This is a genomic window from Rhodoferax sp. WC2427 (assembly GCF_040822085.1).
Classification (GTDB): Bacteria; Pseudomonadota; Gammaproteobacteria; order Burkholderiales; family Burkholderiaceae_C; genus Rhodoferax_B.
On record NZ_CP162006.1, the window covers coordinates 783,622 to 1,685,517 of the forward strand.

Sequence of the window (901,896 nt, forward strand, 5' to 3'; positions counted from 1 at the left end):
ACCCTGGCCAAGCTGGTGCCTGGCCAGTTCGGCGTGGTGCTGGGCATCGACCTGGCGCGCAGCCTGGGCGTGCGCGTGGGCGACCCGGTCACACTGATTGCCCCCAGCGGCCAGGTCACCCCGGCGGGCGTGGTGCCGCGCCTGAAGCAGATGACGGTGGTGGGCACCTTCGAGTCCGGCCACTATGAATACGACTCGGCCCTGCTGATGCTGCACATGGAAGATGCCGAGCGCATCTTCCGCCTGGAAGGCCCCACCGGCATCCGCGTCAAGCTGCAAGACCTGCACCAGGCGCGCCAGGTGGCCCAGCAGCTGGCCAACAGCCTCAGCGGCAACCTGCTGATCCGCGACTGGACGCAGCAGAACAAGACCTGGTTCGCCGCGGTGGAGCTGGAAAAACGCATGATGTTCATCATCCTCACACTGATCGTCGCGGTGGCCGCGTTCAACCTGGTCAGCACCCTGGTGATGACGGTGACCGACAAGCGCGCCGACATCGCCATCCTGCGCACCCTGGGGGCCAGCCCGCGCAGCATCATGGGCATCTTCATGGTGCAGGGCGCGATGGTGGGCGTCATCGGCACGCTGGCCGGGCTGCTGCTGGGCCTGGGCATTGCCTTCAACATCGACGTGATCGTGCCCGCGCTGGAGCAGCTGTTCCATGCCAGCTTTTTGCCGCGCGAGGTGTATTTCATCAGCCGCATGCCCAGCGAGCCGCAGCAGGCCGACATCGTTCCGATCGCGGTGATCTCGCTGATCCTGGCCTTCGTGGCCACCATCTACCCCAGCTGGCACGCCAGCCGTGTCAATCCTGCTGAAGCGCTCCGTTATGAATAAGCCCGCTGATAACCCCGTTCTTCAGGCTACGGGCCTGACCAAGCGTTTTTCTGAGGGCCGCCTGGACGTGACCGTGCTCAAGGGCGTGGACCTGCAGGTGTTTGCGGGCGAAACCGTGGCCATCGTCGGCGCATCCGGCTCGGGCAAAAGCACGCTGCTGCACCTGCTGGGCGGGCTCGATGCCCCCAGCAGCGGCGCGGTGCAGCTCCATGGCCACGACATGGCCCGGTGGGACGCAGCCGAGCAGGGCCGCCAGCGCAACCAGCACCTGGGCTTTGTCTACCAGTTCCACCACCTGTTGCCCGAATTCAGCGCGCTGGACAACGTGGCCATGCCCTTGTGGATCCGCCGACTGCCGCGTGCCCAGGCGGCTCAGGAGGCCATGAAAATTCTGGCCTTGGTGGGTTTGCAGGACCGCGTGCACCACCGGCCCGCCGAACTCTCGGGCGGCGAGCGCCAGCGCGTGGCCATCGCCCGCGCCCTGGTCGCCCGGCCCGCCTGCGTGCTGGCCGACGAGCCTACCGGCAACCTGGACCGCAACACGGCCGACGGCGTGTTTGCACTGATGCTGCAACTCGCCCGCGACCAGGGCACGGCCTTTGTGCTGGTGACCCACGACGAGACTTTGGCGGCCCGCTGCGGACGCACTTTGCGCCTGAACCTGGGGCAATTCGCCGCGGCTTGAACCTGCCATCCGCTGTATAAACACCGATTTGCACCCTGGTTACGCAGGCGTACACTCGATAAATTGTGTATTTTTGTATCGGGGTCGGGGCCGACGTGAGCCTGCCGGGGCCTGTTTTCGTGCCTTGGCAACGCTACCTGGGTGAGCGTGTCACGGGATTATCGAGTTCAAGACAAAGGGCGAGTCCATGCCAGGTAAGGATAAATTCCACGCGCGGGTGATCCAGGTCCTGCGTGACAGCCGCGTGTTTGGCACGCTGGATGAGGCGGTATTGCACGATCTGGCTGGCGTGTTGGAACTGCAGGAAGTGCGCGGCGGCAGCCTGGTGCTGCAAGAGGGCGCAGCGGCCGACAGCATGTTCTTCGTCATCACCGGCCGCCTGCGGGCCTCGCGCCGCAACCGCGACGGCAGCGTCCTGCTGTACAACGAAATACGCCCCGGCGAGAGCGTGGGCGAGCTGGGCATGATCCTACGCCAGCCACGCACCGCCGACGTGACCGCCGTGCGCGACTCCACCCTGGCCGTGCTGGACCGCAGCCACTTTGAAGCCATGCTGGTGCGCCATCCGCTGGCCTTCAACCGGGTGTTCTCCCAAGCCATCTTTGACCACCTGCGCCACACAACCCAGGTGGTAGACCGGCACCAGGCCCAGACCTTTGTGGTGGTGCCGCTGCACGAAGGTGCGGGCTCGGCCGAGGTGGCGCGCGGCTTGGCCCAGGCCTTTGCCCGCAGGGGCAGGGTGCACCACATCACGCCGTCGGCCGAGCTGGAGCGCGGCTCGCAAACCTCGGAAGGTGCAGGTGGTGCCGACCGGTTCGATGCGCTGGAAGACGCGTTTGACTTTTTGGTCTATGAGGCCGATGCCACGCCCTCGTCGTGGACGCGGCGGGCCTTCCGCCAGGCCGACCAGGTGATTTTTGTGGCCAATGCGGGAGCCACGCAAGCCCAGGGTGCGCTGGAGCAGCGGCTTACCCAAGAGCCCGGTTTCGGCATGAAGCGCCAGCACCTGGTGGTGCTGTACCCCGGTTCGGCAGTGGCCCCCGACGTGACCACCGTCTGGCGCGCTGGTCGGCAGATCGAGCGGGTCTACCCCACGCGCGACCAGCATGCGGGCGACTACGCCCGGCTGGCACGCTACCTGACCGGCCGCGCCGTGGGCGTGGTGCTGGGCGGCGGCGGGGCGCGCGGCTTTGCCCACCTGGGCGTGCTGCGGGCCATGCAGGAGGCGAATATTCCGGTTGATCTGGTGGGTGGCAACAGCATGGGCGCGCTGATCGGGGCGCAATTTGCCTGCGGCCTGCCACTGAACCAGATCCGTGACCAGACCCGCAAGTTTGCCGAGGGCGGCGAGTGGCCGACCTTGCCGCTGGTGTCCATCGTCTCGGGCGGACGTGTCAAGCGCGACCTGCGCGCCATGTTTGGCGATACCCAGATCGATGCCCTGTGGACCCCGTACTTTGCCGCCGCCTGCAACCTCACCAAAGGCGGCACCACGGTGCAGGAAACCGGCCCCCTGTGGCGCGCCGTGCTGGCCAGCAATTCGCCCGCAGGCCTGTTCCCCCCGGTGCTGGTGGATGGCAATTTGCTGGTGGACGGGGCAATTCTGGAAAACGTGCCGGTGGACGCGATGCGCATGCGCCTGGGCGTGGCGCTGGAAAAGCGCCGCGGCAACGGCACCATCGTGGCCATCGACGTGGACGTGCAGGTCGAGATGGGCGTGGACCCGGCGCTGGAGCGGTTGTCGGTGCGCCACACCCTCAAAGGCATGGTGTCGCGCAAGCCCCGCAGCACGCCGGGCATCGCTGAAATTCTGTACCGTGCCGGGCACATCGGCGGCCTGCACCAGCGTGCGGCCACCATTGCCCAGGCCGACCAGTACCTGGAGCCGCCGGTGGCCGGTTTTTCACTGATGGCCTACAACCGGGCCGACGAAATTATCGAAGTGGGCTACCGCCATGCGATGGAGACAATCGAAAAATGGACGCTGTAAAGCCGGTAGAGCGTCGCCACGAGGACCTGACGCTGTCCCTGAGCCAGCGCGAAGTCTGGCTGGACCAGCGCACCTGGGCGGGCAGTGCGCACCTGAATATTGGCGGTGGGGCGTTTTTGATCGGGCCGCTGGACTTGCCCCGCTTCCAGGAAGCCCTGGCCCAGCTGGTGGCCGAGAGCGATGCCCTGCGCCTGGCCCCGCTGGCCGATGGCAGCCAGACCCTGCTGTCGCACAGCGCCCTGAACCTGGAACTGGTGGACCTGTCAACCGAGGCCGACCCCAAAGAGGCCATGCGCATCTGGTGGCAGCAGCGCATGACCGTGCCCTTTGTGCTGGACGGCACGCCACCCTGGCGCTTTGCCCTGCTGCGCGCCAGCAATGTGCTGCACGGGTTGACCATCCAGTTCCACCATTTGGTGATGGACGGCTGGGGTACTTCGCAGGTGATGCGGCGCTGGAGCGAGCTGTACAACGCGCTGGAGGCGGGCGAGGCCCCGGCGCTGCGCAGCGATCCGGGCTACAAGAAGTTCATTGAAGAGTCTGCCCTGTACCACCAGTCGCCCGCGTTCGAGCGCGATGCCGCCTACTGGCGCGGGCAGATGCCGGTGCTGCCCCCGGCCCTGATCGAGCGCCGCTACGCCAGCACCCGCCAGCACGAACTGCCCGCGGCCCACATGGGGGTGCAACGCATTCCCCGGGCCGGTTACGACCGGCTGCGCCAGGTGGCGACCGAGCGCGGCTCCAGCGCCTTCAACTTCTTTCTGGCGGCCCTGATTCTGTATTTTGGACGCGTCAGCAACCGCCAGGAGGTGGTGGTGGGCGTACCCAGCCTGAACCGGGGCGGGCGGCGTTTCACCGATACGCTGGGTATGTTTGTGGGCGTGATACCGGTGGCGGTGCAGATGACCCCCGACATGACCCTGGGCGGACTGCTGGCGGCGGTGGGCAGCGCCATGCGGGCCGCGCTGCGCCATCCACGCTATCCCTTGAGCGAGCTGGGCCGTACGCTGGAGGTGGCACGCAACCGCCGCGACGGCCTGTTTGACGTGCTGCTGTCGTTCGAGCGGCAGGACTACGCGGTGTCGTTTGGCACCGCCGAACTGGTCGAGTCGCGCCAGCTGTTTTCGGGCCGGGCCCGGTTTCCGCTGGGCGTGACGGTGTGCGAGTTCCATGCCGAAGACGACGTGGAGCTGGCACTGGAAGCCAGCGCTGCCTGCTTTGCCGAGGGCGAGGTGGAGCTGCTGGGGCGGCGCGTGTGGCATCTGGTGGAAGCCACCATGGGGCCGCCGGAGACCTTGCTCGACAGCATTGCGCTGGTACCGCCCGAAGAGCACTGGATGCTGATCGACGGCCTGCACAAGGACGTGGCCGCGATGGCCGTGGTCCAGCCGTTTGTGGTCCAGTTCGCGCACCACGCCGGTTTGCGCCCCGAGTCCAACGCCCTGGTGTGGAACGAAGGCGCGATGGACTACGCCACGCTGGACGCGGTGTCCACCCACCTGGCCTGGCGGCTGCTGGCGCTGGGCGCGGGCAAGGACCAGATCATCGCCCTGGTGATGGACCGCTCGCCCGACTGGGTGGTGGCCATGCTGGCCATTGCCAAGGCCGGAGCGGCGTTTTTGCCGCTCGACCCCGAGGCCCCGCTGGCCCGGCTGGCCACCATTCTGGAAGAGGCCGGTGCCATCGCGGTACTGATCCAGCCGCACACCCAGGAGCGGCTGGGCAGCCTGCACGCCCGTACCCTGCAGGTGGACTGGACCGAGGCCCAGGCCGAGGTGGCCCGGCCCGGCCTGCAGCGCCTGACCACCCAGCCCGCCGCGGACGATCTGGCCTACGTGCTGTTCACCTCGGGCTCCACCGGGCGGCCCAAGGGCGTGATGATCGAGCACGGCACGCTGGCCCGCCGCCTGGGCTGGCTGTCGCGGGCCTACGCGGTGGAATGGCACGACCGCTCGGCCCAGGCCACCCAGGTCACCTTCGACCCCTCGCTGATCGAGCTGCTGCTGCCCCTGGTGCACGGTGCCAGCGTGGCCCTGCCACCGCCGGGCCGCTTGCTGCCCGAGTCGCTGGCCGACTTTGCGGTGCGTCACCGGGTCACCATCATGGCCTTTGTGCCCAGCACCCTGAGCCGGTTTCTGGACTCTGCCGGGCACCGCCCGGACCTGAAGCTGCGCGTGGCCTGCTGCGGTGGAGAGGTGCTGTCGCCCGAGCTGGCGCAGCGCTTTTTGAAGGAAACCGGGGGCCGCCTGTACAACGTCTATGGCCCCACCGAAACCGCCATCTTTGCCACCGCCTGGGAATGCGAAAACCACCGCACCGACACCGCCCTGCCGATTGGCCGCCCCATCGACGACACCCGCATCTACGTGCTGGACCCGGCGCTGCGCCCCATGCCGATGGGCGTGCCGGGCGAGATCTATATCGGCGGCGAGGCGATTGCGCGCGGTTACCTGAACCGCCCCGAGCTGGACGCGCAGGTGTTCCTGCCCGACCCGTTCTGGCCTGGCCACCGCATGTACCGCACCGGCGACCGGGGCTGGCTGGGCAGTGACGGCAACCTGCACTTTCTGGGCCGGCTGGACCGGCAGGTCAAGCTGCGCGGCTACCGCATCGAGCTGGGCGAAATCGAGTCGGCGCTGTCGGCCATCGAAGGCGTGCTGCAGGCGGCGGCCAAGCTGATCGAGCGCAAGGGCAAGCCACAGATCCATGCCTGGGTGGCGGTTGCGGGCAGTGCCACCGGCAACCCCTCGGCGGAGAGCCTGCAGGCAGTGTTGCGCATGCGCCTGCCCGACTACATGGTGCCCAGCGGCATCAGCATCTTGCCGGGCCTGCCTGCCAGCGTGGCGGGCAAGACCGACTACGACGCCTTGCCCGATCCCAGCGCGGCCACCACCTTTACCCAGGCCCGCCAGGCCAACCGCCGCTACGAGGCGGAGCTGCTGGCGCTGTGGGAAGACGTGCTGGACACGCGGCCCATCACGGTATTTGACAACTTCTTCGACCTGGGCGGTGACTCGCTGGCCGCCGTCACCATGCTGACCAGCATCGAGAAGCTGGTGGGCCGCAAGGTGCCCATGTACCTGATCACCGAGCACCCCACCATCGAAAGCCTGGCGGTTGCCCTGTCTGACAAAAGCACTGGCCCCAGCGTGATGCTCAACCTGGGGGCCGACACCGGGCGGGTGCCGTTGTACCTGGCCGCCTCGGGCCATGGCGACCTGCTGCGCTTCCAGAACCTGGCGCGCGCACTGGGCAACGCCTGCGATGTGCACATGCTGCAACCCCCGTTCACCGAGCCGATCGGCTGCATCGACGACCTGGCCACGCTGTACGCCGATGCCATCCAGGCCCACGGCAAGCGGCCCGGTTTTCTGGCCGGGTTCTCGGTGGGGGGCATTGCGGCGCTGGAGGCCATCCGCTTGCTGCAGCAGCGGGGTTTTCCGGTGCGCGGGCTGTTCCTGATCGACACCACCTACCCGGCATCGCGCCTGGGCGGTACGGCGTTTTGGCGGTTTTCGGGCTGGCTGGTGAAGCGTTTCCGCATCCAGGAACTGAGCCTGAACGGCCGCCGCATGGGGGCCATGTTCAACGACCCCGGCCTGGTCAGCCAGGTGATGGCCCTCAAGGGCTACCGCCCCACGGGCTATGACGGGCCCACGCTGCTGCTCAAGTCGTCCGGACTGGCCAGCTGGAGCCGTTGGCTGTTCCGGCCCTGGGGGCGGCTGATGCCCAAGCACCTGTACGAGCACCAGATCCGGGGGCTGCACGGTTCGATCTTCGAGCCCGGCAACGTGACCGAGCTGGCCGTGGTGATGGCCGAGCGCATGGACAAGGCCGCACCCTGATGTCCTCCATGCGCTGGCGCATATTCGGCCTGGTGTTGGTGGCGGTGGCCCTGGTGGGGCTGGCGGTGGCCTGGAGCGCCTCGCCGCTGCGGCAGTGGCTGGATGCCGACCGCATTGTCACCACGCTGCGGGCGTTGGGCGCCTCGTTCGGGCCGGTGGCGGCGGTGCTGGGCTTTGCGCTGGCCAGCATCCTGGTGGTGCCGCTGGGCTTTCTGACCCTGGTGGCCCTGGTGGCCTTTGGCCCCTGGCTGGGCATGGCCACCACCTTTGCCGGGGCCCTGCTGGGGGCCATGGCCAGTTATGGCCTGGGGCATCTGCTGGGCAACCCGGTGCTGCAAAAGTGGGGCGGCGAGCGGGTCAATACCGTCAGCCGCCGCCTGGCGGAGCGCGGCTTGCTGGCCGTGGTGGCGGTGCGCATGGTGCCCATTGCGCCGTTTGCCATCGTCAACATGGTCGCCGGGGCTTCGCACATCCGCCTGCGCGACATGGTGCTGGGCACCGCGTTGGGCATGGCCCCGGGCACGGTGGTCATGGCGTTTTTTGTGGACCAGATCGTGGCTGCTTTCCGCCACCCCGGCCCGTTGGCGGTGGCTATTGTGCTGGGTTTGCTGGCCCTGGTCGCCGTGGGAGGCTGGGCCGCGCGGAAGTATTTGCGGTAAGCGCATTTCCGGCGCCCTTGCGCGCCTTGGCCGAAAATCCGGCGGTCCACGCAGAGCCGGTCCGCATCCGGTGGCTGGCCTGCGCAGGCGGCGTTTGCTGTGCGGCACCGTGCCCATCCCCTTGAAAACCATGGACGCCAGCAGGCTGGGGTGTAATGCCCACTGCGGCGCGCCAATTTGAGGCGGCATTTAGTTATTCATAATCCATTCACAGGCTGTTATTTTTTGTTTATTTTGTATTGTTTTTGTATTTGTAATAAGTGAATATTTTATTTAAAAAAATATAACATATTAATAATATATGACACCGTATCCATGAAGCATCCGCGCACATCCCGCACACCCAAAATCATCCGCCATGGCCTGCGCAAGGCCTTTGCCTTTTTGCCCCGGCCCATTCGCTTTTCCATTTACCGCTCGTTTGTCGATTGCGATCCGAACCCGGATGCGCGGCTGGAGCTGAAAATCGCCGAAACCCAAGAGGAACTGGAAGCCTGCTTCAAGCTGCTGCACGACGCCTATGTGGGCAGCGGCTTCATGCAGCCTGACCCGTCCGGGCTGCGGGCCACCGTCTACCACGCACTGCCCACCACGACCACGCTGTGTGCCAAGTTCGACGGCGAAGTGGTGGGCACCATCTCGCTGATCCGCCAGAGCAGCTTTGGTTTCCCCATGCAGACGGTGTTTGACCTCAGCGAGATCCACGCCGAGAAAGGCAAGATCGCCGAAATATCGGCCCTGGCGGTGCACCCCCGGTTCCGCAAGAGTGGCGGCTCCATCCTGTTCCCGCTGATGAAGTTCATGTACCAGTACAGCACCACCTTCTTCGACACCTACCACCTGGTGATCGCGGTGAACCCTGACCGGATCGAGATGTACGAGTCGCTGCTGTTCTTCAAGCGGCTGCAAAAAAACACGGTGCAGAACTACGACTTTGCCAACGGCGCACCGGCGGTGGGGGCCACTTTGAATTTGCTCCAGGCGCCCAAAATATTCAAGAAAATATACGGGGGCAAGCCGAAACGCAAAAACCTGTATTTTTATTTTGTCAAAACCAAACTGAAAAACATTGTCTTGCCGACGCGCCGGTACTTCACCACCAACGACCCGGTGATGACCCCCGAGATGCTGGACTACTTCTTCAACCAGCGCACCCAGGTGTTTGCCCATTTGTCCGAGCGCGAAAAGCTGCTGCTGTCTTCCATCTACAACCGGCCCGACTACCAGTCCGTGTTGCCGCCAGTGGCCGCGACGGCCGCATCCCTGCAAGAGATCCGCCAGCACAAGCGCTATTCGCTCAAGTGCCGTGGGGCGCTGACCGTGGGCGACCGCACCGTGGCGCTGCAGTTGGTCGAGTTGTCTGACGATGGCTTCCAGGCGCATGCCAAAAGCGACGTGCCGCTGAACCTCTGGTCGAGCGTGCAAATCCAGTTAGGCACTGCCGAAGCATCGACGCTGCAGGTCATGGCCGTGCGCGGCGAGCCCGCGGGTCCCTACCATTACTACGGTTTCAAACTGGCCGAGCCAGACTTGGCCTGGCGCAAGTTCGTGTCGGCACTGCAGTCGGGCATTACCGCGAAGGACTTGGACAACGCCACGTTGTTTCTGCACGGCCATTACGACTTTGACACCACCACGGTGCCCGACGATCTGGCGCGGCCCGAGTTTGAAGACACCCGGCCTGCGCTTTGAGCCTGTTGACCCCTGCCGACGGGTACAGTCGGTCCCCATGTGGATCGACACGCACTGCCATCTGGATGCCCCAGAATTTAAAGAAAATCATGCCTTGGCGCTTACGCTGCGGGCGCAAGCAGCTACTGAAAATGTAGCGCTGTGCGTATTGCAGGGGGTGATGGCCGCCAACTTCGATACCGTGCGCCTGCTGGCCCACCAGACGGGCGATGCCTACGCGCTGGGCATCCACCCGCTGTTCGTGGGCCGCGCCCAGGATGGCGACCTGGACCTGCTGGATGCCGCCCTGGCCACGCACCGCGGCGACCCGCGCCTGGTGGCGGTGGGCGAGATCGGGCTGGATTACTTTGTGCCCGCGCTGCAAACCCCGCAGATGCTGGAGCGCCAGCAGTTTTTCTACCGCGCCCAACTCAAGCTGGCCAAAAAGCACGGCCTGCCGGTGGTCCTGCACGTGCGCCGCAGCGCCGACCACGTGCTGAAACACCTGCGCGCCGTGGCCGGGCCGGGCGGGCGCTGGTTGGGCATTGCCCACGCCTTCAACGGGAGCCCGCAACAGGCGCAGGCCTGCATCGACATCGGACTGAAGCTGGGCTTTGGCGGCGCCATGACCTTCGAGGCCGCGAACCAGCTGCGCCGCCTGGCCGCCAGCCTGCCGCTCGATGCCCTGGTGCTGGAGACCGACGCACCCGACATCCCACCCCAGTGGCTCTACAGCACCGCCGCCCAGCGCGCCGCAGGCCAGCCGCAGGGCATCAACTCGCCGCGGGAACTGCCGCGCATCGGGGCGGTGCTGGCCGGGTTGCGGGGGGTGGATGTGGCTACCATTGAAGCCGCCACCACCGCCAACGCGCTGGCCGCCTTGCCGCGCCTGCAAGCGCTGCTGCCATGACCCGGCTGGTCGGCCTGCCGCCGCTGGTGTGTGCCGATACCCGGCTGCTGGTGTTGGGCAGCTTTCCGGGCGCGGCCTCGCTGGCGGCGCAGCAGTACTATGGCCATCCGCAAAACCAGTTTTGGCGCATTTTGCAAGCCATTTATGCCCCTGGCGCTACTCCCATCAGCACAAGCAGCTATGAAAACCGTAGCGCGTGGATGCTGGCGCACGGCGTGGGCCTGTGGGACGTGTACGCCAGCTGCGAGCGCCAGGGCAGCCTGGACAGCCAGATCCGCAACGCCGAGGTCAACGATTTTGCTGCCCTGCGCCAGCGTTGCCCGCAGTTGCGGGCCGTCGCGCACAATGGGGCCGAGAGTTTTCGCCACACCGCCCGGCTGGAACACCTGGGTCTGCCCACGGTGCGCCTGCCATCCACCAGCCCGGCGAATGCCAGCTGGAGCTTCGAGCGCAAGCTGGCGGCCTGGCGGGAGGTTTTCACGGCTTACGCAGCGCCGGATTGAAGGGCCTGTGGCCCGCCTATCCGGCGCTGCGTAAGCCTTTGTTTGACTAATTTGGATTCATTTAATGGCCCGTAAATCTGCCGTCACGGCAACGTCCTCCGCCCTGCCCGAAGTCAACTTTTGCGACTACGGCGACGTGCGCACCCTGCACCTGGGCACCGAGTGGGTCCAGGGCTCCATGCTGCTGGACACGCCGTACGAGATCGAGCTGGAGTACGTGCAGCGCATGATGGCCTGGCTGCTGTTTGTGCCGCCCAGCAGCGTGGCCAAGCGTCACGCCATGCAGCTCGGCCTGGGCGCGGCGGCACTGACCAAGTTCTGCCGCAAGAAGCTGCGCATGAACACCACGGCGGTGGAGCTGAACCCGCAGGTCGTCTCGGCCTGCCGCTTCTGGTTCAAGCTGCCGCCGGATGACGAGCGTCTGCACATCGTGCTGGGCGACGCGGCCCTGAAAATCCAGAACACCGACTGGGCTGGCACCGTGGATGCGTTGCAGGTCGACCTGTACGACGAAGATGCCGCCGCCCCCGTACTGGACAGCGCCGACTTTTATGCCGACTGCCGCAAGCTGCTCACTGAAGAGGGCTGCATGACCGTCAACCTGTTTGGCGAATCCAGCAGCTACCCGGCCAGCGTGGAAAAGATCACCGCCGCCTTCGGGGCCGAGGCGGTGTGGGCTTTCAAGCCCACGCGCGAGGGCAACACCGTGGTGCTGGCCCAGCGCACGCCCAGCCGCCCCAGCCGCGAAGACCTGGTGGAGCGCGCCGACGTGGTCCAGACCCGCTGGGGCCTGCCCGCCGCAAAATGGCTGAAAGTGTTTAAACCCGTCATTGCTTAACAACGTGCGTAACAGCGTGCAAACCACCCCCTACCAAGGCCCGGTCCATTGGCGATTGCTGGTGGGCTGGCTGGCCGAAGACGGCGTGATCGCCGCCAGCGAGCAGCAGCGCACCATCGCCCGCTGCTCCCAGGCCGAAAGCGCCCAGCCCGCCCTGGTGCGCCTGGCCAGCGTGGCCATGCTGCGCGCCCGCGACGGCAAGCCATTGGACATCGAGTTGCTGACCCAGTGGCTTGCCGGGCGCGCCGGGCTGCAGTATTTGCGCATCGATCCGCTGAAAGTGGAGGTGGGCAAGGTGGCCGACACCATGAGCGCGGTGTACGCCGAGCGCCACAAGGTGCTGCCGGTGCAGGTCACGACCGCCGAGGTGGTGGTGGCCACCAGCGAGCCGTTTTTGACCGACTGGGTGGCCGAGGTGGAGCGCCAGTCGCGCCGCACCGTGCGCCGGGTGGTGGCCAGCCCGCTGGAAATCCACAAGTTCACGGCCGAGTTCTATGCCCTGGCCAAGTCGGTCAAGGCGGTGCAAAAGGCCGGTGGGAACATCGGCGCGGGCAGCTTCGAGCAACTGGTGGAGCTGGGCAAGACCGCCAAGCAGCTCGACGCCAACGACCAGGGCGTGGTGCAGGTGGTGGACTGGCTGTGGCAGTACGCCTTTAACCAGCGCGCCAGCGACATCCACCTGGAGCCGCGCCGCGAGCAGGGCGTGATCCGCTTCCGCATCGACGGCGTGCTGCACCCGGTGTACCAAATGCCCATGAGCGTGATGAACGCCATGGTGGCCCGCATCAAGCTGCTGGGCCGCATGGACGTGGTGGAAAAACGCCGCCCGCTGGATGGCCGCATCAAAACCCGCAACCCGCGCGGCGACGAGGTGGAAATGCGCCTGTCCACCCTGCCCACCGCCTTTGGCGAGAAGATGGTGATGCGGATTTTCGACCCCGACACGGCGGTGAAAGACCTGGACGCGCTGGGCTTCACCCCGCACGACGCCCAGCGCTGGGAGGCGCTGGTGAAGCGCCCGCACGGCATCATTCTGGTGACCGGCCCCACCGGCTCGGGCAAGACCACCACGCTGTACTCCACCCTCAAGCGCGTGGCCACCGAAGAGGTGAACGTCAGCACGGTGGAAGACCCGATCGAAATGATCGAACCCAGCTTCAACCAGACCCAGGTGCAGCCGCAACTCGACTTTGGTTTCACCGAAGGCCTGCGCGCGCTGATGCGGCAAGACCCGGACATCATCATGGTGGGCGAAATCCGCGACCTGGCCACCGCCGAGATGGCCATCCAGGCCGCGCTCACCGGCCACCTGGTGTTTTCCACCCTGCACACCAACGACGCGCCCTCGGCCCTCACGCGGCTGATGGAGCTGGGCGTGCCCGCCTACCTGCTCAACGCCACGGTGCTGGGCGTGCTGGCCCAGCGCCTGGTGCGCACCCTGTGCAAGTCCTGCCGCGCGCCTGACGAGGCCCTGGCCCGCGAGACCCTGGGGGCGGCCATCAAGCCCTGGAAGATCAGCGCCGCCTACACGCCCTACAAGCCCGTGGGCTGTGTGGACTGCCGCATGACCGGCTTCATGGGCCGCATGGGTGTGTACGAGCTGCTCACCGTGACCGAGCCCTTCAAAGGGCTGGTCAACCAAAGCCCCAGCATCGACGCACTGCGCCGCCAGGCCGTGGCCGATGGCATGCGCCCGCTGCGCCTGGCCGGGGCGCTGCGGGTGGCCGAAGGGCTGACCACGCTGGACGAGGTGCTGTCCACCACACCGCCGCTGGACTGATCCGTACGTGGTATCCCTCACGTTTACCCTAGGGTGAACCCCCGGACATAGGGTCTTACCTTACAACCATAATCGCCGCAGTGCTAATTGTGTTGCTGATTTGTAACTTTTGGGAGATCCGTACGTGTTAATAAAAAGTCAAAAAGACTTCTTCTCCGGGCTCATGTTCATGGGTATCGGTGTGGCGTTTGCCTGGGGGGCCACCACCTACACCGTGGGCACCGGCGCCCGCATGGGGCCGGGCTACTTTCCGCTGGTGCTGGGCGTGGTGATGGCGATCCTGGGGGCCATCATTACCTTCAAGGCGCTGGTCACCGAGACCGAGAGCGGCGACAAGATCGGCAAATGGGCCTGGCGCCCGGTGGTCTTCATCCTGGGTGCCAACCTGGCATTTGGTGTGCTGTTGGGTGGTTTGCCCAGCATCGGTTTGCCCGCCATGGGCTTGATCATCGCCATCTATGCGCTCACGATCATTTCGGCCAAGGCTGGCGAGAAGTTCGTGTTGCGTGACGTGCTGATTTTGGCCACCGTGCTGGCCGTCGGCAGCTACCTTGCCTTTATTTTGTTGCTCAAGTTGCAGATCCAGGTCTGGCCAACGTTCATTACAGGTTAAGGGGTTCCCATGGATTTGTTGAGTAATTTGGCACTGGGGTTTGGCGTTGCCTTCACCCCTATCAACCTGCTGTATGCGTTGGTGGGCTGTATTTTGGGTACCTTGATCGGGGTGCTTCCCGGCATCGGTCCGGTGGCCACCATCGCCATGCTGTTGCCCGCCACGTATGCCCTGCCGCCGGTGTCGGCGCTGATCATGCTGGCCGGTATCTACTACGGCGCGCAGTACGGTGGCTCCACCACGGCGATTCTGGTGAACCTGCCGGGCGAATCCTCGTCGGTGGTGACCTGTATCGACGGCTACCAGATGGCCCGCCAGGGCCGGGCCGGGCCGGCATTAGCGGCGGCGGGTATTGGCTCTTTCTTTGCGGGCTCGGTGGGGACCTTGATCTTGGCGGCGTTTGCGCCTCCGTTGACCGAGCTGGCCTTCAAGTTCGGCCCGGCCGAATACTTTTCGCTGATGATTTTGGGTCTGATTGGGGCGGTGGTGCTGGCTTCGGGCTCCCTGATCAAGGCCGTGGCCATGATTATTCTGGGTCTGCTGCTGGGCTTGGTGGGTACCGACGTGAACTCGGGCGTAGCCCGTTTCAGCTTCGATATCCCTGAGCTGACCGACGGACTGGGCTTTGTGGCCATCGCCATGGGCGTATTCGGCTATGGCGAAATCATCACCAACCTGGCGCAGCCTGAAGACGAGCGCGAGGTGTTCACCGCCAAGGTCAGTGGCCTGTTCCCCAGCAAGCAAGACTTCAAGGACATGCTGCCCGCCATGCTGCGCGGCACGGCCCTGGGTTCGGCCCTGGGCATCTTGCCCGGCGGCGGAGCCCTGCTGGCCTCGTTTGCCAGCTATGCGATGGAAAAAAAGCTGAAGATGAAGCCCGGTGAAGTGGCTTTTGGCAAGGGCAACATCCGTGGCGTGGCGGGCCCCGAGTCGGCCAACAACGCCGGTGCGCAAACCTCCTTCATCCCCTTGCTGACGCTGGGCATTCCGCCCAATGCCGTGATGGCGCTGATGGTGGGGGCCATGACCATCCACAACATCCAGCCCGGCCCGCAGGTAATGACCAGCAACCCCGAGCTGTTCTGGGGGCTGATTGCCTCGATGTGGATCGGCAACCTGATGCTGGTGATTCTGAACCTGCCGCTGATTGGCATGTGGATCAAGCTGCTCACCGTGCCGTACCGGTTTCTGTTCCCGTCCATCGTGCTGTTTTGTGCGATTGGCGTGTTCTCCACCAACAACAACACCTTCGACATCTGGCTGGTGGCGGGCTTTGGCTTCCTGGGCTACCTGTTCAACAAGCTGGGTTGCGAGCCCGCGCCGTTGCTGTTGGGGGTGATCCTGGGGCCGATGATGGAAGAAAACCTGCGCCGCACGCTGCTGCTGTCGCGCGGCGACTGGAGCGTTTTTGTGACCCGTGGCCTGTCGGCGGGGCTGCTGGCGGCAGCGGCGCTGATGGTCGTCATCGTGCTGCTGCCTGCGGTGAAGAACAAGCGCGAAGAGGCGTTTGTAGAAGACTGAAGGCCTCCACTTTGGCAAAAGCGGCACCCTCGGGTGCCGTTTTTTTTGGGCATCAAGGTATCTCCATTCGCCATGCCAGTGCACCATGGTTCTACCTAAAATAAGGCTCCTGCGCTTATTCCATCTGCACCAGTGGCTACAAAAAACAGAGCATCCGGCTTGCTGCTCGCCCTTGTGGGCTCCATCGCCTTCAGCGGCAAAGCCATCATCGTCAAGCTCGCCTACCGCTACGGGGTCGATGCCGTCACGCTCATCATGTACCGCATGCTGTTTGCGCTGCCCATCTTTGCCGCCATGGCCTGGTGGTCCAGCCGTGGCAAGCCGCCGCTGACCGCCCGGGACTGGTGGGGTGTGCTGGGCCTGGGCTTCACCGGTTACTACCTGGCCAGTTTTCTGGACTTTGCCGGGCTGGGCTACATCAGCGCCTCGCTGGAGCGGCTCATCCTGTACCTGAACCCCACCATCGTGGTGGTGATGGGCTGGGCGCTGCACCGCAAACCCATTACCCGCATCCAGGTCCTGGGCATGGCGGTATGCTACTGCGGCGTGGTGCTGGTGTTTGGCCACGAGATCAACATCCAGGGCGCGAATGCGGGCCTGGGGGCCGTGCTGGTGTTCGGCAGCGCCATCAGCTACGCCATCTACCTGGTCTACAGCGGGCAGATGGTGCAGCGCCTGGGCTCGATCCGGTTGGTGGGCCTGGCGACCACCGTGGCCTGCCTGTGCTGCCTGCTGCAGTTTGTGCTGCTGCGGCCCATGGCAGCGGCCATCGTGGCGCCTGAAGTGTTGTGGCTGTCGGTGCTGAACGCCACGGCCTGCACCGCCGCCCCGGTGCTGATGGTGATGATGGCCATCGAGCGGCTGGGCTCGGGCCTGACGGCACAGGTGGGGATGGTGGGCCCGCTGTCCACCATTTTGATGGGCGTGGTGATTTTGGGCGAGCCGTTTACCGCCTGGGTAGCCGCGGGCACGGTGCTGGTGGTGGCCGGGATTTATGTTTTTACGCGCTCTGGGCGCTGACTCAAGGAGACACCATGGATTTAGGAATCGCGGGCCGCTGGGCCTTGGTATGCGGGGCCAGCAAGGGCTTGGGGCTGGGCTGCGCGCAGGCATTGGTGCGCGAGGGGGTGAACGTACTCATCGTGGCGCGCGGTGCTGACGCGCTGGAGGCCGCTGCTACGCAATTAATAGCTGATAGCGCCCGTCCGGTCAGCACAAACGTGCTTTTTTGTGCCGCAGATATCACCACGCCCGCGGGCCGGGCGGCGGTGTTCGCCATCCGCTCTGATTTTGACATTGTGGTCACCAACGCCGGCGGCCCACCCACCGGCGACTTCCGCGACTGGGACCGCGATGCCTGGATCAAGGCGGTCGATGCCAACATGCTGACCCCCATCGAACTGATCAAGGCCACGGTGGACGGCATGGCGGCGCGTGGTTTTGGCCGCATCGTCAACATCACCAGCAGCGCGGTGAAGGCCCCCATTGACGTGCTGGGCCTGAGCAACGGTGCACGCAGCGGGCTGACGGGCTTTGTGGCCGGGGTGGCGCGCAGCCCGCTGGCCGGGCAGGGTGTGACCATCAACAACCTGCTGCCCGGTGCCTTCGACACCGACCGCCTGCGCGGCAACATGCAGGGCGCGGCGGTCCGAACCGGCCAAAGCCTGGAGGCGCTGGCCGATGCACGGCGGCAGGCCATTCCCGCCCAGCGCTTTGGCACGCCGCAGGAGTTCGGGGCCATTTGCGCCTTTTTGTGCAGCGCGCACGCGGGCTACATCACGGGGCAGAACGTGCTGGCCGATGGCGGGGCCTTTCCAGGGACTTTCTGACTACGGGGTTTACCAGTTTTTGGGCCATTTTTGACCCATTAAACTGGCACTCTGCGCTTATGAATTAAGCGTGAGTAGCTCCTGTTTTTGATGTCAAAAACAGGAGCAAAGGTGAAAACCCCTATGCTGCGTTGCGCAGGGCCTCCAGGGCCTCGGCCACCTCTTCCGGGCTGACGCCGTCGGCGGGGCGCAGCGTCCCCAGCCCTGCCGTGCCCTCGGCCTGCAACTGGCGGATGGCGGTGCCTGCATCCTTGGGTGCCGCGTACCCGGTACTGAGCAGCAGCAGGCGCCCGTGGGCATCGACCAGCTTGAAGTGGAATAGCCCGTCCGCCTCGCGGTACTGCTTGAAGCTGGGCAGCGCAGCTTTGGCGGCCCTGATGGCCTTTTGCGTGGCCTGGGCGTTCAGGTCGCGCAGGCCCACGGCGTGGCGCAGCTGGGCGATGAAAGGGGTGGCGGTCTGGCGGGCTTTGGCGGCACCGGCGCGCAGAATGGTTTCCACCTCGCCGGGGTTGTCCATGTAGCGCTGGTAGGCCTCGCGCATGGGGGCAACCTCCTGGTCGATGCGCTCGAACAGCACCTGCTTGGCATCGCCCCAGGCAATGCCGTCGGCAAACGCCTGGCGCAGCTGGGCGGTTTCCTCGTCGCTGGCAAAGGCCTGGTAGATCTGGAACAGGGCCGAGCCCTCGGTGTCCTTGGCCTCGCCAGGCGCGCGCGAGTCGGTCACGATGCTGGCGATCAGTTTGCGCAGCTCGGCCTTGGGTGCGAACAGCGGAATCGTGTTGTCGTAGCTCTTGCTCATCTTGCGGCCGTCCAGGCCGGGCAGGGTGGCCACGGACTCTTCGATCAGCGCTTCGGGCAGCACAAAGTAGTCGCCTTTGTAGGCGTGGTTGAAGCGCTGGGCGATGTCGCGCGCCATCTCGATGTGCTGGATCTGGTCGCGGCCCACCGGCACCTTGTGCGCGTTGAACAGCACGATGTCGGCGGCCATCAGCACCGGGTACATGAACAGCCCGGCGCTGATGTCGGCATCCTGGTCGGCCTGGGCGGCGGTGTTCTTGTCTACCGAGGCCTTGTAGGCGTGGGCGCGGTTGAGCATGCCCTTGGCCGTCATGCAGGTCAGCAGCCAGGTGAGCTCGGGGATTTCGGGGATGTCGGACTGGCGGTAGAAGGCCACGCGGCTCGGGTCCAGCCCGGCGGCCAGCCAGCTGGCGGCAATCTCCAGGGTGGAGCGCTGGATGCGCGCCGGGTCGTCGATTTTGATCAGCGCGTGGTAGTCGGCCAGGAAGTAGAAGCTCTCCACCCCGGCGGCCTGGCTGGCGCGCACCGAGGGGCGGATGGAGCCGACGTAGTTGCCCAGATGCGGTGTGCCGGAGGTGGTGATGCCGGTCAGGACACGGGAGGTGGCGGGAGAGGTGGTCATGGAGAATTCAGGAAATCAAAAAAGACAACGGGCTCAGCAGGATCTGGAGCAGGCCAAAGGTCAGGCCCATCACCGGCTGCATCCACAGCGTGCTGACGATGCCGGAAATCACCAGCGCCATCACGATGAAGAAGCCCCAGGGCTCCACCCGCGACACCAGCATGGCCTGGCGGTAGGGCAGCAGGCCCACCAGAATGCGGCCCCCGTCCAGCGGCGGCAGCGGAAACAGGTTGAAGGCAAACATCACCACATTGACCAGCATGCCGGCCTTGCACATCTTCAGGAAGAACGGCTCGGTGGTGCCGGTGGCCACCAGCGCATACATCAGCACGCCCCACAAGAAGGCCTGGATGAGGTTGGCCCCCGGCCCAGCCAGGGCCACCCACACCATGTCGCGTTTGGGGTTGCGCAGGTTGCCAAAGTTGACCGGCACCGGCTTGGCATAGCCAAACAGAAAGGTGCCCGAAGTGGCGAAGTACAGGACCAGCGGCATCAGGATGGTGCCGACCGGGTCGATGTGCTGCAGCGGGTTGAGCGTGATGCGGCCCATCCGGTAGGCGGTGTTGTCGCCAAAGTAATGGGCCACATAGCCGTGCGCGGCTTCGTGCACCGTGATGGCAAACAGCACGGGCAGGGCATAGACCAGGACGGTCTGTATCAGGTTGGCAATATCCACGGGGGAGGTGTCTCGGAAGGAAGAAAAATTACAGGCCTATTGCGGCCAGGTCGCCGCGGCCCTGGCGCACCAGCACCGGGTCGCCGCCGCTGCCCATCTCGGTCAGGTCGATCACGGTGGTGGGCTCCAGCGGGCAGGCCCCGGCGTCCAGCACGGCGGCAATCTGGTGTTCGAACAGGTCGCGGATGGCGTGCGCGTCGTTCAGCGGCTCGGTCTCGCCCGGTGGGATCAGCGTGGTGGCCAGCAGCGGGCCGCCGTGCAGTTCCAGCAGGGCTTGCAGGGTTTTGTGGTCGGGTACGCGCAGGCCGATGGTCTTGCGCGAGGGGTGGCTCAGGCGGCGCGGCACTTCCTTGCTGGCTTCCAGGATGAAGGTGTAGGGGCCGGGCGTGGCGGCCTTGAGCAGGCGGTACTGCTTGTTGTCCACCCGCGCGTAGTTGGCCAGCTCGCTCAGGTCGCGGCACAGCAGGGTCAGGTGGTGCTTATCGTCCACACCGCGGGTGCGGCGCAGCAGGTCGGCGGCGGCCTTGTCGTCCAGATGGCAGACCAGCGCGTAGCTGGAGTCGGTGGGCACGGCCACCAGCTTGCCTTGGCCCAGCAGGGCCACGGTTTGCTTGAGCAGGCGGATCTGCGGATTCTCGGGGTGGACTTCGAAGTGCTGGGCCATAGGGTTGTAATTTTAAGATTCGGTGGGTAGTACGGTAATGCGGCTTTCCCGCACGGTCAGCCAGGCTCCGGCGGCACCGCACACGGCCACCAGGATGATGCCCAGCGTGGCCCACAGGTCGGGCACGTGGTCAAACACCAGCCAGCCGCCCAGCATGGCAAAACCAATCTGCACGTACAAAAACGGCATCAGCGTGGCGGCCGGGCTGCGGGTGTAGGCCAGGATCAGCATCAGGTGGCCGATGCTGGCGGCCACGCCCATCACCACCATGCCCAGCCACAGATGCCAATCGGTAATGGTTTCCCAGAAGAAGGGCACGGCCAGCGAGGCCACTGCAGTGCCGATCCAGCCGGTGTAGAAATGCATGGTCAGGGGGTCTTCGGTGCGGGCCAGGCGGCTGGTCAGCACCTGGAACCAGGCATTGCAGCCCACCACCGCCAAGGGCAGCAGCATGGCCCAGGTAAAGGTGTCGCCGCCGGGCCGGATGATCACCAGCGTGCCGACAAAGCCGCCCGCCACCAGCAGCCAGCGCAGGCCCGACACGCGTTCGCCCAACACCGCCGCCACCAAAGTGATGACTAGCGGGGTGATCATCACGATGGCGGTGAATTCGCCCACCGGCATGAACTTCAGGCTCAAGAACGCAAACAGGCTGGTCAACAGCAGCAGCACGCCGCGCAGAACCTGGAATTTGGGATGCGCGGTGCGTAGCAAGGCCCGCCCGCGCAGCGGCAGCATGGTAGCGCTGGTGACCACGGCCTGGAAGGCGTAACGAAACCACAGCGCCATCAGCAGGGGCACGCTGGCGGTGGTCCATTTGGTGGTGGTGTCCAGCACGGCAAAGCAGGCTACGGCCGCCAGCACCAGCGCAATGCCGGCGAGCGCTGAGCCGGGGCGCTTCACTGGATGCGGTCCGCCAGCAACTCCCACACCGGGGTGAGGTCGCCTGGCAGGTAGGGCAGGGTGCCCAGGTCGGTGTGGCTCTCTTGGGGGCTGTGGAAGTCGCTGCCGCGCGAGGCGGCCAGGCCGAATTCACGGGCCACGTCGGCGTATTCGGTGTATTCGGCCACCGTGTGGCTGCCGGTCACCACCTCGACGCCGCCACCGCCGTGGGCCTTGAATTCGCTGAACAGTGCGTATTCTTCGTTGGCGGTGAATTTGTAGCGGCCCGGGTGGGCAATCACGGCGATGCCGCCGGTCTGGGTGATCCAGGTCACAGCGTCTTTCAGCGCGGCCCAGCGGTGCGGCACGTAGCCGGGCTTGCCTTCGGTGAGGTATTTGCGAAACACCTCGTAGGTGTCGGTGCAGGCGCCGGACTCGACCAGAAAGCGGGCGAAATGGGTGCGCGAAATCAGCTCCGGGTTGCCGACGAACTTGAGCGCGCCCTCAAAGGCATTGGGAATGCCCACGGCCGCCAGGCCGGCGGCCATTTCCATGGCGCGCTGCTCCCGGCCGCCGCGGGTGGCTTCCAGGCCTTTGCGTATCAGCGGGCTGTCGGCATCAAAACCCAGGCCGACGATGTGCACGGTCTCACCCGCAAAGGTCACCGAAATCTCGGCCCCGGTCAGGTACTTCATGCCATGGGCCTTGGCGGCCGCGGCGGCGCGCTGCTGGCCGCCCACCTCGTCGTGGTCGGTCAGGGCCCACAGCTCGACACCGTTGGCGCTGGCGCGGGCCGCGAGTTGTTCAGGGGTGAGCGTGCCGTCGGAGACGACCGAGTGGCAGTGGAGGTCGGCGTTAAGTATGGAGGTCACGGGTCGATTTTAGGCGCTATGGGTTTTCCCTGCCCCTAGGCGGCCATTGGGTGGGCCATAAAAAAACCCGCTGGATGAGAGCGGGTTTTTTGTCGTGTACAAAGACCAGTCTGAATTACTTCAGCTTGATTTCTTTGTAGTCCACATGCTTGCGAGCTTTGGGATCAAACTTGCTGATCAACATTTTCTCGGGCATGGTTTTCTTGTTTTTGGTCGTGGTGTAGAAGTGCCCCGTACCTGCTGTAGATTCCAGCTTGATTTTTTCGCGTCCGCCTTTGGTTGCCATGATTCAGCTCCTTATGCTTGGCCACGTGCGCGCAAATCGGCGAGCACAGAGTCGATACCGTTTTTGTCGATCAAACGCAGACCGGCGTTGGAGATGCGCAAGCGGATCCAACGGTTTTCTGTTTCGACCCAGAAGCGGCGGTATTGCAGGTTCGGCAGGAACCGACGTTTGGTTTTGTTGTTGGCGTGGGAGACATTGTTCCCCGTCATCGGGCCTTTGCCCGTTACTTCGCATACGCGTGCCATGAGGACACTCCAATCAGAGCCGGGGCAGCACACAAGCTGTCCCAGCCAATTAACGGCAGAAGCCGCACCTCGCCATCCATGAAGGTGGCGGTAAAAATAATTTACCAAACCCAGTCTGCCCTTGGAAGGGCTCGCAAAATTCAGTAAAGCCTACGATTATAGCCTTGTCGGAGAAAACCTACCCCGACCTGCTTTCAGGCATGAAAAAGCCCGCTACTTTTGACAGCAGCGGGCTTCTCAATATGTGGTGCCGGAGAGATGAATCGAACACCCGACCTTCTCATTACGAACTCTGGCACCGATAGCTGTTTATTGTTGCCGATTGCTGTCTTCATTCTTGACGATACGATTTTAACAGCCCAGATTGATGAGAAAAAGCCCCAGCTTTGTGCAGCAACTGTGACATAGCTGTGACATGGGCACGCACAGAAGGGCGCACAGTCGGCCATCTGGCAGACTCTTGGCAGTCTAAAAGTTGTAGGGGTTGAAGAGAATGGCGCAGCGCAAACCAAAAAGGCCGTCCACCGACAGGGCACTGTCATCTAAGCAGTGGGCATGGGAGTTTCTCCGATTCAACGGAGAGTATCGAAAAGCATACGCAGCCTGGATGGAACTTCCGCACGCAGTACGGTGTGTGTCGGTGTCGTCGACTGGCATACCACTTGGCGACTGCCCTCCCAGTACCCCCATGTCATATTTCGATGTGACCCCGCTTGCGAGGGCGAACGAAACGGTCGCCGAATGGCTATCTCGTACCGAGGAAGAGCGTAAATCCGGTTGGAAAATTGCGGCTTCTTCAAGGCTGGCCCCTCCGAGGGAATTCTTGATTTCTGAGTGGATTGACCCCCAGTCCCCCTTGCCGAAGGAAAAAGAGCACATCTGGGACAAGTTCGGCGTGGAGTCAGTAGTCGGTCTGGTCACAGATAAACACTTGCCTCAGCGTGCAGCGGTAGCTGTGGGCCAGTTGACGGACATGCATGAACTTGCATTCATCGTCGATGTCCGTAGTCCCTTGGCCTTCCTCGAAAAGCAGTTCAAGGACGCAGTTCTTTCGCATAGGGAGACACTACTCGCACGCGCTGTCGGTGAACAGCCTGATGTGTACGGGGGCAAGGCCATCATCAATAGCGGTGGAATTTACGAAAAGTACATAGTGATTCTTAATCGACTCGATCAAGGGGAAACCGAGGATGACATTCGCTACAAACAGACTACTGGCGGCCCGAGACTACCCCATTGGGATGCTTATATAGCCAACATGAAAACTCAAATTCCTGATGCTATAGCGATGAGAGAAGGTGGGTACAGGAAGATCGCCTATCGAGATGACTTTGTCGGTGATTTGAAGAAGAAGTCCACGACCGGAAAAACATAGCTCTGCATCTTTTTCCTTAGAGAAATCGTAGTCAAAAAATACGATAGCCAGCGGTGAGCAGTTGTGCTCATCGCTAGTCCCTCCAAGGAGAAAATCGTGCCAGTAACGTCATCCCAAGTCCAACTTGGACGCAGCCCGTCAGCCGTCCAAAATTTTTTCAACCCGCTTCAGCCTGTCAATCAGATCGCAGGTCATGGAGGCGCTAGCACATCGGCTGCTTCGGAAGCCCCAAACGTGCTGCCCAAAGAAACCAATCACCAGACTTGGTTTCGCGTATCTCAGCTAGCCGAAAAGCATAAAGAATTTACTGAAAACGCGATTCGTGCGCAGATTTTTGCGGCAAAGCCGCGTCCAAGTGCAAAAACCAAAGACGGAATTTCCTGGATTGAGGGAAACGGTTTGGCACCTGCAATCCGGAAGTGTGGACGCGCTGTTTTGATCAATGAATCGATGTATGCAAAGTGGATTGCAACCGGTTCGTGCACTGAAGGCGGCGAAAAATGAACTCGCCCATCAAAAAAATTGATCTTGGCGCCATCAAGGACGATAAGTCTTCGTCATTGCACAAGTCGCTGAAAACACGAATCGCCGTTGACGGACTGGTCGCCAATGTAATTGTGATTGATCTTGACCAAGTGTATTTGTCGGACGAAGCCGAAGCGGCACTTAAATGCTGCTACCTCTCGGCACCTTACCTGCTCGATAAGTTCGGTGGTCATTACAAGAAGAACCTCATGGCAACAGTCACACGTGGCAACCTCAAAGGCGAGAAGTACATCAATACTGAGGCAAACGAATACGTTCACTCTACGGACACAGGAGTCGACATTTTGGTTGTTGGCAAGTGCGTTGAACTCGACAACCGCATCGCGCGCCAAATTCACATCACATGCCGCCCTCAGAAGCCCGCGCAAGCTATCGGCTCGGAGAACACGTCAGCAGAAGCTGGGCTGTAAATAGTCTGCACATCAACAACTTGAACGTGGCAGCTAAAAAGCGCCAAGCCTCAAAAGAAAAAATGAAAACAAAACGAATATCAGTCAAGGAAAGTAGCAGAACTGGCCTGGCAATCAAGCAAAGAAACGTCACCCTTGCGAGCGTAAGAGACACTCACTTTCAGCCATGCGAACGCATGACCTTGATTCCAGCAAGCGAGTTGGTCACGCTATCCATTGCACCTCGGAAAAAGCACTGGGGCTCCTACATTCAATCCAACCAAACTGGCATGATTTATGGTGAGCGTGGTGGTGGCAAAACATGGCAAGCGATGAGTATCGCCGTCTCAATCGCCACACGCTCGGAATTTTTGGGAAACAAGCCGGGTATGGCACGTCGCGTTATTTACCTCGACGGAGAGATGGACCTCGTGACGTTTCAGCAACGTTTGCGCCGAATCTGCGAGAGTCAGGGCGTCGAACCCCCACAGGACCTGAAAGTTTTCACACCTGAATCTTTCACCGATTTACTGCCGTCTATCAACACAGCAGAAGGGCAAAAACTCATCGACAAGATGATCGGCACCGACTGGGACGTCCTGATAGTTGACAACTATTCAGCTTGGAGTAGCGATGGCCGTGAAACAGCCGAAGCATGGGCACCCTTTATGCGCTGGATGCTCGGGCACAAACGCGCAGGTCGTACTGTCATTGTCATCCATCATTCCGGCAAGGCTGGCAAGCAACGCGGCAGCAGCAAACACGAAGATGCCCTCGACTGGTCAATCAACCTTTTACCGGACAAAAAATCTCCACAGGATGGCGCTCTTCGGTTCACTTTGGTCTGGGAAAAAGCTCGACACCTTGCAAGCAATGAAATTGCGCCTATTGCAGTGACCATGCGGCAAGGCAAAGACGGATTTTTGACGTGGGAACACCAGCAGGGCACTCACAAAGACCCCAAGATCGACAGGGCTCTCAAGCTGCGTCAGCAGGGAAAAACCAACATTCAGATTGCGGAAGAGTTGGATGTAGATCGCACCACAGTGGGCCGCTGGCTAAAAGACGCCTAAAAGCGACTTGATGCAGCCGTGCAAACACTAGCACGCGCGCCGATGCACGCACGCGCCTCCACACATGTACTGACTGTCATGCACAGTGGCGCGTGCGAAGTAGAGCTATGGCTATTACTCTCATATTAGATACAGGCACAGATAAGCCATGATTGACTACTTCAACATAAGCATAGATGGAGATGACTTTCCACCAATTGGTAAACAACTCAGAACCATGCAGCCTAGTGGAGCGGAATCCGAGTCGTTTACCGAGGTCGATGTTCGCGTTGCCAACGGTGCCCCGGAGTTCACCGCGAAAGTCGAGACCAGAACCAAAACGAAGATGCGATTCAGTGGTTCACCCGCCACATGGTTGCAGGGTCACAACGGCATGGGCAGCAATGATTTCCAGCCGTTGGTTAAGGCCAGCGTGTTGTTAGTTTTTGATACGCTAAAACTGTCTTGTCCTGCTTCAGTATTGGACGCGATTTCCACTGGGGAATATGACGTTGACGAGGTGCATGTTGCGGAGCAATACCGTATGCCTCACGCGCTGGTTGGGTCAATGTGCGAGAACATCCGTCGCAACGCAGATGACTCGCTTCAGGCTACCCCTTTGGGAAAAGGCATCGGTATCCGCTTGTGGCCAAATTCCCGCGACCGCCAGGTCCTGATGTACGACAAGCACCATTACTTTATGGACGGTCTTCGGAAGCATAAAACCAAGCTGCTCGGCAACATGCCAATGGGATTTGATCGTATTGGAACGAGCCTTGAATTCGACCGGATGAAGGATGAAGTTCTGACTCAGGGCATGCGCATAGAAACACGATTGAAACGCATGTTGGACAACAAAGCGAATCCCTTCAATAGGGGCACGCATTGGAAACCGGAAACTGCACGCGAACTGCATCGCAAAGTGTTGCTCGATGTCCCACTTTTGGACCTGCCGCCGGTCCCCATTCAGGAGCAGCTACTTGCGGTAGCTAGCTCAGATCACAAGATGCTAATCGCGCTGTGGTTGACGGGACGCGATATGCGGCAGTTTTTCGACAGCGACCCCACCTACTACCGGAGACGAACGGCCATGATCAATCTGCATGGCATCGATATGTCCACGCCCCCAATTCCTGACAGTGGAATTCGTTGGGCGGATGTGATTGGCGCCGATTCGCTTATTGAAGTGCCAGCATGGGCAACCGAAAGCGGCTTTGTGCATGTTCCTGAGCGTTGGATTGACTGGCGCGACCCGACTCAAAACCACCGAGCTTGGTTGCGACCGGACCCGGAAATCCGATTTGGTAAAAGAAGCGGGCCGGACGCTCAATCGAGTTAATTTCCCTAGGCAAGTGCGCGGCTTCGCCTCAACGATCACGGCGCAGTAACTTCGCCGTGTTACCGACAAGAAGCTTTTCGTCATCCCCTGGATTAGCCATGCCCAACGAGCCGGCAAGTTAGGCCGCCGCCGTAAAGGACGGTCTCCCTTGAAACTTAATGGTGTTTCAAGAAATCCAAAACGTCCGCCACTGCCTGCTTGCGCAGCTTTGCATCACCGCCCATGCGTTGCGTCGAATTCTTCACGCATCGTTCAGCCTCGACTAATTCGGCGCTGCTCGTGATGGCCCGGTTCTTCCGAAAATCGAAGGCGTTCCCGAGGCCTCCGCCGTCCTTCATTGTCATGAAAATCTCCATGTCGCAGTCTTTCGCTCCCACTGAGTCCGGCCGATAAAAGAAGGTGCGCAAGAGATCGAAGCCGTGATAGCCGCCCTTGTAAATCTTGTACTGAATGTCGTTTCCGTGTTTGGCGAGATCGTCCGCATACTTCGCGCACAGGGACATGTCTTGCGAGTCGTCCAGTTCGGGGTCCGACAAAAGCATCAATATTGGCGCAGTGGCCTTGTCGCGATCGTCAGTCCGGTAGCGATAGTTGCACATACCAGGGTACAAGACGATGTGACCGGCGAATCTGACCCCCTTGGTATCCACTGGGTCCTGCCATGTCGGCCACGCGGTCTCGAATGCCACCGTGCCGCCTCGGCTTGAACCCATGTTGTAGATGCGCGTTGCGTCGATTTTTGGGTGTGTTGACAGCATACGGAGTGCATTCATCGTGTCGGCAACCTGCGCGGAGGTTGGCACCAAGGTTGAATCACTGCCGGTATTGTTGACGCCACGTGGGCCGAAGCTGTCTTGGATAAATACGGCATAACCAGCTTCGGTGAGCGCTGGCGCCCACACTTCGCGGACCGTGTTTGATGGACCGCCACTGTCGTGAGAGAAGATGACAGCAGGCGTCTTGCCGGCAACGTCTTTCGGCATCAATAAATCTCCCCAGACGATCTGCTGCTTCGTGGATTTCATGATCTTTCGCGCGTAGTCCCACCGGCCTTTCGGTGTCATGGACTGATATTCGATTCGGCCCGTTTCACCTCCGGCCAAGTCAGCTAATGGCGCTGCGCTGACCACAACCGAGGCAAGCAGCATCGACTGCGCCGCTAAACCCCGAATCCAGATATTGATCTTTTTCATCACTGTTCCTCTTGTGTTGTTTTTGAAGTTGATGCCGCCTATGAAGAGTAAAGTCTTCAAGGCATAGGAAGTCTCTCACAATGAAGCATTTACTCCGTCGCTGTTTATGCGTCATTGAGGCATTTTTGCTTCGATGGCAACGACGGAAAAAATACCCAAAAAGCGCAAGGCCGCGTCCGAGCGCCATCCGTTGTCGATTGCTTTCGGCAGCTACTTGAAGGAGCTTCGGAAAGCGCAAGACAAGTCGCAGGCTGAACTGGCGTACGACGCCGGCCTGGACCGGACGTACATTTCGCTGCTGGAGCGTGGTATGTCAGCGCCGTCGCTGCTGGTCTTGGACACCCTGGCGAAGTCTTTCAAGCTGTCCATGACGCAGTTGGTGGCAGGTCTGGACGAGCATCTGCCAAAGCCGCTTCGCCGAAAAGCCGATCCGATCAAGCGTCGCAGCAATGAAGCCAGTCTGGCGCTGTCTGCTGAGCGACCTCACGGTAGCCGGCGTTCGCCGTTGCGCTGATCACAGTCGATCCGTTGGAACCAGATAGCGCGGGTGTGAGGGCCACATGCGCATGCGATTCCGGCAACGTGTCTAGCCAGTTGAAGTCAATGACTGGAGTCCATCGGTGACGTTGCCGTTATTGCCTTCGGCAACGTACAGCGGCCAGCAATCGAACCTCTTCTTCGTGCCACTCTGCGGCGGCATACATCCATACGGCGGATTTGCTCTTGTCAGTGTCATTCGGCTTGGTCAGCTTCGTTTTGGCAGACCGAAGACCTGCGTTGGTGAGAGGCAAGCGAAGACGCGCATTGAAGGCTGCAAACGCGGGCTCACTGGCACTGGGATCAAGCAACAGCAGGGTGTCGGGATAATGTACTTTGCCGATCACCAGGCCCTCAACGCCGACCGCCAGCGACCAGTGCTTGGTGCGTTGGTGTTTCACCGACGCAAATGCTAAGGCCACCATATCTCCACGCATCAGCCAATCCACGGCATAGCCGTCGGCGTTGTCTTCCGCACCGTACTTCGGCGTAAGCTGAATTGGTAGAGCCAGACTCTGAACCAGTTCCACCCATTCTGGTGCATGCACACCAGAAAAATATGTGTGCGAGAACGTCTTCCACACCAAGGCCGCGGTTCCAAATTTACGGCGGGCCATGTCGTGCAATGCCGAAGGTTTGACCAGATCAAAAACTATCAACAATATGGCCACGACATGGACCCCGCAAGCGCTGTCTAAACTCGACTGCTGCATGAATGGACTTACCGGCTCGTTGCGCTTGGATTGGACCGTCAGTGAGTGGCCCGTCTGTAGACCGGCATACACACGCTGGAACCGATAGGCTACTTTTTCTTGGCCGGGGGTTGAGTGCGCGGGCATCAATAGTCTCCAGGCAGCAACAAGGTCGTCACGCTGCGATCCGCTTCCGTGATCACCCAAACGGTGGGCAGCGCTCCACGCTTGTCTCTGGGCGTGAGTGCCAATCTGGACGCATCCACCAAGCGATACACACTCATCAGCCGCAGCCGTCGCGTGATGGCAAACTCGTTTTCGCCGCGATCTTCTTCACATATGTCGCCCCAATCGCCGTGTATGTGGCGGCTGCATAGGGCCGCAGCGCTAAAGCCAGTTTGTTGAAGTAGCTCTAGCGCGCCAGGTGTGGCGACAATCTGGCCCACGCCAAATCGGGCTGAGTTGGTATAGATGACGGTGGTTCTGGCTGTAGGGTGGCTGGTTGTGGGCTGTGGATCAATGGACATGACTTTCTCCTTGGTTGTTAACTGAACAGAACAAAAAATGGACGTGGGTTGGCCTCCGAAAACTGGTGTCGGATTTCTCATCACATCGGTGGAAATCAAGGTGACCGGCTAATCCGGTCGATGCGGGCTCGCCGCTTGGAGCGAAGACAGTGGCTAACTACGCAACGGCTGCGTACAGCGCTTTAAACAGCGTATGGCTGGTGATTGGCTGGTTGGCAATGCGGCAGTCCAGCACGGCGCGTTTAAGCGCTTCGCGGATGCCCTCAAACGTGATGCGCTCTGCCAGTGGCACGTACATCGATGGCAACGCCGCATAGCCGGTGTACCGCTCAACGATCTGCCGGATGTGCACCATGTTCAGCGGGCGGCCCAGCACGGCACGTTCATAGCACTCGGCGATTGGCTGAGGGAACCGTTCGTAAAGTGCGCCGATGGGGGTTTCACCGTCATCAACAAGACTCGCATCGAACTCCGGCTCCAAAATGTCGCTCAGGATTGCCGCATGTGACCTGTGGGGGGACTCCAACAGTTCAACGAACTCGTCGGTCGCTGTCGCCACATTCAGTAAATGGCGCTGTTCTCCGAGAAAGGCCGTGCCAATAAAGCGCAGGGCCACCAACGAAATTGGCGGACGGAACATGGCTTCAATCGCCGCAAGCGGCTCATCCAGTAGTGCGGCCAACGCACGGTTTCGATGGCCTTCACCAAGCAAGCCGACGTGTTGCAAAGCAACTAGCAGGTGGTCCCTGTGCTCATGCACTGGCCGACCAAGGTTGCTGCTGGCGTATGCAAGCTTTATCCATTTGACTTCGGCCATGCTGAGGTGCAAGTGATTCTGAAGCAGGCCTAGCTGGGAAGCGACGATGCTCATGGTTCCTTGCTTTGGCAAGGTGATCCCTGTCATCTGTTCGGCCAACTCGGCTAGGTCGATGCGCGGCTCCATCCGGTCGTTGGGACTGAGCAAAAACCGGGGGACTTCGCTCGCTTCGCCAACGGGCTGGGTATGTCCCAATTCTTTCCAAAAGTACCGCTGAATCGTTCGACCGACCCACTGCTGGTCTTCGCCTTCCGCGATGTGGACAACCTGTAGTCCGAGGCGATGCATGAACCAGTCTTCGGCCTCGGCGCGGAACTTCAGATTTTCGGGGTGAGGCACCCTGCCAAGGGCATCGAAACGGTAGGCCGCATGAAGGGTTTCAAATGCTTTAGCAATGTTCTCATCTGGGAGCATGGTGTTGTTCCAAACCCAGCCGAACCGCCTGCGCGGTCAGCCAGGTCAATTCGGGTTCGTGAAATGCACAGACGTGCGAAAACCACACGAAGCTTTTCAGCGGTCAGGCACGATTTCAGGTCATGCGTGGGGGGGAGTTTTGCTAGTCAGGGGACTCGCGCCGCGTGGCAGGAGTACGTTTTCGAGGCCTTAGTAGTCATCGCTTTAGTAGGATGGCTAGCCAAGCATGCCCTACATCAGCTTCGGCTGACATCTAAGTCGACAGAATTTTTATTCATTTTATACCAAAAATCGTATAAAAAAGTACAAAAACATGAATTTAAGTTTTTATCGGTCTTTCGCGTGTTTTTCTAAAATTGGCGTCAGTAACGCTCTTCAGATTTAAAAAAATGAGAAACTGCTCAAAAAATAAGCAGTTTTGACAGTTTTGCGGACGAAGATTTTTCTAAAGTGGTTGTTGAACAAATTTAGTTCCACAACCAGATTGGGATCGCCGCGTCTGGCATGTTCAAGAAGTTCATCAACGAACTGACTGGGATGACTTTGCTGCCAGCTAGTAAATTGCGAGACGAGGGGACGGTAACCGCCACAAGTCTCGGCTTTTAAAAGCAAGGAAACGTTGGCGGCTGTGCAGTAGCTGATGAAGTTTCCGGCTCATCTGGCGGAAGAGTGCAACCAGAAAATGTATGCCGCTGAGGAGCCAATCGCAGCCACTGATGGGGCTGACGTTTAGCTTTGTGAGTTCGTATGAGTTGCAAGCCGACCTGCGGAATGCTTAGAAGCGGACAGCATAGGACAAGTTTTTTTTCTACAGCTTGGGAGCCTTTTCTACGGCATCAACCTGTGGATTTAAACAGTATTTTCCGCTACTATCTGGATGTACACCCAGTGTTGTTTGCTGTAGCGAAAGGAGCAGCACCTGAGGGCAGGCGGTAAAATATCGCGCGCGCGAGGGGCTTGGTTTATCCGCAAATTCACCCCTTGCCGAGCACGAATTGAAAATGGAAAAACATCAGGAAATCATGGCGTCGAAAAAGCTGAAGTCGGCAAAGCCGCTAACGGTGTTGTCTTTGTTCACAGGCACCGGCGGGCTCGATCTGGGGCTCGAAATGGCCGGCCTCGAGACTATGGTGTGCGTGGACAACGATCCCGAGTCTTGCAAGACTTTGAGGCACAACCGGCCCGATTGGAGTGTGTTCCAAGGCGACATCAGAGAGTTCGAGCCGGTTGGCACGTTCGACCTGGTTGTGGGTGGGCCTCCCTGCCAAGGCTTTAGCACTGCTGGAAAGGGTAATCCTGACGATCCACGCAATTTTCTGTGGCAGGAGTATTTCCGAGTTGTTGAACGTGTTCGACCTAAGGCCATTCTTCTTGAGAATGTCGCCGGAATGATGAACAAGAAGAACAGTCATCACATCGAAGAGTTCATAGAGAAGCTAGCCAGCCTAGGCTATTCGGCAAACTATGGCGTCCTTGACTCGTCTGCTTTTGGGGTGCCGCAAACCCGCAAGCGGTTGATTGTGGTAGCAGGGTTGGGCTTTACGCCCGAGCTACCACAAGCCGACCCGAGTGCAAAAAAGGTGTCAGCAAAGGACGCAATCCATGATCTTTTGAAAAGCTCGAAAGCGCCGAATCATGAGCCAAACAATCACGCCCCACACGTTGTTGAGCGATGGAAGCTGCTGAAAGAAGGTGAAGTCGATCCAAACTATCGGCGCGGACGCATCTATTCGGATCGACCCTCTCCAACGATTCGTGCGGGTGGGGGGCATGGGCCAAATGGTGACCATTTGGCTGGCTTTCATCCTCCGATCCACTACAAGCTACCTCGGCAGCTAACAGTGCGCGAATCGGCGCGAATTCAATCCTTCCCAGATGATTGGATTTTTTGCGGCAGCAAAACTGCCCAGGGACGTCAAGTTGGAAATGCGGTGCCTCCACTTCTTGGTAAGGCTTTAGGTGAGGCGTTAAAGCGGTCAATCGAGCAGGCAGATTTCGAACCAGTTCTGCAAAAACGACGCACTGGAACAAGCGGCTAGCTAAGGTGATGTGATGGATGTCTTTTCGCCGGACAAACGTTCTGACATCATGTCGAAAATTCGCAGCAGGGGAAATGTTGCGACTGAACAGGTCGTTGCGAAGCTATTTCGGCAACACGGCATCACTGGCTGGCGGCGACATCAAAAACTCAAGGGTACACCTGACTTCACTTTTTATAAAGAGAAGACGGTAGTGTTTGTTGATGGCTGCTACTGGCATGGATGCCCCCGATGTAGCCGTGTCCCAAAGTCCAACGTGGAGTTCTGGATCAACAAATTCGAGAGCAATAAGAGGCGTGATCGCCGGGTTAATCGTGAGCTACGTGCCTCAGGCTGGCATGTAATTCGTGTGTGGCAGTGCCGCCTTAAGAGCCAGGCAGGGTTTTTATCGCGGCTGCGGCGGACATTGAAATTGCCAGCGGAGTGAGTGCACTAAGTTCTGCCCTTATCTTGTCTTCGAAAACAGGTTGCGCCACGGGAGTGCCACCAGTTAATCCCTTGACGGCTTCTTCCAGCGTCATGAAATACGCGTCGCCCTGCGTAAGCTCGAATCGGCGTGAGGTCGGATTATGCTTGTAGTCAACTACAAACCATACAACGTCAGAAAGCGAGACGTGGTCCGTAGTTCGCATCTTTCCCATCGACTCGTAAAAAGGCCGATCCACCACGACTGCCATTCGTTTACCCCATCTCCGTAGCGTTGGTATTTTTATTTGTAACTGCGGCATCAATCTTTTTGGGCCACTACTTCGATAGTCTGGGCGCCTGTTCTCGGATGGGAAAACAATTCCGTTTCCGCCGTCTTGGATGTCTTTGGCGATTTGACTAAAGAGCTTTGGCATTTCCGGGCCAGAAAAATAAACTGCCTGAATTTCCAGTGCGATCCAAGGAAGTGGGTAATCCGGTGGTTTAGAAGCATCGACAACGACCATGTCAATCCGACCAACGTCCTCACCCTCTGATCCGTCATAAGTCTCTGACGATTCCAAGAAGCCTACTTCTCCGACTAAGATGGGAAAAGGCTGACCTAAGATGACACTGGAAGCCCAGTTGAATGCGGTAGCCCCTTCGTGAAAACGATAGGGGCAAAGTGTTCTAAGTGCACCCTTTGCACCTGATACCGGCACTACCTCGTCGTTCGGCGCGCGCGTATATGCTCTCAGGGAACATACACCACCAGACTTTGTGCAGGGTGTCAGTCCATACCCATCCACTTTTTTGAACGGGCATAGCTTCGTAGATTTCTGTTCAATACAGAACTTGTTCTCTAGGATCTCGTGTCGCTTTGTCTCCGCCTTATTCAGCGGCACATCGTTGTCGACCTTCCTTCGAAGTTGGATTAGACGTTCGCGTTCGGGCTTTGTTAGGCTGACCTTTGCTGGCACTCCATAGCTTGAAAATTCCAACCGCTCGGGTGCAGAAAGTTCTGTAAAAGACTGGCCATACCATTCACCTATACCGAAACGTGTAGTGGGATCGCCCGCCGTAGTCTCCGTTGTTGCGGTCGATGAGTGCGCATCGATTTCGATCGCTGGTGTAGGTTCATCGTCAGAGGCATGTGCGTCGTGAGTGGTACTCGTCATGTGACCAATTGTGCAGGACAAATTCCAACCGTTTGACCACAAGTTGGCTGCCTACAACGCACAGTGCGCATGCTGGTGTTGATTGACCATCATTCCTGCCTAGCTTGAGCAGGCTGCTGGCGATCACCATTGGCGCTGAGAGCCGCTTTGCACGATTGCCGTCGGTGGTGTGGGCGAACTTGCGCCGCCACAGGGTCTGCAACCTGTTCTCACGCATCAAACGCCTTACTCGGTAACCCCCGATGTGCAGCCCCTGACCGGCAAGGGCATCTGCGTCACGCTCGTCAAAGAGAACTTGACGTTCGAGCCACCGGCCACGGGTGCCGACGCGCACAAAACAGCGTACACGACTTTGATGCTGCAATTGCTGGGTGCCGTTGGTCAGTTCGAGCGTGCGCTGATAAAAGAGCGGCAGCGCGAGGGTATCGCCATCGCCAAAACCCGATACGTGTATAAAGGGCGAAAGCAAAGTCTTGATGATGTCGGTCTAGGAAAAAATCGTAAATTTGTGGCGGACGGCATGACCAAGGTTCAGATCGCTGAAAAACGTGGTATTTCTCGTGCCAGTGTTTACGTTTACCTAAAAGCATCTGGCGTTTGAGGGGAGTTAAGGACGCTCTGCAAAACTCACAGCGGTCTGTGGCAGCACGGCCTCGGGCGGTCTGCGGCGTTGCTTTTCTTGCCAATAGCTACGGCTATTGGCTGCTAAATGCGCCTTGCATCCCATCCCGATCAGCACTACCACATCCTCGCTTGAGTTTTGCAGAGCATCCTTAAATTAAAATCTTAATGAGAAATATTTAAATATGAAATATCCTGTTAAAGCGGCTAATGGTCATGCCGGAGAATATTTTTTTGCTTACCAAGTCGCGAGTGTCCTAAAATGGCCCTGTAGATTAATCGATATTGATATAGGTATAGATGCGCAGGTTGAAGTAATTAATGATGACCGCTTAAGCACTGGCAGGTTCGTAGCATTTCAGATTAAGGCTTCGAGTGTCGAGGAGCCGAACTGTCGCTATGTTACAGATGAGCAATTGCAGTACTGGCAACAATTGGGATTGCCGGTCTTCGTCGTCCTTGTGGAGCTAGGTAAGCGAAAAATGTTTTTGCATCGAGTTTCCTTTGGGGCCGAATATGAAAGGACTGCGTCTGGTGCGGTGCGTATCGATTTTGATCGAATAAAAGATATATTTACCAAAGATAGCGAAAGGTTAATAAGGGACGCGGCGTTTGAGGCAAGCTCAAGTGTGCAACAGCATCTTGATCTTGTCCGTTCTGGTATTTCCAGGATTCAAGAGACGATTGACGCAATGGTGGACTTTCCCGACGCACATTCGCTTATTGAAGCAATGGAGATGCGTCACGATTTATATGAAAAACTTGCACAAGCTGAAGCTTTAGCCACTGCAATGAAATTTGGGGAGGCTCAAGTTCATAACGTATCGGCTGAGCTTGAGCAAGTGCTAGATGATCTAAAGTCATTTATGACGCAGTCTTTTATCGTTGACCACGATGATGGTACCCAAGCGATACAGAGGTTCGTTGATTCAAGGAGATAGGTAGGTTCGCTACAGCGGAGTGCTTATGTGGTTTCCAAGTCTAGGAGTCCGGTCGGCAGAAGAAAAGCACCAAAAAATATAGTGTTTTATGGGGTCGTTGACCCCTTACCCAAGACGAAAAAATGGCTTTTAAGCGATTCTGATAGGTAAAAAAGTTTTCACCGATATTGAAATTATTTTAACACTCAGGCTCCTAGGGAATAATTCGGTCGATGAGCAACATTGTCTATGCCTTGTCAAAGATGATGAGATAGAAAAATTGCCCGGTTATATCGCCAAAAATGAAGCCCTGGGTTTCATCATTACTACTGAGCGTGGAGTGTGGATTGAAAAGTCTAAATTTTTTGACTTGCTTGGCTGCTAATAATATGAGAAAATAAAGAAACATTTCGCTGCAATGGCGAGGTGTATTGACTGACGTGCCCTGCGTCAGTTTGTTTTTTATTCCCCAATTCCACACTTGAGTTTTTCTTGTCATGCCGTTGGCGCGTGCTGACTAAACACGTCTGTGCGCCCAAGGGTTTGGGGAATATTTTTCTTCAACCTCAGGTAGTGATAACTCTCAGTTATCGACACACAGAAAGACGTCCAAAATGACCAAAATTTCCGCCGAAAGCACAGGCACGGCAACCGTCCGCAAGTCCGATACAGCCACCATCGGCAACCAGCCACCGAAGCCACCACAGTCCGTTCTGGACGGTTTTTCAGCCATGGCTGATCGCTTTATGGAAGCTGCACAATCCGAAGCCAGTAAGCGCGCTTACGACAGTGATATTCGGATGCTCGCTGCCAGTGGAATCACTATTCCGGCAACCGCCGCGGAAGTAATCGAATACCTGGCCCAATTCGCTGGAAAGCTTGCAGTGGCGACCCTTGAGCGGCGGCTCATTTCTCTTCACAAAGCCCACCTTGAGAACTCTTTTAAATCCCCGACTGTTCACATTACTGTGAAACGTACCATGCAGGGCATCCGGCGCACGCTTGGGGCAAGGCAAAAGCATGTAAGGCCAATGGTTAAAGATGACTTGCTAGAGGCAATGGTAATGATTGACCGTCAGAAGCCCGTCAAAGCTGCGCGCGACCGTGCCCTACTGTTGGTCGGATTTGCATCTGCTATGCGTCGCTCAGAGTTGGTAGCGATACAAGTTGGACATCTGACATGGCTGTCTAGCGGCATTGAAATCTTTTTGCCCCACAGCAAAACCGACCAAGAACGTCAAGGTCGCACGGTGTTTATACCGTTCGCAAATGGCGACCGCTGCCCGGTGAGTGCGTTGACACAGTGGCTAGATGTTGCCGAAATCAAAGAGGGTTTTGTCTTTAGAGCCGTCTCCCGCCATGACCGCGTTGCACGGCATGGTTTGTCTGCGCAGTCAGTGGCCCTGCTCGTTAAGTCCTCGGTGGCGCGAGTCGGAGGTGATGCCGATAAAGTCAGCGGTCATAGTCTACGCGCCGGCTACTGCACACAGGCGGCGATGACGGGGTTGCAACCGTGGCAAATTCGGGAGCAAACAGGGCACAAGTCAGACGTGACACTTGCCAAATACATTCGGCCTGTAGCAAGGCGGTCCATTCCAACTTTGCTGTGACTGGACACGAGAGCGTGCTCGCAGCCGTCCGGAATCATCCCAAGCCATAAAGCTGCCGCTGCGCTGGCGGCGCTTATCACCGCGCTTGCCCAGCATTAGACAGCAGCAGTAGATGGCACGTCGTAGGTTGCAAGTGATAACCGTGAGTGCAGGCGATGATCAAGCAATACCTGCATGATGGTTCGCATAGATTCCTCCGTTACCACGATTCGGCCAGTGGGATCGAATTGGATGTTCCAGCCCTCGGCATTGTTCACTTGCTGCAAGCGTGCCATGTAGTCCGGGTTTGCATAATTAGCCTTCTGATGAATCACGGCCATCCGCCGAAGGTGCATCGTGTTTGTGCCGACGTGGTCAATCATTGGCTGCAGGTCTGTGAAACTTGCCGCAAATACCGGATCAACTCTTAACTCAGCAAAGGAGTTGGCATATTCGATCTTATAGCCCAGCAGCGTCTCAAATGCCGCCTTGCTCATGACCAGGATATCGTTGTCAAGCACAATGAAATCCAGGTTCTTCGCAATTGTGAAGCTCTTGTCCGCGACCAAATCCAATTGATTAGCTCGGAAGACGACGTTTATGACGCTGCGCGCCTTCTTCGTCTTCCAGGTGTCGGTCACCCGCTTGACACAATAAAGTACCTTCTCACCAGCCCGCAGTCGGATCACATAGCCCGCGCAGTTTTTGAGATCACGGTCGTTTTTAACTCTATGTTCTTCAGAAGGCTCATCCACCAACGCCTTCAGATCGCCAAAGGTAGTCTCATCAGTGCCGACGTGCAAACAGCTAACTTCGTTTCGCTGGGCAACCAAGGAGTAGTCTTCAACTTCGGTATGGGCCTGCAACGATCCAATAACGATGTTTCGGAGTTCTTGCGCCAGCGCGTCTGAGACCTCAATCGAGGTAGAAGAAAAGCCGCCGCCCACTCGCTTCTTAAACACCCAAAGAGACAAAACTGCATCCGCAACAGCAAAGCCTCGGCAATCAGCCAGCGCCTTTTCCTTCGTCATTTACGATCAACCTTTGAAAGTACGTAGATGCCCTGCACAAGGCAAGAGCTAAGAGTTTGGTTTGGTAAAACGTTCTGGCGGGACAATGCCCGGAGACTTCGCTTCTTGCCTTCAATGCTGGCTTTGACCTCATACAACTGCCAGCCAACAGCAAGTAGAAGCGGGTTCATCAGAATCTGACCAGATCGATAGCTGATCAGGAACATCCACAGCATGAACAAGCCGAACCCGAGCACCTTGCCAGTACCGCCAAGCTCTACGCCCATGAAAGAAACTATGTACGGAAAAACGTAGTTGATCAGGTCATTGGGAATGGTCTTCGATTCTTCAATCGTCATTTCAGTGCTACCACGCATGTGCTTCAGCAGCCAAAGAAAAAAGACGAGGCTGAGAAACGTAACCGCAAGGAAAGTCCAGACCAAGACGGAATTCTGGAATTCGGGCAGATCACATTCGGTCCAGAACTTTGGCCTCCTGCAAAGTAAACGCGTCCAGAACTCAGACTTAATATCTTGCACTGCAAGGATTAGCGCGAGCGGAAAATATGAACCAAGAAAAAGTAGGGCAGCCGGAAGTAGCTTTATTTGCATAGTGCGCCTTCAGCGCGATTAAATTGCTGCAATTTATTACAGACTATCATAGTCCGTAACGGGTGACGACGCCCAGTGGCGATGAACTTGTCGCGATCAGTGTGTAAGCGGGTCAGCCTTGCTGGGCTTGTTTGTTGAGAAAGTGCTCGGTTCCGGTTCCAAACTTCTTTTCGTTCATGCTCCGGAGGACGTCGTCAATGTGAGACGCGGCTAAGTGGGAGTATCGTTCTGTCATCTTGGTGGTTTGGTGCCCCAACACTTTGCTTATCGACAAGAGGCTCGCACCGTTCATGGCTAGATAGCTAGCCGTCGTGTGACGGAGGTCGTGAAACCGAAACTCTGAAATTCCCGCTGTCCTCAGGGCCGCTCCCCAAGTTTTGCGTAGATCGACTGGTTGTCGTGGGTTCGTCGCACTCGGGAAAATTAGGCCAGTGGCAACACTGGTTTTATGGATTTGGATCAGCGTTGCGCGACGTTCTTCCAGTAGTTCGAGAGAGGGAGACGTGATAAGCACAGAACGCGGTTTGTCGTTCTTGGTCTTGGTCAGGTGTACCCGTGTAAAGCTCTGATCCGGCGCGGCATGAATGTCTTGCCAGCGCATGTTCATGATCTCGCCCTTACGCATTCCGGTCGCGATCGCCAGAACTACCACCAAGTACAGGTCGCGATTGGGTGAGCTTTTGCAGGCAGTGAGCAGAGACTCGCGCTCTGAGTCGGTCAAGTATCGGGTGCGCTCGTTATTAACCTTCGGACGCTGCACATTTTCAACTGGCGAAGACTCGCACCAGTTCCACTGCTTGCGCGCCACGGTGAACGCATGCGAAAGTGCCATCATGTAGCGCAGGACAGTTGCTGGGGCGGGTGGCTTCCCAAGCCTTGTTGTCGACTTTTTGAACTTGTCGATGCTGCGTGTCACAAGGTCGGTCGTAACTTCAGACAGGGCGTAGTGACCAAGCTGTCCAATCCACCACTCGATATGCGTTTTGTGGTCTTTGCCGCCGCTCGCCTTGTCAATCAGAACATTTTCTTTGTACCGTTCCAGCATCTCGCGGACGGTGTGCTGGCTCGCTGGATTCTTGCGAATCGTCATGCCAGTGCGGATTTCGGTTTCCGTCTGAGCCGCCCACTTCTTGGCGTCGTTCTTCCGAAGAAAAGTAGCAGAGCGTGGAGGGTAGCCGTGGATGCGGACTTGAGCTTGATAGCTCAGGTTGCCGTCTTGATCTTTGCGTTCGCGGATTGAGGCCATTGTTGCAGTTTGTGTACGTCAGCGATAAGCGACGGCGCAAACTTGGCCGAAAACGGAGATGCACTGCTGGGCAGTGCTGCCAAATTGTGCCGCCTACTGTGACATGAATGTGACAGCAAACGGCACTTTGGACTGTACGACTCGGTAAGTCGTTGATTCTATTGGTGCCGGAGAGATGAATCGAACACCCGACCTTCTCATTACGAATGAGCTGCTCTACCGACTGAGCTACACCGGCACATTAGCCTTCAATTATAGCTTGTCGAAATAGGTCTCGGCCTTGGCAACTTCATTTTTGGAGCCCAGCACCACGCTTACGCGCTCGTGGAGCTTTTGCGGGACGATGTCGAGGATGCGCTGGGTGCCGGTGCTGGCAGCGCCACCGGCCTGTTCGACCAGCCAGCCCATCGGGTTGGCTTCGTACATCAGGCGCAGCTTGCCGGGTTTGCCGGGTTCACGCTTGTCCCAGGGGTACAGGAAGATGCCGCCGCGCGTGAGGATGCGGTGCACGTCGGTGACCATGCTGGCGATCCAGCGCATGTTGAAGTCTTTGCCGCGCGGGCCTTCCGAGCCTTGCAGGCAGTCGTCGATGTAGCGCTTCACCGGGGTGTCCCAGTGGCGCATATTGCTCATGTTGATGGCAAATTCTTGGGTGTCGGGCGGGATCTGGACGTTTTCTTGGGTCAGGAAGAACGAGCCCTGTTCGCGGTCCAGGGTGAACATGGCAACACCGTTGCCCACCGTCAGTACCAGCGTGGTTTGTGGGCCGTAGAGGCAGTAACCTGCGGCGACCTGGTTTTTGCCGGGCTGGTAGAAGTCTTGCTCGACCACGGCTTCATCGCCCTTGGGCTTTTTCAGCACGCTGAAGATGGTGCCGATGCTGACGTTCACGTCGATGTTGCTGGAGCCGTCCAGGGGGTCGAACAGCAGCAGGTATTCGCCCTGCGGGTAGCCGTTGGGCACGGCGTGGATTTCTTCCATTTCCTCCGAGGCCATGGCCGCCAGGTGGCCGCCCCATTCGTTGGCTTCAATGAGTACTTCGTTGGCAATGATGTCCAGCTTTTTCTGGATTTCGCCCTGCACGTTTTCTGATTCGGCCGAGCCCAGCACGCCGCCGAGCGCACCTTTGTTGACGGCGTGGCTGATACCTTTGCAGGCGCGGGCCACGACTTCGATCAGCAGGCGCAGCTGCGACGGGATCAGGCCGTCAACGCGTTGTTGTTCGACGAGGTAGCGGGTGAGAGAGATGTGTTGCGACATGGGATTGTTCTTTCCTCGTTATTGTTAGTCGGCCAGTGCGCGGGAAACCACCTCGCGCACGTCGTTGCTGAGGTCGGCTTTGGCGGCCACGCGGCCCAGCGCTTCGCGGGCGGCGGTGCGGTAGGGCTCGGCCAGGTTTTTCCAGCGGTCCAGGGCGCGTGCCAGACGGGCGGCGACCTGGGGGTTGATGCCGTCGAGCTCCATGACGCGCTCGCTCCAGAACACGTAGCCCGCCGCGTCCTTGCGGTGGAAGGCCCCGGGGTTGGCGCTGCAGTAGCTGAAGACCACGCTGCGGGCGCGGTTGGGGTTGCGCAGGCTGAAGTCAGGGTGCTTGAGCAACTGGCGCACCGCGGGCAGGATGTCGCCGTTGCGGTCCGGGGCACCGGCTTGCAGGGCAAACCATTTGTCCAGCACCAGCGGCTCGTCCTTGAACAAGGCATGGAAACGGGGCAGGGCCTGCGCCGCCAGCGGGTGGCCGCTGGAGACCAGGGCGCTGAGCGCGTTGAAGCGGTCGGTCATGTTGCCCGCATCCTTGAAGCGCTGCAGTGATTTGCCGGGCCAGACCGTGTCGCCGCTGGCAAGCGCTGCCAGGCAGAGCTGACTCAGGGCCATGCCGGTCAGGGCGCGGCGGCCACTGGACAGCGGATCGGGCGAGTAGGCGCCAGTGTCGCTGTAGCTGGCGTAGACCCACGCCCAGTCATCGGTCAGCGCCTGTGCCAGCTGGCTGCGCATGGCTTCGCGCACCGCGTGGATGCGCTGCGGATCGACCACGTCGAGCTGTTCGGCCAGGTAGGTCTCGGATGGCAGGGTCAGCACCAGTTCTTTGAAGGCGGCGTCCAGATCGGGGTGGCGCAACACGCTGCGCATAGCCTCGATATAGGCATCGTTTAGCGGCTTGTCGCTTATGGTATCAGCGTGAGCAGCTATTAAAGAAATAGCGGATCGCACGGCCAGGCGTTGCCCGGCTTCCCAGCGGTTGAAGGCATCGGTGTCATGCGCCAGCAGGGTCAGCAACTGGGCATCGGTGTAGTCGAACGCCAGCACCACCGGGGCCGAGAAGCCGCGCAGGATGCTGGGCACGGGCTCGGCATACAGGTTGACGAAGGTCAGCGTTTCCTCAGCCTCCGACATCACGAAGGTGTAGGGCGCGGTAAGCGTGGAGCCGTCGGCGCTGTGCAGGGCGAGCTCGGTGCCGTCTTGCGCCAGCAAACCCAGGCCGACCGGGATCACGAACGGCTCTTTGGCGGCCTGGCCGGGGGTGGGCGCGCAGGTTTGTGCCAGCGTCAGCGTGTAGCTGCGCGAGGCGGCATCGTAACGGCCTGCGGCGTGCACGCGCGGTGTGCCGGCCTGGCTGTACCAGCGCTTGAACTGGGGCAGCAGGCGCGCCAGGTCGGACTGCGGGTTGGCATCGGCAATCGCCTGGGCGAAGTCGTCGCAGGTCACGGCCTGGCCGTCGAAGCGGTCGAAGTACAGGGCCATGCCCTGGGCAAAGCCGTCTCTGCCGACCAGCGTCTGCATCATGCGCACCACTTCCGCACCTTTTTCGTAGATGGTGACGGTGTAGAAGTTGTTGATCTCGATGTAGCTGTCGGGCCGCACCGGGTGGGCCATGGGGCCCGCATCTTCAGGGAATTGGGCGGTGCGCAGCACGCGCACGTCTTCGATGCGCTTGACCGCCTTGGCGGACGGGTCGCGGCACAGGTCCAGGCTGAATTCCTGGTCGCGGAAAACGGTCAGGCCCTCTTTCAGGCTCAACTGGAACCAGTCGCGGCAGGTGACGCGGTTGCCGCTCCAGTTGTGGAAGTACTCGTGGCCCACCACCGACTCGATGTTGGCGAAGTCGGTGTCGGTCGCGGTGGCCTGGTTGGCCAGCACGTACTTGGTGTTGAAGATGTTCAGGCCCTTGTTTTCCATTGCGCCCATGTTGAAGTCGCTGGTGGCGACGATCATGAAGCGTTCCAGGTCCAGCGGCAGGTTGAAGCGGGCTTCGTCCCAGGCAATCGAGGCCATCAGCGAATGCATGGCGTGCTCGGTCTTGTCCAGGTCGCCGGGGCGCACAAACACCTGCAGCAGGTGGTCTTTGCCGTTGCGCGCGGTGATGCGCTGCTCGCGGCTCACCAGCTGGCCGGCCACCAGCGCAAACAGGTAGCAAGGCTTGCGGAAGGGGTCTTCCCACTTGGCAAAGTGGCGGCCATCGTCCAGCGGGCCCTGGTCCACCAGGTTGCCATTGCTCAGCAGCACCGGGTACTTGGCCCGGTCGGCGCGCAGCACCACGGTGTAGGTGGCCATCACATCCGGGCGGTCCAGAAAATAGGTGATGCGGCGAAAGCCCTCGGCCTCGCACTGGGTGAAAAAGGTGTCGTTGCTGACGAACAGGCCCATCAGCTTGGTGTTCTTAATGGGCGCGCAGGTAGTGAAGATTTCCAGATCGAACGCGCCGTCGTCCACCGAGGGCAGGTTCTCCAGCACCAGCTGGCTGCCTTCGATCTTGAAGGAGGCCCCCTGGCCGTTGACCAGCACGCGCGCCAGGTTGAGCTCTTCGCCGTCCAGGCGCAGCGCCTGGGCGGGTACGTCGGGGTTACGGCGCATGCGCATCTTGTTGAGCACGCGGGTCTTGGCCGGGTCCAGGTCAAAGCACAGCTCCACCGTGTCGATCCAGAAAGCAGGCGCGGTGTAGTCGGCCCGGTGGATGGCTGTCGCCTGTCCTTCACGGTACATGGAGGGTCTCCAAAAAATTCGATTGCAAAAGTTCTTCGTAATTGTGCACAGTGGCGATGACGTGCGGCCCGGCCAGCTCTTCGGGCGTGTTGCTGGTGCAGATGGCCACGGCCCGCATGCCAGCCCGGCGTGCAGCTTCTATGCCAAAGGGTGCGTCTTCGAACACGATGCAGTGCTCGGGGGCAATACCGATGCGCTGTGCCGCTGCCAAAAAGATAGCGGGTGTGGGCTTGCCGCTGAGGCCCTCGTCACCGCGTGCAATCGCATCGGGTGGTGGGTTCATCTGCAAATGGCCCAGCGCGAATTCCACGTTGTGGATGTCGCCCGCCGTACCCACAGCCACTTTCAGGCCGCGGGCCCGGGTGGCGGTGTGGAAGGCGCTGAAGCCCGCCACTTCTTTGAAGATGGGCCCAAAAATGTCGCGGTAAAGCTGCTCTTTCTCGTGCACCAACGCCCAGGCCTGGGACTCAGCCATGTCCGGCTGGTCGAGGATCAGGCGCACGCATTCCAGTCCGGTGCGGCCTGTGGTGCGGCGCATCAGCTCGCCGATCTCCATGGCCACACCGTGCTTTTGGGCAAAGTCCAGCCAGGTGGAGGTGTGGTGCGGCATGGAGTCGACCATGGTGCCGTCCATGTCGAAAATGATGGCTTTGGTGGGTTGCGACAGAAGGGCTTGCATTACACGCCTTGCTTGAGGGAGGCTTCGATGAAGATGTCCAGGTCGCCGTCCAGCACCTTCTGGGTGGCCGAGACTTCGACATTGGTGCGCAAATCCTTGATGCGGCTGTTGTCCAGCACGTAGCTGCGGATCTGGTGGCCCCAGCCCACGTCGGTCTTGGTGTCTTCCAGCTTTTGCTGGGCTTCTTGCTGTTTGCGCAGTTCGAAGTCGTACAGGCGGCTGCGCAGGCGCTTCCAGGCGACATCACGGTTGCTGTGCTGGCTGCGGCCGTCCTGGCACTGCACCACGATGCCGGTGGGGATGTGCGTCAGGCGCACGGCCGAGTCGGTCTTGTTGATGTGCTGGCCGCCTGCGCCGCTGGCGCGGAAGGTGTCGGTGCGCACATCGCTGGGGTTGATGTCGATCTCGATCGAGTCGTCCACCTCGGGGTAGACAAACACGCTGGCAAAGCTGGTGTGGCGGCCGCCCGAGCTGTCAAACGGGCTTTTGCGCACCAGGCGGTGCACGCCGGTCTCGGTGCGCAGCAGGCCAAAGGCGTATTCGCCCTCGATCTTGATGGTTGCACCCTTGATGCCGGCGGTGTCGCCGTCGGTGATGTCTTCCACGGTGGCGGTGAAACCCTTGCGTTCGGCATAGCGCAGGTACTGGCGCAGCAGCATGCTGGCCCAATCGCAGGCTTCGGTGCCACCGGCACCGGCCTGGATGTCCAGGAAGCAGGGCAGGGGGTCGGCGGGGTTGTTGAACATGCGGCGGAACTCGAGGGCTTCGACCTCGGTGGCCAGCCCTGCCGTTTCGGTCTCGATGGTGATCAGGCCGTCTTCGTCACCTTCTTCCTTCGACATTTCGAACAACTCGGTGTTGTCGGCCAGCTCACGGGTGAGCTTGTCCAGCGACAGCACCACCGCGTCGAGCGACTTCTTTTCCTTGCCCAGTTCCTGGGCTTTTTTCGGGTCGTTCCAGACGCTGGGGTCTTCTAGCGAGGCATTGACGGTGCGCAGGCGTTCGGCTTTGGCATCGACGTCAAAGATACCTCCGTAAATCTTCGGTACGCACGCTCAGGGTGCTGAGTTGGTTGCCAATGGTGTTGATACGTTCTGCGTCCATGAGATTCTTCCTTGGGGTGTGTACGGGTCTGCTGCGGGGCACGGGGGCTTCCATGCAGACAAGCGGGCATAGGGTGGCTAATCGGATATTTTCTCATGCCCCCGTACCCGGGTCAGGGGGGCGGTGTCGGTCCGAGGAGTGCGCTCCAGCGCATTTTCTGACCCGGTGGCTTTTGTATTCAAAAACAGTGTCTTTGGGCGCGCAAAGGACCACAGAAAGTGCGTTTTGAAACACAATGTATCTTAAAGGCACCTTGCTGCCGCCCGTCTGAGCCCCCGAATGCGACCAGATGCACACCTCCGTCTTGCCCCATACCGACGCCCACCGCAGATTGAAAGCCAGCATGGTGGCCCTGGGGGTGTTGGCGGTGGCGTCCTTGCTGGTCACCCTGGCGATGCCACCATTGACCGGCCTGGCCCTGGGCCATACGGACATGTTGTCGGTACATACCGTGATGGAGTTTTTTGCCATCCTGGTTGCCATGCAGGTGGTGTCGGTGTCCTGGCACGCCTTTGACGCGCGGGAAGCGCGGTCGGCCCCTATCCTGGTGTGCGGCTTCCTGATTGTGGCCTGCTGTGATCTGGTGCATGCCCTGTCTTATGCGGGCATGCCGGACTTCCTGGCCCCCAGCGGCACGCCCCGGGCCATTTTTTTCTGGCTGATGGGGCGCAGCTTCGAAGTGGCCACCATGGCCCTGGTGGCCGTGGAGTGGGTGCCACCACTGTCGCGCAAGTTTTGGCTGTGCGTGGGCGTGGGGGTGTCTGCGGGTCTGGTCTGGTTTGGCTCGTATGCGCTGGAGGCCTTTCCGGCGACTTTCGTGTCGGGGCAGGGTGTCACGCCCTTCAAGGCGAACTTTGAGTATGTGCTGTGCCTGCTGAACCTGGCCGTGGCCTTGGTGCTGTGGCGCCGTGCCGAGCGCAGCGGCCTGCCGCGCCTGTATATGCTGGCCTTGTCCAGCTTTGTAATGGGCGTGGGGGAGCTGTCGTTCACCGCCTATGTGGCCCCGTCTGATTTTCAGAACATTTTTGGCCATGCCTACAAACTGGTCGCCTATGTGCTGCTGTACCAGGCCACCTTCGTCACCAGTATCCGCCAGCCCTTTGAGGATCTGCGGCGCTCCGAAAACAGCTTGCGGGCAAGCGAGAACCGCTACCACTCCGCCCTGGCTTCCTTGTCGGAAGGGGTGGTGGTGCAGGGCGCGAGCGGAGCCATTCTGACCGCCAACCGCGCCGCCGCGTCCATTCTGGGCCTGACGGTGGAGCAGCTCCTGGGTCTGGGCATGGAGGCTCCGCACTGGCATGCCATCCAGCCCGACGGCCTTCCCTGGCCCGCGGATGCCTACCCTTTCAACGTGACATTGCGCACCGGTCGACCCACTTCCAAGGTCACCATGGGCATCTACAAGCCGGATGGATCGCTGGTCTGGATTCTGGTGAATTGCGAGCCGATGGGGGTGCCGGGCGACACGGTGGTTCGGTCGGTGGTCACCTCATTCACCGACATCACCTTGCGCAAGGAAGCCGAAACCCAGCTACGGATTGCCGCCATCGCCTTCGAGTCCCAGGAAGGGATGATGATCACCGATGCCCGGCATGTGATTTTGCGGGTCAACCAGGCTTTTATAGAGAACACCGGCTACTCGGCGCAAGAGGTGGTGGGCAAGACCCCGCGCATGCTGCAGTCGGGGCGGCATGACCGCGCTTTCTATGCGGCGATGTGGGAGGTGGTCAACCGCACGGGCGTCTGGCAGGGCGAGGTATGGGACCGGCGCAAGAACGGCGAGCAATACCCCAACTGGCTGACCATCTCTGCCGTCAAAGGGGCCGATGGCACCGTCACCCACTATGTGGGGGCGCATCTGGATATTTCCCGGCGCAAGGCTGCCGAGGACCAGCTCCACCGCCTGTCGTTCTACGACCCCTTGACCCAGTTGCCCAACCGCCGCCTGCTGCTGGACCGCCTGGGTCATGCCCTGGCCAACCATGCCCGCAGCCAACGCCCGGGCGCGGTGCTGCTGATCGACCTGGACCATTTCAAGACCCTCAACGACACCCAGGGCCACGAGGTGGGCGACCGCCTGCTCATCCAGGTCGCCCAGCGGCTGCAATGCGCGGTACGCCAGGGGGATACGGTGGCCCGCCTGGGTGGCGATGAATTCGTGGTGCTGCTGGAAAGCTTCGATCCCGACAGTCTGCTGGCCACGCAGATCGAAGTCCGGGCTGAAAAAATTTGCCTCGCGCTGGACCAGCCCTACCAGCTACAACTCAAGCCAGAAGACGGCCAGCGCCATACCATCGAGTACCACTCCACCGCCAGCATTGGCGTCACCCTGCTGGGCGGCGGGAACCATAACGTGGATGAGTTGCTGATGCAGGCCGACCTGGCGATGTACCAGGCCAAAAATTCAGGCCGTCACGCCATCCGCTTCTTCGACCCCGACATGCAAGCCCGCGTGAATGCGCGCACCGTGCTGGAGGCCGAGATGCGCGAAGCGCTGCTCAAAGGGCAGTTCCTCTTGCACTACCAGCCCCAGGTGGAAGGGGGGCAGCAGCGCCTCACCGGGGTCGAGGTCCTGGTGCGCTGGCTGCACCCCGAACGCGGCATGGTGTCGCCCGCCGCTTTTATCCCCTTGGCAGAAACCAGCGGGCTGATCCTGCCCCTGGGTGCCTGGGTCCTGCGAACCGCCTGCACCCAATTGGCCGCCTGGGCGGGCCAGCCCCACATGGCGGACTTGACGGTGGCGGTGAACGTCAGCGCCCACCAGTTCGCCCAGCCTGACTTCACCGCCCAGGTGCTGGACGTGCTGGCGCAGACCGGGGCACCGCCCCAGCGCCTCAAGCTGGAGCTCACCGAGAGCACGCTGGTCAGCAACGTCGAGGCCATCATCGCCAAGATGCTGCTGCTCAAGGCACATGGGGTGGGCTTTTCGCTGGACGACTTCGGCACCGGCTATTCGTCCCTGTCCTACCTGAAGCGCCTGCCGCTGGACCAGCTGAAAATCGACCAGTCGTTTGTGCGCGACGTACTCACCGACCCCAACGATGCCGCCATCGCCCAGATGATCGTCGCCCTGGGCGGCAGCCTGGGCCTGGCGGTGATCGCCGAGGGCGTGGAGATGGAAGCCCAGCGCCAGTTTCTGGCCGCCCACGGCTGCCACGCCTACCAGGGCTATCTGTTCAGCAAACCCCTGCCGCTGGAGGCTTTCGAGGCCTTGGCGCAGCGCCGCCTGGACACTCCCTAAAACCGCCTCAGGCCGCCAACGCCAGTGGGCCATGGCCCGTAGCGGCTTGGTTCAGCCGAAACACCGACACCGTCTGTACCAGCTCGGCCGCCTGGTGCTTCAGGCTGTCGGCGGCGGCGGCGCTTTGCTCGACCAGCGCAGCGTTTTGCTGGGTGGTCTGGTCGATCTGGGTGATGGCCTCGCTGATTTGCGCCACCCCCTGGGTTTGTTCGCGGCTGGCGGCGCTGATGTCGCCCATGATGTCGGTGACGCGGCGGATGGAGGCCACCACCTCCTGCATGGCGGCGCCACTGTCAATCACCAGCGCCGAGCCCTGGGCCATGCGCTGCACACTGGTCTGGATCAGGCCCTTGATCTCGCGCGCGGCATCGGCGCTGCGCTGCGCCAGCAGGCGCACCTCGCTGGCCACCACCGCAAAGCCCCGGCCCTGCTCCCCGGCGCGGGCGGCTTCCACGGCAGCGTTCAGCGCCAGGATATTGGTCTGGAAGGCAATGCCGTCGATCACGCCCACGATGTCGCCGATCTGGGCCGAGGCCTGGGCGATCCCGGTCATGGTGTCGGCCGCGCGGGTGAAAACCTCGGAGCCGCGCACGGCCACACCAGAGGCTTGCAGGGCCAGCTGGTTGGCCTGTTGGGCCCCCTCGGTGTTTTGCTGGATGGTGGCCCCCAGTTCTTCCATGCTGGCGGCTGTTTCTTCCAGGGCCGAGGCCTGGGCTTCGGTACGCGCGCTCAGGTCGTGGTTGCCCAGGGCGATCTCCTGGCTGGCGCTGGAGACGCTTTCGGCGCTGGCGCGCACGCTGCCGACCACCTGGGCCAGGCTGTTTTGCATGCGGTGCAGGGCATTGAGCAGGTCGGCCAGCTCGTCTTTGCCCGACGCTGGCTGTGCGGCGGTCAGGTCGCCGCTGGCTACCGATTGCGACACGCCCAGCGCGTGGCCGATGCGGGCGGTGATGGTGCGGCTGAAGCGCCAGCTCGCCAGCATCACGGCCAGGCAGACCAGCAGCATCACCGCCAGGCTGATGGTGGTGGCGCGCTGGCCGTTCTGGGCGGCCAGGTCGGCCACGGCGCGGCTGTCGGTGGCAATGGCTTTTTCGGCCTCGTCCAGTAGCTTGGCGGGTTCGCGGTCCATGCCTTGCACGGCCTTATCGCCTACGGTGGGGTCGAAGTCGGCGGCCTTGAAGGCCTCCAGCCCCTTGCGGTACGCCGCGCCCATGGTTTGGTGGGACTGCGCAAAACGCTCGACCAGACCCCGCGCGTCGCCCGGTGGCAGGGACTGCTGCAGGGTGCTGGCGGCTTTGGCGATCTCGGCTTCCTTGGTTTCAAACGCCTTCCAGTAGCGCGCCAGTGGCTCGGGGTTTTTGCCGCGCAAGAGCACGTTCTTCCACTCTTGCACCTGCACTTTGAAGTCGTTGAGCAAATGCCCGATCGCCCGCTCGTTGCTGTAGCGCTCTTGCACCGTGGTCTGGTAGGTTGCCAGCGACTGGTTCAGCTGGTAGATGCCAAACAGCGCGGCGCACAGCACCAGCACCATGGCGGCGGCGAACGCCAGAGGAAGTTTGAGGCTGAGTTTCATGCATCACCGCTGTGTAGCGCCCGTGTAGCCAAGGTGATTACATGTTGACACAAATAACCGGTGCATGCCATCGCTTAAGTTGCTATTGAAATAAGAGCTGCTTACGCTCTATCCATAAGCGCTAGCGGCCTAAAAGGCTTGCATTATTCGGCCAGGAAGCCCTCCACCAGCCGCGCCAGGGCTTCGGGCTGGTCGTGGTGCAGCATGTGGCCCGCGTCCTGGACGGTCGCCACCGTGGCGTTCGGCACCGATTGCAGGCGCTGGTGGTATTCGGCCAGCGTGTAGCCCAGGCCCCAGCGGGCCAGGCTGTCGTCAGACGCCTCGACCGACAGCGTGGGCGCGGTGATGCGCTGGTACACGGCCAGTACTTCGTCGACGCGGTAGAGCAGGGCGTTGCGCAGCTTGTGGGCCGGGTCGCCCAGAATCTGCCAGGGCCGGGTGCCATCGTTCTGGATGGTGGGGGCCGACCAATGCTGGGCCAGCCAGTCGGCCTTGTCCTGGGGCAGGCGGGGGTTGGTTTTCATCAGGCGGCCGGCCACGCCGCGCAGGTCGGGGTAGGTTTTCAGGCGCATCTCGCCCTGGTGCAGGCTGTGCAGGCCGTCCATCCACTGGGCGTAGCGCCCGGGGGCCTGGGACGGCTTGGTGGCCGGCATGCCAAAGCCCTCCAGGTTCACCAGGCGGCGGATGCGCTCGGGGCGCACACCGGCATACAGCATGGCGATGTGGCCGCCCATGCTGTGGCCCACCAGGTCCACCGCCTGGCCAGGGGCGTAGTGGTTCAGCAAAAAGTCCAGGTCGGCCAGGTAGTCGGGAAACCAGAAGCTGTCGGCCCCGCCGCCGCCGGTCTGGCCAAAGCCGCGCCAGTCGGGGGCCAGGATGTGGCGGTCCTGGGCCATTGCATCCACCATGAACTGGTAGCTGGCGGCCACGTCCATCCAGCCGTGCAACAGCACCAGCGCAGGCTGGCCGGGGCGGGGCTGGCCCCATTGGCGTACGTGGTACCGGAGGGTGCGGATGGGGGTGAATTCGCTGCGCGAGGGGCGTTGGGTGGCGTACATGCCGCAATAATAAAACGTGTTGTAGGATGGAAAAATCCCCTCTGACTACGCTCCACCCATGAAAAAAATCCAACTCGGTCAAAGCGACCTGCAAGTTACCGCTGTCTGCCTGGGCACCATGACCTTTGGCGAGCAGGTGGCCGAGCCCCAGGCCCACGCCATCCTGGACCGCTCGCTGGAGCGCGGCGTGAACTTTGTGGACACGGCCGAGATGTATTCCGTGCCCGCCCGGGCCGAGACCTTTGGCGCCACCGAAACCATCCTGGGCCACTGGTTCATGAAAAACCCGGGCGCGCGGCACAAGACCGTGCTGGCCACCAAGGTGGCCGGCCCGTCGCGCGGCATGGGCTGGATCCGCGACGGCAGCCCCGACCTGACCCGTGCCGACATCATCGACGCCTGCCACGGCAGCCTGCACCGCCTGCACACCGACGTGATCGACCTCTACCAGATCCACTGGCCGGCGCGCCACGTGCCCGCGTTTGGCAGCGTGTACTTCGACCCGGAAAAGGACCTGCCGGTGTCTGGCATCCACGAGCAGCTCGAAGCCCTGGCCTCGCTGGTCAAGCAGGGCAAGGTGCGCAACATCGGCCTGTCCAACGAAACCCCGTATGGCGTGCACGAGTTTGTGCGGCTGGCCGAGCAGCACGGCCTGCCACGGGTGGCCACCGTGCAGAACCCGTACTGCCTGATCAACCGCACGGTAGAAAATGGTCTGGACGAAACCATGTACCGCCTGGGCGTGTCACTGCTGGCCTATTCGCCGCTGGGCTTTGGCCTGCTGACGGGCAAATACGATGCCTCGGGCACCACCGGGCCGGACGCACCCGCCGAGGGCCGCATGGCCAAGTTCGAGTCGATGCGCAAGCAGCGCTGGGGCCGCCCCGAGTCGCTGGAAGCCGCGCGCCGCTACAACGCCCTGGCCCGCGCCAACGGCATGACCCCCACGCAGATGGCGCTGGCGTTTTGCCATTCCAAATGGCAGGTGGCCAGCACCATCATCGGGGTCACCTCGGTGGCGCAACTGGACGAGTGCCTGGACGCCTGGGGTACCACCCTGCCGAGCGCGCTGCTGGCCGAAATCGACAAGATCCGCTGGGAGCTGCGCGACCCGGCACAGTAAGTCGATTGCTACTATTTAAGTAGCTTCTCACGCTTATGTAATGGGCGATAGCGGCACTTTTCTTATAAATCATCGGACATGGCCAAGACTGCGCACATTTCGGAAACCCCGGCCACCCAGTTCCTCAAGGCGCAGGGTGTCGCCTTCACCGAGCACCCCTACACCTACCTGGAGCACGGCGGCGCCCAGCACAGCGCCGAGGTGCTGGGGCTGGACCCGTTCACGGTTGTCAAAACCCTGGTGATGGAAGACGAGCACGCCAAACCGCTGATCGTGCTGATGCACGGCAACCGCGCGGTGTCGCTGAAGAACCTGGCGCGGCAGATCGGCTGCAAATCGGTGGCGCCCTGCAAGCCCGAGGTGGCGAACCGGCATAGCGGCTACCTGGTGGGCGGCACCTCGCCGTTTGCCACCCGCAAAACCATGCCGGTGTACATCGAAGCCGCCATCCTGGCGCTGCCCCGCATTGCCATCAACGGAGGGCGGCGCGGCTACCTGGTGGGGCTGGACCCGCAGGTGTGCGTGCAACTCTTGAATGCAAAGCCGGTGGACTGCGCCATTCCGCTGTAAACCACACATCTCGGCTGGCAAAATGCGCCACCGTTTGGAGACATAGTTTTGACCACGATTTACCCGATTCTTGCCACCCTGGCCGCCTACCTGCTGGGCTCGCTGTCGTTTGCCGTCATCGTCAGCCGGGCCATGGGCCTGAGCGATCCGCGCACCTTTGGCAGCAAAAACCCCGGGGCCACCAACGTGCTGCGCTCGGGCAGCAAGCCCGCTGCCATCGCCACCCTGCTGCTCGATGGAGTGAAGGGCTGGCTGCCGGTGGCCCTGGTGGGCTGGTATGGCGCGCCGTACGGCCTGGAAGAGGGCACCATCGCCCTGGTGGGGCTGGCAGCGTTTCTGGGCCACCTGTACCCGGTCTTTTTCAAGTTTGTGGGCGGCAAGGGCGTGGCCACCGCGCTGGGCGTGCTGCTGGGCATCCACCCCATTTTGGGGCTGGTGGCCATGCTGACCTGGCTGCTGGTGGCCTTCATCTTCCGGTTTTCGTCGCTGGCCTCGCTGGTGGCCACGGCCCTGGCCCCCGTGGTGTATGTGCTGGGCAGCGGCGGGGCCTGGTACAGCGAAACGCCGGTGCTGCTGTCGATGTGTGTGATGGGCGCGCTGCTGTTCTACCGGCACCGCGAAAATATCGTGCGCTTGCTGGGCGGCAAGGAATCCCGCCTGGGCAAGGGTAAAAAACCTACCTGAACTAGCGCGCCGTGGCCAGCCGGTCGGCGTAAATGCCCTGGCGCAGCAGGCTTTGGTGGTTCACGCGCACCGTTACCGCGTCCTGCGTCAGCGCGGCCTGGATCAGGGGGCTGCTGGTGGCGGTGCGGTGCAGGCGCGGCGGCGCAAAGGTGTCGCCCTTGCGGTTGAGCAACATCGCGACCAGCGGGTGGTTGGCTTTGGCGCTGCGGCGCAGCACCACGGCGGTTTCGCCACTGTCCATGCGCACATAGGTGCCGGGCGGGCACAGGCCAATGGCGCGCACCAGCGCAAAGCCCACCGGGTCGTGCGGGCCCAGGGCGCTGGTCATGATGCTGCGCACCGAATCCGTCACGCTGCGCCCGGTACGCGATTTGCGCGGGCTGACCATCGCGGCATAGCGGTCCACCACGCGCAGGGTGTGCGACAGCCGGGGCACCAGGCCCAGGGCCTGGATATCGCTGTGGGGGTCGTGGGGGCTATGGTGGGTGGCCACCACATCCAGCCAGTCGGGGTCGGTAATGCCCACGTCGGCCAGCACCTGGCAGCTGGCGGCGGCGTGGCCACGGATCAATGTTTGCTGGGCGTCGGTGGGCGGTGTGGTTTGCACGGCCAGGCTGTCCTGCAGCTGCGTCATGCCGATGTTCATGGTCATGGCGGCACACACCAGGCTGTCGCGCTCGCTGTCTACCAGGCGCAATTCGAGGGCGGTGATGTGGCACAGCACGGCGCATACCAGGGCGTGCAGGGCGCTGTAGCCGACCGATGCGTTGGTGGCCAGCTGGAACAGCAGGTACAGCGCGGTGTCGGTGTCTTGCAGCAGCAGGTCTTGCATCCAGCGGTCGTACTGGCGGATCTTGGAGCCAAAGTCGGGGATGTTGTGCGGATTGGCCAGCACCATGGCCAGGCCCGACTCCAGATCGGCCCACAGGCTGAGCAGGTCTTCGTAGTCGGCATCCTGCGGAGAGGGCACTTGGGTGGTGGGCATGGGTCGGGGGGGCGTCTAGAGGGACAGGCCGAATTTAGCAGAGACGGGGCAACAAAACCTGTTTGCGGTCTCAGTAGCGCCGTTCCAGCACCATCTGGTCGTTGATGCGGGTCATCTGGAACTGGGTCAGGAAGCTATTGCCCAGCAGCACGTAGGGCATGGACGAGGGTGTGACCACCGCCTCCACCCCCGGCAGCTCCACATCGCCAATGCGCACCGAGGCCAGCCGGATGCGCCAGCCCACCACGTTGCCGTTGGCCGTGCCCATGCGGATCTGCTCGCCGTTCTTGTAGGGGATGCCCATGCGCTCGGCGTCATTGACCCCCAGGCTGACCGCGGTGGCCCCGGTGTCCACCACAAACTGCATGGCCTGGCCGTTGATCTTGCCCGGCCCCATGAAGTGGCCCTGGCTGTCGGCCGTGAGCACGATCTTGTTGCCTGCCCCCTTGCCCTTGACGCTCACGGGCGACTCGCCCATGCGCAGGGTGGCACGCTTGCCCGCAATTTCCACCACCGCCTCTTCGTTGGCGGCAGACAGCACCTTGACCCCCATGTAGGTTTCGCCCGGTGCCACGCTCTTGGGCGCGCGGCCATCGACCAGCAGCAGCGCCTTGCCGCCCATCATGCCGCTCAGCGCCACGGTCTGGGCCTGCGCGCCCGCCACCACGGCCGCGCACAGCACGGTCAGGCCGAGGCGGTGCAGGAGGTGCATCAGTCGCGTTGGTTGTTGAAGCTCAGGGGCAGGTCGGTGATCTCCTTGCGGATCAGCGCCATGGCCGATTGCAGATCATCGCGCTTGGCACCGGTGATGCGCACCGCATCGCCCTGGATGGCGGCCGTGACCTTGAGCTTGCTGTCCTTGATGGCGCGGGTGATCTTTTTGGAAACTTCGGTCTCGATGCCGCTGCGCACCTTGATCACCACCTTGACCTTGTCGCCGCCCATCTTCTGCACGTCGCCCTTGTCGAGGAACTTCACGTCCACATTGCGCTTGGTGAGCTTGTTGGTCAGCACGTCCATGATCTGGTCGAGCTGGAACTCGGCGTCGCCGATCAGGGTGATCTCTTTGTCTTTCAGCGCGATGCTGGCCGAGGTGCCCTTGAAGTCGAAGCGGGTGGTGATTTCTTTGGTGGTGTTGTCCACGGCATTGCGCACTTCGGGCATGTCGGGTTCGCAAACGGTGTCGAATGAAGGCATGGTTTTCTCGGGAATAGGGGGCGGAATCTGGGCAAATATGGGGCGTGGGGGAGGATGGCCCGCCGCCCGGTGGGACAATCCAGGCATGTTAATCGAGAAAAATGTTCCCCTGCGCGGCTACAACAGCTTTGGCATCCATGCCCGTGCCCACACCCTGGTGCGCATCCGCAGCGAGGCCGACCTGCTGGCGCTGCGCGCCGACGCCACGCTGCAGCCGCAGCCCAAGTTCGTGCTGGGCGGTGGCAGCAACATCGTCATCACCGGCGACGTGAAGCCGCTGGTGCTCAAAGTTGAGGTGCCCGGCAAGCGCCTGGTGTCCGAGACCGACAAAGCCTGGGTGGTGGAGGCCGGTGCCGGGGAAAACTGGCATGACTTCGTGGCCTGGACGGTGGAGCAGGGCTACTGGGGGCTGGAAAACCTGGCCCTGATCCCCGGCACCGTGGGCGCCACGCCGGTGCAAAACATCGGTGCCTACGGCGTGGAGCTGCAAGACCGCTTCGAGGCGCTGGACGCGGTGGATCTGCTCACCGGCGACAGCTTCACCCTGAACGCCGCGCAGTGCGCCTTTGGCTACCGCGACTCGGTCTTCAAGCACCAGGGCGGCATGGGGCTGGAAGGCCGGGCGCTGATCACCCGCGTGCGCTTCCACCTGGCCAAGGCCTGGAAACCGGTGTTGGGCTACCTGGATCTGGAAAAGAAAATGGCCGCCACCGGCATTTCCGCGCCCAGCGCGCGCCAGATCTTCGACTGGATCTGCGAGATCCGCCGCGCCAAGCTGCCCGACCCGCAGGTGCTGGGCAATGCGGGCAGCTTCTTCAAGAACCCCACTGTCAGCGCCGAGCAATGCGCCGACATCATCGCCCGCGAACCCCGCGTGGTGTACTACCAGTTGGCCAACGGCACGGTGAAGCTGGCGGCTGGCTGGCTGATCGATGCCTGCGGCTGGAAGGGCAAATCGGTGGGCAACGCGGCGGTGTTTGAGAAGCAGGCGCTGGTGCTGGTGAACCGGGGCGGCGCCAAGCACCCGGCCACCGGCGGCGAGGTGATGACCCTGGCCAAAGCCATCCAGACCAGCGTGTACGAGCGCTTCGGCATCCGCCTGGAGCCTGAACCGGTGGTCGTTTAACGGGTCAATTTTCTATGCCGCATCTCGTCATCCTCTACACCGGTCAACTCGACGCACCCGCCGCCCAGGGCGGTAGCGACATCACCCAACTCTGCCGCAGCCTGGCCGACACCATGCTGGGCGTGCAAGACGACACGGGCAAACAGCTATTTCCCACCGGCGGCACGCGGGTGCTGGCCTACCCTGCGGCGCACTATGCGGTGGCCGATGGCCAGGGCGACTATGCGTTTGTCTACCTGAACCTGCGCATGGGCAAGGGCCGCAGCGAGGCCACCCAGCAGCGCGCGGGCGAGGCCTTGCTGGCCTGTACCCGGGCGCATTTCGCGCCGATTTTTGAGCAGCGCCCGATCGGCATCACCCTGCAGATCGACGTGGGCCCCGAGGTGTTTGACGGCAAATACAACAACCTGCACCCGCTGTTCCAGAAGAATTAGCGGATACAGGCAGAACGCGCACCTTCCAGAAACACCGCAGAACTGGCTTTGCCAGGCTGCTGGTGTTGCCCCTTGCAAGGGGGTTGGAGAAAGATGCGCAGCACTGCAGCCTGGGGGTGTTCAACCAAAATGGCAGATGTAGTGGTAAGGGGCGGTGACGCGGATCTGGAAGGAGGTATTGCCTGCCACGCTGAAGGTTTCGCCTTCGCCCGATTTCACCCACACGTCGGTGCCGGCCAGCATGTATTCGCATTCGCCACCCACGCCTTCCATGATCTCCGGCGCGCCGGTGTTGAAGGTCAATGTGGCGGGCAGGATCACGCCCACGCTCTTCTTGGTGCCGTCGGCAAAGGTCACGCCGTGGCTGATGCACTTGCCGTCGAAGTAGACGCTGGCTTGGGTGGTGACGGTAACGCTGGGGATGTGGGTAGTGGTCATGGCGAGAAGAGGGTTTGCTATTGGTTATATAGCTGCTCACGCTTATTAAATAAGCGCTGGAGGCATTTTTTACCTAAATTTAGCAGCTACGCGCTTTCGGATTCTAAGCGCGCGGTTTGTCCGTTTACATGGGCGGCGTGAAGCCATTGCGGCCCGCCAGAATGCGCTGCGCCGTGGGTTGGCCGTTGACCAGCTGGGCGTTTACCAGCACCTTGGCACCGGGCACCAGCAGGCTGGCATCGCCGGGCTGGAAGGTCACCACCGGTACGTTGGCGGGCACCAGCAGCTTCTTTTCGCCGTCTTTGCACTTCAGCGTCAGCGTGCGGCCATCGCCGGTGGCCACCAGATCGGCCACCGTGGCGTTGGTCATGGTGCTTTGCGGTTGCAGGTCCCAGGGGAAATGGCCCTCGCCCGTGCCGCGCGCGGCCTCGGGGAACACCAGCACCTCCAGTGCCACCTGGCTGCCGTCGGCCTGCGGCATGGCGGCGGTACCAATGAAGCTACCGGCCTTGATGTCGGCCAGCGCGATCGGCAAGACCTCGGACACCGGCGTGGCAGGGGTCATCCGCAGTTGCACCACTTCGCCGCTGCGCTCCTTGAGGGTGATGCTGCCCGCCTCCACCTTTTCGATGGTGCCGCGCAAACGTACGGTGGGGGCGCTGGCCTGGGCGAAGACGAGGGCACTGGCGCTGCACAGGGCCAGGCTGGCTATCAGGTGTTTGATCATGGTGTGACTGGGTGGTTTTTAAAAAGACTCCCCAGTCTATGGGCTATCGCGGAATCTTGTCGGCCCAGGCATTCGGGCTAAAGCCCACTGTAAGGACATCGCCACCCCATTCCACCACCGGGCGCTTCACGGTGCTGGTGTGCACCCGCATCACCGCCTGGGCGCTGGCGGCATCCACCACGCTGGCCTGGATGGCCGGGTCGAGCTTGCGCCAGGCCGTGCCCTGGCGGTTCAGCACCTTTTCCCAGCCCAACTGGGTGGTCCAGGTGGCCAGCCGGTCGGCGGGGACACCGGCCTTTTTGAAGTCGTGGAAGGTGTAGGGCAGGGCGTGGCTGTCGAGCCAGACGCGGGCCTTTTTGACCGTGTCGCAGTTGGGGATGCCGTAGAGGGTGATCATGGGCAGATTATTCCATAGGGCCCACCAATAGCTATATATTCAGTAGCGGCTTATGCTTGCTGCATAAGCGGTAGATGCCTAAATTTCATATAACTTGCGTAAAGGCATCCCTTCCAGAAGCACCACAGAACCGGCTTTGCCAGGCTGCTGGTGTTGCCCCCTGCAAGGGGGTTGGCGAGAGCGAAGCGAAGCCTGGGGGTGAGACAATCTTCCCCATGCAAACCCTGAACGACTGGCTGGCGCACTGCGAGCGGCTCCACCCCACCACCATTGAACTCGGCCTGGACCGGGTCCGCACCGTGGCCCAGCGCATGGGCCTGCGCTTCGACTGCCCGGTGATCACCGTGGCGGGCACCAACGGCAAGGGCTCCACCTGCGCCATGCTGGAGGCCATCCTGCTGCAGTCGGGCTACCGCACGGGGGTCTACACCTCGCCGCACCTGGTGCATTTTGAAGAACGCTGCCGGATTGGTGGCGAGATTGCCGGTGCTGCGGATTTCGTAGCGCACTTTGCAGCCGTAGAGAGCGCAAGAGGCGATATTTCCCTTACCTATTTTGAATTTTCAACCTTGGCGATTCTGGCGCTGATGGCGCAGTCCCAGCTGGATGTGGCGATCCTGGAAGTGGGCCTGGGCGGGCGGCTGGATGCCGTCAACATCATCGACACCGATTGCGCCATCATCACCAGCGTGGACCTGGACCACATGGAATTTCTGGGCACCACCCGCGAAGCCATCGGCTTCGAAAAGGCTGGCATCCTGCGCGCGGGCAAACCGGCAGTGGTCAGCGACCCCATGCCGCCGCAAAGCGTGCTGGACCACGCCCAGGCCATCGGCGCCGACCTGTGGCGCTTTGGCGAAGACTTCAACTTCTCGGGCGACAAGCAGCAGTGGGGCTGGGCCGGGCGTGGGCGCCGCTACGCAGGCCTGGGCTACCCCGGGCTGCGGGGGGCCAACCAGTTGATGAACGCCTCGGGCGTGCTGGCGGCGCTGACCGCGCTGCGCGAGCAGTTGCCCATCACCGCCCAGGCGGTGCGCACCGGCTTGTCCATGGTCGAACTGCCAGGCCGCTTCCAGATCGTGCCCGGCCAGCCCACCCTGGTGCTGGACGTGGCGCACAACCCGCACGCGGTGGCGGCGCTGGCGGCAAACCTGGATGCCATGGGCTTCTATCCCACCACCCACGCGGTGTTCGGGGCCATGGCCGACAAAGACCTGCTGCCCATGCTGGCGCGCATCGGCCCGTTGATCGACCGCTGGTATTTCACCGACATGCCCACCCCCCGCGCGGCCACGGCGGCGCACTTGCAAAGCCAGTGGCTGGCCCAAAATACCCGCAAGGATGCATCCAGTTCGGTGCACACGGACCCCATGCAAGCACTGCATGCGGCCATCGCCGCCGCAGACCCCGCTGATAGAATCGTGGTCTTTGGCTCGTTTTATACGGTTGGCGGGGTGCTGGAGGGCGGCATTCCCCGGTTGACCGCCAAACACCTCGGCTCCTGACACTCCGCATGGCTTTTTTCAAGTTTCGAACCCAGGGCGACGAACCGTCGGCAGGCCCCGCTGAAACCATCGACGGCATGCGCCGCCGCGCCCGGCACCGCCTGATTGGCGCGGCGCTGCTGGTGCTGGTGGGCGTAGTGGGGTTCCCGCTGCTGTTCGATACCCAGCCGCGCCCGGTCGCAGGCGATATCGCCATCGACATCCCCGACAAAGCCAAGGTCAAGCCGCTCAGCGTGGGCACGGTCAAGTTGGAAAAAGCGGTGGAAACCGATGCGCCCGTGGTGGCCGCCGCCCAGGAATCCAAGGTCTCCACCGAATCCAGCCTCGACCCCAAGGAAGAGGTGGTGGCACCCCGGCCCGTGGCCAAGGCCGAAAAGCCCGCCAAGCCGGAAGCCAGGCCAGAGCCCAAACCCGAGTCCAAACCGGAACCCAAACCCGAAGCCAAGCCCGCCCATAAGCCGGAAGACGACGCAGCCAAGGCCCGCGCTCTGCTGGATGGCAAGGCCACGGCCGACGCCGGCGATGGCCGCTTCATCGTCCAGGTGGGTGCATTTGCCGATGCCGACAAGGCCCGCGAAGCACGTTCCAAGCTGGAGCGGGCAGGCTTGAAAACCTATACCCAGGTGGTCGATACCAAGGACGGCCCGCGGACCCGGGTCCGGGTGGGGCCGTTTACCGGCAAGGGCGAGGCCGAAAAGGCCGCTAGCAAGATCAAGGGCCTGGCTTTGTCCGCCTCGATCCTGGCTTTGTAGGTGCTGAATTCCGTGGCGCTGCTGGATTGGGCAGTGCTGGCCACTTTGGTGTTGTCTCTGGTGCTGGGCGCGGTGCGCGGCCTGGTCTATGAGGTGCTGTCGGTGCTGGGCTGGATCGCGGCCTTTGTGGCGGCGCAGTGGTTTGCCGCCGATGTGGCCGCCAAGCTGCCCATGGGCACGGCTTCGGCCACGCTGCGGTTTGCGGCGGGCTTTGTGCTGGTATTTGTGGCGGCAGCGTTTGCCGCGGGGCTGATCGCCCGTTTGATCAAAACGCTGGTGCAGGCCGTGGGCCTGCGACCGGTAGACCGCGTGCTGGGGGCTGTGTTTGGCCTGCTGCGCGGTGTCATTTTGGTGTTGATCGGCGGAGTCGTCGTCCACCTGACCGGCATGCACCAGGGTGCATGGTGGCAAGAATCGCGCAGCGCCGGTGTGGTCACCGACGTGCTGCACACCGCCCGGCCCTTGTTGCCGGAGGCTTTTTCAAAATTTTTACCATGACGCAAGTCACTCGCTAGGGAATAAACCATGTGTGGAATCGTTGGAGTTGTCAGCAACGCCCCTGTGAACCAGTTGATCTATGACGCCTTGTTGCTGCTGCAGCACCGGGGCCAGGATGCGGCGGGTATCGCCACCCAGCTGGACCGCAAGTTCTTCATGCACAAGGCCAAGGGCATGGTGCGCGACGCGTTCCGTACCCGCGACATGCGGGCCCTGCCGGGCAACTGCGGTCTGGGCCAGGTGCGCTACCCCACGGCGGGCAATGCCTACAGCGAAGAAGAGGCCCAGCCCTTCTACGTCAACGCGCCCTTCGGCATCGTACTGGTGCACAACGGCAACCTGACCAACGCCCACGCGCTGAAGGCCGAGCTGTTCACCACCGACCACCGCCATATCAACACCGAGAGCGACTCCGAAGTGCTGCTCAACGTGCTGGCCCACGAGATCGAGAAATCCACCCGCGGCCTGCCGCTGTCGCCCATGGATGTGTTTGCCGCCGTGCGCAATGTGCACCGCCGCATCAAGGGTTCGTACGCCGTGATCGCCTCCATCGCGGGCCACGGCCTGCTTGCGTTCCGTGACCCGTTCGGCATCCGCCCCATGTGCCTGGGCCGCGCGCCCGGCTCGGTGATGTTTGCCAGCGAATCGGTGGCCCTGGAAGGCACCATGCACACCCTGGAGCGCAATCTGGCCCCCGGCGAAGCCGTGTTCATCGACCTGGAAGGCAATGTGCACGCCCAGCAGTGTGCCGATGCGCCCACGTTGAACCCCTGCATCTTTGAATATGTGTACCTGGCCCGGCCTGATTCGGTGATGGACGGCATATCGGTGTACCAAGCGCGCTTGAACCTGGGCGAGACCCTGGCCAAGCGGGTGATTTCTACCGTGCCGCCGCAAGACATTGACGTGGTGATCCCCATCCCCGAGTCCAGCCGCCCCAGTGCCATGCAGTTGGCGCAGTTGCTCGGCCTGCCGTACCGCGAAGGTTTTGTGAAAAACCGTTACGTGGGCCGCACCTTCATCATGCCCGGCCACGAAGTACGCAAAAAGTCGGTGCGCCAAAAGCTCAACGCGATTGCCAGCGAATTCAAGGGCCGCAATGTGCTGCTGGTAGACGACTCCATCGTCCGCGGCACCACCTCCAAAGAAATCGTGCAGATGGCCCGCGATGCCGGTGCCCGCAAGGTCTACATGGCCAGCGCCGCGCCGCCGGTGCGCTTCCCCAACGTCTACGGCATCGACATGCCGACCAAGGACGAGCTGGTGGCGCATGGCCGCACCGTAGAGCAGATCCGCGAACTGATCGGCTGCGATGCGCTGATTTACCAGGACGTGGACGGCATGAAGCGCGCCATCTGGGCCGCCACCGACACTTCTGTCGGTTCGCCCAACATGCCCATCAGTGGTTTCGATGCCTCCTGCTTTGATGGCGTGTACGTCACCGGCGACATCACCACCGACGACATCCAGCGCATGCGCGACAACCGCCCGGTGGAGCAAGAGTCGGGTGGCGACAACTCCCGCCTGGCCCTGCCGAACGCCGAACCCGCCTAATTTCTGAGAGTGCTATGAAGACCCGTACCCGTTTTGCCCCATCGCCCACCGGTTTCATCCACCTGGGCAACATCCGCTCCGCCCTATACCCCTGGGCATTTGCCCGCGCCACTGGCGGTGATTTCATCCTGCGCATTGAAGACACCGACGTGGAGCGCTCCACCCAGATCGCGGTGGACGTGATTATCGAAGGCATGCAGTGGCTGGGCCTGGACTACGACGAAGGCCCGTTCTACCAAATGCAGCGCATGGACCGCTACAAAGCCGTGCTGGCCGATCTGGTGGCTGCCGGGCATGTGTACCCCTGCTACATGTCGGTGGCCGAGCTCGATGCCCTGCGCGACGCCCAAATGGAAGCCAAGCAAAAGCCGCGCTATGACGGCACCTGGCGGCCCGCAGACGGCAAAACCTTGCCGCCCATTCCCGCAGGCGTGCAGCCCGTGCTGCGCTTCAAGAACCCGCAGGGCGGCTCGGTGGTGTGGGAAGACAAGGTCAAGGGCCGTATCGAAATCAGCAACGACGAGCTGGACGACCTGGTGATCGCCCGCCCCGATGGCACGCCCACCTACAACTTCTGCGTGGTGGTGGATGACCTGGACATGGACATCACCCACGTCATCCGCGGCGACGACCACGTCAACAACACCCCGCGCCAGATCAACATCTTCCGCGCCCTGGGCAAAGAGCCGCCGGTGTACGCCCATCTGCCCACCGTGCTCAACGAGCAGGGCGAGAAGATGAGCAAGCGCAATGGCGCCAAACCCGTCACCCAGTACGCCGTAGAAGGCTATCTGCCCGATGCCATGGTCAATTACCTGGCCCGCCTGGGCTGGAGCCATGGCGACGACGAAATCTTCAGCCGCGAACAATTCCTGCAGTGGTTCAACCTGGACCACCTGGGCAAGAGCGCTGCGCAGTTCGACGAAGCCAAGCTGCGCTGGGTCAACGCCCAGCATCTGAAGGCCATGGCCGACGACGCACTGGCGGCGCTGGTGGCGGTGCATTTGCAGGCCAAGGGCATTGCCAGCGATGAGCGCCTGCCGGCCATCTGTGGCCTGTTCAAAGACCGCTGCGACACCACCGTGGTGCTGGCCGACTGGGCGGCAACGTTCTACGCCGACGTCACGCCCAAAGCCGAAGAGCTGGCCCAGCACGTCACACCGGCCATCCAGCCTGCGCTGGCATTGCTGCGCGAGAAGCTGGCGGCCTGCGCCTGGGACAAGCCCAGCATTGCGGCCGCCATCAAGGAAGTGCTGGCAGCGCAGGGCCTGAAGATGCCCCAATTGGCCATGCCGGTGCGCGTGTTGGTGATGGGCACAGCCCAGACTCCATCGCTGGATGCAGTGCTTTTTTTAAGTTCTCAAGAAAAAGTTTTGCAACGCTTGCAAACATCGTAATTTGCACGCTATAATTTGAGGCTTGGAAGGTTAACAACAAAGCAGAGCTTACAAGGCAAAGCAGAGTTGGAGACAAAGTTGGGGGGTATAGCTCAGCTGGGAGAGCGCTTGCATGGCATGCAAGAGGTCAGCAGTTCGATCCTGCTTACCTCCACCACTTCTTTCAAGTGTGGAAGTTATTTTTGATAACGTTGTTCCAAGGTTTTGACCCTATCGTCTAGAGGCCTAGGACACTACCCTTTCACGGTAGGTACCGGGGTTCGAATCCCCGTAGGGTCGCCAAGTTGTAGCGCTTGGGTATGTTGCTCGCAAGAGCCGTGTGCCGAAAGCTATCTACCAGGAGTGGTAGTTCAGTTGGTTAGAATACCGGCCTGTCACGCCGGGGGTCGCGGGTTCGAGTCCCGTCCACTCCGCCACAATGGAAAAAGCCTTCTAGTTCGCAAGAATTAGAAGGCTTTTTGCTTGGTGAAATTATTTTGAGATCCCCCAGGGACACCTGCATGACCGACACCACGGAAACCACGCTTCTCGATACGTCCCCCAACGGGCCAAATTACCCCGCAGACAGCTTGCTGGTCGAATCGCTCGACATCGAAGCCCAGGGCGTGGCCCACAAACCCGATGGAAAAGTCGTGTTCATCAAGGGCGCGCTGCCGTTCGAGGTGGTCACCGCCAACATCAACCGCAAAAAAGCCAGTTTCGAGCAGGCCACCGTGGGGGCCATCCACCGCGAGTCGTCCCAGCGCGTGCGGCCCGGCTGCCCGCATTTCGGGCTGCACGAAGGCGCATGTGGCGGCTGCAAGATGCAACATTTGCACGTAGGTGCGCAGGTGGCCATCAAGCAACGGGTGCTGGAAGACAATCTCTGGCACCTGGGCAAGCTCAAGGCCGACAGTATCTTGCGTCCCATTGAAGGCCCGGCCTGGGCTTACCGCTACCGGGCACGGCTGTCGGTGCGCTATGTGCGCAAAAAGGGCGAGGTGCTAGTGGGTTTCCATGAGCGCAAGAGCGGCTACGTGGCCGACATGAAGGTCTGCCCGGTGCTGCCGCCGCACGTCAGCGCCTTGCTGCTGCCGCTGCGGGCCCTGATTAGCGGCATGGACGCCCGCGAAACCCTGCCGCAGATCGAGCTGGCCTGTGGCGATACCGTCACGGCCATGGTGCTGCGCCACATGGAGGCCCTGAGTGCGGGCGATCTGGCGCAACTGCGGGCATTTGGCACTTTGCATAACGTGCAGTGGTGGTTGCAGCCCAAAGGGCCGGACACCATCCATTTGCTGGAGGAGGGCGGCGACCAGCTGGCCTATGCGTTGCCCGAGTTCGGCATCACCATGCCTTTCAAACCCACCGATTTCACCCAGGTGAACCCGCAGATCAACCGCGTGCTGGTGGTGCGGGCGCTGCGTTTGCTGGAGGTGCAAAAGACCGAGCGCGTGATCGACTGGTTCTGCGGCCTGGGTAACTTCACCCTGCCGCTGGCCACCCTGGCGGGCGAGGTGCTGGGCATTGAGGGCAGCGAAACCCTGGTGGCCCGCTCGCGCGAAAATTACAAGCTGAATCAGGCTCTAGCTCTTGATTCATCGGCGCTAGCAGCTACGAAGTTTGTAGCACGCAACCTGTTCGAGATGACCCCCGAGTTGCTGATGGCCGACGGCAGCGCCGACAAGTGGCTGATCGACCCGCCGCGCGAAGGCGCTTTTGCACTGGTACAGGCCTTGGCCGCATTACACCAAGACCCCGCTTTGCGCCAGGGCTGGACGCCGCCCACGCGCATTGTCTACGTGAGCTGCAACCCGGCCACGCTGGCCCGCGATGCCGACGTGCTGGTGCACCAGGCGGGTTACCGCTGCGTCTCGGCCGGGATGGTGAATATGTTCCCGCACACCGCCCACGTGGAGAGCATGGCGGTGTTTGAGCTGGAAGCGTAAGAGCGTTTTTAAGAGGCCTTGGCCTTGCCGCTGCGGGGCTCTTTGGCCTTGGGGGCGGCTTCTTCCTTGGTGGCGGCCACGGCTTCTTCGGCAGGGGCCTCGCCTTCCACCGGGATTTTGACCACCGAGGCCACGCCCTCGATCTTGTTCTCGCGCATGTACGCGTCCATTTCCTTCCAGCCCTGGAACACCGAGGCCTTGGCGGCTTTGGGGTTCAGGGTGTAGCAGTCTTCAATGCCGCGCAGCGCGTGGCGGCAGGCACCGCCCGTGGCTTTGGCGTCGGCCTCGCGTGCCAGCACCTTGGGGTCGGGGTAGACACCCGGGATCTCGCAGCCTGCCAGGAGCAGGACGGCGCAAGAGACAAGGAGGTGGCGGGTGGACATGGGCATAAAGTGTGGGCAGTAGCCTAATTATCGGCTTCTGGCCCCCAACATTGAACTTTACTTCGGCAACGGCCCAAGAAAAAGGCCCCGAAGGGCCTTGTCGAGAGGGGAGGACGTGCGCTCAGTCGCGTTCGCCGCCCATGATGCCCAGCAACGACAACAGGCTTTGGAAGATGTTGAACAGGTCCAGGTACAGGGCCAGGGTGGCGGTGATGTAGTTGGTCTCGCCGCCGTCGATGATCTGCTTCAGGTCATACAGCATGTAGGCGCTGAAAATGCCGATGGCGGCCACCGAGATAGCCATCATGCCCGCGGTAGAGCCCACAAAGATGTTGACGATGCTGCCCACCATCAGCACCAGCACGCCGACGAACAGCCATTTGCCCATGCCGGAGATGTCGCGTTTGATGACGGTGGCCACGCTGGCCATCACGAAGAACACGCCTGCCGTGCCCGCAAACGCGGTCATGACCAGGTCAGGCCCGTTCTTGAAGCCCAGCACCATGGCGATCATGCGCGACAGCATCAGGCCCATGAAGAAGGTAAAGCCCAGCAGCACCGGCACACCGGCGGCCGAATTCTTGGTCTTTTCAATGGCATACATGAAGCCGAACGCACCGCCCAGGAAGACGATCATGCCCAGCCCGCCGCGCAGGCTTTGGGTGATGCCCGTGGCCACGCCCAGCCACGCACCCAGCACCGTAGGCACCAGGCTCAGGGCCAGCAGCCAGTAGGTGTTGCGCATGACGCGGTTGCGTTGCTCTTGCAAGGCGCCGGTGTTGGGGCTGATGCCAAAACCTGCGCTGGTGTAACGGTCGTTCATAGGGAGGTGTCCTTCAAATTCTGCAAAGCAGTTGGGGAAATTCTAGGGCGATTCAAGGGCAAAGCAGAAATATTGCCGCAGACGAGACCTATTTTTCCTGGGGGTACTGGACAAACCCGGGCCGAAAATGGCTGATTTTCATGCTGCACTGCGGCAAAAATCAGATGCTGCCGTTATGCTTTGGGTTTTATCCACCCACCAGGAAGCTGTCTTGAAAACCAAATCCGTACTCGAATTCGCCGACGTGAAAACCATTGCCGATGCCGCCGTTGCCGAAGCGCTGAAGCACCAGTGGGCGGTGACTATCGCCATCGTGGACGACGGCGGCCACTTGTTGTCTTTGCAGCGCCTGGACGGTGCGGCGGCGCTGTCGTCGCACATTGCGCCCGCCAAGGCCCACACCGCCGCGCTGGCCCGCCGTGAATCCAAGGTATATGAAGACATCATCAACGGTGGCCGCACCGCCTTCCTGACCGCGCCCTGCATTGAGGGCATGTTGGAGGGTGGCGTGCCGATCATCAAGGATGGCCAGTGCATCGGCGCGGTGGGTGTCAGCGGCGTGAAGTCGCCCGAAGACGCGCAAATCGCCCGGGCTGGTATCGCCGCCATCGGTTTGTAATTGCTCTGTTTTTTATAGCTTCTTGCGCTGATTCCATAAGCGCTAGCGGCCACTTTTATCTGAAAAGGGGCTGAGCGCCAAAGCCTGCGCGCATTCGCCCACGATCCATTCTTTGAAGCGCTGCACCGGCTCCGGCGTGCGCTGGGCGCTGGGCTCCACCAGAAAGTAGCCGTGGGCTGTGGTGGTGGGCTGGGCGCAGGCGGCCACCAACTGGCCGTGGCGCACCAACTCGTCCACCAGCGGGGTCCAGCCCAGCGCCAGGCCTTGCCCGGCAATGGCCGCCTGGATGACCAGCGGGTAGTTGTTCAGCGTCAGGTCGTGGCTGTCGCCGGTGCGGGCTACGCCGTGCAGCGCCAGCCAGTTCTCCCAGCCCAGCCAGCGCAGCGGCTCGGCACTTTCCAGATGCAGCAGGGGCAGCCTGGCCAGATCGGTGGCCTGGCCGGTCAGCCCGTGTGCGGTTAAAAAACCGGGACTGCACACCGGCACCACGATTTCCGGAAACAGCGCCACCGCCGTGCAACCCGGCCACTGGCCCGCGCCGAAGGCCACCGCGATGTCCACCGGCTCGCCGCGGATGTCGAACGGGGCCTGGGTGGTGACGATGCGCACGTCCAGGTTGGGCACCAGCGCCCGCAGCGCGGCCAGGCGCGGCATCAGCCAGTAGGCGGCAAAGCCAAAGTCGGTGGCCACCGTCAGCACCTGGCGGGCGCGCCGGGCGCGGATGCTGGCAGCGGCCTCGCCAATGCCGCCCAGGCTGTCGCGCACCGCGTTGAACAGTTGCAGCCCGTCGGCCGTGAGCGACACGCCCCGGTGCCCGCGCTTGAACAGCGGCACGCCCAGGTCCTCTTCCAGCAAACCGATGCGCTGGCTCACCGCCGGCTGGCTGGTGCCCAGCTCCTGGGCCGCCGCGGTAAAGCTCAGGTGGCGTACCGCGGCCTCAAAAAAGACCAGGCTTTGCAGGGGTGGGAGGCGGCGTGGTGTTGCCATAACGGATATTTATGGATGTATAAGAAATAAAAGTCTTCACGTGCTGATGCCACCTGCGTAGACTGCATTCATTGCATAAACCCCGATTATGTTTGGAAAGAGAAACAGCATGGCACAACCGAATATTTTGATCCTGATGGCCGACCAGCTCACGCCCTCGGCGCTGGCCGCGTACGGCAACACCGTCAGCAAGACCCCGCACATCGACGCGCTGGCCGCAGGGGGCGTGGTGTTTGAGTCGGCCTATACCAATAGCCCGCTGTGCGCCCCGTCGCGCTACGTGTTCATGGCGGGCAAGCTGCCCTCGGCCATTGGGGCCTATGACAACGCTGCCGAGATGCCCAGTGAGGTGCTGACCTTCGGCCACTACCTGCGCCACGCGGGCTACCGCACCATTTTGTCGGGCAAGATGCATTTTTGCGGGGCCGACCAGTTGCACGGCTTTGAAGAGCGCCTGACCACCGACATCTACCCCGCCGATTTCGGCTGGACCCCCGACTGGGACCAGCCCGAGGTGCGCCCCAGCTGGTACCACAACATGGGCTCGGTCACCGACGCGGGCACCTGCATCCGCAGCAACCAGCTCGATTTCGACGAAGAAGTGGTGTTTCTGGCGCAGCAAAAGCTGTTTGACATCGTGCGCGACGACGATGCCCGGCCCTTCTGCATGGTGGTGTCGATGACGCACCCGCACGACCCCTACGCCATTCCGCAGCAGTACTGGGACCTGTACCGCGACGAAGACATCGACATGCCGCGCGTGGCTCCCATTGACCCCGCGCAGATGGACCCGCATTCCCAGCGCCTGCGCCACGTGAGCGACATGGACAGCACGCCCATCAGCGCCGCCCAGACCCGGCACGCCCGCCACGCCTACTACGGCGCAGTGTCGTACGTGGACGAGCAGATCGGCAAAATCCGCCGCACGCTGGAGCAGACCGGCCTGGCCGACAACACCATCGTCATCCTGCTGTCCGACCACGGCGACATGCTGGGCGAGCGCGGGCTTTGGTACAAGATGAACTTCTTTGAAAACGCCTGCCGCGTGCCGTTGATCGTGCATGCGCCGCAGCGTTTTCAGCCGCACCGCGTGGCGGCATCGGTGTCGCTGGTCGATGTCCTGCCCACCTTGGTGGACATGGCGTTTGACGGTGCGGCCCCGGCCACCCCCGAGGCGCTGGATGGCCGCAGTGTCTGGCCGCACCTGGTGGGCACCGGCGGGCACGACGAGGTGGTGGGGGAGTACCTGGGTGAGGGGGCGGTGGCTCCGCTCATCATGCTGCGCCGCGGCATGCACAAGTTTGTGCATTCCCCCGGCGACCCGGACCAGTTGTTTGACCTGCAGGCCGACCCGAACGAATTGGTAAATTTGGCCACCGACCCGGCTGCGCAGGACCTGCTGCAGGCCTTCCGCGCCGAGGTGGCTGGGCGCTGGAACATGCCGCAACTGCGCGCCGAGGTGGTGGCCAGCCAGCGCCGCCGCCGTTTCCACTACGCCGCGCAAAACCAGGGCGTGCCGCAATACTGGGACCACCAGCCGTTCCAGGCGGCCAGCCAGCGCTACATGCGCAACCACATCGATCTGGACACGCTGGAAGCGCGGGCCCGGTACCCCGTGGTGAAAGCTTGAAATCAGGAGAGTGGGAAAAAAAGCATGGCTAGTCGGCGCGGGGCCGAAACCCCTTGCCGTTGGCTAGCAAAACGATCCTCACAGGCTCCCTTGCAGAGTCTGCGGATCGCCCCACGATGAAAGCTACAGGACCTACCCAAGTTTCCCCTGTAAGCCCGGAGGGCAATACAGGGGCGCTGCGTAAGTCCTACCTATTTCGTCAGAATCAGTTTGCCCAGCTTGGTGTTCTGCAGGCGGTAAATACAGCCGTTGTGCAGGATCTCCACGGCCTTTTGGCCCTTGAGCAGATCCCGGCTTTCGACGGCAGATGCCGGTTTGGCGGCAGCCTTGCCCATGTCCATGCCCTGGAGCACGCCGTTGGCGTTCTCGCCCGAGGTGGGGTTGAACTGGGGGCGGGCTGAAAGGGTTGCGTACATGGTGAATTCCTTGGTGAAGGGGTGTGCGAGATTTTTCGGTTAGTTAATGATAACCATTCTCAATTGAATCGCAACACCTTTCGTGAATTATTTTTGCAACACCGCCTTTACGGTGCCTTGGGCTCGGTAATGAAGCCGATCTTCTTCACCCCCGCCTGCTGGGCCGCGGCCATCACCTGGGCCACGCGCTCGTAGCGCACGTCCTTGTCGCCGCGGATGTGCAGCTCGGGCTGGGGTTCCTTGGCGGCTTCTGCTTGCAGCAGGGGGACCAGATTGGCCTCAGCCACCGGGTTTTCGTTCCACCAGTAGTCGCCCTTGGCATCCACGCTCAGGCGGATGGTTTCGGGCTTCGCGTCCTGCACCTGGTTGGTGGCGCGGGGCAGGTCGATGTTGACGGCGTGTTTCATCACCGGAATGGTGATGATGAAAATGATCAGCAGCACCAACATCACGTCCACCAGGGGCGTCATGTTGATCTCGTTCATCACCTCATCGGGTTCGTCCTGGGTTCCGAAGGCCATGGCTTAGCTCCCTTTTTTCATGGGCACCACATTTGCCGCGCTGCCAGTAGCCACGCGGGCTCCGGTAACGAAGAAAGCGTGCAGGTCGTGGGCAAAGCTATTGAGCTTGATCAGGATGGATTTGTTGCCGCGCACCAGGGCGTTGTAGCCCAGCACCGCCGGAATCGCCACTGCCAGGCCTAGCGCGGTCATGATCAGCGCCTCACCAATGGGGCCCGCCACTTTGTCGATGGTCGATTGGCCCGACAGGCCGATGCTCAGCAGCGCGTGGTAGATGCCCCAGACCGTGCCAAACAGGCCGATAAACGGTGCGGTGGAGCCCACCGATGCCAGGATGGCCAGGCCGGACTGCAGCCGGGCGGTGAATTCGTCCATGCTGTTGCGCAGGCAGCGCGTGACCCAGTCGCTCACGTCCAGGCTGTCGTGCAGATGGGCCTTGGTGTTGCGGTGGTGGGCGGTGGCTTCGCGGCCTTCCAGGGCCAGCTGCTGGAACGGGTTGGTCGGGTCATCGCCCAGCTTTTTCAGGCCGGTGGCGAAGTCTTCGCTGTGCCAGAAGTCGGCGGCTGTGCCGGCCAGCTTCTTGAACTTGAAGATGTCCAGCGCCTTGATGATGATGACGATCCACGAGGCCAGCGACATGGCCAGCAGAATGATGGCCACGGACTTGGTGACAAAGTCGCCTTGCGTCCAGACGTTGGCGATACCGAATTGCGATTCCATTGAAAACTCCAGAAAAAATTAGTTGAGCGAGAAGGGCATGGGGACGATGACGAAAGCGGCCTCGGGCACGCCGTCGCGTTTGCCCGGTACAAAGCGCCAGTGGGCGATGGCGGCCAGCGCAGCCTGGTCCAGGCGGTCATAGCCACTGGATTTTTTAATCTCTACTTTTTGCGCATTGCCGTCGGCCCCCACGTACACCAGGACCTGCACCGTGCCTTGCTCACCCAGCGAGCGGCTCATTCTGGGATAGGCGGGCTTGGGGTTGTTGAGGTAGTTGGCATCGCTGGAGGGCGGCACGATCTTGGGTGGCGCAGGCGGTGCGGCGGGCGGTGCCACGGGGGCCGCGGCCACGGCCACCGGCTCGGCCAGCGGCGGCGCGGGCGGTTGCGGTGTGGTCACGCCGGTGGGGGCGTTGGCGGTGGGCGTGGGGTCGGCAATGGCCACCGGGCGCGGCGCGGGAGGCGGTGTGGGCAGCCGGGTCTTGGCAACGGGCTGCTTGACCGGGGCGGGCGGCGGCGGCGGGGGTTCTTTGGGCCGGGGCGGCTCCACCGTCTGGGCCAGCATTTCCACCGGCACGACGATTTCCACCACCTGCCGTACCAGCCCGCTTTGCAGGGCCCAGAGGGCCGCGCCGTGGAAAACCAGCACGCCGCCCACGATGACGGCGTTACGGCTGAGGCGGGGCGGTGTGGGGGCGGGAGTGCGGGACAAGGTGTAGTTCATTCGGAGCGGGCCACAGGCGATCGTCGCCGTTGCTGCCAACGGACGCACAGCGCCTGAACGGCGGTCAATTATTTACGAAAGATCCACCAGGCAGAGCCCAGTACGAAGATCAGGCTGCCACAGAGTGAGGTGAAGAGTTCCATGCCCGGCTTTCCAAAATGGTGCTGGCGAGCTGGATGGCCGCGACGGGGTGCGACGCGTTGCATTGCGCCACGATGTCGCGCGCGCAGCCTTCGCAGCGACCGCACTGGGTGGCCACACCCAATTCGAGCTGGATGTCGTCAAACCCGAAACCGGCACGCGCGTGGCGGACAATTTCACGGTCGGAAACACGTTGGCAAACACAGACGATCATGGCGGCAAGCACATTGGCTGGCAGTTGAGAAGATGTCGCAATTATAAATGCGAATCCGTCGCATTTGCAATAGAGGCCGTGGATTACCCTTCAAACAACAGGGCGGGGCTGGCCTGGTCCAGGGTTTGGCAGCCGCACAAGGCCATGGCGATCTCCAGTTCGTCGCGCAGCAGGCGCAGCACGTGCGCCACGCCCACCGCACCGGCGTTGGCCAGCCCGTACACGTAGGGCCGCCCGATCAGCACCGCGCTTGCACCCAGGGCCACCGCTTTGAGCACGTCGGTGCCACGCCGGATGCCGCCATCCACCAGCACCGGCAGGTCGCCCACTGCGTCCTTGATGCGTGGCAGCACGGCGGCGGTGGCGGGCGCGGTGTCCAGCGTGCGGCCCCCGTGGTTGGAGACGATGATGCCTGCCAGCCCCAGCGCTGCGGCCTGGCGCGCGTCGGCGGGGTGCAGGATGCCTTTGAGCAGCACTGGCAGCCGGGTCTGGGTTTGCAGCCAGGCCACGTCGTCCCAGGTCGGGGCGTGGGCCAGCAGGCCGTCGAACAAGGCGCTTTGGCCGGGGTGTAGGGGTTCGGCCGGCATGGGCCGGAAATCCGCCAGGTGCACCGCCGACACCCCCGACGGCAACCGAAAGCCCGCGCGGCGCTGCCGGTCGCGCGCGCCGTCGGTGGGGCCATCGACCGTCAGGACCAGGGCGTCGCACCCGGCTAGTTCGGCGCGCTGCACCAGCGCCAGGGTGTGCGCCCGGTTGTCTTGCAGATAAAGTTGGAACCAAAAAGGGCCTCTAGCGCTTTCATTTAGAGCGGTAGCAGCTATTTTTTCGATAGCAATACTGGAGTTGGTACTCAGCACCATGCCTGCCCCCAATGCCGCCGCCGCGTAGGCGCTGGCCAGTTCGCCGTCCGGGTGCGCCATGCGCTGAAAGGCCACCGGGGCCAGCAGGATGGGGTGGGCCAGGGCGCGGCCCAGCAGCGTGATGCGGGTGTGGCCACCGGCCAGCGGCTGCAGCACACGGGGGTAGAGCTGCCGCGTGTCCCAGGCGCTGCGGTTGGCGCGCAGGGTGATCTCGTCGCCCGCGCCGCCGCTGAAATAGGCCCAAGCATTCGCATCCAGCACCGTGTGGGCGTGGCGGGCGTGGTCTTCCAGATTGACGATGCCGGGCGGGATTTGGGCGACGGTAGGGGCGTTCATGTGTCGGCCCACATGCGCAAAAGGTTGTGGTACGTGCCGGTCAAACCGGTGGTTTCTGGCGTTTCGCCGTGCTGCTGGCGCAGGCGCAGCAAATGGGTATCCAGGTCGAACAGCAGTTGGCGCTGTTCCTGGCTGCGCACCATGCTTTCGATCCAGAAAAAGCAGGCCAGCCGGGCGCCGCGCGTGACCGGCTCGACCTGGTGGACGCTGGTGCCTGCGTACAGCACCAGGCTGCCGGCAGGCAGTTTGACGCGCTGCGGACCCGCCGAATCTTGGATCACGAGTTCGCCGCCGTCGTAGGCCTCGGGCTCGGTCAAGAACAGGGTGCAGGAGATGTCGGTGCGCACGCGCTGGCCAGTGTCGGGGGCGAAGCGCACGGCGTTGTCCACATGCGGGCCGTAGAAGTTGCTGATGCCGCTGTAGCGGTTGACGCGCGGGGTGAACACGCGCTTGGGCAGGGCGGCGGAAAAGAAGGTCGGGTTGCGGTCCAGCCCGCGCAGCAGCAGGGCGCGGATCTGGGTGGCGGCCTCGCAGTCGTGCGGCAGCTGCTCGTTGTTCTTGACGGCCTGCGCCTGGCTGCCTGCGCTGGCGCGGCCATCCGTCCAGGGGGCATCGACCAGCAGGCCCTGGGCGTATTGGACTTCGTCGGGGGTCAGGATGTGGGGGATGTGCAGCAGCATGGGGGAATTGTCATTGAACGTCAAAAAGCCGTCCCGAAGGACGGCTTGTGTTGCACTGCTGGGTCTTAGAACCGGGCGGTCATGGCCAGTTGGAAGATGCGGCCTGCGCCGGGCACGTAATGGCCACGGTACAGCGCGTCGGCATACAGCTTGTTGGTCACGTTGTTGATGTTGGCCTTGAAGCTGAGCTGGTCGTTCACGGTGTATTCGGCCATCAGATCGCCGGTGGCGTAGCTGGGCGCTTCCCAGGCGGGGGCGGTCACGTCGGCTGGCGACTGGGCGCTGCGGAAGTTGATGCCCACGCCGGCACGGATAGCGGGGGTGAACTGGTAGGTGTTCCAGAACGAACCGCTGTGCTTGGGGCTCAGGCCGGGCCGGTCACCCACGCGGTTGCCCACGGTGGTGGCGGTCGATGCGGCCTTGTCCACCCGGGCCACAGGCATCCACATGTACGAGCCCCACATTTCCCATGCGTCGGTGATGCGGCCCGACACGTCGATTTCAAGGCCCGCGGTATGGCGTTTGCCCGACAGCAGCAGGCGGGTGGCGGCGGTGTCAGGATCGGTATTGCGCTCGTTGAGCTTGGTGGAGCGGAAGATGGCCAGGCGGGTGTTGAAGCGCTTGTCGGCCGAGTCCAGCTTGGCACCGAACTCGATGTTTTCGCTGCTCTCGGGGTCGGTATTGGCGCTGTTGGCGTTGTACGAATAGGTGTCTGCCGAGGTGTTGAACGAGGTGCCGTACGAGAAGTGGTACGAGTGCAGCGGGTTCGGTTGGTACAGCACGCCAAAACGCTTGCTCCAGTTGGAGATGTTTTGCTGGTACGAGGTGGTGGTGACGGGCGTGGTGGCCGCCGTGGGCACCGCGTAGGTGCTGTAGTTGCCCTTCATGCTGTCGTAGCGCAGGCCGCCCAGCAGCTTCCAGGCGGGGGCGATCTGGACCAGGTCCTGGGCGTAGATGCCGTAGGCCTTGGCCACAAAGTTGCTGCCTTCGCGGAAGGCGCGCAGCGATTCGTCCACCGATGCACCGTCGTCGGGGCGGCCTGCGGTGGTGTTGGGCTTGACCAGGTTGACCCCGCCCTGGGCCACACTCAGTGCCGAGTACACGATCTTCTCTTCGCGCGAAAAGTCCACCCCGGTGACCACTTCGTGGCCCACGCCCAGTGCGTCAAATTTGCTGCTCAGGTCGCTTTGGAAATTGAGCGTGTCCATGTCCTGGACCTTGAGCTGCGTGCCACGGGCAAACACGGTGCTGCCGCTGAAGTTGCCCAGGTCCACCGCGGGCTGCACGCCGGTACCGGCAAAGCGCACCGTGCCTGCGCGCTGGTCACGCTGGAAGCGGCCTTTGCGGATCTGGGTTTTCAGCTCGGTGTCCACGCCAAAGCGGTGGATGTGGGCCAGGCTGCCCATGTTGGCATTGCCGCCGTTCTGGTCGCTGGCCATGCCGAAGTAGGCGCTCGGGTCCAGGCTGTTGATCAGGGTGTTGGCAGACTGGCTGTCGCTGGCCTTGGGCTTGATCCACGGGATGCCGTAGTTCATGCCGTTGCGGTTGTCCAGCGAGTACAGGCTGGCAGAGAACTCGTCTTTGGAGCCGATGCCGAAGCGGTAGTTGGCCGCCAGGCCGTCCTTGTCGATGCTGCTTCCCGCGCCGTTGTTGGTGGCCTGGGTGTACATGCCATTGATGCGCAAGGCGGCATCGTCGGCGGTCTTGATGTTGAAGTCGGCCGTCAGGCGGCGGAAGTTGTGGTTGCCCACGGTGGTGGTGATCTCGGTCTCGTCTTTCAGCAGCGCGGGCTTGCTGACCTGGTTGACTGCGCCACCCGTGGAGCCCCGGCCAAACAGCATGGAGGCCGAGCCGCGCAACAACTCGATGCGGTCGTTGTTGAAGGTGTCGCGGTCGTAGAAGGCCGGGTCGCGCATGCCGTCCAGAAAGATGTCGCCGGTCGAGGCCAGCGAGAAGCCGCGCAAACGGATGTCTTCCTCACCGCCCTCGGCCGCCTGGAAGGTCACGCCCGCAGTGCTGTGCAGCACTTCTTTCAGGGTGTCGAGGTTGCGGTCATTGATCAGCTTTTCGGTCACCACGGTGATCGACTGGGGGATGTTGCGCAGCTCTTGCTTGCCTTTGCCGATGCTGGTGGTGGTGGCACGCAGGCTGTCTTTGCCCTCGGCCTGCTCGGTCACGGCCACCGGGGCCAGGGTTTTGGCCTGGGCGGCACTGGCCGCTGTGCCAGGGGTTTCCTGGGCCATGGCCCCCATGGAGCCTGCCAACAGCATGGCCCCGAGCGGCAGCATGGTGTAGGTGGACGTTGATTGTGCTGCGGTATTGATAGCTGCTTGTGCTGATGGAATAAGCGCGAGGGCAGGTTTTTGCTTGAAATGTATGCGTCGGGACATGGCGGTCGGCCTAGGTAGGTTGCGAGAACGTGGACACGTTCTCAGGACACTGCTGGCTAACGCGCGGAACGCTTACGAGGTCCGAAATGCTTGGCTGGCTTGGTTAAGTAGTACCGGGTAATTGTAAATTAATGCGAATCATTCTTGTTAAGAAGTGGGCCAAAAACCTTGCTGCCCTCTAGAAAAATACGCAATTTGCAACATTGCGTTGCAAATGCCCCACGCGCGCCAGTGGTTTGCTTGGGGTCGGCCATCGGGTCGGACTCTGATCTCAAAATTTACAAGAAATCAAGTGCTCGCGCTTATATCTTGAGCGCAAGCAGCTCTTTTTTTAATAGCAAATATCGGCTACGCCAGCCACTTGGCGTGGTTGTCCCAGTGCACGCGGTCCAGTTGCCGCTCCAGGCTGTGGGCGGCTACCTCACCGCGCACCCCACCCTGGGCGCCGCTGGCGAGCCAGTCGGGGCCGAAGGCGGTCAGGGCGCCCACTTCGGGCAGCGGGAGCTGGCGGGGATCGCCCCCCAGGGTGGACCACCAGGCCAGTTGCCCGGCACGGGTGGCACTGACGACAAACCGGGCGTCGGCGGGGCTGTTGCGGCCCGGTACATAGGCCACATCGCCGCCATAGCCACCCAGGGCCAGCGCTTCCGGCAGGGCGACGGTGCGCAGGCCCTGGGCATCCAGCAGGGCCAGCAGCGGGGCGTTGCGGCGGGCGCTGGCATCGGCATGCTCGGCCTGCAGGGCGATGGCCACAGTGCCGTCGGGCGCGCGGGCCAGGTGGCGCAGGCTCAGGAACGGGTCATGGGCGCGCCAGGCCTGGCGGAGCGTGCCGGTGGCGGCATCCAGGCGGGCGATGGACGAATCCATTTGCTGCACATTCAGCTTGGTGCGGCCGGTTTCAGGCAGGTTGAGCAGACCGCCATTGGCCACCAGCAGGCTGCCGTCGGGTTCGACCAGCACCATGTGCGGGTCCAGGCCGCCGCTGGAGAATTCGCGGACTTTTTCCAGGCTCACCGGGTCGCGCACGGCAATGAAGCCGGCCCCGGTGTCGGTGCTGGTCTCGGTGGTGTAGAGGGTGCTGCCGTCCAGCGCAAAGCTGGCGTGGCCGCAAAGCACGCGGTCGTCTTCAATGTCATGCCACAGCACGGCGCGGGCGGTTCGGGTGTCAAAGCGCAGCAGGTATTCGCCCGGGCGGCGGGCCACGGCCAGCGCCTGGCCCGGCAGGCCCAGCGCCGGGTGCAGCATTTGCACTTCGTGCGCGCGTTGGGGCAGGGCCACGCCACGCGGTGCGCTGCCGAGTTGCCAGACACCAGCCCAGGCCTGGTCGTCCATGACCCAGGAGGTCAGCAGGCCGGGGGGGGATGCAGCTTGGGCGGGCAAAGTGAGGCTGGCAGCGGCCAGGGCCAGCCACTCGCGGCGGCGCAGTGTGGCATCAATCACCATCGGACTCCGAGAAACCGATCATGGTCTTCAGCTCGGGGGCGATTTTGTCCTCCAGCAGCTTCTTGGCCTGGGCCAGGGCCTGCATGGCGGCGGTGACGCTGGCGGCGCGGGCCGGGTCGGCTGCGAGCATGCGGGTGTGCAGCAGGGCCACGGCGGCTTCCAGCTGGGCCGAGAGGGCGAGCTGGTTTTCACCGGCCAGGTAGCCGTTCAGGCTGCCTTGCTCCTGGCTGCGGCCGGTGCCGACCAGGAAGTTTTGCAGGCTGGCCGCGTTGGCCTGCCACGCCGCCCGGGTGCTGCCGCTGGTGGCGCGCGGCCAGTCGCTGGTGCGGCCACTGCGGGCGGGTTTGCCCATCTTTTTCCAGCGCAGTTGCTCCAGCCCGCCTACTGCCTGGCTGAACCATTCGTTGAAGGCGGTGAGTGCGGTGTCGGGGGTCCAGTCGCGGGCGGCGAGGTTTTGGAAATCGGCCAGCAGGGCCTGGCCCTCGGCCGCGCAGCCTTGGGCCAGCACAGCGGCGTAGGTGCAGGGGGTGGCATCGGGCGGGGTTTGCCACAGCAGCCATTCCAGGGCGGGCAGGCCTTTGGCGGGGGCGCCCAGGTCGTCCAGCGCCGCGGCAGATTGCGGCGGGTTGGCCATGGCGGCGCTGACCATGGCCGGGCGCGTGGGCCAGAAGTCGATGCTGCGGGCGCTGCGGCGCTCCAGCAGCGGGCCCACGGACACGGCGCTCAGGCGCTCCCAGTCGAGCATGGCGGCACGCCAGGCGGGGCGGGCGGTGGCCGGGTTGCAGCCCGCTGCCAGCACCTCTAGCAGGGCCGCGCTGCTCTGGGCAAAGGCCTGCGCGGCCGGCACAAAGTGCAGCCGCAGGGCATTGCGCACCCAGTCGGTCTGGGTGATGGCGGGGCTGGCAATGCGCTGTGGCAGGTTGGCCGCTCCGGCGGCGCTGCACAGGGTGCCCAAGCCCAGTGCCATCCACTGGCGGCGGTCGATCAAAAGGGTCACGGCGGCGCTTTCTGTCAGAACAGGTCAGAGGGAGTTCACAAATTTCACCAGCGCATCGCGGTCGGCCTGGGGCATTTTCAGCACCTGCTGGCGGGCCGCATCGGCTTCGCCACCGTGCCACAGAATGGCTTCCAGCGTGTTGCGGGCGCGGCCGTCATGCAGCAGGAAGCTGTGGTTGTTCACGTCCGGGATCAGCCCGATGCCCCACAGCGGCGGGGTGCGCCATTGCTGGCCGTTGGCCAGGCCGTCCGGTCGGCCATCGGCCAGGCCCTGGCCCATGTCGTGCAGCAGCAGATCGGTGTAGGGGGTGATCTTCTGGTCGCGCAGCGCGGGGAAGGGCGATGCACCGGTGGTGTAGCCGGGGCGGTGGCACACGGCGCACTGGGCCTGGGCAAACAGGGCCTGGCCGCGGCGCACGTCCAGGTTGTCATAGCCGCGCCGGGCGGGTACGGCCAGCGTGGCCTGGTACTGGATGACTTTTTCCAGCGTGGCGTTGTCGATCTCAAACCCGCCGTTTTGGCCGCCACGGGGGGCTGCGGCGCAGTCTTTTTGCCGGGGCGTGCAGTCTTCGCGGGGGAACTTCTCGGAGGTGATGCCGATGTCGCCGTTGAAGGCGGCCGCCGACTGGTGCGCCAGGCTGCCGGTGTTGGCCTTCCAGCCAAAGCGGCCCACCACTTCCTTGCCCGCAAACGGGTCGAACACGCGGTTCGCCATGCCATGGATGCCGTCGCTGCGGCCGGCCTGCTGCTGCACGTTGGCCAGGATGTCGGCCTCGGGGATCGCGTCGATCAGGCCCACGCCGGGCATCTGCGGCGCGATGCGCGGGCCCACCAGGGTGCCGGGCTGCATAGGGCCGTAGCCCAGGTCGGTGAAGCGGTAGTGCGGCTGGCGCAGGCTGTAGCGCGTGCCGTCGGCAAACTGGCCGGGCAGCTCGGTGTAGCGGATGCGTACCTTGCCCTCGGGGCGCACGCCTTGCATGGCGGAGTTGGTGAACTGTTCGCCGTAGGTGGGCTCGTGCCGGGGCGTGCCCTGTGCATCCAGTACCGACAGGCGGAACAGCAGGCCGATGGGTTGCTCGGCAGTGATGCCGTTTTTAAAGGTGTTGGGCGGTGCGCCGCGCCCGTCCTGGGTATGGCAGCCGCCGCAGGAACGGGCGATGAAGTGTGGGCCCAGGCCATCGCGGGCAGCGGTAGACGAAGGGGCTTCCACCCAGTTGCGCCGAAAGAACGAGTTGCCGATGGCGAAGTGGGTGCGGCCTGCCTCGTCCAGGTTGGCGGCGGGGAACGAGAAGGCGTTCAGGCCTTCCTCGAACACGGTGGTGTCGCCGCCGGGCTTTTCTTCCGAAGTGTCGATGGCGGGAGTTGCTGCCAGGGCCAGCCACGCCACCGCCATCCCGGCCGAAGCCAGGGCGGCGGTGGTGAGGGTGCGCCAGCGTGTTTTTTGCAGGTTCGGCGAACGCATCGGCTTATTCTTTGGCGGGGTCTACCAAGGTGAGTTTGGTGATGCCCACGGCCTTGGCCGCATCCAGGAAGTCCTTGCTTTGCAGCTTGAGCGCGTCGGCCACGGCCTGCACGCGTTTGCGGCCTTCGGGGTCCCCAATCTCGCGGTCAAACGGGGCGTGGATCGCAACGGCTGCTTGCACGCTGGCGGCGATATGGCCGCTGGTGCGCTCGGCGGTAGCGGCATCTTTAAGAGCCACCAGGTCGCGCAGCGAAGCGCCTTGCAACAGGCTGCCGTCGGCGCGCTTGAAGCGGCCCAGCCAGACGTTTTCAATGCCGGTGGCGTTGGCCACGATGTCGCGGTGGGTGTTGTCGGAGAAGCAGGAGTGCTCGTCTTCCTGGTTTTTGGATGCCAGGGCCACTTCGATGCGCTCGCCGGCCAGTTCGCCGCGCGACAGGGAGCCCACGCCGACCAGCATGTTGCGTACGGCGTTGGTGCTGGATTTTTCAAATTGGGCGCGGTAGTTCTGGGCATTGGGGGCCCAGGCCTTGGTCAGGCTGGTCAGGTCGCTGACCAGCAGGTCAGTGACCACCTTCAGGTAGTCGCGGCGGCGGTTGGCGTTGGGGGTTTTGCCGTCCACAAAGTCTTCAAAAGAACGGTCGCCGGGGCCGGTGTCGCTCAGATCCTGGCCCCAGAGCAAGAACTCGATGGCGTGCCAGCCGGTGGCGATGTTTTCTTCGCCGCCGCGCTCGTTCAGGGCCGTGAGGGCCTTGGCGGTAATTTTGACCTTGGGGTTGTTGATGATGCCAGCCTTGGGCTTGCCAACGACGTAGTCCACATAGGCTTCGTCCATCGGCCAGGCGTTGATGCGGCCTTCGGGGCCGTTTTTGTCATCGATGGGGCCGGCGTAGAAGCGGAAGGCTTCGGTCTGGCCATAAAACTCCCGGGCGGCCAGCCAGGCAGTGCGGGCCTTGGCCAAGCCGTCAGTGCTGGGGGCTGCGTTGAACGCGGTAATGGCGGCCTGGAGCGCCTGTGCCGTGGTTAGGGTGTCTTCGTAGCTGGCGTAAACCAGCTTGCTGTAGTCGGCAGCCACGGCGGCTGCCGTGACAGGAGCCATGGTTTGGGCGGTAGCGGAAAAAGCCACCAGCAATGCAGCACTCAGCAGAAGAGATTTCACAGCACAGGTCCTTGATGTTCCCATCCGCGAAACGCAAGAATGCTGCGGTTAACGCGGACAGGTCAGAAACCCATTGTAATGAGATTGATTCGCGATACCGTGCCGCGCGGATCGCCTTACCCGTCCAGGTTGATCTGGGTGATCAGTTTTTGCAGCACCGTGGCGGCCTGGTCGTTGTCGACCTGGCAGGTGCCCGCCGCATGGTGGCCGCCGCCGCCGTAGGCCAGCATCAGCTCACCCACGTTGGTTTTGCTGCTGCGGTCCAGAATCGACTTGCCAGTGGCCAGCACGGTATTTTGTTTTTGCACGCCCCACATGACGTGGATGGAGATGTTGCACTGCGGAAACAGCGCGTACACCATGAAGCGGTTGGTGGCCCAGATGGTTTCTTCTGCACGCAGGTCCAACACCACCAGATTGCCGTGTACCGTGGCGCAGCGTTCAATCTGGGCCTTGGCTTTGACGGCGTGTTCCTGGTAGATATCGATGCGCTCCTTGACATCGGGCAGCGACAAGATGTCTTCAATGCCGTGGTCGCGGCAGTATTGGATCAAATCCATCATCAGCGCGTAGTTGCTGATGCGGAATTCGCGGAAACGCCCCAGGCCGGTACGCGCGTCCATCAGGTAGTTCAGCAGCACCCAGCCCTCGGGGTGCATGATTTCTTCGCGCACGTACTGGGCCGAATCGGCCTTGTCCACCGCGTCCATCATGTCCACGGTGATATTGGGGAAGGCTTTAGCACCGCCGTAGTAGTCAAACACCACGCGCGCCGCCGATGGGGCTTTGGCATCGATCACATGGTTTTTCAGCCCGCTCTGGTTGCGGATGGTCTCGGAGGCGTGGTGGTCAAACGCGATGTGGGCACCCGCCACGTAGGGCAGGTTGGTGGTGATGTCGCGGTCGGTGATGGTGATCTTGCCGTCTTGCATGTCCTTGGGATGGACGAACTTGATCTCGTCGATCATGTCCAGCTCATTGAGCAGCACTGCACATACCAGCCCGTCGAAATCACTGCGGGTGACCAAGCGAAATTTTTCTGTGCCCATGGGGTCCATCCTTTTTGCCATGTTGGCGGTTACAAAATGTACCGGGATTATGCCGCCTGGGCCACAGCTTGCATGCCTAAAACGTGCCGGGCAACAGAATGCTTTTGTCGACGGTGCCGATCTGGGTATGGCCGCAAAAGGCCATCGTCACATCCAGCTCCTTGTGCAGGATCTCCAGGCATTTGGTGACCCCGGCTTCGCCCATGGCGCCCAGGCCGTACAGAAAGCTGCGGCCGATCATGGTGCCGCGCGCGCCCAGGGCCCAGGCCTTCAAAACGTCCTGGCCGGAGCGGATGCCGCTGTCCATCCACACCTCGATCTGTGAGCCCACCGCATCGACGATCGCGGGCAGGGCTTCGATGGCGCTGGGGGCTCCATCAAGCTGGCGGCCACCGTGGTTGGACACCACCATGGCATCGGCGCCGCTGTGGGCTGCCAGGCGGGCATCTTCTGCGTCCATGATGCCTTTGAGGATGAGCTTGCCGCCCCAGCGCTTCTTGATCCACTCCACGTCATTCCAGTCGAGCTGCGGGTCAAACTGTTCTTTGGTCCAGGCGCTGAGCGAGGACATGTCGCTGACGTTCTTGGCGTGGCCCACCAGGTTGCCAAACGTGTGGCGACGCGTGCCCGCCATGCCCAGGCACCAGCGCGGCTTGGTCATCAGGTTCAGGATATTGGCCAGCGTGGGCTTGGGCGGCGCGGTCATGCCGTTTTTCAGATCCTTGTGGCGCTGGCCCAGCACCTGCAGATCCAGCGTCAGCACCAGGGCTGAGCAGCCCGCCGCCTTGGCGCGGTCCATCAGTGCTTCCATGAAGGCGCGATCGCGCATCCAGTACAGCTGGAACCAGAACGGGGCCTTGGTGTGGGCGGCAATGTCTTCCAGCGAGCAGATGCTCATGGTGGACAGGGTAAACGGAATGCCAAACTTCTCGGCCGCCCGCGCTGCCAGAATCTCGCCATCGGCATGCTGCATGCCGGTCAGGCCGGTGGGGGCTATCGCCACCGGCATGGCGGCATCCTGGCCGACCATCTTCACCCGGGTGCTGCGGTTGGCCATGTTGACGGCCACCCGTTGGCGCAGCTTGATCTTTTGGAAGTCGGCCGAGTTGGCGCGGTAGGTGCCCTCGGTCCACGAACCGGAGTCGGCGTAGTCGTAAAACATGCGCGGCACGCGTTTTTGCGCCAGAACGCGCAGGTCTTCGATATTGGTAATGACGTGGGGCAAAAGAGTCTCCTGAATGCCCTGGATGCTAGCGGGCTTGGGGCCGACGTGGGCTGAAGAAATTTTGGGGTAGGCCGCATTTTTCTCAACCAGCTTTACTACAAGCCAAAATCCGTTGTAGAATCGTAAGCTTAGCGGCTGTAGCTCAGTTGGATAGAGTACTTGGCTACGAACCAAGGGGTCGTGGGTTCAATTCCTGCCAGCCGCACCAAATGTAGAAGCCCGTAGCCGTGAGGTTACGGGCTTTTTACTCGACGGATGAGAGTCCGTTGTAAAATCAAACTCTTAGCGGCTGTAGCTCAGTTGGATAGAGTACTTGGCTACGAACCAAGGGGTCGTGGGTTCAATTCCTGCCAGCCGCACCAAAATGTAAAAGCCCGTTATCGCAAGATAACGGGCTTTTTACTTTTGCACCCACTTCACGGTATGGTAGTCCGCTTATGAGCAAAGCATTTACCCGCGAAACCGATGCCGACCAGGACGACGACGGCGACGGCCCGGCACCCGCGCCCTTGCCGGCAGGCAGCAAGAACTATATGACCCCCCAGGGCTATGCCCGACTGCGGGCGGAGTTCACCGAGTTGATGGAGGTGGAGCGCCCGAAGATCGTGGACGTGATTTATTGGGCGGCCAGCAACGGCGACCGCTCGGAGAACGGCGACTACATCTACGGTAAAAAGCGCCTGCGCGAGATCGACCGGCGCATCCGCTTTCTGACCAAGCGTCTGGAAATCGCCGAGGTGGTGGACCCCAGCGTGCATTTTGGCAACGACCAGATTTTCTTCGGCGCCACTGTGGCGTATGAAGATGCCTCGGGCCTGGAGCGCACCATCACCATCTACGGAATCGACGAGGCCGACACGGCGCAGGGGCAGGTCAGTTGGGTGTCGCCGATCGCCCGGGCGCTGCTGAAGGCCCGGGTCGGCGATGTGGTGCGCATGCAGTCCCCGGTGGGGGTGCAGGACATTGAAGTGCTGCGGGTGGACTATCCACCCCCAAAGCCGGTCTAAGCCGCCGGTTTGGCCCGCACTGCCCGCAACACCGAGGGTGTGCGCTTGAGCTGGCGCAGGGCCAGTTCCAGGTGGGCGTGGTCGCGTACCGACACCAGAAACCGCATGTCGGTGGCTTCCTGGTCGCCTTCCTGGCCCATGTCCACATGGGTGATGTCCACTTCGGCGACCGAGAGCGCGGCAGCGGCCTTGGCCAGCACGCCTTTGCTGTTCTTGACCGTCACCACCACGCCGGTCTCAAAAGGCCGCACCGGCTCGTCCGCCCAGTCCACCGCGATGAAGCGTTCGCTGTCCTTGTACTGCAGGCGCTTGGCCACCGCGCAGTCGGCGGTGTGCACCACCAGACCTTCGCCACGGCCCAGGTAGCCCACGATCGGGTCACCCGGAATCGGGCGGCAGCAGCGGGCAAACTGCACCGAGGTGTTTTCGCTGCCGTCCAGCACCACGGCACCTTGCGAATAGCTTTCGTGCGCGGTGTAGCGCTCGCGGGTCAGCAGCAAAGCGTCGGGCTTGGCGCCGTTTTCGGTCAGTAGCAGCACCAGGCGTTTGGCCACGATACTGGCCACCCGCTTGCCCATGCTGATGTCGGTAAGCAGCTCGGTGCGGGTGCGGTTGCCGGTAAAGCGCAGCAGCTTGTCCCAGATCGGCTGGCTCTCCGGCGTGGTTTCGGGCAAGTGCTCCAGCCCTTCGGAGCGCAGCGCCTGGGTCAGCAGCTTTTCGCCCATGCTCTCGGACTCGGTTTGCGCCATGCTTTTCAAATGGTGGCGGATCTTGGAACGCGCCCGGCCGGTGCGCACAAAGCCCAGCCAAGCGGGGTTGGGTGCCGAGACGGGTGCGGTAATCACTTCGATGATGTCGCCGTTGCGCAGCTCGGTGCGCAGGGGCACCTGTTCGCCGTTGATCTTGGCGGCCACGGTGCGGTCACCCACATTGCTGTGGATGGCGTAGGCAAAGTCCACCACCGTGGCGCCGCGCGGCATGGCCATGATCTGGCTTTTGGGGGTGAACACATAGACCGCGTCGGGAAACAGATCAACCTTGACGTGGTCCCAGAACTCGGCGGCGTCGCGGGTTTCGTCCTGGATGTCGAGCAGCGATTGCAGCCATTTGGTGCCCAGCCGCTCGGCGGTGGCGCTGTCGGCCTCGTTGTTTTTGTAGAGCCAGTGCGCCGCCACACCCGATTCGGCCACCAGGTGCATGGCCTCGGTGCGCATCTGGAATTCGACATTGACGCTGGACGGGCCCACCAGTGTGGTGTGCAGCGACTGGTAGCCGTTGAGCTTGGCGATCGCGATGTGGTCCTTGAATTTGCCGGGCACCGGTTTGTAGAGCTGGTGCAGCACGCCCAAGGCGGTGTAGCAGTCGATCACGTTTTGCACGATGACCCGAAAGCCGTAAATATCGGTCACCTGGGCGAAGGTGAGGTGCTTGTCGTCCATCTTCTGGTAGATGGAAAACATGGTCTTTTCGCGCCCGGCAATACGCACCTGCATACCGGTTTGTGCAAACACCGCCTCGACTTCTTGCTGCACTTTTTGCACCAGGTCGCGCCGTCGGTTGCGGGCTTTGGCCACGGCTTTGGCCAAAATCGCGTAACGCCAGGGTCGCAGATGGCGGAATGCCAGGTCTTGCAGCTCGCGGTAGGTTTGGTTCAGCCCCAGGCGGTGGGCGATAGGGGCGTAAATATCCAGGGTTTCAGAAGCAATGCGCGCCCATTTGGAGCGCGGCATGTCGCCCATGGTGCGCATATTGTGGGTGCGGTCTGCCAGCTTGATCAGAATCACCCGCACGTCGCGGGCCATGGCCAGCAGCATTTTGCGAAACGACTCGGCCTGGTTTTCTTCCCGGGTGTTGAATTGCAGCTTGTCGAGCTTGGTCAATCCATCGACCAGCTCGGCCACGGGGGCACCAAAGCGCTCGATCAGCTCCGACTTGGTCACGCCGCAGTCTTCCATGGCGTCGTGCAGCAGGGCGGCCATCAGGGCTTGCGCATCCAGCTTCCAGGCGGCGCACTGGGCGGCAACGGCGATGGGGTGGGTGATGTAGGGCTCGCCGCTGTTGCGCAGCTGGCCCAGATGGGCCTCGTCGGCAAACCGGTAGGCCTGGCGCACATGTTCCACGCTGGCGGCATCCAGGTAGTGCAGGTTGGCCATCAGCGCGGCAAAGCTGGCGGCGGCGGCGTTGGCTGCCGCGGGACTGGGCGTATGCCCGCCCTTTTTATGGGGGGGTTTGGGAGGCGAACCGTCGGCAGGAAATTGCTTGTCACTCATGGCTTGAATATAGCTTGAGCCTTGCATCTACCTTGCGGGCAACAAAAAAGGCACCGCAAAACGGTGCCTTTTAAAGTGGGTTTGGGCCCAATGCGATCAGTTGGGTACTTTTTTCAGCATCTCGATGCCGACTTTGCCCGCAGCAATCTCGCGCAGGGCGGTGACCACGGGTTTGTTCTTGCTTTCGATCTTGGGCGCATGGCCTTGGCTCAGCATGCGGGCCCGATACGTGGCGGCCAGCACCAACTGGAAACGGTTGGGGATTTGCACCAGGCAATCTTCGACGGTGATACGGGCCATGAATTTCTCCAGAAAACTTTTGCAACACGACTTGCACCGCAGTGCGAGTCTTAAAAAATACCTAGGGATTTGAAGGTGTCGGCTCGGGCACGGCGCTGTGCCGTAAATTTGAGCCGCTGGGCATGCACAATGGTCTTCAGGTCGAAAACTGCCCGGTCAAATAGCTCATTGATTATAACGAAGTCGAATTTATGGGCTTGCGCCATCTCAACAGCGGCATTCGCCAGGCGCAGTTCGATCACATCCGGGGCATCTTCGCCGCGGCGCTCCAGCCGTGAACGCAGCTCTTCCCAGCTCGGCGGCAGGATGAAGATCAGCACCGCATTGGCAAAAATTTCCTTGATCTGCACCGCGCCCTGGAAGTCGATTTCCAGAATCACGTCCGCGCCCTGGGCCATGCGTTCTTCGATGGCTTTCTTGGACGTGCCATAGCGGTTGCCATGCACTTCGGCCCACTCCACGAAGGCGTTGGCTGCCACCATGGCATCGAACTCCGACTGCGAGACAAAGAAATATTCACGGCCGTGTTTTTCCTGGCCGCGCGGGTCGCGGGTCGTGTGCGACACCGAGGGCTGCACCTTGGCATCCAGCTCCATGAGCGCCTTGACCAGGCTGGACTTTCCGGCACCGCTGGGGGCGGCGACGACGATCAAATTTCCGGGGTAGTCCATGCTGTGTTCACCGTGTAGGTGGTCAAAAAATGGCACATTCTATATTTGCCCCGCCACCCAAGCCGTGGGGATGCGCTTGCGCAATCGCTCACAATACGGCCTATGAATTGGTTAAACGATGTGAAATGGGACGCCCAAGGGCTGGTCCCGGTGATTGCGCAAGAGGCTGGCAGCGGCGATGTGCTGATGTTCGCCTGGATGAACCGCGAGGCGCTGGAAAAAACCGCGGCCCTGGGGCGTGCCGTGTATTTCAGCCGCTCGCGCAACCGGCTGTGGTTCAAGGGCGAAGAGTCGGGCCATGTGCAAACCGTGCACGAGATCCGGCTCGATTGCGACAACGATGTGGTGCTGCTCAAGGTGACGCAGCTGGGCCACACCCCCGGGATTGCCTGCCACACGGGTCGCCACAGCTGCTTCTTCAGCGTGCTGGACACCAACGCCGCAGGCGACAAAGCCTGGAAAGCCACCGAACCGGTCTTGAAAGACCCGGAATCCATCTACAAATAATGGCTATGACCTCTAACGATTCCCTGGCCCGACTCGCCGCCACCATCGAAAGCCGCAAGGCGGCTAACGGTGGCGACCCCGGCTCCAGTTACGTGGCCCGCCTGCTGCACAAGGGGCCGGATGCCTTTCTGAAGAAAATCGGCGAAGAAGCCACCGAGGCCGTGATGGCGGCCAAGGATGCCGAATTCGGCGGCAACACCCCCGCGCTGCAAGCCAAGCTGGTGGGTGAGGTGGCCGATCTGTGGTTCCACTCCATGGTGGCGCTGGCGCACTTTGGCCTCAGCCCCGCCGACGTGCTGGCCGAGTTGGAGCGCCGCGAAGGCACCAGCGGCATCGAAGAAAAGGCTTTGCGCAAAGTTTTAAACCGAGAAGCGGAGTCCCCATGAGCGACATCATCGACGTGCGCGCCATTGACAGCGAAAAAGCCCAGAACCTGAAAACCGTGGGCTGGGTCAGCTATTTGCTGCACCTGGTGGTGGCCGTCGGCGCAGTGGTGCCGGGCGCGCAGCCGGGTGCGGTGTTGCTGATCGTGGCGCTGGTGCTCGACCTGGTGAAAAAGAGCGAGGCCGAGGGCACCTGGCAGGCCAGCCATTTCAGCTGGCGCATCCGCTCGGTGCTGTGGGCCGGTGTGCTGTACGTGGTGACGGCACCGCTGTGGTTTTTGTTCATCGTGCCCGGCTGGATCGCCTGGGGCCTGATTTCGCTGTGGTTTCTGTACCGCATCGTGCGGGGCATGGTGGCCATGAACGCCAGCCAGGCCGTCGGAGATGCCGTATGAGCGCACTGGCACATGACCCGAATTGCCTGTTTTGCAAAATCATTGCAGGCCAGATTCCATCCAAAAAAGTGTACGAAGATGCCGAACTTTTGGCCTTCCACGACATCCATCCCTGGGCGCCGGTGCACTTTTTACTGATTCCCAAGGTGCATATCCCGTCGATGTCGCAGGTGCAGCCCGAGCACAGTGCCCTGTTGGGGCGCATGATGGTGCTGGCGCCCCAGCTGGCGGCCCAAGAGGGCTGCAGACCCTACCCGCAAGGGGGGTTTCGGGTGATGGTGAATACGGGGGATGATGGCGGGCAGGAAGTGCACCATTTGCACCTGCATGTCATCGGCGGGCCACGTCCCTGGCTCAAGGGTTAGTGCCAGGGGCATCGTGGGGGCGGTAAAGACCGTCATCTGCGCCGACTAAAATCAGCAACACTTTGTTAGGAGTTATTCCATGGGTTCATTTTCTATTTGGCATTGGTTGATCGTGCTGTTGATCGTGGTGATGGTGTTTGGCACCAAGAAGCTGAAGAACATGGGCAGCGATCTGGGGGGCGCGGTCAAGGGCTTCAAGGATGGCATGAAGGACGGCGCAGCGTCGGCAGATGACGACAAGCCCACGGCGCAGGTGTCGGCCAGCGCTGCGGCGCAAAAGAACACCATCGATGTCGAAGCCAAGACCAAGTCCTGAGCCGGTTAGCAATCCGTGATTGACCTCGGCATTTCCAAGATGGCGCTGATCGGCGCGGTGGCGTTGATCGTCATCGGGCCGGAAAAGCTGCCGCGTGTGGCCCGCACCGTCGGCACGCTGCTGGGCAAGGCCCAGCGCTACGTGGCCGATGTGAAGGCGGAAGTCAGCCGCTCCATGGATCTGGACGAGCTCAAGAAGATGAAGGAAACGATGGAAGGTGCGGCGCGCGACGTGCACCAGTCCATCCAGACCAACGCCAGCGACTTCGAGAAACAGTGGTCAGAAACCGATGCCACCCCGGCGTTGGCAGACGATGCCTACACCACCTACCCCGAATACAAGCTGCCGCACAAGCGCTGGCGCACCAAGGTCGGTGCCACGCCACAGTGGTTCAAGGCCCGTGCCGGGGTGCGTACCAAGGCATTGTCGGGTGCGGCCCGCGTGGCCCGCTACCGGCCCAAGCCCAGTTCCCACATTACTTAAAAATCAACAACCTGGGGCCTTTTGGCCTCGGTGTCATTCTGGGCCAAGCCCGGTGTAAAGCCCCATGTCCGATCCCCACAAAAGCCCCGACGACGAACTAGCCGGAACCGAGCAGCCCTTTGTGCAGCATCTGGTGGAGCTACGCGACCGGTTGGTCAAGGCGCTGATTGCCGTCATGGTGGCCGCCGGGGGGCTAGCGCTGTACCCCGGCCCCGCGCGGCTGTACGACATGCTGGCGGCTCCGTTGGTTGCCACCATGCCCGCAGGCAGTACCTTGATCGCCACTTCGGTGATTTCGCCGTTTCTGGTGCCGCTGCAGGTGATGTTCATGGTGGCGCTGATGCTGGCCTTGCCCTTTGTGCTGTGGCAGGTGTGGGCCTTTGTGGCGCCAGGCCTGTACTCGCACGAAAAGAAGCTGGTGCTGCCCCTGGTGGTGTCGAGCACGCTGCTGTTCTTCATTGGCGTGGCGTTTTGTTACTTTTTCGTGTTTGGCCAGGTGTTCAAGTTCATCCAGAACTTTGCGCCGTCCACCATCAAGGCCACGCCCGACATCGAGGCCTACCTGAGCTTTGTGCTCACCATGTTCCTGGCCTTTGGCATGGCCTTCGAGGTGCCGATTGTGGTGGTGGTGCTGGCCCGTATGGGCCTGGTCAGCATTGACAAGCTCAAGGCTTTCCGCGGCTACTTTGTGGTGCTGGCGTTCATTGTGGCCGCCATCGTGACCCCGCCGGACGTGGTGTCGCAACTGGCGCTGGCCATTCCCATGTGCCTGCTGTACGAGGTGGGCATCTGGGCGGCGCAGATTTTCATCAAGCACACCCAGGCTCCGGACGAAGAAGCCTCTGCTACAAAATCTTAGCTAAATTGGCTGCCCACGCTTATTCCATAAGCGTGGGCAGCTATTAAATTTGTAGTGTCAGCGTTCCACCTGCTTCGGCTTGGGACGCAGCCCCGGGGTCACTTCCAGTGCCAATTGCCGGTCCTGGCGCAGCACGCTGAAACTGGATGTTTTGCCGGGTTGCAGCATGGCCACGCTGGTCAGCAGCTCCGACACATTGTTCACCGGCTTGCTGGCCACCTGCACGATCACGTCGCCCGGGCGGATGCCCGCTTGTGCCGCCGGGCCGTTTTGCAGCACGCCGGTGATGATCACACCGTGGTCGGCCTTCACGCCAAAGGTTTCGGCCAGCTCGGGCGACAGGTCGCTGGGCTCCACGCCGATCCAGCCGCGCTTGACCTGGCCGTCGGCGACGATGCCTTCCAGCACCAGCTTGGCGGTAGACACCGGAATGGCAAAGCCGATGCCCATGCTGCCCCCCGAGCGCGAGTAGATGGCGGTGTTGATGCCCATCAGGTTGCCGCTCACGTCCACCAGTGCACCGCCCGAATTGCCGGGGTTGATGGCCGCGTCGGTCTGGATGAAGTTCTCGAAGGTGTTGATACCCAGCTGGTTGCGGCCCAGCGCGCTGACAATGCCGCTGGTGACCGTCTGGCCCACGCCAAACGGGTTGCCGATGGCCAGCACCTGGTCGCCCACCTGCAACGCGTCGGAGCTGCCCAGCACCATCACTGGCAGCTTGTCGAGCTGGATTTTCAGCACGGCCAGGTCGGAATCGGGGTCGGTGCCAATCACCTGCGCCTGCACGTGGCGGCTGTCGTTGAGCGTGACCTCGATGGCGTCCGCGCCTTCGACCACGTGGTTGTTGGTCAGGATGTAGCCTTCCGGGCTGACGATCACGCCGCTGCCCAGGCCCACCTGGGCCTGCGCGCCGCGCTCTCCAAAGAAGAACTTGAACCAGGGGTCGTCGGTGCGCGGATCGCGTTCGGCCATTTTGCTGGTGTTGATGCTGACCACCGCAGGCGAGGCCTTTTTGGCGGCGGCGCTGAAGCTGCCGCCCGCGGCCGGGCCGGCGTTACCGAGGCCAGGGGCGGGCGCTTCGATCAGCGAGATGCTGGAGCCGCTGAAAGGCCGCTTTCCCAGCCATTCGGGCTTGAGTGTGCCCACCACGAAATAAGCCGCCAACAAGATGGTGACCGACTGGGAAAAGAGGAGCCAAAAGCGTTTCATGCGCAGATTGTCCTTGAACTTGGACCACAATTCGGCATATGGCCCACCAACCCGCTGTACTGTCCGCATTTGACGATCTGCTGCAACCTGCCCGCTTCAAGGACTACGGGCCCAACGGCCTGCAGGTCGAGGGCAAAACCGAGCTTCGCCACATCGTCTCGGGTGTCACCGCCAGCCTGGCTTTGATCGAAGCCGCCGTGGCGGCGCAGGCCGATGCAATTTTTGTGCACCATGGCCTGTTCTGGCGCGGCCAGAGCGGCACCGTCACCGGCTGGATGAAGCAGCGCCTGGCCCTGCTGCTGCGCCACGACATCAACCTCTACGCCTACCACCTGCCGCTGGACGCACACCCCACGCTGGGCAACAACGCGCAGCTGGGTCTGCAACTGGGGCTGGAGGGCGTGGGCTGCTTCGGTGACAACGACCTGGGCTTCCTGGGGCAGCGCCGCGACGGCGGTGCATTTGCGTCCGCCCAGGATTTGGCAGCCCACATAGGAAAACAATTAAATCGGTCTCCCGTGCTGATAGCACCAGCACAAACAGCTATTAAAAAAATAGCATGGTGCACCGGCGGCGCGCAGAGTTACTTTGAGGCCGCCATCGCCGCCGGGGCCGATGCCTTCATCACCGGCGAAATCTCCGAACCCCAGGCCCATTACGCCCGCGAATGCGGCGTGGCCTTCATTGCCTGCGGCCACCACGCCAGCGAGCGCTACGGTGCACCGGCAGTGGCGGGCCACGTGGCAGCCCAGTTCGGGCTGGCGCACACTTTTATCGACATAGACAACCCCGCCTGATGAAACCCATTGCCATCACCCTGGGCGACCCTGCGGGGATCGGCCCCGAAACCATCGCCAAGGCCTTCCGCGACGCGCCGGATGCCACCCGTGGCTGCTTCGTCGCGGGCGATGTGGGCACGCTGCGCCGCGCCAGCGCCCTGGTCAGCGGCCCCGGCCAGCCCGCGCTGCCGGTGGCCCTGGTGGCGACACCTGCCGAGGTCTGGAGCGTGCCGCCGCAGTGCATTCCGGTGCTACAGATAACGGAGCTGCTTGCGCCCATTCCATATGGCCAAATCAGCAGTTTGGCTGGAAAAGTAGCCGCCGATTGCGTGCTGTGGGCCTGCCGCGCCACGCTGCAGGGCGAGCTGGCTGCGCTGGTCACGGCACCGCTGCACAAAGAGGCGCTGGCGGCGGCAGGCCTACCGTACCCCGGCCACACCGAGCTGCTGCAATTCGAGGCCGCTGCCTACCTGGGCAAGGCCTTGCAGGACGTACCGGTGCGCATGATGCTGGCCAACGACGAACTGCGTACCGTGCTGGTCAGCATCCACCTGTCGCTGCGCCAGGCCATCGAGGCCGTGACTTTCGACAACGTATTGCAAACCCTGCGCATCACCCACCGTGCGGTCGGCGCCGCCCTGGGCCGGGCGCCGCGCATCGGCGTGGCCGGGCTGAACCCGCACGCGGGCGAGGGTGGCTTGTTTGGCCGCGAGGAAATCGACACCATCGTGCCCGCCCTGCAGGCCGCCCGCGCCGAGGGGCTGGACGTGCACGGCCCGTTTGCGCCCGACACCGTGTTCATGCGTGCCCGCGCCAAACACGGCCAACCGGGAGAGTTTGATGTGGTGGTGGCCATGTACCACGACCAGGGGCTGATTCCGGTCAAGTACCTGGGGGTGGAGCAGGGCGTGAACGTGACCCTGGGCCTGCCCCTGGTGCGCACCAGCCCGGACCACGGCACCGCATTCGATATTGCGGGCACCGGCGTGGCCGACGCGTCCAGCCTGATCGCCGCGTTGCGCATGGCACGCACACTCAGCAAATTTTAGAAATAAAAAAGCCCTCTACCGCTACAGCAGAGGGCGTAAGCAGCTACTAAAAATGTAGTGCTTGAAATATTCTTATTTTTTCAGGCTGTCGCGGATCTGGCGCAGCAGCAGCACGTCTTCGGGCGTGACCGGTGCGGCGGCGGGCGCAGCCGGCTCTTCTTTCTTCAGGCGGTTGATCTGTTTGACCATGATGAAGATGATGAAGGCCAGGATTGCAAAGTTCACCGCCACGGTGAGGAAGTTGCCGTAGGCAAACACCGGCACACCGGCTTTTTTCAGGTCTGCCAGCGCCATGCTGGTGCCTTCGGGCACCTTGCCCAGCACGATGAACAGGCTGGAGAAATCGATCTTCCCAAACACCATCCCCACCACCGGCATGATCAGATCGGCCACCACCGAATCCACAATCTTGCCGAAGGCACCGCCAATGATCACGCCCACGGCGAGATCGATCACATTGCCCTTGACTGCAAACTCCTTGAATTCAGCCATCATGCCCATAAAAGCCCCTTTGTTGGTTAACGTTGAATAACTTCCGTAGCCCAGTGTGCCGCGCAACCGGGTCCACGAAAATTGATGCAGGTCAGTATTGTCCACAAAATGCCCTCGACACCCGGCATAAAGTGTTGCAGGCACGTGAAGTCGGCCTGAACCGCTCCGCTACAATCCGCGGTTGACCCCAAACGAGTGATGATTTTGAGGACCCCCATGAGTGACACCCCAGTCGACACCAGCAAGCGGACGTGGTTGATCGCATCCGGTTGCGCCGGTGCGGTGGGTGGCGTAGCTACCGCCATCCCTTTCGTGAGTACATTCCAGCCCTCAGAGCGCGCCAAAGCCGCCGGAGCTGCCGTTGAAGCGGATATTTCCGCCCTGAAACCGGGCGAGAAAATGACCGTGGAGTGGCGCGGCAAACCCGTTTGGATCCTGCGCCGCACGCCCGAGCAGGTGGCCGAGTTGCCCAAGCTGGACGGCCAACTGGCCGATCCCCAGTCCTTGCGCAACCCGTCCGAGTTCACCCCGGAGTACGCCCGCAACGTGGGCCGCTCCATCAAGCCGGAGTTTCTGGTGGTGGTGGGCATCTGCACACACCTGGGGTGCTCGCCGTCGGACAAGTTCACGCCAGGCCCGCAGGCTTCGCTCCCCAACGACTGGGAGGGTGGCTTCCTGTGCCCCTGCCACGGCTCTACTTTCGATATGGCGGGCCGCGTTTTCAAGAACAAGCCTGCTCCCGACAACCTCCCGGTGCCGCCGCACATGTATCTCTCCGATACCCGGCTGCTGATCGGCGAAGACAAGAAGGCTTGAGGGATATATGGCTACATTCAAAGAGATCTCGCCCAACGCCAGCGCGCCTGAAAAGCTGCTGAACTGGGTAGACAACCGCTTTCCGGCCAGCAAGCTCTACAAAGAGCACATGTCCGAGTACTACGCACCGAAAAATTTCAACTTCTGGTACGTGTTTGGCTCGCTGTCGCTGCTGGTGCTGGTGCTGCAAATCGTCACCGGCATCTTTCTGGTGATGCATTACAAGCCGGATTCGAACCTGGCGTTTGCCTCGGTCGAGTACATCATGCGCGATGTGCCCTGGGGCTGGCTGATCCGCTACATGCACTCCACCGGGGCGTCAGCCTTCTTTGTGGTGGTGTATCTGCACATGTTCCGCGGTCTGCTGTACGGTTCGTACCGCAAGCCGCGCGAGCTGGTGTGGGTGTTTGGCTGCGCGATTTTCTTATGCCTGATGGCCGAGGCCTTCATGGGTTACCTGTTGCCCTGGGGCCAGATGAGCTACTGGGGCGCCCAGGTGATCGTCAATTTGTTCTCCGCCATTCCTTTCGTCGGTCCTGATCTGGCGCTGCTGATCCGTGGTGACTACGTGGTGGGCGATGCCACCCTGAACCGCTTCTTCAGCTTCCACGTGATTGCCGTGCCGCTGGTGCTGCTGGGCTTGGTGGCGGCGCACATCATTGCGCTGCACGAAGTCGGCTCCAACAACCCCGACGGCGTGGAAATCAAGGGCCCCAACGCCCCCAAGGATGCCGAAGGCCACCCGTTGGACGGCATTCCTTTCCACCCGTACTACTCGGTGCATGACATTTTTGCGGTCAGCGTGTTCCTGATGGTGTTCACCGCCATCATCTTCTTCGCACCCGAATTTGGCGGCTACTTCCTGGAGTACAACAACTTCATCCCGGCCGATTCGCTCAAGACTCCGCTGCACATCGCCCCGGTCTGGTACTTCACGCCGTTCTATTCGATGCTGCGCGCCATTACCAGCGAAATGATGTACGCCCTGATTGCCTGCGTGGTGGGCGGTGCGCTGCTGTCGGTGGTCAAGTTCAAGCTGCCAGCCTTCGTCAAGGCCATCATCGTGGTGGTTGCCGTCGGGGTGGTCGCCATGATGCTGAACATCGACGCCAAGTTCTGGGGCGTGGTCGCCATGGGCGGCGCGGTCGTGATCTTGTTCTTCCTGCCCTGGCTGGACAATAGCCCGGTGAAGTCGATCCGTTACCGTCCGAGCTGGCACAAGTACGTGTATGCCGTGTTTGTCGTCAATTTCCTGGTGCTGGGTTATCTGGGAGTGCAGCCACCGTCGGACCTTGGCGGCCGTGTTTCCCAGGTGGGCACCCTGTTCTATTTCGGGTTTTTCCTGCTGATGCCGTGGTGGAGTCGTTTGGGTACACCCAAGCCGGTGCCCAGTCGCATTACCTTCACTGCGCACTAAGCCGGAGATTCTGACCATGAAAAAACTGATTCTCGGCGTACTCGCAGCCCTGACCTTGTCCTTCGGTGCAACCTCGGTTGTCCATGCATCGGGTGGCGACACCATTGCCTGGGACAAGGCCCCCAACAAGACCAACGACCTGGCATCGCTGCAAAACGGCGCCAAGCTGTTCGTCAACTACTGCCTGAGCTGCCATTCGGCGGCCTTCATGCGCTATAACCGCCTGCGCGACATTGGCCTGACCGAGCAGCAGATCAAGGACAACCTGCTGTTTGCCACCACCAAGGTGGGCGACACCATGAAAGCCGCCATCGATCCGGGCCAGGCCAAGGAATGGTTCGGTGCCAATCCGCCCGACCTGACCCTGATCACGCGCTCGCGTTCGGGCCACGGCGGCACCGGTGCCGACTACCTCTACACCTACCTGCGCAGCTACTACCCCGATGCTTCCAAGCCCACCGGCTGGAACAATATGGTGTTCCCCAATGTGGGCATGCCGCATGTGCTGTGGGAACTGCAAGGCGAGCGCAAGCCCGTTTACCAGGAAGTGGAAGAGCACGGCCATGCGGTCCAGGTATTCAAGGGCTGGGAGCAAGTCACCCCCGGCAAGATGACCCCGTTGCAATACGAGCAAGCCGTGGGCGACCTGGTTAGCTACATGCAGTGGATGGCCGAACCCGCCCAAAACACCCGCGTCCGTGTGGGCGTATGGGTGCTGCTGTTCTTGCTGGTGTTTACTTTCTTCGCCTGGCGATTGAATGCCGCGTTCTGGAAAGACGTGAAGTAGACCCCATCTACCCCAACGAGGCCCGAACACCGTGTTTGGGCCACACAGAGTGGGCTGCACTGGCGTCCCACTCTTTTTGATTTTTAGGAGCCCCCATCATGATGGTGTTGTACTCAGGCACGACCTGCCCTTTTTCCCACCGCTGCCGTTTCGTCTTGTTTGAAAAAGGCATGGACTTCGAGATCCGCGACGTAGACCTCTACAACAAGCCCGAAGACATCAGCGTGATGAACCCGTACGGCCAGGTGCCGATCTTGGTAGAGCGCGACCTGATTCTGTACGAGTCGAACATCATCAACGAGTACATCGACGAGCGCTTCCCGCACCCCCAGCTGATGCCCGGCGACCCGGTGGACCGCGCCCGTGTGCGCCTGTTCCTGCTCAACTTCGAGAAGGAACTGTTTGTGCACGTTGGCCTGCTGGAGTCCCGCGCTTCCAAGGGCAATGAAAAAGCCCTGGAGAAAGCCCGCGCCCACATCCGCGACCGCCTGACCCAACTCGCCCCCGTGTTCCTGAAAAACAAGTACATGCTGGGTGAAAACTTCTCGATGCTCGACGTGGCGATTGCGCCGCTGCTGTGGCGTCTGGACTTCTATGGCATCGACCTGAGCAAGAACGCCGCACCGCTGCTGAAATACGCCGAGCGCATCTTCTCGCGCCCGGCCTACATCGAAGCGCTGACGCCGTCCGAAAAAGTGATGCGCAAGTAATTCGGAGCCACTGTTGTCCACCATGCAAGCCCTGGATTCGACCTCCACCCGTCCCTACCTGATCCGCGCTCTCTACGAGTGGTGTACCGACAACGGTCTGACACCGTACGTGGCGGTGCTGGTGGACGACTCGGTGCAGGTTCCGCGCGAGTACGTGAAAGACGGTGAAATCGTGCTCAACATCAGCTTCGATGCGACCAGCTCGCTCAAGCTGGGCAACGACTTCATCGAGTTCAAAGCCCGTTTTGCGGGTACGCCGCGTGAGATTCTGGTGCCGATTGGCCGGGTGATTGCGATTTATGCCCGTGAAAACGGGCAAGGCATGGCTTTTCCGTCGCCGGTGGCGGCTACCCCGGAAGAGCCCGCCAAGCCATTTACGCTGGCCGGGGTGCCCGATACCACCTCAAAAGTGGTTCCCTTGTCGCCAGTGGAGCCCGGTGGCGACGAGCCGCCCGAGCCGCCGCGGCCCGCGGGCGGACCGCGCCCGGCGCTCAAACGCATCAAGTAAAAAATCGTAGTGCCGTCAAAACGGCCCATTCGGTTCGGTAAAATACGAAGTTCGCCGATTTAGCTCAGTTGGTAGAGCACCCGCCTTGTAAGCGGAAGGTCGTCAGTTCGACTCCGACAATCGGCACCACTCCTAAAAGGTTCTGTCCAGAAATGGCCAGAACCTTTTTTTATGTCCGCGTTATGTCCGCGGCAGGGCGCCGCGCATTTGCACTTTGATGCGCAGCGCCGTCACGTCCCAGCCTTTGGTGCGCAAATGCGCCAGCAGTGCGGGTGTCAATTGCCGCAGCTTGGCCGATGCGGCATTGCTGTTGACCAGCAGGCACCAGCTGGCGCCGTCGATCGGCCCGGGCTGGATGGCCGACCACAGGGTTTCGGGGATCAGGGTTTTGACGGCCTTGAGCCGGTCGTTGGAGTCTTGCGCCAAGGCCGAAAGGCGGGCCAGGGTGGGCGAGTCGGCTGCGGCTTGCAGCAGCGTGAAGGAGCGGTTGCTTTGGCGCATGGTGGGCCAATTATCACAGCCGCACCGGCTTTTTGGCCTGTGCTGGCAGATAGTAAAATCCCAAGGCTGTGGATTGCAAACTGGCCCCCAAGGGTTGACTTTTGCTGTCAAAGCCTCATCTGACTCCAAGATTATTTAGGAATTTCGATCGCCACCCCCCGGCTTCTGCGGCGGTGGCGGTCTCGCATCCATGACCACCAACTTTCTGACCAAAATTTTCGGCAGCCGTAACCAGCGTTTGTTGAAACAGTACCGCAAAACGCTCGAAGTGATCAATGCGTTGGAGCCACAGTATGAAAAGCTGTCCGACGAGGCGCTGCGTGAAATGACGCTGTCCTTCAAGCAGCGGGTGGCCGGGGGTGAAACATTGGATGCCATCTTGCCGGAGGCTTTTGCCCTGGTGCGCGAAGGCTCCAAGCGGGTCATGAAGATGCGGCATTTCGATGTGCAGATGCTGGGCGGCATGTCGTTGCACAACGGCAAGATCTCTGAAATGCGCACCGGTGAAGGCAAGACCCTGACCGCTACGCTGCCGGTGTACCTGAATGCGCTGTCCGGCAAGGGCGTGCATGTGGTCACGGTAAACGACTACCTGGCCAACCGCGACGCACGCTGGATGGAGCGCCTGTACAACTTCCTGGGCCTGACCGTCGGTGTCAACCTGCCCAATATGCCGCGCGAAGAAAAGCAGGCTGCCTACGCCGCTGATATCACCTACGGCACCAACAACGAATACGGCTTTGACTACCTGCGCGACAACATGGTCTACGAGGTGCGCGACCGCGTGCAGCGCGGCCTGAACTACGCCATCGTGGACGAGGTGGACTCCATCCTGATCGACGAGGCCCGCACCCCCTTGATCATCAGCGGCCAGGCCGAAGACCATACCGCCACCTATATTGCGATCAACAAGATCATCCCTTTCCTGACCCGCCAGGAAGGCGAGGCCGATCCGCGCACCGGTGAGGGCGTCACCAAGCCCGGCGACTTCACGTTGGACGAAAAATCGCACCAGGTGTTCCTGACCGAAGACGGCCATGAAAACGCCGAGCGCATCCTGGTCGAGCACGGTCTGCTGCCCGAAGGCGCGTCGCTGTACGACCCGGCCAACATCACCCTGATGCACCACCTGTACGCCGCGCTGCGGGCCAACCACCTGTACCACCGCGACCAGCACTATGTGGTGCAAGACGGCGAAATCGTCATCGTTGACGAGTTCACCGGCCGCCTGATGTCGGGCCGTCGCTGGAGTGAAGGCCTGCACCAGTCGGTGGAAGCCAAGGAAGGCGTGGAAATCCAGGCCGAAAACCAGACGCTGGCCTCCATTACCTTCCAGAACTACTTCCGCCTGTATGGCCGTTTGTCCGGCATGACCGGCACGGCCGATACCGAAGCCTACGAATTCCAGGAAATCTACGGTTTAGAGACCGTGGTGATTCCGCCCAACCGCGTCAGCCGCCGCGAAGACCAGCTCGACCGCGTCTACAAGACCACGCGCGAGAAATACGAAGCCGCCATCAAGGACATCCGCGAATGCTATGAGCGCGGCCAGCCCGTGCTGGTGGGTACCACCTCGATCGAAAACTCGGAAATCATCGACCGCCTGCTCAACGACGCCCAACTGCCGCACCAGGTGCTCAACGCCAAGCAGCACGCCCGTGAAGCCGATATCGTGGCCCAGGCCGGTCGCCCCAAGATGATCACCATCGCCACCAACATGGCAGGTCGTGGTACCGACATCGTGCTGGGCGGCAACCTGGAAATGGCGATCAAGGCCGTCGAGGCCAACCCCGCGCTCGACGATGCGGCCAAAGCCGCCGAGGTCGAGCGGGTGCGCGCGCAATGGACCATTGACCATGAAGCCGTGAAAGCGCTCGGCGGCCTGCGCATCATTGCCACCGAACGCCACGAATCCCGCCGTATCGACAACCAGTTGCGCGGCCGCTCGGGCCGCCAGGGCGACCCTGGTTCGTCGCGCTTCTACCTGAGCCTGGACGATCCGCTGATGCGCATCTTTGCCGGGGACCGGGTCAAGTCCATCATGGACCGCCTGAAAATGCCCGATGGTGAAGCCATTGAAGCCGGCATCGTCACCCGCAGCATTGAAAGCGCCCAGCGCAAGGTGGAAGCCCGCAACTTCGACGTGCGCAAGCAGCTGCTGGAATACGACGACGTGTCGAACGACCAGCGCAAAGTGATCTACCAGCAGCGCAATGAGATTCTGGACGCGCAAGACCTGACCGCCCAGATCGCCTCTCTGCGCGAAGGCTGTGTGGCCGATGTGGTGCACCAGTTTGTACCGCCCGAGACGGTCGAAGAGCAGTGGGACATCGCCGGCCTGGAAAAAACCATGCAGGACGAATGGCAGCTGGCCTTGGCTTTGCGTGCGCAGGTTGAATCCGCCAGCGCCATTACCGACGAAGACATTCTGGAAACCGTGCTGACCGCCGCCAACACCGCCTTCCAGGCCAAGGTCGACCAGGTGGGTGGCGAGAACTTCACCCAGTTCGAACGCATGGTGCTGCTGCAAAGCATCGATACCCACTGGCGTGAACACCTGAGCTCGCTGGACTACCTGCGCCAGGGCATCCATTTGCGTGGCTACGCGCAGAAGCAGCCCAAACAGGAATACAAGCGCGAAGCCTTCGAGCTGTTTGGCCAGTTGCTGGACGCGGTGAAGAACGACGTGACCAAGGTGCTGATGACGGTCAAGGTGCAGTCCAACGAGCAACTCGGCGAAGCCGCCGAAGCCATGGAAAACCGCGGCGAGAGCATCGCCAACGTGACCTACACCGCGCCCACCGAAACCGGCGAAGTCGAGGTCCGCACCGATGCGCCAGCCCGCGGCGTGCAGACGGCCGCCAATGTACCCCGCGTTGGCCGCAACGACCCCTGTCCCTGTGGCAGTGGCAACAAATATAAGCTGTGCCACGGCAAATTGGCCTAAGCATCGCTGTTGGTTTTGCAACGGGCTTCGGCCCGTTTTTCACATGTCCATGCCCTTTTGAAAGCCCACCATGCCCGTTAACCTGTCTGCTCCCGATCCCGCTGGCCTGCACCCTGTTCCCGGCGTCCTGCTGGGCATCGCCGAGGCGGGTATCCGCAAGGTGAACCGCAAGGACTTGACCGTGGTGTTGCTGGAAGAGGGCGCGTCGGTGGCGGGTGTGTTCACCCAAAACCGCTTCTGCGCCGCCCCGGTGCAGATCTGCCGCGAGCACCTGGCGCTGGGTGTGGGCATCCGCGCCATCCTGGTCAACACCGGCAATGCCAATGCGGGCACGGGCCACGACGGGCTGATGCGCGCCAAGTCCACCTGCATCGCGCTGGCCCAGCACCTGGACCTGGCCCCCGAACAAATTTTGCCGTTTTCTACCGGCGTGATCATGGAAACCCTGCCGCATGAGCGCATCAACGCCGGGCTGCCCGCCGCTCTGGCCGATGCCCGTGCCGACCACTGGGGCCGAGCCGCTGAGGCCATCATGACCACCGACACCATTGCCAAAGCCTTCAGCACCCAGGTGCAGATCGGCGGCAAGACGGTCACCGTCACCGGCATCAGCAAGGGCGCGGGCATGATCCGCCCCAACATGGCCACCATGCTGGGCTTCATGGCCACCGACGCCTGCGTGGACCAGGCTTTGCTGGGGCAGCTGGCCAAAGACCTGGCCGATGCCTCCTTCAACCGCATCACCATTGACGGCGACACCTCCACCAACGACTCATTCGTGGTCATCGCCACCCACAAGGCCGCCCACGCGCCCATCACCTCCATGGACAGCGCCGATGGCCGTGCCCTGAAGGCCGCGATGCAGCAAGTCGCCCAGCAACTGGCCCAGGCCATCGTGCGCGACGGTGAAGGGGCCACCAAATTCATCACCGTGCGTGTCGAAGGCGGCAAGACGGCCGAAGAATGCCGCCTGGCCGCCTATGCCATCGCCCATTCGCCCCTGGTCAAAACCGCCTTTTTCGCCAGCGACCCCAACCTGGGCCGCATCCTGGCCGCCGTGGGCTACGCAGGCATCACTGACCTGGACCAAACGGGTATCGACCTGTTTCTCGACGACGTGCACGTGGTGGTCAACGGCGGGCGCAACCCCAGCTACCGCGAAGAAGACGGCCAGCGCGTGATGAAGCAAAGCGAAATCACCGTGCGCGTGGGCCTGGGCCGTGGCACGGCGGTGGATACCGTCTGGACCTGCGATTTCAGCCACGAGTACGTCACGATCAATGCGGATTACAGATCATGAACCCCCACGCCCATCACTTCGTGTATTCGCTGCCCCCTGAGGGGGCTGGCCTCCCTTGGGGCGGCCCGGCGGGAGTCCGTTCATGAACGCCGCATTTGAACGCCTCATGGACCGCGCCGAGCAGCTCATGCAGCGCATCGAGGCTGCGCTGCCCCAGCCGGTGACTGCGCCCGACTGGAATGCCGCCATCGCCTACCGCTACCGCCGCCGGGGCAACGGCCACGGCGTGCTGGAGCCGGTGCGCCACATCGGCCACATGGCCCTGGCCGACCTGAAAGAGATCGACATCCAGAAGGAGAAGATCCAGCGCAACACATTGCAGTTCGTGGAGGGCAAACCGGCCAACAACGTGCTGCTGACGGGCGCGCGCGGCACCGGCAAGTCTTCGCTGATCAAAGCCTGCCTGAACACCTACGCGCCCCAGGGCCTGCGCCTGATCGAGGTGGACAAGGCGGATCTGGTCGATCTGCCCGACATCGTGGACGTGGTGGCCGACCGGCCCGAGAAGTTCATCGTCTACTGCGACGACCTGAGCTTTGACGACGGCGAGCCCGGCTACAAGGCGCTGAAGTCCATCCTGGACGGCTCGGTGGCCGCGTCCACGCCCAATGTGCTGGTCTACGCCACCAGCAACCGCCGCCACCTGCTGCCCGAGTACATGAAGGAAAACCTCACCTACACCCACACCGAGGATGGCGAAGTGCATCCCGGCGAGGTGGTGGAAGAGAAGATTTCCCTGTCCGAGCGTTTTGGCCTGTGGGTCAGCTTCTACCCCTTTACCCAGGACGAGTACCTGGCCATCGTGGCCCAGTGGCTGCAGTCGTTTGGCGTGGATGCCGCAGCGATTGCCGCGGCCCGGGGCGCATCGCTGGTCTGGGCGCTGGAGCGCGGTTCGCGCAGTGGCCGCGTGGCCTACCAGTTTGCGCGCGACTATGCAGGCCAGCACGCCGTGTCCGCATGAGCGCCCAACCCCTGGTCGCCGATGCCCATCGCCCCCGTGAAGGCGGACCCGACCGCGCCATTGTCGACGTGGCCGTGGGTGTGCTGGTGCAAGCCAACGGCGACTTTCTGGTGACTTCGCGGCCCAAAGGCAAGGTCTACGCGGGCTACTGGGAATTTCCCGGCGGCAAGCTGGAGGCGGGAGAAACCGTGGAGCAGGCCCTGCGCCGCGAGCTGGTGGAAGAACTGGGCATCACCATCGGCCCCGCCCAGCACTGGAAGGTGGAGCTGGTGGACTACCCACACTCCCTGGTGCGGTTGCATTTCTGCAAGGTGTTTGCCTGGACGGGCACGTTGGAGATGCGCGAGGGCCAAACCCATGCCTGGCAGTCCTTGCCGCTGCAAGTCGGCCCGGTCTTGCCCGGCACCGTGCCGGTGCTGGGTTGGCTGGCTGCCGAGCGTGATTTTGCGGGTGCTACATATTAAGGAGCTGCTCACGCTTATGGAATCAGCGCTGGAGCCTTATTTCTTATAAATTCATTGCAGCCGTGCATCGCCAAACACCTGGTCGTCGGGTGGCGCATCGGCGGTCAAGCTGAAACTGGCGCTGGCCCAGGCACCGAAGTCGATGTTTTTGCAGCGTTCACTGCAAAACGGGCGGAAGGCGTTGCTCGGGGCAAACAGGCTTTTGCCTTTGCAGGTGGGGCAGGCGACCCATTTTTGCGGTGTGTCTGTCATGGTTAAAGTGAAAGAACTTTTATGGCTTGGGGTGCTCTGCACCCAAGTCCATCCAAGTTAGGCGCACAAAGTCAGTTCAAAAGAAGCATCCTCGCTGCAGGCATGCAGGCGGTCGTCGGCTTCGTGGCGCATCATGCGCACCGACACCATCAGGCGGTTGCCGCTGATTTCGGGAATCAGGTTCAGCGCCGGGTCGATACGCAGTCGCAGCAGTTGGTAGGTGCGGCCTTGCGGCAGGTTTTGCTGGAACTGGCCGCCGAGGGCGATGACTTTTTGCGGCGCGCCCGAGTCGCGCAGCATCTTCAGCAGGTGGTGGATGGACTCGGCCAGCGGCGCCAGGGTGGAGGCCCACTGCTCGATGGCGTGGCGGCGCACGTCGGCGGGTTTGTGCTGCCAGGCGGCGTAGGCGGGCAGGTCAAAACCGCAGGTGCCCCCGGGAATGCCCACGCGGCTGCGCAGGGCCATGAGCCAGTCGTTTTCGGTCAGTGCATGGCCGGCCTTACCGGGTTGCTCGTGTAGGGCGGTGTAGCAGCGGTCAAGCTGGGCGATCACAGCGTCCAGCACCTCTTCGGCAATCGAGGGGTTGCCCCGGTAGCCGTTGAGGATGACCTTTTGCTTTTCCAGATCGCGCATCACGTCAGACTTGAGGTCGGCGCGGGCCGCCACGTCCATCACTTCAAAGATGGTGGTCAGCGCGTAATGGTGGTCCAGCGGGTGGCTGCGGGGCACCAGTTCCCCCAGGCGCCGAAACAGGTGCTCCAGCCGCAAATAGGTGCGTATGCGTTCGTTAAAGGGGTATTCGTAGAGGATCACGCGGTTTTTCCAGTGGCGGCATCATAGCCCGAACCGCGGGGCGACTTTTTCGACCTCCAGGCGCAGCTGTTCCAGCGTCAGGCCGTCGTTGAGGATGACCACGTCGGCCACCGCCAGGCGCTGGGCCCGGCTGGCCTGGGTCTGGATGATGGCACGCACGGCCGCCTCTGCCATACCGCTGCGCGCCATGACGCGGGCCACCTGGGTGTCTACCGTGCAGTCCACCACCAGCACCTGGTCGAGCCGGTCTTTCCAGTGGCCGGATTCGACCAGCAAGGGGATGTCGAATACCACGCAGCGGGCACCGCGAGCGCGTGCCTGCTGGAACTGCGCCGCAATCTCCTGGCCGACCAGGGGGTGGACGATGGCTTCCAGCTGCTTTTTGGCGCCAGGGTCGGCAAAGACGAGGGCACGCATGCGCTCCCGGTCCATGGCACCGTCGGCGGTGATAGCGTCTGCTCCAAAGGCCGCACGGACCGCCGGGATGGCCGAGCCCGCCGCTGCCGTGGTCTGGCGCGAAATTGCGTCTGCATCAATAATAATAGCGCCTCGTGCTTGCAGCATCAGCGCTACCGTGCTTTTTCCACTGCCAATGCCGCCGGTGAGTCCGAGCCGAAGGCAGTCTGGCATGGCCTTACAAACCGACAAAACGCAGGATGGCATTGGGCCCGAAGACCATGGCCGTCAGGCCCGCCCCCGCCAGAAAAGGGCCAAACGGGATGTAGCCACCTTCGCGCAGGCCGCTGCTGAACTTCATGGCGATGCCCACCATGGCACCGATCACCGAAGCCATCAAAATCATGGGCACCAGCGCCTCCCAGCCAAACCAGGCGCCCAGCGCGGCAAACAGCTTGAAGTCGCCGTAGCCCATGCCTTCCTTGCCGGTCAGCAGCTTGAAGAGCCAGTAGATCGTCCACAGCGACAGGTAGCCCGCCACAGCACCCCACAGCGCGGCAAACAAGGGCACGCCGGTCCACTGCAGCGACGCACCGACCAACCCGGCCCACAGCAGCGGCAGGGTGATGTCGTCGGGCAGCAGGGTAGTGTCCCAGTCGATCAGCGCCAGACTCAGCAGGGCCGCTGCAAAACCGCACCAGGCCAGGCCGGTGACCGTAGGCCCCCACGTCCAGATGCAGAAAAAAAACAAGGCTGCGGTGGCGATCTCGACCCCCGGGTAGCGCGGGCTGATGGGCACGCGGCAGGCCGAGCATTTGCCACGCAGGGCCAGGTAGCTGGCAACGGGGATGTTTTCATACCAGCGGATCGCGTGGCCACAGTGCGGGCAGCTGGAGTGCGGCACCAGCAGGTTGAATGGCTGGGCGGTGGCCGGATCGGGTTCGGTACCCTGCATCTCGGCGTGGTCGGCGGCCCACTGCCGCTCCATGATCTTGGGCATGCGGTAGACCACCACATTCAGAAAGCTGCCCAACACCAGCCCGAAAAGCCCCCCCAGCAGGGCGGCTGCCCATTGCATGTCCGGCATCAGACGACTTGGCCCAGCTTGAAGATCGGCAGGTACATCGACACCACGATGCCGCCGATGATGGTGCCCAGAAACACGATGATGATGGGCTCCATCAGGCTGGACAAGCCCGCCACCATGTCGTCCACCTCGGCCTCGTAAAAGTCTGCCGCCTTGCCCAGCATGTGGTCGATGGAGCCGGATTCTTCGCCGATGGAGCACATTTGCAGCACCATGGACGGAAAGATCTTGGCGTTGCCCATGGCCGTGGTCAGGCTGGTGCCGGTAGACACCTCTTGCTGGATACGGTCGGTGGCGAGCTCGAACACCGAATTGCCCGAAGCGCCACCCACGGAATCCAACGCCTCCACCAGTGGGACACCGGCGGCAAACATGGTGGACAGGGTGCGCGTCCAGCGGGCGATGCAGGACTTTTCGACCAGTACACCAAACACCGGCAATTTCAGCATGATGCGGTCCATGACCTGCTGCATCTTGATGTTGCGTTGCCAGGCCTGCATGAAAAAGTAAAGCCCGCCGCCAATGCCGCCAAAGATCAGCCACCAATACCTGACGAAAATTTCACTCACTGCAATGATGAACAGCGTGGGCGCAGGCAGGTCGGCACCGAAGCTGCTGAACACTTCCTTGAACGCCGGAATCACAAAGATCATGATGACTGCCACCACCACAAACGCCACCACCACCACGGAGATGGGGTACATCAGGGCCGATTTGATCTTGGACTTGATGGCTTCGGTCTTCTCCATGTAGACGGCCAGGCGGTCCAGCAGGGCTTCCAGGATACCGGCGGCTTCACCCGCTTCGACCAGGTTGCAGTACAGGCTATTGAAGTACAGCGGAAATTTGCGGAAGGCCGCGCTCAGTGAGCTACCGGTCTCCACGTCCTGGCGGATGTCGTTGAGCAGCTTGGTGACGCTGGCATTGGCATTGCCGCGGCCCACAATGTCAAACGCTTGCAGCAAGGGCACACCGGCCTTCATCATGGTGGCCAGCTGGCGGGTGAAGATGGCGATGTCCTTGGGCTTGATGCTCTTGCCCGAGCGCATGCGGCGCTTTTTAATTTTGGTCGGAAACACCCCTTGGCGGCGCAGCGACGCAGTGACCTGGTTTTCGCCCGATGCGCGTGTCTCGCCACGAACCTGCTTGCCGTTGCGGTCCTTGCCTTCCCATTCGAAGACGAATTCTTTGATTGTGCTGGACGCGGCTGTTGCCATGGAATGCCTTAATACGACTAGGTAAGTCCGGGTCTATTCATTGCTCACAGCGAGCACTTCTTCCAGCGAGGTCAAGCCCAGCTTCACCTTGTGCAACCCGGCCTGGCGCAGGGTCCGCACACCTTCGATTTTGGCCTGTTCTGCAATATCCAGCGCACTGCCATCGCGCAGGATGATGCGCTGGATTTCTTCGGAAATCGGCATCACCTGGTAGATACCCACCCGGCCTTTGTAGCCGTTGTTGCAGGCGTTGCAGCCCACCGGGCCGTAGGGCTTCCAGGAGCCGTCCAGCTCTTCGGGCTTGTAGCCGGACTCCAGCAAGGTCTTTTGCGGGATGTCGATGAGCGCCTTGCACGCGGGGCACAGGCGGCGTGCCAGCCGCTGGGCGGTGATCAGGATCACGCTGGAGGCGATATTGAACGGCGCAATGCCCATATTGCGCATGCGCGTCAAGGTGGTGGGTGCGTCGTTGGTGTGCAGCGTGGACAACACCAAATGGCCGGTTTGCGCGGCCTTGATGGAGATGTCGGCGGTTTCCAGATCGCGGATTTCGCCCACCATGATGATGTCCGGGTCTTGGCGCAGAAACGACTTCAGGGCCACGGCAAAGGTCATGCCGGCTTTTTCGTTCACATTGACCTGGTTCACGCCCGGCAGGTTGATTTCGGACGGGTCTTCGGCCGTGGCGATGTTCACGCCGGGCTTGTTCAGCAGGTTCAAGAAGGTGTACAGCGACACCGTTTTGCCCGATCCCGTAGGCCCGGTGACCAGCACCATGCCGTAGGGGCGGCCAATGGCCTGCATCACCCGCTCTTTTTCTTCGGGCTCGTAGCCCAGCGCATCGATGCCGAGTTTGGCGCTGCTCGGGTCCAGAATCCGGATCACGATCTTTTCGCCGAACAGGGTGGGCAAGGTGCTGACGCGGAAGTCGATCACCCGGTCCGGGCCGATTTTGAGCTTCATCTTGCCGTCTTGCGGCACCCGTTTTTCCGAGATGTCCAGGCGCGAGATCACCTTGATGCGCGAGGCCAGCTTGTCCTTGATGGCCACCGGCGGCGAGGCGATTTCGCGCAGTTCACCGTCGATACGAAAGCGCACGCGGTAGTTGTGCTCGTAGGGCTCAAAGTGCAGGTCGGATGCGCGCATGCCATAGGCATCGAGCAGCATCTTGTGCAAAAACTTGACGACCGGGGCATCTTCCACCTCGGTCATGTTGATTTCGGCGGCCTCGACCGGCGTGCCCATGATCGCGTCGTCAAAGTCGAAGTCGCCGCCGATGATGTTGTCCATCGCCTCACCGGTGGTGACGGCGTTGGCATCCACCATGCGCGACAGCTTGTCGTATTCGGCGATGATCCAGTCCACCCCCAGCTGGGTCGCAAACTTGATTTTCTCGGCGGCTTCCTGGTCCGACGGGTCGGCGGTGGCAACGATCAGGCGGTTGTTGCGTTTGCTCAGCACCACCACCCGGTAGGCTTGGCAGATTTTGGCGTCCAGCAGGTCTTTGGGCAGGCGGTGGCGGTCGACCGCGTCGATGTCCAGCAGAGGCGCGGCAAACGCGGTGGACATGGTGTGCGCCAGGTCCGATGCCGACACCGCCCCGGAGGACATCAGTTCAGCGATGAAGCTGGCGCGGTTGGACTGGGCTTTGCGGTAGATGTCTTCGGCCGCGCGTTGGCCGAGTTTGCCTGCAGAAATCAGAACCCTTCCCAAGCCGGGAAGCGCAACAGAAGATGATTCTTTGGTGAAGGGTTCGACAGCGGCCATAAGCCCAAAATGTAGCAGGTAGCAAAAGGTTACTGCATCATTACCTATTAAGTGGCCGCTGTAAACCGGCCACAGGGGGGACGGCACCCGGTTTCGCTGGTAAAAACCGCTGTAATTCGTCGGGTAAAGCCGCATGCAACTCTACGCTTTCGCCGCTGGCAGGGTGGCTCAGCTGCAGGCGCCAGGCGTGCAGAAACATGCGCTTGAGCCCCTGCTTCACCAAGGCCTTGTTGGACTCGAAGTCGCCGTATTTGTCGTCTCCGGCAATCGGGAAGCCCTCGGAAGCCAGGTGCACGCGGATCTGGTGGGTGCGCCCGGTCTTGATGGTCACCTCCAGCAGGCTGAAGCCCTCGAAATTCTGGGCCACCTTGACCAGGGTCAGCGAGCGCATGCCGTCCGGGTCGTCCCGGGCCACCACCTTGACGCGGCGCTCGCCGTTGGGCAGCAGGTATTTGTGCAGGGACTTGTCCAGCACCTTCTTATTGGCGGGCCACTGGCCGATGACCAACGCCAGGTAGGTCTTGCCAGTTTCCCGGTCGCGGAACTGGTCTTGGACGTTTTTGAGCGCACTGCGTTTTTTGGCCAGCAGCAGAATGCCTGAGGTTTCGCGGTCCAGGCGGTGCACCAGTTCCAGGAACGGGGCTTTCGGGCGGGCCATACGCAGTTGTTCAATCACCCCAAAGCTGACGCCGCTGCCGCCGTGCACCGCGACACCCGCAGGTTTGTCGATGGCCAGCAGGTGCTCGTCTTCCAGCAGGATGGGAAATTCGCGCGCCGGGGCGGGCGCGGCGGCCATGGCCTCGGCTTTTTCGGCCACCCGCTCGGAGATGCGGGTGGGCGGCAGGCGCACCACATCCCCCCCGTTCACCCGCGTGTCGGCCGATGCGCGGCCCTTGTTCACCCGGACTTCGCCGCTGCGGATGATGCGGTAGACGTGGGTTTTGGGTACGCCCTTGAGGTGGCGCATGAGGAAATTGTCCAGCCGCTGCCCGGCATCATCCGGGTCGACCGTAATGAATTTGACTTCTGGCATGGGGGGTGGGGCGTTAGCACCTATAATATTTTTCACCAGCGTCGTGTCGTAAGTGCTTGATTCACCACAGTTTAGAGCATTGCATCTACGCCGCTGCGAAGTCGATGCCACCCAAGGCGATCTGCTACCACCCCGAGCAACCCAGGCTCCGTTGGCGGCATAAGTTGATGGGGCGGGCTGACGCGATGGAAACTACATACGGAATACCCCCCACTTGCCAACCTGTGCTGTAGGCGCATGTTGTGCAACGGATCGAAGCGAGAACTCTTGTGTTGATGGCGATACTTCAAACCTGCTGGCGGTGGCTCATGGCTCCGGCTATAGCCCTGGTTTTTGGCATGGAATCGCCCCTGGCGCGCACCTACTGCGCGCAAGCAGCTATCAAATCAGTAGCTATCCCAACCAGCACACCACTCTTCGCTTCCCTCCACCTCCCCCCACTGTCACCCTGTGAGCCCCGGCTTACCTAGTGCAGTCTGGGGTCATTCCGGCTGTTTCCGCGCGTTGGTTCAGGCATCAATAGGCCCGATTTGGGCCGTATTGAATTGAAGAACATTTCTGGACCCTTGCTGGTCCAGTCAAAGGAAGCGCACCATGAAACGGATGCTGATTAACGCAACCCAGTCGGAAGAACGCCGGCTGGCGATTGTTGACGGGCAAAAACTGCTCGACTATGAAATTGAGATCGAAGGGCGCGAACAGCGCAAGGGCAACATCTACAAGGCCGTCGTCACCCGCGTCGAGCCCTCGCTGGAAGCCTGCTTCGTCGACTACGGCGAAGACCGCCACGGCTTTCTGCCGTTCAAGGAAATCTCCAAGCAATACTTCCAGCAGGGCGTGCCGGTCAACCAGGCGCGCATCAGCGATGTGATCCGCGAAGGCCAGGAACTGCTGGTCCAGGTGGAAAAAGAAGAGCGCGGCAACAAGGGTGCCGCCCTGACCACCTTTGTCTCGCTGGCAGGCCGCTATGTGGTGCTGATGCCCAACAACCCCCGTGGCGGTGGCGTCTCGCGCCGCATTGAAGGCGACGACCGGGCCGAGCTCAAGGAAGCCATGGACCAGTTGGAATACCCCAACGGCTCTAGCATCATCGCCCGCACCGCCGGTATCGGCCGCAGCGCACCCGAACTGCAATGGGACCTGAACTACCTGCTCAAGCTCTGGACCGCCATCGACGGCGCAGGCAAGCAGGGCAAGGGCGCATTCCTGATTTACCAGGAATCCAGCCTGGTGATCCGCGCCATCCGCGACTACTTCAATACCGACATCGGCGACATCCTGATCGACACCGACGACGTGTACGAACAGGCCCAGCAGTTCATGGCCCACGTCATGCCCGAGCACGCCGCCCGTGTGAAGCGCTACCGCGACGACGCGCCGCTGTTTTCCCGTTTCCAGATCGAACACCAGATCGAATCGGCCTACGCCCGCACCGTGCAACTGCCCTCGGGCGGCGCCATCGTGATCGACCACACCGAAGCCCTGGTGTCGGTGGACGTCAACTCCGCCCGCTCCATCCGCGGCGGCGATATCGAAGAAACCGCCACCCGCACCAACCTGGAAGCCGCCGAGGAAGTGGCCCGCCAGATGCGCCTGCGCGATTTGGGTGGCCTGATCGTCATCGACTTTATCGACATGGAAGAGTCGCGCAACCGCCGCGACGTGGAAAACCGCCTGCGCGACGCGCTGCGCCAAGACCGCGCCCGTGTCCAGTTCGGCACCATCAGCAAGTTTGGCCTGATGGAAATGAGCCGCCAGCGCTTGCGCCCGGCCCTGAGCGAAGGTGCTTCGATTCCCTGCCCACGCTGCGGTGGTTCCGGCCACATCCGCGACACCGAATCCAGCGCACTGCAAATTTTGCGCATCATCCAGGAAGAGTCGCTCAAGGACAACACCGCCTCGGTCATGTGCCAGGTGCCGGTGGACGTGGCCTCGTTCCTGCTCAATGAAAAGCGCACCGAAATCGCCAAGATTGAGCTCAAGCAGCGCATCAACGTGCTGATGGTGCCCAACAAGACGCTGGAAACGCCCAACTACAAGCTCGAACGCCTGAAGCACGACGACCCGCGCCTGGACCACATCGAAGCCAGCTACAAAATGGCCGACGTGATGGACGACGCGACCTCGGTCACCCGCCGTTCGCAAGAGCCCACCAACAAGCAAACCCCCGTGATCAAGGGCGTGCTGCCCGACGCACCCGCGCCGCAAGCCGTGCCCAAGGCCGTGGCCCCGGCCCCCGTGGTGGCCCCCGTCGCAGCGCCTGCGCCCGTGGCCGCACCGGTGGAAACCGGCTTCTTCGGCTGGTTGAAAAACCTGTTTGGTGCCGCGCCTGCGCCGGTGGTGGTAGCTGCTCCGGTACCGTCTACCGTGACCACGACACCCAAGCCCGAAGACAAGCGCGAACCCCGCAACACGCGTGGTGAAGGCGCCAGCCGCGGTGGCCGCAACAGCCGTGGTGGCCGCGACGACACCGCCGAACGTGGCGAAGGCCAGGGCCGCAACCGGGGCCCCCGCAATGCCGAAGGCCGCGAGGCCCGCGAACCCCGTGAAGGCCAGGAAGCCCGTCCCGAACGTGCTCCGCGCAATGCGGCGGACCGTCCGGAGCGCGCCGAGCGCCCAGAGCGTAACGACGCACCGCGTGCCGACGGCGAAGCCCAAACCCGTGGCAACCGTGGTGGCCGTGGCCGTGGCGAGCGTACCCAGGGTCCGCGTGAGCGCTCCGAGGTGGACGGCCAGGCCGTCCAGGGCATTGAAGGCGTGGTGAACGAAGCCGCTGGCAATGTCGAAGTCGGCAGCTCCGAAGCCCGTGCCGAGCGCGGCCCGCGTAACGCCGGTGAACGTGGCGAACGCAGCCCCCGCGGTGGCCGTGGTGGCCGTGGCCCGCGTGAAGACGGTGCACCTGCCCAGGGCCGTGACCGCCAGGACGAGCCCCGTCCCGACCTGCGTGAGCCCCGCGAAGCCCAGCTGGATGCCAACGGTGAAGCCGTGGCCGAGGCCCCTCGCGCACCCCGCCCAGAGCGTGAACCGCGTGCCGAACGCGAGCCCCGCCCAGAGCGCGAACCCCGTGCCGACCGCGAGCCGCGTGAACCCCGCGAGCCCCGTGCCGAGCGCGAACCCCGCATGGACCGCGAACCCGCTGAGCCCGCCGAGCGCCCCGAGCGTCCGTCGTACTTCGCTGCCGCCCAGGCTGCCGCGCAAGCCAGTGCCGCCGAGCCCGTAGCGGAATCCGCCGAAACTGCCGACCAGGCCGCCGAGCGCACCGACGAAGCCCGTCCTGAAGGCGAAGAGCCCCAGCGCCGCGAAAAGCGTTCCCGCGACCGCTATGGCCGCGACCGCAAGGACCGCGCGCCGCGTGAAAACGCCGGTGAACCCGCTGCGTTTGTGCCCAACCCCGTGGAATCGGACGCCCAGCCGCAAGCCGAATCCCTGGTGGAGCGCGCTGCAGCGGTGGTGGCCGAGCCCGTGGCGGCACCGGCACCCGCACCGGTGGTTGCCGTCGTGGCCGAGCCCGTGGCACCTGTGGTCGAAGCGGTGGCAGAACCCGTCGCCGCTGTGATGGCCGCACCGGTGGCCGCACCCGTGGCCGCAGCCAAGCCCGTGTTTGCCCTGCCGACCGCCGAACTGGACCAGCTGGCCCAGAGCTCCGGCCTGCAATGGGTGGGCACCAGCCCCGAACGCGCCGCTGCCGTCCAGGCCGCCATCGCTGCCGAGCCCATCGTGGTCCACGTACCCCGTGTGCGTCCCGCGGTAGCCCCGGTCCAGGCGGAACCCCTGGTGATGGTGGAAACCAAGCGCGACCTGGGCAAGATGGACTTGCCGTTCTAAGCCGCTGACCCGGCAATCAAAAATGGACCTTCGGGTCCATTTTTTTTGGGCGCAATTGTGCTACGGTTTTTAACTATGGTTTTTGTAGCTTCTTACGCTGATGCTATAAGCGCAGCGTGCCAATTCAAGCCGCCGAAAATAGGCCTGAATTTAACAACACATCCCTTTTTGCGGACGGGCCACGCACCCGCCAGGATGAGGCGCTGCACCGTGGCCCGGGGCGGTTGTTACAGCCCGGCGACTTGCTTGTAAGCCGCCTGTGCCGCCGCCGCGTCGCCGCGCTTCTCGGCCAGGTCGGCCAGGGCGCGCCAGGCGCTGCGTTGCAGGCCGGTGTCTTCCAACTGGTGGACCGACTGCGCCAGCAGCTGCTGGGCTTTGCCCCAGAGTTGGTGGCGCAGGCAGGCCATGCCGGCCAGGTACTGCAGGCGGGCGTCCCGCGGGTTGCGTTGCTGGGCGGCTTCGATGCGGTGCAGCCAGGGCAGGTCGGCCGGGCTGTCGGCGGCGGAAAAGCCCGCCTCCAGCGCCCGGACCAGCTTGGTGCCAAACGCATGCTCTTGCTCAGGGTGGGCCACCATTTGCTCCCAGATGGGCAGCAGCCACATGCGCGCAGTGGCGGTATCGCCTTGCAGGGTAGCCAGGCGCTGGGCGGCCTGGATGGCCACGTCGGGCATCAGCCGCTCGGCCGGATCCAGCTCGGCCCAGGCGCGTTGCAACTGGGCCGGGTCGTAGGCGGTGGCCAGCAGCTCCAGCGCTAGGCCGCGCAGAATACTTTGCGCCGCGGCGGGCGAGAAGGCCCGGTGCTTGGCCAGCAGGCGGGCGGTTTCCAGTGCGGGCAGCGTCTGGCGGGCCAGGCGGGTGGCTTTGAGGCGTACCCGCAGGGCCAGGGTGCGGCGGGCCGCGCCCTGGGGCAGGGCATCCAGCCATTGCATGGCGGCATCGGCATCACGGTCGGCCAGGGCCCAGTGGGCGGCGCGCAGCTGGATGCCTTCGCGGGTTTCCTGGGTTTCCAGGGTGTTGCGCTGGGCGGTGCTGTCCAGGGCTTGCTGCAAGTGGTTGTCGCGGGTGGCTTTGTCTTGCAGCGAGTGGCCGCTTTCGGCGGTGACCAGATGGGCCAGGGCGCGCAGCTTGTCGCCGTGGGCCAGGGGGTGGCCGCTGGCCAGCAGGGCCTGCTCCTGGCGCAGCGCCAGTTCGGCGGCCTTGCGGGCCCGCAGGAAGCGCCCGGCCAGCAGGTGCGAAAAACCGTCCAGCAGGGCCGAATGGGTGGCCCGCTCTTTTTGCTGCAGCCGCCAGCGCTGGGCTTGCTGCGGCATGGCGAACAAGGCCGACAAGGCCTTCAGGGCCAGGTGCAGCGCGATGAAGGTGGCCACGGTGAGCAGCAGCACCAGGTTCAGCGACAGATCGACCCGGTACGGTGGCCAGAACACGGTCACGGTGCTCTGGTTGTTACCCGCCAGCAGGGCCACCGCCACCGCCACACCGAACAGGGCCAGGAGCCAGGCAATTGCGCGCATGCTTATCTTCCTGCCGCGGCTGTGGCCAGGGCGGCCAGGGTTTCATCGACCTGCGGCAGCTCCACGGCCTTCATCTGGCCTTGCACATCCTGCAGCAGGGTTGCCATGGTTTGGGTTTTGCGCGAGGCGGGGTCGAAATACTTGTTCAGCGCGGCGGCGGCAGCGTTCAGGTCGGTGCGGGCCGAGGCCAGCTGGCGCGCCAGCAGACCCAGGCGGGCATTCAGGAGCTTGAGCTTGAGGTTTTCGCGCAGAAAGAAGGTTTGTTCGGGCGACAGCAGGGCCGCCTCGGGCTGTTCGATACGGCTCACGCGCAGCAGCTTGCGGGCTTCCTGGTGCACCACGTCGAGCGCGCGCTGCCACCATTCGGCGGCCAGCGGCGGTGTGGCTTTGCCTGCGCCCACGGCAGAGGCGACCACCACGGCGTTGACGGTGGGCAAGTCGTCCACCTGGCGCACCAGTTCGTCCAGCTTGACCAGCAGGCCCGGGGTGTCGGTGGTGGTGGCGGCTTTGATGCGCTCGGTGTCGTGGGCAATGGCGCGCTGCAGCGGCGCCAGGCGCGGCTGGGCGGCGCGGGTGACGCGGTCGTCGGCGCTTTTCAGGGCGGCCAGCAGGGGCTCGATGCTGCCGGTGAGCTGGGCCTGTTGCTGGGCCAGGCGCACCGAGGATTCGATATCGACCACCAGGTTTTCGTCGCGCGAGCGCGACAGGCTCTGCATCAGGTCTTCGAGCTGGGTGCGCTGCAGGGTGGTTTCGCTGACGCGGGCATCGGTGACGGCCTGGCGCGCGGCGATGTCGCGGGCCTGGTCTTGTGCCTGGCGGGCGATGGTGCGGGCTTCGACCGCCTGGGTTCCGGCATCGGCGCTTTGGCGGGCCAGCTGTTCCTGGATGTGGCTGAGTTTTTGCCACAACATGCCGCTGCTGACCAGGGCCAGCACGGCTACGCCGCCAGCCACCAGGGTCAGCATGCCGGACCCTTTGGCGGGCGGTGCGACTGCCGGGAGGGGGGAGGCGGATGTTTCGGGGGGCAGCTCGGCATTCATGCCAGCGATTCTATCGAGGCCACTATGTCGGCCAGCAGAGGACGTGACTCGCAAACAACACCAAAACCCGCACGCCGCGCGGCCTGCGCGATGCGGCCATGGGTGGCCACGGCGCGGGCGGTGCGGAAATCCTGGCCAGGCAACAGGGTTTGCAGGTGCGCGATGGCCTCGGAGCTGCTGAAAAGCCAGACGCTGCCGTCGCCACAGGCCTGCTGGGCCTGGCGGAGCTGGTCGGGGCTGAACACCGGCGCGCGGCGCTCGTACGCCACCACGGTGTCGAGTTGCGCCCCGGCGGCGGCCAGTTGCTCGGCCAGCCAGCTGCGTCCCGCGGCCTCACCCGTGTGGTCGCTGCCACGTACCACCAGGATGCGGCTGCCCGGCTGCACCTGGGGGGCGACGATGTGCCAGAGGGCTTCGGAGTCGAACTGGCCCGCGGCGGCATCCGGTGCATCGATCTGGTCGGCCGCCACGCCCGCCTGGCGCAGCGCTGCCACGGTGCCAGGCCCGGTGGCCCATGCTCTTGTATTGATAGTTGCTTGCGCTTGTTCTATAAGCGCAGAGGCCTGATTTGATGCATAAAAATGTTGTACCGCGTTGCCGCTGACGAACATGGCTGCCTGGTAGTGGGCCATGTTTTGCCAGGCTTGTTGCACCGCAAGCGCATTGGCTGCGGGCGCGATGGCGATCAGGGGCAGGGTGGTGGCCTGCAGGCCCTGTTTGAGCAGCTCGCGCACCCAGCGCTGGGCATCTTGCGCAGGCCGGGTGACGATGACGTGCATGGCCTTCAGCCTGCGCCGCCCGCCCGCAACTGCGCGGCTACCTGCTCGCCGAGCGCCGTTGCAGTGGCCAGGTCGCGAATGGCGGCCTGCGCGTGGGCGGTGACCAGTGGCGCGGGCTGGTCGGCATCGCCCCAGGCCGCATGGATCACCAGCTGGTCATCCACCCAGGTGGCAAACGCGGCCAGCGGCATGGAGCAACTGCCGCCCATGCTGCGGCTGACGGCGCGCTCGGCGGCCACGGCCTGCCAGGTGGCGCTATGGGCCAGCGGGGCCAGGGCGGCCACCAGATCGGCCCGGTCGGCGCGGATTTCGATGCCGAGGGCACCTTGCCCGGCGGCGGGCAGCATGGCGGTGGTGGCAAAGCGGCTGCGGATGCGCTCGGGCAGGCCCAGGCGCATCAGCCCGGCGCTGGCCAGCACGATGGCATCGAACTGGCCCTCGTCGAGCTTGCGCAAGCGGGTGTCCAGGTTGCCGCGCAGCGGAGCGATCTGCAGATCCGGGCGCAGGGCGCGCAGCAGCACGGTGCGGCGCAGGCTGGAGGTGCCGACCACGCCGCCCTGGGGCACATCGGCCAGGGTGGCGTAGCGGTTGGACACAAAGGCGTCGCTGGGGTCTTCGCGCTCCAGCACACAGGCCAGGGCAAAGCCCTCGGGCAGGTCCATGGGCACGTCTTTGAGCGAATGCACGGCGATGTCGGCGCGGCCTTCTTCCAGCGCCACTTCCAGCTCTTTCACAAACAGGCCCTTGCCGCCGACCTTGCTCAGCGAGCGGTCCAGGATCTGGTCGCCGCGCGTGGTCATGCCCAGCAAGGTGACGCTGTGGCCGCGCTGCTGCAGCAGCGACTGGACGTGTTCGGCCTGCCAGAGGGCCAGACGGCTCTCGCGGGTGGCGATGGTGATGTGCAAGGAGGGGGTGCTCAAACCGGTAACCTGTTGGTAATTTTCAGAAGAAATTGAAGGCATTTCAGGGGAAGTTGGATGCTAGCATGGGGTTTGTCCGACCCTTTTAAGCACATTTAGGAAGTTCACGCATGACCACGGCAGATTCTCCCAGCGTCCCCAAGTCCGCCAAAGTGGCAGGGGCCAAGGCTACTCCAGCCAAGGTCGCTCCCACGGCGACCCGTTCGGCCAGCCGCGAAAAGGCGAACGAGCGGCCTCTGGTTGAAGATATCCGCCTGCTGGGCCGTATTCTGGGTGATGTGATCCGTGAGCAAGAGGGCGATGCCGCATTTGAGCTGGTCGAGCAGGTGCGCAAGCTGTCGGTGGCCTTCCGCCGCGATGCCGATGCCGAGGCCGACAAGGCACTCAAAAAGCTGCTCAAGGCCCTGACCGGCGACCAGACGGTGAGCGTCATGCGCGCCTTCACCTATTTCAGCCACCTGGCCAACCTGGCCGAAGACCGCCACCATATCCGCCGCCGCGCGGTGCATGAGCGTGCGGGCGACACCCAGGAAGGCAGCATCGAAGTGGCGCTGTCGCGTTTGCGCTGGGCCGGCATTTCCCCCAAAACCATCGCGCAGACCCTGGCCCACGCCTACGTGGCTCCGGTGCTCACCGCCCACCCCACCGAAGTGCAGCGTAAGAGCATTCTGGATGCCGAGCGCGATATTGCCCGGCTGCTGACAGTGCGCGACACCCTGCGCGAACGCACCCTGGTCGGCACCACCAAAGACGCCCTGGCGCCGCGCGAACTGGCCACCAACGAGGCGCAGTTACGGGCCCGCGTCATGCAGCTGTGGCAAACCCGCCTGCTGCGCATGAACAAATTGACCGTGGCCGACGAGATCGAGAATGCGCTGAGCTACTACGAATCGACCTTTTTGCGCGAGATCCCCAAGATCTACGCCGACCTGGAAGGCGCCCTGGGCGACCACCCGGTGCACAGCTTCCTGCGCATGGGCCAGTGGATTGGTGGCGACCGCGACGGCAACCCGAATGTGAGCGCCCAGACGCTGGAATACGCGCTGCGCCGCCAGGCCGACGTGGCCCTGCGCCACTACCTGACCGAGGTGCACTACCTGGGCGGCGAGCTGTCGCTGTCGGCGGGCCTGGTGGGCATGACGCCGGAGATGCAGGCGCTGGCTGCCAGCTCGCCCGACACCAATGTGCACCGCCAGGACGAGCCCTACCGTCTGGCCCTGACCGGCATCTACGCCCGCCTGGCCGCCACCCTGAAGGGCCTGACCGGGGGCGACGCCGCCCGCCACGCCGTTGCGCCGCAAAACCCCTACCTGCTGGCCGAAGACTTTCTGGCCGACCTGCGCACCATTGAAGGCTCGTTGCTGGCCAACCACGGTGCCACCCTGGCGGCCGAGCGTCTGCACCCGCTGATCCGTGCGGTGGAGGTGTTTGGCTTCCATCTGGCCACGGTCGACTTGCGCCAAAGCTCGGACAAGCACGAGGAAGTGGTCGCCGAGCTGCTGGCCACGGCCCGCATCCAGGCCGACTACTCGGCGCTCGACGAAATGGCCAAGCGCACACTGCTGATGGGGCTGCTCAACGACGCCCGCCCGCTGCGCGTGGTGGGGGCCAGCTATTCCGAGCACACCTGCAAGGAAATCGCGATTTTCGAGGCGGCCCGCGAGTCCCGCGCCCGCTACGGCGTGCAGGCGATTCGCCACTACATCATCAGCCACACCGAGACGGTGAGCGACCTGCTGGAAGTGCTGCTGCTGCAAAAAGAAGTGGGGCTGATGCACCGCACGCTGGACAACAAGGCCACTGCCGACCTGATCGTGGTGCCACTGTTTGAAACCATCGAGGATTTGCGCAACGCCGCGCCCATCATGCGCGAGTTCTACGCCCTGCCCGGCATGGCCGAACTGGTGCAGCGCAGCGGCGCCGAGCAGGACATCATGCTGGGCTACTCCGACAGCAACAAGGACGGCGGCATCTTCACCAGCAACTGGGAGCTGTACCGCGCCGAAATCGCCCTGGTGGACTTGTTTGACCAACTGGCCAACAGCCACAACATCACCCTGCGCATGTTCCATGGCCGCGGCGGCACGGTGGGCCGGGGCGGTGGCCCCAGCTACCAGGCCATCCTGGCCCAGCCCCCCGGCACGGTGCGCGGCCAGATCCGCCTGACCGAGCAGGGCGAAGTCATCGGCTCCAAGTACGCCAACCCCGAGATTGGCCGCCGCAACCTGGAAACCCTGGTGGCCGCCACCCTGGAAGCCACGCTGCTGCAGCCAACCAAGTCCGCCACACCGGCATTTTTGAAGGCAGCGGCGCAGCTGTCTACCGCCAGCATGGCCGCGTACCGGGCACTGGTGTACGAAACCCCGGGTTTCACCAACTACTTTTTCGAGTCCACCCCGCTGCGCGAGATTGCCGAGCTCAACATCGGCTCGCGCCCCGCGGCCCGCAAGCCGTCGCAAAAGATCGAAGACCTGCGCGCAATTCCCTGGGGCTTCAGCTGGGGCCAGTGCCGCCTGACCTTGCCAGGCTGGTTCGGCTTTGGTTCGGCGGTGGAGGCGTTTTTGAACGAAAACGGCCCTGCAGGCAGAAAAGACGCGCTGGGAGTGCTACAAAAAATGTACCGCCAGTGGCCCTTCTTCAGCACCTTGCTGAGTAATATGGACATGGTGCTGGCCAAAAGCGACCTGGCCCTGGCCTCGCGCTATGCCGAGTTGGTGAGCGATGCCAAGCTGCGCAAGCGCATTTTTGCCAACATTGAGGCCGAGTGGCACCGCACCGCCAACGCGCTGACCCAGATCACCGGTGAAAAGCAGCGCCTGTCGGGCAACGCCTCGCTGCAGCGCTCCATCCGCCACCGGTTTCCCTACATCGACCCGCTGCACCACCTGCAGGTCGAACTGGTGCGCCGCTACCGGGCCGGGCAGAGCGACGAGCGGGTGCAGATCGGCATCCACATTTCCATCAACGGCATTGCGGCGGCGCTGCGCAACACCGGTTAAAAGCGGCCAGGGCGCCACGGCGCGCCATGTTGCTCTGCAATAATAAAAACCAACGGCCTCGGAACACGTTCTCAGGCCCTTGGTTTTTTTACCTTTTGGAGTTCTATGCTGATCCAACCCGTTGTGCTCTCCGGTGGCTCCGGCACCCGCCTGTGGCCTTTGTCGCGCGAGAAATACCCCAAGCAGCTGCTGCCGCTGATCGGCGACGATTCGCTCCTGCAGGCCACGGTGCGCCGGGTGGAGGGACTGGGCCTGGGCACGCTGGCGGCGCCTATGGTGGTGTGCAACGAGGAGTACCGCTTCGTCATCGCCGAGCAGCTGCGCCTGATGGGCCAGCCTGGGCGCATCGTGCTGGAGCCCACGGGGCGCAACACCGCACCGGCCCTGACGCTGGCCGCGCTGGCCGCCCTGCGCGACGGTGCCGACCCGGTGCTGCTGGTCATGCCGGCCGACCACGTGATCGTGGACAAACCCGCCTTCCAGTCCGTGGTGCGCCAGGGCGCGGCCTTGGCGGCAGAGGGCGCGGTGGTCACCTTTGGCATCACGCCCGACAGCCCCGAAACGGGCTACGGCTATATCCAGTCCGGTGCGCTGTACGGCAACGGCGGCGCCTCCACCATCGCCCGGTTTGTGGAAAAACCCGACCAGGCCACCGCGCAAAGCTACCTGGACGCCGGCACCTATTCCTGGAACAGCGGCCTGTTCATGGTCAAGGCTTCGGTGTGGCTGGCGGCCATGGCCGTGTGCCGTGCCGACATCCTGGCCGCCTGCCAGACCGCCTGGGACGCGGGCAGCACCGACGGTGAGTTTGTACGCGTGGGCAAAGAGCTGTTTTCCGCCTGCCCCAGCGACTCTATCGACTACGCGGTGATGGAGCGCATCGCCTCCGGCCAGGCCGGGTTGCCCCCGGGCGTGGTGATTCCGCTGGCCGCAGGCTGGTCCGACGTGGGCGCCTGGGATGCCCTGTGGCAAGTGCTGCCCAAGGACGATGCGGGCAACGTGGCCCAGGGCGACGTGCTGCTGCACGACTGCCGCAACACCCTGGCCCTGTCCGAAGGCCGCCTGATCGCCTGCGTGGGCGTGGACGACATCGTGGTGGTGGAAACCGCCGATGCCATCCTGGTGGCCCACAAGGACAAGACCCAGGACGTGAAAAAGATCGTCGAAAGCCTCAAGAAACAAGGCCGCTCCGAGGGCCAGCTGCACCGCAAGGTGTTCCGCCCCTGGGGCTGGTACGACAGTGTGGACAATGGCGCGCGCTTTCAGGTCAAGCGCATCGTGGTCAAGCCCGGCGGCACCCTGTCGCTGCAAATGCACCACCACCGCGCCGAACACTGGATCGTGGTCTCCGGCACCGCCAAGGTCACCAAAGGCGACGAGACTTTTTTGGTCACCGAGAACGAATCCACCTACATCCCGCTGGGCACCACCCACCGGCTGGAAAACCCCGGCCGCGTCGAGCTGGAAATGATCGAGGTGCAATCCGGCAGCTACCTGGGTGAGGACGATATCGTCCGCTTTGAAGATGTCTATGGCCGCTAGCCAGGTCCGGCAATTTGATCTGATTGCCTTCGACTGGGACGGCACGCTGTTCGATTCCACGGCCATCATCACCCGCAGCATCCAGGAGGCGGTGCGCGACGTGGGCGGCACCGTGCCCAGCGATGCAGCGGCTTCGTTCGTGATTGGCATGGACTTGATTCCCGCCCTGGCCCACGCGGCACCCGATGTGCCTGCGTCCCAGCACGCGGCGCTGGGTGCGCGCTTCAACCACCACTACCGGGTGCACCAGCACGACATCAGCCTGTTTACCGGGGTGCTGCCCATGCTGGCGGCATTGAAGGCGCGCCAGCACTGCCTGGCCGTGGCTACCGGCAAGTCGCGGCGCGGTCTGGACGAGACCTTGCGGGCGGTGGAGCTGCACGGCCTGTTTGACGGCTCCCGCACTGCCGACGAAACCCTGGGCAAGCCGCATCCGCGCATGCTGCAGGAGCTGATGCGCGAGTTTGGCGTGGCCCCCGAGCGCACCCTGATGGTGGGCGACACCACACACGACCTGCAAATGGCCGTCAACGCCGGTTGCGCCAGTGTGGGCGTGGGCTATGGCGCGCACGGCACCGAGGCGTTTGCGGCACTGCAGCCGCGGTTTGTGGCCCATTCCGTGGCCGAGCTGCATGCCTGGCTGCTGGCGCACGGCTGATTTTGGGAGCCTGACACCATGCAAGAAATTCCCCTGTGCAATGCGGCTGACCTGAGCGATGGTGGCGATGCCGTGCCGTTTGATGTGAGCTACCTGGGCGAGACCTGCCGGGCGTTTGCCATCCGCTACAACGGCCAGGCCCATGCCTACCTGAACCGCTGCACCCATGTTCCCATGGAGCTCGACTACCAGCCAAACCGCATCTTTGACGATTCCGGCGAGTGGTTGCTGTGCGCCACCCACGGCGCGGCCTACCGGCCCGACACCGGCGAATGCGGTGGCGGCCCCTGCCGCGGCGGGCTGGTGAAGATAGCCCTTTCCGAATCCAGTGGGGTGGTGCGCTGGCATACTCGGGCGCAATTGCAACCTGTTGAGTTTTAACCATGACCGACCCGATCCTTCCCGGCGAATCCCCCGCCTCCGCGCCACCTGAGCGCTCTGCGGGGAGCCCGGCGGGCCGTAGCCCTACCGACACCCCTGGATGGGAGCGCGTGACCCTGGAAAAACTGGCCTTTGCCGCCCTGGCCGAGCAAAAAACCGCCCGCCGCTGGCGCAATTTTGTCCGCCTGGCCTGGCTGGTGTGCCTGGTGGCCGCAGCGTGGATCGGCCTGTCGCGCACCACGCCCAGCACCGACAAAACCACCGCCCACACCGCCGTGGTGGAAATCAAGGGCGAAATCGCCTCGGGTGCGGATGCCAGCGCCGAATTTGTCGTAGCCGCCATGCGCAGCGCGTTCGAGGACGAGGGCGCCCAGGCCGTGGTCTTGCTGATCAACTCGCCAGGCGGTAGCCCGGTGCAGGCCGGCATCATCAATGACGAGATCTGGCGCCTCAAGAAGAAATACCACAAGCCGGTGTATGCCGTGGTGGAAGAAAGCTGCGCCTCGGCGGCCTACTACATCGCCGTGGCTGCCGACCAGATTTTTGTCGACAAGGCCAGCATCGTCGGCAGCATCGGCGTGCTGATGGACGGTTTTGGCTTCACCGGACTGATGGACAAGCTGGGTGTGGAGCGCCGCCTGATGACGGCGGGCGAAAACAAGGGCTTTTTGGACCCGTTCAGCCCCCAATCCGACAAACAACGGGCCTTCGCCCAGAGCATGCTGGACCAGATCCATACGCAGTTCATCGACGCAGTCAAGGCCGGGCGTGGCAAGCGCCTGCACGAAACCCCGGAAACCTTCAGCGGCCTGTTCTGGAGCGGCCAGCAGGCGGTGGAAATGGGCCTGGCCGACCACCTGGGCAACCTGGATTACGTGGCCCGCGAGGTCGTCAAGGCCGAAGAGCTGGTGGACTACACCCGCCGCGAGAACGTGGCCGAGCGCCTGGCCAAGCGTTTTGGCGCCGCCATGGGCGAAGGCTCGGTGCGCGCGCTGCAGCGCGTACCCGCCTTGCGTTAAAAATCCTAACGGCCGATCGCAAACACGGCGGGCTGGTCAGTGACCAGACCCGCCTTGTTTTTTTGCCGCCAGCCTTTGACGGTGTCGCTGACCGTGCGGGGGGCGGCCAAAGTCATGCCGCTGCTGACGGCCAAACGCGTGTTTTGCTGCAAAGTCTGTAGCAGACCTTGTAGCAGGGATGCGTTGCGGTAGGGTGTTTCAATGAAAATCTGGGTCTGACCGGTTTTCAGCGCCAGGGCCTCCAGTTCGCGGATTTTCTGGCTACGTTCCGGCTCCGCCTGGGGCACGTAGCCGACAAACGCAAAGTTCTGCCCGTTCAAACCGCTGGCGGCCAGCGCCAGCAGCAGCGACACCGGCCCCACCAGCACCACCACTTCCAGCCCCAGCTCGTGCGCGGCACGCACCACCGACGAACCCGGGTCGGCCACTGCGGGCATGCCCGCTTCGCTGACCAGCCCGATGTCCATCCCCTGCAAGGCGGCAGCCAGCAGCGGCTTGGCATCGAAGTTGCCGCTGTGGTCGCCTTTCTTGTGCACTTCGCGCGGCAGCTCCTGGATCTGCAAGGCCTGCAGGGGCTGGGCCAGGGGCACCAGTGCATCCACCCGCTTCAGGTAGGCGCGGGTGGTCTTGGCGTTTTCACAGACCCAGTGCTGCAGCCGAGCGGCCACGCGCAAGGTGCCCAACGGCATCACGTCGTCCAGTGGCGTCTGCGTGGTGCAGCCGAAATCCAGCGGAGCGGGGACCAGGTACAGTTTTCCGGGGGTCATAGCAGCACCACTCCGGCGGCGCGCAGCAACTGGCAGGTGCGGATCAGTGGCAGACCGATCAGGGCAGTGGGGTCGTCGCTGTCGATGCTGTCCAGCAGGCTGATGCCCAGGCCCTCGCTTTTGGCGCTGCCCGCGCAGTCGTAGGGTTGCTCGGCCAACAAGTAGGTTTCAATTTCGGCATCGCTGAGGTCGCGAAACCGCACCTGCACCGGGGCCAGCGCGCTCTGGGCAAAGCCGCTGTCGAGGCAGACGACCGACAGCGCGGTCTGGAACACCACCGTGTGGCCGCGCATCTGGCGCAATTGCGCCACGGCATTGGCGTGGTTGCCGGGCTTGCCCAGCGGCTCGCCGTGTAAATCCGCCACCTGGTCGGAGCCGATGACCACGGCCTGCGGAAAGCGGGCGGCCACGGCCCGGGCCTTGGCCAGCGACAGGCGAAGCGCCAGATCGCGCGGCAATTCACCGGGCAACGGGGTTTCATCTACGTCCGGTGCGGCAACTTCAAAGGGGATGCGCAGGCGCTGCAGCAGTTCACTGCGGTAGCGTGAAGTCGAGCCCAAGACCAGGGTGCGGGGGGGAGGGGAGGGCAAAGGGGAATGCATCCCGGGATTCTCTTACACTGTGCCCATGAATATCGAGATTGCTTCCACCCCCCTGGACGTGCGCGCCTTTGCACAGGCTGCGGGCGCCCGCTCTGCCCAGGAATTGCTACCAAAATATGAGCGCCTCATGCAGGAAGCGTCAGCGCCAGCAGCTGATTTGACTGTGAACTGGAACGCCCAGGGCGAGCTGCGCCCGGTGGCGGGCGGCGAGGCCGAAATCTGGCTGCACATCCAGGCCGATACCTGCCTGCCCATGACCTGCCAACGCTGCCTTACCCCGGTGGACGTCCCATTGGCGGTGGACCGTTCTTTCCGTTTCGTTGCCGATGAAGACACCGCGGCCGCACTGGACGACGAGTCCGAAGAAGACATCCTGGCGCTTGACCCGGCATTCGACCTGGCCATCTTGGTTGAAGACGAGCTGCTGATGGAAATCCCCCTGGTGCCGCGCCACGAGGTGTGCCCGGTGGAGGTGACCTTGGAGGTGGTGGACCCGGCTTTTGAGGCCGCCTTGTCGGAAAAGCCCCATCCGTTTGCTGCGCTGGCCAAGCTGCGTGGTGAGGGTGCCGACTAGGGACTAGCATTGCCCCGTAAGCTTGGGCTATAATCTAAGGCTTAGCGCGAAAAGGCTTTGAGCATTTTGACTTCAAAGTTGAGTGGCCTCTCGTGAATTGTCTAATCTTTTAGCGTTTAGCTTTAAACGCATTTGAACCACACTTATTTAGGAGCCCACCATGGCCGTCCAACAGAACAAAAAGTCCCCTTCCAAGCGCGGTATGCACCGTTCGCACAACGCACTGAACGTGCCCGGTATCGCAGTGGAATCCACCACCGGTGAAACCCACCTGCGCCACCACATCAGCCCCAACGGTTTCTACCGTGGTCGCCAGGTGCTGAAAAACAAATCTGAAGCCTGATCTGCGCTCACCATCCAGGGCCCGGTGCTACGTAACCCGTAGCCACGGGCCTTTGTTTTGATGTTTGCACTTTCTAGACTTCGCGCGCCGCTGGGCGCTGCTACACCATGATCACACTCGCTGTGGATTGCATGGGTGGTGACCATGGCCCCAGCGTCACGCTGCCGGCCTGCCGCCATTTTCTCGACAACACCCCCGGGGTTTCGCTCTTGCTGGTCGGTTTGCCTGCCAGCCTGGCGGGCTTTGTGCATCCGCGCGCCCAGGTTGTGGTGGCCAGCGAAGTGGTCGGCATGGACGACTCGATTGAAATTGCCCTGCGCAAGAAGAAAGATTCTTCCATGCGCGTGGCGATCAGCCAGGTCAAGCTGGGCACGGCCCAGGCGGCGGTGTCGGCGGGCAATACCGGGGCCTTGATGGCCATTGCCCGCTATCTGCTCAAAACCCTGGACGGTATCGACCGGCCCGCCATTGCCGGGCAAATCCCCAATGCCAAGGGCGGTGCCACCACGGTGCTGGATCTCGGTGCCAATGTGGATTGCACGGCCGAGCATTTGCTGCAATTTGCGGTGATGGGCTCGGCCCTGGTGTCGGTGCTCAGCGACAACGAAAACCCCACGGTCGGCCTGCTCAATATTGGCGAAGAAGCCATCAAGGGCAACGAGACCATCAAGCTGTCGGGCGAATTGTTGCGCGCCGCAGCGCGTGCGGGCGATCTGAACTTCTATGGCAACGTCGAAGGCAACGATATTTTTGTGGGCACCACGGACATCATCGTGTGCGACGGTTTTGTCGGCAATGTGGCGCTGAAAACCAGCGAAGGCCTGGCCAACATGATCGTCAACTTCTTGCGCGCCGAGTTCTCTCGCAATATCTTCACCAAATTTACGGCATTGCTCGCCACTCCGGTGCTATCTGCGCTTAAAAAGCGCATGGACCACCGGCGCTACAACGGTGCAGCCTTGTTGGGTCTGCGCGGTTTAGTGTTCAAAAGCCATGGCTCGGCCGACGCATTTGCGTTTGAGCAGGCGTTGCACCGGGCGTATGATGCAGCCCGAAACAACCTGCTGGACCGTGTCCAGGCCCGCATTGCGCATGCAGCGCCACTTTTGGCGGCATCTGCGGCCAATGCCTTGGACACGACCGCAACCACGAGCGCATGACGAGTCCATATTCCCGCATCACCGGCACCGGTAGCTACCTCCCCCCCCGTCGATTGACCAACGCCGATCTGGTGGCCGAACTGGCTGCCAAAGGCGTGGAAACCTCGGACGACTGGATCGTGGAGCGCACCGGCATCCGGGCCCGCCATTTCGCCGATGCCGATACCACCTGCAGTGACTTGGCGGTGCATGCCGCCCGGCACGCCATGGAGGCAGCCGGTGTCCAGGCCCAGGACATCGACCTGATCATCGTCGCCACCTCCACGCCGGATATGGTGTTTCCGTCGGCTGCCTGCATTGTGCAAAACAAGCTGGGCATCCACGGCTGTCCGGCGTTTGATGTGCAGGCCGTGTGCAGCGGCTTTGTGTACGCGCTGACCGTGGCCGATGCCATGGTCCGCACCGGTTCGGCCCGCAAGGCGCTGGTGATCGGGGCGGAGGTGTTCTCGCGGATTCTCGATTTCTCCGACCGCACCACCTGTGTGCTGTTTGGCGATGGTGCGGGAGCGGTGGTGCTGGAAGCCTCGGACACGCCGGGCATTCTGGCCAGCGACCTGCATGCCGACGGCAAGCACGTGGGCATTTTGTGTGTGCCTGGCCAGGTGTCGGGCGGTTCGGTGGTGGGCAGCCCCCTGCTGACCATGGACGGCCCGGCCGTATTCAAGCTGGCCGTCGGTGTGCTGGAAGAAGCCGCCCGGGCCGCCTTGGCCAAGGCCGGTAAAACCCACGACGACATCGACTGGCTGATTCCGCACCAGGCCAATATCCGCATCATGCAAAGCACGGCCAAGCGGCTGAAGATGTCCATGGACAAGGTCATTGTGACCGTGGACCAGCATGGCAACACCTCGGCGGCGTCGATTCCCCTGGCGCTGGACGCCGGTGTACGCAGCGGCCAAATCAAAAAGGGCCAGACCCTCATGCTCGAAGGCGTGGGTGGCGGGTTTACCTGGGGTGCAGTGCTGCTTAATTTGTAGCATGCTACGCTCATTCCATAAGCGATAGCGGCATTTTTGACTCATAAAATCCATGAACCATTTCGCTTTTATCTTTCCCGGCCAGGGTTCCCAGTCCGTCGGCATGCTCGACGCGTGGGGCGACCATCCCGTAGTGCGCCAGACCCTGCAAGAAGCCTCCGATGCCTTGGGTGAAGACGTGGCCCTGCTGATCAAGGACGGCCCCAAGGAGGCGCTGGCCCTGACCACCAACACCCAGCCAGTGATGCTGGTGGCTGCCGTCGCCGCCTACCGCGCCTGGATGGCCGAAACGGGTGCCGCACCTGCCGTGGTGGCCGGCCATTCGCTGGGTGAATATTCTGCGCTGGTGGCTTCCGGCGTGCTAACGCTGGCCCAGGCCGCGCCGCTGGTGCGCTTTCGGGCCCAGGCCATGCAGAACGCCGTGCCGGTGGGCGTGGGTGCCATGGCTGCCATCTTGGGGCTGGATGCTACTAAAGTAATAGCTGGTTGTGCCGATGTGACGAGCGCCATGCGCGCTTTGGGCCCTGAATTTTCTGGCGAGGTGGTGGAGGCCGTGAACTTCAACGACCCCGGCCAGACCGTGATTGCCGGCAGCAAGGCCGCGGTGGAAAAAGCTTGTGAAGTCCTCAAGGCCAGCGGTGCCAAGCGCGCTCTGCCTTTGCCGGTGTCAGCCCCGTTCCATTCCAGCCTGATGCAGCCCGCGGCCATGCAACTGCGCGAGAAACTGGCGCAGACCGTGTTTGCCGCGCCGCAAATTCCGGTGGTCAACAATATTGACGTGGCGGTTGAAACCGACCCCGACCGCATCCGCGATGCCCTGGTGCGCCAGGCTTTTGGCCCGGTGCGCTGGGTCGAGTGCGTGGCCGCCATCAAGGCCCGCGGCGTGACCACCCTGGTCGAATGCGGCCCCGGCAAGGTGCTGGCCGGTATGGTCAAGCGTATCGACGCGGGCCTGGTTGGCCTGCCTTTGTTCGACCCTGCCAGCATGGCCGAGGTCCAGTCCCAACTATCAGGAGCCGCCGCATGAGCGCCGTGGAATTTGCAGGCCAGGTGGCCTTGGTAACCGGCGCATCGCGCGGTATCGGTGCGGCCATCGCCCTGGAGTTGGCCCAACGTGGCCTGAAAGTGATCGGCACCGCCACCAGTGAGTCCGGTGCCGCTGCCATCACACAGGCGCTGGCCGCCTTTCCCGGTTGCAGTGGCAAGAAGCTGGATGTGAACAACTTGGCCGAGGCCGAGGCTGTCATTGATAGCATTACTAAAGAATGGGGCGGTCTGCAGGTGCTGGTGAACAACGCAGGCATCACCCGCGACACCCTGGCTATGCGCATGAAAGACAGCGACTGGGACGATGTGCTGGACACCAACCTGAAGGCCGTGTTCCGCATGAGCCGCGCGGTGATGCGCACCATGATGAAACAGCGCTATGGCCGCATCATCAGCATTACCTCGGTGGTGGGCGCCTCGGGCAACCCGGGGCAGGCCAATTACGCCGCCGCCAAAGCCGGTGTGGCGGGCATGACGCGGGCCCTGGCGCGCGAGTTGGGCTCGCGCAACATCACGGTCAATTGCGTGGCACCGGGCTTTATCAATACCGACATGACCGCCAGCCTGCCCGAAGAGCAGCACAAAGCCCTGTTGGCGCAAATTCCGCTGGGCCAGTTGGGCCTGCCCGCCGATGTGGCGCATGCGGTGGCCTATCTGGCATCGCCCCAGGCGGGCTACGTGACGGGGCAGGAGCTGCACGTCAACGGTGGCATGTACATGTGAGTAATTTGACGGTAAGGTCAAGGCACTCGTTCACACAAAATCCAGCCGTTCTATCCGTACGGCAGTCTGGGCAGGGGATCTTCTGCAGCCCGGCTAAAATCACGGATTCTTTTACAACCCTCAGAGGGAACTATGAGCGATATCGAAGCACGCGTTAAAAAAATCATTGCCGAACAACTGGGTGTGGAAGAAGCCCAAGTTACCAACGAAAAGTCATTCGTGGCCGATCTGGGCGCTGACTCGTTGGACACCGTCGAACTGGTGATGGCACTGGAAGATGAGTTTGGCATCGAAATCCCGGACGAAGACGCCGAGAAGATCACCACCGTGCAAAACGCGATCGACTACGCGACCAGCCACCCCAAGGGCTAATCTGCCTCTGAACCAACTGGCTGTTTGCCACCCGCGTGGAGACAGCCAGTGGAACCAAGCGGCACCCGGTGCCGTTTTTTGCAGCCTCTAGCTGCCCACCACACCCCATACATTTATGTCCCGTCGTCGTGTCGTCGTCACAGGTTTAGGTTGCGTCAGCCCCGTAGGTAACACCGTGGCCGATGCGTGGCAGGCTTTATTGGCCGGTCAGTCGGGTATTGACCTGATCAAATCGTTTGATGCCAGCCCCTTCTCATGCAAGTTTGGTGGCGAAGTCAAAGGTTTTGACATCAATGCCCTGATCCCTGAGAAAGAAGCGCGCCACATGGACCGCTTCATCCACCTCGGGCTGGCGGCGGCGATCGAAGCGGTGGCCGACTCCGGTCTGGCCACCGGCGACGCACTGGACGAAGAAGAAGCCACGCGCATTGGCTGCAACATCGGCTCCGGCATTGGCGGCCTGCCCATGATCGAGCAGACGCATGCCGAATACACCAGCCGGGGCGCGCGGCGCATTTCCCCATTTTTTGTACCGGCCTCGATCATCAACATGATCTCGGGCCACGTGTCGATCAAGTTTGGCTTCAAAGGCCCCAACATCGCCATTGCCACCGCCTGCACCACCGGCCTGCATGCCATCGGCCAATCGGCCCGCATGATCGAGTACGGTGACTGCGACGTGATGGTGGCCGGCGGTGCCGAATCCACCATGTCGCCGCTGGGCCTGGGCGGCTTTGCCGCAGCCCGTGCCCTGAGCACGCGCAACGACGACCCCGCCACCGCCTCCCGTCCCTGGGACAAAGACCGCGACGGCTTTGTGCTGGGCGAGGGCGCAGGCGTGCTGGTAATCGAAGAATACGAGCACGCCAAGGCGCGCGGGGCCAAGATTTACGCCGAAATCGTGGGCTTTGGCCTGAGCGGCGACGGCTACCACATGACGGCCCCCAACGTGGACGGCCCCCGCCGCTCCATGCAGATGGCCTTGAAGAACGCCGGTGTGAATCCCGACCAGGTGAATTATCTGAACGCCCACGGCACTTCCACGCCGCTGGGGGACGCCAACGAAACCAACGCCATCAAGCTGGCGTTTGGCGACCACGCCAAGAACCTGGTGGTCAATTCCACCAAATCCATGACCGGACACCTGTTGGGCGGCGCGGGCGGCATTGAGAGCGTCTTTACCGTCTTGGCGTTGCACCACCAGAAGAGCCCACCCACCATCAACATCTTCAACCAGGACCCCGAGTGCGACCTGGACTTCTGCGCCAACACGGCCCGGGACATGCAGATCGACGTGGCGGTGAAGAACAACTTCGGCTTCGGCGGCACCAACGGCACCCTGGTGTTCAAGCGCGTCTAAGCTGACGCCTCCAGCCCCATGCACAACGCCCCACCGGTGAGCTATCCGGTGGGGCGTTCGCGTTTCCAGGCCGGGCTGCAGGGCGCACTGTGGCTCTTGGGCGCAGCCACCGTGGCGGGCTGGAGCTGGCAGGTGGACGCGCTGGGCTGGCGGCAGGGTGTGGCGGCGCTCACCGTGCTGAGCGCGGGCCTGCTGGCCGTGGTCGCTTGGTGGACAACGCCGGTGGCGGCCCTGCGCTGGGACGGCCAGCAATGGTTCTGGAGCGGCAACAGTACCTCTTTCACGGTGCATGTCAGCGTCCACCTGGACCTGCAGCACCACCTGCTGCTGCGCCTGCGCCCGGATACGGGGCGGCCCCTGTGGTGCTGGGCTGAAAGGGCAAGCCAGCCCCTGTACTGGCGCAGCCTGCGCCGTGCGGTATATTCGCCCGCCAGACCGCTTGATGCCTCCACCAGTGCGCTCGGACCTGAACCATGACTGCACTACCTCCCCCCCCTTTGACCACCCCGGCCACAGCCACCGATAGCGACCTGATGCTGGTTGAACGCACGGTGGCGGGCGACCAGCGGGCGTACGGGCTGCTGGTGGTCAAGTACCAGCGCCGCATCCAGCGGTTGATTGGCCGCATGGTCCGCGACGTGGATCTGGTGGAAGACATTGCCCAGGAAACCTTCATCCGCGCCTACCGGGCCCTGCCGAAGTTCCGTGGCGACGCGCAGTTCTACACCTGGCTGTACCGTATCGCCATCAATACCGCCAAGAAGACGCTGATGGATTTCAAGCGCGATCCCACGGTTTCTGAAGCTTCCATGCGCCAATCTGACGACGATGATGAAACTTCGTACCGAAAAAATGAACCAACCAGTCCTGACACCCCGGACACGGTGCTGGCAGCCAAGCAAATATCGAATGCTGTCAACGTGGCCCTGGAGGCTTTGCCGGACGATTTGCGCCAGGCCGTGACTTTGCGTGAGATCGAAGGCATGAGCTACGAGGACATCGCAGAAATGATGCAGTGTCCGATTGGTACGGTGCGGTCGCGCATTTTCCGGGCCCGGGAGGCGATTTCGGCGCGGGTGAAGCCCTTGCTGGAAAACCAGTCCGGCAAGCGCTGGTAAGAGTTGTTGAGAGCTGGTGAGCACAAATTAGCAAGCAAGGTGAAGAACATGGCCAAAGAACATATTGACACCCCGCAGGATGCCCTTTCGGCATTGGCCGATGGGCAATTGCGCGGTGAGGCATTTGTGCTGGCGGTGGAGCGCGTGGTGCAGCAGCCCGAAGCCCAGGCCACCTGGCACGCTTACCACGTGGTGGGGGACGTGCTGCGCTCCAACGACCTGGCTTTTTGTACCGACGACCAGGCTTTTCTGGCCCGCTTCCAGAGCCGATTGGCTTTGGAGCCGGTTTTGGCACCTGCCCTAAATACTACAAATTTGATAGCTATTGCCGCTTATGAATCAAGCGCTAAGGCCTTGTTTGATGCACAAGATATTTCTGACGATGTAGCGGCCAATGCGCCCAGTTTTCGCTGGAAGATGGTGGCTGGCTTGGCCTCTGTGCTGGCGGTCGTGGCCGTTGGCTGGAACGTCATGGGCGGCCTGGGCGGCACCCCAACCGGGCAGCAACTGGCCCAAGCCACCTCCGCCACGCCCGTGTTGCAAGCCGTGGCGTTGGACAGTCCGAAGAACGCGGCTCCCCAGGTCATGCTGCGCGATGCCCGCCTGGACGCATTGATGGCGGCGCACAAGCAGTTTGGCGGCACCTCGGCCTTGCAAATGCCTGCAGGCTTCATCAGCAACGCCACCTACGAGACGCCCGCCCGCTGAGGCGCCAGGACCGCGAGATGCCCATGAACACCCGCCAAGGATTGCTGCTGGCTGCGCTGTGGGCTGCCCTGCTGCCGCTGGCAGATGCCGCACCGCCATTGCCCGCAGAGCCTGCTTCCGCTGCTGCGGTGCCCGAGCGCACCGTCAGCGAGTGGCTGATGCGCATGCACGAGGCCTCGGGCAAGCGCGCCTACATCGGCACGTTTGTGGTGTCGTACGGTGCGGGCAGCCTGTCCAGCGCACGGATCTGGCATGTATGCGACGGCGCGCAGCAGATGGAGCGGGTCGAATCCCTGACCGGCGCGCCACGCTCCACCTTCCGCCGCAATGACCAGGTTATTACCTTCATGCCTGAGACCAAGGTAGCAGTCGTTGAAAAACGGGAATCGCTGGGCCTGTTCCCCAATTTGCTGGAGGCGGGCGACTTTGCCATCCCCGCGTTTTATGCCGCCAAGCAGGTGGGCAGCGAGCGGGTTGCGGGTTTCGACGCCGATATGGTGCTGCTCAAGCCCAAAGACGGCTTGCGCTACGGCTACCGCATCTGGAGCGAGAAGAAGTCCGGCCTGGTGGTCAAGCTGCAGACGCTCGATGTGGATGGCCAGGTGCTGGAGCAGGCGGCTTTCTCCGAGCTGCAGCTGGATGCCCCCGTGAAGATGGACACCTTGGGCCAGATGATGGCCAATACCGCAGGCTACCGGGTCGAAACCTCGTCCATGCGCAAAACCACGGCCTTGTCGGAAGGCTGGGTCTTGAAAAATGGCGTGGCCGGCTTCAAACCTATGAGCTGCTTCCGCCGTGCGGTAGGTAACACGCCGGGGGGGCCGTCTGACGGTACGGTGCAGTGGGTGTTTTCGGACGGGCTGGCCTCGGTGTCGCTGTTTGTCGAGGCCTATGAGCCGCAGCGCCACCTGCAGGAAGGGGTAATGGCCGTAGGCGCCACCCAGTCCCTGACCCGCCGCATGGGGGCCTGGTGGCTGACGGCGGTGGGAGAGGTTCCGCTGGTCACCCTGAAGGCCTTTGGCCAAGGGTTGGAGCGGGTGAAGTAGCGCTGTTTCCAGGTTTTCTATCGATTGTTTTGAAGGATGTTGGCTATGTTTCAGGTCAGTTTGAAAAATATCCGTTTTGCTGCGGTGGTGTGCAGCATGGCCTTGGTGTCGGTGGCGACCGTGGTGCCCAGCGCGCCGGTGTGGGCGCAGACCCGCACGCTGCCGGACTTCACCGATCTGGTGGAGCAGGTCGGACCGTCGGTGGTCAACATCCGCACGCTGGAAAAAGCCTCGGCCCACGCGGCGCAAGGCAATGGCATGGACGAAGACATGCAAGAATTTTTCAAGCGTTTTGGCGTGCCGATCCCTAATATGCCGCGCCAGGCGCCGCGCCCGCAAAAACCCCAGCAACCGGAAGAGGAAGTGCCGCGCGGCGTGGGTTCGGGCTTCATTCTGAGCGCCGACGGCTACATCATGACCAACGCCCACGTGGTCGAAGGCGCAGAAGAGGTCCTGGTTACCCTGACCGACAAGCGCGAACTCAAGGCCAAGATCATCGGTTTTGACAAGCGCAGCGACGTGGCCCTGGTCAAGATCGACGCCACCGGCCTGCCGGCCGTCAAGCTGGGCGACGTGGGCCGCCTCAAGGTGGGCGAATGGGTGATGGCGATCGGTTCGCCTTTCGGCCTGGAGAACACCGTGACCGCGGGCATCGTCAGCGCCAAGCAGCGCGATACCGGTGACTACCTGTCCTTCATCCAGACCGATGTGGCCATCAACCCCGGCAATTCCGGCGGTCCACTGATCAATATGCGCGGCGAGGTGGTGGGCATCAACAGCCAGATCTACTCGCGCTCGGGCGGCTTCATGGGCATTTCGTTTGCCATTCCCATCGATGAAGCCTCTCGCGTCAGCGACCAGTTGCGCGCCTCGGGCCGGGTGTCGCGTGGCCGTATCGGTGTGCAGATCGAAACCGTGTCCAAGGAAGTGGCGGATTCGGTCGGCCTGGGCAAGGCGCAGGGCGCGTTTGTGCGCGGTGTCGAAACCGGCTCGCCCGCCGAAAAAGCCGGTGTGGAAGCGGGTGACATCATCACCAAGTTCGACGGCAAGGCGATCGACAAGTCCTCGGACCTGCCGCGCCTGGTGGGCAATACCAAGCCCGGCTCCAAGAGCAGCCTGACCGTGTTCCGCCGCGGTGCCACCAAGGAGTTGACGGTGTCGATTGCCGAGATCGAAGACGATCGGCCGGTTAAAAAGGCCTCGGGCAAAGAAGACAAACCCAAGGCATCGTCTGCGGGCCAGCAGTTGGGCCTGGTGGTGAGCGAGCTCACCGACGCGCAGAAAAAGGAGCTCAAGCTCAAAGGCGGTGTCAAGGTCGATAGCGCCACCGAGGGCGCAGCCCGCGCTGGGGTGAAGGAGGGTGACGTGATCGTGGCCATTGCCAACGCCGAGGTCGGCAGCGTCAAGGAGTTCGAGGCAGCAGTGGCCAAGATGGATAAAAGCAAACCCATCAACCTGCTGCTGCGCCGCGGTGAATGGGCGCAATACGCCTTGATCCGGCCTCTGAAGTAATTCGTTGGCGCCACAAAACCCTGCAAGCCTTACACGCTATGGGGTTTTAGGCGCTGCAGACTAGGGAAAATACGCTGTCACAAAATTTTCTTGCAGGGCCCGGTATTTGCTTAAAAGTTTGCAGCTACTAACTTAAAAATGGACTAGCAACGATTTTGGATAGAATCGAGGCTCCGTTTGCTAGGTTTTGACCATATCAAAAATGCTGGAAACCACGATGCGGGACGCGTCCCCATGGTGCACAGGTGGTCCACAAACCGCCCACATGTTGTCCAGAAACCTATCCACCGCCCTGTGAATAAATTGTGCATAAGATCCCTGTTGCGGCCCTGCAACGCATGACCTGCCCGGGTGTCCGGACTTTGCAAGACAGGCTTTTTGCCTACAATGAAGTTCCAGCTATCGCAGTTGCCAAAGATTGTTGGTTCAGGGCGCGTTCGTTTTCGACGCGCCCTTTTTTCGTTTATCACCCATGACTTTCATGGATCTGGACTGCAATACAGCCCGGGACATGGAAGTGATTTCACTTTAAATAAAGCTTTTCGTTGATGAAAAACATCAGAAATTTCTCCATCATCGCGCACATCGACCATGGCAAATCAACGCTGGCTGACCGCTTGATCCAACGCTGTGGCGGTCTGGCCGAACGCAAAATGGAAGCCCAGGTGCTGGATTCGATGGACATCGAAAAAGAGCGCGGCATCACGATCAAGGCGCAAACCGCCGCCCTGCACTACAAGGCGAAAGACGGGCAGATCTACAACCTGAATCTGATCGACACCCCCGGCCACGTGGACTTTTCCTACGAAGTGAGCCGTTCCCTGTCGGCCTGCGAAGGTGCGCTGCTGGTGGTCGATGCGAGCCAGGGCGTGGAAGCCCAAACCGTGGCCAACTGCTACACCGCGCTGGAGCTGGGCGTGGAAGTGGTGCCTGTGCTGAACAAGATTGACCTGCCCAACGCCGACCTGGACAACGCCAAGCTGGAAATCGAAGACGTGATCGGCATTGATGCCACCGACGCGATTCCCTGCTCGGCCAAAACCGGCGTAGGCATCGACGAAATTCTGGAAGCCATCGTGGCCAAGGTGCCATCGCCCAAGGGCGACCCGGCAGCCCCGTTGCGGGCCATGATCATCGACAGTTGGTTCGACCCGTATGTGGGCGTGGTGATGCTGGTGCGGGTGGTGGATGGCCGCCTGGCCAAGGGCGAGCGCATCCGCATGATGGCCTCGGCCGCCTGCTACAACGCCGACAACCTGGGGGTGTTCACCCCCGGCACCGAAGTGCGCCAGTCGCTGGAGGCGGGCGAGGTGGGTTTCATCATCGCGGGTATCAAGGAATTGCAGGCTGCCAAGGTGGGCGATACCGTCACCCTGGACAAAAAGCTGCCCAACAACGCAGGCCCGGCCGAAGAGGCCTTGCCCGGCTTCAAGGAAATCCAGCCCCAGGTGTTTGCCGGGCTGTACCCCACCGAAGCCAGCGAGTACGAGTCGCTGCGCGATGCGCTCGAAAAGCTCAAGCTCAACGATGCCTCGCTGCACTACGAGCCCGAGGTGTCGCAGGCGCTGGGCTTTGGCTTTCGCTGCGGCTTTTTGGGGCTGCTGCACATGGAAATTGTGCAAGAGCGCTTGGAGCGCGAATTCGACCAGGACCTGATCACCACCGCCCCCAGCGTGGTCTACCAGGTGGCGCGCTCGGACGGCACCATCACCATGGTGGAAAACCCCGCCAAGATGCCCGATTCCAGCCGCATGGAAGAAATCCGCGAACCCATCGTCACCGTGCACTTGTATATGCCGCAAGAGTACGTGGGCGTGGTGATGACGCTGGCCAACCAGAAGCGCGGTGTGCAGATGAACATGGCCTACAAGGGCCGCCAGGTCGTGCTGACCTACGAGATGCCGCTGGCCGAGATCGTGCTGGACTTCTTCGACAAGCTTAAATCGGTGAGCCGGGGCTATGCCTCCATGGACTACGAGTTCAAGGAGTACCGCGCGGCCGATGTAGTGAAAGTGGATATCTTGCTCAACAGCGAAAAGGTCGACGCCCTGTCGATCATCGTGCACCGCAGCCAGTCGCAGTACCGGGGTCGGGCCGTGGTGGCCAAGATGCGCGAGATCATTTCCCGCCAGCAGTTCGACGTGGCCATCCAGGCGGCCATTGGATCCGGCATTATTGCCCGTGAGACAATCAAAGCGCTGCGCAAGAACGTCATTGCCAAGTGCTATGGCGGCGACATTTCGCGCAAGCGCAAGCTGCTTGACAAGCAAAAACAAGGTAAAAAACGCATGAAGCAAATCGGCTCGGTAGAAGTGCCGCAAGAGGCTTTTCTGGCAATTCTGCAGGTGGAAGATTGATGCAAGTTCTGACGGCGATGGTTCTGGCGGCTTTTGTCGCCTATGGTGGGGCTTGGTACATGGGCATGCTGGAGGGCAACTTTGCCTTGCTGCTGTTTCTGGCCACCTTTGTGACCGGTTTGTACTGGCTGGCCGAGCGGTTTTACTTTTTGCCGCGCCGCCAGCATGCGGTGGTCGCGCTGGAGCAATCGGCGGCCCAGCGGCTGGCGGAACTGAACAAGATGGGCATCACCCAGGTGGACACTGTGTCGCCTGACACCAAGGTGCGCATGTTGCAACAGCCCTGGTGGCTGGACTGGACTGCGGGCCTGTTTCCGGTGATTCTGGCGGTGTTTTTGCTGCGCTCGTTCCTGTTTGAGCCGTTCAAGATCCCCTCGGGCTCGATGATTCCCACGCTGTTGGTGGGCGACCTGATTTTGGTGAACAAATTCCACTACGGCGTGCGTTTGCCGGTGCTCAACACCAAGCTGACCGACGGTACGCCCCCCCAGCGTGGTGACGTGATGGTCTTCCGCTACCCTCCCAAGCCCAGCCTGGACTACATCAAGCGGGTGGTCGGCGTGCCGGGCGACGAAGTGGCCTACATCAACAAGCGTTTGACCATCAACGGCAAGGCGCTGGACACCAAGGCCATTCCCGATTTCTTCGACGAAGACCAGATGCGCTACTTCAAGCAGTTTGAAGAAACCCTGGGCGACCAGCCGCACCGCCTGCTCAATGACGAGAGCCGCCCCGCCTTTGTACAGGGCGCTGATGACTTTGCGTTTCGGCAAAACTGCCAGTACAGCGTCGAAGGCGTGGTCTGCAAAGTCCCCGAAGGCCAGTATTTCATGATGGGCGATAACCGCGACAACTCGCTGGATTCGCGCTACTGGGGCTTTGTGCCCGACAAAAACATCGTCGGCAAGGCCTTCTTTGTGTGGATGAATTTCGGCAACATCAAACGCATTGGCGCGTTCCACTAGGTTTGAAAGGGCAAGTGATGAAACATGCATTGAGGTCCAAACAACGCGGCCTGTCTTTCTTCGGCGTCATCTTCTTGGGCGTGCTGATCTTCTCGGTGTTCGTGGTGGGGGCCAAGGTGGTGCCGACCGTGATCGAACACCAGGCGATTTTGAAAGCCCTGGAGAAATCCAAGTCCGGCAACACCGTGCCCGAAGTGCGCTCCATTTTCGACAAAGCCGCCACCATCGACGACATCTCGTCCGTGTCCGGCAAAGACCTGAACGTGACCAAGAACGGCGACAAGGTCGTGGTCTCCATCGCCTACAACAAAGAAATTGAATTGGTGGGCCCAGCTTATTTGCTCATCAAGTACACCGGAACCAGCAAATAGCGTGAACGATGGCCTTCTAGCGCTGCAGCAACGACTGCAGCATGTTTTTTCCGATGGCAAATTGCTGGTGCGTGCCACCACCCACCGCAGCTTTTCGGCCGACCACAACGAGCGGCTTGAATTTCTGGGCGACTCGGTACTGAACCTGTCGGTGGCAGGCCTGCTCTACACCCGCCTCAAGGACCTGCCCGAGGGCGATCTGTCCCGCGTGCGCGCCAACATGGTCAAGCAAGACACCTTGCACCAATTGGCCGTGGTGCTGGATCTGCCCAGCGTGCTGCGCCTGGGGGAGGGCGAGGCCCGCTCCGGCGGACAAAAGCGCCCGTCCATCCTGGCCGATGCCCTGGAAGCCGTGATCGGCGCGGTGTACCTGGATGCCGGGTACGACGCTGCCGAGGCCCTGGTGCACCGCCTGTTCAAAGAGGTCGAAATCAACCCCCAGATGCAGGCCATCGGCAAAGACCCGAAGACCGAGTTGCAGGAGTGGCTGCAGGGTCGCAAAATGAAAGTACCCGCCTACCGCGTGGTCAGCACCTTGGGGGCTGCCCACCGGCAAACCTTCGATGTGGAATGTGAAATTGTTGAGCTCGGCCAAACCGAGCGCGGCATTGGCGGCTCGCGCCGCGCTGGTGAACAGGCTGCGGCGGCTGCCATGCTGGTCAAACTTCAATCCAAAGCCGTCTCCGTGAAAGCCTCCAAATGACCGCAAGCCAAAACCCCGAATCCGTTCCCGTCCCTGAATCCGCCGACACCCCGGAAGATGCCCTGTCTTCGCTGGAAGGCATGCTGGCCGGGCTGAAAAAAGTGGCTCCCGGTGGCGACACCACCGGCCAGCGCTGCGGCCTGGTGGCCATCGTGGGCAAGCCCAACGTGGGCAAATCCACCCTGCTCAATGCCGTGGTGGGGCAAAAAATCAGCATCACCTCGCGCAAGGCGCAGACCACGCGCCACCGCATCACCGGCATCCGTACCCGCGAGAACACCCAGTTCGTGTTTGTCGACACCCCCGGCTTCCAGACCCACCACAACAATGCGCTGAACCGCTCGCTGAACAAAACCGTGCTGGGCGCAGTGGGCGATGTGGACCTGATCTTGTTTGTCGTCGAGGCCGGCAGCTTCACCCTGGCCGATGCCAAGGTGCTGTCGCTGCTCAAGCAAGACATCCCCGTGCTGCTGATCGCCAACAAGCTGGACAACGTACACCGCCGGGCCGAAATCGCCCCCTGGCTGCAATCCATGCAAGAGCGCCACAAGTTCGCCGAATTTGTGCCCATGTCGGCCAAGAACGCCAAGGACATCGAGCGCCTGTTCGCCATCTGCGCCAAGTACCTGCCCGAGCAGGGCTGGTGGTACGCCGAAGACGAGCTGACCGACCGCAGCGAGAAGTTCCAGGCCGCCGAGACCGTGCGCGAAAAGCTGTTCCGCCTCACCGGCGACGAGTTGCCCTACACCTCTACCGTCATCATCGACAAGTTCGAAGAAGAGCCACCCGCCCGCAAAGGCCAGAAGCGCCTGCTGAAAATCGCTGCCACCATCGTGGTCGAGCGCGATGGCCACAAAGCCATGGTGATCGGCGACAAGGGCGAGCGCATCAAGCGCATCGGCATGGAAACCCGTGTCGAACTCGAAAAGCTCATGGATGCCAAGGTGTTCATTGAGGTCTGGGTCAAGGTTCGCTCCGGCTGGGCCGACGACGAAGCCCGCGTGCGCTCTTTCGGCTACGGCGACTGACCACGCACCCCCCTGGGCCACCGGTCGGCCCTGGCGTGCTGTGTAGCCCTGTTTTTATCTGACCATGGCCACCAAACGCACGCTGGATGAACCTGCTTATGTGCTCCACCGCTACGACTGGAGCGAGTCCAGCCTGATCCTGGAAGTCTTCACCCGCCACCACGGCCGCATGGCCATCGTGGCCAAGGGGGTGAAAAAGCCCACCTCCAACTTTCGCCCCATCTTGCTGCCGCTGCAACCCCTGCGGCTGTCGTTTGGCGGCGATGCCGAGATCCGCACCCTCAAGGCGGCCGAGTGGGTGGGCGGCCATGTGATGCCCACCGGCGACGCACTGCTGTCGGGCTACTACCTCAACGAACTGCTGATGCGCCTGCTGGCCCGCGACGACCCGCACGCCGTGCTGTTCGATGCCTACGCCATTGCGGTCCAGGTGCTGGCCTCCGAACATGGCGAGGCCCTGCAACCCGCGCTGCGGGCCTTCGAGCTGTTGCTGCTGCGCGAGATCGGGCTGCTGCCCTCGCTGGACGTGCAAACCATGACGCTGGAGCCGCTGGACCCCGCGGGCCGCTACAGCCTGGTGGCCGAGGGCGGCCTGCGCCAAAGCCAACAGGACGACCGCGCCAGCCTCAGCGGTGCCCAATGGCTGCTGCTGCAGCACTCGCTGCAGGCCGGCGCCCCCTTTACCGCCACTTTGCGCGCCTGCGCCGAGGTGCTGAACGGCCTGAAGCCCCAGCTGCGGGCCGTGCTGCACTACCATTGCGGCATGGCAACGCTGCATACGCGGCAACTGATGATGGACCTGCAAAATTTATGAGCCAATCCCCCACGCGCACCGCGCTTTCCGTCAACGTCAACAAAGTCGCCCTGGTGCGCAATACCCGGCACCTGGGCATCCCCAGCGTGGCCCGCGCGGCCACGCTGTGCCTGCAGGCGGGGGCCCAGGGCATTACCGTGCACCCGCGGCCCGACGCGCGGCATATCCGCCCGGAAGACGTGACCGAGCTGTCGGCCTTGCTCAAGGCCTGGCCGGACCGCGAATTCAACATCGAAGGCAACCCGTTTCAGAACCTGATGGACTTCGTGCGCCAGTGCCGCCCGCAGCAGTGCACCTTTGTGCCTGACGGCGAAGACCAGTTCACCAGCGACCACGGCTGGAACCTGGCGCAAGACGGCGAGCGCCTGCGCCCGCTGATTGCCGAAGCCCACAGCCTGGGCGTGCGCGTCAGCCTGTTCATGGATCCCGTGCCCGCCGCCATGGCCCAGGCCAAAGCCGTGGGTGCCGACCGCGTCGAGCTCTACACCGAAACCTTCGCCAGCGCCTTTGGCCAGCCGCATTTCCAAGAGGTTTTTGAGCAGTTTGTGCAGACAGGACGGGCGGCAGCAGCTATTAATTTAGGAGTCAACGCCGGCCACGACCTGAACCGCGACAACCTCACCACCTTCCTGCGCGGCTGTCCCATGGTGCAAGAAGTGTCCATCGGCCACGCCCTGGTGGCCGACGCGCTGGAACTGGGCTACGCCGCCACCGTGCAAGACTATCTGCGCTGCATTGATGCAGCCTTTGCCTGACAAGGAGTACCCGCGATGGGATTGCCGCTTAAAAACCTCAGCATGCCGGACTTTGTGGCCTGGGAGAACGCCCAGCCCACGCGCAACGAGTTCTACCGGGGTGAAGTCTTCGCCATGGTCGGGCCGCGCCGCGTGAATGGGGAAGTCGTTGTCAATGTGCTGACTGCATTGAAGCACCATCTCAAAGGATCGCCTTGCCGCGTGTACAGCGAAAGCATGAAGCTCCAGGTGGCCGACGACGCGCTGTTTTACCCGGATGTGTTCGTCACCTGCGATGCGCAAGACCTGCGCACGGACCGCATCTTCCGCGCGCCCACGCTGGTGCTGGAGGTCCTGTCGCCCACGACCGCCGGGTTCGACCGGGGCCTGAAGTTCGCCACCTACCGGCGCATCCCGTCCCTGCAAGAGTATTTGCTGATCGACCCGATGGAGCGCAGCGTGGAGCTGTTCCGGCGCAATGCCCAGGGCCTGTTCGAGCTGCACGACATGACGGCAGCTACCCACCTGGTGCTGGCCAGCGTGGGGCTGGAAATGCCCATCGCCGACGTGTTTGAAGGCGTGGAGCCGGGCGACACGCTGGACGAAACACCTGACGACATTCCTCGACCATGATCTACGGCATCGGCACCGACATCTGCGACGTGCGTCGCATCCGGGCCAGCCTGGAGCGGCATGGCGACCGGTTTGCGGAAAAGGTGCTCAGCGATGCCGAACTGGCGGTGTGGCGCCGCCGCAGTGCGCGCAACCCCGAGCGCGGTGTGCGCTATCTGGCCACCCGCTTCAGCGCCAAGGAATCCTTCAGCAAGGCCATTGGCATGGGGATGCGCATGCCCATGACCTGGCGGCTGTGCGAGATCGGCAACCTGCCCAGCGGCCAGCCGGTGCTGGTGCTGCACGGCGTACTGAAAACCTGGTTCGAGGAGCGCCAACTGAGCGCCCATGTGACCGTGACCGATGAGACCGACTATGCCGCCAGTTTTGTGGTGGTGGAGCAGCCACCGGCCTGAAACTGGTTTGCTATAGTGTTGATAGCTGCTCACGCCCATTGAATGAGCGCTAGAGCCTTATTTCTTATAAAGTATTGCCATGTCCCAACACGCACCCCTCATCATCGACATCGCGGGCACCAGCCTGACCAAGGCCGACCGCCAGCGCCTGCAGCATCCGCTGGTCGGCGGCCTGATTTTGTTTGCCCGCAACTGGCAAGACCGGGCGCAACTTACCGCGCTGTGCCGCGCGATCAAGAAGGTCCGCCCCGACGTGCTGGTTTGCGTGGACCACGAGGGCGGCCGGGTACAGCGCTTCAAGACCGACGGCTTCACCCACCTGCCGCCCATGCATGTGCTGGGCGAGCTGTGGATGGCGGACGCCTTGCAGGCCACCAACATCGCCACCGCCTGCGGCTACGTGCTGGCGTCTGAGCTGCGTGCCTGCGGGGTCGATTTCAGCTTCACCCCGGTGCTGGACCTGGATTTTGGCGACAGCAGCGTGATCGGCAACCGCGCTTTCCACCGCGACCCGCGCGTGGTCAGCATGCTGGCCAAGAGCCTGGTGCACGGCCTGCTACAGGCGGGCATGGGCAACTGCGGCAAGCATTTCCCCGGGCACGGCTTCGTGACCGCCGACTCGCACACCGCCATTCCGGTGGACAAGCGCAGCCTCAAAGCCATTCTGGCGGATGACGCTGCGCCCTACGGCTGGCTCAACACCAGCCTGCGCAGTGTGATGCCCGCCCACGTGATCTACCCCAAGGTAGACAAGCGCCCGGCAGGTTTTTCCGAAAAGTGGCTGCAAGAGATATTGCGTGGCAAGCTGGACTTCCAGGGGGCCATCTTCAGCGACGACCTCAGCATGGCCGGGGCCCGCAAGATTGACGGCCAGGATGTCAGTTACACCGAGGCAGCGATTGCCGCCCTGCAAGCCGGTTGCGACCTGGCGCTGCTGTGCAACCAGAGCCTGGGCGATGGCCAGGAGCTCGATGCCTTGCTGGCCGGCCTGGCCGAAGCCCAGCTCAAGGGCCTGTGGCACCCCGATGAGGCCAGCGAGGCCCGCCGCCAGGCCCTGCTGCCCGTAGGCCCTGCGCCCGAATGGGACGCGTTGATGACCCAGCCCGCCTACATGCAGGCGCTGTGGCTGGTGCCTTGACCGGTACTACTGTTTTTATAGCTGCTCACGCTTATGGAATAAGCGCTGGCAGCCTAAAAAGCATACAAATTACTCTTTGCGCAGCGCCGGGAACAAAATGACGTCCCGGATGCTGGCGCTGTCGGTCAGCAGCATCATCAGGCGGTCGATGCCGATGCCGCAGCCGCCAGTGGGGGGCATGCCGTATTCCAGGGCGCGTACGAAGTCGTGGTCGAAGTGCATGGCTTCGTCGTCGCCGCTGTCCTTGGCGTTCACCTGGGCCTGGAAGCGGGCGGCCTGGTCTTCGGCATCGTTCAACTCGCTGAAGCCGTTGCCGAACTCGCGGCCGGTGATGTAGAGCTCGAAGCGCTCGGTGACCTCGGGCCGGTCGTCGTTGGCGCGGGCCAGGGGCGAGATTTCGGTGGGGTGCTCCATGATGAAGGTGGGCTGCCAGAGCTTGTCTTCCACGGTTTCTTCAAAGTACAGCACCTGCAGGCTGGCCAGGGTGCGGCCCGCGAGCTTGTTCTTGGCCTCGGTCAGGCCGAGCTTTTTCACCGCGTTGGTCAGCCAGTTGGCATCGAACACGTTGTCGCCGGCTTCGGTGTACTTCTGGATGGCTTCCACAATCGTCAGGCGCTCGAAGGGCTGGCTCAGGTCGACTGGCTTGCCCGCGTAGGTGAGCTGCAACGAGCCAGTGGCACGCTGGGCGGCGTCGCGGATCAGCTTTTCGGTGTAGTCCATCAGGTCCTGGTAGTTCCAGTAGGCCGCGTAGAACTCCATCATGGTGAACTCGGGGTTGTGGCGCACCGAGATGCCTTCGTTGCGGTAGCTGCGGTTGATTTCGAACACGCGCTCGAAGCCGCCGACGATCAGGCGCTTGAGGTAGAGCTCGGGCGCGATGCGCAAAAACATTTCCTGGTCCAGCGCGTTGTGGTGCGTCTTGAACGGCTTGGCGTTGGCACCGCCGGGAATGGGGTGCAGCATGGGCGTCTCCACCTCCAGGAAGTCGTGGGCCACCATGAAATCGCGCAGGGCGCTGACGGCCTTGCTGCGGGCCATGAAGCGCTGGCGGGCCTGCACATCGGTCATCAGATCGACGTAGCGCTGGCGGTACTTGGTTTCCTGGTCGGCCATGCCGTGGAACTTGTCGGGCATGGGGCGCAGGCTCTTGGTGAGCAGACGCACGCTGGTGGCGTGCAAGGAGAGCTCGCCGGTGCGGGTTTTGAAGACGGTGCCCTCGGCCGCCACGATGTCGCCCAGGTCCCAGTGCTTGAAGCTGGCGTACAGCTCCGCGCCCACGTCTTCGCCCTTGATGTAGATCTGGATGCGGCCACCGGTGTCGCCAAACGACGCGTCTTGCAGGGTGCAAAAGCTGGCCTTGCCCATGACGCGCTTGAGCATCATGCGGCCCGCGACCTTGGCCGTGGCACCCAGGGCGGCCAGTTCTTCGGTGGACAGGCTGTTGAAGCGCTCAAACAGGCTGGCGGCGTGGTCGCTGGGTTTGAAGTCATTGGGGAACGCGACACCCTTGCCCTCGGTTTGCTGCTGGCGGATGGCTTTGAGCTTTTCGCGGCGCTCCAGAATCAGCTGGTTTTCGTCTTGTACGGGTGCGGGGGGGAGGGTGTTTTCAGACATGGAAGCGTTTTGGATGGAGAAAGGGCGGGTTGCGCCGAACCCGCCATTCTAAAACGCCGCCAGTGGGTCCTGTGGTCAGTGGGTAACGCCGTCGCGGCGCAGTACCTTGAAGAAGGTCAGCACCAGAATCCGCAGATCCAGCGCCAGGGAGCGGTGTTGCAGGTAGTAGGCGTCGAGTGCCACTTTGGCCGGAATCGGCAGTTCGTCGCGCCCGTGGATCTGCGCCCAGCCGGTCAGCCCGGGCACCAGGGTGTGCACGCCCTGGGCGGTGCGCAGGGCCACCAGGTCGTGCTGGTTGAACAGCGCAGGGCGCGGCCCCACAAAGCCCATATCGCCCTTCAGAATGCTCCACAGTTGGGGCAACTCGTCCAGGCTGCTCTTGCGCAAAAAGCTACCGATGGGCGTCAGGTAGGTATCCGGATTTGCTAGCAAATGCGTAGCTACTGCAGGCGTACCTATGCGCATGGAGCGGAACTTTGGCATGGAGAAAATGCTATTGTTTTTACCCACCCGGTCAGACCAGTACAACACCGGACCGGGGGAGGTGAGGCGCACCGCCAGGGCCACCAGCAGCAAGGGCAGGGCCAGCACCAGCAGGGCCAGCAGGGCCAGAAATAGGTCGATCAGCCGTTTCATGGCCGGTAGTCCACCAGCGCCCGGCGCAGACCCTCATCGACCGTGACGGGTGGTATCCAGCCCAACAGCGTGCGCGCTTTGCGGCTGTCGATCTGCAGGTTGCCGCACAGGCGTTGCGCTGCCGCACGTCGGCCCAGCAGTGTGGCTGCGGTCATCAGCATCCAGATGGGTGCGGGCAGTAAACGGGCGGGGCGGTCCATGGCGCGGGCAATGCGTTGGACTAGTGCTGTGGTGGACAGGTCCTCGCCATCGCTGACCATCAAGGTCTGGTGCGCCGCCGCAGGGTGGGTCAGGCAGGTGGCGATGAGGTCCACCAGGTTGTCCACGGCCAGCAGGCTGCGTTGGTTGTCGATGTAGCCCAGCGGCAACGGCGTGCCACGCGCCACGGCCCGCGCCAGTGCCGCAAAATTGGCCCCCACCCCCAGGCCGTACACCAGCGGCGGTCGCAAAATGGTCAGGGCCAGGCCGCTGCCGCGGACGACGTTTTGCAAAGCCTGTTCGGTTTCCAGTTTGCTGATGCTGTAGCCGTCCTGGGGCGCGCAAGGACTGGTTTCGCAAAACGGCTGGTGGGCCGGTGTGGATTCGCCGTTAACCTTGATGGAGCTGAGGAACACCAGGCGCTGCACGCCCGCTTGCGCGGCCATCTGCGCCAGGCGCGTGCTGCCCACCACATTGACCTGCCGAAACGCATGCAATGGATCAACGGCCTGTTCATGCATCACATGGACCCGCGCCGCCAAGTGGACCACCGCGTCGATGCCCGCCAAGGCCGTATGCCAATCGGTGGAGGCATCCAGATCGCCGACCTGCACGTGCTGCACCCCGGCAGGCAGCCGCTCCACCCCAGATGCCCGCACCGCCGCCCGCACCTCAAACTGCGGCAGCGTCAGCAAATGCGCCACCAGGGCACGTCCCACGAAGCCGGTGGCTCCTGTTACCAGTACTTTCACGGGCGAAGGTACCCAAAAAAACGGGGCGAAATTGGCATTGGTTGATGTGGACAGAGACCGTTACGGGGGTCGGCGATACTGTGTAGCTTGTGCATGGGTTACTGCGGAAGTCTTGGGGATGCCGGGGTATGTAGCACGTAAATATCAAGTATTGAATGGCCAAGCTACTCTATTTCATTTCCGAAGACTGGTTTTTTTGCTCGCATTTTCTAGACCGGGCCAAACTCGCGCAATCTCAAGGTTTTGAAATTGTAGTTTTGGCCCGTGAAGGTCGGCACGCCCAGCGTATCAAAGATGCTGGCTTTCGTATTGTGGGTTTAGATATGGAGCGCAGCAGCACCCAGCTTTGGAAGGAGTGGCAGGTACTGCGCCAAGTATGGCGCGTGTACGGTCAGGAAAAGCCGGATGTACTGCACCACGTCGCCCTTAAACCTATTATTTATGGCAGCCTCGTGGCCCGGCTGCGTGGATTGCGTGCGGTGGTGAATGCGCCGGTTGGTATGGGCTACGTTTTCACCTCGCAAGACAAGAAGGTGCGTTGGCTTAGGCCGTTGGTGGGTCTTTTTCTTCGCAATTTGCTCAATCCGCAGGGCAGCAAAGTTATTTTTGAGAATAGCGAAGATCTGCAGGCCCATGTGCTGCGCAAGGCAGTTCGGCCGCTGGACGCGGTCTTGATCCAAGGGGCGGGCGTGGATACGGCGGTGTTCCATCCCGTCGCGGCGCCCCAAGGCGACCCGATTGTGGTGATGGCGGCGCGGATGTTGAAGGACAAAGGAGTGGTCGAGTTTGTAGCGGCGGCGCGGCTGCTGCGGCAGCGGGGCGTTGGCGCGCGGTTTTGGCTGGTGGGGGCACCCGATCCAGGAAACCCGTCGTCGTTGACGAAGGCGGAGTTGATGGGTTGGCAAGCGCAGGGTGATGTGGAGTGGCTGGGACACCAAGACGATATGCCAAGCCTGTTGCAGCGTTGCCATATCGCGTGTTTGCCCTCCTACCGCGAGGGTCTTCCCAAGTTTTTGTTGGAAGCGATGGCCAGCGGACTGGCGGTTGTCAGCACGGATGTGCCGGGGTGCCGCACCGCGGTGCAGCACGGACTGACGGGCTTGCTGGTGCCTGCGCGGGATGTGGTCGCATTGGCTGACGCATTGGCGCAGTTGATATCGCAGCCGTTACAGCGTGCTGATATGGGCAGATGCGCGCGGGCCCGTGTCGAGCGAGAATTTTCCGGTACCCATATCAACCAACAGACGTTGGAACTCTACCAACGGTTGGTCGCCACACCTTTCAACGGCACACCACACACAGATGCTTGAAGCGTAGCGTCGGTTGAACTGGCTCGCCTCTTTTTCATGACGCCCTTGGGTCATCCGCCACGCGCTGGAGTACGCCACGCCAGTGGTGCTCCATTTCTGTGGAAATGCCATGGGTTTTAGGGAGGTGGGGGTCGCATGTCCATTGCCTCCATTGGTCCAAGCACCGCTTTACCGGCAACGCCAGCAATGCCATCACCGCGAAATGCCACTGGCCCGACCGCACAAAGTATCGCAATTGGTACTTGGCCATGGCGCGGCGAATTTTCGGAAACCTGTGCCAGTCGATGCTGGTGTTGACACGGTAGGCAAACAGTACTTCGTCGATGGTGGTAAACCGGCTGCTGCGGTAGGTGCGCAGCAGCAACTCCTGGTCCTCGCATAAATAAGGCGCGGGCACGGTGTAGCGGTGGGAGCGAAACCATTCTGTTTTCCCCATCCAGGTGGGGTGGGGGAGGTGAAACCCCAGCCAGGGACGGGCACAAATGTCGGCATGGGAAAGGGCGTACGGGAAACTGCCACTGACGTGGTTGAACTCGTCAACCGTGATGGCCCGGGTGGCTACCAGGTCCAGCGTGCCATCCGCTTGCAACGCGGCAACTTGCCTGGCGAAGCGTTCCGGAAAAGAAATGTCGTCCGCATCCATGCGGGCAAAATACTGGCCTCTGGCCAGATCCACTGCCTGGTTCAGACGTACGGCAATGCCCATATTGCAGCCATCCCGCAACACCTTGATGCGGGAATCACCCAGTTCCTGGGTCAAGTGGTCCAGGGCGCCATCGCTGGAGCCATCGTCCAGTACAAGGAGTTCCCAATCGGTGAACGTCTGCCTCACAATGGACGCAATGGCCAGCCTCAGATGCCTGCCCGCGTTGTATACCGGTAAGGCGACCGTCACCAATGGCGGTAAGCCCCCGGCGTTGCTCATAGCTTTACCCACGCCTGGGGCAGCAGGTGTTCAGTGTTGCGCGCTTGGGCAAACCATTGCTTTGGTGCTACGACTATTTTGTCTGGGCGGGCATTCAACCAAGCACCCCACCAACTGAAGGAACTGTTGGCAATCACGTGGTGTTTGCACAGACTCATGAGGTGCATGTCGTCGTAGGCTTGGTCATTGTGGCCAATATGGTACGTTTTGGCGGCTATGGTCAGGTGTGCTTTTACCCACGGCATGTCGTCTGAAAAAATGTAAAAAACAGGTTTATCGACGCGGTGGAGAAGGTACTCAACGGCGGCGTTGTAGTAATCCAGTGAACACACGCCGTGCAAGGCTGTAGTTGCCTGATTTTTGACATAGTCGCCGCGCCGAACATGCAAACTGACCGCATTGACCTGGCCCATTTCCCTGGCGAGCCAGATGTTTTGGCCTGCCAATGGCGATTTGAAAGAGAAATCTGTGCGTATGGCCGCAGCATGCGCCTGGAAGTATTTGTCGGACTGCCAGTAGCCTTTCAAATAGCAGTCATCCGGTGCATCCTGGATACCGCCCCAATACTGGAAATGGGGCTCGACGACCAGGCTGTCTTTGCGCAGTGCCGCCGCGCTGGGGCGGGACAAGATTCTCTGGACAAGCGGTGTGCGCTGCCATCCCAGGAGGGAGCTTATTTCGGACTCGGATGCGACATCGAACCGTCCCTTGAATGCTTGTTGAAGCTGGAACCCTTGGTGCAATTTGTAGTTCTTAAAACCGGAGATGTCTAACTTGACACCTTGCCCCCGGTCCAGCGCTAGAGCGCGCCCTGCTGCAAACTGGAACATTTGGTTGCCTAAGCCGCCCAAAATATTGGAAATGATCACGGCTAGCTTTACAGGCCCGTGTGGTTCAAGATTTGCCCCACCAGTTTACGGATTTTTTTCTTCGGTCCCACATAGCTTGGTGGAGGGCAGAGGGCCTCGATATCGGCTGATTTCTCGATCGCAAACGGCTGGTGGTATTCGAAACCTTCAAAGAACAACGCGTGGTTTGCCGCACAGAGCTCATCCCATCCATCAACAAGTGTCTTGTTGAACAACGCGCTTACAGGCGAAAAGGACGCCATACCGGTTTCGCGCTTGGGCAAGTAGCGGAGAATTTTTCTCTCTGCATCAAACTTGATGAAATGTAGGTGCACCGAGAAGTTATATAAATACTCGTAGGTGATCATTGGGTACTCAAGGTAACCACGTCCGGTGCCAACCCTGAAAATCTCTTGCAGAAAGTCCGCGGGACTGTTCACATGCTCAATGACGTGTGAGCAGATCACATAGTCAAATTGACCGTCGTCAAATGGAAACCGACCACCGTCGTAATAGTGCACTGGCCGACCAGCAAAATGACCGGCCTGGGTAACGCCACCGCGCTGCGCTACCTGCTCCTGTGCCGAATCAAATCGCAACTCCAAGAATGCATCGGCTCTGCGATGCGGCGTTGACCCCGGACCAATTTCCAGAACGCGGTCCTGTGGCTGGATGGATACTATTTTCTTAGCGTAGAACATGGAATTTTTTTATCATTTTTGCGCTAGGCCCATTACAAACGGACCCATGATTCCCATACAAATGGGTAATTCCATTGCTCTCGGTGTGTGGAGGCAAGTTGTCCCCTGATTTTTTCACGCATCTCCACCGCATTCGGTATGAAGTCATGAAATTGAATTTGTAAAAATCGTATATTCTTAATAAATCCGGTTTCGATGAGGCGCGGGAGTACATCATATTCTCCGCCTTCGATATTTATTTTAAGTAAATCAATTTCATGCACGTGAAGATTTTCCATGGTGGTTGCCATGTCTTTTAATGCAATTTTTTCTTTCAGATGACCACTGGTTTGGCGTGCGGTGCTGGACGCGTCGTCATCTCTGGATATGAAAATCTCGCTGTCAGTATTCGACAAGCCGTAGTTGAAGCATTTTATTTTGGTGTTGCCTGAAAATCGGGCTTCGCATATTTGATAAAAGTCGCTGACTGGCTCGAATATATAAATGGGACACTGGTACTGTTGGTAAAGGGCATTTGCAAAGTCACCTTTGTAGCCACCTATGTCAAACACTACGCTGCCGGAGTTCAAGGTGTACGCCAGTCTGAGTGTGCTATCGCCCTTGTCCTGAACCCATTTCCTGTGTGCGACGAAGAAAGGCTTTTTGACAATATGCAATTGGTAGAGGTAGTTGATCCGGTTGAAGATCTTGGTACCCAATTTCTGGGGCTGCATAACGAGGGCGAAAGCGTTCGAGATTTTCATGGATTGACTGTATGAATTACTTACGCGCCGTTTTCGGAGCGAACGTTTCGCAGCCATTCGAGGCTGAACGTGAAGCCGATCAGGTTGATCGACAGCCATCCAAAAGCCGCGCCGATGATGCCTAGCCGGTCAACCAAGGGGGGGATGATCGCAATCGACAGAACCAGAGCGGCAAGGTTGACCTTGAGCATGCGGTCGACTTTTCCAACGACCAGCCAATGGATGTAGCCCACATTGTAAAAAGCATTCAAAGCGGTACCGATCAGCAGCACCGACAGCACCGGGTAGATGGCAGTGGCGGCTGTTGCATTTCGCACCCAAAAATGAAGCATCCATTCACCCATTGCCGCAAAAAGCAGGCCGCCAATGGCAACCAGGCCTCCAAATAGCCAGAGTAGTTTGATACTGAGCTTGCGCAGCCCCCTCGGATCAAACCGCAGTTGTATAGCCATGGGCATGACCGCCTGAATCAGCGGGTAGACAAGTTGCAGTGCACCCAATGCGATGCTGGCTGCAATGGTGTAGTAGCCAAACTGCTGCAGACCCACCATCTTGCTTAAAATTATTTTGTCCATTTGCACAGTCAGTGCGGCCAGCCAGGCTGTACCCGTCAAGTTGGCAATTGTTTTCCAAACCGGTAGCAGGCTTTGCGGCTCCCACCTGAGGCCGCTTCTTTTTACGCCCGTCGTCCGCCATGCCCGGTGTCCCCGCGCCAGGGTCTCCAGCAGTCCTACACCAGCTTGCCACACCAGGTAAGCGTATAGAGTGGGCCAGCACAACACAACCATCACCCCACCTACATGCCTCGCCAGTGCTCCAATCAGCATGATGGCGTTCAACGGGATTTGGGCCTGTGTTCCAACGAGCAGGCTGCGGTACACCGAGCCTGGGAACTGAACGGCGAAGAGTATGCCGGCGCCGCAGATGGCATAGGTGCCAAGGGAGAGCGGTAGATCGTCCAAGACAAGCCAGTGGGTGGCGATCACATTACTTAGCAGCAGGATGGCCGTTCCGATGGTCAGGCCGAATACCCAATACAAACGCTCAACACCGTATAAAAGCGACGCGGTATCGCGTTTTCCGCCGTCGGTGGCGTTGAATCGGATGGCAAATTCGCGCACCAGCGCCTGGCTTGTTCCGGCGTCCATGATGCCCAACAACGCCTGTAGCATGGTGATAAAACCAATCAAGCCGAATTGTTTCGGTCCCAGCGCCTGCAAGTACCACGGTAACGCCAGAATGGGGGCAAGGGCAATCGTGCCGGTTCCCAGGTAGTTGGCGAGAATGTTGTTTTTGAGTCCCATGGCGCGTGCCCACTAGACTGTGGCGGGCTGGGTGCGGTCTGCCGCAGAGACTGCGTCATCGGGTTGGAAACCTGGAACCAACTGTTGAAGCAGCACCAACATGCGTTTGTTGTCGAAGAGGCGCGCGGCGGCGTTGAGCTCTTGCAGATGGCTGGACAAGGTAACCCAAGTCAGGTACTCCTCATGCGCCCGCAATATCCGCGGATGCTCGGTTGCCTCCGGGTTGTCGCCAATGAGCAACTCCTCATACAGCTTTTCCCCCGGTCGCAAACCGGTGATACAGATTTCAATATCTCCATCGGGACTGAGCGCATCGCGCAGTGTCAAACCCGACAAGGCCAGCATGCGGTGTGCCAGGTCCAGAATTTTTACCGGCTTGCCCATCTCCAGCACAAACACGTCCCCCCCATGCGCCATGGCACCGGCCTGCAGCACCAGTTGCGCGGCCTCGGGGATGGTCATGAAGTAGCGGGTCACCTCAGGGTGGGTGACAGTCAGTGGTCCACCATCGGCCAGTTGCTTGCGAAACAATGGTACGACGCTGCCGCTGGAGCCCAGCACATTGCCAAACCGCACCATAGCGAAGACGGTGGTGTTGGGGCTGCTGGTGTTGTCATCCCACTGCACGAGCGGGCTGGCTGCCAGGGCCTGCAGGATCAGTTCGGCGATGCGTTTGGTGGCGCCCATCACGTTGGTGGGGCGCACGGCTTTGTCGGTGGAGACCAACACAAAACGCGCCACCGAGGTGCTGACAGCCGCGCGCGCCATGTTCAGGGTGCCAAACACGTTGTTCAAGATACCTTCGGCTGGATTGCTTTCGACCAGGGGTACATGCTTGTAAGCGGCAGCGTGGTAGACCGTGGCGGGTCGGTACTGGGTGCAGATGCCTAGCATGCGCGCATAGTTGCCCACACTGCCCAGCAGCGGCACCAGTTCCACGGCCAGGTCGCGCTGGGTGCACAGGGTTTGCAGCTCCGCATGGATGGTGTAGAGCCCGAACTCGTTGTGGTCTACCAGCACCAGACGCAGGGGCCGCTCCACCACGATCTGGCGGCACAGCTCGCTGCCAATACTGCCACCGGCACCCGTCACCAGTACGGTTTTACCGGTAAGGTTGCGGGCCAACAGTTCGGGGTGGGGCGGAATGGGCTCGCGGCCCAGCAGGTCTTCGATGTCGAGTTCGCGGATGTCTTGCACGGTGACACGGCCACTGGCCAGGTCCGACAAGCCCGGTAAGGTGCGCACGTGCACCGGCAGGGTTTGCAAGGTTTGCAGAATTTCGTTGCGGCGCTCCCGGCTGACGCTGGGCACGGCCAGCAAGATGTCGGTGACATTTTCCCGGTGGACGATGCCGGGGATCTGCTGTGGTCCGTAGACCGGCACGCCGTTGATACTGCGGCCTGTTTTGGCCGGGTCGTCGTCGACAAAACCCAGAATGGTGTAGGTGCGCGTGCTGCCCAGTGCAGCGGCAGTTTGCACGCCTGCGTTGCCCGCGCCATAGATCAGCAGGCGTGCGTCGGTGCGCCGCGCACCGATGTCGAGCCCGGCCAGCCAGAACCGGGCGACCGATCGGCTGGTTCCCACCAGCAGCAAAAAAATGAGGGGCTGCAAAATGCCAATGCTGCGGGGAATGACTTCCCACTGCATCCACTGCATCCACTGCAGCACGGCAAAGAGCCAGAGGGTGTAGATACCGACGGCCTGGGCGGTTGCGGTGAGCGCGGCCATGCCGGTGTAGCGAAAGATCGCACGGTACAGGCCAAAGCGTACAAAAATCGGTATGGCCAATAGGGGGCCGAGTGCGTACACCGCCCATTGGGCTCCAACGGGCCAGTGCAGCTTGTCCAGCCGCAGGGTAAACGCCAGCCACATGGCAAACAGCCCCAAGACCACGTCCAGCGAGACCACCACCAGCCGCTTGGTCGAGCGGGGCCATTGCAGAATCGCGTGGTGGTTCGAAAGAAATACCCTCATCATTCGGGACGCTGTGGAGTCGGATGCGCTTTGACCAGCACATCGGCCACCAGTTCCAAACGTACCAGGGGGCTGTCCAGGGCCAGCAAATTGTGTTTGAGCTGCACCGACAGCGGCAGCATTTCACACCAGCGGTTGGCCACCCAGCCGCAATCGTCCAACTGCAGGGGCGGCAGGATCGGAAAGCGGTCTTCTGCGACATGCTGCTCACGCAGTGTCTGTACCAGCTGGCCCAGCGTCTTGGATGCATGCGCCAGGTCACTGGGGATGGGGGTGGCGACCTCGTCGTCCAGCAACTCGACATCCGCCACCCATTGGCCGTGGGCCAGTTGGCGGCTGGACTGGATGCGAAAGCGTTCGCCGCCCAAGCAGTCAATCTCCATCAAACCGGGCTGCGGGGCATCGAAATGGGTGATCCGGGCCAACGTACCCACCGGAAGAAATGTTTCGCTCTCTACCCCGGGGCGGCGTACTTCAGAGCCCTTCAGCAGCGAGACGATACCGAAGGGTGTGCCCGCCTTGCGGCATTGCTCCACCATGTGGAGGTAGCGCACTTCAAAGATGCGCAGTGGCAGCAGACCACCGGGGAACAGCACGGTTTCCAGGGGGAACAGAGGCAGGTTGGCGTAGGCGCGGGGTGTGGACAAAGGGGGCTCTGGGCAAACGGTGACAGGCGCTATCATCCCACGACCCGAATAGGCGTTTGCATGTTGTACCAAATCATCTCGTTTTTGTTGGAAGTCGCCACCGGTCTGGTCGGCAGTGCCTGCCTGTTGCGCCTGTATATGCAATACCAGCGCATCTCATTTCGCAATCCGGTCGGTAACCTGGTGTTTGCGCTCAGCGACTGGCTGGTGCTGCCGCTGCGGCGCATGGTGCCGGCGGTCGGGCGCTGGGACCTGTCCAGTGCCATCGCTCCGTTTTTGCTGAAGTTGCTGCAGTTCTTCTTGCTGTGGCTGTGGGCGGGCGGCGTAGCGGGGATATTGGCAGTGCCGGTGCTGGCGGTGTTTGGTGTGGTGTCGATGGCCATCACCGGGCTGATCGGCATACTGCTGATTTACAGCGTGTTGTCGTGGATGCAGGCCCGCTCACCGCTGTCCGACGTGCTGGAGCGCCTGTGTGCCCCCCTGCTGCTGCCGGTGCGGCGCATCGTGCCACCGGTGGGAGGGTTTGATCTGTCGGCGCTGGTGCTGTTGGTGCTGCTGCAGGTGGCATCTATCGTGATGAACTACGCGCTACCTGCAGTGCTGGTGATGGTGTAAGCCCGTTGCGCTGCTACACATTTAAACTATCATTTTGATAGCTTCTTACGCTTATTAGATAAGCGCAGGCGGCCGATTTTTATCTCTAAAAATCGGCCTGAAAACTACACTACGGCATCCACCGGCTGCTTGAGCAGCATGGCCAGCGTGTGGGCGATGGTTTTGCGCAGTTCCTTGCGGTTGCAGATCAGGTCGATCGCACCCTTTTGTTGCAGGAACTCGGCCCGTTGGAAGCCTTCGGGCAGGGTGACGCGCACGGTGGACTCGATCACGCGGGGGCCGGCAAAGCCGATCAGCGCCTTGGGCTCGGCAATCACCACGTCGCCCACAAATGCAAAGCCAGCGCTCACGCCACCCATGGTCGGGTCGGTCAGCACGCTGATGTAGGGCAGGCCCTTCTTGGCCAGGCGGGTGAGAGATGCATTGGTCTTGGCCATTTGCATCAGGCTCAGCAGGCCTTCCTGCATGCGCGCGCCGCCGGTGGCGGTAAAGCAGATGAACGGCACTTTTTGCTCAATGGCGGCGTGCACGGCGCGCACGAAGCGCTCGCCCACCACGCTGCCCATGCTGCCGCCCATGAATTCAAACTCAAAGCAGGCCACTACCACGTTGATGCCGTGGACCGAGCCGCCCATCACCACCAGCGCATCGGTCTCGCCGGTGTTTTCCATGGCTTCCTTGATGCGCTCGGGGTACTTGCGGCTGTCCTTGAACTTCAGCGGGTCGACCGGAACCACCTCCTGGCCCAGCTCGTAGCGGCCTTCGGCATCCAGAAACACATTCAGGCGCGCGCGGGCGCTGATGCGGTGGTGGTGGCCGCAGGTGGGGCAGACGTTCTGGTTTTGCTCCAGGTCGGTCTTGTACAGCACGGTTTCGCAGCTTGGGCATTTGATCCACAGCCCCTCGGGCACGCTGCGCCGGTCGGCCGGGTCGGAGCGCTGGATTTTGGTGGGGAGCAGTTTTTCAAGCCAAGACATGGTGGGTTCCTCTGTACTGTGGGCGCGCCCTGGCCATCCAGGGGCGCGCCGGGGATTATGCGTCGAGAGCCGCGCGGATTCCGCGCAAAAAGTCGGTGGCGGTAGCGACCACCTGGTCGCGTGGCTGGTTGTCGATCAGCTGGATGATCTTGCTGCCGATCACCACCGCGTCGGCCACCTGGCCAATGGCGCGGGCGGTTTCGGCATCGCGGATGCCAAAACCCACGCCCACGGGGATGTGCACGTGCTGGCGGATGCGCGGCAGCATGGCCTCGACCGCGCCAGTGTCCAGCGTGCCCGCACCCGTTACGCCCTTGAGCGACACGTAATACACGTAGCCGCTGGCCACCTGGGCCACCTGCTGCATGCGCTTTTCGGTGGAGGTGGGGGCCAGCAAAAAGATCAGGTCCATGTGGTGGGCCTTGAGCTTGGCGGCAAAGTCCACGCATTCTTCGGGCGGGTAGTCCACCACCAGCACGCCATCCACACCGGCTTTCGATGCGTTCTGGATGAAGGCATCGGCACCGTGGGTCTGGTCGTAGCGCTCCACCGGGTTGGCGTAGCCCATTAGCACGACAGGCGTGTGCGCGTCTTGCAGGCGGAACTGGCGCACCATCTCCAGCACGTCGGCCATGCCGATACCAAAAGCCAGGGCCTTGTCGCCCGCCTTCTGGATCACCGGGCCGTCGGCCATGGGGTCGCTGAACGGAATGCCCAGCTCGATGACATCGGCCCCAGCAGCCACCATGCCGTGCATCAGCGCGGGCGTGATGTCGGCGAAGGGGAAGCCTGCGGTGACGTAGGGGATCAGCGCGGTGCGGCCGTCCTTTTTGAGTTGCGCGAAGGTCGCGTCAATACGGCTCATACGGCCTCCTTGCTGGCGCTGGCAGTGTTGGCGCCCTTTACGGTCAGGCCGCGCATGGATGGGCGGTCGTAGAAGTCGCTGCCGGACAAATCGGCCACGGTGCCAATGTCTTTGTCGCCCCGGCCGGACAGGTTGACCAGAATCGACTGGTCGGGCCGCATGGTTTTGGCCATCTTCATGGCGTAGGCAAAGGCGTGGCTGGACTCCAGCGCGGGGATGATGCCCTCGGTGCGGCACAGGTAGTGGAAGGCCTCCAGCGCTTCGGTGTCCGTGATGCCCACGTATTCGGCGCGGCCGATGTCCTTCAAGAATGCATGCTCGGGGCCCACGCCGGGGTAGTCCAGCCCGGCGCTGATGCTGTGGGTTTCGGTGACCTGGCCATTGGCGTCTTGCAGCAGGTAGGTGCGGTTGCCGTGCAGCACGCCCGGGCTGCCTTTTTGCAGCGATGCCGAGTGCTTGCCCGATTCCAGGCCTTCGCCCGCCGCTTCCACGCCGATCAGCCGGGTGGTCGCCACGTCGATGTAGGGGTAGAAAATGCCCATGGCATTGCTGCCGCCGCCCACGCAGGCGACCACGGCATCGGGTTGGGCACCGGTACAACCGGCGGCGGCCAGCATCTCCGGCATCTGCACCAGGCATTCGTTGCCGATCACGCTCTGGAAGTCACGCACCATCATCGGGTAAGGGTGGGGGCCCGCCACCGTGCCGATGATGTAGAAGGTGTTGTCCACATTGGCCACCCAGTCGCGCATGGCTTCGTTCAGCGCGTCTTTCAGGGTTTTGCTGCCCGACTCTACCGGCACCACGGTGGCACCCAGCAGTTTCATGCGGTAGACGTTGGGGCTTTGGCGCTTCACGTCTTCGCTGCCCATGTAAACCACGCATTCCAGGCCGTAGCGGGCGCAGATGGTGGCCGTGGCCACGCCGTGCTGGCCCGCGCCGGTTTCCGCGATGATGCGCGGCTTGCCCATGCGCTTGGCCAGCATGGCCTGGCCGATGGTGTTGTTGATCTTGTGTGCGCCGGTGTGGTTCAGGTCTTCGCGCTTGAGGAAGATCTGCGCGCCGCCCATTTCACGGCTGGTGCGGGCCGCGTGGTAGATGGGTGACGGGCGGCCCACAAAGTGCGCCAGTTCCGAGGCGAACTCGGCCAGAAAGGCCGGGTCATGCTGGTACTGGGCGTAAGCCTCTTTCAGCTCGTCGATGGCGTGGGTCAGTGTTTCAGAGACAAAACTGCCCCCGTACATGCCGAAGTGGCCTGAGACATCAGGCTGTTGGTAGGTTGTCATGGTGGTACTTTGCAAGTGGGTCGTCTGCCGCGCGCACAGCGGCGACAAACTGGTGGATTTTTGCGGCATCTTTGATCCCCTTGGAGATTTCGACACCGGAGCTCACATCAACGGACAGCGACAGAGCGCGTGGCCGAACCTGCAAAATGCCATCGGTCACGTTTGCAGGCGTGAGTCCACCACTTAAGACGAGGTGAGAGCTGACGCTTGGAGGAAGACGTGACCAATTGAATGTTTTTCCGCCGCCGCCATATCCATCGACGTGTGCGTCGAGCAGGATGGCTTGGGCTGTTGCGTAATCGGATGCGAATTTTAGCAAGTCGAATGGCTGGCTGTCATCCAGGGGAATTCGGGCCGCCCGCAAAAAGGGCCGGGTGCCGTTGGCACTGGCCGCCCAGCAGTCCGCAGGCGACTCATCACCATGAAATTGGACTGTGGCGCTTGGTATATAAGCACAAGCAGCTATTACATTAATAGCGCTCTCGTTGACGAACAGCAAAACCGGCGTGACAAAGGGCGGCAGGCGCTTGGCCAGCTCTGCCGCGCGCTGGGGCGTGACGTACCGCGGGCTGGGTGGGTACAGCACAAAGCCGACGGCATCGGCCCCGGCGGCAACGGCTGCGTCCACGTCCTGCTCGCGGGTCAGGCCGCAGATCTTGATACGGGTGCGGGTGGGGGCTTGGAATGGTGTCATGGCAGCCAATCATAGGCCGCTGTGCGCTCGGGCAGGCCCCAGTGCGCCGGATACACCGGCCCCATGAAGTACAAACCGTCGGGCGAGAAGGTGGGCGCGGCGGCTTTGCGGTCGCGTGCGGCCAGCACCTGCAGAATCCACTCGGGCGGCTGGAAACCCTGGCCCACCACCACCAGGCAGCCCATCAGGTTACGGATCATGTGGTGCAAAAACGCGTTGGCTTCAAACTCGAAGCGCCAGTACACGCCGCGCTGGCTGATCTCGATGCGGCGAATGGTCTTGACCGGCGACAAGGCCTGGCAGCGCGCCGCTCTGAATGATGAAAAGTCGTGTTCGCCCAGCAAATGCGCCGCCGCCTGTTGCATGGCCTCCCGGTCCAGCGGCCGGTAGATCCAGCCCACGCGCCCGCCTTCGACGCTGGGGCGCACGGGCGACTCCAGCAGCGCGTAGACATAGCGGCGGGCTACGGCGTTGGCGCGGCAGTGGAAGCTGTCGGGCATTTCCTGGGCCCATTGCACGGCGATATCGCGCGGTAAAAAGGCATTTACGCCGCGCACCCACGAGGCGGTGGGGCGCTGCAAGGGCGTGTCAAAGTGCACCACCTGCATCAGGCCGTGCACACCCGCGTCGGTGCGGCCTGCGCACAGGGTGGACACCTTGCGCTGGCTGAACGATGCCAACGCGGCTTCCAGCTTGTCTTGTACGGTATTGCCCGACAACTGGCTCTGCCATCCCTCGTAGCCCTGGCCGTTGTAGCTCACGCCCAGGGCTATCCGCACAGCGCAGGTCCCCCGTGCAGAGGCATCAGGACAGGCTGTCCAGGAATTTCTGGGCCTTGGCGCGCAGCGCGCCGGTGGCTTCTTCCAGCACCTCTTCGGCCAGGGCGCGGGCACCGTCTTCGTCGCCGATAGAGCTGAATTCTTCGGCCAGCGACAACTTGGTGGCCAAGGGGTCGCTCTCGTCGATGGGGTCCGTCTCGGCTTCCGCTTCCGGGGTGTCTGCGGTTTCGGATGGGAGCTCGGGGGCTGGCTCGTCCAGATCGAGCGACAGAGAGCTCAGGTCGAACCCGATGGCGCCTGGTGCATCCTCTGCTGCGGGCGCTGCGGCGGTGGGGCCCGAAAGAGGGGAGGAGGCCGTGCTCAGGTCCAGATCAAAGTCCAGGCCGTCAAACGGCTCGTCTTCGGCCGCATGCGGCAGATCCAGCGCAGCCGGCAGGGTGAGCGATGCCGCCAGAGGGTCAGACACCAAGGGTGCCGCAGGCGCATCGGTCGTGGCAGGCAGATCGCTGTCCAGGAAGTCCAGGTCCAGATCCAGGTCCAGGCCTTCCAGGCCTGCGGGTGGGTCCATCGCGGCGACCGGTGCAAATCCAGAAATGGGCGCGTCGGCAGCAGGTTCGGTACGGATGCTGTTCATCCAGGTTGGGCTGTCGGCAGCAGTGGCCGCCGCGTGGGCTTGTGCCGAATGGTAGAGGCTGTTATTGGGGTCCAGGCCGTGGCCCATGGCGGCGATGCGCTCCCACTCGGGGCCCTGGCCGTCGGTGAGCGCATGGGCGATGGTGGCCAGGCCTGCAAAGTTGGCGATGTCGCGGCGCTTGGCGTAGATTTCCAGCAGCTTGCTGTGGATGGCCATGCGGTCCGGCGTGGCACGCAAGGCTTCCTTGAGGATTTCCTCCGCCTGCAGGTCCCGGCCATAGGCCAGGTAGACATCGGCTTCGGCGACCGGATCGACATCGCTGGCGGCATCGAGCTGGCTGGGCGAATACGACATGCTGGAGGCCGGGGCCTCGTCGGCATGGGTGTCCACGCGCTGGCCACCGCTGGCACCAAAGAACGAGTCGGCCTGCAGGCGGCTTTCCAGGAACGAGCTGTCGGCGCTGGCCATTTGCTTGCGTTTGCGGGCGCTGTACACGCCGAAGCCGCCCAGCAAGGCGACCAGACCGGCCGCAGCCAGCACCAGAGGGTTGTTACGCAGTGTGTCCATCCAGCTGTCGGACTCTTCGGCGGCGGGGGCTGGCGCTACCGCACTGGCGGCGGAGGCTGGGGCCGAAGCGGGCGCGGCGACTGGCGCAGCGGGTTCGGAAGCAGGCGCAGAGGCTACCGGGGCCACAGCAGCGGCCACCACAGGAGCCGATACGGCGGGCGTGGGCTCTACCGGGGCCGATGCCACCGGCGGTGCCGGTACCGCCACGGGGATGGCGGGCAATTCCGCCACCGGCGCTTTGGCCGCACTGGCCACCGGTGCGCTCGGCACCGTGGTGGAGGCGCCCAGCTTGTTCAGTTCGGTGATGTTCTTGGCGAGTTCGGCGACGCGGGCCGAGGCCTCCTGGTCGGCTTTGTCGCGGGCAATCTTGTCTTCGTCGGTCTTGCTCTTGAGCGCGCCTTTGGACAGGGTGAGCTTGTCGGGTGCGGCGGTGGACGGCTTTTTCTCGTCTACTTGGGCTTGTACCTTGCCGCTGGCCTTGCGGTCGGCCTCGGCCACCTGCACCGATGGTGCGCCACCGGCCAGTTTGCTGCGGAAGGCGTTGAAATCGCGGCTTTGCGCAGTGATGATCTGGGTGGCTTCCACCGGCGGGGTGCTGCTCGCCTGGCTAGCGTCGGGCAGGTTCAGCACGGCACCGGCCTTGACCCGGTTCACGTTGCCGTTGATGAAGGCATTCGGGTTGGCGCGCAACATGGCCACCAGCATCTGGTCCAGCGACACGTTGGTGGGCCTGGTGGCGCCAGCGATCTTGCTGGCCGTGTCGCCTGCTTTTACCGTAACCTGTTTGGCATCGCTGCTGGCGGGTTTGGGGGCGCTGGCCATGCTCGGTTTGGGCGGGGCGGCACGCGCAGGCGATGCCGCAGCGGGTGTGGCTGCTGGCGTGGCTGCTGGTGCCGCGGCCGGTGCCGGTGGCGCAGCAGCGGGCGCTACCGCCGCGGGGGCTGTGATCTGCGGCGCCGTGGCCGCAGCGGCGGGCGCCTGCCGGGTGGAAGGCGGGTCCAGCAGGATGGTGTAGTCGCGCACGATCCGGCCCGAGGACCAGTTGACCTGCAAAATCAAGTCGATGAACGGATCGGTGACGGTGCGGGTGCTGCTCAGGCGCAGGATGGATTTGCCGTCCGCACGGCGCTGCAGCACGATGCGCAGATCGGCCAGTGCCGGGTTGTATTCCAGCCCGGCGGCGCGAAAGGCTTCGGCCGGGGCCACCTCGGGTTTGAGGCTGCTGGCCTCGTCGGCCGTGATGTCGGGCAGTTCGATGTCGGCGCGCAGCGGCTCACCCAGGCCGGACAGCACCGTCATGCGGCCCAAAGACAGCGCCATGGCGGGGCCGCTGGCCAATGCCACCAGGGTTGCCACCACAGCAGATGCCACGGCAGATGTCTTCCAGCGGTGAGCGGAAAGAGGGCTTCGGGCGCTACCAACCGGGCAATTTTTGTTCATCATTCGGGCATGCACTACGACACTGAAACATGAAAAATTACCATAACATCAATGTCTTAGGCTGACAAGCTGACGTAAGGCGCTGACGGTGGCAACACCAGCTTACGCTGATGTTGCATTAAGTTACATACTACCAAACATGGGTTAACCGACCGGTAGGCTGCCGCTGGGCGCGTTATGCGTTCAGCAAGATGCGCAGCATGCGGCGCAAGGGTTCGGCGGCGCCCCACAGCAGCTGGTCGCCAATGGTGAACGCACCCAGGTACTCTGGGCCCATGGCCAGCTTGCGCAGGCGGCCCACCGGGATACCCATGGTGCCGGTCACCGATACGGGGGTCAGGTCTTTGACCGTGGCCTCGCGGGTGTTGGGCACCACGCGCACCCAGTCGTTGTCCTGGGCGATCAGGGCTTCGATGTCGGCCAGGGGCACGTTCTTTTTCAGCTTGAAGGTCAGCGCCTGGCTGTGGCAGCGCATGGCCCCCACGCGCACGCAGAAGCCGTCCACCGGGGTGATGGCCGTGCCGAAGCTGGGGCCCTGGCCGAGGATCTTGTTGGTTTCGGCACCGGCTTTCCATTCTTCCTTGCTGGAGCCGTCGCCCAGGTCTTTGTCGATCCAGGGGATCAGCGAGCCGCCCAGCGGTGCGCCAAAGTTGGCGATTTCAGCGGCGCTGAGGTTTTGCTGCTTGGCCAGTACCTTGCGGTCGATTTCCAGGATGGCGGATTTGGGGTCGTCCAGCAGGGTGCGGACTTCGGCGTTCAGCGTGCCAAACTGCGTGAGCAGCTCGCGCATGTGCTGGGCGCCACCGCCGGATGCGGCCTGGTAGGTCATGCTGGTCATCCATTCGACCAAACCAGCCTTGTACAGCGCGCCCACGCCCATCAGCATGCAGCTGACCGTGCAGTTGCCGCCAATCCAGTTTTTGCCGCCCTGGGTCAGGGCTTTTTGGATGACCGGCAGATTCACCGGGTCGAGCACGATGACGGCGTTGTCTTCCATGCGCAGGGTGCTGGCGGCGTCGATCCAGTGGCCGTTCCAGCCTGCAGCGCGCAGCTTGGGGAAGACTTCGCTGGTGTAGTCGCCGCCCTGGGCGGTCAGGATGATGTCGCAGCGCTTGAGCGCGTCGATGTTGTACGCGTCTTGCAGCGTGGTTTCGTTCTTGGCTTGCGCGGGGGCGGGGCCACCGGCGTTGGAGGTGGAGAAGAACATCGGCTCGATCAGGGCAAAGTCGCCCTCGGCCTGCATGCGGTCCATCAGCACCGAGCCGACCATGCCGCGCCAGCCGACCAAACCTACGAGATTTCCTACTTTCATGTCATCGCCCTTTAAAAAGTTTTTATGCCCCGGCTCGTCGAGCCGGGGAGGGCGTGACGAACCGGGCTGGATCAGCCTTTGGTTGTCTTGGTAATTGCGGCAACGACAGCGTCACCCATTTCCCGCGTACCCACCTTGGTTGTGCCTGCGGAATAGATGTCCACGGTGCGCAAACCTTGGGCAAGCACGGATTGCACCGCAGACTCGATACGGTCGGCAGCGTCGGCTTGTTGGAGTGAGAAACGTAACATCATGGCAGCGGACAATATTGTAGCCAATGGATTGGCAATGCCCTTGCCTGCGATGTCGGGGGCGCTGCCGTGGCTGGGCTCGTACAGGCCCTGGTTTTGCGCATTCAGGCTGGCCGAGGGCAGCATGCCGATGGAGCCGGTGAGCATGGCCGCCGCGTCGCTCAAGATGTCGCCAAACATGTTGCCGGTAACCAGCACGTCAAACTTCTTGGGGGCTTTGACCAACTGCATGGCCGCGTTGTCCACGTACATGTGGTCCAGCGCCACGTCGGGGTATTCCTTGCCGACCTCGGTGACCACGTCTTTCCAGAACTGGAAGGTTTCCAGCACGTTGGCCTTGTCCACGCTGGTGACGCGCTTGTCGCGCTTGCGGGCGGCCTGGAAGGCGACGTGGGCGATGCGCTCGATCTCCGGGCGGCTGTAGCGCATGGTGTCGAAGGCTTCCTCCGAACCGGGAAAGTGCCCGTCCACCGCAGTGCGGCGGCCACGGGGCTGGCCGAAATAGATGTCACCGGTGAGCTCGCGGATGATCAGAATGTCCAGTCCGGCCACCAGTTCGGGCTTGAGGCTGGAGGCATCGACCAGCTGCTCGTAGCAGATGGCGGGGCGGAAGTTGGCAAACAGGCCCAGGTTCTTGCGCAGGCCCAGAATGGCTTGCTCGGGGCGCAGCGGACGGTCCAGGGTGTCGTATTTCCAGTCGCCCACGGCACCGAACAGCACGGCATCGGATTCTTTGGCCAGCTTCAAGGTGGCATCGGGCAGCGGGTGGCCGAATGCGTCGTAGGCGGCGCCGCCGACCAGGGCGGTTTCCATTTCGAAAGGCAGGTCGAGTACGTCCAGCACCTTGATGGCTTCAGCCATGATTTCCGGGCCGATGCCGTCGCCGGGCAAGACGGCAATTTTGAGAGAAGTCATTTTGGGAAATTTATAAAAAATAGGCTGCTCACGCTTATTCAATCAGCGTGAGCAGCTATGAAAAAGATAGTTAAGCGCCTGCCAGCGTGGTGTGCGCCAACCAGGGCTTGGTGGCCAGACGCTCGGCTTCGAAGGCCTTGATCTTGTCGGCATGCAGCAGCGTCAGGCCGATGTCGTCAAAGCCGTTGAGCAGGCAGTATTTGCGGAAGGCCTGCACCTCGAAGGGCAGCTCTTCGCCCTGGGGCTTGACCACCACCTGGCGCTCCAGGTCCACCGTGAGCTGGTAGCCGGGGAAGGCCAGGCAGGCATCGAACAACGCGGCGACTTGCGCCTCCGGCAACACGATGGGCAGCAGCCCGTTCTTGAAGCTGTTGTTGAAGAAGATGTCGGCGTAGCTGGGCGCAATGATGGCGCGAAAGCCGTACTGGTCGAGCGCCCAGGGCGCGTGCTCCCGCGAGGAGCCGCAGCCAAAGTTCTTGCGCGCCAGCAGCACCGAGGCACCCGCATAGCGCGGCTGGTTCAGCACGAAGTCGGGATTCGGTTTGCGCGTGGCCGGGTCCTGGCCGGGGAAGCCCGCGTCCAGGTAGCGCCATTCGTCGAACAGGTTGGGGCCAAAGCCGGTCTTGCGGATGGACTTGAGGAACTGCTTGGGGATGATGGCATCGGTGTCCACGTTTTCGCGGTCCATCGGTGCCACCAGGCCGGTGTGGATGGTGAATTTTTGCATTACTTGCTCGCTGCGCCTTCGATTTTCTCGCCTGCTTTTTGGACGTCCTGGCCCATGCCTCGCATGGTGTTGCAACCGGCCAGGGTCAGGGCAAATGCGATGGCGACCAGGGTGGTGAAGTGTTTCATGGGGTACCTTCCTGCAGGGGTTAAGAAAATTGGCGGATGTCGACAAAGTGGCCGTGCACGGCGGCGGCGGCGGCCATGGCCGGGCTGACCAGGTGGGTGCGGCCCCCCGCGCCCTGGCGGCCTTCGAAGTTGCGGTTGCTGGTGGAGGCGCAGCGCTCGCCGGGCTCCAGCTTGTCGGCGTTCATGGCCAGGCACATGGAGCAGCCGGGTTCGCGCCATTCAAAGCCTGCGGCGATGAAGATCTTGTCCAGGCCTTCGCGCTCGGCCTGTTCCTTGACCAGGCCGGAGCCGGGCACCACCAGCGCCAACTTGATGTTCTTGGCGATTTTCTGGCCCAGGTTTTTGACCACGGCGGCGGCTTCGCGCATGTCTTCGATGCGGCTGTTGGTGCAGGAGCCGATGAACACCTTATCCACGAAGATGTCGTTCAGCGCCTTGCCGGGCTGCAGATTCATATAGGTCAGCGCGCGCTCGATGGCCAGGCGCTTGTTGCTGTCTTTCTCTTTCTCGGGGTCGGGCACATGGCCGTCGATGCCCAGCACCATCTCGGGCGAGGTGCCCCAGGTGACCTGCGGAATGATCTGGCTGGCATCCAGCTCGACCACCGCGTCGAAGTGCGCGCCGGGGTCGCTGTGCAGGGTGCGCCAGTAGGCCGCCGCCGCATCGAACTCGGCACCGGTGGGAGCCAGCAGGCGGCCTTTCACGTAGTGGATGGTTTTCTCGTCCACCGCCACCAGGCCGGCGCGGGCACCGGCCTCGATGGCCATGTTGCAGACCGTCATGCGGCCTTCCATGCTCAGGGCGCGGATGGCCGAGCCGCCAAATTCGATGGTGTAGCCAGTGCCGCCCGCGGTGCCGATCTTGCCGATGATGGCCAGCACGATGTCCTTGCCGCCGCAGCCCTTGGGAAGCGTGCCTTCCACGCGCACCAGCATGTTCTTGGCTTTTTTGGCCAGCAGGGTTTGCGTGGCCATGACGTGCTCGACCTCGCTGGTGCCAATGCCGTGCGCCAGCGCGCCGAACGCGCCGTGGGTGGAGGTGTGCGAGTCGCCGCAGACCACCGTCATGCCGGGCAGGGTGGCACCGTTTTCCGGGCCGATGACGTGCACGATGCCCTGGCGCTTGGACATAAACGGAAAGTACGCCGCCGAGCCGGATTCCTTGATGTTGGCATCCAGCGTGGTGATTTGCTCTTTGCTCACCAGGTCGGTGATGCCATCCAAGCCCAGCTCCCAGCCGGTGGTGGGCGTGTTGTGGTCGGCGGTGGCGACAATGGAGCTGATGCGCCAGACCTTGCGGCCCGCCTGGCGCAGACCTTCAAAGGCCTGCGGGCTGGTGACCTCGTGGACCAGGTGGCGGTCGATGTAGAGGATGGCGGTGCCGTCTTCTTCGGAGTGGACGACGTGTTCGTCCCAGATTTTGTCGTACAGGGTGCGTGCCATGGGGGTCTTTCGTGGGGGCTTTATTTTAGGTTGCAGTGAGGTGTTCGAGCAGCAGACGCGCGGTAACGGGCAGCGTCGAGAAATCGCGGGCCACCAGCCCGAACTGCCGGGTGGCCCAGGGGTCTTGCAGCGGCACGGCGGTGAGCTCTGGGATGTGCATCAGTTCAAAGGCCCGCTGCGGCATCACGCCGATGCCCAGGCCGTTGGCAATCATGCGGCACATCGAGTCCAGCCCGGCCACGTGGATCCGCAGTTTGATGCCGCGGCCCTGGGCGGCGGCGGCCTGGTGCATGGCCTGGTAGATCGAGCTGTTGGCCTGCAGGCCGACCTGGTCGAAATCCAGGGTTTCATCAAAATGGATAGCTGCCCGCGCCGATAGCACATGGCCTAACGGCACAATTAACACTAAATTGTCTTGCCGGTAGGCTTTGGTTTGCAGGCTGCCCACCCCGCCAGCGGTGTTGCAGATGCCCAGGTCGGCCGCGCCTTCTTGCACTGCGCGGATGACTTCGGAGCTGAGGTGTTCTTCCAGGTCGATCTTGACCTGCGGATGGGCGCGGCAGAACGCGCCCAGGTCTTCGGGCAAAAACTGCACCACGGCCGAAATGCTGGCGTGGATGCGCACATGGCCGCGCACGCCGAAGGCGTATTCGCTGAGCTCGCCCTGCATCTTCTCCAGGCTGTAGAGCATGCTGCGGGCGTGGTGCAGCAGGCTTTCGCCTGCGGGGGTCAGGTCCACACCCCGGGCGTGGCGCACCAGCAGCGGCGTGCCGAGCGTGGCTTCCAGGTCGCTCAGGCGTTTGCTGACGGCGCTGGCCGCAATGAACTCGCGCTCCGCCGCGCGGCCAATGCTGCCCAGCTCGCACACGGCTACGAAGAGCTGGAGCGAGGTCAGGTCCATGCGGCGGGCGAAGTTGCGTTCGGTGGGTTGCATTGGGTGTATGGGCATCGCGGTGGACGATGGGATGCTATTTTCCCCCCATTGGGGGGTGTTGGCCGTCTGGATTTGCGATGGCTGGTATCGCCGCTGCGGTCTGCAAGAATTTATAGGTTTTGGGCACTTTACGCTCATGGGACGGGCGTGAGCAGCTCCTGAAAATGTAGCGTTTGTCTGTGGGCGTAAAAAAACCCGCCAATGGCGGGTTTTCAGGGAGTGTTGCCAGGTTAGCGAGTAGCGATGGGCAGCACGTCGCGCTTCTCGGAGCCGGTGAACAGCTGGCGGGGGCGGCCGATTTTGTACTCGGGGTCGCCAATCATTTCATTCAGCTGGGCGATCCAGCCCGAAGTGCGCGCCAGGGCGAACACGGCGGTGAACAGCGGCGTGGGGATGCCGATGGCGCGCTGCACGATGCCGGAGTAGAAATCGACGTTGGGGTACAGCTTGCGCGAGACGAAGTAGTCGTCTTCCAGGGCAATCTTTTCCAGGGCCATGGCCAGCTTGAACAGCGGGTCGTTTTCCAGGCCCAGCTCGGCCAGCACTTCCTTGCAGGTTTCCTGCATGAGCTTGGCGCGGGGGTCGTAGTTCTTGTACACGCGGTGGCCGAAACCCATCAGCTTGACGCCGGAGTTCTTGTCCTTGACCTTTTCCATGAACTCACCGACCTTGGAGACGCCGCCCATCTTCTGGATGTCGGTCAGCATGTTCAGGCAGGCTTCGTTGGCGCCGCCGTGGGCAGGGCCCCACAGGCAGGCCACACCGGCGGCGATGGCCGCAAACGGGTTGGTGCCCGACGAGCCGCACAGGCGCACGGTGGAGGTGGAGGCGTTTTGCTCGTGGTCGGCGTGCAGGATGAAGATGCGGTCCAGGGCGCGTTCCAGCACCGGGCTGACCACATACTCTTCGCACGGCGTGGCGAACATCATGTGCAAGAAGTTGCCTGCGTAGCTCAGGTTGTTCTTGGGGTACATGTACGGCTGGCCGATGGTGTACTTGTAGGCCATGGCCACCAGGGTCGGCATCTTGGCGATCAAGCGGATGGCGGCGATTTCGCGGTGCTGCGGATTCGTGATGTCGGTGCTGTCGTGGTAGAAAGCCGACAGCGCGCCGACCAGCCCGGTCATGATGGCCATGGGGTGGGCATCACGGCGGAAACCGCGCAGAAAGAACTGCATCTGCTCGTTGACCATGGTGTGGTTGGTCACGAGCTTGGTGAAGTCGGCTTTTTGCGTGGGGTTGGGCAATTCACCGTACAGCAGCAGGTGGCAGGTTTCCATGAAGTCACAGCCGGTGGCCAGTTGCTCGATGGGGTAGCCACGGTAGAGCAGTTCGCCCTTGTCGCCGTCGATGTAGGTAATGGCCGACTGGCACGACGCAGTGGACAAAAAGCCCGGATCGTAGGTAAACATGCCGGTCTGGGCGTAGAGCTTGCGAATGTCTACGACATCTGGGCCCACGTTGCCCTGGTACACCGGGAGTTCGACACTGGGGCTGCCGTTACTAAACGACAGAGTGGCTTTGTTATCTGCTAACTTCATTTCATTGCCCTTTCAGCGGTTTCTCAACATACTTAAAACTTCGTGCACGTCACTGCGGTCCAGCGCAGGTTCGACTTCAGCAAGCGGCTTTCGTGCCAAGTGCAGGTCCAGCAAATCGTTGTCACTTAAATCCATTAGATCTAGCATTGCTTGCCCCTGGCTGACGGTTAGCGTGTCGGCAAACGTTTGGAAGAAGCGGTCGATGTACAAGTCGTTTTCCAGCAAACCGCGGCGGCAGCGCCAGCGCAGTTTGCTCAGAGCCCGCTCACCGAGCAAGTCCGAACCGGCAGGAGCTACAGTCGCAGCCGGTTCGTTAGGGGGGGAAAGTGGCTGCACCAACAGCCCTTAGATGGCGCGACGCACCATCAGCTCTTTGATCTTGCCGATGGCCTTGGTGGGGTTCAGGCCCTTGGGGCACACGTCCACGCAGTTCATGATGGTGTGGCAGCGGAACAGGCGGTACGGGTCTTCCAGGTTGTCCAGGCGCGCCGCGGTGCTGTCGTCACGGCTGTCGGCGATGAAGCGGTAGGCCTGCAGCAGACCGGCAGGGCCGACGAACTTGTCAGGGTTCCACCAGAAGCTGGGGCAGCTGGTGGAGCAGCTGGCGCACAGAATGCACTCGTACAGGCCGTTGAGCTCGTCGCGCTCTTCCGGGCTTTGCAGGCGTTCGCGCTCGGGCGGCAGGCTCTCGTTGACCAGGTAGGGCTTGATCGAGTTGTACTGCTTGAAGAAGTCGGTCATGTCCACGATCAGGTCGCGGATCACCGGCAGGCCGGGCAGTGGCTTGAGCACGATGGTGCCGGGCAGCGTGAGCATGTTGGTCAGGCAGGCCAGGCCGTTCTTGCCGTTGATGTTCATTGCGTCCGAGCCGCACACGCCTTCGCGGCAGGAGCGACGGAACGACAGGGTGGGGTCTTGTTGCTTGAGCTTGATCAGCGCGTCCAGCAGCATGCGTTCGTGGCCGTCGAGTTCGATCTCGATAGTCTGCATGTAGGGCTTGGCATCGGTGTCCGGGTCGTAGCGGTAGATCTGGAAGGTGCGTTTGGTCATTTTTTTTCCTAATCGTGCTTAGAACGTACGCACTTTGGGTGGAATGCTGTCTACCGTCAGGGGTTGCAGGTTGACGGGTTTGTAGCTCAGGCGGTTGTCGGCGCTGTACCACAGGGTGTGCTTCATCCACTCCTTGTCGTTGCGGCCCAGTGGGAACTGGTCGTGGTCGGCAGGGTGTTCGTAGTCGTATACGGTGTGGGCACCGCGGCATTCGCGGCGGGCTGCAGCCGAGACCATGGTGGCCTGGGCCACTTCGATCAGGTTGTCCACTTCCAGGGCTTCAATCCGGGCGGTATTGAAGATCTTGGACTTGTCTTTCAGGGTGATGCTGGCCACGCGCTTGCGGATGTCGGCGATCTTCTGCACGCCTTCGTCCATGCTGACCTGGGTGCGGAACACGCCAGCGTGCAGCTGCATGGCGGTGCGGATTTCTGCCGCCACTTCCTGGCAGTAGCTGCCCTCGGTAGAGCCTTGCAACTGGTTCAGGCGCTCCAGCGTACGGTCGGCTGCGTCGGCAGGCAAGGGCTTGTGCTCTTTGTTCTTCTGGTTGAATTCGACGATGTGGCGGCCTGCGGCCTTGCCAAACACCAGCAGATCCAGCAGCGAGTTGGTGCCCAGGCGGTTCGCGCCGTGCACGCTGACGCAGGCGCATTCGCCCACGGCATACAGGCCGTTGATCACGGAGTTGTTGACCTCGCCCTTTTGCTCGATCACCTGGCCGTGGATGTTGGTGGGCACGCCGCCCATCTGGTAATGGATGGTGGGCACCACGGGGATCGGCTCTTTGGTGATGTCGACGTTGGCGAAGTTCACGCCGATCTCGTACACCGAAGGCAGGCGCTTGTGGATGGTGTCGGCACCCAGGTGGTCCAGTTTCAGCAGGATGTAGTCCTTGTTCGGACCACAGCCACGGCCTTCCTTGATTTCCTGGTCCATGCAGCGCGACACGAAGTCGCGTGGGGCCAGGTCTTTCATGGTGGGCGCATAACGCTCCATGAAGCGCTCGCCATTGCTGTTGAGCAAAATTGCGCCTTCGCCACGGCAGCCTTCGGTCAGCAGCACGCCCGCACCGGCCACGCCGGTGGGGTGGAATTGCCAGAACTCCATGTCTTGCAGGGCAATACCGGCACGCGCCGCCATGCCCAGGCCGTCGCCGGTGTTGATGAAGGCGTTGGTGGACGCATCAAAGATACGGCCTGCGCCGCCGGTGGCCAGCAGCACCGTCTTGGCCTGCAGGATGTGCAGGTCGCCGGTTTCCATTTCCAGTGCAGTCACGCCGACCACATCACCGGCTTCGTCGCGGATCAGGTCCAAAGCCATCCATTCGACGAAGAAGTTGGTCTTGGCCTTGACGTTTTGCTGGTACAGGGTGTGCAGCATGGCGTGGCCGGTACGGTCGGCCGCGGCGCAGGCGCGCTGCACCGGCTTTTCGCCGTAGTTGGCGGTGTGGCCGCCGAAAGGGCGCTGGTAAATGGTGCCGTCGGGGTTGCGGTCAAACGGCATGCCGAAGTGTTCCAGCTCGTAAACCACCTTGGGGGCTTCGCGGCACATGAACTCGATGGCATCCTGGTCGCCGAGCCAGTCGGAGCCCTTGATGGTGTCGTAGAAGTGGTAGTGCCAGTTGTCCTCGGACATATTGCCCAGCGAAGCGCTCACGCCACCCTGTGCTGCCACGGTGTGGCTACGGGTGGGGAACACTTTGGACAAGGAGGCCACGTTCAGGCCGGCTTTGGACAGTTCGAGTGCGGCGCGCATGCCCGAGCCACCGGCTCCGACGATCACGACATCAAATTTGCGCTTGGAAATGTGGGCTTTGGAGTAGGTCATTTTTATGTTGCTTTTGTCGAGGGTGCTTTAGAGGCGCCAGAGGACCTGGATGGCCCAGCCAGCACAGCCGACCAGCCAAACCATCGTGAAAATTTGGAGCAGCAAACGCAGCCAGACAGCGGATGTGACGTAGTCCATCCAGATGTCGCGCATACCCACCCAGACGTGGTAGAGCAGGGCGATGATGACCGAGAAGGTCACAATCTTCATCCACTGCGCGGCGAAGATGCCCGCCCACAGGTCGTAGCCGATGGGGCCTTTGGATACCAGCAACTGGGCCAGCACCACCACCGTAAACAAGGCCATGATGCCCGCCGTGACGCGCTGCGCCAGCCAGTCGCGCAAGCCGTAATGTGCGCCGACAACGACGCGCTTGGATCCGTAATTAACCGACATGTTGAATTGCTCCGGGGGGATTTAGTACAGACCGAACAGCTTGGCTGCCAGCACGATGGTCAGGCCGATACTCAGTGCCAGGGTGAATTTGGCCGATGAGGCACCGAATTCCTTGGTCACCGCGTCATGGCTGGTGTCCATCCACAAGTGGCGCAAGCCAGCGATGAAGTGGTGCAAATAAGCCCAAATCAATGCCAATGCAACCAGTTTGAAGAAGAATCCCGGCACAAAACCGGCACCCAGGTTGAACACATTCTTGAATTTGGCAAACGAGATTTCGCTGGACACCGAGGTGTCGAACATCCAGATGATGAAAGGCATCAGCAGGAACATGATGAAACCACTGATGCGGTGCAAGATGGACACCCAGGCCGCCGGAGCCATACGGTAGGTGGGCAGGTCTTTTAACGCATTGATGTTGCGAAATTCAGGCCGTTTGGGGCGGGCGGTAGAGGCAATCTCTGTCATAGGTGCGCTTTCGTGGTTGGTAACTGCGTTGTAATTTTTAAGAATCTGCCTGCAAAATTCTATTGCAATGCAGCAAAGGCAAATAAGTCACATCAAAATTGGCCCCGACTCTGGTTCAACTAAGTTCGTTGTGATAGTGGTGCGTCAGGGTGACGTACAGGCCGCGGCGCAGCTCCATGGGCACATCGTTGTAGGTGTAGGCCACACGCTCTACGCTCAGCAAAGGCGCCGTGTTGGCTACCTTGAGCAGGCGGGCCTGTTCGGCATCGGGGTGCACGGCGCGGATCTTTTCGTCGGCCCGCACCATGTGTACATTGAATTCGGTTTCAAACAGCGCGTACATCGCGCCCTGGTAGCCCGCCAGGCGCTCCGCGGTCAGTCCCTTGAAGGGACCACCGGGCAACCACAGGTCTTCCAAAATGGTGGGAATGAATACGCCGTTGGGTCGGCCGTCCTGGAACGACAGCACCCGGCGCACCTGCAATACCGCGTCGCCAGGCCGCAGGCCCAGGGCCCGGGCTACATCGGCACTGGCGCGCTGGCGTTTGCAGTCGATGATGTCGCGCTGGGCCGGGCCTTCGTCGGCGGCGCTGCCCACGTCGGGCGTGAGCTTGAGGAAACGGTAAGGCACGTGCTGGGCGGCGTGGGTGGCTACAAAAGTGCCCTTGCCCTGGCGGCGCACCAGCAGGTTGTCGGCCGCCAGCGCGTCAACGGCCTTGCGCACCGTGCCTTGGCTGACCCGAAACCGCACGGCCAGGTCCATTTCGCTGGGAATGGCTTCGCTGGGTTTCCACTCTCCCGACTGCAGGCTCTGCAAAATCAGGCCCTTGATCTGCTGGTACAGCGGGCTGAACGCTGGCGTCGTCGATGCGGCAGCCCCACCGGACTCGGCGCCAACGTGCAGGGAATCAACAGGGGAGGGGGCAATGTGGGCCATGGACAAATCGTAAAAACAACACCAAACGCTACAACTTGAAACCTGGCGAATCATATCTTATATAAGACATAAGACAAACTGGCGCGTACGGGTTTTCGAGAGTAAACTCTGCGCTGATTTCCGGTGTCCAAGCGCTGGCTTGGCACACGTCAACCTCCTTTTTCACAACTTCCTGGAGTTTTCTTATGAGCAAAAAGCCTGTTCGCGTTGCCGTTACCGGTGCTGCTGGTCAAATTGGTTACGCCATCCTGTTCCGTATCGCCTCCGGCGAAATGCTGGGCAAAGACCAGCCGGTGATTCTGCAATTGCTCGAAGTGCCGATGGAAAAGCCCCAGCAAGCCTTGCAGGGCGTGATGATGGAACTGCAAGACTGTGCCTTCCCGCTGTTGGTCGGTATGGAAGCCCATGGCGACCCGATGACCGCTTTCAAAGACGTGGACTACGCACTGTTGATCGGTTCGCGCCCCCGTGGCCCCGGCATGGAACGCGCCGAACTGCTGGCCGTGAATGCCGAGATTTTCACCGCCCAAGGCAAGGCCCTGAACGCTGTGGCCAGCCGCAACGTCAAGGTGCTGGTGGTCGGCAACCCAGCCAACACCAACGCCTACATCGCTATGAAGAGCGCGCCAGATCTGCCACGCAAGAACTTCACTGCCATGCTGCGCCTGGACCACAACCGTGCCTTGAGCCAGATCGCTGCCAAGACCGGCAAGGCCGTGGCCGACATTGAAAAGCTCACTGTCTGGGGCAACCACTCGCCCACGATGTACGCCGACTACCGTTTCGCCACCATCAACGGCGAAAGCGTCAAGACCATGATCAATGACCAGGAATGGAACGCCAACACCTTCCTGCCCACCGTGGGCAAGCGTGGCGCAGCCATCATCGCGGCACGCGGCGTGTCGTCGGCTGCTTCGGCTGCCAATGCGGCCATCGACCACATGCGCGACTGGGCTCTGGGCACCAACGGCAAGTGGGTCACCATGGGTATCCCTTCGGACGGCCAGTACGGCATCCCCGCTGACACCATGTTCGGCTTTGCCGTGACCTGCGAAGGCGGCGAATACAAGGTGGTGGAAGGCCTGGAAGTTGATGCATTCAGCCAGGAGCGCATCAACATCACGCTCAAAGAGCTGCAAGACGAGCAAGCTGGCGTTGCCCACCTCCTCTAAGCTGTAGCTATGCAGCATCCCCGCCAAGTTCTGCTGGGTGCCCAGGCCGCGCAGGGTTTCCTGCCGGTTTGTGACCACTACAGTGGCGTGGAAGCGCGGATGCGCAAAAGCCTGCAATTGCAGGCCGAAATGACCGAAGAGTTCGGGGCCTGCGTGTTCGACGTGACCCTGGATTGCGAAGACGGCGCACCCGTTGGCGGCGAGGCCGAGCACGCCGCCATGGTGGTGGCCCTGGCATTGGCCGCGGCACCCGAGGCGCGCGTCGCGGTGCGGGTGCATGCGGTAGACCACCCGGCTTTCGAGCAGGACATGGCCACCATCGCCGCCCAGGCAGGCCACCGGCTGACCCACATCATGGTGCCGAAGGTCGAATCGGTCCGCGATGTCGTTCAGGTCGAAAAGGCACTCCAGCGCGCATCTGCCTTGCATTTACCGCTACATGTTTTGATTGAATCGCCTGCCGCTGTGCAGCGTGCGTTCGAAATTGCCGCCCAGCCTCGGGTGCAGTCCCTGAGCTTTGGGCTGATGGATTTTGTGTCCAGCCACGGTGGGGCCATTCCGGGCGATGCCATGGGTGCGGCGGGCCAGTTCACCCACCCGCTGGTGGTTCGCGCCAAGTTGGAAATTGCGTCCGCCTGCCACGCGCACGGCAAGGTGCCCTCCCATTGCGTAGTGACCGAGTTTGCCGATGCCCAGGCCATGCAGGCAGCTGCCGAGCGCGCCGCCCGCACCCTGGGTTTCACCCGCATGTGGAGCATCCACCCCAGCCAGATCCGGCCCATCCTGGCCGCGTTTGCGCCCTTGGAATCCGAGGTGGATGCTGCTGTCCGTATCATCACTGCTGCCGTGGCCGCCCAGTGGGCCCCGATATCCGTTGCCGGTCAGCTGCACGACCGTGCCAGCTACCGCTATTTTTGGCAGGTGCTGGAGCGCGCCCACCAGACCGGGCGTGCCTTGCCGTCCGAGGTGGCCGCCTATTTCAAGCCGCCTGCCCCCATCCTCACTACCGAAATTGTATGAAACTAATCCTCTCTGTGGCCCTGCTGGCCCTGGCCCCCGCACTCGTTCTGGCCCAGGATGCCCCCAAGAAGCCCGTCAAGGCGGCTGCCAAAGCCACCACCAAAGCCGCCCCCAAGCCCACCAGCAGCCGCATCCAGCTCAAGAGTGCCGCGAAAAACGTGGCCGCTGGTATCGAGGCCGCCGAAGCCGCCCTGACCCCCGCCGAAATGGCGATTGCCGATCGCGTGCAAGTTGGTGCCGTGCCCTGCGAGTTGGGCACCACCGTCACGCTGGTGGCCGATGCCAAATACCCCGGGTACTTCAACGTGCAGGTCAAGAACCTCAAATACCGCATGTTCCCTGTGGAAACCAGCACCGGAGCCATCCGCCTGGAAGACCAGAAGGCTGGCGCCGTGTGGTTGCAGTTGGGCAATAAATCCATGCTGATGAACCAGAAGCTGGGCCAGCGCCTGGCCGACGAGTGCATGACCCCCCAGCAGGTCGCCGTGGCCGAGTCGCTCCGGTTGAATCCGGCACAAAGCGTGCTTAACGCACCCGCACAGGCTGTTTCGCAACCCGACGTTGCCGCCAAATAAAACCCTTCCGTCTGCCCCCACGATTATTTGAACCAGGAGAAACCATGTTGCAAGCCTATGCCGCCCATGTTGCCGAGCGCGCCGCCCTCGGCATTCCCCCGCTGCCCCTGTCTGCCAAGCAGACCGGCGAGCTGATCGAACTGCTGAAGAGCCCGCCCGCAGGCGAAGAAGCCAACCTGCTCAACCTGATCACCCACCGCATTCCCGCCGGTGTGGACGATGCCGCCAAGGTCAAGGCCAGCTACCTGGCCGCCGTGGCCCATGGCACCGAAAAATGCCCCCTGCTGACGCGTGAAAAAGCCACCGAACTGCTGGGCACCATGCTGGGCGGCTACAACATCAGCCCCATGATCGACCTGTTGGACGACGCATCTGCCACCGTGGCCGAAGCCGCGGCCGCCGGTTTGAAGAAAACCCTGCTGATGTTCGACCAGTTCCATGACGTGCAGGAAAAGGCTGAAAAGGGCAACCCCTACGCCAAGTCCGTGCTGCAAAGCTGGGCCGACGCCGAGTGGTTCACCAGCCGCCCTGAAGTGCCGAAAAGCATCACCGTGAGCATCTTCAAGGTGGCCGGTGAAATCAACACCGACGACCTGTCCCCCGCGCCTGACGCCTGGAGCCGCCCCGACATTCCGTTGCACGCCCTGGCCATGCACAAGAATGCCCGCCCCGGCATCGTGCCCGAAGAAGACGGCAAACGCGGCCCCATCAAGTTCCTGGAAGACCTGCGCGCCAAAGGCCACCTTGTGGCCTACGTGGGCGACGTGGTCGGTACGGGCTCCAGCCGCAAGTCGGCCACCAACTCGGTGCTGTGGTTTACCGGCGAAGACATTCCTTTTGTGCCGAACAAACGTTTCGGTGGCGTGTGCCTGGGCAGCAAGATTGCCCCGATCTTCTACAACACCATGGAAGACTCGGGCGCGCTGCCGATCGAACTCGACGTAAGCCAGATGGCCATGGGCGACGTGGTCGAACTGCTGCCCTACGAAGGCAAGGCGCTGAAAGACGGCAAGGTCATCGCCGAGTTCTCGCTGAAAAGCGACGTGCTGTTTGACGAAGTGCGTGCCGGTGGCCGCATTCCCCTGATCATTGGCCGAGGCCTGACCGCCAAGGCGCGTGAAGCGCTAGGCCTGCCTGTGTCCACCCTGTTCCGCCTGCCGCAAAACCCGGTGGACACCCATAAGGGCTTCACCCTGGCGCAAAAGATGGTCGGTCGCGCCTGCGGTCTGCCAGCGGGCCAGGGCGTGCGTCCCGGTACCTACTGCGAACCCAAAATGACCTCGGTCGGCTCGCAAGACACCACCGGCCCCATGACCCGCGACGAGCTGAAAGACCTGGCCTGCCTGGGCTTCAGCGCCGACCTGGTGATGCAATCCTTCTGCCACACCGCCGCCTACCCCAAGCCGGTGGACGTGAAGATGCACCACGAGCTGCCCGACTTCATGAGCACCCGTGGCGGCGTGCCCCTGCGCCCCGGTGACGGCATCATCCACAGCTGGCTGAACCGCATGCTGCTGCCCGATACCGTGGGCACCGGCGGCGACAGCCACACCCGTTTCCCCATCGGCATCAGCTTCCCCGCTGGCTCCGGCCTGGTCGCCTTCGGCGCGGCCACCGGCGTGATGCCTTTGGACATGCCCGAGAGCGTGCTGGTGCGTTTCAAGGGCGAAATGCAGCCCGGCATCACGCTGCGCGATCTGGTCAACGCGATTCCGCTGTACGCCATCAAGGCCGGTCTGCTGACCGTGGCCAAGCAAGGCAAAAAGAACATCTTCTCGGGCCGCATCCTGGAAATAGAAGGCCTGCCCAACCTGAAGGTCGAGCAAGCATTTGAGCTGAGCGACGCCTCGGCCGAGCGTTCCGCGGGCGGCTGCACCGTGCACCTGAACAAAGAGCCGATCATCGAGTACATCAACAGCAACATCACCATGCTGAAGTGGATGATTGCCACCGGTTATTCCGATGTGCGCACCATCAACCGCCGCATCAAGGCGATGGAAGCCTGGCTGGCCAACCCCGAGCTGATGCACGGCGATGCCGATGCCGAGTACGCTGCCGTCATCGAAATCGACCTGGCCGACATCCATGAGCCAATCGTGGCTTGCCCGAACGACCCGGACGACGTGAAGACCCTGGCCGAAGTCGAAGGTAGCAAGATCGATGAAGTCTTCATCGGCTCCTGCATGACCAACATCGGCCACTTCCGCGCCGCCTCCAAGCTGCTGGAAAACAAGCGTGACATCCCCGTCAAGCTGTGGATGGCACCGCCCACCAAGATGGATGCCAAGCAGTTGTCTGAAGAAGGCCATTACGGCGTGCTCGGTTCTGCCGGCGCCCGCATGGAAATGCCGGGCTGCAGCCTGTGCATGGGCAACCAGGCGCAGGTGAAAGAGGGCGCCACCGTGTTCTCTACCTCCACCCGCAACTTCCCCAACCGTTTGGGCAAGAACAGCAATGTGTACCTGGGTTCGGCCGAACTGGCCGCCATCTGCTCCAAGCTGGGCCGCATCCCCACCAAGGCCGAGTACATGGCCGACATGGGCGTGCTGACCAAAGACAGCGCGAAGATCTACCAGTACCTGAACTTCGACAAGGTGAAGGATTACACCGACTTGGCCGACACGGTGAAAGACACCGCATCGGTATAAGCATCGTGTGCGCGGAGGGCTGTTGACAGCTCTCCGGCAGGGCCACTCGGAAGGCGCAGGTAGCTATATAAATGATAGCTGCCTGCGCTTTTTGCATAAGCGCTAGAGGCCCATTTTTAAGCCATTTTCGGCTTCGGGGGCGCGACACGGTGGTGCGCTGCGGGCAGCAGCGTCAGCTGCCACCGCAAGGCGGTGTAGGCCGACATCCCGAACACACACCATTCACATCCAGTAGCAATTTTTCTGGCGTATAACCGGGGGAACCTGTCAACAGACAGTGGCATCTACCGTTGTGGTAACACTAGAAATGGAATGGACACTATGGCACACACACTACTTTCCTTGCGCACTTCCGTCATCGCCTGCACCGTGGCCGCGCTGGCTCTGGGTGGCTGCGCCAACATGAGCGAAACGCAAAAGGGCACGGCCACCGGCGCAGGCATTGGCGCGCTGGCGGGCGTGATCATCGGTGACAGCAAAGGTGGCGCAGCCATCGGTGCCGGGCTAGGCGCGTTGGGCGGCTACGTCTGGTCCAAGCACATGCAGGACAAAAAAGCGGCAATGGAGCAGGCCACTGCAGGCACGGGTGTGGCGGTTACCCAAACGGCCGACAACCAGCTCAAGCTGAACATCCCCAGCGACATCTCATTTGACACGGGTCGGGCCAACATCAAGCCCAACCTGCGTCCCATCCTGGACCAGTTTGCCAACGGCCTGCAAAACCAGCCCAATACCGAGGTGCGCATCATCGGCCATACCGATAGCACCGGCAGCGACGCCATCAATGAACCCCTGTCGCTTGACCGGGCCGACAGCGCCCGCGACTACCTGGCTTCCCGTGGTGTCGATGCACGTCGCATCCTGGTGGCAGGCCGGGGCTCGCGTGAACCTGTGGCCGACAACAACAGCGATGCCGGACGCGCCCGCAACCGCCGGGTAGAAATCTTCCTGGCCGAACGCGCAGTGAAATAAGGCCCGGCCCATAAAAAAAGCCCGTGGAACCTTGGGGTTCCACGGGCTTTTTGACGTCTGCGCGATCAGTGCGACTTGGTTACCAGCTCAAAGTGTTCCACCACGGGCGGGCTGGCGAAGAACGGTCCGACGATGGCGCGCCACTCGGCAAACGCCGGGCTTTCGCGGAAGCCGACGTTGTGGGCCTCGACCGAAGTCCAGAAGATCTGCAGAACGTAGCGCTCAGGGCTTTCGATCCCCTTGTTGACCTTGTAGCCCTGGCAGCCTGCATTCTTGCTGATGACGGTCTCCAGGCCCCGCGTGATGGCCTCGTCAAAAGCGGCCTGCTGGCCGGGGTGGATGCGGATGTCGGCAATTTCCAGAATCATGGTGTGTCTCGGTAGGGGTTACAAAACCTCGCTGGCAAAGTCGGCCAGGCGCGAACGCTCGCCGCGCGCCAGCATGATGTGCCCGCTGTGGGGCCAGCCCTTGAACTTGTCCACGGCAAAGGTCAGGCCGGAGGAGCCTTCGGTCAGGTAGGGGGTGTCGATCTGCTGCAGGTTGCCCATGCAGATGATCTTGGTGCCCGGGCCAGCGCGGGTGATCAGGGTCTTCATCTGCTTGGGCGTCAGATTCTGCGCCTCGTCGATGATGACGTACTTGTTCAGGAAGGTGCGGCCGCGCATGAAGTTCATGCTCTTGATCTTGATGCGTGAGCGGATCAGCTCGTTGGTGGCCGAGCGGCCCCATTCGCCTGCGCTGGTCTCGGTTTTGGCCAGCACTTCCAGGTTGTCGTCCAGCGCGCCCATCCAGGGGCCCATTTTTTCTTCTTCGGTGCCAGGCAGGAAGCCGATGTCTTCACCGACGCTGACGGTGGCCCGCGTCATGATGATTTCGGTGTAGCGGCGCTCGTCCAGCACTTGGGTCAGGCCCGCCGCCAGCGCCATCAGGGTCTTGCCGGTGCCTGCGTTGCCGGTCAGGGTGACGAAATCGACTTCGGGGTCGAGCAGCAGGTTCATCGCGAAGTTCTGTTCGCGGTTGCGGGTGGTGACGCCCCAGACGGCGTGCTTGAGGTGGTTGTAGTCCTTCAGCGTCTTGAGCACCGCGGTTTTGGCCCGGATTTCGGTGACGCGGGCGTACAGGTTGGGTTCGCCGGGCGCCTCGAAGTAGACAAACTGGTTCACCATCATCTCGGGCACGATGGGGCCGGAGATGCGGTAGAAGGTGTACAGGCCTTGCTGCCAGCTTTCCACGGTTTTGCCGTGCTTGGTCCAGAAGTCGGCGGGCAGGGCCAGCGCGCCGGAGTACAGGAATTCGCCGTCGTCCAGCGCCTTGTCACTCTGGTAGTCCTCGGCGGCCAGGCCCAGGGCCCGGGCCTTGACACGCATGTTGATGTCTTTGGACACCAGCACTACCTCGCGGCCTGGGTGCAAGGGGCGCAGCGCCTCGACCACGCCCAGAATCTGGTTGTCGGCCTTACCCTGGGGCAGGCTGATGGGCAGGGTGTAGTTGAGGGTCTGGGTCTGGAAGAACAGCTTGCCACCGGCTTCCAGGTGGCCCGTGGTGTCCAGCTTCAGGCCCAGGCCCATGTCGGCTTCCTTGGCGCCGGCCAGCGCGTCCAGCGAGCGGCTGGTCTGGCGGGCGTTGCGGGCCACTTCGGTCATGCCCTTTTTGTTGCTGTCGAGTTCTTCGAGCACGATCATCGGCAAGAAGATGTCATGCTCTTCAAACCGGTACAGGCACATCGGATCGTGCATCAGCACATTGGTGTCCAGCACAAACAGCTTGGCCGGTCCGATGCTCTTGGGTGCTTTGCGTTTGGGTACAGGCTCTTGCAGCAGGGCAGCGTTGCGGTTGCGCGCGGGGGCTTCGCTGGGCTTGTCAATGCTGGGGATCGGTTTGGGTGCTTCTGGCGCGGGCTTTTCGCGTTTGAGCTCCGCCACGGGCTCCAGGCTGCGGGCCTGCGGTTTCTCTTGCAAGGCGGATCCGTTGGCCGCAGCTTTGGGTGCCCGGCTGGTTCCCGTTCTTTTGATGGACTTGGCAACCACGTCATAGGCTTCACGGGCCAAGGTGGCAGCGCGCTTGGTGGGGGCGGGAGGCAATGGCATAGGGCGTGGGACTCGCTCGTTAAAAAAGACAGTCTGAAAACGCAAAAGCCGCCAGGCAGGCCGGGCGGCTTTTGAGGGGGAGCGCAGTTGAATTTACCAGCAGCATGTTTTCATTATGCATGAGCCCTGCTGCAGTCAAGCGCGATAACCTGGGTGAAAATCAGACCGCTTTTTTGAGGTCTTTGACGGCTTGCAGCACGTCGTCCACGTGGCCGGGTACCTTCAGGCCGCGCCACTCGTTTTTCAGGATGCCGTCGGCACCGATGAGAAAGGTACTGCGCTCGATGCCTTTGACCTTTTTGCCGTACATGATCTTGTTTTTGACCACGCCGAACATGTGGCACATTTTTTCTTCCGTGTCGGCGATGAGTTCAAACGGCAGCTCGAGCTTGGTCTTGAACTCATCGTGCGACTTCATGTTGTCGCGCGACACGCCGAATACGGTAGCGCCAGCCTTGACGAATTCCTTGTGCTTGTCGCGGAACTGCATGGCTTCGGTGGTACAACCGGGCGTGTTGTCCTTGGGGTAAAAATACAGAACCACCACCTTGCCGAGGTGGGTGGTGTTGGAAACCTTGATGCCACCGGTGGCGTTGGCTTCAAATTCAGAGATAAGTTTATTGACAACGATCGCCATAGTGCTTGGGGTCTCTTGTGACTGGGTGTGGTCGTCGAAAGGTTGAAGTGGCTGGTGCGAAAGGCCGGGGAAACGGTGCTAGCATGCTAGTGTTGTCACCGTGGCTTGACCGCTGGCTGCTTCAAACTGCAACCCTCGATTTTACTCGGAAACCGAGCGGCTCACGCACAGGCTCAGGCGGCAGTCTCCAGTAACAGGGCTGCGACCACGTGGCGACCCTCCTGGGCCAGGATGTTGTAAGTGCGGCAGGCCGCTTGCGTGTCCATGGTCTCAATGCCGATGCGCTGTCCCATCAGGGCCTTGAGCCACACCGGCTTTGGAAAACGGATCCGGCTACCACTGCCAAAAATCACCAGTTCCGGGGCCATCGCGGCCAACTGGGCAAAGTGTTCGGGGGTCAGGTCTTCGAAACGGCTGCAGTTCCACGCCAGCCGCTCGCCGCGCGAGCCCACCACTACGCTGTGCACGACCTTGTCGGTGTTGATGCCGACCCAGCCCGGTCCGTAGCCGGTAATGGATTGCACGTCGAATTTATCGGGTTGGAGCTTCATGGAACGGCTTTGCAAATGTGGTCCAATTATAGGTTTCCATTCTTATAGACAGCCTGCATGCGGCGGCTTGTACCTATGCCTGCCAGGGACACCATGAAGACCATCCAAAAATCCACCAAGCTGGCCAGTGTGTGCTACGACATCCGCGGCCCCATCATGGACGCAGCGCGCCAGATGGAGGAAGAGGGCCTGAAAATCATCAAGCTCAACATCGGCAACTTGGCGGTGTTCGGCTTCGATTCGCCCGAAGAAATCCAGCAGGACATGATCCGCAACCTGCCCAACTCGGCCGGATATTCGGACAGCAAGGGCATCTTTGGCGCGCGCAAAGCGGTCATGCATTACACGCAGCAACAAGGTGTAAAAAGCGTCACTTTAGATGACATCTATCTGGGCAACGGTGCCAGCGAGCTCATTGTCATGGCCACCAACGCCCTCTTGAACGACGGCGACGAGCTACTTTTGCCTGCGCCTGACTACCCGCTGTGGACTGCCGCGGTGAGCCTGTCGGGCGGCACGCCAGTGCATTACATCTGCGACGAAGCCAATGGCTGGATGCCCGATCTGGACGATATCCGTTCCCGCATCACGCCGCGCACCAAGGGCATTGTGGTCATCAACCCCAACAACCCCACCGGTGCGCTGTACTCCGATGCGCTGCTCAAGGGCATCGTGGCCCTGGCGCGGGAGTTTGGCCTGGTGATTTTTGCCGACGAGGTCTACGACAAGGTGCTGTACGACGGCGCCAAGCACACCGCCATGGCTTCGCTGAGCGACGACGTGCTGACCCTGACCTTCAACTCCTTGAGCAAAAGCTACCGCTCTTGCGGCTACCGCGCGGGCTGGATGGTGGTGTCGGGCGACAAGAAGCCTGCGCGCGACTACATCGAGGGCCTGAACATGCTCTCCAACATGCGGCTGTGCGCCAACGTGCCCGGCCAGTGGGCGATCCAGACGGCGCTGGGCGGCTACCAGAGCATCAACGACCTGGTGGGCGAGGGCGGCCGCCTGCGCCGCCAGCGCGACCTGGCCTACGAGCTGATCACCGCCATCCCCGGCGTGAGCTGCGTCAAGCCCACCGCGGCGCTGTACATGTTCCCCAAGCTGGACCGGACCATGTACCCGATCGAGGACGACCAGCAGTTCATCCTGGAGCTGCTGCAGGAAACCCATGTCATGCTGGTGCAGGGCACGGGCTTCAACTGGCCCACGCCAGACCATTTCCGCATCGTATTTTTGCCCCACGAAGACGACCTGCGCGAAGCCATCCACCGCGTCGCCAAATTCCTGGAACACTATCGTAAACGTAGCGCCTGACGTAGGTTAGATAAGCGCTAGAGCCATTTTTTATAGACATTGATATGAAACCCATCCAAGTAGGCATCCTCGGCATCGGCACCGTCGGCAGCGGCGTGTTCAACGTACTGCAACGCAACCAGGAAGAAATCAAGCGCCGCGCCGGGCGTGGCATTGAAGTCACCATGGTCTCGCGCCGCAATACCGCTGAAGCCCAGGCTTTGGTGGGCGACCGGGCCCAGGTGGTGGCCGACGCCCGCGCCATTGTGCAAAACCCGGCCATCGACATCGTGGTCGAGCTCATCGGCGGCACCACCCTGGCCAAGGAGCTGGTGCTGGAAGCCATTGCCCAAGGCAAGCACGTGGTCACCGCCAACAAGGCGTTGCTGGCCGTGCACGGCACCGAAATCTTCGCCGCCGCCCACGCCAAAGGCGTCATGGTGGCTTTTGAAGCTGCCGTGGCCGGGGGTATCCCCATCATCAAGGCGCTGCGCGAAGGCCTCACCGCCAACAGCATCCAGTGGGTGGCAGGCATCATCAACGGCACCACCAACTTCATCCTCAGTGAAATGCGCGACAAGGGCCTGGACTTTGGCGTGGTGCTCAAGGAAGCCCAGCGCCTGGGCTACGCCGAGGCCGATCCCACCTTCGACATCGAAGGCGTGGATGCGGCCCACAAGCTCACGCTGATGTCGGCCATTGCCTTCGGCATCCCGGTGCAGTTCGACAAGGCCTACATCGAAGGCATCACCCAGCTCGGCGCGCAAGACATCAAATACGCCGAACAGCTGGGCTACCGCATCAAATTGCTGGGCATCACCAAGCGCACCGCGAACGGCGTGGAACTGCGCGTGCACCCCAGCCTGGTCCCCGCCAAGCGCCTGATCGCCAATGTCGAAGGTGCCATGAACGCGGTGATGGTGCAAGGCGATGCCGTCGGCACCACGCTGTACTACGGCAAGGGCGCGGGTAGCGAGCCCACCGCCAGCGCGGTGATCGCCGACCTGGTGGACATTGCCCGCCTGCACACCGCCGAGCCCGCCCACCGGGTGCCGTACCTGGCCTTCCAGCACCATTCCATGAGCGACCTGCCGGTGCTGTCCATGGGCGAAGTCGTCACCAGCTACTACCTGCGCCTGCGCGTGGCCGACCAGGCTGGCGTGCTGGCCACCGTGACCGGCCTGCTGGCGGCGGCCGACATCAGCATCGATGCGGTGCTGCAGCGCGAAGCCGACGAAGTGGGCGGCGAGGGCGCCACCCAGACCGACGTGATCATCCTGACCCACGACTGCGTCGAGTCCCGCATGAACGCCGCCCTGGCGCAGATGCAGGCCCTGCCCACCGTGCTGGCCCCGATCACGCGCATTCGTAAAGAAGAGTTAGCCTGATGTAAAGCGGTCGTCCTGGCCACGGCATGGGCCGTTGAAGTCCACAAGCGCTGCGGCGCTGTGGTCCTCTCAACTGCAAGCTTCTTTAAAGGAATCCCCATGAAATCCAATCTCCGTGCCCTCGCGATCGCCCTTGGAATGTGCTTCGCCGGTGTGGGCTTTGCTGCCACCTCCGTGCCTGCTGCCACCGCTTCGGCTGCTACTGCTGCCGCTCCCGCTGCGGCTCCTGCAGCGCCTGCCGTGGTCGCTCCGGCGTCGACACCCGCTGCCAAGCCCGCGGTAGCAGCCCCCGCCGCCAAGAAGGCCACCACCGCCATGCCCACCGTGGCCGCCGCGGGTGGTGGCGACGGCAAGGTCTGGGTGAATGACAAATCCAAGACCTACCACTGCGAAGGCACCAAGTTCTACGGCAAGACCAAGACCGGCGAATACATGGCCGAAGCCGATGCCAAGGCCAAGGGCAACCACCCCGTCGGTGGCAAGGCCTGCACAAAGTAAGCCTTCCTCGGCTTCCCAAAAAACCCAGCCCGGCTGGGTTTTTTTGCGTCTGCGGCAGGGGGGTCCTGCATTGCTAAAATTTGCACACACATCTGGCGCGCAAGCACCCTGCGTTGCGGCACATTGACTGCGAGACACCCCCCATGCACTACCTCTCCACCCGTGGCGACGCCACGCCGCGCCAATTCTGCGAAATCCTGCTCGAAGGCCTGGCCCCCGATGGCGGCCTGTACCTGCCCACGCATTACCCCCAGGTGGATGCCGCCACGCTGACCCGCTGGCGCACGGTCTACCACCAGCAGGGCTACGCCGAGCTGGCGTTTGAGATCCTGTCGCTCTACATCGACGACATTCCCGCTACCGACCTGCGCGCCCTGTGCGCCAAGACCTACACCGAGGAGGTGTTTGGCACCGGCGAGATCGTGCCGCTGCGGCATCTGGAAAACGGCGTGCTGCTGGAGGGCCTGTCCAATGGCCCCACGCTGGCCTTCAAGGACATGGCCATGCAGCTGCTGGGCAACCTGTTCGAGTACGAGCTGGCCCGGCGCGGCGAAGAGCTCAACATCCTGGGCGCCACCAGCGGCGACACCGGCAGCGCGGCCGAATACGCCATGCGCGGCAAAAAAGGCGTGCGCGTATTCATGACCTCGCCGCAGGGCCGCATGAGCCCGTTCCAGCAGGCGCAGATGTTCAGCCTGATGGACGAGAACATCATTAACATCGCCATCGAAGGCGTGTTCGACGACTGCCAGGACATCGTCAAGGCAGTCTCCAACGACCTGGATTTCAAGCGCAAGTACAAGATCGGCACCGTCAACAGCATCAACTGGGCGCGCTTGCTGGCGCAAGTCGTTTATTACTTCGCCGGGTACATCCAGGCGACGCAGACCAACGACCAGAAGGTCAGCTTCGCCGTCCCCTCGGGCAACTTCGGCAACGTCTGCGCGGGCCATGTGGCGCGCATGATGGGCCTGCCCATCGCCACCCTGGTGGTGGCCACCAACGAGAACGACGTGCTCGACGAATTCTTCCGCACCGGCATTTACCGCGTGCGCGGCAGTGCCGACACGCACGAGACCTCCAGCCCGTCGATGGACATCTCCAAGGCCTCCAACTTCGAGCGCTTTGTGTTCGACCTGGTGGGCCGCGACGGCGCGCGCACCAAAGACCTGTTCAGCACCCAACTGGCGGCCCAGGGCTACTTCGACCTGAGCGCCGACCCGGCATTCCCGCAGGCCGCCAGCCGCTACGGCTTTGCCAGCGGCAAGAGCACCCACGCCGACCGCCTGGCCACCATCCGCGACACGGATGCCCGCTTTGGCATGGTCATCGACACCCATACCGCCGACGGCCTGAAGGTCGCCCGCGAGCACCTGCAGGCCGGTGTGCCCATGGTGGTGCTGGAGACGGCGCTGCCCATCAAGTTTGCTGCCACCGTCAACGAAGCCCTGGGCCGTGAGCCCGACCGGCCGCCGCAGTTCCTGGGCATCGAAGCCCTGCCCAAGCGCGTGCTGAACCTGCCTGCCGACGTGGTCCAGGTCAAAGCCCTGATCGAGAAGACCTGTGGCTAAAACAGCCATCCATGCTTATCCGATGGGCGTAAGCAGCTATCAAAAATGTAGTTTTCACCGGCTGCAGCCATGAAAGCCGTGGTCTTCGCCGGGTTCTCCGGCTCGGGCAAAACCACCCTGCTGGAGCAGCTCATCCCGCTGCTCAAACAGCAGGGCCTGCGCGTTTCGGTGGCCAAGCATGCGCACCACCGCTTCGACATCGACCAGCCCGGCAAAGACAGCTGGCGGCACCGCCAGGCGGGCGCGTTCGAGGTGGTGATTGCCTCCGACCTGCGCCTGGCCCTGGTGCGTGAATTTGAGCAGCCCGAGCGCCTGTCGGTCCACGCGTTGATCGCCGAGCTGGACCCCCGCGTGGACTGGGTGCTGGTGGAAGGCTTCAAAACTAGCGACCTGCCCAAGATCGAGGTCTGGCGCGCCGCCTCCGACCAGCCGGTGCAGTACCCCGAGGATGCCCGCATCGTCGCCATTGCCACCGACTCCCCGCTGCCCAGCCCCTCCGCGCTGCCGTTGCTGGACATCAACCATCCCGCCGCCGTGGTGGCCTGGTTGCTGCAACATGCGGAAATCTTCGAATACCAGGCCCCGCCATGACACCCCGCGCCCCTTTGATTCCCCTGGACGATGCGTTGGCCACGCTACTGGCCTACGCCGTGCCACTGGCCGCCACCGAATCGGTCAGCACCTTCGATGCCGATGGCCGCGTGCTGGCGCAGGATGCCTTGTCCCCGCTGCAAGTGCCCTCGTTCGACAACAGCGCCATGGACGGCTACGCCATGCGCTGTGCCGATGTGGCCGATGCTGCCCTTGCGGTGTCCCAGCGCATTGCCGCGGGCAGCGCCCCCGAGCCCCTGCAGCCCGGCACCGTGGCCCGCATCTTCACCGGCGCCCCCATGCCCCTGGGAGCCGACGCGGTGGTGATGCAAGAGGAATGTGCCGTGCAGCCCGACGGCACCGTGCGCGTGCTGCGCCCGCCCCAGCCCGGCCAGTGCGTGCGCCGCGCGGGCGAGGATGTGGCTAAAGATGCCGTGGTGCTATCGAAAGGTGAGCGCCTCACGCCCGCATCTATTGCGCTGGCGGCCAGTATTGGCATGGATGCCTTGACCGTGGCACGCCGCCCACGGGTGGCCTTGTTTTCCACCGGCGACGAGCTGGTGATGCCCGGCGACGTGGCCCCGCAGGACATGCGCCCGGGGGCCATCTACAACTCCAACCGCTTCTTCTTGCGCGCCCTGCTGCAGCGCATGGGCTGCGTGGTCACCGACTACGGGATCGTGCCCGACCAACGCGACGCTACGGTAGACGCGCTGCGCACCGCCAGCCAGACGCACGACCTGATCCTGACCAGCGGCGGTGTCTCCGTGGGCGAAGAAGACCACGTCAAGGCCGCCGTGCAGTCCCTGGGGCACCTGCACCTGTGGCAACTGGCCATCAAGCCCGGCAAGCCGTTTGCCTACGGCACGGTGGGGGCCAGCCACTTCATCGGCCTGCCCGGCAACCCGGTGGCCAGCTTCGTGACCTTTTTGCTGCTGGTGCGCCCCTTTGTACTGCGCCTGCAAGGCGCCACCGCCGTGGCACCGCCCGCCATGCAATTGCCCGCGCACTTCGACTGGCCCCGGGCCGACAAGCGGCGCGAGTTTTTGCGGGTGCGGCGCAACGCGGCGGGCGGGCTGGATTTGTTTGCCAACCAAAGTTCGGGCGTGCTCACCAGCGCCGCCTGGGCCGACGGCCTGGTGGACACCCAGCCCGGCCAGACCATCGCCTGGGGCGACCCGGTGCGCTTCATCCCCCTGGCGGAGCTGCAGGCATGAAGCTGACGGTGAAGTATTTCGCCTCCATCCGCGAGGCGCTGGGCACCGGCCAGGAGGCGCTGGAGACCCCTGCTGCCACCGTGCAGGCCCTGCGCGACGAGTTGGTGGCCAGGGGCGGCGCCTACGCCAGCAGCCTGGCCCCTGGCCGGTCGGTGCGGGTGGCGCTGAACCAGGTGATGGTGGATGCGCACGCCGCGCTGGTGGACGGCGCGGAAGTGGCGTTTTTCCCGCCGGTCACCGGGGGATAGATCGGCGGCTAGCCCAAATCCGCCAGCTTGGAGTTGCGCAGCCGGTTCGGGGCCAGGGCACCGGCCGAATCCAGAATCGGGTAGGCGATCGAGCAGATGTGCGAGTTGATGCGCTTGAGCTCGCTGATCAGGTCGATGTGCAGCGAGCTGGTTTCGATGCTGGACTGGGTGTTGTCGGCCAGGCGTACCAGGTGTGAGCGCGAGTAGGCGTGCTCCAGGTCGCGAAAGCGGGCTTTTTCTTCCAGCAGCTTTTTCGCGTCGTGCACATTGCCGTTCAGGAACACGCTCATCGACAGGCGCAGGTTGTCCACCAGGCGGGCGTGCAGCTCGGTGATCTCTTGCATGCCTGCGTCGGAGAAATTGCGGCCGGGCTTGATCTTTTTGTCTTCCACGTCGATCAGCACGCGCTCGATGATGTCGCCGATCTGCTCCATGTTGATGGTGAAGCTGATGATGTCGGTCCAGCGGCGGCTTTCTTCTTCCGACAGGGCTTCGCGGGAGATCTTGGTCAGGTAGTACTTGATGGCCGAGTACAGCCGGTCCACGGTGTCGTCGAGCTTGCGCAGCTCTTCGGCCAGCGCGAGGTCGCTGTTCTTGATGACCGTCATGATGCCCAGCATCATGGTCTCCACCACGTCGGCCTGGTGCAGCGCCTCGCGGGCCGCGCAGGAGATGGCCAGCGAGGGCGTGGACAGGGCGGACGGGTCCAGGTGCTGGGGCCGGGTGCGCTCGGCCGGTTGGGCCGGTGGCTTGGGTAGCAGTTTTTCCATCACTTTGGCCACCAATTGCGTCAGCCCGATGAAGGCCACGCTCATGCCCACGTTAAACGCCAGGTGGAACAGCACCACGCCCTGGGTGGCATCTGGCATGGACGGGTGCACATGGCGCAGCCACAGGCCCACGCAGGGGGCGGCGATGACCACCCCCATCAGTTTGAAGACAAAGTTGCCCACGGTGACCTGGCGCACTTCGATGGCCGACTTGGAGGTGGTCAGCACCGCCAGCGCGCCGCTGCCCAGGTTGGCGCCCAGCACCAGGCCCAGGGCCACGTCCATCTGGATGACGTGGGACGCCGCCAGCGCGGCAATCAGCAGCACCACGGCCAGGCTGGAGTAGGCCAGTATGGCCAGCAGCATGCCCAGGGTGATCTCCATCAGCACGTCGCTGCTCACGGCCGCCAGCAGGCCGCGCACCACGGGCGAGGCCAGCAGGGGCTCGGTGGCATCGACCACCAGCCGCAAGGCCAGCAGCATCAGGCCCAGGCCGATCAGCACCCGGCCAATGCGCCCGGCGGTGCCGTCTTTGGTGGACAAAAACATCACCACGCCGACAAAGATGAACAGTGGCGACAGCCAGGACAGGTCGAACGAGAACAGCACCGACATCAAACTGGTGCCGATGTCGGCCCCGCGCATGATGGCCAGCGCGGCGGGCAGGGTGATCAGGCCCTGGCCCACGAAGGACGAGGTCATCAAGGAGGTAGCGGTGCTGGACTGCACCAGGGCCGTCACGCCGATGCCGGACAACGCGGCGGTGAACCGGTTGCCCATGCTGTGCGCCAGGATTTGCCGCAGATTGGCACCAAACACGCGCAGTACGCCGGTACGGACGAGATGGGTGCCCCAGACAAGCAGCGCGATGGCCGCCAAGAGATTGAGTAAATGCTTCATAGGGTAAGCGCGAGACTATACGCTGACCCTGTGGCTGCCATAGCGGTACAAGCGCCATGCGGTGGTCCATTTGCGTCCTGCAGGGCAAGATGCATGGATTACATGCTTTTTAGGCCTCCCGTGCTTATTCCATCAGCGTGACAAGCTATTTTTTATATAGCAACTATGCCACCGGGGCGGGAACCGGCTGGCCCAGTTGCCGTGACGTCTTGGGATCGCGAAACACCAGGGGCTTGACCACCGTACGCTGGCTGTCGGGTATTTGGGCGTAGGCCACGGCTTCCTGCACCAGGTGGTGGGCGCTGGATTTGTCGCAGACCGGGTCGGGGTTGGCGGCGTCACCGGTCAGCATATAGGCCTGGCAGCGGCAACCGCCCAGGTCTTTTTCCTGCTCGGGGCAGGTGCGGCAGGGCTCCTTCATCCAGGCGTTGCCGCGGAAGTGGTTGAAGCCGTCGGAGTGGTACCAGATGTCGTTCACGCTGTGGTCGCGCACATTCGGAAACGCCAGGCCCTTGAGCATTTTGGCGGTGTGGCAGGGCAGGGCCGTGCCGTCCGGGGTGATGGTCAGGAAGATATTGCCCCAGCCGTTCATGCACTTCTTGGGGCGGGTCTCGTAGTAGTCGGGCACCACGAAGAGGATGCGCAGGGTGTCGCCCAGCTTGTCGCGGTAGGCGTTGGTGACCTGCTCGGCGCGCTGCAGTTGCTCGCGCGAGGGCATCAGCCCGTCGCGGTTGAGCTGGGCCCAGGAGTAGTACTGGCTGTTGGCCAGCTCCAGGTACTCGGCACCGAGTTCTACTGCCAGCTCGATGATCTTGTCGATGTAGTCGATGTTGAGCCGGTGGACCACACAATTGAGCACCATGGGCCAGCCATGGGATTTGATGAGTGCGGCGGTGCGCTGTTTGAGGTCGAAGGTCTTGGTGTGCGACAAAAAGTCGTTGAGCTCGCGGGTGGAGTCCTGGAACGACAGCTGGATGTGGTCCAGCCCGGCCTGTTTGAGCGCCGCAGCGCGGGATTCGGTCAAACCCACGCCGGAGGTCAGCAGGTTGGTGTAGAAGCCCAGGCGGTGGGCTTCGGCAACCAGCACTTCCAGGTCGTCGCGCAGCATGGGTTCGCCGCCGGAGAAGCCGCATTGCACGCTCCCTGCGGCGCGGGCTTCACGCAGCACGCGCAGCCAGTCGTCGGTGGACAGCTCCTGGGTGGTGGCGGCGAAGTCCAGCGGGTTGTAGCAAAACACGCAGTGCAGCGGGCAGCGGTAGGTCAGCTCGGCCAGCAGCCACAGCGGCGGGCCTGGGGTGGCTGGCGCCGGGAGCAGGGCGGAAGTCACAGCTTGATCCAACCCTGGCGGCGGGCAATGGCCAGAAAGTCCAGCACATCACTGGCCAGGCCAGGCTTGCCAAAGTCGCTTTCCAGCGCATCAACCACGGCCTGGACGCTGGTTTTACCGTCCAGGCGCTTGAGGATTTCGCCCGCGCTGCCGTTGAGCTTGACCATGCCTTCCGGGTACAGCAGCACCCAGGACTTTTGCACCTCTTCCCACTGCAGGCGAAACAGGCTGGCGATGCGCGGGCGCGCTTCCAGGTCGATGCCGGAATAGACTTGGTTCATGGCTTGGCTCCCAGGATCTCAATTTCGCATTGGCTGAGCATGATGGCGTCGGCCAGGGCCCACAGCACATCCAGCTTGAACTGCAGTATCTGCAGCGCGCGCTCTTGCAGCGCCCGGGTCTGGCTGAAGTAGGCCAGGGTGAAGCGCAGGCCGTGCTCTACATCGCGGCGGGCCTGGGTCAGGCGCTGTTTGAAGTACTGCAGGCCCTGCGTGTCCACCCAGGGGTACTGGGTGGGCCAAGTGTCGATGCGCTGCTGGTGGATGTGCGGGGCAAACAGCTCGGTCAGGCTGGAGGCCACGGCTTCCTGCCAGGGCTGGCGGCGCGCGAAGTTAATGTAGGCATCCACCGCGAAGCGCGTGGCCGGTGCCACCAAGCGCAAGGATGTCACATCGTCGCGCGACAGGCCCACGGCCAGGCCCAGGCCGATCCAGGCTTCGATGCCGCCGGGGTCTTCGCTGCCGTCGGTCGCGCCGATGTTGCGGCCATCATGGTCCAGGATGCGCTGTATCCATTCGCGCCGGATTTCCCGGTCGTCGCAGTTGGACAGGATGGCTGCATCTTTGAGGGGGATGGAGATTTGGTAGTAGAAGCGGTTGGCCACCCAGCCGCGCAGCTGTGCAGGCGTCAGCGTACCGGCCGCCATCATGCGGTGGAACGGGTGGTGGATGTGGTAGCTGCTGCTTTTGCCGCGCAGCTGGGCTTCAAATTCTTCCGCGGTCCAGGGTGCCAATATATCGGTCATAGTGTGATCTCCATGCCATCAAACGCAACTTCTATGCCGCGGCGTGTCAGCTCCTGGCGCTGGGGGCTGGTGGCATCGAGGATGGGGTTGGTGTTGTTGATATGGATCAGCACCTTGCGGGTGGTGGTGGGCAGCCGGTTCAACCATTCCAGCATGCCGCCCGGGCCGCTTTGAGGCAGGTGGCCCATGGAGCGCGAGGTTTTTTGGGATGCGCCCAGCGCGATCATTTCGTCGTCGGTCCACAGCGTGCCGTCAACCAGCACGCAGTCTGCCGCTTGCATGGCGGCCCAGACATGCGGCTCCATGGTGCCCAGGCCGGGCGCGTAGAACAGCTGCTTGCCCGAGGCGGCGTCGGTGATGGTCACGCCCACGTTGTCGCCCGGCTGGGGCTGGTCACGGTGCGGCGAATAGGGCGGGGCGTTGCTCAGCAGGGGCAGGGCGGTGAACAGCAGGCCCGGTGCGCCGTCGATGCAAAAGTTACGCTGGTCGAGCGGCACACTGTGCCAGTGGATGCCGCAGTAGTGTTCCAGTACCTTGAGCACGGGGTTGCCGCGTACCAGGTCGTCGCGTACCAGGGCATGGCACCACAGCTCCAGCGGCTGGCGGTGTTCGCGCAGCATGTACAGGCCGGTGGTGTGGTCGATCTGCGCATCCATCAAGAAGATGGCACGGATGGCGGTATCGCGCAGTTGCCGCGCGGGCTGCAAGGCCGGGAAGCTGCGGATCTGCTGCAGGATTTCGGGGGAGGCGTTGAACAGCACCCAGTTGCTGTCGTCGGCGCTGACGGTGATGGACGATTGGGTGCGTGCCAGGTGGTAGGGGCTACCTTGGCGGTAGGCGGCGCAATTGGGGCAATTGCAGTTCCACTGCGGGAAACCGCCGCCGGCAGCGGAGCCTAGGACATGGACTCTCAAGGGGTGTATCTCTTCAGGCGCTAGCGTTGGCTGGCCTGTGGCCCACCGGTTACATCCGGCGGGCCACAGGGTTCAGCGGTTGGCAATGTACATCGTGATTTCAAAGCCAAAACGCATATCGCTGGCGGTTGGTGTTTCCCATTGCATGGCAGGTTTCCTTCGGTGTATCCCGCAAGACGCGGTAGCCCGTACTGCCAGACCATCTGCCAGTACGTGCTGCAGTGTGCCTGCCGGGTGGCTGCGGCGCATCGCGAAATCATGGATTCCGGCCTCATGATTTTCATGAGATGCGGTGGCGGCATGGGACTTGCGGCAGCCGGGTGTCCAGCGGCCCACTTGTAGCAGTCGCACCACCGGGAAATCCATGAGCCTTCGCCTCCAACTCAACCTGATCGTGACCGCCATGCTGGGCATTTTTGCCTCGGTGCTGATCGGCTTGCAGATCGACAACATACGGCGTAGCGTGCATGAAGAGGTGGTGGGCGCGAACGTGGTGGCCACCCAGCTGCTCTCGCGCATGCAGTGGGTGTACGGTGCCAGTGGCCTGGAGGGCATGGCCGGATTTCTGGCTCAGGTGGGCCGCATCCGGGCCAACGAGGTCGAGCTGCGCGACGAGCAGGATGCGCTGATCTACCGCTCGCCGCCCCCGGTGTACAAGGCTGGGCGCACCTCGCCGCAGTGGTACAACCAGATGGTGGCTACACCGCTGGAGCCGCAGGAAATCCGTCTGCCCAATGGCCGGCTTATTTTGCGGGCCGATCCCTCGCGCGCCATTCTCGATGGCTGGGATGATCTGAGCCCCATGCTGTGGATGGTGCTGGCGGGCTTTGTACTGGGCAATGCGCTGGTCTACGCCCTGGTGGGCCAGGTGCTTAGGCCCTTGCACCGGGTCATGCACGGCCTGCGGCAGATGGCCGAAGGCGACTACGCCACCCGCATGGCGGATCTGTCAGGCCGCGAGGGGCGGCTGGTCAGTTCGGCGTTCAACCACATGGCACAGTCTGTGCAAGACAGCATCGAAGCCAAGCGGCAGGCGAAGGCGGCCACGCAGGCATTGGCCGAGAACCGGGAGCTGACCCAGACCATCCAGGGGCGGATCGAATTGGAGCGGGCGGCGATCTCGCGGGAGCTGCACGACGAGCTGGGCCAGCAGGTGACGGCCATCAAAAGCGTGGGCCTGGCGATTGCCCGGCGGGCGGCGGGCAGCGATGCCACGATCGAGCAATCGGCGCGCTTGGTGATGGGCTGCGCGGACCAGATTTACGACAGCGTGCACCGTTTGATTTCCCAGCTAAGGCCGCTGGCGCTGGACCGTTTTGGTCTGCACGATGCCTTGCGTGACATGCTGGCCGATTGCCAATTGCACCACCCGGGCGTGCGGCTGAACTTCGACATGCCGCAACCCCTGGACGGGCTGGACGATGCCCTGGCCACGGCGGTCTACCGCATCGTCCAGGAGGCCATGAGTAACGCTTTGCGCCACGCGCAAGCCCAGCGCATCGACGTGCGTGTGCGTGCGTCCGACACGGTGCTGCGGATGGAACTGGTAGACGATGGGGTGGGCCGTGTCGGGCAATGGCAGTCCGTGGGGCACTATGGTGTGTCCGGAATGCGGGAGCGGGCGCAGGCTTTGGGCGGCAGTTTTGACCTGGACCAGATGGAGCCTGCCGGGGTGCGGGTGCGCGTCCATTTGCCTCTGAAAATGAAAATTAAACCGGTGGAGACATAAAGTGAAAGTCATGTTGGTCGATGACCATGCGGTCGTGCGCATGGGTTTCAAACTCTTGCTGCAGGCCTCCGACGATGTGGTGGTGGTGGCCGAAGCGGACAGCGGCGAAGCCGCCTGCCAGGCCTTTGCGGCGGCCGCGCCGGACGTGGTGGTGATGGACATCGCCATGGCTGGCATGGGCGGCATCGAAGCCATCAAGCGTCTGGTGGCCAAGGATGGACGGGTGCGCATTCTGGCCTTGTCGGCGCACGAGGACATCAGCCATCCGATGCGGGCCTTGCAGGCGGGTGCCATGGGCTATTTGTCCAAGCGCAGCGCGCCCGAAGTGCTGATCGATGCCATCCGCGCCGTGGCCAAAGGCCAGCGCTATGTGGACCCGCAGATTGCCCAGCGCATTGCGGTGCAGGCCATCAGCGGCGACAAAGGGCCGGTGGACAAGCTCTCGGCCCGCGAGTTCGAGGTATTTGTGCAGCTCGCGCGCGGCCAATCGGTGGCGCAGATTTCAGAAACCCTCAAGCTCTCCAATTCCACCGTGGGAACGCATCTCTACAACACCAAGCAAAAACTCGGTCTGGTCAACCAGGCCGAGATGACCTTGCTGGCGGTGCGCCATGGCTTGATTGATATTTCGGCGTAACACTGTCCCGTTTGGACACGGGCGGTGGCACAGACTGTTGCTTTATGGAGCAGTGGCACGGCAGGGCCACAGCCCCGGCTCCCGTCGGTCTGGTTACATAGCCTGTTGCCACGGGCGTTCGCCCAGGAAAGCAAGGGTTTTCCTGTACTGGAGGCCAGTTGGCACAGGATGTGAGATGGAAGAAGCACCCGCAAGGGAATTAAGCCTATCCCATTGATTTCAAGGAGACAATCTTGCTCTACGCTCTACCTGGCACCGCTGGCGCCAAAGTCGCTTACAAAGCGCAATACGACAACTTCATTGGCGGCAAGTGGGTTGCGCCAACCAAGGGTGAATACTTCAGCGTGGTCACCCCGGTCACGGGTAAGTCCTACACCATGGTGGCCCGCTCCACCGCCGAAGATGTAGAACTGGCCCTGGACGCCGCCCACGCGGCCGCCGATGCCTGGGGCCGCACGCCCGCCGCAGACCGCGCCAACATCCTGCTCAAGATTGCCGACCGCATGGAAGCCAATCTGGAGATGCTGGCTTACGCCGAAACCGTGGACAACGGCAAACCCATCCGCGAAACGCTGAACGCCGATATCCCATTGGCCATCGACCATTTCCGCTACTTTGCGGGCTGCCTGCGTTCGCAAGAAGGCGCACTCAGCAACATCGACGAAAACACCGTGGCCTACCACTTCCAGGAACCCCTGGGCGTGGTCGGCCAGATCATTCCCTGGAACTTCCCGATCCTGATGGCTGCCTGGAAACTGGCACCTGCCATTGGTGCGGGCAACTGCGTGGTGCTCAAGCCGGCAGAGTCCACCCCCATCAGCATGCTGCTGGTGGCGGAACTGATTGGCGACCTGTTGCCACCCGGTGTGTTGAACATCGTCAACGGCTATGGCCGCGAAGCGGGCATGCCGCTGGCCACCAGCAAACGCATCGCCAAGATCGCGTTTACTGGCTCCACCACCACCGGCCGGGTGATTGCCCAGGCTGCGGCCAACAACCTGATCCCCGCCACCCTGGAACTGGGCGGCAAGTCGCCCAACGTGTTCTTTGCCGACATCATGGACAAGGACGACGGCTTCCTGGACAAGGCGATCGAAGGCATGGTGCTGTTCGCATTCAACCAGGGCGAGGTCTGCACCTGCCCCTCCCGCGCGCTGATCCAGGAATCCATCTACGACAAGTTCATGGAGCGCGTGCTCAAGCGCGTGGCCGCCATCGTGCAGGGTAGCCCGCTGGACACCGACACCATGATGGGTGCGCAGGCCTCCAAAGAGCAGATGACCAAGATCCTGTCCTACCTCGACCTGGGCAAGCAGGAGGGTGCAGAAGTGCTGATCGGTGGCGCACAGGCGCACCTGGGCGGCGATCTGGCGGGTGGCTACTACGTGCAGCCTACGCTGTTCAAGGGCCACAACAAGATGCGCATCTTCCAGGAAGAAATTTTTGGCCCGGTGCTGGCGGTCACCACCTTCAAGGACGAAGCCGAAGCGCTGGAAATCGCCAACGACACGCTCTATGGCCTGGGTGCCGGTGTGTGGAGCCGTAACGGCAATGTGGCTTACCGCATGGGCCGTGCCATCAAGGCCGGTCGCGTCTGGACCAACTGCTACCACGCCTACCCGGCGCATGCTGCGTTCGGTGGCTACAAGGAATCGGGCATTGGTCGTGAAACCCACAAGGTGATGCTTGACCACTACCAGCAAACCAAGAACCTGCTGGTCAGCTACAGCGAGCAAAAGCTCGGCTTCTTCTGATCCCTGGTCCAGCGTAGGTAAACACAAGGGGCCGGTAACGGCCCCTTCATTGCTTGGAGAGCCTTATGGTTGACAAAGTAATTGCGACACCGGCCGCCTTGGAGCTGGTGGAGTATTTGAAGACAAAGCACGGGGCGATGATGTTCCACCAGTCGGGCGGCTGCTGTGACAACAGTGCCGCCAATTGCTATTTGCCCGGTGAGATCACCATGGGTGCGGGCGATGTGTACCTAGGCGATATCGGCGGCTGTCCGTTCTACATCGGCCTGGCGCAGTACGCGTATTGGAAGCACACCCAGTTGATCATCGACGTGATCGAGGGACATGGTGGCACCTTCTCGCTGGAGGGACCGGAAGGCAAGGCTTTCCACACCCGTTCACGCGTTTTCACCGAGGCAGAGATGCAGGAGCTTTTCGGCGTATCCGGCCCCGCCTGAAGCCGCTGCTTCAGACCGCGTGCAGCGATGGGCAGAGCTGCAAAAAAGCCTGCTCCAGATTGCGGGCCTGGGTCTGTTCGACCAAGGCCTTAGGCTGCCCATCAAACACCACCGCACCCTGGTCCAGCACGACCACCTGGTCGGCCTGCTGGACTTCATCCACCAGGTGCGTGGCCCACAGAATGGCCACGCCTTCGACGCGCGCCAAATGTTCCACCGCGCCCATCAGCGCCTGCCGGGAGGCCGGATCCAGGCCCACGGTCGCTTCGTCCATCAGCAACAGCCTGGGCTTGTGCAGCAGCGCCCGGACCAATTCCACCTTGCGCCGACTGCCACCCGAGAGCGCACGCACCGCAGTTTTGGCTTGGGCCTGCAGTCCGTGGCGTTCCAGTCCCTCGGAAATTCTGTGCAGCGCCGTTTTGCGGGGAATGCCATGCAAGTCGGTGTGGAACAACAGATTGGCCTGCACGCTCAGGTCCAGGTCGAGTGACGATTGCTGGAACACCATCCCTAAGCAGGCGAGGGCACGGGTGGCCTGGGTGTGCATGTCATGCCCGAGGATGGAGAGCTCGCCGCTGTCGGCCACGAACAACCCGCTCAGTATCTGCAGCAGCGTGGACTTGCCCGCGCCATTGGGCCCCAGCAGCGCAACGAACTGCCCCGGCCGCAGACACAGATTGACGGCCTGCAAAGCCCGCTTGGAACCATAGGACTTGGAGATATTGCACGCCCGCAGAACCAGCGGCGTATCGGAGGCACAGGGTGGGGTTGTCATGGAGAGGGTCTTCGGTTGGGGGCGGTATAGCTGCCGGGTGACAACCCCCTCTGTCAAGCAAGTGTTGTTCCACGGCGGGCTTTCCCGGAGTGGCATTTTTCTTGCGGTTGCAGGCGTGCATGTCACATTCTGTGACGCATAAAAAGAGAAGCCGATGGAGACAAAAACTTGCGTGAAACGCCGTCTGGCGCGGGCTGCCGGAGGGCTGTTGCTGCTGGCCTGCCAATGGGCCGTTGCCGCACCCTGGACCGTGGCCGTGGTGGGATTGGTGGATGACGCACGCTACCATGCCCGCCAGCTGGAGCATGCCTATCCCGACCATCCGGCAGGGCGGCCGGACGATGCCGCGCGTGTGGCGCTGCTTGATTCCGAGTCGGAGCTGGAGGCTGCGGGCCAGCGCCTGCAGGTCAAGGTCTTCATGGCCAGCAATGCAACCGATCTGCCACGCGTGATGGCCGAGCTCAAGGCCGCCAAGATCCAGCATGTGCTGCTGGATCTGCCCGATGCGGAGCTGCAGCAGATCGCCAGCACTGCCGCCGTGGGGCCCGACGCGCCTATTTTGTTCAACATCGGCTCGCCCTCGGATGTCTTGCGCGGCACTGCCTGCGCGCTGGCGATGCTGCACACGTATCCCAGTCGGCAGATGCTCAGCGATGCCCTGGTGCAGTACCTTGCCGCCCGGTCCTGGACCCAGGCGTTGGTGCTGTATGGGCAGGCTCCGCAAGACACCTTGCAGCTGGATGCCTTTGTGCGGTCGGCCAAACGTTATGGCTTGCGGATCCAAAAGACGGCGCAATTCAAGGTGTCGGGGGATCCACGCGAGCGCGACCTGAGCAATACCCGTCTGCTCACCAACGACAAGGGCTTTGATGTGGTGGTGGTGCTGGACAGCGAGGGCGAGTTTGCCCGCACGCTACCCTACACCACGCAATGGCCCCGGCCCGTGGTGGGCTCCAACGGGCTGACTGCCATGGCCTGGCATCCGCAGTGGGAGCGCAATGGCGGGCCGCAACTGTCGCGGCGGTTTTTTCGGTATGCGCACCGGCCCATGGCGGCACAGGATTGGGCAGCCTGGATAGCGGTCAAGTCCATCGTGGCCGTGCTGACCGAACAGCCCAAAGCCTCCGTGGCCGAGCAGCTCAAGCGGTTGCGCGGTGGGCAGGTGGCCGTGGACGGCTACAAGGGGCCGCGCCTGTCGTTCCGGTCCTGGGACGGGCAATTGCGCCAACCCATCTTTCTCGGCCATGCCGATGGTGTCGCGGGCATTGCACCGTTCGACGGGGTACTGCATCCCACCGAAGTACTGGACACCCTGGGCGTGGACCAAAAGGAAAGCACATGCAAAAAGCAGCTGTGATTGCGCCGGTGGGCACGCCCTTGATCCCGCACCTGGCGCGCGCCCTGCGTGCCGTGGTGGGGCGGGAGCTGCTGAAGTTCCTGCGCCAGCCCGCTCGCCTGGCATCGTCCCTGGTGCGGCCACTGCTGTGGTTCGTGGTGTTCTCGGCCGGGTTCCACAACGTGTTTGGCATTGCCATTATTCCGCCGTACGAGACCTACATCGAATACAAGGTCTACATGCTGCCCGGCCTGCTCGGCATGATCGCGCTGTTCAACGGCATGCAGAGTTCGCTCTCCATGGTGTACGACCGCGAGATGGGCGTTATGCGCCTGCTGCTCACGGCACCGCTGGCGCGGGGCTGGCTGCTGGCCTTCAAGCTGGGTGCCGCAACGGTGCTGTCGCTGCTGCAGATGCTGGTCTTTCTGGTGATCGCCTGGTGCTTCGGGGTGGAAGCAGATGGCTGGGGCTGGCTCTGGGCGGTGCCGCCCATGGCCCTGGGGGCCGCCATGCTGGCCGCGCTGGGGCTGATGCTGTCGGTGTATGTCAAGCAATTGGAGAACTTTGCCGGTGCGATGAACTTTGTGATCTTCCCCATGTTCTTCATCAGCTCGGCCCTGTACCCGCTGTGGAAGCTGCAGGAGTCGGGTGCCCTGTGGCTGTTTGAACTGGCGCAGTTCAACCCGTTTACCCATGTGGTGGAACTGGTGCGCTTCGCCTTGCAGGGCCAGTTCAAGGGCGATTCTCTGGCGGTGGTGGCGGTGTGTGGCGTGGTGTTTTTTGCCCTGGCCTTGCGCGGCTATGACCCGCAGCGCGGCTGGATCCGGCAGCGCGGCTAGGGGTGGCTGGCATGAAGCTATTTGCGATCTTGTGGCTGATGTTGGGGCTGGTGTCAGGAGTGGATTTAGCGCAGGCGGGCACGATGGACCGCGCCGCCATGGAAAAGGCCTTTCCGCCGCCACTCATCGTGGGGGAGAAGGACCGCGATCTGCCGGTGTGGCCGATTTTCAAGCAATCGGCCACCAGCACGCCCATCGTGGCCTATGCCTTCGAGTCCATCGACATGGTGGCGATTCCAGGTTTCTCGGGTACGCCTTTCAACCTGCTGGTGGCATTGGATACCGACGGCAAGTTCATGGATGTCAAAGTGTTGTCGCAGCACGAGCCGGTGTTTCTGGACGGGCTGGGCGAGAAGCCGCTGTTCAAGTTTGTTGAGCAATACACCCAGCTGTCCGTCAAGCAAAGCATCAAGATCGGCTCCAACCAGAGCGGTGCCGACAAGGCCACCAGCGCCAACGTGTACATCGATGGCGTGGCCAAAGCCACGGCATCGGTGCGCATACTCAACCAGAGCTTGCTGGCCGCATCGCTCAAGGTGGCGCGGGCCAAAATGGGCTATGGCGCAGGCAAGGACCCCGAGCTGATTGCCCGCATCCGCCCCGATGTTTTCACCGCCATGGACTGGGACGGCCTGCTGCGGGCCGGGCTGCTCACCCGGCATATCTTTCGCAACAGCGATGTCGAAAAGGCCTTCCAGGGGACGGTGGGCGAAGGGCTGGACCCCGAGGCCCTGGCCGCACCGGAGCAGAGCTTGCAGGAGCTGTACTTTGCCTACCTGGACGTGCCGTCGGTGGGGCGCAACCTGCTCAGTCCTGCGGACTGGGCGTACTTGCAAAAGCGCCTGGAGCCGGGCGACCATGCCTTGCTGGTGGTGGGCACAGGCCGCTATCCGGTACTGGGCGAGAACTTCATGCGCGGCACCGTGCCCGACCGTCTGACCCTGGGCCAGCAGGGTTTGCCGCTGGAAATGCGCGACCTGGACCTGGACGTCCGCCTGAAGTTGCCAGAGCCATTGGCGGACGCGCAAGTCAACGTCTTCCGGGTGATCGCTCCGGCAGGCCTGGACCCTGCCGCGCCGCTGGACTTTGCCTTGCTGGTCACGCGCAGCAAGGGCCAGATCTATCCCGAGGTGGTGCGCAAGGCACTCGCCTTCAGCGCCCAGTTGCCGGGCCGGTATGTCGAGGCCGCGGCAACCGACGCCAAGACCTGGCGCAGCAGCTGGACCGGGCGCTGGCCCGAGCTGGGCGTCTTGCTCCTGGGCCTGGGCGTGCTGGCGTGGGCTTTGCGCGAACCCGCGTGGTTGGGTGCCAGCCAGCGCCGGTTGGATCTCTTTCGCACCGGCTATTTGCTGTTCACCCTGCTCTTTATCGGGTGGTATGCCCAGGGGCAGTTGTCGGTGGTGAACTTTGTGGCGCTGATCCAGGCCGTGCTGGCCCGGCAGAGTTTGGTGTTCTTTCTGTACGACCCGATGACGGTGCTGCTGTGGGCGTTCACGGCGGTGACCTTCTTTGTGTGGGGCCGGGGCACATTCTGCGGCTGGTTGTGCCCGTTCGGTGCCTTGCAGGAACTGGTCAGCAAGCTCAGCCAGCGGCTTGGCATTCGGCAGGTGCGCGTCTCGACGCAGTGGGACGCCCGGTTGAAAAAGGTCAAGTATTTCATCCTGGCTGGCATCCTGTTGGCGGCCTGCGTGTCGGTGACCTGGAGCGACAGGCTGGTGGAGGTCGAGCCCTTCAAGACCAGCATTACATTGAACTTCGTACGCGCCTGGCCGTTTGTGGTGTGGGCGCTGCTTACCGTCGGCTTGAGTGTCTTTTTCTACAAAGGCTTTTGTCGCTACCTCTGTCCCTTAGGCGCAGGCATGTCGGTGCTGGGTCGGTTGCGCCGGTTTGACTGGATCCAGCGGCGGGTGGAGTGCGGCCAGCCCTGCCAGCGCTGCCGCAGCGACTGCGCCTACCAGGCCATCGACAAGGCCGGAAAGGTCGACTACGGCGAGTGCTTCCAGTGCATGGACTGTGTGGTGGTCTACGAGAGCGAAGAGCTCTGTGTGCCCGTTTTCAACCGCAAGCGCAAGGCCACCAGCCAGCCGGTGATTCCCATCATGGCACTTCCCCATTCCCGGCTCCAGCCTGCCGCCACAGGAGACACACCATGAAGCGCCGCACTTTTGTCCAGGCAGCGATCGGTCTGAGCGGTATGGGCCTGTCCCATGCGCGGCAGCAGGACGGCCTGCTGTGGCGAGAACGTACGTTGACAGGCTTGGGAACCACCATGGCGATCCGTGTGGGCCATTCGGACGCAGCTCTGGCCGAGCAGGCACTGGATGCAGCGCGGGACACCATCCGGCACGTGGAAGACCAGATGAGTTTGTACCGGAGCGACAGCGCGATCTGCCAGCTCAACCGCACGGGCCGCCTGCACCATCCACACCCTGATTTGGTCAGGATATTGCAGGTGGCCCAGACAGTCTCGGCCCGCAGCCATGGCGCATTCGATGTGACGGTGCAGCCGCTGTGGACGGCCTTCCAAACCGCCAGCCAACAGAGTCGGCTGCCGACACCGGACGAGGTGCGGCAGGCGCAGAACTTGGCCAACTGGAAGTTGCTGGATATCTCGCAAGATGCCATCACGCTGGGGCGCAAGGGAATGGGCATCACCCTCAATGGCATTGCCCAGGGCTTCGCGGCCGACTTGGTAGTGGCACGCCTGCAGGCGTTGGGCATCCGGCATGCCCTGATCGATACCGGGGAATGGGCCGCTCTGGGAACGCCAGTGCCCCACCGCGGCTGGACGTTGGGCGTGGCCGATCCCCGCGATGCGCGGGGGGTGCTGGCCCGTGTGGCCATGGATGGCCGCTGCGTGGCGACATCGGCAGACAACCAGTGCAGCTTCAGCCCCGACTTCCAACACCACCACATCTTCGACCCTGCCACCGGTTATTCACCCGCTGGCCTGTCTTGCGTGGCGGTGCTGGCACCGAGTTGCGTGTTGGCCGATGCCTTGACCAAGGTGATGTTTGTGGCGGGTTTCAAGCAGTCCCTGCAACTGGCCAAGGTCTGGAATGTCGACGTACTGGTAGTGGATAAAAAAGGCGTCTGGCAGGCAACGCCAGGCGTCACACTGTTGCCGGCCTGAGTGCGGTCATCCGGTCCATTGGCTCATATTGGAACAGTGTTGCAGGGTGCAGCAGACCGACTGAACCCGCATTGAACACATGGCGCCATCGGCCCGCCATTTCCCCGCATCTGCGTCCGTAAATCCACACCCAACCACTGGCATACATATTGCGCAAATGCCATGCGGTTGATGGCTTTGCGGTCTGCAAAGCGGGAACCGATGTCACTGCCCCCACTGAGGCAGTGTTTCGCGCCAGCAAATAAACAGGAGACACGATTGTGAAAAGAAAACTTCTCGGCATACTCATGGCGGCGGCAGGCACGCAGCTGTCGGCACAGGTCACGGACGCGATGATTGCGGGCGACGCTACGCACCCGGAGTCCGTGCTGAGCTGGGGCATCGGCACCCAGGGCCAACGCTTCTCGCCCTTGACGACCATCAACACCGGCAACGTCAAGAACCTGGCACCCGTGTGGTCCATGTCCTTTGGGGGTGAGAAGCAACGTGGCCAGGAATCGCAGCCTCTGGTCTACAAGGGCAAGATGTTTGTCACGGCCTCGTACTCGCGCATTTTTGCGATCGACGTGAAGACCGGCGAGAAGCTGTGGAAGTACGAGCACCGTTTGCCCGAAGGCATCATGCCCTGCTGCGATGTGGTGAACCGCGGCGCTGCGCTGTTTGACAACCTGGTCATCTTCGGCACACTGGACGCGCAACTGGTGGCGCTGGACCAGAACACCGGCAAGGTGGTGTGGCGCGAAAAGATCGACGACTATTCTGCAGGCTATAGCTACACCGCCGCACCGCTGATTGCCGAAGGGCTGCTGTTGACTGGCGTGTCCGGTGGTGAGTTTGGTGTGGTGGGCCGCGTGGAAGCCCGCGACCCCAAGACCGGCAAGATCGTCTGGAGCCGCCCTACGGTCGAAGGCCATATGGGCACCTTGAACGGCAAGGACAACGGCATCACTGGCACCACCAATGCCTCCTGGCCCGGCGAGACCTGGAAGACGGGCGGCGCTGCCACCTGGCTGGGCGGCACCTACGACGCGAAGACGGGCCTGGCCTACTTCGGCACCGGCAACCCTGGCCCCTGGAATAGCCATGTGCGCAAGGGCGACAACCTGTATTCCGCGTCCACCGTGGCCATTGATGTGAAGACCGGCAAGATCGTCTGGCACTACCAGGGCACCCCTAACGATGCCTGGGATTTTGACGGCGTCAACGAGTTCGTCACCTTTGACATGGATGGCAAACGCGTGGGCGGCAAGGCCGACCGCAATGGCTTCTTCTATGTGATCGATGCGACCGCCGGGACACTGCTCAATGCCTTCCCCTTCGTGAAGAAGACCACCTGGGCCACCAGTATCGACCTGAAGACCGGCCGGCCCAATTTCGATCCCGCCAACCGCCCCGGGGACCCGTCGGCAGAAGGTGGCGATGGCAAGAAGGGTGCTTCGGTATTTGCAGCGCCGGGCTTCCTGGGCGGCAAGAACCAGATGCCCATGGCCTACAGCCCGAAAACCAAGCTGTTCTATGTACCCACCAACGAGTGGGGCATGGAGATCTGGAACGAGCCCATCAGCTACAAGAAGGGTGGCGCGTACCTGGGGGCTGGCTTCACGATCAAGCCATTATTTGAGGACCATATTGGCTCGTTGCGCGCCATCGATCCCAAGACCGGTACGGTGGCCTGGGAAGTGAAAAACAGCGCGCCGCTGTGGGGCGGTGTGTTGACGACGGCGGGTGACCTGGTGTTCTGGGGCACGCCCGAAGGCTACCTCAAGGCCGCCGATGCGCGGACCGGCAAGGTGCTGTGGCAGTTCCAGACCGGCTCGGGCGTGGTGGCTCCTCCGATCACCTGGAAAGACGGCAACGACCAGTACGTGAGCGTGGTGTCGGGCTGGGGCGGTGCCGTACCGCTGTGGGGCGGTGAAGTGGCCAAGAAGGTCAACTTCCTGGAACAAGGCGGTTCGGTCTGGACCTTCAAGCTACCCAAGTAACTCTGCCCAGCGGTTCTGGCCAGACCCCATGGGCCTGGCCAGAACCCGGTTTAACCTTGATTGAATTGTTGTATGAAAATCCTCGCAATCCCACTATTGATGGTCTGGGGCGCCGTCCAGGCGGCACAGCCTTTGAGCCAGGCGGATACCAAGTCGGCGATGGAGTTGGCCAAGAACAATGGCTGTTTCAGTTGCCACTCCACTGCGGAAAAAGTGGTTGGCCCGTCCTACTCGAGCGTGGCGGCCAAGTACAGTGACGACAAGGACGCGGTGGCATCGCTGGTGCAATCCATCCAATACGGCTCCAAGGGCAAGTGGGGCCGCATCCCCATGCCGCCGCATGCCTCGCTCGGCAAAGACGATCTCAATTTGCTGGCGCGCTGGATTCTCACGGTCGAGAAGTAAGCCCGGTCCGGCCATCCGGGGCCGGGCTGCGTCCCCTCAGTCCCAGATATCGTTTGGCAAGAGCGCCTTCTTGCGGTAAATCGTATTGCGGGAGACCCCCAGCAACTTGGCCGCAACCGAGACGTTGCCCCGGGTCGAACGCAGCGCCTGGGCCATGGCTTCCAGCGCAACACTTTCCAGGTTGTGGTTTTCCCGGGCGGGTGCCGGTGTGGGCACCGAGCCCGCCGGGGTTTCCACCCGGATCTCGACCGGCGCCGCCGCGGGGTCTGGCTGGCGGGATCCGGCGTAATTCAACCCGTCCAGAAACTCCTCGGGCAAGTGGCCCACCTGCAGTTCCTCTGAGTCCCCAGCCATCACCACCGCGGTGCGCAGCACGTTGAACAGCTGGCGGAAATTGCCCGGCCAGGGGTACTGGCGCAGGATGGACATCACTTCCTTGGAGATCCCCATGGGCACCTGGGCCTGGCTCACGCTGGCCAGAATCTTGCGCGCCACCACCTCCAGGTCCTGCCGTTCGCGCAGGGCTGGCAGGCGCACCACCAGTCCGTTGAGCCGGTAGTACAGGTCTTCGCGGAACTCACCGCGGGCGATCATTTCCTTCAGGTTCTTGTTGGTGGCGCAGATCACTGCGACATCGACCTCGACTTCCTTGCCTGCGCCCAGGGGGCTGACTTTGCGCTCTTGCAGCACCCGCAGCAGCCGGGCCTGGAGATGCTTGGGCATGTCGCCAATTTCGTCCAGGAACAAGGTGCCTTCATGGGCAAATTGCACCTTGCCGATAGCGCCTTTGCGCTTGGCGCCGGTAAACGCACCTTCTTCGTAGCCAAACAGTTCAGATTCGATCAGGGTCTCAGGGATCGAGGCGCAGTTGACTGAGACAAAGTTGTGCTGGGCCCGGGGCGAGTCGTTGTGGATGGCCTGGGCCAGCAGGTCCTTGCCGGTGCCGGTTTCGCCCAGAATCATGATCGGGATGTCACGCCCCCGCACCAGTTGCAGCTTTTCGATCACCGCCGCAATCTGCGTATCGCCCGTGTCCAGGTAGCGCAGGCTGGACAGTGAAGCCTTTTGCTGCGCCCGCATGTCGCTATTGGAAGCCTTGCCGTCCCCCTTGGACTGGGCGTCTGGCCGAACGATGTCGGCACCCGAGAAATTGACGGTTTCGAACGCCCGTGGTGTCTTGTGTTCTGCGCGGCAGCAAATGGTGACACCGTTGTGCAGGCACAGCGAAATCACGTTGCCTTTGGCGGTGCGGACGCGGTCGTGGAATTGCGAGGTGGAGATGCGAAACAGCGAGTAGAAAGTATGTGCCGCCAGCGCCCCGCTGGACATGCCGAACTGGAACTGCGCGCTGCGGTTGGCGGTGATGAAGCGCCCGTCCGGATCGAACACCGCAATGCCCTCCATCAGCGTGCCCAGGAACTCGGCGCGGGTATGGAAGCGCACCATGATCTCGGTGTGGAACACATCCGCGAACATGTGGTTCTCGATCATCTGCGCGGACATGCGCGCCAAGGCCATCGTGTGCTGGTGGTAGCTGCGGTGGTCGCCGGTCACGTCGAGTGCGCCAATGACTTTGCCGTACGGATCGAATATCGGTGTGCAGGAACAGGTCAGGAAGCGGTTGGCCTGCAGAAAGTGCTGGCTGCCGTGGACCACGATCGGTTTTTCCTCGGCCAGTGCGGTGCCAATCGCGTTGGTGCCCTTGCCTTTTTCAGACCAGTCGACGCCCGGCTGCAAGGCGACCTGGGAGGCCTTTTCCAGGAAGTCCGCGTCGCCCAGCGAATGCAGAATCATGCCGCTGCGCGCCGTCAGCAGCACCATGCTGTGGGTGTTGGCGATTTGCTCGTACAGCGTTTCCATGACCGGTGCCGCGTGCTGGTAGAGAAAGCGGTTCTCTTCCAGCGCCTGGTTCATCAGGCCGCGTGCAGCCCGGGAAAGGTCTGGGCGGTCGTTTTCTTCCAGCCCGTATTCCTTGGAGCGCTGTCGGGATGAGTCGATCAGCGCGGAAAACGGCGTGCTCTCCAGCTGGGGGCTGCTTGCGGATGTGCTCACCGCAGAAAAACTATTTTCAATCATGTTGTCTCCGGGTGGCTCTATGGGCCAATTCCAGTTGTCGTTCTCGGGGCAATCTGTGTTGCGTATAACCGGGACCCGGGAATCGGCGCGGCCTCTTGGGGTGGTGTCAGCCATGTATTTTGCTCCGTTTCGTTACAGCGGTCATAGCAACGCAAGATGCTCGCCAGGCACGGCACACCACGGTGCTGCAAATTGGCACAGATGCGCCACGCAGGGCGCCGGGATGGGGCCCAAACCGGCCGTGGCGCCTCGCTTGGCACTGGCGCGGTATTTGCTGACTGCTACACCATCGTCAACACAATACCGAGGCAAACAGCGTATGAAATCCTTCCTGCAACGCGGTCGAACATTTTTGGCCACCGGCCTGGTCCTGTGCCTGTCACTGGGCAGTGTGCCGGCCATGGCACACGGAGACGTGGTGCCGCAATCCGTCGATACCCACACCCTGCCCCAGCTGGGCAGCGAATGGCGGGAAAGCAATCCGTATTCGACTGGCGACGGCCACAAAGAGGCGCTGCGCATCGGCACCTCTGCCTACAACCAGAACTGCGCGCGGTGCCATGGGCTGGAGGCCATCTCGGGGGGCATCTCTCCGGATCTGCGCAAGCTGGACGCAGACTGCATGGGGCTGGCGGACGCCACGAAAAAGCAGGCCTGTTTCAAAGAAATGGACGACTACTTCCTCTCCACCGTACGCCGTGGCCGTGCGCGTGACGGGCGGGTGTACATGCCGCCGTTCGAGGGCATCCTGACCCAAGAGGCCATCTGGTCCATCAAGACCTACCTGGAAACCCGCCGCGAGCCCTGAAGCCTGCGCGACCTCACCCCACCCATAACGACAACCGGAGACACTCTTGAAAAATCTGCCCACGCTGGCATCTGCCAGCCTGCTGTCGCGTAGAAAAATGCTGGGTGCCTTGCCCCTGCTGCTGAGTGCAGCTCCCCAGGCCTGGTCGCAGGAGCCCACGGCGATGGAGAAAATCAAGGCCCGCGGAACCCTCACCGTCGCGCTGTACAAAGACAACGCGCCGTACTCCGACGGGGCCGCCTCGGGCATGTCCGGGCTGGACGTCGGTCTGGCCCAGGCCCTGGCCCGGCAGCTGCAGCTCAACGCCGCGCTGCTGCCGTTCGACTCGGGCGAAAACATGAACGACGACCTGCGCAACATGGTCTGGCGTGGCCACTACCTGGGCTACGGCCCGGCCGATGTCATGCTGCACGTGCCGGTCGACAAATACTTCATGGCCGAGAACCGCCAGGCCTTTATTTTTGGCCCCTACACCCGCGAACACCTGGTGGTGCTGCACAACCCCCGGCGGCTGGCCCAGGTCTACAACCCCGAGGACCTGGCGGAGCAGAAGATCGCCGTGGAGCAAGGCAGCGGAGCCGCCAGCGCCCTGATGGGCTACAAGGGCGGTTTGCTGCGCGGGCATACCTCCCTCTACAAAACCGGTCTGGACGCGGCCCAGGCGGTGTTGGCGCAGCAATCGGATGTGGCCTTTGTGACGCTAGCGCAGGCCGAGGCCGCCATATTTGCCGCCAAGCTGGACCGGAAGGACTGGGCTTTTTCCAAGCTGGTGCTGCCCGGCATCCCCCCCAATGGCTGGCCGCTGGGCATGGCCGTCAAGGCCGGGAACAAAGAGCTGGCCACCGCGCTGGACGATGCGCTGGATGCGCTGCGCAAAGAGGGCACGCTGCTGGCGCTGTTCCAGTCGCGCGGCCTGACCCTGGCGGCGCCCTGAACCGCGGCCGTGCCACTGTTGCAGCCTGGAGCACACTGCACCGGCGCTGGTCGGGGTGCGCCAAAAAGTGACAGCCAAGAACGACCGAGGGATGACCGCATGAAAACGCTTTTGAAAACCGGCTGGTCCCTGTGCCTGGCCGCGTGCCTGTCCAGCCTGAGCCTGCAGGCCGCCGCCGATATTTTTGTCAGCAGCGAAAAAGACAACCAGATCCTGCACATGGACCCGGAGGGCAAGCCCATCCGCACCATCCGCACCTGCCTGCGGCCCCGGCACATGGCCTGGGCGCAAGGCGGGCTGCTGATCATGGTGGCCTGCGGCGACAGCAACCAGATCGGCGTGGTCGATGTGCAGGCGGGCAAGCTGATCGACACCATCCCCAGTGGCGACAGCCCGGAGATATTCTCCCTGTCGCCCGACGGAAAGACCGCCTACGTGTCCATCGAAGAAGAGAACCAGATGGCGGCCTACGACCTGGCCAGCAAGAAGCAGTTGTTTGCCGTCAAGACCGGTACCGAGCCCGAGGGCGTGCTGGCATCCGCAGACGGCAAGTTTGTCTACGTCACTTCGGAGGGCGCCAACACCGTCTACGCCGTCGACGTGGCCACGCGCAAGCTCGCCGGGCAGGTGAAGGTGGGCATGCGGCCCCGTCGCTTTGCGCTCACCCCCGATGGCAGCGAGCTGTGGGTTACCAACGAGCTGGGTGCCAGCGTCAGCATCATCGACACGCGCGCCATGAAGGTGAAGCAGACCTTGGCTTTCCAGCTCCCGGGCATGCGCGCCGCCGACATCACGCCGGTCGGCATGCTGATGACGGCCGACGGCAAAACCGTGTGGGTGGCGCTCGGGCGGGCCAACCATGTGGCCGAGGTGGACGTGGCCACCCGCACCGTGCGCCGGGTAGTGCTGGTGGGCAAACGGGCCTGGGGTGTGGCCTTGAACAAGGACGGTTCACGCCTGTTTGTCGCCAATGGCATGTCGGACGACATGACCATCATCAACACCGAGAACGGCAAGGCGCTGAAGACGGTGCCGGTCGGGCGCGTGCCGCACACCATTCTGGCGAACTGACGGTTTCTCAGGCTTGGGGTTTTAAGCAAAAACCCCTGCTTGTGCTTATTCCATCAGCGTGAGTAGCTACTTTTTCGATAGCGTCAGATTGTTGACCAAGGTCAATTCCGCTACGCCGGGTGGGTCCATACTGGGGGCCACTCTAGGGGACGCGCATGAAGCTGACATTCATCGGTGCCGCGCAGGAAGTCACTGGCTCGTGCTTTCTGGTCGAGACCGGCACGCTGCGGTTTCTGGTCGATTGCGGGATGTTCCAGGGCGGTAGCGAAGCCCGGGCACGCAACCTCCAGGCCTGGACATTCGACCCGCGGCAGGTCGACTTCGTGCTGCTCACCCATGCCCACATCGACCACAGCGGCCTGTTGCCTCGGCTGTGCGCGCTGGGTTTTCGGGGCTCGATCATCACCACCCACGCCACCGCGGATCTGCTGGCGGTGATGCTGCTCGACAGCGCGCACATCCAGGAAACCGATTGGGCCCGGGCCCAGCGCAAAAACCACCGGCAGCGCAAGCGGGCCGGCGCACCCGCGCCGCTGTACACGGTGGCGCAGGCGCAGGCCTGTCTGGAGCAGCTGAGCGGCGTGGCCTACGACGAAGATGTCCGGCCCGATCCGGGCCTGCGGTGCCGCTTTCGCGATGCGGGCCACATCCTGGGCTCGGCGAGTCTGGAGCTGTGGGTGACCGAAGGCAAAAAGACCACCAAGCTGGTCTTCTCTGGCGACCTGGGGCAACCGGGTCGGCCCATCGTGCGCGACCCCACCACCATCACCCATGCCGATGTCCTGCTGGTCGAATCCACCTACGGCGACCGCCTGCACCGGTCGCTCAAGGACACCGTGGACGAACTCGTCGAGGTGATTGGCACAACCACCCAGCGCAAAGGCAACACCATCATTCCCGCCTTTGCCCTGGGGCGGACCCAGGAGGTAATCTGGCTGCTGGCCGACCTGTGCCGACAAGGCCGCCTGCCGCGGCTGACCGTATTTGTCGATTCCCCCATGGCCACCAAAGCCACCGACATCACCTGGCGGCACAAGGCATTGCTGGACGCGGAAACCCAGGCCTACCTGCTGCCCCAAGACACCTTGTCCCAATGGATCGACCTGCACTTCACCCAAACCGTGGAAGAGTCGGTGGCGCTGAACGCCATCCAGTCTGGGGCCATCATCATCTCGGCCAGCGGCATGTGCGACGCGGGCCGTATCAAACACCACCTGAGCCACAACCTCGGGCGGCCCGAATGCGCCATTGTCATCATCGGCTTCCAGGCCGCGGGCACGCTGGGCCGCAAACTGGTGGACGGCGTCAAGCGGGTGCGCATCTTTGGTGAAGAGCACGTGGTGCGGGCGCACATCCACACCATCGGCGGGCTGTCGGCCCACGCCGACCAGGCCGCGCTGCTGGGCTGGCTGCAGGGGTTTACGCACGCACCCCGGCGTACTTTTGTGGTCCATGGCGAGGCGCAAACGGCCCGTGGATTTGCCGACCGGATCGCCCAGACGCGGGGCTGGAAGGTCGAGGTGCCTGCGCCCGGCACGCAGGTAGACCTGTGAGCCGGGGAGGGGCCTCAGAACGCCTGCTACGGCTGGCGCGCGTAGCTGACCGTCAGGATCTCCCACTGGTGCCCGTCGGGCTGGTTCCAGTAGACATTGCGGCCCCCAAACTGGTGGTTGACCTGCATGTCCATGCTGCCCCGCACCGTGCTGCGGTAGGGCAGGCCCTGGGCCTGGATGCGCGCCAGGATGGCGTCGAAATCGGCCTCGGTGACGCGGAAGCAAAAGTGGTAGACCGGAAATGCGTCGTCGGTGTCGATGAAGTCCAGCGTCAGCCCGTCGTTAAGGTAAACCGGCGCAAACGGCCCCATGCCGCTGGGGGCCCAGGGCACGTCCAGTAGCTCCGCCAGCATGCGCGCCGCGGCGACCTTGTCGCGGCTGGGAACAATGGTGTGGTCGAGCTGGATGGACATGGTTTTCCTCCTGTCCCCAAAATATAAGCAAAACAGGCCGCCCGCGCTACTCCGATAGGCGTGAGTAGCTATTATTTAGATAGCAACTGCAGCACCTCGGTAATTGGCTGCGCCTGCATGGGCCGCACCAGCCGCGCCACTTCGTGCCCGTCTTGCAAAAACACCAGGGTCGGCCACAGCTTCACGCCGAAGGCGCGGCCCAGCGGGCGGCCCCGGCCGTCGGCGATCTTCAGGTGCTGCACCTCGGGCTGCCCCGCCAGCGCCTGTTCAATGGCCGGGCGCGCCGCCGCGCAAATGCCGCAATAGTCGTCGCCAAACTCCAGCACCAGCGGGCCGGGGGTGGTGTCGATGGTGGCGCGGGCGGGGGCTTCTTGCTGGTAGGGCTGGGGCATGGGGATTCCTTGCGGGGAAGTGTGTTCTGCACAGTGTTCCAGAACGCCCGCAATGGTGCCACGCCTGCCGCCCATACCCATTGCAACAGGTTGCTTCTATTTTGATAGTAAAAAATAGGAGCTGCCTACGCTGATTCGGCAAGCGCAAGAAGGCCTTTTTATACCTGAAAAATGGCCTGAAAGTCTGAAATTTCCGCCATGGCCTGCCCGCTGCGGCCCTGGCGACCGGTTTACTTGCCGCGCTTGACCCGCAGCAGCTCGTCCAGAATCAGGCAGATGGCCCCGATGGTGATGCCTGCGTCGGCCACATTGAAGGCCGCAAAGTGCATGCCGCGCCAGTGGAAGTCCAGAAAGTCCACCACGTAGCCGTGCAGCAGGCGGTCCACCACGTTGCCGATGGCGCCGCCCAGAATGCAGGCCATGGCGAACGAAAACAGCTTTTGCCCGGCATGCGAGCGCAGCATGTACACGATGAACAGCGCCGCCACCACACCCAGGCCGGTGAAGAACCAGCGCTGCCAGCCGCCCGCACCGGCCAGGAACGAGAACGCCGCGCCGGTGTTGTGGGCCCGCACGATGTTGAAGAAGCTGGTGACCGTGGTGCTGTCGCCCAGCTGGTAGTAGCCCATGATCAGCACTTTGGTGAACTGGTCGGCCATGAAAATGATCAGCGCCAGGCCCAGCCAGGGAAGCATGCTGGCACCGGACTTGCCAAAAGTGGATTTGCTGCGGGTCGCCATTATGCAAACACCCGGGTTTCACCAGCGCCATACAGGTTGCTGCTGCAACGGCCACACAGGGTGGGGTGGGCCGCGTCCACGCCCACGTCGGGCGTGTAGTGCCAGCAGCGTTCGCATTTGGTGTCTAAACTGGCCTTTGCGCTGATGGCTACAGCGGGAGTAGCTACCAAAGTAATAGCGGAGGTGATGAACACAAACTTCAGGTCCGCGCCCAGGCTGGACAGCAAGGCGAAGTCGTCGGCGGGCACCGCCAGGTCGACATTGGCCTGCAGCGATGCACCCACCTTGCCGTCGGCGCGCAGCACTTCGATGTCCTTGTTCACCGCGTCGCGGATCTCGCGGATGCGGCTCCACTTGGCCAGCAGGGCGGCGTCCGGCGCGGGCAGCTCGGCATAGGTTTCCAGAAAGATGGAGTCGCTGCTGCCAAAGATCTTCCACGCCTCTTCGGCCGTGAAGCTCAGGAACGGGGCCATCCAGCGCAGCATGGCGTGGGTGATCTGCCAGAGCGCGGTTTGGGCACTGCGGCGGGCCAGGGACTTCGGTGCGGTGGTGTAGAGGCGGTCTTTGAGCACGTCTAGGTAGAAGGCGCCCAGGTCTTCGCTGCAGTACACCTGCAGCTTGGCCACCACGGGGTGGAACTCGTACACCTCGTAGTGGGCCAGGATGTCGGCCTGCAGCTGGGCCGCGCGGCCCAGGGCGTAGCGGTCGATTTCCAGCAGCTGGTCGAACGGCACTGCGTCGGTGGCAGGGTTGAAGTCGCTGACATTGGCCATCAGGAACTTCAGCGTGTTGCGCACCCGGCGGTACGTGTCCACCACGCGGGCCAAGATCTTCGCGTCGATGGCCAGATCGCCCGAGTAGTCGGTGGAGGCGCACCACAGGCGGATGATTTCCGCGCCCATCTTGTCGCTGACCTCTTGCGGGGCCACCACGTTGCCTTCGCTCTTGCTCATCTTGCGGCCGCGCCCGTCGACGGTGAAGCCGTGGGTCAGCAGGCCCTTGTAGGGCGCGTGGTCGTACATGGCGCAGGAGGTGAGCAGCGAGCTGTGGAACCAGCCGCGGTGCTGGTCGTGGCCTTCCAGGTACAGGTCGGCGGGCCACTGCGATTGCTCTTTGTGGCTGGCGCGCAGCACGTGCTCGTGGGTGGTGCCGGAGTCGAACCACACGTCCAGGATGTCGTTGACCTTGCTGTAGTTTGGCGCATCGTCGCCAATCAGTGACTCGGCCGTGGCCTTGCTCCAGGCTTCCACGCCACCGGCCTGTACCATGTTGGCGGCCAGGTCCATCAGCTCCATGGTGCGCGGGTGCAGCTCGCCCGTGGCGGTGTGGATGAAGAAGGGCAGGGGCACGCCCCAGTTGCGCTGGCGGCTGATGCACCAGTCGGGCCGGCCCGCGATCATGTCGCGCAGCCGGGTTTTGCCGTTTTCGGGGTAGAAGCTGGTTTCTTCGATGGCGGCCAGGGCCAGCTTGCGCAGGGTTTGCGGGGCCTTGTCCACGGTGAACACGCCCTCACCCTCGTCCATGCGGATAAACCACTGGGCGGCGGCCCGGTAGATCACCGGGGTTTTGTGGCGCCAGCAGTGCGGGTAGCTGTGGGTGATGGTCTCGGTGGCAAACAGGCGGTCGTGCTCACGCAGCTTGTCGATCACCAGCGGCGCGGCCTTCCAGATGTTCAGCCCGCCAAACAGCGGCAAATCGTCTACGTAGCGGCCATTGCCTTGCACGGGGTTGAGGATGTCGTCCGTCTTGATGCCATTGGCCACGCAGGAGTTGAAATCTTCTACGCCGTAGGCGGGCGAGGAGTGGACGATGCCGGTGCCGTCGTCGGCGGTGGCGTAGTCGGCCAGGAACACGGGGCTCAGGCGCTGGTAGCCCGGGTCTACGTCATACAGCGGGTGCTTGAAATTGATCAGCGCGAGTTTTTCGCCCAGGGCGGTGGCCAGCACGGTGCCGTTCAGCGCGTAGCGGGCGGTGGCTTTCTCGACCAAATCTTCGGCCAGCAGCAGGATGCCGCGCTCGGTTTGCACCAGGGCGTAGGTCAGGGCCGGGTTCAGGTTCAGCGCCTGGTTGGCGGGGATGGTCCAGGCGGTGGTGGTCCAGATCACGGCGAAGGCGGGCTGGGGCAGCGATGCCAGGCCAAAGGCGGCGGCGAGCTTTTCGGGCTCGGCGCATTCAAAGGCCACGTCCAGGGTTTGCGACTTCTTGTCGGCGTATTCGATCTCGAACTCGGCCAGCGAGCTGCCGCAGTCGAAGCACCAGTACACGGGCTTCAAGCCCCGGTACACAAAGCCGCGTTCCATGATGCGTTTCAGTGCGCGGATTTCGTTGGCCTCGTTGGCGTAGTCCATGGTGCGGTAGGGGTTGTCCCACTCGCCCAGCACGCCCAGGCGCTTGAAGTCGGTCATCTGGCCCGCGATCTGCTCGGCGGCAAAGGCGCGGCTCTTGGCCTGCACTTCGTCGCGGCTCAGGTTGCGGCCATGCAGCTTTTCGATGGCGTTTTCGATTGGCAGACCGTGGCAGTCCCAGCCGGGCACGTAGGTCGCGTCCATGCCCTTGAGCTGGCGGGCCTTGACGATCATGTCCTTCAGGATCTTGTTGACGGCGTGGCCGATGTGGATGTTGCCGTTGGCGTAGGGCGGGCCGTCGTGCAGCACAAACTTGGGTGCGCCCAGGCGGGCATCGCGCAGGCGCTTGTACAAGCCCTTGTCTTCCCATTCCTTGACCCAGCCCGGCTCGCGCTTGGGCAGGTCGCCGCGCATGGGGAAGGGGGTGTCAGGCAGGTTCAGGGTGCTGCGGTAGTCGGGGGCGGTGGATTCAGTCATGGGATTTTCGATTGGCACGTTGGGAGGGCAGCCGGCCGACGCGGGCTGCAGGATCTGAGGGCCGCAGGGGCCTTGAGATCGTCTAAATTCGGTCGCGCGTTGTCTGGCGGCTGGTTTCTGCGTGCAGGGCGAAGTACGCGCGTGCGTCGTCGCAGTCTTTGGCGATGCCGATTTGCAGGGCATCCAGACCGTCGTATTTCAATTCGTCATGCAGTTTGTGCAGCAGTTCCACGCGGATGATTTTACCGTAGGCCCCCTCAGGCCCCAGGGTGGCGGGCCAGTCCAGGCAATGGGTTTCCAGCAGCACGCGGCCACCGTTGATGTCGTTCGGGTCCAGCGAGGGGCGGATACCCAGGTTGGCCACGCCCACCAGCGCGGTTTCGCCCAGGCCATGCACCTTGACGGCAAAGATGCCGCTGGCCGCAGGCTTCCAGTGGGCAAAGCGCAAATTCAGGGTGCGAAAGCCGTCCTGGCGGCCCGGCGCCGACTCGCCCAGTTGCCGCCCCAGCTTGCGCCCGTGCACCACGTGGCCGCTGATGCTGAACGGGCGGCCCAGCAGGCGGGCCACGTCCTCCATGCGGCCGGCCTGCAAGGCGGTGCGCACGGCAGAGCTGGACACGCGGGTGCCGTGCACCTCGTAGCTGTTCATGCGGGCCACGTCAAAGCCCCGGGTCTCGCCCGCCGCGTCCAGCATGGCGTAGTCGCCCGCGCGCTTGGCGCCGAAGCAGAAGTCGTCGCCCACCAGTACGTAGCGCACGCCCATGCCGCGCACCAGCACGTCGTCGATGAAGGCCTGGGGCGATTGGGCGGCAAATGCGGCGTCGAAGGGCAGCACCACGGTCTGGTCCACGCCGCAGCGGTGCAGCTCGGTGAGCTTGTCGCGCAAGGTGGCAATGCGCGCCGGGGCCCCATCGGGCTGGCCGTGGGCCTGGGCAAAGTAGTCGCGCGGGTGCGGCTCGAAGGTCATCACCGAGCTGGGCACGCCGCGGTGGCGGGCTTCGTTGATCAGCAGCGCCAGCATGGCCTGGTGGCCGCGGTGCACCCCGTCAAAGTTGCCGATGGTGAGCGCACAGTGGGGCGCAATGCCAGGGTGTTGGAAGCCACGGAAAACCTGCATGGAAGGGTATCTTTTTGATAGCGGATTGCGCCCGTCGAATAAGCGCTGTCACTCAATAACGCATGGAACAAGGTATATTGTGACTTAGTAGACAGGTACAAGGCAGCAAAGCCTTGGGTGCATTTCCGGTAAGTGGTCGTTCATTTGATCCAGGAGGCGTGTTTTGAAGGTCTTGAAGCTCTCAGCCCAAGGGTTGCCCCAGTCGTGGATTTCGCTGGAGCAGGCCGTTGTGTACTACGCTGCCGAAGAGGTGCGCTGGGAGATGGGCGCGCAGGTGGCGGTGTTCCATGGCGGGCACAACGCCATCACGGGCGAGCAGTCCATCATCACGGTCAACAGCATCATCGGCACCCGTGGCGTGCCCAATATCAACCCGTTCGACCTGCGCCCCAGCCTCACCAACACCAAGCTGTTCGTGCGCGACCGCAACGTCTGCGCCTACTGTGGCAACCATTTTGCGGAGACCGAGCTGACCCGCGAGCACATCAAGCCGCTGGGCCAGAAGGGGGCCGACACCTGGATGAACGTGGTTACCGCCTGCCGCGCCTGCAACCACCGCAAAAGCAACCGCACGCCCGAGCAGGCCCACATGCCGCTGCTGTACACGCCCTATGTGCCCAGCCTGTGGGAAGACTTTATCCTGCGCAACCGCCGCATCCTGGCCGACCAGATGGACTTTCTGATCGCCCATGTGCCCAAGTCGTCGCGGCTGTTAATTTAGCCCCAGCTCGGAGCACAGCTTCTGCACCGTGGCCCGTAACTGGGCCACTTCTTCTTCCAAAACCTCAATCCGCGCTTCCAGCCGGGTGCTGTTGCCGCCCTCGGGGGCCTTGGTGCCCATGGCGTTGGCATCTACCGGGCCGCACAGCAGGTGCGCCCAGCGCTGCTCGCGCTCGCCCGCGCTGCGGGGCAGCTTGACCACCAGCGGGCCGCCTTTTTCCGCGCTGCGCTCCAGCATCTCGTCCAAAAAGCCTTCCACCGAGGAAATATCGGCAAATTTGTACCAGCGCTCGGTGTTCAGCCGCAGCTCGCCCGCGGTTTGCGGGCCGCGCAGCATCAGCAGGCCGAGGATGACGGCGGATTGCTCGGGCACGCCCACGCCGCGCTGGAAGTTGTGCTCGAAGCGGGTGACCCGGCTGCCGCTGGATTCGCGCACCAGGGCCAGGTCTTTCAGGTTGCCCAGGGCTTCGGCGACTTCGGCCTCGGCCAGGTTCATCGTGGGTTCGCGGCTGGTTTTCTGGTTGCAGCCGCTGAGCAGGGCCACCATGGACAGGGGGTAGCTGTCGGGCACGGTGCGGGCTTTTTCCATCAGGGTGGCTACGACGCGGGCTTCGGTGGGGGTCAGGAGGAGGGGGGTGGTGGGCACTGGGATAATTCCGGTCAATATGAAGAACATTGTTATTTTGATCTCTGGCGGCGGCTCCAACATGGCGGCCATCGTGCGCACCTCGATCCGCGACGACTGGGCGCGGCGGATAGGCGCCAAAGTGGTGGCGGTGGTGAGCAACAAGGCCAGCGCCGGGGGGCTGGAGCTGGCCCGTGCGCAGGGCCTGGCCACCGAGGTGGTGGAGCACAAGGCGTTTGCCGGTGCGCCCGATCCGCGTGCGGCCTTCGACGCCCAGCTGGCGCAGGTGATTGACCGCCATGAACCCGCGCTGCTGGTGCTGGCGGGCTTCATGCGCATTTTGACGCCGGGTTTTGTGGAGCGCTACGCGGGGCGCATGGTCAACATCCACCCCTCGCTGTTACCGGCGTTTGCGGGTTTGAACACCTACCAGCGGGCGCTGGACGCGGGCTGTTGCTTCGCCGGGGCCACCGTGCACCAGGTGACCGCCGAGCTGGACCACGGCCCCATCCTGGGCCAGGCCGTGGTGCCGGTGCTGCCGGGCGACACCGCTGCGGTGCTGGCCGCGCGGGTGCTGACCCAGGAGCACCTGCTGTATCCGCGGGTGATTGCGGATTTACTACAAAAAATGTAGCTTCTCACGCTCTTGGAATAAGTGCTGGAGCCTGTTTTTATATAAATAACGGGTGGGTCGCAAGGGCCGGTGGTTAAAGGCTTGCGGCGCTTGCAGTGGCGCTGGCAAAGCCGGTCCCGGGTTTCCATTTCCGCGCCAGGGCCTTCCCGGCCCCAAGGTCCTTGGCGGACATGCCTGCCTCCAGGGTTTTTTGTTCGGCAGCGGCGGCCGAATCGCCCTTGTCCGCCGACGCCGCATACAGCGCGTAGGCAAAAACCGGGTTTTTGGCGGCCCCATCTTTGCCCTTGGCATAGTCGGCAGCCAGGGCGTTCAGTGCTTCGACGTGGCGTTGGTCGGCCGCCTTGCGCAGCCATTTTTTTGATTCGACCGGATTTTTATGGAGGCCGAAGGCCTCGCCGTACATCAGGCTCAGGTTGAACTGCGCCGTTGCATTGCCCTGCTGGGCGGCCTTGCGCGTCCATTCCAGGGCCAGATCGCTGTTTTGGGACACGCCTTCGCCCACCAGGCACAGGTAGCCCAAAGCCCCCTGCGCTTCGGCCAAGCCCTGTTGCGCGGCCATGTGGAACCATTTGGCGGCCTCTTTTTTGTCGGGCGGCAGGCCTTGGCCCAGATTGAAAATCTTCCCTAGCCGGTACTGGGCTTGGGCGTTGCCCTTCTCCGCCAGCGGCGTCAGCTCTTTCAGGGCCGTGCTGTATTCGGCCTTGTCATAGGCGGCCAAGCCTTCCTGCAGTCCGGCATGGGCGGTGAAAGGCAGGGCGGTCAGCGCAGCCAGGAGCAGTGCGGCGGTCCAACGGGTGGCGCAGTGGGTCATATCGAAAGTCGGTGTTGTCATCGTGCGAGCCCTTGGAATGCAGGGCGGTACCGCTCTGCGTGGGGATGGCTATTTAAAAGGAAGAGCCGTCGTGCAGACGACTCTTCCGTCATGCGCACCGGGGTGCGCCGAACCTGCGGCTTAGTAGGTCAGGCCGTAGCCGAACTTGTAGAGCGCGCCGTCGGTGGTTTCATCGAAGCCGGGCAGGTCGGATTTTTGATCCTGTACCGCTTTCAGGGTTTTGGGCAGCGCGAACGGCAGCTTGCCTTGCGGCTTGAACTTGCCGGACAGCACATCCAGCATGGCCAGGTCGGTCACGCCAAAGGTCGCGGCAATGGCGCCCGCGTCCTTCATGCCGCTGGCATCGTCCATCACATACGGCGCGCGGAAGTACACGCTCAAAACCACTTTCTTCGGATCGCCGATTTCCGCCATGATGGCCTTGATGTCGGCCAAGGTGGGGTACATCGTGCGCGATTTGGCGGTTGCCATGCCGGAGAAGCTGATGTCGCCAATTTCCCAAGGCAGGGCGCCACCGAAGCCCAGGCCGGTATCCGAGCACGTCGCGTTGACGGCCGGGAACATGCGGCAGGGGTCCTCGGCCCCCCAGGTCTTGCCGGTCAGTGGGTTCAGGAACAGCGGGTTGTCGCCGGTGGCCAGGTCCTTGCTCTGGTAGGCCGAGCTGGCGTCCTTGACCAGCACGCGGATGACCGCCACGTCGGTGCCCGCAGGCACGCTGGGACGGGTCTGGCTCTTGCTTGCATCGTAGTTGCCGTCCGTCACGCTGTAGCCGTAGCTTTCCACGTTGGCCTTACTGAAGCCGATGGTGTAGACCTTGGCGCCTGCTTTCAGCGGCAAGGCTTTGCTGCCGTTGGCCAGGGTGTCGTTCTTGAGCAGGACGACCGACTTCTTCTGGAGCTCCAGGCCCTTGGCGCGGTTGGCATCGGTGCCGATGGCGGCGTTGGCGTTGCCCGCGTCGACGTACGGGTTCTCGAACAGGCCTAGCTGGAACTGCTCCTTGAGCAGGCGTTTGGCCGCTTCGTTGACGCGGTCCTTGGTGATCAGGCCCTGGTCGAGCAGGTCCTTGATGGTCTTGTTCGTGAAGAAGCCCGAGAGGGTGTCGGTACCGCCGTTGATCGCCGCGGCCACCCGTTCGGGCACCGTTTTGTCTTCCAGGCCCCAGGCGCGGTCGTTGATGATGCCGGTGTCGGAGTTGACATAGCCCTTGAAGCCCAGCTTGCCGCGCAGCAGGTCGGTCACGATCGACTTGGAGAACGCAAACCCGGTGAGCGGATAGGTGACACCGTCGACGGTCAGCGGAATCGGGTTCTTGTTGGCGTCGCGCCCGCTCATCGGCACGCCGTAGTACGGCATGATCGACGACACCCCTGCGCCAATCGCGGCGACAAAGGGCTTCATGTGGTAAGCGAAGTTGTCGCTGTACTGCTGGTATTTGCCGAACGAATAGTGCGGGTCCATGCCCAGTTCCTGCGGTCCACCGCCTGGAAAGTGCTTCATCGTCAGGGCGACCTTGGTGGTGGCACTGACCGAGGTGCCGTCCTTGAGCGTGGTGCCTTGCAGGCCCTCGACCAGCGACTTCATGATGTTGGCGTTGAGGTCGGCGTCCTCGGTAAACACCTCGTGCGCACGGTACCAGCGCGGTTCGGTCAGTAGGTCGGCCATGTAGCCGTACATGGCGCGCAGCCCGACCGCGTTGTATTCCGACCCCATGGTGTCGGTGAAGGTCTTGATCACGGACATATCACCGGTGGTGGCCTTGCCTTCCTTCAGGAACTGCTCGCCCAGCGCGGCGGCGGCCAGGCCCGCTTCTTTGGGGAACTGGCTGAAGGCACCGGCACCGGCGCCAATGCCCTGGCGCGGATCGGTTTCGACATGGTTGCGGGCGTTGTCCTTGAAGACCAGCGGAATGCCCAGGCGGGTGCCCTCGGCCATTTCCTGTACCGCGTTGGTGTAGGCGGCCAACTGCTGTGGGGTGACGGTATAGCCGCCGCGGCCCGGTACCACGCTGCCATCGCAGGCGTCGGCCTTGCTCGCTGCGGTCGAGCGCAGGATGAAACGGGTCATCTTCTGGGTATTGATGTAGTCAATTGCCGTTGGCGTGACGGTACCGCCGCAGCCCGCGTTGTTGTCGTTGATCATCATCATGCCGACCTTTTCCGTGTCGCTCATTTGCGCGACCAGGTCGTTGATGCGGTCATCGACCGGCAGTCGCCAATCTTCGTAGGCATCGAGTTTGCCGTTGCCGTTCAGGTCCTTGAACTGCTTGCCGTCCACCGTGAGGATGGCCTTGGCGCGGGCGCCCAGTGTCGGTTGCTTGAGGGCCGGGGTGCTGTCACCGTCGCTGCCGCCGCAGGCGGCCAGCAGGATGGCGCTTGCCAGCAGGCTCGCACCGAGTGCGACCGGTTTACGGGAAAAGTGGGGGGGCGGGCGATGGGTCATCGATGTCTCCTTGGGTGGATTGCAGCAGGAATGCTCAATTGGTATCGTTAACATTTCATATTGTTAACGTTACCAAATTGGAAGTCAATCCAATCGACTCGGTGAAATCCCTATGTTGGAGGGGCTAAACGCTGGCGCGTTCGATGATGCGAAAGCCGATGTCCACCATGCGCTGGGGCACGGGGCGGCCCTCGACGCGGTCAACAATGCAGCGTGCGGCTTCGGTGCCGATGCGCGTGCCGTCGATGCGCACGGTGGTCAGGGCGGGGTGCAGGTCTTGCGCAAAGGCCAGGTCGCCAAAGCCCACCACCGCCAGCTGTCCGGGTACGGCCATGCCCAGGGCCTGGGTCTCGGTCAGCACGCCTAACGCCAGCAGGTCGGAGCTGCAAAACACCGCGTCAAAGTGGCTGCCGCGCGCCAGCAAGGCCTGCAGGCCGCTGCGCCCACTGCCCAGGGTGGTGGGGGCGGGCACCACATGCACCAGCGGCTCGGGCAGCCCCAAGCTGAGGGCGGTGGCCACAAAGGCCTGGCTGCGGCGCCGGGCGCGTTCGTCGTCGCCGCCGATGACGGCCAGGCGCTGATAGCCACGGCTGTGCAGGTAGCGGCACACCGCATCGGCCACTGCGCTGTGCGAAAAGCCGACCAGCATGTCGATCGGCTCGGGGGTCAGGTCCCAGGTTTCCACCACCGGAATGCCCGAGGCCTGCAGCCGGCGGCGCGCATCGGCCGAGTGCACCACGCCGGTGAGCACGATGCCGTCGGGCCGGCGGCCAATGATGGCCCCCAGCAGTTCGTCTTCCAGCGGGTCGGCATAGCCGGTTTGCCCCAGCATCAGTTGGTAGCCCTGCAGCCGCAGTGCGGCGGTGAGGGCTTGCACGGTTTCGTTGAAAACCGGGCTGACCAGAGTTGGCACCAGGGCGGCCACCAGGCGGCTTTTGTTGGACCGCAGACCGCCCGCCAGCAGGTTGGGCACGTAGCCCGTGCTGGCAATGGCGGCGCGCACTTTGGCCAGCGTGGCAGGCGGCAGCCGGTCCGGGGTGTTGATGGCGCGAGACACGGTCATGGCCGACAAACCGGCCAGCCGCGCCACATCGTTCACGGTGATGCTGGTGGCGCGGCGCTTGCGTTCGGGGGCGGGCGGTGGAGGAGGGGGCATCGCGGTCATTGCGATGGATGGTAGCTGCAACCGCGCCGCCCAGGCCCGCCCACGCAGGATTCTGATTTACTCCTGAAAATATAGCTGCTTACGCTGATGGAATGGGCGATACAGGCCTATTTCATGCTGAAACGTTGATGGTGGAGCCGGTGGCTGGTTGGCTTTGCCCGGCAGCAATTTCGGCATATTGCTTGAGCACCTGCTGCGCCAACTGGTTGATATCGATGCGGTCGCTGCCATTGGCGCTGGTGGAGGACGCCTTTTGCAGCGTCTCCACCGCGGTGCTGACCTGCTGGGCAAAGGTATCGGCCTCGGTGGTGCTGAGCTTGCCGTCCTTGTCGGTATCGATGGCCTTGAGCAGGGCCTGCAAGGTGTCGGTGGTACTGGCCGTGCCGTTGGCGGCACCCGCGGCGGCTTCGGCGGCCGAGACGATGCCGTCCTGGTTGGTGTCCAGCGGGTCGTAGGTGGTGCTGTCGCTGCTGCTGGCGGCTTCGGCAGGCGGGGCGCCACCGGGCGGTGGGCCGCCTGCGCCGCGCGTTTGCGAAAACTCTACGGTGCTGGGCAGGGGAACGATGCTGGAAATGCCGCTTTTCAGCTCGTCTGCATCCAGGCTTCCGTTGCGGTCGGTGTCGAGCTCGGTTACCAGGTCGGCGGCGGTGCGGGTGTTGGTGACACCGGTGCGCTCGGACACCTTGTCCATCAGCGTCTGCAGTTCGGTGCTGTCCACGCCGCCGCTACCGTCGGTGTCGGTCTTGGCAAACAGTTTGGCTTTGCGCTCGGCGGCCTGCGCGGCCCAGGCGTTGCCGCTGTTGCTGATGCTACTGATGGATGCCATGGAAGTCCTTGAAGTCGTTCGCCTGATTCTTGTGCCCGCCTGTAAAGCGGGCTTGTCTGGTTTGTATCGGCGTTGGTACAAAGGCCGGTGTGAGCGCCGGAAAAGAGGGGTGAAGCACAGCCAGTTCTGCGCTTAAGGGGGCTTTGGCCTGCCTACACTTTTCGGCGAAATGAGCAACTTATGAACCCCTGTCGGCAAATTCTGGTCGTGGACGACGACGCAGGCATCACCACGCTGTTGCGCGACTACCTGTCGGGTTTCGCGCTGTGCGCCCATACGGCCCACGATGGCCCCAGCATGCGCCAGCAGCTGGCCAGCCTGCCGATCGACCTGGTGGTGCTGGATGTGATGTTGCCCGGCATGGACGGACTGAGCCTGGCGCGCGAGCTGCGCCAGCACTCGGCCATTCCCATCATCATGCTGACCGCCCGCACCGGCCACTTTGACCGGGTGCTGGGCCTGGAGATGGGGGCCGACGACTACATGGGCAAGCCCTTTGAACCGCGCGAGCTGGTGGCTCGCATCCACACCGTGCTGCGCCGCGCCGCCTCGGTGCACGACCGCATCCTGCAGGAAGTGGGCAGCGACACGGTGTACTTCGACGGCTGGGCCCTGCACCGCCACGAGCGGCGGCTGACCGCCCCCTCGGGCCTGGTGGTGCCGCTGTCGAACGCCGAATTTCGCCTGCTGTCGAGTTTTCTGGCCGCGCCCCGCCGCCTGCTGAGCCGCGACCAGCTGATGGAGCAGGCCCGCGGCCGCGCTATGGATGCGTTCGAGCGCAGTATCGACCTGCTGGTGTCGCGGCTGCGGCAGAAGTTGAGCGACTCCACCCAGCCGGGCGATGCGCCGTCGATGATCAAGACCGTGCGCGGTGCGGGCTATATGTTGACCGCCCGGTCCGTGCAGGGCCAGCCCGCGTGGCCGCACTGAAGCGCCTGCTGCCCGCGACCCTGTTCGGCCGTCTGGCCTTGTTGCTATGCGTGGCCGTGCTGGCCAGCCATGTACTGGCATTGACCATGGTGCTCGGGCTGGGCCGCCCGCTGGAGGGTGGCGCGGGCATGGGGTCTGGCCACCGCCCACCGCCTCCGCCTGGCATGTCGATCTGGGACATGCCGGGCCTGTGGCTGGACATAGGCGTGCGCATGAGCGCCTTGGTACTGGCGGCCTGGATTGGGGCCCGTTGGTTGTCCGAACCCATCCGCCGCCTGGCCCGTGCCGCCAAGGCCCTGGGCCAGGACATCGACCACCCGCCGCTGGCCGAAGACGGCCCGCTGGAGTGCCGCGAGGCCAGCCAGGTGTTCAACCAGATGCAGGCGCAAATCCGCCAGCAGCTGCGCGAGCGCGACCGCTTTGTGGCGGCGGTGTCACACGATTTGCGTACCCCGCTGACGCGGCTGCGCCTGCGCACCGAAAGCCTGGCCGACGCGGCGCAAAAGCAAGCTTTTCAAAACGATGTGGTCGAGATGGACGCCATGATCACGGCCACGCTGGACTATCTGCGCGGCGCGGCCGACGAGGAAGCCTTTGTGCTGCTGGACGTGCATTCGCTGGTGCACAGCATGGCCGACGACCAGTTGGCCTGTGGGCACACGGTGCGCGTCACCGGCAGCGCCGCCCCGGTACGGGCCCAGGCCTCGGCCATGCGGCGCTGCATTGGTAACCTGGTGGACAACGCCATCCGCTACGGCGGCGCGGCGCATATCCGGCTCAGCGATGGGGCCTATTGGCTGCGGATCGAGGTTGTTGATGCCGGCCCGGGCCTGCCGGAGTCCGAGCTGGAGCAGGTGCTGGCCCCGTTTTACCGCGTCGAAGCCTCGCGCAACCGCCACCACGGCGGGGTCGGACTGGGCCTGTCCATCAGCCATGACATTGCCCGCAAGCACCGGGGCAGTTTGCAATTGCGCAACGGCGATAGCGCCGGGCTGGTGGCTACTCTGCGTTTGCCTCGATAAGCGTAAAGCGTGGCTGGCGCACGCCGTCGATCACCACTTCTTCTTCAAACATCGCCGCCGGGCGCACCCACAGCCCGTGCTCGCCGTACAGGGCGCGGTATAGGGTCAGGGGCTCCAGGGTTTCGCTGTGCCGCACCGTACCGACCACGTCGTACAGCATGCCTTTGTAGTGGCGGTAACGGCCGGGCGGGGTGGTGATGAGCGGGGGCAGGGTGGGGTCGGACATACAGATTTAAGAGATAAAACAGGCGGCGTGGGACCCACATGGGACAATTGGGGCTATGCATCCTAAAGATTTCCTCGACGAGTGTTCTGAACTCGTACGCCAAGCCCTCCAATTTGAACACCCTGCCGACTCGGTGGTTTCGCGGTTTTTCCGCGACAACCGGTCGCTGGGCCCACGCGAGCGCGCCACCCTGGCCGAAACCGTCTACACGGTTTTGCGCAAGAAACTGCTGTTTGACCACCTGGCCCCTTCGGGCAGCGGCTCCAAGCAGCGCCGTCTGGCGATTCTGGGCTTCCATGGCCCGCGCGACTTTTTGTACGGCGCACTGACCGACCAGGAAAAGACCTGGCTGGAAAACTGCGACAAGGTCAAGACCGAAGACTTGCTCGACCGCCACCGCCACAACCTGCCCGAGTGGCTGGTGCAGCCGCTCAAAGAGCAGCTCAAGGACGAATTCTGGCCGCTGGTGGAAAGCCTGGTCCACGGCGCAGGCCTGGATTTGCGCGTCAACGCCCTGAACGCCAAGCGCGACGACGTGCAAAAAGAGCTGGCCAAGGTGGGCATCAAGTCCGTGGCCACCCCGTACTCACCCTACGGCCTGCGCCTGGCCGACAAGCCTGCGCTGACCAAACTCGACGCCTTCACCCGCGGTGCCATCGAAGTACAAGACGAAGGCTCGCAGCTGCTGGCCCTGCTGCTGGATGCCAAGCGTGGCGAAATGGTGGTGGACTTCTGCGCCGGTGCCGGTGGCAAGACACTGGCCATCGGTGCGGGCATGCGCAGCACCGGTCGGCTCTATGCGTTTGACACCTCGGGCCACCGCCTGGACGCGCTCAAGCCCCGGCTGGCGCGCAGCGGTTTGTCCAACGTCCACCCCGCCGCCATCGCCCACGAGCGCGACGACCGCATCAAGCGCCTGACCGGCAAGATCGACCGCGTGCTGGTCGATGCCCCGTGCTCCGGCCTGGGCACCCTGCGCCGCAACCCCGACATGAAATGGCGGCAAACCCCCAAGGCCGTGGAGGAGCTGGTGGTCAAGCAAACCGCGATTTTGCAAAGCGCCGCGCGCCTGCTGAAATCCGGTGGTCGCCTGGTGTATGCCACCTGCAGCATCCTGCCCGCAGAAAACGAAGAGATCGCGCTGGCCTTCTCGGCGGCGAATCCCGACTTCACCCCTCTTGAAACGGCCGACATCCTGACCCATCTGAAGGTGGACAACGCGGCCAGCCTGTGCAGTGGTCCGGTCAGCGGTGGCGAATTTTTGCGTCTGTGGCCGCACCGGCATGGCACAGACGGCTTCTTTGCGGCGGTTTGGCAGAAGAAATAACGCCCAGAGTGTGTGTAGGTAGAGACGGAGCCCTAGGATATTTGGGGGCTCCTGCCTACAATAGAAGGCTGGCCAGCACATTCCTAACCGCTAGCCCATATTAAAGACCAAGGCTATTACTTTATGTTGTTACCCGATTGGGCTGTGTTGAACGCAGCTGTTGACTGGCTTGCGAACGGTTTGTGGAACCTGTCCTGGTGGCAGATCGTGTTGTACACGCTGGTCACCACCCACATCACCATTGCCAGTGTCACCATTTACCTGCACCGCCACCAGGCGCACCGGGCCATGGATCTGCACGCCATTCCTGCCCACTTTTTCCGTTTCTGGCTGTGGCTGGGCACCGGACAGGTCACCAAGGAATGGGTGTCCATCCACCGCAAGCACCACGCCAAGTGCGAAACCAAAGACGATCCGCACAGCCCGCACGCCCATGGCATCAAAACCGTGTTCTGGACCGGTGCCGAGCTGTACCGCAAAGAATCCAAAAACCAGGAAACCCTGGCCAAGTACAGCCATGGCTGCCCCAACGACTGGATCGAACGCAATCTGTACACCCGTTTCAGCTGGCAAGGCGTGGGCCTGATGCTGATTCTGAATCTGGCGATGTTCGGTATTGCAGGCCTGTCGGTCTGGGCCGTGCAGATGATCTGGATTCCTGTGACTGCTGCTGGCATCATCAATGGTATTGGCCACTACTGGGGCTACCGCAACTTTGAAGCGCCCGATGCCAGCACCAATATCTCGCCCTGGGGCATTTTGATTGGTGGCGAAGAGTTGCATAACAACCACCACACCTACCCCACGTCGGCCAAGTTTTCTGTCAAACCCTACGAGTTCGACATGGGCTGGGTTTACATCCGCGCCCTCGAAACGATTGGTTTGGCCAAGGTCAAGAAAACCCCGCCCAAGCTGCTGCTGGGTGCCATCAAGCCCGTGGCCGATGAAAAGACGCTCGAAGCGCTGATCGCCAACCGCTACGAAGTCATGGCCGGTTTTGCCCGCGACATGCGCCAGGCCTGCAAGTCCGAGCTGGAGGCCCTCAAGGCCCGCAAGGGTGACGTGTCGGCGCTGCAGGCCGCCAAGCGCTGGATGCACCGCGATGCTGAGAAAGTTCCCGCTGCGGCCCAGCCACATCTGGACCAGGCCCGTGCCGCCCACCCCGTGCTCGACAAAATGGTGGTGATGCGCGAAGAGCTGCGCCAGATGTGGCTCAACACCTCGCAGTCGCGTGAGCAGCTCACCATCGACCTGCAAGCCTGGTGCCATCGCGCCGAAAGCAGCGGCATCAAAGCCCTGCAAGAGTTCTCGATGAAGCTGCGCGCCGCCCACGCCTGATCGCGTTCACCGCTCCCAGACAACAAAAAGCCCGCTTCTGCGGGCTTTTTGTTGTCTGGCTCAGCCCCACACGTCCAGCGGTGGGTCGTTTGCCACGGCGCGCAGGATGTCGGTGCGCCCGATAAATCCGGTCAGCGTGCCGTTGTCATCCACCACCGGCAGTCCGGGCAAATGCGTGTCCAGCAGTACCTGGGCGACGCGGCGGATGTCGGTGTCGGCGGTGGTGCTGGCCACCGGGGTCCACATCACGCTGGCCACGGGCAGGGCCATGCGGTCAGCCCAGTCGGTGGCGCTGGGGATCTCCAGCGTGGGGTAGATGTCGGCCCGCAACAGCAATCCGACCAACTGGCCTTGTGCGTCTACCACGGGCATCTGGCCCACGCGGTGGCGGGCCAGCAGGGCGGCGGCGATGGCCAGCGGCACATCGGTCCGTACGGTCACTGCGGGCTGGGTCATCAGCAAACCCACCCGGTCCAGCGGTTGGCGTGGCGTGTCGGGCTGGCTCACCTGGGCGTAGGCTGCGACTGCCGTGGCGGGCAGCAAGCCTTTGGGGTGGGGCGTTTCGGCCTCGAACGGCGTCACCGATAGCTCGGGCTCCAGTACCAGGTCGTTGGCTTCGATGGGGTGCAGCCGCGCAACGGCATTCACTTTATCGATATGGCGTAACTGCTCAACCGTGCCGGTGAACACCCGCCCCGTAACCCCATAGACTGAAAACATGGCTTGTGCCCTCCTGCGGTATACAAATTAACACATTGCGTATTATTCGTCTGTATCCCCGCACACCGACTGCGCCACTGCCACCACCCGCGCACTGGCATCTTCGACCCAGCCAATCACCCGCAGCCGGGCGGCTTGGGCGCCTGCCGGAACGCTCAAGGGGCGAATTTCCGCGTGCTCGCCCGCTGCGCTCCAGTCCAGCAGCAGGCTATTGCGCACCAGATTGCGTTCGACCGCCGTGCCATCGGCTCCGGCGGGAATGGTTTCTACCAGCGCCAGCCAGGCGGTGAGGGGGCCGTGGGCTGCTTCTTGGGTGGCTTGCAAGGCGATGGAGGTGCCAACGTAGCCGCCCAGCACCGGACCCCGGGCCACGCGCAGTGGCAAAGGCGGTGGTGGCGGGGCGGTGGGTGTCGCCGCCTGCCCCATCGCCTGTAGGCGGTCCAGCCCGTCCTGGCGCGCCGCTGCCGACAAGGGGGCGTCGTCGCCCAGCGCACCGGGCACGATCCAGTCCAGGGCCACCGCGCCGGGGCGGGGCAGGGCAGCGTGCGCATCGGTCCAGCAGGCTTCGCAATCGGCGCTGATGAAGCGTTCCAGCAAGGCGGTGGGCGCGCTCTGGCCTTCGCTGGAGCAGGAAGCCTGGGCCAGTGCCGTCTGGTGGAGCGCCAGCAACAGGGCGGCGGCTCCTAGGGCTAGGGTGCTTTTCATGGGGTTCCTACAATCGGCCTATGTTCTCTGTAAATACTAACTTGCCCGCACAGGATGCGCCGCTCCTCCACAACCTTAACCCTGAGCAGTTGGCGGCTGTTACCCTGCCCACCGGCCATGCGCTGATTCTGGCCGGGGCCGGTTCCGGCAAAACCCGGGTGCTCACCACCCGCATAGCCTGGCTTCTGCAAACCGGGCGCGTCACCCCGGGTGGCATCCTGGCGGTCACATTTACCAACAAGGCCGCCAAGGAAATGGTGCTGCGCCTGGGCACTATGCTGCCCATCAACGTGCGTGGCATGTGGATAGGCACCTTCCACGGCTTGTGCAACCGCCTGCTGCGCGCGCATTACAAGCTGGCGAACCTGCCGCAAAGCTTCCAGATCCTGGACACCCAGGACCAGCTCAGCGCCATCAAACGGCTATGCAAGCAATTCAATATAGACGACCAACAGTACCCTGCCAAACAAACCCAATGGTTTATTGGCAACTGCAAAGAAGAAGGTCTGCGCCCCGATGCGGTGGAAAGCCACGACCCGCAAACCCGCAAGAAAATCGAGATTTACGCGCTGTACGAAGAGCAGTGCCAGCGCGAGGGCGTGGTCGATTTTGGCGAGCTGATGCTGCGCAGCTACGAGCTGCTGCGCGACCAGGATGCCATCCGCGAGCACTACCAGCGCCGCTTTCGCCACATCCTGATCGACGAGTTCCAGGACACCAACAAGCTGCAGTACGCCTGGATCAAGATGCTGTCCGGCCACGGCCCCAAGGATTTGGCCAACGGTACGTCCATGCCCGGTGGCAGCGTGCTGGCGGTGGGCGACGACGACCAGAGCATCTATGCCTTCCGCGGCGCGCGGGTGGGCAACATGGCCGACTTTGTGCGCGAATTCGGCGTCACCCAGCAGATCAAGCTGGAGCAAAACTACCGCAGCTTCAGCAACATCCTGGACTCGGCCAACCAGCTCATCAGCCACAACAGCAACCGCCTGGGCAAAGACCTGCGCACCACCCAAGGCCCCGGCGAGCCGGTGCGGGTGGTGGAGAACCCGCGCGATCTGGATGAAGCCCAGTGGATCGTCGACGAGGTCAAGCAGCTGGTGCGCGACGGCATGCCGCGCCAGGAAATCGCTGTGCTGTACCGCAGCAACGCCCAAAGCCGGGTGATCGAAACCGCGTTGTTCAACGCCGCCATTCCCTACCGTGTGTTTGGCGGCCTCCGCTTCTTTGAGCGCGCCGAAATCAAGCACGCGCTGGCCTATTTGCGCCTGCTGGAAAACGCCAACGACGACACCAGCTTCCTGCGCGTGGTCAACTTCCCGCCGCGCGGCATCGGTGCGCGCAGCCTGGAGATTCTGCAAGATGCCGCCCGCAGCAATGGCTGCTCGCTGCACGACGCCGTCAGCATCGTGCCCGGCAAGGCCGGGGCCAACTTTGGTGCCTTCGTGGCCAAGCTGGACGTGCTGCGCGAGCAGACCGAAGGCCTGTCTTTGCGCGAAATCATCGACCTGGTGCTGGACCACAGCGGCCTGCTGGCCCACTTCAAGGCCGACCGCGAGGGCGAAGACCGGGTGGAGAATTTGGAGGAGTTGGTCAACGCGGCCGAAAGTTTCGTCTCCCAACAGGGCTTTGGCCGCGATGCCGTGGCCCTGCCGTTGGACGAGCTCAGCCAGTCCCCCGCCAGCCAGGGCCTGGACCCCAACGCCCCGGCCGCCGAGGGCTTCATCGACCAGGACAGCGGCGAAACCCTGTCGCCTCTGGCCGCCTTCCTGACCCACGCTGCCCTGGAGGCCGGCGACAACCAAGCCAAGGCCGGGCAAGATGCCGTGCAGCTCATGACCGTGCACTCCGCCAAGGGGCTGGAATTTGATGCTGTCTTTGTAGGCGGCATGGAAGAAGGCCTGTTCCCGCACGAAAACTCGCTCAGCGACCGCCAGGGCCTGGAGGAAGAGCGCCGCCTGATGTACGTGGCCATCACCCGCGCCCGCCAGCGCCTGTACCTCAGCTTCTCGCAAAGCCGCCTGCTGCATGGCCAGACCCGCTACAACCCGCGCAGCCGCTTTTTTGACGAACTGCCGGAAGGCGCGCTGAAGTGGATCACCTCCAAACCCTCGGGGTATGGGTTTGCTCCTAAATCAGGAGCTTCTCACGCTTATGGATACAGCGCTGGAGGCACTTTTAATAAAGAAAATGCGCCTTTCGCCAGCCCGCCTGTGCCGCCGCAAAAAGCCACCCCCAGCCACGGCCTGCGGGTCGGCATGCAGGTGTTCCACACCAAATTCGGCGAAGGCAAAGTCAACCTGCTGGAAGGCAGCGGCGACGATGCCCGGGCGCAAATCAACTTCCCACGCCATGGCGTGAAATGGCTGGCGCTGAGCGTGGCCAAGCTGACCCCCGTGCCCTGACACGGCTGTCGTCATAGCGTCACACAAGGCGCGCAGCATGGCGGGCACCATTCCCTAGGAGCCCGCCATGACAGACCTGAAAGAATTCCACGTCGGCGACTGTGTCGTCTCGCTGTTTGCCAAGCCCATGGTCGACGGCACCTGGCTGGCCCGCGTGGGCATCGCCCAGCACTACGGCATGCCCATCCCCAGCCAGCGGGTGATCAGCTTTGACAACCCGTTTGTGTCGGAAGACAACGCCCTGGCCCACGCCCGCGAGCAGGGCCTGCGCATCGCGCGCGACCCGGTGGCGTTTTTGCAGATGGCGGTGTAGTCCGCACAACGGCCTGGTTCTTCCCCCATGTAGGGGATGAAAATATTGTTTACCGCGTATCTTGTTTGTGAACATGTGTACAGTGTCTATCGGTTTTTCCGTTATTACACTAAAAACCCTGAAATCGGGGTGTACACAGGAGTTTCAATTGACAGATATTCGATTGGTAGCAAGCAGCATGGTTTTGGCCACCCTGGTGGCCTGCGGAGGCGGCGGTGGCGACAGCACACCCACTGCTGGTGGCGGTAGCGCCCCCAGCACGGCCTTCAAGCTGACCAGCGGCAATTACACCGTAGCGGCACAAGAGGCTTTGTCCACAGCCAATGCCACGCAGGGCGCATTGGTTTTTTCGGAAGTCCTTACCGGCGCAGCCGTCTCTGGACCAGGTCTGCCCTTGGCCTTCGCCCGGGCCCAGGTGCCTAAGCTGCAAGATTGGTTGCGCACCGTGCCGCAACAGGTCACCGGTGCCTTGCAACAGTACACCGAGCCCTGTGCAGGTGGCGGCACCTTGGGTGTCACGGTGAGCGATATCAACGGCAACCGCTCCGTGGATGCGGGCGATACCGTCAACATCGTGGCGACCAACTGCAACATCAATGGCAACACGGCCAATGGCAGTATCGGCATGACGGTGAACAGCACGTCCGGCAACCTGAGCGGCAATGTCTATGGGTTGAATCTCGGCATGGTGTTCGGTAATTTTTCAGCTAGTTCGACAGCCGGTACCGATACCTTGAACGGCAGCTTGACCCTGGCCGTCCAATCTACGGGTGTTAACAGGGTGGTGACTACCCTGTCAGCGCCCAACAACCTGACCATGGCGGGCAGCTTCGGCGGCGTGGCCTATAGCCGGAGCCTGATGGGCTACAGCTCCACCGTCACTATCAGCCCGGCGTCCTCGGGTTACAGCGAATCCACTATTTACGGTGGCACCCTGTCGAGCAACAGCTTTGATGCCAAGACTGTGGTGATCTCCATGGACACGCCGTTTGTGCGCACCAACCTCCAAAGTTTCCCCGCTGCAGGCCAGGTGGTGCTGACCGGGGCCGATGGCAGCCGCGTCCGGATCACCGCCCAAAGCGTGACCCAGGTGCAGATAGAGCTGGATGCCGACGGCAACGGCGTGTATGAACTCGCCACCACCCGGGCCTGGAGCAGCCTGCTGTGACCCCTGCAAGCTTGCTTGCCAAAGGCCGCTTATGCGGCCTTTTTGCACTCCTGACCCTGGCCTCCCTGGCCAAGGCTGCAGAGTGCGGGGCCACAGACCTGTCGCTGCTCGCCGGTGTGCAACACAGCCGTTGGCAAGAATTTGATGCCCGGGGCCGCAAGCTGGTAGATGAATCGGGCTTGTTGCACCACACGGGCCTGCAACTGGAGGGCGATTGCGCAAGCCTGCAATGGGCCGCCCAGTGGAGCCAGGGCCGTGGCACACGCGACTACGACGGCGTGAGCAGCGCTAACCAGCCAATCCAGACCACCAGCCGCCTGAGTCTCCAGCGTGTGCAACTGCAGGCCTGGGCTCCGGTAGCCGAGCGCTGGGCCGTGGGTGCCCGCCTGGGCTGGACCCAGTGGGACCGCGATCTGGCCAGCGTGGGCCCGGTGCAGGGCTACCCCGAGCAATTTCGCACCATCCAGGCTGCGGTGGGCGTGCGCTACATCCTGGCGGATGTGGGCGGCTTGCGTTGGACGCTCAGCAGCTGGCTGGGCGGAGGGCCGGGCGGTACGCTGTACCTGCAGCTGCCCAACACCGATGCCGCCCGTCTGCGCCTGGGCCATAGCCAGATGGCCCAGCTGGGTGTGCAACTGGAGTTGCCCGAATCTGTGCACCGCACGGGCTGGTCGTGGCGACTGGGTTGGCAGATGCAGCAGGAACAGATGCGGGCTGGACCCAGCCACGCGATCACCCGCAACGGCATCCTGGTGGGCGGCGCGGCCCAGCCCAAAACCCGGCAAACCAGCATGGGGCTGGACGGAGCGCTGCGCTACCGCTTTTAGCCACCCGTCCGGTCGGCGGCTGAGCCCGCACCGCCGACCGGCCATCCATGGGGAGCGTTGTAGGTCAATCGCCGGGATTCATTTCAATATTTCAATTAAACTTGAATTATGAAATCAATTTCCATCGACGAAACAACGGCTGTTCGCTCCCTGGCCGCCCTGGCCCAGGCCCAGCGCCTGCGGGCCTTCCGGGCGCTGGTGGTGGCGGGGGCCGAGGGTCTGACCCCGGGTGCCATGGCCGAGCAGCTGGGCGTGGCTCCCAGCGCGCTGTCGTTCCACCTCAAGGAGCTGGCGCATGCGGGCTTGGTCAGCAGCGAGCCGCGGGGCCGCAACCTGATCTACCGTGCCAACTTCGCGCAGATGAACGTGCTGCTGGGCTACCTGACCGAGCACTGCTGCCAGGGCGTGGCCTGCGAGGTGCCGAATGTCTGCTGCTAGGCTACCCCGGCAATTGCTGGCCGAATGTGTGGGCACGGCGGCGTTGCTGTGCGCGGTGATTGGCTCGGGCATCATGGCCGAGCGGCTGGCCGGTGGCAACGTCGCCGTGGCGCTGTTGGCCAACACCCTGGTAACGGTGTGGGCGCTGTATGTGCTGATCGAAACCCTGGGGCCGGTGAGCGGCGCGCACTTCAACCCGCTGGTGACTTTGGTTATGTGGTCAAAAGGGCAGCTAGCGCTTATGGATAGGGCGCAAGTAGCTCTCTTGTTTATAGCATTTCAATTACTGGGGGCGGTGCTGGGCGCCTGGCTGGCGCATGCCATGTTCGACCTGCCGATCCTGCAAACCAGCACCAAGCTGCGCACGGGCAGCGGCCAGTGGCTTGCCGAGGCGGTGGCCACCGCCGGGCTGATCTTCACCATCCTGCGCGCCCCGGCAGGCAGGGCCAGCGTGCTGGTGGCCAGCTATATTGGCGCAGCCTACTGGGTGGCCGCCAGCACCAGCTTCGCCAACCCTGCCGCCGTGCTGGGCCGCATGCTGAGCGACAGTTTTGCGGGCATCGCCCCGTCCAGCGCACCCGCCTTTGTGCTGGCGCAGTGCTTGGGCGCGCTGGCGGGCCTGGGGCTGGCCCATCTATTTGAACCTTCTGCTGCCATCGAAAGAACACCATGACCGACACCACCATCTTCCACAACCCGGCCTGCGGCACTTCGCGCAACGTGCTGGCGCTGATCCGCAACGCGGGCATCGAGCCCACCGTGGTCGAGTACCTGAAAACCCCGCCCAGCCGCGCCCAGTTGCTGGATTTGCTGGCCCAAATGGGCCTGCCGGTACGTGCCGTGCTGCGCAAAAAAGGCACGCCGTATGCCGAACTGGGGCTGGACAACCCGGCGCTGGGCGACGACGCGCTGCTCGATGCCATCCTGGCCCACCCGGTTCTGCTGGAGCGCCCCATCGTCACCACCGCGTTGGGCACCCGGCTGTGCCGCCCGTCCGAGGCGGTGCTGGACATCCTGCCCGCGCCGCAATTGGGCGCGTTTGCCAAGGAAGACGGCGAGCCGGTGGTCAATGCCCAGGGGGAACGCATTGCTCGCTAATGTCGACCCCGCGCTGTTCCAGGTGCCCACCCTGGCCGCCCTGCACGCCACGCCGCCCAGCACCCACCCGCCGCGCATCTTGCTGCTCTACGGCTCGCTGCGCGAACGCTCGTTCAGCCGCCTGCTGAGCGAAGAAGCGGCGCGTTTGTTGACCGCGATGGGGGCCGAAACCCGCACTTTCGACCCGCACGGCCTGCCGCTGGCCGACGGCGCGCCCGACGCGCACCCCAAGGTGCAGGAGCTGCGCGACCTGGTGCTGTGGAGCGAAGGCATGGTCTGGTGCAGCCCTGAGCGCCACGGCGCGATGACCGGCACCATGAAGACCCAGATCGACTGGATTCCGCTCGCCCAGGGCGCGGTGCGGCCCACCCAGGGCAAAACGCTGGCGGTGATGCAGGTCAGCGGCGGCTCGCAGTCGTTCAATGCCGTGAACCAGCTGCGGGTGCTGGGCCGCTGGATGCGCATGCTGACCATCCCCAACCAGTCGTCGGTGGCCAAGGCGTTTCTGGAATTTGACGAGGCCGGGCGGATGAAACCGTCGGCCTACTACGACCGGGTGGTGGACGTGGCGGAGGAACTGCTCAAGTTCACTCTATTGACCCGGGACGCATCGCCCTACCTGGTCGACCGCTACAGCGAGCGCAAGGAAAGCGCCGAGGCCTTGTCCCAGCGGGTCAACCAAAAAAGCATATAAATCGGCTCCTGGCGCTTATTCCATCAGCGTAAGCAGCTACTTATTCGATAGCGTCGGGGGCTTTTACTTCTGCGTCGTCTGCCGAAAAGCTGTCGCGGAAGCTGAAGTAGATGGAGGTCAGGAACATGCAGGTGGTCAGTAGCGTCACCACAAACGCGCCCACGCCCAGGAAGGCGGGCTGGTCCAGCAGCGCGGCCAGCAGCTGCACCACCATGCCAACCACCAGCAGCACGCCAAACCAGCTCAGGCCAAACAGCACGTAGGCCCCCTTGTTGCGCCAGCAGGCCACCAGGCTGAAAAACAGGCTTTTGCCCGGGCTGATGCCGTGCCAGTGCACCAGCGCAGGCGCATGCCAGAAAGCCAGCGACAGCGGCAGGTGCAAGACCATGAAGGCCAGCATGCCGGCCTGCAGCCGCAGGGGTTCGTCGCCAGTGTCTTCCGCGCCCCGGTTGCCCAAAAAGACGCGGGCAAACTCACCACCGTCGACCAGGGCCGAGATGCCCAGCACCACCAGGAAGCCCGCTGCGTACAGGGCCCCCAGCACCAGCATCGGGCGCATGCCCTGTTGCCCGGCACGCAGGGCGCCAAGCACGATGTTGGGGGTGGGAAACTTGCCTTTGCTGGCTTCCTGCGTGGCCGCCATCAGGGCCAGCGCCATGGTCGGCAGGAACACCATGGCGGCAATGCTGCCCAGAATCGGCACCAGGCTGACGATGCTGAGTGCGGCCATGCACATGAAGAACAGCCCGGCCAGCGCCAGCGGTTGCTGGAAGAAGGTCTGGATGCCCAGCCGCACCCACAGGGCGCCGGTGCGTGCGGGGACGATTTGGAGTTTCATGGGGGCTTACAGGCTCACGGGGTGGGCTACGCGCTGGCGCAGCACCCGTTCAAAGTGGGTGGGGTCGTGGGCCTGCAGCAGCGCGGCTTCGCGCGGCAGGTGGAAGTCCCATAGGCGCGAGATCCAGAACCGCAGGGCCCCGGCACGCAGCAGGGCGGGCAGCAATTGGCGTTCGGCGGCGGCCAGCGGACGCACGGCCTGGTAGGCGGCCAGAAAGGCATCGCAGCGCGCCGCATCGTGGGCACCGCTGGGCAGGTCGATGCACCAGTCGTTCAGGCACACGGCGATGTCGAACAGCCAGGTGTCGGTGCCCGCGAAGTAAAAGTCGAAAAAACCGCTGAGCTGCGGCACGCCGTCGACGGTGTCGAACATTACGTTGTCGCGGAACAGGTCGGCGTGGATGGCGCCCTGGGGCAGGGCGGCGTAGGCGCTGGAAGCGGCGATGTGGTTCTGGTAGGCCAGCTCACCCTGCAGCAACTGCGCCTGGGCGGGCTCCAGGAACGGCATGACCACCGGGGCGGTCTCGTTCCACCAGGCCAGGCCGCGCAGATTGGGTTGGTCCATGCCAAAGTCGCGCCCGGCCAGGTGCATGCGCGCCAGCATGTCGCCCACGGCGGCGCAGTGCAGCACGCCCGGGGCCAGCTCGCTTTTGCCCCGCAGTTTGGTGACCACCGAAGCGGGCTTCTTTTTGACCGTGTGCAGGATGTTGCCGGCCTTGTTGCCCATCGGGTCGGGCACCGGAATGCCGCGCTGGGCCAGGTGCTTCATCAGATGCAGGTAGTAGGGCAGTTGCTCGAAGCCCAGGCGTTCGAACAGGGTCAACACGTACTCGCCGCTGTCGGTGGTGGCGAAGTAGTTGGTGTTTTCAATGCCGCCCTGGATGCCGCGCAGTGCGGTGACATCCCCCAAATCCAGCTGGCGCAGCAGCGCAGTGGCCTCTTTCAAAGAGACGTTTGTATAAACCGCCATGCTCAGAAGTTGAATAGTTTCCAGACCCGCGAGCCCACACTGCCCTGGCCGCCGTCGCGTCCGTCGATGGTGCGGTTGCGTGCGGCGTTGGCGGGCACGACCTCGTAGGCGGGCAGGCCGTTGCTGGGTTTGACGGTGATGGTTTGCGTCTCGCCGCCCACGCGCAGCTCGTTGATGCGCACGTCTGCGTCCTGCACTTCGATGTGCTGGATGCGCTGGTCGATCGGGGGTTTGGGGGCCGCAGGGGTGGCCGCCCACACAGGGGATAGACCGAGCAGGAAAAGGGGGAGGATGTGGTAGGCGCGCATGGTTGGGATTGTAGGGCGCTTAGCCTTGGGCAACGGGGCGTGTGGGATCGCTGCACCAGTCGCTCCAGCTCCCGGCGTACAGGCCGGTGCGGCCCAGCCCGGCGATTTCCATGGCGATCAGGTTGGGGTTGGCGCTGACCCCGCTGCCGCAGTGGTGCACCACGCTGGCCGGATCGCGCTGGCCCAGCAGGGCGGTGAATTCGGCGCGCAACTGTTCGGCGGGTTTGAACTTGCCATCCGGCCCCAGGTTCTGGCTGAACGGGCGGTTGAGTGCGCCGGGGATGTGGCCCGCCACCGGGTCCAGCGGCTCCACCTCGCCCTTGAAGCGCGGCGTGGCCCGGGCATCGACGATCGTCTGGCTGGCGCGGCCCAGGTTGGCTACTACGGTTTCTGTAGCAACCAAGTTAGACAGCGAGGGCGTTGGCACGAAATTGGTAGAGAATTTAGCGGGCTCGGCCTCGGCACTTACCGCACCGCCCGCGGCCTGCCAGGCCTGCAGTCCACCGTCGAGCACCGCCACTGCGTCATGGCCTACCCATTTCAGCATCCACCACAGGCGGCCCGCGTAGTTCACGCCGTTGCGGTCGTACACCACGGCCTGCATGCCATTGGCAAAGCCCACGCTGCTGAGCCAGGCGGCAAAGGCTTCCTGGGTGGGCAGCGGGTGGCGGCCACCGGACATCGCCGGGCCGGTTTTGGCGCTCAAGGCGGTGTCCAGGTGCGCGTACACCGCGCCGGGGATGTGGGCCGCGCGGTAGGCCTGCTGGCCAGAGTCGGGCTGCGCGAGGTCGAAGGTGCAGTCGAACACCATGTGGGGCGTGGCCAGCGACTGGAGCTGTTCGGCGGAGATGAGGGTGGTGTACATGGAGGAATCCCTTTCAATGTTCTTCGGCCGGGGCGTTGGGTGCAGCGCGGGAGCGCAACACCGTGGCGGCGATGCCACTGGCCATGATCAGCGCCATGCCGGCCCAGCCCATGGCGGTGATACGGTCGCCAAACAGCACCAGGCTGTAGATGGCGGCAAACACGATGCCCGAGTACTGCAGGCTGGCCACGGTGAGCATCGCGCCCTCGGTCTTGGCGCCCGAGTAGGCGCGGGTCATGAACAACTGCCCCAGGGCAGCCAGCAGGCCGATGGGCAGCAGCCACACCGCCGCCGCCCAATCCCAGGCCGACTGCGTACCGACCAGCAGCACGCCCAGGCCGCCCGCGATGGCCGAGCCCATGGCAAAGTAAAACACGGTGCGCGCCTCGGGCTCGCCGATGCGCGACAAAGCCATGACCTGCATGTAGGCAAAGGCCGCGCCCATGCCCGACAGCAGGCCGATCAGCCCGGCAAACATCTCGTTCTGGTCCAGGCTGGGGCGCAGCACCATCACCACGCCGACAAACCCGGCCATCACGGTCAGCACCAGCGGGCCTTGCTGCAGCGCGCCTGCGCCCTGGCCGGGCCGCCAGGCCAGCAGCGCGCCGCCCACCAGAAAGGCCGCAATCCACACGCTGCTCATGTAATTGAGCGTCATGGCGGTGGCCAGGGGCAGGTGGGCGATGGCATAGAACCACGCGCCCAGCGAGGCCACGCCGATGGTGCTGCGCCAGGCGTGCATGCCGGGGTAGGCGGTTTTCAGACCCACGCCCTGGGCGCGGGCCAGCGCGGCCAGCAGCGCCATGCCGATCAGCCCGCGGTAGAACACCAGCTCGGCCGAATTGAAGTGGGCCGAGGCGATCTTCACGCACACCCCCATGCTGGCAAATACAAACGCCGCCAACACCATCCAAAGTGCCTGCATGGGCTGCTTTCTAGAAATTTATGGAAAAAATGCCGTTGGCGCCCATTCAATGGGCGTGAGTAGCTACTATTTTTATAGTGTCTCGCTGCCCATGGCCCGGCGGTACCACTCGTGGAAGTGCTGCATGCCGTCTTCCATGGGGCTCTGGTAGGGGCCGACCTCGTTGTCGCCGCGCTGCAGCAGGGCCTTGCGGCCCGCGTCCATGCGCAGGGCGATCTCGTCGTCTTCCACACAGGTTTCCATGTAGGCGGCCTGCTGGGCCTCGACAAAGTCGCGCTCGAAGCAGGCGATTTCTTCGGGGTAGAAGAATTCCACCATGTTCAGCGTCTTGTTCGGGCCGATGGGGTGCAGGGTGGACACGGTGAGCACGTGCGGATACCACTCGACCATCACGTTCGGGTAGTAGGTGAGCCAGATCGCGCCGTGCTTGGGGGCTGCACCCTGGTTGTAGGCTTTCAGCGCATCCTGCCAGCGCTGGTAGGCCGGGCTGCCCGCAGCGCCCAGGCGCTGCGCCAGGCCCACGGTTTGCACCGAATACTGCTCCTTGAATTCCCACTGCAGGTCGTCACAGGTCACAAAGCCGCCCAGCCCCGGGTGGAAGGGGCCGACGTGGTAGTCCTCCAGGTAGACCTCGATGAAGGTCTTCCAGTTGTAGTCGCACACGTGCATCTCCACGTGGTCGAGCACATGGCCGGTGAAATCCAGGTCGGCCAGCGGGCCCATGCCGGCCAGGTCGGCTTGCACGTTACGGCTACCTTCAAACAGCAGGCCGTTCCATTCCTGCAGCGGGTACTGGTTCAGATTGAGGCAGGGGTCCTGGGCGAAATGGGGCGCGCCCAACAGGGTGCCGGTGGGCGCATGGGCGCCGCCACTGTACGTCCAGCGGTGCAAGGGGCAGACGATGTTGCCGCCTGCGCTGCCCTGCTGCGTGGTATTGAGCGATCCCCGGCCCTTGAGCATCACCGCCTGGCGGTGGCGGCAGACGTTGGACACCAGCTCCACGCCGCGCGGGGTGCGCGTGAGCACCCGGCCTTCACCCTCCTGCGGCAGGGCGTAGTAGTCGCCCACCTCGGGTACGGCCAGTGTGTGGCCGACATAGCGTGGCCCCCGCTGGAAAATAGTAGCGACTTCACGCTGGAACAGCGCGTCATCAAAATAGCTTGAAACTGGTAGTTGGCTTGCGGCCTGCTGCAGTTGAAGACTTAAATCAGACATGGGTTGTCCTGACAAGACTCCCCCTATGAAGGGGCAGGGTAGGCGCGAGAAACTCGCGCGGGAAAAGGCTCCGGCAGGGTTGGAAGGGGTTCCAGCCGTTGGCGAAAAGAGGGGCGATTGTACCCGGCGGGGTGGTTTTGGCCGGGCCGCGTCGGCGCTGCGTGCCTGCCCGTAAAATCGACCGTCTTCCATCACTCCATCTCTGTGCCCCCTCCATGCCCAAGGCCGCTGCCCCAATCGATAAAAACGCCTCTTCCTTGGCCCCCCAGGCCCTGCCCGCCAGCTACGAGGCTGCCCAGGTGGAATTGGAGCAACTGGTCGGCCAACTCGAATCGGGCCAGATGCCGCTGGAACAACTGCTGGGCGGATACCAGCGGGGTGCCCAGCTGCTGCAGTTCTGCCGCGACAAGCTCGATGCCGTGGAGCAGCAGATCAAGGTGCTGGACCAGGGTGTCCTCAAACCCTGGACGCAAGAATGAGCGCGCCGGCTTTTGATTTGCAGGCCTGGAGCACCCAGGCCCTGGCGCTGGTCGAGCAGGCGCTGAGCGACTGGGTGGCCGCTGGTGGCGTGGTCGATGCCGAGCATCCCGCCCCCGCTGCGCTGCGCGAAGGCATGCGCTACGCGGTGCTGGACGGCGGCAAACGCCTGCGCCCGCTGCTGGTACTGGCCGCGCGCGAAGCCGTGGCCACCTTTGACGCCGCGGGCGTGGCGGCCGGGCTGGACGATGCCGCCCTGCGCGCCGCCTGCGCCGCCGAGCTGATCCACGCCTATTCCCTGGTGCACGACGATATGCCGTGCATGGACAACGACATCCTGCGCCGCGGCAAACCCACGGTGCACGTGCAGTTTGGCGAAGCCCAGGCCCTGCTGGCGGGCGATGCCCTGCAGGCCCTGGCCTTTGAAATACTGACCCCCGCCGATGCTGGTGCCCCCGCCAGCGTGCAGGCCACACTGTGCCGCTTGCTGGCCCAGGCCGCGGGCTACCAGGGCATGGCCGGTGGGCAGGCGATCGACCTGGCCAGCATCGGCATGGCCCTGAGCGAAGAAGAACTGCGCTGCATGCACCGCCTGAAAACCGGTGCCCTGCTGCAAGGCAGCGTGATGATGGGTGCGGCCTGCAGCGCCCGCCCGCTGCCCCCGGCCACCCGCAACGCCTTGCACACCTACGGCGCGGCCCTGGGCCTGGCCTTCCAGGTGGTGGACGATATCCTGGACGTGACCGCCGACTCGGCCACGCTGGGCAAAACGGCGGGCAAAGATGCCGCCCAGGACAAACCCACTTACGTCTCCCTGCTGGGGCTGGACCGCTCCCTGGCCTATGCCCAGGAACTGCTGGCCCAGGCCCTGACCGCGCTGGATGCCAGCGACTTGCCCCGTACCCGTACCCAGGCGCTGCGCGCTTTGGCGGATATGGTGGTGAATCGCTCAAGCTAAGACCACGCCCGCCCCACGAAAAAAATTATGAACCCTGCGTCTTACCCACTGCTGGAAACCATCAACGACCCGGCCGATCTGCGCCGTTTGCCGCGGGCCGAGCTCAAACCGCTGGCTGACGAGCTGCGCGCCTTCGTGATCGACAGCGTGTCCAAAACCGGCGGCCACCTGAGCTCCAACCTGGGCACGGTGGAGTTGACGGTGGCGTTGCATTACGTGTTCAACACCCCCGAAGACCGGCTGGTGTGGGACGTGGGCCACCAGACCTATCCGCACAAGATTCTCACCGGGCGGCGTGACCGCATGGCCAGCCTGCGCCAGTTGGGCGGGCTGTCGGGCTTTCCGACCCGGGCCGAGAGCAGGTTCGACGCGTTCGGCACGGCGCATTCCAGCACCTCGATTTCTGCCGCTTTAGGCATGGCCATGGCGGCCAAGCAAAAGGGCGACAAGCGCCACAGCGTAGCCATCATCGGCGACGGTGCCATGAGCGCGGGCATGGCCTTTGAGGCGCTCAACAATGCCGGCGTCTGCGACTGCAACCTGCTGGTCATATTGAACGACAACGACATGAGCATCAGCCCGCCCGTGGGCGCGTTGAACCGCTACCTGGCCCAGCTGATGAGCGGCCAGTTCTACGCGGCGGCCAAGAACGTCGGCAAACAGGTGCTCAAAGGCGCGCCGCCGCTGTTCGAGCTGGCCCGCCGCCTGGAGCAGCACGCCAAGGGCATGGTGGTGCCCGCCACGCTGTTTGAGCAGTTTGGCTTCAACTACATCGGCCCCATCGACGGCCACGACCTCGAGTCGCTGATCCCCACGCTGGAAAACATCAAGCACCTGACCGGCCCCCAGTTCTTACATGTGGTCACCAAAAAAGGCCAGGGCTACGAACTGGCCGAGGCCGACCCCGTGGCCTACCACGGCCCTGGCAAGTTCGATCCGGCGGTAGGCCTGCAAAAAGCCGCTGCCCCGGGCAAAGCCACCTTCACCCAGGTGTTTGGCACCTGGCTGTGCGACATGGCCGCGCAAGACAAGCGCCTGGTCGGCATCACCCCCGCCATGCGCGAAGGCTCGGGCCTGGTGGAGTTTGAAAAGCGCTTTCCCCAGCGCTACTTTGACGTGGGCATTGCCGAGCAGCACGCGGTGACCTTCGCTGCGGGCATGGCCTGCGAAGGCCTGAAGCCGGTGGTGGCCATCTATTCCACCTTCCTGCAGCGCGCCTACGACCAACTGATCCACGACGTGGCCTTGCAAAACCTGCCGGTGGTGTTTGCCCTGGACCGCGCCGGGCTGGTGGGGGCCGACGGTGCCACCCACGCCGGGGCCTACGACATTCCCTTCCTGCGCTGCATCCCCAACATGGGTGTGGCCTGCCCGGCCGACGAGAACGAATGCCGCCGCCTGCTGAGCAGCGCCTTTGCGCAAGACAACCCGGTCGCTGTGCGCTACCCGCGCGGTGCCGGGGCCGGGGCCGCCATGGAGCCGGGCTTGCAGCCGCTGCCGTACGGCAAGGGCGAAATTCGCCGCCACAGCAAGCAAGCTTCGGGCATCGCCATTCTGGCCTTCGGTACCCTGCTGTACCCGGCGCTGGCCGTGGCCGACAAGCTGGATGCCACGGTGGCCAACATGCGCTGGGCCAAGCCGCTGGACGTGGAACTGCTGCTGCAGATCGCCGCCAGCCACTCCGCCCTGGTGACGGTGGAAGACGGTGCCGCCCTGGGCGGTGCAGGCAGTGCGGTGCAAGAAGCCTTGCAGGCCGCGGGCATCACCCTGCCGGTGCTGACGCTGGGCCTGTCCGATACCTTCATCGAACACGGCGATCCGGTGGTGCTGATGGCCCTGCAGGGCCTGGATGCGGCAGGCATTGAAAAATCCATAGAAAAACGCTTCCCTGCGCTTGTAAATCAAGCGCAAGCAGCTCTTAAATTGGTAGCATAAATTGGCCTGGCGACGCGGGGGAATACCCGCGTAAAAACGCCTGCCGGGCCTCCCTACAATCTGCGCTGACTTGCAGCCTTAGCCGCCTTGTCGGCGTGGCGTAACTCTTGCCCGTTTTTCTTGCCTCTTTTTTCACCCGGGAGATATTTCAATGGACCGTCGTTCCCTCATCAAACACACCGGCATCGCAGGTGTCTTGGCCGCGGGCATTGCCCCGGCTGTGCACGCCCAAGCCGCGATCCGCTGGCGTTTGGCCTCCAGCTTCCCCAAGTCGCTGGATACCATTTATGGCGGGGCCGAAGTCTTCTCCAAGGCCGTCAAGGCCATGTCGGGTGGCAAGTTTGAAATCTCGGTGCATGCCGGTGGCGAGCTGATGCCCCCCTTTGGCGTGGTCGATGGTGTGCAAAACGCCACCGTGGAAATGGCCCACACCGTGCCCTACTACTTCTACGGCAAGAACCCCGCGTTCGCCCTGGGTTCGGCCATCCCGTTTGGCCTGAATGCCCGCCAGATGACCGCCTGGATGCTGCACGGCAATGGCCGCAAGCTGATGAACGAGTTTTACGCCAACTACAACATGGTGAGCTTTGCGGGCGGCAACACCGGCACCCAGATGGGCGGCTGGTTCCGCAAGGAAATCAAGTCCAGCGCCGACTTCAAGGGCCTGAAAATGCGCCTGGGCGGCGGCCTGGTGGGTGAGGTGATGACCAAGATGGGCGCTGTGCCGCAAAGCATCCCCGGTGGCGAGATCTACCAGGGCCTGGAAAAAGGCACCATCGACGCGGCCGAGTGGGTCGGTCCCTACGACGACCAGAAGCTGGGCTTCAACAAGGTGGCGCCGTTCTACTACTACCCCGGCTGGTGGGAGGGCGGCCCCGAGGTCGATTTCTTCATTAACCAGAAGGCACTGGATGCCCTGTCGGCCGAAAACAAGGCCATCGTTGAAGCCGCCACCATGGTGGCCCATACCGACATGCTGGCCAAGTACGACGCGCTCAATCCCACGGCCCTGAAGCAACTGGTGGCCGCCAAGACCAAGGTGCTGCCGTTCCCGCAAGAGGTGCTGCAGGCGTCTTACAAAGCGGCGATGGAAGTGTTTGCCGAGCTGGACAAAAAGAGCCCCGAGTGGAAGAAGATCTACGCGGATATGCGCACCTTCCAGCGCGACCAGGTGCTGTGGTTCCGTTTCGCCGAATCCCGCTTCGACCAGTTCGTGCAGGCCCAAAAGCTGTAACAAGCAGTAAGTACACGCCCCGCAGGGCGCGCTGTCCCATCCCCCTTTCAGGGGGATTTTTTTTGCCCCGCGCCAAGGGCAGGGCAGGCTTTTTGAGAGTAATTCGCAATCACCCTAGTGTCTGCAGGTTTTTAGCCTGCAGGTTTGCGAATCCGGTGTTTTGGGATACGGTGCCCGCAGCGCCCGCGTGGGCCATCCCGTGCATCCGTGCCCTCTGCGCACCGCCGATGCCTTCTCACCCGCTTGCGGGAGAGTTCTCCCACCCCCCCTTTCAACACCTACCAACGCACCCAAGGAGCCCTGGCATGGATTTCAAAAAATCAAAAGCACTCACCTTTGGCATGGAACTGGAGCTACAGCTCGTGGACGAAGCTACGGGGCAGCTTTCGCCCTGCAGCGCCGAACTCTGGACCGAGCTCGAAGTGCTGCCCGAGCACGAGCGCTTTTCGCTGGAAGCCACCCGCTCCACCATGGAAGTGACCAGCTCCATCCACGAAGACGCGGATGCCCTGGAGTCTGAAACCCGTGAAAACGTGCTGACCCTGAAAAAGATCGCCCGCCGAAACGGTGCCGATGTACGCGGCGGCGGCACCCATATCCTGCAGTTCTGGAATGAGCGGGAATTTACCGAGACCGACCGCGCCGCCGAGTTGCAGGCCAAGTACGGCTTTTTACCCAAGCGCTTTTCCACCTACGGCATGCACGTCCACATTGGCGTGCCCGGCAAGGAAGAGGCGATCCAGCTGGCCAATGTGCTGCAAAGCCTGTGCCCTCTGTTCATCGCCCTGTCGGCCGCGTCGCCGTTCCAGCAGGGGGTGGACACCGGTTTCTGTGCCGCGCGGCCCCTGGAGCCCCTGGTGTACCCCTATGGCGGCCCCATGCCGCGCACCACCAGTTGGGCCGAGTTCCAGACCATCGCCCAGGAGATATTTGACTCCGGCCTGGCCAAGAGCCTGAAGGACATCTACTGGGACGTACGTCCCAAGCCCGAGTTCGGCACCGTGGAGGTGCGGGTGTTCGACACGCCTTTGAGCGTGCGCAAGGCGGTGGCTCTGGCCGCCTTTACCCGGGCCTGCGCCGCCCTGGCCCTGCGCGGGCAACTGGGTTACGCCCCGATTGCGATTCCCTACAACACCGAGCGGGTGAGCCGCTTCATGGCCTGCCGCGATGGCATGGATGCCCGGCTGTTCAACCCGGCGGTGTGCGAATGGATGCCGGCCCGGCAGTGGCTGGCGATGCTGGTGGAGCGCATCGAGCAGCACCCGGTGTGCGATGCCGACATGCGCAAGATCCGCAACCTTCACGAGTTGGCCGAGACCGAGCAGGACTCGGACACCATGCGCGAGACCTGGGGCAATATCCTCAGCGGCTCGCCCACCATGGCCCACTGGGAGCCGGGTCCGCTGGAGTACGCGGTGAATTCGCGCGAGCACTGCGCGCGGCTGCTCTCCTAAATAAAAAAAGCCCCGGTAACCGGGGCTTTTTTGCAGGGGTAAAGGCTGCTTCGTAACTCCTTTACTTCTTGTCTTTCTCCAACGATTCCTGCATCGCCTTCATCGGGTCGTTGTCGTCGGCCGGTGGCGTACCTGCCGGGGCCGAGGCATCTGCGCCGGGCATGCCAGCGGTGGGGTCTTCGGTGGGCTCGGCTTGCGGCATGTTGGCTTCCATCTCCTGGGTGGTCTTGTCCAGGTCGTAGACCACGGCCTTGTCCAACCCGCTGGAGACGATGCCGGGGAAGGCGATGATCAGCCCGACCATGATGATCTGGATCAGCACAAAGGGCACGGCACCCCAGTAGATCTGCATGGTGGTGACCGGCGGAATGCGCTTCTTGGTGATCTTGTCGGTGTACTCGGCGTTGGGGGCCACGCTGCGCAGGTAAAACAGCGCAAAGCCGAATGGCGGGTGCATGAACGAGGTCTGCATGTTCACGCCCAGCAACACACCGAACCAGATCAGGTCGATCCCCAGCTTGGCCGCCACCGGTGCCAGCAGCGGCACCACGATAAACGACAGCTCGAAAAAGTCCAGAAAGAACGCCAGGAAGAACACCAGCAAGTTCACCACGATCAGGAAACCGATCTGGCCGCCGGGCAGGCTGGTCAGCAGATGCTCCACCCACACGCCGCCATCCACCCCCTGGAACACCAGGCTGAAGATGGTGGAGCCCATCAGGATGAACACCACGAAGCACGACAGCTTGGTGGTGGTGTTGAGGGCCTGCTTCATCAGCGCCATGCTCAGCCGCCCGCGCGACGCGGCCATGATGATGGCGCCCAGCGCACCCATCGCACCGCCCTCGGTCGGGGTGGCGATACCCAGAAAGATAGTGCCCAGTACCAGAAAGATCAGCAGCAGCGGCGGGATCAGCACAAAGGTCACACGCTCGGCCATGCGCGACAGCAGGCCCAGGCGGGTGAGCTTGTTGGCCAGCGCCAGCACCAGCGCCAGGATGACCCCGGAGCACAGCGACACCACGATGGTTTCGTCGGTCGCCACGGTGGCCACCGCCTCACCCTTGTGCCAGGCCAGTACCTGGGCGTAGTGCTCGCCAAAATACACCGCGGTGGCGGTGCACAGAATCGTCAGGATCAGCAGCGACAGCAGGCCGCTCTTACCATTGTCTTCGCGGATGGTGCGCGCCTCGGGCGGCAACGCGGGCACCCAGGCGGGGCGGATGAAGGTCAGCAAGATGACATAGCCGATATACATGCCGGTCAGCATGAAGCCGGGGATGAACGCGCCCTTGTACATCTCGCCCACGCTGCGGCCCAGCTGGTCGGCCAGGATGATCAGCACCAGCGAGGGCGGAATGATCTGCGCCAGCGTGCCCGAGGCTGCAATGACCCCGGAGGCCACCCGCCGGTCGTAACCGTAGCGCAGCATGATGGGCAGCGAGATCAGGCCCATGGAGATGACCGATGCCGCCACCACGCCGGTGGTGGCCGCCAGCAGCGCGCCGACAAAAATCACCGCCAGCGCCAGCCCGCCGCGCAGCGGGCCGAACAGTTGGCCAATGGTTTCCAGCAGGTCTTCGGCCATGCCGCTGCGCTCCAGGATCAGCCCCATCAGGGTGAAGAACGGAATCGCCAGCAAGGTGTCGTTTTGCATGATGCCGAACACCCGCAGCGGCAGCGCCTGCAACAGGGCCTGGGGCAGTACGCCCAGTTCAATGCCGACAAAGCCGAAAAACAGCCCGCAGGCCCCGAGGCTGAAAGCCACCGGAAATCCAAACAGCAAAAAGCACATCAGCCCCATAAACATGATGGGGGCGAGGTTGTGGGTCAAAAATTCCATGGTGTCGGTGCTCCGTCTTAGTGGGCGGATTTTTTGGATTCAGCCATGCGCAAGATCGCCTCGGCCAGCTCTTCTTCGGCGGTTTTTTCCACCTTTTTGGCGGTGGGGTCTTCAATCAGACCCTGCAAGAACGCCAGCCGCTTGATCAGCTCCGACCAGCCCTGCAGCAGCAGCAGCGTGAAGCCCAGCGGAATCATCGCGTACACCGGCCAGCGGATCAGGCCCCCGGCGTTGTTGGACATTTCTCCCGAGGCATAGCCCCGCAGAAAAAACGGCACGCCATACCAAAGAATGGCCGCGCACACCGGGGTCAGAAAGAAGATGAAGCCAAACACGTCCATCCAGATCTGCGTGCGCTTGGACAGGCGGCTGGACACCACGTCGATCTTCACGTGCTCGCCACACAGCAGGGTGTAGCCCGCGGCCAGCAAAAAGGCCGCGGCAAACAAATACCACTGCACCTCCAGAAAGGCGTTGGAGCTGACGTTGAACACCTTGCGCACCACCGCATTCACGCCGCTGACGACGGTGGAGGCCAGGATCAGCCAGATGACATATTTGCCGATCAGGCTGTTGAGCCAGTCAACGGCATTGGAAAACTTCAACAAGGCGCGCATGGTGTCTCCTGGAATGGGGGGGAAGTGCGGTTCGGGCTGTCCGGCGGGTCCGCAAAGGCTCGCCATTATCGCGGCCTGCGCGGCTGAAATTTGGCAATAATGGTCCATGTCTACCCGCACACCACAGGTGCTGCCCCAGCACCTGGATTCGCCCACCATGCGCCAGGCAGGGCGCGACCTGCTGTCGCTGGCGCTGATGGACGCGCGCAACCACACCCTGCACCTGCTCGACCAGTTTGAATCTGCCCCCGCCGTCGCCGCCAGCAGCCTGCAGCCGCGCTGGCTGGCGGGCCACATCGGCTGGATGGCCGAGGCCTGGCTGGGCCGCAATACCCAGCGCGGGCGCGGCGCGGCCTGCCCGTTCCAGCCCACCCGGCTGGCCTCCATCGCGCCCGAGGCCGACCGCTGGTGGAACCCCGAGCAGATGGACTATCGCGCTCCCCAGCCGGTCCCCGACCTGGCCACCACCAAAAATTTTCTGCTCAGCACCCTGGAAAGCTCGCTGGAGTTGCTGGAGAAAACCGCCGAAAACGACGACGCGCTGTATTTCTACCGTCTCGCCCTGTTCCACGAAGACCTGCGCAGCGAACAGCTGATCACGCTGGCCCAGGTGCACGGCGTGCCTTTGCACATGCCTTCACCGAGCAGCCCGCAGCCGCGTGCCCCGCTGGCACTGCCCGCCATGGAGTGGCAACTGGGGTCGGTCCCCGGCGGTTTTGTGTTTGACAACGAAAAATGGGCCCATCCAGTGGCGGTGCCCGCCTTTGAGATCGATGCGCAGCCCGTCACCTGGGCCCAGTTTGTCGAGTTTGTGGACGATGGCGGCTACGACAACGCCGCCTGGTGGCTGCCAGCGGGCTGGGCCTGGCTGCAGGCCCTGGCCGAGGGGGAAGGGCGGCGCGGCCCGCGCTATGTGGACCAGATCGGCGTGGCCAGCGGCGCGGTGCTGCAAACCCGCTTTGGCCAACGCCTGCGCGTGGCTGGCACCCAGCCCGCCATGCACGTGAGCTGGTGGGAGGCCGATGCCTGGTGCCGCTGGGCCGGGCGGCGGCTGCCCAGCGAGGTGGAATGGGAGCGCGCCGCCATGGGTGCCGCTGGCCAGGGCTTTCGCTGGGGCGACGTACACGAGTGGACCGCCAATACCTTCCGCCCCTGGCCGGGCTTCAGCGCCGACCCGTGGATGGCCTATTCCGTGCCGTGGTTCGGCCAGGCCAAGGTGCTGCGCGGTGCGGCGTTTGCCACCCGCGCCCGCATGAAGCATCCCAAGTTCCGCGGCTTTGCCTTGCCTGGCGACGATGTGCGCTTCGTGGGCTTTCGCTCGTGTGCCTTGTGATGCTATATAAAAAGTAGCTTGTCACGCTTATGGAATGGGCGCTAGAGGCTGTTTTTATATAAATTTATTGAGAGGGCCTGCGGGATGGTTGGCGCAGCGGTTTGGATTAGGATGGACCCATCCTTTTGCCTAACGCCTTTCACCATGACCGAACCCCGCCTCTGCTACGTCCCGTGCCCCGGTGCCGCTGCCAAGACCAACGCTCCCGACCACACCGGCCACCGCATGGCGTACTGGCAGTGGGGCGACCCGGCGAACCCGCACGTGGTGGTCTGCGTGCATGGCCTGACCCGCCAGGGCCGCGACTTTGACGTACTGGCCCGGGCGCTCAGCCCATTTGCCCGCGTCATCTGCCCCGACGTGGTGGGCCGGGGCCAGAGCGACTGGCTGCAAGATCCCCAGGCCTACCAGTTGCCCACCTACGCTGGCGACATGCTGGCCTTGCTGGCCCAGGTGCACGCGCAAGCCCCCATCACCACGCTGGATTGGCTGGGCACCAGCATGGGCGGCTTGATCGGCATGGCGCTGCTGGGCACGCCCGGCCTGCCGCTGCCCGTGCCGGTGCGCCGCCTGGTGTTGAACGACATCGGCCCCAGCCTGGATGTGGCCGCCCTGCAGCGCATCGGCAGCTACCTGGGCAAAACCGGGCGCTTCGAGACGCTGCAACAGGCCGCCGACGCGATGTGGGCCATCTCCGCCAGCTTCGGCCCGCACACGCCCGCCCAGTGGCTGGCCCTCTCGGAGCACATGGTGCGGCCCCTGGTGGCCGGTGAACCCGCGCTGACCCTGCACTACGATCCGGCGCTGGCCGCTGCGTTCAGCAGCTTCACCGCCGAGTCCGCTGCCCAAGGCGAGGCCGGGCTGTGGGCGCTGTACGACCACATCACCGCCCAGACCCTGCTGCTGCGCGGGGCCGAGTCGGATCTGCTGTCGGCCACCACCGCGCAGGCCATGGCCCAGCGCGGGCCAAAAGCCCGGTTGGTGGAGTTTGCAGGGGTAGGCCATGCACCCACATTCAATGCCGATGACCAGGTGGCCGTCGTGGTTGATTTTTTACAGTCCTGATAAGGCTACTGGATGAAAAGTTTGCCCGCTGCGCCCCCCGTCGCGGCCCACCCTGAAGAGCGCGTGCCCGGCGTCGTGGCAGTGACCGCCCAGACCCTGCCCGAGCAGGTCAATGCCCTGGCCCGGGCGCGCAATTTTGCCGAGCCGCTGATTGCCGACGAACTGCTGGATACCGGCGAAAACACCCTGGCCCACGCCGATGCCGTGGCCGCCATCTTGCGCGCCGTGGGCGGCTCCGAGGCCATGCAGGCTGCCAGCTACCTGGTGTATGCCTGCGAGCATTTGAACAAGCCGCAAGAGGTCATCACCAAGGCCTTTGGGGCCAACTTCGCCGCCCTGGCGCTGGAAACCACCCAGCTCATGCGGGTGCAGCGCCTGTCGCGCGGGGCCGAGTCGTCGGCCCATCTGGCCGACGACTCGGCCGTCCAGACCGAGAACGTGCGCAAAATGCTGCTGGCCTTCTCGCGCGACCTGCGGGTGGTGATGCTGCGGCTGGCCTCGCGCCTGCAGACCCTGCGCTTTTGCGCGGCCAGCAAAACCCCGGTGCCACCCCGTCTGGCGCGCGAATCGCTGGAAGTGTTTGCGCCGCTGGCCAACCGGCTAGGCATCTGGCAGATCAAGTGGGAACTGGAAGACCTGTCGTTCCGCTTCACCGAGCCGGACACCTACAAACAGGTGGCCCGCCTGCTGGACGAAAAGCGGGCGGAGCGCGAAGCGAACATGGAGCATCTGCGTGCCAGCCTGGAGGCCGAACTGGCCAGCCAGGGCATCCAGGCCACGGTGCAAGGCCGCCCCAAGCACATCTACAGCATCGTCAAGAAGATGCGCGGCAAATCGCTGGGATTCGACCAGCTGTTTGACATCCGCGCCCTGCGTGTGATCGTGCCCAGCGTGCCCGACTGCTATGCCGCTTTGGGCTGGGTGCATTCCCGCTTCGTGCCCATGGCCGAAGAGTTCGACGACTACATCGCCAAGCCGAAGGGCAACGGGTACCAGTCGCTGCATACCGTGGTGCTGCAAATGGTTGACGGCGTGGCCTGTTTACCGATCGAAATCCAGATCCGCACCCAGGCCATGCACGACCATGCCGAGCACGGTGTGGCCGCCCACTGGGCCTACAAAGAGGCGGGCGCCAAGGGCTACGCCGGGGTGTCGGCCAGCGGCGAATACGATGCCAAGATCGCCGTGCTGCGCCAACTTCTGGCCTGGGAGCGCGACCTTTCCGGGGCCGCCCCGCACAGCGCCGACGTGTTGGGCGACCGCATCTACGTGCTGACCCCCGATGCCGCCGTGGTGGAGCTGCCCGTCGGGGCCACCGCCGTGGACTTTGCCTACAGCGTGCACACCAACCTGGGCCACCGCTGCCGCGGTGCCAAGGTGGACGGCGTGCAGGTGCCGCTGAACACCCCGCTGCAAAACGGCCAGACCGTGGAGATCACGGCCGCCAAAGAGGGCGGGCCTTCGCGCGACTGGCTCAACACCGAGCTGGGCTACCTGGTCAGCCACCGCGCCCGGGCCAAGGCCCGCGCCTGGTTCAACGCTGCCGCCCTGCACACCACGGTGGCGCGTGGGCGCGAGGCGGTGGAAAAGCTGCTGCAGCGCGAGGGCAAAACCGCGATCAAGCTCGACGACCTGGCCGCCCGGCTGGGCTTCAAGTCGGCCGACGACCTGTTCGAAGTGGTGGGCAAGGACGAGTTTTCACTGCGTAGCATCGAAATATTGCTGCGCCCGCCCGAGCCGGTGCTGGCCCCGGACGACTATTTGCTGCTCAAAAAAGCCCGCAACCCGGAGAACTCGCCCAAAGGCGGTGTGCTGGTGGTGGGCGTGGAGTCGCTGATGACGCAGCTGGCCAAATGCTGCAAGCCCGCGCCGCCGGATGCCATCGTGGGCTTTATCACGCGCGGCAAGGGCGTCAGCATCCACCGTGCCGATTGCAGCAATTTCCGCGAAATGTCGGTGCGCAACGGTGAGCGCGTGATCGAGGTGGAATGGGGCAGCGGAAAAAACGAGGGGACATCTGTCTACCCTGTGGACGTATCGGTACAGGCCGCCGACCGCCAAGGCTTGCTGCGCGATATCTCCGAAGTCTTTACCAAGGAAAAAATGAACGTCATCGGGGTACAAACCCAGTCGGTCAAGGGCACGGCCTGGATGACCTTCACCGTGGAAGTGGCCGATGCGGCCCGCCTGACCAAGGTGCTGGGCGTGGTGTCGGATGTGGCGGGTGTACGTTCGGCCAGGAGAAGGTAGGCGGTGCGAAAAAACCATGCTATACTAGCGCTCTAAAGTAGTTTAGCTTTAGGCGCGTAGCTCAGCTGGTTAGAGCACCACCTTGACATGGTGGGGGTCGATGGTTCGAGTCCATTCGCGCCTACCAAATTCAAGCCCTGTACATCGGTGATGTACAGGGCTTTTGGTTTTGTGGCCACTGTTTTCAGGGTATTCCTTGAAGCGCGTGGTGCCATGGATTTTTAAAATATGTTGCAGTGCAGTAGAGTGCTTACTGACACCGCGAACACCATGAAAGACATTAGTGCCCAGCCATTCTCCGAACAGCGCGCATGACGACACCCACCGCGTCATCAAGAAGTACCCGAACCGTCGTCTCTACGATACGGATACCTCGACTTACATCACCTTGGCCGAAGTCAAGAAGTTGGTGATGGAGCGTGAGCCTGTGCGCGTGCTGGATGCCAAGACCGGTGACGATCTGACCCGGGCCATCCTGCTGCAGATCATCCTGGAAGAAGAGGCCGGTGGCGCACCCATGTTCACCGAGCAGGCGCTGGCCAACATGATCCGCTTCTACGGCAACACCATGCAAAGCTTTCTGGGCCCATACCTGGAAAAAAACGTGCAAACCTTCGTCGATCTGCAGTCCACCATGGGCGAACAGGCCAAGGGCATGACCCCCGAGGCGTGGGCGCAAATGCTCAAATTGCAGTCGCCCGCCATGCAGGGCATGTTGGGTAGCTACGTCGAGCAGTCCAAAAATGTTTTTGTGCAAATGCAGGAGCAAATGCAAAAGCAGACGGCCCAATTGCTGGGCAGCTTCGGCCTGAAACCCTGAAATTCCCGAGGGCGGCGACAATACGGGGATGATCGAAGCAATTTCCCCATCCAAAATACCCAAAGTCGGGTTTGTCAGCCTGGGCTGCCCCAAGGCCTTGACGGACTCCGAGCTCATCCTCACCCAACTCAGCGCCGAAGGCTACCAAACCTCCAAGACCTTTGAAGGTGCCGACCTGGTGATCGTCAACACCTGTGGTTTCATTGACGATGCCGTCAAGGAAAGCCTGGACACCATTGGCGAAGCCCTGGCCACCAATGGCCGCGTCATCGTCACTGGCTGCCTGGGGGCCAAGGCGGGCGATGCCGGCGGCAACCTGGTGCGGCAAATGCACCCCAGCGTGCTGGCTGTCACCGGCCCGCACGCCACCCAGGAGGTGATGGATGCCGTCCACGCCAACCTGCCCAAGCCACACGACCCGTTTTTGGACCTGATTCCCAACGCCTTTGGCACCGCAGGCATCAAGCTCACGCCCCGGCATTACGCCTATTTGAAGATCAGCGAAGGCTGCAACCACCGCTGCACCTTTTGCATCATCCCGTCGATGCGCGGCGATCTGGTGTCGCGCAATATCGGCGACGTGCTCAGCGATGCCAAGGCCTTGTTTGAAGGTGGCGTGAAAGAGCTGCTGGTCATCAGCCAGGACACCTCGGCTTACGGCGTGGACGTGAAGTACCGCACCGGCTTCTGGGACGGCAAGCCGGTCAAAACCCGCATGCTGGAACTGGTGCAAACCTTGGCCGACATCGCCGAGCCTTATGGCGCCTGGGTGCGCCTGCACTATGTCTACCCGTACCCCAGCGTGGACGAGATCATTCCGCTGATGGCCACGGGCCGTGTGCTGCCATACCTGGACGTGCCCTTGCAGCACAGCCACCCCGACGTGCTCAAGCGCATGAAGCGCCCGGCCAGCGGCGAGAAAAACCTGGAGCGCATCCAGCGCTGGCGCGAGGCCTGCCCGTCGCTGGTAATCCGAAGCACCTTCATCGCCGGTTTCCCGGGCGAAACCGAAGAAGAATTTGCGCATCTGCTGGATTTCATGCGCGAAGCCCAGATCGACCGCGCAGGCTGCTTTGCCTACAGCCCGGTGGATGGAGCGGCCGCCAACGACATTCCCGGCATGCTGCCCTTCGAGTTGCGCGAAGAACGCCGCGCCCGCTTCATGGCCGTGGCCGAAGAAGTGTCTGCCGCCAAGTTGCTCAAGCGCGTGGGTGCGACCATGCAGGTCTTGGTGGATTCGGCGCCCGGCATGGGTAAAAAGGGCGGCATTGGCCGCAGCTACGCCGACGCGCCCGAGATCGACGGCATCGTGCGCCTGCTGCCTCCCGAAAAAATCAGCAAGACCTTGAAGGTGGGGGAGTTCACCAAAGCGCGCATTGTGGGTACCCAGGGCCACGATCTGGTGGCTTTGCCGATCTAAATCTGATGTCCCCGCATTGCGCAAGCAGTGCGGGGAAAAATGGGCAAAAAAAAAGCCGCTAACTTCTTAGCGGCTTTTTCTCGAGTAAATTGTGGTGCCCAGAACTGGACTCGAACCAGCACGCCTTGCGGCGCTGCGACCTGAACACAGTGCGTCTACCAATTTCGCCATCTGGGCCCACGAAACTCTAAAAACTCTCACGATCTGCAATAGGTATTTTGCAAATCTTTAACCAGAAAAAAACCGCCAGTTGTATAGCGGTTTTTTCAAGATAAGGTGTGGTGCCCAGAACTGGACTCGAACCAGCACGCCTTGCAGCGCTGCGACCTGAACACAGTGCGTCTACCAATTTCGCCATCTGGGCCCACGAGTTAAAGTATAACATGGGAAAAACGACGGTTCTGACCCGTGGGCCGTAGGCTTGCTAAAACAATTGTTTTTTCTGGGCCAGGCTACAGCTCTGCTACCCTTTAGGCACTCCAGTCTGTAAAGAGAGAATACTTATCAAAACGACCAGCCACACCAGCGGCCTGCTGGACGAGATCGAAGGCACCATCCAGGGTCACCGCGATGGACACGGGTTTGTACTGCGCGACGACGGCGAGTCCGACATTTACTTGCCTTCCAACGAAATGCGCGCCGTACTGCACAAGGACCGGGTCAAGGTCAACATTGTGCGCAGCGACCGCAAAGGTCGCCCTGAAGGCCGGGTTTTGGAAATTGTCGAGCGCCCCCCGCAGCCCATCATTGGCCGTCTGCTGCAAGAAAGCGGTATTTGGCTCGTAGCCCCTGAAGACAAGCGTTACGGCCAGGACGTATTGATTCCCAAGGCCGGTATCGGCAGCGCCAAAGCCGGGCAGGTGGTGGTGGTCGAGCTGACCGAGCCGCCCGCGCTGTTTGGCCAGCCCGTGGGCCGCGTCAAGGAAGTGCTGGGCGAGGTGGACGACCCCGGCATGGAAATCGAAATCGCGGTGCGCAAATATGACGTGCCGCATATTTTTTCCGACGCCTGTATCGCCTTGGCCCGCACCCTGCCCGACAAGGTGCGCCCGCAGGACAAAAAGAACCGTGTCGATCTGACCGACGTGCCGCTGGTCACCATCGACGGCGAGGACGCCCGCGACTTCGACGATGCCGTCTACTGCGAACCCGCCAAGGTCGGCCGTGGCAAGGGCTGGCGCCTGCTGGTCGCGATTGCCGACGTGAGCAACTATGTGGAAACCGGCTCGGCCATCGACGTGGATGCCTACGACCGCGCCACCAGCGTGTACTTTCCGCGCCGCGTGATTCCCATGCTGCCTGAGAAGCTGTCCAACGGCCTGTGCTCGCTGAACCCCGATGTGGAGCGCCTGTGCATGGTCTGTGACATGCTGGTCACCGCCAAGGGCGATGTGCACGCCTACCAGTTCTACCCGGCGGTGATGTTCAGCCATGCGCGCTTCACCTATACCGAAGTGGCGGCGATTCTGGCCAACACCCGGGGCCCCGAGGCCACGCGCCGCAAAGACCGCGTGAACGACCTGCTCAACCTGCAAGATGTCTACCACGCCCTGCTGGTCGCCCGCAAGGTGCGCGGCGCGGTGGACTTTGAAACCGTTGAGACCCAAATCGTGTGTGACGAAGGCGGACGCATCGAAAAGATCGTGCCCCGCACCCGCAACGAAGCCCACAAGCTCATCGAAGAGGCCATGCTGGCCGCCAACGTCTGCAGCGCCGATTTCATCGCCCAGGGCAAGCACCCCGGCCTGTTCCGCGTGCACGAGGGCCCCACGCCCGAGAAGATCGAAATGCTGCGCAACTACCTGAAGGCCACCGGCGTAGGTATGTCGATTAGCGACGACCCGAAAACCGCCGAATTCCAGGCCATTGCCAACGCCACCAAAGACCGGCCCGACGCGCAGCAAATCCACTCCATGCTGCTGCGCTCCATGCAGCAGGCCATCTACACGCCCATGAACGGCGGGCATTTCGGGTTGGCGTTCGATGCCTACACCCATTTCACCAGCCCGATCCGGCGCTACCCCGATCTGCTGGTGCACCGCGTCATCAAGGCCATCCTGGCGCACCGCAAGTACCAGTTGCCCACCTTGCCCACCCCCGGTGAGGCGCATGCCAAGCTGGCCAAACGCCTGAGCAAGGGCGCGGCCTCCAAGCTGCAAGGCAAGGTCGGCGAGCCCGACATGAAGATCAAGAAGGTCAGCCCCGAAACGCTGGCCTGGCAGGCGGCGGGCCTGCATTGCAGCGCCAACGAGCGCCGCGCCGACGAGGCCAGCCGCGATGTGGAAGCCTGGCTGAAGTGCAAATACATGCGCGAGCACCTCGGCGAGGAATTTGGTGGCACGGTCACTGCCGCCACCGGCTTCGGCATCTTCGTCACGCTGGACGCGATGTATGTCGAAGGCCTGGTGCACATCACCGAGCTGGGCGGCGAGTACTTCAAGTTCGACGAAGCCCGGCAAGAGCTGCGCGGCGAGCGCACCGGCATCCGCTATGCCATCGGCACCCGCGTGCAGGTCCAGGTCAGCCGCGTCGATCTGGACGGCCGCAAGATCGACTTCCGCCTGATCCGCGAGGGCGAAGAGCTGGTCAACCGTGCCATGAAAGACAAGGGCGTGCAGCGCGAAGGCGGCAACCGGTCCGGCAATGAGGCCCCAGCCCCTAAACGCTCGGGTCGCAAGGCCGGAGCGGGTGCCCCCCGCGACCGCGACCATGCCGAGCGCGGGCCCATCCAGGCCAGCGCCGCCGCCAAAGCCCCGGGCAAGACCCCCGCCAAGGGCGGTGCGGCCAAGAAGAAAACCCGTACCCGCCGCTAGAGGAAGCCCAGCCATGGAAAACCACCCCAAAGTCGCCATCGTCACCGGCGCAGGCAGCGGCATTGGCCGCGCCGTTGCCCTGGCGCTGCTGGCCGCCGGCTACCGCGTTGCGCTGGCCGGCCGCCGTGCGGAACCCCTGCACGCGGTGGCGCTGGAGTCCGGTGCCGCAGAGCGTGCCTTGGCCGTGCCTACCGACGTGACCGATGCCGCCGCCGTGCAGGCTTTGTTCGATGCCACGGTGGCCCAGTTTGGCCGGGTCGATCTGCTGTTCAATAACGCCGGTACCGGCACGCCTGCCGTGCTGCTGGAAGATCTGAGCCTGGCCCAATGGCAGAGCGTGGTGAACGTGAACTTCACCGGCATGTTTTTGTGCATCCAGCAGGCGTTTCGGGTGATGAAGGCGCAAAGCCCGCAGGGCGGGCGCATCATCAACAACGGCTCCATCTCCAGCACCACGCCGCGCCCGAACTCGATTGCCTATACCTCCACCAAGCACGGTGTGCGCGGCATGACCAAGGCCGCTGCGCTGGATGGCCGCAAGTACAACATCGCCGTGGGCCAGATCGACATCGGCAATGCCGCTACCGACATGACCAAGCGCATGACCACCGGCATCCTGCAACCGAATGGCGAGATGGTGGTCGAGCCGGTGATGGACGTGGCCATCGTCGGCAAGTCGGTGCTCTACATGGACAGCCTGCCGCCGGAGGCCAACGTGCTGTTCCACACCGTCATGGCCACCAAGATGCCCTTCGTGGGTCGCGGCTAGCTTCTTGCCAGCGCGCTGGCCGTCAGCGGCTGGCCCGCGGGCCAATGGTCTGCCGCCAGCCCGTGCGCAAATACCGCCTCGCAGGCGGCCACCACCGCATATTGGCCCATCGCCAGCCGGGCACCGACCATGCCGGCCAGCACATCCCCCGTTCCCGCCGTCGCCAGCCGTCCATTACCGGTGGGGTTGATGTGGGGCGTCTGGCTCGGCGCGGCGATGACCGTGCCCGAACCCTTGAGCACCGCCACGCAGGCGAAACGGTCGGCCAGTTGCTGGGCGGCCCCCAGCCGGTCGGCCTGGATCTGCGCGGTGCTGCAGCCCAGCAGGCGGGCGGCTTCCAGCGGATGCGGGGTGAGCACCGTGGGCAGGCTTTGGGTGGCGCGGGCGCGCAACTGGGCTTGCAGGGCGGTGTCGGCGGCGATGGCGTTCAGCGCGTCGGCATCCAGCACCAGCCGGGCGGCCTCAGCCAGTACCCGGGGCAGCAGGGCGCGCACCGCCTCGCCGCCGCCACAGCCGCACACCACGGCCAGCGCGTGCAAGGCCAGGGCGCTGGGCGCGCGGAACATCAGTTCGGGCTGTTGCGGGTGTACGCCCAGGCTGCCGCCGTCCAGCAGCCCGACGAAGACCCGCCCGGCGCCCGTGTGCAGCGCGGCGCTGGCGGCCAGCAGGGCGGCACCGGTCATGCCCGGTGCGCCGCCGAGGATGGCCACGTCACCGTAACTGCCTTTGTGGCTGGCATGGGTGCGGCTGGCCGAAAGCGGTGCGCCTACCAGTTGGGCCGTGGCGCCATGGGCCGTGGGGATGCCCAAGTCGTCCAACCAGACCTGGCCTGCGGCATCGCGGCCATGGCCGGTAAACAGACCTGGCTTGAGGCTGAGTAGGCACAGCGTGTTTTGTGCATAAATGATGCTGATAGCGCTTATTCCATCGGCGCTACCAGCTACTGATTGCATAGCAAAACTACCGGTGTCGGCTTGCAGGCCGGTGGGTAAATCGATAGCCAGGATGGGGGCCGGGCTGGCGTTCATGGCGGCAATCCATGCGGCCATGGTGCCTGCCGGGGCGCGGCTGCTGCCGATGCCCAGGAGTGCATCGATGCACAGGTCCTGGGTGGTCAGGGCGGTGGGCGGCGTATCGGCGAAAAGCACGCCTGCGGCGCGGGCGCGGGCCAGCGCGGCCAGGCTGTCGGCGGGGGCGCTGGCTTCTGTGCCCAGCCAGGTCACCACCACGGCGGTGCCGCGCAGATGCAGCTGGGTGGCGGCTTCCAGCCCGTCGCCGCCGTTGTTGCCGGGGCCGCAGGCAATCCACACGGTGCGGGCGTGCGGTGCCAGCGCCCGGGCCAGCCGGGCCACGGCCAGCCCGGCGCGCTGCATCAGGGTGTGGGGCGGCAGGTCGGCCATGGCGGCCTGCTCAATGCGGCGCGTGGCCGCGGTGTCAAACAGGGGGTGGGCGCGGTCAGGTGTGATGCGTTGCATGGCCGAATTGTGCGCCCGGGATCTCAGTGCCGCAGGCGCTCCAGTCCCCAACCGTCGATGTCCAGCTCCGGCACGCGGCCTGCCACCAGGTCGGCGGTGGCGCGGGCGCTGCCGCTGGCCAGTGCCCAGCCGTAGGCGCCGTGCCCCAGGTTCAGCCAGATGCCGGGCCGGCCGCTGGGGCCGATCACCGGGGTGCCGTCGGGCAGGGTGGGGCGGGCGCCTTTCCAGATCTGCACATTGCTGGCGAGCTGGGCCGCGCCGGGGAACCAGTCGTACAGCACCTGGTACAGGCGGGCGATGGCGGCTGGGTTTTTGGCATCGGCGCGGCTGCCCATGTCAAATCCGCCCGCCACGCGCACGCGCTGGCCCATGCGGGCAATCGAGATCTGGTGCTGGCCGTCGACCACCGCGCTGACCGGGGCGTTCAGGGGTTCGCGGATGGCGGCCGACAGCGAGTAGCCGTACACCGCCGCCAGCGGAATCTGCACGCCTAGCGGCCGCAGCAGCGCAGCCGAGGCCAGCCCGGCGCAGACCACCACCGCGTCAAAGCGGCGCGGCGTGGCCTCGTTTGCTATGGAAACGGTAGCTGCTGGCGCAGGTTCGATGTGCGCTACCGTGCGATTGAACTCAAATTGCACGCCAAGCTGCTGGGCTTCCGCCTTGAGCAGCATGGTGAACTGGCGGCAGTTGCCCACGGCATCGCCGGGCAGGTGGATGGCGGCGGCTAGGGGGGTGTCGGCGTTCAGGGCGGGTTCGTGCAGGCGGGCGGCCGGGGCATCGAGCTGTTGCCAGGCCACACCCGCCTCGCGCAGCCATTGCAGACCGGGCTGGGCCTGGTCCCGTTCTTTGGCGGTGCGCAGCAGCAGCAGGCTGCCCTCGATGCGGTCGTAGTCCAGATGCAGGTGGTGGGTCAGGGCTTGCAGGCGTTCGGCACTGTATCCGGCCAGGCGGTGCAGCCGGGCGCGGTGGTCTAGGTAGACGGCGGGTTGCTGGGCACTGCGGCATTTCCACAGCCAGGCCAGTTCGTTACCCGTCAGGCCCCAGCCCAGTTGGACGGGCGCGTTTCGGCTGAACAGACCCTGCAGCACGCTGCCGACCAGGCCGGGCGGGGCACTGGGCAAGGCGGTGCCCAGGGTGAGCAGGCCCGCACTGGCAAAGCTGGCCTCCTCGGCGGCGGCGCTGTGGCGCTCAAATACGGTGACCTGGTGGCCGTCGGCGGCCAACTCGTATGCGGTGCTGACGCCCACCACCCCCGCGCCAATCACGGCGACCTTCATGCGGCAAACACCCGCATCTTCTCAAACAACATGCAAACCTTAGATTTATAGAAAAAATGCTGCTTGCGCTTATTGGATAAGCGTAAGCAGCTATTAAAACTGTAGTGTAGCCTCGGCGAGCAATGCCAGGTTCAACAGGGTGTCGTCGTGCAGGGCGGCATGCCACAGCATCAGCCCGACCGGCAGTTCATCGGCGGTGTGGCAGGGCAGGGAGATGGCGCAGCCGTCCAGCATGTTGACCACGCTGGGGTTGCGCAGCAGCAGGCCGTTGGTGTGGAAGAAGGCGTCGTCGCGCTCCACGCCGGGGGCCACATTGGCGATGGGTGCGGCCACGGCGGGCACCGTGGGCGACAGCACGGCATCAAAGCCCTGCAGGGCGGTTTCCATCTTGGCGATCCAGGCAGTGCGGGCGGCGACCAGCTCGGCATATTCAAAGGCACGCATTTGCGATCCACGCTCGATACGGGCCAGCACGCGCGGGTCGTAGGCGGCGCGGATGTGCGGGCCGCGGGCCAGCAGCGGACGGTGCCAGATGTAGGCCTCCACCGCCGAAAAGCCGCCGGTCGCCTGGATGCCGTGCAGCTCGCGCACTTCTTCCAGCGGGATGTCCACCAGGGTTGCGCCCGCGTCGCGCAGGCGCTGCAGGCTGCGCTCGAAGGCGCGGGCCACCGTGTGGTCCATGCTGTCCAGAAAGCCGCTGCGCGCCACGGCCAGCCGGTAGCTGGAGAGTGGGGCGGCGCTGCGCGGCACCTGGCGCTGGGCCAGAATTTCATGCGCCAGAACTGCGTCGCGCACGGTCCGGGTCAGGGCGCAGGCCGTGTCCAAGGTGCTGGACAGGGGTACCGCACCCGCCGTGGGCACCAGGCGGGCGGTGCTTTTGAAGCCGACGATGCCATTCAGCGCCGCCGGAATACGGATCGAGCCGCCGGTGTCCGAACCCAGCCCGATGAAGGCCGCCCCGGTGGCCACCGACACCGCCGCGCCGGACGAGGAGCCGCCCGGAATCCGGGGCACCGTGCCGTAGATACGGGCACCGGCTGCCTGGTCGTAGCGCCCGTCCCAGGCGACCGGGGTGCCGTGGTGCGGGTTCACGCCCACGCCCGAGAAGGCGAACTCCGTCATGTTGGTGCGCCCCAGGATGCCGCCACCGGCCGCGCGCAACCGGGCCACGGCCGGGCTGTCGGCGGTGGCGGGGGCACGGTCGGCCAGGACCCGCGAGCCTGCGGTGGTCACCTCACCGGCCACGTCGAACAGGTCTTTGACCGAGATGGCCAGGCCGCCCAGCGGGCTGGCCAGGTTGGCCTGCGCCGCCTGGGATTGGGCGGGGTCGAATCGGGTCTGCAAAAAGGCATTGCGGCAGGCGGGCGACTGGGCAATGGCGATGGACCGGGCCATCTCTGCCGCCGAAGTGGTGTGCCCGGACTGCAGGGACTGGAGGGTGGAGGTCAGGTCTGGGCGCATGCGGGTAGGAGGGAGTGTGCTAGACTCCTTGGGTTTTGCTGATCGGTCAAACTTGTTTTGATTGTTGGTTAAAACAAATCGCAAACCAGTCCATTCAAGGTGTTGTCCTGTCATATTTTGTATATGAAACAGTGGCAAATCGGGCTGAATTTTAGACGCAACCTTAAGGAAAATACCATGTCCGTCAACATGCGCGAAATGCTCGAAGCCGGTGTCCATTTTGGCCACCAAACCCGTTTCTGGAACCCCAAGATGGCCCCGTTCATCTTCGGTCACCGTAACAAGATCCACATCATCAACCTGGAAAAATCGCTGCCGATGTTCCAGGAAGCGGCCAAGTTTGCCAAGCAACTGACCGCCAACCGTGGCACCATTTTGATGGTCGGCACCAAGCGCCAGGCCCGCGAAATCGTGGCCGGTGAAGCCGCCCGTGCCGGCGTGCCTTTCGTCGACCAGCGCTGGCTCGGCGGCATGCTGACCAACTTCAAGACCGTCAAGACCTCGATCAAGCGTCTGAAGGACATGAAGATCCAGCAAGAAGCCGGTCTGGACGCCATGAGCAAGAAAGAACAGCTGATGTTCGCCCGCGAAATGGTCAAGCTGGAAAAAGACATCGGTGGCATCCAGGATATGGTCACCCTGCCGGACGCCATCTTCGTGATCGACGTGGGCTTCCACAAGATCGCCATCCTTGAAGCCCGCAAGCTGGGCATCCCGCTGATCGGCGTGGTCGATACCAACCACTCCCCAGAAGGCATCGACTACGTGATCCCTGGCAACGACGACTCCTCCAAGGCTGTCGCTCTGTACGCTCGTGGCATCGCCGACGCGATCATCGAAGGCCGCAACAGCGCTGGCAATGACGTGGTCAAGGCCGTAGCCGCTGCGGAAAGCGCCGACGAATTCGTGGAAGTGAACGAGGCTGCTGCAGCCTAAGCGTTCCCCATGGCGCGGCGCACTGCCGCGATCAAAGAGGGGCGCAAGCCCCCTTTTTTTTACTAATTTAAGACGTTAAGACGGAGAAATATATGGCTGCAATTACCGCAAGCATGGTCGCTGAACTGCGTGGCAAAACCGACGCCCCCATGATGGAGTGCAAGAAGGCATTGACCGAAGCCGAAGGCGACATGGGCAAGGCTGAAGAGCTGCTGCGCGTCAAGCTCGGTAGCAAGGCGGGCAAGGCCGCTTCGCGTATCACCGCCGAAGGCGTGGTCACCAGCTACTTTGACGGCACCACCGGTGCTTTGCTCGAAGTCAATTGCGAAACCGACTTCGTGACCAAGAACGACAGCTTCCTGGCACTGGCCCAGGGCGCGGTCGAACTGATCGCCAAGAACAACCCTGCCGACGTGGCCGCCCTGAGCGCCCTGGCCTACGCCCAAGACGGTTTCGGCCCCACCCTGGAAGACGTGCGCAAGGGTCTGATCGGCAAGATCGGCGAAAACATGACGTTCCGCCGCTTCAAGCAGTTCAGCACCGGCGCCAAGCTGGCCGGCTACCTGCACGGCACGCGCATTGGCGTGGTGGTCGAGTTTGAAGGTGACGACGTGGCTGCCAAAGACGTGGCCATGCACATCGCCGCCATGAAGCCCGTGGCCCTGTCCAGCGCCGACGTGCCTGCCGACCTGATCGCCAAAGAGCGTTCGGTGGCAACTGCCAAGGCTGCAGAAGACGCTTCGGTGGCCGTGGCCGCTGGCAAGCCGGTCCAGTCCGACGAAATCGTTGCCAAGCGCATCGAAGGCGGCGTGCAGAAGTACCTGAAGGAAGTCTCCTTGTTCAACCAGTCTTTCGTCAAGAACGACAAGCAAACGGTTGAGCAGATGCTCAAGGCCACCGGCACCACCGTGAAAGCATTCACGATGTTTGTGGTGGGCGAAGGCATTGAGAAGAAGGTCGACGACTTCGCTGCCGAAGTGGCTGCCCAAGTGGCTGCTGCCAAGGCTACCGCCTGATTTTTCTGACGCAGTACTGACCTATTTTGCCCCTACCATTAGCCACTTTTCCACCATTACGAGGACTCTCCCCATGACCCAAGCCCAACCAGCCTACAAGCGCATTTTGCTCAAGCTGTCGGGGGAGGCGTTGATGGGCGACGACCAGTTCGGCATCAACCGCGACACCATCGTGCGTATGGTGGAGGAGGTTGCCGACATCACCCGTCTGGGTGTGCAGGTGGCGGTGGTGATCGGTGGCGGCAATATTTTTCGCGGCGTAGCGGGGGGTTCGGTCGGTATGGACCGCGCCACCGCCGACTACATGGGCATGCTGGCCACGGTGATGAATGCGCTGGCCCTGGCCGATGCCATGAACAAGGCCGGTCTGACCGCCCGCGTCATGTCGGCCATCGCCATCGACCAGGTGGTTGAACCCTATGTGCGCCCCAAGGCCTTGCAGTACCTGGAAGAGGGCAAGGTGGTGGTGTTTGCGGCCGGTACCGGCAACCCGTTTTTCACCACCGACACGGCTGCGGCCCTGCGCGGTGCCGAGATCGGTGCCGAGATCGTGCTCAAGGCCACCAAGGTGGACGGTGTCTACACCGCCGACCCCAAGAAAGACCCCAGCGCGACCCGTTACACCACGCTGACCTTCGACCAGGCGATGTCGCAAAATCTGGGCATCATGGATGCGACCGCCTTTGCGCTGTGCCGCGACCAGAAATTGCCGATCAAGGTGTTCTCGATCTTCAAACACGGTGCGCTACAACGCGTGGTGATGGGCGAAGACGAAGGTACCTTGGTCCACGCGTGAGCCGGACTTCCGAGGAGAAACCACATGACCATTGCCGACGTTAAAACCAATCTGCAGGCCCGGATGGAACAGTCCATCGTGGCCTTCAAAAACAACCTGTCCAAGATCCGCACAGGCCGCGCCAACCCCGGTTTGCTCGACACCGTGCACGTCGACTACTACGGCTCCATGGTGCCCATCAGCCAGGTGGCGAATGTGTCGCTGATCGACTCGCGCACCATCGGTGTGCAGCCCTGGGAAAAGAGCATGGCGGCCAAGGTGGAAAAAGCCATCCGCGACAGCCATCTGGGCCTGAACCCCGCGTCCATGGGCGACCTGATCCGGGTGCCCATGCCCGCCATGAGCGAAGAGCGCCGCAAGGAACTCACCAAGCTGGCCCGCACCGAAGGCGAAAGCGCCAAGATCATCGTGCGCAACGTGCGCCGTGATGCCAACGAAGCCATCAAAAAGCTGGTCAAGGACAAATTGGCCTCGGAAGACGACCAAAAGCGCGCCGAAGCCGAAGTCCAGAAGATCACCGACCGCCACATCGCCGAAGTGGACCAACTCGTAGTCGCCAAAGAAGCCGACATCATGGCCGTCTAGGCCTGGCTGCGCCGATGGCTACTCCTGTTCCCCACCACATCGCCATTGTCATGGACGGCAATGGCCGCTGGGCGAACCGGCGCTTCATGCCGCGCCTGGCCGGGCACCACCAGGGGGTGGATGCGCTGCGCCGTTGCGTCCAGGCCAGCCTGGACCGGGGCGTGGGCGTGTTGACCGTGTTTGCGTTTTCGTCTGAAAACTGGGACCGGCCGGCCGAAGAAGTCTCGGGCCTGATGTCGCTGATGGTCAGCGTGCTGGCCAAAGAGGTGGTCAAGCTCAAAGCCAACGGTGCGCAACTGCACTTCGTGGGCAACCTGTCGGCGCTGTCCGACAAGGTCCGCAACGGCCTGCTGGAAGCTGAAAAAGAAACCGCGGGCAACCACAAGCTGGTGCTCAACATCTGCTTCAACTACGGTGGCCGCTGGGACATTACCCAGGCGGCGCAAAAACTGGCAGCCAGCGGCGAGCCCATCACCGAAAAAAGCATGGACCGCGCCATGGCCCTGGCCCATTCGCCCGACCCGGATCTGTTGATCCGCACCGGCGGCGAATTCCGTATCAGCAACTTCCTGCTGTGGCAGGCGGCTTATTCGGAGCTGGTGTTCAGCGACAAACTCTGGCCTGAATTTGACGAGGCCGCGCTGGACGAGGCGATCGCCGTCTACAACGGCCGCGAACGCCGATTTGGCAAAACCTCGGCCCAGGTCGCACCTGCAGCTGCCGGCCCCATCACCTGAGTCTTCCCTATGCTGCTGCAACGCGTTATCACGGCCCTGGTTTTGCTGGCCCTACTTTTGCCTGCGTTGTTCTATCCTGCGCCCGAGCCCCTGTGTCTGCTGGCCATTGTGGCCATCGCCGCGGCAACCTGGGAATGGGGCCGTATGAATGGCATGGCGCAACCCAAGTCGGTGGCACTGGCTATGGCCATGGTGTTCGCCTGCCTGCTGTCGTGGATCATGGGCCTGCTGACGGCGCACACGCCCACGCTGTGGACTATCGCTGGCGCGGCCTGGGTGCTGGTGGGCGGCTGGCTGCTGCGCAACGGCGCGCGCGGCTGGGCCAACATCGACAAGATCGTGCGCGGCATCGTCGGTTTTGCCGCCCTGTGGCTGGCCTGGCTGGCAATTTGCCAGGCGCGGGTCATCGGCACCAATTTTTTGCTGTCGGTGCTGCTGCTGGTCTGGGTGGCCGACATTGGAGCCTACTTTGCGGGCCGGGCGTTCGGCACGAAGTTCTTCAAAAACAAGCTCGCCCCCGCCATCAGCCCCGGCAAAAGCTGGGAAGGTGTGTGTGGCGGCATGCTGGGTGTGCTGGTGCTGGCGGGCGTGTGGGTCTGGGCCGACCACGCCTGGGCTTCCCCGGTGGCCAGCCTGTACACCCGGCTGGCACAGCACAGCGGTATTCTGTTGGTGGTGGCCGTGCTGTTCATGGCGGCCATGAGCGTGGTGGGGGACCTGGTCGAATCGCTGATCAAGCGCAGCGCCGGGGTCAAAGACAGCAGCGGCCTGCTGCCCGGCCACGGTGGCGTGCTGGACCGGGTGGATGCGCTTTTGCCCACCCTGCCGCTGGCGATGATGCTGGTATCGATAGTCGGCTAAGGACGGACGCATGCGACAGGTTTTGACGATTTTGGGTTCCACCGGCTCGGTAGGGACCAGCACACTCGACGTGGTGTCCCGCCACCCGGACCGGTTTGAAGTATTTGCGCTTACCGCGGCGACCCAGGTGGATTTGATGCTGCAGCAATGTGCGCAGTTCAAACCCCGCTTTGCGGTCATGGCCAGCCTGCAGCATGCAGAACTGTTGGCCGAAAAAATTAAGCAAAATAGCATTCCCACGCTTGTTCTATCAGCGCAAGCAGCTATTGAAATGGTAGCGTCTCACCCCGAGGTCGATGCGGTCATGGCGGCGATCGTCGGCGCGGCCGGCCTGGCCCCGTGCCTGGCCGCAGCCCGTGCTGGCAAACGCCTGCTGTTGGCCAACAAAGAGGCGCTGGTGGTGGGCGGCGAGGTGTTTCTGGCGGCCGTGAAGCAAGGCGGCGCCTTGCTGCTGCCGATTGACAGCGAGCATTCGGCTGTGTTCCAGTCGCTGCCCGAAGATCCGGCGGTCTGGCCCCGGCGCATCGAGAAAATTATGCTGACTTCGTCGGGCGGCCCGTTCCGCACCCGCGATCCCGCAACGCTGCGCGACGTGACCCCCGAGCAGGCCTGCGCCCACCCGAACTTCGCCATGGGCCGCAAGATTTCGGTGGATTCGGCCACCATGATGAACAAGGCGCTGGAGGTGATCGAGGCCAAATACCTGTTTGGCGTGACGCCCGAGCAGATCGAGGTGGTGATCCATCCGCAGCAAATCATCCATTCGATGGTGCAGTTCCACGATGCCTCGGTGATGGCCCAGCTGGGCACACCGGACATGCGGGTGCCGATTGCCTATGGCCTGTCCTGGCCCGAGCGCATCGAGAGTGGCACGGCGCGGTTGGACTTTTCCAAAATGGCGGCCATGACGTTCGAGGTGCCGGATTTCCAGCGCTTTCCCTGCCTGCAACTGGCCTGGGAAAGCCTGCGTGCCCCGTCGGGCACCTGCGCGGTGCTGAATGCGGCCAACGAGGTGGCAGTGGCCGCCTTTTTGGACCGGCGCATCCGCTTTGACCAGATCCATGCGATCAATCTTGCAACTTTGGCGGCGGTAAGCCCCTCCAAGCCCCAGACGCTGGAAGATTTGCTGGCGTTGGACGCGGAATCCCGCGCTGTTGCGCAGCAGGCCCTACCCTGTCTGTAGATTTCCGCCTGTAAATGCACCCATAAGGATTGCCATGCTGACCATAGTGGCTTTTATCGTTGCGCTGGCCTTGCTGATTGCGGTGCACGAGTACGGCCACTACCGCGTCGCGGTGGCCTGCGGTGTCAAGGTGCTGAAGTTCTCCATCGGTTTCGGCCAGACGGTGCTGCGCTGGCGGCCCAAGGGGTCGCCGACCGAATTTGTCATCAGCGCGTTTCCGCTCGGCGGCTTCGTGAAGATGCTGGACGAGCGCGAAGCGCCAGTGGCCGCCGAGGAGCGCCATCTGGCCTTCAATACCCAGTCTTTGCCCAAGCGGGCGGCCATCGTGGCGGCAGGGCCGGTGGCGAATCTGCTGCTGGCGGTGTTGTTGTACGCGCTGGTCAACTGGAGCGGGGTGGAGGAGCCCAAAGCCATTCTGGCCAGCCCCACCATCGGCTCGGTGGCCGAAAAAGCCGGCATCCAGGGCGGCGAGACCGTCACCCGGGCGGCCTGGGACGGCGAAGCTTTGGAAGAGGTTGCCTCGTTTGACGAACTGCGCTGGCTGCTGACCCGTGGCGCGCTGGACAGCCGCGATGTACGTCTGGAACTGGCTACGTCCGCGCAAGGGGCCCGGCGCGAGGTGGTGATGGCGCTGGCTCCACTGCATGCCCAGGAGGCCGATGCCCAGCTGTTTCGCGCCATCGGTGTGCTCGGACCCTGGACGCGTCCGGAGCTGGGCGAGGTCAAGCCCGAGGGCGCAGGCGCCCGCGCGGGCCTGCTCCGTGGCGACCTGGTGCTGCGGGTGGGTGATACACCCATCGTGGACGGCCAGCAACTGCGCGACACCATCCGTGGCTCCTTGTCGGGTGGGCAGGCGTTGGCGCAGGTGTGGCAGGTTGACCGTAACGGCCAGCGGCTGGCCCTGACCGTCACCCCGGATGTGGCACCCGACGGGCTGCAGTCGATTGGCCGCATTAACGCTTTTGTGGGTGCCATGCCCGAGATGCTGACCGTGCGCTACGGCCCGCTGGATGGCCTGTGGCGCGGCGTGGAGCGCACCTGGGAGGTATCGGGCCTGACCCTGCGCATGATGGGCCGCATGCTGGTGGGCGAGGCCTCCATCAAGAATTTGAGCGGCCCCTTGTCGGTGGCCGAGTACGCGGGCAAGTCGGCCAGCCTGGGCTTTACCCAGTACCTGGTATTTTTGGCCCTGATCAGCGTTAGCCTTGGGGTCTTGAACCTGTTGCCGATCCCGATTTTGGACGGTGGGCACCTGTTGTATTATCTTTGGGAGGCTGTCACAGGCAAACGCGTATCCGATGCCTGGATGGAACGCTTGCAGCGCGGAGGCGGTGCAGTGCTGTTGTTGATGATGTCCATTGCACTGTTTAACGATGTCCACCGCCTGTTTGGCTAATATTCACCCGACTTACCGCCTGGCGCGGTTCCAGTCCCACCATATTCCATGAAAAATCATTTCAATAGCTTTCGCCTGCGGTCCATGTCGGCTGCCGTGGCGCTGGTACTGGCTGCCAATACGGCCTGGGCCGTGACCCCTTTTGCCGTGCGCGACATCCGCATCGAAGGTCTGCAGCGCGTCGAGCCGGGCACCATTTTTGCGTCTTTGCCATTCCGTGTGGGCGACACCTACAACGACGACCAGGGCTCGGCGGCCATCCGCTCCCTGTTCGCCCTGGGGTTGTTCAAGGACGTGCGGCTGGAGGTAAGCGGCGACGTGTTGGTGGTCGTGGTGGAAGAGCGCCCCACGATTGCCGATGTCGAGTTTGTTGGCTCCAAGGAGTTTGACAAGGACGCGCTCAAAAAGTCCATGCGCGATGTGGGTCTGACCGATGGCCGCCCGTTTGACAAAGCCCTGGCCGACCGCGCAGAGCAGGAACTCAAGCGCCAGTACATCAACAAGAGCCTGTACGCCGCCGAAGTGCAGACCACGGTGACCCCGATAGAGCGCAACCGCGTCAACCTGACCTTCACCATCACCGAAGGCGAGCCCGCCAAGATCAAGGACATCCACATCGTGGGTGCCAAGGCCTTCAGTGAATCCACGCTGCGCAACCAGTTCGAGCTGGACACCGGTGGCTGGCTCAGCTGGTACACAAAATCCGACCGTTACACCCGCGCCAAGCTCAACGCCGACATCGAAACCCTGCGCTCCTACTACCTGTCGCGCGGTTACCTGGAATTCAAGGTCGACTCCACCCAGGTGGCGATTTCGCCGGACAAGCAAAGTATGTCGGTCACCATCAACGTGACCGAAGGCGAGCGTTTTGTGGTGTCGGCGGTGCGCCTGGAAGGCAACTACCTGGGCAAGGACGATGAGTTCAAGTCGCTGGTCAGCATCCAGCCCGGCGAGGCCTATAACGCCGACCTGGTCGCCAAGACCACCAAGGCCTTCAAAGACAACTTCGGCAGCTTCGGCTTTGCCTTTGCCCAGGTCGAGGCCAAACCGGAAATCGACCGCACCACCAACCGTGTGGTGCTGGTAATGCAGTCCGAGCCCTCGCGCCGCGCCTATGTGCGCAAGGTCAACGTGGCGGGCAACAGCCGTACCCGCGACGAAGTCATCCGCCGCGAATTCCGCCAGTTGGAATCGTCGTGGTACGACGGTGACAAGATCAAGCTGTCGCGCGACCGGGTCGACCGCCTGGGCTTCTTCAAGGAAGTCAACGTGGAAACCCAGGACGTGGCCGGTTCGCCCGACCAGGTGGATGTGCAGGTCAATGTCGAAGAAAAATCCAGCGGCAGCATCCAGCTGGGGGCCGGTTTCTCCAGCGCCGACAAGCTCTCGCTGTCGTTCAGCATCAAGCAGGAAAATGCTTTCGGTTCGGGCAATTACCTGGGCCTGGAAGTCAATACCAGCAAATACAACCAGGTGGTGGTGGTCAGCACGGTGGATCCGTATTTCACCGAAAGCGGCATTTCCCGCTCCATCGACATCTTCCACCGCGCCACCAAGCCCTATAACGACCAGGGCGGCAACTACGAGCTGGTCACCCAGGGCGCGGGCCTGCGCTTTGGCGTGCCGTTCAGCGAGCTCGATACGGTGTATTTCGGTGGCAGCCTGGAACGCACCACCATCAAGCCGGGCACCAACATCCCGGCTGCCTACCTGGCCTATGCCGAAGAGTTTGGCTACACCAGTCTGGCCATCCCGTTAACCATTGGCTGGTCACGTGACGACCGTGACAGCACCTTGGCCCCGAGCACCGGCGTATACCAGCGCCTCAACACCGAAGCCGGTCTGTTTGGCGATGCGCATTACCTGCGCGCCAACTACCAGTACCAGCAGTACGTGCCCCTGACCAAGCAATTCACGCTGGCCTTCAATGGCGAAGTGGGCTTTGGCAAAGGCCTGGGCGGCCGGGCTTTCCCGGTGTTCAAGAACTTCTACGGTGGCGGTCTGGGCTCGGTGCGTGGCTTTGAGCAGGGCACCCTGGGCCCGCGCGACGTGACCGGCTCGGTCATCGGTGGCCCCAAGAAATTCACCCTCAATACAGAAATCCAGTCCCCGTTCCCCGGTGCGGGCAACGACCGTACCCTGCGCCTGTTCGCCTTTGGTGACATCGGCAATGTGTACGGTGAAAATGAAAAAATCCGCTTTGGCGAAATGCGGGCCTCGGCCGGTGTGGGTCTGAGCTGGATTTCTCCCGTCGGCCCTCTGCGTTTGGCTTACGCCAAGCCCATTCGCAAGTTTGCTGGCGATAGAATCCAATCCTTGCAATTCCAAATAGGTACGTCTTTCTAATGAAGAACTTTCTACGCCAATGCGGATCTGGCATTTTGTTCGGGGCTATCCTCCTGTCGGCCCATGCGCAGGCGGACGAGTTCCGCGTCGGGTTCGTCAATACCGACCGTATCTTCCGTGAGTCTGCCGCCGCCAAGACGGCCCAGGCCAAACTGGAGCAAGAATTCGCCAAGCGTGAAAAAGAACTCAGCGACGCCGGTGCGGTGCTGAAAACCGCCTCGGACAAGTTCGAGCGCGAAGCTGCCACCCTGGCGGAAAGCCAGCGCGTCTCGCGCCAGAAAGTGCTGGTCGACCAGGACCGCGACTTCCAACGCAAGCGCCGTGAATTCCAGGAAGACCTGAACTCCCGCAAGAACGAAGAACTGCAGCAAGTGCTGGAAAAAGCCAACAAGGTGATCAAGCAAGTGGCGGAAACCGAAAAGTACGATGCCGTGCTGCAAGAAGCGGTCTACATCAACCCCAAGCACGACATCACCGACAAGGTCATCAAGGCCTTGAACGCCATTCCCGCCAAGTAAACCCACCAGAGGACTCCAGCATGGCGCTGCGTCTAGGCGCGATAGTGGAAGCCCTCGGAGGGGCGTTGCACGGAGACGCGGAGCTGTCGATCGACGGCATCGCGCCGCTGGAGTCGGCAGGCCCATCGCAGCTGGCTTTCCTCAGTAATCCCAAGTACCAGCAGCAGCTCGCCCGGTCCCAGGCGGGTTGCGTGATCGTGGGTCCCGCCCAGGCCGATATGGCCCTGGCCCGCGGTGTCTGTATCGTCGCCGACGCGCCGTACCTGTACTTCGCTAAAGTCACCCAGCTCTGGAAGCGCCAGCGTCCGGCACCTGCCGGCCCGGCCATCCACCCCAGCGCGGTGGTCGACCCCAGTGCCCAGATCGACCCCAGCGCCCGTATTGGCCCACTGTGCGTGGTCGAGCGCGGAGCCTGCATTGGTGCCAACACGGTGCTCAAGTCGCGCGTCACGGTGGGTGAAGATTGCCGCATCGGCGACCGTTGCCTGCTGCATGCGGGCGTGGTCATCGGCGCCGACGGCTTTGGCTTTGCGCCCCATGCAGGTGCCTGGGAAAAGATTGAGCAACTCGGGGCGGTATGCATCGGCAACGATGTGGAAATTGGTGCCAACACCTGCATAGACCGGGGCGCGCTGCTGGATACCGTGATATCCGACGGGGTCAAGCTCGACAACCTGATCCAGATCGGCCACAACGTCTTCGTGGGTGCCCACACCGCCATGGCGGGCTGCGTCGGCGTGGCGGGCAGCGCCCACATTGGCGCGCATTGCACCGTGGGTGGTGGCGCAATCGTGCTGGGGCATTTGACCCTGGCCGATGGTGTCAACATCTCGGCCGGCACGGTAGCCACCCGCTCCATCACCCAGCCCGGCCATTACACCGGCATGTTTCCGATTGACGACAACGCCAAGTGGGAAAAAAATGCCGCCTCCCTCAAGCAGTTACATAGCCTGCGCGACCGCCTGAAAGCGGTTGAGAAAACCTTAGAACAACTCCAACAGAGCCCCGAAAAACCATGATGGACATCCACCAAATCCTCAAGCAACTGCCACACCGCTATCCTTTCCTGATGGTGGACCGGGTGCTGAGCATCGAAAAATCCAAGTCCATCCGCGCGTTCAAAAACGTCACCATCAATGAGCCTTTTTTTGAAGGCCACTTTCCGCGCCGCCCGGTCATGCCCGGTGTGCTGATGCTGGAAGCCCTGGCCCAGGCCGCTGCCTTGCTGGCCTTCGACGCTCTGGGTAAATCGCCCGAGGACGACACCGTGTACTACTTTGCGGCCATCGACAATGCCCGCTTCAAGCGCCCGGTCGAACCCGGCGACCAGCTGATGCTGGACGTGGAGCTGGTGCGCATGAAGTCCGGCATTTTCAAGTTCAAGGGCAAGGGCACCGTGGGCGACGAGCTGGCGGTCGAAGCCGAGCTGACCTGTGCCATGCGCACCATCGCCTGAGTGTTGCCCCCGTGACCGCCATCCACGCCACCGCCCTGGTTGATCCGTCCGCGCAGCTGGACGCGTCGGTGACCATCGGCCCCTACACAGTGGTCGGCCCGCACGTGAAGATCGGCGCGGGCACCACGGTGGGGCCGCACTGCGTGCTGCAGGGCCACACCACCATTGGCCGCGACAACCGTATCTTCCAGTTCAACTCCCTCGGGGCCGACCCACAGGACAAGAAGTTCGCAGGCGAGCCCACCGAGCTGGTGATTGGCGACCGCAACACCATCCGCGAGTTTTGCACCTTTAACCTGGGTACGGTGCAGGACGCGGGCGTGACCCGCATCGGCAGCGACAACTGGATCATGGCCTACGTGCACATCGCGCACGACTGCCTGCTGGGCGACCAGATCACCATGGCCAACGGCGTCACCCTGGCTGGCCATGTGCAGGTAGGCGACTGGGCCACCGTGGGCGGCCTCACCGGCGTGCTGCAACGCATGCGCATCGGCGCGCATTCCATGGTCGGCTTTGCCAGCCACATCGGCAAAGACGTGCCGCCCTTCATGGTGGTGGACGGCAACCCGCTGGCGGTGCGTGCCGTCAACCTGGTCGGCCTGAAGCGGCGCGACTTTTCCGATGCGCGCCTCAAAGCCATCCGCGAGATGCACAAGCTGCTCTACCGCCAGGGCAAGACGCTGGACGAGGCCCGCAGCGCCATCCAGGCCTTGGCTGCCGAGGTGCCCGAAGCTGCTGCCGACGTGGCCCTGATGGATGGCTTCCTGGGCAGTTCCGTCAGCGGTATCGCCCGCTAGCCATGTCCGATCCCCGCGTCGCCATGGTGGCCGGAGAGGCCTCTGGCGACTTGCTCGCAGGCCTGGTGCTGGACGGCCTGCGGGCCCGCTGGCCCGACCTGCAATCCAGTGGCATTGGCGGGCCGCAGATGGCCCGGCGCGGCTTCCAGGCGCAGTGGCCCAGCGAGCGGCTGGCGGTGCACGGCTACAACATGGACGTGTTTCGCCGCCTGGCCGAGCTGCTGCGTATCCGCAAACAGCTGCGTGAGCGCCTGCTGCGCGAGCGGCCCGGCGTGTTCATCGGCGTGGATGCGCCCGACTTCAACCTGGGGCTGGAAACGGCACTGAAAGCCGCTGGCATCCCCACCGTGCACTTCGTCTGCCCGTCGATCTGGGCCTGGCGCGCCGACCGGGTGGACAAAATCCGCCGCGCCGCCGACCACGTGCTGTGCATTTTTCCGTTCGAGCCCGATCTGCTGGCCCAGCACGGCATTGCCGCCACCTACGTGGGCCATCCACTGGCCAATGTGATCCCCCTGCAGCCCGACCGCGCCGCCGCGCGGCAGAAGCTGGGGCTGGCCCCCGAAGACACCGTGGTCGCCATCCTGCCCGGCAGCCGCCAGTCGGAAATCAAATACCTGGCTTTAAGGTTCTTTCAGGCTGCAGCGCTTATTCTGGAAGCGCAACCAGCTATAAAATTTGTAGTACCCGCGGTGCCTACGCTGCGCACGCAAATTGAAGCCCTGGCCACCGAGGCGGGCATGGCCGGGCGCATCCAGATGGTTGCGGGCCAGTCGCATACCGTGCTGGCCGCCTGCGACCTGACCCTGATTGCCAGCGGCACGGCCACGCTGGAGGCCGCGCTGTTCAAGCGGCCCATGGTGATTGCCTACAACATGCACTGGTTTTCGTGGCGCATGATGCAGCGCAAGCAGCTCCAGCCCTGGGTGGGCCTGCCCAATATTTTGTGCCGCGACTTCGTGGTGCCCGAGCTGCTGCAGGACGCGGCCACGCCCCAGGCCCTGGCCGATGCCTGCCTGCAGTGGCTGGCGCCGTCCGCCTCTGCGAGAATCGCGGCCCTTGAAGCCACATTCACCGCGCTGCACCACAGCCTGCAGCGCGATACTGCCCAGTTAGCCACCGATGCCATCCAAAAAATTATCGCCACCCGTGCAAGCTGAGTTGACCTGGCCCACCCGGGGCCTGGTGGCCGGGGTGGACGAGGCCGGGCGCGGCCCGCTGGCCGGGCCGGTGGTAGCCGCCGCCGTGATCCTGGACGAACGCCAGCCGATTGCCGGCCTGGCCGACTCCAAGAAGCTCACCGCCAAGCGCCGCGCCCAGCTGTACGACGAAATCCTGGCCAAAGCCCTGTGCTGCTCGATCGCCGAGGCCAGCGTGGAAGAAATCGAAACACTCAACATCCTGCAGGCCACCATGCTGGCCATGCAGCGGGCAGTGCTTGGCCTGCGGCTCAAGCCCGGCCACGTGCTGGTGGACGGCAACCGTGTGCCGGTGCTGGCCATGACCAGCGAGGCCATCGTCCAAGGCGATGCCCTGGTGCCCGCGATATCGGCCGCGTCCATCCTGGCCAAGGTCACCCGCGACCGCTGGTGTGCCCAGGTGGATGCCGACTATCCGCAGTACGGGTTTAAAGGGCACAAGGGCTATGGCACGGCCGCGCACCTGGCGGCGCTGCAGGCGCACGGGGCCTGCCCCTTGCACCGCAGGACGTTTGCTCCCGTCACCCAGGTGATGGCACGTATGGCTTTGACGGCGGTGCTGGCATGAGCTCGGACCCCATCACCCACCTCCAGTCGCGCGACAACCCACTGCTCAAGGAACTGCGCCGCCTGTCGCAAGACAGCACCGCCTACCGCAAACAAGGCCGTGTGTGGCTGGAGGGCGACCACCTGTGCCGCGCCGCGCTGGCCCGGGGCTGGAAACCGGCCATGGCGATTTTTTCAGAGTCTTTTTGGCCTCTAGCGCCCGTGGAATGGGCGAGAGCAGCTACGAAAGTAATAGTAATCAAGGATGCTTTGTTTGCCGACCTGAGCAGCCTGGAATCACCCGCCCAGATGGGTTTTGTGGTCGATTTGCCGAGCACCGCCGCGCTGGACCCGGCCGCCGCCAGCGTCATCCTCGACCGGGTGCAGGATGCCGGCAACGTGGGCTCCATCCTGCGCAGCGCCGGGGCTTTCGGTTTCCAGCAGATCATCGCCCTCAAGGGCACGGCGGCGCTGTGGAGCCCCAAGGTGCTGCGCGCGGGCATGGGCGCGCATTTCGGCCTGCGCCTGGTCGAGGGCGTGGAGCCCGAGGCGCTGGAGGCCCTGACCGTGCCGCTGGTCGTCACCAGCTCCCACCAGGGCGCGCTGCTGCAAGACCAGACGTTGCCATACCCCTGCGCCTGGGCCATGGGCCACGAAGGGCAGGGCGTGGGCCCGGCCCTGCTGGCGCGCGCCACCGTGTCGGTGCGCATCGGCCAGCCGGGGGGGGAAGAGTCGCTGAACGTGGCCGCAGCGGCGGCGATTTGCCTGCACGCGTCCTCTGTGGGGCGCTGACGGGCGCAACCCAGGTTCAGGGTTTGCCCGTGGTTTGGGCCAGGATCTGCAACAGTGCTCGGCTATAATCGTGGGCTTTCCCGCATCCACGTACGCCTAGCGCCGGTCTTACCGAACCCCCTTCCAGAGCATTTGCAAGAGTTTTACTCTTGGACCGCTTGGGCGTACCCGTAACTATTTCGGAGAACCCAGTGCTTTTGTCTCTCAAGGGAACCTTCCCATCCGCCATTCTGGCGCTCGCAGACGGCACGGTCTTTGTTGGCAACTCCATTGGAGCCCCCGGCTCCACCGTGGGCGAGGTGGTGTTCAACACCGCCATGACCGGCTACCAGGAAATCCTCACCGACCCCAGCTACTGCCAGCAGATCGTCACCCTGACGTACCCGCACATCGGCAATACCGGCGTCAATGTGGAAGACGTGGAAGCCGCCCGCGTCCACGCCGCCGGTTTGGTCATCAAAGATCTGCCGCTGGTCGCCTCCAACTTCCGCAGCCACCTCACTTTGTCGGACTACCTGGTCCAGCAAAACACGGTCGCCATCGCCAACCTCGACACCCGCAAGCTGACCCGCCACCTGCGCACGCATGGCGCGCAAAACGGCTGCATTCTTGCGCTGCCCACAGGCCAGAGCGTCAACGCTGAAAACACCGCCCAGGCCGTGGCTGCCGCCCAGGCTGTGCCCAGCATGGCCGGTCTGGACCTGGCCAAGGTGGTCTCCGCCAAGGAGTCCTACGCCTGGACCCAGACCGAATGGAATCTGGTTGGCGGCTACGGCAACCAGGACGCGCCGCGCTTCCACGTGGTGGCCTATGACTTCGGGGTCAAGTTCAACATTCTGCGCATGCTGGCCAGCCGCGGCTGCCGCATCACCGTGGTGCCCGCGCAAACCAGCGCCGCCGAAGTGCTGGCACTCAAGCCTGACGGCGTGTTCCTGTCCAACGGCCCCGGCGATCCGGAGCCCTGCGACTACGCGATTGCCGCTGCGGCAGAGCTGATCGAGTCCGGCATCCCCACCTTCGGCATCTGCCTGGGCCACCAGATCATGGCCCTGGCCAGCGGTGCCAAGACCTTCAAGATGAAGTTCGGCCACCACGGTGCCAACCACCCGGTGAAAGACCTGGACGATGGCCGCGTCAGCATCACCAGCCAGAACCACGGTTTTGCGGTGGACGCGGCCACGCTGCCCGCCAACCTGCGCGCCACGCACATCAGCCTGTTCGACGGCACGCTGCAAGGCCTGGCCCGTACCGACAAGCCCGCGTTCTGCTTCCAGGGCCACCCCGAGGCTTCGCCCGGCCCGCATGACATCAGCTACCTGTTTGACCGCTTCATCGTGCTGATGGAGAAAAACTAATGCCTAAACGCCTAGACCTTCAATCCATCCTCATCATTGGTGCGGGCCCGATCATCATCGGCCAGGCCTGTGAGTTCGACTACTCCGGCGTGCAGGCCTGCAAGGCGTTGCGCGAGGAGGGCTACCGCGTCATCCTGATCAACAGCAACCCCGCCACGATCATGACCGACCCGGCCACGGCCGACGTGACCTACATCGAGCCCATCACCTGGCAGACGGTCGAGAAGATCATCGCCAAAGAGCGCCCTGATGCGATCTTGCCCACCATGGGCGGCCAGACTGCGCTGAACTGCGCACTCGACCTGTGGCACAACGGCGTGCTGGCCAAGTACACCGGCGCGGCCACCGGCAAGCCCGTGGAGCTGATCGGCGCCAAGCCCGAAGCCATCGACAAGGCCGAAGACCGCCTGAAGTTCAAGGACGCGATGACCAAGATCGGCCTGGGCTCGGCCCGGTCCGGTATTGCACACAGCATGGCCGAGGCCTGGGACGTGCAAAAGACCCTGGGTTTCCCCACCGTCATCCGCCCCAGTTTTACCCTGGGCGGCACCGGCGGCGGCATTGCCTATAACTCGGAAGAGTTTGAAACCATCTGCAAGCGCGGCCTGGAAGCTTCGCCTACCAACGAGCTGCTGATCGAAGAGTCGCTGCTGGGCTGGAAAGAGTACGAGATGGAAGTGGTGCGCGACACCGCCGACAACTGCATCATCGTCTGCTCCATCGAAAACCTGGACCCGATGGGCGTGCACACCGGCGACTCGATCACCGTGGCCCCCGCCCAGACCCTGACCGACAAGGAATACCAGCTGCTGCGCAACGCCAGCCTGGCCGTGTTGCGCGAAATCGGCGTGGACACCGGCGGCTCCAATGTGCAGTTCTCCATCAACCCGGTCGATGGCCGCATGGTGGTGATCGAGATGAACCCGCGCGTGTCGCGCTCCTCGGCACTGGCCTCCAAGGCTACCGGCTTCCCGATTGCCAAGGTGGCGGCCAAGCTGGCCGTGGGTTACACGCTGGACGAACTGCGCAACGAGATCACCAACGGTGCCACGCCCGCCAGTTTCGAACCCAGCATCGACTACGTGGTCACCAAGATCCCGCGTTTTGCGTTTGAAAAATTCCCCACCGCCGATTCGCGCCTGACCACGCAGATGAAGTCGGTCGGCGAAGTCATGGCCATGGGCCGTACCTTCCAGGAATCCTTCCAGAAAGCCCTGCGCGGACTGGAAGTGGGCGTGGACGGCATGAACGAAAAGACCCAGGACCGCGAAGTGCTGGAAAAAGAGCTGGGCGAGCCTGGCCCCGAGCGCATCTGGTACGTGGGCGACGCATTCGCCGCTGGCTGGACAGTGGACGAAGTGTTTGCCCTGACCAAGATCGACCCCTGGTTCCTGGTGCAGATCGAGCAGATCGTGAAGATCGAGCTGGAGCTGGAAACCAAGACCTTGGAAGACATCGACGCGGCCACCCTGCGCGCCCTGAAGCAAAAAGGCTTCTCCGACCGCCGCCTGGCCAAGCAGCTCAAGACCACCGACACGGCCATCCGCAATGCCCGCCGTGCCCTGGGCGTGCGCCCGGTGTACAAGCGCGTGGATACCTGTGCGGCAGAGTTCGCCACCGACACCGCCTACCTGTATTCGACCTATGAGGCCGAGGGTGCCGAGTGCGAAGCCGCGCCCACCGACAAGAAGAAGATCATGGTGCTGGGCGGCGGACCGAACCGCATCGGCCAGGGCATCGAGTTCGACTACTGCTGCGTGCACGCCGCGCTGGCCATGCGCGAAGACGGGTACGAGACCATCATGGTCAATTGCAACCCCGAAACCGTGTCCACCGACTACGACACCTCCGACCGCCTGTACTTCGAGCCGCTGACGCTGGAAGACGTGCTGGAAATCGTCGACAAGGAAAAGCCTTTTGGCGTGATCGTGCAGTATGGCGGGCAAACCCCGTTGAAGCTGGCGCTGGATCTGGAAGCCAATGGCGTGCCCATCATCGGCACCAGCCCCGACATGATCGACGCGGCCGAAGACCGTGAGCGCTTCCAGAAGCTGCTGCACGAACTTGGCCTGCGCCAGCCTCCCAACGCCACGGCCCGTACCGAGCCCGAAGCGCTGGAAAAGGCCGCCGCCCTGGGTTACCCCCTGGTGGTGCGCCCAAGCTACGTGCTGGGTGGCCGGGCCATGGAAATCGTCCACGAGCAGCGCGACCTGGAGCGCTACATGCGCGAGGCCGTCAAGGTCAGCCACGACTCGCCGGTGTTGCTGGACCGCTTCCTGAACGATGCCATCGAATGCGATGTGGACGCGATCTGCGACGGCCAGCGCGTGTTCATCGGCGGCGTGATGGAGCACATCGAGCAAGCGGGCGTGCACAGCGGCGACTCGGCCTGCTCGCTGCCTCCGTACTACCTGTCGGCCGAGACCGTCACCGAGATCAAACGCCAGACCACGGCCATGGCGCATGCGCTGAAGGTGGTAGGCCTGATGAACGTGCAGTTTGCCATCCAGCATGTGGACGGCAAAGACGTGATCTACGTGCTGGAAGTCAATCCGCGTGCATCCCGCACCGTGCCCTTCGTCAGCAAGGCTACCGGCATCCAGCTGGCCAAGGTGGCCGCGCGCTGCATGGTCGGCCAGTCGCTGGACGCGCAGGGCATCTTCAAGGAAGTGACTCCGCCGTATTTCAGCGTCAAGGAAGCCGTGTTCCCGTTCGTCAAGTTCCCCGGCGTGGACACGATTCTCGGCCCCGAGATGAAGTCTACCGGCGAGGTGATGGGCGTGGGCAAGACTTTTGGCGAAGCCTTCGTGAAATCGCAAATCGGCGCGGGCACCAAGCTGCCGCGTTCCGGTAAAGCCTTTGTGTCGGTGAAAAACAACGACAAGGCGCGTGCCGTGGAAGTGGCGCGTGGTTTGGCTGCCTTGGGCTTTGATTTGATCGCCACCAAGGGCACGTCGGCGGCTTTCCAGGCCGCGGGCATTGCCTGCACCACGGTCAACAAGGTCACCGAAGGCCGGCCGAACATCGTCGACATGATCAAGAACAACGAGATTGCCCTGGTCATCAACACCGTGGAAGAGCGGCGCAACGCAATTGCCGACTCGCGCCACATCCGTACATCGGCTTTATTGGCCCGCGTCACCACCTTCACCACCATTTTTGGTGCCGAAGCGGCGGTGGAAGGCATGCAGTACCTGGACGACCTGGATGTCATCTCGGTACAGGAAATGCATGCGCAGTTGTTGGCTTAAGCCGTATTTGGAGTTGTAACCATGTCTACCCTACCTATTACCAAACGCGGCGCAGAGTCCCTCAAAGCCGAATTGCACAAGCTCAAGACGGTGGAACGCCCCTGGGTGATCAACGCCATCTCTGAAGCCCGCGCCCAAGGCGATCTGAGCGAAAACGCCGAATACGAAGCCGCCAAGGACCGCCAGGGCTTCATCGAAGGCCGTATCCAGGAGGTCGAAGGCAAGTTGTCGGTGGCCCAGATCATCGACCCCGCCACGCTGGACGCCGGTGGCCGTGTGGTCTTTGGCGCTACCGTCGATCTGGAAGACGAAGACAGCGGCCAAGCCGTGCAGTACCAGATCGTGGGTGAAGACGAGGCCGACCTCAAGCTGGGCCGCGTCAACGTCTCCAGCCCGATTGCCCGTGCCCTGATCGGCAAGGAAGTGGGCGATACCGCCGAGGTGAATGCGCCCGGTGGCATCAAGCGCTACGAAGTCATGGCCGTCAGCTACATCTGATCACGATGCGCCAACGCCTGCCCGTGCTCTTGGCCGCCCTCTGGTGGGGCAGCCTGAGCACGCTGGGCTTCATGGTGGTGCCGATGCTGTTTGCGGTGCTGCCCACCCCGGCCATGGCCGGTGGCATGGCGGCCAAGCTGTTCACGGCGCAGACCTGGCTGTCCATGGCCTGCACGCTGATTCTGTTGATGTTTTCCAGGTCAAAACAGGGTCTTGTGCCGATAGCACAAGCGCAGGCAGCTACTATTTTTGTAGCATTTGGATTCTTGGCTGCGGTGTTGGTGGAATTTGCCATCTCGCCGCACATCGTGGCGCGGGAGAACTTGAAACTGTGGCACGGCCTGGGCAGTGCCTTGTACTTGCTGCAATGGCTAGCAGCGGGCGCGACACTGTGGAAAGTGTCGGCCCAACGCGCCTAGATCAGGTCTGGCTGCGTTTTTTCAGGCTGGTTTTGGGCTTCGGCTTGGCGCGTTTCACCGTGCCTCCAGCTGTCAGGCGCTGGTTGCCCAGCACGCGCAGCGTTTTCACTTCAGGGCGTTGGCCACCGCGGGTGCTGTGCTTGAGCACCTTGAAATCGCGTGGACCGGCCATGCGGTCTTCGTCCACCCGGCGCTCCTTGATGATTTCGGGTTGCGGGCGCCACAGCACCAGCAGTTTGCCGATGTGCTGGATGGGGGCCGCGCCAAGTTCGTCGGCCAGGGCCAGGAACATCGCTTCGCGGGCGACGCGGTCGTCCGAGAAAACGCGGACCTTGATCAGGCCGTGGGAATTCAACGCGAGGTTGATTTCTTTGGTGACAGCGGGGGTTAGGCCGTCGCTGCCCACCATCACCACAGGGTTTAAATGGTGGGCTTCGGCGCGGTGCACCTTGCGCTGGGCAGGGGTAAGTTGTATTTGAGACATGTGCGTATTATCAAGGCCAAGATGAAAGTTAAAACACAAAGTAAAAAAGTCAACAAGGCGTGGTTGAACGACCACGTCAACGACCCCTATGTCGTGTTGGCCAAACGCGAGGGCTACAGGGCCCGCGCGGCCTATAAATTGAAGGAAATTGACGAGACTTTCCACCTCATCAAGCCCGGCCATCTGGTGGTCGATCTGGGATCCACGCCTGGGGCCTGGTGCCAGTACGTGCGGCGCAAGCTGTCGCCCAAGACGGCGGCGGGCGGCGGTGCGGCGGTGGGTGCGCTCAATGGCAGCATCATCGCCATCGACCTGCTGCCCATGGAGCCGGTGGAAGGTGTGGTGTTTTTCCAGGGCGATTTTCGCGAAGACGAGATGCTGGGCAAATTGACCCAGGCCATGGACGGCCGACTGGCCGACGTGATTCTGTCGGACATGGCGCCCAACCTGTCGGGCATTCACGCCGCCGATGCCGCGCGCATCGAGGGTCTGGTCGAGCTGGCGGTGGATTTCTGCCAGGGCCACTTGAAACCGCAGGGCGCGCTGGTGGTCAAGCTGTTCCATGGTGGGGCCTACGACCCGCTGGTGAAGCTGTTCAAGCAGACCTTCCACCTGGTCAAGCCCATCAAGCCCAAAGCTTCGCGCGACAAATCGACCGAAACCTTTTTGGTTGGCGTGGGCTTGAAAAATGCAACCAAAACCGCACAAATAGAGCCTGAAAACAGCCCGGAAACGCCCTAAACCCTTGTTGGCGCAATGGCCGCCATAGTCAAGAATTGCCGTATGGGCACTTGAAACGCCTAAAATAGTACGCACTTACGTTGAAGTCTTTCCTACCGGAGCCTTGCTTGAAAAATCCGTGGTTTTCCAAAATTGCCGTCTGGCTCGTCATTGCGATGGTGCTATTCACGGTTTTCAAACAGTTCGACACCCGCGCGGGTGTGAGTTCTGGTTATGTGGGCTATTCGGACTTTTTGGACGAAGTACGCAGCAAACACATCAAATCCGTCACCATCCAGGAGGGCCAGGGCGGCACGGAGATTGTGGCCGTCACCAATGACGACCGCCGTATCCGCACCAATGCCACCTACCTCGACCGCGGCCTGGTGGGCGACCTGATCGCCAACAACATCAAGTTCGATGTCAAACCCCGCGAAGAAGGCTCCCTGCTCATGACCTTGTTGGTCAGCTGGGGCCCGATGCTGCTGTTGATCGGCGTGTGGGTGTACTTCATGCGCCAGATGCAGGGCGGCGGCAAGGGCGGTGCGTTCAGCTTCGGCAAGAGCAAAGCCCGCATGATGGACGAAAACAACAACGTCGTGACGTTTGCCGACGTGGCCGGTTGCGACGAAGCCAAGGAAGAAGTCAAGGAAGTCGTCGATTTCCTGAAAGACCCGGCCAAGTTCCAGAAGCTCGGCGGCCGTATTCCCCGCGGTCTGCTGCTGGTCGGCCCTCCTGGCACCGGTAAAACCCTGTTGGCCAAGAGCATTGCTGGCGAGGCCAAAGTGCCTTTCTTCAGCATCAGCGGCTCCGATTTCGTGGAAATGTTCGTTGGCGTGGGCGCTGCCCGGGTCCGCGACATGTTCGAGAATGCCAAAAAGAACGCACCCTGCATCATCTTTATCGATGAAATCGATGCCGTAGGCCGCCAACGCGGTGCCGGCCTGGGTGGTGGCAACGACGAGCGCGAACAAACCCTGAACCAGATGCTGGTCGAGATGGACGGTTTTGAAACCAACCTGGGCGTGATCGTGGTGGCTGCCACCAACCGCCCCGACATCCTGGACGCGGCTCTGCTGCGCCCCGGCCGTTTTGACCGCCAGGTTTATGTCACGCTGCCCGATATCCGGGGCCGTGAGCAGATTCTGGTTGTCCACATGCGCAAGATTCCGGTCAGCCAGGACGTGAACCCCAACGTGATTGCCCGCGGCACACCCGGCATGTCCGGTGCCGACTTGGCCAACCTGTGCAATGAAGCCGCGCTGATGGCGGCCCGCCGCAGTGCCCGCGTGGTGGAAATGCAAGACTTCGAGAAGGCCAAGGACAAGATCCTGATGGGCCCCGAGCGCAAGAGCATGGTCATGCCCGAGGAAGAGCGCCGCAACACGGCCTACCACGAGTCCGGCCACGCCCTGATCGGCAAGCTGCTGCCCAAGTGCGACCCGGTGCACAAGGTCACCGTGATCCCCCGTGGCCGCGCCCTGGGTGTCACCATGAGCCTGCCTGCCCAAGACCGCTACAGCTACGACAGCGAATACATGCTGAGCCAGATCAGCATGTTGTTCGGTGGCCGTATCGCCGAAGAAGTCTTCATGAACCAGATGACCACCGGTGCCAGCAACGACTTCGAGCGCGCCACCTCCATCGCCCGCGATATGGTGACCCGTTACGGTATGACCGATGCGCTGGGCCCCATGGTCTACGCCGAGAACGAAGGCGAAGTGTTCCTGGGCCGCTCGGTCACCAAGACCACCAACATGAGCGAGCAGACCATGCAAAAGGTCGACAGCGAAGTGCGCCGCATCATCGACCAGCAGTACGCCCTGGCGCGCAAGCTGATCGAAGACAACAGCGACAAGATGCACGCCATGGCCAAGGCCCTGCTCGAATGGGAAACCATCGACGTGGAGCAGATTGACGACATCATGGCCGGCCGCGAACCCCGTCCACCGAAAGACTGGACCCCCCGCACGCCCACTGGTGGCGGCAGCAACGGTGGCAGCGGTGGCGCCCCTGTGGTGGCGGTTGAGCCTGCACACACTGCTGCATAAATTGCAGTGATCTCGACAACGGGGCCTTTTGGGGCCCCGTTTCCGTTTTCCACCATTTCGCAACCCCATGCTCTGGCAAACCACCCGCTTTCGTATCGACCTGGCCCAGCCCCAGGTGATGGGCATCGTCAATGCCACCCCCGACTCCTTTTCCGACGGCGGGCGGCACGCCAGCACCGCGGCGGCCCTGGCGCACTGCGAGCAGTTGCTGCGCGACGGTGCCCACATCCTGGACATCGGCGCGGAATCCACCCGCCCCGGTGCCCAGCCGGTGCCGGTGGAGGAAGAACTGGCCCGTCTGCTGCCCGTGCTGCGGGCCGCCACCACGCTGGGCGTGCCGATTTCGGTGGACACCTACAAGCCCCAGGTCATGCGGGCCGCGCTGGACGCCGGAGCAGACATCCTCAACGACATCTGGGCCCTGCGCTGGACCGACCCGGCCCATCCGCTGGCCGCCACGGACGTCGTGGCGCAGCACCCGTCGTGCGGCGTGTGCCTGATGCACATGCACCGCGAGCCGCAAACCATGCAGGCCGAGCCCATGCAAGGCGACGTGGTGGCACAGGTGCTATTATTTTTAGAGCGGAATGTGCAGGCCCTATCAGCGCAAGGCATAGAAAAGACCCGCATCGTCCTGGACCCGGGCGTTGGCTTTGGCAAAACCGTGGCCCAAAACTTTGCCTTGTTGGCACGGCAGCAGGCGTTCCTGGCCCTGGGTTACCCGCTGCTGGTGGGGTGGTCGCGCAAATCATCGCTGGCGGGCATGGGCTCTATGCCCGGTTTGCCCCTGGGCCCTACCGAGCGCCTGGTGCCCAGCGTGGCTGCGGCCTTGTTGGCCGTGGAGCGGGGCGCACGCATCGTGCGGGTCCATGACGTGGCCGCAACCGCGCAAGCCCTCAAGGTGTGGGCTGCGGCGGGCGGGTAAGCTCAAGCATTTCTCAAAGATGCCGCATGCTGCGGTGTAATCTCCCACCGGCTTCTTCAGCGTGCGCTGTACAGGCCGTGTCTCTATAAAAAGGAAAACAATGTCCCGTCAATATTTCGGTACCGATGGCATCCGCGGCACCGTAGGCAAGCACCCCATTACCCCCGATTTCATTCTGCGCCTGGCCCATGCGGTCGGCCGCGTGCTCAAGCAAACCGAAGCCCGCCCCACGGTGCTGATCGGCAAAGACACCCGTATCTCTGGCTACATGCTGGAAAGCGCGCTGGAATCCGGCTTCAACTCCGCCGGTGTGGACGTGGTGCTGCTCGGCCCCCTGCCCACGCCGGGCGTGGCCTACCTCACCCGTGCGCAGCGCGCCAGCCTGGGCGTGGTTATCAGTGCCAGCCACAACCCATATCCAGACAACGGCATCAAGTTCTTCAGCGCCGAAGGGGCCAAGCTGCCCGATGCCTGGGAGCAGGCGGTCGAAGCCGCGCTGGAAACACCGCCCGTGTGGGCCGATTCCGCATCGCTTGGCAAAACCCGCCGCCTGGAGGACGCCTCCGGGCGCTACATCGAATTCTGCAAAAGCACCTTCCCCAATGCCCTAACGCTCAAGGGCGTGCGCATTGTGGTCGATGGTGCGCACGGCGCGGCCTACCAGATCGCGCCCAAGGTATTCCACGAGCTGGGTGCCGAAGTCATCGCCATCGGTTGTGCGCCCGACGGCATCAACATCAACGAAAACGTTGGCGCCACCCATCCCCAGGCGCTGGTCGATGCCGTCAAAGCCCACCGTGCCGACTTCGGCGTGGCGTTGGACGGCGATGCCGACCGCCTGCAAATGGTCGATGCCGATGGCCGCCTGTTCAACGGCGATGAAATTCTGTACCTGATGGTCAAGGAGCGCCTGTCACGGGGGGGTAAAAATGCCAGCAAACGCGCCGCCGATGCCGTACCCGGCGTGGTTGGCACGCTGATGACCAATATGGCCGTCGAACTGGCGTTGAAAGACAAGGGCGTGGAACTGGTCCGCGCCAAGGTGGGCGACCGCTACGTACTGGAAGAGCTGGAAAAGCGCGGCTGGTTGCTGGGCGGCGAAGGCTCCGGCCACCTGCTGGCGCTGGACAAGCACACCACCGGCGACGGCCTGGTCAGCGCCCTGCAGGTGCTGCAGGCCTGCGTGCGCACCCACCAGACCCTGGGCGAGCTGCTAGCCGACCTGACCCTGTTCCCGCAAACCCTGATCAACGTGCGCCTGCAGCCCGGCCAGGACTGGAAAGCCAATACCCAGCTCCCCCTGGCCACCCAAGCCGCCGAAGCCGAGCTCGGCAATAACGGCCGCGTACTGATCCGCGCCAGCGGCACCGAGCCGCTGGTCCGCGTGATGGTCGAGGCCCGGGATGCCGCCATGGCCAAGTCCTGCGCGGAGCGGATCGCGGCTACGCTGCGTTAATCCGCGCCGCAACGGGTCCCTGAAGGGGCCTGTCACACAACCGCCACGCAACCTACACACCCGCGTCACACCCGGGTTTCAGACTCTCTCCTACACACAGGAGAAGTCCATGAAAGAACTGCCCACCCCCACCTTCGCGCTGTCGCCTATTTCGCTGGTGTCGGCGTTCAACCCGGCCCATTTGCTGCGCGGGGCGCTGCACCGGCGCGACGAGCGGGTGGTGGCGCCCATCCCCCGCGTCGAGGCCCAGCCTGTGGCTGCTGTGGGCGGCATTGCCGTGTCCTGGGCGCGGCACCAGGACGAGGTGCGCGAAGCCCAGCGCCTGCGCTACCAGGTCTTTGCGGTCGAGATGGGCGCACGCCTGTCCACCCGGCTGCCCGGGCACGATGTGGATTTGTTTGACGATTTTTGCGAGCACCTGCTGGTGCGCGACGTGGCCAGCAACGCCGTGATCGGCACCTACCGGGTGCTGACCCCGGTGCAGGCCCGGCGCGTGGGCAGCACCTACAGCGATATGGAATTTGACCTGGTGCGCCTGCGCAACCTGCGCAGCCGCATGGTGGAGCTGGGCCGCAGCTGCGTGCACGCCGACCACCGCCACGGCGGCGTGATTCTGGCCCTGTGGGGCGCGCTGGCCGAGTTCATGCAGCGCAACCAGCTCGACACCATGGTGGGCTGCGCCAGCATCCCCATGCTGCACAACGGCGTGGTGGGCGGTGACGCGGCGGCCAGCATCTGGCACCAGTTGCAAAAAACCCACATGGCCCCGATCGAATACCACGTGCAGCCCCGCCTGCCGCTGCCGATTGAGCAGTTCGACAGCACGCTGGCCATCGAGCCACCGGCCTTGATCAAGGGCTATTTGCGCCTGGGCGCCAAGGTGCTGGGCGCGCCCGCCTGGGACCCGGATTTCAACACCGCCGACCTGCCCATGCTGCTGCGCATTACCGATCTACCCGCCCGCTACCGCAAGCACTTTGGCGGCTAAGCGACCGAGACGGGGGAGTAGGCCAGGCGCACATAGATCGGTGCAAAGGCTTCCGCCTGGACGATCTCCACCAGCGTCTCCTTGGCCAGCTCCAGCAGGGCGATGAAGGTCACCACCAGCACCGACATGCCCTTGGCGGCATCGAACAGCTCTTCAAACTCCACAAACTTGCGGCCTTGCAGGGTCTTGAGCAGGTAGCTCATGTGCTCGCGCACCGACAGCTCCTCGCGGGTGATGGTGTGGTGCTGGATGAGTTTGGCGCGGCGCAGAATGTCGCGCCAGGCCTCTTGCAGGTCGGCCACGTGCACCTCGGGCAGCCGCGGCTGCAGCGCCTGCTCGATGAACACCTGGGCCTTGAGAAAGTCGCGGCCAAACTGGGGCAGGGCGTTGAGCCGGGCTGCTGCCAGCTTGATCTGCTCGTATTCCAGCAGGCGGCGCACCAGGGCGGCGCGCGGGTCTTCGGCCTCCTCGCCCTCGGCGGCCTTTTTGGGCGGTAGCAGCATGCGCGACTTGATCTCGATCAGCATCGCCGCCATCAGCAGGTAGTCGGCCGCCAGCTCCAGATTGCGGCTGCGGATCTCGTCCACGTACACCAAGTACTGGCGCGTCAGGGCCGCCATGGGGATGTCGAGGATGTTGAAGTTTTGCCGCCGTATCAGGTACAGCAGCAGGTCCAGCGGGCCCTCGAAAGCGTCGAGAAACACCTCCAGCGCATCCGGCGGGATGTACAGATCCACCGGCATGGCAAACATCGGCTCGCCATACAGGCGGGCCCGTGCCACCGGATCCAGAACCTCGGAAAGTGCCAGCGCTTCAACCACTGCGGTTGCTATAAATTAAATAGCTTGTCGTGCTGATGGAATGGGCGCTAACTGCCAATTTGGCTACTTATTTGTTGTTGGTCTGGTAGACGTACGGGTTTTGTGCCACGCGGCCTTCGCGGTACTCTTCCTGGGCGCTACGGTCTACCTTTGGCTCCCACAGCAGGGCACGGCCCGCCAGTTGCTCGGCTTCGAGCGTGGGCCGCTTCTCTTTCAGTTGCTCGATGAACTGGGTGGTTTCGGATGTGTAATCGGGACGGCGAAAGATGGACATAGACTGGACCTTTGGTTTGGCTTGATTTTACGGGGGCAGCAAGCGATGTTGAAAAGATGGGCAGGTTTAATGGGTTTCGTAGGTGTCGTGCTGGCTTTGGCGGCCTGCGACCCGCAGCGCATTGACAAATTGGAAGAGGGCGTGGCCACCGAGGCCGATGTGCGGGCCCAGTTTGGCGAGCCCGAGAAAATCTGGGACGCCCCTGAAGGGGGCCGCACCTTCGAATACAACCGCCAGCCTGCGGGCCATGTGAACTACATGATCACCATCGGCGCAGATGGCAAGATGAGCGCCCTGCGCCAGGTGCTGACCCCGCAAAATTTCGCCAAGGTCCAGCCCGGCATGGCGATGGAAGACGTGCGCAAGATGCTGGGCAAGCCGATGAAAGTCACGCCCTTTCAGCTGAAGAAAGAGGTGGACTACGACTGGCGGTATCTGGAGCCGCCCAACACCTCCAAGGTCTTCACCGTGGTGTTCGACCCCGATTACCGGGTGCTGCGCACCCTGTCCGTGCCCGACCCCGAGGCCGAACACAACCGCTAGCCGGGCGTGAAATGGGCCGCCACGTAGTCCAGAAAGCAGGCGATGCGCGACACCAGCGCGGTGTTGCGGTAGTACACGGCGTGGATGGGCTGGCGCACTTCCACCGTGGCGCCGGGCAGCAACTGCACCAGATCGCCGCGCGCGCGGTCGCCCTCGGTCATGAAATCGGCCAAACACACCACACCCGCGCCCGCCAGGGCCAGTTGCCGCAGGCTCTCGCCGCTGGAGGCGCGCAGCGAGGGTGCAATCACCAGTCGGTCGCCTGTGGGGTTGCCTGATGGGTTGCCTGATGTGGTGCGTAAAGGCCAGGCGTTCAGGCTGTCGGGCTGGGTAAAGCCCAGCAGGCTGAGTTTTTCCAGGTCTTCCACCGTGCGGGGCCGTCCCGCCGCCTTCAGGTAGGCCGGGCTGGCCAGCACGCGCAGCAGGCAGCTGCCCAGGGCGCGGGCGTGCAGGCTGGAGTCGACCAGGGGGCCGATGCGGATCGCCACGTCGGTGCGGTGCTCCAGCAGGTCGATGATCTGGTCGCTGCTGTTGAGCTCCAGCGTGATGTCCGGGTAGGCCGCCCGAAAGCCCGCCACCAGCGGCACCAGTACATGCAACAGGAAGGGCGACGCGGCGTTGACCCGCAAGCGCCCGGCGGGCCGGTTGCGGCGCAGGGCCATCTGCTCCTCGGCCTGCTCCACCGCGCCCAGGATCTTGCGGGCCTGGGCCAGAAATACGGCGCCTTCCTCGGTGAGCTCCAGGCGGCGGGTGGTGCGGCGCAGCAGGGTCACGTCCAGCTTTTTCTCCAGGCGGCCCAGCGAGCGGCTGATGGCCGACACGGTTTGGCCTAGGTGATCGGCGGCTGCGGTGATGGAGCCCGCGTCAATCACGGTGGCAAAGGCCTGCAGTTCGTCCAGTGTGGTTTTCATTCTTGAATCATAAGCAAGTATCTTGTGCCGATATAGCGCTTTTTCTGCAAAGGTAAGTCACCCAGAATCCAGGCTTCTGTGACTATTTGAGGTGCTTTATGCCACTTGCCTTGCTTGCGCTGACCATCAGCGCCTTTGCCATCGGCACGACCGAGTTCGTGATCGTCGGCCTGATTCCCACTATGGCCGCCGACCTGGGGGTCAGCATTCCTTCCGCGGGCCTGCTGGTCAGCCTGTACGCGCTGGGCGTGGCCGTCGGCGCGCCGGTACTGACGGCAATGACCGGCAAAGTGCCGCGCAAGATGCTGCTGCTGGGCCTGATGCTGCTGTTCACCATCGGCAACCTGGTGGCCTGGCAGGCCCCGGGCTACACCGCGCTGGTGGTGGCGCGGGTGCTGACGGGCCTGGCCCACGGCGTGTTCTTTTCGATCGGCTCCACCATCGCCACCAGCCTGGTGCCCAAGGACAAAGCCGCCAGCGCGATTGCAACCATGTTCTCGGGCCTCACTGTGGCCCTGGTCACTGGCGTGCCGTTGGGCACCTTCATCGGTCAGCACTTTGGCTGGCGTGCCACATTTTTGGCGGTGGCCGCGCTGGGTGTGGTGGCGATGCTGATCAGCCTGGTCTTCATACCGTCCACTCTGAAGCACAGCAAGCCCGCCAGCGTGCTGCAGCAGCTGCAGGTGCTTCAACAGCCGCGCCTGCTGCTGGTCTACGCCATGACGGCGGTGGGCTATGGCGGCTCGTTTATCGCCTTTACCTATCTGGCACCCATCCTGCAGGAGCTGTCGGGCTTTGGCACCACTGCGGTCAGCGCGGTGCTGATGGTCTACGGCGTATCGGTGGCGTTTGGCAACATCTGGGGTGGCCAACTGGCCGACCGGCGCGGCCCGATCAGCGCCTTGAAAATCCTGTTCCTGGGCCTGGCCGCCGTGCTGTTCGTGCTGTCGCTCACCGCCTCCAGCCCCTGGTTGGCCGTGGCCACCGTGCTGGTGTGGGGCGCATTTGCCTTTGGCAATGTGCCGGGCTTGCAGGTCTATGTGGTGCAGCAAGCCCAGCGGGTTGCGCCGCACGCGGTAGACGTGGCCTCGGGCCTGAACATCGCGGCCTTCAACCTGGGCATTGCCGGGGGCGCCTGGGGCGGCGGCTGGGTCGTGACCCACCTGGGCCTGGCCCATACCCCCTGGATTGGCGGCCTGGTGGTGCTGGGGGCCGTGGCCCTGACGGCCTGGAGCGGCAGCCTGGACCGGGCCCGCACTCAGAGCGCAGCCGCTGCGCTGGTCTGAAAGTCTTTGAGCCGGCCCGCAAAGCCCGAGCGCTCCATCAGCGCCCGGGGCTGGTCGTTCAGGTCGTTGATGTAGAGCTGGCCGCCCCGGTGCACGATGGCTTTGAACAGCTGTTCCAGCGCGTCCAGCCCGCTGGCATCCAGCGAAATCAGCTGGGACGCGTCCAGCACCACGCGGGTGCCGTGGTGGCGGCTTTCCACGGCCTGCACGATGGGGTCGATCTTGGCCACCGCCCCGAAGAACAGCGCGCCGTACAGCTTGTAGACCAGCGCGCCATCGCCCTCGGCCACTGCGTCCACATGGAACAGCGTGCTCATGCGGCGGATGAAGAAAGCGCAGGCCAGCAGCATGCCCACCTCCACCGCCACCGTCAGGTCGAACACCACGGTGAGGAAGAACGTGCCCAGCAACAGCATGCGGTAGTGGTTGCTGAACTGCCGCAGGCGCACAAACTCATGCCATTCGCCCATGTTCCAGGCCACAAACAGCAAGATGCCCGCCAGCACCGCCAGCGGGATGTACAGCGCCAGCGGCGCGGCCACCAGCACCACGGCGGCCAGCACCACGGCGTGCACGATGCCGGCGATGGGAGAGGTGGCCCCGGAGCGGATATTGGTCACGGTGCGGGCAATCGTGCCGGTGGCGGGCATGCCGCCAAAGAAGGCCACGGTGAAGTTGGCCAGACCTTGCGCCATCAGCTCCTGGTTGGGGTCGTGCTTCGTGTGGTGCGGGTCGCTGGCGAGCTGGTCGGCCACGCGGGCGCAGAGCAGCGACTCCACCGCGCCCAGCAGGGCGATGGTCAGCGTGGGCGTGACCAGCAGGCGCACCGTGTCCCAGCTGAAGGCGGGCAGTTCGAACGCGGGCAGGCCGCTGGGGATGCTGCCAAACCGGGTGCCCAGCGTTTCCACCGGCAGGTCCAGGGCCCAGGCCAGCAGCGACAGCGTGACCAGCGCCACGATGGGGCCCGGCACCCGTGCAAAGGTGCGCACCGAGCGGCCCTCCAGCAGGCGGATCAGCGGCGAGCCCTGCACAAACACCTTGGGCCACACAAACAGCCCTAGCACGCACATTGCCCCCAGCGCCAGGGCAAAGAAATTCAGCGTGTGGATGTGCCCGGCAATGGCTTTGATCTGCGAAAAGAAGTCGCCCGGCATCTTGGCGATCTCCAGCCCCAGCAGGTCTTTCACCTGCGACAACCCGATCAGCACCGCGATGCCGTTGGTAAAGCCAATGACGATGCTCACCGGCACGTAGCGCACCAGCGTGCCCAGCTTGAACAGGCCCAGCGCAAACAGCAGCACGCCTGCGCAGGCGGTAGAAATCAGCAGGTTTGCCACGCCGTAGCGCTCGACAATGCCGTAGACGATGACGATGAAGGCCCCCGCCGGGCCGCCGATCTGTGCCGTGGTGCCGCCCAGCGCCGAAATGATGCAGCCGGCGATGATGGCCGTCCACAGCCCAGCCTCGGGCTTGAGGCCGCTGGCAATCGCAAACGCCATGGCCAGCGGCAGGGCGACGATGCCCACCGTGAGCCCGGAGCCCACATCCTTGCCCAACCTCTCCCGGTTGTAGCCCTGCAATGCATCAAGCAGGCGGGGGTGGAAGCGGGCGAGGGGCGAGGTCATGGCATGGGCATGGCGTAGAGGTCGTTAGCCGATGCGCATACCGGGTTGCGCGCCGGGGAAGGGCTCCAGCACGTAGATGCCCGGCTGGGCCTTTTCGTCGGCGTGGCTGGCGGCCAGCACCATGCCTTCGCTGAGGCCGAATTTCATCTTGCGCGGGGCGAGGTTGGCCACCATGACGGTGAGTTTGCCTATGAGTTGGTCTGGCTGGTAGTGTGCTGCGATACCGCTGAACACGTTACGGGTCGAACCCTCGCCCACGTCCAGCGTCAGGCGCAGCAGCTTGGTGGAGCCGTCCACCGCTTCGCAGTTCAGGATCTTGGCGATGCGCAGGTCGATCTTGGCGAAGTCGTCGATGGCGATGACGGGCGCAATCGCCTCACCGCCGGGCACTACAGTTTCTGTAGCTGCTTGCGCTGATTCTGCGGGCGCTGGGGGCTCAAACAATGCATCCAATTGCTTGACGTCCACGCGCTGCATCAGGTGCTTGTAGTCGCCAATGGTGTGGCCCGCGCCCAGCAGGGCGTCGGCGTCGGCAAAGCACAGGGGGGCGACGTTCAAAAACGCTTCCACCTGGGCCGCCAGCGCGGGCAGCACGGGCTTGAGGTAGATGGTCAGCAGGCGGAAGGCTTCGATGCAGGTGCTGCACACGTCTTGTAGGCGCGCGTCGGCACCTTCTAGCTTGGCCAGTTCCCAGGGCTTGTTGGCATCCACGTAGGCATTCACGCGGTCGGTGAGCAACATGGTTTCGCGCAGGGCCTTGGCGTATTCGCGCTGCTCGTACAAACTGGAAATGCTCTCTTTTTGAGAGCTTATTGCGCTTATCAGATCAGCGCTGGAGGCCGATAAGGCACTTAACTTGCCAGCAAAGCGCTTGGCCAGAAAACCAGCGGCCCGGCTGGCGATGTTTACGTACTTGCCGATCAGGTCGCTGTTCACCCGGGCCATGAAGTCGTCGGCGTTGAAGTCGATGTCTTCGTTGCGGGCAGACAGCTTGGCGGCGATGTAGTAGCGCAGCCACTCGGGGTTCATGCCCAGGCCCAGGTATTTGAGCGGGTCCAGGCCGGTGCCGCGGCTCTTGCTCATCTTTTCGCCGTTGTTCACGGTCAAAAAGCCGTGCACAAAGATCGAATCCGGCGTCTTGCGGCCGCTGAACTTCAGCATCGCGGGCCAAAACAGGGTGTGGAAGGTGACGATGTCCTTGCCGATGAAGTGGTACTGCTCCAGCGCAGGGTTGGCCATGTAGGCCTCGAAGTCTTCGCCGCGTTTGTCGAGCAGGTTTTTCAGCGATGCCAGGTAGCCCACGGGCGCGTCCAGCCACACATAGAAGTATTTGCCGGGCGCGTCAGGGATCTCGATGCCGAAGTAGGGCGCGTCGCGGCTGATGTCCCAGTCGCCCAGGCCTTCACTGGTGCTGCCGTCCGGGTTGGTGCGCACGGTGAACCATTCCTTGACCTTGTTGGCCACCTCGGGCTGCAGGCGGCCGTCTTGCGTCCAGCCCTCCAAAAACTCCACGCAGCGCGGGTCGGACAGCTGGAAGAACAGGTGCTCCGAGCTCTTCAGTTCGGGCGTGGCACCGGACAGGGTCGAGGTGGGATTGATCAGGTCGGTAGGCGCGTAGACCGAGCCGCAGACCTCGCAGTTGTCGCCGTACTGGTCCTTGGCATGGCACTTGGGGCACTCGCCCTTGATGAAGCGGTCCGGCAGGAACATGTTCTTGGCGGGGTCGAAGAACTGCTCGATCACCTTGCTGGAGATCAGGCCGTTGGCCTTCAGGTCGCGGTAGATCTGTTGCGCCAGCGCGTGGTTTTCCGGCGCGTCGGTGCTGTGCCAGTTGTCGAAGGCAATGTGGAAGCCGTCCAGATACGGCTTGCGCCCGGCGGCGATGTTGGCCACGAACTGCTGGGGCGTGACGCCGGCCTTTTCAGCCGCAATCATGATGGGCGCGCCGTGCGTGTCGTCGGCCCCGACAAAGTTCACATGGTTGCCCTGCATGCGTTGGTGCCGCACCCAGATGTCGGCCTGGATGTACTCCATGATGTGGCCGATGTGGAAATTGCCATTGGCGTAGGGCAGGGCGGTGGTGACGAAGAGTTGGCGTGGCATGGGGGAGCGGGCTTTCAGAACAGCCTTCGATTTTAGTCTGGCAGTTCAGGATCAACCCAGCCAAAAAACCGGCATACCTCCGCCCGTTGCGCTTGCGCATCGGCGTAGCCCAGGGCCATCAGTTCGCGGGTGAAACTGGCCTCGAACAGCAGGTAGCTGGCCAGGGCCGCACCCTTGGCGGCATCGGTGCGGGGGGCACCGCCCAGGCCGCCAAGCAGGGTGCGGATGGTGGGCGGCAGGTGTTGTACGTGGCGGGCGGCAATGGTGTCGATGCGCTCCGACGGGGCGATCAGCAGCAGATCGACCGGGCGCAGCGGGCTGTTGTGGCGCAACTCGGGCGGTATCAGGGCTAGCGTGGTGTTGATGCGGCGCACCCGCTCCACGTCCACCGCCAGTGCGTCCAGAAAGATGCTGGACAGTGCGTGGCCCGCGATCTGCGCCAGCGAGGGGTAGCTGTCTGCCGCCAGGGTCGGGGCTTCGCCCTTGGGCTCCACCATGCGCCCCGCGCCGACCACCAGGACCTTTGTAGCGCCTAAATGGATAGCGGCGGCCACCGGGGCCGATTGCCGCATGGAGCCGTCGCCAAAGTACTCCTGGTGGCCGTTCAAGGCCAGCGGCATGGCCGGAAACACGAAGGGAATGGCCGACGAGGCCAGCAGATGGTCCAGCGTGAGCGGCTGGCGCAGCCCCTGGCGCTGGGACCGGGTCCAGGGCAGCAGGGATGCGCTGCCCTGGAAAAAGGTCAAGTGTTCGCCCGAACTGTAGCTGGACGCGGTGACTGCCAGCGCCTGCACATGGCCTTGCTGGATGAGGCCGGGCAGGCGCTCCAGCGGCACCAGGTGCGCCAACAGCTCGCGCAGCGGGCGGTTGTCCAGCAGCGAGCGGGGTTGCACCTTGCGCCACTTGGCCAGCATCCAGCCCATCGACAGCAGGGTGAGCCAGCGTGCGCCGCTGCGCATCACACCGATGGGGTCGGTGCGGTAAACCTGCCCGGCTTCCATGTTTTGCCACAGGCCCACCATGCGCCGCACCGCGGTGTCGAAGTCGTCCGCCCCGCAGGCCAGGGCGGCGGCGTTCAGCGCGCCCGCCGAGGTGCCGGTGATGATGGGAAAGGGGTTGCCCGTACCTCCGGCCCCGCAGGCCAGGCGCAGGTCGGCAATGGCCTCGAGCACGCCCACCTGGTAGGCCGCGCGGGCACCGCCGCCGGTGAGCAACAGGGCGACAGGGGCTGCGGTAGGGGGTGCGGTAGGGAGTGGTGCGTCTGCCATGGTGGCCTTATGCAAGCGGGCCACCGCGCTGGCGCAGTTGCTCCAGGGTGGTGGCCAGCCAGGCCAGCATGCCGGGGTCCTGGCTGGTGGCGATGTTGATGCCCATCCACGGGCTGGGGGTTTGCCGCATCGAAAACAGCGCGCCCGGGCGCAGCAGGTAGCCCGCCTCCAGGCCCAGGGCGGCCAGGTGGTTGGTGTCTACCCCGGTGTTAAACCAGCCCAGGAAACCGGCCTGCGGCTGGCAAAAGGCCTGCAGCCCCAGGTCCTGCATGCGTTTGAAGGCGGGCTCGCGCAGGCTGTCCAGGGTGGCGTGCACCCGCTGGCAGTGCTTGCGGTAGCTGCCCTCGGTCAGGGCTTTGTAGACGATGCGTTCGTTGATCTCGGGGGTGGTCAGCGCGGTCAGCAGCTTGTGGGTGGTCAGGGTGTCCACCAGCTCGGCCGGGCCCGCCAGGTAGCCCACGCGGATATTGGGCGCGAGCATCTTGGAATAGCTGTTCACGTAGACCACCCGGCGCAGCTGGTCCAGGCTGGCCAACCGCGTCACGGCCATGCCCTGGGGCAGAAAGTCGGAATAGATGTCGTCTTCGATGACCAGGATGTCATGGGCCTCGGCCAGCCGCAGGATCTGGTAGGCCGTGGCGGCGCTCAACAGGGTGCCGGTGGGGTTGTGCAGCACGGGGTTGAGGAACATCAACTTGGGTTTGTGCTGCTCCACCAGCGCGGTGAGGGCCTGCACGTCCAGCCCTTGCGGCGTGTAGGGCACGCCCACCACCTCCACGCCTTGCAGCCACAGCAGCGGGTTGCACCAGCCGGGCTCCCCCACCAGCACGGTGTCGCCCGGGCGCAGCAGCATGCGAAAAACCAGGTCGATAGCCTGGGCCGCACCGGTGGTGGTGAGGATTTGCGACGGATGGGCTTCAATGTCCCGCTCGGCCAGGGTGCGCTGGATTTGCGCCCGCAACGGGGCATAGCCCTGGGCCGAAGCGCCCTGCGCCAGCTGCTGGCTGGTGCTGTGGTTGGCCAGCGCCCGCAGGCCCAGTTTGAGCAGGTCGCCACCGCACAAGTCGGGCGGCAGATAGCCCGAGCCCGGCGACAGGTGGGCCGGGATGCCGCTGGTCATGTTGCGCACCATCCAGCCCATATTGATGGCCGGCTGCGGTTTGGCGCGTGCGGGGGCCGACCGGGCGCGCGTGCTGGCGGGGGCCGCCGCTTCGCGCACAAAGAACCCCGCACCCCGCCGCGCCAGCAGGTGCCCTCGCGCCACCAGCCGCTCGTAGGCGGCCACTACGGTAAAGCGCGACACCCCGCGCTCCTGCGCCAGCTCCCGCACCGAGGGCATGCGCATGCCGGGGCGAAACACCTGCTGCTGGATACGCTGCTCGGCCCACTGCACCAGCTGGTCGACCAGGGTGGTCTGCGCGCCCAGGGTGGCGCTGTGGTCGGCCGGGAGCGTGGTGGTGGACATGGACTGTATTGGTGGCATTAGCAGGCCAGTGGCGGTATCTATTTGGTTAACTGTATTGGTACTGTACAGGTGACAAGATTACAGTGAATGCCACTCCACCGCAAGCCGTGGTGGGGGAATTTTGTAGGAGATGGCCATGGTCAGAATTGAACATTTCGAACTGCGCACACCGGACGTGGTGGCGCTGCGTTTGCCCGCCGGTGCGGTGGTTCGCGTGGGCACCGGCCGCCTGTGGTTGACGCAGGAAGGCCGCAGCGAAGACGTGTGGCTGCAGGCCCACGGCAGCTGGACCGCGCCGCAGGCGGTCAGTGTGCGGCTGAGCGCCGAGCCGTCGGTGGATTTTCAGATTGCGCAGCCCGCTGCGGTGCGCCGGGCCCCCCGCATCCGGCTGACCCGGCCGGGGCTGGACATGGCCGGGGCAGTGGGCGCCGCCTGACTTACGGTTTGCCCGGCAGCAGCCGCTGCACCAGCGGGTGCTGCACCTTCTTTTCGGTGCCAATCGCGTAGAAGCGCTCTTCCACCCCGTCGCAGGGGGCGATGTACGCCACGCCGTAGCGGGCGGTGAGTTGCTCGTGCACCCATTCGGCGGCGGCAAACACGCCCATGCCGCCCGCGCCAAACGTGACCAGCAAGGCGCTGTCTTCAAATTCGCCCACGATGTTGGGTTTGACCCCCACCCGTTCAAACCACTGGTCCAACCGGGGCCGCACCGCCGCGTGGGTGGTGGGCAGCAGCACGGGCACGCGGGCCAGCGAGCGGGGGAAGTCCTGCTGCACCGCCTCGGCCAAGTGCGGCGGGGCGTACCAGGCCATGGGCGAGGACCCCAGCGAGTGGCTATACACCTTGATATTCGGGTTGGGGGCGGCGGGGCGGTCGGCCAGCACCACGTCCAGCCGGTGCAGGGCCAGGTCGCCCAGCAAGTCGTCGAACTCGTCTTCGTGGCAGAGCAGGCGCAGGTGCGGCTCGGGCATCACCGGTTGCAGCAGGCGGTGCACCACCAGCTTGGGCAGGCCCTCCGAGATGCCCACCGCCAGCCGCACCGACGGCGCGCTGATGGCATCGCGCACCACGCTGGGCAGCTCTTCGCCCAGCTGGAAGATCAAATCGGCCTGGCGCATGGCGGCCACCCCGGCTTCGGTCAGCACCAGGCCGCGGCCCACGGGTTTGAGCAGGGTCACACCCAGCGAGCGCTCGAGTTCGCGCACCTGGGTGCTCACGGTTTGCACCGCCATGCCTAAGCGGTCGGCGGCGCGGGCCATGCCACCCTCGCGGGCAACGACCCAGAAGTAATGCAGGTGGCGGTAGCTGAAGGCTTCGGTCATTGTCAACTTTTAAGGGATGAATACTTCACGATTCTCTGCTTTTTTAGTAGCCGTGGCGCGCGTATGGTTGGGTTTTCTGCCACTTAGGAGCAATCCATGGAACACATTTCCCCCTCCGGTCGCCCGGACCCCGCGCTGATCACCCAGACACCTTCCACACTGCCCGGCGCCGCCCACCGCGTGCTGCGCAACACCTACGCGCTGCTGTCGATGACGCTGCTGTTCAGCGCCGCCGTGGCCACCGCGGGCATCGTGCTGCAGGCCCCGGCTCCCGGTCTGATCGTGATGCTGGTGGGCATGTTTGGCCTGCTGTTTGCCGTGCACAAGCTCAAAAACAGCGGCTGGGCCATTCCCGCCGTGTTTGCCTTCACCGGCTTCATGGGCTACACACTGGGCCCCATCGTGGCGCGTTCGCTGTCCATGCCCGGCGGTGCCCAGGTGGTGATGCTGGCGCTGGCCGCTACCGGCGCAACCTTTTTGGCCTTGTCGGCCTGGGCGGTCACGTCCAAGCGCGACTTCAGCTTCATGGCGGGCTTTTTGTTTGCCGGTATGGTGATCGCGATTCTGGCTGGCCTGGCCGCGGTGTTCATGGAGATCCCTGCGCTGAGCCTGGCGGTGTCGGCCATGGTGGCCCTGCTGTCAGCCGGTTTGATCCTGATGGATACCAGCCGCATCGTCAACGGCGGTGAAACCAACTACGTGATGGCCACGGTGGGCTTGTACCTGTCGATCTTCAACCTGTTCACCAGTTTGTTGAGCCTGTTCGGCATCGGCGGCGACGAATAAGCCTACCGGGATAGGGCGCAAAGTTTTGGGCATAGACTACGCGCCCCCACAGGAGTTATGCATGCCTTTCTCAGAACAACAGGTGCTGGACGCGGTTAAAAGCGTCATCGATCCCAACACCGGCACCGATTTCGTCTCCACCAAAGCCATCCGCGGCCTGAGCGTGCAGGGGGCCGATGTCCGCTTCGGCATCGAGCTGGGCTACCCCGCCCAAAGCCAGCACGCCGCCCTGCAAGCCGCACTGGTGGCCGCCGTACAGGCCCTGCCCGGTGTGGGCCAGGTCAGCGTGACCATTACCACCAAAATCTCCGCCCACGCGGTGCAGCGCGGCGTGCAGCTCCTGCCCGGTGTGAAGAACATTGTGGCCGTGGCTTCGGGCAAGGGCGGCGTGGGCAAGAGCACCACCGCCGTGAACCTGGCGCTGGCGCTGGCGGCTGAGGGGGCCCGCGTGGGCCTGCTGGATGCCGACATCTACGGCCCCAGCCTGCCCATGATGCTGGGTATCCAGGGCAAGCCCGAGAGCCTGGACGGCAAGAACATGGAACCCATGCAAAACCACGGCGTGCAGGCCATGTCGATCGGTTTCCTGGTGGACCAGGACCAGGCCATGGTCTGGCGCGGCCCCATGGCCACCCAGGCGCTGGAGCAGTTGCTGCGCCAAACCAACTGGAAAGACCTGGACTACCTGGTCGTCGACATGCCGCCCGGCACCGGCGACATACAGCTCACACTGAGCCAGCGCGTGCCCATGACCGGCGCGGTCATCGTCACCACGCCGCAAGACATTGCCCTGCTGGATGCGCGCAAGGGCATCAAGATGTTTGAAAAGGTGGGCGTGCCGATTCTGGGTATCGTGGAAAACATGGCCGTGCACGTGTGCAGCCAGTGTGGCCACGTGGAGCACATCTTCGGCGCCGATGGCGGCAAGAAGATGGCGGCCGAATTCGGTATGGACTACCTGGGTGCCCTGCCGCTGAACCTGCAGATCCGGGTGCAGGCCGACGGTGGCCAGCCCACCGTGGTGGCCGAGCCGGACGGCGAGATTGCCGGCCTGTACAAGGCCATTGCCCGCCAGGTGGCGGTGTCGATTGCGGGCAAGAACAAAGACTTTTCGTCGAAATTCCCCACCATTTCCATCAGCAAAGATACCTGACCCAAGCCATGAACCTCATGGCCGCCATGCGCTACTTCTCGGCGCTGCACGAGCACAAGCACTTTGGCCGCGCCGCCCTGGCCTGCCACATCACCCAGCCCGCCCTATCGAACGCGCTCAAGGCGCTGGAGGACGAGTTTGGCGTGGTCATCGTGCGCCGGGGCCGTACCTACGAGGGGCTGACGCCTGAGGGCGAGCAGGTGCTGCTGGCCGCGCACCGCATGCTGCACGAGCACGAGGTGCTGCAGCAGGCGCTGAAAAGCGAGGCCGACTACCCCCGGGGCCGCCTGCGCATGGGGGCCATTCCCACGGCGGTGCCCGTGCTGTCGCGGTTTGCGGCCATGCTGCAGGCCCGCCACCCGGGCATCCAGCCGGTGGTGCTGTCGCTGAGCTCGCTGGAGCTGGAGACGCGGCTGGAAGACCTGTCGCTGGACCTGGCCCTGGGCTACACCGACCGCATGCACCAGCGCGCCGTCAAGCTGCAGGCCTGGCCGCAGTACGACGAGTACTACTTTCTGGTGCGCCGCGCCGCGCAGCCCCACCCCGACGGCCTGCAGATGCGCGACCCGGTGGCCTGGCAGACCCTGGCCGATCTGCCGCTGTGCCTGCTGACCCCCGAAATGCACAACCGGACCATCATGGACGCGGCCTTTGCTGCCGCGGGCATCCAGGTGGTGCCCGCCATCGAGACCAATTCCATCTTCTCGCTGGTGCTCAGCGTGGTGGACGGCAGCGTGTGCAGCGTGCTGCCCGGCGGCTTGTTGGCGGCCGTGCTGGCCTACCGCGAACTGGAAGCGCTGCCGCTGGTCGCGCCCGAGGTGCGCACCCCCATCGGCTTCATGGCACCCGCCGTGGTGCGCCACTCGCGCGCCATGCAGGCCGCCCTGGCGCTGGCCGAGTCGCCCGACTGGCTGCGCCACGTCAGCGCCCACAGCGGGCAATTGGCTGGGACTTGGCCGCTGTAATCCGGGTGGACTGTTGCTATTGTTTTTAAGTATAAAAATAGTAGCTTCTCATGCTGATTGAATTAGCGCAGAGTGCTGATTTAATGCCTGAAAAATAGCCCTGAAATGCCCAAACAGGCAGGGGCTGCTGCGCTGCACCATTCGCACTTTGAATCACCCCATGTAGAGATTCCATTGGACCCACCCGGGCCGCGCCTGTACAAACCGCTCCGACACGATGAAATCCGCCGCATACCCGGGGGATAAAAAAAACGGAGACACATCTCATGGCAGGATTCCTGGACAAGGAAGGCACCATCGCGGGCCCTGGATTCAACCGCTGGTTGGTCCCCCCCGCAGCGCTGGCCATCCATCTGTGCATCGGCATGGCCTATGGTTTTTCGGTCTTCTGGCTGCCGCTATCCAAGGCGCTAGGGATCAAGGAAAGTATCAAATGTGGACCCGAAATTGGCTTCTTCCAGGAGCTGTTTGTCACTAACTGCGATTGGAAGATTTCTACCCTGGGCTGGATGTACACCCTGTTTTTTGTGCTGCTGGGCTCGTCGGCGGCGCTGTGGGGCGGCTGGCTGGAGCGTGCCGGTCCGCGCAAGGCCGGTGTGGTGGCCGCGCTGTGCTGGTGCGGCGGCATGCTGATCTCTGCGTTGGGTATCCACCTGCACCAGTTCTGGCTGATGCTGCTGGGCTCGGGCGTGATCGGCGGCATCGGCCTGGGGTTGGGCTACATCTCGCCCGTGTCCACGCTGATCAAGTGGTTCCCCGACCGGCGTGGCATGGCCACCGGCATGGCCATCATGGGCTTTGGCGGCGGTGCCATGATCGGCAGCCCGCTGGCGGCGGATTTGATGAAGCATTTCGCTAGCCCCACCGACGTCGGCGTGATGCAGTCCTTCATCGTCATGGCGCTGGTGTACTTTGTGTTCATGCTGGCCGGTGCCCTGGGCTACCGCGTGCCCGAAACCGGCTGGAAACCCGCCGGTTGGACCCCACCCGCGCCCAATACCAGCAACAACATGATCACCCAGCGCCACGTGCACGTCAGCAAGGTCTGGAGCATTCCACAGTTTTGGCTGGTGTGGATGGTGCTGTGCATGAACGTCAGCGCCGGTATCGGCGTGATCGGCATGGCATCGCCCATGCTGCAAGAGGTGTTTGGCGGCTCGCTGATTGGCCTGACGCAAAAGTACGGCGAGCTGGACAAAACCCAGCTGGCGGCCATTGCCACGGTGGCGGCGGGGTTTACCGCGCTGCTGAGCCTGTTCAACATTGGTGGGCGCTTTGTGTGGGCCAGCCTGTCCGACAAGCTGGGCCGCAAGATCACCTATGTGGTGTTCTTCGTGCTGGGCGGTGCCATGTACTTCAGCGTGCCCGGCAGCGCGGCAGCAGGCAGCATCCTTTTGTTTGTGGCCGCACTGTGCGTGATTTTGAGCATGTACGGCGGTGGTTTTGCCACCGTGCCCGCCTACTTGGCCGACCTGTTTGGAACGCAAATGGTGGGTGCCATCCACGGCCGCCTGCTAACCGCCTGGGCCACCGCCGGTGTGCTGGGCCCGGTAGTGGTGAATTACATGCGGGAATACCAGCTGGGCCTGGGCTTGCCGCGCGAACAGGTTTATAACCAGACCATGTACATCTTGATGGGCATGCTGGCGGTGGGCCTGGTGTGCAACCTGCTGATCCGCCCGGTGGCCGACAAGTACTTCATGACCGATGCCGAACTCGCCGTAGAAAAACGCCTGGCGCATGAAAAAGCCGCCGGTTCCGAGCTGCGCGGCAGTGGCACCGGCAGCAGCGCTGCGGTGAACCCGGCCTTCGTGGCGATGGCCTGGATGGCGGTGGCTTTGCCCCTGGGTTGGGGCATCTACCGCACGCTGCTCAGCGTGGCCAAATTCTTCCATTGATACTGCAACCAGAAAAGAGCGCCTAGCGCCCCACCGGCAAGCCCACCATGACACCTGACCACACCTTTGATGCCGTTGCCACGGCAGTTGCTGCCCACCAGCACCTGCCCGGCGCGCTGATGCCCATCTTGCACGCCGTGCAGGACGCGCTGGGCCACATCCCCGCCGATGCCGTGCCCAGCATCGCCAAAGCGCTGAACCTGTCCACCGCCGAGGTGCACGGCGTGGTCACCTACTACCACCACTTCCGTTCCGCGCCTGCGGGCCGCCAGGTGGTGCAGATCTGCCGGGCCGAGTCCTGCCAGTCCATGGGGGGCGAGCAGCTCTGGGCCCACGCCTGCGTGCGCCTGGGCCTGCATGGCGACCACCCCGGCACCACGCCAGACGGCGCGGTCACGCTGGAGCCGGTGTACTGCCTGGGCCTGTGCGCCTCGTCCCCGGCCATGGTGGTCGATGCCAAGCTGCATGCGCGCATGAATATCCAAAAATTCGACCGCCTGGTCGCCCAGGCCGGGAGCGCAGCATGATCATCTATGTCCCCTGTGATTCCGCCGCGTTGGCCGTGGGTGCCGACGAAGTCGCTCTGGCCGTCCAGGCCGAGGCCGACCGGCGTGGCCTGGCCATCGAGCTGCGCCGCAACAGTTCGCGCGGCCTGTTCTGGCTGGAGCCGCTGGTCGAAGTGGTTACGCCCGCAGGCCGCATCGCCTTTGGCCCGGTGGCCGAGGAAGACGTGGCCAGCCTGTTCGATGCCGCCTGGGGCGCCAGCCACCCGCTGCACCTGGGCCGCCCGGAAGACATGCCTTTCCTGCAAAAGCAGGAGCGCTTGACCTTTGCCCGCATGGGCATCACCCGCCCGCTGTCGCTGGCCGACTACGAGGCGCATGAAGGCTTTGCCGGTCTGCGCAAAGCCCTGCAACTCAGCCCCGCCGAGGTGGTGCAGCAGGTGCTGGACTCCGGCCTGCGGGGCCGGGGCGGCGCGGCCTTTCCGGCAGGCATCAAATGGAAGACGGTGGCTGCGGCCCAGGCCGCGCAAAAGTACATCGTCTGCAACGCCGACGAGGGCGACTCTGGCACCTACTCTGACCGCATGACCATGGAAGGCGACCCCTTCATGCTCATCGAGGGCATGGCGATTGCGGCGGTGGCCACCGGGGCTACCCAGGGCTATGTGTACATCCGCTCCGAGTACCCGCACGCCGTGGCCACCATGCGCAGTGCGATCGAATTGGCCACCGCCGCAGGCTTTTTGGGCGAGCAGATGCTGGGCAGCGCGCACAGCTTTCATCTGCACGTGCGCATGGCCGCCGGGGCCTATGTCTGCGGCGAAGAAACCGCCATGCTGGAGAGCCTGGAGGGCAAACGCGGCATCGTGCGCGCCAAGCCGCCGCTGCCTGCGCTCAGCGGCCTTTTTGGCAAGCCCACCGTCATCAACAACGTGATCACGCTGGCCTCCGTGCCCATCATCCTGGCGCGCGGTGCGGCCTTCTACCGCAACTATGGCGTGGGCCGTTCGCACGGCACCTTGCCGATCCAGCTGGCGGGCAACATCTTGCACGGCGGCCTGGTGGAAAAGGCCTTTGGCGTGACCCTGCGCGAGCTGATGTATGACTTTGGCGGGGGCTCGGCCAGCGGCCGCCCCATCAAGGCGGTGCAGGTGGGCGGGCCGCTGGGCGCGTACGTGCCCGAGTCGCAGTGGGACATTCCGCTGGACTACGAGGCCTATGCAGCCGTAGGCGCGGTGGTGGGCCACGGCGGCATCGTGGTGCACGACGACCGGGCCAACATGGCGCGGCTGGCCCGCTACGCCATGGAGTTCTGCGCCATCGAGTCCTGCGGCAAGTGCACGCCCTGCCGCATTGGCTCCACCCGCGGTGTCGAGGTGATCGACCGCATCCGCGATGGCGAAAACCGGCCCCAGCAGGTCCAATTGCTGCGCGACCTGTGCGACACCATGGTCCACGGCTCGCTGTGCGCCATGGGCGGCATGACGCCGTTTCCGGTGCTGTCGGCACTGAACCACTACCCCCAAGACTTCGGTCTGCCCGTTTAACTTGAAACAACTTTCATGGCTCGGCGTGCCCTGCACCCAAATCCATGAAAGTTAGGCTCCAGGAGTACACCATGCACAACCACACAGAAATTGACTTTGGCACCCCCCTGCGCACCTCCACGCAAGAGGTCACGCTGGAGATCGACGGCGAGTCCGTCACCGTGCCTGCGGGCACCTCGCTGATGCGCGCGGCGGTGGACGCGGGCATCAACGTGCCCAAGCTCTGCGCCACCGACAGCCTGGAGCCGTTTGGCTCCTGCCGCCTGTGCCTGGTGGAAGTGGAGGGCCGCAAGGGCTACCCCGCTTCGTGCACCACGCTGGTCGAGTCGGGCATGAAAGTGCGCACCCAAAGCCCCAAGCTGCAAGAGCTGCGCAAGGGCGTGATGGAGCTGTACATCTCTGACCACCCGCTGGACTGCCTGACCTGCGCCGCCAACGGCGACTGCGAGCTGCAAGACATGGCGGGCGTGACCGGTTTGCGCGAAGTGCGTTACGGCATGGAAGGGGCCAACCACTTCCATGCCAAGAAGGACGAGTCCAACCCGTACTTCACCTACGACCCGGCCAAGTGCATCGTCTGCAACCGCTGCGTGCGCGCCTGCGAAGAAACCCAGGGCACGTTTGCGCTGACGATCTCGGGCCGGGGCTTTGAATCCCGCGTGTCGGCGGGGCAAGACCAGCCGTTCATGGAATCCGACTGCGTGAGCTGCGGTGCCTGCGTCTCGGCCTGCCCCACCGCCACCCTGACGGAGAAGACCGTCATCATGATGGGCCAGCCCGAGCACAGCAAGATCACCACCTGCGCCTACTGCGGCGTGGGCTGCGCCTTCAAGGCCGAGATGAAGGGCAATGAAGTGGTGCGCATGGTGCCCTGGAAAGACGGCAAGGCCAATGAAGGCCACTCGTGCGTCAAGGGCCGCTTCGCCTGGGGCTACGCCACCCACAAGGACCGCATCACCACCCCGATGATCCGCAAGAGCATCACCGACCCCTGGCAGGTGGTGGGCTGGGACGAAGCCATTGGCTACGCCGCCAGCGAGTTCCGCCGCATCCAGGCCAAGCACGGGCGCGATTCCATCGGCGGCATCACCTCGTCGCGCTGCACCAACGAAGAAACCTACCTGGTGCAAAAGCTGGTGCGCGCCGCCTTTGGCAACAACAACGTGGACACCTGCGCCCGCGTCTGCCATTCGCCCACCGGCTACGGCCTGGGCCAGACCTTTGGCACCTCGGCCGGTACCCAGACCTTCAAGTCGGTGGAGCAGGCCGACGTGATCATGGTCATCGGTGCCAACCCCACCGACGGCCACCCGGTATTTGCCTCGCGCATGAAGAAGCGCCTGCGCGAAGGTGCCAAGCTGATCATCATCGACCCGCGCACCATCGACATGGTGCGTTCGCCCCACGTGCAGGCCGACTACCACTTGAAGCTCAAGCCCGGCACCAACGTGGCGGTGATCTCCGCCCTGGCCCACGTGGTGGTCACCGAGGGCCTGCTGGCCAGCGCCTACATTGCCGAGCGCTGCGACGACAAGTCCTTCCAGCAGTGGCGCGACTTTGTCGCCAAGCCCGAGAATTCGCCCGAAGCGCTGGAGCAGGTCACCGGCGTGCCCGCTGCCGAGCTGCGCGCTGCCGCCCGCCTGTACGCCACCGGTGGCAACGCGGCCATCTACTACGGCCTGGGCGTGACCGAGCACTCCCAGGGCTCCACCATGGTGATGGGCATTGCCAACCTGGCCATGGCCACCGGCAACGTGGGCCGTGAAGGCGTGGGCGTGAACCCGCTGCGCGGCCAGAACAACGTGCAGGGCGCGTGCGACATGGGCTCGTTCCCGCACGAGCTGCCGGGCTACCGCCATATCTCCGACTCCACCGTGCGCGGCGAATTCGAAGCTGCCTGGGGCGTGTCGCTGCAGGCCGAACCGGGCTTGCGCATCCCCAACATGTTCGATGCCGCGCTGTCGGGCAGTTTCATGGGCCTGTACTGCGAAGGCGAGGACATCGTGCAGTCCGACCCCAACACCCAGCACGTGGTGGCGGCACTCAGCGCCATGGAATGCATCGTGGTGCAAGACATCTTTTTGAACGAAACCGCCAAGTACGCCCATGTGTTCCTGCCCGGTGCGTCCTTCCTGGAAAAAGACGGCACCTTCACCAATGCCGAACGCCGCATCTCCCGTGTGCGCAAGGTCATGCCACCCAAGGCCGGCCTGGCCGACTGGGAAGTTACCGTCAAATTGGCCAACGCCCTGGGCTACCCCATGGCCTACAGGCACCCGCGCGAAATCATGGCCGAGATCGCCTCGCTGACCCCCACCTTCCACGGTGTGAGCTACGAGAAGATCGACCAGCACGGCAGCGTGCAGTGGCCCTGCAACGAAGACACCGCCGAGCTGGGCACCGAGACCATGCACCACGACCAGTTTGTGCGCGGCAAGGGGCGCTTCATCATCACCCAGTACGTGGCCACCGAAGAAAAGGTCACCCGCAAGTTCCCGCTGCTGCTGACCACCGGGCGCATCCTGTCGCAGTACAACGTGGGCGCGCAAACCCGCCGCACCGAAAACGTTCAATGGCACAGCGAAGACCGGCTGGAAATCCACCCGCACGACGCCGAAGAGCGCGGTATCAAGCCCGACGACTGGGTGGGCATCCAAAGCCGTGCGGGCTCCACCGTGCTGCGCGCGCTGGTTACCGAGCGCATGCAGCCCGGCGTGGTCTACACCACCTTCCACTTCCCCGAGTCGGGGGCCAACGTCATCACCACCGACAACTCCGACTGGGCCACCAACTGCCCCGAGTACAAGGTCACCGCCGTGCAGGTGATGCCGGTGGCGCAGCCGTCCGAATGGCAAAAGTCCTACGCGACGTTCAACCAGAACCAGCTGGACCTGCTGCAGGCAGCGTCCAAAAAGCCGGTGCTGGCCGACGCCATCAAGTAGCCATGCAGCGCACCGAGCCCAACCACCCCGTGCCCGGCGGCCGCCCCGCCGCCGTGGTGGGCGTGCGCGCGGGCAAAGTGTTTGCCGCCACCGACTGGGTGGCCGATGAGGTGGCCGTGGCGCTGGAATACAACGGCATCTCGCACGCGGTGATGATGGCCAGCCCCACCGACCTGGAAGACTTTGCCCGCGGCTTCTCGCTTACCGAGGGCATCGTGGACACGGTGGACCAGATCCGCGACATCGAGCTGGTGGAGTCGCCACAGGGCCACACGCTGCAAATCGAGATTGCCGCCGCCTGCTTTGCCCGCCTCAAAGACCGCCGCCGCAGCCTCACCGGCCGTACCGGCTGCGGCCTGTGCGGCACCGACAGCCTGGCCCACGCCGTGCGCCGTCCCGCGCCCGTGGCCGCGCCCGCCACCCCTTTTGCCATAGCGGCAGTCGCCCGTGCCCTGGCCGCCCTGCGCAGCCAGCAGCACCTGCTGGACGCCACTGGCGCCACCCATGCTGCCGCCTGGTGCCATGCCGACGGTCGCATCGCCCTGGTGCGCGAAGATGTGGGCCGCCACAACGCGCTGGACAAGCTGGTCGGCGCGTTGCAGGTGGCCCGTCTGGATGCACCCAGCGGCTTCATCGTGGTCACCAGCCGCGCCAGCTTCGAGATGGTGCAAAAAGCCGCCTGCGCCGGTGTCGCCCTGCTGGCCGCCATCTCCGGCGTCACCGCCCTGGCCATCGACGTGGCCCAGGCCGCAGGCATCACCTTGTTGGGCTTTGCCCGCGGCGACAACGCCAGCGTGTACAGCCACCCCGAACAGATCCAACTGGAACCGCCCCCATGAAAGCCGACAACCTCATCCACATGGCCAACCAGATTGGCGATTTCTTCGAGACCATGCCCGAGCGCGAAGAAGCCCTGGACGACCTCGCCACCCACATCCGCAAGTTCTGGGAACCCCGCATGCGCCGCGCCCTGCTGGCCGCCCTGGACACCGAAGAAGCCCAAGGCATGCACGACATCGTCCAGGCCGCGCTGCGCAAGCACCGGGCGGATTTGCAACCTGCTACGAATTAAGTACCTGGTTGTGCTGATGGAATGGGCGGTGGAGGCTGATTTGGCTTAGAGCGGCGCTAGCCAATGGGGGTCGGATCCCAATTGCGCGAAGCTTGCTGGCGGGTCGAGCACGGTGTACCCCGCATTTGGGCTCCGACCCCTATTGGCGGGTTGACGTTGACGGTTTCTGGGTGGCATGAGCATCCCCGGCCGGGTGGTGCGCCCGGCGGCGCAGTATCTTTTCTTTTGCGCAAAAGAAAAGACACCAAAAGAAAGGCGCCCCAACTGTCTGCGCCCTCCGCTAGCGCTACGGGAACCTGCGGTGCTCGCTTTGGGCGGGGTCTGGCTAAACTCGCTGGCGCTCAAACAACGCCAGCCCTGATCCGCCCAAAGCTGTGCTCCTCGGCGCATACAGATGGGGACCCCGGGGAGCGGGATCGGCCCGGCTGCGCCGGGCATCGCGCCTAGAGCGCGAGCTGGGTGGGCAATTTGCCTGTTTGAGAATTTCAGGCCGTTTTTAAGGTACCAAATCAGCCATTTGTGCTTATGGAATGGGCGTGAGCAGCTCCTGTTTTTTACTACATTAAAAGTAGCAATACGTGTCTGGCGTATGGGTGGCGATTCGTTCAGAGGCAATGGATCGAGTCCCGTCAATGGGGGCTGCACATTGGTTCTATTGCGAATGTGGGCACTCCTGCTCTTCTTGTAGAGTCTTGGCGCTGTTCAATCTTGTATGCCGGCGCGATCGCCTTTTTATGCGACGCGCGGCAGATGAATCACATACACCTTGCCCTATGAATATCCAAGTTGCCACCCCTGCCGATGCGCACAAGCTGGTCAGTTTGGCGGTCCCTTTTCGCGAGCATCTTGCGCGGCTTGCGCCTTCGAACTCCGAATTTAGCGCGAGTATTCGCCTGCTGCTTGCCGCCCACGATGCAGAGTTCTACATTGCGAGTGCCGAAGGGCAGCCGGTGGGTTACGTGCTGCTGCGGTATCGCCATTCCATGTGGGCAAATGGCCTGGAGGCCACCATCGAAGACCTCTTCGTGACCCCCACGCTGCGCAAGCAAGGCACGGGCAAAGCACTCATCCAGTTCGCGCTGGCCCGAGCAAACCGTGCGGGTTGTAAGTCTGCTTGTCTCGACACCAATGAGTTCAATGTGGCCTCTACAAAAATCTACTCCGACCTTGGGTTCAATGCGGTGTCCAAACGCTGGAACGGGCGTCAAATTTTCTTTCGCAAGGAGCTTTAACCCCCCGCCACCCCCTGCACCCCCACATACAAGGCATACACCGACTGGCTCGCCGCCATGAACAGGCGATTCCGGGCCGGGCCTCCGAAGCACAGGTTGGCGCAGCGCTCGGGCAGGGCGATGTGGGCGAGGGGGGTGGCGTCGGGGGCGAAGACCACCACGCCGTCGCGACCGGGGGGGCCGCCCCAGCCGGCCCACAGGTTGCCGTCTACATCGCAACGAAAGCCGTCGGGGCTCTCGCCCTCGGCGCAGGTCACAAACACCCGGTCATTGACCAGGCGCGTGCCGTCCACACCATGCTCTACACCAAACACCCGGATGCGCCGGGGCGTGGCGCCGGACTCGACCACGTACAGGCGCTGGCCATCGGGTGAGAAGCACAGACCGTTGGGCCGGTCTACCGCGTCGGTGGCCACGGTGCACCGGCCGGTTGCGGGGTCGAAGCGGTAGACGCAGGTGGGCTGCTCGGGCACGGCGGCATGGCCTTCGTAGTGGCCCAGGATGCCGAAGGGCGGGTCGGTGAACCACACGCTGCCGTCGGTGTGGACCACCACGTCGTTGGGCGAGTTCAGCGGCTTGCCGTTGAACTGGTCGACCAGCACGGTGATGCTGCCGTCGTACTCGGTGCGCACCACGCGGCGGCCACCGTGCTCGCAGCCCACCAGGCGGCCCTGGCGGTCGCGGGTGTGGCCGTTGGCAAAGTTGGATGGCTGGCGGAACACGCTGACCGCGCCGGTCTGCTCCTCCCATTTCATGGTGCGGTTGTTGGGGATGTCGCTCCACAGCAGGTAGCGCCCGTCGCCAAACCACACCGGCCCCTCGGCCCAGCGCATGCCGGTGGCGATGCGTTCCACGGCGGCGTTGAAGAGAAAGTACGGTTCACCGCGCGGGTCCAGGACGGTGATGTCGGGGTCGGGGTAGCGCGTGCAGGGTTGCCACATGGGGGGCTTTCGGGAGGAAGGTGGGCGGTGCGGGAGGGAGGCCACGGTATACCGTTGACCATCATCAATCTACCAGTAAAAGTTGTGTACTTTTGCTATCGGTGAAAGTCATTTCCTGTTGAAATCTACCGCAAACCGACTGAATGCTGATTGAGGGGATTTATGGTTTGTGCTGCTGAACGCTACCGCATATTCCGTTGGATGGGTGCGTGGATGCTCGCCTGGATGTGTCTTTGGAGTAGCGCAGCCCGGGCGGCAGAGGTGCCTACCGTGGTGCTGACCAGCGCCGCGACCGGCGTGTCATTGGTAGGCCGTACCGGGGTGCTGGTCGATACGCAGGGGGATATGGACATTGCCAGCGTGCGCACGACTGCCGTCGATGCCCTGTTTGCCGTGCCAGGCAAACTCATCCAGCAGGCGGGCCTGGACGGGCATGCGCGCTGGTTCAAGTTCCAGTTGCGCCAAACCGGCGAAGAGGGCGCATGGCTGATCGACAGCAACCAGTCTGCAGCGCGGGAGATCCAGGTCTTCGGCCCGTTTGATGCGCAGGGGCGGGCGCTGGCCGCGCCGGTGGATATCGGGTTCCTGTCGGCCTCGGCCATGTCGTCTTTGGGTGGCAACCGGGCGGTCTACCGGTTCAGCCTGGAGCAGCCCGGCGATTACACGGTCTACCTGCGGGTGGCATCCTACTTTCCGGAGTATTTTGCGTTTACCGTCTGGGACGCCGCGGTATTCGGGCAAGCCGAGCAGGGGTGGTCGCTGTTCCATGGCATCTGCTACGGTTTTTTGCTGGCCATGGTGGCCACCAATTTGGTGCTGCTGCTGGTGTTCCGCGATGCCATGTACAGCCACAATTTCTTGGCCAGCATGTTCGCCCTGCTCACGTTGACGGCCATCAACGGCCATCTGGCGCGGTATCTTTTGCCGGGCGCCCGGTCCTGGGTCCCCTACATCCTGTCGGCGGCGATTCCGCTGTGGGTGACTTTTGCGGGGCTGTTCAGTCTGCGCTTTCTGGCCTTGGAGGAACACGCCCGGCGCCTGGACCAGTGGACCCGGCGGGTGCTGGTGCTGGGCCCGGTGGCGGCGGTGCTGGCGCTGATGGGCTGGTTTCCACTGTCGCTGCTGTTGACCCAGGCGATCGGCTTGTTCGTGCCGTGCCTGATGTGGTGGGGCGGCTTTGTGGTGCTGCGCCGCGGCGGCCCGCCCGCCCGCTGGTACTTTGCGGGGTTGACCTTGCTGGACCTCTCGGCGGTGGGTACGGTGCTGAACATCTATGGCGTGCTGAAATTGTCGTTTCCCTACCTGCTGCTGCAACTGGGGGCGGTGGTGGAGACCCTGGTGTTTGCCATCGCCATCGGCAGCCGGATCCTGCGCATCCACCGGCTCAACGGGGAACTGGGCCTGCGCACCCAACAGCTCAGCGCCGCCGCGCACACCGATGCCTTGACCGGCATCTACAACCGCGCGGGCTGGACCCAGCATGCGCCACAGCTGATCGCCCATGCGGGCAGTTCTGCCTTGCTGCTGATCGACCTGGACCATTTCAAGCCCGTGAACGACCAGTTTGGGCACGCGGCGGGCGACGCGGTGCTGTGCAGTGTGGCCAAGCGGCTGGGCACCGAGGTGCGGGGCCGGGGCATCGTGGCCCGGCTGGGCGGTGACGAATTTGTGGTGCTGCTGTCGGGGCGGCTTGACCGCAAACAGTTGGTGCTGCAGGCCCAGAACCTGATTCTGCTCATCTCCCAGCCGGTGCCCTACCAGGGGCAGTTGCTCAACGTGGGCGCCAGCGTGGGGATTGCCCGCTATCCGAAGGACGGTGCGGCATTGCCCGAGCTGATGAACGCCGCCGACCGCGCCATGTACTACGTGAAGGAGCGCGGCCGGGCTGGCTTCGCCTTCATGGAGGACGTGAAAGCCGCCGCGTCCATGCCCGCCGGGCTGGAATCGGCCACCGGATAGCCCCCACACTGCGGGGTCGGTGCGAAATCGAATAAGGTACGGCCCCATGCATACCCCATTCTGGCGCCTTGGCTGGCGCACCCTCTGGCGCGACCTGCGCTCCGGCGAATTACGCCTGCTCATCGTGGCCGTGACCTTGGCCGTGGCCGCGCTCAGCGCCGTCGGCTTCTTTGCCGATCGCCTGCAAGGCGGCCTGCAGCGCGATGCCCGCCAACTGCTGGGCGGTGACGCGGTGGTCTCCAGCGACAACCCCACCCCTGCCGCGTTCCTGGCCCAAGCCCAGGGATTGGGCCTGCAAACCGTGGGCACGCTGACCCTGGCCACCATGGGCCGGGCGGACGACGCGCAGGGCGGGGCCAGCAAGCTGGTGGCCCTGAAAGCCGTGGTGCCCGGCTACCCGCTGCGCGGCAGCTTGCGCATTTCCGAGGTGGCCGACGTCGCCGATGAAAAGGCCGCCCACGCCACCCGTGACATCCCAGCGCCGGGCACGGCCTGGGTCGATCCGTCGCTGCTGGAGTCGCTGGACCTGAAGATCGGCGACAGCCTGCTGCTGGGCGACAGCCGTTTGCGCATCACCCAGACCATCGTGACCGAGCCCGACCGGGGCGGCGGCTTTATGTCGTTTTCGCCGCGGGTGATGGTGAACCAGAGCGATATGGCCGCCACTGGCCTGGTCCAGCCCGCCAGCCGGGTCAACTACCGCTTTGCCGTGGCCGGAGCCGACCCCGCCGTGCAGCGCTACGTGCAGTGGGCCACCGAAGAGGTCAAAAAGCCCGACAGCCACGGCGTGCGCATCGAATCGCTGGAAACCGGCCGCCCCGAGATGCGCCAAACCCTGGACCGCGCCAACAAATTCCTGAACCTGGTGGCCCTGCTGTCGGCCCTGCTGAGTGCCGTGGCCGTGGCCCTGGCCGCGCGCGGCTTTGCGGCCAACCACCTGGACGACTGCGCCATGCTGCGCGTGCTGGGCCTGAGCCAGCGCACCATCGCGCTGAGCTACGCCTTTGAGTTCGCGCTGGTGGGCATCTTTGCCAGCGCGCTGGGCGTGGCCATCGGCTACGGCGTGCACAACCTGTTCGTGCTGCTGCTGGCCGGCCTGGTGGATTCCAGCCTGCCTGCGGCGACCCTGTGGCCGGCGGCGCTGGGCATGGGCATGGGGCTGACGCTGCTGTTCGCCTTTGGCCTGCCGCCGGTGTTGCAGCTGGCCGCGGTGCCGCCGCTGCGGGTGATCCGCCGCGACGTGGGCGGCTTGAAGCCCGCCTCCGTGGGCGTGCTGGGCCTGGGCGTGCTGGGCTTTGCCGCGCTGCTGCTGGCGGCCAGCAGCGACATCACGCTGGGCCTGATTGCGGTGGGTGGCTTTGCCGCCGCCGTGCTGGTGTTTGCGGGCCTGGGCTGGGTGGCGGTGAAGCTGCTGCGCCGCAGCGTGAACGAGGCCACCGCCCCGCGCTGGCTGGTGCTGGCCACGCGCCAGGTCTCGGCCCGCCCGGCCTATGCCGTGGTGCAGATCAGCGCGCTGGCCGTGGGCCTGCTGGCGCTGATTCTGCTGGTGCTGCTGCGCACCGACCTGATCCAGAGCTGGCGCCAGGCCACGCCGCCTGACGCCCCGAACCGCTTCGTCATCAATGTCATGCCCGACCAGGCGGCAGACTTCCAAAAGAACCTGGCCACCGCGGGTGTGAAAAACTACGACTGGTACCCCATGTTCCGGGGCCGCCTGGTGGCCGTCAACGGCGCGGCGGTGTCCCCCGAGAACTATGTGGACGACCGCGCCAAGCGCCTGCTGGACCGCGAATTCAACCTGTCTTACAGCGCCACCCGGCCGCCGCACAACCCGCTGGTGGCAGGCCGCTGGACACCCGAAGAAAAAGGCGCCGTCAGCGTGGAGGAGGGCATCGCCAAATCCCTGAACCTGAAGCTGGGCGACAGCCTGCGCTTCGACATCGGCGGCGTGCAGAGTGACGCCAAGATCACCTCGCTGCGCAAGGTGGACTGGGGCTCGATGCGGGCCAACTTCTTCGTCATCTACCCTGTAGGCCAGATGGCCGAGGTGCCGGTGACCTTCCTGGGCGCATTCAAGGCCCCCGCCACCAAGGGCTTCGACAACCAGTTGGTGCGCCAGTTTCCCAACATCACCGCGGTGGACCTCAGCAGCACCCTGGGCCAGTTGCAGCGCGTGCTGGACCAGGTGATCCGGGCGGTGGAATTCCTGTTTGGTTTCACCCTGGCGGCCGGGCTGGTGGTGCTGTTTGCCGCCATCACCGCCACCCGCGAAGAGCGCGCCCGCGAATTCGCCATCATGCGGGCCCTGGGCGCGCCGGGCAGCCTGCTGCGCCAGGTGCAGCGTGCCGAACTGGCGGGCGTGGGTCTGCTGGCGGGCTTTCTGGCCAGCCTGGTGGCCGTGGCCGTGGGCTGGGCGCTGACCCGTTTTGTCTTTGAATTTGAGTGGCACGGCTCCCTGTGGGTGCCGCTGTTCGGGGCCATCGCCGGTGCGCTGCTGGCCCTGGCCGCAGGCTGGTGGGGGCTGCGCGACGTGCTGCGCCGCCCGGTGGTAGAGACGCTACGGCGGGCTACGGCTTAGCGCTATTGTTTTGGTAGCTTCTCACGCTGATTCCATCAGCGTGAGAAGCTGATTTTTTATAAATTTTCGGTTAGTTTCCCAGAAACTCCCCTACCGGCTTGAGGTCTTCGATGCGGTCGCAGACCGCCTTCACCACTACCAGGATGGGCACGCCCAGCAGCAGGCCCCACAAACCCCACAGCCAGCCCCAGGCCATCATGCCCACAAACACCGCCACCGGGTTCATCTGGTTGGCGCGGCTGGTGAGCCAGGGGGTCAGCACGAAGCCGACGACGGCATGGATCACCAAAGAGCCGCCGCTCACCAGCAGCACCAGCTCCAGCGAGCCGAACTGCAAAAACGCCACCATCGCCGACCCCGCCGCAATCACCACGCTGCCCAGGTAGGGCACCAGGTTCAGCACGCCTGCCGCAGTGCCCCACACGGCCGCATGCTCCAGGCCCATCGCCACGAAGTACAACCACGTCACCCCGCCCACCAGGGCACTGGTGAACAACTGCACCAGCATGTAGCGCTGGATCTGCTCGTTGATCTGGTTCAGCGCCTGCAGGGTGATCTTCTTGCGGCTGAGCGTGGGGCCGGTCAGTTTCACCAGCTTGCGCCGAAAGCTGTCGCCCGAGGCCATCAGGAAAAACGTGATCAGCGACACGGTGCCGAGCTGCCCCAGCATGCCTACGATGCCCAGGCTACCGTCCCAGACGTAGTTGCGGATGTCAAACCGCGGCTTGACGATTTGCACCCGTTGCACGCCCGGGCCAGCGGGCACGGCGCGGCTGGTTTCCTCGGCCGCCTGTTCCAGTTGCGAGGCAGCCTGCTGCACGGTGGTCAGCGTGTTGCGCGGTGCGCCGGGCAGGGCGCGCAGGGCGCTGCGCAGCTTTTGCGTGGCGGCGGGCAACTGCTCGACCAGTGTGCTGGCATCGTCGCTCAGCGAGTAGGCCAATCCGCCGGTGCCCCCCAGGATGCCGATCAGCAGCACCGCCGCGCTCAGCGCCCGTGGCACCCTGCGCGCCTGGAACCAGTCCACCACCGGTGACAAGGCATAGCTGGACAAAATACCCACCATGATCGGAATGAAAACCGCTGCGGCCCAGTGCAAGGTGTAAATGCTGGCCAGCACGGCCAACAGCCCCAGAGAGAAGCTGCGCACATCGACCGGCATGTGCAGCACCACGCGGCGTGAGCGGTCCAGTTCTGCCGATGGGGCGGGTTCAGGGGTGCCCGGATCAGGGGGCAGGGGGGTGGATTGCGTCATGGCCGATTCCTTGGGGTCCGGAAGTGTCTGGTTGCGGTGCCGCCATGCGGAGGCCGGGGTTGTGTGGCCGCGGGGCGATGGTAAGGCACACCACGCTGTTCGGTGCGGCGGCGGCAGGCCAACCTGTACGGGGGCGTTGGCTTTGGACGGGGTGCGCCCTCCAAAAGCGGTTTGGGTTCTACTATTTCTGTAGCTGCTTACGCAAGCTGGGTGGGCTTGAACGCCCTCTACGGGCAGCAGGTTGTGGATGGCGCCACCACAGGGTATTCCAGGGGGGCAGACGGGCAACTTTTTCCGGACCACAACGCCGAGAAAGGCCATTCATCCTCAATACGGAGGATGTGCATTTGTGCCGCACCGGCCAGACTGCCCCACCTACTTCATCAAGGAGATTTCCATGGTCGCTGGTTTGTTCCGACTTTCCACCCTGGCGGGGTGTATTGGTGTCGCGCTGTTGGCGGGGTGTGGGGGGGACGGCGACAGTGCGCCCGCGCCCGTTGTCACGCCCGTGGCCGCGCAGTTCACCGGCACGGCGGCGACGGGGGCGGCACTCGGCAATGCGGCGGTGGCGGTGTCCAACACAGCAGGCAGCTCGCCCTGTACCGAGGCGTCGATCACCACCACCGCGCTGGGCAGTTACACCTGCACCTTGAAATCCGGCGAAACCGCGCCGTTTTTTATCGTGGTGACCGACCCCACCGGCAACAACCCACCCATGGTCAGCATTGCCACCAGTACCCCGGCTGCAGGCGCACCGCTGACGGTGAACGTGACCCCGCTGACAACGGCGATCGTGGCGCAGCTCAATGGCGGCGACGCCTTGGGCGTAGTGACCGACAAGACCAAGTACGTGGCGGCCACGCTGGAGACCATCAAGACCAATGTGCTGGCGCAGATCAGCTCGGTGCTCACGGCCATTGGCGCGCCTGCGGGCTATGACCCGTTCACCACCAGCATCACCGCCGCCACCGCCGACCAGACCGGCAACACCGCCGACCAGGTGCTGGACGTGTTGAAGATCTCCCGCACCGCCACCAACGCGCTGGCCTTCAGCACGCTGGCCGACCCCACCCCGGTGGTGCTGGCCACGGCGACCGTGGCCGGGACCGCCGTGGCGGCACCGCAAACCAACGTGGCTGATCTGGCCAAGGCCATGCAGCTCATCGCTTTGTCGTGGACGCAGTGCTATGCCTTGCCCGTGGCGCAGCGCGTGACCATGGTGAATGGCGACATTACCGCCGTGGCCGCCGCCTGCAGCAGCGCGGTGACCGACGCCGACAAACCCAGTGGCGCGGCGGCCTTCAAGAACAACGGCTACACCTATTCGCAATGGTTTTACAAGCTGCTCAGCAGCGATGCCATGACCGGCGCCAAGTTCGGCGTGCCCGAGGTCATGGCCTTCTACCCCGCCGATGCCACCCACGCGCGCGACCGGGCCAACGTCAACATCAAATACGTGGACAACGCCGGTAACCCCGGCAACCAGATCACCCTGGTGCGCAATTTCACGGGCTCCAGCACCACGGCCCGCCCCAGCAACTGGTGGATCAGCGGGAACCTGTGGGACGTGGATTTGAGCGTGCGCACCGACATCCGGCGCACCGAAAACTTCGCACCCAATACGCGAAACAACTTCCGCAATGGTTTGTCGCTCTACATCGACGCCCGCAGCACGGCACCGCATGCCAGCGCGTTTGACAGCGTGCAAGTCACCGGGCCTGGTCTACCCACTGTCGGGCTGTGGTACTACCGGGCGTCCAATTCATCGCAATTCACGCTGTCCACGCGGCGCGATACGGCGCCGGTGGCCGATATCGCCACGCTGGTGCCGGTGTGCAGCGGTTGCAGCAGCTTCTGGATGTCCAGGACCCTGGGGGTTGCTGGCAGCGACGCCTCCACCTACCGCACCAACACGCGCTTCCTGGTGGGCAATTCTGTGCAGAGCAACAACAACAGCTTCCAGTGGGCTTCGTACGACGGCACCGATGGTTCGTACAACGGGCAGGCCGGTTCTGGCACGCGGCCCACCAAGGGCGCGGTGTACACCTTCAACCTGTACAGCGGTGCCAATCTCTACAAGACCGAAACCCGCACCCTGCTGGCCGATCTGGTGGATGCCACCCAAGGCATCAACATGCAGTGGCACGGCATCGGCGCGAACACCCGTGCCGCGCTGGACCCGGCCAACGCCGCTTTGAACGGTGCGCAAACCAGCCTGCTGGTGGACTGGACGGTCAACCCGGCGGCCGAGCAAGTGCGTGGCCTCTGGGTCAGCCAAACCGATGGCGGCTATGACAACGCCACGGCTTTTGGGCCCGGCAGCAGCAGTGTGGTGGCAACACCGCTGAGTGGCACCACCTTCACCCAGTTGAGCGGTACCTACATGGCGGATAGCGCACCCTATAGCGGCTTCCGCGAGGTGGGCTTGAACTACCGGATACTGGACGGCAGCAACAAGCAGGCGGTGTACACCTACAACCCTTGAGGTGGGTGGGGTGGGGGCTTTTGCTATTGTTTGAGTAGCTGCTTGCGCTTGTCATATAGGCGATAGAGGCTGTTTCTTCTAAAAAATGCCCACCGGGGACGCGTCCCCGGTGGGCATTTTCATTTCAAGGCGGCACCCGGCCCGTACACTGCATACCGGTGCAGGCCTCACCGCTTGCGTGCTCTATTTTTTGTAGCTGCTTACGCCCATCCCATAAGCGCAAGAGCCTCATTTTTTATAAATTCTGATTTCCACTATGCAGATCCAAGAGAAAGCCCCCGCCGCCACCCCGTTTGAATGGATCGGCGGCGAAGCCCCGGTGCGGGCGCTGGTGGACCGGTTTTACGACCTGATGGAGCTGGAGCCTGGCTATGGCGCACTGCGCGCCGCCCACGGCCCGGAGCTGGAGAACGCGCGCCAGCGGCTGTTCTGGTTTTTGTGCGGCTGGCTGGGCGGGCCGCAGTACTACACCGAGCAGTTCGGCCACCCGCGCCTGCGCGCCCGGCACCTGCCGTTCAAGATCGGCATTCTGGAGCGCGACCAGTGGCTGGCCTGCATGGACCAGGCGATGGGCGAGACCGGCGTGGATGCCACCCTGCGCGCCCGGCTGCGCGACAGCTTCTTCCAGACCGCCGACTGGATGCGTAACCAAGGCGTGTGACGGTGCCGCGACTGCAGCCCATCCCCCCCGCCGCGGGCGAAGAGCACCAGCTCCACCACTGGCTGCACGCCCTGGCCCCCGCCACCTGGGTGACCTATGGGCTGATCGCGCTGAATGTGGTGGTCTGGGCGCTGATGGTGTCCCAGGGTGCGAACCCGTTCAGTCCTCCGGCCGAGGTGTTACTGCACTGGGGCGGCAATGCGGCCTCGGAGGTGCAGCGCGGCCAGGTGTGGCGGCTGTTGAGCGCCCCTTTCTTGCACAGCGGCATCGTGCACCTGGTGATGAACATGCTGGGCCTGTGGGCCATCGGCCAAACCGCCGAGCGCATCTACGGGCACCGGGTGTATGTGGGCATTTACCTGGGGTCGGCCTTGGCCGGGAGCGCCCTGAGCCTGCACTTCTCGGCCCAGCAAACCGTCTCTGTCGGGGCTTCGGGCGCGGTGTTCGGGCTGGCGGGGGTGGTGCTGGTGGCCGTGCTGAGGCACCGCGACAGCATGCCCCGGCTGTTTGGCAAGCCGATGCTGCGGGGGATCGGCTTTTTTCTGGTGTATTCGCTGGCGCAAGGGTTTCTGCAGACGGGGGTGGACAACGCGGCCCACGTCGGCGGGCTGCTGGCCGGGGCGCTGATGGCGTGCATCTTGCCAGTGCGGCCCGATCCGCTGCGGTCGCGCGCCCATGCACGGGGCCGCGAGCTGTTGGCCCTGGCCGCCATGGTGGCGCTGCTGGGCGGGCTGGTACTGCTGGCCCCGCCAGCGGCCGTGGATTTTCAGCGCAAGTACACGGGCGCGGCGGCTTTTGAGCAGGGCATGCGCAGTTTCAATGCGGCGATGCGGCAACTGGGCCTGGAATCGCAATGGCGGCGGGCTGGCAAACTGACCGTGCAGCAGGCCGACGAGCGCAGCCGCAGCGTGCATGCCCCGGCGTTCCGCAAAGCGCAGACCGACCTGGCTGCGGCCTGGCTGCCCCCCGGCGACCCGCGCAATGCGCTGCTGCAGGCGGTGCGGCAACAGGCGGCGTGGATGGCCGAAATGCAGGCCATGGAGTCGGTGACCCCGCCCGGCAGCAGCCAGCCGGAGCCAGCCGATCCGGCCCGCATGGCCGAGTTGCAGGCTTTGATACAGCGCTCGGCCCAGCGCTTTGCGCCACCGCCCGTACCGCAGCCTGCACCGCCCCGCCGCTGATGCCCGATGTACGCATACCGGTTTTTAATCGTGTATGCAGGAAGCCGCCGGGCTTGGGCTAAGCTGGTTGCACAGCATGAGGTACAGCGCATGGAAATGGGCAGCATGGGGGTAGAGCGACGGGATGGCACGGTGGTCTGGTCGCAGGCCCTGCAGCGCCGACTGCGCCTGTGGTTGCAAGCGATCCGCGAGGCCTATGTGGCGCTGCTGCCGGTCACCGTGCTGGGCGTCATGGGCAACACCGTGGCGCAGATTCCCTACCCCCCGTATGTGCAATGGATGGACGCGCAGTTTGGCCCGATTTGGCACGCCCTGGCCATGCAGCTGTACTACGCCACCTTGGGCCTGATGGGGCTGCTGGGCGCGATGGTGATCGCCGTGCGGACCACCACCCTGTACCAGGCCCAGGACCGGCGGGTCGACCGCTCCGTCGTCACGGTGTCGGTGGTGGCAGCCAGCGCCTTCTTGCTGGTGGTGTTGCGCGACCCGCCCGACTTCCAGGTGCTGGGCTATGCCAGCGCATTCCAGAGCATCCTGGTGGGCGTGGCCGTCGCCGAGCTGATGCGCCTGCTGGGCCGCTGGCTGCCCAGCCACACCACCATGGGCGGGGTGGACGGCGGGGTGTCGCTGCAAAGTGCCCTGCACATGACCGGCACGGCGGCCTTGACGCTGCTGGCGGTGTGGCTGGCCCACGGGCTGTGGCGGGGCCTGTCGGACGGCGTGGCCGGGCCGCTGCTGGGGCAGGGGTGGCATTGGTTTTTGCAGCACCGGCCCGGTGGGGACGTGCTCAATTTCGGCATGGTGCTGCTCAACCAGCTGCTGTGGATGGTGGGTATCAACGGCGGACAGTTTCTGTACGCGGTGTCCAGCGCCTCGGGCCTGGTGGCCCCGGCGACGGCGCTGCATTCGGACCATTTGATCTCGCTGATGTTCCTGAACACCTTTGTCCACAACGGCGGGGCGGGCGCGACCTGGGGGCTCATCCTCTACTGCGTCACCCGGGGCAAAGACGCCTCGTTGCGGCGGCTGGCCTGGTATTCGGTGCTGCCCGCCCTGCTGAACATGAACGAGCTGCTGCTGTTTGGCATTCCGCTGGTGCTCAGCCGCACGCTGCTGCTGCCGTTCATTGCCGCCCCCTTGCTCAACTGCCTGATCGCCACCTTGGCCTATGCCGTGTTCGGCATGCCACTGGACGGCCAGCCGGTGATCTGGTCCACGCCGGTGTTCATTTCGGGCTACCTGATGACCGGGGGCTGGGGCGGCGTGGCCGTGCAGGCCCTGTGCCTGTTCAGCAGCACCCTGGTGTACGCCCCGTTTGTGCGCCAATTGGAAAGCGCACGCCTGCAGCGCAACCAGGCGTATTTCAAGTCGGCGCTGGACGTGCTGATGTCCCCCGAAGTCGAGGCCCAGTCGGGGAACCTGGACCGCGCGGATGCGGTGGGTGAAGTAGCCCGCTGCCTGGTGCGCGATTTCCGGGCCGACATCGGCTCGTCCCGCGTCACCCTGGCCTACCAGCCCCAGCACGATGTCCAGGGCCGGGTGGTCGGGCTGGAGTCGCTGCTGCGCTGGACCCACGCCAGCCATGGCCCGGTGCCCACCGCCGCGCTGATCAACGTGGCCGAAGAGTGCGACCTGATCCACCTCATCGGCGCTTGGGTGGTGCAGCGGGTGTGCGAAGACCTGGCCGTGTGGCAAAAGGCGGGCCTTACTGGCTTCACGGTGTCGGTGAATATGTCGCCGGTGCAACTGCATTCCAGCACCTGGGTGCAAACGGTGGCCGATGCCATGCGCACCCACGGCATCCAGAGCAAAGACATCGACATCGAGATCACCGAAGGCCGCACCCTCGCCAACACCGCCCAGGCCGACAAAACCCTGGCCGACCTGCAGGCCATGGGCTTGTCGCTGTCGATGGACGACTTCGGCATGGGCTGCACCTCGCTGCTGTACATGCACCGCTTCAAGGTCCACGCCATCAAACTCGACGGCGTGCTCACCCGCAAGGTGCTGCACAACCCGGTGGACCAGGACATCATCCGCTGCGTCTGCCGCCTGGGCCATTCCCAGGGCGTGTACGTGGTGGCCGAATTTGTTGAACAGGCCGCCCAGCGCGACATGCTGCAAGCCCTGGGCTGCGACTTCTTCCAGGGCTGGCTGTACAGCCCGGCCATGCCCGCAGACAGGATCCCGGCCTACCTGAAGGCCTGGCACAAGGCCACGCAGGTGCTGCCGAACCCGTGAGCTTGCCGTGGTGTACGCTGGGGGAAACGACAACCCCACTTACGCCATGACAAACATCCTCCCGCTCACCGCCCCCATCCGCGTCGCCGTCATCGGCTATGGCCTGGCGGGCCGCGTCTTCCATGCGCCGCTGATCGACGGCGTGCCCGGCCTGGAACTGGCCTGCATCTGCTCCAGCAAGCCCGAGGCCGTGCATGCCGACTGGCCGGACGTGCGCGTGGTGCCCACGCCCGACGCCGCATTTGCCGACCCGGCCATCGACCTGGTGGTCATTGCCACCAGCAATGCCAGCCACCATGCCCTGGCCCGCGCTGCGCTGCTGGCGGGCAAGCACGTGGTGGTGGATAAGCCCTGCACCGTGACGCTGGCCGAGACCGAGGATTTGCTGGCCGTGGCGGCCCAGCAGAATCGCCTGCTCACCGTCTACCAGAACCGCCGCTTTGATGGCGACTTCTTCCTGCTGCAGCAGGTGCTGGCCAGTGGCAAGCTGGGGCGCATCACGCATTTTGAATCGCACTTCGACCGTTTTCGCCAGGTCATCCCCGGCCGCTGGCGCGAGCAGGACATTCCCGGCTCGGACCTGTGGATGGACCTGGGCGCACACCTGGTGGACCAGGCCCTGCAACTCTTCGGCGTGCCCGACGACCTGCTGCTCGACGTGGCCCGCCAGCGCGAAGGCACGCAAACCAACGACTATTTCCACGCCCAGTTGCGCTACCCCTCCAGCCACCCCGGCCTGCGGGTGGTGCTGCACGCCAGCTCCTGCGTGACCAGCTCGGGGCCGCGGTTTGCCGTGCACGGCACGCAAGGCTCGTTCACCAAGTTTGGCCTGGATACCCAAGAAGACGCGCTCAAGGCGGGTGGCCGCCCGCAGCTGGAGTCCCTGGGCGACTGGGGTGCCGACCCCTTGCCCGGCCAATGGGTGCTCCACACCGCCGACGGGCCGCAGGCGCACGCCACGCCCGACGTGGCGGGCAACTACCTGCAGTACTACGCTGGGCTACGGGACTATTTGCAGGGCAAAGCCCCTGCCGCGCCGGTTACGCCGCGGCAGGTCTACCAGGTGATGGCCCTGCTGGGCAAAGGCGCGCAGAGTGTGCATCAAGCTGCCTTCGTGACGACCACCGACCTGCGTTGACGGCCCGGCCCGCCAAGGGCGGGGCTCCTGGCTAGCGCGGACCTTACTTTTTGCCACCGCCATTGCCGCCGCCACCCCCGTTGCCGCCGCCGTTGCCACCCCCGTTACCGCCACCCTTGCCGCTATTCCCGCTATTCCCGCCATTGCCCCCAGTGCCATCCGCGTGGTGGCTATTGTCGGCAGGGGCCTGGTGGGCCGCATGGACGCTGTGTGCGGCTGTCTTGCCGCTCTTGTCGGTGTGGGCGGCGCTGACCACCGAGCCCAGGGTAACGCCCATGCTCTTGGCGATCTGGCCCCAGCCCATGCCGTCGCTGCGCTGCGACAGCACCCCGCCCAGGGCGGCGGCGAGCTGGGTGGGTGTGGGCTGGGTGATGCCCTGCTGGGCCAGCGAAGTTTTGGCCAGCCCCAGCGCGATATCGATATTGCCGTAGCCCAATTGTCCGGTGCTGGGCGACAGACTGGCTGCGGGCTCCGAGGCATAGGGCCCGTTGGGATCGGGTCGCAAGGTAATCAGGCTGCCGGTGCGCAGACCGTCGACCAGCGACTGGGCATTTTCAGGAGAGCCGGCAAAGCGGGTGTAGCTGGAGGTCAGCTTGCTGGTCGGGGTGCTGGTGGTGGCGATGGGTGCGGTGGCGGCGTGGGCGACCATGGCCCCGCTGCCCAGCAGCAATGCGCTGGCCGTCAAAATAGCCAGGGTGGTTTTGGGGATCAACATGGGGGGCTCCTCGTCTTGTTGTAGGGGCCTGGCTGCACGCGCAGCCAGGCGGCCCCACCATCTTAGGCCACCCCGTGCGGAGGTGGTGGCGGCTCGCGGTGCCGTCCTACAAGCGGTGTGCCAGCATTCGATAGCTATATTTTTGGTAGCTACTCATGCTGATGGAATAAGCGCCAGCTGCCGATTTCTTATCAATTTATCAGCCGGGTTGCAGCAATACCAGCAGCGCCCCCGCGCCGCCTTCCATGGGCCGGGCCTGCACAAAGGCCAGCACCTCGTTCTTCTGCACCAGCCAGTTGCGCACCTTGCCCTTGAGCACCGGGGTTTTGCCGGGCGAGCTCAGGCCCTTGCCATGCACCACCCGCACGCAGCGGATGCCGTGCTTGTGCGCATCGCGGATGAAGCCCGACAGGGCATCGCGCGCCGCGTCGCTGCGCAGGCCGTGCAGGTCGAGCTGGCGCTGGATGGCCCATTCGCCCTTGCGCAGGCGCTGCAGCACGTCGATGCCGATGCCGGGGCGGCGGTAGCTCAGCGTTTCGTCGGTTTCCAGCAGGCTGCTGGCATCGAAGCCATCGCTGATGGCCTCGACCAGCACGGCCTGCTCGTCCAGGTGCAGCTGCGTGGCAATGGGCTCGGGCTGCTTCTTTTTCAGGAGTGCCTGGCGCTTGTCGGGCAAGCGGTGCACCGCCCCCGCGGCATGCACAAACAGGTTTTTCTGGGCGGCCAGACGGCGCTGGGTTTCCAGCCTGGCCACGCGCTCGGCTTCTTGCAGGGCGGCGGCCTCGGCAATGGATTTCTGGATCTTTTTCAGATCTTGCAAGGAGGTGATTTTCATGGGGTGTTGTCAATCACATCTGGCCTTTTTCGGCCATGGAGAAGGTTTCGCCGGGGGCGACGATGAGGTGGTCCAGCACCCGCACGTCGATCAGCGCCAGCGCGGCGCGCAGGGAGTGGGTCAGTGCCGTGTCGGCAGGCGAGGGCTGCACCGAGCCGCTGGGGTGGTTGTGCGCGAGCACCACGCTGGCGGCCTGGTGGTGCAGGGCGCGCAGCACCACTTCGCGCGGGTACACGCTGGTGTGCGTCAGCGTGCCGCGAAACAGCTCTTCCATGGCCAGCAGGCGCAAGCCAACATCCAGAAACACCACCGCAAACACCTCGTGCGCCTTGCCCGCCAGGTGGAGCTGCACATAGTGCTTGAGCGTCTGCGGGTCGTTGAACACGGTGCGCTCCTGCAGCTTTTGCGCCATGGCCCGGCGGGCCAGCTCCAGCACGGCCACGATCTCGGCCCGCTTGGCCGGGCCCAGGCCCTTGATGCGTTTCAGGTCGTCCGCTGTGGCGTGGAGCAGCCCGGCAATGCCGTCAAAGCCACCGCTGCCGGGCAGTTGCAGTAATTCGTGCGCCATCTGCATCACGCCCTTGCCCGCGATGCCGGTGCGCAGCAAGATGGCCAGCAGCTCCACGTCGCTCAAGGCCGCAGCGCCGCGCGCCAAAAGCTTTTCGCGCGGACGGGCATCGGGGGGCAGGTCTTTGATTGGCATGGCAGACTTTTACAATAGAGCCCAGTTTACCGAGACTCCTAATGCCCTCTACCTCCATCCCCACCGTCCAGCCCGGCTCGTTTTTGACCCTGCACTACCGCCTCGGCGGCCCCACGGGCGACATCATCAACACCTTCAACGACAAGCCTGCCACGCTGTCGCTGGGCACCGGCCAGCTCTCGCCCGCGGTGGAACAGCGCCTGCTGGGCCTGCCCGAGGGCACGCGCACCTCGTTCGACATCCCCGCCGGGGAGGCTTTTGGCGAGCGCCAGCCCGCCATGCAGCAGTGGGTGGCGCGCAAGCTGCTCAACCAGATGGGCGACCCGCTGGAGCAGTACCACGTGGGCGATGTGGTGCAGTTCCCCACGCCGGATGGCCTCGGCAGCTACGCCGGGGCCGTGCAGCAGGTGGGCAATGGCGACAGCGCCGACGCGGTCTTGTTCGACTTCAACCACCCGCTGGCCGGCCAGCCGGTGACGTTTGAAGTGCAACTGATTGGCGTGCTGTGACCGGCCCGCACGTGGACGGTCTTCAAGGCCGTAGCCCGCAAGAAATCATCCTTGCCGAGCCGCGTGGTTTCTGCGCCGGGGTCGACCGCGCGATTGAAATTGTGGAGAAGGCCCTGGCCAAGTTCGGCCGCCCCATCTACGTGCGCCACGAGATCGTGCACAACACCTACGTGGTCAACGACCTGAAATCGCGCGGCGCCATCTTCATCGAAGAGCTGGACGACGTGCCCCCGGGTGCGACGCTGGTGTTCTCGGCCCACGGCGTGAGCCAGGCGGTGCAGCGTGAGGCCCGCGACCGGGGCTTCCAGATCTTTGATGCCACCTGCCCGCTGGTCACCAAGGTGCACGTCGAGGTGGCCAAGCTGCACAAAGAGGGTTATGAGTTCATCATGATCGGCCACAAGGGCCACCCCGAGGTCGAAGGCACCATGGGCCAGCTCGACAGCGGCATCCACCTGGTGGAAGACGTGGCCGACGTGGCCCACGTGCAGCCCGGCCAGACCGCCAAGCTGGCGGTGGTGACGCAAACCACCCTGAGCGTGGACGATGCCGCCGAGATCTCCGCCGCCGTGAAGGCCCGCTTCCCGCTGATCCGCGAGCCCAAGCAGCAAGATATCTGCTACGCCACGCAAAACCGCCAGGACGCCATCAAGATCATGAGCCCGCAGGTGGACATCGTCATCGTGGTCGGCAGCCCCACCAGCTCCAACAGCAACCGCCTGCGCGAGCTGGCCGAAAAGCTGGGCACCGAGGCCTACATGGTGGACAGCGCCGAAGAACTATTGCCTGCCTGGTTCGAAGGCAAAACCCGCGTCGGCCTGACCGCCGGGGCCTCCGCCCCCGAGCTGCTGGTGCAGCAGGTCATCGACCGCATCCGCGCGCTGGGCGCGGTGTCGGTGCGCAAGATGGACGGGATCGAGGAGACAGTGAAGTTTCCGCTGCCCAAAGGTTTGCGCATGGACGGGGTGGCCTCTGCCGATTGAGGCGGCTGCGCTGTTTGGTATTTTCATGATCTGGATCAGAGGCGGCGCGCCGGTCCGGTAGCCCAATAGCGGGGTCTTCAGCATGAAAGGACCCGGTATGAAAACCAACGTTGGCGGCATCGACCGCACACTGCGCATCGTCGCCGGAGGCGCCCTGGTCGCCCTGGCTGCCACCGGCACCGTCGGCCTCTGGGGCTGGATCGGCGTCGTACCCCTGGCCACCGGCCTGATCGGCTGGTGCCCGCCCTACGCCTTGTTCGGGTGGAATACCTGCGCGGTGAAGTCTGGGGGCTGAGGGCCGGGCTGCGGGGTTGGGACCTTGCAGCCTGCCTTTTTTAGATTTTCAGGCCATTTTTGGGGTGCCAAATCGGCCTCTCGTGCTTATGCCATAAGCGCGAGAAGCTCCTATTTTTGACTATCAAAAGAGAAGCAACCTGTGCCGACTGCACGGGGCTCCGTCACACCACGCCCACCCCCGCCGACGCGTGGCACACATACACCGTAGCCGCATCGCCATTTGGCGCACGGTACTGGGCGGCCACGGCGGCGCGGGCGGTGGGGACCAGGGCTTCGGGGAGCAGGGCGACGACGCAGCCGCCGAAACCGCCGCCGGTCATGCGGGCACCGCCCTGGGGGCCGATGGCGGCTTGCAGGATGGCGACCAGGTGGTCGATGGGGGGCACGGTGATTGCAAAGTCGTCGCGCATGGAGTCGTGCGAGGCGGCCATGAGCTGGCCCAGGCGCTGCAGGTCGCCGGTGGCCAGGGCCTGGGCGGCATCCAGGGTGCGCTGGTTCTCGGTGACGATGTGGCGGGCGCGGCGCAGCACCACCGCGTCCAGCCCGGCGGCGTCGCGTTCCAGGCGGGCCACGTCGATGTCGCGCAGGGCTTTCACACCGTAGTGGGCGGCGGCGGCTTCGCACTGCTGGCGGCGGGTGTTGTACTCGCTGCCGACCAGGCCACGCTGCACGTGGGAGTGCACGATCATCACCGCCAGCCCGGCGGGCACGGGCACGGCCTGGGTGGTCAGGCTGCGGCAGTCGATCAGCAGGGCGTGGTCGGCCTGGCCGCAGGCCGAGATCAGCTGGTCCATGATGCCGCAGTTCACGCCCACAAAACTGTTTTCAGCCTTTTGGGCCGCCAGCGCAATATCCGTGGGCGTGAGCAGCTCTGAATTGTGTAGCGCGTTAAAGGCCTGGCCGACCGCCACTTCCAGCGAGGCGGACGACGACAGCCCCGCGCCCTGCGGCACGTTGCCCGCAATCGCCATGTCCATGCCGCCCAAGGCCAGGCCTTTGGCCAGCAGCACTTGCACCACGCCGCGCACGTAGTTGGCCCACTGCGCGTCGGGGCGCGGGGCGATGGGGGCGTCCAGGTCGAACTGGTCGATCGCATCGCCGTAATCGCATGCGCAGATGCGCACCTGGCGGTCGCTGCGCGGGCCCACGGCGATGCGGGTTTCGAAGTCGATGGCGCAGGGCAGCACAAAGCCGTCGTTGTAGTCGGTGTGCTCGCCGATCAGGTTGACACGGCCGGGGGCGCGCACGTGCAGCGTGGGGGCGTGGCCGAAGTGCTGGGCGAAGGCGGTGTCGATGCGGGTTTGCAGGGTGGCGGTCATGTTGGTCAGGGGGCTTGTCGGTAGTGAACGTCAGAGACGGCGCGCAGTTGGGCCGCGGCTTGCTCGGGGGTCAGGTCGCGCTGGGCTTCGGCCAGCATTTCAAAGCCGACCATGAACTTGCGCACGCTGGCCGAGCGTAACAGCGGCGGGTAGAAGTGGGCGTGGAGCTGCCACGGTGTGGTGTCGTTGCCATCAAACGGCGCGCCATGCCAGCCCATGGAATACGGAAACGAGCACTGGAACAGGTTGTCGTAGCGCGAGGTGAGCTGCTGGATGGCCAGGGCCAGGTCGGCGCGCTGCTCTGCATCGAGTTGCGGCAGTTGCTGCACCGCAAAGCGCGGCAACAGCAGAGTCTCGAACGGCCAGGTGGCCCAGAAGGGCACGATGGCCAGCCAGTGGTCGGTTTGCACCACCACCCGGCTGCCATCGGCGGCTTCGCGCGCGGCCAGGTCCAGCAGCAGGGGCGTGCCATGTTCGGCGTGCCAGGCGCGCTGGCGCAGGTCTTCGGCGGCGGGCTCGTTGGGGATGAAGTCGGTGGCCCAGAGCTGGCCGTGCGGGTGCGGGTTGGAGCAACCCATCAGCGCGCCCTTGTTCTCGAACACCTGCACCCAGGGGTAGGTGGCCCCCAGCTCGGCGGTTTGGGCGCACCAGGTGTGGATCACCTCACCGATGGCGGCCAGCGGCAGCTCGGGCAGGGTTTTGCCGTGGTCGGGCGAGAAGCAGATCACCCGGCTGGTGCCGCGCGCCGTACGGGCCTGGAACAGCGGGTCGGCCTCGGCGGGCGCATCGGGCGCGGTGGGCATCATGGCGGCAAAGTCGTTGGTGAAGACGAAGGTGCCGGTGTAGGCCGGGTTGCGCTCGCCGGTGACGCGCAGGTTGCCTGCGCACAGAAAGCAGCTGGGGTCGTGGGCCGGGCGCTCTGCGGTGTCGGCCTGCTCCTGCTGGCCCTGCCAGGGGCGTTTGGCGCGGTGCGGCGACACCAGCACCCATTGGCCGGTGAGGGGGTTAAAGCGGCGGTGCGAGTGCTCGGCCACGTCAAACGCGGCGGTGTGGGAAGGGGCGGTGCTCATACGGAATAGCCTTGGGGGTGGGTGGATTGCCAGCGCCAGGTGTCTGCGCACATGTCGGCCAGGCTGCGGGTAGTGTGCCAGCCCAGCATCTCGCGTGCGCGCCGGGGATCGGCCCAGCTGCTGGCCACGTCGCCCGGGCGGGGCGGCACGATGTCAAAGGGCAGGTTTTTGCCGCAGGCCTGGCCAAAAGCGGCCAGCACTTCCAGCACGCTGTGGCCCTGGCCGCTGCCCAGGTTGAACACGTGCAGGCCGGGCCGGCCCACGCCGTGCTGCAGGGCGGCCAGGTGGCCGTCGGCCAGGTCCATCACGTGGATGAAGTCGCGCACGCCGGTGCCGTCGGGCGTGGGGTAGGTGTTGCCAAACACCCGCAGGCTGGCGCGCTGGCCCACGGCGACCTGGGCGATGTAGGGCATCAGGTTGTTGGGCACGCCCTGGGGGTGCTCGCCCATCAGGCCGCTGGGGTGGGCACCCACCGGGTTGAAATAGCGCAGCGCGGTGAGGGACCAGCGCGGGTCGGCCACGGCCAGGTCGGCCAGCATGTGCTCCACCATGAGCTTGCTTTGGCCGTAGGGGTTGGTGGCCGACAGGGGCGCGTCCTCATACAGCGGCATCTGCTCGGCGGCGCCGTACACCGTGGCCGACGAGCTGAACACCAGGTTGCGCACGCCCACGGTCTGCATGGCATGCAGCAGCGCCAGGGTGCCGTTGACGTTGTTGTCGTAGTAGGCCAGCGGCTGGGCCACCGATTCGCCCACCGCCTTGAGGGCGGCGAAGTGGATGACGGCATCGATCTGCGCCTCGGCCAGCACACGTTCCAGCAAGGCGCGGTCGCGCACGTCGCCCTGCACAAACTGGGGGCGGCTGCCGCCCAGGGTGGCAATGCGGTCCAGCACCGCGGGGTGGCTGTTGCACAGGTTGTCGAGCAGCACCGGGCGGTGCCCGGCTTCCAGCAGGCGCAGGCTGGTCAGGCTGCCGATGTAGCCGGTGCCGCCGGTGACCAGGATGTTCATGGCAGCACCTTTTTCAAACGCACGATGAAGCAGGTCTCTGCCGTGGCGCGTGGCATGGGCAGGCCGGCCTGGGCCAGCCAGGCGCCGTCCAGCGCCACGCCGCCGTCTTGCAGGGCGGTGAAGAAGGGCGCGGGGGACTGCACCGCGCCTTCGCCTGCGATGGGCACCAGCTGCTCCACCTGGTAGCGGGCGGTGGCATCCAGCATGGGCAGGCGCAGCGGCGGGGTGTAGCGGTGGCTGGTGGGCTGGCAGCGGTAGACGAACAGCAGTAAGTCCTGCGCATCGCCGTGGGCCTGCCAGACCAGGCCGTCGGCAGCCTCGCCGCGCCAGACGCGGCCATGGTGCAGCTGATCTCTCCAGTTTTTATAGCAAACTATCCAGACGGATAGGGCGGTAAGCGTGGTTTCGTCCAGATGCCGCACATCCAGCTCCACACCCAGGTGGCCGGTCAGGGCCACGGCGGCGCGGAAGGCCAGGGACTGGCTGCGGCCGGTGGTGTGGGCCGGGGCGGTGCCGATGTGCGAGCCCAAAATTTCCGGCGGGAAGAACTGGCCAAAGCCGTGCTGGATCTGCACCCGGCTCATCGCGTCGATGCAGTCGCTGCCCCACACCCGGTGGGTGTAGCGCAGGATGCCAAAGTCGATGCGGCCCCCACCGCCCGAGCAGCTTTCAATCTCCACCGCGGGGTGGGCGGCGCGCAGGCGGGCCATCAGTGCGTACACCGCCTGCACCTGGGCGCGGTAGCCTGCGCTGCCCATGCCACCGGCCAGGGCGGCGGTGGTCAGGTCGCGGTTGTGGTCCCACTTCAGGTAGCGGATGGGGTGGGCGGCCAGCAGGGTGTCGATCTTGGCAAACAGGTACTCGGCCGCCTCGGGGCGCGAGATGTCCAGCACCAGCTGGTTGCGGGCGGTGATGAGGGGGCGACCGGCGATTTGCAGCGCCCAGTCGGGGTAGGTGCGGAAGAGTTCGCTGTCGGGGTTGACCATTTCGGGCTCGACCCACAGGCCGAACTCCATACCCAAGGCGTTGACGTGCGCTACCAGCGGGCCCAGGCCGTGGGGGAACTTGTCGGCATCGGGCCACCAGTCGCCCAGGGCGGCGCGGTCGTGGTGGCGGCGGTGGAACCAGCCGTCGTCCAGCACAAAGCGCTCTACGCCGACCTTGGCGGCGGCATCGGCCAGGGCCATCACATCGCCGGGCACCAAGTCGAAGTAAAACGCCTCCCAGGTGTTGAGGTGCACCGGGCGCGGGCGCATTTCGCCGCCGGGCCAGGCCATGCGCGCGCGCAGGGCGGCGTGGAAATTGGCGGCCAGGCCGTTGAGGCCTTCGGTGGAGCAGGTGGCGATGATTTCGGGCGTGTGCAGGCTGTTGCCCGGGCCCAGGCGGCCTTCGCCGGGGGCCAGCCACTCGCCCATTTGCCACTGGTACTGGCCGTCGTGCAGCCACTCTATGGTCTGCTGGTGGTTGCCCGACCAGGCCAGGTGCGCGCCAAAGACCAGGCCGGTGTGCTCGGTGCTGCCGGGGGTGGTGACCACCGCGCCGGGAAAGCAGTCGTGCGAGGTGCGGCCCCTGCGGTTCTCGCGCCGCCACTGGTTGCGGCCCAGGGTGTCGGTTTGCAGCAGAAATTCATGGTTGTGCTGCCCTGCGTACGAGCGCACCGTGGCGGCATCGCCGGGCAGGGGCAGGGTGCCTGCGGCCAGCCATTGCACGTCGATGTCGGCATCGCCCAGGTTGGTCAGGCTGGTCTGCAGGGTGAGCACGTCAGTGGCTGCGTCGAGCGCCATCGACACGTCAAAGCGCAGCTGCGCTACCGCGTCGGTCAGGCGCAGCACCAGGGCGCTGCCGGGGGTGGTCCATTCCACCGTGCACTGGGTAATGGCCTGGGCAAAGTCCCGCCCGGCCCGGTGGGCCAGCAGCGCGCTCTGGCCGAACCAGCCCACGCCGAAGGTGGGCAGCACCGTCAGCGGCTGGTCGAAGTCGAGCATGAACGAGGGCAGCGGGCGGGTGCCGCGCAGCGCCTGGCCGGGGGTGCTGCCGTCGGGCAGGCGCGGGCCCCAGTAGCGCCACAGGGGCGCTTCACCGGGCGGGCATTCGAGCACCACGGTGCTGTGGCGGCTGTGCAGGGTGAGGAATTCAGCGGTCATTTTTTTCGGTTAGGCAGCATGGGGAATGAGCATGTCGGCGATGGGGATGCGGCGCTCCAGCGCGTGGCCCTTGTCGTCGAACACATGCATGGCGGCGGCGGGCAGCGATACCGCCACGCGCTGGCCGGGGTCGGCGTGGAACTGGCCGGGGGCTTTGACCACCAGCGGCTGGTTGGCCACGCCGCTGTCGAGAAACAGGTAGGTGGACTCGCCCAGGCGCTCTTGCCAGTGCACCTGGCGCGCGATGCTTTGGGTGGCGGTGCCCAGCAGGGTGTGCTCGGGGCGGATGCCGATGGTGACGGGCTGGCCGGGCTGCAGCGCGCTGCCGTCCACCATGGCTTCCACCACCTCGCCGCCGCTGAGCTGCACCTTGGCGATGTCGCTGCGGCCCTCGACCAGGCGGCCTTCCAGGAAGTTCATTTTGGGCGAGCCGATGAAGCCGGCCACAAACAGGTTGCGGGGCCGGTGGTACAGCTCCAGCGGGCTGCCGCACTGGGCCACGCTGCCCTCGGTGAGCACGGCGGGCCCGGCGTTGAGCAGCAGAATGCGGTCCGCCAGGGTCATGGCCTCGACCTGGTCGTGGGTTACGTAGATGGTGCTGGCCTTGCCGAAGTCGCGGTGGATCTTGGCGATCTCGAAGCGGGTTTGCACCCGCAGCGAGGCATCCAGGTTGGACAGGGGCTCGTCAAACAAAAACACGCCCGGCTCGCGCACGATGGCTCGGCCAATCGCCACCCGCTGGCGCTGCCCGCCGGACAAGGCCTTGGGCTTGCGGTCCAGCAGGTGCTCGAGCTGCAGCACCTTGGCGGCCTCCATCACCTTGCGGCGGATCTCGGCTTTGTCCACCTTGTTCAGCGTCATGCCGAAGGCCAAGTTGTCGTACACGGTGATGTGCGGAAACAGCGCGTAGCTCTGGAACACCATGGCCACGCCACGTTTGGCGGGCTGGGTGTCGTTCATGCGCTGGCCGTCGATCAGCAGGTCGCCGCTGGTGATGTCTTCCAGCCCGGCCACCATGCGCAGCAGCGTGGACTTGCCGCAACCCGACGGCCCAACGAAGACGCAGAACTCGCCTTGCTGGATGTGCAGGTTGACGTCGCGGATCACCGCCACGTCGTTCATGTAGGTTTTGTTGACGGAACGCAGTTCGATGCTGGCCATGGTGGGGCTCTCTTTCAGGCTTGCAGGTAGTCGGGCAGGAAGGCGCGGTGTGCCACCAGCAGTGCATCGACCATGGCGCGGATTTGCGACAGGTCGAGCACGGCGGCGGTGTGCGGGTCGAGCATGGCGGCGTGGTAGACGTGTTCGCGCTTTTGCTCGGTGATGGCAGCCACCACCAGCTCTTGCACGTTGACGTTGGTGCGCATCAGCGCGGCCAGCTGGATAGGCAGCTTGCCCACACGGGTGGGCTGCACGCCGTTGGCATCCACCAGGCAGGGCACTTCCACCGCGCAGCCCTGGGGCAGGTTGTCGATCAGGTGGTGGTTCAGCACATTGCCATACACCACGCGCGGCGTGCCGCTGACCATCGAGTGGATGATCTGGCCGCCATATTCCACCGAGCGGTTCACCGCGTTCAGGCCTTCGAGCAGGCGGGCGGCTTCGGTGATGTTGCGCGGCATCACATGGATGTTGGCGGCCTCCAGCTCGGCGGTCAGGGCCTGCACGTCTTGCGTGCCGGGGGCCTGCAGCTCGCGCTCGATGTAGGGCCAGGCGTGTTCAAAGATCTGGCAGCGGCCCGGGTATTCGTCCAGCGGGATGTTGTACTTGGCCAGCAGGTCTTCGCGGCCTTTCTTGATGAACCATGGCACGTATTCGGCAAAGTGCTCGCTGGATTCGGTGGGGAAGTGGCCCAGCTGGTTCAGCATCTCATAGCGCACGCGGTTCCAGTCGGGGGCTTTTCCGTCGGCATAAATCTGGCGCAGGCGCGGGTACAGATCGACGCCCTTGTGCTCAAACTTTGTGTAGAACGACATGTGGTTGATGCCCGCGCAGGTGTAGTCGATCTCTTCTGCCGGAATACCCAGGTCGTGTGCCAGTTCGTGCGCGGTGTGCTGCACGCTGTGGCACAGGCCCACGGTGGGGATGCGCTTGCTGGCCTGGTTCAGCGCCCAGGTGATCATGGCCATGGGGTTGACGTAGTTCAGGTGGATGGCGCCGGGTGCGCACACGTCTTCCATGTCTTTGAGCATGGCCAGTTGCACGGGGATGGTGCGCAGGCCGCGCATGATGCCGCCAATCCCTAGGGTGTCGCCAATGGTCTGTTCCAGGCCGAATTGCTTGGGGATTTCGAAGTCGGTTACGGTGGCGGGCTTGTAGCCGCCGACCTGGATGGTGCTGATGACGAACTGCGCGCCGTCCAGTGCGCGGCGGCGGTCGGTGCTGGCCGTGATCAGGGGCTTCACGCCCAGGGCGGCAGCCCGGCGCTGCGCCACCATTTCGGCCAGTCGCAGGCGGTGTTCGTCGATGTCGTGCAAGGCCACTTCGCAGTCGGCCAGCTCGGGGTAGGAAAAAATATCACCCAGCAGGTTGCGGGTGAAAACAATGCTGCCAGCCCCGATGAGGGTGATCTTGATGCGGCGTGTCATGGCGTATCTCTAGTGGGTGGTGTGGATGGAGGGGCTGCACTGCGTTTGGGCACAGTGCAGCCTGGGGGATGCCTATTTCAGGGCATTCACTTGGGTGTTGGCGGCTTTCAGGGCGCTGGCGGCATCGGCTTTGCCGGCCAGCACGGCTTCCAGGGCGGCCTTCATGATTTCGTCGATTTCCGAGCCGTGGTCGGCAATCGGGGTCAGGAAGGTCTTGGACTTGGCCATGGTGAGGAAGGCGCTGGAGTCCACGCCCTTGGATTTCTGCACTTCCACTGCGCGTTCGGCCTGGCCCTTGATGGCCGGGAACACCACACCGGTGTTGGCCACCACGCTTTGGCAGTCGGCCGAGCCCAGGTACTTGACCCACTTCCAGGCATCGGCCTTGACCTTGGAACCCGACCAGATCGAATCGGCCAGGCCGTTGAACATGGTGGCGCGGGTGCCGGTGGGGCCGGTGGGCAGCGGAATCCAGGCGTTCTCAAACTTGGCGTTGTCTTTGAAGTAGGTGATCATCCATGAGCCCTGGGGCACGATGGCGACCTTTTTGCCGACGAACATGGCATCCGAGCCCAGCGTCTTGGCGTTCTCGAACACGGCCGACAGGCCCTTGCCCGGCAGGCCCGCGAGGTAGCTGATGCTCTCGGCCAGCTTGGGGTCGTCGTAGTAGAACTTGGAATCCCAGGGCTTGTCCTGGAACTTGAAGCCGTTGGACACGGCAAAGTGGCTCCATTCGGTCTGGCCGCGCATGCCGGGCGCACCGGCCGGGGTTTGGTAGCCGTAGACGGCGACTTTCTTTTTGTCGAAGTTGGGGCTGGTGGCGTTGTTGCCCGCTGCGTCCACCGTCAGTTTGCGCAGGATCTGCTCGAAGCTGCCGCCGTCCTTGGGGTTCCAGGTCATGGCTTGCAGGTCGGCCAATGTGACACCGGCCTTTTTGGCCATTTCCATGTTCACCACCATGCCGATGGTGTCCCAGTCTTTGGGCAGACCGTACTGCTTGCCGTCGCGGCCCCACACGTCGTACAGGCCGGCGGTGTAGCTGGCGGGGTCGACCTTGTCGCGCTGGATCAGCGGGGCCAGATCGACGAGCTGGTCGTTCTTGGCAAACTCAGGGTACTTGGACAGGTGGTTGGTGAACACGTCGGGGGCGGTGCCTGAGACGAAGCCGGTGGAGATGGCCGTCCAGTAGTCGTTCCAGCCAGACTGGCTGATCTTGACGGTGGTGCCGGGGTTCTTCTTTTCGAAGTCTGCGGCGCACTGCTTGTAGGCGGGCATCTGGTTGGCATCCCAGAGCATGTATTTGACTTCGACGGCGTGGGCGCTGCCAATGCAGGCCAGGGCGGCCGCTGCGAGTGTGCTGAGTTTGAGGGTCATGCTTGTCTCCGTTATGGTGGGTTGTGGGAACACTTACTTGCCGCCAGAGAACTGGACGGATTCGACGACTCGGCGGCCTAAAACGACGAGCAGCAAAATGGTGGGCATCACGGTGATGGCGGTGGCGGCCATCAGGCCGGTCCAGTCGGGCTGGCCCTGGGCGGTTTGCGACTTGAAGCTCTGCAGGGCCACCGGCAGCACCTGCTGCACTTCGTCTTTGGCCACCAGGTAGGGCCAGAAGAATTCGTTCCACATATTGATGCCGGTCAGCATGGCGATGGTGGCCAGCGGGGTGATGCTCAGCGGCAGCACCACGTGGGTGAAGATGTAGGTGTACGAGGCCCCGTCCAGCAGCGCGGCCTCTTCCAGATCACGCGGGATCGACAGGAAAAACTGCCGCAGGAAGAACACCGAGAAGCCCTGCATCAGGCAAAACGGCGCCACCATGCCCACCATGGTGTTGAGCAGGCCCAGGTCTTTGATGAGGATGAAGTTGGGGATGAAGGTGACCACGCCCGGCACCATCATCGAACCCACAAACAGCGCAAACAGCACATTGCGCCCCGGAAAACGCAGCCGGGCAAACGCATAGGCCGCCATGGCCGCAAAACTCACCTGCGTGACCACGATGATGCTGGTGAACAGCAGCGAATTGCCCAACGAGCGCATAAAGTTGATCTCGGCCCCCGAGCCGCCCAGGGCGCGGCTTTCATCGCCGGTCATGAAACCCAGCACGCGCTTGAAGTTGGCCAGCGTGGGGTCGGTGGGCAGGATCTGCGCTGACTCGGTGTACACATCGGCGCTGTGCATCAGCGCGGTTTTCACCACCATCCACAGCGGGGCCAGGGTGATGACCAGCATGGCGGCCAGTACCACCCAGGCGGCGATGCGGCCCGGGGTGAAGATGCGGATGCGGTGGGGTGTGGCATCGGCCACGGCGGGGGAGACGAGTGTGTTCATGGGAAGTCCTAATCAGGCTAAGTCGTTCTCAGAGGCCTTCATCACCCGCATCTGGAACACGGTGTAAATCATCATGGCGATGCACAGCGTCATCGACATGGCGGAGGCGTAGCCCATCTTGTAGAAGCTGAAGGCGTTTTGCACGATGTAGTAGACGATCACGCGGGTGGAGTCCTGCGGGCCGCCATTGGTGGTCACGGCGATGGTGTCGAAGATCTGGAACGAGCCTGTCACGCTGGTCACCAGCACAAACACCATCACCGGGCGCAGCAGCGGCAGGGTGATGCGCCAGAACATCTGCCATTCGCTGGCGCCCTCCAGCGCGGCGGCCTCGTACAGGTTGCGCGGTATGTTTTGCAGCCCGGCCAGAAACAGCATGGCCACCAGGCCCATGTGCCGCCAGATGTTGACCGCCGCCACCGTCAGCAGCGCCTGGTCTGCGCCGCCAAAGAAGGGCTGGCGCTCAAAGCCGATGCCGTCGATCAGGCTGTTGACCAGGCCCAGCAGGGGGTCCAGCATCCACAGCCACATCATGGCCACCAGCACGTTGGACAGCAGGTAGGGCAGCAGCACGATGGACTTGACGAACAGCGACTTGGTCAGCCGGTCCATCGCCACCGCCAGGAACAGGCCCAGCACGGTTTGCAGCGGGATGTTCAGCGCCACGTAGTAGGCCGACAGCTTCATGCCCTGCCAGAACTTGCCGTCTTGCAGCATGGTGGCGTAGTTGGCCAGGCCGACGAACTTCGGTGCACGCAGCAGGTTCCAGTCGGTAAAGCTGATCTCGATGGCGCGCAGCGTGGGCAGCGCGTAGAACAGCACAAAGCCGATCAAGGCGGGCAGTACCAGGGCCCAGGCGGTCAGGGTTTCGCTGCGCCGGGTGGGGCTGAGGGCGTGCGGTGAACGGGGTGCGGGGTCTGCCATCGGGTCTCCTTTTTAGGTATCTAACGCGGGTTAGTATTTGTATGATAAATTTACTGACACGGATTAGTACTAGGGAAAATACGGGTTCCGCAGCTAAATCAGGCTTTAAATGTAGAAATTCGTAACCCGCCTGTGCATCCGCTACGATCGGTCACTTCCATGAAAGCTTCCCTCAAATCTCCCCCCACCAGCAGCGAGGTCGCGCGCCGCGCCGGGGTGTCGCGCACCACCGTGTCCTTTGTGCTGAACAACGTACGCGACCAGGGCATCAGCGAGGCCACCCGCGAGAAGGTGCTGGCCGCCGCCCGCGACATCGGCTACGAGCCGAATGCCGCGGCACGCACGCTGGCGGGCGGCTCCACCAGCACCGTGGCGCTGGTGATCCCCAAGGCCTCGCACCTGTATGTGGACGTGTTTTTGGCGCATCTGGTGGCCAGCATCAACGAAGAGTGCCACCGCTACGGCCTGAAGATGCTGATCGAGTCCAGCGACGACGAGGGCCGCGAGCCCGGGGCCTTTGTGGACCTGGTGCGCAGCCGCCGCATCGACGGGCTGATCGTGGTCAACCCCAGCCTGGCGGGCCGCGAATACCTGTCCAGCATTGAAGACGCGGGCATTCCGCTGGTGGTGTTTGGCACCGGCATGCCCGATGTAGGCCGCTACCACACCACCGGCAACGACACCTCGCTGGCCGCCAAGCTGGCCGTGAACCACCTGGTATCTCTGGGCCACACGCAGATTGCCTTTGTCAACTTCGCCCAGCCCGAGTACCTGGCTGTCAACGAGCGCGAGCGCGGCTGGCGCGAAGCCATGGCCGACAACGGCCTGCCCATCAACCCCGCCTGGTGCGCCTACGCCGACATCAGCGCCGCCAGCGGCTACCGCGCCACGCAGGAGCTGTTGGCCCGCAAGGTGCCGTTTACCGCCCTGTTTGCGGGCAACGACACCATTGCCTTCGGGGCCATCAAGGCGCTGAAAGAGGCCGGTTTACGGGTGCCCGAAGACATCGCCCTGGTGGGCTATGACGACATCCCGATGGCCGAATTTGCCACGCCGCCGCTGACCACCGTGCGCTCCGACACCATCTCTCTGGGCCGCGAAGCCATGGCCATGCTGCGCGCCCTGCTGCGTGGCGAGGACGTGCAAAACAGCCCGCAGCCGGTGGTTGCCACGCAGCTGGTGGTGCGCGAGTCTTGCGGTGCGCAGCTGAAGGCTAAAAAATGAGGCATCAAATACGCCTCTTGCGCTCATTCCATCAGCGTGACAAGCTACTGATTACATAGCAAACAATGGCGTGGATGCTGGGCAGGTTTGAACGGCTACGGCGACGACGACAGCAGCAGCTTGGTGCCCAGCAGGCCCAGCACCGCCCCGGTCACCCGGTCGATCGCCGTCTTGGCCCGCAAATAGGTTTGCCGGGGCCGCGCCGAGGACAGGGCCAGGGCCACCAGCAGGTACCAGCTGGCCTCCAGCACAAACACGCTGGGCGGCAGCGCCAGGCTCAGTGCCAGCGAGGGCGTGTGTGGCAGCAGCGCGGCGAAGATCACGCCGTACACCACCGCCGCCTTGGGGTTGCTGACCATGGTGCCCGCACCCACCCAAAAATGCCGCAGCGCGCCCGCCTTGGTCAGCGGGCCCGCGTCGGCCAGCACCAGCGGCGCTTTTGCGCCCTGCCAGATCCTGAAGCCCAGGTACAGCAGGTACACGCCGCCCACAATCTTCAGCCCCCAGTAGGCCAGGGGAACCTGCTGCAGCAGCGCGTGCAGCCCGAGCAAGGCCACCACGCTGAGCACACAGGCCCCGGCCGCCATGCCCAGGGCGGATGCCACCCCGGCCTGGCGCGAGCTGCCAATGGCGGTGCGCGCCACCAGCACAAAACTCGGGCCGGGGCTGATCACGCCGATGAACAACACGGCCAGGATGCTGGCCAGGGTGGTGAAGGTTTCCATAGCAAAATGTCCTGGATGAAATAGGCAGTTCGCGCTTGTACCATGGGCGTGACAAGCTACCAATTAAATAGCAATTTACCCGTATTGGTGCCAGCCGTCAAAGTCTGCTTTGCCCAGCGGAACGCCTTGCTGGCGCAGCAGGGCATAGGCGCTGGTGAGGTGGAAAAAGAAGTTGGGCAGGGCGTACTGCGCCAGAAAAGCCTCGCCCGGGAGCGTTACGGTGGCCTGGCCCGCCTGGTCGGTGCACAGGCGCTGGGCGCTACCGGCCATCTGCGCCGGGGTCAGGGCGGCCAGAAAGGCCTGGGCCCGGTCGATGCGGGCATGCAGGTCGGCAAACGTGGCACTGCCCTGGCCAAACGGTGGCACCTCCAGCCCGGCCAGGGGGGCGCACGCGCGCAGGCTGAACTGGGTGGCAATGTCGATCTGCAGCCCCAGCGGCAGCATATCGGGCACCAACCGGGCCTGCAGGTCGCAGCTCTGGGCCGCGCCTGCATCCACCATCCGGGACAGCTGGCCCAGGTAGCGCTGGAAAACCGGGACCGAGGCGGCGTACACCGTTCAGCCCTGCAACAAGGTCTGCACGTAGCGCGTCACTCCGGTGTGCACGTCGGCAAAGGCGTGGTCGCAGCCGGTGGCGCGCAGGGCGGTCAGGTCGGCCTGGGTGTAGCACTGGTATTTGCCGCGCAGCGCGTCGGGGAAGGGCACGTAGGCCAGCAGGCCGGTGCTGGCAGCCTCGGCCAGGCTGACAGGCTGGCTGTGCAGGGCATTCACCACCGCGTGGGCGATATCGTTGAAGGGCTGGGCCTGACCGGTGCCCAGGTTGAAGATGCCGGACTTTTCCGGGTGGTCAAAGAACCACAGGTTCACCGCCACCACGTCGTCGATGAACACAAAGTCGCGCATCTGCCCGCCCCGCGGGTAGCCGCCGTATTCGCCAAACAGCTTGACCTGGCCCTCGGCCTTGAACTGGTTGAACTGGTGAAACGCCACGCTGGCCATGCGGCCCTTGTGCTGCTCGCGCGGGCCGTAGACGTTGAAGTAGCGAAAGCCCACCACCTGGTGCGGGTTGCGGTCGAAGCCGCTGCCGCACAGCAGGCGCATGCGCTGGTCGAACAGCAGCTTGGAGTAGCCGTAGACGTTGAGCGGGCGCTCGAACTCGGGCGTTTCAACGAACGATGCAGACCCGCCGTAGGTGGCCGCCGACGAGGCATACAGCAGGCGCGAGCCCTGCGCGTGGCAGGCATCGAACAGCTTGCAGGACAGCGTGTAGTTGTTGTCCATCATGTACTTGCCGTTCATTTCCATGGTGTCGCTGCACGCGCCCTCGTGGAACACGGCCTCGACCTTGCCGTAGGCGCCTTGGGCAAAGCGGTCGTAGAAGCGGTCGGCATCCACGTAGTCGGCAATCTGCAGGTCGGCCAGGTTGCGGTATTTGTCGCCCTGGGTCAGGTCATCCACCGCAATGATGTCGGTGATGCCGCGGGCGTTCAGGCCTTTGACAATATTGCTGCCGATAAAGCCAGCGGCTCCGGTAACGACGATGCGTGTCATAGCGAATCCTTCACAAACAATTCTTCATAGCTGACGGTGGCGGTGCCGAACTTGCCCACCACCACGCTGCCTGCCCGGTTGGCCAGCGGCATGGCTTCGCGCAGGCTCAGGCCCGCTGCCACCAGGGCGGCCATGGTGGCAATCACCGTGTCGCCCGCGCCGGTGACGTCGAACACCTCCAGGGCCTGGGCGCTGGCGTGCAGCTCACCGGCATCATCAAACAGCGTCATGCCTTCCTCGCTGCGGGTGACCAGCAGGGCTTCGAGCTTCAATTCCTTGCGCAGATTTTGCGCCTTGGTGCGCAGTTGCTCCTCGCTGCTCCAGCTGCCCACCACCTGCTGCAACTCGGCGCGGTTGGGGGTGATGACGCTGGCCTGGCTGTAGCGCGAGTAGTCGCTGCCCTTGGGGTCGATCAGGATCTTTTTGCCGCTGGCCAGGGCCAGGGCAATCATGTCGCCCACGTGGGCCAGCCCGCCCTTGCCGTAGTCGGAGAACAGCACCGCCTGGTGTGCGGGCAGCAGGGTGGCGAAGGTGGCCGACTGGGACGCCAAAATTTCGCTCTTGGGCGTGTTCTCGAAGTCCATGCGCAGCAGCTGCTGCTGGCGGCCAATCACGCGCAGCTTCACCGTGGTCTGCAGCTCCGCGTCGCGGCCAAAGTAGGGGCGGATGCCGGTCTGGGCGACCAGCTTTTCCAGTTTGTGGCTGGCGTCGTCGTCGCCCACCACCGTCAGCAGCGACGCCTGCGCGCCCAGCGACACGATGTTGTAGGCCACATTGGCCGATGCGCCCATGCGCTCTTCTTCGCGGGTCACGCGCACCACCGGCACCGGCGCTTCGGGGCTGATGCGGTCCACCGCACCGTACCAGTAGCGGTCCAGCATGGCATCGCCGACCACCAGCACCTGGGCCTGGGCCATTTGTTCACGGGACAACGTAGAGAGTTTGGTCATAGTTCTTCGACTCTTCGGGCTGGATAGCTGTCCCAGGCCTGGCAGCCGGGGCATTGCCAAAAATGCTGTTTCGCCTCGAACCCGCAGGCGGCGCAGCGGTAGCGCTTCAAGGGGTTGGCGGCGTGGTCCAGGGCGCGCTGGATCTGGGGGTGGAATTCTTCGTGCTCCAGCTTTTCCCCGGCGATCCAGCGGGCCGCGGCCACCAGCGACTGCTCGCGCTCCAGGTGCTGGATGTAGCGCATGCGCACGTCGGCCATGGGCGCGCCACTGCGCAGTTGCAGGGTCAGGATGGCTTCCAGCACGTCGAGCGAGGCACTGTGGGCGTAGCTGGCTTCCAGCAGCGCCAGGGCCGGGTCGGTGAGCCCGGCGGCGGTGGCGATGGTGGCAATCCGTTCTGCTACCAAAGGGATAGCTGCCGGTGCTGATTCGGAGAGCGCCAGCAGGGTTTTGAAGGCTTCATCCAACTGGCCGGCCTGGTGTTGCAGGATAGCCAGGTCGATGCGCGGGCGGGCCGCCTGCGGGGCGATGGCGATGGCTTTTTCCAGCAGGCCCTGGGCGGCTTCGGGCTGCGCGGCGGCCTGTTCGCACAGGTAGTGCGACTGGCGGCCGCTGAAGCTGCCCTGGCCTGCAGATTCCAGCTTGTGGGCGATCTCGGAGGCATCGGGCCAGTCGCGCGAGCGCTCGTAGATCGACAGCAGGGCCAGGCGGCTTTGGGCCTCGTAGGCGGTGCCTTCGAGCTTGCGCAAGGCCTCTTCGGCGCGGTCGAGCAAACCGGCCTTCAAAAAGTCTTGCGCCAGCGCGTGCTGGGAGCGGTCGCGGTCGGCAGCGCTCAGGTCGCCGCGCGACAGCAGGTGCTCGTGCACGCGCACGGCGCGCTCGGTTTCGCCCCGGCGGCGGAACAGGTTGCCCAGGGCAAAGTGCAGCTCCGAGGTGTCGGGGTCTTTTTGCACCGCCTCGATGAAGGCATCGATGGCCTTGTCCTGCTGCTCGTTGAGCAGGTAGTTCAGGCCCTTGAAATAGGCCTTGGGGGCCAGGCGGTTGTCCAGGCGCAGTTGCCGAAAATCCCACCGCGATGCCAGCCAGCCCAGCACAAAGGCGATGGGCAGGCCCAATAAGATCCAACTGAGGTCAAAGTCCATGGGGCGGGGCGATGGGTTCCGTGCGGGGGGTGTCGGTGGCGGTGGGAGGGGGGAGCTGCTGCGCTTTCTTGGCGACCACGCGGTGCTTCCACCAGCGTGGCACCATGCCCAGGATGCCCAGGGCCAGCCCGGCGGCGAAGGCGCTCAGGATCAGCAGCACCATGGGCGCGCGCCATTGCGTGCCAAAAAAGAAGTGCACTACCGCGTCTTGCTGGTTGTTCAGCGCAAAGGCAAACAGGGTAAAAAAAATGGCTGCCTTAAGTAACCACTTAAGCAGCCGGACCAGATTCTTCATGGGTGTCCTCCATCGTCTGGGCATTCTAGCTAGGCAAAAACCTCATTCGCGGGATTCGCGGAGTTCTCGGGCCTCGATCTCGGCGGTGTGCAGGTCCACGGCTTCGCGCAGGGCTTTGCCGGGCTTGAAGTGGGGCACGCGCTTTTCGGGGATGGCCACGCTCTCGCCGCTGCGCGGGTTGCGGCCCATGCGTGGTGGGCGGCGGTTGATGGAGAAGCTGCCAAAACCGCGGATCTCGACCCGGTGGCCCCGCACCAGCGCATCCCCCACGGCGTCCAGGATGGTCTTCACGGCATGCTCGGCATCGCGGTGGGTCAGCTGGCTGAATCGGGCGGCCAGTTCTTCAACAAGGTCGGATCGGGTCATGGAGGGCAGGTGGTTTCAAAAGGACTTGCGTAATGCCCCGTGGATGGAGGGCATTGCGCAAACCCTGTCGGGTTATAAATAAAGCCGACCCGCTCGCCCCTGCGAGTCGGATCGGCCTGGCACTAGGCTAAGTCAGCAACAAATTAATTGTTGTTGTCCAGCTTGGCGCGCAGCAGGGCGCCCAGGCTGGTGGTGCCAGCGTTTTCGCGGGCCGAAGCCTGGCTCAGTGCAGCCATGGCTTCGCCTTGGTCGGCAGCGTCCTTGGCCTTGATCGACAGCTGGATGTTGCGGGTCTTGCGATCCACATTGACCACCACAGCGGTGACTTCGTCGCCTTCTTTCAGCACGTTGCGAGCGTCTTCAACGCGGTCACGGCTGATTTCGGAAGCGCGCAGGTAACCGATGATGTCTTCACCCAGGTCGATTTCAGCGCCACGGGCATCCACGGTCTTGACCTTGCCGGTCACGATCTGGCCCTTGTCGTTGATGGTGGTGAAGGTGGTGAACGGATCGCTGTCGAGCTGTTTGATGCCCAAAGAGATGCGTTCGCGGTCCACGTCCACGGCCAACACGATGGCTTCGACTTCTTGGCCCTTCTTGTAGTTACGCACGGCGGCTTCGCCGGTTTCGTTCCACGAGAGGTCAGACAAATGCACCAGGCCGTCGATACCGGCAGCCAGGCCCACGAACACGCCGAAGTCGGTGATCGACTTGATCGGGCCCTTGACGCGGTCGCCACGCTTGGTGTCTTGCGCGAATTCTTGCCATGGGTTGGCCTTGCACTGCTTCATGCCCAGGCTGATGCGGCGCTTGTCTTCGTCGATTTCCAGAACCATGACTTCGACTTCGTCGCCCAGAGAAACCAGCTTGGCGGGAGCGATGTTCTTGTTGGTCCAGTCCATTTCGGAAACGTGCACCAGGCCTTCGATGCCGGGTTCGAGTTCCACAAATGCACCGTAGTCGGCGATGTTGGTGATCTTGCCGAACAGGCGGGTCGACTGGGGGTAGCGGCGGTTCACGCCCATCCATGGGTCGTCGCCCATTTGCTTGAGGCCCAAGGACACACGGTTCTTTTCGGTGTCGAACTTGAGGATCTTGGCGGTGATTTCCTGACCAGCCGTAACCACTTCCGATGGGTGGCGAACGCGGCGCCATGCCATGTCGGTGATGTGCAGCAGGCCGTCAATGCCGCCCAGGTCCACGAACGCACCGTATTCGGTGATGTTCTTGACCACGCCATGCACCACGGAGCCTTCTTTCAGGGTTTCCATCAGCTTGGCGCGTTCTTCGCCCATCGACGCTTCGACCACAGCGCGGCGCGACAACACGACGTTGTTGCGCTTGCGGTCGAGCTTGATGACCTTGAATTCCATGGTCTTGTTCTCGTAGGGAGACAAGTCCTTGATGGGGCGGGTGTCGATCAGCGAACCGGGCAGGAATGCGCGGATGCCGTTGACCAGAACGGTCAGGCCGCCCTTGACCTTGCCGGAGGTGGTGCCAGTGACGAACTCGCCGGATTCCAGGGATTTCTCCAGGGACATCCAGGAAGCCAGGCGCTTGGCGGTGTCACGGCTGACGATGGTGTCGCCGTAGCCGTTTTCGATGGCAACGATGGCAACCGAAATGAACTCGCCAACTTGGACTTCCACTTCGCCCTTGTCGGTTTTGAACTCTTCCAGCGGCACGTAGGCTTCGGATTTGAGGCCAGCGTTGACGACCACAAAGCTGTGTTCGATACGGATGACTTCGGCGGTGACGACTTCACCGATGCGCGTTTCCGTGCGGGTTAGCGATTCGGCAAAGAGGTCTGCAAATGATTCTGACATGGTGTTCCTAGTCCACAGCACAGGGTTGGCGGTGCGGGATTGCACGCGCGTGGGGTCTGGTGTGGCGGTTTGGCGGTCGGGGGACCACCGGGGTTACAGGGTTAAAAACCGCTCGGCTGAAGCAGCAGAGCGGGCTCTTGGGGTGCCGTTTAGCCAATGCCAAACGGCTGCTTGCTTTGCCACCAGTCCAACACCTGGTCTACCGATGTTTCGATCGACATGTCAGAGTTGTCCAGCAGCAAGGCATCTTGTGCGGGCTTGAGCGGCGCAGCGACACGGGAGGAGTCCCGCGCGTCACGCGCTTCCAAGTCAGCGCGAAGGTCTTCGAGTGTAGTCGAAATTCCCTTTGAAATCAACTGCTTATACCGCCGCTCAGCGCGCTTGGCGGCGGTGGCGGTCAAATACACCTTCAAAGGGGCATCGGGGAAGATCACGGTGCCCATGTCGCGCCCGTCGGCCACCAGCCCGGGCAGGCGCCGAAAGCTGTGCTGCAGGGCCACCAAAGCCAGCCGTACGGCGGGCAGGGCCGACACTTTGGAGGCGTTCATGCCCGCTTCTTCGGTGCGGATGGCCTCCGATACGTCGGAGTCGCCGAGCCAGACCTTGCCGTCCACAAAGCGCACCGGCAGGGTTTGGGCCAGGGTGGCGATGGCGGCTTCGTCGGCGGTGGAAATGGCCAGGCCCGCCCGCAGCGCGGCCAGCGCGGTGATGCGGTACATCGCCCCCGAGTCCAGAAAGTGGTAGCCCAGGCGCGTGGCCAGCGCAGCCGCCACCGTGCCCTTGCCCGAGGCGGTGGGGCCGTCGATGCAGAGCACCGGAATGTGGGCGGTGGCCGTCTGCGACAGCGCCAGCAGGGCCTCGAAATAATCGGGGAAGGTCTTGGCGACGCATTTCGGGTCTTCGATGCGCACCGGCAACCCGGCCGGGTTGAAGGCCGCCAACGAGAAGCACATCGCTACCCGGTGGTCGTCGTAGGTGTGGATGCTGGCGGCTTGCCATGTGGTCGGGGGCGTGACACGGATGAAATCCTGCCCTTCCTCCGCCGTGGCGCCCAGCTTGCGCAGCTCGGTGGCCATGGCCGCGATGCGGTCAGTTTCCTTGACGCGCCAGCTGGCAATGTTGCGCAGCGTGGTGGTGCCGCTGGCGTACAGCGCCATCACCGCCAGGGTCATGGCGGCATCGGGGATGTGGTTGCAGTCCAGGTCGATGGCCTTGAGCGGCCAACTGCCCCGGCGGATTTCGAGCCAGTTCGGGCCGCTGACCACCTGCGCGCCCATTTGCTCGGCGGCTTCGATGAAACGGATGTCGCCCTGGATGGACGCCGCACCTACGCCTTCGATCCGCACTTTGGAGTCAAAAGTGCCGCTAGCGCCCGTGGCAATGGCGCCAAGAGCTATGAAATAGCTAGCAGACGAGGCATCTGCCTCCACATGGATGTCGCCCGGCGACTGGTAGCGGCTACCGGCAGGAATGGTGAAACGGGCCCAGCCCTCGCGCCGCACGCGGATCCCAAAGCGCTCCAGCAGGTTCAGCGTGATTTCGATGTAGGGTTTGGAGATCAGCTCGCCCACCACGTCGATCACCACGTCTTGCCGGGCCACCAGCGGCAGGGCCATCAGCAGGGCGGTCAAGAACTGGCTGGAGACGTCGCCGCGCACGCGGATGGGGGCAATCAGCGTGAGCTGGGGTTGGCCAATACGCAGGGGCGGGTAGCCGTCTTGTCCGGTGTAGTCGATCTGGCAGCCGAGTTGGCGCAGGGCGTCGACCAGGTCGCCAATCGGGCGTTCGTGCATACGCGGCACGCCGTGCAAGGTGAAGTCGCCGCCCAGCACGGCCAGCGCGGCGGTGAGCGGGCGGATGGCGGTGCCCGCGTTGCCCATGAACAGGTCGGCCTGGGCAGCCTTCAACTGCCCGGCCAGCCCGTCGATCTCAACTGTCTTGCCCGTGTGGCGGATGCCGCAGCCCAGCGTGGCCAGTGCGGCCAGCATGACTTTGGTGTCGTCGGAGTCCAGCAGGTCGTGCACGCGGGTGGTGCCGCCGCTCAGCGCGGCCAGCAAAAGGACGCGGTTGGAGATGCTTTTGGAGCCCGGCAGCACCACGGTGCCGCAGGCGCTGTCCAGCGGGGGAAGGTCGAAGAAAGGGGTGGAGAACATCAGTTTTTGGGTTTCAAGGAGGCCATGCTCCAGTCGGCGCGGCTGTCGCTGGCGTGCTCCAGCATCTGCACCAGCCCGTCCACATTGTTGCTGGTGAGCATGCCCTCCATGGTCTGCAGCGTCTTTTGGAAGATCTGCGACTGGGCCAGGATTTCCTCGCGGTTGGCCAGCAGCACGTCGCGCCACATATGCGGGTCGGACGCGGCAATGCGGGTGAAGTCGCGAAAGCCCGGCCCGGCCAGGGCCAGGTATTCCTGCCCCTGCGGCTGGCTGACCAGGCCATGCATCATGGCAAAGGCGATCAGGTGCGGCAGGTGGCTGACGGCGGCAAAGGCCGCATCGTGCGATTCGGGGGTCATTTGCAGCACATTGCAGCCCAGCGCCGCCCATACCGCCTGGGCCTGGGCCAACTGGGCGGGCAGGGTGCGTTCGATGGGGGTGAGGATGACGTTTTTACCGCTGTACAGGTGCGGGTCGGCAAATTCCACGCCCGAGACTTCCCTGCCGGTGATCGGGTGGGCGGGCACGAAGGAGCCCACCTGCTCGCGCAGCGCGCGGCGGGCGGCATCCACCACGTCGCGCTTGGTCGAGCCCACGTCCATCACCAGGGTGTTGGGGGTGATCAGGTGCTTGATGGCCTTGAAGGTGTTTTCGGTGGCGGCCACGGGCACGGCCAGCAGCACGATGTCGGCACCTGACACGGCCAGCAGGGCCGAGGGGGCTTCGATGTCGATCACACCCAGTTGGCGGGCCTTGCTGGTGGTGGACGGCGACTTGCTGTAGCCCACCACGCGTTTTACCAGCCCGGCGTTTTTCAGCGCCAGCGCAAACGAGCCACCCATGAGGCCGCAGCCGATCAGTCCGAGTTGTTCAAACATGGGGTACTTTCAGGAACCGACCGGGTAGGTGCCCAGTACCTTGAAGAAGGCGCACAGCGCACGCAGCTCTTGCAGTGCCTTGGCCACGTGCGGCTGCGAGGGGTGGCCGTCGAGATCGATGTAGAAGTAGTAGTCCCACTGGCCGGTGCGGGCGGGGCGGGATTCGAAGCGGGTCATGGACACGCCGTTGGTCTTCAGCGGCACCAGCAAATCGTGCATGGCGCCCGGTTTGTTGGGCACCGATACCACCAGGCTGGTGCAGTCCTTCCCCGAGGCAGGCGGCGTGGCCAGGGTTTGCGGTAGGCAGATGACGGCAAAGCGGGTACGGTTGTAGGCATCGTCTTGTACCGCATGGGCCACGATGTGCAGGCCAAACTGCGAGGCCGCACGTTCGCTGGCCAGGGCGGCCCAGGCGGGGTTGGTGGCGGCCAGGCGCGCGCCTTCGGCATTGCTGGAGACGGCGCGGCGCTCGGCGTGCGGCAGGTGCTGGGTCAGCCAGGCCTGGCACTGGGCCAACGCCTGGGGGTGGGCCATGACCACTTCGATGTTGTCGCGCGAATTGATTTGGCGCAGCAGGTTGTGCCGCACCAGCAGGCTGACTTCGCCCACCACGTGCACGGGGGAGTGCAAAAACAGGTCCAGCGAACGGGCCACCACGCCTTCGGTAGAGTTCTCGATGGCCACCACGCCGTACTGCACCGTGCCCGCGGCGGTGGTGTGGAAGACTTCGTCGAAATTGGCGCAGTACAGCAGCTCGGCGGCGCTGCCGAAGAACTCGATGGCGGCTTGTTCGGTGAAAGTGCCTTCCGGGCCGAGCACGGCCACGCGCTGGGGTGCTTCCAGGGCCAGGCAGGCCGACATGATTTCGCGCCACACGGCAGCCACATGCTGGTTTTTCAGGGGGCCGGGGTTGGACTGCTGGATCTTTTCGATGACCTGGGCCACGCGGTCGGGCCGGAAGAAGGGCGAGCCTTCGCGGCGCTTGATGTCGCCCACCTGCTCGGCCACGTGGGCGCGGCGGTTCAGCAGGGTCAGCAGGTCCTGGTCGATCTGGTCGATCTTGACCCGCAGGTCGGCGAGCGTGGTGGCGGGGTTCAGCGGTGTCGTGGCTGTCATGGATTAGGCCTGGCTCTTTTCAAATGCGTGCATGTAGTCCACCAGCGCCTGCACGCCTGCCAGGGGCATGGCGTTGTAAATGCTGGCCCGCATGCCGCCGACCGACTTGTGGCCCTTAAGCTGAAGCAAGCCGCGTGCCTTGGCACCTTCCAGGAAGGCATCGTTGCGGTTCTCGTCGCGCAGGAAAAAGGGCACGTTCATGCGCGAGCGGCAATTCGCATCCACCTTGTTGTAGTAGAGCTGCGACTGGTCGATGGCCTGGTACAGCAGCGCGGCCTTGGCGATGTTGCGGTGTTCCATGGCGGCAATGCCGTGCAGATCACCTTCGGTCTGGTGCTTGAGCCACTGAAAGGTCAGCCCGGCGATGTAGATGGCGTAGGTGGGCGGCGTGTTGTACATCGACTGGTTGTCTGCCACCGTCTCGTAGTTGAAGGCGCTGGGGCAGATGTCCAGCGCGTGGCCGAGCAGGTCTTCGCGTACCACCACCACCGTCAGGCCGGCGGGGCCGAGGTTCTTTTGCGCGCCGCCAAACGCCAGGCCGACCTTGCTCCAGTCCATGCTGCGCGAGGCGACGTGGGACGAGAAATCGACCACCAGCGGGGCTTTGGAGCCCAGGGCCTGCAGGTCGGGGAGGGTCTGGAATTCGACGCCGTCAATGGTTTCATTGCCGCAGATGTGCACGTAGCGGGAATCGACGCTCAGGTCCCAGGTGGCTGGGTCGGGCAGGCGGGTGTAGCCGGTGTCTTCGGTGCTGGCGGCAATGTGCACCTGGGCGTACTTGCGCGCCTCTTTTTGCGACTTGTTGCTCCAGCTGCCGGTGACCACGCAATCGACCTTGCCACCCTGCGACAGATTCAGCGGCACGATGGCGTTTTCGCCCAGGCCACCGCCTTGCATGAACAGAATCTTGAACTCGGGCGGCACGGCCATCAGGGCGCGGAAGTCGGCCTTGGTCTGTGCGTAGATCGACAAAAACTCTTTGCCCCGGTGGCTCATTTCCATCACGCCCATGCCGCTGCCGTGCCAGTCCAGCATTTCGGCCGCAGCCTGGGTCAGCACGGGTTCAGGAATGGCGGCCGGGCCGGCGGAAAAGTTGTAGGGGCGTGTCATGCAATGCCTTAAGGTTTTTAGGCACTTCTCGCTTATTCCATCAGCGTGAGGTGCTACTAAATTTATAGTTTTGGCGTGGTTACGCTGCGGGGGTGTCGGGGGCTGCGTCGTCGCTGCCCGCATCGTCGCCTGCATCATCCGCCGCATCTGCTTCGGCGGCTGCCACGATGGCATCGTTTTCCACGATCCGCTGCAGGCCGCTGAGCTTGGAGCCTTCGTCCAGGCCGATCAGGGTCACGCCCTGGGTGGCGCGGCCGAGTTCGCGGATTTCGCTGACGCGGGTGCGTACCAGTACGCCCTTGTCGGTGATCAGCATGATTTCGTCGTCGGCATGCACCAGGGTGGCGGCCACCACGCGGCCGTTGCGCTCGCTTTGCTGGATGGCGATCATGCCCTTGGTGCCACGGCCGTGGCGGGTGTATTCGGTGATGCTGGTGCGTTTGCCATAGCCGTTGAGGGTGGCGGTGAGCACGCTTTGCAGTTCGTCTTCGGCGACCAGCATGGCGATCACGCCCTGGCCATCTTCGAGCATCATGCCGCGCACGCCGCGGGCATTGCGGCCCATGGGGCGCACGTCGTTTTCGTCAAAGCGCACGGCCTTGCCGCCGTCGCTGAACAGCATCACGTCGTGCTTGCCGTCGGTCAGGGCCGCGCCGATCAGAAAGTCGCCCGGGTCCAGGTCCACGGCGATGATGCCGGCCTTGCGCGGGTTGCTGAAGTCGGTGAGCGGGGTCTTCTTGACCGTGCCCATGCTGGTGGCCATGAACACGTACTGGTCGGCGGGGAAGCTGCGCTTCTCACCGGTCAGGGCCAGCACCACGTTGATCTTCTCGCCTTCCTGCAGCGGGAACATGTTGACGATGGGGCGGCCGCGCGAGCCGCGCGAACCCTGCGGTACTTCCCAGACCTTGAGCCAGTACAGGCGGCCACGGTTGGAGAAGCACAGGATGTAGTCGTGCGTGTTGGCGATGAAGAGCTGGTCGACCCAGTCGTCTTCTTTGGTGGCCGTGGCCTGCTTGCCGCGCCCGCCGCGCTTTTGGGCCCGGTATTCGCTCAAGGGCTGGCTCTTGATGTAGCCGCTGTGCGAGAGCGTGACCACCATGTCGGTGGGGGTGATCAGGTCTTCGGTGCTGAGGTCAAACGAGCTGTATTCCACCAGGCTGCGGCGTGCGCCCAGCTTGGTTTGGCCGAATTCAAGCTTGATGGCAGTGAGTTCTTCGCCAATGATGGCGGAGACGCGTTCGGGCTTGGCCAGGATGTCGAGGAAGTCTTCGATCTCGGACATCACCTCTTTGTATTCGGCGACGATCTTGTCTTGCTCGAGGCCGGTCAGGCGCTGCAGACGCATCTGCAAAATCTCTTGCGCCTGCACTTCGGACAGGCGGTACAGGCCGTCGCTGCCCATACCTAGTTCTTTTTCCAGGCCATCGGGGCGGTAGTCGTCCACATTCACCATGCCGCCATCGGCACGGGTGCGGGTGAGCATCTCGCGCACCAGCTTGCTGTCCCAGGGGCGGGCCATCAGTTCGACCTTGGCCACCGGCGGCGTGGGCGCGTTGCGGATGATGGCGATGAAGTCGTCAATGTTCGCCAGCGCCACCGCCAGGCCTTCGAGCACATGGCCGCGCTCGCGGGCCTTGCGCAGGTTGTAGATGGTGCGGCGGGTGACGACTTCGCGGCGGTGCTCCAGGAAGACCTCGATCAGGTCCTTCAGGTTGCACAGCTTGGGCTGGCCGTTGACCAGCGCCACCATGTTCATGCCGAAGGTGTCTTGCAGCTGGGTCTGCTTGTACAGATTATTCAGCACCACTTCGGGCACTTCGCCGCGCTTGAGTTCGATCACCAGGCGCATGCCGGATTTGTCGGACTCGTCCTGGATGTGGCTGATGCCTTCGATCTTCTTCTCGTGCACCAGCTCGGCCATGCGTTCCTGCAGGGTCTTCTTGTTGCACTGGTAGGGCAGTTCGTCCACGATGATGGCCTGGCGCTGGCCCTTGTCGATATCTTCAAAGTGCACCTTGGCGCGCATCACCACGCGGCCACGGCCGGTGCGGTAGCCGTCCTTCACGCCATTGATGCCGTAGATGATGCCGGCCGTGGGAAAGTCGGGCGCGGGGATGATCTCCATCAGCTCGTCCACCGTGGCCTGTGGGTTCCGCAGCAGGTGCAGGCAGCCGTCGACCACTTCGTTCAGGTTGTGCGGCGGGATGTTGGTGGCCATGCCCACGGCAATGCCGGACGAGCCGTTGACCAACAGATTAGGGAAGCGGGCGGGCATGACCAGCGGCTCTTGCTCGCTGCCATCGTAGTTGGGACCGAAATCGACCGTTTCTTTGTCCAGGTCGGCCAGTAACTCGTGGGCGATCTTGGACATGCGGATTTCGGTGTAACGCATGGCGGCGGCGTTGTCGCCATCGACCGAGCCGAAGTTGCCCTGGCCATCGACCAGCATGTGCCGCAAAGAGAAGTCCTGCGCCATGCGAACGATGGTTTCATAGACTGCGCTGTCGCCGTGGGGGTGGTACTTACCAATCACGTCGCCCACGATACGGGCCGACTTCTTGTAAGCGCGGTTCCAGTCGTTGTTGAGTTCGTGCATGGCGAACAGTACGCGCCGGTGCACCGGCTTGAGACCGTCACGCGCATCAGGCAGGGCGCGGCCCACAATCACGCTCATCGCGTAATCTAAATAGCTCCGGCGCATTTCCTCTTCAAGACTGATGGGCAAGGTTTCTTTGGCGAACTGGGTCATAGAGAGGCAAACGTCATACAGCGGAGGTCAACTATTTTAGGGCCAAGTGACTGTAGCCACACAGCAACACATGTTCCTTAATGCCAGCGTATACCGTCGTGCATGCCTGCTGTCCTACTCGTTTCCCCTTAGCCCTGTGGCACAATTCAATGAACGTATGCAGTGATGGTCACTGTAAACGTCCCGTTTCGCAGCGCTGCTGCGGCTTTTTCCCCAAGAGGAGAACCATGAAGAAATTGAATAAAGTGGCAATGTTGTTTGCCTCCGCAGCGCTTGTAACCGCCGCGGGCGCTCAAACCGTTGACAACTGGAAGAACGGCACCAACGAGTTGGTCTGGAAAAACGGCACCAACGAACTGTGCTGGCGCGACAACTTCTGGACCCCTGCGACTGCAGCTCCAGGTTGCGATGGCGCTATTGTTCCTCCTGCTCCCGCTCCTGCTCCTGTTGCAGCACCTGCTGCTCCAGCACCTGCAGCCGTAGCGCCAGCACCCGCTGTTGTGGCCGCTCCTATGGTCGCCGAAAAGGTGACCTACGCAGCTGATGCATTCTTTGACTTCAACAAGTCTGTGCTGAAGCCAGAAGGCAAAGCCAAGCTGGATGACCTGGTCAGCAAAGTCAAGGGCATCAACCTGGAAGTCATCATTGCCGTGGGTCACACCGACTCCGTGGGCAGCGATGCTTACAACCAGAAGCTGTCGGTTCGCCGTTCTGAAGCTGTGAAGGCTTACCTGGTGTCTAGCGGCATCGAAAAGAACCGCGTCTACACCGAAGGCAAGGGCGAGAAGCAACCTGTTGCTGACAACAAGACCGCCGAAGGCCGCGCCAAGAACCGCCGCGTTGAAATCGAAGTGGTTGGTACGCGTAACAAGTAATTCTTGCGCTGGACGCCAGATTCGTCTGGCATCCCCAAAAAGCCCCGTGCGCCCGAGCCCACGGGGCTTTTTTTATGTGAGATCTCCCACCCTTGCGGTCCGAGCGGTTGGCACAATCTGCGAAAATCTGCGAATGAATCCAAGCTTGAATGCCGACCCCGCCGAATTGGCGAAATTCTCTGATCTCGCACACCGTTGGTGGGATCTGGACAGCGAGTTTCGTCCGTTGCACCAAATCAACCCCTTGCGATTGAACTGGATCGACGGCATCGCGCCGTTGCAGGACCAGCGGGTGCTGGACATCGGCTGCGGTGGCGGTATCCTGGCGGACTCCATGGCCCGACGCGGTGCCGAAGTGCTGGGCATCGATCTGTCCACCAAGGCGCTCAAAGTTGCACAACTCCACGCCCTGGAAGCCCAGACCCCGCATCTCCAATACCGCGAGGTGAGCGCCGAAGAACTCGCGGCAGAACAGCCCGGGAGCTTTGATGTGGTGACCTGCATGGAAATGCTGGAGCACGTTCCCGACCCCGCATCGGTGGTCAAAGCTTGTGCCACGCTCGTCAAGCCTGGTGGGTGGGTCTTTTTCTCGACCATCCACCGCAGTACCAAGGCTTTCCTGATGGCCATTGTGGGGGCGGAATACCTCCTCAATATGTTGCCCCGCGGTACGCATGAATATGCCAAGATGATCCGCCCCAGTGAGTTGGCTGGGCACTGCCGCGTTGCAGGCTTGACACTGCAGCGTACCCGTGGCCTGGAATTCAATCCCCTGACCCAACGCTACTGGCTCAGTGACGACACCAGCGTGAACTACATGTTCGCGACGCAAAAGTTGTGACCGCACACCTGAATGCGGCATTTCGAGGCATCCGCGCCGTCCTGTTTGATCTGGACGGTACTTTGGTGGACAGTGCGCCAGATCTTGCTGGTGCAGCCGACAAAATGCGTACCGACCGTGCCTTGCCGCCATTTCCGCCAAGCCTTTACCGGCCGATGGTCGGAGCGGGTGCCAGGGGCATGCTCGGCGTGGCTTTTGGCATGCAGCCCGACCACCCGGATTTCGCCGCTATGAAAGAAGAATTCTTTCTGAACTACGAGCGCCGCCTGACCCAGGAGACCTATGCGTTTGACGGAGTGCCTGAATTACTGGCCCAACTGGTAGCACGTCAGATGCCTTGGGGCGTAGTAACGAACAAGTCAGAGCGTTTCGCCTTGCCGCTGACCCAGGCCATGCCTTTGTTTGCAACGGCAGGCGCAATTGTCGGCGGCGATACCACGCCCCACGCCAAACCCCATCCTGCGCCATTGTTCGAGGCCGCCAGGCGCCTGGGCCTGGCTCCGGAGCACTGCATGTACGTCGGTGACGATGAGCGGGATGTCATTGCAGGCCTGGCCGCAGGTATGGCGACGGTTGTGGCAGGTTATGGCTACTTGGGGCGCGATGCGGACATCACCCAGTGGGGCGCCCATGCAAGCATCCAGTCGCCAATGGAGTTGCTGCAATGGTTGCCATAAGCCGGTTAAAATAGGCACCTGGGGCTGCACTGGTTTCGACGTGGGTTCGGACGCGCAGCAGGGCATGTCGAGGTTCTGTCACCTCGTAAAACAGCAGAAAAAACCTAACTGCAAACGACGAACGTTTCGCACTCGCAGCTTAATTGCGCGTGAGCCTCGCAACAGCAAGCCAATAGGCTGGGCAAGGGTGGTGGTGCCGCAAGGTGCTGCCGTCCAGGCTGCGGGGTAACTTCATTTGGCTGGGCACGCACTGGGTAACTTAGTGGGTTCCGAGAAAATAGGTTACTGGCGTTTTGCATAGCGTGCCACTGCGCGATGCAAAAGGCGAGACTTAAACCAGACGGCTACACATGTAGAACTGTTCGAAGAAGGCTTGCGGACGGGGGTTCAAATCCCCCCAGCTCCACCATTACAACTTTAAGGCCGATTGCTGGCATCCAGCAGTCGGCCTTTTTCATTGGAGAATATTTTTATTTTCTCTTAAAAATGGCATTTCCCAATGCTTTGGGTAAATACGAAAAACTTAGCGGATCCAGTTGAAAGTGGTCTTTTAGAAGGCCAAGGGGTAATTTCTTTCGGTGCATGATCCGATGAAGCAAGTCTTGCGCGAAAGAAGTACGCAATGTGTCCAGGTTATTTTTAATGTGCGCGCGCTGTGGTTCGGTAACTGGGAATAATTTGCAAGTCAATTTTTTATATTTGATTTCATTATGAACCCGAAGCAAATGCTTTTCGCTCCCCCAGCCCGTTCCTGCATAGACATTTACCCCCGAGCCATAATGGGCTTCACATTGGCTGGAAAAAGCTACTTTGGCACCGCTGTGCGCTATATCCATCCAGAATAAATAGTCTTCTCCTGCATTGGTGAATTCAACTTTAAAGCGATTTTTCGGGAATCGTAAAAAATCGTAAACCACCGTGGATGTGCCGATCACATTGCCACGTATGATTTGGTCCAATAAATCGCCTTGGTAGGCATGTAAACCTGGCTGGGTGCCAGGTATTTCCGGGTGGAGGCTAGGTTGGATGCGGCCAGCCCGTGCAAATGCCCCTACCGTGGAGTTAAGTTGGTAGTGGTCGGTGAAATAAAACTCGTACCCCGCGTCCAAAGCTTGGACGGCGCGTGAAAGATGGTCGTTGGACCACTCATCGTCAGAGTCAAGAAATGCGATGTAACGCGTCTCGGCTGGGGCATGGTCGAGACCGGTATTTCGGGCTGCCCCAGGTCCCCCGTTGGGTTGCGACACGATTTCGACGCGACTGTCTAGGGCGCCAATACTTTTCAGTTCCGACTCGGCAGACACCGGCGAGGCATCATCGATAACCAACACGTGTACTGGCATTGGTACGGATTTTTGCGCAGCAATACTTTTCAGGGCTTTGGTAAGTATTCCTGGTCTGTTTTGATAGTAAGGAATGATGACCGTAATCATGGGTGAGATTCCGACATAGAAGGTGTAACGGGGGCAACACCAGATTCACCCGTTAGGGATGATGCTGAGGGTTCTTCAGTTCTTTTATGCCGACGTTCAGCCAATTTTTTGAGCCAAGCCCAGCGATAGCATGTCAGATGGTAAAGCGCACGCTTGCTTTCGGTCCAGCGGGTGTGCCACTCCATCATGCGACCATAATATTCGAGTCGTTTTATATTGCCTTGACCAAAAACCTGTTCCACTTCATCTTGACTGAGCAGGAATGCAGGAGAATAGTTTTTAATGGTTTCATCGTAGGTTGTTTTTAGAACGACAAGAGTTCCTGCGCGTTGCACGCATAAATTAAGCGCCACTGTTTTCTCATTAAAGAAATATTCATATACTACAGCTTCCCCATGCTTTGCTGCATTTTGTAGTAGCTGTATATAAAACATTCCCTGGGGATTATCAGGGTGTATGGCGGTGCCTTCTGATGCTTTCCAGCCAGAACTTTCCAATACCCCATATCGTGCAATTGCACCCGCCATATCTTCAGGTGCAGTGAGTACCCGCATCTGGATATGGGTACCTTCTGTTGCGAGTTTGTTACGCTGTTTGCGCATGTTTTGACGCAAGTTTTTACCGCGCGCCGCCCAATAATCTTCAAAAGTTCCCAGGATATCTATCCATCCGGTGTCGATATAGTCCATGTGCTTGGTATCAGGTTCGTCAGCGTCCCGCGGGGCTAACAGCGGATCAACCTGCGTCATCGAAAAGCCTAAACAAAACCCAAGAGGGCCGCGCAGCAGGCTGCGTGCGAGGTACGTGGTCGTGAGGTGCTTGGCGGCAACCCAGACCCCCAAGGGCAGTTGGGATGGCTGGAAGGTACGCCATTGGAATGAACCGCTGGGCACCGCCAGTAGCATGGCGACCACCCCACCATCTTCCCGCCCAATGAGCAGTCTTTCTTGTCCAGAGCCGAATATCTGGAGTGCGGAGCAAACCGCTGAAGCCGTCATAAACGGCAAGTCGGCGCGCTCTGCATTGAGTCGATCCCATTCGGGCAGCAGATCTGGAGTTGACGGAAGTGCGCTGGCTGGCAGATTTTGCCAATGGATTTTTTTGGAAGACATGGCGTATTTTGGAATTGCGTTAACTGTTAACCGGATGACGACTCGCCTGTTGCGTTTGGAGTAAACGCAATACCGCTTGCGCCGTATGGTTTATATCGGCAGTATTGAGATCTTGGTGGCATAAAAGCTGCAATACATGGTGGCTCCATTGGGGGCCAATATCACCAGGCAACGAGGGCGTGTTGGGCCAAATGCGATCCCATCGAAATACTGGCAACTTCAGTGCTCTCAGGGCTTGGTATATGGAGTCCGGATCGTCAACCCACAACGGATACACATAAGGCGCTGCCGAGGCTACAGAATCTGCGCAAATAGGAAATAATGGCCGGGCCCCTGGTGCATTGCTGAAATATGCGGCGTAGCTTGCGAAATTAATTTGACGCTGAAGGATGATGCGACCGCGGGGCAGAACCGTTTTTAGCGCAATAGCAGCCCATAGCGGGGCTTGTTCTATTCGGGCCATGTCGCAGTCTCGCATCATTTCTGCGACTTCTGGATTTTTGACGATATCGGAAACCTCAGACTGCTGGCCACGGATATTTTTTAGCTTGAAAAATGATGCTAAAAATGGCCGTATCCCTGCAAAGCGGTGATACCGCGACGCGAGTTCCATGACATCCACGCAGCCTTTTATCTGTGCCTTTAAGGAAGGTTTTTCCAGATTCAACGGCTTTATTGGTCTGTGTGCGGATGCCAGTAAACCTGCTTCCGGTAGCGGGAAAAATTTTGACAGGCTCGCAGTCGAATAATCACCCCACTCACCTACAGCGCGCTCTCCGGCTTGGCCGAAATAGCAATGGGCGCAATCTTCAATGAGGGCAATTCCCCGCTCGTCACACCATTGACGTACTTGCTTCAGCGATTTGGCTAATCCGAAATAATGCGGAACCAGCATCGCCTTGCATTTTTTGGCGGTGGATTCCTCGATGGCATCGAGGTGGGGCAACCCGCTGGGTAGTAAGCCGAAATATGCAACATTGAGATTCGCCAGTAAAACCGGTGCCACCATGGTGGGGCAGTGGTAGGTCGGCACCAGCACCGAACTGTAAGCCGGGAGGTCGAGTTGCAACAACGCCTGGTGGATAGCTGCTCGTCCGCTGGTTGTCAGGGACTTGTACTTCAGGTTTTCAACACTGTGCACATTGGGGACATCCATGCGCCCAAAACTTTCCCAATCGAGCACCGGGCCGCGCGGTAATGGTCTGTAGTAACCATTAAATTCCTCTGAATTGCTTTGCAAAAAATGCTCTCGTGGAATTTAGTTCGTTGGTGCGGGGGCAGATGCGCTCGCATTGATTGGTTCGACTGGCGGCTCCGTCCATTTGCCAACACCTTTGAGTTTTTCTTTTAATATTTCCTGGGGGAAACCCAAGTCGTATGCCTTGTGTGCCTGTGCTTCGGCCTTGGTATATTCCTTGAGATCAAAATAATTTAAACCTAAATTAAAGTGGGTGAAAGGATTTTCCTTGCCTTCTGCACCTTCCGCAGCAATATCCAGTTGTTGTACCGCCTCGGGTGTTCTGCCATTTTTTGCAAGATACATGGAGAAAATCATGCGCGGGATGGCGTCATCTGGGCGAAATCTCAAGGCCCGGTCAAAGTAGCATGATATCGAATACCGCATGTGTGGCGGCTTCTCTGATTTTGTCTTTTCGCCGTATCGCATGGCTGCCATTAATGCACGGTGGTGGTTTGGAAAGGCACGTAATGTGTAATCGATATCTGCCCCAATATAGCCGGTATCGGCTTGTATCAGCATTTCAACTTTTGAAGTAAAGTGAAAGTCCTCCACTGTACTCAGAATGGGTCCTTTGCTTGTCCTGTAGTCATAAGGGCCATAACCTGATTTTAGGGGGCCACATTCAGCCTCGCCAGATTGGGCTAGTGCAAATTGAGAGAAAAATATAAAAATAATAGGAATTAATTTAAACATTTTAATAGCTGGTTAATGAGAGTGGCCTGCCTGTATCCATTGCAGGGTCAGTCTTTCAACCTGCATTTGTGCAGCAGGATCGGAAAAAGTGTGGTCTGCATGGGGCAAATCGTGCCGTTCCAGATGCAGATGGCGAAAAACGTCGCGCCAATTTCCATCTTGAGAAGCGTACTCCAGAAACTCCTTGGCGGTGTAGTCATTGTCACTGAGCAAAAGAAGAATACGGCCGTCAAACTCCATCCAGGCTGCCGCCATGCGTTGCTGAAATGGCTGATTTTCTGCGCTGGCAGGCGTAACTTTAGCCCGCGAAAGTCGAACATTTTGAGCCAAACCTTGGAGTGCGGCCACCGCCACTTTGCCGCTGAGAAGTTTGACCCAGAATGCCCTCTGCATCAAGCGCTGGGTGTAATAGTGTTTGACCTGGGTGCGTGCCAGGCTGGCCTCGGAGCGGACCCAGGGATTCAGGAGGCACAGGCCCGCTACGCGGGGATCTTTTGTTTCTTGCACGTACAGCAGGGCAGCCGATGCCGCATCGCAAAGCCCCCACAAAACTATCTTTTCTAGCTGCGGCACACGGGTTTGCAGACTGTCCATGGCGGCCCGGATACCGGGGCTGGCGGTTAAAAAGTCACCCGATGTCCCGTCGCTGTCGCCCATGCCTTGGTAATCAAAGCGCAACACCGCGTAGCCTGCGGCAGCCAGTGCGCGCGCCAGCAGTACAAATTGGCGGTGGCTACCGACCCGGTATTGGGGGCCACCCACCACAATAACCACCGCGGTGGCCAAAGGGGCCACGGGCAAGCTGAGAACGCCCACCAGGGTGTCTTGCCCGCAGGCAAATAGCAGTGCGTGTTCGGTCATGGTTGAGGGCCAACCAAGGTTGGTGGTTCGAGGGCCACCAACGTGGCGGTCAGTAAAGCCGGGGCTTCCTCAATTTCGCTGGTTTGCCAAAACGCCGGTCCCATGACGACCTGGCTGCGCACGGAAAATCCGGCGGCTTGCCAGGCTTGCAGCGGTTTGGCGGCAGCAGGTGACAGGGTGGCACCGACCTGGCTGGACACGTCCAACCATTCAAGCCGACCTGCCGTGGCGGGCGCTACCAGCGTTGCCTGCTCCATGCCCGAGGCCAATGCGGCAGAGAGGGTGTACCCGGCGATGTCTACCGGCGAACCTGCCGCCAACTGGGCGCGCAACCCGTCCATCACCGTTTTGGCATTGCCGCTGGCCAGGTCGCCTGCGGCTTTGAGACGTAAAAATTGTTGCAGCAGGGGTTTGCCTGCAGGCGTGGGGGCCCAAAACAGGAAGTTGCAGGGCCATTCCAGTTGCGCCGCGGCCTGGGCTGCCAGCAGGCAACCGGCGCGCAACCCCCACAGCCACACAGGCGCGTCACCCTGGCGGCGCAGCCACTGGCAGGCCCGTACGACATCGTCCACCCAATCCTGCCAGGAGGCATCGCCAAAGTCGCCAGAGCTGTCGCCGCAGCCCAGCAAATCCAGTTGCAATACGGCGTAGCCATGGGCCGCCAAGGCCTTGGCTTGCAAGGCGGCCATGCGGCGCGACTTGTTCATTTCTTCGGCGAACGGGTGCACGTAGGCTACCAGTCCATGCGTGGTGCCGCCCTGGGCTGGGTGGAAAATGGCGAAGCGTTGGCCAGATCCGACGGGCAAGAAGAAAGCGTCCATCGGATGCCTAGCCCTTTAGCTTGCGAGTTTGGCGTCGACGAAATCGACCAGCGCACCCACGGTCGCAAAGGTCGAGCCGTCCATGTCGTCGTCGTCCACCGTCAGGCCAAAATGCTCTTCGAGGCGGGTGATGAGAGACACCACGGCCATCGAGTCCAGCTCGGGAATAGCGCCCAGCAGATGGGTTTCGCGGGTAAAAGCGGCGCTGCGGCCATTCAAGCTCAGCACTTCGTCCAGAACCGCCTTGACCTCTTGTGTCACATCCATGAGAACCCCCTGTTATGTTGTAAGCAATTGCACCCCCAAGATGGCCGGGTCCTCTTTGCAAGAGGGGCGGCCCGTGGCCTGGAATATCCGAGGCGCGGGTGGTGGCTGGTGAGAAGGCCGCATTTTAGGATGGGCGCCTCCCGCTTTGGCTTGCAGGCCCCTGTGCGATACTTTTAACGGCTGTTTTTGGCGCTTTCCCCTCTTTTTTCTTGCGTGACCCTTATGCGTGAATCCACACTTTTGCATGAACTCATTGCCTGTGCCGCCCAGCGTGCCCCGCAAAACCGGGCGCTGACCTATGGCGCGGTGTCCATGGTCTACAGCGAACTGGACGCGGCAGTGGCGCAATGCGCGGCCGGTTTGATGGCTTTGGGGCTGGGGCGGGGCGAACGGGTGGCGATCTACCTGGAAAAGCGCTTTGAAACAGTGATCACCAGCTTCGGCGCGCCCGCCGCCGGTGGCGTGTTTGTGCCATTGAACCCCCTGCTCAAGCCCGAGCAGGTGGCCTTTATCCTGCAAGACTGCAATGTGCGCGTGCTCGTGACCTCGCCCGAACGCCTGGCCTTGCTGGCGGGTGTGCTGGGCCAGTGCCCGGACCTGCGCCACATCGTGTTGACCGATACGGCACCGCAGGCGATTCCCGCGCTGCCCCAATCGCAATGGCGTGACCTGCTGGCCGCCGCGCCCTGCGCCGGGCACCGGGTCATCGACACCGACATGGCCGCCATCTTGTACACCTCGGGCAGCACCGGCAAGCCCAAGGGGGTGGTGCTGTCCCACCGCAATATGGTGGCTGGTGCAAAAAGTGTAGCAAGCTACCTAGAGAATACGAGCGACGACACCCTTTTGGCCGCATTGCCGTTGTCCTTCGACGCAGGCTTCAGCCAGCTCACCACCGCATTTCACGTGGGTGCGCGCGTGGTGCTGCTGAACTACCTGATGCCGCGCGATGTGCTCAAGGCCATGGAGCGCGAAGGCGTGACCGGGCTGACCGCCGTGCCGCCGCTGTACATCCAGCTCACCCAGTCCGTCTGGCCTGCCGCCATTGCCGAGAAGCTGCGTTACTTTGCCAACACCGGCGGTCGCATGCCGCGCGAGACGCTGGATCTGCTGCGCCAGCGCGTGCCGCAGAGCCAGCCCTTCCTGATGTACGGCCTGACGGAAGCCTTCCGCTCCACCTACCTACCCCCGTCCGAAGTGGACCGCCGCCCCGACTCCATCGGCAAGGCCATTCCCAACGCCGAGATTCTGGTGCTGCGCGAAGACGGCAGCCCCTGCGCCCCTGAAGAGCCAGGCGAGCTGGTGCACCGCGGCGCGCTGGTCGGTCTAGGCTACTGGAACGATGCCGAAAAAACCGCCGAACGCTACAAGCTGCTGGCCCCCGACGTGCCGGGCCGCCAGCCGGGTATGCAACTGCCCGAATACGCCGTGTTCTCCGGCGACACCGTGCGCATGGATGCCGAAGGCTTTTTGTACTTCATCGGCCGCCGCGACGAGATGATCAAGTCCTCGGGCTACCGCGTCAGCCCCACCGAGGTGGAAGAAGTGCTGTACGCCACCCGGCTGGTGGGCGAATGCGTGGCCTTTGGCGTGGAGCACCCGGCCTGGGGCCAGGCCATCCAGGTGATAGCCACTGCGCCGGTGGATGCCGTGGACGGCGCGCTGGACACCGCCGCCCTGCTGGCCGACTGCCGCACCCGCATGCCTGCCTACATGCTGCCGGCCCATATTGAAGTGGTGGCCGGGCCGCTGCCGCGCAACCCCAACGGCAAGATCGACCGCAAATGGCTCTCCACCGACTGGGCCGAGCGCCACCTAAGCTAAAGAATGACACCCATGACCGACCGTGTAATCCCCGTCCATGCCCCCTTGAGCCAGTTCCCCGTGCAGGGGGGTGAGCTGGTCGTCGGCGGCATTCCGCTGACCCAGCTGGCCGCTCGCGTGGGCCAAACCCCGTTTTACGCCTACGACCGCGCCCAGCTGCGCCAGCGGGTGGCCGACTTGCGCGCCGCCTTGCCCACCAGCGTCAAGCTGCACTACGCCATGAAGGCCAACCCCATGCCCGCCGTGGTCGGGCTGATGGCCGGGCTGGTCGACGGCATCGACGTGGCTTCCGCAGGCGAGTTGAAAGTGGCGTTGGATGCCGGGGCCGATCCGCAAGAGATCAGCTTCGCCGGGCCAGGCAAGCGCGCCTCCGAGCTGCGCCAGGCCGTGGCCTCCGGCGTGCTGGTGAACCTGGAATCGATGCGCGAAGTCGGCTTGCTGGCGGACATTTCCAACGAGCTGGGCCTGGCCGCCCGGGTGGCGGTGCGCGTCAACCCCGACTTCGAGCTCAAGGGCTCGGGCATGAAGATGGGCGGTGGCCCCAAGCAGTTCGGCGTGGATGTGGAGCAAATGCCCGAGCTGATGGCCGCCATTGGCAGCGCCGGGCTGGCGTTTGAAGGTTTCCACCTGTTCGCCGGGTCGCAAAATCTGCGCCCCGAGTCGATCTGCGAAGCCCAGCAAAAGTCCTACGCGCTGGCCGTGCGCCTGGCCGAGGCCACACCGCTGCCGGTGAAGTTTCTGAACCTCGGCGGCGGCTTTGGCATTCCGTACTTTCCGGGCGAGCAGCGCATCGATTTGCAACCGATTGGCGACAACCTGGCCGCCCTGGCCGAGCGCGCCAAGACCGAGCTGCCCCAGGCGTCCTTCGTCATCGAACTCGGCCGCTACCTGGTGGGCGAGGCGGGCGTGTACGTGGCCCGGGTGCTGGACCGCAAGGTCTCGCGCGGCCAGGTGTTTCTGGTCGTCGACGGCGGCCTGCACCACCATTTGTCGGCCTCGGGCAACTTCGGCCAGGTGATCCGCAAGAACTACCCCGTGGCCATCGGCAACCGCATGGGTGCGCTGGACGTGGAGCCCGCCTCGGTGGTCGGCCCGCTGTGCACGCCGCTGGACCTGCTGGGCGACCGCATGGTGCTGCCCACGGCGCAAGAGGGCGACCTGGTGGTGGTGTTCCAGTCGGGCGCCTACGGTGCCAGCGCCAGCCCGCAAGGATTTTTAGGCCACCCCGCCTGCGTGGAAGTGCTGGTCTAAACCGGTGGCAGACCCGCGCCGCTGGGTTTCGGCGCTGCTGGCGCTGGCCTGCGGTGCGGCGGGTATCGGTTGGGCCCTGGCGCATCCGCTCTCTCCCATGCTGGCCCTGGCGGGTCTGTATCTGGCCGCGATGGTGGCGCTGTGGTGGCCCGGCATCTGGCTGTTCGCCGTGCCCGCCTGCCTGCCGTTTCTGAACTTCGCTCCCTGGACCGGCTGGCTGGTTTTTGAAGAGTTCGATTTGCTGCTGCTGGCCGTGCTGGCGGCGGGCTACTTCCGGCTGGCACGCACACCACGGGACACCGCGTTCCGCTGGCGCCAGCCGCTGTCTTTTTCCACCGCCATCCTGGCCTTGTTCGGCGTGGCCAGCCTGCTGTCGCTGGCCCGCGGCCTGCTCGACGCGGGTGGCCTCACCTGGGGCTGGTTCCAGGGCTACGGCGATGCCATGAACAGCCTGCGGGCCGCCAAAAGCCTGCTCTGGGCCACCTTGTGCATCCCTTTGCTGGCCGATGCGTTGCGCCAGTCGGTGCTGCAAAGCTGCAAGCGTTTGGCGGCGGGCATGCTGGTGGGCCTGGTGGTGGTGGTGGGGGCCGTGCTGTGGGAGCGGGCGGCCTTTCCGGGCTGGTTCAACTTCACCAGCAAATACCGCACCACCGCGCTGTTCTGGGAAATGCACGTGGGCGGCGCGGCCATTGACGCCTACCTGGCCCTGGCCACGCCGTTTGTGGCCTGGGCCTTGCGCAGTGCCCGGCGGCCCTGGCAATGGGCCTGGGGGGCGCTGCTGGCCGTGCTGGTGACCTATGCCGGGCTCACCACCTTTTCGCGCGGTGTCTACCTGTCGATGGTGGCGCCGCTGGTGCTGCTGGGGTTGTTGCTGTGGGTGCAGCAGGCGGGCCTGGACCTGCGGGCGCTGGCGATCAGCCTGTGGCAGCGCCGCCGGTCCCGCGGCTGGCGTGCCAAGGCCGCCTGGGCGCTGAGCATTGCGCTGGTGGTGGAGGTGGTGGGCGTGCTCAATGGGGGCAGCTTCATGGCCAGCCGCCTGACCGCCACCGAGCGCGATTTCGGCAGCCGCATGGCGCACTGGCAGCGCGGCCTGGACCTGCTCCGCGACCCGCTGGACTGGTCCACCGGCATCGGCCTGGGCCGTCTGCCGTCGCACTACGCCCGCAGCTACCCCGAAGGCGTGTGGCCGGGGCACATGGCCTGGCAAGCCGGGCAGGGCACCGAGCCCGCGCAGATGCGCGTGTCCGGCCCCGATGCCGACGACGACCTGGACGGCCTGTTTGCCGTCACCCAGCGCGTGCGCCCGGTGCCCGGCGCGCGCTACCGGGCCAGCGTGCAGGTGCGGGTGGACGCGCCCACGGGCGTGTACCTGCAGTTATGCGAACGCCACCTGCTGTACCCCGCCCGCTGCCAGAACGCCTACCTGGCGTTGAAGCCCGTGGCCGACCCCGCCGCCAGTCCCTGGCAGCGCATCAGCGTGCCTTTGCAGGGGCCGCGCTTCCAGGGCGGGCCCTGGTTTGCACCACGCCTGGGGATGTTCTCGGTGATGGTGCTGGACGCCAATGCACATGCCGACTTCCGTTCCATCGGCCTGCAGACCACAGACCGCCAGCCGTTGCTGTCCAACGGCGACTTTGCGCAGAACCTGGCGCACTGGTTCCCGGCCGCGCGCTTTTACTTCCTGCCCTGGCACATCGACAACCTGTACCTGGAAGTGCTGGTGGAGCGTGGCCTGCCGGGCCTGCTGCTGGGGGCCGCGCTGGTGGGCACGGCGCTGTGGCAGCTGGTGCTGGGCCGCGCCCGCCGCCAGCCGCTGGCACCTTACCTGGCGGCGTCGCTGTGCGGGGTGCTGCTGGTGGGCCTGGTCAGCAGCGTGATGGACGTGCCGCGGGTGGCTTTTCTGCTGTTTTTGCTGGCTTTCTTTACGCTGCAATTGGCGCGCGCATCCCATCCGCCCGAGCCCTGAAAAATCACCGTGCTACAGTTTTAGTAGCTTCCAGCGCTGATGGAATAAGCGGTAGAAGCTTATTTCTTTTAGATTTACCCCGGGCTGCGCAAGGTGGAATTGCCGATAGACAGGCCGTGTGGGCGGCTGTAGGAAAATAGCCCCCATTTTCACCAACCTTCCCAGCTACCAAACATGAGTGCTTTCAACGAAGAAACCGTGCTGAGCGTGCACCACTGGACCGACCGCCTGTTCTCCTTCACCACGACACGCGACCCCGCGCTGCGCTTCAGCAACGGCCACTTCACCATGATCGGCCTGCGCAAGGAAGACGGCAAACCGCTGCTGCGCGCCTACAGCATTGCCAGCGCCAACTACGAAGAGCACCTCGAATTCCTCAGCATCAAGGTGCCCGAGGGCCCGCTGACCTCCAAGCTGCAGCACATCCAGGTGGGCGACAAGATCATCGTCGGCAAAAAGCCCACCGGCACCCTGGTCACCGACTACCTGCTGCCCGGCAAGCATTTGTACCTGCTGTCTACCGGCACCGGCCTGGCCCCGTTCCTGAGCATCGTGCGCGACCCCGAAACCTACGAGCGCTTCGAGCAGGTGATCGTGGTCCACGGCGTGCGCCAGGTTGAAGAGCTGGCCTACCACGACATGCTGACCGAGCACCTGCCCGCGCACGAATTCCTGGGCGAAATGGTCACCAGCAAACTGCGCTACTACCCCACGGTGACCCGCGAGACCTACCGCAACATGGGCCGCATCACCGAGCTGCTGGCCAACGGCAAGCTGTTTACCGACCTCGACCTGCCCGAGTTCGACCCCGCCATCGACCGCGTCATGCTCTGCGGCAGCCCCGGCATGCTGGTCGACCTCAAGCACATGCTGGAAGAGCGCGGCTTCAAGGAAGGCAACACCTCCACCCCCGGCCACTTCGTGGTGGAACGGGCGTTTGCCGAGAAGTAAGCGCTGGGCGCGCCGCTGACGGGGGCGCGTCACTTTTTCCGGCGCTTGGATAGCCGCGCCGGAGACACCGGAAAATCGCGGTCCCACGGTGCACCGGCGCATTCTTGCGCCAAGAAATCCAGCAGGGTGCGCAGCAGCAGCGGCTGGTGTTTGCGCGACAAATAGCTGGCATGGATGCCCAGCACCTCGGGTTCGCAGTCGGGCAGCAGGTGCACCAGCCTCCCGTCGCGCACAGCCTCACTCACCAGATAGCTGGGCAGCAGGGCGATGCCCGCACCGCCCAGGGCCGCGTGCAGCAGCACCGTGGTTTCGTTGCTTTGGAATGGCCCGCTCACCGGTACCCGTACGTTTTCGCCCTGGTAGTGCAGGTGGTACTCGGTCTGACCCACCCGCGCGTGGGTCAGGCAGGCGTGGCCGCGCAAATCTTCTGGCATCTGTGGTGGGCTGTGCCGGGCCAGATAGCTGGGCGCGGCACACAGCACCGAACGGCAGTCGGCCAGGCGGCGCGCCACCAGCCCATCGTCCAGCGTGTTGGTGATGCGCACCGCCAAATCGATACGCTCTTCCACCAGGTTCACCGCCCGGTCCAGCGCAATCATCTCGATCTGCGTCTGCGGGTACCGGGCCAGAAAGTCGGCCAGCACCCGCGACAGCCAGGCCTGCGCAAACGACACGCTGGCCGTGATGCGCAAACGTCCGGCCGGTGCGGCACTGCGCTGGCCCGCCAGGGCCTGTACATCGCGGGTCAGGGCCAGCACCTGGCGGCACTGCTCCAGGGCTTCGGTGCCCGCGTCGGTGAGGCTTACGCGGCGCGTGGTGCGGTGCAGCAGGCGCACGCCCAGCCAGGTTTCCAGGCTTTCCAGGTAGCGCGACACCATGGCCCGCGACATGTCCAGCGCGGTGGCGGCGTCGGTCAGGCTGCTGCGGTCGGCCACTTCGGTGAAGACCTGCATGGCGGTGAAACGGTCCATCTATTTACCCGAATAATGCAACAAATATTTGCAATTCTAGAGGTTTATCTATTTTTCCGAATCAATAAACTATGGCTGGTTCGCACATTCAGCCCCATTGGAGTCTCCATGCCACCCACCCTGACCCGCATCGGCCTTGCCACCCTGGCCCTCGCATCCGCCACCGTCTTCGCCCAAAACCTGCCCTATGGCGCACCCATCCGCCTGGAGATTGCCCAAAAAGTCGCCCAGGCCGCCGCCGCCGAGATGCGCGCCAAGCACCTGGAATTGACCATCGCCATAGTCGACTCGGGCGGCAACCTGGTGTATCTGGAGCGGGCTAACCAGGCCCCCATCGGCACCGTGGATGCCGCCATCGGCAAAGCCCGCGCCGCCAATGGCATCAAGGCCCCCACCAAAGCCATCGAGGAACAGATACTGAACCACAACAAAATCAACCTGCTGGCGGTGCCCGGTGCCTTCCCGGTGGAAGGCGGCGTGCTGCTGGTGGCCAACAACCAGATCATCGGCGCCATTGGTGCCAGCGGTGCCATGCCCGCCGACGACGGCGCAGTGGCCAACGCGGGCGCGAAAAGCCTGCAACCCTGACCTCCCAACAAGGAAATAACACCATGCCCACCACCCTGACCTATCTCTTTGACCCCCTGTGCGGCTGGTGCTACGGTGCCTCACCGGTCATACAGCAACTGGGGATGCACAGCGACTTCACCCTGGAGCTGGCCCCCACCGGCCTGTTCGCAGGCGGTGGCCGCACCATGGACGCAGCCTTTGCCGACTACGCCTGGGCCAACGACACGCGCATCGCCAAGCTCACCGGCCAGCGCTTCACCCCGGCCTACCGCAGCCAGGTGCTGGGCCGGCACGGCAGCCGCTTCGACTCCAGCACCGCCACCCTGGCGCTCACCGCCGTGGCGCTGACGGCACCCGCGCGCGAACTGCTTTCCCTGAAGCTATTGCAGGAAGCCCGCTACGTGGACGGCCTGGACACCACCGCCGTGCAGGTCGTGGAAAAGCTGCTGCGCGATGCCGGCCTGGCTGCCGCCGCAGACCGCCTGGTGGCGGCCGACGCCGACTTGCTCTTGGCCAACACCACCCGCCAGCAACGCGCCCAGCGGTTGATGCACAGCCTGGGTGCCACCGGTGTGCCCGCCCTGGTGCGGACCGACGCATCCGGCAGCCGCCTGCTGCCCGGCAACGCCCTGTTTGGCAGCTTCGAGCAGCTGATGGACGCGCTGCAGGCGTAAGCTGGCGCAGGAGGCATTCCCCATGACCGCATTGCACACGCAACTCACCCAGGTGCTGGCCCACCTGCGCGCCAACCGCTGGACCGAAGCCCACAACCTGGTCCAGACCGACAACTCCCCTTTGTCGAACTGGCTGCACGGCATCGTCCACATCCAGGAAGGCGACCTGGAAGACGCCGAATACTGGTACGACCAGGCCGGGCGCAACTTCCGCAGCCGGGGTAGCTTGGCGGAAGAAATGGAGCGGTTTGAGGCGGAATTGCTCTCAAATAAAGAATAAAAAACAGGAGCGTGCCACGCCTATGGAATAAGCGTAAGAGGCACTTTTGGCACCTAAAAAAAACCTCAATTCTCAAAAATCCGCGTCTGCGCCGCTTCCCCCGCCCGCACCCAGCCCCGGTACATGCCCGCGCTGATGTAGGGCAGGGCGATGTGGCCCTGGCGGTCTACCGCGATCACACCGCCTTCGCCCCCCAGCCGGCCCACCTCGGCCAGCGCGGCGCGGCTGGCGGCCTCCAGCGTGGCCCCGGCGTAGGCCATGCGGGCGTGGATGTCGTGGGCCACGCAGGCGCGGATGAAATACTCGCCCGAGCCGGTGGCGCTGACCGCGCAGCTCTGGTCGTTGGCGTAGATGCCCGCGCCCACCAGTGGCGAATCGCCGATGCGGCCCGGGTGCTTGTTGGTCATGCCGCCGGTGGACACGGCACTGGCCAGATGGCCCGCGCTGTCCAGGGCGACTGCGCCCACGGTGCCGAACTTGCGGGTCTCGTCCAGCGGCGCAGCGTGGTCCATCTGCATGGCCGCACCGGCGGCGTTTTGTACTTGGTGCAGCTGCGCCAGCCGGTGGTCGGTGTGAAAGTAGCCGGGCGGCATGGCCTCGAAGCCGTGGTCGCGGGCGAACTGCTCGGCCCCCTCGCCGCTGAGCAGCACGAAGGTCGAATCCATCACCGCGCGCGCCAGTTGCACCGGATTGCGCAGCGTGCGCACCCCCGCCACCGCCCCGGCGGACAGCGTGGCCCCGTCCATCACCGCGGCATCCATCTCGTGCTGCGCCGCCGAGGTGTAGACCGCGCCGCGCCCGGCGTTGAACAGCGGCTCGTCCTCCAGCGCCCGCACCGCCGCCACCACCGCGTCCAGCGCGCTGCCGCCCTGGGCCAGCACCACCTCGCCCGCGGCCAGCGCGGCGCGCAGCCCGGCGTGGTAGGGCGCAGCATCGGATTGGCCGCGGGCAATAGTGCCTGCGCCGCCGTGGACGGCAAGGGTGTACGGAACGGTCAAAGCGGTCTCCCCGGAAAACAAAAATAGCCACTGTACTGGATGCAAAATAGCCGCATGACTTCACCCCGTGTTCGCATCCAGACCGCCGATTTCGACCCCCGCGCCGAGCTGGACGCGCTGCGCCAGGGCGACCGCCGCGTGGGCGCGGTGGTGAGCTTTTTGGGCACCGTGCGCGACTGGCACCCCGATGCCACGGGCGAGGTGCTGAGCCTGGAGCTGGAGCACTACCCCGGCATGACCGAGCGCGCCATCGAGGCCATGGTGGACCAGGCTTTGGCCCGCTTCGACATCTACGCTGCCCAGGTGATCCACCGCGTGGGCCTGCTGCAGCCGCTGGACCCGATTGTCTGGGTGGCGGTGAGCTCGGCGCACCGGGGCCAGGCGTTCCAGGCCTGCGAATTTTTGATGGACTACCTGAAAACCCAGGCCCCGTTCTGGAAGAAGGAAACCACCCCGCAAGGTGAGCGCTGGGTGGATGCCCGCGTGCAGGACGACGCCGCCCTGCAGCGCTGGGGCATTGCCGCCAGCAACGCTTGAGGCTGGCCCGGTGGCCGCCTAATTCAGGTACTTGGGCCGGTCTGCCGCCACCGGCGCGTCGCTGGTGGGCAAGGGCGGCGGGCCCAGCACCTCGCTGCCTTCGCTCCAGGCCGACTGCTGCAAGGCGCGCTCCAGCAGTTGCACCAGGCCGTGCACCAGCGGCGGGGCCAGTTCCACCTGGAAGCCGCGGCCGTCGGCCTGGCCCGCCAGCTGCTCGTTGAAGGCGATTTTCAGGGGGCCATTGGCCACCGGTGTGATGCGCACCTCGGTCACCAGCAGCGGGGCGCTGCCCAGGGGCAAGGTGGTGGGCGCGACGGCATCGGGCGCGTCCTGGTAGGGGGTGGAAAAGTCGGCATCCCGCAGCACGGCTTCGCGCTGGAAGTCGGCCAGCATCTTCTTGCTGGCCTCATCGCGCAGGTGGGAGGCACTGCCGTCCTGGCGCGCCACATGCTCCACCACCGCCTTGTTCAGCGTGGGCCACAGGGCCAGGGTGAGGCGGCGGGTGAGCCACAGGCGCATCTCGGAACCCTCGGTGGAGTTGATGCGCACCAGAATGCGGTCTTGCTCCTGGTTGTAGCGGGCCGAGAGCTGGTGGATGTTCATGGACCAATTTTAGGACTTTGGGCTCCGTCGCATCTGCTTCTGTTTTTATAGCTGCCTGCGCCTGTCCCATCGGCACAAGAGCCTGATTCTTTATCTACCCCTGGTTTGATCTGGCGCAAGCTTGCCCACTGCAGCGCCTTGAAAATGCAGGCATCCGGCCCATCTGTCACAGCATTGGAGATCCACATGCGACAAGACAAACTTACTACCAAATTCCAGGAAGCCCTGGGCGACGCACAAACCCTGGCACTCGGTGCCGACCACGGCTACATCGAGCCCGCCCACGTGCTGGCGGCCATGCTGCGCCAGGACGACGGCCCGCAGGCGCTGCTGCAGCGCGCGGGCGTGAACGTGCCCGGCCTGCTGGCGGTGGCCGAGGCGGCGCTCAAGAAGCTGCCCACGGTGCACGGGCAAGACCAGGTGCAGCCCAGCCGCGACTTCGTCAGCCTGCTGCAGGGGGCCGAGAAAGAAGCCATCAAGCGCGGTGACCAGTTCGTCTCGGGCGAGCTGTTTTTGCTGGCCCTGACCGATAGCAAGGCCGACTTTGCCCAGCAGGTGCGGGCCGCGGGCCTGACCCGCAAATCGCTGGAAGCGGCGATTGACGCGGTGCGCGGCGGCCAGAACGTGGACAACGCCGATGCCGAAGGCCAGCGCGAATCCCTCAAGAAATACTGCCTGGACCTAACCGAGCGCGCCCGCATGGGCAAGCTGGACCCGGTGATTGGCCGCGACGACGAAATCCGCCGCGCCATCCAGGTGCTGCAGCGCCGCACCAAGAACAACCCGGTGCTGATCGGCGAGCCCGGCGTGGGCAAGACCGCCATCGTCGAAGGCCTGGCCCAGCGCATCGTGGCGGGCGAGGTGCCCGAATCGCTCAAAGGCAAGCGCGTACTCTCGCTGGACATGGCGGCCCTGCTGGCCGGGGCCAAGTTCCGCGGTGAATTCGAAGAGCGCCTGAAGACCGTGCTCAAAGAGCTGGCCAAGGACGAAGGCCAGACCATCGTCTTCATCGACGAGCTGCACACCATGGTGGGCGCGGGCAAGGCCGAGGGCGCCATGGATGCGGGCAACATGCTCAAGCCCGCCCTGGCGCGCGGCGAGCTGCACTGCGTGGGCGCCACCACGCTGGACGAATACCGCAAATACATCGAGAAAGACGCCGCCCTGGAGCGCCGCTTCCAGAAGATTCTGGTGGGCGAGCCCACGGTGGAGGCCACCATCGCCATCCTGCGCGGCCTGCAGGAAAAGTACGAAGTGCACCACGGCGTGCAGATCACCGACCCGGCCATCGTGGCCGCCGCCGAGCTCAGCCACCGCTACATCACCGACCGCTTCCTGCCCGACAAGGCGATCGATCTGATCGACGAGGCCGCGGCCAAGATCAAGATCGAGATGGACTCCAAGCCCGAGGTGATGGACAAGCTCGACCGCCGCCTGATCCAGCTGCAGATCGAGCGCGAAGCCGTGCGCCGCGAGAAAGACGAGTCTTCGGTCAAGCGCTTTGGCCTGATCGAGGAAGAAATTGCCAAGCTGCAAAAAGAGATCGCCGACTACGACGAGATCTGGCAATCCGAAAAAGCCCAGGCCCAGGGCAGCGCGCAGGTGATGGAGGCGATTGAGAAAATGCGCTTCCAGATCGAAGAACTCAAGCGCAAGGGCGACTTCAACAAGGTCGCCGAGCTGCAATACGGCAAGCTGCCCGAGCTGGAAAAGCAACTCAAGGAAACCCAAGACAAGGAATCTGTCAAAGGCGCCACCAGCGCGCCGCGCCTGCTGCGCACCCAGGTGGGCGCGGAGGAAATCGCCGAAGTGGTGGCCCGTGCCACCGGCATTCCAGTGAGCAAACTGATGCAGGGCGAGCGCGACAAGCTGCTGCAGATGGAGGTCAAGCTGCACGACCGCGTGGTGGGCCAGGACGAGGCCATCACGGCGGTAGCTAACGCCATCCGCCGCAGCCGCGCAGGCCTGTCTGACCCGAACCGGCCCACCGGCTCCTTCCTGTTCCTGGGCCCCACGGGCGTGGGCAAGACCGAGCTGTGCAAGGCGCTGGCGGGCTTTCTGTTCGACTCGGAAGACCACCTGGTGCGCATCGACATGAGCGAGTTCATGGAGAAGCATTCGGTGGCCCGCCTGATTGGCGCGCCGCCCGGCTACGTGGGCTACGAGGAGGGCGGCTACCTGACCGAGGCCGTGCGCCGCAAGCCCTACAGCGTGCTGCTGCTGGACGAGGTGGAAAAGGCCCACCCGGATGTCTTCAACGTGCTGCTGCAGGTGCTGGACGATGGCCGCCTGACGGACGGCCAGGGCCGTACTGTGGACTTCAAGAACACCGTGATCGTGATGACCAGCAACATCGGCTCGCCCATCATCCAGAACATGGTGGGCCAGGACTACGAGGACATCAAGGACGCGGTGCAGGACGAGCTGAAGAACTACTTCCGCCCGGAATTCTTGAACCGCATCGACGAGACCGTGGTGTTCCACGCGCTGGACGCGAAGAACATCGAGGCCATCGCCGCGATCCAGATCAAGGTGCTGCAAGCCCGCCTGGCCAAGATGGACCTGGCGCTGGAGATCTCCCCTGCGGCCATCGCCGAGCTGGCCAAGGTCGGCTTCGACCCGGTGTTTGGCGCGCGGCCCTTGAAGCGCGCGATCCAGCAGCGCATCGAGAACCCGCTGTCCAAGCTGCTGCTGGAAGGCAAGTTCCCGCCCAAGGACGTGATCAAGGTCGAAGTGGACCCGATCCAGGCGCCAGGGCAATTTAGCTTCAATAAGGCCTGATGGGCATGCAAAAGGGGCTGGGAATCACTTCCCAGCCCCTTTTTTGTTGGAATCCAGACGGTTACTTGACCTTCTTGGCCTGGGCGGTGGACCACTTGCCGGCGAAGGCTTGCAGGTCGCTCAGGCGCTTGAGCAGGTCGGCACCGCTGGGGGTGACGCTGTAGCCTTCGGAGCCGTGGGTCAGCAGGTCGGCTTCGCGCAGCTCTTTGAGGCGGGTGTTCAGGGTGTTGGGGGTGACACCGCCCACGCTGTCTTGCAGCAGGCGGAAGGTTTGGGCGTGTCCGTCGCGCAGAGCCCACAGCACCCGGATGGCGTAGCGGGATTCCAGCAGGGCCAGCAGTTGGTGGACGGCGACGTTTTCTTTGGAACTCATGGTGTGTTCTCCTCGGTGTATTGGTTGGGGCCGTGCAAGACGCTTGGAACGGGTTCTTACACGCCAATGCAGTGGACCAACTATACCGCAAAAATCAAAACTGCTACTAGTTTAATAGCATTGTATGCACGAGGTATCTGCGCTGTAACTGAATTACGTCCGGTATATTTTTTGCAGCAAGCGAATCAGCGTTTTGCGCTCGGTGGCCGTCAGGCTGCTGGTGGCTTCGATTTCCAGCCGTTCTACGGTGCTTTCGGCTTCTGCCACCAGGGCTTCGCCAGCGGGGGTCAGATGCAGGCCCACGGCACGGCCATCCAGGGGGTGGGGCTGGCGTTCGATCAGGCCGCGTTTTTCCAGGGCGCTGACCATGCCGACCACGTTGGGCGGCAGCAGGCTGAGGGTGGCGGAGAGCTGGCGCGAGGTGATGCCGGGGTTGTGCGTGATCAGCGACAGGATGGAGAAGTCCACCGTGCGCAGGTCGTACACCGCCATGCGCTTCAAAAAGATCTCGATGATGACCAGGTAGGCCCGGCGGGCGTTGTAGCCCACCAGGCCCTCCAGCATGGTGCTGTCGACGGTGCTGGCGAACTTGGGGGGGCTGGATACGGTCATGGCGCTATTTTGCCAGCCGTTTTCAGCCCCATGGTGCACACCTATTGACAGCTACTTGCAGCTGAAGCTGTCGGCACTTTCCACGTCGCCGCTGCCCTTGTAGCGTGCCACCTTGGGGTAGACGCACAAGGGCCGGGTGCGGGTGGGCGACCAGGAGGCGGGCAGCTCGGTGTTGACCACGTTGGCACCGGCGCCGCGGGCGTGGGCCAGCACGCTGTCGGGGGCCTGGCCTTTTTCGACCCAGTTGACCAGCGGGGCCAGCATGTCGAACTGGTCGGTGGCCAGGCCGCCGGAGCAGTGGTTCATGCCGGGCACCAGGAACAGGCGGGCAAAGCGGTCGGCGCTGCCGCCGTTGGCGGTTTGCAGGCGGTCCATCCAGTCGGCGGTGTCCACCGGGGAGAACACGCCGTCGGCCACGCCGTGGTAGACCATCAGCTTGGCACCGCGGTTGCGCAGGGTGGCCAGGTTGGTTTCATCCGGCGGCACCATGAACGACCAGGACGAATCGGTGTAGGTGCTGTTGGTGGCAAACATCTTGGGGTAGTCGGTGTCCATGCTGAAGTTCAGCGCGTACTGCAGCCCGGTGCTGGCGTTAAAGGCGGCCACCGTGCTGGGCGGCGTGGTGAAGATGAAGGCCACCGCGCCCGCATCCCGGGTGGCGGGCGAGCCAAAGTGCCAGCTGGCAAAGTTGGCCCCGGCAATGCCCGGGTCGAACCAGGTGCCCTTGTACAGCGCCTGGCCCTGGCTGTTCTTGGGCCCGGCAAAGATGCTGGTCAGCACGGTTTTCTGCGCCGGGCTCAGGCAGCTGCCGTCGCGGGCGCCGCTGCAACTGGGCACGTCGGTTTGCAGGTTGAAGGCGGCCTGGCAGGTGGCCACGTCTTGCACCTGGCCGTCGACCACGCCGTCCAGCGCGTCGCACTTGGCGACGATTTTGTCGCTGACCATCTTGAATTCGGCCGGGGTCACGGCGCTGGTCAGCACCGGCTGGTTGCTGCTGTCCAGGCTGGAGATGCTGGCGTACTGCTGGGCTTTCCAGAGCTGGGTGGTGGCGGCCTTGGGCAGGTGAAAGCCGGGGTTGCCCGCCAGAATGCCGTCGTACTGGTCGCCGTAGCGGGCCGCGGCCACCATGGCGTGGCGCCCACCGTTGGAGCAGCCTGCGAAGTACGAGCGGTCGGGCGATTTGCCGTAGGCGGTTTTGATCAGGTTCTTGGCCATGGGGGTGAGGCTGGCCACGGCCTGGTAGCCGTAGTCCAGCCGGGCCTGCGGGTCCAGCCCGAAGAAGGGCGTGGGCGCGCCGTGCCCGGCATCCGAGCTGAGCACCGCAAAGCCCTGGCTCAGGCCGGGCGCGACCGGGGCGCCACCGCTGGTGTTGCCCAGGGCGGTGACCACGCTGCCGTCCAGCCCGCCGTTGGCCTGGTACAGAAAACGGCCATTCCAGGCCACCGGCAGGCGGATCTCGAAGCCGATGGCGTAGCTGGCACCGTCGACCGGGCTGGTGCGCTGGTTCATCTTGCCTTTGACCAGGCAATGCGCCGGGATGGGCGTGCTGACCCCGGTGGCCACCAGCGCGCCTTCGGCCACCGGCACGGACGAGGTGATGCTGGTGTTGGGCAGGGCCAGGCTGCTGGCCAGGGTGGCGCAGGATTGCAGGGTGGCCGGAGTGGCCACCGTGAGCTGGGGCAGCGCATCGTCCGAGCCGCCACAGCCGACCAGCAAGGCGGTGGGCAGCAGGGATGCCGCCAGCCAGCCGGGGGAAATTCTTCGTGTCATGGTGTTGTCTCCAAGGGCCAGGCGCAGGGGAGCCCGCAGCGTGGCCTGGACCATCGCTGTACACGCTGCGGGCGGGGAAACCGGTTTGCTACTTAATTGGTAGCTGCTTGTGCTGTTGGAATAAGCGCTAACGGCACTTTTCTTATAAATTCAAGCGCTGGCGAATGGTGGCCAGGCGCATGCCGCACTCGGGCAGTACCCAGGTGTGGAAGGCCTGGGCCGGGGTGGTCCAGCGCGCATCCTGGCTGGCGGCGCTGATGCGGCTCCAGGCGGATTCCAGCAGCACCAGGGCCACGGCGCGCAGGTAGTCGTCGGCCACCCAGTAGGGGAGTTCGGGGTCGGTGGGGGCGGCCTGTACCAGGGCGTCGGTGGTCTCTACCAGCGCATCGCGGTGGGCGCTGGCGGGTAGCCCGGCCAGCAGGGCGCAGATGCCCGCACCGCCGTCGGCCAGCACCTTGCGCACCAGCAGGTCGATGGCCTGGATCTCGTTGGTGCCCTCGTAGATCATCGCCACGCGGCTGTCGCGCACGATCTGCTCTATGCCCCACTCGCGGATGTAGCCGTGGCCGCCAAACACCTGCAGGCAGGCGCTGGCCCCGGCAAAGGCCTGGTCGGTCATGGCCGCTTTCAGCACCGGGGTGACCAGGGCGCACCAGCGCTGCGCGGCGGCGCGTTGGGCGGCGTCCGGGCTGTGCGCGGCCACGTCCAGCTGCAGGGCGGTGTGGTAGGCCAGCACCCGGCCGCCGTCGATCCAGGCGCGCTGGGTGGCGAGGATGCGGCGGATGGCGGGATGCTCATTGATCAGGCTCGGGCCACTGGCGGATGTGGGCGCGCGCATCTGGCGGCGCTCTTGCGCGTAGGCATGGGCTTTTTGCCAGGCGGCTTCCAGCAGGCCCACGCCCTGCAGGCCCACGTGCAGGCGGGCGGCGTTCATCATCACAAACATGGCGTTCAGGCCCTTGTGGGGCTCGCCCACCGGCCAGCCAATCGCATCGTCAAAACGCATCACGCAGGTGGGGCTGCCGTGCAGGCCCATTTTTTCTTCGATACGTTCGCAGACTAAGGTATTCATGCTGCCGTCGGGCAACACCTTGGGCACCAGAAACAGCGACAGGCCTTTGGGACCGGGGGGCGCATCGGGCAGGCGGGCCAGCACCAGGTGGACGATGTTGTCGGTCAGGTCGTGCTCGCCGCCGGAGATGAAAATCTTGCTGCCGTTCACCCGCACGCTGCCGTCCGGCTGGGGTGTGCCCTTGGTGCGCACCAGGCCCAGGTCGCTGCCTGCGTGGGCTTCCGTCAAGCACATGGTGGCCAGCCATTCGCCGGTAGCGATTTTCTCCAAGTACGCGTCTTTCAGCGCCTGGCTGCCGTGGTGCTTCAGGCAGGCGTAGGCCCCGTGCAACAGGCCGGGGGCCATGGTCCAGCCGTGGTTGGCCCCGGCCAGCATTTCAAACAGCACGCCCTCCAGCACCGCAGGCAGGCCCTGGCCACCGTCTTCCACCGCGCACGAGAGCGAAGGCCACCCGGCCTGCCAGAAGGCCTGGTAGGCCTCTTTGAAACCCGGTGGCGTGCTCACCTGGCCCGCCGCAAACCGGCAACCCACCTCGTCACCCACACGCTGCAGCGGGGCCACCACGCTGGTGACAAACTTGCCTGCTTCCTCCAACACCTGCAGCGCCAGGTCGGCATCGGTGTCGGCAAACGGCGGCAGGGCCTGCCACTGGGCGGGGGCCTGCAGCACGTCGTTGAGGATGAAGGCGATGTCGGTCAAGGATGTCATGGGTGTGCTCTAGTTTTGATAGCTTGTACCGCCCATGGAATGGGCGGTAGAGGGCTATTTCTTATAAATCAGGACTCTGCGCTGAAACCGATTTGTTTCACCAACGGGCCCCAGCGCTCGAACTCGGCCTTTTGCGACTTGGCCATGTCTTCCTGGGTGGAGCCCCGGGCGATCAGGCCGACCAGGGCCAGGCTGTCCAGCACCACCTTGTCTTTCAGCGCCGCGGTGATGGCGGCGTTGGCCAGGGCCAGGGTGGCGGGCGGGGTTTTGGCCGGGGCGTAGAAGCCAAACCATTCCTCCACCACCAGGTCGGGAAAGCCCTGCTCGGCAAAGGTGGGCACGTCGGGGTAGTAGGGCGAGCGGATCGGGCCCGAGGTGGCCAGCACGCGCAGCTTGCCCGCCTTCACATAGGCCAGGTAGTCGCCGCTGGGGTTCATGGTGGAGGCAATCTGGCCGCCCACCAGATCGGTGATGCCGGGCACGGTGCCGCGGTAGGGCACGTGCTTGAGCTCCACCTTGGAGCGGATGCCCAGCAGCGCCCCCAGCAGGTGCGGCATGCTGCCCGCGCCCGGCGAGCCGTAGCTGGCCTGGTCGGGATTGGCCTTGGCCCAGGCCAGAAAGTCTTTCAGCGACTTCACGGTGGGTGGCACCGCCGGGCCAACCGCCAGGCCGTGGTGCATCACCGCGCCGATGGACACCGTGGCGAAGTCCTTCGGGTCGTAGCTGAGCTTGGCGTAGATGTGCGGGTACACCGACATGGCCGACACCGGCGCCAGCGCCAGCACCGAGCCGTCGGCGGGCGCACTCTTGAGCGCCTCCAGGGCGATGCGGCCGCCCGCACCGGGCTTGTTGTCCACCACGGCGGCGGTCTTGCAGTAGGCGGTACCGGCCAGCTTCTCGCCCACGCGGCGGGCCACGCTGTCGCCCGAGCTGCCGGGCGGAAAGCCGTAGTAGATCTTCACCTGGTCCACGCCCTGGGCCAGGGCATGCAAGGGGGCGAAGGCGGCCAGGGCAGCGGCACTGGCGGCGGTATGGAGGAAGTGGCGACGGTGTTGCATGGTGGTCTCCGGTGCGGTTTTTTTAGAAGGCGTGGTTGATGCCAACCATGGTGCCGGTCTGGCTGCCACCGAGGGCTGGGTTGCTGCCGGTGGCACCGCCGCTGACGGACACCGCCACGGCGCTCTGGTTGCTGATGTGGCCGAGCTGGCCGTACACCGTGGTGCGCTTGCTCAGCTTGTACAGCGCGCGCACCGCCACCAGGGTGGAGTCGGCGTTGGACACGTCTTTGTAGGCCAGGCGGGCCACGGTGCCGTCCACCGTCCAGGCGGGGCTGAGGGCGTAGGACGCACCCACGTACCACAGGTTGCTCTTGGGGCGGGTGGCGCTGCCGTCGTTGTCGCGGCGGATCAGGCCGGCGGCCAGTTTGGCATCGCCGAACTTGGCGTAGCCGTTGACGGACAGGCGGGCATCGGTCTTGTCGCTGCTGGTCAGGCCGCCGAACACCGTGTCGGTGGCGCTGGTGAGCGTGCGGCCATGCTGCAGGTCGTAGGCCAGGGCGGCACCCCAGCTGGCGGTGTCGTACTTGGCCATCAGTGACCAGGCGCGGCAGGCCTGGGCGTCGCTGCCGCTTTCGCCGGGGCAGTTGGTACCCACGGGCGAGGGCCCGGCGTTCACCGTGTCGCGGCCCAGGCTGTAGCTGGCGCCGACGCTGAGGGCATCGAACTTGCCCCGGTAGACGATGGCGTTGTCATGCCGTGAATTGGGCACGTAGGCATCCAGCGAACCCACGCCAAACACGCTGGGGCCGACGATGTCGGCATCCATCATCGACCAATACAGCATGCTGTACTGGCGGCCCAGGGTCACGGCGCCCCAGTCGCCGCTCAGGCCCACCAGCGCCTGGCGGCCAAACAGGCGGCCGCCCTGGCCCATGGCGCCGGTGTCGGGCGAGAAGCCCGATTCCAGGGTGAACACGGCGGCCAGGCCACCGCCCAGGTCTTCCTTGCCGCGCATGCCCCAGCGCGATGCAAAGATGCCGGTGTTGGACGGCATGCGGGTCAGGGTGCCCCCGGCGGCGGTGTTGCTCACGGTTTCAATGCCGGTATCGATGACACCGTACAGGGTGACGTTCTGGGCCTGGACGGCACCGGCGGCGGCGAGGGCGCCGAAGGCGGCCAGGGCGGTCAGGGTGAAGCGGTGGATGTTGTTTTTCATGGATGTCTCCGGGTACTCTGGTGGGTGGACGGGGTTGCGCAGTGCGCGGTCGTAGCTCAGGCCAGGGTGCCGCATGGCGGCAGCACCTTTGCTCCTGATTTAGGAGCTTCTCATGCCCATGGAATAAGCGCGAGAAGCGGTTTTTACTTAAATTTCAGCGGGTGGATCGGTGCGGCGAGCGCATCAGCGCCAGGGCGGCGATGGCGGCCACCACGATGCCGGGGGCCGATGCGGCCATCACCCCGGCCACGCCCATGCCGGCGGCCAGAATCTGCCCGGCAATCATCGGCCCGCCGATGGCACCCAGGCGGCCCACGGTGATGGAGGCGCCCACGCCGGTGCCGCGGTTGGAGGTGGGGTACAGCGCCGGGGCTGTGGCGTACAACACCACCTGGCCGCCCAGCGAGCAGAACCCGGCCAGCAGCCCGGCCAGCACCACCAGCGCAAAGCTGTCCGACAGGCCCAGCCCGGCCAGCGACAGCAGCATGCCGCCGTAGATGGCCAGGGCGGTGGCAATGCGGCGTGGCGAATCCATCAGCCGCCCCACCACCAGCGAGCCCGCGGCGCCGCCGAAGTTGAAGACCAGTTGCACCAGCCCGGCATCGGCGCGGCTGAAGCCCTTGCCTTGCAGCAGCGACGGCAGCCAGTTCAGCAGCATGTACAGCACGGTGAGCACAAAGAAGCTGGCCAGCCACAGCAGCAGGGTGGGCTTCCACATGCCTTGGGTGAACAGGCCCGACAAGCCACCGGCGGTGCGCGAGGGGCTGGCCGGGGCCTGCTGGCGTTCGCGGTAGGCCCGCGACTCGGGCAGCAGCACCAGCAACAGCAGGGCAATCACCATGGGCACCACGCCGCCCACATAGAACAGGCCGCGCCAGTCGCCGCCAAAGTTCACCATGCCCAGCACGGCGGCAATGGCACCGCCCAGCGGCACACCGGCGTAGGTGATGCTGACGGCAATGCTGCGGTTGTGCGGCTCGGCGGCCTCGGACGACAGGGCGATCAGGATCGGCAGCGCCGCACCCAGGCCCAGGCCGGTCAGAAAGCGCGCCGCCAGCAGGCTGGGGTAGTCCCACACATGGGCGGTGGCCAGCGAGAACAGGCCAAAGATCAGCACCGAGCCGATCAGCACCTTCTTGCGCCCGATGCGGTCCGACAGCCAGCCGCCAAAGATGGCGCTGGGCAGCAGGCCCAACAGACCGGCGCTGAACATGCCGCCAATCTGCGGCGGCAGCAGGTGGAATTCTGCGCCGATGCGCGAGGCGGCGATGCCTGCAGACTGCAGGTCCAGCCCCTCCAGCAGGGCCACCACGAAGCACAGAAACAGCGTGGCGGATTTAGTGGACCCGGCGCTGCCGGGAGGAGCATGGGTGGCGGTGGTTTGCATTTTTTTGTCTCCTGATCTCTTTTATTTTTAGGGTCAGCGGGGGGCCATGCGCAGCGCGCCGTCCAGGCGGATCACTTCGCCGTTCAGGTGGCCGTTGGTCACCACGTGCGCGGCCAGCTCGGCAAATTCAGACGGCTTGCCCAGGCGCGACGGGAAGGGGATGCTGGCCGCCAGCGAGGCCTGCACTGCCTCGGGCAGCTCTTGCATCAGCGGCGTGGCAAACAGGCCGGGGGCAATGGTGCACACCCGTATGCCGTGCTGTGCCAGGTCGCGGGCCATGGGCAGCGTCATGCCCACCAGTCCGCCCTTGGACGCGCTGTAGGCCTGCTGGCCCACCTGGCCATCGAATGCGGCAACCGATGCGGTGAACAAAATAACGCCGCGTTCGCCACCGTCTTGCGGCTCCAACTGGGCGCAGGCGGCGGCAAACAGCCGGGTCATGTTGTAGGTGCCGATGAGGTTGACGGCAATCACCTTGGCAAACGCGTCCAGCGGTGCGGCGCTGCCGTCTTTTTGCACCACGCGCTTGGCGCCGCCAATACCGGCCACGTTCATCAGAATGCGCGCCGGGCCATGGGCGGCAGCGGCTTTGGCTATGGAGGCGCTGACGCTGTCGGGGTTGGTGATGTCGCACTGGCAGGCTACGCCACCGATCTCGGCGGCGACCTTTTCGGCCAGTGCCATGTTCACGTCAAGCACCGCGACCTTGGCACCCAGGCGGGCAAGTTCGCGGGCGGTGGCTTCGCCCAGGCCGGAGGCGGCTCCGGTGACGAGGGCGGCTTGTCCTGAGGGGTTCATTGGGGGGCTCCGGTTGGTTTGAGGATGTGGGGCAGGGTGTCGGCGTGCAGGGCTTCGACCAGGGCGGCGCGGTGCTGCAGCACGGCGCGCTGGTTGATCGAGCCCTTGTCGGTGATCTCGCCCTTGTCCAGCGAGGGCGGCTCGGCCAGCAACAGGGCGCGGGCGATGCGGGTGGCGCTGCCGGTGGAGGCGGCGGCCAGGGTGTTGACGACCTGCTGGAAGTGGGCTTGCACCGGCGCGCTGTGCAGCACCTCTTGCAGGCTGGCGCTGTCGGGCAGGCCGCTGAGTGCGCGGCAGGCGGCGGTGGGCAGCAGCAGCGCGCCCAGCTCCTTCATGTTGATGCCGGTGAGCACCACGTCTTGCACGTAGGGTGCACCGGCGGCAATCACCTTGGCGCGCATGGGGCCCACGCTGACGAAGGTGCCGGTGCTGAGCTTGAAGTCTTCGGCGATGCGGCCGTCGAACTTCAGGCCCTGGTGCACGTCGTCCGGGTCGATCCACTGCACTGCGTCGCCCGAGCAGAAGAAGCCTTCCTCGTCAAAGCTGTCGCGGGTGGACTCGGGGTTGCGCCAGTAGCCGGGGGTGATGTTGGGGCCGCGGTAGCGCACCTCGGTCTTGCCGTCGGTGGGCACCAGTTTCAGCTCCAGGCCGGGCGTGGGCACGCCGATGTAGCCTGCCTTGACGTTGGGGCTGTTGACGGCGATGCAAAACGGCGTGCCTTCGGTCATGCCCAGGCCGGTGTTCATCACGATGCGCTCGCCCACCTCGCGCTCGGCGCTGGCAAACAGGGCATCCCAGATGGGTTGCGACAGCGCGGCGGCGGCAAAGAAGAACATCTTGACGCGGCTGAACAGGTTTTTGCGCAGCAGTGCGTCGGTCTGCAGGGCCTCGGCCAGCACCTCGAAGCCGGTGGGCACGTTGAAGTAGATGGTGGGCGCAATCTCGCGCAGGTTGCGCAGGGTCTCGGCCATGCCCTTGGGCGTGGGCTTGCCTTCGTCCAGGTACAGGGTGCCGCCGTTGTAGATGACGATGCCAAAGTTGTGGTTGCCGCCAAAGGTGTGGTTCCACGGCAGCCAATCGACCAGCACCGGGGGCTCCTCGGCCAGCACCGGCATGGACTGGTTCATCTGCTGCAGGTTGGCGCTCCACATGCCGTGCGTCACCACCACCGCCTTGGGCAGCTTGGTCGAGCCCGAGGTGAACATGAACTTGGCAATGTGGTCGCCGGTGATGGCGGCGTGCGCGGCATCCACCGCCGGGGTGGCGGGGGTGTTGAGCAGATCGCTGAAGGGTGTGGTGTTGCGCCCGGGGATGCTGCCGCTGCCCAGCACCACGTGCACGTCGGGCCCCACGGTGGCGGTGATGGCGCGGGCAAAGCGCTCGCCGCTGCTGGCAAACACCAGGCCGGGCGTCAGTGTTTGCAGCACGTGGCGCAGCTTGTCGAAGTCTTGGCTGATGGTGCTGTAGGCGGTGGACACGGTGCATTGCGGCACACCGGCCACCAGGCAGCCCAGGGACAGCAGGGCGTGGTCCAGGTCGTTTTCGCTCAGGATCACGACGGGCCGCTCGGGGCTGAGGTCCAGCCCCAACAAAGCCTGGGCGATGTTGCGGGCCGACTGCCAGGCCTGTGCGTAGCTGATGTGCCGCCAGTCGCCCAGGCTGCCGTCGGCGTTTTTCACGCGCTGGGCCATCCAGGTCTGGTCGGGCGTGGCCTGGGCCCAGTGCGCCAGCCGGTCGGTCAGGCGCGTGGGGTAGGGCAGCAGGTCTTGCGCGGCCCGCACATAACGCACGCCGTCTGGCGTGTCACGGGTGGTGACATGGGTGACGCCGAAGCGCAGGGGGCGGTAGGTGGGGGCGGACATGGCGTGGGCTTCTCGGGTTCTCAGGCTTTCTGGACTTTGGCGGCCCGTCCATCCAGGAAGGCGCGCACGCGGTCCTTGGCTTCGGGCGCGCTCTGGGCGATGGCGGCCATCATGGCTTCGGTCATGAAGCCCTGGTCGGACGGCTGCTCGGCAATGCGCGGCAGGGCGTGCATCAGCGCGTAGTTGGTCAGCGGTGCGTTCTGGGCGATGCGCTTGGCCAGCTCCAGTGCCTTGGCAAAGGCTTCGCCGGTGGGCACCAGGTACTGGGCCATGCCGATGCGTTCGCCGTCTACCGCGTTGTAGACGCGGCCCGTCATCATCATGTCGGTCATGCGGGCGGTGCCGATCAGGCGCGGAATGCGCACTGCGCCGCCGCCGCCCACAAAGATGCCCCGCGAGCCTTCGGGCAGGGCGTAGAAGGTGGAGTCATCGGCCACGCGGATGTGGCAGGCGCTGGCCAGCTCCAGCCCGCCACCCACCACCGCGCCGTGCAGCGCCGCCACCACCGGCACCGGGCCGAACTGCACCCGCTCCAGCGCGGCGTGCCACATGCGGGAATGCATCAGGCCCTGGCCCGCGTCGCGGTCTTTGAGCTCGCTCAAGTCCAGGCCGGCGCAGAAGTGCGGGCCTTCGCCGTCGATCACCGCGGCCCGCACCGTGCCGGGCAGGCCGTCGAGCAGGTTGCGTAGCGCCAGGATGAGGCCGTCGTTCAAGGCATTGCGCTTGGCGGGGCGGGTCAGGCGGATGACGGCGATTTCGTGGTCGTCGCCGCAGATGTCGAGGGAAATGTCGGGGTTGTGTGTGGTCATGGTGTGCTCTTCGTTGGTTGGATTATGGTTATGAAAAATAACTAAAACAAGCGGGATTGGGGACTCTATCGTAGGTGCTTTCCCTAGCTTTTCGGGGTCGAAATATAGTTATGATAAATAATCAAATTTGCCCATTTGGGCGCAAGGAAAAGCCATGTCCGCATACATTCCCTACGGGGTTTACTGGTCGACCCCGTTTGCCAAATGGCAGGGTTCGCTGGCCCATTTGAACGCCTTGCCGCTGGCCGCCAGCGTGGGCAAACAAGCCCTGGCCGCACGCGGCTACGACATGGGGCAGATCGACCTGGCCATCCTGGGCCTGACCAACCCGCAAAAAGGCAGCTTCTATGGCCTGCCCTACGTCACCGGGTTGATGGGGATCGACCGGGTGGCCGGCCCCACTATCCAGCAGGCCTGCGCCACCAGCGTACGCGCCCTGCAAATGGCCGCGCAGGAAGTGCAGTGCGGCACCGCCACCAGCGCGCTGCTGGTGATGGCCGACCGCCAGTCCAACGGCCCGGTGCTCTACTACCCCGACCCCACCGGCACCGGCGGCTACGGCACCACCGAGCACTGGGTGCCCGACAACATGGGCCATGACCCGTACGCCAAAAACCCCATGCTGCAAACCGGCGAAAACGTGGCCGCCCGTTACGGCATCAGCACCGCCGAGCAGCACGAACTGAAGCTGCACCGCTACGGCCAGTACCAGCAGGCGCTGGCCAACGACCGGGCGTTCCAGAAGCGCTACATGGCCGAGGTGCCTTTGACCGACGCCAAGTTCCGCAAGCAAACCGGTGTGCTCAGTGCCGACGAAGGCATCTTCCCCACCACTGCCGAAGGGCTGGCGAAACTCAAGCCGGTGAAGGACGGCGGCACGGTCACCTTCGGCGGCCAAACCCACCCGGCCGACGGCAACGCCGGGGCCATCGTTACCACGCGCGACCTGGCCCGCGCCGCATCGACCAACCCAAACATCGAAGTGGAGATTTTGGGCTTCGGCCAGGCCCGCGTGGAGCCCGGCTACATGCCCATGGCCCCGTCACCCGCCGCCTTCAACGCCTTGAAAAACGCCGGGCTGTCGATTGCCGACATCCACGCCATCAAGACCCACAACCCCTTCGCGGTGAATGACATTGCGCTGGCCCGCGACACCGGCTTTGCCTGGGAGAAGATGAACAACTATGGCAGCTCCATCATCTGGGGCCACCCGCAAGCCCCCACGGGTTTGCGCGCCATCATCGAACTGATCGAAGAGCTGGTGCTGCGCGGCGGCGGCGTGGGCCTGTTCACCGGCTGCGCGGCGGGCGACAGCGGCTACGCCACCGTGCTGCGCGTGACCGACAGCCGCAAGGGATAAGCCATGCAACACTTTTCAGCCAAACTGGACGCGTGGATCGTGGACGGCGTGCGCACGCCGCTGGTGGACTACTGCGGCCCCCTGGGCGGTGTGTCGCCCACCGACATGGGCATCAAGGTGGCCCGCGCCGTGTTTGCGCGCAGTGGGGTGTCTGCGACGGATGTGGATTCGGTCGTTACCGGCTCGATGGCGCAGGCCGACTTCGACGCCTTTGTGCTGCCGCGCCACATCGGCCTGTACGCGGGCGTGCCCATCGCCGTGCCTTCCATCCTGGTGCAGCGTATCTGCGGCACCGGCTTCGAGCTTTTCCGCCAGGCCGCCGACCAGATCACCCTGGGCTATGCCAACCTGGCGCTGGTGGTGGGCACCGAATCGATGACGCGCAACCCGATTGCCGCCTACACCCACCGCAGCGGCTTCAAGCTGGGCGCGCCGGTGGAGTTCAAAGACTTCTTGATCGAAGCCCTGACCGACACCGCAGGCCCGGTCACCATGATCGAGACGGCGGAGAACCTGGCCCAAAAATACGGCATCACCCGCGCCGATGTGGATGCGTATGCCGCCCTGTCGTTTGAGCGCGCCTTGAAAGCCCAGGCCGATGGTTTTCTGGCGGGTGAAATCGTGCCCGTCACCAGCGAAAAGTTTGAACTGCCCGGCTACGCCACCCGTGGCATCCAACTGCCGCGCAAGGTCGCCCAGTTAGACCGTGACACCCATCCGCGCCCCTCTCCCATCGAAGCCTTAGCGGGCCTGCGCAGCGTCTACCCCGGCGGCGTGCAAACTGCGGGCAACAGTTCGGCCCTGGTGGATGGCGCGGTGGGCGCGCTGGTAGCCAGCGACACGTATGTGCGCAAACACGGCCTGCAGCCGCTGGCCCGTTTGCGCGGTGCCGCCGCCGCCGGTGTACCGCCCGAGCTGATGGGCATCGGCCCCGCGCCCGCCATCCGCGCCTTGCTGGAGCGCTGCGGCCTGACGCTGGACGACATTGGCCTGTTCGAGATCAACGAGGCCCAGGGCGCACAAACCATTGCGGTGGAACGCGAGCTGGGCCTGGACCGCGACAAGCTGAATGTGAATGGCGGCGCGATTGCGCTGGGCCACCCCCTGGCCGCCACCGGCGTGCGCCTCACCATCACCCTGGCCCGCGAGCTGCGCTGCCGGGGGCTGCGTTACGGCATCTCCAGCGCCTGCGTGGGCGGCGGCCAGGGCATGGCCTTACTGATTGAAAACCCCGAATACCTGAAAGACTGACATGCACATCATCACTGCAGCCCAAGCTGGCGCACTCATCCAAGACAACGCCACCATCTTCCTGGGCGGCCTGGCCGTGACCAGCCTGCCTGAGGAGGTGCTCAAGGGCGTGGAGCAGACCTTTCTGGCCACCGGCCACCCGCGCAACCTGACCACCTGGGCGTGCGGCGCCATCGGCAATAGCAAGGACGCAGGCATGGTCCACTTTGCCCACCCCGGCATGATCAAACGCACCATCGCGGGTCACTTCGGACAGACAGGGGCCGAGATGATGAAGATGGTGTTTGCGGGCGAGGTCGAGGCCTACAACTTCCCGCAGGGCAGCCTGTCGCACCTCACGCGCCACATCGCCAGCCGCAGCCCCGGCCTGCTGACCAAGGTGGGCCTGGGCACCTTTGTGGACCCGCGCATCGAAGGCGGCAAGCTCAACAGCCAGTCCACCGAAGACCTGGTCAAGCTGGTGGAATTTGCGGGCGAAGAATGGCTGTTTTACCCCTGTCCCAAGATTGACGTAGCCATCATCCGCGGCACCCTGGCCGATGAAAACGGCAATATCACGCTGGACAAAGAGGGCGTGCTGCTGGAGCAGATCAACATCGCCCACGCGGCCAAGGCCTGCGGCGGCATCGTCATCGCCCAGGTGGAGCGCATCGTGCAAGCGGGCAGCCTGCACCCCAAGGCGGTGAAGATCCCCGGCGTCTCGGTGGACTACGTGGTGGTCAGCCAGCCCGAAAACCACATGCAGACCATCGCCACCCAGTTCAACCCCGCCCTGTGCGGCGACGTGCGCGTGCCCACCAGCTCGCTGGAGCCCATGGCGCTGGACGAGCGCAAGGTCATCGCCCGCCGCACCGCCATGGAGCTCAAGCCCGGTGCCATCACCAACCTGGGCATCGGCATCCCCGCCGGGGTGCCGTCGGTGGCGGCCGAAGAGGGTGTGTCCGACCAGCTGACGCTGAGCATCGAGAGCGGCATCACCGGCGGCATCCCCGCGCAGCTGGGCGACTTCGGCGTGGCCTACAACGCCGAGGCCATCATCGAGCAGTCGCTGCAATTCGACTTCTACGACGGTGGCGGCCTGGATGCCAGCTTCCTGGGCCTGGCCCAGGCCGACTACTGGGGCAACGTCAACGTGAGCAAGTTCAACGGCCGCCCGGTCGGCTGCGGTGGCTTCGTCAACATCACCCGCTCCACCAAGAAGCTGGTGTTCTGCGGCACCTTCACCGCCGGTGGCCTGCAGGTGCAAGTGGCCGACGGCCAGCTCACCATCGTTCAAGAGGGCAAATCCCGCAAGTTCATCGAAAAGGTCGAGCAAATCACCTTCAACGGCCATGACGCAGCATTGCGCCAGCAAGAAGTGTTGTTCGTCACCGAGCGCGCAGTGTTCCAGCTCACCACCGACGGCCTGGAGCTGACCGAGATCGCCCCGGGTGTGGACCTGGAGCGCGACGTGCTGGCGCACATGGGGTTCAAGCCGATCATGCGGGATGTGAAGACCATGGACGCGGGGCTGTTCAGCGCGCAGTGGGGGGGGCTGGCGAAGGCGATGGCGGCCAGGGCGGTGCAGGGGTAGTGGAGCCGATTGGTTTTTGGTGATTTGCTTCTAAAATAATAGCTGCTCACGACTATCCCATAAGCACAAGCAGCCTATTTCCTATAAATCCCATGCAAACCCTCCCCCTGCGCCTCACCCCCGGCCAAGACCTGCGCCAGGCCCTGGAAGCCGCCGTGCGCAGCCACAACTGCCAGGCGGCTTTTGTGCTGTCGGGCATCGGCAGCCTGTCTACTGCCGGGCTGCGCTTTGCCGGGGCAGAGCAGCCGCAGCGGCTGGTGGGGGACCTGGAAATCCTCAGCCTGTCTGGCACGGTGGCGTTTGACGGAGCGCGCAGCAGTTCGCACCTGCACATGGCGCTGTCCACCGCGACCGGTGCCGTGCTGGGTGGGCATGTGGCAGCGGGCTGCATGGTGCGGACCACGGCGGAGGTGCTGCTGGCGCTGTTGCCCGAGTGGACGTTTGCGCGGGAGCTGGATGCGCAAACGGGGTTTGGCGAGCTGGTGGTGCGGGGCCGGTCGGGCTTGGATTGAGCGGTTTCTAGAATGTTGTATTCAAAATGCATATTGCATAAATTCTGATTTTTACCCGAATTTTTGTGGCATATTCAATATTCATATTGAATAAAAGTGAAATTATGGGTTCGTCAGGAATTAAATCGCGCCTGAGCCACGCGCAGTGGTCGCTCAAGCCGCAAGACCTGGTCATGGCTTTCAAGCTGGTCAGCTTGGCGGGGCAGCGCTTGCCCTATGTGGCCTTGGCGGAGGCTTTGCAGTTGTCGCAATTTGAGGCGCATGCCTGCGTGGCGCGGCTCAGCGCTGCGCGGCTGCTGGCCGAGGTGAACGAGGTGCCAACTCTGGTGATGGCCGCATTCCGACCGATGGTGCTGCTGGGGGCTCCGTATTTCTTCCCGGCGGTGCGCGGCGGGCTGGTCATGGGCTTCCCCACAGCCTATGGGGCGGAGCCGATCAAATCCAAAGTGTTGTTTGCCGATGACATGCCCCCCGTGTGGCCCCACGCGGATGGTCCCGTGCGTGGCATGGCCTTGTTACCGCTGTACCCCAAGCTTCCGTTGGCTGCGCTCAAAGATCCCGCGCTCTACACCATGCTGGCCCTGTTTGATGCGCTGCGTATTGGCCAGGCCCGCGAGCGGGAAATGGCGCGCCAGCTTTTAGAGGAACGGCTGGTGTGATGGCTGCCATACACAACCCCAACCTGGCGATTTTGGAACTGGTGGCGCAGGCGTTGGGCCCGGTGTGCGACAGCGTGGTGTTCGTCGGGGGCTGTGCCACAGGCTTGCTGCTGACACAGGAGCGGCCCGACCGCATACGCATCACCGAAGACGTGGATATCGTTGCCCAGGCGTTGACGACACAGGACTACCACGCCATCGAAAAGCGGGTACGGGCACAGGGGTTCAGCAACGATATGCGGGCCGATGCACCCATTTGCCGGTGGGTCTACCAGAACGTCACTTTGGATTTGATGCCTACGGTGAAGGATATTCTGGGTTTTGCCAACCGCTGGTATCCGCTGGCGCTGCGCACTGCATCGGTAGTCTGCTTGCCCAGTGGCATGGAGATCAAGCTCATTACCGCGCCGGTATTCATTGCCACCAAGCTGGAAGCGTTTAAAGACCGTGGGAAAGATGCTAATGGCAAGCCCGATTTTCTGGGTAGCCACGACCTGGAAGACATCGTCACCGTGGTGGACAGACGGCCAGAACTGTTGGACGAATGCCGTGCGATGCCGGTCGAATTGCGCCAGTATTTGGCCGAGGAATTCACGGCGCTGTTTGCCAATACCGAGTTTGAACCCACGCTGGCAGGGCATTTGCCGGGTGACGCATTCAGCCAGCAGCGCGCCAGGCCCTTGGCCAAGAAGTTGCGAGAGCTTGCGCAACTGACCTAGTGCGAACAATGATCTATAGCCCCACCATGACCACCATCCCCTCCCTCACCCAAGCCCTGCGGGACTTCGCGGCGGCGCGCGACTGGGCACCGTTTCACTCGCCCAAAAACCTGGCCAGCGCGCTGAGTGTGGAGGCGGCCGAGCTGCTGGAGCACTTCCAGTGGCTGACCGAAGACCAAAGCCGCAAGCTGTCCGCGCCGCAAACAGCCGAAGTTGCCGCCGAGGCGGCTGACGTGCTGCTGTACCTGCTGCAGCTATGCGACCAGCTGGATATCGACCTGCTGGAGGCCGCCCGCCTGAAGATGGTTGTGAACGGGCAAAAATATCCACCACTACCAAATAAATAGCTGCTTACGCCCATTTCATAAGCGTTGGCGGCCTATTTCTCTCTGTAAATTACCGGAGCTGGGGCAGGCCATTGAATGGTCGCCAAAGAGCGCGTATTCGCCACCTACGCCTCGATTCTCGGTATGGCGCGCTGCCTCCTCCGGTGGAAGGACAGAAGGCTTGGCATCGACTCTATTCGATTGATAGCAGGGGTACGATGTCGCATATGGTTTCCATGGTCGATACGCCTGGGTTCGTGCAAGAACTCGCCTTTTAGCGGGGTTTGATCTTCCTATGGCTCTTAACAACATAAAAATCAGCTATCGCCTAGCCATCGGCTTTGGCCTGATGCTGGTGCTTATGGTGGGTATAGCCGCAATTGCCGAGAGGGTTTCTAGAGACGCCCGCAACGGTCTCAATGAAACTGTCAATCGCAATAACAAAAAGTCAGAGGCGGCGTCCGCAATGCGCCAGTCACTGTTTCGACAAGGATTGATCGCACGCAAACTAGGGTTGACAAGTGATGTCGACGAGATGCAGCGCGACATGGCACAAATTTATGTGCAACAAAAACTTTATCTCGATAAAGAGATAGAACTACTCGGTCTTGGTGTCAGCCATGAAGAGCAGCCATTGATCGATGAAATGCGGCAGCGGCGCCTGGACGTCGAGCCCTTCGTGAAGCAGGCGGAAATCATGGTTGACGGATTCAATGCGGGTCAAGCGCTCAGGATATTCACGACACACGTCGCACCCATCCAGGAAAAATGGCTGGGTGCAATTGATCTGTTGGTGGAACAGCAAAACCGCCATATCCGCGATGATCTGGCCGAGTTTGAACTTAGAAGTCGTCGAGCGACATTGTTAATGGCCGCTATCTGTGTGGTTTCGCTGTTGCTTGCGAGCATTATTGCAAGCCTTATTACCCGGAGTATTACGGGATCGGTTGCCCAACTGCTCGCGTTCTCCAATCGGGTCGCGAAAGGAGACTTTAGCACCCGAGTAGACCATGGTGGTGAGCATGAATTTGCGGTCCTTGCCCGTGCCATGAATCAAATGGCCGAGTCATTGGAAAGCTCGCAGGCCCAGCTTCTCGCAGCCGCCCGCATAGCCGGCATGGCGGAAATCGCAACCAACGTTTTGCACAACGTAGGTAATGTTCTGAATAGCGTCAATATCTCTGCCGGCCTGATCGCAGGCCAACTACGGACTTCAAGGGTAAAGGGTTTGACGAAAGCCACACGAATGATGGAAGAGCGGTCGAGCGACCTCGCTGATTTTTTCACTCAGGATCCCCGCGGGAAGTTGCTACCCGCCTATTTGCGGGAACTTGCGTCGGCCCTAGAGTTGGAGCATTGCTCCATGGCGGAGGAACTGGGTCGCTTGGAAAAAAGTGTCGATCACATTAAAGAAGTGGTGGCCACTCAACAGTCGTATGCCGGTACGCCGCGCATGCTCGAGACTGTAAAACTGGATGAATTGATTGAAGACGCATTGCGTATGAACGCGGACGCGTTGACGCGCCATAAAGTTACCGTTGTGAAGGAACTCGCACCCCTACCGGTTCTGCGCCTAGACAGACACCGTATGCTGCAGATTCTGGTAAATCTCATTGGCAACGCCAAACAGGCAATGGATCATGCGCCTACGTCAAACGCAACCATTACAGTCCAATCCTGCGTTGTCGACGGAGTAACACTGAGGGTCGCTGTCATCGACAACGGAGAAGGCATATTGCCGGAAAACCTGACACGTATTTTTTCCCACGGCTTCACGACGAGGCGAGATGGCCATGGTTTCGGCTTACATAGCTGCGTGCTTGCGGCTCAAGAAATGGGCGGATGTCTTACCGGCCACAGCACGGGATGGGGCCAGGGCGCTCGTTTTACGCTAGAAGTCCCTCTTGGCAGCGGCCTGGAAATAGCAAATTCGGCCGTGCCGAAAGGCGATGGTGAGACAGAAGTGGCTAACCCAAAACCTTGATCAGGCCTCCCAACAGAAATACGTCCCCAAAATGGTGGGTGGAATGGGCAAAAAGCATCGGATTTAGCGAGATATGTGCGAGCCTTCAACGTCTTCGTCCCAAAAACATGACATGCTGAACGGCAGTGCCTAAACTGCATATTGATTTGCAATAGCCCGACGGATCCTGATATGTAAGCGCGTCGGAGTATGGGAGACAATGCAGAAATTTTCGATGCCACCGATGGCTTCATGCCGTATGCGACGGCAGCACGGTGTAAGTCCCCTATCGCACGCAACTTTTGCGCGCCATGTGAGTGGCAGATACTCCCCTTGTGGCTGTGTCTGCCTGTCAAAAGGCTAGCCATGTCCGAGCCACTATCTGTACCGACAATTGCCCCGGAATCAGCCGAGCTATCTCTGGCTGCATATCGTGCCCTTGTAGAGCAAGTACAAGCTGCTTTGTTCGTTGTACGAGAAGGTCGATTTCTTTTCGTCAATCCTAAACTGGTTGAGCTTTTCGGCTATCGCCGAGAGGACATGCTCGCTAGCATGGATCCTATTCTGTTGACTGCTCCAGAGTTCAGGGATACGGTGCGGGCGCAGACCCGCGCCAGGGTGGCTGGAGTCGCGGGGCATGCGTATGAGATTGATTGCATTCGTAAAGATGGTTCGCGATTCTCTGCCCAGGTATGGGGGGTGCGTATCCAGCTGTCTGGCGAAGTGGCGGACCTGGTAACGATACATGACGTAAGTGCGATCAAGCGTGCCACCCAGATTGCGCAGCAAAGAACCCAGCTGCTGACTTATGCGGAGGAGCTGGCCCGTATCGGTTCCGCGGAACTTGATGTCGCGACTGGCGGAATGACTCTCTCCGCCGGGATGTGCAACATTTTTGGAGAACCGGTATCGGAGGCGGAGGTAACCCGCGATTGGCTGCTGTCGCGAGTCCCAAGTGCCGACCGTCCTTACGTCCAAGTCATCAGTGAGGGGGTATCCCCTGGTGAGGTGTGCGAGTTCCAGCACCGCATCGTTCACGTGGACGGTAGCCTGCGTACGGTATTGCATCGCGAACTTGCCGAAGCCGATGAGCATGGAAACGTAAAGCGGGCCATCACAATACTGCAAGACATCACCGTACAGCATGCCGCTGAACAGCGGCTGGATACGCTGACCAACTCTGACGAGATCACTGGGCTTCCGAATCGGACCGCGCTGACTCAGCGACTAGATACATTGGTCCAAGATGCCCGCCGCCAGGACCGGAAGATTGCCGTGTTGGGTATCGAAATTGACCGGCTGAAGTTGGTGAGCGAATCTTTGGGATACGCCGCCAGTGATCTACTGCTGCAGGCTGTCGCGGCCCGGCTGCTGGGGAAGACTGAACGGGATGACCAGCTGGCGCATTTCGGAGGCGGGGAATTCGCCCTGCTGCTCGTGCGTGACGTGGACGCGGATGAGGGACTTGCACGGGCGTTTGCCACCACCGTGGTGGAAGCTCTGATGCCACCGTTTGTGGTTGGTGACAGCGAGATAAAAGTCACTTGCGGTATCGGTATCGCACTATTTCCGCTTCACGGCGATGGACCCGAAAAGCTGCTGCACCAAGCCCAGGCCGCGATGTATAGAGCGCATGAATTGGGCGCCAACCATACCTGCGTGTTCAGTGTCGACATGCATTCCAAAGCAATTGCGCAACTGGCAATGGAGTCAGCGCTCCGCCGGGCACTTGAACGCAATGAATTCGTGCTGTATTACCAGCCCAAGGTGGATTTGCTGGCTGGCAATATTATCGGCGTTGAGGCGTTGCTGCAATGGAGCGCCGCTGGCGTACCTACAGAAGATGCAAGAACCGAGTTTCTGCGGGTAGCAGAGGAAACCGGTCTGATCGTACCCATTGGTGAGTGGGTGTTGCGCACCGCCTGTCTTCAGGCACTGGCGTGGCAGCGCGCCGGCGTCGGGTCGCTGCGCATGGGGGTGAACCTATCGGCCCGTCAATTGCAACAACCGGAGGTAGCTCGGCGCGTACATGCGATTCTTGTGGAGACCGGTCTGGATCCCAAACTCTTGGGCTTCGAGATCACCGAAAGCGTGCTGATGGCTGAGAGTGCCCATGTGGGACGGGTTCTTGCGGAACTGAAAGCACTGGGCATTGAAATTTCGTTAAACGATTTTGGAACGGGTCATTCCAGCCTGAGCTATCTACGTACCTTACCCATCGACGTCGTCAAGGTTGACCGCTCTTTTGTGCACGACGTGACTGCGGCACCGCAGGATGTGTCTATTACGCGGGCCATCATCACCATGGCGCACAGTCTTCAGATGAAAGTCTTGGCGGTCGGAGTGGAAACCGAAGGCCAGTTGGCCTTGCTGATTGCCAATCACTGCGATCAGATGCAAGGACACTACTTTAGTCGGCCGATTGCGGCTGAGGCCGTAGAAGCATTGATGCGGGAAGGGCGACAGCTCCCCGAACATTTGCTGCTCCGTCGGGTGCGACAACGAACGCTGCTGCTGGTGGATGACGAGGACAGTATCGTGTCTGCATTGAAACGTCTGCTGCGCCGGGATGGCTACAACGTGGTGACCGCCAATAGCGGTGTCCAGGGGCTACAACGGCTGGCAGAAAACGCGGTGGACGTCATCGTCTCCGACCAACGTATGCCGGGTATGACGGGCGTTGAGTTTCTACGCCGCGCCAAAGAACTTTATCCCGATACGGTGCGCATCGTGTTGTCTGGGTATACAGAATTGCAGTCGATCACGGATGCCATCAATGAAGGAGCTATCTATAAATTTTTGACCAAGCCCTGGGATGATGCGCATCTACGGGACCACATCGCCGAGGCCTTTACACAAAAAGAAATGCTCGATGAGAACCGTCGTCTGGGCAGCGCCGTTATTGTTGCCAACCATGAGCTCAGCGCGGTAAACGAACGGCTGGAGAAGCTCCTTTCGAGTCAACGGGAGCAGATCAGCAGAGAAGAAAACAGCTTGAGCATGGCGCGCGAGGTATTGGACAACATTCCTGCCGCGGTCATCGGAATCGATCTGGATGGAATGCTGGCATTCGCCAATGCCGACGCCGAGGAGGTGTTTAGGCATACCGGACCCTTGCTGGGTCAATACGCCCGCGACATATTGCCCGCCGACCTGCTGCTTGTATGGCATGAGGCGGACGGCAGGTACCATGACATTGTCATATCTGGGCGGATGTGTCGCGCAGTATCCAAGGTTGTCGGTGGCGATCCGCGCTCGCGCGGGAAGCTTCTGGTACTGACACCCGGCAGCCAGCCTTAACCACGTAGTCAGAATATGCCCACAGCCTATGTTGCGATCGATGCGGTGCCGGAGGACGCCATGCTGGCCTTATCGCTGATGGATGACGACGGGAATCTGCTGCTACCCGCCGGCTCACCGTTGAGCAGCGCTACGCTGCGAGGGTTGCGTCGCCGGGGGGTGGAAATGATCGCCGTTGTTGTATCTGAAGCCGACCCAACCAGCGCACCCGCAGAAGATCTTGGCGTTCGAATGGATAGGCTGGCAAAACATATGCGCGTTTTGTTCCGGCATTCGCAGGCCGAAGGGCAGGTCAATCCGCTGTTTCATATTGTTTTGAACTACCGCCAAAGTGAATCGCCATGACGGTACTGTCTGCCCAGGAAATATTGCTCGGAGCAAATGACCTTCCGGTGCTGCCTGCGGTTGTACTGGAATTGCTTCAGTCCATGGCGGACGAGGGCAGCAATGTCGAACAGCTGGCGCTCAAAATCTCGCATGACCAAGCGCTGGCCGCCAAAACTTTGCGGTTGGCGAATTCGTCGTTTTACGGCTTGTCTCGGCAGGTGACGTCGATCATGGAGGCGACCACCATACTGGGATTGCGCACGCTGCGCAGCATTGCCACAGCCGCTGGACTCGTCGGTGGTTTCTCGCGAACCGGATGCCGGGGTTTCGATTTTGATGCGTTCTGGCGCCATTCGATCGGCACGGCCCTGTGCGCACGGGGCATAGCCAAATCGGTGCAGCTTGACGAGGATGCCGCGTTCACATTGGGGCTGCTCCATGACATAGGGCGCTTGGTCATGGTCAGTGGCTATCCCGAGCGTTATGCGCTGGCACTGGATTATCGACGCCAGCACGATTGTCTGTTGATTGACGCTGAACTTTCCGCCTTCGGGACGGACCATACGGCCGTCGGCAGTTTGGTGGCTGAGCGTTGGCGTTTTGCGCCTGTCATGGTTTCCGCGATCGCCGACCACCACGCGCCCCCGGTTGCCTCAGTTCTGGGCTTGGTCGATGTCGTTCACGTGGCGGACAATATGGCGCATGCGCTGGAACTTTCACAGCCCGGGGAGGAGGCGGTACCACCGCTGTCCGTGGCTTCTTGGGCTCGAACCGGCTTGAGCGATGAGACTTGCTTTCGAATTTTCAAAAGCGTAGAGGAACAGCATGGGTTGGTGTGTCAGACCCTATTGAGCTAAAAGGCGCCTATGAAACAGTCATTGACCCACTCTGATACCAGCGCTGGAATGGAATCCTCGACGGATCAAGTGAACGACGATCGTGTCCGAGAGCTTGTTCGTGCGAACGAAGAGCTCAAGCAGTTGAACGCCCGTCTTTCCGACGCACAGGATAAATTGATGCAGTCGGAAAAGCTCGCCTCCATCGGCCAGTTGGCGGCGGGGGTCGCCCACGAGATCAATAATCCCATCGGCTTTATTTTCTCCAATTTTGGAACCTTGGAGCGATACCTGGACGATCTGTTTCAGATGCTCACTGCATACGAAGAGGCGGAAACGGCGATCGCCGGGACCCCGATGGCGATTCAACTCAAGGCGCTGCGGGAAAAGGTCGAACTGGACTTTTTGAAGGAGGACATTCCTACGTTGATGCGCGAATCCAAAGATGGCATCACCCGGGTGAGGAATATTGTGCAGAACCTGAAAGACTTCTCACGCGTCGATACAAGTCAGGAATGGGTCCTGGCAGATTTGCACCATGGGATAGATTCGACCCTTAATATTGTCAACAACGAGATCAAGTACAAAGCCGAGGTGGTCAAGATGTATGGCGAACTGCCAGATATTGAATGCCTGCCGTCGGAGCTCAACCAGGTTTTCATGAACTTGCTTGTGAATGCCGCCCACGCCATCCAGGTGGACAGAGGCACGATCGTCATTCGTACCGGCGCTGCGGGCGACACCGTCTGGGTGGAGGTGGAAGATAACGGCGGAGGGATTGAGAAGGAGAATGTGGGCCGCATTTTCGATCCCTTCTTCACCACGAAACCAGTTGGGAAAGGCACGGGTCTCGGACTCTCCCTGTCATACGGCATTGTCAAGAAGCATCTTGGACAGATCGACGTCTTCAGTGAGATCGGCGTTGGCACGCGTTTTCGGGTGACGCTCCCCGTGCGCCATCCGCAGGAAGGAGTTCCGGTGTGAATGCGCCCCTTGCCACTGAAGTACCTTCGAGTACTCCGACGACGCCGCTTGCGGAGCTTATGGATGTTGCTCCTGTTTGGAGTATTCTTTGCGTCGATGACGAACCCAACATCGTGGCTTCATTGAAGAGGCTGTTTCGAGGTACCGGCTATCGGGTCATTACTGCGACTAGCGGTCCGGAGGCGCTAACCCTTCTGGAACAAATGCCGGTAGATTTGATTTTTTCCGACATGCGAATGCCGGGAATGGATGGAACCCAGTTACTGGCGCAGATTCGGAGCCGCTGGCCGGACACTACGCGGATACTGCTTACGGGATATGCGGACATCAAATCGACGATTGCCGCTATCAATAGTGGAGAGGTCTACCGCTACATTACCAAACCTTGGGATGATGCCGAGATTTTGACAACCGCCCGGCAGGTCTTCGAGCGAAAGAGTTTGGAGCGTGAGAAATTGCGGCTCGAGGCTTTGCTCCAATCCAGCAACACTGCTTTGGCAGAATTGAACGTGAGTTTGGAAGAGAAGGTTGCGGTACGGACCAGCGAACTGCAGCAACTCAGCCAGAAGCTCAAGCGGAACTACCTGACGTCGATCAAAGTTTTTTCGAATCTGATGGAATGGCGAGGCCGTCAGTTGTCCGGCCATTCACGCCGAGTCGCGGATCTGGCGCGCCGCACAGCGGGCGCCATGGGCATGGCGGACAACGAGCAGCAGGATACTTTCATCGCCAGCCTCATGCATGATATTGGCCAGATTGGTCTGTCCGACGGAATCTTGTCCAAGCCCGTGCCGCGGTTGTCCGAGGAGGAATTGGTTTTGTATCGACGCCATACGGCATTGGGCGAGCAGGCATTGATGGCGCTTGACGATATGCATGTCGTCGCCGGGTTGATTCGCCACCACCACGAACGCCATGACGGCCAGGGCTATCCGGATGGACTGGCGGGGGAGGCGATTCCGCTGGGGGCACGTATTCTGGCGGTTGCAGATACCTTTGACGACTTGCAGATCGGTCACCTCAGCTCGACCCCGTTGAGCCCTACGGACGCCCAGGCGATGATTTCCCGTGGGCGCGGTACACAATTCCACCCGGAAGTGGTCGACGTCTTTCTTCAAATGCTGTTAGAGGCGACACCGGTTGCAGAGCCACCTCCGATCATGACCGCGTCGGTCGATCTGCGACCCGGGATGGTGCTGGCCCGGGATTTGGTGTCGCGTGAAGGCGCCGTCCTCCTGGCTGCTGACCATGTATTGACGAGTGAACTGATCCGACGCCTGTGCGCACGTGAGGTGCAAATTGGCACAACCCTGCAACTTCCTATTAAACCGACACGGAGGCCGTGATGCAAAGGATTTTGCTGTTGGATGACGAGCACCATGTACTTTCTGCCATCAAGCGGGTACTGCGTGCAGGATTCGGAGATTCGCTGCGCGTCGAGGAAACCACCGATCCTGAACGGGCTTTGCTCAGACTGAAAGAAGTCGCTTTTGACGTGGTGGTCTCAGACTACCGGATGCCTTTGATGACCGGTACCGAGTTTCTCAGTTTGGTGCGCTCTATCCAACCCTATGCCGTCAGAATGATTTTGAGCGCATCCTCCGATTTTGAAACCGTCATGCGCGCGGTGAATGATGTCGAAGTATTTCGCTACCTGGCCAAACCGTGGAGCGATCGCGAGTTCGTGGATCACGTCCGGCAAGCCCTAGAGCGCTCCGCACAGACACAGCATGAACGCGATCTGGCAGATATAGGGCGGCAGCAGTTTGGCGCGATGAGTGCGTCCGAGGTGGAGTTGCGCAGGCTCGAAGCGCTTGAGCCTGGGTTAACCCATGTGGAGTGGGGGCCCGATGGTGAGGTACTGGGCCCGAAGACTCCGGATTGATCCTTGCCAACCAAAAGCCATCTACCCGCTATTCGATGGGTATCCGCAACTGCCGGTCCGTTCCCATCTTTGGAATAAGGCAGGCATCCGGTGAACCGCGCATGGAATGTCCTTTTTGTAGAGTGTGCCGATAACGACCTACGACGGGAAAAGTTCGATCGGAACTGCCCACCGATTGGCGGCAGAGCATGTTCGGGAGGCCTTCCATTTTCACCAATTGGGCAAGCGCCGGAACTGCGCAACCGTAAACCGGCGAATCCGTCTTGTGATGCCGAATGAGGATCCAGCGATGTCCAACCTGCCAAATCGACAGATCTTGCTTATTGATGATATGCCGGCAATCCACGAGGATTTTCGGAAAATCTTAGCGCCTCCGTCGAAAGACACCTCGAGTCTGGATGCCATGGAAGCGGCATTGTTCGATGATGCAGTGGAAGCTGCCATCGCACCTTTTCAGCTTGAATCTGCCTATCAGGGCCAAGAGGGGGTGGCCCTATTGCAAGCCGCATTGGACGCGGGACGACCCTATGCGGTAGCCTTTGTTGACATGCGCATGCCGCCGGGCTGGGACGGCGTACAGACAATCGAGCATCTGTGGAAGGCAGATCCGCGGCTTCAGGTGGTGGTGTGCACCGCTTATTCCGACGCATCCTGGGGCGAGGTTCTGGCGCGGCTGGACGTGCGTGATCGGCTATTGATTCTCAAAAAACCTTTCGATGCCATCGAGGTTCTGCAGCTTGCGGCGACTCTGACGACAAAGTGGCAAATGGCATTCGATGCGGCAGTGCAACTCAGGTCGCTGGAGGAGGCGGTCCAAGAGCGGACGCGGGAGTTGAGCAGCGCGAACGCTGCGTTGCAGGTTGAAATTATGGAGCGCAAGCACCTGGAAGTTCAACTGGTGCAATCGGAAAAGCTGGCCTCGATTGGCCAGCTCGCCGCAGGCGTGGCCCACGAGATCAATAATCCAATTGGCTACATATTCTCGAACTTCGGCACGCTTGAGGGGTATCTGGAACAGCTTTTTCAAATGCTCCAGGCCTATGAACTCGCCGAGAGCCAGGAACCGGTGGTTGCTGCGCGGTTACGCGACCTGAAGAAGGCGCTGGAATTAGACTATCTGAAGGAGGACATCCCGGTGCTGATGCGCGAATCGAAGCAAGGCATTGTCCGAGTCCGGCAGATTGTCCAAGATTTGAAAGATTTTTCGCGTGTGGACTCTGCCCACGAGTGGGAGTGGGCAGATCTGCATAAGGGCATCGACTCCACCCTGAATGTGGTTGCCAGCGAAATAAAGTACCGGGCCGAACTGGTCAAGGAGTATGGTTCCATCCCGCAGGTGGAGTGCCTAGCTTCCCAGATTAACCAGGTGGTGATGAATTTGGTGGTGAATGCAGCCCATGCGATGGGTGAGGAACGCGGTCGGATCACGATCCGGACTGGCCATCAGGACCAGTTCGTCTGGATAGAAGTGTCGGACACGGGGACGGGCATCCCCCCTGATACGCTCAAGCATATCTTTGAACCCTTTTTCACGACCAAGCCTGTGGGAAAAGGTACCGGACTGGGGCTTTCGCTTTCGTATGGGATCGTGCAAAAGCATGGAGGCCGGATTGAGGTAGCCAGTACCGTCGGTACGGGTACCACGTTCCGTATCGTCTTGCCGATGCAGCATGTGGTGCCTATTGGCGAACCTTTGGCCTCCGTGTAAGTTGGACTGAGGGGGCGTTTAAGCTGGTGTGGGATGGTCCAAAATTGACAGGGGGGTTCCACCGACCTGCCGGAGGCCGCCCGCCTGAAGGTGGTTGTGAACGGGCAAAAATACCCGCCACTACCAAATCAGTAGCTGCTTACGCCCATTCCATAAGCGCTGGCGGCCTAAAAGGCATATAGGTTCAGACCAGTTTGATGTTCAGCCGGGTGATCAGGTTTTTGTAGTAGGTGCTGTCGCGCACCATCACGGCCTTGAAGGCGGCTTCGTCGCCGAACACAAAACCCATGTTCTGCTTGTCCATGATCTCGCGGAAGGCTGGCTCGGCGACGGTTTTGATCGCGGTATTTTTCAGGACGGCCAGAATCTCGGGCGGGGTGTTCTTTGGCGCACCCAGGCCGCGCCAGGAGCTGATGGACAGATCAATGCCGCGCTCTTTCAGCGTGGGGGCCGACTCGAAGCCCTTGACCCGCTTGTCCGCCATGGTGGCCAGGATCTTCAGCTTGCCCGAGTTCACGTGCGCCGTGACTTCGGCGGCACTCACCGATACGGCTTCGATGTGCCCGCCCAGCAGGGCCAGCACCGCCGGGCCTGCGCCGGGGTAGGGGATGTGGTTGAAGCTGGTGCCGGTTTTGTCGCCCAGCGCGGCAGCGGCCAGGTGCCAGATGGACGCCGCCCCGGAGTTGCCCACGCGCACTTCGCCCGGGGCCTTCTTGGCGGCGGCCAGGAATTCTTCGATGGTGTTCCACGGCGCATCGGCTTTGACGGTGATGGCGGCCGGGTCGGCGTTCAGCAGCACGATGGGGGCGAAGTCGTCGTGGCTGAACTTGATCACGCCCACGTGGGGCAGGGTGGTTAGCTCCACCGTGAGCATGGCGATCTTGTAGCCGTCGGGCTTGGCGTTGAGCACGTCGGTCAGGCCGATGGAGCCGCTGGCTCCGGGCTTGTTGATCACGGTGAGCGGCTGGCTGATGTGCTTGCGGGCCGAATCGCTGAAGGCGCGGGCCAGCACATCGGTGCCACCGCCTGCGCCGTAGGCCACCACCAGCTCCACCGGGCGGTGCGGGTAGTCGGCGGCCTGGGCCCATGCCTGGCGGGCGCTGCCGCAGGCCCCTAACGCCAGCAGGCTGACGGCGGTGCGGCGGGAGATGGTGTTCTGAATAGCTGTGTCGGTGGTCATATTGTTTGTCTCCGTAAGGATGTGGAAGGGCGCCGTCTGTGCGGCCTGGGCAAAAAAAATCCCAGCCAGGCACGCAGAGCGGCCGGACTGGGATGGTCGGGGGAGGGAGCGATAGGCGCTGCGCTAGAACACCGGGTGTCCGGTAATCAGCGACGGCAGCCAGGTGGAGAACGCCGGCACATAGGTCACCAGGTTGATGGCCACCCAGATCGCCAGGTAGTACGGCCACGCGGTTTTGGTTGCCTCACCAATCGAAATATTGCCAATGGCACAGCCTACGAATTGCACCGTTCCCACCGGCGGATGGACCAGGCCCAGCGCACAGTTCAGCAACAGCATCATGCCGAACTGCACCGGGCCCACGCCCATCTGGATCGCCAGTGGCAGGAACAGCGGCGTGGTGATCAGAATGTGGGCCGCCATGTCCAGGAAGATGCCCAGGAAGATCTGGATGATGTTGATGTACAGCAGCATCAGCCATGGCGTGGTGGTGGCGTGCAGCAGCGCGGCTTCGATCGCATCTGGAATTTCCAGATACGCCATTTGCCAGCGCAGCATGTTCGACACGCCAATCAGCAGCAGGATCACGCCGGTGGTCTTGGAGGCCTTTTTCAGCGCCATCACCACCTTGGCACGGCTCATGGTGCGGTAGATCAGGCTGGTCAGCAGCAGTGAATAGGCCACGGCAATCGCCGCGGCCTCGGTGGCCGTGGCCACCCCACCCATCACACAGCCCAGAATCACGCCAATCACCATCAGGCCGGGGATGGCCGCGATGAAGGTGCGCAGTACAGCGCCCCAACCGGGGAACTTCTCCAGCATGGACGAGCCATCGGCCCGTTTGGGGAAGCCGTTGTGCACGGCTTGCCAGTAAGCGGCGATCAGCATGCAGACCATGATCCAGAACACCGGCACCAGGCCCGCAAACATCAGGTCACCGATCGACACACCGCGGATCACATGGCCGTCGATCATGCCGCTGGCCGCCTGGGCGGCGAACGCATAGATGATCATGTTGTGCGAGGTGGGCATCAGCGCACCGGTCAGCGACGCGTGGGTGGTGACGTTGACCGCGTAGTCGGCGCTATAGCCTTCGCGCTTCATGATCGGAATCATCACGCCGCCCATGGCCGAGGTGTCGGCAATCGGCGAGCCCGAAACGCCGCCAAACAGCGTGCTAGCCATCACGTTGGCCAAGCCGAGACCGCCCCGCATGTGGCCGACCATACTGCGCGCGAAGTCCAGGATCTTGTCGGCTATGCCGCCGTGCAGCATCAACTCACCCGAGAAGATGAAGAACGGAATCGCCAGGAACGAGAACACGTTCATGCCCGACACCATCATCTGCATGGCGGTAGCCAGCGGCAGACCTTCCACCGCAAAGGTGGCCAGACAGCTCAGGCCAATGGCAAACGCCACCGGTACCCCAAGCACCAGAAAGAGCAAAAAGCTCAGGGAAAGTACAGCGAGTTCCATGGTCAGGCAGGGGTTTTCTTTGTAAACAGTGTGAGCATGTGCTTGACTGAAAACAGGATGATGAGGACGCCGGCAATCATGGGCGGTACATAACGCCAGGCTTCAGAAATGCCCAGCGTGGGAATGCTGTCGTGGCGGGTCGAGGCGGCCATGTGTTCGCAGCCATACAGCAGCACGGCGGCAAAGGTGATGGTCAGCAGTTCGACGACCACCAAGCACCAGAACTGAGCCTTGGCCGATAGCATCTTGACTACCGAATCCAAGCCGATATGTCCGGCATCGTGGACCCCGGCGGCGGCGCCAAACATGGCGACCGAGATCACCAGCAGCAAGGCTACCTGTTCGACGTAGGGTGGCGCATCGTTAAAGCCGTAACGCATGATGACGCCGTAAATGACGACGATGCCCAGCGCGGCAAGGCAGATGCTCGCTAAGCGCAGCGCCCAGTTGGACAGGTGCGCGTTCAGTGAATTGAAAAAATCCATGGTGTTGCTTCTCCGCGCTGCCACCGCCGCACATCCAGAGACGTGCGGCGGTGGCAGCAGCAAAGGCTTATTTGACGTTGACGATCTCTTGCACTAGAGCCTTCAATTCAGGCGTGGTGGCGAACTTGTCCCAGACGGGCTTTTCCACGTTCACAAAGCTGGCCTTGTCGATTTCGGCCGCGGGGACGATCTTGGCACCACCCTTGAGCACAGCGATCTTGGCTTCTTTTTCTTTGGCATCCCACAGGGTCACGTAGTACGCTACCGATGCCTTGGCGGCCTTGCGCAATCCGGCTTGCTCGACGGGTGTCAGCGTGTCCCAGACCTTCTTGGAGAAGACCACGACTTCGGGTGTCATCACGTGCATGGTTTCGGAGAACACGCCGGCCGACTCGTAGTGCTTGGCTTCTTCGTACGAAGGAATGTTGTTTTCTGCAGCATCGACCAGGCCGGTCTTCAGGCCGGAATAGACCTCGGCCATGGGCATGGGGGCAGGCGATGCGCCCATCGCGGTGACCATGGCGACGGCCAGGTCAGACGGCTGCACGCGGATCTTCAAGCCCTTCATGTCGGCCACGGTCTTGATCGGCTTCTTGGCGTACATCGAGCGTGAACCGCTCTCGTACATCGCCAGGCCGACGAAACCAGCCTTGTCGAAGGCTGCCAGAATCTTGTCGCCTTCGGCACCGTAGATGGCTTTGCGGAAGTGGGCCAGGTCACGGAAGATGAAGGGGAACGAAGGGACCATCGACTCGGGCACGATGCCGTTGAACGATGCCAGGCTGACGCGCACCATGTCGATAGCGCCGATCTTCACCTGTTCCACGGTGTCCTTTTCAGAACCCAGGGCGCTGTCGCCAAACACTTTGATGTTGTCTTTGCCGTCGGTGGCCTTGCTCAACTCGTCACCCATGAACTTCACCGCCATGTTGGTCGGGAACTCTTTGGAGTGCACGTCGGCCGAGCGGAAGTTACGGGCGGCAGCCGTGCCGCTGAGGGCGCACAGGGCGGCGGCGGCGATCAGGCTGATCAGGGGGCGGTGGAAATTCTTCATGTCGATTCCTGTAGAGTGGCTGGGGGGATGAAATTTATCAGTCATCCTACAACTTAAAAACAAAATGACACAAAGGGTAAACCCCCGGAGTTGCGCCGAATCAACGCTACTTGGCGGCGTCCAGGGGCTGGCTTTTGCGCAGCCGTTCGCGGCTGTTCGACAGGTGGGTGCGCATGGCGGCACGGGCCGAGTCGCTGTCCTGGTCGCGGATGGCGTGGTAGATGCTTTCGTGCTCGCCATGCACCTTGAGCAGGTAGGCCAGCCGTCCCTCGGGCACGTGCTCCAGGGTTTTGACACGGGTGCGCGGAATGATCATGGTGCCCAGGTAGGTCATCAGGTCGGCGAAATGCTGGTTGCCGGTGGCGCGGGCCACTTCCATGTGGAACTGGAAGTCGGCTGGCACGCCGTCGGACTCGAGTGGAATCGCGTCCTTGAAGTCTTTCAGCGCCTGCTCCAGTTGGGCCAGGTTGGCCGGGGTGCGCCGCTGGGCCGCCAGTCCGGCAGCCTCGGTTTCCAGGCTGATGCGCAGCTCCAGCAGGGCGATGACGTCTGACACGGTGGCGAAATCTTCGGGGGCGATCTTGAAGTTGCGGGTGTCGGGTGGCTCGATCACAAAGGTCCCGATGCCATGCCGCGTCTCCACCAGGCCCGAGGCCTGCAGCTTGGAGATGGCCTCACGCACTACCGTGCGGCTGACCTCGAAGCGGGCCATGAACTCGGCCTCGGTGGGCAGCTTGTCGCCGGGGTGCAGTTGGCCTTTGCGGATGTCGGCGACCAGCGCATCGACGATTTCGAACACCAGGCCGCGCGTGCGCCGGGGACGGGCCAGGGCGGCGGCAGACGCCGGGGAGGGCGGAGGGACGGGCGTGGAGCGGGCGCTGGATGCGGCCAGGCTGGGGTCCAATTTCGCAAGGGTTTGTGCGGATGCCATTAAAAAAGCCTTGACATGGAATGAAGTGGTTATCAGAATAGCAGGTTGTCAGACAACACATGACTGATGTGTAAGCCGATCCAATGCATAGTAGCAAAGCCCCGGTAAAAGTCCAGCGGATGAATACCCGGGGCGCCACCGGCATTCCATCGGCGCATGTGGACTGACGCAAAACAAGTTAACAGGAACCAATATGGCCATCAAGCTGCACGAGAAAATTTTGTTAACCGGCGCTGCCGGTGGTCTGGGCAAAGTTTTGCGCGAGAGTCTCAAGCAAAACTGCACCACACTGCGATTGTCGGATGTGGTGGACTTCGGCGCGGCTGCCGCGGGCGAAGAAATCATGCTGGCCGATCTGGCCAACGCCTCCCAGGTCGATGCCATGGTGCAGGGCGTGGATGCCATCGTGCACATGGGCGGCAAGTCGCTGGACGGCCCGTTTGAGCCCATCATGATGGCCAACATCCTGGGCACCTACAACCTGTACGAGGCGGCCCGCAAGTTTGGCGTGAAGCGGGTGATTTTTGCCAGCTCCAACCACGTCACCGGCTTCTACCGCCAGGACGAGACCATCACCGCCGACGCGCCCGCCCGCCCCGACGGCAACTACGGCCTGAGCAAGGCCTTTGGTGAAGACCTTGCGCGCTACTACTTTGACCGCTACGGGATTGAGACCGCCTGCGTGCGCATCGGCTCGTCCTTCATTGAGCCACGCGACCGCCGCATGCTGGCCACCTTCTTGAGCTTTGACGACCTGCACCGCCTGATCACCGCCTGCCTGACCACGCCAGCGCTGGGCTACAGCATCATCTTTGGCATGTCCAACAACGCCGTCACCTGGTGGGACAACAGCCGCGCCCGCCATGTGGGCTATGTGCCGCAAGACAGCTCCGACGTGTTCCGCGAGGCGGTGTACGCCCGCACGGCCGCACCGGACTTCAGTGACCCGGCCGCGCTGCACCAGGGTGGCGCGTTTGTGCGCATGGGCCCCTACGAGGCGTGAGCAGCGTGACCACTATCTCCAGCAACCGCGACCGCGTGGGCGAAAGCCCGGTGTGGTCGGTGGCCGAGCAGGCCCTGTACTGGGTCGACATTGAAGCGCGGCAGATCCGCCGTTGGGATCCCGCGTCGGACACCGTGCAAAGCTGGACCCTGCCCGAGCGCGTGGGCTGCATCGGCTTGACCGCCACCGTCGGCCAACTGGTGGCCGCCATGGAAACCGGCATTTTTGCGGTGACCCTCTTGGATGTGCCGGAGGTGATGCTGGAATGCCTGGCACCCGTCACCCACGCAGGCCCCGGCATGCGCTTCAACGACGGGCGCTGTGACGCGCAGGGCCGCTTCTGGGTGGGCAGCATGGTGATGGACATGGGCCTGGCCTCGCCCCTGGGTCGCCTGTACTGCCTGGACCGCAACGGCCTGCGCGCGCTGCCGCTGGACGGCCTGATCACCCCCAACGGCCTGGCCTTCAGCCCCGACGGCAGCACCGCCTACCTGTCGGACTCGCACCCCAGCGTGCAAAAGATCTGGGCTTTTGACCTTGCGGCCAACGGAGCCTTGAGTCACCAGCGCGTGTTTGTTGACATGGTCCCGCTGCCCGGCCGCCCGGATGGCGCGGCGGTGGACGCCGAGGGCTGCTACTGGATTTGCGGCAACGATGCCGGTCTGGTGCACCGCTTCGACCCGCAGGGCCGCCTGCTGCAGTCGCTGGAAGTGCCGGTGGCCAAGCCGTCGATGTGCGCGTTTGGCGGTGCCAATCTGGACGTGCTGTATGTCGCCTCCATCCTGCCCGGCACGGTGGATGCCGCTGCGCCCGGCTTGAACGGGGCGGTGTTTGCCCTGCAACCCGGCGTGCGGGGCCTGCCCGAGCCGGTGTTCAGCCAGTTTCCGCTGTGAATGGCACCACAATTTATAAGAAATCGCTGTCTTGTGCTTATTCCTTGAGCATGGGCAGCTATCAAAGGAGGAGCAAATGACTATTTCCCGCCGCCAGGTCGTTCTGTCTGCCACCGGTGCCCTGGCACTGGCTGCACCCGTGTTGGCGCAGGCCCAGGCCTGGCCCAGCAAGCCCATCAAACTGATCGTGCCGTACCCGCCCGGTGGTTCGTCGGACATCATTGCCCGCGCCATCAGCCAGTTGCTGTCTGAGGCGCTGAAGCAATCGGTCATCGTGGAAAACAAGGCCGGTGCCAACGGCAACCTCGGGGCCGACTTTGTGGCCAAGTCCGCACCCGACGGCTACACCCTGCTGCTGTGCGACGTGGGCGCGCTGGCCATCAGCCCCTCGGTCTACACCAAGCTGGCGTTTGACCCGAGCAAGGATTTGCGCGGCGTGACCATGCTGGCCTACTCGCCGCACATGCTGGTGGTGCACCCCTCGGTGCCGGCCAACAACCTGAAAGAGTTGGTGGCCTTGTCCAAAAAGACCGACCTCAACTTCGCCGTTACCGCCATGGGCAGTGCGCCCCACGTGGCCGGGGTGGCGGTAGAGCGCGCCAGCGGTGCCAAGTGGGTGTACGTACCTTACAAGGGGGGCGTGCAAGCCATCTCCGACACTATCGGCGGCCAGACCCAGGTGCTGATGAATGGCATGCTGGCCACCTTGCCGCATGTGCAAAGCGGCAAGCTCAAGGTGCTGGGCATCTCCAAAAAGACCCGCATGCCACTGGTGGGCAATGTGCCCACGCTGGCCGAGCAGGGCCTGACCGACTTTGAATCCGGCACCTGGCAAGGCGTGCTGGTGGCCAATGGCACACCGCCTGCCGTGATTGCCCGGCTGAATACCGAGCTGATCAAGATCATCCGCAGCGCCGAGATCCGCGCCCGACTGACCGGCCAGGGGGCCGAGGTGGTCACCATGCTGCCAGGCGAGCAAGACCAGTTTTTCAACCGCGAACGCAGCCGTTGGGCCAAGGTGGTGGCAGACGCCAACATCCAGCTCGACTGAGCCGCCGCATTTCTAGCTACCCAAGCTTTTTTTCGAGAGAGAACCACAAAAATGAATCCGCAAGAACTCAAATCCATCATGGGCTCCGGCCTGCTGTCTTTCCCCATCACCGACTTCGATGACAACGGCGACTTCCGCCCCAGCACCTACATCAAGCGCCTGGAATGGCTGGCTCCTTACGGCGCATCGGCGCTGTTTGCTGCCGGTGGCACGGGCGAATACTTCTCGCTGGTGGGTGCCGAGTACAGCCAGGTCGTCAAGACCGCGGTGGACACCTGCCGTGGCGTGGTGCCCATCATTGCCGGTGCCGGTGGCCCCACCCGCATGGCCATCGCCCATGCCCAGGAAGCCGAGCGCCTGGGTGCCCACGGCGTGCTGCTGCTGCCGCACTACCTGACCGAAGCCGGACAGGAAGGCCTGATCGAGCACGTGGCCCAGGTCTGCAACAGCGTGAAGTTTGGCGTCATCGTCTACAACCGCGACCGCACCAAGCTCACCCCCAACTCGCTGGCCATCCTGGCCGAGCGCTGCCCCAACCTGATCGGCTTCAAGGACGGCGTGGGCAACATCGAAACCATGTCCTCCATCTTCATGAAAATGGGCGACCGCTTTGCCTACCTGGGCGGCCTGCCCACCGCTGAAGTCTACGCAGCCGCCTACAAGGCGCTGGGCACGCCGGTGTACTCGTCGGCCGTGTTCAACTTCATCCCCAAGACCGCCATGGACTTCTACCATGCGGTGGCCGCCGATGACCTGCCTACGCAGCACAAGCTGTTGAAGGAATTCTTCATGCCCTACCTGGCCATCCGCAACCGCGTCGAAGGCTACGGCGTGAGCATCATCAAGGCCGGTGCCACCATCGTCGGCCACGACGGCGGCCCGGTGCGCGCCCCCCTGACCAATCTGAAGCCCGCCGAGATGGAAGAACTCGCGGTGCTGATCCAGAAACTCGGCCCACAATAATTGGTATCTGCCATGACACAAAAATTTGATAACTACATCAACGGTGCCTGGGTCGCTGGCAATAGCTACGCGCCCAACATCAACCCGTCGAATCTGGCCGATGTGATCGGCGAGTACACCCAGGGCGACGCGGCCCAGCTGGATGCTGCCGTGCAGGCGGCGCAGGCGGCTTTCCCCGCCTGGTCCACCGGCAACGTGCAGGCCCGCGCCGACGCGCTGGACAAGATTGGCACCGAAATCCTGGCCCGCCGCGAAGAGCTGGGCACGCTGCTGGCCCGCGAAGAAGGCAAAACCAAGCCCGAAGGCATTGGCGAAGCCACCCGTGCGGGCAACATCTTCAAGTTCTTCGCCGGTGAATGCCTGCGCCTGACGGGCGAGATCGTGCCCTCGGTGCGCTCCGGCGTGGCGGTGGAAATCACCCGCGAACCGCTGGGCGTGGTGGGTTTGATCACCCCCTGGAACTTCCCCATCGCCATCCCCGCCTGGAAGATTGCCCCGGCCCTGGCCTACGGCAACTGCGTGGTGCTGAAGCCCGCCGATCTGGTGCCCGGCTGCGCCTGGGCGCTGGCCGAGATCATCAGCCGCAGCGGCATCCCCGCAGGCGTGTTCAACCTGGTGATGGGCCGCGGCTCGGTCATTGGCGACCCGCTGGTCAACCACCCCGGCATCAACGGCATCAGCTTCACCGGCTCGCAAGGCGTGGGCGGCCGTATCGCCCAGCAGTGCGCCGTGAACCTGAAGAAGGTGCAGCTGGAGATGGGCGGCAAGAACCCGCAAATCATCCTGGACGATGCCGACCTGAACCAGGCTGTCGAGCTCAGCGTGCAAAGCGCCTTCTTCAGCACCGGCCAGCGCTGCACCGCGTCCAGCCGCCTGATCGTCACCGACGGCATCTACGGCAAGTTCGTGGAAGCCGTGCAGGCCCGCATGGCCACGCTGAAGATCGGCGATGCTTTGCAAGCCGGTATCGACATCGGCCCGGTGTCGTCCCTGTCGCAGCTCCAGCAGGATCTGGACTACGTGGCCATCGGCCAGGCCGAGGGCGCGCAACTCGCCGCGGGCGGCGCACGCCTGGAGCGCACCACCGAGGGCTTCTACATGGCCCCGGCCTTGCTGCTGGACACCACCTCCGCCATGCGCATCAACCGCGAAGAAGTCTTTGGCCCCTTGGCCAGCGTCATCCGCGTGAAAGACTACGAGGCCGCCCTGGCCGAGTCGAACAACACGCCGTTTGGCCTGTCCGCAGGCATTGCCACCACCAGCCTGAAATACGCCACGCACTTCAAGCGCCACAGCCAGGCCGGTATGGTCATGGTGAACCTGCCCACCGCAGGCGTGGACTACCACGTGCCATTTGGCGGCCGCAAGGGCAGCAGCTACGGCTCGCGTGAGCAGGGCCGCTATGCGCAAGAGTTCTTCACCACGGTGAAGACCGCCTACATCGGCGCTTGATCGGAGCTTGAACGCCATGCCGCGCGTCGTGTTGTTCGGCGAATGCATGCTGGAGCTGCAAGGCCAGGCCTTCGGCCCCATGCAGCAAGGCTTTGGCGGCGACACGCTGAACACCGCCGTCTACCTGGCGCGGTGTGCGGCAGGCAAGCTGCAGGTGGGTTATGCCACCGCACTGGGCGACGACGGCCTGAGCAGCGGCCTGCTCACGCGCTGGCAGGCCGAGGCGCTGGACACCAGCTTGGTGCAGCGCCTGCCGGGCCGCATGCCGGGCTTGTATTTGATCGAGGTAGACGCCCATGGCGAGCGCAGCTTCAGCTACTGGCGCGACCACAGCGCGGCCAAGGCGTATTTCGATGCGCCAGAAACGCCACTGGAGCAAGCTGCGGACCAGATCGACGCGCTCTACCTGAGCGGCATTAGCCTCGCCATCCTGCCAACGAAGGGCCGCGAGCGTCTGCTGGCCTTGATGGCCCGCCTGCGCGCGCGCGGGGCCACTGTGGTGTTTGACAACAACTACCGCCCCCGTCTGTGGGCCAGCCGCGCCGAGGCGCATGCCTGGTTCGACCGTGCCTATGCCCTGGCCAGCATCGCCCTGGTCACCGCCGACGACGAGCAAGCCCTGCGGGGTCTGCCCACGCTGGAAGCCGCCGTGGAAGCCGCGTCGGCCCTGCCATGCCCCGAGGTCGCCATCAAGCGGGGCCGCGATTCCACCCTGGTGCGCATCGCCAGCGGCGTGCAAGAAATTGCCACCGAGCCCGTCGAAAAAGTCGTGGACACCACCGCCGCAGGCGACTCCTTCGCTGCAGGCTACCTGGCCGTGCGCCTGCAAGGCGGCAGCGTGGAGTCCGCCGCCACCCAAGGCAACCGCCTGGCCGCCCGCGTCATCCAGTACCGGGGGGCTTTGATTCCCCTGGATGCGATGGCGGACCTGTTGCTATAGAAAAAAGAGCTGCTTGTACTTATGCGGTGGGCGTGGGCAGCGGGTTTTATCTAAATTGCGGATCTACACCATCCGGGCAACGTATTCTCCCAGCGCCAAACAGCTGGTCAGCCCCGGCGATTCAATCCCGAACAAATTCACCAAGCCCGGCACGCCGTGCACTGCCGGGCCCTGGATGAGGAAGTCTTTGGCCGCTTCATGCGGCGCCTGGATTTTGGGGCGGATGCCCGCGTAGCCGGGTTGCAGCGCGCCGTCTGGCAGGCCGGGCCAGTATTTGCGCACCTCGGCGTAGAAGGCATCGCCGCGGGCCGGGTCTACCACCAGGTCGTCTGGGTCGTCGACCCACTGCACGTCGGGGCCAAACTTGGCCTGGCCGCCCAGGTCTAGCGTGAGGTGCACGCCCAGCCCGGCGGTCTGCGGGGCGGGGTAGATGAGGTGCGTAAACGGCGCCCGCCCGCTCAGGGTGAAGTAGTTGCCTTTGGCGAAGTAGGGCGTGGGCACAAAGCGCGCATCCAGCCCGGCGCAGCGGCGGGCCAGGGCGGGGGCCTGCAGTCCGGCGGCGTTGACCACGCTGCGGGCTTGCAGTCGGGTGCCGTCATTTGCTTCCAAAATAATAGCTTCTTGCGCTGATTCCATAAGCGCTAGAGGGCTATTGAGTGCCAAAATTCCGCCTGCGTGCTCCAGGTCGCCCAGCAGCGCCAGCATCAGCGCGTGGCTGTCGACGATGCCGGTGCTGGGCGACAGCAGCGCGCCGGTGCATTCCAGCTGCGGCTCCAGCGCCCGGGCGCTAGCGCGGTCCAGCAGGAGCAGGTCGTCCACGCCGTTGGCGGTGGCCTGGGCGCGGATGTTTTCCAGCTTCGCAAGCTGCCCGGCATCGGTGGCCACGATGAGCTTGCCGCAGCGCTGGTGGCCAATGCCGCGCTCGGCGCAGTAGGCGTACAGCAGCTGCTTGCCGCGCACGCACAGCTGCGCCTTGAGCGAGCCGGGGGCGTAGTAAATACCGGCGTGGACGACTTCGCTGTTGCGCGCGCTGGTGCCGGTGCCGATGGCCTCGGCGGCTTCCAGCACCAGCACCTCGCGGCCTTGCAAGGCCAGCGCCCGCGCGACGGCCAGGCCGACGACGCCTGCACCAATAACGACCGCATCAACCTTGTCCATGGAGCGTGTCCCGTTGTGCCAAACCAGGGAAAAGCCTGAGCCAAAGCACGGCCACGATGAGCGTGCCAATGCCGCCCAGCACCACCGAGCCCACCGGCCCCAGCAACGCGGCGGTGGCCCCGGATTCAAATTCGCCCAACTGGTTGGACGCGCCAATAAACACCGAGTTGACGGCGCTGACCCGGCCGCGCATTTCGTTGGGCGTTTCCAGTTGCACCAGGCTTTGCCGCACCACCACGCTGACCATGTCGGCCCCACCCGAAATTCCCAGCGCCGCCAGCGACAGCACCAGGCTGGTGGACGCGCCAAACACCACCATGCAGACACCGTACACCGCCACCGCCAACAGCAGGGTGCGGCCCACTTTGCGCTGCAGCGGCCAGCGCGCCAGCACGATGGACATCGCCAACGCCCCCACGGCCGGGGAGGCGCGCAGCAGGCCCAGGCCCCAGGGCCCTGTGTGCAAGATGTCTTTGGCAAACATCGGCAGCAAGGCCGTGGCGCCGCCCAGCAACACCGCAAACAGGTCCAGCGAGACGGCGCCCAGAATGGTTTTCTTCTCCCAGATGAAGTGCACTCCGGCCAGCACGCTGCGGATGGTCATGGGTTCGCGCGGTGGCGGTACGTGGTCGTAGCGCAGGCCCGACAGCAGCACCACACTCACGCCGAACAGCAGTACGCCCGTGCCATACACCGCGCTGGCCCCGGCCAGAAAGATGGCCCCGCCCAGCGCCGGGCCGCCGATGGTGGCCGCCTGCATGCCCGCTGCACTCATGGCCATGGCGCGTGGCAGCAGGGCCGGTGGCACCAGCAGCGGCGTCAGGGCCTGCTGTGCCGGCATCTGGAAGGCACGCGCCGCACCCAGCACCAGCGACACGGTCAGCAGCCATTCGCGGCTCACCCACTGTTCGTGCGTGACCCACAGCAGGGTCAGCGCCACCAGCGCCTGCAGGGCCACGCAGGTGGCCACAATGCGCCCGCGGTGCACCCGGTCGGCCACATGCCCGGCCACCAGCGACAGCAGCAGGGCGGGCAGGAACTGCAGCAGCCCCACCAGGCCCAGGTCCCAGGCGCTGCCGGTCAGGTCGTACATTTGCCAACCCACAGCCAGCATCAGGATCTGGCTGCCCAGGGTCCCGAAGACCCGCGCAATCCACAGGCGGAGAAAAGCGCGGTGCGCAAAAAGAGAGTCCAAGGGGGTCTTTTCGGTAGGTGGAGAAAGGGCAGGGCGATCCATCATAAGGGTGCATCCAGTAGCAACGCAGGTAACGGTTGGTTACGATACTGGAGGGGCATTTTTCCCTCGGAGGTACAAGCATGGCAAAAGCGGCTCCCCATTCAGTCAGCGCGTCGGCGCGAAAGTTCCTGCACCTGGCTATTCGCAAGCTGTTTGCCTCTGCGCCCCGGCCCCTGCGGTTTGCGGTGTACCGCTCGTTTGTGGATTGCGACGCCGCACCCGACCCGAAGCTGGTGCTGAAAATCGCCGAAACCCGCGAGGAACTGGAGGCCTGCTTTGGCCTGCTGCACGACGCCTACGTGAACGCGGGCTTCATGCAGGCCGACCCCAGCGGCATGCGGGTCACGCTCTACCACGCGCTGCCCACCACCACCACCCTGTGCGCCAAGATCGACGGCCAGGTGGTCGGCACCATTTCATTGATCCGCGAAAGCGTGTTTGGCTTTCCGCTGCAGGCGATCTTTGACCTGAACACCGTGCGCGAGGTGGGCGGCAACATTGCCGAGGTGTCGGCGCTGGCGGTGCACCCGGACTTTCGCAAGACCGGTGGGGCCATCCTGTTCCCGCTGATGAAGTTCATGTTCACCTACTGCGCCACCTTTTTCGATACCCGGCACCTGGTGATTGCGGTGAACCCCAACCGGATCGAAATGTACGAGTCGCTGCTGTTCTTCGAGCGCCTGCGCGCCACCCCGGTGGACAGCTACGACTTTGCCAACGGTGCCCCTGCTGTCGGGGCCAGTCTGGACCTGCATGCAGCGCCGCAGCAGTTCAAGACTATCTACGGACGCAAGCCCCAGCGTAAAAATCTGCATGCCTATTTCATGGAGCTGGTGTTGCCCAACATCGTGCTGCCCAACCGCCGCTACTTCACCACCAACGACCCGGTGATGACCCCTTTGCTGCTGGAATATTTTTTCAACGTGAAGACCCAGGGCTTCGCGCAATTGGACCCGCGCAAAAAAGCGCTGTTGCACACCATCTACAACCTGCCCGAATACCAAAGCGTGTTGCCTGCGATGGCGTCTGCCGCCACAGAAGCGCATCCGCTGCGCGCCCATCCGCGCTATTCGCTCAAATGCCCGGCCGAGCTGCAGTTGGAACGCTCGGAGGGGTCCGAGATCCATACGCTGGATGTCATTGAAATCTCCAACGGTGGTTTTCAGGCGCACTGCGCGAGTGCACTGCCCGCGCAGCTGTGGGGGGCTGCGTGTGTGCATCTGGGGCAGGGCGAAAAATCCACCGTGCGGGCGATGGTGGTGCGCGCCAAAGACGGCTTCTACGGCTTCAAGATCGACGCACCCGACGCCGCCTGGTTGCGCTGCGTGCTGGCGCTGGAATCCGGCACCACCCACGCCCACGTCGCCATGCCCGCGGTCGTTTGATTTGCTATATATTTAATAGCTTCTTGCGCTGATGGAGTAAGCACAAGAGGCATATTTTGTTGAAAAATTCTCAGGGGCTGCTCAGTGCAGGTAATCCCCATCGGGCGCGCCGGACGACACATTGAAGAAGCTGGTACCGGTAGTGCCCCGGCCAATTTCTTCTTCGGTCGCTTCGCGCACACCAGCCACGCCCAGTTTCAGGCGCAGCGCCATCCCGGCCAGCGGGTGGTTGCCGTCCAGCACCACATGCTCGGGGTAGATTTCAGACACGATGTACAAGCCATCGCGGGGCACCTCAGGGCTGATACCTTCGGGCAGGGCGTTGCCATCAAAACTCATGCCTTCTTCCAGCACATCGGGGAACAGGCTGCGCGCTTCCAGAAAGATCAATTGGTCGTTGAAATCGCCAAAGGCCTCCTCCGGCTCCAGCTGCAGCTCCAGCACATCGCCGACCTGGTGGCCCTGCAATTCGTCTTCCACCTTCTTGAGCAGATCGCCGCCGCCCACCAGAAGTTCTACCGGCTCGTCGAGCACATCGAGTTCCACGCCCAGGGTGTCCTTGAGCGTCCAGGTCAGAGCGACCACACATTGTTGGGTAATTTCCATAGGAGAATTGTCGCAGTTTAGGCAACGGCCTTCATGACACACCCAAGGATATCTGTGGACACCACCCAAACTTTGCCGCTGCTGGGCGGACTCAGCCCGCAGCAATTCATGCGCGACTACTGGCAAAAGAAGCCTTTGCTGATCCGCCAGGCTATTCCCCACTTTCAGGCCCTGCTGGACCGCAGTGCGCTGCTGGCCCTGGCCGAGCAGGACGAGGTCGAATCGCGCCTGGTCACCCAGACCGATACCGGCTGGAAGATGAAAAACGGCCCTTTGTCGCGCCGCGCCCTGCCGCCCCTGAAAACCCCCGGCTGGACTTTGCTGGTGCAGGGCGTGGACACCCACGCCGCCACGGTGCACGAACTGCTGCAGCAGTTTCGCTTCGTACCCGACGCGCGGCTGGACGACGTGATGGTGAGCTTTGCCACCGATGGCGGCGGCGTTGGCCCGCACTTTGACAGCTACGACGTGTTTTTGCTGCAGGCCCACGGCCAGCGCCGCTGGCGCATCGGTCGGCAAAAAGACCTGACCCTGGTGGACGGCGCACCGCTGAAAATCCTGGCCAACTTTGTGCCCGAGCAAGAATTTGTATTGGAGCCTGGCGACATGCTCTACCTGCCACCCCGTTACGCCCACGATGGCGTGGCGGTGGGCGAGTGCATGACCTATTCGGTCGGTTTCCGTGCGCCCAAGCGCGCCGAACTGGTCCGCGAACTCATGCAGCGCATGGCCGAAGAGGCCGAGGATGCCGTCGGCGAAGCCTTGTACAGCGACCCCGACCAGCCTGCCACCGACACCCCGGGTGCCATTCCGGCCGCCTTGCAGGATTTTGCGCAGACCGCGCTGCAAGAGATGCTGGACGACCCCGTGGCCCTGCAATGCGCCTTGGGCGAGGTGCTCACCGAGCCCAAGGCCCAGGTCTGGTTTGAGGCCAACGAACCGTCGGAACCGCTGGGTGCCGTCACGCTGGACCCGCGCAGCCGCATGTTCTATGACGCGCAGCACATCTTCATCAATGGCGAAAGCTTTCGGGCCGCCGGGCGCGATGCCACCCTGATGCGCCGCCTGGCCGATGCGCGCACACTGGGGGCCAAAGAACTGGCCCGCGCCAGCGCCGACGCCCGCTCCCTGGTGCTGTCGTGGTGCGCCAATGGCTGGGTGCACTCCCACTGAAAGGTTTTGCCATGGACGATTTGCTGCCCGCCGCCGATGCGCCCCAACACCCCAGCGGCCGCTTTTTGGGCCGGGTGGCGTTCCAGCAGGTGGTGCGCGATGCCCTGGCCTGCGCGGCGCACGAGGGCTGGCACGAGATCGTCATCAGCGACCCGACTTTTGAGGACTGGCCGTTGGGTGAGCGCGAAGTTTGCACATCGTTACAAAATTGGGCACGGCGAGGCCGACAGTTCACCATGCTGGCCGTGTCCTTCGATGCCGTCGTGCGCCGCCACCCCCGTTTTGTGGCCTGGCGCACCACCTGGTCGCACCTGATCGACTGCCGCGCGTGCCGCAGCGCCGACCCGCAAGATCTGCCCAGCGCCCTGCATAGCCCGGTCTGGACCCTGCGCCGCCTGGACCTGGAGCACAGCAGCGGCGTGTGCGGCGATGACGCCCAGCAGCGCGTTCTGCTGCAGCAGGCACAGGGCGAATGGCTGCGCAAAAGCAGCCCGGCGTTCCCATCCACAACCCTGGGCTTGTAGCATCCATGTTGTATTTACGAGTAAGGGTTTTTCGGCATTGCAGAAGAAGAAGCTTATAATTGAAGGCTGAGTTGAAAGAGCTCGAGTGCTTTCTCTCGGTCACATACACGTAAAGTTATGCTGACGATTTCCGGAAATTGTTTCTACTCCCTATCTCTTTAAGGAATTTTCTAATGAACAAATCGCTTGTACTCGCGGCTCTGATGGCTGCTGTTGTTTTGGCTGCTTGCGGCAAAAAAGAAGAACCAGTTGCTGCACCCGCACCTGCTGTTGAAGCACCTGCTGCTGCTCCAGTTGTTGCCGCTGAAGCTGCTGCTTCCGCTGCCACCGACGCTGCTGCTGCTGCTACCAGCGCTGCCGCTGCTGCCGGCACCGCTGTTGAAGCTGCCAAAGACGCTGCATCCGCCGCTGCAAAGTAATTCTTCTTTGCGCCTTGAAAAGCCACCGCAAGGTGGCTTTTTTTATGGGCGCTCGGCAGGCTGTTGGGGTGTGGTGCTTGCATTCAGGACTTCGCCCACCAACTACCAAGACTAAGCTATGGGCCGGTGCCCTGAGACGATGGAGAAACGTGTGGCTGATTTTGTAACGAGCATGGTGCGGTTCCTGGTGCGCGCGATCGTATTGGCGATGGGCCTGGTGTTTGCCGCGAGTCTGTTGTTGGTGGTGGTGGCTCTGGCCCTGCTGTGGGGGGCGCGCGCGCTGTTGGCCAAAGTTACCGGCCAGCCAATGGCCCCCTGGGTCATGCGGGTCAACCCCAGCGCAGGCTGGAGCCGGGCTTCCCAAGCCGCCAGCCGCTGGCAACCCGCCGCCAGACAACCCAAAGGCCGTGGCGCCGCCGCTGGCCGCGACTTGGTCGATGTGACCGATGTGCAGGTGAAGGAGCTCTGAGCAGCGTTGTATCGCACTGGAGCCGACCGATCTGTCCGCTTGGGACGATGGCTCGACATAGGGCCGGAACCCAAGCCATGGCTTAAGGTGCTGCGTCGCCTGTTAAGACTAAATGTGAAAAATGTTTCCTTGATGCAGGGCGAAGATCTAGGAACTGAGAGTCGGATTTTTTTACACTTCGAGTGAGCGAAATCCTCTTTGTTTTCGTAAGTCTTTGATTTTTATGAAAAACTAAAGATGGCACACACATTGCTTTTAGTCTCCTATCAAGTCGCTTGTTTGTTCAATTAAGGAGTTCACATGAAATACGCATTTAAAGCCGCTATCGTTTCCGCAGCCGTTGCTGTTGCTGGTTTTTCCCTGCCAGCCGTAGCTGCACCAACACCAGTATTCACCGTTGACACAGGTTTGTTCGGGTACGTCACCCCTGACTTCTCGTCGAACTTCATCAATGGTTCGGCATCCACTCTGGTTAAGTTGAATGCCAACCAGATCAATCAAACTGGCGTTGGCTACACCCAGTTCACTTCTTTCCAAGGCGTCGGCGCAGCTGACTCGGGCTTGGCTCTCGGTAACAGCCAAGGTTACGCGATGTGGGCTGAGTTCACCTACACGCTTGCTCTGGCTTCCGGCACCTATGCAGCTCCTAACAGCACGTACACCGTTACTGCTTTGAGCTTCAATCTGTATGGTGAGACGAGCAACGGTGTGGCAAACAACAGCGTCTTTACTGCAGCGGACAATACAAACGCTGCGAGCGGCACCGTTGTCCATTCCGCAGATACGGTATTGCTGGGTTCTGGTGTTTCGGTGCAAGGTGTTTCGTCGCTCAATGCACTGGCTGGGACTTCTTTGAACGCCACGATGAATTTCGCACTGACTGCTGCTGGCAAGACCTTCTTTATTGATCCAGTTCCTTTCTACGACTTGGCATTCAGCAGCTTCACCAACACAACCAACGGTTTTGTTGTGAACACTGCAACTGGTCAGGCCGCAATCAACAATGCTTCTGGTGGTGTTGACTTCAACCGTGTACCAGAACCCACCAGCGTTGCCCTGTTGGGCCTGGGCCTGGTGGCTTTGGCTGCATCGCGTCGCCGTCGCAACGCAAAATAATTTGAACCGTAAGGTTCTCATTCAAAAAGGGGCTTCGGCCCCTTTTTTTATTGTTTTCTAAAGCTTTGTACAACTGCTGCCGTAAACTGGTGTGCGCAACTTATTGCTGCGGGTTACACCTCAATTTATGGAGCTTTACGTGGGTCTACAAACATCGCTCAATCGGTTGGCAAGCACGAATATTACTGGTCACCATCACCCTGTATCCACAGTTCATAAACCGACCTCAACGCAAGAAGTTCAAAAGCTTGTACTTGAGTCGCGCCAAACTAAAGTTCCGCTTTATCCCATATCATGCGGTTTAAATTGGGGGTATGGATCGGCTTCCCCTGTTGTGCCTGGTTGTTCATTGGTTGATCTGGGAGCCATGAACCGAATTCTTAATGCGGAAAAAATATCTGTTTCAAACCCCGTTGCAGTTATTGAACCTGGTGTTACCCAGGGTCAGTTATATGATTTTCTGCAAAAAAAATGTCCAGAGCTTACTTTTAATGTAACGGGTTCGGCGCGAAATACGAGCCTGATCGGAAATGCATTAGATCGCGGTGTTGGCTATTTTGGGCCGCGTAAGGATGATTTATTTGGTTTGGAAGTCGTATGTGGATCCGGTCAAATTATAAAAACCGGATTTCGAAGATTGGGTGAAGATTCTCCATTAGCCCATAGCCATCCATTTGGATTGGGCCCTATGCTAGATGGAGTATTCTTCCAAGGGAATTTCGGAATTGTGACGAGTGCATGTTTTCGACTTATGCCACGCCGTCCCAAAGAAGTTGCCGTTTCTCTTGCCCTGCGCGACAGTTCAAATTTGGGGTTATTTATCGATGAATTAGGCCACCTCAAGCGAGAAGGTCTGATGACGTCGGTCACACATATTGCCAATAAGGCACGCAGCCAGGCATCTATGATGTTTGGAATGACAAGTTATTTAGAGAAATACTGCAATTTCAGCCCTGCTGATGCCTTGATTGAAGCTGAAAAGGCACTCCATGTCGTTGCACCGAATGAGTGGACGAGCCTTGGGGCCATCACGGGCAATACGGGTCAAGTAGCAGCGGCAGTCAAAGAAATCAAACAACGCATGAAGCATATGGCCCGGGTCAGTGTGATTACCGATGGCTTATTGGATGTGGGTTACACCGTGATGCATAATCTGCGGTTTTTACCATTTGCGCGTGCTAACGCTGCAGCTATTTCGGCAATTCGACCTTTGCATGCTCTTGCATTGGGCGTTCCCACGGATGTGGCGATTGATAATTTGCTATGGAAGTATGGCCGTACAGATCTTAATGCTACCCAGTTGGACCAATCAAACTGTGGCTTGATTTTTATCAGCCCTGCTTTGCCTCCAGATGGAAAAATTGTGGTGCGTTTGATTGAGGGAATGGAAAAAGTGGCAGCACAATATGGTCATATATTGTATATGACGGTAAATATTGAAACGGCCACTTCTTTTGTTGCCATCATTAACCTCTTGTTTGACCGCAGCCAAGCTGCGCAGGTGGATAATGCGCATCGGTGCTCTGATGCATTATTAAGTTATATCCATAGCCAAGGCCTGGAAATTTACAGAGCCCGTGCGGATGTGATGGAAAATATCGTTTCAAGAGATGAGTCCTATTGGGGGGTGATTCGATCTCTTAAGTCTGTTTTTGATCCGGATAATATAATTTCACCTGGCCGTTATAATATAAAATAATGTAACTTTATGGATGAATCCTGGCGCGGATAAATATTGTATGGTTGATGTTTTGATGGTCTGCACTGCGAATGTTTGCAGGTCTCCCATGGCCCAAATAGTGGCTACGCAAATGGCAAAGCGGAATGGACTGTCAAAGCAGTTTCATTTTGAGTCTGCCGGTACCCACGCAAGCCAAAGTAAGATGCGGATGGATAGCCGTGCCGTAACGGCATTGGAACGCAGGGGTTATCCGGTGAGCGCCATACGTTCGCGGCCTGTAGAGCCCAAAGACTTCAAACGCTTTGATCTCATTTTGGCCATGGACCTCGCCAATTACAGCGAACTGCAACGCATGTGTCCGCCCGAATTCCAGCAGAAACTGAAAATGTTTCTTTCCGCATGCAAGGGAGTTGGCACCGATGAAGTACCTGACCCTTATTACGGCAATAGCGAGGGATTTGAGCGGGTGCTGGACCTATGCGAAGCGGGAGTACAAGCCCTGTTGGGCAACCCTATGGGTTAGCCAAAGGGTTTGATTGCAACAGACCACTTCAAGCTTGGTAGTAATCGCGGTACCAGGCGACAAAGTTGCCGATACCCGTCTGGATGCTGGTGCCAGGTACAAAACCTACCCAATCCTGCAGCGCATCCGTGTTGGCATAGGTGGCTGGCACATCGCCGTCTTGTAGCGGGAGCAGCCGCTTTTCTGCTTTTTTCCCCAGCGCATCTTCGATACAGCCTACGAAATCAAGCAAGGGAACCGGATTGTTGTTGCCGATGTTGAAGACGCGGTAGGGCGCGTTGCTGGTCGCAGGGTCAGCGGTAGCCGAGTCGTATGCCGCATCAGGCTCGGCTACACGGTCCAGCACACGAATGACACCTTCTACGATGTCGTCCACATAGGTGAAGTCCCGCTGCATATTGCCGTAGTTGTAGACATCGATAGGACGGCCGTCCATGATGGCTTTGGTAAACAGGAATAAGGCCATGTCGGGCCGTCCCCATGGACCGTAGACCGTGAAAAACCGCAGGCCCGTGGTGGGCAGGTTGTACAGATGGCTGTAGGTGTGGGCCATCAGCTCGTTGGCTTTTTTGGTGGCTGCGTACAGGCTGACCGGATGGTCCACGCTGTCATGCTCAGAGAACGGCATTTTGGTATTGCCGCCGTACACGCTGGAGCTGGATGCGTACACCAGATGCTGGACCTTGTTGTGGCGGCAGCCTTCCAGCACGTTGACAAAGCCAATCAAATTGCTATCGACGTAGGCATGCGGGTTTTGCAGCGAATAGCGCACCCCTGCCTGGGCGGCCAGGTGGATCACCCGGTCAAATTTTTCTGCGGCAAATAGAGATTCCATGCCACCGCGGTCGCCCACGTCGAGCTGCACGAACTTGAAATTCGCATGCGATGTCAGACGTTTGAGACGGTTGTGTTTCAGGTTGACATCGTAGTAATCGTTCAGATTGTCTAACCCCACCACTTGATCGCCACGTGCCAACAGCTTTAATGACGCCGTCATGCCAATGAAGCCCGCAGCCCCCGTCACCAAAATCTTCATGACTATCCTTTGTCTGTTGCAATATCCTGTCGATCTTAACTGGCTTGCCGCATGCGGCAGCGATTCCATGGCACCTAAAAAAGGAGAAAGCACCCCATGTGGCACAAGATACTGTTAAGTGCGGTAACACTCTATGCAGGCATGGCTTGGGGTGGCGTAGATGTCAATACGGCCGATGTGGCCGCGCTGGATGGAATTCGGGGGATTGGCCCGAGCATGTCGCGCAAAATACTGCTTGAGCGCGAGCACGCCAAGTTCAAAAACTGGGCAGATTTGCTCCAACGGGTACCGGGTATCAAGCGGAAAATTGCTGAGAAATTTTCAGCCCAGGGCCTCACGGTCGACGGGGAAAGTTTCACCGATCCTTCCAAAGTGCCACTCTGAAAAGCGATGCGGCACCTAAATGCACCTACTGGCCACTAAGCAGGCAAACGTGCCGCTGGCGCCCACGGAACAAGCGCAAGAAGCTACTGAAACTATAGCAAGTGGCCACCCGGGCCGCAGCGCCTTCAGGCCCGGTCCAGATCGCGGATCAGGCTCACTACCTTGGTGGTGATGATGTCAATGGCGGGCCCGTTGGCGCCGTGCGGCAAGATAACATCGGCGCGGCGCTTGGTCGGCTCGATGAACTGCTTGTGCATGGGGCGCACGGTTTCCAGGTACTGGGTGATCACGCTTTCGGCACTGCGACCGCGCTCGGCCATGTCGCGCTGCAGGCGGCGGATGAAGCGCACATCGGCGGCGGTATCTACAAAAATCTTCAGCGACATCATCTTGCGCAAATCGGCATCAAACAGCGCAAACAGGCCCTCAATGACTATGACCGGCGCGGGCTGCACGGTGATGGTTTTGCTGGCGCGGTTGTCCTGCGTGAAGTCGTAGGTGGGCATCTCGATCGCCTCGCCGCTGCGCAGCGCCTGTACATGCTGCACCATCAGCGGCCAGTCAAACGCGTCGGGGTGGTCGTAGTTGGTTTTGCGCCGATCTTCCGGCGACATGTGCGTTTGGTCGCAGTAGTAGTCGTCTTGGATCAGCACCGCGGTCATCTCCGGCCCGATCGACGCCAGCACCTGGCGCGTCACCGTCGACTTGCCGCTGCCACTGCCGCCTGCCACGCCGATCACGAAAGGTTTGTGAGGGGCTTTGTTCATGGGGTCTCCCTATCCAGCAGGCAAAGGCTGCGAGTTTACAAGCCCGCCATTTCCCGCCGGGGGCGAACGCAGGCGTATATTGGTGCGATGCAAGCCCACCCCAATGTCCACCACCGCAGCGATTTGGTTCGCATTGCCATCCAGGCCATGTCTGAGCGCGGCCTGATGCCCGAATTCTCGCCCGCTGTAGATCGCCAGTTGGCCGGCATTACGGCCACCGGCGACAGCGCAGATCCTGCCGTGCATGACCTCACCGCCTTGCTGTGGTGCTCCATCGACAACGACGACTCGCTGGACCTGGACCAGCTCACCGTGTCTGAAGCCATGCCCAATGGCAGCGTGCGCCTGTGGGTGGCCATTGCCGATGTGGATGCCCTGGTGCCGCGCGACAGCCCCATTGACCAGCACGCCAGCACCAACACCACCTCGGTCTACACCTCGGCGCGCATCTTCCCCATGCTGCCCGAGCGCCTGTCGACCGACCTGACCTCGCTCAACCCCCAGCAGGACCGCCTGGCCATGGTGACCGAGATGGTGTTCCACGCCGACGCCTCGCTGGCCGGCTCCACTGTTTACCGGGCCAAGGTGCGCAACCAGGCCAAGCTGGCCTATGACGCCGTCAGCGCCTGGCTGACCGGCCAGGGCGCATTGCCTGCTGCGGCCGCCGCCGTGCCGGGCATGGACGCGCAACTGCGCACGCAAGATTCTTTGGCCCAGCAACTGCGGGCCCGACGCCACGCGGCCGGTGCGCTGGAGTTTGAATCCTTTCAGCCGCGCGTCGTGTTCGATGGCGAGCGGGTGTCCGACATCCACCTGCAAGAGCACAACCGTGCCCGCCAGCTGATTGAAGAAGTCATGATTGCCACCAACACCTGCACTGCGCGCTATCTATTGGGGCAGGGCATCGCCTCGATGCGCCGCGTGGTGCGCTCGCCCGAGCGCTGGTTGCGTATCGTGGCCGTGGCCAAGGAATATGGCGCGGTGTTGCCGCCCGACCCCAACTCCAAGGCGCTGGAGGACTTTCTGGCCAAGCGGCGCCGGGCCGACCCGCTGCGTTTTGCCGACCTGTCGCTGGTCATCGTCAAGCTCATGGGGCGGGGCGAATACGTGCTCGAAACCCCGGGTAGCCTGGCCGTGGGGCACTTTGGGCTGGCGGTGACGGACTACACCCACTCCACCGCGCCCAACCGGCGCTTCCCCGACCTCATCACCGCGCGGCTGCTCAAGGCCGCTCTGGCCCAACAGCCCGCACCGTATTCCAGCGCCGAGCTGGACGCGCTGGCCACCCACTGCACCCGCCAGGAAGATGCGGCGCAAAAGGTGGAGCGCCAGATGCGCAAGTCCGAGGCAGCGTTGCTGCTGGAGTCACGGATTGGCCAGCGCTTTGACGCCATCGTCACCGGCAACGCCGCCGATGGCATGTGGGTACGCCTGCTGAACCCGCCTGCCGAGGGCAAGCTGCTCCGAGGTTTAAGTGCGCTCAAGGTGGGAGACAAAGTGCGCGTCAAACTCTTGTCCACCAATGTCGAGCGCGGCTTTATTGACTTTGAAGCCGCCCCGTAAGGCGGGGCACTGACTGAGCGTCTCTAGGCGCTATACGGCGGGCTTTTGCTCAGGCCTGCCACACCCCAAAGCCCGCCGAGCGCAGGTCGATACCAACCTCGATCTCCTTGTCCACCGCGTCTTGGTAGGTGAGGGGGTTGAAGGCTTCGTACAGGTCTGGCAGCAGCCGTAAACCGTAGCGCTGCACATACCGATTCGCCTGGATGCCCGCCTTGTGCTTGTCAAAGCGCACATCCGGGTCCAGCCCCGTCATGCCCACATACACACAGAGCTTGCCCTCCACATAGCCCGGATTGCCCTTGCGAAAGCGCGGCTCCAGCAGCACGTCTTTGGAGAGCTCGACCACGTAGACGTGGTGGTGTTTGCGGCGGGGCATGGGGGGAGGCGTACGATTGGATAGGTGCTTAGCGCTCGTGGAATGGGCGTGAGCAGCTATAAAAACCGTAGTAATCCGAAATTGCCGCGCCGGTCACTTCTTCGCGTGGGCTCGGATATGGCTGCGCAGCGCCGATGAAATCGCCTGCACTTGTTCTCTGGGTAGCCGCACTGGCTCGTTCTCTACAAACTTGCTCAAGGCTTTGGGCTCCAGCACCCAGGCACCAGCGGCCTTCATGTCGAAGGGCTCGATAAACCAGCCTGGGAACACCACCACCGGCTGTACATGCACCACCATCTGGCTTTCTGCCAAGAAGCTTTTTAACCAACTCGCCTGGGCTTTGGCTTGCACGATGGGGTCGCGGTCCAAGGCTTTGCCGTTGGCGTGCACCACGTTGCCGACCACCGAAATCTTGCAAGGGCCACGGTGGGGTTTGGACAAGGTCTTGGTTTCGATGGTGAAAATGCCAGCAGGCCCCACTAGCACATGGTCCACATTGGCATCCCCATTGGGTATGTCATGGAAGACAAAGTAGTTGGCCGATCGGAACCACTCCAGATACTGGGCCACCGCACGTTCCCCATCCCGGCCCAGTTTCAGGCGACGCACTTGCTTGCGGCTGCGCCAGATTTTTACGGTGGCGTAAAGGATAGTCAGGAGAGCAGCTGCGCTGTAGATGTAGGGATTGGGCTTCAGGTCTTGGAAATACCGGAACCACTCCATACACGCAAAAATCACCATAAAGACCGCAAGAAAGAGTGGTGCCATCACCTGGTCATACACAAAACTATCCAGCTCTTCGGTGAGGGACTGGCCCGCGACCCGTAGCGGTGCGGCGCGGTCCAGCGGCGAGCGTTCTTTGTTTTTGTCCATGCTGGTTTCTTTATGAAAAATAGGCCACCAGCGCCGATGGTAACGGCACAAGCAGCTATGAAACTAGTAGCGTTCTCTCCCTACCGTGCAGCCAACATTTGAAGCCGCGTTTTGCACTTGGGAAAGTTGCTGCACCCCCAAAACGCCGCGCCGCCTTTGCTGGGCGTGCGCTCCAGCATCTTCACGCCGCAACTGGCGCAGGTGGGTTTCCAGTATTCGCCCTCGTGGGCAACGGCCAGCAGGGCTTGCTGTTGCTCGGGCGTGCGCTTGGCGATCATGGCCAGCAGGGCGGGGCCGTCCATGGCGGCGATGCCATTGGCGGCGGCGAACTGCTGGGCATCTTCGGTGTAGGTGGACGTGGTGGCGTAGATGCCACGCTGCAGCTTGTTTGATGCCATCACGCCGAAGAACTCGCGGATTTCCTTCACGCCCACGGGCTTGCCTTGCCAGTGCTTGCACTGCACCACGGCGACCGGTTTGTCCGTGCCAGCCGTGTGCAGCCAGATGTCCACGCCGCCGTCTGCTCCGTGCGACTGCGCGCGGGTGGTGTATCCGGCCTGGGCAAACAGGGCTTCACACACCGCTTCGAATCTGCGCCACTCGATGGCGGCGAACACGGCGGGGCTCCAGGCGCTGGCGGGTGTGGGGCTGGATGCGGGTGGAGTGGGTTCCGCGATGGGTGCCAGCGTTGGTTCTACTAGCTTTAGCCGCCCGCGCGATTTGGCGGGCGATGGCGTGTGTGCCACGCCTTCCGTCGAATCACCTGTTTTAACTGTCATCCGTTTGACGATGGCGTATGCGCCGAGTAGCAGCACACCTATGCCCAATGCCAGCCAGGCGGGCGTGCGCAGTGCACTGGCAACTGTTTTCAGGATAGAGGAACTGGCAAACAACGGCGGGACGAGCAGCATGGCCGCACCGAGGACGATGGCTTGCAGGCCCTTTTGCTTCAGGATTTGGATGCCCTGTTTTTGTTGTCGGCTGTTGCGCTGTCTGGCCATAGCGTTCCGGGTTGATTTTTGCAAAGAGCCTCATGGCTTGCGAAAGGTTGTACGCACAACCCACAGAAACGCACGTGGATCACGCTGCATAAACGGATTCCCGGCTGCGGTTGATGCTGGCCAGTACGAAAGGGTTGCGTATAGCCCCTGGCTCTACCAGATCTACGCCACGCCCCAACAGCTTCTCTAGATCGGCCTTGGCACCAAAGAAGGCATCTAGTCCCACTGGCATATCCGTGTCGAACTCCACCAAAAAGTCGGCATCGCTACTGCTGACATCAAAGTCGTCCCTCCGCGCCGCCGAGCCGAATACGTCCAGCCGCTGGATGCGGTAGTGCTGGCAAATAGCCGAGGTACCGGGGCGGTGTTGGGCGATGGCGGGGTGCATGGTTTGGAGTTTAGTGGGGTGGATAGCTTATGCGTCAAACGGGCTGCTTGTGCTTGTGGAATGGGCGCAAGTAGCTACAGAAAGAGTAGCAAGGGTAAAAAGTGCCAATGCAAGACTTGATCCCGTGCCCTGCGTGCCCTGAGCTTCAATGATCGTTTGCAGATAATTCCGTGCGCTTAGGAGTTATTGCGGAAACCGATTCGTAGCAGTTGTTGCATATATTTTGCTTAATATATGCCAAATGACGCGTATCTACGGGTTTTTTGCAGTTTGGGCAAGAAAAAGCCTCGCCAACGCTCAATTGAAATTTTTGAAGAAAAGCATCAGGTAGAGATATTCTGCGAATTTGCCTTATATCATCTTGCACAGATAGAGAGTCTAATGAGTTGTGGCTGAGTGCAGTGCGCGTAATATTTAGGTGATTGTAGCAACCGTAGTCTATCGAATATACATTAAATGTTTCGCCAGGTATATCTCGGTGCGAGTAACCCTTTTTTCTTAGGTGTAATACGCGGAAATCAATTAAACTCAGAATGTGAGGATTTGAAGAGTGTTTTTCAGAAAGCATGAAGTGACTAGATTGTTTTTTCGTCACAATTTCTTCAACTAAAGATTGCAGAAGTATTTTTTCTGTTGCGTGTTCATCAATTTGTTTTTTCTTATCAGTTTCATACCATCCGGAAGTTGCAGATCGGACATTTTTTACAGAGATGTGTTTGCCGGCTGATGATTTAAACTGATCGTATGAGTGAATAAATAAATTAATGAAATCTCGAGGTATCCCTGCACTAGCTATGCATAATTCACCGAGAGCCTTGTTTGTTAAAAATACATTTATAAATGTATTTGATGATTTGTTGCTGGTTTTTATAACTGATGCGACGACATTTGAATCTATGACGGAAAGATGTTTATGTAGGAGGTCATTGAAAAAATCCCTCGTCTTGGCTTTGTCTAGTTCAAATATATATCTATTGTCAAGTTGATATCCAAAGATGTCTCCACCATCCTCAAGGCCGTAGAATTTTTCACTGGTTTTATGTCCTAAATCGGTCCGATTTGGAATTGCTGCAATTTTGAAGCTAAATTTCCCAGAAATGAAAACTCTCTTTAATAACTCTGCAAGGTGTTTTTGAACCTCTGCAGGTATTTCTGACCATTCGTCGATAAGGCAAATTAGGCGATTTAATTGTAGCCACTCAATCAGTGCCTGTAATGACGTGGATATTTCTTGAATGCTTACATATCGCAAGTCTGATTTTGTTTCTACTTTTTTTCCTGATAATGTTTTTCCTGCTGACACTTCGGGACTAGATGTTATTTTGACTTTGAGTTCACTACCTGTATTGTTTTCTTCGGTGATTGCTATGCTGCCCAGTCGTTTAAGTGATCGACCTGATAATTCGAGATTAATTGCATTTAAGTGATTTTGTATTTCTAAATTATCACTCTTATCTCTATGGCTGAGTGTCTCGGGGAAAATTTGATCTCGACCAAATATTAGGCGAACATTTATTGATAATGCATCAATCATCGATTGAACGATGCCTTGAAATATTAGGGAGGCTGTTTCTTCCGGGGAAGTAGATGCGTTGTTTGTTAGTGGGAGAATTGAACGGGCATCAATGTAGATGCCAAGTTTTCTTTCTACTTCAAAATTCGAATTTATTTTTTCTTGTAATGCTTTTAATAAATGTGTTTTCCCTGAGCCTCTTCTTCCGTATATGGCTTGATTATTGATGTTGTTAATGCTATCTAGGGACTCGTCGCCTACATAAAGTTCTAGATAGTTGGATGTACTTATGTTTTCCGCACGAATCACGTTGGCTAGTGTTCCGATTAAAATCTTTACTTGCTTGTCTCTAATATTCATTTGGTGGTTCTATCTGTAATTGATGGATATTTTTTAAACTACTTCCCCCAACTATCCTTCAACCCCACAGCCAAGTTAAACACCATCTTCCCCGCCTGGTGGTCCACCCGGTCTGCCACAAAGTAGCCGTGCCGCTCAAACTGGAACTTGTCGTCCGCCTTGGCCGCCGCCAGTGACGGCTCCACGATGGCTTGCACGACTTTCAGGCTGTTGGGGTTCAGGCTTTCGATGAAGTCTTTGCCGCCTGCGTCGGGCTGGGCGTCGACGAATAGGCGGTCGTACATGCGGACCTCTGCGGGCAGGCCGTCGGCTACGCTGACCCAGGTGATCACACCCTTGACCTTGACGCTGTCGGCGCCGGGGGTGCCGCTCTTGGTGTCGGGGATGAGTTCGGCGTGCACTTCGGTGACACGGCCGTCGGCATCTTTGACGGCGCCGGTGCAGGTGATGACGTGGCCGTATTTGAGGCGCACCTTGTTGCCGGGGAACAACCTAAAGAAGCCCTTGGGTGGGGTTTCCTCGTAGTCGCCGCGTTCGATCCACACCTCTTTGCCGATCTGGAAGCTGCGCTTGCCCAGCTCGGGCAGGTGGGGGTGTACCGGGGCGCTGCAGGCATCGAGCACACCAGCGCCCATCACCGCGTCCCAGTTGGTAAGCACCAACTTGACGGGGTCGAGCACGGCCATGGCGCGGGGGGCGCTGTGGTCCAGCGTTTCGCGCAGGCAGCCTTCCAGGGTGCTGTAGTCGATCCAGCTGTCGCTCTTGGTGACGCCAATGCGTTCGGCAAACAAGTGGATGGCCTCGGGGGTGTAGCCACGGCGGCGCAGGCCCACGATGGTGGGCATGCGGGGGTCGTCCCAGCCGCTGACCTTGTGGTCGTACACCAGCTGGGCCAGCTTGCGTTTGCTGGTGACCACGTAGGTGAGGTTGAGGCGGGCAAATTCGTACTGGCGGGGGGGCGGGCTGGCCAGCAGGCCGCCTTCGCACAAGCGGGCCAGCAGCCAGTCGTAGAAGGGGCGCTGGTCTTCAAATTCCAGGGTGCAGATGCTGTGGGTGATTTGCTCCAGCGCGTCTTCGATGGGGTGGGCAAAGGTGTACATCGGGTAGATGCACCATTTGTCGCCCGTGCGGTGGTGGGTGGCGCGGCGGATGCGGTAGATGGCGGGGTCGCGCAGGTTGATGTTGGGGCTGGCCATGTCAATCTTGGCGCGTAGCACCATGGAGCCGTCTTCGTGCAGGCCGTCGCGCATTTCGCGCAGGCGGGCCAGGTTTTCGTCGGGGGTGCGGGTGCGGAAGGGGCTGTCGGTGCCGGGCTTGCCGAAGTCGCCGCGGTTGATGCGCATTTGCTCCACGGTTTGCTCGTCTACGTAGGCGTGGCCTGCGGTGACCAAATATTCGGCGGCGCGGTACATGAAGTCGAAGTAGCTGCTGGCTTCAAAGGGGGGCGCATCGGGCGCGCCATTCCAGTCAAAGCCCAGCCATTTCACGGTGTCGATGATGGCCTTGACGTATTCCTCGTCTTCTTTTTCGGGGTTGGTGTCGTCAAAACGCAGGTGGCACACGCCGCCGTAGTCGCGCGCCAGGCCGAAGTTGAGGCAGATGCTTTTGGCGTGGCCTACGTGCAGGTAGCCGTTGGGCTCGGGCGGGAAACGGGTGCGGATCTTGGCCGGGTCGGGCTGGCCGGTGGCCTGGTGCGCGGCATCGCCAGGGCTGCCAGCCCATTTGCGCTGGGCGTAGGTGCCTGCGGCCAGATCGGATTCAATGATCTGGCGCAGAAAATTGCTGGGTTTGGGGGTGTCGACCGGGGCAGCGGCGGGGGCTTTGGAGGGGGGGAGTGCGCTCATACCCTGATTTTAGGTTGCGCAAGGCCCCGTTACGTTTGGCAACTCTTCTGTTTACAGGCTTGTCCACCGGATTGGTTGTACGGCGTTAACAGAAGTACGGGGCTATTTGCTCCCCCATTGAAATAAGGAGATCGGTATGCAGTTCCAACGTTCATTATTTGCCGCTGTGTTGGCCGTCAGCGCCCTGGGTGCTGCCAGCGTGGCGCAAGCGCGCAGCGATGTGTCGTGGTCGATTGGTATCGGCGTACCGGGGGTGCAGGTGTATGGTGCGCCCCAGCCGGTGTATGTGCAACCCGCGCCGGTGTACTACCAGCCGCCTCCGCAGGTGGTGTATCGGCCTGCGCCGGTGTATGTGCGGCCCGAGCCCGTGTACTACCAGCAGCCGCAACCGGTGGTGTACCAGCGCCCGCCCGTCTATGTGCAGCCGCAGGTGGTGTACGCGCCACCCCGTTGGGGCCACCACAAGCACCACCGCGACTGGGATGAAGGCCGCGGCAACGACTGGCGCCGTTAAATTGTAGGTAAAAGTGCCTCTGGCGCTTATGGTATGGGCGTGACTAGCTACTGAATGTGTAGCAAATCACGCCCCTACTTTTAACCCTCTTTGCCCATCACCAGATCGGGCAGGATAGTCACGATCTGCGGGAAGATGGTGATGATGGCAATGCACACCACCAGGCAGCCAAAGAACGGCAGGGCGGCCCGGGCCACGGTGTTGCTGTCTTTGCCGGTCATGTTTTGCAGCACAAACAGGTTAAAGCCCACCGGCGGCGTGACCTCGGCAATCTCCACCAGCAAGATGATGAAGATGCCAAACCAGATCAAGTCAAACCCGGCCGCCTGGATCATCGGCAGCACCACCGCGCTGGTGAGCACGATCATGCTGATGCCGTCCAGTGCCGTGCCCAGCACCAGGTAGACGCCCACCAGCGCCGCGATCAGCGCGTAGGGCGACAAATGCATGGCCATCACCCACTCGGCCAGCGCACGGGGCACGCCGGTAAAAGCCATGGTTTTGGTCAAAAATGCGGCCCCGGCCAGGATGAACATGATCATGCAACTGGTGCGCGTCGCGCCCATCAGGCCTTCCCAGAAGTTGCTCCAGGTCAGCGCCCGGCCCGCCGCGGCAATCGCCAGCGACCCGGCCACGCCGTAGGCCGCGCACTCGGTGGCCGTGGCGTAGCCGGCTACCAGCACCCACATGATGAAGATGATCAGGCCCGCGCAGGGAATCAGCTTGCGGCTTTTGCGCAGCTTGTCGGCCCAGCTGCTGGGCGGGTCGGCGGCGGGCACCTGGTCGGAGTGGCGGATGGACCACCAGGCGATGTAGCCCATGAACAGTGCCATCAGCACGAACGACGGCAAAAACCCGGCCAAAAAGATGCGGATGATGGATGCATCGGCCGCCACCGCGTACACCACCATGGTGATGGACGGCGGTATCAAAATGCCCAGCGTGCCGCCGGTGGCCAGCGCGCCCAGGGTCAGGTTTTCGTTGTATCCGCGCTTGTTGAGTTCGGGCAGGGCCACCTTGGCAATGGTGGCGCAGGTGGCCGCCGACGAGCCGCTGACCGAGCCAAAAATGCCGCAGCCCAAAATGGTGGTGTGCACCAGCCGCCCCGGTATGCGGTTCAGCCAGGGGCGCAGGCCCTCGAACATTTCTTCGCTGAGCTTGGTGCGAAACAGGATTTCGCCCATCCAGATGAACAGCGGCAGCGCCGCCAGCTCCCAGCTCGCGTTGCTTTCCCAAAACGCCGAAAACAGGTTTTTGCCTGGCGCGGTGTTGGTAAAAAACGCCTGGCCGATCCAGCCGCAGATGGCCAGCGTCATGGCAATCCACACCCCGCCCGCCAGCAGCACCAGCATCACCGCGAGCAGCAGCCCGCCAATCCATAAAATTTCCATGGGGGCCTTACACGTCAGAAGAAAAGTCGCCGCGGGCGTGGCGCTCTTGCACCAGCCGCACAAAAGTGGGCACGCCGCCGCGCAGCACGATGATGAATTCGTCCACCACCGCCACCAGCAGCAAGACCGAGCCAAAGGCAAAGCTCAGCTGCGGAATCCACATCGGCAGGGGCAGCAGGCCCTGGGCCAAATCGTTGAACTCCCAGCTTTCGTAGGTGAACTGCACCGCCGACCAGGCCAGGTAGGCGGTCGACACGCAGCCTATGGCCAGCGACACCAGCTCCAGCGCCCGCCGGGTGGGGGCATTGACCTTTTCCAGCAGCAGCGTCACGCGCACAAAGTCGCCGTGCTTGAAGGCATGGGCCATGGCAAAAAATGCCGCCGCCGCGCAAAACCACGACACCACATCGTTCACCGCGCCGGTGCGCAGGCCCAGCGTGCGCATCACGCTCTGGCCCAGCATCAGCACCGCGATCAGGGCCACGAACACCGCCCCGACCGCGCCGGAGGCATCAAACAACCTGTCCAGAAAACGGCGCATGGCTTAGGGCTTGGCCACGTTGTAGGCCTTCAGGATGGTCTCGCCATCGGCCCCGGCTTTCTTTTGCCAGTCGGCCAACATGATGCCGCCGAGCTGGCGCATGTCGGCCATCAGCTTGGGGCTGGGCGGCATGATCTTCATGCCCTTGTCGGTCAGGGCTTTTTTGTACCACTCGGTTTTTTCCTGGCTGGTTTTCCAGCCGCGCAGCTCGGCCGCAGCGGCAGCCTGGGTTACGGCGGCCTGGGTGGCGGGGTCCAGGGCTTCAAAGGACTTTTTGTTCACGAACACCGCATTTTTGGGCAACCAGGCCTGGGTGTCATAGAAGTACTTGGTGCTCTCGTAGGTCTTGCTATCAAAGCCGGTGGACACCGAGCTGATGTAGCTCTCCACCACCCCGGTGGCCAGGGCCTGCGACAGCTCTGCGGCCTGGATGGTCACCGGAATGGCGCCCACCAGCTCGGCAATCTTGCCCGTGGCCGGGCTGTAGGCGCGCCACTTGATGCCGCGCAAATCGGCCACGGAGTTGATCTCTTTCTTGGTGAAAATGCCCTGCGGTGGCCACGGCACGGCGTACAACAGCTTCATGCCCTGCTTGCCCAGCACAGCGTCCAGCACCGGCTTTTGCGCGTCGTACAGGCGCTTGGATTCGGCATACGAGCTGGCCAGAAACGGCACGCCGTCCAGGCCGTAGATGGGGCTTTCGTTCTCGAAGTTGGCCAGGATGATCTCGCCCGCCTGGGCCTGGCCGCCTTGCACCGCGCGCTTGATTTCGTTGGCCTTGAACAGCGAGCCGTTGGCGTGCACGGTGATCTTCAGCTTGCCCGCCGTGGCCTTGTCCACGTCGTTGGCAAACTGGGTGATGTTTTCGGTGTGGAAGTTGCTGGCCGGGTAGCCCGAAGGCAGGTCCCATTTGGTTTGGGCGGCAGCGCCTACGCTGGCAAGGGCCAAGGCGGCAAGCGCCAAAACGGGTTTTAAGTGCATAGAAACTCCATGAGAACGACAGATTGAAACTACGGTAGACAACGCAAACTGCGTGCCATTCTGGTGGTCCACCCTGTAATCGACAACCTCTTTCATGCAACTTCTAGAAAGCGCCACTTTGCCTAGCACAGGCACGCAACGCTGGTAGTTCCGGATCGACAGGGGAGGCGCTTTTACCGACGTGGTGGGCCCGCGGCCCGACGGCACGCTGCGCATCGCCTGCCCAACCCGCCCGCGCCTGTTCTACCGCCGCCGCGGTGTTACGGGGCCAGGACGCTATTCGGAGTGGCCCGGTGGCGGTGGCTATGAAAGTAAATATCAGGGCCGCCGCTGCATCTCGTGCAGCATGGCCGAGAACTGCTCGGCGGTTTCGTGCCGCACCAGCGAGGGCCCGATCAGCGGCGGAAACCAGAAGCCCGGCAGCACTTCGGCGTGGTAGGTGAGCCGGGTGCCGCTGCCTTCGGGCTCCAGCTGCATCCGGCTTTCCATGCGCAAGATGTTGCCGCCCACGCCATGGGCGCGGATTTCTTGTGGCGGGGCCAGGTGGATCTCGCGGACCGACTCAAACTGGGTAGAGAAAATGCCGTACTTGGCCACGCCTTTTTGCGTAACCTTGACCAGCGTGTCGCTGCGCTCGGTGACCACGCTGCTGGTGAGGTTGGGCACAAAGTCGGCCATGTGCTCAAAGTCGGTCAACACCGCCCAGGCCCGGGTGGCATCGACTGGCGCGAGGATGCTCAAGTCCACCGTGAAGCTGCCATGGGCGCGTTCGACGCGCACATCGCTGTCGGACACCACGGGGGGCGCATCGGCGGCCAGGGCGGCTGGTAGCGGGTATAGCCACACCGCCAGTGCCAGGATGGCCAGGGGTCGGGAAATCAAACGGTACGGCATTTTGGGCCTCCAAAGTGCTGCCCGTGCTTATCTGGTAAGCGCAGGCAGCTCTCAATTTTGAAGTGTAGGCGTAGCCGCTGCACCGGCCTGCCGCGGCCCCGGATTACATCTTGGGCGTCATCTGCCCACGGATTTCGCCGCCCTTGTTGGCCGCGGTGTGCACATTGGCGTACCACTTGCCTGCCAACAGGTCGGCGGCTTGCGCGGGGGTCAGGGTGGCCTGGCCTTCCAGCGGGCTGCTGGTGCCGGTAAAGGGCACCACCACACCGGCGTTCGACCCGGCAGTGGCTGGGCCGTGGAAGTGGGCGGCGGTGGCCGGGCCGGTCAGGCCTGAGAAAGTGACTTTCCAGGTCAGCACATTGGTGTCTTTGTTCAGCCAGGCTTCGGCCGTGCCCGTGCCGCTGGAGGCCGTGGGCGGCACCTCTTGGGCGGCGCTCAGTTGCCCGGACAGCGTCACCTTGTTGGACGGCATCATGGAGCTGCAACCTGCCATGCCAATTGCCAGGATGGCGGTGGCAAAAAGTGATTTCGTGAAAGTGCGGTGGGTGACCATCATGGGTGTCTCCAAGGGGTGGTTTGCCCGGCTTGTTCGGGTGGGCCGGGTCAAAATCAGTCTAGCACCGCATCTGCCGTTGCGTACCGGCGGGGTTACTTGTAATACGCCTCGACCTTGCCCTTGACCTTCATCAGCAGCGGCTGGCCCTTGCGGTCGCGGGTTTTGCCTGCGGGCACCTTGACCCAGCCTTCGCTGATGCAGTATTCCTCGACGTCCACGCGCTCGTTGTCATTCAGGCGGATGCCGATGTCGTGTTCGAACACGGCGGCCACGTGGTGGGGGCTGCGCGGGTCGGCGGACAGGTGGTCGGGCAGGGCGGGGCGGGTGGAGGCGGTGGTGGTGTCGGTCATGTGTGTTTGTGAAAGAAGAGGAATCACCGCTATTTTCCCGGATTTGGGGGCGGCCCCTGCCGGGTCGGGCCGAACACCGTAGACTTGCGCCCTCTTTTCAACCACTTCCGTCCCACCATGTCTCTGTCTCTCCACCAAGCCTCTGTGTCCCTGTTCACCCAAATCCTGGGCGGTCTGAGCGGCGTGCTGCACAAAGCCGAAGCCCACGCGACCGACAAGAAGATCGACCCCAGCGTGTTGCTGCAGTCGCGCCTGTTCCCCGACATGTTTGCGCTGACCCGCCAGGTGCAGATTGCCGCCGACTTTGCCAAGGGCTGTGCCGCCCGCCTGGCCGGTGTGGACGTGCCTGCGTATGAAGACAACGAAGCCAGCTTCGGCGACCTGCAGGCCCGCATCGCCAAGACCCTGGCCTTCATCCAGAGCCTGCCCGCCGCCGACATCGAAGCCGGTGCCGACCGCAGCATCGTGCTGCGCCCCGGCACGCCCAAAGAGCAGACCCTGCTGGGCAGCGCCTACCTGCTGCACTACACCCTCCCGCACTTCTTCTTCCATACCACCACGGCCTACGACATCCTGCGCCACAACGGCGTGGAAGTTGGCAAGAAGGATTTTGTCGGCAGCTTCTAAGGTGCAGTTGCTGCTGGCCCCTATGGAGGGGCTGCTCGACTTTGTTTTGCGGGATATGTTGACGCGCGTCGGCGGTATCGACCGCTGCGTGTCCGAGTTCATCCGCGTCACCAACACCTTGCTGCCCGAGCGGGCCTTCATCCGCGTGGTGCCCGAGCTGCTCAATGGCAGCCGCACACTGGCCGGGGTGCCGGTGCGGCCGCAGTTGCTGGGCTCGGACCCGGTGTGCCTGGCCGAAAACGCCGGGCGCCTGGCCAGCCTGGGCCCCATGGGCGTGGACCTGAACTTTGGCTGCCCGGCCAAGGTGGTGAACCGCCACGGCGGCGGCGCGGCCCTGCTGGACGAGCCCGAGCTGCTGGTGAAGATTGTCTCGGCGGTGCGGCGTGCCGTGCCTTTGGAGCAAACCGTGTCGGCCAAGATGCGGCTGGGTTTCAACGACGACAGCCGGGCCGTGGAATGCGCGCTGGCCATTGCCGAGGCCGGGGCCACCGAGATTGTGGTGCACGCCCGCACCCGGGCCGACGGCTACCGCCCGCCCGCCTACTGGGCGCGCGTGAATGACATCCGCCAGGCGGTGGCCATCCCGGTGGTGGCGAATGGCGAGATCTGGACGGTGGACGATGCCCGCCGCTGCCGCGCGGCATCCGGCTGCGACACGCTGATGCTGGGGCGCGGCATGGTGACCGACCCTGGCCTGGCGCGGGCCGTCCGGGCCGACTCCGACGCGATGCACCTGCCCTGGGCAGATCTGCAACCGCTGGTCAACGCCTTCTGGCAGCTGGTGTGCAGCCAACTGGAGCCGCGCTCACGGGCGGGGCGGCTCAAGCAGTGGCTGAACTTTCTGCGCCGCCAGTACCCCGAGGCGGAAGTGGCCTTTGTGGCCCTTCGGGCCGAGACCGACCAGGCCAAGGTGACGGCCTGGCTGGCCAAGAATAACCATTAAAAACAGCCTCTAGCGCCCATTCCATGGGCGTAGGCAGCTATAAATTAAATAGCTATCAGCTGTACACCATGAAGTTCTGCGCGGCCCGCCTGCTGGCCTGCTTTTGCGTGGCTTCCTGTAGCAGCGTGGCGAGCTGGGCGGTCAGTGCGGCGTGCAGTACGTTCAGCCCTTGCATGTCCACTGCCTGGCCGTTGACCGGGCCTTTGGCCAGTACCTGGCTGTGGTCGCGCAGGCGCAAGATGGCGGTGCCCACGGCGGCAAATGCGGGCAGATGGCCATACAGGGCATTGCCGCGCTGGGCGTACCAGTTGCCAAAGCGGGCCGGGTAGTGGGCTTCGGCATCGGCGGGCCGGGCGGCAATGTGGGCCACCCATGCATGGTGGTCGTGTTCGGCCAGCAGCAGCGGAAAGTCGGCGGTGTCCCACTGCGTGGCCCCCCAGGCGCGCCAGGCTTTGCCGGGGATGAAGTCGGTCGCCCAGGCGGCCACGGTGTCGGCGGGCATGGGGCGGGCGATGCCGTAGCCCTGGGCCAGGTCGCAGCCCAGTTGCAGCAGCAGCAGGCCATGTTCTACGGTTTCCACGCCCTCGGCGATGACCTTGCGGTTGAAGGCCTTGGCCAGGCCGACCACGGCTTCCACCAGGGTCAGGTCGTCGGGGTCTTCCAGCATGTCGCGCACAAAGGCCTGGTCGATCTTCAGGGTGTTGGCGGGCAGGCGCTTGAGGTAGGCCAGGGACGAGTAGCCGGTGCCAAAGTCGTCCAGTGCAAACTGCACGCCGAGCTGCTGGCAGGCGGCCATCACGCTGCGCATGTGCTGCACGTCTTCCAGCGCGGCCGATTCCAGAATCTCCAGCTCCAGCATGCTGGGCGAGACCTGCGGAAAACAAGCCAGGATGCTGCCCAGCCGGGCCACGAAGTCGGGCCGATGGAAGTGCCGCGCCGCAATGTTGACGCTGACCACCCAATGCCGACCCAGCGCCGCCCATTGCTGCATCTGCTGTAGCGCCTGGTGCAACACCCATTCGCCGATGTCGATGATCAGGTCGGTGTGCTCCACCAGCGGCAGGAAATGGTAGGGGCCGACCACGCCCTGCTCGGGGTGTTGCCAGCGCAGCAGGGCCTCCATGCCGAACACGCTGCCGGTGCGCATGTTCAGCTTGGGCTGGTAGTACAGGCGCAGTTCGCCGTCCAGCAGGGCCTGGTGGATGCGGGTGCGCTGGTGGTGGTGGGTTTGCACCTCCTGGTCGCGCTGGGCATCGAACAAGTGGCTGCGGTTGCGGCCGGTCTGCTTGGCCTGGACCATGGCCTGGTCGGCGTGGCGCAGCAGGGTGTCGAGGTTGGTGTCGCCGCGGGTGTCGTCGCGCGGCGTCACGGCAATGCCGATGCTGGTGGTGAGGTGCACGGTCTGCTCGTCCAGCGGGTAGGGGGCGGACAGCAGGGCCTGCACCTGGTCGACGTGGCGCTGCACTTCGGCCAGGTCGTGCTGGTCCTTGAGCAGCAGCACAAACTCATCGCCGCCCAGGCGCGCCAGGCCGTGGTCGTCCCCGGCAAATTCGGCCAGCCGCTGGGCCACCTGCTGTAGCAGGCGGTCGCCGTTGCTGCTGCCATAGCGGGTGTTGATGGGCTGGAAGTGGTCCAGGTCCAGCAGGCACACGGCCAGCAGCTTGTGGTGGTGGCGGGCCTGCAGGATGGCCAGGTTGAAGGGCTCCTCCATGGCGGCGCGATTGTGCAGGCCGGTCAGCACGTCGTGGCCAATCTGCCACGAGATCTCCTGGATCAGCTGGCGCTTTTCGCTGACGTCGCGGAACACCAGCACGCAGCCCACGGCGGTGCCGTCGGCCTGGCGGATCGGGGCGGCGGTGGTCTCGATGGCGATGCGCTCGCCCGACGGGTGCAGCAGCGTCTGGTGGGTGGCGTGCACCACGGTGGTGGTTTGGTACAGCGGGGTGTGTTTGGCCGGGCCGGCGGCCCAGCCGGGTTCTTCCTGCAGCTCAAACACTTCGGCCAGTGGGTGTCCCAGCGCCTGCTGCTGGGTCCAGCCGGTGAGCTGCTGGGCTACGGCGTTCAGGGTGTGGATGCGCCCGGCCAGGTCGGTGGTGATGACGGCATCGCCAATCGACGACAGGGTGACTTCGGCGCGCTCTTTCTCGATCTGCAGGGCGGTCTGGGTTTGCGTCAGCGATGCCACCAGGCTTTGTACCTCGTCCGCCATGTTGTTGAACGTATGGGCCAGGGTACGCGCCTCCAGCGGGCCCGCCACCTGCATGCGGGTGGCCAGGTCGCCATGCTGGAATTGCTGGGTGGCCACGGCCAGCCGCTGCAGCATGCGCCGGTTGGTGCGCAGCACCCACACCAGCAGGCCCAGGATCGTCAACACGCTGCCCACCGCAATCCACAGCTGGGTCTGTACCCGGCTCCAGGCGCTGTTGAACGCAAATACCGGGCTGATCTGCACGGTCAGCGTGCCTGCGTGCCCGGCGGCCTCCAGCTCGGCGGTATGCGCGCCGATGCCCAGCCAGGTGCCGAACCAGGCGGGGTAGTGCGCCACCGTAGGGGCCGGGTTGCGCGCTTCGGTGCGCTGGCTACCCGCACGCCACTGCAGCACGGCGACATCGGGGTAGGCCCGCAGCTCGTTGCGCAACCAAGCCTGCATGGGCTGGGGCTGGGGCGCCTCCAGGGTCAGCGCCAGTGCGGGCAACAGATACTTTTGGACCAACTGGACCTGCTGCGCAAAATGGGCCTCGGCAGTGCGGGTTTCGACCCGGACCAGCAGCTGGTAGCGCACGGTTCCCACCACTGCGATCAGCAGCAGCATAGGCAAAAACAGGCGGGTGGCGGTACTTAACGTCAGCCACGCAGGTGCTGTATCTCGGGTCTTGGGCATGGAATCAGCAAGGCGCTTAGATTTGGATTGACTTTGGTTTTATCACACTGCCTGTAACTTTGTGTAACTTTTAAAACATTTTTATGCCCAATTACACGCGGTGGCGGGTCCATCCTGGGGGCGCGGCGAGCGATTATCCGACATGCGTGTACCGCTATGTAAAGCATAGTGTCGGACGGCTTTTTCAGCGTCCCAGACATAAAACGACACAAACCGATACCGCACCGAGAGGACACGCAGCACCCGCCCCGGCACCATGGGAACCCTGTTTAACCCCCTCATCCTCCAGGACCCCACCATGCGATTCGTATTTAAAAGAACCTTCAAAAGAGCCTTGGTTGGCATCTTCGGTGCCAGCCTGCTGGTCGGCACCCTCAGCGCCTGCGCGGGCCGCGGCGGGCACGCCTGGGGCGGCCCGGTCAACGAGCAGCGCGCCGCCGAGTTCCGCGTCAAGATGGTCGAGAAGGTCGGCAAGAAGCTCGACCTGAACGACGCGCAAAAGCAGTTGCTGGTTGCTTTGAGCGATGCGCTGCAGGCCCAGCGCAAAGCCCTGGTGGGCAGCAGCACCGATCCACGTGCCGACATCCAGGCGCTGGTGGCGGGCGCCCAGTTCGACCGCGCCAAGGCCCTGGCCCTGGCCGAGGAAAAAACCAAAGCCCTGCAGAGCCAAAGCCCCCAGGTGATCACCGCCGCCGCCAACTTCTATGACGCGCTGAACCCCGCGCAACAACAACAGGTGCGCGATTTCATGCAACACCGGGGAGGCTGGTTCCGCCACGGCTGACATGACAATAGCGCATGCCCAAAATCCTGCTGATTGACGACGATGCCGAACTCGGTGGGCCGCTGGGCGTGTATCTGGCGCGCTTTGGACTGGCGCTGGACTGTGCGCTGAGCCCCAGCGCCGGGCTGGTCAAGCTGCGCCAGGGCGGCTTTGACGCCGTCATCTTGGACGTGATGCTGCCCGAGATGGACGGCTTTGCCCTGTGCCGCGCCATCCGCAAGGACAGCGACATCCCGGTCGTCATGCTCACCGCCCGCGGCGAGGTGATGGACCGGGTGGTCGGGCTGGAGCTGGGGGCCGACGACTACCTGCCCAAGCCCTTCGAGCCGCGCGAGCTGGTGGCCCGGCTGCAAACCGTGCTGCGCCGCCAGCGTGTGCCCATGGAGGCGCACCGGCTGGTATTTGACGGCCTGGAGATGGATCTGGACAAACGCAGCGTGCTGCGCCAGGGCGAGCTGGCCATGGAAGAACTGGACCTGACCAGCACCGAATTCGAACTGCTTGGCCTGCTGGCCCGCGAGCCCGGCAAGGTGTTCAGCCGCGACGACATCCTGAACCGCCTGCGCGGCCACGAGGTGGACCTGCAGACCCGCGCCGTGGACCTGCTGGTCAGCCGCCTGCGCAAGAAGCTGGAGCCGCTGGACTGCATCAAGACCTGGCGCAATGCGGGCTATTCATTGGCAGTGGGCCGTGTTTAAACGCATTCGCCGCGCGCGCCACACCATGCGCCACTCGCTGCGCTGGCGGCTGGTGATGCTGTTCATGGGGCTGGCGCTGGCCATGTCGGTGGTGTTTGTGGGCGGCATGCAAAAGGCCTTTTCCACCGGCTGGCGCGAAATGTTCCGCCCGCTGGTGGCCGACTATGTGGACCGTCTGGTGGCCGATCTGGGCAGCCCGCCCAGTGTGGAGCGGGCCCAGGCCCTGGTGCAGCGCCTGCCGCTGTCGGTGCGCATCGACGGGCCACAACTGCACTGGGACTCCCACCCCGACACGTCGGCAGAGCACCCGGCCCGCGCCTGGATGCGCGACCCCGCCGCCAGCCAGGGCTGGCTCAGCCGCACCACGCCCGACGGCAGCCGCGTGGTGCTGGGCCTGGGCCTGAACCTGGGCGGCAAAGACTGGGAGCAGCCGCGCCGCAACATCCTGTGGGCCACCCTGGGTATTTTGCTGCTGCTGACCGGCGTGGCGTACGCCGTGGTGCGCCGCCTGCTGCGCCCGCTGGAAGACATCCGCCGCGGCACGCAACGCTTTGGCGCGGGCGACTTCAGCCAGCCCATCCCCCAGAAAAGCCGCGACGAACTGGGCGAACTGGCACGGCACATCAACACCATGGCGCACGACATCCACGCCATGCTGGAGGCCAAGCGCGGCCTGCTGCTGGCCATCAGCCACGAGCTGCGCTCACCGCTCACCCGCGCGCGGCTCAACACCGAGCTGCTGCCCGACACCGCCGAGCTGCAGCCCCTGCGCGAGCCGCTGCTGCGCGACCTGCAGCTCATGCGCGACCTGGTCAGCGACCTGCTGGAGAGCGAGCGCCTGGCCAGCCCGCACGCCGCCCTGCAGCTGGAGCCCACCGATCTGGCGGCGTTGGTCACCGAGATGGCCACGGCCCCCGGCACCCAACTCCATATCGAGTCCAACCTGCCCGCCTGGCCGCTGGACCAGGTCCGTATGCGCCTGCTGCTGCGCAACCTGCTGGACAACGCCCGCCAGCACGGCCAGGGCACTATCGAGGTGCACCTGGCCCGCGTCGAAACGGGCCTGCAACTGCGCGTGCGCGACCACGGCCCGGGCGTGGCCGATGGCCAATGGGCGCAGCTGGCCGAGCCGTTCTACCGCGCCGACGCGGCCCGCCAGCGCGGCACCGGCGGGGTGGGGCTGGGACTGACCCTGTGCCGCCTGGTGGCGCAGGCCCACGGTGGGCGGCTCACGCTGCGGCCCGCGCAGCCGGGGCTGGAGGCGGTGGTGGATTTGCCGTTGCCTGCGCGCTAGGAACATGTTCTCAGTGGCTTGCGGGCCAACCCATCAAGGCCTCGTCGGCCCGGGGTAATCTTTGATAATGGGCTAGCAAGACAGTCTGTTTTTGCGACCTTTCCTCTACCCGGGTGCCCATGGACTCCTCTTTTGTTGCTGTTCGCTACGCCCCCGGGATCGTGGCCTTGTCGTACTTTATTGCCAGCTTTGCATCCTATGTCGCTCTGGACCTGGCCAAGCGCGTGCGCACCCTGGACCGCGCGGTGGCCTTGGGCTGGTGGGCGGGTGGTTCGGTGGCCATGGGTACCGGCATCTGGTCGATGCATTTTGTCGGCATGCTGGCCGTCAGCCTGCCGTTTGCGGTGGGCTATGGCTATGCCATCACGGCACTGTCGTGGGTGGCGGCGGTGGTGGTGTCGGCGATTGCGCTGTATGTGGCCAGCCGCAACCGCCTGACATTGCCCCGGCTGGCCTTGGGGGCGCTGGCCATGGGGGCGGGCATTTGCGCCATGCACTACACCGGCATGGCGGCGCTGGATATGGCGCCTGGCATCCAATGGGCGTCTGCCTGGGTGCTGGCCTCGGTCGGTATTGCGGTGGCGGCATCGGCCGTGGCTTTGCTGATCTTCTTTTGGCTGCGCCGCCACAGTGGCAATGCCGCGCGTTGGTGGCAGTTGCTGGCGGCCATGGTCATGGGTGCGGCGATCTGCGGCATGCACTACACCGGTATGGCCGCGGCGCAGTTTGCGGTGGGGTCGGTATGCCTGAGCGCCGACCAGTTGCGGGGCGACAGCCTGGGCGTGCTGGTGTCGGTGGCCACGATTGTGCTGCTGAGCCTGACCATGTTCACCTCGATGATCGATGCCCGCATGCAAAGCAAGACGGCCGTGCTGGCGGCCTCCCTGCAAACGGCTAACACCGAGCTGCAAGCCCTGGCTTTCCGCGATGCGTTGACCGGCTTGCCCAACCGCCTGCTGTTTGACGACCGTGTGGGCGTGGCGGTGCAGCGTTGCACCCGCGATGGGTCTACCCTGGCGGTGCTGTTTGTGGACCTGGATGGTTTCAAGCCGGTCAATGATTCGTTCGGCCATGGCTTTGGGGACATGGTGCTGCAGGTGATGGCCCAGCGCCTGGCTGGCCAGGCCCGGGCCACCGACACCGTGGCCCGCGTGGGCGGCGACGAATTTGTGCTGCTGCTGGAGGGCAACCCCGACACCACGGCCACCGCGCAGATCGCCCAGCGCATCATTGATGCCCTGGGCCTGCCGGTCACCAGCGGCGAGCACGAGGTGCGCCTGTCGTGTTCGCTGGGTATCGCCATGTTCCCGTCGGACGGCCCGCGCGACCAGCTCATGGGGCATGCCGATGCGGCCATGTATGCGGCCAAGCGAGGCGGCGGCAGTGCCTATGCGTTTTTTGAACCCCACATGAATGCGGGGGTGCGGGAGCAGATCGAACTCCAGCGCGATTTGCGCCTGGCGATCGAGCGCAACGGGCTGTCCCTGCACTACCAACCCAAGGTCAGCGCCAGCCGCAGCGTGATCACCGGGGTCGAGGCCCTGGTGCGCTGGCAGCACCCGGAGCGGGGCATGCTGAGCCCGGCCATCTTCATACCGGTGGCCGAACGTTTTGGCCTGATCAACGCCTTGGGGGACTGGGTGATCCAGGAAGCTTGCCGACAGATGCAGGTCTGGCGTGAGCGGGGCTTGCGTATCCGGGTGGCCATCAACCTGTCGGTACACCAGTTGCGCCAGGATGACCTGGGGCCGCGCGTCGAGCGGGCCTTGCAGGCGCACCAGCTGGACCCGGCCTTGCTGATTTTCGAGATCACCGAGTCGGTGGCGATGGAAGATGCCGAGGGCACCTTGCAGGCGTTTGAGGCGCTGAGGCGGATTGGCGTGCAGCTGTCCATCGATGACTTTGGCACCGGCTACTCCAGCCTGTCGTACCTGCGGCGCTTGCAGGTCAGCCAGCTGAAAATCGACCAGTCCTTTGTGCAAGACCTGGAGCACAGCGCCGATGCCCGCGCCATCGTGGAAGCGGTGGTCAAGCTGGCCCACGCGCTGGGTTTGACCGTGGTGGCCGAGGGGGTGGAAACCGCCGGTCAGCGCGAGGTACTGACCGGTTTGGGTTGCGATGAGCTGCAAGGCTATTTGTTCGCCAAACCCATGGCCGCAGGGGTGATGGGCGACTGGGCTGACAACGTGGGCCGACCGGCGGATCTGGCGTTTGCCGAGTCGGTGTTTCTAAACTTTTCGCACCCGTAAACGGGACCTGGCGGATCAGGCCTCCAGCCGGAAGTGCCCGCTGCGCAGCAGCGCCTCGCTGTCGGCCCGGGCCACCCGCTGCACCGGCTGGGCAGCGGAAAACTGGTACACGCGCCCGGTATGGGGCCCACGGACCTGCACCGCCGAGCGGGCCAGGTAGCGCAGCCCCAGGCTGCCCAGGCCGTCTGGGGCGGCCACCGGCAACGCCGCCGGTGCCGGTGGCTTAGCGAACGAGGTGAACCGGGCCGGTGCCGGTACTGGTGCCATTACTGGTGCCGTTACTGGGGCCTGGGGGGGGAGCGAGGGGGGGCTCGGCAGGCGGTGGGTCGCCAGCGCCTCGCGTTTCTGTCCGCAGCAGCTCATGGGCATCTCCTTCGGGGTCGGTCAGTTCAAGAACCGGCGGCGGGGCAGCGGGCCCCAGCCGCTCCAGCAGGCAGGCCGCGCCCGACAGGCCCAGCCAGGCCAGCAGCCATTCCACGGGGTTGCGGGCCACCGCCAGGGCGACCGGTGCGGCCACCCACAGGCTCAGGCAGTAGAAGCAATCGAGCATCTGGCCCCACACGCCCTGGCCTGCCGCGGTGCGCAGGCGCAGCACGGCATCCCAGGGCCCGTCTTCCAGCGCCAACAGGTGCGCCAGCCGCCAAGTGGCCAGCGCGCCCAGCACGGCGGTGAACCAGGGCGCGTCCATGCTCAGTTGGGGCCGGGCAGGTCGTTGCAGATCTTCACCGGCCACGAGGACTGCGCGTAGTTCACGCCGCAGGGCCGCACGGTGCGGTCGTACACCGTCAGGCTGAAGGTGTAGACGCAGCAGGCGCCGCGCGGCGTGGCAAAGTCGTCGGGCACAAAGTACGGCAGAAAGGCTTTGCAGGCCGGGTCGATGGCGCGCAGGTCAAACATCGCCAGCAGGCCGATCACCTGGGGCAGCGTCGGCACCCCACAGCGGGTGCCGGGGTCGCCGACCCGGCTGGTGCCGTAGTAGCAGGCACCGCCCGGGCCGGGCACCGGGATGCTGATGGACGGGCCACCCTGCTTGGTGACCGACACCACGTAGTAGTCGAAGTTGTCGTTCGGCCGGGTCAGCGGCAGGAACTCGTCGATGTACTCGTCGTAGGCAATGCCCGATACCGGCAGGCCCCAGGCCACGCTGCAGTCTGGCGGCTGGGCGAACTGGCTGATGAACAGGTCGGCGCACTGGGGCACGGCATCGATGCGGATCAGCGCACTCAGCGGCTTGTTGTCCAGCCACACCCTCTGGGTGTCGCAGTAGGTGCCGCCCAGCGTGTCTTCCACCAGCAGGCGGATGGTGTAGAGGCCGCTGAGCTGACAGCCGCCGATGTTGCTGGACCAGCCCGAGGGCGACAGCAGCGCCTGCGGGTCGTTCAACAGGCACCAGGGCGGGAAAGGCACCGGCACCAGGCAATCGGCCGTCCAGAAGGCGGTGAGCACCGAGGTGTCGGTGCGCATGTTGATGGCCCGGTATTGCGCGGGCGTGCTGAACTCCACCGACCAGAAGTTGCTCCATCCCGGGGTGGCGCAGTCGAGCTCGAACCCGGCCTTGTAGTCCAGCGTGTAGCGCTTGATCCGCAGGCTGTCGTCGCAGCCCCCGATGGTGGCCGCGCCCAGCACGGCCAGGCAGGTACCGAACGAGGCCTCGAAGGTGCCCGATGGGCGGCTGCACAGGGCGGGCACAAAGTCGATCAGCCGTGCACCGGGGTCGGTCCAGGGGGCGTCCAGTGCCGTGCTGCCGCCGATGCCAAGAATGCGCACATCCTTTTTGAACACCGAAAACACCGTCTGGCAGGGGATGGTGGACTGGTTGCTGCCAAACACCGTGACCCGCACAAAGTAGGTGCCCGCATTCAGCAAGGTGGTGTTGAGGTAGCCCAGCAGGCCGCCCACCACCGGGCTGCTGCCCTGCACGGTATTGCCCGGTGGCACCGGGGGGTAGACGAAGTTGGCCGCATGCCAGACCACGCCGTTGAGCGACCATTCCAGCACATAGCGCACAAACCCCAGGCCGGCCGCGGTGCCGGTGATGGGCACCACCATGGCCGGAATCAAGGCGTTGACCTGTTCGGCCACGCAGCCGTCCGGGCCGGTCAGGGCGCACTGCAGCGGGCGGAAGCATTCGCGCAGGCAGCGCCAGTACGCACGCAGGCAGCGGGCCACGTCCACCAGGGTGCGGGCGCGCGCCAGGCAGCAGCCAAAGCGGATGGCGCACAGGCACCAGCAGCGGCAGAACCAGAACCAGGGCTGGGCGCTGTGTTCCTTGAACGCGGCGGCCCCCAGCAGGGCCTGGGCGGTGTCCACGGTCAGCAGCCGCTCGAACACGGCGGCGGCCTCTTCCTCGCCCTCCTGGCAATCGACCTGGCCGCCGTCAATCGCCTCGGGCAGGCCCGCCGTGAAATCCACCGTGGCCAGCTGGTCCGACAGGTAGGGCCGGTAGGCCTTGGCCAGTGCGTCGATCAGCGTGTCCAGGTCTTTGCGCTCGGTGGCACTGAGCTTGCCGGGCGTGACCGGCGTACCCAGCACCTCGCGCACGCACAGCCAGTAGCGGTACAGGTAGTAGGCCGACAGCCGGAAGCTGCGCGGGCGGCGGCACAGCAGCCAGCCAAAGATGATGCAGCAACGGATGTGCAGCAGGCACCAGCGCCAGTTGTCGGTGGGGCCCAGCAACTCGCGGGCCTGCGCGGGCAGCAGGGCCAGGGTGGTTTTTTCGTCGGCAAAGCGGCTGAACAGGCGCTGCGCCATGGCGATCTCGGCCTCGCAGTCGGGCTCCAGCTGGCTGGCCTCTTTGGCCAGGCCCTGCAGGTCGTCGGCGCGTTGCAGGTCCTCTTGCAGGATGGGCCGGTAGACCGCGACCAGGGCCTCCAGCACCTGCTGGAATTCGGGGTTGTCGGGGCTGGGGTCGTTCGGATCGGCATCGCGCAATGCAGCATGGTCAGCGGGCATGGTGGTCTCCTGTATTGGGCCCTTTATGGGTCGGTTTCAATATAGGAGGCGGGCCAAAAACCGTGTCCACCAATTTGGGGATAAACGCCGCAATCTGCTGGAGTGCTCTATTTTTTATAGCTGCTTGCGCTGATGGAATAAGCGCAATCGGCCTGTATGTTCGGTACGAACTCTGGTCTTGGTGTTATGGCAACCCCGCTGGCAATGCAATGGAACATACTGAAAACGAAGCGTTTTCAAAGGCAGTGACGCTACCAGCGGGACAAAAGCCTTTGGTTCGGGGTAATACAACTTGGGGTATTCGGTTCTTTGCTGCGTAATTCAAATAATCGTTCGGAGTGACCAGTGAATTAACTTCAGTGAATCTGGGCATCCATTGCCAGTAAAAAGAAGGATCCCACATTACAGCAGCTCCTTGCTTTAAATCTATCCATACGGGACGTTGTGTTCTAAATTGAAATTCATTGAATGCCAGGCCATGAATGCCATCCACAGGAAATAGAAACGGCCCTGTCAATTTGCTTTGGCGTATCCATCGCATCATTTCATAGGTGGATTTATCAATTTGTGATTTTTTAGATAAATCAAAAGAGCGCCAAGTATTGGCGGTATGCGCAACCTGGATCGAAAGTAAAATACACAAAATAGGAATGACTGCGTTTTCAACGGTTGGCTTGGTTGGATATTTAATTAATAAATATATAATTCCAAGCACCAGGAACCATCGCGCAATTGAACTGTAGGAGTAGCCAACCAGTAAGAGATCAAGAAAAATAGCAGAAAAAACAAGGAGGCTGGCGATGCAATTTCTGACGCCAAGTGAAATGCTATTTAACCATGTAAATCTAGTGCCCGAATTACAGAGCTGGGCTGCAGCCAGGTAGCTTAAGCACATGGCTACAAAAATAAGATATATTATATCTGTTCGCATTGACATGAGGGAGCTTATGGCCAATACCGCAACCACCCGGACGTCTATTTTGGATTTTATTTCGGTCAGCGCAAGTGTTGTAGCTGAGATAGTCAAAATAATTGCCAAGAACTGAAGTACGCCATCTGAGCGCAATAAATGTAAATTGAACACGTTACGGGTGTTAAATACATAGGGGGCGACTGATCCAACCAACAACAAAATAATGCATGCGGATAGGGTCGACATCCAAAATTTTCGATTGGTATGCAGGAACGCAGCTGCAAAGCCACAATACGTAAGGATCGATAAACTCACCAGATCTCTGAAGGAGGCTGCTTCAATGAGGAAGTGTGCCGGGTAATACTGTCGGATATAGTCGATATAACTAAAGTCTGGGACTGGTTTTTTGTTGCTCAATGCAAAAGTGATCCACACCACGACGGGGCTGCATGTAAACAGAAAGACCAGGCTCGATTTTGCCAGCAGCCGCCAGTCAGGCCGCTTTTCTGGGTCCATCACCACGCCCATTGCCAATATGGCCGCGAGCCAGATGCCAACGAATGCATTTATTAAAAAGACTATGCCTGTCAAGAAGGCAGAGAGAGTGAATCGTCCAAGCTGTGCCGCAACCATTGCGGCAACCAACGGGCCCCATGTTGCTTCTGAGTGGGTGAAGTACCCAATAAACAGGCCGTGCCCTCCCACTACCGAGCTACTGATGAGCCAAGGGGTGACGGCAGCCGCGGCAAGCGATATGGTGATGGCGCTTGGTCTGGATGTGCCGTTAACTTTTAAAAACCAAAATAGTGCAGAAAACGCAGCTGCTCTGCTCAATATATGGGCGGTGAAAAAAACAGGTTCGATATTCTCTTCGGTACTGAATGATCGAACGATGGGCCAGATGATGGAAGTGAACTTTTCCATAGACTGGTAAAAAGCGTCTCCCAGGAAGACAGGTAATTCACTTGACCGTAATACATAGGGGATATGAAAGGCATAGTTGCTGATGCCCAATCGGAATCCTGTGGTGGTTATAGAGACGGTTGTTGCTACCACTACGCAGGCCATGAAAAATAGGTTCCGATATCGGGGTGAGTCGGTCAGTCGAGACTTAATGAATGTCATAAAAACTTTCAAATAGGTCAGGTTGAGATACCCATCGAACCACGTTGGAGCATCGTTGCGGATGGGACAGAAAACAGCCGTCAGCTGCGGCTTACGATCCAAACCCCGGCGCAAATGAGTGCCACGCCAGTGCCTCGCATTGGCGTTACATGCTCTCCAGCCAGTAGACCAATGAGCACCGTGAGTGCAAAACCTAGTCCGACCAGCGGATACGCCTTGCTGACGTCCCACTTGGACAGCACGCCCAGCCAGATGACGGCGCCAAGGCCATACAGGAAAAAGCCGCTGAGTACCAACTTGTTGCTCAGAACCACGGCAAGGGTCCGCAAGGCCAGGGGTTGGGCCATGACTTCACGCACATCGCTGCTGGACATGCCCGCCTTCAACGCAAACTGGGCCAGGACCGATAGAACAATGCTCGACAGCGCTATGGCCAGCGTACTCATAGCGGAAACTCCAAGGTGGCGAAGCGTCCTATCAACACGATCATGACCAGTGTGAAGACGGTTGTCCGGCTCCCGAAATCCTTGATGGCATATACGACGGGGTCGTCGTGCATCTCGCCGCGCGAGGTCTTGATCCACAGGCGTGCCAGCCAGTAAATCAAACCTAGCGCGACCAACCATAGAAGGGCCGGCGTGGCATACCGTGCCTGGGTATCTGGTGAATTGATGAACAAACCGAACACCACCACAGACGACAGTGCGGCCCCGAGTCCAAGCGGCCATAGGACGACCAAGTCGGTACCGCGGTAATCGCGGCCACGCGTGATTTCCCCTTCGGCTAGCTCGAGCGATACCAGTTCCGAGCAGCGCTTTACCAGGGCCAGGCTCAAGAACATAAAAATTGAAAACGCCAGTAGCCAAGAGCTGGTGGTGACCCCAATAGCGACCGATCCTGCGAGGATGCGCAGCGTATAGAGTACCGAGAGCATGATGACATCCACCAGTACATAGCCCTTCAACATCCAACTATAGGCACTGGTAAGGGCCACATAGAGAACCAGAATGCAGAAGAACCCTGTAGAGATCGCCAAGGCCATCGCCAAAGCAGCCAACATCAGGAATACCGACATCGCGATACCGTGTTGTATGGGAATTCGGGCGCTGGCAAAAGGGCGCAGGCGTTTGCGTGGGTGGGCGCGGTCACTTTCCAGGTCCCAGAGGTCGTTGACCAGGTAGGTGGCCGACGCAGCCAAGGAAAATGCCAAAAAAGCGACCACCATAGTGACCAAAGCGGCGATGTGGGTGAAGCTGAACGCTGTGAGCAGTGGCACGAACAACAGCAGATTTTTCAGCCACTGGTGTACCCGCAATGCCCGGATCCATAGTGCAAACCCGCCGCTTTCTCCAGGAAACTCCTTTTCAATCGGGACTTGCTTTCGGATGGAGACGGCCAGGCCCGGCACCGCTCCGACCAGAATCGCCGCCTTTGCCGCCTGCCAGATCGGAAGATCGGCCGCGCTGTCCCCGGCATAAACAAAGTCGTCACCTACCTCGTTTTTGATGGCTTCTAATTTGGCGATGCCCTTGAGGTTGTCGTAACCGTCTGTGGCCAGCACGGTGTCAAACAAACCTAAATGCGTAGCTACGCCTGTGGCGATGGAGTGGTGCGCGGCCGTGGCCAGAACAATTCTGCGACCCTGGCTCTTTTCTGCCTGTAGGAAAGACAAAAAATCCTGTCGGTAAGGTAGCAATGCAGGCGCGATAGACGATCTGGCTGCCACCTGTTTTTTCAATTCGGCACGGCCACCTAAAAGCCAAAACGGCATACGCAGGAAGTTGATCGGAGACTGCTTGACGACCTGGATGATGGACTCGACCAGGGTGTCGGTGGGTGTCAGCGTGCCGTCCAGATCAACCACCAAGGTTGCAAGGCCTCCATCCTCGTGGGGCTGGTTGCTACGGCCTCCGATCGCTTCCAAGTCATGCAACGGAGCGGTTCTCACTGCAAACTCCGGCGGGCTTCAGCCCATAGCCTGCCCTGGAAACCAATGGATGGCACACAGCAATGCCATACGGTGCATGCAGTGGCAGGCGGGCGGGCTGCGCTGAACTTGCAATGTGGCACCTTGTTCACTCCTTCAATTTCGGGAATGGTTTCTATTGCATTCGTGTACGGCGAAACAGCGCCGCAACGCTGTCTCGTTCGGGAGTAGAACCCCAGCGCCGATTCCAAAAGACGCACCTACCGCCGTTACCCGCACCGTGAGTTGCATTTCGTAACCTCAGTATGCCAACTGCATATCGGCATACATTGATAAATCGCAATCTAGGCACTATTTCCTTGCGCAGACTCGTAGATTGGCGCGCGCGAATTTCGCCCACCGAACGGACGCCGAGAAAGGTTGTCTGCGCAGGCTGCCACGCCCTCGGGGGCGAGCTGACCTGCGGGCCTGAAGTCCGGGCGGATCGTCCCGCCTGGGCCGTAGCGGCGGGCAGAGGCTGGGTGTGGGTCGCACAAACGCGGTGCACACAACCACAAGGCGACAAGGCGCTGGCGCTTGAAGCCCAAGCCAAGCAGCACCGTGGTTCTATGTCTGGGCAAAAGTCGACCTGCTGCTCGCCAATTTTTGCCAGGCGAGCCGGCGATGCTGCCCCGCGCCAGATGCCTCCTGACCGCCCCACAACCTGCGCCCGTGGCGCTAATATCGGTCTGTGAAACAACACAGCGGGGGCCAAATGCAAGACTTTGAACTCACCAGCGACATGCTCACAATGGGTGGCGCGTTCTACCCCACGGGCTATGTTTTCTTGATGTTTCCTCGCCTGGAAGATGCGAAGTACGTGGCGGCGGAGCTGCCCGCGGCAAACCCAGGCAAGCCCACACTGCTGCTGACCGCGCAAACCGTGCTGGACCAGCTGCTCCACACCATTGCCGGGGCCGATGATCCTTTGCCCTCGGTGGGGGCCGAAGGGGCCAGCGTGCGAGAGTATGTGGAGCTGGCCCGCCAAGGGCACTGCGCCCTGATGGTCTATGCATCCAAGGCCAAAGACTCTGACGCGGTGATGGCGGTGGCACGCAGCGTGCCGTTTTCCTGTGCCAAGAAATACCGCACCCTGGTGATTGAAGACCTGCTCTGAGCTGCCGGGCAGCGCCCATCCGTGCTCTATTTTTTATAGCTTCCTGCGCTGATGGAATAAGCGCAAGCGGTCGATTTCATGCGCAGGGTGCTACAGCGTGCCGTCGCGTTTGAATTGCTCGGTTGCCGCCACCAGCGCGCTGGCAATGCCGGGCTCAAATGCTGCGTGGCCGGCATCTTCCACCACCTGGAAAGACGCTTCCGGCCAGGCCTGGTGCAGCGCCCACGCCGAGCAGGGCGGGCAGACCACGTCGTAGCGGCCCTGGATGATGACGGCGGGCAGGTGGCGGATGCGGTCCACGTTGCGGATGAGCTGGTTGTCGGTGAAAAACGCGCCGTTGCGCATGTAGTGCGCCTCCAGCCGCCCCACGCCCAGGGCCACCGCGTCGGCACCAAACTGCTCGGCCACCTCGGGGCGCGGCAGCAGGTGCAGGCAGCTGCCCTCGTAGCGGCTCCAGGTGCGGGCGGCGGCCAGGTTCTCGGCGGTGTCGTCGCTGAACAGGCGCTGCACATAGGCGGCCAGCAGGTCGCCGCGCTCGGCTGCCGGAATGTGCCCGGCAAAGGCTGCGTGTTCCTGGGGAAAAAAGTGCCGGATGCCGTTCAGGAACCAGTCGATCTCTGGCGGCGTGCACAGGAAGATGCCGCGCAGCACAAAGCCGGTGCAGCGCTCGGGGTGCGTCTCACCGTAGGCGAGCGCCAGGGTCGAACCCCAGGAACCGCCAAACACCAGCCACTGGGCAATGCCCAGCATCTGGCGCAGCTGCTCGATGTCTTGCACCAGCAGTTGGGTGGTGTTGTTGCGCACCTCGCCCAGCGGCGTCGATTGGCCCGCGCCGCGCTGGTCGAACAGCACGATGCGGTAGTGGGCGGGGTCAAAAAATTGCCGGTGCCGGGGCGATATGCCCGAGCCCGGCCCGCCGTGCAGAAACAGCACCGGCACGCCCTCGGGGTTGCCGCATTCTTCCCAGTACAGGGTGTGGATGGCATCCACGGGCAAGGTGCCGGAGCGGTAGGGCTCGATGGGCGGGAAGGGCTGGGGCATGGCGTCTACTCCTGTTTTCATAGCTTGTCGTGCTTATGGAATAAGCACGACAAGCCAGTTTAAACGCCAAATCAGCTGCGGCTTGCGCGGTTCACCAGAATGGCGATACCGGCCAAGATGGCAGGCACGGCCAAGGCCGAGAAGATGCCTTCAAAGCCCCAGCCCAGGCTCAGCAGCACGCCGCCAATCGACGAGCCCAGAATGCTGCCCAGGCGGCCGATGCCCAGCATCCAGCTCACGCCGGTGGCCCGGGCGATGGTGGGGTAGCAGCCCGGGGCAAAGCCGTTCAGGCCGGTCTGTGCACCGCTCAGGAAGAAGCCCACCATCACCACCATCAGCACGATGGAGGCCGACATCAGCCCGTTCAGGCCCATGGCCACCAGCGCCACGGCACCCAGCAAGTAGGCGCCCGCGATCACCCGGTTGGGCGAGGTCTTGTCCATCAGCCAGCCCACGCACAGCGCACCCACCGTGCCACCCAGCTGGAACATGGCGGTCACGTTGGCCGCCCGGTCGATCGACATGCCCGCGTCCTTCATCATGGTGGGCAACCAACTGGTGGTCAGGTAAATCACCAGCAGGCCCATGAAGTAGGTGGTCCACAGGGTGATGGTTTTCAGTGCATAGCCCGGCTGGAACAGCACGGCGATGGGTTGGCGCGTCTTGACCTCGGCTTCGCCCGAGACAAACGCCTTGACGTGGTCCAACGGCGCCCGGCAGACCCGCGCCAGCACCTTGCGGATCTGCTCGGCGGGGTGGTTGCGGGCCACCATGAAGCGGGCCGATTCGGGCAGAAAGACAAACAGCACCGGCAGCAGCACCAGCGGCAGCATGCCGCCGACCAGCAGCACCGATTGCCAGCCGTGCGATGGAATCAGGGCCGCCGCCATAAAGCCGACCATGGCCGAGCCCAGGTTGAAGCCGGTGAACATGGTGGCCACCAGAAAGGCCCGGCGCCGATCCGGCACGTATTCGGACAGCAGGGTGGTGGTGTTGGGCATGGCCGCACCCAGGCCCAGCCCGGTCAGAAAGCGCAGCAAGGCCATTTCGGTGGTGTTGTGGGCATAGGCCGTGAGCAGGGTGCACACGCCAAAACCCAGCACCGACCCGAGCAGCACCTTGCGCCGGCCCCACCAGTCGGACGACGAGCCCGCCACCAGCGCGCCCACGGCCAGCCCGATGGGCGCGGCGCCCATTACCAGCCCGAACGCGGGCCGCGAAATATGCCACTCCGCAATGATGGACGGGGCGATGAAGCCCATGATGGCGACGTCCATGCCGTCCACCGCCACGATGAAAAAGCACAGCAGCACCAGCATCCACTGCGGGGTGGAGAGTGCGCGTGTGTTGATGAAGTCCCGGATGTCCAGGGTAGAAGCCGATGCCATAAAGTCTCCGTTTTGTAGTGGTTTTCAGGGGGGACGCGGGGCCGTTGCCAGGCCCATGCCCCCCAGAGCGGCGAATTATGGGGACGGCACGCGATGCCTAAAAGATGCCAGGATTCGACGCGCGATAACCCATGGGTATCGGTATATTGGCCAGCAGACACAGACCGGAAACGCCCATGAAATTGACCACCCTGAACGTGCTGGTAGCCGCCATCGAAGAGGGCAGCCTGCGCGGCGCGGCCCGCCGGGTGGCGGCCTCGCAGCCCGCCATCACCAAGATGATCCGCGAGCTGGAGCTGGAGCTGGCCGCGCCCCTGCTGCTGCGCACCTCGCGCGGCGTGGTGCCCACGCCCCAGGGCAAGGTGCTGTACGAGCGCGCCGTGAAAGTCGAGCGCGAGTTGGCGGCGGCGGTAGACGAGATCAACCAGATCGGTGGCCGCATGGTGGGCCAGTTGCACATCGGCGCGGTGCCCCTGGCGGTGATGCTGTTGATCCCCGAAACCCTGCGCACCTTCGGCCAGGAGTTCCCCGAAGTCAAGCTGCGGGTCAGCGAAGAGCTGTACATGGCACAGCTGCAAAAGCTGCGCTCGGGCGAGGTGGACGTGACGGTCGGCGGCATCCCCGACGACCTGTCCACCGGCGAGTTTTATGTCGAACCGCTGATGCACACCAGCATGGTGGCCACCGTGTGCAAGGGCAGCCCCTGGCTGAAGGCGCGCAGGCTGGCCGACCTGCAAACCGCCCGCTGGGTGTACACCGGCCCCAACAGCGATTCGGGCTACGCCAAGCTGTTTTTTGAGCGCCACCAGCTCACGCCGCCGCGGGTGGGGGCGGTGGTGAATTCGACCCTGGCCCTGCTGGCCCTGGTGAGCTCGGGCGACTACGTGGCGCTGATGCCACGGCAGATTGCGGAGCACCCGCTGGTGGCGCAGTTCATCTCCATCATCGACATTGCGGAGCAAGGCTACCCCTTGCAGGTGGGGGCTATTTTGCGCAGCGACTCGGCCGTGTCGCCGGTGCTGCGCCATCTGCTCACCCACCTGCACCGGGCCGCGCACCATATCGACAAGCACTAGCCGCTTGCGATAACCGCGCGGTATCACGCGCCGGAAACCAACGTCTCCCCAAGTGGCCGGGCGGTTCGCACAATCCGCCCGCAGCTTGCCGTACCGCGGCCTGCACCCACAACCTGGAGGAGACAACGTGAAAATCAAAACCCTATGGGGCGCTGCCATTGCAGCCGTCCTGAGCCTGGCCATCGTGGCCTGCGGCGACGGCGACACCGCGGCGGCCCAGACCCCCGCGCTGGCCATCGTCAAACCCACCGCCGCCTGCGCCAGCCTGGCCAGCACCGACCTGACCGCCATCGGCGGCGTGGGCAGCACCATCACCTCGGCCACCGAAGGCACCTTGGCCATCAACGGCAGCAACGTCAAGTTCTGCACCGTCGAGGGCACGCTCGCCCCGGCGGTGGGCTTCCGGGTGCGCCTGCCGGTAGACACCTGGACCCAGCGCTACGCCCACATGGGCTGTGGCGGCCTGTGCGGCAGCATCGATGCCAGCGCCACCCCTGGCCAGGCCTACGGCTGCCCGATCGCCCAGCAGGGCGGCCTGGTGCTGTCGTCCACCAACATGGGCCACACCGGGTCGGAGGCCAACTGGTCGCAGGACGCGCAGCGCCGGGTGGACTTTGCCTACCGCGGCGTGCACATCACCACCGAAGCCACCAAGAAGCTGATCCAGGCCTACTACGGCCAGGCGCAGAAGCAGGCCTATTTTGTGGGCTGCTCCGACGGCGGCCGCGAAGGCCTGATGGCCGCCCAGCGCTACCCCACCGACTACAACGGCATTGTGGTGGGCGCACCGGCCTTTTTGTTCAACGTGCAGAACTCGCTGCACCACGGCTGGCTGGCCCGGTCCAACCGCGACACCGGCCTGAGCACTGGCAACCTGGTGCTGTTTCCGGCCAAGGTCGCACTGCTGCACACCGCCGTGGTGGCCGCCTGCGATGCGCTGGACGGCCAGACCGACGGCATCCTGAGCGACCCGCGCCAGTGCCACTTCGACCCGGCCACCATCCAGTGCGCCGCCGGAGCCAGCGACACCAGCAGTTGCCTCACCGCCACCGAAGTTGCCACGGCCACCCAGTTCTACAACGGCCCGCGCGACCCGGTCAGCAACCGCCGCATCCTGGTGGGTGGCCCGCAGTACGGCTCGGAGCTGGGCTGGACGGGTGTTTTCGTGCCCGCCAGCGCCACCTCCACCGGGGTGTTCAGCGAGATGATTGTGGGCGGTGCGCGCAATCTGATCTTCACCGACGCTACGCCACCCACGCTGGACCAGTTGGAATTCACCGAGGCCTTCTACAGCCAACTGCGCCCCCGCCACGCCTTGAACGATGCCACCAACCCCGACCTGTCGGCCTTCAAGGCGGCGGGCGGCAAGCTGATCCTGTGGCACGGCTGGGCCGACCAGCACATCTCGCCCATCAACACCATTGCCTACTACGAGGCGATGCAAAAGACCATGGGCCAGACGGCGATGGACGGCTTCATGCGCATGTACCTGGTGCCCGGCGTGGCCCACTGCGGCGGCGGCGAAGGCAACCCCAATATGGACATGCTGACCGCCATCGACGACTGGGTGCTGCAGGGCAAGGCCCCCACCGCCATCACCACCTACCGCACGGACGCGACCACTGCCGCCGTCACCAACAGCCGCCCGGTCTACCCGTACCCCGCCGTGGCCAAGTACAACGGCACCGGCGACGCCACCCAGGCCAGCAGCTACCGCAGCAGCGCGGCCCTGGTGAACGCCGTCACGCCGGACTGGGCGGGCACTGACATGTTCACCCCCTACGCGCCAGCCCCGCTGTAAAGCGTGCTGACCGTCCCCTGCCTGCCTACGGGCGGGCAGGGATTTTGCAGTTTTGAAACCCCACTCTTGGAGCATCCCCATGGCACGAATCATCGGCGGCGTCGCCGTCTCGCACACCCCTACCATCGGCTTCGCCTTCGACCGCGACAAGCAGGCCGACCCGGTGTGGGCCCCCATCTTCGAGGCGCTGGAGCCGGTCAAGCAATGGCTGGCCGAGGTCAAGCCGGATGTGGCCATCGTTACCTACAACGACCACATCACCTCGTTCTTTCTGGACCACTATTCGGCCTTTGCGCTGGGCGTGGGCGAGCGCTTCGAGGTGGCCGACGAGGGTGGCGGCGCGCGCGATCTGCCGGGCATCGATGGGCACCCGGCGCTGGCCGCGCACATCGGCCAGTCGCTGATGGCCGAAGAGTTCGACATGTCGTTCTTCCAGGGCAAGCCGCTGGACCACGGCTGCTTTTCGCCACTGTCGGTGCTGTGGGAGCATGCAAATGGCTGGCCGGTGCGCATCGTGCCGCTGCAGATGGGCATTCTGCAGTTTCCGGTGCCCAGCGCCCGGCGCTTCTACAAAATGGGCCAGGCCCTGCGCCGCGCCATCGAGAGCTATCCAGACGACCTGCGCGTGGTCATCGTGGCCACCGGCGGCCTGTCGCACCAGGTGCACGGCGAGCGCGCAGGCTTCAACAACACACCCTGGGACATGCAGTTCCTGGAGCTGTTCGAGAACGACCCCGAGCGCCTGGCCTCGCTGACCCACGCCGAACTGGCCGAGTTGGGCGGCGTGGAGGGTGCAGAGGTGATGATGTGGCTGACCATGCGCGGCGCCTTGTCGTCCCAGGTGCGCAAGCTGCACCAGGCCTACTACCTGCCGTCCATGACCGGCATCGCCGCGGCGGTGTACGAGAACCTGGCCGGGCCCGTGATTGCGGGCGAGGTGGAGCGGCACCGCCAGGCCATGGCGGTGCAACTGGCCGGAGCCGAGCGCCTGCAAGGCAGCTACCCCTTCAACCTGCAGCGCAGCGTGAAAGCCTTCCGGCTCAACACCTTTTTGCACGGCCTGGTGGTGCCCGCGCAGCGCCAGCGCTTCCTGGCAGACCCCGGTGCCTGCATGGCCGAGGCGGGGCTGACACCCGAGGAGTGCGATCTGCTGCAGCGGCGCGACTGGCGCGGCCTGATCCACTACGGCGTGGTGTTCTTCTTGCTGGAAAAGCTGGGCGCGGTGGTGGGCGTGTCCAACCTGCACATCTATGCCGCCATGCGCGGCGAGGCGCTGGAGGTGTTCCAGCAAACCCGCAACGCCCCCAACGCGCTGTATTCGGTGGCCGGTGGTGACGCCACGTCGCTGGCCTGGGACGCACCGGCAAACCCCTGAGTGCTCATGTTTTTATAGCTGCTTGTGCTTATGGAATAAGCACGGGGGGCTGATTTTTCTTAAAACTGGCCATAATCCTCCCACCATGCATTTCCCCTTCTTCGGAACGTTGGCCGCCTGCCTGCTGGTGGCGTGCGGCACGCCCCAGCTATCCACCCCGCCTATGCAATTCGACCCCAGCCACTACCAGACCCAGCAACTCACGGTGGCGGGCCAGACCTTCACGGTGCGGGCGTACGAAAACCTCGTCACCGTGGCCCGCCCGGTGGAGGCGGCGTACCAGGCCGTCAACATCTACGTGCCCGAGGCCTATTTCCACGGCCAGTCGGTGGGCCCATTCACCGCGCAGACGGCACCCATTTTTTTGCCCAACCAGATCGGCGGCTACATGCCCGCCATGCCAGGTACTCCCACAGCACGCACGGGTTCCCCCGGCGAGGGCGCGCGGGCCAGCACCATCGCCATGGCCCTCTCCCAAGGTTTCGTCGTCGCCTCGCCCGGCGCGCGGGGCCGCACCACGCCCACCGGCAAAGCCCCGGCGGCCATCGTCGACCTGAAAGCCGCCGTGCGCTACCTGCGTTTCTTTGACGCACGCATGCCTGGCGATGCCGAGAAAATCATCTCCAACGGCACCAGTGCGGGCGGCGCGCTGTCGGCCCTGCTGGGGGCCAGCGGCAACAGCCCCGACTACGCCGCCGCGCTGGCAGCCCTGGGCGCAGCCGACGTGCGCGACGACATCTTTGCCGTATCGGCCTACTGCCCCATCACCAACCTGGAGCATGCCGACAGCGCCTATGAGTGGCTGTTCAACGGGGTGAATGATTACAAGAAGATCGACATCTCCATGCTCGACTTCCAGGTCCAGCGCAAAGAGGTGGCGGGCAGCCTGGGGGCCGAGCAGATCAGCCTGTCTTTTGCGCTGAAAGCGCAGTTTCCCGCCTACCTCAACAGCCTGGCACTGCGCGACCCGCAGGGCCAGCCGCTGGCGCTGGACAGTGCGGGCAACGGCAGCTTCCAGGCGTATGTGCAGTCGCTGGTGATCGCCTCTGCGCAGACTGCGCTCAACGCGGGCACCGACCTGTCCGGCCTGGCCTGGCTCACCGTGCAGGGTGGCGTGGTGCGCGGCATCGACTGGGATGCCTACGTGCGCACTGCTGGGCGCATGAAGCTGCCCCCCGCCTTCGACGCGCTGGACCTGGGCAGCGGCGAGAACCAGCTGTTCGGCACCCCCAGTGTGGACAAGCAGCACTTCACCGCTTGGGCCACCCAGCGCAACACGGCACCAGGGGCGATCCAGGCCGATGCGCAAACGGTGAAGCAGATGAACGCGATGGCCTACATTGGCGTGGCCCGCACGGCGGCCCACTGGCGCATCCGCCACGGCACCAAAGACCGCGACACGTCGCTGGCCATCCCGGTGATTTTGGCCACTACCTTGCAGAACCAGGGCTACGCGGTGGACTTCGCGCTGCCCTGGGACCGCCCGCACAGCGGCGACTACGACCTGGCTGAGCTGTTCGCCTGGATGGCGCGGATCAGCACCGCGCCGTAACCGGTCTACCCAGCCCGGCCCCCAATGACCAGTGGATGGGTCAGTTGATGGTCAGGCGCTGGACGCTGCTATTGGCCTTCTTGGGCAAGGCCACGGTCAGCACACCGTTTTGGTACTGGCACTGGGCCTGGCTGGCGTCCACCTCCACCGGGAGCTGGAAGCTGCGGACCACCGCGCCAAAGTAGCGCTCGCTGCGCAGGGTGCGGGCATCTTTGCGCTGGTCTTCCTGCTTGATTTCGGCGCGCAGGGTTACGGTGCTACCCTCGACCGACACCTGGATGTCCTCTTTTTTAACACCCGGTAACTCGGCCACCACGTTGTAGGCTTCGCCGTCTTCCTGCACATCGACCTTGATCTGTGCGGGCGAAGGCAGGGGGTCTCCGTGCAGCGGTCGGATGAAAAACCCGGGGGCCATATCGCGGAAGAAATCGTCAAACAGGTTGTTGCTGCGGCTTGTCAATGCATTCATGGTGCTCTCCTGAATGGAAGGTTGATAAGTCGGTGGTGAACGCTGTAAACCACCGCACGGTTAATTTGGCATCCGTGCGCACAGATTTCAAGAGCCGCCTGCGTGGTGTCCCCGCGTAAATGCTTCCTCAAACACCGAGTACCCCGCCCAGTCGCTGTGCGCAAAATCCAGTCGCTGCGTTTTTAGTAGCTGCTTGCGCTCAACGGATAAGCGCTGGAGGCCGATTTGGCTTGCAACTGCGGGGGTGGGGATGGCCATGGCATGGCCGTAGCGGGTGATGTCCACGCGGGTGGTTTTGCCGGCCAGGTCGGGGTGGGCGGTGGCCAGCTCGGCCAGGATCGCGTCGCGCCAGGCGGACCAGGTTTTTTCCATCAGTTGTTGGCGGCCATGGGGCACATCGCCCAGCGCGCGGTAGTAGGTGAGCACCGTGGCGGCGGGCACAGGCCGCAGGCTTTGGTGCATGGCATCCACGTAGCCCAGGCCGGGCGCGCCGTACAGCACGTTGTCCCAGCTGGGGGCCGGGCCAGGGCGGTCGTGCAGCGGCTTGTCAATGTGGATATTGGCCACCAGCCAGGGCGCGTAGGTGGTGCGGGCGGCGGCCTGGGCCAGAAAGTCAGGCGGGTTCTGCACCACCCGCGCCGCGATGAACACCGGCAGGGCGACGATGGCCTTGCGGGCCTGCCAGCGCACCACCGTCTGGCTGGCGGTGTCGAACGCATCCACCTCCACACCCTGGCGGGTCTCGGCGATGCGCAGCACCACCTGCCCGGTGTGTAGGCGATCGCCCAGGGGCGCGGCCAGGCGCCGGGTCAGCCAGGCGTTGCCCTCGGGCCAGGTCAGCACGCCGTCGCGCTCGGCGTTGTCGGTGCCGGGCGCATGGAAGCCATGGCGGCTGGCGAAGTAGTGGATACCGGCCCAGGCCGACACCGTGGCCGTGCCCGCGCCAAAGTCGTCGCGGCAGCAGTAGTCCAGGTACCAGCGCAGGTAAGAATCTTGCAGACCGTGCTGGTCCAGATATGCTGCGAAAGTGATAGCTGCCAGCGCTTTTTGAATGGGCGCTAGAGGCTGATTTTGCAAGGGAATCGTCCAGTGGGCCTGCTGGCGTAACTGCGCCACCAACCCGGCAAACTGCCGGTACTGCGCCAGCGTGCCCGCGTCCACGCCCTGCAGCGGCAGCAGGCCGTCTTGCCACGCGCCGTGCAGAAACAGGCGCTCCTGTGGGCTGTGGCACAGGTGGCGTTCATCAAAGACCCAGCGCCCTGCCACACGCTGGCGCAGGCCCAGTTCTTCCAGCAGGTTTTGGACATCTGGCGCATCGTCGCCGGGCACCGGCAGGTAGTGCGCGCCCAGCGGGCAGGCGATGCCACCCACACTGCCGCCCCGGCTGTTGCCGCCCGCGCTATCTTCCAGCTCCAGCAGCGCGAAGTCCTCCACGCCCTTCAGACGCAAGGCCCGCGCCGCCGCCAGCCCCGCCACGCCGCCGCCCGCAATCAGCACGTCGGTGCGGCGGGTGGTGTTGGGCGCGGGCCAGGCGCGCGCCTCTCGCAGCAGGTGGCCGCGTGCATGGTGGATGCCGGTGAAGCCGCCGGTGATATCTTGGGTGGGCGCGCAGCCCAGCAAGGGCAGGGCGGTGGTGGCAAGGAAGTGGCGGCGGTGCATGGAAGGGGTAGGGCTGCGGCGGCCAGTATAGGCAGCGCCCGCCCGGAACTATCTTCCCCCGCCGCACTCCCACCGCGCCATGACCCGCCGCCACCTCTTCCAAACCGCCCTGGCCCTGATCGCCGCCCACCCGCTGGCCAAAGCGGCCGCCGCAGCTGCCCAGCCGCCCGCGCGCGGCAAGATGCCGGTGCTGTTCATCGGCCACGGCTCGCCCATGAATGCGCTGCGCGACACGCCTTTCACCCGGCACCTGGCCCAGCTGGGGCGCGAGCTGCCGCGGCCCCGGGCGATTCTGGTGGTGTCGGCGCACTGGGCGGCCGAGCAGCCGATGCTCAGTGCCACCGCCCAGCCCGAGACGATTTACGACTTTGGCGGCTTTCCCCAGGCGCTCTACCAGGTACGCTACCCCAGCCCCGGCCAGCCCGCGCTGGCCCGGCAGCTCGCCCGCAGCCTGCCGAATGCCGCGGTAGACGGCCAGCGCGGCCTGGACCACGGCGCCTGGACGGTGCTGCACCACCTCTACCCCCAGGCCGATATTCCCGTGCTCCAGCTGGCCATGCCCACCCGCATCCGCATGGACGGGCACGTGGCCCTGGCCACCGGGCTGCGCGCACTGCGCAACGAGGGCGTGCTGGTGCTGGCCAGCGGCAATATCGTGCACAACCTGCGCCTGGCCACCGACGCACCCGACACCCCGGTGTACGACTGGGCGCAAACATTCGACGGCATGGCCGCTGCGGCCTTGCTGCAGCGCGACATGCCCATCCTGCTGGCGCAAGACAAGGCCCAACACCCGCTGTGGCGCATGGCCCACCCCAGCATCGAACACTATCTGCCCTTGCTCTACGCCCTGGGAGCCAGCACCGAGGCCGACAAGATCAGCTTCCCGTTCCAGGGCTTTGAAGAGGCCACGCTGTCGATGCGCTCGGTGCGGTTCGGGTAGCGTTTGGATCGATACAGCGGGTGTCGGTAGTCAACCCCGCACGGCACCCCATGCTGGACGTTCCTGTGGTGGTGCCCACAACCAAGTGTGCGTCAGGGTACCGGAGTTGGGCGGCTGGGTACGTTGGTGGCACTTGTCTGCTACCGCATACGCGCTGCTAGTAGCGCGTCTAACGGGTCGCAGAGCTTTTCGACAACATATGAAAACTCTGTAACTCCCGATGCGAATAGGTGAAAAACAGTGGGTTTCTCCATCACAAAAAGCTGCATTTATCAAAAAATCAACAATATTTTGTATGCAAAATATTGTTGATAATTGTGCTGAAGGTGGTGTTGTTTTTTATTGGCATAAGCTAACATCAAATTGCATTGAATTCAAAAATTATTTACTTTCTTATTGCATACAATTTTTGAAGACTTTAATTAAGAACACCAATTTGAGAAATCTATGAATCAGCCTGATCCCTCTTTGATAAATCTGAATGTGGGCAAAAGTCGGTCAATGTCGATCGCTTTGTGCTCGGTATTTCTGGCCGCTTGTGGAGGTGGGAGTGGAGGGCCTTCGGAACCAAGCGCTGCTTCCAGTACTACTACCGTCGCAGAAGTGAGTCCCAGCCCAGCAGCAAGTCCTGCTGCAGAACCAGCGCCAAGTCCCGGACCAAGCACAACCCCTGATGCTGCACCTAGTCCGAGTCCAAGCCCGGCCCCTAGTTCAACACCCAGTCCCGCGCCCGCTCCCAGCCCGGCGTCGAGCCCTGCGCCTTCTCCCGTTCCTAGCCCGGCACCGGCACCGGTTCCTACCCCGGCACCGGCTCCTACCCCAACTCCCAGCCCAGTACCCAGCCCAGCTCCCAGTCCAGCACCATCAGCTTACACACCAGTAAAGGACTTGACGGGAGCGGCTTTGCCTGGCTTGGTGTTGATTGCCAATGGTGCTCCTTACACGTCACGATCAAGTGCGGGTTACTTAAGACCTGCGGCGGCAAGTTGGTTCAATCCGGTCGTCGCTGTAAATGGATTTGGCGGTACACAAGCGCACCAACAAGGCTTTTCTATCTCCGGTGCCACCGACCCGGTAAACGGAAACTCTTTCAGCGAGGGTTTGGATTTGATCGACGCGAAAAAATCAACGACGGCGCTAGCGTCCATTCCTGTGACGCGCCACTACAGTGATCGCGCTGTGATTGAAAATGGCGGCTTGATAAAGTCTTGGTGGGTGGTTGACCATGACCTATCATCTTTTGGTATCGGGTACAGCGCTTTCGCACTGTGGTCCTATGTAGGTGATGAGCATCAAGGTTATTTTTCTGGAAGACCTACCTACTGGGGCGCATACGTTTATGGGAGTCCAACAGTGCCAAGCGAACTGCCGAACAGTGGTATCAAGCAATACACAGGCTTGGCTGGAATGCACTACCTGTTCCCTGATTATGATCGCGTCAATACAGACTATGGCAGCGTAGCGATCAGCTTTGACACAAGCAGCCAAACTGCTGCCGTCAGTGTGAATTTGGCGGGTACTTTCAATCTTGTCCATTTCCAGCCAGTCGGTGGAGTGCCGTCTTACTCTGAATACAACTTGCAAGCGCAGGCTTCTGGTCCCATCACTACTCTGGCGTGCATCGCCAGCGTGAACATGGCGGCTGGAACTTTCAGTTGTATGTTGGGTAATTCCAATACGGAAGTAAGCGGTCGTTTTTATGGTCCAGGTGGTCGGGAAATCAGTGGCGTTGCGCGTAGCTATGTGGGTTCCGGACCCTCGACCAATTGGGGCATCATCGGCGGCTTTACCGCGAAGGCTAATTAGCCCGCCGCCAGCATGTCCTTCTGCACCCGCTCCAGGTGCTGCCGCACGTAAAACCCTGCCGCCTCGGCGTTGCCGGTGGCGATGGCTTCGTAGATCAGGCGGTGCTCGTACACGTAGAGCCGGGCACGGGCCGGGTCGTGGATGCCGTGGTCGCGCAGCTGGCGCCACAGGGGCTCGTCCACCGCTGCGGCGACCACCTGGGCGATGGCCACCATCACCGGGTTGCCGCTCATCTGGGCGATGCGTTGGTGGAACTGGCGGTCGGCCTCGTTCCAGGCGCGGCGCTGGGCGGGGTCGGTCAGGTCGCTGGTGTGTTCCATGCGGTCCAGCAGGCGCTCGATGTCCGGGTCGCGGCCACCCACGGCGGCGGCAAACTGGGCCACCAGGGGCTCGATGGCCAGCCGTGCGGCCAGGGTGGACAAGGGACTGGTATCGGGCGCGGGCGGGGCGCTGGCCGCGCTGCGCATCACCTCGAGGGCGGCGTCGCGCACAAAAGAGCCCGCGTTGGGCCGGGTCTGCACCACGCCCTGGTTGACCAGCGCGCCCATGGCCTCGCGCACCGTGGCGCGGCCCACGCCCAGGGTGGTGGCCAGGTCGCGCTCGGCGGGCAGGCGCGCGCCGGGTGGGTAGCTGCCGTCCTGGATGGATTTTTTCAAACGGTCGGCCACCAGTTCGTACAGTTGCGGCACGCGCAGGGGCGAGGGGGCGGCATCGGCGGGCAGAGGGGATTTCATAAAGTGGCACTATTTTAAAACCAGTTTGGTTAGAATGAAACCACATTCCTTCTACCCTGGAAACCGCCATGTTGAACCTTGTCCGTACCGTCCAGACCGTGGACGCGCATACCGGCGGCGAGCCGCTGCGCATCCTGACCTCGGGCCTGCCTGCCGTGCCCGGCACCGGCATTCTGGAAAAGCGTGCCTGGCTCAAAGCCCACCGCGACGACCTGCGCCAGTTTTTGATGAACGAGCCGCGCGGCCATGCCGACATGTACGGCGCCTACCTGCTGCCGCCCACCACGCCGGGCGCGGACTTTGGCGTGATCTTCATCCACAACGAGGGCTACAGCGACATGTGTGGCCACGGCATCATCGCCCTGGGCAAGGTGCTGGTGGAACTGGGCTATGTGCAGCGCACCAGCCCGCTGACGCGCATCGGCTTTGACGCACCGGCGGGCTTCATCGAGGCCTTTGTGGAGTGGGACGGCCAGCGTGCGGGCAAGGTGACGTTCAAGAACGTACCGGCCTTCATCTACCGGCGCGACCTGGAGGTGGACACGCCCAGCTTTGGCCGGGTGCGTGGCGACATCGTGTTTGGCGGGGCGTTCTACTACTACCTCAACGCCGAGCAGGCGGGTTTGACGGTGAAGCCGGAACTGGTCCGTCAACTGATCCAGTTGGGCGCAGAAACCAAGGCCGCGGTTATCGCCCAGGTGAAGATCCAGCACCCGCTGGAGCCGGGGCTGGACCAGCTCTACGGCAGCATCATCGACAGCGCGCCCAACTGTGCCGGGGTGGACCAGTCCAACGTCTGCGTGTTTGCCGACCGCGAGGTCGACCGCTCGCCCACCGGCACCGGTACCTCGGGCCGGGCGGCGCAACTGTTTCTGCGTGGCCAATTGCCGCTGGGGCACACCTATGTGAACGGCAGCATCGTGGGCAGCGCATTCGAGGTCAAGGTGACGCAGGCGGTGAAGGTGGGCGAGTTTGACGGCGCGCTTACCGAGGTCACCGGCAGCGCCCACATCATGGGCCACCACCAGTGGGTGCTGGAAGAGCTGGACCCGTTTCCCACCGGTTTCTTTTTACGCTGAGAGCTGCCATGCAAATTTTGAACGCCGAACAGACCGCCCGGGCCTTGCCCTATGCCCAGCTGGTGCCCGCCGTGGCCCGGGCTGCACAGGAGCTGGCGCAGCAGCAGATCAACGCCCCCGAGCGCCTGGTGGTACCCATGGCCGAGGGCGGTGTACTGCTGGCCATGCCCGCCGTGGCGCAGGACCTGAGCGTCACCAAGCTGGTCACCGTGCACCCGGGCAATGCCGCCCACGGCCTGCCGGTGATCCAGGGCGAGGTGGTGGTGATGGACAGCGCCACCGGCCGCCGCCTGGCCCTGCTGGACGGCCCTACCGTCACCGCCCGCCGCACGGCTGCCGTTACGCTGCTGGGCATCCAGACACTGGCCGTGCACAAGCCCGCGACGGCCCTGCTGATCGGCACCGGAGCCCAGGCTGCCGCCCATGCGGATGCGCTGGTGGAGCACCTGGGAATCGCCCAGTTCTGGGTGGCGGGCCGCAGCCTGGCATCCGCCCAGGCCTTTTGCACAGCGTTACAGAAGCGGCACCCGCAGGTCCAGGCGGTGGCGGTGGACGATCTGGAACACGCCTTGCCCCCCACCGACCTGGTGCTGGCCCTGACCACCTCGCGCACGCCGGTGATTCCCGCCCACATCGCCGACCACACCCTGGCCATCGGCGTGGGGGCTTTCAAACCCGACATGGCGGAATTTCCCCCGGCGCTGCTGCACAGCCGCCAGATCGTGGTGGACGACCTGGGTGGGGCGCAACACGAAGCGGGTGACCTGCTGCAAGCGGGCGTGGACTGGAGCCAGGTGCGCAGCCTGGCATCGGTGTTGGCCTCTCCCTTGCCTCCCTCCAAACTCGCCCCGGTGTTCAAAACCGTGGGCCAGGCGGCGTGGGATTTGGCGGCGGCGCGGGTGGCCATTACCGCCCTCTAACGGGCTGCGACGCGCCCCCATTCCGCCTCGTACGTCGTCACCAGTACCTGGTTCGACAGGCGGTTCACCTCGGTCGGCACGCGGGCCATGTCCAGCGGGAAGTCGAACAGCGCGGGCAGGCTGTGCGGGCTCAAGAAGCGCAGACCCTCGGGCAGCGTGGTGGGCATGCGGTAGGAGCGGCGGCTGGCAATGATGTAACCCCATTCGCCAAAGCTGGGTACGTGGGCGTGGTAGGGCGTGGCGGTCAGGCCCACGGACTCGATAGTGGTGGCCACGGTCCAGAAGCTGCGGCGGGCCACCAGGGGCGAGGTGGTCTGGATGACGGCGTAGCCGCTGGCGGCCAGGCGCTGGTCCAGCAGGCTGTAGAACGAGTTGGTATAGAGCTTGCCGATGGCGAAGTTGGTCGGGTCGGGGAAGTCCACGATGACCACGTCGAAGGTCTCGGTGGTGGTTTGCAGCCAGTTGAATGCATCGGTGTTGACGATGTGCACCTTGGGGGACAGCAGCGCGCCGCCGTTGAGCTGCACCAGCGCAGGCTGGGTTTGGAACAAATGGGTCATGGCCGGGTCCAGCTCGACCAGGGTGATGCTCTCCACGCCGGGGTATTTCAAGATTTCACGCACCGCCATGCCGTCGCCGCCGCCCAGTACAGCTACCTTTTTGGGCGCGCCCTGGGCGGACATCACCGGGTGCACCAGGGCCTCGTGGTAGCGGTATTCGTCGCGCTGGGCAAACTGCAGGTTGCCGTTCAAAAACAGCCGGTAGCCCGCTTTGCCCTCGCCCGCGCCGTGCGTGACCACGATGCGCTGGTAGGGCGTGGTGGTGGCGATCACCACGCGGTCCTGGTAGAGCTTGTCTTCGGCCCAGGTGGTGATAAAGTCGGCGGCGGCCATGGCGGCTGCCAGGGCGGCCAGTGTCAAGCCGCAGGCCAGAGCATGGGCTTTGAACTGGCGCAAATCGTGCCGAAACAGCCACAGCGCCCACAGCGCCACGGCAGCGTTCATCAGGCCAAACAGCAACCCGGTGCGGATCAGGCCCAGGTGCGGCACCAGCAGCAGCGGAAACGCCAGCGACACCGCCAGCGCGCCCAGGTAGTCGAAAGTCAGCACCTGCGACACCAGATCCTTCAGGGCCACATTGCGCTGCAGGATGCGCATCACCAGCGGAATCTCCAGCCCCACCAGCGTGCCCACCAGCAACACCAGGCTGTACAGCAGCGGGCGGAAAGCGCCGGGCAAATAGGCGTTTGCTATAAAAAGAAGAGCTGGCAGCGCCCCTCCGATGAGCGCAACCAGCAGTTCTATGCGCAAAAAATGCGCGGGCAACTGGCGCTCGAAAAAGCGCGACAAATACGAGCCCACGCCCATGGCAAACAAATACGTGCCGATGACGGTGGAAAACTGCAGCACCGAGTCGCCCAGCAGGTAGGAGGCCAGCGCGCCCGCCGCCAGCTCGTACACCAGCCCGCAAGCCGAGACGATGAACACCGAGGCCAGCAGCGCCACCTCGACCGGGCGCGGCCCGGCGTTCTCAGCCCGCATCAGTGGATAGCTGCCGCCACGATGATGCAGATGCCCAGCGACATGGCGGCCACCACCAGGGCCAGCGCCAGGTTCTGCTTTTCAATGATTTCTTCCCACAGCTTGTAGGGCGTGAGCTTGTCCATCACCACAAAGCACAGCCCAAAAATCGCTACGCCCACCAGCGCGTACACGACGGAGCCCAAAACCACTTCGGGCCGTAGCCATTCGATAACCATGTTGATCTCCTTGAAAGTTATTTGTGTCCGCCACCGCTGGAGAACCCGCCGTACGAGCCTCCCGAGGTGCGGCCGCTGGATGCACCGGAACTGCAGTTTTCGACGTTCGGGTCGCAGTTGCTGCGCGAACTGAACACCACGACCAACAGCACCACGACCATGAGGATCCACACCACCGTTTTTGGCGACATGCCGGCAAGGCCCAGGCCCAAGGGGCTGGCGTCGCTGCGTTGGAGCAGGTCTTTCTTGCCCTCCAGCTTGAAAGCCGTGGCTACCAGGCTGCTGTCGACGGTGCTGCCCACCGACCAGGTGACTTCCTGCGCCGACTGCTCCATGGACAGCAGGCTTTTGCCGCTGGCGAAGTCGCGGTTGCTGGTTTTCTGGCCGCGCTGCACCTGCCAGTAGAACTCGCCCAGCACGTAGCTGGTCTCGGCGTTGTAGGTGTCCTTGAGCTGGTAGCGGCTGCCCAGGTAGGTGGCGCTTTGGCCGTTACCGGCCATCTGGGGCGCGCCGGTGGCGGGCTTCACCAGGCTCCAGCCCTCGGTGCTGTCCACCAGAAACAAAAACCCGCGCTTGGCGTTGAAGAGCAAATACTCCTCCCAGCCAAACTGCTCGTCATCGCCCGGCGCGGTGCCCATGCGGTGCTGAAAGCCCACCACCTGCCAGTCCACGCCCTGCAGCTTGCCCTGGCTGCCCAGCGGGATCAGCGGCTGCACCGGTTCGTCCTGCGCGGCGTGGCGCAGCTCGCCACCGATGCCGCCGGTCAGGTCGATCAGGCTGTGGCACGACCCGCAGGTGATGCTCTTGCTGCTGGCCAGCTTGACGGACACGGGCGCGCCGCAGCTGGGGCAGTCGAACTGGCGGCCCTTCTCGTCTTTGACGGATTCGCTACGCAGGCCGACCAGCTGCAGGTCTTCCAGCCGCACCGCCGTGCCGATGGACAGGCTGGGGGGCTGCGTGCCGTAGTCCACGCTGAGGACCTCGCCTTCGGCGCTGCGCAGCTCGACCATCGCAAAGGGTTCGCCCAGTGCAGGCAGGTGCGGCAGTTCGCCCTGGGCCGCCATCAGCGAGACGGTCTGGTTGGAGGCCACGCTGAAGGTTTTGCCGTTGATGGCCGTGGTGGCCCCCACGAGGAACTGCTCGGCGGCCGGGATCTCGCGCTGGGCCAGCAGCGGCGTGGTGAAGACGTAGGCGCCGTTGTCTTCGCCCAAGAAGGCGCTGGTGCCATCGGCGCGCACGGCGTGCCATTCGGTCCAGGTGCCCTCGGCGTACTTGTACTGCAGGCGGCCGACCAGGGTGAAGGCCAGGTTGTTCCAGGTGCCGCTGGCCTGCAGCTGCAGGGGGCTGTGGTCGTCGAACAGCTCGGCCATCTTGCCGATGCGGGCCAGGGTCTCGCCGTTGCGCACCACCGTGCTCTGGCAGTAGGCGCAGACGGCGTGGCTGGACTGCGCGCTCAGGAAGTCGACCGGCGCGCCACAGCCAGGGCAGGGCGCGCGGTAGGCGCGTTGGGGGGACGGGGTCGCCACAGAGATCGAAAGGCGAAAGGCTTAAACCAGCTTTTTCAGCAGTTCCGTCTTCTTGGCATCAAACTCTTCCTGCGTCAGGATGCCCTTGGTCTTGAGCTCGCCCAGCTTCTCCAGCGTGGCCATGACTTCGCCGGGTTGCATGCCCACGGGGGCTGCGGGGGCCGCAGGGGCGGCGCTGCCCTGCAAACCGGCCTGCAGGTTCTGCGCCAGCACCTGGCCCAGGGCCACGCCCGCGCCCAGGCCCATGGCATCGCCCGCCACGCCGCCACCGCCACCCGCGCCTTCGGCAAATTTGGGGATGGCCTGCGCCGTCTGGTACTGCATGAACTTGCCCATGTCGTTGCCCACCATGCCCATGCCGATTTTCTGGTCCAGCACTTTTTGCAGGTCTTCGGGCAGTGACAGGTTTTGCACCGTCATGCCGTCCAGGTGCAGGCCGATCTTGGCGAATTCGGGCACCAGCTGGATGGTCAGCGCCTGGGCAAACGCGTGCTGGTTGGCCGCCAGGTCCAGAAACGGGACGCCGCTGCTGGCAATGGCGGTGCTGATGTTTTGCAGCACCAGACCGCGCAGCTGGCCGTCCAGATCGGCCACGCCGTACGCGTCGCGGGTGCCGGAGATTTCGGTGTGGAACAGGGCCGGGTCGGCCACGCGGAAGCTGTAGTTGCCAAAGGCGCGCAGGCGCACCGCACCAAAGTCCTTGTCGCGGATGGTGATGGGCTGGGGCGTGCCCCATTTCTGGTCGATCTGCTGGCGGGTGCTGAAGAAGTACACGTCGCTTTTAAAAGGCGACTCGAACAGCTTGTCCCAGTTCTTCAGGTAGGTCAGGACCGGCAGGGTCTGGGTGGTCAGCTTGTAGGTGCCGGGGCCAAACACGTCGGCCACCTGGCCTTCGTTGATGAAAATCGCCACCTGCGAGGCCCGTACCGTGAGGGAGGCCCCGTTCTGGATTTCCATGTCGGCCATCGGGAAGCGCCAGGCCAAGGTGCCGTCGCTGTCCTCCGTCCACTGGATGATGTCTATGAACTGTTTGCGGATGAAGTCCATCAAGGCCATGGTGCGCTCCTGTTGCTAACTGGGTCAGGCATGGTATCCGACGCGGCAGGCCACCGTGTGTGCAGTTTGGTGTGTTGGAAAAGACTCCTTATTTCATAGCTGCTTGTGCTTATTCCATCGGCGCGGGGTGCTGATTTGGCTTGGATTTCTTATTTGCCCAGAAACGCCAGCAGGTCGTGCGTCAGCCGCTCTTTGTGGGTGGCAAACAGGCCGTGCGGTGCGTCTTCGTATTCCAGCAGGGTGGAGGTGCCGATTTCTTGCGCCGTGGGCCGGGCCGAGCTGGCGATGGGCACGGTGCGGTCTTCGGTGCCGTGGATGATCAGCGTGGGCACCTTGAAGGCGGGCAGGTCGGGGCGGAAGTCGGTGCTGCTGAAGGATTCCAGGCATTCCAGCGTGGCGCGCAGGCTGGCCTGCATGGCGGTGTTGCGGGCCCAGGCCAGCAGCTCGTCGCTGACCGGTTGGCTGAGGATGCCCACGCCAAAGAAGTCGTTGAAGAAGTCGGTGTAAAAGCCCGCCCGGTCTTCGCGCAGCGCCTCGGCGATGGAGGCAAACCCGGCCTGCGGTGCGCCCTCGGGGTTGTCGGGCGTTTGCAGGCGAAACGGCAGCACGGACGACACCAGCGCGGTTTGCACCACGCCCTGGCCGCCGTGGCGCGACATGTAGCGCGCCACCTCACCGCCGCCCATCGAGAAGCCCACCAGCGTGGTGTTGGCCGCGCCCGCGTAGCGGACCACCGCCGCCAGGTCGTCGGCCAGGGTGTCGTAGTCGTAGCCGCTCCAGGGCTGGCCCGACCGGCCAAAGCCGCGCCGGTCGTAGGTGATGGCGCGGTAGCCCGCCTCGGCGATTTCCATGGCCTGGTCGTCCCAGCTGTCGGCCGACAGCGGCCAGCCGTGCAGCAGGATGACCGGGCGGCCCGTGCCCCAGTCCTTGACGTACAGCGGGGTGTTGTCCTGGGTGGTGACGGTGGGCATGGTGCACTCCTGAGGGTTAGGTACAAAATCGGACTCTGGCGCTTATTCCGTAAGCACAAGAAGCTATCAAAACTGTAGTTTCATGCGGGGACGGTGGAGAGTCCGTTGCGGTCCCAGTGGCGGTGCTGGGCAATGGCCTGGAGGAAATCCGGGGCGAAGGTCGCGGGCAATTCTCCAGCCGGTGCCAGCACCACACCGGGCTGCGGCTGGGTCACGCCGGGCTCGGTAGGCATGGTAATCCCCAGACTGGCCAGCAGCCCTGCGCCTGAGCCCGAGGCAGCGATGGGTTTGCAGTGCTTGTAGGCCTCCAGCACAAAGTGCACCGCGTCGCCATCGGCCATCAGCGCGGCGGCGTGCACGCCCAGGCAGGGCAGGTACACGGCGTCGAACACCACCGACGGTGTGGTCACCAGCGTGCAGTCCACCGCCAGGTAGCCACCGTCGGCCACCTCCACCTTGCCCAGCGCGGCGGCAATGATCTTGCTGCTGGCACCGGCCTCACTCAGGGCTTGCTGTACGGCGGCCACCGCGGTGGCGTCGACCCCGTTGCACACCAGGATGGCGACCTGGCGGGTGGCCACGCTGCCGGGGCCGGTGGGCGCCATGCTCAACGCGGGCGAGGGCACCACGTCCACCGGGTGCGGGGCCTGCCGAAAGCCGGGCCATTGCGTGGCGGCCTGCGCATCGGGCGCACCGATGCCCAGCGGCGCGGCCACGCGGGTGGCCAGCTCGGCATCCACATGGGCCAGGTTGTCCACCATGCGCTGGCGGATGGCGGGCGTGCCCAGCTTGGACAGTTCGAACTGGAAGGCGGCCACCAGGTGGTCTTGCTCGACCGGGCTCTGGCTGATCCAGAACATGCGGGCCTGCGAGAAGTGGTCGTCAAAGCTGGGGCTGCGCTGGCGGATTTTGGGCGAATCCAGCATCTCTGGCACGCTGGTGAAGCCCTTGCCGGGGCCTTGCCGGCCATCGGCCCGCACTTCCACGCCCGCGGCCAGGGTGCTGGGCTCGTAGGCCACCCGCCCGCTCGTTACCTGCTGGCGGTGGATGCCGTCGCGCTGGAAGTTGTGGATGGGGCACTTGGGCTGGTTGATGGGCAGCTCGTGGAAGTTGGCCCCGCCCAGGCGCGACAGCTGGGTGTCGGTGTACGAAAATAGCCGCCCCTGCAGCAGCGGGTCGTTCGAGAAATCGATGCCCGGCACCAGGTGGCCGGGGTGGAAGGCCACCTGCTCGGTCTCGGCGAAGTAGTTGTCGGGGTTGCGGTTGAGCACCATGCGGCCAATGCGGCGCACCGGCACCAGCTCTTCGGGCAGCAGCTTGGTGGGGTCGAGCAGGTCGAAGCTGAAACGGAATTCGTCTTCCTCGGGCACCACCTGCACACCCAGCTCCCACTCGGGAAAATGCCCGGCCGCTATGGCTTCCCAGAGGTCGCGGCGGTGGAAATCGGCATCCTTGCCAGCCAGTTTTTGCGCCTCGTCCCAGGCCAGGGCGTGCACGCCCAGCGTAGGTTTCCAGTGGAACTTCACAAAGCTCACCAGTCCTGCGGCGTTGACCCACTTGAAGGTGTGCACGCCAAAGCCTTCCATCATGCGCAGGCTGCGCGGAATGGCGCGGTCGGACATCACCCACATCAGCATGTGGGTGGACTCGGGCATCAGCGTCACAAAGTCCCAGAAGGTGTCGTGCGCGCTGGCAGCCTGGGGAATCTCGTTGTGTGGCTCGGGTTTGACGGCGTGGATGAGGTCGGGGAACTTGATGGCGTCCTGGATGAAGAACACCGGCACGTTGTTGCCCACCAGGTCGTAGTTGCCCTCGGCGGTGTAGAACTTCACGGCAAAGCCCCGCACATCGCGCGCCGTATCGGCCGAGCCGCGCGAACCGGCCACGGTGGAGAAGCGGGCGAACACCGGGGTCTGCTCGCCGGGGTTGCACAAAAAGCCCGCCTTGGTGAGTGTGGACATGTCTTCATACACCTCGAAGAAGCCGTGCGCACCCGCGCCCCGGGCATGCACCGCGCGCTCCGGAATGCGCTCGTGGTCGAAGTGGGTGATCTTCTCGCGCAGGATGAAGTCCTCCAGCAGCGTGGGGCCACGGGCACCGGCTTTGAGCGCGTTGTGGTTGTCGGGGAAGGCCAGGCCCTGGTTGGTGGTCAGCGCCTCGGCGTGGGCCTGGGTGGGGGCGGGCAGCACCGGAGCGGTGGTGGCCACCTTGCCGGGTGGCGGCGCGCCTTCGGCGGTGAAGTCGGCCTGGTCTTGGGCGAGTTGTTGGTGGGCAGTGGAGGTCATGCGGAATCCTTGGGTGGGGGCTTACTTCTTCAGCTTTTGGTAGGCTCGATGGGCTTCGGGACCACGGTCGGTGTCCTGCTGGCCCTGGGTCACATCGCGGTAGGCCTGCTGCACCGTTTTGCTGGGGATGCCGTCGGTCATGCCGACCGACTGGTCCTGCTCGTGCGGCAGCTTGGGCGTGGCCGAGCTGAGGATGTTGGGCCTGCGCCGGGCCGGGACCGCGGTGTTGACCGAGCGGACGGCGGGAATGGTTCGTTTGGGCATGGTGGAGTGCCTCGCGGAGGTTGCAGTGCCATTACCTTAGGCCGCACCGCGCGGCCCGTCCGTGCGGTAGGGCACATAGGGAAAATGTCAGACAAATTGGCATCCAGCGCCCATCTGATAGGCGTGGGTAGCTATTTATTCAGGAGCAAATGTTGCGTGGCATTTTTGCGCGTTTACGTGTGCCAGCGCACAGACTGCGCCCGGTGCGGGCGATTACCTTGGGGCCTCGTTCCCCTGTTTCCATGGAGATGCCATGCAGCCTGTTTCTATGCCTTCGCCGGTGTCGTTCGCACCGTATTTCACGGTCTTTGGCGGTGCTGCGCCGGTGTCACCGGGGGTAGACCACCAGTTCATCGCCTTGCTCGACAGCTTCCGGCCCAGCGGCGGGCTGGCACGGACCCATGAGGTACTGGAGCTGTTCATGCGCCGCGGTGGGCCGGACCTGGCCACCGTGGCGCGCTGGATGGCGCGGCGCGAGGTGCTGTGCCTGGACTGGCATGCGCAGGGCTGGATGCCGGTGTTCCAGTTCGATATGGTGGAGATGGCACCGCTGCCGCAACTGGCACCGGTGCTGGCAGAGCTCAATCCGGTCTACACCCCTTGGGAGATGGCCGCGTGGTTTGCCCAGCCCAACCTTTGGCTGGGCGGCGAGCGCCCCGCCGAGGTGCTGGTGTCCAACCCTGCAGGCGTGCTTGACGCGGCCCGGGCCGACCGGTTCGTGGCACTGGGCTGAGCCCCGGCGCAGGCTGTAGGAGAGCACCCACACGCACTGTCGGCGGCCACTGATGGTGCGCCGAGACGGTCACCGCCAAGATGGGGCATTGTCCATCCAGGAAACCTCATGCACACCGAACCCCAAGCCAAGCCCGAGCTCAGCCACATCTGCAGCCTGATCGAATCCATCCCCGTGGCCATGTTGACCACCTTTGACAACCATGGCGCGCTGGTCAGCCAGCCCATGGTGCCGCTGGAGATGGATGCCCAAGGCGCACTCTGGTTCTTCACCGACCTGCGCTCTGAAAAAATGGAGCATTTGCAGGTGGTCAACCTCAGCTTCAGCGATACCGAGCGCTCCACCTACGTGTCGATTTCCGGCCGGGGCGAGATCCATGACGACCGCGAAGAGCTCGAACGGCTGTGGACCCCGCTGGCCCGGCCGTGGTTTCCCGACGGTGTGGAATCCACCCATCTGGGCCTGTTGAAAATTGTGCCGCACGCAGCCGAGTACTGGGACGTGCCGCACGGCCGCATGGTGCGCCTGGCGGCCATGGCCGCGTCTGCCGTGGTGGGTCGCCCGGTGGCCCTGGGAGAGCACCAGACGCTGACCGACCTGTCTTAGCACCCCCTCAGCACCCCGTTACCATGCCTTTATGAATACAACTGTGATACGAACCGGCTCCCGATGGCGTGTGGGCCTGGTGGCGGTGCTGCTGTGCGGTGCAGGCGGGGTGGCGGTGGGTGAATGGCTGGGCTGGCCGTTTCTGGCCGCTCCGCTGCAAAATTTTCTGTCGGACAAGCTCGACCGCAAGGTGCGCTTTGCCGACGAGGGTGCCGCCGCCACCGGTTTTGCGGTGCGCTTCCTTGGTGGCATCCGCCTGCAAGCCCCGCTGCTGCAGATCGCCGCCCCGGCCTGGAGCACCGCGCCGTACATGCTGCGGGCCGAAGACGTGGCGCTGGAGCTGGGCTACAGCGACCTGTGGCGCGCCTACCAGGGCGAGCCGGTCCGCATCCACAGCCTGCAGGCCCGCACGCTGGACGGCAACATCGAGCGCATGGCCGATGGCCGGGCCTCCTGGCAATTCGGCAAGACCCCCCCTGCGGCCCAGCCCGACAGCCCGACACGCCTGCCGCAGTTCGGCACGCTGCGCGTCACCAACGGCTTGGTGCACTACACCGACGCGCCCTTGTCGGTCCTGATGGACGCCACGCTGTCGCTGCTGCCTGGCAGCGTAGCCGCCGACGGGCAGACCACCAGCCTGGTCAAGGTCGAGGCCAAGGGCCGCTACCGCAAGCAGCCGCTGAAGATCGTGCTGTCCTCGTCGGCGGTGCTGCCGTCGGAAGGGGGCAACACCTCGGTGCTGCCGGTGGTGGTGAACCTGAACGCCACCGTGGGCCGCGCGCAGCTGGACTTCAATGGCATGGCCCCCGACGCCCTGAAGCCGCAAGATTTCAGCGGCCGTTTCAGCCTCAATGGGCCGTCGCTGGCGGCGGTGGGCGACCCGCTGGGGGTGACCCTGCCCACCACCGAGGCCTTCAAAACCAACGGTACGCTGGTCAAGACCGGCAGCCGCTGGCAGGTGGTGGTGAACGATGCCACCGTGGGTGCCAGCCGCCTGCACGGTGCCTTCCGTTACGAATCGGCGGGCCGTGTGCCCATGCTGTCGGGCAAGCTGGGCGGTAGCCGCCTGTTGCTGGCCGATCTGGGGCCGGTGGTGGGTACCACGGCCACCGAGATGGCCGATACCGCCACCCCGGTGGCCAACAACGCCCGCGCCAAGGGCCGGGTGCTGCCCGACCGCCCGTTTGACCTGCCTTCCCTGCGCGCCATGAACGCCAACGTGCTCATCGACATTGGCGAGGTGAACCTGAACACCAGCTACCTGGAGCCCTTGCAGCCCTTGGCGGTGCACCTGGAGCTGGACGGTGGCGTGCTGCGCCTGCACGACCTGGTGGCGCGCACGGCCCAGGGCCAGTTGCGCGGCGATCTGGCGCTGGATGGCCGGGGCGAGAAGGCCCTGTGGACCGCCGATCTGCGCTGGGACGGGGTGCGGCTGGAGCGCTGGATCAAGGTTGCCCGTGCCGACGGGGCCCCGCCGTATGTGTCAGGCCAGTTGTATGGCCAGGCCAAGCTGGCAGGGCAGGGCCGGTCCACCGCGCAGATTCTGGCCAGCCTGCAGGGCACGGCCCGCACCACTTTGCGCAACGGCACGGTGTCGCACCTGGGGGTAGAACTGGCCGGGCTGGACATCGCCCAGAGCCTGGGCATGCTGGTCAAGGGCGACGATGCCCTGCCGGTACGGTGCGCGGTGGCCGATCTGGTGGCCAAGGACGGCAACTTTCGCCCCAAGGTAATGGTGGTGGATACGACCGACTCGGCGGTGTGGGTCGACGGTTCGCTGTCGCTGGCCACCGAGGCGTTGGATCTGCGCGCGGTGGTGGTACCCAAGGACTTCAGCCCGCTGAGCGTGCGCACGCCGATCCGGGTGCAGGGCACGTTCAGCCAACCGCAGGTGTCGCTGGAAAAAGAGCCCCTGGCCAAAAAGGCCGCCGCCTCGCTGCTGCTGGCCTTGGTGAACCCGCTCGCCGCCGTGATCCCCTGGGTCGACCTGGGCGATGCCGATGCCGCCAAGCGGGGCGCATCCGGCTGTGCGGCCTTGACGCAGCGGTCCACAGGCCAAAAATAAAGTTTAAGCCTTTTGGGCCTCTCACGCCCATGCAATGGGCGTGAGCAGCTATTAAAAAAATAGCTGGCTAAATGAGCGGGCGCGGCTGCGGCTTGCCGTCGCCATACACATCGGCCAGCCGGGACAGGGCTTTGGCGTCCCGCAGGTACAGGGTGCCGTTTTCAATGTGGTGCAGGCCCCGGCGCTCCAGTTTTCGCAGGGTCTTGTTGGTGTGCACCAGGGACAGCCCCAGGCCGTCGGCGATGTGCTGTTGGGTCAACGGAAACGGTACGCCCGCCTTTCCCCCATGGGGCTGCAGTGCGGCGGCGCGTTTGAACAAGATGATCAGCAGCATGGCGATGCGCTCCTCGGCGCTGCGCCGCCCCACGGACAGCAGGGTGTCGTCCACCATCGACTCCTCGTGCGCGGTCAGCCAGGTGATGTTGAAGCCCATGGTGGGCGACTGGCGGTGCAGCTCCCACAGGGCATCGCGCTGGAACACACACAGCTGCGCGTCGGTGAGCATTTGCACGCCGTGGGCCGAGGCATCGCCCATCTTCTGCTGCACGCCGATGAAGTCGCCCGCCAGCAAAAACGTCAAAATCTGCCGCCGTCCGTCGCTCAGCGTCTTGTAGCGAAAGGCCCAGCCGCTGCGCAAGGTGTACAGCGGGGCGTCGGCCTGCCCCTCGTAGATCAGGGTTTCGCCCGCCCGCAGATGGACTTCGCGGCGCTTGAGCGACTGCACCAGCGCCAGCTCGTCGCCGTTGTGCTCGATAAACAAGGGAAGCGACCGCAGCGGGCACTCGCTGCACCGGACTTCTTCCATGGCGATTCCTTTTTTGGGGTGGGCCGTAGAGGTAATAAAGATATGTCTTTTTACACTTTGTCTAGGTGTTAATGCCCATACAGTCCAGTTTTAGACTTATTTCACGTTTGTATGCACGCATCTTATCCACCGATCTCCCTGCCCGATGCGGCCGACCGGCTGGCGTTGGAAGACTGGGATGTTTTGTTTGAGGCGGTGTTGACGCGCCTGCGTGACACCGTGGTACGTGACGCCTCGGGCCACCCCGTGTGCCCCGTGGTGTTGGAGTGTGTAGACACCCTGGAACGATTACGGAGGTCGCACCCCGGCTATGTGCGCTAGCGCACGGTAAACCCGACGGCCAAGCCCTAGATTGCGGGTATGCAGCGACCGCTGCTGTCTATCCACTACAAGGGAGTTCCCATGAGTCTAACCACCATAATCTTGGTCGTTTTAGTTTTAATGTTGATCGGCGTGCTGCCGACCTGGTCGCACAGCAGCAGCTGGGGGTACGGCCCCAGCGGCGGCCTGGGGCTGGTGGTGGTGATTGTGATCGTGCTGCTGTTGATGGGCAGGATCTAACGTGAAAGCCGCTGCCATCTTTACCTGCCTGGGCGTGGCTTTGCTGGGCGCCTGCGGTGAGATGGCGAGGCTGTCGGTGTCCGACGGCACGGGCCCGCAGCCGGTGTTGCCCGCGCCCGTGGTGACAATGGTGCCTACGGTGAACATTGCACCGGCGCAGCCTTGGTCGCGCGGTATGCAACCCACCGCCGCACCGGGCACCCAGGTGGCGGCACTGGCCACCGGCCTGGACCATCCCCGCTGGCTGTATGTGCTGCCCAATGGCGACGTGCTGGTAGCAGAGACCAACGCCCCGCCCAAGCCGGAGGACGGCAAAGGCATCAAGGGCTGGGTCATGGGCCTGGTGATGGGCCGCGCCGGGGCGGGCGGTGCCAGCGCCGACCGCATCACCCTGCTGCGTTCCAGCAAGGGCGACGGCGTGGTGGATGTGCGCACCGTGCTGCTGGAGGGCCTGCATTCGCCCTTTGGCATGGCCCTGGTGGGCAACGACTTGTACGTGGCCAATACCGATGCGGTGCTGCGTTTTCCCTACACCCCCGGCGACACGCAGATCCGCACGCCCGGCACGCAGGTGGTCGCCTTGCCCGCAGGCCCCATCAACCACCATTGGACCAAGAACCTGGTGGCCAGCCCGGATGGCCAGCAGCTGTTTGTGACGGTGGGATCGAACAGCAATGTGGGTGAGCGCGGCATGGCCGCTGAAACTGAACGGGCGGCCATCTGGCAGGTAGACCCGCGCACCGGTGCCCACCGGATTTTTGCCAGCGGCCTGCGCAACCCCAACGGCATGGCATTCGCCCCCGGTGGCGCGCTGTGGACGGTGGTGAACGAGCGCGACGAAATCGGCAGCGACCTGGTGCCCGACTACATGACTTCGGTGCGCGACGGTGCCTTCTACGGCTGGCCCTACAGCTACTATGGCCAGCACGTGGATGCGCGGGTGCAGCCGCCGCAGCCTGCGCTGGTGGCCCAGGCACTGGCACCCGACTACGCGCTGGGGCCGCATACTGCGTCGCTGGGTCTGGCATCGTCCGAGGGCACCAGCCTGCCAGCGGCTTTTGCCCACGGCATGTTTGTGGGCCAGCATGGCTCCTGGAACCGCAAGCCGCACAGCGGATACAAGGTGGTTTTCGTGCCCTTCCAGGGGGCGCAACCGGCGGGTGCACCGGTGGACGTGCTGACCGGATTTTTAAGTGCCGACGGCAAGGCGCATGGCCGTCCGGTAGGGGTAGCGTTGGACAAACAGGGCGCACTGCTGGTGGCCGATGATGTGGGCAATGTGGTCTGGCGGGTGACAGCCAAGTATTAATTCAACCGGGAGTACCGAGCATGGGCTTTTTGCGTGGTGTAGTGGCCGCCCTGGTGTTGGTTGTTGCGGGCTGCAGCAGCCTGCCCACCATTGCCCCCGATATCGCCCAGCCACGCGGCACACCGGTACGCCTGGCGGGCGCGCACGGTGCATTGTCGGCAGAGCAGAGCAAGGTGATTCTGACGCGCCTGCAGAGCAAGGGTACGCCCACCGACATTTTTGAACGCCACCTGGCGCTGGAAGAGGCGATTGTGGGCAACCCGCTGACGGCGGGCAACCAGGTACGCCTGCTGCAGGACGGCCCGGCCACCTACCGGGCCATGCTGGCGGCGATTGCGGGGGCGCAAGACCACATCAACATGGAAACCTACATCCTGGAAGATGACGCGGTGGGCCAGCAGTTTGCCCAGGCGCTGGTGGCCAAGCAGCGCCAGGGCGTGCAGGTGAACCTGATCCGCGACAGCGTGGGCACGCTGGGCACCCCGGCGGCGTTTTTCCAGCAACTGGCCGACAGCGGCATCCAGGTGCTGGAGTTCAACCCCATCAACCCGCTGCTGGCCCGCAAGTCCTGGGAGCTGAACCAGCGCGACCACCGCAAGCTGCTGGTGGTGGACGGACGCACCGCGTTTCTGGGCGGTATCAACATCAGCGGCGTGTACTCGGGGGGCTCGCGCAAGCCCAAAATAGCCGCACCCGCCGAGGACAGCCTGGCCTGGCGCGATACCGACCTGCAGTTGCAGGGGCCGGTGGTGGCCGACTTCCAAAAACTCTTCATCGCCACCTGGGAAGCGCAAAAAGGCCCGCCGCTGGCGGCTAAAAATTACTTTCCACCGCCCGAGCGGGTGGGCCAGCAGGTGGTGCGTGCCATTGGCAGCACGCCCGACGAGCCCTTTAGCCAGATCTATGCCACGCTGCTGTCGGCCATTGGCAGCGCCGAAACCAGCATACGCATCACCAATGCCTACTTTGCCCCCGACCCGCAGCTGCTGGCCGCGCTGAAGGCGGCTGCAGCGCGCGGGGTGGATGTGGTGCTGATCCTGCCCAGCCAGACCGACTCGTGGCTGGTGTTCCACGCCGGGCGGCGCTACTACGAGCAGCTGCTGCAGGCGGGGGTGAAGATCTACCAGCGGCGCGGGGTCATCCTGCACTCCAAAACCGCGCTGATCGACGGCGTGTGGGCCACGGTGGGCTCGACCAACCTCGACTGGCGCAGCTTTCTGCACAACCATGAGCTCAATGCCGTGGTGCTGGGCACCGACTTTGGCAGCCAGGTGCAAGCCATGTTCGACAAGGATCTGGCCGCCTCCGACCCGGTGCTGCTGGCCGACTGGCAGCGCCGTTCCATCGATTTGCGGCTCAAGGAATGGTTTGCCCGCGCCTGGGAATACTGGTTATAGATATGGGCTCACCCCCAGGCTCCAGTGCTATGCACTGATCCCCAACCCCCTTGCAGGGGGCAACACCAGCAGCCTGGCAAAGCCAGTTCTGCGGTGTTTCTGGGTTATGTGCGTTCTGACTGAGATATTGTTGTTAGCCGATACGTTTATGAATAAATACTTTTTAGCAGGTGTGGTGGTGGCGGTGGTGATGGTGGCGATGGATGTGCTGTGGCTGGGTTTTATCGCCAAGTCGCTCTACCAGAACGGTATCGGCCATCTGATGGCCGAGCGGCCCCAGGCCTGGGCGGCGCTGGCGTTCTACACGGTATATGCCGTGGGGCTGGTGGTATTTGTGGTGGCACCACGGGCCGGAGCGGCGGGCTGGTACAGCACCGCATTGCTGGGCGCCTTATTTGGCTTTGTGGCGTACGCGACCTATGATTTATCCAATCTGGCCACGCTTCGGGCGTGGCCGTTGTGGCTGTCGCTGGTGGACATGGCCTGGGGCAGTGTGGCGAGTGCGGTGGCTGCCACCGCGGGCAAGCTGGCGATGGACATGTGAGATCGGGTTTTACAAGGAGCGGACCATGGCCTACACAACGTTGATGGTGCAGCTGGAGGCGGGGCATGCCAACGCAGCGGTTCTGCTGGCCGCCGGGGACCTGGCAGAGCGGTTCCAGGCCCATGTGGTCGGTATTGCCGTGTGCCGACCGATGCAGATGGTGTATGGCGAGGCCTATCTCTCGGGCGAGCTGATCGCCCAGGAAAAAACGGAGATGCAGGCCGAGGTGGATGCCGCAGAAGCGGAGTTTCGCGGTGCGCTGGAAGGCCGTGCTGCCAGCATGGAGTGGCGGTCGATGGTGATGTTTGCACCCATGGCCGACTTTGTGGTGCACGAGGCCCGCTGCGCGGACTTGCTCATCACCGCCCGTGGCATCAAAGACAGCCTGGACCCGTCGCGCGGAGTGCCGGTGGGCGATCTCATCATGCAGCTGGGCCGGCCGATCTTTGTGGTGCCACCGGTGCTGGAGGACCATTCGCTGGACCGGGTGGTGGTGGGTTGGACCGATTCACGCGAAGCCCGCCGCGCGGTGGTCGATGCCATGCCGCTGCTGCAAAAAGCCGCGCACGTGGTGGTCGCCGAAATGGCCGCCGATGCCGATTTTGCCGACGCCCACCGGCGTCTGGCCGACGTTGTGCAATGGCTGCGGCGGCATGGGGTGGTGGCCCGGTCGCTGGTGGTGCTGTCGTCCGGCGACGACGCTGCCGGGCTCGATGCGATCGCCGAGGAGCAAGGCGCAGGTGTCATCGTCGCCGGTGCCTATGGCCACAGCCGCTTGCGCGAATGGGCGATGGGTGGTGTTACCCGCAAACTGCTGCAGCACGCCGACCGTTATCTATTGGTATCGCACTGAATTGTTTGGTTACCTGGACGGAGCCAGGAACCGGGTTTCGAACAGATCCACGGGGATGGGTTGGCTGACCAGGAAGCCTTGCAGTTCATCGCAGCGCAGCCCCTGCAGCAGGCGCAACTGTTCTTCGGTTTCCACCCCTTCGGCCACCACCTTGAGGTGCATGGCATGGGCCAGATCGATGATGGTGGACACCAGCGCCAGCCCTTGCTGCCCGGTAGCCATGCCCACCACGAATGAGCGGTCGATTTTGAGGGTGTCCACCGGCAAGCGGGACAGGTAGCTGAGCGACGAAAACCCGGTACCAAAATCGTCGATGGCGATGTGGATGCCTATGGCACGGATGGTTTGCAGGCTGTCGATACTGAGGTTGATGTCTTCCATCAGCAGGCTTTCGGTGATCTCCAGCTCCAGCCCTGCGGCCGCGTGGATGTCGTGTCCAACCGCCTGGCGGATGTCGGCAATGAAGCCCGGGTGCCGCAACTGCAGTGGCGACACATTGACGGCGATGCGCACCGCTGGCAAGCCCGCGCTGCGCCAGCGCAGATGGTCGGCAATGGCCTTGGCCAAGGCCCAGCGACCCACCTCGTAGATCATGCCGGTTTCTTCCAGCAGCGGAATGAACCGTCCGGGCGGCACCAGGCCGGTGCGGGGATCGTTCCATCGGATGAGCGCCTCTACGCCCATGAGTTTGCCGCTGCCCAGCTGGATTTTGGGCTGGTAGTACAGGACGAACTCTTCCTTCTCCAGGGCTTGGCGCAGCTGGTTTTCCAGCGTGAGCTTACCCAGTACCGATTCGGTCATCTTAGGGGTGTAGAACAGGTAGCGGTCGCCGCGGGCCTTGGCTTTTTTCAGCGCGGCTTCCGCATGTTTGAGCAGGGTGTCGGCGCTGCTGCCGTCACCCGGGAACAGCGCCACACCGGCTTTTGCCGCGATACGGAACTGGGAGTCATTCAGGTAAAAGACATGGTCGAGAAACTCGTTCTTTGCCTTTTCCAGTGCCCGTGCGACCTCGTCGGCCTGTGCCACCGCGGGCATCACCACCGCAAAGTGGTCGGCCCCGATGTGTGCCACCAGGTTGGTATCGCCCACCACATGCGTCAACCAGGCCGCCACCTGTACCAGCAGCGCGTCGCCGACAGCCTGGCCAAAGCTGTCATTGATGTTCTTGAAGCCTTCCAGGTCGATCAAAAACACGGCCAGCATCTGGTGGTTGGCGCCAGCGCTGCGCATGTACTGGGTGACGCGTTCCAGAAACAGATGCCGGTTCGCCAGCCCTGTCAGCGCGTCGTAGTAGGCCAAATAGTTAAGTTGGTCCTGTTTGTCGATGTGGTCGATGGCGAAGGCAATGTCTCCCGACAGCTCTTTCAGCAAGGCCATCTCTTCGGGGCCAAAGAAGTCCAGCTCCCGGGCGTACAGGGTAAACACGCCGACGATTTCGTCGGCAATCGTCAGCGGCAGCATGACGGTCGACCGTATCCCTTGCTGGCGCAGGAACTGGGGGAAAAGGGCCCTGGGATCGTTTTGCACATCGTTGGACACCACTGCCGACGTAGCACCCAGCACCGCTGCCACCATGGTTCTTTTTTGGGGCTCGAAAACCTCCAGCGCCAGGCGGTCTTTGAGGATGCCCAGAAACTCGGCATCCAGGCCTTGGGAGGCGACGGGCTCGATCACCATCGTGCCGCGGTTTACCAGGCCGATCCAGCTGGCGCAGAAGCCACCGTCTTCTACTGCGATCTGGCAGGCATGCCTGAGCAGTGCGCTGCGGTCGCGCACCCGGACCTGCAGCGCGTTGATGCCGCTGAGCATGGCATACACCCGGTTCAGGTGGATGATCCGGGTATCGGACTTTTTGCGTTCGGTGATGTCGCGGACCAGGGTGACGATCGTCCAGCGTTCGCCAGCGTACTGCGCGTGGCGGCGCAGCTCCAGCCAGGCTTTGCCATCGCCATGGCGGTCTTGCAGTATCTCTACCGGCTTGGTGTCCTCGCCACTGGCAATGATGGCATCGTAGGTATGCTCCAGTTCGGTGCGCGAAGTGCCCAGCAGGTCCCAGGGGGTCTGTGCGAGCAGTACCTCGCGTGTTTGCTTGCGCATGTAGCAGGCCGCGTCGTTGACGTACACGACGCGCATGCTGGCCCGGTCCACCAGATAAATGGCGTCTTTGATGGCATCCATGGCCGCGCTCAGGCGCAGCAAAGCCAATTCAATGAGCTTCTTGGCGGTGGTGTCCATGTGCATGACCACCACGCCGCTGCACGCACCATCTGTTAGCGGTGTCGCCGTGAGCACGAACCAGCGAAGCTCGGTAGGCGAATGGCAGGGGTATTCCACTGAAAAGCTCGGCGCCCGGCCCTCTAGAACAGAGCGAATGCCGTTGGCTACGACGGCCCCTTCCGACGAAGCTTCGCCTACCGCCGCGTCGCATACCGCCAGGTAGTTCAGGCCCACCCCAAAATGGGTGTTGGGCAGCATATTGGCATTGGCGAAGCGTTGCCAGGCGTCGTTGACCGAGATGATGATTCCCTGGGCATCCAGCAGGGCAATGTGGACAGGCAGGGCGTTGAGGATGGCGCTTTGCCTGCTGGCCTGGTGTTGGCGCAGCTGGTCTTGCGCATGCCGCAACAACGGCGTCTGGCCAAGCGGGTGGGCCACCGCGTCCTGCTCATCTTCCGTCAGCGCTTCCAGGCGCCGCCCGGCGTCGTGCAGCACCGTGGCGAGTACCTCGACTTGCTGGGACACGGTGCAGGGAGGCTGTTCGAGGACCTTGCCGTTCAGCGCTGCGGCCCCAAGGGCAGCGGAATGTTGTGGGTCTGGGTGAGGCTGCCAAAAACCGCCCCGTACTGGTGGCGGCACCAGCTTTATTGGGGTGGTTTTCATGGGCTTAGCCTTCAGAAATTACATCGGGGGTGGGGTGGCAGAGGTCTGCGCCGCAGGCCTTTGCCGTGCCACCGAGGCCAAGGCATCCAGCCACGATTCCATGGGGAGATGGGCAATGCCTTTGGACAGCAACTGCGGCCATAGCCCGGCCAGCATGGCGGGTTTCAGTACCCAGCGCCAAGGGCGTGCCCAGGCCACCACGGCACCCAAAACCAACGCCCCCGCCACCAATCCCAAGGGATTGCTCCGCGCCAGGGGTTGCACCACGACACGGGCGGTATCTACCGCCACCAGGCTGGCGATGCGCAGCGGGTGCTGCATCCACCAGCTGCTGACGGCCTCTACCAGCACTGTCACCAAGGGAATGGATTTCAGGCCGGCAAGCCACTCGGGGGCTGGGTCGCTCGCGCCCGACGCCGGACGGCTTTTGGCCTTGCCCTGGAGCGCCTGGCGCAGCAAGGCACGTGAATTCTCCAAGCGCTCTGTGGCGCTCGTGGTCGCCAACATGGCGCCCGCGCTCATGGTGCGCTCACTTCGCGCAACATGCCCATATCGGCTTTGACTTGCTCGCGCAGATTGTCAAAGCCCGTACCGGTCTCCTTGCGCGCTTCGACCAGGCACCAGATGGCCGCGACCACCGGCAGCAGCGGCGCTGCCACCAAAGCCCAGGGCGCATGCATTTCAGAAAATGGCACCACCGCCCACAGCATCAGCGCCACGCCCGCCAGTACCGTTGCCACCACCACGCTGCACAAGGCCGCTGCGTACAGCAGAGTGCGCAGCTTCCAGGCGCTGGAAACGTGGCCGATCTCTTCGGCCAGCAGATCGCCATAGGCCTCGGCGTGGTCCACCAGCAATTGGGGCTGGGTGGCAATCAGGCGCAGCAGGGGATGCATATGCGGTGGACCTTGGGGACTAGCGGTCGTCGCGTGAGCGGCTGGCGATCTGCACCAGGGCAGTCAACACCGCACCGGCAGCTGCCGCAATCAGGATTGACTTGACGGGCTCGTCCTTGATGTAGTTGACGGTGCGGGTCGACGCGCTGCGGGCCTGGGCGCGCACCTTGTCGGTACCGCCATGGACGGCATCCAGGCCTTGCTGCAGGTAAGCATTGGCACTTTCGGTCGCGCGGTTGAGCAGCGGTGCTGCCTGGCGACGCAAGCCTTGCACGGTGCTGTTCAGGCTGTCCAGCGTGCTGTTGGCGGCGCGCTGCGTGGTCTTGATGGCATCGGTGGCCGTGTCGGCAGCCTGGTCAGCGAGGTTATTGGTAGGTTCTACAGGTTGGGTATTGAACATGGTGATTCCTTTGAGGTTGAAAAAAATACGAACGGTCAGTTCTTTTTGATGAGGCCGAACAAGAAGCTGGCTACAGCCAGTACGGCGAACACGATAAACAGAATTTTGGCAATGCCCACGGCGCTGGCGGCAATGCCAGTAAAGCCAAACAGGGCCGCGATCAGTGCGATCACGAAGAAGACAACAGCGTAGTGCAACATGGCAGTTCCTTGCAGATGGGCGGGTTGAATGCCCGGGTTCTTGGTACTCGCAAGCGGTCTTGCTGCGATGCCTTGAGTGTGTGCCCATCTGCTGCTGCGAACGATAGGCAGCGTTGCCGTAGCCCTGTGGGGAGAATGCGGGAGCCCGTGTAGGACTGCGCTGACAGGGCGCTAAACGGCGGCCGAGTCCTTCGACGCCACGGCAGGCAGCTTGGCGCGGATCAGCGTCCCTTGTCCGGGCGCGGAGGCCAGCGACAGCACGCCGCCCTCGGCCTCTACCCGAAAGCGCATGCCCACCAGCCCGTAGGCAGACTGGGGCTTGGCGCTGGTATCAAAGCCCAATCCATCGTCGCGTACCGATACTTCGACCTCGCCATTCTGGGTGGTCCCCAGGCTGAGCCACACCTGCTGGGCCTTGGCGTATTTGCTGATGTTGGTGATGGCTTCCTGCACCAGCCGGTAGACCATCAGCTCGGCGGCAGGGTTCAGGTTGACCGGCTCCAGCGTGCAGTGCACCTGCACATCGGTGCTGTCGGCAAACTCCCGCGCCAGAATTTCCAGCGTGGCCACCAGCCCCAGGTTGCTCAGCGCCGACGGGCGCAGGTCTTCAATGATGCGCCGCCCCAGGGCAATGCCACTGTTGAGCGTGCTCACCAGATGCGCCAGCAGGTCCAAAGCTTCGGGGGCCGACACCGTCAGGCGCGACTTGATGCGGGCCGCATCCAGCTTGGCGGACGTCAGCAACGAGCCCAGGTCGTCGTGCAGGTTGCGTGCCAGGCGGTTGCGTTCGTCTTCCCGGGCAGTTTGCAAATGCTGGGCGAGCTGTGTGAGCTGGGCTGTGCGCTCCAGCACTTCGGCTTCCAGCCGGTCCCGTTCGGCCTGCAACATGCGCTGCAGCTCGGTTTGCTGCTGCGTGTACAGAAAAGTCTGCCGCAGGTACATGAACAGCGCCAGCAGCCCCATACCCGTTAAAGCCGCCACCCCAATGCGGCTGAGCAGCAGCGATGCGTAAATGCCCTGCCGGTTCTCGGTGATGGTCTGGTTCTGGTGCGCCAACAGTTCGCTGCTGGTTTTGCGGACCACGTCCATCAGCTCTTTGCCAATATCGCTCAGCATGATCTCTTTGGCGGCTTCCGGCTTGCCGTCGTCGATCATCTGGACCGTCAGGGCCAGTTCGGACAGCTTGGCTTCGGTAGCTTCGTGGAGCTTGCCAAAAATAGCCGCTGACTCGGGCTTGGAGCTGTAGTACGGCACGAGGTAGTCCAGTGCGGTACGGACCTTTTTGACGGCCTCGTCATAGGGAGCGCGGTACTCTTTGCGGCCCGTGACCAGGTAGCCCCGTTCGCTGGTTTCGGCGTTGGCCACGCCGTCGGCCAGGTTCTGGATACCGTCTTTGGCCTGCAACATCGCGGGCACGGCGTCCAGCCGGGCCACCGAGCGTTGGTAGGAACCTTCGCTGATCATCAGAATCGACAGCGCAAAACCGCCCGCCAACAAGAATGCCGTCCGATTGCCACTTACGACCTTGATAAATCTCATCTTATGTGCTCTGTCAAAAATGTGTGATCATGTAGGAGAAAGAAGTACCCTTACACACCATGATCCGAATTGCAATTGTTGATGACCATGCGATGGTCCGCGCTGGCTTGCGCCAGTTTTTTGCCGACCAAATCGACTTCTCTGTGGTGGCGGAAGCCACCAACGGCCGCGAGGCGCTGGATATCGTGCGCAAGGGCGAGGTCGATGTGGTGGTGATGGACATCTCCATGCCCGACCACAGCGGTGTCGACGCGCTGGTGGCCATCAAGGCCCGTGCCCCCGACCTGCCGGTGCTCATCCTCAGCGGCTTTGCCGAAGAGCATTACGCCACCACCTTGCTGCGCCAGGGCGCCAGCGGCTACCTGAACAAAGACTGCGACCCCGATGAAATCGTCAAGGCCATCCGCACCGTGTGCCGTGGCCGCAAGTACATCACCGCCGGTGTTGCCGAGCGCCTGGCCGAAGGCCTGAGCGGCGGGGGCGACAAGCCTTTGCACGAGCAGCTGTCCGAGCGCGAATTGCAGGTATTCTTGCGGCTGGCCAAGGGTGAAACCATTGGCCACATGGCTGTCAGCATGTCGCTCAGTGTCAAAACCGTCAGCACCTACCGTACGCGGGTGATGGAGAAAATGCTGCTGGAATCCAATAGCGACCTGACCTATTACGCTCTGAAAAACGGGTTGATCCAGTAGGCTGCGGCCTGTGCCGTGGGTCATGCCAGCGTGGCGGTGTCTGTATCGCCGGTGCGGCCCTCGGCCAGGTGGCCACAGTAGGTGATCAGGGCGTCAATCTCGTTGGATTTGTCAAACACCCGGTCGGCACCCAGTTCCAGGCATTTGCGCCGCATATCGGCGGTGGCGTAGTTGCTCAGTACCACCAGGCTGCGCCGTGAATGGCTGGAGTGTGCCGAGCGCAGCACGCCCAGGCCGGAGCCGGCTTTCAGGAAAATATCCACAATCACCAGGTCGGCGTGGTTCTGGGGCGCAGTGAGCCACTGCACGGCTGTGCTTTCGTCTTCGGCGGTGCCAATCACTTTCACCGGGACGAGTTCTTCCAGTGTGGCGATCAGACTTTCGCGGATGACGGGGCTGTCTTCGACGATATACGTCTTGAGTTGGGGCATGGAGTCTGACACTACTTCCTGGGTTCCAACACGGCTAAGTGCGGGCCCTACGTTACCAAATTCTGCAGTTTGGGTGCAATCCATGCCGCAGGCAAACTACAAATACATTGATTCAGTATGCCCTCGAAACCTGGTCCGGGACATCGGGCACATGCGCTACACCGTGTAAGACATTTCTTACAGATTGGGGATGGCGGCGGCGCTGTAGGACAAACACTACCCCGCTGCGCGGCCCCGTCCGCTTCGCAGCGCCTGCGTGTCTGTGGACACTACTGGTAAGCCCCGGACACATGCGCTCCGGGATTTCCAAAATCAACAGGAGACCGCAATGCATACCCCTTTCAAAACCGCTCTGGCTATCGCCACCCTGGCCCTTGCCGGGCAGGCTTTCGCACAGGCCACCTTTTACGAAAACGAGAACTTCCAGGGCCGCTCGTTTACCAGCCAGAACCAGATCGACAACTTCCAGCGCTATGGCTTCAACGACCGCGCCTCGTCGGTAGTGGTGCTGGGCCAGCGCCAGGAAGTATGTGAAGACTCGGAATTCAGTGGCCGCTGCGTGGTGTTGCGCCCCGGGCGCTACCCGTCGCTGGCGGCCATGGGTCTGAACGACCGCGTGTCGTCGGTGCGCGTGGTGGCTGGCAACCGCCGGGTGGACGACCGCCGTTACGCGCCGCCGCCCGAGCCGGTCTATGACAACCGCCGCCGCAACAATGAACGCCTGTACGAGGCCGATGTGACCTCGGTGCGCGCAGTGGTGGGCCCGCCCCAGCAGCGCTGCTGGATGGAGAAGGAAGAAGTGCAGCAGCAACAAGGCGGTGCCAACATTGGCGGTGCCGTGGTGGGAGCCCTGCTGGGCGGCGTGCTGGGCCACCAGGTCGGTGGCGGACGCGGCCAGGACATTGCCACGGCCGGTGGCGCCGTAGCCGGTGCCGCATTGGGCTCCCAGGTGGGACGCAACGGCGGTGGCCAGCCCGCGCAAAACGTACAGCGCTGCGCCAATGAGCCTGCGGCACGCCCCGCTTACTGGGACGTGACCTACAACTTCCGGGGCCAGGAGCACCGTATCCAGATGACCACAGAGCCTGGTCGCACGGTCACCGTCAACCGCCAGGGTGAACCGCGGGTTTGATGGGGACACACTGGAAAAAGGGCCCTTCGGGGCCTTTTTTTGCGCCTGCTACCTTGTGTAGGACATCCGCTACACAAAGCTGCGGCGCTGTCTGCTGTGCCCCAGACCCGGCGCGAAGCACACTGAACTCCGGTTTTCACCACTACGAAAGGAACCCCTATGCACACACTTAACTTCAAAGCTTCGCTCCTCGCCGCCTCCCTGCTGGTACTGTCTTCCGCCTATGCGGAAAACCTGACCAAAGACGAATACGCTGCTGGCAAGACCCGCATCAGCGCTGACTACAAGACCGACAAGGCAGCTTGCGGCTCTTTGGCCAAAAACGCCAAGGATGTCTGCATGGAAGAAGCCAAGGCCAAGGAAAAAGTGGCTACTGCTGAACTGAAGTACGCCTTTTCCGGTAAACCCGCCGACCACACCAAAGCGATGGAAGTCAAGGCCGAAACCGACTATGCCGTAGCCAAGGAAAAATGTGACGACAAGGCAGGTAACGACAAATCGGTGTGCGTCAAGGAAGCCAAGGCCATCGAAGTGAAAGCCTTGACCGATGCCCGCACCAGCGAAAAAATCGGCGAAGTCAAGAAAGACGCCGCCGAAGACAAGCGCGACGCCGACTACAAGGTTGCAGCCCAGAAGTGCGATGCCATGGCCGGTGCTGCCAGAGACAGCTGTATTGCTGCCGCCAAGGCCAAGTTCGGCAAATCCTGATAGCCAACGGGGACTAAAACAGGCCGGTGCAAACCGGCCTTTTTTTATGGGCTTTTTAGACCTCTAGCGCTTATTCCATCAGCGTAGGAAGCTATTTAATATGTAGCAGAAATTTTGCGCCGGTACATGTCGGCATCGGCCTGGCGCACCAGGTCTTCGGCATCGACCGCGGTGCCGGGGAAGAGGGCTACGCCGATGGACGCACCCCGGAAGGCTTTCGGGGCCAGCTGGGGCAGGGGCTCGCCCAGGGCCTGCTCGATCTTGTCGCGGATCTGTTCGGCCACGGCCCTGTCGGCCACCGGGTCCAGCAGCACCACGAATTCGTCGCCCGCGTAGCGGGCCACCGTATCGCTGCTGCGGGTGGCTTGGCGCAGGCGCTCGGCGGTGGCCACCAGGACCCGGTCGCCCACATCGTGGCCCAGGGTGTCGTTGATGGCTTTGAACTTGTTCAGGTCGATGAACAGCACCGCAAACGGCTGCTGGTCGGCCTGGCGGCGGCCCCGCTCCAGCCGGTCGCCCAGGGTGCGCATCAGCCATTCGCGGTTGTGCAGGCCGGTCAGCGCATCGGTGCGCAAGCGCAGCTGCATCTGGCGAAAAGTCTGGGCCAGTTCACCAATGGTGCCGCGGCCCCGCACGTTCACCACCGCATCCAGATGGCCTTCGCCCACCCGGCGGGCGGCCTCGGTGAGGTGTTGCAGGTCGGCGCTGAGCCAGTTCAGGATCAGCAGACCCAGGGCGATCGCCGCCACGGAGGCGCCGGTGCCAATCGCCGCCGTGCGCACCACGTTGGCACTCACATCCCGCATGAAGTCGCTGCGCGGCACCGCCACCACCACCAGCCAGTCCAGCCCGGCATCGTCGCGCAGGCGGCTGAAGGCCAACTGCACCGCCACGCCCTCGGGGCCGTTGACGCGCATCGACACCGGCGCTTCGGGGCCGGTATGGGTTTGCAGCCACGCGCTGACGGTTTCGTACGCCGCCTGCTGCAACGGGTCGCCACTGGCGACGGCATTGATGCGGGTACTGGGCTGGCCGGTGGCATAGCGGACATTGGGCGTGCGCGACGAGGCGATGAGCTCGCCCTTGGTTTCGATGATGAAGGCCAGCCCGTGCTCGCTGATGGACAGGGTGCGCACAAACTCGTTCAGCCGGGTCAGGGCCACGTCGGTCGCCACCACGCCCTGCATCTGGCCCCGTGCGTCCAGCACGCGCTTGGCCCGGGTCACCACCAGGTCGTTGGTCAGTGCATCGATGTACACCGCCGTCCACACCAGGGTGGGGCTGGTTTTGGCCAGGGTGTACCAGGGGCGGGTGCGCGCGTCCAGCGGGCCCGGGCTGGTGCGCGTGTCGGTCAGGGGGCCATCGATGCTGCGCACGGTAAAGCTCTCCCGGGGCGATAGCGGGCCCATGCGGGTCATCCAGTCGGCCAGATCCGGGCCCCGGCGGTACAGGGACGCCAACTGGCCAGCCTCGTTGCCGTAGTAGGCATGGTTGTTCGGGTTGGTGTAGAGCCCGGTGGCCGCCCAGAGGCGGGCGCGCAGGGCGGCCTGGTTTTCAAAAGCGGTGGGGCTGGTGCTCAGGCCATGCGGAAAGGCGGTTTCCAGCACGGCCGCCGACCCCAGCAAATGCCGGTCTACCGCCTGTTCGATGCGGGCCACGGTTTCTAGCAGCAACTGGTTCGACAGGCTATCGACCACCTCGCTGCCGGTGCGGTACGACAAGGCCCCCACCAGCGTGGCCACGCCCAGCACCAGCGCCACGTAGGGAACGGTCAGCCACTGGCGCAATGAGAAACGGACAAGCATGCAAAAGACCTTTCAACGGCCAGGGCAGCCGGATGCCCCCATTTTTATACGTCAAACAGGCTGCCAGTGCTGAATGAGAGAGCGTAGGCAGCTATGGAAAGTGTAGTGGAGCAGAAACCGGCCGGATGCGCCAGCCGGTAGCCAGACACTGTATATCGGCCCGCGTTCAGCGGCGCAATTACCGCTACCTCTGCTGGGCCATGTGTGGCAAGATGGCCGCATGAGCCAAACATTTGGGATGGAAATGCCCCGCGACACTGACCCGACCGCCCATCGGCAACCCGTGCGCTTTTTGGTGGTGATCGACTCGGGCGGGTCGATGGTGGCGCGGTTGTTTTTGTCCACGCACGAACTGACCGCCGAGTTCGATGCCATGGTGGAGGAGGTCACGGCCATGACCCAGGGCCTCACGCCCGAAACCGGTGCCATGGGCCCCGAATGGGACGTGGCCTTGCAGGGCCACAACGCCACCGAGCGGGCGGCGGCGCTGGTCTACACCCTGCCGATCTGACCCTGCAGCGTCTGCGCTTCAGTACACCAGCCGCTCGGGCTTGATCTCTTGCAGGATGGTGGTGGCAATCTCTTCAATCGACTTGGTGGTGCTGGAGAGCCAGCGGATGCCGCTGCGGCGCATCATGGCCTCGGCCTCGCTCACCTCCATGCGGCAGTTCTCCAGCGCAGCGTATTTGGAGTTGGGGCGGCGCTCATTGCGGATCTCGCTCAGGCGCTCGGGCTGGATCGACAGACCGAAAATCTTCTTGCGGTGCTCCAGCAGCGCGGGCGGGAGCTGGCGGCGCTCGAAGTCTTCCGGGATCAGCGGGTAGTTTGCCGCCTTCAGGCCGTACTGCATGGCCAGGTACAGCGCGGTGGGGGTTTTGCCGCTGCGGCTTACGCCCACCAGAATCACATCGGCCTTGCCCAGGTCGCGGTGGGTCTGGCCGTCGTCATGCTCCAGGCTGAAGTTGATGGCCTCGATGCGGTCGGTATAGGCCTGGCTTTTGCTCACATCGCTGAAGCGGCCAATGCGGTGGTTGGACTTGATGCCCAGCTCGGCCTCCAGCGGGTTCACAAAGGTGCCAAACATGTCCAGCAGCATGCCCTTGCAGTTCTCGGTGATCACCCGCAGCACGTCCATGTTGACCAGGGTGGTGAAGACGATGGGCCGCCGCCCCTCCAGCTCGGCCGTGTGGTTGATCTGCCGCACCGCCTGGTGGGCCTTGTCTACCGTATCGGTAAACGGCAGCCGCACATGGCGCGGGGCCATGGCGAACTGCGCCAGGATGGCGTTGCCAAATGTTTCGGCGGTGATGCCGGTGCCATCGGAGATAAAAAATACGGTGCGGTCGGTCATGCACCCATTTTGCAGGATGACTAAGGGTTACACGCCGCCTAGTGCCGCCGCATCCGCCAAAAAACCACGCTCGGCATCCAGCGTGGCGGTGTGGTCAAACAGCTCGGTGAACAGCTTGGGCGGAATGGTGATGGCGCCCACGCCCAGCTGCAGCAGCGCCAGGTAGGCTGCGCGCGAGCGGATGCTGGCCACCAGCAGGCGGGTTTCGGTGCCTGCCAGCAGGCTTTGCATCTGGCCGATCAGGGCCAGGCCGTCCACGCCGGAATCTTCCAGCCGGCCCAGGTAGGGCGCGGCATAGGCAGCACCCAGCTGCCCGGCAAAGTGGGCCTGCTCGGGTGCGTACACCGCGGTGTAGGTGACGGGAATGCTGCTGGCGCTGAGCTCGGCCCCGGCGCGCAGGCCGTCGCGGGTGGCGGGGATTTTGATGACCAACTGGCCGGGGTTGAACTGGCGCACCAGTTGCCGGGCATCGGCCAGGATGCCGTCGGTATCGGCCGCATGCACCTGGGCCTGCACCTGCTTGGCGCCCAGCTTGATGGCGTTGGTCAGCAGCTCGGGCAGCCCGTCGCGGGTCACGCCTGCGCGGCGCAGCAGCGTGGGGTTGGTGGTGATGCCGTGCACCGCAGGGTGGGGCAGGCAGGTTTGCAGATCGGCCAGATCGGCGCTGTCGAGGTAGAGGTGGAAGGCGGCCATAGCGTCAGGCCTGGGCGTCCAGCGCCACCTGCAGCTCGGCGCGGGTGGGCGGGTTGGCGCCTTCACGGGTGCAATTGATGGCGGCGGCCTGGGCGGCAAAGCGCAGTACGGCCAGCCAGCCAGCGTCGGACAGGCTGTCGAGCTGGGCCACCTGCTCCACGCCTTGCTCCAGCAGGCCCACGGTCAGGCCCGCGTCAAAGGTGTCGCCCGCGCCAATGGTGTCGGCCACGGTGATCTTGGGGGCCTGGATGTCCAGCGCGGCCTGGCCGCGGCGGAACAGCGACGCACCGTCGCCACCGCGGGTAATGACCACGGCGCGCGGGCCGCTGTCGCTGGCCATGAAGCTGGCGGCCACTTCGGCCAGGCTGAGGCCGGGGGCCAGGGCGGCGGCATCTTCGTCGCTGAACTTCATCAGGTTGCTGTAGGCCGACCAACGGTACACGTTGGCCCGGTAGGCGGGCAGGTCCTTGATCAGGCTCAGGCGCACATTCGGGTCGAACAACACAATGCGCTGGCCTTGCTGGGCTTTCACCAGGTCGATGATGCGGCTGGCGGCGGGTTCAAACAGCAGCGAGATCGAGCCGAACTGCAGGAAACGGCAGCTCTGGGGCAGCACCGGCAGTGTGGTGGGGTTCCATTGCGTGTCGGCCGTGCCATTCATATAGAAAGCGTAGCGGTTGGTGGTGGGCGTGCGCTCCACAAAGGCCAGGGTGCTGGGCGCGTCGCTGCGCAAGACCCAGCGGGTGTCCACGCCATTGCTTTCGATGTGCTTGAGCAGGCGCTCGCCAAACATGTCGGTGGACAGCTGGCACACCATGCCGATGGGCTGGCCCAGGCGGGCGGTGGCGATGGCGCTGTTGGTGGGCGCGCCGCCTTCGTGGCCGGCAAAGTTCAGGCCGCCGGTGGCGGCAAAGTCGATCAGGGATTCGCCAACGATGGCAATGCGGATGTCGGGCATGGTGTGTCTCTGCGGTGTTGTAGTGGGTGCGAAGTGGCAACTATCTTACTGTGGGCACGCGGTTGGAGGGTACACCGTGGTTACCTGGAGATTGGGGGTGTTTTAGGCATCCCGCGCTTATTCCATAAGCGTGAGAAGCTATTGAAAATATAGCGGTTCCGACGGGCGTCCTGGTAAGTTAATTTGGCCCGTACCAAGCCGTGCCAGGCCATCCGCCGCAGACTGGTACGCAAACGCGCCAAGCTGGTACTTTGTGCCCTCATGCACAATCTTTGGACCACCACCGTGTCTGCCCCTGCCGTGCTGCCTAACCCTCTTGCCCCGTTTCCACCGGCCCGCCGCCGCACGCGCTGGTGGTGGGCGGGTATGTGGGCGGGTGTGGCGGCGCTGGCCCTGCTGCTGATCGCCGCGGCAGGGCAGTGGTCGGCACGGCGCGAAGCCCGCTTCCAGGCCGACAGCATCCACCGCGCCATCGAAGTCCATGCCCTGGCCCTGCGCGGCGCAGCGGCCCACTACAGCTACCTGCCTTTCACCGTGGCCCAGCACCCCGACGTGCTGGCCGCCCTGGCGCACCCGCAGGATGCCGCCGTGCTGCAGCGCGCCAACCGCTACATCGAAGAGGTGAACCGCCGCGCAGGCTCGGACGCGCTGTACCTGGTCAACCCCGAGGGCAACACCCTGGTGGCCAGCAACTGGAACACGGCGCAGAGCTTTGTGGGCCAGTCGTATGCCAACCGCCCGTATTTCAGCGACGCGCTGGCGGGTCGCAACGGCCAGTTCTATGGCGTGGGCCAGACCACTGGCGAGCCGGGGCTGTTCTTGTCGGCCCCCGTGCGCCAGGGCGGGGCGGTGGTGGGCGTGGTGACCACCAAGGTCAGCCTGCGACAGATCCAGGAGGCCTGGGGCTCGGTGCGCGACCCGATCTTGCTCAGCGATGCGCGCGGCATTGTGTTCCTGGGCTCGGTGCTGCCCTGGTTGTACCAGGCCAACCGCACCGTGGCGGGCGCTGATCTGGACTGGGTGCTGCGCCACCAGCAGTACGGCACCCACCACAGCTTCCCGCTGCTGCCCTGGACGCTGGACCGCAGCGCCGATGCCCCTGGCTACCTGGTGCGCACCGCCATCGACGGCAAACCCCGCCAGTTTCTGGCCGTGGACGAAGCCCTGCCCGACCTGGGCTGGACCCTTACCGTGATGGCCGACTACGCGGCCGTCACCCGCGCCCGCCAACGCACCTGGATGCTGGGCCTGCTGGGCGCGGGCCTGCTGCTGCTGGCGGCCCTGTACTGGCAACTGCGCGAGCGCCGCTTTGCCGAGCAGCGCGATGCCCGCCGCCAGCTGGAGGTGCGGGTGCGCGAACGCACCGCCGAGCTCGACGAAGCCCACGCCTTTCGCAAAGCCATGGAAGACTCGCTGGTGGTGGGCATGCGCGCCCGCGACCTCGACGGCCACATCATCTACGTCAACCCCGCCCTGTGCGCCATGACCGGCTACCGCGCCGACGAGCTGCTGGGCCGCCTGCCGCCATATCCCTACTGGCACCCCGACGACGTGGAGCAGCACTGGCACAACAACGACGCCACCATGAGCGGCCAGGCCGCGCTGTCGGGCTTTGAATCCCGCGTGCGCCACCGCGACGGGCACGACGTGCTCACCATGGTCTACACCGCCCGGCTCATCGACGCCCAGGGCCGCCACAGCGGCTGGATGAGCACGGTGGTGGACATCACCGAGCAAAAGCGCACTGCCCTGCGCCAGCGCCAGCACGAAGAACAACTGCAGCACGCCCAGCGCCTGGCCAGCCTGGGCGAAATGGCCTCCACCCTGGCCCACGAGCTGAACCAGCCCCTGGCCGCCCTGAGCAACTTCGCCAGCGCCGCCAAGGCCTTTGCCGCACAAGGCCAGCAAGACCTGCTGGCCAGCAGCCTGGACGAGACCACCGCCCAGGCCCAGCGCGCCGCCGAAATCGTGCGCCGCATCCGCGGCTTCGTGCGCCAGCGCACCGCCGGGCAAGAGGATTGCGTTGTGGCCGCGCTGGTGGCCAATGTGCTGGCCCTGCTGCAAGGCGAAATGCGCCAGCAGCAGGCCCGTGCCGTGGTGCGCATCCCCGCCGACCTGCCCCCCGTGCGCGGCGACCGCGTGCTGCTGGAACAGGTGCTGCTGAACCTGGTGCTGAACGCCCTGCAAGCCATGCACGCCACGCCGCCCGAGCGCCGGGTGGTGGAGATCGACGCCGCGCTGGCCGGTAGCCGCGTGCACATCCAGGTGGCCGACCGGGGCCCCGGCATCCCCGCCGAACTGGCCGAGCAGGTGTTTGCCCCCTTCTTCACCACCAAGCCCGACGGCCTGGGCCTGGGCCTGAACATCTGCCGCACGATTGTGGAGAGCCACCGGGGGCGGTTCACGTTTGCGGACCGGGTGGGTGGGGGGACGGTGTTTTTGTTGGAGTTGGAAACTTCCGGGTGAGTCTTCTTTTGGGTGGCCTCAGATTTCTCCTGCGACACCGGGAGAGGGCGTGAGGCAGAATGCCACCACAAGCAGTAGGTTGCGAGCAACGGCTTTCAGGAAGGCTAGCTGCAAGAGTTGCAAAACTCACGAGCTCATACTTTTCCGTCTTATCAAGATCGTAAATGAAATTCGAATTGCTAAATCCGGTCCTACTTGGAATAAACCAGCTGGATAATGTTCGATTGTTTCGAGGCGGACGGTCGGAGACGCGATCGCACGATGTGCATCAAAAATGGAATCGGATACAGATCGTATCCGGCACCGGATATTTTGAAGAACATCACATTTACATTGTCGTTTCGCGACAACGGACTCGATTCGCCCCACTTCAGGATTTTCCTGCCAATCATTTTTTGCTGGACCATAAATCTAGAACTTCGCCAGTTGAAATTAACTTTTCAGATCTATCGAGCTGCATTGTTTATCCTGCAGTTTTTGATTTGGATTCCGATATATTTATCGATACTCTTATGCATGGCGTGAGAGAGCGCCTCAATATCACTGAACTACAACATATTGCGGCCGAGCCATGCAATCAGAAATTTGTTACTGCGGCGTCTTTTATTTTTGCGAATGAGAGCCTCAACGTGCCTTGTTCGCCGGATCTTTGGAGATTTATACGTTTTCCCAATGCGCTTCAAGGTGAGGGTCCGTCTGGTCCGACCCCATTTGACTTTCGCATTGAATACATTGGAAAATCTATCAATCCTGTAGAGGAGCGCTTGTCTGCACACGAACATGTCAGAAGAATTCAGACCGAGTTGAGCTCTCAAGAACCAAATAGAGAATCGTTTGTGGTTCTCTATCAAGTAGATTACCAAACTCCGCTTGGGAAAATGGGGATCGGAAGCCGAAACAACCAAATTGAGCTCGGTGCGGCCGAGGCAATTCTGATTCAATACTTTAAGCCACGCTTCAATACTCGGAGCACAGATTTTTCGCTCAGTACGAAAAACACAGACCCTATTGATGAAGAACTCGCCAAACAAATGCGAAATTCTGGAAATTTCGCGGTTGGCTCAACTTCACTGATCCTTGAAAGCCCCAGCAAAGCTTCGCCAGGGAGTCTTTTGTGGGGACGCTATTTCACATCGCATCACGCAAAAACTTCATGTATGAACGAAATTGTGTTTTGAATGCCAGCTTTCCGCAGTTGTGTCTCCTCTAGCCTATGGCGGCTTTGGGCCCAAAACAGACATTCAAATTTCCCTACGGCAGACCCGATGTCTTACTGAGCTTTCACACACTTCATTCCCCGCTTTCTACCCCCATGAAGCCCACCCCACTCCCCCTGAACCTCTACGTCGTAGACGACGACGAAGCCGTGCGCCGCTCGCTGGGTCTGTTGCTGCTGTCGCGCGGCCATGCGGTGCAGGCGTTTGCTTCGGGCGAGGCTTTTCTGGCCGGGGCCGATGTGCAGCGGCCGGGCTGCGCCATCCTGGACCTGCGGCTGGGCGGGATGAGTGGGCTGCAGGTGTTTGAGGCGCTGCGGGGGCAGGGCAGTCCGCTGGTGGTGCTGTTTTTGTCGGGCCACGGCGACATTCCCATGGCGGTGGAGGCGGTGCAGCACGGCGCTTTTGGCTGGCTGGAGAAGCCCTGCAACGACGTGCGCCTGCTGGCCACTATTGCCCAGGCGCTGGACAAGTCTGCCAGCATCGCCGCCCAGTTGCAGGCGCGGCAGGCCGCGCAGGCGCTGTGGGCCAGGCTGACCCCGCGCGAGATGCAGGTGGCCCGGCTGGTGGCCGAGGGCAAGCCCAACAAGCGCATCGCCCTGGACCTGGCCCCGCTGGAGCTGCGCACCGTGGAGACGCACCGCGCCCACGTGTTTGCCAAGCTGGACCTGTCGAACAGCCACGAGCTGGAACGCTTTCTGCGCGAAAACGGTATTTAGCGCACTCTAGGGTTTACCCCTGCGTAGACCTACGCAGCAGACGCAGCGCAATGCTACGGACGACGGCCGCCGGGCCGCGCCACACACTTGTCGCCAGGTTCAAACGGCCCCCATGGAACGGGCCGTGGCCAGAGACAAGGACACCTTCCATGAGCGCCATCCCGATCCCGAGCGGCTCCGCCGCCACCCCCATGCCCTATAGCTTCGAAGAAAAGCGCAGGCGCATTTTTGCCATCGTGGCCGCCTCGTCCGGCAACCTGGTGGAGTGGTTTGACTTCTACATCTACGCGTTTTGTGCCATCTACTTTGCGCCCGCGTTCTTTCCCAAGTCGGACCCCACGGCCCAGTTGCTCAACACCGCCGGGGTGTTTGCCGCAGGCTTTTTGATGCGCCCCATCGGCGGCTGGCTGTTTGGCCGCCTGGCCGACCGCAAGGGCCGCAAGACCTCGATGGTGGTGTCGGTGGTAATGATGTGCGCGGGCTCGCTGCTCATCGCCTGCCTGCCCACCTACGCCAGCATCGGGGCCATGGCGCCGGTGCTGCTGCTGACGGCGCGGCTGCTGCAAGGCCTGTCGGTGGGTGGCGAGTACGGCACCACCGCCACCTATATGAGCGAGGTGGCCATGCGCGGCCAGCGCGGCTTCTTTTCGTCGTTCCAGTACGTCACGCTGATCGGCGGGCAGTTGCTGGCGGTGCTGGTGGTGGTGGTGTTGCAGCAGTTTCTGGACGAGGCCGAGCTCAAAAGCTGGGGCTGGCGCATTCCCTTCGTGCTGGGTGCTTGCACCGCGGTGGTGGCCCTCATGCTGCGCCGCACCCTGCACGAAACCACCACCGCCCAATCCCGCAGCGCCAAGGGCGCGGGCAGCGTGGCCGAGCTGGTCAAGCACCACAAGCGTGCGCTGCTGGTGGTGCTGGGCTACACGGCGGGCGGCTCGCTGATCTTCTACACCTTCACCACCTACATGCAAAAGTACCTGGTGAACTCGGCCGGCATGTCGATCAAGACCGCCAGCAATGTGATGACCGCCTGCCTGTTCCTCTACATGTGCATGCAGCCGGTGTTTGGCGCCTTGTCCGACCGCATTGGTCGGCGCAACAACATGCTGCTGTTTGGCGGCCTGGGCACGCTGATGGTGGTGCCCATCATGACCACGCTGCAAACCGTGACCAGCCCGCTGCTGGCGGGCGTGCTGATCACCATCGCCCTGGCGGTGGTGAGCTTCTACACCTCGGTGGGCGGCATCGTGAAGGCCGAGATGTTTCCGCCCGAAGTGCGCGCACTCGGCGTGGGCCTGTCGTATGCGGTGGGCAACGCCATCTTTGGCGGCAGCGCCGAGTACGTGGCCCTGGGCCTGAAGTCCATGGGAATGGAGCCGTACTTCTACTGGTACGTCACCGGCATGATGGTGCTGGCCTTTGCCGTGAGCTTTTTGCTGCCGCGCCAGGCCACCTACCTGCACGACGACCATTGAGGGTGAAATTGGCTGCTTGTGCTTATGGAATAAGCATGGACAGCTATTAAAAAAGGAGTCTATGCCACGGCCAGGCGCTGGAAGTTACCGGCAAAAAAGCGGCCCAGCATGTCCAGCGCATGCCGCACCTTGGCCGGTTGCTCGCCGCGCCGCTGGGTGATGGCGTAGACCGGCAGGTCGGCCATGTGCCAGTCGGGCAGCACGGGCACCAGGCGGCCATCGGCCAGGGCCTGGAAGTCTTCCTGCCGCACGGCCATGCAGATGCCCCAACCGGCCAGGCACAGCGCGTGCAGGGCCGACACCTGGGTGGCCTGCACCCGGCCTTCGAGCTGTACCGTCTGTTGTGCACCGCCCGGCCCCTGCAGCTCCAGCGTGTCGAATGTGGTGTGGGCCGAGCCGCTGCCCAGCCAGGCATGCTGCAGCAGGTCCTGCGGCTGCGCGGGCCAGCCGTGCTCGGCCAGGTAGCCGGGTGCGGCGCAGAGTTGGCGCTCCATGCTGCCCAGCTTGCGTGCCACCAGGCTGGAGTTGGCCAGGCTGCCCACGCGCAGGGCTATGTCCACCCGGGCCTCGATCAGGTCGATCACCGCGTCGTCCAGCAGCAGCCGTAACGTTAACTTGGGGTAGCTGCGCAGCGGCTGCAGCGCCACGGCCAGCAGGCTGGCAAAGCCGATGGGCGCGGCCAGCCGCAGTTCGCCTTCGGGTTCGTCGCGCAGCAGCGCCAGCGCCGACTCGGCGGCCCGCGCCGCCGCCACCATGGCCGCACAGCCCACGTGGTAGCGGGCCCCGGCCTCGGTGAGCGTGAGCTTGCGGGTAGAGCGGTGCAGCAGCGCCAGGCCCAGCGATTTTTCCAACTGGCGCAGGTGCTGGCTCACCGCCGACGGCGTCATGCCCAGCCGCTGCGCCGCTGCAGTCAACGAGCCCGCTGCCACCACCTCGGCAAACACCGCCATGCGTTTGAGCTGGTCTGTGGGGTTATTCATAAGTTTTACTTCAGAGTATTGGCGGATTTAACCATCTAGTCAGGGCTTCGTGAAGTCGGGATACTTCAGTCTTCAATCAACCACTAGGAATTCACCATGAAAATCGCACTCATCGGCGGCACCGGTTTCGTCGGCAGCGCCGTACTCACCGAACTGCTCAGCCGGGGCCACCAGGTCACCGCGCTGGCCCGCAACCCGGCCAAGTTCACCGCCCAGCCCGGCCTGACCGTGGTGGCCGCCGACGTGCTGGATGCCGCACAAGTGGCCAAAGCCGTGGCCGGTACCGACGCCGTCATCAGCGCCTACAACCCCGGCTGGACCGAGCCGCAGATCCATGACCTGTTCCTGCAAGGCAGCCAGGCGATTCTGGACGGCATCAAGCAGGCAGGCGGCATGCGCGTGCTGGTGGTGGGCGGCGCAGGCAGCCTGTTTGTGGCGCCCGGCGTGCAACTGGTGGACACCCCGCCGTTCCCCGCCGAATACAAGCAGGGCGCACTGGCCGCCCGCGAGCTGCTCAACCGCATCCAGAAGGAAACCACGCTGGACTGGACCTTCCTCTCGCCCCCCATCGCCCTGGCCCCCGGCGCGCGTACCGGCCAGTACCGCGTGGGTGGCGACCAACTGCTGCCCGGCGTGGGTGAGGCCCCCGCAGGCATCAGCGTGGCCGACCTGGCCGTGGCCATGGTGGACGAGATCGAAACACCCAAGCATCTCAAGAAGCGCTTTACCGTGGCGAACTGAAGCCCAGCCCGTCATACCGGCGTAACACCGGTTTGCTCCAATCGCCTTTTGCACTCCACAGGCAACCATGGGGCTTACCAAAACCGACAAAGCGCGTGCCGAGCTTCAGCCCGGCCAGCGAAGCCTGGGCCAGCGCGAGCGGGCCTTGCTGCTGCTGGCCGATGGGCGCAAGACGGTGCACGAAATGGGCGCCTACCTGGGGCACGAGGGTGAGCGCCTGGTGCTGCAGTTGCTGCGCGACGGCTACCTCGCGCAGCCAGCGGTAGCCGCCGTGCCGGTGGCGGCCGATCCGTTTGACGGCAAGCGCTCCATGGCCACCACCCGCATGTTTTTGTTTGACATCTGCGAGCGCATGTTCGCCCGGCGGGCGCCCGCCCTGGCCGAATCTTTGCGTGAAGCCCTGCGCAATGCCCGCGACCGCAGTTCCATGCTGGAAGTCAGCCACGTCTTGCTGGCCGAGGTGGAAAGTGCGGCAGGGCTGGAGCGGGCCAACGCGCTGCGGGAGCGCATCGCCTTGCTGTTACCCCAGACCGTGGCGGTCTAAGCGACCCACCGGATTTCTGCAAACCCCAGGTGGTGCATAAATTCCCGCAGCACCAGCAGGGTGGCGGCGAAGGCGGGGGTGTTGGGAATGCCCGCACTCGCCGCCGGACGGCCTTGCGACAAGGCCGCCAGCAGGTCGAACAGGCGCTCCACCGCGTCAATCGACAGCGTGGTGCCCCCCACACCGGCGAGCCCCGCCATGTCTTGCACCCAGGCATCGGTGGTCCACAGGGCAGGGTGGTCGACCACCAGGGTGCGGGCCCGGTTCACCTCGTCTTCCACCCACTGGATGGCGTTTTCCAGCTCGCCGGGCGTGGGCGGGTTGTGGTGGAACCAGGCGGCCGCCGTCTTGTGGGAGCCCAGTGCCAACTCCAGCGTGGCCTCGGCCTGCGGGCCGAGGCCGACCGCCAGGGCGGTGTGCTCCGGGCCGATGTGCAGCACGGTGATGGGGGTGCCATTGGCCAGTTCGCGGTAGCGCTGCTGTATGTCGAATTCCATAGGGGGCCTTGGTGCGGTAAAGGGCATTCTAGAAAGCAAATGTTGGCGGCGGTGGCCGCATGTTCCTGTATAAAGGCGAAGGCCCGAAAGGTTACAAAAACAAACAGGAGCCTTTTTTCGTGATTGCTTTGAATCCACTGACTTTCAATGGGGCCGACATGGCGGCCCGGCTTGCGGTGCTCAGCCCGGCCGAATTGGATGGACTCGATTTTGGCGTGATCGGTTTCGATGCCGATACGGTAGTCACCCAGTACAACATCTATGAATCCCAGGCCGCCGGTTTGTCGCCCGAGCGGGTGCTGGGGCACCCCCTGTTTACCGTGGTGGCCCCGTGCATGAACAACTTCCTGGTGGCGCAGCGCTTTGAAGACGCCGAAGCCAATGACGAGCCGCTGGATGCCACCCTCGACTACGTGCTGACCCTGCGCATGCGCCCGGTGAAGGTGGCCCTGCGGCTGCTGTCCGACCCGGGCCAGGCGCTGCGCTACGTGCTGGTATTTCGGGCCTAGTTTTTTCCATCCCCCGCCCAGCCGCTCGCGGTGACGGCACCGCCACCCAGGACTCCCCATGCCCGCCACTGCCGCCAACGAAGCCTACGAGGCGCTGATCCAATTTCTCTACCAGGCCCCGATCGGGCTGGCCCAAACCAGCCTGGACGGCAGCATCGAGATGGCCAACCCCATGTCGGCGCAGCTGCTGATGCCGGTGTCGCCCGATGGTAGCCTGGACAACCTGTTTGACGTGCTGGCCGATGTGGCACCGCACCTGCGCAGCATGGTGGCGGCCTTCGCCCCGGCCAGCGGCGTGGTGTGCGAGTCGATGCGCATCCCGCTGCAACCCGATGGCCGGGGCCAGACGGCGCCGCAGATGCTGTCGTTCAACCTGCTCAAGATGGGCCCCGACCGGCTGATGGCCGTGCTGAGCGACATCACCCGCGAAGTGCAGCGCGAGCAGCAGGGCCTGGCCCGCCGCCTGAGTGCCGCCGACCGCATGGACAACCTGACCCGCATGCCCAAACGGGCGGTGGCGCTGGAGCGCCTGCAGCGGGCCATGGAGCGCGCGCCCGAGGAGCCCGGCTACGCCTTCGCCGTGCTGTACTTGAACTGCGACCGCCTCAAGCAGATCAACAACACCCAGGGCCATGCGGCGGGTAACGAAGTTCTGTCGATGCTGTCCGACCGCTTGCGCACCACCTTGCGCTCGCGCAACCGCCTGGGCCAGCCGCATGGCGGCGAGCAGATGGCTGCGCGCGTCGGCGGTGACGAGTTTGTGGTGGTGCTGGACGACCTGGAGCACCCCGACGATGTGCACGTGGTGGCGCAGCGCCTGCTGGATGTGCTGGCCAAGCCCTACGGCATTGGCACCCAGCAGTTGCACTGCGGCGTGAGCATCGGCATCGTGCTGCGCGCCCAAACCCGTGGCGACGCCGAAGCGGTGCTGCAGTGCGCCAGCATCGCCATGGCGGAGGCCAAGCGCGCCGGGGGCGGGCGCTACGTGGTGTTTGAGCCGGCCATGCATGCGCGCGCCGCACACCGCTCGGAGACCGAGGCCGAGCTGCGCCTGGCCCTGGCCGAGGAGCAGCTGTTTGTGGTGTACCAGCCGGTGGTGGGCCTGCTGGGGCCGGGGCGTAACGACGGCTCGGTGGACCGTTCTGCGGGGGTCGAAGCGCTGGTGCGCTGGCAGCACCCCACGCGGGGCGTGGTGCCGCCGTTTGAATTCATTGGTGTGGCCGAAGAATGTGGCCTGATCGGTGCGCTGGGCGACTTCGTGCTGGCCACCGCCTGCCGCCAGTTTGTGCAGTGGCAGGCCGAGCTGGGCGCCAGGGCTCCGCGCCTGCTGGCGGTCAACCTGTCGCGCGCCCAGTTGGCCCAGCCCGACTGGGCCGAGCACGTGGGTGAGCTGCTGCGCAGCATCGGCATGGCCCCCGCACAACTGCAGCTGGAGGTGACCGAGAGCCTGGCCGCGCAGGACGAAAACGTGCAGACCTGCCTGCACGCGCTCAAAGCGCTGGGCCTGACCCTGGCGCTGGACGACTTTGGTACCGGCTATTCCTCGCTGGCCAGCCTGCACCAGCTGCCGGTGGACGTGGTGAAGATCGACCGCTCGTTTGTCAGCCAGTCTGCCACCAGCCACCACCACCGCGTGCTGATCGAAGCCACGGTGCGGGTGGCCCACAGCCTGGGCATGGGCACGGTGGCCGAAGGCATCGAAACCGAAGCCCAGGCCGCCATCGTGCGCACCCTGCAGTGCGAAAAAGGCCAGGGCTATTTGTTCAGCAAACCGCTGCGGGCCGAGGACCTGGTGCGCTGGATCAATGCGGCGGATTGATCCAATGCCAAATCGGCATCCGGCGCTTATTCCATAAGCGCAAGAAGCTATAAAAAATGTAGTATTAACCCGCTCGCAGCACCGTCTGCAGCCAGGCCAGAAAGTCGGCCTGCATGGCCGCGCTGATGCCGTGGTCTATGGGGTAGCGGTGGCTTTGCAGGGGCACGCCCAGAGCGCCCAGCCACTGGTCGGAGCGCTCGGCCCAGGCCACCGGCAGCTTGCTGTCGAACTCGCCATGGCCCACAAAGGCCTGCACCTGGGCCAGCTGCGCGGGCGGGGCCAGGTGCGGCTCCAGCTCGGGCAGGATGCGGCCCGACAAAATGCCGAAACCCGCCACCGTGGCCGGTGCCGTCAGCCCTACCCCCGCGCTCATGATGCCGCCCTGGCTGAAGCCCGCCACCACCGTGTGCTGCGGCGCAATGCCGTGGGCCTGCTGCAACTGGCCGATGAAACGGGTGAGCGCCAGGCGGCTGCTGTCGGCCTCGGCTGCGTCGATGCGCGGCCCGGTGGGGCCAAACGCCACCCGGAACCAGGCAAACTGCCCCGGCCCCAGGGTCAGCGGGCCGCGTGGCAGCACCACCAGGGTGCCGGGCTGTTGCGCGGCGATGGCGGCGGCCATGTCCATCAGATTGCTTTCCGACCCGCCCACCCCGTGCAGCAGCAGCACGAGGGCGGTGGGGCGGGCGGGTTGCGGCTGGAGGACGCGAAAGCTGAGGGCGAAATCGGGGCTGGTGTGCAGGGTGCTCATGTGGATTCCTCCATTTCAATGGGTGGTGGCGGGCAAACCCCAGGCATACGACTCCATGGAGAGTACGCCGTGGGTGATGCCGCCGTCGATCACGCGGGGCGCCTCCGAATCGCTGCGTCCGCCCATGGCCACCAGCAGGGGCAGGTAGTGCTCTTCGGTGGGGTGGGCGCGCTCGGCGTGCGGGGCCAGGCGGCGGTAGTCCACCAGCTTGTCCGCGGCATGGCCGTTGACGGCCTGGCGGATCCAGTGGGTGAACTCGACCGCGTAGTCGGCGGCGTCGGTGTGGGCGTGGCGGAACTCGTACAGGTTGTGCGTCATGCTGCCCGAAGCCAGCACCAGCACGCCTTGCGCCCGCAGCGGTGCCAGGGCCTGGCCCAGGCGCAGGGCCCCGGCGGTGTCCAGGTCGTGCGGCATCGACACCTGGAACACCGGGATGGTGGCCGCAGGCAGCAGGTGGCGCAGGGGCACCCAGGCACCGTGGTCCAGCCCGCGCCGTGCGTCCAGCGTGGCGGGCCAGCCGGCATCATTCAGCACGCGCTGCACTTCGGCGGCGATGTCCGGGGCGCCGGGTGCGGGATAGCGCAGGCTGTACAGGGCCTGTGGGAAGCCGCCAAAGTCGTGCACCGTCTCGGGCGCGGCACTGGCCATCACCTGCACGCCGCGGGTCTGCCAGTGCGGCGAGACCACCAGCACGGCGCGGATGCCGTGCAGCGTCTGGCCCAGCGAGGTCAGCAAGGGGCCGAGTGTGCCGGGCTCGATGGCAAACGTGGGGGCGCCGTGGGATACGAACAGCACCGGAGCGAGGGTGGCAGAAGGGGTGGGAGTGGATGTCATAGCCGCTACTGTATAAGCTACGCCTGAAGAGATAAACGGCCTAGAATAAGATTCATTGTTTTACTGTCATACACAATGGACCGTTTTCTGGAAATGCAAACCTTCAGCGCCGTGGTGGACGCGGGCAGCTTCGTCAAGGCCGCCGAGGCGCTGGGCTTGTCCAAGGCCGCCGTGTCGCGCTATGTGGGCGAACTGGAGGCGCGGCTGGGTGTGCGCCTGCTGCAGCGCACCACGCGCCGCCTGTCGCTTACCGAAGAAGGCCAGGTGTTCTACGCCCGCAGTAAGGAGCTGCTGGCCGGGGTGGAAGAGGCCGAAATGGAGGCCACTTCGCGCAGCGCCGCCGCCAGCGGCCTGCTGCGCATCAACGCGCCGGTGACCTTTGGCAACCTGCACCTGGCCCCGCTGTGGGGCGTGTTCCGCAGCCAGCACCCGCAGGTGGCGCTGGACATCACCCTGTCGGACCGGGTGGTGGACCTGGTGGAGGAGGGCTACGACGTGGCCATCCGCATCGCCACCCTGCCCAGCTCCACCCTGGTCAGCAAGCGCCTGGCCAGCACCCGCATCGTGCTGTGCGCATCGCCCGCCTACCTGGCCGCACACGGCACGCCCCAGCACCCGGCCGACCTGGCCGCGCACGCGGTAATTGCCTACCGCTACTGGGCCAGCAAGGATGAATGGCACTTTGACGGACCCGATGGCCCGGTCACCGCCAAGACCCGCCCCTGCATGCACACCAACAGCGGCGACACCTGCCGCGCCGCCGCGCTGGCGCACCAGGGCATCATCCTGCAGCCCACGTTTCTGGTGGCGGGCGACCTGGCGGCGAGCACCCTGGTGGAGCTGATGCCGCAGTACCGCTCGCTGACCATGGGCATCTACGCCGTGTACCCCACGCGCAAGCACGTGTCGCCCAAGGTGCGGGCGCTGGTGGACTTTTTGGCGGGGAAACTGGCGGCGGTGGCCTGGTGAGGCGATTGATATAAAAACCAGCCTTGGCGCCCGTGGTTGTGGCGTAAGGTGCTATCAAAAGTAAAGTAATTTGGTGGCGGCTACAAGTCCGCCACGATCTTGTGCAGGTAGGCCAGCGCGATGCGGGGCGTGGCGTTCAGCAGCTTGGCGATGGCTTCCACATCGTCGGGCACGGCGGGGTTGTCCCAGCCGTGCAGCGTGTGGCGCGCCAGCCGCACGGCCAGCACCACGTTGAGCACATTGGCCTGCTCGGCATGGCGGGCATCGCTGATACGCACCAGCATGGCGGGCAGGCACCACTGGCGCATGAGCTGCTGGGCCAGGTCGTCCAGCTCGATGTTGAGCACCGTCTTTTGGATGGCGGCACTGCGCAGGGTGGGGTCGGCCTGCTGCGCGGCCTGGATCTGCAGGGCCAGCGCAGGCGCATGGCACCACAGCAGCAGCTCGGCAAAGTCGTGCAAAAACGCGGCGTGCAGGATCACGTCCACATCCATATCCGCCCGGTGCACCGCAAAGCCCAGCGCAAACAGGCGCGCCCGCTCGGCCCGCTGCAGCAGCTCGCGCACGGCGGCCAGCGCCTGCGGCTGGTCGGCCAGGCGGTCTTCCACCGTGGGCTGTGGGCCAAAGTGGCGGAAGAACGGGGCGATGCCCAGCATCACCAGGGCGCCGGTGATGGTTTCGGTTTTGCTGGAATCCATCACGTGCACGTCCGGGCGGCGCAGGCTGGCCACATAGGCCATGACCTTGATGGCCATCAGCGGGTCGGTCTGGATGGCTTTGGCCAGCATGGCCGCGTCCACCTCGTCCTCCTTGGCCCGCAACACCTCCAGCGCCCGCGCCGTCTCGGCCAGCACAGGGATCTCGGCGCTGGTGCAGTAGCGCGTCCACGCCGCGAGGTCGGGCAGGGCTTCGGTAAGTTGGGGGACAGACATGTAAGCCAATGTACTGCACCCGTGGAAAACTACCAATGTTTGGTGCCAAACCGGCACTTTGCGCTTATTCCGTGGGCGTGGGCAGCTATCAAATCAGGAATGTTTGTCCAGGCGACACTGGATCGGCCTCCGCGAGCGACTGGTTCAGCGTTGCCCCAGCCGCACGATCTGCCCGGCCCGCGCCTTGGCCAGGGCCTTGCTCAGAATCTTGTAGGTATCGAAGTCGAACGCGGTGTGGCCGGACTCCAGCAGCTCGGCCACTTCTTCCTCGCTTTTGGCGGTGCCCAGATAGCGCCAGTCGTGCAGCACGTGCAGGTCGCGGCCTTCGCGCAGGCCAATGGGGCCGGGGTGCGGCCAGCGCTGCACCTTGTGGCGGGTCAGGGCGGTGAGCAGGGCCAGGTTGTGCTGGGCCAGGGGCTGGGTGCCCACGCAGGCCCCGGCGCACTGGCGGATCTGGTGGGCGAAGCAGGGGCGGCCGGGCGCGAGCTTTTCCAGGCCCAGCACGCCACGGCACAGGCCCTGGGTGGTGGCCAGGGTTTCCAGCAGCTGCAGGGCTTCGCGGCGCGAGCGGAAGGGGCCGAATAAATTGTCTTGCACGCCCAGGGCGATGTCGGGGCCGTTGACCAGGCGCGGCACCAGCGGGGTCAGCAGTGCGCTGGTGTCGTCCAGCTGCCAGGCGTGCAGGTCGCGCTGGCGGCGCAGTTGCACGTTCATGCTGGGTTGCTTGCTTTTGACCCACTGGGCTTCGAGCAGCAGCGCGCCGACTTCGCCCTCGGTTTCCAGCCAGTCGATGTCGGCCACCTGCTGGCTCAGGCGCATTTCCTTGGGTTTGCTGAGTGCCGCGCTGAAGTGGGCCAGCACGCGGCTGCGCAGGTTTTTGCTTTTGCCGATGTACAGCGGGCGGCGCTGGGCGTCGTAAAACACGTACACGCCGGGGGTTTCGGGCAGGCGGTCGATGTGCTCGGCATCCAGCTGCGGCGGCACGGCAGGGCGGGCCGAAAGGGCATTGACCGCCGCGCTGAGCGTGGCGGTATCGAACCGGTGGAGCAGCAACTGCCAGAACTGGGCCAGCGCGTCGGCATCGGCCAGGGCGCGGTGGCGCGCGGGCATCTGCAGGCCGTGCACGGCGATCAGGGTGTCGAGGTTGTGCCGCGCCTGGGTGGGGAACAGGCGGCGCGATAGCTGCACGGTGCACAGCACGGGGGCCTGCCAGGCGATGCCGCAGGCCTTGAACTCGGCCCGTAAAAAACCGTAGTCGAAGCGGGCGTTGTGGGCCACAAACAGCTTGCCGCGCAGCCGGTCCAGGATCTCGGCGGCCACGGCCTCGAAGGGGGGCTGGTCGGCCACCATCGCGTCGTCGATGCCGGTGAGCTGCTGGATGAAGGCCGGGATGCGCGTGCCGGGGTGGATCAGCTGGCTCCAGCGGCGCACGTGGGGGCCGTCCACCTCGACGATGCCGACCTCGGTGACGCGGTCGCGCCCGGCGCTGCCGCCGGTGGTTTCAATGTCGACAAAGGCCAGGGGCGGGAAATCGGGGGTCATACCCACAGCCTAGCATTGCGCCGCCCCACCCGGCTCCCGCAGGGCTTTAGCGCCGGTTGCCGGTGGGCCCCACCATGGGCGGGCGCTTCCCTGCTTGTGGCCTGGCAGGGGAAGTTCTAGGATCTCGGGTTACCAGACGCGAAATGCCCTACGCAGCCCTGCGTATAGGCGCTGGCCGGATGGCGGAGGGTCCATGAGCACCATGCGTGAGCGGGATTGGCGTGCCTGTTTCGAGCTGCTGCAGACGGTGGTCGACGCGGGCGACAGTGTGGACGCGCTGGCCCGCGCCGCCGTCAACGCCCTGCCCGCGCTGGTGGCCGCGGAGGTCAGCAGCCTGGCCGAATACAACCTGCGCAATGGTCGCCGCCAGGTGCTGGCCATGCCCGAGGCGGCACCCGGTGCCCCCAACCCGGTCGGTGGCAAGCCCTGCCGCCGCCCGCATCCCTTGCTGCACCTGCACGCCGACCCGCCGGTGCCGGGCGGCTACCGCACCGGTGAGGCACTGCTGTACCCGCGCCCGAACCGCAGCGAACCCTATGGCGGCTCCTTCCGCCGCCGCGGCACCGACTATGTGCTGGCGCTGCCGGTGTATGTTGATGACACCACCCTGGTGAGTTTTGTCCTGAACCGGCGTGACCGCGATTTCAGTGAGCGCGAACGCGCCATGCTCGCGCTGGTGGGGGGGCCGCTGACCCGCATGTACCGGCAAGCGCGGGCGCTGGAGCAGCTGCGCACCAGCCTGTCGACCCTGGCCCCCAATGCCCAGGGCCTGCATGCCCGTGGCGTCACGCCCCGCGAGACCGAGGTGCTGCGCTGGCTGGCCGCGGGCAAGACCGACCGCGAGATTGCGGCCATTCTGGGCTGCAGCTACCGCACGGTGCAAAAGCATTTGCAGCGCCTGTACATCAAGCTCGGTGTCGAGACCCGCACGGCGGCGGTGCTGCGGGCCCTGGGCAGACCAGTACGCACTGCTGCGTATGGCGATCCAGATCCGGTCGGCCTAAGCTGAAACACATTGGGCAGACCAAAAATATGCGGTGCAAACCGTGTGGTGGGTGGGATCTGGAGGTCACAAGATGAACAGCTTGAAAATTCTGGATGGCGAGCGCGAGTCGGTGGTGGTGGACCATGTCGCACTGGAGCAATTGAAGTCTGCGCTGCGCGGGGACTTGCTGTTGCCCGGCGACGAGGGTTTTGAGGATGCGCGCACGGTGTGGAACGCCATGGTCGATCGCCAGCCCGCCCTGGTGGTGCGTTGCGCGGGTGTGGCCGATATCGTCCAGGCCGTGCGGTTTGCGCAGGCGCACCGCCTGCTGACGGCGGTCAAGGGCGGTGGGCACAATATTGCGGGCAATGCCGTCTGCGATGGCGGCCTGCTGGTTGATTTGTCGCAGCTGCGCGCGGTGATGGTCGATCCCCAGCGGCGCGTGGCCCAGGTGGAGCCGGGCGCAACCCTGGCCGACTTCGACCACGAGTGCCAAGCCTTTGGTCTGGCCACCCCGGTGGGTATCAATTCGACCACCGGCATTGCCGGGCTGACGCTGGGGGGTGGCTTCGGATGGCTGTCGCGCAAATACGGCATGACGGTGGACAACCTGCTGGCTGCCGATGTCGTCACCGCCGACGGCCGTGTGCTGCGCACCAGCGAGCACGAGAATCCCGATCTGTTTTGGGCGATCCGTGGCGGCAGCGGTAACTTTGGGGTTGTCAGCCGGTTTGAATTCCAGCTCCATCCGGTGGGGCCCGATGTGCTGAGCGGGCTGGTGGTGTATGCGCTCAAAGACGCACCATCTGCGCTGCGGCAGTTCCGGGACTACGTGAAGACCCTGGACGACGACACGACCGTCTGGACGGTGATGCGCAAAGCGCCACCCCTGCCGTTCTTGCCGCCCGAGGTCCATGGGACTGAAATCATCGCCTTCTGCGTGTTCAGCGCCGGTGACCCGGACGCAGGGCGTACGGCGATCGAACCCGTGCGGCACTTTGGCACTGTGCTGGGGGAATTTATCGGTCTGCAACCGTACACGGCCTGGCAAAAGACTTTCGACCCGCTGCTCACGCCCGGGGCCCGCAACTACTGGAAATCGCACAACTTCGCCGACCTCAGCGACGGCGCTATCGACGTGGCGGTGAAGGCCGTGCACAGCCTGCCATCGCCGCACTGCGAGATCTTCTTTGGCCTGATTGGTGGGGCCACCACCCGCCCTGGCGCCGATGCCACGGCCTACGCGCACCGCGATGCCATTTACGTCTGCAACGTCCATGGCCGCTGGGAAACCGCCGCCGAAGACGCGCAATGTACCGAGTGGGCGCGGGCTTTCTTCCGGGATGCAGCGCCCTATGCCTCGGGCGGTGTGTACGTGAACTTCCTGACCGATGACGAGCCCGAGCGCATCAAGGCGGCCTATGGCCCGGGCTACGAGCGGCTGGTGGCGGCCAAAAACAAATACGACCCGGGCAATCTGTTCCGCATGAACCAGAACATCCGGCCCAGCCTACTGGGTTGAGCCGCAGATTCAGCGCATGTTGCCGGTGTGCCCCAGCGAGTAGCGGCCGGGCTGGGGCCAGACGGTCAGGCCGTGCGGTTCGGCACCCACCTTGATGGATTGGACGGCACCGGTTTCGGTATCGAAGGCATACACCTTGTCGTCGAAGCGGCCCGATAGCCACAGGGTTTTGCCATCGGCGCTGACGTTGCCCATGTCGGGGCTGCCGCCGCCGGGGATGGGCCAGGTGGCGAGCACCTTGCGGGTGGCGAAGTCGAGCACCGACACACTGCCTGGGCCATTGCGCTTGCCGTGCACCATGTTGCTGCCGCGGTTGGAAATGTAGAGTTTGCTGCCGTCGCGGCTGGGGTACAGGCCGTGGGCGCCGGTGCCGGTGGGGATCTGGCCGATCTTGGTGAAGCTGTCGCCATCGACCACGTGGATGCCGTCGGCCATCATGTCGGCCACATAGAACACCTTGCCGTCGGGCGAGATGCGGATGTCTTGCGGCATGCCTTTCTTGTCCAGCAGCAGGTAGCCCAGCACCTTGCGGTTCACCATGTCGATCTTGGCCAGCTTGCCGCCGAACTCGCAGGTGAACAGGGCGTAGCTGCCGTCGATGGCGAAGTCGGCGTGGTTGATGCCCTTGCACTCGGGCACCGCCAGGCTGGATTGCAGCGCCATGGTGTGGGCATCGCGAAAGTCCAGCCGGGCAAAGGCTTCGGCCACCACGATGGCCTGTTTGCCGTCGGGGGTGAAGTACATATTGTAGGGGTCGTCCACCGGCACATCCTGGCCGCGCTTGCCGGTCTTGGGGTCGATGGGGGTCAGGCTGCCGCTGTTCTTGCCTTCGGCATTGTTGGCCACCCACAGGGTCTGCAGGTCCCAGGAGGGCACCACATGTTGCGGGCTGTGGCCCACGGCAAACTTGTCCACCACCTTCATGGTGGCGGGGTCGATCACGTAGATATCGTTGGAGCGCAGGTTGGGCACGTAGATGCGGGGCAGGGCGCCGGCCACGGCCGGGCTCAAGCGGCCCATGCCAGCTTCGCTGTACAGGTTGCTGGCGTTGACCACTGGCGGCATGCCGGGGGTGGTGGCGATGGGCGCGGCCCAGGCGCTGTGGCACAGGGCCAGGGTGGCGGCGGTCAATGCGGCGAGGCGGGTAAGTTGGAACATGGGATGTGTGGGTCGGTGATGGAAATACGTTAATTTAGCGGGTTGCCGTAGCAGCTTTGAGCGCCTGCACGGTTTTGCTGACGATGGCGTCGATGCCGAGCTGGCCCAGCTCGGCCGTGGCGCGGTGCGGGTCGCCGCCATACACGCCGTCGGCCTGGCCGACCTTGGGGCCGCTGCGCATGGCCTCCTGGCGCACCATGTGCGGGGCCACGGCCAGCAGCAGGGCGGTATCGGCCAGGCCGGCGTGGGTGCCGATCTCATCGTCGCGGATGCCGTGCTGGCGCAGGATCTGCGCGTAACCTTCGGAGCTGGTGGCGTAGTAGACCTCGGGCAGGATGGCCCGGGCTCCGGTGCTGGCCCAGCTTTTGTTCAACTGGGCCACCACCTGCTGCACGTCTTTCAGGTAGCCGCCGTGGTCGCCCAGGAACACCACATTTTGGAAGCCATGCACCCGGAAGCTGTTGGCGGCGGACTCCAGGGTCTTCTTGAACACCTCGTCGGGCACGGTGATGGTGCCGGGAAAGCGCATGTGCGAGGTGGTGGGTGCCGTGCCGCCCTCGGGCACATAGGCCATCACGGGCGCCACCAGGGCATTGCCCAGGCCTTCGGCGATGCGCTGCGACAGCGCCTTGACCCGCGCGTTGTGCTTGCCCAGTGCCACATACGGCCCGCTTTGCTCGGTGCCACCGATGGGCACCAGAATGGTGGTTTTGCCCAGGCGCACCTGGTCACGCAGTTCGGTCCAGGTCAGGTCTTCCAGAAACACGGTGGGCAGTGGGTGTGGGGGGGGCGGTGTCTGGGCCCAGGCGGCATGGCTGGCCATCAGCAGGAGCAGGCCCGCCAGTGTGGTCTGCGCGCGCAAAAAGGGGTGGTGCATAAAAAAGGCTGTGGAGTGCGTCATAGACCGAGTCAAGGGAGTGTGCACAGTTCCCGCACCCGCGCATTGTCTCAGGTCAAAGTCGGGTAAAGATGGGCTCCGTCCCGGGTGTAAGTGTGGCCAGCAAAGGGGCAAATCGGACTATATTGGTCGCCATCCATGCGCTGATCCACCGAGAAAATCCCTATGAAATTTGAACAACTGATTGCCTCCGACACCTTGATCCCCTCGCTGCCCGCCACGGTTGCACAGATCTTTGGTGAATTCCAGAAACCCGATCCGGATGTGCGCCGGATCACCGCCCTGGTGTCGGCCGAAGTGGGGCTCACGGTGCGGGTGCTGCGCCTGCTCAACTCGGCCCGCTACGGTAGCGGTGGCCGCATCGGCACCATGGAGGCGGCGATTCCGTTGTTGGGGCTCAAGGCCATCAAGCAGTTGGTCAGTGCCGCCGCGGTGCGTGGGGCTTTTCGCATGGTGCCTGGGGTCGATATGCCCGAATTCTGGCGCAACAGCCTGGACGTGGCCAAGATTGCCCAGTCGCTGGCCGCCACCATGGGCATGGACAAGGGGCTGGCGTTCACCGCCGGCCTGCTGCACGGGGTGGGTGACCTGGTGATGAAGATGGCCATGCCCGACCAGCCCTGCATGCAGCCGGACTTTGCCAAGGACGGCAACCGCTATGCCCGGCAAATAGCCGAGCTGGGCTACTCCTATGCCGATGTGGGGGCGGCATTTGCCGCCAAGTGGCGCTTTCCGCAGGAGATTGTGGATGCCATCCAGCACCACCCGAATCCGCAGGAGGACGTGGCCACCGACACCCTGGCTGGCATCCTGTACCTCGCCGCCTGGGGCGGCCGTGCCCACGAGCTTGACCTGGACACGCCCAGCAAGCTGGAGCAATACCCGCGCCACGTGGCCGAGGCCATCGGCTGCACCGACGCTGAGGCACAGCTGTGCGCGGACGATGCCATCGAGTGGACGGGCCCGGAGGAGGCCGGGGAATTTGCCTAGCGGTGCAGTGGCGATCAGATGGGGCTGAAAAGTGCAGCCTGCGCTTGCCTGGTATCACTTTGTAGCTACAAAAATGGTACTTTTTGCCGTTGGGCACATCGGCGGCAAAGGGTTTTTACAAAAATATGATGATTGGCGGGCGATGTCACCGGTAACGTAATACGCCCATGCCAAATAGTGGACATTTCTCGTATGCATAAGGGTTCAGGGTATTCCCTTGGTGGATTTTTGGGTGTTTATTTGTATTATTAATGGAGGCGAGCGGCTCTGGCCCCACTGCCTGCACCCGGGGTAGCGGGCGGTCCATCCGCCGTGCCTTGGCAACATCCAAAGAGACGAAAGAACACACCATGCATTTTGCGAAACGTACCACCGTGCACGCTGCTGCCAGCCTGGCTCTGGCCTCCTTCGGCCTGATGACCGCGGCCGCAGTGTCGGCCAAGGAAGTGACGGTCTGGGCCTGGGACCCCAACTTCAACATCGCCATCATGAAAGATGCCGCCGCCCGCTACACCGCCAAGCATCCCGATGCCACGTTCAAGATCGTCGACATGTCCAAGGCGGACCTGGAGCAAAAGCTGCAAACCATGCTGGCCTCGGGGGTGAGCAAGTCGCTGCCCGACATCGTGCTGGTGGAAGACTACAACGCGCAAAAATACCTGCGCTCGTTCCCCACCGCGTTCGAGCCCATGTCGGGCAAGGTCGACTACGCCGGGTTTGCCAAGTACAAGGTGGACCTGATGACGGTCAACGGCAAGGTCTACGGCCTGCCTTTCGACTCGGGCGTGACGGGTATGTACTACCGCAAGGATCTGCTGGCCAAGGCCGGTTTTTCCGATAAGGACATGGAGAACATCACCTGGGACCGCTACATCGAGATCGGCACCAAGGTGATGGCCGTCACCGGCAAAAAAATGCTCGGCATCGACCCCAATGACAACGGCCTGATCCGCGTGATGATGCAGTCCGCCGGGCGTTGGTACTTCGACAAGGACGGCAAGCTCGACATCAAGGGCAACCCCGCCCTCAAGGCCGCCATGGAAGTGCAGGGCAAGCTGTTCAAGTCGGGCATCGTCAAGCCCGTGACCAATTGGGCCGAGTACGTGGGTGCCGTCAACAAGGGCGACGTGGCCAGCATCACCACCGGCGTGTGGATCACCGGCGCGGTGAAGTCCGAGAAGAGCCAGGCCGGTCTGTGGGCCGTGGCCCCTACACCGTCCCTGAACCTGCCGGGTGCCACGCATGCCTCCAACCTGGGGGGCTCCAGCTGGTATGTGCTGTCGGGCGGGAAAGAGAAGGCCATGGCGGTCGATTTTCTGAATGAAATCTTCGCCAAGGACACCGACTTCTACCAAAGCATCCTGATCTCGCGCGGCGCCGTCGGCACCTTGATGTCTTCGCGCGCAGGCAAGGCCTACAGCGATGCCGACCTGTTCTTTGGGGGCGCCCAGGTGTGGCTGCGCTTCAGCGACTGGCTGGCCAAGGTGCCCAGCGTGAACTACGGCATGTACACCTACGAAGGCGATGCCGCCGTGTCGGCCCAGCTGCCCGCCCTGAACCAGGGCGTGCCCGTAGACCAGTTGCTGGACAAGATCCAGGCCCAACTCGCGGCCCAGATCAAGTAAGCCACCACGCTGGATGGGGACGCGGCAAGTCGTGTTGCCACCGCCCCCATCGCCCCCTCGTTCTGGAGATTTTTTTATGCGGCAAGCAAGCAGGCCGGGGCATCGCCTTTTCTACGATGTCAACGGATGGGCTTTTGTGTCGGCGGCATTGCTGCTGATCGGCACCTTCATGGTCTACCCCATCGTCCAATCGCTGTGGATGTCGCTGCACGCGGGGCAGGGCAGCATGGTGCAGTTTGTGGGCCTGGGCAATGTGGAGCGGCTGGTCAACGACCCGATGTTCTTGCGGGCGCTGACCAACACCTTCATCTTTTTGGTCGTGCAGGTGCCCATCATGATTGTGCTGGCGCTGGTGATGGCCTCCTGCCTGAACATGCCGAATCTGCGCTTTCGGGGCCTGCTGCGCACCGCCGTGTTTTTGCCCTGTGTCACCTCCCTGGTGGCGTACTCGGTGCTGTTCAAGAGCATGTTTTCTTATGACGGCCTGGTCAATGCCACGCTGCTCTGGCTGGGCCTCATCGACCAGCCCGTGCCCTGGCTGACCGACCCCTTCTGGGCCCGGGTGGTGGTGATTGCGGCCATCACCTGGCGCTGGACCGGCTACAACATGATCTTCTACCTGGCGGCCATGCAGAACGTCGACAAGTCCATCTACGAGGCCGCCCGCATCGACGGCATCTCGGCCACCCGGCGGTTTTTGTCGATCACCATTCCGGTGCTCAAGCCGGTCATTTTGTTCACCACCGTCACGTCCACCATCGGTACGCTGCAGATGTTTGACGAGGCCATGAACATCACCGGCGGCGGCCCGGCCGACAGCACCCTGACCTTGTCGCTGTACATCTACAACCTGTCGTTCAAGTTTGTGCCCAACTTCGGCTACGCAGCTACGGTGTCGTACGTGATTGTGATTTTGGTGGCGATATTGGCCTTCTTCCAGTTTTACGTGGCGCGGGAAAAGGAATGATGCATATGTCCTTTGAAAAAGTCCGCATGGCGTGCATTTACCTGTTTTTGTGGGTGATGGCGTTCTTGTCGATATTTCCATTTCTGTGGATGGTGATCAGCGCCACCAACGAGAGCAACGACATCACCAAAGGAAAAATATCTTTTGGCAATGCCATGGTGGCCAACTACCAGAAGTTTGCGGCCCTGTTCGATGTGGGGCTGGTATTTTGGAACTCCGCCAAAATTGCCATCGTGGGCTCGGTGCTGACCCTGCTGGTGTCGTCCCTGGCGGGCTACGGGTTTGAGATTTTCAAATCGCCCACCCGTGAGCGGTTTTACCAGGGCATTCTGGTGTCGATGATGATTCCATTTGCGACCTTGATGATCCCGCTGTTCATCCTGCTGGCGTCCTTTGACATGCTCGACACCCACATGGCGGTGATCTTGCCCACCATCGCGTCGGCCTACATGGTGTTTTACTTTCGGCAAAACACCAAGTCGTTCCCACCGGAATTGCGGGACGCGGCGCGGGTCGATGGGCTGAAGGAGTGGCAGATATTTCTGTTTGTGTATCTGCCGGTAATGCGCTCCACCTATGCCGCGGCTTTCATCATTGTGTTCATGGCCACCTGGAACAGTTTCCTGTGGCCGCTAATCGTGTTGCAGTCGGTGGAGCTGAAAACCATCACCCTGGTTTTATCGTCCCTGGGCTCGTCGTACACGCCCGATTTTGGCGTGATCATGGTCGCCACCATCATGGCCACCCTCCCCACACTCGCCGTCTTTTTTGCCATGCAGCGCCAGTTTGTCGAAGGCATGCTGGGTTCAGTGAAGTAAGGTTTTATCAAAATGCGTTTAGTTCAAAAAATCAACGACGGCTGGATCTTCCACGCCGATTTCTCGCAAGACTTGATTGCGAGTGCAAAGCTAGGTGACACCGTGCGCCTGCCGCACAACGCGGTCGATTTGGAGATGAATTACTTCGACGAGAAGTCGTTCCAGAAAGAATTTGCCTACCAGCTCCACTTGCCCTGGCAGCCCGCCTTCGAGCGCCAGGAAGTGGCCTTGGTGTTCGACGGCGCCATGGCCAACAGCGTGGTGTGGGTCAACGGCCAGCAGGTCGCACAGCATGCCGACGGCTACACGCCTTTCGAGGCGCGGCTGACCGGGCTGCTCACAGCGGGCGACAACCTCATCACCGTCAAGATCGACGGCAGCGAGAACCCCGACATCCCGCCCTTCGGCGGCCAGATCGACTACCTGACCTACGCCGGCATCTACCGCGACGTGTGGCTCAAGGTGACCGATGCGGTGTCGATTGCCCGCATCAAGGTGGAAACCGCGTTTGAACTCAGCGATGCCAAAACCGTCACGGTGATCGGCACCCTGGCCAACCCGCGTGGCGTGGCGCTGTCCGGCACGGCGCGGGCCGAGTTGTGCACGCTGGACGGCACCGTGCTGCAGCAGCACACGGTGGACTTTGCGGGCGACAAGGTGCGCGTGGCGTTCAGCAACCTGGCCGGTTTGGCATTGTGGGAGCTGGACTCGCCCCAGCTCTACCGCGTGGCCCTGCACATAGCCACCCCCGACGGCCAGGACACGCTGGATGCGCGCTTCGGCTTTCGCACCGCCCGCTTTGCCAGCGACGGCTTCCGCCTGAATGGCAAGCTGCTGAAGATCCGCGGCCTGAACCGCCACCAGTCCTACCCCTACGTGGGCTATGCCATGGGCCGCCGCGCACAGGCGCTGGATGCCGACATCCTGAAAAACCAGCTCCACTGCAACCTGGCGCGCACCTCGCACTACCCGCAGTCGCCGTACTTTCTGGACCGCTGCGACGAAATCGGCCTGCTGGTGTTTGAAGAAATCCCCGGCTGGCAGCACATCGGCGGCCCGGTGTGGCAAGACGAGTCGGTGGAGAACGTGCGCCGCATGGTGCAGCGCGACTGGAACCACCCCAGCATCATTTTGTGGGGCGTGCGCATCAACGAGTCCCGCGACGACCACGACTTCTTTGCCCGCACCAACGCCATGGCCCGCGCCCTGGACAGCACCCGCCAGACCGGCGGCGTGCGCTGCATCGAAAACAGCGAGTTGCTGGAAGACGTGTACACCATGAACGACTTCTTCCACATCGCGCCCCCCGACTGGCTGCCGGGCCGTACCCCCGCGCCGCTGCGCCAGACCCGCGACGTGACCGGCCTGCATGCGGACGTGCCCTACCTGGTGACCGAATTCAACGGCCACATGTACCCCACCAAACGCATCGACCCCGAGGACCGCCAGGCCGAGCACGCCACCCGCCACCTGGAGGTGCTCAACGCCGCCTACGCCAACCCGCAGATCGCCGGGGCCATCGGCTGGTGCATGTTCGACTACAACACCCACAAGGACTTCGGCGCGGGCGACCGCATCTGCCACCACGGCGTGATGGACATCTTCCGCGCGCCCAAGTTTGCCGCGGCCGTGTACGCCAGCCAGTGCCCACCGCAGCAGCAGGTGGTGCTGGAGCCCGTGACCTACTGGGCCCGTGGCGAGAAAGACCGCTGCGAAGTGCTGCCCCTGCTGGTGCTGACCAATTGCGACTACATCGAATTCCAATTCGGCGACTTCCCCGTGAAGCGCGCCGAGCCCGACCGCGCCAAGTACCCGCACCTGCCGTACGCGCCCGTCACCATCGACAGCCGCCAGGTGGACATGGCGGAGGTGGGGGCCTGGGGCATGCAGTGGCTGGACTGCAGCATCACCGGCTTTGTGGATGGCCAGGCCGTGGCCAGCGTCACCCTGAGCGGCAACCCGCTGCCCACCACGCTGGAGGTGGTGGCCGAAAGCACCCTGTTGTTGGCCGACGAGAAAGACGCGGTGCGCTTCACCGTGCGCGCCCTCGACCAGTGTGGCCGTGTGCTGCCGTTTCTGGACGACGTGGTGGCGGTGGAAGTGACTGGCGGCGCGAAGCTGCTGGGGCCGGAACTGATTTTGTTCAAAGGCGGCGTGGCGGGCTTCTGGGTGGAGAGCACCGGCGCGCACGCCGATACCCAGGTGGTGGTGTCCACCCGGCGGCTGGGCCGCCAGGTCTTGGCACTCACAGCGGCGTAAGGCGCCAAGGAGCGAAAAATGGCAGACGTCACACTCACCCGCATCACCAAATCCTTTGGCAACACCGACGTGATCCGGGGCGTAGACCTGGAAATCAACAAAGGCGAATTCGTCGTCTTCGTCGGCCCGTCCGGCTGCGGCAAGTCCACCCTGCTGCGCATGGTGGCCGGCCTGGAAGACATCACCAGCGGCGACCTGGACATCGGTGGCCTGCGCGTCAACGACCTGGACCCGTCCAAGCGCGGCATCGCCATGGTGTTCCAGTCGTACGCGCTGTACCCGCACATGACGGTGCGCGACAACATGGGCTTTGCCCTGCGCTTTGCCGGAGTCCCCAAGGCCGAGGTGGCCACCAAGGTGGACGCCGCGGCCCAGGTGCTGGGCCTGGGCCCGCTGATGGACCGCAAGCCCAAAGCCCTGTCCGGCGGCCAGCGCCAGCGCGTGGCGATTGGCCGCGCCATCGTGCGCGACCCCAAGGTGTTTTTGTTCGACGAACCCCTGTCTAACCTGGATGCCGAGCTGCGCGTGCACATGCGCATCGAGATCGCCCGGCTGCACCGGGAGCTGGGCTCCACCATCATCTACGTCACCCATGACCAGGTCGAGGCCATGACGCTGGCCGACAAGATCGTGGTGCTGCGCGCCGGCAAGGTGGAGCAGGTGGGCGCGCCGCTGGAGGTCTACGACAACCCGGCCAATACCTTTGTAGCGGGCTTCATAGGCTCGCCGAAGATGAACTTTCTGGATGGCACCGTGCGTGGTACCGAGGGTGCGCTGTGCCAGGTGGAGCTGCCCGGCTTCGGCGGCAAGGTGGTGGCCATCCCGTTCACCGGCCCGGTGCCCGCCACCGGGGCCGAGGTGACGGTGGGCGTGCGCCCCGAGCACTTCCGCGAGGACGGCGACGGCCACTTGCAGCTCACCATCGACATGCTGGAGCACCTGGGCGGCGAAACCTTCGCCTACGCCCGCGCCGCGTCGGGCGGCCTGATGGTCATCAAAACCGAGCACGGCCGGGGGCTGCGCATGGGCCAGGCGTTTGACGCCCGGTTCCAGACCCGGCTGGCCCTGCTGTTCGACCGCCAGACCGGCGCACGCATGTACTGACTTGCTTGCTCCCCTGCCGGGGGAGGGTTGGGGTGGGGGCTGACCTTTATTTATAAAAAAACAGCCCCCAGCGCTTATTCCATAAGCGTGAGCAGCTACCAAAAGCATAGTATTCTGGTGGCGCCATGTCGCGCCCCGGCCAGAAGCCGTCGTGCCGGTGCGAGTGGCCGGGGCCAATGGGCGCAAGACTGGGGCCACCAGCGCCTTGCCCACCATGACCACTTCTTACCTTTACCTCTTCATCGCCATCGTCGCCGAGGTGGTCGCCACCAGCTTCCTCAAAAGTTCCGACAGCTTCACCCGACTTTGGCCCAGCGTGGTCACGGTGGTGGGCTATGCCATTGCCTTTTTGTTCCTGTCGCTGACGCTGCGCACCATCCCCACCGGCGTGGCCTACGCCATCTGGTCGGGCACCGGCATCGTGCTGATCTCGCTGGTGGGCTGGTGGTGGTTTGGCCAGAACCTGGACCTGCCCGCCGTCGCTGGCATGGGGCTGATCATCGCCGGGGTGCTGGTGGTCAACGTGTTCTCCAAGACCGCAGGGCATTGAGGACGATATTGGGCGTTTGCGCTGATACAGCCAGCACAGGCAGCTATAAAAACCATAGTTTTTTGTAAGTATGTGTTGCACCGCACAGACGGTGTCACCAACGGCAGGCATATTGGCCGGGTAGCCGTATCCAGGTCCTTCGGCTTGCAGCGTGCCGCGCGAAGGACAGGACCCATGGCATTGCACCAGACGATCGAGACGCACAACCAGGACATCGAGGACGTGTACTCCACCGATGCCTCGCAGCGCCGCCTCCCCAAGTACCGTCTGCCCGAGCATTCCACCGCCGCCTCTGCCGCCTACAACCTAGTGCGCGACGAGCTGCTGCTGGACGGCAACTCGCGCCAGAACCTGGCCACTTTCTGCACCACCTGGGTCGAGCCCGAGGTGCAAAAGCTGATGGCCGACGCGCTGGACAAGAACATGATCGACAAGGACGAATACCCGCAAACGGCAGAGATCGAAAACCGCTGCGTGCACATCATTGCCGACCTGTGGCACGCGCCCAAATCCTGGGACACCATCGGCTGCTCGACCACCGGCTCCAGCGAAGCCGCCATGCTCGGCGGCCTGGCCTTGAAGTGGGCCTGGAAGAAGCGCCGCGAGGCCTTGGGCCTGCCCACCGACAAACCCAACTTTGTCTGCGGCCCGGTGCAGATCTGCTGGAAGAAGTTTGCCCGCTACTTTGACGTGGAGATGCGCGAAGTGCCGCTGCGCGGCGATGCGCTGGGCCTGCAGCCGCAAGACCTGCGCGACTACTGCGACGAAAACACCATCGGCGTGGTGGCCACACTGGGCGTGACCTTCACCGGCATCTACGAGCCGGTGGCCGCACTGGCCCAGGCGCTGGACGCGCTGCAGCGCGACCTGGGGCTGGACATCCCGATCCACGTGGATGCTGCCAGCGGCGGCTTCGTGGCCCCGTTCATCCAGCGCGAGGTGGAGTGGGACTTTGCCGTGGAGCGGGTCAAGTCCATCAATGCCTCGGGCCACAAGTACGGCCTGGCGCCGCTGGGCGTGGGCTGGGTGGTGTGGCGCAGCAAGGTGGACCTGCCTGAAGACCTGATCTTCTATGTGGACTACCTGGGCGGCAACATGGCCACGTTCGCCCTCAACTTCAGCCGCCCCGGCGGCGAGATCATTGCCCAGTACTACAACTTTCTGCGCCTGGGCCGCGAGGGCTACACCCGCATCCAGCAGGCCTGCAGCGACACGGCCCAGTGGCTGGCACAGGAGCTGGCCTGCATCGGCCCGCTGGAGTTGGTGTACGACGGCCAGGGCGGCCTGCCCGCCGTCTGCTACAAGCTCAAGGATGGCGTGGACCACGGCTTTACGCTGTACGACCTGTCGGAGCGGGTGCGCATGCGGGGCTGGCAGATTGCCTCGTACCCGCTGCCCAGCGACCGCCAGACCGTGGTGGTGCAGCGGGTGCTGGTGCGCCACGGGGTCAGCCGCGACCTGATTGCGTTGCTGCTGCAAGACCTGCGCACCGGCATCGACTTTCTGCAGCGCAACCCGGTGCTGCATTCCACCGCCGGGCCCACCTTCAGCCATGGCGCCGAAGCCGCCCCGGCCTTGCAGCTCAGCGCATAAGCCCCGGCACCCTATGCACGCATTCCTGGTATTTCTGCAGCAGAACCCCTACATCCTGCTGTTCGCCGTGGTCGGCCTGTCGGTCTGGGTAGGCCGCTGGACGGTGAAGGGCTACGGCCTGGGCCCGGTGGCCTCGGCCATCACCATCGGCTGCGCGGTGGCCACCTGGGGTGCGGCTGAAGGGGTGGAGTTCACGCTCGACACCTTCACCAAGAGCCTGTTTTACTACCTGTTCATGTACGGCGTGGGCCTGCGGGTGGGGCCATCGTTTATCAACAGCCTCAAGGGCGACGGGCTGAAGTTTGTGTTTCTGGCCACGCTGTCGTCGCTGCTGGGCCTGGGCATCGTGGTGCTGGGGGCGCGCTGGATGGCGCTGCCGGTGGGCGCGGCAGGCGGCATTCTGGCGGGCTCGCAAACCATGTCGGCGGCGATCGGTTCGGCCGAGCAGGCGCTGACCTCGGGCGTGGTGCCCATCCCGGCGGGTTCCACCGCAGCCGATGCCACCGCCATGATCGCCTTGTCGTACGGCCTGACCTACATCTGGGGCACGGTGGGCATCATCCTGATCTGCAAGTACCTGCCGCGCTGGTGGCGGGTGGATGCGCGCCAGGCTGCGCAGGACTACGAGCGCGAGCACGGCGTACCCAATGTGGACGATGCGGGCCTCAGCGGCTACCGCCCGTTTGACCTGCGCGCCTACCGCGTGGTGCACCCGGACACCGTCGGCCAGAGCATCGCCCAGTTCCGGGTGCGCTTTCCGCAGTACCAGATCGAAAACGTCGAGCGCGGCAAACACCTGCTGGGGGCCGACCCGTCCCTGGTGCTGCAGCATGGCGACGTGGTGGCCCTGGGCGGCAGCCTGGTGGCGCTGACCGACCACATGGGCAGCATCGGCCCCGAGGTGCCCGACGCACGCGCCCTGAACATCCCGCTGGACCAGGCCGAGATCGTGGTCACCCACCGCAGTGCGGTGGGCCGCACGCTGCAGGACTTCCGCGGCTCGGCCCTGGCCGGGCAGGTGCAGCTCACCGGCATCGAGCGCGGCGGCGTGCCCTTGCCCATGGGCTTGCAGACCCGGTTGCAGCGGCTGGACGTGCTGCACTTTGTGGGGCTGCGCAGTGCCATCGACAAGGCCACCGCGCTGCTGGGGCCGGTGGCGCGCCCCAGCACCGCCACCGACTTGCTGACCCTGTCGCTGGGCATGATTCTGGGTTTTACCATCGGGCTGGTGCAGGTGCCCGCGTTTGGCGCCACCGTGGGCCTGGGCAATGCGGGCGGCCTGCTGGTGTCGGGCATCCTGGTGTCGTCGCTGGTGTCGCGCCTGCGCTTCTTTGGCAACACGCCGAATGCGGCGCGCAATGTGCTGGAGGACATGGGGCTGATCTTCTTTGTGGCCATCGTCGGCGTGAATGCCGGTGCCCACCTGCTGTCGCAGCTCAGCGGCACCCTGGCGCTGCAGATCCTGGGGCTGGGCTTTGTGGCCTGCACCGTGCCGCCCTTCGTCGTGTGGGCCATCGGCCTGCACCTGTTCAAGATCAACCCCGCGATCCTGATGGGCGGTGTTGCCGGGGCCCGCAGCCACTCCGGCCCGGCCCGCGAAGCCGCCAAGGAGATCGACAGCTCGGTGCCGTGGATCGGCTTTCCGGTGGCCTACGCGGTGTCGGGCATCCTGCTGACGGTGTTTGGCTACTTTGCGATGGTCTTGGCGAAGTAGCGGGGGTTTAAGCCAAATCGGCCGCCTGCGCTGATGGAATGGGCGTAACGTGCTACAAAAATTGTAGTTCTAGGGTGGGCGGCTAGGCACGGCCTGCCACGCCCTCGCGGCCCACCACCAGCTCTTCGGTGCCCGCCGGGCCTGCCCGGCGCAGCAGCACCGGCACCGACTTGTACGACGGCGTCAGGCTGTCCGGGTCCACGTGTTCCAGGGCAATCAGCGGCTGCGTTTCGGGGTAGTACGAGGCGCAGCAGCCGTCGGGCAGGTCGTAGCAGACCAGCATCAGTCCGCGCACCACGCGGTCGGCGTGGGCGTGGTCCATGGCGGTGGCCACGTCCACCACATCGCCTTCCTGCAGGCCGCGCCGGTCCAGCTCGGCCTGGTTGATGAACAGCACATCGCGCCGCCCAAACACGCCGCGGTAGCGGTCGTCCAGGCCGTAGATGGTGGTGTTGTACTGGTCGTGCGAGCGCAGCGTGGTGAGGGTGAGCACGTCAACACCGCCATTGGCCAGGTCTTCCTCCAGGCCGGGGAACACCGCGAAGTTGGCCTTGCCGCTGTCGGTTTTCCAGATGCGCTGCTGCGCGGTATTGGGCAGCTGGAAGCCACCGGGCGCGAGGATGCGTTCGTTGTAGCCCGCGAAGTCCGGGAACACCGCCTCGATCTTGTCGCGGATCAGCGCGTAGTCGCCTACCAGGGCATCCCAGTCGGCCACCGAGCGCGCGCCCAGCGTAGCCTTGGCGATGCCGCCGACGATGGCCGGCTCGGAGCGCACCTGGTCGCTGGGCGGCTCCAGAAAGCCGCTGGAGGCGTGCACCATGGACATCGAATCCTCCACCGTGACCGACTGCTTGCCGCTGGCCTGCATGTCCAGCTCGGTGCGGCCCAGGCAGGGCAGGATGTAGCTGGTGTGGGCCAGCAGCAGCTGGGTGCGGTTGAGCTTGGTGGTGATGTGCACGGCCAGGTCCAGCTTCCGAAACGCCTCGAAGCAGGCCACCGGGTCGCTGGCCGCCACCGCCAGGTTGCCACCCAGGCAGATCATCGCCTTGGAGGCGCCGCTGCGCATGGCGGCGATGGCCTCGACCACCGAGTGGCCGTCGTGCCGCGGCGGCTCGAACTGGAACACATCGCGCAGGCTGTCCAGCAGCGCGGGCTTGGGCCGCTCGGTGATGCCCACGGTGCGGTCGCCCTGCACATTGGAGTGGCCGCGCAGCGGCGAGATGCCTGCGCCGGTGCGGCCGATATTGCCCTTGAGCAGCAGCAGATTCATGATCTGCTGCACGTTGCGCGTGCCCGAGCGGTGCTGGGTGATGCCCATGCCGTAGCAGCAGATGGTGGCCTTGGCAGCGGCGTAGACCTGGGCCACGCCCTCCAGCTGCGCGCGGGTCAGCCCGCAGATGCCTTCGATCGCCTCCCAAGCGGTGGCATCCAGATCGGCCACAAACTCGGCATAGCCCGCGGTGTGCCCGGCAATGAATGCATGGTCGAGCACCGGGGCCTGGCTGGCGGCCTGGGCGGCACGGTCCAGCGCCACCAGCGCCTTGGCGATACCTTTCAGCGCCGCGGCATCGCCGCCCACGCGGATCTGCAAATAGGTGGTGGCAATCTGCGTGGACGACAGCGTGGCCATCTCCACCGGGGCCTGGGGCGACTCGAAGCGCTCCAGCGCCCGCTCGCGCAGCGGGTTGAAAACGATGATGGTGGCCCCCCGGCGCGCCGCATCGCGCAGCGTGGCCATCATGCGCGGGTGGTTGGTGCCGGGGTTGTGGCCCATGGACAGGATCAGGTCCACATGGTCGTAGTCCTCTAGCGTCACCGTGGCCTTGCCCACGCCGATGGAGCGCGGCAGGCCCACCGACGTGGCTTCGTGGCACATGTTGGAGCAGTCGGGGAAATTGTTGGTGCCAAAGTTGCGGGCAAACAGCTGGTACAGAAAAGCCGCCTCGTTGGAGGCCCGCCCCGAGGTGTAGAACTCGGCCGCGTCCGGGCTGGGCAGGGCGTTCAGCCCCTGGGCAATGCCGTCAAAAGCCTCTTGCCAGCCCACCGGCTCGAAATGGTCGGTGGCGCGGTTGTAGCGCAGCGGGTGGGTGATGCGGCCCTGGCTCTCCAGCCAGTGGTCGGTCTGCTGCCACAGCGCGGCCACGCTGTGCGCCTGGAAAAAGTCCGGCCCGATCCGCTTGGCCGTGGACTCCCAGGTCACCGCTTTCGCGCCGTTCTCGCAGAACTCGAACGACGAGGTGTGCTTGGGGTCGGGCCAGGCGCAACCCGGGCAGTCGAACCCGCCAGGCTGGTTGGCCTTGAGCAGGGTACGCACGCCTTGCACCACGATCTGCTGGCGTTTGAGCGTCTGCGCCAACGCCTTGGTGGCGCCCCAGCCACCGGCGGGTGCGTCGTAGTTGCGGATTCCTTCGGGGCGCTTGGACATGGGGGCTTTCTGGGAGAGGTGGGTGAATGGGGGGAGGGCATGCCCCAAGCACGGAATGGACCAGGGCCTGTTTGGGCCGGGGTTCTTAACGCCGCTTCTTGGCTATTTTGACCGCGCGCGGTGCCGTCACCCCCAGCGCAGCCCGGGCCAGCGCATCGGCCTCGGCATTGCGGTGCTGCGGTATCCACACCAGCGTGGCCTGCTCAAACGCGTTGAACAGCGCCCGCGCCTCGTCAAACAGTGCCGCCAGCCGGGCAATCGGCCGGGCGCAGCTGCTGCCCACCTGCTCCACCACGATGCTGTTGTCGCAGTGCAGCCGCAGGTCGTCCGCCCCCTGCAGTTTCAGCGCCTGTAACACCGCCATCAACGCCCGCACCTCCGCCTCGTTGTTGCAGCCGGTGCCTGGGGCCACCTGAGACAGCGTATGCCGCGTGCCGTCCGGGGCTGTCCACACAGCGCCCAGGCCCATGCGGCCGGGGTTGGGCAGGGCGCTGCCGTCGGTGTGGATGAGGTAGGGCATGGGGGATCTTGTGGGGCATCTGCTTTGGGGCCGACGCAGCTGTTCGCCCCACTTATCAGTGATTACTTTCCGGGTGCGACTGAGCGCTCAAAACCTTGCGCAAATTCAAAAAAGTTGCCAGCAATTTTGATTGCGGATTTTGACGCCATACCAATCATTGGCAGCATGAAGACAGCGCCAACTTCGTCGAAGGCGTAGATTTCTCCTCCACCATTCCCGGCGAAAGCCACAAAGCCCGGCGCATAAATGTGAACTTCGATTTCTGCGTTGGCCGTAGCCGCCTCCTGCTCGCTCCAGAGGGCAACGTAGTGTTCTGCACCCGACGCAAAGACGAAGCCCTCGAACAATCCGCTCGTGTCGATAAAAACGCGGTAGTCAGCAGGCAGATGCATGGTCATCGGGGACGTCTCGTTGTGGCCGAAAGCCTCTATTAAAACGCATCCTAACAGCGCAATCTCCCCCAAAGGCAATCTCCAAATATCCTTGGAGAAAATCGCCACCTAACGACCGCCAATAAAGCGCAAGTAGCTATCAAATTTGAGTAGACCCCACCCGGGGCTCATCCCCCCTGCGCCCCAGCGCCCACTTCACCCCCTCAAACCACAACAACCCCACCACGGCCAGCCCCACGCAGGCCAGCAGCATCCCCGGCGTGGGCTGCTCGAACGCAAACAGTCGGCTGACGACTGGGACGCCCAGCACGCACCCCAGCAGTAGCACGGTGGCAGCGGTGATCCAGCCGAAGTAGCGGTTGCGGGCGGTGCCTTTGCGCCAGGACGGGCGGGTCCAGCTGCGGTTGGCGTAGATCAGACCCAGGTTGGCCAGCACCAGCACGGTGAACACCAGGGCGCGGGCCATATCGTGGGAGTGGTTGAGCGCCCGTGCCCCGGCGTACACGCCCAGCAGCAGCGCCAGGAGGCCGCAGCCTTGCCACAGGCCACGGGCCAGCACGCTGCGGTCGAACAGGTGGGCATCGGCAGGGCGGGGTGGCACGGCCATGGCGTCGGCTTCCAGGGGCTCGGCTTCGAACACCACCGAGCAGGCCGGGTCGATGATGAGCTGCAGAAACAGGATGTGCACCGGCATCAGCAGCATGGGCCAACCCAGCAGCACCGGCACCAGCGACAGGCCAACGATGGGCACGTGCACGCCCACCACAAACACGATGGCCTTGCGCAGGTTGGCAAACACGCGGCGGCCATAGCGCACTGCCGTGACGATGGAGGCAAAGTCGTCGTTCATCAGCACCAGGTCGGCGGCCTGGCGGGCCACTTCGGTGCCGCGCGCGCCCATGGCCACGCCGATGTGGGCGGCCTTGAGGGCGGGCGCGTCGTTCACGCCGTCGCCGGTCATGGCCACCACGTCGCCGCGGGCGCGGAAGGCCTGCACCAGGCGCAGCTTGTGTTCGGGCTGCACGCGGCAAAACACCTGGGTGGTGGCCAGGCGCTCTTGCAGGGCGGCGTCGCCCAACGCGGCCAGCTCCTGCCCGGTCAGGGGCGGGGCGTCGGTGGCCAGCCCGGCCTGGCGGGCGATGGCCAGGGCGGTGGCGGGGTGGTCGCCGGTCATCATCACCACGCGGATACCGGCGGCCTGGCAGGCGGCGATGGCCTGGGGCACGTCGGGGCGCACCGGATCTTGCAGCCCCACCAGGCCAAGAAAGACGAAGTCGAAGTCGTGCTGGTTGCCCGGCAGCGGCGGGGCGGCAAACCGGGCACTGGCCACGCCCAGCACGCGCAGGCCGTCGGCGGCCATGGCGGCTACCTGCTGGGCGATGGGGGCGTGCTGGTCGGCGGGCAGGTGGCACAGGTCGACGATGGCCTCGGGCGCACCCTTGGCGGCGATCATGTAGGCCTGCTGGTCGGGCGACTGCCAGACGCGCGACATGGCCAACATGGCGGGCGACAGGGGGTAGTCTTCCACTAGGGTCCAGTCGGCGTGCAGGTGCTCGGTGCGGGCCAGCAGCTGGGCGCCCGCGCCGACGATGGCGGCCTCCATCGGGTCGAAGGTGCGGCGGTGGCTGGCCAGCACGGCGTATTCGAGTACGCCGTGGAGCGCCTCGGCCAAAGGCGTGGCACCGTCTTGCACGCTGTCATACAACGCGTCGCCCGACCATAGCCGCCGTACTGCCATGCGGTTGGCGGTGAGGGTGCCGGTTTTGTCGACGCACAACACGGTGGTGGCACCCAGCAACTCTACCGCGGGGATGCTGCGGGCCAGCACCTTTTGGCGCGACAGGCGCCAGGCGCCCAGGCCCAGAAACAGGGTCAGGATGACCGGCAGCTCTTCGGGCAGGATGGCCATGGCCAGGGTCAACCCGGCCAGCAGCCCGCCCAGCCAGTCGCCGCGCAGCAGCCCATAGGCCAGGGCCAGCGCGGTGGCCAGGGCCAGCCCTACCAGGGCCACGGCTTTCACGACGCGCTTGGTTTCGCCCTGGATGGGGGTGACTTCCGCGGCAATGCCTTGCAGCGATTGGCCAATGCGGCCCAGCGCGCTGCGCTCGCCGGTGGCCACCACGCGGCCCTGCCCAGTGCCTTGGGTGACGAGGGTGCCGGAGAAGGCCTGCACTGCCGCTGCACCACCCGCCTGCTTTTGTACCGGGACCGATTCGCCGGTGAGCAGCGATTCGTCCAGCGCCAGGTTGGCGGTGTGGGTGAGCTCCAGGTCGGCGGGCACGCGGTCGCCCTCGGCCAGCAGCACGGTGTCGCCACACACCAGATCACGGGCGGAAATCTTCAGGGTCTGGCCGCCGCGCAGCACCTGCGCCAGTGGGCTGGACAGATCGCGCAGGGCTTCCAGCGAACGCTCGGTGCGGCGCTGCTGCACGAAGGTGATGCCCATCACCACCAACACAAAGCCCAGCAACATCAGCGCCTCTTGCCGGTCGCCCAGCACCAGGTAGAGCGCGCCGCAGGCCACCAGCAGCAAAAACATGGGCTCGGCCACCACGTCGCCCACCAGCCGCAGCACGCTGCGCGGCTGGGATACGGGCAGGGCGTTGGGGCCGTCGTGCGCCAGGCGCTGCTGCGCTTCGGCGGGGCTCAGGCCACCAGGGGCATCCATGCCGGGGTCGGCTTATTTCACCAGCACCACCGGCTGCTCTGCCGCCGCCAGCACGCGCTGCGCCACCGAGCCGATCAGCAGGTCGGCAATGGCGCCGCGGCCTTTGGAGCCCAGCGCGACCAGGTCGTACTTGCCCTTCTTGGCGCACTCCAGAATTTCTTTGGCCACGTGGCCAGTGCGTTCCACCATGTCGTGCTGGATGCCTGCGGCGTCGAGCAGTTTGCGGGCGGGTTTGAGCTCTTTTTCGCTGATTTCGCGCAGGTAGTCGGCCACGACTTCGTTGCCCACAAAGGCCTTGGCATGGCCGAGTCCGGTGTCGTCGTGCACGCTGAGCAGGGTGATGCTGTGCTTGCCCGGCTGCAACTGCGCCACCAGCTTGGCCGCGTACTTGACGGCATGCAGGGCAAACTTCGAACCGTCTACGGCAACAAGGATTTTCATCAAAGGCTCCTGTGGAAATGATGCGGACCCGACAGTGTGGCGCATCTGCGCCGGGTAGCGTTGATACATGTCAAGCAGGGGATTCGCAGCGGCCATGGCGTGTGGGTGACGGACGCGGTACTACCCCAAAGACTTGAGCGCCCACCCCGCCAGTGCGCACACCACGATCACCGGGACCACCCCCACCTTATAGCGGATCAAGGCCACGCCCGCGGCCAGTGCCAGCAGCAAGGCTGCCCAGTCCGGGTTTGAAGGAAAAGTGCCGCCAGCGCTTGTCGGATAGGCGATATGAGCTATAAAAAACAGAGCAAGACTGGCAATCACGCCCACCACGGCGGCGGTGATGGCGGTGAGCGGGGCGGTGAAGTGCAGCTTGCCGTGCGTGCTCTCCACCAGCGGGCCCCCGGCCAGGATGAAGATGAACGACGGCAAAAAGGTAAACCAGGTGACCACCGTGGCGGCCAGCGCCGCGCCCAGAAACAGCGCGTCCGGCCCCAGCACCGCCTTGCTCCAGCCGCCCACAAAGCCCACAAAGGCCACCACCATGATCAGCGGGCCGGGCGTGGTTTCGCCCAGGGCCAAGCCGTCGATCATCTGGGTGCCGGTAAGCCAGCCAAACTGCGCCACCGCGCCCTGGTACACATAGGGCAGCACGGCGTAGGCGCCGCCAAAGGTCAGCAGGGCGGCCTTGGTGAAAAACCAGCCCATGGCGGCCAGTGTGCCGTGCCAGCCGGTACTGGCGACCAGTGCGGCCATCGGCAGCAGCCACAGCGCCGCGCCCACGGCCAGCACCTGGAGCAGGCGCATTTTGCGAAAGCGCGCGTGGGGCGGGGTGGGGGTGTCGTCGTCGATCAGCGCGGGACCAAAGCCTGCTTTGGCTGCGCCGTGGCCGCCGCTGCCGCTGAACTGGGCCGGTGCGACTTTGGACCCCCACCAGCCGACCAGTGCGGCGCCCAGCACGATGGCCGGAAAGGGCACGGCAAAAAAGTACAATGCTATAAAACTAGTAGCTGCTATCGCCCATAGAACGGGCGCTGTGGCCGGTTTCTTTAATGTTTTACTGCCGATGCGGTGGACCGCCTGCACTACCAGCGCCGCCACCGCAGGCTTGATGCCGTACAACAACCCGGCCACCCAGGGCACGGCGCCAAAGGCCACGTACACCCAGCTCAGGCCGATCAGGATGAACAACGACGGCAGCACAAACAGCGCGCCCGCCGCCACCCCACCCCAGGTGCGGTGCAGCAGCCAGCCGATGTAGGTGGCGAGTTGCTGTGCCTCGGGGCCGGGCAGTAGCATGCAGTAGTTCAGGGCGTGCAAAAAGCGCTGCTCGCTGATCCAATGCTTTTGCTCCACCAGCTCGCGGTGCATGATGGCAATCTGCCCGGCCGGGCCGCCAAAGCTGATGCAGCCCAGCTTGAACCAGAACTTCAGGGCTTCGGTGAAGGAAACAGGCGGCATGCGTGGTACTTTCAAAGTGTCACTGCCCGCAGTGTGCCAGCCTGGCAGCCATTCAGGCCAGTGGCATGCCTTTCAACGCAAACGCCAGCACCAGTAGGCTGGCCGCCGCCATCCACGACCCGGCGATGCGCAGGGCGATCTGCAGCCACTGGCGCTTTGGGCACAGCGCGGTGTAGTAGGCGATGTTGGCCACCAGCGCGGTGGTGCTGATCCAGGTGCCGAGCAAGGTGAGTGGGGCGGCGAGGGCGCTGGGGCCTGCGTCCACACCGGAATCCAGCGCCACGGCGATGGCCGCCACCGCCGCCACGGCAGCGCGCAGCCCCGTCGGCAGCCGGGCCGATGCCGCCACCAGCATGCCGCAGCCCAGCGCCACGGCCACCACCACGGTCTGGCTGGACGGGGGCATCGCGATGCGCGTGGTCAGCAGCAGGGCGGCGGCGCAGCCGGTGGCAAATGCCAGCATGGGGGCTTTCAGCCGCAGGGGCGGGTGCTGGCCCAGCCAGATCCCTAGACCCAGCAGCACCAGCATGTGTGGCAAAGTCAGCAGCGGATGCAGCAGCCCGGCGTAAAAGCTGTTCATGCCCGCTACCGCGCTGTGGGCGTGCGCCAGGCCGGGCAGCGCCAGCCCCAGCAGCGTCCAGGCTTGGGGCCGCCTCACAAGATGCCGAATAAAAACGCGAAGCCGGTGGCCGCAATCACCCCACCCGTGGCCCGCACCACCATCCGGCCCCAGCGCCAGCGGACCAGCAGTCCCACCGCGATGCCCGCCAGGTGCAACAGCCCGGTGGCCAGCACGAAGCCCACCGCGTAGGTGATGGCATTGGCCGCGTGCGGCAGCTCGGTGCCGTGGGCATAGCCGTGGAACACCGCAAAAATCGCCACCAGCAGGCTGGCCACCCACAGCGGTGGCCGGGCCGCGGTGAGCACCATGCCGCCCAGCACGATGCCCGATACAGCGATGCCGGTTTCCACCCCCGGCAGCGGCACGCCCAGCACGCCCAGGGCCCCACCCAGCGCCATCACCAGCGGAAAGACCACCGGCAGCAGCCACATGGCCGGGGCCCCCAAAAATGCCCCCCAGATGCCCACCGCCACCATGGCCGCAATGTGGTCCAGGCCGTTTAAGGGGTGGACAAAGCCGCTGATGAAACCACCCACCGCACCGGTTTCCGAGTGCGCTTGGGCCAGGCAGGGAGCGGCCAGCGCCAGCGCCAACAGCAGGGTTTTGTATCCTGCGGAGCGTGTGCGTGGGGAGCGGGTGTGCATAGAGCGACTCCTGTGTTGGAAATGGATGGCCTGTACGATTTACGCGGCAAAACGTCGGCTGGATTCAGCAGTAGCGTGAAATGCCAGCGATGTTACAAAAAGGCGATTTGCTATAAATATAGTAGCAGTAAATGCCCTCTGCTTGAGCGGCAGCTGCCTTTTTTGCTTCATTTTTGTGGCATTTCCGTAACGCGGTGGTAACTCGTGGCATGTAATGCGCCGAGTTCTCTACAATCGCGCCATTCGAGTCTCCATTCGACCCCCACACAGTTTCCCAACCATGCCCCGTTGCTTCCCAGAACAACACCAACACCGTCGCACGGCAGGCATGCACAGCGTCGCCCCCGCCCAAGGGCCATGGCGCGCAGACCCGGTTTTAACCTTCGGAGCTTTCCTATGTCTGCACTCTTCAGCCCGACCGCCCTGGTCGTACCCTTTGAACAACTGAGAATGGACGACGTCGAGTCGGTGGGTGGCAAAAACGCCAGCCTCGGCGAGATGATTTCACAGCTGCCCACGGGCGTGCGCGTGCCCACCGGCTTTGCCACCACGGCCCACGCGTTCCGCGCCTTTCTGGCGCATGACGGCCTGGCCGACAAGATCAGCGCCCGGCTGGCCCGCCTGGACACCGAAGACGTGCGTGCCCTGGCCGTGGCCGGTGCCGAGATCCGCGGCATGGTCGAAGCCCAGCCTTTCCCCGCCGATCTGCAGGCCGCCATCACCGAATCTTTCGCTGCCCTGAGCGCAGGCAACCCCGAGGCATCGTTTGCCGTGCGCTCGTCGGCCACCGCCGAAGATTTGCCCGACGCCTCCTTCGCGGGCCAGCAGGAGACCTTCTTGAACGTGGTCGGCATCGAAGCCGTGCTGCACAAGATGAAGGAAGTGTTTGCCAGCCTGTACAACGACCGCGCCATCAGCTACCGCGTGCACAAGGGCTTCGCCCACGACATCGTGGCCCTGAGCGCGGGTGTGCAACGCATGGTGCGCTCCGATCTGGGTGCGGCGGGTGTGATGTTCACCATCGACACCGAGTCCGGCTTTGACCAGGTGGTGTTCATCACCAGCAGCTACGGCCTGGGCGAGACGGTGGTGCAGGGCGCGGTGAACCCCGACGAGTTCTATGTGCACAAGCCCATGCTCAAGGCGGGCAAAAAAGCCGTCATCCGCCGCAACCTCGGCAGCAAGATGGTGCAGATGGAGTTCACCACCCCGGCCGAAAAAGCCGCCACCGGCCAACTCGTCAAAACCACCGACGTACCCACCGAGCAGCGCAACCGCTATTCGCTGACCGATGCCGACGTGGAGCAACTGGCCCACTACGCGCTGGTGATCGAAGAGCACTATGGCCGCCCCATGGACATCGAGTGGGGCAAGGACGGCACCGACGGCCTGCTCTACATCCTGCAGGCCCGGCCTGAGACCGTGAAGAGCCAGCAGCAGGGCAAGGCCGAGTTGCGCTACAAGCTCAAGGGCAAGAGCAATGTGCTGGCCGAAGGCCGCGCCATTGGCCAAAAGATCGGTACGGGCCCGGTGCGCTTTGTGCACAACATCAGCCAGATGGACGAAGTGCAGCCCGGTGACGTGCTGGTCACCGACATGACCGACCCCAACTGGGAGCCGGTGATGAAACGCGCCAGCGCCATCGTCACCAACCGGGGTGGCCGCACCTGCCACGCCGCCATCATTGCCCGCGAACTCGGCATTCCCGCCGTGGTGGGCTGCGGCGATGCCACCGAAAAGCTCAAGACCGGCACCCTGGTGACGGTGAGCTGCTCGGAGGGCGACACCGGCTTCATCTACGACGGCCTGCTGGAAACCGAGGTCACCGAGGTCTCGCGCGGCACCATGCCCGAGATCAAGACCAAGATCATGATGAACGTGGGCAACCCCCAGCTGGCGTTTGACTTCTGCCAGTTGCCCAACCAGGGCGTGGGCCTGGCCCGGCTGGAGTTCATCATCAACAACAACATCGGCGTGCACCCCAAGGCCATCCTGGACTACCCGAACATCGACAACGACCTGAAAAAGGCAGTCGAGTCGGTAGCCCGCGGCCACGCTTCGCCGCGTGCCTTCTACGTCGACAAGGTCACCGAGGGTGTGGCCACCATCGCCGCCGCGTTCTGGCCCAAACCGGTCATCGTGCGCCTGTCGGACTTCAAGTCCAATGAGTACCGCAAGCTGATCGGCGGCAGCCGCTACGAGCCCGAAGAAGAAAACCCCATGCTGGGCTTCCGCGGTGCGGCGCGCTACATCAGCGCCGACTTTGGTGAAGCCTTTGCCATGGAATGCGCGGCATTGCGCCGCGTGCGCCTGGATATGGGCCTGACCAATGTGCAGGTCATGGTGCCGTTCGTGCGCACCCTGGGCCAGGCCGAAAAGGTCACCCAGTTGCTGGCCCAGCACGGCCTGCAGCGTGGCCAGGATGGCCTGAAGATCATCATGATGTGCGAAGTGCCGAGCAACGCCATCCTGGCCGATGAGTTCCTGCAGTACTTCGACGGCTTCTCCATCGGCTCCAACGACCTGACCCAGCTCACCCTGGGCCTGGACCGCGATTCCGGCCTGGAGCTGCTGGCTGCCGACTTCGACGAGCGCGACCCTGCCGTCAAGGCCCTGTTGAGCCGCGCCATCGCGGCCTGCAAGGCGCAGGGCAAGTACGTCGGCATCTGCGGCCAGGGCCCCAGCGACCACCCCGACTTCGCCCAGTGGCTGGCCGACCAGGGCATCGAGTCGATTTCGCTGAACCCGGACAGCGTGGTGGCGACCTGGAAGCAACTCGCAGGCTAAGCCAGGCTAGGGCTGTTGCGGATACGCCCCTTCGCCCAACTGGGCTAGGATGGAAAACCCTGTGGGCTTCGGCCCCCGGGGTTTTCTTTTTTTATGACTGACCCACTGTGTTTGCCCCTCCCTCTGTCACCACTCCCACCTTTACCCGCCTGCGCATGCTGCTGCTGCTGCTGTGGGCGTTGCTGTCGTTTGGCGTGGTGTTTTTTGCGAGGGACCTGACCTGGGTGGTGGCGGGCTGGCCGCTGAACTACTGGTTTTGCGCCCAGGGCGTGGTGCTGTGCTACTTGCTGATCGTGGTGGTGTATGCCTGGCGCCGCCGCCACGACGGCGCGGATGCCGAGCCTGGCCAGGTGTTGCCGTCGCGGCGCCGTCTGCACCGTAATTTTGGGCTGTACGTGGTGTGCCTGCTGGCGTTTCTGGGGCTGATGGCCTGGGCCGAAAGCCGGGGCATGTCGCGCTACTGGATCGGGGGCATCTTTTTGTTTGCCACCTTTGGGCTGTACGCCAGCATCGGCATCTACTGCCGCACCTCCGACCCGGCCGAATACTACGTGGCCGGGCGGCGCATTCCGCCCATCTACAACGGCATGGCCACGGCGGCCGACTGGATGAGCGCGGCATCTTTCATCAGCCTGGCCGGGGGCTTGTACCTGAACGGGTTTTCCGGCTCCAACGGCCAGCCGGGTGGGCTGGCCTACATCATGGGTTGGACCGGCGGCTTTTGCCTGGTGGGGCTGCTGATTGCGCCACGCCTGCGCCGCATGCAGCTCTACACCGTGCCCGATTTTTTTGGTGTGCGCTATGGTGGCCGCTGGCCGCGCTGGATTGCTGCCGGGGCGGCGGTGCTGTGCTCTTTCACCTACGTGGTGGCGCAGATTTACGCGGTGGGGTTGATCACCTCGCGCCTGACCGGGGTGCAGTTCGAGATCGGCATTCTGCTGGGGCTGGGTGGGGTGCTGGTGTGCTCTTTTCTGGGCGGTATGCGGGCGGTGACCTGGACGCAGGTGGCGCAGTACGTAATTTTGATCCTGGCATTTTTGATTCCGGTGTCCTGGCTGGCGTACAAGCAGCTCGGCAACCCGCTGGCCCCGCTGGAATACGGCCAGCAGTTGCCGAAGATTGCAGCACTGGAGCAGCAACTCATCGAGTCGCCTTCCGAGCGCGAAGTACAGGCCATTTACGCCCAGCGTGCCGCCCATTTTGGCAACATGCTGGAGGACGTGCCCCGCACCCTGGTGCTGGAGCGTGCCGCTGCGCAGGCCCGGCTGCGCCAGCTCCAGGCCGAGCGGGCCGACCCGTCCCTGGTGCGCAAGGCCGGGCGTGAACTGGCCGCTTTGCCCAAGGACGAGGCCACCGCGCGCGAACTCTGGAGCCACGCCCGGCAGGACAACCTGGAGCGCGCCCAGCCGCTGGCGGGCATGTCGCCCCACGCCCAGGTTTTTAACGGCAAGCCCGACGGCACCGCCGCCGAGCGCGATAGCTTCAACAGCTCCCGGTTGAACTTTTTAGCCCTGATTTTTTGCCTGATGACCGGCACCGCCGCACTGCCGCATTTGCTCACACGCTACTACACCACGCCCTCGGTGGCGGAGGCCCGCAGTTCGGTGGCGTGGTCGCTGTTTTTTATTGCCCTGCTGTACCTGGCCGCGCCCGCACTGGCGGTGTTGGTCAAGTTCGAGGTGATGAGCCAACTGGTGGGCCAAAGCTTCGACAAACTGCCCACCTGGATCGCGCAATGGGCGCAGGTGGATCCGTCGCTGCTGCAGGTGACAGATGTGAATGGCGACCACATTTTGCAGTTTGCCGAGTTGCGTCTGGGGGCCGATCTGGTGATGCTGGCCACGCCAGAGTTGGGCGGCTTGCCCTATGTGGTGTCGGGGCTGGTGGCGGCGGGGGGCTTGGCGGCGGCCTTGTCCACGGCCGATGGGCTGCTGCTGACCATGGGCAACGCGCTGGCCCACGACCTGTACTTTCGCGGTGCGCGGGACAAAGCCGACCCGATGGTGCGGGTGCTGCTGTCCAAATTCGCGTTGCTGCTGCTGGCCCTGGCGGCGGCCTATGTGGCGGCGCAAAAGCCGGCCGACATTCTGGCACTGGTGTCGGCCTCGTTCTCGCTGGCGGCGGCGGCCTTTTTCCCGGCCATGGTGGCGGGCCTGTTCTGGCAGCGCACCACGCGCCGGGCCGCCGTGGCGGGCATGCTCACCGGGCTGGGCGTGACGCTGTGGTACATGCTGGTCAACGTGCCCTTGGTGCGGGGCTGGCTGGGCTGGGGCGGGTCGGGCCTGTGGTGGGGCATCCAGCCGATTTCTGCCGGGGTGTTTGGCCTGCCTGCAGGCGCGCTGGTGGTGTGGCTGGTGAGTCTTTTGCAGCCCGAGCCTGTACTGGTGCCAGAACGCGGGCTATAATCATTGGCTTTGCCCTTGCTACACCACTACAGACGCAGTGGGTGGCTTCACATCCCTAAGGAGAAATATGCGTCATTACGAAATCATTTTGATGATCCACCCGGATCAGAGCGAACAGGTTCCAGCCATGCTGGAGCGCTACAAAGGCATGATCGTTGCCGGCGGCGGCAAGATCCACCGCGTGGAAGACTGGGGCCGCCGTCAACTGGTGTACCTGATCAACAAGCTGGCCAAGGCCCACTACCTGTGCGTCAACATCGAAGCCGACCAAGCCATCATGGCTGAACTGGAACACGCGTTCAAGTTCAACGATGCCGTGCTGCGCCACCTGACCGTGGTGATGAAGAAGGCTGAAACCGGCCCTTCGTCGATGATGAAGACTGTCGAGCGCGAAGAAGCGCGCAAGACCCAGCAAGCCGAGTACGCAGCCCACTAAGGTGGCTTGCTGAACGGAGTTCCCACACGGAGTGAACCACGTTGTTTTGACGGCCTGTCTTGCAGAAGTTAAAAACCTGCGCTACACGCCCGCCGGACTGCCCGCCCTGGATATGGTGCTCGAACACGAGTCCAGTCTGGAACAAGCAGGCCACATCAGGCAAATCAAAGCAGCCGTTAAGGCTATCGCCTTTGGCGCAATCGCCGAGCGAATCCAGCAGCAGCCCTTGGGCAGCGTCTGGCAATTCACCGGTTTTTTGGCCTCCCCCCGACTGGGCAAGAACCCCGTACTTCATATTCAAGATTTTCAAACAGATTAAATCAGGAGTCCATCATGGCCGGACCAAAACGTTTCAATAACAAAGACAAGCGCCCCAAGCGCAATACCCAGTCCCTGCTGTTCAAGCGCAAGCGCTTTTGCCGCTTCACCGTGACCGGTGTGGAACAGATCGACTACAAAGACATCGACACGCTGCGCGATTTCATCGCTGAAAACGGCAAGATCATCCCCGCACGCCTGACCGGCACGCGCGCCATTTTCCAGCGCCAGCTCAACACCGCTATCAAGCGTGCGCGTTTCCTCGCCATGCTGCCGTACAGCGACCAGCACCGCATCTAAGGAAGTACGAACATGCAAATCATCCTGCTCGACAAGGTTTTGAACCTTGGCAACCTCGGCGACATCGTCAAGGTCAAAGACGGCTACGCCCGTAACTTCTTGATCCCCACCGGTCGTGCCCGCCGCGCTACCGAAAAGGCCAAGCAAGAATTCGAAGCCAAGCGCGTCGAACTCGAAAAAGCCGCTGCTGCCAAGCTGGGCGCGTCGCAAGTCATGGGCGAAAAGCTCGCTGGCTCGACCATCAAGCTGACGCAAAAAGCCGGTGTGGACGGCCGCCTGTTTGGCTCCGTGACCAATGCCGACATCGCAGAAGAACTGAGCAAGCAAGGCTACAAAGTCTCCAAAGCCCAGATCCGCCTGCCCAACGGCATGATCAAGACCACCGGCGACAACACCGTTGCTGTGGCTTTGCACACCGACGTGGTCGTTGAGATCACCGTAGCTGTGTACGGCGAAACCGCTTAATCAGCGTTTCTCTGCAAGAGGCCGCCAGGGTGCAAATCCTGGCGGCCTTTTACATTGGGCCGTGGGTTATACCGGGTTGTCCCGGAGTTATCCACGCGTTGCCCCCAGACTTGTGCCTCGACGTTGCCGGGCCCGCCGCGTAGCATCCAGCCTCACCCTAGGAACCTACTCCCCATGTCTGCCGTTTTCCCCGCTCTGGACGATTCCTATGGCCAGGACCGCCAAATTGCGCAGCTGCGCATCCCCCCGCACTCCATCGAGGCCGAATCCAGTGTGCTGGGCGGCCTGCTGCTGGACAACAACGCCTGGGACCGTGTGGGCGACCTGCTCAAGGACGATGACTTCTACCGCTACGAGCACCGGCTGATCTTTGCCGCCGTGCGCGAGCTGGTCAACGCCAGCAAACCGGCCGACGTGATCACGGTGTTCGAGCGGCTGCAAAGCATTGGCAAGTCAGAAGAGGTGGGCGGCCTGGCCTACCTGAACTCGCTGGCCCAGTACGTGCCCAGCGCCAGCAACATCCGCCGCTACGCCGAAATCGTGCGCGAGCGGGGCATTCTGCGCAAACTGGTCACCGCCAGCGACGAGATCGCCACCAACGCCTTCAACACCCAGGGCCGCCCGGTAGACAAGATCCTGGACGAGGCCGAGCAAAAGATCTTCAACATCGGCGAAGAGGGCGCGCGCAACAAGCAGGGCTTCCAGGCCATGGAAACCCTGGTGGTCGATCTGCTGGACCGCGTCCAGGAGATGGCCGACAACCAGAACGACGTAACCGGCGTGCCCACCGGCTTCTACGACCTGGACCGCATGACCTCGGGCCTGCAGCCCGGCGACATGATCGTGCTGGCCGCCCGCCCATCCATGGGCAAGACTGCCTTCGCCATCAACATCGCCGAGCACGTGGCCCTCAAGGAAGGCCTGCCAGTGGCGGTGTTCTCCATGGAAATGGGTGCTTCGCAGCTGGCCATCCGTATCGTGGGCTCCATTGGCCGCATCGACCAGGGCCATTTGCGCACCGGCAACCTTACCGACGACGAATGGCCGCGCCTGGCCGAGGCGGTGGAAAAGCTGCGCACCGTGTCGCTGCACATCGACGAAAGTCCCGGCCTCACCCCCAGCGAGCTGCGCGCCAACGCCCGCCGCCTGGCGCGCCAGTGCGGCAAGCTGGGCCTGATCGTGGTCGATTACCTGCAGCTGATGAGCGGCTCCGGCAGCGGCGGCAGCGGCGACAACCGCGCCACTGAGTTGGGCGAAATCTCCCGGGGTTTGAAAATGCTGGCCCGCGAGCTGCAGTGCCCGGTGATTGCCCTGTCGCAGCTCAACCGCAGCGTGGAGCAGCGCCCCGACAAACGCCCCATGATGAGCGATTTGCGCGAGTCCGGCGCCATTGAGCAGGATGCCGACATCATCATGTTCATCTACCGCGACGAGTACTACACCAAGGACGCGTGCAAAGAACCCGGCGTGGCCGAGATCATCATCGCCAAGCAGCGAAACGGCCCCACCGGCACCGTCAAGCTGGCCTTCCTGCGCAACATCACCAAATTCGAAAGCCTGGCCAGCGGCTACGGCAGCGGCGGAGATTACTGACCATGGATCGCTCTGATATTGATAGCTGCTTACGCTTATTCGATAAGCACGGGGGGCACTTTTTACGTAAAACTCCATTGTGGAAGCTCTCAGGCGCGGACCTGGGCGTGGACTGCGCAGAAGTCTGGCTTAAGCTGGAACATCTGCAGGTCGGCGGCAGCTTTAAGGCGCGGGGCATGCTCAGCCGCCTGCTGGCCAACCCCATCCCCGCAGCGGGCGTGGTCATCGCCTCGGGTGGCAACGCCGGTATCGCCACCGCCGCCGCGGCCCGGGCCCTGGGCGTGCGCTGCGAGGTGTTTGTGCCCACCAGTTCGCCTGAGGCCAAACGGGCCCGTCTGCGCGACCTGGGGGCCGAGGTGGTCGTCACCGGTGCTGCCTACGCGCAGGCCTTTGAGGCCTGCCGGGCCCGCCAGCAGGCCACCGGCGCGCTGTTGACCCACGCCTATGACCAGCCCGAAGTGCTGGCGGGCGCGGGCACACTGGCTGCCGAGATCGAAGCCCAGGGCGGTGTGCCCGACAGCGTGCTGGTCAGCGTGGGCGGCGGTGGCTTGATCGGTGGCATTGCCGCCTGGTTCGAACAGCGCAGCCGTGTGGTCGCGCTGGAGCCCGAACGCGCATCCACCCTGCACAGCGCCCGCCAGGCCGGGGAGCCGGTGGATGTGGCCGTGGGCGGCATCGCTGCCGACTCGCTGGGGGCCCAACGCATCGGACAGCTGGGCTGGCAAGTCACCCAGCGCCATGTGCAAGATGCTTTGCTGCTGAGTGACGAGGCCATTCTTGCGGCCCAGCGCTGGCTGTGGAAAGAGCTGCGGCTGGCGGTGGAACCCGGCGCGGCCCTGGGCCTGGCAGCCCTGCAAACCGGTGCCTACCGGCCCCGTGCCGACGAGAAAGTCGCGTTGATTTTGTGCGGCGGCAACGTCGATCCGGCCACTTTGGCCTGAATTTAGAATATCCCCATGCTTGACATCCTCACCCTCCGCAAAGACCCCGATGCCGTGGTCGCCCGCCTGCAAACGCGCAAAAACCCCCAGCAGTTTCTGAACGTCGAAGCGTTCAAAGCCCTGGAATCGGAGCGCAAAACCATCCAGACCCGCACCGAAGACCTGCAGGCCCAGCGCAACAGCGCCAGCAAGCAGATCGGCCAGCGCAAAGCCAAAGGCGAGGGCGTAGACGACCTGATGGCCCAGGTGGCCTCGATCAAGGATGTGCTTGAAAGTTCTGCCGTGCGCCTGGAGCAGATCCAGTCCGAGCTGCAAACCCTGCTGCTGGCCGTGCCCAACCTGCCGCACGCCAGCGTGCCCGTGGGCGACGACGAGCACGCCAACGTAGTGGTGCGCACCTGGAACCCCAGCGAACGTGCCCCGGGCACCCTGCAATTTGAAGCCAAAGACCACGTGGACCTGGGCGCGCCGCTGGGGCTGGACTTTGAAATGGGGGTCAAGCTCACCGGCTCGCGCTTCACCGTGATGCAAGGCCCCATCGCCAAGCTGCACCGCGCACTCGCCCAGTTCATGCTGGACCTGCAGACCGTAGAGCACGGCTACACCGAATGCTATGTGCCCTACATCGTCAACGCCGACTCCATGCGCGGCACCGGCCAACTGCCCAAGTTTGAAGGTGACCTGTTCGCCGCCAAAAAGGGCGGCCAGGACGGCGAGGAAATGCCCGACCACAGCGCGCTCTACCTCATCCCCACCAGCGAAGTGCCGCTGACCAATTTCGTGCGCGACACCATCGTGGCCGAGGCCGACCTGCCCATCAAGCTCACCGCCCACACCCCGTGCTTCCGCTCCGAAGCCGGCAGCGCCGGACGCGACACCCGCGGCCTGATCCGCCAGCACCAGTTCGACAAGGTGGAAATGGTGCAAATCGTCCACCCTGACCAGAGCTACGAGACGCTGGAGCAGATGACCGGCCACGCCGAAGCCGTGCTGCAACAGCTGGGCCTGCCGTACCGCGTGATGTCGCTGTGCACCGGCGACATGGGCTTTGGCGCGGCCAAGACCTACGACCTGGAAGTCTGGCTGCCCGGCCAGAACACCTACCGCGAGATCAGCTCGGTGTCCAACTGCGAAGCCTTCCAGGCCCGTCGCCTGCAGGCCCGGTTCAAGAACGCGCAGGGCAAGAGCGAGTTTTTGCACACCCTGAACGGCTCCGGCCTGGCCGTGGGCCGCGCCCTGGTGGCCGTGCTGGAGAACTACCAAAACGCCGACGGCTCGGTCACCGTGCCCGAAGTGCTGCGCCCGTATTTGCGCGGTTTGGAGACGCTGGCGTAAAAGCCACGTTTTGGCCTGCTAGAATAGCGGGCGTTGCCTAACCGCAATTGGAAGAGTGGCAGAGTGGCCGAATGTACCTGACTCGAAATCAGGCGTACCGCAAGGTACCGTGGGTTCGAATCCCACCTCTTCCTCCAGTATTTTGAAAAGCGCCTAACCAGGCGCTTTTTTCGTTTCTGCACCACGGGAGCTGGCTGCGGCGATGGCCACGGCGGCCACCAGCAGCAGGGCGGCGAGGGCGAAGGTCGCCTGCAGGCCAGTGGCTACGGCCTCGGGGCGCGCCGTGGCAATGTCGGCCGTGCCTGCCGCAAAGGCAAACACCGCCCCCATCACCGAAGCACCCGTCACCAGCCCCAGGTTGCGCGACAGGCTGAGCAGGCCGGAGACCACGCCGCGCTGGTCGGCGGGCACGTCCACCATCACGGCGGTGTTGTTGGCGGCCTGGAACAGCTGGTAACCCGGGGTCAGGATGGCGATGGCTGCGATATAGCCGACCACGCCGAACAGCATGGGCAGCACCGACAGCGCCACCGCGCCCGCCACCATCGCCACCAGCCCGGCGACCACCATCGCTGCCGCACCCCAGCGGTCTACCACCTGGCCTGACAGCACGCCGCCCAGGATGGAAATGGCCGGGCCGATGGCCATTACCAGGCCCACCGTGGCCGCGCTCAGGCCCAGCGCCCGCGACAGGTAGAACGGCCCCACCACAAAGGTCGCCATGACCACCGTGGCCACCAGCACGTTGGTGGCCAGGCTGGCGCCCAGCGCCGGGTCGCGGAAGGCCGCCAGCTGGACCAGGGGGGAGGCCACGCGGGTCTGGCTGAACACGAACAGGCCGGTGCCAGCGGCTGCGGCCAGCAACAGCGCGATATTCAGCGTGCCGAAGTGGCCCCGCCCCAGCGTCATCGCCAGCGCATAGGCTGCCAGGCTCAGCGCCAACAGCAGCGTGCCGATGGCGTCAAACTTGGCGGTGCTGCGGCCTGGGCGATCGGCGGGCAAATAGCGCTGTGCCAGTACAAAAGCCAGGATGCCCAGCGGCAGATTCACCAAAAAGATGGCCTGCCAGCCGAAGCCGCCAATCAGCACACCGCTCAGCGTGGGGCCGAGTGCGGTGCCCACGGCGGACATGGTGCCCAGCAGGCCCATGGCGCTGCCGGTCTGGGCCTTGGGCACCGTCTCGGCCACAAAGGCCATGGTCAGCGCCATCATGGTGGCCGCACCCAGGCCTTGTGCCACCCGCGCCGCCAGCAGCAGCGCCAGCGACGGTGTGGCGGCGCACAGCACCGAGGCCGCGGTGAACAGCCCGATGCCGCCCAGCAACAGCCGCCGCCGCCCAATGATGTCGCCGAGTCGCCCCACGCTGACGATCAGCGTGGTGATGGCCAGCAAATAGGCCAGCACCACCCACTGGACTTGCTGGAACGAGGCGTTGAAGGCCAGGGCCAGGGTGGGCAGAGCCACGTTGGCGATGCTGGTACCCAGCGAGGACAGCAGCATGGACAGCGACAGGCTGGCAAGGGCCCAGGGGATTTGGCGATTTTTAAACATGGATGCGTCTTTCTGTGGAGCTAGCCGCGAGCGTAGGCCTTTACGCGGCATGGCGGAAGACGCAGCGTTTGCACTGTATGCGTGCGCAAGACGCCATGCCAGGCCCGAACTGCGCTATCGTGGACGCATGGCAATCCCCGATTTCAACCTGCTGGTCACGCTGGACGTGCTGCTGGCCGAAGGCAGCGTGGCGCGTGCCGCCCGCCGCCTGCGCCTGAGCCCGTCGGCCATGAGCCGGGCGCTGGCGCGGCTGCGCGAGACCACCGGCGACCCGCTGCTGGTGCGGGCCGGACGCGGCCTGGTGCCCACACCCCGCGCGGTGGAGCTGCGCGAACAGGTGCGCCAGCTGGTGCAGGATGCACAAGCGGTGCTGCGCCCCACCGAGGCGCTGCAGCCCGCGCACCTGGTGCGGACTTTCACCTTGCGCACCAGCGAAGGCTTTGTGGAGTGCTTCGGCCCCGGCCTCATCGCCCGGATGGGCGCAGAGGCGCCTGGAGTGCGGCTGTGCTTTGTGCAAAAGCCCGACAAAGACAGTGCGCCCCTGCGCGAGGGGGCGGTGGACCTGGAAATCGGCGTCGTGGGCAGCGGCGCCGCGCCCGAGCTGCGCACCCAGGCCTTGTTCCGCGACCGTTTCATCGGCGTGGTGCGCGCGGGGCACGCGCTGAGCGAAGGCGAGATCACGCCCGCCCGCTATGCCGCCGGGCAGCACATCAGCGTGTCGCGGCGCGGGCTGTTCAAAGGGGGAATTGACGAAGCGCTGGAGCCGCTGGGGCTGCAGCGCGACATCGTCACGATCGTCGGCGGCTTTTCGACCGCCCTGGCGCTGGCCCGGGCTACCGACCTGGTGGCCAGCGTGCCCGGGCGGCACACCGGGGTGCTGCGTGCCGGCATGCACAGCTTTGACCTGCCGGTGGCCACGCCGGTGTTCACCGTGTCCATGCTCTGGCACCCCCGGCTGGAGGCCGACCCGGCGCAGCGCTGGCTGCGCACCTGCGTGCGCGAGGTCTGTGTGGCGACGGACTGAAGAATGCTTGTCCTCCAGGGCCGACAATATGCGATTGTTTTTGTAACTGGACTTACGCAAGTTCCCCCTGTAAGCCCGAAGGGCGATACAGGGGCGCTGCGTAAGTCCTATGTAACCTTGTCGTCCTCCATAAGGAATGTGCCATGCCGCTTGTCGTTTTCAACCAGAAGGGTGGGGTGGGCAAGTCCACCATCACCTGCAATTTGGCCGCTATCAGCGCCAGCCAGGGGCTGCGCACGCTGGTGATCGATCTGGACCCGCAGGGCAACTCCAGCAGCTACCTGCTGGGCGCGCAGGCCCGGGACGACCAGCCCACGGTGGCCGGGTTTTATGAGCACTGCCTGAGCTACAGCCTGCGCACCGTGCTGCCCACCGACTTCGTCGTCACCACGCCGCACGAGAACCTGCACCTGATGCCGTCCAGCCCGCTGCTGGGCGAGCTGGAGAGCAAGCTGGAGTCGCGCCACAAGCTGTACAAGCTGCGCGAGGCCCTGCAGCTGCTGGCGGCGGGCTACGACCGCATCTACATCGACACGCCACCGGCGCTGAACTTCTACACCCGCTCGGCGCTGATCGGTGCGCGGGCCTGCCTGATCCCGTTCGACTGCGACGAGTTTGCCCGCAAGGCGCTCTACACCCTGCTGGACAACGTGGCCGAGATCCGCGCCGACCACAACCCCGGCCTGGTGGTGGACGGCATTGTGGTGAACCAGTTCCAGCCGCGCGCCAACCTGCCCCAGCGCATGGTGGGCGAGCTGGTGGCCGAGGGCCTGCCGGTGCTGCAGCCGTATTTGCCCTCGTCGGTGAAGATCCGCGAATCGCACGAGCAGTCCTTGCCCATGGTCTACCTGGACCCGCAGCACAAGCTGACGCAGGCCTTTGTGGCGCTGCACGACGTGGTGCAGGGCTTACGGGTCGTGTAATTGGCGGCGTAAATTCATTTGCTACTGATTTGGTAGCTGCTCACGCTGATGCCATCAGCGCAGGCGGCCTGTTTCCTTTAAATTGCAGATGGGTGGTAGCAGTCTGTGCTTGACGCGTACCGGCTGCGCAAGGCATAGTCCATAGCAAAATAATTTCTATTTTGTTATAACTGATATCACTATTGCAATGGCACAAAGCGCATCGAATCTAAGCTCCACCTACCCCAGCCTGCGCGAGCAGGCTGTTTTTATTACCGGCGGCGGCAGCGGCATTGGCGCGGCCATGGTGTCGGCGTTTGTGCAGCAGGGCGCACGCGTGGCCTTTGTGGACGTGGCCGAATCCGCCAGCCAGGCACTGGCGCAGGAGCTGGTAGAGGCTGGTTTCCCTGCGCCGTGGTGGCGCACCTGCGATGTGCGCGACATTGCGGCACTGCAGACTGCCATGGCCGACGCGGCCAGCGCTCTGGGTGACTTTGCGGTGCTGGTGAACAACGTGGCCAGCGACGACCGGCACACGCTGGAGTCCGTCACCCCCGCGTACTACGACCAGCGCATGGCCATCAACGAGCGGCCAGCGTTTTTTGCCATCCAGGCGGTGGTGCCGGGCATGCAGCGCCGGGGCGGCGGCTCCATCATCAACCTGGGATCCACCGGCTGGCAGACCAAGGGCACGGGCTACCCCTGCTACGCGATTGCCAAGTCGTCGGTCAACGGGCTGACGCGCGGGCTGGCCAAGAGCCTGGGCGCGGACCGCATCCGCATCAACACCGTGTCGCCCGGCTGGGTGATGACCGAGCGGCAGATTGCGCTGTGGCTGAACACCGAGAGCGAGGCCGAACTGCAGCGCACCCAGTGCCTGCCCGACAAGCTGCGCGGCCATGACATCGCCCGCATGGTGCTGTTTCTGGCCTCGGACGACGGCGCGATGTGCACCGCGCAAGAGTTCAAGGTGGACGCGGGTTGGGCGTGAAGGCACATCGCTACATTTTTTGATGTAGTTTTTGATAGCTGCTCACGCTCAATGCATAAGCGATAGGGGCTGATTTAATGCCTGAAAAATGGCCTTAAAACCACTATTTACGTCTCCATGGCCTCCAGCGTGCAGCCGTAGAGCGCCAGGCTGGCGGCTTTCAGGGCGGTCAGCATGACCTTGGCGGCGGGCGAGGGCAGGCGGTCGGTGCGGGTGATGATGCCGAACGCGTCCATGTGGCAGGGCATGTCCAGCGGCACGATGGCCACCAGGCCGTGCGCGGCGTAGTAGCGGGCCACGTCGGCGGCAATCACCGCCAGCATGTCGCTTTGCTGCAGCATGCGGGTGATGAACAGCAGCGCCGATGACTCGATGACGTTCGTCGGCGGCGCCAGGCCCACTTCCTGGAACATCAGGTCGAACCGGTGCCGCAGCACGCTGCCTGCGGGCGGCACGATCCAGCCCGTACCCACCACATCGCGCAGCGCTAGCCCGTCTACGCCGACCAGCGGGTGGCCGGGGCGGGCGATGGCGCACACCGGTTCCTCAATCAGCGGTTCGTAGCGCAGATTGGTTTTGTCTTGCTCGGCAAATAGGCGCGCCACCACCAGGTCGAGCTTGCCCTGCTGCAGTCGCTCGATCAGCACCGGGCTGTTTTCGATCTCCAGCCCGACGCGCAGCGTGGGCTGCTCCCGCTTGACCATGGCCACCGCGCTGGGCAGCAGCGTGAGACCGGGCGAGGTGATGGCCCCCACCCCGACCTGGCCAAAGCGCCCGGCTTTCAGGGCCGTCAGCTCCTCGTGCGCCTGGTTCAGGCTGGCCAGCGCCACCCGGGCGTGGCGGATCATGGTTTCGCCATACCAGGTGGGGCGCATGCCGCGCGGCAACCGGTCGAACAGCGGCACCTCCAACACGTCTTCCAGGTCCTTGAGCAGCTTGGACGCGGCGGGCTGGGTCATGTTGAGCACCTGCGAGGCGCGGTGGATGTTGCCCTCGTCGTCCAGGGCCACCAGCAACAGCAGTTGGCGGGTCTTCAGGCGGGCACGGATAAACCAGGGGGAGCTCGAGGCCATGGGGTTTTCCAGAATGTGAATATTGATATGTATTTTGGCTAAAAAACCATTGGATTGATACCTGTTTTGTTCTTAGACTCTCAGGGTGTTTGTAATTAAGCATTCATCTAATTGGCCAAAGAAGCTGATACCGGGTTCTAATGCCGTCCTTGTGGACGGTGTGCAGGGCAAATAACTAAACCACCAGGAGACAACATGCGCATCCATCGCCGTACCCTCGCCATCGCACTGGCCGCCGCACCTTTGGCGGCCCTGCTGCCAGGCACCGTGTTCGCACAGAAGAAGATCGTGCTGGGTTTCAGCCAGGTCGGGGCCGAGAGCGAGTGGCGCACGGCCAATACCGAGTCCATCAAGGCCTCCGCTGCAGAAGCCGGTATCGAGCTGAAGTTCTCCGATGCCCAGCAAAAGCAGGAAAACCAGATTAAGGCCATCCGCTCGTTCATCGCGCAAAAAGTGGACGTGATCGCGTTCTCGCCCGTGGTCGAGTCGGGCTGGGAAACCGTGCTGCGCGAGGCCAAGGCCGCCAAGATCCCGGTGGTGCTGACCGACCGCTCGGTCAATGTGAAGGACGACTCGCTGTACGTCTCGTTCATGGGTTCGGACTTCATCGAAGAAGGCCGCAAGGCAGGCCGCTGGCTGGTGGAAGCCATGAAGGGCAGCACCGGCGATGTGAACATCGTCGAGCTGCAGGGCACGGTGGGCTCGGCCCCGGCCATCGACCGCAAGAAGGGCTTTGAAGAAATCATCAAGGCCGACCCCAAGTTCAAGATCATCCGCTCGCAAACCGGCGACTTCACCCGTGCCAAGGGCAAGGAAGTCATGGAGGCATTCCTCAAGGCCGAGGGCAAAAAGATCAATGTGCTTTATGCACACAACGACGACATGGCCATCGGCGCCATCCAGGCCATCGAAGAAGCCGGCATGAAGCCCGCCAAGGACATCACCATCATCTCCATCGACGCCGTCAAGGGCGCGTTCGAGGCCATGATGGCGGGCAAGCTCAATGTGTCGGTCGAGTGCAGCCCGCTGCTGGGCCCACAGCTCATGTCGGCGGTGAAAGATTTGAAGGCCGGCAAAACGCTGCAAAAACGTATCGTCACCGAAGAAGGCATCTTCCCCATGGAAGTGGCCGCCAAAGAGTTCCCCAAGCGTAAGTACTGATCTGCATCCCCCTCGGCGCGTTGGATACTGGACGCGCCTTTTTAAAAACCCTCGGAGACAATTCCAATGAAACGTACGTTACTCAAATCTGTGTTGGCCAGCTTGGCCTTGGCTGCACTCGGTGTTGCACCGCAAGCCAATGCCCAAGACAAGGGCACCATCGGCATCTCCATGCCGACCAAGTCCTCGGCCCGCTGGATTGCCGACGGCGACAACATGGTCAAAGTGTTGAAAGACCGTGGCTACAAGACCGATTTGCAGTACGCAGACGACGACATCCCGAACCAGCTCGCCCAGATCGAGAACATGGTCACCAAGGGTGTGAAGGTTTTGGTGATTGCCTCCATCGACGGCACCACGCTGTCCAAAGTGCTGCAAAACGCGGCCGACAAGGGCGTCAAGGTCATCGCCTATGACCGCCTGATCAAGGGCTCGAAGAACGTGGATTACTACGCCACGTTCGACAACTTCCAGGTCGGCGTGCTGCAAGCGGGCACCATCGTCGACAAGCTGGGCCTGAAGCAGGGCAAGGGCCCGTTCAACATCGAACTGTTTGGCGGCTCGCCTGACGACAACAACGCCTTCTTCTTCTATGACGGCGCCATGAGCGTGTTCAAGCCCTACATCGACAGCGGCAAGCTGGTGGTGCGCAGCAAGCAAATGGGCATGGAAAAAGTCGGTACCCTGCGTTGGGACGGCGCGGTGGCCCAGGCCCGCATGGACAACTTGCTGTCGGCCTTCTACACCAAGGACAAGGTTGACGCCGTGCTGTCCCCGTACGACGGTATTTCCATCGGCATTTTGTCCTCGCTCAAGGGCGTGGGCTACTGCACCAAGACCCAGGCTTGCCCTGTGGTGAGCGGCCAGGATGCGGAAGTGCCTTCGGTCAAGTCCATCTTGCGCGGCGAACAGTACTCCACCATCTTCAAGGACACGCGTGAGCTGGCCAAGGTTACCGCCAACATGGTGGACGCCGAACTGTCTGGCAAGAAGCCCGAAGTCAACGACACCAAGACCTACAACAACGGCATCAAGGTGGTCCCTGCCTACCTGCTCAAGCCCGTGGCCGTGGATGCCACCAACTGGAACCCGATCCTGATCGGCAGCGGCTACTACAAAGAATCGCAAATCAAGTAAAGGCATCCGCCCCAGGCCAAAAGCCCGGGGTATTGCCAGTGCGCTTGAAGAGGCCCTGCATTGCGAGGTGTAGGGCTTTTTTTTTCGGTGTTTTATAAAAATAAAAGGGTGCTGATGGTGAACACAATCCTAGAGATGCACGACATCCGCAAGACATTCCCCGGAGTGGTTGCGCTGAACAAAGTGAACCTGCGCGTCAGCGCGGGTGAAATACATGCCCTCGTCGGCGAGAACGGCGCGGGCAAATCGACCTTGATGAAGGTGCTGTCGGGCGTGTACCCACACGGCGAATACACCGGTGAAATCCGCTACCAGGGCCAGGAACAGCGTTTCAAGGGCATCCACGACAGCGAGCAGCAGGGCATCATCATCATCCACCAGGAGTTGGCCCTGGTGCCGCTGCTGTCGATTGCCGAAAACATCTTTTTGGGCAACGAGACCGCGCACAACGGCGTGATCGACTGGATGGCCGCGCACAGCCAGACCCAGGCGCTGCTGAAGAAAGTGGGCCTGAAGGAATCGCCCGATGCCCTGATCACCAACATCGGCGTGGGCAAGCAGCAATTGGTGGAAATTGCCAAGGCGCTGTCCAAAAAAGTCAAACTGCTGATCCTGGACGAGCCCACCGCCAGCCTCAACGAGACCGACAGCGACGCGCTGTTGATGCTGCTGCTGGAGCTCAAGGCCCAGGGCATTGCCTGCATTTTGATTTCGCACAAGCTCAATGAAATCGCCAAGGTCGCCGACTCCATCACCATCCTGCGCGACGGCACCACCGTCGAGACGCTGGACTGCCGCGCACAATCCATCAGCGAAGACCGCGTGATCCGCGGCATGGTGGGCCGCGAGATGGCCGACCGCTACCCCAAGCGCACCCCGCAAATTGGAGAAACCGTGTTCGAGCTGCGCGACTGGCGCGCCTACCACCCGCAGCACGCCGACCGCGAGATGGTCAAGGGCATCAACCTCACCGTCAAGCGCGGCGAGATCGTCGGCATTGCCGGGCTGATGGGCGCGGGCCGCACCGAGCTGGCCATGAGCGTGTTTGGTAAATCCTGGGGCCAGCGCATCAGCGGCAAGGCGCTGCTGCACGGCAAGGAAATCGATGTCTCCACGGTGCAAAAAGCTGTGGCCCATGGCCTGGCTTATGTCACCGAAGACCGCAAGGGCAATGGCCTGGTGTTGAACGAAGACATCCAGTGGAACACCTCGCTGGCGAACCTGCCCGGCGTGTCCAAAAACGGCGTCATCGACGATGGCCGGGAGTTTGCCGTGGCCCAGGGCTTTCGCGAAAAGATGCGCACCCGCTGCTCGGGCGTGGACCAGAAAGTCGTCAACCTGTCGGGTGGCAACCAGCAAAAAGTGGTGCTCAGCAAGTGGCTGTTCACCAACCCCGAGGTGCTGATCCTGGATGAGCCCACCCGCGGCATCGACGTGGGGGCCAAGTTCGAGATCTACACCCTGATCGCGCAGCTCGCCGCCGAGGGCAAGTGCGTGATCGTGATCTCCTCCGAGATGCCCGAACTGCTGGGCCTGTCGGACCGCATCTACGTGATGAACGAAGGCCGTTTCGTGGCCGAGATGCCCACCGCCGAAGCCAGCCAGGAAAAGATCATGCGCGCCATCGTCAGCGCCAACTAAATAAAAACCAGAGCATTCAGACCATGGAAAAAACAATTGCAACCCCTGCTGCCACCGCCGCGCCTTCGGGCCTGAGCTTCTTCAAGAGCAACCTGCGCGAATACGGCATGCTGCTATCGCTGGTGGCCATCATGGGCTTCTTCCAGTTCATGACCGACGGCACGCTGATGCAGCCGCTGAACCTGACCAACCTGGTGCTGCAAAACAGCTACATCGTGATCATGGCGCTGGGCATGCTGCTGGTGATCGTGGCGGGGCACATCGACCTGTCGGTGGGCTCCATCGTCGGTTTTGTCGGCGCGGTGGCCGCCGTACTGATGGTCAACTACAACTGGCACTACCTGCCCACGGCCATCGTCTGCCTGGCGGTGGGCGGGCTGATCGGTGCGGCACAGGGCTACTTTGTGGCTTTCTTCCGCATTCCGTCCTTCATCGTCACGCTGGCGGGCATGCTGGTGTTTCGCGGCCTGGCACTGGCGCTGCTGCAAGGGCAGTCGGTGGGGCCATTCCCGGATACCTTCCAGTCGCTGAGCTCGGGTTTCATCCCGGATTTGCTCAGCTCTGAAGGCCTGCGCCTGACCTCGCTGCTGCTGGGCGTGTTGGTGGCCATGGCGCTGGTGGTGGCGGGCATCCGCGCACGTGCCAACCAGCAAAAGCACGGCGTGGCCGGCGAACCCACGGCTTTTTTCTGGGGCAAGATGGTGATTTTCTCGGCCCTGCTGATCACTTTCAGCTACCTGCTGGCATCCTACAAGGGGCTGCCCAATGTGCTGATCGTCATGGCGCTGCTGATCGCGGTGTTTGACTTTGTCACCAGCCGCACCACCATTGGCCGCCGCGTCTACGCCCTGGGTGGCAACGAAAAGGCCGCCAAGCTGTCGGGTATCAAGACCGAACGTCTGGCCTTCTACACCTTCATCAACATGGGTGTGCTGGCCGCGCTGGCCGGGCTGGTGTTTGCCGCGCGTCTCAACACCGCCACGCCCAAGGGCGGCCTGGGTTTTGAGCTGGACGTGATTGCCGCCTGCTTCATCGGTGGGGCCTCGGCCTCGGGCGGTGTGGGCAAGGTGATGGGCGCGGTGATTGGCGCCTTCATCATGGGCGTGATGAACAACGGCATGTCCATCATGGGCATCGGCATCGACTACCAGCAGATCATCAAGGGCTTGGTGCTGCTGGCCGCTGTGTTTGTTGACGTTTACAACAAAAACAAGGGATGACCGGCACCAGCGCACTGCCCGTGCTGGAGCTCACGGGTATCGACAAGGAATTTGCCGGTAACCCTGTGCTGAGAAACGTGCAATTGCGCTTGTACCCTGGCGAGATCCACGCCCTGATGGGGCAAAACGGCGCGGGCAAGTCCACGCTGATCAAGGTGCTCACTGGCGTGCTGGAGTCCAGTGGCGGGCAGATGCTGTTGATGGGGCAGGCCATCCGGCCCGACTCGCCGCTGGCGGCCCAAAAGCTGGGCATCAGCACCGTCTACCAGGAGGTGAACCTGTGCCCGAACCTGTCGGTGGCCGAGAACGTGTTTGCCGGGCGCTTTCCGCGCCTGGGCTGGACGCAGGGCTACCGCATCGACTGGGCCACCGTGCATCGCCGCAGCCGCGAACTGCTGGCCCGCATCGGGCTGGACATCGACGTGACCCAGCTGCTCTCCACCTACCCGGTGGCGGTGCAGCAGCTGGTGGCCATCGCCCGGGCACTGGGCGTGGAATCCAAGGTGCTGATCCTGGACGAGCCTACTTCCAGCCTGGACGAAGACGAGGTGCAAAAACTGTTCGAGGTGCTGCGCCGCCTGCGCGGGGAGGGCCTGGCGATTGTGTTTGTGTCGCACTTCCTGAACCAGGTGTACGCCATTTCCGACCGCATCACCGTGCTGCGCAATGGCGAATGGGTGGGGGAGTGGATGGCCGATGCGCTGCCGCCCCAGGCGCTGATTTCTGCCATGTTGGGCCGTGAATTTGCGGTGCAAAACGCCCATGCCGGGCAGCAGCGCGATGCCGCCCAGCAGGTGGTGCTGCTGCAAGCCCAGGGCCTGGGCCAGGCCGGGCGCTTGCAGCCGGTGGACCTGCAGCTGCATGCAGGCGAAGTGTTGGGGCTGGCGGGCCTGCTGGGTTCCGGCCGCACCGAGCTGGCGCGGCTGTTGTTTGGCCTGGAAGCCGCCGACAAGGGCAGCCTGCAGATCGACGGCCAGACGGCCCAACTTGGCAGCCCGGCCGACGCGGTGCAGCATGGCATCGCCCTGTGCCCCGAAGAGCGCAAAACCGACGGCATCGTCGCCGAGCTGTCGGTGCGTGAAAACATTGCCCTGGCGCTGCAGGCGCGCCTGGGCGTGCGCAAGTTCTTGAGCATCGCCGAGCAGACCACGCTGGCCGAGCATTTCGTCAAAACGCTGGGCATCAAGACCGCCAGCATCGAAACGCCCATCGGCCTGCTGTCGGGCGGCAACCAGCAAAAAGCGGTGATCGCCCGCTGGCTGGCCACCGACCCGCGCCTGTTGATTCTGGATGAGCCGACCCGCGGCATCGACGTGGCCGCCAAGCAGGAAATCATGGAAGAAATCCTGCGCCTGGCACGCGGCGGCATGGCGGTGCTGTTCATCTCCAGCGAGATGAGTGAAGTGGTGCGGGTATCCGACCGCATCGCCGTGCTGCGCGACCGCCGCAAAGTGGGGGAGCTGCCCGGTGGCAGTTCTGAAGACGAAGTTTATGCACTGATTGCGGCCGACCATGTTTAAGACCTTTTTACGGCATCCGCGCGCGTGGCCGTTACTGACCTTGCTATTACTTTTAATAGTTAACGTGGTGTTCAACCCGGGCTTTTTGCACATCGAATGGCGCGACGGCCACCTGTACGGCAGCCTGGTCGACATCCTGAACCGGGCCGCACCGCTGGTGCTGGTGTCGCTGGGCATGACGCTGGTGATCGCCACCCGCGGCATCGACATTTCGGTGGGCGCGGTGGTGGCGATTGCGGCCGCGCTGGCCGCCTGGATGATTGGCGGCGCGCTGGTGGTGCAAGACGGGGTGGCGGTGCACGCCAGCCGCTTTCCCATGCCGCTGGCGATTCTGGCCGCGCTGGGTGTGGCGGTGGTGTGTGGCCTGTGGAATGGTTTGCTAGTGGCCCGCATCGGCATGCAGCCCATCATTGCCACGCTGATTTTGATGGTGGCAGGCCGGGGCATTGCCCAGCTCATCACCGGCGGGCAGATCATCACCATCTACTACGCGCCGTTTTTCTTTCTGGGCAGCGGCTACCTGGCGGGCCTGCCGTTCTCGCTGTTCATCGTGGCCCTGGTGTATGGCGTACTGCACCTGGCCATGACGCGCACCGCCTTGGGCCTGTTCATCCAGGCGGTGGGCATCAACCCGGTGGCGGCGCGCGGCGTGGGCATCCAGGCGCGCAAGCTCACCGTGTGGGTGTATGCCTTTTGCGGGTTTTGCGCCGGTGTGGCCGGGCTGTTGATCAGCTCCAACGTGAAGAGTGCCGACGGCAACAACGCCGGGCAGCTGCTGGAGCTGGATGCCATTTTGGCCGTCACCCTGGGCGGCACCGCGTTGACCGGCGGGCGCTTCAGTCTGTTTGGCAGCGTGATTGGCGCGCTGATCATCCAGACGCTGACCTACGCCATCTACTCGCTGGGCGTGCCGCCCGAGATCAACCTGGTGGTGAAAGCCGTGGTGGTGTTTGCGGTGATGCTGCTGCAGTCTGCCGAGTTCCGCGCCACCGTGCGCATGTGGACGCTGCGCCCCGCGCACGCCGGAGGCCGGGCATGAGTGCGACCCCCCGTTTCAATCCCCAGCACCTGCCTATTCTGGCGACGGTGTCCTTGTTTGCCGCCATGGCGACACTGGGTTCGGTGTTCTATGACGGTTTTTTCTCGCTGCAGGTGTTTTTGAACCTGTTGATCGACAACGCCTTTTTGGTAATCGTGGCGGTGGGCATGACCTTTGTGGTGTTGTCTGGCGGTATCGATCTGTCGGTGGGCTCGGTGATTGCGTTCACCACCATGGTGTCGGCCTCACTGGTGGAGAAGCATGGCTGGAGTCCGGCGCTGGTGATTCCGCTGGTGCTGCTGATGGGCACGGCCTTCGGGGCCTGCATGGGCTTTTTGATCGAGCGCTTTCGGCTGCAGCCCTTCATCGTGACGCTGGCGGGCATGTTCCTGGCGCGTGGCCTGTGCTACCTGATCAGCATCGACTCGATCAGCATGACCAACGGGTTCTATTCCGACGTCTCGCAGATGCGCATCCCGGTGTGGGGCGATGCCTCGCTGTCCATCGGCGCGGTCATCGCGCTCATCGTGCTGGCGGTGGCGGTATTTGTGGCGCACTGCACGCCGTTTGGCCGCACGGTGTACGCCGTGGGCGGCAGCGAAAGCTCGGCCCTGCTGATGGGCTTGCCGGTGCGTGCCACCCTGATCGGCGTGTACACGCTGTCGGGCTTTTGCTCGGCGTTGGCAGGCGTGGTGTTTACGTTTTACATGCTCTCGGGCTACGGCCTGCATGCCGTGGGCATGGAGCTGGACGCGATTGCGGCGGTGGTCATCGGTGGCACGCTGCTCACCGGTGGCTCGGGCTACATGGTTGGCACCCTGTTTGGCGTGCTGATGCTCGGCATTATCCAGACCCTGATTTCCTTTGACGGCACTTTGAGTTCCTGGTGGACGCGCATCGTCGTAGGTGCGCTGCTGTTCCTGTTCTGCCTGCTCCAGCGGGTGTTTGCCGCCCATAAATCCCCCCAACCCTGAAACTTTCCTATGACCGATTCCACCGATACCCCCAAGAAAATGCGCTCCGCCGAATGGTTTGGCAGCGCCGACAAAAACGGCTTCATGTACCGCAGCTGGATGAAGAACCAGGGCATTCCGGACCACGAGTTCGATGGTCGCCCCATCATCGGCATCTGCAACACCTGGAGCGAGCTCACCCCCTGCAACGCCCACTTCCGCAAGATCGCCGAGCACGTGAAGCGCGGCATCTTCGAGGCGGGTGGCTTCCCGGTGGAGTTTCCGGTGTTCAGCAACGGCGAATCGAACCTGCGCCCCACGGCCATGCTGACCCGCAATCTGGCCAGCATGGACGTAGAGGAGGCCATCCGCGGCAACCCCATCGACGCGGTGGTGCTGCTTACCGGCTGCGACAAGACCACGCCTGCGCTGCTGATGGGCGCGGCCAGCTGTGACATCCCCGCCATCGTGGTCACCGGCGGCCCCATGCTCAACGGCAAGCTGGATGGCAAAAACATCGGCTCCGGCACGGCGGTGTGGCAACTGCACGAATCGCTGAAAGCGGGCGAAATCAACGAGCACCAGTTCTTTGCCGCAGAGGCGGGCATGTCGCGCTCTGCGGGCACCTGCAACACCATGGGCACGGCCAGCACCATGGCCTGCATGGCCGAAGCCCTGGGCACCTCGCTGCCACACAACGCCGCCATTCCGGCGGTGGATGCACGCCGCTACGTGCTGGCGCACATGTCGGGCATCCGGGCGGTGCAGATGGCCCGCGAAGGCCTCACGCTGTCCAAAATTCTGACCCGCGAAGCCTTTGAGAACGCCATCCGCGTCAACGCGGCCATCGGCGGCTCCACCAACGCCGTGATCCACCTGAAGGCCATTGCCGGCCGCATCGGCGTGCAGCTGGACCTGGAAGACTGGACCCGCATCGGCCGCGGCACGCCCACCATCGTTGATCTGCAGCCCTCGGGCCGCTTCCTGATGGAAGAGTTCTACTACGCCGGTGGCCTGCCCGCGGTGGTGCGCCGCCTGGGCGAACACGGCCTGCTGCCGCACCCTGATGCGCTCACCGTCAACGGCAAGTCCATGTGGGACAACGTGCGCGAAGCGCCCCAGTACAACGACGAAGTCATCCGCCCCATCGACAACCCGCTGATCGCCGACGGCGGCATCTGCATCCTGCGCGGCAACCTGTCGCCCCGCGGCGCGGTACTCAAGCCGTCGGCCGCTACGCCCGCGCTGCTGAAGCACCGGGGCCGCGCCGTGGTGTTCGAGAACCTGGAGCACTACAAGGAACGCATCGTCGACGAAGACCTGGACATCGATGCCAGCTGCGTGATGGTCTTGAAGAACTGCGGCCCCAAGGGCTACCCCGGCATGGCCGAGGTCGGCAACATGGGCCTGCCGCCCAAGCTGCTGCGCCAGGGCGTAAAGGACATGGTGCGCATCTCGGACGCCCGCATGAGCGGCACCGCCTACGGCACCGTGGTGCTGCACGTGGCCCCCGAAGCCGCTGCGGGCGGCCCGCTGGCGGCCGTGCGCGACGGCGACTTCATTGAGCTGGACTGCGAACAAGGCCGCCTGCATCTGGACATCAGCGATGCCGAGCTGGCCGAGCGCCTGGCTGCGCTGTCGGGCCATTCGTCTCAACAGCCCAAGCCCCTGTCGGGCGGCTATGCCCGTTTGTACGTAGACCACGTGCTGCAAGCCGACGATGGCTGCGACTTCGACTTCCTGGTCGGCTGCCGTGGCTCCACCGTGCCCCGCCATTCCCACTAATTGTTTAAACGCCATGTCCAAAGTTTTTAACGCTACCAACCCCCGCTACCGCGGCATCTTCCCGGTCGTCCCCACCACCTTTACCGCCTCGGGCGAACTGGACCTGCCCAGCCAGAAGCGCTGCGTCGATTTCATGATCGACGCGGGCTCCGACGGCCTGTGCATTCTGGCCAACTTCTCCGAGCAGTTTTTGCTGTCGGACGACGAGCGCGAGATCCTGACCAAAACCATCCTGGAGCACGTGGCAGGCCGCGTGCCGGTGATCGTCACCACCACCCATTTCGGCACCACGGTCTGCGCCCAGCGCAGTCGCCGCGCGCAAGACATGGGCGCGGCCATGGTCATGGTGATGCCGCCCTACCATGGGGCCACGTTCCGTGTGGGCGAGCCGCAGATTTACGAGTTCTACGCCCGGCTGTCGGATGCCATCGACATCCCCATCATGGTCCAGGACGCGCCCGCGGCGGGTACGCCGCTGTCGGTGCCGTTCCTGGCCCGCATGGCGCAGGAGATCGAGCACCTGGCGTATTTCAAGATCGAAACCGCCGGTGCGGCCGCCAAGCTGCGCGAGCTGATCCGCGTGGGCGGCGAGGCCATTGAAGGCCCGTGGGACGGCGAAGAAGCAATCACGCTGATGCCCGACCTGGATGCCGGTGCCACCGGTGCCATGACCGGCGGCGCCTACCCCGACGGCATACGCCCCATCATCGAAGCCCACCGCGCGGGCGACCGCGACAAGGCCTACGCGCTGTACCAGCAGTGGCTGCCGCTGATCAACTACGAAAACCGCCAGGGCGGCATCCTCACCGCCAAGTCGCTGATGGCCGAGGGCGGCGTGATCGCCTGCGAAGCCCCGCGCCACCCCTGGCCGGACATGCACCCCGCGGTGCGCGCCGGTTTGATCGAAACCGCCCGCCGACTCGACCCCCTGGTGCTGCGCTGGGGTAAATAACAGTCGCTATTGTTTTTATAGCTCCTCACGCTTATGGAATGGGCGTGAGAGGCCTAAAAACCTTATAAACCGTCGTGCCATGCGGCGGGCCCGGCGGGCAAATGCATGGACCATCCGCCAGGGCCGCGCGCCCTTGACCTGCGCGATCACCCCGTCCTTCCACACCAGCCAGCGCGGATACCAGCGGCGAAACCAGGCCAGCTGCATCAAGGCGGGCTGCGTGAGCTGAAACAGGTGTGCCGCCAAGGCCGTGCCCACCACCTTGGCCGCCAACACCACCAGCAGGCCCAGCACGGTGTGGCCCCGGGCCATCCAGTACACCGCCAGCAGCTTGACCGGCAGCAGGGTCAGCATCGGCACGCACAACACCAGCAAGGCCGCGTAGGGCGGCAGCCGCTGTATCCGCGCTTCCAGCTGCGACCACACCGGCAGGCGCGCCAGCCGGTCCATGGCCCGTGCCAGCGGCTCCCAACCCCACTCGCCAAAGATCAGCAGCAGCGCCAACGCGGTGTGGAACACGGCCATCAAGAAACGTTTCAGGTAGTGCATGCAGGGGTCCTGGTGTAGCGCCCAGCAAGGCCGCGGTGTTCGATGGTAAATTGGCCGATTGTTCGTACCCGGTCTGAAGCTGTTCTTAAACCATGCATTCCCGCGCCCTTGTTTTATTCTCCGGTGGGCAAGATTCCACCACCTGCCTGGCCTTGGCCTTGTCCAAGTACGCCCATGTGGAAACTGTAGCCTTTGACTACGGCCAACGCCACCACGTCGAGCTGGACGCACGTTTGCACGTGCTCGCCCATATCAAGGCCCAGTTCCCCCAATGGGCGGACAAGATGGGCGAAGACCATTTGCTGGATTTGTCGGTGCTGGGCCAGGTCAGCGAGACCTCGCTCACCCGCGACATGGCCTTCAAAATGGAGGAGGGCGGCCTGCCCAACACCTTCGTGCCGGGCCGCAACCTGCTGTTTTTGACGCTGGCTGCCGCGCTGGCCTACCGGCGCGACCTGGAAGTGATCGTCACCGGTGTCTGCGAAACCGACTTCTCCGGCTACCCCGACTGCCGCGACGACACCATGAAAGCCATGCAGCTGGCCTTGTCGCTGGGCATGGACAAGCGCTTTCTGATCGAAACCCCGCTGATGTGGATCGACAAGGCCCAGACCTGGGAGCTGGCCCGGCAACTCGGCGGCCAGCCCCTGGTGGACCTGATCGTGGAAGACACCCACACCTGCTACCTGGGCGACCGCGTGCACCGCCATGCCTGGGGCTATGGCTGCGGCGAATGCCCGGCATGCGTGTTGCGCGCGCGCGGATTTGAGCGGTTTGTAACGCCCGTCTGAGCCGCCTGTGGTCCGTTGCCGACAGGCACGTGACGAATATCACCCTTGGTTCTTTTCCTTGTTGTTTGAGGGACAGACGGATCCATTAACAAAAGTTACGCAAGGTAACATTCCGGGATGTGCGCACGTTTTGTGTGCACTTGCCGCCGTTGGACCCTTGCATGACCCCATTTTCTCCCCCTTGCCGCGCAATTTTCTTGGCGCTCCTGTGTGCTGCCAGCATGACCAGCCACGCTGTCACCGACAGCAAAGCCTCCCGTTTTTACGAAGATGCCTTGGGCCGCTTCGAAAAGCGCGACATACCCGGTGCCATCATCCAGCTGAAAAACGCGCTGCAAATCGATAGGAACATGCTGCCTGTGCAGGTGCTGCTGGGCAAAGCCTTGTTGGCCAACGGTGAGGCCGCGGCATCCGAGGTGGCCTTGCTGGAGGCCTTGCGCCTGGGTGTGAACCGTGCCGAAGTGGTCGTTCCCCTGGCCCAGTCGTTTATTGCCCAGGGCAAGCAAAAAATGGTGCTGGAGCAGCCGCAGTTCAACCCAGCGGGCCTGCCACAGGACACCCAGGTTCAATTGCTGGTGTTGCGCGCGGCGGCGGCATCGGACACCGGCGACATCCGTGCGGCGATGCGCAACATCGAAGACGCGCGCGTTGCCGACCCGCGTTCTGCCGATGCCTGGCTGGCCGAAGTGCCCGTTCGCATCCGTGAGCGCAAGTTTCGGGAAGCCCATGATGCGGTGGCGCGGGCGTTGGCACTGGCCCCCAACGCTGCAGAGGTGTATTACCAAAAAGCGGCGATTTTGCATGTCCAGGGCAACTTGAACGGTGCGCTGGCCGCCTACACGCAAGCGCTCCAAATGAACCCTAAACACATGGAAGCCCGGGTTGCCCGTGCCGGGTTGTTGGTCGATATGGGCAAGCCAGCCGATGCAGCGAAAGACGTTGCCGAGGCGCAGCGGTTGTCCCCCAGAGAGCCGCGCGCTGCCTACCTCAAAGCGCTGTTGGCCGAAAAAGAGGGCAATGCCAAGGCCGCCACGGCGGCGCTGCAAGAAGTCACGGCCCTGATCGACCCGGTGCCGCTGGAGTTCATCCGCTATCGGCCGCAACTGATGATGCTGAACGGATTGGCCCATTACGGCCTGAACGAGCGCGAAAAGGCGCGGCCCTACCTGGAGGCCTTCCAGCGGGCGCAGGGTGCCACCACCGTTTCCAAGCTGCTGGCCCAGGTCTACTTTGCCGAGGGCAATGTGGACCGGGCTATCGAGACGCTGGAGGGCTATGCCAAAGCCGTGCCCGGCGATAGCCAGGCTCTTGTGCTGCTGGCGTCCGCCCACATGTCGCAGGGGCGCAATGCCAAAGCCACCGCCCTGATGCAAGAAGCCTTGCTCTCCAAAGACACCCCCGAGGTCCGCACCACGCTGGGCTTGAGTCTGATGGGCAGTGGCCAATCCGACAACGCCATGGCGCAACTGGAAAGCGCCTATAAAAACGACCCGGCTCAGACAATGGCGGGTGCCGCATTGGCCGGTCTGTATTTGCGTGCTGGTCAAAACGCAAAAGCGGCTGCGGTCGCCCAAGGGCTGGTCAAACAGCAGCCCGGCAATGCAGGGTTCCAGAATTTACTGGGCATGGCGCTGGCCCAGACCGGAAACCTGCCAGGGGCCAAGGCTGCGTTCGAGGAATCGGCCAGGATTGACCCGGCGCTGCTGCCGCCGCAGCTCAATCTGGCCCGGTTGGACATTGCCAGCAAGGCTTTCGATGCAGCGGCCATCCGGCTTGCTGCCATGCTCAAGTCCAACGAAAAGAACGTCGAAGTGCTGATGGAGTTGGCCAATCTGGCAGACCTGCGGGGCCAGACCGACGAAGCAGTCAGGTCACTGCGCAAGGCCGATGACTTCAGCGGTCTGCACGACGTGCGCCCCGGCTTGGCGCTGGTGCAATTGCATCTGCGCAAGGGGCAAGTGGCACCGGCCATCGAAGCCGTGAAGAAATTGTCGATCAAGGCCCCGGAAGATCTGGCGGTGTTGCTGACCTCTGCGCGCGCCATGCTGGCCAACGCGGACCAGGCGGGCGCCCGCGCGGCATTGACGACCGCCACACGGGTGGCCGAATTCAATGCGTCTCGGCAGGTGGAAATTGCGCTGTTGCAACTCTCTGCTAACAACCCGGCGGGCGCAGCCTATAGCCTGGATAAAGCACTTTCGACCGCCCCCGCCCATTTGCCCGCCCAGGCGCTGAAGGCCGAAGTGCTGCTGCGCCAGGGCGATGTGGCCAAGGCGGATCAACTCGCCCGGCAGATCGTGGCCCAGGCACCCAAGCGGGCAGTGGGCTACAGCCTGCAGGGCGATATTGCTCTGGCGCGCGGGCAAAATGCTGCCGCCATCGATGCCTACCGGCGAGCGCACCAGACCGAGCCCTCCAGCGACACGCTGTTGCGCTTGTTCGGCGTGCTGTCGGCGCAAGACGGCGGTAAGGCCGCGCTGCAACTGGCAGACCAATGGACCAAGAGCCATCCACAGGATCTGGCGGTGCGCCGGGTGGTGGCTGATTTTTATGCCCGCAGCGGTAACTACGCAGCGGCCCGCACCGCCTACGAGGCGCTGCTGAAAACGGTGCCGGGCGATGCCAGGGTGCTGAACAACCTGGCCAATGTGCTGTTGCGCTTGAAGGACCCGTCGGCCGTGGCCATTGCCGAGCAAGCCTTGGCCAAAGACCCCGCCAACGCCAGCGCCATCGACACCCTGGGCTGGACGCTATTCCAATTGGGCGGCAGCACCCAGTCAGACCGGGCCCTTCAATTGCTGCGGGACGCACGCCTGCGTGAACCCGGAAACCCCAGCATCCGGTACCACCTGGGTGTGCTGTTGGCCCAGTCGGGACGCAAGGCCGAAGCGCTGGACGAGGTGGAGGCCGCACTGAAAGCAGGCCGTGGATTCGAGAGTTCATCCGACGCGGAAACCCTGGCGAAGTCGCTTCGGTAAAGTGTCGGCATTGTTTACAATCCAACATGCGAAAAAGCAAAATCTCTATTTAAGTTAATGATAAATATAGAAAAATCTTGTCTGGTATGGTTCTAGCTGACAAAGTATCAAATTGTATTTTTAGTAGCTAATCTTTAGGGGAACCAGATGACAAGTAAACGCAACCTTCATGTCGCCAAGTGGCTTGTAGGCAGTGCATTGGTGGTGGCTGGCTCGTCCGCCATGGCCGACTGGAGCTTCGCTTCGGGCACCACGGGCACCCCCAGCGGCACCACCATCACCTCGACAGCCACTGCCATGTCCACCACTGGTTCGGGCAGCGTATTTGCCGCTGCTACGGCCACTGCCTGGACTGGCGGCCTTGGGGTTGCTGCAACGGGCGAGGCCACGGGTTCGCCAGAGCACTCCACCGACAACGCAACCAACACCGACGCAATTTTGCTGAGCTTCAGCAGCAGCGTTGTGTTGACCGGCATCACCTCTGGTTGGACCTGGAAAGATGGCGCTGCCGTTGGCACTGCGGCATACGCTTCTGATTCCGATGCGAGCGTGCTGCGCTACATCGGTACCGCCACCACGGCGGCTGCCGTGACCACGGCTACCCTGGGCAAGACCGTGGCACAGCTGACAGCTGTGGGCGGTGGCTGGACCCTGGTCAGTCAGATTGCCAATCTGGTAACTGGTAGCAATGCCTCCACCGGTGACACGACGCTGGGTTCCAGCTGGTGGTTGATCAGCGCCTACAACTCGGGCTACGCCAGTGTTGCTACCACGACCAGCAGTGCCGCTAATCTTTTGGACAACGGCAACGACTACTTCAAGCTGCTGGCTGTTGCCGGTGTTGCGACGCCCAGTACCAGCAAGGTGCCGGAACCCGGCTCGCTGGCTCTGGTGGGTGCAGGCTTGCTGGGCTTCCTGGCCAGCCGCCGCAAGTCCAAGGGCAAGACGGCTGCTTTGGCCGCCTGAGTTCTTCGATTCCGGGCCGCTTGCGGCCATCCCTCAAAAGGCACCGAGTTTCGGTGCCTTTTTGCGTTGGGGCATCGTTACAGCTGGTTTCATCAAACTTGTGGATGCAGGATTGGGTCGCATCGACCATCATGAAATCAATTCCATTGCGAGGACAGTCAATGCAAATAGCAGAGCGCTTTGGGGCCAAGGTATCCATTGGTTTGCCGGGGCGTGGCATGTTTTTGCTGGAGGCGGCGGAGCCGGGCGGTATCGATGCGCTGGTGCGCAGTGTGGGCGGCCAGGTGGTGGCCCGGTTCGATACGGCCAAGGCCTTGGTAGTGATGGGAGTGACTGCGTACATGGGTTTACGGGGATCTCGGGCGGTGCGTTTTATCGGCCCGGTCAACGTGGACCAGCAACGTCTGGCATCGGTTCTGGGGGCATTGAACCTCTCCAAAACGGTGCCTGCGTCGCGGGTTTCGTAACTGCTGCTGCGTGACCAGCGGCCCATTCCAAGGAGACAGCTATGGCCGGTAGTGTTGGACAAGAATTACTCGACGTACCCCTTCCCGATATGGTGCTGAAACTGGCCCTGGGCATTGCCGAGGCGCAAAAGGCGCTGGACGAGAACTCGGTAGAGACCGCCAAGGCCCTGGCCGAGACCGAGCTGCCGCTGGTGATGGCGGTGACCCAGACCATTGCCGCCAATGGCGATGTGACTTTTGTGAACTCTGCCCCGGTCAACGTGTCGCTGATCCAGATCGGGCTGATGCCCACGTTCTACCAGTTTGCCGAGGCCACCATCGAAGTCACGATGGACATCAAAACCACCACCTCGGTGGAAACCAGCCTCAAGGTCGGCGTCAAAGCCAAGGCCGGGTTTGCCTGCTGGAGCGCGTCGGTGTCGGTGGACGTGTCGCACAACCGCAAGTTTGGCAAGGAAGTGCATGGCACCAGCCGCCTGCTGACCCGCATGGTGCCGGTACCCCCGCCGCCGCGCATTGCCCCGCAGCTCAACGTGGTAGACAACCGTCCACCTAAAGTCCCCGCCTGACCATGGCCACCCTGGACAAGGCCAAGGTCTTCCGCACGCCCATCGTGGCGGCCGATGTGGCGGTGCAGGAAACGGCATCCACCTCGTTTGCCGACCTGGTGCGCCTGATGGCCGAGGGCATTGCCGATGCGCAAATGGCCCTGGACCGCAGTGCCGCCGAGATGGTTACCGAGCTGGCCGAAACCACGGTGCAGATGGTCCCCAGCATCACCGAAACGGTGGCGGCCGACGGCACCGTCAGCTTCACCCAGGGGGCACCGCAAACCGTCTCGCTGCTGGCGCTGGGGGTGAAGCCCACCTTCTACCAGTTCTCGCAGGCCACGGTGGAGGTGGCCATGGACCTGAAACTGGTCGAGCAGACCAACGAAGACGGCACGGTCAAGAAAGGCGGGCTGGGCCTGTTTGCGGAGACAGCCAACATCCGCTTCGAGCGCAAGCTCAACCGCGACGTGTCGGTGCATTCCAAAATAACCGCCACCCTGGTACCCGTGCCCGCGCCGCTGCGTCTGGAGATTCCGCGCCGCACGGTCACCAGCTAACCCACCCGTTGTACCGACAGCTGGAGCATTTCCGCCATGGCCCTTGCCACCAACCCTTCCGCCTTGCCGCGTGCCCCTCTGGGGGCCTTGCTGGGCAATGCCGGCGCCGCTTTGACCGGCGCCCAGACCGACCTGGGCCTGGGGGTCGGCCTGGCTAGCGGCATGGTGATGTCCGAGGCCATGCTGGAGATCAAGGCCGCGGTGTCCCGCAACAGCACCGGCGAGCTGGAGATCGAGCCGCTGTCGTCCGCCCACCTGGCGGGCGCGCTCAATGCATCGGCCGTATCCACCATCCGCGTCAACTTTGTGGCCACCGCCGCCACACCGGCCGTAGCCAGCAACCCGGGCGGCACCACCGTGCCCGTCAAGTCCAAGGACGAGATCATCAAAGGCTTTCGGCAGCGCGACGACCTGCAGGCCCTGGAGCGGGTGATCGGCCCGCTCCAGGTGCACGCCACCTTTGTGCCGGGCAGCAGCCGCTGGCTGGTGAATGCCGTGGATGCCGAGGGCCGTATGGTGCGTGAGCAGTTGGTGGCCGACTGACCCGCCCATCCTGTGCGCAACCGAGGAACCCAAGATGGTGACCAAACCCCCCACGCTGGCCCAACTACAGGCCGCTTTGAAGGCCGCCCAGGCCCAGACCGCGGCCACCGAGGCGGCTGCCCGTACCAGCCTGGCCGAAGCGGCGGACACCATGTCACGCCTGAAACTGGCCGCCACTGCCGCCAGCGACCGTGAGCTCAAGGCCACCGCCGAGGCCGACGCGCTGCGCCAACAGTTGGCAGCCGTGCAAGTGCAGTTGCGTGCGCCCGATCCAGCCGACGACCAGACCGCCCAGATCAGCCTGCTGAAAACCCAGATCGACGGCCTGCTGGCGGAAAACCGGCGCCTGGCCGAGCAGCGCGACGCGGCCCAGGCCGACAACCAAACCCTGTTCCAGCGCCTGGACGGCAGCGCCGAGCGCGAAAAAGCCGCCATTGCCGCCGCCGTACAGGCCAAGGTAGCCGAGCAAGAGGCCGCCACCAAGGCCAATGTAGAGAGCCTGCGCCTGGCCACAGAGCGCATCAAGACCCTGACGGCCCAGCTGGGCGGCGCGGGCAAGCTGGAGGTGCTGGCCCCGGACCAGGTCGGGCACCTGATGGGCGGGTTCCTGCAGCAGCTGGAAACCGGCATGCCCACCTTGCGGCTGGCCGAGGGTGAACTCAAGCTCAAACTGGGCCTGGCCCGCGCCGACCAGCAAGACGGCTTCGTCATCCTGCCACCCAATGCCAGCGCCGAATTGCGCAGCAGCCTGCACGAAGTCTCCCTGCGTTTCGACCGGGCTGGCACGACGGTGTTGAAAACCGAACCGGGCTGAGTTCGGAGTCTTTTATGCCTCTCGCGCTTATTCTGTCAGCGTAAGCAGCTATTCATTAAGTAGCAAAAAGGTACATTCGCCGATTTGCTATGTAAAAAGTAGCTGCTCGCGCTGGTTCCATCGGCACGCGAGGGGCTTTTTATTTGGTAATGATGTCGCGGTGCATCGGCGCCAGTTGGGCCAGCAACTGGTTTTGGGCGGTAAACGGGATGCCCCGCGCGTCCATGGCGGCTTGCAAGATCTCCACCACCAGATTGAACTGGGCTTTGTCGATGCCGAGATCGGCGTGCGAGTTTTTCATGGTCTCACCATCGTACTTGCACGGCCCGCCGCTGACTTCGCAGAACTGGTCGGCAATCTGCTCCTTCAGGTACGCGGGCTTGATCTTGTCAAACATGGTGCCGATGCGGGGGTGGGCTTTCATGCGGTCCACAAAGTCGCTGGCCAGGGCGGCGATGCCGGGCTTCTCGCCCAGGGACTCGTAGAGCGGGGAGGTTTGGGCGTGGCTGGCAGCGGACCACACCAGCAGCAGCGCGGCGGCGATCCATGGTTTGCAAGATTTCATGGTGCAGCTCCTCAAAATGCGATTTGGGCAGACACATAGCCACCGGTCTGTTTGCGGCCCGCCACCAGGGCGGGGGCGATGCGGCCCAGGTCCACGTAGGCCAGGGTCAGCGATAAATGCTTGCTGGGGGCCCAGGCCACAAACAGGTCCTTCCAGCTGTCTTCGCGCAGCGCGCCCGAATTGGCACCGAACACGGCGTTGCCCACCGGCTCCAGGTTGTTGGGTTTGAAGCGCACTTCCGCGCCGATGGCGAGGTCCTTGCGCAGCAGGTAGGCCACCGAAAATTCCGGCACCAGCCGGGTCTTGTTCTGGCCCAGCGCTCCGCCAAAACCCAGCAGGCCGTTCTGGTTGGCCTGGGTGGCGCGCAGGGTGCCGTTGACCAGCAGGCCCTGGCCCAGAAGCAGCTTGGTGGCGCTCAGATACACGTCGGTACCGGTGGTTTTGGCCCCCAGGGCCGATAGCACCGGCTCCATGCTGCCGGCATGCACGCGCTTGTGCTGCAGGCCCACGGCAATTTGCGGCACCCAGGTATCGCTGTTGAGCACGGCATCGCCTGCCACCCGCAGCTTGGCACCGAAGATGTCCATCTTGATGTGCTGTCCGGGGGTAACGCCAAAACCGGCCAGCGCCGAGGTGGGCCCGGCGTTGAAGTCCTGCTGGGCCAGTGACAGCTCGAACCGGTCGTGGATGCCCAGCACTGCGCCCGCCACGTTCAAGGCGTAGTCGCGGGTGTGCACGCGGGTGAGGGCGGCGCTGGCCCCGATCTCATGCGCGGTGGCATTGCTGCCCACCACCGCCCACGGGGTCAGCCCGCCACCGGCGGCGCCGTCGATGCTGCTGACACCGCCGGTCAGCAGCAGTTTGCCGGTGTCGGCCAGCGTCCAGGGGCTGCACAAGGCCAAGGTTGCGGCGGCAAGTGCAGAGGCGGATACACGCATAAAAACTCCTCGGGGATGGGGCAAGGGCGTACACATGGATATGTAACGCAAAAGTCTAAATCTACACATTCAGATACGCCGAAAATACCTTAAAAACAGGGTGCTTCGCGATTCGGCTTTTCGATAATTTCAACCAGGACACTCTCCATGCACTACCCCTGGCAAGCCCATTACCCCCCAGGTATGCCCACCGCCATCGACACCACGGGCCTGCCCACGGTGGTAGCCCTGCTGGAACACAGCTTTGCCGCCCACCGGGACAGCGATGCCTACGTGTTCATGGGCCACGCGCTGCGCTACGGCGACGTAGATGCCTTGTCCAGGGCGCTGGCCGCCTGGCTGCAAGACCAACCGCTGGCCCAGGGCGACTGCGTGGCCATCATGCTGCCCAACCTGCTGAGCTTCCCCGTGGCCATGGCGGCGGTGCTGCGCGCCGGGTTTGTGGCGGTCAACATCAACCCGCTGTACACCCCGCGCGAGCTGCAGCACCAGCTGCAGGACTCTGGCGCCAAGGCCATCGTCATCCTGGACCGCTTTGTGCCCACGCTGGATGCCATCGTCGCCCACACCGATGTGGCCACCGTGCTGGTGGCCGCAGGCACCGACCTGCTGGGCCTGCCCGCCGGAGCCGTGCTGCCCGCGCTGGCCGAGGGCGGCAGCAGCTTTGTCGATGCCCTGGTGCAAGGCCGCAGCCTGCCCTACCTCCGCCCCGTGCTGCAGCCCAGCGACCCGGCGGTGCTGCAGTACACCGGCGGCACCACCGGGGTGAGCAAGGGGGCCACGCTGCTGCACCGCACGCTGGTGGCCAATGTGCTGGCCTCCGAGGCCTGGATGGCGCCGGGCCTGCAGCGCCATGCCCGCAGCACCCCGTTCACCATCGTCTGCGCGCTGCCGCTGTACCACGTGTTTGCGTTTGTGGTCTGCAGCCTGCTGGGCATGCGGGCCGGGGCGCGCAACATCCTCATCCCGAATCCGCGCGACCAGACGGCCATGATTGCGCTTCTGAAGCCCTACAAGCTGCATATGTTCCCGGCGGTCAACACCTTGTTTGGCGCACTGCTGCAGCACCCCGACTTTGCGCAGCTGGACTTCAGCGAGCTGTGCATCAGCAACGGCGGCGGCAGCCCGGTGCAGGCCGCCGTGGCCCGGCGCTGGCTGGAGGTGACCGGCTGCCCCATCACCGAGGGCTATGGCCTGTCGGAAACCGCCGCCGCCGTGGTCTGCAACCGCACCGATTCCGAGGTGTTTACCGGCGACATCGGGCTGCCCATGCCCGGCGTGCACGTGCGCATGCTGGACGATGCTGGCCAGGACGTGCCCCCGGGCCAGCCCGGTGAAATTGCCATCCGCGGCCCGCAGGTGATGGCCGGGTACTGGCGACGTCCCGGGGACACCGCCGCCGCCTTCACCGCCGACGGCTATTTCCTGAGCGGCGACGTCGGGGTGATGGATGCCCAGGGCCGCATCCGCATCATCGACCGCAAAAAGGACATGGTGCTGGTCAGCGGCTTCAAGGTCTACCCCGCCGAGATCGAAGCCGTGCTGGCCCGCCACCCCGGGGTGCTGGAGTGCGCGGTGGTGGGCGTGCACGATGCGGCCACCGGCGAGGCGGTGCGGGCGTTTGTGGTGCGCAAAGACCCGGCGCTTTCTGAGGCCGATGTGCTGGCCTTTTGTGCCGAGCAGTTCACCGCCTACAAGCGCCCGCGCAGCGTGGAATTTCTCGACGTGCTACCCAAGTCCGCGCTGGGCAAGGTCTTACGCCGCGAGCTGCGGACGATCTAGAAAAGCCAGCCCGTCTGCGCTTCTAAATACATAGCTGCTTGTGCTGATGGAATGAGCGCAGAGGCTGTATTTCCTTCTGAGCCGGCTTTCGCCAGCGAACCCACCCGTACGCCCAGCAGCCGCAGGCGTTTGTCCAGCGGCGCGCGCTTCAGGCACTGCCCGGCGGCCTGGCGGATGGTTTTGGCATCGGCCGTGGGGTGGATGATCGTGTGGTCGCGGGTGGCGGCCTTGAAGTCGTCATAGCGCAGCTTGATGCCGATGGTTTTGCCCACATAGCCCTTGCGCTGCAGATCAGCGGCCACCTGCTCGCACAGCCGGGTAAACACCGCGCCCAGCTCGGCCCGGTCGTGCACCGCGTGCAGGTCGCGCTCAAAAGTGGTTTCGCGGCTCATGGACACGGGTTCGCTCTCGGTGACCACCGGGCGGTCGTCGCGCCCGTGGGCCGAGGCATGCATCCACGCCCCCGTGGCCTTGCCAAAGTGCGCCACCAGCCACTGCGGGTCGGCCGCGGCCAGGTCGCCAATGGTGTGGATGCCCAGTGCCGTCAGCTTCTCACCGGCTTTGGGGCCAATGCCGTTGATCTTGCGGCAGGACAGCGGCCAGACCAGGGTTTGCAGGTCGTCCGGCCCAACGATGGAAATGCCATTGGGCTTGTTGAATTCGCTGGCCATCTTGGCGATCAACTTGTTGGGGGCCACGCCCACCGAACAGGTCAGCCCGGTCGCGTCCAGCACCGCCTTCTGGATCAGCCGCGCCAGCACCCGCCCGCCCTCGCGCTGCCCGCCGGGCACCTCGGTAAAGTCCAGGTAGATCTCGTCCACCCCCCGGTCTTCCATCTGCGGCACGATCTCCTGCGCGATGGCCTTGAACTGGCGCGAATAGCGGCGGATTTCCTCAAAATCGACGGGCAGCAAAATCGCCTGCGGGCACAGCTTGGCCGCCTTCATCAGCCCCATCGCCGACCCCACCCCAAACTGCCGCGCCGCATAGGTGGCCGTGGTGATCACCCCGCGCCCCACGTAGTCCTTGAGCTTGGGAAATGCGTCCACGGCAATCTCCGCCAGCACCTGCCCCGCCAGCGCTTCGTCCTCCTTGCGCCGCCCCCCACCAATCACCACCGGCAGGCCCTTGAGCTGCGGATAGCGCAGCAGCTCCACGGAGGCGTAAAACGCGTCCATGTCGAGGTGGGCGATACGGCGGGGGCTGTGCATTTAAACAGTGTAAGGCGGTTTTGCAGCGCTCTGTTCCATGCACCTCGAGAAAGCCTTTGATCTCCGGCGCTGCAACTGCCCACCCCGGCCAGACCTACGCATAAAAAATCGACTCCAGTGCAGACCAACTTTTTCGGTGCCAAGGCTATAGTGCAAAGCAAGAATCCGCTCGGGCACCTGGTGGGGTATCCGGGTCGATGGAAGCGAAACCAGGGCTGTACAGAAACCTGTCGTGGCATCACTGGAGGGTGCAAGCATGATGCGCATTGCCAACATCGTCGTCGATGCCCGTTACCTGGAACGGTACAGGGCCGCCCTCCAGGAGGGGATCGAGGCCGCCATCAGGCTTGAACCCGGTGTTCTGGGCCTGCATGCCGTTTCATCGATAGAAGACCCGGCACGCTTCACCATCCTGGAGGTCTACGCAGACCAGGCGGCGTACGAGGCGCACCTGAAGACACCGCACTTCCTCACGTACAAGAACGCCACACAAGACATGGTCACATCGCTGGAACTGGTCGATGTGGTGCCATTGATTCCGGGTATGGCGTTCAACGGGGCTGAAGCATCCACAAAAACACCTGGGAGCCCTCCCCATGCCACCCGAACTACAGGCTTTTGACCACATCCACGTGTACGTGACCGACCGGGCCCAGGCCGAGGCCTGGTACCGCCGGGTGCTGGGGCTGCATCGGAGCCCGGGGCTGGAATTCTGGGCCACCGGCGGCGGACCGCTGACGGTCCAGAACGACACAGGCACGGTCCAGATTGCGTTGTTCGAGCGTCCGGCGCAGCCTTGCCGCTCCGTGGTGGCCATTCGGGTGGGTGGGGCCCAGTACCTGGCTTGGAAGGCGTACCTGGAAGAGGCCATGCCGGGAGCGGTGAGCGAGCAGGACCACGAGGCATCCATGTCCCTGTATTTCCGGGACCCTGACGGCAATCCGTATGAGTTGACCACCTACGAACTCGCGGGGAGCAAGCCGAGTGCGGAAAGTGCGACTTAACCGGTTCGTTTGGTTTGGAGCGCCAACTGCGCAGCCTGGGCCTGGTTCGGGCGCAGGCCGGGTAAGCTGTAGGCCCCACCATCCACCCACTTCTGCACGAGGTTCCCCATGGTCTTTGATCACATCGGATTCAACGTTTCGGATTTCCCCAAGGCGCGAGAATTCCTGCTGCGGGCGCTGCAGCCTTTGGGCATAGCGATCACCATGGAAGGCGAGGGCTGGGCCATGGTGGGGCGCCAAGGCGAGGGCAATTTCTGGTTCGGCGCTTTCGGTGCCAGCCCGGGGCCGATACACCTGGCTTTTGCGGCGAAGAATCGCGAGCAGGTGCGGCAGTTTTACGCAGCGGCCCTGGCCGCCGGGGGCCAGGACAACGGCGGCCCGGGGCTGCGGCCGCAGTACCACCCCCACTACTACGGCGCTTTTGTGATCGGGCCGGACGGGCACAACTTCGAGGCCGTCTGCCATGCGCCTGAGGGCGATTCCTGACCGCTGGGGTGCTGAATGCTCCTGTTTTAAGAGTAAAAAACAGGAGCTGCTCACGCCCATTCCATAAGCGCAGAGGGCCATTTGGGTACCCAAAAAATGGCCTGAAAATGCGAAAAGGCGTAAAACCCCGTTTCAGCCCGCCAACGTCAGCGCCAGCCGGTTGTGCCGCTCTACCAGCGGCCCCAGCGCCACCGTCACCAGCTGCCCCTGCCGTACCACCACCCGCCCGTTGACCACGGTGTAGGCCGCCTGCGCGCTGGCGCACAGGAGCAGGCTGCCGACGGGGTCGTGCACGGCGCCGCCCGCGAAGGGCAGGGTGCGCTGGTCGAACAGGGCCAGGTCGGCGCACATGCCGGGGGCGAGGTGGCCGATGTCGCTGCGGCCCAGCACGTCGGCGCCGCCGCGGGTGGCGATCTCTAGTGCGTTGCGCACGGTCATTTCAGCCGGGCCGTGGTCGCAGCCGAAGGGTTCTAAGGATCTACCCACACGCGCCAGCAGCAGCGCCTGGCGGGCTTCGTTGAGCATGTGGCCGGCATCGTTGCTGGCGCTGCCGTCCACGCCCAGGCCCACGGGCACACCGGCGTCCAGCATTTTGCGGATGGGGGCGATGCCGCTGGCCAGGCGCATATTGCTGCAGGGGCAGTGGGCCACGCCGGTGCGGGTGGCGGCAAACAGGCCGATGCCTGCGGTGTCGAGCTTGACGCAGTGGGCGTGCCACACGTCCGGACCGAGCCAGCCCAGGTCCTGGGCGTATTCGGTGGGGGTGCAGTTGAATTTTTCGCGGGTGTAGGCGATGTCGTGGTCGTTCTCGGCCAGGTGGGTGTGCAGGCGGGCCCCCAGGCTGCGCGCCAGGCTGGCGGATTCGCGCATCAGGTCGCGGCTGACGCTGAAGGGGGAGCAGGGGGCCAGGGCCACCTGGGTCATCGCGCCATGGCGGGTGTCGTGGTAGCGGGTGATGAGGCGCTGGCTATCGCGCAGGATGGCGTCTTCGCGTTCGACCACGCTGTCGGGCGGCAGGCCGCCCTGGCTGGCGCCCACGCTCATGCTGCCCCGGGTGGCGGTGAAGCGCATGCCGATGTCCAGCGCGGCGGCGATGCTGTCGTCGAGCTGCACGCCGTTGGGGTAGATGTAGAGGTGGTCGCTGCTGGTGGTGCAGCCCGAGAGCAGCAGCTCGGCCATGGCGACCTGGGTGGAGACGTGGACCATCTCGGGCGTGAGCCCGGCCCAGATCGGGTACAGGCCGCGCAGCCAGCCGAACAGCTCGGCGTTTTGCACCTGGGAAATAGCCCGCGTGAGGCTCTGGTACATGTGGTGGTGGGTGTTGACCAGGCCGGGGATGGCGACGTGGCCGGTGGCATCGATCACCTCGTCGGCGCTGTGCAGCAGGGCCGGGGGCAGGTCGGCGGCGCTGCCCAGTGATTCGATGGTGCCGTCGCGGATGAACACCCAGCCCTGGCGCAGCTCGCGGCGGGTGGCGTCCAGGGTGGCGATGCAGTCGGCGTTGTGGATCAGCAGGGAAGGCATGGCAGGCTCCGAATTCGGTTTCCCGGATATTACATGCCAAATACGCCGCCTGCGCTTATTCCATCAGCATGAGCAGCTATAAAAACCGTAGTACAGGTGGTTTCAGGCCATGCGCCCGTTGGTGCCTTTGACGAAGCAGCCGGTGATGCGCCACTGCTTGTTTTTCTGCTGTTGCAGGGTGTAGACGGCCAGCCACGCCACGCCGTCGGCATCGGACATCTGCACCGGCTGCACCACCAGGTCGCCGTCGCGTTCGGGCTGCATGAAGGCCACCGAGGCCGGGCGGTAGACCACGGCGTAGTGGCCGCGCACCATGGCCATGAAGACCTCGGCCGAGGCCACCGATTTGCGCACATTGGGGGCGGCGTACGAGAAGGCTTTGGCGGCATCGTCGGCGGCAAAGGCGGCCAACTGGGCCTGGATGACACCGCGCACGTTCTTGACATCTTGCGCGCCCATCGGCGCGGCCAGGGCCGACAGCGACAGCAGCAGAGCCGCCAGGGCGGTGGTGATCCGGCGCCAGAGGGCGGCACTGTGGACGTGGAAGGGGGAATGCAAATGGGAGAGCGTGTGCATGGCGACCGTCCTTTCAGAATGGCCACGCGGCAAGTGGCCACCCTATTCTCAACCTACGCCGCTAAAAAGCCAGTGCCTGCGGAGCAATAACTACGGGCGCTGTGGTGGCTCTTCCAGGGCGGTGCCCGGCGGTGCGGCGCAGTCTTTGCGCGAACCGAAGGCATTGGCGTAGCACCAGGTGAATTCGGCCCCGACCAGGAAGATTTGCGCCGAGTAGTACACCCACACCAGCATCACCACCAGCGAACCCGCCGCGCCGAAGGCCGAGGCCACGCCGCTGCGGCCCACGTACAGGCCGATCAGCGACTTGCCCATGGTGAACAGCAGCGCGGTGAAAACCGAGCCAATCCACACGTCCTTCCACTCCACCCGGGCGCGGGGCATGATTTTGTAGATCAGCGCAAACATGGTGGAGATCAGCACGAAGCCGCCCACGGCGTTGGCAATCGACGCCACCGCCAGCCAGCTGCCAAAAATGGGCTGCAGCCAGCGCTCGGTGACCGCCAGGACGGCGCTCACCACCAGCGACACCATCAGCATGAAGCCGATGGCCAGGATCATGCCAAACGACAGCAGCCGTGCGCGCAACAGGCCGACCCAGCCCGCCTGCTTGCTGTGGGCGGGTACGCGCCAGATGCGGTTCAGTGCGTCTTGCAGTTCCCCAAACACGGTGGCTGCGCCGATGAAGAGCAGCGCCACCCCGAGCAGGGTGGCGGCGATGCCTTCGCCGGGCTGGCGCACGCTGGCCAACAGCTCCTGTACCGCACCGGCCCCCTGCTCGCCCATCAAGGAGCGCAACTGCTCGGCGATCTCGCCGCGGGCGGCCTCCTCGCCAAACACCAGCCCGGCCACCGAGATGGCGATCAGCAGCAGCGGGGCCACGGAGAAAGTGGTGTAGTAGGCCAGTGCGGCCCCCATGCTGAGGGCGTAGTCGTCGACCCAGGAGTTGGCGACTTGTTTGACCAGTTTCCAATACGGGGCGAGAGAGTTCAAAGGCATGCCTGCATCATCGCCCAGCGGGTGCGGCCGGTCTGGCAGATGCCATGCCTTTTGGGTGTCGGATGCGGCCTACGCGGTGGCCGCAACATGGTGTTCGGGCGCGGTGGTTTCGGCCCAGCGGTCTTTCACCTCCAGGATCTCGGGCAGGTGTTCCAGGAACAGCGCCACCAGGGCGGGGTCGAAGTGCTTGCCGCTTTGGGCGCGCAGCAGGTCCAGCGCGGCCTCTACCGTCCAGGAGGCTTTGTAAGGGCGCGCGCTGGTGAGGGCGTCAAACACATCGGCGATGGCGGCAATGCGCCCGGCGATCGGGATGGCGGTGCCGGCCAGCCCGTGCGGGTAGCCGCTGCCGTCCCACTTTTCGTGGTGGGAGATGGCGACTTCGTGGGCCACCTGCATCAGGCCGGGCGGGTGGGTGCCCAGAATGTCGGCCCCGATCTGGCTGTGGGTGCGCATGACGGCCCATTCCTCGGCGGTCAACGCGCCTTTTTTCAGCAGCACCGCGTCGGGGATGCCGATCTTGCCGACGTCGTGCATGGGCGCGGCGTTGAACAGGTTTTCCACATCGGCCGGGCCCAGGCCTGCGGCTTCCCCGAGGATGCGCGAAAAGTAGCTCATGCGGATCACGTGCATGCCGGTTTCGTTGTCTTTGAATTCTGCGGCCAGGCCCAGGCGGCGGATGATCTCCAGCCGGGTGTCGCGCAGCGCGTCGATCTGCACCAGCGACAGGTGGGCGCGCACACGGGCTTTGACGATGGCCGGGCTGGCCGGTTTGGTGAGGTAGTCCACCGCGCCCACGGCAAAGCCCTTGGCTTCGTCCTCGGTGTCGGTCAGCGTGCTGACGAAGATCACCGGGATGTGGCGCAGGGAGGGCTCGCGTTTCAGGGCTTCGCAGACCTCGTAGCCGGTCATGCCGGGCATCATGATGTCCAGCAGCACCAGGTCGGGGCGCTCGCTATGGGCCAGCTCCAGGGCCTTGGGGCCGTTTTTGGCAAACACCAGGCGGTAGTCGTCCTGCAGCACGTGGCGCAGCATTTGCAGATTGGTGGCTTCGTCGTCCACCACCAGTATTTTGGCGCGGTTGTCTGCGGGCGGGGTCATGGCGTGGGTTCCTCGGCGTAGGGGGCTGGTTCCTGCAGCAGGGTGGCCAGAAGCTGCTGCGCAGTGTCAAATTCAAAGGCCATCAAGGCCGACTCCAGTGCGGCCAGGTGCGCTCCCTGTCCGGCACCGCGCAGGGCCTGGCCCAGCTGCGCCAGGGTGGCTTCGTCCAGGGTGTTGCGCCGGGTGGCCTGCAGCAGGGTGCGGGCCAGCGGCTGGAAGGACTTGGCCGGGGCGGCCCAGGTGCCTGGCAAGGGGGCGGGTTCGGTGTCGCCGTCGTTCAGGTCCCGGTCGATGGCGGCCATGGCGGCCGATACGCCTTCCAGCGCCCGCCGGGCCTGCTCCGTGTGGCCGGATGCCAGCGCCTCTTCCAGCATGCGGGCGCTGTGCAGCAGGGTGTGCAGACACAGGTTGCCCGCTGCGCCACGCAGGCGGTGGGCCAGGTGGCGCGCGGCTTCCGGGTCTTGGTGCTGTAGCAGGGCCGCCAATTGGGCGGGTACCGACTGGTTTTCGTCCAGAAAGCGGCGGATGGCCTGGGCCAGCGTGGCGCCATTGCCCCACAGGTCGGTGCCGCGCTCCCAATCGATGGCGCTGCCCGGGCTTTGGGCCTGCCGGATCGCCTGGGTGGTGGCACCCTCGGCCTCGGGCAGCTGGATGCCCATGACGCGGGCGATCTCGGCCACCAGCTGTGGCAGATCGATGGGCTTGCTGGCAAAGCCGTTCATTCCCGCCACCTGGGTGGCACGGCGGTCTTCTTCCATCACGCTGGCCGTCAGCGCCACGATGGGGGTGGGGCGCAGCTTGCGGGCTTGTTCCAGCGCGCGCATGCGGCGGGTGGCCTCCAGCCCGTCCACACCGGGCATTTGCACGTCCATCAGCACCACGTCAAAGGTGTGCGCCAAGAAGGCCTGCACCGCCTCGACGCCGCCGGTAGCGGTGGTCACCCGGTGCCCGATACGGCCCAGCGACAGCGACAGCAGCTCCAGGTTTTGCGGTACGTCGTCCACCGCCAGAATGTGCAGAGCGGGCAGCTCGTACAGCAGCATGTCGTGCACCGGCTCCACCGGCTGCCCCGGCGGCAAAGGCAGGCGCACGTGGAAGGTGCTGCCCGCCCCCAGGGTGCTTTCGACCTGCAGCTGTCCGTCCATCAGCTCCACCAGCTGCCGCGCAATCGTGGTGCCCAGGCCGGTGCCGCCAAAACGGCGGCTCATGGAGGCATCGGCCTGCGAGAACGGGTCGAAGATCTTGTCGATCCGGTCCTTGGCGATGCCAATGCCGGTGTCGGCCACGGCGATGTGCACCATGCCCAGATCCTGTTGCACCGTGACATGCACCGACCCCACCTGGGTGAACTTGACGGCATTGCCCAGCAGGTTGTTCAGCACCTGCAGCACCCGCATGGCGTCGCCCCGGAAGAACTCGGGCAGGGTGGGCGCGTAGTGCACCTCCAGGTCCAGGCCCTTGTTTTCGGCGGTCAGGCGCTGGGCATCGGCGGCCTCGCAGACCAGGGCCTTGAGGGAGAAGTCCTTGTGCTCCAGCTCCACCGCGCCTTTCTCCAGCTTGGCGGTGTCGAGGATGTCATTGAGCAATCGCAGCAGCGAGCGGGCCGATTGCCGCACCGTGGTCATGTGGCGGCGCTGCAATTGGTCCAGGTCGGTGCCCAGCAGCAGCTCGGTGAAGCCGATGATGGCGTTCATTGGCGTGCGGATCTCATGGCTCATATTGGCCAGGAAGCTGGTTTTGGCCTGCACCGCGATTTCGGCACTGTGGTGGGCTTCGCGCAGCTCGGCTTCCATGGTGTGGCGTTCGTGGATGTCCATGATGAAGGCATCCACCCACAGCGCCTGGCCTTGCGGGTTGTAGGTGGCGCTGCCACAACTCCATACCCAGCGGTAGCTGCCATCGTGGTAGCGCAAGCGGAATTCGATGGAGTAGGTGGTGTGGTCGGCAATGGCCTGGGTCATGATGGGCAGCAGCGTGGGCAGGTCATCGGGGTGGACCAGGCTGGCCAGGTCGACGCTGCCAGACACAAAGTCTGCGGCCGCATAGCCGGTAAAGGTTTCCACCGCATCGCTGACGAACTGGGTGCTCCATGCGTCTCGGATGATGACCCGCAAGGCGATGCCGGGGAGGCTGCGGACCAGCGAGGTGATCTGCGCCTGGCTGGCATCCAGGGCGTTCTCTATCGTCTTGCGCGCGGTGATGTCGGTCATCAGGCCGTCCAGCCACAGGGGTGTGCCGTGGGTGTCGAGCACCACGCCACCGCGCGACATTACCCAGCGCACACTGCCGTCGCGGTGCACCAGCCGGTATTCCATTTGGTAGGGCTTGTGCGTGACCTGGGCCTGGCGGATGACTTTTTGGACCCTGGCTGCGTCTTCCGGGTGGATCTGGTCCCAGAAGTCGTGCCCATCGGCCAGGCACTCCTGCGCCGACCAGCCGGTAATGGCCAGCGCACCGTCGCTGACAAACACCAGCGCACGCGAATGGAGCCGCCGCCGGTAGGCCAGGCCGGGGATGTTGAGCAGCAGCGACGCGTACTGGGACTCGCTGGCCGCCAGCTGCTGGTAGAGGGTGCGGTAGCGCAGCAGCAGGTTGCTGATGGCGGCCACCGCGATGGTGCCCAGTACGGTGGCCAGGGTGATTTCCAGCGCGTGGGAGTGCGCGCCCGGAACGGTGGGCCTTGGCACAAAGCCCTGCGCCACGCTGAACTGTGTCGCCGCGATGCCCAGGTAATGCATGGCCACGGCGGCCATGCCCAGCAGGCTGCCGCTGAGCACCACGGTATGGCCCCTGGCGTACGGGCCGCGGTGCGATCCAAACCGGACCCATAGCCCCGCGATCGACAACGCGGTGGCCACGGCCAGCGGCAGCAGCACTCCACCCAGGGTGTAGTGCTGCTGGGGCTCCATTTGCATGGCGGCCATGGCGCCGTAGTGCATGGCCGCCATGCCACAGCCCATCCACACGCCCGCCCGCCCGATCTGCCGGGTGCCCGTGTGGGCACGGGCGACCAGGTCCAGGGTGCGCCACGCGGCCAACAGGGCGGGTAACAGCGCCAACAGGGAATAGCCGAGGTGGTATTGCACCGGGGTGTGCAAGTCAAAGCCCAGCATGCCGACGAAGTGCAGGGCCCAGAGGCCACCCCCCAGCGCCACCGAACCCGACAGCAGCGCCAGGCGGCGGTGCATGGGCTCTGTCCAGGTGCGTGCAATGCCGGCAATGTGCATCGCCATGCAGGCGGTAACGATGGCAATACCCACCGCCAGCGCTGTGTGCCAAAGGTCTTGGCTGCCCTGCAAAAGCAGGGCCGAGCTGGGCGGTGGAACCAAAAATAACGGCATACAAAGTGTATTTTGTTTGCGAATAAATCGTGATATTTGCGCGGTATACGAAATATTCTGCGCCAACGGCCCCCACTTGGATAGCACACGAACCGGAAACGAGGCATAGGTTTTTGTAACAAAAATCTTGTATACCAACGAGCTTTTAAGAGAACGGCCCCGGCGGCCAATGTGCCGGTTTTTTTCAGTTGGATACTTTTTGGCACCCAGCGCAGCTTGGGTGCGCTGGTGCAGCTATCAAAAACATAGTGCGGAATGACGGGCCTGTATACGAGCGCAACGGGCCCCGCGCGGGGAGGCCGCCCGCCCGGTGTGTCGCAGGCCCCCAACACCGAAACCGGGGCGGCTGAGCCTGCTGCGGCCCCCGGGCATGTAGGAGGATGCCGATTGCCACGGCGCTGTTCCGTCCTACTGCCGATTGCGCGGGTGTCTGCTGGGCCGGATGGGGGGGTATTTCTACACTGAACCCAGTTACAGATTCACCTTGGAGCCTCCGCTTCACCCCAGGACCCGCTATGGTTAGATTGAAATTTTCGATAGGACTGAACTATGCAATCGCCGCCCCCGGCTGCGACTTCATCTTCAGCATCCACGCCGCGCAAACGCCGCACCAGACCGTGGTGAACGAACTGCTGCAGATCAGCCAGCCGGTGCAGTCCAACATCTACACCGACCCCTTCACCCACACCCGCTTTCTGCGCTTCCATGCGGCGGCAGGCCCGCTGGCCGTGCACTACGGCGCAATCGTCGACCTGGCGCACTTCACCGCATTGCCCGAGACCATTCCCGAAGTACTGGTGGCCAATCTGCCCGGTGCCGTGCTGCCTTACCTGGTCCCCAGCCGGTACTGCCCGTCGGACCGCCTGCACCGCCTGGCGGTGAAAGAGTTTGGCCATCTGCCGCAGGGCTACAGCCGGGTGCAGGCCATCCGCGACTGGGTGACCGCGCGGGTGTCGTTCCAGTCCAATACCTCCAATGGCAACACCACCGCCATCGACACCCTGGTCGACCGGGTGGGCGTGTGCCGCGACTTTGCGCACCTGATGATTTCGCTGTGCCGCGCCGTGAATATTCCCGCCCGCTTTGCGTCCGGTATCGACTTTGGCGCCGATCCGTCGCTGGGCCCCTCCGACTTCCATGCCTACGTGGAGGTGTTCCTGGGCGACCGCTGGTACATCTTTGATGCCTCGGGGCTGGCCATTCCCATGGGCTTTGTGCGCCTGGGCACGGGCCGCGATGCAGCCGATGCGGCCTTCGCCACCATGTTTGGCGGCGTGACCGGCTCTGCGCCGGTGGTGCAGATCGAGGCGATTCCCAATGCCGAGGGCGTACTGGTGCAACCGGTGCCGGTAGCGCATGGCCTGTCCACCGACGGGCAGACCCAGGCTTTTTGATTTTCAGGGCCGGCGAAGCGCGCAGGCTTTTTACTTTTCCACAGGAGACTTTTATGAATAAAAACACTTGGGCTTTGGCCTTGAGCGCTACCGCACTGGGCTTGCTGGTAGGTTGCAGCAGCATGAAAACCCCCGCCACCGCCAACGTGGCCGTGTCCAAGGCCGCGGTCGACAGCGCCGTGGGCGCAGGCGGCGCGGAATTTGCCCCACTGGAGATGGACTCGGCCCGCACCAAGATGGCCGCCGCCAACAAGGCTTTGGCCAACAAGAATTACAAACTGGCCGCCACCCTGGCCAATGAAGCCGAGGCCGATGCCAAGCTGGCCCAGGGCAAGGCCAACAGCGCCAAAGCCCAGGCCGCCGCCGATGCGCTGCAGGACAACCTGCGGGTACTGCGCGAAGAGCTCGACCGCGCCAGCAAAACCAATTAATCCAGGCTTATAAAAAATGAAAAATCTCTACACCCCCCTCGCACTCGCCGTAGCCGTCTTGCTGGGCGCTTGCAGCTCCCTGCCCACCAGCACCACGCTGCTGGACCAAACCCACAGCGACTACCGCATGGCCCAGGCCAGCCCCAACGTGAACCGCTACGCCCCGCTGGAACTCAAGCAGGCCGGTGAAGCTTTGGCCCGCGCCGATGCCTCGGCCAACGACAAGGACAAGCCCGCCAAGGTGGATGAGCTGGCCTACCTGGCCCGGCAAAAAATTGCCCTGACGCAAGAAGTTGCCCAGCAAAAGTTCGCCGAAGCCGAAGTGCTGCGCACCGGCAAGGAATCCGACCAGTTGCGCCTGCAGCAGCGCTCGAACGAGGCCGACATGGCCAAGGCCAAGGCCGTGGCCGCCCAGCAGGAGGCCATGGTCGCCCAGGGCGATGCCGCCGATGCCCAGCGCAAAGCCGCCGAAGCACAGCGTAGCAACGACGAAGCGCGCCGGATTGCGCAAGAAGCACAGGCCCGTAACGCCCAGCTCGAAGCCCAGTTGGCCGACCTGGCCGCCAAGAAGACCGAGCGCGGCATGGTCATTACCCTGGGCGACGTGCTGTTTGGCACCGACCAGGCCCGCCTGACCCCGGAAGGCCTGCGCACCGCCCAGAAGCTGGCCGACGTGTTGCAGCAAAACCCGCTGCGCAAGGTGCTGGTCGAAGGCTTTACCGACAGCACCGGCGGCAGCGCCCACAACCAGGAGCTGTCAGACCGCCGCGCGGCTGCCGTGCGCACCGCCCTGGCCAGCATGGGCATTGCCAGCGACCGTATTGCCACCCGGGGCTATGGCGAAGCCTACCCCGTGGCAGGCAACGACACCGCCCAGAGCCGCCAGATGAACCGCCGCGTCGAGATTGTGTTGTCCGATGAAAACGGCAAGACCGTGCAACGCTAGGAGAGCCATATGCAAAAGACACCTTTTGAATATTTCGCCGCCATCGCCCTGGTGAGCGCCCTGTCCCTGTCCATCGTGGGCTGCAGCAAGCCGGTGGAAACCGCCTCCAGCACGCCCGCGGCACCGGCAGCCAGCACCACCGTGGGCACCGAGATCGACGACACCGTGGTCACCGCCAGCGTCAAGTCGGCCCTGCTGGCCGATGCGGACGTGAAGAGCGTGGACGTGAAGGTCGAAACCCGCAAGGGCGAGGTCATGCTCAGCGGCTTCGTGGACAACCTGGCCCAGATCGAGCGCGCCACCGCTGTGGCCCAGGCCGTGGCCGGTGTGAAAAGCATCGACAACAAAATGGCCCTGAAAACCGCCGACACCACCGTCGGCAACAAGGTGGACGACAGCATCGTGACCGCCCGCGTCAAGGCCGCACTGCTCAACGATGCCAGTATCAAAAGCCTGGACATCGCCGTGGTGACCCGCAAGGGCGAGGTGCAGCTCAGTGGTTTTGTGGACAACCAGGGCCAGATCGACAAAGCCCTGCAAGTCGCCAAAGCCACCGAAGACGTGAAGGCCGTGAGCAACGAGATGAGTATCAAGAAGTAGGCTTGGGGGGCGTTGCGGCGACCCCAATCTTTGCCGTCCCGGGTCTATCCAGGGACGGCTTTTTTATGGGCGTTTTAAGGCTCTAGCGCATATTCCATAAGCGCAAGCAGCTATAAAAAGCGTAGTATCTAGCTTTGGCGCAGGTAGCGCACAAAACTGAAGCCCAGCCCGGTGCTGCTGGTGTGTGCCTCGCGGCTGGCCTCGGTCCAGGCGGCGTCGAAGCGGGGGGCGAAGGCATCGCCGTCAAACGCGCTGTCGATCTCGGTGACCACCGCCGACTGCGCCAGCGGCAGGGCCTGGGCGTAGATTTCGGCCCCGCCGATCACCCAGACATCGCTGTCTGCCGGGCACAAGGCGCTGGCTTCGGCGATCGACCCGGCGCGCACGGCGCCCTCGGCCTGCCAGCCGGCCTGCCGCGTCACCACGATGTTCATCCGCCCTGGCAGGGGCCGAAACCGTGCGGGCAGCGAATCCCAGGTCTTGCGCCCCATGATGACCGGGCAGCCCAGCGTGGTCCGCTTGAAGTGCGCCATGTCTTCGGGCAGATGCCAGGGCAGGGTGCCGCGCACGCCAATCACCCCGTTTGCGGCGCGGGCGAAGATGAGGTGCAGGCGCGTCATACCGCGACCGGGGCTTTGATGGCCGGGTGGCATTGGTAGTCCAGCACCTCGAAGTCTTCGAATGCGTAGCTGAAGATGTCCGCCGGGCGGCGCTTGATGTGCAGCGTGGGGTAGGGGAAGGGCGTGCGGCTGAGCTGCTCGTTCACCTGGTCCACGTGGTTGCTGTAGATGTGGCAGTCGCCACCGGTCCAGATGAAGTCGCCCACGGCCAGGTCGCACTGCTGCGCCACCATGTGGGTGAGCAGGGCGTAGCTGGCGATGTTGAAGGGCACGCCCAAAAAGATGTCGGCGCTGCGCTGGTAGAGCTGGCAGCTCAGTTTGCCGTCGGCCACATAGAACTGGAAAAACGCGTGGCAGGGCATCAGCGCCATCTTGTCCAGCTCGGCCACGTTCCAGGCGCTGACGATGATGCGGCGGCTGTCGGGGTTGGTCTTCAGGGTCTTGATGACTTCTGCGATCTGGTCGATGTGACCGCCGTCGGGCGTGGGCCAGCTGCGCCACTGCACGCCGTACACCGGGCCCAGGCTGCCGTCTTCACGGGCCCATTCGTCCCAGATGCTCACGCCGCGCTCTTTGAGCCAGTTGTTGTCGCTGCTGCCGGTCAGGAACCACAGCAGTTCCTGGATGATGCTGCGCAGGTGCACTTTCTTGGTGGTGACCAGCGGAAAGCCTTCGTTCAGATCAAAGCGCATCTGGTGGCCAAAAACGCTGCGCGTGCCGGTGCCGGTGCGGTCGGTTTTGGCGGTGCCGGTGGTGTGCACCAGGCGCATGAAGTCTTCATACTGGGAGCGGACAGGGCGATTCATTTCGGAGGGGCGGGTAAACGTCAAATCGGAGTATGTTTAAAAGGTGCGGTACTGCGCCAAGGGAAGACCTTCAGTCGCGATGCGAGCGTTGTAGTGGTCGATGGCATTCTTGTTCTCGGCGCTCCAGCCTTCCCGGCCGATGCACTTGGCCTCGGTGCCCTGCATGGGCTCATTTGCATGCGCCGCGTCAATGGCCAGATCGTGGGCCATTGCCAGCGTTTGGGTGTTATTGCGGGAGGCCGGGGAATGGCGGGTGCGCATCATTTTAAAACCTCGCTAAAAACCCGCGTTGGCCACCTGCACCACCCGGCCCGGGTTCATCAGGTTCTGCGGGTCCAGGGCTTCCTTGATGCTGCGCATCAGCGCCATCGCCACGGGGGATTTGTAGTGCTCCAGGTGGCCCACTTTCAGGCTGCCCACGCCGTGCTCGGCCGAGATGGAGCCACCATGTGCCACCACGGCATCGAACACCAGGGTGTTGACGCGGTCTTCCTGCGTGCGCAGAAATTCGGCGGCATCGCCCGCGGCGGGGGCTTGCACGTTGTAGTGCAGGTTGCCGTCGCCCAGGTGGCCGAAGTTGACCAGGCGCACGCCGGGGATCTGCTGGGTGAGTAGGGCATCGGTGTGGCGCACGAACTCGGGGATGCGCGACACGGGAATGGAAATGTCGTGCTTGATGTTCAGCCCCTCTTCGGCCTGGGCCATGGAGATGCTTTCGCGCACATGCCACAGGGCATGGGCCTGGGCGAGGTTTTCGGCCACCACGGCATCGCTCACACAGCCTTGCTCCATGGCCAGCTCCAGCAGGTGCTCGAAGCGTTCACGGGCATGGGTTTCGGACTCGCTGTCGGAGTTTTCCAGCAGCACGCACCAGGGTGTATCGAGGTACAGCGGCACACGCTGCTGCGGGTAGTGCTTGGCCACCAGGCTCAGGGCAAACTGGCCCATCACTTCAAAGCCGGTGAGCCCCGCGCCCAGGTGCTGGTGGGCCAGGCCGAGCAGGGTGACGGCGTGGTCCAGGCTGGGCACGGCCGCCCAGGCGGTGAGGGTGGCGGCGGGCCGGGGTGCCAGCTTCATGGTGGCGGCGGTGATGATGCCCAGCGTGCCCTCGCTGCCGACAAACAGGTTGCGCAGGTCGTAGCCGGTGTTGTCCTTGCGCAGGCCGCTCAGGCCGTTCCAGATTTCGCCGTGGGCTGTGACCACTTCCAGGCCCAGGCAGAGCTCGCGGGTATTGCCATAGCGCAGCACCTGGGTGCCGCCCGCATTGGTGGCCAGGTTGCCGCCAATGGTGCAACTGCCTTCGGCCCCCAGGCTCAGGGGGAACAAAAAACCGGCTTGGTCGGCCACGTTCTGCAGGTTTTGCAGGATGCAGCCCGCCTCCACCGTCATGGTCAGGTTGGCGGCGTCTACAGCGCGCACGGCCTGCATGCGCTGCAGGCTGAGCACGATTTGCGTGCCCGAATCGTCCGGCGTGCTGCCCACCACCAGCCCGGTGTTGCCGCCCTGCGGCACGATGCTGACACCGGCCGCTGCGCAGGTTTTGACCACGGCGGCCACTTCCAAGGTGCTGCCGGGGCGCACCACGGCCAGCGATTTGCCGCGGCTGCGTTTGCGCCAGTCCAGCTCGTAGGCGCTGAGGTCGCCCTCGGTGAGCACATGGGCGGCGCCCACGGTCTGGCGCAGGCTGTCGATCAGGTCTTGCATGGTAAATCTCCAGATTTAAGCCGGTACGGCTGCCGCCTTGGCGTTTTTGAAGCGCAGCCGCACATGCATGGCGCAGGCGACAAACAGGGCCACGCACAGCAGGGCCTCGGCCAGCGCGTACCAGCGGCTGGGCGCGGCATCGCTGTAGGCGCGCACTACGCCTTCGGTAAAGTACAGCCAGACCATCAGGCTGACCCAGCGGTAGGTGTACATGCGGTTTTTCAGCAGGCCGATGAGCGGGAAGCACAGCGGCACGGCTTTCAGCGCCAGCACCACGCTGCCGGGGCGCAGGGGGGCCAGTACCAACTCCCAGGCCAGGCTCAGGGCGATCAGGCCCAAAAGGCTGCCCACGGCCAGGTTGCGGGTCCAGGAGACGGAGTGTTCAGTGGTGTTCATAGCGATGGCATCATAGCGGCCATGTCTTTGTCCCTTGCCGCCCTGTCCCAACGCTTCGACCAGTTCCTGAAAGACTTGTCCCGCTTCCCCTGGAAAACCACCGCCCACACCCTGCGCGAGCGGTTTCGCGAGGACCAGCTGGGTCTGACGGCCAGCAGCCTGACCTTCACCACCTCGCTGGCGCTGGTGCCGTTTTTTACCGTGGCGCTGGCTATCTTCACCGCCTTTCCGATGTTCAGCAAAGTGCAGGTGGTGCTGCAAAAGTGGCTGGTGCAGAGCCTGATCCCCGAGAGCATTTCCCGCCAGGTGCTGGGCTACCTGACCCAGTTTGCCAGCCAGGCCAGCAAGCTGGGGGCGGTGGGCCTGGCCCTGGTGCTGTTTACCGCACTGGCGCTGATCTTGACCATCGACCGCACGCTCAACGCCATCTGGCGCGTGCGCCGGCCCCGGCCCCTGGGCCAGCGGGTGCTGATCTACTGGGCCGGTATCACCCTGGGGCCGGTGCTGCTGGGGGCCAGCCTGGCGCTGACCTCCTACCTGATCTCCAGCTCGCAAGGCGTGGTCGATAGCCTGCCCGGCGGGGTGCGGCTGCTGTTCAGCCTGTTGCAGGTGGTGCTGCTGTCGGGCGGCATGGCGGCGCTCTACCGCTATGTGCCCAATACGCGGGTGCGCTGGGCGCATGCCTGGTCGGGCGGGGTGTTTGTGGCCGTCAGCATCGAGCTGGCCAAGCGCCTGCTGACCTACTACCTGGCGGCAGTGCCTACGTATTCGGTGGTGTACGGCGCGTTTGCCACGCTGCCCATCATGCTGATCTGGATCTACCTGGCTTGGGTCATCGTGCTGCTGGGCGCGGTGATTGCGGCCTACATGCCCAGCCTGCTGGAAGGTGTGCCGCGCCGTTCCACGCCGCACGGCTGGTCGTTTTTGCTGGCCATCGAGGTGCTGCAGCACCTGCATGCGGTGCAGGCCCGCGGCGACAAGGGCCTGAGCATGGCGCAGCTAGCCCACTCGATGCAGGTCGACACCCTGCAGCTGGAGCCGGTGCTGGCGGCCCTGGGCGGGCTGGACTGGGTGGGGCGGCTGGACGAAGCCGACCCGCTGGACACCACGGCCAAGCCCCGCGAGCCGCGCTTGGTGCTGCTGGTCAACCCCGATACCACGCTGTTGCTGCCGTTGGTCGACCAGCTGCTGCTGACCCCGGCCCCGGCGCTGGAAAATTTATGGAAAAACAGTGGCCGGCGCAGTATGTATCTGCGTGAGGTGCTCTAAAAAACCTAGCGTATCAACCCCGCACGGGATACCGTGGCAGCAGCCAGGCTGGTGGGCACAGCTTCCACCCGGTTGCGGCCCAGGTGTTTGGCACGGTAGAGCTGCTTGTCTACCGCATCCAGAAAGTCCGCCATGCTGGAATCGACGCCCGGAATGCAGGTGCCCACGCCCAGGCTGGCGGTGAGGTGGCCGAGGGGCGAGCCCTGGTGGGGTATCTGCAGCTGGGCCAGCAGGTTGCGGCAGCGCTCGGCAATTTTCAGGGCGGCCGCGGCATCGGTTTCGGTCAGCACCAGCACAAATTCTTCCCCGCCGTAGCGGCCCACAAAGTCGCGCGACCGGGTGGCGGCCGAGGCCAGGGACTGGGCGACCAGCTTCAAGGTGTCGTCGCCCTTCAAGTGGCCGTAGTGGTCGTTGTAGGGTTTGAAGAAGTCGATGTCGAGCATGATCACCGACAGCGGCTGGTGGTTGCGCCGGGCGTTGCCCCATTCGATTTCCATGATGGAGTCGAACAAGCGCCGGTTGGCAATGCCGGTCAGGCCGTCTTTGAAGGACAGCTCTTCCAGCTCTTTTTGCAGGGTGATGAGCTTTTCTTCGGTCTTCTTGCGTTCGCTGATGTCGAACATGAAGCCCACCAGCGCCTCCACCTCGCCGTCTTTGCGCACCACGTGCACCACGTCGCGGATCCATACGTAGCCACCGTCCTGGGTCAGGGCGCGGTAGTCGGCCTCGTGGTCCACCCCGGCCTGTGACTGGCTGACGCAGAAGTTGAAGGTTTCCTCGCGGTCCTCGGGGTGCATGCGGTCGGCCCAGTCCTGCGCGCTGGCCCAGCTCTCGGGGCTCCAGCCCAGCAGCGCTTCGATTTGGGGCCCGACGTAGGTGAACTTCAGGGTCTTCCAGTCGATCCGCCAGGGAATGGCCTTGGTGGATTCGAGCAGGGTCTTAAAGACTAAGGGGTCGGTGTGCATGGGGTGGAGCGCTCAAAAATCGGCAGCTTACCGCATCCCTGCAAGTTTGTAACAAGTTGTAGTAATCCCTTTGCAGCGTGCTGGTAATTTGTGAGAAATCGGCCTTCTGCGCTGATTCCATCGGCACAAGCAGCTATAAAAAAAGGAGTAATCAGGCCCCGGGCGGCGTGGGTTCCGCATGCAGGTCGGCCCGCCGAAACGGCATGTCGTGGCCAGACAGGCGCAGCGCCAGCTGCGTCACCATGTCGTGCGACCGCGACGGGGCGGCCTGCACCGGCATCACCGCCAGCCAGCCCAGCAGCGCCAGCAGCACCCAGCGGTGGGTGCGCCGCGGGTGGGGCGGAGCCAGCGTGCGCGACATACGCCACACCGTCCAGCCGCTGGCGCTGCCACCCAGGGCCAGGCCGGCCAGCACTTCGGACACCGAGTGCACCTGGATGTGGACCCGGCTCCAGCCAATCACCAGCGCCAGGGCGTAGCCCGCCAGCATCGCCCACAAAGGGGTTCCGGGCTTGCGGCTCGACTGCGCGGCCAGGCTGTAGCCCAGCACCGGATAGATGGCGGCCGAAAACATCGCGTGGCCCGAAAACCCGGTGAAGTCGAGGGCCGCAATACCCCAGCCCCAGCCGATAAAAGCCACCTTGGACAGCGTGGTAATGCCCACCGCCAACCCCAGCGGCACCAGCCACAGCATCAGCGGGCGGATGGCGCGGGTGCTGGCCAGCATCCACAGCGAGAGTGCAGCGGCCAGGGGCACCACGATGCCCATCTCGCCAAAACGGGTGATCCAATAGGGGGCTTTGGCGATGAAGAAGTCCATGGATGGATTTTATTGCAGTGCAACATGGCGCCAGCAGGGCCGCAGATACGCATTTCCTGCCGTGCCATAGGCTTTTGTGGGCTATATTGCAAGCACATCTGTCACCTATCCATCCATTGCGCTCTGCGTTACCAGGAGAACCCCATGAAAGTCAGCGACATTCTGCGTGTGAAAGGCAATACGCTCTATACCGCCAGCCCCGACGAGCCGCTTGCGACCGCCTTGGCCACGATGGCTGAGAAGGACATGGGTTCCCTGGTCATCATGTCCCATGGTGAGCTGGTTGGCATGCTGACCTTTCGCGAGGTCATCCAGTTGGTGGTGAAGAATGGCGGCAGCATCGGCACCACCCTGGTCCGCACGGCCATGGACGACCACCCCCTGACCTGCACCCCCAATACCGAGCTGGACGATGTGCGCCGCATGATGCTGGAGCGCCACGCCCGCTACATGCCGGTGATGGACCAGAAAATGCTGATGGGTGTGATCAGCTTCTACGACGTGGCCAAGGCCGTGGTGGACAGCCAGAATTTCGAAAACAAGATGCTCAAGGCCTACATCCGCGACTGGCCCGCGGGCGATGAAGAAGGCAGCTGAAGGCTGCAGTCCCCCTGGTCCGCTGATGGGTTAGGGGTCTTTTAGGGCGCTAGTGCTTATGTCTAGGGCGTGAGTAGCTACTAAATATATAGCGATTGACGGTTGACATCAACAAAAAGCCCGGCTGGTTCAGCCGGGCTTTTTGCTTGTGGTGCGATGCGGTTCAGAGCTGGTTGGCGTAGATCATGTCGCGCACGCGGGGGTAGATCTGCTGGTTCCACTTCTTGCCGCTGAACACGCCGTAGTGGCCCACGCCGGTCTGGATGTGGTGGGTGCGCTGGCTGGGGCGCACGCTGCTGGCCAGGTCCTGGGCGGCCATGGTCTGGCCGACAGAGCAGATGTCGTCGCGCTCGCCTTCCACCGTCATCAGCGCGGTGCGGCGGATGGCGGCAGGATTGACGATGCGGTCCTTGTAGGTGAGCACGCCCCGGGGCAGGTCGTAGGTCTGGAACACTTTGGCCACGGTTTCCAGGTAGAACTCGGCGGGCAGGTCGTTGACGGCCAGGTACTCGTCGTAGAAGTTGCGGATGGTGTCGGCCTTTTCGATATCGCCTTCCAGCAGGTATTTGTACATGTCTTTGAACTGGGCCTTGTGGCGGGCCGGGTTCATGCTCAAGAAGGCGCTGAGCTGGATGAAACCGGGGTACACCCGGCGCATGAAGCCCTTGTGTGGCAGTGGCACGTGGGTGATCAGGTTTTTCTCAAACCATTCGATGGGCTTGCTCACGGCCAGGGTGTTGACCCCGGTGGGGTTGATGCGGCAGTCCACCGGGCCGGCCATCAGCGTCAGGCTGCGCGGCTGGCAGGGGTTGTCGTCTTCGGCCATGATGGCCGCGGCGGCCAGTGCGGCCACGCAGGGCTGGCACACGGCCACCACATGGGTGCCCGGACCGATGGTTTCGATGAAGCGGATCATGTGCTCGGCATAGTCGTCCAGCGCAAAGCCGCCTTCGGTCAGCGGCACATCGCGGGCGTTGTGCCAGTCGGTAATGTAGACATCGTGGTCTTGCAGCAGGGTGCGCAGGGTCTCGCGCAGCAGCGTGGCAAAGTGGCCCGACAGCGGGGCGACCAGCAGCACCGGGGGCTGGCCTTCGATGTCCACTGCGTCTGCCGTGCGTTTGAAATGCAGCAGGCTGCCAAAGGGCAGGGTGAGGGTGACTTCTTCGGTCACGTCTACATCGACCTGGCCCACCTTGACCGATGTGATGCCGTAGCCGGGCCGTGAATGGGTGAGCCGCAGGCGTGAAAACACATCGCAGGCGGCGGCGATCTTGCGCACCGGGCTGTTCTCCGTGTCTTTGAACCAGAGCGACGCGCCCAAGCTTTGTGCCATCAGGCGCAGCGGAGACATCAAGTCGGACTGGAGTTGATAGGCCTGGTAGAGCATGTGTGTGGTTCCTGACTTGGTGCAGAGGTTGCACCAACGACAGGCAAGTTACGGGCCAGTTACTGTGCGCGGCCTAGAGGCGATCCTCCATTTGGTGGGGCGTACGTAGAAATACGGATTTGCATGGGCGCAGGCTCTGGCACAACCCTTGCTGAAAGCCCCACAACACAAGGAGCTACCCATGCGCAAAGCAGAGTTGACGATCAGCAGCAAAAACTACGGTGCCTGGGCTCTGCGCGGCTGGCTCGCCGCGAAGTTTGCGGGGCTAGAGTTCACCGAAAACGTGGTCTCGCCCGATGATCCGGCCATGAAGGCCGAGATGATGTTGCTGTCGTCCTCCATGCTGGTGCCCTCCTTGCAGCACAACAAGATCAAGGTCTGGGACACGCTGGCCATTGGCGAATACCTCAACGAAATCAAGCCCAAAGCCGGTTTGCTGCCCGACGACCAGGCCGCCCGCGCCCACTGCCGCGCCATCTGCGGCGAGATGCATTCCGGCTTCTCTGCGCTGCGCACGGCGCTGCCGATGAACATCAAGGCCCACTTCTCCGAATTCAAAATCTGGTCGCGCGCCCAAAGCGATATCGACCGCATCGTGGAAATCTGGAAAGAGTGCCTGGCCAACTACGGCGGCCCCTATTTGTTTGGCGAGCACGTCGGCATGGCCGATGCCATGTACGCCCCGGTGGTGACCCGCTTTTTGACCTACAACGTGGCGCTGGACCCGGTGTGCGCCGCCTACTGCCAGCGCATCATGGCCTTGCCTGCCATGCAGGAATGGGTGGCCGAGGCCATGAAAGAGCCCGAGGAAATCGACGAACTCGACGCTGAATTCTGACCAGGGCGGGGGATTGTGGGTCCCCTGCCTGCCGTCCCTGCTATTGCCTTATTTCCAGGGGGTGGATTCCGGGACATCACACACCGGCTCCACATCCACCGACTTGAAATCCGCAGGCGACACGATCTCCAGGTACTCCATGTCCGGCGAGTAGTCGAACAGGTAGTGGCGGATGCCCGGGCGCTGGTGCACACAGTCGCCGGCCTGTACCAGGGTCTCCTTGTCTTCGTACATGAAGCGCGCCCAGCCCTTGACCATGATCACGATCTGAAAGTCTGCCTCATGGCGGTGCCAGCCCGTGCCCTTTTCTGGAGCCATGTTTGCCTTCACAAGGTGCGCAATCACTTTTCCGTGCGTGGCTTCGGCAATCCCGAGGTCGCGGTACAGGAAAAAGTCGCGCAGACCTCCCGGGACAAAATCGGTATCGCCGGGTTTGACGTGGGAAAACTCGGTGGTGGTTGCTTGCAGCATGGGCCTCTCCTGGGTGGATGTAAGTGAAAACCCGCGTGGGGTGCGACGCTATAAGCATGAACTGTTCCCAACTTTGGGCGCTGCAGTCTAGGTCGGGGATAATCAGCGGCTATGAGCGGAAATACCTTCGGAACCCTATTCGCAGTCACCAACTTCGGTGAATCCCACGGCCCGGCCATTGGCTGCGTGATCGACGGCTGCCCCCCCGGCATGGCCTTGTGCGAGGCCGACATCCAGGCTGACCTGGACCGCCGCCGCCCCGGCACCAGCCGCCACGTCACCCAGCGCAACGAGCCCGACGCGGTAGAGATTTTGAGCGGCGTGTACGAGGGCAAAACCACCGGCACCCCCATCGCCCTGTTGATCCGCAATGCCGACCAGCGCAGCAAAGACTACAGCGCCATCGCCCAAAGCTTTCGTCCCGGCCACGCCGACTACACCTACTGGCATAAGTTCGGCATCCGCGACCCGCGTGGCGGTGGCCGTTCGTCCGCCCGCCTGACCGCGCCCACCGTGGCCGCCGGTGCCGTGGCCAAGAAATGGCTGGCCGAGAAATACGGCATGGTGTTTCGCGGCTGCATGACCCAGGTCGGCGACCTGGTGGTGCCGTTCGAGAGCTGGGACCACGTGCCCAAGAACCCGTTTTTTGCCCCGGTGGCCGACGTGTCGGCGCTGGAAGACTACATGGATGCCCTGCGCCACGCCCAGGATTCCTGCGGCGCGCGCATCCGCGTCACCGCCACCGGCATGCCCGTGGGCCTGGGCGAGCCGCTGTTTGACAAGCTCGACGCCGACATCGCCTTCGCCATGATGGGCCTGAACGCCGTCAAGGGCGTGGAGATTGGGGCCGGTTTTGCCAGCGTGGCCCAGCGTGGCAGCATGCACGGCGACTCGCTGTCGCCGCAGGGCTTCCGAACCAACAACGCGGGCGGTGTGCTCGGCGGCATCAGCACCGGCCAGGACCTGGAAGTCTCCATCGCCATCAAACCCACCAGCTCCATCACCACGCCGCGCGAGACCATCGACACGGCAGGCCACTACACCGAAGTCATCACCAAAGGCCGCCACGACCCCTGCGTAGGCATCCGCGCCACCCCCATCGTGGAAGCGTTGCTGGCCTTGGTGGTCATGGAGCACGCCTTGCGTCAGCGTGCGCAGAATGCCGACGTGGTGCAGGCGGTGGGGCCGATTGCGGCATCGGCAGGCTGATCCATGTGAAATAGGGCTCAATTGGGCTCAATAGGGCTCTGCTGCCCTATTGGTGAGCGTGAGCAGCTATTTATTAGATAGCAGATGGGGGCTGGAGAGAGGCCTGTTTTCCGGCTCCAGCGTGAACGCCCGGGGCTGGAAGCCAAAATCTTGTGCCGCTTCGGTGTGGTCGAACACCAGGTTGCGGTTCATCCGCTCGGCCATGGCCGCCGACCACTGGCGGTAGCGTGGCAGGCAACGCAGCAGCGTCACGGCCAGCTTGAACATCCATAGCGGCACACTCAACACGCGCGTCACCCGCCCTTGGGCTGCAAATATGCGGCCCACCATGCTGCGGTACGGCAAAGTCTCGCCCCCGGAGATGTTGTAAGCGCGGTTCGCGACGGTGGGAGACCGCAGCGCTGCAATACATGCACCGGCTACATCTGCGGCATGGATAGGTTGTCTTAAACCTTGGGCTTTGCCCAGCACCGGAAAGAACCCGAAACGCCGGACGAAACGGGCAATTTCAGACACGTTCTTGTCTTGTCCCGGCTGGTAAATAAGGGTAGGGCGCAACACCACCCATTCGATCCCTCGGCTCTCGGCCCAGGTTTGCAACTGGCTTTCTGCGTCGGCGAGTCGTTGGGCGATGGCCTGCTCCAGCGGGTCGGACGATGTATCTTTGGTGAATCGGCTGGTGGATGACAACACCACAATGCGCTGTATCCCCTGTGCTTCTAGCCAGTCGAAATGCGCTGGCAACGCAGCGATGGGGACAATACAGATCCACCAGGGAATGGGCGCAACATCGAGCGATGGGCGCGCTGGCGCCGCGGGGATGGTCTGCCAATCCACTCCTTGGCTGCCACCGGGTAAGGAGGCTTTGCGTGAAAATGCGCGGACACGCATGTTGGCTTTTACCAATTGCGACAACACACATGCGCCAACCATGCTGCTGGCACCCAACACGCCGATAGCGTGCGGTGGGGGATTTGCCGGGCTATCCATGGATCAGACCCAGCGTTTGCCCGGCACGCTTTGCCAGGTAATACGCCGCCACCATGCCAAAGCGCATCCACACGCCAGCGGCCACCAATCCCATCACCACCCCCGGGTACTGGTGGCGGAAGAATTTACGGTAAAAGCGCATCATCCCTTTGTGCTTGTGCCACTCTACAAAGATCGGTCTACTGCGGCTGCTGACGCCCAAGGCGTGCAGGATGTGCGCTGACGGTACGAAAAGGATTTTCCAGCCCGCTAGCCGAAAGCGCATGCACCAGTCCAAGTCTTCGCAGTGCAGGAAGTAACCGTCATCCCATAGGCCCACCGCGTCTACCGCTTGTCGTTTCACGAGCATGCACGCACCTGAAATGGCCTCAACGTCGATAGGATGCTGCGGTAGCGCCTGTTTATGCAGATGGAAATCAAAAAACAATTTGGGCCAGCGTTTTTCAAAACGGTTTAGGCCAAAAGCCCGTACAAAAGAACGCCAAGGCGTAGGAATGGCACGGCGCCCGCCGCCCTGTTCTGTGCCGTCCAGATTCATCAACAGGCCACCCACCATGCCTACCGAGCTGTCCCCCTGTAAAGCCGCCAGCAAATTGGCAACGGCCGTGGGCTCCAGGAAGCAATCAGGGTTCAAAAACAAGATGTAGTCGCCCTTGGCCTGCAAGTAACCGATGTTGCAGGCCGCCGCAAATCCTAGATTGGCACTGTTGCGTGTAAGAGCCAGTCGGCGGTCGGCCGAATATAGCTGGGCGCATTCGTCCATGCTTGTATCGCGCGACGCATTGTCAACCACCAACACTTCGTCCACTTGCGGCAGGGCGGAACCTACGCATTCTGCGAGAAGGCTACCCGCGTTGTAATTAACGATCACCACAGAAATCAAAATACGCCTTTTTTTTATAGGTTTTTGCCTAGTATCCCCATTTCCGTGGGTCGACAGGCTACTTTGTGCATTGCACTATGGATATTTTTTGGCTAAGCGGATTCAAGTAAGTCGCGGGCGATATTGTGCAGCCCGCGTCCAAACTGGTTGTAGCGCCCCGTCAACGCTTCACGCAATACCGGCAGGCAACGCGCAAGGCGTTGCTTGGGTAGCGCGGCACGAAAGCGTTGGTGCGTCAGTTTCTGCTGCAGTTTTGCAAGCACGTGGGCGGGTACGGTATCCCCGCACTGGCTTAGGCGCGCCAATAGGACCTCAATCCTGAAGGCGCGATGACCCAGGGTGTTGTCGCGCAGGGCAAACGCTTTATGGAATTTAGCGGTGAGCGTCTCTCGGCGCGCGCCAATTTGGTTGGATGTATGTTGCCGGTAGTCAATCCATGGCTGCTCTAGTACATCAACCCCTCCTATGGCCGCCGCTACCATCGCGAGCCACTCGTCGTGCACCCACTCTTTGGGGAAAGGCAAGGCGTGTTTGAGCAACGACCGGCGAAAAATCGTGGTGGCACCAGTCACCAGATTGCGGCGCAAGAAAACGTCCAAGGCACGTTGGCTATGGATCCATTCAAGTTCAAATGGTCGTACCTCCAGGGCATAGAACAACGATCCCGGCAAGCCGAGTCCCTGCTCGTCGACGAGCCTGGCGTTGCTGTGCAGCAAGAGCAAGTCGGGACGTTGTTCAAATTCAGCAGCCATCCGTGCCAACCGATCAGCATGCCAAATGTCGTCTTGGTCGCACAGTGCGATGAGGTCGCCGGTGCATGCCATGACTGCTTGTTCAAAGTTTTTTGTCACTTTGAGGGGAATTTCATTGCGCAGAATCTTCAACTGCACTGATTTCTGCGAATGCTGTTGCCATTCGGCCATAGTCGACTCGATCAGTTCGACGCAGTGGTCGGCAGATGCATCGTCTGACACCACAATCTGCTCTGGCAGCAGGCTTTGCCCACAAATGCTTTGGACTTGATCGCGTATGAAGCGGGCCCCGTTATGGGTACACAGGGCTACAGAAATCGACAGTTTCGGGTGCAAATGGGGCGTGCTACCGGGGTCAGAGGCGCAGGTAACTGTCATAGGCCCGCTGGATGCCTTCGGCCAGCCCGGTGGTGGGGGCCCAACCCAATTGCTGGATCTTGCTGGTGTCCATCACCTTTCGCATCGTGCCATCCGGCTTGCTGGTGTCTTGCACAAAGGTGCCTTTGTAGCCAACCACGTCCGCTATCGTTTCTGCCAATGCCCGAATGGTCAGGTCTTGGCCCGAACCGACGTTGATCAGAGGGCAGCGCACCGGATTGGTGAGTTCGCTGTAACGCGTGTCGTCCAGGGATGCCAGGAATACCAGCGCGTCTGCAAGGTCATCCACATAAAGGAATTCGCGCTTGGGCGTACCGCTACCCCACAAAACGACTTCCTCTGCTCCAGATACTTTGGCATCGTGCATCTTGCGCACCAAGGCCGGTAGGACGTGTGAATTGTTGAGGTCGTAGTTGTCGCCCGGGCCATACAGATTGGTGGGCATCGCCGCCAACCACTTCGTGCCGTACTGGCGGTTGTAAGACCAGCACATTTCAACGCCAGCGATTTTTGCCAAAGCGTAAGGGCGGTTGGTAGACTCCAGCAAGCCTGTGAGCAAATACTCTTCTTTGATCGGTTGCGGACAGTCGCGCGGATAAATGCAAGAGCTACCCAGGAACACCAAACGTTCTACTTTGCAGGCATGCGCCGCACGGAAGATATTTGCCTCAATGAGCAAATTGCTCATTAGAAAATCAACGGGATAGGTGTTGTTCGCATGGATTCCACCAACCTTGGCCGCCGCCAGGAATACCACCTCAGGGCGTTCTTGTGCAAAAAATTGCTGTGTGGCGGCCCCATCTTCCAAGTCTAGTTCGGCATGCGTGCGAACCACTACATTGTTGTAGCCACGGGCCTCCAAGGCGCGCAGGATCGCGCTGCCCGCTAGACCGCGATGGCCTGCCACATAGATTTTGCTAGTTTTTTCCATAACGGTAAGGGCTACTCGTGGTAATCGTAGGTGGCGAAACCATGCTTCTTGACCAGTTCATCGCGCTGCGCACTTTGCAGATCGGATTGCACCATTTCCGCCACCAGTTGCTGGAAGCTAATTTGCGGCGTCCAGCCCAGCTTTTGCCTGGCCTTACTCGCGTCGCCAAGAAGCGTCTCCACTTCCGTGGGACGGAAGTAGCGCGGATCTACCTGCACTATGCACTTACCTGTTGCGGTGTCATAGCCCTTTTCATCCACGCCCTGGCCTTCCCAACGCATCTGGATACCCAGTTCCAAAGCCGCAGTGTTCACGAAGTCACGCACGCTGTATTGCACGCCAGTGGCGATCACAAAGTCTTCTGCTTGCTCTTGCTGCAGCATCAGCCACTGCATTTCGACGTAGTCTTTGGCATGGCCCCAATCACGCAATGAATCCATGTTGCCGAGGTAGAGGCAGTCCTGCAGATCCAACTTGATGCGCGCCAAGGCGCGTGTAATCTTGCGGGTAACGAACGTCTCGCCGCGGATCGGACTCTCGTGGTTAAACAAGATGCCATTGCAGGCATAAATGCCATAGGCCTCGCGGTAATTCACCGTGATCCAGAAGGCATACATCTTGGCAACGGCATAGGGGCTGCGCGGGTAGAAAGGCGTCGTCTCCTTCTGCGGAGTCTCTTGCACCAAGCCGTAGAGCTCCGAGGTAGAGGCTTGGTAAAAACGGGTCTTCTTTTCCAGGCCCAGGATGCGAATGGCTTCCAGAATACGAAGCGTACCAATACCATCTGCGTTAGCGGTGTACTCAGGCGTTTCAAACGACACGGCCACATGGCTCATGGCTGCCAAGTTGTAAATCTCGTCTGGCTGCACGAGCTGAATGATACGAATCAGATTGGTGGAATCGGTCAAGTCACCGTAGTGCAACTTGAATCTGGCGTTATCGACATGCGGATCCTGGTACAGATGGTCGATACGGTCCGTGTTGAACAAGGAGGAGCGGCGCTTGATGCCATGCACCTCATAGCCTTTTTTTAACAGCAACTCGGCGAGGTAGGCACCGTCTTGGCCGGTGATACCTGTTATCAGGGCGATTTTCGAATTACTCAATTTTTCATTAAATTTATGCATAAATGGTCATTATTTAATTGGGTTAAAAATTAGCTATTTACCGACGAGTTGGAGAAGCCTCTTTAGTATCCTTCTTATTCCCTGAGTTTTTTCTTTTATATCTTCCACTATTTTTGGTTTCAAAATATCAATCTCTCCCATCTTGTTTTGAAACCATCTATCATCCATGCCATATGTTTCACTCATAATCTTTCGCCTCGTCGAGTTATTGAGGCATGAAAATATCTTCAGCATCGCTATTATCTTATATGGTCTGCCAAGCCATTGATTCTCAACAAGCAAAAGGCGAGCCTTTTCTATCAGAAGATGATCTTCAGTAGGGATATCTTTGCACACTAGTAAATCCGCAAATCCGTCTATTAACTGATCACGAGATACATCATCAAAGAAAATATCCGTTATTAAAAGATGCTCATTTATAGTTCTGATTGAATTTGCCGATGTGTGGCTGCTGGCACTCTCACCTGGCAATATTCGAAAATTAATTAAATCTCGATCAGAAATAAAAATGGGATAGCGCTTTACAAGCCGGATCCACATCTCAAAATCTGGCAGTTGCCGGAATCTATTATTGTACAATCCTATCTCAATGTAACAAGATCTTCTGATTAACATTGTTGGGTGACATATACAATTACTTAGATCAAAAAAACGCCTTAACCAAAGCCCTTGACTACGATTCTCTTGATCAAAAACAGTTCCGAAGGGAAGCGACCCTTTCGTAATAACGACACCATCCTTATCAACAAACTGAGCACGTCCAAAACATGCACCAATGTTTGGATTCGTCCGTAAGATACCCACCTGGTATATTAATTTGTCGGGAGAGTTCCAGTAGTCATCTGAATTGATCAATGCAATGAACTCACCGCGAGAACGGCCTATCAATTCGTTGGTGACGATGCATGCACCACGGTTAACTGTGTTCGGAAAGAATAAAATCCTATCATCAGAGATAGAGGTAATGACGTCTCGTGTGTTATCAGTTGATCCGTCGTCGGAGATAATTAATTCAAAATCAACATCCGTTTGAGATAAGACACTTTCAATTGCTTGTTTTACATATTTTGAGTGATTATAAGTTGGCATAATCACGGAGACTGTAGGCTTGTTCATTTCCCCCCTCGCCGAATAATTTTTAATAGAACGCGTGAAAAAATTGGCGGTGTGATTAAATGGAAGAGTGGAAACAAAAATGGAGGTAAAAAATTTCTCGCCAATCTAAAAAGTCGACTTGCTGGTAATTTTATATTAGATAGATTTTTGTCTATTGTTTCAATTGCGATAGAATTTTTAATTCGCGCAGAAAGTTCATTGAACTCAGCGTTATAAATTCCATCTGTTAAGTCGTTGTAAGCCGGAATTATCTCTAATTGTGCCTTGAGTTTTTCTAGATGGCTAGCTTTGGACCAAGACCCTTTTGAATGGATTCGATAAACGGATAGGGGCTCATTCAAAAATCCAATCAAATTCTTTCCGGATATGCATATGTTGATGATCCAATCATAAGATTTTATTTCAAAGACGGACTGAGGAATTTTTCGAAGAGCAGACTTTCGATACATGCAGGTCGAAAAATTTCCAACTAAATTATCATTAATAAGATCTCGGGCCGCTATAATTTTGTGATCATTTCCAATTGGTGCACGCGGGTAAAAAAAGTTTCTATTTTCTTCAAAAACCCAGTAATTTACAGAGCATAAATCACATTCCCAATGTTCATCGAGAAATAATATTTGCTTTTCGAGCTTTGTGGGTGATATCCAATAGTCATCACCTTCAAGAACAGCGACATATAGACCATCAGAAGCCAAAAAGCCACGTTGATAATTTCGTGTGATACCGTAATTTTTGTCGTTATCTAGGTATTTAAAAATAAATCTATCATCTCGCCCTTCGAAACTCTTTATTATTTCAATGGTTTTATCGGATGAAAAATCATCTGCAATGACCAGTTCAATCCGATGAGACAGTTTTTGCCGAAATAGACTATCAAGAGCTCGTTCAATATAATTTTCATGGTTATATGTTACGAGAAGAACAGATAACTTTAGCTCAAGAATTTTGGGATTGTCCATGCAAGTAATAGCTTAATTTTTAATTAAATTATCCGTGCCGGATTTCCAATAACCGTCACTCCAGGCGGTACATCTTTGGTAACTACAGCGCCCATCCCAACTACAGCGCCTTTTCCAATTCGTAACGGCTTGTCAGCGGATCCTTGTTTGATTACTGCCTTAGTACCAATGTAGGCAAAATCATCAATATGAACATTGCCATTACAGCAAACACCGGGTGCAAAAGTAACAAAGTCCCCTATAACGCAATCGTGCGCAACATATGAATAAATATTCGCATGAAAGAAGGATCCAATTTTTACATTTGATGTAATCATAGTGTTTGGACAAAATATGGCACCTTCACCAATGACATTATTCTCTAAAATAATCACTTGAGGCCCTTGAATAGATAAAACTTTCGCAGAATTTCCGACCCTCTTTGAAATGTCTGCTCGAGCAACGCCGCTACCGATCGCAACGTTATAGAGCAAAGTACCAGTCAATGACTGAAAATCACGAAGACTTATAACAGAATATCCATTTCTACGATTTTCTATTGGGTCTTCGGTTTCAACAAAATATAAATTGATATCTTCGGCAGGAATGTTAAGACTTTTGCTGATACTTTCTTTTGAATAGGGCATTACTTCCCGTCCAAATCCACCGGCTCCAATTAATCCAAAACTAATTTTATTCTTCATAATAGTCTCTCTAATTTATCAGATGCAAAGTGCGATTACGCGGTGACGCTTTTTATGAAATTTGTTATTCTCTTTACTTCGTCAAAAGTTAAATTTGGATAAATGGGTAAACATAATATTCTGGATGCTGCATTTAACGCTACTGGCAACCCTGCATGTTGTGCAGAGGGCATGCTTCTATACATCGGAAAATCTGATATCAATGGATAAAAATATCTTCTTGCATAAATATTCTCATTCTTTAAATTTTGATACAAATCGTCTCGTGATATGGGAAAATCTGACTGAACTAGAATGGGGAAGTATGAGTAATTAGACGTTGTTTCTTCAGTATTTTCTACGCAAGTAATGCCGGGAATATCAGCAAGCTCTTTTCTATATAAAGCGTCAATAGATTTGCGAAGTAATATGGCCTCATCTACATGTTTTAGTTGAAGCATGCCGAATGCTGCATTTAGCTCACTCATCTTTCCATTTATTCCCGGTGCGACTACAGTTACTTCATCGACAATCCCAAAATTTTTAAGATTATCGATCCGTAATTTTGTTTTCTTGTCTGGGCAAATAATGGCTCCACCCTCAAATGTATTAAATACTTTAGTGGCATGAAAGCTCAATACAGATAAATCGCCATGATTTAATATACTCCCACGTGAGTCACTGACCCCAAATGCGTGAGCGGCATCATAAATTACTTTCAGGTTGTACATATCTGCAATTTTTTGAATTGCTTCTACGTCACAAGGATGTCCATAACAATGGACTGGCATGATGGCAGTCGTTTGTGGTGTTATCGCTGCTTCTATTTTACTTGGATCAATATTCAATGAGTTTTTGTCGATATCAACAAAAACTGGTTTTATTCCGTTCCAAAGTAGCGAATGTGCTGTTGCGACAAATGAGTATGGAGTTGTTATTACTTCGCCAGTTATGCGCAATGCTTGCAATGCAGTTACCAACGCGATAGTCGCATTTGTAAATAGGGCAATATGTTCGACGCCAAGATACTCGCAAAGCGCTTTTTCAAGTTGTTGGTGAAATGGGCCACCATTGGTTAAGATTTTACTCTCCCATATCTCCTCTAGGTAGGGGATAAATTCGGCTAATGGCGGAAGTTGCGGTTGCGTTACGAATATTTTGGATTTTTGTTTCATATACTAATTGAGATTAGTTTTAATAAATTTCTACTAACTACGACGGTGTACTAAGTTAATGATTCGATATAAAAAATTCGCAAGTCAATTTGCCTGAACTCGTCGCACTTAGCCGATTAAATTCTATATACGACGCTTCAAATCTATTGGCAAGCCTTTAATTCTGACTGCAGAAACTCAATTCTAGGTTTCATTTGACGATCAAATGAAAATTCCCGCCGGAGCGCGGCCTGTCCTAGCTGGGAAAGTTTCAGTAGTGCGTCTCTATTAAGGGAGTAGTATTCTAGGCGCTCGCAGATTTGCTCCACATTTCGTTCGATTAACTCGAATTCTACTCCTGGCAAAAATATCGGATTTCCCAAGTCATCCTTGTTTAGTCCCAATGAATCAGATAGAAACATTGCGACGCCAGCAAGGCCGGCCTCGACACATGCCGTAGTTGGAAATCCATCGAATGAACCACTTGCCTTAGTAATTTCATAGTTTGAAATATTGGGGGAAATAATTACGTCCATTTTTCCATAAAAGTTCGCAAAAAAGCTGGCGGGTTGAACACCATGAAAAAAGCAATTATTTAAAAATTTCTCCCCAAGAATAGATGGTGACCAGTCACCAACAAAATGAAAGTTAAATATAGAATTTCGTGAAAGTATTCGCGCAACACTTGAAAATATGTCACTACCTTTCTCTATCCCTGACTCACTGTATCGCTGTGCAACGAAGCATACATTAATTACTTTTGTGTGTATTTCCCTTCTGATAGTTTTTGGCTTATAAGCACTAGGTACAATCCCACCAAAAATAGGCAGAATGCGATCGGCCTCACAAAATTGATTGTCTATCAGGTAACTTCTAGAAATATGCTGAGTTGTTATTATCTTGCGTACTCTTCTGTCATCACAAAGTCGACGCAATTTTATGTCAGAGATCGGATCGTTTAAATCAAAACCCCCTCCGGGGTACAGAGTGAATATAGCTTCGCTACGGACCATCGAAGGATGCTCTTGCCATAAAAGAGCGGCATTATTAAGGAAGACGGTATATACAAGATTCGCACTTAAATTTGAGTTTTTGTGCATCGCAGAAACTCTTTTGCGTAAGGATGGGTGCTCTTGACCAAATTTATCCAGTAAATCAAAATAAGTGCTGCTGCCGTGTAGTTGTGGCGTATCCCAGATAGAAGAGACGACCTCCGCTTCTGGGATATTCTCCAGATAAGCCAGAAACTCCCCGTATCGAAAACTTGATAATTTAGATGGGAAAATCGTGTCAAGTATTAAAAGTCTCTTTTGGGATATACCCGCAGAAATGTTACAGCGGGAGGGAATATTATCGCTATTAAGTTTTAGAATATTACGCGCATCAGAATCAATTAAATCGGGTCGAACTGCTTGAATTTTCTCCCTAATCAGTGCCGATTCGCCTATCGCACCAACTTGCGTAAATTTCTCGGCATCCAGATCAAGTCGTAAGCCGACACTTTGCTCATTCTCCAGACACTCTAAGCTATTAACATAATAGACAGGAAGTTCATCCAATGCAAATTCTTTGCCGAGTTGAAGTTGGCGGTGCGCACCGTTGATATCACCCCAACTGCGCAAAAGCGTTGCCAGTTGGTATCGAAGGAATGTCGATCTAGGTGAAAATTCAAGTAATTTTTCGTAGGCAACTAATGCCTCGCATCGGCGACCCACTCTGTCCAATTCAAGTAGAACGGTGAAGAATGCTACGCGAACAACATAGTCTATTTCCGCGGTACCAGTCACTCGATGGAGATGGTCTAACGCATGGTCGAGATTTCCGTCGCGCAACGCAAACGACACGATCCAAGCTCTTGCATAGAAATTCTTAGAATCCTGTGCCAGCGTATGAAGCGCATTTTCGCGCAGCTGAGGATGATTCATTGGAACAGGTAATCTTCCACCAGCCATCCCGTGTTTCAAGAAATGCACGAGTGGGTTCATTTTTGCTGCAGCAACATCAGCATAAGTTGTTAAGTAATGCGTTGTACTAAATAGCGGTGATGGATCTAACCCTAGATCTGCACCATGAATCAAATAATGATCCAAGGCCGTCATATTTTCTATTTTGTACCCGACTTGTGCCTTGTAGAATTTATCATCGAATAATAGGTTTGGATTTACTGAAATATCAGGAAAATTTTGATACATCCAGGCCCCAAATCCGCGTCCTAAATGCGGTTGAGTGCGGAAGACATATGCCCGATCAAATATGTGGTTCCTATCCTCCCAAAAATCGACTTGTAATTCCACTCCGGACTGTTGGGGAAGAAAAATGTCAGGTAAAATATTCTCTAAATTCGAAACGAGTTTATCGATTTCAATAATAAAATTATTATGAAAATTGTTTAAACCTTCAACATTTATTGTTGTGCCACGCAAGAACGAAATTGATGCGCCGCCTGATTGAATAAAACTTGCGTATCCACGGAAATTGAAAGATGATAATTCATGAATAAGTCCTATAATTTTGCAATCGGGCGGGCAGAAGAGGCAATTGGTTAACGCGGAACTGCAACTTCCGACGACTATTTCTGCTTTTGAAAACAGCAGTACTTGCTCGGAAAAAGTAAGTTCTTCGGGATAAATAATCTCAAATCCATATAAAATAAGAAAGTCAGTAATTTCTTTCTCATTCACAAGCTGCCGAAGATTAAAGTTCTTCCTGGAGATAACTAGTCTAAGTCTTCTTTGTTGTTTGTCTATATCGTCATTTTTATGGTATTTTGATTTTATCGATGATATTATTTTTTCTTTTAATTCGTTGAATATGTCAGATGGCCAAACTGTATCGTATACTTTTCTTTCGGCTTTTGTCTCTAAGGGAAAAAATGCGGGGACTGATGCGATGCCGAGTTCGGAAAAATTCACCAAATGTTTGGGTAATTTAATAATTGGCCGTCCAATAGAATTCAGTATTTCTATACTCTCTAAATGAGAGTCTGGCATATTATCGTCTATATAAATTGGTATATTCTTTTCGAAAAATAAAGTATCAAATGCTAGCATCCGCGGGAGAAATTCACAAACCCAGTGGCCATAATTTTTGGACTGAACACCAAATAGCATTAATCCCTTATCTATTTTATGATCACTGACGCTTGTTGTATCAACAATTGCAATTGAATTCTTAATTCCAAAAATTGCGGAATTTCCTGATTCGACATTTACATCACCATAAATAATTTCTTTGGAGTTCGGGTTGGATGCCAGATCACTTATTAGGAAATTATCTTTAACTATTAAATTTCCACGAGGGAAAATTGTGCAATTTTCAATTGACGCGGAATATTGCGGAGGCGCAACGAGATCACCACATTCTGAATCCAACTGAACGGCTTCGCCGAAGAAATGGATAATTGGTTCGGTAATATTTCTTGATGATTTAAGTTCAAAATATGGTTGTGCATGTATTGAACAATAGTCTTTAACGGAGCAAACTTGGAGCTCTTTTAAGTCTAATTTTTTTAATTCTTTATCAATACTATTATTGAATTCAACAGCTTCTGAATATGCGAATCGGTCTATTAATTTGCGCAAATGCGATTGTTGTAGATTTACGATGCGATTTTTTATTATATTAAAATCGCCAATCTGGCAATTGAGCGCCAGTTTGTAACAATTGATAGAGTTTTCTAAGTCTCCTTCTATTTCGTACTCGGACGCTACCGTCACAAAAGGTATCTCAAGATTTCTGCATCCACTACTGGCGATAAACGATTTTGGCAGTTCTGACAATAAAACATCGACCTCCGTAAATTTTTGTTTTCTAAGAAGTAGAAATAACTTTAGTTGTAAATTTTTGGAATTTATTACTATAGAATCTTTGCATTCAAATTTTAACGCCAATTCGTAACATATTATTGCGTTAAGAAAATCGCCTTTTAATTCATATTCAATAGCGACGTCTACAAAGGGTGCTTCAAATTCGCCTGATCCGGTAACCGCTACTAGACGTGGCGGCCTATTTTCATAAAAAGTATTGGCCTCGGCGAATTTTTTTGCTCTCAATAACTTAAATAATTCAATCTGATAATATTTGGATCGAATAGTTGATTCATCGTTGGATGCAATATAAGCTACATAGTAGGCATTGGACGCCGCTTCTAAATTATTGTCCACCTCTGATCTGTAGGCGCAGACGGCCATTAGTTTGGCTAGCGTGTCTTTGTCTTTGGGGCTGGGAGCACAACGGAGAACTTGTCTGCCTTCCTCTACTGCCGAACTGTAATCCTGCTTTTCCATCAATGCATTGATTTTTTGCCAGCCGCGCATGATATTTGTGTCGATGGCATGCGTTTGATTTATTTTTTTTGGCACCGCTTCTGAATACGCATTTTTTTTGGTGCGATGAGGCTTTGGAATAATGTTGCCAAATATTTTGTTAAGCCCAATTAGTCTCCGAAATATTTTGAGTGCCAATATTTTCATTTTTTGTTCTCGATGTGGAAAATGTAAACTAGAGAAATTTGGAAAAATGAAAGATGGCTACGTCATGATCTGGAACTAAGTCGGAGAGATTGCGGTGAAACAATATAATATTCAGGTTAAAGGATTAAGTCTTTTGTATCGTTAGAGTGCCGTGGCTTAGATGTGCAATCATATTGCATTCTTTAGCAATTAGCTCAGCTGAATGGGAAGCCAATACAAGTATTCCGGAGCCGGCAACCACTTCACGCATTCTGATCTCAGCTTTTGCAGTGAATTCAGCATCACCTACTGACAACCATTCATCCATCAATAAGATATCTGCTTTCACGCTGGTCGATATTGCGAATGCAAGTCTCATTGCCATACCTGTTGAATATGTTCGAACTGGCATGTTAAGGTAGTTGCCAAGACCACTGAATTCGCCGATTTCTTGAGTAAGATTCTCAATTCTTTTTTTACTCAATCCCATTACTAGGCCGCGCAGTGTAATATTTTCAAACCCTGTGGCGTCTGATTCGATACCAAGCGTTGGATCAATTAGGCTTGCCACCGTTCCTTGCCTTATTAATGTTCCAGACGAGGGCTCATAAATTCCTGCTAGCGTGCGTAGCAAAGTCGATTTCCCTGCCCCATTGTGACCAGTTAGCCCAAGGCGATCACCGCTCTTTAGTTCTAAATTGATTTTACTCAATGCCTGAACAACGGTAACTCCAGTCTCTTGCCCAAATCGCCCCCCAGTTACTGAGGCCGCCAAGGTTTTTTTAAATGAACTGGCGCCAGCTCCATATATGGGAAAACTAACATCTACATTATTAAGTGAAATTCTAATCATATGTTATTTATAACCAATATACTACGCGGCGATGATATTTGTTGAAAAGGAATATGGCTAGTGAAACATTGAGTGCGGTCCAAGTTAAAATGCCAATCCAGGTATTTAGATGTGGAACTCCATCCATCAATGGTAATCGCATAAGCTCCAACATTTGGGCGAATGGATTCCACAAGATGTATTTTGCTCTCTCTGGAAGGCTTTCAGGAAGCCAGAAAATTGGCGTTAGAAACATAAGCATTTGCATCATATTTATAACGATTTGAGCCATATCGCGAAAACGAGTGCATATAAGCCCTAGAGCTATACCAAGTGCATGTGCGTTGATTAGCGCAATAATAAGGGCCGGAATAGTAAGGGTCATCTGCCATGACAGTGGTATTCCCGCCCATATGGCAACTGGAATGTAGAGGACTATCTGATGACCAAGTTGAATCATATTCCTGGCCATACTTCTCCAAACAAAGAGGCTTATGGGGAAATAACCTTGCTTCAAATAGTTGCTAGATATAATGAATACATTGCATGAGTCGATTACTATAGATGAATAAAATCCCCAAAATATTATCCCTAGCGCTAAATGTGGGAAGAATTTGGAGAGTTCGGTACCAAATAGGGAACTGTATAGAGGCCCCATTCCGCCGATCATTGCTCCCATGCTGATCGTCAACCAGAGTGGCCCCAACATCGAGCGGCGATAACGAAGAACAATGTCGAACCAAGCGAGTGTCCACCAGATGTCTGTCCGGCGTGTGCCATCCCACCAGTCTGCCCACGCTGAGCGATGAAGGCTAGAGGTCATAGGACGATTCCAGACTTATTTTCGGAGGAATTTATTGGTCGGGAATTTTCGAAGTTGATGGGATTTGATTGCATGAAGATGTTGGGCGTAGTTCGCTCGTGGGGTAGATGTACTCGACCGCGACAGCACGGTGGAGCAGGGAGTTTACCCCCCATGCTAGGACAGTGGTTTGCCTGGCGCGGCAAGGTTTCCGTGCGTCATGTGTGTGGAAGCCTGGTGTCCTCACAACACGGGTACAAGCGCTGGCCCCAAGTAGCACAAATGCCTTAAGTCACGATGACCATTCGGCCTTGCATAGTCTTTGGATTCCATCGCTGGCCTATTCCGTGAGGTAGGGCGGCGGCTTAGGCAGGTCTACTTCACCGTCTGGCTGACTCGAGCAACAATGTAAGTGGTCATTACGAGGAGGATTTGGATGTCTGTCGCGTAGCAATACGTCAGCAGTCCGCCTGCCTGCTGGTACGCAGAAGCATAGCTCACTTGATAGTGTTGTTCTTGCCGATTCAGCCTTGCACCTTGCTCCATCATCCGACGATGTTTCATGCTCCACCATTTTGAGCCGTGCTCGCGAAGAAGGAATGCAACCGAAGCGGATTTTGAGAAAATCAGGTTGGCGCGGCTCACAAAAGACTGAACATCGAGGCATAACCTATATTACTTACTGTGGATGTGTCGATAGTGAATAGCAGACTATCAGGAAGCTATATGAGCTGTGACTGGGACAATAGGGCATCAAACATTACATCTCAATGGTTACACATTGTGTACGACAGGTAGTTCAAGTAGCAATGACGGAGATGATCGATCGGGAAAGGTGCGCTATATGAGATACAACACTGCGAGGTGGGCCCGGGTCGGGTCAAAGCGTACGGACCGCCAATCGCTAAGGGGGAAAACTTGTTGGGCAGCGCGTCCTGGGGGCGCTGGGTCAGCAGGTGATGGTGCAAATCGCTAAAGGCAGCGAACTGCACGAGCTGATTAAGTGCTCAGTAACTGGAGTGGCCTTGCTCGACTGAAAAACGAAATGGCGGCTAGGGGGGAGCTACCAACGTGGTCAAAGCACCAGATTGCGGCTCATTCACTTTGCGGTTTTGACATTGCCGTTTCAAAGCCGTTGAATAGCCCTTTACGGCTTTCTAAACACAATTGAAATTGCGCAGGTTTTATATCTACTGGCGGAAGCGGTGAGATTCGAACTCACGGATAGTTTCCCATCGCCGGTTTTCAAGACCGGTGCAATCGACCACTCTGCCACGCTTCCTAACCTTCCATTCTAACCCCGGTATTTACACCTAGGTTACAAAACGTACACCATTTAGAGGACGTCCAAAACGCAAGAATCGCCTAGCGCATCGCGCCAGACGCGCACGCGGTTCACGGGGGGGTGGACGTCGGCTAGCTGGGTTGCGATGAAGGTACACAGGTTCTCGAGGGTGGGGGTACCCAGGTCGGGCACCTCGTCCAGCAGATGGTGGTCGAGTTGTTCACGTACGGCTTCGAGACGCAGGCGTAAAAAGCCCAGGTCCAACACCATTCCGTTGGCGGGGTCGCGGGGGCCGCTGACGCTGACTTCGGCGTGGTAGGTGTGGCCGTGGATGCGGCGGCTGCCTGCGGCTTCGATCTCGCGTTGCAGGGTGTGGGCCGCATCAAAGTAAAAACGTTGGCTGATGGTGAACTGCATGGCTTAGCGTATCTGGGTGATCTTGTGGGTTTGCAGGCTTAAGCGCCAGGCGGGGTGCTGCATGCATGTATCTATGCACAGGGCGATGTTGGCCGCTTGCTCGGGGCCGTCCATGGGCTGCAAAAAGCGGTGGGTGAACTGCCCGGTGCTGGCGAGCGTGGGCAAGTCCAGGCCGGGTTGGGGCCAGACGACCTTGAGTTCCTGCCCTTGCTGCTGAATCCACGGCGCACCGGCCTTGGGGCTGATACACAGCCAGTCGATGCCCTCGGGCGCGCGCACCGTGCCATTGCTTTCCACGGCGATGCGGAAACCGCGCGCGTGCAGGGCGTCGACCAGGGCGGCGTCCACCTGCAGCAGGGGTTCGCCACCCGTGAGCACGGTGAGACGGTTCTGGGTGTTGCCTGCGGGCCATTGGGCGGCGATTTGGTCGGCCAGTGCATCGGCATCGGCAAATTTGCCGCCCAGGGTGCCGTCGGTGCCCACAAAGTCGGTATCGCAAAAACGGCAGACGGCGGTGGCGCGGTCGCTTTCGCGGCCAGTCCAGAGGTTGCAGCCGGCGAAGCGGCAGAATACGGCCGGGCTGCCGGCCTGGCCGCCTTCGCCTTGCAGGGTGTAAAAAATTTCTTTGACGCTATAGGTCATGGGAGAACGCCGTTGTAAGCGGCGTGGAGCTGGCTAAGCCCTTGATTTTACTGGGCGTGCTGGGGAGTCAACATTCCCTTGGTTTCGATGAAGGCCACCACTTCGGCCAAGCCACTGAGCGTCTTGAGGTTGGTCATGACAAACGGTTTGACTCCGCGCATGCGGCGCGTGTCGGATTCCATCACGTCCAGATTGGCGCCCACGTGCGGAGCCAGGTCGGTCTTGTTGATGACGAACAGGTCGCTCTTGGTGATGCCGGGGCCGCCTTTGCGGGGGATCTTTTCGCCCGCGGCCACGTCGATTACGTAGATGGTGAGGTCGCTCAGCTCGGGGCTGAAGGTAGCGGCCAGGTTGTCGCCGCCGCTCTCAATAAACACGATGTCGGCATTGGGGTGCTCGACCAGCATGCGGTCAATGGCCTCCAGGTTGATGGAGCAGTCTTCGCGGATGGCGGTGTGCGGGCAGCCGCCCGTTTCCACGCCCATGATGCGCTCGGCGGGCAGGGCGCCGCTGACGGTCAGGATGCGCTGGTCTTCCTTGGTGTAGATGTCGTTGGTGATGGCCACCAGGTCGTATTTTTCGCGCATGGCTTTGCACAGCATTTCCAGCAGCGTGGTTTTGCCGGAACCCACCGGGCCGCCGATGCCGACGCGCAGGGGAGGGAGCTTCTTGGTACGGTGGGCGATGTGGTGCAGAGTGGACATGGTAATTTGCTATTAAATAAAGAGCTTCTTGTGCTGATGGAATAAGCGCTAGGACCTGAAAAGCCTTGAATACTGCACCTCGTGCTGGCTGCTCAGAATGGCCAGCATGGGCGAAAACGCCTGGCGCTGGCTGTCAGGCAACTGGGTGGCATGGTCCACGGCGGCGGGAATGTCGGCGGCCAGGCGCGCCAGGATGCGCTGCCCGGCGCTTTGGCCCAGCGGCACCGATTTGATGGCCGACTGGGTCATGTTTTCGGCCCAGCCAAAGGCGTAGGCCAGCAGGCAGTCGCGCAATGGGGCCTGCGTGGCGGAGGCGGCCAGGGCGTAGGCGATGGGGTAGGTGGGCTGCAGCTGGGCGCAGGCCGCGATCTGTTGGGTTGAAGCGGTGTGGTGGTTGCGCAGCCATTCCAATAGCGATCGGCCCATCTGCTCAGCCTGGGCGCGCAGTTCGCTGGTTTCGCGGGTCTGCAGCACCCAGGCGTTGAGCTCGGCCACGTGGGCCAGGTCGCCACGCCGCCAGGCGGGGATGGCTTTGGCGATGGCGGCCAGGTCGCCCCGGGTCAGCGCTAGGTGCAGTTGGTCGATCAGCCAGTCGGATGCTGCTTTTTCTGTAGCTACTCCCGCCCTATCCACGGCAGCTTCCAGCCCTTCGGAGTAAGAAAAACCGCCTACCGGCAAGGCCGGCGATGCCAGCCAGATCAGTTGCAGCAAACCGGGCGTGGCCGATTCTGGTGGACTGGCGGCGTGGCTTACTCGGGCAGGGCTGCGGCGGACCGGCGGCACCAGCGGGCGGAGTCGGCGCACGGTCATGGGATCAGTGGGAATGACCGTGCCCGTGGTCGTGTCCACAGCCAGGGCCATGGACGTGCGGGGCGGCTTTGACCGGAATGGAGACTGGCTTGGGTGCCGGATGGTCGTGGCCATGGCTGTGGCCACCCGCCGCATAGGCCCCGCCTTCGGGCTCAAACGCCACGGTGGCTTCCGCCACCGTCAAATGCATGGCGCGCAGCATGTCGGCCAGCACGTGGTCGGGCTCGATCTTCAGGTGGTCGGGCTGCAGCTCGATCGGCACATGGCGGTTGCCCAGGTGGTAGGCGGCGCGGGTCAGGTCGAACGGCGTGCCGTGCCCATGGACGGTGATGACCAGCACCGGCTGGGGGGCTGCCACCACCGTGACCAGGGAGCCGTCTTCCACCACCAGCACATCGCCGCCACGCACCAGGGTGCCGCGCGGCAGGAAAACGCCGAGCTGGCGGCCCAGGGAGTCGGTGGCATCGAAACGGCTTTTTTGCCGCACGTCCCAGTCCAGTTCGACGGTACTGCCACGTTTGAGCAGGGCAGGGGCCAGGCCTTTGCCTTGGGGGATGAGTTTGGAGGTTTGGAGCATGGCGGGCTGTAGGCTGTAGATAATCGGTTGAGTGCAGTCACTGGAGGATGCGGGTATGCCAATTTTGAAATTAATTGAAATCGGTGACTCGGTGGGGGTCATTCTGCCTACCGAGTTGTTGGATCTGCTTAAGTGCGCAGAGGGCGACGCCTTGCTGTGGTCGGTAACCGCTCAAGGGGTTTTACTCACGCGGGACGATCAGGTACCGAATGCACAGCTTCCGCTAGGGCGTGAGTTTATGGACGATTACCGCGACACTTTTCGCGGATTGGATTCGTAACCACTCGCTGATTCGCTACCTAAAACAAGAAGTACCGCTGCGCCATCGGCAAGCTTACCGCCGCCTCACACGTCAGCAGCACCCCATCCGCCCGCACGCTGTAGGTTTGCGCGTCAATTTCCATCTTCGGCAGATAGCTGTTGTGCACCATGTGCTGCTTGCGCACGGGCCGGATGTCTTTGACGGCGCTGAGGGTCTTGGCCAGGCCAAAGCGTTCCTTGATGCCGCCGGTCAACCCGGCTTGCGACACAAAGGTCAGCGAGCCGCGCGCCAAGGCTGTGCCGTAGGCGCCAAACATCGGGCGGTAGTGCACCGGCTGGGGCGTGGGGATGCTGGCGTTGGGGTCGCCCATGGCGGCCATGGCGATGAAGCCGCCTTTCAAGATGAGCGCGGGTTTCACGCCGAAGAAGGCCGGTTTCCACACCACCAGGTCGGCCCATTTGCCCACCTCGATACTGCCCACTTCGTGGCTGATGCCGTGGGCCAGCGCCGGGTTGATGGTGTACTTGGCCACATAGCGCTTGGCGCGGAAGTTGTCGTTGCGGCTGCTGTCCTCGGGCAGGCTGCCGCGCTGTTGCTTCATCTTGTGCGCCGTCTGCCAGGTGCGCAGAATCACCTCACCCACGCGGCCCATGGCCTGGCTGTCGCTGCTCATCATGCTGATGGCGCCCAGGTCGTGCAGCACGTCTTCGGCGGCAATGGTTTCCTTGCGGATGCGGCTTTCTGCGAAGGCCAGGTCTTCGGGGATGCTGGCATCCAGGTGGTGGCAGACCATCAGCATGTCCACGTGCTCGTCCAGCGTGTTCACGGTGTAGGGCATGGTGGGGTTGGTGCTGCTGGGCAAGAAGTTGGCCTCGCCCACCACCCGCAAGATGTCGGGCGCGTGCCCGCCGCCTGCGCCTTCGGTGTGGAAGGCGCACAGGCCGCGGCCCTTGGTGGCGGCGATGGTGTTCTCTACAAAGCCGCTCTCGTTGAGCGTGTCGGAATGGATGGCCACCTGCACGTCTTCCAGCTCGGCCACGTCCAGGCAGTTGCTGATGGCGGCGGGGGTGGTGCCCCAGTCTTCGTGTAATTTAAGGCCGATCACGCCCGCGCCGATCTGCTCGTGCAGCGCGGCGGGCAGGCTGGCGTTGCCCTTGCCCAGAAAGCCCAGGTTCATGGGGAAGGCATCGGCCGCCTGCAGCATGCGCTCGATGTTCCAGGGGCCGGGCGTGCAGGTGGTGGCAAAGGTGCCAGTGGCCGGGCCGGTGCCGCCGCCCAGCATGGTGGTCACACCGCTGGCCAGGGCTTCCTCAATCTGCTGCGGGCAGATGAAGTGGATGTGGCTGTCGATGCCGCCTGCGGTAACGATGTTGCCCTCGCAGCTGATGATCTCGGTGCCGGGGCCGATGATGATGTCCACCCCCGGCTGCACGTCGGGGTTGCCCGCCTTGCCGATGGCCACGATGCGGCCGTCTTTCAGGCCAATGTCTGCCTTGACGATGCCCCAGTGGTCCAGGATCAGTGCGTTGGTCATCACGCAGTCCACTGCGCCCTCGGAGCGCATTTTTTGCGACTGCGCCATGCCGTCGCGGATGGTCTTGCCGCCGCCGAACTTGACTTCTTCGCCGTAAGCACCTGCCGCCAGGGTGTAGTCTTTTTCGACCTCGATCAACAGGTCGGTGTCGGCCAGGCGGACCCGGTCACCAGTGGTCGGTCCAAATATTTCGGCGTACGCGCGTCGTCCAATCGTTGCCATCAGAGTTTTCCTTGCACTAGTCCGCGAAATCCATACACCGTGCGGTCGCCCGCGTAATCCACCAGCTCCACCGTGCGCTGCTGGCCGGGCTCGAAGCGCACCGCGCTGCCCGACGCAATGTTCAGCCGCATGCCCTGGGCGGCAGCCCGGTCAAAGCCCAGCGCGCCATTGGTTTCGGCAAAGTGGTAGTGGCTGCCCACCTGGATGGGCCGGTCTGCGGTGTTGTTGACCACCAGGGTGACGCTGCGCCGCCCGGTGTTCAGTGGGTGCTCACCGTCGTCTACCAGCAGTTCGCCGGGGGTCATTTACCGCCCCGGTCGCGCCACACGGCCCAGGCCGACACCCCCGCCAACGCTGCCAGCACGCAATAGCCCACGGCGTCCGACGTGTGCCAGTGGCTGCTGCTCAGGCCAGGAACTTCATGGCCAAATACGGCTCCCGTGCTTATAGATAGGGCGAGAGAAGCTATTAATTTAGGAGTATGCATGTCGGGCTCACAGAATGGGTTGGTGCACGGTGACGAGCTTGGTGCCGTCCGGAAAGGTGGCCTCCACCTGGATGTCGGGGATCATCTCGGCGATGCCCTCCATCACGTCGGCGCGGGTCAGGATGTTGCGGCCTGCGCTCATCAGCTGGGCCACGCTCTGGCCGTCGCGCGCACCTTCCATCACTGCCGCGCTGATGAAGGCGATGGCTTCGGGGTAGTTCAGCTTCAGGCCCCGGGCTTTGCGCCGCTCGGCCAGCAGGGCGGCGGTGAAGATCAGCAGCTTGTCTTTCTCTCGGGGCGTGAGTTCCATAGGATCTTTAAAGTGGTGACTTATTGCGCATTATTAAGCAAGCTACGGGCCTTCGGCCTACGCCAAATGGCGCACAAGCTTGGTGCATGGCTGGGCACAAAAGCTGCGAAGATCCCTTGGTGTGGTGTTGCGCGCTATCTGGAACATAAAACCGCGCCTTCTCGCCCATGCTGTCGTTGCAAATCCGCGCCATAGCGGTGCTATGGCTGTGGTTTGCGCCTAATCCTGACCAAGAATCCACCGGTTTTATTTGTTCCATCAAGCACGCAACACCACACTAGTGACCGATTCCGACCTGACCCCTTTGAACGACGCCCCCCAGCAGGTGGTGAAGATCCGGCGCGACTACAACAGCTGGGTGGCCAGCGAGACCCTGGAAGACTACGCCCTGCGGTTTGCCCCGCAGCGCTTTCGCAAATGGTCCGAGTGGCGGGTGGCCAACACGGCGTTTGGCGCGGCATCGTTTTTGATTCTGGAGGCGGTGGGTGCCACCTTGCTGGTGCAGCACGGTTTTGTGAACGCCTTCTGGGCGATTGTGGCCACCGGGCTGATCATTTTTCTGGCCGGGCTGCCCATCAGCATCTACGCCGCCCGCTGCGGGGTGGACATGGATTTGCTCACCCGCGGCGCGGGTTTTGGCTACATCGGCTCCACGCTCACCTCGCTGATCTACGCGTCCTTCACCTTCATCTTTTTCGCGCTGGAGGCGGCGGTGATGGCCTATGCGCTGGATTTGTCGCTGGGCATACCGCCGCGCTGGGGATATTTGATTTGCGCGCTGGTGGTGATTCCGCTGGTCACGCACGGCGTGTCCATGATCAGCCGCCTGCAGGTCTGGACCCAGCCGCTGTGGCTCGTGCTGCTGGTGGTGCCGTTTGCCTACGTGTGGATGCGCGAACCCGGCGCGTTTGCCGGGGTGCTGCAATATGGTGGCGTTTCTGGTGGCGTGGCGGGGCATGCCAACACCTTCAACCTGCTGTCGTTCGGTGCGGCGCTCACCGTAGGCATTGCGCTCATTACCCAGATGGGCGAGCAGGCCGACTACCTGCGCTTCATGCCCGCCTACACGGCTGCCACGCGCGGCCGCTGGTGGCTGGGTGTGCTGGCGGGCGGGCCGGGCTGGGTGCTGCTGGGGGTGTTGAAGATGCTGGGCGGCGCGCTGCTGGCCTACCTGGCCATCACCCACATGGTGCCACCCGAGCGCGCGGTCGACCCCAACCAGATGTACCTGGCGGCCTATGAGTACGTGTTCCCGCAGTACGGCTGGGCGGTGGCGGCCACGGCCTTGTTTGTGGTGCTGTCGCAGCTCAAGATCAACGTCACCAATGCCTACGCCGGGTCGCTGGCCTGGTCCAACTTTTTCTCGCGCATCACGCACAGCCATCCGGGCCGGGTGGTGTGGGTGGTGTTCAACACGCTGATCGCCTTCATGCTGATGGAGATGAACGTGTTCGAGGCGCTGGGCGACGTGCTGGGGCTGTACTCCAACCTCGCCATCGCCTGGATCATGACCGTGGTGGCCGACCTGGTCATCAACAAGCCGCTGGGCCTGTCGCCGCCGGGCATCGAGTTCAAGCGCGCGTATCTGTACGACATCAACCCGGTGGGCGTCGGCTCTATGGCGCTGGCCTCCACCTTGTCGATGCTGGCCTACCTGGGCCTGTTCGGGCCGATGGCGCAGGCGTTTTCGGCGCTGATCGCCCTGGGTACGGCCATGGTCGCCGCTCCCTTGCTGGCCTGGTGGACCCAGGGCCGCTACTACATCGCCCGGGGCCCGCAGTCTGATTGGAGGGGCATTACCCAGCCGATGGCGGACGACAGCTACCAGCGCCTGCGCGTGCAGCGCTGCGTGATTTGCGAGCGCGAATACGAGGCCCCCGACATGGCCCATTGCCCCGCCTACCAGGGCGCCATCTGCTCGCTGTGCTGCACGCTGGACGCGCGCTGTGGGGATGTGTGCAAACCCCAGGCCAGCCTGAAGGTGCAGTGGGCCGCGGCTCTGCGCTGGCTGCTGCCCCAGCGCGCCTGGCCCTACCTGGAAACCGGTTTGGCGCACTTCATTTTGCTGATGCTGGTGGTGGTGCCGATTTTGGCCGCATTGTTTGGGTTGCTATATTTTCAAGAGCTGCAAGCGCTGGTCCAATCAGCGGTAGATGCCGATTTTGATCCTAGTCTGGCGTTGCGCTCCGGCTTCGTCAAAGCCTATATGGCCCTGGTGCTGATGGCCTGCATCGTGGCCTGGTGGTTTGTGCTGGCGCACAAAAGCCGCCAGGTGGCACAAGAAGAATCGAATCGCCAAACCCATTTGCTGCAGCGCGAAATCGCCTCGCACGCGCAAACCGACAAGGCCTTGCAAGCGGCTACCTTGGTGGCAGAGCAGGCAAGGGCGCAAGCTGACCAGGCCAACCAGGCCAAAAGTCGCTACATCAGCGCCATCAGCCACGAGCTGCGCACGCCGCTCAACAGCATCCTGGGCTACGCGCAACTGATGGGCGAAGACACCGGCGTGCCACCGCACCGCCAGCAGGCCATCGGCGTGATCAAGCGCGGCGGCGAGCACCTGCTGTCGCTGATCGAAGGCACGCTGGATATCGCCCGCATCGAATCCGGCAAATTGACGCTGGCCACCCGGCCCATGCCGTTTGCCGACCTGCTGCACGAGATGGCCGAGATGTTCGAGCCCCAGGCCCGCGCCAAGGGCCTGCAGTTCCACTTCGACCCGCAGGGCGTGCTGCCCGAGCAGGTGCGCGCCGACGAAAAGCGCCTGCGCCAGATCCTTATCAACCTGCTGGGCAATGCCATCAAGTTCACCGCCACCGGCCGCGTGCGGCTGCGGGCCCGCTACGCGCTGGAGATGGCCTTCATCGAGATCGAAGACACCGGCCCCGGCATGCACGCCGACGAACTGGCCCAGGTGTTCGAGCCGTTCGAGCGCGGGGCTTCCCAAACCACCAGCTCCGGCAGCGGCGGGGCGGGCCTGGGCCTGACCATCGCCAAAATGCTCACCGACCTGATGGGCGGCGAGATGACCGTGGTCAGCACCCCCGGCAGCGGCTCGGTGTTCCGCGTCAAGCTGTTCCTGCCCGAAATCCACGGTGCCGACCTCAAAACCGTGCAGCGCAGCGCCCCGCGCCTGCGCCGCGCCTACCTGGGCCCGCGCCGCAAGTTGCTGGTGGTGGACAACGAAGAACCCGACCGCGAGCTACTGGTGCAACTGCTGCAGCCCCTGGGCTTCGAGGTGCGCACCGCCGCCAGCGGCCACGACGCGCTCGATCTGCTGGCCGCAGGCTACGCCCCGGATGCCGTGCTGATGGACCTCGCCATGCCCGGCATTGACGGTTGGGAAACCATACGCCGCATCAAGTCGGATGGGCTGAGTACGGCGCACGTGGCCATCGTCTCCGCCAACGCCTTCGACAAAGGCCTGGACAACGATGTAGGCATCCGCACCGACGACTTCATCACCAAACCCGTGCGCCACAGCGAGCTGCTCGACTGGCTGGAGCGCCGCCTGCAACTGCAGTGGGTGGAAGCACCCGCCGTGGCCGAGGTGGTGCCCGCCGCGCCGGTGCTGCGTGTCTGGCCCGACCCGGCCCGCCTGCAGGCGCTGCGCCAGGTGGCCGAGCTGGGCTTTTACCGGGGTATCCTCAACCAGTTGGCCGCGCTGGAACAGGCGCAGCCCGCATGCCGGGGCCTGGCGCAGGAAGTGCGCACCCTGGCCCAACAATTCCAGTTTGAAGCCATAGGCCGTTTGCTGGCTGAAGCACCCGCCAGCCCCGATACCACCCATGCTCCCTGAACCCGAAGCCATCCTCGACCGCAGCAACTCTGACGTGGTGCTCATCGTCGACGACGTACCCGACAACCTGGCCGTGCTGCACGACGCGCTGGACGAATCCGGGTACACCGTACTGGTAGCCACCCGCGGCGAAACCGCCTTGCAGCGCGCCGCCCAGGCCCTGCCCGACATCGTGCTGCTCGACGCGATGATGCCCGGCATGGACGGCTTCGAGGTGGCCCGCCGCCTCAAGGCCCACCCGGCCACCGCCCACATTCCCATCATCTTCATGACCGGCCTGACCGAGACCGAGCACCTGGTGGCCGCGCTGGACGCGGGCGGGGTCGACTACGTGACCAAGCCCATCAACCCCAAAGAGGTGATGGCCCGCATGAACGTGCACCTGCAAAGCGCCCGCCGCGCCCGCCAGCAGGTCCACCAGGCCGGCCAGGCCCGCAACGCGCTGGACGCGTTCGGCTACGCCAGCATCACCGTGCGCGCCAGCGACGGCAAGCTGATGTGGCAAACCCCGCTGGCCCGCGACCTGCTGCGCGACTACTTCGGCACCAGTGCGCCCCAGACCCCACCACTCGTGGTCGACTGGCTGCAGCAGCACCTGCCTGCCGCCCGGCAGCAGATCGAACCGCCGCGCCTCAGCGTGGAGCAGGGCGCACGCCGCCTGAGCTTTCGCCTGCACCAGCAAACCGGCGACGGAGAGGGGGAGGGGGATTGGCTGATCGTCATGCGCGAGGTGTCCGACGCGGCGGTGATCGAGGCCATGAGCCTGAGCTTCAAGCTCACCACCCGCGAGGCCGAGGTGCTGTACTGGGTGGTCAAGGGCAAGACCAACCGCGACATCGGCGAGATCCTGGGCAGCAGCCCCGCCACCGTGAAAAAGCACCTGGAGCGCGTCTACGTGAAGATGGGCGTAGAGACCCGCACCGCCGCCGCCGGGGCGGCCATGACCAAGATCCGGCAGCTGCACCCGCAGTTTGAAGGCTGAGCCAGGACGGGGCTCAATTTAAAAAAAAAGAGCTGCTAGCGCTTATGGAATAAGCGCTAGCAGCTCTTTAATTTATAGCGTTTTGCCGCTGGCTCAGAAGCTGGTCCAGTCGTCGCTGCCCGTGCGGGCCTGCACTGCCGTGGTCTGCGCTTCCTTGGCCTTGGGGGCCGCCAGCGCAGGCTTCTTGCCAAACGCGGGACGCGCCACGTTCTTGGCACGGTCGGGGGCGCGGCGCTCGATTTGCGGCGGCTTGACCGCGCGTTTGGCCGGGTTTTGGGCGGTGCTGGCGTTAGTCGCGTTCAGCTTGAACACGGAAACCGATTGCAGCAACTCTGCGGCCTGGTGGCTCAGGCTGTTGGCGGCGGCCGCACTTTCTTCCACCAGGGCCGCGTTTTGCTGCGTGACCTGGTCCATCTGGATGATGGCTTCGCCCACCTGGGCCACGCCTGCGCTCTGCTCGGTGCTGGCGGCGCTGACTTCGGCAATGATGTCCGACACCCGCTGGATCGATTCCACCACTTCGGCCATGGTGCTGCCCGCCGTGGCCACCAAGGCCGTGCCCTGGTCCACCTGGGTGACGCTGGCGTCGATCAGGCCCTTGATTTCCTTGGCGGCGCCCGCACTGCGCTGGGCCAGGTTGCGCACCTCGCTGGCCACCACGGCAAAGCCCCGGCCTTGCTCGCCGGCACGGGCGGCCTCCACGGCGGCGTTCAGCGCCAGGATGTTGGTCTGGAAGGCGATGCCGTCGATCACGCTGATGATGTCGGCAATCTTCTTGGAGCTGTCGTTGATGCCCTTCATGGTGTCCACCACCTGGTGGACCACCTGGCCGCCGCGCGCCGCCACGGTCGAGGCACTGGTGGCGAGTTGCTTGGCCTGGCGGGCGTTGTCGGCGTTGTGCTTGACGGTGCTGGACAGCTCTTCCATGGAGGCGGCGGTTTCTTCCAGGGCGCTGGCTTGCTGCTCGGTGCGGCCGCTCAGGTCGTTGTTGCCCTGGGCGATTTCTGCGCTGGCGGTGACCACGCCGTCGGCATTCTGGCGCACGTTCTGCACGATACCGGCCAACTGGGTTTGCATGTCCGACAGTGCCTGGAAGAGTTGCGCAGTTTCATTGGTGCCACGGCTGTCGATCGTCTGGGTCAGGTCGCCAGCAGCCACGGCGCGGGCCACTTCCACCGCCTTGGCGAGAGGCCGGGTGGTGATGCGGGTGATCCAGGTGCCGACGACGGCGGCAAACAGCAGCGCAAAAGACACCAGCCCCAAGACGGTGGCTTCGGCGGTGCCGAGGGTGCTTTCCACCGACGCGCTGGCCGTGTCCATCAGCTTTTCCTGTAATTCGGTGAATTCAGCCAAGGCGGCTTGGTAGCGTCTTTGTACCGGGGCCAAATCGTTGTAGAGGGCCGCAGTGGCGGCGGCTTTGTCGCCCGCCTTGACCAGGTCCTGTACCTTGTTGCGGCTGGCCGAGTAGGCCGTGCGGGCCTCCAGGGTCTTGTCCAGAGCGGCCTGTCCTTCCGGCGATGCCACGCTGGCCTTCAAAGTTTCAAAATAGCCGTTGATGGTTTTGGAGTTGGTTTCCAGTTCGCTGTACAGCGCTGCCAGTTTCGCTGCGTCGTCTTGCAGAATCAGGTCGCGCAGCGCCCGCACATTGGCCGAATTGGCGTCGGCAATGTCGTTCAGTACCGCCACTTTGGCGTAGCGGTCTTTCACCACCAGCGTGAATTCTTTGCCCAGCCTGTTCAGGCTCAGTGTGGAGATGCCGCCCACCAGCGCGATCAGAATGCCCATCACGGCAAAGCCCAGGACCATGCGGGTGGATATTTTGAGGTTGTTCATGGTGAATTACCAGGTTATGCGGCGTGGGATCAGGCCAGGGCTTCTTCGGCCTCCGGCACGGTGGCCGGGGTGTGTGCCAGCATTTTTTCGATGTCCAGCAGGATCAGCATACGCTCCTCGCCGGGGTCGCCCAGAGTTCCCAGGCCAAGGATATGGTCGGCGTTGATGTCGCCGTCAAAATGGGGCGTGGGGCGTATCTGCTCGGGCGCCAGCCCGATCACGTCGCTGACCGAGTCCACCACCACGCCGACCGGGCCCTGTTCCAGGTTCAGGATCACGGTCACGGTGAAGCTGTCAAAAGTAGCTTGCTCCTGCGCCAGCTTTATCCGCAAGTCCATCACCGGCACGATGACGCCGCGCAAGTGCAACACCCCCTTGAGATAGCCGGGCGCATTGGCAATCCGCGTGGGCTGCTCATAGCCGCGAATCTCTTGCACTTTCAAAATATCGATGCCGTACTCCACGCTGCCCAGCCGGAACGACAAATATTCGTTGGGCAGGCTCGGGACGCTGGCAGAGCGGGCGGAGGGGGTGGCGGGTAGGTGCATGGTGGCGGCTTGCAAAAAATGGGACGGCTTTTGGCGGGATACTGCCTGTTGCAGTGCGCCAGGTTTTTGAAAAATCAAATTTTATGTATTTCTTGTATCAATTTTATGTCAATAATCAATAATCGATAGATTCGCGCAATCGTTTGTATCATTGTTTTGCGCTAATGTGATTTATTTGACGCTGGTGGGGCCTGCAATGCCGGTCTCCGTTCCGGTGCGCCCGGCCCCACGCGGGTGGGCATGCGAATTGCAGCGACAACCCATGGCCCGCAGGGGGCCTGCCGCTGGTGCCAGCTTTTTTTCTAACTCCTACCTTTCACCATGAATGTCGACTTCGCCACCCTCACCGAGTACCAGCGCTACAAAATGATGGCCAGCCTGATCGTGCCGCGGCCGATTGCGCTGGTCACCACGCTGAGCGAGGGCGGGGTGGTCAATGCCGCGCCGTTCAGCATGTTTGCCATGATGGGCGAGGAGCCGCCCATCGTGATGATCAGCCTGAACCGGCTCAAGGACGGCCAACTCAAGGACACGGCGGCCAACATCAAGCGCAGCAAGGAGTTTGTGGTGCACATGTGCGACGAAGACCTGGCCGAGCAGATGCACCGCTGCGGTGAGCGCCTGCCGCCCGACCAGAGCGAGCTGGAGGCCGTGGGCCTGAGCACCGCGCCGTCGCGCGCCATCGCCCCGCCGCGCATTGCCGAGGCCCCGGTGGCGTTTGAATGCACGCTGTGGGAGCTGATAGAAACCGACAGCCGCCAGATCTTCATCGGCAAGGTGCTGTGGATGCATGCCCGCGACGAACTCATCGACACCGAAACCTGGCGCGTGCGCCTGCAAAACTACCACCCGGTGGGCCGCTTCGGTGCCAGCTTTTACGTCAAGACCCGCGAGCGCTATGCGCTGGAAGCCCAGGCCCTGGAGCGCTCCACGCCGATTGACGAGATGTAGGCCCAGACGTAGGTCTTTTAGGCCTCTGGCGCTTATTCCATCAGCGCAAGCAGCTACTTTTTAGATAGCAGTCAGGCTTCCACCAAACTGCAATACGCCCGGCGCGTTTCGGGCGACACGGCGGCCACCAGCTGGGCGTAGGTGGTTTGGTGGCGGGCCATCATGCGGGCCGAGGCCACGGTTTTGGATTTGCAGAACCAGTGGCAGGTGTGCTGCATCAAGAACAGCTCGGCCGACATGGTGAAGGCCTTGTCCTTGGCCGGGGTGGTGGTGGCCGCGTCCGCCGCGCGGGCGATGCCCTGGGCGTGGATGGCAAACGCCTTGCGCAGGTCGAAGGTAGCGCCGGGGAACAGCGTGTCGGCATAGGGCAGGGCGATGGCAATCTTGCTCACACGGGTCTGCTCGGCTGCGGCCTTGGCAAATTCGCTGGCAAAGCGCTTGAACTGTTCGGCCAGCTGGGCTTCGCTGGTGTTCAGCAGGGCCCAGATCTGCTCTTGCCGTGCCGCGTCTTTTTCGCCCAGCGCCCGCAGGTAGCCCTGCGTGACAGTCTCCATCAGCTTTTCGATCTGGTACTGGCTGAGGTGGCTGCCCAGCGTGGCAATGCGCTGGCGCTGGTCGCGCGAGGTCAGCGCGTAGCTGCCGATGGCGATCAGGATCGCCAGGATGAGAAAGTCCATGGAGGGTTAGTTCAAGCCTGCATAAATGTTTTGCACGTCGTCGTTCGCGTCGATGGCGGCCAGGAAGGCTTCGACTTCTTCCAGCTCCTCGGCGCTCAGGCTGGTGGCGGCGATGGGGTTTTTGGCCTTGTAGCCCAGCTTGGCCGACAGCACGGTGAAGCCGTGGGTGGGCAAGGCGCGGCTGACCAGGTCGAGGTCGGCGGGGTCGGTCAGGAAGGTGGTGCTGCCGTCTTCCTCGCCGGGCTCAAAGTCCTGCGCACCGGCTTCGATGGCGGCCAGCTCGGCGTCCGCGCCCTTGGCGGCGGGTTCGGCTTCGATCATGCCCACGTGGTCAAAGTCCCAGGCCACCGAGCCGGAGGTGCCCAGCTGGCCCTTGCGGAACAGCACGCGCATCTCGGGGGCGGTGCGGTTGACGTTGTCGGTCAGGCACTCGACCATCAGCGGCACGCGGTGCGGGGCGTAGCCTTCGTAGATCACGTGGTCGAAATGCACGGCCTCGCCGGTCAGGCCTGCGCCCTTCTTGATGGCCCGGTCCAGCGTGTCCTTGGGCATGGAGACCTTGCGCGCCTGCTCCACCAGCAGCCGCAGCCGGGCGTTGGCGGCCGGGTCGGCCCCGCTGCGTGCGGCGATCATGATGTCTTTGGACAATTTGCCAAATACGCGGCCCCTGGCGTTGGCTGCCAGTTCCTTACCTTTTGCTTTCCACTGCGCGCCCATGGTGGGTTTCCTTCTATATGGTCTTTGGCTCGCCACCTGGGTGGCGAATTGCGGGGCTTGGTTATAACACCGTGCAGAATGGCCAGCCCCACCGCAATCCCATGCCACTTCCGGAGACCCCCTTGGCCACTGAAATCGAACGCAAGTTTCTCGTCACCGGCGACGCCTGGCGGCAAGGCCCTGGCACTCTGCTCAGCCAGGGTTACCTGAACCGCGACAAGCAGCGCACGGTGCGAGTGCGCATTGCGGGCGAGCAGGCTTTTTTGACCATCAAGGGCCCGAACCAGGGCGCCACGCGGGCCGAGTTCGAATACCCGGTTCCGCTGGCCGATGCAGCGCAGATGCTGGCGCTGTGCGATGGGCCCACCGTCGAGAAAATCCGCCGCGTCGTCCTGCACAAGGGCTTCGCCTGGGATGTAGACGAATTTTTGGGCCAGAACGCCGGGCTGGTGGTAGCCGAGATCGAATTGGCGTCCGAAGACCAGGTGTTTGCCCGGCCCGCCTGGGTGGGCCAGGAAGTGACGGACGATGCGCGCTACTACAACTCCCGCCTGGCCACGCACCCTTACAGCGGGTGGCAAGCGCCCTAGTTCAGGCCCCGACCATCGCCCCGCGCACCGGCACACCCCGGTCCAGCCGCGCGCTGTACAGCGTCAGGGCCAGCGCACCCAGCGTCACCCCGGCGGCCAGCAGCGGCAGGGTGCGCAGCGACCAGCCCGCGGCAATCGCGCTGCCACCCAGCCAGGCCCCCAGGGCGTTGCCCAGGTTAAACGCACCGATGTTCAGCGTGGAGGCCAGGCTGGGCGCATCCCCGGCCTGGGACACCACCCGCACCTGCAGGGGCGCGCCGGTGGCAAACGACACCACGCCCCACAGCACCAGGGTGGCCACGGCGGGCCAGACCCACTGGCTGGTGACCGAGAACGCGGCCAGCACCACCGCGATGGCCGCAAAGATGCACATCAGCGACGGCATCAGCCGCCAGTCGGCCAGCCGCCCGCCCAGCAGGTTGCCGATGGTCAGGCCCACGCCGCACAGCAGCAGCACGTAGCTGACGTTTTGCGGCGCGATGCCGGTCACGTCGCGCAGGATGGGCGTGATGTAGGTAAACATGGTGAACATGCTGGCCGATGCCAACATGCTCATGCCCAGCGCCAGCCACACCTGCTTGTGGCGCAGCACGCGGAACTCGCCCAGGGCGCTGCCGCTCAGCGTCTGGCGCAGCGCGGGCACCCAGCGCAGCACGGCGGCCATGGCCAGCACGCCGATCACCGACACCGCCCAGAAGGTGCTGCGCCAGCCGGTTTGCTGCCCCAGCAGCGTGCCCAGCGGCACACCCAGCACATTGGCCAGCGTCAGCCCCGCAAACATCATCGACATGGCCTGGGCCCGCTTCTCCGGTGCCACCACCTGGGTGGCCACCACCGCGCCAATCCCGAAGAAGGCCGCGTGGCAAAACGAGGTGAGCACCCGCGCCACCATCAGCCAGCCGTAGGTGGGGGCCAGCGCGCAGCCGATGTTGCCCACCACAAACAAGGCCATCAGCCAGGCCAGCGTGGTTTTGCGTGGCATCTTGGCTGTGGCCACCGCCAGCACCGGGCCGCCTACTGCCACGCCCAGGGCGTAGGCCGACACCAGCATGCCCGCGGCGGGAATGGTCACGCCCAGGTCGGTGGCGACTTCGGGCAGCAGGCCCATGATGACGAATTCGGTGGTGCCAATGCCAAAAGCGGCAACGGCCAGGGCCAGCAGAGGGAGGTTCATGGGGAGGTGGAAATACGGGAAAACCAGGATTCTAGGGGGATTGGCGATTTCGTGCAGGCGCCGAATTTTGTAAGCTTTTTAAGCCTTTCATGCTCTATCCATCAGCGTGAGCAGCTACTTATTTTGTAGTAACCGCTACCAGGGCTGCTAGGATGCGGCCATGAACCCAAGCCCTCTACAGGACCCCGCCGCGCCGCTGATCTTCGTCATCAACGCGGCCTCGGGCCGCAGCGATGCCGATGCCAAGCGCGCGGTGATCGAACAGGCCTTGCAGGCTGCCGGACGCACCGGCGAACTGCTTTTTACCCGCCCTGCCGATCTGCCCCGCGTGGCCCGCGAAGCCGCGGCCACCGCCCTGGCCACCCGCTCGGCGGTGGTGGCGGTGGGCGGCGACGGCACCATCAACGCCGTGGCCCAGGCGGCGCACGCGGCGGGCTGCGCCCTGGGCGTGGTGCCGCTGGGCACCTTCAACTACTTTGCCCGCACCCACGGCATTTCCACCGAGCCCGCGCAGGCCGCGCAGATGCTGATGCAGGCCGTGCCCACGCCGGTGCAGGTGGGCACGGTCAACGGCCAGGTGTTTCTGGTCAACGCCAGCCTGGGCCTGTACCCGGTGCTGCTGGAAGACCGCGAAACCTACAAGGCCCGCTTTGGCCGCAGCCGCTGGGTGGCCCTGGGCGCGGCGGTGATGACCCTGCTGCGCTTCCACCGCCAGTTGCATCTGCAGATCGACCAGGGCGGCGTGGTGCGCAATGTGCGCACGCCCACGCTGTTTGTGGGCAACAACCGCCTGCAGTTGGAGCAGGTGGGCGTCAACCTCAGCGACCACCCGGCGCGCCCGCTGGACGACGGCCAGATCGCCGCGGTGATGCTCAAACCCATGGGCACCCTGGCCATGGTGGGCTTGATGGTGCGTGGCGCCATGGGCACGCTGGGCGAGGCCGACAGTGTGGAGAGCTTTGCGTTTTCGCGCATGGTGGTGCAGCCGCGCCGGCGCAAGATCAAGGTAGCGTTTGACGGCGAGGTGACCCGCATGCGCACCCCGCTGGAATTCAGGGTGGCCGCGCAGCCCTTGTTCCTGCTCAAACCCGCCGAGGGCAGCCGTTCATGACCGTGCTGCTGCAAATATCCGACCCGCATTTCGGCACCGAGCAGGCCCCGGTGGTGGCGGCCCTGGCGGCCCTGGCGCGGCAGCAGCAGCCCGATCTGCTGGTGCTGTCGGGCGACATCACCCAGCGCGCGCGCAGCGCCCAGTTTCGGGCGGCGCGGGCCTGCATGGACCGGCTGGGCGGGCCGCTGCTGGCGGTGCCCGGCAACCACGACATCCCGCTGTTCAACCTGTGGGCGCGCTGGCGGCACCCCTACGCCGGGCACTGCGCGGCCTTTGGGCCCGTGCTGGAGCCGGTGTTCCGGTCGGCCGACCTGCTGGTGGTCGGCGTGAACACCACCCGGGCCTACCGCCATGAAGACGGCGAGGTATCGCCCGCGCAGATCGAGCGCGTGGCCACCTTGCTGGCCGGGGCCACGGCGGCGCAGTTGCGTGTGGTGGTGGTGCACCAGCCGATTGCGGTGCAGCGCGCCGAAGACGTGAAGAATCTGCTGCGTGGCCACGCCGACGCGCAGCGGGCGTGGGCACTGGCCGGGGCCGACGTGGTGCTGGGCGGGCATATCCACCTGCCGTTTGTGCTGCCGCTGCCGGGCCTGGCGCGGCCCCTGTGGGCGGTGCAGGCGGGCACGGCGTTGTCGAGCCGGGTGCGCGCGGGCGCGCCGAACTCGGTGAACCTGCTGCGCTGGCAGGCGGCCGAGCGGCGTTGCAATGTGGAGCAGTGGGATTTTGCAGCCGCGTCCGGCGCGTTTGCGTGTGTGAAAGTGACACCGATCCAGGTGGGCCGGGGGCTGCATGCCGTTTGATGTGGCAGCCTGGGCCCCGTGGGCTTTGGAAATCTATGCGGGTGTGCTGGCGCTGCTGCTGCTGGCTACCACGGGCGGCTGGTGGCTGGTGCGGCGCATCGACGTGCCGCGCGACCAAAGCAGCCTGTCGCCTGCGCTGTACCTGGGCCTGCGGCTGGCGGCGGGCTTTGCGGTGATCGTCACCGGGGCCTGGGTGTTTGCCGAGCTGGCCGAAAAGCTGGGCACCGACGGCGCCATGGGTCGGGCCGACCAGGCGCTGGCCGACAGCCTGCGCACCCAGTTGCCGCCGGCCGCGCTGCAGATGTTCGCGCTACTGACCCGCCTGGCCGATACCCCCACCGTTGTCGGTCTGTGCATCCTGGTGGCCGCTGTGTTGGTGTGGCGCGGCCGCCGCTGGCTGGCGCTGGGCTGGGTGCTGGCGGTGGCGGGCAACGGCGTGCTCAACACCACGCTGAAGCAGATTTTTGCGCGGGTGCGGCCGGTGCACGACGACGGGCTGGTCTTGGCCCACGGCTTCAGCTTTCCCAGCGGCCACAGTTCGGGTTCGGTGGTGCTGTACGGCATGCTGGCCTATGTGCTGTGCCGCTTTGTGCCGCCGCGCTGGCAACTGCCGCTGGTGCTGGCGGCGGTGGCGCTGGCGTTTTCGGTGGGGGTGAGCCGGGTGTTTCTGCGTGTGCACTTTGCCAGCGATGTGCTGGCGGGCTTTGCGTCGGGCACGGCCTGGCTGGTGGTGTGCATTGTCAGCATCGAGCTGACGCGCTGGACGCGCAACCGCTAGGCACCTGGGCCGGGGTCAGGCTCTGCGGGTGTCCTGCTGCCTGCGCCGTACAGCACGGTCTGGTTGCGGCCACCGGCCTTGGCCTGATAGAGCGCCAGGTCGGCCTGCTGCACCAGCAGGTCGGAGGTTTCGCCCACGGTGGGAACGTGCAGCGCTACCCCCAGGCTGGCGGTGACCGTGCCCAAGGGCGATGCCGCGTGCGGCAGGGCCAGGGCGACCAGGGCCAGGCGGGCGGTTTCGGCGATGTGCCGGGCATCGGCGGCATCGCGCACCCAGGCCAGTAGCACAAATTCTTCACCACCGTAGCGGGCCACCAGGTCGCCGCCGCGGTGCAGTTGCGCGGCCAGTACGCGGGCGACGTGGCGCAGGCAGTCGTCGCCCGCCAGGTGGCCGTAGTGGTCGTTGTAGGGTTTGAAAAAGTCCACGTCCAGCATCACCAGCGCCAGGGGCTGGCCGCTGCGGGTCGCCCGGCTCCATTCGCTGGCCAGCACCTCGTCGAAGCGGCGGCGGTTGGCGATGCCGGTCAGGCCGTCGGTGGCGCTCAGTTCCGCCAGCCGGGCGTTGGAGGCTTCCAGGGCCTGGGTGCGCTCGCGCACCTTGTCTTCCAGCCCGCGTTCGTGGGTTTTCAGCTCGGTCAGCAAAATGGCGAAACCGATGCCCACGGTGCACAGCGTGAAGATGAACTCCTGCGCCCGCACGATTTCCAGGTGCACGTCGACCGCCCCGAAGGGCTGGTGGCCGGTGGTCAGGACCCAGGCGGTGGCCAGGGAGATCAGCGCCACCGCCAGCGCCGTCCAGCGTATGCCGAAGCGCACCGCCAGGTACAGCACGGGGGGCAGCAGCAGGTCCGGTGTCACCGACACGCCGCCGACTTCGCCCTGCTCGGCAGAGAAGACCAGCCAGGCCAGTGCCACGCCCAGCAGCACGATGGTGCCGTCGAGCAGGGTGCAGCGGGTGGGGGGTGCGTGCACCGGCCCGGAGAAGCTGAGCAGCAGCGGCGTGTAGATCAGCAGGCCCAGTGCATCGCCAAACCACCACACGCGGACCAGCGCCAGGTACGGCGTGGTGATGCCGGCATCCATGTGCAGCAGGATGGCCGAGGCCAGCAGTGCGGCCAGCAGCGCCGCCACGATGGGCCCGGCGGCAATGAATTTGCCGAAATCTTCAATCCGCTGCAGGCCCCGCGATACATGCATGCGCCGCATCAGCCCGTAGGCCAGCAGCACCTCGGCCAGATTCACCAGGCCCAGCATGACCGAGCTCCCCAGCGGAAAAGCCGACGTGGTGGCCAGCACGTCCGAGCTGGTGGTCAGCGCCGCCATGGCCCAGCCGCGCTGGCCCTGGTAGCGCAGCAGGGCGGCCAGCAGCACCGCGTTGGGCAGCCAGACCACGGCCTCGGTTTCCGGGGTGACGGCGCACAACAGGGTGAGCTTGACGCTGGCGAAATGCAGCAGCGGCAACAGCAGGTAGATCCACCAGGGCGGGCGGTCGGGTCCGGTGGACGACAGGGGGGGTGGGGTGGTGGCGAGCACCTCGCTATCGTATAAGAATCTAGTTACATTTTTGAACTCTTATTGATAGTGTCTTTTTGGCACTCCGTGCTTACCCTTACAGCGTGAGCAGCTACGTTTTTTGTAGTATGGGCCCGGTGGGCTGCCAGATGCGTCGCAGCGCGGGCACCAGCGCCAAATACACCGCGCCAAACAGCACAAAGCCCAGGCTCAGCACCTGGCTTTCAAACTGGCTGTTGAGCAGCACAAAAAGGCCCACGCCCACCATGCGGCCCAGGCCCAGCGGGATTTCGCGCACCACGATGTAGTCCAGCTTGTGCTGCGCGTAGTCGGGCGCCGACTCGATGGCGGCGTAGCTCCAGGCCATTTCGCAGGTGGTGATGGTGTTCATGCCGATGGCGCTGGCGATGCCGTAGACCACCAGCATGGCGGGCTCCTGCACCAGGGCCAGGGCGACGGAGGCGGCGCACAGCAGCAGGGCGCCCAGGGTGTAGGTGCGCAGCCGGTGCCGGGCCTGCGACCACAGGGCCAGGGCAATGCTGGACACCAGGCCCACCAGCGCCACCATGGCGCTGTAGGCGCCAAAGGCCAATTCGTCTTGCAAGATGGCATAGGCCATGATGGTGACCAGAAAGCTGGTGTAGGTGCCCTGCACCGTGGCCATGGCGGTGCTGACCCAGAACATGCCGCGCCAGGTGCGCTGCTTGTTGCGCCAGGCGCCCAGCAGGTTGGAGGCGCGGCCCAGCGGCTGGCCGCTGATGCGGGTCGACCACCAGGCGGCTACCGCAAAGGTCAGCAGCGACAGGCCGAACACCACGCTGTAGCCACGCGGGCCCGCAATATGCCGGATCAGCCAGCCCGCCAGCAGCGGGGCCACGATGGCGGCACCGCTGGTCATGTAGTTGGCGGCGTAGAGAAAGCGGTCGCGCTGCGCGTCGTGGGCGTTTTCCAGAAACTGCATGTGCTGGCCGATGACAAAGAAGCTCACCGCCAGCCCCAGCAGGCCGCCGATCAGGCCCACATGCCGGGCGCAGTCTTCCTGCAGCCACAGAATCACCGCGTAGGCCAGCATGAACAGCACCAGCCCGACCCGTGAGCTGGCCATGGGCGAAGTGCGCCGCGCGTGCAGGCTGCACAGCGGAAAGCTCAGCAAGATCGCCGCCGACTGGCTCAGGCTGTAGTGCGCCTGGGTGAGCAGAGAGCGGTCGATGTTCCAGATGTAGAGGTTGACGAAGATGTTGGACAGGCCGACGGCAAAGGCCTGCAGCAGCATCAAGATCAGGAAACGGCGGGCGTTCGGGAGCATGGATGGATTGTGAAGGGGGTGGCCCCCACCCCGGCCCGCCCCCGGCGGGGAGGGGAAACACGGGCTGTGCATTGCTCCCTCCCCCACCGGGGGAGGGCTGGGGAGGGGGCCGGTTGTGGCGGACCGCTACAGCCGCTGGCCGTCCTCGCCAAACAGCGAGATGCGCCGCACGTCGCAGCGCACGCCCAGGGTGTGGCCGCGCTGGTGCGGGGTGTGGCTGTCGGCGATACACGACATGGCCGTGCCGCCCAGGTCCAGCCACAGCACCACCATGGCACCCATGGGCTCGGCCAGGGTGACGGTGGCTTTGCCCAGGGCGGGCTGGTCCAGCGGCACCAGGTCCACGTGCTCCGGGCGCACGCCCAGCACCGCCTTTTGGCCCATGTGCGGCGGCGTGGCAAAGGGGTAGGCGGCTACGTCGACCGTCAGGCCCGGGGCGCGCCACACCAACTGGCCGTTGTCGGAGGCGATCACGCCTTCGAAGAAGTTCATGGTGGGCGAGCCCAGAAAGCCCGCCACGAAGCGGTTGATGGGCCGGTCGTAGACTTCGGCGGGGGTGCCGATCTGCTGGATCTTGCCGTCCAGCATCACCGCGATGCGGCTGGCCAGGGTCATAGCCTCGGTCTGGTCGTGGGTCACATACACCATGGTCTTGCCGATGTCCACGTGCAGCTGCTTGAGCTCGCGGCGCAGCTCGTTGCGCAACTTGGCGTCCAGATTCGACAGCGGCTCGTCAAACAGATACACCCCGGCATCGCGCACCAGGGCACGGCCAATCGCCACCCGCTGGCGCTGCCCGCCGGAGAGCTGCGAAGGCTTGCGCTGCAGCAGCGGCCCCAGGTGCAGCATGGCGGATGCACGTTCCACGCGGCGGGCGATTTCATCGGCCGGAATGCCGGTGATGCGCGGGCCGAACGACATGTTGCGTTCCACCGTCATGGTGGGGTAGAGCGCGTAGCTCTGGAACACCATGCCGATGGAGCGGTCCTTGGGGTCGGCCCAGGTGACGTCGTTGCCGCCGATTTCGATCACGCCGTCATGCACGTCGATCAGCCCGGCGATCGTGTGCAGCAGGGTGGATTTGCCGCAGCCCGAGGGGCCCAGCAGCACCAGGAATTCGCCATCGACGACCTCCAGGTTCATGTTTTGCAGGATGTCCACATTGCCCAGGCGGATGTGGAGTTGTTGGATGCTGACACTAGACATATGGATTCCTCTAATTTTTATAAAGCCGCCAAGGCAGGTGGTAGACCATCCTTCCAGAAACACCGCAGAACTGGCTCCGCCAGGCTGCTGGTGTTGCCCCCTGCAAGGGGGTTGGCGAAAAGCGCTTGCGCTGTAGCCTGGGGGTGTTCAACCTTTCACTGCGCCAGCAGCGATGCCGCGTACGAACCAACGACCGGAGATGAGATAGATGAACAGCGGCACCGAGGAGGTGAGGATGGTGGCCGCCATGTTGACGTTGTACAAACGCTCGCCGGTGGTGGTGTTGATGATGTTGTTGAGCTGCACCGTCATGGGCAGGTTCTCGCGCCCGGCAAACACCAGGCCCAGCAGGAAGTCGTTCCAGATGCCGGTGACCTGCATGATCACCGCCACGATGATGATGGGGGTGGACATGGGAATCATCAGCTGGAAGAAGATGCGCCAGAAGCCACCGCCGTCGATGCGCGCGGCCTTCACCAGCTCTTCGGGCAGGCTTGCGTAGTAGTTGCGGAACAGCAGCGTCATCACCGGCATGCCGAAGATGGTGTGCACCAGCACGATGGCGGGCAAGGTGCTGAATAGGCCCAGCATGGACAGCCCGCGCACCAGCGGATACAGGTGCACCTGGTAGGGAATGAACGCGCCCAGCAGCAAAATGGCAAAGAACACCCCGGCCCAGGGCCTGCGCCAGTAGGCCAGTGCGTAGCCGTTGAGCGCACCAATGAAGATCGACAGCATCGCGCTGGGGACCACGATCTTCAAGGAGTTCCAGAAGCCCACCTGGATGCCGGTGCACTCCAGCCCGGTGCAGGCACTGGACCAGGCAATCGCCCAGGCTTCGATGGTGGGGCGGCTGGGCAGGGCGAAGATCTGGCCCAGGCGGATCTCTTCCATGGGCTTGAGCGAGGTCACCACCATCACATACAGTGGCAGCAGAAAGAATAGGGCGCTCATCAGCAAAAAGGCGTAGATGCCGATGCGGGCCGGGGTGAACCAGGATTTGGCCGGGCGCTGGTTGCGCACCTTGACGGGAGTGGTGGCGTTCATGGTCAATGGCCCTTGTTGTTGTTTTTTTCCATGCGGTTCTTGGCGTACAGCCAGGGCAGCAGCAGGGCCAGCACGGTCAGCAGCAGCACCACCGAGGCGGCCGAGGCCAGGCCGATGTTGGCGCGGTTGAACAGGTAGTCCATGATGAACTTGGCGGGCACCTCGCTGGCAATGCCGGGGCCGCCACCGGTCATGGCGACCACCACGTCGAACACCTTGATCACGCCCAGCGACAGCAGCACGGTGGCGGTGGCAATGCTGGGCGCAATCATGGGCAGCACGATGCTCATGTAGACGCGCCAGACCGGAATGCCGTCGATGCGCGCGGCCTTCCAGATCTCTTCGTCCACGCCGCGCAGGCCTGCCAGCAGCAATGCCATGACCAGCCCGGCCGACTGCCACACCGCGGCCAGGGCGATGGCGTACATCACCTTGTCCTGGCTGATGATCCAGTCGAACTCAAAATTGGGAAAGCCTAGCTGGCGCACCGCCTCTTGCAGGCCCAGGCCGGGGTTGAGCATCCACTGCCAGACCAGGCCGGTGGCCACGAAGCTCATGGCATAGGGGTAGAGAAAAATGGTGCGCAATATGCCTTCGCCGCGCACCTTCTGGTCGATAAATACCGCCAGAAAAAAGCCCAGCGCCAGGCAGGCAATCACAAAGATCACACCAAACAGCGCCATGTTGTGCAGCGACAGCCACCAGCGGTCGGTGGTGAAGAGCTTTTCGTACTGCGCCAGCCCGACGAAGTTGGTGTTGGGGAAGGTCTTGGAGCTGGTCAGCGACACCACGATGGACCACAGCACCGTGCCCAGGTAGCACAGCAATACGGTCACCGCCATGGGCAGCAGGGCGAAGTTGACCGCCCAGTTCTGGCGCTTGCCGCGCCGGGGTGGGGGTTTGGGGGGTGTGGCCATCTAAGGTGTCCTTTGTGCAGTGCGGAATGCGAAACGGGGATGCGGTACACGCCCGTGCCGGCGTGCGGTGGCACGTCGGCACGGGCGTGGCTAGCGGGCGAGCGCCAGATCAGCCCTTGATGGCGCCCTGCAGCGCCTTGACCACATCGTCCACCGACTGGGCAGTGTTCCAGTACTTGGAGATGATGTCCTGCACGGCACCGCCCACATCGGGAGCCAGCAGCATGTCGGGTACGGCGATCTGGCGGGTCTTGTCCTTCATGATGGTCAGGCCGGCTTGTGCGCACAGGTCCATTTGCGATGCATCGACGTCGGTGCGGATCGGGATCGATCCCTTTTTGTTGTTGAACGCGACCTGGGTGGCGGCCGAGGTCATCGAGGTGGCCAGCATCTGCTGGGCCTTGATGGCGTTGGCATCCTTGGTGCGGGGAAACACAAACACGTCACCGGCAATGATGTAGGGCGACTTGGGGCCAAAGCCGGGGAAGCAGCCGTAGTCTTTGCCCGCCACCTGCTTGGCGTTGTTGAATTCGCCCTTGGCCCAGTCGCCCATGATCTGCACGCCAGCCTTGCCGGTGATCAGCATCGAGGTGGCGTCGTTCCAGTTGCGGCCGGGCGAGCCTGCGTCGGTGTAGCTCTTCAGGCGCTTGAAATCGGTCAGCACCTTGCGGAAGGCAGGGGTGTTGATGACGGCTGCATCGTGGTCCTTGAAGAACTTCATGTACAGGTCGGTACCGCCGACCTGGGCCACCCAGCTGTAGAAGGTGATGTATTCCTGCCAGCCCTGGCCACCCAGAGCCAGTGGCACCAGACCGGCGGCCTTGAGCTTGTCGAGTGCGGCGAACAGCTCGTCGGGGGTCTTGGGTTCGCTGGTGATACCGGCCTTGGCAAACGCGGGCTTGGAGTACCAGAACCAGCTGGGCATGTGGATGTTGACCGGTGCGGCGTAGTAGTGGCCGTTGACCTTGATGCTGCTGATCACGGGTGCGGGCAGCATGGTGTCCCACTTTTCCTTGGCGGCTACGGCGTCGATGTCGTTGAGCATGCCCTCCTTGATGATGTCCAGGTACTGCTGCGAGGTGTTGAACATGGCCGCGGTGGGTGGGTTGCCACCCACGATGCGGTTGATGGCGGCGGCACGGGCGGCCTCACCACCGGCCACCGCCGTGTCGACCCATTGGCCACCGGATTTGTTGAACGCGGCGGCCAGCTCTTGCACCGCCGCCGATTCGCCCCCCGAGGTCCACCAGTGCATGACTTCCGCCTTGGTCTGCGCCTGCGCGCCCGTGGCGGCCAAAATGGCCAGCGATGCAATGGCCAGGGCCACGGTGGTACGAACTTGTGCTTGCATGTTGTCTCCAGTTTTTATGGGAAAAGGGCTCACCGCCCAGAGGGAAAAAGGGCAGAGCCGGCATGTTGCCACCGGCTCTGCCAGGGAAAAAATCAGCGCACGGGGCGTTCCTTACGCTGCTGCAAGAAGGCTTGCACGGCGAGCGAACTGTGCTTGGGCGTGCGCACCTGGGTGGTGTAGTCCACGTGGGTGATGCCGAAGCGGCGCTCGTAGCCATAGGCCCATTCAAAGTTGTCCATCAGCGACCAGATGAAATAGCCGCGCACATCCACCCCGGCCTTGATGGCGGTGTCCACGGCCATCAGGTGGCGCTCCAGGAAGCGGATACGCTGGGGGTCGGCCACGCCGCCGTCGGCCCCTACGCTGTCGTCGCTGGCCATGCCGTTTTCGGTGATGTAGACCGGGGGCATGTCGGGGTAGCGGGCGTTGAAGTCCACCAGCAAGTCGGTCAGGCCCTGGGGGTACACCTCCCAGCCCATCTGGGTGCGTTCCACCTTGTCGGAGTGGGGGGCTTCCTGGAAGCCGCCCTTGCCGTCGGACTCGACCTCGGCGCGGAAGTAGTAGTTGATGCCCAGGAAGTCCATCTTGGTGGAGATGATTTCCATGTCGCCCGCCAGCACCAGCGGCTCGCAGCCGGGCCACAGCCGGAAAAGGTCTTGCGGGTAGGTGCCCAGCAGCAGCGGGTCGAACACCCAGTGGTTTTGCTGCACGTAGGCCAGGTAGGCCGCATCCTGGTCGGCGGCGCTGTCGGTGCGCGGGCCAAACACGCCGGTGTTGCAGACGATGCCGCGCATCGCCTTGGGGTCGTTGGCTTTGATTTTGGCCAGCGCCAGGCCGTGGCCCAGCAGCAGGTGGTGCAGGGCCTGGGTGGTCTGGCGCAGGTCGGTCACGCCGGGGGCGTGGCGGCCAATGCCGTAGCCCAGGAAGGCCGAGCACCAGGGCTCGTTCAGCGTGGCCCAGGCGGTGACCTTGCCCGCCAGTTCGCGGCTCATCAGGTCGGCGTATTCGGCAAAGGCGTAGGCGGTTTCGCGGTTGGCCCAGCCGCCCTTGTCTTGCCAGTGCTGGGGCAGGTCCCAGTGGTACAGGGTGACGTAGGTTTGGATGCCTTTGGCTTGGAGCGCGTCCAGCAGGTTCTTGTAGAAGCCGATGCCTTTGGGGTTGGGCACGCCTTTCTCGTCCATCACGCGGGGCCAGGCGATAGACAGGCGGTAGGCATCTACGCCCAGCCCGGCAATCATGTCCACATCGGCCTGCCAGCGGTGGTAGTGGTCGCAGGCCACGTCGCCGGTGTCACCGTGCAGCACACGGCCAGGTTCGTCGCAGTAGGTGTCCCAGATGGACTGCAGGCGGCCGTCCTCGTCGGCAGCGCCCTCGATCTGGTAGGAGGCAGTGGCCACGCCCATCAGGAATTCAGGCTGGGCAATGGCCGAAGTGGCGGGGATGTTCAGGGCAGGTACAGCAGGCATGGTGTTCCAGAAAAGGCGGCAGGTTGGGTGCAAGGTGGGTAAGTGCCGCGATGTTAGGGACGATGGATCGCCTAGTCTGTAGGGAAAGTTTGATACCCGTACTATGGGTATCCCTGAGTGCCTGTTCTAGTGCCCAGGCTTGCGGCACACTTGGTAACTAATTCGTTTGGCAATGCACCACCAACCCCCCCATTCCACCGATCGCCCGGATGCCGAAGGCCCCTTGGGCATCTCCGGCAGGTCCGTGCAAAAGCTGCCATTGACCGACCGCCTGGGGGCCGACGGCCTGCCCGGCGTGCCTGGCTACAGCGAGCAAAAGCAGAAGAACGATCCCCGCTTCGGCCAGGGCGCGGTGTGGCGCTGGCTGAGCGAGGCCGACCTGCTGGACCAGCGTGGCGAAGCCCAGGCCGAGTCGGTGCTGGTGTCCAACAGCCACCGCGTGTGGCAGCTGCTGCGCGAGATGCCGGTGGGCCTGGTGCTGTACGACGCCGACTTCAATGTGGTCTACCAAAACCGCGCCAGCGAGCACATGACCGGCTTTGGCGCCGACGAAGCCGTGGGCCGCTCCCCCATCGGCCTGTGGATCCTGCCCGACCAGGTGGCCAACCTGCAAAACACCCTGCGCCGCATGCGCACCGAGCGCATCTCGCTGCACGGGCGCGGTGTGCAGCTGCGCCGCGATGGCCATGTGGCCTGGGTGCAGTGGTACACCACGCCGCTGTTTGAAGGCGACACCTTCATCGGCTACCTGGGCACCCACACCGACATCAGCGAAGAGCTGCGCGCCCACACCGCGGTGCGCGCCGCCAAGCAGCAGGTCGATCTGCTGGTGGACGCGGCGGTGGACATCGCCATGCTGCAGCTCTCACCGCTGGGCCGGGCGCAAAGCTGGAACCGCAATGTGCAGGCCCTGTTTGGCCTGCCTGCGCTGGAGGTGCTGGGGCAGGACATGGCCCAGGTGCTGGCCCTGCCGGACCAATGGCCCGCGCTGCTGGCCGGTGCCGCGGGCGGTGCCCGCATGGAGTACGAAGGCTGGCTGCCGCGCCAGCCCGGTGGCCGCTTCTGGGGCAACCTGCTGCTCTACCCCAAGAGCGATGAAAACCACGCGGTGGTGGCCGTGGTGCTGGTGGCCCGCGACCTGAGCGACCGCCGCCTGGCCGAGCAAAAAATCCGCGACAGCGAAGCCCTGCTGTCGGCCATCGTCTCCACCACCAGTGACGCCATCCTGGGCCTGGATGGGCAGGTCTGCGTGGTCTTCAGCAATCCCGCCGCCCAGCGCATCTTTGGCCGCAGCGCCGCGCAGTTGCTGGGCCTGCCGCTGGCCGATGTGATGCCCGATGTGGACCTGCCCAGCCTGATCGGTGCGGTGCGCACCCTGTCGGCCCGGCACCCGGACGGGGCCACGCTGCACCTGGAAGCCTCGGCCAGCGAAACCCGCGTCAACGGCGAGGTGCTGTTCACCCTGACCGCCCGCGACGTGACCGAGCGGGTCGAATCCGAGCAGGCCCTGCTGCACTACCGCGAGCAGCTCTCGGCCCTGTCGCGCCAGCTGATGGAGGCCGAGCAGCAAACCAACCGCCGCCTGGCGCAGCTGCTGCACGACCAGCTGGGCCAGACGCTGACCACCCTGCGCATCTCGGTCGATGCCCTGCGCGCCCAGCTGCCGCCGCCCGCCACACCCGCCATCGACAAGAGCTGGACGCGCGTGTCCGGCATGATCGACCGCGGCATGCGCGAGGTGCGCCAGGTGCTGGTCGAGCTGCGCCCGCCGCTCTTGCAAGAGCAGGGCCTGGGCGTGGCGCTGGACAACGAAATCCAGGCCGAAGCCGCCAACCACAGCGGCGTGGCGCTGCGCCTGCATATCCCCCCCGCCATGGCCGACCGGCGCTGGAACCCCGAGGTTGAATACGCCGTCTTCATGGTGGCCCGCGAAGCCATCGGCAACGCCCTGTGCCATGCCCGCTGCCACAGCCTCACCGTGGGCATCGAACCCCTGGGCACGCTGGGCCTGCGCCTGCTGGTGCAAGACGACGGCATCGGCCTGGGCCCCATCGGCCAGGCGGTCAAGCCCGGCCACCTGGGCCTGGTGGGCATGCGCGAACGCTCCCAGGCCATCGGTGCCCATTTAAGCGCCCGCTCGGCCGACAACGAGCGCGGCACCGTCATCGAACTGAGCTATTCCCCATGACAGACACTGTGTACCTGGTCGACGACCACGCCATCCTGCGCGAAGGCCTGCGGGCGCTGCTGGAGCCGTCTGGCTTTAACGTGGTGGGCGAAAGCGGCGACCTGCCCACTGCCTTGCACGACATCGTGCGCGCCCCGCCCGACTGCGTGCTGCTGGATCTGTCGCTGGGCGAGCGCTCGGGCCACGAGCTGCTGGCCGAGTTGCAGCGCCGCAAAATCCCCAGCCGCGTGGTCGTGCTGAGCATGATGGCCCAGCCGCGCCAGGTGATGGATGCCGTGCGCATGGGGGCCATGGGCTATGTGCTCAAGGGCGCGTCGGGCGCCGAGGTGATCAACGCCCTGCGCCAGGCCTGCTGCGGCCAGCACTACTGGAGCGCCGCCATCGAGCGCGTGGCCCAGGAAGCGCTGCTGCCCGCCGACCCCGGTGCCGCGCCCGAGCCGCTGCACACCCTGTCGCAGCGCGAGCGCCAGGTGCTCAACCTGGTGGTGCGCGGCCAGCCCAGCAGCGGCATCGCCCACACCCTGAACCTGTCCGCCAAAACCGTGGAAACCTACCGTTCCCGGGTGATGGCCAAGCTGGGGGTGAGCGACATCACCGGGCTGGTGCGGCTGGCGGTGAAGGAGGGCTTGCTGGACGGGGAGGGAAATTGAGGTTTTAGGGCCGTTTTTCAGGGCTCCAATCGGCAGCCCGTGCTGATGGAATGGGCGTGACGTGCTCCTGTTTTTTACTATCAAAAGAGAAGCAATCTGTGGGGTGTACGGGCGGTAGCCAATGGGGTCGGATCATCCGCGCGCTCCAAAAGCTGGATGCCGTCCAGGCCGTATATCGCGCGTGTGCTCCGACCCCTTTGGCGGGTTGGCGTTGGCGCTTTCTGGATGTCTGCCAGCGTCGTCGGCCGGGTAGTGCGCCCGGCGGCGCAGTAACTTTTCTTTTGCGCAAAAGAAAAGTCACCAAAAGAAAGGCGCCCCAACTGTCTGCGCCCCTGCGCTGGCGCTACGGGGAACCTGCGGTGCGCGCTTTGGGCGGGGTCTGGCTAAACTCGCCTGCGGCTCAAACAACGCCAGCCCTTTTCCGCCCAAAGCTGTGCTCCTCGGCGCACACAGATGGGGACCCCGGGGAGCGGGATCGGCCCGGCGGTGCCGGGCATCGCGCCGGTCGCGAGATGAGGGTGGCGGTTGGCTTGGGTTGGTTCAGATGCCAAATGGGCCTCTTGTGCTTATCAAATCAGCATAAGCAGCTATTTAAAAAATAGCACCCATCACCCCTTCAGCGCCCGCCATTCCTCTTGCAGCCACGCCGCGCAGGCGATGTTGTTGTCCATGATCGAATAGCGCCCGCCGCCGCCGTAGTCGGCAAACGGGATGAACTCGCAGCTGATGCGCTGCGGGGTGCTGGCGGGGTGGGCGTGCATGGCGGCCAGCAGTTCGCGCACGGCTTGTTTCCAGGGTTGCAGTTTTTGCGCGTCCCAGGGGCTGTGGAACGTGCCCGCAGGGGGCGCGATGAAGGGGTACTGGATGGCGCGGCCGGGCTGGCCGGGTTGGCGGTCCATGGCATGGTTGTGGGGGATGCCGGGGGCTACGCTGCGGGTGTGGGCGTGGGCGACCCAGCCCTCGGCCAGCCACTGGCGGTAGAAGGCGGGCAGTACCTCGCGGCTGCCGCCGTCGGGCAGGCCGCTCAGGGCCAGCTCTTCGGGGTGGTCCATCTTGAACACCAGGTGCGAGTGGTCCAGCGTGATGCGCAGCGGCACGTGGCGGCGCGCCAGCAGCTCGGCCACGCGCTCCACCCGGGCGAACTGCTCGCTCCACATGTCCACGTGCACTTCCAGGCTGGGCAGGCAGCCTACGGGGGCGCCCACCTGCATGGCATCGAGGAAGAAGTCGGCCACCTCCTGGTCGGTGATGGCCGCACCGTCGGCCCGCCGGGCAAACAGCTGCATGTTGAACACTGTGGCCCCGAGCTGGCCACCGGTGGCCACGCACCAGCGCATGCGCGCCTTATCCCGCCCGGCGCAGAAGATGCCGCCAAACACGCCGATGGGCACGCCGTATTCCTGCACCAGGTCGAAGTAGGGCGCAAAGTCTTCGGCGGGGTTGTGGTTTTTCTCGATATAGGCAAATGCACCGCTGTCGCGCACCCATGCAAAGCGGGTGGAGGCATCGGGCGTGGGCAGGCCGTCGTGGTGGAGCACGCCGTCGAGGTTGATGCCGATGGGCAATGGGGCCACGTTAGCGGGCATGGCTGAGCAATCCCTTGAGTTTGGTGGCCGGGTCGGCCAGCACCTCGGCGCTGGCGCTGATGCGCCGTTCCACCAGGGTGCGTGCCAACTTCAGCTCTTTGGCCACGCGGCTGGTTTCGCCCCAGCCGCAGGCGCCCACCAGGCGGTTGTCGGCATCCAGGTAGAAGATCACCATGCCGCCAGCGTCGTCCAGCGTCCGGGTCACCGAGGTGGCGGCCAGCGCGGGCTCGCCCATCACCTGCAACTGGTGGTCGTACTGGTCGGACCAGAACCAGGGCAGGGCGGTGTAGGCGGCCAATGCGCTATTTACGCCCTCCAGCATGTTCTGCGCGGCAATGGCGGCCTGGGTTTCGGCGTTGTGCCAGGTTTCCTGCCGTACCAGCTGGCCCGACAGCACGCTGGGAAACTCGGCCACATCGCCCGCCGCAAAAATGCCCGGCAGGCTGCTTTGCAGGTGCGCGTTGACCATTACGCCGCGGCCCACCGCCAGCCCGGCGGCCTGCGGCAGCGCCAGGTCGGGTTCGATGCCAATGCCCGCCAAAACCGTGTCCGCTTCGATGCTGCTGCCGTCGGCCAGCTCCATGCGCACGCCATTGGCGGTGCGGGTGATGCCAAGTGGTCCCACGCCCAGCAGCACGCGCACACCACGGGCCCGGTGCAGGGCCAGGGCGCGCTCGGCCACCGGCTCGGGCACAGCGCGGCCCATCAGGCGCGGCGCACCTTCGACCACGGTGACCTCGCAGCCCAGCTTGCGGGCCGAGGCCGCCACTTCCAGGCCGATGAAGCCGCCGCCCACCACCAGCAGGCGCTGGCCCGGGGTGAGGCGCTGGGCCAGCGCGGCGGCGTCTCCCAAGTTGCGCAGCGTCATCACCTCGGGCAGGTCGCCGCCGGGGATGCGCAGCGTGCGCACCTTGCCACCGGTGGCCAGCAGCAGCGACTGGTAGGCCAGGGTTTGGCCGTCAGACAGCGTGAGGCTGCGCGCGGTGGCATCGATGGATGTCACCCGTGCGACGTGGCGGGTGATGCGGGCTTCCCGCAGGTCCGCATCCGACAAAAGCGCGCAGGCCTCGGCGGTTTTGTCGCCGGTGAGCAGGTCTTTGGACAGGGGCGGGCGCTCGTAGGGATGGTGCGGCTCATCGCCCACCAGATGGATGGCGGCCTGCCAGCCCGCGGTGCGCAGCGCCAGCGCCGCGCGGCCGCCGCAATGGCCTGCACCGACGATGACCATGGCCGGGCTGGACGTACTATCGGGGGTGTGCATGGGTGTGGGACGTGGTGGAAATGGAATTTAATTATAAGAAGTTGCGCCCCAAAATAACAAAAATTTTCTATTTTTATTTAAATATGAAAATAATTTCCTTCGACAAGACTAAGATGACTGCTTTACGCAACCGAAACCATGATGTCCGCTGACAAGGCCCCCAAACCCGCAGGCTCCCCGGCCCCCGCTGCCCAAAGCGTGGACCAGTTGATCAAGCGCATCACCGGTGAATACGATGCCCTGAGCAAACAGCTCAAGGTGATCGCCCGCCACGTGGAGCTCAACCGCCACCACATCGGCTTGGACGGCATCCAGCAGGTGGCTTCGCAGTGCAGCGTGCAGCCCTCGGCCGTGGTGCGCTTTGCCAAGCACTTCGGGTTCTCGGGTTTTTCGGAAATGCAGGCCATCTTCCGCGAAGGCCTGTCGCGCCAGCTGGCCCCGGCACGCAACTACAAAACCCGCATCCGCGACGTGATCGAGTCGGGTGCGGGCAGCCTGTCCAGCGTGGAGATTGCCAACGAATTTTTGTCGGGCAGCATCGCCGGCATGCAAGAGCTGCAAAACAGCCTGCACGGCCCCACCTTCAAGAAAGCCGTGGACCTGCTGGCCGAGGCCGACAGCATCTGGATCGCCGCCTCGCGCCGCTCGTTTCCCATCGCCGTGTACCTCGACTACGCCTTGCAGCACACCGACAAGCGCGTCGGCCTGGTGTCGGCCATGGGCAGCATGCACCTGGGGCAGATGCGCTCGGTGCGCAAGGGCGACGTGATGCTGGTCATCTCGTTCCTGCCCTACGCGGATGAGACCATCGCCGTGGCCAAAATGGCGGTAGAGCGCGGTGCCCGCCTGATCGCCATCACCGACAGCCGCATGAGCCCCCTGGCCAAGCTGGCCCAGGTGACGCTGGTGGTGCAAGACAACTCCACCTTTGGCTTTAGATCGCTCAACAGCACCATGGGCCTGGCCCAAAGCCTGTTCATCGCCCTGGCCTACATGCTGGAGCTACCCTACCAGACGACCACGCCGCAGGGGACGGCTTCTTAAAGAAATAGGCCTCCCACGCTTATTTCATCAGCGTAACCAGCTACTTATTCTGTAGCAACCCACTCCCCGGCAAATACGGCTGGCTGGGCAGGTTCTCGGTGCAGAACAGGCGGAACTCGTTGGGGCCGGACATGGGCTTTTGGGCCAGCCATTTGTTCTGGAACAGCAGGTGTTGCATGCCCGACAGCACCTGGCCATCCGGGTCCTGGTCGATCACCAGGTCCATCGCGCCCTGCTGGAGCCAGCGGCGGTGTTCGTCAGAGAGTTCGTGCCCGATCCACACCACCTGGCCGGTCAGGCCATGGCGCTGCAGGGCCTGGTGGATGCCGACCGAACCTGCTCCGCTGTGGTAAATGCCAGCCAGCGGGCCTTGCTTGCAGGCGGCGTCCACGGCCTGGAAGGTCTGGTCGGGGTCGTCAAAGCAGGGGATGGCGGGGGCGCATGGGAACTGGGCGAACTTCTCTTGCACCACGTCCAGAAACCCGGCGGTGCGGTCGCGGTGGGCGCGGAAGTGCAGGTCGTTGGTGAGCAGCAGCAGCCGTCCACCGGGCCGGGCTAGCCGCCCCATGAAGTGCCCGGCGGTGCGGCCTGCGTGCAGGTTGTCGATGCCTGCGTAGTGCAGGCGGGGGGCGTTGTTGCTTCCGCTGGGATCGCTGATGTCGCTCATGAGCGTGACCACCGGCACGCCCTGCTGGCTGACCTGTTGCACGGCGGCGCGCAGCACCGGGGTGTCGGGCACGGCCAGCAGCAGGCCGTGGCGCGGGTGCGGGGGCTGGCGGATGAACTGCGCCGTGTGTTCGTCGTCGCCAGGCGCGAAGCTGTGGCGGTGCACCACGATGCGCCGGTCCAGCAGCGGCATGAGGCGCTGCAGGGCCAGTTCCATGCGCTGGAAGAACGGGGTCTGGCTGCGCGCCAGCACCACGTCCAGCCGGGTCAGGCCCCGGTGCACTTCGGGCATCAGGCGCGGCACGGCGAGTTGCTGTGCCGCCCGGATGACTTTCTCGCGGGTGGCGGTGGAGACGCTGCCGCGGTCGTTCAGCACCCGGTTGACGGTGGCCGGGCTGACCTGGGCCAGCGCGGCAATGTCGATGAAGCGGGCGCTGGATTTTCTGCGGGGAGGGGAGCTATCGGCCATTCCCCACTGTAAGTCAGGCGGGCTGTGCTTCTTTCTGGCGCGCTGCGGCCACCGCTTGCGCCAGGTAGGCCATGCTGGACGCCAGTTGCTGCGCGATCTCGGCTTCAGACGCGGCGGCGATTTCTTCGGCGAAGGGCTCGAACGACACAAAGCCGGTGTAGCCCGCATCCAGCAGGGTGCCGAGCTGGGCGGCGTTGCCCAGGCGGTCGGCCTGGCCGACCAGCACGCGGTGGCTATCGCGCATTTGGGAGGGAGCGAGGGCGGTGTCTTCCACGCCGGAAATATGGACCAGGCCGGTGTGCTCGGGGAAGAACAGCCCTTCGCCGGCCAGGTGGTGGTGGAAGGTGTCGTGCACCAGTTGGAAGGTGCCGCCGCCGCCCATCTCGTCGATGGCGCGCACGGCCTGCGACTTGCGGCGCACGGCGCATTCTTCAAAACCCAGCGGTTCGACCAGGCCGACCAGACCGGCCTTGTCCAGCAGGGGTTTGAGTTGGGTCAGGGCATTGACCAGGTCGAGGTGGCGCTGGTCCGGCGTGCGCTGGTCGCGCAGGTCGTTGGTGGGGCACAGCACCAGGGCTTCGGCACCGCAGGCCACGGCGTAGGCAATCATGTCCTGGGCTTCCTGCAGGCGCTTGGCATCGAACTGCTCGAAGCGCTGCAGCGCGTTGATGGAGCGGATGGTCAGGCCCTGCGCTTGGGCGGCGGCACCGATGTCGGCGGCCTTGGCACCGTTGACCATTTCCGCCTCGGGCAGGTCGTTGCGGATTTCGATGGCAGCCACGCCCAGGCGATGGGCCATGGCGGCAAAGGCGGCGAAGGGGATGCGCGGTGCGCTGATGCGGTTGATGGAAAAAGGGATGGCGGTGGTGGTGGTCATGGGGGGGTGTCTCCGGGAAGAAATGGGACTTGTCGGTGGGCTTGTCTGGCCGCCACTGTAGACAAACCGCACCGGGTTCGCAGCCGGTTTTTTGACCATTTATGGTCATTTCTAAGGGTTTACCTTGAAGTTAAATTCGAATTTATATTTTTTTGGAAAATAATTTTCGTTTGTCGAAAATCCCCGTATAGTCCGGCATCTTGGTTCCCGCCGTTGCCCTGTTCAGGCGGATTTTTTCTGTTGTCTTCCCTGGTAAACCTTATGAAAAACGTTGCTGTATTCGGTGCCGGTCGCATTGGCCGCATCCACTCCTCCAATATCGCGGCACTGCCTGGCGTCAAGCTGCAGGCCGTGTGCGACCCGGTGCCCGCCGCCGCCGCCGACCTGGCGCAGCAACTGGGCGCCCAGGTGTCCAGCATCGAAGCCGTGCTGGCCGACAAGAGCATTGACGCGGTGGCGATCTGCTCGTCCACCGCCACCCACAGCGACCTGATTACCCGCGCTGCCGCCGCTGGCAAGCACATTTTTTGCGAAAAGCCGGTGGATTTGTCGGTGCCGCGCGCCGTGGCCTGCGCCGAAGCGGTCAAGGCCGCCGGTGTGGCCTGCATGATCGGCTTCCAGCGCCGTTTCGACCCCACCTTCAATGATGCCAGCCGCCGCCTGGCCGCTGGTGACATCGGCAAGCCCGAGATGCTGATCATCACCAGCCGCGACCCCGGCGCGCCCCCGGCCGACTACATCAAGGCCTCTGGCGGCATCTTCCGTGACATGCTGATCCACGACCTGGACGTGTTCCGCTGGATCCTGTGCGCCGACGGCGACGAAGCCGTCTGGCTAAGCGCCACCGGCTCGGTGCTGACCGACCCCGCCATTACCGCCCTGGGCGACGTGGACAGCACCGCCGTCACCATCCGCACCCAGTCGGGCCGCCTGTGCCAGATCAACACCAGCCGCCGCGCCGCCTACGGCTACGACCAGCGCTTTGAAGTGCTGGGCTCGGGCGGCCTGCTGCAATGCGGCAACCAGACCCCATCGGCCGTAGTGCAGTGGGATGCCAATGGCATCCGCGCCGACAAGCCAGAAGCCTTCTTCCTGCAACGCTACGCCGCCGCCTACAAGCTGGAAATCGCGCACTTCTTTGAGTGCCTGCAGACCGGTGCACCGTTCAAAACCACGGTGGCCGATGGCGTGGCGGCCCAGAAGCTGGCCGATGCTGCCGCTGAAAGCTGCAAGAGCGGCCAACCGGTGGTGTTTTAAGCCATGGCTACCGCACAACCTTTGCAGAACTTACGTATTGGCATTGCCGGCCTGGGCCGCCTGGGCCAGCGGCACGCCGAGGCACTGGCTTTCCGCACCCGCCACTGCAGCCTGGTGGCAGCCTGCAGCCCGGTGGCCAGCGAGCGCGCCTTTGCGGGTGAGCAGCTGGGCATCGGACGCCTGTATGAAGACTTCGACGCCTTCATTGCCGACCCGGAGATCGATGTGGTGGTGCTGGTCACCCCCACTTCGCTGCACGCCAACCAGGCGATTGCCGCGCTGGAAGCGGGCAAGCATGTGTTCATCGAGAAACCGCTGGCGCTGAACCTGGCCGACTGCGAGCGCGTGCTGGCCGTGGCCGAAAAGCACCCCCAGCAGGTGGCCATGGTGGGCTTTGTGCGGCGTTTTGACCCCAGTTACCTGGCCGCGCAGGCCAGCGTGGCGGCGGGCGAGATCGGCAAGCCGTTTCTGGTGCGCAGCCAGACCTGCGACCAGAACGACCCCGAAGGCTTCTTCGTGCGCTTTGCGCCCACCTCGGGCGGCATCTTCATGGACTGCAGCGTGCACGACATCGACCTGGCGCGCTGGATGCTGGGCCGCCCCAAGGCCCTGCGTGCGTTTGCCACCGGCACCAATGCGCTGCACCCGGCGCTGGCCGAGTTTGGCGACGTGGATAACGGCCTGGCGGTGGTCGAGTTTGAAGGCGGCGCCAAGGCCGTGCTGTACGCCTCGCGCACCATGGCCCACGGCCACGAAACCAGCACCGAGATCATCGGCACCGCAGGCAAGCTGCTGGTGGGCGAGCACGCCGCGCGCGACCGCATCGTGCGCAGCGACAGCCTGGGTGTGCGCCACGCGGTGCTGGGCGACTTTTACGAGCGTTTCGAGGCCGCCTTTGCCGCCGAGATGGCCGCGTTTGTGGCCGCTTGCCGGGGTGTGCAGCCGCTGACGCTGACCTTGTCGGATGCTCTGGAGGCCACCCGTATCGGGCTGGCGATTGCCCGTTCGCTGCGCAGCGGCATGCCCGAAGCGGTCTGATCGTTTCCAGCCAGCCGACGGGCGGTGGTGCGAGACGAGTGCTCGCACACCGCCCGTCGGCATTGGGCGAGGGACGCGGCAGAACCCCGCATCCCCCTCGGTTGGCCATAGACCGAGAACAAGGGTATGCTGCGTCCCATAAACTATCGATATCCTGAGCTTCCATACGGCGGGCAAGCGGCTTGACGGTGCTTGGTTTTTTTTCACGTTCGTTCGGCAAAAAATACTCTTCGGCACTACCTATGGATCTTCCAAGCACCTTCATTGACAAGCCGGTGGTGACCGTGTTGGTCGTGGATGACACGCCGGACAATTTGTCCCTGATGAGTTCGTTGCTCAAGGACCACTACAAGGTCAAGGTGGCCAACCATGGCGAAAAGGGTTTGCGCATCGCCAATTCGGATGCCCCGCCCGACCTGATCCTGCTCGACATCATGATGCCCGACATGGACGGCTACGAAGTGTGCCGCCGCCTGAAGGCCGAGCCGCGCACCCGCAACATCCCGGTGATTTTTCTGACCGCCAAGTCCGAGGTGGAGGACGAAACCAGGGGCCTGGAGCTGGGCGCAGCCGACTACATCACCAAACCCATCAGCCCATCCATCGTTCTGGCGCGCGTGCATGCACATTTGGCGCTGAAGGCCTCGGCCGACTTTTTGCGCGACAAGAGCGAGTTTCTGGAGCAGGAAGTGGTCAAGCGCACGCAGGAAGTGCATGCCATCCAGGACGTGACCATCATGGCCATGGCCTCGCTGGCCGAAACCCGCGACAACGAAACCGGCAACCACATCCGCCGCACCCAGATGTACGTCAAGCGCCTGGCCGAGCAGCTCAAGGACCACCCCCGGTTTGCCAGCTTTCTGACGGATGCCACGATCGAGCTGCTGTTCAAGTCGGCGCCGCTGCACGACATCGGCAAGATCGGCATTCCGGACAACATTTTGCTCAAGCCCGGCAAGCTGACCCCGGAAGAGTTCGAGATCATGAAGACCCACAGCCGCCTGGGCCGGGATTCGATCGAGGATGCCGAGCGGCGGCTGGGCATGCAGGTGGCTTTTTTGACGCTGGCCAAGGAAATCGCCTACAGCCACCAAGAGAAATGGGACGGTTCAGGCTACCCCGAGGGCTGTGCGGGCGATGCCATCCCGATTTCTGCCCGCCTGATGGCGCTGGCCGATGTGTACGACGCGCTGATCAGCAAGCGCGTCTACAAGCCCGCCTTCAGCCACGAAGAGGCTTGCCGCATCGTGGTGCAGGGCCGGGGCAGCCACTTTGACCCCGACATCCTGGATGCGTTTGTCGCCATAGCGGACGATTTCCAGAAAATCGCCCTGGCCTATAGCGACAACGACTAAGGCGACTGGGCCTTTAGAAGGGCGCGTCTTCGCTCTTGGTGGGTTCTTCGGCTGCGGCGGGCGCAGCTTCTTGTGCCACTTCAATTGCTTCAACCGCTTCGGCGGAAGGTGCCTGGCGCAAGGTGGCTTTTTCGCCTGCGCTGGCAAACTTGCTGTACTTGCCCAGCACCGACACCAGTTGGCCGTACACGCGCGGATTGCCGGCCATGCACTCTTTTTGTTCCAGAAAGTCGGCTTCGCCGGTGAAGTTGCCCACCAGGCCACCGGCTTCGGTGACCAGCAGCGAGCCCGCGGCCACGTCCCAGGGGTTCAGGCCGGTTTCAAAAAAGCCGTCGGTAAAGCCTGCGGCCACATAGGCCATGTCCAGCGCCGCAGCGCCGGGGCGGCGGATGCCGGCCAGCTTGGGCATCAGGTCGGACATCATGCCCAGGTAGTTCTTGAAATTGTCACCCGGGCGGAACGGGAAGCCGGTGGAGACCAGGCATTCGTTCAGGCGCACGCGCTTGGAGACGCGGATGCGGCGCTCGTTCATGTAGGCGCCACGGCCTTTGGTGGCGGTGAACAGGTCGTTGCGGGTGGGGTCGAATACGACGGCTTGTTCAATCTTGCCCTGCACGGCCAGCGCGATGCTGACGCAGTAGAACGGAAAGCCGTGGATGAAATTGGTGGTGCCGTCGAGCGGGTCGATGATCCACACAAATTCGGAATCTTTGGCGCCAAACTCTGAACCCGATTCTTCCGCCAGGATGCCGTGGCCGGGGTAGGCCGTGGTCAGTGTCTCGATGATCACTTTCTCGGCCGCCTGGTCGACTTCGGTGACGAAATCGTTGATCTGCTTCTGGTTGATACGTACCGCTTCGACATCGAGTGCCGCACGGTTGATGAGCTTGCCAGCTTCGCGGGCGGCCTTGACGGCCACGTTCAGCATCGGGTGTAGGTTGGGTAGCGCCATAGATTTTTAAGAAGAGCAAAAGAAGAGCGGCCGGGCGATGCGGGCAGCGACAATCGTTAGATTTTACCCGCTAGCCCCGTTCTCGATGAAAACCCGTTTTATTCTGATCCAACCCAGCCACGCTGGCAATGTGGGTGCTACTGCCCGCGCCATGAAAGTCATGGGCTTTGACGACCTGGTGCTGGTCAACCCGCGCTGGCCGAATGTGCTGCGGCGGCTGGAAACCATCCAGCGCGCCAGTGGGGCCCTGGACGTGCTCAACAACGCCCGCATCGTCGCCACGCTGGACGAAGCCCTGGATGGCATGGACCACCTGTGCGCCACCGCCATGACCCCGCGCGACTTCGGCCCGCCCACCACCACGCCGCGCCCGCATTTCGAATCGCTATTGAAAAGAGAGCTGCCCACGCTTACGGAATCAGCACCAGAGGCCGATTTGGCATTAAATTTAGCGCATAAACGCCCCGAGGGCATCGCTTTCCTGTTTGGCTGCGAGCGCTTCGGCATGGCCAACGAAGACGTGTACCGCTGCCACGTCGCTTTAAGCATTCCCACCAACCCGCAGTTCGGCTCGCTGAACCTGGCCGCCGCCGTGCAGCTCATCGCCTACGAATGGCGCATGGCCCTGGGCGGCTACGCGGTGGAAGCCGCCACGCAGCCGTCCGCACAGGCCGACGCGCGCCAGGTGGGCGGCATGCTGGCGCACTGGGAGCAGGCGCTGACCGCGCTGGGCTTCCTGGACCCCGCCGCGCCCAAGAAGCTGATGCCGCGCCTGAACCAGCTGTTCAACCGTGCCCAGCCGTTGCAGGAAGAAATCCACATCCTGCGCGGCATCGCCAAAGCCATCACCCAGGCTGCGGACAAAGCGAAACCTGAAACGAACGACTAGACTTCGACCATGTTCTCCCGCCTCCGCTCCGACATCCACTGCATCCTCGACCGCGACCCTGCTGCGCGCAGCACCTGGGAGGTGCTGACCTGCTACCCCGGCCTGCATGCGGTGGTGTTGCACCGCCCGGCCCACTGGTGCTGGCACCACGGCTTCAAGTGGCTGGGGCGTTTCATCTCGCACATTGCGCGGGGGCTGACGGGTATCGAGATCCACCCCGGCGCCAAGCTGGGCGAGCGGGTGTTCTTTGACCACGCCATGGGTGTGGTGGTGGGCGAAACCGCCGAGATCGGCGACGGCTGCACCATCTACCAGGGCGTGACCCTGGGCGGCACCTCGCTGTACAAGGGCACCAAGCGCCACCCCACGCTGGGCCGCGACGTGGTGGTCAGCGCCGGGGCCAAGGTGCTGGGCGGCTTTACCGTGGGCGACGGCGCCAAGATCGGCTCCAACGCGGTGGTGATCAAGCCCGTGCCTGCGGGCGCCACGGCGGTGGGCATCCCGGCCCGCATCATCCTGCCCAAGGACGGTCCGGCGGGCGATGCGGCCATGGCCACACCGCGCTTTTCGGCCTACGGCATCACCCCGGATGGCGACCCCATCGGCGAGGCCATGCGCGGCCTGATCGACAGCGCCTCCAGCCAGGAGCACCAGATTACCCTGCTGTGGGAGGCCATCGAGAAGCTGTCGGCCACCCAGACCACCCCCGACTGCGTGCCCTGCGACGCAGCCCGCACCGAGTGTTTCGAGGCCGAGAAGTTCACCCAGCTGGTGGGCAAGTAACCACGCTCGGGGTGACCCGCAGCAGCGCGTACCAGTCGAGTTTGCGGGTCAGCGCCATCACGCCAGCCAGCACCCCAAACAAGGCCAAAGCACCCACCACCATGGCGGTTTGCTCCAGTTGCAGCAGCACAAACAGCAGGCCATACAGCGCCGCAATCCCTGCGCCAAACGGCAGGCCGCGCCGCCAGCTGTGCAGCATGTGGCTGGCGTAGTAGGCCAGCAGCAGCACGCAGGCACTGGCGGCCAGCGCATAGGCGGTGTTAAACGCCAAATGTTCTGACAGACTCACCAGCAGCAAAAAGAAGATGCTGATGGCCGCGCCCACCAGAAAGTACTGGATGGGGTGCACCCGCAGCCCGCGCATGCACTCAAACAGGCCCACCGCGCAGAAGGTCAGCACAATGAACAGCAGGCCGTATTTGGTCGCCCGGTCGGACAGCGAATAGGTGTTGATCGGGTCGATGAAGCCCAGGCCCAGGGTTTCCACGCAGGCCGAGCCGTGGCGGCTGGCGTCCACGGCGGTGGCGACGGCAGTGGCGTATTCGGCACGGTCGTTGGATGGGGCCATGTCGCCGCTGCACAGTGAGCCCCCGTCCACCACCGCCTGCTGGGCGCTGCTGGCCAGGGCCGAAACGCGCCAGCTGGCTTCGAAACCGTCGTCGCTGATCTTGCGCTCCGACGGCAGGAACTGCCCGTCAAACCGCGGGTGCGGCCAGTTCGACGACAGGCTGATCTGGGTGGCGCTGCCCAGCGGCACGAAGTTCAGTGCCTCGGTGCCCAGCAGTTCCAGCTCCACCTCGGCGCGCAGTGGTGCGCCCAGCGCGGTGTTGGCGGGCAGGCTGGCCTGCACTCCGCGCGGGTAGGCGCTGTGCTGGGTACCGGCCTGCACGGTCTGGGCCTGGCCGTTGATCTGCACTTCGGCCTGGCGGATGCCGCGGGCATCGCTGACCGCCACCATCAGCACCGGCGGGCCGCAGCGCACGGCGGCTCCCGCGTGCCGCGCTTGGCTGCTCAGGCCCTGCAGATCCGTCCACTGGGCCGACAGCTTGGCCTTCAGGGTGAACACCTGGGTAGCGTGCAGGCCACGCGCCCGGGCTTCCACCTGGCTGGTGCTGGCCACGTTCAAATTACTCGGTGCGGCCACCAGGTTGAAGTTGCGCCGCTCCAGCACCGCACCGGTGTCGCCCGTGCGGGTCCATTCCTCGGTACAGGCGCGGTGCACCAGCGGCCCCAGCACCGTCTGGCTGCCCGCCAGGCTGCGGGCCACGCTGTCGACCGCGCTCTGGTGCCGCCCCTGGCGCTCGTGCACCAGGTCGGTAATCTGGGCCAGGCCCAGCAGCAGCAAGACCGCCACCAGCAGCAGCCCGGCAAATTTGCCAAAAATCATTGTTTTCATTGCCCACTCCTTGTTGAAAGCGGCGAGTTTCTGGCCCGACGGTGAGGGGTGCGTGAAGTCTGTGAAGTGGGTGTGAAGAAGCTACGGAAACTGCAGCGTCACCCGCAGGCCGGGGTGGGTGTTGGCGATGTGCAGCGTGCCGCCGTGCAGCGCCATGGTCTGCGCCACGATGGCCAGGCCCAGGCCGGAGCCTTTGGTGTGGCCATCCGGGCGCACGGTGGAGAAGAACTTTTGCCCCAGCTTAGGCAGGGCATAGTCGGGCACGCCGGGGCCGTCGTCCTGCACCACGATGCTGCGGCCCACGGCGGCCAGGGTGGTGCGTCCCCCGGGTGGCGCGAAGGCCGCAGCGTTGTCCAGCAGGTTGGCCAGCGCCAGGGACAGCAGGGCGGGTTCGATGCGCACCACCTCCTGGCTTTTGCTTGCTACCAAGTCAATAGCTAGTGCCGCCCTTTCTGTAAGCGCCAGGGCCACAAAAGATGCCAAAAAATCAGCCAACACCAGGTTCTGTGGCTGGTGCAGTTCCTGGCGCTGCTCCAACCGGCTGAGTTCCAGCAGGCGGTCGACCAGCGACTGCAGGCGCTGGGTTTGCGCCAGGATGTCGGCGGTGAATTCTTGCCGGTCAGCCTCGGGCAGCGGGTCTTGCAGCAGCTCACCCGCACCGCGGATGGCGGCCAGCGGGCTTTTGAGCTCGTGCGTCAGGGCGCGCACATAGGCTTCGATGTAGTCGCGCCCCTCGACGCGCTGGCGCATGGCCTGCATGGCCTGGGCCAGCTCGCCCAGCTCGCCTTGCATGCGCGGCAGCGGCAGCTTTTTGCCCGCCTCCATGGCGTTGGCGTAGCGGCGCAGCTGGCGGATGCTGTGCACCACCCACAGCGTCACCGCCACCCCCACCGCGGCCGACAGGCCCAGCAGCCAAAATCCGCTGACCAGGATCTTGCGCTCGGCCCGGTCGATGAAGGCCTGCACGGTGGCCACCGGTTTGGCCACCGTCAGCACGCCGATCACGCGGCCCTGGTCGGTGACTGGCGCGGCCACGTACAGCACCGAGCTGCGGTCGTCGCGCTGCACCTCGCGGGTGGCGCGGGCGCCGTACTCGCCGCGCAGGGTGCGGGCCACGTCGCGCCATTGCGAATAGTCCTGCCCCAGGGCGGCGTGGGCCGAATCAAACACCACCAGGCCCTTGGCATCGGTGACGTAGACGCGGAAGTCCAGCGACTGCTTGTCCAGCCCCCAGATGCGCGCATCGATGGGCCGCCGGGCGTAGGCCGCCACCTGGGTGGCAAATTGTCCCTGGGCCATGCGTCCGGCGCGCAGGTCGTCGGCGGCCAGCTCGGCCAGGATGTTGGCGGTGTCCACCATCATGTCTTCCATCACCTCGCGCACGCTGGGCTTGACCTCGGCCACGAAAATCCGCAGCACAAAGAACCCCGCCAGCCCGGTGATCAGGAAAAAGCCGAACAGGATGCGGATGCCCAGATGCACGGCTAGCTTTGGGCCGAGATGGAGTAGCCCATGCCCCGGTGTGTGCAGATGGGGTCGCGCTCGGGGGTGATCTGCTGCAGCTTGGCGCGCAGGGTTTTGATGTGCGTGTCCACGGTGCGGTCGGCGCTGTCCGAGTCATGGCCCCACACGGCGGCCAGCAAGGTATCGCGGCTGCGTACCCGGCCCGGCTGGCGCAGCAGCTCGGCCAACAGGCCCAGTTCGCGCCGCGTCAGCGCCAGCGGCTGCCCCTGCCAGGTGGCATGCTGGCTGTCGGTGTCCAGCGTGAAGCCGGTGGGTGGTGGCGCTGCCACCGCCGGAGCTGCGGCGCGGCGCAGCAGCCCGCGCACCCGCGCCACCAGCTCGCGGGGGCTGAACGGTTTGGTCACATAGTCATCCGCCCCCAGCTCCAGCCCGACCACGCGGTCGATCTCTTCGCCGTGCGCGCTCAGCACCAACACCGGCAGGTGCTGCAGCGCCGGGGTGGCACGCACATGGCGGCACACGTCCAGCCCCGAGCCGTCGGGCAGGCCGATGTCCAGCACCAAGACCTCCGGCGCTGCCTTGGCCAGTTGCCGCAGCGCATCCGCCACCAGCAGGCAATGCGTCACCCGCAGCCCCGCGCGCTCCAGGGCGTAGACCACGGTTTTGGCGATGGCCGGGTCGTCTTCTAGCAGGAGGATGTGGGGTGGGGGCATGGGCGCGTAGATTAGGCGATGAGCGGCTAGGATAAGGCATGGTGAACACCCCATTTCCCCAACCCTGTGATGCCGCGACCTACCTGGCGTGGGAGGCGAGCCAGACCGAACGGCACGAGTTGTACCAGGGCTTGATTCGCTTGCGGCCAGGGGCCACGGCTAACCACAACACGGTGTGCGGCAACCTCGTTGTGGCTTTGCGCCAGCAGCTTGAAGGCTCGGACCACCGGGTGTTTGCGATCGATTTGCGCGTGCATGTTCCGTCGCTGAACGCGTATCTGTACCCCGATGTGATGGTGGACGGCACCGCACCCAACCATCGAAACGGGCGGTCTTTGCTGGCCAGTACCCCCGTGCTGGTCGTTGAGGTGCTGTCCGACAGCACCGCCACCTGGGACCGGGGCGGCAAGTTCGCGGCCTACCGGCAACTGCCCAGCCTGCAAGAGTACGTGTTGATCGATCCGCAAGCCCGCACGGTGGAGCTGTACCGGCGCAACGCGGCCCAGCGGTTTGAGCTCTATGCCTGGGATGCCCGCAACCCCGGGCCTTGTGAGTTCGCCAGCGTGGGGCTGCAGTGGCCGCTGGAGGATGTGTTTGAGGGCGTGGTGATGGAGCCACCCACTGATGTAGTCGCTGCCTGAAAACTACAAGCCTTTTAGGCCGCCTGTGCTTATTCCATAAGCGCAAGCAGCTCTTTTTTCAATAGCAAACTAGTCCGCCATCAGCCGCGCCGTGCCCGACACGCGCACCGAGCTGCCCGGCGTGTCCGACAGCTCGGCCCGCAGCAGCGAGCGCATGCCCATGTCTTCGCCCTGCACCACGTCGATACGGCCGCCGTGCGGCCAGTCGATGTCGCGCAGATAGCCGGCCAGGGCGGCGGTGGCGGCGCCGGTGGCCGGGTCTTCCAGCACGCCGCCGGACGCAAAGGCGTTGCGGGTGTGCAGGCGCTGGGCGGATTCGGCAAATACCAGCACGATGGTGGTCAGGCCTGCACCGCGCATCAGGCGGCGGCCCGCGGCCAGGTCGTAGTGCATGGCGGCCAGGGCCGAGCGGGTTTTCAGTGCCAGCACCAGGTGGTCGGCGCCGCCATGGGCCAGGGCGGGTGGAATGCGTGGGTCCAGCTGGTGGGGCGTGTAGCCGAACAAGGCCAGTGCGGCCGCCACCAGCGCCGCCGGGGCGGGCTGGCTATGGGTGGGTGGGGACTGCAGCGCGGCTGCCACGGTGGCACCTTCCTGGTGGCCTTCGACGGTGATCTGGGCGTGGTTCAGCGTCAATGCAAACACGCCGTCGCCGTGCTGCAGCGCCAGGGCCGCACCGAGCGCAACCGTGGCGTGGCCGCAGAAGGCGACTTCGCTCTCGGGCGAGAAGTAGCGCACGCGCCAGCCGCCAGCCACCGGCGTGGCAAATACGGTTTCTGAAAAGCCCACTTGGGCGGCGATGCGCTGCATGTCGGCATCGGGCGGCAGTGCGTCGGCCACCACCACACCGGCCGGGTTGCCACCGGTGGGGCCATCGGAGAAGGCAGCAATTTTCTGGATAGACATGGGGTCCTTTCTACCGCAGGCTGGCCACGTGGGGGACCAGCGATGCCAGGTTTACAAAGCTGAGTTCGTGCAGGGCCGACAGCCCGGCGGTGTGCGCGTCGCTGAGCTGGGCGGCACACAGGATAACGCGGTTGCGGTCCAGGCCCAGGCGTTGGCGCAGGCGCAGGCTGGGCTCGATGTCGCTGCGGACTTCGCCGGTTTTGCAGGCGATGCAAATGGGGGCCCGGCCTTGCGGCAGGATGAGCACGTCCAGCGGGTGCAAGTCGCCGTCGGCCCACACCAGCGTGGCCCCGCGCGCGCAGGCGAGGCCTGGCGCCTGGTCCTTGAACAGGTCCTGCAGCCTCAAAAACACCAGCCGTTGCAGCCAGCCGCCGTCAAAGAACTGGTGGATGGCCTGGGAGGGGCGCAGCGTCAGGCCGATGCATTTCTCGGGTTTTTGGAGGTGGTAGCGCGCAAAGAAGCTGCGCTCGTACAGCCTTTGGCACAGGGCGGTGATGGCCTGTACATCGTGGGCGGGTAGACCACCCAGCTCCAGGCGCACCAAGGTGTGGCTGTTGCGGTACGCATAGGCGATGCGCTCGATCAGCTCGGCGAAAAGGCTGAACTGTGCGCCGATCTGGCGTGCCGCACCGTCAAAGAAGCCGTGCATATCGACGTGGGCGGGCTCAAAGCGGACCCCGATCTGCCGTTCGGCAAACCAGGCGGTGAGCGGGGCGGTCTGCCGGTTGTCCATGCCGATGCGCGCAGCGGCCAGGGGTGGGGTTGGTTTGTACGGCGTGGCCGGGGCCGGGGGCTCTGGCGCTTCGGGCGCCTTACGGCCTTTGTTTTCGCGCAGCGCGGCAAAGTAGCGCTCCAGCAGCTTTTCCACATAAAACACCGTACCGTAGACCATGGAGGGCGTGCCGCATTGGGCGCAGCCGACTTTTTCGCCTACCGGGGTGGAAGTGTCTTCCGCCACCAAGCTGCACTGCTTGCATCGGTAAATTGGCATGGCGGGTTAGCTATAAATTTGAGAGCTGTTCGTGCTGATGGTATAAGCGCAAGGGCCTGTTTTGGTTATATTTTGGGTGCCCGCACTGCCGACTTGGGCCGAAACGCCTTGCACACCGCGTCATCGGTTTCCAGGTACGGCCCGCCGATCAAATCGATGCAGTAGGGCACGGCGGCAAAGATGCCGGGCACGCCGCGCGCGGGCAGGCCCTCCAGCGTCTCGGCAATGGCCTTGGGCTGGCCCGGCAGGTTCAGCACCAGGGCCTGGTCGCGCACCACGGCGGTTTGGCGCGACAGGATGGCGGTAGGCACAAACTGCAGGCTGATCTGGCGCATCTGTTCGCCAAAGCCTGGCAGCTCTTTGTGGGCCACGGCCAGGGTGGCCTCGGGGGTCACGTCGCGCAGGGCCGGGCCGGTGCCGCCGGTGGTCAGCACCAGGCTGCAACCGGCATCGATCAGTTCGACCAGCGTGGCGCTGATGACGGCCTGCTCGTCGGGGATCAGGCGAGGGAGGAATTCAATCGGGTTCTTGAGTGCGCGCGCCAGCCAGTCTTGCAGGGCGGGCAGGCCCTTGTCTTCGTAGACACCGCTGCTGGCCCGGTCGCTGACCGAGACGATGCCGATCTTGACGGGATCGAACGCTGTGCTCATTCTTCTGTCTCTTCTATCGTTCCGTCGTTGAGCGGGCCGTCGGTGTCGGCCAGTTGCTCGCGCACCAGCTGGAAGATGTCGCGGTAGGCGCGGCCATGGCGGGGCAGAGCGCCGGGCTTTTCGGGCACCAGGTCTTTGCGGGCCTGGCGGACCAGGGCGCGCAGCTGCTGGGTGTCGGTGCGCGGGAACTCGGCGATCCACTCGCCGACGGCATCGTCTTCGGCAATCAGGCGGTTGCGCCAGGTTTCGGCCTTGTGCAGGGCCAGGTTTTCCTGTGCCGAGCCCGAGTGCTGGATCTTCAGCGCACCGCGGATTTCTTCGAGCTTTTCGGGCTCTTGCTTGCGCATCAGTTTGCCAATGAACTGCATCTGGCGGCGCTTGCCTTCGAAGTTGGTGATGCGCTTGGCTTCCAGCACGGCATCAAACAGCTTCTCGGTGAGTTGCAGCTTGGTGAGCAGGTCCAGGCGCAGTGTCAGCAGGCTTTCGCCCAGGGCTTGCAGCTCGTCACTTTCCTTTTTGAGGTCGGTGCGGCTGGAGGCATCGGTGCCCTTGAGTTCGGCTTTGAGCTGGATATCCAGTTCGCTACCTTCGGCGACGAATTTGCCGTGGACGTAGTAGCCTTTGGTGAGTTTGCGTGACATGCTTTGAGTGTGTTGTGCGCGCGGTGCGCGGGGTATCCGATGGGGGTGCAGCAGGGGAGGCTGCGTGGCAAGTATCATAGCCGCCAACATGAAAAAACCTGATTCCACCGTCCCTCACGCCCATACCAGCCCTGCCAGCGGCTTCGCCTACAGCCGCCCCTTCTTCGAAGAGCTGGTCGACAGCGCCCTGGCGCATGCCAAAAAGCTGGGCGCCACCAACGCCGGGGCCGAGGCTTCCGAGGGCTGCGGCCTGAGCGTTTCGGTGCGCAAGGGCGCGCTGGAAACGGTGGAGCGCAACCGCGACAAGTCGCTCGGTATCACGGTCTATGTGGGCAAGCGCCGGGGCAACGCCAGCACCTCCGATTTCTCCAAGGCCGCCATCCAGCAAACCGTGAAGGCGGCCTACGACATTGCGCGTTTCACCGCCGAAGACCCGTTCGCCGGTTTGCCCGATGCCAAGAACATCGCCAAGCGCCAGGTCGATCTAGACCTGTTCCACCCCTGGGCCATCACCAGCGAAGACGCCGCCCAGATCGCCATGGAATGCGAGGCCGCGGCCCTGCAAACCAGCAAGCTCATCACCAACAGCGAAGGCGCGGGCGTGTCGGCCCAGCAGTCGCATTTCTTCAGCGCCCATACCAACGGTTTTCGCGGCGGCTACGCCAGTTCGCGCCACTCCTTGTCGGTGGCCCCCATCGCGGGCAAGGGCAGCGGCATGCAGCGCGACTCCTGGTACAGCTCGATGCGCAGCGCCGACGATCTGGCCTCGCCGCAGGCCGTGGGCCGCTATGCCGCCCAGCGCGCCCTGAGCCGCCTGAAGTCGCGCAAGATCCCCACGGTGCAATGCCCGGTGCTGTTCGAGTCGCCCTTGGCGGCCGGGCTGCTGGGGGGCTTTGTGCAGGCGGTGAGCGGCGGTGCGCTGTACCGCAAGAGCACCTTTTTGCTGGATTCGATGGGCAAACAGATATTTCCCAAGCACATCCAGCTGCTGGAAGACCCGTTTGTGAAGCGCGGCAAAGGCAGCTCGCCGTTTGACGACGAGGGCGTGCGCGTCAAGGCCCGCACCGTGGTGGACGCAGGCCGCGTCGAAGGCTATTTCCTCAGCAGCTATTCGGCCCGCAAGCTGGGCATGCAAACCACCGGCAACGCAGGCGGCTCGCACAACCTGGTGCTGAGTTCCAGCCGCACCCGCCCCGGTGACGACCTGGATGCCATGTTGAAGAAGCTGGGTACCGGCCTGTTTGTCATCGAGCTGATGGGCCAGGGCGTGAACTACGTGACCGGCGACTACTCGCGCGGTGCCAGCGGCTTCTGGGTGGAAAACGGCGAAATCGCCTTCCCCGTAGAAGAAATCACCATCGCCGGCAACCTGAAAGACATGTTCAAGGGCATCCAGGCCGTGGGTGCCGATACCTACAACTATGGCGCCAAAACCGTGGGGTCCATCCTCATCAACAAGATGAAGGTGGCGGGCAGCTAGTTTTTAAGGCTTTTAAGCCCCTGGCGCTTATTCCTTCAGCGCAACCAGCTATAAATAATAGAGCTGGTTGCGCTTTTTGCTTTGGGGCTGGATCCGGCTTACTTGCCGCGCTTTTTGGCCAATTCGGCCTGCGTTTCCTGCCACAACTCCATGCCCACATTGGTCGCAACCTGGGCGTTGATCTTGGTGAGCTTGTCGCGCATGCGGGCGGTCTCGGCGGGGGCGAGTTCGTTGATCTGCATGCCCTTGGCTTTCAGGTCGGCCAGGGCCTTGGCGGCTTCATCGCGGGTGTCCTTGCGCTCGAAGTCGCGGCTGGCTTTGGCCGCATCGAGCAGCACTTTTTGCTCGTCCTTGCTTAAGGTCTCCCACCACTTTTTGCTGGCCAGCACGATCCAGGGGCTGTAGACGTGGTTGGTCACGCTGAGGTACTTTTGCACTTCATAGAACTTGCTGGAGACGATGGTGTTGAACGGGTTTTCCTGGCCGTCCACGGTCTTGGTTTCCAGGGCGCTGAAGAGTTCGCTGAAGGGCAGGGGGATGGCGTTGGCACCCAGCGACTTGAAGCTGTTGAGGAACACTTCGTTCTGCATCACCCGCAGTTTCACGCCGTCCATGTCTTCCAGCTTGGTGATGGGGCGCTTGTTGTTGGTCAGGTTGCGAAAGCCGTTTTCCAAGTAGACCAGGCCGACCAGGCCTTTTTCCTGCAGCTTGGCCATGACCTTCTGGCCGATGGGGCCGTCCAGCACCGCGTCGGCTTCGGCGGCATTGTTGAACAGGAAGGGCGTGTCCCACAGGGCCATTTCCTTGGTGATGCCGACCAGGGTGGCGGTGGAGCCAACCATCATCTCCTGCGCGCCGCCCACCAGGGCCTGCTGCATCTGGGTGTCCGGACCAAGGGCGGCGGCACCGATGGCGCGCAGCTTCATCTTGCCGCCCGAGGCTTTGTCGACCGCGTCGGCAAACACCTTGGACGCGCGGCCCTGGTTGCTTTGCTCGTTCAGGCCGTAGCCAAAGCGGATCAGGCGGGGTTTGATGTCCTGGGCCAGGGCATGGGTGGCGGCACCCAGGCTGAGGGCGGCCAAAGTGGCCAGGGCGGTGCGGCGAAGTACGTTTTGCATGGTGTCTCCTAGAGGGGGTAAAAAATTAACGCATCCACGCCACGGGCGCGATGACGATCTGCGGGAAGATGACGAACAAAATCAGGATCAGCGTGTAGGTGATGAGGAAGGGGTTCACGCCCTTGATCACTGTGTGCATGGGCAGGCGGCCCACCCCGGCAATCACGTTGAGCACCGTGCCCACCGGCGGGGTGATCAGGCCGATGGCGCCGTTGAGCACAAACATCAGGCCGAAGTACACCGGGTCGATACCGGCCTTCACGGCGATGGGCAGCATCACCGGGGCGAAGATCAGGATGGTGGGGGTCAGGTCGAGCGCGGTGCCGATCAGCACCAGCACCACCATCATCACCGCCATCAGCAGGCGCGGGCTGTCCACCAGCGGGCCGAGCCAGTTCGACAGGGTGCTGGGCAGGTCGGCCAGGGTGATCATGTAGCTGGCCACGGCGGCCCCGGCGCACAGGAACATCACCACCGAGGTGGTCTTGGCGGCCCGCACCAGCACGGCATACAGCTCGGGCACACGCATTTCGCGGTGGATGAACAGGGCCACGATGAGGGCGTAGAAGGCGGCCACCACGGCGGCTTCGGTGGGAGTGAAGAAGCCGGTCTTCATGCCGCCGATGATGATGATGGGCATCAGCAGCGCCCAAAAGGCTTTGCCAGTGGCGCGCACGCGCTCGGCCAGGGGTAGCGGCTGGCCCATGGGCAGGTCGATCTTGCGCAGCACCAGTTTCCAGGCCACGATCAGGCCCAGGCCCATGATCAGGCCGGGCACGATGCCCGAGACAAACAGGGCCGAAATCGAGGTGTTGGTGGTCACGCCGTAGATCACAAACGGCATCGACGGCGGGATGATGGGCGCGATGATGCCGCCCGCAGCCAGCAGCCCGGCCGATGCGGGCAGCGGGTAGCCGTTGTTGCGCATCATGGGCAGAAGGATGGTGGCGAGCGCGGCGGTATCGGCCAGGGCCGAGCCGCTCATGCTGGCCATCAGCACCGCAGCACCAATCGCCACATAGCCCAGCCCGCCGCGGATGTGGCCCACCCAGGCCTGCGCCATGGCGATGATGCGGCGGCTGATGCCACCCGAGTTCATCAGCTCACCCGCCAGGATGAAAAACGGCACGGCCAGCAGTGGAAAGCTGTCCACCCCGGCCACCAGGTTTTGCGCCAGCAGCTGGGTGTCCCAAAACCCCAGGACCCAGGCCATGCCGGCCCCGGTAAGGACCAGCGCCAGCGCCATGTTCATGCCAATGCCCATCAGCAGCAACATGCCCGCTGAGAAAACGACAAATGCTTGACCTTCTGCGGACATAGCGATTACTCCATCTCGACGCTGTGACCGAGGTCCAGCGTCTGGTTGCGAACCAGCTCCCACAACGCCATCAGTCCGATGGCGGCAGAGCACAAAAAGGCGGGCAGGGGCAGCAGGGCACTGGAATAGCCCAGCACCACCGAATGGCTGCCCAGGCCCACCACCACCTGTAGCCAGGCGCCCCAGGCCAGAAAGCCGCAACCCAGCACCACCAGCACGCGGATCAGCACCGCCATGGCGGTGAGCATGGCGGGCTTGTCGCGCAGGGCCAGCAGCAGGCTGGTGAAGGCCATGTGCTCGCCCATCGGGTAGGCGGCGGTGGCACCGATGAACACCATCCACACAAACAGTAGGCGCGAGAGTTCCTCGCTGGCGGCCACGCCACTGCCAAAGCCGTAGCGCAGCACCACGTTGACGAACACCGACGAGGCCATGACGGCCAGGCACAGGGCCATGGCCGCATTGGCCAGGCGCACCAGTTTGGGCGGGACGGGAGGGGTTTCAGAGGCTTGCATCGGGGGTCTCCTGCGTCCAGCGGACGGCGTGGGGGGTGAGGGTGGCCAGGGTCTGGGTGGCGTCCAGCGTCAGCACGCCGGGCTCGCCCTGGGGGTCTTCCAGCGTGGCGAACTGGCTATCGACCAGATTCGCCTGGAAGTAGTGGCCGCCCGCGCGCTGCGCCACGCGGGTGCGGGCGGCATCGATGCGGAGGGCCAGGTGCACAAAGCGCAGGCCGGGCAGGGCCGCACGCAGCTGGTCGCGGTAGGCCTTTTTCAAGGCCGAGCAGGTCAACACTGCACCACCGGGGTGGCGTTGCAGCTCGGTTCCCAGCAGGGCCAGCCAGCCCACGCGGTCGGCATCGACCAGCGGGATGCCGGCGCGCATTTTTTCCACGTTGGCGGCGGGATGGAAGTCGTCTCCCTCCACCAACGGCCAGCCCAGTGCCTGGGCAACCGCGTGGCCCAAGCTGGATTTGCCACAACCGGCAACGCCCATGACAACCAAAGAAACCATATTGGACAGCGCTATCCCAAGAGGGTTGAAAAATGCAGGCCACCACGTGAACGCAGGGCCTGCGGAAAATCCGGCTTTGCAAGTTGCAAATTTGGACAGCGCTATCCTAAATCCGATGCCGGGCTTTTGCGCTCAGGGTTTTCACCAGCTACCGGCGCTTTTTTGGGGGCTGTTGGAGGCCGTCCAGCCCGGTGACGGGCGTGGTTAGAATCGCGTCAAAATCCCATGGACAGCCCCATCTCCCCCCCATTGCGCCGCCGCGCCACGGGCCGCGCCACCCTTGCCGATGTGGCCGCCGCCGCGGGTGTCAGCGCCATCACGGCCTCCCGGGCACTGCGCGGCGCACGTGCGGTAGACCCGCTGTTGGTGGACCGCGTCCAGGTGGCGGCGCAGCAGCTGGGCTACGTGCCCGACCCCGCCGCCCGCGCACTGGCTTCGGCCCGCAGCACGCATGTAGCGGTGCTGGTGCCGTTGCTGTCCAACGCCCTGTTCGTGGAGCTGCTGGAGGCCGTGCAGAACACCCTGGCCCCGGCGGGCTACCAGACCCTGATGGGTGTCACCCACTACCAGCCCGCCGAAGAGGATGCCCTGCTGCGCAGCTACCTGGCGCACCGCCCGGCGGGCCTGCTGGTCACCGGGCTGGACCGCAGCGATGCTGCCCGCCAGATGATTGCGGCCAGCGGGGTGCCCTGCGTGCACTTGATGGAGATCGCGCCCACCCCCGGGGTGTACGGCGTGGGCTTGTCTCAAATGGACGCGGCACGCACCCTCACCGAGCATTTGCTGCAGCGGGGCCGCCGCCGGATTGCCTACGTGGCGGGCCAGCTCGATCCGCGGGTGATGCAGCGGGCCGAGGGTTACCGCGCGGCCTTGCGTTCGGCCGGTTGCTACGACCCGCAGCTGGAAGTGCTGGACCCCGCGCCCACCTCCATGGCGCAGGGCGGGCGTTTGCTGGAAGCGTTGCTGGCGCGCCACCCTGACGTGGATGCGGTGTTTTTCTGCAACGACGACCTGGCGCAGGGCGGCCTGCTGGCGGCGCTGCGCTTGCAGGTGGCGGTGCCGCAGCGAATAGCCGTGGTGGGCTTCAATGACCTGGCGGGCAGCGACCAGATGCTGCCGCCACTGACCACCATCCGCACGCCACGCGCCGAGATTGGCACCCAGGCCGCCCGCATGCTGCTGGCCCTGATGCGCGGTGAACCAGTACCGCAGAGCACGGTAGACCTCGGTTTTGAACTGGTGGTGCGCGGCAGCAGCTGAATCCAGTTTTGGCGGCTTTTTTCAGGCCTCCAATAGCCGCCTAGCGCTCATTCCATCAGCACGAGCAGCTATCTTTTTCGATGTAAAAAACTATAGCATGCCCAACGGGTGGCAGCGCCGGTGCTTTAGCGGCGATCGGCCGCATCGGGCCGCTGCCCCGGCAAATACAGACGGCGGCGCGGGTCCTCGGGTGCGCCGGGCGGGGCCTCCTGCACCGGGGGCCGCGGCGCAGGGCGGGCTTGCTCCATGCGCTGGCGGTCTTGCTGCTGCTGTTGTTGTTGTTGATGCTGCGCCTGGGCATCGCGCTGCTGCTGCTGGCGGTTTTGCTGGTCGCGCATCTGCTGCTGCAGCGTCAACTGCTGTTGCTGTTGCTGCTGCATCTGTTGTTGCGCGGCCTCGCGCTGGCGCTGCATTTGCTCGCGCTGGGCCTGCTGCTGGCCTTGTTGCTGCAGCATCTGGCTGCGGTTTTGTTCTTGCTGCTGGCGTTCGCGGTCCATCTGCTGCTGGCGCTGCATTTGGGCCCGCTGCTCCAGTTCGGCCTGGTTGCGCGGTGCATCCTGCATGCGCAATTCCGGGCGTGGATGGGGAATGGCCTGTGGCTGTGGCCAGACCGGCTGGGGCGGTGGTTGCACCATGGGCTCTACCCGCATCGGGCCGTTTTCAAAGGGCCGGGCGGGGCGGCCCCAGCCCGGCTGTTGGGGCCGGTTGGCGTCGTTGCTGGGCCGCTGAAACTGCGGGTAGGTCGGCCGCCATGGCTGGCCCGGCGCCAGCGGGAGCCAGTGGCCTTGCGGTGGGGTGCGGCGGTCGTGGTCGAAGCGGTGGGGGCCTTCAAACTGCACCAGGGCGGGCGCGTAACTGGGGCGCTGCTGTATCGGCCCGGGCACCCAGGCCCATTGCGCGCCGATCTGCGCCCAACGACCGTAGTGGAAGGGTGCAAACCCCCAGGGGGCGTTGTCTACCCAGGTCCAGCCCCAGGGCGCGACCCAGCGCCATTGGCCGTTTTGGTAGGGGGCCCATTGGCCCACGGTGACCCGGGGAAACCAGACGGCGCCGTAGGCACTGTCATTGCGCCAGTCGCCATAACCGTCCAGTTGCTGGTAACCGATCACGTCGCGTGACACGAAGCGGGCGCTTTGCGACTGGTCTTCGGCCCGGTCGCGGGCATAGGTCCAGAGATCGAAGTTGTCGCGTTGCAGGTTGGCGTGGATCTCCTCCTGGCCCAGTTGCCGGTCAAAGTAGCGGACCTGCTGCGGGCTGCCCAGGGTGCGGGACGTGCCGTTTTCGCCGTACACCACGGCACTGCCACTGCGCACCGTGACCGCCGTGGTGCCAGCGTTGGGATCGACATCCAGCCGGAACTCGCCGGGCTGGCTGGCGGTGAAGGCCAGGTTCGGGGTGTTGACCTCCAGCGTCTCACCGGGGTAGAGGTTGCGCACGCGCAGCGCCAGTGTGCCCTGGGTCAGGGTGAGGCGGGTGGTGTTGTCGTCCACTTCGCTGATTTCCAGCGCGGTTTGGCCGTTCAGCCGCAAGGCCGTGGAGCCACTGTGCAGCTCGGCGCGTGCGCCAGGGGCGGTTTGCAGCCGGTCGCCGCTGGTCAGGGGGCGGTTGATTTCGACCGGGCCCCACTCTTCGCCACCGGACGGGGCGAAGCTGACCCCGCCTTCCATCAGGCTCAGGCGTGCGACCCGGCCCGGTGGGGCGGCCTGCGCCAGGGCGTGGGTGGCGGTCAGTGCAATGAGCAACGCGCCCAGCAGGTGGGCGGTTTTTTGAAGAAAAGTGGACGGCATGGCATTGGCAGGAGTGAACACTGCTGTTTTAACGCGGTAGCATGCCGTTTGGTTGGCTTACCCTGCCAGTGCGGCTTTCACGGCGGCAGATACCTGGCCCATCTCGGCCTTGCCTGCCAACTGCGCCTTGGCAGCACCCATCAGCTTGCCCATGTCGCCCGCACCCAGTGGGCGGCCCAGCTCGGCCACCATGGCCGCGGCCAGGGTGCGCACCTCGGCGGCCACCTGCTCGGCATCCAGGCGCTGGGGCAGGTATGCAGACAGCACCGTCAGCTCGGCTTTTTCAATGTCGGCCAGGTCGGCACGCTCGGCCTTGGTGAACGCATCGATGGAGTCCTTGCGCTGCTTGATGAGCTTGTCGACGATGGCGACCACGGCCGCGTCGTCCAGCACCACGCGCTCGTCTACCTCTTTTTGCTTGAGTGCGGCCAGCAGCAGGCGCACCGTGCCCAGGCGGACGCTGTCCTTGGCCCGCATGGCGGTTTTCATGTCTTCGGTGATTTGTTCTTTGAGGGACATTGGGTGCTCCTGGGGTGTGGATAGGACTTGCGCGGCGCTGTCTGAGTCGCCCTCTGGGTGTTCCGAGAGTCTTGCGTAAGTCCTGTTATGGATTCTGGAATAGAAAAAGCCCGCCCTGGCGTCCCTGGGCGGGCTTGTCAAACTGCGAACAGTCTGAAAAGGCGCTTAGTACAGCTTCTTAGGCAGCTGCATGGAACGCACGCGCTTGTAGTGGCGCTTGACAGCGGCCGACTTCTTGCGCTTGCGCTCGGTGGTGGGCTTTTCGTAGAACTCGCGCGCACGCAGGTCGGTCAGCAGGCCGAGCTTTTCAATGGTGCGCTTGAAACGGCGCAGAGCGACGTCAAAGGGTTCGTTTTCTTTTACACGGATGGTTGTCATGACAGAAATGGGTTCCGATTTAGGTGCAGGTCTTGTCGAAAGGAAGATCAGGCCGTTGGACGCGACATCTGCGGTGTTCCCCTGCTATTAAATTGATCAGGCAGCAGGGGTTTGCCAGCAAAGCCTTGGATTATAGCCTGTAACCTGCCCGATTTGCGCGTGTTTCCATCTGGATGATCGCCTCATAGTCGGCCAGCGGCAGCTCGGCGAAGTCCTCTATCAGCAGTGCCGCGCGGGCACCGGCCAGCGCCTCGTCGTGCATGGCGTGCTGCAGGGCCTGGCGCAGGGCGAGCAGCACGCCGGGCGGGGTCTGCAAGGAGGTGATCAGCGGCAGGCCCGGGGCCGGTGCGGTGTGGCCACAGACCTGCACGCCGCGCACCGCCTCAGGCTGGTCGCGCTGCAGCAGCGCCAGGGTCACGCAGTCGATGGCGGCCAGGTCGGCCTTGCCACTGCGTACGCTCTCTACCGAGGCGTGGTGCGAACCGGTGGCCACGGCGTTACCAAAGAAGTGGCCGTTGCGCGCCAGCGGGGACACCAGCGCCCGCAGGCTGTTGTAGCCGGATTGCGAATCTTCGGCGTTGTAGGCCACGGTGCGGCCTCGGAAACCGGCCAGCGGCAGCCCGGCATCGGCGCTGCGGCACACCAGCTGGCTGCGGTAGCGCAGGCCGTCGCAACCGGGGGCGGTGTAGCTGAAAGCGCCCACCAGCTGCACCCGCCCGGCCAGTGCGTGGGTCAGGGGGTAGCCGCAGGTTTGGCTCAGCAGCAGTTCGGGGTCCAGCCAGTGCGCCAGCAGGTCGGTGGGCTGGGCCAGCGCGCCGGGGAGGTTCAACTGCGCGGCCACAGATCGCCACAGCGCAGCATTGGCCGCCGACCCGGCCGCGTACATCGGGAAAGAACTCAACATCGGGGTCAGTGCGTTTCAGTGGGTAGGGTGGCTCTTGGGGTGCAGTACCAGGTCTTCGGGCAAGACCGGTGAATCGATCGGCGACAGCGCAAACCGGCGCACCAGATGGCCATAGCCGGGCACCAAAAATCCGCCGTTGCGCCGCAGGTAGCCTGCGCGGTCGGCCAGATAGGTGCGGCGCAGCCGGTACCAGGGCATGGTGGGCGTTTCGTGGTGCACCACGTGGAAGTTGTTGTTCAGGTAGAGCAGGCGCCAGAAGAAACCTGCCTCGTTGATGGCAATGCGGTGCGCCGGGCGGTCGGCTGGGCGGTGTTCGTACAGCGAGCGCAGCATGGCCAGACCCAGTGCCGGGTAGGTGATGAGCAGGTAGTGCAGCGGATGGATACCGGCCCAGTGCTGCAAAGCCCACAGCATGCCCGCCAGCAGCAGCAGGTGTTCGGCCCAGCTGGCGGTTTGCGACCAGTCGCCGCGCAGCGGCTTGCGCACGATATCGGCCCAGGTGGGCACGATGGCCAGCGCCGGGCCCACCACCAGGCGGCCCAGCACCGAACGCTGCCAGCGCCAGCAGACCTTTTGCCAGGCGGGCAGGGCGGCAAACTGGGCGGCGGTGAGGTAGTTGCTTTCGGGGTCGATGCCGGGGCGGGTCAGGTGCTCGTCCTGGTGGTGGACCAGGTGGCTGTGCAGGTACAGGTCAAACGGGTACCACACGGCCAGCGGGGCCAGACCCAGCAGGCGGTTGATTTTGGGCGATGCCGTGGGGTGGCCGTGCACCAGTTCGTGCTGCAGGCTCATGTACCAGCAGGTCAGCAGCAGCAGCGCGGCACTGCCCCAGGCGCTGCCGAGCACCGACCAGTAGCCCACCACCAGGCCCCAACCCAGGTACACACAAGCCACCAAAAGCCAGGTCGGCCATTCAAAGCCGTGGGATGCTGTGTCGGGGGGGCGGGTCATGGGATGGGTACTTGTATATGGTGGTATGGACAGGTGATCCTAATGGACTTTACCCAGATTGCGCAACTGAATAATGCACATATGCATATTCAATGCCACGCATGGCAACCCCCATGTATGCAAAACAATGCCCGCGTGCTTTTGGTTACCGTGGCCCTGGCTAGAATGTTTGGCCAGGTTGCCTGTACAAGTGCGGCAGCCCTGCTTTTCAACCGTTCCCCTCCAAAAGGTATTCCATGCTGAAAAAAATCTGCGCCGTGGCACTGTGCTTCGGTCTGGCCCATGCGGCCCTGGCCGACGATCTGCTCGACACCATCAAGTCCAAAGGCGTGGTGAAGATCGCCATGGAGGGCACCTACCCGCCGTTCAACTTCAAGGATGCCAAGACCGGCGCCCTGCAGGGCTTTGACGTGGACATCTCCAACGCCATTGCCGCCAAGCTGGGCGTGAAGCCCGAGTTTGTGGCCACCGAGTGGGCCACCATCCTGGCCGGCCTGCAGGTCGGCAAGTACGACATGGTGGTGTCGCAGGTCACCATGACCGAAAAGCGCGCGCTGGAATTTGACTTCTCGGTGCCCTACACCGTGTCGTTCGCGCAAATCATCCTGCGCAAGGACGATAAGGCCGAATACGCCAACCTGGACGCCCTCAAGGGCAAGAAGGTCGGCGCGGGCCAGGGCAGCATTTACGCCGAAACCCTGGGCAAGGTCGGCGGTATCGATGTCAAGACCTACACATCGGCGCCGCTGAACCTGCAGGATCTCGCCAATGGCCGCATCGACGCCGCGCTGAACGACCGCCTGCTGGTGCCCTACATGATCCAGGAAGCCAAGCTGCCCCTGCGCCCCTCCACTGTGCTGCTGGACAACCCGCAAAAGCAGGGCATTGCCTTCCGCAAGGGCAGCCCCAAGCTGAAAGACGCGCTGGACAAGGCCCTGGGCGAGTTGGTCAAGGACGGCAGCTACGCCAAGATCTCCATGAAGTGGTTTGGTGTGGACGCATCCAAGTAAGTCTTTCCAAATAGTCCACAATGCGCCCGCCCACCAGCGGGCGTTTTTCTTGCTAGGCCAACTTCTGTGATCGACTACCTCCAACCCATCTGGGATTCCGCTCCGCTCATTGCCTGGGGCACGGCCTACACCATTGGCTACGCGCTGCTGGGCATGGTGTTTGGCCTGCCGGTGGCGCTGCTCATCACCTGGGCGCGGTTTGAAAAGATACCGGTGCTGGCGGGCCTGTTCGGTGTGTACGTGAGCTTCATGCGCGGCACGCCGCAGCTGATCCAGGCGTTCTTGATCTACTTTGGCATCGGCTCCATGGGGCTGGACCTGCCGCTGGTGGTGATTGGCACCCTGGTGCTGATCGTCAACGCCAGCGCCTACCTGTCGGAGACGCTGCGCGGGGCGCTCAACGGCATCACCCACGGCCAGTGGAGCGCGGGCCTGAGCCTGGGGCTGACCAAGTTCCAGACCCTGCGCTTTGTGGTTACGCCCCAGGCGCTGCGGCTGGCGATTCCGGGCATCAGCAACACCTTGATCGGGCTGTTCAAAGACACCTCGGTGCTGTCGGTGATCACCGTGGCCGAGCTGCTGAAGATCATCAACGACGTGATCTCGGCCACCTTCAAGCCCTTCACCTTCTACCTGCTGGCCGCGCTGATCTACTGGTCGCTGTGCCTGGTGTACGAATACGCCGTGCACCGCCGCCTGGAGGCGCGCTACAGCAAAGCCTACGCGCGCTGATTTATACGAAATCAGGCGCCAGCGCTTATGGCATCGGCGTAGGCAGCTATCAAACCGATAGTGAACGCAAGTGCGTGAGCGATTGCCGCTGCTGGCCCTGCGCGTCAAAGTTGCTTGCTGCCAACCACTGCGTGAAGGCCGAGCGCAGCACCGGCCATTCGGTGTCGAGGATGGAATACCAGGCGGTATCGCGGTTGCGCGCCTTGTAGACCACGGCCTGGCGGAAGATGCCTTCGAACTGGAAGCCCAGGCGCCGGGCTGCCGCCATGGACGGCGCATTCAGGCTGTCGCACTTCCACTCAAAGCGCCGGTAGCCCAGCCCGTCGAAGGCGTACTGCATCAGCAGAAACTGCGCCTCGGTGGAGATCGGCGTGCGTTTGAGCAGCGGCGAGAAGGCCACAAAACCCACCTCGATCACGCCATTCGCCGGGTCCATGCGCATCAGCGCCAGCGTGCCCACGGCACGCCCGGTGCGCAGGTCGATCACCGCGTAGTGCAAGAAGCCCGGGGCCACCGCCGCCTGGGCCGCGTGGGCGCGGTAGTCGGCCAGCGTGGCAAACGGCCCCACCGGCATGTAGGTCCAGTCGCGGCCGTCCGGCGCCTGGCTGTAGGCGGCGAACAGGTCGTCGGCGTGGCGGGCGACATCCAGCGGCTCCAGGCGGCAGAAGCGCCCCGGCAGCGGGCCGGGCGTGGGCAGGGGGCGGGCGGTCCACTGGGGCATGGCATCGCCGATGGGCTGGTCGTAGAGATTGGTGGTGGGGTGGGTCGTGGGCATGGTGCAGTCCTGGGTCAGATAGGGGCTAAAGTTACGCCATCCGTGGCTGCATGAAAAGCACCACATCGACTTCATTTCATGGTGCCATGACCCCCACCTCCACATTCCCGCTCGCCCTGTTCGACACCCCGCTGGACAAAGACAGCACCGCCGCGCCACTACAGCGCCAGTTGCACCACCGCCTCAAGCAGGCCATTCTGGACAACCGACTGGCCCCGGGCAGCCGCCTGCCCGCCTCGCGCGGGCTGGCCGAGGCGCTGGCCATCTCGCGCAACACCGTCACCGCCGCCTACGAGCACCTGGCGGCCGAAGGCTATGTGCTGCAAGACCGCCAGGGCACCCGGGTGGCGGCCTTGGCCAGCGCCAGCCGCCCGGCCCGGCCCCGCGTGGCACGCGAGCCCACCGCGCCCCCGGTGACCGCACGGCGGCTGGCGCAGATCCGCCCCACCGCGCCCCCAAGCGCCCCCAGCCACGCCTTGCGCCCCGGCATCCCGGCGCTGTCGCACTTCCCGCTGGCGGCCTGGCGCCGGGCTTGCGACCAGGCCATCCGCCGCGCCGGGCCTGCCGCCTTGGGCTACGGCGACCCGGTGGGCGAGCCCGCGCTGCGCACCGCCATCGCCCGCCATCTGGCCGTGGCCCGGGGTGTGCGCTGCGTGCCGGAGCAGATCGTGATCACCGAGGGCGCGCAAGAAGCCCTGGCCCTGTGCGTGCGCCTGCTGTCCAACCCCGGCGACACCGCCTGGGTGGAAGACCCCGGCTACCGCGGCGCCAAGGTGGCCATGCAGGGCGGCGACCTGCGCATCCTGCCCCTGCGCGTGGATGGCGACGGCCTGGTCGCCACCGAGGCCGACTGGAAGGCCCAGCCGCCCCGGCTGGTCTACACCACGCCCTCGCACCAGTACCCGGTGGGTGCCGTGTTGACGGTGGCGCGCCGCCTGGCCCTGATCGCCCAGGCCCGTGCCCAGGGGGCCTGGATCCTGGAAGACGACTACGACAGCGAATACCGCCACGCGGGCGAGCCCATCGGCGCCATGCAGGGGCTGGTGGCGCAGGCCCCGGTGCTGTACCTGGGCACCTTCAGCAAAACCATGTTTCCGTCGCTGCGCCTGGGCTTTCTGGTGCTGCCCGAGGCCCTGCTGGAGCCCACCCGCATCCCGCTGCAGGAGATGCTGCGCGGCGGCCACCGCTATGAACAACTGGCCCTGGCCGACTTCATCGCAAGCGGCCAGTTCAGCCGCCACCTGGGCCGCATGCGCCGCCTCTACCGCGACCGCCAACACGCCCTGCGCGAAGCCCTGACCCAGCACCTGGGCCTGCCCCACCGCATCGAAGGCGGCCATTGCGGTCTGCACCTCACCGTGCGCCTGCCCAGCGCCTACCCCGACGCGGCCATCGCCCAGGCCTCCCAGCGCTACGGCATTGCGCCCACTGCGCTGTCCGGCTTTGCGCTGCAACCCCAGCCGCAAGACAACGGCCTGGTGCTGGGTTACGGCAACACCTCGGCGGAGCTGTTTGCGCCGCTGGTGCAGCGCCTGGGGGCACTGGCGCGGGAGGCGCAGGTGTAGCCGTTTGCTATGTTTACAGTAGCTGCTTACGCTGATGGAATAAGCGCTGGCGGCACTTTTTTTATAAATTGCAGCTTTACAGTTGCAGCAGCCCCAGCGCCTCGGCCCGGCGGTCTTGGGTTTTCATGCCCGCGTAGGTTGCGGCATCCAGCGCTTCAAACCCGCCGATCAACAGCTCCGCCCGCGTGGCGGCCAGCGCGGGGTCGGCCATCGCCTGGTGCAGGCTTTGGCGCAGCAGGGCCAGCAACGCGGGCGGCGTGCCCAGGGCGGTGATCAGCGGCGTGCCCGGCGCGCTGGCGGTGCGGCCCAGGATGCGGATGCCCTCTACCGCCGCGGGCTGGTAGCGCTGGAACTGCGCGTAGCTGATGCAGTCGATGGCCGCGATGTCCGCCTGCCCGCTGCGCACCAGGGCCAGCGAATCGACGTGCGCGCCCGAGGCGATGGCCCGCGCAAAGAACTGCCCGCCCACCGCCAGTGGCGCCACCATGTCGCGCAGGCTGCGGTAGCCCGACTGCGAATCGGTGGAGTTGTAGGCGGCCACCCGGTTGCGGAACGCGGCCAGGGTGCGGCTGGGGTCGTCGGCGCGGCACACCAGGTGGCTGCTGTAATGGATGCCGTCGCAACCTGGCGCGGTGTAGCGCAGTGCGCCGATCACCTGCACCTTGTCCTCCAGCGCATCCACCAGCGGGTAGCCGCAGGTCTGGCTGAACAGCAGATCGGGCCGCAGCCAGTGGGCGGTGAGGTCGGCGTTGGTGGGCACGGTCAGTTCGGCGGGCACGTCGCCCACCCCCGCCAGGCGCAGGTAATGGGCGATGGTGCGCCACAGCGCGGCACTGCCTGCGGGATGGGCCAGGTACATGGGGAGGGAGGCGATCATGGGTGCTATGTAAATGAGAGCTGTTTATGCAGGCAGAATAAGCACAAGCGGCCAATATTATGGGTATCAACTGCCGCCGTTCTAGTTGGCCGTGATTCTGGGCCGTTATGAAAGACTTCTTTAACTGCACTCTTTCTTATGAAAGAACATTTGAGTTTGAGCTTGTAGTCAGTTCTTTGGGGGCCTAACGACGTTACGCACCGTCTGACTTCGACGCGCCAACGCTTTTTGTTGGCGTACGAGGGTGACGATGTCTGGAGGCATGGGGTTTGGCGACGTATTGCCGGAGTCGTCAGGCATGGAGCCGCAACATCAACGCTAATGGATGCAGGGCCGAGCCCTGGAATCCATAGTGGGCATAGAACGCCTTGGCCTGGTCATTCAGCGCATGGACCAGCAGGGCCCGCACACCTGCATTCTGCGCAACCGCCAGCGCGCGGTTGACGGCATCTTGCAGCAGCGACGCACCCAGTTTCAAACCCTGGGCACGCTGGTCCACTGCCAGCCGGGCCAGCACCATCACGGGCACGGGGTCGGGCATGTTACGCCGTACCGCGCTGGTGGCATCCTGGTGCGCCACGGCACCCGCGGCCAGGGCGTAGTAGCCGAAGACCTGGCCTTCCGGGTCGGCCACCACAAAGGTGCGGCTGGCACCGCTGAGGTGGTTGGTCAGCGCACGGCGCTTGAGCCAGTCGTCCAGCGAGGCCTCGCCGCAGGCAAACGGGCTGAGCTGGTGGTTTGCCGTCAGCGGCTGCGGGGCCGACAACTGCAAGCTCATGCGGCTTGTGGTTTCCAAGGAGGCTGCACGGCCATCAACCGCGCCAGGCCGGGGTTGGGGCTGGCGGGTGCATCCAGCAGGGCGGTGAAGGCCTGGAAGCGGTCTGTGTCCAGGCCAAAAAACACCTGGTCCAGCACCACCGCCTGGGCGCGTTCACAGGCGGCTTCCAGCATGAAATCCGAGCGGTTCTTGCCCAGCAAAACCGCCGCCTGGTCGATCAGGTCGCGCTGGGCGGGCAGGGCGCGCAGGTTGATGGGTGCGTCACGCATGGGAACCTCTGGGTGTGTGGACGATAGATATACGATTCTAGGCGGTGTGTAGCTGTTGTCAATACATGGCTCAGGTTGGGGCCACCCCCAACGCCCCCCCACACGCAAACCCACTCGCCCAAGCCCACTGAAAGTTATACCCCCCCAGCCATCCCGTCACGTCCACCACCTCGCCAATAAAAAACAAGCCCGGCTGCTTCGACTCCATGGTCTGGGAAGATAAATCCCGCGTGTCCACGCCACCGGCGGTGACTTCGGCTTTTTTGTAGCCTTCCGAGCCGTTGGGGGTGAGCTCCCAGCGGGCGAGCTTCTCGGCCAGCTGGGCCAGGGCTTTGTCGGTGGCATCGCCGATGGGTTTTTGCCAGGCCGGGTCCTGGCCCGCCCAGGCGTCGGCCAGGCGCGAGGGGACCAGCTGCGCCAACTCATTGGCAATCAGCTTGCGCGACGTGGCTTTGGCGCGGGACAGGGCAGGGGGCAGGTCGACCTCGGGGGCCAGGTTCAGGCGGATGGGGGTGCCCTCGCGCCAGTAGCTGGATATTTGCAGCACGGCCGGGCCGCTTAGGCCCCGGTGGGTGAACAGCAGGTCTTCCAGAAAGGCGGTTTTGGTCTTTTTGGCCCCCACCTCGATCTGCACTGGCAAGGCCAGGCCAGAGAGGTGGGCGTAGGGGGCCCAGGCTGCGCTGTCGAAGGTCAGGGGCACCAGGGCCGGGCGGGGGGTGACCATGCGCAGGCCGAACTGCTGGGCGATGCGGTATCCAAAGTCGGTGGCGCCGATCTTGGGGATGGACAGGCCGCCAGTGGCCACCACGATTTGCGGCGTGGTGATGGTGCCGTGGCTGCTATCGATGGTGTAGCTGCCTGCGCCCGTTCCGTCAGCGCTGGTGGCCGAAAAGGCGATATTTTTGACGGTGCACGGCTGCCAGCGCGCCACGCTGCCTGCGGCGCATTCAGCCAGCAGCATGGTGACCAGGTCTTCGGCGCTGCGGTCGCAGAAAAGCTGGCCTTTGTGCTTTTCGTGGAAGGCGATGCCGTGGCGGGCCATGAGCGCGGTAAAGTCTTTGGGCGTGTAGCGGCTCAGGGCGCTGCGGCAGAAGTGCGGGTTGTCGCTGAGGAAGTTGGCAGGGCCCACGTCCTTGTTGGTGAAGTTGGCGCGGCCACCGCCCGAGATGCGGATTTTCTCGGCCACCTTTTCGCTGTGGTCGATCACCAGCACCTTCAAGCCGCGTTGCCCGGCAATACCGGCGCAGAACAAACCGGCGGCACCGGCGCCGATGATGACGGCATCAAATTTATGCATGAAATAGGCCTTCCGTGCTGATTCCATGGGCGTGAGCAGCTACTAAATTCATTGCACGGCTCCCAGCGCCTTGGCGCGCGTTTGGGTGTCGGCCAGGGCTTGTGTATCGGGTGCGGCCTGGGTGGGCCAGCCTTGCAGATGGGTTTGCACCAGGCTGCCCAGGGCGGTGATCCAGCCGGGTTCGCCGTTCAGGCAGGGAATGTAGTGAAACTCTTTGCCGCCCGCGTTCAAAAAGGCGGCCTTGCCTTCCATGGCGATTTCTTCCAGGGTTTCCAGGCAGTCGCTGGTGAAGCCGGGGCAGACCACGTCCACGCGCTGCACGCCCGCCTTGGCCATGGCCATCAGGCTGGGCTCGGTGTACGGCTCCAGCCATTGGGCGCGGCCCAGGCGGGACTGGAAGGTGAGCTTGTACTGCTCTTTGGTCAGGTCCAACGCGTTGGCCAGCAGGCGGGCGGTCTTGTGGCATTCGCAGTGGTAGGGGTCGCCCAGCTGCAGGGTGCGCGCGGGCACGCCGTGGAAGCTCATCACCAGCTGGTCGGGCCGGCCGTGCTGCTGCCAGTGGCTGCGGATGCGGCGGGCCAGGGCGGCGATGTAGCCCGGATCATCGTGGTAGCGGTTGACGAAGCGCAGCTCGGGGATGTTGCGGGTCTGGCGCGCCCAGTCGTACACCGCGTCGAACACGCTGGCGGTGCTGGTGCCCGAATACTGTGGGTAGGCGGGCACGATCAGCACGCGGGTCACGCCATTGGCCTTGAACTTGTCCAGCTGCTCGGCGATGGACGGGCTGCCGTAGCGCATGGCGTAGTCCACCTGCACCCGGTGGCCGTGCTCGCCCAGCCAGCCCTGCAGCAGCGTGGCTTGCTGGGCCGTGCCGGTGCGTAACGGCGAGCCCTGCGGGGTCCAGATGCTGGCATATTTAGCCGCCGACTTTTTGGGGCGGGTGCGCAAAATGATGCCGTGCAGGATCACTTTCCACACGACTTTGGGGATTTCGATGACGCGGTGATCGCTGAGAAACTGCCTCAGGTAGGGTCGCACCGCCGCTGCCGTGGCCGCGTCGGGCGTGCCCAGGTTGCAGTACAGCACGCCGGTACGGGCGGCTTGGGCGTGGTTGAAAGGGGGTTCTGGCTGGAAGGGAGATGCGAGGAGGGACATGGCGGTATTCTCCCGTACCTATGCTGAACCTTGCCCCCATCCAAGCCATATCCCTCGACCTGGACGACACCCTGTGGCCCGTCTGGCCCGCCATCGAGCGCGCCGAGGCCACCCTGCTGCAGTGGCTGGGCGACCACGCCCCGGCCACGGTGGCCCGTTACCCCACCACCCTGGCACTGCGGGCGGTGCGCGAACAGCTGGAGACCGAGCGGCCCGATCTGCGGCACGACCTGAGCACCCTGCGCCGCGAATCCATCCGCCTGGCGCTGCGCCACGCGGGCGACGACCCGGCCCTGGCCGAGCCCGCGTTCGAGTCCTTTTTTGCGGCCCGCCAGCGGGTCGACTTCTACCCCGATGCCTTGCCCGCACTGGCCCGGCTGGCGGCGCGCTACCCGCTGGTGGCCTTGAGCAACGGTAACGCCGACGTGCACCGCGTGGGCGTGGGCCACCTGTTCCACGCCGCAGTGAGCGCCCGCGAATTCGGCGTGGCCAAGCCCGACCCGCGCATCTTCCACGCCGCCGCCAGCGCCGCCCGGGTGGCCCCGCAGGCGGTGCTGCACGTGGGCGACGACCCGCTGATGGACGTGGTGGGCGCGGTCGGCGCGGGCATGCAGACGGTGTGGGTGAACCGCGGCGGCCACACCTGGGACCACCCCGTCCAGCCGCACCTGCACGTGGTGGAGCTGGGCGCGTTGTGCCAGGCGCTGGGGATTTAGACAAAAAGTGCTGCCCGCGCTGATACCGTCGGCGTGAGCAGCTATCAAATCGATAGTTTTAGTTTCCCGGCGACACCTTGTAGCCCATGCACCTTTCTGCCGTTGTCATCCCCCCGTGCCTGCGCGGTTTTGCGTCCGACGCGCCGCCCGACCAGGCCTTTGATGTGGCCCTGCACGGCCCGCAGGTTGCCCGCGTCCAGCCCGTGCCCGGCCCGGTGCAGGGCACGCTGCTCAGCGCTTTTGTTGATGCCCACGTGCACCTGGACAAAAACTACGCCGCCGACAGCGTGGGCGGGGCCGAGGGCGATCTGCTCACCGCCATCCGCCGCATGGACGTTTACCTGGCCGGGGAGGGCGCGTCCACCCTGCGCGCCCGCATGGAGCGTGCCCTGGAAGACGCCTACGCCTGCGGCAGCCGCGCCTTGCGCACCCACCTGAACTGGGACGGCGCCACGCCGCCGCCCTCCCTGGCCGTGTTCACCGCGCTGCAAGACGCCTGGCGCGGGCGGCTGGAGCTGCAGTGGGTGTCGCTGATCCGACTGGATTTTTTTGCCGATGCCGCCGCGGCCGATGCCCTGGCCCGGGCGGTGCGGGCAGGCGGCGGTGTGCTGGGGGCTTTCGTGTACCGCAATGCCGACATCGACGCCCTGCTGCACCGCGTCTTCAGCCTGGCCCAGCGCTACGGCCTGGCGCTGGATTTCCACGTGGACGAAGGGCTGGACGCCGATGCCACCGGGGTCCACAGCATTGCCCGGCTGACCCAGGCGTTTGGCTTGCAGGGCCGGGTGGTCTGCGGCCACGGTTGTTCGCTGTCGGCCCAGCCCGCAGTCCAGGCGCTGGAAACCCTGGCCCTGTGCGCCCAGGCCGGGGTGCACCTGGTGGCCCTGCCCACCACCAATCTGTACCTGCAAGGTGCCTGGGATGCCACCCCGCAGGAGCGCGGCATTACCCGGCTCAAAGAGGCGCTGGCGCTGGGTGTGTCTGCGTCTATAGCTACCGATAACGTAGCAGACGCGTTCTACCCCTATGGCAGCTACGACCTGTTCGACAGCTTCGGCCTGGGCGTGCAAATGGCCCATCTGGCCCCGGCCCAGGACGCGCTGGCCACCATCACCATCCACCCCGCGGCGGCGCTGGGCCTGGCCTGGGACGGGCGCATCGCCCCTGGCTGCCCGGCCGACCTGGTGCTTCTGGCCGCACGCAACGGCAACGCACTGCTCACGCCGCAGGGCCGCCAACGCGTGGTGGTCCGGGCGGGTGTGGCCCTGCCATTGGACAGCGGCGCAGCAAGAACGCCCCTTAACGCAGGGCCTGCTCCCGTCCAACCGCCCCCGCATCGGCCATAGCGCCTGAACCCGACCGGGACGGCGACACACCACGGTATGGATTTTGGCTATTGTGTATGATGCACATCATGCGAAATTCAAAAACCAATGTCAGGACCTCGGCCAAAGAGGCTTCGCACGAGCGCATCGTGTCTGCGGCTGCGCGGGCGATCCGCCGCAGTGGCTACGCAGGCACCGGCGTGGCCGACATCATGAAGGAGGCGGGCCTGACGCATGGGGCCTTCTATGCCCATTTCGCGTCGCGCGAGGCCATGCTGGCGGAAGCGGCGGGGCGGGCGTGCGCAGAGTCGGCCAGCCTCGCGGCGGAAGTGGCTGCCAGCGTGCCCCCGGGGCAGGCTTTGGCATCCCTGCTGCACACCTACCTCTCGCGGGAGCATCTGGAGCAGATGGAGCAGGGGTGCCCACTGGTCGCGCTGGGCTCGGAGACGGTGCGCCAGGCCCCCGAAGTCCGCCAGGTGATGACCCGGCACATCAAGGCCATGGTCGATCTGGTTGCCCGCCAATCGCCCGACTGGGGCCAGCCCGGGGCCCACGAGCGCGCCCTCGTGACCGTCGCCACCATGGTGGGCAGCTTGCTGCTGGCCCGTGCCGTGGACGAGCCCGCGCTGGCGGACAGCCTGTGCGCGGCCGCCTTGAAGCACCTGGACCCCGCCTGAAGCTGCGCCTACCCCCTGTTTTTGCACGGCAAAAAATATGATGATCGTCATGCCAAAAGAACTGCAAGACAACACACCCTGTGCTGCGCAAAGCTTTGGCGTGGCGCGGCACCAAAACGTGTTCATCCATACCACCCACAAGGAAAACCCATGAAAGCATTTGTTCTCGATCGGTACGGCCAGAAAGGCGGCTTGCGCCTGGCCGACGTGCCGCAGCCAGAGCTGCGTGGCGACGAGGTTCTGGTCCAGGTGCATGCCGCTGGCGTGAACCTGCTGGACGCCAAGATCCGGGACGGCGAGTTCAAGCTGATCCTGCCTTACCGCCTGCCCCTCATCCTGGGCCATGACGTGGCCGGGGTGGTGGTGCAGGTGGGCCCGGACGTGCGGCGGTTCACGCCGGGCGACGAGGTCTATGCGCGGGCGGATGATTTTCGGATCGGCAGCTTCGCCGAGTACGTGCCGGTCAAGGAGGCATCCCTGGCGCGCAAGCCCTCCAACCTCACGTGGGAAGAAGCCGCGTCCATTCCCCTGGTGGCATTGACGGCCTGGCAGGCGCTGGTTGAACGGGCCCGGTTGCAGAAGGGGCAGAAAGTCTTCATCCAGGCGGGCTCCGGCGGTGTCGGCACCATGGCGATCCAGTTAGCCAGGCACCTGGGTGCTGTGGTTGCCACGACGACGGGCAGCAGCAATCTCGCGCTGGTCAAAAGCCTGGGTGCCGATGTCGCCATCGACTACACGGCGCAGGATTTTGAGGATGTGTTGCACGGCTACGACGTGGTGCTGAACAGCCAGGACGGCAAAACGCTTGCCAAATCCTTGCGCGTGCTCCGGCCGGGTGGGCAGCTCATCTCCATCTCCGGGCCGCCGGACCCTGCTTTCGGCCAGCAGATTGGGGCGCCCGGGTTTGTGAAGCTGCTGATGCGGCTCTTGAGCGCCGGTATCCGGCGCAAGGCCCGGCGCCAGGGGGTCGACTTCTCGTTTCTGTTCATGCGGGCGGACGGAACCCAGTTGGGCGAGATCACCCGGTGCATCGAAGCGGGCGCCATCCGCCCGGTGGTGGACCGGGTGTTTGCGTTCGAACAAACCAACGAGGCCATGGCCTATGTCGAGACCGGCCGGGCAAAAGGCAAGGTCGTCATCAAGCTGAAGTGAGCCAACACCATGCCCGTGCAGTGGCTTGCAGGCCGGATGGATTTGAAACCCCCGCGGTAGGCGGACACCGCACGATGACCCGTAAAAAGTGCCTTCTGCGCTTTGTGCATAAGCGTAAGCAGCTATTGAATAGCTAGTGCTTTGAACGCCACCATGCGGCGTTTTTTCCTACACACAGGGTATGGCTTGGCTGACGTACAAGCCGCGCCGCCCGCAGGAAGATGGAGCCACTTGCCGCGCTGCCGCTGGCGGCACGGATTCCATCCCCATTCCTGAAGGAGCATGTATATGTCGAACGAAATCAACCTCAATCCCGGCCTGTTGGGTGGCCTGGCCGTGCCCGTGGGCGGCCCCAACGATGCCGAGGTGCCGATGCACAACGACGACGTGATCGCCACGCTGAACGACCTGATCGAAACCTGTTACGACGGTGAATACGGTTTCAAGGCCTGCATGGAACGCACCAAGACGCCCAGCCTGCAAGCCGTGTTTGCCGAGCGCATGCGGGACTGCGGCCGCTCGGCCGCCGAGCTGGCCAGCGAGGTGGTGCGCCTGGGCGGCACGCCCGAGGACAGCGGTACCGTGGGCGGCACCATGCACCGCGGCTGGGTTGCCGTGCGGGACATGCTGACCAGCGACGATGGCAACGACCTGGCCATGCTGGAAGAGTGCGAGCGCGGTGAGGACATTGCCCTGGGCAGCTACCGCAAGGCGCTCAAGAAAGCGCTGCCGCTAGACATCCGTTCCCTCGTGGAGCGCCAGATGCTGGGCGTGCAGCAGAACCACGACACGATCAAGGCGATGCGCGACGACCACAAGATCCAGCGTTGATGCCACTGCGCACCGCGCCTTCCAGCGTCGCGGGATAGGGCCCGTCCACATAGTCGCCGCAGGCCTGTAGGCCGGGCGCGATGTGCTGGGCGGGCCGCTGCAGGCCGGGCGTGCAGGCAAAGGTGGCGCGTTTTTCCACCACAGTGCGCAAAGGCTGCAGGTCGGGCAGGTGCAACTGGGCACGGCCCTGGGCGATGACGGCCTGCTCCAGCGTCTGTTTGTCGCCCTGGCTGGCGCTGGCCACAAACGCCAGTTGGCCCGCCGGGCCGCCGAGCTGGCCCCGGTCGAACACAAATTGCGCGGGCCCGCCCCGCAGCGACAGCATGGGCTGGTCCAGCCGGGCAGGGCTGGTGGCGTACACGGTGGCGATGGATTCGAACTGCAGGGCGCGGGCCTGCGCCAACCAGGCGTCTGCTGCCACGCCGCTGTGCTCTACCAGGCGGATGGCGTCCCACGGCGGACAGGCCAGCAACACGCTATCAAACATTTCTCCATCCACTTGCCATTGCGTACCACAGGGCTGCAGCGCTTGCACCCGGTGCCCCAGCGTGACGATGGCCCCGTGGGCTTCCAGCCAGCGCGCGGCAGGCACAGGAAACAGCGCCCCCAGATCGACTCGGGGCAGCAGCAGGTTCGAGCCGCCGGGCGCGCCGAACAGCGAATCCTGGATCACCCGCAGGAACACCTGGCCGCTGGAACGGTCGGCGGGGGTGTTGAGCGCGGCTACGCACAGCGGCTCAATCAGTTGCTGGTGGACCCGGGGCGTGAGTGCGGCACACATGGCTGCTACCGACTGGTCGGCACGGCAGCGGAAGCGGGCCCGCTGCCAGCCCACCGCGGTGTGCAGCAGGCTGGCCTTGTCGCGCCAGCTCCAGCCGCGTGCCCGCAGGATCCCGGCAAAGGCATCGAAGGGCGCGGGCAGCTTGGGCAGGCGCAGGCCGTGGCCATCGGGGAACAGCAGGGTCAGCGGCAGGCGCAGCAGGGCCTGGTCGGCATCCACGCCCACTGTGCGCATTAGCCGCAAGGTGTCGGTGTAGGCCCCAATCAGGATGTGCTGGCCGTTGTCGAGTTCGGTGCCAAAAATGGCCCTGGCCCTTCCCCCAACGGCACGAGATGCTTCAAAAATAGTAGCATGGTGCCCCGCCTGGGTGGCGGTGACGGCAGCCGCCAGTCCGGCCCAGCCTGCGCCGACCACCGCAATTTTCATAGCTTGTTGAGCGCCTGGACTTTCCATGCCAGCCAGAGCTTGCGCAAGGGCGTAAGGCTGACGCGCTGGTGCAGCACCTGGAAGTTGTCGGCCTCGATCTCGCGCAGCAGGGTGCGGTAGATGCTGGCCATCATCAGGCCCGGCTTTTGGGCGCGGCGGTCGGCAGCGGGCAGCATGGCAAAGGCTTCGTCGTACAGGGCGTGGGCGCGCTGGGCCTGGAAGCGCATCAGGGCGGTGAAGCGGTCGGAATAGGTGCGCTTCAGGATCTCGTGGGCCTTCACATCGAACTGCTGCAGCTCGTTGACCGGCAGGTAGATGCGTCCCATCAGCGCGTCTTCGCCCACGTCGCGGATGATGTTGGTGAGCTGGAAGGCCAGGCCCAGGGTGTGGGCGTACTGGGTGGTGGCGGGGTCGGTCTGGCCAAAGATCTGGGCCGACACCTCGCCCACCACGCCCGCCACCAGGTGGCAGTAGCGCTGCAGTGCGGGGAAGTCGAGGTAGCGGGTTTGCTCCAGGTCCATGTTGCAGCCCTCGATGATGGCCTGCAGGTGGCGTTGCTCGATCTGGTAGTCGGCGGCCAGCGGCAGCAGGGCTTTCATCACCGGATGGGTGGGGTGGCCCGCGTAGGCGTTGGCCACTTCGCTGTGCCACCAGGCCAGCTTGGTGCGGGCCACGCTGGCGTCATGGATCTCGTCCACCACATCGTCTACCTCGCGGCAGAAGGCATAGAAGGCAGTGATGGCCGCCCGGCGCGGCTTGGGCAGAAACAGAAAGGCGTAGTAGAAGCTGCTGCCAGAAGACGCGGCCTTGTTTTGGACGTATTGCTCAGGGGTCATATGGATGAGGATTGTTACATCCACAGCGCGCGCCACAGCATCACGGCGACGTCGGCTTTGCGCACGGTGGGGCGGCTGTGGCGGGTGGCACAGCCCAGGGCTTCGATCTTGTCCAGGATGCGCAGGCCGCCTTGCACCACCAGGCGCAGTTCCCATCCGGCGCGGCCGGGTACGCGGTGCACCAGGGGCGCGCCGCTGTGCATCAGGGCGCGGGCCCAGGCCACGTTTTCTTGCATCAGCCGGGTGAGGGCCGGGCTTTGGGGGTTGTGGGCCAGGGCGGCGGCATCCACGCCATGGTGCTGGCTGCGGTCTTGCGGCAGGTAGAACCGGCCCCGTGGCAGGTCCAGGCTGAGGTCTTGCCAAAAGTTGATAAGTTGCAAGGCGTTGCAAATGGCATCGCTGTGTTGCAACGAGGGTGCGTCATCCACGCCATACAGGTGCAGCAGCAGGCGGCCTACCGGTGCCGCGGAGCGCTGGCAGTAGTCCAGCAACTCGGCGCGGTTGGCGTACCCGGCTTTTTCATCTGTTTTGATGACGTCTTGGGTAAACGCACTCAGCAGGTCGGCCAGCAGTGGCTCGGGCAGTTTCCAGGTGGCGATGGCGGCCTGCAGGGGACCGAACACCTGGGGCCAGCGTTGCGAGGTGCTGCGGCCTGCGGCTGCGGCGGCCAGATCGGCGCGGTAGGCGGCCAGGTCGGCCAGCCGCTGGGCTGCCGGGGCATCGCCCTCGTCGGCAATATCGTCCGCAGTGCGGGCAAACCAGTAAATGGCGGCGATCGGCGGGCGCAGCCGGGCCGGGCACAGCACCGAGGCCACCGGAAAATTTTCATAGTGGTCCACGGTTTGTGGGATAGCATTTTGTTTCAAAGTAGGTGGTGCGTTCACGCCGAGATTGTCGCTTGGCCGGTGGGAGGGGGTTAGCTCACTAACCGGCGAGTCAGTAATAATGGAATGGTTCTGGAAGCGCTCTTACTGTCTTCGTAGTTTTTCCGACTTTTGCAGTGTCCCGGTGCGGAGCCCTTGGTCCGCTGGCCGACGCTGCGCCAGTCCTATTTTCTTAGGCTCGCCATGTCTTACCAATTTTCGTTGCCGCCCGGCCTGCGTCCCCTGTTCCGTGCCAGCGTGTGCTGCCTCGGGGTGGCGGTGTTGTTAGCCGCATGTTCCAAATCTGAGCCTGCGCCTGAGCCAATCCGTGCCGTCAAGATACTCACTGTGGCCCCCAGCGGCATGCAGGCGACCCAGGAATTTGCCGGTGAAGTGCGCCCGCAGACCGAGTCGGCCCTGGGTTTTCGGGTGGCCGGCAAGATCATCCGCCGCCAGGCCGAGCTGGGCCAGCGCGTCAAGGTGGGCCAGGTGCTGGCGCAGCTCGACCCCAAGGACTACCAGTTGGCCGCCGACGCGGCCCGTGCGCAACTGGCGTCGGCCACCACCAACCGGGATCTGGCCAGCGCCGACTACAAGCGCTACAAAGAGCTGAAAGAGCAGAATTTCATCAGCGGCGCCCAGCTGGAGCAGCGTGACAGCGCCCTCAAGTCGGCCCAGGCCCAGGTGCAGCAGGCCCAGGCGCAGCTGTCGTCCCAGGGGAACCAGACGGCGTACACCCAGTTGGTGTCGGATGTGGCCGGGGTGGTCACCGCCGTGGCCGCCGAGCCGGGCCAGGTGGTGGCCGCTGGCACACCCGTGGTGCGCGTGGCCCGCGACGGCGCGCGCGACGTGGTGTTTGTGGTGCCGGAAGACCGGGTGGCGGCGGTCACGCTGGGTTCGCCCGTGGAAGTGCGGGTGTGGGCCAGCAAGACTACGCTGGAGGGCAAGGTGCGCGAGGTGGCGGCAAGCGCCGACCCGGTGACCCGCACCTTCCAGGTGAAGGTGGCCATCGATGCCAAGACGGCCCCCGGCCTGGGCACCACGGTGAGCGTGCTGCCCAAGGCGCTGAGCCATGTGGGCACGCCGGTCATCAAGCTGCCGACCAGCGCACTCAAGCAAGAGGCCAGCGGCAAGACTGCGGTGTGGGTGGTGGACCCGGCGACGATGACGGTCCGGTCCCAGCCGGTGGTGTTGGCCACGGCAGACGGCAACGAGACCGTGGTTGCCAGCGGATTGCAGCCCGGCATGCAGGTGGTGGCCGCCGGGGTGCATGTGCTGTCCGAAGGCCAAAAAGTCTCTTATTACCAGTCAAAACCGACTCCATCGCAGCCTGCACCAGCGCAAGCAGCTACTGAAAATGTAGCGGCGCCCGTGGCCGTATCCGCCTCCGCTGCACAGTGAGTTTCTGATGACGCAACCCCATACCCCTGACCAGCCCAAGCCAGGCTTCAATTTGTCCAAATGGGCGCTGGACCACCCCGCGCTGACCCGCTACCTGCTGGTGGTGCTGATGGTGATGGGCTTTGCCTCTTACTTCCAGCTCGGGCAGGACGAAGACCCGCCATTTACCTTCCGTGTGATGGTGGTCAAGACCTTCTGGCCGGGAGCCACCGCCCAGCAGGTGGCCGAGCAGGTTACCGACAAGCTGGAGCGCAGCCTGCAAGAGGTGCCGTATGCCGACAAGATCCGCAGCTATTCCAAGCCGGGCGAGTCGCAGATCATCTTCCAGGTGAAGGATTCGAGCAAAGGCAGCGATGTGGCCAATCTTTGGTACATCGTGCGCAAGAAGATCGGCGACATGGCCTACACCCTGCCGCCGGGGGTGCAGGGGCCGTTCTTCAACGACGACTTTGGCGATGTGTACGGCGTGATCTACGCGCTGGAGTCGGATGGCTTCAGCAATGCCGAGCTCAAGGTGTTTGCCGACGATGTGCGCCAGCAGCTGCTGCGCGTGCCCGATGTAGGCAAGGTCGAGCTGTTTGGCGTGCAGGACGAAAAAGTCTATGTCGAGGTGTCGCAAAAGCGCCTGGCCCAACTCGGGCTGGACATGAACCAGGTGCTGACCCAGCTGGGCCAGCAAAACGCGGTGGAAAGTGCCGGTGCGGTGCAAACCCCGCTGGACGTGGTGCAGGTGCGGGTGGGCGGGCAGTTCCAGACCGTGGAGCAGCTGCGGGCCATGCCGATCCGGGGGGCGACCAGCACCACCGCGGGCGCGGGCCAGTTGCGCCTGGGCGATATTGCCGAGATCACCCGCGGCTACACCGATCCACCCAACGTGAAGGTGCGTTTCCAGGGCAAGGAAGTGATTGCCCTGGGCGTGTCGATGGCCAAGGGCGGAGACATCATCGTGCTGGGCAAGGCTATGGATGCGATGGCGCTGCAGATTGGCAAAAGTCTGCCTGCCGGGGTCAAGCTGGTGCAGGTGCAGGACCAGCCCAAGACGGTGAGCACGTCGGTGAGCGAGTTCATCCACGTGCTGATCGAGGCGGTGGTCATCGTGCTGGCGGTCAGTTTCATCAGCCTGGGCCTGCACAAGCGGCCCGGTAAGAACCCGCTGTGGCGCCGCTACACGCTGGACATGCGGCCTGGCCTGGTGGTGGGCATCACCATCCCGCTGGTGCTGGGCGTGACCTTTCTGGGCATGTGGTACTGGGGCATCGGCCTGCACAAGATCTCGCTGGGCTCGCTGATCATCGCGCTGGGCCTGCTGGTGGACGATGCCATCATCGCCGTAGAGATGATGGTGCGCAAAATGGAGGAGGGCTACGACAAGGTGCGCGCCGCCACCTTCGCCTACGAGATCACCGCCATGCCCATGCTCACCGGCACGCTGATCACGGCGGCGGGCTTTTTGCCCATCGGCCTGGCCAAGTCCACCACTGGCGAGTACACCTTTGCGATTTTTGCCGTGACCGTGCTGGCGCTGCTGCTGAGCTGGATCGTGTCGGTGTATTTCGTGCCCTACCTGGGCGTGGTGCTGCTCAAGGCCCCGCCGCACGCCAAGGTGCTGCCCGGCGTGGGGGAGGCCGTAGCCCATGGGCACGACAGCTTCGACACCCCGTTCTACCAGCGTTTTCGCCGGTTGGTCAGCTGGTGCGTACTGCACCGCTGGATCACCATTGGCCTGACCCTGCTGATCTTTGCCCTGGGTATCGTGGGCATGGGCAAGGTGCAGCAGCAGTTCTTCCCCGATTCCAGCCGACCAGAAATCCTGGTGGACCTGTGGTTCCCCGAGGGCACCTCGTTCGAGGCCAACGAGGCCTCGGCCAAGCGGGTGGAGGCCAGTCTTTTGAAGGAGCCGGGTGTGAGCTCAGTGGTGGCCTGGGTGGGTTCGGGCGTGCCGCGCTTCTTCCTGCCGCTGGACCAGGTGTTCCCGCAGACCAATGTGTCGCAACTGATCGTCATGACCAAGGACCTGAAGGCGCGCGACGTTTTGCGCAACAAGCTGCCTACCTTGCTGGCCACCGAGTTCCCCGAGGTGCGCGGGCGGGCCAAACTCTTGTCGACCGGCCCGCCGGTGCCGTACCCGGTGCAGTTCCGGGTGATTGGTGCCGACCCCGCCGTCTTGCGGTTGCGTGCCGACGAGGTCAAGGCCCAGATGCGCAAGAGCGCCAATACGCGCGGCGTGAATGACAACTGGAACGAGTCGGTCAAGGTGATGCGCCTGGAAGTGGACCAATCCAAGGCGCGGGCGCTGGGTGTCAACAGCCAGGAGATCGCCCGGGCGGCCAAGGTGATCTTGACAGGCTCCACCGTGGGCCAGTTCCGTGAGAACGACAAGCTCATCGATATCGTGCTGCGCCAACCGCTGGACGAGCGCAGCGCCATCACCGACATCGGCAATGCCTATTTGCCCACCGCATCCGGGCAGTCGATTCCGTTGCTGCAGATCGCCAAACCGGTGTTTGAGTGGGAGCCCGGCGTGATGTGGCGCGAGAACCGCGACTACGCCATCACCGTGCAGGCCGACATCACCGAAGGCCTGCAGGGCGCGACCGTCACCAACGAACTGCTGCCCACCCTGCGGGCTTTGGAGGCCGAGTGGGCGGGCAAAGGCCTGGGGGCGTACCGCATCGAAGTGGCCGGTGCGGTGGAGGAGAGCAGCAAAGGTTCTGCCTCCATCGCCGCGGGCATTCCCATCATGCTGTTCCTCACCTTCACCTTGCTGATGCTGCAATTGCAGAGCTTCAGCCGGGCCATGCTGGTGTTTTTGACCGGCCCGCTGGGCATTGCCGGGGTGGCCGGGGCGTTGATATTGCTGGGCCGCCCGTTTGGTTTTGTGGCGCTGCTGGGGGTGATTGCGCTGATGGGCATGATCCAGCGCAATTCGGTGATCCTGATCGACCAGATCGAGCACGAACGCGCCCGCGGCGTGCCGACCTGGGATGCCATCGTGGAGTCGGCCGTGGGGCGCTTGCGCCCGATCGTACTGACGGCGGCGGCGGCGGTGCTGGCCATGATTCCGCTGTCGCGCTCGGTGTTCTGGGGGCCGATGGCGGTGGCCATCATGGGCGGCCTGATCGTGGCCACGGTACTGACCCTGCTGGCCTTGCCCGCCATGTACGCGGCGTGGTTTCGGGTCAAGCGCGACCCGCACTGACTTTCATGGACTGGGGCGCAGAGCACCCCGGGCCATGAAAGTTGTTTCACGTTAAGGCCCAGGTTAGCCCGTACGGAAACCGGTTTGCGAGCACGCTAAAATAGCGGGCTGACCGATTTCACACAAACGGTCTTGGCGTAACAACCAAGACCGTTTGTTAGTTCTGAACATGCGCGGGTGGCGAAATTGGTAGACGCACCAGGTTTAGGTCCTGACGTCCGCAAGGATGTGGGGGTTCGAGTCCCCCCCCGCGCACCACACTTTTTTATACGAGACCGAGACCAAGATGGCTGTTACTGTTGAAACCCTTGAAAAGCTGGAACGCAAAATCACGCTGTCCCTGCCGGTGGATGTGATCCAGAACGAAGTGGCTACCCGTCTCAAGAAGATGGCGCGCACCGTCAAGATGGACGGCTTCCGTCCAGGCAAGGTGCCCATGAACGTGGTCGCCCAGCGCTACGGCTATTCGGTCCACTACGAAGTCATGAACGACAAGGTGGGCGAGGCTTTTGCCGTGGCCGCCAACGAAGCCAAGCTGCGTGTCGCAGGCCAGCCCCGCATCAGCGAAAACGAAACCTCGGCCGAAGGCCAAATGGCTTTCGACGCGATTTTCGAAGTCTTCCCCGATGTCAAGATCGGCGATCTGGGCACTGCCGAAGTCGAGAAAATCACCACCGCTGTGGACGATGGCGCGATCGACAAGACCGTCGAAATCCTGCGCAAGCAGCGCCGTACCTTTGCCCAGCGCGCGCTCGAAGCCGCTGCCGAAGACGGTGACCGCGTGACGGTCGACTTCGAAGGCAAGATCGACGGCGAAACCTTCGAAGGCGGCAAAGCCGAAGCCTTCCAGTTCCTGGTCGGCGAAGGCCAGATGCTGAAAGAGTTCGAAGATGCCGTGCGCGGCATGAAGTCCGGCGAAAGCCGCACCTTCCCGTTGGCATTCCCCGCCGACTACCACGGCAAGGACGTGGCTGGCAAGCAAGCCGACTTCATGGTCACCGTGAAGAAGATCGAAGCCGCCCACCTGCCCGCAGTCGACGAAGCCCTGGCCAAGTCCCTCGGCATCGCCGACGCAACGGTTGAAGGCCTGCGCGCCGACATCCGCAAGAACCTGGAGCGCGAAGTCAAGTTCCGCGTGCTGGCCCGCAACAAGCAAGCCGCCATGGACGCTTTGGTGTCCAAGTCGGAACTCGACTTGCCCAACTCCAGCGTGCAGTCCGAACTGAACCGCCTGGTGGAAAACGCCCGTGCCGACTTGAAAAAGCGCGGCATCAAGGATGCCGACAAGGCCCCGATCCCCGACGACATCTTCCGCCCACAGGCCGAGCGCCGCGTGCGCCTGGGTCTGGTTGTGGCCGAGCTGGTGCGCAGCAATGCGCTGCAAGCCACCACCGAGCAGATCAAGGCCCACATCGAAGAGCTGGCCGCCAGCTACGAGAAACCCACTGACGTGGTCCGTTGGTATTACAGCGACAACCAGCGCCTAGCCGAAGTGGAAGCCATCGTGATCGAAAGCAATGTCACCGAATTCGTCCTGGGCAAAGCCCAAGTGGTGGAGAAGGCAGTTGCGTTTGACGAGCTGATGGGTCAGAACTGAAGGTTTTGTATTTTTAATTCAATGGGGTTGGTGTGTGGATTGAACTCCTGCGCACCAGCCCCATTTGTTTTGTCTAAAGTAACATCTATCCAACCTTCGGAGTCATCTCATGTACAGAAACCAAGCTGACAGCGTCCCATTCGGCGCTTACGATTCATTGCAAACCGAGGCCTTGGGGCTGGTGCCCATGGTGATTGAGCAGTCGGGTCGTGGCGAACGCTCTTATGACATCTACTCGCGTTTGCTCAAGGAACGCGTGATTTTTCTGGTGGGCCCGGTAGAAGACTACATGGCCAATCTGGTGGTGGCCCAGTTGCTGTTCCTGGAAAGCGAAAACCCGGACAAGGACATTTCTCTCTACATCAATTCGCCAGGTGGATCGGTCAGCGCAGGCTTGGCGATTTTCGACACCATGAACTTCATCAAGCCGGATGTATCCACGCTGTGCACCGGGATGTCGGCCAGCATGGGCTCTTTCTTGTTGGCCGCTGGTGCCAAAGGCAAGCGCTTTGCACTGCCCAACTCCAGCGTCATGATCCACCAGCCCTCGGGTGGCGCGCGCGGCATGGCCAGTGATATTGAGATTTCGGCCCGAGAAATTCTCAAAACACGTGAGCAACTGAACAAGATCTATGCAGAGCGCACTGGCCAACCCGTGGAAAAGATTGCACGTGACATGGAGCGCGACTACTGGCTGTCGGCCAATGAAGCGAAAGAATATGGCTTGGTAGACCAGGTCATCGCCAAACGCACTTAAGCCTGGAAATAGGCGGGTTAACACCCCACGACGGCGTTTTCTGCAACAGAAAGCGCCGTTTTTATTTGGTTATCATTCAGTAACGACTGAAAAGGCATTCCTCCATGGCCGAGAAAAAAGGCTCCTCCAGCGAAAAAACCCTGTACTGCTCCTTCTGCGGCAAAAGCCAGCATGAAGTGAAGAAGCTGATTGCAGGGCCTTCGGTGTTTATTTGCGACGAATGCATCGACCTGTGCAACGACATCATCCGTGATGAACTGCCCGCAGGCACCGAAGCCCGCGATGCGGGTGCCGCGCTGCCCACGCCGGTCGACATCAAGAATAACCTGGACAACTACGTCATTGGCCAAGAGGTTGCCAAACGCACCTTGGCGGTGGCGGTGTACAACCACTACAAGCGCCTGCGCCACAAGGAAACCGCCAAAAAGGACGAGATCGAGCTGACCAAGAGCAACATCTTGCTGATTGGCCCCACCGGCTCCGGCAAAACCCTGCTGGCCCAAACGCTGGCCCGTATGCTGGACGTGCCCTTCGTCATGGCCGACGCCACCACCCTGACCGAAGCCGGTTACGTGGGCGAAGACGTGGAAAACATCGTCGCCAAGCTGCTGCAAAGCTGCAATTACGAAGTCGAGCGGGCCCAGCGTGGCATTGTCTACATCGACGAGATCGACAAGATTTCGCGCAAGTCAGACAACCCCTCCATCACCCGCGACGTGTCGGGTGAGGGCGTGCAGCAGGCCTTGCTCAAGCTCATCGAAGGCACCATGGCCAGCGTGCCGCCGCAGGGCGGGCGCAAGCACCCCAACCAGGATTTCCTGCAGGTCGATACAACCAACATCCTGTTCATCCTGGGCGGCGCGTTCTCCGGGCTGGAAAAAGTCATCGGCAACCGTACCGAGTCGTCGGGCATCGGTTTTGGCGCTGCGGTCAAAAGCAAGGCGCAGCGCAGCCTGACCGAAGTGTTCCGCGATGTCGAACCCGAAGATCTGATCAAGTTTGGCCTGATTCCCGAGCTGGTGGGCCGCATGCCGGTGGTTGCCACCCTGGCCGAGCTCAGCGAAGACGCGCTGGTGCAGATCCTGACCGAGCCCAAGAACGCCCTGGTCAAGCAGTACAGCAAGCTGCTGGCCATGGAAGGCGTGGACCTGGAAATCCGTCCGTCGGCGCTCAAAGCCATCGCCAAGAAGGCGCTGGCCCGCAAGACCGGCGCGCGTGGCCTGCGCTCGATTCTGGAACTGTCCTTGATCGACACCATGTTTGATCTGCCCACCAACCACAATGTGGATAAAGTGGTGGTGGACGAGTCGACGATCGACGAAAACAAGCCGCCGCTGCTGGTCTACCGCGAAGCTGCCAAGAAGGCCTGATAGGAGTCAACTGGCCCGCGTGCCCTAAATAGAGTGTGCGGGCCAGTTGAAAATTACCGCAAGAAGTCCATATTCAACAGGTTACTCAAAGGATCTTCATGTCCGGACACACTCCACTCCCTGCCGAACCTCTCGACCTGCCCCTGTTGCCGCTGCGCGACGTGGTGGTCTTCCCCCATATGGTGATTCCCCTGTTTGTGGGGCGTCCCAAGAGCATCAAGGCACTGGAAGCCGCGATGGAGTCCGACCGCCGCATCATGCTGGTGGCCCAAAAGGCTGCCGCCAAGGACGAGCCTTCGGTGTCCGACATGTTCGACGTCGGCTGCATCTCCACCATTTTGCAGATGCTCAAGCTGCCCGACGGCACGGTCAAGGTGCTGGTGGAAGGCCAGCAACGGGCCCGCGTCAACCACATCGAGGACGGTGAGTCGCATTTCACGGCCAACACCACGCCGGTGGTGACCCCCGCGCCGGTGCAAAAGACTACCGAGATCGAGGCCCTGCGCCGCGCCGTGATGCAGCAGTTTGACCAGTACGTCAAACTCAACAAGAAGATCCCGCCCGAGATCCTGACCTCGATCTCCAGCATTGACGACCCTGGTCGCCTGGCCGACACCATCGCCGCCCATTTGCCGCTCAAGCTCGACAGCAAGCAGGTGGTGCTGGACCTGTCCGACGTGCGCGAGCGCCTGGAAAATCTTTACGGCCAGCTCGAACGCGAAGTCGACATTCTGAATGTCGACAAGAAGATCCGTGGCCGCGTCAAACGCCAGATGGAGAAGAACCAGCGCGACTTCTACCTGAACGAGCAGGTCAAGGCCATCCAGAAAGAACTGGGCGAAGGCGAAGAGGGCGCGGACATCGACGAGATCGAGAAAAAGATCAAGCTCGCCAAGATGTCCAAAGAGGCCCTGAAAAAGGCCGAGGCCGAGCTCAAAAAGCTCAAATTGATGTCGCCCATGTCGGCCGAGGCCACCGTGGTGCGCAATTACATCGACGTGCTCACCGGCTTGCCGTGGAGCAAGAAGACCAAGATCAAGCACGACCTGCGCCACGCCGAGGGGGTGCTCAACGAAGACCATTTCGGGCTGGACAAGGTCAAGGACCGCATTCTGGAATATCTGGCGGTGCAGCAGCGCGTGGACAAGGTCAAGGCACCCATCCTGTGCCTGGTGGGCCCTCCTGGCGTGGGTAAAACCTCGCTGGGCCAGTCGATTGCCAAGGCCACCGGGCGCAAATACGTGCGCATGGCCCTGGGCGGCATGCGCGACGAGGCCGAAATCCGCGGCCACCGCCGTACCTACATCGGTGCGCTGCCGGGCAAGGTGCTGCAAAGCCTGAGCAAGATCGGCACGCGCAATCCTTTGTTTTTGCTCGATGAAATTGACAAACTCGGCACGGATTTCCGTGGCGACCCGTCGAGCGCGCTGCTGGAAGTGCTGGACCCTGAGCAAAACCACACTTTTGGTGACCACTACGTGGAAGTGGACTTCGATCTGAGCGACGTGATGTTTGTCGCCACCTCGAACTCCATGAACATTCCTTCGGCCCTGCTGGACCGCATGGAAGTGATCCGCCTGTCGGGCTACACCGAAGACGAAAAGACCAACATCGCCGTCAAATACCTGCTGCCCAAGCAGTTGAAGAACAACGGCCTGGCCGAGTCGGAGCTGTTGGTGAGCTTTGAAGCAGTGCGCGACATCGTGCGCTACTACACCCGGGAGGCGGGCGTGCGGTCGCTGGAACGTGAACTCTCCAAGATCTGCCGCAAGGTGGTCAAGGGCTTGCTGCTGAAAGAAATGCAGCCGCAGGTCAAGGTAACCGCCGACAACCTCAACGACTACCTGGGGGTGCAAAAGTACAGCTACGGCCGTGCCGAGCAGCAAAACCAGATTGGCCAGGTTGTGGGTTTGGCCTGGACCGAAGTCGGTGGCGATTTGCTCACCATCGAAGCGGCCATCATGCCCGGCAAGGGCGTGATCACCCGTACCGGTTCGCTGGGCGACGTGATGAAAGAGTCGGTGGAAGCGGCCCGCACCGTGGTGCGCAGCCGTTCCAAGCGCCTGGGCATCAAGGACGAAGTGTTCGAGAAGAAGGACATCCACATCCACGTGCCCGATGGCGCAACGCCCAAGGACGGCCCCAGCGCGGGCGCGGCCATGACCACGGCCTTTGTGTCGGCCCTGACCGGTATTCCGGTGCGTGGCGATGTGGCCATGACGGGTGAAATCACCCTGCGCGGCGAAGTCACGGCCATCGGTGGCCTGAAAGAAAAGCTGCTGGCCGCGTTGCGTGGTGGCATCAAGACGGTGCTGATTCCCGAAGAAAACGCCAAGGACCTGCAGGACATTCCCGAAAATGTCAAAAACGGCCTGGAAATCATTCCTGTGAAATGGATTGACCAGGTGCTGGAAGTGGCCTTGGAGCGCATGCCCCAGCCTCTGCCGGATGAAGAGCCGGTAGCAGTGGCCCCTGCGGCCCTGGAGACGGCTGTGGCAACGCCTGCGGTGTCCGTCAAGCACTAGCGGACAGCGTACCGAAACGGGGGCCGATGGTGCGTTTGCGCCATCGGCCCTCGGTCGTTTCAGACCCGGTTTTGCAAATTCAGAGATAATCGGGGTTTACCCACGCCACGTGGGTGCAATTTGCTATTGTTTGAATAGCCACAACCCTTCCGGAATTGATGAGCGATACCCCCCTGGATTCTTTCTCGCAGCTGCAGCTTGCAGAACCCCTGTCACGTGCCGTGGCCGACATGGGCTACACCGCCATGACACCCATCCAGGCGCAAGCCATTCCGGTGGTGTTGCAAGGGCGCGATGTCATGGGCGCCGCCCAGACTGGCACCGGCAAGACGGCGGCCTTTTCGCTGCCTTTGCTGCAACGCATGCTCAAGCATGAAAACGCCTCTACCTCGCCCGCCCGCCATCCGGTGCGGGCCCTGGTGCTGTTGCCCACGCGCGAGCTGGCCGACCAGGTGGCCCAGGCCGTCAAGGCGTATGCCAAGCACACCAACCTGCGCAGCGCCGTGGTGTTTGGCGGCATGGACATGAAGCCGCAGACGCTGGAGCTGAAAAAAGGCGTCGAGATTCTCGTCGCCACCCCCGGCCGCCTGCTGGACCACATCGAAGCCAAAAACGCGGTGCTCAACCAGGTCGAGTACGTGGTGCTGGACGAAGCCGACCGCATGCTCGACATCGGCTTCCTGCCCGACCTGCAACGCATTCTGAGCTACCTGCCCAAGCAGCGCACCACCTTGCTGTTTTCGGCCACGTTCTCGCCCGAAATCAAGCGCCTGGCCAGCAGCTACCTGCAAGACCCGGTCACGATCGAAGTGGCCCGCTCCAATGCCACCGCTTCCACGGTGGAGCAGCATTTCTACAGCGTCAACGCCGACGACAAGCGCCGTGCCCTGCACCAGGTGCTCAAGGCGCGTGGCATGAAGCAGGCCTTTGTGTTTGTGAACAGCAAGCTGGGCTGTGCCCGGCTGGCCCGTTCGCTGGAAAAAGAAGGCCTGAAAACCACCGCTTTGCACGGCGATAAAAGCCAGGACGAGCGCCTGAAGGCCCTGGACTCCTTCAAAAAAGGCGAAGTGGACCTGCTGGTGTGTACCGATGTAGCCGCCCGCGGCCTGGACATCAAGGACGTACCCGCTGTGTTCAACTTTGACGTGCCGTTCAACGCCGAAGACTATGTGCACCGTATTGGCCGCACTGGCCGTGCTGGTGCATCCGGCCTGGCAGTGAGCTTTGTGGCGGGCAGCGATGCACGCTTGGTGGCCGATATCGAGAAGCTGATCAAGACCAAGATCGAACTCGAACCCATGGAATTCGAAGAAGACACCCCCAAGATCCGTGAGCAAGGCCGTATCAACGATGGCCGTCGCGCCTGGGGTGGTGACGATCCCCGCGATGTGATTGATGCGCCGCGCCCCCCACAACATAGCGCGCGCCCCCAGCAGCAGCGCCACAGCGCCCCACGCGATCCGTTCTTTGACAAGCCCTACGAGGCACCTGCCGCCACGGCCGCGCCCACCTGGGAAGCGGCGGCCAAGCACGCCACCGTACGCGGTATTTCCGCCAACATCAAGCCCAAGCGCAAGGTTGCGGCTTTGTTCAAGGCCGTTGTCCAGCCGGTAGCAGCCTGACTTTCATGGGCTCGGGTGCAGAGCACCCCGAGCCCATGAAATTTGTTTTGCGTTAATTGCCCGGGCGCTGCGCCTGCTCGCAGCGCACCTGGATGAGCTCGTTGGCGGCGGGGCTGGCCCCGATCTTCAGCGCACTCAGCGAACCACCCCACACACAGCCGGTGTCCAGCGACAGCACGTCGCTGCGGCCCAACCAGCCCAGCGTAGACCAATGGCCGAAGGCCACGGCCATATGGGCGGTTTTTCGGCCCGGCACCTCGAACCACGGCAGATAGCCCTCCGGGCGTGCGCCTGCACCTTCTTTGCTGTCAAATTCCATGACCCCGTCGGTGGTGCAAAAGCGCAACCGTGTCAGCGCGTTCACGATCACCCGCAGGCGGTCGGCCCCTTGCAGGGCTTCGTTCCATTGCACCGGGGTATTGCCGTACATCTGTCCCAGAAACGCTGCCAGGTTGGGCCCGCGCAGCACCGTTTCCACTTCGCCCGCCAGCGCCATGGTCTGGGCCGCGCTCCAGCCGGGCAGCACGCCGGCGTGCACCATCAGGATGTCCTGGCCCTCCAGCGTCTCGCGCATGGCCATGCGCTGGTGGCGTAGCCAGTCGAGCAAGGCGCCGCGGTCTGGGGCCTGCAGGATGCCTTGTAGCGTGTCATGGCGGTGGGTGGGCCGTATGCCATGGGCGGCGGCCAGTAAATGCAGGTCGTGGTTGCCCAACAGGCAGCGGGCGGCGTCACCGTAGCCCTGCAGGCGGCGCAGCACCTCCAGAGACGATGGGCCGCGGTTGACCAGATCGCCCAGAAAAAAAAGCGTGTCGCGGCTGGGTGAGAAGTCCAGTCGGTCCAAAAGCCGTTGCAGCGGGCTGTCACAGCCCTGCAAATCACCAATCATGTAAAGTGCCATGTGTTCATTTTCTTTGAAGATTCATGGATTTATTGCTGATTTTGCTGTTGACCTTGCTCAACGGCGTGTTTTCGATGTCAGAACTGGCACTGGCGTCCAGCCGTAAGGCGCGGTTGACGGCCATGGCCGAGTCGGGCGACAAGGGGGCCCAAGCTGCCCTGGTGCTGCTTGAAAACCCGACCCAGTTTTTGTCTTCGGTGCAAGTCGGCATCACCTCGATCGGCATGGTCAACGGTATTTTGGGCGAGGCCGCTTTCAGCGATGGCGTGTCGGCCTGGGTTCAGAGCTTTGGTGTGGCCGTAGGGGCTGCCGATGTCACCGCCACGGTCGTGGTGGTCACGGCCATTACTTTCCTCACCATCGTGTTTGGCGAGCTGGTGCCCAAGCGCATCGGCCAGTTGTATCCCGAACTCGTGGCGCGGCATGTGTCGCGCCCCATGACCTACGTGGCCACCGGGGCCAAACCCTTTGTGCGCCTGCTGTCGGTCAGCACCCATGCGGTGCTCAAGCTGCTGCGCATCGACAACGCAGCGGGACGGGCCGTCACCGAGGAAGAAATCGTGGCCAGCCTGGAGGAGGGCGTGGATGCGGGCGTGATCGAGCAGCACGAGCACCAGATGGTGCAAAACGTGTTCCGGCTGGACGAACGCCCCCTGACCTCGCTGATGGTGCCGCGCACCGATATGGAGTGGCTGGATGCCTCGCACACCGTGGCGCAGTGCCTGCAAAGGGCCAGCAGCACGGACAACAAGGGTTCGCACTCCTGGTACCCGGTATGCCGGGGCTCGCTGGACGATGTGGTCGGGGTGATCAGCGTGGGCCGCCTGCTGGAGCTGGGCGCCGATCTGCCTGGCCCCGTGGAGCCCCATGTGCTGCCTGCTGCGTTCCTGCCTGAGACCCTGAGCGGCATGGAGCTGCTGGAGCAGTTCCGCGCCAAGTCGGGCCGCATGGTGTTTGTGGTGGACGAATACGGCGTGGTGCAGGGCCTGATGACCCCGCGCGACCTGCTGGAGGCCATCACCGGCGAGCTGCAGCCCGGCGCGCAGGCCGATGCCTGGGCCACCCAGCGCGAAGACGGTTCCTGGCTGCTGGACGGGCTGATGCCGGTCAACGAGCTCAAATCGCGGCTGGACATCAAAGACCTGCCGGAAGAAGACCGGGGCCGCTACAACACCGTGGCAGGCCTGCTGATGTCGGTTTCGGGCCGCATGCTGTCCACCGCCGAGCGCATCGAGTGCGCGGGTTGGGTGTTTGAAGTGGTGGACCTGGACGGCAAGCGCATCGACAAGGTCTTGGCCACCGTCCTCGCCGAAACGGACTAACCTTTTGCCTGCCGCAGCCGGGCCAACTGCTCGTCTTCCAGCTGGCGGCGTTTTTGCTGCTGTTTGAGCAGTTCTTCGGCGCGCAGGGCTTCCAGCTCTTCGGCTGACAGCGCTTTGTCAAAGGTCAGCTCCGTACCGCCCGCGCTGGCGGGCTCGCCCCGGGCGCTCTTGAGCTTCATGTTCAGGCGCAGCTCGTTGGTGGAGTCGGCGTTGCGCAGCGCCTCCTCGTAGGAGATGTGGCCGTCGTTGTACAGCTCGAACAGGGCCCAGTCGAAGGTGCGCATGCCCAGCTCGCGCGACTTCTCCATCAGCGCCTTGAGGTCGCCAAACTGGCCCTTGAAGATCCGGTCCGCCACCAGCGGCGTATTGAGCAAAATCTCGACCGCGGCGCGGCGGCCCTTGCCGTCTTCGGTGCGCACCAGCCGCTGCGACACGATGGCCCGCAGATTGGCCGACAAATCCATCAGCAGCTGGTTGCGCCGCTCTTCGGGGAAGAAGTTGATGATGCGGTCCAGCGCCTGGTTGGCGCTGTTGGCGTGCAGTGTGGCCAGGCACAGGTGGCCGGTTTCGGCAAAGGCGATCGCATGCTCCATGGTCTGCGGATCGCGGATTTCGCCGATCAGAATCACGTCCGGGGCCTGGCGCAGGGTGTTTTTCAGCGCGTGGTGCCAGGAATGCGTGTCCACCCCCACCTCGCGGTGGCTCACCAGCGACATCTTCGAGGTGTGCACGTACTCCACCGGGTCTTCTACGGTGATGATGTGGCCGCCCGAGCTGCTGTTGCGGTGGTCGATCATGGCCGCCAGCGAGGTCGATTTGCCCGACCCCGTGCCGCCCACCACCAGCACCAGCCCGCGCTTGTGCATGATGACTTCCTTCAGCACCGGCGGCAGCGCCAGGGTGGCGAAGCTGGGGATCTCGGCCGCGATGGTGCGGATCACCATGCTGACGTTTTGCTGCTGCACAAACACATTCACCCGGAACCGCGCCACGCCCGGCAGCGCCATGGCGAAGTTGCACTCCATTTCCTTGGCGAACTCGGCGTTTTGCCGCTCATTCATCAGCGCCTGGGCCAGCATGCGGGTCACGTCGCCGCTGAGCTTTTGGGCCGACAGCGGTTTCATCTCGCCGTGCGCCTTCATGCTGGGCGCGAAGTCGCTGGCGATGAACAGGTCCGAGCCACCCGCCTGGTGCATCGCCGCCAGCAGCTTGTGCATGTAACTGCGGGCCTGGTCTTCGGTGAGTGCGGACATGGCAGCTTTCGGGTTGCTACAGTTTAAATAGCTGCTTGCGCTGATGGAATAAGCGCAAGAGGCCTATTTTTTATAAATTTACGCCACCACGACGGCAGCCCCTTCGCCGCGCGCGCCGATCACACCGATCTCGAAAACGGCCTCGCCCAGCGTGCGCAGGGTGGCTGCCGTGGCGGCTGCGTTCGCCGCGTCCACCACCACCACCATGCCGATGCCGTTGTTGAAGGTGCGGTTCATCTCGAAGTCGTCGATACCGGCGGTTTGCTGCAGCCAGGCGAACAGCTCGGTCTGGGGCCAGCTGCCCTTGACCAGGTGCGCCGCGGTGCCTTCAGGCAGCACGCGCGGGATGTTTTCCAGCAGGCCGCCGCCGGTGATGTGGGCCAGGGCCTTGATGGGGTGTTCGGCCAGCGCGGCCAGTACGTTCTTCACGTACAGGCGGGTGGGCTCCATCAGGGCCTGCTTGAAGGGCTTGCCGTCCAGCGTGGCGGGGGCGGCATCGCCTGCGCGTTCGATGCACTTGCGCACCAGGCTGAAGCCATTGGAATGGACGCCGCTGCTGGCCAGGCCCAGCACCACGTCGCCGGGCTGGATGTCGCGGCCCGTCAAGATCTTGGATTTTTCGACCGCGCCCACGGCAAAACCGGCCAGGTCGTACTCGCCCGCCGGGTACATGCCGGGCATTTCGGCGGTTTCGCCGCCAATCAGCGCACAGCCGCTCAGTTCGCAGCCCTTGGCGATGCCGCCCACCACGGCGGCGGCGGTGTCCACGTCCAGCTTGCCACAGGCAAAGTAGTCCAGGAAAAACAGCGGCTCGGCACCCTGCACCAGCACGTCATTGACGCTCATGGCCACCAGGTCGATGCCCACGGTATCGTGCATGTTCCACTCAAACGCCAGGCGCAGCTTGGTGCCCACGCCGTCGGTGCCGCTCACCAGCACCGGCTCCTTGTAGCGCTTGGGCACTTCAAACAGCGCGCCAAAGCCGCCAATGCCCGCCAGCACGCCTTCGCGCATGGTCTTTTTGGCCAGGGGTTTGATGCGCTCGACCAGCGCGTCGCCTGCGTCGATATCGACCCCTGCGTCTTTGTAGGAGAGGGGGGCGGTGTGGGAAGTGGTCATGGTCAGGGCGTTCACACGGGGTGAATTTGGAGGTGAAGGGCTTTAACAAAGCCCAGATATCAGGGCCGGCGGGATTTGTCCGCGTAGCCCTCTACAATTTGCACGGATTTTAAGGGCAGGCGGCATGCTGCCGAATCTGCCCGAATGTCCATTTCTGTTCCACCCTGGTCCCCACGCCCTCCACCTGATGCAATTCACCTCTACCCAACGGCGTGCCCTGGCCTGGTTCTCGATCGCGGTCGTGGCCGTGCTGGCCCTGTGGCTGCTGGGGCCGGTGCTGACCCCGTTTGTGGTGGCAGCCGTGCTGGCCTACATGCTCACGCCCCTGGTGGACCGGCTCGACAGCCTGTGCCGGGGCCGCGTGCCGCGCGTGCTGGCCGTGGCCTTGGTGGAACTGCTGTTCATTGTGGTGCTGCTGGCCATCGTGCTGCTCATCGTGCCCATTCTGTTCAAGGAAGCACCGTTGATGCGCGAGCAGTTGCCGCTGCTGCTGGAGGGCCTGACCACCTGGCTGAAGCCGCTGCTGGCCCAGCTGGGCGTCAAGGTGGCGCTGGACCCGGTCAGCATCAAGGCCTTTGTGCTCAAGTACCTCAACGCCAACGTCGATGTGGCGCTGGGCTCCTTGTTGTCGTCGGTGCAGCTGGGCGGCAGCGTGGCCATGGCGGTGCTGGGCAACCTGGTACTGATTCCGGTGGCGCTGTTTTACCTGCTGATGGACTGGGACCGCTTCATCCTCCAACTGGTGTCCTTGGTGCCCACCCGCCTGCGCCCCGGATTTGACAGCTTCATGGACGAGGCCGACCTGGTGCTGGGCCAGTACCTGCGCGGCCAGCTGCTGGTGATGCTGATCATGGCGGCGTTTTACGCCATCGGCCTGTCGCTGTTTGGGCTGGACCTGGGCCTGCCGATCGGCCTGTTCACCGGGCTGGCCATGTTTGTGCCCTACCTGGGCTTCGGCGTGGGCCTGGTGCTGGCCGCGCTGGCCGGGGTGCTGCAGTTTGCGTCCGTCAAGGCGGTGGTGATGGTGGCCGTGGTGTACGGCGTGGGCCAGTTCGTGGAGAGCCTGTTTCTCACGCCACGGCTGGTGGGCGAGCGCATCGGCCTGCACCCGCTGGCGGTGATATTTGCCCTGCTGGCGTTTGGCCAGGTGTTTGGCTTTGTCGGCATTTTGGTGGCCTTGCCCGCCAGTGCCGTGCTGCTGGTGGCCATACGCCGCATCCGCGGCAGTTATCTGGCCAGCCGGCTGTACCAAGGTTAGCCCCGTATGCAGCAACTGGTCTTGGATATCGGCCTGGGCACCAGCCCCTCGCTGGCCAACTTTTTTGGCGGCCCCAACGCGGCTGCCTTGCAGCACGTGCAGCAGGCCGTGGTCGATACCGGCCGCCCGCTGCAAACCTATCTCTGGGGCGGGCCCGCCACCGGCAAAACCCATATGCTGCGCGCTGTGCGTGAGGCCTACCGGGTGCAGGCCGCCCGCGTCGGCTGGATGGACCCCAGCGTCTACGAGCCGCCCGAATTCGACGACACCTGGGCCGCTGTGTTGCTGGACGACGTGCACCTGTACAACCCGGCGCAGCAGCACATGGCCTTCAAATGGTTTGTCAACGCGCAAACCTGCAGCTGCTGGGTGCTGGGCGCGGGCGACGTGCCCCCGGCCGATCTGCAGCTGCGCGAAGACCTGCGCACCCGCCTGGGCGGTGGCAACGTGTTTGCCCTGCAACTGCTCAGCGAAGCCGAGCTGCGCACCGTGTTGGCACAGGAGGCACAGGCCCGTGGCGTGCACTTGAGCGCCGAGGTGGTGGACTACCTGCTGCGCCGCTTCAGCCGCGACCTGGGCAGCCTGATGCAGCTGCTGGAGCACCTGGACCGCTACGCCCTGCAAACCCAGCGCGCCATCACCATCCCCCTGGTTAAATCCATGCTGGAGACAATTTGAAAGAAGCACCCATGAAACTGGCCCTGTTTGACCTGGACCACACCCTGCTGCCCCTGGACTCGGACTACGCCTGGGGCGAGTTCACCACCGCCATCGGCTGGACCGACGCGCAGGTGTTCAAGCAACGCAACGACTACTTTTATGCCCACTACAAGGCCGGCACGCTCGATATTGTGGAATACGTGCTGTTTGCCACCGAGGCCGCGCGCAAGCACGGTGCTGCAAAATCGATAGCTGCTCACGCTGATTTCATGCGCACTACCATCCTCCCGGCCATACAGCCGGTAGCCCGCGATCTGCTCAAAAAGCACCAGGATGCCGGCGACCAGGTGGTCATCGTCACTGCCACCAACGCCTTTGTCACCCGCCCCATTGCCGATGCTTTGGGCGTGGCCGAACTCATTGCGGTCGACCTGGAGCACGGTGCCGACGGCTGGATCACCGGCCAGATCCAGGGCGTGCCGTCCTTCCGCGAAGGCAAGATCACCCGCGTCGAAGACTGGCTGGCTGCACGGGGCCTGGGGTGGCAAGACGTGGAGGCCACCTTCTACTCCGATTCCATCAACGACCTGGCTCTGCTCGAAAAAGTGCAGCACCCCATCGCCACCAATCCCGACGAGCGCCTGCGCGCCATCGCCAGCCAGCGCGGATGGCGCATACTGGACTTGTTTACAGAGCAACCATGATCAAGACATTCATCGACAAAATTCTCGGCAAAAAGCCTGCCGCCGCCAAAATGCCCAAGTTTGGCAAGCGCGTCGAAATCCCCGTATCCGAGCACGGCATTAACCCCAACCTGGTCGACGAGCGCGCCCTCAACGTGGTCAGCACCCTGCAGCAAGCGGGGTTTGAAGCCTACATCGTCGGCGGTGCCGTGCGCGACCTGCTGGTCGGCCTGCGCCCCAAAGACTTCGACGTGGCCACCAACGCCACGCCCGAGCAGGTCAAGGGCCTGTTTCGCCGCGCCTTCATCATCGGGCGGCGCTTTCGCATCGTCCACGTGGTCTATGGCCGGGGCCGCGAAAACGAAGTCATCGAAGTCTCCACCTTCCGCGCCTACATGGACAATGCCGCCGCCGAGCAGGTCGCGGGCAACGAGCGCACCAGCAAGAGCGAGCTGGCCAACATGAAGCACGCGGTCGATGCCAGTGGCCGCGTCCTGCGCGACAACGTCTGGGGCCCGCAGGAAGAAGACGCGGTCCGCCGCGACTTCACCATCAACGCCATGTACTACGACCCCAAAAGCCAGATCGTGGTGGACTACCACGGCGGCCTGAAGGACAGCAAAAACCACACCATCCGCATGATCGGCGACCCCGCTACCCGCTACCGCGAAGACCCGGTGCGCATCATCCGCGCCGTGCGTTTTGCCGCCAAGCTCGGGCCCTTGGGCTTTACCCTGGAGCCCAAGACCGCCGCTCCGCTGGTGCATTCGCAAAAGCTGCTGGCCGACGTGCCGCAAAGCCGCCTGTTCGACGAAATGCTCAAGCTGCTGCAAACCGGCCACGCTGTGGCCACCATCGCCCAGCTGCGCAAGCTCGGCATGGCCACCGGCATCTACCCGCTGCTGGATGTGGTGGTGGAGCGCGCCGACCAGCCCTTTGTGCTGGCCGCCCTGCAAGACACCGACCGCCGGGTGGGCGAGGGCAAGCCCGTCGCGCCCAGCTTCCTGCTGGCCTGCGTGCTGTGGGCCGACGTGCGCGACGGCTGGGCCACCCGCTCGGGGCAACAGCCCTCGTTTGCGGCCCTGCAAGACGCCGTGGAAGACGTGTTCAATGCCCGCATTGGCGACGTATCGGGCCGGGGCCGCCTGGCCGGCGACATGCGCGAAACCTGGCTGATGCAACCCCGCTTCGAGAAGCGCGTGGGCAGCGGCCCCTACGGCATGATCGACCAGCCGCGCTTCCGCGCCGCCTTTGACTTCATGCGCCTGCGCGCCGATGCCGGAGAAGTGGACCAGCTCATCGCCGACTGGTGGCAAGAATTCACCACCGGCAGCGACGACCAACGCGAAGACCTGCTGGCCCAGGCCCGCGAAGAGCAGACCCGCCGCCAAAAGCCGGTGCGCGTGCCGCGTGTGGTGCCCGTGGTCAGTGCCACGGCGTCTGTAGATCTGGCACCCCAGGCCGACCCCGATGCCGCGCCTAAAAAACGCCGCCGCCGCCGCAAGCCCAGCGGTGGTGTTGGTAGTGGTGGTGGTGCCGCGCCAGGCTCCGATGCCTGAGTTGCACCTTACCCCCGTCACCGCCTACATCGCCATGGGTGCCAACCTGGGCGATGCCGCCAGCACCGTGCGCAAGGCCATGGACAGCATCCATGCCTTGCCGGGCACCGAAGTGGTGCGCCGATCGGCGCTGTACCTCACCACGCCCATCGACTCGGACGGGCCCGACTACGTCAACGCCGTTGTAGAAGTTTTAACCACTCTGTGCGCGCCGCATCTGCTGGAGCAGCTACAAAATGTAGAGCGTTCAGCAGGCCGCAAGCGCCCCTACCGCAACGCGCCACGCACTTTGGACTTGGATATTTTGTTGTATGGCCACGGCCAGATCGACAGCCCGACCCTGGTGGTGCCGCATCCCCGCATGTGGCAGCGCGCCTTTGTGCTGCGCCCCTTGGCCGAGATCGCCCCAGACCGGGTCAGCCCCAAACAGCTTCGGGCGGTGCGGGACCAGGATGTTGAGCGGCTGCCTGCTTAGCCCAATGCATGCGGTGCAGCCGGACCAATGCCTGGCGGCGGCTTACCGAAAGAAGTTCTGTTGGTTTATTGCGACAATCGTAAGAAATTCGATTGTTTGAAGGCATTTTTGCTTGGTCTAGAGCTTGGCGCGGGGCTCTGGCAAAACGGCTAAGCCGTTTAAAGCGGGTGGCTAGCTACTGCTGGCCTGAAGCCATTGCCGCGGGCTTATTTGCCCGAGCGACGCACCACGATCGTGACCATCATGGCCAGGGCGGCCAGCATCATCGCCAGCGTGGACTGGGTTTCAGCAGAGGCTTCGGTCAGCAGGCTGGCACCCTCAGCCAAGTCAGACATGTAGGGCAGCACTGCGCTGGCTGCGCCAGCGATGGCCGATAGCGTGGCAAATATGACCCATTTTTTCATGACGTAATCCTTTGGAAAAACCTCTTCGAGGGGCTCCCGAAAGTGTCTTTGTTCGCCAAATGATAGCTTATGTTGCGTTGCAGCAATGGGTTTGATGCAATTATTTACGAAGATTTCCTAACACCGACTATGCCGTGGTGCCTTGGGAGTAACCCTCAACCCAAAGCTGCGGTAATAATGCGTTTCAAAAATAGATCACATCCGGAGCTTGTTTTGTCTGTTTCCATGGTGAACCTACCCAATGTCTAAACTCTTACCTTCGCTGCTGCTGTGCGCCGCCGCCGTGGCCTCTTGCGGCGTGGCGGTGGCCCAAAGCGCTGGCGCCGTAGCGCCAGCAGCCACCCCGGTGCAAGACGGTCCCACCCCTTTCCCCAAAGACTTCAAGGACTGGCCAGGCAAGGGCGCCATACGCGTTTTTGGCTGGATGAACGACAACCGCAAGGCCTTCTGGCAAGAGCGTGCGCGCAAGCAGGGCAGTGTGGTGTTTGCGGGCGACTCGCTGGTGGGGGGCTGGAGCACTTTGGCCAAAGACCTGCCCGGTCTAACGGTGGCGAACCGGGGCATTGGCAGCGAAACCACGCGCGGTTTGCTGTTTCGCTTCCAGGAAGATGTGCTGGACCTGCACCCCAAAGCCATCGTGCTGTTGACCGGGTCTAACGACCTGAGTGCATTGCAGGATGTGCAGCTAAGCCGTAGCAACCTCACCGACATACTTGATAAAGCCGAGAAGCAAATGCCCGGCGTCCCTGTCGTGCTGTGTACGGTACCGCCACGTAACCATCCACAGTCTCCGGTAGACCCACGCCAGGTAGTCGAACTCAACAAGCTCATCGCGTCCGTCGCCCAAGGCCGCAAGAATGTGGTGGTACTAGACTTGCATGCCTTGCTGGTCGACCCGGACGGCTCACCCCACGCCGAATACTTTGGTGCAGACAAGTTGCACATCTCTCCCCTGGGTTACCAGCATGTGCGTGACGCGCTATTGCCGGTACTAAAACAGTTCAATCTAGGCTGAATCGCATCCGTGGCATTTACTTCCCTGACCTTTATTGCTTTTGTCGCAGCCGTCGTGCTGCTTTTTAATGCGACGAACCAACCCGTTGTTCGCAGCACGGTTTTGCTGGGTGCCAATGGCGTTTTCATCTGGTACTACATCGATAGCGCCATCCAGCTCCTACCTCTGGCGGCATTTTTGCTGGTGTGCTACGGGATGATTGAGGTGGTGCGGCGCAGCCGTTCTGCGCCCAGCCTGTGGTGTGGCCTGGCCGTTGCCGTCACAGCATTCATCTATCTGAAGAAGTTCGGTTTTCTGGATGCTTCATGGTTGCTGCCTTTTCCCTATCTGATCATTGGCTTGTCTTATGTACTGTTTCGGGTCTTGCACCTCATGGTCGACGCCAAGCAGGGCGAGCTGGCGCGCCCGATTTCGCTGCTGAATTTTTTGAATTACACCTGCAATTTCCTCACCTTTGTGGCGGGGCCTATCCAGCGGTACCAGGACTACATGCGATTCAAGGACCAGGCCTTGGTACTGGACGAAGCCCGGGTGTTCCAGGCCTTTGCCCGGGTCATTTTGGGTTTTGTAAAAGTCGGCGTGGTGTCGGCCATCTTCAAATACCTGTTCGACAGCCTATCTGAGCGCGTACTCGACACTGCGGCAGCCCCGGCGTGGCCCATGTTTTGCGCACTGTTTGTGGGTGCAGCCGTGTGCTACACGGTCTATCTGTACTCCAATTTCGCGGGCTACATGGACATCGTGATTGGTGTCGGAGAACTGATGGGCATGCAACTGCCCGAAAACTTCAACCGGCCGTTTTTGGCGCGCAGCTTTCTCGACTTCTGGTCGCGTTGGCACATGACCTTGTCGGACTGGTTCAAAACCTATGTTTTCAACCCCTTGCTAACGGTGTTGGCGACACGATTCACTTCGCCCAAAGCCGGCCCGTATCTCGGCGTGGTGGCGTTTTTTGTAACCTTTTTGATCATGGGTGTGTGGCACGGCACCACCTCGGTGTTTGTGGTTTACGGCTTGCTGATGGGGGCTGGTGCCAGCATCAACAAGCTTTGGCAAGTGATGATTGTTAAACGCCTGGGCAAGAAGGCCTACAAGGCCCTGGCAGAAAAAGCGTTGTCGATCTACTTTTCGCGCGGGCTCACGCTGGCCTACTTTGCGCTGGCGCTAACCTGCCTGTGGGTTGATATGCCACAGCTTCTGGCCTTGCTTCAGCGTCTGGGCGTAGTGGGCTGCCTGGTGAGCTATCTGGTGCTGGCAGTCCTGGCCGGTGGCATGTTTTATGTGTGGGACATGCTGATGGGGCGCATTGCGCCGTTGCGGATGCGCTGGACCCAAGCTTCCAGCGGTGTGCTCGCGCGCAACGTGGTGCTGGCACTGCAAATACTATTAATTGCGACAGTGGCCTCGTTCTTCCACAAGGCTCCAGAATTTGTTTACCGGGCGTTTTGATGAAGTTGATTTTTAAGCAAATAGGGCTGCTGCTTAGCGCGTTGATCGCCTTGTACGGCCTGCTGCTTGTGGTGTGTCTGCTGTGGGTGCCGCGTTCTGATCTGGGCCAACGGCTCAACGCCGGCAGCGCCGGGTCGTCGCTGTTTTTGACCGAACCCAAGTATGTATTCATGGCGCGATCCCAGCTTAATTCTCTGGACGACAAGGCCATTTTGGTGGGCGCTTCCAATATGCTGGTCGGCTTCAAGCAGGCCCAGGTGCAGGCCCTGGTGCCGGGCATGCAGGTGCACAACCTGTCGGTAGGCGGCTCCAACATCACGCAGATCAACCAGATCGTCGACCTGGTCCGCGAAGTGCAAACCCCCGATGTACGTCGCCACAACACCTGGGTGATTGGCCTGTGGTACGGCGTTTTTGCCGAAGACCGCGCCCGCTGGTTCACCCCGGACCGGCATGGCGGCGACACCGACATCGACATCGAGCGTTACCGCTACGGCTTTTACCGCCGCACCGAGGCTGGCCCCCAGGCGGTACTGCCACCCCAATACCTAGATATTGGTACAACGCTCATACATCCGTACCTGGTGCTCGACCGCGCTGCCCGCGACCTGACCGGCGCACTGCGCGCATTTCTGTCTGGCCGTTCCCCTGGTCTCACGGATGCCCAGCGCAATGCCACCGTCTTGAGTGCAGAGCAGCAGCACAAGTATTTTGATTTTTGGAGAGGGTATATGGGCGATACCGACACCTTGACGGACCCGCCCTTTCAGGTGATGGAGGCCATGGTCAACGGCATCCTGGCCGATGGCGGGCGGGTGGTGCTGGTAGACATGGCCATCCCCCAGTGGCACGAGCAAGGCTCTCCGCTGTGGGCCGATTACCGCCGCAGGGTGGACCCGCTGCTTGCCAAATTGCAGGCCCATGCGGCAGTCAAGGTGCTGAAAATGGATGACGCAACCGCCGATGCCGACTTCAGCGACGAGGTGCACCCCAAGCCACGGGCCACCCCAGCCTGGGCGCAGCGCCTGGCCACAGTATTGAATACCCCGACTCCCTGAGACAATGCAACAACCGATTTAACAGAAGGCTGCCATGGAACTCGAATCAATTTACGCAAAGCTCACCGCTATTTTTCACGATGTGTTCGACGATGAAAGCATCAAAGTCACGCCCGAGCTCACCGCCGATGATGTCGACGAATGGGACAGCCTGGCCCACATTCGGCTGGTTTTAGCCATCGAGAAAAAATTCGGCCTGAAGTTCTCGGCCGCCGAAGTGGGCCGCCTCAAGAACGTCGGTGAATTTGTAGCTTTGATCCAATCCAAGGCGCAATGACCCGCCAGCCACAGGCGCTGGCTCTGCCATTGGGGGAGCTGACCGAGGGCCTGCGGGCCGTGGTCGATTTCACCATCAGCGCCCCGCAAATGCAGCAGTTTGCCGAGTTGTCGGGCGACTACAACCCCCTGCACACCGATGCCGAGTTTGCGCGTGGCAAAGGCTTTGAAGGTGCAGTGGTGTATGGGGCCCTGATGGTGGCCAAGGTGTCGCAGCTCATAGGTATGCAACTGCCAGGACGCAACAGCGTCTGGGCCAGCGTGGCGCTGGAGTTTCGCAAACCCCTCTATGTGGACCAGCCTGCACAGGCCGAGGGCATTGTCGAAGAAGTCTCGGACTCCACCGGCATGGTCGTTTTGAAATTAACCGTGCGTGCGGCTGGCAAAGTGCTGGCCAAGGGCAGGGCGGAGGTCATCGTTGGACGCACATAAGATAGATGCACAGAAGTGGTTTCTGGTTTCGGGTGGTTCTGGCGGCATAGGCGCTGCCGTCTGCGATTCGCTCGCCGCCCACGGCTACACGCCCTTGGTGGGCTACCACCGTAACGCTGCCGCAGCCCAAGTCGTGGCACAGCGCTGTGGCGGCCAGGCTCTGGCGCTGGACTTGTCAAGTGACGCCTCCATCCAGGCGGCAGTTGCCCAACTGGAAACCCTGCCGGAGCTGGCAGGCGTGGTGCTGGCAGGCTCCCCCCCGCTTTCGCTCTTACCCTTTGGCAAGATCAGTGCCGACGAAATGCAGCAGCAGTGGCAAGTCAATGTGCTGGGCCCACAGCGCCTGTTGGCCGAACTTGTTCGCCGTTGCTTTCGCAAGCACAAAAAGGGTGCCGTTGTGGGCGTGTTGACCCAGGCCATGGGTAACGGCACAAACGGCATAGAGGGTGCTTCATCTGGCATGGGTGCTTACGTCATTGCCAAGCACGGCATGGCGGGCATGCTGGCCATGCTGGCCGCAGACTATGCTTGGCTGCGGGTGCGGGCTGTGAAGCCCGGCTACACAGAAACCCCCATGCTCGACGCATTTGACGAACGCTTTCTGGCCACCCAGCGCGAGAAAGCACCATTCCAGACGCCTGCACAGGTGGCGTCGCTCATTGTTGAGGAGGCCATTGGCGCATGAGCAACCAACTTTATTCCCAGCTGGGCTGGCTGCAAGCTGCACCAGAAGACTTTTCCACCCAGTGCCGCCAACTGCTGGCCGAACCTGCCCACCTCGGCTTGCGCCTGCAGCACCTGGCCAACCACGCGCTGGACGAAAACCAACTGAACCGCCTGGCCAAAGTGGTCCAAAAGGCCCGTGACGGTGGCCTGTCCATGGCGCCGCTGGTGCCGTTTCGCATCGGTATCTTGAGCAACGCCACCTCGCACTTCATCGTGCCCGCGCTGGTGGCTACCGCCGCCCGCCACGGCATCGCGCTGGAATGCATCGAAGCCGACTTCGACCAGGTCATGCAAGAAGCCTTGTCGCCCGACTCCACCATCAACCAAGCCCAATGCGATGCCGTACTGGTGGCCGTGGACTACCGGGGCCTGCCCCTGAATGCCGCGCTGGGTGATACCCAGGCTGCCCAAAACGCCGTGCAAGCCGCCCTGGGCCACATGGCCATGATCCGCAACGGCCTGCGCGCCAATAGCAAGGCCATCTGCATCCTGCAAACCCTGCCGCGCCCGGTAGAGTCATCGTTTGGCAGCTTTGACATGGTGCTGCCCGGTACTCCGCGCCAGCTGATCGACGAGGTGAACCGCGGCATCGCCCAAAGCGTGGCAGGTACCGAAGACCTGCTGCTCGACGTAGCCCACCTGGCCGAAACCGTGGGTCTGGCCGACTGGCACGACGCCACGCTGTGGAACATGGCCAAAATGCCCTTTTCCAGCGAATTCTTGCCGCTGTATGCCGACCATGTTTGCCGCCTGGTGGCCGCCTTGCGCGGCAAAAGCCGCAAGTGCCTGATCCTGGACCTGGACAACACCGTCTGGGGCGGCGTGATTGGCGACGACGGCCTGGACGGCATCGTCATCGGCCAGGGCGATGCCACCGGCGAGGCGCACCTGCACGTGCAGCGCACCGCCTTGGCTCTGCGCGACCGTGGCGTGGTGCTGGCGGTATCGTCCAAAAACACCGACAACATCGCCCGCCAGCCCTTCCAGAAGCACCCCGAAATGCTGCTGCGCGAAGACCACATCGCCGTCTTCCAGGCCAACTGGAACGACAAGGCCACCAACATCAAAGCCATCGCTGAAGAACTGTCTTTGGGCTTGGACGCCATGGTGTTCCTGGACGACAACCCCGTAGAGCGCGGCCTGGTGCGCAAAATGCTGCCCCAGGTGGCCGTGCCCGAGCTGCCCGACAACGCCGCGCTATACGCCCGCACGCTGCTGGCCGCGGGCTACTTTGAGGCCATCGCCTTCTCGGGTGAAGACCGCAAACGCGCCGAGTTCTACCAGGACAACGCCCGCCGCGTCACCCTGCAAAAGCAGGCAGGCGACGTCGATGCCTACCTGGTGTCGCTCAACATGCAGATGACCCTGCAACCGTTTGACGACACCGGCCGCGCCCGCATCGCCCAGCTCATCAACAAATCCAACCAGTTCAACCTCACCACCCGCCGCTACACCGAAGCCGACGTGGCCGCCGCGCAGCAAGACCCCAACGCCTTTACCCTGCAAGTGCGACTGGCCGATGCCTTTGGCGACAACGGCATGATCAGCGTGCTGATCTGCCGCCGCCAGCAGGCCGACTGGGACATCGACACCTGGCTCATGAGCTGCCGCGTACTGGGCCGCAAGGCCGAAACCGCCGTGCTGCAAGAACTCATCACCCAGGCCCGCGCGCAGGGCATTCAACGCCTCATAGGCCGCTACCTGCCCACCGAGAAAAATAAGCTGGTCGAAGACCACTACGCCAAACTCGGCTTCACCCTGGTGGACAAACACGCAGACGGCAGCACCGTGTGGGAACTGCACGTGCAAGACGCACCGCTGGTAGACCTGCCTATTGCCATCGCGCGCCTCGGCCTCGCGCCAGTGTCGGCTGAAGTAGCGAAGGCTTGATGTTTTGACCGCCCACCAGCCCGCCCAAGGGACTCCACCCCGCGCCATCCTGCTGCTCACCTACATCTCGCCTTTGCAAAAGTGGGGTTCGGCCAAGCGCTCGCGGTTTCTGATCGACGCCTTGAGCGGCATGGCTCGGTGGAGGTGCTGGCGCTGAGCTTTGTAGATGGCCCCGTCGAGGGCAACCCCTTGACCACCACCGAATGGCAGGGCATCAAGGTGATGGACCTGAAAATAGCGCAGCAGGGCCTGTTGGGTCGGCCCCGCTTTGATCTGACCTCGGGCTACGTTACCCAGCAAGTGGCCCAGCATGTGGATCTGGCGGGGTACGACCTGCTGGTGAATCGCTACGTTAAACCCGCCCTGAAGCTGGCCTTGCCGCCCGGTGTGCCCTTGCTGGTGGACTTTGATGACGCAGTTTACGAGCCGCCATGGCGCGCCCTGAGCGGCCTGAAAAGCTGGGTGGGTGTGGGCTTACGCTTGCTGAATGACCGCGTCATTGTGCGCATCCGCCTGAAGGCCACGGCCTGGCGCCAAGCCCACTACTTTTATTGCCGCGATGCCGAGCGCAATGTGTTTGCGGGCCTGCCAGGTTCGGTGCTGCCTAACCTGCCGCCCCCGGCCTATCGCGCTGGCCCGCCCGACTTTGTGCCCCCTAAGGCCCCCGCGCTCATGTTTGTGGGCCTGCTGGACTACATGCCCAACCACGATGCGGTGGACTGGTTTCTCCAGGCCATCTGGCCGCTGGTGTTGCGGCAGGTGCCGCAGGCCCGGTTCCTAATTGTGGGCAGCGGTGAAGAAAGCCGCCTGGCCCGCTGGCGCAGTGCGCCCCAGGTCGAAACACTGGGCTTTGTGGACTCGCTGGCCGACGCCTACGCCCAGGCTACCGCCTGCGTGGTGCCCATGCGCTCGGGTGCGGGCACCAACATCAAGGCGCTGGAGCCTTACCTCTATGGCCGCATGGTGATTGCGACCCCTTTGGTGGTCGAGGGCCACCGCCCCTAGTTCACAGAGGGCAGCGATGTACTGGTGGCCAGTGACGCACAAGGCCTGGCACAGCACTGTATCGACATGTTGCGCGCCCCCCAGCAGGCCAGCGACATCGCACGCCGTGGTTACACGCGCATTACCACCATACTCACGGAAGAACGCTTTCAGTCGGTAGTGGATGCCGCCGTCACAACGCTATGGCGCAAAGACCGTAACGCTTGATGCCCTGAACCTGCGCACAAGGGAGGGAGGGCTGGGTCAGCCCCCCCCTGGCGCACAATCACTCGCTATATAAAAAGTAGCTGCTCACGCCCTAACCGCAAGCACGGAGGCCTTATTTTCTATATAAGTGCATCCTGAGGATTTCAGGAGATTGCCTGCGGGGAGCCAAGCGCACGGCTTGGGGCAGAAAGCCCGTTCCAGTGGCACCAGATGCTCATTTTTCAATCACCTTAGCATGCTTACATTTGCTATCTAAAAAGTAGCTTTTCACGCTTATTGAATAAGCGCTGGAGGCATATCTCTAACATAATTTCATTCAGTGGATGGCGGACGACAGACAATGCCGCACTGCTTGCCCCCGACGCCGTATGAAGGCTGAATGGCCGGTCACACAGGGCCGTACTTCGCATAGTCACAGCGCATCGGCGCGGCACGGCGCGCCACCGTGCCAAAGCCTGCGCTGCCTTCGCCTTATCTCCCTTACACCTGGAGCAAAGCATGTTGAAACATCTACGTGGTTTTTTGGTCGCGGCTTGTATGGCGGTCAACGCCCATGCGGCCCCTGTTTTGCACATCGACGCTGGCCAGCTCATGGGGGCCATGGGCGTGGCGGTCAACGGCGTGCAATACAACGTGCAGTTCCAGGACGGGACCTGCGCATCGCTGTTCAGCGGGTGCGATGCCTACGCAGACTTTCCGTTCCAAACCCGACACGATGCAGTGGCCGCCAGCCAAGCCCTGCTGGCCGGGGTGTTCATCGATACGGCACAGGGCCAGTTTGCCTCCAACCCTGCCCTGACCAACGGCTGCGGCGATGCCCAGTTCTGCCAGGTGTTTACGCCGTATCCGTTCACGCCAGAGGGCTTTCTATCGTTTGCCATAGCGCTGAATTTTGATGCAGCGTCGCAAATGCCAGATGCGATTGAGGTCCTAGTGACCAACCGGCCCTTTGGCGATACCACCGATATCACAGGTTACACCTATGCGGTGTGGTCGTTGGTGTCTGCTTCGGAGGTACCGGAGCCTTCTACGGTGTGGCTGGTGGGGGCCATGCTGTTATTGGCTGCCGGACGTAGGGCGGGGAAAAATATATGGATTGATATTAAATCGCCGCTGAACTGAGGTGGTATTAATTTCCTAGTAATTTATCAACATTCTTTTTTGATAATATTTTTACGGTGGGCAAGTTACGTATGACTATTTGAGTCAATGGTTTTATTTGATTCAAAAAATTCTCAATTAATTCTTGAAGATTTTTTGCCTCTAATGCTTCCGATGCAGGGAGTAAAAACTCCTTTGGGTAATCAAAATGCTGAAGAAGACCTTGAAATTTATCTTGGTATGTGATTGCAGCTATGGGTTTTTGCATGCCCAGCGTGGCAATTGCTAAGTGCATGCGACCTGACACAACGCCATCCGTGGTGCCTGCGATCGCCTTGAGCTCTGCAGCAGAGAAACGATCTGTTGGGTATAGTAACTTTACACCTAATTCTCCGCTTAAATTGTCCGCGATAGGCTTAAGGCATTTGTCATCATTGTCCCGAGTCCGGTAGTCATGGGAAATTAACAAAAAAGACACCGCCTGCGCTTTTGATACCGATGCAATTGCGGTGATGGCGCTCTGAATAAGATTCCGTGCATCTTGTTCGGTTGGATTTCGGATAAGTGTCGGGTGAAGGTTAAATCCCAAAACAATATCCCCTGCAGCGCGACGTTGATCCGCCCAATCCGCAATCTCTTTTACTTTGGGTGTCGTTACGTCGGGGGTAAGTAAAAATGCAGCATCGGCAACTAAATCTATAGTTGCAGTGCTAAATACTTTGAACCGTTTGAGTGAAATTGGATCACGAGCATTGAGTGATACGGCAGATGAAATGGAAGAAAAAACTCTTTTTAGCAATGGGCTAGGATTTGCATTGAAACTGTAGCCAGTAAACGCGACTCGTGTTCCTCGATTTGCAACTAAGTTTGCCAATAACAACAAGCGAGCGGTTGTTCTGGGGCTATAGTAGCCATCCATTACGTCTGCACCTAATACAAACATTGCATCTGGTGAAAATTCTTTAATTAATGATATGGCTTCAGTTAATTTGCAATTCCAAGCTGAAATGGCTTCGAAACCAAGTTTATGAGCCCTGGTTCTAGCTTCAGGTGTAGCAACGATTATTGCGATTTTTAAATTATTATTTGCATGGCGCAGGTTCTCGACCATGCCTTGAATCATCGCTTCATCCCCTTTTGATCCATCGAGACTCCATGGGTCGCAAGGCAAAATCAATAGTTTTTTTAAATCGTTGGAAAACTTTATATTTTTTGATTTTATTATAAGAGAATTATGCTCGTTGAGCATTGATCTCACATTGTTCCATTCGCGGAGATTTTGATATGTGCGATGAAAGATTTTTTTAAGCATGTTTTATATTGTTGAAATTTTATTGTTTCCGGATCTTGTCCAGAATATTTTTTAACGCCAATGGTTTGAGTGTATTGGATATTAATACGTATGATATAAGGCCTACGCTTGTTAAAATAGTTGATTTTATTATCATATTTATTGATATGTTATCCATCAAATTAGATGTTAATAGTACCAATGCCATCATGCAGAAACTTGATGCAAAGAAGGGCCAAATTTCTGATGATAATTTTCTTAAGGAAATGCCGACAATGCGACGTGCAAGGTAGAAATTTATTGGTGTTATTAGTAGTTGACAAAATGTAAACGCAATCAAAATACTGGTAAGTCCAGAATTTCTAGTAAACCAAAATCCTATTAAAGTGAAAAACAACTTCGCTGCAACCAGTAGCATTCCTATTTTCGGAAAACCCATTGAATTATAGAGGGTCACGTTGTAAAATTGAATTACTTGAATTACACCAAGTGTTGACATAAATCGCATTACTTCAGCACTTCCGGCCCATTTTCCCCCAAATAAAGTAACTGCAAATTCTGGAGCTGCCGCCCCGACTAGGCAAAATATGGGAACTGCAAGGGTCGCTGTCAGTGTTACGCTTTTATAATATGCGTTAATCAATGCGGTGCGATCGTGAGCGATTCTTGAAAATCCATTGTGTGCCACATCGAGAATGGCAGAACTCAAAGTTTGCATAAGAGCCTGATGCACCCGCGATCCGACTGTATAGATCGCCAAACCAACGGGGCCCACACTTGCAGCTAAAAATATTTCTACATATCGTGTGTTTGCAAACTCTAGAATATTAGAGAGTAACTTATGGCCACCATAAGTCATTAAAGATTTGGTTCCATTGAAATCTAATCCTTTCGTAAGGTGCCATTGTGGTTTTCTATATAATAAAAGGGTCATGACAATCACAAAAATCAAGCTTTGTGCTACCAAACTCCAAACCCCAAAACCATTTAATGCCATAACTAACGAGATGATGCCGGCCATCAATGTTGAAAATAATGAAACTTGCGCGAGAAATTTATATTTAAATTCTCGTTTGCACATTGCAACTTGGCCAAATGTTGTCGCTGTGATTGGGATGCCGATAGAGGATACTCTAAGTATGTCAATCAGTTCCGGTAATTTTAACCAAGCTGCGATTAAGGGGGATGCAAACCAAAGTGTAACTACCATTACGATAGAAAGACCTACGTTTAGCCAAAAAACACAATTGAGTTGTTTGGATGATATTTCGCTTGTTTGTACGACGGCCTCGGTGAGTCCTTGCTCACTTAGCATCCCAATGAAAGCCAAAACAACCGTTGCTGCTGCGTATAGACCTAGTTGGGTTGGCGTCAATAAACGCGCCATAAAAATAAAAAGAAAAAGACCGCTTAACCGCATGCTCCAATGTTGAATGGCAGACCAAAGTACTCCATTTTTGACTTTGGAGTGCAAAGAAGATTTCATGTGATAGACCTATTTTTAATATTTGGCATTGTAATAATTTCTTATTATTTTAAAATATCCAAAATATTGGTTGAACAAGGTAGTGGAGAAATAGCGGCTATTTTTGGTTTTTCCTTCAACGCAATAAACAATGCCCCGAGTTGCTCTATGTTCCAGTCCACTGCCGCGGTACGCGCTCCCGCAGCCAGAAGTTGTCGCGCTTGCACATCATCTATCAAAGAAACTATTTGTTGAGCGAAATGGGCTGGGTCATCGTCGTTCACCACGGTGAAGGCCGAGCCGCAGAGTTTCTCTACCCCCCTGGCACCGGACCGGGTGGTGACAATGGGCATGGCGGCTGCCATGGCATCCAGCAACTTGATGTTGAGGCCGGTGCCTGCGGTCATTGGGTTGATTGCTACCATGGCCGAAGCAAAAGCATCTTGTAGCTTTGGCACAAAGCCTAGTTTGACGACACCCGGAGTTGCGTCTATCTGGCCAGAAATAGATCCCGCCAGCAGTAGTTCAAAGCCCGGCTTTGCTTCGCGTACAAGGGGCAGTACCTGCTCGATGAAGTAGCGCGCACCAGCTACGTTCAGGGGGTTACTGGAGCCAACAAATACAGCCGCCTCGCGCGTGGACGGTGGCGGTGGCGCAGCCAAATCAACCAGGTGGCCCACTTGCAGAACGTGAGTGTCTGTACCGCTTAAACGGCCTGTAAATTTCTGTGCTTCACTGGCTTGAATGGCCAATACAAAGTCAGCGCGCCGGAACCCCAGTTCTTCTGCGGCCATGGTCGTTGAAAACCACTGGGGTTTAAGCCCGGCTTCCAGATAGTGGCGATGCCGCAGGCCGAAACAATCATGCGTGTCCAAGACTTTCAAACACGGTGCTTCAAAGGCTTCAAAAGCTTTCGACATGAAGACATATTCGACCAACACGGCATCAAAGCGGTGCTTGGCTTGCAGCTGGCTTAATTTTGCGCTGGTACGCGGGTCGTACCAATCATCCAGTCCCAGGGTGTAGGCCGCATCTATCTTGGCCATTCGGCCCAGCTTGCGCGCAATTCTGGCAAGCAGACTGCCCAGACCCGAGCGTGGTGCCCACTGCAGTAGGTGCAATCGATCTGCCCCAAACCGGTTGGCCATGGCGGGTAGATCGTAGGACTCTAGGGGAACGTAGGCGAAGTGCAGTTCGTGCTCAGCCTGCATCAAGGTTTGCGCCACGCTGACGATGCGCGCGCGATTGCCTGCGTCGGACGGGTCCGTCGGTACAGGGGAGACCATGAGTATTTTCATCAGCGGGCGATCAATGCGTCCAGTTCGCGCTTGAGTGAAGCTGTTTTCCCTTGAAAAGAAAATTGTTTGCTCACATGCGCACGACCCGCCGCACCCCGTTGGGCTGCAAGCGCCGGGTTTTGCAGAATTTGCACAATCGCTGCTGCAAAGGTACTTGCGTGGGTTGCGATTGCTATGTGCTCGCCGTCCACCACGTTAAGCCCTTCTGCACCTACGGTGGTGGCTACTACAGGGCAGCCACGGGCCAGGGCTTCGATAACCTTGATCTTGATGCCGCCCCCAAACCGGTAGGGTCCGAGCGACACGGCGGCATTGTCGAAATATGCGTCTATGTCGTCGACAAACCCCACCATATTTACACCTCGTGCCTTTAGCTCTGCGGTAGGAGTTGGGCATTCCGGGCCGGCAACACGCAGCTCTGCGTTGGGCACCGCTGCACGGACCAGCGGCCAGATGTCATTCAACAACCACTGCAGGCCATCAACGTTAGGCGGATGGTGAAAGTTGCCCACCATGGCCACATAGCTGCCATGCCCACGTTCCACGTGGTCTGGCACCTCGGTGGCTACCGGGCTTAGCACGCAGGGTGTATCTGGAATGAACGCACGTAGCACGCCAGCATCGGTGTCGCTGAGCGCCAGCAACAAGTCTGCTTTGGGATAGTGGCGCATTTCGTAGCGTGTCCAACTGAACCAGTTGCTCACCTTGGCAAGTCGTCGCATAAAACCAGAGGTCTTTTGCCACTGCCGGTGCATAGAGACCATGCAGACATCTTGCACGTCCATTACGGCAGGTATTCCCTCTGCAGCAGGTAAATACTGTGCCACCTGCGGAAACTGAAAAAGTGCTACCACCGCGTTAGTCTTTTGAATCACAGTCTGGATCGCATTTGCTAGGTCTGGTGACCACATGCGTTGAGCCGCTACTGGTGCGCCGCCCAGTATTTGGCGAGCGCGTGCTTTCCATAAAGGCTGCGGTGGCGCAAGAGGTACGGTTGTGACGCTAGCGCAAAATTCCCCCAAGGCGATTTTGCCGGCTTCTACGTCGTTCGACGTAATGTCAAACGAGATCCAGTGGATGTCATAGTGGGCAGACAAGCTCTTCAGCATGCGGAAGCACAACACGCCACCACCAATGCCACAACGAAGGTGGTAGACCCAAGGTGCTACGACGACGATGGGCGGTTTGGATGCAGTACTGATTGGATTCATTTAGATTTCTCGTTGAGTCGGCGACGCAGTTGGCGGACTTGGGCACTTTCGAAACCATGGGTTAGCCATGCACTGCTCAATCGCCGTTTTATCTTCGGAAGAAGACTTCGGAGGGCATCTGCGGCACTGCGTGCGTCTGCATTGAAGCGACTTTCCCCAATAGAGGAGGGTTGGTAGCGTTCGTATGCAGGGAACGGGAATATTGCAAGGTTCATCACACCGTGCTCCCAAGTTCTGTCCATATAGACATCTACGGCCGCGGTAATATTTTGGCCATTTTCCCGAAACTTGCGCGCACCTTCACGGGTTACTACATACGCTTGCGTGCCAAGCGGGTAACCTGTGAATTGAATTAAATGTCTGTATTTGTCAAAAAATGGAGATATAACAAACTTCCAAGGCGATGGCATTTTCGCAAATAATCGCAGGTAATCAATGCCTTTGGACTTTAGGTTGATTTTGCAAAACTCGGACAAAAATATCCAATCCATTACTACATCATCCTCAATTACGACCATCTGGTCATAATCTGTGTTATTTTCAAGCCAAGTCCACAGCTGATAATGACTTGAATAGCAACCGAGTTCTCCCTTTTGAAGGGGGCGGTTATTTACAATCTTTACCTGCTGGTTGTCATAAGCAAGTTCTGGTCCAATTCCGTTGCAGGCGTCATAAAAGTCCCAAGCCATTCCAGCTTCTTTAGCTGTTTCGGCGAAAGCTTCGCGTCGTGTTTGGGCTGATGAAAGGCTGATAACCCAGACCTTCGTCCGTGGCGATACATTGGGCGCTTCAGTCATATTTGTCATTTAATGATTCCGAATTTAAGCAAGGTGCTTCGCAGAAACTGAGGCCTCGCCGCCGGAACGAATCGCCAGAGAATAAGTTTCATGCCCGCGGCTTGGGGCAACAATGCAATCAAGGTTGTCCATACCGCGATAGTTGTCCGGCCTTTTACGGATATGCCTTGCGGCTTAGACATTGCACGCATCACGTCTCGCCATACGGCACCTACGTTGTCCTTAGGGATCGGGTGGGTTTGGTGTGCAATCCGCAGCGACGCTAGTCGGTAGGGCAGGTAGTGCAGACTGTTGTTGATGGCGTCGTCTTGAATCTCGATGCCGGCTCGTTTGGCTAAATGCAGGGTGTAGGTTTGCCGTTGGCGGGCGCGCACCACGTGCAGGTGGAACTGTTTGGCATCTAACTTCGAGGCGGCTCCGTCGTTGCGACCATGGACACGGTAGCAGCCCAGTGCGGTGGGTATGGTGACAACGTCGCCCAAAAATGGCGCAGCCGCGATGCAGATGGAGTCGCCGGGGCGGCCACAGGCTTCATCCAGCGGAAAAATCTTGTCCAGATAGGCGGGTGCGTAGGCATTGCCAGAGCCTGGTGGCGTGGGGTAGGTGGTCGTTAAGGTGGCCCAGTGGCGGATGTCTTCCGGTGTGGGGGTACCCTGGAACTGCGGAATGGTATTGCCCAGCGGTTGCGCAGCCCCGTCTACCGTGCGTAGCCGAAACTGCACCTTGCTGATGCCGGCGCGCCACACAGCAGCAATTTCGCGCATCACTTCGCGGTCCAGCAAGTCGTCAGAATCCAGAAAAATGACCACATCGCCATCGGCAAGTTTGTAACCTGCGTTGTAGGCCTCAAACTGCCCGGCGTTGGCTTGCAAGATGGCGGTAATGCGACCGGCATACCGAGCTATGAGGTCGCGCGAACCGTCAGTGGAGCCGTCGTCCACCACAATCACCTGGATGTGGGGCCAGTCGATGGCCAAGGCGCTGTCGATGGCCTGGCCCAGAAATTCGGCGTAGTTGAAGTTGGGAATGATTACCGACAGCCGCAATGGGCGCTGTAGGTCGGCTGTAGCTGTCATGCAAGTTTTTCTTTCGCCATAGTGCGGCTTGGGCTTTGTAATGGTGGGCTGGGCCATAAGGCGAGCACGAGGTACACGAAACACACGGTTTCTGGAATGAGCAGGTAGCCGCCCATGACGAGCCAATTGGCAAACAGTACTGCCCGCAACTGAAATGGCGCTGGAAAGGCCGACAGTTTGTATCCCACCAGGCCAAGCATCAGGATGAATCCCAATAGTCCGTACTCAAACAACAGCTTGGCCCAGGTGGGGTCGTGCGCTTCAAATGCAGCGGCCGTTCGGAGAAATAGGCCAGGGCCATTGCCTACCCAAAGCGACCAGTTTTTGGTGCTGATAAACGCATCTACGACTTGCATGGGAGCGACGTAACGTGCGTAAGCGCTGCTTCCTGGGGCAGTGAACTCCCCGGTACGACCAAAGGTGAAGGCAAGATTGAGCGGGTCGCCCGTCAAGGAGTTCGCGGTCAGTATGACGGCTGCTGCAATACCTATGCGCAGTAACAATCTTGCCCGCAGGGGCAGTAGTAAGCCAATAGCCAGCGCCAACAGCCCAGTACCGGAGTAAGACAATATCAGCGCTAACCCAAAACAGAACATGCGCTTGACGCGTTTGAATATGGCCAGCTCCATCACGAGCCCAAATGCCATCATGTAAGAAAAATTGGATGGCTCACGGAAGAATATGCCGTTGGCTTTGAAGAACGAACCCACCGGAATAGTGCTGTTGTAGATACCTTGGGCGCGAATGCCTTCGGGTATGAGCACCGAGATGTCAAAAAGCCAGGGTGCCCGTATTACAAACTGCGCATAAAACTGGATGATGCCTGCTGCTGCGCCTACCAGTAGGGTGTTGCTGAGTACGCGCATGGTCCACAGCCAATGCCCTCGGTTGTTGGGGTGTGCCGATATGCTGAAGACGAAGGGTAGATAGATCACCATGAGTAAGAACATCGAGCCCATCGTGCCGGGCGTACCGTTCTGCATAAAGGCATTGAGCCAATAGCTGGCGATCGCTACTGTGCATATGCCGATGTAGACCAGTAGCGCAGGTAGATCAATGGCTAGCCACCCACTCATCAGCAGCACCGCCAACAAACCATAGGTCAGCGGCAAGCTGGGGCCGAGCGAGAGGGAATCGACGGCAATGCCTAGCCGGTCGGTCATCACCAAGCTGACGATCAGGGCCACCAGGGCGTAGCGGATTGCCGGGCGCGGGCGAATGGATTCGCCCATGGCATCCGCTTTGGGCACGGCTACATAGTTCGTATGCGAATGGGGGGGCAATTGCGTGGAAGCAAATTCCAGCTTTTCAGCCATGGGCCGCCGTCACTTTTGCCATACCCGTATGTAGTCGATCTGCATCCGCGCGGGGAAGTCGGCTATGTCCTGGGGGGCGCCCGGCCAGTCGCCACCTACGGCCAGGTTGACCAGGATGTGGGCGGAGCCTGCATCGACTCCGCTTTTGTGCTGCCAATAGAAGGGGCGATCGGCCACCAGCTTTTCGTCTACGTAGTGGCGTACACGCCCTGGCTCCCACAGTACGGCAAATGTGTGGAAGTCATCGGCGTAGTCGAAGCCCGGGCGGTAGCTTCCCCAACGGTCGAGCCGCGACATGGTGGACGGAAAGTATTTGCCATCACCGCTGTGCAGCATGTGAAAGCTATTTTTGGTGGTGTCGCGGCCGTTGTTGACGATCTCCATGATGTCGATCTCGGGCGGCCAGGTTTGGTCTTGTGGGTTCAGCCAGAAGGCGGGCCACATGCCGCGCCCAGAAGGTACTTTTACCCGGCTTTCGATGTAGCCGTATTGCCCGATCCATTTGGAGCGCAGCATGCCGCTTTCGATTTGGCCGTTTTTCAGCTCGCGGGGTACGCGCGCCACCAGGGCAAAGCCGTTGTTGCTGAATTCGTGGTTGTCGTTGTCGCGGTAGCGCTGCCACTCGTTGTTCAATTTGTCGAGCGTGCCGCCGTTGTAGACGTAGCGGGTAAAGAATTCGGCGCGCAATTCTTCCAGGTTCTGGATGGTGCGGCCAAAGGTCCAGTCTTTGATGAGGCGGTAGTTTTGGTCTGCAATGGGAGCCGGTAGGTCTGGGTCGGCGGCCATGGCCAGGGTGGGGCCTGCCAGTGTGGCGATGAGCAGTACCCAACGGTACAAGAATCTATACAAGGGTGTCAGGGTCATGGTGAGCTCCGGATGTGCGCAGAAGCGCTTTGCACGGGTATCAATGATTCGTACAAATGGCGGGTTGTCTTGCCAATTTCCGTCCATTCGTCGCCTGCACTGATGGCTTTGGCCACCGGCCGTTGCGTTACGGCATGCCCGATGGCTTGGGCTAGAGCGGCAGTGTCACCCGGTGTGAGCAACACGCCATGTTGGCCCTTTTCGACTTCGGCGGCAAAGATGCCGACCCGGCTGGCTATGACCCATTTGCCCAGGGATTTGGTCAGAAACCACACGCCGCTGGCGTCAATTTGTCGGTAGGGAAACAGCAGGCAGTCTGCTTCGGCGAACAGGGCTGCCATTTCTTCTTCGGATTGGCGCTGGGGCCGCAGGTCAATGGTGTCGCCCAGGCCAAGCTCTGTGATGCGTGCCTGCAGGGGTGCGATGTCCATGCGGGGCCTGCCCGCAATGACCACGCGCGTTTGGCGCAAAACATCTGGCGCCAGCATGTGGAGTGCTTCGATGGCCAGGTCTACGCCCTTGTAGGGTTTGATCTCGCCAAATAGTAAGAAGCTGTAGCGCTTGTCTGCACGCTCGGTAGGTACGGGCAGGGGTACTTGCAGGCGCAATGCGCCGTGCGGAATGGTAACGATGCGCTCGGCGCTTACCCCGCGGCTGATAAGGGTGCTGCGGCCGCTTTCGGTGTGCACGATGACCCGGTGCGCCAGGCGCATGGGTACATCGAAGCCAAAGTTCTGTATGAACGAAAGGCGCTCGCCGTTGAAGGGCACCGTGTCGTGCACGGTAAGCACCAGCGGGCACCAGCGCCGTATCAGCAGCATGGCCAGCACGTCAAGCGGTGGCAGTACGGTCCACTGGAAGTGCACCACATCGGGCTTGCGGGTGCGAATTTTCCACAGCAAAGTGGTGAGCCCGGCCAGATGGGCGATGCCTTTGGCCACCGATTTGAGCTTGCCAGGCAGCCAGTTGGCTTCGTCGGTGCGGCGGTAGAAGAAGGGGTCGGTCCGCTCGATAGGGAGCTCTTGCCGGTCGCCTTTGCGGGTGGGGCGGGTGGCCCACATGGGTTGGGTTCCCGCGGCCAGCAGGCCTTCGGTCAGCCCCGCGTTATAGGGAGCAGTAAAGAGCGAAGGGTCTACCAGCAGGACACTCAGAGGGGAAGGCTGTGTCATAGGGCAGTGGCCCTGGCGGTGGTGTCGGCATGCAGCAGCGACTGGGGGCTGGGCTGCCAGGCTGTTTCGCGGATAAAGGCCATGCCGGAAAAGAAGCCCAGCGCCCAGCTGGTGTGCATGGTGGCAGCAGCAATGCCTGCCAGCAAACCGCAAGGCGAGCGGTGCTTCCAGGCCACTGAAACGGATGTCAGTGCAAGAGCGGAGACGTAGCACAGCGGCCACAGCAGCAGCAGTGGCAGCCAGGCCCCGAGCACGATGGCCAGCGCCGACAGCACCAGGTTCGCGGGCACGGCCAGCTGGCGGGCCCGCATGGAGCCGGGGTGGCGCCGCACGGTGCGGGAGCGGCCACGCCCGTATGCAAAATATTGTTTGGCCAGGCTGGCTAGCGTTGCGCGCGGCTGGTAGGCCAGGCGGATGTCTGCGTCCAGGTAGACCTTGCTGCCGAGTCGGCGCTGGCGACAGTCGAGTTCGGCATCTTCGTTGTGGGTGAAGGTTTCGTCGTAACCGTTGGCACGCTGAAAAGAAGCCATACGGAACGCGGCATGGTGGCCGTGGTCTACAAAACCACTCAGGCGCCCACCCCGGTGCGCCGACCCGCCGGTGCCGGCCCAGGTATTGGATGTCCAAGCCACTGCTTTTTGCAGGCAGGTGGAGCCGCTGGAGTCCATGGGCACCACGACCGCATCGGCCTGGGTGCGGTGCAGCGTGTCGATAAGCCGGGCCAGAAAATGCTGCGGGTAGTGGGCATGCGCGTCGCACCGCACCAGCACATCGGTATTTTGACCAAACTGTGCTGCGGCCAGATTTACCGCTGCGCTCTGGATGCGCCGGGGGTTGTGCAGGTAGTGCAGCCGGGGGTCTGCCTGTGCCAGGCGCTGCACCAGCGCCACGGTGCCGTCGGTGCTGCCGCCATCGGCCACGACAAAGGTCACTTGCACGCCGGGAGGCGTGTCTTGGCTTAGCGAATGCAGAACGCCTTCGATCGTGCGAGCCTCGTTCAGCGTCGGAATGACCACGAGGACGGTGCGGGTGGCATCAAAGCTCATGGTGTTTGGCGCATTCGAAAGGGGCGCCGCTAGGCGAGATCATGGACAGCAATGGCATGTGTTTAGTCGTCATTCAGGATGCTTCCCACCAGCGCAACCCCGCTGTCTTGCAGGCGCCTTGCGAGCAGGGCGGCATCGGACATGCGGCTGAGGTTCTTGCGGGTAACCATGACGGCGGCACCCGCGCGCGAAGCGATGATTTCTGCATCGGCAAAGTCGGTGCCTGCAGGTGTGTCGACGATGATCACGTCGAATTCTTTGGCCGCTATGTGCAACAACGCGCCAAATGCGGTGCGGCCCAGCAGCTCTTGTGGGTTGGGGGGTACTGCGCCTGCAGGCAATACAAACAGGCTTTTCAGGCCCGGAACAGGAAGCACTGCCTCCAGGCCCGCCCGGTCGGCCAAGATGCCTGACAAGCCCGCACTCTTGCCTAATGCGAAAAGTTCGTGCTGGCGGGCTTTGCGCAGGTCTGCATCGATCAGCAGGGTGCGCTCGCCTTGTTGGGCAAACACAATCGCCAGGTTGGCCGCAATGAAGCTGCGGCCTTCGCCCGGGCCAGGGCTGACCAGGGCAATCACCTTGGTGGCGGTTTCGTTGTTGAACCAGCGCAGCATGAGCTGGCTACGTACGGCGCGCAGATTCTCGCCAACGCGGCTGAATGGCTTGTAGGCGGCCACCAGTTCGGGGCTGCGGCTGGTGTCTTTTTCAGAGAGGTAGGCGTAGTCGAATTGTCTGGAGAGTGCAAAGTCGATGTCTTCGCGGGTCAGCAACTGCAGTGCCAATGCGGCGTCACCGAAGTTGGATTTATCTTGTTGTTGGCGCTGCAGGATGCGTTCGGCATTTTCTGCGGTTAACCGACCGCTGGAGACCAGAATGTCGCCGATGGAGCGCCCGGCACTGGCCAGAACGGGTGATTTGATAAGGCTTTCTGGGGCGTTCATGGGCGTGCTCCATTGGAGGTCAATGCGGCAAGCTTGGCAGGGCCAGAGCGCTTGATCATGGTGCTGGCAGACGCAATAGTGCCCAGAACGGGCAGGTTCAGCGCCTCAACCAGATCGTAGGTTGAACGCACGCGCCGGTTGAGCATTTCCAACGCCACGGCAATCCCCACACCCAGCAAGCTGCCCACAAAGATGGCCAAGACCACATTGAGTGCCGAGCGGGGCTTGGACGCGCGCGTAGGGGGCAGGGCGGCGTTCAATACCGAGATATTGGTTTGGCCGTTTTGGCTTTCCACATTGGTTTGGGATGCCCGCTGGCTCAGGGTTTCGTAGGCGCGCTGGGCAGTTTCAATATCGTGGCGCAGCACGTTGAGCTCGTCACGTTGTTTGTTGAGTACCAGCACGCGCGCCTTTTGGGTAGCCAATGCGCTTTGCAGTTGCTGTTCGCGCTGTTTGCTCACCTGGTAGGTGGTATCGATGGAGCTGGTGATCTTGCGTGTCTCGGCATCTAGCTGTTTGCGCAGCATGGCCAGCTCGGCTTCGGTACGTTGGGTTTGGGGGTGGTTTTTGCCAAGGATGACGTTGCTGTCTTGCAGCTTTGCGTCGAGCCGGGCGATGTCGGCTTTCAAGCCGTTGATCAGCGGGCTTTGCATGACTTCTGCCACAGTGTCGGCTTTGGTGTTTTTGCGCTTGCTTTCACTGTCGGTGGTCTGGCCCTGAATGACGGTCAGCTGGCTGGAGGTATCGTTGAGCTTGGCGGTTTCAAAGTCGAGCCGCTCGTCGGCCGACACGATGCCATTTTTTTGCTGGTAGGTGCTGAGGGCCTTTTGGGCGGTTTCAAGTCGTTCGCGTGTCTGCTTGGTCTGTTCGTCGAAAAATGCGGCGTACTGGCGTGCTGGGGCCAGTTTCAGGTCAACGTTGACGTCTGAGTAGGCCTGGGCAAACGCGTTGGCGGCGGTGGCGGCAAAGTCTGGATCTGCACCGGTATAGCTGATATTGATGACATTGCTGTCGCGTGCAGGTTTGGCGTTGAGGTTGATTTGCAGCAGATTGGTGAGCCACAGGTCGAACTCGCCCTTGCCTTCTGTGTCTTCCATCCACTGGCGGCGGATCCAGGTGCCTTCGCCTTTGGGCAGTAGCTTGGCCACCCGCTGTGCGACGCGTTGGCTGTTGATGATGTCAATTTGGGTGGCCATGTAGCCAGGGGCAATCATCCCGGAGAGCATTTGGCCGCTGACCGGGTCGGGTGACTTCACATCCAGCACTACGGCGGCATTGGCGGTGTACTGTTTAGGCAACCACAGCGTGACCGCCACAGCAGCGGCAGTCGTCACCAGCAAGGTGATGAGCGCAACCTTGTAGCGTGCTCGAAGTATCAGAAAAAATTGTTGCGGTGTCATGGTGTGCTTGGCGATTTAGAAAAGGCTTTCACGAACATAGATCACATCGTTAGGCTGTAGCGGGTCGGTCAGTGCAGGGGTGCTTTGCTGCACGACACCAGCGGCGTCTTTGCGGTACAGGCGCAGCCTGGTTTCACTGCCGCGGGTGGTGGGGCCGCCGCCAGTGGCCAGGGCCTGCATGACGGTCATGCCCCGCTCAATACGGTAGGGGCCATTCTTTTGGGCCTCACCGTAGATAAAGAACACGGGGGCTTTGTGGACGTACAGCCGGTCGCCGCTGGCAATGGTCTCATCGTCCTCGGGTTTACCCTCAAGAAACAGCGATGGTACGTCAATTACTTTCCGGAAGGGTTTTCCGTCGCGCATGCCGGTCAGAATGGCTTTGTCGTCGCCCACGGCGGTAGTACCACCGGCCATTGCGAGCAGGTCGCTGACACGGATGTTGGTGGTTTCCAGGGGGAACCGCCCTGGGCGGTTTACCTGCCCCAACACCGAGGCCTGGCTGCCCCGCGTTTGCACCAGAACGATATTGACTTGTGGCTGCTGCAAAAAGCCGCCCGTTTTCAAGGCGGTTGCAATTTTCTTTTCGGCGGCGCCAATGGTAAGGCCGCTGAGTTCCACGGAGCCGATCAGCGGGTAGCTGATGGTGCCGTCTTCGGATACACGGGCATCGACCGTGAGGTCGGGGTTCTGGAACACCAGCACCCGGATGGTGTCCCCCGCGCTTAACCGAAAGTCGGCTTTGTCTTGCGCGTGTGCAGGCAACATGTGCAGGGCGGCACATGCCCACAAAACCATTAAGAAATGCCGAAGCGTGCGCAGTAGGTTCATCATTGTGTGTCCATAACGACCATATGGGCCGGTCATACGTTGTGTCAAAAGGTCAGTTGGGCGCTCACGCTGGCACCCGTGCTTTTAAAGTCAGAATCCGCCACGTTCGACGAGCGTTTTTGGCTTTGCAGCCCCAAGCTGAGCAATATGGATTGCCTTGGGCTCCAATCCAGCGCCAACTGGCTTGAACGCGTGGTGTCTTGCCTATTGGCAGGCAAGCTGCTTCCTGGCAAGGCTCCGCGGTAGTCCTGGGTCAGGTAGTCGTAGTTGAACCGTAGGCTGGTATGTGCGGTGGCGTGCCATACCGGCGACAGTGAAAACCGGTTGCCTGCGATGTAGCTGCTGCTGTCGGTTTGGTATGCGCTCAAAGTGCGGGCTATTCCGGCGGTCAGGTCTATTTTGGAGGTGACGTCCCAGAGTAGGCTGATGGCACCTGTGGGACCGCTGTAGTCGCGTTGCTCCAGGCCTGGATGGCTGCGTTTTGAATGCGCCAAGCGCGCGGTCAATGCTGTTTTACCCGTCAAGGTCCAGGCTGCGCGCAATTCGTGCTCGGTTTCGTCAAAGTTGTTGGGAATGGCCGATATGAGGTTTTGTGCTCGGTTGTAGTAGTCGCCGTTGCCTTGTCGCATGCGGTAGCTGACGGAATTTCCCGATGGAAAGACATACCGTAAGCCCAGGGACGCACTGCGTATGCTGGAGTCGCCTTCTTGGGATACCGACAATTCGTTGGTGCTGCGCTTTTGGTCCACGCCACCGATCAGATGGACAGCGGCTCCCAGATCGGCATCTGCGTCTAGGCGAAAGTCGGAGTCGGTGCGGACGTTGCGCTCTCTGACATTGACGAACTGGACCGTATTGTTTAGCACCTGTTTGCGGTCGGCGCTGAGCACGCCCCGTATCCTGGGCGTAAATCCCCAATTCCAGGCCGCTGCATAGTTCAAGGCATCGAAATTCAGATAGTCAAAGTTTCTGTACCGAGAATCCACAACACTCGTGTTCAGTTGAAATCTTTGCAGCGAATAGCTTTTGTCCAGCGAAAGACCCACCGATGTGATGTCAATCGTGTCAGATTTGGTGCTGGTTCCCGTTGCGGCTTGTGGCGACAAGTTTGACGAGGTTCGGAAGACATTGCTGTCTGTTTGCAACATGTAGCGCGCAGACATGTTGAGCGTATCTTCGGCATCTGCCATCGCAGCTGACATTCCAAAAAAGGAAAGTGTCGACGCCGCTGTTACTTTGAATAATATTTGAAATTTCATATATTCATCTAAATATTTTCGCGATGCAGATCGGGCGGAATTCAAAATGCTTTGCTGTCATTAAATATGACGCGGACAGTTTTAAAGATAATATACAAATCCAATCGCAATGACCAGTTGCGAAGGTAGTCGAGGTCGAATTCAATGCGATGGCGCATGTGCACAAGATCATCGCCGCCGCGGTACCCATTTACCTGGGCCCAGCCCGTAATACCTGGTTTTACTTTGTGGCGAACCATATAGCCTGAAATCAATTTTCGGTATTGTTCGTTGACGGCAATGGCATGTGGCCTAGGGCCCACCACGCTCATGGAGCCTTGCAATACGTTCAGAAATTGGGGTAGCTCGTCCAGAGATGTTTTGCGTAAAAATGCGCCCAAGCGTGTAACCCGTGCGTCATTGCGTGTTACCTGGGTGTAGCTTTTATTGCCGTCTTCTGTAACCGACATGGAGCGGAATTTATAAACCACAATCTCTTTGCCATCTAGCCCATAACGGCGTTGTTTAAAGATGGCTGGGCCCGGCGACCCCAACTTGATGGCAATCGCAATGGCCAATAGTAGCGGTGACACCAAGGTCAGTATCAGCAACGAAATGGCAATGTCGCTCAGTCTTTTGGCTGCACCGCTGCTTCCGCGGAATGGGGTTTCGCACACGGCGATAACGGGCATGCCGCATACGCTGCCGGAGCGCCCTTGGATCAGGTCGGTAACGAACATGTCGGGCACAAAATAGATGGAGGCCGTGGTGTCCTTCAGGTCATCCAGCACTTGCAATATTCTGGGCTGCGAGGCCATAGGGAGTGACAGGTAAATTTCCTGTACGCCATGCTCTTTGGCAAACTGTGGAAGTTCTCGCAATTTATCAATCAGCGAAAAATTGGCCGATGCATTGAGTCGGCTGGGCTCTCGGTCGTCAAAAAATCCAAGGAGTTTGATCCGCGAGAAAGGGGTGTCGCGAATACGCCGGGCCAATGCAATGCCTTGGTTGTTCATTCCCACAATAACGGCGCGTCGGGGTGGGCCTTGCAAACTAACAATGAGCGGGGCAGTCACCCGCAAAAGCCGGTGTGCGGCAATTTGTGTGAGTGGCGCGATCCATAGCCAGGCAACGATGGCATCATTTGAAAAACCACTGATATAGCGCGTAACAATACCTGTGATTAATAGTAAGGCTGCAATCGCGATCCAATTTAGTGTGGTTTGGATGACAAGTTTTTGCAAAGATGACTGCAGGTGTGTGGTTCCTGGAAAAGTCATCGCAAAAACGATAACCGAGAGAATGAGATAAGTTGGTGGTACTGTTCTCTCAAAGAAGAATGCGACTCCCCATAAAGACAGCACCAACATGCCGGGGTCGATAATTGATTCTATGAGACTCAGCAGGTTGTCCTTGCCCAAGGCTCCGGCGCCATTTTGGCTAACGGTTGTTGGGTCTTCACTCAGGAGTGTTGGGCTATCCATCAAAATTACTGTCCTTGGGGCTGGGGCCGGCTTCAGTTGTGTATCGAGCGCATGTTTCATAACAATAAAACATGCACACAAGAATCATGCCAGTCGCTGTTTTGCTTGATTTCGCCGCATAATTTATGGGCAACTGCTATTGAGGGTGAAGGCCTTTATAGGGCCGAAAATTACTAATTAAGATGATGATTTCAAAAGTGCATCAATAATAATTTGCGTAGCTGATAGATTTGTAAATTTGTAATATTTTAATTCAAATGTATATTGAATTATCTTTGGTGCTAGATTTCTCTAACGGACCATAACAGAAAATACTTAAGATTTTTAGGGGTGGCGGTTTAATGCGGAGTTCTTGGTGGGTGAACATTCCGCAATGTGTACTGACCGCAGCGGCATCTGGGGGCGATCCATGGGCATCGCAATTCCACTTTTACCCGATGGAGATGACGGTCCTAAATATACCCGCTCTGACAAGTCCCATGCGGCTTGGTGTTGGCGACGGTTGCATGCAGGCGTAGTGCTTGACCAGCTGCCGTTTTCCTAACGGTGCGTTGGAGGTGGTTTCACTTGGCTGCATAAGGGTTTGCGTACCCCGCTGGAGTGCCTGGATTTTGCCTCGCATGTCGCGGTTAAACTCCGCGCAGTCATCTATCCGTCACATTTCTGACGCAATCCCCCCCCCCATTAGGAGTTCGCCATGCTGTTTGGCAAGTTGTTGCCGCGTGAAGGCAATTTTTTCGAAATGTTCAACCAGCACGCGGACCGCATTGTGGAGGCGGCCCGGGCTTTTTCGCAGTTGGTGGCGAACTACAACGACCCGTACCTGCGCGAGCAGTACAACCGCGATGTCGACAATGCGGAAAGCGCAGCCGACCGTGTGACGCGTGAGGTGAACCAGCTGCTGCACAAGACCTTCATCACACCCTTGGACCGCGAGCAGATCCACACCTTGATCAACACCATGGACGACGTGGCCGACCTGATCCAGGATTCGGCCGAGACCATGGCGTTGTACGACGTGCGGCATATGACGGAGGAGATCACCCGCCTGACCGACCTGAGCGTGAAATGCTGTGAGCGCCTGAAAGATGCGGTGTACATGCTGGGCAAGATTGGCGATCCTGCAACCGCCGAGGCGGCTTTGAAGACCTGCGAAGAAATCGACCGCCTGGAGTCGGATGCAGACCGGGTGATGCGCTCGGCCATGAGCAAGCTGTTCCGCGAAGAGCCGGATGTGCGCGAGGTCATCAAGCTCAAAGCGATCTACGAACTGTTGGAAACCATTACCGACAAATGCGAAGACGTGGCCAATGTGATCGAGGGCATCGTCCTCGAAAACTCCTGAGCCGGGGCATTCCATGGCAACGGTACAGGTAAGTTTGTGGGTGGTGGTGGTTCTGGTGGTGTTGGCGCTGCTGTTCGATTTCATGAACGGGTTCCACGATGCGGCGAATTCCATCGCCACGGTGGTGTCCACTGGGGTGCTCAAGCCCGCACAGGCCGTGGTGTTTGCGGCGTGCTTCAATTTTGTGGCGATTTTCATCTTTCACCTGAGCGTGGCTGCCACGGTGGGCAAGGGAATTGCCGATCCGGGGGTGATCGACGTCCATGTGGTGTTTGGCGCCCTGATCGGGGCGATTTTCTGGAATTTCGTAACCTGGTATTACGGCATTCCGAGTAGTTCGTCGCATGCGCTGATTGGCGGCATTGTGGGCGCGGTAATGGCCAAGGCGGGGTCCAGCGCGTTGGTGTCCAGCGGCATTCTCAAGACCGTGGCGTTCATCTTTATTTCCCCCTTGCTGGGCTTCTTGCTCGGTTCGCTGATGATGGTGGCGGTGGCGTGGGTTTGTCGGCGTGCCACGCCGTCCAAGGTGGACCGCTGGTTCCGGCGTCTTCAGCTGGTGTCGGCCGGGGCCTACAGTCTGGGGCACGGCGGCAACGATGCGCAAAAAACCATCGGCATTATCTGGATGCTGCTGATTGCCACCGGCTATTCGGCATCGACCGATACCTCACCGCCTACCTGGGCGATTGTGAGTTGCTACACCGCGATTGCGGCAGGCACCATGTTTGGCGGCTGGCGGATTGTGAAGACCATGGGGCAAAAGATCACCAAGCTCAAGCCTGTGGGTGGCTTCTGCGCCGAAACGGGCGGTGCGTTGACGCTGTTCCTGGCCACCGCCATGGGTGTGCCGGTATCTACCACCCACACCATCACCGGCGCGATTGTGGGTGTGGGCTCGACCCAGCGGGCCAGTGCCGTGCGCTGGGGCGTTGCCGGTACGATTGTGTGGGCCTGGATTTTTACCATTCCCGCCAGCGCATTTGTGGCAGCTGTTGCCTATTGGCTCAGCCTGCAGATCTTTTAATTCACTGGCCCAGCTTCGGCCCTAGTTCGATCTGGTATTCGAAGTAGCGCTGGAAGCTGAACGCCAGGCTGGCCATCAAGGTGCCGGTGCCTACCAACAGGGCGCACACCAGCGCGCCTACGGTGATCCAATTGGTTTGACCGGGCAGGGCATCTGCGGCGTTGCGGGGGTTGAATTTGGCATTCCATTTTTCTGGCGCCATCAGGCCGTAGACGATAGCGGTCAGGGCACTGGCGGCCATGCTGAAGCCCAGCATCGGAATCAGCACCCAGCTCCAGTGGTCGTCCAGCCCCGCCACCTGCACCCGCTGTATGCCGTACAGCCCCAGTGCCGTAGGGATCCAGTACAGCCAGCCCCATAGGTCGCCCGGCCCGTGCAGGTAGAAACGGTGCAGGCCGATCGGGCCGCCTACAAATGCCAGCCAAGCGGCCAAAGTTTTGTTTTTCATGGGGCCGATTATTCAGGCGAATTGCTGTCTGCCGCGCCCAGGGCCTTTTCCATCATCACCACGTCCAGCCAGCGGCCAAATTTCCAGCCGCAGGCGCGCAGCACGCCCACGTGGGTAAAGCCCAGCGATTGGTGTACGCCAATCGAGCCCGCATTGGCCGAGTCGCCGATCACGGCGATCAGTTTGCGCACGCCTACGCGTTCGGCCTGGGCCGCCAATTCGGCCAGCAACAGGCGCCCCCAGCCTTTGCCGCCGCTGTCGGGGGCCAGGTAGACCGAGTCTTCGGCCGAAAACCGGTAGGCCGGGCGCGGCTTGAACCAGTTGCAGTAGGCAAAGCCCAGCACCTGGTCGTCATCGGTCAACACGAGGTAGGGCAGGCCCTTGGCCAGCACGTCGGCGCGGCGGGTGGCCATGTCTTCGGCGGTGGGCGGGGTGGTCTCGAACGTGCCGGTGCCATGCAGGACGTGGTGGCTGTAAATGGCGGTTATAGCGGCAATATCTTCGTCGCGGGCGGGGCGGATGGTGGGCATGGCTGAGGAGGGGGTTGGGTCGCGGTATAATGGAAGGCTTTTCAGCGTGTCACTGGCTAGGTGGTCAGTTGCGTGTCTCAACGCTGGGATAAACGTCAAGTAAGCGCCGACTGCCTACTTGGTGCACTTGATAAACGGCTGGAATCATTTTCAGCCACCCCGAAGGATAAATCATGGTCGTTATTCGACTCGCCCGTGGCGGTGCAAAAGCACGCCCGTTTTTCAATATCGTTGTGACCGACAAGCGCACCCGCCGCGACGGTCGTTTCATTGAGCGTATTGGTTTTTACAACCCTATCGCTACTGCCAATGAAGAAAGCATCCGCATTGCACAAGACCGCCTGACCCACTGGCGTAGCGTCGGTGCCCAGGCTTCCCCCACCGTGGAACGTCTGATTGCACAAGCTGCCAAAAAAGCAGCCCCTGCCGCCTAAATAGGACCAGCGGGCCCGCAGCATCGCGCTGTTTGCCTGCTCCGCACCACCATGATGCCCTCACTCGAAACCGCTGATTTACCGGCGGATGCCATTGAAGTAGGGCGCATCGGTGATGCCTGGGGGATCAAAGGCTGGTTCAAGGTCGTCTCCCACAGCGCCGCACCCGAGGCGCTTTTTTCTTCCAAACGCTGGTTTTTGCAGCCCACCGAGCGGGGTGCCAAAACCTTTGCCGGCACCAAGCTGCTGCGCGTGATTGAAGCCAAAGAACATTCTGGCGGTGTCGTCGCCCAGGCCCATGAGGTCGTGGGGCGCGATGCAGCCGAGGCATTGCGCGGTTCGCGTATTTTCGTGGCCCGCACCAGTTTCCCCAGTGTCTCTACCGATGAGTACTACTGGGTCGACTTGATCGGCCTGGAGGTGGTCAACCGCGAAGGCGTTGCGCTGGGGCAGGTCAAAGAGCTGCTGTCTACCGGGGCTCAAACCGTGCTGGTCATTGCCTACCAGGAAGCGGACGAAGCCGGTGTGGTGCAGGCCCTGGAGCGTATGGTGCCGTTTGTGGCCGTGTACGTGGACAAGGTCGATTTGCCTGGGCGTCTCATTACCGTCGACTGGCAGCCCGACTACTGAACTGGCAGGCACTGCGCATGCGGTTCGACATCATCAGTCTGTTCCCCGAGCTGTTTACGCCGTTTTTGACCAGCGGCGTGACGCGCCGCGCGTTTGAATCGGGTCTGGTTGAGCTGCACCTGTGGAACCCCCGTGATTTTGCCGATGGCAACTACCGCCGGGTCGATGACCGACCTTTCGGCGGCGGCCCGGGCATGGTCATGTTGGCCGAGCCTTTGGCGCGCTGTCTGGCAGCCATCCAGGCGGCCCGCGCGGACGCTGCCCCCGTCGTTTTATTTTCCCCTTTGGGCCCCGCGCTCACGCACGCCACGGTAGAAACCTGGTCCGCCAGCGCGGGTGCGGTGCTGGTGTGTGGCCGCTACGAAGGCATCGACCAGCGCTTCATCGACCGTTTCGTGACCCACCAGATCAGTCTGGGCGACTTTGTGCTGTCGGGCGGTGAAATTGCAGCCCTGGCCTTGCTGGATGCGGTGGCGCGTTTGCAGCCCGGCGTGCTGAACGACGCAGGCAGCCACCAGTTTGACAGCTTCAACCCCGCACTCGACGGCCTGCTGGACTGCCCGCACTACACCCGCCCCGAAACCTGGGAAGGCCACGCCGTGCCTGCCGCGCTGTTGTCGGGCCACCACGTGCAGATCGAGCGCTGGCGGCGCGACCAGCGCTTGCAGCTTACGGCCCAACGCCGCCCCGACCTGCTACAGGCCGCCCGCGCCGCGGGCCGCCTGGGCCGTGACGACGAGCGCTTTCTGAAGAGCCTGCCACCCGTCTGAAAAGGCCGTTTGGCGCAAAATGCTATACTCAAAGGCTTTTCGATCCTATACCCGGCCGCTTTCCATTCTGGTAAAGCACTAGCTAATTTTGGCGCGGGCATGATCACAAGAGGAAAACCATGAACTTAATCGAAATCCTGGAACAAGAAGAAATCGCCCGCTTGGCCAAGGTGATCCCGTCGTTCGCCCCTGGCGACACCGTGATCGTCAGCGTCAACGTGGTTGAAGGCGCGCGCAAGCGTGTGCAGGCCTATGAAGGTGTCGTGATTGCCAAGCGCAACCGTGGCCTCAACAGCGGCTTCACCGTGCGCAAGATCTCCAGCGGCGAAGGCGTGGAGCGTACGTTCCAAACCTACAGCCCGCTGATCGCCGGCATCGAAGTCAAGCGCCGTGGTGACGTGCGCCGCGCCAAGCTGTACTACCTGCGTGACCGCAGCGGTAAGTCGGCGCGTATCAAGGAAAAGTTGCCTAACCGCATCAAGGTGGCAGCCGCCAAGGCCGCCGCAGCTGCAGCGTAATCTGCACTGTTCCTTGAAAAAGCCGCCACATGCGTCAAGCTGTGGCGGCTTTTTTCATGCGTCTTTGAGATCCTGAGATGTCCCAATTACCCCTTACCCCTTTGTCGAAGCTGCCCAACTTTGACCCGCGCCAGGTGCCCGTGCTGGGCCATGACGCGCACCTGCCTGCGGTGGCTGCGGCGCACCTGCTGCCCGACGCCCTGCGCCAACGCTTCCAGAGCCCGCCGGTATGGCAGCCCGAGGTGCGCTCCGAGCCACGCTTTACCGACCGCGCTCCCCGCCAGGCCGCCGTGCTGATCCCCATCGTGCTGCACAGTCTGGCGCAAGGCGGGCCCACCATCCTGCTGACCCAGCGCACCGCCCACATGTCGTCGCACGCCGGGCAAATCGCCTTTCCGGGTGGCAAGGTGGATGCCTCCGATGCCGACGCCAGCGCCGCCGCCCTGCGCGAAGCCTGGGAGGAGGTGGGCTTGCCGCCCGAATACGTGCAGGTAATTGGCCAATTGCCCGCCTATGTGACCGGCACGGCCTTTATCGTCACGCCCGTGGTGGCGCTGGTGCAGCCCGGTTTCACGCTGGTGCACCAGCCCGAAGAAGTGGCCGATGCCTTCGAGGTGCCGCTGGCTTTTTTGATGGACCCGGCGCACCACCGCCGCCATGCGTTCGCGTGGGAAGGGGTGCAGCGCGAGTGGTTTTCCATGCCCTACACCGACGCGCAGGGCGAGCGCTTCATCTGGGGCGCCACGGCGGGCATGCTGCGCAATTTCTACCGATTTTTGTCGGCCTGAAAACTTGTAACGGCAGGCCGTTATCATCCTGCCATGAGCTTTTTTGCGATCATGTTTGCGCTCTTGCTGGAGCAGGTGCGCCCCGTAGCCCGAGACAACCCCATCCACGGCCTGTTGCGCGCCTGGGTGCGGGCATCCAGCCGCAACCTGGACGCGGGCACGCCCCAGCACGGCTGGCTGGCCTGGGCCTTGGCCGTCGTGGTGCCCAGCCTGGCTGCGCTGGGCCTGCACTGGTTGCTGGTGTGGGCCATTGGCTGGCCGGTGGCCGTGCTGTGGAACGTGGCCGTGCTGTACGCCACCCTGGGGTTTCGGCAGTTCAGCCACCATTTCACCGAGATCCGCGATGCGCTGGAAAGTGGCGACGAGCCGCTGGCCCGTGAGCGCCTGGCGCATTGGCAGCAGGTGGATGCCAGCGAGCTGCCGCGCAGCGAAATCGTGCGCCATGTGATCGAGTATTCGGTGATTGCTGCGCACCGCCATGTGTTTGGCGTGCTGGCCTGGTACTCGGTGCTGGCCGCACTGGGCCTGGGGCCTGCGGGCGCGGTCTTCTACCGCCTGTGCGAATTCGTCTCGCGCTACTGGAAGCACAAGGCCCGCGACCGGCACCAGCCCGCCAGTGTCTCGCTGCAAAAAGCCGCTGCCAGCGCCTGGACCGCCGTCGATTGGCTGCCCGCCCGCGCCACGGCGTTGGGTTTTGCGGTGGTGGGCAGTTTTGAAGATGCCATCGACAGCTGGCGCAATTACGCGCAGCGCTTTCCCAACGACAACGACGGCGTGGTGCTGGCCGCCACCTCGGGTGCACTGAACGTGCGCCTGGGCGGCGAAGCCCTGAAGACGGTGGAGGCCATCGGCTACAGCCAGGCCGCGCCGCTGGAGCAGGGCGTGGACACCGAGTCCACCCCGGGCCGCGACCCCGAACTGGCCCATTTGCGCAGCGTGGTCGGCCTGGTCTGGCGCGCCGTGGTGCTGTGGATGGGCATGCTGGCCTTGTTGACGCTTGCCAACTTGCTCGGTTGATTTTTAAAGAAAATACGGCTCTAGCGCCCATTCCATTGGCGTGAGTAGCTATGAAAGTAGTAGCATTTTGACTTCCTCCCCTTTCTGGAGCCCGGTGGTTGCCGGGCTGGTGCCGTATGTTCCCGGTGAGCAACCCAAGCTGGCGAACCTGACCAAGCTCAACACCAACGAAAACCCATACCCGCCGTCTCCCAAGGTGGTGGCCGCCCTCCAGGCTGCCGCCCAGCAGGGCTTGCAGCTCTACCCCGACCCGGAATCCGTGGCCCTGCGCACCGAGATCGCCCGGCAGTACGGCTTGCAGACGGACCAGGTGTTCGTAGGTAACAGCTCGGACGAAGTGCTGGCGCATGCCTTCTTCGCCCTGTTCCAGCAAGGCGCGCCGCTGGTGCTGCCGGACGTGACCTACAGCTTCTACCAGGTGTATTGCGGGCTGTACGGCATCCCCATGCACATCGTGCCCCTGGCGGACGGCCTGCGGGTGGACGTGGAGGCGCTGACGGCACCGGCGGGCTGCGAGATTGCGGGCGTGGTGGTTGCCAACCCGAACGCGCCCACCGGCATCGGCCTGCCGTTGGCGCAGATCGAGCGCCTGCTGCAAATGCACCCGAATCACGCGGTGCTGGTAGACGAGGCCTACGTGGATTTTGGCGGTGCCTCCGCCGTAGGCCTGATAGCCCGCTACCCGAACCTGCTGGTCACGCAAACCCTGTCCAAGTCACGCTCGTTGGCTGGTTTGCGCGTGGGCCTGGCCTGTGGCCAGCGGCCTTTGATCGAGGCGCTGGAGCGGGTGAAGAACAGTTTCAACTCCTACCCCCTGGGCCGTCTGGCGCAGGCCGGTGCGCTGGCGGCGTTTGAAGACCAGGCCTACTTTGCCCAGACCTGCGCGGCCGTGGTGCACAGCCGCGAAGGCCTGGTGCTGCAATTGGAAGACATGGGTTTCGAGGTGTTGCCCTCAACAGCCAACTTCGTCTTTGCCCGCCATCCGCAATTTGATGCGGCAGAGCTGGCGGCCCAATTGCGGGCGCGGGCGGTGCTGGTGCGCCACTTCAAGCAGGCCCGTGTCAACCAGTACCTGCGCATCAGCGTGGGCACGCCGGCGCAGTGCGACACGCTGCTGGAAGCACTGGCCGCCATCCTGGGCTAAAACTTCGGCGCGTCCAACTCGGCAAACAGGTCTCTATAGATTTTATAGCGCCTGTCGCTGATGGAGTGGGCGCTAGCGTCGTTTTTGACGTTTGCGATCACGCCGCAGCCCGGCTCGTGCAGGTGGGTGCAGTTGTAGAACTTGCACTGCTCCACAAACGGTTTGATGTCGGGCATCAGGCCCGACAGATGCCGGGCATCGATGTGGTGCAGGCCAAACTCCTGGAAGCCGGGCGAGTCGATCAGCGCGGTCTTCGCCTCTTTGTCCACCCAGTACCAGGTGGTGCTGGTGGTGGTGTGCTTGCCGGTGTTGAGCGCCTGCGAGATCTCGCGCGTGGCAGCCAGCGCGCCCGGCACCAGGTGGTTGGTCAGCGTGCTTTTGCCCGCGCCCGAGGGGCCTAGCACCAGCGTGGTCTTGCCTGCCAGCTCGGCCTTGAGGGCGTCCAGGCTGTCACTGGTGCCCTTGAGCGACAGCGGCAGCATGCGGTAGCCCATGTCGCGGTAGGCGGCCAGCCAGCCCCAGGCGCGCTCGAAGGGCACCGTCAAATCCTGCTTGTTCAGCACGATCAGCGGGGTGATGCGCTCGGCCTCGGCGGCGATCAGGGCGCGGGACAGCTGGGTCTCGGAGAACTCGGGCTCGGCGGCGATCAGGATCAGCACCTGGTCCAGGTTGGCCGCAAACGATTTGGTGCGGATTTCGTCCTGGCGGTAGAACAGGTTGCGGCGCGGCTGCAGCTTCTCGATGGTGCCGTCGTCGCCCTGGCCCTCGGCACCGGGCAGCCACTGCACCAGATCGCCCACCACGGCGGTGCTTTTTTTGCCGCGGGGGTGGCAGATCAGGCGGGTGCCGTCGGGGCGCTCCACCATGCAGTGGCGGCCATAGGTGGCGACCACCAAGCCTGGGAGGAGGGCGGGGCGGCCGCTCAAGCCGGTGCTTTCGTCACCAGCAAGCCATTCACCAGCGCCGCGCAGTCAAAGTCACTGACCGACAAGCCGCCCACGTCGTGCGTGTTGAAGCGCACCACGCAGCGGTTGAAGCTGACCTGCAGGTCCGGGTGGTGGTCTTGGGTATGGGCCACAAATGCCACTGCGTTCACAAAGGCGATGGTCTCGAAGTAGTTGGCAAAGCGGAAGGTTTTGGTGATGGCCACCGAGGCCCCGTCACCGTCCAGCTGCCAGCCGTCCACATGGGCCAGCTTTGCTACGATTTGTGTAGCTGTCAGCGCTGGTCTTTTCTGCCCAGACCAGTCTTTTTTCTTGAAATCGGATGTCATGCAAATACTCCTTGTGTTCCACCGGTTGGGGCCATGCGCGCCAGCCGCTCGGAAGCGGGCGGATGCGAGTAGTAGAACTTCACGAACACCGGGTCGGGGGTGAGGGTGGAGGCGTTGTCCTCGTACAGCTTGAGCAGGGCCGACGACAGGTCTTGGCCGCTGGTGTGCTGCACCGCGTAGGCATCGGCCTGGAACTCGTGCTTGCGCGATACCAGGGCCGACAGCGGGGCGATGAAGAAAGTCACCACCGGCGTGACCAGCATGAACAGCAGCAGCGCCAGCGCGTCATTGGGTGCGCCCGACATATTGGGAATCACGCTCAGGCCGGTATAGAACCACACCTGGGTCGACAGCCAGCCCAGCAGCGCAAAGCCCAGCAGGCTGAAGGCAAACATGGTCACGATACGCTGGATGACGTGTTTGTGCTTGAAGTGGCCGAGTTCGTGGGCCAGCACGGCATCGACCTCGGCGGGGGACAGCTTGGCTAGCAGGGTGTCGTAGAACACCACGCGCTTGGCCGCGCCGAAGCCGGTGAAGTAGGCATTGGCGTGGGCGCTGCGCTTGCTGCCGTCCATCACGAACAGGCCCTTGGCCGCGAAACCGCAGCGCTGCATCAGCGCGGTGACGCGGGCTTTCAAGGTCTCGTCGTCCAGTGGCTGGAATTTGTTGAACAGCGGGGCGATGAAGCTGGGGTACACCATCAGCAGCAGCAAGTTGATACCCATCCAGGCGCACCAGGCCCACAGCCACCACATCGGCCCGGCGCTGCCCATGAGCCACAGAATCAATGCGGCAATCGGCAGCCCAATCACCGCACCCACCAGGCTGGACTTGAGCATGTCACCCAGCCACAGCGCCAGCGTCGTCTTGTTGAAGCCAAAACGCTCCTCAACCACAAAGGTTTTGTACAGCGCCAGGGGCATGTCGATCAGCCCGCTGATCAGCACAAAACCCGCCAGCACGGCGAGCTGCTGCCACATGCCGCCGCCCAGCCAGGCCAGCAGGCTCTGGTTGAGCAGGTTCAGGCCGCCCAACAGCGTCCAGCCCATCAGCACCGCCGTACCCAGCGACAGCTCCAGCAGGCCGAAGCGGGCCTTGGTGATGGTGTAGTCAGCGGCTTTTTGGTGGGCTTCCAGGGTAATGCTGCCCGCAAAGGCCGCGGGCACGGCGTGGCGGTGCCGGGCCACATGGCGGATCTGGCGCGAGGCCAGCCACATCTTGACGATGATGCCGATCAACAGCACGGTGGCAAAGCCCAGGCTCAAGGCCAGAGAAGGAGAAAACACGTCGGAATCTTGCATGTCCGTGAGTTTAGGCCATCGGTGACAATGCGGCCCATGGCTGAAATCAACACCCTATCCCCTGTATTGCTGGCCAAATCAGACCAAAACCTGATCTGGCTGGACTGTGAAATGACCGGCCTGGACCCGGAAGTCGAACGCCTCATCGAAATCGCCGTGGTCGTGACCGGCCCCAGCCTGGAGCCCCGCATCGAAGGCCCGGTGCTGGTCATCCACCAATCGACGGCGCTGCTGGACAACATGGATGCCTGGAACAAGGGCACGCACGGCCGCAGCGGTCTGATCGACAAGGTCAAGGCCGCCACGCTCACAGAAGCCGAGGCCGAGGCGCAAATCATCGCCTTCCTGGCGCAGTACATCCCCAAAGGGACCTCGCCGATGTGCGGCAACAGCATTGGCCAGGACCGGCGCTTCCTGGCCAAGTACATGCCCAAGCTCGAAGCCTTTTGCCACTACCGCAACCTGGACGTGAGCACCCTGAAAGAGCTGGCCAAGCGCTGGCGGCCCGAGGTGGCGGCTTCGTTCAAAAAGCAGCAGGCCCACACCGCGCTGGCCGATGTGCATGAATCGATTGAAGAACTTGTGCACTACCGCACACACTTTCTGAAGATGAAGGCAGATTAAATTAGGTGGAAACCCGAATCCGGGCTATAATTCGAGGCTGCACTAGAAATGATCTGGTGCACTTTGCACATCTCCCTTCACACATCTGGCGCACAAAGTTGCGCCAACTGGTACCAGGTCTCAAGACCGCCTCAGGTACCGGCCCCGTTTGATGGTTGATGTTTTTTAACCATTAACGGGCCACGCTGCAGACTTTGCGGCGTTTCCGTGTGAGTAATTAAATGAACGACTCTTTTGACGTCGCGGGTGATTTTTCGCCTGCCGCTAACTTTTCTTCCACCACCGACACCTTCGTGACCGAGACTTTGCTGTCCGTCGAAGGCGCTGACGTGGCTGTTGCCGCCGAAGCCGATGCGGCTCCCGCACTGCCCAACGGCTTTGTGACCCTGGGCCTGGCCCCTGAGCTGGTGCAAGCCGTGGCTGATCTGGGCTACACCCAGCCCACCGCCGTGCAAATGCAAACCATCCCCATGGCCATGCAAGGCGAGTCCGCTCGTTTTGTCGACCTGATGGTGTCCAGCCAGACCGGTAGCGGCAAAACTGCTGCTTTCCTGCTGCCCGTGCTGCACACCTTGCTGCGCCAGCAAGCCGAAGCCGAAGCCGCTGAAAAAGCCGAATACGAAGCCGCTGTGGCCGAAGCCGCCGCCAATGGCGAACCCGCTCCCAAGCGCGCCAAGCGCAAGGACCCCACCAACGCCCGCAACTTCAAGGCCGCCACCCCCGGCGCCCTGATCCTGTGCCCGACCCGCGAACTGGCCCAGCAAGTGGCCCACGACGCCATTGGCCTGGTGGCCCATTGCCGTGGCCTGCGCGTGGCCAACGTGGTCGGCGGCATGCCTTACCAGTTGCAAATCGCCAAGCTGCAAAACGCCAACCTGGTGGTTGCCACCCCTGGCCGTTTGCTCGACTTGCAGCGTTCGCAGCAAATCAAGCTGGACCAGGTGCAATTCCTGGTGGTGGACGAAGCCGACCGTATGCTCGACCTGGGCTTCTCGGACGACCTCGCCGACGTCAACCAGATGACCATTGGCCGCAAGCAAACCATGATGTTCAGCGCTACCTTCGCGCCGCGCATCCAGCAACTGGCCCAGCGCGTGATGCGCGAACCCCAGCGCGTGACCATCGACAGCCCGCAAGAAAAACACCAGAACATCAAGCAGATCCTGTTCTGGGCCGACAACGCCCAGCACAAGCGCAAGCTGCTCGACCACTGGCTGCGTGACACCTCGATCGCCCAGGCGATTGTGTTCGCCAGCACCCAGATCGAGTGCGACGGCCTGGCCGCCGACCTGCAACAAGAAGGCTTCAGCGCCGTTGCATTGCACGGTGCCCTGAGCCAGGGTCTGCGCAACCGCCGTCTGATGGCCCTGCGCCAAGGCCAGGTGCAAATCCTGGTGGCTACCGATGTGGCAGCACGCGGTATCGACGTGCCCAGCATCAGCCACGTGTTCAACTTCGGCTTGCCGATGAAGGCCGAAGACTACACCCACCGCATTGGCCGTACCGGCCGTGCCGGTCGCGACGGTATCGCCGTGACCTTTGCCGAAATGCGCGACCGTCGCAAGATTTTCGACATCGAAAGCTACAGCCACCAGCAGTTCAAGGCGGAAGTGATTCCTGGTATGGAGCCACAACAGCGCCAGCCCGATTCGCGTCCTCCGCGTGCCGGTTTCGGTGGTGGCAGCCGTGATGGCGCACCCCGTGGCCGCAGCTTCGGTCCCTCGCCCCGTGGTAACGATCGTGGTGGCTTCGGTGGCGGCGGCAATGGTGGCGGCTTCGGCGGCGACCGTGGCGGTCAGCGCGACGGTGGTGGCTACGGTGGCGCCAGCGGTTTCAACGACCGCAACAGCCGTCCTCCAGCCCGTACCGGTGGCTTTGGTGGCGACCGTGGCGCCCCCCGTGGCGACTTCGCCCCGCGTGGTGACCGTGCTGACTTTGCCCCCCGTGCTGATTTCGCGCCCCGTGCCGACTTCGCCCCGCGTGGTGAACGTACCGACTTCGCGCCCCGTGGCGACCGTGCCGAGCGTGGTGACTTCAATGCACCCCGTCCTGCCTTCTCCAAGCCTGCTTTTAGCAAGCCCGGTGTAGGTGCTGGCAACGGCGGCAAGGTGTTTGTGCCCCGCGACACCAAGAAGCGTCTGGCTCCCAAGCCCGCACGTTAATTTCTAAGGTTTTGACCTTGTAGAAAAACCAGGCCCTTGCGGCCTGGTTTTTTTTCGTCCAAAGTTTTCGCAGGCGCCCGTTGCGCCGTGCCCAGCCGCCACAATACCGGGCTGGAGGTTTTCAACGTGTCCCTGCTCTCATCGCCCGCCGACTACAGCCAGTTGTTCGCGCTGGCCCCGGTATCCCTGTGGCTGGAGGATTTCAGCGGGCTCAAGCGCCTGTTTGACCGCTGGCGCGCCGAGGGCATCAGCGACTTGCGCGCCCATGTGGCGGTGCACCCCGAATGCCTGGCCGAATGCGCCGCATCGCTGCAGGTGCTGGAGGTCAACCAGCGTACGTTGGAGCTGTTCGGTGCCAGCAGCCAGGCGCAGTTGCTGACCAATCTGTCGCAGGTGTTTCGCGGCGACATGCTGGACCACCTGGCGCAGCAGATGCTGCCGATGTGGGAAGGGCAACTGGGCTTTGCGGTGCAAACCGTGAACTACACGCTGGATGGCCGACGGCTCGATGTGCAAGTGCAGGCCCGTGTGTTGCAAGGCCACGAAGAGCACTGGGACCGCGTCATGGTGTCGCTGCAAGACATCACCCAGGAACTGCAAAGTTCCCGCCTGCTGGCCGCCAGCGAACAGCATGCGCGCAACCTGTTCGATTGCTCGCCCGTGTCCCTGTGGGTGGAGGATTTCAGCGCGGTGAAGCGGCTGATCGACGACGTGCGCCTGCGCGGCATCGAAGACTTTCGCACCTTTATCAACGTGCACCCCGAGTTTGTGTCGCGCTGCATGCAGGAGATCCGCGTCATCGACGTGAACCAGCAAACCCTCACCATGTTTGGCGCGCAGAACAAGGTCGAGCTGCTGGCCGGCCTGGGCAAGGTGTTCCAGGGCGAAATGCGCGACTCTTTTGCCGAACAGTTGATCGAGCTGTGGCAAGGCAAAACCACCCTGATGCGCGAGGTGGTCAACTACCGGCTCAGCGGCGACCTGGTCAACATCCACATGCAGTTTGCCGTGCTGCCCGGCCACCTGGCCGACTGGGACCTGGTGCTGGTGTCGCTGGTGGACATCACCGCACGCAAAAAGGCCGAGGCCTACCTGGAATACCTGGGCAAGCACGATTCGCTGACGCAACTTCGCAACCGCGCCTTCTACATGGACGAGCTCAACCGCCTGTCGCGCAAAGGCCCCTGGCCGGTCAGCGTGCTGGTGATGGACCTCAACGGCCTGAAGCAAATCAACGACGAGCACGGCCACGTGGCGGGCGATGCGCTGCTGCGGCGTGCGGGCGAGGTGTTCAGCAAGGTGGCCGCTCCCCAGGCCTGCGTGGCCCGCACCGGTGGCGACGAATTCGCCATGCTGCTGCCCGGCACCGACGACCGCGGTGCACTGGCCACCATCGACCGTATCCACTCGATCCTGGAGCTCAACAACCAGTTCTATTCGGGCCACAAGCTCAGCATCGCCATCGGCATGGCCACCTGCACGTCCAGTGACCAGCTGGAGGCCGCGCTGATCCGGGCCGACCGCGCCATGTACGTGGAAAAGACCCGCTACTACCAAGAGCAGCACATCGAGCGGCGCGGGCACGGCGGATAGGCCAGCATGGTCCAGACTGTGGTGGATGCCGTCCGGGTGTTTGCGCCCAAGCTGCCCTTCACGGTGGCGTTCAGCGGCGGAGCCGACTCCACCGCCTTGCTGCTGGCCTGTGCCGAGCGCTGGCCGGGCCAGGTGCAGGCCGTGCACATCCACCATGGGCTGCAGGCCGCAGCGGATGATTTCGTGCGCCACTGCGAAGGCTTTTGCGCGGGCTTGCAGGTGCCGCTGCAGGTGCTGCATGTCCACGCACAGCCCGCGCCCGGCGAAAGCCCGGAGGATGCAGCCCGCAAAGCACGTTACAAGGCTTTTAAGGCTCTAGCGCTTATTCCATCGGCGCAAGAAGCTATCAAAACCATAGTGTTGGCACAACACGCCGACGACCAGGTCGAAACCCTGCTGCTGGCCCTGAGCCGGGGCGCGGGCCTGCCGGGGCTGGCCTGCATGCCTGCGGCCTGGGTGCGCGACGGCATCCAGTACCACCGCCCCCTGTTGGGCGTGCACGCCGACCATATCCGCGACTGGCTGGCCCAGCGCGGCGTGGCGTACGTCACGGACCCGACCAACGCCGACCCGCGTTTCACCCGCAACCGCATCCGCGCCCAGTTGCTGCCGGTACTGCAGGCCACGTTTCCCGCCTTTCGCGAGACCTTTGCGCGCAGCGCCGCCCACGCCGCCCAGGCGCAAACCGTGCTGGCCGAGGTGGCCGCGCTCGACCTGGCCACCGTGGGAAACCCGCCCATCCTGGCCGCGCTGCAAGCGTTGTCCTATGCCCGCCAGGCCAACGTCTTGCGCCACTGGCTCACCGGCACCCATGGCACCACCCCCAGCACCGCGCAGCTGCAGCAATTGCAGCACCAGATCGCCGCCTGCACCACGCGTGGCCACACCATCCACATCAAAGTGGGCGCAGGCTTTGCCGTGCGCCGGGGCGTGTTACTGGATTGGTACAATCCGAAGGCTTTGCCGACCGCAGCCGCGACACCTGCAAAGCCCGGGTAATTTGTGCCGTCAGGCATTCAACTTCTAGCGTCTTCAACATTCCATGGCATTGATCGTTCACAAATACGGCGGCACCTCGATGGGCTCCACCGAGCGCATCCGCCTTGTCGCCAAGCGCGTCGCCAAATGGGCACGTGCGGGCCACCAGATGGTGGTGGTCCCCAGCGCCATGAGCGGCGAAACCAACCGCCTGCTGGGCCTGGCCAAAGAGCTGGCACCCTCCAAACTCACCGACGCCTACCAGCGCGAGCTCGACATGCTGGCCTCTACCGGCGAGCAGGTGTCGGTCGCCTTGCTGGCCATTGCGCTGCAAGGCGAGGGCATGGAGTCGGTCAGCTACGCCGGTTGGCAAGTGCCGATTCTGACCAACAGCGCCCACACCAAGGCCCGCATCGAATCCATCGACGACCAGAAGGTGCGCGTCGATCTGGCCGCGGGCAAGGTCGTCATCGTCACCGGCTTCCAGGGCGTGGACGAGGCGGGCAACATCACCACGCTGGGCCGTGGCGGCAGCGACACCTCGGCCGTGGCCGTGGCCGCTGCCATGAAGGCATCTGAGTGCCTGATCTATACCGACGTGGACGGCATCTACACCACCGACCCCCGCGTCGTGCCCGAAGCGCGCCGCCTGCAGACCGTGGGCTTTGAAGAAATGCTGGAGATGGCCTCCATGGGCTCCAAAGTGCTGCAGATCCGCTCGGTCGAATTTGCGGGCAAATACAAAGTGCCACTGCGCGTCTTGTCCAGCTTCACCCCGTGGGACATCGACCTCGAAATTGAAGCCAAATCTGGCACCCTGATTACTTTTGAAGAAGACGAAAATATGGAACAAGCCATTGTCTCGGGCATCGCGTTTAACCGCGACGAAGCCAAAGTTTCCGTGCTGGGCGTGCCCGACACCCCCGGTATCGCCTACCAAATTTTGGGTGCCGTGGCCGATGCCAACATCGAAGTCGATGTGATCATCCAAAACGTCAGCAAAGACGGCAAAACCGACTTCAGCTTCACCGTGCACCGCAACGACTTCGCCAAGACGGTCGATCTGCTGAAAGAAAAAGTGCTGCCCAAGCTGGGTGCCACCGAAATCATTGGCGACGCCAAGATCTGCAAGGTCAGCATCGTCGGCATCGGCATGCGCAGCCATGTGGGCGTGGCCTGCAAGATGTTCCGCTGCCTGTCAGAAGAAGGCATCAACATCCAGATGATTTCCACCAGCGAAATCAAGACCTCGGTGGTGATCGACGAGAAGTACATGGAGCTGGCCGTGCGCGCGCTGCACAAAGCTTTTGAACTCGACCAGCCTGCTGCTTAAAAAGCGCTAAAAGTCGTGCGATAATATTGGTCTTGGAGACGTGACCGAGTGGCCGAAGGTGCTCCCCTGCTAAGGGAGTATGGGACTTAAAATTCCATCGAGGGTTCGAATCCCTCCGTCTCCTCCAAAAACACGAAAGCCCTGCAACTGCAAAGTTGCAGGGCTTTTTTGTTGGGATTTTTTCCGCAATACCCCAGCGCCACACCCAAATTCACATTTCGGCGACAGTCAGCCCATGAGCGTTGTTGTCTGGTTGAAAAAAGATCTGCGGGCGGCGGACCACGCCCCCCTGGCGGCGGCTGCGGCCCTGCCCGGCGCGGCCATGGCGCTGTATGTGATTGAGCCCGAGTGGCTGGCCAGCCCCGAGTGCGATGCCCAGCATGTGGAATTCACATTGGCCTGCCTGGCCGAGTTGCGTTTGGCGTTGGCTGCGCGCGGTCTGCCGCTGCTGGTGCGGGTGGGGCCGGTGCTGCAGGTGTTGGCCGAATTGAAGCGCAGCCATGGCTTCCAGTACCTGCTAAGCCACGAAGAGACCGGCCCCGGCTGGACCTACGCGCGCGACCTGGCGGTGGCCGACTGGTGCCGGGCCCAGGGCGTGCAGTGGCAAGAATTTGCCCACACCGGGGTCATCCGCCGCCTGCGTTCCCGCAACGGCTGGGCGGCACGCTGGCAGCAGCGCATGGCCACACCCCAGGTGGCCATGCCCGCGGGCTGGGCCGGTGCCCGGGTGGCCCTGGACGACCTGCCCACGCTGGCCCAACTGGGCTGCGCGCCCCATGGCCGCCAGCTGCAGGCCGCAGGCGAGGCGGCGGCACACGCCACTTTGCACAGCTTCTTGCACCAGCGCGGCGGCGACTACCGGCAGTCGCTGTCCAGCCCCTTGACGGCCGAAGATGGCTGCAGCCGCCTCAGCCCGCACCTGGCCTTTGGCACGCTGTCGGTGCGGCAGGTGCACCAGGCCACCGAGGCACGCATTGCGCAGATCAAGGCCGAGGGCGAGCCCGACGTGCGCCACTGGGTGGCGGCCTTGCGGGGCTTTTCCGGGCGGCTGCACTGGCACTGCCACTTCATGCAAAAGCTGGAAGACGCGCCGCGCATCGAGTTCCAGAACTTCGCCCGCGTGTGCGACGGTCTCCGCGAAAACGACTTTGACGCGGCCCGCTTCGACGCCTGGTGCGCAGGCCAGACCGGCTACCCCATGGTCGATGCCTGCATGCGCAGCCTGCGCGCCACCGGCTGGCTGAACTTTCGCATGCGCGCCATGCTGGTGTCGTTTGCGTCCTACCACCTGTGGCTGCACTGGCGGGCCACGGGCTTGTTTCTGGCGCGGCAGTTTCTGGACTTCGAGCCCGGCATCCACTGGAGCCAGATGCAAATGCAAAGCGGCACCACCGGCATCAACACCTTGCGCATTTACTCGCCCACCAAACAGGCGCAAGACCACGACCCGGCGGGTGTGTTCATCCGCCGCTGGGTGCCCGAGCTGGCGCAGGTGCCTCTGGCGCTGCTGGCCACGCCGTGGCGCATGGGGGCGGCGCAGCAGCGTGCCGTGGGCTGTGTGATCGGCCAGGATTACCCCGTGCCCATCGTGGACGATGCGGTGGCGGTCAAGGCTGCCAAAGAGCGGCTGTACGGCCTGCGCGGCACCGCCACCGCCCGCGCCGAGGCCGACAGCATCCAGGCCCGGCACGGCTCGCGCAAGGCAGGCCTGCCGCGCACCGGCATGGCCCGCAAGCCGCCCGTACGCGCGCCCAAGCCATCGCCGCAGCTGGATCTGTTTGGCGACTGAGGGAGTAGGGTGTGCTATTGAATGTGTAGCTTCTTGTGCTGATACCACCAACACAAATGGCTAAAAAGGCTGCCGCCTTCGCGCTGCCGTTCCGGTTGGACACGGCGCGCCTGCCCCACGGGGGCGGGCGACCATTTCATTGCGCGCAAGCAGGGTTGATCCGTTGCAGGTCTGCCGCAGTGCGCTCGGTTAGCAGCGTATGCGGAACTGCTGGTCGCGCGACTGCTTGCGCTCGTTGGCGATCCAGTCCATGGTGGAGGCGTTGCCCCCGGCGCGGGCCCAGGAATCGAGGTAGCGGATGCGCCCCTCCAGCTCCGTGCACTGGGATGCCTTGCTCGGTGTGTGGGATTCGATGCGGGTGGTCTGCACCGGTGGGGCTGCCAACGCCGCGCTTTTCGCCCGTTGGCCTTGGGCCAGCTCCACCTGCTGATCAAACGGCATCCCCGCAGGCACCGACTCCATGCGCTCGACCAGGGCACTGCGCTGGCTGCAATGCTCCAACGCCCAGAACTGCCCGCCGCCATAGCTCTGGCACAGGTACAGCGTCGTCGTGCCCGCAGCCCCGCCTTGTGCGCTGATGGCGGGCGACGTGTCTACCGACCGGCCTCCCGCGCAGGGGGCGCTGCTATAGGTGTTGCCGCAGCGGTAGACCTGGGCGTGCAGGCTGCCGGACAGGGCTAGGAGGGCGAGGGCGGTGATGAGGCGCATAGGGTTCCATGGTACTTGCGGGCTGCGCTTTGATACCGGTCGTTAACCGCCAGCTTGATGGTGTCGCATTAAACTGGCCTGAGGGCCACGGAGCTTAACCATGAACATCCATCCCATCCATACCGAAACTGACTACAAAGAGGCTCTGAAAAAAGTGTCCGCCCTGGTGGACAAAGACCCAGAGCGCGGCACGCCCGATGGCGACATGCTTGAAATTCTGGGCATGCTTGTGGCCGCCTATGAGGCCAAGCATTACCCCATGGAGTCCCCCGATCCCTTAGAGGCCATCAAATTTCGGATGGAGCAGCAGGGACTCAAGCCCAAAGACTTGGGTCCCATGATTGGCCAGATCAACCGTGTGTACGAGGTGCTGGCCGGCAAGCGTCAGCTTACGCTGCCCATGATTCGGCGACTTCACCAAGGTTTGGGTATCCCGGCAGAGGTGCTGATTGCTGAATCTGATGGGCACTTTGCCTTGGCCGCCTAGCCTTCGTCAGACCGTACTGTTTGTCTCAATGATTTAAGCAGAAAACGCCCCCGCCGCTCGTCCCACGGGCGTAAGCAGCTATTTATTCAATAGCAACCTAACCCGCCACCAGATTACTTCACCAGCGGCCGCACGGTGGTAAACCCGCCATCGACCGCAATCACCTGCCCGGTAATCCGCGCTGCGCCATCGCTCAGCAGCCAGGCCATGGCATCCGCTACTTGCACAGCGGTCTGCACGCCGCCCAGCGGGTATTGCTTGCCCGCGCCTTCGCGCATGGCGTCCATGCGCAGCATGCCGGCGGTCATGGGGGTGTCGGTCATGCCGGGGGCGACGACGTTGATGCGCAGGCCCAGGGGGGCGTAGGTGGCGGCGGCGCTGCGGGCCAGGGCTTCGATGCCGCCTTTGGCGGCGGCGATGGCCTCGTGGTTGGCTACGCCGATGCGCGACACCACGCTGGACGCCAGCACCGCCGCACCTGGCAGCTTGGCCAGGCGCAGGGCTTCCACCCAGGCTTGCAGCATGAAGAAGGCGCTGTCCAGGTTGATGCGCATGGCTTCGCGGTACTGGGCGGCGGTGCTGCGGTGCAGGGGCGTAATCAGGGTGCTGCCGACGCAGTGGGCCAGCAAGGTGGGCGCGGCACCCAGGTGGGCGATGCAGGCGGCAATCGCCTCGGCGGCGCCTTCGGGCGTAGTGGTGTCGGCGGCGATGTGCGCATCGGCGGCCACTTCGGCCAGGCTGGCGGCATCGCGGCCCACGGCGGCAACGCGGTGGCCCGCCAGACGCAACTGGGCTACGACTTCACGGCCGATGCCACCGCGTGCGCCGGTGACCAGGGCTATCTGGGGTGCTGTGGGTGTCATGGGGTTCACTTTCTGGGGGAAGGTCAAATAGCAGGCCAGCAGAAAGGCCTGCCAGCCCGGGGAGATCGTGCAGCGTCGCCACGCCATGGGTGGTGCGGGTCCACCATTGCGAGAACGAACCGCAGGCCTGGGCCACTTCCGCGAACAGCTGCGGTGCGGCCTGGACTTGGGCGATGCCGCCCAGGTCGATGTGGGGGTCGGCTATGGTGCGCACCGATCGCGCACCGCGCAGGGCCTGTTGCAGCGTGGCCGTGTCGGCGTGCCAGCGGGCCGTGGTCAGCTCGGCCATGCGGGTGTCTACAAAGCGCCAGCGCTTATCGCTCCAGGGCCAGGCGCTATGAAATTCTGTGAGGTAGATGCCGATGCACAGCGTGTGGGCGGGCAGATCCGGCGGCAGGCGCAGCGCCCAGGGGTGGACCAGCCACACGTCGCACCCGGCCACCAGCGCGGCATCGGGCGCGGTGGCGTGCGGCGGGGCGGACGACACCGTGGGCTCGTCCACGCCCGGTGCACCGGGCAGCCCTGCCAGCGCACGCGGGCTGCGGGCGATGGCATCCAGTGCGGCGTAGCTGGTGTCGACCACACTGCCGGGGCTGTGCCAATCGGGCGGGGCGTATTTGGCGACGTTTTCGGCGTTGAACAAATACGGCTTGGTGCTGCCGGTGCCTGCCACCCATTGCCAGCTGAGGTGGTTGCTGGCCAGGTCGCCGTCGAGCAGGTGGGCCACCATCCAGTCGGCCCCGGCGCGCCAGTGCACCTTGCGGATGTGCACCAGGTAGCTGGCCAGCCACATGCGGGCGTGGTTGTGCAAGTAGCCGGTGGCATAGAGCGTGCGCACCGCGGCGTCGATGGCCGGGATGCCGGTGCGGGCCTCGCGGATGTCGGCGGGCATGTCGGATGCGTAGGCGCTCTTGGGCAGCAGCCCTTCGTGCAGCGACTGCAGGATGCCGGTGCCCCGGTGCTGCCACACGTGGCGAAAGTAGGCGCGCCAGCCCAGTTCGAACACGAACTTATGGCCCACGTCCAACCGGTGCTGCGCCGCCACGCGCGCCAGCACTTCGGGCAGGGTGACAAAGCCATGGGTGATGTAGGGTGACAGGCCGGTGACGGCCCCTCCGATGGCGTTGCGGCTGCGCGCGTAGTCGGCGGGGCGCACGGCGGCTATGCGGGCCAGGGCGGCGGCCAGGGTGGGCTCGAAGTTCATGCGCTGGCGCCCACGGTGCCGCTGCGGATGGCGGCGGCGCGCTCGGCCACGGCCTGCTTTTGCGCGTCGCTCAGGCGGGCCAAATTGCGCACTTGCAAGGCCATGCGCGGGTTGGCGGCCAGCATCTTTTCGTGCCGCGCCAGAAAGTCCCAGTACAGCGTGGTGAAGGGGCAGGCACGCTCGCCTTCGCGCTGCGCCGGGTCGTAGCGGCAGCTGGCGCAGTGCTGCTTGCTGCCCATGCGTTCGATGTACTTGCCGGTGGCGATGTAGGGTTTGCTGGCCATCAGGCCACCGTCGGCGTACATCGCCATGCCTAAGGTGTTGGGCAGCTCCACCCACTCCACCGCGTCCACGTAGACCGACAAATACCAGGCGTGCACCTGCTGCGGCTGGACGCCCAGCAGCAGGGCAAACAGGCCGGTGACCATGAGGCGCTGGATGTGGTGGCTGTAGCCGTGGGCCAGGGTTTGCTCGATGGCGTCGCGCAGGCAGGCCATGTCGGTCTGGCCGGTCCAGTACCAGGCGGGCAGGGGCTCCTGGGCATCTAGCGCATTGCGGTCGGCGTAGGCGGGCATCTGCGTCCAGTAGATGCCGCGCACGTATTCGCGCCAGCCCAGAATCTGGCGGATGAAGCCCTCCGCGCAGGCCAGCGGCGCGGCACCCGCGTGGTAGGCGGCCTCGGCGGCGGCCACCACCTCGCGCGGGTTCAGCAGTTTGAGGTTCAGCGCCGCCGACAGGTGCGAGTGGTACAGCCAGGCCTCGCCCGGCCACAGGGCGTCCTGGTAGCGGCCAAACAGGGGCAGGCGCTCGGTGACGAATGCATCCAATGATTGCAGCGCTTGCGCACGGGTGACGGGCCAGGCAAAGCTGTGCAGCGTGCCGGGGTGGCTGGCGAAGCGGGTGTCCACCAGGTCGATGACTTCCTGGGTGGTGGCATCGGGCGCGAACGTGGTGCGGGCGGGTACCGAGCCGGGGCCGGTTTTGCCGAAGGCTTCGCGGTTCTCGGAATCGAAGTTCCACTGGCCGCCGGTGGGCTGGTCGCCGTTCATCAGCACGCGGTGGCGGCGGCGCATTTCGCGGTAGAAATATTCCATGCGCAGCGACTTGCGCTCTTGGGCGTGGTCGGCAAACTGGCGGACTGTGGAGTAGAAGTGGCGGTCTTCGCGCACGTCCAGCGGCACACCGGCTTCTCTGGCCACGGCCTGGATGGATTTATACACACGAAAATCGCCTGCACCGCTTATAACCAGGGCGTGAGGAGCTAGCGTTTTTATAGCAAATTGCAATTCGGCCGCCAGGCTGCCGCGGTTGTCGGGCTGGTCTAGTCGGGTGTAGTGCAAGAGGTAGCCTGCTTCGCGCAGGCCTTGGGCGAAGTGGCGCATGGCCGCCAGAAACAGGGCGATGCGCTGCTTGCTGGACCAGACGTGGGTGGACTCCTCGGGGACTTCGGCCATCCACACGGCGTCTGTCGTGGGGTCGAAGCCGTCAAAGGCGCTGGAATCCAGGTCAAGCTGGTCGCCCAGCACAATCATCAGATTCTTAAGCATTTTTGGTTTTGCGACAGGCATCCGAGCAGTACTTCACCTCGGCCCAGGTCTTGGCCCAGCGCTTGCGCCAGGTCATATCCCTGCCGCAGGCCGCACAGGGCTTGCTGGGCAGGGACTGCTTGTTGCCCTTGAAAGGGGCAGGGGGCATCAGCCCTTCTTGGCCCAGGCGCTGCACCAGCCCTTGGCGGCAACTACTTTGCCTGCAAACAGAGGGCAGGCACCGGCGGCGTCGGCAGGTTTGCCCTGGTACAAGGCGCAGTTCCCGCAGGCTTGTGCAGCGGCGTGGTTGGGGTACTTCTTGGCGTCCACCTTGGTGGTGTCGGCGGCGTAGCCGAGGGCGGCGGCCTGGGGGTCTTTCTCATCGACCTTGGCTTGGGCATGCACGCTGGTGCTGAGGGTGGTCAGGGCTGCACTGGAGGCCGCGATGGCCATGAGGAAAACGCGTCGTGGGTGGGTCATAGTGGGTATCTCCTGCCGATGCTCCGGGTGGAATATCGACGGACTGCCTCCGTCAAAAGTAACGGTGGCCGGAGCATACGCAAGACTTTCCGGCGCTGCTTTGATTCAAATCAATACGCAGCAGTTTAGTCTGATACTACTCAGTCACTTTTCTTAGTCGCCTTGTGACCCGCGGTGTGCCCAGCCGGTGGTGTGCTTCTCGATAAAGCTGAACAGCTCGTACATCACCATGGCCATCGCTCCCACCACCATCAGCCCGGCAAAGGCCAGACCCATCTGCATGCTGGAGCCGGCCGAGATCAGCAGGTAGCCAATGCCTTCGTTGGCGGCGGTCATCTCCGACACCGTGGTGCCCACAAACGCCAGGGTGATGGCCACCTTGAGCGAGCCAAAAAAGTAGGGCATGGAGCGCGGCAGTCCGACCTTGGTGAGCACGTCCCAGCGCTTGGCACCCAGCACGCGCAGCACGTCTTCCAGCTCCGGCTCCAGCGTGGCCAGGCCGGTGGCGATGTTGACCATGATGGGGAAGAAGCTGATCAAAAACGCGGTGAGGATGGCCGGGCCGGTGCCGATGCCAAACCACACCACCAGAATCGGCACAAACGCCGCCTTGGGCAGGGCGTTGAAAGCCGTCATCAGCGGGTAGATGGCGGCATAGGCCAGGCGCGAGCTGCCCACCACAAACCCCAACAGCACGCCCACCACTATCGCCAACCCAAAGCCCGCCATGGTGACCCAGTAGGTGCGCCAGGCGTGCGCGGCGATGGCGCCTTTGAACTCGACCAGCTGCGTCCAGATGCGCCAGGGGCTGGGGAAGATGAATTCGGACACGTTGAACGCAGTGCAAATGCCCTGCCACAGCAGCAAAATGGCCAGCAGCAGCACCCAGGGCGACCAGCGTTCCAGGTTTTTGGGGTTCATGGGGTGGCCTTTCGGAAGTTGCCGATGTGGCCACGCAGGGCGTGCACGATGTCGGTGAAAGCGGGGGTGTAGGTCAGCTCCAGGTCGCGCGGGCGGGGCAGGTCAATCTGCTGTTTGTGCATGAAACGTCCCGGGCTCTTGCCCATCACGTATACCGTGTCGGCCAGAAACACCGATTCGCGCAGGTCGTGCGTCACCAGAATCACGTTGAAGCGCTGCTCGGTCCACAGGTCGCGCAAGATGCACCACAGCTCCTCGCGGGTAAAGGCATCCAGCGCGCCAAACGGCTCGTCGAGCAGCAGCATCTTGGGCTCGTGGATCAGGGCGCGGCAAATGCTGGCGCGCTGCTGCATGCCACCCGAGAGCTGCCAGGGGAACTTGTCTTCATAGCCACCCAGGCCCACCTTTTGCAGCAGATTGCGGGCGCGCTCCTCGTACTCTTTGCGCCTGGCCTTGAAGTTGGAGCGGTAGGGCTCCACGATCTCCAGCGGCAGCAGCACGTTGTCCACCGTGGTGCGCCACGGCAGCAGCGACGGTGCCTGGAAAGCCATGCCCGAGATCTTCAGCGGCCCGGTGACCGGCTGGCCGTCGATGCGGATGCGGCCTTTGGATGGCATCCTCAGCCCGGTGGCCAGCTTCATGAAGGTGGACTTGCCACAGCCCGACGGCCCGACGATGGCAATGAACTCGCCCTGCTGCACTTGCAGGTCAATCGCCTCCACCGCAAACTGGTTTTGGGCCAGCAGGCTGTCGTTGTAGGCCAGCCAGACGTCGGAAAAGTCTACAAAAGGAGGTGTGTTCACAAATTTATAAGAAATTGGCCGCTAGCGCCCATTCAATGGGCGTGAGCAGCTATGAAAAATGTAGTGACTACTTCTTGCCGGGCAGCACGTTCAGCTCGGCGGCGCTGGGCAGGAAGCTGCCGTTCCACACCGCGTCGGGGTTGACGCGGGTTTTGGTGGCAAACGCGTCCGACACCTGCGAGGCCATCAGCGACAGGCGCGGCGGGGTGGTCTGGCCGAAGCCTTCTGCGCGGGCGTTGGGGGTGTTGATGGCGGTGTCGATGGCCATGTTCAGGCGGCGCAGCTCCAGCGGGCCGTTGATGATGCCGTCGCGGGCCTTCACGTCTTCGATGGCCACGGCGGGCCGGGCGATGACTTCGCGCATGCCCTTGGTGAAGGCTTGCAGGAAGGCTTTGACGGCAGCCGGGTTCTCCTTGATCAGCTTGGGCGAGGCGATGATGGCGTTGCCGTACAGCTTCACGCCGAACTGCGGATACGGCATGACCAGCACGTCGGCAGCAGCCACGCCCCGGGTTTCCAGGTTCAACAGCGAGGTGAAGGTGAAGCCGGTGATGGCATCCACGTCGCCGCGCACCAGCATGGTTTCGCGCAGCGGCGGGTCCATGCTGGTCCACTGCACGCCGCTGAGGCCGTTGGCCTTGGCAAAGATAGGGAAGGCGCGGCGGCCCGCGTCGAACACCGGGGCACCGAGCTTTTTGCCGTTTAAATCGGCGGGCGTCTTGATGCCGGACTTCTTCAGCACCATCACCGACGCCGGGGTGTCGGCGTAAACCATCATCACCGCCACCGGTTTGTTGGGCGCATCGGGGTTGTTAGCGTGGAATTCCATCAGTGCGGCCATGTCGGCAAAGCCCATGTCGTAGGCCCCGGAGGCGACCCGCGTGACGGTGCCGCCTGAGCCGTTGCCCACGTCGATGGTGACGTCGAGCTTGGCATCCTTGAAATAGCCTTTGGCCGCCGGCGTGAGGAACATCGCCGCCGGGCCTTCAAAGCGCCAGTCGAGCTGGAATTTGATGGGTGTGGACTGGGCGAAGGCGGGGGCGACCAGCAGCAAAGTGGCGCTGGCCAGGGCGGTGTGCAAAAAGGCGCGTTTTTTCATCGGGGCTCCAAAGGGGTATCCAGACGTTACAGCAATAAAGATGCCATCCAATAAAAAAAGCGCACTATAAAAGTGCGCTTTTGGGGGAGGGCGGGTGTGCTTACTTGCGGAACGTGACCGCGTTGGCTACCGCCAGGGCCGTCATGTTGACCACGCGGCGCACGGTGGCCGATGGGGTCAGGATGTGCGCCGAAGCGGCTGCACCCAGCAGGATGGGGCCGACCGTTACGCCGTTGCCGCCGGTGACCTTGAGCACGTTGAACAAAATGTTGGCCGCGTCCAGGTTGGGGCAGACCAGCAGGTTGGCTTCACCGTGCAGGTTGGTTTCGGCATCCAGCAGCGCGGCTTCGCGCATGGGCTGCGACAAGGCGGCATCGCCTTGCAGTTCGCCGTCGGACTCGATGTCGGGGGCCATGGCCTTGAACAGCTCGTGGGCGGTGCGCATCTTGCGGGCCGAGGGTCGGTCTGACGAGCCGTAGTTGGAGTGCGACAAAAAGGCCACCTTGGGCGGCAGGCCGAAGCGGGCCACTTCGTCGGCGGCCATCACGGCGATGCTGGCCAGCTGCTCGGCGCTCGGGTCTTCGTTCACGAACGCGTCGGTGATGAACAGGGTGTGCTTCTCCAGCATCAGCGCGTTGAGCGCGGCAAAGCCGGAGGCCCCTTTCTTCAGGCCGATGATGTCGTTGATGTGCTGCAAATGCCCTTCGTAGCGGCCCAGTAGACCGCACAGCAGGGCATCGGCATCGCCCAGGCGCACCATCAGCGCGGCGATGGTGGTGTTGGAGCGGCGCACGGCGGCCTTGGCCACGTCTTGCGACACGCCGCGGCGGCCCATCAGGCGGTGGTAGGTTTCCCAGTACTGGCGGAAGCGGGAGTCGTCCTCGGGGTTGACCACTTCCACGTCGGTGCCCACGCGGATGCGCAGGCCGGCCTTGAGGATGCGGGCCTCGATGACGGCGGGGCGGCCGATCAGGATCGGGTGGGCCAGGTTTTCGTCCACGGCGAGCTGGGCGGCGCGCAGCACGCGTTCGTCTTCACCCTCGGCATAGGCCACGCGCTTGGCGCTGGCGGGAACGGCCTTGGCGGCGCTGAACACCGGCCGCATGAACATGCCGGTTTGGTAGACGAAGCGGGTCAGGCTCTGGCGGTAGGCCTCGTAGTCCTGGATCGGGCGGGTGGCTACGCCGGATTCTTCGGCGGCCTTGGCCACGGCGGGCGCAATGCGCAGAATCAGGCGCGAGTCGAACGGCGTGGGGATCAGGTATTCGCTGCCAAACACCAGCTCTTTGCCTGAGTAGGCGGCGGCCACTTCTTCGCTGATGTCGGCCTTGGCCAGGTCGGCAATCTGGCGCACGCAGGCCAGCTTCATGGCTTCGGTGATCTTGGTCGCGCCGCAGTCGAGTGCGCCGCGGAAGATGTACGGGAAGCACAGCACGTTGTTGACCTGGTTCGGGTAGTCCGAACGGCCGGTGGCGATGATGCAATCCGGGCGCACGGCCTTGGCCAGCTCGGGGCGGATTTCGGGCTCGGGGTTGGCCAGCGCCAGGATGATGGGCTTGGCGGCCATGGTCTTGACCATCTCGGCCGTCAGCACCCCCGCGGCAGAGCAACCCAGGAACACGTCGGCGTTGTTGACCGCGTCGGCCAGCGTGCGGGCCGAGGTGTCTTGGGCGTAGCGCTCTTTGGACGCATCAAAACCGCCTGGGCGGCCCTGGTAGATGATGCCCTTGGAGTCGCAGGCGAAGACGTTCTTGCGCTGCACGCCCAGGCCGACCATTACGTCCAGGCAGGCGATGGCTGCGGCACCGGCGCCGGATACCGCCACCTTCACGTCTTCGATCTTCTTGCCCACCAGTTCCAGGCCGTTGAGCAGCGCGGCCGACGAGATGATGGCCGTGCCGTGCTGGTCGTCGTGGAACACCGGGATGTTCATGCGCTCGCGCAGCTTTTGCTCGATGTAGAAGCACTCGGGGGCTTTGATGTCTTCCAGGTTCACGCCGCCCAGGGTGGGCTCCATGGCGGCAATGATGTCGACCAGTTTGTCGGGGTCGTTCTCGGCCAGTTCGATGTCAAACACGTCAATACCGGCGAATTTTTTGAACAGGCAGCCCTTGCCTTCCATCACCGGCTTGGACGCCAGCGGGCCGATATTGCCCAGGCCCAGCACCGCCGTACCGTTGGTGATCACGCCGACCAGGTTGCCGCGCGAGGTGTATTCGGCCGCCAGGGACGGGTCGCGCTGGATGTCCAGGCAGGGGTAGGCGACGCCGGGGGAGTAGGCCAGCGACAGATCGCGCTGGTTAGACAGCGGCTTGGTTGCGTTGACCGAGATTTTGCCCTTGGTGGGGGTGCAATGGTATTCGCGGGCTGCGTCGCGCAGCGCCATTTCTGCGGGGGAAATGTCTTTGGCCATTTTGCTCAGTGTCCTCGTTGGTGTTGTGGCTGCGTAAATCCGAATCAGGTGTGTAAGCCTAACGCAAGCAATCACGGGTAGTCCCGGTGGAGACTACCTATTCCGATGCAAAAAATGTATCTGTTTATGCCAACAGATCGGCCAGGGTGCGGGCGATCACCTTGGTGGCACGGCGCAGGTCTTCCAGGCTCAGGCGCTCGTCGGCGCGCTTGGCGTGGGACTCCAGCACGGTGCGGGGGCCCGCGCCGTAGATCACGCCGGGGATGCCCGCGGCGGCGTACAGCCGCACGTCGGTGTACAGGGGCGTGCCCATGGCCGGAATGGGCTCGCCAAACACCGCCAGGCCGTGCTTCTGGATGGCATCGACCAGCGGCTGGTTGCCCGGCAGGGGCTGCATGGAATGGGCCAGCAGCAGGCGTTTGATGTCCACCGTGATGCCGGGCTGGAGGGCGGCGGCATCGGCAATGATTTGGCGGATGTTGGCTTCAACTGCGACCGGGTTTTCCTCGGGGATCATTCGGCGGTCGAGCTTGAACGTGACCTTGCCGGGCACCACGTTGGTGTTGGTGCCGCCGTTGATGGTGCCCACGTTCAGGTAGGGGTGGCTGATGCCTTCCACGTTGGACGTGACCTGCTGGTACAGCGTGTTTTGTGCGTACAGGGCGTTCAGGATCTGCACCGCGCCGTGCAGCGCGTCTACGCCGCTCTCGGGAATCGCGGCATGCGCCATCTTGCCGTGTACCGTAACTTCCATCTGCAGGCAGCCATTGTGGGCGGTGACAACCTGGTAGGAAAAGCCCGCGGCGATCATCAGGTCGGGCTGCACGATCTTGTTTTTGAGCAGCCAGCCGGGGCCGAGTTCGCCGCCGAATTCTTCGTCGTAGGTGAAATGCAGCTCCACTGCGCCCTGGAGCGGCAGGCCCAGGGATTCGAGCGCCCGCACGGCAAAGGTGAAGCTGGCGAAGTCGCCCTTGCTCACCGCCGTAGCGCGGCCAAAGATGTGGCCGTCGGCAATCTCGCCGCCGTAAGGGGCGTGGGTCCAGCCGTCGCCAGGCGGCACCACGTCGCCGTGGGCGTTTAGCGCGATGGTCTTGCCCGCACCGTATTTGCGGCGCACCACCAGGTTGGTGATGGATTCCATGCCAGCGGCGGACACTTCGGCGGCGGGCACGGGGTGCTTTTCTACCGCCAGGCCCATGGCTTCCAGCAGCACCGCAGTGCGGTCGGCGTGGGGGGCGTTGTTGCCGGGCGGGGTGTTGGTGGGGACGCGGATGAGCTCTTGCAAAAAGGCGACTTCTTCGTCGAAATGCTGGTCGATCCAGGCATCGAGCGGGGCGTAATCTGTCATGGAAAGCTTAAGTGGGAGAGAGGTGGTTCAAAAGGTGGGCAAAGGCATCCACGGCCAGTTGCATGTCGTCGGCCGTGCTGCATTCCAGCGGGTTGTGGCTGATACCGGCGTTCTGGCCGCGCACAAACAGCATGGCCTGGGGCATGACCTCGTGCAGTTTCATGGCATCGTGGCCCGCGCCGCTGGCCATGCGGTACAGGGGTACGCCCAGGGACTCGACGGCGGCTTCCCAGCGCTGCTGCCATGCGGGTGCACTGGGTGCGGCGGCGGCACGCATGGTTTCTTCCAGCGTGTAGCGCAGGCCCCGGCGGTCGCAGATGGCTTGCAACTGGGCGAGTACGTCGTGGGCCAGGGCATCGCGCTGGGCGTTGTGGGGGGCGCGCAGATCCAGGCTGAAGTTGCACTGGCCGGGCACCACGTTGATAGAGCCGTTGGGCACCTGCAAAATGCCCACGGTGCCAACCGAATCGCCATCCTGCCCGGCGCGCTGCTCCACGTACAGCGCCAGTTCGGCCACGGCGGTGGCGGCATCGCGGCGGCGGTTCATGGGGGTGGTGCCCGCGTGGCAGGCCACGCCCAGCACCTCGCCGGTATAGCGCACGCTGCCGTTGATGGAGGTGACGATACCCAGCGGGATATCCAGCTCGTTGAGCACCGGGCCCTGCTCGATGTGGACTTCGACAAAGCCCAGGTAGTCGTCGGGCGTGCGCTGCAGGGCAGGGATGTCGCTGGCGTTCAGACCGGCGTGGGCCATGGCTTCGCGCATGCTGACGCCATCCACATCGGTCTGGTCCAGCCAGTCGGGGTTGAAGTGGCCGATCAATGCGCCCGAGCCGAGGAATGTGGCCTTGTAGCGCTGGCCTTCTTCTTCGGCGAAGCCCACCACTTCGAAATGGAAGGGCAGGCGTTTGCCTTGTTGGGCCAAGGCCTGCACGCAAGCCATGGGTACAAAAATGCCCAGGCGGCCATCGTACTTGCCGCCGTTGCGCACGGTGTCATAGTGGCTGCCGGTGAGCAGGGTTTTGGCATCGGGCGTGGCCGCCAGGTAGCGGCCCACCACGTTGCCCACGGCGTCGATCTGTACGGTGTCAAAGCCGCAGTCGCGCATGCCTTGGGCGATCTGGGCGGCGCAGGCGCGGTGCGCGTCGGTCAGGTAGGTCACGGTGAGCTGATCCAGTTCGGCGTAGCCGGGGTCGGTGTGGACGCTCAAGGCTTCCTGCCAGTCCCACACCACATTGCCCTGCGTGGGGTGGGTACCGAATGCGTCGTTGAGGCGGATTTCGACGATGCGGTGGATGTTGCGCAGCGCCTCGGCATGCTCAAAGTCGGCCGGGTTGCGCAGGCGGCGCACAAAGGTGTCGATGATCTCCTGCTTGCGCAGCCCTGTGCCGCGCGGCCCGCGCACCGCCAGGATGAACGGAAAGCCGAACTTGCGGCCGTAGTCGGCGTTGAGCTGTTGCAGCTGGGCCAGCTCTTGCGGCGTGCAGCGCGTCAGGCCCGCCTGGTTTTGCTCATGGCTGGACTCGGTGGTGAGCGGCTCGGCGGCTTTGCCCGCCAGCTCGGGGTGGGCGCGGATCAGGCCCAGCTGGGCCTGCACACCGGCCTCGGCCAGTACCTGCACCATGGCGTACTTGAAAGCCGCCAGCGAGGCAAAGGGCCGCGCAGCCAGGGCTTTTTCTGCGATCCAGGGGGAGTGCTCGTACAGGCCGGGCAGCTGCTGCAGTACCTCGTGCTGGGGAGCGGTGTTGAGGAAAGCGAGCGTCAGGGGCATGGGTGTTTACAGGGTGGCTGCAGGGCGGTAGGGGTGGACTTTTTGCCAGTGTTCGGCGATGTCGATGCGGCGGCAAATCCACACCCGTTCATGGCTTTGCACGTAGTCCAGAAATTTTTGCAGCGCACCGAACCGGCCTGGTCGGCCCAGCACCCGGCAGTGCATGCCGATGCTCATCATCTTGGGAGCGTCTTCGCCCTCGGCGTAGAGCACGTCAAAGCTGTCTTTGAGGTACTGCAGAAAATGGTCGCCGGTGTTGAAGCCCTGCACCTGCACGCAGCGCATGTCGTTGGTGTCCAGCGAGTACGGGATGACCAGGCGCGGCTCGACCGTGCCGTCGGTTTTGGTGGTGGGCAGCCAGAACGGCAGATCGTCGCCGTAGTAGTCGCTGTCGTAGCTGAAGCCGCCCTGGTCGGCCAGCAGGCGGCGGGTGTTGGGGCTGTCGCGGCCGGTGTACCAGCCCTGGGGCCACAGGCCGTTGGTCATTTTGCGGATGATTTCGGCACCCAGCGCCATGTGCTCGCGCTCGGTGGCTTCGGGCAGGTTTTGGTAGTGGATCCAGCGCCAGCCGTGGCAGGCGATTTCATGGCCCAGGTCGACGAAGGCCTGGGTCAGCTCAGGATGCCGCTCCAAGGCCATGGAGACGCCGAAGATGGTCAGCGGCAGGCCGCGCTTTTCAAACTCGCGCAGGATGCGCCAGGAACCCGCCCGCGAGCCGTATTCGTACATCGACTCGATGGTCATGTGCCGGTCGGGGAAGGGCTGCGCGGTGATCAGCTCGGACAAAAAGGTTTCCGAGGCCGCGTCGCCATGCAGCACATTGTTTTCGCCGCCTTCTTCGTAGTTGAGTACGAACTGCACCGCAATTTTGGCCTGGTTGGGCCACTGTGCGTGGGGGACGTTGCGGCCGTAGCCGACCAGATCACGGGGGTAGGGTGCGGATGTCTCTGTCATGGAGTCCCCTCAAGCACAACTCAGGCCAGCGCCATGGCGATGTCGTTGCTGGGAATTTTGCGGTCGAACGTCAGGTTGGACTCGAGGTTGTGCAAATGCTCGTCGATCAGGCGCACGGCCAGGGCTTCGTCTTTGGCGGCCAGGGCTTTGATGAGCTCGTCGTGGTCGTCGCAGGTGTGGTCAGTGGGGTTGTCGGTCTGGTACATCAGGGTGATGAGCGAGCAGCGCGACAGCAGTTCCACCATCATTTGCACCAGCACGTCGTTGTCCAGCAACTCGGCCATGCGGATGTGGAAATTACCCAACACTTCGGTGCGGTTGGTGAGGTCTTTGTCTTTCAACGCCGCCTTTTCAATCACCGCCTGCTCTTTGAGGGCCTTGATTTTGCTTGGGCTGATGTCGCGCACCAGGGCGCGCACCAATTCGGCCTCCAGCATGCGGCGTACCGCAAAGACCTGTCGCGCCTCGGCGACCGACGGGGCGGCCACAAAGGCCCCGCGCGCGGGCTCCAGACGGATCAGGCGGTTTTGGGACAGCTGGAACAAGGCTTGCCGGACCAAGGTGCGTGATACACCAAAATGGTCGGCCAGCTTTTGTTCAGCCAGCTTGGTACCGGGGTGGAGCCGGTGCTCAACAATCGCCTTAGTCAGGGCTTCGACGATCGTATTGGTATTGGTCGTGGTGGATTCCATACCACCATAATAACGCAAATTTTGTACTGTATACAAGTTTGTTTGGTTACAACGTATTTGATTAAGTGAGGACACGTATGGGATTAAGCACACACGTTTTGGATACTATGCATGGCCGCCCGGCTGCTGGTATGGCGGTGGAACTTTACGCCACCCAGGGGGGCGAAAGCACTTTGATCAAGCGTTTCGTCACCAACGCGGATGGCCGCAGCGAGGGCCTTTTGCTCGACACCGCGAGTCTGCACGTCGGAACCTACAGGCTCACGTTTGACGTAGAAGGGTACTTTAAGGCCCACGGCGTGACTTTGCCCACCCCCAATTTCTTACACCGCGTGAGCCTGGACTTTGGTATTGCTGATCCCGGCCAGCACTACCATGTGCCGCTGCTGGTCAGCCCCTGGAGCTACTCCACCTACCGTGGCAGTTGAATTTATAAGAAATGAGGCTCCCGTGCTTGCCAGTAGAGCACGGGCAGCTAGGTTTTTAATAGCACTTGCCAAACCGGCCTATAGCTGCCCCTCGGTCAGGGTGTCGAGCTGGAACTGCCCGCTTTTGTCCCACAGCCAGGTGTCGGTGTAGGTGACACGGCCCAGGCGCGAGGGCGGTGGGAAGGGGGCCGCAGCGCGCACGGTACGCTCGATTTCGGTGACCACCTCGGGCGCGTGCTTGGGCGCGCGCATCCAGTGCAGGCCGGTCACCAGGCCCTGGCGGTCCAGGTGCACCTCTAACACCCCGATGGCGTACAGGTTGGGCTGCAGCTTGCCCTGGTAGATGCGCTCGGCATTGCGCTCGTACAGGTGGCGTGCGGCATCCCGGCGGTAGTCACGTGGGTTGCTGGCCGTAGAGATTTTGGGCGGCAAGGCCAGTTTGGGCGCCGGGGCTACCGGCTGGGTGCCGGTGGCGGGCGGGGCGGGGGCGACCGTTGGGCTGGCGCTGGGCGCGGGCGCGGAGCCACAGCCGGCCAGCAAAGTGGCGATGGCGGCGGACAGGCTGGCCAGGGTCCAGCGTACGTAGGAAGGTTTTTTCATGGTGTGTGGAGGGCTGGAGGCTGCCCATGCATACTGGGAATGTGAAAAATACAGACGTTTTGCTCCAGCACTTGCACACGGCGCCTGCCGTGCTGGTCACCGTGCAGTCTACCCAAGGCTCGGTGCCGCGCGGGCCGGGCACCTGGATGGCGGTGCTGGCCGACACCTTGGTGGGCACGATTGGCGGCGGACAGCTTGAATTCCAGGCAATGGCCGAGGCGCGTGCCCGACTGCAAGGTGCCCAGGGTGCCGAGGTCATGCGCTACCCGCTGGGCCCCAGTTTGGGGCAGTGCTGCGGGGGGGTGGTGCATCTGCGCTTCGAGCGGGTCGGTGTGGCCGACGCCGACCGCCTGCGCGCCGAGCTGGCCGTGGTACACCCGCCCGTCGCCTTGTTTGGCGGCGGCCATGTCGGCCATGCGCTGGTGCAGGTGTTGGCGCGCCTGCCGTTTGACCTGGCCTGGATCGACAGCCGTGACGGCATTTTCCCTGCCGATCTGCCGGACTCGGTACGTTGCGAATATTCCGACCCGGTGCAGCGCGCGGTCCAAGACCTCGCGCCGGGCAGCCGGGTGCTGATCATGAGCTTCAGCCACGCCGAAGACCTGGACATCGTGGCCGCCTGTCTGCTGCGCCAGCGCAGCCGGGGCGATCTGCCCTTTATCGGCCTGATCGGCAGCCAGACCAAATGGGCCAGCTTTCGCCACCGGCTGGCCGCACGGGGCTTTGTGGATGCCGAGCTGGCGCAGGTCACTTGCCCCATCGGCGTGCCCGGCATTCCCGGCAAAGAGCCCGAGGTGATTGCGGTTGCGGTGGCGGCACAGTTGTTGCTGACTCCCTAGAATGACGCAGTCGCAGCGGTGCAAAGCCAACTCCCCGGGCTTTTGTGCGTGACTTTTTGAGTGCCTACAGCGCCCGCAGTGGTGGGCATCGCAATACTGGCAGGGGTGGACGCACGTCCTCGCTGCCTAAGGGTGAGTGACACATGGAAAGCTATTACCTCGACTGGGCCAACCTGCTGCTGCGCTGGGTCCACGTCATCACCGCCATCGCCTGGATTGGCTCGTCGTTCTACTTCGTCTTTTTGGACAGCAGCCTGACACCACCGGTCGATGGCGATCTCAAGAAGCAGGGCGTGAGCGGCGAGCTGTGGGCCGTGCACGGCGGCGGCTTCTACCACCCGGTCAAGTTCGCCGGTGCGCCGCCGCAACTGCCCAAGCACCTGCACTGGTTTTACTGGGAAAGCTATTCCACCTGGCTGACCGGCTTCTCGCTGTTCACCGTCACCTACCTGTGGAATGCCAGCACCTATCTGGTCGACAAGTCGCTGATGAACTGGTCCAGCGGCGCGGCGGTAAGCGTGGCGCTGGCGTTTTTGGTGGTGTTCTGGATGGCCTACGACGGCATTTGCCAGATCTTTGGCAAGCGCAAGGGTGGTGATGCCATCGTGGGCGCGTTGGTGGCCGTGCTGGTGTGTGCGGCCTCGTGGCTGGCCTGCCACTGGTTTGCCGGGCGTGCGGCCTTTTTGCTGGTGGGCGCGATGATGGCCACCACCATGAGCGCCAACGTGTTCTTCTGGATCATCCCCGGCCAGCGTACCGTGGTGGCCGACATCAAGGCGGGCCGCCCCATCGACCCCATCCACGGCCAGCGCGGCAAGCAGCGCAGCGTGCACAACACCTACTTCACTCTGCCAGTGCTGTTTGCCATGCTCAGCAACCACTACAGCTTTACCTACACGCATCCGCAGAACTGGCTGGTGCTGGTGCTGATGATGCTGGCAGGCGCGGCCATACGGCAGTTTTTTGTGCTGCGCCACGGCTATCTGCTGGGCCGCAACCGGCATCCCGTGGGCTACGCGCTGCTGGGCCTGGTGGTGATCGTGGGCGTGATCGTCTGGATGAAACCGCTGCCTGCTACAACTTCAGTAGCTACTCACGCTGATGGAATAAGCGCCAAGCCGGTTATTTCTTATGAAAAAGTGCAGGCGGTGATTGCCCAGCGCTGCTACCAATGCCACGGCGCGCAAGTGCAGATGAAGAACGTGCGGCTGGATTCACCCGCCGATCTGAAGCTGCATGCGCCCATGGTTTACCAGCAGGCGGTGGTCACCAAAATCATGCCCATGAACAACGCCACCGGCATTACCGAGGCCGAGCGGGCATTGATCGGCCAGTGGTTCGAGGGCGGCGCGCCGGTGCAATAGCCCGGGACTCAGGCCGCCTCAGGCACCGGCGTGAAGTGCAGGTGCATCAACTGCCAGTCGTCCGGCGTTTTGCGCCACAGTTCGCTGAAGAACACGCTGCTGTGCGGCGTGTCGTCAATCAAGGTCTGGCTTTGGCCCGAGACCACCGCGAACTCGCCGTGGTATTGCAGGGACAGGCTGGCATCCTGCTTGTAGGCCGTGTCAGGAAACCACATATCGGCCTGCACCGCACGCGAAATGCCGTGCAGTTGCTCCCATTTGGATTGCACGCCACTGGCATGCACCACGCAAAACGAGTCGGCCTGCACGCTGGCCATGAAGTCGGTATCACCGGCGAAAAATGCGGCATACCAGTCTTCGCGGGTGTTCAGTAAATTGATGTTGTCCATAGCTTTTTTTTAGGTGGTTGGCCATTGGCACGGCACAGGCCGGACCGGCAGAATGCGAAACGGCACCAGGGCCGCGATGGGCTGATTATCCTGTGCTGTGCAAGCGCTTTGAAAATGGCGCGCGGAAAGCCTGTCAGGGGTCTTTGCACCATCCCCGTGCGGCCGTTGGGCCTCCCCTGCTACCATTCTTGGATGTTAATGAAAACACCCGACGCTATTAATGCTGTTGCGCTGGCCGATGCCCGCGACGGCGAAGGCACGCCTGTGTCTGTCAAGATCCGCGAACGTCTGCTGGCCGCGCGCAAACGGTTCAACGCCAACGACAACATATCGGACTTCATCCAGCCCGGTGAGCTCGATCTTCTGCTCGACGAAGTGACCGACAAAATGCAGGGCGTGCTCAGCAGCATGGTGATCGACACCGACCGCGACCACAACACCAACAACACCGCACGCCGGGTGGCCAAGATGTACCTGAAAGAGGTGTTCCAGGGCCGCTACGTGGCACCGCCCAACATCACCGAATTCCCCAACGCCGAGCACCTGAACGAGCTGATGATTGTCGGCCCCATCACCGTGCGCAGTGCCTGTTCGCACCACCTGTGCCCGGTCATCGGCATGATCTGGATCGGTGTACTGCCCAACGAGCACACCAATGTGATTGGTCTGTCCAAGTACGCGCGCCTGGCCGAATGGATCATGGGCCGCCCGCAGATCCAGGAAGAGGCCGTGGTGCAACTGGCCGACCTGATCCAAGAAAAAACCCAGCCCGACGGCCTGGCCATCGTGATGGAGGCCAGCCACTACTGCATGGGCTGGCGCGGCGTGAAAGACATGGACAGCAAGATGATCAACTCGGTGATGCGCGGGGCCTTCCTGAAGGACCCGAACCTGCGCCGCGAATTTTTGTCCCTCATTCCCAGAAAGAGCTAATCCCATGCTTGTACGTTTGCTCTACGCCAGCCGCGCCCTGGACACCAGTCCCGGCGCCATCGAAGCCATCCTGGCCCAGTCGCGCCAGTACAACCCGGCCTGCGGCATCACCGGCATCCTGTGCTACGGCGGCGGCATCTTTTTGCAAGCCATTGAGGGCGGGCGCATGCCGGTCAATGAGCTGTACGGCCACATCCAGCGCGACACGCGGCACAAAGACGTGGCCTTGCTGCACTTTGAAGAAATCTCCGAGCGCCGCTTTGGCGGCTGGACCATGGGCCAGGTCAACATCCTCAAGCTCAACCAGTCCATTTTGCTGAAATACGCCGAAAAACCCGAACTGGACCCGTATGCGGTGTCAGGCAAGGTATCGCTGGCGCTGCTGGAAGAGTTGATGGCCACGGCCTCCATCGTCGGGCGCGTCTAGCCGTCCCCACCGATCCATCCAACCCGCAAGCCTTGAACGACTTGCGGGTTTTTGTTTTTTTGCATGTCCCTTTTTGCCCTGTGTCTGGTGCTGTTGGCGGGACTGATCCACGCCAGTTGGAACATTGCCGCCAAAAAAGCCGGGGGTGATGCGCGCTTTGCCGTGTTCTCCGGGCTGGTGGGGCTGGTCGCGTGGTCCCCGGTCGCTGTCTGGCTGGGTCTGGACGAAGTGCCGCGCTGGAATGCCACCCAATGGGGCATGCTGGTCCTCAGCGCCTGCGTGCACGCCCTGTATTTTGTGGTGCTGCTGCGCGGCTACCGCAAGGCCGACCTCACCGTGGTCTACCCGCTGGCGCGCGGCCTGGGGCCGCTGCTGTCGTCCCTGGTGGCCGTGTTGCTGCTGGGCGAACGGCTCAGCGTCTGGGGGGCGCTGGGCCTGGCAGGCGTCGTGCTGGGCGTGTTTTTGATCGCCGGGGGCCCCGCCCTGTGGCGCGGCCCGCGTGACCCGGTGCACGCCGCCCGTTTGCGTGCAGGCTTGCGCTATGGCGCGCTCACCGGCATGTGCATCGCCTGCTACACCGTGGCCGACGGCTATACGGTCAAGGTGCTGCTGGTCTCGCCCATCATGTTCGACTACGCCAGCAATGTCCTGCGCATGGGCCTGATGGGCTCCACGGTGCTGCGCGATCTGCCCGCGGCCCGGCTGCTGTGGCAGCAGCAATGGCGCTACGCGCTGGTGGTGGGCATCCTGAGCCCGGTGTCGTATGTGCTGGTGCTGTATGCCGTGCAAACCGCACCCCTGTCCCATGTGGCTCCGGCGCGCGAGGTGTCGATGCTGTTTGCCGCGCTGCTGGGCGGGCATTTGCTGGGCGAGGGGCAGCGTGGCATCCGGCTGCTGGGGGCGGGTTGCATTGCGCTGGGTGTGGTGGCGCTGGCGCTGGGTTAGCAATGGCTTCTACCGAGCTCCTGGGCTGCGATTTTTCCAGCAGCCCCACCGCCCGCAAAAACATCGTGCTGGCCTGGGGCCGGGTGGCCAAGGGGCGCGTGGTCTTGCAGCGCCTGGAGCGGCTGTCTTCGCTGGCGGCATTTGCCGCGGTGCTGGCCCAGCCCCGGTCCTGGGTGGGGGCGTTCGATCTGCCCTTTGGTTTGCCGCGCGAATTGGTGGTGAGCCTGGGCTGGCCGCTGGAGTGGGCCGCCTGCATCCGCCACTTTGCCAGCCTGGAACGGGCGCAGATCCGCAGCCTGTTTGCCGCGTTTTGCGATGCCCGTCCGGTGGGGGGCAAATTTGCGCACCGCGCCTGCGATTTTTTGGCGGGCTCCAGCCCATCCATGAAATGGGTGAATCCGCCAGTGGCCTACATGCTGCACGCGGGCGTGCCCCTGTTGCTGGACGCGGGGGTGGATTTCCCCGGCCTGCACGCCGGTGATCCGCAGCGGGTGGCCCTGGAAGCCTATCCCGGCCTGCTGGCGCGTGAGGTGCTGGATGGCTGGACTCCAGTGGCCCAGGGCACCGGGCGGCGTAGCTATAAAAGCGACGACAAGGCCAAGCAGACCCCGCAGCGGCTGGCGGCGCGGACCGACCTGGTCCACGCGCTGGAAGCGGGGCAGGGCGCTCACGGGCGGCTGCGCCTGGGCATGCCTTTGCAAATCACGGCGGCCCAACGTGCCCTGCTGCTGGCCGATGCCAGTGGAGACGCCCTGGATGCCGTGCTGTGCATGCTGCAAGCCGCGTGGGCCGGGCAGCAGCACGCCGCAGGTCTGCCGCGCTACGGGCTGCCCAGCCATGTCGATCCGCTGGAGGGCTGGATCGCTACCGTGTAATGCAGTATGTCGATTGCGTGCCTGCGCCGCTGTATAGTTGTAGGCGAATACTTACGATTTATTTCAGTGTTTTAGATATTGCGTACAATTTATGTATTCTTTTGTTGGCAAGTATGGGTGCTTTCTGCTGGGACTGTTGCTGTGCCATGCAGTGCGGGCGGCCGACGACCGGCCAGAGTGCGGCAGACCATTGACCCTGGCCCTGCATGTGCATGGCGTGTTGTATTCGGCCGATCTGGATGCGGGCATTGACAAGGACTTTGCCGATGCACTGACCCAGCGCAGTGGCTGCAACATCCAGGTCAGCGTATTGCCGCGGGCACGCATCTGGCAACTGATCGAGTCCGGCGCGCTGGACTTCAGCCTGTCGGGCATTGCGACCGAGGAGCGCAACACCTATGCGGCGTTTGCCTGGTATTTTTCGAACAAATACTACCTGCTGGTCAACAAAAGTGCCAACGTGCATGGGCTGTCTGACTTCGAAGAGCAGCCCGCCATGAAGCTGGGGGCCATCCGGGGTTTTCGTTACAGCACCACGGCCAACCGCATGGTCGACAAACTGGCGCAGGCGGGCCGCGTGAGTTATGCCTCGGGTCTGGATCCGCTGTACCAGGTGCTGGCCCTGGGGCGTATCCAGGGCATGGTCATCGAGCCCTTCGACATTGGCGATATCGAGTCCAAACGGATCAGCGACACCACGCAGATCATCGAATTCAACGATCCACCGGTGCCGCACGGCCTCATCATTTCCAAAAAATCCATTTCGCCCGCCGAAATCACCAAGTGGCAGGCGGTGGTGCAGTCTTTGCGCAATGACGGCTCGGTGCTGCGGATCTTCGAAAAGTACTTTCCGCCCGCGCTGGCCCGCGAGATGGTGGTCTTTTGAGACTGAAACGCCCCGACAACTGGCTCCACCACCTCAGCGGAGCCTTGTTGGTCCTGGCGTTGTCGCTGGGCACCACCTGGTGGCTGTGGCAGTTTGAAACCCACAACGCCGAGCTCGACCAGCGTGCCCGGGCAGATGCCAATGTGCAGGCCTTTGCCAGCCGAGTGGAGCAGCGCATGCGCGCCCAGGAACAAGTCATGCGGGGTGCCCAGGGGCTATTTTCGGTGGGCGCACCGGTGGGGCGCGAGGCCTTCAGCCGTTATGTAGAGGTCTTGCAGCTTGGAGCCGATGTGTCCGGGGTGGTGGCGCTGGGCTGGGTGCCGCTTGTCAGCGAGACGGACCTGCCCGCGCATGTGGCAGAGATGCGCTCCCTGGTAGACGGCGGCTATGCCCTGGTCCCCGAGGGCGCACGTCCCCAGTATGCCCCGCTGGTACAGCTGGAGCCGCCTTCGGAACCGCATCTGCACCCGCTGGGCCAGGACCTGCTGATGGATGCCGTGTACCGGGCAACCATGGAGCGGGCCCGCGACTCCGGGGCTGCCGCCATTACCAGCCGACTCAACCGCAGCCTGCAAAACGCCTCCGACAACCGGGTAGGGTTTGCCATGTTCATGCCGGTCTACCGCCCCGGATCGCTTACCGATACGGTGGACGCACGGCGTGCCAACCTGATGGGTTGGGTGGTGGCGCCGTGCCGCATGGATGTGTGGATGGCGGGCCTGCCCGGTGGGGAGATCAGCGGTATGGGCGTGCGGATTTTTGACGGGATTGAAATCAGCAACCAGTCGCTGCTATTTGACTCCAATCCCAGCCCTTTACCCAAAACGCAGGCCTCGGCCGCCACCTTGGAGTATTTGCAGATGGCGGGCCGTACCTGGACCCTGGCCATCGTGGAGCAAGCGGATTCGGTCGCATCACCGGCCCACCACAAGGCGCAGCTGATTGCCCGCAACGGCGTGGTGCTGAGTTGTGTACTGGCCTTGTTGGCCTGGGTGCTGCTGAGCGACCGAGCGCGCACCGTCATCATGGCCACCCAGATGACCACCGAATTGCGCGAAAGCAAAGAACATTTTGAACTGATCTTTGACAGCAGCCCCGACGGCATGGTGATCACCCAGCAGGCCGATGGCCTGGTGGTGGACATCAACCGCGGCTTTACGGCCATGACGGGCTATGAGCGTGGCGATGTGGTCAGCATCTCGATAGCCGCTTTGCCCATCTGGAAGTCTGCCGAAGACCGCCGCCGCTACCGCAAGGAGCTGGCCCAGCACCAGTATTGCGAAAACCTGGAAGTGGCCCTGGTGACCAAGAACGGCCAGACCATCATCGGTATTTTGTCGGCGCAGCCCGCCACCTTCAAGGGCGTGGCCTGTTTTGTCGGGGTGGTGCGTGACATCACGGGCCGCAAAGCCATTGAAGACCGCATGGCCCATATGGCCCAGCACGACTCCCTGACCGGGCTGCCCAACCGGGCGCTGTTTGACGACCGGCTCAAGCAAGCCATTGTCCAGGCCAACCGCAACCGGGGCCGGCTGGCCTTGCTGTATGTGGATCTGGACCATTTCAAACCGGTGAACGACACGCTAGGCCATGCGGTGGGCGACGTGCTGCTCAAAGCGGTGGCCCAACGCATGCATGACTGCGTGCGCGCCTCGGACACCGTGGCCCGGATTGGCGGCGACGAGTTTGTGGTGTTGTTGTCTGCGGTGCACGATGGCACCGACGCGCTGGCGGTGGCCGAGAAAATCCGCCAAGCGCTGAACCAGAGCTTTGAGGTGGTGGCGGGCAAGATGGTGCACATTTCCTCCAGCACGGGCGTGGCCGTCTACCCCGACCACGGACTGGATGAAATTGAGCTGTCTAAAAATGCCGATGCGGCGATGTACCGATCCAAACAGCAGGGCCGCGACCGGGTCGTGCTGTACGCACCGCTGGCGTCCGTGGACCCTAGCGTCGCCTAATTGCGTTGCTCAGCGGGGGAAATCACGGTTTCGTCGAGCTTGCGGGCCAACTCCGACACGGCCAGGGCGGCAGGGCAGCCAGGGATGTGGACCATGAGCAGTTGGCGGCGCATGACGGCATCGCGCACCGAGGGGTCGGCCGGGATATCGCCTACATGGATCAGGCGGATCGAACGCCCGGTACCGTTGGTGACAAAGCGGTCCAGCACCTGCTGTAGCTGGGTGGTGATGGCGCGGCCATCGCCGGGGCGGGCGGTCTGGTTGATCACGATGCGCACGTGCTGGCGTTTTTGCTGGGTGGCCAGCACCTTGATGGCGGCATAGGCATCGGTCAGCGAAGTGGGTTCGGGCGTGGCTACCACCAGCACCTCAGATGCCAACGACACCGAAAACAGCACCACGTCCGAAATGCCTGCGCCGGTATCCAGCAGCAGCACGTCAAAGCGTGGCATCAGGGTGCGCACCACCTGCAAAAACTCGTCACGCACCTCCGGGGTCAGGCGGGAGTACTCAACCATGCCCGAACCGGCCAACAGCACCGAGAACCCGCCGGGGGCCTTGACGATGGCCTCGTCCAGCATGGCTTTGCCGGTAAAGACGTCATGCAGCGTGATCTTGGGGTGCAGGTTCAGCACCACGTCCAGGTTGGCCAGGCCCAGATCGGCATCCAGCACCAGGACGCGGTGGCCGCGTTTGGCCAGGGCTGCAGCCAGATTGGCCGACACAAAGGTTTTGCCGACACCGCCTTTGCCGCTGGTGATGGCAATCACCTTGGCACCGGAGCCGCTGAGGGGGAAAGGGGAATTCAGAATGTTGTTCATCACGGCTTACCTTTGTCCATTGCTGCCATGGGCGGCAACGGACGACATATCAATCCAGGCCGGTTCTGCGGCAGACAAATGACCAAACAACAAATTTTTCTCTTCGGCGCTGACATGGCTCTCGGGTTGGGGTTCCAGGCACAGGCGGTTGCGCCCGGTAGACTTGGCCCGGTACAACTGCTGGTCGGCCCGGTCGGTCCACAGCTCGGTGGTGGAGCGGATCCACTGCAGGGCAAATGCCCCCCCGATACTGATGGTGACCTGCAATTCAACCCCGGGAGCCACCGTGATCCGGGTATTTTCAATACTACGGCGAATGCGCTCGGCCACCGCATGCCCAAACGATGGCTGGCAAGACGGCAACACCACCACAAATTCTTCGCCGCCATAGCGCGCCAGCGTGTCCATGGGGCGCACACATGCTTGCAGCGCCTTGGCCACCACGCGCAACACCTGGTCGCCCGCCGGGTGGCCGTGGGTGTCGTTGACGGTTTTGAAATGGTCGATGTCGATCAGCAGCAGCAGGGCCGCTTCGCCCGAGCGGGCCACCCGGTCCACCTCGGACTCGAGCACCATGTTGAAATGGCGGCGGTTCGACAGCCCGGTGAGCGGGTCCTTGAGCGATAAATCGCACAGACCATCGATCACGTTTTGTACATACGCCAATGGGTCGGGCATGTCCATCGCGGGCATCTCTTGCTGTAACAGAGCGCAAGCCGACTCCAGGCGCAAATTGCGTAGATCCATGGAGGAGTGGGTTACCGTTGAGGACACGTTTGTGGGCAAAAAGTTACAGAAAGTTTAACAGTATCCAGTGCAGACCCAAGCCGGGAGATGGCTTGTCCTGCAGGGTCAATAGGTTGCTTTCGCGCAAGCGCTTTTAGATCGCAAAATCTTCTGGCCCGTGCTGCAGGGCCAACAGCGCGTCATGGTCGGTGCGGTGCAGCCGTACCCCATCCGGTGGGAGCTCTCCGGCACGGCGCAGCACATTTTCGACCGGCAGCTTCATGCCGCTGAGGTGCAGGGTGATGTGGCTGTGCGCCAGAGCATGGCGCAGTTTGCCAAAAGTGTCCACCCCGGTGGCATCGATGCGGTTGATGGGCTGGGCAAACAGGCACACCTGCTTGACACCGGGATGCAGCGCCAGGTGCTCCATCACGGCCCGTTCCAGGCTGCTGGCCGAGGCAAAGTCCAGCTCGGCATCCATGCGCAGCGCATACAAGTGCGGGGCCAGCGGCGGCAGGTTCCATAGATGCCGGTCGCGCAGGCTGCCATCGGGGTGCAGGCCGATCTCGATGATGCGCGGGTGCAGCCGGTGGTACAAGAAGTGCGACAAGGCCATCAGCAAACCGGCCAGCACGCCCCAGTACAGCCGGGGTGCGGTGGCCAGGGTCAGTACAAAGGTGGTGGCACAGGTCACGGCCTCCACCGGGGCGGCGCGCCAGATACGGCGCAGTTCGGCCGGTTGCACCAGGCTGGACACCGCGGCCACCACCACCGCCGCCAGTACCGCCTGCGGCACGTGGTACAGCGCGGGGGTCAGCCACAGCAGCACCAACAGCACCAGCATCACCGAAAAAATCGTCGCCCAGCCGGTCTTGGCCCCGGCATACAGGTTGATGGCCGAACGCGAGAACGACGAGCTGGTGGGAAAGGCCCCGCACAGGCCCGAAGCCACCTTGGCCATGCCCTGGCCGATCAGGTCCTGGTTTTCGTTCCAGCGGGTGCCGCCACGCTGGTTGTCCACCTTGGCACTCGACGCGGTTTCCAGAAAGCTGATCAGTGTGAGCACCAGTACCGGCATGGCCAGCTCGCCCAACTGCGCCAGCGAGATGGCGCCCGGCAGTTGCAGTGCGGGCAGACCGGCGGGCAGGGCCCCCACCACCGCACCCCCGTTTTCCGCAAAGCCCAAGCCGGCACTCAGCAGCGCACTGGCCACCACCAGCACCATCAGCACCGGAAATTTGGGAAACCAGCGCTTGCCCAGCACCAGCACGGCCAGTGCGCCGAACCCGAACGCCGCTGCCTGCCAGTCGATCTGCGGCTGGTGTAGCAGTTGGGCCAAAGTCCCCTTGAGCCCGATCAGTGCGGGCAGTTGTGACAGCAAGATCAGGATCGCCGCCGCCTGGGTAAATCCGGTCAGCACCGGCGCGCTGACCAGATTGAGCAACCAGCCAAAACGCCCCAGCCCCAGCACGATCTGCAGCAGGCCCGACAGCAGCGCCAGCCACACCGCCAGCGTCACCCACTGCGCGCTGCCGGGTTCCGCCATGCCCAGAAAGGCACTGCCCACCAGCAGCGCGCTTAACGCGGTCGGCCCCACCGACAGGCGGGTCGACGAGCTCCACAGCACTGCCACCAGCGCGGGCAGCAGCGAGGCGTAGATGCCGGTGATCAGCGGCATGCCCGCCAGCGCGGCGTAAGCCACGCCCTGCGGAATCACCATCATGCCCACCGTCAGCCCGGCCCAGAGCTCGCCCACCAGGGTGCTGCGGCTGGGGCGCGGCCAACTGAGAAAAGGAAACCAGCGCTGGAACCGAATCAGATTTACAAGGTTTTTTGGCATCTAGCGCTTATTCAATGGGCGTGAGCAGCTATAAAAATAGGAGTTATGGATGCGGTGCACACACCGCGCATGCCGGGTCGCGCGGGATGCGGATGTCGTTCCAGGCCATGCTGCGCGCATCCAGCATCTGCAGCCGTCCGGCCAGCGAGGTGCCTGCGCCACTGATCAGCTTGATGGCTTCGGCGGCCTGCATGGCCCCGATGATGCCCACCAGCGGTGCCAGCACGCCCATCACGGCGCAACGGGTTTCCTCGAAGTCGTCGCTGGGCGGGAACACGCAGGCGTAGCAGGGCGAAGCCGCATCCCGCGCGTCGAATACGCTGATCTGCCCGTCCATGCGGATGGCTGCGCCCGACACCAGCGGCTTGCGGTGGCGCACGCAGGCCGCATTGACGGCATGGCGGGTGGCAAAGTTGTCACAGCAGTCCAGCACCACATCGGCCTGGGCCACCAGCGTGTCCAGCAGCGCGGCATCGGCCCGGGCGTGGACGGCGTTGATCTGCACCTCGGGATTGATGGCCTGCATGGCGGTGCGCGCCGATTCCACCTTGGACTGGCCCACGCGCTCCAGGCTGTGGGCGATCTGCCGCTGCAGGTTGGTCAGGTCCACGGTGTCGTGGTCTACCAGGGTGATGTGGCCGATGCCCGCCGTGGCCAGGTACAGCGCCACCGGCGAGCCCAGCCCGCCCGCGCCGATGACCAGCGCGTGGGCCGCCAAAAGCCGTTCTTGCCCTTCGATGCCAATATCGTCCAGCAGGATGTGGCGCGAGTAGCGCAGCAGTTGGTCGTCGTTCATCTTGGCATTGTCGCAATGAAAAGCCCCGCAGGGGCGGGGCTTGGGACTAAGGGCAGGGGGGCGGTCTACTGCTCTTTCTTTTCTTCTTTGCGCTCGACCAGGGTCTTGCTGACGATGACGGGCTTGCCCTTGAACTGGTTGAGCGCCTGGATCAGCTGGAAGTCTTTGTCGCTGCCGAATTCTGGCGGTGGTTTGCGGTCGGCCACCGGTTTCAGCGCTTCGGCTTCCAGCAGCTTGCGGGCTTCGTCGCGGGCTTTTTCGCGGGCTTCGTCTTTCTTCTCTTCGCCCTGGCCACTGGCCAGATGCTTTTCCAGGTCGGCTTCGCGCATGCGCAGGGCGCCGAAGGGGTTGCCGTCGGCGGTGTCATCGACCATCACGTCGGGCACGATGCCTTTGGCCTGGATGGATTTGCCGCTGGGTGTGTAGTAGCGCGCGGTGGTCAGCTTCAAGCCGGTATCGGGTCCGAGCGGGCGCACGGTCTGCACCGAGCCCTTGCCAAAGGTCTGGCTGCCCATGATGGTGCCGCGCTTGTAGTCTTGCAGGGCACCGGCGACGATCTCGCTGGCCGAGGCCGAGCCTTCATTGACCAGCACGATCAGCGGCACCGTTTTCAGGGCAGCGGGCAGTTTGGCCAAGGCATCGGCTCCGCGGCGCTGGTAGAACTCGGGCGAGGCCTTGTAGGTGAACTTGCTGTCGGCCAGCTGGCCGTTGGTGGACACCACGGTCACGTTTTCGGGCAGGAAAGCCGCAGACACGGCCACGGCGGCATCCAGCAAGCCGCCCGGGTCGTTACGCAGGTCCAGCACCAGGCCCTTGAGCTTGGGTTCCTGCTTGTAGATGTCGGTGATCTTGGTGGCGAAGTCGTCCACCGTGCGGTCCTGAAACTGGCTCAGGCGAACCCAGGCGTAGCCCGGCTCGACGACCTTGGCGCGGACCGACTGGGTGCGGATTTCTTCGCGGGTGATGGTCACCGGGAAGCTGCGGTTCTCGTCCTTGCGGAAGATCGTCAGGCTGACTTTGGTGTTGGGTTCGCCGCGCATCTTCTTTACCGCGTCGTTGAGCGCCAGGCCCTTGACGGCGGTGTCGTCGATCTTGGTGATCAGGTCGTTGGGCTTGAGGCCCGCGCGGAAGGCCGGCGAGCCTTCGATGGGCGAGACCACCTTGACCAGCCCGTCTTCCTGGGTGATCTCGATGCCCACGCCCACAAAGCGGCCCGTGGTGCCTTCGCGGAATTCCTTGAACGACTTTTTGTCAAAGTACTGGGAGTGCGGGTCCAGGCTGGCCACCATGCCCGCAATCGCGTCGCTAATGAGCTTTTTCTCGTCGACCGGCTCCACATAGTCGGTTTTGACCATGCCGAAGACCGCCGCGAGCTGTTGCAGCTCTTCCAGCGGCAGCGGTGCCATGGCCCCACGGGCCACGGTTTGCAGGGAAACCGTGGTGAGGGCTCCGGCAATGGCACCGGCGGCAATCCAACCGGTAATTTTGAGTTTCTGGCCCATAAGCGTCTTTCAGTTCTCTGTCAATATACACGTTGGTATCCACTTGTTTGGATACGTTCCGTGTAAACCTTTTTATCGGCTTATTTTTTCTGGCCCTGAGCGGCAACCGCTGCTGCGGCCGCTGCGGCGGCTTCGGCATCGCCCAGGTAGTAGTGGCGGATCGGTTTCAGGTTCTCGTCCAGCTCGTACACCAGCGGAATGCCGTTGGGGATGTTCAGGCCCACGATGTCGTCGTCGGAGATGTTGTCCAGGTACTTGACCAACGCGCGGATCGAGTTGCCGTGGGCGGCCAGCACGATGCGTTTACCGGCCTTGATGGCGGGGGCCATGGCTTCGTTCCAGAACGGCAGTACGCGGTCCACGGTGTCTTTCAGGCACTCGGTCAGCGGGATCTGGTCGGGGGTTTGCTTGGCGTAGCGCGGGTCGCTGCGTTCGCAACGCGGGTCGGTGGCCTCCAGCGCCGGGGGCGGCGTGTCGTAGCTGCGGCGCCAGACCAGCACCTGGTCGTCGCCATACTGCTTGGCGGTTTCGGCTTTGTTCAATCCCTGCAGCGCACCGTAGTGGCGCTCGTTCAGGCGCCAGCTGTGCACCACTGGCAGGTAGGTGCGGTCCATCTGGTCCAGGCAGTGCCACAGGGTGTGGGTGGCGCGCTTGAGTACGCTGGTGTAGGCCACGTCGAACTCGAAGTTGTCGGCTTTCAACAGGCGGCCCGCGTTTTGCGCCTGGGCAATGCCGGTGTCGGTCAATGGCACATCGGTCCAGCCGGTGAAGCGGTTTTCAAGATTCCAGGTGGATTCACCGTGGCGGATCAGAACGATTTTGTACATAGGGCGGCTTGTCTCGGTGGATGAAAAGGGAGCTAAAAATAGGGGCTCCCGCCAGGGTCAGCACGCCATTCTAAAATCGCCGGTTCGGGGTAGTCCCGCTCAACCACAAATAAAAGGTGCAAAGTGAAGTTTTTAATAGACAACTGGATGCTGATTGCGATAGCGCTGGCAGCGGGTGGCGGCTTGTTGTGGCCGGTGATTTCGAACAGCGCCGGTGCGGGTGCCCTGACGGCCAACGGCGCGGTCATGCGTATCAACCGCGAAAAGGCCGTGGTGGTGGATGTGCGCGAGGCCGATGAGTTCGCCGTCGGCCACATTGCCGCCGCCAAGAATCTGCCGGTCGGCCAGCTGGAAGACAAGCTGGCCTCCATGGTGAAAAACAAATCGCTGCCCTTGATCCTGGTCTGCGCCACCGGTGCACGCGCCAATAAGGCTTTGGCCACGGCCAAAAAGCTGGGTTACGAGCAAGCCGAAGTGCTCAGCGGCGGCATGAAAGCCTGGGGCGAAGCCAACCTGCCGCTTGAAAAGTCCTGAGCCACCACCAGATACTGACCATGCAAACCGTCAAGATGTACACCACCGCCGTATGCCCCTACTGCATCCGTGCCAAGCAAATTCTGAAAAACAAGGGCGTCGAGCAGATCGACGAGATCCGCGTAGACCAGTTCCCTGAGGCCCGTGCGGCCATGATGGAGTTGACCGGTCGCCGCACGGTGCCGCAAATTTTCATCGGTGACACCCATGTGGGGGGCTGTGATGACCTGGTGGCGCTGGACGGTCGGGGCGGTTTGCTGCCGCTGCTGAATGCGGCTTGAAGTACCGCTGAATCTGCCTTCCTGATCGGCAATAATCCATTTGCTTTTTTCGCCCGCCATGGCTTCTCCGGCGGGCTTTGTTTTGATGTCCACCGAAAGAATTCCATGTCCGAGCAACAAGATCCCGTATTCCAAATCCAGCGCGTTTACCTGAAAGAGGCTTCGCTGGAGCAGCCCAATTCCCCCGGCATCCTGCTGGACCCGACCCAGCCCACGGTGGAAATCCAGCTGGGTGTGGAAGCCAACCCGGTGGCAGATGGCATTTTTGAAGTAGCCGTGACGGCCACTGTGCAGACCAAGATTGGCGAAAAGACCGTGTTCCTGGTGGAAGCCAAGCAAGCCGGCATTTTTGAAATCCGCAACATGTCCCAAGAGCAGATGGGCCCGATCATTGGCATCGCCTGCCCGCAAATCGTCTACCCTTACCTGCGCAGCAATGTCGCCGATATGGTCCAGCGCGCCGGTTTCCCACAGGTGCACCTGGCCGAAATCAACTTCCAGGCCATGTACGAACAGCAGCAAGCCAATGCTGCAGCGGCCGCTGCCGAAGCGCCCACCGCTACGCTGCAATAAACCCATGAAAATCGCGGTTCTGGGCGCGGGGGCCTGGGGCACCGCGCTGGCCATCAGTGCCAGCCAGCGCCACAGCCTCACGCTGTGGGCGCGCGATGCCGGGCAGGCCGCTGCCATGCAGGCCCAGCGCTGCAACCAGCGCTACCTGCCCGGCATCGCTTTTCCCGAAACACTCACCGTCTGCTCCGTGGCGCCCGAGGCCCTGGCCGCGCTGGTGGCAGGGCACGACCTGGTCATCCTGGGCACACCCATGTCGGCCTTGCGCAGCATGCTGCAGCAGATTGCAGGCTGTGCGGCGCCTGTGGCCTGGTTGTGCAAAGGGTTTGAGTCTCCCGGTTCCAAGCCTTTTGGGCTGCTGGCGCACGAGGTATACGCTCAGGCAGCTATTGAATCTGTAGCAAATGCACCATCGCTGTATGGCGTGCTCAGTGGCCCCAGCTTCGCCCAGGAGGTGGCCCGTGGCCAGCCCACGGCCCTGGTGGCCGCCAGCAGCCGCGCCGAGGTGCGCGATGCCCTGGTGGAGGCCTTCCACAGCCCGGTGTTGCGGGTTTATGCCAGCGACGATGTGGTGGGCGTGGAGGTGGGCGGCGCGGTCAAGAACGTGCTGGCCATCGCCACCGGCCTGTGCGACGGCCTGGGCTTGGGCCTGAATGCGCGGGCAGCCCTGGTAACCCGTGGCTTGGCCGAAATGACGCGCTTGGGCGTAGCCCTCGGCGCCAAGGCCGAGACCTTCATGGGCCTGTCGGGTCTGGGCGATCTGGTGCTGACGTGTACTGGCGATTTGAGCCGTAACCGCCAGGTGGGTTTGTTACTGGCTCAAGGCCAGTCGCTGGACCAGGCGGTGGCCTCTTTGGGCCATGTAGCAGAGGGCGTGTACAGCGCCCGCACCGTGGCGCAGCGGGCGCACAGCCTGGGCGTGGACATGCCCATCACCCACAGCGTGGTGGCTTTGCTGGACGGTCGCATCCGCCCGGCTGACGCGGTTGCGTCTCTGATGGGGCGGGCCCCGGTGCCCGAGCTCGTGTAAGGCTTTGTGTCTTTTGTGTAAGGAAACTTCTTACACGGCCTGGTAAAAATCTGACCTGCGGTATGGGTGCCCCCCGACTTAATTTTTGATTGGGGGGTATTCACAATCCATTTCAACGGATTGGGAAATAGCAGATTGCGACAAACGCAAGGCAGCCTGAACCGGGAAGACCAAAGGACACACCATGAACACCGAACAGATCATTGCCGAAATCCGCGAGGCCAATCTGACGTACCTCATGCTGGCGCAAAGCCTGATCCGCCAGGACAAGGCCGAAGCGCTGTTCCGTCTCGGTATCAACGAAGAAGCGGCCGACATCCTGGGTGCCCTCTCCGCTGCCCAGATTCTGAAACTGGCCTCCGGCAACATGCTGCTGTGCCACTTCCGGGTGGAAGACAGCCTGGTCTGGAGTCTGCTGACCAACCACGACATCAAGAAGGTGGGCAACCCCGCCACCAACACCTTGCACGCCAACATCCTGATGGCTGGCCGCGTGGCCGAAGTCCTGTAAGGAGCTCCCATGACCACCACCGCTTCCACTGCCGCTGTCGCCACCAAAGTGTCCAAGCCTTCCAAGAGCGTGCTGCAAGACTCGCAGCAGATCGAACGTGCAGCCGCGTTGATCCGCATGGGCGCCCGCATGCAGGTGCTGGAATCGGAAACCGATTTGTCCTACGAGCGCCTGCTGCGCCTGTACAAAGAGGTCTCGGGCAAGTCGCCCAGCAAGGGCCAACTGCCCTTCTCGACGGACTGGTTTTTGTCCTGGCAGGAAAACATCCACTCCTCGCTGTTTCTGAACATCTACGAATACCTGTCCAAGAGCATGGACATGGATTCCATCGACATCCTGACCAAGGCCTACCGCCTGTACACCGAGCAGATCGTGGCCGCCGAGGTGGACCCGCTGCTGTCGTTTACCCGGGCCTGGCGCCTGGTGAAGTTTGTCGATGCCAACATGCTCAACATGACCCAGTGCAGCAGTTGTGGCGGCAAATTTGTCACCGAACTCTACGAAAACCCCCGCCAATACGTGTGCGGTTTGTGCAGCCCACCGGCCCGCGCAGGCAAATGCAAGGGCGAGCGTACCTTGATGTTGCATTAATCGCGCGAATACGGAAATGGATTGCATGGGTATCCTGCAACCAGAGAGAAGCGGCTCCAAACGAGTCGTTTAAATCCCACGAAAGTACCCGCCACAGCCTCATTTCCGCGGCCTATCGCCTTACCATAACGCTTTGAATCGGAAGATTTCGATCCCATCGAAACGCAACCGAACCGGTAATAAGTCCGGTTTTAAGGCATTGGATAGGTAGCAAGATGTTTCGACGTGGGAATCCAGGGCTGGTGCGCCCGCGCAGCCTGCGTTTTTACCTGATGGCTTTGGTCCTGGTGGCGTTGCTACCCATGGCCGGGGCGGCTGCGTTCGCCATGTGGCAGGTGGCCCAGGTGTACCGCGAGGCCTCTACCCACCAGCTGCAGGAAAACACCCGCACCCTGGCACAGGCGGTCGAAACCGAAATCGTCGCCCGCACCACCATGCTGGAGGCCATGGCCACTTTGGCTGCCACCGACATGGGTGGCCCGCTGGATGCCGCTGGCGATGGCCGCCTGGAGGAGGGCATCATCCTGGCGCAGGCCGGCAACGATGCCAAACCCTCCCCGATTTCAAGCCTGGAAGCCAAAGGCCTGCCACCCGAGGTATGGGCCCGGGCGCAGGCAGCCCGGGAGCGCACCGTCTCCAATGTGTTCATGGTCGGGGCCCGCAAAGACAGCCCCCGGGTGGCCCTCAGCGTGCCATACCGCACGCCCGGTGGCGCCCGCAAGGTGCTGGCGCTGATGCTCTCACCGCTGGAGCTGGTGCGTACCTTGCAGCAGCGCAGCATCCCTTCAAACAACCTGGTGGCGGTGGTGGACGGCAATGGGCGGCTGGTGTCCCGGTCGTGGGATTCCGAGCGGTTTGTGGGCGCCGTCGTGCCCGATTGGGCGCGGCTGCAGGTGCTGAAGGCCGATGCGGGGGTCTTTGAAGGCCGTTCGCTCGAAGGCGCGCCGATGGCCATCGGTTTCCAGCGCCTGGCGCACACCCCGGGTTGGGTGGTGGTGGCGGGGGAGCCGCTGGAGCGCTTCAATGCCCGCTGGCACCAGCCTGTGTGGACCCTGCTGGCGGGCCCCCTGCTGGTGTTGGGCGCAGCCCTGCTGCTGGTGCTGTGGATGGCCCGCATGCTGCTGCGCCCGGTGCAGGCATTGGCGCAAAACGCCGAGCGGGTGGCGACCGATGCTGCAGACACACCCGGTGGCGGCGACGCTGGCGCGCTGTTCCCGGTGGCAGAGTTTGAAGGCCTGCGCCAAAGCCTGGGGCATGCCGACAAGGTACTGCGCGCCCGCGCCGAAGCCCTGCGCGCCAGTGAGGCCCGCTACCGCCAGCTCAGCCAGGCGCTGACGCTGGAAAAGGAGCGCCTGCTGCTGGCCACCCAGGCCGGCGGTGTCGGCATTGTGGAGCTGGACTTTGCCGAGAGCCGCTACCTCTGGGACGACCAGGCCTATGCCGTGTTTGGTGTGCCGCACGGTGGCTTCGACGGCAGCGAGCAGCAGTTGCTGGCGTACTTTCACCCCGACGATGTCCGCGCCATGGTTCGGCAGTGGCACACCGCACTGCGCAAGACCTCCATGCTGGATATGGAGGTGCGCATCGTGCAGCCCTCGGGCGCGGTGCGCACGGTGCAAATCTTTGGGCGGGTCCACCGCCATGCCGACGGTCGCCTGGCGCGCGCCATCGGCACCGTATGGGACGTGACCGCGGCCCGCGAAGCTGCCGATGCACTGACCGCCGCCAAAGACGCAGCCGAGGTGGCCGAACGCGACAAGAGCGCGTTTCTGGCCTTCATGGGCCATGAAATCCGCACTCCCATGAACACCGTGCTGGGCATGACCCGGCTGGTGCAGCAAACCGAGTTGTCGGGCAAGCAGCGCAACTACCTGGACAAGATCGACGTATCGGCCCAGTTGCTGCTGGGCATCGTCAACGACCTGCTGGACCTGTCCAAAATCGAGGCTGGCAAGATGGTCCTGGTAGAGGCCGAATTCACCCTGGAGTCGCTGCTTGAATCGGTGTCGGTGGCCCACGCCCTGAAGGCCGAAGAAAAAGGCCTGGAGATCGCCTACGCCGTCGGGCCCGACGTGCCCGCACGGCTGGTAGGCGACGCGCTGCGACTCAACCAGGTGCTGGGCAATCTGGTGGGCAATGCCGTCAAGTTCACGTCCCGGGGCGAAGTGGTGGTGTCGGTGGTGCTGGAGTCGGACAGCCCGGCTGGCGGCTACCGGTTGCGGTTTTCGGTGCACGACACCGGCGTGGGGCTGGACGCAGCGCAGATCGCCCGCATGTTCTTGCCGTTTTCGCAGGCCGACAACCAGGTCAGCCGCGACTACGGTGGCACGGGGCTGGGCCTGTCGATCTGCAAGCAACTGGTGGAGCACATGGGCGGGTGCATTGGTGTCACCAGCACCCGCGGGCTGGGCAGCACGTTCAGCTTCACGGTGCCCTTACGCCACCCCGGTGTAGCGGCTGCACCGGAGGTGCCGCGCAATGCGTCGGTACTGCAGCGGCGCCGCCTGCTGGTGGTGGACGACAACGCCAGTGCGGGCGGCATCCTGGCCCAACTGGCGCGTGGTTTTGGCATGCTGGTGCATGTGGTGGACTCGGGCCCCGCCGCCCTGGAGCATCTGCGCGCGGCCCACGACAACGGCCGCCCGTTCGAGCTGGTGCTGATGGACTGGCGCATGCCCGGCATGGATGGCCTGCAGGCGGCCCGGCAGATCAAGACCGACGCGGCGCTGGCCGGTGTGCCGATGGTGCTGATGGTGACCGCCTTCGCCCGCGACGAGCTCCTCGTCGAGGCCCAGGCGGTGGGCCTGGCCGGGGTGCTGATCAAGCCCGTCACCCAGTCGTTGGTGTTCAACACCCTGGCCGATGCGCTGGGCCACACCTGGACCGGCCCGCCCGGCGAGGACGGCGACACCCCGCTGGACCTGGGCCGCCTGCAGCAGCGGCGTGTGCTGCTGCTGGCCGAGCGGTCGCAGGAGCACCAGGCCATGGTCGGCTTTTTGCGCCAGGCTGGTATGGAGGTGGACACCGCCCGCAGCAGTACCCAGGCGCTGGCCCGGCTGCAGGCCGCACCGTGCGATGTGGTGCTGGTTGCGCACCACCTGCCCGGCCTGGACGGCCTGGCCGCCACCCGTGCACTGCGCAACGACCCGCGTGGAGCCCATTTGCCGGTGATCGGGTTGCTCTACACGGTCGCTGGCCTGGCGGCTGCCGAGCCGCAGGCCTGCCGGGCCGCGGGCATGGACGACTGCCTGCCCGGACCGGTGGACACCGAGGACCTGGCCCGGCGGCTGGTGCAATGGCTGCCCAAAGACCCCGCGCTCGCCGCGCTGGCGGGCCTGCGCGTGCTGGTGGTGGACGACAACGCCCTCAACCGCGAAGTGGCCAGCGAATTCCTGCAGGCGGTGCGCATGCAAGTGGTGCTGGCCGCCGACGGTGCACAGGCCCTCGAATGCCTCGAACAGGAGCATTTCGACATGGTGCTGATGGACCTGCAGATGCCGGTGATGGACGGCCTGACCGCCAGCCGTGAGATCCGCAAACAGGCGCGTTGGGCCCGGTTGCCACTGATTGCCCTGACGGCGCACGACTCACAGGTGGGCCACCCTGCCACCGTGGCGGCGGGTATGGATGCCTATCTGGGTAAACCCATCGACGAGATGGCGCTGTACCAGACCCTGCTGCAATGCCTGCCCCAGCCGCGCGCCATGGCCAGCCTGGCTGCCGAAGCACCCGCAGAAGTTCCGGCCGACCTGCCGGACGGCTTGCCGGGCGTCGACCTGCGCTTGGCCCTGGCCCGCCTGGGGGGCCGCCAGGCCAGCCTGCAGCGCGTGCTGCGCGGTTTTGTGCGCGACTTCGCCAGCCTGTCGGCGCAGTGGCGGCCCCCCCGGCCCGTACCGTCGCGCAACACCGTCTCCGCCCAGGCCCACACCCTGAAGTCCACCGCCCGCTACCTGGGTGCCGATGCGCTGGCCGACGCCGCCGTACACCTGGAGCAACTGGCGCCGCACGCCACCCCCGAGCAGTTGGCCGAAGGCGTGGCGGCGTTCTGCCAGCATCTGGACACCGTGATCGGCAGTGCCACCGGCTTGCTGGCCGACAGCCGCTACAGCGCGCTGGCCGACGCTGCCACCGAATCGGTGGATGTGGCGACCCTGTTGTCGCGCATCGGCAAGGCCCGGCCCATGGTGGCGCAGGGCAACTATGCCGCCGCAGAGCTGTTGCTGGGCATCCGGTCGGGGCTGGCCCGTACCGCGCTGGTGCGCCTGGCCGATGCCGCGCTGATCCAGTTTGAAGACCTCAACCTGTCTGCCGCCAGTGGCACCCTGGAGGCGCTGGCCGAGGCCCTGGCAGACAACCATGGAGCCGTCTGACACGATGGATATGCTGTCCCTGCCCACCGTGCTGATCGTCGATGACGACCGCACCAGCCGCACCGTGCTGGCCGACCTGTTGTACGGAGAATGCCGCGTGCTGCTGGCCAAGGACGGCCCCTCGGCCCTGCAAAGGGTGCGCGAAGAACCCGAGATATGCCTGCTGCTGCTCGACATCGCCATGCCCGGTATGGACGGCTACGAAGTGCTGCAAGCCCTGCACGCCAACCCCCGCACCGCCCATGTCGCGGTGATTTTTATCAGCGGCCTCAACGATGCCCGCAGCGAAGAGCAGGGCCTGCTGCTGGGCGCGGTGGACTACGTGGTCAAACCCATCCGCCCGGCGATTGCGCGCATCCGCATCCGCAACCACCTGCGGCTGATTGCCCAGCGCAAGGAGCTGGAGCGCCTGGCCAGCCGCGATGGCCTGACCGGCATTGCCAACCGCCGTTCGTTCGACGAGTCGCTGCAGGTGGTCTGCCAACTGGCGGCCCGGCGCAAGGAATCGCTGGGGCTGTCGATGATCGACGTGGACTTTTTCAAGCAGTACAACGACCTGTACGGCCACCCGGCGGGCGACGACGCACTGCGCCGCATCGCCCAGGTGGTGGCCAGCTTTGCCCGGCGGCCCTACGACCTGGCGGCCCGCTACGGTGGCGAAGAATTCGTGCTGCTGCTGCCCGGCGTGCCCGATCTGGACCACCTGCTGGAGCGTCTGCGCACCGACGTGATGGCGCTGGGCCTGCCGAATGCGGGCTCGGACGTGGCCAGCGTGGTCACCATCAGCATTGGTGCGGTCCACATCAGCGCTGGTGGTCGGCACGACCCGGCATTGCTGTTGGAGCAGGCCGATGCCATGCTCTACCAGGCCAAACACCAGGGCCGCAACCGCGTGGTGTCGGGCGCTTACGCCTCGACCAGCCGGTTTTAGCGGGCCAGTGTGGTGTCCAGCCGGCGCAGGCTGGCTACCGTGGCCAGGCAGGCCTGGGCCACTTCTGCACCCTTGTGCACAAAGTGGTCGCCAAAGAACTGCTGGTGCTCGGCGTGGCTGTGGAAGTGGTGCGGTGTCAGCACGGCGCTGAACACCGGCACGCCCGTATCCAGCTGCACGGTCATCAGCCCCTGGACGACGGCGTTGGCCACAAATTCATGGCGGTAAATGCCGCCGTCCACCACCAGGGCACAGGCCACGATGGCATCGAACTGGCCGCTTTGGGCCAGCTTCTTGGCGTGCAGCGGAATTTCAAAGGCGCCGGGCAACTCCAGGATGTCGATGGCTTCGCGCGGCACGCCCTGGCGTGCCATCTCGGCCAAAAAGCCGCCGCGGGCCTGGTTGACGATCTCGGCATGCCAGGTGGCTTGGACGAAGGCGATGCGGACGGGGGTGGTGGCGGTTGTGGTCATGAAAGGTGTTGGCAAAAAATGTTCCAACCCAGGACGCACGCGCGCAGGCACAGACCGCCAAAAACGGGTGTGCACATGGCGCGTTCTCTAAGAACGTGTTTGCGGGTTCTTTGATGTCGCGTTGGGGTGCAATCGGGATGAGTTGGTTGTCGGAGACCGCAGCATGGGCTCCCCGCCCATGCAAGGGTTCCGGCAGACAAATCGCCCGATTTCACCCCAACCCGAAGGGCCGGTGCCTTTTCGGGCGCTCAGCGTCGTTACAAAACCAGCCAAGGCGGAAAGCCTTGGCCTGGGTTTTGCACCTAGCTGCGCATCCCGAACAGGCATCTGCGCGACCCCAAAGAAACCGTAAACACGTTCTTGCATCCGGACTATGATCGTCGGCTCCGGAATCGCACCGGAATCTGCTGACCCCTTGCATGGCAAACCACGCAAGGGCGCTCGCGGGCTTGTGCATCGCTGCCATCACCGCCGGTGGGGAATTGCACCCCGCCCTGAGAACGCTGTTCTGCACGGCTGCGTGCAGAGGCCTCAAGTGTAAGGCTAGGCTTACAACCTGTGCTTATAAGGTAAATATGCGGCTGGCGCTTATTGCATCAGCGTGAGCAGCTATCAAAAGCATAGTGTTGTGCCATACGCATTCCACCAACCGCTTGACTGGGTGGTTCCACCGCAACCCTGTTGGAAGGGCGTTTACTGGCGCAGGGCTTTCGACTCACCGAGTGCAGTGACCAGTTTGGCCAAGGCATCGTTGGAGGCACGTACAGCAGATAGCGAGAAATTGCTCTTGAAATCTTCGTATTCGGCGCGGCCTTCGCCTTGAACTCGCACTGTCTCGAGGGTTTTGCCGTCAACGTCGGTAATGGCGCATGTCAGTTGGATACCAAATTGCGTGGGGGGCCAGGTGAACGGGCTAGGGGACGATGAGGTAGTGGTGATTTCAGGTGTGATGAGCAGGCTTACACCGTTGGCTTTCCATGCGGCAATGTCTTTGGGATCTTTGATTTTGCTGACATCGCTGAATGCCGCAGACAGCGCCTGGTATAGCCCTGTCTCCAAGTCGCGGTAAGGGAAGTAGCGGATCTTGTCGCCGCCACCGCCAGGAGAGGTAATCTCCAGTGCCTTCGATGCATCAGAAATATAAAACCCCACTTTTTTGGGGATGACGGTTGTTGCGTTGGCGGTAGGGATGACTTTGGAATCAGGAGTCATGCTGATCGGGTGGGCGCAGCCGAACAGGACCACGCACGCAGCGGTGGACATGCAGATTTGGAAAAAGCGTTTCATGGTTTAAGGCCGGTTTAGTTTTTGAGGGATTGGATAAAGTCGGAATCGGATACCAGTGCATCAATCAGCTTTTGCACCATGATGGGATAGTTGTTGGCTGCCAGCGGAATGGCGACAGCACCTGCAAATGCGCTTTCCCATGTGTGGACGATGGACTTGGTTTTTTCAAACCGGACCTGCCCTTCACGCTTGACGGTGAAGCGGGCTTCAAGCTGTCCTTCGTTGGTAGACAGACCGCCAGCATCAATATTGTTTTTCAGCAATACGCCGCTGATGGTGGTTCCGGACTGCGGCGCATACAACTTGGCCATTTCAAGCTCGGTGCGCAAGGCTGCTGCTATGTAGTCGCCATAGTTTTTGCCAACCGGTGTTTGCATGCTGGCTGCACGCAGTTGAATGGCACTGGCACCCTTCAGGTTTTCTGCAGGTGAGATGCCTGCCACGGTGACCGTGCCCGCACCCGACTTTTTCAATGCTTCCACATTGTCAATAGACGGTGCATAACTGGGAGCCGGACCTGCGCAACCCACCAAGAATAGACAGGCTATGCCGACAAGAGCGAACGATGTACTTCGGTAAATTTTTTGCATGAAAAGTAAATTTTTAGATAAAAATCGAGCGGATTGTATGTGATCAAAATATCTATAAATCTGTGAAAATTTACTTTTCAAAAATATTTTTCGTATGCAATTTTTGGGACTGACTCAACCCTTTGGCGCGGAACATGCTGTTGGAATGTGCAATCACCCAAGAAGACTAGGCACGTTCGTGGGAGCGGTGCACGAAGCTGCTTTTCAGCGCGCATGGGCGATCTAATCCCATGGGGATTTCTTCGTTGGCGGTGGAGCGGTATCTACCACCATGGGGTAGGTCAAGGCATGGTGCAAGAAATAAGCTGCTTGTGCTTATTTCACCAGCACAAGAAGCTATCAAAACCATAGTATTTCTATGCCGCAAAAAGCAGGCAACTCTCCAGCCACTGCCGGTGGTATTCCCCTAACCCGTCCAGCCGATAGGCCGGTGCGGCCAGCAGGTGCTGGGATGCCGTGGGGTGGCTCCAGCGGCCCAGCATCCAGGCACCGCGGGCGGTGCCCTCCATCGCGTCGATGCTGGCGTAGCAGGTGTGGCCGGTCAGCAGGGCCTGCAGCAGGCCCAGGAAAAGCCGGTTATGGGCGAGAGGGCCTTCGACGACCACGGTGGTGTCGGACGCGCCGGGGCGCAGTTGCTGCACCAGCCAGGCGGTGACTTGGGCGCAGTACAGGGCGGCCAGGGCCGAGCGTTCGGCGGGGGCCAGGGCCTGCAGTGCGAGGGCTTGGCCTGCACGCAGTACCTCGCCGGTGCGGTGCATGAACGGGCCGCCTTGCGGGGCGAAGCTGGGCAGTGCGCTGGTGTGGCTGCGCAGCAGGGCTTGGGCATCTTCCAGCGTGCCCAGGTCGGCGGGGGCACCGTCCAGCAGGGCAGCGAATTCGCGGCCGCCCATGAAGCGGGCGGTGGGCGTGGCCTGGCCGCGCACGTTGACGTTGCACAGCATGTCGCGCTGTGCGTCCAGCGTGCCCGTGGGCGCGTCGGGGGCCATCAGCACCGTCCAGGTGCCGGAGGACACCACGGTCAGCTCGGCCGTGCTGGACAGGTAGCGGGCCAGGCAGGCGTTGCTGTCGTGCACGCCCACGTGGATCTCGCAACTGTGCGGCAGGCCCAGGGCATCGGCCAGTGCCGGGCGTACGCAGCCCAGTACCTGCCAGGCCGGGGCCAGGGGGGCGAACTTGGCTGCCCAGCCCTGCGCTTTGGCCAGGGGCGCGAAATCCTGCCGGTCTGGTGCCCACAGCTGGGTGTGGCAGCCCAGGGACGACACCTCGCTGGCCGCCACGCCGCTGAGCCACCAGGCCCAGTACTGCGTGTAGGGCAACAGGGTTTGGGTGCGGACCCAGGCCTCGGGATAGGTGTGTTGCAGCCAATAGAGCTGGCGGGCGGCGTTCAGGCCTACCGGCAGGTCGGGCGCATAGGTGACGTCAAAGCCGTCGCGCTGGCGCTGGTAGGCGTGGTGCAGGGCGCTGGTTTGCCCGGCAAAGGTGTCGCACTCGTAGTCCAGCGGCGGCCAGGCCAGGCCGTCGGCGGTGATGCCTACAAAGGCCGCGCCATGGGTGCTGGTGACCACGCGGGCGCAGCGCCGGGTGAGGGCGCTGGCCGCCAGCGTGTTGCAGATCCAGTCGGTCAGGCCGCCAATGTCCAGCGCGCTGTAGCCCAGCGGGGATTCGACAGGCGCGTTCTTGCGGCCATGCTGCTCCAGCACGCTGCCATGGTCGTCCACCAGCAGCAGTTTGGCGTGGCTTTTGCCGATGTCGATGACGAGGGTCAGATCGTGCACGGTGTCAATCCAGGTGGAACAGGCAGGGCAAGGGCTCGGCCACCGGGCTGCCGTCGGGGTTCGCGCGCATCAGGTCGGCCATGTACGCCCACCAGCGCTGCATTACCGGGTGCTGGGGCAGGCTGTCCATGCCGTGGCCAGGCGTGCGGCGCAGCACGGCGAAGAGGGTGTGGTGTTCTTCATCCAGGTAGATGCTGTAGTCGCTGACACCTGCCGACTTCAGCAGGGCCACCAGCTCGGGCCAGATGGCGTCGTGGCGCTTCTTGTACTCGGCCACGCAGCCGGGGTGCAGGAGCATGCGAAAGGCGTACTTCTCGTTGCTCATGCAAATACCCGCCTGCGTTTGAACAGCTTGGGCAACACCATGGACACGATCAGCAGCGCGCCGATCACCATGGACATCACGATGCCGGTCACGTTGGCCATTCCCATGGCAAAGGTGAACAGGCCCAGCAGCAGCACCGCCAGCATGGTGCCCACGATACTGCCGCGCCCGCCCTCGATGGCCACGCCGCCCAGGATCACCATGGTGATGGCGTCCAGCTCCCAGCCCATGGCGATGTTGGGGCGGGTGCTGCCGATGCGGCCGGTCAGCAAAATGGCGGCCAGCGCAGCCATCAGCCCGGCAAACACAAACAGCGCCAGCCGGTAGCGGTCGGCCTCGATGCCCGAGAAGCGCGCCGCCACCGGATTCGCGCCAATGGCGTACAGCCTGCGGCCCAGCACGGTGCGGTGCAGCGTGATGCCCACCGCCACGGCGGCCACCAGCAGGATGGCGAACTCGATGGGCAGGGTCAGCCAGCGCACGCCGATTACCTCGCCCACATAGCTGTTGCCCAGGGTGGAGAACACCTCGGGGTAGCCCGAGATGGCCTTGTCACCCAGCGCCACCATGGCCAGGCCCCGGTACAGCGACAGCGTGCCGATGGTGACCACGATGGACGGCAGCTTGTAGTGCGTGACCAGCACGCCGTTGACCGCACCGGCCACGCCGCCGGTGGCAAAGGCCGCCAGCACCATGCCCAGCGGACCGGCCCCGGCCTGCATGGCGTAGCCCATGGCCAGCGAGCACAGGGCCAGGATGGCGGCAATCGACAAATCGATCTCGCCGGTGATGATCAGCAGGGCCAGGGCCAGCGCCAGAATGCCTTTTTCGCTGAAGTTGAAAGTGCTGTCGGCCAGCGCGTCCACCGACATGAAGCCCGGCTGCGCCCAGCCAAAGCCCGCCAGCAGCAGCACCAGCAGGGCCAGCAAAACCCGCTCCCATGTGTTCCAGGCCTTCATGCCGTGGCTCCTTTTAATGTGCTTGTCTTGTGTTCCAGAATCTGGCGGCCCGCACGCCGTTCGGACCGCGCATTGACGGCTACCGAGATCAAGATCACGGCCCCGGCAATCGCCTGCTGCCAGAACGGCGACACCTGGATCACCGGCAGTGCCCCGTTGACCACGCCAATGAACAGCACGCCCAGCGCAGCGCCCAGCACCGTGCCCACGCCGCCGCCAATGCTCACCCCGCCAATCACGCAGGCGGCCACCACCGTCAGCTCGTAGCCCGCCGCCAGCTCGGTGTAGGCGATGGAATAGCGCCCCACCCACAGCAGCCCGGCCAGCCCGGCCAGCATGCCCGACAGGGTGTAGACCATCATCAGCCGCTGGCGCGCCGAGATGCCCACGTAGGCCGCAGCATGCGGGTTGCCGCCCAGGGCGTAGATCTCGCGGCCCTCGCGGCGCAGCTTCAAGAACACCGCCGCCAGTACCAGCACCACCAGGGCAAACCACACCAGCGCGGGCAAGCCCAGCCAGGTTTCGCGCGGCAGGCCCTTGATGGCGGGGTGGATGTCCTGGTCGGACACCCAGGCGCCCTTGCTGGCCACAAAAATCGCGCCCCGGTAGGCCGACAGCGTGCCCAGCGTCACCACGATGGGTGGCAGGTCAAAGCGGGTGATGAGCCAGCCGTTAACCGCGCCCAGCAAGGCCCCCACGGCCAGTGCCACCAGCAGCAGCACCGGCACCGAGGCACCCGGCCAGGCCTTGCCCAGCAGCGCGCAGACCATGCCGGTGAGCGCCAGGTTGGAAGCCACCGACAGGTCGATGCCACGGGTCAGCAGCACCATCATCTGGCCCATCACCAAAATCGCCAGGATGGCCGAATCGTTGGCAATGTCCAGGCCGTTGCGCCAGGTTAAAAACACCGGGGCGCGTGCGCCCACGGCCAGGGCGATGGCGGCGATGATGGCCAGCAGCAGCCACTCGCGGCGGATGGAAGAGAAGTTTTTCATGCGGCTACCGCCTCTAGTTCAAAAACAGCCACCGCCGGGCTGGGCGGGGGTGCATGGCCCAGGCCTGAAGCGGCCGCCACGATCTGCTCGGCATGGGCGTCGGCGCGGGCGAACTCGGCCACCTGCAGGCCCCGGCGCATGACGATGGTGCGGTGCGCCAGGTGCATCACCTCGGGCAGCTCGCTGGACACCAGAATCACCGCCAGGCCTTGCTCCACCATCTCGGCGATCAGCTGGTACACGGCCTGCTTGGCCCCCACGTCGATGCCCTTGGTGGGCTCGTCCAGGATCACGATGCGCGGGTCCAGCCCCAGCCATTTGGCGATCACCACCTTTTGCTGGTTGCCGCCCGACAGGCCCGACAGCAGGGTGTCGGGCGATTCCGTCTTGATGCGCAGGCGCTCAACCATGCGTTGGCACAGCGCCGATTCACGCAGCTTGGACAGCCAGATGCCGCGGGAGAACCGCGCCAGGCCCGCCAGGCTGATGTTGTGCTCTACCGAAAAGCTGAGGATGGCCCCCTGGCGCTGGCGCTCCTCGGGCACGTAGGCAATACCCGCCGCAATCGCGTCGCCGGGGCGGCGGGCGTTGAGTTTTTGGCCGTTGACCACAAAGTCGCCGGTGGCGGCAGGGTTCAGGCCCATGATGGCCAGCATGGCCTCGCTGCGGCCCGAGCCCACCAGGCCGTAAAAGCCCAGGATCTCGCCGCGGCGCAGCTCGAACGACAGGTTCTGGAATTCGGTGGGGTGCGACAGGTCTTTCACCGACATCACCACCTCGCCCGGGGTGGAGGCGATGTGCGGGTAGATCTGGTCAATGGCGCGCCCGGCCATCAGCTTGACCAGCTCCTGCTCGGTGGCATCGGCAATCGCGCCGCTGCCCACGGCGGTGCCGTCGCGCAGCACCAGGTAGCGGTCGGCCACGGCAAAAATCTCGTCGAACTTGTGGGTGATGAAAATCACGCCCACGCCCTGGTCGCGCAGTTGGCGCACGATGCCGTAGAAGTCGCGGATTTCGGCCTGCGACAGGGCGGCGGTGGGCTCGTCCAAAATTACCACCGCGGCTTTTTGCGACAGGGCCCGGGCGATCTCCACCAGATGCCGTTCAGCCAGGCTCAGGTCCTTGACCATGGTGGTGGCGTTGAAGCGCGCACCGATCTGCTCCAGCACGGCCTGGGCCTGCGTGTGCATGGCCGACCAGTTTATGAACGGGCCGCGCATGATGTGGCGGCCCACGTAGATGTTTTCGGCCACGCTGAGTTCTTCGAACATCACCGTTTCCTGGTGCACCGCCAGGATGCCCGCGGCCTGCGAGGCCTGGGCGTTGGCAAAGGTGTGGGCTACGCCGCGCAGCGAGACTGTGCCCTCGTCCACCGGGATCACCCCGGTCAGCATCTTGACCAGGGTGGATTTGCCCGCGCCGTTCTCGCCCACCAGGGCCAGCACTTCCCCGGCGCGCAGCTCCAGGTCCACCCCGCGCAGCGCGTGGGTGGCACCGTAGCGCTTGTGGACACCGCGCAGGCTCAACAAAGCATCAGTCATTTAAAAATCCAGCTTCGCATTAAAAAAGGGGCACCTACCCTGACAGAGATGCCCCAGAAAACTGTACAGCCAGCGCCCGCAGGTGCCAGCGGGCTCGCTTAGAAGAACTTGGCGAATTTCTCGACGTTGGTCGCGTCATAGGTGAAGGGCTCGGACATGGCCGCTTCGCCATTTGCGTCCAGCGTGACGGTGCCCACACGGCCCAGCGACACCTTGTCGCCCGCCTTGCCGGTGACCTTGCCCGAGATGAATTGGCTGGCCGCGTAGATGGACGAGTAGCCCAGGTCGATCGGGTTCCAGATGGCGAAGGACTTGACTGCGCCGCTCTTCACGTGGCCGGCCATTTCAGACGGCAAACCCAGGCCGGTCACGAAGATGGTACCGACCTTCTTTTCATCCTGTACGGCCTTGGCCGCAGCCGCCACGCCCACGGTGGTGGGGGCAATGATGGCCTTCAGGTTGGGGTAGCTCTTGAACAGGCCTTGGGCTTCGCGGTAGCTCTTGTCGGTCTGGTCGTCACCGTAGACCACGCTGACCAGCTTCAGGCCCTGGTAGGCGGGCTGGGCCAGCACTTTCTTGGCTTCTTCGATCCAGATGTTCTGGTTGGTGGCCTGGGCCGTGGCCGACAGCACCGCGACTTCACCGGTGGAGCCAATCGCGTCTGCCGTCATCTTCACCAGTTTTTCGCCGATCAGCGGGTTGCTGGAGGGGTTGAGGTGCATCATGCGGCCGTCTTTGCGCACGCCCGAGTCGAACGAGATGACCTTGATGCCACGGTCCATGGCGCGCTTGAGCACGGGGGCCAGCGCGTCGGGGTCGTTGGCGGAAATGACGATGGCCGACACCTTCTGGGCGATCAGCGCGTTGACGATTTCGATCTGGCCTTCGGCCGTGGCCTTGGCCGGGCCGGTGTAGATGATGTCGATGTTCTTGAGCTCTTTGGCGGCCTCTTGCGCGCCCTGGTTGGCGGCATCAAAGAAGCCGTTGCCCAGGCTCTTCACCACCAGGGCGATCTTGTCGGCGGCAAAGGCCGGGCTGGCCAGGGCTGCGCTCAGTGCCACGGTGATCAGGGTTGCGAGTTGTTTCTTCATGTTGTCTCCTGGATGTCGTTGTTGGTATCAAAAATTGCCTTGAAGGCCGGAGTCGCTACCGGCGGCAGCTTGGATTTGCCGCCAGTGTCGATGGGGTGCGCTTTGCCGGTGCAAATCCGCTTAAACAATGCCGCTGCTGGGGCCGCTGGCGGGGCGGATGGCCGCCATGTCCGTGCGGTAGCCGCTGGCGCGGTAGGTGGCCACCGGGTCCACTGCGCCACCGGCTTCCAGGCGGATTTTTTGCAGCAGCGGGGTCACGTCGGTGTGGAAGGCGGCCTTCAAGGTCTGCGCGGCCATCAGCACGTCGTTGCTGTCCTGGTAATTGGTTAAGGCCACGCGGTCCACCAGCAGGGCCTGGGCGTAGCAGCGCTGCACGGTGATGGCACTGGTCATCAGGCTCTCGATGGGGTCGGTCACGTTGTGCGACTGGTCCAGCATGTAGGCGGGGTCGAAGTTGGGGGCTTTGCTTTGCGCTGCGTCCACCAGCTCGTTGAACACCAGGAACAGCTGGAACGGGTTGATGCTGCCGCTGTCCAGATCGTCGTCGCCGTATTTGCTGTCGTTGAAGTGGAACCCGGCCAGCTTTTGCGCATGCACCAGGCGGGCCACGATCATCTCGATGTTGGTGTTGGGCGCGTGGTGGCCCAGGTCTACCAGGCAGCGGGCTTTCTCGCCCAGGGTTTGGGCGGCCAGCAGGCTGGAGCCCCAGTCCTGGATCACGGTGGCGTAGAAGGCGGGTTCGAACATCTTGTGCTCTAAAAACATCTGCCAGCCGTCGGGCAGGGCGGCGTAGATCTGGCGGTTGCTGTCCAGGTAGCGGTCGAACTGGCGGCGGAAGTGGCTTTGGCCGGGGAAGTTGGAGCCGTCGCCAATCCACACCGTCAGCGCCTTGCTGCCGATCTGCTTGCCGATCTCGATGCACTCGATGTTGTGCGCCACGGCCTGGGCGCGCACGCCGGCGTCGGCATGCGTCAGGCTGCCGAACTTGTACGACAGCGGCTGGTTCTTCTGGTCGGAGAAGGTGTTGGAGTTGACCGCATCAAACCCCAGGCCGAAGGATTCGGCGTGCTGGCGCAGCTCTTTGTAGTCGTTCACCTTGTCCCAGGGGAAGTGCGGCGACACGGTGGGCGTGCAGCGCACCAGCTGGTGGATCACGCCGCAGTCTTGCAGCTTGTCGAACACGTTGCGCGGCTCGCCCTGGCCAGGGAAGCGGGCGAAGCGCGTACCGCCCGTGCCCACGCCCCAGCTGGGCACGGCCACGGCGAACTGCGCCACGGCGGCTTTCAGCACGTCGATATCTACACCCCGGCGGGCCAGCTGTTCGCCCAGGTTTTCATAGTCTAAATGCACTCTGGCGCTTGATTCATGAGCGTGAGTAGCTATTAATTCGGGAGCAATTTTGGTGGTGGTCATGGTCGTCTCTTTGGTTTTGTTTGATCGCCGAATTAACGCGGGAAGGCCGCAAGATTACCCGCATCCACGTTGATGATGTTGCCGGTCGATTTGGCGGCCAGGTCGCTGGCCAGGAAGTAGGTGGCTTCGGCAATGTCTTCGGGGAACACGCTGCGTTTGAGCATGGAGCGGTCGCGGTAGAAGGCTTCGAGTTCTTCCTCGCTGATCTTGTTGGCGGCGGCGCGCTCCTGGCTCCAGGCACCCGTCCAGATCTTGCTGCCGCGGATCACCGCGTCGGGGTTGACCACATTGGAGCGGATGCCCAGCGGTGCGCCTTCCAACGCAAAGCTGCGCGAGAGCTGGATCTCGGCCGCCTTGGCCGCGCAGTAGGCGCTGGCCTGGGCGCTGGCCACCATGCCGTTTTTGCTGGCGATATACACCATGGCACCGCCGATGGCCTGGGCCTTCATCAGACGGAAACATTCGCGGCCCACCAGGAAGTAGCCGGTGGCCAGGATGTTCTGGTTACGCATCCACAGCGCCAGGCTGGTGTCTTCGATGGGTGCGGCGGAGGCAATACCGGCGTTGGACACCAGAATGTCTACCCCGCCAAACTCCAGCGTGGCCTGCACGTAGGCGGCAATCACCGAGTCTTCGGACGTGACGTCGCACACCATGCTGCGCACCACGTCTTTGCCGTAGCGCTGGGCCAGCGCGGCGCGGGTGCTTTCCAGCGCTTCCACGTCGATGTCCAGCAGGGCCACGCAGGCACCCTCGTTCAGGAAGCGCTCGACGATGGCGCGGCCAATGCCGCCTGCGCCGCCGGTCACCAGCGCCACCTTGCCGACCAGAGGCTTTGCCTTGGGCATGCGCTGCAGCTTGGCTTCTTCGAGCAGCCAGTATTCGATGTCGAAGGCCTCCTGCTCGGGCAGGCCCACATAGGTGTCGATGGCATTGGCATCGCGCATCACGTTGATGGCGTTGATGTAAAACTCACCGGCAATGCGCGCCGTGGCCTTGTCCTTGGCAATCGACACCATGCCGATGCCGGGCAGCAAAATGATCACCGGGTTGGCATCGCGCAGGGCCGGGCTGTCGGGGCGCTTGCAGCGGTCGTAGTAGGCGGCGTAGTCGGCGCGGTAGGCCGCCAGTTTCTCTTCCAGCGCGGCGGCCAGGGCGGCGCCTTCGAGCTGGTACACGGCGGCTTCCAGGATCAGCGGGCGGATCTTGGTGCGCAAGAAATGGTCGGGGCAGGAGGTGCCCATGGCGGCCAGCGGGGCCAGTTGCACGCTGTTCACAAATTCCATCACCGCAGGCTGGCGGTCTACATGCATCAGCTTGTGGCCGCTCTTGGAAGCCAGGCCGCGCAGCACCGGCAGCACACGGGCCAGGGTGGCGTCTTGCGCGGCGGTGGCCAGCGATGCCCGCGCCACGCCGCCAAAGGCCACGGCCTTGCGGGCTGCGGTCTCGCGGCCCAGCCAGTTTTGCGCATGGGCGATCACACCCACGGTGTTCTCATAGCAGCTCTTGGCCGTGTCGCCCCAGGTAAACAGGCCGTGGCCCGCCAGCACCAAACCGCGCTGGTCGGGGTGGGCCGCCTGGTAGCGCTGCAGCATCAGGCCCAGCTCGAAGCCGGGCTTGCGCCAGGGCAGCCAGCCCACGGTGCCTTCAAAAATCTTGGCGGTCAGCGCTTCGCTGTGGGCCATGGCGGCAATCGCAATCACCGCGTCGGGGTGCATGTGGTCCACATGGGCGAAGGGCAGGTAGGCGTGCAGGGGCGTGTCGATGCTGGCGGCGCGCGGGTTCAGGTTGAAGGTGCAGTGCGGCAGGTAGGCCACCATCTCGTCTTCAAACTGCGGGCCGCGGTACAGCTTTTGCAGCGCATTGAGTTTGTCCATGTACAGGGTGCTGAAGCCGTCGAGCTTCATCGAGCCCACGTCGCCGCCCGAGCCCTTGACCCACAGCACGGTGGCGTCCTGCCCGGTCAGCGGGTCTTTTTGCACCAGCTTGGCCGAGGTGTTGCCACCGCCGTAGTTGGTGATGCGCAGGTCGGAGCCCAACAGGTTCGAGCGGTACAGCAGCAGGCCGGACGCATCCAGTGTGGCCGCATGGGCATCGTTCCAGGTGGGGAAGGGGGCGGTGGTAGGTGTGGACATGAAAGCGGTTCTGGAGTGGAAGGTGTTGCTTGGCTGCAAGTCTAGAAACAGCCGTGCATATCCACAACCAATGCTTATTGATGATTTGACAAAGTTTTTCTTATACTTGGGGACCGCCACCGTAGGGGGTCGCCCCATGGGCGTTTAGGGCCTGAAATGCTGCGTTGCAGCTTAGGGAAACTCCCTGCCAACCCGGTGGCCCCGAGCCGATTTCGCCCACTGTCCAAAGCCCGCATTGCGGGTGAAACCCTGCATGAAAAACACCACCCTGCGCCAGCTCCGTATTTTTGAAGCCGTGGCCACCACGCTGAGCTACTCGCGGGCCGCCGAGCAACTGCACCTGACGCAGCCCGCGGTGTCCATGCAGATCAGCCAGTTGCAGGAAGACGCGGGCCAACCGCTGTTCAGTAAAACCGGCAAACGCCTGGTGCTGACCCCGCCCGGCGAAGCCCTGCTGCGCCACACCCGCCGCATCCTCGACCAGGTGCGCATTGCCGACGAGGCCATGGCCGCCAGCCGCAGCGGCGAGGGCGGCCTGCTGCACCTGGGCGTGGTACCCACGGCACACTACTTTGCGCCCGCGCTGCTCATGGCCTTCAAGGCACGCCACCCCGGCATCCGCTTCAAGCTCACGGTGGAGCGGCGCGACAAGATCCTGGCCATGCTGCAAGACCACCAGCTCGACGTGGCCATCGGCGGCTACCCGCCCAGCGAGGCCGACGTAGAAGCCGAAACCTTCGCCCGCAACCCCCACTGCATCGTCGCCCCGCCCAACCATCCCTTGGCCGCCCAGCGCAAGCTCACCTGGGCGGACTTGCGCACCGAGGACTTCATCTTCCGCGAACCCGGCTCCGCCACCCGGCAGTTTCTGGAGCACCTGCTGCAATCCCAGTCGCTGCAGGTGAACGTGTCGATGGAGCTGTCTGGCAACGAAACCATCAAACAGGCCGTGATGGTGGGCATGGGCATCAGCTTCCTGTCCGCCCACGTGTTCCAGGTCGAGCTGGCCGCGGGGATGTTGGCGGTGCTGGACCTGCAGGACATGCCCAAGATGCTGGACTGGTGTTTGCTGCACCGCCGCGATGCCGTGCCGTCGGATCTGGGGGCGGCGTTTCGGGACTTTGTGCTGGGGGATGGGGCGGGGTTTGCGGAATGTCGGCTGAGCGGGCGGGGGTGAGGGTTAGGGGCTAACTTGGCAGCCTGCGCTTATGGAATGGGCGGGAGCAGCTATGGATTTTGTAGTATGAGCTGTTTGAGAGTGGGTGAGCCGATTGGCGTATCGGCTCACGCCTAGGGCCGATATTGAGCCGATTCCCTTACGTATGGGCCGATGTTGCCGTTGCCTATTTCATGGGCGCCAAGTGCCGTCGAGCAAGCCAAAGTCGTTCTGGCGGGATACCTGCAGTGCCTGGGCTACCTGCTTGCGTTTGTCGCCTTCGGGCGGTGGCCCGGCCACGAACGGACGGGTGGCGCGGGCGGCGATCGGTGCGGGTTGCAGCGGCGGCGAGGGGGACAGCGCGCGGGCACCGCTGTGGGCCAGCCATTCGGGCGTGTGGTGGAAGTTGAGCCGCCCGTTCACCTGCGCCAAATGGGCCTGGCATGCTATGCACCCTCCGAGGCGGATGGCAAACCTTCCACCGCCAGGCAACCTTCCAGCGCCTGCAGCACCCGCAAAATGTGCTCCAGCCGCAGCGTAGGCTTGCCCGCCTCCATCTCCACCACAAAGCGCACGCCTACGCCTTGCAGAAATATCCTGTTCGGGGTGGAGAGGCCCGCACGCCCGCCATTGACGGGACCGGCATGCGCGTTCACCATGCCTATGCTGGAAAGGAGACTCCATGGCTGAGAGCGACAAGGTGTTCGCGGGTTCGATCCCGAAGTTTTACGACACGCTGATGGTTCCGCTGATCTTTGGGGCCTATGCCGCCGACCTGGCCCAGCTGGTCGCGGGCTTTTCGCCCGGCGCGGTGCTGGAGACGGCGGCGGGCAGTGGGGTGGTCACCCGGGCGCTGGCACCCCTGCTCCGGGCCGATGCGCGCTATGTGGTGACCGACCTCAACCAGCCCATGCTCGACTACGCCGCCGCCCGGCAGGGGGTGGATGGCCGCATCGCGTGGCAGCAGGCCGATGCGCTCGCACTGCCGTTCGACGATGCCGCGTTTGACGTGGTGTGCTGCCAGTTTGGTGCCATGTTTTTCCCCAACCGGGTGGCGGGCTACGCCGAGGCGCGCCGCGTGCTGCGGCCGGGCGGGCGTTTTGTCTTCAATGTCTGGGACCGTATCGAGGAGAACGCCTTTGCCGATGCCGTCACCCAAGCCGTCGCCACGCTGTTTCCGCAGGATCCGCCGCGCTTCCTGGCCCGCACGCCGCACGGCTACCACGATACCGCGCAGATTGGCGAGGAGTTGCGCCGCGCAGGGTTCCACCACGTCCAGATCCAGACCCGCGAGAAAGTGAGCCACGCGCCCTCGGCACGCGACGCCGCCACCGCCTACTGCCAGGGCACGCCGCTGCGCAACGAAATCGAGGCGCGCGATGCCAGCCTGCTGCCGCTGGCCACCGACCGCGCAACGCAGGCGATCGCCAGCCGCCATGGCACAGGTCCGGTGGCCGGGAAAATCCAGGCCCATGTGATCGTGGCGTGGGGATAGCGAGATCGCCCAAAACCCTAAAGCCCCTGGGGCATCGCACTGCGGCTACCCTGAGGTCCATTCAGTTTTTGACCCCCACTCCGCCAAGGAAGCCATCGCATGACCGACACCACCGTCTACACGCCCCCCAAAGTCTGGACCTGGGACCAGGAAAACGGCGGGCAATTCGCCAACATCAACCGCCCCGTCGCCGGTGCCACGCATGACAAGCCGCTGCCGGTGGGCAAGCACCCGCTGCAGCTGTATTCGCTGGCCACGCCGAATGGCCAGAAGGTCACGATCCTGCTGGAGGAGCTGCTGGCGCTGGGCCACACGGGTGCGGAATACGATGCCTGGCTGATCCGCATCAACGAAGGCCAGCAGTTTGGCAGCGGCTTTGTGGAGGTGAACCCCAACTCCAAGATCCCGGCCCTGATGGACCGCAGCGGGGCCGAGCCGGTGCGGGTGTTTGAGTCGGGCGCGATCCTGCAGCACCTGGCCGAGAAGTTTGGCGCGTTCTTGCCCGCGGGCGGCGCGGCGCGGGCTGAGTGCCTGTCGTGGCTGTTCTGGCAGATGGGCAGTGCGCCGTTTCTGGGCGGCGGGTTTGGCCATTTTTACGCCTACGCCCCGGCCAAGTTCGAGTACCCGATCAACCGCTACGCGATGGAAGTCAAGCGCCAGCTCGACGTGCTGGACCTCCGCCTGGCCCACCACACCTACCTGGCCGGAGAGGACTACACCATCGCCGACATGGCAGTGTGGCCCTGGTATGGCGGGCTGGTGCTGGGGCAGCTCTACGGCGCGGCCGAGTTCTTGAGCGTGCACGAATACACCCATGTGCTGCGCTGGGCCCAGCAGATCGCTGCGCGCCCCGCCGTACAGCGCGGGCGGATGGTCAACCGCACCTGGGGCGAGCCGTCCGAGCAGTTGCACGAGCGCCATGCGGCCAGCGATTTCGACACGCATACGCACGACAAGCTGGCAGCCAAGGCTTGATTGATATGCTATTGATTCAGTAGCTACTCACGCTGATGAAATAAGCGCTAGAGGCATAAAATGGCCTCAACTAGCGCGTACCGCCCCATGCCACCCGCCCGCACCGTCCCCAAACCCGTGATCGACACCAGCCGCTGCACGGGCTGTGGCTGGTGCGTGCCCACCTGCCACCTGCATTTGCTGTCGCTGGAGCCGCAGGGCTGGAAGAAGTTTTCGGTGCTCAGCGACATCGACGCTTGTACCGGCTGCCGCAAATGCGCGGTGCGCTGCCCGTTCGACGCCATTGCGATGGTGCAAGCCGAGGGCTGAAAACCGCCCCCGTGGGCTTGCGGCCCATTACCGCTGCAAGGCCGCTTCCAGCTCTGCCTTGTTCATTTTGGAGCGGCCCTTCAGGCCCCGCTGGCGGGCTTCGTTGCGCAGTTGCAGCAGGGTACGGCCGCCCGGGCCCTTGTGCGAGCGCAGGCCGCCGCGTCGGCTGGGCGACATGTCGTTGAGCGAGGAGGCGCTGGCCTCCGCCGACTCACCCTGTTGCGCCCGCTCCTTGTTGACGACGCGCGCCGCGATCTCCTCGGCCAGGGGTTCGGGCTTGCCGCGTTCCAGCAGGCTGGTTTTGATATGGCTGTATTGGCGCTCACGTTTGGCGCTCCAGGCTTTGTTCGGCATAGCTGCTCCTTTAAGGGGATAAAAAAGCACCAGGGCTTACCGGCCTTAGAACGCTGCGCGCAGCGCCTCGGTAAGCTTCTCCAAACCCAGCGACACATCGACCAGCGTGTCGTTGAGAAAAAACGTCGGCGTGGCGTGCACGCCGCTGCGGTCGCCTGCGCGGCGGTGTTCTTGCACCCGCTGGGTGTAGATGCGGTCATTCATCTCGCCACGGTAGCGCAGCATGTCCAGTCCTGCGGCTTCGGCATAGCCCGCCAGGGCTTCGGCATCCAGGTGCTGCTTTTGGGCAAACAGCAGGTGGTGCATGGGCCAGAACTTGCCCTGCGCCGCAGCGGCTTCAGCGGCTTCGGCGGCCAATTCGGCTTGCGGGTGCAACTCCATCAGCGGGTAGTGCCTGAACACGAAGCGCAGGCGGTGGCCCTCGGTGTCCACCAACTGGCGCACCAGCGGCTCGGCCTGGATGCACGCCGGGCATGCGTAGTCGCCGTACTCCACCAGCGTGAACCGGGCATCCAGGCGCCCCATCACATGGTCGGCGGCGGACAGGCCCGCTTCGGGGGTGTCGCGGGGGCCTACGCGGGTCATGGCTTTGCCGTCGCAGAGCCGGGCAGCAGCGTGGCCTGCAAGGTGATTTCGGGCACGCTGGCCAAGGCTTTGGATAAGGGGCAATTGTGTTTGGCGGCCAGTGCCAGCGCCTGGAACTGCGCCTCATCCAGACCGGGCACGCTGGCTTTCAGGGTCAGGGCGATCCGGTCGATCCCAAACCCTTCCCCCTGCGGCACCAGGCGCACTTGGGCCTGGGTGTCTACCGTGGCGGTGGCAAAGCCGGCCTTGTCGCAGGCAAACGAAAACGCCATGGCAAAGCAGGCGGCATGCGCGGCCCCCAGGATCTCCTCAGGGTTGGTGCCCTTGCGGTCGTCTTCAAACCGGCTGGCAAAGCCGTAAGGGTAGGCCTGGAGCGCGCCGGTTTCGGTGCTGATCTGTCCCTGGCCTTTTTTGCCGGGGCCTTCCCAATGGACGGTGGCGGTTTTTTCGATCATGGCGGGGCCTTTCGTAGTGATTCCTCCATGGTGGCCGTGCCCGCCGACGGGGTCTGTGCGGCAGCGCACAGAATGCCCCGCGCCGGTTTTACAGGCCCTCGAACAGCCCCCCGACGTCCAGAATGTCGTAGGCGATGTCGGGGCGCTGTTCCAGGCTGCGCTTGATGGCGGCGGGGATGGATTGGCGGGTTTTGCGGCACAGGCCGGGCTGTTCATGCACCAGAATGACGATGCCGCGCAGGCTGCGGACCTCGTTGGGGCTGGTGCCGATGCTCAGCCGGATGCCGAGTTGCTGCTCCATCCGCGCTTCCAGGCGGCGCAGGTCGGCCAGGCTTTCCAGGTTCTCCAGCCGCTGCAGCAGGCGCAGCTCGTCCTCGCGGGTCAGGCGCAGCACGCGCAGGTCGCCCAGCGGGTTTTCCAGCAGCGCGTCGCGCCCGCAGTTGCAGGCACCGGGCGGGCATTGGGTACGAATGGGGGTGGGGGGCACGGCGACGCTCAGGCCTGATCAGGCTTTTATATGAAAAATAGGGCTCTGGTGCTGATGCTAACGGCATAAGCAGCTATCGAATGGATAGCGCGCAATATGTCCCTATTCCAGATGTGCCGCAATCGCCGCTCCCATCTGGGCGGTGGATGCGCTGCCGCCCAGGTCGGGCGTGCACGGCCCGGTGATCAGCACTTTCTCGATGGCTGCGACGATGGCGTCGTGGGCTGCGCGGTGGCCCAGAAAGTCTAGCATCAGCGCACCCGACCACACCATGGCCACGGGGTTGGCGATATTTTTGCCCGCGATGTCGGGGGCCGAGCCATGCACCGGCTCGAACAGCGACGGAAAACTGCGCTCGGGGTTGAGGTTGGCCGACGGCGCCAGGCCGATGGTGCCGGTGCAGGCCGGGCCCAGGTCGGACAGGATGTCGCCAAACAGGTTGCTGGCCACCACCACGTCAAAGCGGTTGGGCTGCAGCACAAAGCGGGCGCTGAGGATGTCGATGTGCTGCTTGTCCACCGCCACGTCCGGGTAGCCCTGGGCCACGGCATCGGCGCGGCTGTCCCACCAGGGCATGCTGATGGCGATGCCGTTGCTCTTGGTGGCGACGGTCAGGTGCTTGCGCGGGCGGCTCTGGGCCAGTTCAAAGGCGTATTTGAGCACCCGGTCGGTGCCAAAGCGCGAAAACACCGACTCCTGGATGACGATCTCGCGCTCGGTCCCCGCATACATGGTGCCGCCCAGGTTGGTGTACTCGCCCTCGGTGTTTTCGCGCACCACGAAGAAGTCGATGTCGCCCGGCTTGCGCCCGGCCAAAGGGCAGGGCACGCCCTCGAACAGGCGCACCGGGCGCAGGTTGATGTACTGGTCGAACTCGCGGCGAAACTTGAGCAGCGAGCCCCACAGCGAGATGTGGTCGGGCACGGTGGCGGGCCAGCCCACGGCGCCGAAGTAGATCGCGTCCATGGGCTGCAGCTGGGCCTTCCAGTCGTCGGGCATCATCTGGCCGGTGCGGGCGTAGTAGCCGCAGTGGGCCCAGTCGAAGGGGTGGAACTCCAGGGCGATGTCGAAGCGCCGGGCGGCGGCCTGCAGCACGCGCAGGCCTTCGGGCATGACTTCCTGGCCAATGCCGTCTCCGGCGATGACGGCGATCTTGTAGGTGGGGGACATGGGGGCGTCTTTCTGGTGGCGGTGCTGGTTGCAGGCCGCATGCTAGACCATCTGCAGGGCGCACCAGGCTAATGGGTAGAGACTTCCAGGGCCGCAAGCTGGGCCTCCAGCGCTTCCACGGGGACGGGGCGGCCAAACAGGTAGCCCTGGAAGTAATCGCAGCCGTGTTTTTGCAGAAAGGCGAACTGCTCTTCGGTTTCTACGCCTTCGGCCATGGTTTCCATCTCCAGCGTGTGCGCCATGGCGATGATGGTGTGCACGATGACCGCGTCGCTAGGCCGAATGCCGATGTTATGCACAAAAGACTGGTCGATCTTGAGCTGGGTGAGCGGCAACTGGGTCAGGGTGCTGAGCGATGAATAGCCGGTGCCAAAGTCGTCCATCGCAAAGCACACACCCATCGCTCGGAGCGCTTCCATCTTGGTCAAGACCTCGGACGTATCGAGCATCACGCTTTCGGTGACTTCCAGCTTCACCAGCGCCGGATTGGCCCCGCTCAGGGCGAAGGCCTGCCGTACCGTGGCAACGAAGTCGGTTTGGTGGAATTGTTTGGCGCTGACGTTGACGGCCATGCACAAATGGCGGGTCAAGGGGTTTTTCTCCCAGGCTTTGAGCTGGGTACAGGCGGTTTCCAGCACCCATTTGCCAATTTGGAGAATGAGCTCGGTTTCTTCGGCCAAGGGGATGAACTCCGCGGGCGACACCATGCCCCGGTCGGGATGTTGCCAGCGCACCAAAGCTTCTACGCCCATGATGCGGCGCTGGCGGTCCCTTTGGGGCTGGAAAAAAAGGTGCAGCGCGCGGTGCTTGACCGCATGGCGCAGTTCGTTTTCCATGGCGACATGCCGGTTCACCGCCGTCTGCATCGTGGCATCAAAAAAACGCAAGGTGTTGCGCCCCGCTTTTTTGGACTGGTACATGGCCAGGTCGGCATGCTGCAGCAGGTCGGCGGCGGTTTCGCTCTGGACATACAGGTCGATGCCGATACTGGCCGTACATCGGAAGTGGTATTCGCCCAGGTCGAAGGGTTGGGCCAGTTGCGCCAGTATTTTTTCGGCCAGGTGCACCGCCTTGGCTGCCGCTTCCAGGCGTTCTGCACCGAGGTCTTCCAGCAGAATGGCAAATTCGTCTCCGCCCATGCGGGCCACGCTATCGCCTTCGCGCACGGCCTGGCGCAATCTACGGGCGGTTTCCACCAGCACCTGGTCCCCGGCTTCGTGGCCACAGGTGTCGTTGATGTGCTTGAAATGGTCCAGGTCAATGAACAACACCGCGCCGTGCAAGCCGCTGCGCCGGGCTGTTGCCACCGCCTGGTTCAGCCGGTCCAGCAGCAACCGGCGGTTGGGCAGCTGGGTGAGCGCATCGTGGTAGGCCATGTAGGCGATCTGGTCCTGGGCGCGTTTGCTGGCGGTGATGTCGATAAAGCTGCCGACATAGTGGGTGACCTCACCGCACGCGTCTGTCACCGTGGAAACGCTCAGCCACTCGACAAATATCTCGCCGCTTTTGCGCCGGTTCCAAATCTCGCCGCTCCAGGTGCCCTGGGCGTTCAGCGATGCCCACATGGCCTGGTAGAAGTCCTTGGAATGGCGCCCCGAGCTCAGCATGCGGGGCGTCTGCCCCTGGACTTCCTCTGCGGAGTAGCCGGTGAGCTCGGTGAATGCGCGGTTGACCTGCAGGATGCGCTGGTAGCGATCGGTGATGAACATACCCGACAGCGACTCAAAGGCTGCCGCCGACACCCGCTGCTTGGCCTGGAGCACCTGGTTTTCTGTCAGGTCGAACATCAGTGCGCGGCAGACCTTGGAGTCGCACTCCAATTCACCGGTGCTGCTCAAGGTAATCGGCATGCAGGTTCCGTCCCTGCGCACCAGTTCCAGCTCCAGGGCCTGGTCTGCGCTGGACGAGTTCGCTGCGTTCATGCGGAATTTGTCCTGGCTTGCCGGTGTTAGAAAGTCAACCAGCTTCTTTTTGCCGATGACTTCTTCGCTGGCGTAGCCTAGCCAGGCCAGTTCGAGGGCATTGATCGACAGGTAGGTACCGTCGGCATCGAGCGTATGGCTGCCAAATGGCACGCGTCCGAACAGGTGGTTGATCTCCCGCTCCATGGCGAGCAGCCTGTCGGTGAGACGTGCCACAGTGGAGTCTGTCATTTCCGGAGAAGCGAAGACTGTGGCCATAGGTACTACCGCGCGGCTTCAGGTGCTCTGGTGGAGCACAACGGCCAGATACCGCCCAGTATGCGGCACCGCTGGCTTTGCCAAGGAGTCTGCATGGAATCGCATGGGGATCCGCCTGCTTATTTTCTGACCGATTTGGCGATCAAGTTGGCCTCATTCGCCATTTTGGCGGCCGTGGCCGCAGCGGCTGTAGCCCGCGACGTGGCGCTGGCGGCTTCCGCCGACGCCTGCAGCGCCGTCTCTTCCGCCTGGAACGCTGCCGCAGACGCGGAGGCGGAGGCGGCTGCGGATGCCGCTGCAGCAGCCTCGGATGCGGCTACGGCGGCAAGCATGGCGGCTTCGGCGGCAGATTCGGTGGCCTCGATGATCGGAACGATCGAGGCTTCCTTGGCGGCCTTTTTCGCACTCTGGCTTGCCAGGGCCGATTTTTCTGCCGCCACTGCGGCCCGCATCGCGGCCTCCAGTGCGCTGGCCGTCAAGGATTTCATCGAGGTCAAGGCCGCCGTATAGCGTTTGTTGACGATCAGGTAGCCCTCCCGAAGAACCTGTATGTCGTTTTCCAGTTCTGCCAGTTTTCCGAATATCTTTTGTTCAGATTCCGAGGTCATGTTGCTCTCCATCTGTTTCAAATCTTTAACCAATCTTGTGATTTTATGACTCTACGCCCCATCCACAGGAATGTATGCGATTCCGAGAAATTGAAACCAATGGTATTCCCCGCCTGGGGTCGGATAGGGCGCGTCAGGGGCGATTTGCTATATATTAAATAGCTGCTTACGCTTGTCAGATAAGCGCAGGCAGCTATTTTCTTATAGAACACTCATTGTGCGTTGATCGTCTCGGCATGGTGGCAGGCGACCTCGCGCCCCAGCAGGGGACGCAGCAACGGTTCTTCGGCCGAACACCGTGCGGTGGCGTACGGGCAACGCTTGTGGAAGGCGCAGCCGCTGGGTGGGTTCAGCGGGCTGGGTAGCTCGCCGGTAATCTTGATCTTCACCCGGCGCTGGCTGCGGTCGATGGACGGGGTGGCCGACAGCAGGGCCTGGGTGTAGGGGTGCAGCGGGCGCTCGAAGATCAGGCCCTTGGCACCCACCTCGACCGCGCGGCCCAGGTACATCACCATCAGGTCATTGGCCACGTGCTCCACCACCGCCAGGTTGTGCGAGACAAACACGTAGGCGGTGTTGAACTCTTCCTGCAGGTCCATGAACAGGTTCAGCACCTGGGCCTGGATGGACACGTCGAGCGCTGACGTGGGTTCGTCGGCCACCAGGATCTTGGGCTGCAGAATCATGGCGCGGGCAATCGCGATGCGCTGGCGCTGGCCGCCCGAGAACATGTGCGGGTAGCGCTGCGCGAACTCGGGGCGCAGGCCCACGCGGCGCATGGTGTCATGGACCTTGGCGGTGCGCTCGGCGGCGGTCAGCTTGGTGTTGAGCAGCAGCGGCTCGGCCAGCTGGTCGGCGATCTTCTGGCGCGGGTTCAGCGAGGCGTAGGGGTTCTGGAACACCATTTGCACCTTGCTGCGCATGGCTTTGCGCTGGGCGCTGCTGGCGCTGTCGAGTGCCTGGCCGTCCATCACCAGCGTGCCGGAAGTGGGGGCTTCGATCAGCGTCAACTGGCGCGCCAGCGTGCTTTTGCCGCAGCCGGACTCGCCCACCACGGCCAGGGTTTTACCGGCCTGCAGCTGGAAGGAAATGCCGTTGAGCGCCTTCACCTGCAGCCTGGGCTTGAACGCCCCCTGGGCCACGCCGTAGTAGCGGGTGAGGTTCTGGGCTTCTAAAACAACCGTACTCATGCGGCCACCTCTTCAGTCAAAGGGAAGAAGCAGCGCACGCCAAAGCCGTTGTGTTGGGCCAGCGCGGGGCGCTCGGTGGTGCAGCGGTCTTGCACGCGGGGGCAGCGCGGCGACAGCAAACAGCCCCTGGGGCGGTCGTACTGGCCGGGCACCATGCCTTTGAGGGTGCTGAGGCGGCGCGCGCCGTGGCTGCGCTCGGGCACGGCCTGCAGCAGCGCGTCGGTGTAAGGGTGGGCGGGGTGGTCGAACAAATGGGCCACGCTGCCGGTTTCTACGACCTGGCCCGCGTACATCACGGCCACGCGGTGGGCCACTTCGGCCACCACGGCCAGGTCGTGGGTGATCATCACCAGGGCCATGTTGTGGGCTTTTTGCAGATTGACCAGCAGGTCCATGATCTGCGCCTGGATGGTCACGTCCAGCGCGGTGGTGGGCTCGTCGGCGATCAGCAGGCGCGGCTTGCAGGCGATGGCGATGGCGATCATCACCCGCTGGCTCATGCCGCCCGAGAGCTGGTGCGGGTACACATCCAGGCGGCTTTTGGCGGCGGGGATTTCCACCATCTCCATCAGCTCCACCGCGCGGGCGGTGGCCGCCGCTCCGCGCAGGCCCATGTGCTGCTTGAGCACTTCGATGATCTGGTAGCCCACGGTGAAGCTGGGGTTGAGCGAGGTCATCGGGTCCTGGAAGATCATCGCCATGTCCTTGCCCAGCAGCTTGCGGCGCTGGGCGGGGGTGATGGTCAGCAGGTCTTGGCCGTCGAAGTTCAGGGTATCGGCGGTGATGCGGCCCTGGCCGTCGAGCAGGCCCATCAGGGCCATCATGGTGACCGATTTGCCGGAGCCGGATTCGCCGACGATGCCGACGATTTCGCCTTGCGAGACCGTCAGGTCCAGCCCGTCCACGGCCCGGAAAGCCCGGCCTAGGGGGCCGAACTCTACGGAGAGATTTTTGATTGTGAGCAATGCCATCGTGGTTCTTTGTAGTTTTATGCGGCGGTCTTGAGCTTGGGGTCGAGCGCGTCGCGCAAGCCGTCGCCCATCAAATTGATGGCCAGTACCGAGAACAGAATCGTCAGCCCGGGCAGGGTGACGACCCACCAGGCGCGCTCGATGTAGTCACGGGCCGAGGCCAGCATGGTGCCCCACTCGGGCGCAGGCGGTTGTACGCCCATGCCCAGAAAGCCCAGAGCCGAGATTTCCAGAATCGCCGCCGAAAAGCCCATGGTGGCGTGCACGATCAGCGGGGCCATGCAGTTGGGCAGCACGGTGACAAACATGATGCGCAGCGTGCCCGCACCGGATAGCCGGGCGGCGGTGACGTAGTCGCGGTTCAACTCGGTCATGGCCGAGGCACGGGTGAGCCGCACGTAGGCGGGCAGCGACACCACGGCAATCGCCACCAGCGCGTTGCCCAGCCCGGGGCCGAGGATGGCCACAATCGCCACCGCCAGCAGCAGGGCGGGCAGGGCCATCATGATGTCCATGATGCGCATGACGACGGAGTCCAGCGCACGGCCAAACGTGGCGGCTACCAGCCCCAGCACCACGCCAGGAATCAGCGCCAGCAGCACCGAACAAAAGCCGACGAACAGCGACAGCCGCGCGCCATGGATCAGGCGCGAGAGGATGTCGCGGCCCACCTCGTCGGTGCCCAGCAGGAACTGCGACGAACCTCCGTCCACCCAGGCGGGCGGGGTAAGGAAGTGGTCGCGGAACTGCTCGATCGGGTTGTACGGTGCCACCCAGGGCGCAAACAGTGCGGCCAGGGCGACGATGGCCATGAACACCAGGCCAACGACCGCGCCCTTGTTCTTGGTGAAGCCGCGCCAGAACTCCTGCCAGGAGGAGGGCGGCGCGCCGGGTGCGAGCTCCAGTTCGTCGGTCACTGAAGGGGTGGGGAGAGAGGTTTGCATGTTGTTTTACTTGTTGTGCCGGATGCGCGGGTTGGCCACGCCATACAAAATATCGACCACAAAGTTGGTCACGATGACCAGGGTGGCCACCAGCAAAATGCCGCTTTGCACCACGGGGTAGTCGCGCCGCCCGATGGCATCGATCAGCCACTTGCCGATGCCGGGCCAGGAGAAGATGGTCTCGGTCAGTACCGCGCCGCCCATCAGCGTGCCCACCTGCAGGCCAATCACCGTCAGCACCGGAATCAGCGCATTGCGCAGGGTGTGGATGAACACCACGCGGGCAGGCGACAGGCCCTTGGCGCGGGCGGTGCGCACATAGTCTTCGCGCAGCACTTCCAGCATGCTGGAGCGCGTCATGCGGGCAATCACCGCCAGCGGAATGGTGCCCAGCACGATGGTCGGCAGGATCAGGTGCTTGGCCGCGTCCCACAGCGCCCCGGCGTTCAGGCTGGGGTCGGCCCGCTGGGCGCGCCAGGCATCGATGAGCATGAAGCCGGTGTCGGGCGGAATGTCGAACATCAGGTCAATGCGGCCCGACACCGGGGTCCAGCCCAGGCCGCTGGAGAACAGCATGATCAGCATCAAACCCCACCAGAAGATGGGCATGGAGTAGCCCGTCAGCGCCAGGGTCATCACGCCGTGGTCCAGAAACGAGCCGCGTTTGACCGCCGCCGTCACCCCGGCCACCACGCCCACCACCAGCGCAAACAGCAGTGCCATGACGGCCAGCTCCAGCGTGGCGGGGAACAGGATCTTGAATTCGGTCCACACCGGGTTCTGGGTCTTGAGCGAGGCGCCCAGGTCGCCGTGCAGCAACTGGCCCAGGTAGTGGAAGTACTGCACCGGCAGCGGCTGGTCCAGGCCCAGCTGCTTGAGGGCGGCAGCGTGCATCACCGGGTCGATCGAGCGCTCGCCCATCATCACTTCGATGGGGTCGCCGGGGATCATGCGGATCAGTGAAAAAGTCAGCAGGGTGATGCCGAAGAAGGTCGGCACCAGCACGGCGAGGCGTTTGAGGATGTAGAAGAACATAAGGCTGCTTAAAACGAAAAAGCAAGGTGGCAAACCATGTTCACCACCTTGCTTTCTTTACCGACACAAAAGGCTTACTTGTTGCTCACACCGGCAAAGTCAAACACTGCAAAGGGACTGATCTTCAGGCCGTCTACGCCTTTGGCCATGGGCAGGCTGACGGTGGAGTGGGCGATGGTGGACCAGGGCATGTCGCGCTTGAAGACTTCCTGCGCCTTCATGTACAGCGTGGTGCGCTCTTTGGGGTCCAGGCTGTTGCGGGCCTTCAGCACCAGGGCGTCAAACTCCTTGCTGCAGTAGCGCGAGTAGTTGGAGCCGCCCACGGCTTCGCAGGTCAGCAACACGCCCAGGAAGTTGTCGGGGCTGGCGTAGTCGCCGCTCCAACCCACCAGGCCGGCATCGTGTTCACCGGCCTTCATGCGCTTCAAGTACTCGCCCCACTCGTAGCTGACGATCTTGGCCTTGACACCGATCTTGGCCCAGTCGGACTGGATCATTTCGGCCATCAGCTTGGCATTGGGGTTGTAGGGGCGCTGCACGGGCATGCTCCACAGCGTGATTTCAAAGCCGTCGGGGTAGCCCGCTTTTTTCAGCAGCGCCTTGGCTTTTTCGATGTCCATGGGCGGGTTCTTCAGCGCCGGGTTATACGACCACAGCGACGAAGGGAAGGGGTTGCTGGCTTCCTGGCCCTGGCCCTGGTAGACCGCGTCGATGATGGCCTTGCGGTTGATCGCCATGTCGAGCGCCTGGCGTACTTCGAGCTTGCCAGTGGTGGCTTTTTCGGTGTTGTACGACAGGTAGCCGATGTTGAAACCGGGGGCGGTGATGACCTTCAGCTTAGGGTCGGCCTTCAGGGCGGCCAGGTCTTGGGGCTTGGGATAGGACATGGCCTGGCATTCACCGGCCTTGATCTTTTGCGCGCGCACGGCACCGTCGGTGGTGATGGCAAAAATCAGGTTGTCCAGCTTCACATCCTTGGGGTTCCAGTACTGCTTGTTGCCCGCGTAGCGGATTTGCGAGTCTTTCTGGTAGCGCTTGAGGATGTACGGGCCGGTGCCCACGGGCTGCTGGTTGATCAGCGCGGGTGTGCCCGCGGCCAGCAGCTTGTCGGCATGCTCGGCGGACAGGATGGAGAACACCGGCATGGCGATCTTGGCCAGCAGGTCAGGGTCGGGCTTTTTCAGCAGGAAGACGACCGTGTTTTCGTCGGTCTTGCGCACTGAAGCCACATTGCTGTCCAGGCCCGTGTCACCGGCGTAGGGGTACTGCGCGGGGTAAGCCTTGGCGAATGCGTTGCCCTTGTCGAACATGCGCATGAACGTGAATACCACGTCGTCGGCATTGAAATTGCGGCTGGGGGTGAAGAACTCGGTGGTGTGGAACTTCACGCCCTTGCGCAGGTGGAAGGTGTAGGTCAGGCCGTCGGGCGCGGTGTCAAACGACTCGGCCAGGGCGGGGACCACCTTGGTGGTGCCGCGCTCGAACTCGACCAGGCGGTTGAACAGGGCCATGCCTGCGGCATCGAAGGTTTGGCCGCCGGTGTATTGCGCAGTGTCAAAGCCTTCGGGGCTGGCCTCGGAACAGTAGACCATGGTGCCTGCGGCGTGGGTTGCCAAGGCTGCGACGGTCAGGCCCAGGGCCAGAACCAGTTTGCTCAAATTTTTCATGTTGCTCCAAATAGATCAAAACGCAAAGGCAGACGTGCACCTCGATGGTGCTCGAATCGTGCGGCACGGGGATTGGTACATACCCCAGCGTCTGCCAGCCGAATTATCAGCAGGTTCTATGCCACGGATGGGGCCAACGTCGCCTGCGCGTCACCAGGTTTGAGATCGATTTTTTTGTATTATTTTGTAATAAATAATATTTTTGCATACAATTTGTTTTATTAAATTTATGATCTGTGACCAGTTCGCAGACCCTCAATGCCGGAAAACTGAACCCCACGATGCTCGATGTATGGCTGCCCTTGCTGCAAGAACAGTTTCGCAATTACCCCGTGCTGATGCTGCAGGCTGCAGCCATCGTCGGTGTTTTGAGTACCGTGCTGGGCCTGCGGCGCAAAACCGCGCCGCTGCTGGGTTCGGGTGGCGTGGCGTACGGCTGGGCGCTGGGCATTTCCGGGTTCTTGCTGGTCGGCCTGGCATTTGACTTTCTGGCGCTGCCCTCAAAACCTTATCTCAATACCGACGTGCTTTTCCTGGGCGGCCTGTTTGGCGGCTGGCCGGGGGGTGCCATCTGTTGGGCGTGCATGGTGTGCGCCCGCCTGCTGTTCGGCGGGCTCACCAACGGCTTTACCGCCGCCATCGACATGGCTGTCCTGGCCCTGGGCGGCATCCTGATGCACCGCTGGGCGGCGGGTAAAAAGTTGGTGGAACTGTCGCTACGCGATGTCTGGGTGGTGTGGCTGGCCAAGATGGCGTTCAGTCTGGGGTCGGTGGTGGCGATTGGGGGGCTGGGGCTGATTCCCGGCAAGACCAACCAGAACCTGCTGGTGTTGCGCCTGCTGGGGGCGGCGCTGTCCTGGGCGATCCTGGGCGGCCTGCTGGTGCTGCTGCGCCGCGAAGCGCGCGATCGCGAGGTGGCCGAGCGGGCCCAGGCCCAGGAGCGCACCGACCCGCTCACCGGTTTGCCCAACCGCCGGGCCTTGCGTGAACACCTGGATGCCTTGGCGACCCGCGCGGGCGAGGGGGCCAGCAGCGTGCTGACCCTGGAGCTGTCCAACCTGGGCGAGATGGTGCGCCTGCACGGACATGGCTGGTCCGACCAGTTCTGGGGCCAGCTGGTGGCGGCCGTGCGCGCCCATGCGCTGACCTGCCCCCTGCAACCCTACGATCCGCACTACTTCATGCTGTCCGACCTGACCCTGTCCATCGTGCTGCGCGGGGTGACGCTGGAGAAACTGCAGTACACCGGCATGGCCGACCATTTTTATGCCGAGCTGTCCGACTACCTGCTGCGCACCCGCGCGGGCGAGGCTGCACCCCGTCTGCGCATGGGGGTGGCCATGGGCAACGACGGCACGCACAAGTCGGCCGATGCCATCTTGCGCAACCTCAGCCTGGCGCTGCAAAGCGATGCCCGGCCGCTGCGCTACTTTCACCGCTCGTTCGAAGAAAAAGCGCTGCTGGACGAAAAGCTGCGGGCCATGCTGGTCGGCTGGATCAGCGCGGGCCGGGCACCCCTGGCCTACCAGCCCAAGTGCGATCTGCGCACTGGCCAGGTGCTGGGGGCAGAAGCCCTGCTGCGCGCCAAGGACGCGAGCGGGCACCCGATTTCGCCACCGCTTGTGCTGGAGGTGGCGGCGCGCAACCAGCTGCTGATTGAATTCGAGTGGTGCACGGTGGAGACCGTGGTGCACGCCATCGGCGTTGGGCTGGCGGCCCAGCGGCCCTTGCCGCTGGCGGTCAACGTGTCGGCGGCTTCGCTCACCGTGCCGGGGTTTGGCCTGCGGGTGGTGTCGCTGCTGCGCCGAACCCGCACCCCTTGCGATTTGCTGACCGTGGAGGTGACCGAGAACAGCCCGGTGCCCGATATCGACACCGTGGGCGAAAGCATGGCGGCCATGGCCAGCGCCGGGGTGAAGCTGTCGCTGGACGACTTCGGCACCGGCTACTCGGGCCTGTCCATGCTGGCCAAGTTCACGTTCACCGAGATCAAGATCGACCAAAGCATGGTGGCCCGGCTGGAGCAGCCCCGCATGCAGGCCGCCGTGTCGCTGGCCCAGGAAAGCGCCGTGCGCTACCACGCCAGCCTGGTGGCCGAGGGCGTAGAAACGCCCATGCAGATCGAGCGCCTGTACGCGCTGGGCATCCGCTGCGGACAGGGCTACCACTTTGCCCGCGCCATGGAACTGGCCAGCCTGCTGGCCTGCGGCCGCCTTCCCCACGGCGTGCCCGTGGTGGCCGAACCGGTCTCCCAGTGGTAAGACGGTTGCTATTGAATCAGTAGCTGCTTACGCCGATACCATAAGCGCTGGCGCCTTATTTTTCATAAATTTCAGCGGGCTGCCGCCCTGCCGCTTTGGATGCGCCCGGGCTTGGCAGCAGACGCTCGGCGGCCATTCGGTCAATGGGCGATGGGTACGCCCGCCATCAGCTTGCGCATTTCAAACGCCTTGCGGGCCATCGCCACCAATTGGTTTTCGGTCGGGTGGTCCACCACCTCATAGCCCACGATCTGCGGGGCGAGGAGGGGGCGGTGCTTTTCGGCGTAATGCCGAAAATCGGCGGTGGCAGTGTGCGAGCCGGTCACCAGCACCTGCTGGACGCCGTCCAGCGCGTCGCAGACTTCGCCGAAGAATTCGTGCACGGTGCGGACGCCGCTGTTGTGCTGGCCGGTGGGGTGCTTGTGGGCCTGGATGCGCTGCGGTAGCACCTGCTCGGCATTGAATTGCACTACCAGGGCGGATTGGTGGTCGGTCAGTACGACGGCATGGAACAGCGGCATATCAAAGTTTCCTTTCAAAAATCGAGGCACAGGCCACGCAACGCAGAGACTGGGGCTCCACGCGCAGGCGTTCAAAGGGTATGGGCTGCGCGCAGTCCACGCAGGTGCCAAAGTGGGTGTCTTGCAGGTGTTGCTCGGCCCGGTTGATGGCCGCCAGCTCGCGCACGTCCATGTCGGTCAAGGCCATGTCGACCTCGCGTTCGCCCGCGTTTTGCGGGAAGTCGTCGCTGCCCTGTGCCAGGGCGTCCTGGGCGTGGTCGACCCGGGACTGACCGTTGTTGTGTTGCGCCAGATCGCTTTGCAGCGCAAGTCGGCGCGCCTGCAAGGCGCTGCCAATCGTGTGGAGCTGCTCTGGACTGAGGTGGTTGTGCATGGTGGTCTCCTGTGTTTGCATCATGGGCGCGGAGGGGCGGCAGGGTACTGATACAGATCAATGGCGGGCCAGTAAACATCGCCGGATTTGGCCGCAACCTGGGTAGGGAGATGCGTTTTATTGCTATTTAAATCGTAGCTTCTTACGCCCAATGGATAAGCGTGAGCGGCTATTTTTATTGGTATTGTTGATGCGCTGCACTAATTCGCCTGCGGTGCGATACTTGCCGTCCCCCCTACAACGAGACACGCACCATGCAATACCGCCCCCTTGGCCGCACCGGCTGGAACATCTCAACCGTCAGCTTCGGCGCCTGGGCCATTGGTGGCACCTGGGGCGAGGTCAGCGACGCCGAATCCATGGGCGCGTTGCACCGCGCGCTCGACCTGGGCGTGAACTTCTTTGACAGTGCCGACGTCTACGGCGATGGCCGCAGCGAGCGCCTGCTGGCCCAGCTCAAGCGCGAACGCAGCGAACCCTTCTTTATTGCCACCAAGGCCGGCCGCCGCCTGAACCCGCACGTGGCGGGCGGCTACAACCGCGAGAACCTGACCGCCTTTGTGGAACGCAGCCTGGTGAACCTGAACACCGACGCACTCGACCTGCTGCAACTGCACTGCCCACCCACCGACGTCTACTACATGCCCGAAGTGTTTGGCGTGCTGGACGACCTGCAAAAGGCCGGCAAGCTGCGCCACTACGGCGTGAGCGTGGAGAAGGTGGAAGAGGCGCTGAAGGCCATCGCCTTCCCCGGCGTGCAAACCGTGCAGATCATCTACAACCTGTTTCGCCAGCGCCCGGCCGATCTGCTGTTTGAGCAAACCCAGAAGCGCGGCGTGGGCATTCTGGCGCGGCTGCCGCTGTCCAGCGGTTTGCTCAGCGGCAAGATGACCGCCGACAGCCATTTCGAAGCCGACGACCACCGCCTGTTCAACCGCGAGGGCGCGGCCTTCGACAAGGGCGAAACCTTCTCCGGCCTGGACTACGCCGTGGGCCTGCAGGCCGTGGAAGCCATGCGCCCCCTCGTGCCCGAGGGCATGACCATGGCGCAAATGGCGCTGCGCTGGATCCAGATGCACCCGGCCGTCACCTGCAGCATCCCCGGCGGCAAGCGCGCCTCCCAGGTGGCCGATAACGTGGCCGCCGCCGACTTGCCCGCCTTGAGCGACAGCACCATGCAGGCCCTGGCCGCGGTGTACGAGCGCTTTGCCAAGCCCCTGGTGCACCAACGCTGGTAAGGCGAATATGACCACCGAAACCATCGGCTTCATCGGCCTGGGCCTGATGGGCCACGGCATGGCTAAAAACATCGTGGACAAGGGCTATGCGCTCACGGTCTACGCCCGCAGCGATTCCGAGGCGGTCACCGACCTGCTGCAGCGCGGTGCCGCCCGGGCCGACTCGCCCCAGGCACTGGCCGCACAGGCCACGGTGGTGTTCTTGTGCGTGACCGGCTCCCAGGACGTGGAGGCGCTCATTCGTGGGCCGAACGGCCTGGCCAGCGGCCTGCGCCCGGGGTCGGTGCTGGTCGACTGCTCCACCGCCGACCCCACCTCCACCGTGGCCCTGGCCGTCGAGTTGGCCGCCATCGGCGTGACGCTGGTGGACGCGCCCCTGAGCCGCACGCCCAAAGAGGCCTGGGCCGGCACGCTGGACACCATGGTCGGGGCCGACGCCGCCACCTTTGCGCGCATCCAGCCGATTTTGGCCACCTGGGCCGGGCGCATCGTGCACATCGGCGCGCTGGGCGACGGCCACCGCATGAAGCTGGTGAACAACTTCATCTCGCTGGGCTACGCCGCGCTGTACGCCGAGGCCCTCACCGTGGCCCAGGCCGTGGGCATCGCCCCCGAGCGCTTCGACGCCGTGGTCCGCGGTGGCCGCATGGATTGCGGCTTCTACCAAACCTTCATGGACTACACCCTGAATGGCAACCGGGAGGCGCACAAGTTCACCCTGAAAAACGCCTACAAGGACCTGCGCTACCTCGGCTCCATGGCCGACGCGGCGGGTATCGCCAACAGCCTGGGCAATGCCGTCAAAAACAGCTTTGGCCTGGCGCTGGCAAATGGCGGCGAAGACCTGTTTGTACCCATGCTGCCAGAGCTGGTGGGCCGGTTGAACGGGGTGGATCTGGTGCCGGGTGCGGTGAAATAGACCCGTCCGGGCTGCTTCGGTGCCCAAAAAGCACCCATGCTCGGTTAAAGTCTTGCCGTACAACGGCGTGCCCCTGCCGCCGAATGGATTTCACCGATGGATGCGAAGCGAGACCCCGTGCGATGACGCAGCAAGCGACCATTTCTAGTGAACAGACCATTGCCACCGCGCCCAGCCTGCCACTGTTGCGCGCGGTAGCCGACACCCTGGACAGTTTGGGCGTTGCCGTGTGCGTGTTTGACGATACCGACCACACCCTGCTGTGGAATGGCAGCTTCCTCAAGTTCTTCCCCGAGCATGCCGGGCAGGTCCACGCCGGGGAGCCCTACCGCGCCAACCTGCGCCGCTTCTACCAGGGCCGGCTGGCGGCGGACGAATTGGCGAAGATCGACAAGTACATCGACAGCGGGATCGCCCGCCACCGCACCCAGCAGCGCCCCTTTGCCTTTGAGCACCTGGGCGTGCGCCTCTGGGTGGCCTCGCTGCCCCTGCCCGGCGTGGGCCGCATCCGCATCTGGCAGGCACACACCTCGGCGACCGACCCGCAGGGCCCGACCATTCTGGCCACCACCGCCATTGACGGCGCAGCCCTGTTTGATTACGTGGCCGACGGTGTGATGGTCACCGGGGCCGATGACCGCATCCTCTGGGCCAACGCACCGTTTGTGCAGCTGTACGGCCTGCCCAGCCGCACGGCCGCCACCGGCGCGCACCTGGAATGGGTGTACCGCACCGCCTGGCAGGGTCAGGAGCCGCAGAGCCCGGCTCTGTTTGACGCGGGCTTGCTGACCCTGGCGGAGCACACCCACTTCACCGGGTCACCGTTTGAGCTGCCCCTGCCGGGTGCCCGCTGGAGCCGGGTGATCGGGCAGCGCAGCCCGGACGGCAAGGGCTTCTGGGCGCACGTCGACATTACCGTGCTCAAAGGCCAGCAGCAGCAACTGCTGGAGGCCGAGCGCCGCGCCCGCGAGAGCGAGGCCATCCTGCAAGAGAAGTCGGCCCTGCTGGAGGCCACATTGGCGACCATGGAGCAGGGCGTGATGATGGTCAACGCCGAGCGCGTGGTGGTGGTCTGCAACCGGCGCGCCCGGGAGCTGCTCAACCTGCCCCAAAGCCTGGTCGACAGCCGCCCTACGCTGGACGCGCTGGCCGACTACCAACTGGCCTCGGGCGAGCTGGTCCAGGTGCCGGACGAGGTGCTGGCCACCGTGCGCACCGGCGATATCTTTGACCGGCCCTATGCCTACGACCGCACCTGCCGCGACGGCCGGGTGGTGGAAATCCACAATATTCCGATGGCGGGCGGCGGCGTGCTGCGCACCTACACCGACATCACCGAGCGGCGCCGTGCCGAAGAACGTATCCGCCACGTGGCCCGCCACGACGGCCTGACCTCGCTGGCCAACCGCGAGGTCTTTCTGGAGAGCCTGGCGGCAGCGGCCGCCGCCGCAGTCCCCGGCACGGTCGGGTTTGCCGTGCATTTCATCGACATCGACCGCTTCAAACCCATCAATGACCACTACGGCCACGCCATCGGCGACAAGGTACTGGCGTTGATTGCCGAGCGCATGCGCACCGTGGCCCGCGACGGCGATGTGGTGGCCCGCATGGGCGGCGATGAATTTGCGGTGCTGCAGTGCCGGGTGGAGCAGAACGAGCAGGCGCGGGGCCTGGCGTACCGCATGCTGGAGGGCATAGGCCGCGACATGGAGGTCGAGTCGCACCAACTGCAGGTGGGCGCGTCGATCGGCGTCGCCCTGTACCCCAGCGCAGGCCTGGATGCCGACACCTTGCTGCGCAACGCCGATGCCGCCATGTACGCCGCCAAGGCCCAGGGGCGCGACTGCGTGCGGGTGTTCGGGGACCACGACAATCCGGCATCGGTGTACTAGGGTCCCAGCTATGCTCCTGTTTTGATAGCTTCTTACGCTGATTCCGTCAGCGTAAGGGCCCGATTTTTCTTAAATCCGGGGGCGGTCCGCTCAGGCCATCAACTCTGCCAGCTGCGCCCGCAGCGCGGCGTTCTCTGCCGTCAGTTCGGCCACGGTCTGCTTCAGGCGGGCAATGATGCCCTCGGGGGAGTCCGGCTCGGTGCGCTCCACGGCCTTGGCGGCGCGCACCTGGCGGGCGGCCTGCTGCAGCTCTTTCTTGCCCCCGGCGGCGGCGGCCATCTGCGCCTCGGCGGGCAGGGTCGCCACGGTGGCGGCGGTGCTGATGGAGATGGTGCCGGCTTTCACGGCGGCCACCAGCTCGGGCGCAGCCGACTTCTGGATTTTCTCGATCTGCGTGAACGTGCTGTTGCTGATGCGTGCCGACTTGGCCAGCGCCTCGCGGGTCAGCACGGGCTCGGCAGCGGGGGCCACTGCCGCAGGCGTTGCCGATTCCTCCCACGGCGCGGTGGCGCTGGCGGGGGCTTCGGTTTTGGCGGGCTGCTCGCGCCCGGCCAGGATGTCTTTCTTGCGCAAGGCCAGCACGCCACGCTGGAAGTCCGACACGCTGCGCCGCCCCAGGTGCTGGTCGATCATCCACAGGTGCACATCGTCCAGCGTCTGGAACGCGGTGTTTTGCACGGTGTTGAACGGGATGTTGTGCGCGCTGCAAATGCCGTAGCGGTTGTGCCCATCCACCAGCACATCGCCCCACAGCACCAAGGCGTCGCGGCAGCCCTCGGCCAGGATGCTGCGCTCCAGCGCGGCGTGCTCGTCAGGGGTGAGCGGGTCGATATAGGCCAGCAAGTCGTCATTAACCGTGATGTTCATTTTTTAGCGGAGTCTGCAATCAAAGGGGGCGCGATTGTAGAAGCCGCCAGAACGTGAAATTTGCCCGCTGTTTATGTAACACTTTGTGAAACAATGCGTTCGCAGCCCGAGGAAAACCATGTTCCTGGCTGTCGCAGTCAGCGAGGCGGCTTCTTCGAAGCAAATCTGACAAGGGCAAACCTGGCGAAAGCCGGGGACGCAAAGCCACCGGGCTTCGGCGCTGCACAGCAGCACCATGCTAGCGGGGCTACCGGGCAGGGTCACGTCAAACCCGTTTCTGTCCGTTGCCGCCCTTCGTATCTTTGGCATTGAATGGCGACGACATGTTGGTACCTACCCCCTTATCCCGTTCTGCTGCACGCACCGCCGTGGGCAGCCTGTCTGTACTGGCCCTGCTGGCCCTGAGCGCTTGTGGCGGCGGTTCTTCGGATGTGGCCGCAACATCTTCCGCAGAAGCGGTGGCCACCGTCGATGCCGTGGCCCTGCTGGCCGATGTGCCCACCGAAGCCGTGCCCACCTTCCACATGGCACCGGTGGACATCAGCGACCCGTCGCTGGTGCCCAGCGATACCGACGCGGTGCGCACCGAAACGGTGTTGCCCGCCATGGAAGGCATGGCCACTGCCCGCCTGCTGCCGCAGACCGTGGCGACCGAGGCGATGGAAGCCCGGCGGTTGCTGGCCTCCACCCCCGCATCGCAAATGGGTGCGCGTGCCGCGTCGGTGGTCACCGTGTACACCCCGGCCCAGATCCGTGCCGCCTACAAGTTGCCCGCCGTGTCGGCTGCGGGTGTGGTCTCCACCGCTGCCGCCCGTGCGGCCCTGGGTGCTGGCCAGACCATTTACCTGGTAGATGCGTACCACAATCCGAACGCCTTTGCCGACCTGAACAACTACAACGCCCGCCTGAACCTGCCCACCTGCACCAACGTGGCGATCCCGGCCACAGCGGCATTGCCCCTGGCCGCCGCCAACCCGAATACAGGCTGCACCTTCAGCGTGGTGTACGCCGGGGCAACGTCTGGCCGCACTTCGGTGGCCCCGGCGTACAACGCCGGCTGGGCGGCCGAAATCGCGATGGATGTGGAGTCGGCCCACGCCATCGCGCCGTTGGCCCGCATCATCCTGGTCGAAGCCACCTCCGCATCGCTGTCCGCCCTGGCCAACGCCATCACGGTGGCCAACAACATGGGCCCGGGCGTGGTCAGCATGAGTTTTGGTGCCGGTGAAGGCAACTGGACCGCATCGGTAGACAGCCTGTTCGACGGCAAGGGCATGCAGTACACCGCCTCCACGGGCGACTCGGGTGCCGCCGTCAACTGGCCTGCCGTATCCAGCAAGGTGCTCGCCACCGGCGGTACGTCGCTGAACTTCAACGGCAGCACCCGCACCGAAACCGTGTGGTCGGGCACTGGTGGCGGCACCAGCGCCTACACCGCCGTCCCCGCGTACCAGTCTGCGCTGTCCAAAACCATCACCAAGCGCCGGGTGGCCGACGTGTCCTCGGACTCAGACCCCTACACCGGCCAGTACGTGGGCATCACGGTGCCCGGTGGCGCGTTTGGCTTCATGTCGGGCGGCGGCACCAGCATTGCCGCACCCGAATGGGCGGCCTTGCTGGCCATTGCCAGCGCCCAGCGCGCGGTGGTCAAGCTGCCGGTGCTGACCAGCGTGCACAAAGCCCTGTACCAGAGCGTACTGCCGAACGCCAGTTTCTATGCACAGGCCTTTCTGGACGTGACCAAGGGTGCCAACGGCAGTTGCTTCACCTGCACCGCCACCACAGGCTTTGACGCCAGCACCGGTCTGGGCACCCCGAATGGCGGCTCTTTGCTGGCGCTGCTCAGCACCATCAAACAGTAGTTTCCCGCGTGGAAAAGCCCGCAATGCCTGGGGGTGTTGCGGGCTTTTTTGTGCCTTCAGGGCGCTACAGGTGCACGCGTTCAGAGTGCGTCTTCGGCTTCTCTGGCCAGCTTGCGAAGCTTTTTTTGCCTCTTTTCCAACTCTTCGGTGGCTACTTTCGCCATCGTGAGAAATTGGCTGTTGGACTGGTGCGCGGCGTCTATGAGTTGGGAGAGTAGCGGGCCAATGTCGTCGATGATCAGCCGCTCGTCGTGCTGCAAGTCGTACAGCAGGCGGTCTATCTTTTCAATGTTCTCGGTTCTTACGGATGCCTTGGCCAAGTCGAATGGTCGTGTGAAGCGGTCACGGGTTTCGCGAAGCCCGCGGCAAATTTTGAACTCGGAAAATGCTTCAAAGAGTTTGCCCTGGGTTTCGGCCAGGTACGCCTGCAAAGAGGCTTCTGCACCCGGCTCCGACGACCGGGCGATCACCTTGGCGCCCTCGATGCGCGATTGGACAAGACCGAGTCCCCGGATGAGCTCGTCTGCCACCGTGCCAACGGCATCCCGGATCTGCTGTCGATTTTCTGCATTGGCGTTGGCCAGTTTCGGCAAGACGCTGACAAATTCGACCAGCTGCTTGAAGGTAACCAGGATGGGCATAGCCTGCTCCAGAAAGGGGGTGGATCACAAACCGTCTCGTTACAGCTTAGCCAATGCAGGACCAGAAGGGTTCGCCGCGGCAGTGGTCTGTCCCTAGATTTGGGGATGTTTGGGGCGGCTGCACACCGGGGGAAAGCCGGGGCGTCAAAACACCTCATCCCCCCTGGGCTCAAAGTGCGGCACCGCGTTCATGTCGTGCCGCAGTTTCGAAAGCGTGTGGTACATCCGTTTGCGCGCCCGGCTCTGGTTGCCCAGGGGGCGGTGCTCGGGAATGCAGTGCCAGGGGTTGTACGACAGGCGTTTGGCAAACTCCATTTGCGCCGGGGAGTCGAACTTTTGCTGCGGGATGCGCAGCGTGGCGGCCGAGATGCGGGGCGACAGGCGCTCGGGCCACAGCACCCCGGCGTTCTCGATGGGCATGAGGTGCGGGTCGGTCTGCACCTGCAGGCGCACATCCAGCTCCACGTCGCCTGCCGCCAAGGACGCGACCATGGCGTTGCGCAGGTAGTCGTCGGGCGGGCGCAGTGGCAGGCGGGGGATGGGGGTGCGGTGTTTGGTCTTGGGCCAGAACGAATACTGCATGGCCTGGCCCTCGCCCAGCAGGTACGGCACGCAGCTGAAGTAGGGCGCCTCCAGCGGGCTGCTTTGGGTTTTGGTCCACAGGCCTTGCATGATGGCGTCCAGCACGTGGGGGCGGTGCAGGTTGAAGAAGTAGAAGATCTGCGCGTTCTTCAGGCTCTCTTTTTGCAGCTGGGCGTTGGCGATCACATCCGGGGTGACGAAGGTGGGCGGCGACACCCCAAACATGTCTTGGGTGAACTTTTCCTCGTCCATCAGCTTGGGGCCGGGCACGTCCATCAGCTTGACGCTGATGCTCATGAAGCCCACATCGTCGATGTCGGGCGTGACGTAGGGGCCGGGGCCGGAAAAACGCACCCAGGCCGGGTAGCTGCGCGGGGTGGCGTAAATGCCGTGGCGCAGCTGGGCGGGCAGGTCGGGGTGGACGATGAATTCGGCCCGCACGATGCCCTGGGTTTTGGTGTTGCCGCCGCGCTCGAAGCCACCGGGTTTCCACAGCGCACGCATCTGCTCCTGGAAGCTCTGGATGATGGAGTCCACGCAGGCTTCTTCACCCGGCAGGATGCGTTCCTCCGCCAGTTGCAGGCCCTCATTGGGGCGCTGGGCGTTGATGAGGGCCGTGGTCAGCCGGGTCAGCGGCTCCAGCAGCAAAGCCTCGAAGGCCGGGCGCAAAAACGGGTCGAAGCGGCGCTCCAGCTGGATCAGCGCCAGCGAGGTGTCGGACAGCCAATTGCGTACGGCGGAGCCGGTGTTGGCGCGGGGCACCGGGCGGCTGGAGTTCGAGTTCATAGCGATCCTAGGTAGCGCAGGGCGCGGATGCCGGGCAAAAAGAAGTAGGCCCCGCCGCGCACGGTGACGAACTGCGGCAGGCCGGTGAGGTGCTGGTCGGGGCCGGTGGGCTGGGGCATGGAAAAGCCGTCCTGCGCGGGTTTGCGGATGCCCACCAGCGGGTCGGTTTCGCCGTGCAGCCCGGCAAACTGGGGCGCGTTGAGCCAGGCGGCCTGCACAAATTCAAACTGGCGGGCGATGTTGGCACCCAGGCAGATGAAGTACAGACCGGATTCGGTGGTCCGGTACTCGCGCCCGCGGCGCAGCAGGCGGTGGAAGCGGGTGGAGGCCACGCGGTCCTGGGCCAGGGCCGGGGCATCGAAGCCCAGGGTACGGGTCAGCCAGCCGATAAAGCCGGGCTCCCCGGGCGGCAGGTCGGCGGTGCGCGGGTTGGCGCGGCGCACGTGGGCACCCAGCGGGCAGTGGGTGCCGCGCGGGTCGGCGGCGTAGGTGAAGCCGTTGGGGTCGCCGGGTGGGGCATCGGCCAGCGGATGGCCATCCATCTTGCGCCCCACCAGGGTGGCGGCCAGGGTTTCGCGGGTGGCCGTGTGGTGTTGGGCCACGCTGTCCAGCCAATGCCAGAAGCCTTGCACGTCCTGCTGCAACTGGCGCAGCACCAGGTAGCTGCCGTTGCGGCCCAGGTCGGCCCGGTCGGGGGCATCCTCGGCGCGCGGCAAGGCGGGGTGGGGCGGCAGCAGCGGTCGGTCGGTGTAGCCGCCGTACTCGTTAGGGTAGCCCAGCAGGGTTTCGCCCAGGCAGCTGAGGTTGCTGTAAGTGGTGTGCTCGGCATCCACGGCGGGGCGGGTGCGCTCCCAGTCCAGCGCGGGCTGGGAGATGCCGTCTTTGAAGCCAAACGGCTCCACCTCGCCCAGGTCGGCGCAGGGCAGGCGGGCCAGGATGGCAAAGCCCGCCGCCATGTTGCCTTCAATGTGGGCCTGCCACGCCGCCAGGTGGCCGGGCAGGGCGTACAGCATCAGCAGCAGGTGCGGAATGCGCCCGCCCGTGCCCCACTGCCACTGGCTGGGCGCGTTGGCCCCCACATCGCCCAGGCGGCGGGCGCGGCTGGGGTCGGTGCCCATGCCAACCAGGAATTCGCTGGAAAAGCCCTGCACCGTGGCCTCGGGCACGCCCAAGGCGCGCAGGCCTTCGCTGGTCAGGGCCAGTTGCAGCATGGTGGCGGGCGGTGGGTCGGCGGTGGCGGCGCTGGCGACCGGGGCCGTGGCCAGCCAGGCGCGGGCCTGGATGGGGTCTTGCACCCGCAGCAGGAGGAAGCAGGCTTCGGAGTGGCGTTTGTAACCAAAGCGGACGATGCCCTGGATGTCGTCGAACTCGGTGGTCATCGCATCGGGGTTCATAGCAACCTCAGCCAATCTTGCAGCTCTGCGTCGGTGGGCGCGGGGTTTTCCAGTCCGGCGCGGATGCGCTGGTTACGCAGCAGGTCGGCCAGGGTCAGGCCGGGGTAGGCCTTGTACCAAACCTGGGTGGGAACCTGGTGGCGGCGCTGGAAGTATTTGAACGCTTGCTCGTGCCGGGCGCCGCCCAAAATCAGCCAGTCGGTGCGTGGCCAGCCGATGCCGTTGCCAAACACCAGGTTCAGGCCCCAGGCCACTTTGTTGATGAAGTCGTCCATGTAGCCCTGGTGGCTGCCGTCGTAGTTGCTGGTGAAGACCACGCGGCTTTTGCCGTCCAGAAAGGCCCAGCGGGCGAAGTGGATGGTCTGCACCCGCGCCAGGTGGCCGCGGATGAACACGTGGCGGCAGGCGTAGTCGATCAGCACCAGCAGCACTGTGACCAGGCCGCGCCGGAAGGCGCCGGGCTTGACCGGGCCGATCGCGGTGTACTGGTTGCTGACGTCAAAGTCTTCGATGTCCTGCAGTTCCTGCAAAGCGACCGGGTCGGGACGCGGGCAGAGCACGGGGTCGGTGGTTTCGCGGCGGCGCAGGGCGTAGACCAGCCAGGGCAGCAGCACGATGAACACCGGCAGCAGCACCAGGCCCACCAGCGGCACGCCGAGCAGGTGCACCAGGTTGGCGATTTCCCAGCCCAGCGGCGGGATGGCGGGTGGCGTCAGGTGCAGGTGGCCTGCGAGGATCTCGGCATCCACAAAGCTGCGCAGGTACTGGTGGGTGCGCTGCGCATCGGCTTCGATGTTGCGCGGCACCCGCTCGGACAGGGCCTTTTGCAGGGCGGCTTCTTCACGGATCTGCTGCACGCTGCGGCCGCGCCAGTTCACGTAGGTGGCGGCCAGCGGCAGGTCGTGCGCCCGCATCCAGGGGGCGAGGCCGTCGCCCTGGGTGAAGCCTTCGCAGTGGGCAAAGATGCGGCCCAGCCCGGCCCCGGCGCGCTGGGCCATCGCGTCCAGGCAGGCATGTGCCGGGCCGTCGCAGTCGCCCATGAAAGCCAGGTAGGTGGGCAGGCGCGGGCGCGGCAGGCCCAAGGTGGTGAGGTCGACTTGCAGCGCATCGTCGAGCAGCACAAAGCGCGCAAAGTGCAGCTGCGGGAACTGGCCAAACGGCAGCAGCGCGTTGTGCGGATCGGCCAGGCCGGGGTTGGCGTTCATGGTTGCCAGCAGCGCCCGCAGATCGGCCTCGCGCCCAGCCAGCAGCGGCGCAACGACCATGAAATGCGACTGCGGAGTCATAGTGTGGGTTTTTAGGCCGTTTTTCAACCATCAAATTGGCTGCCCGTGCTGATTCAATGAGCACGGGCAGCTATCAAATTTTTTATCAAAATCTATAGCGTGGCTAAAACTGCAGGCAGAAGTCGATCAGCCGCTCTTTGCCCCAATACACCTTGCCCAGGTAGAAGCCGGGGCCGATCAGGCGGATTTCGTCGCGGATGTAGTGGGCCAGCACCGAGGTGTCGGAGTAGTCCAGCACGATGCATTCCTTGCCATCGAACCAGCTGTCGTCCTTGTAGACCCGGGCCACCACGGCCTCGATGCCGAAGGGCAGCACCTTGTTTTTGAGAGAGCCTTTTTGGGCATCGAACACTTTGCCCTGCCAGCCAAAGTGGTTGATGATGGAGGCGATGCTGTGGGTGTATTTGGTGCCGGGCGCGATGATGGCCGTGCCCTCGGCCCCGCCATCGGGGATGTCGCCCGCCGGGCTGGCGCGGAACAGGTCGTCCAGCTCGGTCTGGCTCATTGCCAGCAATTGGTGCACGTCGTAGGCCATGGTTTTCTCCTTCGGAAGGTCAGGGGTGGAGGATGGCATCGGCCGCCTTTTCGCCCACCATGTAGACGGCGGCGGCGATGAAGAAGCCGGGGATGCGCGGGAATACCGATGCGTCCACCACCCGCAGGCCACGCGTGCCGTGGACCCGGAAGTCGGGGCCCAGCACGCCGCCGCCCGTCACCGGGCCGATGGGGCAGGAGCAGGACGCGTGGTGGCCCCAGGCGGTGTTGCGCACGTAGTCGGCCAGTTCGGCATCGCTTTGCACGCCGGGGCCGGGCAGGCATTCCTCGGCGATCAGGCCGCTGGCCAAAAACGGCGCGGTAAGGCGGCGCACGGCACGGATGGCCTGCACCACGGCCTGCAGGTCGGTGCCTGCAGCGTCGCTGCCTTCTTCAAAGTAGCGGAAGTTGACCAGCGGCGCTTCCAGCGGATTGGCCGAGCGCAGCGTGACGGTGCCTGCGCGGTTCAGGGTGTGGGCCTTGAGGATGGCCCAGGTGAGGCGGTCGCTGTGCTGCCGGATGACCTCGGAAAAGCCCGGCGCGTAGCCCTCGAACCGGGTGGGCAGGGCCATGCAGAAGATGTCGGGCTCGGCCTGGTAGGGGCTGGATTTGGCTATCAGGCCCAGCATTGCGCCGTTGGCGGCGTACATGCCCGAGCGGTCGTTCTTCCAGCGTTCCCAGACCGGGTCGCCCCGGGTGAACCGCGCCTCCCGCAGGCCCTGCCAGGGCTGGCGCATGCGGTGGGTGAGGGCAACCTCGTAGCGGTCTTGCAGGTTGCGGCCCACGCCCGGCAGGTCCACCCGCACCGGGATGCCGTGGGTGCGCAGGGCGGCGGCAGGGCCGATGCCGGACAGCATCAACAGCTGCGGGGTGTTGAAGGCGCCGCCGCACAGAATGACTTCCCGGCGGGCCTGCACCTGGCGGATGGGGGCTGCGGCCGGGTTGGGCCGGGGATGGGCGTGGTACAGCCGCTGGCCTTTGCGGTACTCGATCCCGCAGGCCGCGCCCTCGGCATTGAACAGCACGCGGGTGGCCAGGGCGTGGAGTTCGATGTGCAGGCGGTCGGGGTGCTTGTCGCGCACCTGCAGCAGGCGCTCGCGCGCGCCGACGCGGCTGTGCCCCGCGGTGCTGATGGGCGTGTAGCACAGGCCTTCGAAGCTGCCGCCGCCCCAGGGCCGGGCGTTGGGGTCGCCGCGCACGCGCAGCCAGCGCAACAGGCTGCGCAGCGGGGTGGGCAGGCCGTGGGTGAAGTTGCGGGCGGTGCGGGCCAGCAGGTCGACCAGCTGCGCGTCGCCCAGGGCTTCGGGTGGCACCGAGCGCTCGGTGTGCAGCCAGCCGTGCCAGCCGTGGCCGCTGGGGTCCAGGCCCAGGCGCTGCAGGGCGCGCCACACCGGGCGGTGCTGGCAGGCTTCCAGCCGGGCAAAGTAGCGTTGCATGTGCTTGGCACGCCAGCTGGCGTCGCCGGTCAGCTCGGCGATGTGGTTCCAGTCGGAGTCGTGCGGGCGCATGAAGATCATGGCGTTGTGCGCCGTGCAGCCGCCCAGCCCGGCGGCGCGCGGGTACAGCACGCCCTGGCGGGCGGCGCTGTATTTGGGGTCGCGCGCCTGCCGGGCCTCGTCGGCGTAGTGGCGGACTTGGAAGTTCCAGGCCATGGCTTCGTTCTCACAGGCAAAGGCGTGGAAGCCGGGCACGTCGTAGTCGTCGGGCAGGCGCGGCTCGCCCGACTCGGCTTCCAGGCGCGGGTCGCCCCCCGCTTCCAGCACACAGACGCGCTGGCCCGCCTCTACCAGCCTGGCGGCCAGGGTGCCACCGCCTGCGCCCGTTCCCACGATGATGGTGTCCCATGGTTGGCTCTCAAGAATGGGCATGGAACTAAAAGGTTTTGAGGAAGGCGATCAGCGCGCGCTTGTCGTCGTCGCTCAGCTCGGGTTCGGTGCCAAAGGCTTTTTCGTCGGCGCTCAGGCCTTCTTGCTGGTTGAACTCGGCCGTGCCGAAATAGTGGCCGCGGTTGACCACGAAGTCGGGGCATTTGCTCAGGCGCAGCAGCGGGGCCCGCAGGTTGGCAAACTTTTCGCGCAGCTCCGCGTCGGGCGCGTTGCGGGCCTTGAACAGGTCTACCGGCAGCTTGAGCAGCACCTCGGCCAGGTCGCGCTTGTGGGCCAGCGCGTCGCCGTCTTCGGGCTGCAGCTTGAGGTTGGCAATCAGGCTGACCGGCATGCCCTTGGGAATGGGCCCCAGGGTGATGTCGCCGCCCAGTGACGGGATCAGGCGGTGCAGCACTTTGCGCAGGGGCTGCAGCACGCTGGGCACAAAACCGGCGGGCACGATGATCTGGCTGCGTTGGTCGGTGCGGTCGATGGTGCCGGGCACCTGGTTGCCCAGCACGCTGTCGCGCACGCGCTGCTCGGGCCACAGCATCTGGTTGATGGACGCGTCAAACACGGCCATGCGCCCGGCCACCGACGGGTCGCCGTTGAACGGCCCCACGGTGTTGTTCAGCAAATACGGCGCGGTAGACCACAGGCTGACCAGGGACGGCACGCGGGTGTAGCCGCGCCCGCCTGCGGGCATGGCGTAGGGCACGTTGGCCCCGGTGAACGGGTCGCTCAGGGTGACCGTGCCCACGCTGGGCAGCTGCTTGTAGGCGGTGGACGAGAAGTTGTCCCAGATATTGCCGCCCAGCGCGTTGCTGGCCAGCGGGCTGCACACGTTGGTGCGCAGCAGCGTGGCGGGGATGCGCGCCTCGGTGGACAGGTAGTTGCCCTGCAGGAAATCGGGCGCCTGCACGATCTGGCGCATCAGTTTTTTATAGCCCTCGGTCTGGGTCCAACCCCAGTAGGCCTTGAAGCAGCCCAGGTAGCCGCCGCCTGCGCATTTTTGCGGCTCCAGGCCCAGATCGGGCGGGGGCGTGGGGGCTTTGCTGGAGTGGCAGCGGGCGCAGGTGTCGGCAAACACCTGCTTGCCGCGGTCCAGCGTGGCGCCGTCGGCCTGCAGGTAGGCGGCGCCGCCGGGGGCGTTGTGCAGGTAGTCGGGCTGGGCGGCCTTGAGGAAGAACAGGGCGGTGTTGGGCGTGCCCGCTTCCGTGGCCTGCCAGTAGCCAGAGTTCTTTTGCGCGGTGGCGATCGGGATGGGGGTGATGGCTTTGCCGCCTACCACCGGGTTGAAGTGCAGCATCCACTCTTCGCTGAACAGGCCGATGTTGAGGTACACCCGGTTCAGCGCGCCCAGCAGGCCCACCGAGTCAGAGCCGTCTTTGAGCACATGGGGCACGCGGGCGATGTGGGTGGCGGGGTCATAGAACTCGGTCAGCGGGCCGCTGGTGACGAAGTCGTTGAACTGCTTGTTGTCGCGCTCGCCGCCGTTCAGGGGTTCGTGCCACAGCTGCTTGCCCTGGGCCATGCGCTCGGCAAAGCCGTACACCGCGTTCATGGTGCGCGGGTTGTTGATGCTGTCGGTGGAGATGAGCGAGGTGTCCATGGCCCCGGGCCGGAAGCTGTGGGCCAGCTGGTACATGTAGTTGCGCTGGCCCTCGGGTTGGTTGGCGTTGTGGATGAACAGCCGGTCCACCCACATGTACTGCGCGCCCACCGACGAGCTGAGGTTGGCAAACGCGGGCGCATTGGGGTTGGGCGGCGGGTTCACCGGGCTGGGGCCCACGTGGCAAAACGCGCAGGACATGCCCACGCGGTAGGGGCGCACCAGGTCCTGGCGGTTGTAATACTTTTCGTCGGTGTAGTACTTTTCGGCATCCCACGCTTTGGCCGCCTGGGCGTCGAAGGCCGGGTTGGGGAACAGGCGCAGCCCCAGGATGCCGGTGGCCTCGCCGTAGAAGGAGCCGGTGGGCAGGGTGGTGCCGCGGGACCCCACCGCCACGCCGGGGTATTTGACGGCGTTTTCAAACGGATCGGGGGCGCAGCCCGCGCTGCGCGCATCCAGCCACAGGCCTTGGTGGGCGGGGTCGGGGCCCTTGGCCGCCTCAAAGCAGGGTTCGTTGACCAGGCCCAGGTAGGCCCAGCGGTTGGCCCGCGAATAGCCCTGGCGGGGGTGGGAGCTGATGATTTTGAGCAGGTCGAACGCGCCAAAAGTGTCGCGGGTCAGCTTGTCCCACATGCGGTCGTTGCCGCCGCTCCATACCAGCCACATATTGCGCCCGGCCACCTCTTGCGGGGTCAGGGCCAGAGCCCCATCCATGTCGTGGAAATAGTCCTCGGTGACATGGGTGAAGCTGCTGCCGTTGCGCCCGGCCTGCAGGGCTTCGTCCAGCACCTTGCCCACCACCGGTGCCTGGGCGCTGGCGGGCAGGCCCGTCAACAGCAGGCAACCCAGTACCAGCAGGACCCCGCGCGCCGCGTGCTGGATGGTCCACCGTGGTGTGGTGTGCTGACGCATGTGTGCCATAGCGATCCCCCGGTTGCAGGTCAACAGTGCGCCTTTTGCAGCCTGGTGTAAAGGGCTGGGCAAGGCGATTCAGTCTAGGCCGCTTGCCTGTGGTGGGCATCCATCAAAGGGGGGATAAATGCCGCAGGGGGCGATGGTGCGATTTGCTATTCAAGTTATAGCTGCTAGTGCTTATCCTATAAGCGCAGCGTGCCAATTTCACCTATATTTTGCAGCCGCGTTGGCGTACTTACTGCTTAGGCATAGGGTTAGCTGCGCAATGCATAAAGTAGACTCGCAGACAGTCGCGCTGACTTTCACACGCAGTTGCCACGCCCATTTATCCAATCCTTGAGAGGTTCATCCATGGCTGCCGGAAAATCCAAAATCATCTACACGCTCACGGACGAAGCGCCCATGCTGGCGACGCATTCGCTGCTGCCCATCGTCAAGGCTTTTACCAGCCAGGCGGGTATCGATGTGGTCAGCGCCGACATTTCGGTGGCCGCGCGCGTGCTGGCCGAGTTTCCTGAATTCCTGAGCGACGCGCAAAAAGTGCCCGCCACCCTGGTCGAGCTGGGCCGCCTGACCCTGCTGCCCGACACCAACATCATCAAGCTGCCCAACATCAGCGCCTCGGTGGGCCAGCTGATCAACTGCATCAAGGAACTGCAATCCAAGGGCTATGCCCTGCCCGACTTTCCTGAAGATCCCAAGACCGAAGAAGAAAAGTCCATCCGCGCGCGCTACTCCAAGTGCACCGGCAGCGCCGTCAACCCCGTGCTGCGCGAAGGCAACTCCGACCGCCGCGCGCCCAAGGCCGTCAAGGAATACGCCCGCAAGAACCCGCACAGCATGGCCCCGTGGAGCCAGGCGTCGCGCTCGCACGTGTCGCACATGCACCGCGGTGACTTCTACCACGGCGAAAAGTCCATGACCCTGGACCGCGCCCGCGACGTGAAGATGGAGCTGGTCACCAAGAGCGGCAAGACCATCATCCTCAAGCCCAAGGTGTCGCTGCTGGACCGCGAAGTCATCGACAGCATGTTCATGAGCAAGAAGGCGCTGGTCGAGTTCTATGAGAAAGAAATCGAAGACGCGCACCAGACCGGCGTGATGTTCTCGCTGCACGTCAAGGCCACCATGATGAAGGTCTCGCACCCCATCGTCTTCGGCCACTGCGTGAAGATCTTCTACAAAGACGCTTTCGCCAAGCACGGCAAGCTGTTCGAGGAGCTGGGTGTCAACGTCAACAACGGCATGGCCAACCTGTACGAAAAAGTTGCCACGCTGCCCCAGTCCAAGCGCGAAGAAGTGCTCAAAGACCTGCACGCCTGCCACGCCAACCGCCCCGAGCTGGCCATGGTCGACTCGGCCAAGGGCATCACCAATTTCCACTCGCCCAACGACGTGATCGTGGATGCCTCCATGCCCGCCATGATCCGCAGCGGCGGCAAGATGTGGGGGGCCGACGGCCGCCTGAAGGACGTGAAGGCCGTGATGCCCGAGTCCACCTTCGCCCGCATCTACCAGGAAATCATCAATTTCTGCAAATGGCACGGCGCGTTCGACCCCAAGACCATGGGCACGGTGCCCAACGTGGGCCTGATGGCGCAGCAGGCCGAAGAATATGGCTCGCACGACAAGACCTTCGAGATCACCGAAGACGGCGTGGCCAACATCACCGACCTCGCCACCGGCGAAGTGCTGCTGAGCCAGAACGTCGAAGCCGGTGACATCTGGCGCATGTGCCAGGTGAAAGATGCCGCCATCCGCGACTGGGTCAAGCTGGCTGTGTCCCGCGCACGCAATTCCGGCATGCCGGTGGTGTTCTGGCTCGATGCCTACCGCCCGCACGAAGCGCAGCTGATCACCAAGGTCAAGATGTACATGCATGAGCACGACACCACCGGCCTGGACATCCAGATCATGAGCCAGGTGCGTGCCATGCGCTACACCCTGGAACGCGTCATCCGCGGCCAGGACACCATCAGCGCCACCGGCAACATCCTGCGCGACTACCTGACCGACCTGTTCCCCATCATGGAACTCGGCACCAGCGCCAAGATGCTCTCCATCGTGCCCCTGATGGCCGGTGGCGGCATGTACGAAACCGGTGCTGGCGGCTCTGCGCCCAAGCACGTGCAGCAGCTGGTGGAAGAAAACCACCTGCGCTGGGATTCGCTGGGCGAGTTCCTGGCCCTGGCTGTGTCGCTGGAAGACCTGGGGATCAAGACCGGCAACGCCAAAGCCAAGCTGCTGGCCAAAACCCTGGATGCCGCCACCGGCCAGCTGCTGGACACCAACAAAGGCCCGTCCAGCCGCACCGGTGAGCTCGACAACCGCGGCAGCCACTTCTACCTGTCCCTGTACTGGGCCCAGGCCCTGGCCGCCCAGACCGAAGACCCCGAGCTGCAAGCCCACTTCGCCCCCCTGGCCAAATCCCTGGCTGCAGGCGAAGCGCAAATCGTCGCTGAACTCAAGGCCGTGCAAGGCCAGCCCGCCGACATCGGCGGCTACTACCTGCCCGACCCCGCCAAGACCGAAGCCGTGATGCGCCCCAGCGCCACCTTCAACGCGGCGTTGCAGGCGATCGGCGCCTAAGTGGTGGCGTGGGTGCTATGTAAAAAGTAGCTGCCCATGCTGATGGAATAAGCGCTAGAGCCTTATTTCATGCCTGGTTCCAAAAATGGCTGCTCCCTGCACGGGGAGTGGCCATTTTTTTGGCCGGTGTGGCGCGGAAATCGGGCGCCCGGGGCGCCTACAACTTCCCGTACTGTGTGCCACCCGTCTTGTCACCGCCCTCCAGCGGCATCAGGTCCGACATGTATTCCTGCTCGCCCACCTGCACCCGCGGCGGGGCCTTGCCGCGCTGCAGAGCGGCCATGAAGGCGGCGCGCTCTTCGGCGGACACGGCGGGGTAGCGGTGGCGCGACAGCGGGGTGGTCGGCGGGGCACTGTTTTGGGCCAGGGTCGCCCGTGCGCGCAGGGCAGCCGTCGGCGTGCCCCCGTGGTGCGCCGGATCGCTGGCCCGGGCGGGACGCTCAAACGGCTCCTCGGACTCCAGCACCCGCCAGTAAATGCCGTCGATCACCACCCCGTAGCGCTGGTAGGCCGCCGTGCGCATGCTTTGCTCCATGGCAAAAAAACTCTTGTTCCGGGCCTGGCCACCCGCCACAAACGACTTGGCCACGTCCACCATGGCAATGAACCGGTGGTGCCGATCGTCCACCGGCATCACCTTGAAGCGGTACATCTGCGACAGCACCTCCATCGACAAAAAGGTCTCGCGGATCGACTGGTACAGGCACTCCTTGCGGTACGCCTTGCGCTCTTCCAGGTCCATGCGCTGGCTGGGGGGCGCCGCTGGCGTGGTGCCGGTCGCGGGCGCGGTGCGGAGGAGTTTTTTGAAGAAGGTGAGCATGGGGTGCTTGGGGTGGAACGTGCGTTGTATTTTGCGCTGTACCGGGTGCGGGACGGCATTCCTTCTTTGGAATGCTATTGGAGTTCTATCCAGGCGGAAAACGCCAGGGGCCGGATGCCGAAACGGATGGCATTGCCCGCGGGCCATCCCCTCACAACGCCAACACAAACCCCTCCACCACCGCCCCCGGCGCGCTCACGCTTTGCAGTTGCCGCGCCCCGTACGTTCCCTCCGCAGGCACCAGTTCGGCCTGGTCCGTCAGCGCCACCAGCCCCGGGCCGAACATGCGCAAAAACGAATCGTCAAAGCGCATCACCGCGATCGGCGCGACGATCTTTCCGTCTTCCACCCAGAAGCAGGCGAAGCGGGTCATGCCGGTCATGCGGCAGGCCTGGCGGTCGCTGTAGTTGAGGTAGTGCAGGTTGCTGATGAAGACCCCCGTGCCCAGGGTTTGGAGCACCTCGGCCTCGGGCAGGGTGCCGGGGGCCATGGACAGGGATTCGGGGCTTTCGCCGTCGGCGCTGCCGTTGGTGGGCAGGCCGTATTCCACCGCGCTGCGCGGGGCGGTCAAGCTGGCTGCTACCTGGCCTGCGCGCACCAGGGGCACGGCGTCGGGCTTGGTGAAGCCGTCGGGCTGGAAGCGCGGGGCGATGCCGTCGGCGGTGGCTTCCGTCAGCGTGACCATGGGGCTGAGCGTGGCCTTGCCCTGGTGGGCCAGCAGCAGGGTGGAGGTGCCGGTTTTCAGGTCTTTCAGGCCAAAGCCGCCCCAGGCCAGGGTGCCCAGCAGCTCGGCCACGGCCACGGGGCTGAAGTAGACGCGGTAGGCACCGGGGGCCAGGGTTTTGGCGGGCAGGGCCAGCAGGGCCAGGCGGGTGCGGGCCTCGGCCACGCGGCGGGCGAACTCTGGCGTGTGCCAGTCGGTACCCGCGTAGCTGCATTTCACGGCCTGGTCCTTTTCGCGGTACAGGCACCAGTCGAAGTGGAAGCTTTCCACGCTGTGCCAGTTGCGCTGGCCGCGGCTGTCGGCAAAGGCGCGCACCACGCTGCCACCGGCGTAAAAGCCCACCAGATCGGTGCCTGCGGCATGTTCGGCCACGGCGGCGATCAGCTGCTCGGGCGTGGGCAGGGTGCCGGTGGCGCTGCGTGCGGTGGGGACCACCGCATCGGGCAGCAGCAGGTAGGCGTCGTCGGGCACCAGGGGGAGCTGCTCCAGCAGGGCGGTGCGCTCGGCCCGCAGCGCGGCGGTGTCGGTGGCCAGGTCGCCGCCCAGGCTGATGCTGCTGGAAGCGCGCTTGTGGCCCGCCACCACGCTGACGGTGCCGTAGCGCTGCTCCACGTGGGTGGCCTGGCGCACCTGGGCGTGGTTAAAGCGGATGAAGTCCGAGGTTTCGGCGGTGAAGTAGAGCGTGACGCGGTCGGCCCCGGGCACGGGCGTGCAGACGGCGGCGGCAAGGTCTTGGAAGTAGCTGTGCATCATGCGGCTCCGCCAAATACCGACACATCTTTGAACAGGCAAGCGGGCGAGGCGTGGCCTACGCGGATCACCTGGTTGGGCTCGCCCTTGCCGCAGTAAGGGGTGCCCATGACCTGGAAGGTGCTGGCATCGCCCACCATGGCCAGCGAGCGCCAGAACCCGGCGGAGATGCCCCGGTAGTTGGGCCGCTTGACGACTTCGGCCAGCTGGCCGTGGCGCACCATCTGGCCCCATTCGCAGCCAAACTGGAACTTGTTGCGCGAGTCATCGATGCTCCAGGAGGCGTTGGTGCGCAGCACGATGCCCAGCTCCATGCTGGCAACCATCTGTTCCAGGCTGCTGTCGCCGGGCGCGACGTTGAGGTTGCCCATGCGGTCAATCGGCGCGCGGTTCCAGCTGCAGGCGCGGGTGGTGGCCACGCCGCCCATGCTCGGTGCCAGGGCTTGTACCCGGGCCTGCGACAGGCTACCGCCCAGGGGCCGCTGCAGGATGCCGTGGCGGATGATCCAGGCCTGTTGGGCCGCAGTGCCGTCGTCGTCGAACGCAAAACCGGCGAACTCGTGGGCTTCGTCGGGCGCGAAGCTGACGTTGAGCAACGGGCTGCCGTAGGCGTGGTGGCCAAACATATCCAGCGTGACAAAGCTGGTGCCCGCGAAGTTGCGCTCGTCGCCCAGGATGCGGTCCAGCTCCAGTGGGTGGCCGATGCTTTCGTGGATCTGCAGCATCATCTGGTCGGGCATCAGCAGCACGTCCATCACGCCGGTGGGGCAGTTGGCGGCACGCACCAGGGCCAACGCCTCGCGGGCCACGCGCGGGCCGTCCCGGGTGAAGCCTGCGCGGTCCAGCACCTCCAGGCCGCCTTGCTGGCAAAAGCCGTTGTACTGGCCGGCCGAGGTGCGGGTTTGGGTGTCGCCGTCCGCGCTGGCCACCGCGGTGATGTTGGGCACCACAAAGTCCCAGCTCTGCGCCATGTGGCCGCCGTCGCTGGTGACCAGCAGCTGCTCGGTGTGGGTGGTCCACAGGGCGGCGCTGCGGTCCACGATCTCGACGCCGATGTTCGCGCTGGCGCACACCTCCTTGAGCAGGTCGAAGCGCTCGGCCAGCGTGGTCTGGGCGACCGGACGCTGGTTGGGGGAAGTGAAGCTGCCGGTGGCGGCGGGCCGGGGCGCCTTTTGATAATCGAACACGCTGTGCGCGGCGCTGGCGGCGGCCAAGGATTGGGCCTGGGCAAAAGCCTGGCGCAGCCCGCGGTCGGACACATCGCTGGTGGCGGCAAAGCCCTGGCCGCCGCCGTGCTGCACGCACACCATCACCCCGGCATCGCGCTCGCGGCTGGGGGCTTCGGCCACGTCGTTGCGCACCACCAGGCGCTCGGCGGATTCGGTGACAAAACGGGCGGACCAGAAGTCCACCCCGCGGGGGGCGGCAGACTGCGCAAGGGAGGCGGTGGAGGGCATGGTGCTATGGAATAAGGAGCTTCTCACGCCGATCAGACAAGCGTAAGCAGCCTATTTTTTATAAATTTTGGTAACAGACTGTCCATGCTACAGGCAGACCGGGTTACCGCGGTAACGCAGGTCGGGTGCTGTTACGCGATGTGACCTGGGATCAGGCACAAAAATCGCATAATCTCCAGGGTTGCCGGTGCGGCGCGCACTGGCGCGCGCAGGCAGGTTGGGCGCAGCGGGTATTTACCGGACACATTTTGATGAACTCTTTTGTAGAACTCTTTCAACTCTATTTGCTGCCGTTTGCCATCGGACTTGCCATGGTCGGGCTGTACATGCTGTTGCGCGGCCTGGGCAAGCAGGACGACTTGCCGCTGGGCACGGCCTCGGGTTTTGTGGCGGCCCAGCCGCGCCCTGCGCTGGCGGCCACACCGGTGGTGCCGCAACCTCCCGTGCTGCTGACCGAGCGCTCGGGTCTGCCGCACCAGGACCTGCTGGTGGTGGACGACTCGGCCGTGGCCCGTGCCAAACTGCGCAAGCTGCTGGAAGCCGCGGGCTACAGCGTGGCCGTGGCCAACGACGGTGCCCAGGCGCTGGAGGTGCTGGCCACCGGCAGCTTCTCGGTGCTGGTCACCGACCTGGAAATGCCCAACATGAACGGCTTCGAGCTGATTGCCGCGGTGCAGGGCAATATGGACACCGAAGACATGCCCATCATCGCCATCACCGGCCACGACGAAATGCAGGCCCGGGTGCACGACTGCCAGGGCTTGTACGGCATCTTCAAGAAACCCTGGAACGACCGCGAACTGCTCAAGCGCGTGGCCACCCTGGTGCAGATGCGGCACAAAGCCGCAGCCTGAAAGGGCGCTTTGCCTTCCTCCCGAAGCCGCAGCGATGCGGCTTTTCTTTTGGGCAGAGTGGGTATGATTAGCTATACTTTTAGTAGCTTCTCGCGCCCATTGCATCAGCGCAAGCGGCTTATTTCTTATCTATTCAACAGGCAAACGATTCGACAAACTTCGGGTCGCCTTTGAAGCGGCACGCCAGCGTGGCGGCACTGACCACCAGCCGCGTGCCGTTGGCAAACTGCAGTTCGATGCGCACCGGGCCCGGGGCTGCGTAGGGGAAGGGCAGGGCGGGCAGAACCCGGCCGCAGACCCACAGTTTGCCGTGGGACAAACGGCCCACGCTGTCGGCCAGCGGGCCGTCCACGGTGGCCCCGGTGCAGGCGATTTCCAGCGACTGCACGTAACCCGCACCGGCCCCGTCGGCCTGCACAAAGGCGGCGGAGAAGGCGAGGGTGAGCGCATCGGCCCGCAGCACCACACTGCGGACTTCGGAGTCGTGGAATGCGAGTTGGCCTTGCATGGGGCGATCCTTTCAGAGCCGGTAGACCGTGGCCTGCCAGGGGGCCAGCAGCACCTGGCTGGCCCCGGCGGCAGCGGTGTCGCCCGCGCCGTTGTCGAGCACGGCCTCTGCCACCCGCAGGCCGCCGGGCAGGGCGTAGCGCAGGGCTTCGGTGCCGAAGTTGAGCAGCACCAGGTAGGCATGCTCCCCCAGCGTGCGGGTGTAGGCAAACACCTGCGGGTGCGCGGGGTCGATGTCCTGGTAGGCGCCGTGCACCAGGGCGGGCGTGCTGCGGCGCAGGGCCAGCAGGCGGCGGTGGTGGTGGTAGATGGACTGCGGGTCGGCGGTTTGGGCCGCGGCGTTCCAGTCGGGGTAGTCGGGGTTCACGGCCAGCCAGGGGGTGCCGGTGGTGAAGCCCGCGTGGGCATCGGCGCTCCATTGCATGGGGGTGCGGGCGTGGTCGCGGCTGGTTTCACGCAGGTGGGCCAGGTACTCGGCGGCGGGCACCTGGCCGGTCTCGACCAGCATGCGCCAGTTGCCTTTGACCTCCACGTCGTCGTACTGTTCGATGCGCTCGAACGGGTAGTTGGCCATGCCCAGCTCGTCGCCCTGGTACAAAAACGGCGTGGCGCGCTGCGTCAGCGTGAGGGTGGCCAGGGCCTTGGCCGACAGGGCGCGCCAGGCCGGGCGGTCGTCGCCGAAGTGGGACACGGCGCGCGGGTTGTCGTGGTTGCCCAGAAAGGCGGCGTTCCAGCCGTGGCTGCCGCCGGTCTGGTCGATGCGGGTGTACACGGCCTTGAGCTGGGGCAGCGTCCAGGGGATCTTGCGCCAGTTGTCGCGGTCCAGCCGCACGATGTCGAAGTGGAACACCATGCTCAGCTCGCCCCGGCGCGCGTCGGTAAACAGTGGGGCGGCGGCAAAGTCCACGCCAAAGGCCTCGCCCACGGCCACCGCGCCGTAGGGAGCCAGCACCTCGCGGTGCATGTCCTGCAGGTACTGGTGCACGCGCGGGCCGCTGGCGTAGACGGCCTCGGGGTGGGCCAGGTGCTCGGGCGGCAGGTTGGGCAGGCCGTCTTGCTTGGAGATGAAGGGGATCACGTCCATGCGGAACCCGGCCACGCCTTTGTCGAGCCAGAAGCGCATCACCTCGTAGACCTCGTGGCGCACGGCGGGGTTTTCCCAGTTCAGGTCGGGCTGCTTGGTGGCGAAGTAGTGCAGGTAGTACTGGCCGGTGTGCGCGTCCCACTGCCAGGCAGAGCCGCCGAAGAACGAGGGGTAGTTGTTGGGCGGGCCGCCGTCTACCGGGTCGCGCCAGATGTAGTAATCGCGGTAGGGGTTGTCACGGGATTGGCGGCTTTGCTGGAACCAGGCGTGCTCGTCGCTGCTGTGGTTGACCACCAGGTCGATGATGAGCTGGATGCCGCGTGCCTTCAGCCCGGCCAGCAGGTGGTCGAAGTCGGCCATGCTGCCAAACTCGGCCATCACCTGGCGGTAGTCGCGGATGTCGTAGCCGTTGTCGGCGTTGGGGCTGTCAAAGTGCGGGCTCAGCCACACCACGTCCACGCCCAGTTCTTGGAGGTAATCCAGCTTGGCGCGGATGCCGTTCAGGTCGCCTATGCCGTCGCCGTTGCTGTCCATGAAGGAGCGTGGGTAGATCTGGTACACCACGGCATCCTTCCACCAGGCAGCGTTTGAAAGTGGGCGTTTTTCCATGGCGGTGTTTCCGATTTTTGGGGCAGTTTAGCGCAGAGTACAGGGCTTTTGTGATGTGCATAAAATAGGCGGTTTACGCTCTGTGTGTAAAGACTTTTAGCTATATTTTTGGTAGTAAATGCCGGGGCGTGTTTCTTATGATCTTTTTTCCTCTGGCCACTGTCGGTCGGCGCCGTGTGGCCGTGGGCCTGTTGGCGGCCTTGCTGGCGGGCTGCGGCACGGCCCCGGTCGAGCCGAACCCGCCACCCGCCACCAACCCGCCCGCTGCCAAACGCCTGCCGCGCATCGGCCTGGCGCTGGGCGGCGGTGCAGCGCGCGGTTTTGCGCATGTGGGCGTGGTGCAGGTGCTGGAAGAGGCGGGCATCCGCCCGGACCTGGTGGTGGGCACCTCGGCGGGCAGCCTGGTGGCATCGCTGTACGCCAGCGGCAAGAGCGGCGCGCAGATGCAGCAGGTGGCCGAGACCATGGAAGAGGCCGCGTTCACCGACTGGACCCTGCCCATCTTCAGCCGCGGCGTGCTGCGCGGCGACGCGCTGGCCCGCTACGTCAACGCCCAGGTGGCGAACCGCCCGATCGAGCGCATGCCGCTGCCCCTGGGCGTGGTGGCCACCGACCTGAACAGCGGCGAGGCCGTGCTGTTCCAGCGCGGCGATACCGGCACGGCGGTGCGGGCTTCCAGTGCGGTGCCCGCCGTGTTCCAGCCGGTGAAGATTGGCGGGCATGAGTACGTCGACGGCGGCCTGGTCGCCCCGGTGCCGGTGGGCTTTGCCCGGCAGATGGGGGCCGAGCTGGTGATCGCGGTGGACATCTCCAGCGCCCCTGAGGGCAACCCGGCCGATGGCACGCTGCAAATCCTGCTGCAGACCTTTGCCATCATGGGCAAAAGCATCAACAGCTTCGCGCTGCGCGAGGCCGACGTGTTGGTGCGCCCGGTGCTGCTGGGCATGACCAGCGCCGACTTCGGCGGCCGCCGCCGGGCCATCGAGGCGGGGCGGGCAGCGATGCTGCAGGCGCTACCGGCGCTGCGGGCGGCGATGCTTGCAAAATCAAAATAGTCCAGGTACTCAACCAGTTCCCACGCAGCGTGACAAACGCGCCTTCCAGACGAAAAAAAGCCCCGTCTTGCGGACGGGGCTTTGAAGGATTCCTGAGCCTGATGGCATCGAAGGAACCCGAGGAGACGACTGGAGAGAACCGGGGTTCCCAAAAGTGTCTTGCGGGTCTGCGGGCAGACCCGGCGTAATTAACGCTTCTTGGTGGCAGCAGCGGCGGTGGTGCCAGCAGCGGACACGGCCTGGGCAGCTACAGCCTTGAAGTTGGCTTCGGCAGCGTCAGAAGCTTGCTTGACAGCCTTTTGAACGGATTCAAAAGCGTTGTTGGCAGCAGTCACGGCGCTCTTCATCACGGCCACGGCAGGCTCGGAACCGGCAGGTGCGTTCTTGGTGGCGGACTCGATCAGGCCAGCAATCTTCTTTTGGGCTTCAGCGGATTGGCCTTCAACAGCCTTGCTGAACTCAGAGCTGGTGCCCTGGGCGATGTCATACAGGTGACGGCTGTAAGCAGCGGTCTTTTCGGCCAAAGGCTGCAGCAGGCTGGCTTGCAGAGCCAACAGTTCTTGTGCGTCTTTCACGCTCAGAACGGCTTGCGAGTGGCTGGAAGCTTCGGACAAAGCAGCCTTGGAAGCGCTCAGGTTCAGTTCGACCAGCTTTTCCACGCCTTCGAAAGCCTTGGTGGTCAGACCAAACAGGGTTTCAACGGTAGCCTTGTGCGAAGCCAGGATTTGTTCAGTAGTCATCATGTCAATATCTCCAGTTTAAAAAAAAGAAAAGGTTGCTATCTGCTCTGACTTAGTCCGTTACCGGTTATGTTGCAGTGCAGCATGGAATAAATTATAGGCCGTCCATTGCGGCTTGCAATAGGCGTTTGCTGCACCGCAGCATTCTAGAGATTCGACTCTATCGCCGGACAAATTCACCCAATAGACATGTTTCTCATGCGCGCATATTACTCGGACCACTTTGTTCTGCCCCTGCCCGAAGGCCACCGTTTTCCGATGGCCAAGTACCAAATGCTGCGCGACCGCGTGGCTGTGGAACTGCCCGGTGTGCAGATGCAACCGGCTCCGCGCGCCAGCGACGGCGAGCTGGCACTGGCCCACCATCCGGCCTATATCCGGGCCATTGCCGATGGCAGTATCCAGCAGCTCCACCCAGCGGCCATGCGGGAAATCGGCTTCCCGTGGAGTGAGGCGATGGTGGAGCGTTCGCGGCGGTCGGCCGGGGCCACGGTGGCCGCGGTCCGCGACGCGTTGGCCGGCCACGGCATTGCCGCCAATATGGCCGGTGGCACCCACCATGCCACGGCCGACAAGGGCGGCGGATTCTGTGTTTTCAATGATGCAGCCGTGGCCGCGCGGGTCGCGCAGGCCGAGTGGGGCCGCCAACACCGCCAGCCTTTGCAGGTGGCCGTGGTGGATTTGGACGTGCACCAAGGTAACGGAACGGCACATATTTTTCAAAACGATACAAGTGTTTTCACCCTCTCGCTGCACGGCGAAAAGAATTTTCCGTTCCGCAAGGAGGCCAGCGACCTGGACGTGGCCTTGCCCGATGGCTGCGGTGACGACGCCTACATGGAAGCGCTGGAAACAGCGCTGGACCACCTGGCGCAGCGTTTTGCGCCCGGGCTGGTGATCTACCTGGCCGGTGCCGACCCGTTCGAGGGCGACCGGCTGGGCCGCCTGAAGCTCTCGTTTGACGGCCTGCAAGCCCGCGATCGCCGGGTCTTCGACTGGGCCTGGCAGCGCCGCGTGCCGCTGGCCTTTGCCATGGCGGGGGGCTACGGCGTGCGCATTGAAGAGACGGTGCAGGTGCAGATCAACACCTACACCGTGGCCCTGGAGTACGCCAAGCGCTATGCGCAGCCAGGGCGGTAGCTATATGCTTTCTAGGTCGCTAGCGCCTACTGGATAAGCGTAAGCAGCTATTTATTTTGTAGCAATACTTTTAAGCAGCCAGCGCCTCGATTTCTTTGGTGGCCGAGGCCAGCGCAGCGGCTTTGGCATCCGGGCCCATGGCTACGCCCTCGGCGCGTACGAAGCGCACGTCGGTGATGCCCAAAAAGCCGAACACCACGCTGAGGTAGCTTTCCTGGTGTTCCATGGCGCGGCCACCTTCAGAGGCAGAGTACACGCCACCGCGGCCCAGAGCCACGATCACGGTCTTGCCACCGGCCAGGCCGACGGGCCCGGTTTCGGTGTACTTGAAGGTGCGGCCAGCCTGGCAGATGCGGTCGATCCAGGCCTTGAGCTGGGTGGGGATGGTGAAGTTGTATAGCGGCGCGCCAATCACGACCACGTCGGCCGCCAGGAATTGCAGCACCAGCTGCTCAGAGATGGCGTTTTCTGCACGCTGCGCCGGGCTCAGGGCGGCATCGGTGGGGGGCATGCGGAAACCCAGTGATTCGGCGGACAGGTGGCTGGGCGTGGCCACGGCCAGGTCCAGGTGCTCGACCGTGGTGCCGGGGTTGCTGGCTTGCCACTGCGCGCTGATCTGGGCGGTGAGGGTGCGGGTCACGGAGTTGGCGCCCAGGATGCTGGAGTCGATGTGCAGGAGTTTCATAAGGTGTACCAGAGGTGGAGCCACAAATGTGGCGATGGATAGAGTTTCTCACCACTCCAATGCTTCGATAAGTGGGTGAAAATGCACTACATCGTCCTGCTGGTGGGACGATGGAGCCCCAACATGCAGGATCTGAACGACATGGCTTACTTTGCCGAGGTGGTGGAGCGGGGTGGATTCGCCGCCGCCGGGCGGGCGCTGGGTTTGCCAAAATCCCGGCTGTCGCGCCGGGTGGCCGAGCTGGAGGCCCGGCTGGGCGTGCGCCTGCTGCAACGCACCACCCGCAAGCTGTCGCTGACCGAGGTGGGCGAGGTCTACCACCGCCACTGCATGGCCATGCGCGACCAGGCCGATGCGGCGGCCGATGCCGTGGCCCAGGCGCAAACCGAGCCGCGCGGCACCATTCGCATCGCTTGCCCGGTGACCTTGGCGCAAACCACATTGGGCCAGGTGATGCCGATGTTTCTGGCGCGCTACCCGCTGGTCAAGGTGGACATGCGGGTCAGCAACCGGGTGGTGGACCTGGTGGAAGAGGGCGTGGACGTGGCCCTGCGGGTGCGGCTGACACTGGACGACAGCGGCACCCTGGTGGTGAAAAGCTTTGGCATGGCCCACTCGCTGCTGGTGGCCAGTCCGCAACAGCTCGAGCGCCAGGGCCCGCCCGCCACGGTGGAGGATTTGGCGCGGCTGGATTCGGTCAGCATGTCGGCCAGCGACGGACGGGCCGTGTGGCACCTGCTGGGGCCGGACGGCGAGATCCGCACTGTGTCGCACCAGCCGCGCTATGTGGCCGACGACTTGCTGACCCTGAAACTGGCGGTGCTGGGCGGCACCGGCATCAGCGTGCTGCCCGCCTACATGTGTGCCGACGAAATCCGCCACGGCCAGTTGGTGCCTGTGCTGCCCGGCTGGGCCCCGCACCCGGGGGTGTTCCACGCGGTTTTTCCGTCGCGCCGGGGCATGGTGCCCGCGGTGCGGCGGTTTCTGGATTTCCTGGAAGAGCACCATTTGAACGATGGGCTCCAGGCTTGAATGGCCTGTAGCGGTGGAGGTAAATTTGTCGAATATATTTGACATTATGGAAGCCAAGAGTTAGTCTGCAGGCATGTCTCCACTGTTTGAAATGGGTGCTGCGGTCAGGGTTCGCCGAGCCGATATGGGCTTGACCCAATTGATGCTGGCCAAGCTCTGCGGTTTGTCGCGGGCTACCGTGAACCAGGTCGAGAGCGGCACGATCAAGGACCTCAGCATGGCACGGGCGTCCAGGCTGCTAGAGGCTTTGGGGTTATCCTTGGTGATCGCACCGCCCCGCCCCAGAGGGCGGTCCTCAGGCCCTGCATCCAGCCGGGCACTGGAGATTGCGGCACGTACCGCCAGCGTGAGTTACCGAACCTCGATGGATGCAGCCCAGCTCAAGGCTGTTTTGGTGGATGCTGCGCAAATATCCAGCGTACAGCCTCATCTGCATGCCCTGCTGGACGAAGCCCCGGTTTCCTTGCTGGCATCCGTGGTCGAACAATTGCATGCCGAGGAAGGCGTGGAACGCGCATGCCTGTGGCAACGTATGCGCGAATTGGCCCACCAACTCATGAGCACCCGGGCGCTGTGGCAATGAGTGCGCTCGATATGGGACGGCCAGGGGTGTGGCAGCAGCTTTTCCCACATGCGCTGGTGCTGATGGCGCACCTGGAGAGGCAAACCCAACAGCCTGTCTGGACCTTTGGCGGAGGCACGGTGCTGATGCTTCGCCTGGGTCACCGCCAGAGCAAAGACATCGACCTTTTTGTGCCGGATCCGCAGTACCTGGGCTATCTCAGCCCGCGCCTGAGCGACGTTGCAGAGCAGATCACCACAGACTACGAAGAAAACGCAGAATTCATCAAGTTGTTTCTACCCGCCGGGGAAATAGATATTGTGGTTGGCACTGCACTTACGCCACATCCGTTTGATGTGATGGAGTATGCGGGCAGAAACATCCGGGTCGAAACCAGCGCAGAAATCATCGCCAAAAAAATGTGGCACCGTGGCGACCGTGCCAAGGCACGTGATCTTTTTGATGTGTGTGCTGTTGCCGATGCAGAGCCGCAGGCCATAGCCCTGGCCGCTCCGTTTTTCAGCAGACACGGTGCTGCGTTTTTAGAGCGGCTGCAGGAACGTGCTGGCTTGGCCAAGGCAGAGTTTGAAGCGATTGACGCGCTTGGCTTTCAACGCTCTTTTGCCGATTGCCTGGACCAGGCACACCAACTGATAGGGCCACTGCTGCGTAAACCGGCTTGAACGCTGCCGTTTGCTCTGGGTCCGTAAACCTTAAGTCTTCAAAAACAAATCCCGGTCCGGCGCAAAGTTGGCATGCAGCGGCAGCAGCGCGCCGCCCAAAGCCCGGGCATCCGAGCCGATGCTGCCCGCTACCAGCTCGGTGCGCCACAGGCCTTCCCAGTTGAAGTGGGCCAGCGCCAGGCGGGTGCGCTCCAGCAGCAGCTCCAGCAGGGGACGGCACAGCGAGCCGTCGATGACCACGGCTTCCAGGTCGAGAAACGCGGTGCCACTGACCACGCAGTGCGCCAACGCCGCAGCGGCCTGGGCCACCCAGGCCTGGGTCTCGGCCACAAACGGGGCCATGAGCGCCCGGTCGTCGTAGGCGGCAGTGGGGTCCAGGCCTTTGCCCAGCAGGCGCTGCTCCAGCTCCCACAGCGAGGCGTGGGCCACCAGCTGGTCGGGTGCGCTGCCGGGCGTGGTGGCCAGTTGCATGGGCAAAGAGGCGACCGCGCCCGCGTTGCCGTGCAAGCCACCGTGCAGGTGCGAGTTGACTACCAGGCCCCCGCCCACAAAGGTGTCGATAAAGATGTACAAAAAAGTCTTCAGATCGCGGCCCCGGCCCGCCACCAGCTCGGCCACGCAGGCCGCCGCGGTGTCTTTGGCAAAGCTCACGGGCAGGTCGGTCATGGCCTGCACCGCCGCACCCAGGTCCAGGGCGTTCCAGGCGCTGGACTGCGCGTCCGACAGGCCCAGCATCTTGTGCCAGCCGCCCATCTGGAAGGGCGCGGCCACGCCGATGCCCACCAGCCGCGACTGCAGCGGCCCCAGGCTGTCGCGCAGGGTGTGCATGTGCTCGGCCAGCGCGGGCAGCAGGACCGTGGTGTCGGGGAACACATAGGGCAGGGTGACGCGTTGGCGTACTTTGCCGGTGAAGTCGACCAGCAGCCAGTCGGTGTTGCGGCGTCCTACCTTGATGCCGATGGAGAAGGCCCCGTCGGGGTTCAGCGCCAGCGGCACCGAGGGCTGGCCAATGCGTCCGCGCACCGGTTGGTGGCGCAGCAGCAGGTCGTCTTCTTCCAGGCGGTTGGTGATCAGGCCGATGGTCTGGGCCGTGAGGTGGGTGAGGCGGGCCAGGTCGGCCTTGGGCAGGCTGCCGTGCTGGCGGATGGCCTGCAGCACCACCCGTTCGTTGAACTGCCGCATCCCGACGTGGTTGGAGCCACGCGGGCGCAGCAGGGGAGGGGCGAGTTGGGCGTTCATGTCCGCAGATTTTCGCCGATGACTCCTTTGCGCAGAATGAAGTTGCCGAAGGGCTGCAACTCGCCCGTCAGCACGATGGCGTAGACATTCGCCACGCGTTCATAAAACGCAAAGCGTTCAATCGGCTCGGCCTGCTGGCCCGGCAGCAGGCTGGGCTGGAGCATGTCCAGCACCTCGCGCTGCAAGGCGGAGCGGTAGGGCGCAGTGGTGCCAGAGACCTGCATGAAGGCCACCGGGGCGTCCACGTCGGCCGCCAGCGGCAGCACCGATTCCACCGCCTGCACGGCCCGCTGCATGCCCACGCCCGGCAGGTACAGCACCGGCTTGCCTGCGGCCAGGCGCAGGGCCGTGAAGTTGGCATCGGCCAGCAACACGGCGTCGTCGTGCCCCATCTCGGCCAGCACTTTCAAGAGCTCTGGCGTGAGCAGAGGGTCGATTCCTTTGAGCATGTCGGTGACCTTAGTGCGCCAGCGACTCGGCGGGCAGCTCGTCCGGGCGGATGGCCCCGGTCATGACTGCCACGGTGTCGGCCATGCTGATCTTGTGCGGATTGAGCACGCAGCCGCGCTTGCCCAGGCGGGCCACGTGGATGCGGTCGGCAATTTCAAACACATGGGGCATGTTGTGCGAGATCAAGATGACCGACAGACCCTTGTCGCGCACCCGGCGGATCAGGTCCAGCACCATGTTGCCTTCTTTCACGCCCAGGGCGGCGGTGGGCTCGTCCATGATGACCACGTGCTGGGCAAAGGCCGCAGCGCGCGATACGGCCACGCACTGGCGCTGGCCGCCGGACAGTGTTTCCACCGCCTGCGTCATGGAGCGGATGCCGACCTTCAGGTCTTTCATGCGGGAGATGCTTTCTTCCAGCATCCGCTTTTTGTCCAGCATGCGCAGCACGTTGCCAGCAAAGCCGGGGCGGCGGATTTCGCGGCCCAGGAACAGGTTTTCCGAGATCGACATGGCCGCGGCCACGGCCAGATCCTGGTACACCGTCTCAATCCCGGCTTGGCGGGCATCCATGGGACTCTTGAAGTGGATCTGCTTGCCGTCCAGCAGGATCTCGCCTTCGTCGGGGATGGTGGCACCGGACAGGCACTTGATCAGCGAGGACTTGCCTGCACCGTTGTCGCCGATCACGGCCAGGATCTCGCCTTCGCGCAGTTCCAGGTCGGCACCGTCGAGGGCCGTGACCTGGCCGTAGCGCTTGATCAGGCCGGTGGCCTTCATCACGATTTTGTGTTGGGGAGCAGACATTAACGGCCTCCTTTGCGGGACAACTGGTCGATAGCGACCGCCAAAATCACCAAGATGCCGGTGATCAGCACCTGGTACACCGATTGCACACCCATCAGCGTCAAGCCGTTGCGCAGCACGCCGACGATGATGGCGCCCACCAGGGTGCCCAGGATCACGCCACGGCCACCAAACAGGCTGGTGCCGCCCAGCACCACGGCGGTGATGGCATCCAGATTTTCGGTCTGTCCGGCGTTCGGGTCACCGGCACCGGTACGTGCCACCGACAGCAGCGAGGCCACGCCGTACAAGATGCCGGCCAGCACATACACGCCCAGCAAGACGCGCTCGGTGGGGATACCGGTGAGGCGTGTGGCTTCGGGGTTGTTACCCACCGCGTACACGTGGCGACCGGCGGCGGTTTCGCGCAGGTAGAACCAGATGCCGCCGTACAGTGCCAGCATCAGCAGCGTGCTGTAGGCCACGGCCGTGCCGCCCACCTGGAAGGTGTTGCCCAGGGCCGTCATCAATGGAGGCACGTCGGTGATGGTCTGCGAATTGGAGTACAGCTGGGTGATGGCGAAAGCAATGTTCAATGTGCCCAGGGTGACGATGAACGGCGGCAGCTTGATGCGCGTCACCAACAAGCCGTTGAGCAGACCGAACGCGGCCGTGGCGGCAATGCCGCACAAGATGGCCAGTGCCGGTGGCAGGCCCAAATCGCTGGAGAGCTTGGTCATGACGATGCCGCCCAGGGCCATCACCATCCCGCACGACAGGTCGATACCGGCCGTCAAAATAATCAGGGTCTGGCCAATGGCGATCACGCCGACCACGGTGACCTGTTGCAGGATCAGCGAGAAGTTGGTCGCCGACAAAAAGCGTTCGCTCTGGGTGGCGAAGACGATGCAGGCGATCAGCAGGGCAATGAACGGCCCGAGCGTGCCAATCGGCGGTAGTTTTTCTTTGAGTGTGCTCACGGTGTGCCTTAAAAAATGGGTTGAAAAAACGGGGCAGCCGGTGTGGGTGGCTGCCCCGGCGGGTGCTAGTGGGTACTAGTCAGGCAAAGAAATTACTTGTTGCCCCAGCACAGGTCCATACCAACTTTGGTGTCCTTGCTTTCCACGCCTGCCTGGGGCTTGTCGGTGATCAGGGTCACGCCGGTGTCGGTGTAGCCGGTGGCCTTCTTGCCGTCTTTGGCGAATGCCACACCAGCAGCCACGCCCATGCTGGCCATCTTCAGCGGGTACTGTTGCGAGGTGGCGGCGATCATGCCGGCCTTGACGTTCTTGACACCGGCGCAGCCGCCGTCCACCGACACGATCAGCACGCCTTTTTCCTTGCCAGCAGCCTTCAGCGCCTGGTAGGCACCGGCAGCGGCGGGTTCGTTGATGGTGTAGAGCACGTTGATGTCGGGGTTCTTTTGCAGGCAGTTTTCCATGGCGGTCTGGCCCTTGGCCTGGTCGCCAAAGCTGTCGGCCATGCAGACGATTTCAGCCGTCTTGGAGAGTTCGTTGCTCTTGGCATCGGCAGCAGCCAGGCCAAAGCCGTTCATGAAGCCGTTGTGGCGTTGCGCGCCCACGGGGTGGCCGGGGAACAGGTCGAGCGTGGCGATCTTGGCGGGCTTGCCAGCCATCACGGCCTTGGCGTACTGGCCGATCAGGATGCCGGCCTTGTAGTTG

853 protein-coding genes, 14 tRNA genes, 1 other RNA gene and 2 riboswitches (2 of these 870 cut by a window edge) are annotated in these 901,896 nt (G+C 63.1%); of the genes, 434 read left to right on the forward strand and 434 right to left on the reverse strand.

The features are described 5' to 3' along the window. The 14 genes from AB3G31_RS03750 to AB3G31_RS03815 all read left to right on the forward strand — a co-directional run. A protein-coding gene (locus tag AB3G31_RS03750) for a lipoprotein-releasing ABC transporter permease subunit (protein ID WP_367848881.1) crosses the window boundary here: on the forward strand, positions 1-837 show its 3' portion. The gene continues 420 nt to the left of window position 1, outside the view; only the last 837 of its 1,257 coding nucleotides appear in the window; its start codon lies off the left edge, out of view; the stop codon is at positions 835-837. Then, a complete protein-coding gene (gene lolD, locus AB3G31_RS03755) occupies positions 830-1,522 on the forward strand; it encodes a lipoprotein-releasing ABC transporter ATP-binding protein LolD (RefSeq protein ID WP_367848882.1) in 693 nt (230 codons plus the stop codon). Before AB3G31_RS03750 ends, lolD begins: the two co-directional genes overlap by 8 nt. Before the next feature lie 187 nt (positions 1,523-1,709). Further along, the gene (locus AB3G31_RS03760; protein WP_367848883.1) at positions 1,710-3,512 is read left to right on the forward strand and encodes a cyclic nucleotide-binding and patatin-like phospholipase domain-containing protein; all 1,803 of its coding nucleotides are present in this window, start codon (positions 1,710-1,712) and stop codon (positions 3,510-3,512) included. Further along, positions 3,500-7,357, forward strand: a complete 3,858-nt coding sequence (locus AB3G31_RS03765; RefSeq protein WP_367848884.1) for an amino acid adenylation domain-containing protein — start codon at positions 3,500-3,502, stop codon at positions 7,355-7,357. Before AB3G31_RS03760 ends, AB3G31_RS03765 begins: the two co-directional genes overlap by 13 nt. Positions 7,358-7,365: 8 nt before the next feature. After that, a complete protein-coding gene (locus tag AB3G31_RS03770) occupies positions 7,366-8,016 on the forward strand; it encodes a TVP38/TMEM64 family protein (protein WP_367848885.1) in 651 nt (216 codons plus the stop codon). A 315-nt stretch (positions 8,017-8,331) separates the two neighbouring features. Next, complete coding sequence (locus AB3G31_RS03775) at positions 8,332-9,708, forward strand: GNAT family N-acetyltransferase (RefSeq protein WP_367848886.1); 1,377 nt, start codon at positions 8,332-8,334, stop codon at positions 9,706-9,708. A 37-nt stretch (positions 9,709-9,745) separates the two neighbouring features. Beyond that, a complete protein-coding gene (locus AB3G31_RS03780; protein ID WP_367848887.1) occupies positions 9,746-10,597 on the forward strand; it encodes a TatD family hydrolase in 852 nt (283 codons plus the stop codon). Further along, complete coding sequence (locus AB3G31_RS03785; protein WP_367848888.1) at positions 10,594-11,100, forward strand: DNA-deoxyinosine glycosylase; 507 nt, start codon at positions 10,594-10,596, stop codon at positions 11,098-11,100. Before AB3G31_RS03780 ends, AB3G31_RS03785 begins: the two co-directional genes overlap by 4 nt. Positions 11,101-11,164: 64 nt before the next feature. Then, positions 11,165-11,938, forward strand: a complete 774-nt coding sequence (locus tag AB3G31_RS03790; protein ID WP_367848889.1) for a spermidine synthase — start codon at positions 11,165-11,167, stop codon at positions 11,936-11,938. Positions 11,939-11,954: 16 nt separating this feature from the next. Beyond that, a complete protein-coding gene (locus tag AB3G31_RS03795; RefSeq protein WP_367848890.1) occupies positions 11,955-13,718 on the forward strand; it encodes a GspE/PulE family protein in 1,764 nt (587 codons plus the stop codon). A 124-nt stretch (positions 13,719-13,842) separates the two neighbouring features. After that, on the forward strand, positions 13,843-14,331 hold the full coding sequence (locus AB3G31_RS03800) for a tripartite tricarboxylate transporter TctB family protein (RefSeq protein WP_367848891.1): 489 nt from the start codon (positions 13,843-13,845) through the stop codon (positions 14,329-14,331). 9 nt (positions 14,332-14,340) lie between these two features. Further along, positions 14,341-15,852 carry a tripartite tricarboxylate transporter permease gene (locus AB3G31_RS03805; protein ID WP_367848892.1) on the forward strand — a complete coding sequence of 504 codons (1,512 nt, stop codon included), beginning with the start codon at positions 14,341-14,343 and terminating at the stop codon, positions 15,850-15,852. A gap of 117 nt (positions 15,853-15,969) precedes the next feature. Continuing rightward, the gene (locus AB3G31_RS03810; protein WP_367850284.1) at positions 15,970-16,872 is read left to right on the forward strand and encodes a DMT family transporter; all 903 of its coding nucleotides are present in this window, start codon (positions 15,970-15,972) and stop codon (positions 16,870-16,872) included. 14 nt (positions 16,873-16,886) lie between these two features. Further along, complete coding sequence (locus AB3G31_RS03815) at positions 16,887-17,681, forward strand: SDR family oxidoreductase (RefSeq protein WP_367848893.1); 795 nt, start codon at positions 16,887-16,889, stop codon at positions 17,679-17,681. Between the two features lie 121 nt (positions 17,682-17,802). Here AB3G31_RS03815 and AB3G31_RS03820 read toward each other — a convergent pair whose 3' ends face one another. The 7 genes from AB3G31_RS03820 to rpmB form a co-directional block, all read right to left on the reverse strand. Further along, positions 17,803-19,101 (reverse strand): tryptophan--tRNA ligase, encoded by a 1,299-nt coding sequence (locus AB3G31_RS03820; protein WP_367848894.1) that lies wholly within the window; start codon positions 19,099-19,101, stop codon positions 17,803-17,805. A 7-nt stretch (positions 19,102-19,108) separates the two neighbouring features. Next, the gene (locus AB3G31_RS03825) at positions 19,109-19,777 is read right to left on the reverse strand and encodes a site-2 protease family protein (protein WP_367848895.1); all 669 of its coding nucleotides are present in this window, start codon (positions 19,775-19,777) and stop codon (positions 19,109-19,111) included. A gap of 28 nt (positions 19,778-19,805) precedes the next feature. After that, the gene (locus AB3G31_RS03830; protein WP_367848896.1) at positions 19,806-20,441 is read right to left on the reverse strand and encodes an L-threonylcarbamoyladenylate synthase; all 636 of its coding nucleotides are present in this window, start codon (positions 20,439-20,441) and stop codon (positions 19,806-19,808) included. A gap of 12 nt (positions 20,442-20,453) precedes the next feature. Next, complete coding sequence (locus AB3G31_RS03835) at positions 20,454-21,344, reverse strand: DMT family transporter (protein WP_367848897.1); 891 nt, start codon at positions 21,342-21,344, stop codon at positions 20,454-20,456. Then, positions 21,341-22,195, reverse strand: coding sequence for a 3',5'-nucleoside bisphosphate phosphatase (locus tag AB3G31_RS03840; RefSeq protein ID WP_367848898.1), 855 nt, complete (start codon positions 22,193-22,195; stop codon positions 21,341-21,343). Before AB3G31_RS03840 ends, AB3G31_RS03835 begins: the two co-directional genes overlap by 4 nt. A gap of 115 nt (positions 22,196-22,310) precedes the next feature. Beyond that, a complete protein-coding gene (gene rpmG / locus AB3G31_RS03845) occupies positions 22,311-22,481 on the reverse strand; it encodes a 50S ribosomal protein L33 (protein WP_076198758.1) in 171 nt (56 codons plus the stop codon). An 11-nt stretch (positions 22,482-22,492) separates the two neighbouring features. Beyond that, a complete protein-coding gene (rpmB, locus tag AB3G31_RS03850) occupies positions 22,493-22,726 on the reverse strand; it encodes a 50S ribosomal protein L28 (protein ID WP_295958977.1) in 234 nt (77 codons plus the stop codon). Positions 22,727-23,414: 688 nt separating this feature from the next. On the opposite strand from rpmB, the gene AB3G31_RS03855 reads away from it, so the two are divergent. The 5 genes from AB3G31_RS03855 to AB3G31_RS03875 all read left to right on the forward strand — a co-directional run bounded on the left by AB3G31_RS03855 (position 23,415) and on the right by AB3G31_RS03875 (position 27,427). Further along, positions 23,415-24,101: a hypothetical protein gene (locus AB3G31_RS03855; RefSeq protein ID WP_367848899.1), complete on the forward strand. Its 687-nt coding sequence runs from the start codon at positions 23,415-23,417 to the stop codon at positions 24,099-24,101. A 96-nt stretch (positions 24,102-24,197) separates the two neighbouring features. Next, on the forward strand, positions 24,198-24,605 hold the full coding sequence (locus AB3G31_RS03860; RefSeq protein ID WP_367848900.1) for a hypothetical protein: 408 nt from the start codon (positions 24,198-24,200) through the stop codon (positions 24,603-24,605). Further along, a complete protein-coding gene (locus AB3G31_RS03865) occupies positions 24,602-25,057 on the forward strand; it encodes a hypothetical protein (RefSeq protein WP_367848901.1) in 456 nt (151 codons plus the stop codon). Before AB3G31_RS03860 ends, AB3G31_RS03865 begins: the two co-directional genes overlap by 4 nt. After that, a complete protein-coding gene (locus tag AB3G31_RS03870; protein WP_367848902.1) occupies positions 24,991-26,109 on the forward strand; it encodes an AAA family ATPase in 1,119 nt (372 codons plus the stop codon). Before AB3G31_RS03865 ends, AB3G31_RS03870 begins: the two co-directional genes overlap by 67 nt. A gap of 148 nt (positions 26,110-26,257) precedes the next feature. Then, the gene (locus AB3G31_RS03875; RefSeq protein ID WP_367848903.1) at positions 26,258-27,427 is read left to right on the forward strand and encodes a phage/plasmid replication protein, II/X family; all 1,170 of its coding nucleotides are present in this window, start codon (positions 26,258-26,260) and stop codon (positions 27,425-27,427) included. Positions 27,428-27,582: 155 nt separating this feature from the next. On the opposite strand, the gene AB3G31_RS03880 is transcribed toward AB3G31_RS03875, so the two are convergent. Further along, entirely contained in the window at positions 27,583-28,620 is a 1,038-nt protein-coding gene (locus AB3G31_RS03880) for a dienelactone hydrolase family protein (protein ID WP_367848904.1), read from the reverse strand. A 133-nt stretch (positions 28,621-28,753) separates the two neighbouring features. On the opposite strand from AB3G31_RS03880, the gene AB3G31_RS03885 reads away from it, so the two are divergent. Then, positions 28,754-29,134, forward strand: coding sequence for a helix-turn-helix domain-containing protein (locus tag AB3G31_RS03885; protein WP_367848905.1), 381 nt, complete (start codon positions 28,754-28,756; stop codon positions 29,132-29,134). Between the two features lie 118 nt (positions 29,135-29,252). On the opposite strand, the gene AB3G31_RS03890 is transcribed toward AB3G31_RS03885, so the two are convergent. From AB3G31_RS03890 to AB3G31_RS03900, 3 genes are all read right to left on the reverse strand, one after another. Beyond that, the gene (locus tag AB3G31_RS03890; RefSeq protein WP_367848906.1) at positions 29,253-29,996 is read right to left on the reverse strand and encodes a hypothetical protein; all 744 of its coding nucleotides are present in this window, start codon (positions 29,994-29,996) and stop codon (positions 29,253-29,255) included. After that, complete coding sequence (locus AB3G31_RS03895) at positions 29,996-30,376, reverse strand: type I restriction endonuclease subunit M (RefSeq protein ID WP_367848907.1); 381 nt, start codon at positions 30,374-30,376, stop codon at positions 29,996-29,998. Before AB3G31_RS03895 ends, AB3G31_RS03890 begins: the two co-directional genes overlap by 1 nt. Positions 30,377-30,533: 157 nt before the next feature. Then, on the reverse strand, positions 30,534-31,607 hold the full coding sequence (locus AB3G31_RS03900; protein WP_367848908.1) for a hypothetical protein: 1,074 nt from the start codon (positions 31,605-31,607) through the stop codon (positions 30,534-30,536). A 1,001-nt stretch (positions 31,608-32,608) separates the two neighbouring features. Between AB3G31_RS03900 and AB3G31_RS03905 the strand changes: the two genes are divergently transcribed. Both AB3G31_RS03905 and AB3G31_RS03910 read left to right on the forward strand, forming a co-directional pair. After that, a complete protein-coding gene (locus AB3G31_RS03905; protein ID WP_367848909.1) occupies positions 32,609-33,646 on the forward strand; it encodes a DNA cytosine methyltransferase in 1,038 nt (345 codons plus the stop codon). A 49-nt stretch (positions 33,647-33,695) separates the two neighbouring features. After that, positions 33,696-34,073: a very short patch repair endonuclease gene (locus tag AB3G31_RS03910; RefSeq protein WP_367850285.1), complete on the forward strand. Its 378-nt coding sequence runs from the start codon at positions 33,696-33,698 to the stop codon at positions 34,071-34,073. Here AB3G31_RS03910 and AB3G31_RS03915 read toward each other — a convergent pair. After that, positions 34,012-35,229 carry a NotI family restriction endonuclease gene (locus AB3G31_RS03915; RefSeq protein ID WP_367848910.1) on the reverse strand — a complete coding sequence of 406 codons (1,218 nt, stop codon included), beginning with the start codon at positions 35,227-35,229 and terminating at the stop codon, positions 34,012-34,014. The two genes, AB3G31_RS03910 and AB3G31_RS03915, sit on opposite strands and share 62 nt — an antisense overlap. 244 nt (positions 35,230-35,473) lie before the next feature. Between AB3G31_RS03915 and AB3G31_RS03920 the strand changes: the two genes are divergently transcribed. The 3 genes from AB3G31_RS03920 to AB3G31_RS03930 all read left to right on the forward strand — a co-directional run bounded on the left by AB3G31_RS03920 (position 35,474) and on the right by AB3G31_RS03930 (position 38,380). Next, positions 35,474-35,830, forward strand: a complete 357-nt coding sequence (locus AB3G31_RS03920; RefSeq protein ID WP_367848911.1) for a recombinase family protein — start codon at positions 35,474-35,476, stop codon at positions 35,828-35,830. A gap of 205 nt (positions 35,831-36,035) precedes the next feature. Then, positions 36,036-36,791, forward strand: coding sequence for a DUF4365 domain-containing protein (locus AB3G31_RS03925; RefSeq protein ID WP_367848912.1), 756 nt, complete (start codon positions 36,036-36,038; stop codon positions 36,789-36,791). A gap of 593 nt (positions 36,792-37,384) precedes the next feature. Beyond that, complete coding sequence (locus tag AB3G31_RS03930; protein WP_367848913.1) at positions 37,385-38,380, forward strand: site-specific integrase; 996 nt, start codon at positions 37,385-37,387, stop codon at positions 38,378-38,380. Between the two features lie 95 nt (positions 38,381-38,475). Here the strand turns inward: AB3G31_RS03930 and AB3G31_RS03935 are convergent, their stop codons facing one another. The 8 genes from AB3G31_RS03935 to prfB all read right to left on the reverse strand — a co-directional run bounded on the left by AB3G31_RS03935 (position 38,476) and on the right by prfB (position 46,987). Next, a complete protein-coding gene (locus AB3G31_RS03935) occupies positions 38,476-39,390 on the reverse strand; it encodes a Kiwa anti-phage protein KwaB-like domain-containing protein (RefSeq protein ID WP_367848914.1) in 915 nt (304 codons plus the stop codon). Continuing rightward, a complete protein-coding gene (locus tag AB3G31_RS03940) occupies positions 39,387-39,980 on the reverse strand; it encodes a hypothetical protein (RefSeq protein ID WP_367848915.1) in 594 nt (197 codons plus the stop codon). The genes AB3G31_RS03935 and AB3G31_RS03940 overlap by 4 nt, the downstream gene beginning before the upstream one ends. A 112-nt stretch (positions 39,981-40,092) precedes the next feature. Then, complete coding sequence (locus AB3G31_RS03945) at positions 40,093-41,226, reverse strand: tyrosine-type recombinase/integrase (RefSeq protein ID WP_367848916.1); 1,134 nt, start codon at positions 41,224-41,226, stop codon at positions 40,093-40,095. A gap of 162 nt (positions 41,227-41,388) precedes the next feature. Continuing rightward, positions 41,389-41,464 (reverse strand) — tRNA-Thr (locus tag AB3G31_RS03950). A 14-nt stretch (positions 41,465-41,478) separates the two neighbouring features. Then, positions 41,479-42,486, reverse strand: a complete 1,008-nt coding sequence (locus tag AB3G31_RS03955; protein WP_367848917.1) for a class 1 fructose-bisphosphatase — start codon at positions 42,484-42,486, stop codon at positions 41,479-41,481. A gap of 24 nt (positions 42,487-42,510) precedes the next feature. Beyond that, positions 42,511-45,204: an aminopeptidase N gene (gene pepN / locus AB3G31_RS03960; RefSeq protein WP_367848918.1), complete on the reverse strand. Its 2,694-nt coding sequence runs from the start codon at positions 45,202-45,204 to the stop codon at positions 42,511-42,513. Beyond that, entirely contained in the window at positions 45,194-45,883 is a 690-nt protein-coding gene (locus AB3G31_RS03965) for an HAD family hydrolase (RefSeq protein ID WP_367848919.1), read from the reverse strand. The genes pepN and AB3G31_RS03965 overlap by 11 nt, the downstream gene beginning before the upstream one ends. Beyond that, positions 45,883-46,987, reverse strand: a protein-coding gene (gene prfB, locus AB3G31_RS03970) for a peptide chain release factor 2 (RefSeq protein ID WP_367848920.1) whose coding sequence is annotated in 2 segments (ribosomal slippage) — positions 45,883-46,905 and positions 46,907-46,987 — 1,104 coding nt in all. Because the reading frame shifts where the segments join, the coding sequence is not laid out codon by codon here. Before prfB ends, AB3G31_RS03965 begins: the two co-directional genes overlap by 1 nt. 289 nt (positions 46,988-47,276) lie before the next feature. On the opposite strand from prfB, the gene AB3G31_RS03975 reads away from it, so the two are divergent. Continuing rightward, on the forward strand, positions 47,277-50,228 hold the full coding sequence (locus AB3G31_RS03975; protein ID WP_367848921.1) for an EAL domain-containing protein: 2,952 nt from the start codon (positions 47,277-47,279) through the stop codon (positions 50,226-50,228). Positions 50,229-50,235: 7 nt separating this feature from the next. Here AB3G31_RS03975 and AB3G31_RS03980 read toward each other — a convergent pair whose 3' ends face one another. Then, positions 50,236-51,801 (reverse strand): methyl-accepting chemotaxis protein, encoded by a 1,566-nt coding sequence (locus AB3G31_RS03980; RefSeq protein WP_367848922.1) that lies wholly within the window; start codon positions 51,799-51,801, stop codon positions 50,236-50,238. A 143-nt stretch (positions 51,802-51,944) separates the two neighbouring features. Beyond that, positions 51,945-52,859: an alpha/beta fold hydrolase gene (locus AB3G31_RS03985; protein WP_367848923.1), complete on the reverse strand. Its 915-nt coding sequence runs from the start codon at positions 52,857-52,859 to the stop codon at positions 51,945-51,947. A gap of 58 nt (positions 52,860-52,917) precedes the next feature. On the opposite strand from AB3G31_RS03985, the gene AB3G31_RS03990 reads away from it, so the two are divergent. From AB3G31_RS03990 to plsY, 3 genes are all read left to right on the forward strand, one after another. Next, positions 52,918-53,982: an aldo/keto reductase gene (locus tag AB3G31_RS03990; protein ID WP_367848924.1), complete on the forward strand. Its 1,065-nt coding sequence runs from the start codon at positions 52,918-52,920 to the stop codon at positions 53,980-53,982. 78 nt (positions 53,983-54,060) lie between these two features. Then, positions 54,061-54,552 (forward strand): aminoacyl-tRNA deacylase, encoded by a 492-nt coding sequence (locus AB3G31_RS03995; RefSeq protein ID WP_367848925.1) that lies wholly within the window; start codon positions 54,061-54,063, stop codon positions 54,550-54,552. Positions 54,553-54,600: 48 nt separating this feature from the next. Then, on the forward strand, positions 54,601-55,236 hold the full coding sequence (gene plsY / locus AB3G31_RS04000) for a glycerol-3-phosphate 1-O-acyltransferase PlsY (RefSeq protein ID WP_367848926.1): 636 nt from the start codon (positions 54,601-54,603) through the stop codon (positions 55,234-55,236). Position 55,237: 1 nt separating this feature from the next. Here the strand turns inward: plsY and AB3G31_RS04005 are convergent, their stop codons facing one another. The 3 genes from AB3G31_RS04005 to AB3G31_RS04015 all read right to left on the reverse strand — a co-directional run bounded on the left by AB3G31_RS04005 (position 55,238) and on the right by AB3G31_RS04015 (position 57,418). Then, positions 55,238-56,221 carry an HD-GYP domain-containing protein gene (locus tag AB3G31_RS04005; RefSeq protein ID WP_367848927.1) on the reverse strand — a complete coding sequence of 328 codons (984 nt, stop codon included), beginning with the start codon at positions 56,219-56,221 and terminating at the stop codon, positions 55,238-55,240. Positions 56,222-56,291: 70 nt separating this feature from the next. Beyond that, positions 56,292-56,933 (reverse strand): TIGR02281 family clan AA aspartic protease, encoded by a 642-nt coding sequence (locus tag AB3G31_RS04010; protein WP_367848928.1) that lies wholly within the window; start codon positions 56,931-56,933, stop codon positions 56,292-56,294. Beyond that, positions 56,933-57,418 (reverse strand): YajQ family cyclic di-GMP-binding protein, encoded by a 486-nt coding sequence (locus tag AB3G31_RS04015; RefSeq protein ID WP_367848929.1) that lies wholly within the window; start codon positions 57,416-57,418, stop codon positions 56,933-56,935. Before AB3G31_RS04015 ends, AB3G31_RS04010 begins: the two co-directional genes overlap by 1 nt. 85 nt (positions 57,419-57,503) lie before the next feature. Here AB3G31_RS04015 and murB point away from each other — a divergent pair, with 85 nt between their 5' ends. Continuing rightward, the gene (gene murB, locus AB3G31_RS04020; RefSeq protein ID WP_367848930.1) at positions 57,504-58,544 is read left to right on the forward strand and encodes a UDP-N-acetylmuramate dehydrogenase; all 1,041 of its coding nucleotides are present in this window, start codon (positions 57,504-57,506) and stop codon (positions 58,542-58,544) included. Positions 58,545-58,558: 14 nt separating this feature from the next. After that, positions 58,559-58,978 (forward strand): 5-carboxymethyl-2-hydroxymuconate Delta-isomerase, encoded by a 420-nt coding sequence (locus tag AB3G31_RS04025; RefSeq protein ID WP_367848931.1) that lies wholly within the window; start codon positions 58,559-58,561, stop codon positions 58,976-58,978. A gap of 120 nt (positions 58,979-59,098) precedes the next feature. On the opposite strand, the gene AB3G31_RS04030 is transcribed toward AB3G31_RS04025, so the two are convergent. The 3 genes from AB3G31_RS04030 to AB3G31_RS04040 form a co-directional block, all read right to left on the reverse strand. Then, positions 59,099-59,416 carry a pyrimidine/purine nucleoside phosphorylase gene (locus tag AB3G31_RS04030; protein WP_315226026.1) on the reverse strand — a complete coding sequence of 106 codons (318 nt, stop codon included), beginning with the start codon at positions 59,414-59,416 and terminating at the stop codon, positions 59,099-59,101. Between the two features lie 124 nt (positions 59,417-59,540). Beyond that, positions 59,541-60,143 carry a hypothetical protein gene (locus tag AB3G31_RS04035; RefSeq protein WP_367848932.1) on the reverse strand — a complete coding sequence of 201 codons (603 nt, stop codon included), beginning with the start codon at positions 60,141-60,143 and terminating at the stop codon, positions 59,541-59,543. A gap of 43 nt (positions 60,144-60,186) precedes the next feature. Beyond that, positions 60,187-60,540 carry an arsenate reductase gene (locus tag AB3G31_RS04040; protein WP_367848933.1) on the reverse strand — a complete coding sequence of 118 codons (354 nt, stop codon included), beginning with the start codon at positions 60,538-60,540 and terminating at the stop codon, positions 60,187-60,189. 215 nt (positions 60,541-60,755) lie between these two features. Here AB3G31_RS04040 and folC point away from each other — a divergent pair, with 215 nt between their 5' ends. From folC to rlmD, 9 genes are all read left to right on the forward strand, one after another. Further along, a complete protein-coding gene (gene folC / locus AB3G31_RS04045) occupies positions 60,756-62,045 on the forward strand; it encodes a bifunctional tetrahydrofolate synthase/dihydrofolate synthase (RefSeq protein WP_367848934.1) in 1,290 nt (429 codons plus the stop codon). 8 nt (positions 62,046-62,053) lie between these two features. Beyond that, positions 62,054-62,797, forward strand: coding sequence for an SPOR domain-containing protein (locus AB3G31_RS04050; protein ID WP_367848935.1), 744 nt, complete (start codon positions 62,054-62,056; stop codon positions 62,795-62,797). Continuing rightward, complete coding sequence (locus AB3G31_RS04055) at positions 62,798-63,295, forward strand: CvpA family protein (protein ID WP_367848936.1); 498 nt, start codon at positions 62,798-62,800, stop codon at positions 63,293-63,295. A gap of 27 nt (positions 63,296-63,322) precedes the next feature. Next, positions 63,323-64,849 carry an amidophosphoribosyltransferase gene (purF, locus tag AB3G31_RS04060; protein ID WP_367848937.1) on the forward strand — a complete coding sequence of 509 codons (1,527 nt, stop codon included), beginning with the start codon at positions 63,323-63,325 and terminating at the stop codon, positions 64,847-64,849. A gap of 14 nt (positions 64,850-64,863) precedes the next feature. After that, complete coding sequence (gene gltX / locus AB3G31_RS04065; protein ID WP_367848938.1) at positions 64,864-66,246, forward strand: glutamate--tRNA ligase; 1,383 nt, start codon at positions 64,864-64,866, stop codon at positions 66,244-66,246. 81 nt (positions 66,247-66,327) lie between these two features. Further along, positions 66,328-66,403, forward strand: a tRNA-Ala gene (locus tag AB3G31_RS04070). A gap of 49 nt (positions 66,404-66,452) precedes the next feature. After that, a tRNA-Glu gene (locus AB3G31_RS04075) sits at positions 66,453-66,528 on the forward strand. Positions 66,529-66,585: 57 nt separating this feature from the next. After that, positions 66,586-66,662: transfer RNA gene (locus tag AB3G31_RS04080), tRNA-Asp, on the forward strand. 84 nt (positions 66,663-66,746) lie between these two features. After that, positions 66,747-68,174 carry a 23S rRNA (uracil(1939)-C(5))-methyltransferase RlmD gene (rlmD, locus tag AB3G31_RS04085; protein WP_367848939.1) on the forward strand — a complete coding sequence of 476 codons (1,428 nt, stop codon included), beginning with the start codon at positions 66,747-66,749 and terminating at the stop codon, positions 68,172-68,174. An 8-nt stretch (positions 68,175-68,182) separates the two neighbouring features. Here the strand turns inward: rlmD and AB3G31_RS04090 are convergent, their stop codons facing one another. Both AB3G31_RS04090 and AB3G31_RS04095 read right to left on the reverse strand, forming a co-directional pair. Continuing rightward, entirely contained in the window at positions 68,183-68,557 is a 375-nt protein-coding gene (locus AB3G31_RS04090; protein ID WP_367848940.1) for a hypothetical protein, read from the reverse strand. A 121-nt stretch (positions 68,558-68,678) separates the two neighbouring features. Further along, positions 68,679-69,380, reverse strand: coding sequence for a Bax inhibitor-1/YccA family protein (locus tag AB3G31_RS04095; RefSeq protein ID WP_367848941.1), 702 nt, complete (start codon positions 69,378-69,380; stop codon positions 68,679-68,681). Positions 69,381-69,591: 211 nt separating this feature from the next. Here AB3G31_RS04095 and AB3G31_RS04100 point away from each other — a divergent pair, with 211 nt between their 5' ends. Beyond that, positions 69,592-69,999, forward strand: coding sequence for a heme-binding protein (locus AB3G31_RS04100; protein WP_367848942.1), 408 nt, complete (start codon positions 69,592-69,594; stop codon positions 69,997-69,999). Positions 70,000-70,041: 42 nt separating this feature from the next. Here the strand turns inward: AB3G31_RS04100 and AB3G31_RS04105 are convergent, their stop codons facing one another. Next, positions 70,042-70,986, reverse strand: coding sequence for a LysR substrate-binding domain-containing protein (locus AB3G31_RS04105; RefSeq protein ID WP_367848943.1), 945 nt, complete (start codon positions 70,984-70,986; stop codon positions 70,042-70,044). Between the two features lie 109 nt (positions 70,987-71,095). Here AB3G31_RS04105 and betC point away from each other — a divergent pair, with 109 nt between their 5' ends. Next, entirely contained in the window at positions 71,096-72,616 is a 1,521-nt protein-coding gene (gene betC, locus AB3G31_RS04110) for a choline-sulfatase (RefSeq protein ID WP_367848944.1), read from the forward strand. Between the two features lie 191 nt (positions 72,617-72,807). On the opposite strand, the gene hemP is transcribed toward betC, so the two are convergent. The 14 genes from hemP to AB3G31_RS04180 all read right to left on the reverse strand — a co-directional run bounded on the left by hemP (position 72,808) and on the right by AB3G31_RS04180 (position 86,948). Next, positions 72,808-73,032, reverse strand: coding sequence for a hemin uptake protein HemP (gene hemP, locus AB3G31_RS04115; RefSeq protein WP_367848945.1), 225 nt, complete (start codon positions 73,030-73,032; stop codon positions 72,808-72,810). Between the two features lie 107 nt (positions 73,033-73,139). After that, positions 73,140-73,553 carry an ExbD/TolR family protein gene (locus AB3G31_RS04120; RefSeq protein ID WP_367848946.1) on the reverse strand — a complete coding sequence of 138 codons (414 nt, stop codon included), beginning with the start codon at positions 73,551-73,553 and terminating at the stop codon, positions 73,140-73,142. A 3-nt stretch (positions 73,554-73,556) separates the two neighbouring features. Next, positions 73,557-74,273 carry a MotA/TolQ/ExbB proton channel family protein gene (locus AB3G31_RS04125; RefSeq protein ID WP_367848947.1) on the reverse strand — a complete coding sequence of 239 codons (717 nt, stop codon included), beginning with the start codon at positions 74,271-74,273 and terminating at the stop codon, positions 73,557-73,559. An 18-nt stretch (positions 74,274-74,291) separates the two neighbouring features. Then, a complete protein-coding gene (locus AB3G31_RS04130; RefSeq protein WP_367848948.1) occupies positions 74,292-74,984 on the reverse strand; it encodes an energy transducer TonB in 693 nt (230 codons plus the stop codon). Positions 74,985-75,105: 121 nt separating this feature from the next. Next, positions 75,106-75,351, reverse strand: coding sequence for a bacterioferritin-associated ferredoxin (locus AB3G31_RS04135; RefSeq protein ID WP_367848949.1), 246 nt, complete (start codon positions 75,349-75,351; stop codon positions 75,106-75,108). 83 nt (positions 75,352-75,434) lie between these two features. Beyond that, positions 75,435-76,547, reverse strand: coding sequence for an alpha-hydroxy acid oxidase (locus AB3G31_RS04140; RefSeq protein ID WP_367848950.1), 1,113 nt, complete (start codon positions 76,545-76,547; stop codon positions 75,435-75,437). Then, a complete protein-coding gene (locus tag AB3G31_RS04145; RefSeq protein ID WP_367848951.1) occupies positions 76,544-77,227 on the reverse strand; it encodes a Fe2+-dependent dioxygenase in 684 nt (227 codons plus the stop codon). Before AB3G31_RS04145 ends, AB3G31_RS04140 begins: the two co-directional genes overlap by 4 nt. A gap of 65 nt (positions 77,228-77,292) precedes the next feature. After that, complete coding sequence (locus AB3G31_RS04150; protein ID WP_367848952.1) at positions 77,293-79,617, reverse strand: TonB-dependent receptor; 2,325 nt, start codon at positions 79,615-79,617, stop codon at positions 77,293-77,295. A gap of 348 nt (positions 79,618-79,965) precedes the next feature. Continuing rightward, positions 79,966-81,057 (reverse strand): DUF1513 domain-containing protein, encoded by a 1,092-nt coding sequence (locus tag AB3G31_RS04155; RefSeq protein WP_367848953.1) that lies wholly within the window; start codon positions 81,055-81,057, stop codon positions 79,966-79,968. Continuing rightward, positions 81,050-82,057 carry an imelysin family protein gene (locus AB3G31_RS04160; RefSeq protein WP_367848954.1) on the reverse strand — a complete coding sequence of 336 codons (1,008 nt, stop codon included), beginning with the start codon at positions 82,055-82,057 and terminating at the stop codon, positions 81,050-81,052. The genes AB3G31_RS04155 and AB3G31_RS04160 overlap by 8 nt, the downstream gene beginning before the upstream one ends. Before the next feature lie 24 nt (positions 82,058-82,081). Continuing rightward, on the reverse strand, positions 82,082-83,518 hold the full coding sequence (locus AB3G31_RS04165) for a di-heme oxidoredictase family protein (RefSeq protein ID WP_367848955.1): 1,437 nt from the start codon (positions 83,516-83,518) through the stop codon (positions 82,082-82,084). A gap of 4 nt (positions 83,519-83,522) precedes the next feature. Continuing rightward, complete coding sequence (locus tag AB3G31_RS04170; protein WP_367850286.1) at positions 83,523-84,614, reverse strand: imelysin family protein; 1,092 nt, start codon at positions 84,612-84,614, stop codon at positions 83,523-83,525. 176 nt (positions 84,615-84,790) lie between these two features. Then, entirely contained in the window at positions 84,791-85,723 is a 933-nt protein-coding gene (locus tag AB3G31_RS04175; RefSeq protein ID WP_367848956.1) for an exopolyphosphatase, read from the reverse strand. Between the two features lie 76 nt (positions 85,724-85,799). Then, positions 85,800-86,948, reverse strand: coding sequence for an L-lactate dehydrogenase (locus AB3G31_RS04180; protein ID WP_367848957.1), 1,149 nt, complete (start codon positions 86,946-86,948; stop codon positions 85,800-85,802). 131 nt (positions 86,949-87,079) lie between these two features. Between AB3G31_RS04180 and AB3G31_RS04185 the strand changes: the two genes are divergently transcribed. The 3 genes from AB3G31_RS04185 (at position 87,080) to greB (ending at position 87,955) form a co-directional block, all read left to right on the forward strand. Then, a tRNA-Arg gene (locus AB3G31_RS04185) sits at positions 87,080-87,156 on the forward strand. A 77-nt stretch (positions 87,157-87,233) separates the two neighbouring features. Then, positions 87,234-87,310 (forward strand) — tRNA-Arg (locus tag AB3G31_RS04190). 75 nt (positions 87,311-87,385) lie between these two features. After that, entirely contained in the window at positions 87,386-87,955 is a 570-nt protein-coding gene (greB, locus tag AB3G31_RS04195; RefSeq protein WP_367848958.1) for a transcription elongation factor GreB, read from the forward strand. Here greB and AB3G31_RS04200 read toward each other — a convergent pair. The 3 genes from AB3G31_RS04200 to gmk all read right to left on the reverse strand — a co-directional run bounded on the left by AB3G31_RS04200 (position 87,952) and on the right by gmk (position 91,196). Beyond that, on the reverse strand, positions 87,952-90,108 hold the full coding sequence (locus AB3G31_RS04200; RefSeq protein ID WP_367850287.1) for a bifunctional (p)ppGpp synthetase/guanosine-3',5'-bis(diphosphate) 3'-pyrophosphohydrolase: 2,157 nt from the start codon (positions 90,106-90,108) through the stop codon (positions 87,952-87,954). The genes greB and AB3G31_RS04200 overlap by 4 nt on opposite strands. A 213-nt stretch (positions 90,109-90,321) precedes the next feature. Continuing rightward, positions 90,322-90,525 (reverse strand): DNA-directed RNA polymerase subunit omega, encoded by a 204-nt coding sequence (gene rpoZ / locus AB3G31_RS04205; protein WP_295955342.1) that lies wholly within the window; start codon positions 90,523-90,525, stop codon positions 90,322-90,324. A 50-nt stretch (positions 90,526-90,575) separates the two neighbouring features. After that, a complete protein-coding gene (gmk, locus tag AB3G31_RS04210) occupies positions 90,576-91,196 on the reverse strand; it encodes a guanylate kinase (protein WP_367848959.1) in 621 nt (206 codons plus the stop codon). Positions 91,197-91,289: 93 nt separating this feature from the next. Between gmk and hisI the strand changes: the two genes are divergently transcribed. The 7 genes from hisI to tatC all read left to right on the forward strand — a co-directional run bounded on the left by hisI (position 91,290) and on the right by tatC (position 94,504). Continuing rightward, positions 91,290-91,703, forward strand: a complete 414-nt coding sequence (hisI, locus tag AB3G31_RS04215) for a phosphoribosyl-AMP cyclohydrolase (RefSeq protein ID WP_367850288.1) — start codon at positions 91,290-91,292, stop codon at positions 91,701-91,703. A gap of 5 nt (positions 91,704-91,708) precedes the next feature. Further along, complete coding sequence (locus AB3G31_RS04220; RefSeq protein ID WP_367848960.1) at positions 91,709-92,089, forward strand: phosphoribosyl-ATP diphosphatase; 381 nt, start codon at positions 91,709-91,711, stop codon at positions 92,087-92,089. Continuing rightward, entirely contained in the window at positions 92,086-92,481 is a 396-nt protein-coding gene (locus AB3G31_RS04225; RefSeq protein WP_367848961.1) for a DUF4870 family protein, read from the forward strand. The genes AB3G31_RS04220 and AB3G31_RS04225 overlap by 4 nt, the downstream gene beginning before the upstream one ends. Then, positions 92,478-92,846, forward strand: coding sequence for a histidine triad nucleotide-binding protein (locus tag AB3G31_RS04230; RefSeq protein ID WP_367848962.1), 369 nt, complete (start codon positions 92,478-92,480; stop codon positions 92,844-92,846). Before AB3G31_RS04225 ends, AB3G31_RS04230 begins: the two co-directional genes overlap by 4 nt. 79 nt (positions 92,847-92,925) lie before the next feature. Further along, the gene (tatA, locus tag AB3G31_RS04235; RefSeq protein ID WP_367848963.1) at positions 92,926-93,162 is read left to right on the forward strand and encodes a Sec-independent protein translocase subunit TatA; all 237 of its coding nucleotides are present in this window, start codon (positions 92,926-92,928) and stop codon (positions 93,160-93,162) included. 15 nt (positions 93,163-93,177) lie between these two features. Next, positions 93,178-93,645, forward strand: coding sequence for a Sec-independent protein translocase protein TatB (tatB, locus tag AB3G31_RS04240; RefSeq protein ID WP_367848964.1), 468 nt, complete (start codon positions 93,178-93,180; stop codon positions 93,643-93,645). A gap of 64 nt (positions 93,646-93,709) precedes the next feature. Continuing rightward, complete coding sequence (gene tatC, locus AB3G31_RS04245) at positions 93,710-94,504, forward strand: twin-arginine translocase subunit TatC (protein ID WP_367848965.1); 795 nt, start codon at positions 93,710-93,712, stop codon at positions 94,502-94,504. Between the two features lie 57 nt (positions 94,505-94,561). On the opposite strand, the gene AB3G31_RS04250 is transcribed toward tatC, so the two are convergent. Then, positions 94,562-95,713, reverse strand: a complete 1,152-nt coding sequence (locus tag AB3G31_RS04250) for a S1C family serine protease (protein WP_367848966.1) — start codon at positions 95,711-95,713, stop codon at positions 94,562-94,564. Positions 95,714-95,751: 38 nt separating this feature from the next. On the opposite strand from AB3G31_RS04250, the gene AB3G31_RS04255 reads away from it, so the two are divergent. Together AB3G31_RS04255 and pdxA are read left to right on the forward strand one after the other, a co-directional pair. After that, entirely contained in the window at positions 95,752-96,510 is a 759-nt protein-coding gene (locus tag AB3G31_RS04255) for a Nif3-like dinuclear metal center hexameric protein (protein WP_367848967.1), read from the forward strand. Next, positions 96,510-97,541 (forward strand): 4-hydroxythreonine-4-phosphate dehydrogenase PdxA, encoded by a 1,032-nt coding sequence (pdxA, locus tag AB3G31_RS04260; RefSeq protein ID WP_367848968.1) that lies wholly within the window; start codon positions 96,510-96,512, stop codon positions 97,539-97,541. Before AB3G31_RS04255 ends, pdxA begins: the two co-directional genes overlap by 1 nt. A gap of 72 nt (positions 97,542-97,613) precedes the next feature. Here the strand turns inward: pdxA and mscL are convergent, their stop codons facing one another. After that, complete coding sequence (mscL, locus tag AB3G31_RS04265) at positions 97,614-98,042, reverse strand: large conductance mechanosensitive channel protein MscL (protein WP_367848969.1); 429 nt, start codon at positions 98,040-98,042, stop codon at positions 97,614-97,616. 207 nt (positions 98,043-98,249) lie between these two features. Here mscL and petA point away from each other — a divergent pair, with 207 nt between their 5' ends. The 6 genes from petA (at position 98,250) to AB3G31_RS04295 (ending at position 102,400) form a co-directional block, all read left to right on the forward strand. Continuing rightward, the gene (gene petA / locus AB3G31_RS04270; RefSeq protein WP_367848970.1) at positions 98,250-98,849 is read left to right on the forward strand and encodes a ubiquinol-cytochrome c reductase iron-sulfur subunit; all 600 of its coding nucleotides are present in this window, start codon (positions 98,250-98,252) and stop codon (positions 98,847-98,849) included. A gap of 7 nt (positions 98,850-98,856) precedes the next feature. After that, complete coding sequence (locus AB3G31_RS04275; protein ID WP_367848971.1) at positions 98,857-100,266, forward strand: cytochrome bc complex cytochrome b subunit; 1,410 nt, start codon at positions 98,857-98,859, stop codon at positions 100,264-100,266. A gap of 16 nt (positions 100,267-100,282) precedes the next feature. Beyond that, on the forward strand, positions 100,283-101,053 hold the full coding sequence (locus tag AB3G31_RS04280; RefSeq protein ID WP_367848972.1) for a cytochrome c1: 771 nt from the start codon (positions 100,283-100,285) through the stop codon (positions 101,051-101,053). Between the two features lie 98 nt (positions 101,054-101,151). Next, positions 101,152-101,763, forward strand: coding sequence for a glutathione S-transferase N-terminal domain-containing protein (locus tag AB3G31_RS04285; protein ID WP_056177195.1), 612 nt, complete (start codon positions 101,152-101,154; stop codon positions 101,761-101,763). A 22-nt stretch (positions 101,764-101,785) separates the two neighbouring features. Then, a complete protein-coding gene (locus AB3G31_RS04290; RefSeq protein WP_367850289.1) occupies positions 101,786-102,271 on the forward strand; it encodes a ClpXP protease specificity-enhancing factor in 486 nt (161 codons plus the stop codon). Between the two features lie 53 nt (positions 102,272-102,324). Next, a tRNA-Thr gene (locus AB3G31_RS04295) sits at positions 102,325-102,400 on the forward strand. A gap of 51 nt (positions 102,401-102,451) precedes the next feature. On the opposite strand, the gene AB3G31_RS04300 is transcribed toward AB3G31_RS04295, so the two are convergent. After that, positions 102,452-102,772 (reverse strand): hypothetical protein, encoded by a 321-nt coding sequence (locus AB3G31_RS04300; RefSeq protein ID WP_367848973.1) that lies wholly within the window; start codon positions 102,770-102,772, stop codon positions 102,452-102,454. Positions 102,773-102,962: 190 nt separating this feature from the next. On the opposite strand from AB3G31_RS04300, the gene secA reads away from it, so the two are divergent. The 4 genes from secA to AB3G31_RS04320 all read left to right on the forward strand — a co-directional run bounded on the left by secA (position 102,963) and on the right by AB3G31_RS04320 (position 108,444). Beyond that, positions 102,963-105,719: a preprotein translocase subunit SecA gene (gene secA, locus AB3G31_RS04305; protein WP_367848974.1), complete on the forward strand. Its 2,757-nt coding sequence runs from the start codon at positions 102,963-102,965 to the stop codon at positions 105,717-105,719. 70 nt (positions 105,720-105,789) lie between these two features. Next, positions 105,790-107,019: a bifunctional glutamate N-acetyltransferase/amino-acid acetyltransferase ArgJ gene (gene argJ / locus AB3G31_RS04310; protein WP_367848975.1), complete on the forward strand. Its 1,230-nt coding sequence runs from the start codon at positions 105,790-105,792 to the stop codon at positions 107,017-107,019. Between the two features lie 82 nt (positions 107,020-107,101). Further along, positions 107,102-107,980, forward strand: coding sequence for an ATP-binding protein (locus AB3G31_RS04315; protein ID WP_367848976.1), 879 nt, complete (start codon positions 107,102-107,104; stop codon positions 107,978-107,980). After that, the gene (locus AB3G31_RS04320; protein ID WP_367848977.1) at positions 107,977-108,444 is read left to right on the forward strand and encodes an NUDIX domain-containing protein; all 468 of its coding nucleotides are present in this window, start codon (positions 107,977-107,979) and stop codon (positions 108,442-108,444) included. The genes AB3G31_RS04315 and AB3G31_RS04320 overlap by 4 nt, the downstream gene beginning before the upstream one ends. A gap of 51 nt (positions 108,445-108,495) precedes the next feature. Here AB3G31_RS04320 and AB3G31_RS04325 read toward each other — a convergent pair whose 3' ends face one another. The 7 genes from AB3G31_RS04325 to AB3G31_RS04355 all read right to left on the reverse strand — a co-directional run bounded on the left by AB3G31_RS04325 (position 108,496) and on the right by AB3G31_RS04355 (position 115,009). Continuing rightward, entirely contained in the window at positions 108,496-108,696 is a 201-nt protein-coding gene (locus tag AB3G31_RS04325; RefSeq protein ID WP_367848978.1) for a DNA gyrase inhibitor YacG, read from the reverse strand. 57 nt (positions 108,697-108,753) lie between these two features. Continuing rightward, the gene (gene zapD / locus AB3G31_RS04330) at positions 108,754-109,509 is read right to left on the reverse strand and encodes a cell division protein ZapD (RefSeq protein ID WP_367848979.1); all 756 of its coding nucleotides are present in this window, start codon (positions 109,507-109,509) and stop codon (positions 108,754-108,756) included. Positions 109,510-109,530: 21 nt separating this feature from the next. After that, positions 109,531-110,073, reverse strand: coding sequence for a dephospho-CoA kinase (gene coaE, locus AB3G31_RS04335; protein ID WP_367848980.1), 543 nt, complete (start codon positions 110,071-110,073; stop codon positions 109,531-109,533). Between the two features lie 70 nt (positions 110,074-110,143). Beyond that, positions 110,144-110,983, reverse strand: coding sequence for an A24 family peptidase (locus tag AB3G31_RS04340; RefSeq protein ID WP_367848981.1), 840 nt, complete (start codon positions 110,981-110,983; stop codon positions 110,144-110,146). 8 nt (positions 110,984-110,991) lie between these two features. Next, the gene (locus AB3G31_RS04345) at positions 110,992-112,209 is read right to left on the reverse strand and encodes a type II secretion system F family protein (protein ID WP_367848982.1); all 1,218 of its coding nucleotides are present in this window, start codon (positions 112,207-112,209) and stop codon (positions 110,992-110,994) included. Positions 112,210-112,242: 33 nt separating this feature from the next. Continuing rightward, on the reverse strand, positions 112,243-113,976 hold the full coding sequence (gene pilB / locus AB3G31_RS04350) for a type IV-A pilus assembly ATPase PilB (protein ID WP_367848983.1): 1,734 nt from the start codon (positions 113,974-113,976) through the stop codon (positions 112,243-112,245). Positions 113,977-114,016: 40 nt separating this feature from the next. Further along, entirely contained in the window at positions 114,017-115,009 is a 993-nt protein-coding gene (locus tag AB3G31_RS04355; RefSeq protein WP_367848984.1) for an RluA family pseudouridine synthase, read from the reverse strand. 594 nt (positions 115,010-115,603) lie between these two features. Between AB3G31_RS04355 and AB3G31_RS04360 the strand changes: the two genes are divergently transcribed. Then, a complete protein-coding gene (locus AB3G31_RS04360) occupies positions 115,604-118,834 on the forward strand; it encodes an Rne/Rng family ribonuclease (protein ID WP_367848985.1) in 3,231 nt (1,076 codons plus the stop codon). 227 nt (positions 118,835-119,061) lie between these two features. Here the strand turns inward: AB3G31_RS04360 and AB3G31_RS04365 are convergent, their stop codons facing one another. From AB3G31_RS04365 to hemC, 4 genes are read right to left on the reverse strand one after another with little or no spacing between them, the layout of a single operon-like run. Further along, positions 119,062-120,345, reverse strand: coding sequence for a heme biosynthesis HemY N-terminal domain-containing protein (locus tag AB3G31_RS04365; RefSeq protein WP_367848986.1), 1,284 nt, complete (start codon positions 120,343-120,345; stop codon positions 119,062-119,064). 2 nt (positions 120,346-120,347) lie between these two features. After that, complete coding sequence (locus tag AB3G31_RS04370; RefSeq protein WP_367848987.1) at positions 120,348-121,385, reverse strand: uroporphyrinogen-III C-methyltransferase; 1,038 nt, start codon at positions 121,383-121,385, stop codon at positions 120,348-120,350. Continuing rightward, positions 121,382-122,164, reverse strand: a complete 783-nt coding sequence (locus AB3G31_RS04375; RefSeq protein ID WP_367848988.1) for a uroporphyrinogen-III synthase — start codon at positions 122,162-122,164, stop codon at positions 121,382-121,384. Before AB3G31_RS04375 ends, AB3G31_RS04370 begins: the two co-directional genes overlap by 4 nt. A 5-nt stretch (positions 122,165-122,169) precedes the next feature. Beyond that, positions 122,170-123,126, reverse strand: coding sequence for a hydroxymethylbilane synthase (hemC, locus tag AB3G31_RS04380; protein ID WP_367848989.1), 957 nt, complete (start codon positions 123,124-123,126; stop codon positions 122,170-122,172). A 68-nt stretch (positions 123,127-123,194) separates the two neighbouring features. Here hemC and ppc point away from each other — a divergent pair, with 68 nt between their 5' ends. The 5 genes from ppc (at position 123,195) to AB3G31_RS04405 (ending at position 129,683) form a co-directional block, all read left to right on the forward strand. After that, a complete protein-coding gene (ppc, locus tag AB3G31_RS04385) occupies positions 123,195-126,083 on the forward strand; it encodes a phosphoenolpyruvate carboxylase (protein ID WP_367848990.1) in 2,889 nt (962 codons plus the stop codon). 105 nt (positions 126,084-126,188) lie between these two features. Next, complete coding sequence (locus AB3G31_RS04390; protein WP_367848991.1) at positions 126,189-127,625, forward strand: mannose-1-phosphate guanylyltransferase/mannose-6-phosphate isomerase; 1,437 nt, start codon at positions 126,189-126,191, stop codon at positions 127,623-127,625. Then, on the forward strand, positions 127,615-128,283 hold the full coding sequence (locus AB3G31_RS04395; protein WP_367848992.1) for an HAD family hydrolase: 669 nt from the start codon (positions 127,615-127,617) through the stop codon (positions 128,281-128,283). Before AB3G31_RS04390 ends, AB3G31_RS04395 begins: the two co-directional genes overlap by 11 nt. 18 nt (positions 128,284-128,301) lie before the next feature. Further along, positions 128,302-128,664, forward strand: coding sequence for a Rieske (2Fe-2S) protein (locus tag AB3G31_RS04400; protein ID WP_367848993.1), 363 nt, complete (start codon positions 128,302-128,304; stop codon positions 128,662-128,664). A gap of 2 nt (positions 128,665-128,666) precedes the next feature. Further along, positions 128,667-129,683 carry a S49 family peptidase gene (locus tag AB3G31_RS04405; protein WP_367848994.1) on the forward strand — a complete coding sequence of 339 codons (1,017 nt, stop codon included), beginning with the start codon at positions 128,667-128,669 and terminating at the stop codon, positions 129,681-129,683. Between the two features lie 5 nt (positions 129,684-129,688). Here AB3G31_RS04405 and AB3G31_RS04410 read toward each other — a convergent pair whose 3' ends face one another. Next, the gene (locus tag AB3G31_RS04410; protein ID WP_367848995.1) at positions 129,689-130,450 is read right to left on the reverse strand and encodes an SAM-dependent methyltransferase; all 762 of its coding nucleotides are present in this window, start codon (positions 130,448-130,450) and stop codon (positions 129,689-129,691) included. Next, positions 130,447-131,052, reverse strand: coding sequence for a Maf family nucleotide pyrophosphatase (locus AB3G31_RS04415; protein WP_367848996.1), 606 nt, complete (start codon positions 131,050-131,052; stop codon positions 130,447-130,449). The genes AB3G31_RS04410 and AB3G31_RS04415 overlap by 4 nt, the downstream gene beginning before the upstream one ends. A 25-nt stretch (positions 131,053-131,077) precedes the next feature. Here AB3G31_RS04415 and AB3G31_RS04420 point away from each other — a divergent pair, with 25 nt between their 5' ends. The 23 genes from AB3G31_RS04420 to nagZ all read left to right on the forward strand — a co-directional run bounded on the left by AB3G31_RS04420 (position 131,078) and on the right by nagZ (position 151,130). Beyond that, complete coding sequence (locus tag AB3G31_RS04420; protein WP_367848997.1) at positions 131,078-131,626, forward strand: DUF177 domain-containing protein; 549 nt, start codon at positions 131,078-131,080, stop codon at positions 131,624-131,626. Positions 131,627-131,786: 160 nt separating this feature from the next. After that, entirely contained in the window at positions 131,787-131,969 is a 183-nt protein-coding gene (rpmF, locus tag AB3G31_RS04425) for a 50S ribosomal protein L32 (protein ID WP_295955448.1), read from the forward strand. 107 nt (positions 131,970-132,076) lie between these two features. After that, the gene (gene plsX, locus AB3G31_RS04430) at positions 132,077-133,129 is read left to right on the forward strand and encodes a phosphate acyltransferase PlsX (protein ID WP_367848998.1); all 1,053 of its coding nucleotides are present in this window, start codon (positions 132,077-132,079) and stop codon (positions 133,127-133,129) included. Next, positions 133,126-134,106 (forward strand): beta-ketoacyl-ACP synthase III, encoded by a 981-nt coding sequence (locus AB3G31_RS04435; protein WP_367848999.1) that lies wholly within the window; start codon positions 133,126-133,128, stop codon positions 134,104-134,106. Before plsX ends, AB3G31_RS04435 begins: the two co-directional genes overlap by 4 nt. Before the next feature lie 52 nt (positions 134,107-134,158). Continuing rightward, entirely contained in the window at positions 134,159-135,133 is a 975-nt protein-coding gene (gene fabD, locus AB3G31_RS04440) for an ACP S-malonyltransferase (RefSeq protein ID WP_367849000.1), read from the forward strand. Further along, the gene (fabG, locus tag AB3G31_RS04445; protein ID WP_367849001.1) at positions 135,130-135,876 is read left to right on the forward strand and encodes a 3-oxoacyl-ACP reductase FabG; all 747 of its coding nucleotides are present in this window, start codon (positions 135,130-135,132) and stop codon (positions 135,874-135,876) included. Before fabD ends, fabG begins: the two co-directional genes overlap by 4 nt. 132 nt (positions 135,877-136,008) lie before the next feature. Further along, the gene (acpP, locus tag AB3G31_RS04450) at positions 136,009-136,248 is read left to right on the forward strand and encodes an acyl carrier protein (RefSeq protein ID WP_315185800.1); all 240 of its coding nucleotides are present in this window, start codon (positions 136,009-136,011) and stop codon (positions 136,246-136,248) included. A 115-nt stretch (positions 136,249-136,363) separates the two neighbouring features. Then, positions 136,364-137,608: a beta-ketoacyl-ACP synthase II gene (gene fabF, locus AB3G31_RS04455; RefSeq protein WP_367849002.1), complete on the forward strand. Its 1,245-nt coding sequence runs from the start codon at positions 136,364-136,366 to the stop codon at positions 137,606-137,608. An 18-nt stretch (positions 137,609-137,626) separates the two neighbouring features. Then, on the forward strand, positions 137,627-138,085 hold the full coding sequence (locus AB3G31_RS04460) for a hypothetical protein (RefSeq protein ID WP_367849003.1): 459 nt from the start codon (positions 137,627-137,629) through the stop codon (positions 138,083-138,085). Beyond that, positions 138,082-138,726 carry an RNA polymerase sigma factor RpoE gene (rpoE, locus tag AB3G31_RS04465; RefSeq protein ID WP_367849004.1) on the forward strand — a complete coding sequence of 215 codons (645 nt, stop codon included), beginning with the start codon at positions 138,082-138,084 and terminating at the stop codon, positions 138,724-138,726. Before AB3G31_RS04460 ends, rpoE begins: the two co-directional genes overlap by 4 nt. 48 nt (positions 138,727-138,774) lie before the next feature. Beyond that, on the forward strand, positions 138,775-139,434 hold the full coding sequence (locus AB3G31_RS04470; protein ID WP_367849005.1) for a sigma-E factor negative regulatory protein: 660 nt from the start codon (positions 138,775-138,777) through the stop codon (positions 139,432-139,434). 23 nt (positions 139,435-139,457) lie between these two features. Further along, entirely contained in the window at positions 139,458-140,480 is a 1,023-nt protein-coding gene (locus tag AB3G31_RS04475) for a MucB/RseB C-terminal domain-containing protein (protein ID WP_367849006.1), read from the forward strand. A gap of 45 nt (positions 140,481-140,525) precedes the next feature. Then, positions 140,526-141,992, forward strand: coding sequence for a DegQ family serine endoprotease (locus tag AB3G31_RS04480; protein WP_367849007.1), 1,467 nt, complete (start codon positions 140,526-140,528; stop codon positions 141,990-141,992). A gap of 548 nt (positions 141,993-142,540) precedes the next feature. Next, positions 142,541-144,349: a translation elongation factor 4 gene (gene lepA, locus AB3G31_RS04485; protein WP_367849008.1), complete on the forward strand. Its 1,809-nt coding sequence runs from the start codon at positions 142,541-142,543 to the stop codon at positions 144,347-144,349. Beyond that, entirely contained in the window at positions 144,349-145,314 is a 966-nt protein-coding gene (gene lepB / locus AB3G31_RS04490; protein ID WP_367849009.1) for a signal peptidase I, read from the forward strand. The genes lepA and lepB overlap by 1 nt, the downstream gene beginning before the upstream one ends. Before the next feature lie 17 nt (positions 145,315-145,331). Beyond that, a complete protein-coding gene (locus tag AB3G31_RS04495; protein WP_367849010.1) occupies positions 145,332-145,685 on the forward strand; it encodes a DUF4845 domain-containing protein in 354 nt (117 codons plus the stop codon). A gap of 1 nt (position 145,686) precedes the next feature. Further along, positions 145,687-146,388: a ribonuclease III gene (rnc, locus tag AB3G31_RS04500; RefSeq protein WP_367849011.1), complete on the forward strand. Its 702-nt coding sequence runs from the start codon at positions 145,687-145,689 to the stop codon at positions 146,386-146,388. Between the two features lie 80 nt (positions 146,389-146,468). Continuing rightward, complete coding sequence (gene era, locus AB3G31_RS04505; protein ID WP_367850290.1) at positions 146,469-147,416, forward strand: GTPase Era; 948 nt, start codon at positions 146,469-146,471, stop codon at positions 147,414-147,416. A gap of 64 nt (positions 147,417-147,480) precedes the next feature. Beyond that, entirely contained in the window at positions 147,481-148,230 is a 750-nt protein-coding gene (gene recO, locus AB3G31_RS04510) for a DNA repair protein RecO (protein ID WP_367849012.1), read from the forward strand. Continuing rightward, positions 148,227-148,985 carry a pyridoxine 5'-phosphate synthase gene (locus AB3G31_RS04515; RefSeq protein WP_367849013.1) on the forward strand — a complete coding sequence of 253 codons (759 nt, stop codon included), beginning with the start codon at positions 148,227-148,229 and terminating at the stop codon, positions 148,983-148,985. Before recO ends, AB3G31_RS04515 begins: the two co-directional genes overlap by 4 nt. 15 nt (positions 148,986-149,000) lie before the next feature. Further along, entirely contained in the window at positions 149,001-149,597 is a 597-nt protein-coding gene (locus AB3G31_RS04520) for a Uma2 family endonuclease (RefSeq protein WP_367849014.1), read from the forward strand. After that, positions 149,594-149,992, forward strand: coding sequence for a holo-ACP synthase (acpS, locus tag AB3G31_RS04525; RefSeq protein WP_367849015.1), 399 nt, complete (start codon positions 149,594-149,596; stop codon positions 149,990-149,992). Before AB3G31_RS04520 ends, acpS begins: the two co-directional genes overlap by 4 nt. A 79-nt stretch (positions 149,993-150,071) precedes the next feature. Beyond that, complete coding sequence (gene nagZ, locus AB3G31_RS04530; protein ID WP_367849016.1) at positions 150,072-151,130, forward strand: beta-N-acetylhexosaminidase; 1,059 nt, start codon at positions 150,072-150,074, stop codon at positions 151,128-151,130. Between the two features lie 69 nt (positions 151,131-151,199). Here the strand turns inward: nagZ and lysS are convergent, their stop codons facing one another. The 3 genes from lysS to AB3G31_RS04545 form a co-directional block, all read right to left on the reverse strand. Further along, positions 151,200-152,744 (reverse strand): lysine--tRNA ligase, encoded by a 1,545-nt coding sequence (gene lysS, locus AB3G31_RS04535; protein ID WP_367849017.1) that lies wholly within the window; start codon positions 152,742-152,744, stop codon positions 151,200-151,202. Positions 152,745-152,819: 75 nt separating this feature from the next. Next, positions 152,820-153,380 carry a sugar transferase gene (locus tag AB3G31_RS04540; RefSeq protein ID WP_367849018.1) on the reverse strand — a complete coding sequence of 187 codons (561 nt, stop codon included), beginning with the start codon at positions 153,378-153,380 and terminating at the stop codon, positions 152,820-152,822. Then, a complete protein-coding gene (locus AB3G31_RS04545; RefSeq protein WP_367849019.1) occupies positions 153,377-154,330 on the reverse strand; it encodes a UDP-glucose 4-epimerase family protein in 954 nt (317 codons plus the stop codon). The genes AB3G31_RS04540 and AB3G31_RS04545 overlap by 4 nt, the downstream gene beginning before the upstream one ends. 155 nt (positions 154,331-154,485) lie before the next feature. On the opposite strand from AB3G31_RS04545, the gene AB3G31_RS04550 reads away from it, so the two are divergent. Continuing rightward, positions 154,486-155,640, forward strand: coding sequence for a glycosyltransferase family 4 protein (locus tag AB3G31_RS04550; RefSeq protein WP_367849020.1), 1,155 nt, complete (start codon positions 154,486-154,488; stop codon positions 155,638-155,640). A 34-nt stretch (positions 155,641-155,674) separates the two neighbouring features. Here AB3G31_RS04550 and AB3G31_RS04555 read toward each other — a convergent pair whose 3' ends face one another. Genes AB3G31_RS04555 through AB3G31_RS04585 form a run of 7 tightly spaced genes read right to left on the reverse strand, consistent with a single transcriptional unit; the run spans position 155,675 to position 162,782 of the window. Further along, complete coding sequence (locus tag AB3G31_RS04555) at positions 155,675-156,565, reverse strand: glycosyltransferase family 2 protein (RefSeq protein WP_367849021.1); 891 nt, start codon at positions 156,563-156,565, stop codon at positions 155,675-155,677. Next, entirely contained in the window at positions 156,562-157,434 is an 873-nt protein-coding gene (locus AB3G31_RS04560; RefSeq protein ID WP_367849022.1) for an alpha-1,2-fucosyltransferase, read from the reverse strand. The genes AB3G31_RS04555 and AB3G31_RS04560 overlap by 4 nt, the downstream gene beginning before the upstream one ends. An 8-nt stretch (positions 157,435-157,442) precedes the next feature. Then, the gene (locus AB3G31_RS04565) at positions 157,443-158,114 is read right to left on the reverse strand and encodes a class I SAM-dependent methyltransferase (RefSeq protein ID WP_367849023.1); all 672 of its coding nucleotides are present in this window, start codon (positions 158,112-158,114) and stop codon (positions 157,443-157,445) included. Between the two features lie 32 nt (positions 158,115-158,146). After that, positions 158,147-158,857: an FkbM family methyltransferase gene (locus AB3G31_RS04570; protein WP_367849024.1), complete on the reverse strand. Its 711-nt coding sequence runs from the start codon at positions 158,855-158,857 to the stop codon at positions 158,147-158,149. A gap of 20 nt (positions 158,858-158,877) precedes the next feature. Next, positions 158,878-160,161: a lipopolysaccharide biosynthesis protein gene (locus AB3G31_RS04575; protein ID WP_367849025.1), complete on the reverse strand. Its 1,284-nt coding sequence runs from the start codon at positions 160,159-160,161 to the stop codon at positions 158,878-158,880. Positions 160,162-160,173: 12 nt separating this feature from the next. Then, positions 160,174-162,135, reverse strand: coding sequence for a polysaccharide biosynthesis protein (locus AB3G31_RS04580; RefSeq protein WP_367849026.1), 1,962 nt, complete (start codon positions 162,133-162,135; stop codon positions 160,174-160,176). Beyond that, positions 162,135-162,782 carry an LON peptidase substrate-binding domain-containing protein gene (locus tag AB3G31_RS04585; RefSeq protein ID WP_367849027.1) on the reverse strand — a complete coding sequence of 216 codons (648 nt, stop codon included), beginning with the start codon at positions 162,780-162,782 and terminating at the stop codon, positions 162,135-162,137. Before AB3G31_RS04585 ends, AB3G31_RS04580 begins: the two co-directional genes overlap by 1 nt. A 60-nt stretch (positions 162,783-162,842) precedes the next feature. Between AB3G31_RS04585 and AB3G31_RS04590 the strand changes: the two genes are divergently transcribed. After that, positions 162,843-163,397 carry a YggT family protein gene (locus tag AB3G31_RS04590; protein ID WP_367849028.1) on the forward strand — a complete coding sequence of 185 codons (555 nt, stop codon included), beginning with the start codon at positions 162,843-162,845 and terminating at the stop codon, positions 163,395-163,397. Between the two features lie 104 nt (positions 163,398-163,501). On the opposite strand, the gene accD is transcribed toward AB3G31_RS04590, so the two are convergent. The 19 genes from accD to AB3G31_RS04685 form a co-directional block, all read right to left on the reverse strand. Then, positions 163,502-164,374, reverse strand: a complete 873-nt coding sequence (gene accD, locus AB3G31_RS04595; RefSeq protein WP_295955508.1) for an acetyl-CoA carboxylase, carboxyltransferase subunit beta — start codon at positions 164,372-164,374, stop codon at positions 163,502-163,504. Between the two features lie 55 nt (positions 164,375-164,429). Beyond that, positions 164,430-165,239, reverse strand: a complete 810-nt coding sequence (gene trpA / locus AB3G31_RS04600) for a tryptophan synthase subunit alpha (RefSeq protein ID WP_367849029.1) — start codon at positions 165,237-165,239, stop codon at positions 164,430-164,432. After that, complete coding sequence (trpB, locus tag AB3G31_RS04605; protein WP_367849030.1) at positions 165,236-166,525, reverse strand: tryptophan synthase subunit beta; 1,290 nt, start codon at positions 166,523-166,525, stop codon at positions 165,236-165,238. The genes trpA and trpB overlap by 4 nt, the downstream gene beginning before the upstream one ends. Continuing rightward, positions 166,503-167,219, reverse strand: coding sequence for a phosphoribosylanthranilate isomerase (locus AB3G31_RS04610; RefSeq protein ID WP_367849031.1), 717 nt, complete (start codon positions 167,217-167,219; stop codon positions 166,503-166,505). Before AB3G31_RS04610 ends, trpB begins: the two co-directional genes overlap by 23 nt. After that, positions 167,216-167,998 (reverse strand): tRNA pseudouridine(38-40) synthase TruA, encoded by a 783-nt coding sequence (gene truA, locus AB3G31_RS04615; RefSeq protein WP_367849032.1) that lies wholly within the window; start codon positions 167,996-167,998, stop codon positions 167,216-167,218. The genes AB3G31_RS04610 and truA overlap by 4 nt, the downstream gene beginning before the upstream one ends. Before the next feature lie 25 nt (positions 167,999-168,023). After that, the gene (locus AB3G31_RS04620) at positions 168,024-170,570 is read right to left on the reverse strand and encodes a FimV/HubP family polar landmark protein (RefSeq protein ID WP_367849033.1); all 2,547 of its coding nucleotides are present in this window, start codon (positions 170,568-170,570) and stop codon (positions 168,024-168,026) included. Positions 170,571-170,814: 244 nt separating this feature from the next. Next, on the reverse strand, positions 170,815-171,951 hold the full coding sequence (gene asd, locus AB3G31_RS04625; protein ID WP_367849034.1) for an aspartate-semialdehyde dehydrogenase: 1,137 nt from the start codon (positions 171,949-171,951) through the stop codon (positions 170,815-170,817). Positions 171,952-172,022: 71 nt separating this feature from the next. Next, positions 172,023-173,117: a 3-isopropylmalate dehydrogenase gene (gene leuB / locus AB3G31_RS04630; RefSeq protein WP_315185885.1), complete on the reverse strand. Its 1,095-nt coding sequence runs from the start codon at positions 173,115-173,117 to the stop codon at positions 172,023-172,025. Positions 173,118-173,187: 70 nt separating this feature from the next. Next, positions 173,188-173,844: a 3-isopropylmalate dehydratase small subunit gene (gene leuD, locus AB3G31_RS04635; protein ID WP_315225862.1), complete on the reverse strand. Its 657-nt coding sequence runs from the start codon at positions 173,842-173,844 to the stop codon at positions 173,188-173,190. Continuing rightward, positions 173,844-173,972, reverse strand: a complete 129-nt coding sequence (locus AB3G31_RS04640; RefSeq protein WP_367849035.1) for an entericidin A/B family lipoprotein — start codon at positions 173,970-173,972, stop codon at positions 173,844-173,846. The genes leuD and AB3G31_RS04640 overlap by 1 nt, the downstream gene beginning before the upstream one ends. Positions 173,973-173,992: 20 nt before the next feature. Beyond that, positions 173,993-175,414, reverse strand: a complete 1,422-nt coding sequence (leuC, locus tag AB3G31_RS04645; RefSeq protein WP_367849036.1) for a 3-isopropylmalate dehydratase large subunit — start codon at positions 175,412-175,414, stop codon at positions 173,993-173,995. 25 nt (positions 175,415-175,439) lie between these two features. Further along, positions 175,440-176,348: a LysR family transcriptional regulator gene (locus AB3G31_RS04650; RefSeq protein WP_367849037.1), complete on the reverse strand. Its 909-nt coding sequence runs from the start codon at positions 176,346-176,348 to the stop codon at positions 175,440-175,442. Positions 176,349-176,578: 230 nt separating this feature from the next. Next, complete coding sequence (gltA, locus tag AB3G31_RS04655; RefSeq protein ID WP_367849038.1) at positions 176,579-177,889, reverse strand: citrate synthase; 1,311 nt, start codon at positions 177,887-177,889, stop codon at positions 176,579-176,581. Between the two features lie 12 nt (positions 177,890-177,901). Then, positions 177,902-178,165: a succinate dehydrogenase assembly factor 2 gene (locus AB3G31_RS04660; protein ID WP_367850291.1), complete on the reverse strand. Its 264-nt coding sequence runs from the start codon at positions 178,163-178,165 to the stop codon at positions 177,902-177,904. A 69-nt stretch (positions 178,166-178,234) separates the two neighbouring features. Continuing rightward, on the reverse strand, positions 178,235-178,939 hold the full coding sequence (locus AB3G31_RS04665) for a succinate dehydrogenase iron-sulfur subunit (protein ID WP_315185904.1): 705 nt from the start codon (positions 178,937-178,939) through the stop codon (positions 178,235-178,237). An 18-nt stretch (positions 178,940-178,957) separates the two neighbouring features. Further along, on the reverse strand, positions 178,958-180,766 hold the full coding sequence (gene sdhA, locus AB3G31_RS04670) for a succinate dehydrogenase flavoprotein subunit (RefSeq protein ID WP_367849039.1): 1,809 nt from the start codon (positions 180,764-180,766) through the stop codon (positions 178,958-178,960). A 27-nt stretch (positions 180,767-180,793) separates the two neighbouring features. After that, positions 180,794-181,162 carry a succinate dehydrogenase, hydrophobic membrane anchor protein gene (sdhD, locus tag AB3G31_RS04675; protein ID WP_367849040.1) on the reverse strand — a complete coding sequence of 123 codons (369 nt, stop codon included), beginning with the start codon at positions 181,160-181,162 and terminating at the stop codon, positions 180,794-180,796. A gap of 21 nt (positions 181,163-181,183) precedes the next feature. Next, positions 181,184-181,630, reverse strand: a complete 447-nt coding sequence (gene sdhC, locus AB3G31_RS04680; RefSeq protein ID WP_367849041.1) for a succinate dehydrogenase, cytochrome b556 subunit — start codon at positions 181,628-181,630, stop codon at positions 181,184-181,186. A 115-nt stretch (positions 181,631-181,745) separates the two neighbouring features. After that, positions 181,746-182,567 carry a GntR family transcriptional regulator gene (locus AB3G31_RS04685; RefSeq protein ID WP_367849042.1) on the reverse strand — a complete coding sequence of 274 codons (822 nt, stop codon included), beginning with the start codon at positions 182,565-182,567 and terminating at the stop codon, positions 181,746-181,748. Between the two features lie 185 nt (positions 182,568-182,752). On the opposite strand from AB3G31_RS04685, the gene AB3G31_RS04690 reads away from it, so the two are divergent. The 5 genes from AB3G31_RS04690 to AB3G31_RS04710 all read left to right on the forward strand — a co-directional run bounded on the left by AB3G31_RS04690 (position 182,753) and on the right by AB3G31_RS04710 (position 188,954). Next, on the forward strand, positions 182,753-183,739 hold the full coding sequence (locus AB3G31_RS04690; protein WP_315238300.1) for a malate dehydrogenase: 987 nt from the start codon (positions 182,753-182,755) through the stop codon (positions 183,737-183,739). A 9-nt stretch (positions 183,740-183,748) separates the two neighbouring features. Next, on the forward strand, positions 183,749-184,759 hold the full coding sequence (locus AB3G31_RS04695) for a CoA ester lyase (protein WP_367849043.1): 1,011 nt from the start codon (positions 183,749-183,751) through the stop codon (positions 184,757-184,759). Continuing rightward, a complete protein-coding gene (locus tag AB3G31_RS04700; protein ID WP_367849044.1) occupies positions 184,756-185,334 on the forward strand; it encodes a hypothetical protein in 579 nt (192 codons plus the stop codon). Before AB3G31_RS04695 ends, AB3G31_RS04700 begins: the two co-directional genes overlap by 4 nt. Before the next feature lie 44 nt (positions 185,335-185,378). Continuing rightward, positions 185,379-187,982, forward strand: coding sequence for a bifunctional aconitate hydratase 2/2-methylisocitrate dehydratase (gene acnB, locus AB3G31_RS04705; protein ID WP_367849045.1), 2,604 nt, complete (start codon positions 185,379-185,381; stop codon positions 187,980-187,982). 321 nt (positions 187,983-188,303) lie between these two features. Continuing rightward, complete coding sequence (locus tag AB3G31_RS04710) at positions 188,304-188,954, forward strand: OmpA family protein (RefSeq protein ID WP_367849046.1); 651 nt, start codon at positions 188,304-188,306, stop codon at positions 188,952-188,954. A 65-nt stretch (positions 188,955-189,019) separates the two neighbouring features. Here the strand turns inward: AB3G31_RS04710 and AB3G31_RS04715 are convergent, their stop codons facing one another. The 4 genes from AB3G31_RS04715 to AB3G31_RS04730 all read right to left on the reverse strand — a co-directional run bounded on the left by AB3G31_RS04715 (position 189,020) and on the right by AB3G31_RS04730 (position 192,229). Beyond that, positions 189,020-189,322, reverse strand: a complete 303-nt coding sequence (locus tag AB3G31_RS04715) for an antibiotic biosynthesis monooxygenase (protein ID WP_367849047.1) — start codon at positions 189,320-189,322, stop codon at positions 189,020-189,022. 18 nt (positions 189,323-189,340) lie between these two features. Beyond that, a complete protein-coding gene (locus tag AB3G31_RS04720; protein ID WP_367849048.1) occupies positions 189,341-191,041 on the reverse strand; it encodes a PhoH family protein in 1,701 nt (566 codons plus the stop codon). Between the two features lie 160 nt (positions 191,042-191,201). Beyond that, positions 191,202-191,678, reverse strand: a complete 477-nt coding sequence (locus AB3G31_RS04725) for a peroxiredoxin (protein WP_295956314.1) — start codon at positions 191,676-191,678, stop codon at positions 191,202-191,204. Positions 191,679-191,851: 173 nt separating this feature from the next. Beyond that, positions 191,852-192,229: an Mth938-like domain-containing protein gene (locus tag AB3G31_RS04730; RefSeq protein WP_367849049.1), complete on the reverse strand. Its 378-nt coding sequence runs from the start codon at positions 192,227-192,229 to the stop codon at positions 191,852-191,854. Positions 192,230-192,322: 93 nt separating this feature from the next. On the opposite strand from AB3G31_RS04730, the gene AB3G31_RS04735 reads away from it, so the two are divergent. From AB3G31_RS04735 to moaD, 7 genes are all read left to right on the forward strand, one after another. Continuing rightward, entirely contained in the window at positions 192,323-193,546 is a 1,224-nt protein-coding gene (locus AB3G31_RS04735) for a pyridoxal phosphate-dependent aminotransferase (RefSeq protein WP_367849050.1), read from the forward strand. A gap of 44 nt (positions 193,547-193,590) precedes the next feature. Then, entirely contained in the window at positions 193,591-194,913 is a 1,323-nt protein-coding gene (locus AB3G31_RS04740) for a homoserine dehydrogenase (RefSeq protein WP_367849051.1), read from the forward strand. 99 nt (positions 194,914-195,012) lie between these two features. Further along, complete coding sequence (locus tag AB3G31_RS04745) at positions 195,013-195,411, forward strand: signal protein (RefSeq protein ID WP_367849052.1); 399 nt, start codon at positions 195,013-195,015, stop codon at positions 195,409-195,411. Positions 195,412-195,554: 143 nt separating this feature from the next. Beyond that, entirely contained in the window at positions 195,555-196,982 is a 1,428-nt protein-coding gene (gene thrC / locus AB3G31_RS04750) for a threonine synthase (RefSeq protein WP_367849053.1), read from the forward strand. Positions 196,983-197,051: 69 nt separating this feature from the next. Beyond that, positions 197,052-197,573 carry a molybdopterin-guanine dinucleotide biosynthesis protein B gene (gene mobB, locus AB3G31_RS04755; RefSeq protein ID WP_367849054.1) on the forward strand — a complete coding sequence of 174 codons (522 nt, stop codon included), beginning with the start codon at positions 197,052-197,054 and terminating at the stop codon, positions 197,571-197,573. Continuing rightward, a complete protein-coding gene (glp, locus tag AB3G31_RS04760) occupies positions 197,570-198,790 on the forward strand; it encodes a gephyrin-like molybdotransferase Glp (RefSeq protein ID WP_367849055.1) in 1,221 nt (406 codons plus the stop codon). Before mobB ends, glp begins: the two co-directional genes overlap by 4 nt. Next, entirely contained in the window at positions 198,787-199,038 is a 252-nt protein-coding gene (gene moaD, locus AB3G31_RS04765) for a molybdopterin converting factor subunit 1 (RefSeq protein WP_367849056.1), read from the forward strand. The genes glp and moaD overlap by 4 nt, the downstream gene beginning before the upstream one ends. Before the next feature lie 8 nt (positions 199,039-199,046). Here moaD and AB3G31_RS04770 read toward each other — a convergent pair whose 3' ends face one another. The 6 genes from AB3G31_RS04770 to pqqA form a co-directional block, all read right to left on the reverse strand. Then, the gene (locus AB3G31_RS04770) at positions 199,047-200,708 is read right to left on the reverse strand and encodes a Na/Pi cotransporter family protein (protein ID WP_367849057.1); all 1,662 of its coding nucleotides are present in this window, start codon (positions 200,706-200,708) and stop codon (positions 199,047-199,049) included. Between the two features lie 163 nt (positions 200,709-200,871). Further along, positions 200,872-202,035, reverse strand: a complete 1,164-nt coding sequence (gene pqqE / locus AB3G31_RS04775; protein ID WP_367849058.1) for a pyrroloquinoline quinone biosynthesis protein PqqE — start codon at positions 202,033-202,035, stop codon at positions 200,872-200,874. Further along, positions 202,032-202,316 (reverse strand): pyrroloquinoline quinone biosynthesis peptide chaperone PqqD, encoded by a 285-nt coding sequence (pqqD, locus tag AB3G31_RS04780; protein WP_367849059.1) that lies wholly within the window; start codon positions 202,314-202,316, stop codon positions 202,032-202,034. The genes pqqE and pqqD overlap by 4 nt, the downstream gene beginning before the upstream one ends. Continuing rightward, positions 202,313-203,059, reverse strand: coding sequence for a pyrroloquinoline-quinone synthase PqqC (gene pqqC / locus AB3G31_RS04785; protein WP_367849060.1), 747 nt, complete (start codon positions 203,057-203,059; stop codon positions 202,313-202,315). The genes pqqD and pqqC overlap by 4 nt, the downstream gene beginning before the upstream one ends. Then, the gene (gene pqqB, locus AB3G31_RS04790; protein WP_367849061.1) at positions 203,056-203,973 is read right to left on the reverse strand and encodes a pyrroloquinoline quinone biosynthesis protein PqqB; all 918 of its coding nucleotides are present in this window, start codon (positions 203,971-203,973) and stop codon (positions 203,056-203,058) included. Before pqqB ends, pqqC begins: the two co-directional genes overlap by 4 nt. A gap of 72 nt (positions 203,974-204,045) precedes the next feature. Further along, on the reverse strand, positions 204,046-204,120 hold the full coding sequence (gene pqqA, locus AB3G31_RS04795; protein WP_315202624.1) for a pyrroloquinoline quinone precursor peptide PqqA: 75 nt from the start codon (positions 204,118-204,120) through the stop codon (positions 204,046-204,048). Between the two features lie 217 nt (positions 204,121-204,337). Between pqqA and AB3G31_RS04800 the strand changes: the two genes are divergently transcribed. From AB3G31_RS04800 to AB3G31_RS04815, 4 genes are all read left to right on the forward strand, one after another. Beyond that, entirely contained in the window at positions 204,338-205,702 is a 1,365-nt protein-coding gene (locus AB3G31_RS04800; RefSeq protein WP_367849062.1) for a histidine kinase, read from the forward strand. A gap of 10 nt (positions 205,703-205,712) precedes the next feature. After that, positions 205,713-206,339 (forward strand): response regulator, encoded by a 627-nt coding sequence (locus AB3G31_RS04805; RefSeq protein WP_367850292.1) that lies wholly within the window; start codon positions 205,713-205,715, stop codon positions 206,337-206,339. A 233-nt stretch (positions 206,340-206,572) separates the two neighbouring features. Further along, positions 206,573-208,093: an aldehyde dehydrogenase gene (gene adh / locus AB3G31_RS04810; RefSeq protein WP_315226971.1), complete on the forward strand. Its 1,521-nt coding sequence runs from the start codon at positions 206,573-206,575 to the stop codon at positions 208,091-208,093. A gap of 65 nt (positions 208,094-208,158) precedes the next feature. After that, the gene (locus AB3G31_RS04815) at positions 208,159-208,530 is read left to right on the forward strand and encodes a DUF779 domain-containing protein (protein ID WP_367849063.1); all 372 of its coding nucleotides are present in this window, start codon (positions 208,159-208,161) and stop codon (positions 208,528-208,530) included. A gap of 10 nt (positions 208,531-208,540) precedes the next feature. Here the strand turns inward: AB3G31_RS04815 and AB3G31_RS04820 are convergent, their stop codons facing one another. Further along, a complete protein-coding gene (locus tag AB3G31_RS04820; protein ID WP_367849064.1) occupies positions 208,541-209,305 on the reverse strand; it encodes an ATP-binding cassette domain-containing protein in 765 nt (254 codons plus the stop codon). A gap of 172 nt (positions 209,306-209,477) precedes the next feature. Here AB3G31_RS04820 and AB3G31_RS04825 point away from each other — a divergent pair, with 172 nt between their 5' ends. The 6 genes from AB3G31_RS04825 (at position 209,478) to AB3G31_RS04850 (ending at position 217,000) form a co-directional block, all read left to right on the forward strand. Beyond that, positions 209,478-210,662 carry a branched-chain amino acid ABC transporter substrate-binding protein gene (locus tag AB3G31_RS04825; RefSeq protein WP_367849065.1) on the forward strand — a complete coding sequence of 395 codons (1,185 nt, stop codon included), beginning with the start codon at positions 209,478-209,480 and terminating at the stop codon, positions 210,660-210,662. Continuing rightward, positions 210,644-211,480 (forward strand): ABC transporter permease, encoded by an 837-nt coding sequence (locus tag AB3G31_RS04830; RefSeq protein ID WP_367849066.1) that lies wholly within the window; start codon positions 210,644-210,646, stop codon positions 211,478-211,480. Before AB3G31_RS04825 ends, AB3G31_RS04830 begins: the two co-directional genes overlap by 19 nt. An 11-nt stretch (positions 211,481-211,491) precedes the next feature. Further along, the gene (locus tag AB3G31_RS04835; protein ID WP_367849067.1) at positions 211,492-213,633 is read left to right on the forward strand and encodes a 4Fe-4S binding protein; all 2,142 of its coding nucleotides are present in this window, start codon (positions 211,492-211,494) and stop codon (positions 213,631-213,633) included. Beyond that, complete coding sequence (locus AB3G31_RS04840; protein ID WP_367849068.1) at positions 213,630-214,613, forward strand: FAD:protein FMN transferase; 984 nt, start codon at positions 213,630-213,632, stop codon at positions 214,611-214,613. Before AB3G31_RS04835 ends, AB3G31_RS04840 begins: the two co-directional genes overlap by 4 nt. Positions 214,614-214,900: 287 nt before the next feature. Continuing rightward, positions 214,901-216,595: a PQQ-dependent methanol/ethanol family dehydrogenase gene (locus tag AB3G31_RS04845; protein ID WP_367850293.1), complete on the forward strand. Its 1,695-nt coding sequence runs from the start codon at positions 214,901-214,903 to the stop codon at positions 216,593-216,595. A 72-nt stretch (positions 216,596-216,667) separates the two neighbouring features. Beyond that, positions 216,668-217,000, forward strand: coding sequence for a c-type cytochrome (locus tag AB3G31_RS04850; RefSeq protein ID WP_367849069.1), 333 nt, complete (start codon positions 216,668-216,670; stop codon positions 216,998-217,000). A 36-nt stretch (positions 217,001-217,036) separates the two neighbouring features. On the opposite strand, the gene AB3G31_RS04855 is transcribed toward AB3G31_RS04850, so the two are convergent. After that, on the reverse strand, positions 217,037-219,052 hold the full coding sequence (locus AB3G31_RS04855; RefSeq protein ID WP_367849070.1) for a sigma-54-dependent Fis family transcriptional regulator: 2,016 nt from the start codon (positions 219,050-219,052) through the stop codon (positions 217,037-217,039). A 424-nt stretch (positions 219,053-219,476) separates the two neighbouring features. On the opposite strand from AB3G31_RS04855, the gene pedF reads away from it, so the two are divergent. The 4 genes from pedF (at position 219,477) to AB3G31_RS04875 (ending at position 223,442) form a co-directional block, all read left to right on the forward strand. Continuing rightward, a complete protein-coding gene (gene pedF / locus AB3G31_RS04860) occupies positions 219,477-219,884 on the forward strand; it encodes a cytochrome c-550 PedF (protein ID WP_367850294.1) in 408 nt (135 codons plus the stop codon). 46 nt (positions 219,885-219,930) lie between these two features. Continuing rightward, the gene (locus AB3G31_RS04865; protein ID WP_367849071.1) at positions 219,931-220,818 is read left to right on the forward strand and encodes a substrate-binding periplasmic protein; all 888 of its coding nucleotides are present in this window, start codon (positions 219,931-219,933) and stop codon (positions 220,816-220,818) included. A gap of 99 nt (positions 220,819-220,917) precedes the next feature. Then, the gene (locus AB3G31_RS04870) at positions 220,918-221,889 is read left to right on the forward strand and encodes a beta-propeller fold lactonase family protein (protein WP_367849072.1); all 972 of its coding nucleotides are present in this window, start codon (positions 220,918-220,920) and stop codon (positions 221,887-221,889) included. 155 nt (positions 221,890-222,044) lie between these two features. Continuing rightward, entirely contained in the window at positions 222,045-223,442 is a 1,398-nt protein-coding gene (locus AB3G31_RS04875) for an MBL fold metallo-hydrolase RNA specificity domain-containing protein (protein WP_367849073.1), read from the forward strand. Positions 223,443-223,468: 26 nt separating this feature from the next. Here AB3G31_RS04875 and AB3G31_RS04880 read toward each other — a convergent pair whose 3' ends face one another. The 5 genes from AB3G31_RS04880 to AB3G31_RS04900 all read right to left on the reverse strand — a co-directional run bounded on the left by AB3G31_RS04880 (position 223,469) and on the right by AB3G31_RS04900 (position 228,926). Beyond that, positions 223,469-223,855 (reverse strand): VOC family protein, encoded by a 387-nt coding sequence (locus tag AB3G31_RS04880; RefSeq protein WP_367849074.1) that lies wholly within the window; start codon positions 223,853-223,855, stop codon positions 223,469-223,471. 71 nt (positions 223,856-223,926) lie between these two features. Next, a complete protein-coding gene (locus tag AB3G31_RS04885; RefSeq protein WP_367849075.1) occupies positions 223,927-224,247 on the reverse strand; it encodes a thioredoxin family protein in 321 nt (106 codons plus the stop codon). A gap of 230 nt (positions 224,248-224,477) precedes the next feature. Then, positions 224,478-224,987 (reverse strand): signal peptidase II, encoded by a 510-nt coding sequence (gene lspA / locus AB3G31_RS04890; RefSeq protein ID WP_367849076.1) that lies wholly within the window; start codon positions 224,985-224,987, stop codon positions 224,478-224,480. After that, the gene (ileS, locus tag AB3G31_RS04895) at positions 224,987-227,809 is read right to left on the reverse strand and encodes an isoleucine--tRNA ligase (protein WP_367849077.1); all 2,823 of its coding nucleotides are present in this window, start codon (positions 227,807-227,809) and stop codon (positions 224,987-224,989) included. The genes lspA and ileS overlap by 1 nt, the downstream gene beginning before the upstream one ends. An 82-nt stretch (positions 227,810-227,891) precedes the next feature. Further along, positions 227,892-228,926, reverse strand: coding sequence for a bifunctional riboflavin kinase/FAD synthetase (locus AB3G31_RS04900; RefSeq protein ID WP_367849078.1), 1,035 nt, complete (start codon positions 228,924-228,926; stop codon positions 227,892-227,894). 163 nt (positions 228,927-229,089) lie between these two features. Between AB3G31_RS04900 and AB3G31_RS04905 the strand changes: the two genes are divergently transcribed. Beyond that, on the forward strand, positions 229,090-229,647 hold the full coding sequence (locus AB3G31_RS04905) for an HNH endonuclease (protein ID WP_367849079.1): 558 nt from the start codon (positions 229,090-229,092) through the stop codon (positions 229,645-229,647). Here AB3G31_RS04905 and AB3G31_RS04910 read toward each other — a convergent pair. Further along, positions 229,639-230,322 (reverse strand): YceH family protein, encoded by a 684-nt coding sequence (locus AB3G31_RS04910; protein ID WP_367849080.1) that lies wholly within the window; start codon positions 230,320-230,322, stop codon positions 229,639-229,641. The two genes, AB3G31_RS04905 and AB3G31_RS04910, sit on opposite strands and share 9 nt — an antisense overlap. Here AB3G31_RS04910 and purN point away from each other — a divergent pair. Next, complete coding sequence (gene purN / locus AB3G31_RS04915) at positions 230,312-230,905, forward strand: phosphoribosylglycinamide formyltransferase (RefSeq protein WP_367849081.1); 594 nt, start codon at positions 230,312-230,314, stop codon at positions 230,903-230,905. The genes AB3G31_RS04910 and purN overlap by 11 nt on opposite strands. Positions 230,906-230,978: 73 nt before the next feature. Here purN and AB3G31_RS04920 read toward each other — a convergent pair whose 3' ends face one another. The 4 genes from AB3G31_RS04920 to AB3G31_RS04935 form a co-directional block, all read right to left on the reverse strand. Then, entirely contained in the window at positions 230,979-231,737 is a 759-nt protein-coding gene (locus tag AB3G31_RS04920; protein ID WP_367849082.1) for a tetratricopeptide repeat protein, read from the reverse strand. A 120-nt stretch (positions 231,738-231,857) separates the two neighbouring features. After that, entirely contained in the window at positions 231,858-234,176 is a 2,319-nt protein-coding gene (locus AB3G31_RS04925) for a glycoside hydrolase family 3 N-terminal domain-containing protein (protein WP_367849083.1), read from the reverse strand. A gap of 124 nt (positions 234,177-234,300) precedes the next feature. Continuing rightward, complete coding sequence (locus AB3G31_RS04930; protein ID WP_367849084.1) at positions 234,301-235,332, reverse strand: LacI family DNA-binding transcriptional regulator; 1,032 nt, start codon at positions 235,330-235,332, stop codon at positions 234,301-234,303. A 121-nt stretch (positions 235,333-235,453) separates the two neighbouring features. Further along, positions 235,454-236,167 carry an EF-hand domain-containing protein gene (locus AB3G31_RS04935; protein ID WP_367849085.1) on the reverse strand — a complete coding sequence of 238 codons (714 nt, stop codon included), beginning with the start codon at positions 236,165-236,167 and terminating at the stop codon, positions 235,454-235,456. A 180-nt stretch (positions 236,168-236,347) separates the two neighbouring features. Between AB3G31_RS04935 and AB3G31_RS04940 the strand changes: the two genes are divergently transcribed. Next, a complete protein-coding gene (locus tag AB3G31_RS04940) occupies positions 236,348-237,097 on the forward strand; it encodes a response regulator (protein WP_367849086.1) in 750 nt (249 codons plus the stop codon). Next, positions 237,085-238,119, forward strand: a complete 1,035-nt coding sequence (locus AB3G31_RS04945) for an ATP-binding protein (RefSeq protein WP_367849087.1) — start codon at positions 237,085-237,087, stop codon at positions 238,117-238,119. Before AB3G31_RS04940 ends, AB3G31_RS04945 begins: the two co-directional genes overlap by 13 nt. Here AB3G31_RS04945 and AB3G31_RS04950 read toward each other — a convergent pair. Continuing rightward, positions 238,097-238,345 carry a DUF1653 domain-containing protein gene (locus AB3G31_RS04950; protein ID WP_367849088.1) on the reverse strand — a complete coding sequence of 83 codons (249 nt, stop codon included), beginning with the start codon at positions 238,343-238,345 and terminating at the stop codon, positions 238,097-238,099. The genes AB3G31_RS04945 and AB3G31_RS04950 overlap by 23 nt on opposite strands. Before the next feature lie 55 nt (positions 238,346-238,400). Between AB3G31_RS04950 and AB3G31_RS04955 the strand changes: the two genes are divergently transcribed. Next, on the forward strand, positions 238,401-239,672 hold the full coding sequence (locus AB3G31_RS04955) for an RsmB/NOP family class I SAM-dependent RNA methyltransferase (protein ID WP_367849089.1): 1,272 nt from the start codon (positions 238,401-238,403) through the stop codon (positions 239,670-239,672). 123 nt (positions 239,673-239,795) lie between these two features. After that, positions 239,796-241,010: a fatty acid desaturase gene (locus tag AB3G31_RS04960; protein WP_367849090.1), complete on the forward strand. Its 1,215-nt coding sequence runs from the start codon at positions 239,796-239,798 to the stop codon at positions 241,008-241,010. A 60-nt stretch (positions 241,011-241,070) separates the two neighbouring features. Here AB3G31_RS04960 and AB3G31_RS04965 read toward each other — a convergent pair whose 3' ends face one another. Both AB3G31_RS04965 and AB3G31_RS04970 read right to left on the reverse strand, forming a co-directional pair. Next, complete coding sequence (locus AB3G31_RS04965) at positions 241,071-241,730, reverse strand: HPP family protein (RefSeq protein ID WP_367849091.1); 660 nt, start codon at positions 241,728-241,730, stop codon at positions 241,071-241,073. A gap of 42 nt (positions 241,731-241,772) precedes the next feature. After that, complete coding sequence (locus tag AB3G31_RS04970) at positions 241,773-242,435, reverse strand: hypothetical protein (protein WP_367849092.1); 663 nt, start codon at positions 242,433-242,435, stop codon at positions 241,773-241,775. Between the two features lie 20 nt (positions 242,436-242,455). Here AB3G31_RS04970 and AB3G31_RS04975 point away from each other — a divergent pair, with 20 nt between their 5' ends. The 8 genes from AB3G31_RS04975 (at position 242,456) to arsH (ending at position 249,378) form a co-directional block, all read left to right on the forward strand. Further along, on the forward strand, positions 242,456-244,840 hold the full coding sequence (locus AB3G31_RS04975; RefSeq protein ID WP_367849093.1) for a UvrD-helicase domain-containing protein: 2,385 nt from the start codon (positions 242,456-242,458) through the stop codon (positions 244,838-244,840). Positions 244,841-244,907: 67 nt separating this feature from the next. Next, the gene (locus AB3G31_RS04980) at positions 244,908-245,153 is read left to right on the forward strand and encodes a hypothetical protein (protein ID WP_367849094.1); all 246 of its coding nucleotides are present in this window, start codon (positions 244,908-244,910) and stop codon (positions 245,151-245,153) included. A gap of 178 nt (positions 245,154-245,331) precedes the next feature. After that, positions 245,332-246,321, forward strand: a complete 990-nt coding sequence (locus AB3G31_RS04985) for a hypothetical protein (protein ID WP_367849095.1) — start codon at positions 245,332-245,334, stop codon at positions 246,319-246,321. Then, positions 246,318-247,148: a hypothetical protein gene (locus tag AB3G31_RS04990; protein WP_367849096.1), complete on the forward strand. Its 831-nt coding sequence runs from the start codon at positions 246,318-246,320 to the stop codon at positions 247,146-247,148. Before AB3G31_RS04985 ends, AB3G31_RS04990 begins: the two co-directional genes overlap by 4 nt. Before the next feature lie 108 nt (positions 247,149-247,256). Next, positions 247,257-247,586 carry an ArsR/SmtB family transcription factor gene (locus tag AB3G31_RS04995; RefSeq protein WP_367849097.1) on the forward strand — a complete coding sequence of 110 codons (330 nt, stop codon included), beginning with the start codon at positions 247,257-247,259 and terminating at the stop codon, positions 247,584-247,586. Further along, positions 247,573-248,259, forward strand: coding sequence for an aquaporin (locus AB3G31_RS05000; RefSeq protein ID WP_367849098.1), 687 nt, complete (start codon positions 247,573-247,575; stop codon positions 248,257-248,259). Before AB3G31_RS04995 ends, AB3G31_RS05000 begins: the two co-directional genes overlap by 14 nt. After that, a complete protein-coding gene (gene arsC, locus AB3G31_RS05005) occupies positions 248,256-248,684 on the forward strand; it encodes an arsenate reductase (glutaredoxin) (protein ID WP_367849099.1) in 429 nt (142 codons plus the stop codon). Before AB3G31_RS05000 ends, arsC begins: the two co-directional genes overlap by 4 nt. A gap of 13 nt (positions 248,685-248,697) precedes the next feature. Then, a complete protein-coding gene (arsH, locus tag AB3G31_RS05010) occupies positions 248,698-249,378 on the forward strand; it encodes an arsenical resistance protein ArsH (RefSeq protein WP_367850295.1) in 681 nt (226 codons plus the stop codon). A gap of 40 nt (positions 249,379-249,418) precedes the next feature. Here the strand turns inward: arsH and AB3G31_RS05015 are convergent, their stop codons facing one another. From AB3G31_RS05015 to AB3G31_RS05040, 6 genes are all read right to left on the reverse strand, one after another. Continuing rightward, entirely contained in the window at positions 249,419-250,216 is a 798-nt protein-coding gene (locus tag AB3G31_RS05015; protein ID WP_367849100.1) for a BPSS1780 family membrane protein, read from the reverse strand. 6 nt (positions 250,217-250,222) lie between these two features. Beyond that, a complete protein-coding gene (locus AB3G31_RS05020) occupies positions 250,223-251,185 on the reverse strand; it encodes a homoserine kinase (RefSeq protein WP_367849101.1) in 963 nt (320 codons plus the stop codon). A gap of 2 nt (positions 251,186-251,187) precedes the next feature. Then, a complete protein-coding gene (locus tag AB3G31_RS05025) occupies positions 251,188-251,493 on the reverse strand; it encodes a hypothetical protein (protein ID WP_367849102.1) in 306 nt (101 codons plus the stop codon). 19 nt (positions 251,494-251,512) lie between these two features. Next, entirely contained in the window at positions 251,513-252,358 is an 846-nt protein-coding gene (locus AB3G31_RS05030; protein WP_367849103.1) for a sulfurtransferase, read from the reverse strand. Between the two features lie 13 nt (positions 252,359-252,371). Then, positions 252,372-253,283 carry a DMT family transporter gene (locus AB3G31_RS05035; RefSeq protein WP_367849104.1) on the reverse strand — a complete coding sequence of 304 codons (912 nt, stop codon included), beginning with the start codon at positions 253,281-253,283 and terminating at the stop codon, positions 252,372-252,374. 72 nt (positions 253,284-253,355) lie between these two features. After that, positions 253,356-254,498 (reverse strand): aromatic ring-hydroxylating dioxygenase subunit alpha, encoded by a 1,143-nt coding sequence (locus AB3G31_RS05040; protein WP_367849105.1) that lies wholly within the window; start codon positions 254,496-254,498, stop codon positions 253,356-253,358. 215 nt (positions 254,499-254,713) lie between these two features. Between AB3G31_RS05040 and AB3G31_RS05045 the strand changes: the two genes are divergently transcribed. The 5 genes from AB3G31_RS05045 (at position 254,714) to AB3G31_RS05065 (ending at position 260,556) form a co-directional block, all read left to right on the forward strand. Continuing rightward, on the forward strand, positions 254,714-254,977 hold the full coding sequence (locus AB3G31_RS05045; RefSeq protein ID WP_367849106.1) for an exodeoxyribonuclease VII small subunit: 264 nt from the start codon (positions 254,714-254,716) through the stop codon (positions 254,975-254,977). Beyond that, positions 254,974-255,933 carry a polyprenyl synthetase family protein gene (locus tag AB3G31_RS05050; protein WP_367849107.1) on the forward strand — a complete coding sequence of 320 codons (960 nt, stop codon included), beginning with the start codon at positions 254,974-254,976 and terminating at the stop codon, positions 255,931-255,933. The genes AB3G31_RS05045 and AB3G31_RS05050 overlap by 4 nt, the downstream gene beginning before the upstream one ends. Before the next feature lie 27 nt (positions 255,934-255,960). Further along, on the forward strand, positions 255,961-257,868 hold the full coding sequence (dxs, locus tag AB3G31_RS05055; RefSeq protein ID WP_367849108.1) for a 1-deoxy-D-xylulose-5-phosphate synthase: 1,908 nt from the start codon (positions 255,961-255,963) through the stop codon (positions 257,866-257,868). 151 nt (positions 257,869-258,019) lie between these two features. Beyond that, entirely contained in the window at positions 258,020-259,102 is a 1,083-nt protein-coding gene (locus tag AB3G31_RS05060; RefSeq protein WP_367849109.1) for a TRAP transporter substrate-binding protein, read from the forward strand. A gap of 305 nt (positions 259,103-259,407) precedes the next feature. Next, a complete protein-coding gene (locus tag AB3G31_RS05065; RefSeq protein ID WP_367849110.1) occupies positions 259,408-260,556 on the forward strand; it encodes a YbdK family carboxylate-amine ligase in 1,149 nt (382 codons plus the stop codon). 61 nt (positions 260,557-260,617) lie between these two features. Here the strand turns inward: AB3G31_RS05065 and AB3G31_RS05070 are convergent, their stop codons facing one another. Both AB3G31_RS05070 and AB3G31_RS05075 read right to left on the reverse strand, forming a co-directional pair. Beyond that, positions 260,618-262,399 (reverse strand): TRAP transporter large permease subunit, encoded by a 1,782-nt coding sequence (locus AB3G31_RS05070; RefSeq protein ID WP_367849111.1) that lies wholly within the window; start codon positions 262,397-262,399, stop codon positions 260,618-260,620. Between the two features lie 17 nt (positions 262,400-262,416). After that, complete coding sequence (locus AB3G31_RS05075; protein ID WP_367849112.1) at positions 262,417-263,016, reverse strand: TRAP transporter small permease subunit; 600 nt, start codon at positions 263,014-263,016, stop codon at positions 262,417-262,419. A 106-nt stretch (positions 263,017-263,122) separates the two neighbouring features. Here AB3G31_RS05075 and AB3G31_RS05080 point away from each other — a divergent pair, with 106 nt between their 5' ends. The 6 genes from AB3G31_RS05080 to rimO all read left to right on the forward strand — a co-directional run bounded on the left by AB3G31_RS05080 (position 263,123) and on the right by rimO (position 269,904). Then, on the forward strand, positions 263,123-264,349 hold the full coding sequence (locus tag AB3G31_RS05080; RefSeq protein ID WP_367849113.1) for an SUMF1/EgtB/PvdO family nonheme iron enzyme: 1,227 nt from the start codon (positions 263,123-263,125) through the stop codon (positions 264,347-264,349). 144 nt (positions 264,350-264,493) lie between these two features. Then, complete coding sequence (locus tag AB3G31_RS05085) at positions 264,494-265,414, forward strand: alpha/beta fold hydrolase (protein ID WP_367849114.1); 921 nt, start codon at positions 264,494-264,496, stop codon at positions 265,412-265,414. Positions 265,415-265,426: 12 nt separating this feature from the next. Next, complete coding sequence (locus AB3G31_RS05090; RefSeq protein WP_367849115.1) at positions 265,427-267,664, forward strand: bifunctional (p)ppGpp synthetase/guanosine-3',5'-bis(diphosphate) 3'-pyrophosphohydrolase; 2,238 nt, start codon at positions 265,427-265,429, stop codon at positions 267,662-267,664. A gap of 50 nt (positions 267,665-267,714) precedes the next feature. Next, positions 267,715-267,791: transfer RNA gene (locus tag AB3G31_RS05095), tRNA-Val, on the forward strand. A gap of 156 nt (positions 267,792-267,947) precedes the next feature. After that, on the forward strand, positions 267,948-268,484 hold the full coding sequence (gene phaR / locus AB3G31_RS05100) for a polyhydroxyalkanoate synthesis repressor PhaR (protein WP_367849116.1): 537 nt from the start codon (positions 267,948-267,950) through the stop codon (positions 268,482-268,484). Between the two features lie 28 nt (positions 268,485-268,512). Next, the gene (rimO, locus tag AB3G31_RS05105; protein WP_367849117.1) at positions 268,513-269,904 is read left to right on the forward strand and encodes a 30S ribosomal protein S12 methylthiotransferase RimO; all 1,392 of its coding nucleotides are present in this window, start codon (positions 268,513-268,515) and stop codon (positions 269,902-269,904) included. Between the two features lie 92 nt (positions 269,905-269,996). Here the strand turns inward: rimO and AB3G31_RS05110 are convergent. Both AB3G31_RS05110 and AB3G31_RS05115 read right to left on the reverse strand, forming a co-directional pair. After that, a tRNA-Leu gene (locus AB3G31_RS05110) sits at positions 269,997-270,081 on the reverse strand. Positions 270,082-270,183: 102 nt separating this feature from the next. After that, positions 270,184-270,268 (reverse strand) — tRNA-Leu (locus AB3G31_RS05115). Positions 270,269-270,434: 166 nt separating this feature from the next. Between AB3G31_RS05115 and rnr the strand changes: the two genes are divergently transcribed. Next, positions 270,435-272,717, forward strand: coding sequence for a ribonuclease R (gene rnr, locus AB3G31_RS05120; protein WP_367850296.1), 2,283 nt, complete (start codon positions 270,435-270,437; stop codon positions 272,715-272,717). Between the two features lie 13 nt (positions 272,718-272,730). After that, complete coding sequence (locus tag AB3G31_RS05125) at positions 272,731-273,486, forward strand: SDR family oxidoreductase (protein ID WP_367849118.1); 756 nt, start codon at positions 272,731-272,733, stop codon at positions 273,484-273,486. On the opposite strand, the gene AB3G31_RS05130 is transcribed toward AB3G31_RS05125, so the two are convergent. The 3 genes from AB3G31_RS05130 to AB3G31_RS05140 all read right to left on the reverse strand — a co-directional run bounded on the left by AB3G31_RS05130 (position 273,483) and on the right by AB3G31_RS05140 (position 277,699). After that, complete coding sequence (locus AB3G31_RS05130) at positions 273,483-274,961, reverse strand: NAD(P)H-hydrate dehydratase (protein ID WP_367849119.1); 1,479 nt, start codon at positions 274,959-274,961, stop codon at positions 273,483-273,485. The two genes, AB3G31_RS05125 and AB3G31_RS05130, sit on opposite strands and share 4 nt — an antisense overlap. A gap of 23 nt (positions 274,962-274,984) precedes the next feature. After that, on the reverse strand, positions 274,985-276,238 hold the full coding sequence (locus AB3G31_RS05135; RefSeq protein WP_367849120.1) for an FAD-dependent oxidoreductase: 1,254 nt from the start codon (positions 276,236-276,238) through the stop codon (positions 274,985-274,987). 93 nt (positions 276,239-276,331) lie between these two features. After that, positions 276,332-277,699, reverse strand: a complete 1,368-nt coding sequence (locus AB3G31_RS05140; protein ID WP_367849121.1) for an amidase — start codon at positions 277,697-277,699, stop codon at positions 276,332-276,334. Between the two features lie 177 nt (positions 277,700-277,876). Here AB3G31_RS05140 and rpsB point away from each other — a divergent pair, with 177 nt between their 5' ends. The 20 genes from rpsB (at position 277,877) to AB3G31_RS05240 (ending at position 298,389) form a co-directional block, all read left to right on the forward strand. Further along, positions 277,877-278,635 carry a 30S ribosomal protein S2 gene (gene rpsB / locus AB3G31_RS05145; RefSeq protein WP_367849122.1) on the forward strand — a complete coding sequence of 253 codons (759 nt, stop codon included), beginning with the start codon at positions 277,877-277,879 and terminating at the stop codon, positions 278,633-278,635. 92 nt (positions 278,636-278,727) lie between these two features. Then, on the forward strand, positions 278,728-279,651 hold the full coding sequence (gene tsf, locus AB3G31_RS05150; RefSeq protein WP_367849123.1) for a translation elongation factor Ts: 924 nt from the start codon (positions 278,728-278,730) through the stop codon (positions 279,649-279,651). A 73-nt stretch (positions 279,652-279,724) separates the two neighbouring features. Beyond that, a complete protein-coding gene (pyrH, locus tag AB3G31_RS05155; protein WP_367849124.1) occupies positions 279,725-280,447 on the forward strand; it encodes a UMP kinase in 723 nt (240 codons plus the stop codon). A gap of 24 nt (positions 280,448-280,471) precedes the next feature. Continuing rightward, positions 280,472-281,032 (forward strand): ribosome recycling factor, encoded by a 561-nt coding sequence (gene frr / locus AB3G31_RS05160; RefSeq protein WP_367849125.1) that lies wholly within the window; start codon positions 280,472-280,474, stop codon positions 281,030-281,032. 14 nt (positions 281,033-281,046) lie between these two features. Then, the gene (uppS, locus tag AB3G31_RS05165; RefSeq protein WP_367849126.1) at positions 281,047-281,769 is read left to right on the forward strand and encodes a polyprenyl diphosphate synthase; all 723 of its coding nucleotides are present in this window, start codon (positions 281,047-281,049) and stop codon (positions 281,767-281,769) included. A gap of 9 nt (positions 281,770-281,778) precedes the next feature. Then, positions 281,779-282,630, forward strand: a complete 852-nt coding sequence (locus AB3G31_RS05170; protein ID WP_367849127.1) for a phosphatidate cytidylyltransferase — start codon at positions 281,779-281,781, stop codon at positions 282,628-282,630. A 10-nt stretch (positions 282,631-282,640) separates the two neighbouring features. Continuing rightward, positions 282,641-283,813 carry a 1-deoxy-D-xylulose-5-phosphate reductoisomerase gene (gene ispC, locus AB3G31_RS05175; RefSeq protein WP_367849128.1) on the forward strand — a complete coding sequence of 391 codons (1,173 nt, stop codon included), beginning with the start codon at positions 282,641-282,643 and terminating at the stop codon, positions 283,811-283,813. Positions 283,814-283,847: 34 nt separating this feature from the next. Beyond that, positions 283,848-285,209 carry an RIP metalloprotease RseP gene (gene rseP, locus AB3G31_RS05180; protein WP_367849129.1) on the forward strand — a complete coding sequence of 454 codons (1,362 nt, stop codon included), beginning with the start codon at positions 283,848-283,850 and terminating at the stop codon, positions 285,207-285,209. 48 nt (positions 285,210-285,257) lie between these two features. Then, the gene (gene bamA, locus AB3G31_RS05185) at positions 285,258-287,555 is read left to right on the forward strand and encodes an outer membrane protein assembly factor BamA (RefSeq protein WP_367849130.1); all 2,298 of its coding nucleotides are present in this window, start codon (positions 285,258-285,260) and stop codon (positions 287,553-287,555) included. Further along, on the forward strand, positions 287,555-288,073 hold the full coding sequence (locus tag AB3G31_RS05190; protein WP_367849131.1) for an OmpH family outer membrane protein: 519 nt from the start codon (positions 287,555-287,557) through the stop codon (positions 288,071-288,073). Before bamA ends, AB3G31_RS05190 begins: the two co-directional genes overlap by 1 nt. A 20-nt stretch (positions 288,074-288,093) precedes the next feature. Continuing rightward, positions 288,094-289,092 (forward strand): UDP-3-O-(3-hydroxymyristoyl)glucosamine N-acyltransferase, encoded by a 999-nt coding sequence (gene lpxD, locus AB3G31_RS05195; protein ID WP_367849132.1) that lies wholly within the window; start codon positions 288,094-288,096, stop codon positions 289,090-289,092. After that, positions 289,089-289,529, forward strand: a complete 441-nt coding sequence (gene fabZ / locus AB3G31_RS05200) for a 3-hydroxyacyl-ACP dehydratase FabZ (protein ID WP_315186216.1) — start codon at positions 289,089-289,091, stop codon at positions 289,527-289,529. The genes lpxD and fabZ overlap by 4 nt, the downstream gene beginning before the upstream one ends. An 11-nt stretch (positions 289,530-289,540) precedes the next feature. Then, complete coding sequence (gene lpxA / locus AB3G31_RS05205; RefSeq protein WP_367849133.1) at positions 289,541-290,329, forward strand: acyl-ACP--UDP-N-acetylglucosamine O-acyltransferase; 789 nt, start codon at positions 289,541-289,543, stop codon at positions 290,327-290,329. A gap of 2 nt (positions 290,330-290,331) precedes the next feature. Further along, positions 290,332-291,489: a lipid-A-disaccharide synthase gene (gene lpxB, locus AB3G31_RS05210; RefSeq protein ID WP_367849134.1), complete on the forward strand. Its 1,158-nt coding sequence runs from the start codon at positions 290,332-290,334 to the stop codon at positions 291,487-291,489. Next, positions 291,452-292,096 (forward strand): ribonuclease HII, encoded by a 645-nt coding sequence (rnhB, locus tag AB3G31_RS05215; RefSeq protein ID WP_367849135.1) that lies wholly within the window; start codon positions 291,452-291,454, stop codon positions 292,094-292,096. The genes lpxB and rnhB overlap by 38 nt, the downstream gene beginning before the upstream one ends. After that, on the forward strand, positions 292,093-292,866 hold the full coding sequence (locus AB3G31_RS05220; RefSeq protein WP_367849136.1) for a TrmH family RNA methyltransferase: 774 nt from the start codon (positions 292,093-292,095) through the stop codon (positions 292,864-292,866). The genes rnhB and AB3G31_RS05220 overlap by 4 nt, the downstream gene beginning before the upstream one ends. A gap of 191 nt (positions 292,867-293,057) precedes the next feature. Further along, entirely contained in the window at positions 293,058-294,221 is a 1,164-nt protein-coding gene (gene carA, locus AB3G31_RS05225) for a glutamine-hydrolyzing carbamoyl-phosphate synthase small subunit (protein ID WP_367849137.1), read from the forward strand. Beyond that, positions 294,221-297,472 carry a carbamoyl-phosphate synthase large subunit gene (carB, locus tag AB3G31_RS05230; RefSeq protein WP_367849138.1) on the forward strand — a complete coding sequence of 1,084 codons (3,252 nt, stop codon included), beginning with the start codon at positions 294,221-294,223 and terminating at the stop codon, positions 297,470-297,472. The genes carA and carB overlap by 1 nt, the downstream gene beginning before the upstream one ends. A gap of 21 nt (positions 297,473-297,493) precedes the next feature. Further along, positions 297,494-297,970: a transcription elongation factor GreA gene (gene greA / locus AB3G31_RS05235; protein ID WP_315238110.1), complete on the forward strand. Its 477-nt coding sequence runs from the start codon at positions 297,494-297,496 to the stop codon at positions 297,968-297,970. Positions 297,971-297,975: 5 nt separating this feature from the next. After that, positions 297,976-298,389, forward strand: a complete 414-nt coding sequence (locus AB3G31_RS05240) for a DUF4149 domain-containing protein (protein ID WP_367849139.1) — start codon at positions 297,976-297,978, stop codon at positions 298,387-298,389. 1 nt (position 298,390) lies between these two features. Here AB3G31_RS05240 and AB3G31_RS05245 read toward each other — a convergent pair whose 3' ends face one another. Beyond that, complete coding sequence (locus tag AB3G31_RS05245; protein ID WP_367849140.1) at positions 298,391-298,873, reverse strand: YhbY family RNA-binding protein; 483 nt, start codon at positions 298,871-298,873, stop codon at positions 298,391-298,393. Positions 298,874-298,894: 21 nt separating this feature from the next. Between AB3G31_RS05245 and AB3G31_RS05250 the strand changes: the two genes are divergently transcribed. The 5 genes from AB3G31_RS05250 (at position 298,895) to AB3G31_RS05270 (ending at position 305,013) form a co-directional block, all read left to right on the forward strand. After that, positions 298,895-299,614, forward strand: a complete 720-nt coding sequence (locus tag AB3G31_RS05250; RefSeq protein WP_367849141.1) for an RlmE family RNA methyltransferase — start codon at positions 298,895-298,897, stop codon at positions 299,612-299,614. A gap of 107 nt (positions 299,615-299,721) precedes the next feature. Next, positions 299,722-301,644: an ATP-dependent zinc metalloprotease FtsH gene (gene ftsH, locus AB3G31_RS05255; protein ID WP_367849142.1), complete on the forward strand. Its 1,923-nt coding sequence runs from the start codon at positions 299,722-299,724 to the stop codon at positions 301,642-301,644. 67 nt (positions 301,645-301,711) lie between these two features. Then, positions 301,712-302,569, forward strand: a complete 858-nt coding sequence (folP, locus tag AB3G31_RS05260) for a dihydropteroate synthase (RefSeq protein ID WP_367849143.1) — start codon at positions 301,712-301,714, stop codon at positions 302,567-302,569. Positions 302,570-302,669: 100 nt separating this feature from the next. Then, positions 302,670-304,025, forward strand: coding sequence for a phosphoglucosamine mutase (gene glmM, locus AB3G31_RS05265; protein WP_367849144.1), 1,356 nt, complete (start codon positions 302,670-302,672; stop codon positions 304,023-304,025). A 109-nt stretch (positions 304,026-304,134) separates the two neighbouring features. After that, positions 304,135-305,013: a GNAT family N-acetyltransferase gene (locus tag AB3G31_RS05270; RefSeq protein WP_367849145.1), complete on the forward strand. Its 879-nt coding sequence runs from the start codon at positions 304,135-304,137 to the stop codon at positions 305,011-305,013. Here the strand turns inward: AB3G31_RS05270 and AB3G31_RS05275 are convergent. After that, on the reverse strand, positions 305,010-305,834 hold the full coding sequence (locus tag AB3G31_RS05275; RefSeq protein WP_367849146.1) for a ScpA family protein: 825 nt from the start codon (positions 305,832-305,834) through the stop codon (positions 305,010-305,012). The genes AB3G31_RS05270 and AB3G31_RS05275 overlap by 4 nt on opposite strands. A gap of 67 nt (positions 305,835-305,901) precedes the next feature. Next, a complete protein-coding gene (locus AB3G31_RS05280; RefSeq protein ID WP_367849147.1) occupies positions 305,902-306,108 on the reverse strand; it encodes a DUF3460 family protein in 207 nt (68 codons plus the stop codon). A gap of 69 nt (positions 306,109-306,177) precedes the next feature. Here AB3G31_RS05280 and bamE point away from each other — a divergent pair, with 69 nt between their 5' ends. Next, entirely contained in the window at positions 306,178-306,651 is a 474-nt protein-coding gene (gene bamE, locus AB3G31_RS05285; RefSeq protein ID WP_367849148.1) for an outer membrane protein assembly factor BamE, read from the forward strand. Here the strand turns inward: bamE and AB3G31_RS05290 are convergent. Then, the gene (locus AB3G31_RS05290) at positions 306,648-307,562 is read right to left on the reverse strand and encodes a LysR substrate-binding domain-containing protein (RefSeq protein ID WP_367849149.1); all 915 of its coding nucleotides are present in this window, start codon (positions 307,560-307,562) and stop codon (positions 306,648-306,650) included. The genes bamE and AB3G31_RS05290 overlap by 4 nt on opposite strands. Before the next feature lie 98 nt (positions 307,563-307,660). Between AB3G31_RS05290 and AB3G31_RS05295 the strand changes: the two genes are divergently transcribed. Continuing rightward, positions 307,661-308,848 carry an MFS transporter gene (locus AB3G31_RS05295; protein ID WP_367849150.1) on the forward strand — a complete coding sequence of 396 codons (1,188 nt, stop codon included), beginning with the start codon at positions 307,661-307,663 and terminating at the stop codon, positions 308,846-308,848. Here AB3G31_RS05295 and AB3G31_RS05300 read toward each other — a convergent pair. From AB3G31_RS05300 to AB3G31_RS05315, 4 genes are read right to left on the reverse strand one after another with little or no spacing between them, the layout of a single operon-like run. Then, a complete protein-coding gene (locus AB3G31_RS05300) occupies positions 308,821-310,473 on the reverse strand; it encodes a SulP family inorganic anion transporter (protein WP_367849151.1) in 1,653 nt (550 codons plus the stop codon). The two genes, AB3G31_RS05295 and AB3G31_RS05300, sit on opposite strands and share 28 nt — an antisense overlap. 24 nt (positions 310,474-310,497) lie before the next feature. Beyond that, on the reverse strand, positions 310,498-312,576 hold the full coding sequence (metG, locus tag AB3G31_RS05305; protein WP_367849152.1) for a methionine--tRNA ligase: 2,079 nt from the start codon (positions 312,574-312,576) through the stop codon (positions 310,498-310,500). 32 nt (positions 312,577-312,608) lie between these two features. Further along, positions 312,609-313,844 (reverse strand): patatin-like phospholipase family protein, encoded by a 1,236-nt coding sequence (locus AB3G31_RS05310; protein WP_367849153.1) that lies wholly within the window; start codon positions 313,842-313,844, stop codon positions 312,609-312,611. Between the two features lie 7 nt (positions 313,845-313,851). Continuing rightward, positions 313,852-315,309 (reverse strand): PLP-dependent aminotransferase family protein, encoded by a 1,458-nt coding sequence (locus AB3G31_RS05315; protein WP_367849154.1) that lies wholly within the window; start codon positions 315,307-315,309, stop codon positions 313,852-313,854. A gap of 136 nt (positions 315,310-315,445) precedes the next feature. On the opposite strand from AB3G31_RS05315, the gene AB3G31_RS05320 reads away from it, so the two are divergent. Continuing rightward, positions 315,446-315,745, forward strand: coding sequence for a DUF2917 domain-containing protein (locus AB3G31_RS05320; protein ID WP_367849155.1), 300 nt, complete (start codon positions 315,446-315,448; stop codon positions 315,743-315,745). A gap of 1 nt (position 315,746) precedes the next feature. On the opposite strand, the gene AB3G31_RS05325 is transcribed toward AB3G31_RS05320, so the two are convergent. Continuing rightward, on the reverse strand, positions 315,747-316,631 hold the full coding sequence (locus AB3G31_RS05325; RefSeq protein ID WP_367849156.1) for a LysR family transcriptional regulator: 885 nt from the start codon (positions 316,629-316,631) through the stop codon (positions 315,747-315,749). 96 nt (positions 316,632-316,727) lie between these two features. On the opposite strand from AB3G31_RS05325, the gene AB3G31_RS05330 reads away from it, so the two are divergent. The 10 genes from AB3G31_RS05330 to AB3G31_RS05375 all read left to right on the forward strand — a co-directional run bounded on the left by AB3G31_RS05330 (position 316,728) and on the right by AB3G31_RS05375 (position 328,729). Continuing rightward, a complete protein-coding gene (locus tag AB3G31_RS05330) occupies positions 316,728-317,417 on the forward strand; it encodes a Bax inhibitor-1/YccA family protein (protein ID WP_367849157.1) in 690 nt (229 codons plus the stop codon). 61 nt (positions 317,418-317,478) lie between these two features. Next, positions 317,479-318,570, forward strand: a complete 1,092-nt coding sequence (gene apbC / locus AB3G31_RS05335; RefSeq protein WP_367849158.1) for an iron-sulfur cluster carrier protein ApbC — start codon at positions 317,479-317,481, stop codon at positions 318,568-318,570. Positions 318,571-318,578: 8 nt separating this feature from the next. Continuing rightward, entirely contained in the window at positions 318,579-319,535 is a 957-nt protein-coding gene (locus AB3G31_RS05340) for a LysR substrate-binding domain-containing protein (RefSeq protein ID WP_367849159.1), read from the forward strand. A gap of 266 nt (positions 319,536-319,801) precedes the next feature. Beyond that, positions 319,802-321,433 (forward strand): OFA family MFS transporter, encoded by a 1,632-nt coding sequence (locus AB3G31_RS05345; RefSeq protein WP_367849160.1) that lies wholly within the window; start codon positions 319,802-319,804, stop codon positions 321,431-321,433. A 47-nt stretch (positions 321,434-321,480) separates the two neighbouring features. Then, on the forward strand, positions 321,481-321,960 hold the full coding sequence (locus AB3G31_RS05350) for a formate dehydrogenase subunit gamma (RefSeq protein ID WP_367849161.1): 480 nt from the start codon (positions 321,481-321,483) through the stop codon (positions 321,958-321,960). Continuing rightward, complete coding sequence (locus AB3G31_RS05355; RefSeq protein WP_367849162.1) at positions 321,957-323,483, forward strand: formate dehydrogenase beta subunit; 1,527 nt, start codon at positions 321,957-321,959, stop codon at positions 323,481-323,483. Before AB3G31_RS05350 ends, AB3G31_RS05355 begins: the two co-directional genes overlap by 4 nt. Before the next feature lie 71 nt (positions 323,484-323,554). Then, entirely contained in the window at positions 323,555-326,425 is a 2,871-nt protein-coding gene (gene fdhF / locus AB3G31_RS05360) for a formate dehydrogenase subunit alpha (protein ID WP_367849163.1), read from the forward strand. Between the two features lie 2 nt (positions 326,426-326,427). Further along, on the forward strand, positions 326,428-327,264 hold the full coding sequence (fdhD, locus tag AB3G31_RS05365; protein ID WP_367849164.1) for a formate dehydrogenase accessory sulfurtransferase FdhD: 837 nt from the start codon (positions 326,428-326,430) through the stop codon (positions 327,262-327,264). Continuing rightward, positions 327,261-327,497 carry a formate dehydrogenase subunit delta gene (locus tag AB3G31_RS05370; protein WP_367849165.1) on the forward strand — a complete coding sequence of 79 codons (237 nt, stop codon included), beginning with the start codon at positions 327,261-327,263 and terminating at the stop codon, positions 327,495-327,497. Before fdhD ends, AB3G31_RS05370 begins: the two co-directional genes overlap by 4 nt. Before the next feature lie 773 nt (positions 327,498-328,270). Next, a complete protein-coding gene (locus AB3G31_RS05375; protein ID WP_367849166.1) occupies positions 328,271-328,729 on the forward strand; it encodes a GNAT family N-acetyltransferase in 459 nt (152 codons plus the stop codon). On the opposite strand, the gene AB3G31_RS05380 is transcribed toward AB3G31_RS05375, so the two are convergent. Then, on the reverse strand, positions 328,726-329,670 hold the full coding sequence (locus AB3G31_RS05380) for an SMP-30/gluconolactonase/LRE family protein (RefSeq protein WP_367849167.1): 945 nt from the start codon (positions 329,668-329,670) through the stop codon (positions 328,726-328,728). The genes AB3G31_RS05375 and AB3G31_RS05380 overlap by 4 nt on opposite strands. Before the next feature lie 225 nt (positions 329,671-329,895). Between AB3G31_RS05380 and AB3G31_RS05385 the strand changes: the two genes are divergently transcribed. Further along, complete coding sequence (locus AB3G31_RS05385) at positions 329,896-331,629, forward strand: diguanylate cyclase (RefSeq protein ID WP_367849168.1); 1,734 nt, start codon at positions 329,896-329,898, stop codon at positions 331,627-331,629. Positions 331,630-331,675: 46 nt separating this feature from the next. Then, complete coding sequence (locus AB3G31_RS05390) at positions 331,676-334,207, forward strand: ABC transporter permease (protein ID WP_367849169.1); 2,532 nt, start codon at positions 331,676-331,678, stop codon at positions 334,205-334,207. A gap of 70 nt (positions 334,208-334,277) precedes the next feature. On the opposite strand, the gene AB3G31_RS05395 is transcribed toward AB3G31_RS05390, so the two are convergent. After that, positions 334,278-335,459, reverse strand: coding sequence for an AI-2E family transporter (locus AB3G31_RS05395; protein WP_367849170.1), 1,182 nt, complete (start codon positions 335,457-335,459; stop codon positions 334,278-334,280). Positions 335,460-335,856: 397 nt separating this feature from the next. Between AB3G31_RS05395 and AB3G31_RS05400 the strand changes: the two genes are divergently transcribed. From AB3G31_RS05400 to AB3G31_RS05420, 5 genes are all read left to right on the forward strand, one after another. Continuing rightward, positions 335,857-337,944 carry a hypothetical protein gene (locus AB3G31_RS05400; RefSeq protein ID WP_367849171.1) on the forward strand — a complete coding sequence of 696 codons (2,088 nt, stop codon included), beginning with the start codon at positions 335,857-335,859 and terminating at the stop codon, positions 337,942-337,944. A gap of 256 nt (positions 337,945-338,200) precedes the next feature. Next, entirely contained in the window at positions 338,201-338,605 is a 405-nt protein-coding gene (locus AB3G31_RS05405) for a group II truncated hemoglobin (RefSeq protein ID WP_367849172.1), read from the forward strand. 2 nt (positions 338,606-338,607) lie between these two features. Further along, the gene (locus tag AB3G31_RS05410; RefSeq protein ID WP_367849173.1) at positions 338,608-339,786 is read left to right on the forward strand and encodes a rhomboid family intramembrane serine protease; all 1,179 of its coding nucleotides are present in this window, start codon (positions 338,608-338,610) and stop codon (positions 339,784-339,786) included. Positions 339,787-339,891: 105 nt separating this feature from the next. Next, on the forward strand, positions 339,892-342,027 hold the full coding sequence (locus AB3G31_RS05415; RefSeq protein WP_367849174.1) for an EAL domain-containing protein: 2,136 nt from the start codon (positions 339,892-339,894) through the stop codon (positions 342,025-342,027). Between the two features lie 46 nt (positions 342,028-342,073). Beyond that, positions 342,074-343,165, forward strand: a complete 1,092-nt coding sequence (locus AB3G31_RS05420) for an oxidoreductase (RefSeq protein ID WP_367849175.1) — start codon at positions 342,074-342,076, stop codon at positions 343,163-343,165. 43 nt (positions 343,166-343,208) lie between these two features. Here the strand turns inward: AB3G31_RS05420 and AB3G31_RS05425 are convergent, their stop codons facing one another. The 3 genes from AB3G31_RS05425 to radC all read right to left on the reverse strand — a co-directional run bounded on the left by AB3G31_RS05425 (position 343,209) and on the right by radC (position 345,418). Further along, positions 343,209-343,880 carry a hypothetical protein gene (locus tag AB3G31_RS05425; RefSeq protein WP_367849176.1) on the reverse strand — a complete coding sequence of 224 codons (672 nt, stop codon included), beginning with the start codon at positions 343,878-343,880 and terminating at the stop codon, positions 343,209-343,211. A gap of 199 nt (positions 343,881-344,079) precedes the next feature. Beyond that, positions 344,080-344,715 (reverse strand): Smr/MutS family protein, encoded by a 636-nt coding sequence (locus AB3G31_RS05430; RefSeq protein ID WP_367849177.1) that lies wholly within the window; start codon positions 344,713-344,715, stop codon positions 344,080-344,082. Between the two features lie 13 nt (positions 344,716-344,728). Next, positions 344,729-345,418 carry a DNA repair protein RadC gene (radC, locus tag AB3G31_RS05435; RefSeq protein WP_367849178.1) on the reverse strand — a complete coding sequence of 230 codons (690 nt, stop codon included), beginning with the start codon at positions 345,416-345,418 and terminating at the stop codon, positions 344,729-344,731. A 41-nt stretch (positions 345,419-345,459) separates the two neighbouring features. On the opposite strand from radC, the gene AB3G31_RS05440 reads away from it, so the two are divergent. The 3 genes from AB3G31_RS05440 to AB3G31_RS05450 all read left to right on the forward strand — a co-directional run bounded on the left by AB3G31_RS05440 (position 345,460) and on the right by AB3G31_RS05450 (position 347,205). Next, positions 345,460-345,927: a peptidylprolyl isomerase gene (locus AB3G31_RS05440; protein ID WP_367849179.1), complete on the forward strand. Its 468-nt coding sequence runs from the start codon at positions 345,460-345,462 to the stop codon at positions 345,925-345,927. Continuing rightward, positions 345,924-346,910, forward strand: coding sequence for a 4-hydroxy-3-methylbut-2-enyl diphosphate reductase (gene ispH, locus AB3G31_RS05445; RefSeq protein ID WP_367849180.1), 987 nt, complete (start codon positions 345,924-345,926; stop codon positions 346,908-346,910). Before AB3G31_RS05440 ends, ispH begins: the two co-directional genes overlap by 4 nt. 97 nt (positions 346,911-347,007) lie before the next feature. Beyond that, positions 347,008-347,205, forward strand: coding sequence for a DUF2892 domain-containing protein (locus AB3G31_RS05450; RefSeq protein WP_367849181.1), 198 nt, complete (start codon positions 347,008-347,010; stop codon positions 347,203-347,205). A gap of 163 nt (positions 347,206-347,368) precedes the next feature. Here the strand turns inward: AB3G31_RS05450 and galK are convergent, their stop codons facing one another. The 9 genes from galK to AB3G31_RS05495 form a co-directional block, all read right to left on the reverse strand. Continuing rightward, positions 347,369-348,526 (reverse strand): galactokinase, encoded by a 1,158-nt coding sequence (gene galK / locus AB3G31_RS05455; protein ID WP_367849182.1) that lies wholly within the window; start codon positions 348,524-348,526, stop codon positions 347,369-347,371. Positions 348,527-348,531: 5 nt separating this feature from the next. Then, positions 348,532-349,596 carry a UDP-glucose--hexose-1-phosphate uridylyltransferase gene (locus AB3G31_RS05460; protein WP_367849183.1) on the reverse strand — a complete coding sequence of 355 codons (1,065 nt, stop codon included), beginning with the start codon at positions 349,594-349,596 and terminating at the stop codon, positions 348,532-348,534. Beyond that, positions 349,593-350,606: a UDP-glucose 4-epimerase GalE gene (gene galE, locus AB3G31_RS05465; RefSeq protein ID WP_367849184.1), complete on the reverse strand. Its 1,014-nt coding sequence runs from the start codon at positions 350,604-350,606 to the stop codon at positions 349,593-349,595. Before galE ends, AB3G31_RS05460 begins: the two co-directional genes overlap by 4 nt. Beyond that, positions 350,603-352,750 carry an alpha-galactosidase gene (locus tag AB3G31_RS05470; protein WP_367849185.1) on the reverse strand — a complete coding sequence of 716 codons (2,148 nt, stop codon included), beginning with the start codon at positions 352,748-352,750 and terminating at the stop codon, positions 350,603-350,605. Before AB3G31_RS05470 ends, galE begins: the two co-directional genes overlap by 4 nt. Positions 352,751-352,759: 9 nt before the next feature. Continuing rightward, positions 352,760-353,911, reverse strand: a complete 1,152-nt coding sequence (locus tag AB3G31_RS05475; protein WP_367849186.1) for an ABC transporter ATP-binding protein — start codon at positions 353,909-353,911, stop codon at positions 352,760-352,762. 14 nt (positions 353,912-353,925) lie between these two features. Then, the gene (locus tag AB3G31_RS05480; RefSeq protein WP_367849187.1) at positions 353,926-355,338 is read right to left on the reverse strand and encodes an alpha-glucosidase/alpha-galactosidase; all 1,413 of its coding nucleotides are present in this window, start codon (positions 355,336-355,338) and stop codon (positions 353,926-353,928) included. 72 nt (positions 355,339-355,410) lie between these two features. After that, a complete protein-coding gene (locus tag AB3G31_RS05485) occupies positions 355,411-356,712 on the reverse strand; it encodes a sugar ABC transporter substrate-binding protein (protein ID WP_367849188.1) in 1,302 nt (433 codons plus the stop codon). A 33-nt stretch (positions 356,713-356,745) separates the two neighbouring features. Then, complete coding sequence (locus tag AB3G31_RS05490) at positions 356,746-357,672, reverse strand: carbohydrate ABC transporter permease (protein WP_367849189.1); 927 nt, start codon at positions 357,670-357,672, stop codon at positions 356,746-356,748. 12 nt (positions 357,673-357,684) lie between these two features. Continuing rightward, positions 357,685-358,596 carry a carbohydrate ABC transporter permease gene (locus AB3G31_RS05495; RefSeq protein WP_367849190.1) on the reverse strand — a complete coding sequence of 304 codons (912 nt, stop codon included), beginning with the start codon at positions 358,594-358,596 and terminating at the stop codon, positions 357,685-357,687. Positions 358,597-358,755: 159 nt separating this feature from the next. Here AB3G31_RS05495 and AB3G31_RS05500 point away from each other — a divergent pair, with 159 nt between their 5' ends. Further along, a complete protein-coding gene (locus AB3G31_RS05500; protein WP_367849191.1) occupies positions 358,756-359,820 on the forward strand; it encodes a LacI family DNA-binding transcriptional regulator in 1,065 nt (354 codons plus the stop codon). 95 nt (positions 359,821-359,915) lie between these two features. On the opposite strand, the gene AB3G31_RS05505 is transcribed toward AB3G31_RS05500, so the two are convergent. The 13 genes from AB3G31_RS05505 to gyrA all read right to left on the reverse strand — a co-directional run bounded on the left by AB3G31_RS05505 (position 359,916) and on the right by gyrA (position 374,681). After that, positions 359,916-360,545, reverse strand: coding sequence for a LysE family translocator (locus tag AB3G31_RS05505; RefSeq protein WP_367849192.1), 630 nt, complete (start codon positions 360,543-360,545; stop codon positions 359,916-359,918). A gap of 75 nt (positions 360,546-360,620) precedes the next feature. Continuing rightward, a complete protein-coding gene (locus tag AB3G31_RS05510) occupies positions 360,621-361,100 on the reverse strand; it encodes a DUF1993 family protein (RefSeq protein WP_367849193.1) in 480 nt (159 codons plus the stop codon). Positions 361,101-361,103: 3 nt separating this feature from the next. After that, complete coding sequence (gene rfaD / locus AB3G31_RS05515) at positions 361,104-362,096, reverse strand: ADP-glyceromanno-heptose 6-epimerase (RefSeq protein WP_367849194.1); 993 nt, start codon at positions 362,094-362,096, stop codon at positions 361,104-361,106. Further along, positions 362,093-363,046 carry a D-glycero-beta-D-manno-heptose-7-phosphate kinase gene (gene rfaE1 / locus AB3G31_RS05520; protein WP_367849195.1) on the reverse strand — a complete coding sequence of 318 codons (954 nt, stop codon included), beginning with the start codon at positions 363,044-363,046 and terminating at the stop codon, positions 362,093-362,095. The genes rfaD and rfaE1 overlap by 4 nt, the downstream gene beginning before the upstream one ends. Further along, positions 363,043-364,185, reverse strand: a complete 1,143-nt coding sequence (lapB, locus tag AB3G31_RS05525; protein ID WP_367849196.1) for a lipopolysaccharide assembly protein LapB — start codon at positions 364,183-364,185, stop codon at positions 363,043-363,045. The genes rfaE1 and lapB overlap by 4 nt, the downstream gene beginning before the upstream one ends. Next, entirely contained in the window at positions 364,175-364,480 is a 306-nt protein-coding gene (locus AB3G31_RS05530) for a lipopolysaccharide assembly LapA domain-containing protein (RefSeq protein ID WP_367849197.1), read from the reverse strand. The genes lapB and AB3G31_RS05530 overlap by 11 nt, the downstream gene beginning before the upstream one ends. 42 nt (positions 364,481-364,522) lie before the next feature. Next, positions 364,523-364,846 (reverse strand): integration host factor subunit beta, encoded by a 324-nt coding sequence (locus AB3G31_RS05535; RefSeq protein WP_295960997.1) that lies wholly within the window; start codon positions 364,844-364,846, stop codon positions 364,523-364,525. A 143-nt stretch (positions 364,847-364,989) separates the two neighbouring features. Beyond that, a complete protein-coding gene (gene rpsA / locus AB3G31_RS05540; RefSeq protein ID WP_092761519.1) occupies positions 364,990-366,672 on the reverse strand; it encodes a 30S ribosomal protein S1 in 1,683 nt (560 codons plus the stop codon). Positions 366,673-366,821: 149 nt separating this feature from the next. Next, positions 366,822-368,825 carry a bifunctional 3-phosphoshikimate 1-carboxyvinyltransferase/cytidylate kinase gene (locus tag AB3G31_RS05545; RefSeq protein ID WP_367849198.1) on the reverse strand — a complete coding sequence of 668 codons (2,004 nt, stop codon included), beginning with the start codon at positions 368,823-368,825 and terminating at the stop codon, positions 366,822-366,824. Next, complete coding sequence (locus AB3G31_RS05550) at positions 368,825-369,703, reverse strand: prephenate dehydrogenase (protein WP_367849199.1); 879 nt, start codon at positions 369,701-369,703, stop codon at positions 368,825-368,827. The genes AB3G31_RS05545 and AB3G31_RS05550 overlap by 1 nt, the downstream gene beginning before the upstream one ends. A gap of 9 nt (positions 369,704-369,712) precedes the next feature. Beyond that, a complete protein-coding gene (gene pheA, locus AB3G31_RS05555) occupies positions 369,713-370,819 on the reverse strand; it encodes a prephenate dehydratase (RefSeq protein ID WP_367849200.1) in 1,107 nt (368 codons plus the stop codon). A gap of 3 nt (positions 370,820-370,822) precedes the next feature. Beyond that, positions 370,823-371,929, reverse strand: coding sequence for a 3-phosphoserine/phosphohydroxythreonine transaminase (gene serC / locus AB3G31_RS05560; protein ID WP_367849201.1), 1,107 nt, complete (start codon positions 371,927-371,929; stop codon positions 370,823-370,825). Between the two features lie 79 nt (positions 371,930-372,008). Beyond that, positions 372,009-374,681, reverse strand: coding sequence for a DNA gyrase subunit A (gene gyrA, locus AB3G31_RS05565; RefSeq protein ID WP_367849202.1), 2,673 nt, complete (start codon positions 374,679-374,681; stop codon positions 372,009-372,011). Between the two features lie 227 nt (positions 374,682-374,908). Between gyrA and ompA the strand changes: the two genes are divergently transcribed. From ompA to ssrA, 4 genes are all read left to right on the forward strand, one after another. Next, positions 374,909-375,556, forward strand: coding sequence for an outer membrane protein OmpA (ompA, locus tag AB3G31_RS05570; protein ID WP_367849203.1), 648 nt, complete (start codon positions 374,909-374,911; stop codon positions 375,554-375,556). A gap of 133 nt (positions 375,557-375,689) precedes the next feature. Further along, positions 375,690-376,397 carry a bifunctional 2-polyprenyl-6-hydroxyphenol methylase/3-demethylubiquinol 3-O-methyltransferase UbiG gene (ubiG, locus tag AB3G31_RS05575; RefSeq protein ID WP_367849204.1) on the forward strand — a complete coding sequence of 236 codons (708 nt, stop codon included), beginning with the start codon at positions 375,690-375,692 and terminating at the stop codon, positions 376,395-376,397. Then, a complete protein-coding gene (locus AB3G31_RS05580; RefSeq protein ID WP_367849205.1) occupies positions 376,394-377,074 on the forward strand; it encodes an HAD-IA family hydrolase in 681 nt (226 codons plus the stop codon). The genes ubiG and AB3G31_RS05580 overlap by 4 nt, the downstream gene beginning before the upstream one ends. 20 nt (positions 377,075-377,094) lie before the next feature. Continuing rightward, positions 377,095-377,483, forward strand: a transfer-messenger RNA (tmRNA) gene (gene ssrA / locus AB3G31_RS05585). A 61-nt stretch (positions 377,484-377,544) separates the two neighbouring features. On the opposite strand, the gene AB3G31_RS05590 is transcribed toward ssrA, so the two are convergent. The 7 genes from AB3G31_RS05590 to AB3G31_RS05620 are packed head-to-tail and all read right to left on the reverse strand — an operon-like array spanning position 377,545 to position 383,501. Next, positions 377,545-378,507 carry a glycosyltransferase family 2 protein gene (locus tag AB3G31_RS05590; RefSeq protein ID WP_367849206.1) on the reverse strand — a complete coding sequence of 321 codons (963 nt, stop codon included), beginning with the start codon at positions 378,505-378,507 and terminating at the stop codon, positions 377,545-377,547. After that, positions 378,504-379,619, reverse strand: a complete 1,116-nt coding sequence (locus AB3G31_RS05595; RefSeq protein ID WP_367849207.1) for a GNAT family N-acetyltransferase — start codon at positions 379,617-379,619, stop codon at positions 378,504-378,506. The genes AB3G31_RS05590 and AB3G31_RS05595 overlap by 4 nt, the downstream gene beginning before the upstream one ends. Positions 379,620-379,638: 19 nt before the next feature. Continuing rightward, entirely contained in the window at positions 379,639-380,859 is a 1,221-nt protein-coding gene (locus AB3G31_RS05600) for a DegT/DnrJ/EryC1/StrS family aminotransferase (RefSeq protein ID WP_367849208.1), read from the reverse strand. 18 nt (positions 380,860-380,877) lie between these two features. Next, positions 380,878-381,552 carry an ABC transporter permease gene (locus AB3G31_RS05605; protein ID WP_367849209.1) on the reverse strand — a complete coding sequence of 225 codons (675 nt, stop codon included), beginning with the start codon at positions 381,550-381,552 and terminating at the stop codon, positions 380,878-380,880. Positions 381,553-381,564: 12 nt separating this feature from the next. Continuing rightward, positions 381,565-382,413: a hydrolase 1, exosortase A system-associated gene (locus tag AB3G31_RS05610; RefSeq protein WP_367849210.1), complete on the reverse strand. Its 849-nt coding sequence runs from the start codon at positions 382,411-382,413 to the stop codon at positions 381,565-381,567. After that, on the reverse strand, positions 382,410-383,234 hold the full coding sequence (locus AB3G31_RS05615; protein WP_367849211.1) for a hydrolase 2, exosortase A system-associated: 825 nt from the start codon (positions 383,232-383,234) through the stop codon (positions 382,410-382,412). Before AB3G31_RS05615 ends, AB3G31_RS05610 begins: the two co-directional genes overlap by 4 nt. A 15-nt stretch (positions 383,235-383,249) precedes the next feature. Continuing rightward, entirely contained in the window at positions 383,250-383,501 is a 252-nt protein-coding gene (locus AB3G31_RS05620) for an acyl carrier protein (RefSeq protein ID WP_367849212.1), read from the reverse strand. A 222-nt stretch (positions 383,502-383,723) separates the two neighbouring features. Here AB3G31_RS05620 and AB3G31_RS05625 point away from each other — a divergent pair, with 222 nt between their 5' ends. The 4 genes from AB3G31_RS05625 (at position 383,724) to AB3G31_RS05640 (ending at position 389,493) form a co-directional block, all read left to right on the forward strand. Next, positions 383,724-385,325 carry an acyl-CoA ligase (AMP-forming), exosortase A system-associated gene (locus AB3G31_RS05625; protein ID WP_367849213.1) on the forward strand — a complete coding sequence of 534 codons (1,602 nt, stop codon included), beginning with the start codon at positions 383,724-383,726 and terminating at the stop codon, positions 385,323-385,325. Positions 385,326-385,337: 12 nt separating this feature from the next. After that, complete coding sequence (locus AB3G31_RS05630) at positions 385,338-386,576, forward strand: pyridoxal-dependent decarboxylase, exosortase A system-associated (RefSeq protein ID WP_367849214.1); 1,239 nt, start codon at positions 385,338-385,340, stop codon at positions 386,574-386,576. Positions 386,577-386,580: 4 nt separating this feature from the next. Continuing rightward, entirely contained in the window at positions 386,581-388,542 is a 1,962-nt protein-coding gene (locus tag AB3G31_RS05635) for a hypothetical protein (protein ID WP_367849215.1), read from the forward strand. Between the two features lie 174 nt (positions 388,543-388,716). Beyond that, positions 388,717-389,493: a ferredoxin--NADP reductase gene (locus AB3G31_RS05640; protein WP_367849216.1), complete on the forward strand. Its 777-nt coding sequence runs from the start codon at positions 388,717-388,719 to the stop codon at positions 389,491-389,493. Positions 389,494-389,522: 29 nt separating this feature from the next. On the opposite strand, the gene AB3G31_RS05645 is transcribed toward AB3G31_RS05640, so the two are convergent. Further along, a complete protein-coding gene (locus tag AB3G31_RS05645; RefSeq protein ID WP_367849217.1) occupies positions 389,523-390,464 on the reverse strand; it encodes a LysR family transcriptional regulator in 942 nt (313 codons plus the stop codon). A 108-nt stretch (positions 390,465-390,572) separates the two neighbouring features. Here AB3G31_RS05645 and AB3G31_RS05650 point away from each other — a divergent pair, with 108 nt between their 5' ends. Genes AB3G31_RS05650 through AB3G31_RS05660 form a run of 3 tightly spaced genes read left to right on the forward strand, consistent with a single transcriptional unit; the run spans position 390,573 to position 391,988 of the window. Further along, positions 390,573-391,052, forward strand: coding sequence for a heme-binding protein (locus tag AB3G31_RS05650; RefSeq protein ID WP_367849218.1), 480 nt, complete (start codon positions 390,573-390,575; stop codon positions 391,050-391,052). Positions 391,053-391,075: 23 nt separating this feature from the next. Beyond that, positions 391,076-391,708, forward strand: a complete 633-nt coding sequence (locus AB3G31_RS05655; protein WP_367849219.1) for a DsbA family protein — start codon at positions 391,076-391,078, stop codon at positions 391,706-391,708. Positions 391,709-391,730: 22 nt separating this feature from the next. After that, the gene (locus AB3G31_RS05660; protein ID WP_367849220.1) at positions 391,731-391,988 is read left to right on the forward strand and encodes a hypothetical protein; all 258 of its coding nucleotides are present in this window, start codon (positions 391,731-391,733) and stop codon (positions 391,986-391,988) included. A 65-nt stretch (positions 391,989-392,053) separates the two neighbouring features. Here the strand turns inward: AB3G31_RS05660 and AB3G31_RS05665 are convergent, their stop codons facing one another. Beyond that, positions 392,054-392,986 carry an isoaspartyl peptidase/L-asparaginase family protein gene (locus AB3G31_RS05665; protein ID WP_367849221.1) on the reverse strand — a complete coding sequence of 311 codons (933 nt, stop codon included), beginning with the start codon at positions 392,984-392,986 and terminating at the stop codon, positions 392,054-392,056. A gap of 54 nt (positions 392,987-393,040) precedes the next feature. Between AB3G31_RS05665 and AB3G31_RS05670 the strand changes: the two genes are divergently transcribed. After that, a complete protein-coding gene (locus AB3G31_RS05670) occupies positions 393,041-393,523 on the forward strand; it encodes a molybdenum cofactor biosynthesis protein MoaE (RefSeq protein ID WP_367849222.1) in 483 nt (160 codons plus the stop codon). An 18-nt stretch (positions 393,524-393,541) separates the two neighbouring features. Here AB3G31_RS05670 and AB3G31_RS05675 read toward each other — a convergent pair whose 3' ends face one another. Then, positions 393,542-394,126, reverse strand: coding sequence for a hypothetical protein (locus tag AB3G31_RS05675; RefSeq protein ID WP_367849223.1), 585 nt, complete (start codon positions 394,124-394,126; stop codon positions 393,542-393,544). 186 nt (positions 394,127-394,312) lie between these two features. On the opposite strand from AB3G31_RS05675, the gene clpB reads away from it, so the two are divergent. Further along, positions 394,313-396,907, forward strand: coding sequence for an ATP-dependent chaperone ClpB (gene clpB, locus AB3G31_RS05680; protein ID WP_367849224.1), 2,595 nt, complete (start codon positions 394,313-394,315; stop codon positions 396,905-396,907). 61 nt (positions 396,908-396,968) lie between these two features. Here clpB and AB3G31_RS05685 read toward each other — a convergent pair whose 3' ends face one another. The 10 genes from AB3G31_RS05685 to AB3G31_RS05730 all read right to left on the reverse strand — a co-directional run bounded on the left by AB3G31_RS05685 (position 396,969) and on the right by AB3G31_RS05730 (position 408,512). Then, complete coding sequence (locus AB3G31_RS05685; protein ID WP_315190280.1) at positions 396,969-397,280, reverse strand: helix-turn-helix domain-containing protein; 312 nt, start codon at positions 397,278-397,280, stop codon at positions 396,969-396,971. A gap of 153 nt (positions 397,281-397,433) precedes the next feature. Beyond that, positions 397,434-397,892 (reverse strand): MarR family winged helix-turn-helix transcriptional regulator, encoded by a 459-nt coding sequence (locus AB3G31_RS05690; RefSeq protein ID WP_367849225.1) that lies wholly within the window; start codon positions 397,890-397,892, stop codon positions 397,434-397,436. Between the two features lie 51 nt (positions 397,893-397,943). After that, positions 397,944-399,662: a tannase/feruloyl esterase family alpha/beta hydrolase gene (locus tag AB3G31_RS05695; protein ID WP_367849226.1), complete on the reverse strand. Its 1,719-nt coding sequence runs from the start codon at positions 399,660-399,662 to the stop codon at positions 397,944-397,946. A 142-nt stretch (positions 399,663-399,804) separates the two neighbouring features. Continuing rightward, positions 399,805-401,442 (reverse strand): acyl-CoA dehydrogenase family protein, encoded by a 1,638-nt coding sequence (locus tag AB3G31_RS05700; protein ID WP_367849227.1) that lies wholly within the window; start codon positions 401,440-401,442, stop codon positions 399,805-399,807. A gap of 68 nt (positions 401,443-401,510) precedes the next feature. Next, a complete protein-coding gene (locus AB3G31_RS05705; protein WP_367849228.1) occupies positions 401,511-402,500 on the reverse strand; it encodes a Bug family tripartite tricarboxylate transporter substrate binding protein in 990 nt (329 codons plus the stop codon). A 22-nt stretch (positions 402,501-402,522) separates the two neighbouring features. Then, positions 402,523-403,656 (reverse strand): porin, encoded by a 1,134-nt coding sequence (locus AB3G31_RS05710; protein WP_367849229.1) that lies wholly within the window; start codon positions 403,654-403,656, stop codon positions 402,523-402,525. Positions 403,657-403,810: 154 nt separating this feature from the next. Next, positions 403,811-405,043 carry a 3-(3-hydroxy-phenyl)propionate transporter MhpT gene (gene mhpT, locus AB3G31_RS05715; protein ID WP_367849230.1) on the reverse strand — a complete coding sequence of 411 codons (1,233 nt, stop codon included), beginning with the start codon at positions 405,041-405,043 and terminating at the stop codon, positions 403,811-403,813. Positions 405,044-405,076: 33 nt separating this feature from the next. Continuing rightward, on the reverse strand, positions 405,077-405,841 hold the full coding sequence (locus AB3G31_RS05720) for an SDR family NAD(P)-dependent oxidoreductase (protein WP_367849231.1): 765 nt from the start codon (positions 405,839-405,841) through the stop codon (positions 405,077-405,079). After that, positions 405,838-407,703 carry a feruloyl-CoA synthase gene (locus AB3G31_RS05725; RefSeq protein ID WP_367849232.1) on the reverse strand — a complete coding sequence of 622 codons (1,866 nt, stop codon included), beginning with the start codon at positions 407,701-407,703 and terminating at the stop codon, positions 405,838-405,840. Before AB3G31_RS05725 ends, AB3G31_RS05720 begins: the two co-directional genes overlap by 4 nt. Before the next feature lie 20 nt (positions 407,704-407,723). Beyond that, positions 407,724-408,512 carry a crotonase/enoyl-CoA hydratase family protein gene (locus AB3G31_RS05730; RefSeq protein WP_367849233.1) on the reverse strand — a complete coding sequence of 263 codons (789 nt, stop codon included), beginning with the start codon at positions 408,510-408,512 and terminating at the stop codon, positions 407,724-407,726. Positions 408,513-408,666: 154 nt separating this feature from the next. Between AB3G31_RS05730 and AB3G31_RS05735 the strand changes: the two genes are divergently transcribed. From AB3G31_RS05735 to AB3G31_RS05805, 15 genes are all read left to right on the forward strand, one after another. After that, positions 408,667-409,872, forward strand: a complete 1,206-nt coding sequence (locus tag AB3G31_RS05735; RefSeq protein ID WP_367849234.1) for a thiolase family protein — start codon at positions 408,667-408,669, stop codon at positions 409,870-409,872. Between the two features lie 3 nt (positions 409,873-409,875). Next, positions 409,876-411,123 carry an acetyl-CoA C-acyltransferase gene (locus tag AB3G31_RS05740; protein WP_367849235.1) on the forward strand — a complete coding sequence of 416 codons (1,248 nt, stop codon included), beginning with the start codon at positions 409,876-409,878 and terminating at the stop codon, positions 411,121-411,123. Between the two features lies 1 nt (position 411,124). Continuing rightward, a complete protein-coding gene (locus AB3G31_RS05745) occupies positions 411,125-412,696 on the forward strand; it encodes an acyl CoA:acetate/3-ketoacid CoA transferase (protein ID WP_367849236.1) in 1,572 nt (523 codons plus the stop codon). 92 nt (positions 412,697-412,788) lie between these two features. Beyond that, entirely contained in the window at positions 412,789-413,208 is a 420-nt protein-coding gene (locus AB3G31_RS05750) for a PPC domain-containing DNA-binding protein (RefSeq protein ID WP_367849237.1), read from the forward strand. Between the two features lie 104 nt (positions 413,209-413,312). Continuing rightward, entirely contained in the window at positions 413,313-413,867 is a 555-nt protein-coding gene (locus tag AB3G31_RS05755) for a hypothetical protein (RefSeq protein ID WP_367849238.1), read from the forward strand. After that, positions 413,867-414,586, forward strand: coding sequence for a hypothetical protein (locus tag AB3G31_RS05760; RefSeq protein ID WP_367849239.1), 720 nt, complete (start codon positions 413,867-413,869; stop codon positions 414,584-414,586). Before AB3G31_RS05755 ends, AB3G31_RS05760 begins: the two co-directional genes overlap by 1 nt. A gap of 26 nt (positions 414,587-414,612) precedes the next feature. Beyond that, positions 414,613-414,933: a nucleotide pyrophosphohydrolase gene (locus AB3G31_RS05765; protein ID WP_367849240.1), complete on the forward strand. Its 321-nt coding sequence runs from the start codon at positions 414,613-414,615 to the stop codon at positions 414,931-414,933. Between the two features lie 274 nt (positions 414,934-415,207). After that, positions 415,208-416,896, forward strand: a complete 1,689-nt coding sequence (locus AB3G31_RS05770; RefSeq protein ID WP_367849241.1) for an ATP-binding protein — start codon at positions 415,208-415,210, stop codon at positions 416,894-416,896. Between the two features lie 345 nt (positions 416,897-417,241). After that, entirely contained in the window at positions 417,242-420,175 is a 2,934-nt protein-coding gene (locus AB3G31_RS05775) for an EAL domain-containing protein (protein WP_367849242.1), read from the forward strand. A gap of 15 nt (positions 420,176-420,190) precedes the next feature. Beyond that, positions 420,191-420,520, forward strand: a complete 330-nt coding sequence (locus AB3G31_RS05780; RefSeq protein ID WP_367849243.1) for a hypothetical protein — start codon at positions 420,191-420,193, stop codon at positions 420,518-420,520. Then, positions 420,517-421,359: an HDOD domain-containing protein gene (locus tag AB3G31_RS05785; protein ID WP_367849244.1), complete on the forward strand. Its 843-nt coding sequence runs from the start codon at positions 420,517-420,519 to the stop codon at positions 421,357-421,359. The genes AB3G31_RS05780 and AB3G31_RS05785 overlap by 4 nt, the downstream gene beginning before the upstream one ends. 9 nt (positions 421,360-421,368) lie before the next feature. Continuing rightward, the gene (locus AB3G31_RS05790; RefSeq protein ID WP_367849245.1) at positions 421,369-422,322 is read left to right on the forward strand and encodes an ATP-binding protein; all 954 of its coding nucleotides are present in this window, start codon (positions 421,369-421,371) and stop codon (positions 422,320-422,322) included. Beyond that, positions 422,319-423,668, forward strand: coding sequence for an HD domain-containing phosphohydrolase (locus tag AB3G31_RS05795; protein ID WP_367849246.1), 1,350 nt, complete (start codon positions 422,319-422,321; stop codon positions 423,666-423,668). Before AB3G31_RS05790 ends, AB3G31_RS05795 begins: the two co-directional genes overlap by 4 nt. Next, positions 423,668-424,207: a response regulator gene (locus tag AB3G31_RS05800; protein ID WP_367849247.1), complete on the forward strand. Its 540-nt coding sequence runs from the start codon at positions 423,668-423,670 to the stop codon at positions 424,205-424,207. The genes AB3G31_RS05795 and AB3G31_RS05800 overlap by 1 nt, the downstream gene beginning before the upstream one ends. Positions 424,208-424,496: 289 nt before the next feature. Then, positions 424,497-425,915, forward strand: a complete 1,419-nt coding sequence (locus tag AB3G31_RS05805) for an ATP-binding protein (protein ID WP_367849248.1) — start codon at positions 424,497-424,499, stop codon at positions 425,913-425,915. A gap of 184 nt (positions 425,916-426,099) precedes the next feature. Here the strand turns inward: AB3G31_RS05805 and AB3G31_RS05810 are convergent, their stop codons facing one another. The 5 genes from AB3G31_RS05810 to AB3G31_RS05830 all read right to left on the reverse strand — a co-directional run bounded on the left by AB3G31_RS05810 (position 426,100) and on the right by AB3G31_RS05830 (position 431,041). Next, on the reverse strand, positions 426,100-427,095 hold the full coding sequence (locus tag AB3G31_RS05810) for a Bug family tripartite tricarboxylate transporter substrate binding protein (protein WP_367849249.1): 996 nt from the start codon (positions 427,093-427,095) through the stop codon (positions 426,100-426,102). Positions 427,096-427,218: 123 nt separating this feature from the next. Next, positions 427,219-428,571 carry a TRAP transporter large permease gene (locus tag AB3G31_RS05815; RefSeq protein ID WP_367849250.1) on the reverse strand — a complete coding sequence of 451 codons (1,353 nt, stop codon included), beginning with the start codon at positions 428,569-428,571 and terminating at the stop codon, positions 427,219-427,221. A gap of 2 nt (positions 428,572-428,573) precedes the next feature. After that, positions 428,574-429,056 carry a TRAP transporter small permease gene (locus tag AB3G31_RS05820; protein ID WP_367849251.1) on the reverse strand — a complete coding sequence of 161 codons (483 nt, stop codon included), beginning with the start codon at positions 429,054-429,056 and terminating at the stop codon, positions 428,574-428,576. Positions 429,057-429,123: 67 nt separating this feature from the next. Continuing rightward, complete coding sequence (locus tag AB3G31_RS05825) at positions 429,124-430,110, reverse strand: TRAP transporter substrate-binding protein (protein ID WP_367849252.1); 987 nt, start codon at positions 430,108-430,110, stop codon at positions 429,124-429,126. 106 nt (positions 430,111-430,216) lie between these two features. After that, positions 430,217-431,041, reverse strand: coding sequence for a FadR/GntR family transcriptional regulator (locus AB3G31_RS05830; protein ID WP_367849253.1), 825 nt, complete (start codon positions 431,039-431,041; stop codon positions 430,217-430,219). 193 nt (positions 431,042-431,234) lie between these two features. On the opposite strand from AB3G31_RS05830, the gene AB3G31_RS05835 reads away from it, so the two are divergent. From AB3G31_RS05835 to AB3G31_RS05860, 6 genes are all read left to right on the forward strand, one after another. Further along, positions 431,235-432,044, forward strand: a complete 810-nt coding sequence (locus AB3G31_RS05835; protein WP_367849254.1) for an NAD-dependent epimerase/dehydratase family protein — start codon at positions 431,235-431,237, stop codon at positions 432,042-432,044. A gap of 5 nt (positions 432,045-432,049) precedes the next feature. Continuing rightward, entirely contained in the window at positions 432,050-432,937 is an 888-nt protein-coding gene (locus tag AB3G31_RS05840; RefSeq protein WP_367849255.1) for an SMP-30/gluconolactonase/LRE family protein, read from the forward strand. Positions 432,938-433,013: 76 nt separating this feature from the next. Continuing rightward, positions 433,014-433,988 (forward strand): Bug family tripartite tricarboxylate transporter substrate binding protein, encoded by a 975-nt coding sequence (locus AB3G31_RS05845; RefSeq protein WP_367849256.1) that lies wholly within the window; start codon positions 433,014-433,016, stop codon positions 433,986-433,988. A 51-nt stretch (positions 433,989-434,039) separates the two neighbouring features. Continuing rightward, the gene (gene kdgD / locus AB3G31_RS05850) at positions 434,040-434,951 is read left to right on the forward strand and encodes a 5-dehydro-4-deoxyglucarate dehydratase (RefSeq protein ID WP_367849257.1); all 912 of its coding nucleotides are present in this window, start codon (positions 434,040-434,042) and stop codon (positions 434,949-434,951) included. Between the two features lie 12 nt (positions 434,952-434,963). Then, entirely contained in the window at positions 434,964-436,403 is a 1,440-nt protein-coding gene (locus tag AB3G31_RS05855) for an aldehyde dehydrogenase family protein (protein WP_367849258.1), read from the forward strand. 16 nt (positions 436,404-436,419) lie between these two features. Continuing rightward, positions 436,420-437,343, forward strand: coding sequence for a sugar kinase (locus AB3G31_RS05860; protein ID WP_367849259.1), 924 nt, complete (start codon positions 436,420-436,422; stop codon positions 437,341-437,343). Between the two features lie 63 nt (positions 437,344-437,406). Here the strand turns inward: AB3G31_RS05860 and AB3G31_RS05865 are convergent, their stop codons facing one another. Continuing rightward, positions 437,407-438,501 carry an NAD(P)/FAD-dependent oxidoreductase gene (locus AB3G31_RS05865; RefSeq protein WP_367849260.1) on the reverse strand — a complete coding sequence of 365 codons (1,095 nt, stop codon included), beginning with the start codon at positions 438,499-438,501 and terminating at the stop codon, positions 437,407-437,409. Next, positions 438,488-439,696, reverse strand: a complete 1,209-nt coding sequence (locus tag AB3G31_RS05870; RefSeq protein WP_367849261.1) for an MFS transporter — start codon at positions 439,694-439,696, stop codon at positions 438,488-438,490. The genes AB3G31_RS05865 and AB3G31_RS05870 overlap by 14 nt, the downstream gene beginning before the upstream one ends. Before the next feature lie 122 nt (positions 439,697-439,818). Between AB3G31_RS05870 and AB3G31_RS05875 the strand changes: the two genes are divergently transcribed. Continuing rightward, the gene (locus AB3G31_RS05875) at positions 439,819-441,123 is read left to right on the forward strand and encodes a GNAT family N-acetyltransferase (RefSeq protein ID WP_367849262.1); all 1,305 of its coding nucleotides are present in this window, start codon (positions 439,819-439,821) and stop codon (positions 441,121-441,123) included. A gap of 81 nt (positions 441,124-441,204) precedes the next feature. On the opposite strand, the gene AB3G31_RS05880 is transcribed toward AB3G31_RS05875, so the two are convergent. Beyond that, positions 441,205-441,729 (reverse strand): peptidylprolyl isomerase, encoded by a 525-nt coding sequence (locus AB3G31_RS05880; RefSeq protein WP_367849263.1) that lies wholly within the window; start codon positions 441,727-441,729, stop codon positions 441,205-441,207. A 54-nt stretch (positions 441,730-441,783) separates the two neighbouring features. Between AB3G31_RS05880 and AB3G31_RS05885 the strand changes: the two genes are divergently transcribed. The 7 genes from AB3G31_RS05885 (at position 441,784) to AB3G31_RS05915 (ending at position 447,634) form a co-directional block, all read left to right on the forward strand. Then, complete coding sequence (locus tag AB3G31_RS05885) at positions 441,784-442,902, forward strand: cupin domain-containing protein (protein ID WP_367849264.1); 1,119 nt, start codon at positions 441,784-441,786, stop codon at positions 442,900-442,902. Positions 442,903-442,913: 11 nt separating this feature from the next. Then, positions 442,914-443,426: a hypothetical protein gene (locus tag AB3G31_RS05890; protein WP_367849265.1), complete on the forward strand. Its 513-nt coding sequence runs from the start codon at positions 442,914-442,916 to the stop codon at positions 443,424-443,426. Between the two features lie 213 nt (positions 443,427-443,639). After that, positions 443,640-443,960, forward strand: coding sequence for a hypothetical protein (locus AB3G31_RS05895; protein ID WP_367849266.1), 321 nt, complete (start codon positions 443,640-443,642; stop codon positions 443,958-443,960). Positions 443,961-443,996: 36 nt separating this feature from the next. Further along, the gene (locus AB3G31_RS05900; RefSeq protein ID WP_367849267.1) at positions 443,997-444,314 is read left to right on the forward strand and encodes a hypothetical protein; all 318 of its coding nucleotides are present in this window, start codon (positions 443,997-443,999) and stop codon (positions 444,312-444,314) included. Between the two features lie 300 nt (positions 444,315-444,614). Then, the gene (gene pepA, locus AB3G31_RS05905; RefSeq protein WP_367849268.1) at positions 444,615-445,430 is read left to right on the forward strand and encodes a flocculation-associated PEP-CTERM protein PepA; all 816 of its coding nucleotides are present in this window, start codon (positions 444,615-444,617) and stop codon (positions 445,428-445,430) included. Positions 445,431-445,521: 91 nt separating this feature from the next. Next, positions 445,522-447,129 carry an FAD-binding oxidoreductase gene (locus tag AB3G31_RS05910; protein WP_367849269.1) on the forward strand — a complete coding sequence of 536 codons (1,608 nt, stop codon included), beginning with the start codon at positions 445,522-445,524 and terminating at the stop codon, positions 447,127-447,129. Between the two features lie 88 nt (positions 447,130-447,217). Next, the gene (locus AB3G31_RS05915; protein WP_367849270.1) at positions 447,218-447,634 is read left to right on the forward strand and encodes a low molecular weight protein-tyrosine-phosphatase; all 417 of its coding nucleotides are present in this window, start codon (positions 447,218-447,220) and stop codon (positions 447,632-447,634) included. 28 nt (positions 447,635-447,662) lie between these two features. On the opposite strand, the gene AB3G31_RS05920 is transcribed toward AB3G31_RS05915, so the two are convergent. Beyond that, positions 447,663-448,670 (reverse strand): NAD-dependent epimerase, encoded by a 1,008-nt coding sequence (locus AB3G31_RS05920; RefSeq protein WP_367849271.1) that lies wholly within the window; start codon positions 448,668-448,670, stop codon positions 447,663-447,665. Positions 448,671-448,766: 96 nt separating this feature from the next. Between AB3G31_RS05920 and AB3G31_RS05925 the strand changes: the two genes are divergently transcribed. Next, positions 448,767-449,054: a ComEA family DNA-binding protein gene (locus AB3G31_RS05925; protein WP_367849272.1), complete on the forward strand. Its 288-nt coding sequence runs from the start codon at positions 448,767-448,769 to the stop codon at positions 449,052-449,054. Between the two features lie 125 nt (positions 449,055-449,179). On the opposite strand, the gene udk is transcribed toward AB3G31_RS05925, so the two are convergent. Beyond that, positions 449,180-449,821, reverse strand: coding sequence for a uridine kinase (udk, locus tag AB3G31_RS05930; protein WP_367849273.1), 642 nt, complete (start codon positions 449,819-449,821; stop codon positions 449,180-449,182). Positions 449,822-449,908: 87 nt separating this feature from the next. On the opposite strand from udk, the gene AB3G31_RS05935 reads away from it, so the two are divergent. Continuing rightward, the gene (locus AB3G31_RS05935) at positions 449,909-451,384 is read left to right on the forward strand and encodes an RNB domain-containing ribonuclease (RefSeq protein WP_367849274.1); all 1,476 of its coding nucleotides are present in this window, start codon (positions 449,909-449,911) and stop codon (positions 451,382-451,384) included. Positions 451,385-451,433: 49 nt separating this feature from the next. Here the strand turns inward: AB3G31_RS05935 and AB3G31_RS05940 are convergent, their stop codons facing one another. The 6 genes from AB3G31_RS05940 to AB3G31_RS05965 all read right to left on the reverse strand — a co-directional run bounded on the left by AB3G31_RS05940 (position 451,434) and on the right by AB3G31_RS05965 (position 457,739). Continuing rightward, the gene (locus AB3G31_RS05940; RefSeq protein ID WP_367849275.1) at positions 451,434-451,760 is read right to left on the reverse strand and encodes a hypothetical protein; all 327 of its coding nucleotides are present in this window, start codon (positions 451,758-451,760) and stop codon (positions 451,434-451,436) included. Between the two features lie 93 nt (positions 451,761-451,853). Then, on the reverse strand, positions 451,854-452,633 hold the full coding sequence (locus AB3G31_RS05945) for a nuclease-related domain-containing protein (protein WP_367849276.1): 780 nt from the start codon (positions 452,631-452,633) through the stop codon (positions 451,854-451,856). Positions 452,634-452,713: 80 nt separating this feature from the next. Continuing rightward, the gene (locus AB3G31_RS05950) at positions 452,714-453,634 is read right to left on the reverse strand and encodes a restriction endonuclease (RefSeq protein ID WP_367849277.1); all 921 of its coding nucleotides are present in this window, start codon (positions 453,632-453,634) and stop codon (positions 452,714-452,716) included. Between the two features lie 79 nt (positions 453,635-453,713). Then, positions 453,714-454,022, reverse strand: a complete 309-nt coding sequence (locus AB3G31_RS05955; protein ID WP_367849278.1) for a nucleotidyltransferase family protein — start codon at positions 454,020-454,022, stop codon at positions 453,714-453,716. A 145-nt stretch (positions 454,023-454,167) separates the two neighbouring features. Further along, positions 454,168-455,895, reverse strand: coding sequence for a hypothetical protein (locus tag AB3G31_RS05960; RefSeq protein WP_367849279.1), 1,728 nt, complete (start codon positions 455,893-455,895; stop codon positions 454,168-454,170). A gap of 38 nt (positions 455,896-455,933) precedes the next feature. After that, a complete protein-coding gene (locus tag AB3G31_RS05965; protein ID WP_367849280.1) occupies positions 455,934-457,739 on the reverse strand; it encodes a glutamine--tRNA ligase/YqeY domain fusion protein in 1,806 nt (601 codons plus the stop codon). A gap of 136 nt (positions 457,740-457,875) precedes the next feature. On the opposite strand from AB3G31_RS05965, the gene AB3G31_RS05970 reads away from it, so the two are divergent. Further along, complete coding sequence (locus AB3G31_RS05970) at positions 457,876-458,253, forward strand: hypothetical protein (RefSeq protein ID WP_367849281.1); 378 nt, start codon at positions 457,876-457,878, stop codon at positions 458,251-458,253. An 80-nt stretch (positions 458,254-458,333) separates the two neighbouring features. Here AB3G31_RS05970 and AB3G31_RS05975 read toward each other — a convergent pair whose 3' ends face one another. From AB3G31_RS05975 to AB3G31_RS06000, 6 genes are all read right to left on the reverse strand, one after another. Then, on the reverse strand, positions 458,334-459,644 hold the full coding sequence (locus tag AB3G31_RS05975; protein ID WP_367849282.1) for a TRAP transporter large permease: 1,311 nt from the start codon (positions 459,642-459,644) through the stop codon (positions 458,334-458,336). 7 nt (positions 459,645-459,651) lie between these two features. Continuing rightward, the gene (locus AB3G31_RS05980; RefSeq protein ID WP_367849283.1) at positions 459,652-460,185 is read right to left on the reverse strand and encodes a TRAP transporter small permease; all 534 of its coding nucleotides are present in this window, start codon (positions 460,183-460,185) and stop codon (positions 459,652-459,654) included. A gap of 3 nt (positions 460,186-460,188) precedes the next feature. Continuing rightward, positions 460,189-461,166: a TRAP transporter substrate-binding protein gene (locus AB3G31_RS05985; RefSeq protein WP_367849284.1), complete on the reverse strand. Its 978-nt coding sequence runs from the start codon at positions 461,164-461,166 to the stop codon at positions 460,189-460,191. Between the two features lie 318 nt (positions 461,167-461,484). After that, positions 461,485-462,060, reverse strand: coding sequence for an SRPBCC family protein (locus AB3G31_RS05990; protein WP_367849285.1), 576 nt, complete (start codon positions 462,058-462,060; stop codon positions 461,485-461,487). Between the two features lie 103 nt (positions 462,061-462,163). Beyond that, on the reverse strand, positions 462,164-462,613 hold the full coding sequence (locus AB3G31_RS05995) for a CHRD domain-containing protein (RefSeq protein WP_367850297.1): 450 nt from the start codon (positions 462,611-462,613) through the stop codon (positions 462,164-462,166). A 95-nt stretch (positions 462,614-462,708) separates the two neighbouring features. Then, positions 462,709-462,966 carry a DUF3297 family protein gene (locus AB3G31_RS06000; protein ID WP_367849286.1) on the reverse strand — a complete coding sequence of 86 codons (258 nt, stop codon included), beginning with the start codon at positions 462,964-462,966 and terminating at the stop codon, positions 462,709-462,711. A 117-nt stretch (positions 462,967-463,083) separates the two neighbouring features. Between AB3G31_RS06000 and AB3G31_RS06005 the strand changes: the two genes are divergently transcribed. Both AB3G31_RS06005 and AB3G31_RS06010 read left to right on the forward strand, forming a co-directional pair. Then, positions 463,084-463,593: a DUF1993 family protein gene (locus tag AB3G31_RS06005; RefSeq protein ID WP_367849287.1), complete on the forward strand. Its 510-nt coding sequence runs from the start codon at positions 463,084-463,086 to the stop codon at positions 463,591-463,593. A 22-nt stretch (positions 463,594-463,615) separates the two neighbouring features. Then, positions 463,616-464,536, forward strand: a complete 921-nt coding sequence (locus tag AB3G31_RS06010; RefSeq protein ID WP_367850298.1) for a tRNA dihydrouridine synthase — start codon at positions 463,616-463,618, stop codon at positions 464,534-464,536. Between the two features lie 55 nt (positions 464,537-464,591). On the opposite strand, the gene AB3G31_RS06015 is transcribed toward AB3G31_RS06010, so the two are convergent. Next, positions 464,592-467,417 (reverse strand): putative bifunctional diguanylate cyclase/phosphodiesterase, encoded by a 2,826-nt coding sequence (locus tag AB3G31_RS06015; protein WP_367849288.1) that lies wholly within the window; start codon positions 467,415-467,417, stop codon positions 464,592-464,594. Between the two features lie 298 nt (positions 467,418-467,715). Here AB3G31_RS06015 and AB3G31_RS06020 point away from each other — a divergent pair, with 298 nt between their 5' ends. The 4 genes from AB3G31_RS06020 (at position 467,716) to AB3G31_RS06035 (ending at position 472,442) form a co-directional block, all read left to right on the forward strand. Then, positions 467,716-468,201 carry a Spy/CpxP family protein refolding chaperone gene (locus tag AB3G31_RS06020; RefSeq protein ID WP_367849289.1) on the forward strand — a complete coding sequence of 162 codons (486 nt, stop codon included), beginning with the start codon at positions 467,716-467,718 and terminating at the stop codon, positions 468,199-468,201. A 14-nt stretch (positions 468,202-468,215) separates the two neighbouring features. Further along, complete coding sequence (locus AB3G31_RS06025; RefSeq protein ID WP_367849290.1) at positions 468,216-468,899, forward strand: response regulator transcription factor; 684 nt, start codon at positions 468,216-468,218, stop codon at positions 468,897-468,899. After that, on the forward strand, positions 468,892-470,193 hold the full coding sequence (locus tag AB3G31_RS06030) for an ATP-binding protein (protein ID WP_367849291.1): 1,302 nt from the start codon (positions 468,892-468,894) through the stop codon (positions 470,191-470,193). Before AB3G31_RS06025 ends, AB3G31_RS06030 begins: the two co-directional genes overlap by 8 nt. A 119-nt stretch (positions 470,194-470,312) precedes the next feature. Beyond that, complete coding sequence (locus AB3G31_RS06035; RefSeq protein ID WP_367849292.1) at positions 470,313-472,442, forward strand: putative bifunctional diguanylate cyclase/phosphodiesterase; 2,130 nt, start codon at positions 470,313-470,315, stop codon at positions 472,440-472,442. 15 nt (positions 472,443-472,457) lie between these two features. Here the strand turns inward: AB3G31_RS06035 and AB3G31_RS06040 are convergent, their stop codons facing one another. The 6 genes from AB3G31_RS06040 to AB3G31_RS06065 all read right to left on the reverse strand — a co-directional run bounded on the left by AB3G31_RS06040 (position 472,458) and on the right by AB3G31_RS06065 (position 479,296). Beyond that, positions 472,458-472,709 (reverse strand): hypothetical protein, encoded by a 252-nt coding sequence (locus tag AB3G31_RS06040; protein ID WP_367849293.1) that lies wholly within the window; start codon positions 472,707-472,709, stop codon positions 472,458-472,460. Next, entirely contained in the window at positions 472,666-473,130 is a 465-nt protein-coding gene (locus tag AB3G31_RS06045) for a DUF1360 domain-containing protein (RefSeq protein WP_367849294.1), read from the reverse strand. Before AB3G31_RS06045 ends, AB3G31_RS06040 begins: the two co-directional genes overlap by 44 nt. 2 nt (positions 473,131-473,132) lie before the next feature. Further along, positions 473,133-475,394, reverse strand: coding sequence for a hypothetical protein (locus tag AB3G31_RS06050; RefSeq protein ID WP_367849295.1), 2,262 nt, complete (start codon positions 475,392-475,394; stop codon positions 473,133-473,135). 184 nt (positions 475,395-475,578) lie between these two features. Beyond that, positions 475,579-477,321 carry a hypothetical protein gene (locus AB3G31_RS06055; protein WP_367849296.1) on the reverse strand — a complete coding sequence of 581 codons (1,743 nt, stop codon included), beginning with the start codon at positions 477,319-477,321 and terminating at the stop codon, positions 475,579-475,581. 191 nt (positions 477,322-477,512) lie between these two features. Further along, complete coding sequence (locus AB3G31_RS06060) at positions 477,513-477,878, reverse strand: hypothetical protein (RefSeq protein ID WP_367849297.1); 366 nt, start codon at positions 477,876-477,878, stop codon at positions 477,513-477,515. Next, positions 477,875-479,296: a UbiA family prenyltransferase gene (locus AB3G31_RS06065; protein ID WP_367850299.1), complete on the reverse strand. Its 1,422-nt coding sequence runs from the start codon at positions 479,294-479,296 to the stop codon at positions 477,875-477,877. Before AB3G31_RS06065 ends, AB3G31_RS06060 begins: the two co-directional genes overlap by 4 nt. Before the next feature lie 817 nt (positions 479,297-480,113). Here AB3G31_RS06065 and AB3G31_RS06070 point away from each other — a divergent pair. Then, a complete protein-coding gene (locus AB3G31_RS06070) occupies positions 480,114-480,515 on the forward strand; it encodes an RNA-binding protein (RefSeq protein ID WP_367849298.1) in 402 nt (133 codons plus the stop codon). A 90-nt stretch (positions 480,516-480,605) separates the two neighbouring features. Here the strand turns inward: AB3G31_RS06070 and pip are convergent, their stop codons facing one another. Then, positions 480,606-481,556 carry a prolyl aminopeptidase gene (gene pip / locus AB3G31_RS06075; protein WP_367849299.1) on the reverse strand — a complete coding sequence of 317 codons (951 nt, stop codon included), beginning with the start codon at positions 481,554-481,556 and terminating at the stop codon, positions 480,606-480,608. 71 nt (positions 481,557-481,627) lie between these two features. After that, complete coding sequence (locus AB3G31_RS06080; RefSeq protein ID WP_367849300.1) at positions 481,628-482,944, reverse strand: MFS transporter; 1,317 nt, start codon at positions 482,942-482,944, stop codon at positions 481,628-481,630. A gap of 176 nt (positions 482,945-483,120) precedes the next feature. Here AB3G31_RS06080 and AB3G31_RS06085 point away from each other — a divergent pair, with 176 nt between their 5' ends. The 4 genes from AB3G31_RS06085 (at position 483,121) to AB3G31_RS06100 (ending at position 488,748) form a co-directional block, all read left to right on the forward strand. Further along, positions 483,121-484,020 carry a LysR family transcriptional regulator gene (locus tag AB3G31_RS06085; RefSeq protein WP_367849301.1) on the forward strand — a complete coding sequence of 300 codons (900 nt, stop codon included), beginning with the start codon at positions 483,121-483,123 and terminating at the stop codon, positions 484,018-484,020. A gap of 127 nt (positions 484,021-484,147) precedes the next feature. Then, complete coding sequence (locus AB3G31_RS06090) at positions 484,148-485,821, forward strand: tannase/feruloyl esterase family alpha/beta hydrolase (protein ID WP_367849302.1); 1,674 nt, start codon at positions 484,148-484,150, stop codon at positions 485,819-485,821. Positions 485,822-485,900: 79 nt separating this feature from the next. After that, a complete protein-coding gene (locus AB3G31_RS06095) occupies positions 485,901-487,196 on the forward strand; it encodes a gallate dioxygenase (protein ID WP_367849303.1) in 1,296 nt (431 codons plus the stop codon). Between the two features lie 85 nt (positions 487,197-487,281). Continuing rightward, a complete protein-coding gene (locus tag AB3G31_RS06100) occupies positions 487,282-488,748 on the forward strand; it encodes a subtype B tannase (RefSeq protein ID WP_367849304.1) in 1,467 nt (488 codons plus the stop codon). 40 nt (positions 488,749-488,788) lie between these two features. Here AB3G31_RS06100 and AB3G31_RS06105 read toward each other — a convergent pair whose 3' ends face one another. Continuing rightward, a complete protein-coding gene (locus AB3G31_RS06105; protein ID WP_367849305.1) occupies positions 488,789-489,217 on the reverse strand; it encodes an Hsp20/alpha crystallin family protein in 429 nt (142 codons plus the stop codon). Positions 489,218-489,304: 87 nt separating this feature from the next. After that, positions 489,305-490,876, reverse strand: a complete 1,572-nt coding sequence (locus tag AB3G31_RS06110) for an FAD-dependent oxidoreductase (protein ID WP_367849306.1) — start codon at positions 490,874-490,876, stop codon at positions 489,305-489,307. A 79-nt stretch (positions 490,877-490,955) separates the two neighbouring features. Between AB3G31_RS06110 and ygiD the strand changes: the two genes are divergently transcribed. Beyond that, positions 490,956-491,819 (forward strand): 4,5-DOPA dioxygenase extradiol, encoded by an 864-nt coding sequence (ygiD, locus tag AB3G31_RS06115; RefSeq protein WP_367849307.1) that lies wholly within the window; start codon positions 490,956-490,958, stop codon positions 491,817-491,819. A gap of 903 nt (positions 491,820-492,722) precedes the next feature. After that, positions 492,723-493,625: a hypothetical protein gene (locus AB3G31_RS06120; protein WP_367849308.1), complete on the forward strand. Its 903-nt coding sequence runs from the start codon at positions 492,723-492,725 to the stop codon at positions 493,623-493,625. Here the strand turns inward: AB3G31_RS06120 and AB3G31_RS06125 are convergent. Further along, complete coding sequence (locus tag AB3G31_RS06125; RefSeq protein ID WP_367849309.1) at positions 493,622-494,359, reverse strand: FadR/GntR family transcriptional regulator; 738 nt, start codon at positions 494,357-494,359, stop codon at positions 493,622-493,624. The two genes, AB3G31_RS06120 and AB3G31_RS06125, sit on opposite strands and share 4 nt — an antisense overlap. Before the next feature lie 68 nt (positions 494,360-494,427). On the opposite strand from AB3G31_RS06125, the gene lhpH reads away from it, so the two are divergent. Both lhpH and AB3G31_RS06135 read left to right on the forward strand, forming a co-directional pair. Then, positions 494,428-495,438 carry a trans-3-hydroxy-L-proline dehydratase gene (gene lhpH, locus AB3G31_RS06130; protein ID WP_367849310.1) on the forward strand — a complete coding sequence of 337 codons (1,011 nt, stop codon included), beginning with the start codon at positions 494,428-494,430 and terminating at the stop codon, positions 495,436-495,438. A gap of 8 nt (positions 495,439-495,446) precedes the next feature. Continuing rightward, positions 495,447-496,358 carry a delta(1)-pyrroline-2-carboxylate reductase family protein gene (locus AB3G31_RS06135; RefSeq protein ID WP_367849311.1) on the forward strand — a complete coding sequence of 304 codons (912 nt, stop codon included), beginning with the start codon at positions 495,447-495,449 and terminating at the stop codon, positions 496,356-496,358. Here AB3G31_RS06135 and AB3G31_RS06140 read toward each other — a convergent pair. The 7 genes from AB3G31_RS06140 to AB3G31_RS06170 all read right to left on the reverse strand — a co-directional run bounded on the left by AB3G31_RS06140 (position 496,355) and on the right by AB3G31_RS06170 (position 504,219). Next, positions 496,355-497,899 (reverse strand): polyamine aminopropyltransferase, encoded by a 1,545-nt coding sequence (locus tag AB3G31_RS06140; RefSeq protein ID WP_367849312.1) that lies wholly within the window; start codon positions 497,897-497,899, stop codon positions 496,355-496,357. The two genes, AB3G31_RS06135 and AB3G31_RS06140, sit on opposite strands and share 4 nt — an antisense overlap. Next, positions 497,899-498,117 carry a DUF350 domain-containing protein gene (locus tag AB3G31_RS06145; protein ID WP_367849313.1) on the reverse strand — a complete coding sequence of 73 codons (219 nt, stop codon included), beginning with the start codon at positions 498,115-498,117 and terminating at the stop codon, positions 497,899-497,901. The genes AB3G31_RS06140 and AB3G31_RS06145 overlap by 1 nt, the downstream gene beginning before the upstream one ends. A gap of 17 nt (positions 498,118-498,134) precedes the next feature. After that, the gene (locus AB3G31_RS06150; protein WP_367849314.1) at positions 498,135-499,643 is read right to left on the reverse strand and encodes a DUF4178 domain-containing protein; all 1,509 of its coding nucleotides are present in this window, start codon (positions 499,641-499,643) and stop codon (positions 498,135-498,137) included. Positions 499,644-499,664: 21 nt separating this feature from the next. After that, a complete protein-coding gene (locus tag AB3G31_RS06155; protein ID WP_367849315.1) occupies positions 499,665-500,699 on the reverse strand; it encodes an SPFH domain-containing protein in 1,035 nt (344 codons plus the stop codon). Between the two features lie 149 nt (positions 500,700-500,848). Beyond that, complete coding sequence (locus AB3G31_RS06160) at positions 500,849-501,670, reverse strand: alpha/beta fold hydrolase (RefSeq protein WP_367849316.1); 822 nt, start codon at positions 501,668-501,670, stop codon at positions 500,849-500,851. Positions 501,671-501,750: 80 nt separating this feature from the next. Beyond that, positions 501,751-503,955 carry a catalase gene (locus tag AB3G31_RS06165; RefSeq protein WP_367849317.1) on the reverse strand — a complete coding sequence of 735 codons (2,205 nt, stop codon included), beginning with the start codon at positions 503,953-503,955 and terminating at the stop codon, positions 501,751-501,753. A gap of 21 nt (positions 503,956-503,976) precedes the next feature. Beyond that, entirely contained in the window at positions 503,977-504,219 is a 243-nt protein-coding gene (locus AB3G31_RS06170) for a hypothetical protein (RefSeq protein WP_367849318.1), read from the reverse strand. A gap of 253 nt (positions 504,220-504,472) precedes the next feature. On the opposite strand from AB3G31_RS06170, the gene AB3G31_RS06175 reads away from it, so the two are divergent. The 3 genes from AB3G31_RS06175 to AB3G31_RS06185 all read left to right on the forward strand — a co-directional run bounded on the left by AB3G31_RS06175 (position 504,473) and on the right by AB3G31_RS06185 (position 507,623). Further along, positions 504,473-504,952, forward strand: a complete 480-nt coding sequence (locus AB3G31_RS06175; protein WP_367849319.1) for a hypothetical protein — start codon at positions 504,473-504,475, stop codon at positions 504,950-504,952. A gap of 108 nt (positions 504,953-505,060) precedes the next feature. Further along, positions 505,061-505,558: a pyridoxamine 5'-phosphate oxidase family protein gene (locus AB3G31_RS06180; RefSeq protein WP_367849320.1), complete on the forward strand. Its 498-nt coding sequence runs from the start codon at positions 505,061-505,063 to the stop codon at positions 505,556-505,558. A gap of 31 nt (positions 505,559-505,589) precedes the next feature. Beyond that, positions 505,590-507,623, forward strand: coding sequence for an AsmA family protein (locus tag AB3G31_RS06185; RefSeq protein ID WP_367849321.1), 2,034 nt, complete (start codon positions 505,590-505,592; stop codon positions 507,621-507,623). Between the two features lie 67 nt (positions 507,624-507,690). Here the strand turns inward: AB3G31_RS06185 and AB3G31_RS06190 are convergent, their stop codons facing one another. Further along, positions 507,691-508,428 carry a Crp/Fnr family transcriptional regulator gene (locus AB3G31_RS06190; RefSeq protein WP_367849322.1) on the reverse strand — a complete coding sequence of 246 codons (738 nt, stop codon included), beginning with the start codon at positions 508,426-508,428 and terminating at the stop codon, positions 507,691-507,693. 111 nt (positions 508,429-508,539) lie between these two features. Here AB3G31_RS06190 and AB3G31_RS06195 point away from each other — a divergent pair, with 111 nt between their 5' ends. The 6 genes from AB3G31_RS06195 (at position 508,540) to AB3G31_RS06220 (ending at position 513,092) form a co-directional block, all read left to right on the forward strand. Continuing rightward, the gene (locus AB3G31_RS06195) at positions 508,540-508,749 is read left to right on the forward strand and encodes a hypothetical protein (protein ID WP_367849323.1); all 210 of its coding nucleotides are present in this window, start codon (positions 508,540-508,542) and stop codon (positions 508,747-508,749) included. A gap of 81 nt (positions 508,750-508,830) precedes the next feature. Then, entirely contained in the window at positions 508,831-508,989 is a 159-nt protein-coding gene (locus AB3G31_RS06200) for a DUF3309 family protein (protein WP_367849324.1), read from the forward strand. 61 nt (positions 508,990-509,050) lie between these two features. Next, complete coding sequence (locus AB3G31_RS06205; RefSeq protein WP_367850300.1) at positions 509,051-510,298, forward strand: sorbosone dehydrogenase family protein; 1,248 nt, start codon at positions 509,051-509,053, stop codon at positions 510,296-510,298. A 20-nt stretch (positions 510,299-510,318) separates the two neighbouring features. Next, the gene (gene cls / locus AB3G31_RS06210; protein WP_367849325.1) at positions 510,319-511,695 is read left to right on the forward strand and encodes a cardiolipin synthase; all 1,377 of its coding nucleotides are present in this window, start codon (positions 510,319-510,321) and stop codon (positions 511,693-511,695) included. A 148-nt stretch (positions 511,696-511,843) separates the two neighbouring features. Further along, positions 511,844-512,239, forward strand: coding sequence for a DUF2177 family protein (locus AB3G31_RS06215; protein ID WP_367849326.1), 396 nt, complete (start codon positions 511,844-511,846; stop codon positions 512,237-512,239). A gap of 25 nt (positions 512,240-512,264) precedes the next feature. Continuing rightward, complete coding sequence (locus AB3G31_RS06220) at positions 512,265-513,092, forward strand: universal stress protein (RefSeq protein ID WP_367849327.1); 828 nt, start codon at positions 512,265-512,267, stop codon at positions 513,090-513,092. A 9-nt stretch (positions 513,093-513,101) separates the two neighbouring features. Here the strand turns inward: AB3G31_RS06220 and AB3G31_RS06225 are convergent, their stop codons facing one another. From AB3G31_RS06225 to AB3G31_RS06250, 6 genes are all read right to left on the reverse strand, one after another. Next, positions 513,102-515,834, reverse strand: coding sequence for an EAL domain-containing protein (locus tag AB3G31_RS06225; protein ID WP_367849328.1), 2,733 nt, complete (start codon positions 515,832-515,834; stop codon positions 513,102-513,104). Between the two features lie 156 nt (positions 515,835-515,990). Continuing rightward, on the reverse strand, positions 515,991-516,494 hold the full coding sequence (locus AB3G31_RS06230) for a hypothetical protein (RefSeq protein WP_367849329.1): 504 nt from the start codon (positions 516,492-516,494) through the stop codon (positions 515,991-515,993). Beyond that, a complete protein-coding gene (locus AB3G31_RS06235) occupies positions 516,491-516,868 on the reverse strand; it encodes a hypothetical protein (protein WP_367849330.1) in 378 nt (125 codons plus the stop codon). Before AB3G31_RS06235 ends, AB3G31_RS06230 begins: the two co-directional genes overlap by 4 nt. A 19-nt stretch (positions 516,869-516,887) precedes the next feature. Next, a complete protein-coding gene (locus AB3G31_RS06240) occupies positions 516,888-517,268 on the reverse strand; it encodes a hypothetical protein (RefSeq protein WP_367849331.1) in 381 nt (126 codons plus the stop codon). Positions 517,269-517,303: 35 nt separating this feature from the next. Then, the gene (locus tag AB3G31_RS06245) at positions 517,304-517,468 is read right to left on the reverse strand and encodes a DUF1328 domain-containing protein (RefSeq protein WP_315239482.1); all 165 of its coding nucleotides are present in this window, start codon (positions 517,466-517,468) and stop codon (positions 517,304-517,306) included. Between the two features lie 171 nt (positions 517,469-517,639). Next, positions 517,640-519,007, reverse strand: coding sequence for a CHASE3 domain-containing protein (locus tag AB3G31_RS06250; RefSeq protein WP_367849332.1), 1,368 nt, complete (start codon positions 519,005-519,007; stop codon positions 517,640-517,642). A 59-nt stretch (positions 519,008-519,066) separates the two neighbouring features. Between AB3G31_RS06250 and AB3G31_RS06255 the strand changes: the two genes are divergently transcribed. Beyond that, a complete protein-coding gene (locus tag AB3G31_RS06255; protein ID WP_367849333.1) occupies positions 519,067-519,699 on the forward strand; it encodes a response regulator in 633 nt (210 codons plus the stop codon). A 20-nt stretch (positions 519,700-519,719) separates the two neighbouring features. Here the strand turns inward: AB3G31_RS06255 and AB3G31_RS06260 are convergent, their stop codons facing one another. Next, positions 519,720-520,130, reverse strand: coding sequence for a response regulator transcription factor (locus AB3G31_RS06260; protein WP_367849334.1), 411 nt, complete (start codon positions 520,128-520,130; stop codon positions 519,720-519,722). Between the two features lie 328 nt (positions 520,131-520,458). Here AB3G31_RS06260 and AB3G31_RS06265 point away from each other — a divergent pair, with 328 nt between their 5' ends. Together AB3G31_RS06265 and AB3G31_RS06270 are read left to right on the forward strand one after the other, a co-directional pair. Next, on the forward strand, positions 520,459-521,262 hold the full coding sequence (locus AB3G31_RS06265) for a beta/gamma crystallin-related protein (protein ID WP_367849335.1): 804 nt from the start codon (positions 520,459-520,461) through the stop codon (positions 521,260-521,262). Between the two features lie 159 nt (positions 521,263-521,421). Beyond that, positions 521,422-521,970, forward strand: a complete 549-nt coding sequence (locus AB3G31_RS06270) for a hypothetical protein (protein ID WP_367849336.1) — start codon at positions 521,422-521,424, stop codon at positions 521,968-521,970. Positions 521,971-522,065: 95 nt separating this feature from the next. Here the strand turns inward: AB3G31_RS06270 and AB3G31_RS06275 are convergent, their stop codons facing one another. Then, positions 522,066-523,775: a diguanylate cyclase gene (locus AB3G31_RS06275; protein WP_367849337.1), complete on the reverse strand. Its 1,710-nt coding sequence runs from the start codon at positions 523,773-523,775 to the stop codon at positions 522,066-522,068. Positions 523,776-524,019: 244 nt separating this feature from the next. On the opposite strand from AB3G31_RS06275, the gene AB3G31_RS06280 reads away from it, so the two are divergent. Further along, positions 524,020-524,286, forward strand: coding sequence for a hypothetical protein (locus tag AB3G31_RS06280; RefSeq protein WP_367849338.1), 267 nt, complete (start codon positions 524,020-524,022; stop codon positions 524,284-524,286). 18 nt (positions 524,287-524,304) lie between these two features. Here AB3G31_RS06280 and AB3G31_RS06285 read toward each other — a convergent pair whose 3' ends face one another. The 3 genes from AB3G31_RS06285 to AB3G31_RS06295 are packed head-to-tail and all read right to left on the reverse strand — an operon-like array spanning position 524,305 to position 526,768. Continuing rightward, positions 524,305-525,126: a pyruvate, water dikinase regulatory protein gene (locus AB3G31_RS06285; protein WP_367849339.1), complete on the reverse strand. Its 822-nt coding sequence runs from the start codon at positions 525,124-525,126 to the stop codon at positions 524,305-524,307. Positions 525,127-525,153: 27 nt separating this feature from the next. Continuing rightward, positions 525,154-525,819: a transaldolase family protein gene (locus AB3G31_RS06290; RefSeq protein WP_367849340.1), complete on the reverse strand. Its 666-nt coding sequence runs from the start codon at positions 525,817-525,819 to the stop codon at positions 525,154-525,156. A 4-nt stretch (positions 525,820-525,823) separates the two neighbouring features. Beyond that, entirely contained in the window at positions 525,824-526,768 is a 945-nt protein-coding gene (locus tag AB3G31_RS06295) for a carbohydrate kinase (RefSeq protein WP_367850301.1), read from the reverse strand. Positions 526,769-527,062: 294 nt separating this feature from the next. Between AB3G31_RS06295 and AB3G31_RS06300 the strand changes: the two genes are divergently transcribed. The 4 genes from AB3G31_RS06300 to AB3G31_RS06315 all read left to right on the forward strand — a co-directional run bounded on the left by AB3G31_RS06300 (position 527,063) and on the right by AB3G31_RS06315 (position 532,648). Continuing rightward, positions 527,063-529,243, forward strand: a complete 2,181-nt coding sequence (locus tag AB3G31_RS06300) for an ATP-binding protein (protein ID WP_367849341.1) — start codon at positions 527,063-527,065, stop codon at positions 529,241-529,243. Positions 529,244-529,407: 164 nt separating this feature from the next. Next, complete coding sequence (locus AB3G31_RS06305; RefSeq protein ID WP_367849342.1) at positions 529,408-530,421, forward strand: hypothetical protein; 1,014 nt, start codon at positions 529,408-529,410, stop codon at positions 530,419-530,421. A gap of 134 nt (positions 530,422-530,555) precedes the next feature. Continuing rightward, positions 530,556-531,176: a response regulator transcription factor gene (locus tag AB3G31_RS06310; protein WP_367849343.1), complete on the forward strand. Its 621-nt coding sequence runs from the start codon at positions 530,556-530,558 to the stop codon at positions 531,174-531,176. Positions 531,177-531,325: 149 nt separating this feature from the next. Continuing rightward, complete coding sequence (locus tag AB3G31_RS06315) at positions 531,326-532,648, forward strand: MFS family transporter (protein ID WP_367849344.1); 1,323 nt, start codon at positions 531,326-531,328, stop codon at positions 532,646-532,648. A gap of 59 nt (positions 532,649-532,707) precedes the next feature. Here AB3G31_RS06315 and AB3G31_RS06320 read toward each other — a convergent pair whose 3' ends face one another. Further along, positions 532,708-533,628: a LysR family transcriptional regulator gene (locus AB3G31_RS06320; protein WP_367849345.1), complete on the reverse strand. Its 921-nt coding sequence runs from the start codon at positions 533,626-533,628 to the stop codon at positions 532,708-532,710. Between the two features lie 96 nt (positions 533,629-533,724). On the opposite strand from AB3G31_RS06320, the gene AB3G31_RS06325 reads away from it, so the two are divergent. Together AB3G31_RS06325 and AB3G31_RS06330 are read left to right on the forward strand one after the other, a co-directional pair. Further along, complete coding sequence (locus tag AB3G31_RS06325) at positions 533,725-534,369, forward strand: NAD(P)-dependent oxidoreductase (RefSeq protein ID WP_367849346.1); 645 nt, start codon at positions 533,725-533,727, stop codon at positions 534,367-534,369. Between the two features lie 67 nt (positions 534,370-534,436). Then, positions 534,437-534,913, forward strand: coding sequence for a hypothetical protein (locus AB3G31_RS06330; RefSeq protein ID WP_367849347.1), 477 nt, complete (start codon positions 534,437-534,439; stop codon positions 534,911-534,913). On the opposite strand, the gene AB3G31_RS06335 is transcribed toward AB3G31_RS06330, so the two are convergent. Continuing rightward, positions 534,910-535,410: a hypothetical protein gene (locus tag AB3G31_RS06335; RefSeq protein ID WP_367849348.1), complete on the reverse strand. Its 501-nt coding sequence runs from the start codon at positions 535,408-535,410 to the stop codon at positions 534,910-534,912. The genes AB3G31_RS06330 and AB3G31_RS06335 overlap by 4 nt on opposite strands. A gap of 119 nt (positions 535,411-535,529) precedes the next feature. Between AB3G31_RS06335 and AB3G31_RS06340 the strand changes: the two genes are divergently transcribed. Next, complete coding sequence (locus tag AB3G31_RS06340; protein WP_367849349.1) at positions 535,530-535,919, forward strand: PAS domain-containing protein; 390 nt, start codon at positions 535,530-535,532, stop codon at positions 535,917-535,919. Between the two features lie 58 nt (positions 535,920-535,977). Further along, complete coding sequence (locus AB3G31_RS06345; RefSeq protein ID WP_367849350.1) at positions 535,978-537,738, forward strand: putative bifunctional diguanylate cyclase/phosphodiesterase; 1,761 nt, start codon at positions 535,978-535,980, stop codon at positions 537,736-537,738. 64 nt (positions 537,739-537,802) lie between these two features. Here AB3G31_RS06345 and AB3G31_RS06350 read toward each other — a convergent pair whose 3' ends face one another. Then, a complete protein-coding gene (locus AB3G31_RS06350; RefSeq protein ID WP_367849351.1) occupies positions 537,803-538,486 on the reverse strand; it encodes an alpha/beta hydrolase in 684 nt (227 codons plus the stop codon). 15 nt (positions 538,487-538,501) lie between these two features. Further along, positions 538,502-539,320 (reverse strand): class III extradiol ring-cleavage dioxygenase, encoded by an 819-nt coding sequence (locus AB3G31_RS06355; protein WP_367849352.1) that lies wholly within the window; start codon positions 539,318-539,320, stop codon positions 538,502-538,504. Positions 539,321-539,395: 75 nt separating this feature from the next. On the opposite strand from AB3G31_RS06355, the gene AB3G31_RS06360 reads away from it, so the two are divergent. After that, a complete protein-coding gene (locus AB3G31_RS06360; RefSeq protein ID WP_367849353.1) occupies positions 539,396-540,289 on the forward strand; it encodes a LysR substrate-binding domain-containing protein in 894 nt (297 codons plus the stop codon). Between the two features lie 80 nt (positions 540,290-540,369). Here the strand turns inward: AB3G31_RS06360 and AB3G31_RS06365 are convergent, their stop codons facing one another. Beyond that, entirely contained in the window at positions 540,370-541,221 is an 852-nt protein-coding gene (locus tag AB3G31_RS06365) for an HDOD domain-containing protein (RefSeq protein WP_367849354.1), read from the reverse strand. A gap of 144 nt (positions 541,222-541,365) precedes the next feature. Then, positions 541,366-542,763, reverse strand: coding sequence for an exonuclease domain-containing protein (locus AB3G31_RS06370; protein WP_367849355.1), 1,398 nt, complete (start codon positions 542,761-542,763; stop codon positions 541,366-541,368). A gap of 193 nt (positions 542,764-542,956) precedes the next feature. Here AB3G31_RS06370 and AB3G31_RS06375 point away from each other — a divergent pair, with 193 nt between their 5' ends. Further along, on the forward strand, positions 542,957-543,772 hold the full coding sequence (locus AB3G31_RS06375; RefSeq protein WP_367849356.1) for a LuxR C-terminal-related transcriptional regulator: 816 nt from the start codon (positions 542,957-542,959) through the stop codon (positions 543,770-543,772). A 67-nt stretch (positions 543,773-543,839) separates the two neighbouring features. Next, on the forward strand, positions 543,840-545,270 hold the full coding sequence (locus AB3G31_RS06380) for an FAD-binding oxidoreductase (protein ID WP_367849357.1): 1,431 nt from the start codon (positions 543,840-543,842) through the stop codon (positions 545,268-545,270). Between the two features lie 9 nt (positions 545,271-545,279). Here the strand turns inward: AB3G31_RS06380 and AB3G31_RS06385 are convergent, their stop codons facing one another. Next, entirely contained in the window at positions 545,280-546,428 is a 1,149-nt protein-coding gene (locus tag AB3G31_RS06385) for a hypothetical protein (protein WP_367849358.1), read from the reverse strand. A gap of 34 nt (positions 546,429-546,462) precedes the next feature. Further along, positions 546,463-547,305, reverse strand: a complete 843-nt coding sequence (locus tag AB3G31_RS06390; protein ID WP_367849359.1) for a creatininase family protein — start codon at positions 547,303-547,305, stop codon at positions 546,463-546,465. Positions 547,306-547,491: 186 nt separating this feature from the next. Here AB3G31_RS06390 and AB3G31_RS06395 point away from each other — a divergent pair, with 186 nt between their 5' ends. From AB3G31_RS06395 to AB3G31_RS06435, 9 genes are all read left to right on the forward strand, one after another. Continuing rightward, entirely contained in the window at positions 547,492-548,316 is an 825-nt protein-coding gene (locus AB3G31_RS06395; protein ID WP_367849360.1) for an HDOD domain-containing protein, read from the forward strand. Positions 548,317-548,666: 350 nt separating this feature from the next. Then, positions 548,667-549,941 (forward strand): ABC transporter substrate-binding protein, encoded by a 1,275-nt coding sequence (locus tag AB3G31_RS06400; RefSeq protein ID WP_367849361.1) that lies wholly within the window; start codon positions 548,667-548,669, stop codon positions 549,939-549,941. A 136-nt stretch (positions 549,942-550,077) separates the two neighbouring features. Beyond that, positions 550,078-550,908 (forward strand): carbohydrate ABC transporter permease, encoded by an 831-nt coding sequence (locus AB3G31_RS06405; RefSeq protein WP_367849362.1) that lies wholly within the window; start codon positions 550,078-550,080, stop codon positions 550,906-550,908. A 5-nt stretch (positions 550,909-550,913) separates the two neighbouring features. Beyond that, complete coding sequence (locus AB3G31_RS06410) at positions 550,914-551,726, forward strand: carbohydrate ABC transporter permease (RefSeq protein WP_367849363.1); 813 nt, start codon at positions 550,914-550,916, stop codon at positions 551,724-551,726. A 12-nt stretch (positions 551,727-551,738) separates the two neighbouring features. Continuing rightward, entirely contained in the window at positions 551,739-553,985 is a 2,247-nt protein-coding gene (locus tag AB3G31_RS06415) for a glycoside hydrolase family 2 TIM barrel-domain containing protein (protein ID WP_367849364.1), read from the forward strand. A gap of 18 nt (positions 553,986-554,003) precedes the next feature. Beyond that, a complete protein-coding gene (locus tag AB3G31_RS06420; protein WP_367849365.1) occupies positions 554,004-555,089 on the forward strand; it encodes an ABC transporter ATP-binding protein in 1,086 nt (361 codons plus the stop codon). 214 nt (positions 555,090-555,303) lie between these two features. Beyond that, entirely contained in the window at positions 555,304-555,639 is a 336-nt protein-coding gene (locus AB3G31_RS06425) for an SMR family transporter (protein WP_367849366.1), read from the forward strand. A 174-nt stretch (positions 555,640-555,813) separates the two neighbouring features. Beyond that, positions 555,814-557,232, forward strand: coding sequence for a glutamate decarboxylase (locus AB3G31_RS06430; RefSeq protein ID WP_367849367.1), 1,419 nt, complete (start codon positions 555,814-555,816; stop codon positions 557,230-557,232). Between the two features lie 13 nt (positions 557,233-557,245). Then, on the forward strand, positions 557,246-558,946 hold the full coding sequence (locus AB3G31_RS06435; RefSeq protein WP_367849368.1) for an aspartate:alanine exchanger family transporter: 1,701 nt from the start codon (positions 557,246-557,248) through the stop codon (positions 558,944-558,946). An 82-nt stretch (positions 558,947-559,028) separates the two neighbouring features. Here the strand turns inward: AB3G31_RS06435 and AB3G31_RS06440 are convergent, their stop codons facing one another. From AB3G31_RS06440 to AB3G31_RS06475, 8 genes are all read right to left on the reverse strand, one after another. Continuing rightward, entirely contained in the window at positions 559,029-561,371 is a 2,343-nt protein-coding gene (locus AB3G31_RS06440; protein ID WP_367849369.1) for an FdhF/YdeP family oxidoreductase, read from the reverse strand. 85 nt (positions 561,372-561,456) lie between these two features. Next, on the reverse strand, positions 561,457-561,891 hold the full coding sequence (locus AB3G31_RS06445) for a ribonuclease HI family protein (RefSeq protein WP_367849370.1): 435 nt from the start codon (positions 561,889-561,891) through the stop codon (positions 561,457-561,459). Positions 561,892-561,953: 62 nt separating this feature from the next. Next, positions 561,954-562,289 carry an SMI1/KNR4 family protein gene (locus AB3G31_RS06450; RefSeq protein ID WP_367849371.1) on the reverse strand — a complete coding sequence of 112 codons (336 nt, stop codon included), beginning with the start codon at positions 562,287-562,289 and terminating at the stop codon, positions 561,954-561,956. A 133-nt stretch (positions 562,290-562,422) separates the two neighbouring features. Then, positions 562,423-564,951 (reverse strand): cation-translocating P-type ATPase, encoded by a 2,529-nt coding sequence (locus tag AB3G31_RS06455; RefSeq protein ID WP_367849372.1) that lies wholly within the window; start codon positions 564,949-564,951, stop codon positions 562,423-562,425. Positions 564,952-564,963: 12 nt separating this feature from the next. Continuing rightward, positions 564,964-565,392, reverse strand: coding sequence for a universal stress protein (locus AB3G31_RS06460; protein ID WP_367849373.1), 429 nt, complete (start codon positions 565,390-565,392; stop codon positions 564,964-564,966). A 120-nt stretch (positions 565,393-565,512) separates the two neighbouring features. Then, entirely contained in the window at positions 565,513-566,853 is a 1,341-nt protein-coding gene (gene chrA, locus AB3G31_RS06465; protein WP_367849374.1) for a chromate efflux transporter, read from the reverse strand. A gap of 52 nt (positions 566,854-566,905) precedes the next feature. After that, positions 566,906-567,511, reverse strand: coding sequence for a HupE/UreJ family protein (locus AB3G31_RS06470; protein WP_367849375.1), 606 nt, complete (start codon positions 567,509-567,511; stop codon positions 566,906-566,908). Continuing rightward, the gene (locus tag AB3G31_RS06475) at positions 567,508-568,119 is read right to left on the reverse strand and encodes a HupE/UreJ family protein (RefSeq protein ID WP_367849376.1); all 612 of its coding nucleotides are present in this window, start codon (positions 568,117-568,119) and stop codon (positions 567,508-567,510) included. Before AB3G31_RS06475 ends, AB3G31_RS06470 begins: the two co-directional genes overlap by 4 nt. Positions 568,120-568,515: 396 nt before the next feature. Between AB3G31_RS06475 and ppsA the strand changes: the two genes are divergently transcribed. From ppsA to AB3G31_RS06525, 10 genes are all read left to right on the forward strand, one after another. Further along, entirely contained in the window at positions 568,516-570,906 is a 2,391-nt protein-coding gene (ppsA, locus tag AB3G31_RS06480; protein WP_367849377.1) for a phosphoenolpyruvate synthase, read from the forward strand. 155 nt (positions 570,907-571,061) lie between these two features. Beyond that, the gene (locus AB3G31_RS06485; RefSeq protein ID WP_367850302.1) at positions 571,062-573,311 is read left to right on the forward strand and encodes a VC_2705 family sodium/solute symporter; all 2,250 of its coding nucleotides are present in this window, start codon (positions 571,062-571,064) and stop codon (positions 573,309-573,311) included. A 67-nt stretch (positions 573,312-573,378) separates the two neighbouring features. Then, positions 573,379-573,747, forward strand: coding sequence for a 30S ribosomal protein S6 (gene rpsF, locus AB3G31_RS06490; protein WP_295953935.1), 369 nt, complete (start codon positions 573,379-573,381; stop codon positions 573,745-573,747). 31 nt (positions 573,748-573,778) lie between these two features. Then, complete coding sequence (gene priB, locus AB3G31_RS06495; protein ID WP_295953938.1) at positions 573,779-574,066, forward strand: primosomal replication protein N; 288 nt, start codon at positions 573,779-573,781, stop codon at positions 574,064-574,066. Between the two features lie 14 nt (positions 574,067-574,080). Continuing rightward, complete coding sequence (gene rpsR, locus AB3G31_RS06500; protein WP_092761761.1) at positions 574,081-574,365, forward strand: 30S ribosomal protein S18; 285 nt, start codon at positions 574,081-574,083, stop codon at positions 574,363-574,365. A 12-nt stretch (positions 574,366-574,377) separates the two neighbouring features. Then, complete coding sequence (gene rplI, locus AB3G31_RS06505) at positions 574,378-574,830, forward strand: 50S ribosomal protein L9 (RefSeq protein ID WP_315187289.1); 453 nt, start codon at positions 574,378-574,380, stop codon at positions 574,828-574,830. A 174-nt stretch (positions 574,831-575,004) separates the two neighbouring features. Continuing rightward, positions 575,005-576,423, forward strand: coding sequence for a replicative DNA helicase (gene dnaB, locus AB3G31_RS06510; RefSeq protein WP_315187286.1), 1,419 nt, complete (start codon positions 575,005-575,007; stop codon positions 576,421-576,423). A gap of 2 nt (positions 576,424-576,425) precedes the next feature. Then, positions 576,426-577,364, forward strand: coding sequence for a threonine/serine dehydratase (locus tag AB3G31_RS06515; protein ID WP_367849378.1), 939 nt, complete (start codon positions 576,426-576,428; stop codon positions 577,362-577,364). 15 nt (positions 577,365-577,379) lie between these two features. Further along, on the forward strand, positions 577,380-578,699 hold the full coding sequence (gene serS / locus AB3G31_RS06520) for a serine--tRNA ligase (protein WP_367849379.1): 1,320 nt from the start codon (positions 577,380-577,382) through the stop codon (positions 578,697-578,699). A 49-nt stretch (positions 578,700-578,748) separates the two neighbouring features. Next, a tRNA-Ser gene (locus AB3G31_RS06525) sits at positions 578,749-578,836 on the forward strand. 16 nt (positions 578,837-578,852) lie between these two features. Here the strand turns inward: AB3G31_RS06525 and AB3G31_RS06530 are convergent. Further along, positions 578,853-580,250, reverse strand: a complete 1,398-nt coding sequence (locus AB3G31_RS06530) for an MFS transporter (protein ID WP_367849380.1) — start codon at positions 580,248-580,250, stop codon at positions 578,853-578,855. A gap of 127 nt (positions 580,251-580,377) precedes the next feature. On the opposite strand from AB3G31_RS06530, the gene AB3G31_RS06535 reads away from it, so the two are divergent. The 3 genes from AB3G31_RS06535 (at position 580,378) to AB3G31_RS06545 (ending at position 583,167) form a co-directional block, all read left to right on the forward strand. Next, entirely contained in the window at positions 580,378-581,274 is an 897-nt protein-coding gene (locus tag AB3G31_RS06535; protein WP_367849381.1) for a LysR family transcriptional regulator, read from the forward strand. Between the two features lie 143 nt (positions 581,275-581,417). Then, on the forward strand, positions 581,418-582,197 hold the full coding sequence (locus AB3G31_RS06540) for a ParA family protein (RefSeq protein ID WP_367849382.1): 780 nt from the start codon (positions 581,418-581,420) through the stop codon (positions 582,195-582,197). Between the two features lie 187 nt (positions 582,198-582,384). Further along, positions 582,385-583,167, forward strand: a complete 783-nt coding sequence (locus AB3G31_RS06545) for an SDR family NAD(P)-dependent oxidoreductase (RefSeq protein ID WP_367849383.1) — start codon at positions 582,385-582,387, stop codon at positions 583,165-583,167. A gap of 107 nt (positions 583,168-583,274) precedes the next feature. On the opposite strand, the gene AB3G31_RS06550 is transcribed toward AB3G31_RS06545, so the two are convergent. Beyond that, entirely contained in the window at positions 583,275-584,240 is a 966-nt protein-coding gene (locus AB3G31_RS06550; RefSeq protein ID WP_367849384.1) for a LysR family transcriptional regulator, read from the reverse strand. 195 nt (positions 584,241-584,435) lie between these two features. Between AB3G31_RS06550 and AB3G31_RS06555 the strand changes: the two genes are divergently transcribed. The 9 genes from AB3G31_RS06555 to AB3G31_RS06595 all read left to right on the forward strand — a co-directional run bounded on the left by AB3G31_RS06555 (position 584,436) and on the right by AB3G31_RS06595 (position 595,648). Beyond that, entirely contained in the window at positions 584,436-585,401 is a 966-nt protein-coding gene (locus AB3G31_RS06555) for an ABC transporter substrate-binding protein (protein ID WP_367849385.1), read from the forward strand. 66 nt (positions 585,402-585,467) lie between these two features. Continuing rightward, on the forward strand, positions 585,468-586,538 hold the full coding sequence (gene chvE, locus AB3G31_RS06560; protein ID WP_367849386.1) for a multiple monosaccharide ABC transporter substrate-binding protein: 1,071 nt from the start codon (positions 585,468-585,470) through the stop codon (positions 586,536-586,538). Between the two features lie 114 nt (positions 586,539-586,652). After that, positions 586,653-588,179: a multiple monosaccharide ABC transporter ATP-binding protein gene (mmsA, locus tag AB3G31_RS06565; RefSeq protein ID WP_367849387.1), complete on the forward strand. Its 1,527-nt coding sequence runs from the start codon at positions 586,653-586,655 to the stop codon at positions 588,177-588,179. Between the two features lie 23 nt (positions 588,180-588,202). Next, complete coding sequence (gene mmsB, locus AB3G31_RS06570) at positions 588,203-589,399, forward strand: multiple monosaccharide ABC transporter permease (protein WP_367849388.1); 1,197 nt, start codon at positions 588,203-588,205, stop codon at positions 589,397-589,399. Further along, positions 589,396-590,919 (forward strand): sugar ABC transporter ATP-binding protein, encoded by a 1,524-nt coding sequence (locus AB3G31_RS06575; RefSeq protein WP_367849389.1) that lies wholly within the window; start codon positions 589,396-589,398, stop codon positions 590,917-590,919. Before mmsB ends, AB3G31_RS06575 begins: the two co-directional genes overlap by 4 nt. Next, positions 590,912-591,958 (forward strand): ABC transporter permease, encoded by a 1,047-nt coding sequence (locus AB3G31_RS06580; RefSeq protein ID WP_367849390.1) that lies wholly within the window; start codon positions 590,912-590,914, stop codon positions 591,956-591,958. Before AB3G31_RS06575 ends, AB3G31_RS06580 begins: the two co-directional genes overlap by 8 nt. Beyond that, entirely contained in the window at positions 591,955-592,932 is a 978-nt protein-coding gene (yjfF, locus tag AB3G31_RS06585; protein WP_367849391.1) for a galactofuranose ABC transporter, permease protein YjfF, read from the forward strand. Before AB3G31_RS06580 ends, yjfF begins: the two co-directional genes overlap by 4 nt. A gap of 9 nt (positions 592,933-592,941) precedes the next feature. Then, complete coding sequence (locus tag AB3G31_RS06590; protein WP_367849392.1) at positions 592,942-594,696, forward strand: IlvD/Edd family dehydratase; 1,755 nt, start codon at positions 592,942-592,944, stop codon at positions 594,694-594,696. Between the two features lie 13 nt (positions 594,697-594,709). Then, positions 594,710-595,648 carry a dihydrodipicolinate synthase family protein gene (locus tag AB3G31_RS06595; RefSeq protein WP_367849393.1) on the forward strand — a complete coding sequence of 313 codons (939 nt, stop codon included), beginning with the start codon at positions 594,710-594,712 and terminating at the stop codon, positions 595,646-595,648. A 15-nt stretch (positions 595,649-595,663) separates the two neighbouring features. Here the strand turns inward: AB3G31_RS06595 and AB3G31_RS06600 are convergent, their stop codons facing one another. After that, positions 595,664-596,197 (reverse strand): hypothetical protein, encoded by a 534-nt coding sequence (locus tag AB3G31_RS06600; protein ID WP_367849394.1) that lies wholly within the window; start codon positions 596,195-596,197, stop codon positions 595,664-595,666. Positions 596,198-596,289: 92 nt separating this feature from the next. Between AB3G31_RS06600 and queC the strand changes: the two genes are divergently transcribed. The 8 genes from queC to AB3G31_RS06640 all read left to right on the forward strand — a co-directional run bounded on the left by queC (position 596,290) and on the right by AB3G31_RS06640 (position 603,864). Beyond that, on the forward strand, positions 596,290-596,988 hold the full coding sequence (gene queC, locus AB3G31_RS06605; RefSeq protein ID WP_367849395.1) for a 7-cyano-7-deazaguanine synthase QueC: 699 nt from the start codon (positions 596,290-596,292) through the stop codon (positions 596,986-596,988). Positions 596,989-597,209: 221 nt separating this feature from the next. Further along, positions 597,210-599,966 (forward strand): XrtA/PEP-CTERM system TPR-repeat protein PrsT, encoded by a 2,757-nt coding sequence (gene prsT, locus AB3G31_RS06610; RefSeq protein WP_367849396.1) that lies wholly within the window; start codon positions 597,210-597,212, stop codon positions 599,964-599,966. Between the two features lie 147 nt (positions 599,967-600,113). Then, positions 600,114-600,932, forward strand: coding sequence for an exosortase-dependent surface protein XDP1 (gene xdp1 / locus AB3G31_RS06615; RefSeq protein ID WP_367849397.1), 819 nt, complete (start codon positions 600,114-600,116; stop codon positions 600,930-600,932). A 161-nt stretch (positions 600,933-601,093) separates the two neighbouring features. Continuing rightward, positions 601,094-601,399, forward strand: coding sequence for a hypothetical protein (locus tag AB3G31_RS06620; protein ID WP_367849398.1), 306 nt, complete (start codon positions 601,094-601,096; stop codon positions 601,397-601,399). A 41-nt stretch (positions 601,400-601,440) separates the two neighbouring features. After that, a complete protein-coding gene (locus AB3G31_RS06625) occupies positions 601,441-601,968 on the forward strand; it encodes a hypothetical protein (RefSeq protein ID WP_367849399.1) in 528 nt (175 codons plus the stop codon). 2 nt (positions 601,969-601,970) lie between these two features. Further along, complete coding sequence (locus AB3G31_RS06630) at positions 601,971-602,507, forward strand: hypothetical protein (RefSeq protein ID WP_367849400.1); 537 nt, start codon at positions 601,971-601,973, stop codon at positions 602,505-602,507. Between the two features lie 36 nt (positions 602,508-602,543). Next, complete coding sequence (locus tag AB3G31_RS06635; protein ID WP_367849401.1) at positions 602,544-603,050, forward strand: hypothetical protein; 507 nt, start codon at positions 602,544-602,546, stop codon at positions 603,048-603,050. A gap of 34 nt (positions 603,051-603,084) precedes the next feature. Further along, positions 603,085-603,864 (forward strand): hypothetical protein, encoded by a 780-nt coding sequence (locus AB3G31_RS06640; RefSeq protein WP_367849402.1) that lies wholly within the window; start codon positions 603,085-603,087, stop codon positions 603,862-603,864. 139 nt (positions 603,865-604,003) lie between these two features. On the opposite strand, the gene AB3G31_RS06645 is transcribed toward AB3G31_RS06640, so the two are convergent. Next, complete coding sequence (locus tag AB3G31_RS06645; RefSeq protein WP_367849403.1) at positions 604,004-604,429, reverse strand: group 1 truncated hemoglobin; 426 nt, start codon at positions 604,427-604,429, stop codon at positions 604,004-604,006. Positions 604,430-604,440: 11 nt separating this feature from the next. Continuing rightward, positions 604,441-605,367, reverse strand: coding sequence for a DUF3034 family protein (locus AB3G31_RS06650; protein ID WP_367849404.1), 927 nt, complete (start codon positions 605,365-605,367; stop codon positions 604,441-604,443). A gap of 147 nt (positions 605,368-605,514) precedes the next feature. On the opposite strand from AB3G31_RS06650, the gene AB3G31_RS06655 reads away from it, so the two are divergent. Then, the gene (locus AB3G31_RS06655; protein ID WP_367849405.1) at positions 605,515-607,149 is read left to right on the forward strand and encodes an AMP-binding protein; all 1,635 of its coding nucleotides are present in this window, start codon (positions 605,515-605,517) and stop codon (positions 607,147-607,149) included. On the opposite strand, the gene dinB is transcribed toward AB3G31_RS06655, so the two are convergent. Beyond that, a complete protein-coding gene (dinB, locus tag AB3G31_RS06660; RefSeq protein WP_367849406.1) occupies positions 607,146-608,360 on the reverse strand; it encodes a DNA polymerase IV in 1,215 nt (404 codons plus the stop codon). The genes AB3G31_RS06655 and dinB overlap by 4 nt on opposite strands. A gap of 256 nt (positions 608,361-608,616) precedes the next feature. Between dinB and AB3G31_RS06665 the strand changes: the two genes are divergently transcribed. The 3 genes from AB3G31_RS06665 (at position 608,617) to AB3G31_RS06675 (ending at position 609,850) form a co-directional block, all read left to right on the forward strand. Continuing rightward, positions 608,617-608,982, forward strand: a complete 366-nt coding sequence (locus tag AB3G31_RS06665; RefSeq protein WP_367849407.1) for a putative quinol monooxygenase — start codon at positions 608,617-608,619, stop codon at positions 608,980-608,982. Beyond that, the gene (locus AB3G31_RS06670; RefSeq protein WP_367849408.1) at positions 608,957-609,364 is read left to right on the forward strand and encodes a VOC family protein; all 408 of its coding nucleotides are present in this window, start codon (positions 608,957-608,959) and stop codon (positions 609,362-609,364) included. The genes AB3G31_RS06665 and AB3G31_RS06670 overlap by 26 nt, the downstream gene beginning before the upstream one ends. A 108-nt stretch (positions 609,365-609,472) precedes the next feature. Next, complete coding sequence (locus tag AB3G31_RS06675; RefSeq protein WP_367849409.1) at positions 609,473-609,850, forward strand: VOC family protein; 378 nt, start codon at positions 609,473-609,475, stop codon at positions 609,848-609,850. A gap of 132 nt (positions 609,851-609,982) precedes the next feature. On the opposite strand, the gene AB3G31_RS06680 is transcribed toward AB3G31_RS06675, so the two are convergent. The 5 genes from AB3G31_RS06680 to AB3G31_RS06700 all read right to left on the reverse strand — a co-directional run bounded on the left by AB3G31_RS06680 (position 609,983) and on the right by AB3G31_RS06700 (position 617,388). Next, positions 609,983-611,374, reverse strand: coding sequence for an 8-oxoguanine deaminase (locus AB3G31_RS06680; RefSeq protein WP_367849410.1), 1,392 nt, complete (start codon positions 611,372-611,374; stop codon positions 609,983-609,985). Between the two features lie 102 nt (positions 611,375-611,476). Continuing rightward, complete coding sequence (locus AB3G31_RS06685; protein WP_367849411.1) at positions 611,477-611,950, reverse strand: DUF4864 domain-containing protein; 474 nt, start codon at positions 611,948-611,950, stop codon at positions 611,477-611,479. Between the two features lie 90 nt (positions 611,951-612,040). Continuing rightward, positions 612,041-612,949 carry a YihY/virulence factor BrkB family protein gene (locus AB3G31_RS06690; protein ID WP_367849412.1) on the reverse strand — a complete coding sequence of 303 codons (909 nt, stop codon included), beginning with the start codon at positions 612,947-612,949 and terminating at the stop codon, positions 612,041-612,043. A 69-nt stretch (positions 612,950-613,018) separates the two neighbouring features. Further along, complete coding sequence (locus AB3G31_RS06695) at positions 613,019-614,047, reverse strand: two-component system response regulator (protein ID WP_367849413.1); 1,029 nt, start codon at positions 614,045-614,047, stop codon at positions 613,019-613,021. Continuing rightward, positions 614,044-617,388 carry a PAS domain-containing protein gene (locus AB3G31_RS06700; RefSeq protein ID WP_367849414.1) on the reverse strand — a complete coding sequence of 1,115 codons (3,345 nt, stop codon included), beginning with the start codon at positions 617,386-617,388 and terminating at the stop codon, positions 614,044-614,046. Before AB3G31_RS06700 ends, AB3G31_RS06695 begins: the two co-directional genes overlap by 4 nt. Before the next feature lie 515 nt (positions 617,389-617,903). Between AB3G31_RS06700 and AB3G31_RS06705 the strand changes: the two genes are divergently transcribed. The 4 genes from AB3G31_RS06705 to AB3G31_RS06720 are packed head-to-tail and all read left to right on the forward strand — an operon-like array spanning position 617,904 to position 620,759. Beyond that, positions 617,904-618,782 (forward strand): transglutaminase family protein, encoded by an 879-nt coding sequence (locus AB3G31_RS06705; protein WP_367849415.1) that lies wholly within the window; start codon positions 617,904-617,906, stop codon positions 618,780-618,782. 53 nt (positions 618,783-618,835) lie between these two features. After that, positions 618,836-619,213 (forward strand): DUF4398 domain-containing protein, encoded by a 378-nt coding sequence (locus tag AB3G31_RS06710; RefSeq protein WP_367849416.1) that lies wholly within the window; start codon positions 618,836-618,838, stop codon positions 619,211-619,213. A gap of 16 nt (positions 619,214-619,229) precedes the next feature. After that, a complete protein-coding gene (locus AB3G31_RS06715; protein ID WP_367849417.1) occupies positions 619,230-620,159 on the forward strand; it encodes an OmpA family protein in 930 nt (309 codons plus the stop codon). Between the two features lie 9 nt (positions 620,160-620,168). After that, positions 620,169-620,759 (forward strand): BON domain-containing protein, encoded by a 591-nt coding sequence (locus tag AB3G31_RS06720; RefSeq protein WP_367849418.1) that lies wholly within the window; start codon positions 620,169-620,171, stop codon positions 620,757-620,759. A 128-nt stretch (positions 620,760-620,887) separates the two neighbouring features. Here AB3G31_RS06720 and AB3G31_RS06725 read toward each other — a convergent pair whose 3' ends face one another. The 5 genes from AB3G31_RS06725 to AB3G31_RS06745 are packed head-to-tail and all read right to left on the reverse strand — an operon-like array spanning position 620,888 to position 624,285. Continuing rightward, on the reverse strand, positions 620,888-621,379 hold the full coding sequence (locus tag AB3G31_RS06725) for a dihydrofolate reductase (RefSeq protein ID WP_367849419.1): 492 nt from the start codon (positions 621,377-621,379) through the stop codon (positions 620,888-620,890). Next, entirely contained in the window at positions 621,376-622,185 is an 810-nt protein-coding gene (locus AB3G31_RS06730) for a thymidylate synthase (RefSeq protein ID WP_367849420.1), read from the reverse strand. Before AB3G31_RS06730 ends, AB3G31_RS06725 begins: the two co-directional genes overlap by 4 nt. 36 nt (positions 622,186-622,221) lie before the next feature. Next, positions 622,222-622,449: a type II toxin-antitoxin system CcdA family antitoxin gene (locus AB3G31_RS06735; RefSeq protein ID WP_367849421.1), complete on the reverse strand. Its 228-nt coding sequence runs from the start codon at positions 622,447-622,449 to the stop codon at positions 622,222-622,224. Positions 622,450-622,461: 12 nt separating this feature from the next. Beyond that, a complete protein-coding gene (locus tag AB3G31_RS06740) occupies positions 622,462-623,889 on the reverse strand; it encodes an FAD-binding oxidoreductase (protein WP_367849422.1) in 1,428 nt (475 codons plus the stop codon). Between the two features lie 15 nt (positions 623,890-623,904). Further along, entirely contained in the window at positions 623,905-624,285 is a 381-nt protein-coding gene (locus AB3G31_RS06745) for a DUF2069 domain-containing protein (protein WP_367849423.1), read from the reverse strand. Positions 624,286-624,306: 21 nt separating this feature from the next. Between AB3G31_RS06745 and AB3G31_RS06750 the strand changes: the two genes are divergently transcribed. Further along, on the forward strand, positions 624,307-625,554 hold the full coding sequence (locus AB3G31_RS06750; protein ID WP_367849424.1) for a YihY family inner membrane protein: 1,248 nt from the start codon (positions 624,307-624,309) through the stop codon (positions 625,552-625,554). Between the two features lie 5 nt (positions 625,555-625,559). Here the strand turns inward: AB3G31_RS06750 and AB3G31_RS06755 are convergent, their stop codons facing one another. Beyond that, positions 625,560-626,519 carry a diguanylate cyclase gene (locus AB3G31_RS06755; protein WP_367849425.1) on the reverse strand — a complete coding sequence of 320 codons (960 nt, stop codon included), beginning with the start codon at positions 626,517-626,519 and terminating at the stop codon, positions 625,560-625,562. A gap of 151 nt (positions 626,520-626,670) precedes the next feature. Next, entirely contained in the window at positions 626,671-627,339 is a 669-nt protein-coding gene (locus tag AB3G31_RS06760) for a phosphatase PAP2 family protein (RefSeq protein ID WP_367849426.1), read from the reverse strand. 144 nt (positions 627,340-627,483) lie between these two features. On the opposite strand from AB3G31_RS06760, the gene AB3G31_RS06765 reads away from it, so the two are divergent. Further along, a complete protein-coding gene (locus tag AB3G31_RS06765) occupies positions 627,484-627,936 on the forward strand; it encodes a CBS domain-containing protein (RefSeq protein ID WP_367849427.1) in 453 nt (150 codons plus the stop codon). A 163-nt stretch (positions 627,937-628,099) separates the two neighbouring features. On the opposite strand, the gene AB3G31_RS06770 is transcribed toward AB3G31_RS06765, so the two are convergent. Then, positions 628,100-629,323 (reverse strand): polyhydroxyalkanoate depolymerase, encoded by a 1,224-nt coding sequence (locus tag AB3G31_RS06770; RefSeq protein ID WP_367849428.1) that lies wholly within the window; start codon positions 629,321-629,323, stop codon positions 628,100-628,102. Positions 629,324-629,504: 181 nt separating this feature from the next. On the opposite strand from AB3G31_RS06770, the gene AB3G31_RS06775 reads away from it, so the two are divergent. Next, the gene (locus tag AB3G31_RS06775) at positions 629,505-630,161 is read left to right on the forward strand and encodes a glutathione S-transferase (protein WP_367849429.1); all 657 of its coding nucleotides are present in this window, start codon (positions 629,505-629,507) and stop codon (positions 630,159-630,161) included. Between the two features lie 48 nt (positions 630,162-630,209). Here the strand turns inward: AB3G31_RS06775 and AB3G31_RS06780 are convergent, their stop codons facing one another. Beyond that, positions 630,210-630,632 (reverse strand): cupin domain-containing protein, encoded by a 423-nt coding sequence (locus AB3G31_RS06780; RefSeq protein WP_367849430.1) that lies wholly within the window; start codon positions 630,630-630,632, stop codon positions 630,210-630,212. Positions 630,633-630,743: 111 nt separating this feature from the next. On the opposite strand from AB3G31_RS06780, the gene aroC reads away from it, so the two are divergent. Next, positions 630,744-631,841 (forward strand): chorismate synthase, encoded by a 1,098-nt coding sequence (aroC, locus tag AB3G31_RS06785; protein ID WP_367849431.1) that lies wholly within the window; start codon positions 630,744-630,746, stop codon positions 631,839-631,841. Positions 631,842-631,907: 66 nt separating this feature from the next. Here the strand turns inward: aroC and AB3G31_RS06790 are convergent, their stop codons facing one another. The 19 genes from AB3G31_RS06790 to ureE all read right to left on the reverse strand — a co-directional run bounded on the left by AB3G31_RS06790 (position 631,908) and on the right by ureE (position 651,316). Continuing rightward, positions 631,908-632,831 carry an NAD-dependent epimerase/dehydratase family protein gene (locus AB3G31_RS06790; RefSeq protein WP_367849432.1) on the reverse strand — a complete coding sequence of 308 codons (924 nt, stop codon included), beginning with the start codon at positions 632,829-632,831 and terminating at the stop codon, positions 631,908-631,910. Next, the gene (locus tag AB3G31_RS06795; protein ID WP_367850303.1) at positions 632,824-633,705 is read right to left on the reverse strand and encodes a glycosyltransferase family 2 protein; all 882 of its coding nucleotides are present in this window, start codon (positions 633,703-633,705) and stop codon (positions 632,824-632,826) included. Before AB3G31_RS06795 ends, AB3G31_RS06790 begins: the two co-directional genes overlap by 8 nt. A gap of 101 nt (positions 633,706-633,806) precedes the next feature. Next, entirely contained in the window at positions 633,807-634,802 is a 996-nt protein-coding gene (locus AB3G31_RS06800; RefSeq protein ID WP_367849433.1) for a glycosyltransferase family 2 protein, read from the reverse strand. A 19-nt stretch (positions 634,803-634,821) separates the two neighbouring features. After that, positions 634,822-635,775, reverse strand: a complete 954-nt coding sequence (locus tag AB3G31_RS06805; RefSeq protein ID WP_367849434.1) for a GDP-L-fucose synthase family protein — start codon at positions 635,773-635,775, stop codon at positions 634,822-634,824. An 11-nt stretch (positions 635,776-635,786) separates the two neighbouring features. Next, a complete protein-coding gene (gene gmd, locus AB3G31_RS06810; RefSeq protein WP_367849435.1) occupies positions 635,787-636,902 on the reverse strand; it encodes a GDP-mannose 4,6-dehydratase in 1,116 nt (371 codons plus the stop codon). Between the two features lie 33 nt (positions 636,903-636,935). Continuing rightward, on the reverse strand, positions 636,936-638,018 hold the full coding sequence (locus tag AB3G31_RS06815) for a glycosyltransferase (RefSeq protein WP_367849436.1): 1,083 nt from the start codon (positions 638,016-638,018) through the stop codon (positions 636,936-636,938). Next, on the reverse strand, positions 638,015-638,980 hold the full coding sequence (locus AB3G31_RS06820) for a glycosyltransferase (RefSeq protein ID WP_367849437.1): 966 nt from the start codon (positions 638,978-638,980) through the stop codon (positions 638,015-638,017). The genes AB3G31_RS06815 and AB3G31_RS06820 overlap by 4 nt, the downstream gene beginning before the upstream one ends. Positions 638,981-639,003: 23 nt before the next feature. After that, positions 639,004-639,663 (reverse strand): acetyltransferase, encoded by a 660-nt coding sequence (locus AB3G31_RS06825; protein WP_367849438.1) that lies wholly within the window; start codon positions 639,661-639,663, stop codon positions 639,004-639,006. A gap of 35 nt (positions 639,664-639,698) precedes the next feature. Then, on the reverse strand, positions 639,699-640,817 hold the full coding sequence (gene vioA, locus AB3G31_RS06830; RefSeq protein ID WP_367849439.1) for a dTDP-4-amino-4,6-dideoxy-D-glucose aminotransferase VioA: 1,119 nt from the start codon (positions 640,815-640,817) through the stop codon (positions 639,699-639,701). 143 nt (positions 640,818-640,960) lie between these two features. After that, positions 640,961-645,268 (reverse strand): glycosyltransferase 61 family protein, encoded by a 4,308-nt coding sequence (locus AB3G31_RS06835; protein WP_367849440.1) that lies wholly within the window; start codon positions 645,266-645,268, stop codon positions 640,961-640,963. Between the two features lie 124 nt (positions 645,269-645,392). After that, the gene (locus tag AB3G31_RS06840) at positions 645,393-646,100 is read right to left on the reverse strand and encodes an ABC transporter ATP-binding protein (RefSeq protein WP_367849441.1); all 708 of its coding nucleotides are present in this window, start codon (positions 646,098-646,100) and stop codon (positions 645,393-645,395) included. Positions 646,101-646,107: 7 nt separating this feature from the next. Next, positions 646,108-646,902: an ABC transporter permease gene (locus AB3G31_RS06845; RefSeq protein WP_367849442.1), complete on the reverse strand. Its 795-nt coding sequence runs from the start codon at positions 646,900-646,902 to the stop codon at positions 646,108-646,110. A 354-nt stretch (positions 646,903-647,256) separates the two neighbouring features. Beyond that, positions 647,257-647,526 carry a hypothetical protein gene (locus AB3G31_RS06850; RefSeq protein WP_367849443.1) on the reverse strand — a complete coding sequence of 90 codons (270 nt, stop codon included), beginning with the start codon at positions 647,524-647,526 and terminating at the stop codon, positions 647,257-647,259. A 549-nt stretch (positions 647,527-648,075) separates the two neighbouring features. Beyond that, a tRNA-Ser gene (locus tag AB3G31_RS06855) sits at positions 648,076-648,163 on the reverse strand. A 54-nt stretch (positions 648,164-648,217) separates the two neighbouring features. Next, the gene (locus AB3G31_RS06860; protein ID WP_367849444.1) at positions 648,218-648,583 is read right to left on the reverse strand and encodes a 6-carboxytetrahydropterin synthase; all 366 of its coding nucleotides are present in this window, start codon (positions 648,581-648,583) and stop codon (positions 648,218-648,220) included. Between the two features lie 3 nt (positions 648,584-648,586). Beyond that, complete coding sequence (gene queE / locus AB3G31_RS06865; protein ID WP_367849445.1) at positions 648,587-649,225, reverse strand: 7-carboxy-7-deazaguanine synthase; 639 nt, start codon at positions 649,223-649,225, stop codon at positions 648,587-648,589. Between the two features lie 47 nt (positions 649,226-649,272). Next, positions 649,273-649,929 (reverse strand): urease accessory protein UreG, encoded by a 657-nt coding sequence (ureG, locus tag AB3G31_RS06870; RefSeq protein WP_367849446.1) that lies wholly within the window; start codon positions 649,927-649,929, stop codon positions 649,273-649,275. Between the two features lie 48 nt (positions 649,930-649,977). Then, the gene (locus tag AB3G31_RS06875) at positions 649,978-650,640 is read right to left on the reverse strand and encodes an urease accessory protein UreF (protein WP_367850304.1); all 663 of its coding nucleotides are present in this window, start codon (positions 650,638-650,640) and stop codon (positions 649,978-649,980) included. A gap of 103 nt (positions 650,641-650,743) precedes the next feature. Next, positions 650,744-651,316 carry an urease accessory protein UreE gene (ureE, locus tag AB3G31_RS06880; RefSeq protein WP_367849447.1) on the reverse strand — a complete coding sequence of 191 codons (573 nt, stop codon included), beginning with the start codon at positions 651,314-651,316 and terminating at the stop codon, positions 650,744-650,746. A gap of 55 nt (positions 651,317-651,371) precedes the next feature. Here ureE and AB3G31_RS06885 point away from each other — a divergent pair, with 55 nt between their 5' ends. Beyond that, a complete protein-coding gene (locus tag AB3G31_RS06885; RefSeq protein ID WP_367849448.1) occupies positions 651,372-651,596 on the forward strand; it encodes an AbrB/MazE/SpoVT family DNA-binding domain-containing protein in 225 nt (74 codons plus the stop codon). A gap of 19 nt (positions 651,597-651,615) precedes the next feature. Here AB3G31_RS06885 and ureC read toward each other — a convergent pair whose 3' ends face one another. Genes ureC through AB3G31_RS06905 form a run of 4 tightly spaced genes read right to left on the reverse strand, consistent with a single transcriptional unit; the run spans position 651,616 to position 654,131 of the window. Beyond that, positions 651,616-653,334, reverse strand: coding sequence for an urease subunit alpha (ureC, locus tag AB3G31_RS06890; RefSeq protein ID WP_367849449.1), 1,719 nt, complete (start codon positions 653,332-653,334; stop codon positions 651,616-651,618). Continuing rightward, positions 653,334-653,639 (reverse strand): urease subunit beta, encoded by a 306-nt coding sequence (locus tag AB3G31_RS06895; protein WP_367849450.1) that lies wholly within the window; start codon positions 653,637-653,639, stop codon positions 653,334-653,336. The genes ureC and AB3G31_RS06895 overlap by 1 nt, the downstream gene beginning before the upstream one ends. Further along, complete coding sequence (locus AB3G31_RS06900) at positions 653,636-653,821, reverse strand: hypothetical protein (protein WP_367849451.1); 186 nt, start codon at positions 653,819-653,821, stop codon at positions 653,636-653,638. Before AB3G31_RS06900 ends, AB3G31_RS06895 begins: the two co-directional genes overlap by 4 nt. Before the next feature lie 7 nt (positions 653,822-653,828). Further along, positions 653,829-654,131 carry an urease subunit gamma gene (locus AB3G31_RS06905; protein ID WP_367849452.1) on the reverse strand — a complete coding sequence of 101 codons (303 nt, stop codon included), beginning with the start codon at positions 654,129-654,131 and terminating at the stop codon, positions 653,829-653,831. 280 nt (positions 654,132-654,411) lie between these two features. Between AB3G31_RS06905 and AB3G31_RS06910 the strand changes: the two genes are divergently transcribed. Continuing rightward, entirely contained in the window at positions 654,412-657,930 is a 3,519-nt protein-coding gene (locus AB3G31_RS06910; protein ID WP_367849453.1) for an ATP-binding protein, read from the forward strand. Then, positions 657,920-658,912, forward strand: coding sequence for a response regulator (locus AB3G31_RS06915; protein ID WP_367849454.1), 993 nt, complete (start codon positions 657,920-657,922; stop codon positions 658,910-658,912). The genes AB3G31_RS06910 and AB3G31_RS06915 overlap by 11 nt, the downstream gene beginning before the upstream one ends. A gap of 93 nt (positions 658,913-659,005) precedes the next feature. On the opposite strand, the gene AB3G31_RS06920 is transcribed toward AB3G31_RS06915, so the two are convergent. Together AB3G31_RS06920 and AB3G31_RS06925 are read right to left on the reverse strand one after the other, a co-directional pair. Next, positions 659,006-660,745 (reverse strand): methyl-accepting chemotaxis protein, encoded by a 1,740-nt coding sequence (locus AB3G31_RS06920; protein WP_367849455.1) that lies wholly within the window; start codon positions 660,743-660,745, stop codon positions 659,006-659,008. 29 nt (positions 660,746-660,774) lie between these two features. Next, positions 660,775-661,293, reverse strand: a complete 519-nt coding sequence (locus AB3G31_RS06925) for a chemotaxis protein CheW (protein ID WP_367849456.1) — start codon at positions 661,291-661,293, stop codon at positions 660,775-660,777. 321 nt (positions 661,294-661,614) lie between these two features. Here AB3G31_RS06925 and AB3G31_RS06930 point away from each other — a divergent pair, with 321 nt between their 5' ends. Next, complete coding sequence (locus tag AB3G31_RS06930; protein ID WP_367849457.1) at positions 661,615-662,244, forward strand: flavin reductase family protein; 630 nt, start codon at positions 661,615-661,617, stop codon at positions 662,242-662,244. Between the two features lie 71 nt (positions 662,245-662,315). On the opposite strand, the gene AB3G31_RS06935 is transcribed toward AB3G31_RS06930, so the two are convergent. Both AB3G31_RS06935 and AB3G31_RS06940 read right to left on the reverse strand, forming a co-directional pair. Beyond that, entirely contained in the window at positions 662,316-662,921 is a 606-nt protein-coding gene (locus tag AB3G31_RS06935) for a hypothetical protein (RefSeq protein WP_367849458.1), read from the reverse strand. A gap of 6 nt (positions 662,922-662,927) precedes the next feature. Further along, positions 662,928-663,638, reverse strand: coding sequence for a YebC/PmpR family DNA-binding transcriptional regulator (locus AB3G31_RS06940; protein ID WP_367849459.1), 711 nt, complete (start codon positions 663,636-663,638; stop codon positions 662,928-662,930). Positions 663,639-663,760: 122 nt separating this feature from the next. Between AB3G31_RS06940 and AB3G31_RS06945 the strand changes: the two genes are divergently transcribed. Beyond that, on the forward strand, positions 663,761-664,228 hold the full coding sequence (locus tag AB3G31_RS06945) for a CYTH domain-containing protein (protein WP_367849460.1): 468 nt from the start codon (positions 663,761-663,763) through the stop codon (positions 664,226-664,228). A 1-nt stretch (position 664,229) separates the two neighbouring features. Here the strand turns inward: AB3G31_RS06945 and AB3G31_RS06950 are convergent, their stop codons facing one another. Then, positions 664,230-665,402 carry an MFS transporter gene (locus AB3G31_RS06950; protein ID WP_367849461.1) on the reverse strand — a complete coding sequence of 391 codons (1,173 nt, stop codon included), beginning with the start codon at positions 665,400-665,402 and terminating at the stop codon, positions 664,230-664,232. Positions 665,403-665,562: 160 nt separating this feature from the next. On the opposite strand from AB3G31_RS06950, the gene AB3G31_RS06955 reads away from it, so the two are divergent. From AB3G31_RS06955 to AB3G31_RS06965, 3 genes are read left to right on the forward strand one after another with little or no spacing between them, the layout of a single operon-like run. Further along, complete coding sequence (locus AB3G31_RS06955) at positions 665,563-666,513, forward strand: diacylglycerol kinase family protein (RefSeq protein WP_367849462.1); 951 nt, start codon at positions 665,563-665,565, stop codon at positions 666,511-666,513. Further along, entirely contained in the window at positions 666,510-667,313 is an 804-nt protein-coding gene (locus AB3G31_RS06960; RefSeq protein WP_367849463.1) for a metallophosphoesterase, read from the forward strand. The genes AB3G31_RS06955 and AB3G31_RS06960 overlap by 4 nt, the downstream gene beginning before the upstream one ends. Beyond that, on the forward strand, positions 667,303-668,091 hold the full coding sequence (locus tag AB3G31_RS06965) for a phosphatase PAP2 family protein (RefSeq protein WP_367849464.1): 789 nt from the start codon (positions 667,303-667,305) through the stop codon (positions 668,089-668,091). Before AB3G31_RS06960 ends, AB3G31_RS06965 begins: the two co-directional genes overlap by 11 nt. On the opposite strand, the gene AB3G31_RS06970 is transcribed toward AB3G31_RS06965, so the two are convergent. The 7 genes from AB3G31_RS06970 to AB3G31_RS07000 all read right to left on the reverse strand — a co-directional run bounded on the left by AB3G31_RS06970 (position 668,088) and on the right by AB3G31_RS07000 (position 676,895). Next, positions 668,088-669,623, reverse strand: coding sequence for a diguanylate cyclase (locus AB3G31_RS06970; protein WP_367849465.1), 1,536 nt, complete (start codon positions 669,621-669,623; stop codon positions 668,088-668,090). The genes AB3G31_RS06965 and AB3G31_RS06970 overlap by 4 nt on opposite strands. Before the next feature lie 91 nt (positions 669,624-669,714). Next, a complete protein-coding gene (locus AB3G31_RS06975; RefSeq protein ID WP_367849466.1) occupies positions 669,715-670,908 on the reverse strand; it encodes an MFS transporter in 1,194 nt (397 codons plus the stop codon). A gap of 126 nt (positions 670,909-671,034) precedes the next feature. Continuing rightward, positions 671,035-672,114, reverse strand: a complete 1,080-nt coding sequence (locus AB3G31_RS06980; protein ID WP_367849467.1) for an ABC transporter ATP-binding protein — start codon at positions 672,112-672,114, stop codon at positions 671,035-671,037. Between the two features lie 147 nt (positions 672,115-672,261). Then, positions 672,262-673,161 carry a carbohydrate ABC transporter permease gene (locus AB3G31_RS06985; RefSeq protein ID WP_367849468.1) on the reverse strand — a complete coding sequence of 300 codons (900 nt, stop codon included), beginning with the start codon at positions 673,159-673,161 and terminating at the stop codon, positions 672,262-672,264. A gap of 2 nt (positions 673,162-673,163) precedes the next feature. Beyond that, a complete protein-coding gene (locus tag AB3G31_RS06990) occupies positions 673,164-674,078 on the reverse strand; it encodes a carbohydrate ABC transporter permease (protein ID WP_367849470.1) in 915 nt (304 codons plus the stop codon). Between the two features lie 109 nt (positions 674,079-674,187). After that, a complete protein-coding gene (locus AB3G31_RS06995) occupies positions 674,188-675,333 on the reverse strand; it encodes an ABC transporter substrate-binding protein (RefSeq protein WP_367850305.1) in 1,146 nt (381 codons plus the stop codon). A gap of 188 nt (positions 675,334-675,521) precedes the next feature. Further along, positions 675,522-676,895 (reverse strand): GH1 family beta-glucosidase, encoded by a 1,374-nt coding sequence (locus AB3G31_RS07000; RefSeq protein WP_367849471.1) that lies wholly within the window; start codon positions 676,893-676,895, stop codon positions 675,522-675,524. A 172-nt stretch (positions 676,896-677,067) separates the two neighbouring features. Here AB3G31_RS07000 and AB3G31_RS07005 point away from each other — a divergent pair, with 172 nt between their 5' ends. Continuing rightward, positions 677,068-679,083 (forward strand): PAS domain S-box protein, encoded by a 2,016-nt coding sequence (locus tag AB3G31_RS07005; RefSeq protein WP_367849472.1) that lies wholly within the window; start codon positions 677,068-677,070, stop codon positions 679,081-679,083. After that, a complete protein-coding gene (locus AB3G31_RS07010; RefSeq protein ID WP_367849473.1) occupies positions 679,080-679,733 on the forward strand; it encodes a response regulator in 654 nt (217 codons plus the stop codon). Before AB3G31_RS07005 ends, AB3G31_RS07010 begins: the two co-directional genes overlap by 4 nt. Before the next feature lie 608 nt (positions 679,734-680,341). Here the strand turns inward: AB3G31_RS07010 and AB3G31_RS07015 are convergent. Both AB3G31_RS07015 and AB3G31_RS07020 read right to left on the reverse strand, forming a co-directional pair. Then, entirely contained in the window at positions 680,342-681,319 is a 978-nt protein-coding gene (locus tag AB3G31_RS07015) for a xylose isomerase (protein ID WP_367849474.1), read from the reverse strand. Beyond that, a complete protein-coding gene (locus AB3G31_RS07020) occupies positions 681,309-682,580 on the reverse strand; it encodes an NAD(P)/FAD-dependent oxidoreductase (RefSeq protein WP_367849475.1) in 1,272 nt (423 codons plus the stop codon). Before AB3G31_RS07020 ends, AB3G31_RS07015 begins: the two co-directional genes overlap by 11 nt. A gap of 141 nt (positions 682,581-682,721) precedes the next feature. On the opposite strand from AB3G31_RS07020, the gene AB3G31_RS07025 reads away from it, so the two are divergent. Beyond that, positions 682,722-683,624 carry a MurR/RpiR family transcriptional regulator gene (locus AB3G31_RS07025; RefSeq protein ID WP_367849476.1) on the forward strand — a complete coding sequence of 301 codons (903 nt, stop codon included), beginning with the start codon at positions 682,722-682,724 and terminating at the stop codon, positions 683,622-683,624. A gap of 40 nt (positions 683,625-683,664) precedes the next feature. Here the strand turns inward: AB3G31_RS07025 and AB3G31_RS07030 are convergent, their stop codons facing one another. Continuing rightward, positions 683,665-684,759 carry a LacI family DNA-binding transcriptional regulator gene (locus tag AB3G31_RS07030; protein WP_367849477.1) on the reverse strand — a complete coding sequence of 365 codons (1,095 nt, stop codon included), beginning with the start codon at positions 684,757-684,759 and terminating at the stop codon, positions 683,665-683,667. Positions 684,760-684,772: 13 nt separating this feature from the next. Further along, complete coding sequence (locus AB3G31_RS07035) at positions 684,773-685,636, reverse strand: TIM barrel protein (protein ID WP_367849478.1); 864 nt, start codon at positions 685,634-685,636, stop codon at positions 684,773-684,775. Positions 685,637-685,897: 261 nt separating this feature from the next. Between AB3G31_RS07035 and iolG the strand changes: the two genes are divergently transcribed. The 3 genes from iolG to AB3G31_RS07050 all read left to right on the forward strand — a co-directional run bounded on the left by iolG (position 685,898) and on the right by AB3G31_RS07050 (position 689,286). Beyond that, on the forward strand, positions 685,898-686,893 hold the full coding sequence (gene iolG, locus AB3G31_RS07040) for an inositol 2-dehydrogenase (RefSeq protein ID WP_367849479.1): 996 nt from the start codon (positions 685,898-685,900) through the stop codon (positions 686,891-686,893). Positions 686,894-686,896: 3 nt separating this feature from the next. After that, positions 686,897-687,931 carry a Gfo/Idh/MocA family oxidoreductase gene (locus AB3G31_RS07045; RefSeq protein ID WP_367849480.1) on the forward strand — a complete coding sequence of 345 codons (1,035 nt, stop codon included), beginning with the start codon at positions 686,897-686,899 and terminating at the stop codon, positions 687,929-687,931. A gap of 242 nt (positions 687,932-688,173) precedes the next feature. After that, positions 688,174-689,286, forward strand: coding sequence for a two-component system response regulator (locus AB3G31_RS07050; RefSeq protein ID WP_367849481.1), 1,113 nt, complete (start codon positions 688,174-688,176; stop codon positions 689,284-689,286). Between the two features lie 13 nt (positions 689,287-689,299). On the opposite strand, the gene AB3G31_RS07055 is transcribed toward AB3G31_RS07050, so the two are convergent. Next, positions 689,300-690,238 (reverse strand): inositol monophosphatase family protein, encoded by a 939-nt coding sequence (locus AB3G31_RS07055; RefSeq protein ID WP_367849482.1) that lies wholly within the window; start codon positions 690,236-690,238, stop codon positions 689,300-689,302. Positions 690,239-690,323: 85 nt separating this feature from the next. Between AB3G31_RS07055 and AB3G31_RS07060 the strand changes: the two genes are divergently transcribed. After that, positions 690,324-691,127 carry an RNA methyltransferase gene (locus AB3G31_RS07060; RefSeq protein ID WP_367849483.1) on the forward strand — a complete coding sequence of 268 codons (804 nt, stop codon included), beginning with the start codon at positions 690,324-690,326 and terminating at the stop codon, positions 691,125-691,127. 9 nt (positions 691,128-691,136) lie between these two features. After that, entirely contained in the window at positions 691,137-691,910 is a 774-nt protein-coding gene (gene cysE, locus AB3G31_RS07065) for a serine O-acetyltransferase (protein ID WP_367849484.1), read from the forward strand. Here the strand turns inward: cysE and creD are convergent. The 3 genes from creD to creB form a co-directional block, all read right to left on the reverse strand. Beyond that, on the reverse strand, positions 691,888-693,306 hold the full coding sequence (creD, locus tag AB3G31_RS07070) for a cell envelope integrity protein CreD (RefSeq protein ID WP_367849485.1): 1,419 nt from the start codon (positions 693,304-693,306) through the stop codon (positions 691,888-691,890). The two genes, cysE and creD, sit on opposite strands and share 23 nt — an antisense overlap. An 81-nt stretch (positions 693,307-693,387) precedes the next feature. Continuing rightward, a complete protein-coding gene (gene creC, locus AB3G31_RS07075; RefSeq protein ID WP_367849486.1) occupies positions 693,388-694,788 on the reverse strand; it encodes a two-component system sensor histidine kinase CreC in 1,401 nt (466 codons plus the stop codon). A gap of 2 nt (positions 694,789-694,790) precedes the next feature. Beyond that, positions 694,791-695,483 carry a two-component system response regulator CreB gene (gene creB, locus AB3G31_RS07080; protein WP_367849487.1) on the reverse strand — a complete coding sequence of 231 codons (693 nt, stop codon included), beginning with the start codon at positions 695,481-695,483 and terminating at the stop codon, positions 694,791-694,793. Between the two features lie 41 nt (positions 695,484-695,524). Between creB and AB3G31_RS07085 the strand changes: the two genes are divergently transcribed. Further along, positions 695,525-696,124 (forward strand): Uma2 family endonuclease, encoded by a 600-nt coding sequence (locus AB3G31_RS07085; RefSeq protein ID WP_367849489.1) that lies wholly within the window; start codon positions 695,525-695,527, stop codon positions 696,122-696,124. A 69-nt stretch (positions 696,125-696,193) separates the two neighbouring features. Here AB3G31_RS07085 and AB3G31_RS07090 read toward each other — a convergent pair whose 3' ends face one another. The 4 genes from AB3G31_RS07090 to yjgA form a co-directional block, all read right to left on the reverse strand. Beyond that, positions 696,194-697,027, reverse strand: coding sequence for a PhzF family phenazine biosynthesis protein (locus tag AB3G31_RS07090; RefSeq protein WP_367849490.1), 834 nt, complete (start codon positions 697,025-697,027; stop codon positions 696,194-696,196). A 10-nt stretch (positions 697,028-697,037) separates the two neighbouring features. Next, positions 697,038-698,018, reverse strand: coding sequence for a hypothetical protein (locus tag AB3G31_RS07095; RefSeq protein WP_367849491.1), 981 nt, complete (start codon positions 698,016-698,018; stop codon positions 697,038-697,040). A 65-nt stretch (positions 698,019-698,083) separates the two neighbouring features. Beyond that, positions 698,084-698,668: a molybdopterin adenylyltransferase gene (gene mog, locus AB3G31_RS07100; RefSeq protein WP_367849492.1), complete on the reverse strand. Its 585-nt coding sequence runs from the start codon at positions 698,666-698,668 to the stop codon at positions 698,084-698,086. After that, entirely contained in the window at positions 698,665-699,309 is a 645-nt protein-coding gene (yjgA, locus tag AB3G31_RS07105; RefSeq protein ID WP_367849493.1) for a ribosome biogenesis factor YjgA, read from the reverse strand. The genes mog and yjgA overlap by 4 nt, the downstream gene beginning before the upstream one ends. Before the next feature lie 88 nt (positions 699,310-699,397). On the opposite strand from yjgA, the gene pmbA reads away from it, so the two are divergent. Then, entirely contained in the window at positions 699,398-700,789 is a 1,392-nt protein-coding gene (pmbA, locus tag AB3G31_RS07110) for a metalloprotease PmbA (protein ID WP_367849494.1), read from the forward strand. A gap of 98 nt (positions 700,790-700,887) precedes the next feature. Here pmbA and AB3G31_RS07115 read toward each other — a convergent pair whose 3' ends face one another. Genes AB3G31_RS07115 through AB3G31_RS07130 form a run of 4 tightly spaced genes read right to left on the reverse strand, consistent with a single transcriptional unit; the run spans position 700,888 to position 704,218 of the window. Beyond that, entirely contained in the window at positions 700,888-701,907 is a 1,020-nt protein-coding gene (locus AB3G31_RS07115; protein WP_367849495.1) for a TRAP transporter substrate-binding protein, read from the reverse strand. A gap of 25 nt (positions 701,908-701,932) precedes the next feature. After that, positions 701,933-703,225, reverse strand: a complete 1,293-nt coding sequence (locus tag AB3G31_RS07120) for a TRAP transporter large permease (RefSeq protein ID WP_367849496.1) — start codon at positions 703,223-703,225, stop codon at positions 701,933-701,935. A 5-nt stretch (positions 703,226-703,230) separates the two neighbouring features. After that, positions 703,231-703,740 carry a TRAP transporter small permease subunit gene (locus AB3G31_RS07125; protein WP_367849497.1) on the reverse strand — a complete coding sequence of 170 codons (510 nt, stop codon included), beginning with the start codon at positions 703,738-703,740 and terminating at the stop codon, positions 703,231-703,233. Further along, complete coding sequence (locus tag AB3G31_RS07130) at positions 703,727-704,218, reverse strand: gluconokinase (protein WP_367850306.1); 492 nt, start codon at positions 704,216-704,218, stop codon at positions 703,727-703,729. Before AB3G31_RS07130 ends, AB3G31_RS07125 begins: the two co-directional genes overlap by 14 nt. On the opposite strand from AB3G31_RS07130, the gene AB3G31_RS07135 reads away from it, so the two are divergent. Then, a complete protein-coding gene (locus AB3G31_RS07135; protein WP_367850408.1) occupies positions 704,217-704,444 on the forward strand; it encodes a hypothetical protein in 228 nt (75 codons plus the stop codon). The genes AB3G31_RS07130 and AB3G31_RS07135 overlap by 2 nt on opposite strands. Before the next feature lie 17 nt (positions 704,445-704,461). After that, complete coding sequence (locus AB3G31_RS07140) at positions 704,462-705,496, forward strand: substrate-binding domain-containing protein (RefSeq protein WP_367849498.1); 1,035 nt, start codon at positions 704,462-704,464, stop codon at positions 705,494-705,496. A gap of 125 nt (positions 705,497-705,621) precedes the next feature. Here the strand turns inward: AB3G31_RS07140 and AB3G31_RS07145 are convergent, their stop codons facing one another. The 5 genes from AB3G31_RS07145 to AB3G31_RS07165 form a co-directional block, all read right to left on the reverse strand. Next, positions 705,622-707,283, reverse strand: a complete 1,662-nt coding sequence (locus tag AB3G31_RS07145; RefSeq protein WP_367849499.1) for a DUF6600 domain-containing protein — start codon at positions 707,281-707,283, stop codon at positions 705,622-705,624. Between the two features lie 57 nt (positions 707,284-707,340). Then, the gene (locus tag AB3G31_RS07150; RefSeq protein ID WP_367849500.1) at positions 707,341-707,802 is read right to left on the reverse strand and encodes a GatB/YqeY domain-containing protein; all 462 of its coding nucleotides are present in this window, start codon (positions 707,800-707,802) and stop codon (positions 707,341-707,343) included. A gap of 165 nt (positions 707,803-707,967) precedes the next feature. Further along, positions 707,968-708,180 carry a 30S ribosomal protein S21 gene (rpsU, locus tag AB3G31_RS07155; protein WP_092756237.1) on the reverse strand — a complete coding sequence of 71 codons (213 nt, stop codon included), beginning with the start codon at positions 708,178-708,180 and terminating at the stop codon, positions 707,968-707,970. Between the two features lie 130 nt (positions 708,181-708,310). Continuing rightward, positions 708,311-709,084: a phosphate/phosphite/phosphonate ABC transporter substrate-binding protein gene (locus tag AB3G31_RS07160; protein ID WP_367849501.1), complete on the reverse strand. Its 774-nt coding sequence runs from the start codon at positions 709,082-709,084 to the stop codon at positions 708,311-708,313. 15 nt (positions 709,085-709,099) lie between these two features. Beyond that, the gene (locus AB3G31_RS07165; protein WP_367849502.1) at positions 709,100-710,035 is read right to left on the reverse strand and encodes a fatty acid desaturase; all 936 of its coding nucleotides are present in this window, start codon (positions 710,033-710,035) and stop codon (positions 709,100-709,102) included. Positions 710,036-710,271: 236 nt separating this feature from the next. On the opposite strand from AB3G31_RS07165, the gene AB3G31_RS07170 reads away from it, so the two are divergent. Continuing rightward, complete coding sequence (locus AB3G31_RS07170) at positions 710,272-711,045, forward strand: transporter substrate-binding domain-containing protein (RefSeq protein ID WP_367849503.1); 774 nt, start codon at positions 710,272-710,274, stop codon at positions 711,043-711,045. 66 nt (positions 711,046-711,111) lie between these two features. Beyond that, positions 711,112-711,777 (forward strand): amino acid ABC transporter permease, encoded by a 666-nt coding sequence (locus AB3G31_RS07175; protein ID WP_367849504.1) that lies wholly within the window; start codon positions 711,112-711,114, stop codon positions 711,775-711,777. Positions 711,778-711,826: 49 nt separating this feature from the next. Here the strand turns inward: AB3G31_RS07175 and AB3G31_RS07180 are convergent, their stop codons facing one another. Beyond that, positions 711,827-712,552: a GNAT family N-acetyltransferase gene (locus AB3G31_RS07180; protein ID WP_367849505.1), complete on the reverse strand. Its 726-nt coding sequence runs from the start codon at positions 712,550-712,552 to the stop codon at positions 711,827-711,829. 86 nt (positions 712,553-712,638) lie between these two features. Here AB3G31_RS07180 and AB3G31_RS07185 point away from each other — a divergent pair, with 86 nt between their 5' ends. Then, complete coding sequence (locus tag AB3G31_RS07185; RefSeq protein ID WP_367849506.1) at positions 712,639-714,117, forward strand: PLP-dependent aminotransferase family protein; 1,479 nt, start codon at positions 712,639-712,641, stop codon at positions 714,115-714,117. A 76-nt stretch (positions 714,118-714,193) separates the two neighbouring features. Here the strand turns inward: AB3G31_RS07185 and AB3G31_RS07190 are convergent, their stop codons facing one another. The 5 genes from AB3G31_RS07190 to hemH all read right to left on the reverse strand — a co-directional run bounded on the left by AB3G31_RS07190 (position 714,194) and on the right by hemH (position 718,493). Continuing rightward, entirely contained in the window at positions 714,194-714,994 is an 801-nt protein-coding gene (locus tag AB3G31_RS07190) for a phosphate/phosphite/phosphonate ABC transporter substrate-binding protein (RefSeq protein WP_367849507.1), read from the reverse strand. Positions 714,995-715,286: 292 nt separating this feature from the next. After that, positions 715,287-715,772, reverse strand: coding sequence for a GNAT family N-acetyltransferase (locus tag AB3G31_RS07195; protein WP_367849508.1), 486 nt, complete (start codon positions 715,770-715,772; stop codon positions 715,287-715,289). Beyond that, entirely contained in the window at positions 715,769-716,041 is a 273-nt protein-coding gene (locus AB3G31_RS07200) for a DUF1778 domain-containing protein (protein ID WP_367849509.1), read from the reverse strand. The genes AB3G31_RS07195 and AB3G31_RS07200 overlap by 4 nt, the downstream gene beginning before the upstream one ends. 70 nt (positions 716,042-716,111) lie before the next feature. Next, positions 716,112-717,338, reverse strand: a complete 1,227-nt coding sequence (locus AB3G31_RS07205) for an NAD(P)/FAD-dependent oxidoreductase (RefSeq protein WP_367849510.1) — start codon at positions 717,336-717,338, stop codon at positions 716,112-716,114. A 48-nt stretch (positions 717,339-717,386) separates the two neighbouring features. Continuing rightward, a complete protein-coding gene (gene hemH / locus AB3G31_RS07210) occupies positions 717,387-718,493 on the reverse strand; it encodes a ferrochelatase (RefSeq protein WP_367849511.1) in 1,107 nt (368 codons plus the stop codon). Between the two features lie 20 nt (positions 718,494-718,513). Between hemH and AB3G31_RS07215 the strand changes: the two genes are divergently transcribed. From AB3G31_RS07215 to AB3G31_RS07235, 5 genes are all read left to right on the forward strand, one after another. Continuing rightward, complete coding sequence (locus tag AB3G31_RS07215; protein ID WP_367849512.1) at positions 718,514-719,209, forward strand: HAD family hydrolase; 696 nt, start codon at positions 718,514-718,516, stop codon at positions 719,207-719,209. Between the two features lie 86 nt (positions 719,210-719,295). Further along, positions 719,296-720,555, forward strand: coding sequence for an amidohydrolase family protein (locus AB3G31_RS07220; protein WP_367849513.1), 1,260 nt, complete (start codon positions 719,296-719,298; stop codon positions 720,553-720,555). Positions 720,556-720,611: 56 nt separating this feature from the next. After that, positions 720,612-721,211: a TetR/AcrR family transcriptional regulator gene (locus tag AB3G31_RS07225; protein WP_367849514.1), complete on the forward strand. Its 600-nt coding sequence runs from the start codon at positions 720,612-720,614 to the stop codon at positions 721,209-721,211. A gap of 150 nt (positions 721,212-721,361) precedes the next feature. After that, a complete protein-coding gene (locus tag AB3G31_RS07230; protein ID WP_367849515.1) occupies positions 721,362-722,363 on the forward strand; it encodes an NADP-dependent oxidoreductase in 1,002 nt (333 codons plus the stop codon). A gap of 288 nt (positions 722,364-722,651) precedes the next feature. Then, positions 722,652-723,194 (forward strand): PA2169 family four-helix-bundle protein, encoded by a 543-nt coding sequence (locus AB3G31_RS07235; protein ID WP_367849516.1) that lies wholly within the window; start codon positions 722,652-722,654, stop codon positions 723,192-723,194. Here AB3G31_RS07235 and hpnE read toward each other — a convergent pair. The 3 genes from hpnE to hpnC are packed head-to-tail and all read right to left on the reverse strand — an operon-like array spanning position 723,157 to position 726,076. Further along, positions 723,157-724,401 carry a hydroxysqualene dehydroxylase HpnE gene (gene hpnE / locus AB3G31_RS07240; RefSeq protein ID WP_367849517.1) on the reverse strand — a complete coding sequence of 415 codons (1,245 nt, stop codon included), beginning with the start codon at positions 724,399-724,401 and terminating at the stop codon, positions 723,157-723,159. The genes AB3G31_RS07235 and hpnE overlap by 38 nt on opposite strands. Further along, positions 724,398-725,237 carry a presqualene diphosphate synthase HpnD gene (gene hpnD / locus AB3G31_RS07245; protein ID WP_367849518.1) on the reverse strand — a complete coding sequence of 280 codons (840 nt, stop codon included), beginning with the start codon at positions 725,235-725,237 and terminating at the stop codon, positions 724,398-724,400. The genes hpnE and hpnD overlap by 4 nt, the downstream gene beginning before the upstream one ends. A 14-nt stretch (positions 725,238-725,251) precedes the next feature. After that, entirely contained in the window at positions 725,252-726,076 is an 825-nt protein-coding gene (gene hpnC / locus AB3G31_RS07250) for a squalene synthase HpnC (protein WP_367849519.1), read from the reverse strand. Positions 726,077-726,304: 228 nt separating this feature from the next. Here hpnC and AB3G31_RS07255 point away from each other — a divergent pair, with 228 nt between their 5' ends. From AB3G31_RS07255 to AB3G31_RS07290, 8 genes are all read left to right on the forward strand, one after another. Next, positions 726,305-727,501, forward strand: coding sequence for an efflux RND transporter periplasmic adaptor subunit (locus tag AB3G31_RS07255; RefSeq protein ID WP_367849520.1), 1,197 nt, complete (start codon positions 726,305-726,307; stop codon positions 727,499-727,501). Between the two features lie 7 nt (positions 727,502-727,508). Beyond that, a complete protein-coding gene (locus tag AB3G31_RS07260) occupies positions 727,509-730,700 on the forward strand; it encodes an efflux RND transporter permease subunit (RefSeq protein ID WP_367849521.1) in 3,192 nt (1,063 codons plus the stop codon). A gap of 171 nt (positions 730,701-730,871) precedes the next feature. Beyond that, positions 730,872-730,958 (forward strand) — tRNA-Leu (locus AB3G31_RS07265). A gap of 28 nt (positions 730,959-730,986) precedes the next feature. Beyond that, on the forward strand, positions 730,987-732,297 hold the full coding sequence (gene tig / locus AB3G31_RS07270) for a trigger factor (protein WP_367849522.1): 1,311 nt from the start codon (positions 730,987-730,989) through the stop codon (positions 732,295-732,297). A 187-nt stretch (positions 732,298-732,484) separates the two neighbouring features. After that, complete coding sequence (gene clpP, locus AB3G31_RS07275) at positions 732,485-733,054, forward strand: ATP-dependent Clp endopeptidase proteolytic subunit ClpP (RefSeq protein WP_367850307.1); 570 nt, start codon at positions 732,485-732,487, stop codon at positions 733,052-733,054. A 104-nt stretch (positions 733,055-733,158) separates the two neighbouring features. Beyond that, entirely contained in the window at positions 733,159-734,424 is a 1,266-nt protein-coding gene (gene clpX / locus AB3G31_RS07280) for an ATP-dependent Clp protease ATP-binding subunit ClpX (protein WP_315189983.1), read from the forward strand. Positions 734,425-734,522: 98 nt separating this feature from the next. Then, positions 734,523-736,949, forward strand: a complete 2,427-nt coding sequence (gene lon, locus AB3G31_RS07285) for an endopeptidase La (protein WP_367849523.1) — start codon at positions 734,523-734,525, stop codon at positions 736,947-736,949. Between the two features lie 158 nt (positions 736,950-737,107). Further along, a complete protein-coding gene (locus AB3G31_RS07290; RefSeq protein WP_367849524.1) occupies positions 737,108-738,571 on the forward strand; it encodes a DEAD/DEAH box helicase in 1,464 nt (487 codons plus the stop codon). 52 nt (positions 738,572-738,623) lie between these two features. On the opposite strand, the gene AB3G31_RS07295 is transcribed toward AB3G31_RS07290, so the two are convergent. Beyond that, the gene (locus AB3G31_RS07295; RefSeq protein WP_367849525.1) at positions 738,624-739,469 is read right to left on the reverse strand and encodes a symmetrical bis(5'-nucleosyl)-tetraphosphatase; all 846 of its coding nucleotides are present in this window, start codon (positions 739,467-739,469) and stop codon (positions 738,624-738,626) included. A gap of 23 nt (positions 739,470-739,492) precedes the next feature. On the opposite strand from AB3G31_RS07295, the gene AB3G31_RS07300 reads away from it, so the two are divergent. Continuing rightward, on the forward strand, positions 739,493-740,791 hold the full coding sequence (locus AB3G31_RS07300; protein ID WP_367849526.1) for a hemolysin family protein: 1,299 nt from the start codon (positions 739,493-739,495) through the stop codon (positions 740,789-740,791). Here AB3G31_RS07300 and AB3G31_RS07305 read toward each other — a convergent pair. Together AB3G31_RS07305 and purM are read right to left on the reverse strand one after the other, a co-directional pair. After that, positions 740,788-742,044 carry a PilT/PilU family type 4a pilus ATPase gene (locus AB3G31_RS07305; protein WP_367849527.1) on the reverse strand — a complete coding sequence of 419 codons (1,257 nt, stop codon included), beginning with the start codon at positions 742,042-742,044 and terminating at the stop codon, positions 740,788-740,790. The two genes, AB3G31_RS07300 and AB3G31_RS07305, sit on opposite strands and share 4 nt — an antisense overlap. Positions 742,045-742,122: 78 nt before the next feature. Next, on the reverse strand, positions 742,123-743,163 hold the full coding sequence (purM, locus tag AB3G31_RS07310; protein WP_367849528.1) for a phosphoribosylformylglycinamidine cyclo-ligase: 1,041 nt from the start codon (positions 743,161-743,163) through the stop codon (positions 742,123-742,125). Between the two features lie 187 nt (positions 743,164-743,350). On the opposite strand from purM, the gene AB3G31_RS07315 reads away from it, so the two are divergent. Genes AB3G31_RS07315 through folK form a run of 5 tightly spaced genes read left to right on the forward strand, consistent with a single transcriptional unit; the run spans position 743,351 to position 747,798 of the window. Beyond that, positions 743,351-744,421, forward strand: coding sequence for an AI-2E family transporter (locus AB3G31_RS07315; protein ID WP_367849529.1), 1,071 nt, complete (start codon positions 743,351-743,353; stop codon positions 744,419-744,421). A 6-nt stretch (positions 744,422-744,427) separates the two neighbouring features. After that, complete coding sequence (hda, locus tag AB3G31_RS07320) at positions 744,428-745,099, forward strand: DnaA regulatory inactivator Hda (protein WP_367849530.1); 672 nt, start codon at positions 744,428-744,430, stop codon at positions 745,097-745,099. Positions 745,100-745,110: 11 nt separating this feature from the next. After that, on the forward strand, positions 745,111-745,785 hold the full coding sequence (locus AB3G31_RS07325) for an HAD family hydrolase (RefSeq protein ID WP_367849531.1): 675 nt from the start codon (positions 745,111-745,113) through the stop codon (positions 745,783-745,785). Then, positions 745,782-747,323, forward strand: a complete 1,542-nt coding sequence (pcnB, locus tag AB3G31_RS07330; RefSeq protein ID WP_367849532.1) for a polynucleotide adenylyltransferase PcnB — start codon at positions 745,782-745,784, stop codon at positions 747,321-747,323. Before AB3G31_RS07325 ends, pcnB begins: the two co-directional genes overlap by 4 nt. Then, a complete protein-coding gene (folK, locus tag AB3G31_RS07335) occupies positions 747,235-747,798 on the forward strand; it encodes a 2-amino-4-hydroxy-6-hydroxymethyldihydropteridine diphosphokinase (protein WP_367849533.1) in 564 nt (187 codons plus the stop codon). Before pcnB ends, folK begins: the two co-directional genes overlap by 89 nt. A gap of 206 nt (positions 747,799-748,004) precedes the next feature. Here folK and AB3G31_RS07340 read toward each other — a convergent pair whose 3' ends face one another. After that, positions 748,005-748,202 (reverse strand): hypothetical protein, encoded by a 198-nt coding sequence (locus AB3G31_RS07340; protein ID WP_367849534.1) that lies wholly within the window; start codon positions 748,200-748,202, stop codon positions 748,005-748,007. Positions 748,203-748,443: 241 nt separating this feature from the next. On the opposite strand from AB3G31_RS07340, the gene AB3G31_RS07345 reads away from it, so the two are divergent. From AB3G31_RS07345 to AB3G31_RS07390, 10 genes are all read left to right on the forward strand, one after another. Beyond that, positions 748,444-749,217, forward strand: coding sequence for a GDSL-type esterase/lipase family protein (locus AB3G31_RS07345; protein ID WP_367849535.1), 774 nt, complete (start codon positions 748,444-748,446; stop codon positions 749,215-749,217). Between the two features lie 9 nt (positions 749,218-749,226). Then, positions 749,227-750,666: an MBOAT family O-acyltransferase gene (locus tag AB3G31_RS07350; RefSeq protein ID WP_367849536.1), complete on the forward strand. Its 1,440-nt coding sequence runs from the start codon at positions 749,227-749,229 to the stop codon at positions 750,664-750,666. Then, positions 750,666-751,724 carry a hypothetical protein gene (locus AB3G31_RS07355; RefSeq protein ID WP_367849537.1) on the forward strand — a complete coding sequence of 353 codons (1,059 nt, stop codon included), beginning with the start codon at positions 750,666-750,668 and terminating at the stop codon, positions 751,722-751,724. Before AB3G31_RS07350 ends, AB3G31_RS07355 begins: the two co-directional genes overlap by 1 nt. Before the next feature lie 34 nt (positions 751,725-751,758). Further along, a complete protein-coding gene (locus AB3G31_RS07360) occupies positions 751,759-752,001 on the forward strand; it encodes an acyl carrier protein (protein WP_367849539.1) in 243 nt (80 codons plus the stop codon). Further along, positions 751,998-752,432: a MaoC/PaaZ C-terminal domain-containing protein gene (locus tag AB3G31_RS07365; RefSeq protein WP_367849540.1), complete on the forward strand. Its 435-nt coding sequence runs from the start codon at positions 751,998-752,000 to the stop codon at positions 752,430-752,432. Before AB3G31_RS07360 ends, AB3G31_RS07365 begins: the two co-directional genes overlap by 4 nt. After that, on the forward strand, positions 752,419-753,117 hold the full coding sequence (locus tag AB3G31_RS07370) for an SDR family NAD(P)-dependent oxidoreductase (protein ID WP_367849541.1): 699 nt from the start codon (positions 752,419-752,421) through the stop codon (positions 753,115-753,117). The genes AB3G31_RS07365 and AB3G31_RS07370 overlap by 14 nt, the downstream gene beginning before the upstream one ends. Beyond that, on the forward strand, positions 753,114-755,048 hold the full coding sequence (locus AB3G31_RS07375; protein ID WP_367849542.1) for an HAD-IIIC family phosphatase: 1,935 nt from the start codon (positions 753,114-753,116) through the stop codon (positions 755,046-755,048). The genes AB3G31_RS07370 and AB3G31_RS07375 overlap by 4 nt, the downstream gene beginning before the upstream one ends. A gap of 189 nt (positions 755,049-755,237) precedes the next feature. After that, the gene (locus AB3G31_RS07380; RefSeq protein WP_367849543.1) at positions 755,238-756,053 is read left to right on the forward strand and encodes a glycosyltransferase; all 816 of its coding nucleotides are present in this window, start codon (positions 755,238-755,240) and stop codon (positions 756,051-756,053) included. Between the two features lie 24 nt (positions 756,054-756,077). Further along, positions 756,078-756,260, forward strand: coding sequence for a hypothetical protein (locus AB3G31_RS07385; RefSeq protein ID WP_367849544.1), 183 nt, complete (start codon positions 756,078-756,080; stop codon positions 756,258-756,260). A 537-nt stretch (positions 756,261-756,797) separates the two neighbouring features. Beyond that, on the forward strand, positions 756,798-757,382 hold the full coding sequence (locus tag AB3G31_RS07390) for a PEP-CTERM sorting domain-containing protein (RefSeq protein WP_367849545.1): 585 nt from the start codon (positions 756,798-756,800) through the stop codon (positions 757,380-757,382). A gap of 7 nt (positions 757,383-757,389) precedes the next feature. Here the strand turns inward: AB3G31_RS07390 and AB3G31_RS07395 are convergent, their stop codons facing one another. From AB3G31_RS07395 to AB3G31_RS07465, 15 genes are all read right to left on the reverse strand, one after another. Further along, positions 757,390-758,673, reverse strand: a complete 1,284-nt coding sequence (locus tag AB3G31_RS07395; protein ID WP_367849546.1) for a polysaccharide pyruvyl transferase family protein — start codon at positions 758,671-758,673, stop codon at positions 757,390-757,392. 19 nt (positions 758,674-758,692) lie between these two features. Beyond that, positions 758,693-760,138, reverse strand: coding sequence for a lipopolysaccharide biosynthesis protein (locus AB3G31_RS07400; RefSeq protein ID WP_367849547.1), 1,446 nt, complete (start codon positions 760,136-760,138; stop codon positions 758,693-758,695). A 44-nt stretch (positions 760,139-760,182) separates the two neighbouring features. After that, positions 760,183-761,403: a glycosyltransferase gene (locus AB3G31_RS07405; protein ID WP_367849548.1), complete on the reverse strand. Its 1,221-nt coding sequence runs from the start codon at positions 761,401-761,403 to the stop codon at positions 760,183-760,185. An 11-nt stretch (positions 761,404-761,414) separates the two neighbouring features. Beyond that, positions 761,415-762,626, reverse strand: a complete 1,212-nt coding sequence (locus AB3G31_RS07410; RefSeq protein ID WP_367849550.1) for a glycosyltransferase — start codon at positions 762,624-762,626, stop codon at positions 761,415-761,417. Further along, the gene (locus tag AB3G31_RS07415; protein WP_367849551.1) at positions 762,623-763,423 is read right to left on the reverse strand and encodes a glycosyltransferase family 25 protein; all 801 of its coding nucleotides are present in this window, start codon (positions 763,421-763,423) and stop codon (positions 762,623-762,625) included. The genes AB3G31_RS07410 and AB3G31_RS07415 overlap by 4 nt, the downstream gene beginning before the upstream one ends. A 5-nt stretch (positions 763,424-763,428) precedes the next feature. Beyond that, a complete protein-coding gene (locus AB3G31_RS07420; protein ID WP_367849552.1) occupies positions 763,429-764,499 on the reverse strand; it encodes a glycosyltransferase family 2 protein in 1,071 nt (356 codons plus the stop codon). Continuing rightward, on the reverse strand, positions 764,496-765,815 hold the full coding sequence (locus AB3G31_RS07425) for a hypothetical protein (RefSeq protein WP_367849553.1): 1,320 nt from the start codon (positions 765,813-765,815) through the stop codon (positions 764,496-764,498). The genes AB3G31_RS07420 and AB3G31_RS07425 overlap by 4 nt, the downstream gene beginning before the upstream one ends. Positions 765,816-765,824: 9 nt before the next feature. After that, positions 765,825-766,679: a family 16 glycosylhydrolase gene (locus AB3G31_RS07430; RefSeq protein ID WP_367849554.1), complete on the reverse strand. Its 855-nt coding sequence runs from the start codon at positions 766,677-766,679 to the stop codon at positions 765,825-765,827. Further along, positions 766,676-767,848: a glycosyltransferase family 4 protein gene (locus tag AB3G31_RS07435; protein ID WP_367849555.1), complete on the reverse strand. Its 1,173-nt coding sequence runs from the start codon at positions 767,846-767,848 to the stop codon at positions 766,676-766,678. Before AB3G31_RS07435 ends, AB3G31_RS07430 begins: the two co-directional genes overlap by 4 nt. After that, positions 767,845-768,894, reverse strand: a complete 1,050-nt coding sequence (locus AB3G31_RS07440; RefSeq protein ID WP_367849556.1) for a glycosyltransferase family 2 protein — start codon at positions 768,892-768,894, stop codon at positions 767,845-767,847. Before AB3G31_RS07440 ends, AB3G31_RS07435 begins: the two co-directional genes overlap by 4 nt. A gap of 62 nt (positions 768,895-768,956) precedes the next feature. Beyond that, entirely contained in the window at positions 768,957-769,835 is an 879-nt protein-coding gene (epsG, locus tag AB3G31_RS07445; RefSeq protein ID WP_367849557.1) for a chain length determinant protein tyrosine kinase EpsG, read from the reverse strand. Continuing rightward, complete coding sequence (gene epsF / locus AB3G31_RS07450; protein ID WP_367849558.1) at positions 769,832-771,235, reverse strand: chain length determinant protein EpsF; 1,404 nt, start codon at positions 771,233-771,235, stop codon at positions 769,832-769,834. Before epsF ends, epsG begins: the two co-directional genes overlap by 4 nt. A gap of 15 nt (positions 771,236-771,250) precedes the next feature. After that, positions 771,251-772,003, reverse strand: a complete 753-nt coding sequence (epsE, locus tag AB3G31_RS07455) for a polysaccharide export protein EpsE (RefSeq protein WP_367849559.1) — start codon at positions 772,001-772,003, stop codon at positions 771,251-771,253. Between the two features lie 107 nt (positions 772,004-772,110). Continuing rightward, a complete protein-coding gene (gene epsL / locus AB3G31_RS07460) occupies positions 772,111-773,325 on the reverse strand; it encodes an XrtB/PEP-CTERM-associated polysaccharide biosynthesis outer membrane protein EpsL (RefSeq protein WP_367849560.1) in 1,215 nt (404 codons plus the stop codon). A gap of 41 nt (positions 773,326-773,366) precedes the next feature. After that, a complete protein-coding gene (locus tag AB3G31_RS07465; protein WP_367849561.1) occupies positions 773,367-774,848 on the reverse strand; it encodes an undecaprenyl-phosphate glucose phosphotransferase in 1,482 nt (493 codons plus the stop codon). Positions 774,849-775,485: 637 nt separating this feature from the next. Between AB3G31_RS07465 and AB3G31_RS07470 the strand changes: the two genes are divergently transcribed. Both AB3G31_RS07470 and AB3G31_RS07475 read left to right on the forward strand, forming a co-directional pair. Further along, positions 775,486-776,133 (forward strand): DUF47 domain-containing protein, encoded by a 648-nt coding sequence (locus tag AB3G31_RS07470; protein WP_367849562.1) that lies wholly within the window; start codon positions 775,486-775,488, stop codon positions 776,131-776,133. A gap of 13 nt (positions 776,134-776,146) precedes the next feature. After that, positions 776,147-777,157, forward strand: coding sequence for an anion permease (locus tag AB3G31_RS07475; RefSeq protein ID WP_367849563.1), 1,011 nt, complete (start codon positions 776,147-776,149; stop codon positions 777,155-777,157). 1 nt (position 777,158) lies between these two features. On the opposite strand, the gene AB3G31_RS07480 is transcribed toward AB3G31_RS07475, so the two are convergent. Both AB3G31_RS07480 and AB3G31_RS07485 read right to left on the reverse strand, forming a co-directional pair. Continuing rightward, on the reverse strand, positions 777,159-777,605 hold the full coding sequence (locus AB3G31_RS07480) for an NINE protein (protein ID WP_367849564.1): 447 nt from the start codon (positions 777,603-777,605) through the stop codon (positions 777,159-777,161). Positions 777,606-777,613: 8 nt separating this feature from the next. Continuing rightward, positions 777,614-778,135: an N-acetyltransferase family protein gene (locus AB3G31_RS07485; protein ID WP_367849565.1), complete on the reverse strand. Its 522-nt coding sequence runs from the start codon at positions 778,133-778,135 to the stop codon at positions 777,614-777,616. Positions 778,136-778,308: 173 nt separating this feature from the next. Between AB3G31_RS07485 and rpsP the strand changes: the two genes are divergently transcribed. The 7 genes from rpsP to hisC all read left to right on the forward strand — a co-directional run bounded on the left by rpsP (position 778,309) and on the right by hisC (position 783,436). Continuing rightward, positions 778,309-778,569, forward strand: a complete 261-nt coding sequence (rpsP, locus tag AB3G31_RS07490) for a 30S ribosomal protein S16 (RefSeq protein ID WP_092756165.1) — start codon at positions 778,309-778,311, stop codon at positions 778,567-778,569. Between the two features lie 51 nt (positions 778,570-778,620). Beyond that, positions 778,621-779,199 (forward strand): ribosome maturation factor RimM, encoded by a 579-nt coding sequence (gene rimM / locus AB3G31_RS07495; protein ID WP_367849566.1) that lies wholly within the window; start codon positions 778,621-778,623, stop codon positions 779,197-779,199. 17 nt (positions 779,200-779,216) lie between these two features. Continuing rightward, entirely contained in the window at positions 779,217-779,969 is a 753-nt protein-coding gene (gene trmD / locus AB3G31_RS07500; protein ID WP_367849567.1) for a tRNA (guanosine(37)-N1)-methyltransferase TrmD, read from the forward strand. Between the two features lie 119 nt (positions 779,970-780,088). Further along, entirely contained in the window at positions 780,089-780,487 is a 399-nt protein-coding gene (gene rplS, locus AB3G31_RS07505; protein ID WP_315190094.1) for a 50S ribosomal protein L19, read from the forward strand. Between the two features lie 77 nt (positions 780,488-780,564). After that, positions 780,565-781,275, forward strand: coding sequence for a CoA pyrophosphatase (locus tag AB3G31_RS07510; RefSeq protein ID WP_367849568.1), 711 nt, complete (start codon positions 780,565-780,567; stop codon positions 781,273-781,275). Positions 781,276-781,308: 33 nt separating this feature from the next. After that, on the forward strand, positions 781,309-782,292 hold the full coding sequence (locus AB3G31_RS07515) for a CobD/CbiB family protein (protein WP_367849569.1): 984 nt from the start codon (positions 781,309-781,311) through the stop codon (positions 782,290-782,292). A 64-nt stretch (positions 782,293-782,356) separates the two neighbouring features. Next, entirely contained in the window at positions 782,357-783,436 is a 1,080-nt protein-coding gene (hisC, locus tag AB3G31_RS07520; RefSeq protein WP_367850308.1) for a histidinol-phosphate transaminase, read from the forward strand. On the opposite strand, the gene rsgA is transcribed toward hisC, so the two are convergent. The 3 genes from rsgA to AB3G31_RS07535 are packed head-to-tail and all read right to left on the reverse strand — an operon-like array spanning position 783,433 to position 786,010. Continuing rightward, positions 783,433-784,302: a ribosome small subunit-dependent GTPase A gene (rsgA, locus tag AB3G31_RS07525; RefSeq protein ID WP_367850309.1), complete on the reverse strand. Its 870-nt coding sequence runs from the start codon at positions 784,300-784,302 to the stop codon at positions 783,433-783,435. The genes hisC and rsgA overlap by 4 nt on opposite strands. Before the next feature lie 56 nt (positions 784,303-784,358). Next, positions 784,359-784,709 (reverse strand): 4a-hydroxytetrahydrobiopterin dehydratase, encoded by a 351-nt coding sequence (locus AB3G31_RS07530; RefSeq protein WP_367849570.1) that lies wholly within the window; start codon positions 784,707-784,709, stop codon positions 784,359-784,361. Further along, positions 784,706-786,010, reverse strand: a complete 1,305-nt coding sequence (locus AB3G31_RS07535) for a M48 family metallopeptidase (RefSeq protein ID WP_367849571.1) — start codon at positions 786,008-786,010, stop codon at positions 784,706-784,708. Before AB3G31_RS07535 ends, AB3G31_RS07530 begins: the two co-directional genes overlap by 4 nt. Positions 786,011-786,046: 36 nt before the next feature. On the opposite strand from AB3G31_RS07535, the gene orn reads away from it, so the two are divergent. From orn to AB3G31_RS07570, 7 genes are all read left to right on the forward strand, one after another. Next, positions 786,047-786,634, forward strand: a complete 588-nt coding sequence (gene orn / locus AB3G31_RS07540; RefSeq protein ID WP_367849572.1) for an oligoribonuclease — start codon at positions 786,047-786,049, stop codon at positions 786,632-786,634. 221 nt (positions 786,635-786,855) lie between these two features. After that, positions 786,856-788,796, forward strand: coding sequence for a DEAD/DEAH box helicase (locus AB3G31_RS07545; protein ID WP_367849573.1), 1,941 nt, complete (start codon positions 786,856-786,858; stop codon positions 788,794-788,796). A gap of 87 nt (positions 788,797-788,883) precedes the next feature. Then, the gene (locus tag AB3G31_RS07550; RefSeq protein ID WP_367849574.1) at positions 788,884-790,389 is read left to right on the forward strand and encodes a diguanylate cyclase; all 1,506 of its coding nucleotides are present in this window, start codon (positions 788,884-788,886) and stop codon (positions 790,387-790,389) included. A gap of 6 nt (positions 790,390-790,395) precedes the next feature. After that, on the forward strand, positions 790,396-791,388 hold the full coding sequence (gene tilS / locus AB3G31_RS07555) for a tRNA lysidine(34) synthetase TilS (RefSeq protein WP_367849575.1): 993 nt from the start codon (positions 790,396-790,398) through the stop codon (positions 791,386-791,388). Between the two features lie 43 nt (positions 791,389-791,431). Then, positions 791,432-792,700, forward strand: a complete 1,269-nt coding sequence (locus AB3G31_RS07560; RefSeq protein WP_367849576.1) for an aspartate kinase — start codon at positions 791,432-791,434, stop codon at positions 792,698-792,700. A 34-nt stretch (positions 792,701-792,734) separates the two neighbouring features. Next, positions 792,735-792,827: transfer RNA gene (locus AB3G31_RS07565), tRNA-Ser, on the forward strand. Positions 792,828-792,935: 108 nt separating this feature from the next. Beyond that, entirely contained in the window at positions 792,936-794,489 is a 1,554-nt protein-coding gene (locus tag AB3G31_RS07570) for a deoxyribodipyrimidine photo-lyase/cryptochrome family protein (RefSeq protein ID WP_367849577.1), read from the forward strand. 189 nt (positions 794,490-794,678) lie between these two features. Here AB3G31_RS07570 and AB3G31_RS07575 read toward each other — a convergent pair whose 3' ends face one another. Then, positions 794,679-795,197 carry a hypothetical protein gene (locus tag AB3G31_RS07575; RefSeq protein ID WP_367849578.1) on the reverse strand — a complete coding sequence of 173 codons (519 nt, stop codon included), beginning with the start codon at positions 795,195-795,197 and terminating at the stop codon, positions 794,679-794,681. A 100-nt stretch (positions 795,198-795,297) separates the two neighbouring features. Between AB3G31_RS07575 and AB3G31_RS07580 the strand changes: the two genes are divergently transcribed. Continuing rightward, complete coding sequence (locus AB3G31_RS07580; protein WP_367849579.1) at positions 795,298-795,684, forward strand: type II toxin-antitoxin system HigA family antitoxin; 387 nt, start codon at positions 795,298-795,300, stop codon at positions 795,682-795,684. A gap of 113 nt (positions 795,685-795,797) precedes the next feature. Here the strand turns inward: AB3G31_RS07580 and AB3G31_RS07585 are convergent, their stop codons facing one another. The 13 genes from AB3G31_RS07585 to AB3G31_RS07645 form a co-directional block, all read right to left on the reverse strand. Then, on the reverse strand, positions 795,798-796,547 hold the full coding sequence (locus AB3G31_RS07585) for an SDR family NAD(P)-dependent oxidoreductase (protein WP_367849580.1): 750 nt from the start codon (positions 796,545-796,547) through the stop codon (positions 795,798-795,800). Continuing rightward, a complete protein-coding gene (locus tag AB3G31_RS07590) occupies positions 796,486-797,751 on the reverse strand; it encodes an FAD-binding domain-containing protein (protein ID WP_367849581.1) in 1,266 nt (421 codons plus the stop codon). The genes AB3G31_RS07585 and AB3G31_RS07590 overlap by 62 nt, the downstream gene beginning before the upstream one ends. After that, a complete protein-coding gene (locus AB3G31_RS07595) occupies positions 797,748-799,298 on the reverse strand; it encodes a cryptochrome/photolyase family protein (protein ID WP_367849582.1) in 1,551 nt (516 codons plus the stop codon). The genes AB3G31_RS07590 and AB3G31_RS07595 overlap by 4 nt, the downstream gene beginning before the upstream one ends. Beyond that, complete coding sequence (locus tag AB3G31_RS07600) at positions 799,291-799,446, reverse strand: DUF2256 domain-containing protein (RefSeq protein ID WP_367849583.1); 156 nt, start codon at positions 799,444-799,446, stop codon at positions 799,291-799,293. Before AB3G31_RS07600 ends, AB3G31_RS07595 begins: the two co-directional genes overlap by 8 nt. After that, positions 799,446-799,757 carry a high-potential iron-sulfur protein gene (locus tag AB3G31_RS07605; protein WP_367849584.1) on the reverse strand — a complete coding sequence of 104 codons (312 nt, stop codon included), beginning with the start codon at positions 799,755-799,757 and terminating at the stop codon, positions 799,446-799,448. The genes AB3G31_RS07600 and AB3G31_RS07605 overlap by 1 nt, the downstream gene beginning before the upstream one ends. A 153-nt stretch (positions 799,758-799,910) precedes the next feature. Then, entirely contained in the window at positions 799,911-800,678 is a 768-nt protein-coding gene (locus AB3G31_RS07610; RefSeq protein WP_367849585.1) for an ABC transporter permease, read from the reverse strand. Further along, the gene (locus AB3G31_RS07615) at positions 800,675-801,481 is read right to left on the reverse strand and encodes an ABC transporter ATP-binding protein (protein ID WP_367849586.1); all 807 of its coding nucleotides are present in this window, start codon (positions 801,479-801,481) and stop codon (positions 800,675-800,677) included. The genes AB3G31_RS07610 and AB3G31_RS07615 overlap by 4 nt, the downstream gene beginning before the upstream one ends. Positions 801,482-801,548: 67 nt before the next feature. After that, a complete protein-coding gene (locus tag AB3G31_RS07620; RefSeq protein ID WP_367849587.1) occupies positions 801,549-802,580 on the reverse strand; it encodes an ABC transporter substrate-binding protein in 1,032 nt (343 codons plus the stop codon). Between the two features lie 100 nt (positions 802,581-802,680). Beyond that, positions 802,681-804,993, reverse strand: a complete 2,313-nt coding sequence (locus AB3G31_RS07625) for an NADP-dependent malic enzyme (protein ID WP_367849588.1) — start codon at positions 804,991-804,993, stop codon at positions 802,681-802,683. A 124-nt stretch (positions 804,994-805,117) separates the two neighbouring features. Next, complete coding sequence (locus AB3G31_RS07630; RefSeq protein WP_367849589.1) at positions 805,118-806,341, reverse strand: M20/M25/M40 family metallo-hydrolase; 1,224 nt, start codon at positions 806,339-806,341, stop codon at positions 805,118-805,120. Between the two features lie 7 nt (positions 806,342-806,348). Then, complete coding sequence (gene uraD / locus AB3G31_RS07635) at positions 806,349-808,112, reverse strand: 2-oxo-4-hydroxy-4-carboxy-5-ureidoimidazoline decarboxylase (RefSeq protein ID WP_367849590.1); 1,764 nt, start codon at positions 808,110-808,112, stop codon at positions 806,349-806,351. A 6-nt stretch (positions 808,113-808,118) separates the two neighbouring features. After that, positions 808,119-809,066 carry an allantoinase PuuE gene (gene puuE, locus AB3G31_RS07640; RefSeq protein WP_367849591.1) on the reverse strand — a complete coding sequence of 316 codons (948 nt, stop codon included), beginning with the start codon at positions 809,064-809,066 and terminating at the stop codon, positions 808,119-808,121. Positions 809,067-809,086: 20 nt separating this feature from the next. Then, the gene (locus AB3G31_RS07645; protein WP_367849592.1) at positions 809,087-809,758 is read right to left on the reverse strand and encodes a GntR family transcriptional regulator; all 672 of its coding nucleotides are present in this window, start codon (positions 809,756-809,758) and stop codon (positions 809,087-809,089) included. Positions 809,759-809,835: 77 nt separating this feature from the next. Between AB3G31_RS07645 and uraH the strand changes: the two genes are divergently transcribed. Continuing rightward, positions 809,836-810,186, forward strand: a complete 351-nt coding sequence (gene uraH, locus AB3G31_RS07650; protein ID WP_367849593.1) for a hydroxyisourate hydrolase — start codon at positions 809,836-809,838, stop codon at positions 810,184-810,186. Between the two features lie 78 nt (positions 810,187-810,264). Here the strand turns inward: uraH and AB3G31_RS07655 are convergent, their stop codons facing one another. Next, positions 810,265-810,786 carry a hypothetical protein gene (locus AB3G31_RS07655; RefSeq protein WP_367849594.1) on the reverse strand — a complete coding sequence of 174 codons (522 nt, stop codon included), beginning with the start codon at positions 810,784-810,786 and terminating at the stop codon, positions 810,265-810,267. A 26-nt stretch (positions 810,787-810,812) separates the two neighbouring features. Between AB3G31_RS07655 and xdhC the strand changes: the two genes are divergently transcribed. Further along, positions 810,813-811,625, forward strand: coding sequence for a xanthine dehydrogenase accessory protein XdhC (gene xdhC / locus AB3G31_RS07660; RefSeq protein WP_367849595.1), 813 nt, complete (start codon positions 810,813-810,815; stop codon positions 811,623-811,625). Positions 811,626-811,768: 143 nt separating this feature from the next. Then, positions 811,769-812,989 carry a urate hydroxylase PuuD gene (locus AB3G31_RS07665; protein ID WP_367849596.1) on the forward strand — a complete coding sequence of 407 codons (1,221 nt, stop codon included), beginning with the start codon at positions 811,769-811,771 and terminating at the stop codon, positions 812,987-812,989. 8 nt (positions 812,990-812,997) lie between these two features. Here AB3G31_RS07665 and AB3G31_RS07670 read toward each other — a convergent pair whose 3' ends face one another. Beyond that, entirely contained in the window at positions 812,998-813,378 is a 381-nt protein-coding gene (locus AB3G31_RS07670; protein WP_367849597.1) for a nuclear transport factor 2 family protein, read from the reverse strand. Positions 813,379-813,576: 198 nt separating this feature from the next. On the opposite strand from AB3G31_RS07670, the gene folE reads away from it, so the two are divergent. From folE to AB3G31_RS07700, 6 genes are all read left to right on the forward strand, one after another. Further along, positions 813,577-814,311, forward strand: coding sequence for a GTP cyclohydrolase I (folE, locus tag AB3G31_RS07675; RefSeq protein ID WP_367849598.1), 735 nt, complete (start codon positions 813,577-813,579; stop codon positions 814,309-814,311). 4 nt (positions 814,312-814,315) lie between these two features. Beyond that, positions 814,316-814,738 carry a BLUF domain-containing protein gene (locus tag AB3G31_RS07680; RefSeq protein ID WP_367849599.1) on the forward strand — a complete coding sequence of 141 codons (423 nt, stop codon included), beginning with the start codon at positions 814,316-814,318 and terminating at the stop codon, positions 814,736-814,738. A gap of 63 nt (positions 814,739-814,801) precedes the next feature. After that, positions 814,802-815,683: an EamA family transporter gene (locus AB3G31_RS07685; protein ID WP_367849600.1), complete on the forward strand. Its 882-nt coding sequence runs from the start codon at positions 814,802-814,804 to the stop codon at positions 815,681-815,683. Between the two features lie 2 nt (positions 815,684-815,685). Continuing rightward, positions 815,686-816,558 carry a DUF429 domain-containing protein gene (locus AB3G31_RS07690; protein ID WP_367849601.1) on the forward strand — a complete coding sequence of 291 codons (873 nt, stop codon included), beginning with the start codon at positions 815,686-815,688 and terminating at the stop codon, positions 816,556-816,558. Positions 816,559-816,649: 91 nt separating this feature from the next. Further along, the gene (locus AB3G31_RS07695; protein WP_367849602.1) at positions 816,650-817,444 is read left to right on the forward strand and encodes a substrate-binding periplasmic protein; all 795 of its coding nucleotides are present in this window, start codon (positions 816,650-816,652) and stop codon (positions 817,442-817,444) included. Then, on the forward strand, positions 817,441-819,405 hold the full coding sequence (locus tag AB3G31_RS07700) for a diguanylate cyclase (protein WP_367849603.1): 1,965 nt from the start codon (positions 817,441-817,443) through the stop codon (positions 819,403-819,405). The genes AB3G31_RS07695 and AB3G31_RS07700 overlap by 4 nt, the downstream gene beginning before the upstream one ends. Here AB3G31_RS07700 and AB3G31_RS07705 read toward each other — a convergent pair. From AB3G31_RS07705 to gpmA, 6 genes are all read right to left on the reverse strand, one after another. Further along, positions 819,402-820,226 (reverse strand): MinD/ParA family protein, encoded by an 825-nt coding sequence (locus AB3G31_RS07705; RefSeq protein WP_367849604.1) that lies wholly within the window; start codon positions 820,224-820,226, stop codon positions 819,402-819,404. The two genes, AB3G31_RS07700 and AB3G31_RS07705, sit on opposite strands and share 4 nt — an antisense overlap. A 6-nt stretch (positions 820,227-820,232) precedes the next feature. Beyond that, complete coding sequence (locus AB3G31_RS07710; protein WP_367849605.1) at positions 820,233-820,973, reverse strand: GGDEF domain-containing protein; 741 nt, start codon at positions 820,971-820,973, stop codon at positions 820,233-820,235. A gap of 133 nt (positions 820,974-821,106) precedes the next feature. Next, positions 821,107-822,792, reverse strand: a complete 1,686-nt coding sequence (locus tag AB3G31_RS07715) for a SulP family inorganic anion transporter (protein ID WP_367849606.1) — start codon at positions 822,790-822,792, stop codon at positions 821,107-821,109. A gap of 43 nt (positions 822,793-822,835) precedes the next feature. Beyond that, positions 822,836-823,588 (reverse strand): ThiF family adenylyltransferase, encoded by a 753-nt coding sequence (locus AB3G31_RS07720; protein ID WP_367849607.1) that lies wholly within the window; start codon positions 823,586-823,588, stop codon positions 822,836-822,838. Between the two features lie 65 nt (positions 823,589-823,653). Further along, positions 823,654-825,090 carry a S41 family peptidase gene (locus tag AB3G31_RS07725; RefSeq protein WP_367849608.1) on the reverse strand — a complete coding sequence of 479 codons (1,437 nt, stop codon included), beginning with the start codon at positions 825,088-825,090 and terminating at the stop codon, positions 823,654-823,656. Positions 825,091-825,170: 80 nt separating this feature from the next. After that, positions 825,171-825,917 carry a 2,3-diphosphoglycerate-dependent phosphoglycerate mutase gene (gene gpmA, locus AB3G31_RS07730; protein WP_367849609.1) on the reverse strand — a complete coding sequence of 249 codons (747 nt, stop codon included), beginning with the start codon at positions 825,915-825,917 and terminating at the stop codon, positions 825,171-825,173. Between the two features lie 123 nt (positions 825,918-826,040). Here gpmA and AB3G31_RS07735 point away from each other — a divergent pair, with 123 nt between their 5' ends. From AB3G31_RS07735 to AB3G31_RS07770, 8 genes are all read left to right on the forward strand, one after another. Beyond that, on the forward strand, positions 826,041-826,451 hold the full coding sequence (locus tag AB3G31_RS07735; protein ID WP_367849610.1) for a rhodanese-like domain-containing protein: 411 nt from the start codon (positions 826,041-826,043) through the stop codon (positions 826,449-826,451). A gap of 20 nt (positions 826,452-826,471) precedes the next feature. Then, positions 826,472-826,732, forward strand: a complete 261-nt coding sequence (gene grxC / locus AB3G31_RS07740) for a glutaredoxin 3 (RefSeq protein ID WP_367849611.1) — start codon at positions 826,472-826,474, stop codon at positions 826,730-826,732. A 105-nt stretch (positions 826,733-826,837) separates the two neighbouring features. Continuing rightward, the gene (secB, locus tag AB3G31_RS07745; RefSeq protein WP_367849612.1) at positions 826,838-827,305 is read left to right on the forward strand and encodes a protein-export chaperone SecB; all 468 of its coding nucleotides are present in this window, start codon (positions 826,838-826,840) and stop codon (positions 827,303-827,305) included. 4 nt (positions 827,306-827,309) lie between these two features. After that, positions 827,310-828,332: an NAD(P)H-dependent glycerol-3-phosphate dehydrogenase gene (locus tag AB3G31_RS07750; RefSeq protein WP_367849613.1), complete on the forward strand. Its 1,023-nt coding sequence runs from the start codon at positions 827,310-827,312 to the stop codon at positions 828,330-828,332. A gap of 184 nt (positions 828,333-828,516) precedes the next feature. Next, the gene (flhD, locus tag AB3G31_RS07755) at positions 828,517-828,843 is read left to right on the forward strand and encodes a flagellar transcriptional regulator FlhD (protein ID WP_315246203.1); all 327 of its coding nucleotides are present in this window, start codon (positions 828,517-828,519) and stop codon (positions 828,841-828,843) included. A gap of 9 nt (positions 828,844-828,852) precedes the next feature. Beyond that, positions 828,853-829,434 (forward strand): flagellar transcriptional regulator FlhC, encoded by a 582-nt coding sequence (gene flhC / locus AB3G31_RS07760; protein ID WP_367849614.1) that lies wholly within the window; start codon positions 828,853-828,855, stop codon positions 829,432-829,434. A 215-nt stretch (positions 829,435-829,649) separates the two neighbouring features. Further along, positions 829,650-833,804, forward strand: a complete 4,155-nt coding sequence (locus AB3G31_RS07765; protein WP_367849615.1) for a response regulator — start codon at positions 829,650-829,652, stop codon at positions 833,802-833,804. Between the two features lie 4 nt (positions 833,805-833,808). After that, entirely contained in the window at positions 833,809-834,735 is a 927-nt protein-coding gene (locus tag AB3G31_RS07770) for a diguanylate cyclase (protein ID WP_367849616.1), read from the forward strand. Here AB3G31_RS07770 and AB3G31_RS07775 read toward each other — a convergent pair. The 11 genes from AB3G31_RS07775 to AB3G31_RS07825 all read right to left on the reverse strand — a co-directional run bounded on the left by AB3G31_RS07775 (position 834,732) and on the right by AB3G31_RS07825 (position 847,319). Then, positions 834,732-835,208 (reverse strand): 6,7-dimethyl-8-ribityllumazine synthase, encoded by a 477-nt coding sequence (locus AB3G31_RS07775; RefSeq protein WP_367849617.1) that lies wholly within the window; start codon positions 835,206-835,208, stop codon positions 834,732-834,734. The two genes, AB3G31_RS07770 and AB3G31_RS07775, sit on opposite strands and share 4 nt — an antisense overlap. Positions 835,209-835,558: 350 nt before the next feature. Further along, positions 835,559-835,714, reverse strand: a riboswitch (FMN riboswitch). A 187-nt stretch (positions 835,715-835,901) separates the two neighbouring features. Next, positions 835,902-836,495 carry a hypothetical protein gene (locus AB3G31_RS07780; protein ID WP_367849618.1) on the reverse strand — a complete coding sequence of 198 codons (594 nt, stop codon included), beginning with the start codon at positions 836,493-836,495 and terminating at the stop codon, positions 835,902-835,904. A 14-nt stretch (positions 836,496-836,509) separates the two neighbouring features. Beyond that, the gene (locus AB3G31_RS07785; RefSeq protein ID WP_367849619.1) at positions 836,510-836,977 is read right to left on the reverse strand and encodes a hypothetical protein; all 468 of its coding nucleotides are present in this window, start codon (positions 836,975-836,977) and stop codon (positions 836,510-836,512) included. Between the two features lie 464 nt (positions 836,978-837,441). After that, on the reverse strand, positions 837,442-838,860 hold the full coding sequence (locus tag AB3G31_RS07790; RefSeq protein ID WP_367849620.1) for an FGGY-family carbohydrate kinase: 1,419 nt from the start codon (positions 838,858-838,860) through the stop codon (positions 837,442-837,444). 4 nt (positions 838,861-838,864) lie between these two features. Then, positions 838,865-839,185, reverse strand: coding sequence for an L-rhamnose mutarotase (rhaM, locus tag AB3G31_RS07795; RefSeq protein WP_367849621.1), 321 nt, complete (start codon positions 839,183-839,185; stop codon positions 838,865-838,867). Then, complete coding sequence (locus tag AB3G31_RS07800; protein ID WP_367849622.1) at positions 839,182-840,144, reverse strand: ABC transporter permease; 963 nt, start codon at positions 840,142-840,144, stop codon at positions 839,182-839,184. The genes rhaM and AB3G31_RS07800 overlap by 4 nt, the downstream gene beginning before the upstream one ends. Then, complete coding sequence (locus AB3G31_RS07805; RefSeq protein ID WP_367849623.1) at positions 840,141-841,139, reverse strand: ABC transporter permease; 999 nt, start codon at positions 841,137-841,139, stop codon at positions 840,141-840,143. Before AB3G31_RS07805 ends, AB3G31_RS07800 begins: the two co-directional genes overlap by 4 nt. Next, positions 841,136-842,680 carry a sugar ABC transporter ATP-binding protein gene (locus AB3G31_RS07810; RefSeq protein WP_367849624.1) on the reverse strand — a complete coding sequence of 515 codons (1,545 nt, stop codon included), beginning with the start codon at positions 842,678-842,680 and terminating at the stop codon, positions 841,136-841,138. Before AB3G31_RS07810 ends, AB3G31_RS07805 begins: the two co-directional genes overlap by 4 nt. A gap of 98 nt (positions 842,681-842,778) precedes the next feature. After that, a complete protein-coding gene (rhaS, locus tag AB3G31_RS07815) occupies positions 842,779-843,771 on the reverse strand; it encodes a rhamnose ABC transporter substrate-binding protein (protein WP_367849625.1) in 993 nt (330 codons plus the stop codon). A gap of 120 nt (positions 843,772-843,891) precedes the next feature. Further along, positions 843,892-845,184: an L-rhamnose catabolism isomerase gene (rhaI, locus tag AB3G31_RS07820; protein ID WP_367849626.1), complete on the reverse strand. Its 1,293-nt coding sequence runs from the start codon at positions 845,182-845,184 to the stop codon at positions 843,892-843,894. Between the two features lie 32 nt (positions 845,185-845,216). After that, complete coding sequence (locus tag AB3G31_RS07825; protein WP_367849627.1) at positions 845,217-847,319, reverse strand: bifunctional rhamnulose-1-phosphate aldolase/short-chain dehydrogenase; 2,103 nt, start codon at positions 847,317-847,319, stop codon at positions 845,217-845,219. A 253-nt stretch (positions 847,320-847,572) separates the two neighbouring features. On the opposite strand from AB3G31_RS07825, the gene AB3G31_RS07830 reads away from it, so the two are divergent. After that, entirely contained in the window at positions 847,573-848,496 is a 924-nt protein-coding gene (locus tag AB3G31_RS07830) for a LysR family transcriptional regulator (RefSeq protein WP_367849628.1), read from the forward strand. Between the two features lie 171 nt (positions 848,497-848,667). Here the strand turns inward: AB3G31_RS07830 and AB3G31_RS07835 are convergent, their stop codons facing one another. Both AB3G31_RS07835 and AB3G31_RS07840 read right to left on the reverse strand, forming a co-directional pair. Further along, positions 848,668-848,898: a HipA N-terminal domain-containing protein gene (locus tag AB3G31_RS07835; protein ID WP_367850310.1), complete on the reverse strand. Its 231-nt coding sequence runs from the start codon at positions 848,896-848,898 to the stop codon at positions 848,668-848,670. A gap of 23 nt (positions 848,899-848,921) precedes the next feature. Beyond that, positions 848,922-849,134 carry a transcriptional regulator gene (locus tag AB3G31_RS07840; protein WP_367849629.1) on the reverse strand — a complete coding sequence of 71 codons (213 nt, stop codon included), beginning with the start codon at positions 849,132-849,134 and terminating at the stop codon, positions 848,922-848,924. A gap of 23 nt (positions 849,135-849,157) precedes the next feature. Between AB3G31_RS07840 and AB3G31_RS07845 the strand changes: the two genes are divergently transcribed. From AB3G31_RS07845 to AB3G31_RS07855, 3 genes are all read left to right on the forward strand, one after another. After that, positions 849,158-849,970: a class I SAM-dependent methyltransferase gene (locus tag AB3G31_RS07845; protein ID WP_367849630.1), complete on the forward strand. Its 813-nt coding sequence runs from the start codon at positions 849,158-849,160 to the stop codon at positions 849,968-849,970. Positions 849,971-850,069: 99 nt separating this feature from the next. Continuing rightward, positions 850,070-850,945, forward strand: coding sequence for a glutathione-dependent disulfide-bond oxidoreductase (yghU, locus tag AB3G31_RS07850; protein ID WP_367849631.1), 876 nt, complete (start codon positions 850,070-850,072; stop codon positions 850,943-850,945). Positions 850,946-851,032: 87 nt separating this feature from the next. Next, on the forward strand, positions 851,033-851,254 hold the full coding sequence (locus tag AB3G31_RS07855) for an ATP-binding protein (RefSeq protein ID WP_367849632.1): 222 nt from the start codon (positions 851,033-851,035) through the stop codon (positions 851,252-851,254). Positions 851,255-851,281: 27 nt separating this feature from the next. On the opposite strand, the gene AB3G31_RS07860 is transcribed toward AB3G31_RS07855, so the two are convergent. From AB3G31_RS07860 to AB3G31_RS07915, 12 genes are all read right to left on the reverse strand, one after another. Further along, positions 851,282-851,608 (reverse strand): plasmid stabilization protein, encoded by a 327-nt coding sequence (locus AB3G31_RS07860; protein ID WP_367849633.1) that lies wholly within the window; start codon positions 851,606-851,608, stop codon positions 851,282-851,284. A 45-nt stretch (positions 851,609-851,653) separates the two neighbouring features. Next, positions 851,654-852,193 (reverse strand): DsbA family protein, encoded by a 540-nt coding sequence (locus AB3G31_RS07865; protein ID WP_367849634.1) that lies wholly within the window; start codon positions 852,191-852,193, stop codon positions 851,654-851,656. Then, on the reverse strand, positions 852,190-852,648 hold the full coding sequence (locus AB3G31_RS07870) for an OsmC family peroxiredoxin (RefSeq protein WP_367849635.1): 459 nt from the start codon (positions 852,646-852,648) through the stop codon (positions 852,190-852,192). Before AB3G31_RS07870 ends, AB3G31_RS07865 begins: the two co-directional genes overlap by 4 nt. 88 nt (positions 852,649-852,736) lie before the next feature. After that, positions 852,737-853,135, reverse strand: a complete 399-nt coding sequence (locus tag AB3G31_RS07875) for a hypothetical protein (RefSeq protein ID WP_367849636.1) — start codon at positions 853,133-853,135, stop codon at positions 852,737-852,739. 102 nt (positions 853,136-853,237) lie between these two features. Further along, positions 853,238-854,305 carry a tartrate dehydrogenase gene (locus AB3G31_RS07880; protein ID WP_367849637.1) on the reverse strand — a complete coding sequence of 356 codons (1,068 nt, stop codon included), beginning with the start codon at positions 854,303-854,305 and terminating at the stop codon, positions 853,238-853,240. Between the two features lie 68 nt (positions 854,306-854,373). Continuing rightward, positions 854,374-856,458 (reverse strand): EAL domain-containing protein, encoded by a 2,085-nt coding sequence (locus tag AB3G31_RS07885; RefSeq protein ID WP_367849638.1) that lies wholly within the window; start codon positions 856,456-856,458, stop codon positions 854,374-854,376. Positions 856,459-856,604: 146 nt separating this feature from the next. Then, entirely contained in the window at positions 856,605-857,093 is a 489-nt protein-coding gene (locus AB3G31_RS07890) for a hypothetical protein (protein WP_367849639.1), read from the reverse strand. A gap of 212 nt (positions 857,094-857,305) precedes the next feature. Further along, entirely contained in the window at positions 857,306-858,283 is a 978-nt protein-coding gene (locus AB3G31_RS07895) for a peptide ABC transporter ATP-binding protein (protein ID WP_367849640.1), read from the reverse strand. Then, positions 858,280-859,254 carry an ABC transporter ATP-binding protein gene (locus AB3G31_RS07900; RefSeq protein WP_367849641.1) on the reverse strand — a complete coding sequence of 325 codons (975 nt, stop codon included), beginning with the start codon at positions 859,252-859,254 and terminating at the stop codon, positions 858,280-858,282. The genes AB3G31_RS07895 and AB3G31_RS07900 overlap by 4 nt, the downstream gene beginning before the upstream one ends. A gap of 17 nt (positions 859,255-859,271) precedes the next feature. Beyond that, positions 859,272-860,198 carry an ABC transporter permease subunit gene (locus AB3G31_RS07905; RefSeq protein WP_367849642.1) on the reverse strand — a complete coding sequence of 309 codons (927 nt, stop codon included), beginning with the start codon at positions 860,196-860,198 and terminating at the stop codon, positions 859,272-859,274. A 6-nt stretch (positions 860,199-860,204) separates the two neighbouring features. Further along, positions 860,205-861,233: an ABC transporter permease subunit gene (locus AB3G31_RS07910; RefSeq protein ID WP_367849643.1), complete on the reverse strand. Its 1,029-nt coding sequence runs from the start codon at positions 861,231-861,233 to the stop codon at positions 860,205-860,207. A 74-nt stretch (positions 861,234-861,307) separates the two neighbouring features. Then, complete coding sequence (locus tag AB3G31_RS07915; RefSeq protein WP_367849644.1) at positions 861,308-862,900, reverse strand: ABC transporter substrate-binding protein; 1,593 nt, start codon at positions 862,898-862,900, stop codon at positions 861,308-861,310. 281 nt (positions 862,901-863,181) lie between these two features. Here AB3G31_RS07915 and AB3G31_RS07920 point away from each other — a divergent pair, with 281 nt between their 5' ends. After that, positions 863,182-865,161 (forward strand): EAL domain-containing protein, encoded by a 1,980-nt coding sequence (locus AB3G31_RS07920; RefSeq protein WP_367849645.1) that lies wholly within the window; start codon positions 863,182-863,184, stop codon positions 865,159-865,161. 140 nt (positions 865,162-865,301) lie between these two features. Here AB3G31_RS07920 and AB3G31_RS07925 read toward each other — a convergent pair whose 3' ends face one another. Next, positions 865,302-865,682, reverse strand: coding sequence for a hypothetical protein (locus AB3G31_RS07925; RefSeq protein ID WP_367849646.1), 381 nt, complete (start codon positions 865,680-865,682; stop codon positions 865,302-865,304). Position 865,683: 1 nt separating this feature from the next. Beyond that, on the reverse strand, positions 865,684-866,055 hold the full coding sequence (locus AB3G31_RS07930) for a TraR/DksA family transcriptional regulator (protein WP_367849647.1): 372 nt from the start codon (positions 866,053-866,055) through the stop codon (positions 865,684-865,686). A 254-nt stretch (positions 866,056-866,309) separates the two neighbouring features. Between AB3G31_RS07930 and AB3G31_RS07935 the strand changes: the two genes are divergently transcribed. The 3 genes from AB3G31_RS07935 (at position 866,310) to AB3G31_RS07945 (ending at position 870,104) form a co-directional block, all read left to right on the forward strand. Next, positions 866,310-867,293 carry an aldo/keto reductase gene (locus tag AB3G31_RS07935; protein ID WP_367849648.1) on the forward strand — a complete coding sequence of 328 codons (984 nt, stop codon included), beginning with the start codon at positions 866,310-866,312 and terminating at the stop codon, positions 867,291-867,293. A gap of 7 nt (positions 867,294-867,300) precedes the next feature. After that, a complete protein-coding gene (locus AB3G31_RS07940; RefSeq protein WP_367849649.1) occupies positions 867,301-868,212 on the forward strand; it encodes an NAD(P)-dependent oxidoreductase in 912 nt (303 codons plus the stop codon). Positions 868,213-868,334: 122 nt separating this feature from the next. Next, positions 868,335-870,104 (forward strand): diguanylate cyclase, encoded by a 1,770-nt coding sequence (locus tag AB3G31_RS07945; protein WP_367849650.1) that lies wholly within the window; start codon positions 868,335-868,337, stop codon positions 870,102-870,104. Between the two features lie 90 nt (positions 870,105-870,194). Here AB3G31_RS07945 and AB3G31_RS07950 read toward each other — a convergent pair whose 3' ends face one another. Further along, positions 870,195-870,971 (reverse strand): hypothetical protein, encoded by a 777-nt coding sequence (locus AB3G31_RS07950; protein WP_367849651.1) that lies wholly within the window; start codon positions 870,969-870,971, stop codon positions 870,195-870,197. A gap of 163 nt (positions 870,972-871,134) precedes the next feature. After that, positions 871,135-871,226, forward strand: a riboswitch (cyclic di-GMP riboswitch). Between the two features lie 68 nt (positions 871,227-871,294). On the opposite strand from AB3G31_RS07950, the gene AB3G31_RS07955 reads away from it, so the two are divergent. Continuing rightward, on the forward strand, positions 871,295-872,833 hold the full coding sequence (locus tag AB3G31_RS07955; RefSeq protein WP_367849652.1) for a hypothetical protein: 1,539 nt from the start codon (positions 871,295-871,297) through the stop codon (positions 872,831-872,833). Between the two features lie 80 nt (positions 872,834-872,913). Here the strand turns inward: AB3G31_RS07955 and AB3G31_RS07960 are convergent, their stop codons facing one another. The 7 genes from AB3G31_RS07960 to AB3G31_RS07990 form a co-directional block, all read right to left on the reverse strand. Further along, positions 872,914-873,474 carry a hypothetical protein gene (locus tag AB3G31_RS07960; protein ID WP_367849653.1) on the reverse strand — a complete coding sequence of 187 codons (561 nt, stop codon included), beginning with the start codon at positions 873,472-873,474 and terminating at the stop codon, positions 872,914-872,916. A 144-nt stretch (positions 873,475-873,618) separates the two neighbouring features. Next, positions 873,619-874,842, reverse strand: coding sequence for a hypothetical protein (locus AB3G31_RS07965; protein ID WP_367849654.1), 1,224 nt, complete (start codon positions 874,840-874,842; stop codon positions 873,619-873,621). Continuing rightward, positions 874,839-876,236 carry a Dyp-type peroxidase gene (locus AB3G31_RS07970; protein WP_367849655.1) on the reverse strand — a complete coding sequence of 466 codons (1,398 nt, stop codon included), beginning with the start codon at positions 876,234-876,236 and terminating at the stop codon, positions 874,839-874,841. The genes AB3G31_RS07965 and AB3G31_RS07970 overlap by 4 nt, the downstream gene beginning before the upstream one ends. Further along, on the reverse strand, positions 876,233-877,522 hold the full coding sequence (locus tag AB3G31_RS07975) for a hypothetical protein (RefSeq protein WP_367849656.1): 1,290 nt from the start codon (positions 877,520-877,522) through the stop codon (positions 876,233-876,235). The genes AB3G31_RS07970 and AB3G31_RS07975 overlap by 4 nt, the downstream gene beginning before the upstream one ends. Positions 877,523-877,625: 103 nt before the next feature. Next, positions 877,626-878,057 carry a hypothetical protein gene (locus AB3G31_RS07980; protein ID WP_367849657.1) on the reverse strand — a complete coding sequence of 144 codons (432 nt, stop codon included), beginning with the start codon at positions 878,055-878,057 and terminating at the stop codon, positions 877,626-877,628. Positions 878,058-878,076: 19 nt separating this feature from the next. After that, positions 878,077-879,924, reverse strand: coding sequence for a GMC family oxidoreductase (locus tag AB3G31_RS07985; RefSeq protein ID WP_367849658.1), 1,848 nt, complete (start codon positions 879,922-879,924; stop codon positions 878,077-878,079). 4 nt (positions 879,925-879,928) lie between these two features. Continuing rightward, complete coding sequence (locus AB3G31_RS07990) at positions 879,929-882,454, reverse strand: hypothetical protein (RefSeq protein ID WP_367849659.1); 2,526 nt, start codon at positions 882,452-882,454, stop codon at positions 879,929-879,931. Between the two features lie 345 nt (positions 882,455-882,799). On the opposite strand from AB3G31_RS07990, the gene AB3G31_RS07995 reads away from it, so the two are divergent. Next, positions 882,800-885,037 carry an NADP-dependent isocitrate dehydrogenase gene (locus tag AB3G31_RS07995; RefSeq protein ID WP_367849660.1) on the forward strand — a complete coding sequence of 746 codons (2,238 nt, stop codon included), beginning with the start codon at positions 882,800-882,802 and terminating at the stop codon, positions 885,035-885,037. 157 nt (positions 885,038-885,194) lie between these two features. Here the strand turns inward: AB3G31_RS07995 and AB3G31_RS08000 are convergent, their stop codons facing one another. The 3 genes from AB3G31_RS08000 to AB3G31_RS08010 form a co-directional block, all read right to left on the reverse strand. Further along, on the reverse strand, positions 885,195-885,857 hold the full coding sequence (locus tag AB3G31_RS08000) for a hypothetical protein (protein WP_367849661.1): 663 nt from the start codon (positions 885,855-885,857) through the stop codon (positions 885,195-885,197). A 151-nt stretch (positions 885,858-886,008) separates the two neighbouring features. Then, positions 886,009-887,331, reverse strand: a complete 1,323-nt coding sequence (locus AB3G31_RS08005; protein ID WP_367849662.1) for a TldD/PmbA family protein — start codon at positions 887,329-887,331, stop codon at positions 886,009-886,011. After that, positions 887,331-888,788: a TldD/PmbA family protein gene (locus AB3G31_RS08010; RefSeq protein WP_367849663.1), complete on the reverse strand. Its 1,458-nt coding sequence runs from the start codon at positions 888,786-888,788 to the stop codon at positions 887,331-887,333. Before AB3G31_RS08010 ends, AB3G31_RS08005 begins: the two co-directional genes overlap by 1 nt. A 251-nt stretch (positions 888,789-889,039) precedes the next feature. Here AB3G31_RS08010 and AB3G31_RS08015 point away from each other — a divergent pair, with 251 nt between their 5' ends. Beyond that, positions 889,040-889,642 (forward strand): PleD family two-component system response regulator, encoded by a 603-nt coding sequence (locus AB3G31_RS08015; protein ID WP_367849664.1) that lies wholly within the window; start codon positions 889,040-889,042, stop codon positions 889,640-889,642. A gap of 133 nt (positions 889,643-889,775) precedes the next feature. Here the strand turns inward: AB3G31_RS08015 and AB3G31_RS08020 are convergent, their stop codons facing one another. Together AB3G31_RS08020 and AB3G31_RS08025 are read right to left on the reverse strand one after the other, a co-directional pair. Then, on the reverse strand, positions 889,776-890,150 hold the full coding sequence (locus AB3G31_RS08020) for a hypothetical protein (RefSeq protein ID WP_367849665.1): 375 nt from the start codon (positions 890,148-890,150) through the stop codon (positions 889,776-889,778). Positions 890,151-890,162: 12 nt separating this feature from the next. Next, complete coding sequence (locus AB3G31_RS08025; RefSeq protein ID WP_367849666.1) at positions 890,163-891,842, reverse strand: alpha-glucosidase; 1,680 nt, start codon at positions 891,840-891,842, stop codon at positions 890,163-890,165. A 137-nt stretch (positions 891,843-891,979) separates the two neighbouring features. Here AB3G31_RS08025 and AB3G31_RS08030 point away from each other — a divergent pair, with 137 nt between their 5' ends. Beyond that, positions 891,980-892,897 (forward strand): patatin-like phospholipase family protein, encoded by a 918-nt coding sequence (locus AB3G31_RS08030; protein ID WP_367849667.1) that lies wholly within the window; start codon positions 891,980-891,982, stop codon positions 892,895-892,897. A gap of 188 nt (positions 892,898-893,085) precedes the next feature. On the opposite strand, the gene AB3G31_RS08035 is transcribed toward AB3G31_RS08030, so the two are convergent. Continuing rightward, the gene (locus tag AB3G31_RS08035) at positions 893,086-893,640 is read right to left on the reverse strand and encodes a phasin family protein (protein WP_367849668.1); all 555 of its coding nucleotides are present in this window, start codon (positions 893,638-893,640) and stop codon (positions 893,086-893,088) included. 195 nt (positions 893,641-893,835) lie between these two features. Here AB3G31_RS08035 and AB3G31_RS08040 point away from each other — a divergent pair, with 195 nt between their 5' ends. Continuing rightward, entirely contained in the window at positions 893,836-894,777 is a 942-nt protein-coding gene (locus tag AB3G31_RS08040; RefSeq protein ID WP_367849669.1) for a histone deacetylase, read from the forward strand. 70 nt (positions 894,778-894,847) lie between these two features. Here the strand turns inward: AB3G31_RS08040 and AB3G31_RS08045 are convergent, their stop codons facing one another. Beyond that, complete coding sequence (locus AB3G31_RS08045) at positions 894,848-895,462, reverse strand: FMN-dependent NADH-azoreductase (RefSeq protein ID WP_367849670.1); 615 nt, start codon at positions 895,460-895,462, stop codon at positions 894,848-894,850. Positions 895,463-895,585: 123 nt separating this feature from the next. Here AB3G31_RS08045 and AB3G31_RS08050 point away from each other — a divergent pair, with 123 nt between their 5' ends. From AB3G31_RS08050 to AB3G31_RS08060, 3 genes are all read left to right on the forward strand, one after another. Next, positions 895,586-896,494: a LysR family transcriptional regulator gene (locus tag AB3G31_RS08050; RefSeq protein WP_367850311.1), complete on the forward strand. Its 909-nt coding sequence runs from the start codon at positions 895,586-895,588 to the stop codon at positions 896,492-896,494. A 124-nt stretch (positions 896,495-896,618) separates the two neighbouring features. Next, a complete protein-coding gene (locus AB3G31_RS08055; protein WP_367849671.1) occupies positions 896,619-897,077 on the forward strand; it encodes a helix-turn-helix domain-containing protein in 459 nt (152 codons plus the stop codon). Continuing rightward, a complete protein-coding gene (locus AB3G31_RS08060; RefSeq protein ID WP_367849672.1) occupies positions 897,074-897,739 on the forward strand; it encodes a nucleotidyl transferase AbiEii/AbiGii toxin family protein in 666 nt (221 codons plus the stop codon). The genes AB3G31_RS08055 and AB3G31_RS08060 overlap by 4 nt, the downstream gene beginning before the upstream one ends. A gap of 30 nt (positions 897,740-897,769) precedes the next feature. Here AB3G31_RS08060 and AB3G31_RS08065 read toward each other — a convergent pair whose 3' ends face one another. The 5 genes from AB3G31_RS08065 to AB3G31_RS08085 form a co-directional block, all read right to left on the reverse strand. Next, entirely contained in the window at positions 897,770-898,978 is a 1,209-nt protein-coding gene (locus tag AB3G31_RS08065; protein ID WP_367849673.1) for an ROK family protein, read from the reverse strand. After that, positions 898,975-899,427 (reverse strand): RbsD/FucU family protein, encoded by a 453-nt coding sequence (locus AB3G31_RS08070; RefSeq protein ID WP_367849674.1) that lies wholly within the window; start codon positions 899,425-899,427, stop codon positions 898,975-898,977. Before AB3G31_RS08070 ends, AB3G31_RS08065 begins: the two co-directional genes overlap by 4 nt. A 10-nt stretch (positions 899,428-899,437) precedes the next feature. Beyond that, a complete protein-coding gene (locus AB3G31_RS08075) occupies positions 899,438-900,235 on the reverse strand; it encodes an ATP-binding cassette domain-containing protein (protein ID WP_367849675.1) in 798 nt (265 codons plus the stop codon). Beyond that, on the reverse strand, positions 900,235-901,194 hold the full coding sequence (locus AB3G31_RS08080; protein WP_367849676.1) for an ABC transporter permease: 960 nt from the start codon (positions 901,192-901,194) through the stop codon (positions 900,235-900,237). Before AB3G31_RS08080 ends, AB3G31_RS08075 begins: the two co-directional genes overlap by 1 nt. Positions 901,195-901,286: 92 nt before the next feature. Then, positions 901,287-901,896, reverse strand: the 3' portion of a protein-coding gene (locus AB3G31_RS08085; protein ID WP_367849677.1) for a sugar ABC transporter substrate-binding protein. It continues 389 nt past the right edge of the window; only the last 610 of its 999 coding nucleotides appear in the window; the start codon falls outside the window, past its right edge; the stop codon is at positions 901,287-901,289.

Excerpts from the sequence above, each read along its gene's own strand:
- lolD (WP_367848882.1), top strand. The coding sequence starts at position 830 with ATGAATAAGCCCGCTGATAACCCCGTTCTTCAGGCTACGGGCCTGACC.
- AB3G31_RS03760 (WP_367848883.1), top strand. The coding sequence starts at position 1,710 with ATGCCAGGTAAGGATAAATTCCACGCGCGGGTGATCCAGGTCCTGCGT.
- AB3G31_RS03765 (WP_367848884.1), top strand. The coding sequence starts at position 3,500 with ATGGACGCTGTAAAGCCGGTAGAGCGTCGCCACGAGGACCTGACGCTG.
- AB3G31_RS03770 (WP_367848885.1), top strand. The coding sequence starts at position 7,366 with ATGCGCTGGCGCATATTCGGCCTGGTGTTGGTGGCGGTGGCCCTGGTG.
- AB3G31_RS03775 (WP_367848886.1), top strand. The coding sequence starts at position 8,332 with ATGAAGCATCCGCGCACATCCCGCACACCCAAAATCATCCGCCATGGC.
- AB3G31_RS03780 (WP_367848887.1), top strand. The coding sequence starts at position 9,746 with ATGTGGATCGACACGCACTGCCATCTGGATGCCCCAGAATTTAAAGAA.
- AB3G31_RS03785 (WP_367848888.1), top strand. The coding sequence starts at position 10,594 with ATGACCCGGCTGGTCGGCCTGCCGCCGCTGGTGTGTGCCGATACCCGG.
- AB3G31_RS03790 (WP_367848889.1), top strand. The coding sequence starts at position 11,165 with ATGGCCCGTAAATCTGCCGTCACGGCAACGTCCTCCGCCCTGCCCGAA.
- AB3G31_RS03805 (WP_367848892.1), top strand. The coding sequence starts at position 14,341 with ATGGATTTGTTGAGTAATTTGGCACTGGGGTTTGGCGTTGCCTTCACC.
- AB3G31_RS03815 (WP_367848893.1), top strand. The coding sequence starts at position 16,887 with ATGGATTTAGGAATCGCGGGCCGCTGGGCCTTGGTATGCGGGGCCAGC.
- AB3G31_RS03820 (WP_367848894.1), bottom strand. The coding sequence starts at position 19,101 with ATGACCACCTCTCCCGCCACCTCCCGTGTCCTGACCGGCATCACCACC.
- AB3G31_RS03830 (WP_367848896.1), bottom strand. The coding sequence starts at position 20,441 with ATGGCCCAGCACTTCGAAGTCCACCCCGAGAATCCGCAGATCCGCCTG.
- rpmG (WP_076198758.1), bottom strand. The coding sequence starts at position 22,481 with ATGGCAACCAAAGGCGGACGCGAAAAAATCAAGCTGGAATCTACAGCA.
- rpmB (WP_295958977.1), bottom strand. The coding sequence starts at position 22,726 with ATGGCACGCGTATGCGAAGTAACGGGCAAAGGCCCGATGACGGGGAAC.
- AB3G31_RS03855 (WP_367848899.1), top strand. The coding sequence starts at position 23,415 with ATGTCATATTTCGATGTGACCCCGCTTGCGAGGGCGAACGAAACGGTC.
- AB3G31_RS03865 (WP_367848901.1), top strand. The coding sequence starts at position 24,602 with ATGAACTCGCCCATCAAAAAAATTGATCTTGGCGCCATCAAGGACGAT.
- AB3G31_RS03870 (WP_367848902.1), top strand. The coding sequence starts at position 24,991 with ATGCCGCCCTCAGAAGCCCGCGCAAGCTATCGGCTCGGAGAACACGTC.
- AB3G31_RS03875 (WP_367848903.1), top strand. The coding sequence starts at position 26,258 with ATGATTGACTACTTCAACATAAGCATAGATGGAGATGACTTTCCACCA.
- AB3G31_RS03880 (WP_367848904.1), bottom strand. The coding sequence starts at position 28,620 with ATGAAAAAGATCAATATCTGGATTCGGGGTTTAGCGGCGCAGTCGATG.
- AB3G31_RS03885 (WP_367848905.1), top strand. The coding sequence starts at position 28,754 with ATGGCAACGACGGAAAAAATACCCAAAAAGCGCAAGGCCGCGTCCGAG.
- AB3G31_RS03890 (WP_367848906.1), bottom strand. The coding sequence starts at position 29,996 with ATGCCCGCGCACTCAACCCCCGGCCAAGAAAAAGTAGCCTATCGGTTC.
- AB3G31_RS03895 (WP_367848907.1), bottom strand. The coding sequence starts at position 30,376 with ATGTCCATTGATCCACAGCCCACAACCAGCCACCCTACAGCCAGAACC.
- AB3G31_RS03900 (WP_367848908.1), bottom strand. The coding sequence starts at position 31,607 with ATGCTCCCAGATGAGAACATTGCTAAAGCATTTGAAACCCTTCATGCG.
- AB3G31_RS03905 (WP_367848909.1), top strand. The coding sequence starts at position 32,609 with ATGGAAAAACATCAGGAAATCATGGCGTCGAAAAAGCTGAAGTCGGCA.
- AB3G31_RS03910 (WP_367850285.1), top strand. The coding sequence starts at position 33,696 with ATGTCGAAAATTCGCAGCAGGGGAAATGTTGCGACTGAACAGGTCGTT.
- AB3G31_RS03915 (WP_367848910.1), bottom strand. The coding sequence starts at position 35,229 with ATGACGAGTACCACTCACGACGCACATGCCTCTGACGATGAACCTACA.
- AB3G31_RS03925 (WP_367848912.1), top strand. The coding sequence starts at position 36,036 with ATGAAATATCCTGTTAAAGCGGCTAATGGTCATGCCGGAGAATATTTT.
- AB3G31_RS03930 (WP_367848913.1), top strand. The coding sequence starts at position 37,385 with ATGACCAAAATTTCCGCCGAAAGCACAGGCACGGCAACCGTCCGCAAG.
- AB3G31_RS03935 (WP_367848914.1), bottom strand. The coding sequence starts at position 39,390 with ATGACGAAGGAAAAGGCGCTGGCTGATTGCCGAGGCTTTGCTGTTGCG.
- AB3G31_RS03940 (WP_367848915.1), bottom strand. The coding sequence starts at position 39,980 with ATGCAAATAAAGCTACTTCCGGCTGCCCTACTTTTTCTTGGTTCATAT.
- AB3G31_RS03945 (WP_367848916.1), bottom strand. The coding sequence starts at position 41,226 with ATGGCCTCAATCCGCGAACGCAAAGATCAAGACGGCAACCTGAGCTAT.
- AB3G31_RS03955 (WP_367848917.1), bottom strand. The coding sequence starts at position 42,486 with ATGTCGCAACACATCTCTCTCACCCGCTACCTCGTCGAACAACAACGC.
- pepN (WP_367848918.1), bottom strand. The coding sequence starts at position 45,204 with ATGTACCGTGAAGGACAGGCGACAGCCATCCACCGGGCCGACTACACC.
- AB3G31_RS03965 (WP_367848919.1), bottom strand. The coding sequence starts at position 45,883 with ATGCAAGCCCTTCTGTCGCAACCCACCAAAGCCATCATTTTCGACATG.
- AB3G31_RS03975 (WP_367848921.1), top strand. The coding sequence starts at position 47,277 with ATGCACACCTCCGTCTTGCCCCATACCGACGCCCACCGCAGATTGAAA.
- AB3G31_RS03980 (WP_367848922.1), bottom strand. The coding sequence starts at position 51,801 with ATGAAACTCAGCCTCAAACTTCCTCTGGCGTTCGCCGCCGCCATGGTG.
- AB3G31_RS03985 (WP_367848923.1), bottom strand. The coding sequence starts at position 52,859 with ATGTACGCCACCCAACGCCCCTCGCGCAGCGAATTCACCCCCATCCGC.
- AB3G31_RS03990 (WP_367848924.1), top strand. The coding sequence starts at position 52,918 with ATGAAAAAAATCCAACTCGGTCAAAGCGACCTGCAAGTTACCGCTGTC.
- AB3G31_RS03995 (WP_367848925.1), top strand. The coding sequence starts at position 54,061 with ATGGCCAAGACTGCGCACATTTCGGAAACCCCGGCCACCCAGTTCCTC.
- AB3G31_RS04005 (WP_367848927.1), bottom strand. The coding sequence starts at position 56,221 with ATGCCCACCACCCAAGTGCCCTCTCCGCAGGATGCCGACTACGAAGAC.
- AB3G31_RS04010 (WP_367848928.1), bottom strand. The coding sequence starts at position 56,933 with ATGCACCTCCTGCACCGCCTCGGCCTGACCGTGCTGTGCGCGGCCGTG.
- AB3G31_RS04015 (WP_367848929.1), bottom strand. The coding sequence starts at position 57,418 with ATGCCTTCATTCGACACCGTTTGCGAACCCGACATGCCCGAAGTGCGC.
- murB (WP_367848930.1), top strand. The coding sequence starts at position 57,504 with ATGTTAATCGAGAAAAATGTTCCCCTGCGCGGCTACAACAGCTTTGGC.
- AB3G31_RS04025 (WP_367848931.1), top strand. The coding sequence starts at position 58,559 with ATGCCGCATCTCGTCATCCTCTACACCGGTCAACTCGACGCACCCGCC.
- AB3G31_RS04030 (WP_315226026.1), bottom strand. The coding sequence starts at position 59,416 with ATGACCACTACCCACATCCCCAGCGTTACCGTCACCACCCAAGCCAGC.
- AB3G31_RS04035 (WP_367848932.1), bottom strand. The coding sequence starts at position 60,143 with ATGATCAAACACCTGATAGCCAGCCTGGCCCTGTGCAGCGCCAGTGCC.
- AB3G31_RS04040 (WP_367848933.1), bottom strand. The coding sequence starts at position 60,540 with ATGATCACCCTCTACGGCATCCCCAACTGCGACACGGTCAAAAAGGCC.
- folC (WP_367848934.1), top strand. The coding sequence starts at position 60,756 with ATGCAAACCCTGAACGACTGGCTGGCGCACTGCGAGCGGCTCCACCCC.
- AB3G31_RS04050 (WP_367848935.1), top strand. The coding sequence starts at position 62,054 with ATGGCTTTTTTCAAGTTTCGAACCCAGGGCGACGAACCGTCGGCAGGC.
- purF (WP_367848937.1), top strand. The coding sequence starts at position 63,323 with ATGTGTGGAATCGTTGGAGTTGTCAGCAACGCCCCTGTGAACCAGTTG.
- gltX (WP_367848938.1), top strand. The coding sequence starts at position 64,864 with ATGAAGACCCGTACCCGTTTTGCCCCATCGCCCACCGGTTTCATCCAC.
- rlmD (WP_367848939.1), top strand. The coding sequence starts at position 66,747 with ATGACCGACACCACGGAAACCACGCTTCTCGATACGTCCCCCAACGGG.
- AB3G31_RS04090 (WP_367848940.1), bottom strand. The coding sequence starts at position 68,557 with ATGTCCACCCGCCACCTCCTTGTCTCTTGCGCCGTCCTGCTCCTGGCA.
- AB3G31_RS04095 (WP_367848941.1), bottom strand. The coding sequence starts at position 69,380 with ATGAACGACCGTTACACCAGCGCAGGTTTTGGCATCAGCCCCAACACC.
- AB3G31_RS04105 (WP_367848943.1), bottom strand. The coding sequence starts at position 70,986 with ATGGCAACACCACGCCGCCTCCCACCCCTGCAAAGCCTGGTCTTTTTT.
- betC (WP_367848944.1), top strand. The coding sequence starts at position 71,096 with ATGGCACAACCGAATATTTTGATCCTGATGGCCGACCAGCTCACGCCC.
- hemP (WP_367848945.1), bottom strand. The coding sequence starts at position 73,032 with ATGTACGCAACCCTTTCAGCCCGCCCCCAGTTCAACCCCACCTCGGGC.
- AB3G31_RS04120 (WP_367848946.1), bottom strand. The coding sequence starts at position 73,553 with ATGGCCTTCGGAACCCAGGACGAACCCGATGAGGTGATGAACGAGATC.
- AB3G31_RS04125 (WP_367848947.1), bottom strand. The coding sequence starts at position 74,273 with ATGGAATCGCAATTCGGTATCGCCAACGTCTGGACGCAAGGCGACTTT.
- AB3G31_RS04135 (WP_367848949.1), bottom strand. The coding sequence starts at position 75,351 with ATGATCGTCTGTGTTTGCCAACGTGTTTCCGACCGTGAAATTGTCCGC.
- AB3G31_RS04140 (WP_367848950.1), bottom strand. The coding sequence starts at position 76,547 with ATGAACGCCCCTACCGTCGCCCAAATCCCGCCCGGCATCGTCAATCTG.
- AB3G31_RS04145 (WP_367848951.1), bottom strand. The coding sequence starts at position 77,227 with ATGCTGCTGCACATCCCCCACATCCTGACCCCCGACGAAGTCCAATAC.
- AB3G31_RS04150 (WP_367848952.1), bottom strand. The coding sequence starts at position 79,617 with ATGTCCCGACGCATACATTTCAAGCAAAAACCTGCCCTCGCGCTTATT.
- AB3G31_RS04165 (WP_367848955.1), bottom strand. The coding sequence starts at position 83,518 with ATGCGTTCGCCGAACCTGCAAAAAACACGCTGGCGCACCCTCACCACC.
- AB3G31_RS04170 (WP_367850286.1), bottom strand. The coding sequence starts at position 84,614 with ATGGCTCCTGTCACGGCAGCCGCCGTGGCTGCCGACTACAGCAAGCTG.
- AB3G31_RS04175 (WP_367848956.1), bottom strand. The coding sequence starts at position 85,723 with ATGGGCACAGAAAAATTTCGCTTGGTCACCCGCAGTGATTTCGACGGG.
- greB (WP_367848958.1), top strand. The coding sequence starts at position 87,386 with ATGAGCAAAGCATTTACCCGCGAAACCGATGCCGACCAGGACGACGAC.
- AB3G31_RS04200 (WP_367850287.1), bottom strand. The coding sequence starts at position 90,108 with ATGGCCAACCTGCACTACCTGGATGCCGCCAGCGTGGAACATGTGCGC.
- rpoZ (WP_295955342.1), bottom strand. The coding sequence starts at position 90,525 with ATGGCCCGTATCACCGTCGAAGATTGCCTGGTGCAAATCCCCAACCGT.
- gmk (WP_367848959.1), bottom strand. The coding sequence starts at position 91,196 with ATGGACTACCCCGGAAATTTGATCGTCGTCGCCGCCCCCAGCGGTGCC.
- AB3G31_RS04220 (WP_367848960.1), top strand. The coding sequence starts at position 91,709 with ATGACCTCTAACGATTCCCTGGCCCGACTCGCCGCCACCATCGAAAGC.
- AB3G31_RS04225 (WP_367848961.1), top strand. The coding sequence starts at position 92,086 with ATGAGCGACATCATCGACGTGCGCGCCATTGACAGCGAAAAAGCCCAG.
- AB3G31_RS04230 (WP_367848962.1), top strand. The coding sequence starts at position 92,478 with ATGAGCGCACTGGCACATGACCCGAATTGCCTGTTTTGCAAAATCATT.
- tatA (WP_367848963.1), top strand. The coding sequence starts at position 92,926 with ATGGGTTCATTTTCTATTTGGCATTGGTTGATCGTGCTGTTGATCGTG.
- tatC (WP_367848965.1), top strand. The coding sequence starts at position 93,710 with ATGTCCGATCCCCACAAAAGCCCCGACGACGAACTAGCCGGAACCGAG.
- AB3G31_RS04250 (WP_367848966.1), bottom strand. The coding sequence starts at position 95,713 with ATGAAACGCTTTTGGCTCCTCTTTTCCCAGTCGGTCACCATCTTGTTG.
- AB3G31_RS04255 (WP_367848967.1), top strand. The coding sequence starts at position 95,752 with ATGGCCCACCAACCCGCTGTACTGTCCGCATTTGACGATCTGCTGCAA.
- pdxA (WP_367848968.1), top strand. The coding sequence starts at position 96,510 with ATGAAACCCATTGCCATCACCCTGGGCGACCCTGCGGGGATCGGCCCC.
- mscL (WP_367848969.1), bottom strand. The coding sequence starts at position 98,042 with ATGGGCATGATGGCTGAATTCAAGGAGTTTGCAGTCAAGGGCAATGTG.
- petA (WP_367848970.1), top strand. The coding sequence starts at position 98,250 with ATGAGTGACACCCCAGTCGACACCAGCAAGCGGACGTGGTTGATCGCA.
- AB3G31_RS04275 (WP_367848971.1), top strand. The coding sequence starts at position 98,857 with ATGGCTACATTCAAAGAGATCTCGCCCAACGCCAGCGCGCCTGAAAAG.
- AB3G31_RS04280 (WP_367848972.1), top strand. The coding sequence starts at position 100,283 with ATGAAAAAACTGATTCTCGGCGTACTCGCAGCCCTGACCTTGTCCTTC.
- AB3G31_RS04285 (WP_056177195.1), top strand. The coding sequence starts at position 101,152 with ATGATGGTGTTGTACTCAGGCACGACCTGCCCTTTTTCCCACCGCTGC.
- AB3G31_RS04290 (WP_367850289.1), top strand. The coding sequence starts at position 101,786 with ATGCAAGCCCTGGATTCGACCTCCACCCGTCCCTACCTGATCCGCGCT.
- AB3G31_RS04300 (WP_367848973.1), bottom strand. The coding sequence starts at position 102,772 with ATGCGCCAAAGCAACCGCTCCTTCACGCTGCTGCAAGCCGCAGCCGAC.
- secA (WP_367848974.1), top strand. The coding sequence starts at position 102,963 with ATGACCACCAACTTTCTGACCAAAATTTTCGGCAGCCGTAACCAGCGT.
- argJ (WP_367848975.1), top strand. The coding sequence starts at position 105,790 with ATGCCCGTTAACCTGTCTGCTCCCGATCCCGCTGGCCTGCACCCTGTT.
- AB3G31_RS04315 (WP_367848976.1), top strand. The coding sequence starts at position 107,102 with ATGAACGCCGCATTTGAACGCCTCATGGACCGCGCCGAGCAGCTCATG.
- AB3G31_RS04320 (WP_367848977.1), top strand. The coding sequence starts at position 107,977 with ATGAGCGCCCAACCCCTGGTCGCCGATGCCCATCGCCCCCGTGAAGGC.
- AB3G31_RS04325 (WP_367848978.1), bottom strand. The coding sequence starts at position 108,696 with ATGACAGACACACCGCAAAAATGGGTCGCCTGCCCCACCTGCAAAGGC.
- coaE (WP_367848980.1), bottom strand. The coding sequence starts at position 110,073 with ATGCTGCAAGCACGAGGCGCTATTATTATTGATGCAGACGCAATTTCG.
- AB3G31_RS04340 (WP_367848981.1), bottom strand. The coding sequence starts at position 110,983 with ATGCAATGGGCAGCCGCCCTGCTGGGGGGGCTTTTCGGGCTGGTGTTG.
- AB3G31_RS04345 (WP_367848982.1), bottom strand. The coding sequence starts at position 112,209 with ATGGCAACAGCCGCGTCCAGCACAATCAAAGAATTCGTCTTCGAATGG.
- pilB (WP_367848983.1), bottom strand. The coding sequence starts at position 113,976 with ATGGCCGCTGTCGAACCCTTCACCAAAGAATCATCTTCTGTTGCGCTT.
- AB3G31_RS04355 (WP_367848984.1), bottom strand. The coding sequence starts at position 115,009 with ATGCCAGAAGTCAAATTCATTACGGTCGACCCGGATGATGCCGGGCAG.
- AB3G31_RS04360 (WP_367848985.1), top strand. The coding sequence starts at position 115,604 with ATGAAACGGATGCTGATTAACGCAACCCAGTCGGAAGAACGCCGGCTG.
- AB3G31_RS04365 (WP_367848986.1), bottom strand. The coding sequence starts at position 120,345 with ATGCGCGCAATTGCCTGGCTCCTGGCCCTGTTCGGTGTGGCGGTGGCG.
- AB3G31_RS04370 (WP_367848987.1), bottom strand. The coding sequence starts at position 121,385 with ATGAATGCCGAGCTGCCCCCCGAAACATCCGCCTCCCCCCTCCCGGCA.
- AB3G31_RS04375 (WP_367848988.1), bottom strand. The coding sequence starts at position 122,164 with ATGCACGTCATCGTCACCCGGCCTGCGCAAGATGCCCAGCGCTGGGTG.
- hemC (WP_367848989.1), bottom strand. The coding sequence starts at position 123,126 with ATGCCTTCAATTTCTTCTGAAAATTACCAACAGGTTACCGGTTTGAGC.
- ppc (WP_367848990.1), top strand. The coding sequence starts at position 123,195 with ATGACCACGGCAGATTCTCCCAGCGTCCCCAAGTCCGCCAAAGTGGCA.
- AB3G31_RS04390 (WP_367848991.1), top strand. The coding sequence starts at position 126,189 with ATGCTGATCCAACCCGTTGTGCTCTCCGGTGGCTCCGGCACCCGCCTG.
- AB3G31_RS04395 (WP_367848992.1), top strand. The coding sequence starts at position 127,615 with ATGGCCGCTAGCCAGGTCCGGCAATTTGATCTGATTGCCTTCGACTGG.
- AB3G31_RS04400 (WP_367848993.1), top strand. The coding sequence starts at position 128,302 with ATGCAAGAAATTCCCCTGTGCAATGCGGCTGACCTGAGCGATGGTGGC.
- AB3G31_RS04405 (WP_367848994.1), top strand. The coding sequence starts at position 128,667 with ATGACCGACCCGATCCTTCCCGGCGAATCCCCCGCCTCCGCGCCACCT.
- AB3G31_RS04410 (WP_367848995.1), bottom strand. The coding sequence starts at position 130,450 with ATGACCCCCGGAAAACTGTACCTGGTCCCCGCTCCGCTGGATTTCGGC.
- AB3G31_RS04415 (WP_367848996.1), bottom strand. The coding sequence starts at position 131,052 with ATGCATTCCCCTTTGCCCTCCCCTCCCCCCCGCACCCTGGTCTTGGGC.
- AB3G31_RS04420 (WP_367848997.1), top strand. The coding sequence starts at position 131,078 with ATGAATATCGAGATTGCTTCCACCCCCCTGGACGTGCGCGCCTTTGCA.
- rpmF (WP_295955448.1), top strand. The coding sequence starts at position 131,787 with ATGGCCGTCCAACAGAACAAAAAGTCCCCTTCCAAGCGCGGTATGCAC.
- plsX (WP_367848998.1), top strand. The coding sequence starts at position 132,077 with ATGATCACACTCGCTGTGGATTGCATGGGTGGTGACCATGGCCCCAGC.
- AB3G31_RS04435 (WP_367848999.1), top strand. The coding sequence starts at position 133,126 with ATGACGAGTCCATATTCCCGCATCACCGGCACCGGTAGCTACCTCCCC.
- fabD (WP_367849000.1), top strand. The coding sequence starts at position 134,159 with ATGAACCATTTCGCTTTTATCTTTCCCGGCCAGGGTTCCCAGTCCGTC.
- fabG (WP_367849001.1), top strand. The coding sequence starts at position 135,130 with ATGAGCGCCGTGGAATTTGCAGGCCAGGTGGCCTTGGTAACCGGCGCA.
- acpP (WP_315185800.1), top strand. The coding sequence starts at position 136,009 with ATGAGCGATATCGAAGCACGCGTTAAAAAAATCATTGCCGAACAACTG.
- fabF (WP_367849002.1), top strand. The coding sequence starts at position 136,364 with ATGTCCCGTCGTCGTGTCGTCGTCACAGGTTTAGGTTGCGTCAGCCCC.
- AB3G31_RS04460 (WP_367849003.1), top strand. The coding sequence starts at position 137,627 with ATGCACAACGCCCCACCGGTGAGCTATCCGGTGGGGCGTTCGCGTTTC.
- rpoE (WP_367849004.1), top strand. The coding sequence starts at position 138,082 with ATGACTGCACTACCTCCCCCCCCTTTGACCACCCCGGCCACAGCCACC.
- AB3G31_RS04470 (WP_367849005.1), top strand. The coding sequence starts at position 138,775 with ATGGCCAAAGAACATATTGACACCCCGCAGGATGCCCTTTCGGCATTG.
- AB3G31_RS04475 (WP_367849006.1), top strand. The coding sequence starts at position 139,458 with ATGAACACCCGCCAAGGATTGCTGCTGGCTGCGCTGTGGGCTGCCCTG.
- AB3G31_RS04480 (WP_367849007.1), top strand. The coding sequence starts at position 140,526 with ATGTTTCAGGTCAGTTTGAAAAATATCCGTTTTGCTGCGGTGGTGTGC.
- lepA (WP_367849008.1), top strand. The coding sequence starts at position 142,541 with ATGAAAAACATCAGAAATTTCTCCATCATCGCGCACATCGACCATGGC.
- lepB (WP_367849009.1), top strand. The coding sequence starts at position 144,349 with ATGCAAGTTCTGACGGCGATGGTTCTGGCGGCTTTTGTCGCCTATGGT.
- AB3G31_RS04495 (WP_367849010.1), top strand. The coding sequence starts at position 145,332 with ATGAAACATGCATTGAGGTCCAAACAACGCGGCCTGTCTTTCTTCGGC.
- era (WP_367850290.1), top strand. The coding sequence starts at position 146,469 with ATGCTGGCCGGGCTGAAAAAAGTGGCTCCCGGTGGCGACACCACCGGC.
- recO (WP_367849012.1), top strand. The coding sequence starts at position 147,481 with ATGGCCACCAAACGCACGCTGGATGAACCTGCTTATGTGCTCCACCGC.
- AB3G31_RS04515 (WP_367849013.1), top strand. The coding sequence starts at position 148,227 with ATGAGCCAATCCCCCACGCGCACCGCGCTTTCCGTCAACGTCAACAAA.
- AB3G31_RS04520 (WP_367849014.1), top strand. The coding sequence starts at position 149,001 with ATGGGATTGCCGCTTAAAAACCTCAGCATGCCGGACTTTGTGGCCTGG.
- acpS (WP_367849015.1), top strand. The coding sequence starts at position 149,594 with ATGATCTACGGCATCGGCACCGACATCTGCGACGTGCGTCGCATCCGG.
- nagZ (WP_367849016.1), top strand. The coding sequence starts at position 150,072 with ATGTCCCAACACGCACCCCTCATCATCGACATCGCGGGCACCAGCCTG.
- lysS (WP_367849017.1), bottom strand. The coding sequence starts at position 152,744 with ATGTCTGAAAACACCCTCCCCCCCGCACCCGTACAAGACGAAAACCAG.
- AB3G31_RS04540 (WP_367849018.1), bottom strand. The coding sequence starts at position 153,380 with ATGAAACGGCTGATCGACCTATTTCTGGCCCTGCTGGCCCTGCTGGTG.
- AB3G31_RS04550 (WP_367849020.1), top strand. The coding sequence starts at position 154,486 with ATGGCCAAGCTACTCTATTTCATTTCCGAAGACTGGTTTTTTTGCTCG.
- AB3G31_RS04555 (WP_367849021.1), bottom strand. The coding sequence starts at position 156,565 with ATGAGCAACGCCGGGGGCTTACCGCCATTGGTGACGGTCGCCTTACCG.
- AB3G31_RS04565 (WP_367849023.1), bottom strand. The coding sequence starts at position 158,114 with ATGTTCTACGCTAAGAAAATAGTATCCATCCAGCCACAGGACCGCGTT.
- AB3G31_RS04570 (WP_367849024.1), bottom strand. The coding sequence starts at position 158,857 with ATGAAAATCTCGAACGCTTTCGCCCTCGTTATGCAGCCCCAGAAATTG.
- AB3G31_RS04575 (WP_367849025.1), bottom strand. The coding sequence starts at position 160,161 with ATGGGACTCAAAAACAACATTCTCGCCAACTACCTGGGAACCGGCACG.
- AB3G31_RS04580 (WP_367849026.1), bottom strand. The coding sequence starts at position 162,135 with ATGAGGGTATTTCTTTCGAACCACCACGCGATTCTGCAATGGCCCCGC.
- AB3G31_RS04590 (WP_367849028.1), top strand. The coding sequence starts at position 162,843 with ATGTTGTACCAAATCATCTCGTTTTTGTTGGAAGTCGCCACCGGTCTG.
- accD (WP_295955508.1), bottom strand. The coding sequence starts at position 164,374 with ATGTCTTGGCTTGAAAAACTGCTCCCCACCAAAATCCAGCGCTCCGAC.
- trpA (WP_367849029.1), bottom strand. The coding sequence starts at position 165,239 with ATGAGCCGTATTGACGCGACCTTCGCGCAACTCAAAAAGGACGGCCGC.
- trpB (WP_367849030.1), bottom strand. The coding sequence starts at position 166,525 with ATGACAACCTACCAACAGCCTGATGTCTCAGGCCACTTCGGCATGTAC.
- AB3G31_RS04610 (WP_367849031.1), bottom strand. The coding sequence starts at position 167,219 with ATGACACCATTCCAAGCCCCCACCCGCACCCGTATCAAGATCTGCGGC.
- asd (WP_367849034.1), bottom strand. The coding sequence starts at position 171,951 with ATGAAAGTAGGAAATCTCGTAGGTTTGGTCGGCTGGCGCGGCATGGTC.
- leuB (WP_315185885.1), bottom strand. The coding sequence starts at position 173,117 with ATGACTTCTCTCAAAATTGCCGTCTTGCCCGGCGACGGCATCGGCCCG.
- leuD (WP_315225862.1), bottom strand. The coding sequence starts at position 173,844 with ATGCAAAAATTCACCATCCACACCGGCCTGGTGGCACCGATGGACCGC.
- AB3G31_RS04640 (WP_367849035.1), bottom strand. The coding sequence starts at position 173,972 with ATGAAACACTTCACCACCCTGGTCGCCATCGCATTTGCCCTGACCCTG.
- leuC (WP_367849036.1), bottom strand. The coding sequence starts at position 175,414 with ATGGCACGCACCCTGTACGACAAAATCTGGGACGAACACGTCGTCCAC.
- AB3G31_RS04650 (WP_367849037.1), bottom strand. The coding sequence starts at position 176,348 with ATGCAACCCACCGAACGCAACTTCGCCCGCCGCATGGACCTGACCTCG.
- gltA (WP_367849038.1), bottom strand. The coding sequence starts at position 177,889 with ATGAAGTTAGCAGATAACAAAGCCACTCTGTCGTTTAGTAACGGCAGC.
- AB3G31_RS04665 (WP_315185904.1), bottom strand. The coding sequence starts at position 178,939 with ATGACCAAACGCACCTTCCAGATCTACCGCTACGACCCGGACACCGAT.
- sdhA (WP_367849039.1), bottom strand. The coding sequence starts at position 180,766 with ATGACCTACTCCAAAGCCCACATTTCCAAGCGCAAATTTGATGTCGTG.
- sdhD (WP_367849040.1), bottom strand. The coding sequence starts at position 181,162 with ATGTCGGTTAATTACGGATCCAAGCGCGTCGTTGTCGGCGCACATTAC.
- sdhC (WP_367849041.1), bottom strand. The coding sequence starts at position 181,630 with ATGACAGAGATTGCCTCTACCGCCCGCCCCAAACGGCCTGAATTTCGC.
- AB3G31_RS04685 (WP_367849042.1), bottom strand. The coding sequence starts at position 182,567 with ATGGCCCACATTGCCCCCTCCCCTGTTGATTCCCTGCACGTTGGCGCC.
- AB3G31_RS04690 (WP_315238300.1), top strand. The coding sequence starts at position 182,753 with ATGAGCAAAAAGCCTGTTCGCGTTGCCGTTACCGGTGCTGCTGGTCAA.
- AB3G31_RS04695 (WP_367849043.1), top strand. The coding sequence starts at position 183,749 with ATGCAGCATCCCCGCCAAGTTCTGCTGGGTGCCCAGGCCGCGCAGGGT.
- AB3G31_RS04700 (WP_367849044.1), top strand. The coding sequence starts at position 184,756 with ATGAAACTAATCCTCTCTGTGGCCCTGCTGGCCCTGGCCCCCGCACTC.
- acnB (WP_367849045.1), top strand. The coding sequence starts at position 185,379 with ATGTTGCAAGCCTATGCCGCCCATGTTGCCGAGCGCGCCGCCCTCGGC.
- AB3G31_RS04710 (WP_367849046.1), top strand. The coding sequence starts at position 188,304 with ATGGCACACACACTACTTTCCTTGCGCACTTCCGTCATCGCCTGCACC.
- AB3G31_RS04715 (WP_367849047.1), bottom strand. The coding sequence starts at position 189,322 with ATGATTCTGGAAATTGCCGACATCCGCATCCACCCCGGCCAGCAGGCC.
- AB3G31_RS04720 (WP_367849048.1), bottom strand. The coding sequence starts at position 191,041 with ATGCCATTGCCTCCCGCCCCCACCAAGCGCGCTGCCACCTTGGCCCGT.
- AB3G31_RS04725 (WP_295956314.1), bottom strand. The coding sequence starts at position 191,678 with ATGGCGATCGTTGTCAATAAACTTATCTCTGAATTTGAAGCCAACGCC.
- AB3G31_RS04730 (WP_367849049.1), bottom strand. The coding sequence starts at position 192,229 with ATGAAGCTCCAACCCGATAAATTCGACGTGCAATCCATTACCGGCTAC.
- AB3G31_RS04735 (WP_367849050.1), top strand. The coding sequence starts at position 192,323 with ATGAAGACCATCCAAAAATCCACCAAGCTGGCCAGTGTGTGCTACGAC.
- AB3G31_RS04740 (WP_367849051.1), top strand. The coding sequence starts at position 193,591 with ATGAAACCCATCCAAGTAGGCATCCTCGGCATCGGCACCGTCGGCAGC.
- AB3G31_RS04745 (WP_367849052.1), top strand. The coding sequence starts at position 195,013 with ATGAAATCCAATCTCCGTGCCCTCGCGATCGCCCTTGGAATGTGCTTC.
- thrC (WP_367849053.1), top strand. The coding sequence starts at position 195,555 with ATGCACTACCTCTCCACCCGTGGCGACGCCACGCCGCGCCAATTCTGC.
- mobB (WP_367849054.1), top strand. The coding sequence starts at position 197,052 with ATGAAAGCCGTGGTCTTCGCCGGGTTCTCCGGCTCGGGCAAAACCACC.
- glp (WP_367849055.1), top strand. The coding sequence starts at position 197,570 with ATGACACCCCGCGCCCCTTTGATTCCCCTGGACGATGCGTTGGCCACG.
- moaD (WP_367849056.1), top strand. The coding sequence starts at position 198,787 with ATGAAGCTGACGGTGAAGTATTTCGCCTCCATCCGCGAGGCGCTGGGC.
- AB3G31_RS04770 (WP_367849057.1), bottom strand. The coding sequence starts at position 200,708 with ATGAAGCATTTACTCAATCTCTTGGCGGCCATCGCGCTGCTTGTCTGG.
- pqqD (WP_367849059.1), bottom strand. The coding sequence starts at position 202,316 with ATGAACCAAGTCTATTCCGGCATCGACCTGGAAGCGCGCCCGCGCATC.
- pqqC (WP_367849060.1), bottom strand. The coding sequence starts at position 203,059 with ATGACCGATATATTGGCACCCTGGACCGCGGAAGAATTTGAAGCCCAG.
- AB3G31_RS04800 (WP_367849062.1), top strand. The coding sequence starts at position 204,338 with ATGAGCCTTCGCCTCCAACTCAACCTGATCGTGACCGCCATGCTGGGC.
- AB3G31_RS04805 (WP_367850292.1), top strand. The coding sequence starts at position 205,713 with ATGTTGGTCGATGACCATGCGGTCGTGCGCATGGGTTTCAAACTCTTG.
- AB3G31_RS04815 (WP_367849063.1), top strand. The coding sequence starts at position 208,159 with ATGGTTGACAAAGTAATTGCGACACCGGCCGCCTTGGAGCTGGTGGAG.
- AB3G31_RS04820 (WP_367849064.1), bottom strand. The coding sequence starts at position 209,305 with ATGACAACCCCACCCTGTGCCTCCGATACGCCGCTGGTTCTGCGGGCG.
- AB3G31_RS04830 (WP_367849066.1), top strand. The coding sequence starts at position 210,644 with ATGCAAAAAGCAGCTGTGATTGCGCCGGTGGGCACGCCCTTGATCCCG.
- AB3G31_RS04835 (WP_367849067.1), top strand. The coding sequence starts at position 211,492 with ATGAAGCTATTTGCGATCTTGTGGCTGATGTTGGGGCTGGTGTCAGGA.
- AB3G31_RS04840 (WP_367849068.1), top strand. The coding sequence starts at position 213,630 with ATGAAGCGCCGCACTTTTGTCCAGGCAGCGATCGGTCTGAGCGGTATG.
- AB3G31_RS04845 (WP_367850293.1), top strand. The coding sequence starts at position 214,901 with ATGGCGGCGGCAGGCACGCAGCTGTCGGCACAGGTCACGGACGCGATG.
- AB3G31_RS04850 (WP_367849069.1), top strand. The coding sequence starts at position 216,668 with ATGAAAATCCTCGCAATCCCACTATTGATGGTCTGGGGCGCCGTCCAG.
- pedF (WP_367850294.1), top strand. The coding sequence starts at position 219,477 with ATGGCACACGGAGACGTGGTGCCGCAATCCGTCGATACCCACACCCTG.
- AB3G31_RS04870 (WP_367849072.1), top strand. The coding sequence starts at position 220,918 with ATGAAAACGCTTTTGAAAACCGGCTGGTCCCTGTGCCTGGCCGCGTGC.
- AB3G31_RS04875 (WP_367849073.1), top strand. The coding sequence starts at position 222,045 with ATGAAGCTGACATTCATCGGTGCCGCGCAGGAAGTCACTGGCTCGTGC.
- AB3G31_RS04880 (WP_367849074.1), bottom strand. The coding sequence starts at position 223,855 with ATGTCCATCCAGCTCGACCACACCATTGTTCCCAGCCGCGACAAGGTC.
- AB3G31_RS04885 (WP_367849075.1), bottom strand. The coding sequence starts at position 224,247 with ATGCCCCAGCCCTACCAGCAAGAAGCCCCCGCCCGCGCCACCATCGAC.
- lspA (WP_367849076.1), bottom strand. The coding sequence starts at position 224,987 with ATGGCGACCCGCAGCAAATCCACTTTTGGCAAGTCCGGTGCCAGCATG.
- ileS (WP_367849077.1), bottom strand. The coding sequence starts at position 227,809 with ATGACTGAATCCACCGCCCCCGACTACCGCAGCACCCTGAACCTGCCT.
- AB3G31_RS04900 (WP_367849078.1), bottom strand. The coding sequence starts at position 228,926 with ATGCAGGTTTTCCGTGGCTTCCAACACCCTGGCATTGCGCCCCACTGT.
- purN (WP_367849081.1), top strand. The coding sequence starts at position 230,312 with ATGAAGAACATTGTTATTTTGATCTCTGGCGGCGGCTCCAACATGGCG.
- AB3G31_RS04910 (WP_367849080.1), bottom strand. The coding sequence starts at position 230,322 with ATGTTCTTCATATTGACCGGAATTATCCCAGTGCCCACCACCCCCCTC.
- AB3G31_RS04920 (WP_367849082.1), bottom strand. The coding sequence starts at position 231,737 with ATGACAACACCGACTTTCGATATGACCCACTGCGCCACCCGTTGGACC.
- AB3G31_RS04925 (WP_367849083.1), bottom strand. The coding sequence starts at position 234,176 with ATGACCCATCGCCCGCCCCCCCACTTTTCCCGTAAACCGGTCGCACTC.
- AB3G31_RS04930 (WP_367849084.1), bottom strand. The coding sequence starts at position 235,332 with ATGCCCCCTCCTCCACCGCCCGCCCCCGAACGCAAGCGCCGCGCCACC.
- AB3G31_RS04935 (WP_367849085.1), bottom strand. The coding sequence starts at position 236,167 with ATGGCATCCATCAGTAGCATCAGCAACAGCGGCAACGCCTGGGCCGCG.
- AB3G31_RS04940 (WP_367849086.1), top strand. The coding sequence starts at position 236,348 with ATGAACCCCTGTCGGCAAATTCTGGTCGTGGACGACGACGCAGGCATC.
- AB3G31_RS04950 (WP_367849088.1), bottom strand. The coding sequence starts at position 238,345 with ATGTCCGACCCCACCCTGCCCCCGCTCATCACCACCCCGCCCGGCCGT.
- AB3G31_RS04955 (WP_367849089.1), top strand. The coding sequence starts at position 238,401 with ATGCATCCTAAAGATTTCCTCGACGAGTGTTCTGAACTCGTACGCCAA.
- AB3G31_RS04960 (WP_367849090.1), top strand. The coding sequence starts at position 239,796 with ATGTTGTTACCCGATTGGGCTGTGTTGAACGCAGCTGTTGACTGGCTT.
- AB3G31_RS04965 (WP_367849091.1), bottom strand. The coding sequence starts at position 241,730 with ATGTTTTCAGTCTATGGGGTTACGGGGCGGGTGTTCACCGGCACGGTT.
- AB3G31_RS04970 (WP_367849092.1), bottom strand. The coding sequence starts at position 242,435 with ATGAAAAGCACCCTAGCCCTAGGAGCCGCCGCCCTGTTGCTGGCGCTC.
- AB3G31_RS04975 (WP_367849093.1), top strand. The coding sequence starts at position 242,456 with ATGTTCTCTGTAAATACTAACTTGCCCGCACAGGATGCGCCGCTCCTC.
- AB3G31_RS04980 (WP_367849094.1), top strand. The coding sequence starts at position 244,908 with ATGACAGACCTGAAAGAATTCCACGTCGGCGACTGTGTCGTCTCGCTG.
- AB3G31_RS04985 (WP_367849095.1), top strand. The coding sequence starts at position 245,332 with ATGGTTTTGGCCACCCTGGTGGCCTGCGGAGGCGGCGGTGGCGACAGC.
- AB3G31_RS04995 (WP_367849097.1), top strand. The coding sequence starts at position 247,257 with ATGAAATCAATTTCCATCGACGAAACAACGGCTGTTCGCTCCCTGGCC.
- AB3G31_RS05000 (WP_367849098.1), top strand. The coding sequence starts at position 247,573 with ATGTCTGCTGCTAGGCTACCCCGGCAATTGCTGGCCGAATGTGTGGGC.
- arsC (WP_367849099.1), top strand. The coding sequence starts at position 248,256 with ATGACCGACACCACCATCTTCCACAACCCGGCCTGCGGCACTTCGCGC.
- AB3G31_RS05015 (WP_367849100.1), bottom strand. The coding sequence starts at position 250,216 with ATGAAACTCCAAATCGTCCCCGCACGCACCGGCGCCCTGTGGGTGCGG.
- AB3G31_RS05020 (WP_367849101.1), bottom strand. The coding sequence starts at position 251,185 with ATGGCGGTTTATACAAACGTCTCTTTGAAAGAGGCCACTGCGCTGCTG.
- AB3G31_RS05025 (WP_367849102.1), bottom strand. The coding sequence starts at position 251,493 with ATGCGCGCCTACCACATCCTCCCCCTTTTCCTGCTCGGTCTATCCCCT.
- AB3G31_RS05030 (WP_367849103.1), bottom strand. The coding sequence starts at position 252,358 with ATGTACACCACCCTCATCTCCGCCGAACAGCTCCAGTCGCTGGCCACG.
- AB3G31_RS05035 (WP_367849104.1), bottom strand. The coding sequence starts at position 253,283 with ATGCAGGCACTTTGGATGGTGTTGGCGGCGTTTGTATTTGCCAGCATG.
- AB3G31_RS05040 (WP_367849105.1), bottom strand. The coding sequence starts at position 254,498 with ATGTCTGATTTAAGTCTTCAACTGCAGCAGGCCGCAAGCCAACTACCA.
- AB3G31_RS05045 (WP_367849106.1), top strand. The coding sequence starts at position 254,714 with ATGCCCAAGGCCGCTGCCCCAATCGATAAAAACGCCTCTTCCTTGGCC.
- AB3G31_RS05050 (WP_367849107.1), top strand. The coding sequence starts at position 254,974 with ATGAGCGCGCCGGCTTTTGATTTGCAGGCCTGGAGCACCCAGGCCCTG.
- dxs (WP_367849108.1), top strand. The coding sequence starts at position 255,961 with ATGAACCCTGCGTCTTACCCACTGCTGGAAACCATCAACGACCCGGCC.
- AB3G31_RS05060 (WP_367849109.1), top strand. The coding sequence starts at position 258,020 with ATGGACCGTCGTTCCCTCATCAAACACACCGGCATCGCAGGTGTCTTG.
- AB3G31_RS05065 (WP_367849110.1), top strand. The coding sequence starts at position 259,408 with ATGGATTTCAAAAAATCAAAAGCACTCACCTTTGGCATGGAACTGGAG.
- AB3G31_RS05070 (WP_367849111.1), bottom strand. The coding sequence starts at position 262,399 with ATGGAATTTTTGACCCACAACCTCGCCCCCATCATGTTTATGGGGCTG.
- AB3G31_RS05075 (WP_367849112.1), bottom strand. The coding sequence starts at position 263,016 with ATGCGCGCCTTGTTGAAGTTTTCCAATGCCGTTGACTGGCTCAACAGC.
- AB3G31_RS05080 (WP_367849113.1), top strand. The coding sequence starts at position 263,123 with ATGTCTACCCGCACACCACAGGTGCTGCCCCAGCACCTGGATTCGCCC.
- AB3G31_RS05085 (WP_367849114.1), top strand. The coding sequence starts at position 264,494 with ATGACCGAACCCCGCCTCTGCTACGTCCCGTGCCCCGGTGCCGCTGCC.
- AB3G31_RS05090 (WP_367849115.1), top strand. The coding sequence starts at position 265,427 with ATGAAAAGTTTGCCCGCTGCGCCCCCCGTCGCGGCCCACCCTGAAGAG.
- rimO (WP_367849117.1), top strand. The coding sequence starts at position 268,513 with ATGATCGAAGCAATTTCCCCATCCAAAATACCCAAAGTCGGGTTTGTC.
- AB3G31_RS05125 (WP_367849118.1), top strand. The coding sequence starts at position 272,731 with ATGGAAAACCACCCCAAAGTCGCCATCGTCACCGGCGCAGGCAGCGGC.
- AB3G31_RS05130 (WP_367849119.1), bottom strand. The coding sequence starts at position 274,961 with ATGCAACGCATCACACCTGACCGCGCCCACCCCCTGTTTGACACCGCG.
- AB3G31_RS05135 (WP_367849120.1), bottom strand. The coding sequence starts at position 276,238 with ATGAAGGTCGCCGTGATTGGCGCGGGGGTGGTGGGCGTCAGCACCGCA.
- AB3G31_RS05140 (WP_367849121.1), bottom strand. The coding sequence starts at position 277,699 with ATGCGCCCAGACCTGACCTCCACCCTCCAGTCCCTGCAGTCCGGGCAC.
- rpsB (WP_367849122.1), top strand. The coding sequence starts at position 277,877 with ATGTCCGTCAACATGCGCGAAATGCTCGAAGCCGGTGTCCATTTTGGC.
- tsf (WP_367849123.1), top strand. The coding sequence starts at position 278,728 with ATGGCTGCAATTACCGCAAGCATGGTCGCTGAACTGCGTGGCAAAACC.
- pyrH (WP_367849124.1), top strand. The coding sequence starts at position 279,725 with ATGACCCAAGCCCAACCAGCCTACAAGCGCATTTTGCTCAAGCTGTCG.
- frr (WP_367849125.1), top strand. The coding sequence starts at position 280,472 with ATGACCATTGCCGACGTTAAAACCAATCTGCAGGCCCGGATGGAACAG.
- uppS (WP_367849126.1), top strand. The coding sequence starts at position 281,047 with ATGGCTACTCCTGTTCCCCACCACATCGCCATTGTCATGGACGGCAAT.
- AB3G31_RS05170 (WP_367849127.1), top strand. The coding sequence starts at position 281,779 with ATGCTGCTGCAACGCGTTATCACGGCCCTGGTTTTGCTGGCCCTACTT.
- ispC (WP_367849128.1), top strand. The coding sequence starts at position 282,641 with ATGCGACAGGTTTTGACGATTTTGGGTTCCACCGGCTCGGTAGGGACC.
- rseP (WP_367849129.1), top strand. The coding sequence starts at position 283,848 with ATGCTGACCATAGTGGCTTTTATCGTTGCGCTGGCCTTGCTGATTGCG.
- bamA (WP_367849130.1), top strand. The coding sequence starts at position 285,258 with ATGAAAAATCATTTCAATAGCTTTCGCCTGCGGTCCATGTCGGCTGCC.
- AB3G31_RS05190 (WP_367849131.1), top strand. The coding sequence starts at position 287,555 with ATGAAGAACTTTCTACGCCAATGCGGATCTGGCATTTTGTTCGGGGCT.
- lpxD (WP_367849132.1), top strand. The coding sequence starts at position 288,094 with ATGGCGCTGCGTCTAGGCGCGATAGTGGAAGCCCTCGGAGGGGCGTTG.
- fabZ (WP_315186216.1), top strand. The coding sequence starts at position 289,089 with ATGATGGACATCCACCAAATCCTCAAGCAACTGCCACACCGCTATCCT.
- lpxB (WP_367849134.1), top strand. The coding sequence starts at position 290,332 with ATGTCCGATCCCCGCGTCGCCATGGTGGCCGGAGAGGCCTCTGGCGAC.
- rnhB (WP_367849135.1), top strand. The coding sequence starts at position 291,452 with ATGCCATCCAAAAAATTATCGCCACCCGTGCAAGCTGAGTTGACCTGG.
- AB3G31_RS05220 (WP_367849136.1), top strand. The coding sequence starts at position 292,093 with ATGAGCTCGGACCCCATCACCCACCTCCAGTCGCGCGACAACCCACTG.
- carB (WP_367849138.1), top strand. The coding sequence starts at position 294,221 with ATGCCTAAACGCCTAGACCTTCAATCCATCCTCATCATTGGTGCGGGC.
- greA (WP_315238110.1), top strand. The coding sequence starts at position 297,494 with ATGTCTACCCTACCTATTACCAAACGCGGCGCAGAGTCCCTCAAAGCC.
- AB3G31_RS05240 (WP_367849139.1), top strand. The coding sequence starts at position 297,976 with ATGCGCCAACGCCTGCCCGTGCTCTTGGCCGCCCTCTGGTGGGGCAGC.
- AB3G31_RS05245 (WP_367849140.1), bottom strand. The coding sequence starts at position 298,873 with ATGTCTCAAATACAACTTACCCCTGCCCAGCGCAAGGTGCACCGCGCC.
- AB3G31_RS05250 (WP_367849141.1), top strand. The coding sequence starts at position 298,895 with ATGAAAGTTAAAACACAAAGTAAAAAAGTCAACAAGGCGTGGTTGAAC.
- folP (WP_367849143.1), top strand. The coding sequence starts at position 301,712 with ATGCTCTGGCAAACCACCCGCTTTCGTATCGACCTGGCCCAGCCCCAG.
- glmM (WP_367849144.1), top strand. The coding sequence starts at position 302,670 with ATGTCCCGTCAATATTTCGGTACCGATGGCATCCGCGGCACCGTAGGC.
- AB3G31_RS05270 (WP_367849145.1), top strand. The coding sequence starts at position 304,135 with ATGAAAGAACTGCCCACCCCCACCTTCGCGCTGTCGCCTATTTCGCTG.
- AB3G31_RS05280 (WP_367849147.1), bottom strand. The coding sequence starts at position 306,108 with ATGTCCATCTTTCGCCGTCCCGATTACACATCCGAAACCACCCAGTTC.
- bamE (WP_367849148.1), top strand. The coding sequence starts at position 306,178 with ATGGGTTTCGTAGGTGTCGTGCTGGCTTTGGCGGCCTGCGACCCGCAG.
- AB3G31_RS05290 (WP_367849149.1), bottom strand. The coding sequence starts at position 307,562 with ATGAAAACCACACTGGACGAACTGCAGGCCTTTGCCACCGTGATTGAC.
- AB3G31_RS05295 (WP_367849150.1), top strand. The coding sequence starts at position 307,661 with ATGCCACTTGCCTTGCTTGCGCTGACCATCAGCGCCTTTGCCATCGGC.
- AB3G31_RS05300 (WP_367849151.1), bottom strand. The coding sequence starts at position 310,473 with ATGACCTCGCCCCTCGCCCGCTTCCACCCCCGCCTGCTTGATGCATTG.
- metG (WP_367849152.1), bottom strand. The coding sequence starts at position 312,576 with ATGCCACGCCAACTCTTCGTCACCACCGCCCTGCCCTACGCCAATGGC.
- AB3G31_RS05310 (WP_367849153.1), bottom strand. The coding sequence starts at position 313,844 with ATGGCAGACGCACCACTCCCTACCGCACCCCCTACCGCAGCCCCTGTC.
- AB3G31_RS05315 (WP_367849154.1), bottom strand. The coding sequence starts at position 315,309 with ATGTCCACCACCACGCTCCCGGCCGACCACAGCGCCACCCTGGGCGCG.
- AB3G31_RS05320 (WP_367849155.1), top strand. The coding sequence starts at position 315,446 with ATGGTCAGAATTGAACATTTCGAACTGCGCACACCGGACGTGGTGGCG.
- AB3G31_RS05325 (WP_367849156.1), bottom strand. The coding sequence starts at position 316,631 with ATGACCGAAGCCTTCAGCTACCGCCACCTGCATTACTTCTGGGTCGTT.
- AB3G31_RS05330 (WP_367849157.1), top strand. The coding sequence starts at position 316,728 with ATGGAACACATTTCCCCCTCCGGTCGCCCGGACCCCGCGCTGATCACC.
- apbC (WP_367849158.1), top strand. The coding sequence starts at position 317,479 with ATGCCTTTCTCAGAACAACAGGTGCTGGACGCGGTTAAAAGCGTCATC.
- AB3G31_RS05340 (WP_367849159.1), top strand. The coding sequence starts at position 318,579 with ATGAACCTCATGGCCGCCATGCGCTACTTCTCGGCGCTGCACGAGCAC.
- AB3G31_RS05345 (WP_367849160.1), top strand. The coding sequence starts at position 319,802 with ATGGCAGGATTCCTGGACAAGGAAGGCACCATCGCGGGCCCTGGATTC.
- AB3G31_RS05350 (WP_367849161.1), top strand. The coding sequence starts at position 321,481 with ATGACACCTGACCACACCTTTGATGCCGTTGCCACGGCAGTTGCTGCC.
- AB3G31_RS05355 (WP_367849162.1), top strand. The coding sequence starts at position 321,957 with ATGATCATCTATGTCCCCTGTGATTCCGCCGCGTTGGCCGTGGGTGCC.
- fdhF (WP_367849163.1), top strand. The coding sequence starts at position 323,555 with ATGCACAACCACACAGAAATTGACTTTGGCACCCCCCTGCGCACCTCC.
- fdhD (WP_367849164.1), top strand. The coding sequence starts at position 326,428 with ATGCAGCGCACCGAGCCCAACCACCCCGTGCCCGGCGGCCGCCCCGCC.
- AB3G31_RS05370 (WP_367849165.1), top strand. The coding sequence starts at position 327,261 with ATGAAAGCCGACAACCTCATCCACATGGCCAACCAGATTGGCGATTTC.
- AB3G31_RS05375 (WP_367849166.1), top strand. The coding sequence starts at position 328,271 with ATGAATATCCAAGTTGCCACCCCTGCCGATGCGCACAAGCTGGTCAGT.
- AB3G31_RS05380 (WP_367849167.1), bottom strand. The coding sequence starts at position 329,670 with ATGTGGCAACCCTGCACGCGCTACCCCGACCCCGACATCACCGTCCTG.
- AB3G31_RS05385 (WP_367849168.1), top strand. The coding sequence starts at position 329,896 with ATGTGTCTTTGGAGTAGCGCAGCCCGGGCGGCAGAGGTGCCTACCGTG.
- AB3G31_RS05390 (WP_367849169.1), top strand. The coding sequence starts at position 331,676 with ATGCATACCCCATTCTGGCGCCTTGGCTGGCGCACCCTCTGGCGCGAC.
- AB3G31_RS05395 (WP_367849170.1), bottom strand. The coding sequence starts at position 335,459 with ATGACGCAATCCACCCCCCTGCCCCCTGATCCGGGCACCCCTGAACCC.
- AB3G31_RS05400 (WP_367849171.1), top strand. The coding sequence starts at position 335,857 with ATGGTCGCTGGTTTGTTCCGACTTTCCACCCTGGCGGGGTGTATTGGT.
- AB3G31_RS05405 (WP_367849172.1), top strand. The coding sequence starts at position 338,201 with ATGCAGATCCAAGAGAAAGCCCCCGCCGCCACCCCGTTTGAATGGATC.
- AB3G31_RS05415 (WP_367849174.1), top strand. The coding sequence starts at position 339,892 with ATGGGGGTAGAGCGACGGGATGGCACGGTGGTCTGGTCGCAGGCCCTG.
- AB3G31_RS05420 (WP_367849175.1), top strand. The coding sequence starts at position 342,074 with ATGACAAACATCCTCCCGCTCACCGCCCCCATCCGCGTCGCCGTCATC.
- AB3G31_RS05425 (WP_367849176.1), bottom strand. The coding sequence starts at position 343,880 with ATGTTGATCCCCAAAACCACCCTGGCTATTTTGACGGCCAGCGCATTG.
- AB3G31_RS05430 (WP_367849177.1), bottom strand. The coding sequence starts at position 344,715 with ATGAAAATCACCTCCTTGCAAGATCTGAAAAAGATCCAGAAATCCATT.
- radC (WP_367849178.1), bottom strand. The coding sequence starts at position 345,418 with ATGCCAATCAAAGACCTGCCCCCCGATGCCCGTCCGCGCGAAAAGCTT.
- AB3G31_RS05440 (WP_367849179.1), top strand. The coding sequence starts at position 345,460 with ATGCCCTCTACCTCCATCCCCACCGTCCAGCCCGGCTCGTTTTTGACC.
- AB3G31_RS05450 (WP_367849181.1), top strand. The coding sequence starts at position 347,008 with ATGAAAACCAACGTTGGCGGCATCGACCGCACACTGCGCATCGTCGCC.
- galK (WP_367849182.1), bottom strand. The coding sequence starts at position 348,526 with ATGACCGCCACCCTGCAAACCCGCATCGACACCGCCTTCGCCCAGCAC.
- AB3G31_RS05460 (WP_367849183.1), bottom strand. The coding sequence starts at position 349,596 with ATGAGCACCGCCCCTTCCCACACCGCCGCGTTTGACGTGGCCGAGCAC.
- galE (WP_367849184.1), bottom strand. The coding sequence starts at position 350,606 with ATGAACATCCTGGTCACCGGCGGCACCGGCTACATCGGCAGCCTGACC.
- AB3G31_RS05470 (WP_367849185.1), bottom strand. The coding sequence starts at position 352,750 with ATGACCGCTGAATTCCTCACCCTGCACAGCCGCCACAGCACCGTGGTG.
- AB3G31_RS05475 (WP_367849186.1), bottom strand. The coding sequence starts at position 353,911 with ATGGCCAGCATCGAACTGCGTTCCGTCAACAAAACCTACATGAACGAC.
- AB3G31_RS05480 (WP_367849187.1), bottom strand. The coding sequence starts at position 355,338 with ATGACACGCCGCATCAAGATCACCCTCATCGGGGCTGGCAGCATTGTT.
- AB3G31_RS05485 (WP_367849188.1), bottom strand. The coding sequence starts at position 356,712 with ATGACCCTCAAACTCAGCACACTCGCAGCGGCCGCCCTGGCCTGCATT.
- AB3G31_RS05490 (WP_367849189.1), bottom strand. The coding sequence starts at position 357,672 with ATGAACACACTCGTCTCCCCCGCCGTGGCCGATGCCACACCCCACCGC.
- AB3G31_RS05495 (WP_367849190.1), bottom strand. The coding sequence starts at position 358,596 with ATGGCAGACCCCGCACCCCGTTCACCGCACGCCCTCAGCCCCACCCGG.
- AB3G31_RS05500 (WP_367849191.1), top strand. The coding sequence starts at position 358,756 with ATGAAAGCTTCCCTCAAATCTCCCCCCACCAGCAGCGAGGTCGCGCGC.
- AB3G31_RS05505 (WP_367849192.1), bottom strand. The coding sequence starts at position 360,545 with ATGGAAACCTTCACCACCCTGGCCAGCATCCTGGCCGTGTTGTTCATC.
- rfaD (WP_367849194.1), bottom strand. The coding sequence starts at position 362,096 with ATGACACGCATCGTCGTTACCGGAGCCGCTGGCTTTATCGGCAGCAAT.
- rfaE1 (WP_367849195.1), bottom strand. The coding sequence starts at position 363,046 with ATGACCAAACTCTCTACGTTGTCCCGTGAACAAATGGCCCAGGCCCAG.
- lapB (WP_367849196.1), bottom strand. The coding sequence starts at position 364,185 with ATGGACTTTGACCTCAGTTGGATCTTATTGGGCCTGCCCATCGCCTTT.
- AB3G31_RS05530 (WP_367849197.1), bottom strand. The coding sequence starts at position 364,480 with ATGAAGAATCTGGTCCGGCTGCTTAAGTGGTTACTTAAGGCAGCCATT.
- AB3G31_RS05535 (WP_295960997.1), bottom strand. The coding sequence starts at position 364,846 with ATGACCCGATCCGACCTTGTTGAAGAACTGGCCGCCCGATTCAGCCAG.
- rpsA (WP_092761519.1), bottom strand. The coding sequence starts at position 366,672 with ATGTCAGAATCATTTGCAGACCTCTTTGCCGAATCGCTAACCCGCACG.
- AB3G31_RS05545 (WP_367849198.1), bottom strand. The coding sequence starts at position 368,825 with ATGTTCTCCACCCCTTTCTTCGACCTTCCCCCGCTGGACAGCGCCTGC.
- AB3G31_RS05550 (WP_367849199.1), bottom strand. The coding sequence starts at position 369,703 with ATGTTTGAACAACTCGGACTGATCGGCTGCGGCCTCATGGGTGGCTCG.
- pheA (WP_367849200.1), bottom strand. The coding sequence starts at position 370,819 with ATGACAGCCACGACACCGCTGAACCCCGCCACCACGCTCGCCGACCTG.
- serC (WP_367849201.1), bottom strand. The coding sequence starts at position 371,929 with ATGACACGCCCCTACAACTTTTCCGCCGGCCCGGCCGCCATTCCTGAA.
- gyrA (WP_367849202.1), bottom strand. The coding sequence starts at position 374,681 with ATGACCCAGTTCGCCAAAGAAACCTTGCCCATCAGTCTTGAAGAGGAA.
- ompA (WP_367849203.1), top strand. The coding sequence starts at position 374,909 with ATGAAGAAATTGAATAAAGTGGCAATGTTGTTTGCCTCCGCAGCGCTT.
- ubiG (WP_367849204.1), top strand. The coding sequence starts at position 375,690 with ATGAATCCAAGCTTGAATGCCGACCCCGCCGAATTGGCGAAATTCTCT.
- AB3G31_RS05590 (WP_367849206.1), bottom strand. The coding sequence starts at position 378,507 with ATGATTACGGTCATCATTCCTTACTATCAAAACAGACCAGGAATACTT.
- AB3G31_RS05595 (WP_367849207.1), bottom strand. The coding sequence starts at position 379,619 with ATGTCTTCCAAAAAAATCCATTGGCAAAATCTGCCAGCCAGCGCACTT.
- AB3G31_RS05605 (WP_367849209.1), bottom strand. The coding sequence starts at position 381,552 with ATGTTTAAATTAATTCCTATTATTTTTATATTTTTCTCTCAATTTGCA.
- AB3G31_RS05610 (WP_367849210.1), bottom strand. The coding sequence starts at position 382,413 with ATGACCGAACACGCACTGCTATTTGCCTGCGGGCAAGACACCCTGGTG.
- AB3G31_RS05615 (WP_367849211.1), bottom strand. The coding sequence starts at position 383,234 with ATGGACGCTTTCTTCTTGCCCGTCGGATCTGGCCAACGCTTCGCCATT.
- AB3G31_RS05620 (WP_367849212.1), bottom strand. The coding sequence starts at position 383,501 with ATGGATGTGACACAAGAGGTCAAGGCGGTTCTGGACGAAGTGCTGAGC.
- AB3G31_RS05625 (WP_367849213.1), top strand. The coding sequence starts at position 383,724 with ATGCGTGAATCCACACTTTTGCATGAACTCATTGCCTGTGCCGCCCAG.
- AB3G31_RS05630 (WP_367849214.1), top strand. The coding sequence starts at position 385,338 with ATGACCGACCGTGTAATCCCCGTCCATGCCCCCTTGAGCCAGTTCCCC.
- AB3G31_RS05640 (WP_367849216.1), top strand. The coding sequence starts at position 388,717 with ATGAGTGCTTTCAACGAAGAAACCGTGCTGAGCGTGCACCACTGGACC.
- AB3G31_RS05645 (WP_367849217.1), bottom strand. The coding sequence starts at position 390,464 with ATGGACCGTTTCACCGCCATGCAGGTCTTCACCGAAGTGGCCGACCGC.
- AB3G31_RS05650 (WP_367849218.1), top strand. The coding sequence starts at position 390,573 with ATGCCACCCACCCTGACCCGCATCGGCCTTGCCACCCTGGCCCTCGCA.
- AB3G31_RS05655 (WP_367849219.1), top strand. The coding sequence starts at position 391,076 with ATGCCCACCACCCTGACCTATCTCTTTGACCCCCTGTGCGGCTGGTGC.
- AB3G31_RS05660 (WP_367849220.1), top strand. The coding sequence starts at position 391,731 with ATGACCGCATTGCACACGCAACTCACCCAGGTGCTGGCCCACCTGCGC.
- AB3G31_RS05670 (WP_367849222.1), top strand. The coding sequence starts at position 393,041 with ATGACTTCACCCCGTGTTCGCATCCAGACCGCCGATTTCGACCCCCGC.
- AB3G31_RS05675 (WP_367849223.1), bottom strand. The coding sequence starts at position 394,126 with ATGAACATCCACCAGCTCTCGGCCCGCTACAACCAGGAGCAAGACCGC.
- clpB (WP_367849224.1), top strand. The coding sequence starts at position 394,313 with ATGCGACAAGACAAACTTACTACCAAATTCCAGGAAGCCCTGGGCGAC.
- AB3G31_RS05685 (WP_315190280.1), bottom strand. The coding sequence starts at position 397,280 with ATGAGTTCCAAAGAAAACGTCGCCGTCCACCAACTGCTGGCCCTGCTG.
- AB3G31_RS05690 (WP_367849225.1), bottom strand. The coding sequence starts at position 397,892 with ATGACCGTATCCAGCCCCCCCAAGTTCGCCAGCACCGTCGACAGCACC.
- AB3G31_RS05695 (WP_367849226.1), bottom strand. The coding sequence starts at position 399,662 with ATGACACGAAGAATTTCCCCCGGCTGGCTGGCGGCATCCCTGCTGCCC.
- AB3G31_RS05700 (WP_367849227.1), bottom strand. The coding sequence starts at position 401,442 with ATGACATCCTTGACCGACATCGCCTTCATCCTCAACGACGTGCTGCAG.
- AB3G31_RS05705 (WP_367849228.1), bottom strand. The coding sequence starts at position 402,500 with ATGCAACACCGTCGCCACTTCCTCCATACCGCCGCCAGTGCCGCTGCC.
- AB3G31_RS05710 (WP_367849229.1), bottom strand. The coding sequence starts at position 403,656 with ATGAAAAACAACATCCACCGCTTCACCCTGACCGCCCTGGCCGCCTTC.
- mhpT (WP_367849230.1), bottom strand. The coding sequence starts at position 405,043 with ATGCAAACCACCGCCACCCATGCTCCTCCCGGCAGCGCCGGGTCCACT.
- AB3G31_RS05720 (WP_367849231.1), bottom strand. The coding sequence starts at position 405,841 with ATGAACCCCTCAGGACAAGCCGCCCTCGTCACCGGAGCCGCCTCCGGC.
- AB3G31_RS05725 (WP_367849232.1), bottom strand. The coding sequence starts at position 407,703 with ATGTCCGCCCCCACCTACCGCCCCCTGCGCTTCGGCGTCACCCATGTC.
- AB3G31_RS05730 (WP_367849233.1), bottom strand. The coding sequence starts at position 408,512 with ATGACCACACACAACCCCGACATTTCCCTCGACATCTGCGGCGACGAC.
- AB3G31_RS05735 (WP_367849234.1), top strand. The coding sequence starts at position 408,667 with ATGTCCGCATACATTCCCTACGGGGTTTACTGGTCGACCCCGTTTGCC.
- AB3G31_RS05740 (WP_367849235.1), top strand. The coding sequence starts at position 409,876 with ATGCAACACTTTTCAGCCAAACTGGACGCGTGGATCGTGGACGGCGTG.
- AB3G31_RS05745 (WP_367849236.1), top strand. The coding sequence starts at position 411,125 with ATGCACATCATCACTGCAGCCCAAGCTGGCGCACTCATCCAAGACAAC.
- AB3G31_RS05750 (WP_367849237.1), top strand. The coding sequence starts at position 412,789 with ATGCAAACCCTCCCCCTGCGCCTCACCCCCGGCCAAGACCTGCGCCAG.
- AB3G31_RS05755 (WP_367849238.1), top strand. The coding sequence starts at position 413,313 with ATGGGTTCGTCAGGAATTAAATCGCGCCTGAGCCACGCGCAGTGGTCG.
- AB3G31_RS05760 (WP_367849239.1), top strand. The coding sequence starts at position 413,867 with ATGGCTGCCATACACAACCCCAACCTGGCGATTTTGGAACTGGTGGCG.
- AB3G31_RS05765 (WP_367849240.1), top strand. The coding sequence starts at position 414,613 with ATGACCACCATCCCCTCCCTCACCCAAGCCCTGCGGGACTTCGCGGCG.
- AB3G31_RS05770 (WP_367849241.1), top strand. The coding sequence starts at position 415,208 with ATGGCTCTTAACAACATAAAAATCAGCTATCGCCTAGCCATCGGCTTT.
- AB3G31_RS05775 (WP_367849242.1), top strand. The coding sequence starts at position 417,242 with ATGTCCGAGCCACTATCTGTACCGACAATTGCCCCGGAATCAGCCGAG.
- AB3G31_RS05780 (WP_367849243.1), top strand. The coding sequence starts at position 420,191 with ATGCCCACAGCCTATGTTGCGATCGATGCGGTGCCGGAGGACGCCATG.
- AB3G31_RS05785 (WP_367849244.1), top strand. The coding sequence starts at position 420,517 with ATGACGGTACTGTCTGCCCAGGAAATATTGCTCGGAGCAAATGACCTT.
- AB3G31_RS05790 (WP_367849245.1), top strand. The coding sequence starts at position 421,369 with ATGAAACAGTCATTGACCCACTCTGATACCAGCGCTGGAATGGAATCC.
- AB3G31_RS05800 (WP_367849247.1), top strand. The coding sequence starts at position 423,668 with ATGCAAAGGATTTTGCTGTTGGATGACGAGCACCATGTACTTTCTGCC.
- AB3G31_RS05805 (WP_367849248.1), top strand. The coding sequence starts at position 424,497 with ATGTCCAACCTGCCAAATCGACAGATCTTGCTTATTGATGATATGCCG.
- AB3G31_RS05810 (WP_367849249.1), bottom strand. The coding sequence starts at position 427,095 with ATGACCACCGACACAGCTATTCAGAACACCATCTCCCGCCGCACCGCC.
- AB3G31_RS05815 (WP_367849250.1), bottom strand. The coding sequence starts at position 428,571 with ATGGAACTCGCTGTACTTTCCCTGAGCTTTTTGCTCTTTCTGGTGCTT.
- AB3G31_RS05820 (WP_367849251.1), bottom strand. The coding sequence starts at position 429,056 with ATGGATTTTTTCAATTCACTGAACGCGCACCTGTCCAACTGGGCGCTG.
- AB3G31_RS05825 (WP_367849252.1), bottom strand. The coding sequence starts at position 430,110 with ATGAAGAATTTCCACCGCCCCCTGATCAGCCTGATCGCCGCCGCCGCC.
- AB3G31_RS05830 (WP_367849253.1), bottom strand. The coding sequence starts at position 431,041 with ATGGCATCCGCACAAACCCTTGCGAAATTGGACCCCAGCCTGGCCGCA.
- AB3G31_RS05835 (WP_367849254.1), top strand. The coding sequence starts at position 431,235 with ATGGCCATCAAGCTGCACGAGAAAATTTTGTTAACCGGCGCTGCCGGT.
- AB3G31_RS05845 (WP_367849256.1), top strand. The coding sequence starts at position 433,014 with ATGACTATTTCCCGCCGCCAGGTCGTTCTGTCTGCCACCGGTGCCCTG.
- kdgD (WP_367849257.1), top strand. The coding sequence starts at position 434,040 with ATGAATCCGCAAGAACTCAAATCCATCATGGGCTCCGGCCTGCTGTCT.
- AB3G31_RS05855 (WP_367849258.1), top strand. The coding sequence starts at position 434,964 with ATGACACAAAAATTTGATAACTACATCAACGGTGCCTGGGTCGCTGGC.
- AB3G31_RS05860 (WP_367849259.1), top strand. The coding sequence starts at position 436,420 with ATGCCGCGCGTCGTGTTGTTCGGCGAATGCATGCTGGAGCTGCAAGGC.
- AB3G31_RS05865 (WP_367849260.1), bottom strand. The coding sequence starts at position 438,501 with ATGGACAAGGTTGATGCGGTCGTTATTGGTGCAGGCGTCGTCGGCCTG.
- AB3G31_RS05875 (WP_367849262.1), top strand. The coding sequence starts at position 439,819 with ATGGCAAAAGCGGCTCCCCATTCAGTCAGCGCGTCGGCGCGAAAGTTC.
- AB3G31_RS05880 (WP_367849263.1), bottom strand. The coding sequence starts at position 441,729 with ATGGAAATTACCCAACAATGTGTGGTCGCTCTGACCTGGACGCTCAAG.
- AB3G31_RS05890 (WP_367849265.1), top strand. The coding sequence starts at position 442,914 with ATGGACGATTTGCTGCCCGCCGCCGATGCGCCCCAACACCCCAGCGGC.
- pepA (WP_367849268.1), top strand. The coding sequence starts at position 444,615 with ATGAAATACGCATTTAAAGCCGCTATCGTTTCCGCAGCCGTTGCTGTT.
- AB3G31_RS05915 (WP_367849270.1), top strand. The coding sequence starts at position 447,218 with ATGGCCCAAATAGTGGCTACGCAAATGGCAAAGCGGAATGGACTGTCA.
- AB3G31_RS05920 (WP_367849271.1), bottom strand. The coding sequence starts at position 448,670 with ATGAAGATTTTGGTGACGGGGGCTGCGGGCTTCATTGGCATGACGGCG.
- AB3G31_RS05925 (WP_367849272.1), top strand. The coding sequence starts at position 448,767 with ATGTGGCACAAGATACTGTTAAGTGCGGTAACACTCTATGCAGGCATG.
- udk (WP_367849273.1), bottom strand. The coding sequence starts at position 449,821 with ATGAACAAAGCCCCTCACAAACCTTTCGTGATCGGCGTGGCAGGCGGC.
- AB3G31_RS05935 (WP_367849274.1), top strand. The coding sequence starts at position 449,909 with ATGCAAGCCCACCCCAATGTCCACCACCGCAGCGATTTGGTTCGCATT.
- AB3G31_RS05940 (WP_367849275.1), bottom strand. The coding sequence starts at position 451,760 with ATGCCCCGCCGCAAACACCACCACGTCTACGTGGTCGAGCTCTCCAAA.
- AB3G31_RS05945 (WP_367849276.1), bottom strand. The coding sequence starts at position 452,633 with ATGGACAAAAACAAAGAACGCTCGCCGCTGGACCGCGCCGCACCGCTA.
- AB3G31_RS05950 (WP_367849277.1), bottom strand. The coding sequence starts at position 453,634 with ATGGCCAGACAGCGCAACAGCCGACAACAAAAACAGGGCATCCAAATC.
- AB3G31_RS05955 (WP_367849278.1), bottom strand. The coding sequence starts at position 454,022 with ATGCACCCCGCCATCGCCCAACACCGCCCCGGTACCTCGGCTATTTGC.
- AB3G31_RS05960 (WP_367849279.1), bottom strand. The coding sequence starts at position 455,895 with ATGAATATTAGAGACAAGCAAGTAAAGATTTTAATCGGAACACTAGCC.
- AB3G31_RS05965 (WP_367849280.1), bottom strand. The coding sequence starts at position 457,739 with ATGAGCGCACTCCCCCCCTCCAAAGCCCCCGCCGCTGCCCCGGTCGAC.
- AB3G31_RS05970 (WP_367849281.1), top strand. The coding sequence starts at position 457,876 with ATGCAGTTCCAACGTTCATTATTTGCCGCTGTGTTGGCCGTCAGCGCC.
- AB3G31_RS05975 (WP_367849282.1), bottom strand. The coding sequence starts at position 459,644 with ATGGAAATTTTATGGATTGGCGGGCTGCTGCTCGCGGTGATGCTGGTG.
- AB3G31_RS05980 (WP_367849283.1), bottom strand. The coding sequence starts at position 460,185 with ATGCGCCGTTTTCTGGACAGGTTGTTTGATGCCTCCGGCGCGGTCGGG.
- AB3G31_RS05985 (WP_367849284.1), bottom strand. The coding sequence starts at position 461,166 with ATGCACTTAAAACCCGTTTTGGCGCTTGCCGCCTTGGCCCTTGCCAGC.
- AB3G31_RS05990 (WP_367849285.1), bottom strand. The coding sequence starts at position 462,060 with ATGCCGTACCGTTTGATTTCCCGACCCCTGGCCATCCTGGCACTGGCG.
- AB3G31_RS05995 (WP_367850297.1), bottom strand. The coding sequence starts at position 462,613 with ATGGTCACCCACCGCACTTTCACGAAATCACTTTTTGCCACCGCCATC.
- AB3G31_RS06000 (WP_367849286.1), bottom strand. The coding sequence starts at position 462,966 with ATGACCGACACCACCACCGCCTCCACCCGCCCCGCCCTGCCCGACCAC.
- AB3G31_RS06005 (WP_367849287.1), top strand. The coding sequence starts at position 463,084 with ATGTCTCTGTCTCTCCACCAAGCCTCTGTGTCCCTGTTCACCCAAATC.
- AB3G31_RS06010 (WP_367850298.1), top strand. The coding sequence starts at position 463,616 with ATGGAGGGGCTGCTCGACTTTGTTTTGCGGGATATGTTGACGCGCGTC.
- AB3G31_RS06015 (WP_367849288.1), bottom strand. The coding sequence starts at position 467,417 with ATGCCCAAGACCCGAGATACAGCACCTGCGTGGCTGACGTTAAGTACC.
- AB3G31_RS06020 (WP_367849289.1), top strand. The coding sequence starts at position 467,716 with ATGCGATTCGTATTTAAAAGAACCTTCAAAAGAGCCTTGGTTGGCATC.
- AB3G31_RS06025 (WP_367849290.1), top strand. The coding sequence starts at position 468,216 with ATGCCCAAAATCCTGCTGATTGACGACGATGCCGAACTCGGTGGGCCG.
- AB3G31_RS06035 (WP_367849292.1), top strand. The coding sequence starts at position 470,313 with ATGGACTCCTCTTTTGTTGCTGTTCGCTACGCCCCCGGGATCGTGGCC.
- AB3G31_RS06040 (WP_367849293.1), bottom strand. The coding sequence starts at position 472,709 with ATGGCACCAGTACCGGCACCGGCCCGGTTCACCTCGTTCGCTAAGCCA.
- AB3G31_RS06045 (WP_367849294.1), bottom strand. The coding sequence starts at position 473,130 with ATGGACGCGCCCTGGTTCACCGCCGTGCTGGGCGCGCTGGCCACTTGG.
- AB3G31_RS06050 (WP_367849295.1), bottom strand. The coding sequence starts at position 475,394 with ATGCCCGCTGACCATGCTGCATTGCGCGATGCCGATCCGAACGACCCC.
- AB3G31_RS06060 (WP_367849297.1), bottom strand. The coding sequence starts at position 477,878 with ATGAGTACGCTGGCCATAGCGCTGTCGAGCATTGTTCTATCGGTCCTG.
- AB3G31_RS06070 (WP_367849298.1), top strand. The coding sequence starts at position 480,114 with ATGCAAGACTTTGAACTCACCAGCGACATGCTCACAATGGGTGGCGCG.
- pip (WP_367849299.1), bottom strand. The coding sequence starts at position 481,556 with ATGCCCCAGCCCTTCCCGCCCATCGAGCCCTACCGCTCCGGCACCTTG.
- AB3G31_RS06080 (WP_367849300.1), bottom strand. The coding sequence starts at position 482,944 with ATGGCATCGGCTTCTACCCTGGACATCCGGGACTTCATCAACACACGC.
- AB3G31_RS06085 (WP_367849301.1), top strand. The coding sequence starts at position 483,121 with ATGAAATTGACCACCCTGAACGTGCTGGTAGCCGCCATCGAAGAGGGC.
- AB3G31_RS06095 (WP_367849303.1), top strand. The coding sequence starts at position 485,901 with ATGGCACGAATCATCGGCGGCGTCGCCGTCTCGCACACCCCTACCATC.
- AB3G31_RS06100 (WP_367849304.1), top strand. The coding sequence starts at position 487,282 with ATGCATTTCCCCTTCTTCGGAACGTTGGCCGCCTGCCTGCTGGTGGCG.
- AB3G31_RS06105 (WP_367849305.1), bottom strand. The coding sequence starts at position 489,217 with ATGAATGCATTGACAAGCCGCAGCAACAACCTGTTTGACGATTTCTTC.
- AB3G31_RS06110 (WP_367849306.1), bottom strand. The coding sequence starts at position 490,876 with ATGCACCGCCGCCACTTCCTTGCCACCACCGCCCTGCCCTTGCTGGGC.
- ygiD (WP_367849307.1), top strand. The coding sequence starts at position 490,956 with ATGACCCGCCGCCACCTCTTCCAAACCGCCCTGGCCCTGATCGCCGCC.
- AB3G31_RS06125 (WP_367849309.1), bottom strand. The coding sequence starts at position 494,359 with ATGAAATCCCCTCTGCCCGCCGATGCCGCCCCCTCGCCCCTGCGCGTG.
- lhpH (WP_367849310.1), top strand. The coding sequence starts at position 494,428 with ATGTTGAACCTTGTCCGTACCGTCCAGACCGTGGACGCGCATACCGGC.
- AB3G31_RS06135 (WP_367849311.1), top strand. The coding sequence starts at position 495,447 with ATGCAAATTTTGAACGCCGAACAGACCGCCCGGGCCTTGCCCTATGCC.
- AB3G31_RS06140 (WP_367849312.1), bottom strand. The coding sequence starts at position 497,899 with ATGCGGGCTGAGAACGCCGGGCCGCGCCCGGTCGAGGTGGCGCTGCTG.
- AB3G31_RS06145 (WP_367849313.1), bottom strand. The coding sequence starts at position 498,117 with ATGGTTATCGAATGGCTACGGCCCGAAGTGGTTTTGGGCTCCGTCGTG.
- AB3G31_RS06155 (WP_367849315.1), bottom strand. The coding sequence starts at position 500,699 with ATGGCCTTGATGGACTTCATCCGCAAACAGTTCATAGACATCATCCAG.
- AB3G31_RS06160 (WP_367849316.1), bottom strand. The coding sequence starts at position 501,670 with ATGCCCACCGTCACCACCCAGGACAACACCCCGCTGTACGTCAAGGAC.
- AB3G31_RS06165 (WP_367849317.1), bottom strand. The coding sequence starts at position 503,955 with ATGACCTCCACTGCCCACCAACAACTCGCCCAAGACCAGGCCGACTTC.
- AB3G31_RS06170 (WP_367849318.1), bottom strand. The coding sequence starts at position 504,219 with ATGCCCAAACGAACCATTCCCGCCGTCCGCTCGGTCAACACCGCGGTC.
- AB3G31_RS06175 (WP_367849319.1), top strand. The coding sequence starts at position 504,473 with ATGCAGCCTGTTTCTATGCCTTCGCCGGTGTCGTTCGCACCGTATTTC.
- AB3G31_RS06180 (WP_367849320.1), top strand. The coding sequence starts at position 505,061 with ATGCACACCGAACCCCAAGCCAAGCCCGAGCTCAGCCACATCTGCAGC.
- AB3G31_RS06185 (WP_367849321.1), top strand. The coding sequence starts at position 505,590 with ATGAATACAACTGTGATACGAACCGGCTCCCGATGGCGTGTGGGCCTG.
- AB3G31_RS06190 (WP_367849322.1), bottom strand. The coding sequence starts at position 508,428 with ATGGAAGAAGTCCGGTGCAGCGAGTGCCCGCTGCGGTCGCTTCCCTTG.
- AB3G31_RS06195 (WP_367849323.1), top strand. The coding sequence starts at position 508,540 with ATGCACGCATCTTATCCACCGATCTCCCTGCCCGATGCGGCCGACCGG.
- AB3G31_RS06200 (WP_367849324.1), top strand. The coding sequence starts at position 508,831 with ATGAGTCTAACCACCATAATCTTGGTCGTTTTAGTTTTAATGTTGATC.
- AB3G31_RS06205 (WP_367850300.1), top strand. The coding sequence starts at position 509,051 with ATGGCGAGGCTGTCGGTGTCCGACGGCACGGGCCCGCAGCCGGTGTTG.
- cls (WP_367849325.1), top strand. The coding sequence starts at position 510,319 with ATGGGCTTTTTGCGTGGTGTAGTGGCCGCCCTGGTGTTGGTTGTTGCG.
- AB3G31_RS06215 (WP_367849326.1), top strand. The coding sequence starts at position 511,844 with ATGAATAAATACTTTTTAGCAGGTGTGGTGGTGGCGGTGGTGATGGTG.
- AB3G31_RS06220 (WP_367849327.1), top strand. The coding sequence starts at position 512,265 with ATGGCCTACACAACGTTGATGGTGCAGCTGGAGGCGGGGCATGCCAAC.
- AB3G31_RS06230 (WP_367849329.1), bottom strand. The coding sequence starts at position 516,494 with ATGAGCGCGGGCGCCATGTTGGCGACCACGAGCGCCACAGAGCGCTTG.
- AB3G31_RS06235 (WP_367849330.1), bottom strand. The coding sequence starts at position 516,868 with ATGCATCCCCTGCTGCGCCTGATTGCCACCCAGCCCCAATTGCTGGTG.
- AB3G31_RS06240 (WP_367849331.1), bottom strand. The coding sequence starts at position 517,268 with ATGTTCAATACCCAACCTGTAGAACCTACCAATAACCTCGCTGACCAG.
- AB3G31_RS06245 (WP_315239482.1), bottom strand. The coding sequence starts at position 517,468 with ATGTTGCACTACGCTGTTGTCTTCTTCGTGATCGCACTGATCGCGGCC.
- AB3G31_RS06250 (WP_367849332.1), bottom strand. The coding sequence starts at position 519,007 with ATGAGATTTATCAAGGTCGTAAGTGGCAATCGGACGGCATTCTTGTTG.
- AB3G31_RS06255 (WP_367849333.1), top strand. The coding sequence starts at position 519,067 with ATGATCCGAATTGCAATTGTTGATGACCATGCGATGGTCCGCGCTGGC.
- AB3G31_RS06260 (WP_367849334.1), bottom strand. The coding sequence starts at position 520,130 with ATGCCCCAACTCAAGACGTATATCGTCGAAGACAGCCCCGTCATCCGC.
- AB3G31_RS06265 (WP_367849335.1), top strand. The coding sequence starts at position 520,459 with ATGCATACCCCTTTCAAAACCGCTCTGGCTATCGCCACCCTGGCCCTT.
- AB3G31_RS06270 (WP_367849336.1), top strand. The coding sequence starts at position 521,422 with ATGCACACACTTAACTTCAAAGCTTCGCTCCTCGCCGCCTCCCTGCTG.
- AB3G31_RS06275 (WP_367849337.1), bottom strand. The coding sequence starts at position 523,775 with ATGCTTGTCCGTTTCTCATTGCGCCAGTGGCTGACCGTTCCCTACGTG.
- AB3G31_RS06280 (WP_367849338.1), top strand. The coding sequence starts at position 524,020 with ATGCCCCGCGACACTGACCCGACCGCCCATCGGCAACCCGTGCGCTTT.
- AB3G31_RS06285 (WP_367849339.1), bottom strand. The coding sequence starts at position 525,126 with ATGACCGACCGCACCGTATTTTTTATCTCCGATGGCACCGGCATCACC.
- AB3G31_RS06290 (WP_367849340.1), bottom strand. The coding sequence starts at position 525,819 with ATGGCCGCCTTCCACCTCTACCTCGACAGCGCCGATCTGGCCGATCTG.
- AB3G31_RS06305 (WP_367849342.1), top strand. The coding sequence starts at position 529,408 with ATGAAATTCGAATTGCTAAATCCGGTCCTACTTGGAATAAACCAGCTG.
- AB3G31_RS06310 (WP_367849343.1), top strand. The coding sequence starts at position 530,556 with ATGAAGCCCACCCCACTCCCCCTGAACCTCTACGTCGTAGACGACGAC.
- AB3G31_RS06315 (WP_367849344.1), top strand. The coding sequence starts at position 531,326 with ATGAGCGCCATCCCGATCCCGAGCGGCTCCGCCGCCACCCCCATGCCC.
- AB3G31_RS06320 (WP_367849345.1), bottom strand. The coding sequence starts at position 533,628 with ATGAATAACCCCACAGACCAGCTCAAACGCATGGCGGTGTTTGCCGAG.
- AB3G31_RS06325 (WP_367849346.1), top strand. The coding sequence starts at position 533,725 with ATGAAAATCGCACTCATCGGCGGCACCGGTTTCGTCGGCAGCGCCGTA.
- AB3G31_RS06330 (WP_367849347.1), top strand. The coding sequence starts at position 534,437 with ATGGGGCTTACCAAAACCGACAAAGCGCGTGCCGAGCTTCAGCCCGGC.
- AB3G31_RS06335 (WP_367849348.1), bottom strand. The coding sequence starts at position 535,410 with ATGGAATTCGACATACAGCAGCGCTACCGCGAACTGGCCAATGGCACC.
- AB3G31_RS06345 (WP_367849350.1), top strand. The coding sequence starts at position 535,978 with ATGCCCGCCACTGCCGCCAACGAAGCCTACGAGGCGCTGATCCAATTT.
- AB3G31_RS06350 (WP_367849351.1), bottom strand. The coding sequence starts at position 538,486 with ATGAGCACCCTGCACACCAGCCCCGATTTCGCCCTCAGCTTTCGCGTC.
- AB3G31_RS06355 (WP_367849352.1), bottom strand. The coding sequence starts at position 539,320 with ATGACATCCACTCCCACCCCTTCTGCCACCCTCGCTCCGGTGCTGTTC.
- AB3G31_RS06360 (WP_367849353.1), top strand. The coding sequence starts at position 539,396 with ATGGACCGTTTTCTGGAAATGCAAACCTTCAGCGCCGTGGTGGACGCG.
- AB3G31_RS06365 (WP_367849354.1), bottom strand. The coding sequence starts at position 541,221 with ATGTCTGTCCCCCAACTTACCGAAGCCCTGCCCGACCTCGCGGCGTGG.
- AB3G31_RS06370 (WP_367849355.1), bottom strand. The coding sequence starts at position 542,763 with ATGACCCCCGATTTCCCGCCCCTGGCCTTTGTCGACATTGAAACCACC.
- AB3G31_RS06375 (WP_367849356.1), top strand. The coding sequence starts at position 542,957 with ATGAGCACCATGCGTGAGCGGGATTGGCGTGCCTGTTTCGAGCTGCTG.
- AB3G31_RS06380 (WP_367849357.1), top strand. The coding sequence starts at position 543,840 with ATGAACAGCTTGAAAATTCTGGATGGCGAGCGCGAGTCGGTGGTGGTG.
- AB3G31_RS06385 (WP_367849358.1), bottom strand. The coding sequence starts at position 546,428 with ATGTTCCAACTTACCCGCCTCGCCGCATTGACCGCCGCCACCCTGGCC.
- AB3G31_RS06390 (WP_367849359.1), bottom strand. The coding sequence starts at position 547,305 with ATGCACCACCCCTTTTTGCGCGCGCAGACCACACTGGCGGGCCTGCTC.
- AB3G31_RS06395 (WP_367849360.1), top strand. The coding sequence starts at position 547,492 with ATGAAATTTGAACAACTGATTGCCTCCGACACCTTGATCCCCTCGCTG.
- AB3G31_RS06400 (WP_367849361.1), top strand. The coding sequence starts at position 548,667 with ATGCATTTTGCGAAACGTACCACCGTGCACGCTGCTGCCAGCCTGGCT.
- AB3G31_RS06410 (WP_367849363.1), top strand. The coding sequence starts at position 550,914 with ATGTCCTTTGAAAAAGTCCGCATGGCGTGCATTTACCTGTTTTTGTGG.
- AB3G31_RS06415 (WP_367849364.1), top strand. The coding sequence starts at position 551,739 with ATGCGTTTAGTTCAAAAAATCAACGACGGCTGGATCTTCCACGCCGAT.
- AB3G31_RS06420 (WP_367849365.1), top strand. The coding sequence starts at position 554,004 with ATGGCAGACGTCACACTCACCCGCATCACCAAATCCTTTGGCAACACC.
- AB3G31_RS06425 (WP_367849366.1), top strand. The coding sequence starts at position 555,304 with ATGACCACTTCTTACCTTTACCTCTTCATCGCCATCGTCGCCGAGGTG.
- AB3G31_RS06430 (WP_367849367.1), top strand. The coding sequence starts at position 555,814 with ATGGCATTGCACCAGACGATCGAGACGCACAACCAGGACATCGAGGAC.
- AB3G31_RS06435 (WP_367849368.1), top strand. The coding sequence starts at position 557,246 with ATGCACGCATTCCTGGTATTTCTGCAGCAGAACCCCTACATCCTGCTG.
- AB3G31_RS06440 (WP_367849369.1), bottom strand. The coding sequence starts at position 561,371 with ATGTCCAAGCGCCCCGAAGGAATCCGCAACTACGACGCACCCGCCGGT.
- AB3G31_RS06445 (WP_367849370.1), bottom strand. The coding sequence starts at position 561,891 with ATGCCCTACCTCATCCACACCGACGGCAGCGCCCTGCCCAACCCCGGC.
- AB3G31_RS06450 (WP_367849371.1), bottom strand. The coding sequence starts at position 562,289 with ATGACCATGCATCTGCCTGCTGACTACCGCGTTTTTATCGACACGAGC.
- AB3G31_RS06455 (WP_367849372.1), bottom strand. The coding sequence starts at position 564,951 with ATGGATGCCCCTGGTGGCCTGAGCCCCGCCGAAGCGCAGCAGCGCCTG.
- AB3G31_RS06460 (WP_367849373.1), bottom strand. The coding sequence starts at position 565,392 with ATGAAAATCCTTGTTGCCGTAGACGGTTCGAAGTTTGCCCTGCATGCC.
- chrA (WP_367849374.1), bottom strand. The coding sequence starts at position 566,853 with ATGCCGCCTGTTTCCTTCACCGAAGCCCTGAAGTTCTGGTTCAAGCTG.
- AB3G31_RS06475 (WP_367849376.1), bottom strand. The coding sequence starts at position 568,119 with ATGCACACCCGCTCCCCACGCACACGCTCCGCAGGATACAAAACCCTG.
- ppsA (WP_367849377.1), top strand. The coding sequence starts at position 568,516 with ATGTCTGCACTCTTCAGCCCGACCGCCCTGGTCGTACCCTTTGAACAA.
- AB3G31_RS06485 (WP_367850302.1), top strand. The coding sequence starts at position 571,062 with ATGCTGCTGCTGCTGCTGTGGGCGTTGCTGTCGTTTGGCGTGGTGTTT.
- rpsF (WP_295953935.1), top strand. The coding sequence starts at position 573,379 with ATGCGTCATTACGAAATCATTTTGATGATCCACCCGGATCAGAGCGAA.
- rpsR (WP_092761761.1), top strand. The coding sequence starts at position 574,081 with ATGGCCGGACCAAAACGTTTCAATAACAAAGACAAGCGCCCCAAGCGC.
- rplI (WP_315187289.1), top strand. The coding sequence starts at position 574,378 with ATGCAAATCATCCTGCTCGACAAGGTTTTGAACCTTGGCAACCTCGGC.
- dnaB (WP_315187286.1), top strand. The coding sequence starts at position 575,005 with ATGTCTGCCGTTTTCCCCGCTCTGGACGATTCCTATGGCCAGGACCGC.
- AB3G31_RS06515 (WP_367849378.1), top strand. The coding sequence starts at position 576,426 with ATGGATCGCTCTGATATTGATAGCTGCTTACGCTTATTCGATAAGCAC.
- serS (WP_367849379.1), top strand. The coding sequence starts at position 577,380 with ATGCTTGACATCCTCACCCTCCGCAAAGACCCCGATGCCGTGGTCGCC.
- AB3G31_RS06530 (WP_367849380.1), bottom strand. The coding sequence starts at position 580,250 with ATGTTTAAAAATCGCCAAATCCCCTGGGCCCTTGCCAGCCTGTCGCTG.
- AB3G31_RS06535 (WP_367849381.1), top strand. The coding sequence starts at position 580,378 with ATGGCAATCCCCGATTTCAACCTGCTGGTCACGCTGGACGTGCTGCTG.
- AB3G31_RS06540 (WP_367849382.1), top strand. The coding sequence starts at position 581,418 with ATGCCGCTTGTCGTTTTCAACCAGAAGGGTGGGGTGGGCAAGTCCACC.
- AB3G31_RS06545 (WP_367849383.1), top strand. The coding sequence starts at position 582,385 with ATGGCACAAAGCGCATCGAATCTAAGCTCCACCTACCCCAGCCTGCGC.
- AB3G31_RS06550 (WP_367849384.1), bottom strand. The coding sequence starts at position 584,240 with ATGGCCTCGAGCTCCCCCTGGTTTATCCGTGCCCGCCTGAAGACCCGC.
- AB3G31_RS06555 (WP_367849385.1), top strand. The coding sequence starts at position 584,436 with ATGCGCATCCATCGCCGTACCCTCGCCATCGCACTGGCCGCCGCACCT.
- chvE (WP_367849386.1), top strand. The coding sequence starts at position 585,468 with ATGAAACGTACGTTACTCAAATCTGTGTTGGCCAGCTTGGCCTTGGCT.
- mmsA (WP_367849387.1), top strand. The coding sequence starts at position 586,653 with ATGGTGAACACAATCCTAGAGATGCACGACATCCGCAAGACATTCCCC.
- mmsB (WP_367849388.1), top strand. The coding sequence starts at position 588,203 with ATGGAAAAAACAATTGCAACCCCTGCTGCCACCGCCGCGCCTTCGGGC.
- AB3G31_RS06575 (WP_367849389.1), top strand. The coding sequence starts at position 589,396 with ATGACCGGCACCAGCGCACTGCCCGTGCTGGAGCTCACGGGTATCGAC.
- AB3G31_RS06580 (WP_367849390.1), top strand. The coding sequence starts at position 590,912 with ATGTTTAAGACCTTTTTACGGCATCCGCGCGCGTGGCCGTTACTGACC.
- yjfF (WP_367849391.1), top strand. The coding sequence starts at position 591,955 with ATGAGTGCGACCCCCCGTTTCAATCCCCAGCACCTGCCTATTCTGGCG.
- AB3G31_RS06590 (WP_367849392.1), top strand. The coding sequence starts at position 592,942 with ATGACCGATTCCACCGATACCCCCAAGAAAATGCGCTCCGCCGAATGG.
- AB3G31_RS06595 (WP_367849393.1), top strand. The coding sequence starts at position 594,710 with ATGTCCAAAGTTTTTAACGCTACCAACCCCCGCTACCGCGGCATCTTC.
- AB3G31_RS06600 (WP_367849394.1), bottom strand. The coding sequence starts at position 596,197 with ATGCACTACCTGAAACGTTTCTTGATGGCCGTGTTCCACACCGCGTTG.
- queC (WP_367849395.1), top strand. The coding sequence starts at position 596,290 with ATGCATTCCCGCGCCCTTGTTTTATTCTCCGGTGGGCAAGATTCCACC.
- prsT (WP_367849396.1), top strand. The coding sequence starts at position 597,210 with ATGACCAGCCACGCTGTCACCGACAGCAAAGCCTCCCGTTTTTACGAA.
- xdp1 (WP_367849397.1), top strand. The coding sequence starts at position 600,114 with ATGACAAGTAAACGCAACCTTCATGTCGCCAAGTGGCTTGTAGGCAGT.
- AB3G31_RS06620 (WP_367849398.1), top strand. The coding sequence starts at position 601,094 with ATGCAAATAGCAGAGCGCTTTGGGGCCAAGGTATCCATTGGTTTGCCG.
- AB3G31_RS06625 (WP_367849399.1), top strand. The coding sequence starts at position 601,441 with ATGGCCGGTAGTGTTGGACAAGAATTACTCGACGTACCCCTTCCCGAT.
- AB3G31_RS06630 (WP_367849400.1), top strand. The coding sequence starts at position 601,971 with ATGGCCACCCTGGACAAGGCCAAGGTCTTCCGCACGCCCATCGTGGCG.
- AB3G31_RS06635 (WP_367849401.1), top strand. The coding sequence starts at position 602,544 with ATGGCCCTTGCCACCAACCCTTCCGCCTTGCCGCGTGCCCCTCTGGGG.
- AB3G31_RS06640 (WP_367849402.1), top strand. The coding sequence starts at position 603,085 with ATGGTGACCAAACCCCCCACGCTGGCCCAACTACAGGCCGCTTTGAAG.
- AB3G31_RS06645 (WP_367849403.1), bottom strand. The coding sequence starts at position 604,429 with ATGAAATCTTGCAAACCATGGATCGCCGCCGCGCTGCTGCTGGTGTGG.
- AB3G31_RS06650 (WP_367849404.1), bottom strand. The coding sequence starts at position 605,367 with ATGCGTGTATCCGCCTCTGCACTTGCCGCCGCAACCTTGGCCTTGTGC.
- AB3G31_RS06655 (WP_367849405.1), top strand. The coding sequence starts at position 605,515 with ATGCACTACCCCTGGCAAGCCCATTACCCCCCAGGTATGCCCACCGCC.
- dinB (WP_367849406.1), bottom strand. The coding sequence starts at position 608,360 with ATGCACAGCCCCCGCCGTATCGCCCACCTCGACATGGACGCGTTTTAC.
- AB3G31_RS06665 (WP_367849407.1), top strand. The coding sequence starts at position 608,617 with ATGATGCGCATTGCCAACATCGTCGTCGATGCCCGTTACCTGGAACGG.
- AB3G31_RS06670 (WP_367849408.1), top strand. The coding sequence starts at position 608,957 with ATGCCACCCGAACTACAGGCTTTTGACCACATCCACGTGTACGTGACC.
- AB3G31_RS06675 (WP_367849409.1), top strand. The coding sequence starts at position 609,473 with ATGGTCTTTGATCACATCGGATTCAACGTTTCGGATTTCCCCAAGGCG.
- AB3G31_RS06680 (WP_367849410.1), bottom strand. The coding sequence starts at position 611,374 with ATGCCTTCCCTGCTGATCCACAACGCCGACTGCATCGCCACCCTGGAC.
- AB3G31_RS06685 (WP_367849411.1), bottom strand. The coding sequence starts at position 611,950 with ATGCACACGCTCTCCCATTTGCATTCCCCCTTCCACGTCCACAGTGCC.
- AB3G31_RS06690 (WP_367849412.1), bottom strand. The coding sequence starts at position 612,949 with ATGCCTTTGAACTCTCTCGCCCCGTATTGGAAACTGGTCAAACAAGTC.
- AB3G31_RS06695 (WP_367849413.1), bottom strand. The coding sequence starts at position 614,047 with ATGACCCCGCCCGCAGACAACCGCGCCAAAATACTGGTGGTGGACGAC.
- AB3G31_RS06700 (WP_367849414.1), bottom strand. The coding sequence starts at position 617,388 with ATGCCGTTATTTTTGGTTCCACCGCCCAGCTCGGCCCTGCTTTTGCAG.
- AB3G31_RS06705 (WP_367849415.1), top strand. The coding sequence starts at position 617,904 with ATGGTTAGATTGAAATTTTCGATAGGACTGAACTATGCAATCGCCGCC.
- AB3G31_RS06710 (WP_367849416.1), top strand. The coding sequence starts at position 618,836 with ATGAATAAAAACACTTGGGCTTTGGCCTTGAGCGCTACCGCACTGGGC.
- AB3G31_RS06715 (WP_367849417.1), top strand. The coding sequence starts at position 619,230 with ATGAAAAATCTCTACACCCCCCTCGCACTCGCCGTAGCCGTCTTGCTG.
- AB3G31_RS06720 (WP_367849418.1), top strand. The coding sequence starts at position 620,169 with ATGCAAAAGACACCTTTTGAATATTTCGCCGCCATCGCCCTGGTGAGC.
- AB3G31_RS06725 (WP_367849419.1), bottom strand. The coding sequence starts at position 621,379 with ATGACGCGCCTGCACCTCATCTTCGCCCGCGCCGCAAACGGGGTGATT.
- AB3G31_RS06730 (WP_367849420.1), bottom strand. The coding sequence starts at position 622,185 with ATGAATCGCCCTGTCCGCTCCCAGTATGAAGACTTCATGCGCCTGGTG.
- AB3G31_RS06735 (WP_367849421.1), bottom strand. The coding sequence starts at position 622,449 with ATGATGCGCACCCGCCATTCCCCGGCCTCCCGCAATAACACCCAAACG.
- AB3G31_RS06740 (WP_367849422.1), bottom strand. The coding sequence starts at position 623,889 with ATGCAAGACCTGATCGACAGCCTGCGCCAGACCGTGGGCGCCGCCCAT.
- AB3G31_RS06745 (WP_367849423.1), bottom strand. The coding sequence starts at position 624,285 with ATGAACACCACTGAACACTCCGTCTCCTGGACCCGCAACCTGGCCGTG.
- AB3G31_RS06750 (WP_367849424.1), top strand. The coding sequence starts at position 624,307 with ATGTCTTTGTCCCTTGCCGCCCTGTCCCAACGCTTCGACCAGTTCCTG.
- AB3G31_RS06755 (WP_367849425.1), bottom strand. The coding sequence starts at position 626,519 with ATGCACACCGACCCCTTAGTCTTTAAGACCCTGCTCGAATCCACCAAG.
- AB3G31_RS06760 (WP_367849426.1), bottom strand. The coding sequence starts at position 627,339 with ATGGACTTCTTCATCGCCAAAGCCCCCTATTGGATCACCCGTTTTGGC.
- AB3G31_RS06765 (WP_367849427.1), top strand. The coding sequence starts at position 627,484 with ATGAAAGTCAGCGACATTCTGCGTGTGAAAGGCAATACGCTCTATACC.
- AB3G31_RS06770 (WP_367849428.1), bottom strand. The coding sequence starts at position 629,323 with ATGCTCTACCAGGCCTATCAACTCCAGTCCGACTTGATGTCTCCGCTG.
- AB3G31_RS06775 (WP_367849429.1), top strand. The coding sequence starts at position 629,505 with ATGCGCAAAGCAGAGTTGACGATCAGCAGCAAAAACTACGGTGCCTGG.
- AB3G31_RS06780 (WP_367849430.1), bottom strand. The coding sequence starts at position 630,632 with ATGCTGCAAGCAACCACCACCGAGTTTTCCCACGTCAAACCCGGCGAT.
- aroC (WP_367849431.1), top strand. The coding sequence starts at position 630,744 with ATGAGCGGAAATACCTTCGGAACCCTATTCGCAGTCACCAACTTCGGT.
- AB3G31_RS06790 (WP_367849432.1), bottom strand. The coding sequence starts at position 632,831 with ATGGATAGCCCGGCAAATCCCCCACCGCACGCTATCGGCGTGTTGGGT.
- AB3G31_RS06805 (WP_367849434.1), bottom strand. The coding sequence starts at position 635,775 with ATGGAAAAAACTAGCAAAATCTATGTGGCAGGCCATCGCGGTCTAGCG.
- gmd (WP_367849435.1), bottom strand. The coding sequence starts at position 636,902 with ATGCATAAATTTAATGAAAAATTGAGTAATTCGAAAATCGCCCTGATA.
- AB3G31_RS06815 (WP_367849436.1), bottom strand. The coding sequence starts at position 638,018 with ATGAACAAGCCTACAGTCTCCGTGATTATGCCAACTTATAATCACTCA.
- AB3G31_RS06820 (WP_367849437.1), bottom strand. The coding sequence starts at position 638,980 with ATGGACAATCCCAAAATTCTTGAGCTAAAGTTATCTGTTCTTCTCGTA.
- AB3G31_RS06825 (WP_367849438.1), bottom strand. The coding sequence starts at position 639,663 with ATGAAGAATAAAATTAGTTTTGGATTAATTGGAGCCGGTGGATTTGGA.
- vioA (WP_367849439.1), bottom strand. The coding sequence starts at position 640,817 with ATGAAACAAAAATCCAAAATATTCGTAACGCAACCGCAACTTCCGCCA.
- AB3G31_RS06835 (WP_367849440.1), bottom strand. The coding sequence starts at position 645,268 with ATGAAAATATTGGCACTCAAAATATTTCGGAGACTAATTGGGCTTAAC.
- AB3G31_RS06840 (WP_367849441.1), bottom strand. The coding sequence starts at position 646,100 with ATGATTAGAATTTCACTTAATAATGTAGATGTTAGTTTTCCCATATAT.
- AB3G31_RS06845 (WP_367849442.1), bottom strand. The coding sequence starts at position 646,902 with ATGACCTCTAGCCTTCATCGCTCAGCGTGGGCAGACTGGTGGGATGGC.
- AB3G31_RS06860 (WP_367849444.1), bottom strand. The coding sequence starts at position 648,583 with ATGCAGTTCACCATCAGCCAACGTTTTTACTTTGATGCGGCCCACACC.
- queE (WP_367849445.1), bottom strand. The coding sequence starts at position 649,225 with ATGACCTATAGCGTCAAAGAAATTTTTTACACCCTGCAAGGCGAAGGC.
- ureG (WP_367849446.1), bottom strand. The coding sequence starts at position 649,929 with ATGTCCACTCTGCACCACATCGCCCACCGTACCAAGAAGCTCCCTCCC.
- ureE (WP_367849447.1), bottom strand. The coding sequence starts at position 651,316 with ATGCTCCAAACCTCCAAACTCATCCCCCAAGGCAAAGGCCTGGCCCCT.
- AB3G31_RS06885 (WP_367849448.1), top strand. The coding sequence starts at position 651,372 with ATGCCAATTTTGAAATTAATTGAAATCGGTGACTCGGTGGGGGTCATT.
- ureC (WP_367849449.1), bottom strand. The coding sequence starts at position 653,334 with ATGGCAACGATTGGACGACGCGCGTACGCCGAAATATTTGGACCGACC.
- AB3G31_RS06895 (WP_367849450.1), bottom strand. The coding sequence starts at position 653,639 with ATGACCCCCGGCGAACTGCTGGTAGACGACGGTGAGCACCCACTGAAC.
- AB3G31_RS06900 (WP_367849451.1), bottom strand. The coding sequence starts at position 653,821 with ATGCATACTCCTAAATTAATAGCTTCTCTCGCCCTATCTATAAGCACG.
- AB3G31_RS06905 (WP_367849452.1), bottom strand. The coding sequence starts at position 654,131 with ATGGAACTCACGCCCCGAGAGAAAGACAAGCTGCTGATCTTCACCGCC.
- AB3G31_RS06915 (WP_367849454.1), top strand. The coding sequence starts at position 657,920 with ATGCTCCCTGAACCCGAAGCCATCCTCGACCGCAGCAACTCTGACGTG.
- AB3G31_RS06920 (WP_367849455.1), bottom strand. The coding sequence starts at position 660,745 with ATGAACAACCTCAAAATATCCACCCGCATGGTCCTGGGCTTTGCCGTG.
- AB3G31_RS06925 (WP_367849456.1), bottom strand. The coding sequence starts at position 661,293 with ATGCACCTACCCGCCACCCCCTCCGCCCGCTCTGCCAGCGTCCCGAGC.
- AB3G31_RS06930 (WP_367849457.1), top strand. The coding sequence starts at position 661,615 with ATGAATGTCGACTTCGCCACCCTCACCGAGTACCAGCGCTACAAAATG.
- AB3G31_RS06935 (WP_367849458.1), bottom strand. The coding sequence starts at position 662,921 with ATGGACTTTCTCATCCTGGCGATCCTGATCGCCATCGGCAGCTACGCG.
- AB3G31_RS06940 (WP_367849459.1), bottom strand. The coding sequence starts at position 663,638 with ATGGGCGCGCAGTGGAAAGCAAAAGGTAAGGAACTGGCAGCCAACGCC.
- AB3G31_RS06950 (WP_367849461.1), bottom strand. The coding sequence starts at position 665,402 with ATGAACCTCCCTCTGCTGGCCCTGGCCGTTGCCGCTTTTGGCATTGGC.
- AB3G31_RS06955 (WP_367849462.1), top strand. The coding sequence starts at position 665,563 with ATGAACCCAAGCCCTCTACAGGACCCCGCCGCGCCGCTGATCTTCGTC.
- AB3G31_RS06960 (WP_367849463.1), top strand. The coding sequence starts at position 666,510 with ATGACCGTGCTGCTGCAAATATCCGACCCGCATTTCGGCACCGAGCAG.
- AB3G31_RS06965 (WP_367849464.1), top strand. The coding sequence starts at position 667,303 with ATGCCGTTTGATGTGGCAGCCTGGGCCCCGTGGGCTTTGGAAATCTAT.
- AB3G31_RS06975 (WP_367849466.1), bottom strand. The coding sequence starts at position 670,908 with ATGCTCCCGAACGCCCGCCGTTTCCTGATCTTGATGCTGCTGCAGGCC.
- AB3G31_RS06980 (WP_367849467.1), bottom strand. The coding sequence starts at position 672,114 with ATGTCTAGTGTCAGCATCCAACAACTCCACATCCGCCTGGGCAATGTG.
- AB3G31_RS06985 (WP_367849468.1), bottom strand. The coding sequence starts at position 673,161 with ATGAACGCCACCACTCCCGTCAAGGTGCGCAACCAGCGCCCGGCCAAA.
- AB3G31_RS06990 (WP_367849470.1), bottom strand. The coding sequence starts at position 674,078 with ATGGCCACACCCCCCAAACCCCCACCCCGGCGCGGCAAGCGCCAGAAC.
- AB3G31_RS06995 (WP_367850305.1), bottom strand. The coding sequence starts at position 675,333 with ATGCACTGGTGGACCTCGGGGGGCGAATCGGCGGCGGTGCAAGAGCTG.
- AB3G31_RS07000 (WP_367849471.1), bottom strand. The coding sequence starts at position 676,895 with ATGCCTGCTGTACCTGCCCTGAACATCCCCGCCACTTCGGCCATTGCC.
- AB3G31_RS07005 (WP_367849472.1), top strand. The coding sequence starts at position 677,068 with ATGCACCACCAACCCCCCCATTCCACCGATCGCCCGGATGCCGAAGGC.
- AB3G31_RS07010 (WP_367849473.1), top strand. The coding sequence starts at position 679,080 with ATGACAGACACTGTGTACCTGGTCGACGACCACGCCATCCTGCGCGAA.
- AB3G31_RS07015 (WP_367849474.1), bottom strand. The coding sequence starts at position 681,319 with ATGCCCGCTAACGTGGCCCCATTGCCCATCGGCATCAACCTCGACGGC.
- AB3G31_RS07020 (WP_367849475.1), bottom strand. The coding sequence starts at position 682,580 with ATGCACACCCCCGATAGTACGTCCAGCCCGGCCATGGTCATCGTCGGT.
- AB3G31_RS07025 (WP_367849476.1), top strand. The coding sequence starts at position 682,722 with ATGTCCGCTGACAAGGCCCCCAAACCCGCAGGCTCCCCGGCCCCCGCT.
- AB3G31_RS07030 (WP_367849477.1), bottom strand. The coding sequence starts at position 684,759 with ATGGCCGATAGCTCCCCTCCCCGCAGAAAATCCAGCGCCCGCTTCATC.
- AB3G31_RS07035 (WP_367849478.1), bottom strand. The coding sequence starts at position 685,636 with ATGACCACCACCACCGCCATCCCTTTTTCCATCAACCGCATCAGCGCA.
- iolG (WP_367849479.1), top strand. The coding sequence starts at position 685,898 with ATGAAAAACGTTGCTGTATTCGGTGCCGGTCGCATTGGCCGCATCCAC.
- AB3G31_RS07045 (WP_367849480.1), top strand. The coding sequence starts at position 686,897 with ATGGCTACCGCACAACCTTTGCAGAACTTACGTATTGGCATTGCCGGC.
- AB3G31_RS07050 (WP_367849481.1), top strand. The coding sequence starts at position 688,174 with ATGGATCTTCCAAGCACCTTCATTGACAAGCCGGTGGTGACCGTGTTG.
- AB3G31_RS07055 (WP_367849482.1), bottom strand. The coding sequence starts at position 690,238 with ATGGCGCTACCCAACCTACACCCGATGCTGAACGTGGCCGTCAAGGCC.
- AB3G31_RS07060 (WP_367849483.1), top strand. The coding sequence starts at position 690,324 with ATGAAAACCCGTTTTATTCTGATCCAACCCAGCCACGCTGGCAATGTG.
- cysE (WP_367849484.1), top strand. The coding sequence starts at position 691,137 with ATGTTCTCCCGCCTCCGCTCCGACATCCACTGCATCCTCGACCGCGAC.
- creD (WP_367849485.1), bottom strand. The coding sequence starts at position 693,306 with ATGAAAACAATGATTTTTGGCAAATTTGCCGGGCTGCTGCTGGTGGCG.
- creB (WP_367849487.1), bottom strand. The coding sequence starts at position 695,483 with ATGCCCCCACCCCACATCCTCCTGCTAGAAGACGACCCGGCCATCGCC.
- AB3G31_RS07090 (WP_367849490.1), bottom strand. The coding sequence starts at position 697,027 with ATGTCTATCCAGAAAATTGCTGCCTTCTCCGATGGCCCCACCGGTGGC.
- AB3G31_RS07095 (WP_367849491.1), bottom strand. The coding sequence starts at position 698,018 with ATGCCAATTTACCGATGCAAGCAGTGCAGCTTGGTGGCGGAAGACACT.
- mog (WP_367849492.1), bottom strand. The coding sequence starts at position 698,668 with ATGAGCACAGCGTTCGATCCCGTCAAGATCGGCATCGTCTCGGTCAGC.
- yjgA (WP_367849493.1), bottom strand. The coding sequence starts at position 699,309 with ATGTCACGCAAACTCACCAAAGGCTACTACGTCCACGGCAAATTCGTC.
- pmbA (WP_367849494.1), top strand. The coding sequence starts at position 699,398 with ATGAAAAAACCTGATTCCACCGTCCCTCACGCCCATACCAGCCCTGCC.
- AB3G31_RS07115 (WP_367849495.1), bottom strand. The coding sequence starts at position 701,907 with ATGCAAAACGTACTTCGCCGCACCGCCCTGGCCACTTTGGCCGCCCTC.
- AB3G31_RS07120 (WP_367849496.1), bottom strand. The coding sequence starts at position 703,225 with ATGTCCGCAGAAGGTCAAGCATTTGTCGTTTTCTCAGCGGGCATGTTG.
- AB3G31_RS07125 (WP_367849497.1), bottom strand. The coding sequence starts at position 703,740 with ATGCAAGCCTCTGAAACCCCTCCCGTCCCGCCCAAACTGGTGCGCCTG.
- AB3G31_RS07135 (WP_367850408.1), top strand. The coding sequence starts at position 704,217 with ATGACAACCAAAGAAACCATATTGGACAGCGCTATCCCAAGAGGGTTG.
- AB3G31_RS07130 (WP_367850306.1), bottom strand. The coding sequence starts at position 704,218 with ATGGGCGTTGCCGGTTGTGGCAAATCCAGCTTGGGCCACGCGGTTGCC.
- AB3G31_RS07140 (WP_367849498.1), top strand. The coding sequence starts at position 704,462 with ATGGACAGCCCCATCTCCCCCCCATTGCGCCGCCGCGCCACGGGCCGC.
- AB3G31_RS07145 (WP_367849499.1), bottom strand. The coding sequence starts at position 707,283 with ATGCCGTCCACTTTTCTTCAAAAAACCGCCCACCTGCTGGGCGCGTTG.
- AB3G31_RS07150 (WP_367849500.1), bottom strand. The coding sequence starts at position 707,802 with ATGTCCCTCAAAGAACAAATCACCGAAGACATGAAAACCGCCATGCGG.
- rpsU (WP_092756237.1), bottom strand. The coding sequence starts at position 708,180 with ATGACAACCATCCGTGTAAAAGAAAACGAACCCTTTGACGTCGCTCTG.
- AB3G31_RS07160 (WP_367849501.1), bottom strand. The coding sequence starts at position 709,084 with ATGTTGAGTTCTTTCCCGATGTACGCGGCCGGGTCGGCGGCCAATGCT.
- AB3G31_RS07165 (WP_367849502.1), bottom strand. The coding sequence starts at position 710,035 with ATGACCCGCCCCCCCGACACAGCATCCCACGGCTTTGAATGGCCGACC.
- AB3G31_RS07170 (WP_367849503.1), top strand. The coding sequence starts at position 710,272 with ATGCTGAAAAAAATCTGCGCCGTGGCACTGTGCTTCGGTCTGGCCCAT.
- AB3G31_RS07180 (WP_367849505.1), bottom strand. The coding sequence starts at position 712,552 with ATGCCCACGACCCACCCCACCACCAATCTCTACGACCAGCCCATCGGC.
- AB3G31_RS07185 (WP_367849506.1), top strand. The coding sequence starts at position 712,639 with ATGACCCCCACCTCCACATTCCCGCTCGCCCTGTTCGACACCCCGCTG.
- AB3G31_RS07190 (WP_367849507.1), bottom strand. The coding sequence starts at position 714,994 with ATGATCGCCTCCCTCCCCATGTACCTGGCCCATCCCGCAGGCAGTGCC.
- AB3G31_RS07195 (WP_367849508.1), bottom strand. The coding sequence starts at position 715,772 with ATGAGCTTGCAGTTGTCGGCCCCGCAGCCGCTGACGGCAAACCACCAG.
- AB3G31_RS07200 (WP_367849509.1), bottom strand. The coding sequence starts at position 716,041 with ATGCGTGACGCACCCATCAACCTGCGCGCCCTGCCCGCCCAGCGCGAC.
- AB3G31_RS07205 (WP_367849510.1), bottom strand. The coding sequence starts at position 717,338 with ATGCATAAATTTGATGCCGTCATCATCGGCGCCGGTGCCGCCGGTTTG.
- hemH (WP_367849511.1), bottom strand. The coding sequence starts at position 718,493 with ATGTCCCTCCTCGCATCTCCCTTCCAGCCAGAACCCCCTTTCAACCAC.
- AB3G31_RS07215 (WP_367849512.1), top strand. The coding sequence starts at position 718,514 with ATGCTGAACCTTGCCCCCATCCAAGCCATATCCCTCGACCTGGACGAC.
- AB3G31_RS07220 (WP_367849513.1), top strand. The coding sequence starts at position 719,296 with ATGCACCTTTCTGCCGTTGTCATCCCCCCGTGCCTGCGCGGTTTTGCG.
- AB3G31_RS07225 (WP_367849514.1), top strand. The coding sequence starts at position 720,612 with ATGATGCACATCATGCGAAATTCAAAAACCAATGTCAGGACCTCGGCC.
- AB3G31_RS07230 (WP_367849515.1), top strand. The coding sequence starts at position 721,362 with ATGAAAGCATTTGTTCTCGATCGGTACGGCCAGAAAGGCGGCTTGCGC.
- AB3G31_RS07235 (WP_367849516.1), top strand. The coding sequence starts at position 722,652 with ATGTCGAACGAAATCAACCTCAATCCCGGCCTGTTGGGTGGCCTGGCC.
- hpnE (WP_367849517.1), bottom strand. The coding sequence starts at position 724,401 with ATGAAAATTGCGGTGGTCGGCGCAGGCTGGGCCGGACTGGCGGCTGCC.
- hpnD (WP_367849518.1), bottom strand. The coding sequence starts at position 725,237 with ATGACCCCTGAGCAATACGTCCAAAACAAGGCCGCGTCTTCTGGCAGC.
- AB3G31_RS07255 (WP_367849520.1), top strand. The coding sequence starts at position 726,305 with ATGTCTTACCAATTTTCGTTGCCGCCCGGCCTGCGTCCCCTGTTCCGT.
- AB3G31_RS07260 (WP_367849521.1), top strand. The coding sequence starts at position 727,509 with ATGACGCAACCCCATACCCCTGACCAGCCCAAGCCAGGCTTCAATTTG.
- tig (WP_367849522.1), top strand. The coding sequence starts at position 730,987 with ATGGCTGTTACTGTTGAAACCCTTGAAAAGCTGGAACGCAAAATCACG.
- clpP (WP_367850307.1), top strand. The coding sequence starts at position 732,485 with ATGGTGATTGAGCAGTCGGGTCGTGGCGAACGCTCTTATGACATCTAC.
- clpX (WP_315189983.1), top strand. The coding sequence starts at position 733,159 with ATGGCCGAGAAAAAAGGCTCCTCCAGCGAAAAAACCCTGTACTGCTCC.
- lon (WP_367849523.1), top strand. The coding sequence starts at position 734,523 with ATGTCCGGACACACTCCACTCCCTGCCGAACCTCTCGACCTGCCCCTG.
- AB3G31_RS07290 (WP_367849524.1), top strand. The coding sequence starts at position 737,108 with ATGAGCGATACCCCCCTGGATTCTTTCTCGCAGCTGCAGCTTGCAGAA.
- AB3G31_RS07295 (WP_367849525.1), bottom strand. The coding sequence starts at position 739,469 with ATGGCACTTTACATGATTGGTGATTTGCAGGGCTGTGACAGCCCGCTG.
- AB3G31_RS07300 (WP_367849526.1), top strand. The coding sequence starts at position 739,493 with ATGGATTTATTGCTGATTTTGCTGTTGACCTTGCTCAACGGCGTGTTT.
- AB3G31_RS07305 (WP_367849527.1), bottom strand. The coding sequence starts at position 742,044 with ATGTCCGCACTCACCGAAGACCAGGCCCGCAGTTACATGCACAAGCTG.
- purM (WP_367849528.1), bottom strand. The coding sequence starts at position 743,163 with ATGACCACTTCCCACACCGCCCCCCTCTCCTACAAAGACGCAGGGGTC.
- AB3G31_RS07315 (WP_367849529.1), top strand. The coding sequence starts at position 743,351 with ATGCAATTCACCTCTACCCAACGGCGTGCCCTGGCCTGGTTCTCGATC.
- hda (WP_367849530.1), top strand. The coding sequence starts at position 744,428 with ATGCAGCAACTGGTCTTGGATATCGGCCTGGGCACCAGCCCCTCGCTG.
- AB3G31_RS07325 (WP_367849531.1), top strand. The coding sequence starts at position 745,111 with ATGAAACTGGCCCTGTTTGACCTGGACCACACCCTGCTGCCCCTGGAC.
- pcnB (WP_367849532.1), top strand. The coding sequence starts at position 745,782 with ATGATCAAGACATTCATCGACAAAATTCTCGGCAAAAAGCCTGCCGCC.
- folK (WP_367849533.1), top strand. The coding sequence starts at position 747,235 with ATGCCGCGCCTAAAAAACGCCGCCGCCGCCGCAAGCCCAGCGGTGGTG.
- AB3G31_RS07340 (WP_367849534.1), bottom strand. The coding sequence starts at position 748,202 with ATGAAAAAATGGGTCATATTTGCCACGCTATCGGCCATCGCTGGCGCA.
- AB3G31_RS07345 (WP_367849535.1), top strand. The coding sequence starts at position 748,444 with ATGTCTAAACTCTTACCTTCGCTGCTGCTGTGCGCCGCCGCCGTGGCC.
- AB3G31_RS07355 (WP_367849537.1), top strand. The coding sequence starts at position 750,666 with ATGAAGTTGATTTTTAAGCAAATAGGGCTGCTGCTTAGCGCGTTGATC.
- AB3G31_RS07360 (WP_367849539.1), top strand. The coding sequence starts at position 751,759 with ATGGAACTCGAATCAATTTACGCAAAGCTCACCGCTATTTTTCACGAT.
- AB3G31_RS07365 (WP_367849540.1), top strand. The coding sequence starts at position 751,998 with ATGACCCGCCAGCCACAGGCGCTGGCTCTGCCATTGGGGGAGCTGACC.
- AB3G31_RS07375 (WP_367849542.1), top strand. The coding sequence starts at position 753,114 with ATGAGCAACCAACTTTATTCCCAGCTGGGCTGGCTGCAAGCTGCACCA.
- AB3G31_RS07390 (WP_367849545.1), top strand. The coding sequence starts at position 756,798 with ATGGCGGTCAACGCCCATGCGGCCCCTGTTTTGCACATCGACGCTGGC.
- AB3G31_RS07395 (WP_367849546.1), bottom strand. The coding sequence starts at position 758,673 with ATGCTTAAAAAAATCTTTCATCGCACATATCAAAATCTCCGCGAATGG.
- AB3G31_RS07400 (WP_367849547.1), bottom strand. The coding sequence starts at position 760,138 with ATGAAATCTTCTTTGCACTCCAAAGTCAAAAATGGAGTACTTTGGTCT.
- AB3G31_RS07405 (WP_367849548.1), bottom strand. The coding sequence starts at position 761,403 with ATGGTCTCCCCTGTACCGACGGACCCGTCCGACGCAGGCAATCGCGCG.
- AB3G31_RS07410 (WP_367849550.1), bottom strand. The coding sequence starts at position 762,626 with ATGAATCCAATCAGTACTGCATCCAAACCGCCCATCGTCGTCGTAGCA.
- AB3G31_RS07415 (WP_367849551.1), bottom strand. The coding sequence starts at position 763,423 with ATGACTGAAGCGCCCAATGTATCGCCACGGACGAAGGTCTGGGTTATC.
- AB3G31_RS07420 (WP_367849552.1), bottom strand. The coding sequence starts at position 764,499 with ATGACAGCTACAGCCGACCTACAGCGCCCATTGCGGCTGTCGGTAATC.
- AB3G31_RS07425 (WP_367849553.1), bottom strand. The coding sequence starts at position 765,815 with ATGGCTGAAAAGCTGGAATTTGCTTCCACGCAATTGCCCCCCCATTCG.
- AB3G31_RS07430 (WP_367849554.1), bottom strand. The coding sequence starts at position 766,679 with ATGACCCTGACACCCTTGTATAGATTCTTGTACCGTTGGGTACTGCTC.
- AB3G31_RS07435 (WP_367849555.1), bottom strand. The coding sequence starts at position 767,848 with ATGACACAGCCTTCCCCTCTGAGTGTCCTGCTGGTAGACCCTTCGCTC.
- AB3G31_RS07440 (WP_367849556.1), bottom strand. The coding sequence starts at position 768,894 with ATGAGCTTTGATGCCACCCGCACCGTCCTCGTGGTCATTCCGACGCTG.
- epsG (WP_367849557.1), bottom strand. The coding sequence starts at position 769,835 with ATGAACGCCCCAGAAAGCCTTATCAAATCACCCGTTCTGGCCAGTGCC.
- epsF (WP_367849558.1), bottom strand. The coding sequence starts at position 771,235 with ATGACACCGCAACAATTTTTTCTGATACTTCGAGCACGCTACAAGGTT.
- epsE (WP_367849559.1), bottom strand. The coding sequence starts at position 772,003 with ATGTTGCCTGCACACGCGCAAGACAAAGCCGACTTTCGGTTAAGCGCG.
- epsL (WP_367849560.1), bottom strand. The coding sequence starts at position 773,325 with ATGAAATTTCAAATATTATTCAAAGTAACAGCGGCGTCGACACTTTCC.
- AB3G31_RS07465 (WP_367849561.1), bottom strand. The coding sequence starts at position 774,848 with ATGAAACATGCGCTCGATACACAACTGAAGCCGGCCCCAGCCCCAAGG.
- AB3G31_RS07470 (WP_367849562.1), top strand. The coding sequence starts at position 775,486 with ATGCTGTTTGGCAAGTTGTTGCCGCGTGAAGGCAATTTTTTCGAAATG.
- AB3G31_RS07475 (WP_367849563.1), top strand. The coding sequence starts at position 776,147 with ATGGCAACGGTACAGGTAAGTTTGTGGGTGGTGGTGGTTCTGGTGGTG.
- AB3G31_RS07480 (WP_367849564.1), bottom strand. The coding sequence starts at position 777,605 with ATGAAAAACAAAACTTTGGCCGCTTGGCTGGCATTTGTAGGCGGCCCG.
- AB3G31_RS07485 (WP_367849565.1), bottom strand. The coding sequence starts at position 778,135 with ATGCCCACCATCCGCCCCGCCCGCGACGAAGATATTGCCGCTATAACC.
- rpsP (WP_092756165.1), top strand. The coding sequence starts at position 778,309 with ATGGTCGTTATTCGACTCGCCCGTGGCGGTGCAAAAGCACGCCCGTTT.
- rimM (WP_367849566.1), top strand. The coding sequence starts at position 778,621 with ATGATGCCCTCACTCGAAACCGCTGATTTACCGGCGGATGCCATTGAA.
- trmD (WP_367849567.1), top strand. The coding sequence starts at position 779,217 with ATGCGGTTCGACATCATCAGTCTGTTCCCCGAGCTGTTTACGCCGTTT.
- rplS (WP_315190094.1), top strand. The coding sequence starts at position 780,089 with ATGAACTTAATCGAAATCCTGGAACAAGAAGAAATCGCCCGCTTGGCC.
- AB3G31_RS07510 (WP_367849568.1), top strand. The coding sequence starts at position 780,565 with ATGTCCCAATTACCCCTTACCCCTTTGTCGAAGCTGCCCAACTTTGAC.
- AB3G31_RS07515 (WP_367849569.1), top strand. The coding sequence starts at position 781,309 with ATGAGCTTTTTTGCGATCATGTTTGCGCTCTTGCTGGAGCAGGTGCGC.
- rsgA (WP_367850309.1), bottom strand. The coding sequence starts at position 784,302 with ATGGTGGAGCGCCCCGACGGCACCCGCCTGATCTGCCACCCCCGCGGC.
- AB3G31_RS07530 (WP_367849570.1), bottom strand. The coding sequence starts at position 784,709 with ATGACATCCGATTTCAAGAAAAAAGACTGGTCTGGGCAGAAAAGACCA.
- AB3G31_RS07535 (WP_367849571.1), bottom strand. The coding sequence starts at position 786,010 with ATGCAAGATTCCGACGTGTTTTCTCCTTCTCTGGCCTTGAGCCTGGGC.
- orn (WP_367849572.1), top strand. The coding sequence starts at position 786,047 with ATGGCTGAAATCAACACCCTATCCCCTGTATTGCTGGCCAAATCAGAC.
- AB3G31_RS07545 (WP_367849573.1), top strand. The coding sequence starts at position 786,856 with ATGAACGACTCTTTTGACGTCGCGGGTGATTTTTCGCCTGCCGCTAAC.
- tilS (WP_367849575.1), top strand. The coding sequence starts at position 790,396 with ATGGTCCAGACTGTGGTGGATGCCGTCCGGGTGTTTGCGCCCAAGCTG.
- AB3G31_RS07560 (WP_367849576.1), top strand. The coding sequence starts at position 791,432 with ATGGCATTGATCGTTCACAAATACGGCGGCACCTCGATGGGCTCCACC.
- AB3G31_RS07570 (WP_367849577.1), top strand. The coding sequence starts at position 792,936 with ATGAGCGTTGTTGTCTGGTTGAAAAAAGATCTGCGGGCGGCGGACCAC.
- AB3G31_RS07575 (WP_367849578.1), bottom strand. The coding sequence starts at position 795,197 with ATGCGCCTCATCACCGCCCTCGCCCTCCTAGCCCTGTCCGGCAGCCTG.
- AB3G31_RS07580 (WP_367849579.1), top strand. The coding sequence starts at position 795,298 with ATGAACATCCATCCCATCCATACCGAAACTGACTACAAAGAGGCTCTG.
- AB3G31_RS07585 (WP_367849580.1), bottom strand. The coding sequence starts at position 796,547 with ATGACACCCACAGCACCCCAGATAGCCCTGGTCACCGGCGCACGCGGT.
- AB3G31_RS07590 (WP_367849581.1), bottom strand. The coding sequence starts at position 797,751 with ATGAACTTCGAGCCCACCCTGGCCGCCGCCCTGGCCCGCATAGCCGCC.
- AB3G31_RS07595 (WP_367849582.1), bottom strand. The coding sequence starts at position 799,298 with ATGCTTAAGAATCTGATGATTGTGCTGGGCGACCAGCTTGACCTGGAT.
- AB3G31_RS07600 (WP_367849583.1), bottom strand. The coding sequence starts at position 799,446 with ATGCCCCCTGCCCCTTTCAAGGGCAACAAGCAGTCCCTGCCCAGCAAG.
- AB3G31_RS07605 (WP_367849584.1), bottom strand. The coding sequence starts at position 799,757 with ATGACCCACCCACGACGCGTTTTCCTCATGGCCATCGCGGCCTCCAGT.
- AB3G31_RS07610 (WP_367849585.1), bottom strand. The coding sequence starts at position 800,678 with ATGAACCCCAAAAACCTGGAACGCTGGTCGCCCTGGGTGCTGCTGCTG.
- AB3G31_RS07620 (WP_367849587.1), bottom strand. The coding sequence starts at position 802,580 with ATGAAAAAACGCGCCTTTTTGCACACCGCCCTGGCCAGCGCCACTTTG.
- AB3G31_RS07625 (WP_367849588.1), bottom strand. The coding sequence starts at position 804,993 with ATGGCCAAAGACATTTCCCCCGCAGAAATGGCGCTGCGCGACGCAGCC.
- AB3G31_RS07630 (WP_367849589.1), bottom strand. The coding sequence starts at position 806,341 with ATGACAGATTACGCCCCGCTCGATGCCTGGATCGACCAGCATTTCGAC.
- uraD (WP_367849590.1), bottom strand. The coding sequence starts at position 808,112 with ATGCCCCTGACGCTCGCTTTCCTCAACACCGCTCCCCAGCACGAGGTA.
- puuE (WP_367849591.1), bottom strand. The coding sequence starts at position 809,066 with ATGACAGAGACATCCGCACCCTACCCCCGTGATCTGGTCGGCTACGGC.
- AB3G31_RS07645 (WP_367849592.1), bottom strand. The coding sequence starts at position 809,758 with ATGGAATCCACCACGACCAATACCAATACGATCGTCGAAGCCCTGACT.
- uraH (WP_367849593.1), top strand. The coding sequence starts at position 809,836 with ATGGGATTAAGCACACACGTTTTGGATACTATGCATGGCCGCCCGGCT.
- AB3G31_RS07655 (WP_367849594.1), bottom strand. The coding sequence starts at position 810,786 with ATGAAAAAACCTTCCTACGTACGCTGGACCCTGGCCAGCCTGTCCGCC.
- xdhC (WP_367849595.1), top strand. The coding sequence starts at position 810,813 with ATGCATACTGGGAATGTGAAAAATACAGACGTTTTGCTCCAGCACTTG.
- AB3G31_RS07665 (WP_367849596.1), top strand. The coding sequence starts at position 811,769 with ATGGAAAGCTATTACCTCGACTGGGCCAACCTGCTGCTGCGCTGGGTC.
- AB3G31_RS07670 (WP_367849597.1), bottom strand. The coding sequence starts at position 813,378 with ATGGACAACATCAATTTACTGAACACCCGCGAAGACTGGTATGCCGCA.
- folE (WP_367849598.1), top strand. The coding sequence starts at position 813,577 with ATGAAAACACCCGACGCTATTAATGCTGTTGCGCTGGCCGATGCCCGC.
- AB3G31_RS07680 (WP_367849599.1), top strand. The coding sequence starts at position 814,316 with ATGCTTGTACGTTTGCTCTACGCCAGCCGCGCCCTGGACACCAGTCCC.
- AB3G31_RS07685 (WP_367849600.1), top strand. The coding sequence starts at position 814,802 with ATGTCCCTTTTTGCCCTGTGTCTGGTGCTGTTGGCGGGACTGATCCAC.
- AB3G31_RS07690 (WP_367849601.1), top strand. The coding sequence starts at position 815,686 with ATGGCTTCTACCGAGCTCCTGGGCTGCGATTTTTCCAGCAGCCCCACC.
- AB3G31_RS07695 (WP_367849602.1), top strand. The coding sequence starts at position 816,650 with ATGTATTCTTTTGTTGGCAAGTATGGGTGCTTTCTGCTGGGACTGTTG.
- AB3G31_RS07705 (WP_367849604.1), bottom strand. The coding sequence starts at position 820,226 with ATGAACAACATTCTGAATTCCCCTTTCCCCCTCAGCGGCTCCGGTGCC.
- AB3G31_RS07710 (WP_367849605.1), bottom strand. The coding sequence starts at position 820,973 with ATGGATCTACGCAATTTGCGCCTGGAGTCGGCTTGCGCTCTGTTACAG.
- AB3G31_RS07715 (WP_367849606.1), bottom strand. The coding sequence starts at position 822,792 with ATGCCAAAAAACCTTGTAAATCTGATTCGGTTCCAGCGCTGGTTTCCT.
- AB3G31_RS07720 (WP_367849607.1), bottom strand. The coding sequence starts at position 823,588 with ATGAACGACGACCAACTGCTGCGCTACTCGCGCCACATCCTGCTGGAC.
- AB3G31_RS07725 (WP_367849608.1), bottom strand. The coding sequence starts at position 825,090 with ATGGGCCAGAAACTCAAAATTACCGGTTGGATTGCCGCCGGTGCCATT.
- gpmA (WP_367849609.1), bottom strand. The coding sequence starts at position 825,917 with ATGTACAAAATCGTTCTGATCCGCCACGGTGAATCCACCTGGAATCTT.
- grxC (WP_367849611.1), top strand. The coding sequence starts at position 826,472 with ATGCAAACCGTCAAGATGTACACCACCGCCGTATGCCCCTACTGCATC.
- secB (WP_367849612.1), top strand. The coding sequence starts at position 826,838 with ATGTCCGAGCAACAAGATCCCGTATTCCAAATCCAGCGCGTTTACCTG.
- AB3G31_RS07750 (WP_367849613.1), top strand. The coding sequence starts at position 827,310 with ATGAAAATCGCGGTTCTGGGCGCGGGGGCCTGGGGCACCGCGCTGGCC.
- flhD (WP_315246203.1), top strand. The coding sequence starts at position 828,517 with ATGAACACCGAACAGATCATTGCCGAAATCCGCGAGGCCAATCTGACG.
- flhC (WP_367849614.1), top strand. The coding sequence starts at position 828,853 with ATGACCACCACCGCTTCCACTGCCGCTGTCGCCACCAAAGTGTCCAAG.
- AB3G31_RS07765 (WP_367849615.1), top strand. The coding sequence starts at position 829,650 with ATGTTTCGACGTGGGAATCCAGGGCTGGTGCGCCCGCGCAGCCTGCGT.
- AB3G31_RS07770 (WP_367849616.1), top strand. The coding sequence starts at position 833,809 with ATGGATATGCTGTCCCTGCCCACCGTGCTGATCGTCGATGACGACCGC.
- AB3G31_RS07775 (WP_367849617.1), bottom strand. The coding sequence starts at position 835,208 with ATGACCACAACCGCCACCACCCCCGTCCGCATCGCCTTCGTCCAAGCC.
- AB3G31_RS07780 (WP_367849618.1), bottom strand. The coding sequence starts at position 836,495 with ATGAAACGCTTTTTCCAAATCTGCATGTCCACCGCTGCGTGCGTGGTC.
- rhaM (WP_367849621.1), bottom strand. The coding sequence starts at position 839,185 with ATGAGCAACGAGAAGTACGCCTTTCGCATGCTCCTGCACCCCGGCTGC.
- AB3G31_RS07800 (WP_367849622.1), bottom strand. The coding sequence starts at position 840,144 with ATGAAGGCCTGGAACACATGGGAGCGGGTTTTGCTGGCCCTGCTGGTG.
- AB3G31_RS07805 (WP_367849623.1), bottom strand. The coding sequence starts at position 841,139 with ATGAAAAACTTCTCTTCCATCCGCCGCGAGTGGCTGCTGCTGGCCATC.
- AB3G31_RS07810 (WP_367849624.1), bottom strand. The coding sequence starts at position 842,680 with ATGACTGATGCTTTGTTGAGCCTGCGCGGTGTCCACAAGCGCTACGGT.
- rhaS (WP_367849625.1), bottom strand. The coding sequence starts at position 843,771 with ATGAAGAAACAACTCGCAACCCTGATCACCGTGGCACTGAGCGCAGCC.
- rhaI (WP_367849626.1), bottom strand. The coding sequence starts at position 845,184 with ATGACCACCACCAAAATTGCTCCCGAATTAATAGCTACTCACGCTCAT.
- AB3G31_RS07825 (WP_367849627.1), bottom strand. The coding sequence starts at position 847,319 with ATGTCCACACCTACCACCGCCCCCTTCCCCACCTGGAACGATGCCCAT.
- AB3G31_RS07830 (WP_367849628.1), top strand. The coding sequence starts at position 847,573 with ATGAAAAACACCACCCTGCGCCAGCTCCGTATTTTTGAAGCCGTGGCC.
- AB3G31_RS07840 (WP_367849629.1), bottom strand. The coding sequence starts at position 849,134 with ATGGTGAACGCGCATGCCGGTCCCGTCAATGGCGGGCGTGCGGGCCTC.
- AB3G31_RS07845 (WP_367849630.1), top strand. The coding sequence starts at position 849,158 with ATGGCTGAGAGCGACAAGGTGTTCGCGGGTTCGATCCCGAAGTTTTAC.
- yghU (WP_367849631.1), top strand. The coding sequence starts at position 850,070 with ATGACCGACACCACCGTCTACACGCCCCCCAAAGTCTGGACCTGGGAC.
- AB3G31_RS07855 (WP_367849632.1), top strand. The coding sequence starts at position 851,033 with ATGCCACCCGCCCGCACCGTCCCCAAACCCGTGATCGACACCAGCCGC.
- AB3G31_RS07860 (WP_367849633.1), bottom strand. The coding sequence starts at position 851,608 with ATGCCGAACAAAGCCTGGAGCGCCAAACGTGAGCGCCAATACAGCCAT.
- AB3G31_RS07865 (WP_367849634.1), bottom strand. The coding sequence starts at position 852,193 with ATGACCCGCGTAGGCCCCCGCGACACCCCCGAAGCGGGCCTGTCCGCC.
- AB3G31_RS07870 (WP_367849635.1), bottom strand. The coding sequence starts at position 852,648 with ATGATCGAAAAAACCGCCACCGTCCATTGGGAAGGCCCCGGCAAAAAA.
- AB3G31_RS07880 (WP_367849637.1), bottom strand. The coding sequence starts at position 854,305 with ATGTCCCCCACCTACAAGATCGCCGTCATCGCCGGAGACGGCATTGGC.
- AB3G31_RS07885 (WP_367849638.1), bottom strand. The coding sequence starts at position 856,458 with ATGACAGACTCCACTGTGGCACGTCTCACCGACAGGCTGCTCGCCATG.
- AB3G31_RS07890 (WP_367849639.1), bottom strand. The coding sequence starts at position 857,093 with ATGACCTCGGAATCTGAACAAAAGATATTCGGAAAACTGGCAGAACTG.
- AB3G31_RS07895 (WP_367849640.1), bottom strand. The coding sequence starts at position 858,283 with ATGAGTACGGTTGTTTTAGAAGCCCAGAACCTCACCCGCTACTACGGC.
- AB3G31_RS07900 (WP_367849641.1), bottom strand. The coding sequence starts at position 859,254 with ATGGCATTGCTCACAATCAAAAATCTCTCCGTAGAGTTCGGCCCCCTA.
- AB3G31_RS07905 (WP_367849642.1), bottom strand. The coding sequence starts at position 860,198 with ATGCAAACCTCTCTCCCCACCCCTTCAGTGACCGACGAACTGGAGCTC.
- AB3G31_RS07910 (WP_367849643.1), bottom strand. The coding sequence starts at position 861,233 with ATGTTCTTCTACATCCTCAAACGCCTCGCCGTGCTGGTGCCGACCTTC.
- AB3G31_RS07915 (WP_367849644.1), bottom strand. The coding sequence starts at position 862,900 with ATGAAAAATTTGAGCAAACTGGTTCTGGCCCTGGGCCTGACCGTCGCA.
- AB3G31_RS07920 (WP_367849645.1), top strand. The coding sequence starts at position 863,182 with ATGCTCGATGTATGGCTGCCCTTGCTGCAAGAACAGTTTCGCAATTAC.
- AB3G31_RS07925 (WP_367849646.1), bottom strand. The coding sequence starts at position 865,682 with ATGCCGCTGTTCCATGCCGTCGTACTGACCGACCACCAATCCGCCCTG.
- AB3G31_RS07930 (WP_367849647.1), bottom strand. The coding sequence starts at position 866,055 with ATGCACAACCACCTCAGTCCAGAGCAGCTCCACACGATTGGCAGCGCC.
- AB3G31_RS07935 (WP_367849648.1), top strand. The coding sequence starts at position 866,310 with ATGCAATACCGCCCCCTTGGCCGCACCGGCTGGAACATCTCAACCGTC.
- AB3G31_RS07940 (WP_367849649.1), top strand. The coding sequence starts at position 867,301 with ATGACCACCGAAACCATCGGCTTCATCGGCCTGGGCCTGATGGGCCAC.
- AB3G31_RS07945 (WP_367849650.1), top strand. The coding sequence starts at position 868,335 with ATGACGCAGCAAGCGACCATTTCTAGTGAACAGACCATTGCCACCGCG.
- AB3G31_RS07950 (WP_367849651.1), bottom strand. The coding sequence starts at position 870,971 with ATGAACATCACGGTTAATGACGACTTGCTGGCCTATATCGACCCGCTC.
- AB3G31_RS07955 (WP_367849652.1), top strand. The coding sequence starts at position 871,295 with ATGTTGGTACCTACCCCCTTATCCCGTTCTGCTGCACGCACCGCCGTG.
- AB3G31_RS07960 (WP_367849653.1), bottom strand. The coding sequence starts at position 873,474 with ATGCCCATCCTGGTTACCTTCAAGCAGCTGGTCGAATTTGTCAGCGTC.
- AB3G31_RS07965 (WP_367849654.1), bottom strand. The coding sequence starts at position 874,842 with ATGAACTCGAACTCCAGCCGCCCGGTGCCCCGCGCCAACACCGGCTCC.
- AB3G31_RS07970 (WP_367849655.1), bottom strand. The coding sequence starts at position 876,236 with ATGAACCCCGATGCGATGACCACCGAGTTCGACGACATCCAGGGCATC.
- AB3G31_RS07975 (WP_367849656.1), bottom strand. The coding sequence starts at position 877,522 with ATGACTCCGCAGTCGCATTTCATGGTCGTTGCGCCGCTGCTGGCTGGG.
- AB3G31_RS07980 (WP_367849657.1), bottom strand. The coding sequence starts at position 878,057 with ATGGCCTACGACGTGCACCAATTGCTGGCAATGAGCCAGACCGAGCTG.
- AB3G31_RS07985 (WP_367849658.1), bottom strand. The coding sequence starts at position 879,924 with ATGCCCATTCTTGAGAGCCAACCATGGGACACCATCATCGTGGGAACG.
- AB3G31_RS07990 (WP_367849659.1), bottom strand. The coding sequence starts at position 882,454 with ATGGCACACATGCGTCAGCACACCACACCACGGTGGACCATCCAGCAC.
- AB3G31_RS07995 (WP_367849660.1), top strand. The coding sequence starts at position 882,800 with ATGGCTGCCGGAAAATCCAAAATCATCTACACGCTCACGGACGAAGCG.
- AB3G31_RS08000 (WP_367849661.1), bottom strand. The coding sequence starts at position 885,857 with ATGCTCACCTTCTTCAAAAAACTCCTCCGCACCGCGCCCGCGACCGGC.
- AB3G31_RS08005 (WP_367849662.1), bottom strand. The coding sequence starts at position 887,331 with ATGCACAGCTACTTCCAAGACCTTGCCGCCGCCGTCTGCACGCCCGTG.
- AB3G31_RS08010 (WP_367849663.1), bottom strand. The coding sequence starts at position 888,788 with ATGCCCTCCACCGCCTCCCTTGCGCAGTCTGCCGCCCCCCGCGGGGTG.
- AB3G31_RS08015 (WP_367849664.1), top strand. The coding sequence starts at position 889,040 with ATGAACTCTTTTGTAGAACTCTTTCAACTCTATTTGCTGCCGTTTGCC.
- AB3G31_RS08020 (WP_367849665.1), bottom strand. The coding sequence starts at position 890,150 with ATGCAAGGCCAACTCGCATTCCACGACTCCGAAGTCCGCAGTGTGGTG.
- AB3G31_RS08025 (WP_367849666.1), bottom strand. The coding sequence starts at position 891,842 with ATGGAAAAACGCCCACTTTCAAACGCTGCCTGGTGGAAGGATGCCGTG.
- AB3G31_RS08030 (WP_367849667.1), top strand. The coding sequence starts at position 891,980 with ATGATCTTTTTTCCTCTGGCCACTGTCGGTCGGCGCCGTGTGGCCGTG.
- AB3G31_RS08035 (WP_367849668.1), bottom strand. The coding sequence starts at position 893,640 with ATGATGACTACTGAACAAATCCTGGCTTCGCACAAGGCTACCGTTGAA.
- AB3G31_RS08040 (WP_367849669.1), top strand. The coding sequence starts at position 893,836 with ATGCGCGCATATTACTCGGACCACTTTGTTCTGCCCCTGCCCGAAGGC.
- AB3G31_RS08045 (WP_367849670.1), bottom strand. The coding sequence starts at position 895,462 with ATGAAACTCCTGCACATCGACTCCAGCATCCTGGGCGCCAACTCCGTG.
- AB3G31_RS08050 (WP_367850311.1), top strand. The coding sequence starts at position 895,586 with ATGCAGGATCTGAACGACATGGCTTACTTTGCCGAGGTGGTGGAGCGG.
- AB3G31_RS08055 (WP_367849671.1), top strand. The coding sequence starts at position 896,619 with ATGGGCTTGACCCAATTGATGCTGGCCAAGCTCTGCGGTTTGTCGCGG.
- AB3G31_RS08060 (WP_367849672.1), top strand. The coding sequence starts at position 897,074 with ATGAGTGCGCTCGATATGGGACGGCCAGGGGTGTGGCAGCAGCTTTTC.
- AB3G31_RS08065 (WP_367849673.1), bottom strand. The coding sequence starts at position 898,978 with ATGAACGCCCAACTCGCCCCTCCCCTGCTGCGCCCGCGTGGCTCCAAC.
- AB3G31_RS08070 (WP_367849674.1), bottom strand. The coding sequence starts at position 899,427 with ATGCTCAAAGGAATCGACCCTCTGCTCACGCCAGAGCTCTTGAAAGTG.
- AB3G31_RS08075 (WP_367849675.1), bottom strand. The coding sequence starts at position 900,235 with ATGTCTGCTCCCCAACACAAAATCGTGATGAAGGCCACCGGCCTGATC.